The sequence below is a fragment of the Roseibium sp. MB-4 genome (genome assembly GCF_053005265.1).
Genome location: NZ_JBRKQB010000002.1, coordinates 109,206 through 1,023,284, shown reverse-complemented (window position 1 = coordinate 1,023,284; position 914,079 = coordinate 109,206). Strand labels below are relative to the sequence as shown.

854 protein-coding genes, 3 tRNA genes, 2 other RNA genes, 1 pseudogene and 2 riboswitches (2 of these 862 running past the window's edge) are annotated in these 914,079 nt (G+C 56.2%); of the genes and pseudogenes, 481 read left to right on the top strand and 379 right to left on the bottom strand.

Annotated features, from left to right (window positions below; genetic code table 11):
• Positions 1–153, top strand: the end of a protein-coding gene (locus tag ACVDG4_RS15900) for an ArsR/SmtB family transcription factor (protein ID WP_447235916.1). The gene continues 207 nt to the left of window position 1, outside the view; only the last 153 of its 360 coding nucleotides appear in the window; its start codon lies beyond the left edge, outside the window; its stop codon occupies positions 151–153.
• A gap of 138 nt (positions 154–291) precedes the next feature.
• Positions 292–1,398: a YeeE/YedE family protein gene (locus ACVDG4_RS15895; protein ID WP_447235798.1), complete on the top strand. Its 1,107-nt coding sequence runs from the start codon at positions 292–294 to the stop codon at positions 1,396–1,398.
• A 91-nt stretch (positions 1,399–1,489) separates the two neighbouring features.
• Here the strand turns inward: ACVDG4_RS15895 and ACVDG4_RS15890 are convergent, their stop codons facing one another.
• Complete coding sequence (locus ACVDG4_RS15890) at positions 1,490–2,428, bottom strand: MBL fold metallo-hydrolase (protein ID WP_447235797.1); 939 nt, start codon at positions 2,426–2,428, stop codon at positions 1,490–1,492.
• A gap of 123 nt (positions 2,429–2,551) precedes the next feature.
• On the opposite strand from ACVDG4_RS15890, the gene ACVDG4_RS15885 reads away from it, so the two are divergent.
• On the top strand, positions 2,552–3,640 hold the full coding sequence (locus ACVDG4_RS15885; protein WP_447235796.1) for a YeeE/YedE family protein: 1,089 nt from the start codon (positions 2,552–2,554) through the stop codon (positions 3,638–3,640).
• Positions 3,641–3,646: 6 nt separating this feature from the next.
• On the opposite strand, the gene ACVDG4_RS15880 is transcribed toward ACVDG4_RS15885, so the two are convergent.
• Positions 3,647–4,522 carry a LysR substrate-binding domain-containing protein gene (locus ACVDG4_RS15880; RefSeq protein WP_447235795.1) on the bottom strand — a complete coding sequence of 292 codons (876 nt, stop codon included), beginning with the start codon at positions 4,520–4,522 and terminating at the stop codon, positions 3,647–3,649.
• Between the two features lie 118 nt (positions 4,523–4,640).
• On the opposite strand from ACVDG4_RS15880, the gene ACVDG4_RS15875 reads away from it, so the two are divergent.
• Together ACVDG4_RS15875 and ACVDG4_RS15870 are read left to right on the top strand one after the other, a co-directional pair.
• On the top strand, positions 4,641–5,615 hold the full coding sequence (locus ACVDG4_RS15875; RefSeq protein WP_447235794.1) for an NAD(P)-dependent oxidoreductase: 975 nt from the start codon (positions 4,641–4,643) through the stop codon (positions 5,613–5,615).
• Between the two features lie 21 nt (positions 5,616–5,636).
• Positions 5,637–7,061 (top strand): aldehyde dehydrogenase family protein, encoded by a 1,425-nt coding sequence (locus tag ACVDG4_RS15870; RefSeq protein WP_447235793.1) that lies wholly within the window; start codon positions 5,637–5,639, stop codon positions 7,059–7,061.
• 206 nt (positions 7,062–7,267) lie between these two features.
• On the opposite strand, the gene ACVDG4_RS15865 is transcribed toward ACVDG4_RS15870, so the two are convergent.
• From ACVDG4_RS15865 to ACVDG4_RS15820, 10 genes are all read right to left on the bottom strand, one after another.
• A complete protein-coding gene (locus tag ACVDG4_RS15865; RefSeq protein ID WP_447235792.1) occupies positions 7,268–7,453 on the bottom strand; it encodes a hypothetical protein in 186 nt (61 codons plus the stop codon).
• Between the two features lie 56 nt (positions 7,454–7,509).
• Entirely contained in the window at positions 7,510–8,085 is a 576-nt protein-coding gene (locus tag ACVDG4_RS15860) for an SRPBCC family protein (protein WP_447235791.1), read from the bottom strand.
• 23 nt (positions 8,086–8,108) lie between these two features.
• Positions 8,109–8,981 carry an XdhC family protein gene (locus ACVDG4_RS15855; RefSeq protein ID WP_447235790.1) on the bottom strand — a complete coding sequence of 291 codons (873 nt, stop codon included), beginning with the start codon at positions 8,979–8,981 and terminating at the stop codon, positions 8,109–8,111.
• Positions 8,982–9,000: 19 nt separating this feature from the next.
• Complete coding sequence (locus ACVDG4_RS15850) at positions 9,001–10,200, bottom strand: vWA domain-containing protein (RefSeq protein WP_447235789.1); 1,200 nt, start codon at positions 10,198–10,200, stop codon at positions 9,001–9,003.
• Positions 10,201–10,203: 3 nt separating this feature from the next.
• Positions 10,204–11,088, bottom strand: coding sequence for an AAA family ATPase (locus ACVDG4_RS15845; protein WP_447235788.1), 885 nt, complete (start codon positions 11,086–11,088; stop codon positions 10,204–10,206).
• 20 nt (positions 11,089–11,108) lie between these two features.
• Positions 11,109–11,261: a hypothetical protein gene (locus ACVDG4_RS15840; RefSeq protein WP_306147633.1), complete on the bottom strand. Its 153-nt coding sequence runs from the start codon at positions 11,259–11,261 to the stop codon at positions 11,109–11,111.
• A gap of 60 nt (positions 11,262–11,321) precedes the next feature.
• Positions 11,322–13,742 (bottom strand): aerobic carbon-monoxide dehydrogenase large subunit, encoded by a 2,421-nt coding sequence (locus ACVDG4_RS15835; protein WP_447235787.1) that lies wholly within the window; start codon positions 13,740–13,742, stop codon positions 11,322–11,324.
• Positions 13,739–14,248 (bottom strand): (2Fe-2S)-binding protein, encoded by a 510-nt coding sequence (locus ACVDG4_RS15830; RefSeq protein WP_133951768.1) that lies wholly within the window; start codon positions 14,246–14,248, stop codon positions 13,739–13,741. The genes ACVDG4_RS15835 and ACVDG4_RS15830 overlap by 4 nt, the downstream gene beginning before the upstream one ends.
• 23 nt (positions 14,249–14,271) lie before the next feature.
• On the bottom strand, positions 14,272–15,138 hold the full coding sequence (locus ACVDG4_RS15825; protein ID WP_447235786.1) for an FAD binding domain-containing protein: 867 nt from the start codon (positions 15,136–15,138) through the stop codon (positions 14,272–14,274).
• 422 nt (positions 15,139–15,560) lie between these two features.
• Positions 15,561–16,829: an MHYT domain-containing protein gene (locus tag ACVDG4_RS15820; protein ID WP_447235785.1), complete on the bottom strand. Its 1,269-nt coding sequence runs from the start codon at positions 16,827–16,829 to the stop codon at positions 15,561–15,563.
• Positions 16,830–17,058: 229 nt separating this feature from the next.
• Here ACVDG4_RS15820 and ACVDG4_RS15815 point away from each other — a divergent pair, with 229 nt between their 5' ends.
• From ACVDG4_RS15815 to ACVDG4_RS15800, 4 genes are all read left to right on the top strand, one after another.
• Positions 17,059–17,916, top strand: a complete 858-nt coding sequence (locus ACVDG4_RS15815) for a metal ABC transporter substrate-binding protein (RefSeq protein WP_447235915.1) — start codon at positions 17,059–17,061, stop codon at positions 17,914–17,916.
• 73 nt (positions 17,917–17,989) lie between these two features.
• Positions 17,990–18,889 (top strand): manganese/iron ABC transporter ATP-binding protein, encoded by a 900-nt coding sequence (locus ACVDG4_RS15810; RefSeq protein ID WP_447235784.1) that lies wholly within the window; start codon positions 17,990–17,992, stop codon positions 18,887–18,889.
• A complete protein-coding gene (locus tag ACVDG4_RS15805; RefSeq protein WP_447235783.1) occupies positions 18,886–19,788 on the top strand; it encodes a metal ABC transporter permease in 903 nt (300 codons plus the stop codon). The genes ACVDG4_RS15810 and ACVDG4_RS15805 overlap by 4 nt, the downstream gene beginning before the upstream one ends.
• A complete protein-coding gene (locus ACVDG4_RS15800; RefSeq protein ID WP_133951772.1) occupies positions 19,788–20,654 on the top strand; it encodes a metal ABC transporter permease in 867 nt (288 codons plus the stop codon). Before ACVDG4_RS15805 ends, ACVDG4_RS15800 begins: the two co-directional genes overlap by 1 nt.
• A gap of 103 nt (positions 20,655–20,757) precedes the next feature.
• Here the strand turns inward: ACVDG4_RS15800 and ACVDG4_RS15795 are convergent, their stop codons facing one another.
• Positions 20,758–21,816, bottom strand: a complete 1,059-nt coding sequence (locus tag ACVDG4_RS15795; protein WP_447235782.1) for an MBL fold metallo-hydrolase — start codon at positions 21,814–21,816, stop codon at positions 20,758–20,760.
• A gap of 101 nt (positions 21,817–21,917) precedes the next feature.
• Positions 21,918–22,304, bottom strand: a complete 387-nt coding sequence (locus ACVDG4_RS15790) for a YciI family protein (protein ID WP_447235781.1) — start codon at positions 22,302–22,304, stop codon at positions 21,918–21,920.
• 103 nt (positions 22,305–22,407) lie between these two features.
• Between ACVDG4_RS15790 and ACVDG4_RS15785 the strand changes: the two genes are divergently transcribed.
• The 7 genes from ACVDG4_RS15785 to ACVDG4_RS15755 are packed head-to-tail and all read left to right on the top strand — an operon-like array spanning position 22,408 to position 28,319.
• On the top strand, positions 22,408–23,289 hold the full coding sequence (locus ACVDG4_RS15785; RefSeq protein WP_447235780.1) for a fumarylacetoacetate hydrolase family protein: 882 nt from the start codon (positions 22,408–22,410) through the stop codon (positions 23,287–23,289).
• Positions 23,286–23,966, top strand: a complete 681-nt coding sequence (locus tag ACVDG4_RS15780; RefSeq protein ID WP_286190067.1) for a malonic semialdehyde reductase — start codon at positions 23,286–23,288, stop codon at positions 23,964–23,966. The genes ACVDG4_RS15785 and ACVDG4_RS15780 overlap by 4 nt, the downstream gene beginning before the upstream one ends.
• A 6-nt stretch (positions 23,967–23,972) precedes the next feature.
• A complete protein-coding gene (locus ACVDG4_RS15775) occupies positions 23,973–24,431 on the top strand; it encodes an OsmC family protein (protein WP_447235779.1) in 459 nt (152 codons plus the stop codon).
• Positions 24,432–24,459: 28 nt separating this feature from the next.
• Complete coding sequence (locus ACVDG4_RS15770) at positions 24,460–25,545, top strand: C4-dicarboxylate TRAP transporter substrate-binding protein (RefSeq protein WP_447235778.1); 1,086 nt, start codon at positions 24,460–24,462, stop codon at positions 25,543–25,545.
• A gap of 29 nt (positions 25,546–25,574) precedes the next feature.
• Complete coding sequence (locus tag ACVDG4_RS15765; protein ID WP_209174642.1) at positions 25,575–26,135, top strand: TRAP transporter small permease; 561 nt, start codon at positions 25,575–25,577, stop codon at positions 26,133–26,135.
• Entirely contained in the window at positions 26,132–27,439 is a 1,308-nt protein-coding gene (locus tag ACVDG4_RS15760) for a TRAP transporter large permease (protein ID WP_133951788.1), read from the top strand. The genes ACVDG4_RS15765 and ACVDG4_RS15760 overlap by 4 nt, the downstream gene beginning before the upstream one ends.
• Positions 27,440–27,449: 10 nt before the next feature.
• Positions 27,450–28,319 (top strand): dioxygenase family protein, encoded by an 870-nt coding sequence (locus ACVDG4_RS15755; RefSeq protein ID WP_447235777.1) that lies wholly within the window; start codon positions 27,450–27,452, stop codon positions 28,317–28,319.
• Between the two features lie 85 nt (positions 28,320–28,404).
• Here ACVDG4_RS15755 and ACVDG4_RS15750 read toward each other — a convergent pair whose 3' ends face one another.
• Positions 28,405–29,085 carry a GntR family transcriptional regulator gene (locus ACVDG4_RS15750; protein ID WP_306147620.1) on the bottom strand — a complete coding sequence of 227 codons (681 nt, stop codon included), beginning with the start codon at positions 29,083–29,085 and terminating at the stop codon, positions 28,405–28,407.
• A gap of 328 nt (positions 29,086–29,413) precedes the next feature.
• Between ACVDG4_RS15750 and pcaF the strand changes: the two genes are divergently transcribed.
• The 8 genes from pcaF to paaZ all read left to right on the top strand — a co-directional run bounded on the left by pcaF (position 29,414) and on the right by paaZ (position 37,354).
• Positions 29,414–30,619 (top strand): 3-oxoadipyl-CoA thiolase, encoded by a 1,206-nt coding sequence (gene pcaF / locus ACVDG4_RS15745; protein WP_447235776.1) that lies wholly within the window; start codon positions 29,414–29,416, stop codon positions 30,617–30,619.
• A 115-nt stretch (positions 30,620–30,734) separates the two neighbouring features.
• Positions 30,735–31,733 (top strand): 1,2-phenylacetyl-CoA epoxidase subunit PaaA, encoded by a 999-nt coding sequence (gene paaA / locus ACVDG4_RS15740; protein WP_447235775.1) that lies wholly within the window; start codon positions 30,735–30,737, stop codon positions 31,731–31,733.
• A 29-nt stretch (positions 31,734–31,762) separates the two neighbouring features.
• Positions 31,763–32,050: a 1,2-phenylacetyl-CoA epoxidase subunit PaaB gene (gene paaB / locus ACVDG4_RS15735; protein WP_040450973.1), complete on the top strand. Its 288-nt coding sequence runs from the start codon at positions 31,763–31,765 to the stop codon at positions 32,048–32,050.
• Entirely contained in the window at positions 32,050–32,868 is an 819-nt protein-coding gene (gene paaC, locus ACVDG4_RS15730; protein ID WP_447235774.1) for a 1,2-phenylacetyl-CoA epoxidase subunit PaaC, read from the top strand. Before paaB ends, paaC begins: the two co-directional genes overlap by 1 nt.
• 11 nt (positions 32,869–32,879) lie before the next feature.
• Complete coding sequence (gene paaD / locus ACVDG4_RS15725; RefSeq protein ID WP_447235773.1) at positions 32,880–33,401, top strand: 1,2-phenylacetyl-CoA epoxidase subunit PaaD; 522 nt, start codon at positions 32,880–32,882, stop codon at positions 33,399–33,401.
• A 23-nt stretch (positions 33,402–33,424) separates the two neighbouring features.
• Positions 33,425–34,501: a 1,2-phenylacetyl-CoA epoxidase subunit PaaE gene (gene paaE / locus ACVDG4_RS15720; protein WP_447235772.1), complete on the top strand. Its 1,077-nt coding sequence runs from the start codon at positions 33,425–33,427 to the stop codon at positions 34,499–34,501.
• Positions 34,491–35,270 carry a Phenylacetic acid catabolic protein gene (locus ACVDG4_RS15715; RefSeq protein WP_447235771.1) on the top strand — a complete coding sequence of 260 codons (780 nt, stop codon included), beginning with the start codon at positions 34,491–34,493 and terminating at the stop codon, positions 35,268–35,270. The genes paaE and ACVDG4_RS15715 overlap by 11 nt, the downstream gene beginning before the upstream one ends.
• 29 nt (positions 35,271–35,299) lie before the next feature.
• Positions 35,300–37,354, top strand: coding sequence for a phenylacetic acid degradation bifunctional protein PaaZ (gene paaZ / locus ACVDG4_RS15710; RefSeq protein WP_447235914.1), 2,055 nt, complete (start codon positions 35,300–35,302; stop codon positions 37,352–37,354).
• Between the two features lie 50 nt (positions 37,355–37,404).
• Here paaZ and ACVDG4_RS15705 read toward each other — a convergent pair whose 3' ends face one another.
• The 4 genes from ACVDG4_RS15705 to paaG form a co-directional block, all read right to left on the bottom strand.
• Entirely contained in the window at positions 37,405–38,004 is a 600-nt protein-coding gene (locus ACVDG4_RS15705; protein ID WP_133951805.1) for a TetR/AcrR family transcriptional regulator, read from the bottom strand.
• A gap of 131 nt (positions 38,005–38,135) precedes the next feature.
• Positions 38,136–39,446, bottom strand: coding sequence for a phenylacetate--CoA ligase PaaK (gene paaK / locus ACVDG4_RS15700; RefSeq protein WP_306147612.1), 1,311 nt, complete (start codon positions 39,444–39,446; stop codon positions 38,136–38,138).
• Positions 39,447–39,481: 35 nt separating this feature from the next.
• Positions 39,482–39,928 carry a hydroxyphenylacetyl-CoA thioesterase PaaI gene (gene paaI, locus ACVDG4_RS15695; protein ID WP_447235770.1) on the bottom strand — a complete coding sequence of 149 codons (447 nt, stop codon included), beginning with the start codon at positions 39,926–39,928 and terminating at the stop codon, positions 39,482–39,484.
• A gap of 1 nt (position 39,929) precedes the next feature.
• Positions 39,930–40,724, bottom strand: a complete 795-nt coding sequence (gene paaG / locus ACVDG4_RS15690) for a 2-(1,2-epoxy-1,2-dihydrophenyl)acetyl-CoA isomerase PaaG (protein WP_447235769.1) — start codon at positions 40,722–40,724, stop codon at positions 39,930–39,932.
• Positions 40,725–41,154: 430 nt separating this feature from the next.
• On the opposite strand from paaG, the gene ACVDG4_RS15685 reads away from it, so the two are divergent.
• The 5 genes from ACVDG4_RS15685 (at position 41,155) to ACVDG4_RS15665 (ending at position 45,669) form a co-directional block, all read left to right on the top strand.
• Positions 41,155–42,294, top strand: coding sequence for an ABC transporter substrate-binding protein (locus ACVDG4_RS15685; protein ID WP_447235768.1), 1,140 nt, complete (start codon positions 41,155–41,157; stop codon positions 42,292–42,294).
• A gap of 72 nt (positions 42,295–42,366) precedes the next feature.
• On the top strand, positions 42,367–43,239 hold the full coding sequence (locus tag ACVDG4_RS15680; protein WP_447235767.1) for a branched-chain amino acid ABC transporter permease: 873 nt from the start codon (positions 42,367–42,369) through the stop codon (positions 43,237–43,239).
• A 3-nt stretch (positions 43,240–43,242) separates the two neighbouring features.
• Positions 43,243–44,199: a branched-chain amino acid ABC transporter permease gene (locus ACVDG4_RS15675; RefSeq protein ID WP_447235766.1), complete on the top strand. Its 957-nt coding sequence runs from the start codon at positions 43,243–43,245 to the stop codon at positions 44,197–44,199.
• Entirely contained in the window at positions 44,199–44,981 is a 783-nt protein-coding gene (locus ACVDG4_RS15670; protein ID WP_447235765.1) for an ABC transporter ATP-binding protein, read from the top strand. The genes ACVDG4_RS15675 and ACVDG4_RS15670 overlap by 1 nt, the downstream gene beginning before the upstream one ends.
• Positions 44,968–45,669: an ABC transporter ATP-binding protein gene (locus ACVDG4_RS15665; protein ID WP_447235764.1), complete on the top strand. Its 702-nt coding sequence runs from the start codon at positions 44,968–44,970 to the stop codon at positions 45,667–45,669. The genes ACVDG4_RS15670 and ACVDG4_RS15665 overlap by 14 nt, the downstream gene beginning before the upstream one ends.
• 5 nt (positions 45,670–45,674) lie before the next feature.
• Here ACVDG4_RS15665 and ACVDG4_RS15660 read toward each other — a convergent pair whose 3' ends face one another.
• The 5 genes from ACVDG4_RS15660 to ACVDG4_RS15640 all read right to left on the bottom strand — a co-directional run bounded on the left by ACVDG4_RS15660 (position 45,675) and on the right by ACVDG4_RS15640 (position 51,327).
• The gene (locus ACVDG4_RS15660; RefSeq protein ID WP_447235763.1) at positions 45,675–46,664 is read right to left on the bottom strand and encodes a LacI family DNA-binding transcriptional regulator; all 990 of its coding nucleotides are present in this window, start codon (positions 46,662–46,664) and stop codon (positions 45,675–45,677) included.
• Between the two features lie 79 nt (positions 46,665–46,743).
• Positions 46,744–47,670: a ribokinase gene (rbsK, locus tag ACVDG4_RS15655; RefSeq protein ID WP_447235762.1), complete on the bottom strand. Its 927-nt coding sequence runs from the start codon at positions 47,668–47,670 to the stop codon at positions 46,744–46,746.
• 92 nt (positions 47,671–47,762) lie between these two features.
• The gene (locus ACVDG4_RS15650) at positions 47,763–48,761 is read right to left on the bottom strand and encodes an ABC transporter permease (RefSeq protein WP_447235761.1); all 999 of its coding nucleotides are present in this window, start codon (positions 48,759–48,761) and stop codon (positions 47,763–47,765) included.
• Positions 48,758–50,326, bottom strand: a complete 1,569-nt coding sequence (locus ACVDG4_RS15645; RefSeq protein ID WP_447235760.1) for a sugar ABC transporter ATP-binding protein — start codon at positions 50,324–50,326, stop codon at positions 48,758–48,760. Before ACVDG4_RS15645 ends, ACVDG4_RS15650 begins: the two co-directional genes overlap by 4 nt.
• An 80-nt stretch (positions 50,327–50,406) precedes the next feature.
• Positions 50,407–51,327: a sugar ABC transporter substrate-binding protein gene (locus ACVDG4_RS15640; protein ID WP_306147600.1), complete on the bottom strand. Its 921-nt coding sequence runs from the start codon at positions 51,325–51,327 to the stop codon at positions 50,407–50,409.
• Positions 51,328–51,764: 437 nt separating this feature from the next.
• Here ACVDG4_RS15640 and ACVDG4_RS15635 point away from each other — a divergent pair, with 437 nt between their 5' ends.
• The 7 genes from ACVDG4_RS15635 (at position 51,765) to ACVDG4_RS15605 (ending at position 59,606) form a co-directional block, all read left to right on the top strand.
• A complete protein-coding gene (locus ACVDG4_RS15635) occupies positions 51,765–52,772 on the top strand; it encodes a BMP family protein (protein ID WP_447235759.1) in 1,008 nt (335 codons plus the stop codon).
• Between the two features lie 112 nt (positions 52,773–52,884).
• Positions 52,885–54,432: an ABC transporter ATP-binding protein gene (locus ACVDG4_RS15630; RefSeq protein ID WP_447235758.1), complete on the top strand. Its 1,548-nt coding sequence runs from the start codon at positions 52,885–52,887 to the stop codon at positions 54,430–54,432.
• The gene (locus ACVDG4_RS15625; RefSeq protein ID WP_447235757.1) at positions 54,429–55,511 is read left to right on the top strand and encodes an ABC transporter permease; all 1,083 of its coding nucleotides are present in this window, start codon (positions 54,429–54,431) and stop codon (positions 55,509–55,511) included. The genes ACVDG4_RS15630 and ACVDG4_RS15625 overlap by 4 nt, the downstream gene beginning before the upstream one ends.
• Positions 55,508–56,452 (top strand): ABC transporter permease, encoded by a 945-nt coding sequence (locus ACVDG4_RS15620; protein ID WP_409693964.1) that lies wholly within the window; start codon positions 55,508–55,510, stop codon positions 56,450–56,452. Before ACVDG4_RS15625 ends, ACVDG4_RS15620 begins: the two co-directional genes overlap by 4 nt.
• Before the next feature lie 13 nt (positions 56,453–56,465).
• Positions 56,466–57,758, top strand: a complete 1,293-nt coding sequence (locus ACVDG4_RS15615; RefSeq protein WP_447235756.1) for an amidohydrolase family protein — start codon at positions 56,466–56,468, stop codon at positions 57,756–57,758.
• An 85-nt stretch (positions 57,759–57,843) separates the two neighbouring features.
• Positions 57,844–58,569, top strand: a complete 726-nt coding sequence (locus tag ACVDG4_RS15610) for a uridine monophosphate kinase (RefSeq protein ID WP_306147595.1) — start codon at positions 57,844–57,846, stop codon at positions 58,567–58,569.
• 134 nt (positions 58,570–58,703) lie between these two features.
• The gene (locus ACVDG4_RS15605) at positions 58,704–59,606 is read left to right on the top strand and encodes a heparin lyase I family protein (RefSeq protein WP_447235755.1); all 903 of its coding nucleotides are present in this window, start codon (positions 58,704–58,706) and stop codon (positions 59,604–59,606) included.
• Here ACVDG4_RS15605 and bhcR read toward each other — a convergent pair.
• Complete coding sequence (gene bhcR / locus ACVDG4_RS15600) at positions 59,584–60,438, bottom strand: HTH-type transcriptional regulator BhcR (RefSeq protein ID WP_420339914.1); 855 nt, start codon at positions 60,436–60,438, stop codon at positions 59,584–59,586. The genes ACVDG4_RS15605 and bhcR overlap by 23 nt on opposite strands.
• Before the next feature lie 170 nt (positions 60,439–60,608).
• Here bhcR and bhcA point away from each other — a divergent pair, with 170 nt between their 5' ends.
• The 9 genes from bhcA to ACVDG4_RS15555 all read left to right on the top strand — a co-directional run bounded on the left by bhcA (position 60,609) and on the right by ACVDG4_RS15555 (position 68,017).
• Entirely contained in the window at positions 60,609–61,799 is a 1,191-nt protein-coding gene (gene bhcA / locus ACVDG4_RS15595; RefSeq protein ID WP_447235754.1) for an L-aspartate--glyoxylate aminotransferase BhcA, read from the top strand.
• A complete protein-coding gene (bhcB, locus tag ACVDG4_RS15590; protein ID WP_447235753.1) occupies positions 61,796–62,767 on the top strand; it encodes a beta-hydroxyaspartate dehydratase BhcB in 972 nt (323 codons plus the stop codon). The genes bhcA and bhcB overlap by 4 nt, the downstream gene beginning before the upstream one ends.
• A gap of 22 nt (positions 62,768–62,789) precedes the next feature.
• Complete coding sequence (gene bhcC, locus ACVDG4_RS15585; RefSeq protein ID WP_447235752.1) at positions 62,790–63,953, top strand: 3-hydroxy-D-aspartate aldolase BhcC; 1,164 nt, start codon at positions 62,790–62,792, stop codon at positions 63,951–63,953.
• A 62-nt stretch (positions 63,954–64,015) separates the two neighbouring features.
• A complete protein-coding gene (gene bhcD, locus ACVDG4_RS15580) occupies positions 64,016–64,981 on the top strand; it encodes an iminosuccinate reductase BhcD (protein ID WP_447235751.1) in 966 nt (321 codons plus the stop codon).
• Between the two features lie 369 nt (positions 64,982–65,350).
• Entirely contained in the window at positions 65,351–66,310 is a 960-nt protein-coding gene (locus ACVDG4_RS15575; RefSeq protein ID WP_447235750.1) for an IS1595 family transposase, read from the top strand.
• A 54-nt stretch (positions 66,311–66,364) separates the two neighbouring features.
• A complete protein-coding gene (locus ACVDG4_RS15570; RefSeq protein ID WP_447235749.1) occupies positions 66,365–66,916 on the top strand; it encodes a Panacea domain-containing protein in 552 nt (183 codons plus the stop codon).
• Entirely contained in the window at positions 66,916–67,209 is a 294-nt protein-coding gene (locus tag ACVDG4_RS15565) for a hypothetical protein (protein ID WP_447235748.1), read from the top strand. The genes ACVDG4_RS15570 and ACVDG4_RS15565 overlap by 1 nt, the downstream gene beginning before the upstream one ends.
• Positions 67,206–67,355 carry a hypothetical protein gene (locus ACVDG4_RS15560; protein WP_447235747.1) on the top strand — a complete coding sequence of 50 codons (150 nt, stop codon included), beginning with the start codon at positions 67,206–67,208 and terminating at the stop codon, positions 67,353–67,355. The genes ACVDG4_RS15565 and ACVDG4_RS15560 overlap by 4 nt, the downstream gene beginning before the upstream one ends.
• Before the next feature lie 83 nt (positions 67,356–67,438).
• Positions 67,439–68,017, top strand: coding sequence for a sce7726 family protein (locus ACVDG4_RS15555; RefSeq protein ID WP_447235746.1), 579 nt, complete (start codon positions 67,439–67,441; stop codon positions 68,015–68,017).
• Here the strand turns inward: ACVDG4_RS15555 and ACVDG4_RS15550 are convergent.
• Both ACVDG4_RS15550 and ACVDG4_RS15545 read right to left on the bottom strand, forming a co-directional pair.
• Positions 67,994–69,001: a beta family protein gene (locus tag ACVDG4_RS15550; protein WP_447235745.1), complete on the bottom strand. Its 1,008-nt coding sequence runs from the start codon at positions 68,999–69,001 to the stop codon at positions 67,994–67,996. The genes ACVDG4_RS15555 and ACVDG4_RS15550 overlap by 24 nt on opposite strands.
• 215 nt (positions 69,002–69,216) lie before the next feature.
• Entirely contained in the window at positions 69,217–70,644 is a 1,428-nt protein-coding gene (locus tag ACVDG4_RS15545; protein WP_447235744.1) for a uracil-xanthine permease family protein, read from the bottom strand.
• Between ACVDG4_RS15545 and ACVDG4_RS15540 the strand changes: the two genes are divergently transcribed.
• Both ACVDG4_RS15540 and uraH read left to right on the top strand, forming a co-directional pair.
• Complete coding sequence (locus tag ACVDG4_RS15540) at positions 70,643–70,966, top strand: hypothetical protein (protein WP_306147587.1); 324 nt, start codon at positions 70,643–70,645, stop codon at positions 70,964–70,966. The two genes, ACVDG4_RS15545 and ACVDG4_RS15540, sit on opposite strands and share 2 nt — an antisense overlap.
• A gap of 179 nt (positions 70,967–71,145) precedes the next feature.
• On the top strand, positions 71,146–71,499 hold the full coding sequence (gene uraH, locus ACVDG4_RS15535; RefSeq protein ID WP_306147586.1) for a hydroxyisourate hydrolase: 354 nt from the start codon (positions 71,146–71,148) through the stop codon (positions 71,497–71,499).
• Between the two features lie 59 nt (positions 71,500–71,558).
• On the opposite strand, the gene ACVDG4_RS15530 is transcribed toward uraH, so the two are convergent.
• Positions 71,559–72,476 carry a LysR family transcriptional regulator gene (locus ACVDG4_RS15530; RefSeq protein ID WP_447235743.1) on the bottom strand — a complete coding sequence of 306 codons (918 nt, stop codon included), beginning with the start codon at positions 72,474–72,476 and terminating at the stop codon, positions 71,559–71,561.
• Between the two features lie 201 nt (positions 72,477–72,677).
• Between ACVDG4_RS15530 and xdhA the strand changes: the two genes are divergently transcribed.
• The 5 genes from xdhA to guaD all read left to right on the top strand — a co-directional run bounded on the left by xdhA (position 72,678) and on the right by guaD (position 80,423).
• The gene (gene xdhA / locus ACVDG4_RS15525; RefSeq protein WP_447235742.1) at positions 72,678–74,141 is read left to right on the top strand and encodes a xanthine dehydrogenase small subunit; all 1,464 of its coding nucleotides are present in this window, start codon (positions 72,678–72,680) and stop codon (positions 74,139–74,141) included.
• Positions 74,142–74,154: 13 nt separating this feature from the next.
• Positions 74,155–76,497: a xanthine dehydrogenase molybdopterin binding subunit gene (gene xdhB / locus ACVDG4_RS15520; RefSeq protein ID WP_447235741.1), complete on the top strand. Its 2,343-nt coding sequence runs from the start codon at positions 74,155–74,157 to the stop codon at positions 76,495–76,497.
• A 4-nt stretch (positions 76,498–76,501) separates the two neighbouring features.
• Positions 76,502–77,356: a xanthine dehydrogenase accessory protein XdhC gene (xdhC, locus tag ACVDG4_RS15515; RefSeq protein WP_447235740.1), complete on the top strand. Its 855-nt coding sequence runs from the start codon at positions 76,502–76,504 to the stop codon at positions 77,354–77,356.
• A gap of 65 nt (positions 77,357–77,421) precedes the next feature.
• Positions 77,422–79,005, top strand: a complete 1,584-nt coding sequence (locus ACVDG4_RS15510; RefSeq protein ID WP_447235739.1) for a permease family protein — start codon at positions 77,422–77,424, stop codon at positions 79,003–79,005.
• Positions 79,006–79,073: 68 nt separating this feature from the next.
• A complete protein-coding gene (gene guaD / locus ACVDG4_RS15505; RefSeq protein WP_447235738.1) occupies positions 79,074–80,423 on the top strand; it encodes a guanine deaminase in 1,350 nt (449 codons plus the stop codon).
• Between the two features lie 106 nt (positions 80,424–80,529).
• Here guaD and ACVDG4_RS15500 read toward each other — a convergent pair whose 3' ends face one another.
• From ACVDG4_RS15500 to ACVDG4_RS15455, 10 genes are all read right to left on the bottom strand, one after another.
• Positions 80,530–81,555 carry a trans-3-hydroxy-L-proline dehydratase gene (locus ACVDG4_RS15500; RefSeq protein WP_447235737.1) on the bottom strand — a complete coding sequence of 342 codons (1,026 nt, stop codon included), beginning with the start codon at positions 81,553–81,555 and terminating at the stop codon, positions 80,530–80,532.
• A 9-nt stretch (positions 81,556–81,564) separates the two neighbouring features.
• A complete protein-coding gene (locus ACVDG4_RS15495; protein ID WP_447235736.1) occupies positions 81,565–82,668 on the bottom strand; it encodes a cis-3-hydroxy-L-proline dehydratase in 1,104 nt (367 codons plus the stop codon).
• A 22-nt stretch (positions 82,669–82,690) separates the two neighbouring features.
• Positions 82,691–83,926 (bottom strand): NAD(P)/FAD-dependent oxidoreductase, encoded by a 1,236-nt coding sequence (locus tag ACVDG4_RS15490; RefSeq protein ID WP_447235735.1) that lies wholly within the window; start codon positions 83,924–83,926, stop codon positions 82,691–82,693.
• A gap of 66 nt (positions 83,927–83,992) precedes the next feature.
• Positions 83,993–85,423, bottom strand: a complete 1,431-nt coding sequence (locus ACVDG4_RS15485) for an aldehyde dehydrogenase family protein (RefSeq protein WP_447235734.1) — start codon at positions 85,421–85,423, stop codon at positions 83,993–83,995.
• A gap of 14 nt (positions 85,424–85,437) precedes the next feature.
• Positions 85,438–86,370, bottom strand: coding sequence for a 4-hydroxyproline epimerase (locus tag ACVDG4_RS15480; RefSeq protein WP_447235733.1), 933 nt, complete (start codon positions 86,368–86,370; stop codon positions 85,438–85,440).
• The gene (locus tag ACVDG4_RS15475; RefSeq protein WP_447235732.1) at positions 86,361–87,320 is read right to left on the bottom strand and encodes a dihydrodipicolinate synthase family protein; all 960 of its coding nucleotides are present in this window, start codon (positions 87,318–87,320) and stop codon (positions 86,361–86,363) included. Before ACVDG4_RS15475 ends, ACVDG4_RS15480 begins: the two co-directional genes overlap by 10 nt.
• 84 nt (positions 87,321–87,404) lie before the next feature.
• Positions 87,405–88,127, bottom strand: a complete 723-nt coding sequence (locus tag ACVDG4_RS15470; protein ID WP_447235731.1) for an amino acid ABC transporter ATP-binding protein — start codon at positions 88,125–88,127, stop codon at positions 87,405–87,407.
• Positions 88,124–88,786, bottom strand: coding sequence for an amino acid ABC transporter permease (locus ACVDG4_RS15465; RefSeq protein WP_447235730.1), 663 nt, complete (start codon positions 88,784–88,786; stop codon positions 88,124–88,126). Before ACVDG4_RS15465 ends, ACVDG4_RS15470 begins: the two co-directional genes overlap by 4 nt.
• A 10-nt stretch (positions 88,787–88,796) precedes the next feature.
• Positions 88,797–89,459 (bottom strand): amino acid ABC transporter permease, encoded by a 663-nt coding sequence (locus ACVDG4_RS15460; RefSeq protein ID WP_447235729.1) that lies wholly within the window; start codon positions 89,457–89,459, stop codon positions 88,797–88,799.
• A gap of 152 nt (positions 89,460–89,611) precedes the next feature.
• Positions 89,612–90,412 (bottom strand): transporter substrate-binding domain-containing protein, encoded by an 801-nt coding sequence (locus ACVDG4_RS15455; protein ID WP_209179635.1) that lies wholly within the window; start codon positions 90,410–90,412, stop codon positions 89,612–89,614.
• Between the two features lie 153 nt (positions 90,413–90,565).
• Here ACVDG4_RS15455 and ACVDG4_RS15450 point away from each other — a divergent pair, with 153 nt between their 5' ends.
• Both ACVDG4_RS15450 and ACVDG4_RS15445 read left to right on the top strand, forming a co-directional pair.
• Positions 90,566–91,225, top strand: coding sequence for a GntR family transcriptional regulator (locus tag ACVDG4_RS15450; protein WP_447235728.1), 660 nt, complete (start codon positions 90,566–90,568; stop codon positions 91,223–91,225).
• 115 nt (positions 91,226–91,340) lie between these two features.
• Positions 91,341–91,991, top strand: a complete 651-nt coding sequence (locus tag ACVDG4_RS15445; protein WP_008189344.1) for a peroxiredoxin — start codon at positions 91,341–91,343, stop codon at positions 91,989–91,991.
• 96 nt (positions 91,992–92,087) lie between these two features.
• Here the strand turns inward: ACVDG4_RS15445 and ACVDG4_RS15440 are convergent, their stop codons facing one another.
• Entirely contained in the window at positions 92,088–92,609 is a 522-nt protein-coding gene (locus tag ACVDG4_RS15440; protein ID WP_133951880.1) for a CBS domain-containing protein, read from the bottom strand.
• A gap of 84 nt (positions 92,610–92,693) precedes the next feature.
• Here ACVDG4_RS15440 and ACVDG4_RS15435 point away from each other — a divergent pair, with 84 nt between their 5' ends.
• On the top strand, positions 92,694–92,870 hold the full coding sequence (locus ACVDG4_RS15435; RefSeq protein WP_306147570.1) for a hypothetical protein: 177 nt from the start codon (positions 92,694–92,696) through the stop codon (positions 92,868–92,870).
• A 27-nt stretch (positions 92,871–92,897) separates the two neighbouring features.
• Here the strand turns inward: ACVDG4_RS15435 and nqrM are convergent, their stop codons facing one another.
• Positions 92,898–93,128, bottom strand: a complete 231-nt coding sequence (nqrM, locus tag ACVDG4_RS15430; protein ID WP_447235727.1) for a (Na+)-NQR maturation NqrM — start codon at positions 93,126–93,128, stop codon at positions 92,898–92,900.
• 24 nt (positions 93,129–93,152) lie between these two features.
• Positions 93,153–94,193, bottom strand: a complete 1,041-nt coding sequence (locus tag ACVDG4_RS15425) for an FAD:protein FMN transferase (RefSeq protein WP_447235913.1) — start codon at positions 94,191–94,193, stop codon at positions 93,153–93,155.
• A gap of 163 nt (positions 94,194–94,356) precedes the next feature.
• On the opposite strand from ACVDG4_RS15425, the gene ACVDG4_RS15420 reads away from it, so the two are divergent.
• The 12 genes from ACVDG4_RS15420 to ACVDG4_RS15365 all read left to right on the top strand — a co-directional run bounded on the left by ACVDG4_RS15420 (position 94,357) and on the right by ACVDG4_RS15365 (position 110,583).
• Entirely contained in the window at positions 94,357–95,700 is a 1,344-nt protein-coding gene (locus ACVDG4_RS15420; protein ID WP_447235726.1) for a Na(+)-translocating NADH-quinone reductase subunit A, read from the top strand.
• Positions 95,701–95,703: 3 nt separating this feature from the next.
• Positions 95,704–96,903 (top strand): NADH:ubiquinone reductase (Na(+)-transporting) subunit B, encoded by a 1,200-nt coding sequence (locus ACVDG4_RS15415; RefSeq protein WP_133951884.1) that lies wholly within the window; start codon positions 95,704–95,706, stop codon positions 96,901–96,903.
• Positions 96,896–97,702: a Na(+)-translocating NADH-quinone reductase subunit C gene (locus ACVDG4_RS15410; protein WP_447235725.1), complete on the top strand. Its 807-nt coding sequence runs from the start codon at positions 96,896–96,898 to the stop codon at positions 97,700–97,702. Before ACVDG4_RS15415 ends, ACVDG4_RS15410 begins: the two co-directional genes overlap by 8 nt.
• Positions 97,702–98,355: an NADH:ubiquinone reductase (Na(+)-transporting) subunit D gene (locus tag ACVDG4_RS15405; RefSeq protein ID WP_055670668.1), complete on the top strand. Its 654-nt coding sequence runs from the start codon at positions 97,702–97,704 to the stop codon at positions 98,353–98,355. The genes ACVDG4_RS15410 and ACVDG4_RS15405 overlap by 1 nt, the downstream gene beginning before the upstream one ends.
• Positions 98,355–98,963 (top strand): NADH:ubiquinone reductase (Na(+)-transporting) subunit E, encoded by a 609-nt coding sequence (nqrE, locus tag ACVDG4_RS15400; protein WP_008195880.1) that lies wholly within the window; start codon positions 98,355–98,357, stop codon positions 98,961–98,963. The genes ACVDG4_RS15405 and nqrE overlap by 1 nt, the downstream gene beginning before the upstream one ends.
• A gap of 12 nt (positions 98,964–98,975) precedes the next feature.
• Positions 98,976–100,196 carry an NADH:ubiquinone reductase (Na(+)-transporting) subunit F gene (gene nqrF, locus ACVDG4_RS15395; protein WP_133951888.1) on the top strand — a complete coding sequence of 407 codons (1,221 nt, stop codon included), beginning with the start codon at positions 98,976–98,978 and terminating at the stop codon, positions 100,194–100,196.
• A 162-nt stretch (positions 100,197–100,358) separates the two neighbouring features.
• On the top strand, positions 100,359–101,816 hold the full coding sequence (gene pdxR / locus ACVDG4_RS15390) for a MocR-like pyridoxine biosynthesis transcription factor PdxR (protein ID WP_447235724.1): 1,458 nt from the start codon (positions 100,359–100,361) through the stop codon (positions 101,814–101,816).
• Between the two features lie 138 nt (positions 101,817–101,954).
• Positions 101,955–103,724, top strand: coding sequence for a sulfoacetaldehyde acetyltransferase (xsc, locus tag ACVDG4_RS15385; protein WP_447235723.1), 1,770 nt, complete (start codon positions 101,955–101,957; stop codon positions 103,722–103,724).
• A gap of 23 nt (positions 103,725–103,747) precedes the next feature.
• Positions 103,748–104,896 (top strand): acetate/propionate family kinase, encoded by a 1,149-nt coding sequence (locus ACVDG4_RS15380; RefSeq protein WP_447235722.1) that lies wholly within the window; start codon positions 103,748–103,750, stop codon positions 104,894–104,896.
• Between the two features lie 126 nt (positions 104,897–105,022).
• A complete protein-coding gene (locus ACVDG4_RS15375; protein ID WP_447235721.1) occupies positions 105,023–105,571 on the top strand; it encodes a helix-turn-helix domain-containing protein in 549 nt (182 codons plus the stop codon).
• Positions 105,572–105,640: 69 nt separating this feature from the next.
• Positions 105,641–108,088 (top strand): GcvT family protein, encoded by a 2,448-nt coding sequence (locus ACVDG4_RS15370; RefSeq protein ID WP_447235720.1) that lies wholly within the window; start codon positions 105,641–105,643, stop codon positions 108,086–108,088.
• A gap of 53 nt (positions 108,089–108,141) precedes the next feature.
• Positions 108,142–110,583 carry a GcvT family protein gene (locus ACVDG4_RS15365; protein ID WP_447235719.1) on the top strand — a complete coding sequence of 814 codons (2,442 nt, stop codon included), beginning with the start codon at positions 108,142–108,144 and terminating at the stop codon, positions 110,581–110,583.
• A gap of 101 nt (positions 110,584–110,684) precedes the next feature.
• Here ACVDG4_RS15365 and ACVDG4_RS15360 read toward each other — a convergent pair whose 3' ends face one another.
• The gene (locus ACVDG4_RS15360) at positions 110,685–112,067 is read right to left on the bottom strand and encodes an aminotransferase family protein (protein WP_447235718.1); all 1,383 of its coding nucleotides are present in this window, start codon (positions 112,065–112,067) and stop codon (positions 110,685–110,687) included.
• Positions 112,068–112,417: 350 nt separating this feature from the next.
• On the opposite strand from ACVDG4_RS15360, the gene ACVDG4_RS15355 reads away from it, so the two are divergent.
• From ACVDG4_RS15355 to ACVDG4_RS15345, 3 genes are all read left to right on the top strand, one after another.
• A complete protein-coding gene (locus ACVDG4_RS15355; protein WP_447235717.1) occupies positions 112,418–113,416 on the top strand; it encodes a taurine ABC transporter substrate-binding protein in 999 nt (332 codons plus the stop codon).
• A gap of 102 nt (positions 113,417–113,518) precedes the next feature.
• Positions 113,519–114,295: an ATP-binding cassette domain-containing protein gene (locus ACVDG4_RS15350; protein ID WP_209174917.1), complete on the top strand. Its 777-nt coding sequence runs from the start codon at positions 113,519–113,521 to the stop codon at positions 114,293–114,295.
• On the top strand, positions 114,292–115,557 hold the full coding sequence (locus ACVDG4_RS15345) for an ABC transporter permease (RefSeq protein WP_209174581.1): 1,266 nt from the start codon (positions 114,292–114,294) through the stop codon (positions 115,555–115,557). The genes ACVDG4_RS15350 and ACVDG4_RS15345 overlap by 4 nt, the downstream gene beginning before the upstream one ends.
• Before the next feature lie 21 nt (positions 115,558–115,578).
• On the opposite strand, the gene ACVDG4_RS15340 is transcribed toward ACVDG4_RS15345, so the two are convergent.
• The 4 genes from ACVDG4_RS15340 to ACVDG4_RS15325 all read right to left on the bottom strand — a co-directional run bounded on the left by ACVDG4_RS15340 (position 115,579) and on the right by ACVDG4_RS15325 (position 120,971).
• Entirely contained in the window at positions 115,579–116,694 is a 1,116-nt protein-coding gene (locus ACVDG4_RS15340; protein WP_447235716.1) for a GNAT family N-acetyltransferase, read from the bottom strand.
• A gap of 11 nt (positions 116,695–116,705) precedes the next feature.
• Positions 116,706–117,839 carry a glycoside hydrolase family 5 protein gene (locus ACVDG4_RS15335; RefSeq protein ID WP_447235715.1) on the bottom strand — a complete coding sequence of 378 codons (1,134 nt, stop codon included), beginning with the start codon at positions 117,837–117,839 and terminating at the stop codon, positions 116,706–116,708.
• A gap of 52 nt (positions 117,840–117,891) precedes the next feature.
• The gene (locus ACVDG4_RS15330; protein WP_306147557.1) at positions 117,892–118,728 is read right to left on the bottom strand and encodes a WecB/TagA/CpsF family glycosyltransferase; all 837 of its coding nucleotides are present in this window, start codon (positions 118,726–118,728) and stop codon (positions 117,892–117,894) included.
• 95 nt (positions 118,729–118,823) lie between these two features.
• Positions 118,824–120,971 (bottom strand): GumC family protein, encoded by a 2,148-nt coding sequence (locus tag ACVDG4_RS15325; RefSeq protein ID WP_447235714.1) that lies wholly within the window; start codon positions 120,969–120,971, stop codon positions 118,824–118,826.
• Between the two features lie 183 nt (positions 120,972–121,154).
• On the opposite strand from ACVDG4_RS15325, the gene ACVDG4_RS15320 reads away from it, so the two are divergent.
• The 9 genes from ACVDG4_RS15320 to ACVDG4_RS15280 all read left to right on the top strand — a co-directional run bounded on the left by ACVDG4_RS15320 (position 121,155) and on the right by ACVDG4_RS15280 (position 135,457).
• Positions 121,155–122,669, top strand: a complete 1,515-nt coding sequence (locus tag ACVDG4_RS15320) for a hypothetical protein (RefSeq protein WP_447235713.1) — start codon at positions 121,155–121,157, stop codon at positions 122,667–122,669.
• A gap of 59 nt (positions 122,670–122,728) precedes the next feature.
• The gene (locus ACVDG4_RS15315; RefSeq protein ID WP_409693845.1) at positions 122,729–124,018 is read left to right on the top strand and encodes an oligosaccharide flippase family protein; all 1,290 of its coding nucleotides are present in this window, start codon (positions 122,729–122,731) and stop codon (positions 124,016–124,018) included.
• 2 nt (positions 124,019–124,020) lie between these two features.
• Complete coding sequence (locus tag ACVDG4_RS15310; RefSeq protein ID WP_447235712.1) at positions 124,021–125,157, top strand: glycosyltransferase family 4 protein; 1,137 nt, start codon at positions 124,021–124,023, stop codon at positions 125,155–125,157.
• Complete coding sequence (locus ACVDG4_RS15305; RefSeq protein ID WP_447235711.1) at positions 125,154–126,656, top strand: glucosamine inositolphosphorylceramide transferase family protein; 1,503 nt, start codon at positions 125,154–125,156, stop codon at positions 126,654–126,656. The genes ACVDG4_RS15310 and ACVDG4_RS15305 overlap by 4 nt, the downstream gene beginning before the upstream one ends.
• A gap of 157 nt (positions 126,657–126,813) precedes the next feature.
• Positions 126,814–128,994, top strand: coding sequence for a caspase family protein (locus tag ACVDG4_RS15300; protein ID WP_447235710.1), 2,181 nt, complete (start codon positions 126,814–126,816; stop codon positions 128,992–128,994).
• A gap of 45 nt (positions 128,995–129,039) precedes the next feature.
• On the top strand, positions 129,040–130,992 hold the full coding sequence (locus ACVDG4_RS15295; RefSeq protein ID WP_447235709.1) for a CHASE2 domain-containing protein: 1,953 nt from the start codon (positions 129,040–129,042) through the stop codon (positions 130,990–130,992).
• Between the two features lie 27 nt (positions 130,993–131,019).
• On the top strand, positions 131,020–131,751 hold the full coding sequence (locus ACVDG4_RS15290; RefSeq protein WP_447235708.1) for a hypothetical protein: 732 nt from the start codon (positions 131,020–131,022) through the stop codon (positions 131,749–131,751).
• Between the two features lie 27 nt (positions 131,752–131,778).
• A complete protein-coding gene (locus ACVDG4_RS15285) occupies positions 131,779–134,253 on the top strand; it encodes a PAS-domain containing protein (protein WP_447235707.1) in 2,475 nt (824 codons plus the stop codon).
• A gap of 25 nt (positions 134,254–134,278) precedes the next feature.
• Positions 134,279–135,457 (top strand): EAL domain-containing response regulator, encoded by a 1,179-nt coding sequence (locus tag ACVDG4_RS15280; RefSeq protein ID WP_447235706.1) that lies wholly within the window; start codon positions 134,279–134,281, stop codon positions 135,455–135,457.
• Between the two features lie 15 nt (positions 135,458–135,472).
• On the opposite strand, the gene ACVDG4_RS15275 is transcribed toward ACVDG4_RS15280, so the two are convergent.
• The 6 genes from ACVDG4_RS15275 to ACVDG4_RS15250 all read right to left on the bottom strand — a co-directional run bounded on the left by ACVDG4_RS15275 (position 135,473) and on the right by ACVDG4_RS15250 (position 141,509).
• Entirely contained in the window at positions 135,473–136,468 is a 996-nt protein-coding gene (locus ACVDG4_RS15275) for an ABC transporter ATP-binding protein (protein ID WP_447235705.1), read from the bottom strand.
• A complete protein-coding gene (locus ACVDG4_RS15270; RefSeq protein WP_447235704.1) occupies positions 136,465–137,493 on the bottom strand; it encodes a Gfo/Idh/MocA family protein in 1,029 nt (342 codons plus the stop codon). Before ACVDG4_RS15270 ends, ACVDG4_RS15275 begins: the two co-directional genes overlap by 4 nt.
• On the bottom strand, positions 137,490–138,329 hold the full coding sequence (locus tag ACVDG4_RS15265) for a carbohydrate ABC transporter permease (protein ID WP_133951935.1): 840 nt from the start codon (positions 138,327–138,329) through the stop codon (positions 137,490–137,492). The genes ACVDG4_RS15270 and ACVDG4_RS15265 overlap by 4 nt, the downstream gene beginning before the upstream one ends.
• Positions 138,330–138,339: 10 nt before the next feature.
• Complete coding sequence (locus tag ACVDG4_RS15260) at positions 138,340–139,254, bottom strand: carbohydrate ABC transporter permease (protein WP_447235703.1); 915 nt, start codon at positions 139,252–139,254, stop codon at positions 138,340–138,342.
• 66 nt (positions 139,255–139,320) lie between these two features.
• The gene (locus tag ACVDG4_RS15255; RefSeq protein ID WP_447235702.1) at positions 139,321–140,574 is read right to left on the bottom strand and encodes an ABC transporter substrate-binding protein; all 1,254 of its coding nucleotides are present in this window, start codon (positions 140,572–140,574) and stop codon (positions 139,321–139,323) included.
• Positions 140,571–141,509 (bottom strand): N-acetylmuramic acid 6-phosphate etherase, encoded by a 939-nt coding sequence (locus tag ACVDG4_RS15250; RefSeq protein WP_447235701.1) that lies wholly within the window; start codon positions 141,507–141,509, stop codon positions 140,571–140,573. The genes ACVDG4_RS15255 and ACVDG4_RS15250 overlap by 4 nt, the downstream gene beginning before the upstream one ends.
• Before the next feature lie 156 nt (positions 141,510–141,665).
• On the opposite strand from ACVDG4_RS15250, the gene ACVDG4_RS15245 reads away from it, so the two are divergent.
• From ACVDG4_RS15245 to ACVDG4_RS15225, 5 genes are read left to right on the top strand one after another with little or no spacing between them, the layout of a single operon-like run.
• Positions 141,666–142,544 carry a glucosamine kinase nucleotide-binding domain-containing protein gene (locus ACVDG4_RS15245; protein WP_447235700.1) on the top strand — a complete coding sequence of 293 codons (879 nt, stop codon included), beginning with the start codon at positions 141,666–141,668 and terminating at the stop codon, positions 142,542–142,544.
• Positions 142,538–143,293 (top strand): GntR family transcriptional regulator, encoded by a 756-nt coding sequence (locus tag ACVDG4_RS15240; protein WP_447235699.1) that lies wholly within the window; start codon positions 142,538–142,540, stop codon positions 143,291–143,293. The genes ACVDG4_RS15245 and ACVDG4_RS15240 overlap by 7 nt, the downstream gene beginning before the upstream one ends.
• A gap of 31 nt (positions 143,294–143,324) precedes the next feature.
• The gene (locus ACVDG4_RS15235) at positions 143,325–144,332 is read left to right on the top strand and encodes an SIS domain-containing protein (protein ID WP_447235912.1); all 1,008 of its coding nucleotides are present in this window, start codon (positions 143,325–143,327) and stop codon (positions 144,330–144,332) included.
• Positions 144,329–145,468, top strand: coding sequence for an N-acetylglucosamine-6-phosphate deacetylase (nagA, locus tag ACVDG4_RS15230; RefSeq protein WP_447235698.1), 1,140 nt, complete (start codon positions 144,329–144,331; stop codon positions 145,466–145,468). Before ACVDG4_RS15235 ends, nagA begins: the two co-directional genes overlap by 4 nt.
• A 9-nt stretch (positions 145,469–145,477) precedes the next feature.
• The gene (locus ACVDG4_RS15225; RefSeq protein WP_447235697.1) at positions 145,478–146,194 is read left to right on the top strand and encodes a copper homeostasis protein CutC; all 717 of its coding nucleotides are present in this window, start codon (positions 145,478–145,480) and stop codon (positions 146,192–146,194) included.
• 17 nt (positions 146,195–146,211) lie between these two features.
• Here the strand turns inward: ACVDG4_RS15225 and ACVDG4_RS15220 are convergent, their stop codons facing one another.
• Positions 146,212–146,700: a MarR family winged helix-turn-helix transcriptional regulator gene (locus ACVDG4_RS15220; RefSeq protein ID WP_447235696.1), complete on the bottom strand. Its 489-nt coding sequence runs from the start codon at positions 146,698–146,700 to the stop codon at positions 146,212–146,214.
• A gap of 86 nt (positions 146,701–146,786) precedes the next feature.
• Between ACVDG4_RS15220 and ACVDG4_RS15215 the strand changes: the two genes are divergently transcribed.
• The 3 genes from ACVDG4_RS15215 to ACVDG4_RS15205 are packed head-to-tail and all read left to right on the top strand — an operon-like array spanning position 146,787 to position 151,507.
• Positions 146,787–148,562 carry an N-acetylglutaminylglutamine amidotransferase gene (locus ACVDG4_RS15215; RefSeq protein WP_447235695.1) on the top strand — a complete coding sequence of 592 codons (1,776 nt, stop codon included), beginning with the start codon at positions 146,787–146,789 and terminating at the stop codon, positions 148,560–148,562.
• A gap of 3 nt (positions 148,563–148,565) precedes the next feature.
• Positions 148,566–150,344: an N-acetylglutaminylglutamine synthetase gene (gene ngg / locus ACVDG4_RS15210; RefSeq protein ID WP_447235694.1), complete on the top strand. Its 1,779-nt coding sequence runs from the start codon at positions 148,566–148,568 to the stop codon at positions 150,342–150,344.
• A complete protein-coding gene (locus ACVDG4_RS15205; RefSeq protein ID WP_447235693.1) occupies positions 150,341–151,507 on the top strand; it encodes an osmoprotectant NAGGN system M42 family peptidase in 1,167 nt (388 codons plus the stop codon). Before ngg ends, ACVDG4_RS15205 begins: the two co-directional genes overlap by 4 nt.
• A 22-nt stretch (positions 151,508–151,529) precedes the next feature.
• Here ACVDG4_RS15205 and ACVDG4_RS15200 read toward each other — a convergent pair whose 3' ends face one another.
• The 4 genes from ACVDG4_RS15200 to ACVDG4_RS15185 are packed head-to-tail and all read right to left on the bottom strand — an operon-like array spanning position 151,530 to position 155,510.
• A complete protein-coding gene (locus ACVDG4_RS15200) occupies positions 151,530–152,366 on the bottom strand; it encodes a heme ABC transporter ATP-binding protein (RefSeq protein ID WP_447235692.1) in 837 nt (278 codons plus the stop codon).
• Entirely contained in the window at positions 152,363–153,496 is a 1,134-nt protein-coding gene (locus ACVDG4_RS15195; protein WP_447235691.1) for a FecCD family ABC transporter permease, read from the bottom strand. Before ACVDG4_RS15195 ends, ACVDG4_RS15200 begins: the two co-directional genes overlap by 4 nt.
• 5 nt (positions 153,497–153,501) lie before the next feature.
• Complete coding sequence (locus tag ACVDG4_RS15190; RefSeq protein WP_409693784.1) at positions 153,502–154,386, bottom strand: heme/hemin ABC transporter substrate-binding protein; 885 nt, start codon at positions 154,384–154,386, stop codon at positions 153,502–153,504.
• Positions 154,383–155,510 carry a hemin-degrading factor gene (locus ACVDG4_RS15185; protein WP_447235690.1) on the bottom strand — a complete coding sequence of 376 codons (1,128 nt, stop codon included), beginning with the start codon at positions 155,508–155,510 and terminating at the stop codon, positions 154,383–154,385. The genes ACVDG4_RS15190 and ACVDG4_RS15185 overlap by 4 nt, the downstream gene beginning before the upstream one ends.
• Positions 155,511–155,732: 222 nt before the next feature.
• Here ACVDG4_RS15185 and ACVDG4_RS15180 point away from each other — a divergent pair, with 222 nt between their 5' ends.
• From ACVDG4_RS15180 to ACVDG4_RS15160, 5 genes are all read left to right on the top strand, one after another.
• Complete coding sequence (locus tag ACVDG4_RS15180; protein WP_447235689.1) at positions 155,733–157,805, top strand: TonB-dependent receptor, heme/hemoglobin family; 2,073 nt, start codon at positions 155,733–155,735, stop codon at positions 157,803–157,805.
• Between the two features lie 302 nt (positions 157,806–158,107).
• Positions 158,108–158,581: a MotA/TolQ/ExbB proton channel family protein gene (locus ACVDG4_RS15175; protein WP_447235688.1), complete on the top strand. Its 474-nt coding sequence runs from the start codon at positions 158,108–158,110 to the stop codon at positions 158,579–158,581.
• Positions 158,571–158,957 carry an ExbD/TolR family protein gene (locus tag ACVDG4_RS15170; RefSeq protein ID WP_428523142.1) on the top strand — a complete coding sequence of 129 codons (387 nt, stop codon included), beginning with the start codon at positions 158,571–158,573 and terminating at the stop codon, positions 158,955–158,957. Before ACVDG4_RS15175 ends, ACVDG4_RS15170 begins: the two co-directional genes overlap by 11 nt.
• Positions 158,954–159,346 carry an ExbD/TolR family protein gene (locus ACVDG4_RS15165; protein WP_447235687.1) on the top strand — a complete coding sequence of 131 codons (393 nt, stop codon included), beginning with the start codon at positions 158,954–158,956 and terminating at the stop codon, positions 159,344–159,346. The genes ACVDG4_RS15170 and ACVDG4_RS15165 overlap by 4 nt, the downstream gene beginning before the upstream one ends.
• The gene (locus ACVDG4_RS15160; RefSeq protein WP_447235686.1) at positions 159,343–160,440 is read left to right on the top strand and encodes an energy transducer TonB; all 1,098 of its coding nucleotides are present in this window, start codon (positions 159,343–159,345) and stop codon (positions 160,438–160,440) included. The genes ACVDG4_RS15165 and ACVDG4_RS15160 overlap by 4 nt, the downstream gene beginning before the upstream one ends.
• A gap of 10 nt (positions 160,441–160,450) precedes the next feature.
• Here ACVDG4_RS15160 and ACVDG4_RS15155 read toward each other — a convergent pair whose 3' ends face one another.
• The 10 genes from ACVDG4_RS15155 to ACVDG4_RS15110 form a co-directional block, all read right to left on the bottom strand.
• Complete coding sequence (locus ACVDG4_RS15155; protein ID WP_447235685.1) at positions 160,451–161,356, bottom strand: crotonase/enoyl-CoA hydratase family protein; 906 nt, start codon at positions 161,354–161,356, stop codon at positions 160,451–160,453.
• A 98-nt stretch (positions 161,357–161,454) separates the two neighbouring features.
• The gene (locus ACVDG4_RS15150; protein WP_306147523.1) at positions 161,455–162,006 is read right to left on the bottom strand and encodes a TetR/AcrR family transcriptional regulator; all 552 of its coding nucleotides are present in this window, start codon (positions 162,004–162,006) and stop codon (positions 161,455–161,457) included.
• Between the two features lie 170 nt (positions 162,007–162,176).
• Positions 162,177–163,172, bottom strand: a complete 996-nt coding sequence (locus ACVDG4_RS15145; protein ID WP_209179589.1) for an ABC transporter ATP-binding protein — start codon at positions 163,170–163,172, stop codon at positions 162,177–162,179.
• Positions 163,169–164,179, bottom strand: a complete 1,011-nt coding sequence (locus ACVDG4_RS15140) for an ABC transporter ATP-binding protein (protein WP_209174547.1) — start codon at positions 164,177–164,179, stop codon at positions 163,169–163,171. The genes ACVDG4_RS15145 and ACVDG4_RS15140 overlap by 4 nt, the downstream gene beginning before the upstream one ends.
• A 4-nt stretch (positions 164,180–164,183) precedes the next feature.
• Positions 164,184–165,158 (bottom strand): ABC transporter permease, encoded by a 975-nt coding sequence (locus tag ACVDG4_RS15135; protein ID WP_133951980.1) that lies wholly within the window; start codon positions 165,156–165,158, stop codon positions 164,184–164,186.
• A gap of 14 nt (positions 165,159–165,172) precedes the next feature.
• Positions 165,173–166,144 (bottom strand): ABC transporter permease, encoded by a 972-nt coding sequence (locus ACVDG4_RS15130; protein WP_209174545.1) that lies wholly within the window; start codon positions 166,142–166,144, stop codon positions 165,173–165,175.
• A gap of 220 nt (positions 166,145–166,364) precedes the next feature.
• On the bottom strand, positions 166,365–167,948 hold the full coding sequence (locus tag ACVDG4_RS15125) for an ABC transporter substrate-binding protein (RefSeq protein ID WP_420339978.1): 1,584 nt from the start codon (positions 167,946–167,948) through the stop codon (positions 166,365–166,367).
• Positions 167,949–168,294: 346 nt separating this feature from the next.
• Complete coding sequence (locus ACVDG4_RS15120; protein WP_447235684.1) at positions 168,295–171,453, bottom strand: efflux RND transporter permease subunit; 3,159 nt, start codon at positions 171,451–171,453, stop codon at positions 168,295–168,297.
• Positions 171,450–172,583, bottom strand: coding sequence for an efflux RND transporter periplasmic adaptor subunit (locus ACVDG4_RS15115; protein WP_447235683.1), 1,134 nt, complete (start codon positions 172,581–172,583; stop codon positions 171,450–171,452). Before ACVDG4_RS15115 ends, ACVDG4_RS15120 begins: the two co-directional genes overlap by 4 nt.
• Before the next feature lie 117 nt (positions 172,584–172,700).
• A complete protein-coding gene (locus tag ACVDG4_RS15110) occupies positions 172,701–173,561 on the bottom strand; it encodes an ABC transporter six-transmembrane domain-containing protein (RefSeq protein ID WP_447235682.1) in 861 nt (286 codons plus the stop codon).
• A gap of 146 nt (positions 173,562–173,707) precedes the next feature.
• On the opposite strand from ACVDG4_RS15110, the gene ACVDG4_RS15105 reads away from it, so the two are divergent.
• Positions 173,708–174,307, top strand: a complete 600-nt coding sequence (locus ACVDG4_RS15105) for a TetR/AcrR family transcriptional regulator (RefSeq protein WP_447235681.1) — start codon at positions 173,708–173,710, stop codon at positions 174,305–174,307.
• Positions 174,308–174,325: 18 nt separating this feature from the next.
• Here the strand turns inward: ACVDG4_RS15105 and ACVDG4_RS15100 are convergent, their stop codons facing one another.
• Both ACVDG4_RS15100 and ACVDG4_RS15095 read right to left on the bottom strand, forming a co-directional pair.
• The gene (locus ACVDG4_RS15100) at positions 174,326–175,117 is read right to left on the bottom strand and encodes a creatininase family protein (RefSeq protein ID WP_447235680.1); all 792 of its coding nucleotides are present in this window, start codon (positions 175,115–175,117) and stop codon (positions 174,326–174,328) included.
• A 38-nt stretch (positions 175,118–175,155) separates the two neighbouring features.
• Complete coding sequence (locus ACVDG4_RS15095; protein ID WP_447235911.1) at positions 175,156–175,545, bottom strand: RidA family protein; 390 nt, start codon at positions 175,543–175,545, stop codon at positions 175,156–175,158.
• A 321-nt stretch (positions 175,546–175,866) separates the two neighbouring features.
• Here ACVDG4_RS15095 and ACVDG4_RS15090 point away from each other — a divergent pair, with 321 nt between their 5' ends.
• The 13 genes from ACVDG4_RS15090 to ACVDG4_RS15030 all read left to right on the top strand — a co-directional run bounded on the left by ACVDG4_RS15090 (position 175,867) and on the right by ACVDG4_RS15030 (position 192,145).
• Positions 175,867–176,877: an ABC transporter substrate-binding protein gene (locus ACVDG4_RS15090; RefSeq protein ID WP_209174537.1), complete on the top strand. Its 1,011-nt coding sequence runs from the start codon at positions 175,867–175,869 to the stop codon at positions 176,875–176,877.
• Between the two features lie 57 nt (positions 176,878–176,934).
• Positions 176,935–177,750, top strand: a complete 816-nt coding sequence (locus ACVDG4_RS15085; protein ID WP_447235679.1) for an ABC transporter ATP-binding protein — start codon at positions 176,935–176,937, stop codon at positions 177,748–177,750.
• 43 nt (positions 177,751–177,793) lie between these two features.
• On the top strand, positions 177,794–178,672 hold the full coding sequence (locus ACVDG4_RS15080) for an ABC transporter permease (RefSeq protein ID WP_447235678.1): 879 nt from the start codon (positions 177,794–177,796) through the stop codon (positions 178,670–178,672).
• Positions 178,673–179,992, top strand: a complete 1,320-nt coding sequence (locus tag ACVDG4_RS15075; RefSeq protein WP_447235677.1) for a cytosine deaminase — start codon at positions 178,673–178,675, stop codon at positions 179,990–179,992. It abuts the gene before it with no gap.
• A 2-nt stretch (positions 179,993–179,994) separates the two neighbouring features.
• A complete protein-coding gene (locus ACVDG4_RS15070; protein ID WP_447235676.1) occupies positions 179,995–181,401 on the top strand; it encodes an FAD-binding oxidoreductase in 1,407 nt (468 codons plus the stop codon).
• Positions 181,402–181,464: 63 nt separating this feature from the next.
• Complete coding sequence (locus tag ACVDG4_RS15065) at positions 181,465–182,058, top strand: NAD(P)H-dependent oxidoreductase (RefSeq protein ID WP_447235675.1); 594 nt, start codon at positions 181,465–181,467, stop codon at positions 182,056–182,058.
• 411 nt (positions 182,059–182,469) lie between these two features.
• Positions 182,470–183,528, top strand: coding sequence for a putative urea ABC transporter substrate-binding protein (locus ACVDG4_RS15060; RefSeq protein WP_409693744.1), 1,059 nt, complete (start codon positions 182,470–182,472; stop codon positions 183,526–183,528).
• Between the two features lie 72 nt (positions 183,529–183,600).
• Positions 183,601–184,422, top strand: a complete 822-nt coding sequence (locus ACVDG4_RS15055; RefSeq protein WP_447235674.1) for an ABC transporter permease — start codon at positions 183,601–183,603, stop codon at positions 184,420–184,422.
• Positions 184,419–185,240, top strand: coding sequence for an ABC transporter ATP-binding protein (locus ACVDG4_RS15050; protein WP_447235673.1), 822 nt, complete (start codon positions 184,419–184,421; stop codon positions 185,238–185,240). Before ACVDG4_RS15055 ends, ACVDG4_RS15050 begins: the two co-directional genes overlap by 4 nt.
• Positions 185,241–185,248: 8 nt before the next feature.
• Complete coding sequence (locus ACVDG4_RS15045; protein ID WP_447235672.1) at positions 185,249–186,487, top strand: agmatinase family protein; 1,239 nt, start codon at positions 185,249–185,251, stop codon at positions 186,485–186,487.
• 4 nt (positions 186,488–186,491) lie between these two features.
• Positions 186,492–186,962, top strand: coding sequence for a hypothetical protein (locus ACVDG4_RS15040; protein WP_447235671.1), 471 nt, complete (start codon positions 186,492–186,494; stop codon positions 186,960–186,962).
• A gap of 310 nt (positions 186,963–187,272) precedes the next feature.
• Positions 187,273–187,578 (top strand): (2Fe-2S)-binding protein, encoded by a 306-nt coding sequence (locus ACVDG4_RS15035; RefSeq protein ID WP_447235670.1) that lies wholly within the window; start codon positions 187,273–187,275, stop codon positions 187,576–187,578.
• Between the two features lie 445 nt (positions 187,579–188,023).
• Entirely contained in the window at positions 188,024–192,145 is a 4,122-nt protein-coding gene (locus tag ACVDG4_RS15030) for an autotransporter outer membrane beta-barrel domain-containing protein (RefSeq protein WP_447235669.1), read from the top strand.
• A gap of 147 nt (positions 192,146–192,292) precedes the next feature.
• On the opposite strand, the gene dld is transcribed toward ACVDG4_RS15030, so the two are convergent.
• The 3 genes from dld to ACVDG4_RS15015 all read right to left on the bottom strand — a co-directional run bounded on the left by dld (position 192,293) and on the right by ACVDG4_RS15015 (position 196,185).
• Positions 192,293–193,999: a D-lactate dehydrogenase gene (dld, locus tag ACVDG4_RS15025; protein WP_447235668.1), complete on the bottom strand. Its 1,707-nt coding sequence runs from the start codon at positions 193,997–193,999 to the stop codon at positions 192,293–192,295.
• Positions 194,000–194,041: 42 nt separating this feature from the next.
• Entirely contained in the window at positions 194,042–195,199 is a 1,158-nt protein-coding gene (locus ACVDG4_RS15020; RefSeq protein ID WP_447235667.1) for an alpha-hydroxy acid oxidase, read from the bottom strand.
• Positions 195,200–195,534: 335 nt separating this feature from the next.
• A complete protein-coding gene (locus tag ACVDG4_RS15015; protein WP_447235666.1) occupies positions 195,535–196,185 on the bottom strand; it encodes a lipoyl protein ligase domain-containing protein in 651 nt (216 codons plus the stop codon).
• Between the two features lie 292 nt (positions 196,186–196,477).
• Here ACVDG4_RS15015 and ACVDG4_RS15010 point away from each other — a divergent pair, with 292 nt between their 5' ends.
• Positions 196,478–197,899 (top strand): amidase family protein, encoded by a 1,422-nt coding sequence (locus ACVDG4_RS15010; protein ID WP_447235665.1) that lies wholly within the window; start codon positions 196,478–196,480, stop codon positions 197,897–197,899.
• Positions 197,900–197,988: 89 nt separating this feature from the next.
• Here the strand turns inward: ACVDG4_RS15010 and ACVDG4_RS15005 are convergent, their stop codons facing one another.
• Positions 197,989–200,508: a heavy metal translocating P-type ATPase gene (locus ACVDG4_RS15005; protein WP_447235664.1), complete on the bottom strand. Its 2,520-nt coding sequence runs from the start codon at positions 200,506–200,508 to the stop codon at positions 197,989–197,991.
• A 233-nt stretch (positions 200,509–200,741) separates the two neighbouring features.
• A complete protein-coding gene (gene hydA, locus ACVDG4_RS15000; protein WP_447235663.1) occupies positions 200,742–202,124 on the bottom strand; it encodes a dihydropyrimidinase in 1,383 nt (460 codons plus the stop codon).
• A 92-nt stretch (positions 202,125–202,216) separates the two neighbouring features.
• Here hydA and ACVDG4_RS14995 point away from each other — a divergent pair.
• From ACVDG4_RS14995 to ACVDG4_RS14975, 5 genes and pseudogenes are all read left to right on the top strand, one after another.
• Positions 202,217–202,408 (top strand): annotated as a pseudogene (locus ACVDG4_RS14995) (GntR family transcriptional regulator); the annotation flags it as partial.
• A gap of 39 nt (positions 202,409–202,447) precedes the next feature.
• Entirely contained in the window at positions 202,448–202,873 is a 426-nt protein-coding gene (locus tag ACVDG4_RS14990; protein WP_306147868.1) for a GntR family transcriptional regulator, read from the top strand.
• Between the two features lie 263 nt (positions 202,874–203,136).
• On the top strand, positions 203,137–203,796 hold the full coding sequence (locus ACVDG4_RS14985; protein ID WP_447235662.1) for an aspartate/glutamate racemase family protein: 660 nt from the start codon (positions 203,137–203,139) through the stop codon (positions 203,794–203,796).
• A 17-nt stretch (positions 203,797–203,813) separates the two neighbouring features.
• The gene (locus ACVDG4_RS14980) at positions 203,814–204,737 is read left to right on the top strand and encodes a dihydrodipicolinate synthase family protein (RefSeq protein ID WP_447235661.1); all 924 of its coding nucleotides are present in this window, start codon (positions 203,814–203,816) and stop codon (positions 204,735–204,737) included.
• Positions 204,737–205,510 (top strand): SDR family oxidoreductase, encoded by a 774-nt coding sequence (locus ACVDG4_RS14975; protein ID WP_447235660.1) that lies wholly within the window; start codon positions 204,737–204,739, stop codon positions 205,508–205,510. The genes ACVDG4_RS14980 and ACVDG4_RS14975 overlap by 1 nt, the downstream gene beginning before the upstream one ends.
• Before the next feature lie 162 nt (positions 205,511–205,672).
• Here ACVDG4_RS14975 and ACVDG4_RS14970 read toward each other — a convergent pair whose 3' ends face one another.
• Positions 205,673–206,635 (bottom strand): MurR/RpiR family transcriptional regulator, encoded by a 963-nt coding sequence (locus tag ACVDG4_RS14970; RefSeq protein ID WP_447235659.1) that lies wholly within the window; start codon positions 206,633–206,635, stop codon positions 205,673–205,675.
• A 158-nt stretch (positions 206,636–206,793) separates the two neighbouring features.
• Here ACVDG4_RS14970 and ACVDG4_RS14965 point away from each other — a divergent pair, with 158 nt between their 5' ends.
• The 7 genes from ACVDG4_RS14965 (at position 206,794) to ACVDG4_RS14935 (ending at position 213,604) form a co-directional block, all read left to right on the top strand.
• Positions 206,794–207,321 carry a TRAP transporter small permease gene (locus tag ACVDG4_RS14965; RefSeq protein ID WP_447235658.1) on the top strand — a complete coding sequence of 176 codons (528 nt, stop codon included), beginning with the start codon at positions 206,794–206,796 and terminating at the stop codon, positions 207,319–207,321.
• Positions 207,318–208,601, top strand: a complete 1,284-nt coding sequence (locus tag ACVDG4_RS14960; RefSeq protein WP_409693699.1) for a TRAP transporter large permease — start codon at positions 207,318–207,320, stop codon at positions 208,599–208,601. Before ACVDG4_RS14965 ends, ACVDG4_RS14960 begins: the two co-directional genes overlap by 4 nt.
• Before the next feature lie 29 nt (positions 208,602–208,630).
• Positions 208,631–209,671, top strand: coding sequence for a TRAP transporter substrate-binding protein (locus ACVDG4_RS14955; RefSeq protein WP_447235657.1), 1,041 nt, complete (start codon positions 208,631–208,633; stop codon positions 209,669–209,671).
• 90 nt (positions 209,672–209,761) lie between these two features.
• Positions 209,762–211,228 carry a M81 family metallopeptidase gene (locus tag ACVDG4_RS14950; RefSeq protein WP_447235656.1) on the top strand — a complete coding sequence of 489 codons (1,467 nt, stop codon included), beginning with the start codon at positions 209,762–209,764 and terminating at the stop codon, positions 211,226–211,228.
• Entirely contained in the window at positions 211,225–212,280 is a 1,056-nt protein-coding gene (locus ACVDG4_RS14945) for a D-TA family PLP-dependent enzyme (RefSeq protein ID WP_447235655.1), read from the top strand. The genes ACVDG4_RS14950 and ACVDG4_RS14945 overlap by 4 nt, the downstream gene beginning before the upstream one ends.
• A 3-nt stretch (positions 212,281–212,283) precedes the next feature.
• On the top strand, positions 212,284–213,174 hold the full coding sequence (locus ACVDG4_RS14940; RefSeq protein ID WP_447235654.1) for a sugar kinase: 891 nt from the start codon (positions 212,284–212,286) through the stop codon (positions 213,172–213,174).
• A 22-nt stretch (positions 213,175–213,196) separates the two neighbouring features.
• Positions 213,197–213,604, top strand: coding sequence for a RidA family protein (locus ACVDG4_RS14935; protein WP_409693685.1), 408 nt, complete (start codon positions 213,197–213,199; stop codon positions 213,602–213,604).
• 97 nt (positions 213,605–213,701) lie between these two features.
• On the opposite strand, the gene ACVDG4_RS14930 is transcribed toward ACVDG4_RS14935, so the two are convergent.
• From ACVDG4_RS14930 to ACVDG4_RS14905, 6 genes are read right to left on the bottom strand one after another with little or no spacing between them, the layout of a single operon-like run.
• Positions 213,702–214,079 (bottom strand): carboxymuconolactone decarboxylase family protein, encoded by a 378-nt coding sequence (locus ACVDG4_RS14930; protein WP_209174508.1) that lies wholly within the window; start codon positions 214,077–214,079, stop codon positions 213,702–213,704.
• Positions 214,079–215,530 (bottom strand): aldehyde dehydrogenase family protein, encoded by a 1,452-nt coding sequence (locus tag ACVDG4_RS14925; protein WP_447235653.1) that lies wholly within the window; start codon positions 215,528–215,530, stop codon positions 214,079–214,081. Before ACVDG4_RS14925 ends, ACVDG4_RS14930 begins: the two co-directional genes overlap by 1 nt.
• On the bottom strand, positions 215,527–216,270 hold the full coding sequence (locus tag ACVDG4_RS14920; RefSeq protein WP_447235652.1) for a sulfotransferase-like domain-containing protein: 744 nt from the start codon (positions 216,268–216,270) through the stop codon (positions 215,527–215,529). Before ACVDG4_RS14920 ends, ACVDG4_RS14925 begins: the two co-directional genes overlap by 4 nt.
• The gene (locus tag ACVDG4_RS14915; protein ID WP_447235651.1) at positions 216,263–217,117 is read right to left on the bottom strand and encodes a hypothetical protein; all 855 of its coding nucleotides are present in this window, start codon (positions 217,115–217,117) and stop codon (positions 216,263–216,265) included. Before ACVDG4_RS14915 ends, ACVDG4_RS14920 begins: the two co-directional genes overlap by 8 nt.
• Complete coding sequence (locus tag ACVDG4_RS14910; RefSeq protein WP_447235650.1) at positions 217,114–218,196, bottom strand: aromatic ring-hydroxylating oxygenase subunit alpha; 1,083 nt, start codon at positions 218,194–218,196, stop codon at positions 217,114–217,116. The genes ACVDG4_RS14915 and ACVDG4_RS14910 overlap by 4 nt, the downstream gene beginning before the upstream one ends.
• Positions 218,193–219,101: a MurR/RpiR family transcriptional regulator gene (locus ACVDG4_RS14905; protein ID WP_447235649.1), complete on the bottom strand. Its 909-nt coding sequence runs from the start codon at positions 219,099–219,101 to the stop codon at positions 218,193–218,195. Before ACVDG4_RS14905 ends, ACVDG4_RS14910 begins: the two co-directional genes overlap by 4 nt.
• 76 nt (positions 219,102–219,177) lie before the next feature.
• On the opposite strand from ACVDG4_RS14905, the gene ACVDG4_RS14900 reads away from it, so the two are divergent.
• Genes ACVDG4_RS14900 through ACVDG4_RS14875 form a run of 6 tightly spaced genes read left to right on the top strand, consistent with a single transcriptional unit; the run spans position 219,178 to position 227,382 of the window.
• The gene (locus ACVDG4_RS14900) at positions 219,178–221,655 is read left to right on the top strand and encodes an FAD-dependent oxidoreductase (RefSeq protein ID WP_447235648.1); all 2,478 of its coding nucleotides are present in this window, start codon (positions 219,178–219,180) and stop codon (positions 221,653–221,655) included.
• The gene (locus ACVDG4_RS14895; protein WP_447235647.1) at positions 221,652–222,746 is read left to right on the top strand and encodes an alcohol dehydrogenase family protein; all 1,095 of its coding nucleotides are present in this window, start codon (positions 221,652–221,654) and stop codon (positions 222,744–222,746) included. Before ACVDG4_RS14900 ends, ACVDG4_RS14895 begins: the two co-directional genes overlap by 4 nt.
• The gene (locus ACVDG4_RS14890) at positions 222,743–223,855 is read left to right on the top strand and encodes a mandelate racemase/muconate lactonizing enzyme family protein (protein WP_447235646.1); all 1,113 of its coding nucleotides are present in this window, start codon (positions 222,743–222,745) and stop codon (positions 223,853–223,855) included. The genes ACVDG4_RS14895 and ACVDG4_RS14890 overlap by 4 nt, the downstream gene beginning before the upstream one ends.
• Positions 223,852–224,967, top strand: coding sequence for a mandelate racemase/muconate lactonizing enzyme family protein (locus ACVDG4_RS14885; protein WP_447235645.1), 1,116 nt, complete (start codon positions 223,852–223,854; stop codon positions 224,965–224,967). Before ACVDG4_RS14890 ends, ACVDG4_RS14885 begins: the two co-directional genes overlap by 4 nt.
• Positions 224,964–226,088, top strand: coding sequence for a mandelate racemase/muconate lactonizing enzyme family protein (locus ACVDG4_RS14880; protein ID WP_447235644.1), 1,125 nt, complete (start codon positions 224,964–224,966; stop codon positions 226,086–226,088). The genes ACVDG4_RS14885 and ACVDG4_RS14880 overlap by 4 nt, the downstream gene beginning before the upstream one ends.
• 22 nt (positions 226,089–226,110) lie before the next feature.
• Complete coding sequence (locus tag ACVDG4_RS14875; protein ID WP_447235643.1) at positions 226,111–227,382, top strand: aspartate aminotransferase family protein; 1,272 nt, start codon at positions 226,111–226,113, stop codon at positions 227,380–227,382.
• 65 nt (positions 227,383–227,447) lie between these two features.
• Here the strand turns inward: ACVDG4_RS14875 and ACVDG4_RS14870 are convergent, their stop codons facing one another.
• From ACVDG4_RS14870 to ACVDG4_RS14845, 6 genes are all read right to left on the bottom strand, one after another.
• Positions 227,448–228,503, bottom strand: a complete 1,056-nt coding sequence (locus ACVDG4_RS14870; RefSeq protein WP_447235642.1) for a FecCD family ABC transporter permease — start codon at positions 228,501–228,503, stop codon at positions 227,448–227,450.
• A 4-nt stretch (positions 228,504–228,507) separates the two neighbouring features.
• On the bottom strand, positions 228,508–229,443 hold the full coding sequence (locus ACVDG4_RS14865; protein WP_447235641.1) for an ABC transporter substrate-binding protein: 936 nt from the start codon (positions 229,441–229,443) through the stop codon (positions 228,508–228,510).
• 3 nt (positions 229,444–229,446) lie between these two features.
• Entirely contained in the window at positions 229,447–230,241 is a 795-nt protein-coding gene (locus tag ACVDG4_RS14860) for an ABC transporter ATP-binding protein (protein WP_447235640.1), read from the bottom strand.
• On the bottom strand, positions 230,238–230,633 hold the full coding sequence (locus ACVDG4_RS14855) for a DUF1636 family protein (protein WP_447235639.1): 396 nt from the start codon (positions 230,631–230,633) through the stop codon (positions 230,238–230,240). Before ACVDG4_RS14855 ends, ACVDG4_RS14860 begins: the two co-directional genes overlap by 4 nt.
• A 122-nt stretch (positions 230,634–230,755) precedes the next feature.
• A riboswitch (cobalamin riboswitch) is annotated at positions 230,756–230,970 on the bottom strand.
• Positions 230,971–231,111: 141 nt separating this feature from the next.
• A complete protein-coding gene (locus ACVDG4_RS14850; RefSeq protein ID WP_447235638.1) occupies positions 231,112–232,173 on the bottom strand; it encodes an ABC transporter ATP-binding protein in 1,062 nt (353 codons plus the stop codon).
• A gap of 28 nt (positions 232,174–232,201) precedes the next feature.
• Positions 232,202–232,981, bottom strand: coding sequence for an IclR family transcriptional regulator (locus tag ACVDG4_RS14845; protein WP_447235637.1), 780 nt, complete (start codon positions 232,979–232,981; stop codon positions 232,202–232,204).
• A 120-nt stretch (positions 232,982–233,101) separates the two neighbouring features.
• Here ACVDG4_RS14845 and ACVDG4_RS14840 point away from each other — a divergent pair, with 120 nt between their 5' ends.
• The 9 genes from ACVDG4_RS14840 (at position 233,102) to ACVDG4_RS14800 (ending at position 243,403) form a co-directional block, all read left to right on the top strand.
• Complete coding sequence (locus ACVDG4_RS14840) at positions 233,102–234,364, top strand: ABC transporter substrate-binding protein (RefSeq protein WP_447235636.1); 1,263 nt, start codon at positions 233,102–233,104, stop codon at positions 234,362–234,364.
• Between the two features lie 102 nt (positions 234,365–234,466).
• A complete protein-coding gene (locus ACVDG4_RS14835; RefSeq protein ID WP_306147458.1) occupies positions 234,467–235,378 on the top strand; it encodes a carbohydrate ABC transporter permease in 912 nt (303 codons plus the stop codon).
• A gap of 1 nt (position 235,379) precedes the next feature.
• On the top strand, positions 235,380–236,228 hold the full coding sequence (locus tag ACVDG4_RS14830) for a carbohydrate ABC transporter permease (RefSeq protein WP_447235635.1): 849 nt from the start codon (positions 235,380–235,382) through the stop codon (positions 236,226–236,228).
• Positions 236,225–238,306: an alpha-galactosidase gene (locus ACVDG4_RS14825; protein ID WP_447235634.1), complete on the top strand. Its 2,082-nt coding sequence runs from the start codon at positions 236,225–236,227 to the stop codon at positions 238,304–238,306. The genes ACVDG4_RS14830 and ACVDG4_RS14825 overlap by 4 nt, the downstream gene beginning before the upstream one ends.
• 47 nt (positions 238,307–238,353) lie before the next feature.
• On the top strand, positions 238,354–239,118 hold the full coding sequence (locus tag ACVDG4_RS14820; protein WP_447235633.1) for an SDR family NAD(P)-dependent oxidoreductase: 765 nt from the start codon (positions 238,354–238,356) through the stop codon (positions 239,116–239,118).
• Positions 239,115–240,035 carry a 2-dehydro-3-deoxygalactonokinase gene (locus ACVDG4_RS14815; RefSeq protein WP_447235632.1) on the top strand — a complete coding sequence of 307 codons (921 nt, stop codon included), beginning with the start codon at positions 239,115–239,117 and terminating at the stop codon, positions 240,033–240,035. Before ACVDG4_RS14820 ends, ACVDG4_RS14815 begins: the two co-directional genes overlap by 4 nt.
• Complete coding sequence (locus tag ACVDG4_RS14810) at positions 240,032–240,646, top strand: 2-dehydro-3-deoxy-6-phosphogalactonate aldolase (RefSeq protein ID WP_447235631.1); 615 nt, start codon at positions 240,032–240,034, stop codon at positions 240,644–240,646. The genes ACVDG4_RS14815 and ACVDG4_RS14810 overlap by 4 nt, the downstream gene beginning before the upstream one ends.
• A gap of 4 nt (positions 240,647–240,650) precedes the next feature.
• The gene (locus ACVDG4_RS14805; RefSeq protein ID WP_447235630.1) at positions 240,651–241,493 is read left to right on the top strand and encodes an SMP-30/gluconolactonase/LRE family protein; all 843 of its coding nucleotides are present in this window, start codon (positions 240,651–240,653) and stop codon (positions 241,491–241,493) included.
• Positions 241,494–241,501: 8 nt separating this feature from the next.
• Positions 241,502–243,403, top strand: coding sequence for a beta-galactosidase (locus ACVDG4_RS14800; RefSeq protein ID WP_447235629.1), 1,902 nt, complete (start codon positions 241,502–241,504; stop codon positions 243,401–243,403).
• Positions 243,404–243,459: 56 nt separating this feature from the next.
• Here ACVDG4_RS14800 and phnF read toward each other — a convergent pair whose 3' ends face one another.
• A complete protein-coding gene (gene phnF / locus ACVDG4_RS14795) occupies positions 243,460–244,236 on the bottom strand; it encodes a phosphonate metabolism transcriptional regulator PhnF (protein WP_447235628.1) in 777 nt (258 codons plus the stop codon).
• 1 nt (position 244,237) lies between these two features.
• The gene (locus ACVDG4_RS14790) at positions 244,238–245,383 is read right to left on the bottom strand and encodes an alpha-D-ribose 1-methylphosphonate 5-triphosphate diphosphatase (protein ID WP_447235627.1); all 1,146 of its coding nucleotides are present in this window, start codon (positions 245,381–245,383) and stop codon (positions 244,238–244,240) included.
• A gap of 123 nt (positions 245,384–245,506) precedes the next feature.
• On the opposite strand from ACVDG4_RS14790, the gene ACVDG4_RS14785 reads away from it, so the two are divergent.
• The 3 genes from ACVDG4_RS14785 to phnE all read left to right on the top strand — a co-directional run bounded on the left by ACVDG4_RS14785 (position 245,507) and on the right by phnE (position 248,036).
• Entirely contained in the window at positions 245,507–246,358 is an 852-nt protein-coding gene (locus ACVDG4_RS14785) for a PhnD/SsuA/transferrin family substrate-binding protein (protein ID WP_447235626.1), read from the top strand.
• 104 nt (positions 246,359–246,462) lie between these two features.
• On the top strand, positions 246,463–247,239 hold the full coding sequence (locus tag ACVDG4_RS14780) for a phosphonate ABC transporter ATP-binding protein (RefSeq protein ID WP_409693603.1): 777 nt from the start codon (positions 246,463–246,465) through the stop codon (positions 247,237–247,239).
• A complete protein-coding gene (gene phnE / locus ACVDG4_RS14775; RefSeq protein ID WP_409693600.1) occupies positions 247,236–248,036 on the top strand; it encodes a phosphonate ABC transporter, permease protein PhnE in 801 nt (266 codons plus the stop codon). The genes ACVDG4_RS14780 and phnE overlap by 4 nt, the downstream gene beginning before the upstream one ends.
• A 197-nt stretch (positions 248,037–248,233) precedes the next feature.
• On the opposite strand, the gene ACVDG4_RS14770 is transcribed toward phnE, so the two are convergent.
• From ACVDG4_RS14770 to ACVDG4_RS14745, 6 genes are all read right to left on the bottom strand, one after another.
• Positions 248,234–249,658 carry a M20 family metallopeptidase gene (locus ACVDG4_RS14770; RefSeq protein WP_447235625.1) on the bottom strand — a complete coding sequence of 475 codons (1,425 nt, stop codon included), beginning with the start codon at positions 249,656–249,658 and terminating at the stop codon, positions 248,234–248,236.
• Between the two features lie 90 nt (positions 249,659–249,748).
• Positions 249,749–250,747: an ABC transporter ATP-binding protein gene (locus tag ACVDG4_RS14765; RefSeq protein WP_447235624.1), complete on the bottom strand. Its 999-nt coding sequence runs from the start codon at positions 250,745–250,747 to the stop codon at positions 249,749–249,751.
• Positions 250,744–251,718, bottom strand: a complete 975-nt coding sequence (locus tag ACVDG4_RS14760) for an ABC transporter ATP-binding protein (protein WP_428523306.1) — start codon at positions 251,716–251,718, stop codon at positions 250,744–250,746. The genes ACVDG4_RS14765 and ACVDG4_RS14760 overlap by 4 nt, the downstream gene beginning before the upstream one ends.
• Positions 251,715–252,632, bottom strand: coding sequence for an ABC transporter permease (locus ACVDG4_RS14755; RefSeq protein ID WP_447235623.1), 918 nt, complete (start codon positions 252,630–252,632; stop codon positions 251,715–251,717). Before ACVDG4_RS14755 ends, ACVDG4_RS14760 begins: the two co-directional genes overlap by 4 nt.
• Positions 252,629–253,606 carry an ABC transporter permease gene (locus tag ACVDG4_RS14750; protein WP_447235622.1) on the bottom strand — a complete coding sequence of 326 codons (978 nt, stop codon included), beginning with the start codon at positions 253,604–253,606 and terminating at the stop codon, positions 252,629–252,631. Before ACVDG4_RS14750 ends, ACVDG4_RS14755 begins: the two co-directional genes overlap by 4 nt.
• Positions 253,607–253,667: 61 nt before the next feature.
• On the bottom strand, positions 253,668–255,251 hold the full coding sequence (locus ACVDG4_RS14745) for an ABC transporter substrate-binding protein (protein ID WP_447235621.1): 1,584 nt from the start codon (positions 255,249–255,251) through the stop codon (positions 253,668–253,670).
• Between the two features lie 171 nt (positions 255,252–255,422).
• Between ACVDG4_RS14745 and ACVDG4_RS14740 the strand changes: the two genes are divergently transcribed.
• Entirely contained in the window at positions 255,423–256,334 is a 912-nt protein-coding gene (locus tag ACVDG4_RS14740) for a LysR family transcriptional regulator (protein WP_447235620.1), read from the top strand.
• A gap of 58 nt (positions 256,335–256,392) precedes the next feature.
• Entirely contained in the window at positions 256,393–257,790 is a 1,398-nt protein-coding gene (locus ACVDG4_RS14735; protein ID WP_447235619.1) for a M20 family metallopeptidase, read from the top strand.
• 10 nt (positions 257,791–257,800) lie between these two features.
• Here ACVDG4_RS14735 and ACVDG4_RS14730 read toward each other — a convergent pair whose 3' ends face one another.
• From ACVDG4_RS14730 to ACVDG4_RS14710, 5 genes are all read right to left on the bottom strand, one after another.
• On the bottom strand, positions 257,801–258,958 hold the full coding sequence (locus tag ACVDG4_RS14730) for a Gfo/Idh/MocA family protein (RefSeq protein WP_447235618.1): 1,158 nt from the start codon (positions 258,956–258,958) through the stop codon (positions 257,801–257,803).
• 9 nt (positions 258,959–258,967) lie between these two features.
• A complete protein-coding gene (locus tag ACVDG4_RS14725) occupies positions 258,968–260,023 on the bottom strand; it encodes a sugar phosphate isomerase/epimerase family protein (protein ID WP_133953195.1) in 1,056 nt (351 codons plus the stop codon).
• Between the two features lie 75 nt (positions 260,024–260,098).
• Positions 260,099–261,055 carry a substrate-binding domain-containing protein gene (locus ACVDG4_RS14720; RefSeq protein ID WP_133953197.1) on the bottom strand — a complete coding sequence of 319 codons (957 nt, stop codon included), beginning with the start codon at positions 261,053–261,055 and terminating at the stop codon, positions 260,099–260,101.
• Between the two features lie 104 nt (positions 261,056–261,159).
• Complete coding sequence (locus ACVDG4_RS14715; protein ID WP_447235617.1) at positions 261,160–262,176, bottom strand: ABC transporter permease; 1,017 nt, start codon at positions 262,174–262,176, stop codon at positions 261,160–261,162.
• A 2-nt stretch (positions 262,177–262,178) separates the two neighbouring features.
• Complete coding sequence (locus ACVDG4_RS14710) at positions 262,179–263,702, bottom strand: sugar ABC transporter ATP-binding protein (protein ID WP_447235616.1); 1,524 nt, start codon at positions 263,700–263,702, stop codon at positions 262,179–262,181.
• 203 nt (positions 263,703–263,905) lie between these two features.
• Between ACVDG4_RS14710 and ACVDG4_RS14705 the strand changes: the two genes are divergently transcribed.
• Complete coding sequence (locus ACVDG4_RS14705; RefSeq protein WP_447235615.1) at positions 263,906–264,937, top strand: LacI family DNA-binding transcriptional regulator; 1,032 nt, start codon at positions 263,906–263,908, stop codon at positions 264,935–264,937.
• Positions 264,938–265,019: 82 nt separating this feature from the next.
• Here ACVDG4_RS14705 and ACVDG4_RS14700 read toward each other — a convergent pair whose 3' ends face one another.
• From ACVDG4_RS14700 to ACVDG4_RS14665, 8 genes are all read right to left on the bottom strand, one after another.
• Entirely contained in the window at positions 265,020–266,537 is a 1,518-nt protein-coding gene (locus ACVDG4_RS14700; RefSeq protein WP_447235614.1) for a mannitol dehydrogenase family protein, read from the bottom strand.
• A complete protein-coding gene (locus ACVDG4_RS14695) occupies positions 266,525–267,298 on the bottom strand; it encodes an L-iditol 2-dehydrogenase (RefSeq protein WP_447235613.1) in 774 nt (257 codons plus the stop codon). The genes ACVDG4_RS14700 and ACVDG4_RS14695 overlap by 13 nt, the downstream gene beginning before the upstream one ends.
• Positions 267,295–268,299: an ABC transporter ATP-binding protein gene (locus ACVDG4_RS14690; protein ID WP_447235612.1), complete on the bottom strand. Its 1,005-nt coding sequence runs from the start codon at positions 268,297–268,299 to the stop codon at positions 267,295–267,297. Before ACVDG4_RS14690 ends, ACVDG4_RS14695 begins: the two co-directional genes overlap by 4 nt.
• Positions 268,300–268,310: 11 nt before the next feature.
• Complete coding sequence (locus ACVDG4_RS14685) at positions 268,311–269,141, bottom strand: carbohydrate ABC transporter permease (protein ID WP_306147431.1); 831 nt, start codon at positions 269,139–269,141, stop codon at positions 268,311–268,313.
• A gap of 11 nt (positions 269,142–269,152) precedes the next feature.
• A complete protein-coding gene (locus ACVDG4_RS14680) occupies positions 269,153–270,031 on the bottom strand; it encodes a carbohydrate ABC transporter permease (protein ID WP_447235611.1) in 879 nt (292 codons plus the stop codon).
• Between the two features lie 120 nt (positions 270,032–270,151).
• Entirely contained in the window at positions 270,152–271,456 is a 1,305-nt protein-coding gene (locus ACVDG4_RS14675) for an ABC transporter substrate-binding protein (RefSeq protein WP_133953215.1), read from the bottom strand.
• 90 nt (positions 271,457–271,546) lie between these two features.
• Positions 271,547–272,578: a LacI family DNA-binding transcriptional regulator gene (locus ACVDG4_RS14670; protein WP_209174464.1), complete on the bottom strand. Its 1,032-nt coding sequence runs from the start codon at positions 272,576–272,578 to the stop codon at positions 271,547–271,549.
• 298 nt (positions 272,579–272,876) lie between these two features.
• Positions 272,877–273,800: a LysR family transcriptional regulator gene (locus tag ACVDG4_RS14665; protein WP_447235610.1), complete on the bottom strand. Its 924-nt coding sequence runs from the start codon at positions 273,798–273,800 to the stop codon at positions 272,877–272,879.
• 79 nt (positions 273,801–273,879) lie between these two features.
• Here ACVDG4_RS14665 and tcuA point away from each other — a divergent pair, with 79 nt between their 5' ends.
• Positions 273,880–275,265, top strand: a complete 1,386-nt coding sequence (tcuA, locus tag ACVDG4_RS14660) for an FAD-dependent tricarballylate dehydrogenase TcuA (protein WP_447235609.1) — start codon at positions 273,880–273,882, stop codon at positions 275,263–275,265.
• Positions 275,255–276,325, top strand: coding sequence for a tricarballylate utilization 4Fe-4S protein TcuB (gene tcuB, locus ACVDG4_RS14655; RefSeq protein WP_447235608.1), 1,071 nt, complete (start codon positions 275,255–275,257; stop codon positions 276,323–276,325). Before tcuA ends, tcuB begins: the two co-directional genes overlap by 11 nt.
• Here tcuB and ACVDG4_RS14650 read toward each other — a convergent pair.
• Positions 276,288–277,718 (bottom strand): sensor histidine kinase, encoded by a 1,431-nt coding sequence (locus ACVDG4_RS14650; RefSeq protein ID WP_447235607.1) that lies wholly within the window; start codon positions 277,716–277,718, stop codon positions 276,288–276,290. The genes tcuB and ACVDG4_RS14650 overlap by 38 nt on opposite strands.
• On the bottom strand, positions 277,718–278,386 hold the full coding sequence (locus ACVDG4_RS14645) for a response regulator transcription factor (protein ID WP_447235606.1): 669 nt from the start codon (positions 278,384–278,386) through the stop codon (positions 277,718–277,720). The genes ACVDG4_RS14650 and ACVDG4_RS14645 overlap by 1 nt, the downstream gene beginning before the upstream one ends.
• 133 nt (positions 278,387–278,519) lie before the next feature.
• On the opposite strand from ACVDG4_RS14645, the gene ACVDG4_RS14640 reads away from it, so the two are divergent.
• From ACVDG4_RS14640 to ACVDG4_RS14625, 4 genes are all read left to right on the top strand, one after another.
• Positions 278,520–279,626: a tricarboxylate transporter gene (locus ACVDG4_RS14640; RefSeq protein ID WP_447235605.1), complete on the top strand. Its 1,107-nt coding sequence runs from the start codon at positions 278,520–278,522 to the stop codon at positions 279,624–279,626.
• A gap of 74 nt (positions 279,627–279,700) precedes the next feature.
• Positions 279,701–281,728 carry a tripartite tricarboxylate transporter permease gene (locus ACVDG4_RS14635; RefSeq protein WP_447235604.1) on the top strand — a complete coding sequence of 676 codons (2,028 nt, stop codon included), beginning with the start codon at positions 279,701–279,703 and terminating at the stop codon, positions 281,726–281,728.
• A 133-nt stretch (positions 281,729–281,861) separates the two neighbouring features.
• A complete protein-coding gene (locus ACVDG4_RS14630) occupies positions 281,862–282,953 on the top strand; it encodes a 4-oxalomesaconate tautomerase (protein ID WP_447235603.1) in 1,092 nt (363 codons plus the stop codon).
• 54 nt (positions 282,954–283,007) lie between these two features.
• The gene (locus tag ACVDG4_RS14625) at positions 283,008–283,976 is read left to right on the top strand and encodes a D-2-hydroxyacid dehydrogenase family protein (RefSeq protein ID WP_447235602.1); all 969 of its coding nucleotides are present in this window, start codon (positions 283,008–283,010) and stop codon (positions 283,974–283,976) included.
• A gap of 28 nt (positions 283,977–284,004) precedes the next feature.
• Here the strand turns inward: ACVDG4_RS14625 and ACVDG4_RS14620 are convergent, their stop codons facing one another.
• From ACVDG4_RS14620 to ACVDG4_RS14585, 8 genes are all read right to left on the bottom strand, one after another.
• The gene (locus ACVDG4_RS14620; protein ID WP_447235601.1) at positions 284,005–285,111 is read right to left on the bottom strand and encodes an isocitrate/isopropylmalate dehydrogenase family protein; all 1,107 of its coding nucleotides are present in this window, start codon (positions 285,109–285,111) and stop codon (positions 284,005–284,007) included.
• Between the two features lie 12 nt (positions 285,112–285,123).
• A complete protein-coding gene (otnC, locus tag ACVDG4_RS14615) occupies positions 285,124–285,771 on the bottom strand; it encodes a 3-oxo-tetronate 4-phosphate decarboxylase (protein ID WP_409693524.1) in 648 nt (215 codons plus the stop codon).
• Positions 285,768–287,012, bottom strand: a complete 1,245-nt coding sequence (otnK, locus tag ACVDG4_RS14610; RefSeq protein WP_447235600.1) for a 3-oxo-tetronate kinase — start codon at positions 287,010–287,012, stop codon at positions 285,768–285,770. Before otnK ends, otnC begins: the two co-directional genes overlap by 4 nt.
• Positions 287,009–287,806 carry an N-acyl homoserine lactonase family protein gene (locus tag ACVDG4_RS14605; RefSeq protein WP_409693519.1) on the bottom strand — a complete coding sequence of 266 codons (798 nt, stop codon included), beginning with the start codon at positions 287,804–287,806 and terminating at the stop codon, positions 287,009–287,011. The genes otnK and ACVDG4_RS14605 overlap by 4 nt, the downstream gene beginning before the upstream one ends.
• Positions 287,803–288,093: a putative quinol monooxygenase gene (locus tag ACVDG4_RS14600; protein ID WP_447235599.1), complete on the bottom strand. Its 291-nt coding sequence runs from the start codon at positions 288,091–288,093 to the stop codon at positions 287,803–287,805. The genes ACVDG4_RS14605 and ACVDG4_RS14600 overlap by 4 nt, the downstream gene beginning before the upstream one ends.
• A 16-nt stretch (positions 288,094–288,109) precedes the next feature.
• Complete coding sequence (locus tag ACVDG4_RS14595; RefSeq protein WP_133953245.1) at positions 288,110–289,393, bottom strand: TRAP transporter large permease; 1,284 nt, start codon at positions 289,391–289,393, stop codon at positions 288,110–288,112.
• A complete protein-coding gene (locus tag ACVDG4_RS14590) occupies positions 289,390–289,935 on the bottom strand; it encodes a TRAP transporter small permease (protein WP_428523557.1) in 546 nt (181 codons plus the stop codon). Before ACVDG4_RS14590 ends, ACVDG4_RS14595 begins: the two co-directional genes overlap by 4 nt.
• A 64-nt stretch (positions 289,936–289,999) precedes the next feature.
• Entirely contained in the window at positions 290,000–291,013 is a 1,014-nt protein-coding gene (locus tag ACVDG4_RS14585) for a TRAP transporter substrate-binding protein (protein WP_422021751.1), read from the bottom strand.
• A gap of 174 nt (positions 291,014–291,187) precedes the next feature.
• On the opposite strand from ACVDG4_RS14585, the gene ACVDG4_RS14580 reads away from it, so the two are divergent.
• Positions 291,188–292,234 carry a Gfo/Idh/MocA family protein gene (locus ACVDG4_RS14580; RefSeq protein ID WP_447235598.1) on the top strand — a complete coding sequence of 349 codons (1,047 nt, stop codon included), beginning with the start codon at positions 291,188–291,190 and terminating at the stop codon, positions 292,232–292,234.
• Entirely contained in the window at positions 292,227–292,901 is a 675-nt protein-coding gene (locus ACVDG4_RS14575) for a GntR family transcriptional regulator (protein ID WP_447235597.1), read from the top strand. Before ACVDG4_RS14580 ends, ACVDG4_RS14575 begins: the two co-directional genes overlap by 8 nt.
• Positions 292,902–292,994: 93 nt before the next feature.
• Here ACVDG4_RS14575 and ACVDG4_RS14570 read toward each other — a convergent pair whose 3' ends face one another.
• Positions 292,995–293,846 (bottom strand): LysR family transcriptional regulator, encoded by an 852-nt coding sequence (locus ACVDG4_RS14570; protein WP_447235596.1) that lies wholly within the window; start codon positions 293,844–293,846, stop codon positions 292,995–292,997.
• Between the two features lie 119 nt (positions 293,847–293,965).
• Between ACVDG4_RS14570 and ACVDG4_RS14565 the strand changes: the two genes are divergently transcribed.
• From ACVDG4_RS14565 to ACVDG4_RS14545, 5 genes are read left to right on the top strand one after another with little or no spacing between them, the layout of a single operon-like run.
• On the top strand, positions 293,966–294,565 hold the full coding sequence (locus ACVDG4_RS14565) for an amino acid synthesis family protein (RefSeq protein ID WP_447235595.1): 600 nt from the start codon (positions 293,966–293,968) through the stop codon (positions 294,563–294,565).
• Positions 294,537–295,316 (top strand): alpha/beta fold hydrolase, encoded by a 780-nt coding sequence (locus ACVDG4_RS14560; RefSeq protein WP_447235594.1) that lies wholly within the window; start codon positions 294,537–294,539, stop codon positions 295,314–295,316. Before ACVDG4_RS14565 ends, ACVDG4_RS14560 begins: the two co-directional genes overlap by 29 nt.
• Positions 295,313–296,236 carry a flavin reductase family protein gene (locus ACVDG4_RS14555; RefSeq protein WP_447235593.1) on the top strand — a complete coding sequence of 308 codons (924 nt, stop codon included), beginning with the start codon at positions 295,313–295,315 and terminating at the stop codon, positions 296,234–296,236. Before ACVDG4_RS14560 ends, ACVDG4_RS14555 begins: the two co-directional genes overlap by 4 nt.
• Before the next feature lie 2 nt (positions 296,237–296,238).
• Positions 296,239–297,273 (top strand): LLM class flavin-dependent oxidoreductase, encoded by a 1,035-nt coding sequence (locus ACVDG4_RS14550; protein ID WP_447235592.1) that lies wholly within the window; start codon positions 296,239–296,241, stop codon positions 297,271–297,273.
• Positions 297,274–297,281: 8 nt separating this feature from the next.
• On the top strand, positions 297,282–298,751 hold the full coding sequence (locus ACVDG4_RS14545; protein WP_447235591.1) for an aldehyde dehydrogenase: 1,470 nt from the start codon (positions 297,282–297,284) through the stop codon (positions 298,749–298,751).
• 55 nt (positions 298,752–298,806) lie between these two features.
• Here ACVDG4_RS14545 and iolG read toward each other — a convergent pair whose 3' ends face one another.
• The 5 genes from iolG to iolD all read right to left on the bottom strand — a co-directional run bounded on the left by iolG (position 298,807) and on the right by iolD (position 304,442).
• Positions 298,807–299,793 (bottom strand): inositol 2-dehydrogenase, encoded by a 987-nt coding sequence (iolG, locus tag ACVDG4_RS14540; RefSeq protein ID WP_447235590.1) that lies wholly within the window; start codon positions 299,791–299,793, stop codon positions 298,807–298,809.
• A 3-nt stretch (positions 299,794–299,796) separates the two neighbouring features.
• The gene (locus ACVDG4_RS14535) at positions 299,797–300,648 is read right to left on the bottom strand and encodes a class II fructose-bisphosphate aldolase (protein WP_447235589.1); all 852 of its coding nucleotides are present in this window, start codon (positions 300,646–300,648) and stop codon (positions 299,797–299,799) included.
• On the bottom strand, positions 300,645–301,487 hold the full coding sequence (locus ACVDG4_RS14530; protein ID WP_422021770.1) for a 5-deoxy-glucuronate isomerase: 843 nt from the start codon (positions 301,485–301,487) through the stop codon (positions 300,645–300,647). The genes ACVDG4_RS14535 and ACVDG4_RS14530 overlap by 4 nt, the downstream gene beginning before the upstream one ends.
• Before the next feature lie 103 nt (positions 301,488–301,590).
• The gene (gene iolC / locus ACVDG4_RS14525; RefSeq protein ID WP_447235588.1) at positions 301,591–302,580 is read right to left on the bottom strand and encodes a 5-dehydro-2-deoxygluconokinase; all 990 of its coding nucleotides are present in this window, start codon (positions 302,578–302,580) and stop codon (positions 301,591–301,593) included.
• A complete protein-coding gene (iolD, locus tag ACVDG4_RS14520) occupies positions 302,577–304,442 on the bottom strand; it encodes a 3D-(3,5/4)-trihydroxycyclohexane-1,2-dione acylhydrolase (decyclizing) (protein WP_447235587.1) in 1,866 nt (621 codons plus the stop codon). The genes iolC and iolD overlap by 4 nt, the downstream gene beginning before the upstream one ends.
• A gap of 143 nt (positions 304,443–304,585) precedes the next feature.
• Between iolD and ACVDG4_RS14515 the strand changes: the two genes are divergently transcribed.
• The 3 genes from ACVDG4_RS14515 to ACVDG4_RS14505 are packed head-to-tail and all read left to right on the top strand — an operon-like array spanning position 304,586 to position 307,777.
• On the top strand, positions 304,586–305,689 hold the full coding sequence (locus ACVDG4_RS14515; RefSeq protein WP_447235586.1) for a Gfo/Idh/MocA family protein: 1,104 nt from the start codon (positions 304,586–304,588) through the stop codon (positions 305,687–305,689).
• Positions 305,690–305,714: 25 nt separating this feature from the next.
• Positions 305,715–306,608 carry a TIM barrel protein gene (locus ACVDG4_RS14510; RefSeq protein WP_447235585.1) on the top strand — a complete coding sequence of 298 codons (894 nt, stop codon included), beginning with the start codon at positions 305,715–305,717 and terminating at the stop codon, positions 306,606–306,608.
• A gap of 11 nt (positions 306,609–306,619) precedes the next feature.
• Positions 306,620–307,777 (top strand): Gfo/Idh/MocA family protein, encoded by a 1,158-nt coding sequence (locus ACVDG4_RS14505; protein WP_447235584.1) that lies wholly within the window; start codon positions 306,620–306,622, stop codon positions 307,775–307,777.
• A gap of 40 nt (positions 307,778–307,817) precedes the next feature.
• On the opposite strand, the gene ACVDG4_RS14500 is transcribed toward ACVDG4_RS14505, so the two are convergent.
• On the bottom strand, positions 307,818–308,819 hold the full coding sequence (locus tag ACVDG4_RS14500) for a LacI family DNA-binding transcriptional regulator (protein ID WP_306147399.1): 1,002 nt from the start codon (positions 308,817–308,819) through the stop codon (positions 307,818–307,820).
• 184 nt (positions 308,820–309,003) lie between these two features.
• Here ACVDG4_RS14500 and ACVDG4_RS14495 point away from each other — a divergent pair, with 184 nt between their 5' ends.
• From ACVDG4_RS14495 to ACVDG4_RS14485, 3 genes are all read left to right on the top strand, one after another.
• Entirely contained in the window at positions 309,004–309,954 is a 951-nt protein-coding gene (locus tag ACVDG4_RS14495) for a sugar ABC transporter substrate-binding protein (protein ID WP_209174433.1), read from the top strand.
• A gap of 80 nt (positions 309,955–310,034) precedes the next feature.
• A complete protein-coding gene (locus ACVDG4_RS14490) occupies positions 310,035–311,156 on the top strand; it encodes an ABC transporter permease (RefSeq protein WP_447235583.1) in 1,122 nt (373 codons plus the stop codon).
• Between the two features lie 31 nt (positions 311,157–311,187).
• Positions 311,188–311,946 (top strand): ATP-binding cassette domain-containing protein, encoded by a 759-nt coding sequence (locus ACVDG4_RS14485; protein WP_371932249.1) that lies wholly within the window; start codon positions 311,188–311,190, stop codon positions 311,944–311,946.
• Positions 311,947–312,218: 272 nt separating this feature from the next.
• On the opposite strand, the gene ACVDG4_RS14480 is transcribed toward ACVDG4_RS14485, so the two are convergent.
• The 5 genes from ACVDG4_RS14480 to cuyA form a co-directional block, all read right to left on the bottom strand.
• A complete protein-coding gene (locus ACVDG4_RS14480; protein ID WP_447235582.1) occupies positions 312,219–312,953 on the bottom strand; it encodes an alpha/beta fold hydrolase in 735 nt (244 codons plus the stop codon).
• Positions 312,950–314,491 carry an ABC transporter permease subunit gene (locus ACVDG4_RS14475; protein WP_306147395.1) on the bottom strand — a complete coding sequence of 514 codons (1,542 nt, stop codon included), beginning with the start codon at positions 314,489–314,491 and terminating at the stop codon, positions 312,950–312,952. The genes ACVDG4_RS14480 and ACVDG4_RS14475 overlap by 4 nt, the downstream gene beginning before the upstream one ends.
• The gene (locus ACVDG4_RS14470; protein WP_447235581.1) at positions 314,488–315,543 is read right to left on the bottom strand and encodes a quaternary amine ABC transporter ATP-binding protein; all 1,056 of its coding nucleotides are present in this window, start codon (positions 315,541–315,543) and stop codon (positions 314,488–314,490) included. Before ACVDG4_RS14470 ends, ACVDG4_RS14475 begins: the two co-directional genes overlap by 4 nt.
• A 94-nt stretch (positions 315,544–315,637) precedes the next feature.
• Positions 315,638–316,603: an ABC transporter substrate-binding protein gene (locus tag ACVDG4_RS14465; protein ID WP_447235580.1), complete on the bottom strand. Its 966-nt coding sequence runs from the start codon at positions 316,601–316,603 to the stop codon at positions 315,638–315,640.
• A gap of 68 nt (positions 316,604–316,671) precedes the next feature.
• Positions 316,672–317,715, bottom strand: a complete 1,044-nt coding sequence (gene cuyA, locus ACVDG4_RS14460; protein ID WP_447235579.1) for a D-cysteate sulfo-lyase — start codon at positions 317,713–317,715, stop codon at positions 316,672–316,674.
• Between the two features lie 107 nt (positions 317,716–317,822).
• Between cuyA and ACVDG4_RS14455 the strand changes: the two genes are divergently transcribed.
• Positions 317,823–318,758: a LysR family transcriptional regulator gene (locus tag ACVDG4_RS14455; RefSeq protein WP_447235578.1), complete on the top strand. Its 936-nt coding sequence runs from the start codon at positions 317,823–317,825 to the stop codon at positions 318,756–318,758.
• A 142-nt stretch (positions 318,759–318,900) separates the two neighbouring features.
• Here ACVDG4_RS14455 and ACVDG4_RS14450 read toward each other — a convergent pair whose 3' ends face one another.
• On the bottom strand, positions 318,901–319,899 hold the full coding sequence (locus ACVDG4_RS14450; protein ID WP_447235577.1) for an aldo/keto reductase: 999 nt from the start codon (positions 319,897–319,899) through the stop codon (positions 318,901–318,903).
• 86 nt (positions 319,900–319,985) lie between these two features.
• Positions 319,986–321,149, bottom strand: a complete 1,164-nt coding sequence (locus ACVDG4_RS14445) for a mandelate racemase/muconate lactonizing enzyme family protein (RefSeq protein ID WP_447235576.1) — start codon at positions 321,147–321,149, stop codon at positions 319,986–319,988.
• A 148-nt stretch (positions 321,150–321,297) separates the two neighbouring features.
• On the opposite strand from ACVDG4_RS14445, the gene ACVDG4_RS14440 reads away from it, so the two are divergent.
• The 4 genes from ACVDG4_RS14440 to ACVDG4_RS14425 all read left to right on the top strand — a co-directional run bounded on the left by ACVDG4_RS14440 (position 321,298) and on the right by ACVDG4_RS14425 (position 326,978).
• On the top strand, positions 321,298–322,209 hold the full coding sequence (locus tag ACVDG4_RS14440; protein WP_447235910.1) for a hydroxyacid dehydrogenase: 912 nt from the start codon (positions 321,298–321,300) through the stop codon (positions 322,207–322,209).
• A gap of 107 nt (positions 322,210–322,316) precedes the next feature.
• Positions 322,317–323,267, top strand: coding sequence for a Bug family tripartite tricarboxylate transporter substrate binding protein (locus ACVDG4_RS14435; protein WP_409693439.1), 951 nt, complete (start codon positions 322,317–322,319; stop codon positions 323,265–323,267).
• Positions 323,268–323,342: 75 nt separating this feature from the next.
• Entirely contained in the window at positions 323,343–325,298 is a 1,956-nt protein-coding gene (locus ACVDG4_RS14430) for a tripartite tricarboxylate transporter permease (protein WP_447235575.1), read from the top strand.
• 483 nt (positions 325,299–325,781) lie between these two features.
• Positions 325,782–326,978, top strand: coding sequence for a hydantoinase/carbamoylase family amidase (locus tag ACVDG4_RS14425; RefSeq protein WP_447235574.1), 1,197 nt, complete (start codon positions 325,782–325,784; stop codon positions 326,976–326,978).
• Between the two features lie 333 nt (positions 326,979–327,311).
• Here the strand turns inward: ACVDG4_RS14425 and ACVDG4_RS14420 are convergent, their stop codons facing one another.
• Positions 327,312–328,049: a GntR family transcriptional regulator gene (locus ACVDG4_RS14420; RefSeq protein WP_447235573.1), complete on the bottom strand. Its 738-nt coding sequence runs from the start codon at positions 328,047–328,049 to the stop codon at positions 327,312–327,314.
• Positions 328,050–328,299: 250 nt separating this feature from the next.
• On the opposite strand from ACVDG4_RS14420, the gene ACVDG4_RS14415 reads away from it, so the two are divergent.
• The 5 genes from ACVDG4_RS14415 to ACVDG4_RS14395 all read left to right on the top strand — a co-directional run bounded on the left by ACVDG4_RS14415 (position 328,300) and on the right by ACVDG4_RS14395 (position 333,177).
• The gene (locus tag ACVDG4_RS14415; protein WP_447235572.1) at positions 328,300–329,292 is read left to right on the top strand and encodes an ABC transporter ATP-binding protein; all 993 of its coding nucleotides are present in this window, start codon (positions 328,300–328,302) and stop codon (positions 329,290–329,292) included.
• Between the two features lie 68 nt (positions 329,293–329,360).
• Positions 329,361–330,653, top strand: coding sequence for an ABC transporter substrate-binding protein (locus tag ACVDG4_RS14410; protein WP_008196699.1), 1,293 nt, complete (start codon positions 329,361–329,363; stop codon positions 330,651–330,653).
• 69 nt (positions 330,654–330,722) lie between these two features.
• Positions 330,723–331,658, top strand: coding sequence for an ABC transporter permease (locus tag ACVDG4_RS14405; protein ID WP_420338855.1), 936 nt, complete (start codon positions 330,723–330,725; stop codon positions 331,656–331,658).
• A gap of 3 nt (positions 331,659–331,661) precedes the next feature.
• On the top strand, positions 331,662–332,501 hold the full coding sequence (locus ACVDG4_RS14400; protein ID WP_447235571.1) for an ABC transporter permease: 840 nt from the start codon (positions 331,662–331,664) through the stop codon (positions 332,499–332,501).
• A gap of 13 nt (positions 332,502–332,514) precedes the next feature.
• Positions 332,515–333,177: an aspartate/glutamate racemase family protein gene (locus ACVDG4_RS14395; protein ID WP_447235570.1), complete on the top strand. Its 663-nt coding sequence runs from the start codon at positions 332,515–332,517 to the stop codon at positions 333,175–333,177.
• Positions 333,178–333,760: 583 nt separating this feature from the next.
• On the opposite strand, the gene ACVDG4_RS14390 is transcribed toward ACVDG4_RS14395, so the two are convergent.
• The 3 genes from ACVDG4_RS14390 to ACVDG4_RS14380 form a co-directional block, all read right to left on the bottom strand.
• The gene (locus ACVDG4_RS14390; protein ID WP_447235569.1) at positions 333,761–334,513 is read right to left on the bottom strand and encodes a hypothetical protein; all 753 of its coding nucleotides are present in this window, start codon (positions 334,511–334,513) and stop codon (positions 333,761–333,763) included.
• On the bottom strand, positions 334,510–335,613 hold the full coding sequence (locus tag ACVDG4_RS14385) for a hypothetical protein (RefSeq protein WP_447235568.1): 1,104 nt from the start codon (positions 335,611–335,613) through the stop codon (positions 334,510–334,512). The genes ACVDG4_RS14390 and ACVDG4_RS14385 overlap by 4 nt, the downstream gene beginning before the upstream one ends.
• A 376-nt stretch (positions 335,614–335,989) precedes the next feature.
• Positions 335,990–336,535: a helix-turn-helix domain-containing protein gene (locus tag ACVDG4_RS14380; protein WP_447235567.1), complete on the bottom strand. Its 546-nt coding sequence runs from the start codon at positions 336,533–336,535 to the stop codon at positions 335,990–335,992.
• A 138-nt stretch (positions 336,536–336,673) separates the two neighbouring features.
• On the opposite strand from ACVDG4_RS14380, the gene ACVDG4_RS14375 reads away from it, so the two are divergent.
• The 54 genes from ACVDG4_RS14375 to ACVDG4_RS14110 all read left to right on the top strand — a co-directional run bounded on the left by ACVDG4_RS14375 (position 336,674) and on the right by ACVDG4_RS14110 (position 375,711).
• Complete coding sequence (locus tag ACVDG4_RS14375) at positions 336,674–336,985, top strand: helix-turn-helix domain-containing protein (RefSeq protein ID WP_447235566.1); 312 nt, start codon at positions 336,674–336,676, stop codon at positions 336,983–336,985.
• Positions 336,986–337,324: a hypothetical protein gene (locus ACVDG4_RS14370; RefSeq protein WP_447235565.1), complete on the top strand. Its 339-nt coding sequence runs from the start codon at positions 336,986–336,988 to the stop codon at positions 337,322–337,324.
• Between the two features lie 132 nt (positions 337,325–337,456).
• Positions 337,457–338,296: a ParB/RepB/Spo0J family partition protein gene (locus ACVDG4_RS14365; protein ID WP_447235564.1), complete on the top strand. Its 840-nt coding sequence runs from the start codon at positions 337,457–337,459 to the stop codon at positions 338,294–338,296.
• Entirely contained in the window at positions 338,289–338,756 is a 468-nt protein-coding gene (locus tag ACVDG4_RS14360) for a hypothetical protein (protein ID WP_447235563.1), read from the top strand. Before ACVDG4_RS14365 ends, ACVDG4_RS14360 begins: the two co-directional genes overlap by 8 nt.
• On the top strand, positions 338,753–340,903 hold the full coding sequence (locus ACVDG4_RS14355; RefSeq protein WP_447235562.1) for a TnsB C-terminal domain-containing protein: 2,151 nt from the start codon (positions 338,753–338,755) through the stop codon (positions 340,901–340,903). The genes ACVDG4_RS14360 and ACVDG4_RS14355 overlap by 4 nt, the downstream gene beginning before the upstream one ends.
• Positions 340,904–340,996: 93 nt before the next feature.
• On the top strand, positions 340,997–341,749 hold the full coding sequence (locus ACVDG4_RS14350) for an AAA family ATPase (RefSeq protein WP_447235561.1): 753 nt from the start codon (positions 340,997–340,999) through the stop codon (positions 341,747–341,749).
• Positions 341,749–342,390: a hypothetical protein gene (locus tag ACVDG4_RS14345; protein WP_447235560.1), complete on the top strand. Its 642-nt coding sequence runs from the start codon at positions 341,749–341,751 to the stop codon at positions 342,388–342,390. Before ACVDG4_RS14350 ends, ACVDG4_RS14345 begins: the two co-directional genes overlap by 1 nt.
• Positions 342,387–342,776: a transcriptional regulator gene (locus tag ACVDG4_RS14340; protein ID WP_133953339.1), complete on the top strand. Its 390-nt coding sequence runs from the start codon at positions 342,387–342,389 to the stop codon at positions 342,774–342,776. The genes ACVDG4_RS14345 and ACVDG4_RS14340 overlap by 4 nt, the downstream gene beginning before the upstream one ends.
• The gene (locus ACVDG4_RS14335) at positions 342,769–343,035 is read left to right on the top strand and encodes a hypothetical protein (RefSeq protein WP_447235559.1); all 267 of its coding nucleotides are present in this window, start codon (positions 342,769–342,771) and stop codon (positions 343,033–343,035) included. The genes ACVDG4_RS14340 and ACVDG4_RS14335 overlap by 8 nt, the downstream gene beginning before the upstream one ends.
• Entirely contained in the window at positions 343,032–343,466 is a 435-nt protein-coding gene (locus ACVDG4_RS14330; protein WP_447235558.1) for a hypothetical protein, read from the top strand. The genes ACVDG4_RS14335 and ACVDG4_RS14330 overlap by 4 nt, the downstream gene beginning before the upstream one ends.
• A 3-nt stretch (positions 343,467–343,469) precedes the next feature.
• On the top strand, positions 343,470–344,003 hold the full coding sequence (locus ACVDG4_RS14325; RefSeq protein ID WP_447235557.1) for a host-nuclease inhibitor Gam family protein: 534 nt from the start codon (positions 343,470–343,472) through the stop codon (positions 344,001–344,003).
• Position 344,004: 1 nt separating this feature from the next.
• A complete protein-coding gene (locus ACVDG4_RS14320; protein ID WP_447235556.1) occupies positions 344,005–344,256 on the top strand; it encodes a hypothetical protein in 252 nt (83 codons plus the stop codon).
• Between the two features lies 1 nt (position 344,257).
• On the top strand, positions 344,258–344,509 hold the full coding sequence (locus ACVDG4_RS14315; protein WP_447235555.1) for a gas vesicle protein V: 252 nt from the start codon (positions 344,258–344,260) through the stop codon (positions 344,507–344,509).
• Positions 344,510–344,512: 3 nt separating this feature from the next.
• A complete protein-coding gene (locus tag ACVDG4_RS14310) occupies positions 344,513–345,139 on the top strand; it encodes a regulatory protein GemA (RefSeq protein WP_447235554.1) in 627 nt (208 codons plus the stop codon).
• A complete protein-coding gene (locus ACVDG4_RS14305) occupies positions 345,140–345,547 on the top strand; it encodes a hypothetical protein (RefSeq protein WP_447235553.1) in 408 nt (135 codons plus the stop codon).
• A gap of 75 nt (positions 345,548–345,622) precedes the next feature.
• Positions 345,623–346,315, top strand: coding sequence for a hypothetical protein (locus ACVDG4_RS14300; RefSeq protein WP_447235552.1), 693 nt, complete (start codon positions 345,623–345,625; stop codon positions 346,313–346,315).
• A 143-nt stretch (positions 346,316–346,458) separates the two neighbouring features.
• Positions 346,459–347,115, top strand: a complete 657-nt coding sequence (locus tag ACVDG4_RS14295; RefSeq protein WP_447235551.1) for a peptidoglycan-binding protein — start codon at positions 346,459–346,461, stop codon at positions 347,113–347,115.
• 40 nt (positions 347,116–347,155) lie between these two features.
• Positions 347,156–347,383, top strand: coding sequence for a hypothetical protein (locus tag ACVDG4_RS14290; RefSeq protein ID WP_447235550.1), 228 nt, complete (start codon positions 347,156–347,158; stop codon positions 347,381–347,383).
• Between the two features lie 6 nt (positions 347,384–347,389).
• Positions 347,390–347,620, top strand: coding sequence for a hypothetical protein (locus tag ACVDG4_RS14285; protein WP_447235549.1), 231 nt, complete (start codon positions 347,390–347,392; stop codon positions 347,618–347,620).
• On the top strand, positions 347,571–347,828 hold the full coding sequence (locus tag ACVDG4_RS14280) for a hypothetical protein (RefSeq protein WP_447235548.1): 258 nt from the start codon (positions 347,571–347,573) through the stop codon (positions 347,826–347,828). Before ACVDG4_RS14285 ends, ACVDG4_RS14280 begins: the two co-directional genes overlap by 50 nt.
• Complete coding sequence (locus tag ACVDG4_RS14275; RefSeq protein WP_447235547.1) at positions 347,828–348,163, top strand: DUF2730 family protein; 336 nt, start codon at positions 347,828–347,830, stop codon at positions 348,161–348,163. Before ACVDG4_RS14280 ends, ACVDG4_RS14275 begins: the two co-directional genes overlap by 1 nt.
• A complete protein-coding gene (locus tag ACVDG4_RS14270) occupies positions 348,163–348,459 on the top strand; it encodes a VpaChn25_0724 family phage protein (RefSeq protein ID WP_447235546.1) in 297 nt (98 codons plus the stop codon). Before ACVDG4_RS14275 ends, ACVDG4_RS14270 begins: the two co-directional genes overlap by 1 nt.
• Positions 348,460–348,461: 2 nt before the next feature.
• Entirely contained in the window at positions 348,462–349,055 is a 594-nt protein-coding gene (locus tag ACVDG4_RS14265) for a DUF3486 family protein (RefSeq protein ID WP_447235545.1), read from the top strand.
• On the top strand, positions 349,052–350,707 hold the full coding sequence (locus ACVDG4_RS14260; RefSeq protein ID WP_447235544.1) for a hypothetical protein: 1,656 nt from the start codon (positions 349,052–349,054) through the stop codon (positions 350,705–350,707). The genes ACVDG4_RS14265 and ACVDG4_RS14260 overlap by 4 nt, the downstream gene beginning before the upstream one ends.
• A complete protein-coding gene (locus tag ACVDG4_RS14255) occupies positions 350,701–352,338 on the top strand; it encodes a DUF935 domain-containing protein (protein WP_447235543.1) in 1,638 nt (545 codons plus the stop codon). The genes ACVDG4_RS14260 and ACVDG4_RS14255 overlap by 7 nt, the downstream gene beginning before the upstream one ends.
• Before the next feature lie 9 nt (positions 352,339–352,347).
• Complete coding sequence (locus ACVDG4_RS14250) at positions 352,348–353,562, top strand: phage head morphogenesis protein (protein ID WP_447235542.1); 1,215 nt, start codon at positions 352,348–352,350, stop codon at positions 353,560–353,562.
• The gene (locus tag ACVDG4_RS14245; protein ID WP_447235541.1) at positions 353,562–354,536 is read left to right on the top strand and encodes a hypothetical protein; all 975 of its coding nucleotides are present in this window, start codon (positions 353,562–353,564) and stop codon (positions 354,534–354,536) included. The genes ACVDG4_RS14250 and ACVDG4_RS14245 overlap by 1 nt, the downstream gene beginning before the upstream one ends.
• Before the next feature lie 168 nt (positions 354,537–354,704).
• Complete coding sequence (locus ACVDG4_RS14240) at positions 354,705–355,160, top strand: hypothetical protein (RefSeq protein WP_447235540.1); 456 nt, start codon at positions 354,705–354,707, stop codon at positions 355,158–355,160.
• Complete coding sequence (locus tag ACVDG4_RS14235; protein WP_447235539.1) at positions 355,153–356,667, top strand: AlbA family DNA-binding domain-containing protein; 1,515 nt, start codon at positions 355,153–355,155, stop codon at positions 356,665–356,667. The genes ACVDG4_RS14240 and ACVDG4_RS14235 overlap by 8 nt, the downstream gene beginning before the upstream one ends.
• Positions 356,668–356,901: 234 nt before the next feature.
• Entirely contained in the window at positions 356,902–357,888 is a 987-nt protein-coding gene (locus ACVDG4_RS14230; RefSeq protein ID WP_447235538.1) for a phage protease, read from the top strand.
• Positions 357,885–358,259, top strand: a complete 375-nt coding sequence (locus ACVDG4_RS14225; protein WP_447235537.1) for a hypothetical protein — start codon at positions 357,885–357,887, stop codon at positions 358,257–358,259. The genes ACVDG4_RS14230 and ACVDG4_RS14225 overlap by 4 nt, the downstream gene beginning before the upstream one ends.
• 55 nt (positions 358,260–358,314) lie before the next feature.
• Positions 358,315–359,280: a capsid protein gene (locus tag ACVDG4_RS14220; protein ID WP_447235536.1), complete on the top strand. Its 966-nt coding sequence runs from the start codon at positions 358,315–358,317 to the stop codon at positions 359,278–359,280.
• A 227-nt stretch (positions 359,281–359,507) separates the two neighbouring features.
• A complete protein-coding gene (locus tag ACVDG4_RS14215) occupies positions 359,508–359,909 on the top strand; it encodes a hypothetical protein (RefSeq protein ID WP_447235535.1) in 402 nt (133 codons plus the stop codon).
• Between the two features lie 21 nt (positions 359,910–359,930).
• Positions 359,931–360,395 (top strand): gp436 family protein, encoded by a 465-nt coding sequence (locus ACVDG4_RS14210; RefSeq protein WP_447235534.1) that lies wholly within the window; start codon positions 359,931–359,933, stop codon positions 360,393–360,395.
• Complete coding sequence (locus ACVDG4_RS14205) at positions 360,396–360,878, top strand: phage virion morphogenesis protein (RefSeq protein ID WP_447235533.1); 483 nt, start codon at positions 360,396–360,398, stop codon at positions 360,876–360,878.
• Positions 360,875–361,525, top strand: coding sequence for a hypothetical protein (locus ACVDG4_RS14200; RefSeq protein ID WP_447235532.1), 651 nt, complete (start codon positions 360,875–360,877; stop codon positions 361,523–361,525). The genes ACVDG4_RS14205 and ACVDG4_RS14200 overlap by 4 nt, the downstream gene beginning before the upstream one ends.
• Positions 361,522–362,091 carry a phage baseplate protein gene (locus ACVDG4_RS14195; RefSeq protein WP_447235531.1) on the top strand — a complete coding sequence of 190 codons (570 nt, stop codon included), beginning with the start codon at positions 361,522–361,524 and terminating at the stop codon, positions 362,089–362,091. Before ACVDG4_RS14200 ends, ACVDG4_RS14195 begins: the two co-directional genes overlap by 4 nt.
• Positions 362,088–362,495 (top strand): GPW/gp25 family protein, encoded by a 408-nt coding sequence (locus tag ACVDG4_RS14190; protein ID WP_447235530.1) that lies wholly within the window; start codon positions 362,088–362,090, stop codon positions 362,493–362,495. The genes ACVDG4_RS14195 and ACVDG4_RS14190 overlap by 4 nt, the downstream gene beginning before the upstream one ends.
• A complete protein-coding gene (locus tag ACVDG4_RS14185) occupies positions 362,492–363,454 on the top strand; it encodes a baseplate J/gp47 family protein (protein WP_447235529.1) in 963 nt (320 codons plus the stop codon). Before ACVDG4_RS14190 ends, ACVDG4_RS14185 begins: the two co-directional genes overlap by 4 nt.
• Positions 363,451–364,113 (top strand): phage tail protein, encoded by a 663-nt coding sequence (locus ACVDG4_RS14180; RefSeq protein ID WP_447235528.1) that lies wholly within the window; start codon positions 363,451–363,453, stop codon positions 364,111–364,113. Before ACVDG4_RS14185 ends, ACVDG4_RS14180 begins: the two co-directional genes overlap by 4 nt.
• A gap of 39 nt (positions 364,114–364,152) precedes the next feature.
• On the top strand, positions 364,153–364,356 hold the full coding sequence (locus ACVDG4_RS14175; protein ID WP_447235527.1) for a hypothetical protein: 204 nt from the start codon (positions 364,153–364,155) through the stop codon (positions 364,354–364,356).
• Entirely contained in the window at positions 364,275–366,473 is a 2,199-nt protein-coding gene (locus ACVDG4_RS14170; protein WP_447235526.1) for a hypothetical protein, read from the top strand. Before ACVDG4_RS14175 ends, ACVDG4_RS14170 begins: the two co-directional genes overlap by 82 nt.
• 8 nt (positions 366,474–366,481) lie before the next feature.
• The gene (locus tag ACVDG4_RS14165; RefSeq protein ID WP_447235525.1) at positions 366,482–366,658 is read left to right on the top strand and encodes a hypothetical protein; all 177 of its coding nucleotides are present in this window, start codon (positions 366,482–366,484) and stop codon (positions 366,656–366,658) included.
• Positions 366,639–367,151, top strand: a complete 513-nt coding sequence (locus ACVDG4_RS14160; protein ID WP_447235524.1) for a hypothetical protein — start codon at positions 366,639–366,641, stop codon at positions 367,149–367,151. The genes ACVDG4_RS14165 and ACVDG4_RS14160 overlap by 20 nt, the downstream gene beginning before the upstream one ends.
• A gap of 12 nt (positions 367,152–367,163) precedes the next feature.
• Positions 367,164–368,435, top strand: a complete 1,272-nt coding sequence (locus tag ACVDG4_RS14155) for a hypothetical protein (protein ID WP_447235523.1) — start codon at positions 367,164–367,166, stop codon at positions 368,433–368,435.
• Between the two features lie 9 nt (positions 368,436–368,444).
• Entirely contained in the window at positions 368,445–368,744 is a 300-nt protein-coding gene (locus ACVDG4_RS14150; protein ID WP_447235522.1) for a hypothetical protein, read from the top strand.
• Positions 368,737–369,207 carry a zinc-binding metallopeptidase family protein gene (locus tag ACVDG4_RS14145; RefSeq protein ID WP_447235521.1) on the top strand — a complete coding sequence of 157 codons (471 nt, stop codon included), beginning with the start codon at positions 368,737–368,739 and terminating at the stop codon, positions 369,205–369,207. Before ACVDG4_RS14150 ends, ACVDG4_RS14145 begins: the two co-directional genes overlap by 8 nt.
• A 176-nt stretch (positions 369,208–369,383) precedes the next feature.
• Positions 369,384–370,616 (top strand): phage tail sheath family protein, encoded by a 1,233-nt coding sequence (locus tag ACVDG4_RS14140; RefSeq protein ID WP_447235520.1) that lies wholly within the window; start codon positions 369,384–369,386, stop codon positions 370,614–370,616.
• Positions 370,617–370,632: 16 nt separating this feature from the next.
• Positions 370,633–371,139 carry a phage major tail tube protein gene (locus ACVDG4_RS14135; RefSeq protein WP_447235519.1) on the top strand — a complete coding sequence of 169 codons (507 nt, stop codon included), beginning with the start codon at positions 370,633–370,635 and terminating at the stop codon, positions 371,137–371,139.
• An 11-nt stretch (positions 371,140–371,150) separates the two neighbouring features.
• Positions 371,151–371,630 carry a hypothetical protein gene (locus ACVDG4_RS14130; RefSeq protein WP_447235518.1) on the top strand — a complete coding sequence of 160 codons (480 nt, stop codon included), beginning with the start codon at positions 371,151–371,153 and terminating at the stop codon, positions 371,628–371,630.
• A gap of 187 nt (positions 371,631–371,817) precedes the next feature.
• Entirely contained in the window at positions 371,818–374,058 is a 2,241-nt protein-coding gene (locus ACVDG4_RS14125) for a phage tail tape measure protein (protein ID WP_447235517.1), read from the top strand.
• A complete protein-coding gene (locus ACVDG4_RS14120; protein ID WP_447235516.1) occupies positions 374,055–374,456 on the top strand; it encodes a hypothetical protein in 402 nt (133 codons plus the stop codon). The genes ACVDG4_RS14125 and ACVDG4_RS14120 overlap by 4 nt, the downstream gene beginning before the upstream one ends.
• Positions 374,453–374,695 (top strand): tail protein X, encoded by a 243-nt coding sequence (locus ACVDG4_RS14115; RefSeq protein ID WP_447235515.1) that lies wholly within the window; start codon positions 374,453–374,455, stop codon positions 374,693–374,695. Before ACVDG4_RS14120 ends, ACVDG4_RS14115 begins: the two co-directional genes overlap by 4 nt.
• The gene (locus tag ACVDG4_RS14110; protein WP_447235514.1) at positions 374,692–375,711 is read left to right on the top strand and encodes a phage late control D family protein; all 1,020 of its coding nucleotides are present in this window, start codon (positions 374,692–374,694) and stop codon (positions 375,709–375,711) included. Before ACVDG4_RS14115 ends, ACVDG4_RS14110 begins: the two co-directional genes overlap by 4 nt.
• Before the next feature lie 14 nt (positions 375,712–375,725).
• On the opposite strand, the gene ACVDG4_RS14105 is transcribed toward ACVDG4_RS14110, so the two are convergent.
• Entirely contained in the window at positions 375,726–376,757 is a 1,032-nt protein-coding gene (locus tag ACVDG4_RS14105) for a hypothetical protein (protein ID WP_447235513.1), read from the bottom strand.
• A 170-nt stretch (positions 376,758–376,927) separates the two neighbouring features.
• Between ACVDG4_RS14105 and ACVDG4_RS14100 the strand changes: the two genes are divergently transcribed.
• From ACVDG4_RS14100 to ACVDG4_RS14080, 5 genes are all read left to right on the top strand, one after another.
• The gene (locus ACVDG4_RS14100; protein ID WP_447235512.1) at positions 376,928–377,122 is read left to right on the top strand and encodes a Com family DNA-binding transcriptional regulator; all 195 of its coding nucleotides are present in this window, start codon (positions 376,928–376,930) and stop codon (positions 377,120–377,122) included.
• A 16-nt stretch (positions 377,123–377,138) separates the two neighbouring features.
• Complete coding sequence (locus tag ACVDG4_RS14095; protein ID WP_447235511.1) at positions 377,139–378,056, top strand: DNA methyltransferase; 918 nt, start codon at positions 377,139–377,141, stop codon at positions 378,054–378,056.
• Positions 378,025–378,723, top strand: a complete 699-nt coding sequence (locus ACVDG4_RS14090) for a pyridoxal-phosphate dependent enzyme (protein ID WP_447235510.1) — start codon at positions 378,025–378,027, stop codon at positions 378,721–378,723. The genes ACVDG4_RS14095 and ACVDG4_RS14090 overlap by 32 nt, the downstream gene beginning before the upstream one ends.
• A gap of 70 nt (positions 378,724–378,793) precedes the next feature.
• A complete protein-coding gene (locus ACVDG4_RS14085; RefSeq protein ID WP_447235509.1) occupies positions 378,794–379,606 on the top strand; it encodes a hypothetical protein in 813 nt (270 codons plus the stop codon).
• Positions 379,596–379,862, top strand: a complete 267-nt coding sequence (locus ACVDG4_RS14080) for a hypothetical protein (protein ID WP_447235508.1) — start codon at positions 379,596–379,598, stop codon at positions 379,860–379,862. Before ACVDG4_RS14085 ends, ACVDG4_RS14080 begins: the two co-directional genes overlap by 11 nt.
• Before the next feature lie 231 nt (positions 379,863–380,093).
• Here ACVDG4_RS14080 and ACVDG4_RS14075 read toward each other — a convergent pair.
• Both ACVDG4_RS14075 and mnmA read right to left on the bottom strand, forming a co-directional pair.
• Positions 380,094–380,170, bottom strand: a tRNA-Met gene (locus tag ACVDG4_RS14075).
• Positions 380,171–380,285: 115 nt separating this feature from the next.
• Complete coding sequence (mnmA, locus tag ACVDG4_RS14070; RefSeq protein ID WP_447235909.1) at positions 380,286–381,464, bottom strand: tRNA 2-thiouridine(34) synthase MnmA; 1,179 nt, start codon at positions 381,462–381,464, stop codon at positions 380,286–380,288.
• Between the two features lie 370 nt (positions 381,465–381,834).
• On the opposite strand from mnmA, the gene ACVDG4_RS14065 reads away from it, so the two are divergent.
• From ACVDG4_RS14065 to flhA, 9 genes are all read left to right on the top strand, one after another.
• Complete coding sequence (locus tag ACVDG4_RS14065; RefSeq protein WP_447235507.1) at positions 381,835–383,976, top strand: flagellar hook-length control protein FliK; 2,142 nt, start codon at positions 381,835–381,837, stop codon at positions 383,974–383,976.
• Positions 383,977–384,006: 30 nt separating this feature from the next.
• Positions 384,007–384,693 (top strand): flagellar hook assembly protein FlgD, encoded by a 687-nt coding sequence (locus ACVDG4_RS14060; protein WP_447235506.1) that lies wholly within the window; start codon positions 384,007–384,009, stop codon positions 384,691–384,693.
• Between the two features lie 312 nt (positions 384,694–385,005).
• On the top strand, positions 385,006–385,281 hold the full coding sequence (sciP, locus tag ACVDG4_RS14055) for a CtrA inhibitor SciP (protein WP_008194991.1): 276 nt from the start codon (positions 385,006–385,008) through the stop codon (positions 385,279–385,281).
• A gap of 313 nt (positions 385,282–385,594) precedes the next feature.
• A complete protein-coding gene (gene fliF, locus ACVDG4_RS14050) occupies positions 385,595–387,211 on the top strand; it encodes a flagellar basal-body MS-ring/collar protein FliF (protein WP_209174423.1) in 1,617 nt (538 codons plus the stop codon).
• On the top strand, positions 387,211–388,260 hold the full coding sequence (gene fliG / locus ACVDG4_RS14045) for a flagellar motor switch protein FliG (protein ID WP_209174422.1): 1,050 nt from the start codon (positions 387,211–387,213) through the stop codon (positions 388,258–388,260). The genes fliF and fliG overlap by 1 nt, the downstream gene beginning before the upstream one ends.
• Positions 388,261–388,298: 38 nt before the next feature.
• Positions 388,299–388,991, top strand: coding sequence for a FliH/SctL family protein (locus tag ACVDG4_RS14040; protein ID WP_447235505.1), 693 nt, complete (start codon positions 388,299–388,301; stop codon positions 388,989–388,991).
• A complete protein-coding gene (fliN, locus tag ACVDG4_RS14035) occupies positions 388,988–389,323 on the top strand; it encodes a flagellar motor switch protein FliN (RefSeq protein WP_133945899.1) in 336 nt (111 codons plus the stop codon). Before ACVDG4_RS14040 ends, fliN begins: the two co-directional genes overlap by 4 nt.
• Before the next feature lie 12 nt (positions 389,324–389,335).
• The gene (gene flbD, locus ACVDG4_RS14030; protein WP_447235504.1) at positions 389,336–390,688 is read left to right on the top strand and encodes a sigma-54-dependent transcriptional regulator FlbD; all 1,353 of its coding nucleotides are present in this window, start codon (positions 389,336–389,338) and stop codon (positions 390,686–390,688) included.
• Positions 390,689–390,753: 65 nt separating this feature from the next.
• Positions 390,754–392,931 carry a flagellar biosynthesis protein FlhA gene (flhA, locus tag ACVDG4_RS14025; RefSeq protein WP_209180940.1) on the top strand — a complete coding sequence of 726 codons (2,178 nt, stop codon included), beginning with the start codon at positions 390,754–390,756 and terminating at the stop codon, positions 392,929–392,931.
• A gap of 5 nt (positions 392,932–392,936) precedes the next feature.
• Here the strand turns inward: flhA and ACVDG4_RS14020 are convergent, their stop codons facing one another.
• Both ACVDG4_RS14020 and ACVDG4_RS14015 read right to left on the bottom strand, forming a co-directional pair.
• Complete coding sequence (locus ACVDG4_RS14020) at positions 392,937–393,218, bottom strand: flagellar biosynthesis protein (protein WP_133945905.1); 282 nt, start codon at positions 393,216–393,218, stop codon at positions 392,937–392,939.
• Between the two features lie 121 nt (positions 393,219–393,339).
• Positions 393,340–393,621: a hypothetical protein gene (locus tag ACVDG4_RS14015; RefSeq protein WP_306148790.1), complete on the bottom strand. Its 282-nt coding sequence runs from the start codon at positions 393,619–393,621 to the stop codon at positions 393,340–393,342.
• Between the two features lie 157 nt (positions 393,622–393,778).
• Between ACVDG4_RS14015 and ACVDG4_RS14010 the strand changes: the two genes are divergently transcribed.
• Positions 393,779–394,399: a GNAT family N-acetyltransferase gene (locus ACVDG4_RS14010; RefSeq protein WP_447235503.1), complete on the top strand. Its 621-nt coding sequence runs from the start codon at positions 393,779–393,781 to the stop codon at positions 394,397–394,399.
• 15 nt (positions 394,400–394,414) lie between these two features.
• On the opposite strand, the gene mtnA is transcribed toward ACVDG4_RS14010, so the two are convergent.
• A complete protein-coding gene (gene mtnA / locus ACVDG4_RS14005; protein ID WP_447235502.1) occupies positions 394,415–395,521 on the bottom strand; it encodes an S-methyl-5-thioribose-1-phosphate isomerase in 1,107 nt (368 codons plus the stop codon).
• 227 nt (positions 395,522–395,748) lie between these two features.
• On the opposite strand from mtnA, the gene ACVDG4_RS14000 reads away from it, so the two are divergent.
• Complete coding sequence (locus tag ACVDG4_RS14000; protein ID WP_008192007.1) at positions 395,749–396,330, top strand: hypothetical protein; 582 nt, start codon at positions 395,749–395,751, stop codon at positions 396,328–396,330.
• 30 nt (positions 396,331–396,360) lie between these two features.
• On the opposite strand, the gene ACVDG4_RS13995 is transcribed toward ACVDG4_RS14000, so the two are convergent.
• Positions 396,361–397,281 carry a metallophosphoesterase family protein gene (locus tag ACVDG4_RS13995; RefSeq protein WP_447235501.1) on the bottom strand — a complete coding sequence of 307 codons (921 nt, stop codon included), beginning with the start codon at positions 397,279–397,281 and terminating at the stop codon, positions 396,361–396,363.
• Between the two features lie 591 nt (positions 397,282–397,872).
• Positions 397,873–398,847, bottom strand: a complete 975-nt coding sequence (locus ACVDG4_RS13990) for a glutathione S-transferase family protein (protein WP_447235500.1) — start codon at positions 398,845–398,847, stop codon at positions 397,873–397,875.
• A 378-nt stretch (positions 398,848–399,225) separates the two neighbouring features.
• Between ACVDG4_RS13990 and ACVDG4_RS13985 the strand changes: the two genes are divergently transcribed.
• Positions 399,226–399,723, top strand: a complete 498-nt coding sequence (locus tag ACVDG4_RS13985; protein ID WP_409693376.1) for a GNAT family N-acetyltransferase — start codon at positions 399,226–399,228, stop codon at positions 399,721–399,723.
• 99 nt (positions 399,724–399,822) lie between these two features.
• Here ACVDG4_RS13985 and ACVDG4_RS13980 read toward each other — a convergent pair whose 3' ends face one another.
• From ACVDG4_RS13980 to ACVDG4_RS13965, 4 genes are read right to left on the bottom strand one after another with little or no spacing between them, the layout of a single operon-like run.
• Positions 399,823–401,898 carry a hypothetical protein gene (locus tag ACVDG4_RS13980; RefSeq protein WP_447235499.1) on the bottom strand — a complete coding sequence of 692 codons (2,076 nt, stop codon included), beginning with the start codon at positions 401,896–401,898 and terminating at the stop codon, positions 399,823–399,825.
• An 8-nt stretch (positions 401,899–401,906) separates the two neighbouring features.
• Positions 401,907–404,726, bottom strand: a complete 2,820-nt coding sequence (locus ACVDG4_RS13975; RefSeq protein WP_447235498.1) for a DUF4159 domain-containing protein — start codon at positions 404,724–404,726, stop codon at positions 401,907–401,909.
• A gap of 3 nt (positions 404,727–404,729) precedes the next feature.
• Complete coding sequence (locus ACVDG4_RS13970; protein ID WP_209174409.1) at positions 404,730–405,653, bottom strand: DUF58 domain-containing protein; 924 nt, start codon at positions 405,651–405,653, stop codon at positions 404,730–404,732.
• Positions 405,654–405,688: 35 nt separating this feature from the next.
• On the bottom strand, positions 405,689–406,708 hold the full coding sequence (locus ACVDG4_RS13965) for an AAA family ATPase (protein WP_447235497.1): 1,020 nt from the start codon (positions 406,706–406,708) through the stop codon (positions 405,689–405,691).
• A 251-nt stretch (positions 406,709–406,959) separates the two neighbouring features.
• Here ACVDG4_RS13965 and ACVDG4_RS13960 point away from each other — a divergent pair, with 251 nt between their 5' ends.
• The 5 genes from ACVDG4_RS13960 (at position 406,960) to ACVDG4_RS13940 (ending at position 411,002) form a co-directional block, all read left to right on the top strand.
• Complete coding sequence (locus tag ACVDG4_RS13960; RefSeq protein ID WP_447235496.1) at positions 406,960–407,577, top strand: DUF1285 domain-containing protein; 618 nt, start codon at positions 406,960–406,962, stop codon at positions 407,575–407,577.
• Positions 407,578–407,630: 53 nt separating this feature from the next.
• Positions 407,631–408,281 carry a CoA pyrophosphatase gene (locus ACVDG4_RS13955; protein ID WP_409693367.1) on the top strand — a complete coding sequence of 217 codons (651 nt, stop codon included), beginning with the start codon at positions 407,631–407,633 and terminating at the stop codon, positions 408,279–408,281.
• Positions 408,281–408,541, top strand: coding sequence for a DUF6111 family protein (locus tag ACVDG4_RS13950; RefSeq protein ID WP_133945935.1), 261 nt, complete (start codon positions 408,281–408,283; stop codon positions 408,539–408,541). Before ACVDG4_RS13955 ends, ACVDG4_RS13950 begins: the two co-directional genes overlap by 1 nt.
• Before the next feature lie 4 nt (positions 408,542–408,545).
• A complete protein-coding gene (locus ACVDG4_RS13945; RefSeq protein ID WP_447235495.1) occupies positions 408,546–409,793 on the top strand; it encodes a CCA tRNA nucleotidyltransferase in 1,248 nt (415 codons plus the stop codon).
• Between the two features lie 87 nt (positions 409,794–409,880).
• Positions 409,881–411,002 carry an HD-GYP domain-containing protein gene (locus ACVDG4_RS13940; protein ID WP_447235494.1) on the top strand — a complete coding sequence of 374 codons (1,122 nt, stop codon included), beginning with the start codon at positions 409,881–409,883 and terminating at the stop codon, positions 411,000–411,002.
• A 35-nt stretch (positions 411,003–411,037) separates the two neighbouring features.
• On the opposite strand, the gene hemF is transcribed toward ACVDG4_RS13940, so the two are convergent.
• Complete coding sequence (hemF, locus tag ACVDG4_RS13935; protein ID WP_409693358.1) at positions 411,038–411,964, bottom strand: oxygen-dependent coproporphyrinogen oxidase; 927 nt, start codon at positions 411,962–411,964, stop codon at positions 411,038–411,040.
• A 51-nt stretch (positions 411,965–412,015) separates the two neighbouring features.
• Positions 412,016–412,486 carry a tRNA (cytidine(34)-2'-O)-methyltransferase gene (locus ACVDG4_RS13930; protein WP_209180926.1) on the bottom strand — a complete coding sequence of 157 codons (471 nt, stop codon included), beginning with the start codon at positions 412,484–412,486 and terminating at the stop codon, positions 412,016–412,018.
• Positions 412,487–412,618: 132 nt separating this feature from the next.
• Between ACVDG4_RS13930 and ACVDG4_RS13925 the strand changes: the two genes are divergently transcribed.
• The 12 genes from ACVDG4_RS13925 (at position 412,619) to ACVDG4_RS13870 (ending at position 425,125) form a co-directional block, all read left to right on the top strand.
• Entirely contained in the window at positions 412,619–414,496 is a 1,878-nt protein-coding gene (locus ACVDG4_RS13925) for an ABC transporter ATP-binding protein (protein ID WP_447235493.1), read from the top strand.
• Between the two features lie 51 nt (positions 414,497–414,547).
• Positions 414,548–414,952, top strand: coding sequence for a DUF2177 family protein (locus tag ACVDG4_RS13920; protein ID WP_306148807.1), 405 nt, complete (start codon positions 414,548–414,550; stop codon positions 414,950–414,952).
• A 180-nt stretch (positions 414,953–415,132) separates the two neighbouring features.
• Complete coding sequence (locus tag ACVDG4_RS13915) at positions 415,133–416,452, top strand: methyl-accepting chemotaxis protein (protein WP_447235492.1); 1,320 nt, start codon at positions 415,133–415,135, stop codon at positions 416,450–416,452.
• A gap of 453 nt (positions 416,453–416,905) precedes the next feature.
• Entirely contained in the window at positions 416,906–417,376 is a 471-nt protein-coding gene (locus ACVDG4_RS13910) for a hypothetical protein (RefSeq protein ID WP_306148809.1), read from the top strand.
• A complete protein-coding gene (locus ACVDG4_RS13905) occupies positions 417,369–419,207 on the top strand; it encodes an ABC transporter ATP-binding protein (protein ID WP_447235491.1) in 1,839 nt (612 codons plus the stop codon). Before ACVDG4_RS13910 ends, ACVDG4_RS13905 begins: the two co-directional genes overlap by 8 nt.
• A 305-nt stretch (positions 419,208–419,512) precedes the next feature.
• Positions 419,513–420,073: a ubiquinol-cytochrome c reductase iron-sulfur subunit gene (gene petA / locus ACVDG4_RS13900; RefSeq protein ID WP_133945955.1), complete on the top strand. Its 561-nt coding sequence runs from the start codon at positions 419,513–419,515 to the stop codon at positions 420,071–420,073.
• 26 nt (positions 420,074–420,099) lie between these two features.
• Positions 420,100–421,365, top strand: a complete 1,266-nt coding sequence (locus tag ACVDG4_RS13895) for a cytochrome b (RefSeq protein WP_133945957.1) — start codon at positions 420,100–420,102, stop codon at positions 421,363–421,365.
• 30 nt (positions 421,366–421,395) lie between these two features.
• Entirely contained in the window at positions 421,396–422,235 is an 840-nt protein-coding gene (locus ACVDG4_RS13890; protein ID WP_447235490.1) for a cytochrome c1, read from the top strand.
• 131 nt (positions 422,236–422,366) lie between these two features.
• Positions 422,367–423,245: an S-methyl-5'-thioadenosine phosphorylase gene (locus tag ACVDG4_RS13885; protein WP_420340148.1), complete on the top strand. Its 879-nt coding sequence runs from the start codon at positions 422,367–422,369 to the stop codon at positions 423,243–423,245.
• Between the two features lie 122 nt (positions 423,246–423,367).
• Positions 423,368–423,916 (top strand): adenine phosphoribosyltransferase, encoded by a 549-nt coding sequence (locus tag ACVDG4_RS13880; RefSeq protein WP_133945963.1) that lies wholly within the window; start codon positions 423,368–423,370, stop codon positions 423,914–423,916.
• A 6-nt stretch (positions 423,917–423,922) separates the two neighbouring features.
• Positions 423,923–424,585: a 5,6-dimethylbenzimidazole synthase gene (gene bluB / locus ACVDG4_RS13875; protein WP_447235489.1), complete on the top strand. Its 663-nt coding sequence runs from the start codon at positions 423,923–423,925 to the stop codon at positions 424,583–424,585.
• A 60-nt stretch (positions 424,586–424,645) separates the two neighbouring features.
• On the top strand, positions 424,646–425,125 hold the full coding sequence (locus ACVDG4_RS13870; protein WP_209174395.1) for a GNAT family N-acetyltransferase: 480 nt from the start codon (positions 424,646–424,648) through the stop codon (positions 425,123–425,125).
• Positions 425,126–425,159: 34 nt separating this feature from the next.
• On the opposite strand, the gene ACVDG4_RS13865 is transcribed toward ACVDG4_RS13870, so the two are convergent.
• The 3 genes from ACVDG4_RS13865 to ACVDG4_RS13855 all read right to left on the bottom strand — a co-directional run bounded on the left by ACVDG4_RS13865 (position 425,160) and on the right by ACVDG4_RS13855 (position 426,528).
• Positions 425,160–425,639, bottom strand: a complete 480-nt coding sequence (locus ACVDG4_RS13865; protein ID WP_447235488.1) for a MaoC family dehydratase — start codon at positions 425,637–425,639, stop codon at positions 425,160–425,162.
• Positions 425,636–426,094, bottom strand: a complete 459-nt coding sequence (locus ACVDG4_RS13860) for a MaoC family dehydratase (RefSeq protein WP_447235487.1) — start codon at positions 426,092–426,094, stop codon at positions 425,636–425,638. The genes ACVDG4_RS13865 and ACVDG4_RS13860 overlap by 4 nt, the downstream gene beginning before the upstream one ends.
• Before the next feature lie 71 nt (positions 426,095–426,165).
• Entirely contained in the window at positions 426,166–426,528 is a 363-nt protein-coding gene (locus ACVDG4_RS13855; RefSeq protein ID WP_447235486.1) for a hypothetical protein, read from the bottom strand.
• A gap of 304 nt (positions 426,529–426,832) precedes the next feature.
• Between ACVDG4_RS13855 and ACVDG4_RS13850 the strand changes: the two genes are divergently transcribed.
• Positions 426,833–428,116: an MFS transporter gene (locus ACVDG4_RS13850; protein ID WP_447235485.1), complete on the top strand. Its 1,284-nt coding sequence runs from the start codon at positions 426,833–426,835 to the stop codon at positions 428,114–428,116.
• Between the two features lie 12 nt (positions 428,117–428,128).
• Here the strand turns inward: ACVDG4_RS13850 and ACVDG4_RS13845 are convergent, their stop codons facing one another.
• Positions 428,129–429,901 carry an SLC13 family permease gene (locus ACVDG4_RS13845; RefSeq protein WP_447235484.1) on the bottom strand — a complete coding sequence of 591 codons (1,773 nt, stop codon included), beginning with the start codon at positions 429,899–429,901 and terminating at the stop codon, positions 428,129–428,131.
• Between the two features lie 226 nt (positions 429,902–430,127).
• Here ACVDG4_RS13845 and ACVDG4_RS13840 point away from each other — a divergent pair, with 226 nt between their 5' ends.
• Positions 430,128–430,289 (top strand): hypothetical protein, encoded by a 162-nt coding sequence (locus tag ACVDG4_RS13840; protein ID WP_166672590.1) that lies wholly within the window; start codon positions 430,128–430,130, stop codon positions 430,287–430,289.
• A gap of 67 nt (positions 430,290–430,356) precedes the next feature.
• Here ACVDG4_RS13840 and ACVDG4_RS13835 read toward each other — a convergent pair whose 3' ends face one another.
• The 5 genes from ACVDG4_RS13835 to ACVDG4_RS13815 form a co-directional block, all read right to left on the bottom strand.
• Positions 430,357–431,043, bottom strand: coding sequence for a fumarylacetoacetate hydrolase family protein (locus tag ACVDG4_RS13835; protein ID WP_447235483.1), 687 nt, complete (start codon positions 431,041–431,043; stop codon positions 430,357–430,359).
• A gap of 106 nt (positions 431,044–431,149) precedes the next feature.
• Entirely contained in the window at positions 431,150–432,250 is a 1,101-nt protein-coding gene (gene ychF, locus ACVDG4_RS13830) for a redox-regulated ATPase YchF (protein ID WP_209174387.1), read from the bottom strand.
• A gap of 198 nt (positions 432,251–432,448) precedes the next feature.
• Positions 432,449–433,465: a ribonuclease T2 family protein gene (locus tag ACVDG4_RS13825; protein WP_447235482.1), complete on the bottom strand. Its 1,017-nt coding sequence runs from the start codon at positions 433,463–433,465 to the stop codon at positions 432,449–432,451.
• Positions 433,466–433,559: 94 nt separating this feature from the next.
• Entirely contained in the window at positions 433,560–434,306 is a 747-nt protein-coding gene (pth, locus tag ACVDG4_RS13820) for an aminoacyl-tRNA hydrolase (RefSeq protein WP_447235481.1), read from the bottom strand.
• Between the two features lie 117 nt (positions 434,307–434,423).
• Positions 434,424–435,047: a 50S ribosomal protein L25/general stress protein Ctc gene (locus ACVDG4_RS13815; RefSeq protein ID WP_133945991.1), complete on the bottom strand. Its 624-nt coding sequence runs from the start codon at positions 435,045–435,047 to the stop codon at positions 434,424–434,426.
• Between the two features lie 365 nt (positions 435,048–435,412).
• Between ACVDG4_RS13815 and ACVDG4_RS13810 the strand changes: the two genes are divergently transcribed.
• A complete protein-coding gene (locus tag ACVDG4_RS13810) occupies positions 435,413–435,982 on the top strand; it encodes a PDC sensor domain-containing protein (RefSeq protein WP_306148822.1) in 570 nt (189 codons plus the stop codon).
• 54 nt (positions 435,983–436,036) lie between these two features.
• Entirely contained in the window at positions 436,037–438,163 is a 2,127-nt protein-coding gene (locus ACVDG4_RS13805) for a methyl-accepting chemotaxis protein (RefSeq protein WP_447235480.1), read from the top strand.
• Positions 438,164–438,184: 21 nt separating this feature from the next.
• On the opposite strand, the gene ACVDG4_RS13800 is transcribed toward ACVDG4_RS13805, so the two are convergent.
• Both ACVDG4_RS13800 and ACVDG4_RS13795 read right to left on the bottom strand, forming a co-directional pair.
• Positions 438,185–438,871 (bottom strand): MOSC domain-containing protein, encoded by a 687-nt coding sequence (locus tag ACVDG4_RS13800; protein WP_447235479.1) that lies wholly within the window; start codon positions 438,869–438,871, stop codon positions 438,185–438,187.
• A gap of 9 nt (positions 438,872–438,880) precedes the next feature.
• Positions 438,881–439,441, bottom strand: a complete 561-nt coding sequence (locus ACVDG4_RS13795) for a MarR family transcriptional regulator (RefSeq protein WP_447235478.1) — start codon at positions 439,439–439,441, stop codon at positions 438,881–438,883.
• A gap of 87 nt (positions 439,442–439,528) precedes the next feature.
• On the opposite strand from ACVDG4_RS13795, the gene ACVDG4_RS13790 reads away from it, so the two are divergent.
• Positions 439,529–440,287 carry a hypothetical protein gene (locus tag ACVDG4_RS13790; protein WP_447235477.1) on the top strand — a complete coding sequence of 253 codons (759 nt, stop codon included), beginning with the start codon at positions 439,529–439,531 and terminating at the stop codon, positions 440,285–440,287.
• Positions 440,288–440,358: 71 nt separating this feature from the next.
• Here ACVDG4_RS13790 and ACVDG4_RS13785 read toward each other — a convergent pair whose 3' ends face one another.
• The 5 genes from ACVDG4_RS13785 to lgt form a co-directional block, all read right to left on the bottom strand.
• On the bottom strand, positions 440,359–441,291 hold the full coding sequence (locus tag ACVDG4_RS13785) for a ribose-phosphate pyrophosphokinase (RefSeq protein WP_133946006.1): 933 nt from the start codon (positions 441,289–441,291) through the stop codon (positions 440,359–440,361).
• 243 nt (positions 441,292–441,534) lie between these two features.
• Positions 441,535–442,056, bottom strand: a complete 522-nt coding sequence (locus ACVDG4_RS13780) for a hypothetical protein (protein WP_447235476.1) — start codon at positions 442,054–442,056, stop codon at positions 441,535–441,537.
• A 227-nt stretch (positions 442,057–442,283) separates the two neighbouring features.
• Positions 442,284–443,051, bottom strand: a complete 768-nt coding sequence (gene pgeF, locus ACVDG4_RS13775) for a peptidoglycan editing factor PgeF (RefSeq protein ID WP_447235475.1) — start codon at positions 443,049–443,051, stop codon at positions 442,284–442,286.
• A gap of 42 nt (positions 443,052–443,093) precedes the next feature.
• Positions 443,094–444,182, bottom strand: a complete 1,089-nt coding sequence (locus ACVDG4_RS13770; protein WP_447235474.1) for a class I SAM-dependent methyltransferase — start codon at positions 444,180–444,182, stop codon at positions 443,094–443,096.
• Positions 444,179–445,072 carry a prolipoprotein diacylglyceryl transferase gene (gene lgt, locus ACVDG4_RS13765; RefSeq protein WP_447235473.1) on the bottom strand — a complete coding sequence of 298 codons (894 nt, stop codon included), beginning with the start codon at positions 445,070–445,072 and terminating at the stop codon, positions 444,179–444,181. Before lgt ends, ACVDG4_RS13770 begins: the two co-directional genes overlap by 4 nt.
• Before the next feature lie 149 nt (positions 445,073–445,221).
• Here lgt and ACVDG4_RS13760 point away from each other — a divergent pair, with 149 nt between their 5' ends.
• From ACVDG4_RS13760 to ACVDG4_RS13740, 5 genes are all read left to right on the top strand, one after another.
• On the top strand, positions 445,222–445,488 hold the full coding sequence (locus ACVDG4_RS13760) for an accessory factor UbiK family protein (protein WP_209180903.1): 267 nt from the start codon (positions 445,222–445,224) through the stop codon (positions 445,486–445,488).
• A 344-nt stretch (positions 445,489–445,832) separates the two neighbouring features.
• Complete coding sequence (locus ACVDG4_RS13755) at positions 445,833–446,333, top strand: type III secretion system chaperone family protein (protein WP_209174376.1); 501 nt, start codon at positions 445,833–445,835, stop codon at positions 446,331–446,333.
• A complete protein-coding gene (proC, locus tag ACVDG4_RS13750) occupies positions 446,330–447,148 on the top strand; it encodes a pyrroline-5-carboxylate reductase (protein ID WP_447235472.1) in 819 nt (272 codons plus the stop codon). The genes ACVDG4_RS13755 and proC overlap by 4 nt, the downstream gene beginning before the upstream one ends.
• An 83-nt stretch (positions 447,149–447,231) precedes the next feature.
• On the top strand, positions 447,232–447,921 hold the full coding sequence (locus ACVDG4_RS13745; protein WP_447235471.1) for a TetR/AcrR family transcriptional regulator: 690 nt from the start codon (positions 447,232–447,234) through the stop codon (positions 447,919–447,921).
• 74 nt (positions 447,922–447,995) lie between these two features.
• Positions 447,996–448,337, top strand: coding sequence for a tRNA-binding protein (locus ACVDG4_RS13740; RefSeq protein WP_447235470.1), 342 nt, complete (start codon positions 447,996–447,998; stop codon positions 448,335–448,337).
• Positions 448,338–448,367: 30 nt separating this feature from the next.
• Here the strand turns inward: ACVDG4_RS13740 and ACVDG4_RS13735 are convergent, their stop codons facing one another.
• Genes ACVDG4_RS13735 through ACVDG4_RS13725 form a run of 3 tightly spaced genes read right to left on the bottom strand, consistent with a single transcriptional unit; the run spans position 448,368 to position 451,074 of the window.
• Positions 448,368–449,762 carry an ATP-binding protein gene (locus ACVDG4_RS13735; protein ID WP_447235469.1) on the bottom strand — a complete coding sequence of 465 codons (1,395 nt, stop codon included), beginning with the start codon at positions 449,760–449,762 and terminating at the stop codon, positions 448,368–448,370.
• An 11-nt stretch (positions 449,763–449,773) separates the two neighbouring features.
• Positions 449,774–450,472, bottom strand: coding sequence for a response regulator (locus tag ACVDG4_RS13730; RefSeq protein WP_133946027.1), 699 nt, complete (start codon positions 450,470–450,472; stop codon positions 449,774–449,776).
• Between the two features lie 44 nt (positions 450,473–450,516).
• Complete coding sequence (locus ACVDG4_RS13725) at positions 450,517–451,074, bottom strand: MarR family winged helix-turn-helix transcriptional regulator (RefSeq protein WP_208326649.1); 558 nt, start codon at positions 451,072–451,074, stop codon at positions 450,517–450,519.
• A 248-nt stretch (positions 451,075–451,322) separates the two neighbouring features.
• Here ACVDG4_RS13725 and ACVDG4_RS13720 point away from each other — a divergent pair, with 248 nt between their 5' ends.
• A complete protein-coding gene (locus tag ACVDG4_RS13720) occupies positions 451,323–452,228 on the top strand; it encodes a branched-chain amino acid aminotransferase (protein ID WP_447235468.1) in 906 nt (301 codons plus the stop codon).
• Positions 452,229–452,337: 109 nt separating this feature from the next.
• Here the strand turns inward: ACVDG4_RS13720 and ACVDG4_RS13715 are convergent, their stop codons facing one another.
• Positions 452,338–453,003: an outer membrane protein gene (locus ACVDG4_RS13715; RefSeq protein WP_447235467.1), complete on the bottom strand. Its 666-nt coding sequence runs from the start codon at positions 453,001–453,003 to the stop codon at positions 452,338–452,340.
• A 323-nt stretch (positions 453,004–453,326) separates the two neighbouring features.
• Here ACVDG4_RS13715 and ACVDG4_RS13710 point away from each other — a divergent pair, with 323 nt between their 5' ends.
• From ACVDG4_RS13710 to ACVDG4_RS13670, 9 genes are all read left to right on the top strand, one after another.
• Positions 453,327–454,331, top strand: coding sequence for a calcium/sodium antiporter (locus ACVDG4_RS13710; protein WP_447235466.1), 1,005 nt, complete (start codon positions 453,327–453,329; stop codon positions 454,329–454,331).
• Between the two features lie 67 nt (positions 454,332–454,398).
• Complete coding sequence (gene uvrC, locus ACVDG4_RS13705; protein WP_447235465.1) at positions 454,399–456,369, top strand: excinuclease ABC subunit UvrC; 1,971 nt, start codon at positions 454,399–454,401, stop codon at positions 456,367–456,369.
• Between the two features lie 174 nt (positions 456,370–456,543).
• Entirely contained in the window at positions 456,544–457,641 is a 1,098-nt protein-coding gene (locus ACVDG4_RS13700; protein WP_447235464.1) for an endonuclease/exonuclease/phosphatase family protein, read from the top strand.
• A 114-nt stretch (positions 457,642–457,755) separates the two neighbouring features.
• Positions 457,756–458,343: a thymidine kinase gene (locus tag ACVDG4_RS13695; RefSeq protein ID WP_409693255.1), complete on the top strand. Its 588-nt coding sequence runs from the start codon at positions 457,756–457,758 to the stop codon at positions 458,341–458,343.
• 50 nt (positions 458,344–458,393) lie between these two features.
• On the top strand, positions 458,394–458,729 hold the full coding sequence (locus tag ACVDG4_RS13690) for an HlyU family transcriptional regulator (protein ID WP_008191612.1): 336 nt from the start codon (positions 458,394–458,396) through the stop codon (positions 458,727–458,729).
• Between the two features lie 137 nt (positions 458,730–458,866).
• Complete coding sequence (gene pgsA, locus ACVDG4_RS13685; protein ID WP_133946040.1) at positions 458,867–459,439, top strand: CDP-diacylglycerol--glycerol-3-phosphate 3-phosphatidyltransferase; 573 nt, start codon at positions 458,867–458,869, stop codon at positions 459,437–459,439.
• A gap of 31 nt (positions 459,440–459,470) precedes the next feature.
• Entirely contained in the window at positions 459,471–459,722 is a 252-nt protein-coding gene (gene moaD, locus ACVDG4_RS13680; RefSeq protein WP_133947544.1) for a molybdopterin converting factor subunit 1, read from the top strand.
• A 3-nt stretch (positions 459,723–459,725) separates the two neighbouring features.
• Positions 459,726–460,193, top strand: a complete 468-nt coding sequence (locus tag ACVDG4_RS13675) for a molybdenum cofactor biosynthesis protein MoaE (protein ID WP_447235463.1) — start codon at positions 459,726–459,728, stop codon at positions 460,191–460,193.
• 91 nt (positions 460,194–460,284) lie between these two features.
• Positions 460,285–461,586: a multidrug effflux MFS transporter gene (locus ACVDG4_RS13670; RefSeq protein WP_208326650.1), complete on the top strand. Its 1,302-nt coding sequence runs from the start codon at positions 460,285–460,287 to the stop codon at positions 461,584–461,586.
• A 43-nt stretch (positions 461,587–461,629) separates the two neighbouring features.
• Here ACVDG4_RS13670 and ACVDG4_RS13665 read toward each other — a convergent pair whose 3' ends face one another.
• From ACVDG4_RS13665 to ACVDG4_RS13635, 7 genes are all read right to left on the bottom strand, one after another.
• Positions 461,630–462,280: a glutathione S-transferase family protein gene (locus ACVDG4_RS13665; RefSeq protein WP_306148844.1), complete on the bottom strand. Its 651-nt coding sequence runs from the start codon at positions 462,278–462,280 to the stop codon at positions 461,630–461,632.
• A 37-nt stretch (positions 462,281–462,317) separates the two neighbouring features.
• Positions 462,318–462,977: a ribonuclease T2 family protein gene (locus tag ACVDG4_RS13660; protein ID WP_447235462.1), complete on the bottom strand. Its 660-nt coding sequence runs from the start codon at positions 462,975–462,977 to the stop codon at positions 462,318–462,320.
• Between the two features lie 23 nt (positions 462,978–463,000).
• Positions 463,001–463,444 (bottom strand): cytoplasmic protein, encoded by a 444-nt coding sequence (locus ACVDG4_RS13655; protein ID WP_306148846.1) that lies wholly within the window; start codon positions 463,442–463,444, stop codon positions 463,001–463,003.
• An 88-nt stretch (positions 463,445–463,532) separates the two neighbouring features.
• Complete coding sequence (locus tag ACVDG4_RS13650) at positions 463,533–464,381, bottom strand: 23S rRNA (adenine(2030)-N(6))-methyltransferase RlmJ (protein ID WP_447235461.1); 849 nt, start codon at positions 464,379–464,381, stop codon at positions 463,533–463,535.
• Positions 464,378–464,893, bottom strand: coding sequence for a GNAT family N-acetyltransferase (locus ACVDG4_RS13645; protein ID WP_447235460.1), 516 nt, complete (start codon positions 464,891–464,893; stop codon positions 464,378–464,380). Before ACVDG4_RS13645 ends, ACVDG4_RS13650 begins: the two co-directional genes overlap by 4 nt.
• 150 nt (positions 464,894–465,043) lie before the next feature.
• Entirely contained in the window at positions 465,044–465,904 is an 861-nt protein-coding gene (locus tag ACVDG4_RS13640; RefSeq protein WP_447235459.1) for a cold-shock protein, read from the bottom strand.
• 212 nt (positions 465,905–466,116) lie between these two features.
• Positions 466,117–467,214, bottom strand: coding sequence for a DUF1176 domain-containing protein (locus ACVDG4_RS13635; protein WP_447235458.1), 1,098 nt, complete (start codon positions 467,212–467,214; stop codon positions 466,117–466,119).
• A gap of 224 nt (positions 467,215–467,438) precedes the next feature.
• Between ACVDG4_RS13635 and ACVDG4_RS13630 the strand changes: the two genes are divergently transcribed.
• The gene (locus ACVDG4_RS13630) at positions 467,439–468,077 is read left to right on the top strand and encodes an MBL fold metallo-hydrolase (RefSeq protein WP_306149100.1); all 639 of its coding nucleotides are present in this window, start codon (positions 467,439–467,441) and stop codon (positions 468,075–468,077) included.
• Between the two features lie 17 nt (positions 468,078–468,094).
• On the opposite strand, the gene ACVDG4_RS13625 is transcribed toward ACVDG4_RS13630, so the two are convergent.
• The 4 genes from ACVDG4_RS13625 to ACVDG4_RS13610 all read right to left on the bottom strand — a co-directional run bounded on the left by ACVDG4_RS13625 (position 468,095) and on the right by ACVDG4_RS13610 (position 471,630).
• Positions 468,095–469,099: a DUF1402 family protein gene (locus ACVDG4_RS13625; RefSeq protein ID WP_447235457.1), complete on the bottom strand. Its 1,005-nt coding sequence runs from the start codon at positions 469,097–469,099 to the stop codon at positions 468,095–468,097.
• Between the two features lie 252 nt (positions 469,100–469,351).
• The gene (locus ACVDG4_RS13620) at positions 469,352–469,696 is read right to left on the bottom strand and encodes a DUF6665 family protein (protein WP_133946053.1); all 345 of its coding nucleotides are present in this window, start codon (positions 469,694–469,696) and stop codon (positions 469,352–469,354) included.
• Between the two features lie 33 nt (positions 469,697–469,729).
• Positions 469,730–471,031, bottom strand: a complete 1,302-nt coding sequence (locus ACVDG4_RS13615; protein ID WP_306148853.1) for an MFS transporter — start codon at positions 471,029–471,031, stop codon at positions 469,730–469,732.
• Between the two features lie 38 nt (positions 471,032–471,069).
• A complete protein-coding gene (locus tag ACVDG4_RS13610) occupies positions 471,070–471,630 on the bottom strand; it encodes a chalcone isomerase family protein (protein ID WP_306148854.1) in 561 nt (186 codons plus the stop codon).
• 284 nt (positions 471,631–471,914) lie between these two features.
• Between ACVDG4_RS13610 and ACVDG4_RS13605 the strand changes: the two genes are divergently transcribed.
• Both ACVDG4_RS13605 and clpS read left to right on the top strand, forming a co-directional pair.
• Positions 471,915–473,549: a methyl-accepting chemotaxis protein gene (locus tag ACVDG4_RS13605; RefSeq protein WP_133946058.1), complete on the top strand. Its 1,635-nt coding sequence runs from the start codon at positions 471,915–471,917 to the stop codon at positions 473,547–473,549.
• A gap of 289 nt (positions 473,550–473,838) precedes the next feature.
• Complete coding sequence (gene clpS / locus ACVDG4_RS13600) at positions 473,839–474,141, top strand: ATP-dependent Clp protease adapter ClpS (RefSeq protein WP_133947560.1); 303 nt, start codon at positions 473,839–473,841, stop codon at positions 474,139–474,141.
• An 87-nt stretch (positions 474,142–474,228) separates the two neighbouring features.
• Here clpS and ACVDG4_RS13595 read toward each other — a convergent pair whose 3' ends face one another.
• A complete protein-coding gene (locus tag ACVDG4_RS13595) occupies positions 474,229–475,701 on the bottom strand; it encodes a coiled-coil domain-containing protein (RefSeq protein ID WP_447235456.1) in 1,473 nt (490 codons plus the stop codon).
• Positions 475,702–475,977: 276 nt separating this feature from the next.
• Positions 475,978–477,129 (bottom strand): trypsin-like peptidase domain-containing protein, encoded by a 1,152-nt coding sequence (locus ACVDG4_RS13590; RefSeq protein WP_447235455.1) that lies wholly within the window; start codon positions 477,127–477,129, stop codon positions 475,978–475,980.
• A 490-nt stretch (positions 477,130–477,619) separates the two neighbouring features.
• On the opposite strand from ACVDG4_RS13590, the gene ACVDG4_RS13585 reads away from it, so the two are divergent.
• Together ACVDG4_RS13585 and ACVDG4_RS13580 are read left to right on the top strand one after the other, a co-directional pair.
• Complete coding sequence (locus ACVDG4_RS13585; protein WP_133946065.1) at positions 477,620–477,829, top strand: cold-shock protein; 210 nt, start codon at positions 477,620–477,622, stop codon at positions 477,827–477,829.
• 118 nt (positions 477,830–477,947) lie between these two features.
• Positions 477,948–478,187: a hypothetical protein gene (locus ACVDG4_RS13580; protein ID WP_447235454.1), complete on the top strand. Its 240-nt coding sequence runs from the start codon at positions 477,948–477,950 to the stop codon at positions 478,185–478,187.
• Between the two features lie 1,204 nt (positions 478,188–479,391).
• Here ACVDG4_RS13580 and ACVDG4_RS13575 read toward each other — a convergent pair.
• The 6 genes from ACVDG4_RS13575 to ACVDG4_RS13550 all read right to left on the bottom strand — a co-directional run bounded on the left by ACVDG4_RS13575 (position 479,392) and on the right by ACVDG4_RS13550 (position 489,391).
• Entirely contained in the window at positions 479,392–480,075 is a 684-nt protein-coding gene (locus ACVDG4_RS13575; RefSeq protein WP_447235453.1) for a hypothetical protein, read from the bottom strand.
• A 393-nt stretch (positions 480,076–480,468) separates the two neighbouring features.
• A complete protein-coding gene (gene uvrB, locus ACVDG4_RS13570; protein WP_447235908.1) occupies positions 480,469–483,519 on the bottom strand; it encodes an excinuclease ABC subunit UvrB in 3,051 nt (1,016 codons plus the stop codon).
• Between the two features lie 200 nt (positions 483,520–483,719).
• Positions 483,720–484,628 (bottom strand): HNH endonuclease, encoded by a 909-nt coding sequence (locus ACVDG4_RS13565; RefSeq protein ID WP_447235452.1) that lies wholly within the window; start codon positions 484,626–484,628, stop codon positions 483,720–483,722.
• Positions 484,629–484,706: 78 nt separating this feature from the next.
• A complete protein-coding gene (gene betC / locus ACVDG4_RS13560) occupies positions 484,707–486,224 on the bottom strand; it encodes a choline-sulfatase (protein ID WP_447235451.1) in 1,518 nt (505 codons plus the stop codon).
• Positions 486,225–486,491: 267 nt separating this feature from the next.
• Complete coding sequence (locus ACVDG4_RS13555; RefSeq protein WP_447235450.1) at positions 486,492–488,954, bottom strand: methyl-accepting chemotaxis protein; 2,463 nt, start codon at positions 488,952–488,954, stop codon at positions 486,492–486,494.
• Positions 488,955–489,091: 137 nt separating this feature from the next.
• Entirely contained in the window at positions 489,092–489,391 is a 300-nt protein-coding gene (locus tag ACVDG4_RS13550; protein WP_447235449.1) for an Rdx family protein, read from the bottom strand.
• A 141-nt stretch (positions 489,392–489,532) separates the two neighbouring features.
• On the opposite strand from ACVDG4_RS13550, the gene ACVDG4_RS13545 reads away from it, so the two are divergent.
• The gene (locus ACVDG4_RS13545; RefSeq protein ID WP_447235448.1) at positions 489,533–490,345 is read left to right on the top strand and encodes a phosphotransferase; all 813 of its coding nucleotides are present in this window, start codon (positions 489,533–489,535) and stop codon (positions 490,343–490,345) included.
• Between the two features lie 27 nt (positions 490,346–490,372).
• On the opposite strand, the gene ACVDG4_RS13540 is transcribed toward ACVDG4_RS13545, so the two are convergent.
• The 5 genes from ACVDG4_RS13540 to ACVDG4_RS13520 all read right to left on the bottom strand — a co-directional run bounded on the left by ACVDG4_RS13540 (position 490,373) and on the right by ACVDG4_RS13520 (position 492,911).
• On the bottom strand, positions 490,373–491,374 hold the full coding sequence (locus ACVDG4_RS13540) for a heparan-alpha-glucosaminide N-acetyltransferase (RefSeq protein ID WP_447235447.1): 1,002 nt from the start codon (positions 491,372–491,374) through the stop codon (positions 490,373–490,375).
• 83 nt (positions 491,375–491,457) lie between these two features.
• Entirely contained in the window at positions 491,458–491,583 is a 126-nt protein-coding gene (locus tag ACVDG4_RS13535; RefSeq protein ID WP_008188643.1) for a hypothetical protein, read from the bottom strand.
• 194 nt (positions 491,584–491,777) lie between these two features.
• A complete protein-coding gene (locus ACVDG4_RS13530; protein WP_447235446.1) occupies positions 491,778–492,248 on the bottom strand; it encodes a DUF3775 domain-containing protein in 471 nt (156 codons plus the stop codon).
• A 152-nt stretch (positions 492,249–492,400) separates the two neighbouring features.
• Positions 492,401–492,652: a hypothetical protein gene (locus tag ACVDG4_RS13525; protein ID WP_447235445.1), complete on the bottom strand. Its 252-nt coding sequence runs from the start codon at positions 492,650–492,652 to the stop codon at positions 492,401–492,403.
• Positions 492,653–492,701: 49 nt separating this feature from the next.
• Positions 492,702–492,911 carry a hypothetical protein gene (locus tag ACVDG4_RS13520; RefSeq protein WP_447235444.1) on the bottom strand — a complete coding sequence of 70 codons (210 nt, stop codon included), beginning with the start codon at positions 492,909–492,911 and terminating at the stop codon, positions 492,702–492,704.
• Between the two features lie 305 nt (positions 492,912–493,216).
• Here ACVDG4_RS13520 and ACVDG4_RS13515 point away from each other — a divergent pair, with 305 nt between their 5' ends.
• Positions 493,217–494,344, top strand: coding sequence for an RNA-binding protein (locus ACVDG4_RS13515; protein ID WP_447235443.1), 1,128 nt, complete (start codon positions 493,217–493,219; stop codon positions 494,342–494,344).
• Between the two features lie 150 nt (positions 494,345–494,494).
• Entirely contained in the window at positions 494,495–495,694 is a 1,200-nt protein-coding gene (locus ACVDG4_RS13510) for a pyridoxal phosphate-dependent aminotransferase (protein WP_306148867.1), read from the top strand.
• Positions 495,695–495,756: 62 nt separating this feature from the next.
• On the opposite strand, the gene ACVDG4_RS13505 is transcribed toward ACVDG4_RS13510, so the two are convergent.
• The 4 genes from ACVDG4_RS13505 to ACVDG4_RS13490 are packed head-to-tail and all read right to left on the bottom strand — an operon-like array spanning position 495,757 to position 499,940.
• A complete protein-coding gene (locus ACVDG4_RS13505; RefSeq protein ID WP_447235442.1) occupies positions 495,757–496,677 on the bottom strand; it encodes a hypothetical protein in 921 nt (306 codons plus the stop codon).
• Positions 496,674–497,429 (bottom strand): O-methyltransferase, encoded by a 756-nt coding sequence (locus ACVDG4_RS13500; protein WP_447235441.1) that lies wholly within the window; start codon positions 497,427–497,429, stop codon positions 496,674–496,676. Before ACVDG4_RS13500 ends, ACVDG4_RS13505 begins: the two co-directional genes overlap by 4 nt.
• Positions 497,426–498,952, bottom strand: a complete 1,527-nt coding sequence (locus ACVDG4_RS13495) for a hypothetical protein (protein ID WP_447235440.1) — start codon at positions 498,950–498,952, stop codon at positions 497,426–497,428. Before ACVDG4_RS13495 ends, ACVDG4_RS13500 begins: the two co-directional genes overlap by 4 nt.
• Positions 498,945–499,940 (bottom strand): glycosyltransferase family 2 protein, encoded by a 996-nt coding sequence (locus ACVDG4_RS13490; protein WP_447235439.1) that lies wholly within the window; start codon positions 499,938–499,940, stop codon positions 498,945–498,947. The genes ACVDG4_RS13495 and ACVDG4_RS13490 overlap by 8 nt, the downstream gene beginning before the upstream one ends.
• A 346-nt stretch (positions 499,941–500,286) precedes the next feature.
• On the opposite strand from ACVDG4_RS13490, the gene ACVDG4_RS13485 reads away from it, so the two are divergent.
• Both ACVDG4_RS13485 and ACVDG4_RS13480 read left to right on the top strand, forming a co-directional pair.
• Positions 500,287–500,481 carry a hypothetical protein gene (locus ACVDG4_RS13485; protein WP_209002094.1) on the top strand — a complete coding sequence of 65 codons (195 nt, stop codon included), beginning with the start codon at positions 500,287–500,289 and terminating at the stop codon, positions 500,479–500,481.
• Between the two features lie 120 nt (positions 500,482–500,601).
• Positions 500,602–501,204 carry a hypothetical protein gene (locus ACVDG4_RS13480; RefSeq protein WP_306148868.1) on the top strand — a complete coding sequence of 201 codons (603 nt, stop codon included), beginning with the start codon at positions 500,602–500,604 and terminating at the stop codon, positions 501,202–501,204.
• Positions 501,205–501,207: 3 nt separating this feature from the next.
• On the opposite strand, the gene ACVDG4_RS13475 is transcribed toward ACVDG4_RS13480, so the two are convergent.
• Positions 501,208–501,525: a hypothetical protein gene (locus ACVDG4_RS13475; protein ID WP_306148869.1), complete on the bottom strand. Its 318-nt coding sequence runs from the start codon at positions 501,523–501,525 to the stop codon at positions 501,208–501,210.
• A 364-nt stretch (positions 501,526–501,889) separates the two neighbouring features.
• Between ACVDG4_RS13475 and ACVDG4_RS13470 the strand changes: the two genes are divergently transcribed.
• The 5 genes from ACVDG4_RS13470 to ACVDG4_RS13450 all read left to right on the top strand — a co-directional run bounded on the left by ACVDG4_RS13470 (position 501,890) and on the right by ACVDG4_RS13450 (position 508,310).
• Positions 501,890–503,953: an elongation factor G gene (locus tag ACVDG4_RS13470; RefSeq protein ID WP_447235438.1), complete on the top strand. Its 2,064-nt coding sequence runs from the start codon at positions 501,890–501,892 to the stop codon at positions 503,951–503,953.
• A 99-nt stretch (positions 503,954–504,052) separates the two neighbouring features.
• Positions 504,053–504,229, top strand: coding sequence for a hypothetical protein (locus ACVDG4_RS13465; RefSeq protein WP_447235437.1), 177 nt, complete (start codon positions 504,053–504,055; stop codon positions 504,227–504,229).
• 15 nt (positions 504,230–504,244) lie between these two features.
• Positions 504,245–504,421, top strand: a complete 177-nt coding sequence (locus ACVDG4_RS13460; protein ID WP_447235436.1) for a SpoIIAA family protein — start codon at positions 504,245–504,247, stop codon at positions 504,419–504,421.
• A gap of 81 nt (positions 504,422–504,502) precedes the next feature.
• Positions 504,503–505,465, top strand: a complete 963-nt coding sequence (msrP, locus tag ACVDG4_RS13455; RefSeq protein ID WP_447235435.1) for a protein-methionine-sulfoxide reductase catalytic subunit MsrP — start codon at positions 504,503–504,505, stop codon at positions 505,463–505,465.
• Between the two features lie 157 nt (positions 505,466–505,622).
• Positions 505,623–508,310 (top strand): EAL domain-containing protein, encoded by a 2,688-nt coding sequence (locus ACVDG4_RS13450; protein ID WP_447235434.1) that lies wholly within the window; start codon positions 505,623–505,625, stop codon positions 508,308–508,310.
• A gap of 756 nt (positions 508,311–509,066) precedes the next feature.
• Here the strand turns inward: ACVDG4_RS13450 and ACVDG4_RS13445 are convergent.
• From ACVDG4_RS13445 to ACVDG4_RS13435, 3 genes are read right to left on the bottom strand one after another with little or no spacing between them, the layout of a single operon-like run.
• Positions 509,067–509,963 carry a LysR family transcriptional regulator gene (locus ACVDG4_RS13445; protein ID WP_133946114.1) on the bottom strand — a complete coding sequence of 299 codons (897 nt, stop codon included), beginning with the start codon at positions 509,961–509,963 and terminating at the stop codon, positions 509,067–509,069.
• A 34-nt stretch (positions 509,964–509,997) separates the two neighbouring features.
• Positions 509,998–510,966 carry a thioredoxin-disulfide reductase gene (gene trxB / locus ACVDG4_RS13440; RefSeq protein WP_447235433.1) on the bottom strand — a complete coding sequence of 323 codons (969 nt, stop codon included), beginning with the start codon at positions 510,964–510,966 and terminating at the stop codon, positions 509,998–510,000.
• A gap of 48 nt (positions 510,967–511,014) precedes the next feature.
• Positions 511,015–512,016, bottom strand: a complete 1,002-nt coding sequence (locus ACVDG4_RS13435; protein WP_447235432.1) for a mitochondrial fission ELM1 family protein — start codon at positions 512,014–512,016, stop codon at positions 511,015–511,017.
• 198 nt (positions 512,017–512,214) lie between these two features.
• Here ACVDG4_RS13435 and ACVDG4_RS13430 point away from each other — a divergent pair, with 198 nt between their 5' ends.
• Positions 512,215–512,685, top strand: a complete 471-nt coding sequence (locus ACVDG4_RS13430; RefSeq protein WP_008190144.1) for an Lrp/AsnC family transcriptional regulator — start codon at positions 512,215–512,217, stop codon at positions 512,683–512,685.
• Between the two features lie 73 nt (positions 512,686–512,758).
• Here ACVDG4_RS13430 and ACVDG4_RS13425 read toward each other — a convergent pair whose 3' ends face one another.
• The 4 genes from ACVDG4_RS13425 to ACVDG4_RS13410 form a co-directional block, all read right to left on the bottom strand.
• Positions 512,759–513,244, bottom strand: a complete 486-nt coding sequence (locus tag ACVDG4_RS13425) for a hypothetical protein (RefSeq protein WP_447235431.1) — start codon at positions 513,242–513,244, stop codon at positions 512,759–512,761.
• Between the two features lie 134 nt (positions 513,245–513,378).
• Positions 513,379–513,852 (bottom strand): transcription elongation factor GreA, encoded by a 474-nt coding sequence (gene greA, locus ACVDG4_RS13420; RefSeq protein WP_133946122.1) that lies wholly within the window; start codon positions 513,850–513,852, stop codon positions 513,379–513,381.
• Between the two features lie 110 nt (positions 513,853–513,962).
• A complete protein-coding gene (gene carB / locus ACVDG4_RS13415) occupies positions 513,963–517,325 on the bottom strand; it encodes a carbamoyl-phosphate synthase large subunit (protein ID WP_447235430.1) in 3,363 nt (1,120 codons plus the stop codon).
• A 169-nt stretch (positions 517,326–517,494) separates the two neighbouring features.
• Complete coding sequence (locus ACVDG4_RS13410) at positions 517,495–517,740, bottom strand: helix-turn-helix domain-containing protein (RefSeq protein ID WP_286190295.1); 246 nt, start codon at positions 517,738–517,740, stop codon at positions 517,495–517,497.
• 945 nt (positions 517,741–518,685) lie between these two features.
• On the opposite strand from ACVDG4_RS13410, the gene ACVDG4_RS13405 reads away from it, so the two are divergent.
• Positions 518,686–519,123, top strand: a complete 438-nt coding sequence (locus ACVDG4_RS13405; RefSeq protein ID WP_209181437.1) for a MerR family transcriptional regulator — start codon at positions 518,686–518,688, stop codon at positions 519,121–519,123.
• Positions 519,124–519,213: 90 nt separating this feature from the next.
• On the opposite strand, the gene carA is transcribed toward ACVDG4_RS13405, so the two are convergent.
• A complete protein-coding gene (gene carA / locus ACVDG4_RS13400) occupies positions 519,214–520,395 on the bottom strand; it encodes a glutamine-hydrolyzing carbamoyl-phosphate synthase small subunit (protein WP_306148877.1) in 1,182 nt (393 codons plus the stop codon).
• A gap of 245 nt (positions 520,396–520,640) precedes the next feature.
• On the opposite strand from carA, the gene ACVDG4_RS13395 reads away from it, so the two are divergent.
• From ACVDG4_RS13395 to ACVDG4_RS13380, 4 genes are all read left to right on the top strand, one after another.
• Positions 520,641–521,153 (top strand): GatB/YqeY domain-containing protein, encoded by a 513-nt coding sequence (locus ACVDG4_RS13395; RefSeq protein ID WP_209174903.1) that lies wholly within the window; start codon positions 520,641–520,643, stop codon positions 521,151–521,153.
• Between the two features lie 188 nt (positions 521,154–521,341).
• Positions 521,342–523,291, top strand: a complete 1,950-nt coding sequence (gene dnaG / locus ACVDG4_RS13390) for a DNA primase (protein ID WP_447235429.1) — start codon at positions 521,342–521,344, stop codon at positions 523,289–523,291.
• 450 nt (positions 523,292–523,741) lie between these two features.
• On the top strand, positions 523,742–525,745 hold the full coding sequence (rpoD, locus tag ACVDG4_RS13385) for an RNA polymerase sigma factor RpoD (protein ID WP_447235428.1): 2,004 nt from the start codon (positions 523,742–523,744) through the stop codon (positions 525,743–525,745).
• 109 nt (positions 525,746–525,854) lie between these two features.
• Positions 525,855–527,258 carry a DUF930 domain-containing protein gene (locus ACVDG4_RS13380; protein ID WP_447235427.1) on the top strand — a complete coding sequence of 468 codons (1,404 nt, stop codon included), beginning with the start codon at positions 525,855–525,857 and terminating at the stop codon, positions 527,256–527,258.
• Positions 527,259–527,284: 26 nt separating this feature from the next.
• Here ACVDG4_RS13380 and ACVDG4_RS13375 read toward each other — a convergent pair whose 3' ends face one another.
• Together ACVDG4_RS13375 and ACVDG4_RS13370 are read right to left on the bottom strand one after the other, a co-directional pair.
• Positions 527,285–528,019, bottom strand: coding sequence for a substrate-binding periplasmic protein (locus ACVDG4_RS13375; protein ID WP_447235426.1), 735 nt, complete (start codon positions 528,017–528,019; stop codon positions 527,285–527,287).
• A 177-nt stretch (positions 528,020–528,196) separates the two neighbouring features.
• A complete protein-coding gene (locus tag ACVDG4_RS13370) occupies positions 528,197–528,946 on the bottom strand; it encodes a substrate-binding periplasmic protein (protein WP_447235425.1) in 750 nt (249 codons plus the stop codon).
• A gap of 309 nt (positions 528,947–529,255) precedes the next feature.
• Here ACVDG4_RS13370 and ACVDG4_RS13365 point away from each other — a divergent pair, with 309 nt between their 5' ends.
• From ACVDG4_RS13365 to ACVDG4_RS13350, 4 genes are all read left to right on the top strand, one after another.
• Positions 529,256–529,684 (top strand): ketosteroid isomerase-related protein, encoded by a 429-nt coding sequence (locus ACVDG4_RS13365; RefSeq protein ID WP_133946143.1) that lies wholly within the window; start codon positions 529,256–529,258, stop codon positions 529,682–529,684.
• Between the two features lie 171 nt (positions 529,685–529,855).
• Positions 529,856–530,188 (top strand): ArsR/SmtB family transcription factor, encoded by a 333-nt coding sequence (locus ACVDG4_RS13360; protein ID WP_447235424.1) that lies wholly within the window; start codon positions 529,856–529,858, stop codon positions 530,186–530,188.
• The gene (locus tag ACVDG4_RS13355; RefSeq protein ID WP_447235423.1) at positions 530,181–531,278 is read left to right on the top strand and encodes a permease; all 1,098 of its coding nucleotides are present in this window, start codon (positions 530,181–530,183) and stop codon (positions 531,276–531,278) included. The genes ACVDG4_RS13360 and ACVDG4_RS13355 overlap by 8 nt, the downstream gene beginning before the upstream one ends.
• A 26-nt stretch (positions 531,279–531,304) precedes the next feature.
• Complete coding sequence (locus ACVDG4_RS13350) at positions 531,305–532,153, top strand: transglutaminase-like domain-containing protein (RefSeq protein ID WP_447235422.1); 849 nt, start codon at positions 531,305–531,307, stop codon at positions 532,151–532,153.
• 92 nt (positions 532,154–532,245) lie between these two features.
• On the opposite strand, the gene ACVDG4_RS13345 is transcribed toward ACVDG4_RS13350, so the two are convergent.
• Complete coding sequence (locus ACVDG4_RS13345; protein ID WP_447235421.1) at positions 532,246–532,935, bottom strand: dimethylsulfonioproprionate lyase family protein; 690 nt, start codon at positions 532,933–532,935, stop codon at positions 532,246–532,248.
• 179 nt (positions 532,936–533,114) lie between these two features.
• On the opposite strand from ACVDG4_RS13345, the gene ACVDG4_RS13340 reads away from it, so the two are divergent.
• Positions 533,115–534,212, top strand: coding sequence for an NAD(P)/FAD-dependent oxidoreductase (locus ACVDG4_RS13340; protein ID WP_447235420.1), 1,098 nt, complete (start codon positions 533,115–533,117; stop codon positions 534,210–534,212).
• An 80-nt stretch (positions 534,213–534,292) separates the two neighbouring features.
• Here ACVDG4_RS13340 and ACVDG4_RS13335 read toward each other — a convergent pair whose 3' ends face one another.
• The 3 genes from ACVDG4_RS13335 to speD all read right to left on the bottom strand — a co-directional run bounded on the left by ACVDG4_RS13335 (position 534,293) and on the right by speD (position 536,067).
• Positions 534,293–534,460 (bottom strand): hypothetical protein, encoded by a 168-nt coding sequence (locus ACVDG4_RS13335; RefSeq protein ID WP_447235419.1) that lies wholly within the window; start codon positions 534,458–534,460, stop codon positions 534,293–534,295.
• Between the two features lie 183 nt (positions 534,461–534,643).
• A complete protein-coding gene (speE, locus tag ACVDG4_RS13330; protein ID WP_447235418.1) occupies positions 534,644–535,516 on the bottom strand; it encodes a polyamine aminopropyltransferase in 873 nt (290 codons plus the stop codon).
• Complete coding sequence (speD, locus tag ACVDG4_RS13325) at positions 535,513–536,067, bottom strand: adenosylmethionine decarboxylase (RefSeq protein ID WP_050775990.1); 555 nt, start codon at positions 536,065–536,067, stop codon at positions 535,513–535,515. The genes speE and speD overlap by 4 nt, the downstream gene beginning before the upstream one ends.
• A gap of 200 nt (positions 536,068–536,267) precedes the next feature.
• Here speD and ACVDG4_RS13320 point away from each other — a divergent pair, with 200 nt between their 5' ends.
• The 4 genes from ACVDG4_RS13320 to ACVDG4_RS13305 all read left to right on the top strand — a co-directional run bounded on the left by ACVDG4_RS13320 (position 536,268) and on the right by ACVDG4_RS13305 (position 540,301).
• Complete coding sequence (locus ACVDG4_RS13320) at positions 536,268–536,855, top strand: GNAT family N-acetyltransferase (RefSeq protein WP_306148889.1); 588 nt, start codon at positions 536,268–536,270, stop codon at positions 536,853–536,855.
• A 129-nt stretch (positions 536,856–536,984) separates the two neighbouring features.
• On the top strand, positions 536,985–538,199 hold the full coding sequence (locus tag ACVDG4_RS13315) for an adenylate/guanylate cyclase domain-containing protein (protein WP_447235417.1): 1,215 nt from the start codon (positions 536,985–536,987) through the stop codon (positions 538,197–538,199).
• Between the two features lie 161 nt (positions 538,200–538,360).
• A complete protein-coding gene (locus tag ACVDG4_RS13310; protein WP_447235416.1) occupies positions 538,361–539,125 on the top strand; it encodes a substrate-binding periplasmic protein in 765 nt (254 codons plus the stop codon).
• A gap of 327 nt (positions 539,126–539,452) precedes the next feature.
• Positions 539,453–540,301: a substrate-binding periplasmic protein gene (locus tag ACVDG4_RS13305; protein WP_447235415.1), complete on the top strand. Its 849-nt coding sequence runs from the start codon at positions 539,453–539,455 to the stop codon at positions 540,299–540,301.
• A 68-nt stretch (positions 540,302–540,369) separates the two neighbouring features.
• On the opposite strand, the gene ACVDG4_RS13300 is transcribed toward ACVDG4_RS13305, so the two are convergent.
• On the bottom strand, positions 540,370–541,134 hold the full coding sequence (locus tag ACVDG4_RS13300) for an SIMPL domain-containing protein (protein WP_447235414.1): 765 nt from the start codon (positions 541,132–541,134) through the stop codon (positions 540,370–540,372).
• A gap of 120 nt (positions 541,135–541,254) precedes the next feature.
• Positions 541,255–542,322: an AI-2E family transporter gene (locus ACVDG4_RS13295; protein ID WP_428523880.1), complete on the bottom strand. Its 1,068-nt coding sequence runs from the start codon at positions 542,320–542,322 to the stop codon at positions 541,255–541,257.
• Between the two features lie 228 nt (positions 542,323–542,550).
• Between ACVDG4_RS13295 and ACVDG4_RS13290 the strand changes: the two genes are divergently transcribed.
• Together ACVDG4_RS13290 and ACVDG4_RS13285 are read left to right on the top strand one after the other, a co-directional pair.
• Positions 542,551–543,381, top strand: coding sequence for an aspartyl/asparaginyl beta-hydroxylase domain-containing protein (locus ACVDG4_RS13290; RefSeq protein WP_447235413.1), 831 nt, complete (start codon positions 542,551–542,553; stop codon positions 543,379–543,381).
• Positions 543,382–543,648: 267 nt separating this feature from the next.
• A tRNA-Ile gene (locus tag ACVDG4_RS13285) sits at positions 543,649–543,725 on the top strand.
• A 54-nt stretch (positions 543,726–543,779) separates the two neighbouring features.
• On the opposite strand, the gene ACVDG4_RS13280 is transcribed toward ACVDG4_RS13285, so the two are convergent.
• The gene (locus tag ACVDG4_RS13280) at positions 543,780–544,688 is read right to left on the bottom strand and encodes a LysR family transcriptional regulator (RefSeq protein WP_447235412.1); all 909 of its coding nucleotides are present in this window, start codon (positions 544,686–544,688) and stop codon (positions 543,780–543,782) included.
• Between the two features lie 122 nt (positions 544,689–544,810).
• On the opposite strand from ACVDG4_RS13280, the gene ACVDG4_RS13275 reads away from it, so the two are divergent.
• Positions 544,811–545,683, top strand: a complete 873-nt coding sequence (locus ACVDG4_RS13275; protein ID WP_447235411.1) for a DUF4437 domain-containing protein — start codon at positions 544,811–544,813, stop codon at positions 545,681–545,683.
• Positions 545,684–545,792: 109 nt separating this feature from the next.
• Positions 545,793–547,157, top strand: coding sequence for an adenylate/guanylate cyclase domain-containing protein (locus ACVDG4_RS13270; RefSeq protein WP_447235410.1), 1,365 nt, complete (start codon positions 545,793–545,795; stop codon positions 547,155–547,157).
• On the opposite strand, the gene ACVDG4_RS13265 is transcribed toward ACVDG4_RS13270, so the two are convergent.
• From ACVDG4_RS13265 to ACVDG4_RS13245, 5 genes are all read right to left on the bottom strand, one after another.
• A complete protein-coding gene (locus ACVDG4_RS13265; RefSeq protein WP_447235409.1) occupies positions 547,140–548,315 on the bottom strand; it encodes a M20 aminoacylase family protein in 1,176 nt (391 codons plus the stop codon). The genes ACVDG4_RS13270 and ACVDG4_RS13265 overlap by 18 nt on opposite strands.
• A 33-nt stretch (positions 548,316–548,348) precedes the next feature.
• Positions 548,349–549,164 carry an ABC transporter permease gene (locus ACVDG4_RS13260; RefSeq protein ID WP_209174299.1) on the bottom strand — a complete coding sequence of 272 codons (816 nt, stop codon included), beginning with the start codon at positions 549,162–549,164 and terminating at the stop codon, positions 548,349–548,351.
• Position 549,165: 1 nt separating this feature from the next.
• On the bottom strand, positions 549,166–549,894 hold the full coding sequence (locus tag ACVDG4_RS13255; RefSeq protein ID WP_209174298.1) for an ABC transporter permease: 729 nt from the start codon (positions 549,892–549,894) through the stop codon (positions 549,166–549,168).
• 77 nt (positions 549,895–549,971) lie between these two features.
• Positions 549,972–550,742: a transporter substrate-binding domain-containing protein gene (locus ACVDG4_RS13250; RefSeq protein WP_409694539.1), complete on the bottom strand. Its 771-nt coding sequence runs from the start codon at positions 550,740–550,742 to the stop codon at positions 549,972–549,974.
• A gap of 173 nt (positions 550,743–550,915) precedes the next feature.
• Complete coding sequence (locus ACVDG4_RS13245) at positions 550,916–551,689, bottom strand: ABC transporter ATP-binding protein (protein WP_447235408.1); 774 nt, start codon at positions 551,687–551,689, stop codon at positions 550,916–550,918.
• 340 nt (positions 551,690–552,029) lie between these two features.
• Between ACVDG4_RS13245 and ACVDG4_RS13240 the strand changes: the two genes are divergently transcribed.
• From ACVDG4_RS13240 to ACVDG4_RS13155, 18 genes are all read left to right on the top strand, one after another.
• On the top strand, positions 552,030–552,674 hold the full coding sequence (locus tag ACVDG4_RS13240) for a TetR family transcriptional regulator C-terminal domain-containing protein (RefSeq protein ID WP_447235407.1): 645 nt from the start codon (positions 552,030–552,032) through the stop codon (positions 552,672–552,674).
• Between the two features lie 10 nt (positions 552,675–552,684).
• The gene (locus tag ACVDG4_RS13235) at positions 552,685–553,881 is read left to right on the top strand and encodes a pyridoxal phosphate-dependent aminotransferase (protein ID WP_447235406.1); all 1,197 of its coding nucleotides are present in this window, start codon (positions 552,685–552,687) and stop codon (positions 553,879–553,881) included.
• Positions 553,872–555,485, top strand: coding sequence for a 5-guanidino-2-oxopentanoate decarboxylase (locus tag ACVDG4_RS13230; protein ID WP_447235405.1), 1,614 nt, complete (start codon positions 553,872–553,874; stop codon positions 555,483–555,485). The genes ACVDG4_RS13235 and ACVDG4_RS13230 overlap by 10 nt, the downstream gene beginning before the upstream one ends.
• 519 nt (positions 555,486–556,004) lie before the next feature.
• Complete coding sequence (locus ACVDG4_RS13225) at positions 556,005–556,265, top strand: DUF4212 domain-containing protein (RefSeq protein WP_040450876.1); 261 nt, start codon at positions 556,005–556,007, stop codon at positions 556,263–556,265.
• A 14-nt stretch (positions 556,266–556,279) separates the two neighbouring features.
• Positions 556,280–558,064 (top strand): sodium:solute symporter family protein, encoded by a 1,785-nt coding sequence (locus tag ACVDG4_RS13220; protein ID WP_133946189.1) that lies wholly within the window; start codon positions 556,280–556,282, stop codon positions 558,062–558,064.
• Between the two features lie 104 nt (positions 558,065–558,168).
• Complete coding sequence (locus tag ACVDG4_RS13215) at positions 558,169–559,998, top strand: DUF294 nucleotidyltransferase-like domain-containing protein (protein ID WP_447235404.1); 1,830 nt, start codon at positions 558,169–558,171, stop codon at positions 559,996–559,998.
• Between the two features lie 52 nt (positions 559,999–560,050).
• On the top strand, positions 560,051–560,572 hold the full coding sequence (locus tag ACVDG4_RS13210; protein ID WP_040450874.1) for a hypothetical protein: 522 nt from the start codon (positions 560,051–560,053) through the stop codon (positions 560,570–560,572).
• A gap of 38 nt (positions 560,573–560,610) precedes the next feature.
• The gene (locus ACVDG4_RS13205) at positions 560,611–561,984 is read left to right on the top strand and encodes a 3'-5' exonuclease (RefSeq protein WP_447235403.1); all 1,374 of its coding nucleotides are present in this window, start codon (positions 560,611–560,613) and stop codon (positions 561,982–561,984) included.
• Between the two features lie 391 nt (positions 561,985–562,375).
• Positions 562,376–564,112: an ABC transporter substrate-binding protein gene (locus ACVDG4_RS13200; RefSeq protein ID WP_306148960.1), complete on the top strand. Its 1,737-nt coding sequence runs from the start codon at positions 562,376–562,378 to the stop codon at positions 564,110–564,112.
• A gap of 126 nt (positions 564,113–564,238) precedes the next feature.
• A complete protein-coding gene (locus ACVDG4_RS13195; RefSeq protein WP_447235402.1) occupies positions 564,239–565,303 on the top strand; it encodes an ABC transporter ATP-binding protein in 1,065 nt (354 codons plus the stop codon).
• Positions 565,304–565,315: 12 nt separating this feature from the next.
• Entirely contained in the window at positions 565,316–566,404 is a 1,089-nt protein-coding gene (locus ACVDG4_RS13190) for an ABC transporter ATP-binding protein (RefSeq protein ID WP_133946200.1), read from the top strand.
• A complete protein-coding gene (locus ACVDG4_RS13185) occupies positions 566,401–567,270 on the top strand; it encodes a carbohydrate ABC transporter permease (protein WP_208981338.1) in 870 nt (289 codons plus the stop codon). The genes ACVDG4_RS13190 and ACVDG4_RS13185 overlap by 4 nt, the downstream gene beginning before the upstream one ends.
• 11 nt (positions 567,271–567,281) lie before the next feature.
• Positions 567,282–568,079 carry a carbohydrate ABC transporter permease gene (locus tag ACVDG4_RS13180; RefSeq protein WP_133946202.1) on the top strand — a complete coding sequence of 266 codons (798 nt, stop codon included), beginning with the start codon at positions 567,282–567,284 and terminating at the stop codon, positions 568,077–568,079.
• The gene (locus ACVDG4_RS13175; protein WP_133946204.1) at positions 568,079–568,357 is read left to right on the top strand and encodes a DUF2160 domain-containing protein; all 279 of its coding nucleotides are present in this window, start codon (positions 568,079–568,081) and stop codon (positions 568,355–568,357) included. Before ACVDG4_RS13180 ends, ACVDG4_RS13175 begins: the two co-directional genes overlap by 1 nt.
• A gap of 100 nt (positions 568,358–568,457) precedes the next feature.
• Entirely contained in the window at positions 568,458–568,853 is a 396-nt protein-coding gene (locus ACVDG4_RS13170) for a BlaI/MecI/CopY family transcriptional regulator (protein WP_133946206.1), read from the top strand.
• A complete protein-coding gene (locus ACVDG4_RS13165) occupies positions 568,840–569,994 on the top strand; it encodes a M56 family metallopeptidase (RefSeq protein ID WP_447235401.1) in 1,155 nt (384 codons plus the stop codon). Before ACVDG4_RS13170 ends, ACVDG4_RS13165 begins: the two co-directional genes overlap by 14 nt.
• A 202-nt stretch (positions 569,995–570,196) precedes the next feature.
• Entirely contained in the window at positions 570,197–570,796 is a 600-nt protein-coding gene (locus ACVDG4_RS13160; protein WP_040452379.1) for an FMN-dependent NADH-azoreductase, read from the top strand.
• A gap of 607 nt (positions 570,797–571,403) precedes the next feature.
• Positions 571,404–572,546 (top strand): DUF2336 domain-containing protein, encoded by a 1,143-nt coding sequence (locus ACVDG4_RS13155; RefSeq protein ID WP_447235400.1) that lies wholly within the window; start codon positions 571,404–571,406, stop codon positions 572,544–572,546.
• 86 nt (positions 572,547–572,632) lie between these two features.
• Here the strand turns inward: ACVDG4_RS13155 and ACVDG4_RS13150 are convergent, their stop codons facing one another.
• Positions 572,633–573,259 (bottom strand): LysE family translocator, encoded by a 627-nt coding sequence (locus ACVDG4_RS13150; RefSeq protein WP_447235399.1) that lies wholly within the window; start codon positions 573,257–573,259, stop codon positions 572,633–572,635.
• 68 nt (positions 573,260–573,327) lie between these two features.
• Between ACVDG4_RS13150 and ACVDG4_RS13145 the strand changes: the two genes are divergently transcribed.
• Positions 573,328–574,113 (top strand): extensin-like domain-containing protein, encoded by a 786-nt coding sequence (locus tag ACVDG4_RS13145; protein ID WP_447235398.1) that lies wholly within the window; start codon positions 573,328–573,330, stop codon positions 574,111–574,113.
• A 74-nt stretch (positions 574,114–574,187) separates the two neighbouring features.
• Entirely contained in the window at positions 574,188–575,408 is a 1,221-nt protein-coding gene (locus ACVDG4_RS13140; protein ID WP_447235397.1) for an alanine racemase, read from the top strand.
• 128 nt (positions 575,409–575,536) lie between these two features.
• Here the strand turns inward: ACVDG4_RS13140 and ACVDG4_RS13135 are convergent, their stop codons facing one another.
• The gene (locus ACVDG4_RS13135; protein ID WP_209174282.1) at positions 575,537–576,007 is read right to left on the bottom strand and encodes a BA14K family protein; all 471 of its coding nucleotides are present in this window, start codon (positions 576,005–576,007) and stop codon (positions 575,537–575,539) included.
• Positions 576,008–576,153: 146 nt separating this feature from the next.
• Between ACVDG4_RS13135 and ACVDG4_RS13130 the strand changes: the two genes are divergently transcribed.
• Positions 576,154–576,936, top strand: a complete 783-nt coding sequence (locus ACVDG4_RS13130; protein ID WP_447235396.1) for a HugZ family pyridoxamine 5'-phosphate oxidase — start codon at positions 576,154–576,156, stop codon at positions 576,934–576,936.
• A gap of 18 nt (positions 576,937–576,954) precedes the next feature.
• Here the strand turns inward: ACVDG4_RS13130 and ACVDG4_RS13125 are convergent, their stop codons facing one another.
• Positions 576,955–578,709 carry a methyl-accepting chemotaxis protein gene (locus ACVDG4_RS13125; protein ID WP_447235395.1) on the bottom strand — a complete coding sequence of 585 codons (1,755 nt, stop codon included), beginning with the start codon at positions 578,707–578,709 and terminating at the stop codon, positions 576,955–576,957.
• Positions 578,710–579,295: 586 nt separating this feature from the next.
• Here ACVDG4_RS13125 and ACVDG4_RS13120 point away from each other — a divergent pair.
• Positions 579,296–579,925: a DUF1062 domain-containing protein gene (locus ACVDG4_RS13120; RefSeq protein ID WP_447235394.1), complete on the top strand. Its 630-nt coding sequence runs from the start codon at positions 579,296–579,298 to the stop codon at positions 579,923–579,925.
• 156 nt (positions 579,926–580,081) lie between these two features.
• Here ACVDG4_RS13120 and ACVDG4_RS13115 read toward each other — a convergent pair whose 3' ends face one another.
• On the bottom strand, positions 580,082–581,074 hold the full coding sequence (locus ACVDG4_RS13115) for a Tim44 domain-containing protein (protein WP_447235393.1): 993 nt from the start codon (positions 581,072–581,074) through the stop codon (positions 580,082–580,084).
• Positions 581,075–581,292: 218 nt separating this feature from the next.
• Positions 581,293–584,877, bottom strand: a complete 3,585-nt coding sequence (locus ACVDG4_RS13110) for a hydantoinase B/oxoprolinase family protein (protein WP_447235907.1) — start codon at positions 584,875–584,877, stop codon at positions 581,293–581,295.
• Positions 584,878–585,071: 194 nt separating this feature from the next.
• Between ACVDG4_RS13110 and ACVDG4_RS13105 the strand changes: the two genes are divergently transcribed.
• The 8 genes from ACVDG4_RS13105 (at position 585,072) to arsH (ending at position 591,765) form a co-directional block, all read left to right on the top strand.
• Positions 585,072–586,313: a glycosyltransferase family 87 protein gene (locus ACVDG4_RS13105; protein WP_447235392.1), complete on the top strand. Its 1,242-nt coding sequence runs from the start codon at positions 585,072–585,074 to the stop codon at positions 586,311–586,313.
• Positions 586,314–586,747: 434 nt separating this feature from the next.
• A complete protein-coding gene (locus ACVDG4_RS13100; RefSeq protein ID WP_447235391.1) occupies positions 586,748–587,746 on the top strand; it encodes a TRAP transporter substrate-binding protein in 999 nt (332 codons plus the stop codon).
• 67 nt (positions 587,747–587,813) lie between these two features.
• The gene (locus ACVDG4_RS13095) at positions 587,814–588,371 is read left to right on the top strand and encodes a TRAP transporter small permease (protein WP_428523931.1); all 558 of its coding nucleotides are present in this window, start codon (positions 587,814–587,816) and stop codon (positions 588,369–588,371) included.
• Positions 588,371–589,675: a TRAP transporter large permease gene (locus ACVDG4_RS13090; protein ID WP_133947574.1), complete on the top strand. Its 1,305-nt coding sequence runs from the start codon at positions 588,371–588,373 to the stop codon at positions 589,673–589,675. Before ACVDG4_RS13095 ends, ACVDG4_RS13090 begins: the two co-directional genes overlap by 1 nt.
• Before the next feature lie 34 nt (positions 589,676–589,709).
• Positions 589,710–590,246, top strand: a complete 537-nt coding sequence (locus ACVDG4_RS13085; protein ID WP_133946237.1) for a winged helix DNA-binding protein — start codon at positions 589,710–589,712, stop codon at positions 590,244–590,246.
• Positions 590,247–590,314: 68 nt separating this feature from the next.
• The gene (locus tag ACVDG4_RS13080) at positions 590,315–590,650 is read left to right on the top strand and encodes an ArsR/SmtB family transcription factor (protein ID WP_447235390.1); all 336 of its coding nucleotides are present in this window, start codon (positions 590,315–590,317) and stop codon (positions 590,648–590,650) included.
• Between the two features lies 1 nt (position 590,651).
• Positions 590,652–591,065, top strand: coding sequence for an arsenate reductase (glutaredoxin) (gene arsC, locus ACVDG4_RS13075; RefSeq protein ID WP_447235389.1), 414 nt, complete (start codon positions 590,652–590,654; stop codon positions 591,063–591,065).
• Complete coding sequence (arsH, locus tag ACVDG4_RS13070; protein WP_447235388.1) at positions 591,058–591,765, top strand: arsenical resistance protein ArsH; 708 nt, start codon at positions 591,058–591,060, stop codon at positions 591,763–591,765. The genes arsC and arsH overlap by 8 nt, the downstream gene beginning before the upstream one ends.
• A gap of 10 nt (positions 591,766–591,775) precedes the next feature.
• Here the strand turns inward: arsH and ACVDG4_RS13065 are convergent, their stop codons facing one another.
• The gene (locus tag ACVDG4_RS13065; protein WP_447235387.1) at positions 591,776–593,920 is read right to left on the bottom strand and encodes a putative bifunctional diguanylate cyclase/phosphodiesterase; all 2,145 of its coding nucleotides are present in this window, start codon (positions 593,918–593,920) and stop codon (positions 591,776–591,778) included.
• A gap of 325 nt (positions 593,921–594,245) precedes the next feature.
• On the opposite strand from ACVDG4_RS13065, the gene ACVDG4_RS13060 reads away from it, so the two are divergent.
• From ACVDG4_RS13060 to ACVDG4_RS13050, 3 genes are all read left to right on the top strand, one after another.
• The gene (locus tag ACVDG4_RS13060; RefSeq protein WP_447235386.1) at positions 594,246–594,938 is read left to right on the top strand and encodes a TerB family tellurite resistance protein; all 693 of its coding nucleotides are present in this window, start codon (positions 594,246–594,248) and stop codon (positions 594,936–594,938) included.
• Positions 594,935–595,696: an N-acetylmuramoyl-L-alanine amidase gene (locus ACVDG4_RS13055; protein ID WP_447235385.1), complete on the top strand. Its 762-nt coding sequence runs from the start codon at positions 594,935–594,937 to the stop codon at positions 595,694–595,696. The genes ACVDG4_RS13060 and ACVDG4_RS13055 overlap by 4 nt, the downstream gene beginning before the upstream one ends.
• A gap of 344 nt (positions 595,697–596,040) precedes the next feature.
• A complete protein-coding gene (locus tag ACVDG4_RS13050) occupies positions 596,041–596,535 on the top strand; it encodes a lytic transglycosylase domain-containing protein (RefSeq protein WP_447235906.1) in 495 nt (164 codons plus the stop codon).
• Between the two features lie 80 nt (positions 596,536–596,615).
• On the opposite strand, the gene ACVDG4_RS13045 is transcribed toward ACVDG4_RS13050, so the two are convergent.
• Positions 596,616–597,278 (bottom strand): pyridoxamine 5'-phosphate oxidase family protein, encoded by a 663-nt coding sequence (locus tag ACVDG4_RS13045; protein ID WP_447235384.1) that lies wholly within the window; start codon positions 597,276–597,278, stop codon positions 596,616–596,618.
• A gap of 82 nt (positions 597,279–597,360) precedes the next feature.
• Here ACVDG4_RS13045 and pdxR (ACVDG4_RS13040) point away from each other — a divergent pair, with 82 nt between their 5' ends.
• Positions 597,361–598,830: a MocR-like pyridoxine biosynthesis transcription factor PdxR gene (gene pdxR, locus ACVDG4_RS13040; RefSeq protein WP_447235383.1), complete on the top strand. Its 1,470-nt coding sequence runs from the start codon at positions 597,361–597,363 to the stop codon at positions 598,828–598,830.
• Between the two features lie 19 nt (positions 598,831–598,849).
• Here pdxR (ACVDG4_RS13040) and ACVDG4_RS13035 read toward each other — a convergent pair whose 3' ends face one another.
• The 5 genes from ACVDG4_RS13035 to ACVDG4_RS13015 form a co-directional block, all read right to left on the bottom strand.
• Positions 598,850–600,448, bottom strand: coding sequence for a Na/Pi cotransporter family protein (locus ACVDG4_RS13035; RefSeq protein ID WP_447235382.1), 1,599 nt, complete (start codon positions 600,446–600,448; stop codon positions 598,850–598,852).
• Between the two features lie 132 nt (positions 600,449–600,580).
• A complete protein-coding gene (locus ACVDG4_RS13030) occupies positions 600,581–601,234 on the bottom strand; it encodes a 3-oxoacid CoA-transferase subunit B (protein WP_055672181.1) in 654 nt (217 codons plus the stop codon).
• Positions 601,234–601,887, bottom strand: a complete 654-nt coding sequence (locus ACVDG4_RS13025) for a CoA transferase subunit A (RefSeq protein ID WP_447235381.1) — start codon at positions 601,885–601,887, stop codon at positions 601,234–601,236. The genes ACVDG4_RS13030 and ACVDG4_RS13025 overlap by 1 nt, the downstream gene beginning before the upstream one ends.
• Positions 601,888–602,015: 128 nt before the next feature.
• Entirely contained in the window at positions 602,016–602,600 is a 585-nt protein-coding gene (locus tag ACVDG4_RS13020; protein ID WP_447235379.1) for a TetR/AcrR family transcriptional regulator, read from the bottom strand.
• A gap of 52 nt (positions 602,601–602,652) precedes the next feature.
• Positions 602,653–603,222, bottom strand: a complete 570-nt coding sequence (locus ACVDG4_RS13015) for a carboxymuconolactone decarboxylase family protein (RefSeq protein ID WP_447235378.1) — start codon at positions 603,220–603,222, stop codon at positions 602,653–602,655.
• Positions 603,223–603,493: 271 nt separating this feature from the next.
• Between ACVDG4_RS13015 and ACVDG4_RS13010 the strand changes: the two genes are divergently transcribed.
• The 3 genes from ACVDG4_RS13010 (at position 603,494) to rnpB (ending at position 605,374) form a co-directional block, all read left to right on the top strand.
• On the top strand, positions 603,494–604,093 hold the full coding sequence (locus ACVDG4_RS13010; protein ID WP_447235377.1) for a Crp/Fnr family transcriptional regulator: 600 nt from the start codon (positions 603,494–603,496) through the stop codon (positions 604,091–604,093).
• Between the two features lie 71 nt (positions 604,094–604,164).
• Positions 604,165–604,893, top strand: a complete 729-nt coding sequence (locus ACVDG4_RS13005; protein WP_447235376.1) for an SDR family NAD(P)-dependent oxidoreductase — start codon at positions 604,165–604,167, stop codon at positions 604,891–604,893.
• 67 nt (positions 604,894–604,960) lie between these two features.
• Positions 604,961–605,374, top strand: an RNA gene (gene rnpB / locus ACVDG4_RS13000) — RNase P RNA component class A.
• Between the two features lie 11 nt (positions 605,375–605,385).
• Here the strand turns inward: rnpB and ACVDG4_RS12995 are convergent.
• Positions 605,386–606,873, bottom strand: coding sequence for a flavin-containing monooxygenase (locus ACVDG4_RS12995; protein ID WP_447235375.1), 1,488 nt, complete (start codon positions 606,871–606,873; stop codon positions 605,386–605,388).
• Between the two features lie 26 nt (positions 606,874–606,899).
• Positions 606,900–607,346 carry a cupin domain-containing protein gene (locus ACVDG4_RS12990; protein ID WP_447235374.1) on the bottom strand — a complete coding sequence of 149 codons (447 nt, stop codon included), beginning with the start codon at positions 607,344–607,346 and terminating at the stop codon, positions 606,900–606,902.
• 158 nt (positions 607,347–607,504) lie between these two features.
• On the opposite strand from ACVDG4_RS12990, the gene ACVDG4_RS12985 reads away from it, so the two are divergent.
• The 21 genes from ACVDG4_RS12985 to recN all read left to right on the top strand — a co-directional run bounded on the left by ACVDG4_RS12985 (position 607,505) and on the right by recN (position 635,416).
• Positions 607,505–608,506 (top strand): AraC family transcriptional regulator, encoded by a 1,002-nt coding sequence (locus ACVDG4_RS12985; RefSeq protein ID WP_447235373.1) that lies wholly within the window; start codon positions 607,505–607,507, stop codon positions 608,504–608,506.
• Positions 608,507–608,720: 214 nt separating this feature from the next.
• Positions 608,721–611,789 carry a hypothetical protein gene (locus ACVDG4_RS12980; RefSeq protein ID WP_447235372.1) on the top strand — a complete coding sequence of 1,023 codons (3,069 nt, stop codon included), beginning with the start codon at positions 608,721–608,723 and terminating at the stop codon, positions 611,787–611,789.
• A gap of 472 nt (positions 611,790–612,261) precedes the next feature.
• Positions 612,262–612,729, top strand: a complete 468-nt coding sequence (locus ACVDG4_RS12975) for a division/cell wall cluster transcriptional repressor MraZ (RefSeq protein ID WP_447235371.1) — start codon at positions 612,262–612,264, stop codon at positions 612,727–612,729.
• Positions 612,726–613,766 (top strand): 16S rRNA (cytosine(1402)-N(4))-methyltransferase RsmH, encoded by a 1,041-nt coding sequence (gene rsmH / locus ACVDG4_RS12970; RefSeq protein ID WP_447235370.1) that lies wholly within the window; start codon positions 612,726–612,728, stop codon positions 613,764–613,766. The genes ACVDG4_RS12975 and rsmH overlap by 4 nt, the downstream gene beginning before the upstream one ends.
• A 1-nt stretch (position 613,767) precedes the next feature.
• The gene (ftsL, locus tag ACVDG4_RS12965) at positions 613,768–614,124 is read left to right on the top strand and encodes a cell division protein FtsL (protein ID WP_008191160.1); all 357 of its coding nucleotides are present in this window, start codon (positions 613,768–613,770) and stop codon (positions 614,122–614,124) included.
• 13 nt (positions 614,125–614,137) lie between these two features.
• Positions 614,138–615,850, top strand: coding sequence for a peptidoglycan D,D-transpeptidase FtsI family protein (locus ACVDG4_RS12960; RefSeq protein WP_040450860.1), 1,713 nt, complete (start codon positions 614,138–614,140; stop codon positions 615,848–615,850).
• Positions 615,851–615,955: 105 nt separating this feature from the next.
• Complete coding sequence (locus tag ACVDG4_RS12955; protein ID WP_447235369.1) at positions 615,956–617,425, top strand: UDP-N-acetylmuramoyl-L-alanyl-D-glutamate--2,6-diaminopimelate ligase; 1,470 nt, start codon at positions 615,956–615,958, stop codon at positions 617,423–617,425.
• On the top strand, positions 617,422–618,852 hold the full coding sequence (locus ACVDG4_RS12950; protein ID WP_447235368.1) for a UDP-N-acetylmuramoylalanyl-D-glutamyl-2,6-diaminopimelate--D-alanyl-D-alanine ligase: 1,431 nt from the start codon (positions 617,422–617,424) through the stop codon (positions 618,850–618,852). Before ACVDG4_RS12955 ends, ACVDG4_RS12950 begins: the two co-directional genes overlap by 4 nt.
• Before the next feature lie 10 nt (positions 618,853–618,862).
• Positions 618,863–619,945, top strand: a complete 1,083-nt coding sequence (gene mraY, locus ACVDG4_RS12945; RefSeq protein WP_447235367.1) for a phospho-N-acetylmuramoyl-pentapeptide-transferase — start codon at positions 618,863–618,865, stop codon at positions 619,943–619,945.
• 4 nt (positions 619,946–619,949) lie between these two features.
• Positions 619,950–621,350, top strand: coding sequence for a UDP-N-acetylmuramoyl-L-alanine--D-glutamate ligase (gene murD, locus ACVDG4_RS12940; RefSeq protein WP_447235366.1), 1,401 nt, complete (start codon positions 619,950–619,952; stop codon positions 621,348–621,350).
• Positions 621,351–622,508: an FtsW/RodA/SpoVE family cell cycle protein gene (locus ACVDG4_RS12935; RefSeq protein ID WP_133946290.1), complete on the top strand. Its 1,158-nt coding sequence runs from the start codon at positions 621,351–621,353 to the stop codon at positions 622,506–622,508.
• A 16-nt stretch (positions 622,509–622,524) separates the two neighbouring features.
• A complete protein-coding gene (gene murG, locus ACVDG4_RS12930) occupies positions 622,525–623,631 on the top strand; it encodes an undecaprenyldiphospho-muramoylpentapeptide beta-N-acetylglucosaminyltransferase (protein ID WP_447235365.1) in 1,107 nt (368 codons plus the stop codon).
• Positions 623,628–625,043, top strand: coding sequence for a UDP-N-acetylmuramate--L-alanine ligase (gene murC / locus ACVDG4_RS12925; RefSeq protein ID WP_447235364.1), 1,416 nt, complete (start codon positions 623,628–623,630; stop codon positions 625,041–625,043). Before murG ends, murC begins: the two co-directional genes overlap by 4 nt.
• The gene (gene murB, locus ACVDG4_RS12920; protein ID WP_447235363.1) at positions 625,040–625,999 is read left to right on the top strand and encodes a UDP-N-acetylmuramate dehydrogenase; all 960 of its coding nucleotides are present in this window, start codon (positions 625,040–625,042) and stop codon (positions 625,997–625,999) included. Before murC ends, murB begins: the two co-directional genes overlap by 4 nt.
• 105 nt (positions 626,000–626,104) lie before the next feature.
• The gene (locus tag ACVDG4_RS12915; protein ID WP_209174246.1) at positions 626,105–627,031 is read left to right on the top strand and encodes a D-alanine--D-alanine ligase; all 927 of its coding nucleotides are present in this window, start codon (positions 626,105–626,107) and stop codon (positions 627,029–627,031) included.
• Positions 627,019–627,933, top strand: a complete 915-nt coding sequence (locus ACVDG4_RS12910) for a cell division protein FtsQ/DivIB (RefSeq protein WP_447235362.1) — start codon at positions 627,019–627,021, stop codon at positions 627,931–627,933. Before ACVDG4_RS12915 ends, ACVDG4_RS12910 begins: the two co-directional genes overlap by 13 nt.
• Complete coding sequence (gene ftsA / locus ACVDG4_RS12905; protein ID WP_286189929.1) at positions 627,930–629,252, top strand: cell division protein FtsA; 1,323 nt, start codon at positions 627,930–627,932, stop codon at positions 629,250–629,252. Before ACVDG4_RS12910 ends, ftsA begins: the two co-directional genes overlap by 4 nt.
• 112 nt (positions 629,253–629,364) lie before the next feature.
• Complete coding sequence (gene ftsZ, locus ACVDG4_RS12900; RefSeq protein ID WP_447235361.1) at positions 629,365–631,110, top strand: cell division protein FtsZ; 1,746 nt, start codon at positions 629,365–629,367, stop codon at positions 631,108–631,110.
• A 258-nt stretch (positions 631,111–631,368) separates the two neighbouring features.
• Positions 631,369–632,313 carry a UDP-3-O-acyl-N-acetylglucosamine deacetylase gene (lpxC, locus tag ACVDG4_RS12895; protein ID WP_306149005.1) on the top strand — a complete coding sequence of 315 codons (945 nt, stop codon included), beginning with the start codon at positions 631,369–631,371 and terminating at the stop codon, positions 632,311–632,313.
• A gap of 287 nt (positions 632,314–632,600) precedes the next feature.
• On the top strand, positions 632,601–633,407 hold the full coding sequence (locus ACVDG4_RS12890; RefSeq protein WP_133947586.1) for an outer membrane protein assembly factor BamD: 807 nt from the start codon (positions 632,601–632,603) through the stop codon (positions 633,405–633,407).
• Between the two features lie 338 nt (positions 633,408–633,745).
• Positions 633,746–635,416, top strand: coding sequence for a DNA repair protein RecN (gene recN / locus ACVDG4_RS12885; RefSeq protein ID WP_447235360.1), 1,671 nt, complete (start codon positions 633,746–633,748; stop codon positions 635,414–635,416).
• Between the two features lie 71 nt (positions 635,417–635,487).
• Here recN and ACVDG4_RS12880 read toward each other — a convergent pair whose 3' ends face one another.
• Positions 635,488–635,670 (bottom strand): hypothetical protein, encoded by a 183-nt coding sequence (locus ACVDG4_RS12880; protein ID WP_447235359.1) that lies wholly within the window; start codon positions 635,668–635,670, stop codon positions 635,488–635,490.
• Between the two features lie 122 nt (positions 635,671–635,792).
• Between ACVDG4_RS12880 and ligA the strand changes: the two genes are divergently transcribed.
• A complete protein-coding gene (gene ligA, locus ACVDG4_RS12875; RefSeq protein ID WP_447235358.1) occupies positions 635,793–637,943 on the top strand; it encodes an NAD-dependent DNA ligase LigA in 2,151 nt (716 codons plus the stop codon).
• Between the two features lie 340 nt (positions 637,944–638,283).
• Entirely contained in the window at positions 638,284–640,344 is a 2,061-nt protein-coding gene (locus tag ACVDG4_RS12870; protein ID WP_447235357.1) for a methyl-accepting chemotaxis protein, read from the top strand.
• 81 nt (positions 640,345–640,425) lie between these two features.
• On the opposite strand, the gene ACVDG4_RS12865 is transcribed toward ACVDG4_RS12870, so the two are convergent.
• Positions 640,426–642,240, bottom strand: coding sequence for an aminopeptidase P family protein (locus ACVDG4_RS12865; RefSeq protein WP_447235356.1), 1,815 nt, complete (start codon positions 642,238–642,240; stop codon positions 640,426–640,428).
• A 251-nt stretch (positions 642,241–642,491) separates the two neighbouring features.
• On the opposite strand from ACVDG4_RS12865, the gene ACVDG4_RS12860 reads away from it, so the two are divergent.
• Positions 642,492–642,695 carry a hypothetical protein gene (locus tag ACVDG4_RS12860; RefSeq protein WP_040452352.1) on the top strand — a complete coding sequence of 68 codons (204 nt, stop codon included), beginning with the start codon at positions 642,492–642,494 and terminating at the stop codon, positions 642,693–642,695.
• 83 nt (positions 642,696–642,778) lie between these two features.
• Here ACVDG4_RS12860 and ACVDG4_RS12855 read toward each other — a convergent pair whose 3' ends face one another.
• Positions 642,779–643,669, bottom strand: a complete 891-nt coding sequence (locus ACVDG4_RS12855; RefSeq protein ID WP_447235355.1) for a 50S ribosomal protein L11 methyltransferase — start codon at positions 643,667–643,669, stop codon at positions 642,779–642,781.
• 184 nt (positions 643,670–643,853) lie between these two features.
• On the opposite strand from ACVDG4_RS12855, the gene ACVDG4_RS12850 reads away from it, so the two are divergent.
• Entirely contained in the window at positions 643,854–644,432 is a 579-nt protein-coding gene (locus ACVDG4_RS12850; RefSeq protein WP_447235354.1) for a tetratricopeptide repeat protein, read from the top strand.
• A gap of 51 nt (positions 644,433–644,483) precedes the next feature.
• Here the strand turns inward: ACVDG4_RS12850 and ACVDG4_RS12845 are convergent, their stop codons facing one another.
• The gene (locus ACVDG4_RS12845) at positions 644,484–646,274 is read right to left on the bottom strand and encodes an autotransporter outer membrane beta-barrel domain-containing protein (protein WP_447235353.1); all 1,791 of its coding nucleotides are present in this window, start codon (positions 646,272–646,274) and stop codon (positions 644,484–644,486) included.
• A gap of 936 nt (positions 646,275–647,210) precedes the next feature.
• Positions 647,211–649,664 (bottom strand): ATP-dependent helicase, encoded by a 2,454-nt coding sequence (locus tag ACVDG4_RS12840; RefSeq protein ID WP_447235352.1) that lies wholly within the window; start codon positions 649,662–649,664, stop codon positions 647,211–647,213.
• Between the two features lie 326 nt (positions 649,665–649,990).
• Here ACVDG4_RS12840 and ACVDG4_RS12835 point away from each other — a divergent pair, with 326 nt between their 5' ends.
• Both ACVDG4_RS12835 and ACVDG4_RS12830 read left to right on the top strand, forming a co-directional pair.
• Positions 649,991–650,833, top strand: a complete 843-nt coding sequence (locus tag ACVDG4_RS12835) for a hypothetical protein (RefSeq protein WP_447235351.1) — start codon at positions 649,991–649,993, stop codon at positions 650,831–650,833.
• Positions 650,834–650,941: 108 nt separating this feature from the next.
• Complete coding sequence (locus tag ACVDG4_RS12830) at positions 650,942–652,072, top strand: transporter substrate-binding domain-containing protein (RefSeq protein ID WP_447235350.1); 1,131 nt, start codon at positions 650,942–650,944, stop codon at positions 652,070–652,072.
• A 41-nt stretch (positions 652,073–652,113) separates the two neighbouring features.
• On the opposite strand, the gene ACVDG4_RS12825 is transcribed toward ACVDG4_RS12830, so the two are convergent.
• Both ACVDG4_RS12825 and ACVDG4_RS12820 read right to left on the bottom strand, forming a co-directional pair.
• Complete coding sequence (locus ACVDG4_RS12825; protein ID WP_420340284.1) at positions 652,114–652,485, bottom strand: hypothetical protein; 372 nt, start codon at positions 652,483–652,485, stop codon at positions 652,114–652,116.
• Between the two features lie 61 nt (positions 652,486–652,546).
• On the bottom strand, positions 652,547–653,344 hold the full coding sequence (locus tag ACVDG4_RS12820; RefSeq protein ID WP_447235349.1) for a siderophore-interacting protein: 798 nt from the start codon (positions 653,342–653,344) through the stop codon (positions 652,547–652,549).
• A gap of 297 nt (positions 653,345–653,641) precedes the next feature.
• On the opposite strand from ACVDG4_RS12820, the gene ACVDG4_RS12815 reads away from it, so the two are divergent.
• Positions 653,642–654,628 carry an SGNH/GDSL hydrolase family protein gene (locus ACVDG4_RS12815; RefSeq protein WP_447235348.1) on the top strand — a complete coding sequence of 329 codons (987 nt, stop codon included), beginning with the start codon at positions 653,642–653,644 and terminating at the stop codon, positions 654,626–654,628.
• 86 nt (positions 654,629–654,714) lie between these two features.
• On the opposite strand, the gene ACVDG4_RS12810 is transcribed toward ACVDG4_RS12815, so the two are convergent.
• Both ACVDG4_RS12810 and ACVDG4_RS12805 read right to left on the bottom strand, forming a co-directional pair.
• Positions 654,715–655,206, bottom strand: coding sequence for a YHS domain-containing (seleno)protein (locus ACVDG4_RS12810; protein ID WP_306149018.1), 492 nt, complete (start codon positions 655,204–655,206; stop codon positions 654,715–654,717).
• 152 nt (positions 655,207–655,358) lie between these two features.
• Positions 655,359–655,958: a TetR/AcrR family transcriptional regulator gene (locus ACVDG4_RS12805; protein WP_447235347.1), complete on the bottom strand. Its 600-nt coding sequence runs from the start codon at positions 655,956–655,958 to the stop codon at positions 655,359–655,361.
• Between the two features lie 126 nt (positions 655,959–656,084).
• On the opposite strand from ACVDG4_RS12805, the gene gatC reads away from it, so the two are divergent.
• The 4 genes from gatC (at position 656,085) to ACVDG4_RS12785 (ending at position 659,858) form a co-directional block, all read left to right on the top strand.
• Positions 656,085–656,372, top strand: a complete 288-nt coding sequence (gene gatC / locus ACVDG4_RS12800; RefSeq protein ID WP_133946343.1) for an Asp-tRNA(Asn)/Glu-tRNA(Gln) amidotransferase subunit GatC — start codon at positions 656,085–656,087, stop codon at positions 656,370–656,372.
• 15 nt (positions 656,373–656,387) lie between these two features.
• Complete coding sequence (locus ACVDG4_RS12795) at positions 656,388–656,864, top strand: GNAT family N-acetyltransferase (protein WP_409692895.1); 477 nt, start codon at positions 656,388–656,390, stop codon at positions 656,862–656,864.
• Between the two features lie 13 nt (positions 656,865–656,877).
• Positions 656,878–658,362, top strand: coding sequence for an Asp-tRNA(Asn)/Glu-tRNA(Gln) amidotransferase subunit GatA (gene gatA, locus ACVDG4_RS12790; protein WP_447235346.1), 1,485 nt, complete (start codon positions 656,878–656,880; stop codon positions 658,360–658,362).
• Positions 658,363–658,751: 389 nt separating this feature from the next.
• Positions 658,752–659,858 carry an NAD(P)/FAD-dependent oxidoreductase gene (locus ACVDG4_RS12785; protein WP_447235345.1) on the top strand — a complete coding sequence of 369 codons (1,107 nt, stop codon included), beginning with the start codon at positions 658,752–658,754 and terminating at the stop codon, positions 659,856–659,858.
• 16 nt (positions 659,859–659,874) lie between these two features.
• Here the strand turns inward: ACVDG4_RS12785 and ACVDG4_RS12780 are convergent, their stop codons facing one another.
• The 5 genes from ACVDG4_RS12780 to ACVDG4_RS12760 form a co-directional block, all read right to left on the bottom strand.
• Positions 659,875–660,234 carry a ribbon-helix-helix domain-containing protein gene (locus tag ACVDG4_RS12780; protein ID WP_409692884.1) on the bottom strand — a complete coding sequence of 120 codons (360 nt, stop codon included), beginning with the start codon at positions 660,232–660,234 and terminating at the stop codon, positions 659,875–659,877.
• A 376-nt stretch (positions 660,235–660,610) separates the two neighbouring features.
• Complete coding sequence (locus tag ACVDG4_RS12775; RefSeq protein WP_133946354.1) at positions 660,611–660,961, bottom strand: ribbon-helix-helix domain-containing protein; 351 nt, start codon at positions 660,959–660,961, stop codon at positions 660,611–660,613.
• A 136-nt stretch (positions 660,962–661,097) separates the two neighbouring features.
• Entirely contained in the window at positions 661,098–661,691 is a 594-nt protein-coding gene (locus tag ACVDG4_RS12770) for a DJ-1/PfpI family protein (RefSeq protein ID WP_447235344.1), read from the bottom strand.
• Between the two features lie 121 nt (positions 661,692–661,812).
• Positions 661,813–662,577: a class II aldolase/adducin family protein gene (locus ACVDG4_RS12765; RefSeq protein WP_447235343.1), complete on the bottom strand. Its 765-nt coding sequence runs from the start codon at positions 662,575–662,577 to the stop codon at positions 661,813–661,815.
• Positions 662,574–663,704 (bottom strand): TauD/TfdA family dioxygenase, encoded by a 1,131-nt coding sequence (locus ACVDG4_RS12760; protein ID WP_447235342.1) that lies wholly within the window; start codon positions 663,702–663,704, stop codon positions 662,574–662,576. The genes ACVDG4_RS12765 and ACVDG4_RS12760 overlap by 4 nt, the downstream gene beginning before the upstream one ends.
• A 167-nt stretch (positions 663,705–663,871) precedes the next feature.
• Between ACVDG4_RS12760 and ACVDG4_RS12755 the strand changes: the two genes are divergently transcribed.
• Positions 663,872–664,771 (top strand): LysR substrate-binding domain-containing protein, encoded by a 900-nt coding sequence (locus ACVDG4_RS12755; RefSeq protein ID WP_447235341.1) that lies wholly within the window; start codon positions 663,872–663,874, stop codon positions 664,769–664,771.
• A 59-nt stretch (positions 664,772–664,830) separates the two neighbouring features.
• On the opposite strand, the gene ACVDG4_RS12750 is transcribed toward ACVDG4_RS12755, so the two are convergent.
• From ACVDG4_RS12750 to ACVDG4_RS12740, 3 genes are read right to left on the bottom strand one after another with little or no spacing between them, the layout of a single operon-like run.
• The gene (locus tag ACVDG4_RS12750; protein ID WP_447235340.1) at positions 664,831–665,454 is read right to left on the bottom strand and encodes a LysE family translocator; all 624 of its coding nucleotides are present in this window, start codon (positions 665,452–665,454) and stop codon (positions 664,831–664,833) included.
• 47 nt (positions 665,455–665,501) lie between these two features.
• Entirely contained in the window at positions 665,502–666,089 is a 588-nt protein-coding gene (locus tag ACVDG4_RS12745) for an HD domain-containing protein (protein WP_447235339.1), read from the bottom strand.
• A complete protein-coding gene (locus tag ACVDG4_RS12740; RefSeq protein WP_447235338.1) occupies positions 666,089–666,838 on the bottom strand; it encodes a pyridoxine 5'-phosphate synthase in 750 nt (249 codons plus the stop codon). The genes ACVDG4_RS12745 and ACVDG4_RS12740 overlap by 1 nt, the downstream gene beginning before the upstream one ends.
• A gap of 237 nt (positions 666,839–667,075) precedes the next feature.
• Here ACVDG4_RS12740 and ACVDG4_RS12735 point away from each other — a divergent pair, with 237 nt between their 5' ends.
• Positions 667,076–667,972 (top strand): DMT family transporter, encoded by an 897-nt coding sequence (locus ACVDG4_RS12735; RefSeq protein ID WP_447235337.1) that lies wholly within the window; start codon positions 667,076–667,078, stop codon positions 667,970–667,972.
• Positions 667,973–667,994: 22 nt separating this feature from the next.
• Here ACVDG4_RS12735 and ACVDG4_RS12730 read toward each other — a convergent pair whose 3' ends face one another.
• Entirely contained in the window at positions 667,995–669,101 is a 1,107-nt protein-coding gene (locus ACVDG4_RS12730) for a hypothetical protein (RefSeq protein WP_447235336.1), read from the bottom strand.
• A 298-nt stretch (positions 669,102–669,399) separates the two neighbouring features.
• Here ACVDG4_RS12730 and ACVDG4_RS12725 point away from each other — a divergent pair, with 298 nt between their 5' ends.
• Positions 669,400–670,614, top strand: a complete 1,215-nt coding sequence (locus ACVDG4_RS12725) for a GTP-binding protein (RefSeq protein ID WP_447235335.1) — start codon at positions 669,400–669,402, stop codon at positions 670,612–670,614.
• Entirely contained in the window at positions 670,611–671,231 is a 621-nt protein-coding gene (locus ACVDG4_RS12720; protein ID WP_447235334.1) for a DUF1826 domain-containing protein, read from the top strand. The genes ACVDG4_RS12725 and ACVDG4_RS12720 overlap by 4 nt, the downstream gene beginning before the upstream one ends.
• Positions 671,232–671,288: 57 nt before the next feature.
• Here the strand turns inward: ACVDG4_RS12720 and serA are convergent, their stop codons facing one another.
• The gene (serA, locus tag ACVDG4_RS12715; protein WP_409692852.1) at positions 671,289–672,533 is read right to left on the bottom strand and encodes a phosphoglycerate dehydrogenase; all 1,245 of its coding nucleotides are present in this window, start codon (positions 672,531–672,533) and stop codon (positions 671,289–671,291) included.
• A gap of 372 nt (positions 672,534–672,905) precedes the next feature.
• On the opposite strand from serA, the gene ACVDG4_RS12710 reads away from it, so the two are divergent.
• The gene (locus ACVDG4_RS12710; protein ID WP_447235333.1) at positions 672,906–675,440 is read left to right on the top strand and encodes a sensor domain-containing protein; all 2,535 of its coding nucleotides are present in this window, start codon (positions 672,906–672,908) and stop codon (positions 675,438–675,440) included.
• Positions 675,441–675,554: 114 nt separating this feature from the next.
• Here ACVDG4_RS12710 and ilvN read toward each other — a convergent pair whose 3' ends face one another.
• Positions 675,555–676,127, bottom strand: coding sequence for an acetolactate synthase small subunit (ilvN, locus tag ACVDG4_RS12705; RefSeq protein WP_008189543.1), 573 nt, complete (start codon positions 676,125–676,127; stop codon positions 675,555–675,557).
• A 27-nt stretch (positions 676,128–676,154) separates the two neighbouring features.
• On the bottom strand, positions 676,155–677,930 hold the full coding sequence (locus ACVDG4_RS12700; RefSeq protein WP_209174177.1) for an acetolactate synthase 3 large subunit: 1,776 nt from the start codon (positions 677,928–677,930) through the stop codon (positions 676,155–676,157).
• 608 nt (positions 677,931–678,538) lie between these two features.
• Between ACVDG4_RS12700 and ACVDG4_RS12695 the strand changes: the two genes are divergently transcribed.
• Positions 678,539–678,614, top strand: a tRNA-Lys gene (locus ACVDG4_RS12695).
• Positions 678,615–678,667: 53 nt separating this feature from the next.
• Here ACVDG4_RS12695 and ACVDG4_RS12690 read toward each other — a convergent pair.
• Positions 678,668–679,192, bottom strand: a complete 525-nt coding sequence (locus ACVDG4_RS12690; RefSeq protein WP_209178667.1) for a flavodoxin domain-containing protein — start codon at positions 679,190–679,192, stop codon at positions 678,668–678,670.
• 246 nt (positions 679,193–679,438) lie between these two features.
• Between ACVDG4_RS12690 and ACVDG4_RS12685 the strand changes: the two genes are divergently transcribed.
• Positions 679,439–680,446: an LLM class flavin-dependent oxidoreductase gene (locus tag ACVDG4_RS12685; protein WP_447235332.1), complete on the top strand. Its 1,008-nt coding sequence runs from the start codon at positions 679,439–679,441 to the stop codon at positions 680,444–680,446.
• 43 nt (positions 680,447–680,489) lie between these two features.
• Here ACVDG4_RS12685 and ACVDG4_RS12680 read toward each other — a convergent pair whose 3' ends face one another.
• Positions 680,490–681,155, bottom strand: a complete 666-nt coding sequence (locus tag ACVDG4_RS12680; protein ID WP_447235331.1) for a hypothetical protein — start codon at positions 681,153–681,155, stop codon at positions 680,490–680,492.
• Between the two features lie 416 nt (positions 681,156–681,571).
• On the opposite strand from ACVDG4_RS12680, the gene ACVDG4_RS12675 reads away from it, so the two are divergent.
• From ACVDG4_RS12675 to ACVDG4_RS12630, 10 genes are all read left to right on the top strand, one after another.
• Positions 681,572–682,177: an RNA polymerase sigma factor gene (locus ACVDG4_RS12675; RefSeq protein WP_447235330.1), complete on the top strand. Its 606-nt coding sequence runs from the start codon at positions 681,572–681,574 to the stop codon at positions 682,175–682,177.
• 77 nt (positions 682,178–682,254) lie between these two features.
• Positions 682,255–682,485: a RebB family R body protein gene (locus ACVDG4_RS12670; RefSeq protein ID WP_133946388.1), complete on the top strand. Its 231-nt coding sequence runs from the start codon at positions 682,255–682,257 to the stop codon at positions 682,483–682,485.
• Positions 682,486–682,521: 36 nt separating this feature from the next.
• A complete protein-coding gene (locus ACVDG4_RS12665; RefSeq protein ID WP_447235329.1) occupies positions 682,522–683,154 on the top strand; it encodes a hypothetical protein in 633 nt (210 codons plus the stop codon).
• Between the two features lie 31 nt (positions 683,155–683,185).
• A complete protein-coding gene (locus ACVDG4_RS12660; RefSeq protein ID WP_447235328.1) occupies positions 683,186–683,476 on the top strand; it encodes a hypothetical protein in 291 nt (96 codons plus the stop codon).
• Positions 683,473–684,132, top strand: a complete 660-nt coding sequence (locus tag ACVDG4_RS12655) for a hypothetical protein (protein ID WP_447235327.1) — start codon at positions 683,473–683,475, stop codon at positions 684,130–684,132. Before ACVDG4_RS12660 ends, ACVDG4_RS12655 begins: the two co-directional genes overlap by 4 nt.
• Complete coding sequence (locus tag ACVDG4_RS12650; RefSeq protein WP_447235326.1) at positions 684,089–684,859, top strand: hypothetical protein; 771 nt, start codon at positions 684,089–684,091, stop codon at positions 684,857–684,859. Before ACVDG4_RS12655 ends, ACVDG4_RS12650 begins: the two co-directional genes overlap by 44 nt.
• A 204-nt stretch (positions 684,860–685,063) precedes the next feature.
• A complete protein-coding gene (locus ACVDG4_RS12645; RefSeq protein ID WP_133946398.1) occupies positions 685,064–685,393 on the top strand; it encodes a RebB family R body protein in 330 nt (109 codons plus the stop codon).
• 234 nt (positions 685,394–685,627) lie between these two features.
• Entirely contained in the window at positions 685,628–685,996 is a 369-nt protein-coding gene (locus tag ACVDG4_RS12640; RefSeq protein WP_447235325.1) for a RebB family R body protein, read from the top strand.
• 138 nt (positions 685,997–686,134) lie between these two features.
• Entirely contained in the window at positions 686,135–686,950 is an 816-nt protein-coding gene (gene trhO / locus ACVDG4_RS12635) for an oxygen-dependent tRNA uridine(34) hydroxylase TrhO (protein WP_209174160.1), read from the top strand.
• 99 nt (positions 686,951–687,049) lie between these two features.
• The gene (locus ACVDG4_RS12630; protein WP_447235324.1) at positions 687,050–687,634 is read left to right on the top strand and encodes a hypothetical protein; all 585 of its coding nucleotides are present in this window, start codon (positions 687,050–687,052) and stop codon (positions 687,632–687,634) included.
• 610 nt (positions 687,635–688,244) lie between these two features.
• Here ACVDG4_RS12630 and ACVDG4_RS12625 read toward each other — a convergent pair.
• Both ACVDG4_RS12625 and ACVDG4_RS12620 read right to left on the bottom strand, forming a co-directional pair.
• Entirely contained in the window at positions 688,245–689,132 is an 888-nt protein-coding gene (locus ACVDG4_RS12625; protein ID WP_447235323.1) for an SMP-30/gluconolactonase/LRE family protein, read from the bottom strand.
• Positions 689,133–689,217: 85 nt separating this feature from the next.
• Positions 689,218–689,703 carry an Lrp/AsnC family transcriptional regulator gene (locus tag ACVDG4_RS12620; RefSeq protein WP_040452332.1) on the bottom strand — a complete coding sequence of 162 codons (486 nt, stop codon included), beginning with the start codon at positions 689,701–689,703 and terminating at the stop codon, positions 689,218–689,220.
• Between the two features lie 180 nt (positions 689,704–689,883).
• On the opposite strand from ACVDG4_RS12620, the gene ald reads away from it, so the two are divergent.
• Positions 689,884–691,023 carry an alanine dehydrogenase gene (ald, locus tag ACVDG4_RS12615; protein ID WP_447235322.1) on the top strand — a complete coding sequence of 380 codons (1,140 nt, stop codon included), beginning with the start codon at positions 689,884–689,886 and terminating at the stop codon, positions 691,021–691,023.
• A gap of 76 nt (positions 691,024–691,099) precedes the next feature.
• Here ald and ACVDG4_RS12610 read toward each other — a convergent pair whose 3' ends face one another.
• The 5 genes from ACVDG4_RS12610 to ACVDG4_RS12590 all read right to left on the bottom strand — a co-directional run bounded on the left by ACVDG4_RS12610 (position 691,100) and on the right by ACVDG4_RS12590 (position 694,892).
• A complete protein-coding gene (locus ACVDG4_RS12610) occupies positions 691,100–691,372 on the bottom strand; it encodes a YMGG-like glycine zipper-containing protein (protein WP_447235321.1) in 273 nt (90 codons plus the stop codon).
• A 100-nt stretch (positions 691,373–691,472) separates the two neighbouring features.
• Positions 691,473–691,742, bottom strand: a complete 270-nt coding sequence (locus ACVDG4_RS12605) for a YMGG-like glycine zipper-containing protein (protein ID WP_133946415.1) — start codon at positions 691,740–691,742, stop codon at positions 691,473–691,475.
• A 57-nt stretch (positions 691,743–691,799) separates the two neighbouring features.
• Entirely contained in the window at positions 691,800–692,069 is a 270-nt protein-coding gene (locus ACVDG4_RS12600) for a YMGG-like glycine zipper-containing protein (RefSeq protein ID WP_428524091.1), read from the bottom strand.
• 255 nt (positions 692,070–692,324) lie between these two features.
• A complete protein-coding gene (gene pgi, locus ACVDG4_RS12595; RefSeq protein WP_447235320.1) occupies positions 692,325–693,962 on the bottom strand; it encodes a glucose-6-phosphate isomerase in 1,638 nt (545 codons plus the stop codon).
• 141 nt (positions 693,963–694,103) lie between these two features.
• A complete protein-coding gene (locus ACVDG4_RS12590; RefSeq protein WP_447235319.1) occupies positions 694,104–694,892 on the bottom strand; it encodes a delta-class carbonic anhydrase in 789 nt (262 codons plus the stop codon).
• 267 nt (positions 694,893–695,159) lie between these two features.
• Here ACVDG4_RS12590 and ACVDG4_RS12585 point away from each other — a divergent pair, with 267 nt between their 5' ends.
• A complete protein-coding gene (locus ACVDG4_RS12585; protein WP_447235318.1) occupies positions 695,160–695,726 on the top strand; it encodes a PilZ domain-containing protein in 567 nt (188 codons plus the stop codon).
• A gap of 39 nt (positions 695,727–695,765) precedes the next feature.
• Here the strand turns inward: ACVDG4_RS12585 and eda are convergent, their stop codons facing one another.
• The 8 genes from eda to ACVDG4_RS12545 all read right to left on the bottom strand — a co-directional run bounded on the left by eda (position 695,766) and on the right by ACVDG4_RS12545 (position 705,223).
• Positions 695,766–696,404 carry a bifunctional 4-hydroxy-2-oxoglutarate aldolase/2-dehydro-3-deoxy-phosphogluconate aldolase gene (gene eda / locus ACVDG4_RS12580; protein WP_447235317.1) on the bottom strand — a complete coding sequence of 213 codons (639 nt, stop codon included), beginning with the start codon at positions 696,402–696,404 and terminating at the stop codon, positions 695,766–695,768.
• A 9-nt stretch (positions 696,405–696,413) separates the two neighbouring features.
• The gene (gene edd / locus ACVDG4_RS12575; RefSeq protein ID WP_447235316.1) at positions 696,414–698,234 is read right to left on the bottom strand and encodes a phosphogluconate dehydratase; all 1,821 of its coding nucleotides are present in this window, start codon (positions 698,232–698,234) and stop codon (positions 696,414–696,416) included.
• Positions 698,235–698,373: 139 nt separating this feature from the next.
• Positions 698,374–699,849 (bottom strand): glucose-6-phosphate dehydrogenase, encoded by a 1,476-nt coding sequence (gene zwf, locus ACVDG4_RS12570; RefSeq protein ID WP_447235315.1) that lies wholly within the window; start codon positions 699,847–699,849, stop codon positions 698,374–698,376.
• 98 nt (positions 699,850–699,947) lie between these two features.
• Positions 699,948–700,895: a carbohydrate kinase family protein gene (locus ACVDG4_RS12565; protein WP_447235314.1), complete on the bottom strand. Its 948-nt coding sequence runs from the start codon at positions 700,893–700,895 to the stop codon at positions 699,948–699,950.
• A gap of 31 nt (positions 700,896–700,926) precedes the next feature.
• Positions 700,927–701,724, bottom strand: coding sequence for an ATP-binding cassette domain-containing protein (locus ACVDG4_RS12560; protein ID WP_209174135.1), 798 nt, complete (start codon positions 701,722–701,724; stop codon positions 700,927–700,929).
• The gene (locus ACVDG4_RS12555; protein ID WP_306149057.1) at positions 701,700–702,782 is read right to left on the bottom strand and encodes an ABC transporter permease; all 1,083 of its coding nucleotides are present in this window, start codon (positions 702,780–702,782) and stop codon (positions 701,700–701,702) included. Before ACVDG4_RS12555 ends, ACVDG4_RS12560 begins: the two co-directional genes overlap by 25 nt.
• 79 nt (positions 702,783–702,861) lie before the next feature.
• Entirely contained in the window at positions 702,862–703,878 is a 1,017-nt protein-coding gene (locus tag ACVDG4_RS12550; protein ID WP_133946435.1) for a sugar ABC transporter substrate-binding protein, read from the bottom strand.
• Between the two features lie 25 nt (positions 703,879–703,903).
• The gene (locus tag ACVDG4_RS12545; protein ID WP_447235313.1) at positions 703,904–705,223 is read right to left on the bottom strand and encodes an ROK family transcriptional regulator; all 1,320 of its coding nucleotides are present in this window, start codon (positions 705,221–705,223) and stop codon (positions 703,904–703,906) included.
• Between the two features lie 381 nt (positions 705,224–705,604).
• Between ACVDG4_RS12545 and ade the strand changes: the two genes are divergently transcribed.
• On the top strand, positions 705,605–707,326 hold the full coding sequence (gene ade / locus ACVDG4_RS12540) for an adenine deaminase (RefSeq protein WP_447235312.1): 1,722 nt from the start codon (positions 705,605–705,607) through the stop codon (positions 707,324–707,326).
• 12 nt (positions 707,327–707,338) lie between these two features.
• On the opposite strand, the gene ACVDG4_RS12535 is transcribed toward ade, so the two are convergent.
• Positions 707,339–707,884, bottom strand: coding sequence for a hypothetical protein (locus tag ACVDG4_RS12535; RefSeq protein ID WP_447235311.1), 546 nt, complete (start codon positions 707,882–707,884; stop codon positions 707,339–707,341).
• Between the two features lie 167 nt (positions 707,885–708,051).
• Here ACVDG4_RS12535 and ACVDG4_RS12530 point away from each other — a divergent pair, with 167 nt between their 5' ends.
• Both ACVDG4_RS12530 and ACVDG4_RS12525 read left to right on the top strand, forming a co-directional pair.
• The gene (locus ACVDG4_RS12530) at positions 708,052–709,209 is read left to right on the top strand and encodes an AAA family ATPase (RefSeq protein WP_447235310.1); all 1,158 of its coding nucleotides are present in this window, start codon (positions 708,052–708,054) and stop codon (positions 709,207–709,209) included.
• 285 nt (positions 709,210–709,494) lie between these two features.
• Positions 709,495–711,156 carry a long-chain-fatty-acid--CoA ligase gene (locus tag ACVDG4_RS12525; RefSeq protein WP_306149062.1) on the top strand — a complete coding sequence of 554 codons (1,662 nt, stop codon included), beginning with the start codon at positions 709,495–709,497 and terminating at the stop codon, positions 711,154–711,156.
• 53 nt (positions 711,157–711,209) lie between these two features.
• On the opposite strand, the gene ACVDG4_RS12520 is transcribed toward ACVDG4_RS12525, so the two are convergent.
• Positions 711,210–711,539 carry an EamA family transporter gene (locus ACVDG4_RS12520; protein WP_447235309.1) on the bottom strand — a complete coding sequence of 110 codons (330 nt, stop codon included), beginning with the start codon at positions 711,537–711,539 and terminating at the stop codon, positions 711,210–711,212.
• A gap of 21 nt (positions 711,540–711,560) precedes the next feature.
• Positions 711,561–712,205 (bottom strand): DMT family transporter, encoded by a 645-nt coding sequence (locus ACVDG4_RS12515; RefSeq protein ID WP_447235308.1) that lies wholly within the window; start codon positions 712,203–712,205, stop codon positions 711,561–711,563.
• 266 nt (positions 712,206–712,471) lie between these two features.
• Between ACVDG4_RS12515 and ACVDG4_RS12510 the strand changes: the two genes are divergently transcribed.
• Positions 712,472–714,769 carry a xanthine dehydrogenase family protein molybdopterin-binding subunit gene (locus ACVDG4_RS12510; RefSeq protein WP_447235307.1) on the top strand — a complete coding sequence of 766 codons (2,298 nt, stop codon included), beginning with the start codon at positions 712,472–712,474 and terminating at the stop codon, positions 714,767–714,769.
• Complete coding sequence (locus tag ACVDG4_RS12505) at positions 714,770–715,843, top strand: tartrate dehydrogenase (RefSeq protein WP_447235306.1); 1,074 nt, start codon at positions 714,770–714,772, stop codon at positions 715,841–715,843. It abuts the gene before it with no gap.
• Positions 715,844–715,895: 52 nt separating this feature from the next.
• Here ACVDG4_RS12505 and ACVDG4_RS12500 read toward each other — a convergent pair whose 3' ends face one another.
• Positions 715,896–716,909, bottom strand: a complete 1,014-nt coding sequence (locus ACVDG4_RS12500) for a putative transporter (protein WP_209174110.1) — start codon at positions 716,907–716,909, stop codon at positions 715,896–715,898.
• A gap of 357 nt (positions 716,910–717,266) precedes the next feature.
• Here ACVDG4_RS12500 and ACVDG4_RS12495 point away from each other — a divergent pair, with 357 nt between their 5' ends.
• Positions 717,267–718,268 (top strand): DMT family transporter, encoded by a 1,002-nt coding sequence (locus ACVDG4_RS12495; RefSeq protein WP_447235305.1) that lies wholly within the window; start codon positions 717,267–717,269, stop codon positions 718,266–718,268.
• 44 nt (positions 718,269–718,312) lie between these two features.
• Here ACVDG4_RS12495 and ACVDG4_RS12490 read toward each other — a convergent pair whose 3' ends face one another.
• A complete protein-coding gene (locus ACVDG4_RS12490) occupies positions 718,313–718,549 on the bottom strand; it encodes an Lrp/AsnC ligand binding domain-containing protein (RefSeq protein WP_040450828.1) in 237 nt (78 codons plus the stop codon).
• Between the two features lie 137 nt (positions 718,550–718,686).
• Positions 718,687–718,797: riboswitch (TPP riboswitch) on the top strand.
• A gap of 68 nt (positions 718,798–718,865) precedes the next feature.
• On the opposite strand from ACVDG4_RS12490, the gene ACVDG4_RS12485 reads away from it, so the two are divergent.
• The 4 genes from ACVDG4_RS12485 (at position 718,866) to ACVDG4_RS12470 (ending at position 723,507) form a co-directional block, all read left to right on the top strand.
• Positions 718,866–719,639, top strand: a complete 774-nt coding sequence (locus ACVDG4_RS12485) for a hydroxyethylthiazole kinase (protein ID WP_447235304.1) — start codon at positions 718,866–718,868, stop codon at positions 719,637–719,639.
• 33 nt (positions 719,640–719,672) lie between these two features.
• Positions 719,673–720,485, top strand: a complete 813-nt coding sequence (gene thiD, locus ACVDG4_RS12480) for a bifunctional hydroxymethylpyrimidine kinase/phosphomethylpyrimidine kinase (protein WP_447235303.1) — start codon at positions 719,673–719,675, stop codon at positions 720,483–720,485.
• Entirely contained in the window at positions 720,482–721,591 is a 1,110-nt protein-coding gene (locus ACVDG4_RS12475; RefSeq protein WP_447235302.1) for a TRAP transporter substrate-binding protein, read from the top strand. The genes thiD and ACVDG4_RS12475 overlap by 4 nt, the downstream gene beginning before the upstream one ends.
• Positions 721,592–722,193: 602 nt before the next feature.
• Positions 722,194–723,507, top strand: a complete 1,314-nt coding sequence (locus tag ACVDG4_RS12470; protein ID WP_306149074.1) for an OmpP1/FadL family transporter — start codon at positions 722,194–722,196, stop codon at positions 723,505–723,507.
• A 60-nt stretch (positions 723,508–723,567) separates the two neighbouring features.
• Here ACVDG4_RS12470 and ACVDG4_RS12465 read toward each other — a convergent pair whose 3' ends face one another.
• On the bottom strand, positions 723,568–724,347 hold the full coding sequence (locus tag ACVDG4_RS12465) for an SDR family oxidoreductase (RefSeq protein ID WP_447235301.1): 780 nt from the start codon (positions 724,345–724,347) through the stop codon (positions 723,568–723,570).
• 261 nt (positions 724,348–724,608) lie between these two features.
• Between ACVDG4_RS12465 and ACVDG4_RS12460 the strand changes: the two genes are divergently transcribed.
• From ACVDG4_RS12460 to ACVDG4_RS12445, 4 genes are all read left to right on the top strand, one after another.
• Positions 724,609–725,412 (top strand): UDP-2,3-diacylglucosamine diphosphatase, encoded by an 804-nt coding sequence (locus ACVDG4_RS12460; RefSeq protein ID WP_133946480.1) that lies wholly within the window; start codon positions 724,609–724,611, stop codon positions 725,410–725,412.
• Positions 725,409–726,446: a glycosyltransferase family 4 protein gene (locus ACVDG4_RS12455; RefSeq protein WP_447235300.1), complete on the top strand. Its 1,038-nt coding sequence runs from the start codon at positions 725,409–725,411 to the stop codon at positions 726,444–726,446. Before ACVDG4_RS12460 ends, ACVDG4_RS12455 begins: the two co-directional genes overlap by 4 nt.
• 128 nt (positions 726,447–726,574) lie before the next feature.
• Positions 726,575–727,585, top strand: a complete 1,011-nt coding sequence (locus tag ACVDG4_RS12450) for a threonine ammonia-lyase (protein WP_447235299.1) — start codon at positions 726,575–726,577, stop codon at positions 727,583–727,585.
• Between the two features lie 301 nt (positions 727,586–727,886).
• On the top strand, positions 727,887–729,218 hold the full coding sequence (locus ACVDG4_RS12445; protein ID WP_447235298.1) for a protoglobin domain-containing protein: 1,332 nt from the start codon (positions 727,887–727,889) through the stop codon (positions 729,216–729,218).
• Between the two features lie 173 nt (positions 729,219–729,391).
• Here ACVDG4_RS12445 and ACVDG4_RS12440 read toward each other — a convergent pair whose 3' ends face one another.
• Positions 729,392–730,564: a protein phosphatase CheZ gene (locus ACVDG4_RS12440; RefSeq protein WP_447235297.1), complete on the bottom strand. Its 1,173-nt coding sequence runs from the start codon at positions 730,562–730,564 to the stop codon at positions 729,392–729,394.
• Between the two features lie 119 nt (positions 730,565–730,683).
• On the opposite strand from ACVDG4_RS12440, the gene ACVDG4_RS12435 reads away from it, so the two are divergent.
• On the top strand, positions 730,684–731,859 hold the full coding sequence (locus tag ACVDG4_RS12435; protein ID WP_447235296.1) for an MFS transporter: 1,176 nt from the start codon (positions 730,684–730,686) through the stop codon (positions 731,857–731,859).
• Between the two features lie 10 nt (positions 731,860–731,869).
• On the opposite strand, the gene dgcA is transcribed toward ACVDG4_RS12435, so the two are convergent.
• Both dgcA and dgcN read right to left on the bottom strand, forming a co-directional pair.
• Positions 731,870–732,853, bottom strand: a complete 984-nt coding sequence (gene dgcA, locus ACVDG4_RS12430) for an N-acetyl-D-Glu racemase DgcA (protein WP_447235295.1) — start codon at positions 732,851–732,853, stop codon at positions 731,870–731,872.
• Positions 732,850–733,863: an N-acetyltransferase DgcN gene (gene dgcN, locus ACVDG4_RS12425; RefSeq protein WP_447235905.1), complete on the bottom strand. Its 1,014-nt coding sequence runs from the start codon at positions 733,861–733,863 to the stop codon at positions 732,850–732,852. Before dgcN ends, dgcA begins: the two co-directional genes overlap by 4 nt.
• Positions 733,864–733,954: 91 nt before the next feature.
• Between dgcN and ACVDG4_RS12420 the strand changes: the two genes are divergently transcribed.
• From ACVDG4_RS12420 to ACVDG4_RS12405, 4 genes are read left to right on the top strand one after another with little or no spacing between them, the layout of a single operon-like run.
• Positions 733,955–735,103, top strand: a complete 1,149-nt coding sequence (locus ACVDG4_RS12420) for an ABC transporter permease (RefSeq protein ID WP_447235904.1) — start codon at positions 733,955–733,957, stop codon at positions 735,101–735,103.
• Positions 735,104–735,110: 7 nt separating this feature from the next.
• Positions 735,111–735,920: an ABC transporter ATP-binding protein gene (locus ACVDG4_RS12415; protein ID WP_447235294.1), complete on the top strand. Its 810-nt coding sequence runs from the start codon at positions 735,111–735,113 to the stop codon at positions 735,918–735,920.
• Positions 735,921–735,931: 11 nt separating this feature from the next.
• Positions 735,932–737,935, top strand: coding sequence for an MlaD family protein (locus ACVDG4_RS12410; RefSeq protein ID WP_447235293.1), 2,004 nt, complete (start codon positions 735,932–735,934; stop codon positions 737,933–737,935).
• A 26-nt stretch (positions 737,936–737,961) separates the two neighbouring features.
• Positions 737,962–738,567, top strand: a complete 606-nt coding sequence (locus ACVDG4_RS12405; RefSeq protein ID WP_447235292.1) for an ABC-type transport auxiliary lipoprotein family protein — start codon at positions 737,962–737,964, stop codon at positions 738,565–738,567.
• A 26-nt stretch (positions 738,568–738,593) separates the two neighbouring features.
• Here ACVDG4_RS12405 and ACVDG4_RS12400 read toward each other — a convergent pair whose 3' ends face one another.
• From ACVDG4_RS12400 to ACVDG4_RS12390, 3 genes are read right to left on the bottom strand one after another with little or no spacing between them, the layout of a single operon-like run.
• Entirely contained in the window at positions 738,594–739,901 is a 1,308-nt protein-coding gene (locus tag ACVDG4_RS12400; RefSeq protein WP_306149084.1) for a TRAP transporter large permease, read from the bottom strand.
• Positions 739,902–739,904: 3 nt separating this feature from the next.
• On the bottom strand, positions 739,905–740,414 hold the full coding sequence (locus ACVDG4_RS12395) for a TRAP transporter small permease (protein ID WP_447235291.1): 510 nt from the start codon (positions 740,412–740,414) through the stop codon (positions 739,905–739,907).
• A 2-nt stretch (positions 740,415–740,416) separates the two neighbouring features.
• Positions 740,417–741,445 carry a TRAP transporter substrate-binding protein gene (locus ACVDG4_RS12390; RefSeq protein ID WP_447235290.1) on the bottom strand — a complete coding sequence of 343 codons (1,029 nt, stop codon included), beginning with the start codon at positions 741,443–741,445 and terminating at the stop codon, positions 740,417–740,419.
• Between the two features lie 169 nt (positions 741,446–741,614).
• On the opposite strand from ACVDG4_RS12390, the gene ACVDG4_RS12385 reads away from it, so the two are divergent.
• Positions 741,615–742,106, top strand: a complete 492-nt coding sequence (locus ACVDG4_RS12385) for a MarR family winged helix-turn-helix transcriptional regulator (protein WP_447235289.1) — start codon at positions 741,615–741,617, stop codon at positions 742,104–742,106.
• Positions 742,107–742,199: 93 nt separating this feature from the next.
• Here ACVDG4_RS12385 and ACVDG4_RS12380 read toward each other — a convergent pair whose 3' ends face one another.
• Entirely contained in the window at positions 742,200–747,899 is a 5,700-nt protein-coding gene (locus tag ACVDG4_RS12380; protein ID WP_447235288.1) for an apolipoprotein A-IV repeat region-like domain-containing protein, read from the bottom strand.
• A gap of 275 nt (positions 747,900–748,174) precedes the next feature.
• Between ACVDG4_RS12380 and ACVDG4_RS12375 the strand changes: the two genes are divergently transcribed.
• The 3 genes from ACVDG4_RS12375 (at position 748,175) to ACVDG4_RS12365 (ending at position 749,536) form a co-directional block, all read left to right on the top strand.
• Positions 748,175–748,489: a hypothetical protein gene (locus ACVDG4_RS12375; protein WP_447235287.1), complete on the top strand. Its 315-nt coding sequence runs from the start codon at positions 748,175–748,177 to the stop codon at positions 748,487–748,489.
• 250 nt (positions 748,490–748,739) lie between these two features.
• Positions 748,740–749,102, top strand: a complete 363-nt coding sequence (locus ACVDG4_RS12370) for an Hpt domain-containing protein (RefSeq protein WP_235812899.1) — start codon at positions 748,740–748,742, stop codon at positions 749,100–749,102.
• A 113-nt stretch (positions 749,103–749,215) separates the two neighbouring features.
• Positions 749,216–749,536 carry a 2Fe-2S iron-sulfur cluster-binding protein gene (locus ACVDG4_RS12365; protein ID WP_447235286.1) on the top strand — a complete coding sequence of 107 codons (321 nt, stop codon included), beginning with the start codon at positions 749,216–749,218 and terminating at the stop codon, positions 749,534–749,536.
• Positions 749,537–749,602: 66 nt separating this feature from the next.
• Here ACVDG4_RS12365 and ACVDG4_RS12360 read toward each other — a convergent pair whose 3' ends face one another.
• Complete coding sequence (locus tag ACVDG4_RS12360) at positions 749,603–750,979, bottom strand: MFS transporter (protein WP_447235285.1); 1,377 nt, start codon at positions 750,977–750,979, stop codon at positions 749,603–749,605.
• Here ACVDG4_RS12360 and ACVDG4_RS12355 point away from each other — a divergent pair.
• Positions 750,968–751,756, top strand: coding sequence for an AraC family transcriptional regulator (locus ACVDG4_RS12355; protein WP_447235284.1), 789 nt, complete (start codon positions 750,968–750,970; stop codon positions 751,754–751,756). The genes ACVDG4_RS12360 and ACVDG4_RS12355 overlap by 12 nt on opposite strands.
• A gap of 72 nt (positions 751,757–751,828) precedes the next feature.
• Positions 751,829–752,257 carry a universal stress protein gene (locus ACVDG4_RS12350; protein WP_447235283.1) on the top strand — a complete coding sequence of 143 codons (429 nt, stop codon included), beginning with the start codon at positions 751,829–751,831 and terminating at the stop codon, positions 752,255–752,257.
• 67 nt (positions 752,258–752,324) lie between these two features.
• On the opposite strand, the gene ACVDG4_RS12345 is transcribed toward ACVDG4_RS12350, so the two are convergent.
• From ACVDG4_RS12345 to ACVDG4_RS12310, 8 genes are all read right to left on the bottom strand, one after another.
• Positions 752,325–753,458, bottom strand: a complete 1,134-nt coding sequence (locus ACVDG4_RS12345; RefSeq protein ID WP_447235282.1) for a class I SAM-dependent methyltransferase — start codon at positions 753,456–753,458, stop codon at positions 752,325–752,327.
• A 22-nt stretch (positions 753,459–753,480) separates the two neighbouring features.
• On the bottom strand, positions 753,481–754,656 hold the full coding sequence (locus ACVDG4_RS12340; protein WP_447235281.1) for a vWA domain-containing protein: 1,176 nt from the start codon (positions 754,654–754,656) through the stop codon (positions 753,481–753,483).
• Between the two features lie 515 nt (positions 754,657–755,171).
• Positions 755,172–756,230 (bottom strand): polyphosphate kinase 2, encoded by a 1,059-nt coding sequence (gene ppk2 / locus ACVDG4_RS12335; protein ID WP_447235280.1) that lies wholly within the window; start codon positions 756,228–756,230, stop codon positions 755,172–755,174.
• 209 nt (positions 756,231–756,439) lie between these two features.
• Positions 756,440–757,498, bottom strand: a complete 1,059-nt coding sequence (locus ACVDG4_RS12330) for a YcjF family protein (RefSeq protein ID WP_447235279.1) — start codon at positions 757,496–757,498, stop codon at positions 756,440–756,442.
• Complete coding sequence (locus tag ACVDG4_RS12325; RefSeq protein ID WP_447235278.1) at positions 757,495–758,994, bottom strand: YcjX family GTP-binding protein; 1,500 nt, start codon at positions 758,992–758,994, stop codon at positions 757,495–757,497. The genes ACVDG4_RS12330 and ACVDG4_RS12325 overlap by 4 nt, the downstream gene beginning before the upstream one ends.
• A gap of 70 nt (positions 758,995–759,064) precedes the next feature.
• On the bottom strand, positions 759,065–759,592 hold the full coding sequence (locus ACVDG4_RS12320) for a SixA phosphatase family protein (protein ID WP_209174080.1): 528 nt from the start codon (positions 759,590–759,592) through the stop codon (positions 759,065–759,067).
• A 39-nt stretch (positions 759,593–759,631) separates the two neighbouring features.
• A complete protein-coding gene (locus ACVDG4_RS12315) occupies positions 759,632–760,171 on the bottom strand; it encodes a hypothetical protein (protein ID WP_306149095.1) in 540 nt (179 codons plus the stop codon).
• 23 nt (positions 760,172–760,194) lie between these two features.
• Complete coding sequence (locus ACVDG4_RS12310; RefSeq protein WP_040452303.1) at positions 760,195–761,040, bottom strand: AAA family ATPase; 846 nt, start codon at positions 761,038–761,040, stop codon at positions 760,195–760,197.
• A gap of 314 nt (positions 761,041–761,354) precedes the next feature.
• Between ACVDG4_RS12310 and ACVDG4_RS12305 the strand changes: the two genes are divergently transcribed.
• The 3 genes from ACVDG4_RS12305 (at position 761,355) to ACVDG4_RS12295 (ending at position 766,287) form a co-directional block, all read left to right on the top strand.
• Positions 761,355–762,791, top strand: a complete 1,437-nt coding sequence (locus tag ACVDG4_RS12305; RefSeq protein ID WP_133946533.1) for a flagellar hook protein FlgE — start codon at positions 761,355–761,357, stop codon at positions 762,789–762,791.
• Between the two features lie 67 nt (positions 762,792–762,858).
• Complete coding sequence (flgK, locus tag ACVDG4_RS12300; RefSeq protein WP_447235277.1) at positions 762,859–764,754, top strand: flagellar hook-associated protein FlgK; 1,896 nt, start codon at positions 762,859–762,861, stop codon at positions 764,752–764,754.
• A 3-nt stretch (positions 764,755–764,757) separates the two neighbouring features.
• Positions 764,758–766,287, top strand: coding sequence for a flagellin family protein (locus ACVDG4_RS12295; RefSeq protein WP_447235276.1), 1,530 nt, complete (start codon positions 764,758–764,760; stop codon positions 766,285–766,287).
• 77 nt (positions 766,288–766,364) lie between these two features.
• Here ACVDG4_RS12295 and ACVDG4_RS12290 read toward each other — a convergent pair whose 3' ends face one another.
• The 11 genes from ACVDG4_RS12290 to ACVDG4_RS12240 form a co-directional block, all read right to left on the bottom strand.
• Positions 766,365–766,676, bottom strand: a complete 312-nt coding sequence (locus ACVDG4_RS12290) for a flagellar biosynthesis regulator FlaF (RefSeq protein ID WP_228198267.1) — start codon at positions 766,674–766,676, stop codon at positions 766,365–766,367.
• A complete protein-coding gene (flbT, locus tag ACVDG4_RS12285; protein ID WP_286183269.1) occupies positions 766,621–767,118 on the bottom strand; it encodes a flagellar biosynthesis repressor FlbT in 498 nt (165 codons plus the stop codon). The genes ACVDG4_RS12290 and flbT overlap by 56 nt, the downstream gene beginning before the upstream one ends.
• Positions 767,119–767,208: 90 nt before the next feature.
• Positions 767,209–768,699, bottom strand: coding sequence for a flagellin N-terminal helical domain-containing protein (locus tag ACVDG4_RS12280; protein ID WP_306149098.1), 1,491 nt, complete (start codon positions 768,697–768,699; stop codon positions 767,209–767,211).
• A gap of 286 nt (positions 768,700–768,985) precedes the next feature.
• A complete protein-coding gene (locus tag ACVDG4_RS12275; protein WP_209174074.1) occupies positions 768,986–770,506 on the bottom strand; it encodes a flagellin N-terminal helical domain-containing protein in 1,521 nt (506 codons plus the stop codon).
• Between the two features lie 372 nt (positions 770,507–770,878).
• On the bottom strand, positions 770,879–772,417 hold the full coding sequence (locus tag ACVDG4_RS12270; protein ID WP_209174073.1) for a flagellin N-terminal helical domain-containing protein: 1,539 nt from the start codon (positions 772,415–772,417) through the stop codon (positions 770,879–770,881).
• A gap of 284 nt (positions 772,418–772,701) precedes the next feature.
• Entirely contained in the window at positions 772,702–774,216 is a 1,515-nt protein-coding gene (locus tag ACVDG4_RS12265; protein WP_306150145.1) for a flagellin N-terminal helical domain-containing protein, read from the bottom strand.
• Between the two features lie 241 nt (positions 774,217–774,457).
• Positions 774,458–775,585 (bottom strand): flagellin N-terminal helical domain-containing protein, encoded by a 1,128-nt coding sequence (locus tag ACVDG4_RS12260; protein ID WP_447235275.1) that lies wholly within the window; start codon positions 775,583–775,585, stop codon positions 774,458–774,460.
• A gap of 534 nt (positions 775,586–776,119) precedes the next feature.
• A complete protein-coding gene (locus ACVDG4_RS12255; protein WP_447235274.1) occupies positions 776,120–776,557 on the bottom strand; it encodes a flagellar protein FlaG in 438 nt (145 codons plus the stop codon).
• A gap of 211 nt (positions 776,558–776,768) precedes the next feature.
• The gene (locus ACVDG4_RS12250) at positions 776,769–777,263 is read right to left on the bottom strand and encodes a hypothetical protein (RefSeq protein WP_209002126.1); all 495 of its coding nucleotides are present in this window, start codon (positions 777,261–777,263) and stop codon (positions 776,769–776,771) included.
• Positions 777,260–777,571 (bottom strand): rod-binding protein, encoded by a 312-nt coding sequence (locus ACVDG4_RS12245; protein ID WP_209174069.1) that lies wholly within the window; start codon positions 777,569–777,571, stop codon positions 777,260–777,262. Before ACVDG4_RS12245 ends, ACVDG4_RS12250 begins: the two co-directional genes overlap by 4 nt.
• The gene (locus ACVDG4_RS12240; protein ID WP_447235273.1) at positions 777,571–778,716 is read right to left on the bottom strand and encodes a flagellar basal body P-ring protein FlgI; all 1,146 of its coding nucleotides are present in this window, start codon (positions 778,714–778,716) and stop codon (positions 777,571–777,573) included. The genes ACVDG4_RS12245 and ACVDG4_RS12240 overlap by 1 nt, the downstream gene beginning before the upstream one ends.
• Positions 778,717–779,029: 313 nt before the next feature.
• Between ACVDG4_RS12240 and ACVDG4_RS12235 the strand changes: the two genes are divergently transcribed.
• Together ACVDG4_RS12235 and dksA are read left to right on the top strand one after the other, a co-directional pair.
• Complete coding sequence (locus ACVDG4_RS12235) at positions 779,030–779,452, top strand: flagellar assembly protein FliX (protein ID WP_133946553.1); 423 nt, start codon at positions 779,030–779,032, stop codon at positions 779,450–779,452.
• 165 nt (positions 779,453–779,617) lie between these two features.
• Positions 779,618–780,034 carry an RNA polymerase-binding protein DksA gene (gene dksA / locus ACVDG4_RS12230; RefSeq protein ID WP_133946556.1) on the top strand — a complete coding sequence of 139 codons (417 nt, stop codon included), beginning with the start codon at positions 779,618–779,620 and terminating at the stop codon, positions 780,032–780,034.
• A gap of 230 nt (positions 780,035–780,264) precedes the next feature.
• On the opposite strand, the gene flgH is transcribed toward dksA, so the two are convergent.
• Genes flgH through flgF form a run of 4 tightly spaced genes read right to left on the bottom strand, consistent with a single transcriptional unit; the run spans position 780,265 to position 783,557 of the window.
• Entirely contained in the window at positions 780,265–781,014 is a 750-nt protein-coding gene (gene flgH / locus ACVDG4_RS12225; RefSeq protein ID WP_409692665.1) for a flagellar basal body L-ring protein FlgH, read from the bottom strand.
• The gene (gene flgA / locus ACVDG4_RS12220; RefSeq protein ID WP_409692661.1) at positions 781,014–781,982 is read right to left on the bottom strand and encodes a flagellar basal body P-ring formation chaperone FlgA; all 969 of its coding nucleotides are present in this window, start codon (positions 781,980–781,982) and stop codon (positions 781,014–781,016) included. Before flgA ends, flgH begins: the two co-directional genes overlap by 1 nt.
• A 30-nt stretch (positions 781,983–782,012) precedes the next feature.
• Positions 782,013–782,795, bottom strand: a complete 783-nt coding sequence (gene flgG / locus ACVDG4_RS12215; protein ID WP_409692658.1) for a flagellar basal-body rod protein FlgG — start codon at positions 782,793–782,795, stop codon at positions 782,013–782,015.
• 21 nt (positions 782,796–782,816) lie between these two features.
• Positions 782,817–783,557, bottom strand: coding sequence for a flagellar basal-body rod protein FlgF (gene flgF, locus ACVDG4_RS12210; protein ID WP_409692655.1), 741 nt, complete (start codon positions 783,555–783,557; stop codon positions 782,817–782,819).
• A gap of 282 nt (positions 783,558–783,839) precedes the next feature.
• Between flgF and ACVDG4_RS12205 the strand changes: the two genes are divergently transcribed.
• The 5 genes from ACVDG4_RS12205 (at position 783,840) to ACVDG4_RS12185 (ending at position 791,292) form a co-directional block, all read left to right on the top strand.
• On the top strand, positions 783,840–784,349 hold the full coding sequence (locus ACVDG4_RS12205; RefSeq protein ID WP_133946564.1) for a flagellar basal body-associated FliL family protein: 510 nt from the start codon (positions 783,840–783,842) through the stop codon (positions 784,347–784,349).
• 8 nt (positions 784,350–784,357) lie between these two features.
• Positions 784,358–785,596, top strand: coding sequence for a flagellar motor switch protein FliM (fliM, locus tag ACVDG4_RS12200; protein ID WP_133946566.1), 1,239 nt, complete (start codon positions 784,358–784,360; stop codon positions 785,594–785,596).
• Complete coding sequence (locus ACVDG4_RS12195; RefSeq protein WP_447235272.1) at positions 785,593–786,165, top strand: DUF6468 domain-containing protein; 573 nt, start codon at positions 785,593–785,595, stop codon at positions 786,163–786,165. Before fliM ends, ACVDG4_RS12195 begins: the two co-directional genes overlap by 4 nt.
• Positions 786,162–786,887: a MotE family protein gene (locus tag ACVDG4_RS12190; protein ID WP_447235271.1), complete on the top strand. Its 726-nt coding sequence runs from the start codon at positions 786,162–786,164 to the stop codon at positions 786,885–786,887. Before ACVDG4_RS12195 ends, ACVDG4_RS12190 begins: the two co-directional genes overlap by 4 nt.
• Positions 786,888–787,014: 127 nt before the next feature.
• Positions 787,015–791,292 carry a tetratricopeptide repeat protein gene (locus ACVDG4_RS12185; RefSeq protein ID WP_447235270.1) on the top strand — a complete coding sequence of 1,426 codons (4,278 nt, stop codon included), beginning with the start codon at positions 787,015–787,017 and terminating at the stop codon, positions 791,290–791,292.
• 101 nt (positions 791,293–791,393) lie between these two features.
• Here the strand turns inward: ACVDG4_RS12185 and ACVDG4_RS12180 are convergent, their stop codons facing one another.
• From ACVDG4_RS12180 to ACVDG4_RS12160, 5 genes are all read right to left on the bottom strand, one after another.
• Positions 791,394–791,804: an Imm26 family immunity protein gene (locus ACVDG4_RS12180; RefSeq protein ID WP_447235903.1), complete on the bottom strand. Its 411-nt coding sequence runs from the start codon at positions 791,802–791,804 to the stop codon at positions 791,394–791,396.
• 95 nt (positions 791,805–791,899) lie between these two features.
• Positions 791,900–792,373: a DUF2750 domain-containing protein gene (locus ACVDG4_RS12175; protein WP_447235269.1), complete on the bottom strand. Its 474-nt coding sequence runs from the start codon at positions 792,371–792,373 to the stop codon at positions 791,900–791,902.
• Between the two features lie 311 nt (positions 792,374–792,684).
• On the bottom strand, positions 792,685–793,782 hold the full coding sequence (locus tag ACVDG4_RS12170; RefSeq protein WP_447235268.1) for a DUF2336 domain-containing protein: 1,098 nt from the start codon (positions 793,780–793,782) through the stop codon (positions 792,685–792,687).
• A gap of 239 nt (positions 793,783–794,021) precedes the next feature.
• Entirely contained in the window at positions 794,022–794,789 is a 768-nt protein-coding gene (gene fliP, locus ACVDG4_RS12165) for a flagellar type III secretion system pore protein FliP (RefSeq protein ID WP_133946575.1), read from the bottom strand.
• Positions 794,786–796,360 carry a hypothetical protein gene (locus ACVDG4_RS12160; protein ID WP_447235267.1) on the bottom strand — a complete coding sequence of 525 codons (1,575 nt, stop codon included), beginning with the start codon at positions 796,358–796,360 and terminating at the stop codon, positions 794,786–794,788. Before ACVDG4_RS12160 ends, fliP begins: the two co-directional genes overlap by 4 nt.
• A 420-nt stretch (positions 796,361–796,780) precedes the next feature.
• On the opposite strand from ACVDG4_RS12160, the gene flgB reads away from it, so the two are divergent.
• From flgB to ACVDG4_RS12120, 8 genes are all read left to right on the top strand, one after another.
• Complete coding sequence (gene flgB / locus ACVDG4_RS12155) at positions 796,781–797,185, top strand: flagellar basal body rod protein FlgB (RefSeq protein WP_133946579.1); 405 nt, start codon at positions 796,781–796,783, stop codon at positions 797,183–797,185.
• A 32-nt stretch (positions 797,186–797,217) separates the two neighbouring features.
• Positions 797,218–797,628, top strand: a complete 411-nt coding sequence (flgC, locus tag ACVDG4_RS12150) for a flagellar basal body rod protein FlgC (RefSeq protein WP_008193086.1) — start codon at positions 797,218–797,220, stop codon at positions 797,626–797,628.
• Positions 797,629–797,675: 47 nt separating this feature from the next.
• The gene (gene fliE, locus ACVDG4_RS12145) at positions 797,676–797,990 is read left to right on the top strand and encodes a flagellar hook-basal body complex protein FliE (RefSeq protein WP_133946581.1); all 315 of its coding nucleotides are present in this window, start codon (positions 797,676–797,678) and stop codon (positions 797,988–797,990) included.
• Positions 797,991–798,037: 47 nt separating this feature from the next.
• Positions 798,038–798,310 (top strand): flagellar biosynthesis protein FliQ, encoded by a 273-nt coding sequence (gene fliQ, locus ACVDG4_RS12140; RefSeq protein ID WP_133946584.1) that lies wholly within the window; start codon positions 798,038–798,040, stop codon positions 798,308–798,310.
• Positions 798,311–798,320: 10 nt separating this feature from the next.
• Positions 798,321–799,094, top strand: coding sequence for a flagellar biosynthetic protein FliR (fliR, locus tag ACVDG4_RS12135; RefSeq protein WP_209178591.1), 774 nt, complete (start codon positions 798,321–798,323; stop codon positions 799,092–799,094).
• Between the two features lie 9 nt (positions 799,095–799,103).
• The gene (flhB, locus tag ACVDG4_RS12130) at positions 799,104–800,183 is read left to right on the top strand and encodes a flagellar biosynthesis protein FlhB (RefSeq protein WP_133946588.1); all 1,080 of its coding nucleotides are present in this window, start codon (positions 799,104–799,106) and stop codon (positions 800,181–800,183) included.
• 151 nt (positions 800,184–800,334) lie between these two features.
• The gene (gene cckA, locus ACVDG4_RS12125) at positions 800,335–802,884 is read left to right on the top strand and encodes a cell cycle histidine kinase CckA (RefSeq protein WP_447235266.1); all 2,550 of its coding nucleotides are present in this window, start codon (positions 800,335–800,337) and stop codon (positions 802,882–802,884) included.
• A 54-nt stretch (positions 802,885–802,938) separates the two neighbouring features.
• Positions 802,939–803,277, top strand: coding sequence for a cupin domain-containing protein (locus ACVDG4_RS12120; protein WP_447235265.1), 339 nt, complete (start codon positions 802,939–802,941; stop codon positions 803,275–803,277).
• A gap of 12 nt (positions 803,278–803,289) precedes the next feature.
• On the opposite strand, the gene ACVDG4_RS12115 is transcribed toward ACVDG4_RS12120, so the two are convergent.
• The 5 genes from ACVDG4_RS12115 to ACVDG4_RS12095 all read right to left on the bottom strand — a co-directional run bounded on the left by ACVDG4_RS12115 (position 803,290) and on the right by ACVDG4_RS12095 (position 807,035).
• Positions 803,290–803,919: a lysophospholipid acyltransferase family protein gene (locus tag ACVDG4_RS12115; RefSeq protein ID WP_447235264.1), complete on the bottom strand. Its 630-nt coding sequence runs from the start codon at positions 803,917–803,919 to the stop codon at positions 803,290–803,292.
• Positions 803,920–803,928: 9 nt separating this feature from the next.
• Positions 803,929–804,855: a phosphatidate cytidylyltransferase gene (locus tag ACVDG4_RS12110; RefSeq protein WP_447235263.1), complete on the bottom strand. Its 927-nt coding sequence runs from the start codon at positions 804,853–804,855 to the stop codon at positions 803,929–803,931.
• Positions 804,852–805,463, bottom strand: coding sequence for a CDP-alcohol phosphatidyltransferase family protein (locus ACVDG4_RS12105; RefSeq protein ID WP_447235262.1), 612 nt, complete (start codon positions 805,461–805,463; stop codon positions 804,852–804,854). Before ACVDG4_RS12105 ends, ACVDG4_RS12110 begins: the two co-directional genes overlap by 4 nt.
• Positions 805,464–805,547: 84 nt before the next feature.
• The gene (locus ACVDG4_RS12100; protein WP_447235261.1) at positions 805,548–806,333 is read right to left on the bottom strand and encodes a TSUP family transporter; all 786 of its coding nucleotides are present in this window, start codon (positions 806,331–806,333) and stop codon (positions 805,548–805,550) included.
• A 105-nt stretch (positions 806,334–806,438) separates the two neighbouring features.
• Positions 806,439–807,035 carry a TetR/AcrR family transcriptional regulator gene (locus tag ACVDG4_RS12095; protein ID WP_306150129.1) on the bottom strand — a complete coding sequence of 199 codons (597 nt, stop codon included), beginning with the start codon at positions 807,033–807,035 and terminating at the stop codon, positions 806,439–806,441.
• A 119-nt stretch (positions 807,036–807,154) separates the two neighbouring features.
• Here ACVDG4_RS12095 and ACVDG4_RS12090 point away from each other — a divergent pair, with 119 nt between their 5' ends.
• Positions 807,155–807,583, top strand: a complete 429-nt coding sequence (locus tag ACVDG4_RS12090; protein WP_447235260.1) for a VOC family protein — start codon at positions 807,155–807,157, stop codon at positions 807,581–807,583.
• A 47-nt stretch (positions 807,584–807,630) separates the two neighbouring features.
• Here the strand turns inward: ACVDG4_RS12090 and ACVDG4_RS12085 are convergent, their stop codons facing one another.
• The 6 genes from ACVDG4_RS12085 to ACVDG4_RS12060 all read right to left on the bottom strand — a co-directional run bounded on the left by ACVDG4_RS12085 (position 807,631) and on the right by ACVDG4_RS12060 (position 814,156).
• Positions 807,631–808,368, bottom strand: a complete 738-nt coding sequence (locus tag ACVDG4_RS12085) for an SDR family NAD(P)-dependent oxidoreductase (RefSeq protein ID WP_447235259.1) — start codon at positions 808,366–808,368, stop codon at positions 807,631–807,633.
• 144 nt (positions 808,369–808,512) lie between these two features.
• A complete protein-coding gene (locus ACVDG4_RS12080) occupies positions 808,513–809,007 on the bottom strand; it encodes a hypothetical protein (RefSeq protein WP_447235258.1) in 495 nt (164 codons plus the stop codon).
• A 121-nt stretch (positions 809,008–809,128) separates the two neighbouring features.
• Entirely contained in the window at positions 809,129–810,610 is a 1,482-nt protein-coding gene (locus ACVDG4_RS12075) for a coiled-coil domain-containing protein (protein WP_447235257.1), read from the bottom strand.
• 37 nt (positions 810,611–810,647) lie between these two features.
• On the bottom strand, positions 810,648–811,574 hold the full coding sequence (locus ACVDG4_RS12070; RefSeq protein ID WP_447235256.1) for a DUF6384 family protein: 927 nt from the start codon (positions 811,572–811,574) through the stop codon (positions 810,648–810,650).
• 66 nt (positions 811,575–811,640) lie between these two features.
• Positions 811,641–812,846, bottom strand: a complete 1,206-nt coding sequence (locus tag ACVDG4_RS12065) for an RLV_5639 family protein (RefSeq protein ID WP_447235255.1) — start codon at positions 812,844–812,846, stop codon at positions 811,641–811,643.
• A 212-nt stretch (positions 812,847–813,058) separates the two neighbouring features.
• The gene (locus ACVDG4_RS12060) at positions 813,059–814,156 is read right to left on the bottom strand and encodes a class I SAM-dependent methyltransferase (RefSeq protein ID WP_447235254.1); all 1,098 of its coding nucleotides are present in this window, start codon (positions 814,154–814,156) and stop codon (positions 813,059–813,061) included.
• Positions 814,157–814,351: 195 nt separating this feature from the next.
• Between ACVDG4_RS12060 and ACVDG4_RS12055 the strand changes: the two genes are divergently transcribed.
• Positions 814,352–816,784, top strand: coding sequence for a DUF3772 domain-containing protein (locus tag ACVDG4_RS12055; RefSeq protein ID WP_447235253.1), 2,433 nt, complete (start codon positions 814,352–814,354; stop codon positions 816,782–816,784).
• Between the two features lie 7 nt (positions 816,785–816,791).
• Here ACVDG4_RS12055 and ACVDG4_RS12050 read toward each other — a convergent pair whose 3' ends face one another.
• Positions 816,792–817,730 (bottom strand): pseudouridine-5'-phosphate glycosidase, encoded by a 939-nt coding sequence (locus ACVDG4_RS12050; protein WP_447235252.1) that lies wholly within the window; start codon positions 817,728–817,730, stop codon positions 816,792–816,794.
• 100 nt (positions 817,731–817,830) lie between these two features.
• Positions 817,831–818,769, bottom strand: coding sequence for a PfkB family carbohydrate kinase (locus ACVDG4_RS12045; protein ID WP_447235251.1), 939 nt, complete (start codon positions 818,767–818,769; stop codon positions 817,831–817,833).
• A 326-nt stretch (positions 818,770–819,095) separates the two neighbouring features.
• Here ACVDG4_RS12045 and recA point away from each other — a divergent pair, with 326 nt between their 5' ends.
• Together recA and alaS are read left to right on the top strand one after the other, a co-directional pair.
• Positions 819,096–820,163, top strand: a complete 1,068-nt coding sequence (recA, locus tag ACVDG4_RS12040; RefSeq protein WP_133946627.1) for a recombinase RecA — start codon at positions 819,096–819,098, stop codon at positions 820,161–820,163.
• A gap of 310 nt (positions 820,164–820,473) precedes the next feature.
• Positions 820,474–823,131 carry an alanine--tRNA ligase gene (alaS, locus tag ACVDG4_RS12035; protein WP_447235250.1) on the top strand — a complete coding sequence of 886 codons (2,658 nt, stop codon included), beginning with the start codon at positions 820,474–820,476 and terminating at the stop codon, positions 823,129–823,131.
• A 113-nt stretch (positions 823,132–823,244) separates the two neighbouring features.
• Here the strand turns inward: alaS and ACVDG4_RS12030 are convergent, their stop codons facing one another.
• Positions 823,245–824,015, bottom strand: a complete 771-nt coding sequence (locus tag ACVDG4_RS12030; protein WP_447235249.1) for a substrate-binding periplasmic protein — start codon at positions 824,013–824,015, stop codon at positions 823,245–823,247.
• 224 nt (positions 824,016–824,239) lie between these two features.
• On the opposite strand from ACVDG4_RS12030, the gene ACVDG4_RS12025 reads away from it, so the two are divergent.
• The gene (locus ACVDG4_RS12025) at positions 824,240–825,514 is read left to right on the top strand and encodes a cyclic nucleotide-gated ion channel (RefSeq protein ID WP_420340385.1); all 1,275 of its coding nucleotides are present in this window, start codon (positions 824,240–824,242) and stop codon (positions 825,512–825,514) included.
• Positions 825,515–825,562: 48 nt separating this feature from the next.
• On the opposite strand, the gene ACVDG4_RS12020 is transcribed toward ACVDG4_RS12025, so the two are convergent.
• A complete protein-coding gene (locus tag ACVDG4_RS12020; RefSeq protein ID WP_447235248.1) occupies positions 825,563–825,931 on the bottom strand; it encodes a hypothetical protein in 369 nt (122 codons plus the stop codon).
• Positions 825,932–826,091: 160 nt separating this feature from the next.
• Here ACVDG4_RS12020 and ACVDG4_RS12015 point away from each other — a divergent pair, with 160 nt between their 5' ends.
• A complete protein-coding gene (locus ACVDG4_RS12015; protein WP_447235247.1) occupies positions 826,092–826,784 on the top strand; it encodes an aspartate/glutamate racemase family protein in 693 nt (230 codons plus the stop codon).
• Between the two features lie 107 nt (positions 826,785–826,891).
• Entirely contained in the window at positions 826,892–827,665 is a 774-nt protein-coding gene (locus ACVDG4_RS12010) for an SDR family NAD(P)-dependent oxidoreductase (RefSeq protein ID WP_447235246.1), read from the top strand.
• A 72-nt stretch (positions 827,666–827,737) separates the two neighbouring features.
• On the opposite strand, the gene ACVDG4_RS12005 is transcribed toward ACVDG4_RS12010, so the two are convergent.
• The 3 genes from ACVDG4_RS12005 to ACVDG4_RS11995 form a co-directional block, all read right to left on the bottom strand.
• Positions 827,738–828,955 carry an NADP-dependent isocitrate dehydrogenase gene (locus tag ACVDG4_RS12005; RefSeq protein WP_447235245.1) on the bottom strand — a complete coding sequence of 406 codons (1,218 nt, stop codon included), beginning with the start codon at positions 828,953–828,955 and terminating at the stop codon, positions 827,738–827,740.
• A gap of 213 nt (positions 828,956–829,168) precedes the next feature.
• Positions 829,169–830,818, bottom strand: coding sequence for a chloride channel protein (locus ACVDG4_RS12000; RefSeq protein WP_447235244.1), 1,650 nt, complete (start codon positions 830,816–830,818; stop codon positions 829,169–829,171).
• A 132-nt stretch (positions 830,819–830,950) separates the two neighbouring features.
• The gene (locus tag ACVDG4_RS11995) at positions 830,951–831,445 is read right to left on the bottom strand and encodes a thioesterase family protein (protein ID WP_447235243.1); all 495 of its coding nucleotides are present in this window, start codon (positions 831,443–831,445) and stop codon (positions 830,951–830,953) included.
• 126 nt (positions 831,446–831,571) lie between these two features.
• Between ACVDG4_RS11995 and ACVDG4_RS11990 the strand changes: the two genes are divergently transcribed.
• Positions 831,572–832,996, top strand: coding sequence for an FAD-binding oxidoreductase (locus ACVDG4_RS11990; protein WP_306150153.1), 1,425 nt, complete (start codon positions 831,572–831,574; stop codon positions 832,994–832,996).
• Positions 832,997–833,247: 251 nt separating this feature from the next.
• The gene (locus ACVDG4_RS11985) at positions 833,248–837,111 is read left to right on the top strand and encodes an AsmA family protein (protein WP_447235902.1); all 3,864 of its coding nucleotides are present in this window, start codon (positions 833,248–833,250) and stop codon (positions 837,109–837,111) included.
• A gap of 21 nt (positions 837,112–837,132) precedes the next feature.
• Here ACVDG4_RS11985 and ACVDG4_RS11980 read toward each other — a convergent pair whose 3' ends face one another.
• The 4 genes from ACVDG4_RS11980 to ssrA form a co-directional block, all read right to left on the bottom strand.
• A complete protein-coding gene (locus ACVDG4_RS11980) occupies positions 837,133–837,360 on the bottom strand; it encodes a ribbon-helix-helix domain-containing protein (RefSeq protein ID WP_447235242.1) in 228 nt (75 codons plus the stop codon).
• A gap of 5 nt (positions 837,361–837,365) precedes the next feature.
• Positions 837,366–837,572, bottom strand: coding sequence for a DUF4169 family protein (locus ACVDG4_RS11975; RefSeq protein WP_447235241.1), 207 nt, complete (start codon positions 837,570–837,572; stop codon positions 837,366–837,368).
• 16 nt (positions 837,573–837,588) lie between these two features.
• Positions 837,589–838,164: an SspB family protein gene (locus ACVDG4_RS11970; protein WP_306150109.1), complete on the bottom strand. Its 576-nt coding sequence runs from the start codon at positions 838,162–838,164 to the stop codon at positions 837,589–837,591.
• A 154-nt stretch (positions 838,165–838,318) separates the two neighbouring features.
• Positions 838,319–838,689, bottom strand: a transfer-messenger RNA (tmRNA) gene (ssrA, locus tag ACVDG4_RS11965).
• 172 nt (positions 838,690–838,861) lie between these two features.
• On the opposite strand from ssrA, the gene ACVDG4_RS11960 reads away from it, so the two are divergent.
• Positions 838,862–839,656 carry a thymidylate synthase gene (locus tag ACVDG4_RS11960; protein WP_447235240.1) on the top strand — a complete coding sequence of 265 codons (795 nt, stop codon included), beginning with the start codon at positions 838,862–838,864 and terminating at the stop codon, positions 839,654–839,656.
• A gap of 149 nt (positions 839,657–839,805) precedes the next feature.
• Complete coding sequence (locus ACVDG4_RS11955) at positions 839,806–840,234, top strand: GFA family protein (RefSeq protein ID WP_447235239.1); 429 nt, start codon at positions 839,806–839,808, stop codon at positions 840,232–840,234.
• Between the two features lie 24 nt (positions 840,235–840,258).
• Here the strand turns inward: ACVDG4_RS11955 and ACVDG4_RS11950 are convergent, their stop codons facing one another.
• The 3 genes from ACVDG4_RS11950 to ACVDG4_RS11940 all read right to left on the bottom strand — a co-directional run bounded on the left by ACVDG4_RS11950 (position 840,259) and on the right by ACVDG4_RS11940 (position 844,539).
• On the bottom strand, positions 840,259–841,830 hold the full coding sequence (locus ACVDG4_RS11950) for a B12-binding domain-containing radical SAM protein (RefSeq protein WP_447235238.1): 1,572 nt from the start codon (positions 841,828–841,830) through the stop codon (positions 840,259–840,261).
• Between the two features lie 19 nt (positions 841,831–841,849).
• On the bottom strand, positions 841,850–842,944 hold the full coding sequence (locus ACVDG4_RS11945; RefSeq protein ID WP_447235237.1) for a CPBP family intramembrane glutamic endopeptidase: 1,095 nt from the start codon (positions 842,942–842,944) through the stop codon (positions 841,850–841,852).
• A gap of 209 nt (positions 842,945–843,153) precedes the next feature.
• Positions 843,154–844,539 carry a multicopper oxidase family protein gene (locus ACVDG4_RS11940; RefSeq protein ID WP_447235236.1) on the bottom strand — a complete coding sequence of 462 codons (1,386 nt, stop codon included), beginning with the start codon at positions 844,537–844,539 and terminating at the stop codon, positions 843,154–843,156.
• A gap of 292 nt (positions 844,540–844,831) precedes the next feature.
• Between ACVDG4_RS11940 and ACVDG4_RS11935 the strand changes: the two genes are divergently transcribed.
• The 6 genes from ACVDG4_RS11935 to ACVDG4_RS11910 all read left to right on the top strand — a co-directional run bounded on the left by ACVDG4_RS11935 (position 844,832) and on the right by ACVDG4_RS11910 (position 849,929).
• Positions 844,832–845,278, top strand: coding sequence for a dihydrofolate reductase (locus ACVDG4_RS11935; RefSeq protein WP_447235901.1), 447 nt, complete (start codon positions 844,832–844,834; stop codon positions 845,276–845,278).
• A 27-nt stretch (positions 845,279–845,305) separates the two neighbouring features.
• Entirely contained in the window at positions 845,306–845,761 is a 456-nt protein-coding gene (locus ACVDG4_RS11930) for a GNAT family N-acetyltransferase (protein ID WP_447235235.1), read from the top strand.
• A 229-nt stretch (positions 845,762–845,990) separates the two neighbouring features.
• On the top strand, positions 845,991–847,190 hold the full coding sequence (hflK, locus tag ACVDG4_RS11925) for an FtsH protease activity modulator HflK (protein WP_133946646.1): 1,200 nt from the start codon (positions 845,991–845,993) through the stop codon (positions 847,188–847,190).
• Positions 847,191–847,192: 2 nt separating this feature from the next.
• Positions 847,193–848,122 (top strand): protease modulator HflC, encoded by a 930-nt coding sequence (gene hflC, locus ACVDG4_RS11920; protein ID WP_447235234.1) that lies wholly within the window; start codon positions 847,193–847,195, stop codon positions 848,120–848,122.
• Positions 848,119–848,304: a DUF2065 domain-containing protein gene (locus tag ACVDG4_RS11915; RefSeq protein ID WP_008190419.1), complete on the top strand. Its 186-nt coding sequence runs from the start codon at positions 848,119–848,121 to the stop codon at positions 848,302–848,304. The genes hflC and ACVDG4_RS11915 overlap by 4 nt, the downstream gene beginning before the upstream one ends.
• Before the next feature lie 131 nt (positions 848,305–848,435).
• Complete coding sequence (locus ACVDG4_RS11910) at positions 848,436–849,929, top strand: Do family serine endopeptidase (protein ID WP_447235233.1); 1,494 nt, start codon at positions 848,436–848,438, stop codon at positions 849,927–849,929.
• A 66-nt stretch (positions 849,930–849,995) separates the two neighbouring features.
• On the opposite strand, the gene serB is transcribed toward ACVDG4_RS11910, so the two are convergent.
• Complete coding sequence (serB, locus tag ACVDG4_RS11905) at positions 849,996–850,886, bottom strand: phosphoserine phosphatase SerB (RefSeq protein WP_447235232.1); 891 nt, start codon at positions 850,884–850,886, stop codon at positions 849,996–849,998.
• Between serB and miaA the strand changes: the two genes are divergently transcribed.
• Positions 850,885–851,847 (top strand): tRNA (adenosine(37)-N6)-dimethylallyltransferase MiaA, encoded by a 963-nt coding sequence (gene miaA / locus ACVDG4_RS11900; RefSeq protein WP_447235231.1) that lies wholly within the window; start codon positions 850,885–850,887, stop codon positions 851,845–851,847. The genes serB and miaA overlap by 2 nt on opposite strands.
• A 198-nt stretch (positions 851,848–852,045) precedes the next feature.
• On the top strand, positions 852,046–852,582 hold the full coding sequence (locus tag ACVDG4_RS11895) for a GNAT family N-acetyltransferase (RefSeq protein WP_306150099.1): 537 nt from the start codon (positions 852,046–852,048) through the stop codon (positions 852,580–852,582).
• A 91-nt stretch (positions 852,583–852,673) separates the two neighbouring features.
• Here ACVDG4_RS11895 and ACVDG4_RS11890 read toward each other — a convergent pair whose 3' ends face one another.
• Entirely contained in the window at positions 852,674–854,230 is a 1,557-nt protein-coding gene (locus ACVDG4_RS11890) for a 2-isopropylmalate synthase (protein ID WP_008193919.1), read from the bottom strand.
• A 486-nt stretch (positions 854,231–854,716) separates the two neighbouring features.
• Between ACVDG4_RS11890 and ACVDG4_RS11885 the strand changes: the two genes are divergently transcribed.
• On the top strand, positions 854,717–855,733 hold the full coding sequence (locus ACVDG4_RS11885; protein WP_447235230.1) for a DUF3616 domain-containing protein: 1,017 nt from the start codon (positions 854,717–854,719) through the stop codon (positions 855,731–855,733).
• 110 nt (positions 855,734–855,843) lie between these two features.
• Here ACVDG4_RS11885 and ACVDG4_RS11880 read toward each other — a convergent pair whose 3' ends face one another.
• The 4 genes from ACVDG4_RS11880 to ACVDG4_RS11865 all read right to left on the bottom strand — a co-directional run bounded on the left by ACVDG4_RS11880 (position 855,844) and on the right by ACVDG4_RS11865 (position 860,136).
• Complete coding sequence (locus tag ACVDG4_RS11880; protein WP_447235229.1) at positions 855,844–856,755, bottom strand: PhzF family protein; 912 nt, start codon at positions 856,753–856,755, stop codon at positions 855,844–855,846.
• A 511-nt stretch (positions 856,756–857,266) separates the two neighbouring features.
• Positions 857,267–857,704, bottom strand: coding sequence for a hypothetical protein (locus tag ACVDG4_RS11875; RefSeq protein ID WP_133946656.1), 438 nt, complete (start codon positions 857,702–857,704; stop codon positions 857,267–857,269).
• A gap of 308 nt (positions 857,705–858,012) precedes the next feature.
• Positions 858,013–859,164, bottom strand: a complete 1,152-nt coding sequence (locus tag ACVDG4_RS11870; protein ID WP_447235228.1) for a GNAT family N-acetyltransferase — start codon at positions 859,162–859,164, stop codon at positions 858,013–858,015.
• Positions 859,165–859,233: 69 nt separating this feature from the next.
• Positions 859,234–860,136 (bottom strand): pirin family protein, encoded by a 903-nt coding sequence (locus ACVDG4_RS11865; RefSeq protein WP_133946658.1) that lies wholly within the window; start codon positions 860,134–860,136, stop codon positions 859,234–859,236.
• 245 nt (positions 860,137–860,381) lie between these two features.
• On the opposite strand from ACVDG4_RS11865, the gene ACVDG4_RS11860 reads away from it, so the two are divergent.
• From ACVDG4_RS11860 to ACVDG4_RS11850, 3 genes are read left to right on the top strand one after another with little or no spacing between them, the layout of a single operon-like run.
• The gene (locus tag ACVDG4_RS11860) at positions 860,382–861,308 is read left to right on the top strand and encodes an ABC transporter ATP-binding protein (protein WP_447235227.1); all 927 of its coding nucleotides are present in this window, start codon (positions 860,382–860,384) and stop codon (positions 861,306–861,308) included.
• Between the two features lie 46 nt (positions 861,309–861,354).
• Positions 861,355–862,116 (top strand): ABC transporter permease, encoded by a 762-nt coding sequence (locus ACVDG4_RS11855; protein ID WP_209178550.1) that lies wholly within the window; start codon positions 861,355–861,357, stop codon positions 862,114–862,116.
• A 29-nt stretch (positions 862,117–862,145) separates the two neighbouring features.
• Complete coding sequence (locus tag ACVDG4_RS11850) at positions 862,146–863,045, top strand: D-alanyl-D-alanine carboxypeptidase family protein (RefSeq protein ID WP_447235226.1); 900 nt, start codon at positions 862,146–862,148, stop codon at positions 863,043–863,045.
• Here the strand turns inward: ACVDG4_RS11850 and ACVDG4_RS11845 are convergent.
• The 3 genes from ACVDG4_RS11845 to ACVDG4_RS11835 form a co-directional block, all read right to left on the bottom strand.
• On the bottom strand, positions 863,008–864,234 hold the full coding sequence (locus tag ACVDG4_RS11845; RefSeq protein ID WP_447235225.1) for a GGDEF domain-containing protein: 1,227 nt from the start codon (positions 864,232–864,234) through the stop codon (positions 863,008–863,010). The genes ACVDG4_RS11850 and ACVDG4_RS11845 overlap by 38 nt on opposite strands.
• Positions 864,235–864,481: 247 nt before the next feature.
• Positions 864,482–865,501, bottom strand: a complete 1,020-nt coding sequence (gene ilvC / locus ACVDG4_RS11840; RefSeq protein ID WP_008194118.1) for a ketol-acid reductoisomerase — start codon at positions 865,499–865,501, stop codon at positions 864,482–864,484.
• Positions 865,502–865,586: 85 nt separating this feature from the next.
• Positions 865,587–866,237: a TetR/AcrR family transcriptional regulator gene (locus ACVDG4_RS11835; RefSeq protein ID WP_133946663.1), complete on the bottom strand. Its 651-nt coding sequence runs from the start codon at positions 866,235–866,237 to the stop codon at positions 865,587–865,589.
• A 468-nt stretch (positions 866,238–866,705) separates the two neighbouring features.
• Between ACVDG4_RS11835 and ACVDG4_RS11830 the strand changes: the two genes are divergently transcribed.
• Positions 866,706–868,805: a putative bifunctional diguanylate cyclase/phosphodiesterase gene (locus ACVDG4_RS11830; protein WP_447235224.1), complete on the top strand. Its 2,100-nt coding sequence runs from the start codon at positions 866,706–866,708 to the stop codon at positions 868,803–868,805.
• A 30-nt stretch (positions 868,806–868,835) separates the two neighbouring features.
• On the opposite strand, the gene ACVDG4_RS11825 is transcribed toward ACVDG4_RS11830, so the two are convergent.
• From ACVDG4_RS11825 to ACVDG4_RS11810, 4 genes are all read right to left on the bottom strand, one after another.
• Positions 868,836–869,546, bottom strand: a complete 711-nt coding sequence (locus tag ACVDG4_RS11825) for an HAD family hydrolase (RefSeq protein ID WP_447235223.1) — start codon at positions 869,544–869,546, stop codon at positions 868,836–868,838.
• A gap of 8 nt (positions 869,547–869,554) precedes the next feature.
• Positions 869,555–869,887 carry a PAS domain-containing protein gene (locus ACVDG4_RS11820; RefSeq protein WP_409692498.1) on the bottom strand — a complete coding sequence of 111 codons (333 nt, stop codon included), beginning with the start codon at positions 869,885–869,887 and terminating at the stop codon, positions 869,555–869,557.
• Positions 869,888–870,021: 134 nt separating this feature from the next.
• Positions 870,022–872,238, bottom strand: a complete 2,217-nt coding sequence (locus ACVDG4_RS11815) for an NADP-dependent isocitrate dehydrogenase (protein WP_447235222.1) — start codon at positions 872,236–872,238, stop codon at positions 870,022–870,024.
• 242 nt (positions 872,239–872,480) lie between these two features.
• Complete coding sequence (locus ACVDG4_RS11810) at positions 872,481–873,272, bottom strand: substrate-binding periplasmic protein (protein WP_447235221.1); 792 nt, start codon at positions 873,270–873,272, stop codon at positions 872,481–872,483.
• Positions 873,273–873,580: 308 nt separating this feature from the next.
• Here ACVDG4_RS11810 and ACVDG4_RS11805 point away from each other — a divergent pair, with 308 nt between their 5' ends.
• Together ACVDG4_RS11805 and murI are read left to right on the top strand one after the other, a co-directional pair.
• The gene (locus tag ACVDG4_RS11805; protein WP_409692489.1) at positions 873,581–874,393 is read left to right on the top strand and encodes an RNA methyltransferase; all 813 of its coding nucleotides are present in this window, start codon (positions 873,581–873,583) and stop codon (positions 874,391–874,393) included.
• A gap of 10 nt (positions 874,394–874,403) precedes the next feature.
• Entirely contained in the window at positions 874,404–875,204 is an 801-nt protein-coding gene (murI, locus tag ACVDG4_RS11800; RefSeq protein ID WP_447235220.1) for a glutamate racemase, read from the top strand.
• A gap of 43 nt (positions 875,205–875,247) precedes the next feature.
• On the opposite strand, the gene ACVDG4_RS11795 is transcribed toward murI, so the two are convergent.
• On the bottom strand, positions 875,248–877,044 hold the full coding sequence (locus ACVDG4_RS11795) for an EAL domain-containing protein (protein WP_447235219.1): 1,797 nt from the start codon (positions 877,042–877,044) through the stop codon (positions 875,248–875,250).
• 477 nt (positions 877,045–877,521) lie between these two features.
• Here ACVDG4_RS11795 and rpsD point away from each other — a divergent pair, with 477 nt between their 5' ends.
• Both rpsD and ACVDG4_RS11785 read left to right on the top strand, forming a co-directional pair.
• Complete coding sequence (gene rpsD, locus ACVDG4_RS11790) at positions 877,522–878,139, top strand: 30S ribosomal protein S4 (RefSeq protein ID WP_133946670.1); 618 nt, start codon at positions 877,522–877,524, stop codon at positions 878,137–878,139.
• A gap of 262 nt (positions 878,140–878,401) precedes the next feature.
• Positions 878,402–879,148, top strand: a complete 747-nt coding sequence (locus ACVDG4_RS11785) for a transporter substrate-binding domain-containing protein (protein WP_428524355.1) — start codon at positions 878,402–878,404, stop codon at positions 879,146–879,148.
• Positions 879,149–879,233: 85 nt separating this feature from the next.
• Here the strand turns inward: ACVDG4_RS11785 and ACVDG4_RS11780 are convergent, their stop codons facing one another.
• Complete coding sequence (locus ACVDG4_RS11780) at positions 879,234–879,923, bottom strand: ZinT family metal-binding protein (protein WP_447235218.1); 690 nt, start codon at positions 879,921–879,923, stop codon at positions 879,234–879,236.
• 210 nt (positions 879,924–880,133) lie between these two features.
• Here ACVDG4_RS11780 and ttcA point away from each other — a divergent pair, with 210 nt between their 5' ends.
• Together ttcA and ACVDG4_RS11770 are read left to right on the top strand one after the other, a co-directional pair.
• The gene (gene ttcA, locus ACVDG4_RS11775; RefSeq protein WP_447235217.1) at positions 880,134–881,075 is read left to right on the top strand and encodes a tRNA 2-thiocytidine(32) synthetase TtcA; all 942 of its coding nucleotides are present in this window, start codon (positions 880,134–880,136) and stop codon (positions 881,073–881,075) included.
• Between the two features lie 36 nt (positions 881,076–881,111).
• Positions 881,112–882,731: a DUF427 domain-containing protein gene (locus ACVDG4_RS11770; protein ID WP_447235216.1), complete on the top strand. Its 1,620-nt coding sequence runs from the start codon at positions 881,112–881,114 to the stop codon at positions 882,729–882,731.
• Here ACVDG4_RS11770 and ACVDG4_RS11765 read toward each other — a convergent pair.
• Positions 882,725–883,006 carry an antitermination protein gene (locus ACVDG4_RS11765; protein WP_428524361.1) on the bottom strand — a complete coding sequence of 94 codons (282 nt, stop codon included), beginning with the start codon at positions 883,004–883,006 and terminating at the stop codon, positions 882,725–882,727. The two genes, ACVDG4_RS11770 and ACVDG4_RS11765, sit on opposite strands and share 7 nt — an antisense overlap.
• Before the next feature lie 227 nt (positions 883,007–883,233).
• A complete protein-coding gene (locus ACVDG4_RS11760; protein WP_447235215.1) occupies positions 883,234–885,615 on the bottom strand; it encodes a thiamine pyrophosphate-binding protein in 2,382 nt (793 codons plus the stop codon).
• A 127-nt stretch (positions 885,616–885,742) separates the two neighbouring features.
• Between ACVDG4_RS11760 and ACVDG4_RS11755 the strand changes: the two genes are divergently transcribed.
• Positions 885,743–886,210 carry an Lrp/AsnC family transcriptional regulator gene (locus ACVDG4_RS11755; RefSeq protein WP_306150079.1) on the top strand — a complete coding sequence of 156 codons (468 nt, stop codon included), beginning with the start codon at positions 885,743–885,745 and terminating at the stop codon, positions 886,208–886,210.
• Between the two features lie 3 nt (positions 886,211–886,213).
• Here ACVDG4_RS11755 and ACVDG4_RS11750 read toward each other — a convergent pair whose 3' ends face one another.
• On the bottom strand, positions 886,214–887,419 hold the full coding sequence (locus ACVDG4_RS11750; RefSeq protein WP_447235214.1) for a methionine gamma-lyase: 1,206 nt from the start codon (positions 887,417–887,419) through the stop codon (positions 886,214–886,216).
• 113 nt (positions 887,420–887,532) lie between these two features.
• Here ACVDG4_RS11750 and ACVDG4_RS11745 point away from each other — a divergent pair, with 113 nt between their 5' ends.
• Positions 887,533–887,991: an Lrp/AsnC family transcriptional regulator gene (locus ACVDG4_RS11745; RefSeq protein WP_447235213.1), complete on the top strand. Its 459-nt coding sequence runs from the start codon at positions 887,533–887,535 to the stop codon at positions 887,989–887,991.
• Positions 887,992–888,121: 130 nt separating this feature from the next.
• On the opposite strand, the gene ACVDG4_RS11740 is transcribed toward ACVDG4_RS11745, so the two are convergent.
• From ACVDG4_RS11740 to ACVDG4_RS11705, 8 genes are all read right to left on the bottom strand, one after another.
• Complete coding sequence (locus ACVDG4_RS11740) at positions 888,122–889,342, bottom strand: 6-phosphofructokinase (RefSeq protein WP_040450794.1); 1,221 nt, start codon at positions 889,340–889,342, stop codon at positions 888,122–888,124.
• Positions 889,343–889,748: 406 nt separating this feature from the next.
• A complete protein-coding gene (locus ACVDG4_RS11735; protein ID WP_447235212.1) occupies positions 889,749–890,669 on the bottom strand; it encodes a retron St85 family RNA-directed DNA polymerase in 921 nt (306 codons plus the stop codon).
• Complete coding sequence (locus tag ACVDG4_RS11730) at positions 890,666–891,616, bottom strand: retron St85 family effector protein (RefSeq protein ID WP_447235211.1); 951 nt, start codon at positions 891,614–891,616, stop codon at positions 890,666–890,668. Before ACVDG4_RS11730 ends, ACVDG4_RS11735 begins: the two co-directional genes overlap by 4 nt.
• A gap of 1,001 nt (positions 891,617–892,617) precedes the next feature.
• Positions 892,618–894,051, bottom strand: coding sequence for a glyceraldehyde-3-phosphate dehydrogenase (locus ACVDG4_RS11725; protein WP_447235210.1), 1,434 nt, complete (start codon positions 894,049–894,051; stop codon positions 892,618–892,620).
• Positions 894,052–894,281: 230 nt separating this feature from the next.
• On the bottom strand, positions 894,282–894,614 hold the full coding sequence (gene grxD / locus ACVDG4_RS11720; RefSeq protein WP_133946684.1) for a Grx4 family monothiol glutaredoxin: 333 nt from the start codon (positions 894,612–894,614) through the stop codon (positions 894,282–894,284).
• A 111-nt stretch (positions 894,615–894,725) separates the two neighbouring features.
• Positions 894,726–894,959, bottom strand: a complete 234-nt coding sequence (locus ACVDG4_RS11715) for a BolA family protein (protein ID WP_133946685.1) — start codon at positions 894,957–894,959, stop codon at positions 894,726–894,728.
• 43 nt (positions 894,960–895,002) lie between these two features.
• Positions 895,003–897,201 (bottom strand): phosphoribosylformylglycinamidine synthase subunit PurL, encoded by a 2,199-nt coding sequence (gene purL / locus ACVDG4_RS11710; RefSeq protein ID WP_447235209.1) that lies wholly within the window; start codon positions 897,199–897,201, stop codon positions 895,003–895,005.
• A gap of 163 nt (positions 897,202–897,364) precedes the next feature.
• The gene (locus ACVDG4_RS11705) at positions 897,365–898,885 is read right to left on the bottom strand and encodes an aminotransferase-like domain-containing protein (RefSeq protein WP_447235208.1); all 1,521 of its coding nucleotides are present in this window, start codon (positions 898,883–898,885) and stop codon (positions 897,365–897,367) included.
• Between the two features lie 103 nt (positions 898,886–898,988).
• On the opposite strand from ACVDG4_RS11705, the gene ACVDG4_RS11700 reads away from it, so the two are divergent.
• Positions 898,989–899,216 carry a DUF1127 domain-containing protein gene (locus ACVDG4_RS11700; protein ID WP_447235207.1) on the top strand — a complete coding sequence of 76 codons (228 nt, stop codon included), beginning with the start codon at positions 898,989–898,991 and terminating at the stop codon, positions 899,214–899,216.
• Positions 899,217–899,387: 171 nt separating this feature from the next.
• Here the strand turns inward: ACVDG4_RS11700 and ACVDG4_RS11695 are convergent, their stop codons facing one another.
• Complete coding sequence (locus ACVDG4_RS11695; protein ID WP_447235206.1) at positions 899,388–899,924, bottom strand: peroxiredoxin-like family protein; 537 nt, start codon at positions 899,922–899,924, stop codon at positions 899,388–899,390.
• A gap of 97 nt (positions 899,925–900,021) precedes the next feature.
• Between ACVDG4_RS11695 and ACVDG4_RS11690 the strand changes: the two genes are divergently transcribed.
• Complete coding sequence (locus tag ACVDG4_RS11690; RefSeq protein WP_447235205.1) at positions 900,022–900,828, top strand: helix-turn-helix transcriptional regulator; 807 nt, start codon at positions 900,022–900,024, stop codon at positions 900,826–900,828.
• Between the two features lie 7 nt (positions 900,829–900,835).
• Here ACVDG4_RS11690 and ACVDG4_RS11685 read toward each other — a convergent pair whose 3' ends face one another.
• The 5 genes from ACVDG4_RS11685 to purC all read right to left on the bottom strand — a co-directional run bounded on the left by ACVDG4_RS11685 (position 900,836) and on the right by purC (position 903,079).
• Complete coding sequence (locus ACVDG4_RS11685) at positions 900,836–901,090, bottom strand: DUF2164 domain-containing protein (protein WP_447235204.1); 255 nt, start codon at positions 901,088–901,090, stop codon at positions 900,836–900,838.
• Between the two features lie 40 nt (positions 901,091–901,130).
• Positions 901,131–901,799, bottom strand: a complete 669-nt coding sequence (gene purQ / locus ACVDG4_RS11680) for a phosphoribosylformylglycinamidine synthase subunit PurQ (RefSeq protein WP_447235203.1) — start codon at positions 901,797–901,799, stop codon at positions 901,131–901,133.
• Between the two features lie 18 nt (positions 901,800–901,817).
• The gene (locus ACVDG4_RS11675; protein WP_306150065.1) at positions 901,818–901,925 is read right to left on the bottom strand and encodes a phosphoribosylformylglycinamidine synthase-associated small membrane protein; all 108 of its coding nucleotides are present in this window, start codon (positions 901,923–901,925) and stop codon (positions 901,818–901,820) included.
• A gap of 13 nt (positions 901,926–901,938) precedes the next feature.
• On the bottom strand, positions 901,939–902,181 hold the full coding sequence (gene purS, locus ACVDG4_RS11670; RefSeq protein ID WP_040452276.1) for a phosphoribosylformylglycinamidine synthase subunit PurS: 243 nt from the start codon (positions 902,179–902,181) through the stop codon (positions 901,939–901,941).
• A gap of 133 nt (positions 902,182–902,314) precedes the next feature.
• Positions 902,315–903,079 (bottom strand): phosphoribosylaminoimidazolesuccinocarboxamide synthase, encoded by a 765-nt coding sequence (purC, locus tag ACVDG4_RS11665; RefSeq protein ID WP_133946693.1) that lies wholly within the window; start codon positions 903,077–903,079, stop codon positions 902,315–902,317.
• A 308-nt stretch (positions 903,080–903,387) separates the two neighbouring features.
• Between purC and ACVDG4_RS11660 the strand changes: the two genes are divergently transcribed.
• Together ACVDG4_RS11660 and ACVDG4_RS11655 are read left to right on the top strand one after the other, a co-directional pair.
• Positions 903,388–903,711: a DUF1476 domain-containing protein gene (locus ACVDG4_RS11660; protein ID WP_133946694.1), complete on the top strand. Its 324-nt coding sequence runs from the start codon at positions 903,388–903,390 to the stop codon at positions 903,709–903,711.
• A gap of 157 nt (positions 903,712–903,868) precedes the next feature.
• A complete protein-coding gene (locus ACVDG4_RS11655; RefSeq protein WP_447235202.1) occupies positions 903,869–904,669 on the top strand; it encodes an HpcH/HpaI aldolase family protein in 801 nt (266 codons plus the stop codon).
• Positions 904,670–904,737: 68 nt separating this feature from the next.
• On the opposite strand, the gene ACVDG4_RS11650 is transcribed toward ACVDG4_RS11655, so the two are convergent.
• Complete coding sequence (locus ACVDG4_RS11650) at positions 904,738–905,292, bottom strand: RBBP9/YdeN family alpha/beta hydrolase (RefSeq protein WP_447235201.1); 555 nt, start codon at positions 905,290–905,292, stop codon at positions 904,738–904,740.
• Positions 905,293–905,559: 267 nt separating this feature from the next.
• Between ACVDG4_RS11650 and ACVDG4_RS11645 the strand changes: the two genes are divergently transcribed.
• The gene (locus tag ACVDG4_RS11645) at positions 905,560–906,534 is read left to right on the top strand and encodes an NAD-dependent epimerase/dehydratase family protein (RefSeq protein ID WP_447235200.1); all 975 of its coding nucleotides are present in this window, start codon (positions 905,560–905,562) and stop codon (positions 906,532–906,534) included.
• A 130-nt stretch (positions 906,535–906,664) separates the two neighbouring features.
• Here the strand turns inward: ACVDG4_RS11645 and ACVDG4_RS11640 are convergent, their stop codons facing one another.
• A complete protein-coding gene (locus ACVDG4_RS11640) occupies positions 906,665–907,366 on the bottom strand; it encodes a helix-turn-helix domain-containing protein (protein ID WP_133946698.1) in 702 nt (233 codons plus the stop codon).
• 537 nt (positions 907,367–907,903) lie between these two features.
• On the opposite strand from ACVDG4_RS11640, the gene ACVDG4_RS11635 reads away from it, so the two are divergent.
• Positions 907,904–909,739 carry a methylmalonyl-CoA mutase subunit beta gene (locus ACVDG4_RS11635; protein WP_447235199.1) on the top strand — a complete coding sequence of 612 codons (1,836 nt, stop codon included), beginning with the start codon at positions 907,904–907,906 and terminating at the stop codon, positions 909,737–909,739.
• Complete coding sequence (scpA, locus tag ACVDG4_RS11630) at positions 909,736–911,901, top strand: methylmalonyl-CoA mutase (RefSeq protein WP_447235198.1); 2,166 nt, start codon at positions 909,736–909,738, stop codon at positions 911,899–911,901. The genes ACVDG4_RS11635 and scpA overlap by 4 nt, the downstream gene beginning before the upstream one ends.
• A 48-nt stretch (positions 911,902–911,949) precedes the next feature.
• Here scpA and ACVDG4_RS11625 read toward each other — a convergent pair whose 3' ends face one another.
• The 5 genes from ACVDG4_RS11625 to ACVDG4_RS11605 form a co-directional block, all read right to left on the bottom strand.
• A complete protein-coding gene (locus ACVDG4_RS11625; RefSeq protein WP_133946701.1) occupies positions 911,950–912,270 on the bottom strand; it encodes a hypothetical protein in 321 nt (106 codons plus the stop codon).
• Positions 912,271–912,391: 121 nt separating this feature from the next.
• Positions 912,392–912,607 (bottom strand): helix-turn-helix domain-containing protein, encoded by a 216-nt coding sequence (locus ACVDG4_RS11620; RefSeq protein WP_008189941.1) that lies wholly within the window; start codon positions 912,605–912,607, stop codon positions 912,392–912,394.
• 24 nt (positions 912,608–912,631) lie between these two features.
• Complete coding sequence (locus tag ACVDG4_RS11615; RefSeq protein ID WP_447235197.1) at positions 912,632–913,255, bottom strand: DUF2975 domain-containing protein; 624 nt, start codon at positions 913,253–913,255, stop codon at positions 912,632–912,634.
• On the bottom strand, positions 913,233–913,814 hold the full coding sequence (locus ACVDG4_RS11610) for a DUF2975 domain-containing protein (protein ID WP_422022583.1): 582 nt from the start codon (positions 913,812–913,814) through the stop codon (positions 913,233–913,235). Before ACVDG4_RS11610 ends, ACVDG4_RS11615 begins: the two co-directional genes overlap by 23 nt.
• Positions 913,815–913,879: 65 nt before the next feature.
• Positions 913,880–914,079: the 3' portion of a hypothetical protein gene (locus ACVDG4_RS11605; RefSeq protein WP_447235196.1), read on the bottom strand. Its footprint extends 40 nt past the window's final position; 200 of the gene's 240 nt are visible here — the last part of the coding sequence; its start codon lies off the right edge, out of view — the gene reads right to left on this strand; its stop codon occupies positions 913,880–913,882.

Here is a 914,079-nt window from a genome sequence, read left to right as displayed (position 1 = left end):
GCTCGATTGCGGCTCGAAGGTCTTGTGCAGACGAGGCGTGAAGGGCGGATGATTTATTACAGACTGGTTGATGATGAGGTGAGCTCTATCATCTCCACCTTGTACGATCTTTTCTGCAAGGACGTGCGTCCACAGCCTAGCGATCATCAGTAAGCTTGGACTATGCCGCCGCGTGCATTGCAGCACGCTTGAGCGTTGAAGAGCCTTATCCCCCTTGTTACTCTCTAAAAAGAGCCACCGGAGAATGGCCTTTGGGGGGACGCGACGAGGGGCCGGTAACGGCAGCCAACAATGCCTGAATTAGACCTGACGCTAATATTGCCTGTATTCGGCGTTCTTGCCGGATGCGTTCTTGGATTTATTGGCCGCGCCACACATTTTTGCACTCTGTCCGCGCTGGAGCGCCACTGGTATGCCGGAGACAGTTCCGGGCTCAGAACCTGGGTGCTTGCAGCCGTGGTTGCGTTGATTGGAACGCAGGTGCTTGTCGCATTCGGTCTCGCCGACACTGGAGCGTCCTTTTATCTCGATCCGGGGTTTCCTTGGACCGGCGCGGTTCTCGGTGGGGCGATGTTTGGCCTCGGCATGGCCCTGGTTGGCACGTGCGGGTTTGGCGCCGTGCTGCGCCTTGGTGGCGGCAGTCTCAGAGCTCTGGTGGTTCTGACCGTCATCGGACTGGCCGCATTGGCCGCGCAGCGCGGGATCGTCGGCATCATTCGGGTGCCATTGGTTGATGATCAAATGATTACCTTCACCGCCGCTGGCAGTCAGTCCATGGGCGATATTGTCTCCAGTCTGGCTGGTTTCGATCTGCGGTGGCTGGTCGCGCTTCTCATGGTTGCGTTTGGATTGGGCTGGATATTCAAGGACAGTGCCTATCGCGGTGCCCGGGCAAAAATCGCCTCTGCTGTTGCGATCGGTCTGGTTATCCCGTTCGGCTGGTGGGCCACAACTTACGTAGCCGCAAATTCCTTTGACCCGGTGCAGATCGAGGCAGGATCCTTCGTTGTGCCGGTTGGAGACAGCATTCTACAGCTGATCACCTACACCGGTGTTTGGCCCGACTATGGTGTCGGACTTGTTGCGGGCACGCTGATTGGTGCGGTTCTTGCGGCTCTGTGGAAACGCGATATCCGCTGGGAAGCTTGTGATGATGCCCGGGAACTCGGGCGTCACATTCTTGGCGGTACACTTATGGGCATCGGCGGTGTTTTCGCAATGGGCTGCACCGTTGGGCAGGGCATTACGGGTTTTTCCACCATGGCGATCTCGGCACCGATCGTGATGCTGTCCATGGCATTCGGCGCCCGGGTAGGGCTTGCCTGGCTCGTCGAAGGCTCAGCCCTCGCGGCTTTCCGGCGAAGTGACGGCGCCGATCGTCGTCATCCAGCGGAATAGCGGCAGCAGAGTTCTACGGACAGTGCAGTCCCGGCCTTGAGCCGGGACCACTATTGAGGCCCCGGCTCAAGCCCGAGGTGGCTTCGCAGCTTTAACCCGCCACAAACTTGTAAGCCGAACCTGTGCGCTCGACCCGGCCGATGCCCATGTCCGGCAGATGAAAGCCGATCAATTGCGTTTGGTCCGTGGCCAGGCGATCCAGAAGAGCCTTTCGGGTTTGGATACCCTTTTGCGGGTCCTGATCCGATCCGGACACCCAGTCGGGCTTTTCGAAGGAAATCACTGAATTGGTGATTGCATCCCCCACGACCAGAACGGATTCGCCATCTCCATGGATCATATAGGACGTGTGACCCGGCGTATGACCAGAGGTGTCGACAGCTTCAACACCGGGTACGACTTCCATGCCGGGCGTGACCATCTGCACCTGGTCTTCGATGGCCTCAAAGCGTGCCTGAGCCCCGACGACGAAGCTTTTACGGGCTTCCGGTGTCTTCGCCAGCGTGTCATCGGCGCGCCAATAGTCCCATTCAGCTTGTGGCACCCAGAGTGTTGCTTCTGAATAAAGCACGTCATCAAAGTCATCGAGAATGCCCCAGAGATGATCCGGGTGCGCATGGGTGAAGATCACATCGGTCACGTCCGAAGGATCAATGCCGACCTCTTCGAGACCGGACAGCAGCTCGCCTGCGCTGGGCTGGAAGTTGGCCCCAGCGCCTGCATCGAACAGAACAAGCCGGTCGTCCTGGCGCAGGAGGGTGATGTTGCAGTCCGGCGATGCCGTATCGGTTGGTAAACCATGAGGTTTGAAAAGGGCCTCAATCTCCTCTGGGCTTTGGTCAGGCAGAAGGAAATTCATCGGCAGGCTCAAGTTGCCGTCAGAAAAGACGCTGACCTCATTGCCGCCGAGTTTTATGGGGTTCGAGGCTGCAAAGGAAGGGCGGAGGCCCGTGATCGCAGCTGCTCCTATGCCAAGTCCGGCCTTTAGCAAAAAGCGGCGCGAGGGGTGTTCTTTCAAGGCAACCGGCATGCGTAGTCCTCCACATATTCAAATTTATGAATTTATCTATGTTTCCTTGAGAAACGTCAATGCAGCTAGGGAAAGAGGCAGGCAAGTGTTGCAGATCCAACATCGGCTAATCGGTAGACAGCGATGGAATTGACCTACTTTCTGGATCGATTTTCAGAACCTGCGGTTTTAACCGCAGGCGGCTTTCTGGCCGGTGCATTGTTTGGCGGGTTCGCGCAGCAAAGCCGGTTCTGTCTGAGGGCAGCAGCTCTCGATTTTGCGCACGGTGTTTTTGGGGTTCGTTTATCAATCTGGCTGTTTGCGTTCTCCGCAGCACTTCTTGGAACGCAGCTGCTTGTTGGCTTCGGCGAAGTGCCATCGCAAGAAGCCCGTCAACTCGCCTCTCCGCAAAGTCTTTCAGGCGCAGCGTTGGGCGGCGTGATGTTTGGCATTGGAATGGTCTTGGCCAGAGGATGCGCCAGCCGGCTTCTCGTCCTCTCTGCGACCGGCAACTTGCGGGCGCTTCTGTCCGGACTGGTCTTTGCGGTGATTGCCCAAGCCAGCCTGAGGGGTATCTTGAAACCCGTGCGCGAATGGTTCGCCGGGCTCTGGACAACGGCGGACATCGGCGGGAATGATTTGATTGCACATTTAGGGCTGTCGCAGACAGTCGTACTTGGTTTTGCATTGCTTTGGTTGGGCGCCGGAATTGTGATTGCGATCAAGGCCAAAACACCCCTTTGGCAAGCAATTGCAGCGTGCGGAGCGGGGCTCGCCGTACCGCTCGCATGGTGGTTCACAGCTTCTGTTGCCAGTCAGGCGTTTGAGCCGGTGCAGATCGAAGGCATCACCTTTACAGGTCCCTCGGCTGACACGCTGATGCTGTTCTTGTCGCCAGCGCAGTCTGCGCTCGATTTTGGAATCGGACTTGTTCCCGGCGTTTTTGCCGGCTCGTTCCTCGCTGCACTTTTTTCCCGCGAATTGGAGCTTCAGGGTTTTGAAGGTGGCCGGTCTATGGCCCGCTATGGTACCGGAGCCGCGCTAATGGGCTTTGGCGGCATGCTGGCAGGCGGCTGTGCCGTTGGCGCGGGTATCACCGGGGCCTCTGTTTTCGCGGTGACTGCCTGGATGACGCTCTCGGCGATCTGGCTATCTGCGGGGTTGACCGACTTTGCATTGAATGGTCGTCCGGCGAAGACCGGATCAGCGCAGCCGGTCGTCGGAGCGTCCTGAGCAAGGCTATGTGAGGATCGATCTCAGCCAGTCTTTCACCGTCTCCACCTCGGGACGTGTTCTTGCTGAATGATCCCGTTCCACAAGGTAATGGTCTTGTCCGAGTGGAATACGAATGTCCAAGGGAATCTTGAGCCGCCCGGCCTCTTCCAGCCTGATCGCAGCCCGCTCCAGGATGAGAGCGACTCCAGCACCTGCTGCTGCCAGCTCAACAGCTGCAAGCGTGGTGTCGACAGTTACCCGCCGCTGCTCCTTTGGGCGTTCCAGGCCACATCTTTCAAAGTACCGGTCCCAGTGATCCTCAAAACCTAGAATGTGGATGAGCGGTGTCTCCAGAAGCGTATTGGGCGAGTCTATGGTTTCTGCAAGCGAGGGTGTACAGACAGGAATGATCGTATCTTTCGCCAGAAGGTCTGCGTGCCCGTCTGGCCATTTGCCGATGCCAAGCCGAATGTCGATATCGACCTCGGTCTCTAAAACCGTCTCTGCCCAGATTGCCGACAGAAGGCGAACCTTGATAGTCGGATGTTCTTCCAAAAATGCGGGCAGCTGTGGCGCGACCACCAGAACCGTTGTGGAGATTGGTGCCCGCAGGGTGACAGTCCCTGACTGGCGCGCCCCGAAAAGACCTGCCGTTGACAAGGATAGCTCGTCAATCGCCTTGCGTACGGAGGGCAAATAGGCCTTTCCGATTTCGGTCAGTGTGAGTTTGCGCGTTGAGCGGAGAAACAGGGCATGCCCAAGCTGGCTCTCCAGATTGCGGATATGTGTGCTGACGGCGGCTTGCGTGAGACCCAGGTCATCGGCGGCCGCTGTGAAACTGCCGAGTCGGGCGGCTGTTTCGAAGCTTCTGAGCCACATCAGATTTGGAAGACTGGACATCTTTTTATTGATAAAAAAATTATAGGAATGTCCATCTATTTATTCGTTTTTCTTTTGGTGCTGGGTCAGGAATCCTTTCCGCCATCTGAATTGGCCTTGTAACTTTGGAGAGGCGGACATGCATGTAGGGTTTATCGGTCTTGGCAATGTTGGCGGCAAATTGGCTGGCAGCATCTTGCGCAATGGTTTTGATCTCACGGTTCTCGATCTCGATGAAAACTTCATGGCGAAGTTTGCCGAGCTTGGTGCCAAAAAAGGGCGCAGTCCGAAACAGCTGGCTGAAGACTGCGATGTGGTGATTACCTGTCTGCCAAGTCCGGCCGCCTGTGCTGCAGTTGTCGAGGGGCCGGATGGTATTCTTGAAGGCATTGGTCCGGGCACCATTTGGGCGGAAATGTCGACAACGGACGCCAGCGAAGTCAAACGGCTTGCTGGACTGGTTGAAGAAAAGGGTGGTGAGGCGATTGAATGCCCGGTTTCAGGCGGATGCCACCGGGCGGCCACAGGTAATATTTCGATCTTCGCTGGGTGCAGCCGCGAGACCTTTGAAAAAGCCTTGCCTTTCCTGACTGTGCTGGGACGCCGAGTTCTGCACACGGGTGATATCGGGTCGGCTTCCGTGTTGAAAGTTGTCACAAATTATCTGGCGACCGCGAACCTTGTCTCCGTCTGTGAGGCCCTAACCACCTGCAAGGCGGCGGGTATGGATCTCAACACGGCCTATGAGGCGATTAAGATCTCATCCGGGACTTCCTTCGTGCATGAAACCGAAGGCCAGGTTATTCTCAACGGGTCCCGGGATATTTCCTTTACAATGGATCTGGTTGCCAAGGATATCGGATTGTTCCAGTCGATTGCCGACGAACACAGCGTTCCGCTCGAGCTGTCACCCCTGTTGAACCAGATCTTCGCCGATGGCATCTCCCGCTATGGTCCTCGCGAGCTGTCGCCGAACATCATCAAGCGGCTCGAGGATGCGACAGGACTCACGATCCTTGGAGATGGCTTTCCGGCCGAAATGGAAGATGACGAGCCGGAAGAACCGGGGTACGAAGTCAGACCAACAGCTGCGGTCGCCATCGCGGCGGAATGAGTCTGGAGTGATCTGACTGAGATGCTTGATAAATGCCAATTTTATATCGATGGGCAATGGGTTGCTCCAACTGAAGCCAATGACTTCGATGTCATCAATCCGGCAACGGAGCAGCCGGTTGCGGTCATCTCTTTGGGAGGTGAGGCAGACCTGAACAAGGCAGTGGATGCCGCAAAAGCAGCGTTTCAAACCTGGGGTGAGAGCTCGGTTGAAGAGCGTGTTGGCCTTTTTGAACGGATCATCGAAATCTACAATCGCCGGTCCGCTGACATGGATGAGGCGATCCGCCTTGAAATGGGAGCGCCAGCCAAGTTTGCCCGTGAACAGCAGACACCGTCAGGTTCCGGTCATTTTGAGGCAACGCTTGAAGCGCTCAAATCCCATCAATGGGAGCGGCCAAGCCCGCGCGGTGGCAGTACCTTGCGGGATGAGCCGATCGGTATTTGCGGTCTCATTACGCCTTGGAACTGGCCGATCAATCAGATAGCGGCAAAGGTCGCGCCAGCAATTGCCGCTGGATGCACTATGGTCCTGAAACCGAGCGAAATTGCGCCGCTCTCGGCGATGCTATTTGCCGAGATCCTGCACGAGGCCGGCTGCCCCAAAGGTGTCTTCAATCTGGTCAACGGGGACGGTCCCGGGATCGGAGTTCCAATGTCGTCACACCCCGACATCGACATGGTATCGTTTACCGGGTCGACCCGTGCCGGGACGTCCGTCTCCCAAAATGCAGCAGCAACGGTCAAACGGGTCGCTTTGGAACTCGGTGGCAAGTCGGCCAATATTCTTTTTGCCGATGCTGACCTAGAAACAGCCGTCCGGTTTTCGGTCGAAGGTTGTTTTGCCAACTCCGGCCAGTCTTGCGATGCTCCGACCCGGCTGCTGGTCGAGCGGTCTGTCTACGATGAAGTCCTCGCGTTGGCCGAACGATTTGCCGGCGAGACGGCTGTCGGCGATCCGGAGCAGGATGGAGATCACATTGGGCCGGTCGTGAGCCAGCTGCAATATGAGCGGATCCAGGGACATATCGAGGCGGGCATCAAGGAAGGCACCAAATTGCTTGCGGGCGGTGCGGGAAAGCCTGACGGGCTGGAAACCGGCTACTACGTCCGGCCAACCATTTTTGTGGACGTGTCCAATGACATGCATGTCGCGCGGGAAGAAATCTTTGGGCCGGTGCTTGCGGTCTTGCCGTTTGAGACGGAAGAAGACGCAATCCGCATTGCCAACGACACACCTTACGGTCTGGCAGCCTATATCCAGACCGGAGATCCGGAGCGGGCGGGCAGGGTCGCCCGAAAACTGCGCGCCGGAAACGTCTATATCAATGGCGCGGGCATTGACTACGACGTTCCTTTCGGTGGGTACAAGCAGTCCGGCAACGGCCGCGAATTCGGCCAGTTCGGTCTGGAAGATTTTCTGGAGCTCAAGGCGATCACGGCCTGATCGAACCATAAGAGCGGTTCCAGCGCGGGGATTGCTTGAGGTTGATGACAAACCCTAATCCTCTCAATAGTCATCCTCGGCCTTGTGCCGAGGATTCATATTTTTCAATAAGTTATGGATGTTCGGAACAAGTCCGAACATGACACCGGAGGGGGCTTGGACTGTGTCAGCAGTCTGGGGGGCTACGGGGACCGCTTATTACGTGTTCACCCCGCCGCAGAGCAGATCTGCAGAAGCGCGGCCATTGGCGGTGTTGCAAGGCCGAGGCAGCAGGCGTGAAGGGTTGCCAGAAACACGGTCAGCGTTGCGCCGGTACCAAGTGCCAGCATCAATGAAGGATCTTGCCGGACTTCCTCCACGGCGGCCTTCCAACTCAAGGTCTGTGCGGTCATCAGCTCACTCCTTTTCAGTTCCAGAGGTTCACATTGGGTGACATTTACCAAGCCGGTCACTCGGCTGCTTCCTGGGGTGTTTCTTCGGTTTTCTTTCCGCCAAACAGCCCGCCGAGCCAGCCTTTCTTTTCCTTTGAAGCGTCTGCGTCACCGGCAGCATCTACACTTTCTTCTGCCTCTTCGGGTGTGCTCGGGGCCACTTGTTCTGCAAATGCAGTGAAAAATTCACCAGCCAGGCGCTTGGCCGTGGAGTCGATCAGGCGAGCGCCGAGCTGCGCGAGCTTGCCGCCGACTTTGGCGTCGACCTCGTAGTGCAAAATGGTGGCGTCCGGCCCATCTGCTTCCAGTTGGACCTTCGCGCCGCCGCGTGCAAAGCCGGCCACACCGCCGGACCCTTCGCCCTCAATGCGATATCCGTTCGGCGGATCGAGATCGAGCAGTTCCACCTTGCCGCCGAACGTTGCCTTCACCGGGCCGACCTTCAGCTTCACTTTGGCTTCCAGCTCGGTGTCGGAGTGCTTGATCAACTCCTCGCAGCCGGGGATCGATGCCTTGAGAACTTCCGGGTCGTTCAGCGCCGCCCAAACCGTTTCGCGGGGCGCTTCGATCCGTTGGCTGTCGGTCATTTGCATGGAATTATACTCCGTCTGGTACTTCAAATGTGATGAACGTCGGTTCCACGTTGGCCCTTGCGGCGGACCATCAAGAGTTCGGCAAGGATCGAAAGGGCGATTTCTTCCGGCGTGATCGCACCAAGGTCGAGCCCGGCAGGACCGTCGATCCGATCAAGGCTCTCCTCGCGGATCCCCTTTTCGCGCAGCTTGGACTTCAGATGAGCGATTTTCCTGTGGCTACCGACAAAGGCGATGTGTTTCGAGTTCGCAGCAAGGGCGGACTCAAGCGCCGCCAAATCACCGCGCCCTTGGGTGGAGACTACAAGATAGCGCTCTGCGTTATTATTTTCTGGGACGTTAAAACCGTCTTTGATATCGCAAAACTCCGGGAATGCACTCAGGTCTTCGAGCGGGGCATGAGCAATACACTCAAAGCCGATGTTCGGCCCCTGCTGTGCTAGGGCGACGGCCACAGGGCTTGCTCCGAGGATAACAAGTTTCGGTCGTGGGAGAACCGGTTCGACGAAGATGTCCATCGTGCCCTGGCTTGGGCACATGTTCTTGGCAAACTGGACCCCTTGCCGGTTGTCTCCAGCTTCAACGCCAAGTTCCGCCAGCAGGTCTTCGGGCTGAATGGAAATCAGCTTTGTCTCGCCGTCCTCAATGGCAGCCTTCGCTGCCTTGATGACGGCGGACCGGGCACAGCCGCCACCAATCCACCCCCCTGCGATGCTGCCGTCTGCGGCAATAACGGCCTTTGCGCCGGCTTTCGCGGCAGTCACCGAAATGGTCCGGATGACTGTCGCCAGCGCATACGGTTCTGCATCTTTCCGCAGTTGCTCTGTCAAAGCGGAAACATCGGTTGCCGAGGCTTGTTGTGCAGCGCTCAGTGTTTCCGGAGCAGAGTGTTTCATTGGTGTCTCTCCCATCGCATCACAGGCGTTCAAGATAAGGTTCGAGGTCGGCCAGACTGTCGAGGTTATGCGCCGGCGCAAACAGATCGACATGGGGCAGGGCGGCCTGCATCCCGCCGGTTACCGGCTCGTAGCCATCCCACCCGATCATGGGGTTGAGCCAGACGATCCGCTTGCAGCGTTTGCGAAGCCGGGCCATCTCTTCGCCGAGCTGATCCGGTGTGCCCGTGTCATAGCCGTCGGAAAGGATCATCACACAGGTGCGGGAATGAATGACGCGGGCAGCGTGGGACCTGTTGAAATCCGCCAGCGCCTCACCGATCTTCGTCCCGCCGCCGATACCTTGGGCCATCAACCCCATCCGGTCGAGAGCGCGCGTTGCATCCCGTTCTGAAAGTGCGGATGAGACATGGACAAGCCGGGTGTGGAACAGGAAGGCCTCGGCTTCCCGGAAATTGTCGAGGAGCCCGTGCACGAACCGTGTGAAGACACCGGTGTAATTGCTCATCGACCCGGATGCATCGAGAAGGATCACCAGACGGAGCTGGCGCGCGCGCGGGCCCTTGCGGATCAACTCGATAGGCGTGCCGCCATGCGCTATTGAGTGACGGATCGTCTTGCGCAAGTCGAGCCGGGGACCCTTGCGCTTTTGCTTGTCCCGGCGGGTGAGGCGGATCCGCATTGCTTTGGCGAGGCTTTCCGCCAGTTCATGGGCTTTGGCCATTTGTTCCGGGTCATGGATGTTCCGGAAGTCGGTCTTGCCGAGGTGGTCCGCAATGCTGGCCCCCTCCCGGCGTCCTGACGGTGCCTCGTCGCCGGGCTCGTCCTCTTCGCCCGGAACCCGGTCAACATCACCTGCGATGGTGTCCTGACGCGGCCCTTGGGCATCAACCAACTCGCGGATGGTTTTCATGGTCTTCTTGGAAGTGCTGCCGGAGACCTTGATGCCGGATTTCACACCGCGCCCGAGCCAATAGGCATCGAACACGTCATCGAATTTGGTCCAGTCGGACAAGCGGCCGCAAAAAAGGGCCCGGAACGCTTCCTTCAGCCTCTGGGGACGTTTGATGATATCGGACTGAAGCAAGCGAGTTGCATCTTCCGTTTCGCCAACACCCACCTTGTACCCGCTGTCGCGTAAGGAACGCACGAACCCTGCGAGGCGTACCCGGACTGCGGCGCCAAGATCGTCATGGCAGTCAAGATGGACGGAGGCCATGGCTCAGGCCACCTTTCCAAGAAGCCGATCGGTGACTTCCGATGTAATGCGGGCCTGGTCTTCGCGTGTCTTCAGAACGCAGGCCAGCGTGTCGAAAACCATCCCACGCTGCTCATGCAGATTTTTTGTGCCGAGGCCGACAAGGGCAGCCGCCCAGTCGATGGTTTCTGCTACGCCCGGCACCTTTGTCAGGTCTTCCTTGCGCAACTTGCCCATCAGTTCGGCGATTTGCAGGGCAAGGGCTGTATCCAGTCCATCTACCCGGCTCAAAAGGATGCGCGCTTCGCGGCTACTGTCCGGGTAATCTACATAGTGATAAAGGCACCGGCGGCGCAATGCATCGGACAGCTCCCGTGTTCCGTTCGAAGTCAGGATGACCCTGGGAATGCTTTTGGCTTCGATGGTGCCGAGTTCGGGAATGGAGACCTGAAAGTCGGACAGGAGTTCCAATAGGAACGCCTCGAATTCTTCATCGGCCCTGTCAACTTCATCGATCAGAAGGACCGGTGCCTTGTCCTGGCGGATTGCAGCCAAAAGGGGACGTTCCAGAAGGTACTTCTCGGAAAACACCGCCTCTTCAACGGTGTCCGCATCGTCGCCGGTACCTTCCCGTGCCTTGATGGCGAGGAGCTGGCGCTGATAGTTCCACTCGTAAATGGCGTCGGAGCGGTCAAGACCCTCGTAGCATTGCAAACGGATCAGATCCGTGTTGTCCAGTTTTGCGAGCGCCTTGGCGACTTCCGTTTTACCGACCCCGGCTTCCCCTTCCAGAAGCAAAGGCCTGTTCAGCATCTCGGTGAGGAGAAGGGCCATGGCAAGGCCATCATCTGCAACGTATCCGGTGGCAGCGAGCGCTTCGGCCAGTGTGTCTTTTGTCTGGGTCGTCATGGTCTGTTCGGCCGGGCCAGTCAGCTGGACGCCAGCGCCTTTTCAGATTTTTCGTTGGCCGGTTTCGGCCAGACCACAAAACCATTCGCGACGGCGATTTCGAACACACGCCGGGACGGTGCATTGATTGGAAGAAGCAGATTATCGGCCTGCAGCGCATCAGTGAGTGTCATGAAATCGTCCTTGAATTGTCCCCCTCCCGGCCCCGGGAGGGAGATCCCATTCGATTGGGCTTAGCTGTGCGCGCCAAGATCCTTGGCCGCCTGCCAGACACGCCAGGCATCATGCGGCATCTGGATATGCGTTGAGCCGAGGAACTGAAACGCATCGTTGACCGCATTGGAAAAGGCAGGAACGCCGCCGACGTTCGGGCTTTCACCGACTCCCTTGGCGCCGATCGGGTGATGCGGGCTCGGGGTGACCGTGTGATCGGTTTCCCAATGCGGCGTTTCTACGGCGGTCGGCAGGAAGAAGTCCATGAACGAGGCGCCCATGACATTGCCTGTCTCGTCGTAGCGGATTTCCTGCCCCATCGCGATGGCGAAAGCCTCGGTCAAACCGCCATGCACCTGTCCTTCGATGATCATCGGGTTGATGCGGGTGCCACAATCGTCCAGCGCGTAGAACCGCCGTGTCTTGGCAACGCCCGTGTCGACATCGATGTCCATGACACAGAAGTACGCGCCGAACGGATAGGTCATGTTGGGTGGATCGTAGTAGCTGACCGCTTCCAGACCCGGCTCCATGTTCGGCGGTGGAGCGTTGTAGGCTGCCCAGGCTATTTCCTTCATCGACTTGCGGGCCTGCGGATTGCCTTTCACCTGGAACCCGTCGATGTCCCACTCCAGATCGTACTCGGAGACCTCCAACATGTGCGCCGCGATCATCTGCGCCTTGTTGCGAATTTTCCGCGCAGCAAGCGCGATAGCTGCACCGGCGACCGGTGTCGACCGGGAGCCATAGGTGCCAAGGCCATAAGGGGCCGTATCCGTATTACCTTCCTCGACCATGATGTCATCGGCCGGGATTCCAATCTCGGTTGCGATGATCTGGGCCCAGGTGGTCTCGTGGCCCTGGCCTTGGGACTTGGTGCCCATGCGCGAGATCACCGAGCCTGTCGGATGGACACGGATTTCCGCACTATCGAACATGGCAACACCGAGGATGTCACAGTTCTTCGACGGGCCGGCACCGACAATTTCAGTGAAGAACGAAATGCCGATGCCCATGATCTCGCGGGTTTCTCCGCGTTTGAAGGCGTCTTGTTTGGCTTTTTGTTCTTCGCGCAGCTGGCGGTAGCCGATGGTGTCCATCGCCTTTTGCATGGCCGTGTGATAGTCGCCGCTGTCATATTCCCAGCCGAGTGCCGACTGATATGGGAATTGTTCCTGCTTGACGAAGTTCTTCATGCGAAGATCGGCAGGGTCCATCTCCAGCTTCTGTGCCAGGATGTCCATGGCCCGTTCAATGCAGTAGGCTGCTTCCGTCACCCGGAAGGAACACCGGTAGGCAACCCCGCCTGGTGCCTTGTTGGTGTAGACCCCGTCGACCTCAAGATGGGCGGTCGGGAAATCATAGGAGCCGGTGACGATGTTGAAGAACCCGGCGGGCCATTTGGACGGGTCGGCGCAGGCATCAAAACCGCCGTGGTCGGCGAGCACGTGCACTTTCAGTCCGGTCACGGTGCCGTCTTTCTTCGCGGCGATTTCCGTGGTCATGTGATAGTCGCGGGCAAAGGATGTGGTGGAGAGGTTCTCCATCCGGTCCTCGACCCATTTCACCGGAACGCCGGTGACGATGGACGCAACAATCGAGCAGATGTAGCCTGGGTAAGCGCCCACCTTGTTGCCGAAGCCGCCGCCGATATCCGGCGCGATCACATGGATCTTGTGCTCCGGAATGGTTGACAGCAGCGAGGCAACCGTCCGGATAACATGCGGCGCCTGGAAGGTGCCCCAGACCGTCAGCTCTCCCTTCACCTTGTCCATGGACGCAACACACTGGCAGGTCTCCAGCGGTGACGGGTGTGTGCGGTGATAGGAGATCATCTCCTTGATGGTGACGTCGGCGTCGGAAAATGCTTTGGCGGTTTCGTCCTTGTCGCCCACTTGCCATTTGAAGATGTGGTTGTGGTGATCGCGCGGTCCGTGTGGGCCTTCTGTCTTGCCTTCAAGATCGGGCCGCAGGACGGGTGCGTCCGGGTCCATGGCCTTGAACGGATCAACCAGAACCGGCAGCTCTTCGTATTCGACTTCAACGAGCTGGATGGCATCATCCGCAATATAGCGGTTTTCCGCCACGACAAAGGCGACTTCCTGGTTCTGGTAGAGGACCTTGCCATCGGCCAGAACCATTTGGACGTCACCAGCTAGTGTCGGCATCCAGGCAAGGTTCACACCCTTCAGGTCTTCCGCCGTCAAAACGGCAATCACGCCTGGGATCTTGAGCGCTTCTGAAGCATCGATCTTGGTGATCTTTGCGTGCGGGTAGGGCGAGCGCACGAAATCACCGAACACCATGCCCGGCAGTTTGAGATCGTCCACATACTGGCCCTGGCCTTGCGTGAAGCGGATGTCTTCTACGCGCTTGCGCTTGCAGCCCATGCCTTCAAGGGCTGCTTCCCGCTGTTCCCGTGTCGGGGTCATGTCGTTCATTCTGCAGCCTCCTGGAAATCAGTGCCGTTGAGTTTGGCGGCGGCATACTGGATCGCCTTGACGATGTTCTGGTATCCGGTGCACCTGCACAGGTTGCCGGCGATCCCCATGCGGATTTCGTCTTCCGTTGGGTTCGGGTTTTCCTTCAAGAGAACATGCGCCCGCATAATCATGCCCGGTGTGCAGTAGCCACATTGGAGACCGTGCATCTGCCGGAAACCTTCCTGAAGGGCAGATAATGTGCCGTCCGGGTTGGCCATGCCTTCGACGGTTGTAAGATCTGCGCCGTTGGCCTGGGCTGCGAACATCGTGCAGGCCTTGACCGACATGCCGTTCATTTCGATGGTGCAGGCCCCACAGTGGGATGTTTCGCAACCAATATGCGGACCGGTGATGTCGAGATCTTCCCGCAGGAAGTGGATCAGAAGCGTGCGCGGCTCCACGAAGCGCTGCACTTTCTTTCCGTTGACGGTCATGGTGACCGGGATTTGTTCAATATCGCTCATTCTTGTCTCTCCCTCGTCCCCGGTCAGCTGCTTGCGCGCTCTGCTGCGCGGGCCAGTGCGCGTTCCAGCATCACGCCCGCCATTTTCGTGCGGTATTCGGCAGGACCACGTCCATCCGATGCCGGTTCGGTGATGGCCTTTGCGGCTGCGACAGCTCTCTTCACGGTCTCTGCGTCCATAGCGGACCCGGTCAGGATCTCGCCTGCCTTAGCGGCAAAAAGCGGAGTGTCGGCCACATTTGTGAGGGCTACGGAACAGGATGCGACGGTGCCGCCGTTCATTGTGAGGAGAACCGCTGCGGCGGCGGTGGCGTAGTCACCCACCTTGCGCTTCAGTTTTTCATAAGCATAACCATGGCCCGTCGCCGGTGTCGGGATCCGAACAGCGGTCAGAATTTCTTCCGGCGCCAGTGCCGTGAAATAGGCGGCCTCGTAAAACTCGCGCGCAGTGACTTCGCGGTCGCCGTCCGGGCCGGTCAGCACATAACTTGCGTTAAGGCATTGCATCAGGGCGGGCATGTCGTTGCCCGGATCGCCGTTAGCGACGTTGCCACCAAGTGTACCGAGATACCGGATTTGAGGATCGGCGATCAGCAGGGATGTTTCGCGAATGATCGGCAATTTTTCTGCAAGCAATTCCGAATGGATCATCTCGTGTTGGGTCGTCATCGCTCCGATGACGATTGTGCCGCCGTCCTCTGAAACACCCTTTAGGCCCTCGACACCGCCGAGGTCGATCAGATGCTCCGGTGCCGCCATTCGCAGCTTCATCATTGGGATCAGGCTGTGGCCTCCGGAAAGGGGCCGGGCTTCATCGCCGTGTTCGGCCAGGATCGCTACTGCTTCTTTGACAGTCGCTGGCCGGTGATATGTGAATTCACCAGGGATCACGTCTTTCTCCTCCCTCATTCAGCCAAATTGGCTGGGCCTGGTCCGGAACCCGGGCGAGGCCTTGCGTCAAAACGCGGCGCTCTCCTACACGCCGCATCATTGAGCAAGCGTCGCAGTTGCTGCAGCGCACTCTCAAGGAAACCTGCACAAATGACCTAGTAGTATGCACGGAATACGTTTATTCCCTCACGAATTACGTCATCATTACTGACGCTTTTTGTGAAAAAATCGATATTTTTGACTTTGGAGTGGAGATAAATTTGTTTGAAATGTCAGTAATTTAAGGAAATCATATTTCCAATAGACCTGTGGCTGTGCAGCGAAAGGCCAGAAAAGCGGTCTGGTTCACGAAATGCGGCCTTTGCACGCGTATGTTGCACTGCGTGCTGGGCGTTTTGCCGAAGGAAACCGATAGTACGATGCTAGTGAGCGGGAGCCGGGTCGGGTTCTGGAGCGTTGGTCGCCGACATTGTCGTGAGCTGGGATTTGACACGGCTCCAGCGAGAGCGGCTAACTGGTACAGACTGCCCTCCTTCACCCTGCAGGACCAGTAGGCCACCATCACCGGATCTCTTGAAGGAAGCGACACATGCAAGGTTCACGATGTGGCTCCGGTGCACCCGGTTGAAAGTTTTGCTGTCCAGCTGACGCTCGGCTTCGCTTATGGATAAGGGACAGAAATACTCCCGTGATCCGTCGAACAGTTTTGTGTAATGCGCATCTGCATGGATGGCCACGATCTCCGTTGTGGCGATCTGAGTTTTTTGACCGTCGTGTTCGATCGGCAGCATCCTTTTTGCCGTCAATTTCTGCGCTTGGATCGGAGTGGCGGCGGACTGTAAGCCATGGGCAGTGCGTTTGGAGGTCTGCTCCGGTTTGGCAGAAGACGAACCTCCGGAATTCGCTTCCGCAGCCGCAGGGCTCGCTGGTGTTGCCGCTTGCAAAGCAAGCTCATCATCGAAGTGGGGAGCCTCATCCCCTTCAAGAGGCTGTTCCGGGACAAGCTTGAGCAGAAAAAGACCGGAGACAAGAAAAGCCACACAGGACACCAAAATGGCGAGAGTTCCGGGGTCTAGGGCCGGAGCCAACGAGGGTGTTGGCGATACAAGCGGTTCAACGGTCAAGCCGGCCATCGCGATGTAATGCATTGCAGAGATCGCAAGCGCCATCACGACCGCGGAAAAAAACATTGGTGGCCGTCGTCCGGGGCCGAATAAGAGCCAGAGCGCAAGGCCTGAGGCGTTAAAGGCGATCAAGAAACTGGCAAATACATAGGCCGTGTCATGAGACAGACTTAACGACAGATGCAACGCGTACATGCCTAGATAGTGCATCGTGCATATCCCGGCCCCCATGACAAAGGCTGCGATCCCAAGGCGAACGGGCGTCAGTTGGCGATTGCTGGCCGCAAACACGCCGATACCGACGACGAGCACACAGACGAGAAAGGAAAGAAGGGTCGGCAATACAAGGAAGTTTGTCAGGACGGGCAGGCGGGCGGCGAGCATGCCGACAAAATGCATCGACCAAATCGCAAGTGCGAGTGTGAGCGCGGCTCCGGCCAACAGCAAGCGCCGACGGGGTTCAGTCGACGTACGGACTTGGACAGCCAAACCCAAACCAACAAAGCTGCCCTGAAACGCCATTATCAGGGAAAGCGCCACGAGCCAGGGCTCGTGCGTCACTGTCATTGTGAGCGTCCTCCCACTCAACACCATTCTTAGAACGAAGCAGTGTTCTGAGTACAGGATAAGTGAAGAAGTGGCTCAGGCCAAGTTTCCAGTTTTTAATGCAACTCATTCGCAATAAGCTTGACACTTGCGAATGAGTTGCAATATCACTTGCATCAGGGTCAAACACTTCTTGTGTGAGGTTTCAGTGAAAAAGACTGCTTTATTTGCTGCTGTGGCAGCGGTCGCGATGATGTCCGGGCAGAGCGCTTGGGCGGAAGATAAGATGAAGGTCGTTACGACCTTTACCGTCATTGCCGACATGGCCTCGAATGTTGCCGGTGATGCGGCTGAGGTGGTGTCCATCACCAAGCCAGGCGCTGAAATTCATGGGTATGAACCGACGCCGCAGGACATCGTACGGGCCTCCGATGCCGACCTAATTCTGTGGAACGGCATGAACCTGGAGCTTTGGTTTGAACAGTTCCTGTCAAACCTCGGCGACATTCCGTCGGCGACACTGACAAACGGCATTGATCCGATTTCCATCAGAAGCGGGTCCTACGAGGGCAAGCCCAACCCCCACGCTTGGATGGGCCTCAACAATGCGCAGGTCTACATCGACAACATTGCAGCTGCTTTTTCTGCTCAAGATCCGGCCAACGCGGACGTCTACAAACAGAATGCGGAAGCTTACAAAGAGCAGTTGCGTGGCGTAATCGAACCGCTTCGTGAGACAATCGCACAAGTTCCGGAAGACAAGCGTTGGCTTGTGACTTGTGAAGGTGCGTTTAGTTATTTTGTGCGCGATTTCGGCATGAAGGAACTGTACCTATGGCCGATGAATGCTGATCAGGTTGGGACACCGCAACAGGTCCGCTCGGTTATCGACGGCGTAAAAGAAAACAACATCCCGGTGGTCTTCTGTGAAAGCACGGTCAACACAGCGCCTGCTGAACAGGTCGCCCGGGAGACTGGCGCGAGTTATGGCGGGGTGCTTTATGTCGATTCACTCAGCGAAGCCGACGGGCAGGTCCCGACCTATCTCGACCTTCTGCGGGTGACCTCAACAACGGTCGCCAAAGGGCTCGAAAGCGCGACCAATTGATTTTTTCGCGGCGCCTTTCGGTGCCGCGGCTCTTCCCCGGCGGACCGGATTTTGTAATGATTGGATTTGTTGAATGTTGAAGGTCATCGAGGAGCCGGAGTTGGCATCGACAAACATGGTGTCAGATATCGGGATCTCCGCAGAGGACGTGACCGTAACCTACCGCAATGGCCATACCGCGCTTTGGAACGCCAGTTTTGAGATCCCGCGTGGCACAGTCACCGCACTCGTCGGCGTCAACGGGGCCGGTAAATCAACACTCTTCAAGGCTATCATGGGCTTTGTGCCAGCTGCGAAGGGAACCATTCAACTTCTGGGCATGAGCGTCAAAGAAGCGCTTCGCAAAAACCTCGTCGCCTACGTACCGCAGTCGGAAGAAGTAGACTGGTCTTTTCCGGTGCTGGTTGAAGACGTCGTCATGATGGGCCGGTATGGCCACATGGGGTTCTTACGCCGTCCCAAACAGTCCGATCACGATGCTGTTGCCGAAGCGCTCAGCCGGGTCAACATGCAGGATTACCGGAAGCGCCAGATCGGGGAACTGTCTGGTGGTCAGCGCAAACGTGTGTTCCTCGCGCGGGCACTGGCACAAGACGGCCAAGTCATTCTGCTCGATGAACCGTTCACGGGCGTCGACGTCAAAACCGAAGAGCAGATTATCGAACTCCTTGGAGAATTGCGGGCCGAAGGACGTGTGATGCTGGTCTCCACTCACAATCTCGGATCTGTACCGGAGTTCTGTGACCGCACTGTGCTGGTCAAGGGAACGGTGCTGGCCTTTGGCCCCACCGAAACGACGTTCACCCGTGAGAACCTGGAGCAGGCCTTTGGCGGCGTTCTCCGGCATTTCACGATCAGCGATCAGACGTTGCACACGGATGGGGATGACCGGAAGGTGACCATCCTGACCGATGATGAACGCCCATTTGTTCAATATGGAGATGAAACGCAAACGGCCGAGAAACGGCCATGATTGCCACTCTGCTTGAGCCTTTCAACTACGCCTATATGACCAACGCCATGTGGGTATCCGGGCTTGTCGGCGGCGTTTGTGCATTCCTTTCTGCCTATCTCATGCTCAAGGGCTGGTCTTTGATTGGTGACGCTCTTTCGCATTCTGTCGTACCGGGTGTCGCCGGCGCCTATATTCTCGGTTTGCCGTTTGCTCTCGGGGCTTTCATTGCCGGCGGGCTCGCTGCCGGAGCCATGTTGTTCCTGTCGGAACGGTCCGGATTGAAAGTCGATGTGATCATCGGATTGATCTTCACCTCATTCTTCGGACTGGGCCTCTTCATTGTGTCGGTCAATCCAATGTCGGTATCGATCCAGACCATCACCATGGGCAACATTCTGGCTATCACACCGGCAGACACGCTTCAGCTTGCTATTATCGGGTTTGTGTCGCTGGGCGTGCTGCTGCTCAAGTGGAAGGACCTGATGGTCACTTTCTTTGACGAGAACCACGCGCGCACCATTGGTCTGCGACCAGGACTCCTGAAGGCTGTTTTTTTCATACTTCTTTCTGCCTCCGTTGTGGCGGCCATGCAGACGGTCGGTGCCTTTCTGGTGATCGCTATGGTGGTCACGCCGGGTGCAACGGCATATCTTCTGTGTGACAGGTTCCCAAGACTGATCGCACTGTCTGTTGTGATTGGATCGGTCACCAGTTTTTCCGGTGCCTATATCAGCTATTTTCTGGATGGAGCGACCGGCGGGATCATCGTGGTGCTGCAGACCCTGATCTTTCTTGTTGCCTTTGTCTTTGCGCCAAAACACGGCCTTTTGGCCGCGCGCCGGAAAGCATCTGAAGCGCTTCGCAATGGGCCCTCTGATACCGTGTTGCCAGGACAGCCCGGCGGAGGGCCGCAGTGATGGATCTCGATTTTCTTCTTCTGCCGTTCAAATTCCCATTTATGCAGAACGCGTTCCTGATCTGCGTTCTGGTTTCGATTCCGACCGCGCTGTTATCCTGTTTTTTGGTCATGAAAGGATGGGCGCTGATGGGTGACGCTGTCAGTCATGCCGTTCTTCCCGGCATTGTGCTGGCCTACATCGTCGGTCTTCCCTTGATCCTGGGTGCCTTTGCCGCCGGCATGGTATGCGCTGTGGCAACTGGGTATCTCTCGACCAACAGCCGGGTAAAGCAGGATACCGTTATGGGTGTTGTTTTCTCCGGCATGTTCGGTCTTGGGATCGTGCTCTATGTGGCAGTCGAAACAAACGCTCACCTTGACCACATTCTGTTTGGAAACATGCTGGGTGTTGGCAATCAGGACCTCTGGACCGCCGGCATCATCTCACTTGTTGTTGCAGGTGGTCTGGTTTTGAAATGGAAGGATCTCGTCCTTCACAGCTTTGATGCCGCGCAGGCACAGGCCTCGGGGCTGCCGGTCAATTTGCTTCACTATGGCCTGCTTGCTGCACTCTCATTGACGATCGTTGCGACCCTTTCGGCGACCGGGCTGATCCTTGCCATTGGTTTGGTGATTGCACCGGGCGCGATCGCATTCTTGCTTGTGCGGAAATTCAGCACGATGCTCTGGGTGTCCGTGGTTGTCTGCATGCTCTCCATGCTTGCCGGTACGTATTTGAGCTTTTTCATCGACAGTGCGCCGGCACCGACCATTGTCTTGATCCTGACAGCAGCGTTCATTGCAGCCTTCATCCGCCGGCAAATTGTTACTCGGCAGATGTCTTTGCGCAGGGTTGAGGAGGACAGGACCCTCAAAGAGGTTTGAATTTTACAACGTTTGTTTCCTTTGAAATCGTTCAGGAACAGTGACGAAAAAAGCCGCCCCGAAGCGTTCGGGACGGCTTTTTCGTTTTGGACTTTTGACCGGGTCAGTTTTTGACCGGAAGTGTCAACGAGACAAGATCCTGGCCCACAATCGTGGTGCCGTCGAAACCGCTTTCGGCCACGGCTCCGGTATAGTCCTCGTTGGTTAGTGCGCCTTCAGGGAGTTTGTAGGGACCTTGGCGCGGGGCGCCGACCGGCGGGATCAGATGGGTAAGCATCAAGTGTTTTACCCCGGCCCTGCGGGCTAGATGCCCAAGGTCCGTGGCATTGCTTTGACGGAAATAAATCGGTGGTGGGAAGCCCGTGCCACCGTCTGGCCCCATGACCGGGTGGATCGTGGAATGCACGACAATGTCCGCACCTTGTGCCAGCTTTTCGACCTGGCCTGATGTAGATGTCTCTCGCGGCGGCTTGCGCACATCATTGCCTGCATCACCGCCGATCACCACGCTGCCGGCAGGGGTATCCACCCGATAGGAAGCATGTCCTGGGATGTGTGTTGACCGGATGGCGCTGACTGTTACGTCGCCTTTTGACCAGACTTCCTGGGCCTCATCTTGAGGTTTGAAGTCCTTGACATTGATCAGCTCGGCCGGGCCGCCGGGAAGGCGTTTTTTGTTTTCAGCAAGCCGTTGGGCGATTTCACCGGAGTTGATCAAGGCATCTCCGATATGTGTGGCAAAGCGCTCGCAGCTTAAGGAGAAGCCAAGCGGAGATTTGGTTTCCTCACTGCACACCAGATCAACCTTCGGCCCGCCAGAATTAAAGTGCCAGCGCAGCTGCATCATGTCTGCAAGGCCCTCGGTGTGATCGGAATGCAGATGGCTCAGGAAAATCGCATCGATTTTGCCGACCGGTACACCGGCCTGGGACAGGCGTTGTGTGGTTCCACGGCCGGTATCGAACTGCAAGCGCATGTCGTTGCATTTGTTTTCTTCCGAGCCGTACTGAACAAGAGTACCGGCACCCGCCTGTCCTTGAAAGACAGGTGGTCCGCCTTGGGTGCCGGTTAAGGTGACCTTGAGACAGTTTTCTGCCAGTGCGGGCGACGCCATCAAGGTGCCTGCGCTGAGCAGTAATCCAGAAATCAGTGTCCGAAACATCGCTTCCTCCCAATGGTTTCGTTTCTTCCTTCTTTGAGTCCCGTTTTTCTTGATCCTTTGGACGGCGCTGCGTGCTTTGCCCGGCGCCGGCCGATTTTTGCTTACGAGAAACTCGTTTTTTTCGCCGAAAGACCGACCGACAGCGTGAAACTGCCTTCATTGATCATCCAGCGTCGGAGTGTGTAGCTGCGAATCCCGCGCGCATGCATTGGGTCGCCATCAGCAAGCGCTCGAGCTTCTTCCAGAGACGTCGCTCGATAGATGATCATGCCTTCGCCCTGCATTTCTTCGCCGGTTTCATCGGAGACCGGACCAGCAAAGGCGAGACTGCCGGATGCTTCCAACTGCGCCTGGTATGCGAGGTGATCAGGGAGGGTCCCGGGAATGTCCGCGTCCGGTCCGACAGGTTTTGTGTTGACGACATAAAGCTCCAAAGCAAGCGCACCGCGCTCTTTGGCGATCTGCTTATATTCCTGCCATTTGGGCATTCTTATCCTCCAATTTCGAGGTAGTATAAAAAAATCGATATTATTTGACAAACTAAAAAAACGTCGTCAAAGTGAGGTGGTATTCGTTAACACCGAGGAAATCATGCGCTTCATTGTGGGAACCGGACCCGGAGGTCAGGGCGTTTATCTGGTCGAAGGTCAAAAGGCTTGGAATTTGACGGCACTGAACCGCAAAGTTGGCCACGATCTGATGGGTTTGATTTCCGGCGCAGCGGATATTTCGGAACTGGTGGCCAAAAAAGACGAAGTTGCCAGTTTTGATCTGTCCGCGATTGCGCCGGAATTGCCTGTGGCCGCACCCGGCAAGATTATTTGCCTTGGGTTGAATTACGTCGATCATATCAAGGAAGGCGGTTACGACGTGCCGACCTATCCGGCGCTCTTCATGCGGTCGATGACGTCAATGATCCCCGCCGGGGCGCCCATGGTGCGTCCTTCTTGTTCCGAGCAGCTCGATTATGAAGCCGAACTAATGGTGATCATCGGCAAAGGCGGCCGGCATATCAGTGAAGACAGCGCGTTGGATCACGTCTTCGGTTACACGCTTTTCAACGACGGTTCGGTTCGCGAATATCAGCGCAAAACCCATCAATGGACGCCTGGTAAGAACTTTGACGGAACTGGTCCCGTGGGTCCAGTTGTTGTGACGCCTGACGAGCTGCCAAAGGGCGCTGAAGGCTTGAAGATCGAAAGCCGGGTCGGCAGCGAAATTTTGCAAAGCGCGACCACGTCCGACATGCTGTGGAGCGTGGCCCGTACGATCTCTACCATCTCTGAATATACGACCCTGGAGCCGGGTGATTACCTTGCCATGGGGACACCCCCTGGCGTGGGGCACGCGAAGACGCCTCAGCGCTGGTTGCGGCCGGGCGAAGTGGTTGAAGTCGAAATCGAAGGCATAGGTGTTTGTGCAAATCCGATTGTCGCTGAAGAAGACATGCGCGCGACGGAGGCCGCCGAATGACTATGGCAGCGTCGCAAGCACCGGTTGGAGAAGCTCTGGCAACCTTGCGTGCTGAGGCCCAGGATGTGGTCCGGTCCCTGCGCGAAAGGGTTGCGAAACTTGATGATGACGGCATTGATCTGATCCTGCGCCAGGCGCGTTCGCATTATGCCTGGCAGGACAAGCCAGTGTCCCGTGACACGCTTGAATTGCTTTACGAGATCACCGCTGCAGGTCCAACGAGCATGAACACCTGTCCGGCGCGGTTTTTCTTCATCGAGAGCCAGGCTGCAAAGGAGCGGCTGGCCAAGTCGCTCAAGGACAAGAACATCGACAAGATGATGTCGGCACCGGTGGCTGTGATCATTGCCCATGATCTGGACTTCTGGAAAGAGCTGCCATTCCTGTTTCCGCACGAGGACCGGCGGCCGCATTTTGAAGGCAAGCCTGAACATTCCGAGACGACCGCATTCCGGAACGGGACGTTGCAGGGCGCCTATTTCATGATCGCTGCACGGGCACTTGGTCTTGATGTGGGAGCCATGTCCGGCTTTTCAAACAAGATAGTCGATGAGGAGTTTTTTGCTGGCACGACGTTGAAATCGAACTTCTTGTGTAATCTTGGATATGCGGATGAGAGTGCGTTGTTCCAAAAACTGCCGCGGTTGCCGTTTGAGACCGCCTGCAAGTTCTTGTGAGGCCGCATGCCGAGCTTGAGAGAAAAAACAGTCGTCAAGCTTCGTGCCAAAGGGCTAGGCATCAGCAATTCACGGACAGACGTTTCCGTACGCGACTTGACCTTTCAGATCGATGAACCGGAGGCGCGGGGTGGCACAAACTTGGGACCAGCGCCAACAGAAGCTGCATTGGCCGCTCTGGCGGGTTGTACAAATGTAATCGGGCACAAGTGTGCCAGCAAACTGGGGGCCGACATCGGTCACCTGACAATCGAAATTACCTGCGAATTCGATCGCCGGGGCGTCACTCTTGAGGAGGAGATCGACGTTCCCTTTGTCGCGTTGCGGCAGGTGGTGACCAGCGATGGTTCGGTCTCGCAAGAGGAGCTCGACCGCGTCGGATCTGAAGTCGCCAAGTACTGTCCCCTGTCCAAACTGTTTGAACAGTCGGGGACCTCAATGGAGACAACTTGGGCCAAAGCCTGAGGTCTCTGATGTTTTGGGAGGAAATGTGATGATCGGAAAACTGACCAGACGGAGCGTAATCGCTCTTGCCGCGTTGAGCGCAACTGCAATGCCGTCTTTTGCGACCGAAACCATCAAGGCGGTTGTGATTGATGGATATCCGGCCCGTGCGATGTGGGTCAAGGAGTTCACAAACTTCTTCATTCCTGAAGTCGACAAACGCCTAGCTGAAAAAGGCAATTACAAGATCGACTGGCAAGAGAGCTATGGTGGGTCAATCGTCAAACCGAAAGGCGTTCTTGAGGGCGTTAAGCTCGGCCTGGGCGACATCGGGATTGTCACCACGATCTTCCATTCATCCAAGTTGCCAAGCCAGGCTTTGTCCGCCGTGACACCGTTCATTGCGCCGGATGCCCGGGCTGTTGCCAAAGCGGTTGACGAGATCGCCAAGGAATACCCGACCATGCAGAAGGAGTTTGAGGCTCAAAACCAGGTCTATCTGGCAACGGGCGTGGTGCTCGACACTTACCAGGTGTTTTCCAAGGAGCCGATCGACTCGCTATCTGACTTAAGCGGATCCAAGGTTGCCGGTGCAGGCATGAACTTGCGGTACCTGGAAGGTCTCGACAATGCCGCTGGTGTGCGCGGTGGTCTGACGGACTTCTACAATATGCTGCAAACCGGACTGGTCGACAACGCGATGCTGTGGCCGGAAGCTGCCAAAACCTTCAAGATCGCTGAAGTGGCACCGTATATGCTCAAAGCGGATCTCGGCGCGGTGAATTCCAAAACAATCACCGTGAATAAGGACTACTGGGACAAACTCCCGGATGAAGTCAAAGAAGTGCTACAGGACGTGGCTGTTGCTTATCGCGATCACGTGGCCGGTGTAGCCATGGACCGCGCTGAAGCAAGCCGTGCCGCTTATGTGGAATCCGGTGGTACGATCGTCGAGATGGACCCGGCTGAACGTGCACAATGGGCCGCAAACATGCCGAATATCGCAGTCGAATGGGCTGCAGATCTCGACACAAAAGGCGAGCCAGGCAGTGACATGTTGAAGTCCTATACGGCCAAACTTAAGGAAGCTGGTCATACCCCGGTCCGGGACTGGTCCGCGGAACTGACGCAGTAAGCCGCAGGCTTGAGTACAGGATTAGCTCTATGCTGCGTCTTCTGGACACCGGCCTCAAGGCCTTGGCAACAGCAGCCAACTGGGTAGCGATCGGCGCTAACGCAGTTGGCACCCTGATCGTCCTCGGTCTGGTTCTGGTGGTTAATTACGATGTGGTGGCGCGTGGCTTCTTCAACGCGCCATTTCGGGGTGCCGTGGAAGTCGTTCAGTTCTCGATGGTTCTGATCGTCTTCCTGCAGTTGCCTGATGTTGTTCGGATGAGCCGGCTCACGCGTTCCGATGGATTTCTGACGATCTTGGGAACAACCCGGCCAAAACTGGCTGACACGATCCGCAGGGTTATCGACTTTGCATCGGCGGTGTTCATGGCTTTAGTTGCTTATGCGATTTGGCCTGAGTTCGTCGAAATGTACGAAACAAAAGACTTCTTCGGTGTCCCCGGTATCTTCACGGCCCCTTGGTGGCCGATCAAGCTGGCCATCTATCTTAGTGCGTTCCTCTGTGCCGTGCTGTTTGTTTTGAGGGTTCTCAAACGTGATCAGGGCTTTGGCCAGACACGTTTGCCGGACGAGGCAAAGGACAAGACGTGACCCCTTTTGAAATCGGTACCCTGTCCGTCGTCGCGATCGTCGTTCTCGTCTATCTCGGCGTCTATATCCCGATCGCGCTCGGTCTGGTGTCTTTTGTTTCCATCATCTTGATGCGGGACAACTTCGATCTCGCGATCAACCTTTTGAAAATTGCCATTGGCGACAGTGTGATGGAATACACTTTCGCCACCGTGCCACTCTTCACATTCATGGGTTTGATCGTCTCCAAGGCAGGGCTTGGGGCCGATATTTATCAGGTCATGAATTCCGGATTCCGGAGGGTCAAGGGCGGGATCGGCATGGCGACCGTCGGTGCCAATGCGGTCTTTGCTGCGGTGACTGGATCATCCATTGCCTCTGCTTCGGTCTTTTCCAAGGTCTCCGTGCCGCAAATGCTCGCCTTCAACTACAACCCGCGTTTCGCAGTAGGGGTGGTGGCAGGGTCGTCGGTCCTTGGGATGATCATTCCGCCATCGGCAATGTTGATCATCTATTCCTTCGTCGCGGAGCAAAGCGTCGGCGATATGTTCCTTGCCGGTGTTGTTCCGGGCTTAATGTTGGCAGCCGCTTACGTTGTTGCGATCTTCTTGATGGGACGTTTCACGCCAAAGTATGTCGGTGGTCGTACGTCGGATGAAACAGAGTGGATGAGCCCTCTGGAAATTGCGGACAAAACCATTCCAACGCTCTTGTTGATCGTTGCGGTTCTCGGCGGGATATACACTGGATGGCTAACTCCGGTTGAAGCAGGTGCGGCAGGATCTCTTCTTGGATTGCTGATCGCTGCGTTCCGTAAAAAGCTGACATTGCAGTCGCTGTGGCAAGCGCTTTTGGAAACCGGTCACATCACGGCGTCTATTCTGTTCTTGATCACTGCCGCATCGATCTACAGTCGGATGCTCGGTCTCGCAGGCTTGCCGAATGAGCTCGGAGATCTCCTTACGGAAACGCAAATGACCTTCTTCTGGGTCATGGTGATCTATGTGCTGATGATGATTTTCCTTGGCACCATTCTCGATACCGCATCGATCATTCTCATCGTGGTGCCCTTGTTCCTGCCGCTGGTCGAACCGATGGGTATGTCCCTTGTCTGGTTCGGCATTGTGACAGTGGTCGGCGCGGAAATCGGGCTTCTAACTCCGCCACTCGGAATTTCGTGTTTTGTGATCAAGGCAACGCTCAACGACCCTAGGATTTCTTTGAAGGATGTGTTCATCGGCGCGTTTCCCTTCGCGCTTGTGATGCTGATCGTTCTAATCGCTCTGATCCGCTGGCCGTCCTTGAGCCTGGCCATCTTAAACTAAGGGGAGCTCCATGCGCAGCGTCACCAAAGACAACATAACTGACGTCTTCATGAACTATTTCGGGCCGGATACGGATCCGCGCCTCAGAGAGATATTGCAGAGCCTTGTCACCCATCTGCATAACTTTGCCCGGGAGACGAACCTCACCCATGCCGAATGGCGCAAGGGCATCGAGTTCCTCGAGTGGGCCGGAGATATTTCAGACAAGGAACGGCACGAGTTTGTGCTTTTGTCCGATGTTCTTGGCCTCTCCTCGCTGGTTGACATGCTGCACTCTCATCCTGAGGGCACGTCTTCCAGCGTGCTTGGGCCGTTCCATATTACGGGGTCTCCACCGCTTCCGATTGGCGGGGATCTGCGTGGTGATTTCAAGGAACAAGTCCTGCTCGCCCAAGGCATCGTGCGGGACATGGACGGAAATCCCATTGAGGGTGCCGAACTTGATATCTGGCAGACGGCACCGAATGGTCTGTACTCCAGTCAGGACCCGGATCAGGACACTTACTCCTTCCACGGGATCCAAACCACGGGCGCAGATGGCCGTTATGCGTTCACGTCTGTGAAGCCGGTGAGTTACACGGTTCCGAGCGATGGCCCGGTTGGCGATATCCTTCGGGCCAGCGGACGCCATCCGTGGCGCCCTTCACACCTTCATTACATTGTTACGGCTCCGGGGTTCCGACCGCTCGTTACAGAGATTTTTCCAGATGATGATCCGTATCTGGACGAGGACACCGTGTTCGGCGTGCGTGAAGATCTTGTGATGACCTATGTCGAGAAGCCAGCAGGGAGCTTCCCGACAGACGGCTTTGAACTCTCCGGTGAGGTGGACGGGCCCTATCTTCTGGCGGACTTCGACCTGGTTCTGGTCCGGGAATAAGTTCTGCAGCCAGACAATACGAAGGCGGGTCGTTTGGCCCGCCTTTTTTACACCTGACCCTCTCTTTGAGAGCTGATTTTGCTCTCTACTCGGCGGCTTCGGAGGTGAAGAGTCTTTCCAAAAAAGCACCAGTGCGCTGGTAGTGATCCAGCAAGAGATGGCATGCGGTTTCTGTGTCGCGGTCGACAGCTGCATTCATAATCGCCGTGTGTTCACTACCGATATCGCGAGTTGAGTAGTCCAATGCCTTGCCGGCCAGATAGCGGTAGCGGATATTGAGATCATAGAGCTGATTGCAGAATTTCAGGAGAACCTTCGAGGTGCAGGCTGCGAGAAGGTTCATATGGAACGTCTTGTGCAGGTCTTCGAACCGCTCAACATTGTTGCGAGGTTCGCGCATCATCCGGTGGTGGCTGATGACCAGGTTGTCTTCCCAGGCCTGATCGGCATGGGCAATGCTTTCCCGCAGCGCCATCTCTTCCAGATGGCACCGGAGTTTCAGGATTTCGGCAAAGTTTTCCCGGCCAACCTCCGCACTCCGAAAGCCACGTTGATCCAGTCTTTCGACTAGAAGGTCCGATACAAGCAAGGTCAGAGCCTCGCGGATCGGTGAACCGCCCATATCCAGCTTCTTGCGCAGGTTTTCGATTTTCAGTTTTTCGCCGGGCGGGATTTCTCCGGTCAGAATCATCTGCCGTATCGCGAGATAGGCGCGCTGGGTGGCAGACGGCTCTTGAGCCGGGTCGATATGAGGCTGAATATTCATGAGTGTGATAATATCGATTTTTTTGCAAAAATGCCAGTTATTTCTTGCTTAAACCTACGTGCTTATACGTAAATCATCAGTCAAATTCCCGAGAGTTCTGCCGCATAACGTGGTTCGGTGCCACAGTCGTATCTGGACGCCCGTCCAAACCGTTCTGTGAGCCGTACCGAACAAATCGGTGTTTGATTTAAGTGGCTGAAAGACAGTTATAAAATTCAAAGTATCACATTTTTTTCAAAAAATAGTTCTAAGTGTGATGCTTTAATGGTATACAACGCTGACCGATCGGTCGGCGAATGCCTGATTGATCGCGAAATGGGAGAGACAAATGCCAAATGCCTTCATCTGCGACGCCGTGCGCACGCCTATCGGCCGGTATGGCGGAGCCCTGTCTCCAGTACGTGCAGATGATCTGGCAGCGATTCCTCTCCAGGCCCTGAAGGAGCGCAACCCTAATGTCGATTGGGAGGCTGTTGCTGATGTGATCCTCGGCTGTGCCAATCAGGCTGGCGAAGACAACCGCAATGTTGCCCGTATGGCTGTGCTTTTGTCCGGGTTGCCGGTCTCCGTTCCTGGCACAACAGTGAACCGGCTTTGTGGATCCGGGATGGATGCCATCGGCATGGCCGCCCGCGCGATCCGGGCAGGAGATGCTGAGTTGATGCTTGCGGGCGGTGTTGAAAGCATGAGCCGGGCACCGTTTGTTGTCGGCAAAGCAACGACCGCGTTTTCGCGCAATGCCGAGATGTATGACACCACTATTGGCTGGCGGTTCAAGAACAAGAAACTGGAAAAGGCTTTCGGCACGCATTCAATGCCGGAGACGGCGGACAATGTGGCGGAGGACTACAAGATCTCCCGCGAGGACCAGGACAAGTTTGCAGCGGAAAGCCAGCGCCGATGGGCCGCAGCGCAGGAAGCTGAGGTTTTTAAGGATGAAATCGTTCCGGTTTCGATCCCACAACGCAAAGGCGATCCGATTGTCGTTGTTACGGATGAACATCCGCGACCGGGCACAGGTGTCGAGGCCTTGGCAAAACTGCGTGGCGTAAACGCGCCTGATTTGACAGTGACGGCTGGAAATGCGTCCGGGGTCAACGATGGATCCGCTGCAGCGCTGATCGCTTCGGAAGAAGCCGCAAGAGCGAATGGGCTGACGCCCAATGCCCGCATTGTTGCAATGGCGGCAGCCGGCGTTCCGCCGCGAGTTATGGGCATTGGGCCAGTGCCGGCGACGCGAAAGGTTCTGAGCCTCGCTGGGCTGACGCTTGAACAGATGGATGTAATCGAACTCAATGAGGCCTTTGCATCCCAGTCGCTTGCAGTTTTGCGAGAGCTCGGTTTGCCCGATGATGCACCCCACGTGAATGCCAACGGCGGGGCTATTGCCATTGGCCATCCACTTGGCATGAGTGGATCGCGGCTGGTCCTGCACGCCGCCAACCAGCTGCAGCGGACCGGTGGGCAGTATGCGCTTTGCACCATGTGTGTCGGTGTTGGTCAAGGGATCGCGCTCGTTCTGGAGCGGGTGTAGATTGGATTTGAAGGGCTCGGGACGGCGTTGGCAGCTTCGAAGAAAGCCGGTCGCTTTGAGGAAAGCCTGAACGGAACGCGCTGGACGTAAGTCCGGCACAGTTGGAGGAAATGGCATGTACGCACAGCTTGTAAAGTCTGACGCACTGAAGTCCCGCGAGGAAATGTCGCCCGAAGAGCAGGCTTTCCAAAAGCGGATCGATAACGGTGAAAAGATAGAGCCGAAGGACTGGATGCCGGAAGGCTACCGCAAGACCTTGATCCGTCAGATTGGTCAGCATGCGCATTCCGAAATCGTTGGCCAGCTGCCGGAAGGCAACTGGATTACCCGTGCACCGACCCTTGAGCGCAAGGCTATTCTCCTTGCAAAGGTTCAGGACGAAGCCGGGCATGGGCTTTATCTCTATTCGGCGGCCGAGACACTGGGCGTTAGTCGGGACGAGCTGTTTGAGGCTCTACATTCCGGCAAGATGAAGTACTCGTCGATCTTCAACTACCCAACACTGAACTGGGCCGATATGGGCGCGGTCGGCTGGTTGGTCGATGGCGCGGCGATCATGAACCAGGTGCCGCTGCAGCGGACATCCTTCGGGCCCTATTCCCGGGCGATGGTCCGGATCTGCAAGGAGGAAAGTTTCCACCAGCGTCAGGGCTATTCCATAATGATGAAGATGGCCTTCGGCACGCCGGAGCAGAAGGAAATGGCACAGGATGCCCTGAACCGGTTTTGGTACCCGTCGCTGATGATGTTTGGTCCCTCCGACAAGGATTCCGTCCACTCCGCCCAATCGATGGCCTGGAAGATCAAGATCAACACCAACGATGAATTGCGCCAGAAGTTCGTTAACGAGACCGTGCCGCAGGCCGAGTATCTCGGGCTGACCGTTCCGGACGAAACACTCGCCTGGAACGAGGAGAAGCAGGGTTACGACTTCGCCGAGCCGGATTGGAACGAGTTCTTTGAAGTGATCAAGGGCAATGGTCCGTGCAACCGAGAACGGCTGGAAGCCCGGGTCAAGGCCTGGGATGAAGGCGAGTGGTTCCGCGATGGCTTGAACGCTTATGCCGACAAGGCGGCAGACCGCCGTCAGGCGGCCTCCGTGGCCGCAGAGTAACCGACAAGACGATTGAGGGAGAGACAGTCATGAGCAAGAAAGAGTGGCCGCTCTGGGAAGTGTTTATCCGCGGTCAACATGGCCTGAACCACCGTCATGTCGGTAGCCTGCATGCACCGGATGCGGAGATGGCGATCAACCACGCCCGGGATGTCTACACCCGCCGCAAGGAAGGTGTTTCCATCTGGGTGGTGCCGTCCAAGGAGATCACAGCGTCCAGCCCATCCGAAAAAGGCCCGCTTTTTGATCCGGCTGAAAGCAAGACATACCGCCATCCGACCTTCTTCGATATTCCGGAAGAAGTGGGGAAAATGTGATGAGCGATCAAACCATAGCTTCCGGTGCAGCTCACGATCCGTTCGTTTCAGATGCTGCGCTGAAACCGGCCTTCTTTGAATGGCTCTGCCGCATGGGAGACAACGCTCTGGTTCTTGGTCACCGGACGTCCGAATGGTGCGGTCATGGCCCGGTTCTGGAAGAAGACATCGCTCTCGCGAACACCGCGCTCGATCTGATCGGCCACACGCAGATGTGGCTTGGTCTTGCAGGCGAGGTTGAAGGTGAGGGGCGCGACGCGGACAAGCTCGCCTATCTGCGCGATGCCTTCAAGTTCCGCAATGTCTTGCTCGTTGAGCTTCCGAAGGGGGACATGGCCGTCACGGTGATGCGGGAGTTCCTGTTCGACGCCCATCATCATCTTTTACTCTCCTGGCTTGCAGAAAACTCCAAGAGCCCGCGCGTTGCCGAAATTGCCGCAAAAACTTTGAAAGAAGTGAGCTATCACCTGGAGCGGGCATCTGATCTTGTTGTGCGCCTGGGCGACGGGACGCCGGAAAGCCATCGCAAAATGCAGGACGCCCTGGACCTCTTGTGGCCTTACACGGGCGAGATGTTTGAAGGTGATGCACTGGATGCGGCTGTAGCTGAAGCCGGTATTGCGCCGAAACCAGAGGATCTGAAAGCGGACTGGGAAACTTCCGTGCGTGAGATCCTGGATGAGGCGACGCTGAAAGCGCCCGAGACAGCTGGTTTCGTTCATAAGGGCGGCAAGCAGGGCCGGCATACTGAGCATCTTGGGTACATCCTTGCGGAGATGCAGTTCCTGCAACGCGCCTACCCGGGCGCGAGCTGGTAGGAAAGTCCGCCATGCCCGCACCTCAAACCACCTCGGCTGAGCAAGTCTGGGACTGGCTTGCCGAAGTCCCGGATCCGGAGATCCCCGTTGTCTCGGTCACCGAGCTCGGTATTGTCCGCGATGTTCGTTATGACGGCGATACTCTCGTGGTGGCGGTCACCCCGACTTATTCGGGATGTCCTGCAACGGCTGTCATCGATCTGATGATCGAGGACAAGCTGCGCGAAAAGGGCATGGAGAATGTGCGTCTGGAACGCCGCCTCTCACCGCCCTGGACAACTGACTGGGTGACGCCTGAAGCGCGTGAGAAACTGAAACAGTTTGGCATTGCGCCGCCGATCGACGGAACCGCTGCCGATGGCATGGGCGCGAAGGCGGCCCGCTTGTCCGGCCAGACAAATCTCGTGGTTCCCTGCCCAAGATGCGGCTCAGCTCACACCGAGCGGGTCAGCCAGTTCGGGTCGACACCGTGCAAGGCCGCCTGGCGCTGCAAGGACTGTCTGGAACCGTTCGATTATTTCAAGTGCATTTGACACCCAGGAGGAGGGTTTCGCCTATGGCACGATTTCACCCGCTACAAGTTACCGATATCCGCCGCGATACCCGCGATGCCGTTGTGGTCACGCTGAAGCCCGACGCCGCAGATCAAGACGCTTTTGACTTCATTCAGGGGCAGTACCTGACGTTTCGCCGCGACTTCGACGGTGAGGAGTTGCGCCGATCCTATTCGATCTGCGCGGGCAAGGATGACGGATGCCTGAAGGTCGGGATCAAACGGGTTGAGGGCGGAGCGTTTTCGACCTGGGCCAATGAAGAGCTGAAAGTTGGCGACCGCCTTGATGTCATGCCCCCAATGGGCCGGTTCTTTACCGAACTGGAGCCGGAGAAAGCTAAAAGCTATCTCGGCTTTGCCGGTGGGTCAGGCATCACACCGGTCCTCTCGATCATCAAGACGGTTCTGGCGCGCGAGCCAAAGAGCACATTTACGCTGATTTACGCCAATCGTCAGACCAGCTCAATCATGTTCCGCGAGGAACTGGAAGATCTAAAGAACACCTATCTTGGCCGTTTCTCGGTGATCCATATTCTGGAAACGGAAACCCAGGACATCGATCTCTTCACCGGCCGGATCGACTCGGAAAAGATGGACCTTCTGTTCCGTCTGTGGGTCGACGCCGAGGAGGTCGATACGGCTTTTATCTGCGGCCCGGAGCCGATGATGCTGACCATTGCGGACAGCCTGCGCAAACACGGCCTTGCCGACGAACAGATACGGTTCGAACTGTTTGCCTCTTCCCAGCCCGGCCGGGCAAAAGCGCGCGCCCTGTCGCAAGCAGCTGCGGCAGGTGCCGGGACATGCGAGGTCTCGGTCACTCTCGATGGCAGCACGCGGAATTTCCAGATGGAGAAAAACGGCAACTCAGTGCTTGAGGCGGCCATCGCGAATTCAATGGACGCGCCCTATTCTTGCAAGGCCGGGGTGTGCTCCACCTGCCGGGCAAAGGTCATTGAAGGCGAGGTGGAGATGGAAGTGAACCATGCGCTGGAGGACTATGAAGTCCGCGCAGGTTACGTGCTCTCCTGCCAATGCATCCCGGTCTCGGACAAGGTGGTGATCAGCTATGACGAATGAAGCCGTTCTGGACGAAGACACCATGCCCTTGGCCGATTACCTAGCCCGGGGCGGCAAGTTGACGTCGCCAAACAACGTCCCGCCGCGCTACCGCGCCGAACTCCTGCGTCTGATGTCGTCCTTCGTCGACAGTGAACTTGCCGGGTCTGCTGGTTTCGCCGACGCCATCAATTTGGCGCCGGGCTTGAAAGAGCGGATTGCGGCAAGCCGGATCACGCTGGAAAAGGTCGACCACGCCGAACAGGTTCTGGACCTGATGAGCGACTTTGGGACCGACAAGGCGCTCTATAACAAGGCGCACTCGTGGTCCGCCCGTCAGCCGCGGGATGCACAGGTGGATGCAAAACGCCAGGGCGGAGATATGCGCCTGTCGGTGTTTCATTACCCGCTGCAAGGCTGGACAGACGCTGTTGTCATGAACTTCCTGATGGGGCTGGCGACCGTCCACCAGCTCAAGGACCTCAGCCAAACCTCTTACCAGCCACTTGGAGAAGTGTTCCGCAAGATCTTGCCGCGGGAACAGCGTCACATGGAACTCGGCCTGGAGGGGCTTCAGGTTCTGGCTGCCGACGAGGCAACGCGCGATGAAGCGCTGTCGTCTGTTGCCTATTGGTTGCCCAAGGTTTCTGAAACATTTGGTCCGGCCAAGTCGGAGCGGTTTGACCGGCTTAAGCAGATGGGGCTGCGCCAGACAGATAACGAGACGCTTCGAGCCGCATGGCAAGCTGACGCAAACCAGCGGCTTATCGAAATGAAGCTCACCAGATAAAAAAACATAAAGGGAAATCCAGAATGGCCATGGGGACGACGGCGCGCCGTTTGCAAAGCTATGTGGAAGGCGCCTGGCGCCGCGGAGACGGCGAAGGCCAACCTCTGTTGAATGCTGCCACCGGAAACGTTCACGCGCTGATCGGGACCGAGGGACTCGATTTTAAGGCAGCGCTTGCGTGGGGGCGGGCCAAAGGTGGACCTGCGCTAAGAGCCATGACGATCCACGAACGGGCTTTGATGCTGAAGGCCGTCGGTTTGAAGCTGATGGAACTCAAGGAAGAGTTCTATCTGGAAAACTTTGCGACCGGTGCAACGCGCCGGGACGGCTGGATCGACATTGAAGGAGGCATCGGCACGATGCTGACCTTCGCCTCCAAGGCCCGCCGCGAACTGCCGAACACCAGGGTTCTAACAGAAGGACCGGTGGAAGTCCTGTCCCGTGATGGATCCTTTGTCGCCCAGCACATTCTCTTGCCTTTCATCGGCGTTGCCGTGCACATCAATGCCTACAACTTCCCGGTCTGGGGAATGTTGGAAAAGATCGCACCGTCCCTGATCGCCGGCATGCCGTGCATCGTCAAACCGGCCTCGCAAACCGCCTATCTGACAGAATTGGTGGTTCGGCGGATGCTGGAAACCGGCGTCTTGCCAGAAGGCGCGCTGCAGATCGTGACCGGGTCAGCCGGTGATCTTCTGGATCATGTCAATGAACAGGATGTGGTCACCTTCACCGGCTCCGCATCCACCGGCCAAAAGCTGAAATCTAGTCCCGCGATCCTGAAGCATTCTGTTCGCTTTACAATGGAAGCCGACAGTCTGAACGCGTCCATTCTGGGTGCGGATGCTGGTCCCGGGACGGACGAGTTCGATCTTTTTGTTCGCGAAGTCGCAAACGAGATGACTGTGAAGGCGGGCCAGAAGTGTACGGCCATTCGCCGGATCATCGTGCCAAAGATGCACGAGCAGGCAGCCGTCGAAGCCATTTCTGCTCGGCTTTCCAAGACGAAAGTCGGTTTGCCGGATGATGAGGCCGTACGTATGGGTGCAATCGTCTCCCTGAAGGACCGCGATGGCGTCAAGGCAAAGGTCGCCGAACTGGCGACGGAAGCGGAGATTGTGTCCGGGTCGCTGGACACGGTTGATCTGATTTCCGGAGAAGCAGATCGCGGTGCCTTTATGGCGCCTGTACTCATGCACTGCGCCAAGCCGCTCGACGCTGAGATCGTCCACTCCGTTGAGGCCTTCGGACCGGTTGCGACCGTGATGTCCTACGAAGACAATCAGGAAGCCGTTGAGCTGGCCCGCAAAGGCCGGGGCTCGCTTGCATCATCATTGTTTTCCAATGATAGGGCGCTGGTTCATGACGTGGTCACTGGTCTTGCGCCTTTCCACGGTCGCGTGTTGATCGGCAATCGCGGATCCGCGAAATCCTCTACAGGACACGGCTCACCATTGGCACCGCTTGTTCACGGTGGCCCGGGCCGGGCAGGTGGCGGCGAAGAAATGGGCGGCATGCGCGGTGTGAAGCACTTCATGCAGCGCTCTGCTATTCAGGGCACACCGGAAATGTTGTCCGCGGTGACCGGGCAATGGGTCGATGGAGCATCTGTGCGCACCGACGTCCATCCGTTCCGCAAATCGCTTGCCGAGCTCAAGATTGGCGATCAGATTGCCACAAAGGCACGCGAAGTAACGCTGGAAGACGTTGAACATTTCGCAGAGTTTACCGGTGACACCTTTTACGCGCATATGGACAGCGAAGCGGCCAAGGCAAATCCGTTCTTTGAGGATCGGGTCGCCCATGGGTATCTGATCGCGTCCTTCGCTGCAGGTCTGTTTGTGGATCCGGAGCCGGGTCCGGTTCTCGCCAACTATGGCGTCGACAATCTCCGGTTCCTGACGCCGGTCTACTTCGGCGACAGCCTGAAAGTCCGGCTTACATGCAAGGAAATCAATCCGCGCGAGAACGCCGACCACGGCGAGGTGCGCTGGGATTGCCAGGTGACCAACCAGAAGGACGAAGTCGTCGCGCAATACGACGTACTGACCATGGTCGCCAAGACCTGGCCGCAGGCGGCATAAAAACCATGTGGTGTTGCCGGTCAGCTGGTGAAGCGTGACCGGCAAGCCATTCAGCGGACGGCCTTGACGCCTTCCAGGATCAAGGTGGTGGCTACCTTGGCGTAGTCTTCGCGCGAAATCGGCCCACCTTCTTTGAACCACATGTAGACCCAGTTCATCATGCCGAAGAGCGACATTGTCACTGGCATCAGGAGGGGCCGGTCCGGTGTGTCGAGGTGCGGATGGATGTCTTTCAAGGCATTTGAAAAGTGCCGGACAATGCGCCGCTCTATTGCGACGATTTCACTCTTTTGTTCGTCCGACAACGCTGGGCCGGCATTGAGCTGCACCTTATGCTGATCGTCTGCTCCCCGGTAGGAATCAAGGACGGTCATCACGAGAGTTTGCAGCCGGTCTTCCGGTGGTAGGGTCGGATCGTCAGCTTCCTCCAGTGCCTTGTCGAGGATTGCCAAGTGAGAATGGATGATCTCGAAAATCAGCGCGTCTTTCGACGGGTAGTAGTGATAGAGCAGGGATTTTGAAACGCCGGCTTCCTGAGCGATCTGCGCCATGGAGGCCTTCTCCATGCCTTGTGTTGCGAAGACATTGGCTGCCGTCAGCAGAAGGCCATGCTGTTTTTCCTCAAAATCATTGGCGCGGGTTCTCGCCATGTGTTTGGAGCTCCATTTCTTGACACGGTGCCGCCATAGCAACTCAATGCCTTTTTTAAGTCAATGTAGAGCGAAGCCGACCAATGCCTGGCCGGCTTCAACTCATTGGGGATAGAAAAGCGACGACTGATTCAGTCCTTGGGCCGGTTGTCGATAACCCGCTTGGCTTTGCCTTCTGAGCGCTGCAGTTTATCCGGTTCGTGGATCTCGATTTTTGAAGAAATCCCGATTGTTGATTTGATGTGGTGTGCCAGCTCTTTGGCCGACGCTTCCCTTGCCTCGCTGCTGCTGGCATCCGGCATCGCTTCTCCATGAACGATCATCGCATCCATGCGGCCAGAACGGACGAGCTCGATATGGAAATGCGCCGCAAGACCTTCACATTTCAGGATCTGCTCCTCGATCTGGGTCGGGAAAACATTGACGCCGCGCAGGATGATCATGTCGTCGCTGCGACCGGTGATTTTTTCAATTCTGCGCATGGAGCGGGCAGTTCCTGGCAGGATGCGGGTCAGGTCGCGGGTCCGGTAGCGGACCATCGGCAGGCCTTCCTTGGTCAGTGTCGTGAAGACCAATTCACCCATCTCACCGTCTGGCAGGACCTCTTCCGTCACCGGATCGATGATTTCCGGATAGAAATGGTCTTCCCAAACATGGAGGCCGTCCTTGGTCTCAACACACTCTTGGGCAACGCCAGGGCCCATGATTTCCGAGAGGCCATAAATGTCGACGGCATGCATGTCGAAGGCCTGTTCGATTTCCTGTCGCATGGCATTTGTCCACGGCTCTGCGCCGAAAATGCCAACCTTCAGCGAGCTTTGACGGGCGTCGAGGCCACGGCGCCGGTATTCGTCCAAAATGGACAGCATGTAGGACGGCGTCACCATGATGACGTCCGGCTTGAAGTCTTCGATCAGAGTGACCTGACGCTCTGTCATGCCACCGGAAATCGGGACGACCGTGCAGCCAAGTTTTTCCGCACCATAGTGGGCGCCAAGCCCGCCGGTGAAGAGGCCATAACCATAGGCATTGTGCAGGATGTTGCCTTTGCGCCCCCCGGCTGCGCGGATGGAGCGGGCAATCAGATCTGACCAGTTGGAAATGTCATTGGCGGTGTATCCGACCACCGTGGGTTTGCCTGTGGTGCCGGAGGAACCATGGATCCGGACGAGGTCTTCACGCGGTGTCGCGAACATGCCGAACGGATAGGTGTCGCGCAGATCCTGTTTCACGGTGAAGGGAAATTTCGCCATGTCTGCCAGAGTTTTGAAATCACCCGGATGCGCGCCGTGTTCATCAAAGCGCATCTTGAAGAACGAAGAGTTGTCGTAGGCGTGGGACAGCGTCCAGGCGAGGCGCTTTTCCTGAAGGGCTGCAATCTCGTCACGGCTTGCAATTTCGATGGGGTCCAGAGTGGCGCGATCCGGTGTGAGATCGATCATGTGTTTCCTCCACAAGGTGCTGGTCAGGCCGGCAGTTATTCTGTTGGCAAAAAGGTGCGGTTGATAGTGCGGGAGTGGCCGCGAAATTCGGCGATTACGGTTCCGTCGCCACGGGCTACGCTGATGTCGTAAATGCCGGAGCGTCCGGTACGGGAGACCTCACGTGCCGAGGCGGTCAAGAGATCGTTCAGACTGCCCGGTGCGATGTAGGTGACCGAACAGTGCTGGGCGACGGTGACTTGATTGTACGTGTTGCAGGCAAAGGCGAAGGCGCTGTCGGCCAGCGCAAAGATATAGCCGCCGTGACAGTTGCCATGGCCGTTGGTCATGTCCTTCGTCACGGTCATGGAGATATCTGCTTCGCCTGGCGCCACGTGAAGCAGTTTCATGCCGAGCTTCTGAGAGGCGTTGTCCTCCTCCCACATCAGCTTGGCACAGGTTTCTGCCAGCTGCTGCGGGCTGAGTTCAGATATGTGTTTCATGTCATTCACCGCGGAACCGTGCAGGGCGTTTTTCCAAAAACGCAATTACACCTTCAGCATAATCGTCGGTGAAGCCTGCTGTCTGCTGGCAATCCCGCTCCATGTCGAGATGCGTGTCGAGATCCTGGTCGGCGGCGGCCTGGATGAGACGTTTGGTGAGGCCCAGTCCGACGGTAGGGCCGGCAGCCAGCTTCTCAGCCAGTGCGGTCGCCTCTTCAAGCAGAGCAGCATCATCGACCGTTTTCCAGATCAGGCCCCAGCTTTCGGCCTGTTCGGCCAGTAGCGGTTCCCCAAGGAGGGCGAGCGCTTTAGCACGTGGTTCTCCTAGAATGCGGGGCAGAGACCAGCTGCCGCCGGCATCCGGGATCAGTCCTATCTTGGAAAAGGCCTGGATAAACTTTGCCGAGCGTGCCGCCAGAACGATGTCACAGGCAAGGGCGATGTTTGCGCCCGCACCGGCCGCCACGCCATTCACCGCGCAGATGATTGGTTTTTCCAAGCTGCGGATCAGACGCAGGGTCGGATTGTAAAAGGTCTCGATCGTATGTCCGAGATCGGAGCGCTCGCCGCCTTTTCTTGGGTCCCGATCGCCCAGATCCTGCCCGGCACAAAAGCCCCTCCCGGACCCTGTCAACAACACCGAGCGAACTGCTTTTTCAGAATGAGCACGCTCAATTTCTGCGCGAAATGACAGGTGCATTTCCTCGTTAAACGAGTTGAGTTTGTCCGGGCGATTGAGGGTTAGCTTCAAAACGCCGTTGTTTATTTCTGAAATAACAGTCTGATTTTTCGACATTTTTCTCTCCCTGACATCATTTTATTACGATGCCGACAAAACAAATCGTTGCATAAACCGTCCGGTCGGTCAATTATAAGAACTGAGGCGTAACGCTCGTTACGGACTTGGGAGGAGACATTATGCCAAAACTGCTTGGCCGGCATTACCGAATGTTGAGCGCTGCGTTCTCGGTGATCGGGGACCAGAGCGTTCGAATGTTGGTTTCAGTGTTTTCTAAACCGGCAAACCGACACAGCATTCCGCTGCCCCGCCCGGCAAAACCCAGGTCAACCGGCGTCTCCAATTCGATCCGCAATGATCAGCAAAGCGTGGCCGGCAGAGCATTTGCTCACCTCAGCCGCTTTCGTCGCATCACTGACCGGAGCTCTCACAGCAGCTGACCCCGGCTGCCCGTCACTTCGGAATTTTCACACTCTGGGAGGAAATCATGAAAGTTACCAATACAGCTCTCGCCACCTTGATGGTTCTGGGAACAGTCACAGGCGCCGCCGCCGACATCAAGTTGGGTGCCAGCCTGTCCGCGTCTGGGCCTGCTGCCTTCCTTGGCGACCCGGAAGCAAAGACCCTTTACATGCTTGTTGATGATCTCAACGCCAAGGGCGGGATCAACGGCGAGAAGATCGAGCTGGTGATTTACGATGATGGCGGGGATCCGAACAAGGCGCGCACCTTTGCAACGCGGCTGGTAGAAGATGATGAAGTTGTTGCCATCATCGGTGGGTCCACGACGGGTACGACCATGTCCATCCTGTCGGTTGCCGAAGATGAGGGCATTCCTTTCATCTCACTCGCTGGTGCAATCCAAATCATTGATCCGGTGCGCGAGTATGTCTTCAAGACACCGCATACCGACCGCATGGCCTGTGAGAAGATCTTCACGGATATGCAGAAGAACGGCATCACCAAGATCGGAATGATTTCCGGCACCGGCGGATTTGGCGCGTCGATGGAAGCCCAATGCGCTGACGTTTCTGGCAACTATGGTGTCGAGATCCTGGTGCAAGAGACCTACTCCCGTCAGGACGCTGACATGACCCCGCAGCTTACCAAGATCAAGTCTACCGATGGTGTTGAGGCCGTTCTGAATCCGGGCTTTGGTCAGGGGCCGGCCATCGTCACCCGGAACTTTGCCCAACTTGGGATTGATCTGCCGCTTTACCAAAGCCATGGAGTTGCCTCCGATGGTTTCATTGAGCTGGCCGGAAAGGAGGCTGCTGAAGGTGTGCGTCTTCCAGGCACCGCGCTTCTCATTGCAGACATCATGGAAGAGGGGGATCCGCAGAAGGAAGTGGTGATCGCTTACAAGACTGCGTACGAGGAAGAATACGGCGAAGCGGTTTCGACCTTTGGCGGCTATGCGCATGATGCCTTCCGGCTGATGACGGATGCAATGGCCCGTGCAGGCAGCTCGGATCCAAGTGCGATCCGTGATGCTCTTGAAGCAACCAGCGGCATGGTCGGCACGACCGGCACCTACACTTTCAGCCCGGATGATCACCTGGGGCTCGATCTTAGTGCGTTCCGCATGCTGGAAATTCGCGGCGGCAAGTGGACTTCGATCGACTGACGCCATTTTCGGAGGCCGGGCAACAAGTCCGGCTTCCAACCTTGCACCCAAAATCCCGCTTAGGAGACGTCGATGGACGCATTGATGCAGTTCGTCTTTTCCGGCTTGACCGTCGGCGCGGTCTACGCCCTTGTCGCGCTTGGCTTTACCATCATCTACAACGCCTCTGATGTGGTGAACTTCGCCCAGGGCGAATTCGTCATGCTCGGCGGCATGATTACGGTGTTCGCCTTCGATGCCGGGTTGCCGTTGCCCTTGGCGGCCTTGATTGCAATCGCGGCAACAGCAGCCATTGGTGTAGCGCTGAACAAGTTCGCGATCGAGCCTGCGCGGGGCGCGCCGGTTGTCTCCCTGATCATCATTACCATCGGGGCCTCGATCCTGATCCGCGGTGCGACACAGGTCCTGTTCGACAAGCAGTTGCATCGTCTGCCAGCGTTCTCCGGGGATGATCCGATCCATCTTCTCGGCGCAACTTTGCTGCCGCAGAGCCTTTGGGTGATTGGCGGAGCAATTGCGATTTTCATAGCGCTGTGGCTGTTTTTCACGCGTACGCTTTTGGGCAAAGCAGTTCTGGCAACCGCGAACAATCGGCTGGCCGCACAGCTCGTGGGCATCAACACCGGTTTTGTCATGACCTTGTCTTTTGCCTTGTCAGCGGCCATCGGCGCGCTTGCCGGTGTTCTGGTCACACCAATCACGCTGGTGAGCTATGACGTCGGTGTCGGCCTCGCCCTTAAAGGGTTTGCGGCTGCAATGCTCGGTGGCATGGGCAATCCAAAGGGAGCTTTGGTCGGCGGGTTGCTGCTCGGCCTGTTTGAAGCCCTGACGGCTGGATACATCTCCTCCCAGTACAAGGAAGCGGTCGCCTTTGTCGTGATCCTTGCTGTGCTTTTTGTCATGCCACAGGGCCTTTTCGGTCAAAAGACGACAGAAAGGGTCTAGGTGATGACACTCAAAAACAAATGGATTCAGCTCGCCATCCTGACCGCAATCATTGTCATCCTGCCGGCCTTTTTCCCGTCCGGATACTACTATCGTGTTGGCGCGCTTGTATTCGTGAATGCTCTATCCGTGGTCGGCTTGGTGATCCTGATCGGATACGCCGGACAGATCAGTTTGGGGCACGCGGGGTTCGCCGGGATTGGCGCATACGCCTGCGCCTTGGCACCGGTACATCTCGGCATCCCGCCGGTCCTGGCCATTCTGCTCGGCGCTGCGATTTCTGCCGTGCTCGCCCTTCTGATCGGCCGCCCAATTCTGCGCTTGAAGGGCTACTATCTCGGCGTTGCAACGCTTGGATTTGGCATTCTGGTCTCCATGGTGCTCTCCAATGAACGCGGATTGACCGGTGGCCCGGATGGAATGTCCGTTCCAAGTCTTGGTCTGCGTCCAATCCTCAGGGACATGGGGCTTCGTCTGTCCGGTGGCGAATTCTGGTACATCTTTAATGCGGCCGCGCTTTTGATCGGGATCTGGATTGCACTCAATCTCTACCAGAGCGCGACCGGGCGGGCGATGCGGGCCCTGCACGGGTCAGAGACTGCAGCACAAACCGTCGGCATTGATGTCGCGCGTTTCAAGCTGCAAGCGTTCATCATCTCAGCTGTCTACGCGTCGGTGGGCGGCTCGCTTCTGGCCTTGCAGAACGGTTTCATTACACCGGATGTCGCGGGTTTCATGCACTCGGTGGAAATGGTCACCATGGCTGTACTCGGTGGTGTCGGCTCGGTCCTCGGTGCAACATTCGGCGCGGCTGTTCTGACGCTCTTGCCGCAGATTCTGACCGTGTTCCACGACTATGAGCATCTGGTGCTCGGCCTCGTTATGATCCTGGTGATGATCTTCCTGCCGCTTGGCCTTTTGCCGTCTCTTGCAGCGCGTATCAGATGGAGGGGTGTCTGATGAGCATTCTCGAAATCAGCGGCCTTGGCATCAGTTTCGGCGGGCTCCGGGCGGTGAACGATGTCGGGTTTTCGGTCAAACCGGGTGAAATCGTATCGGTCATCGGACCAAACGGGGCTGGCAAAACAACCCTCTTCAACATGATCTCCGGTGTCTATTTGCCGGATGCGGGTCACGTGAAACTGAACGGGGCGGACGTGACCGCCAAGGCTCCGCACCTTCTCGCGGAAAAGGGGCTAACACGGACTTTTCAGAACCTGCAGATTTTTCAGGAAATGACGGTTCTGGAAAATGTGGTCGCCGGATTTCATCTGACGGAAAATCCGTCCGTTTGGGCTGATCTGTTGTCGCTCCCCTCTGCCCGGCGGCGGTCTGCGGAAGTGCGCGAACAGTCGCTGCTGCTTCTTGAAAAGGTGCATCTGTCAAAGGCTGCCGAGGAAGAGGCCGGGAACCTTTCTTATGGCGCGCTCAAGCGCCTTGAGATTGCGCGTGCCTTGGCTGTTGGTCCGCAGGTTCTTCTGCTGGATGAACCTGCAGCAGGCTGCAATGCGGTCGAGACAGACGAGATCGATGAGCTGATTGCGGAGCTCGCCAAATCCGGCATCGCGATCCTGCTCGTGGAGCACGATATGAAAATGGTGATGCGGATCTCCAATCACATCGTGGTGCTGGATCACGGCGAAAAGATCGCTGAAGGCACGCCGGAGGACGTCTCCAGGAACCCGGATGTGATTGCCGCCTATCTCGGTACGGAAGAGGAGCCCACCCATGTTGACGGTTGAGGGCCTGCGATCGGCCTATGGTCATATCGAGGTGCTGCACGGGATCGATCTGGAGGTAACATCTAGGGAGATCGTAACTGTGGTCGGCGCAAATGGAGCGGGCAAGACCACCTTGCTGAAATGCTTGTCCGGGACGCAAGCCGTCACCGGCGGTGACATCCGGTTTCGCGGCGATGTGCTGACAACCGTGCCAGCCTACAAGCGTTTGAAACGCGGATTGTCGCAATCGCCGGAGGGGCGCCAGATTTTCACGAACATCACGGTGGAAGAAAATCTGCGTCTCGGCGCGTTTCTTTTCACCGATGATCGGGTCGAAAAGGATATGGAGGACGCCTTCCAGATGTTCCCAATCCTGCGGGAAAAGCGGAACCTGGCAGCGGGTGGCCTTTCAGGTGGGCAACAACAGATGCTGGCGATTGCCCGTGCCTTGATGGGGCGGCCGCATTGTCTATTGCTGGATGAACCTTCGATGGGTCTAGCGCCTTTATTGGTCGCGCAAATCTTCGATGTGGTGAAGTCCTTGAGGGAAAAGGAAGTGACCGTTCTGCTGGTTGAACAGAACGCTTTTGGCGCTCTCAAGATCGCCGATCGAGGTTATGTCATGGAAACCGGCAGGATCACGCTTTCCGGTCCCTCCGATGAACTGATCGCCGATCCGCGCATCCGAGAAGCCTATCTTGGGATTTAAACTGATCAGTTAAGGGCTGCCGTCGATTCCCGGATGACAAGGTCGCCGGAGATTTCTTCGTCTCCGGTGGCGTCTGCGGGTTCGAAGATCCGATCAATCACGGTGCGTGCCAAGGCCGCGGTCGGCTGGCGGATGGTCGTCAGCCTGGGGACGACAAGAGCTGCCAGCGAGATGTCATCGAAACCTGTAACGGACAGGTCACCAGGGACGTCCAGTTTCAAGTCTCGAGCTGCGCGCAAGACGCCAATCGCTTGCTGGTCACTGGCCGCGGCAATTGCGGTCGGGCGATCACCGCTGTCCGCAGTTTCTGCAAGTATCTCCCGGCAAACCTCTTCGCCGGAATCATAATCGAACTGGCCTGCGTGGATTGTCAGTTCGATTGGATCATCAGCTGTTGAGAGCGTCTTTATCCGGGTCACAAACCCTTCGCGGCGGCGGCGGGCGACATCCATGGTGTCCGGTCCGGCGATATAGGCGATCCGCCGATGGCCAAGCTGATGGAGATGGTCGGCAATATTAGCTGATCCGTCGAAATGGTTTGTGCTGACCAGCGCATGATCGCCAAGACGGCGGTCAAGCGACACAATTGGCACATCTGCTTCGTAAGGATGGTTGCTGTCTGATGTTGCGACAACGATGACACCGCGCACGGAGCGGTCCAGCAAGGCTGCGATCTGGACCTTTTCGGTTTCCAGGTCGTCATCCGAATTCGCCAGCATGACCGAGTGGCTGCGGCTGGCGGCTTCCTTTTCGATATCCTTGGCAAGTTGGGCAAAGAACGGGTTGGTAATATCCGGCACCACCAGCCCTACGACATCGATGCTGTTTGTGCGCAGTGCCCGGGCTGCCAGGTTGGGCTTGTAGCCAAGTTCGTCCATGGCAGCCTGCACTCGCAGCTTGAGCGGCTGTTTGACCGTATCGTTTTTCGCGAGGACCCTTGAAACCGTCCCGACCGACACATCGGCTTTGCGCGCGACATCCTTTATCGTCGGCATAGACAGGCTTCTCCCTAAATACTGTAGTCGCAGCCGACTGCGGGCCGCTGTTCCTTTTACTGCCTCTTTTAGGCCAGCGCTATACCAGGTCGGGCGCGCAGAACCGGTCGACATCGATCCGTGCCGGCAGAGAAGCCGATGCACCCTTTCGGGTGGTTGCAAGGGCCGCAGCATGCATAGCAAATCGTATCGCGGACCGCATTGAGGCACCTTCTGAGAGCGCAGTTGCCAGCGCGCCGTTAAAGCAATCCCCGGCAGCCACCGTGTCAATTGCAGTCACACTCGGAGCAGGTTCCACGCCGTCCTCATCTCCAAAGGACCAGGCGACGCCTTTTTCTCCAAGGGTAATGACCGCACCACTCAGTCCGAAAGAGCGCAGATGCCGTGCGCCGTCGCCGGCTTCGTCCAGCGTTTCTGGTGTTTTTCCCAAGATGGCACCAGCCTCACTTGCGTTCGGAGTCAGCACATCAAAAGCGGCAATCACATCATTGGTCCAGGCCGGGTGAGGGGCTGGAGCTGGATCCATAATCACCAAAGCGCCACCAGCGCGTGCAAGTTCCGCGGCTTTCAATGACGTTTCCAGGCTGATTTCATTTTGCAGGAGGACGACACCGCTTTGGCTTAACTGGTTTGAATGCGGCGCAAGGTCTTCGGGCTGCAACTGACCATTGGCGCCACTTGCCAACCGGATGATGTTGTCGCCGTCTGGTCCAACATCGATGAATGCCATTCCTGTTCCGCAATCGCGTTTTTCGATCAGTTCCGCGGCGACGTTGAACGCTGCCAGCTGATCTGCGGCAACACGACCAAAACCGTCTTTACCAACCGCGCCGATCATCGTGGCATTGGCGCCGAGCTTGGTCGCTGCAACAGCCTGATTTGCGCCTTTGCCACCCAATGTATTGGCGGTTTCCCGGACCATCACGGTTTCACCGATTTTTGGCCAGCGATCGAGATAGCTGAAGAGGTCGATGTTTATGCTGCCAACGACAGTAACCGGCTTCAAAATTACGCTCCGCTCATGGGGTTCGGATTGTGTATACCGTATTATTTTGCCTCAGCGGAAGATGTGTCCGCTGAGGCTTTAAATATAGGCGATCAAGTCGCGGCGTATTTGGCGCGGTAATGATCAAGGACGACTGCAAAGATGATGACCACACCGGTAATCATCTGGCGCATGAAGTCGCTTAACCCGATCAGGATCAAGCCGTTTGCGAGCACACCAATGATGAAAGCGCCGAGCAGTGTCCCGATTACCGATCCCCGGCCGCCGCTCAAACTGGTGCCGCCGATGATCACAGCAGCGATCGCATTCAGTTCAAAGCCAATCCCGGCGATCGGGCTGGAGATGTTGAGGCGGGCCATATAGACAACGGCCGCGATGCCAGCTGTGAAGCCGCAGATGGTGAAGGCTGCAATCTTGTAACGACGCACCGAATGTCCAGCCAGGCGGACAGCTTCCTCATTGTTTCCAATGCCGTAAAGCAGACGCCCGAAGACCGTGAAGTTCAGGATGAACCAAGCCACGAACACCAGGACCAGCGCCACCAGGAATACGACAGGCACGCCATAGATCATTGCGGACCCGAATTCCTCAAAGGCATAGGGGAAGGAGTAGATTGTCTGCGCATCGGAGACCTGCAATGCCGCACCGCGGGCAATGTTCAGCATCCCTAGAGTAATGATGAACGACGGCAGCGCCCAATAAGCGCTGATGGCGCCGTTAATGAACCCGCACAGGACACCGGTCAGCGTTGCGGCAATAACTGCAAGCGCGATTGCTTCTGCCGGTCCAAATCCGGGAAGGGTGATGGCTTTGCCGGCCACGACCGCTGCAAACGCCATCACCGACCCCACCGACAGGTCAATGCCGCCGATCAGAATGACAAAGGTCATGCCGACAGCGAGGACCAGGTTGATGGTGATCTGGGTCAAGATGTTGGTGATGTTGTTCGGCGTCAGAAAGTGTTCGGTGAACACGGAAAAGAATATGATCAGAGCCAGCAAGGCGAGGCCGATGCCCGCGTTTTGCAAAACGGCCCGGACGGAAAATCTGGACGGAGCAGGTAGCGTATCGGTTGTTGTCTGGAGTGTCATTGGCTGTTTCCTCCGGCCAGTTCGGTTTGCCCGTAGGCCAGTTTCAGGATGTTTTCTTCAGAGAAATCGGCACGCTGAAGCGAGCCCTGGATCTGGTGTTCGGCGAGCACAAGAATGCGATCTGCCAGCGTCATGAGTTCCGGCATTTCGGACGAGACCACCAACAGGGCGACGCCATTGCGGGCCAGATCTTTCAAGATCGCGTAGATTTCAGCTTTCGCCCCGACATCGACGCCCCTTGTTGGCTCATCCAGCAACAGGACCTTTGGGTCCCGTGCGAGCCACTTGGCCAGCACCACTTTTTGCTGGTTTCCGCCGGACAGGCTTGAGGCAGGGTCGGCTGTCTTGCCGTATTTCAGTTTCAGTTTTTCGCCGGCCTCCATGGCCTGTCGCCGTTCAGCCGCGAATTTGAGCAGGCCGGATTGGGACACAGACTTCAGATTAGCCAGCGAGACGTTGGCCGAGATCGGCATATCCAGGATCAGGCCTTCGTCCTTTCGGTCCTCGGTTACGAAGCCGATCCCGGCAGCTATTGCGTCGCCTGGACCTGAAAAACGGGCGGTCTTGCCATCCCGTTGCACTTGTCCGGACCGTATCGGATCAATTCCGAAAATTCCGCGCAGAATTTCAGTGCGGCCCGCTCCGACCAGCCCGGCGATCCCGACGATTTCGCCATACCTCAAGTCAAAAGACACGCCGGAGTCGGAGGGATTGGCCTGGGTACAGACATTTTGGACACTCAGTGCGATGTCGCCGAAGGCTTTTTGTTCATCACCGGAAACCATCTCTCCGGCGAGCTGGCGGCCGACCATTCTTTGGACAATACCGTCCGGCGTGGTCTCGGCGATCAAATCAGTGGCGATTGTGCGGCCGTTTCGAAACACTGTGACCCGATCACAGATTTCAAAGACTTCGTCGAGGTGATGAGACACGAAAACGACTGTCACGCCGTCTTCCTTGATCCGCGAGACAAGTTCGAAGAGACGCTTGGTTTCCCGTTCCGTCAGCGTGGCGGTCGGTTCATCGAGGATCAGAATCTGGCTATCGGACTGCAGAGCCCTCGCGATTTCAACAAGCTGCCGGTGGGCGATGCCAAGGGTGCTCACAGGAGCTTTGACATCGATATCAGTCAGCCCGATGGCGTCCAGCGCCTTGCGGGCACGAGCGTTGAGTTCATGCCGGTCCAGGAGCCCAAACCGGTTGCGTGGCAACTTCTCGATCGAGATGTTTTCCGCAATTGACAAGTGCTCAAGGAGATTGAATTCCTGATGAACGACCTGGACACCGCGTTCCTTGGCCTCATGTGGCGACTGCGGGCGGTATGTCTGCCCGTCCAAGGAGATCGCACCGTGGTCGTGAGGGAAGACGCCAGACAGGATCTTGATCAAGGTGGACTTGCCAGCGCCATTTTCACCGACCAGCGCATGCACTTCTCCCTGTTCGAGGAAGAAGCTCACGCCGTCGAGTGCCTTCACGCCGCCGAAGTATTTCTTCAGTCCTTCAACCGAAAGAAACGGCGTGGAATGCGCAGGGGCCTGCGCCGCGGTTTGCGTCGCTGCTACCATGGTGCGTCCAGTCATATTGTATTGGAAGAGTTGGATTTGCCCCCGCTCAAGGCTGACCAAGCGGGGGCACATGGGGCCGATTATTGAGCGGCCACCAATTCGATCGGGGTTTTGACCCAACCTTTAAGTTCATCACCACCGCCGACGACCTCGAGCGCCAGATCAATCGCGTTTGCGGCCATGTCGGTGCCGAATTGGTCGACAGTTGCTAGCATTCGGCCGTCCTCGATCATCGGGCTTACTGCCGGAATGTTATCGAAACCGACAACCATAATGTCGGTGCGGCCAGCGCTTTCCAGCGCCTTCACCACGCCGATGGCCATGGAATCGTTGGCAGCCATCACGCCCTGGATGTCCGGGTGTGCCGTCAACATGTTGGAGAAGACGGTGTTGGCTTCTTCTGTTTCCCAATGCGCGGTGCGGCTGTCGAGAAGGTCGAGCTTGTATTCTGCGACCGAGTCTTCAAAGCCCATGCGGCGCTGGTTGGCATTGTCCGCGCCCGGGTTGCCCTCGATGATGACGACCTTGCCACCTTCGCCAAGTTTTTTGCCCAACGCATCACCGGCAAGTTTCGCACCACCGCGGTTGTCCGGGCCGACAAACGCCAGCTCGATGCCCTGCTGTTTCTTGGCATCTTCATCGAGCGCGACGTCGAAATTGACCACGACAATGCCCGCCTCCATCGCCTTCTTCAGCGGGCGCACCATGGCACGGCTGTCGGCAGGAGCCACCACAATTGCGTCCACGCCCTGCGTGATGAAGTTTTCGACGGCGTTGATCTGGCTCTCGAAGTCGGTTTCGTTCTGCATGCCGACGGCCAGAAGTTCATAGTCGCCACGCTTTTCCTGGTGGGCTTCGGCCCCTGCCATCATGTTTTGAAAGAACTCGTTTGCGAGCGATTTCATGATGAGACCGACTTTCGGCTTGTCGTCTGCCATGGCGGTGCCAGCAAGCAAAGCGAGACCGGTCGCTGCGGCGGCAGCGAGCTTGAATATCTTCATTATTTCCTCCCAAAGAAGACTGCCGTCCCTCTATCCAGACTGGCAGGTGAACAGGCTCCTAAGTGAAAGCATGACTCCAGAAACAGGTCAATATGAAACGTTTCATTTTTTTGAATGCATTCAAAAATTGACGCTATTTTTCATCTTTGAGGTATTCTCCAGGCGTGCGGAAGTGTCTGATAAAACGAACTTAAATGAGTTCTCCAAAAAGCTTAGGTGGTTGCTGGAAAATCATGACAACGAAAGATGTCGCGGCTAAAGATCCGGAAATTTCGCCTGTTGAGCCATGCGGCGTTTGCGAGAACCGCACAAAAAACGAGCGCCGTTTTTTGCCGTTTGTTCAAAAAAATTGCTCTAGCAGCCTCTGCTTAACTTGTGGGCACGCCAGATTTGTGATCATCTTTTAGAGTTAAAAAAAGCACTCCAGGGGTTTCCAAATGTTCACCGTTAAACCGTTTTCAAAGGTCCGCCGGGGCCTTTTGGCGGCTGCAATGACTGTAACAGCCGTTGCCGCCATGCCGATGTCAGCTGCACAAGCGGCGGATCCAATCAAAGTTGCTGCGATCTATACTGTGCCGGTCGAGCAGCAATGGGTGAGCCGTATTGATAAGGCGCTGAAAGCTGCCGAAGAGCGTGGCGATATCACTTACACCTTCTCTGAAAACGTCGCGAACACCGACTACGAGCGGGTGATGCGCGAGTATGCAGAGCAGGGCATGGATCTTGTCGTCGGGGAAGCATTCGCTGTGGAGCGGGCCGCACGGAAGGTTGCCGCAGAGTATCCGGACACAGCGTTCCTGATGGGGTCTTCTTTTGGCCCGGGAAAACCAAACTTTGCCGTTTTCGACAACTGGATCCATGAGCCAAGCTATCTGTCCGGCATGATCGCGGGCGCGACCACCGAATCCAACATCATCGGTATGGTCGGCGGGTATGCCATTCCGGAAGTGAACCGTCTGATGCACGCGTTCATGGATGGGGCAACATCCGTGAACCCGGACGTGAAGTTCCTCGTGACCTTCATCAACTCTTGGTACGATCCGCCCAAGGCCAAAGAAGCTGCATTTGCGATGATCGATAAGGGCGCTGACATCATGTACGCAGAGCGCTTTGGTGTTTCGGATGCAGCCAAGGAGAAGGGCCTTCTGGCCATCGGCAACGTCATCGACACATCAGCTGATTATCCGGGCACGATCCTTTCCTCGGCACTTTGGCATATGGAGCCGACAATTGACCGTGCACTTGAGCAGGTGAAGTCCGGCACTTTCGAACCGGCCGATTTTGGTCGTTTTAGCTTCATGAGCTACGGCGGTGGCAGCTTCATTGTCGATGAAAGCCTTGCTCCGGCCGATGCCGTTGCTGCGGCAAAAGAAAAAGAACAGGAAATTCTCGATGGCCTGTTCCGCGTCAATGTGAATGACAGCGAACCGAAATCCACGATGTAAGCAGCGCCTGCTGTTTTGTCTGGCGGTCATTGGGTTTGACACCTGTGACCGCCAGTAACCTGCCGATGTTCTCCCTTGTCGGCCAAGAATTCTAAAACCACCGGAGGTTGGCATGGCGCCGCCAGCAAATGATGCCCCCGTCCTGTTGCGGCTTGACGGCATCACCAAGCGCTTTGGCGCGTTGACAGCCAATGGCGATGTGTCGCTGGACCTGAGCCAAGGGGAAATCCTTGCACTTCTAGGAGAAAACGGCGCCGGCAAGACCACGCTGATGAACATCCTTTTCGGTCACTATGTGGCCGATGAAGGACAGGTGCTTGTGTTGGGGGCGCATGGTGCCCTGGAAGAGTTGGAGCCGGGCTCTCCGCATGCCGCACTGGATGCTGGTATCGGGATGGTGCACCAGCACTTTACGCTCGCAGAAAACCTGAGCGCCTTCGACAATATTCTTTTGGGCACAGAACCTCTATCCGCCATCAAGTCCGCCCGATTGCCGGCACGCAAAAAGCTGGACGAGCTGATGGAAAGATCCGGATTGGCGGTCAATCTAGACACGCGCATTTCCAATCTCTCCGTCGGGGAAAAACAGCGCGTTGAGATCCTGAAAGCGCTTTACCGGGATGCGAGGGTTCTCGTCCTTGATGAGCCGACCGCAGTTCTGACACCGCAAGAATCCGAGACGCTGTTTGCCACGTTGACGAAGCTTGCAGGCGATGGGCTCGGGATCATTTTCATTTCGCACAAGCTGGCAGAAGTGATGGCATCCTCCCACCGCGTAGCGGTCTTGCGCGGAGGCCGGAAAGTGGCGGACCTGCCGACTGAAGGCAGCTCGCAACGCCAATTGGCCGAGCTCATGGTCGGGCACGAGATTTCTGAAACCGTACGCGAGCCCGGCACTCCGGGTGCGCCGCTTTTTGTCCTGACCGGCGTTGCGGCGGGACACGGTCGCGACGCAATCTCCGATGTTTCGTTGGACTTAAGAGCCGGTGAAATCCTTGGCATAGCCGGGGTGTCTGGCAATGGCCAAACCACGCTGGCACGGGTTATTTCCGGTCTTGAGACGGTGTCGGCTGGCAGATTGATGCTGGAAGGCGATGAGCTCGGGCAAGTCTCTGCGCGTCAGATGATTGACATCGGTCTGGCGCGCATACCTGAAGATCGTCATCATGATGGCATTGTAGGTGCGATGACCGTGTCTGAAAACTTGGCAATTGAAGGGATCCGCAAACCAGAAAACCAGCGCTTCGGGATGCTCCGGTTTTCGGCGATGCGGGACCGGGCGAAGGATCTTATCGAGGCTTATGATATTCGCTGCCAAAGCGAGGCAAGTCCGGCCAGGTTGCTGTCTGGCGGTAATATCCAGAAGATTGTTTTGGCCAGAACGCTTGAAACGGAGCCGAAGGTCGTGCTCGCCGCCCAGCCCTCGCGCGGGCTAGATGTCGGTGCGACGTCCGACGTTCACAAACGTCTGCTTGCAGCACGCGCCCGCGGGGCAGGCGTCATTCTCATTTCTGAAGATCTGGACGAACTCATGCGTCTTTCCGACCGCATCGCCGTCATTCATCGCGGCCATCTCTCACAAGCAGAGCCAACAGAAACGCTCGACCGGGGCAAGCTTGGTCTGCGCATGGCTGGGCACGATGGGGAAGAAGCTGCATGATCCGTTTTGAACCCAGAGGTCCAGTTGCCGTTTCCAAAGTCATCAGCGTGACCGTGGCAGCCGCTGTTGCCGCCCTCGTTCTGGCAGCTGTCCCGATGCTGTTCGCAGGTCTGTCAGTTTTTGAAGCCTATGGCCTTATGATCAAGGGCGCATTTGGGTCAGCCTTTGCCTTCACCGAAATGCTGACCCGCGCAACGCCGTTGATCCTGACGGGACTTGCCGCTGCCGTTGCTTTCCGGGCAAAGCTTTGGAACATCGGTGCCGAAGGTCAGCTGTATGCCGGAGCGTTGGCTGCTGTTGCGGTCGGTACCGGGCTGATCTCCGGGCCTTCCTTCGTGCTTATCCCCGCCGTCATTCTTGCCGGGGCCCTGATGGGCGGGCTGGTCATGTTGGGACCGACCCTTTTGAAAACCCGCCTCGGCGTTGATGAAGTGGTGACGACGCTTCTCCTAAATTTCGTCATTCTCCTCTTCGTCCAGATGATGCTTGAAGGACCGATGCAGGACCCGATGGGGATGGGATGGCCGCAATCGGCACCTATTCTGGATGAAGCTGCGTTGCCGAAGCTGATGGACCGGATGCGCATCCATTGGGGCCTCATCATCGCGCTGATTTCCGCGCTTGGCGTTTATTTTCTTTTGAAACGCACGGTCTGGGGTTTTGAAATCCGGGCAGTCGGAGAAAACGCGTCCGCAGCCCGTCATGCTGGTATTCCTGTCACGGCAACCTTCATTCGGGTTGGATTGCTCTCCGGTGCGCTGGCGGGCCTTGCCGGTGTGGGTGAAGTTGCAGGGCTGAAAGGATATCTGACAGCAGACCTGTCACCGGGTTTCGGATACTCCGGTATCGTCGTTGCCATGCTGGCAGGGCTGTCGCCGATAGGCGTTGTCTTTGCTGCGCTTTTTATTGCAAGCATCTTTGTCGGGGCAGATTCCATGTCCCGCGCCACCGGTGTTTCAAATTATCTGGCTGATCTGATCGTTGCGATGGCGCTCCTTTGCGTTCTTGTCTCCGGCTTGTTTTTGAGGTTCAAGGTTCGCTTTGTCGGCGCGCCGCATGCCAAGGAGGCCTCGAAATGATTGAGATCTTCGATATTCTTTTGTCCGAAAACTTCTGGGCGGCCTCTTTACGCATCGCCACGCCGCTGATTTTTGGTGTCATCGGCGCGCTTATCTGCGAGCGGGCCGGGGTGCTCAATCTTGGGATCGAAGGCATCTTTACGGCGGGTGCCATGGCTGGCTGGATGGCAGTCTGGCTCGGAGCAGGGCTTTGGGGCGGTGTGCTAGTCGCTGCATTGGCCGGTGGGCTGTTCGGGTTGCTTCACGCCATTCTAACGGTGCCGCTCGGGTTGTCTCAGCATGTCTCGGGGATCGGCGTCACTCTGTTCGCGACATCGCTCAGTTACTTTATTTATCGGACCGCTCTGCCGGATGTGTCGTCGCCGCCGCGGATTGAAGCTTTTCAGCCGCTCGATATCCCGATCTTGTCTGATCTGCCGTTTATCGGGCCTGCCTTGTTCCAGCAAACCTCGCTGACGTTTCTTGCACTGATCCTGGTGCTTGCGACAGGCTATGTGCTTTATCGCACGCCGCTCGGTCTTGCGATCCAGGCTGTGGGCGACAATCCGTCGGCTGTCGAATCGCAAGGGCTCTCGGTCTACGGCCTGCGCATGGGCGCAGTCGTTGTCGGCTCGTCGATCATGGCGCTGGGCGGAGCGTTTTTGACCATGTCGGCCTTTGATGCGTTTTTCTTCGGTATGGTCAATGGCCGCGGTTGGATCTGTATTGCGTTGACCGTCTTCGCCTCCTGGCGGCCTGGAAAAGCGCTGATCGGTGCGCTGTTGTTCGGTGCGTTTGACGCGTTCCAGGTTCGACTTCAGACAGAAGTTGGCAGCTTCATCCCCGGACAGGTCTTCCTGATGATGCCGTATATCCTATCCATCATCGCGTTGATCGTGGTGGCCAGGAAAGCTGATTATCCGCGGGCGTTGCTTGTTCCATATTTCCGCGGCCAACGCTGACAGGTGTTCTTCGATGTCCTTTGATCTTCTCGTCAAAAACGCAAACTTGCCGGATGGCCAGGCCGGCATAGACATTGCCTGTAAGGATGGTCGGATTGCGGCCGTCGAGGTCGGTATAACTGCGGACGCGGGTCAGGTGATCGATGCCACTGGCAAGCTGGTGTCGCCGCCATTCGTTGACAGTCATTTTCATATGGATGCGACCTTGTCGCTTGGTCTGCCGCGCATGAACCAGAGCGGCACACTGTTGGAAGGCATTGCGCTTTGGGGTGAGCTGAAGCAGATCCTGACCGTCGATGCCGTAGTCGAGCGGGCGTTGAGATACTGCGATCTCGCTGTTTCGCAAGGACTGCTTGCCATCCGCACCCATGTCGATGTGTGTGATGACAAGCTCACCGGCGTTCAAGGCCTGTTGGAAGTGCGCGAAAAGGTCAAGGACTACATCGATCTTCAGCTGGTCGCCTTCCCGCAAGACGGCCTTTACCGCTCACCGAATGCTGAAATAAACCTTCTGAAAGCGCTCGACATGGGCGTTGATATCGTTGGTGGCATTCCGCATTTCGAGCGGACTATGGACGATGGGGCGAAGTCCGTTCGCCGTCTTTGCGAAATTGCGGCCGAACGGGGCCTGATGGTCGACATGCATTGCGATGAGACCGATGACCCGATGTCCCGGCATATCGAGACGCTCGCCTACGAGACGCAGAGGTTGGGTCTGCAAGGCAAGGTGGCTGGCTCGCACCTGACCTCGATGCACTCCATGGACAATTACTACGTCTCAAAACTCTTGCCGTTAATCGCCGAAGCTGAGGTGCATGCGATTGCGAACCCGCTGATCAACATCACGCTTCAGGGAAGGCATGACACCTATCCAAAACGGCGGGGCCAGACGCGCGTTCCGGAAATGCGCTCCTATGGCATCAACGTCGCCTTTGGGCATGACTGCGTGATGGACCCTTGGTACTCCATGGGTTCTGGAGACATGCTGGAAGTCGCGAGTATGGGCCTGCACGTTGCTCAAATGACCAGCCGTGAGGCGATCCGCTATTGTTATGACTGTGTGACCAGCCATCCGGCAAAAGCGATGGGGCTTGAAGGGTACGGCCTGGAGAAGGGTTGCAAGGCAGATTTTGTGCTTCTGCAAGCGCGCGATACCATTGAGGCAATCCGGCTCAAGGCCGCCCGGTTGGCTGTTGTCAAATCCGGCAAGGTGATCGCAACATCCAAACCCCGGCAGACACGTCTTGCGATTGATGGCCGCCCGGGGCTGGTCGATCCGGCAGATTTCGCTCCTAGGGAACATTAGGTCTGCCAAGTGTTCTGGCTGTGGTTGACACACGGCGCCACTTCCGGTGCCATCGTTCTGATCGGTTCAAGACAGGGGTGGCGCGATGAGACTGTTGGTCAAAGTAAGCGGTGAAGCTCTGGCCGAAGGATCCGCAGGTGTCTTTTCGGACGCTGCGATCTCTAGAGTGTGTTCTCACCTCGTTGCGCTCGCTGAAAACGGTCACGAAGTTGCGGTTGTCGTCGGTGGGGGAAACATATTCCGGGGCACCAGCTCCTCAGATTGGAACATTGAGCATGTCGAAGCGGACAATGTTGGCATGCTCGGAACCATCGCGAATGGCATTCTTCTTCGCGCTAAGGTGGAAGCAACATCGGACATTGAAGTCCGACTGATGTCGGCCGTTGATATTCCGGCAATTGGCGAGAAATACATCCGCCGGCGGGCTCTGCGGCATCTGGAAAAAGGCCGGCTCGTGATCCTGAGTGGTGGGATCGGACAGCCTTTCGTGACCACAGATTATCCGTCGGTCCAGCGTGCCGTGGAGCTGGAATGCGCCAGCGTTCTCTGTCTGAAAAACGGTATAGACGGGGTCTACGACAGCGATCCGAAGACCAACCCGGACGCAAAACGATATCGGACACTTTCAATCGAGACCGCGATCACCAACTCCTTAGGGTTCATGGATCGTTCAGCTTTGGTCTTGGCCAAACAGCACAATGTTCATGTTCATGTCATTGGTGTTGATACGGGCATAGATGTTGTCGACGCGGTTGCCAGCGATGCTGTTGGTACGCGTGTGTCCCGCGATGCTGAAAGCAAATTTTACTGAGTCCCAGTTTCGTGTGTTACTGGCAACCGGACAAGCGCCAAGTCATGGTTGCCGCTTGTGTGAACAACGGGATGTTCTTACCCTTGCCGGAAAGCGACGCCGGGTCGCAGGTGTATTTGATGGGTGGATTGCGAATGCCAAACACAGTTTTTCTGAGGTTTCAGCCGATTTGGGCCCGGCTTGCCGGTGTTTTTGTCTCTTTGTTTTGTGCAGCTGGTGGTGTGATGGCGGCTCAAGAAGAGGTCGTGATCGAGGGTGTTCCGGTCGTGGTCACCGAGGAATCCATCAAATGCGATATTGACCCGGCTGACGTTCCCAAGGACATCAGCGTCAAGCGGCTGGTGGACTGCAGTTCCGCAGAACTTGTCGAAATTGACCTGCCCGGAGAGAGCATCGCGGCCATCAAGTTTACGATATCTCCTGATGATAAAAAGATCTCTTCCGGTACCCGAGCCGAACTGCGCGACATGCACGTGGCCAAAAACGGGGATGAAACCTGGTACCGGTTTTCAACGCTTCTGCCCGGTGATTTTCCAATGGAGTCAAAGCACCGATTGGTGATGGCGCAATGGCACGAGCGGGTGAACGAAGGTCAGGAAAGCCTGCGGCCGCCCTTGTCGCATCGCCTTTGGGATGGCCGGTTTGTTGTCACTCTTTGGAACGGTGAGCGCATCAAGAAGCTTGGAACCAAGAAGGGCGATGGCGAGATCCTTCATTCGCAGCCGGAATTGCAGCGCGAGGTGTTTCACGAATACGCTTACAAAGTCGTCTGGTCGCCTGAAGATGATGGTGAAATTGTCGGTTGGCGGCGTCAATGCCAACCCATCGATTTGGCTTGCACAAATGGCGTCTGGGAAGAGTTCATTCGCTACAACGGACCGACCGGCTATACCGACAAAGAGGTCAACGGCTATTACTTCAAGATCGGGCTTTACACCGTTCGGGAATTTGATGTGCCCTTCACCGCTTACCACAATGGGTATGGCAGAGGTGCTTCTGCGGCCGACATCGGCCTCACCGACCCGATGTTTCAATAAGCGGTTCTCCACCGAGTGCTGATGTCAGCCGCCCTGCTGCACTCATGACGGCGGAGCCAAAGCTCTGAATTTTGTCCTCTGTTACCCGGCTTGTTGGTCCTGAGATCGACAAGCCGGCGGCGATCTCGCCATAGTGGTTGAAGACCGGCGCTGCGATGCAGCGCATGCCGAGGTTTTTTTCCTCCCCGTCAATCGAATAACCGCGTGTTTGCGCCTGGGCCAGATCGGCTTTCAGGAGCGCTGCATCGCATAATGTGTAACTGGTAAACCTCTCCCGCTTGGAGCTCTTCAGGATCTTCTCACACTGAGTGTCAGGCATAAAGGCGAGTAGGGCCTTGCCGATCCCGGACGCGTGCAGGGGAGACAAGGAGCCAGGCGGAAAGAAGGCCCGGATGCTGGCGTGCGTTTCCACCTGACTGACGAACAGCACCTGATCTCCTTTTTGTATGCCGAGATTGGCGGTTTCGCCTGTCTCTTCCATAAGCTCTCGTAAAATTGGCCGCGCCCGCTCAACAAGACTGGTGCGGCGTAGGAAGCGGGCCCCCACGATGAAGGCCGCGGGCCCGATGTGCCAGAGTTGCTGGGCTTGATCGAACTCGACCAACCCACGCGTTTCAAGCGTAAACAGGATCCGGTAGAGCGTCGCAGTGGATTCTCCGGTCTGGTCGGAGAGTGCCGACAAGGAGACACCGGACTGGGTGCTTAAGTGCTCGAAAACCGCCATTGCCCGATCGAGTGATTTGATGGTGTTCTGACCGCTCTTGTCGTCCCAGGCGCGCGGCCGCCCCCGTGCCTTTCTCCCGGTGATCAAGTCGTTTTCGCGTTCTGGCATGAGACTGTCTCAACATAATATTGAAAAACTAATTCATTATATGAAAAATATATCTACCTGACAATATTAATGTTTTGTTGGATTTTAATTTTTAAAAAAGTTTTTTAAAAAAATTGCGCGCTCCGGCTGCACTCCGGTACCGTTTCATGAAACCGTGAGAGGAAACGGCCATGAGCTTTCAAAATCCTGTTTTTATTCCAGGTCCCACAAACATGCCGGAGGCGCTTCGCAAGGCGTGCGATATGCCGACACTGGATCACCGATCACCGCTGTTTGGCGAAATACTCCAGCCGGCACTGTCGGGTGTAAAAAAGATACTCAAGAGCGAGCTTGCAGAGGTGTTCATTTTTCCGTCTACCGGCACCGGTGGATGGGAAACGGTGATCGCAAACACATTGAGCCCAGGCGACAAGATCCTGGCAGCCCGCAATGGCATGTTTTCGCACCGCTGGATCGACCTTTGTCAGCGTCATGGGCTGGATGTTGTGATTGTTGATGCGCCGTGGGGAACCGGTTTGCCAGCGGATCGCTATGAAGAAATTCTGGCCGCAGACACGCATCATGAAATCAAGGCAGTGCTTGCGACGCACAATGAGACGGCAACGGGCGTTAAATCGGACATCGCGGCGGTTCGACGCGCGCTCAATAATGCCAAGCATCCGGCGCTGCTTTATATCGACGGTGTCAGCTCTATCGCGTCCATGGACTTCCGCATGGATGAATGGGGCGTCGATGCCGCTGTCACGGGATCGCAGAAGGGTTTCATGCTGCCGGCAGGCCTGGCAATCGTCGGATTGTCACCCAAGGCGCAGGCGGCTGTCGACAAGGCAAAGCTGCCGCGAACCTTCTTCGATATTCGCGACATGCGGAAGTCCTATGCGGTCAATGCCTACCCCTATACACCTGCGGTTGGACTGCTCAATGGCCTGAAAACCAGCTGTGACATGCTGTTATCCGAAGGACTGGATAATGTGTTTGCCCGGCACCATCGCATCGCAGAAGGCGTGCGCGCTGCTGTCCATGCCTGGGGGCTTCAGCTTTGTGCCGGATCCCGCGATGTCTATTCCGACACGGTCAGCGCCATTCGAACCCCCGAGGGCTTCAACGCCACCGACATCGTCACCCATGCAGCTGGGAAATACGGTGTCGCGTTTGGCGTTGGCCTTGGGGAAGTGGCCGGCAAGGTCTTCCGGATCGGGCATCTCGGCAGCCTCACCGACGTCATGACTCTCTCTGGTTTGGCAACAGCGGAAATGGTCATGGCAGATTTGGGTCTTTCCATCAAACTGGGCTCAGGCGTTGCCGCGGCTCAAGACTATTACCGCACCGAAGAGGCCGTTTCCTCAAAGGAGGCCGCATGAAAACCGACGCTCTGAACTCCTACATTCCAACCCTGGAAGACATGCTGGTTGCGCATGAACGGATCAAGCCGCACGTGCATCGCACCCCGGTTCTGACGTCGTCGTTTTTGAACGATTTGACCGGCGCCGAGCTGTTTTTCAAGTGTGAAAATTTTCAAAAAGCCGGTGCCTTCAAGGTGCGCGGTGCGTCCAATGCGGTCTTCGGCCTCGATGAAGAAACCGCCAAAGCCGGAGTTGCCACCCACAGTTCAGGCAATCATGCCCTGAGCTTGTCCTATGCAGCGGGCCGGCGGGGCATTCCGTGTCACGTGGTCATGCCGCGCACAGCGCCGCAGGCCAAGAAGGATGCCGTTCGCGGCTATGGCGGCATCATCACCGAATGCGAACCGTCGACCTCCAGCCGGGAAGCCGTTTTCGCCGAAGTGGAGAAAAAGACCGGCGCTGAATTCGTGCATCCCTACAATGACCATCGTGTGATCGCGGGGCAGGGGACATGCTCCAAGGAACTGATGGAACAGACTGACGGTCTCGACATGGTGATCGCGCCGATTGGTGGCGGTGGCATGGTCTCGGGCACGTGTCTCACCTTGTCGAACCTGGCGCCGGAGGTAAAGATCTTCGCAGCTGAGCCGGAACAGGCGGACGATGCTGCGAGGAGCTTCCGCGCCGGGCACATCATCGCGGATGATGCTCCAAGCACGGTGGCAGACGGCCTGAAAGTACCGCTGAAAGATCTGACCTGGCACTTTGTCTCCAACTATGTGTCGGATGTCTTGACGGCTTCGGAGCAGGAGATTGTTGAGGCCATGCGGCTGACCTGGGCGCGCATGAAAATTGTCATGGAGCCGTCCTCCGCGGTGCCGCTCGCGACAATCTTGAAGAACAGGCACATCTTCGCTGGCAAGCGCGTGGGTGTCATCATCACCGGCGGCAACGTCGATCTGAACAAACTCCCTTGGACCCTTTGATGCCGTTTCGGAGATCAAACTGATGAACGCAATAACTGGATTTGAAAAACTTGAGGTTGGGTACGACGTTCCGGCTGTCCCGGGTATGGACGAAGCGGACATCCAAACGCCATGCTTGGTGCTCGATTTGGATGCACTGGAGCGCAACATCAAGAAGATGGGCGATTATGCCAAGGCCCATGGCATGCGCCATCGGGTGCACGGCAAGATGCACAAGTCCGTCGATGTTGCCAAACTGCAGGAGCGTCTGGGCGGGGCCGTCGGCGTTTGCTGCCAGAAAGTTAGTGAAGCCGAAGTCTTTGCCCGCGGTGGCATCAAGGATGTTCTCGTGTCCAACCAGGTGCGCGACCCTGCGAAGATCAAGCGTCTGGCCCATTTGCCGAAGCTCGGTGCCCGCACTTTGGTTTGTGTCGATGATATCGACAATGTTGTTGAACTCTCGGCAGCAGCAGTCGAGGCTGGGACGACGCTGGAAGTCTTCATTGAAATCGACTGCGGTGCCGGCCGTTGCGGCGTAACGACGACGGACGCAGTTATCGAAATCGCAAAGGCCGTTGATGCAGCGCCGGGGCTGAAGTTTACCGGTATCCAGGCTTATCAGGGAGCCATGCAGCATCTCGATACGTACGAGGCGCGCCAGGAGAAGCTCGACGTTGCCATTGCCATGGTCAAGGATGCAGTCGCAGGATTGAAAGCGGCCGGTCTGGAGCCGGAACTGGTCTCCGGTGGCGGCACAGGCTCCTACTATTTTGAATCCAATTCAGGTGTCTACAACGAGTTGCAGTGCGGGTCGTATGCTTTCATGGACGCGGACTATGGCCGGATCCTGGACAAGGACGGCAACCGCATTGACCAGGGCGAGTGGGAGAATGCGTTCTTCATTCTCACCCAGGTGATGAGCCACGCAAAGGCCGACAAGGCGATCTGCGATGCCGGTTTGAAAGCCCAGTCTGTCGACAGTGGTCTGCCCTTCATTTTCGGTAGATCTGATGTTGAATACGTCAAATGCTCGGACGAGCATGGGGTGATTGCCGATCCAGATGGTGTCTTGAAGGTTGGCGAGAAGCTGAAGCTTGTCCCGGGCCACTGTGACCCGACGGCCAATGTCCATGATTGGTACGTTGGGGTCCGCAATGGCAAGGTTGAGACGGTCTGGCCGGTGTCTGCCCGCGGCAAGGCTTACTGATCCATCACGTTGTTTGATATGGCTGAGCCCCGAGCGGGCTCGGCTTTTTTGTGGAGACACCTATGATCATTGTTCCTGAAAAGGAAATACCAGCCCTTCTGGGGCAGGCCGAAGCTTTTGAGGCAGTCGAAAGCGTATTCGCTGCCATGTCGAGCGGCGCTGCCTATAATTTTCCGGTCATTCGCGAAGCCATTGGCCATGCAGATGCACTATACGGCTTCAAGTCCGGCTTTGACCGGTCCTCGCTGGCATTGGGGCTGAAATCCGGTGGGTACTGGCCAGGCAATGCCGACAAGGGTCTGACCAACCACCAGTCGACGGTTTTCCTGTTTGATGCGGACACCGGCAAGGCCAGAGCTATCGTTGGCGGCAATCTGTTGACGGCGCTGCGCACCGCGGCCGCTTCTGCGGTCTCGATCAAACACCTGGCGCGCAAGGATGCCAAGGTTCTTGGTATGATCGGCGCAGGTCACCAATCCGCGTTTCAAATGCGGGCGGCTGCCGAACAGCGTACATTTGAAAAGGTGATCGGCTGGAACCTGCATCCTGAAATGCTGTCCCGGCTGGAAGAGACGGCGGCTGAACTTGATTTGCCATTCGAGGCCGTGGATCTCGATCGCCTTGGGGCAGAAGCTGATGTGATCATTTCCATAACATCCAGCTTCGACCCGATTCTCAAAGCAGCGCAGGTCACATCCGGAACGCACCTTGCTTGCATGGGGACAGACACCAAAGGCAAACAGGAAGTCGAAGCTGAACTGGTAACCACGGCTACCGTTTTCACAGATGAAGTTGCCCAGTCCTCGACCATCGGCGAGTGCCAGCATGCAGTTGCAAGCGGGCTGATATCGCTGAGTGACATCAACGAGATTGGCGCTGTCATCAACGGTAAACATCCGGGTCGGACGTCAGCGGATGAAATCACCCTGTTCGACGGTACCGGCGTTGGTCTTCAGGACTTGGCCGTTGCTTCAGCGGTTGTCGACCTTGCAGTTGAAAAAGGCGTCGCGATCAACGTTGATTTCTAACAGGGGTCGGCCAATCAATTTTCCAAGAACCTTGCCTGGGGCCAGCGGAGACGCTGGCCCTCTTTTTTGTTGGTGTGGATTTCATTTGTGATGCTTTTCAGTCTCGCGCCGTCCCGAACGCTGTTACGGGGCAATTGATGCATGTGCCGTAGATTGAGAGCAGGTCCCGGCTCGGAGGCCGGGACGGCGGTAAATAATTTCTCAGTAACAGTGCACACCTAATAACTGGCGTTAGTTCACTACACTTGTGCGCTGTTTTTAATGAACTGGCGTTCGACTCTAGCGCTGCGCCGCCCCGGACTTGATCGGCGTTATTATATTTGACAAACCCAAACTTGTTTCCTATATTGGAAACAAGGAGTTGGAATAATGTCCGTATTGTCTCGCCCGTACTTTCACTGTGAAGCCGCCGCTTTCGAGCATGTAGAAAGCGCTCTGTGGCCCAATGGTCCGCATTGCCCGCACTGTGGCAACGCAGGAAAGATCTACGAACTAAAGGGCGTCCGCTCCAAGCCGTCGAAAAAGAACCCGGAAGGCGTTGAGCGTCACGGCCTGAAAAAGTGTGGTGAGTGCCGGAAACAGTTTACGGTACGGATCGGCACCATCTTCGAAGAAAGCCATATTCCGCTGCACAAATGGCTTCAGGCAATCTACCTGATGTGCTCCAGCAAGAAGGGTATCAGCTCCAACCAGCTCGCCCGCGTTCTGGAAATCACGGTCAAGTCTGCTTGGTTCCTGTCTCACCGCATACGTGAGGCAATGCGCGCTGGCGATCTCCCGCCGATGGGTGGGGATGGCAAGACAGTGGAAGCCGATGAAACCTTTGTGGGTGGCAAGGAAAAGAACCGTCACAAAAGCAAGCGTTTCAAGACACATGCAGGCGGTACTTGGGGTAAGGAAATTGTTTTCTCTCTTGTCGAGCGTAAAGGACATGTCCGATCAGTTCATACCCCAAGCGTAACTGCTGCCACTTTACGCTCCATCCTTGTTGAGCAGCTTGAGGGCTCTACCAAACTGATGACGGATGACGCTGGTCAATATCGTCACATGCAAAAAGACTTTGACCACGAAGTGGTCAACCACCGCGCAAACGAATATGTTCGCGGGGAAGCCCACACCAATACGGTTGAGGGATACTTCTCGATCCTGAAGCGTGGAATTATTGGAACTTACCACCACGTGAGCCCGCAGCACCTGAAAAGGTATCTGGCGGAGTTCGATTTTCGGTACAACAACCGCATCAAACTTGGCGTGACGGATTTGCAACGTTCTGAAAACGCATTACGTGGTATTGTAGGAAAGCGCCTCTTCTACCGTGAACAGGTTTGATTGAGACGAAATAGCCCCAGCGCACAGTATTTAGTTCAGCGCAGGAGGTGGAGAATGAGAGAGAAATTCAACCACGATAAGTTCAAAGCGCTTGTCCACTACATCATCTGGAAAGCAGGCGCACATGATGGTTTTGGCGCTACAAAGCTCAACAAGGTTTTGTGGTTCGCTGACGCACGCGCTTTTTCGCTTAATGGCCACTCTCTAACCGGCGCTAAATATATTCGCCAAAAGTATGGCCCTGTACCTCACCAAATTATGCCAGTTCGACAAGAGTTGGTGAATGAAGGAGCTATGTCGCAATGGCAAGACAAGCCCTACGGCGAAAGCGGTTCAGTGGCTTGGCGGTTCAAGGCTATTTCGCCCCCAAACATTAACGTCTTCACATCGGATGAGGTGAAGCTGGTCGACTGGTGGATTGACTACATCGACGGAAAGACAGCTACAGAAATTAGTGACGAAAGCCATGATTATGGCTGGGAAATTGCGCGGATGGGAGAGGAACTTCCCTTCCATGCATTTTTGGCTTCGAGAATCCGCGAAGAACCAAGTTCCGAAGCCATGGAATGGGCGCGTAACAGAGCAAAGGAACTGGGGTTACTCTAGTGCTTGAAATTGTCGAGGACAGCGCCGCGCAAAGCGCCCTCGACGAGGCGCAAGAACTTTGGGGCGGTTGCGCCATCGCATGGGAGGCAGTTACTTGGGCGATTTCACGCGATCCCAAATGCGCAGGCGAGGCTTTGAATGAAGCTGGCACTTTATTCGCACTTGAATACCCTGGGGCAATGTCCAACAAGCAGCCGACGATTTACGTCCTTTATGAAGTCGAGCGGCACCGAGTAATCATTCGCGACGCGAAATTTTCGACACCAATGGCGACGTTTGCAGGCAGAGCATGATCAAAGAAAAGTCTCAAATCGACAAGTTCAAAGAAGCCGCCAAAGAACTTGAATGCGACGAGTCAGAGGAAGCCTTTGACGCGAAGTTAAAGAGTATCGCGAAAAGCCAGCCATCTAAAGGCGAGAAGAAAAAGGGTGGAATGTAGGTCAGTTATATTGACCTATCGAATATTCTTAATTTACAAATTACATTCAAGATTCAAATTACAAATATTTCAGGGAGGATGCTATGCGGGATCGCGATGTGCGTGACGTGGTCGTTCGTGACCTACATGCTGCGCATGAGCATGATCCCACAACGCGCATTGTACAAGAAATGGGGATTTGGTCCGGAACCGTTCGGATCGATATCGCCACAATAAATGGTGAACTATCAGGCTTTGAGCTGAAAAGTGACCGCGACACTTTAGATCGCTTGCCTACTCAAGCCAAGTATTATGGTCTAGTATTTGATAGAGTTACTCTAGTCTGCGGCAGCAAGCACGTCGAAAAAGCAAAAAAAATCATACCGGAATGGTGGGGGGTTGTTTCCGCGAGAGAGCAATGCGGACAAGTCATTCTTGAAGAGCTTCGTAAATCGAAACTGAACAAAGAAATAGACCCTGTCCTCGTGGCTCAGCTTTTGTGGAAAGACGAAGCCCTCGAAATTCTGGACCGTTATGATTTGGTCAAAGGGTTCCGGAGCAAAACGGCACGTGTAATTCACCAGCGCATGGCTCATGAATTGCCACTTGAAACGCTTACCTATGAGGTACGCGCTGCTTTGAAAGTCCGTGACGGTTGGTTAGGGCATTCTGTCAGCCACTAACGAAATATGTCTGTTCAGCAGTATTGCTGCCCATTGAGGCCTGCCACCTGAGCTTCCGCCCGCTGGTGCGGCCGCATACGCCCTAATTCGGTCATCTCCCCAACAGCCGTGAATTTGATCGAAGTCTTGATCAGCGACCAGTGTTTGCGCGTGCCCGCGATATTGAGTGCTCATATCAACGCCGTTCGGACCAGTGGTTGCAACACCTTTATGGATGATCCACGCATCGTCGATTGTATATCTGACGCTTACTGTCGCATTGGCCATTGCGTATCCGGGCACTTCTTCGAGTGAGGGGTGTACATGCCCGGAATCTGAAAAATCAAGATCGAATGGAACATTTGGGTAGACATGTTGCCACGTCAGCCAGTCCTTACGCTGGACGATGTTCCGGCCGTAGTTTAATGGACCGTGATCTCTTGGGGCGCTCCACAAATGTAGGGCAACGGATCGCCAAGGGTGGTTTGCCAAGTTTACCTGATTAATGGTGTGGGACACGTAGTCGGCGTATTGCGCTGGATTGTGCTCTCCAACGCCACCCACGTCTATAATGAGGTCGATTTCTCCTGGATTCCAGCCATGTGTCTGAGACGCCCAGCTTTGAATGCCGGGTAATTCGGCTAATGGGCAAATTAAAACCAAGCCGGGCGCATAAGAGCTTAACAGACCGGATGCGGCGGCAATGTATGCGGGATCGGCACCAAACGGGATTGTCGGGATGACAGGAACGCCTCCGTTCCCAAGGCCGTTAAAGAGCGCAACAAATGCGGTTACGCCGCCCGTAGTGTCAAAATTGTTGGTGCCGTCCAACGCGATTGGCATGTCGCCTACTTGCCTGAGCATTTTTGTTTGAAAAGTAGCGGGCACAGTATTTGTCATTCTAATGACAGGAAAAACACGCGCCTTGGCAGCAGGGCTTAGATTGCCCAACGCATCTGCTTCGCCAGCCTTGGTACGTACTATCGGAATATATCGAAAAGCCACAATCAAAACCTCCTGAGTCGTATCAGGAGATTACACACTCATGAGGCGTGGTGTGTCAAATATAATAACGCCGACTTGATCCGGGGCCAAAGTGAATGATCAAGACGAATAGGGCTGATCACAAGGGCAGCCGAATTTACTGAGATACTGAGTGCCAAAAAGAAAAGGGCCGCAGAAGCGGCCCAATCGATTTCGTAGGTTCTTACGCACTCGGATTACTCCGCCGGTAGAGAACCTTTGCCATGGCCGGCCATGCCGCCGGAGACTTCTTCGGTTGCTTCTTCGGACAGTTCATCTGGAAGGATCAGATTAAGAATAATGGCGATCGCTGCTGCGGGCAGAAGCCCCGTTGTCAGCAAGATCCGAGCTGTATCCGGCATATGCTGCAGCGCGCCCGGTTCCAGCTTAAGGCCCAGTCCGATGGTCAGGGCAATCGCGAAGATCACCATGTTGCGGCGGTTCCAGTTTACATCCGAGAGCATTGAGACACCCGCTGCGACAACCATTCCGAACATGACGATGACGCCGCCGCCAAGAACCTCAATCGGGACGGTGCGGATCAAACCGCCGACCTTTGGAACCAGCCCGCAGATGATCAGGAAAATGGCGCCGCATGTCACCACATGCCTGCTCATGACACCGGTCATGGCGATCAGGCCGACGTTCTGGCTGAAGGATGTGTTCGGAAACCCGCCGAACAAGCCGGCGACGGTGCTGCCCAGACCATCGGCGTAGGTCGCACCGGAAATTTCCTTGTCTGTTGCGTCACGGCCTGCACCACCTTTTGTAATCCCGGTGACGTCGCCCACGGTTTCGATTGCCGAAACAAAGCCCATGAGACAGAAGCCGATAACCGCAGCTGCGGAGATTTCAAACCCGTACTTGAAAGGTTGCGGCAGGGCGAATGCGCTGGCATTTGACCAGGAAGACGCAATGGTGTCGAAAGTCAGCATCCCGGTCATAAGCGCATAAATGTAACCTGCAATCAGGCCCAGCAGCACTGCAGAAACCGACAACATACCTCTGGCATAGAACTTGAGCCCAAGGGTGACGAAGATGACCACCAGCGCCGCAGACCAGTTGAGCAAAGACCCGTATTCCGGAGTGCCGATGGCCGGTACACCGCCGGCGGCGTATTGGATCCCGACCTTGACCAGTGACAGACCGATCATCGTAACGACCAATCCTGTGACAAGCGGCGGCAGGGCAAAGCGGATTTTCCCGATAAACAGACCCAGTACCGCATGGAACATGCCGCCGATGATGACCCCGCCAAAGACGGCGGCGAGCCCGTCAACGCCTTTGCCGGCGACAAGCGGAATCATGATCGGCAGGAAGGCAAAGGATGTACCTTGTACAATTGGCAGCCCCGCGCCGACCGGGCCGAGCGTGATGGTTTGAAGCAGTGTTGCCACACCGGCAAACAGCATCGACATCTGGATTAGGTAAAGAAGCTCGGGAAAATCAGGTGAATTCGAACCGAAGCCGAAACCGGCAGCTCCCGCCACGATGATCGCGGGGGTCACGTTTGAAACAAACATGGCCAGGACGTGCTGGATCCCGAGCGGGATTGCCTTTGCCAAAGGCGGGGTATAGTTGGGATCGCGCAGTTGCTCCGGCGATCCGATCGATGCGTTACTCATGGTTTCTCCTCTGAAGGTCGATCGGATGTCCCTGTCTCGTTTGATGGACCGGGATCATCCTTTTTGTGAATCTCAAACCAGTTCTGGCGTGATCCCCACGGATGTGACTGCCAGCCCTCCCGGCACGGCAGGTTTTGAAAAGGTGAGCAGCCTGTTTCGCGCGGAGCGTGAGAGAACCGTGCGCAGGTCTTTTCTGGTCGTTGTGGTGAAGGTCGATGGGGACAGCACACTGCAAGTCGTAGACATACTTGCGCCCGCAAGATCTGAGCCGGTTGCCGGATTATCGGCGACCGGTGCCTGTAGTTTCCGTCCGGAAGAATGATGCGGGGATCCAGGCATGTTCTCTGACCCGTCTAACAATTGCTGTCATTTTTCTTATAAAGCAAAATAATCTTCTGACTTTCTTGTAAAATCAGAAGGTGCTTTTGGATATCGGCTGGTGCAAAACAATGCCTGTGCTCAGCATGATTGGCGGCAACAATGATTATTCAGGAGAGCCTTATGGCCGGATATCTAACCACCCATGTTCTCGACACCGCCCAAGGCTGTCCCGGCAAGGGGATCAAGATCGACCTTTACCGGATCTCCGGTGACAGCCGTATTTTCGTTCGTAGCCTCGTGACGAATAGTGATGGCAGGACAGACAGCCACATACTTCCGGCCGATGAATTCGAAACCGGCACTTATGAACTCGAGTTTTATGTGGGCGCATATTTCGATGAAGCTGGAACATCCCTGCCGGACCCAAAGTTCTTGGACGTCGTCCCGTTGCGCTTCGGCCTGTCGGAGGAAGCGCATTATCACGTCCCGCTCCTCGTCTCGCCATTTAGCTATTCGACTTACCGCGGAAGCTGATTGACCGGATATTGTTTTCAGCTTTGAGGAAGCCAGGGGCAGAGGACCTGCCTCTGGTTTTACTCTGCTGCTGTGGCGCGATCGCTGAGATCGGCATGCTTGATGACAAAGTCGACAAAGTGCCGGATTTTGGGATCCTGCAAACGGCGGTGCGGATAAAGGCAGCCGAAAATTGTCGGCGGTGGTGGCGTGTCGGACAAGATCTCCACGAGATCTCCCTTCCGCAAGTGCTCGGCAACATCGAACCGGGGTTTGTTGACGATGCCGTATCCGCTGAGGGCCCAATCCGTCAGGACGTCGCTATGATCGGCGTCGAATTTCCCGGAGACTTGCAGTTTTCGTGGCCCTTCTTTGGTCTCCAGAACCCAAAAATATTCCGGAGAATGCGGATAGCGCAGCAAAAGGCAGTTGTGTTCGCCGGTCAAAAGATCATCCGGTGATTGCGGTATTCCATGCTTTTCAAGATATCCCGGCGCAGCACACAGAACGCGCGGACAGTCTGCTATCTTTCGCAGTTTCAAGTTGGAATCTTCCGGCGTGCCAATAAAGAAAGCAACGTCCAAACCGTCCGACATGATGTCGACTTTGCGGTCGGATAAACGCATGTGAACTTCTGTTGCGGGGAACTGTTCAACAAACTTAGGCACGAGCGGCGAGATGATCCGGCGTCCTGCACCGAGCGGCGCAGTGACCCGTAAAACACCCCGCGGCATATCGGAGAAACTTGCAACGGCCGCCTCCGCGTCATTGATGGATTCCAATGCTTTTACAGCATGTTCATAGAAAACCTTGCCGACTTCTGTCGGTGTCAGGGAGCGGGTCGTCCTGTTGAACAACCGGGCACCGAGATGCTTCTCCAACTCCTTGATCCGCTTGCTGGCAACAGCTGGTGTCATGCGCAAGTCCCGGCCGCCCGCTGTTATGCTGCCGAGCTCAACCACCCGCGTGAAGACCCGCAGGCTTTCCAGATAGGCCATCAGCAGTCCTCCCTCGTTCAGCTGTGCCCGGTCGCGATCGTTCTTCCGAGCCGTACCATTGATCCAATGGCGTGGTTCTAGCCCGATTATCGCACAGGCATTTTCAATGGATTGTTGAAAGAATTTCCGGTTTAGCCAGATTTTTTAGAGGCGAACGCGGCCGTACGGTCCATGGCGAGATGAGAGCTTGCCGAGGACGCAATGAACCACCGCACTGAAATCCGGTTTCTTCTGAACGGCCGTGACGTCGCAGTCAAAGATGTCGAAGCCGACGCGACCCTACTCGATTTTCTGCGCCTGGATCGCCGGCTGACGGGAACCAAGGAGGGTTGCGCGGAAGGCGATTGCGGCGCATGCACGGTTTTGGTCGGCAGGCTGCAAGACGGGCAGTTGATCTACGAGACCGTCAATGCCTGCATTCGCTTCATGGCGTCGCTTGACGGATGTCATGTGGTGACCATCGAACATCTGCGCGGCGGAAACGGGCATTTGCATCCGATCCAGCAGGCCATGGTCGACTATCACGGCAGCCAGTGCGGCTTCTGCACACCGGGCTTTGTGATGTCCCTTTATGCGCTGTGGATGGGAAATCCGGAGCCGACTGAAACGGAGGTTGAAACCGCGATCCAGGGGAACCTTTGCCGCTGTACCGGTTATCAGCCGATCATCGCCGCTGCCTTGGCCGCCAATCGGTTTGGCACACCGGCGAATGATTTTCTGATCAAAGAACGTGAGGCAGTTACGGACCGGCTCTTAGCCCTGCGGGATGGCCGCAGGGTGGTTTGCGGGCCGGAAGATAACCGTGCCGTTGTTCCTTCTAGCGTTGACGATCTCGCTGACGTCCTTGCTGAATATCCCCAGGCGACGATTGTAGCTGGTTCAACGGATGTCGGGCTGTGGGTCACCAAGTTCATGCGTCCGATTGGCCCCGCCGTTTTCATCGCACACCTTGAAGAGCTTAAATCCATTGCACTGACCAAGGATGCTCTGCAGATCGGGGCAGGTGTGACCTACACCGAAGCGCAGGAGAGCTTCTGCAAGGAATTCCCGCATCTTGAAGTCTACTGGGACCGGATTGCCGGTCAGCAGGTCCGCAATATGGGAACGATTGGCGGCAACATTGCCAATGGGTCACCGATCGGGGATACACCGCCAGTCCTGATTGCACTTGGGGCTGAGGTCACGCTGCGCAAAGGTAGCGTTACACGCTGGCTGCCGCTGGAAGACTTCTTCATCGAATACGGCAAGCAGGATCGCGCACCAGGTGAGTTTGTCGAAAGCATCTCGATCCCGCGTGCATCTGAACTTCAGCGTCACGGCGCCTACAAGATCTCCAAGCGACGCGACGAGGATATTTCCTCTGTCGCGGCCGGAATCAGTGTGACAGTGGAAAGCGGTGTGATTACCGAATGCCGGTTGGCGTTCGGCGGCATGGCCGGTACTCCGAAACGCGCAGCTGCGGCGGAAGCCGCGCTGACCGGTCAGCCCTGGGGACGAGCCGCTTTCACAGCCGCAGGCAAGGCGCTTGAGGCCGATTTCCAGCCGCTGTCCGATTGGCGGGCGTCCGCCGAGTACCGGATCACCGTCGCGCGCAACCTGCTGCAACGCTTTTTCCTCGCCCATGACGATCAGTCCGCAGAAGCGGCCGATCTTCTGTCCGCTTGATGATGAGAATCCCATGAAACACGATACAATCACCAAAGCGACCCAAACCGTCAGCGGCACTGTTCACACCAACCGGCACCATGAAAGCGCGGAAAAACATGTCACGGGCCGCGCGGAATACTGTGATGACATCGGCGAGCCGCAGGGCACATTACACGCCTATTTGGGTGTCTCTTCGGTTGCGCATGGCTTGCTCAAATCCATGGACCTTTCGGCTGTGTTGGCGGCTCCCGGCGTGGTCGGGGTACTGACGGCAGACGACATTCCGGGCGTGAACGACATCAGCCCGACGGGCCTAAAAGACGAGCCGGTTTTCCCGACGGAAAAAACCGAATTCCACGGCCAGCCGCTGTTTGCTGTGGTTGCCGAAAGCCGGAACGCAGCGCGCCGGGCAGCAGAGCTGGCCAAGATCGAATACGAAATCTTGCCGCATGCGCTTGATCCGTTGGAAGCGCAGGAAGCAGGACATCCGTTTGTAACAGCGCCGCTTAAATTGGTGCGCGGTGAAATCGAACAAGGTTTTTCTGACGCAGACCACCGGATCAAGGGTCAGATCAAGATCGGCGGCCAGGATCACATGTATCTGGAGGGGCAGATCGCCTTCGCCATTCCGGGAGAAGATGACGATGTAGTCGTGCATTGCTCGACCCAGCACCCGAGCGAGGCCCAGCACATGGTCGCGCATGTTCTTGGCGTGCCCTCCAATGCGGTAACAGTGAACGTCCGGCGTATGGGCGGCGGGTTCGGTGGCAAGGAAAGCCAGATGAACCTCTTTGCCGCTGTTGCCGCGATCGCGGCCAAGAAATGGAATTGCCCGGTCAAGATCCGGCCCGACCGGGATCAGGATATGACGGCGACCGGCAAGCGCCACGACTTCGTTGTCGATTACGATGTCGCGTTCGATGACAGCGGCCGCATCCAGGCCGTCGATGGTGTTTTCGCCGCACGCTGCGGCTACTCGGCGGACCTCTCAGGCCCGGTCACCGATCGCGCGCTGTTTCATGCTGATAACGCCTATTTTTATCCGAACGTCCGCTTGCGCAGCCGGCCGATGAAAACCAACACGGTTTCGAACACGGCGTTTCGCGGCTTTGGAGGGCCGCAAGGCGTTGTCGCAGCAGAACGGATGATTGAGGAAATCGCCTACGCGCTTGGCAAGGATCCTTTGGAAGTCCGCAAGGCCAACTTTTATGGAGAAGCAGGGGATGGGCGGACACTCACGCCGTATCATCAGGAGGTTGAAGACAACATTCTGCCGCGGCTGATTTCCGAGCTTGAGGAAACGGCCAATTATCAGGCGCGCCGAGATGCGATCCTTGCGTTCAACAAGGCGTCGAAAGTTATTAAGAAGGGAATAGCCCTCACACCGGTGAAGTTCGGCATTTCCTTCACCGCCACCTGGTACAATCAGGCCGGCGCACTGATCCACATCTACAATGACGGCTCCATCCACCTGAACCACGGTGGAACGGAAATGGGCCAGGGGCTCAACACCAAGGTCGCACAGGTCGTTGCCGATGCCCTGCAAGTCGATTTTGAGCGCATCAAGATCACAAAGACCACTACTGAAAAAGTTCCCAATACCTCTGCGACGGCTGCGTCCTCCGGGACTGATCTCAACGGAATGGCGGCCCTCGATGCGGCCGAGCAGCTCAAGGCGCGGTTGACCGACTTCGCCGCCGAACATTGGTCTGTCGAGCCAGAGGCGGTCATCTTCCGCAACAACATGGTGCAGGTCGGTCAGGACGTCGTATCCTTCAGCGACCTGGTGCGCAAAGCCTATATGGCCCGGGTGCATTTATCGGCTGCCGGGTTCTACAAGACACCGAAGATCCATTGGGACCGTGCGGCCGGCAAGGGACGCCCATTCTATTACTATGCCTATGGCGCCTCGTGCTCGGAAGTCTCCATCGATACGCTGACCGGGGAATACCGGGTGGAGCGGTCCGACATCCTGCATGATGTCGGCGGGTCTCTAAACCCTGTCCTCGACAAGGGGCAGGTAGAAGGAGCGTTCATTCAGGGAATGGGCTGGCTCACGACCGAGGAGCTGTGGTGGGACAAAGCCGGGCGCCTGCGCACCCATGCGCCGTCCACCTACAAGATCCCGCTGGCTTCCGACCGGCCACGTGTTTTCAACGTCAATCTGGCCGACTGGTCCGAGAACCGGGAACTGACTATCAAACGGTCCAAGGCTGTTGGCGAGCCGCCGTTCATGCTCGGCGTGTCCGTGTTTGAAGCTCTATCGATGGCCGTCGCCAGCGTTGCCGATTACCGGGAATGCCCGCGCATCGATGCGCCCGCGACACCTGAACGGGTGCTGCTTGCCGTCGAACGGCTGAAAGCAGGAGGTTAATGTCATGACCGCGCTTTCTGCCAATGCGGCCGCGTTTTTTGATGCAGAAAGCGCGATCATTCGCGTCGAGGTGACTGAAGTCCGTGGATCGTCTCCAAGGGAGGCGGGAACCGAGATGTTCGTCGGGGCAAAGTTGCTCCAGGGAACCATTGGCGGCGGGCGGCTAGAGCAGATTGCGATCGACCGTGGCAGAGAGATGTTGGAGACGCGGCAGCTCTGCGACATGTTGGATGTGCCACTTGGGCCGGAAATCGGCCAATGCTGCGGCGGGCATGTTCGCCTTCGCTTGAGCTGGATGAGCCGTGCGGATCGCAAGGAAGCGCTCTACCGGATCCGCCAGGAGAAGGCCGGGCAGCCGCACGTTTACATCATGGGGGCGGGGCATGTTGGACGCGCGATCGCTGATCTTCTTCAGCATACTCCGGTGACATGCGTTCTGGTCGACATGCGCCAGGAGGAGCTGCAGAAGTGTGAGGCCACGGTCGACAAACGGTTGCGTGCACTGCCTGAGGTGGATGTGTTCAACGCGCCGCCCAAAAGCGCCTTCATCGTGCTCACCCACGACCATGGCCTCGACTTTCTTTTGACATCGGCGGCGCTGGAATTGGGGCATGCCGCATATGTCGGAATGATCGGATCGGCCACCAAACGCGCGAAACTGCGCTCCTGGTGCCGGACTCATTGCGACGGCCTGACGATCGACCAGCTGACCTGCCCGATTGGGGCAACGGCCAGCCGGGACAAACGGCCGGAAATCATCGCTGCATTTGTAGCTGCCGAAGTGCTGACCGCTGTAACGACGGTTCAGCATGTCTCGGACAGCGGGGAGGAGGCTGCGCTGCTCGAAGCTGCGCAGTGAACCAATGGGCTTGCCGCGCCTGAGGAGAGGCGAGGTGTGCCTTTTTGACTGAAAGGAGACCCGGTATGCGGGTTGGGAGTTACGATTACAAACTGTTCTCAAGGGGCGATTTTAGCGCCTTTTGGGCACTGTTCACCGACAACCTTGTCAATCTGATGGTGCTTGCGGGCATCTGTCAGTTCGTCTTTCAAATGCCGGCGGAGATTGTCTATGGCCGGATCATTCCAGGCGCCGCTGTGGCAATTCTGGCCGGCGTGGCCGTCTATGTCTTGCTCGCAAGACGCGCGGCCGCACAACACGGTCGGGAAGTAACTGCACTTCCCTACGGCATCTCCACTCCGGTGATGTTCGTCTATCTCTTCGGGGTGATCGGGCCGATCTACTGGTCCACGAACGATCCGGTTCTGGCGTGGCAGGTCGGTATCGGCGCCGGCTTCCTTGGCGGCATCGTGGCAGCGCTGGGCGCCATCATCGGTCCGTGGCTTAAAAAGGTGACTCCGCGCGCAGGCATGCTCGGCACATTGTGCGGCATTGCGCTGGTGTTCATTGGTTCGGTCCCCCTTGCGACCATCTTTGAAAACCCGTTCATTGGCTTTGCGTCGATGATCATCATCCTCTGGGGACTGGTTGGCCGTTTCCGTTTGCCTTTCAACATCCCGGCAGGGTTGTTGGCTCTGATCATCGGAACGGTCGTTGCTCTCTTGATCGGTCAATCCTCGATCAGTTTTGAAGGTGTCGGCTTCTATCCGCCATTGCCGTACTTCGGGGATCTGATCGCTGGGATCCAGCACCTCTTCGCCAACCCAGAACTGTTTCTGGTTCTAGTGCCAGTCCAGATCTACAACTTCATCGAAACGATGAACAATGTGGAAAGCGCGGAAGCGGCTGGGGACCATTATCCGGTTGCAGCCTGTCAGATCACCGACGGCGCTGGCACCATTGTGGGTGCGCTGTTCGGTTCGCCGTTCCCGACCACCGCCTATATTGGACACCCGGCCTACAAGCGGATGGGGGCTCATTCCGGTTACATCATCGGTGTCGGCATTGTCATTCCGCTGGCGGCCATGTTCGGGTTCCTCGCCTTCTTGAGCAATCTGATCCCAGTTGCCGCAGCTGCGCCGGTTCTGGTGTTCGTTGCCCTCAGCCTCATCACCAACACCGCGCATGCCGTCAAGGTTGAGCATATGGCGGCCGTCACAATCGCGATGATGCCGCATGTCTCCGCGTTTCTGGTGGTGAAATGGGGTTCCTTGATGGGCGCGCTGAACGCAACTGGAGCTCAGGACGTTCTGCCGCTGGGCTCGCCGGAGCTGACGGCTGCACTGATGCAACAAGGCGCGCATTACGCTGGTCATTTGGCCCTGAGCCAGGGTGCGATCCTGACTGGACTGATCTGGGGCGCAATCGTTGCAAGTGTCATTGATGGCAAATTCCGGATCGCTGCTGGCTTTGCCTTTGCGGCCTTTGTGATGGCGTCGCTGGGTGTGATCCATTCGGCAACCTTGCACCTGCCCGAGTTTGGCGCCGTCAGCCTCGGTTATCTGATCGCCGCTGCCTTCCTTGTCATCTATCCGATCTTCCACAAGGAAGAAGCGATTGTGCCGGAAGCAGAAGGACTGCCCCGCCCGCAAGCCGCACCGGGCGAGTGATCCAAGCTGAAATAAACGCCGGGGCAGGCACTCTGCCCCGGCATCCAAACCTTCAGAAAGATGTGACCATGCAATCTGATCGCCTGATGCTCCGGGGACGCCTTTTGACGTTTAATGCGGAGCCTTTCGGAGCCGAAGACACGTCCGCCTACGATTACATCGAAGACGGCGCATTGCTGGTTGAAAACGGAATGATCCGTGCGAGAGGCGATTTCAGCGATCTGATCGGCGATGCCACTGGGGCGGAGATCGTCGACCATCGCCCGCATCTGCTGATGGCCGGGTTCATCGACACCCATATCCATTTCCCGCAGGTTCAGGTAATCGCATCTTGGGGCGCACAGCTGCTTGACTGGCTGAACACATATACATTTCCGGAAGAGACGCGATTTTCCGATGATGACCACGCAGCGGCCATGGCCTGCCGGTTTTTCGACCTGCTGACGAACCACGGAACGACCACTGCCGTTGCCTATTGCTCCGTTCACAAGGGCTCTGCGGAAGCCTATTTCGAAGAGGCCGAACAGCGCAATATGCGGGTGATCGGTGGCAAGGTACTGATGGACCGGAACGCACCTGACGGGCTGCGTGACACACCGAAAAGCGGCTATGATGACACCAAGGAACTGATCGCCAAATGGCATGGCAAAGGACGCGCCAGTTATGCCATCACACCCCGGTTTGCGATCACCTCAACGTCAAAACAAATGGACATGACGCGGGCCTTGGTGCATGAACATCCAGATTGTTTCGTGCAGACGCATCTGTCTGAGAGTAAAAACGAGATTGCCTACACACTGGAGCTTTATCCGGAGGCGCGGGACTATCTCGATGTCTATCAAAGATATGACCTGCTGAGCGACAAGATGTTGCTCGGTCACTCGATCCATCTGGAGCTGCGCGAGGTTGCCGTGATGGCGGAAACCGGATCGCGCCCGGTGTTCTGTCCGACCTCAAACCTCTTTCTGGGCAGCGGTCTGTTCAATGAAGAGAAGATGCGCCAGAAGGGGATTGTCAGTGCCATTGCAACGGATATCGGCGCCGGGACCAGCTATTCGATGCTGCAGACGCTGAACGAGGGTTACAAGATCCTGCAGCTGCAAGACCAGAAGCTTCATCCACTTCGTGCCTTCCATTGGATGACCCGTGGCAACGCTGTGGCGCTTGGCATGGAAGACAAGATCGGAACCCTGGATGCGGGTACGGAAGCCGATGTGGTCGTGCTGAATTCCAAAGCCACAGATGCGATGGCTCTGCGTATGGAACGTGCATCAAACCTCTCCGAAGAGCTGTTTATCCTGCAAATGCTTGGCGATGATCGTGCCGTTGAGGAGGTCTATGTTGCGGGCCAGCCTCAAAAATCCGGGCGCCGAGCAATGGCGATACCTGAGTTTGAACGTGTTCTGGAGCTTGCCTGATTGTTTAGGAGGAAAGCAGCTCCGGCGAACTCACTAGCGTTCGTCAGGGCTGTCTTGGTCACAACGTAATCTGATGACCGGTCTACCTGAATGGCCGTTGTGGCGCTTAAGCCCCCCAGGTGTCGCTGAGGCGATAACCGGTGGGCCAGGGATCATCCGGGTCCAGCATGTGCTGGTGGATCCCGGTGATCCATCCGCGGCCGCTGATCTCGGGGAGAATGGCAGGCTTTTCGCCAACCGACGTTTCTCCACCAATTTTGCCCGTGAATGTCGAGCCGATGATGGATGTCGCTTCCAAAGTTTGACCGGCTTTCATGTGACCGCGGGAATGGAGCAGGGCCATCCGCGCGGATACGGCTGTTCCGGTGGGTGAACGGTCGACTTTGCCCGGTTGAATGGCAACAGCGGACCGAGCCGAAAAGCCTGTTGGGGTTTCCGACAGGATTCCTGCAAACGCGCAAAAGGAAATGTGGGACCAGTCCGGCATCTTGGGATGCTTGAACCCCAGTTGTTCATTGGCGGCATTGGTGATGCGGACGCCGAGATGGGCGATGTCTTTCGCCTCGCTCTCTGTAATTTCAAATCCGAGTGACGCTGCATCGACAACCACGAAACTGTCGCCGCCAAAGGCCGTATCGACCATCAACGTGCCCAGTCCGTCGACCTCCAGTGGGACGGATAGCTTGTCGGCAAAGCTGGCAACGTTCCGGACATGGATACGCTCAGCCTTGCCATTTCGGCAGTCGGCCCGCACGCGCACCAGTCCGCCTGGCGCTTCGAGGGTTAGCTCGGTGACCGGCTCTTTCATTTCGATGATGCCGCTGTCCAAAAGGACCGTCGAGACGCAGATCGAATTGGAGCCGGACATGGGGGGCGTATCGTCCGGCTCCATGATGATGAAAGCTGCATCGGCATCCGGATGTTTCGGGTGCACCAGAAGATTGACATGCCGGAAGACACCGCCTCGCGGCTCGTTCAAGACGAAGTTTCGAAGGGTCTGATCCTGCGCGATGAAGCTGCGCTGATCCCAGAGGGTCTCTCCGGGCGGTGGCGCGACACCGCCAACAATCACATCTCCGACTTCACCCTCGGCATGGCAGGAAATCACGTGCACGGTTTTCAAGCTGCGCATATGGATACCTCACGAATAGGAGGCGACGGGATCGCCAAGCGCGTCGAAGATCGGTGTGATGCCGAGGCCTGGCCGGTTTGAAGCGGTCATTCGGCCGTTCTCGCGTTTTGGCGCACCTTCAGCGATATCGACTGTGCCATAGCTGTTGAAGTCTGTGGCGGAGAAGGTGAACTCGGACGGTGTCGACCGGGCCAGATGGGCAATCGTAGCTGTGGTGATGTCGCCGCCCCATGTGTCTTCGATGGTCATCGGGATGCCGTGCACAACACACAAATCTCGCATGAGTTTAGCCTTGGTTAAGCCGCCGACCTTGGAAATCTTCAGGTTGATGCAATCCATGGCATCTTCGGCGAGGCCGCGGACCAGCATGTTCGGCCCGTCGATGACTTCATCCAGAATGAACGGCAGGGCCGTGCGGCGCCTGATGGACACGCTCTCTTCGTATGTCAGGCAGGGTTGCTCGATATAGACATCCAGCGCAGAGACCGCGCCAACAACACGTGCCGCCTCATGCCGGGTCCAGCCTGTGTTGGCGTCGGCAACCAGAATGTCTGAGGGTTTCAAGACCGCTCGTGTAGCCCGGATGCGCTCGATATCGTCATTGGCGTCGCCGCCGACTTTCAGCTGAAACTTGGAGTAACCGTCTGCCGCATAGCCTTCGATTTTGGCGGCCATGGTTTCAGGTGCTTCCTGGCTGATCGCCCGGTAGAGCACAACATCGTCTTGCGCTGCGCCACCCAGCAGCGTATAGACCGGTTGGCCGGTTACCTTGCCCAGGAGATCCCAGCAGGCAATGTCGATTGGTGCTTTTGCGTAAGGATGACCGCGCAAGGCGGCGTCCATAACGCGGTTGACTTCGCCGATATTGAGTGGATCCAGGCCGATCAAATGCGGTGCCAGCTCCTGGATACCTGAGCGCACGCCAAGGGCATAACTTGGCAGATAGGCTGATCCGAGCGGGCAGCATTCTGCATAGCCTGTGAGGCCATCATCGGTCAAAAGTTCAACTACGGTGCTGTCGAAGACGTCGATGAAATTGCCATTCGACCAGCTGTACCGGCCCTCCTTTAGGGGAAGATCCACCTGGTAGACATTGATCGCGGTGATTTTCATGGTGTTCCTCCGATGAAGGGTTTTAGAAGCGGTTTGGCGAATACACCGCAGGGTCGATGGGGAACTCTGTGCCCGCGACGAATGCGCGGACCAATTCAGCAGTGCCAGCGGATTGGGTCAGTCCGAGGTGGCCGTGTCCAAAGGCGTAGATAACTCGTTTGTCTTTGGATGAGTGCCCGATCACCGGAAGGCTGTCCGGCAAAGAGGGGCGGAACCCCATCCATTGGTGTCCGGTTTTCTTATCTAGCCCAGGCAAAAAGGATCTGGCCTTTTCAAGAAGGATCTCGGCCCGCTTGTAGTTGGCGGGAAGCTTCAAACCGCCCAATTCAACTGCCCCGCCGACCCGGATGCCGTCGTTAATGCGGGTGACGACAAAGCCATGGTCCGGGAAGGTGAGGTGCGTCTTCAAATCGAAGTCAGTTGCCGGAAGTGTTGTGTTGTAACCGCGCTCGGTTTCCAGCGGGATCGTGTCGCCGAACGTCTTGGCCAATTGGTGCGACCAGGCACCGGCAGCAACAATCACCTGCGACGCGAAGTGGGTCCCATTTACTGATTGGATCTCAACCCGGTTGCCCGTTGACCGGAGCTGCGTTGCATTTGCTTCGATCACGTTTCCGCCGCGCGTGCGGAAGGCAGCCGTCAAATGGGAAAGCCAGGCCGCTGGATCACAGGTGTTGATCCAATCCGGCGTGAAGCCGGCGAAAGAAAAGCGACTATCGATGCCGGGCTGAATGTCCGCGATCTCTTCCGCGGACTTTAGAAGCGTGAAATTGACCCCATGTTTCCGGCGCAACTCCCAGCCGGAAAGGCTCGTCTGAAACTCACGCTCGCCCTCGTAAAGCTGCATCTGGCCGTCTCTGTGGATCAGATCGTCAGCTGAAGTGTCGCTGATCAGTCTTTCCAGCGCGCTCTGCGACAACGTCATCAAGCTGGCCTGTGCCGCGAGGCTTTTCCGGTATCTGTCGGGCAGGCTGGAACGCCAGAAGCGGACCAGCCAGGGAAGGATCTTGAACGCATAAGCAGGGGGAACGGACAAAGGTCCCAAGGGATCCAGTAGCCACTTGGGCGCCTTGCGCATGATGCCAGGCGCGGCAAGCGGCATGATGTCCGCAAAGGCAAAAGCACCGGCGTTCATGTCCGAGGCTCTTGGACTGCTGTCTTGCCGGTCGAGGACGGTCACCTTGCAGCCGTCCGCCTGAAGGGCGAGGGCTGCGGAGATGCCGATAACGCCGGCTCCGATGACAATCACGTCTTGCACGTTGGGATCCACTTGAAACTTGAGTGGCTGTCCCGCCGGGCGGTCATTGGCGGGACAGGAACAGGCTTATGGGAGGGTGTACGCAGTCTTAACCGTCGTATAGAATTCCGCGGCGTAGCGTCCCTGCTCGCGGGAGCCAATGCTGGAGCCTTTCGTTCCGCCAAACGGAACGTGGTAGTCGACGCCAGCGGTTGGAAGATTGACCATCACCATTCCGGCTTGGGCATTCCTTTTGAAATGTTGCGCGTGTTTCAGCGAGGTGGTGCAGATGCCTGCGCTGAGACCGAATTCCGTATCATTGGCGGTGGCAAGGGCTTCGTCATAGTCCTTGACCCTGATGACGGACGCGACCGGCCCAAACACTTCCTCACGGTTGATCCGCATGGCGTTGGTGGTTTCCGTGATCAAGGCCGGAGCCATAAAGAAACCACTTGTGGCGAGCTTCAGTTGTTGGCCGCCCAGAACCTTGCCACCTTCGTTGCCCGCGATGTCGACATAAGAAAGGTTCTGGTCGAGCTGACGGTGATCGACCACGGGGCCCATCTGTATGCCGGATTCTAAGGCATGACCAACCTTGAGCGCCATCATCCGATCGTAGAGCGTTGCCACAAACTGATCGTGGATTTTCTCTGTGACGATCAACCGGGAGCTAGCGGTGCAGCGCTGACCAGTGGAGAAGAAAGCACCATTCAAGCAGGCATCGACGGCAAGTTCCAAATCTGCGTCGTCTAGAACCACCATTGGGTTCTTGCCGCCCATTTCCAGCTGAACCTTTTTTAGGTTTGCTCCGCAGGCCGCAGCGATCTCGCGGCCCGTCGGCACCGAGCCGGTGAAGGAAATCGCGTTGACCTTGTCGCTGTCGATCATGCGCGGGCCGAGTTCCGAGCCCCGGCCCATGACCAAGTTTACGACACCAACTGGCAAGCCGGATCGGGAAATGATCTCGACCAGCGCATGGGCGCATCCAGGCACCAGTTCCGCCGGTTTCAATATGACGGTGTTGCCGTAGCAAAGCGCCGGTGCGAGCTTCCAGGCTGGAATGGCGATCGGAAAATTCCATGGTGTGATCAATCCGATGACGCCGACCGGTGCGCGGGTGATATCGATCTCCACGCCAGGCCGGACAGAATCGAGCCGGTCACCCGTTTGGCGAAGCGCTTCGCCGGCAAAGAACTTGAAGATCTGGCCCGCACGCGCGGCTTCACCAATCCCCTCTGGCAGTGTCTTGCCTTCCTCCCTGGAAAGCAACGTGCCGAGCTCTTCCTTGCGCGCCAGAATTTCCGTTCCGATGAAATCGAGTACGTCGAACCTTTGCTGTGGCGTGGAAGCTGCCCACTCTGGAGCCGCTGCATGCGCAGCGTCGATGGCCTTGTCGAGATCCGCCACAGTCCCCTTGGCTGCATGGCCAAGAATGTCGGTCGTGTCCGACGGGTTCACGTTGGGAGTACTCTCGGCTGTCGCAAGCCATGCTCCGCCGATGAAGTTCTTGTAATCCATGATGACGTCCAGTTTTAGGGCCGGATCCCCAATCGATAGGGGTCGGCGGGATTGAAAATGAGGTGTGCGTCCGAGGTGACAAAAGCCTGTCCGGTGATCGTTGGAATGACGCCTTTGCTGGTGCCCGGCTGGTAGCTGATCCGGTAAGTGCTGCCGATGACACTCTCCTGGATCCAGTCTTCTCCAGGCGCTAGCACACCATCTTCTGCAAGACAGGCTAGTTTGGCAGAACATCCCGTGCCACAAGGGGAGCGGTCATAAGCCCCGCCGGGGCACAGCACGAAATTTCTGCTCTGTGCGGTTGGACCTTTCGGTGGTCCGAAGAGTTCGATGTGATCGACCCATGCACCGCCCGTACCGGTTACGCCCGCATTTTCGAGCGCTTGCCGGATGCTCTTTGTGTAGGCCGTCAGGGCCGAAACGTTGTCCAGTGTGAGCTCAATCGGGCTGTCCTTGACGAGAAAGAACCAGTTCCCGCCCCAGGCAACATCTCCGGTAACTTTGCCCTGGCCCGGAACGTCAACCGAAATGCCCTTGTGAAGGCGATAGCTTTCAACGTTCACCACGGACACGGTGTTGGCGTCCTGGAGATCCACGTCCACGATGCCAACCGGTGTCTCAAACTTGTGCCGGCCGGGTGCAATCCGGCCCATGTGCGCCAGTGTTGCCGCAAGGCCAATGGTCGCGTGTCCGCACATGCCAAGGTTTTGCAGGTTGTTGAAATAGATCACGGCCGCGGTGCAATCCGGCTGGCTCGGCGGCAGTAGCAAGGCGCCAATGATCGCATCATGGCCGCGCGGCTCGAGCACGACGGAAGCGCAGAAATCCATATGCTCGGCTTCCAGCCGGGCAGCCTTTTCGGTCAGGGAACCGGACCCAAGATCCGGACCTCCATCCACCACCAGCCGGGTTGGTTCGCCTGCGGTATGGCTGTCGATTACGCGCATTCCGCTAGCACTCCGCCTTGTCCACACCAGTCGGCATACCAGGCTTTGAAAAGCTGATATTGTGCTTCGATGTAACCGCGTTGTGCATCCGTCAGAGCGTCGGTTTCATTGAAATGCAGCCGGTATTCGTCTTCGCCGTTCAGCACCATCAGGTGCTTGTAGTAGAGCACAAGATCCGGCCCTTCATCGAAGCTGGAAAGGACACCAAGCGCTTCTTCCAGTTCTTTCGCGCGGGTCCGCGCTTCGGCGTTTCCTTCCGCTGCTTTTTTGCAGAGAGCCACAAGATGCAGAACGGCATCCGGAAGGGCATTGCCAATGCCGGTGATGGCTCCGGTTGCACCGCAATTGACGAAGCCGTGGTAGACAGCTGTGTCGACCCCCACCATCAAAGTTACATCAGCGTCCTGGGACGTGATGTTTTCCGCCGCATAGCGCAGGTCATCGTGACCGCCGAATTCCTTGAAGCCGATCAGGCTCGGGAACTCCTTGCGCAAGTCAAAGAACAGATCGGCGCGGGTCGCAAAACCATAATAGGGACTGTTGTAAATGACGGCCGGAAGGTTTGGCGCCGCAGACAGAATTGCGCTGAAGTGATTGCGCTGGGCAATCGGAGAAATGCCGCGGGACAGGACCCGTGGGATAACCATCAAGCCATGGGCCCCGACCTTTGCCGCGTGGGCCGCATGGGCCACGGCTGACTTTGTGTTGACCGCGCCTGTGCCGACAATTGTCGGCACTCCGGCCTTGACGAGGCGCTCAACGCCTTCCATCCGTTCTTCATCAGTCAAAAGCGGCCAGTCGCCCATGGAGCCGCAGTAAACGACGGCGGACATGCCCTTTGAAATGAGTTCTTGGCCCTTCTTTACCAAGGCATCGAAGTCCGGTGTCCGGTCTGCGTTGCAAGGGGTCATCAGTGCGGGAATGGTGCCTGAAAAGATGTTTGAGGACATTGCCTTCTCCTTTGGAGTCGAGCCGGACGGCCGCCGGAAATTCTGAGCGTAAACCGTTGGGGCCGAATTTTGAAACAGTGCTGTTTAGCGGACGTTGGACAGGAACTTGCGCGTGTGCTCGGACTGCGGATCACCAAAGACCTGACCTGGAGGGCCAATCTCTTCCATGACGCCGTGATGAAAATAGGCGACCCGATCGGAGACATCACGCGCGAAGCCCATTTCGTGGGTCACGCAGATCATCGTCATGCCTTCTTCGGCGAGCAGGCGCATGGTATCGAGAACTTCGCCAACCAGTTCCGGATCGAGTGCCGATGTAGCCTCATCGAACAACATGTAGGTTGGTTCCATCGCAAGGGCGCGTGCGATGGCGAGCCGCTGCTGCTGCCCGCCCGATAATGCATTCGGATAGACATTGAGCTTGTCTGCCAATCCAACATGTTTGAGCTGCTGTTCGGCAATTTCTTGGGCATCCGACCGTGACTTGCCTTTTACAATCCGAGGCGACAGAGCGACGTTTTCCAACGCTGTTAGATGCGGGAAACTGTTCCATTGCTGAAACACCATGCCGAGTTTCTGGCGCAGTTTGTTGATGTCGGTCGCTTTGTCATGGACGTCGGTTCCGTCGACAGCAACAGATCCTTTTTGGATCGGTTCCAGGCCATTGATGCAGTAGAGCAGCGTCGATTTGCCGGAGCCTGATGCTCCAATGACAGACAGAACTTCGCCTTTTGCAACGTCAAGGTCGATGCCTTTGAGGACCTGAAGCGCGCCGAAGTATTTCTCAAGACCGCGAATCTCGATCATTGGGCCCACCTTTTTTCCAGTTGTGCGGCATAGCGCGAGATCGGATAGGACAGCGCGAAATAGAACGCGCCAGCGATAGCGAGGATCAGGAAGGGTTCCTGTGTCCTTGTGATGAGGATCTGGCTGGCTTTCAGGAGTTCGACATAGCCAAGGACAGAGACCAACGCGCTGTCCTTCATCACGCCGAGGGCAACACCAACCCACGAGGGGAAGACGGCACGGCCACCGATCGGGAGAACTACATGGCGCATGTCCTGCCAGTAGCTCATGCCGAGTGAACGGGCCGCCCGGCGCATCGGTTTTCCGACGGCCTCGATGCCGCCGCGGGCAACGTTCGCAACAAGCGACGCCGTGTAGATCGTCAACACGACAACGCCGGAGCCGAACGGACCAAAATCCAGTCCGATGATCGGAGCGAAATTGTAGAAGAGAACCAGCTGGATGATCAGTGGTACGGAGCGGAAGATATCCAGAACCGGGGCCAGGGTGACAGCGCCGAGGAAATTCGCCTCATAAAGGATCCAGCCGAAGAGAATTCCAAGAACCGTGCCGGCGGATATCGAGACTGCGGAAATCCAGAGGGTCCGGAGGGCTGCTTCGCCCAAGAACCACAGGTCGTTGATACCAAATCCGCTGAAGAAACTTATGGATTGTTGCATATCAGCCTCCTCAGTACCGGAACAAACGCCAGGCGAGCAGCCGGGATGCCCCGAGGATGACCTTGACGATCACGTAGTAGATGATCGCGGTCACGGCGAAATATTCGAAGATGCGGAAGGTCCGGCTGGCGAAGAATTGGGTTTCGCCGCTTAGCTCACGAAACCCGACAAGCATGCCGAGCGAAGACATCAAGACAGCCCAGACCAGCTGGTTGGTGAGCGGGTGGTACACGATGCGGAACACTTGCGGGATGATGATCCGGGTGTGGGCCTGCCAAGCGGACATGCCGAGACTGCGCGCCGCGCGCAGTTGCGTGTCTGGGACCGACTGAAACCCGCCTCGAAAATTCTCAGCAAGGTATCCGGCGCAATTGAAACTGAGACCGGCCAGAACGATGGTGAACGGCGACAGGTGCAAACCGAACGCGCCAAGCCCGAACCCGAAAAAGAACAGTTGGAACAGGGCAGGGGTGTTGCGGGCCAACTCGATCCACGCCGATGCGAGCCAATGCAGCGGTCCTCGCAAGTGCAGGCGAATGAGCGCCAAAGCGAGACCGATGATGATGCCGATGATCATCGAAAGCGTCGCGACTTGCAGCGTGAGCAGGCCCGCTTCCAGAAGATCGGGCAGGCTTTTCATCACCGGCCGCCAATGGAAATTGTAGTCAAACATTCTCAGGATGCTCCGGCAGATCCAGCACAATGCGGGTTGGATGGCTGCGGATTGAGGTTTTGCGAAGCCATCGGGTCAATGGCCGCGAATGTTTTCGGGAACAAGGTTGCAGGGCATGCCGCGGTGGGAGAGGCGGTATGCCCTGCAGGACGTCAGTACATGACGCCCGGGATGCGCAGTTCAGGCGCTTCACCACCGACATATTTGCCCCAGAGCTCCGCATAACGGCCGGAACGGACTTGGTGTGTGACGAAGAGGTTGAGGAAGTTCAGCCAGGTCACGTCTTCGCGCTTGCCGACAACCGATGTGTAGTCTGTGGTCCAGGGCATGCGCGGCCCCGCAAGAACGGTGTCATATTGTTCGGTGATTGGCTTTACGGCCGTATTTGTCGTGATGCCGATATCGGCCTTGCCCTGTGCGACGGCGAGAAAGACTTCGTTTTCGGACTGATAGCCTTGGTAGAGATGCTCTTCACCCCATTCCTCGGCGATTTTCAGCCACTCTTGTTCCGGGACAGTGCCAATCGCTCCCGCAACACGCTTGCCGCGGATGTCTTCAAAAGATTCGATACCGCTGTCAGCGTTGACAACACCTTGCGCGTAGTAGATCGCGTAAGGAATTGTGAAGCCGACGGTGCGTGCGCGCGCCAGACTGTCGGATGTTGCGCCAAAGACAACATCGGCCCTGCCCGTTACGATGACCGGCAGGCGCTCGGCCCAGGTGACCGGATAAATGGTTGCCTCGACCTCAAGCGCGGCAGCGAGGTCCTTGCAGTAGTCGACGTCAAAACCCGCCGGTTCGTTGTTGGCGTCCCGATATCCGATTGGCGGAAAGTCGAGCACAACGCCGCAGCGCAGCTCCCCGCGATCGACGACATCATCGAGCGTATCTGCCTGGGTTGGAAGCGCAGCTGCGAGTGAGAACAGCGCGGCGGCCGTGAAATTCCTGAACATGATTTTCCCCTCTTCTTTTCGAAGATTTTTGGTCAGCGCCAAATTGATAATCTAAATTGGATCCAATATTCAATATAAAATATTCAAAAAAGTTCCTGCTGTACCGGACCGGGGCGTTCGATTAAAAAAGACGGGGAATGGAGAGGCGTTGGTATGAAACTGAAATCAATGGATATTTCCGCCACAGCATCGGCCTCGTCGATTGTCTTTGATGCTTTGCGGAACGCCATTATCGAAGGGCAGCTGGAGGAGGGTGAACCCCTTCGTCAGGATGAAATAGCGCGCCTTTTCAACACGAGCCGGATTCCTGTTCGCGAAGCGATTTCACGGCTTGAGGAACAGGGCCTGGTGAAAACGCAGCGGTACAAAGGCGCGGTGGTCGCCGGTCTGTCGCCGGAGGAGGTTGAAGAAATCTTCAACCTTCGAGCACTTGTGGAACCTGAGATCATCAAGAACGCTGTGCCGAGGATGTCCAAAGAAGTGCTGGACCAAGCGCGCGCGAAGTGTTCCGCATTTTCAGAGTCCAAAGACCCGATGGAATGGGGCAACCTGAACAGAGATTTTCATGAGACGCTCTATAGCGCGAGCAATCTCAGTTACTTCCTGGAAATTGCCGGAAATGCGATCGATCGGGTTGAGCGGCAGATCCGGGCTCAACTTGTCATGAGCAATGGGATGGAGCGAGCCGGCCGGGAGCATTTCGCCATTCTTGATGCTTGTGAGAGCGGTGAGGCTGACACGGCGGCCGAGTTGACCAAGGCTCATATCGAGGGTGCGAAACAGTCGCTGCTTCAGTTTTTGCCGAAAGCTTGAAGCCATCTCATTGTTCTGTTTGTCTTCCCGCTTACATAGGCGTAACACAGAGCGGCCTCAGCCCCGTCTCGCTGATGGCTATGTTTTAGTTTTCTGCTGAAAGGACACCTTTGTCATGTCACTTCGTATCAATGATGTTGTTCCGAATTTCACCGCTGAAACGGATCAGGGGCAAATCACATTTCACGACTGGATTGGCGACAGCTGGGCGATCCTTTTCAGCCATCCGAAAGACTTCACACCGGTCTGCACCACGGAATTTGGCGCTGTAGCGCAGCTGGCGGCTGAGTGGGAAAAGCGCGGTACGAAGGTCATCGGCGTTTCTGTGGACAGCGCGGAAGATCATAAGAAATGGAAGACCGACATTGAGAAAGTGGGTGGCGCGGCAGCTGGTTTCCCAATCATCGCAGATGAAGGTTTGGCCGTTTCAAAGGCATTCGACATGCTGCCGGCTGAAGCTTATCTCCCGGATGGCCGGACACCGGCTGACAGCGCGACTGTACGCTCCGTGTTCATCATTGGTCCGGACAAGCAGTTGAAGCTATCAATGACGTACCCGATGACTGTTGGCCGGAACTTTGCCGAAGTTCTGCGCGCGCTCGACGCGCTGCAAACCTCTGCGAAAGGTGTCGCAACGCCCGCCAACTGGGAGGTTGGTCAGGATGTTATCATTCCGCCAAGCGTGAGTGATGAAGATGCGAAGGCAAAGTTCGGCACATTTGACGCGGTTCTGCCTTACCTGCGTAAAACCAAAATGCCGGCTTAAGACAATACGGCTTCTCTCTGGGATCTGAGAGCTTGGACATTTGGCAAGCAAGCCTCGCGGGACTTTCGGTCTCTGCGAGGCTTCTTCTGAAGAGCGTTAGCCGACGATCAGCTGTTTGAGCTGAAGCGATTCGTACTCGAGCTCCTGCAGCCGGTAATTGACGACATCGCCGATCGTCACGATCCCGACCACAATATCGCCGTTGACCACCGGCATGTGCCGGAATTTGCCTTTGGTCATGGTTTGAAGAACTGAAATCAATCGGTCTTCCGGGGAGCAGGTTTTTACGTCCCGGGTCATGATGTCTTCCACTTTCTGCGAAAGTGTTTGACCGGGTGTCTCTGCAAGACGCCGCACAATGTCTCGTTCAGACAAGATGCCTTGAAGCTTTCCGGCAGCATCTTTGACGATCAAGGCACCAATCCGCTTTTCTTTCAGCTGTACAACAGCTTCATGAAGCGTGTTTTGGGGCCTCAAGGAAAATACGTCCTTGCCCTTGGACTCCAAAATCTTGCCGACGGTCGCGGTTTCTGCCGACGCATTCGTTACAGGGGTCTGGCTGTGTGTCTTTTCTTGAATCTTGTCTTTTCGGCTTGGGGCCTGATAAGAGCTCGGCATGAATATCGCTCCCTGTTGCTATGTCCAAGTATGACATGGACGAACAGCTTACCCGAAACTCAGCGGTTTAAGGAACTCTAGAAATTGGCTGACTTCACGCTTACGCCGCTGGCCGCGACGATCATCTTCGTCATCGCGTGCTTTTCCGGGTACCAATATCGGCGGGTTTGGGTGAAGGAAGGACCGAGCTGGCAGTTGTGGGCCTATGGTCTTGCTGCCGGTGGATGTTTGGCGTTGGTCGCCTTTATTCCGGTACAATAGATCAAAGGCACCGGCCGAATCTGGGGGTTAGCCTTCCATTTCAGCAAGTTGCTTGCGTGCGCGTGGGCACTGCAGGCGGTCGCGGAGCGGGCTATCCGGGTCGATTTCCTTATTGCAAACCATGCAATGGTCTGCGCCGGAAATTGCGTTCAATCCACCGCAGCTTCCCTTGATTGTTCTGCCAGAAAAAATCACGCCGATCGCCATACCAAGGATGACGGTCAAGAGCAGCGCGAAAGCCAGAACAAACGTTTCCACGATGGATACCCTTTGATTCGGTTATCAGGCCTGAAGTTGCTTGAACTTGTCGCTGGCGACTGAAGCGAAGCCGTTTTCTGCATCGGTGCTGCGATCAATGAACAGAACAGCAATATCACGTTGATTCGCGATTTCCAAACCACGCTCGGTTCCGAGCACCAACATAGCGGTCGACCAGGCGTCCGCAAGCATGGTGTTTTCAGCAAGCACCGTTGCGGATGCCGTCTTGTGGGTGATCGGCGCTCCAGTGTGTGCATCGATGATGTGGGAGAACCGTTTGCCGTCGCGTTCAAAATAGTTTCTGTAGTCGCCGGATGTCGCCATGCCCATGTTGGTGACGCTGGCTACCTGGTATGCGGAACGAGTGTAAGCGGTCGGTGTCTCGATACCGATTTGCCAATCCATGCTGTCAGCGTTGCGCCCGGAAACATAGAGGTCGCCGCCGATCTCGACCATGAAATCGCTGATGCCAAAGGAGGCAACGACTTTGGCCATCTGGTCGACGCCATACCCCTTGCCGATGGATGGCAGGTAGAGTTCGGCTTCCGGATGGCTTTTGCTGATTTGCGTACCGTCGACTTTGAGGCCATCTGTTTGGCCGGAAACCTTGCGCGCGGCTGCCAAAGCGTTTGCTTCAGCTGTTGCCGGGCGGCCTCCGCCTTTGGAACCAAATCCCCAGGCTTCGATTACCGGGCCAAGTGTGATGTCGAACTGGCCGGCACTGGCAGTGTTGATCTCACGAGAAACGCGGACAACTTCCGCAAAACCTTCGGAGACCGTAACCGGCGCGGTGGAGCGCAGCGCATTGAAGCGCGAAACTTCCGAGGATGCGTCCCAGTTGGACATTTGAGCGTTGACCTGAGCCAAGCTTGACTCCAACGCTTTCTTAAGCGCTGCCTGGTCAACATTCCGATTATGATCAACCCCGGTTACTGTGTAGCTGGTTCCCATCGTAGAGCCGGAAAGCTCAACGATATCCGATCCACCTTTACAGGCCGCCAAGGTCAGCGACATCAGGATGAAGCTGCGCCGGGAAAATACGATATTGTTTGGCACGGTATGCATCTCCGATTGATCATGTGCGAAAAGTGTCGCGCGTTCTGCGGCGCTTTTCATTGGTTTTCAGGACCGATTCAACAAAAAAATGGACGACTAGGGCAAAAAAATGCTTTTTCAACTCGTGAAAACATAGCATATGGCGCCCTAACGAATTCTGGAGGCCGGATGCGTGCAAAGTTTTAAGCTGAAAAAAGGTCTTGATCTACCCATCACGGGAGCGCCGGTTCAAGAAATTGACGCAAAGGACAAGATCCAGAACGCTGCAGTCATTGCGGCAGACTATATCGGATTGAAGCCTCGTCTGCTCGTTCAAGAAGGTGACGCGGTCGGGGCGGGTGCGCCTGTTTTCTTCCACAAGGACACGCCTGACGTTATGGTCACGGCTCCGGTTTCTGGCCGGGTGAAGGCAGTTAACCGCGGTGCACGCCGTGTTCTCATCAGCGTCGAAATCGAAGTTGATGCGACAGCTGCTGATCCGGTTGCCTTCTCAGACATTGGTGATGCCGCAACGCCGGAAGGTCTGACAGAACGTCTGTGTGCATCCGGGCTTTGGACATCATTCCGCACGCGTCCCTATTCGAAAGTTCCTGACCCGGACTCGCGTCCTGCTGCCATTTTCGTGACAGCCATGGACACGGAGCCCTTGACCGCCGATCCGACGATCGTGATCGCGGACCAGGCTGAAGCGTTTGAAAAAGGCCTAGCCGCTGTTGCAACGTTAAGTTCGGGCAAGACCTATTTGTGCTGTGAAACCGGAGCCAATATTCCCGGCCTCACGATGCCTGGGATCGAAGTTGCAGGGTTTTCCGGCCCGCATCCGGCGGGACTTGCAGGAACGCATATTCACTTCTTGGACACGCCAAGCGCAGAAAAGACGGTCTGGACCATTGGATACCAGGACGTCATCGCGATCGGACGTCTTCTTGAAACCGGTAAGCTGGACTCCTCAAGAATCATTGCTCTGTCGGGACCGTTGTGCACCAAGCCGCGTTTGATCCGCACTATCTCCGGTGCTTCAATGATCGAATTGAGTAACGGTGAAATTTCAGGCGATGTTCCGGTTCGAATGATCTCCGGGTCAGTGTTGAGCGGCCGATTGGGAGAGGGCGTAAGCGCCTATCTTGGACGCTATGCACGGCAGATGACCTTGATCGAGGAAGATCACAAACAGATCCCGATGGGTTGGATCCGGCCAATGCCGTCCAAGTTTGCACTCCAACCTGTCTTGGGCTCGGCTTTCTCAAAGAAACTCTACGCGTTGACGTCCAATTTGAACGGTGGACGGCGCGCCATGGTGCCGATTGGCACCTTTGAGGAATTGATGCCGCAGGATTTTCTACCCACCCAGCTTTTGCGTTCCCTGCTGGTTATGGATACAGATCAGGCACAGGCCCTTGGGGCGCTGGAACTGGATGAAGAAGATTTGGGTCTGGTGGGCTTTGCTTGTCCAGCCAAGTATGAATATGGCATGGCGCTTCGCGATTGCCTCACCAAAATCGAAAAGGAGGGCTAGGCCTTGGGTCTGCGCAACTTCTTCGACCGCATCGAGCCAAATTTCGTGAAGGGCGGCAAATACGAGAAATTCTTCCCCATTTATGAAATGGTGGAGAGCTTTCTCTATACCCCAAAGACCGTAACGACAGCGGCGCCGCACGCGCGCTCTTATATCGATATGAAGCGGATCATGACCTACGTGGTCATCGCGACGATCCCTTGTATTCTCGTGGGTCTTTACAACGTCGGCTTCCAGGTCAATTCCGCAATTGCCACATATGGAGCATCCGGTTGGCGTGCATGGATCATTGAGGCGTTAGGGATCGGGTTCAACCCGGCCAACCCGCTTGCCAATATCCTGCACGGGGCACTCTATTTCCTGCCGATTTACATTACGACGCTGGTCGTCGGCGGCATCTGCGAAGTAATCTTTGCAACGGTGCGCGGTCACGAAGTGAACGAGGGGTTCCTCGTAACTTCCATGCTATATGCGCTGATCCTGCCGCCATCTGCACCGCTGTGGCAAGTGGCACTGGGCATCGCCTTTGGTGTTGTGATCGGCAAAGAGGTGTTCGGTGGAACCGGCAAGAACTTTCTGAACCCGGCGCTGACAGGCCGCGCGTTCCTGTACTTTGCATACCCGGCGCAAATGTCTGGCGACACCATCTGGACACCGGTTGATGGTTTCTCGGGCGCGACCGCATTGTCGGTTGGTGCATCGGACGGTTACCAGCAGTTGGCAGCTCACGGGGTGAGCTGGATGGATGCGTTTCTTGGTACGATACAGGGCAGCATCGGTGAGGTCTCGGCACTGGCGTGCTTCATCGGACTTGCCTTCCTTTTGATCACAAAGATCGCCAACTGGCGGTTGGTGGTCGGCTGCCTGGTTGGTATGATCGCATTCTCGACGCTGCTCAATCTGATTGGCTCCGACACCAACCCGATGTTTGCAATGCCTTGGTATTGGCATCTGGTGATTGGCGGCTACGCGTTTGGTTTGGCCTTTATGGTCACAGAGCCGGTTTCAGCGTCGCACACCAATCTTGGCCGTTACATCTATGGTGCCTTGATCGGTGTGATGGTTGTGATGATCCGCGTTATCAATCCAGCCTTCCCTGAAGGAATGATGCTGGCGATTTTGTTCGGTAACGTTTTTGCACCGCTGATCGATTATTTCGTAGTGCAGGCAAACATCAAGCGCAGGGCGAAGCGACATGCCTGAAGATAAAGAAAACAAAGGCTTCATCCGCCGGTTCCTTGATCTGCCGGTGGATTCTGTCCCGAAGACCATCTTCGTGGCCGTGTCGATCTGTCTGGTGGCGTCCATGGTGGTGTCTGCGGCGGCTGTCTCTCTGCGCCCTCTGCAGGAAGTCAATAAACTGAAGGATAAGCAGATCAACATCCTTCAGGTTGCCGGCCTTTACGAACCCGGCTCGAATGTCGCTGAGGCATTTGAGGTGTTTGAGCCGCAGGTTCTTGAGATTGCGACCGGTAAATTCACTGACAAGTTCGATCCGGCCACCTTCGATGATCGCGCTGCAGCAGATGATCCGGAAACGTCGATCGCTTTGTCAGACGACCCGGCTTCCATTGGACGGCAATCAAAATACGTCACTGTTTATCTGCTGCGGAATGACGATGGCAGTCTCGACAAGGTCATTCTGCCGATCCACGGCTACGGACTTTGGTCTACGCTGTATGGGTTCATTGCCCTGGAAGAAAACGGTAACGACATCTTTGGTCTTCAGTTCTACAGCCACGGCGAGACCCCGGGCCTCGGAGCCGAGGTTGATAACCCGCGCTGGAAATCACAGTGGAATGGCAAGAAACTTTCCGATGACAGTGGAGATCTGCTGATCACTGTCGCCAAGACCGTTCCGCCACAAGGCGAAGAGTATCATGTCGATGCGCTGGCAGGCGCAACTCTGACGACGGTTGGTGTCGACAACCTGGTACGGTTCTGGATGGGCGAGGCCGGATTTGCACCCTTCCTGGAAAATCTGAAAGCAGGAGAGATCTGATGGCGCAAACCAAGAGAAGCATGCTTATCGATCCGCTGGTCGATAACAACCCGATTACCCTTCAGGTTCTCGGGATCTGCTCAGCCCTTGCTGTGACATCTTCGTTGCAGGTGGCGTTTGTCATGTCACTTGCGGTGATATTCGTTACGGCATTCTCCTCAATGTTCATCTCGATGCTGCGCAATCACATTCCAGGAGCCATCCGGATCATTGTGCAGATGGTCATCATTGCATCTCTCGTGATTCTCGTTGATCAGGTGCTGAAGGCGTATCTCTACGAGATTTCGAAAACTCTCTCGGTCTTCGTGGGCCTGATCATCACCAACTGTATTGTGATGGGCCGTGCAGAGGCGTTTGCCATGAAGAACCCGCCAATTGCCTCCTTTATTGACGGTGCAGGCAATGGTCTCGGGTATGGCCTGATCCTTATGCTGGTTGGTGTTATTCGCGAATTGTTTGGTGCAGGCAGCCTGTTCGGCATCACGATCTTTGAGACTGTCAACAACGGTGGTTGGTATGTCCCGAACGGCATGCTGCTGCTGCCGCCATCCGCTTTCTTCATTATCGGCCTTATCATCTGGGCGTTCAGGTCCTGGAAGCCTGAGCAGGTTGAAGAGCGCGAGTACAAGATCCAAACGGTGGATGCGCACTGATGGAACATATGCTTTCACTCGCCGTAAAGGCCATCTTTGTTGAGAACCTGGCGCTGTCCTTCTTCCTGGGCATGTGCACCTTCATCGCTGTTTCGAAGAAGATCTCAACTGCGATTGGCCTTGGTATTTCGGTCATGATCGTTCAGGCGATCACCGTACCGGCAAACAACCTGATCCTAACCTATCTCCTGGCTCCAGGCGCCTTGGCTTGGGCCGGTTTCAGCAATGTAGATCTGACCTTCCTTGGGCTCATTTCGTACATCGGCGTGATTGCAGCTCTGGTTCAGATCCTGGAGATGGTGCTCGATAAGTACTTTCCGCCGCTCTACAACGCGCTTGGCGTCTTCCTGCCGTTGATCACGGTGAACTGTGCGATCCTAGGCGGATCCCTGTTCATGGTGGAGCGGGACTACAATTTCGGCGAATCCGTGACCTACGGTTTGTCTTCCGGCTTTGGCTGGGCTCTGGCGATTACGGCCATGGCTGGTGTGCGGGAGAAGCTGAAATACTCCGATATCCCGGACGGCCTGCAGGGCCTGGGCATCACATTTATCACCGCTGGCCTGATGGCGCTTGCCTTCATGTCCTTCAGCGGCGTCAAACTGTAACGGGAGCGCCCTGTGGCCACATTTGGACTAGGCATACTTCTCTTTACCCTGATCGTTCTGGCGCTGGTCACGATCATTCTCGCCGCCCGCTCAAGGCTGGTGTCGATGGGCAATGTCAACATTTCCATTAACGGCGAGAAGACTATTTCGGTGCCAGCTGGTGGCAAGTTGCTGCAAACACTTGCCGAACAAAAACTCTTTGTTCCGTCTGCGTGCGGCGGCGGTGGTACCTGTGCCCAGTGCCGGGTGAAGATCTTTTCCGGCGGCGGGTCAATCCTCCCAACGGAAGAAGGTCACATCACCAAGCGGGAAGCTGCTTGCGGTGACCGCCTGTCCTGTCAGGTTGCCGTCAAGCAGGACATGGAAATCGAGGTTCCTGAAGAGGTCTTCGGCGTCAAGAAATGGCGCTGCAAGGTGCGCTCGAACGACAACGTGGCGACCTTTATCAAGGAACTTGTCCTGGAACTGCCAGAAGGCGAGGACGTTAACTTCCGCGCCGGTGGTTATATCCAAATCGAATGCCCGCCTTATGAGCTTTCCTACAAGGAGTTCGATGTCGGCGAAGAGTACCATGAGGATTGGGACCGCTTCAAAATCTGGGACGTAAGCTCGAAAGTTGCCGAGCCGGTTGAGCGGGCCTACTCCATGGCCAACTATCCGGAAGAAAAGGGCATCGTGATGCTCAACGTCCGGATTGCATCGCCACCTCCCGGGTCCCAGGGAATTCCAGCCGGCAAGATGTCTTCGTACATCTTCAACTTGAAGCCGGGCGACGAAGTCACGATCTCAGGCCCGTTTGGTGAGTTCTTTGCGCGCGACACCAAGAAGGAAATGGTCTTCGTGGGCGGTGGTGCCGGCATGGCGCCGATGCGCTCGCATATTTTCGATCAGCTGCGCCGGATCAAAACTGATCGAAAGGTCACTTTCTGGTACGGCGCGCGCTCCAAGCGTGAAATGTTTTATGTCGAAGACTTCGACATGCTGGAGCGTGAGAACGAGAACTTTGAGTGGCATGTGGCACTGTCTGACGCGTTGCCGGAAGACGACTGGAAAGGCTACACTGGGTTCATTCACAATGTGCTCTACGATGAGTACCTGAAAGACCACCCGGCGCCTGAGGACTGTGAGTTCTACATGTGTGGTCCTCCCATCATGAACCAGTCCGTCATCAACATGCTGCTCGATCTTGGTGTTGATCGCGAAGACATCATGTTGGATGATTTCGGCGGTTAACCCGTCAGAAAACCAAGATTTACTTCGGGCCCTGTTTCGGTGTGCGGCATGGATCGCACTCACTGAAGCAGGGCCCGATGCTTTTTTGCTCAGAAGGTGTTGGATAATTGCCGCTTTGATGACAGTCTGTCGGTCCAGTTGATATCTACAATGGATCCAGACGTGGCGATCAAATCCGAACAGTTTCATTTGGACCCCAAGTTTGAAGGCACCCTCCAGCAACAGATCCAGCACCTAGTCAGCCAAGGCGTGTTGTCGGGCCGGTTCCTTCCCGGTGAACGTATGCCGTCCAGCCGGAAGCTGGCTGAGTGGCTCGGGGTCAGCCGAATTACGGTCACCCTGGCCTATGCAGAATTGGTAGCCAATGACTACCTGACATCGAGGGGGCGATCGGGTTACTTCGTTTCTGAAAACGCGCCACCACCACCGATGCTCAATCAGTCGGAGGGAGACCGGCAGGAAGCGGTGGCCTGGGACGAAATGGTCAGTTCCCGGTATTCCTACCGCTCCAGCCTGGTGCGTCCATCGGATTGGCGCGATTACCCGTACCCCTTCATTTATGGCCAGCCGGATGCGCGCCTGTTCGATCACGACAACTGGCGCCGGTGTGCATTGGAGGCGTTGGGCCGAAAGAACTTTGAGAGCATGACGGCCGATCCTTATGAACAGGACGACCCCAAACTGATCGAATACATCGTGAGAAACATTTTGCCGCGCCGCGGGATTTCCGCGCAGCAAGATGAGATCCTTGTGACGATGGGGGCGCAGAATGCGCTATGGCTTTGTGCTCAGGTCTTGTTGAACAAGGATCGCGTCGCGGCCATCGAAAACCCCTGTTATCCGGGACTGCGCGACATTCTCGATCAGACAGGTTGCCAGATTACGGAGGTGCGGGTCGATAATGATGGTCTCCCTCCGGATGATATTCCCGGCAACTGCCAAGTGGTCTTCACCACGGCCAGCCACCAATGCCCGACTAATACAACCATGCCGATTGACCGCCGCCGCGCCTTGCTGAACCGCTCCGTGGAAGAAGGGTTTGTGATCGTAGAGGATGACTACGAATTCGAAATGGCATTCCAAAAAGCGCCGACGCCTGCGCTCAAGTCCCTCGACCGGGCGGGGAGCGTTATCTACGTCGGCTCGTTTTCAAAGTCTTTGTTCCCGGGATTGCGCCTTGGATATATCGTCGCCGCCAAACCCTTGATCCAGGAAGCACGGTCGCTGCGGGCGTTGGTGCTCAGGCATCCACCCGGTCACATTCAGAGGACGACGGCCTACTTTCTGTCTCTTGGATATCATGATGCCATGGTGAACCGGATGGGGCAGGCTTACCGGCGCAGACGCTCCGTCATGGATAAAGCAATTCGGGACCACGGCCTGCAAATTGCCAGCGGTGGCAGTCATGGTGGATCAAGCTTCTGGATGCGCGCGCCTGAGGGCGTCAACACCAGCGAGTTGGCACTCAAACTTCGCAAGAGTGGGGTCGTGATCGATCAGGGTAGAGCGTTTTTCGGACGCGAAGACGACAATCATCAGTTTTATCGTCTTGCTTATTCATCCATTCCCTCCGCGCGCATTCCGGAGGGGATTCAACGGATCGCGGATGTAATCCGGTAGGGCGATGTCATCGCCTTAGTATCTGGATATACCGAGTGAATTAATCTGGCCCTAAGACCTCTCATCGCAGCGCGGCATGAAATCATTTCCAGTTAATCGTGTACCTGTATTGCGAGCGGGTGAGGGAGTGCGTTTCAAATGAAAATGACGACAGAGGAAGCCTTCGTAAAAGTCCTGCAACGGCATGGGATTGAGCATGCTTTCGGGATTATCGGCTCTGCTTTCATGCCAATCTCCGACCTGTTTCCAAAGGCGGGAGTTACGTTCTGGGATTGCGCGCACGAAGGCTCGGGTGGAATGATGGCCGATGGCTATACCCGGGCGACAGGCAAACTCAGCATGATGATTGCCCAGAACGGACCGGGTATCACAAACTTCGTCACCGCGGTGAAAACTGCCTACTGGAACCACACGCCCTTGCTTCTTGTTACGCCGCAGGCCGCCAATAAGACTTTGGGGCAGGGCGGTTTTCAGGAAGTTGAGCAGATGGCCCTGTTCAAGGACATGGTTGCCTATCAAGAAGAGGTCCGCGACGCATCCCGCGTTGCCGAAGTTCTGAACCGTGTCATCCTTCAGGCAAAACGTGCCAGCGCGCCGGCCCAGATCAACATGCCGCGCGATTTCTGGACGCAAGTGATCGATATTGACCTTCCGCCGATTGTGGATTTTGAGCGCCCATCCGGTGGTGATACAGCCATTCAGGAAGCCGCGGACCTGCTCAGCAGCGCCAAGCATCCGGTCATCCTCAACGGTGCCGGCGTTGTTCTGGCCGATGCAATCGACGACACGATCGCACTTGCGGAACGCCTGGATGCGCCTGTGTGTTGCGGCTATCAGCACAATGATGCGTTCCCCGGCTCGCACCGCCTGTTTGCCGGACCACTCGGGTACAACGGTTCAAAGGCCGGCATGGAACTGATCGCCAAGGCCGATGTCGTTCTAGCCCTTGGTACGCGCCTCAATCCGTTCTCGACCTTGCCGGGTTATGGCATCGACTACTGGCCGAAAAATGCCAAGATCATTCAGGTGGATATCAATCCCGATCGGATTGGTCTGACCAAGCCGGTGAGCGTTGGTATTGTCGGAGATGCAAAGAAAGTCTCCCAGTCCCTCCTTTCAAAGCTGGCTCCCAACGCAGGTGATGCCGGGCGGGAGGAGCGCAAGCACGAGATTGCGCAGACGAAATCCCGCTGGGCGCAGCAGCTGTCGTCCATGGACCATGAGGACGACGATCCGGGTACGAGCTGGAACGAGCGCGCTCGTGCCGCAAAGCCGGATTGGCTCAGCCCGCGTAAGGCGTGGCGGGCCATTCAGTCCGCTTTGCCGCGTGAAGCGATCATCAGCTCTGATATTGGCAATAACTGCGCCATCGGTAATGCGTACCCAAGTTTTGAAGAGGGCCGGAAATACCTTGCGCCCGGGCTGTTCGGTCCCTGCGGTTACGGCCTTCCGGCGATCGTTGGTGCAAAAATTGGCTGCCCGGATACCCCGGTGGTTGGGTTTGCGGGCGACGGAGCCTTTGGCATTGCTGTTACAGAGTTGACCGCCATTGGCCGCAGCGAATGGCCGGCAATCACCATGGTTGTCTTCCGCAACTACCAGTGGGGCGCGGAAAAGCGGAACTCCACGCTTTGGTACGACGACAATTTCGTCGGCACCGAACTCGACGACAATGTCAGCTATGCAGCCATTGCAAAGGCGTGTGGCCTTCAAGGTGAAGTTGCCCGCACGATGGACGAGCTGACCGAAAAGCTCGATGCGGCGGTCAAAGACCAGATGGAAAACGGCAAGACCACGCTGGTTGAAGTGCTGATCAATCAGGAACTCGGTGAGCCATTCCGGCGCGATGCCATGAAGAAACCGGTTGTTGTTGCCGGAATCGACCCGGCAGATATGCGGCCGCAGTAAAGTCCTGGAAAGGGAAGTGATTTATGGGCGGTATCCTTGTTCTGAACTCTGGATCTTCGTCCATCAAGTTCGCTCTCTTCGATGAAAGCCTGGATGAAACGCTGTCTGGAAGCGCCACTGAAATCGGTGGCGTTTCGCGTTTGAAAATCTCATCCAACACATTGAAATCTGGAGAGATAACGGCAGTCCTGCCGGATCACAATGCCGCGCTCAGCGCGATCTTGGATGTCATCCGGTCCGCTGGCATTGAGATTGCGGACCTGAATGGCGCTGGTCACCGTGTGGTCCATGGCGGTCCGGTTCTTCAGACGGCGATCCGTGTAAATGGGCAAGTCATTGCCGAGATCGAGCGTTGCAATGATTTAGCCCCCTTACATAATCCGCATAATCTGGCTGCCATCCTAGCACTCCGGGATTTGGCGCCGGACCTGATGCAAGTGGCCTGTTTCGATACGGCATTTCATGCGTCAAACCCGGATGTCGCCCGCCGATATGCCTTGCCCGACCGGCCGGAGCTGGAAATGTTGCGGCGGTATGGGTTTCACGGCATTTCCTATCAGGGGCTTGTCAGGACACTGGAGGAAGACGTGAAGGCCGATACGCCAGATCGCCTGCTGGCTCTTCACCTTGGCAACGGGGCAAGCCTGTGTGCGATCAAGTCCGGACAATCCGTGGCAACGACGATGGGATATTCGCCTCTGGAAGGTCTCACCATGGGCACCCGGACCGGGAGTATTGATGGCAATCTGGTCTTGCGGCTGGCCGAAGAAAACGGAATTAAAGACACTAAAGAGCTCTTGAACAAAAAGAGCGGTCTCTTGGGCCTTGGGGGATTGTCCGACATGCGCGCCCTGCATGCGGCAGAGACAGACGCGTCTCGTTTTGCTGTTGAGCATTTCTGCTATTGGGCTGTTCGCCATGCCGGATCGATGATTGCGGCAATGGGCGGATTGGATGGAATTGCGTTCACCGGTGGCATTGGTGAAAACGATGCTGTTGTGCGCCAGAAGATCATTTCTCGATTGGGATTTCTTGGTGCGACCTGCGATCCGCAGTCCAATCAGAGCAACAAGTCCCGCATTGATGTGTCTGGCTCAGCCGTTCCGATCTGGATCGTAAAGGCCGAAGAAGAGAAAACGATCGCAGCTGAGACGCAAAAACTCATCGCATAGCGAATGTTAATTCTCTCAAACTCATTGGCATGTCGCAATTCGACAACAGATGTCGTGAAAAAAACTTTCCTTTTTTCATTTTCTGTGTGAAATTTTCAGAAATAATTTCACGCTGGCGAGGCGATCATGGCCAATTTGGGTGCGGATTTACGCGCACTTCGCAAGACAAAAGGGTTGACGTTAGCAGAACTTGCCGAACGGCTCGGTAAGTCGGTCGGCTGGCTCAGTCAGATCGAGCGCGGCATTTCGAAACTGTCGAGCGAAGATATTGATCGCATGGCCGGTGTGTTTGACGTGCCGCCGTCGCTTTTGGGCGCAAGGCAGGGACCAAACCGCAAGGAAGATGGCAAAATCGTTCGCGCATCCGATCGCCGGATGATCGGTGAGCGGGTTCCCGGACTTGTTGAGCAATTGCTGTCCCCGGATCTGACCGACAGTTTTGAGGTCATCCATTCCACGTTTCTTCCAGGGTCTGAACGCAACGACGAAATCATGCGGCCAACTCAGGAACTCGCGTTTCTGGTGTCTGGCAAGCTGAAAATCTGGCTCGAGGGCGAACCGTTCCTCATTCGAAAGGGCGATTCCTTCCGCATTCGCGGCAACAAGTACCGCTGGGCAAACCCTTATTCTGAACCGGCGATCGCCGTCTGGATCATCTCACCGCCCGTTTATTGACCCTTGAATCTAACCCTTTGAAGCCAGGCCCTAATCGAGCCTCTACCCCTAATCAAACCGGAGCCAGCAATGTCGGACCTTCCCACTACAGCTCGTGTCGTGATCATCGGTGGAGGTGCGGTCGGCGCCTCGGTTCTCTATCATCTCGGGTTAGCCGGTTGGACCGATTGTGTCCTTCTGGAGAAGAACGAGCTCACCGCTGGCAGCACATGGCACGCTGCGGGGAACATCCCGACGTTTTCGTCCTCCTGGGCGGTCATGAACATGCAGCGCTATTCCACCGAGCTTTACCGGCGTCTGGGCGATGAGGTGGATTATCCGATCAATTATCACGTGACCGGATCTGTCCGGCTGGCGCATTCAAAAAACCGCATGATGGAGTTTGAGCGGGCGAACTCCATGGCCCGCCGGCAAGGCATCGAAACTAACATGATGTCGGTCGCGGATCTGAAGGACGCCTATCCCTTCATGGAGACGCACGATCTTGCGGGTGGCTTCTGGGACCCGACAGATGGCGACATGGATCCTGCACAGCTCACGCAGGCGTTTGCAAAGGGCGCGCGGGCCATGGGGCAGAAGGTGGTGCGTTTTACACCTGCGACCGGTGTCCGGCGTGAAAATGACGAGTGGATCGTCGAAACGGAAAAGGGTGAGATCCGTTGCGAATATGTTGTCAACGCAGCGGGGTACTATGCCCAGCGTGTTGGTGAGTGGTTCAAGCCCTATGGCGGGCGCACCGTGCCGATGATGGTGATGAGCCATCAGTATTTGTTGACCGAACAAATGGACGAACTTGCAACATGGACCAAGGAGCATGGCCGGAAACTGCCGCTGCTCCGGGATGTGGATTCGTCCTACTATCTGCGGCAGGAAAACACCGGACTGAACCTTGGTCCCTATGAACGAAACTGCAAAGCACACTGGGTCACGCCAGATGATCCTATGCCGGACGATTTCAGCTTCCAGCTTTATCCTGACGATCTTGACCGGCTGGAATGGTATATCGAAGACGCCATGGCCCGTGTGCCGCTGCTTGGCATGTCGGGAATCTCAAAGGTCATCAACGGCCCGATCCCTTATGCCCCTGATGGTATCCCGCTGATTGGCCCGATGCCGGGTGTGAAAAATGCCTTTGAAGCCTGTGTCTTCACGTTCGGAATTGCTCAAGCCGGCGGGGCTGGCAAGATCCTCACCGAATGGATTACCGAAGGCGAAACCGAGTGGGATTGCTGGGGTCTCGATCCGCGCCGTTTCACGGACTACACCGACCACGATTATTGCGTGGCCAAGGGCATGGAAGTCTACGGCCATGAATACGCAATGCATTACCCTCATTATGAGTGGCCGGAAGGGCGAGACAAGAAGCTGTCCCCGGTGCATGAAAAACTTAAAGCCTCCGGTGCCCAATTTGGTGTTTACAACGGTTGGGAACGTGCCAACTGGTTTGCAAAAGACGGCGACGACACATCAATTGAAGCGACAGAAAGCTGGATGCGCAAAGGCCCTTGGTTCGAGCGTGTACGTGAAGAAGCCTTGGCCGTTCGCGATGGTGTTGGCGTTTTGGACCTTCCGGGATTTTCGAGGTTCAAACTGTCAGGCGCGGGTGCTGCCGATTGGTTGCGTGGCCGTATCTCTGGCGGCCTGCCGAAAGTTGGAAGGATGACGCTTGCCTATTTTCCAACGTCCAAGGGCCGGGTACACACGGAGATGTCGATCATCCGGAAGGGCGAGGACGACTTTGTACTGATCGCCGCAGCATCCGCGCAATGGCACGATTTTGAAATTCTGGCTGCACATTTGCCAGATAGTCTTGAGCTGTCCGACATCACCTCGGAGCTTTCGACGCTAATCGTAACTGGGCCGAAATCCCGGGACCTTTTCGAGAAAATCGGAACGACTGCTGACCTGGACTTGCCATGGCTCAGCATTCAAACGGCTGAGGTGGCGGGGACACGCTGCGAGCTTTACCGGGTGAGTTTTGCAGGGGAGCTGGGCTGGGAAATGCATGCGCCAATGGCCAGTATTCCAACGCTTTACGATGCGGTTGTCGGCGCGGGTGCAAAGCCCTTTGGGATGTATGCCCTCAACAGCTTGCGGATTGAAAAAGGTTACCGAGCCTGGAAAGGCGATTTGAGCACGGATTATACCTTATTGGAATCTGGCCTCGATCGGTTCGTGAAGCTGGATAAGGCGGAAGACTTTCCGGGCAAAGTCGCGCTCTTGAATGAAAAACAGCAAGGTCCAAAACAGCGCTTTGTCACTTTCCTCGTCGACAGCGAGGAAATCGACCCGCCCTACATGTCGAACATCTGGATGAACGGCAGCATCGTCGGCGAAACCACGTCTTCGGCTTTCGGATTCCGTGTGGATGCCTGCGTGGCATTGGGCATGGTCCGGGCGGATCTGGCCGAAGCGGGCACGGATCTTGAAGTCGAAGTCTACGGACAAAGATTTCCCGTCACGGTGCAGCCGGATGGCCCACTCTGGGATCCGAAGAATCTCAGGCTAAAAGCGTGATTTTCACTCTTTCAAAGCGTCAGTTATTTCAATCCAGATCTGGACGATAAGTCATGGCCATTCCTTCAAAAGCCCGCGTTGTCATTATCGGTGGCGGGGTCATCGGGTGTTCAGTTGCCTACCACCTGGCCAAGCAAGGCTGGAGCGATATCCTGCTTCTGGAACGCAAGCAGCTCACCAGCGGAACGACCTGGCACGCAGCCGGCCTGATTGCGCAGCTTCGGGCAACCCAGAATATGACCCGTCTCGCCAAATACAGCCAGGAGCTCTACGGCTCTCTCGAAGACGAGACGGGTCTGTCGACCGGCTTCAAAAGGTGTGGATCGATTACCATGGCGCTGACCGCAGAACGCCGGGAGGAAATTCTGCGTCAAGCCTCCATGGCACGGGCGTTCGGGGTAGAGGTTGAAGAGATTTCACTAGGCGAAGTCCAGAACCGCTATCCGCACGTCAACACAAGTGGTGCGACCGCAGCTGTTTATCTGCCACTCGATGGTCAGGGCGACCCGGCAAACATCGCACTGGCTCTGGCAAAGGGCGCGCGTCAAAAAGGCGCAAAGATCCTGGAGCGGGTCAAAGTGACCGGGATAGAGGTCAAAGACAGGAGAGCCACCGGCGTCAGTTGGGAGCAAGACGGTGAAACCGGATTTGTCGAAGCCGAGATGGTGGTCAATTGCGGCGGCATGTGGGGGCATGAGGTTGGCCGGATGGCAGGGGTCAACGTTCCACTGCATGCTTGTGAGCACTTTTACATCGTGACCGAGCAGATCGACGGCCTGGGGCAACTGCCGGTTCTGCGTGTCCCGGACGAGTGTGCCTACTACAAGGAAGACGCCGGCAAGATGCTGCTTGGCGCGTTTGAGCCGAATGCCAAGCCCTGGGGTATGACGGGTATCCCGGATCAATTCGAATTCGATCAGCTGCCGGAAGACTTTGATCATTTCGAGCCGATCCTGGCTGCTGCGGTCGAACGCATGCCGATGCTGGCAGAGGCGGGGATTCATACCTTCTTCAATGGACCGGAAAGTTTCACACCTGACGACGCCTACCATCTGGGTCTTGCCCCGGAACTGGAGAATTTCTGGGTCGCGGCAGGCTTTAATTCCATCGGGATCCAGTCCGCAGGTGGCGCTGGTATGGCGTTGGCCGCCTGGATGGAAAGTGGGGAGAAGCCATTTGATCTCGGGGATGTCGACATCTCCCGGATGCAGCCGTTTCAGGGCAACAAGACCTATCTGTTTGAACGATCGAAGGAAACACTCGGGCTGTTGTACGCTGATCATTTCCCTTACCGGCAAAAAGCGACTGCGCGTGGGATCCGGCGCACGCCGCTCCATGGGCATCTGTTGGAGCAAGGTGCGGTGATGGGAGAACTGGCCGGATGGGAACGGGCGAATTGGTTCGCAGATCTAGGACAGGACCGCTCCTATCAGTATTCCTGGAAACGTCAGAACTGGTTTGAAAACAGCGCCCGCGAACACATGGCGATCCGGGAAAGCGCCGGACTATACGACATGAGTTCCTTCGGAAAGATCCGCATCGAGGGTCCGGATGCCGAGCGTTTCCTCAATCACGTTTGCGGTGCCGACATGAGCGTACCGGCTTGCCGAATCGTGTACACACAGATGCTCAATGCCGCTGGCGGTATCGAAGCCGATGTCACAGTAACGCGGTTGAGCGAAACCGCATATCTGATGGTCACGCCGGCTGCCACCCGATTGGCGGACCAGACGTGGCTCCGGCGTCATATGGGGGATCACCAGGTGGTGCTGACCGATGTGACATCCGGTGAAGCGGTTTTGGCTTTGATGGGACCGAAGTCACGGGAGCTGCTTGGCCGAATTTCTCCAAACGACTTTACCAATGAAACCAATCCGTTCGGGACAGCCCAAGACATTGAAATCGGTATGGCACTCGCCCGCGCCCACCGGGTGAGCTATGTGGGCGAACTTGGTTGGGAGATCTATGTGCCAACCGAGTTTGCTGCACATGTCTTCGAAACACTTTGGGAGGCGGGCCGGGATGAGGGGCTGAAACTGTGCGGTCTTCATGCCATGGACAGCTGCCGTATGGAGAAGGCCTTCCGGCACTTTGGCCATGACATCACCTGCGAAGACCATGTCATCGATGCCGGTCTCGGCTTTGCTGCCAAAACCTCCAAGCCTGGTTTCATTGGCCGGGACGCTGTTTTGGAGCGCAAGGAAACTGGTCCTAAAAGCCGATTGGTACAGTTCCAGCTACAGGATCCGGAGCCGATGCTTTACCACGCGGAACCGATCCTTCGTGAGGGCGAGGTCTGCGGGTACCTGTCATCCGGGGCCTATGGACACGCACTCGGCGCCGCGATTGGTCTTGGTTACGTGCCGTGCGAGGGGGAAAGCGCTGCTGATGTTCTAGGCTCGGCCTATGAAATCGAGATTGCGGGCACTCGCGTGCAGGCAACCGCGAGCCTCAAGCCGCTCTATGATCCGACGAGTAGCCGCATGAAGGTCTAAATGAAGATCCATTCACCCACGAAAAACCCCGGACAGAAGCCGGGGTTTTTGCCCTTTAACCAGCTGGGATAACCCGCGCTGGATTGGCCGGGTTCCGATCCTTAACTGAACACCGCTGTGAGTGCCTCATCAATCGAGTTTGTGAGGTGGTCGATGTCATCGGCAGTCGCGATTAATGCTGGTGCGAGACACAAGGTGTTGTTGAAGCCAGGAAGTGCACGATTGGTCATGCCGATGATGACGCCCTGGGCCATACAGTGCCCTGCGACCGCCTGAACCTTGGCTTCATTGGCCGGTTCCTTGGTCTCACGATCGGACACAAGTTCGACGCCTGCAAACAGTCCTCGGCCACGCACGTCGCCAACTACGGCGTGTTTTTCCTTCAGGCCTTCCAGGTTTTCCATCAGGCGTGCACCCATCGACAGCGTGTTTTCTAGAAGGCCTTCGTCTTCGATGATGCGCATGTTTTCAAGCGCTGCAGCGGGACCAGCAGCACAGCCAGCGTAAGTGGATATGTCCCGGAAATAACTCAGAGGATCGCCGGACGCATCCTTGAACATGTCAAAGACTTCTTCTGTGGTCACGGTGCAGGAGATTGCGGCATATCCGGAGGCCACGCCCTTTGCCATTGTAACGAAGTCAGGTTTGATGCCGAACTGTTGGTATCCGAACCAGGTTCCAAGGCGTCCGACGCCGCAGACGACTTCATCGAGATGGATTAGGATTTGGTGGCGTTTGCAGATCTCCTGAACACGCTCCCAATAACCCTCTGGCGGCACAATGACACCGCCACCCGCTGTCATGGTTTCAAGGCAGATCGCACCGATCGTATCCGGTCCTTCGCGGAGGATGACTTCCTCAATGGCGTCAGCTGCGCGCTCACCATAAGCTTCCGCGCTGTCATATTGGTTCCGGTATTCAAGGCAGTGTGGAACTGCGACAAATCCAGGCGTGAACGGCCCGTAGTGAGCCGAACGCTCGCCCTGACCACCAGCGGACAGGGCCGTAATTGTGGTGCCGTGGTAGTCGCGGTCACGATAGAGGATTTTCGATTTTTTGCCGCCATGGTGCTGCTGGGAAATCTGGCGGACCATCTTGAAGACTTTCTCGTTCGCCTCCGAGCCCGAGTTTGAATAAAACACCCGGCTCATGCCCGGCATCTTGGAGATTAGCCTTTCAGCAAAAAGGGCCCCTGGAACTGATCCAAGCGTATTTGCGAAGAAGTTCATCTTCACAAGCTGGTCGCGGACGGCGTCAGCAATCGTCTCCCGACCGTAACCGACGTTTACGGTCCAGACACCGCCGGAGACCCCGTCTAGGTGCTCTTTGCCAGCGGCATCCCAAACGCGCAGTCCTTTGCCTTCAACGATGATGCGCGGGTCTACGGTCTCGAACGTCTTGTGCTGAATGAGATGATGCCAAACGTGCGCCTTGTCGGCAGCAATGACGTCGGAATTGTCGTTTTTCGCAAGAACAGCATCCATGGCCACATCCCCAGAGTTGATTGGAAAACCTGCCGGTATCCGGCTGAAAACGTGCGCTTGTGGTTCGCCGCCAAAACAGTGAGGGCAACCCATCGCAATGCACAATCATGCGCCACTGTGCACAGCCACCAATCACGCAATAGGGCCAGTGATTTGCCAGCTATAGGTCCAGACGGATTCCGTTGCTTGTCAGCTGAAATCGCAGCTCATACGCTTTTTCCGGAAACAAAAGGCGGCGACAGAACTGCCTGAAACCCAGTGGAATGAGACGGTCACCAAATGCCAGCGCGCTTGTGAGCAATACCTGTTGTTAGCGCTTGGCAGACCCACAAACATAACGGAGTGGAACCATGGCGTTGAAATCGAAACTTGGTGGTGCAGTTGGGCTTCTGGCCCTGATGGGGGCGTTCCAGCCTGCAGCAGCAGAGGAATTGACAGTTGCTTATTTTCTAGAATGGCCGATGCCGTTCCAGTACGCCAAGGCAAAGGGGCTCTATGACGAAGCGCTGGGCATGAAGGTGAACTGGGTTTCCTTCGACACAGGCACCGCGATGTCGGCAGCGATGGCTTCCGGAGATGTTCAGATCGCAGTCAGCCAGGGTGTTCCACCTTTCGTCGTCGCGACATCCGCCGGTCAGGACCTGCAAATCGTCGATGTGGCTGTGAGCTATTCAGAGAACGACAACTGCGTCGTTGCTGAAAAGCTTGAAATCGATAAGGACAGCGCCAGCGAGCTCGCGGGCAAAAAGGTCGGTGTTCCGATCGGTACGGCAGCTCACTATGGCTTCTTGAAGCAGATGGAGCATTTCGGTGTCGATATCGGCACAATGGATGTTGTCGACATGGCACCGCCCGATGGCGCTGCGGCTTTTGCCCAAGGCAGCCTCGACATGGTCTGTGGATGGGGCGGTGCGCTCCGCCGCATGAAAGAGCATGGCAATGTCCTGCTTACAGGTGCGGAGAAGGAAGAGCTCGGCATTCTGGTCTTTGATGTGACATCTGCGCCTGCAGACTTTATCGCAGAGGAAAGCGACACCCTGGCCAAGTTCCTCAAAGTGACGGCCGATGCCAATGCAATGTGGAACTCCGGCGACAACACTGCTGAAATGCTTCCTGTGATCGCAAAAGACGCAGGTATGTCCGAAGATGACACCTCGAGCACCATGGCAACCTTTGTATTTCCGAGCGTTGAAGATCAGCTTAGCGCCAAGTGGCTCGGCGGCGGGTCGCAGGAATTCATGAAGGGCGTTGCGGAAGTGTTCGTGAATGCCGGCAGCATCCCGTCTGCACGGGATTCCTATGACGGCGCGGTCGACACGTCTGCGCTCGGTGCTGCCGCCAACATGTAAACTGCGGTTTCGCGAAAACGGTGCAGCGGGCGGGAAGCCCGCTGCCCATCCAGGCTGGGCAACCGGGAGAGTGAAGTGCCGCTTTTATTAGACAATATTTCCATGCGCTTTGACCTGCCAAATGGCAGTTCGATCCAGGCGCTTAAAGATGTTTCCCTCACTCTGAACGACGGTGAATTGCTCTCCGTTCTTGGTCCCTCCGGGTGCGGCAAGACAACGCTTTTGAATATCATCGCTGGTTTTCTGGCGCCAACTGACGGTCAGGTTGTTCTGAATGGCGAGACGGTAACAGGACCGGCGCCTGAACGGGGCATGGTCTTTCAAAAAGGCGCTTTGTTTGAATGGATGAACGTGCGCCATAATGTCGACTTCGGCCCCCGAATGAAGGGAATGGCGAAGAAAGAAAGAGATGAGATTACTGATCATCTCCTGGAAATCGTCGGTCTGCAGGATTTCAAGGAAAAAGCGGTTTATGAACTCTCTGGCGGGATGCAGCAGCGGGTTGCGCTCGCAAGGTGTCTGGCCAACGAACCCGATGTCATTTTGATGGATGAGCCACTCGGAGCGCTGGACGCGTTGACACGCGAGAAGATGCAAGGACTCGTTCTGAAGCTTTGGAAGGAGACCGGCAAAACCGTTATCCTGATCACCCACTCGGTTGAAGAAGCGCTTCTGCTCGGTGAACGCCTGCTGGTTATGGCGCCAAGGCCCGGGCGGATACACAAGGAGTATCAGCTTCCCTTCGCAGATAGTGCCGTGAATGCGGATCTTCGTGAGGTGAAGCGGGAAAAGGGCTTTTCTGAAACACGCGATGAAATCCTCAACATGATTTGGGAAATGGAAGAGGAAATCATGGGCCGCGCGGAGGCTGCCCAATGACCATTCTCATTGCCTATATCGCGATTTTTGCGGCCGCCTTTTTCATCGTTCATTTTTTCACGCTCAGGATTGTTCACCGGAACGACTTCACCAGCTTGAAGACCGTGACGTTTGGGGACGAGAGTGCCGTTAAGGCAAACCGGATCGCCTCCGTTATCTCAGTCCTTGCTGTCTTCTTTATCTGGGGTGCCTTCACAGGTTCCAAACTGACCCCAATCCATGTGCCCGGACCGTATATGGGCACCACCGAGTTTACCTACACCGCTGAAAATGCGGCCGGAGAGACCGACAGCGCGACTGTGACCGTCGTGGTGCACAAGCTCGGGGAAGATGTGGAGCTGCCTGAACCGGCCCCGAGTAGTGGGTTTGCGCAAAACGATGTCGATAGCGTTGCCGCGTGGCGGAGTGGTCTGATCAGGGTCAACCGTAACGATGAGGGCCGTGAGGACGAAGGCTTCAAGATCACCGCCATCGATGGTCAGCCAATTGCTGTTGGATCACCTGTATCTGTAGCAGATGGTTCGGTCGCGCTGACAGCAAAGGGGTCGCTGAACTTTACCCCGGACAAGGGCATGCAGATGGAGCCCATATGGCTTCCATCACCAGAGGCTGTCTGGCACCGGTATGTTGAGATCTTCGGGGATGGCTATCAGGGCATTACCTTGCTTGACCATCTGGGCTGGTCGCTGCTGCGAGTATGCGCTGGGTTCCTTCTTGGCAGCCTGATCGGCATCCCGCTTGGGTATGCTATGGGACTGTCCGGCTGGTTCCGGGGGTGGTTTGATCCGATCGTCGAGTTTATGCGGCCCGTGCCGCCCTTGGCCTTGATCCCGCTGGTGATCATCTGGTTCGGGATCGGCGAGTCCGGCAAGATTATCCTCCTGTTTCTTGCCGCTCTTTGGATCATGACGATTGCCGCGCGTGCTGGAGTCTCAGGCGTCAATATATCCAAGGTTCATGCCGCTTATTCCCTCGGAGCGTCCAAATCGCAGATCCTGTGGCACGTAATCGTGCCCAATTCATTGCCCGAGATTTTCACCGGTGCCCGGGTTGCGATGGGCGTTTGTTGGGGGACTGTGGTCGCTGCTGAACTGGTGGCTGCTGAAAAGGGCGCCGGCAAGATGATCGTCGCAGCCAGTAAGTTTCAGCTTACCGACATTGTGATCATGGGGATCATATTGATCGGTGTGATTGGGTTTGCCATTGATGTCTTGATGCGCCGCGCTGAAAACTGGCTCGTTCCGTGGAAAGGCCGCAGCTGATGCAGCGGTCAAACCAGGACATCAGCTGAATTTTGGAATCAGTTTCTTCAAAGTCCTGCGGAATGGTCCGCGGGACTGATAGGCGGTGAATGCTAATTGGCCAATCGGGCCTGCTGTGACAGTGACATTTGTGAGCGGGATTTGCTCTGCCCCAAAGGAGAGCTTGTAGGGCTCGTCACCGATTGTGAAATCGAAAATCGTGGTCCCCAAATCGGCTTCATGCCGGATCTTTTCATTAAGGCCGAGCAGTCCAAGCGAGTAACGCTTCATGTCCTCATCATCGACAAAAGCTGCCAGCAAAAACAGGAAACGGCCATTGTGACGGACGCCGAAATCGATCGACATGATCCGACTTTCGAGTTTGCCGACGAAGGTTGAAGTCATGCCGGTTTGAGCGCCCTTGACCGCAAGGTTCCGGTAGAATGCGAAATACTCCGGTCTTGAAAACAAATCTGTTTCGTAGCGGCCAGCGCGAAGATCCCGCATGATCTCGAACGCGTTCTCGATGTCAGCCTCATTGGAGAGTTCGCTGTATTCAAGCGGGCCATGATCTTTCTGGAACCCGCTCAGCTTTCGCCTCAATCCTTTGCGCATGTTTTTCGAGACATGCGTCTTCAGCCAATGATCGTGCGTCTGTTCGATTTCGACTTCATAGGAGCTGCTGATGTTCGGGGTTTTTCTTGCTTTGGAAAACAACTTCGACGCGTCAAAGGTGGACGGTGGTTGCTTGCGGAAGAGCAGAATATGATACGGCTTCATGGCCGTAAGGATTTTGCTCGCGAGCCCAGGAACAGCACAGACGTCTTCCAGGCTTTTTTGCGATCCGATTACCGCATTGTAATCGGCCACTCCAAGATCCGCCGGTTGAATGATCTGAATTCCAAAATACGTTTCTCGCACTAGCGGCAGAATTACCTCTGGTTGCTCCTGACCCTCGCGATAGATTTTCATGATTATCGGTTCTGCGCCGGAACCCGGGACAAGGGTTTTGTAGAATTCATGAAGCCAAAGCGGACTTTGAAAGGCCGTTGCCGCCGCGCTTTCGAAAAGAGCTGAATACTCATTGGATAAAAAATCGTATTCCTTACAGACTTCAATCCGGTAGCCGGAATGAACACTGATGTTCTGATGATCCATAACAGCGTTTCCTAGTCGGCTGTTCGAGAAGCCGGACGGTGGAGCAGGGCATTTATCGCGTCCTCGTCCAATGTTTGCGTACGCGGGTCGACAATGCCGAACCCATCCGAATAATCCCAGTGCGTCCAGCCGATACAACGGGCTTCGGCTTCCGTTGTAACCGCCTGCAGCCAATAGAGACGATCGTTTCGCGGGGCATCGTAAGAAAGTACGCCAAACTCATTTATGACAACAGGAAGCCCATACTTCTGCGACCAGTTATCAATTGTCGAAAAAGCGTTCTGGACGTCTTTTTTCGTCCATGGTTCTTCGAAAACCTGGCGAATTTCCTCAGCGGCTTGGTCATGCCCTTCCGCCTGGAGCCGGGAGACCAGCGATCTGATCCGGGCATCGTTTTCTTTCGTTGGAAAAGGGACGCCAATGGCAAGGCGTGCCGTATCGTCCGGCGGGTGCCATTCGGCACCCTGATGGGTAAAAATGAATGGATCGTAGAAATGAATTGCGTAAACGGTGTTACCATCTGTCAGAGGTGGAAAGTTCGCCAAACTTTCATGGCGCATGGGGCCATGTGGGCCAACGACGAACGTATGATTTGGAAGCCAGTCGCGTAGTTGTCTGGAGAGCCGTCGGGTGTGGTCCTCCCAGATTTCTGGCGACGTATCCGGTTCATTCAGAAACTCAACGGCGACCTTTGCTGGATTGGTGCCTTCCAGCACTGATGAAAGATAGCGCCAGCTGTCTTCGAGCCGTCGGTATCCTTCGTCCGGTGCCGTTCGATAGACGTGGTTGAACGTCCCGTCCGGGTGAAAATCGACCGTTACCGTAAACCCGATGGCGAGCAGGTTTTGCACCATAGCTTGGAGTTCGTCGGAGTACTTGGAAAGATCCTCGGATCCCCAGTCGCCCGTATTGAACGCGTTATGAAAAACGGGGAGGCGGATGTGCGTAAAGCCGTTTGTATAAAGCAGCCTGAGAGTGCTCAAATCAGGACGGTAAGCAATGTCATTAGCATCCCAGTTGGGTAGGTTCACACCGCGCGCCATCGTTTCGAGAAGCGCAGGATTTTCAAATGCCGGAAAGGTCTGAGCGGAAAAACAATGATCGGCATTTTGCGGACTGGCGTGTACACCTCCAAAGGCAGTCATTGGCAGGCATGCGGGCAGCACAAGCCTTGCCAGAGTACGCACCCACATACGGTCAGTCTCTCAGCATGATAAAAAATGCTTTGTGATTGGTTTGAAGATAACGCGGCCCGAGACGGCGTGGCTCCTGCATCGTCCTGTAGAGCCACTCCAGACCAAGATTTTGCATCCATTCCGGCGCGCGGGGATTCTTGAGTGACAGAAAATCAAAGAGCCCGCCTGAGGTCTTTATGACACCGACATTGGTCAGTTTCTTGAGGTTCCGAGATACGAACTGCTGCTCTCGGGGGACCCCCATGCCGATCCATAGAATATCGGGTGCGAGGTTGTTGATCTCCGAGACAATTGCATCTTCTTCGTTCGCGCCAAAATAGCCGTTTCTCCGGCCAACGACGTGAAGATCGGGATAGAATTTCTGGGTGTTGCTGACTGCCGCCGCGTTGGATTTTTCATCGGCGCCGAGCAAATAGAACGATGCGCCGACATCTTGAGCCACGAGCGCAACGTCGTGATAAAGGTCGGTCGTAGCGACACGTTCGATGTTCTGCAAACCATGTTTTATCCGCGCGATCCAAACCATCGGCATCCCATCGGCAAGGATCTGATCTGCTTGGAGGAATTCCTGGCGCACGGCATCGTCCTCGTCGCACATGACGATGACTTGTCCATTTGCAGACGTGGAATAATAGGGCTCTTCGGCTGAACCCCGCTTGGCGAGCGCTCGCGCAATCAGTGTCTCGGCCGCGGTCTTCCGATCTGTCCATGTGATTGGAAGCCCACCGAGAACCTCAACGACATGATAGGATTGGGCAAGCTGTGCGAGCTGCCGGGCGTCCCACTGACCATGTTTTTTTTGGTCTCTCTGAGTATGTCTTGGACGCTGCGGACTCATTATCTATTCGCCAGGCTCCGGAATTTTCGCAGTGTGCAAGATAACGTCAGGGAATTAACGTTCAGCAAACAGAAATGCTGGTTGGTAGAAATAGATTAGAGCGTTACCCAACGTAGCTTTTCTTCCACTTCTGACGATATTCCAGAGAGAGGGTCTTCGTTGATTGAGTGTGGTTCGAATTCTTCCTCTACAACGACGAACAGATCTGCAAACTCTGACAGGCGCTGGACTTGCCCGTGATTGCGCACCGGCGGAGCGTCAATGATCATGCAGGCATCACGAGCTGTGTTGCTGACTGAAAAGCCCTCAACGACCTCCAGGATAGAACGCCGGTTCCGGAAGTGGTTCGTTGCGATCTCCCCAGGATCAACAATTGAAAGTGCGCGAGCTGCAGGCAGGCCCAAGGAGCCGGGCGCTGTCCGGTGAGCGTCGATCAGGTTCTGGTTCTCAGTCAGCAGCAACACTGGAAGCCCGCGCTGTCCTGCAAGCGCTGCAATCCCAAGAACGACGTCACTCTGATCCAGCTTTGGCTCAAGCGAGCTTACAACCACGACTGCCCCTCTGCTTTGGAGGGTCTTCACGTCACGCCGAAGCGGACCGCGCTTCAGATACTGCGCAGTTTCCTTCGGATCGAACCTTTCATAGGTTTGGGTCTGGGCCCGGTGATGGTCGTGATCCTTCGCGCGGGCATGCCTTTGTGCGCGGATTGGGCGATCGGGAACCTCCTGAAAACCCATCTTCTGAATGGTCTCATTCAATCTGCCAACAGGCGCCGAAAAGCGCTTGCGGCCTTCTTTGAATTTGCGTCCGGTCTGTTTCCGTCTCCCAAAACCAAACAGCGATTGAGACATCGTCTTTGACGCGCGTTTTTTCTCTACAGGAGCACCTGTCATCTCACGTGCAAACGCATAAAGAACCGCGCAGCCCCCCGAAAAGACCAGAAAAACGAGCCCAGCAAGAACCCGACTTGGCCGGTTTGGTTTCAGCGGAGGCAAGGCCGGCGATGCGATCCGAGCCTGCCCGAGTTCCAGACCGCTCTGCTTTTCGGTTGCCTTGAACCGAGCCAGAAACTCTTCATACAGCTGTCGGTTTGCGGTTGCTTCACGCTCCAGGCTTGCAAGCTGAACCATGGCGCGTTCGGTTCGAAGGGCCGTTTGTTTCCTCTGATTGAGCTCGTTGGTCAAAGCTTGAAGAGTGGAATTTGCACTTTCAAGCCGCTCTTTTTGGATCGCAAGAAGTCTGCTTTGTTCCAGAGAGATTTGCCGTTCGATTCCAGCCAGCTTGCTGCGCTCTGAGGTCACGCGGGGATGACGGTCGCCGTAAACCCGGCTGAACTCGGAGAGGTTCTGGAGTATTTGGCCTCGTTCACGGCGCAGCTCTGCAAGCTGTGCTGCGTCCGATTGTTCGGTCGTGGACGGAAGACCCGCGCCTGTGCTGATCTTTTCAACCCTTGAACGGATGGCCTCTGTTTCAGCCTTCGCGGCAACAATCTGCTCGTTCAGTGTGATCAGTTCACGCTGTAACAATGTGCTGTCTTGAGTAACACCGATGATGCCATTCTCTGCCTTAAAGCTCGCAACGGCTTTTTCAGAAGTTTCAAGGTTTGACCTCAAGTCGTTCAGGCGTTCTTCCAGGGACGAAGCTGCAGTGGCGTTCGCGGTCACCAACGCATCGGTCTGGCTGTCTACGAAGGCTTGCGCGACTGCATTGGCGTAAAGAGCGGATTTATCTGGGTCGTTGGATGAGAACGATATTTCAACAATGAAGGTCGCGCCCACCCGATTGACTTGCAAACGCCGCTTGAAGGCCGCGAGCAATTCACGGTCGTCAGGACCTACAGAACGCGCAAAAACCGGATCGGTCTTGGCGTCCAGATCTTCCAGCACTGGGCGCAGAAACCCATCGGAATGAACGATTTGGACGATACTTTCCAAGAAAGCGGCATCTGATCCAATGCCCGGCAAAACGTTTTCGGTAAGTGTCACTCTGCGCTCGCGCGGGTCAACCAGAACAAGTGCAGTCGCTTTGTACGGGAACGGATAAAGCGAGAACAGGACAAGCGCGATCGCTGTCAAAACAGCCGTGATGATCGTGATGCGCAAAAGGTTCCGGCGGAAGAACCCGATGATTTGCGAGAATTCAATCAGACCCTGGTTGAATGCGCCGTATCGTTGTTTTCCGTCTTGTGAAAACGGACCTTCCGGAGTCTCTTGGTTCCAAGCTCCACCTGGAATGGCGGTCATGTCAAGGCGCTCCAGTCGTATCGAAAAGCACTCTAATCAAAACTAGGTTTGGCGCAGTGGTTCGTATGCGGGTTCGTCGGCTGGCAAAAACTTAGCAATCAATCAATAACTATCCGTTAAACATAACCGCCTTCGGTATGATGAAATGCATAGCACGACAGCCCCGGAGAGCTTGGTATTTGCGTGAGAACTGTCGATAAAAATCAATCCTATGGCCTGGTTTCTGAGGGGCCTGACTGGAGCCGGGAGCCGATGGGCTCGGTGGCTGCAGTGATAGGTGGTTTTGTGCTCATCGGACTGCCGGTTGCGGGGCATATTTTAAGCCCGCTGATCGCGGTTCCGATGGCTCTGGTCCTCAGTGTTCTCCTCGCGAACTACGCGCCGCGCACTGCATTGATCAGCGTCATCATTGCCCTGTTGTTTCAGAATTTCTTTGTTTCAATGGTTTCGTCTAACCTGAGCGGCCCGGATGAATTCAAAATCATTCGAGGATACAACTTTGTCATACTCGTATCGATTTGGTCCGCTTTCTTCGCCAGTTACTGGACCCGGTTTCGCGGACAAAACAGGTCCATCGATCTCATCATGAACCTGACCTTTGGCGCAGTTGGGCTCGTCTTTTTTTATTTTCTGATCGGTTTTGTTCAAAACCCGACTCCCGCTGTCATTTACCTCCGGAACATTCTGACGCCGATCCTCATCTTCCAAATTGCCTTGATCACCTTTTGGCGGTTTGAATTTGGCCTTACCGTACCGCTCTTCATCGTCGGTACGATCTTCCTTCTAATGGGATATATCGAACTTATTTTCCGGGAGGATTGGCTCTACTTCACCGGAGGTGAAAGCTACTGGGAGCTGGATATGCGATCGGCGCGTTTGTCACTTGAATGGGACCAGGAAGCGCGGGAAACCGGTTACGTCATGCTGGGCTTTCTCGATGCCTTTCGCGTCGATTTATTCAACACACCGCTGCTCTACGGATTGGACCTTCGAGTGACGCGTCTCATGGGGCCAAACATGCACGCGATCAGCTATTCCTATGCGGTGGCTTTTCTGCTTGTGTTCGCGCTGTTTCGTGGTTCGGTTATCATGGCGTTGTTGCTGTTCCCCTTGCTCGTCTTTGCCAATGCGAAAGGTGCCTTAATTCTGTTCATTTTGGTGATCGGAGCATGGTTCGCATTCAAGCTCTTTGGCGCGCGGATGAGCCTTTGGGTCACTGGGTTTGTATTAGCACTCTATGCCGTCGCTGGAATTTTGGTCGGGCTTCAGATCGGCGACTTTCACGTGCTTGGCTTCATGGGCGGGCTTTACAATTTTCTTGGTTTCCCCTTCGGACATGGCATCGGTGTGGGAGGCAACCTCGGTACCGACTTTTCTCAGCTGGACTGGCCTGCTTATCAGGCCGCTGGGCGCACGCCGGTCGCAATCGAGAGTGCGGTTGGAGTTTTGCTCTATCAAATGGGGCCAGCTGCGTTCTTTCTACTTGGAGTATACATCTGGCTCGGGTGGCAAACACTTAGGGTGGCTTCCTTTACAGGTGCATCTCTTCACATTGCCGCGAGTTTTGCTTTGTTAACCGTTCTTGTGAACGGAATTTTTCAGGAAGAGGCTTTATTCTCGCCACTCGCCCTCGGGCTATTGATTTCTCTAAATGGCATGGTTCTTGGCCAAGCCATCCGAAAGGGCTTTGTTCCATAGGCATGAAAAACCTGTTCGCCTCTCTGGCATCGTTCGCCCTTAGGTCGGAAACTCGAGGCGTGATCATCTCGATGATGGTCAAAGCTGCCTCTATCCTGTCGGCTTTCACCCTCTTCACCTTGAGCGCACGCGTGTTGGGTGAGGAGCAGTTCGGCCAGTTTGCGCTGTTTTTCAGTGCGGCTTCCATGGCAGCCGTTGCCGCAGCTTTCGGCCAGGAAATGCTGATCATCCGGATCTGGAACGAGAACGTTGCCGCCGGGCGAATTTCGGTTGCCAAAGGCGGGATCGTGTTTGGGTTGTTGATCTCGGCGCTGGGCGCAACTCTGGGCGCGATAGTGATGGCGGGGATTGTCTATTTCTACAGCAATTGGGCGGCAGCCTTGAGCGCTGGATTGTTTGTTGCTGCTGCTGTCTTCCTTCTGTTTTTCTCCAGTCTTGCCCGATCAATTGTCAGCATACTGGTCGGTGATGGGCAAAGAGAGTTGACCGCATTGCTGTTTGCAAACGTTGTGCTGATTTTCTGTCTCGTTTTTGACTGGAGCTCTTCCGTCACATCGGTTGTCAATTTGATTGTCCTCGGAAAAGTCGTGGCAATTGCCCTGCAGGTTTTTTTCCTAACCCGGGTGCTGCGCCGAATGTATCCGGAGATGTTTGCAGCCAAACCGGAGTTCGCCGTTGATCGCTGGCTGCCATCTTCCACGCGGCTCTGGTTCGCCAGTATTCTGGAATCCTCCAATCAGTATCTCGACGTCATTCTGGTCGGCTATCTGCTCGATCCGATTGCCGCAGGCGCCTATTTCGTTACGACGCGCCTTGCCAACGGATTTGCCTCCGTTGCGGACGCGTTCAACATGTTTGCCATGCGGCAATTTCCGGAGCTTTACTACAAAGCGGATGAGGGCGGTCTGCTGCGGTTGCTGCAGACCCTTGCCATCCTGACAGCGCTTGCGGTTGTCGGCGGTCTGTTTGTAGTTGGCGTTGCAGGTCACTGGTTGCTGATGATCTTTGGCTCAGAGTACATGGCTTATTACCATGTTCTGGTGATCCTTTGTCTCGGCAGCGCCGCAATGGCAGCAACAGGCCCGGCGGCGCCCGTTTTGATGTTGACCGGGCATGAGGGGGCTTATCTGCGGATCGTTGCGCTCAGCGTTTTCATTCGAGTGGCTGGCTTCTTTTTGATTGTTCCAATGTTTGGGATTGTTGGTGCAGCTATGACCACGACTGTTTCGCTTGTTGCAATGGCTGTTCTGGTTAGCGTCCGGTCTCGCACTGCGACTGGTTACAATGTCACGGCAACGCGTATAATGGGCGGATTGGCGCCGGATCGTATGAACGCGAAGGAATCGTGAGAATGAGTGGGCAGCGCATTCTCTTCATCCAGACGCAAGCGGAAAATGCCGGTGCTCAGGAAGTTTCCCGTCTGCTCGGGGAACACCTGACAAACCGTGGTCACACAGTCCAGCACCTTTTCTTCTACAAGAAGTCGGAAGATTTTTCGGCGCCACCGGACACTGTTATCGTACGCCAAACCCGGCCGTCCAAGTGGCGTTTCTTTTCTTTCTTGGGCGCGCTGTACAAGGCCATCCGGGACTTCAAACCAGACTGCGTCTTTTGCTTTCAACATTTTGGAAATGTGATCGGGGCACCGGTCGCCAGGCTTGCGGGCTGTCCGGTCATCGTTGCCAATCAGGTAACGGCACCCAGCTTGATCAATCCAGTGGTTGCCTTTCTCGACAAGGGTCTCGGGATTGTCGGGATTTATGATCGGGTCACCGTGAACTCCAACTTCCTGCTCGATACCTATGGCCGCTACCCAAACCGCTATGTGTCGCGATTGGATTTGATACCGCAGGGATTTGAAACCAAAGACTGGGCAATGGACAAAGCCTCGGCCCGTGAGGAACTTGGCTTGCCTAACGATGTGCCGCTTCTTGGTGTTTCCGCACGGCTCAACCCGGCCAAGCAAATCGACAAGGTTCTAGCCCTCCTCGCTAAGCGGCCGGAATGGCATTTCGCAATCGCAGGTCAGGGGCCGGATTTTGAGCGTTTGCAAAACGAAGCCATTAAACTCGGGATCACGAACCGTGTTCATTTCCTGGGCGAATTTGCCCCCAGCGAGATCGGCAAATTTCTCGTTTGTCTGGACGTATTCACATTCCCGTCTGCTGCGGAGAGTTTCGGGCTTGCAGCCATTGAAGCCGCACAGGCGGGCATTCCCGTTGTTGCCAACGATTTGCCGGTCTTGCGGGAAGTGCTTCAAGCCAATGGCAAACCATGTGCTCTGTTTGTTGACGTTATGGACGCGGAAGCATTTGCGAATGCCATCGCCACGATGCTGAATGATCCGAAAGTGGCGCAGACATTTCGAGATCGAAGCGGCGATTTGAAAGAGCGGTATTCGCTGAATGCTATGGTGGATGCCTACGAAACCCTTGCGACTGGCAAAGATCTAGCCGCTGACAAGCATCAGGTCATGGCGGTCTCATGAAGGTCGGGATCCTTGTTGAAAAGGACAGGTGCCGACGATGGCTGCTGCATCTCGCCGAGCTCTTGAAGACGTCTCAGTCAGAGGAAGTGGCGTATCATTTGATAAAGCCATCAGCGGCAGTATCCAGGGAACTGAAAACGGCCCTGCAGCTTGAGGAACGCGTTCTCGGCGCAGATCCGTTCTCCGGTATGAGCAAACTGGACCCTTCGGAGCTGCCTCACACCACCAGAAAAAATACTGATCTAGTTTTCGATCTCACTATGGGTGGGAGTGAGTACGGAAGCTCCAAGATTTTTGAGGTCCGATACAACGGAGCTTGCGGTGAGGAAGCCTTATTCTCTGCATTGATGAGCAAAGGGACACCACTCATAGAAGTTATCGATCGGCAAGCTGGCACCGTTGCGGCGTGCGGAACCGCCTCGCTCGAGGCCGCACGAGGACTTGGCGGTGCAATGGACGCCGTCTATTCGAGAGTGGCAGTTCTGATCAAGAAGGTCGTTGAAGGGTCTCATGCGCACGGCACACCAATGAAGGCAGAGGCACTTCAAGTGGTCACGCAGAAACAGGTCCTGATCCGGTTGTTGCGGGAAACGGCGGTCACGCTGGTCCGATCTGTCTACAGAGCGTTTTTCTACACGTCCCATTGGCGGGTGGGCTGGAGATTTGTTGACGGTGAAGGCGTTGCGGGCACCCGTGACCTGAGCGGAGAGCCTTGGCACGTTCTCAAAAGCCCGCATGACACGTTCTTCGCCGATCCTTTTCCAATCGAAACGGATGGCCGATATTATCTGTTTTTCGAAGCCCTACCGCACGACACCCAAAAGGGTGTCATCTCGATGGTGCAGATGACACAAGACGGTCCGGTCGGCGAAGCATCAACGGTTCTGGAAGAACCATGGCATCTTTCTTATCCCTTTGTTTTTGAACGGGATGGAGAATTTTGGATGATCCCGGAAAGTTCTACGAACAAAGAAGTCGTGCTTTACCGGGCAGCAAGATTTCCCGGCCAATGGGAGCGGCACACTGTGCTGTTAACTGGCGTAGAAGCGGCAGATGCAACCATCATTGAGTATGAGGGGCGGTTCTGGATGTTTGCCGTCACCCGAAACGGTGTCGGCGGGTATTCCGACTGTCTGAGCGTCTATTATGCAGATGATTTGTTGGGCCCTTGGCATGCCCACGGGCAAAATCCTGTCCTCGTTGATGACCGCGCTGCTCGGCCGGCAGGACGATTCTTTTTGCAGGGCGGAGATTTGTGGCGTCCGGTCCAGGATTGCCGAAACGGCTATGGAGCGGCACTCGCCTTTGCCCGCGTCGACGAATTAAGTCCGACAACGTTTCAGCAGTCGGTTCATGAAACGCTGACACCAGGACCGTTGTGGCCTGGACGCAAATTGCATACTCTGAACAAGGCTGGTGATCTGGAGGTTGTTGATGGGTGCACTTACCATCCAAAATCAGAACTCGCTGCGAAAATGAAAGCCTTTTTCAATAGATAGAGCCCTGAGATAAATGCTTGAGCTGTCGGCTCAACGCAGTTGACGGATCGGCTGTCGTCGAATTTTAAAAAGGTCGGGCACTGCAGGCGCCTACAATTGACGTTACGTTCTTTCTCATATCAAATTATCGGAACATATCCGTCAACGGAGGCGTGAGATGGCCCTGACATTGCCGGGAAGTCTTTTTAAAAACACCATGTTTCTGGCGTTTGTGCTTGTTCTGACCATATGCGGTTCTGCAGGTGCAAGTGAGCGGCACGCGTTAGTCATTGGTAATGCCGATTATGACAGTAAGACACTGACTGCGTTGAAAAACCCGGCAAACGATGCCGCGCTCGTTGCGGACAGTCTCAGATCCGCAGGCTTTACCGTCGAGCTGGTGTTGAATGCCAACTTGCGGACCATGAAACGCTCGGTCCGGGACTTTTCTGATAAACTGAAAGCAGCGCCGAAGGGCTCTTTGTCGGCGTTCTACTATTCGGGGCACGGATTTGAAGCAGGTGGAAAGAACTATCTAGCGCCGCTTGAAGCTGATTTGCGGGATGAAGTTGATGCCGAGTTCGAGGCTCTTTCGGTTGACTGGGTGCTCACCGCAGTTGAGAGCTCACATGAAGGCGCAAACATCGTCATTCTGGACGCGTGCCGTAACACAGCTCTGACACGCTCTGCGGGCGGGACCGCCGGTGGCTTCTCTCTTTTGACGAGTACACCGCGCGGAAGCTTCATTTCCTTTGCGACAGCCCCTGGCAGCACCGCGACAGACGGAGCTGGATTGAACAGCCCTTACACCGCTGCAATAGCCCGTGAAATGCTTGTTCCTGGCGCGTCGATTGAAACGGTCTTCAAGCGCGTTCGCCAGCAAGTGGTCGAAGCAACGGACGGTGAACAGGTGCCGTGGGATCACTCATCTTTGACGCAGGATATTGTGCTGCTGCCTGGCGGAACAACGCAGGACACCGGGGCACAATCGGCAGCGCCGCTCAGTGCTGATGCCATTCAGGTCGAACTGCAGTTCTGGAACGATGTGAAGGACTCTGATGACCGCCAGCAGATCCAGGCCTACCTTGACCGGTTTCCGCAAGGAGCGTTCTCTGAACTTGCCAAGGCAAGGCTTGCCCAAATCGGCTCAGGAGCGTCTGGAGACATCGAGCAGCTGTTTGCCAAGATCCAGAGCCGGTCGTTGCTGGTCGAAAATCCGCAGCGTCCGCATGAGTTTTACGCCAATGCACGCCTGCGGGAGATCAAAGGCGATTATCCCAAAGCACGTCAGGATTATCTGAAGTATTTTGCGTTCGGCGAACCGCAAGTCGATCCGCACGTCCGATTCCAGTCGGTGTTGAAAATCCAGGAGGGGCGGGCAGGCGCGCGCGAAGTCTATAATGCCTTTTCGCAAGGCCGGCGCGACCCGACAACACTCTTTGCCGAAATCTTGCTGGAAGAGCGTGAGGAACGCGTTCGTCGGCTCGCCACATTCATTGATGCATATCCGGATTTCACACCTGCCTACTACGCTCTGAGCCAGGATTTTTCTGCGGCGCGGGTTGGTCAGCAATCGCTCGCCGACAAGACGCAGGAACTGGAGCTGTTGCAGAAATTTCAGGAACGCGTCGATGAAGGACGGTTCCTGCGGTACTTCATCGACCAGCAGATGGCGGCCCAATGGCAGGAAGATGCCAAGACACGGTTGGCGGCCTTATCGGTCATGAACACCGCTGCCCTCAGCAATCCGGTTAAAATCAATGCTATGCGCAGCAATCAGGGATGGATGATCAATCTGGCGATCGCCGACCGCACGCAAGAGATCTTCGTCAAACTGCCGGATCAGGATTTCAAGTCGACCGGTTTCATGGCGAATTCCATGGATCCAACGACTGGCCGGCCGATCGCTTATCCAATGATCGAGCTGCCGGGCAATGCTGGCGAAATGGATATTGCGGTCAAATACACCGACATTCGCGGCGAAGAACAGGGACCGTTCCAGATCAAGTTCAGTCCGGGCCTGGCCCTCATCGCAGGGCAAAAAGATATCTTGGAAAGGATGCCGAATGGTTGGCTCAGCTACCGGGACTATGACGGCAAGCGGCTGGTCTATTTCACCCATTTGATCAGTTACCGGTGCGCCATTGATGAAGTGCGTTATGGATTGGATACGGATGCGCCGGATCAGACGTTTGAGATCGGTGCTTGCGATCCTGACAATCCGCATGCAATCCCTTCCAGCGGGCCTGGGTCGACCGTTCATGCGACCATTCCGAAGCCGACGCAGTTCATATCTGTGCAGTTGACTTATGCTGATGGCACGCAATCAGAAGTCCAACGATTTGATGCACCGAACTAAGGTGTTCTCAGCTGTCGACTGGCAAAACACATTTGGCGGCGCGCGATGACAACCTCGTCGCCACCCGGCAGACCTGAAACCAGTTTTCTGGGGCGATGGGGCAGTGCAGTTTGCGCAGCGCTGCTTGCAGTGCTGATTGCGATACCGGTTGCCAGCCGGCTAGACCCGATAGTTGGCGACCTTGCCGTCTTGGAGTTCATGCCCAGCGAGCAAGTCTCCGATACGGATATTGTGATTGTTACGATCACAGAAGATACGTTGGCCTCTTTCCCTTACCGCTCTCCAATAGACCGCAGGTTTCTGGCCGAATTGCTGGTCTCCCTCGATGCGGCCAGACCGGCAGGGATTGGCATCGACGTGCTGTTTGACAGCCCGAGCGAACCGGAAAAAGACGCCCGACTGTTTCGGATTCTCGATGACCTTAAGGCCCCTGTTGTGTTGGCGACCGTCCCCGCCAGTCTTCTGACAGAAAAACAAGCTGCTTATCTGGCGTCCGTAGTGGAACGCCGGCAACCGGGGTCTGTAATTTTGCAGAGAGACGATGCAGATGGCATTCTGCGGCATCTGCCGGTCAACGATGGTGAGACACCGCTATTCACCGAAGCGCTTGCAAATCAGCGTTTTGAAAAGACGCCTTTTGACAGCCGGATCTTTTATCCCGCGCTTTCGGCGGATGAGGCGGGGCGTTTCCCGCGCTACCCCGCCCATACCGTCGCCTTTCTTCCTCAAGACTGGTTTTCCGGCAAATATGTTTTGATCGGGACGGATCTTCCGGGCACGGACCGCCATGCGACGCCTTTAGCCTCACTTCAGGGTGTCCAGGCTGGGGACCTGCCAGGCATTGAGATCCATGCTCATGTGCTGGCGCAGTTGTTGTCCGGACGCGCGCTTGCCGTCCCGACCTTTGCCCAGTCAATTGGGTTGCTCGTCCTTTTTGCCGGCGTTTCGGCTTTTGTTTTTACAATCTTCCGGCAACCAAAAGTGTTCTTCACCGGATTTGCGATGTGCCTCGGCCTTTATGGGGTGGCGGCTTGGGGATTGATGCAGGCTGGTACCGCTTTGCTCCCGGTTCTCGGCCCTGTGACCGCAGCATCGGCAAGTGTTTTCCTGCTGGCTCTTGTGCGATGGCGGCAGGACCGGCTGGAGCGTGCGTTCGTGGTGTCGGCTTTTGAGAAATACGTCAGTCCTGAAGTGGTCAGACGTTTGGCAACCGGTGAAGTTGAACTTGCGCTGGGCGGTGAGAAGCGCTTGGTCACATACGTATTCACAGACCTGGCCGGGTTTACAACCCTATCAGAGGAGTTGCCGCCGGATCGCGTCGCAGAAATCCTGAATGGATATCTGGATGAAGTCTGTAACGTTGTCTTCCGTCATGGGGCAACGCTCGACAAGCTAATCGGCGACGCGGTGGTCTGTTTCCTGGGCGCACCCGAAGATGATCCTTCGCAAGCGAAAAACGCAGTTGCCCTTGCTGTCGAGCTGGATCAGACCTCGGAACGGTATCGGAAATCCTTGTTGGACCAGGGTGTGTCGCTGGGCGTGACCCGCATCGGGGCGCATTGCGGCGATGCGGTGATCGGGAATTTCGGTGGTCACCGTTTCTTCGATTACACCGGGATTGGAGATACGGTGAACACGGCGGCACGATTGGAAGGCGCCAATAAATATCTTGGCTCTCGCATCTGCGTTAGTCAGACTGTTCTGGACCGGCTTGAAGGGAGTACTGATTTTGTCTTCCGGCCCCTCGGCGAAGTTGTTCTGAAGGGGCGGCAGCAGACCCTTGGCTGTTTCGAACCAAGTCCCAAAAGCGTCTCCGAGGAAATCTGGTTCAAGGACTACATCGCTGCTTACGATCAGCTGAACGAAGATTCAGAGGTTGCAAAAACCCTTTTTGAACGGGTTTTGACTATCAAGTCAGATGACGGGCCGTCCCGGTTTCATTTGGCCCGGCTGGAAAAAGGGCTGTCTGGCACGAAAGTTGTCTTGTCGGAGAAGTGACGCTTCACCAGCGCCTGAGGAGTGAAGATGGCGAAAAGACTTTGGATTTGCCTGTCAGCATTGGCGATGATGTTGCTGCCAGCACATGCGGAAATCGTTGTTGTCGCGGTGAGCGGTACAGACGAAATCGCGCCGGGAACGAGATTGGTAACCGGGCAGGCAATCAACTTGCCGGAGGGCGCCAAACTCACTCTCCTATCCCAAAGCGGTGAAATGCAGGTCCTCGAGGGGCCGTACTCTGGTGAACCGGCGGCTAATAGTGAGGCCTCAATTCAAAAAAGTGACGCCGCGGGTTGGTCGGCGGTCCTTGCACTTGTCGGTGATCCGGACGCGCGATCCGATGTCATGGGCGCATCTAGGGTCACTGATGGTGCGTTCATGGTGCCGCCGAGCATCTGGCATGTCAGCGTCGACAGTTCAGGACCACGGTGCACCTTGCCGGATACTGTGACCTTGTGGCGCCGGGATGCCGGGCAGGGCACAGATATCTCTATTCGCAGCAGCGCAGGCCGTCTAACGGATGTCGCTTGGCCGGTGGACGAACACGTGATGGCGCTGCCGGACGAATTCGCGGCGGATGGAAGATTGATGGTTTCGATCGACGGTGAACTCCGGGACTTGGCTTTGATCGTTGCGCCGGACGACCTGTGGCAAGCCGGGCCTGGTGCCGTTTTCACGTGGCTGATGGAGCACAAATGCCAACGCCAGGCGCTGGCGTTGATCGAACGGATCCATGCTGGATTGAGCCTGACGGATTGATCGAATGGGGCATTAGGGAGCATGCGGATGAACAGGGACGGACTGCTCGAAAGCGTGCTTTCAAGCATGATCCAGGGCGTTGCTGTGTTCGGTGAGGACCTGAAGCTTCTCGCCTGGAACCAGAAGTTCCGCGACATGCGCCATTACCCTGACGAGCTGGTCTTCGAAGGCCAAAGCGTCGAAGCCCTCATTCGTTTTGACGCCGAGCACGGTGAGTTCGGGACTGGAGATGTGGACGAGATCGTCCAGGGCTTGATGCAGAAAGTTCGGTGTTTCGAAGAACACGCCTTTGAACGTGCCCGCCCGGATGGCACCTACATGGAGGTTAAAGGCGGGCCGTTGCCAGGGGGCGGGTTTGTCAGCACCTATTCCGACATCACCGAACGGGTTGCTGCGCGCCATCAGCTGCTTCGGCAAATGGAAGAGTTGAAAGAGGCGCGTCAGGCTACACTGGACATGATGGAAAAGGCCGAGGCGAACCGTAAGCGTGCCGAAGAGCTACGGGAAAAGGCCGAAAGTGCCACCAAGGCCAAGGACATGTTTCTGGCCGCCATGAGCCACGAAATCCGAACGCCCATGAATGGTGTTGTCGGCATGATTGATCTGTTGACGCATACCGATCTCGATGACGAACAGATGCAAATGGCCTCAACTGTCCGGGACTCTGCCTTTGCGCTTCTGACCATCATTAATGACATCCTTGATTTCTCCAAGATTGAAGCCGGCAAGATGGATCTGGAAATGATCCCCATGTCCATCCTTGATGTGGTAGAGGGCGTCGGTGAAACCATGGGGCCGAATGCCTGTGCAAAAGGGCTCGATTTCATCGCCTACTGCGATCCGAGGATCCCGGCTGAAGTTGCAGGAGATCAGGTCCGGCTGCGCCAGATCCTGTTTAACCTCCTCGGCAACGCGGTGAAGTTTACCGAAGCTGGCCAGGTCACGCTGCGGGTCGATCTGCTTGAAGTTTCCGAAGGCCAAGCTACCGTGCGGTATCAAGTGCAAGATCACGGGATCGGTATGACCCCGGAACAGACGGCAAACCTCTTCCAACCGTTTCAGCAGGCAGATGTGTCCACCACGCGCCGGTTTGGCGGCACCGGCCTTGGTCTGACAATAGTGCGGCGCTTGGTTGACATGATGGGGGGAACAATCGACGTGGAGAGTGTTCCAGGGGACGGCAGCACATTCACAGTCACGTTGACACACGAGATCGTTGAAGAGGCAGGTGTCGAAACCGGCCATGAGCTGGCGGGTGTGAAGGTTCTGGCACTTGTGCCCGATGACCCGACACGGAGGACTCTTGTTGAGACCTACCTTGGTTGCTCAGGCATTTCCGTTGACGTCGTGAGCGAGCCGGAACTTCTTTTTCAAAGCGCAATTGAGGCGCATGAAAAGTTGGCTCCATATGACACCGTCTTGTTAGGTCTCGGGTATGAGGAAACGGCAAGATCGGATCTACGGGAGCGTTTCCGCGCCGATGGGGATCTTCAGAAAACACGATTTGTCATCGAACGCCGGATGGCCGATCTTGGAACGCCTCTTGAGTTGCCGGATACGACAGTGGTGCCAGCCACACCGCTTACCCGCCGAAACTTGCTGAATAGTCTGTGTGTTGCGATGGGACGGGCGTCACCCAGCTCCATCAGACATGCTCCCTCTGTCGAGGCGGGCGGATGTGTCGCGCCAAGCGCAGACGAAGCTATGGCAAACGGTGAATTGGTTCTGGTGATTGAGGACAACAAGACAAACCAGGATGTCATCCAGCGGCAGTTGCGGCTTCTTGGCTACCAATGCGAGGTTGCGGAAGACGGTGATGCTGGGCTGGCAGCGATGCGATCCGGCCGTTTCGGCATTGTCTTGTCAGATGTGCACATGCCGAAGCTCGACGGATTGGAAATGACACGGCAATTCCGTGCGCACGAGACCAATGGATCGACACGGGTTCCGATCATTGCGATCACCGCAAATGCCCTTCAAGGAGAAGCCGACCGGTGCCTCGAAGCGGGGATGGATGATTTTCTGCCGAAACCGCTTGAGATGAAAAAACTCAAGGACATGCTGAAGCGCTGGCTGCCGCACGCAGCGGTCAATCGTGTTGATGTGGTTGCAGAAATTGGCTTCCAAGACGGTGGGGCTGCCGCCGTCGATTCACCAATAAACACCGCCGAACATGCGCCGATCGATCTGTCGCCGTTGGAAGAGATCTTTGGCGATGACCGCGAGACGATCCATGAGGTTCTGACTGATTTTGTTGATCCTGCCTGGCTTGTTGTTGGAGAAATTGCAGACGCCGTTGAAGCACAGGACGCGGCCGCAGTTGGTGCGGCCGGCCATAAACTCAAATCCTCGGCGCGGGCCGTCGGCGCCAATGAACTCGCTGATCTCAGTCTCAGCCTGGAGAAGGCTGGAAAATCCGACGATTGGGCCGCCATTAACGTGGAGTTTCCAAAGCTTCGGCCAATAATGCAGCAGATTGCGGCCCACATTGCCGACTTTTGACGAGAACTGGACCCCTGATATGGGCATGGCCAAGGTTTTGATCGTCGATGATGACCCGTTCATCACGACCTTAACGACCAAGATACTGACCAGAATTGGATATGACATGGTCCTGTCGGCGGAGGACGGTGCCAAGGGCCTGGACGCTGTGGAGGCCCATGCGCCCGATGTCATTCTCTGCGACCTAAACATGCCGGGCATGGACGGTCTAGAGTTTCTGCGCCACCTTGCCGAGCGGGATGCGCCCTGCGCGATTATCCTGGTGAGCGGCGAGGACAAGCGGATCCTGCAAACAGCAACGCAGCTTGCCGAGGCGCATCGGCTAAAAGTCCTTGGGGCCATTCAAAAGCCGATCAAACCCGATCCGCTTAAGGTCTTGCTCGACAAGCACGTTGCCCAACAATCCGCTGCGCGACGCGGACCGATTGAAAGTCTTCCGCTTGAGACAATCAAAGCTGGGTTGGAGAGCGGAGCGATAGATGTCTTTTTCCAGCCGAAGGTCGCAGTACCGGACCAGAAATTGATCGGGGTTGAAGCACTGGTCCGCTGGCGCAGTGAAGATGGCAAGTTGATCCCACCGATTGCGTTTGTTCCGGTCATTGAAGAAAATGGTCTGATCGACGAAATGACGCGTCAGGTGTTTGAGAAGTCGATGGTTACCTCAGCTACCTGGCAAAGAGAGGGGCTCGACATCAAAGTGGCGGTGAATTTCTCCGTCGATTCCTTAACGCGGTATGAGGTGTTCGATCTGGTTATTGCGGCGATCGCAAAGGAAGCCATCGATCCGCATTCCGTGATCATCGAGGTGACCGAAAGCCGGATCATGGAGGATGTCGCAGCGCCGCTCGAGATCCTTACGCGTTTGAGGATGAAGGGCGTTGGGCTTGCCATTGACGACTACGGCACCGGCGCTTCGTCGATGCAGCAGCTGAAACGCATCCCGTTCACAGAGTTGAAGATCGATCGGGCGTTCGTCGATGGCGCACCCCAAGACGATGAAGCCCGCGCAATGCTGGAGTCCAGCGTATCGTTGGCCAAAAAACTGGGCCTTTCCACAGTCGCTGAAGGTGTCGAAACACAGGCGGAATGGGATCTCATCGCCGAGTTGGGAGTTGATGTGGTGCAGGGCTATTTCATCGCCAAGCCAATGCCATCTGACGAGCTTTTGGTATGGGCACGCCAGAATGGCGATCTCGCCAGCTGATGAAATCCGCTCCGCTTAAGCTTGGCGCATACCGCTCGCATCAAAGTAGCGGGCCTTTTCTTGAGCAAACCCAAGTGCGACCTGCTGGCCTGCGGGTATGTCATGCTGTCCGAAAAACCGTGCGGTGATCTGTTTGTCTCCGGTCATCGCGATGATGTTGGTGTCCCCGCCCAGATGTTCAACGTGCTGAACAGTTGCCCTGATCGGGCCTTCAGCGGACAGAACCAGATCTTCCGGCCGTATCCCGAGCGTGCGGGTGTCGCCGGGCGTCACGGTTTCTGCCGGCAGGAAGTTCATTGACGGAGATCCAAGGAAACCGGCCACGAACTGGTTGACCGGATTGTTATAGAGCTCCATCGGGCTGCCGATCTGTTCCACGCGCCCGGCCCGGAGAACGACAATCTTGTCGGCCAGCGTCATTGCTTCGGTCTGGTCGTGCGTCACATAGACGATGGAGGTTCCGAGCTGTTGGTGCAGATTGGCAATCTCCAGCCTCGTGTTCATACGCAGTGCCGCATCAAGGTTCGAGAGTGGTTCATCAAACAGGAACAGTTTCGGCTGGCGGACAATCGCCCGGCCGATCGCCACCCGTTGACGCTGGCCGCCAGAAAGCTCCGACGGATACCGGTCGAGATAGTCTTCCAGATTGAGCATCCGGCTGGCTTCCGTAATGCGGTTGGCGATCTCCGCTTTACTGTGACCTTCCTGCTTCAAGGCAAGCGACATGTTCCCACGGACATTGAGGTGCGGATAAAGCGCATAACTCTGGAACACCATCGCGATGCCGCGCTTCGAGGGCGGGGTCGTGTTGACGACATTCCCGCCGATGTTCACCTCGCCTGAGGTGGCGTCTTCCAATCCGGCAATGATCCGCAGCAGTGTGGATTTGCCGCAGCCAGACGGGCCGACAAAAACCACAAATTCGCCTTCTTCAACCTCAATGTTGATGTCCTTGAGAACCTCAACAGCGCCAAAGGACTTGTAGACATTTTTGAGAGAAAGAGCGGTCATTGCGCTGTTCCTAACGTGATCGGTTGGCCCGTGCGGATGCTTTCGTCCGCCGCTAGGCAAATGGCGAGGGATTGAACAGCGTCCTGCATGTGACGTGTCAGGTCGATGTTTTCTGTAATGGCACGCACCATGTAGGCTTGCTCTGCATCGCAAAGCTCCTGGTGGCCGGGTTCATCAGGCATATCAATGGAGACATCCCCGTCTGGCCGGTGCACCAGAATGCTGCCGACCTTGGTATGGCCGTCGATATCTGCGGAAGCGCCCTTGTTGCCGTCGGTAATGGAGACCGAGCCGTTCGGTGAAACGATGTCTTTCACAAAGAAGGCGGTTTCGGACATCATCGGTCCCCAGCCAGCTTCATACCAGCCAACGGATCCGTCGTCGAAGACCACCTGAAACTGCCCGTAATTGTACATGTCTTCGGCGATTTCATTGGAGAGCCTTACGCCCATGCCATGGACCCGAAGCGGTTTGCCATCGGTGATCTGGCACATGACATCGACATAATGCACGCCGCAATCCACGATCGGACTTGTGGTCTGCATCAAGGCCTTGTGGGTTTCCCATTCCGCGCCGGAGGATTGCTGATTGAGATTGAGGCGGAAGACAAAGGGACCGCCGAGGCCGCGGGCTTCTTTGATCAGACGGATCCAGGACGGATGGTGACGCAGGATATAACCAACCACCAATTTGCGGCCTGTTTCTTTCGCCTTGGCAACAACACGCTCGGCATCGGAGACCGTCGTGGCCAACGGCTTTTCGACGAACACATGCGCCCCGGCTTCCATGGCCGCACAGGCATAGTCTGCGTGACTGTCGGAGTAGGTGGCGATCACGACGAGATCCGGTTTCAGTTCCAGACCTTCTGAGAAGCTTTTGAGGTGCGGGTAGGACTGCAGCTCCTCGGGAAGTTCGACCTTAGAGCGGTTGACGAGTCCAACGATTTCCACGTCGGGAAGACAGTGAAGAGCGAGAGCGTGGGACAAGCCCATGTTGCCGAGGCCCGCAATGACAGCACGGATCATTTAACTGCTCCAGATGTTAAGCCGCGGATCAACTGGCGAGAGAAGATCACATAGAGGATCAGTACCGGAAGGATTGCCATGGACAGGGCGGAGAGCACCGCGTTCCAGTCGGTCACGAACTGCCCGATAAACACCTGGCTGCCGAGTGTTAACGTCTTGGTCTCTTCCGCAGGTGCTAAGATCAATGGGAACCAGAGATCATTCCAGATCGGGATCATGTTGAAGACCGCGACGGTTGCCAAGGCCGGCCGGACCAGCGGCAGCACCAGCCGGAAGAAGATCGTGTATTCGCTGAGGCCGTCGACGCGAGCAGCGTTTTTCAGGTCGTCAGAGACCTGACGCATGAACTCTGTCAGGATGAAGACCGCGAGCGGGAGACCTTGGGCCGTGTAAACAAGGATCAGCGCCCAGAGCGTGTTGACCAGCCCGGTGGAGACCATCATCTCAAGGATTGCAACAGTCCCGATCCGGATTGGAACCATTATGCCGAGCGCCAGATAGAGGCCAAGGATCATGTTGCCGCGAAACCGATATTCGCTGAGGGCAAACGCGGCCATCGCACCGAAGAGCAGAATGAAGAACAACGATGCCACGGTGACGATCATCGAGTTTTGAAAGTAGAGAAAGAAGTCTCCCTGTTTCATGACCGTCTGATAGCCGATCATTGAAAAGCTCTCGGCGTTTGGCAGGGCCAGGGGCTCCCGGAAGATGAATTTCCGGCTTTTGAAGCTGTTGATCAGGATGATGAATACAGGGAAGAGCGCGATCAGCGTGTAGAGGATCAACGCGCCGTGCATGGCTGCAGAATTGAACGGATTTGTGCGGGCCTGGCTCATGGTCTTGACCTCACAACTGATACCGGCGGAGCCGGGTCTGAATGCCAAAGAGGTAGACACAGACTCCGACGAGAATGATGGCGAACATGGCACTCGCAACGGCTGCACCCATATGCGGATCACCGAGCTGAAGCTGGAAGCCGAAGAAAGTCCGGTAGAAGAAGGTGCCGAGGATATCGGTCGAGAAATCAGGGCCGGCGAGGGCACCTTGCGAGGCGTAGATCAAGTCAAAAGCGTTGAAATTGCCGACAAACGTGAGGATCGAGATGATCCCGATCGATGGCAGGATGAGCGGCAGCTTGATCTTCCAAAAAGCGGTCATGCCCGTGATGCCGTCAATCTCCCCAGCTTCCAGAATCTCCTCCGGGATGGTTAGAAGCGCTGCGTAGATCAGCATCATGGGGATGCCGACAAACTGCCAGACGGAGATCAGCGACAGGGTTGTCAGCGCATACTCTTCCTTGCCGAGCCAGGGCTGGTACAAGAAACCGAGGCCGACAGAACCCAGCATTGTCGGGGCGATGCCCCAGATTGGCGACAGGATGAGTTTCCACGCAAAGCCAACGATCACGAATGACAGGATGGTCGGGATAAAGATTGCGGAACGGTAGAGCGCTGCAAAGCGGAGTTTAGGATGAGACAACAATGCTGCAAGTGCAATCCCGATCGGGTTTTGCACCAGCATGTGGATCACGAAGAACCAGACATTGTTGCCGAGTGCATTCCAGAACTGGTCCGCCCAGACCGGATCGCCAAACAGCGTCATGAAGTTTTGCAGACCGACGAAAATCCGCTCCTGATCTATCCGGCTGTAGAGCGCCAGACGCAGGGTGTTGAACAGCGGCAAAATCATGATTGTCGTATAGACCAGCACGGCGGGTGCCAGGAAAACGGCAATATGCCAGCGTATGCGGGGGCGGTTCATGCGGCCTCCGGTTCCGATCCGGGTAGCGTGATGGCTACCCGGATTGTTTGTTTAGAAGGGACAGGCTTATTGGTGCGGTGCGTACCAGCTGGATAGGCCTTCCTGAAGCTTCGCTCCTAGCGCCTCAGGTGTCTCGGTCCCCTTGATAGCGGCCACGCTTGCGCCCCAGGTTTCGTTTTCCAGGTTTGGCGTCCCGCGCGACAGGATCTGGTAAGTCGACCGGATGGTGGACTCACACTCCCCGCGCCAGCTTGCAAACTCTTGCGCAAGCGGGTCTTCCAGTTCCACAGGTGTTTTCGATAAGGGGAAGAAACCCGGCAGAGCGTTGCCGAAGATCGATGCGAATTCGGGGCTGGCAACCCAAGCCAGGAACGTCTTTGCGGCATCGGCATTCGGACTTGCTGCATTGAGACCAATTCCGATGTCCGTGTGATCCGAGATGTAGCAGGTGTCGCCGTCAGCTTTCACAGGTGCCTTGAAGGCGCCCATTTCAAAATCGGCCTGTGTGTTGAAGCCTGCAATTTCCCAGCTTCCGGCAGGGTAAATCGCTGCGCGGCCAAGAGTGAACAGGTTTTGGCTGTCGGGGTAGGTTTGTGCCTCGTAGCCGAACCCAAGATAAGGTTGCCACTTTGCAAGCGTTGCGTAAGGGGCAACCCATTGTTCATCGGTCAGCTTTTGCTCGCCCTTGATCAGTGCGAGACGGCCTTCTTCGCCCTTCCAATAGTTCGGGCCAATGTTGTTGTAACCCATGGTGGCTGCTTCCCACTGGTCATTGGTGCCCATGGCCATCGGGATATAGCTGCCGTCGTCCTTGATCTTATCCAGAACCGCGAAAAACTCGGCTTCTGTAGTTGGAACCTCCAGGCCAAGTTCGTCAAAAGCGTCTTTGTTATAGATGAACCCGTGAATGACGGAGGCCATCGGAACGCAGAACGACGCCGAGGCGTCGTCGGTCTGCCAGGCGGACTTTGCAACATCGGAGAAGTTGGACATGGCCTCCATGTCATCAAGCGCAGAGAGGTGACCGGCTTCGTAGAGTGCGAGGGACGCATCAAACGGGCGGCAGGTGATCAGGTCGCCCGCGCTGCCAGCTTCGAGTTTTGAATTCAGCGCCGCATTGTATTCGGTCGGAGCTGTCGGCGAGAAGACGACCTTGATGCCAGGATTGTCCTTTTCGAAGGCAGGGATGATCTTGTCCTGCCAAAGTGTAAGATCATCTGTCCGCCAGCTTTCAATTGTCAGCGTGACATCTTCGGCCATCGCGGCAGTTGTCATCAGTGCGGTGCTTGCAAGTGCAATGCCCAGGGTTCTCAATTTCATGATGCTTTCCCCTCTGTTTGAAGAAATGGTTTGTTCTTCCGGGTCTCCGCCCGGATTTGTTCCAGCGCTGGGCGCAGATGCCCGCGAGTTTTTTCTAGAAGCTTGATTGCCTGCTCGATCGAACTCGCGCCAGCGGCCAAAAGGCAGGCTGTCTTGACATTTCCATCCGTTGACTTGAGTGCACCGGCGGCACCTTCATCAGAAGTTCCAGTGATCGTTGTCACCATTCGCACGGCACGATCCCGGAGTTTGATGTTGTCAGCGCGCAAGTTCACCATCATGCCGTCGTAGATGTGACCCAGGTTCAGGGCCATCAGTGTCGAAAGCGCATTCAAAGCGATCTTCTGGGCCGTTCCTGCTCCCATGCGGGTCGAACCGGAGACGACTTCGGGCGCGGTTGGCAGATAAATGGTGTGTTTGCTCAATGCAAAAAGCGGCGCGTTCGGGTTGTTTGCGATCGCAATGACCGTCGCGCCGGCTTCTTTTCCAAGACGTGCTGCCTCAAGGGTGTATGGCGTGGAGCCACTGGCTGAGACGACAATAATCGTGTCGTTTTTCGAAAGTTTTTCGAGATCTGTAGCCAAGCCGGTCGTCGCATCTTCCGTGTCGCCCGGCATATGCGCGGATGTGGGGATGCCGCCTGCCATAAGGATTTGGACCTGATGCTCCGGAATGCCGAACGTGCCGCCAAGTTCCATCGCGTCAGCCGCCGCCATCAAGCCTGACGAGCCTGCGGCGATATAGTAGAGGGCTCCGCCGGTGCTTATTGAAGTGGCCATGTCGTAAGCAGCTGCGGCGATGAGTTCCGTTGCTGCAGAGGTTGCCTGAGCGGCTGAGACCTGACCATCGATAAGGATCGCTGCAACGTCTTCTGAAGGACGTGAATCCAATCCTGAAGCAAGATTGTGCAGTTTTTCCGTGGCTGCCTCAGGCACGCGATCCTCCGTAAATTTTCGCTATAATACCTTTATAATACCATTTGTCCAGATGTTAATCGAAATTAGTGGGAAGGTAAACGAATCTATATCCAATTCGGAGTTTGGTATCTCTTTTTTTGTTGATTTTATCAAAAGGTATTATATAGGTATTATATGATTGATTTCGCGGATCAGTGGGTTTTGGCGGTTGATGGCGGCGGTACGCGCTGCCGTTTGGCGTTGAGTTCGCCAGCTGCGGATATCCGTGTCGAAGTCGGCTCTGCCAATGTGACAACGGACATTTATGCAGCTCTCTCGGAGATCAACGTTGGATTGAAGGCTCTCGCAGGCAAAGCAGATCTTGCTCCGGGCGAACTTGCCCGCGTTCCCGCCTATTTCGCTCTGGCTGGCTATCAGGCGAACCGAGACCGCGAGCGGTTGCTAGAGGGTGTTCCGCTAAGGCGCATAAAGGTTGAAGATGATCGTCCGGCAGCATTGCGGGGCGCGCTTGGGCTGCTGGATGGTGCCTTAATCCACAGTGGGACGGGCTCTTTTTTTGGTGCCCAGGTTGATGCAAAGAAGAGATTTTCCGGCGGTTGGGGGGCGGTCCTTGGCGACTTCGGATCGGCGGCATGGTTCGGTAAATCCGCATTAGCTCTCGTACTTGATGCTGAAGATGGCCTTATTGAGCAGACTGTCCTGACCAAGACGTTGAAGGATCGGTATGGGGGAGCCGCTGGAATACTGGCGTTTGCAAACAGAGCAAGGCCTGCTGATTTTGGCGCTCTGGCGCCAGAAGTTCTCTCGCAATCCGATGATCCAATATCTGAGCGCCTGATAGACCAGGCAGCGGTGCATTTTGAGGGAAATCTTCTGCATCTCGGATGGTCAGCGGGAATGCCTGTGTGTTTGACGGGTGGTCTTGCACCTCACCTGGCGCCGTTTCTCACCGGACCTGTTCGAAAGAATCTACGCTCAGCAGCCTGGTCGCCGATCGATGGTGCAATTGCCATCGCGCGGGAGTTTGCAAAAGAGGTGCAGGTCGCATGCTGAATGATTTCCTGATGCCTGATCAGTGGTTTTCTCAAAATGCCGGGCCGAGATACGTGCAGCTTCGGCATCGACTTAAAGAAGCTATCGAAACCGGGCTGCTACCGGCCAACAGTTCGTTGCCTCCAGAGCGGGAAATCGCAGAACTAACCGGTTTTTCACGGGTGACTGTGCGCAAGGCCATTCAGGAAATGGTCAAGGATGGGGCGATCGAGCAGCGCCAGGGCTCTGGCTCTTTTGTTCGGGAAGCAACGCAACGGGTGGAGCAGTCGCTGTCCCATCTAACCTCCTTCACTGAGGACATGGCCAACCGCGGCATGCAAACGACTTCCAGATGGCTGGAGCGCGGTGTTTTCATGCCGAATGCGGAAGAGATTGCGACTTTGTCCTTAACGCCGGACGATCAAGTGGCGCGCATCTACCGCCTTCGGGAGGCGGGTGGTCAGCCGATGGCCTTGGAACGCGCAGCCCTTCCTTTGGACATATTGCCCAATCCGCTCGAAGTGGTGACGTCGCTTTACGAAGTGCTTGCAAAACATGGCCATCGTCCTGTTCGGGCTGTCCAAAAAATCGCCGCCGTCAACCTTGAACCTGCCGACGCCCACCTCTTAAGTGTTCCCGAAGGCACTGCAGGTCTTCGGATCCAGCGCATTTCTTATCTGGAAAGCGGACGGGTCGCGGAATTTACACAATCCATCTATCGCGGAGACGCCTATGACTTTGTTGCAGAGCTCCGGCTGTCTGATCGATGAGGACCCGCCAGTGATATCTCTTCCTACAAAAATGAAACAGGAGATCGCGGAAATTCCCACCGCAGTCGATCGCCTGCTGACATCCGGGGATGCAGATATCAAGCGAATTTCTTCGAAGGTGCGAGACAGCGACCTGCGCTGCCTTCTGTCGGTTGCGCGGGGGTCTTCCGATCACGCTTGCACATATCTGAAATATGCTGCCGAGTTGCTTCTGGGTCTGCCAATGGCATCTGTCGGGCCATCACTTGCTTCTGTCTACGGATCCAGTCTCAAGGTAGACGGCATGCTGTGTTTTTCGGTGTCTCAGTCCGGCAAAAGCCCGGACATCATCCGAATGACCAGGTCCTTGACCAAGTCAGGCGCAACCACGCTGGCCATCACCAACCATCCGGGATCACCCTTGAGTGAAGCGGCAAGCGCGACTGTTCCGATCCACGCCGGGCCGGAACTGTCAGTCGCTGCGACCAAGACGTTTGTTACATCGTTGGTTGCCGGCCTGTGGTTGCTCGCTGAGCTGAAGGCGGACACGGGTCTCTTGGCTGCAATCCGGAACTTGCCAGCGCATTTGAAGGACGCTGTTGCTTGCGATTGGCGTGAAGCTGCACCGGAAAATGACATCGGATCGCTGTTCACATTGGGGCGCGGCCCCTCATGGGCTGTTTCCAATGAGGCGGCTCTGAAGTTCAAGGAAACTTGCCAGATCCATGCAGAGAGCTATTCCTCTGCAGAAGTCTTGCATGGCCCTGTTTCCATTGTATCCCAAGGTTTTCCAGTCATTGCTTTTGCGGCCGCCGATGCCGCCGAGCAAGCGGTTGTTGATGTTGCTGATCAACTGTCGCAAATGGGAGCGGCTGTCTTCGTTAACAGTGAAAAAGCGCAGCGAGCAAATATCTTGCCGATCGTCCGCACGGATCATTGGCTGACCGATCCGATTGCGTCGATTGTGTCATTCTACGGCTTGGTGGAGCATGTTGCGGGGCTCCAGGGGATCAACCCAGATGCCCCACGGCATTTGAACAAGGTCACGGAAACCGTATGACACAGGCCATCGTTTTCAAGGCGGCCGCGGTTTTTGATGGGGTCAAACTTCATGAGGGCGCTGCTGTCCGGTTTGGCCCGGACGGGGTTGAGTCAATTGGTGTTGGCGATGAGACGTTCGAGGGCGCTGAAGTCATTGATCTTGGCAGTGAGATTATCTCTCCGGGTTTCGTTGATCTTCAGGTGAATGGCGGCGGCGGTGTCATGCTCAACGATGATCCAAGTGTTGAGACCGTTCGCCGGATTGCCGAAGCGCATTGGTCATTGGGCACTCGGGCCTTTCTGCCGACTTTGATCACGGACACGCGTGAAAAAACCAAGGCGGCAATTGCAGCGGTAACTCAGGCTGTCGAGAAATGCGTTCCTGGGGTGGCTGGATTGCATTTGGAAGGGCCGCATTTGTCTGTTGCCCGAAAAGGGGCGCATGACGCCGCCTATATCCGGCCGATGGACGATGAGGACATTGACTTCCTCTTGGCGGCGGCCCGTTCGCTCCCGGCCCTGCTTTTGACCGTTGCACCGGAAAACACGACCATCCAGCAGGTTCGACAGCTGAGCCAGGCGGGTGCGCTCGTTTCAATTGGTCATTCGGATGCTGATTATGCAACTGTTCAAGCCTATGCCGCAGCTGGTGCCAAGTGCGTCACACATCTCTTCAATGCGATGAGCCAAATGGGCAACCGGGAGCCCGGTGTTGTAGGAGCCGGCCTCGGAACCGGGGCCTTGTCCGCCGGTCTTATTGCTGACGGGATCCATGTTCATCCGGAAATGATGCGGATTGCATTATCCGCAAAAAGCGGTCCTGGAGAGGTGTTTCTGGTCAGCGATGCCATGGCGGTTGCCGGAACATCTGAGACTTCGTTCGAGCTGGATGGACGAAAAATTCTCCGATCAGATGGGAGGCTGACCCTAGAGGATGGGACGTTGGCAGGTGCGGATCTGGACCTCTTGACCGCTGTCAGGGTTTTGGTTGACCGAGTTGACATTATGCTGGCCGACGCCCTGCGTGCCGCTACAAAAACCCCGGCGGAGCTGATTGATGGAAAGCCATTCAACCTTTTGGGCAGGTCTAAAAACAGCTTTATACGCATCTCCAAGGATCTTCACTCTCTCAGTCCATTGGCCGAAACCGGATAAGCAGATCGCATGTTGCTCGAAGTCTGTGTTGATACGATGGAAGGCGCCTGGGCTGCTGTTCGTGGTGGTGCCGGGCGTATCGAACTCTGCTCTGCTTTGTCTGAAGGCGGACTGACGCCGTCCGCAGGACTGATGCGAGCCGCCGCCCAATTACCTGTTCCGGTCTATGCCATGATCCGTCCGCGCGCCGGTCTCTTTCATTTTTCTGAAACGGAAAAAGAGATCATGGCAAGTGATATTGATCTGGCTAAAGACTTGGGACTTGCTGGTGTTGTCCTAGGTGCGCAGCGCGGAGATCGTACACTAGACCGGGAGCTGCTGGCCCGTTTGTCAGACCGGGCATCCGGCATGGGCCGGACGCTCCACCGTGTGATCGATGTTGTGCCGGACCCGTTTGCCGCGCTGGAAACGGCGATTGATCTCGGGTTCGAGCGTGTTCTCACATCGGGAGGTCAAGCCACGGCCAATGCAGGGCAAGCTGTTATCCGGGAAATGACCGCGACTGCCGGCGGCCGCATTAGCATCATGCCGGGCGCAGGCTTGCGGCCCGACTTGGTGGCCAGCATCATCCAGTCGACGGGTGTCACTGAAGTTCATGCATCGTGTTCGGTCATCGTGATAGATGAGGATGCCAGTGGGTTGTTTTGTCCTCCTGGCGGATGCAGGGAAACGTCAGAGGACCTCGTCAAGCAAATGGTCGCCGCCATGGGTAACTCAGGCTGCTAGAGAGCCTCTTTTCACTCTTAAGACGTGATTTCGTTCGTAACCTGGCCTGTGGTGAGAATTGGCGCGGCATCCAGTTTGTGGGCATTTAGCATTTCAGCAATTTCGGAAATGCTCTCCACCAGTCTGATCTTGTCTTTGTCAGTCAGTTTATCGAACTTTGCTTCGAATTCGTCATGAAGAAGCCCGGGCAGCGAGGCGACTGTTTCCTTTCCACGTTCCGTGAGCATGGTGTGAACGATGCGCCGGTCGGAGGGAGATCTGTAACGCTCGATCAGCTTCTTCTCGTCCAGCTTGTCCAGGATTGTCACAACCGTCGCAGAACTAAGATCTGCATGGTCTGAGAGAACCTTTGTGGTGACCTCTCCCAGATCATTGACGCCCTGGAGAACGACGATCTGCGGAATTGTCAGCCCGGACACCCTTGCGACTTCCCGGGATCGCAGGTCAATGGCCCTGACGATCCGCCGAATTGACTTGAAAATCTGAGCTGCTTCGCTGGCTTTCATAATTTTAGCTCTGATCATTTGAACTCTAATGATAAGAAGTCTATATACCTCCTACCAGCGAACTGGAAAGAGGAATTTTTAGATTTATGTGTGGCATTTGCGGTGAAGTTGTTTTCTCGTCAGGGCAAGCCGATACAAGCCGGGTCGACCGTATGGCGCAAGCAATGGCCGCTCGCGGTCCCGATGCGATGGGAGTTACTATGCGCGGCCGGGTCGCGTTCGGACACCGGCGTTTGAAAATCATTGATTTGAGTGACCAGGGCGCGCAACCGATGCAAGATCCGGAACTGGGCCTTTCGCTCGTCTTCAATGGTTGCATCTACAATTATCAAGAGCTGCGTGCGGAGCTCTCCGCAAAAGGCTACCGGTTTTTCTCTACCAGTGACACAGAGGTCATTCTGAAGTCATGGAAGGAGTGGGGCCCTGACTGTTTCACCAGATTCCACGGCATGTTTGCCGTTGCCATCCACGAACATGACAGCGGCCGCATCCACCTGGCTCGCGACCGTTTTGGCATCAAGCCCCTTTATCTCTCAGAGGCCGACGGCCGTTTGGCATTCGCCTCGTCGCTTCCGGCACTACTCAAGGGCGGAAACATCGATCGATCGATCGATAAGGTTGCGCTTCAGCATTACATGAGTTGGCACTCTGTTGTCCCGGCTCCGCGGACCATTCTGAATGGCGTGCGGAAGTTGGGCCCTGCGACCGTGCGGACATACGAGACAGACGGATCTTTTAAAGATGCAGTCTATTGGGAGCCGGATTTCCGCAAGTCAGAAGAAGATGTCAACCGGTCGGCAGACGACTGGCGCGACCTTGTACTTGAAGGTTTGCGCAAGGCCGTCCGCCGCCGAATGGTCGCGGACGTCCCGGTCGGCGTCTTGCTGTCAGGCGGGGTCGATTCCAGCTTGATTGTTGGTCTTCTGGCAGAGGAGGGCCAGAAGGATCTCGCGACGTTCTCGATCGGCTTCGAGGAAGCGAATGGAGAAAAGGGCGACGAATTTCAGTATTCGGACCTGATCGCCAATCACTACGGGACCAACCACAACAAGATCTTCATCCCGTCGTCTGAGCTTTTGGACAATCTGCCGGGCGCCATTGGAGCGATGTCAGAGCCGATGGTGTCATATGACAACATCGGGTTCTATTTGCTGTCTCGCGAAGTCTCCAAACACATCAAGGTTGTTCAATCTGGGCAGGGCGCGGACGAGGTGTTCGGCGGATATCACTGGTATCCGAAACTGACCGGTTCGAACCAGCCAGTCGCCGATTACGCCGACGCGTTTTTTGACCGGTCCGAAGAACAATTGAACGAAGCAATTTCGCCGGACTATCACTGTGACCGCAATGAGAGTATTGCGTTCGTTGAAAGCAATTTTGGCATGCCGGGTGCTGATGATCCGGTGGACAAGGCATTGCGCCTCGACACCAATGTCATGCTGGTCGATGATCCGGTGAAGCGCGTTGACAATCATTCCATGGCTTGGGGACTTGAGGCTCGCGTGCCGTTTCTCGACCATGAACTGGTTGAACTGGCAGGGCGCATTCCGTCAGAGCACAAGCTTGCCCAGGACGGCAAAGGCGTTCTGAAGGAAGCTGCGCGTCTTGTCGTACCATCTGAAGTTATCGACCGTCCGAAGGGGTACTTCCCTGTACCCGCGCTCAAATACATCCAGGGCCCTTACCTGGAAATGGTGCGTGAAACGCTGACGAACGGCAAAGCCAAAGGCCGAGGTTTGTTCAACCCGGCCTATCTGGACAAGCTGTTCGAGAACCCGACACATTACATCACTAAGCTGCGGGGCTCTGAGCTCTGGCAGGTTGCTCTGCTGGAAATGTGGCTGCAGGAGCAGGAGGCCTAACGCGTGTCAGAAAAAACACCGTCCCGGGTCAAGGGGGCACTGGAGCATCGTCTCAAGCGGATGCGGGATCACGGCATGAAACCGGAGTACCGCGCCGATGAGACGGATATGCCTGTCAACCAAACCATCAATTGCGGATGGGGACGTTTGTTGTTCGGAAATACTTTCGCTGAGCCGGAAGCGCTTGTGGAGGCGCTTCGCGATGAGCGCCCGGACAGGCGGGATATCGCGTTTTATGTGCGCGATCCGCATGTGGTGGTTGGGCTTGCGCCTCAGGAGCTGTTCCTCGATCCTTCACATACCTACCGGTTGAACTTATCTACCTACCGATCAGCAAAAGACACTCGGAGGGGCTTCACGGTTCGCCGGTTGTCCTCACGCAGTGACGCGGAGCAAATCAACGCGCTCTATGCGAGCCGGGGCATGGTGCCGGTTTCTGAAGACTTCTTTTGGTCACAGCTTGATCCACGGGAAATCACTGTACTCGTCGCGGAGGAAGATGAAACCGGCAACATCGTCGGGACGGCAATGGGCGTTGATCACCAACGCGCGACAAGTGGTGCGGAGCTCGGGTCATCACTTTGGTGCCTTGCGGTCTCTGCCCAGGCGCGCTTTCCCGGTATCGGAGAAGCGTTGGTCCGCAGGCTCGCCGAAGTGTTTCAGGCGCGGGGCAACCCGCACATGGATCTTTCGGTAATGCACGACAATGACATGGCTATTGCGCTTTACGAAAAGCTCGGCTTTGAACGGGTTCCGGTCTTTACCGTGAAGCTCAAGAACCCGATCAACGAAGCGCTTTACGCGGGGCCCGCGACGGAAGAAAAACTCAATCCTTATGCAACATTGATCGTCAATGAAGCACGCCGCCGTGGGATCAATGCCCAGATCATTGATGCAGAAGGCGGCTTCTTCCGGTTGTCTTACGGCGGCCGGTCAGTGCGCTGCCGGGAATCCTTGAGTGAATTTACCACCGCAGTTGCCATGTCGATCTGCGACGACAAGGCTTCTACACGGCGCATCGTGGAGGCCGCAGGTCTGTCCGTTCCGGATCAGATGACAGTGGGCGAGGGCGACTTGAAAGCGTTTTTGCAGCGGCATGGTTCTGTGGTTGTGAAGCCGACCCGTGGTGAGCAAGGCAAGGGCATCGCCATAGGTCTGGAAACGCTTGAAGATGTCGAAGCTGCGATCGATGTTGCCCGAACCTTTTCCAATGAGGTGCTGGTCGAAGAATGCGTTCAAGGATCTGATCTCAGGCTCGTGGTGATTGACTACAAGGTGGTGGCGGCGGCAATCCGCAAACCGGCTGAAATCATGGGCAACGGCAAAAGCACCGTGAGGGATCTCATTCATGCGCAATCCCGCCGCCGTGCGGCCGCAACAGGCGGGGAATCCCGCATCCTGATTGACGACGAAGCCGAGCGGTGTTTGGCATCGGCCGGCTTTACGTTGGAAGATGTCCTGCCCGACGGGCAGCGCTTGGCGGTCCGACGGACGGCCAATTTGCACACCGGCGGAACTATTCATGATGTTACCGGCGAAACGCACAGCACCTTGATTGAGGCGGCTGTGCGGGCGGCAAAGGCAATTCAGATCCCGGTGACGGGGATTGACCTCATGGTGAAAAGCCCACGGGAGCCAGAGTACAACTTCATTGAAGCCAATGAACGTCCGGGTCTGGCAAATCATGAACCGCAGCCAACGGCTGAACGCTTTGTCGATTTCCTGTTTCCGCTATCCATGCCAAAGCCGGCGCGGGACACCTTGCAACGTGAGTTTTCATGACATTGCTTACCATCGATATCGATTATCTGGCCAAGACGCTGAAAAGCCTTCTCGGGATTCCGAGCCCGACGGGCTACACAGACGAGTTGGCGCGGTTTGTTTCCAAAGAGCTTGAGCGTCTCGGGGTCTTTTATGAGGTGACGCGGCGCGGCGCCATCCGCGCACGTCTGGATGGTGCGAAATCCAAGCCCGCCCGGGCTTTCGTGGCACACTTGGACACCCTCGGCGCACAGGTCAAAACGCTGAAGGAAAACGGGCGGCTTGAGCTGGTGCCCATCGGTCACTGGTCTGCACGCTTTGCAGAAGGTGCCCGGACGACGATCTTCTCTGAAAGCGGCGCCTATACCGGAACGATCCTGCCATTAAAGGCTTCCGGCCATACGTTTAATGAAGGCATCGACAATCTTCCGGTCGGCTGGGATTACGTTGAGCTGAGAGTTGATGCCTATTCGAAATCAGCTGACGACCTGCACCGCCTTGGGATCGACATTGGTGATATCGTTGCCATCGATCCAGCCCCGGAGTTTCTCGAAAACGGCTTCATCGTCTCCCGGCACTTGGACAACAAAGCCGGGGTTGCAGTGATGCTGGCAGCACTCAAGGCCATGGTGGAATCCGAGACGAAGCCGACGGTCGATATTTTTTGGCTGTTCACAATCGCGGAAGAGACAGGGCACGGCGCGACTTCGATTTTGACGCCGGACATTGCATCCCTTGTAGCCATCGACAACGGAACATCCGCACCGGGGCAAAACTCCGATGAATTCGGCGTAACGATTGCGATGGCTGATCAAACCGGTCCGTTTGACTACCATCTGACCCGCAAAATGGCTCAGCTGTGCCGGGACAACGAGATAAAATTCCAAAAGGATGTCTTCCGGTACTATCGGTCAGATGCAGCTTCTGCGATTGAAGCTGGTGCAGATGTTCGCACGGCTCTGATTACCTTTGGCATCGATGCGAGCCACGGCTACGAGCGGATCCATATGCACGCGCTTCGCTCTCTCGCCGAACTATGTACCGGTTATGCGCTCAGTCCTGTTGAAATCGCACGGGATGCGCGGGAATTCGCGGGAATGAAAGGCTTCACGACACAGCCGACGGAAGATGCCGATCAGGACCTTAGCCCGGAAACGGAAGAGCCTGGCGCTGAGGCGTCATAGACTCTTCGCAGGCTTCCACATATCAAACGAGCCCGGCCAATTGAGGGGTCACTTGAAACGCTCCCTCCTTTGACCGGGTGATTGCCAGCGGCATTTCGAAGGTCGGGGTCAGTGTCTTTTCCGAAAAGACATTCTCAAGTGAACCGTGCTGCACCTTCGACCCATTCTTCATGACAAGGATCTTGTCGGCAAAAGCAGCTGTTAAGTTCAGATCATGCATCACCGCGATCACGCCGCCGCCGCGCCGGGAATAGTCTTTTGCAAGTTTCATGATCTGATACTGGTGCTTGATGTCGAGGCTCGACACCGGCTCATCCAGGAATAGCCAGCGCGGCGTTCCATCTTCCGCGACCGGATCCCAAACCTGGCAGAGTACACGGGCCAATTGCGCCCGTTGTTGTTCACCGCCGGACAAGTCTTGGTAGGTACGGGCCTCAAAACCCGGAAGACCAACAAGGGCCAAGGCTTCGGCAATACGGTGAGCCCGTGCAAGGCGGCCTTGCCTTCGGTCCAGAATGCCGAGGCCAATAACTTCCGAAACAGTGAGAGGAAACGACAAGTGGCTCGCTTGGGGCAAGACGCCCCGTGCCAACGCTTGAGTTTCCGGCGACAGGCTTGCAACTTCGTGTCCGCCCAACTGAATGCTGCCGGAGTAAGGCCGTTCTCCTGTGATGGCCTTTAACAGTGTGGTCTTGCCCGACCCGCTTGGTCCTATGATGGCCAACAGTTCTCCAGCGTGCGCACTGAAGGACATATCGTTTACAATGCAGCTGCTACCCAAGGTGATCTGCACGTCCCTGACGTCCAAGGCTTGGGCAGTGGTGAGTGGTTCTTCAGCGAGGATTGAAGTGTTGGTCATAAGCCCGTCAATCCTCTGTTCCGCAATAAAATCCATAGGAAGAATGGTGCGCCAACAAAGGCGGTGATGATGCCGATCGGCAGTTCTGCAGGGGCAACGATTGTCCGCGCCAGAGTGTCTGCGCCAATCAGCAGGATAGCTCCGAGCAGCGCGGCTGCGGGCAAGAGGTATTTGTGATCCGGACCAATCGATAGCCGCAACAGATGTGGCACGACGATCCCGACAAATCCGATCCCCCCGCTTACGGCGACCGATGCGCCGGTCGCCGCTGCGACCAGAAGAATGCTGATATTTTTAAGCCGCTGAACCCGGATGCCAATGTGAGCGGCCGCTGCTTCGCCCAGTGTCAGCGCATTGAGGCCTCTGGCAAGGAAGGGTGTCGCCAAGAGCATGGTCAGGATGATCGGCGCAGCTGATGCCACTTTTTCCCAGTTTGCTCCGGCAAGAGAACCAAGCCCCCAAAATTGCAAGTCGCGGAGTTGATTGTCGTCGGCCACATACACGAGGAGGCCGGTGATCGCGCCGGTCAATGCGCCAAGGGCGATCCCGGCGAGCAACAGTGTGGCAACAGATGTGAAGCCGCCCCTTGTGCCAATCCGGTAGAGCAGCAAAGTGTTGATCAGCCCGCCTGCAAACGCGGCAAACGGGATAGCATAGATGCCGAGGACCGCCATGGCTGGCGCCAGCGCGGCATTGCCCAAAACGATGAACAGAGCAGCCCCGAGACCAGCGCCTGCAGACACGCCGACAATTCCAGGGTCTGCCAAAGGGTTGCGAAACAATCCCTGCATCACCGCACCGGAGACCGCGAGCGCCGCACCGATCAGCGCCCCGAGAGTGATCCTTGGCAACCGGATGTCCATCACGACAATCCAATCCCGTGCGGAAACCGTCTCCGGCAGCGGCGCGGACGGATTCGCCAGATGGCTCGGGATATGAGGTAAAAGGTCGAATACCGGAACCAAGATGGGCCCTGTCGCCAAGCTGCCGATCATCGTCACAATCAAGAGCATGGCGAGTGCTGCGATTACCCAGCGGGCAATGCTTGCCCGATCTCCGTGTTTCAAGGCCGTGAGCCCAAAAATGGCGGCCAGTCCACCCTCTTGCCGCGGCAAAGACGCATCGGTCATCCCGCCTAACTCCGTATTTCAGAAAGGTTCTGAGCAAGATCCTGGATAGCGTCTGCGGTGCGTGGTCCGAAGCCAAGCAGGTAGTCTCCTGGCATCTTTAAGAGACGGTTGGCCTTGCCTGCAGGTGTTTGCGCAAGAGCTGGGTGAGAGAAGAGGTCATCTGCCGACGCGCTGTGATCTCCTTCCCGATCCATCATCAAGACGACGTCCGGCATCGCGCTCAGGATCGCCTCGTCGCTGAGCTGTTTGTAGCCCGAGAACTCGCTGACTGCGTTCTTTGCGCCTGCCAGGGTGATAATGCCGTTGGCCGCTGTATCGGCTCCGCCAGCCATAATCCGTCCACCGCGCGTGGACAGCACAAACAGGACGCGGACGTTATCGTTCCGGCCAGCGGCTTGTTCTTGCGCAGTTTTGAGGTCGGCTTCAATCTTCTGCGTAAGAGCGTTGGCTTTTTCCGGAACGCCAAGGGCTTCGCCAACAGTCCGGATCTTCGCAACAATACCTTCCGGGGTGAACTCGTTCGGGACGTTTGCAATAGCAATTCCTGATTTCTCCAAAACGTCGACCGCCTCCTGCGGGCCACTACCGTCCAGCATCAAAAGCAGATCGGGATCAACGGAGAGGACACCCTCCGGGGACAATGCGCGGATATAACCGATATCGGGCAAATCATGGGCCTCTTGCGGATGAACACTGGTTGAGTCTCTGGCAACAAGACGGTGCTCTTCTTCTAGCGCGAACACCACTTCGGTCACGGAACCTCCAACTGCAACCACCCGTTTTGAGGCCTCATCCGCTGAGAGTGGATGAAGCGTGAGGCCAAGTGCCGTTGCCGTCAGGAGTGCCGCAGCGACGCACTCAAGATAGAGTGAACGAAGTCTGGTGGTCATTCGGCGGCTCCTAACGTGATAGCGTGATCGAGTTTTGGGAGGTTTTCGGCAAGGCCGCGCCAGTCGGATCGTTCGGTATTTTCTTCGCCGCGCACTCCGAAGAACTGGATGATTTGTTGACCGTCGCTGTCATAAGCTTCAATTGAAGTTACATGCCCGATATCTGCGGGTTTTCGAACGGCCCAGACATCATGAATGTGATCGGTTCGAAGATGCAGATGGAACGTCGGGTCCATGATGTTGATCCATGGTCCCTTTTCCAGGACATTTGCGATTTGGCCCGAGTGGATCTGGATGCATCCGCGGTTGCCAACGAAGCACATGATCGGGATTTGCTCTGAGGCTGCCAGGCGCAGCAGAGCTGGAACTGAACCTTTATCGAGTGGCCATGCCCAGCTTTCACCGGCAAGTTCAAAGGCACTTAACCGGTCCAGTTCGAGGTCTTTCAAAATGCCATGGAACTGGTGGGGATCTGTCATGGATCGCCAGCGGTCGCGGAGATGCATCTCCGCGTGAACAGTCGGCAATTTTCGTGAAAAGACCGGAGCCGGCGTGATATCCGGCAAGATCTCTGGCTGTTGATCTGGAAGCGTTAGAAGTGCGACGAGCTGATCCCAAGCGTCTTTGTTTGTGTCTGGCCGAGCATGGATTTTTTGGACCGCATCGCCGTGGGCATCAAAGAATTGCAGGGAACGACGGACATCCTCGCCCTCTCTTTTCTCAACGGCAAATCCGTGGACCCAATTTGCAGGAAACATACGCGTGTCGATTTGCTCTCCCAGCATGAGTGCAGCGCGCTTCCCATTTATGAATTTTTCAAACTCGCCAATTTTCTCATGTACGGCGCTTTCGTTCCGCGTGAGAGCCATAACGGGCCCAACATTTTGAAGCCCGGCAAAAAGAGCGTCGAACCTCGGATCAATCCGACTGGTGCCATGACCAACGAAGCTCGCAACCAGTTCAGCTTCGGAAATGCCAAGTGTCCGAGCGAGATCCCTTTCCCGCATTTTGGGTGCGTGCGCACGGGCTTTTCTGATCTCGGCTGCAGTGGGTCGAGAGGCGCTTTCTAAGCCATCTGCCGTCATCTGAATTTCCTCTTCCTTTGCCATAGACGTTCGATCCATCGGGCCCGTCTTGATTGTGGTGGCGTCACTAAGTGTTTGTCTCTGTTTCAAAAATTAGAACCTTTCCAAAGAAGTTCTTTTTCGATTCAGGCTCAGACTGATACTTGACTCCACTACTCATGTTTTATAGTGAACGCAATACCTGAGTCACTGACTCAAGTTAAAAATGCTGTTTGGCAGACAGCATAAAGGACGCGAAAACGCGCACTCTTGGAGAAATTTATGGGGCTCAGAAATACCCTTCGCGCCGATCTATTGGGCGGTGTTGCACTGTGGATGTTTGCTTTTGGTGGGGCGGCGTTCGCACAAGATGAAGTGGCAACGCCACTCCAGCGTATCGTTCTTGGAACAGGTGTTGAGAAAGTTGCAATTGATACACCGCAAGCGGTGACGGTTCTGGATCAGGACGCGATTGACAACGAACAGGCAGCGACGATCGGCGAGTTGTTCCGGGACATTCCGGGCGTGACGGTCATCGGCAGTGATCGCATCGGCGGGCAGTCTTTCAACATTCGCGGGATCGGCGATCTCGCGTCGTCCGATGAGTCCAAAATCATTGTGACCGTGGATGGTGCGACCAAGTTTTACGAGCAATATCGGCTCGGGTCCTTCTTCTCCGACCCAGAGCTCTACAAGCAGGTTGAGGTGTTGCGAGGTCCTGCCTCATCTACGCTCTATGGCGCGGGCGCATTGGGTGGGGTGATCAACTTTACCACCAAGGATCCGAGCGACTTTTTGAAAGCAGAAGATACAGCTGTCTTGCGGCTGAAGGGCATGTACGACTCCAACAAGTGGGGCTTTATGACCTCGGCTGTTGGCGCGGTGCGCCTTTCAGAAAACACAGAATTTCTTGTGAATGGCCTCTTCCGGAAATCGAATGACATTGAGGATGGACACGGGATTGAAATCCCCGGATCTGCATTTTCTTCGTTCTCTGGTCTAGCCAAGGTTGTCCACCATTTCGGCGAGGATAAGGAACAGGCTGTCCGCTTGTCTTACCAACGCTGGCAAAGCGACGCCGACGATACCCAATACTCACAAACCAACACTGCCGGTTTCGGTACGATCGATCGGGATATCACGGACCAGACTGTTGTCCTGAATTATGAAAATCCGGCGAGCGACAATCCCTATCTCGATCTGGCTGTAAACCTGTCTTTTTCGGATACACAAGTTGAGCAGAAAAACTCGTCGCTCGGGGCTTTCTCACCATCTCAGCTCTTTGAAGACGGAAAGTACGGTTATCGTACCTGGCAGGGAAAGGTCGAGAACACATTCGAGCATTCCGGATCAGCTTTTGAAAACTTCCTGACTGTCGGGACCCAGCTCTCTTATCAAGAGCGCACTGCACAGACGAGAAGTGGTGCCATCGGATTTCATCCGGAAGGCACAGATACCAAGATTGGGGTTTACGTACAGGACGAATTCATTTGGCAGGATCGGCTGACCCTCATCCCTGGTGTCCGCGTGGATTCGATTAACCTGTCGCCAGACAGTATGATTGATGGCGCGTCGGATCAGTCCGAGGTTGCTTTCTCGCCAAAACTTGCTGCGCTTTACAAGTTCAACGACACGTTCTCAATTTTCGGATCAGTTGCTCATACTGAACGTGCTCCGACACTTGATGAAATGTTCTCCACGTCCGGGGCGACACGTTCTTATCCGGGCGGACGGTTTGCAAGTCTGAACCTGGATAAGGAACAGTCCAACGCCGTTGAGGCGGGCTTTTCCGTATCAGCCTTTGATCTTGTTCAGGATGGTGACGGCCTTCAGCTCAAAACCACTGCGTTTTACAACGATCTGAAAGACCTCATTTCAACCAACCCCAACCAGGGCCAGATCACGCCAGTCCGCTATTACGTCAATATCGATAAGGCGGAGATCTATGGTGTCGAGATGGAGGCGGCCTATAACTCCGAGTACGTTTACAGCACCGTCGCCTTCAGCATTGTCCGGGGTGAAGACAAGTCTACCGGCGAAACGCTGACGTCCATTCCGGCTGACACGCTTGCCGTGACGCTGGGCGGACGTGTGCCGCAGTATGATCTTGATTTTGGATGGCGCGGCCTCTTTGCCGCGAGCATCGACACAGGCGCGACCGCAGGGCCCTTTGCCGGCTATGCCGTTCACGATGTCTTCGCCAGCTGGAAGCCCCAGGAAGGTCACTTTGCCGGCATGGAGCTGCGGGCGGCGGTCGAGAACATCTTTGACAAGTCTTACCAAAACAATCTGGCCGGCGACAAAGGTCGCGGCCGGACCTTCAAACTCACCCTGAACAAGGAAATCAGCTGGTGAGGTAACTGTTGGCCAGCTCAGCATCTCCGGTCGACGAATTGTTGCTGAAGATGTTGAGCTGGTCTCACTCTAGAAAGGTTGAAGGCATGATCTCAGAGCTAACTCATCAAATCGCATCGTTTCTTCAGCTTGGCGGGCCCGTGGTTACCGTCATTGCTGGATTGTCAGTGATCGCTTTGGCTTTAATCCTGGTCAAAGCGTTTGAGTTTTTAGTTTTGGGTGTCGGGTCGAGCCGCCGTGCCAAGACAGGGGTAAAACTCTGGTTGTCTCATAGGCCAGGGGACGCACTCGCGGCGATAGGTATGCCGAAAAGTGCAGCTGACAAGGCTGTCCTGACTGCTTGCAAGCTCCTAGAAAGCCGGAACAGCAAATCGGAAATAGAGGAGCGGGTCGGGGTCCAGGCAGCCGGCGACTTGCACCACTTTGCAAAGGGTGTTCGTGCCCTTGAGGCCATTGCACAAGTCGCACCACTCATTGGTCTATTCGGGACGGTGCTTGGCATGATCGAGGCCTTTCAAGCATTGCAATCTGCGGGTAGCAACGTTGACCCATCCGCGCTTGCCGGTGGAATTTGGGTTGCCCTCATGACCACGGCAGCCGGGCTCGCCGTTGCAATGCCTGTGTCGTTGGTGGTGACCTGGCTGGAGGGGCGGCTTGAAGCAGAACGGGTCGCGATTGAGACACTGACATCCGCCTTGCTTCTGCCCTCCATAGATCGCGGTATTGAGCAATCGGAAGGTCTGCCGGCAGGAGCTGCGCTCTCCTATGCGCGTTGAACAACTTCCCAAAAAACATCGTGCAATCTCACTCACTCCCTTGGTGGACGTGATTTTCCTCTTGCTGTTGTTCTTCATGCTGTCATCGACGTTCACGCAGTTTGGGCAAGTGGAAGTTGGTGCGCCTGCAGCTGCAGGCGGATCGAAGGCCTTGCCAAAGGCGATTTTGATGGTCGAGCCAGATCGTTTGCGTCTCAATGGGACAATTGTCGCGCAAGACGACCTTGCAGCTGAAGTCTCTGCTCTCACTGAGACCGGTAACGACAGCCTTTTTGTTTACATTCAAGGATCGAGCAGTACGCAGCGGCTTGTGACAGTCATGTCGGATCTAAAATCTGTGTCCGGGCTGAACATCACTGTTGCAGGGCCCAAATGATCACTTTGCCCCGGAAATCCGAGAAGCGTCCGCTTGAGACCACGATCTCATTGATCAACATCGTGTTCTTGATGCTGATCTTCTTCCTGGTCGCCGGACAATTGGCTCCGCCTTTGGACGAACAGGTCGACCTGTCAAAGTCTGAGGAGGCACCGCCTTTGCCGCCGCCTGATGCGCTTTACGCTCGGGCCGATGGAACCCTGGTCTATCGAGACGACGAGATTGGTGCAGAAGCATTTCTGGAGCTCCAGGCCCCGACCAGAGATGGGATTGTACGTTTGGGCGCAGATGCGGCATTGCCAGCAGATATACTGCTAAGCCATGTCGCGGCACTCTATGCTGCCGGAGCGCGCAAGGTGCTGATTGTCACCCGCAAGGCAGATCCATGAGCTTATTCCGAAACGCACTCGGGCTAGCGATCTGTGTTTCACTTGCAGTTCATGTCGGTGCCGTCGCCCTGACGCTCAAGGCCAAACCTGAATTAGGGGTTGCCGGGGCAGGCGAGACGATCACGATCATGCTTGGGAGCGCTCCCTTTAGCACGATCTCAGCAGGTTCAACGCCGCAAGCAGAAGCCTCCCTGACGGTCGAGCAAACTGCCGAAAAGGCTGCTCCGGTTCGGCCTGTCCCCGTATCTGAGGTCGCACCACCGCCTGAACCTTTTTCCGCGACGACGGTGGTTTCAGCACCGCCGGCAGACAGTGTGCCGGCAGTAGAGGCCGTTCCGATCGCAGAGGTAAATGGCAACTTTCGAGCGGTGACAGAACAGAAACCAGTTGCTGAAATCACCGAGGAGCCTGCTCCCGAAAGGACCCGGGTCAAGGCTGTCGGCTTAGAAGCCGAACCGCCACAGAGCGACATTGCGGCGGTCCCAAAGGACCCTGTCAAAGCAGTCCCGGTAAACGGCACGCAGACCAAAAAGGAAGTTGATCCGGTACCCGATGTGGTAACCCCGGCAGAGCAGGCAAAGCCGGTCGAAGCGTCTGAAACCGCTGTTTCACCGCCACGGCGAAAACCGTCGCCGCCAAAGACGCAGGTTGCCAAGGTGCAAAAAAAACCTGCAAAGCAAGCAGCAAAAAAGCTTGCAAAAGTTAAGCAGGAAAAGGCGCAAACGGCACGCCGGGAAGGTGCGGGGGGGCAATCCAATCGAACGGCGCAAAAGGGTGGATCAGCGCGCAAAGGAAAAGCGAAGGCGGCCGGGAATTCAGAGGTCACCAACTATCCGGCCAAGGTCCATCGCAAGGTACTACGCTCCGTGCGCACACCGCGTAGCCTTGGACGGTTGGCGAAGGACGCTCAGGTCCGTTTCACGGTTAAAGCCAATGGCAGTGTTACTGGCGTGCGCCTTGTCAAATCTTCCGGAAACAAGGCATTCGACCAGGCAGCCCTCAAGTCCGTGCAACGTGCGGCGCCATACCCCGGGATCCCGGCGGCCGCCAAAAAAGCCTCTTGGACGTTCACCTTGCCAATTGGAGCACGTTGAACCAGGTCGGCTATCGGGCCTGCAGTTTTTCATCCATTTCACGGATGAGCGCTCGGGCTTCATCGCCCTCGGGGATTGGGCGGCCGCTGTCACGCCAATCGATTGCCGCCTTGAAACCTTCTGTTTGCGCGTAGCGCCGGAACCACAGGCCTTCCGGATTGTGCCGGGTGATGCCGTCAAAGATCGTTGCCGACATCTGAGCTTGTTCAAGTCCCATGGTCAGCATGATCTGATTGACGACCATCTTGTGCATGGCAAGGTGGCCGGATGGAATGCCTGCGATCCGCGCTGCAAGCGCGTTTGATTTTTTATCCAACTCACTTGCCGGACACGTAATGTTGGCCAGTCCCCATTCTGCAGCCGTCGTGCCTGTGATCAGGTCACCGGTGAACATCAGTTGCTTGGCTCGTGCGGGACCAAGGCGGTAAGTCCACATCGCGGTGGTTGGGCATCCCCAGACGCGGGTCGGCATATACCCGATGCGGGCGTCCTCTGCCATGACCAGAAGATCGCAGCAAAGTGCGATATCGCTCCCTCCGGCAACCGCGGCACCGTGGACCTTGGCAATCGTGGGTTTTCTGCAACGCCACAGTGACATGAAGTCTTCTGTGTTTCGCTTCATCACCGCATAATCGACCATTGGATCCCAGGGATCGCTCTCCTGCTGGCAGGGGTGGTCGACTTCATTTTCAGCATAATGTGTCAGATCGTAGCCACCGCAAAAGCCTTTGCCCGCGCCCTCAACAATAACGACATGGACGTCCCTGTTGCTCTCAGCCCACTCGACAGCAGCGCGGATTTCCCGGGGGGTGTCATCGTTGATTGCATTGAACCGCTCCGGCCGGTTCAACAGCAGCCTGGCAACACGTTCATTTGCCGGACACAGGTCAATACTCAGTGTCGAAAACGCGGGCATGTAATCCTCCTCCCAAGACCGTAGAGCAGGTTCCATATTTGCAACTGAGATAAAAGCAGTCAACGCTGACTGTTTATTTTGGTTTTGGGTCTAACCGGCTATGTGCGATCTGCAGCCAGCAGGTTTCTGAGGGTCTCGATCCAGTCTTCGATCAACTGATTGCGGAGGGTTTGGTCATTCCTAAGCAGGGAGGAAAGGGTGAGGCCCCGGATAAATTCGATCGTCAAACCGATTGCCTTCTCGGCTCCAGGCTGATCAAGCAGCCCCTCAAAAAGCTGTGTGAGGACGCGATCGCGGTCTGCGATGGCATCTTGTTCTGCAGATCTTAGAGCGGTGCGGAGCGCTGGGTCCGCGCGGGAGGCAATCCAGAGTTCCAGTTCTGCAAGAAAGGAAGGATGCGCGTAGGCGTTGGCCAGTGTGCGTACGGATCTTGTGAGTGGGTCGGCTACATCTTTGAGCTTTTCAGCTTCGCTCCAGACCGCGTTCTCATTGAGTTCAATCAACCGGCTGATCGTCATGGACAACAGATCGGCGTGTGTTGGGAAATGGTGCAGAAACGCGCCACGACTGACACCAGCGCGTTTTTGGACTTCCAAGGTTGTTGTTTTGGAAAGGCCGAGTTCGATGAGAACCTCGACAGCAGCGCACAATATTTTGGTGCGGGTTACCGCACTTCTTTTCTGCTGAAGCGGTTTCTTGGTAGCGGCTTGGTTGTGTGCGTCAGATTGAATGATCAGGCCTTCGTCATTCTGCTTGGAGGTTAGACTAGCTGAAAAACAGCTTAGCTCTCAAGAAAACGGAATGCGAAGGCCTGTGCAAGTTAAGCGGTGCAGAGGTGGCAAGCAACTTTGGCCTTGCCATTGTCGAACTCGCGCACGGCCGGACGTTCCTGACGGCAGCGGTCCTCGGTCAACGTGCACCGGGGATGGAAGCTGCACCCCGAAGGTTTGTTGATCGGATCCGGGATTTCTCCAGACACAATCTCCGCCGTTCGTCCGAACGCGTCGATATGCGGGGCGGCATCCATAAGCATGCGCGTGTAGGGATGACGCGGGTTTTCGAACAGCGAGTCACGGTCCGCAACTTCGACCAGTCGGCCGAGATACAAGACACCAATTTCATCGGCCATATAGCGGATCACGGAAAGATCGTGACTGATGAAGAGGTAAGTCAGGCCGAGTTCTCGCTGCAATGTCTTCATCAGGTTCAAGACCTGACTTTGCACGGATACATCAAGCGCGGAGGTCGGTTCGTCGCAGACGATGAATTCCGGATTGGATGCAAGCGCTCGGGCAATCGCGATCCGCTGCCGCTGGCCGCCGGAAAACTCGTGCGGGAACTTCTCGCCATCGGATTTCGCGAGACCCACCTGATCAAGCAACTCTGCGACCCGTTTGTCAACTTCGCTTGCTGGCATCAGCTCAAAGGCCCGGATCGGTTCACCGATGATATGACGGACACGCCAGCGCGGGTTGAGTGAGGCGTACGGGCTCTGGAAGATCATCTGGATGCGGCGGCGCATGGCCAGCTTGCGCTTTTGGTCCTTGATGGCGAAGAAATCTTCCCCGTCGATCAGGACCTGACCGCTGGTCGGCTTTTGAAGACCAACGATCATCCGGCCAATGGTTGATTTGCCCGATCCACTCTCACCCACCAGAGCAAACGTCTTGCCCTTCGGAATGTCGAAATCAACGGTGTCGACCGCTGTCAGAAATCGCTTGGATTCCATTGCCAGCATCCGGTTCAGCCATGGCTTGGACACGTCAAAAACTGCGCCCAGACTCCGCGCACTGATTAAAGGGGTGTCGCCGGTCATTCAGACGCTCCGGAGATTTCTTTTTCGATTTGTTTGTAGGCCGGGTCGTAGAGCCAGCAGGCGACTTCACTGCCATTCACGGGTTCGAGAACCGGAATGTCATTGAAACAGGCCGAAATGGCTTTGGTGCACCGCTGATTAAACGCGCAACCTTTCGGAATGGCCCGAAGGTTCGGCATGGAGCCGGGGATTTGGCTGAGCGTCTGTAACGATCCGGTTGTCGATGGTGTGGAGGCCATCAAGCCGACAGTGTAGGGGTGCGATGGCGCGCTCAATACGTTCCGGGTCGGCCCTATCTCCGCGATCCGGCCTGCATAAAGAACAGCAACGCGGTCTGTTGTTTCCGCGATCACGCCCATGTCGTGCGTGATCAGAATAACCGCAGTCCCACGTTCCCGGCAGAGGCGCTTGAGCAGCGCCATGATCTGCGCTTGAACGGATACATCAAGCGCTGTCGTTGGTTCGTCCGCAATGATGAGTTCCGGCTCTGCTGCCAGAGCGAGTGAAATCACCACACGCTGGCGCATACCACCAGAGAATTGGTGCGGGTATGCGTCAATCCGTGTCGCCGCGGCCGGAATGCCCACTTCTTCAAGCAGCGCAATGGCCTTCGCTCGAGCATCGTTTTGCGAAAGGGGCAGGTGGGTGCGGATAGTTTGGATCAGCTGCTGGCCGACCGTCATCAAGGGATTGAGGCTGGTCAGCGGGTCCTGGAAGACCATGGCGATCTTCTTGCCCCGGATGCGGCGCATGCGCTCTTCGGGAAGATTGTCGATGCGCTCACCATCAAGGTGAATTTCACCGCCGCTGATCCGGCCAGGACGATCGATCAGGCCGATGATCGCGGAACCGCACATGGATTTACCGGCGCCGCTCTCACCAACGAGACCAAGGATCTCGCCAGCGCGCACTTCGAACCCGACCCGGTCGACGGGACGCAACACGCCATTGCGGGTTGGAAACTCGACGATGAGGTCGGAGACTTTAAGGAGTGGAGTATCTGACACTGGATTATCGCAATTTCGGGTTCAACACATCGCGCAGCCAGTCGCCGAAAAGGTTCACGGAAAGCGCAAGGGCCAGAAGGGTGAGTGACGGGAACAGCAGGATCCACCATTCACCGGAGAGAATGTACTGCCGGCCGACATTGATCAGTGTGCCAAGAGATGGCTGTGTTTTCGGCGCACCCACTCCGAGGAAGCTCAGAGTTGCTTCTGCAATGATGGCCAGTGCCAGGCTGATCGTCGCGATCACGAGGATCGGTCCGGTGACATTCGGAAGAATGTGGCGGACCATGATGCTCCAGCGCTTGAGGCCAATCAGGTGACCCGCCTGAACATATTCCTTCTGCCGCTCCACCATGGTGGCACCGCGGACGGTCCGGGCAAACTGTACCCACTCAGATAGACCAATGGAGATGATCAAGACCCAGATGGCCATTTCATCCCGCAGATCCGGAGGGATCAGGCCCTTGCCGATCCCGTAAAGCAGCATGGCAACCATGATGGACGGGAAAGTCATCTGGATGTCGGCAACACGCATGATGATGCCGTCTACCCAACCGCCGACATATCCGGACAGAAGACCAAGGATCACTCCGAGGGTCATGGCAAACAGGACCGCGACCAAGCCTACAAACAGGGAAATACGCAATCCAAAGAGGATGGTTGAGAAAACGTCGCGACCCTGATCATCGGTACCAAGAAAGAAGTAGTCACCGGTGAAATCGTTCGCTGAGAAGGGCTTTGTAAAGCCATTCATCAGGTTGAGACTGGATGGGTCAAACGGTGTGTAGGGTGACAAAAACGGCGAAAAGATCGCTCCTAATACAAGCGTAACAAACACGAGTGACGAAACGACGATCACCGGTTTGGATTTGTAGGAATGCCAGATATCGGAGTCCATCCAACGTTGCCAGGTCGATGTGGCAACCGTTTCCTTAAACTCCGGGCGGGCGCTTGCGCCCTTGGGGGATTGGGTTTCCATGATGCCTCTTGTCCTCAGTTGCTGCCCACACTGAGACGCGGGTCGATGGTGAAATAGAGCAGATCGACGATCAGGTTGATGGTCACGAAAATGACGGCAACGAGCAGCAGATACGCTGACATGACCGGGATATCGACAAAGTTCACCGCATTGATGAAGAGAAGGCCAACACCTGGCCACTGGAACACGCTTTCCGTGATGATCGCAAAGGCGACAATCGAACCGAATTGAAGACCGGTCACGGTAATGACCGGAACCATGGTGTTCTTCATGGCATGACCAAAATTGACAGTCTTCTGGCTCAGTCCGCGGGCCCTTGCAAAGCGGATGTAGTCTGTTCTTAAGACCTCAAGCATTTCTGAGCGTACCAGACGCATGATCAAGGTCATCTGATAAAGACCAAGCGTGATCGCCGGCAGGATCATGGATTTCAGCCCGTCCACGGTCAGAATAGCGAGGTCGACCCCGAACAAGCTGCGGGTGTCGCCGCGCCCGAAGGAAGGCAACCAGCCAAGATTTACCGCGAACAGCCAGATCAGGAAAACGCCGATCAAGAAGGTTGGAAGCGAAACACCGATCAGCGAGGCGGTCATGATGAAGTTAGCCACATAGCCATCTCGTCGGATAGCTGTGTAGACCCCCAAAACGAAGCCGAGCGATATCGCAATGACGCCTGATAGGAAGGCCAATTCGAGCGTTGCGGGGAGGCGCTCCAGGATGACCTCTCCAACCGGCAGGCCTACGCGGTAGGAGACGCCGAAATCGCCGGACATGGCTCGTTGGAAGTAGCGGACATATTGAACGATGATCGGATCATTCAGTCCGAGCCGCTCCTCAAGTTCCGCGCGGTCGGCAGCTGTCGCTTCCTGACCGAGCATGTTCTCCACGGGGTCGCCCATGAATTTGAACATGGCAAATGAAACAAAACCGACGGCCATCAGGACTAGAAGTGCCTGGCCGAGGCGGCGAATGATGAATGCGAGCATTTTTCAAGCCAATCGAGAGACTGTGGCGTCCGCGACAGTCTGCTAAGTCTTCCGATAAGGACGTGCTTATACTTGCGCGATGCGCAGAGTCTACCGTTTTTCCACTGTTTCAACAGTGACGCTGGCGGGAAAAGCCGTAAAACTCATTTGGCTGACAAGCTAAAAACATCACCACCGTACCGGATGAACTTCAAACGGTACGGTGGTGAGAGCGCGAGACTTAGTTAAAAGTCAGGAACTTAAAGTGCGGCTGATCTTCCGGCTGTACTGCGAAGTTGATCTTGTCAGCCATGCCCCAGTTCAGGACCTGGTTGTGGATTGGCAGGTACAGGTTTTCAGACTTCACCGTATCCCAGATTTCAGCAATCGTGGCGTTACGGACTTCCTGATCTGTTTCAGATGCGAGGCTTTTGATTTTCGCATCGAGCTCCGGGTTGGAATAGCCGGTCGCATTCCAGGAACCGAGCTTGTCGGTTGAGGTGTGCGTCAGGAAGTTGAAGATGTACTCAGAGTCGAACGTCGGAACGCCCCAGCCGAGCATGTAGAAGTCTGTTTCCTTGTTCTGGATCAGCGGGAAGTGCTGTGCCTTCGGCTTTGCGTCCAGGTTAACCTTGACACCGATCTGGCCGAGCATGCCAACGGCAGCCTGACAGATGCCTTCGTCGTTGACATAGCGATCGTTCGGGCAGTTCAGCGTGATGCCGAAACCGTCGCCGTAGCCAGCTTCTTCCATCAATGCCTTTGCTTTCGCAACGTCATACTCAGGATATGCGTCCAGTGCTTCGGTCCAGCCGTTTACGAACGGAGGCATGATCACACCTGTCGGAGCAGACTGATCGCGCATAACGATCTTTTTGATCGCATCACGGTTGAGAGCGATGTTCATCGCTTCACGAACGCGGTTGTCGGCGAGCGGGTTTTTGCCGTCGACTGTGTCGCTTGTCAGGTCGTCAGCGCCCTGGTTCATACCGAAGAAGATTGTCCGGTTCTGAGCTGCAGTGTTGAGCTTCAAGCCGTCGGTCCGCTCAACGATCGGCAAATCCTGCACCGGAACGTCCTGAATCAGGTCAACTTCACCAGACAGAAGAGCGGAAACGCGGGTCGCGCCTTCCTGGATCGGTGTGTAGATGATTTCAGTAACTTCCAGCGGGAACTCGCCTTTGCCCCAATAGTTCGGGTTCTGCTTTAGGATTGTTTCGGAATCCTGCTTGCGGCTCTCCAGAACAAATGCGCCGGTTCCGTTGACTGCGCGCACACACGGGTTGTCGCCGCCATTCGCAATGTCTTGCGGTGCTTCACAGCCGTTGTCAGTTGCCCAGCCGGAATCCATGATGAACAGGTTCGTCATGTTGTTCGGCAGAAGCGGGTTCGGGCCATCTGTCTCGAAATGGACAGTGTAATCGTCGACCTTGCGCACGTCCTTGATGGAGTTCAGCAACTCTTTCATCGCGGATGTTGGCATCATGGCGCGCTTAAAGGAGAAGACAACGTCGTCAGCAGTGAAGTCTTCGCCGCCATGGAACTTCACACCTTCACGGAGCTTGAATTCCCAAACGGTCGGATCTTCGGTCGGCTCCCAGCTGGTTGCAAGTGCCGGAATGATCTGTGCTTCCATGTCGCGCTGCAGGAGCGGCTCATACATTTGGTGCGCAAGCGTGTGGGTCGGGCCCTCGTTCTGAGCATGCGGGTCCAGAGTGAGAGAGTCGCCAGCACGCGCCCAGCGAAGTGTTTCAGCGTTTACTGCGCTCAGTCCGGCACAAAGGGCCACACTTGCAGCAGTCAATTTCAGGAAAGTCTTCGTCATATTTTTCCCCTTCGGTTGTCACTGGGGCCGTTTCCCGGCGTGATCTTATGATGATCCCCAGTTTGCCTGTACGGACTTACTCGCAAGGTCATATGTCAGTTGGCATTAAGCGCCAGCCACCCTGCGGCATCCTGGCGGTAACAGACCCCTATGGCTGGTGGGAGTCAAGGGTTAAGTAGATCTACGAAGTGGTTCAAATTATGCATTTTCCGACATGACGCAGCGTCTTTCGTGTTTCCATTGCCGATGCGACCAAGAGTGCGTCAGAGCCACTTGCGCATCAGCCGTGAAATTGGCCGGGTGCGAACAACTTGAGACACACTCTTGGGTTACTTCTTGAGCTCCCTCAGTAATTTGTTGCCGTGATTGCTTTGCTTTTCGTGAGACTGCGTTTTCGTCTGAAGCCGTCGGCCGGACTCAATAGCTTGCGGATGTCATTGCCAATGGACAGCAAAACCGGGATGAGGATGAGGGTGATGAGTGTCGCGAAGACTTCTCCGTAAGCGAGGGAGACAGCAGCTGGGATCAAGTAGCGCGCCTGTTCGGACGTCTCGCTCATGAGGGGAACGAGGCCAACGACTGTGGTGGCTGTCGTCAGGAAGATGGCCTGAAAGCGGGCAACGCCGCAGTTAAAGACAGCATCTTCATGCTCGGTACCTTCCTCGCGAGCTTGCACGTAGTGCGTCATCATAACCAGGGAATCGTTGACCACGACCCCAATCAAGGCGAGCACGCCAAAAAACGACAGCAAAGAAAAGGGCAGATCCATCACTGCGTGCCCGAGTACTGCACCAACGAAACCAAAAGGAATCACGGACATGATGATGACCGGCTTCCAGTAGGATTTCAGCGGCACTGCCATCAAAATGTAAATTAGCAAACCGGCGATCAGAAAAGCGCGCAAAAGCCCGCCGCGCATTTCTCCGATTTCTTCCAATTCCCCTCCTGCATCGATCTTGAGGCCAGGGTATTTGGCTTCAAGATCTTGGGAGAACTCTCCAAAGATGGTTTCCGCGACCTCTTCAGGCGCCGCGATATTCCGGTTGATGTCCGCCATGACGGTCGCGATCAAGGAGCCGTTGCGCCTTAGGATTTGGTCCGGAACATAGCTGGGCGTGATCTCAGCGACAGTTGAGAGAGGGATCCACTGGCCCTTCGCGCTTTTGAGCTGCATCTCCATCAGGTCTTCAATGCGATCCCGCGCGGTCAATGCGTTGCGGACGACCACACGGACTTCGGCATCACCCCTTTGGATCCGTTGAGCTTCTCCGCCGCCGAAAGCATATCCGATCTGACGCGCGAGGCTCTCGGACGTAAAGCCCAGCGACTTTGCTTCTGGCCTGAGGTGTAACCGCAGCTCCGGCTGGCCGGTGAGCAGACTGTCCCGGGTGTTGGAAACTCCGCTAATACGGTCAAGCCGGTCACGGACCTCCAGACTTGCGGCCTCAAGCGCCTGTTGATCTTTTGCCATAAGGCGGATCTGGAAACCGCCACCAAAATCTTCAAATGCAGAAAAGGTGATTTCCGATACGCCTTCCAGAGGGGCAACACGCGACTTCCATGCTTCCAGGATGTCGCTGGTGCTCAGGTGAGGGCGGTCGGCAGACGGTATCACTTCCATATAGAGCTCAGCCGTTGTCGCGCCGGTGACAAACGCAAACACATGCGCAACGGCTCCACTGCCATTGGCCGTGATCAGCTCCGGATCCTGGTTGAGCGCCACGGCAGCTTCTTCAAGAAGCGCAACGTTTTTCCGGGTGAGTGCAGCCGTTGCTCTCTGATCCATTTGAAGGGACACCGAGATCACTTGGCCCGGCACGTTCGGGAAGAAAACAGACTTGATCTGACCTTTCGCCATGAGCCCAAAAACCAAGGCCGCCGCGGCAACAAATGTGATGAAAACAGCGTAACGATTTAGAAGTGCCCATTTCAGGATCGGGGTGTAGATACGATCACGGAAGCCCAGCAATCCGGACCTGGCACCTTTTTGAAGCCAGCCCCAACTGCGGGTCATCCTTCCGCTTCTATCATCGGGGATTGGATTTATGTGGGCCAGGTGCGCTGGCAGGATGAGCTTGCTTTCAACAAGGGAAAACAGCAGTGCCAGAATGACAACGCCTGCAAATCCTGAAAGAACCTTGCCCAAGGGGCTCGTGATAAGAAGGAGCGGAAAGAACGCGGCAACTGTGGTCAGCACACCGAAGACAGTTGCAACGGACACTTTTTCCACGCCGACTGCCGTGCCCTTGATCGGATCGGCGAATTTCTTCCGTTGCTCGTGCACACTTTCGCCAACAACCACAGCGTCGTCGACCAAGATACCGAGCACGATGATAAAGCCGAATGTCGTGATGTCATTGAGGGAATAGTCGACCCACCCGCTTGTAGAGACCGCAAAGGCACCAGCCAAAGAAATCGGAATGCCCATTGCGACCCAGAAGGCAAGCCGCACGTTCAGGAACAGCGCGAGCATCAACGCTACCAGGATCAATCCCTGGACAGCGCTGCTGGATAACAGTTGAAGTCGGTCAGATATGTAGTCGCGTGAGTTGCCCCAGATCGCAATCTGGACACTTTCTGGCAAGCTTTCCTGCGTTTTGGCGACAATGGCCTCTGCAGCATCCGAAACCAGCAAAAGATTGTCCTTGCGCCCAATCAGAACCTCCATCCCGACAGAGGGTCTCTGGTTGAAACGTGTCTCGATCGGAGTTTCGTCGAAACCGTCTGTAATTGTCGCGAGCTCACCGAGCGATGTGGTTGTTCCATCTGGCCATGTCGCAACGGGGATCTTTTCGAAGTCGCGAACAGAATAAGCCTGACTGTCTGCGCGCAGGGTGATGTCACCGCCCTCTGTTCTCAGCGTTCCGCCTTGGAAGAAAAGAGACGATTGTTGAATGCGTTCCATGACGTCTGAAATCGTCAAATCATGACGTTGCAGCGCGCCCGGCGTGAATTCGATCGAGATTTCCTGCGTCCGCAGCCCCCAATCATTGACCCTGGTTATTTCAGGGCTTGCCAAGAGATCGGCGCGTAGGTCGCGGGCAGTCTTTTGGAGGGATTTAAGGTCAATGTCTCCGTAGATCTGGATGTAGAGCGCGGGAAGGTCGAAGTCGTTCGTTTCGATCACGGGGCGCCGGGCATCCTTTGGCAAATCGTAGATGCCATCGACTTTCAACCGAACGTCGTCGAGAAGCTTGGTAAGCTTTGTGCCGTCGGTTTTCTGGATCGATATCACTGAGAGGCCCGGCTGAGATTGGGACCTGATCGATTTCACCCCCTCCAGACCCTCGACAGCTTTCTCAACCTTGCGCGTGATCTGCTCATCCACCTGGGCGGTGTGCGCATTTGGCAAGGATGTTGCCACTGTAACCGTGTCGGCCGGGATCTTAGGGAAGCCTTCAATCCGCACGGTGAAGACAGATGTGATGCCGGCGAAGAGGATGAACACCATCAAAAGATTGGCGGCGACAGGGTTACGAATGAACCAGTTTGTGAGCCAAGTCATTTGCCTTGCTCCAGATCCATCGGTGCAACCTTTCGTCCGGGCAAAAACGAGCTCATCGGAAACGCAACGATCCGGAGGCCGGTTTCTTGCGCGAGCTCTTCCGGAGCGGCGACCACAACGTCTCCTATGTCGCGGAAAAGAGGCTGTGCCGCGAAGCGTTGCAGCCGATTGCCGCGATCAACATGCCAAACGAAATCATTCTGGGTGAGAGCGCTTTCGGGAATCCGCAGAGTGTTTCCGATAGCGCGGACGGGCAGGCGCAGCTCCACAAAAGCTCCAGGTAGAATGCGCCCTTCTTCCAAAGGCTTTACCTCTAGAAAAAGCTGGTGTTTCCGCGATTGCGGATCCAGGAAGCCGCCGCTTTCTCGAACTCCTGCAGTGCCGATTTTTACGCCACGCTCATCAAAGACGCCCACGGACAGGTCAGACCAGTCCTTGGACAGCAGTGCCCACTCATTTGGGCCCACCGATGCTTGAGTATCCAGCAGGCTGTCGTCCAGGATCTGAAAGAGAACATCCCCTTCATGGACCGTTGCGCCGGGGCTGACGTTGCGCCGGGTCACGATGCCGTCAAAAGGGGCCCGCAGTGTGGTGGAGCGCAGGTCATATTCGGATGCCGCGACGCGCGCTTCTGTTGCTTTCAAGGCGCGATCGGCAACATGAACTTGCGGCAGGTGAACGGCCATTTCCGGGGGTGTTTCTCCGGGTTTGGCTGCCGTCCAGTCCTTCAAAGCGATGCGGTGCTTGTTTTGGGCCTTTCGAAGATCGAGTTTCGAGCTTTCGTAAGCCGATCGTGCATCCGCTACGTTGGCCACGTAAGGGGCATCTTCCAATTGCAGGAGGACGTCCCCCTTTGATACTCGGGATCCGGCGAGAGCGGGGGGCGTTTGATTGCTGACAACACCTGATATGCGGGATCGCAGATCGACTTGCCAACGCGGAGTAACCTCTGCGAACACCGTAACCGCCCCGGTATGAGTGCCAATTTCAGCATTCACTACCGTCACTGGAGGAAGTGGTTGCGGGACTGATGTCAATTTGACATCAGCTGTGTCTTCCAACTCGCTCAACGCCCCGGCCACGGCAAGCAGTGCCATGAAGGCGAGTGCAATCCAGATGCCTTTTCTCATGATTTGCTGGCCTTTTTTAACGCAATTTTCGCGACCGGCTGCGTTGGCATTTTGATAGCTTGGCAGCGCCCGGCCTCCTCGCAGGTGCCAATGCCTGGTGGGGATTGAAACGGGAACTCAGCCAAGGGAAAGGTCTCCGTTTGAGTTGATCCTGCGCGTGATTTCGCTCAATCGGGACCAGCTTTGCAGAGCGATTGGAAGGGTGAGGGCCGCTTCCACAAATTCCCAAGAGTAGCTTGCGATTGAAAAGATGCGTCCTGCGGTGATGCCGGCCAGCCCTGCTGCCTGGTAAAGATTGAAAACTATGAAACCGACCTGAAGCAGGAAAATGCCGCCATAAACAAATGCCTCGGTATCCGAAATTGCGACTTCATGCTGGCGCAGGGCGCGCAGGTGACGGAAGATGCCGAGCCGCTCGCCTCGTGTGAGGACATCCACTTGCTGTTCGCGCTGCTCGTTGAGTTTCCGGTTGACGTTGTAGAAGCGCTTGTGAAAGCAGGCGTAAACCAGAAGCATCCCGGCCAGCACCAACAGCGATGAGAGACCGAGCGACATATCGAAATAGGTCAGAATGGTCAGGCTCACGCTCAGTTGTATGAGCGCTGCGATCAGTTGTGGGGCTTCATGCTCCAAAAAGTCGACCAGTTCGCGGGACATGTCGATCCGGGCATTTCGTCTCGAAACATGCAGTGAGGAGCATCGCTGATGGAGTTCGTCTCCAAGATGCAGCCGTATTGTGCCGTAGGCACGGGTGTCGTAAATCCGGCGTCCGACAGCCAGGAAACAAAGGCCACACAATACGGCCATCATCCAGCCGAGTTCGGAAACCCGGCCTGCAAGCAAGCCGTCAATCGATAGACCGATCAACAACGGGATCAGGGCAATCAGGCAGTTTTCGGCAAATACAATTGTCCAAGTGATTGCGATTTTCGCCCTGAACATCTGGAAGATATAAGCTAGATCAATCGCCATCCGCATTTTACGGTCATTTCCCAAAAAGTGCTCGAATTCAGATTTGAGAGGTCGCTAACAAACAAATCTGCTTCGAATAAAAATCGAATGAACGTTCGTTCGTTGAATTACATAATCGGATTTTGAAGAAATGCAATGGAGCCCATACAGGAATGAGTGAAAAACCGACCCGGGAAGAGACGACAAATGCGCGGCGGAAACACATCGTGGAGGTCGCAGCTGCGTGTTTTATTGCGAAGGGGTTTCACCAAACCAGCATTCGGGACATCGCGCGCAGCGCGGGGGTGTCCTTAGGAAACATCTATAATCACTTCCCCGGAAAGACTGAGATCATTGCTGAAATTGCGAGCCTCGAAGCGGCGCAAATCGATGCCTTTGGATCGATGTTTGAGAAAAACGGCAACGACCCGCACAAGGCGCTTGATCAATTCTTGAAAGCATACTTGAAGACCTGCAGCGCCCCCAGCCATGCTGCGTTGACGCTTGAAATTCTAGCAGAAGCCATCCGGCAGCCGGAGATAACGGTCGGTTTCATGGAAAACCGTGTGAAGCTTCTGGCAGGTTTGGAGGGCCTGCTCGGCCAGCTGAGAAACAGCGAGAGTGCTGAGAGTAATCTTTCGGATCGCGACGCAGCTGAGTTTGTCTTGGATCTGATTGAAGGTGTTGGGATGCGGGTGTTCTTTGAAGAGCGGAAACCTGCAAAGCGGGATCACCAGAAGCTGCATCTGGCAATCAGCAAGCTGTGTAGCTGAGTTGTTGAAGGTCTAACCTTAATCAAAATGCGACAAGTCAAAGGCATGCACGTCTTGCAACAGTTCAACAAACCCTCTTGCAGCGTGATCCAGCGAGGCTTTGCCCTTTTCTGCGGTCGCGATTGAGGCGTCCCCCACCGTTCCAGCCGGATTGAGATCCTGAGCCTTCCAGCCAAAAGCATGAGGGCCGTGTGCTCGAAGGTGCTTGAACATGGAGGCAAAGTCCTCCTGTGCAGATCTAAAGTTCCGAGCCTTGTCCATGTTTACGAGGTCAGGCCGGAGGTGCAGCATGATCGAGGTCTCGACGTCTCCGCCATGGATGCCGAAGGTCAGTTCGTGATCTGAAAACACGCCTTCGGGTTGACCAAAAGCTGCCCAGGCTGTTCCGACGGCCAGCATATTGTGCCGGACACGCAATTCGCGCGTTAGAATGCCAATCAGGGGAACGTTGCCGCCGTGGGAGTTGACCACAACAACCTTGCGCACGCCAGCTCTGAGGATGCTGTCGCCGAGCTCAAGCCACGCCTGCAAGGCCGTTTCCCAGGTCATTGTCAGTGTGCCGGCGGACGAAATGTGTTCATTGGATTTGCCGACCGCCTGGACCGGCAAGAAGCTGGCCGGAATATCATTTGGAAGCAGTTCTATGACTCGGCTAATTTGCCCTTCCGCAATCGCGGTGTCGGTATAGACTGGGAGGTGAGGCCCATGCTGCTCGATTGCTGCAACTGGCAGAACGGTGATCCAATCTTTTACGTCAGGATGATCGAAATCCGTTGTTGTCATATCTTGCCAATAGGGTTTCGGCAGCATTATTCGTCTTCCTAATAACTTGTATTTGCAATCTATGCCTAGTCGGCAGCGGCAACGATTTCAATCTCAACCACGAACTCTTCGCGTGCAAATCCGGACACAATCATGAGCGTGGAAGCCGGTGGCGGGTCAGTGATGAATTGGTCTCTGGTTTTCATATAGCCCGGCAAATGTTCTCGGCCGGTTACATACGCGTTGATGCGCACAATATCCGCCAAAGTCATGCCCGCTGATGCCAGAATTGCCCGAATGTTTTCAAAACAGAGCGCTGTTTGGCCCTCAACGCTGGTCGGTATTTGATCCTCGGCATCAATGCCGAGTTGGCCAGAGGCAAATAGAAGGCGATGCCCAGGTGGAACTTCCACCGCATGGCTGTAGCGTGCAAACGGCGGCCGAATGTCCGGCGGTGTGTGGGTCTTTTTCAATATAATGCTCCGTGAAGAATTGCGCAGGAGCCTATCCCGCGGCCTAGGCAGACGCAATTTCCCGCTCTGCGTAATTTGCAAGCTTCTGCATAAATTGAAAGCATGTCTATTTTTTGAGCTGACAGGCTGTGGGATATATGCAAGTCTATTTTTGCTGCCGGGAGCAAACTTCCTGGTAGCAATTTAAGCGGGCCATGATCTTAATATAAAGGCTCACTTCTTGCCTGTTCCGCTCTCAGGGCTTTCGAGCACAGCGGCAGAGCATTCGGCCTGTGGTGGGCGGATTGACCTGCGTGGTGTGTGATGAAAACGGGGAACGCGGAAATGGATTTGTCTCGGAAAATTGGACTTGCAACGCTCGCTGTCATGGCGTCGACAAGTGCGCATGCGCTTGAGAAGGTGACATTCGGTACCAACTGGGTCGCTCAGGCCGAGCACGGCGGATATTATCAGGCTGTTGCCGACGGCACTTACGAAGCCTGCGGGATCGAAGTGGAAATCAAGCCCGGCGGACCTCAGGCGAACAATCGGATTTTGTTGCCTGTCGGCAAGATCGATTTCCTGATGGGCGGCAATATGCTGCAAGCGTTCTCAGCTGTTGAGCAGGGCATTCCGACGACTGTGGTGGCTGCGCACTTCCAAAAAGAGCCGCAAATTCTGATGACCCACCCGGATCAGGGCCTCGACACCTGGGAAAGCCTAAAAGATATCAATCTCCTCATCGGTAAGGGTGGCCTCAATTCCTATTTTCAATGGATGAAAGCTGAGTTCGGCTTCAAGGATGAGCAGGTTCGGCCGTACACCTATAACTCTGCGCCGTTCCTTGCAGACAAGAAGCTCGGCCAACAGGGCTACATCACCTCTGAACCCTATGCGATCGAGACCGAAGGCGGGTTTGAACCCAACATTTTCCTGATCGCGGACTATGGGTATGACACCTATTCCACCACCGTTGAGACCCGGCTCGACCTCATCGAGACCAAGCCAGAGGTTGTGAAGTGTTTCGTCGATGGGTCTGCCATCGGTTGGGTCAATTTCCTTTATGGAGATAACTCCAAAGCCTTGGAGCTGATCAAAAAAGACAATCCGGGTATGACCGACGGACAGCTGGCGTTCTCCATCGACAAGCTGAAGTCTTACGGCATCGTGGACAGCGGGGATGCGCTCACCATGGGGATTGGTGCGATGACCGACGAGCGCAACAAATCCTTCTTTGAGAAGATGGTCGCTGCCGGTGTGGTGAATGGAGATGTCGATTACACCAAGTCGTACACGCTTCAGTTCGTCAACCAAGGGGTCGGAGTGGACCTCAAGAAAGAACTTGCTGGAAACTGAGGCGGACCTGTTTCGTGTTTCATAGGAATGTTGCAACCATGGCCGGAGATTGATGCAATGACGGCCATGGTAAATACAAACATGCAATCAGATATCGTTTCGGGTTCGCCGATTGTTTCGTTGAAGGGTATTTCAAAAACCTTCTCCAACGGAACGGTCGCGCTCAACAACATGTCGCTCGACATACGACAAGGGGAATTCGTTTCGCTGCTCGGGCCCTCCGGATGCGGAAAGTCGACGGCCTTGCGGATCATCACCAGCTTGACCAGTCCAACTACGGGCCGGGTCGAATGGCCGCTCGAAGAAAGCAAGCAAAAGGAACATGAGCTAAGTTTCGTGTTCCAGGAACCGACGCTGATGCCGTGGGCAACGGTTTTCGGCAATGTCTGGCTGCCCCTCCGCTTGAAGGGTGTTTCCAGAAAAGCGGCGCATGACCGGGTTATGGAGGCTTTGCAGGGGGTCGGGTTGGAGCAATTCGCCGACAGCTACCCGCGCGAGCTGTCTGGCGGCATGAAAATGCGGGTCTCCATTGCCCGTGCGCTGGTCACGAAGCCCAAGTTGCTTTTGATGGATGAGCCCTTTGCTGCGCTCGACGAGATTACACGCTTCAAACTGAACAACGATCTTTTGCGTCTTTGGGAAACCTTTGGATGGACCGTCATCTTCGTTACGCACTCGGTATTTGAGTCTGTCTATCTGTCCAACCGGATCGTGGTGATGGCGGCGCGGCCCGGCCGTGTGGTCAACGACATGGCAATCGACGCGCCGTATCCGAGGGATGAAGCCTTCCGGACATCTCCCGTTTATGCAGGATTTTGCCGGGATGTTTCGGATGCGCTGCATAAGGCAATGATTGTGGGAGATCATCTTTGATGTGTCTGTCCCGATACATACTGAACAAAGGCGGTAGTAGATCATGACACTCGAGATCGCCGACAAGAACGCCATTGCACCTGCCCCGCAGTCTGTTCCACTCGATGCGGAGGAGCTCAAACGGGCGCGTGCGGCACGGCGGGAGGCTGTTGGCCGTTGGGTCCTGCCGATCGTTATCCTCGTTTTGTCGGTATATTTCTGGGACAGGCTGTGTGTCTGGAATGAGATACCCCACTATATCCTGCCGCGCCCGGGGCTTGTTTTTGAAACGCTTCTTGCTGATTGGGGCATCTTGAGCATTGCTTTGATCAACACGCTCAAGATCACGTTTGGTGCGCTTTTGATCGCCACGCTCGGTGGGCTTGGTTTGGCAGTCCTCTTCACTCAGTCCAAGTGGATTGAGATTTCGTTTTTTCCGTTCGCTGTCATCTTGCAAGTTACCCCGATCATCGCGATCGCGCCTTTAATCCTCATCTACGTGGATTCAATCACAGCCGGACTTCTGATTTGTGCGTGGATTGTTGCGTTTTTTCCGATCCTTTCCAACACGACTTTGGGCTTGAATTCAGCCGATCATAATCTTCAAAACCTGTTCCGCCTTTATGGCGCGAGCCGGTGGCAAACACTGCGTTTCTTGAGATTGCCTGCATCCATGCCGTACTTTTTGGGCGGTTTGAAAATTGCCGGTGGCTTGTCCTTGATCGGAGCCATTGTTGCCGAATTTGTCGCCGGGTCAGCGGGGTCAGGATCCGGTCTTGCCAACCAAATCCTTGAGGCGAGCTATCGTCTCAACATGCCGCGCATGTTTGCTGCGCTGATCCTGATTTCCGTGACCGGTATATTGATATTCCTTTCCATGAACCTTCTTTCGCATCTGCTTCTGCGCAAGTGGCACGAAAGCGCGTTGAAGCGGGAGATGTAGATGAAGCCGGGGTGGGGCGCCGGGTTCAAAGGGACCGGCATCATCAGAAATGCGACTGTGCCCGTATGTCTTCTGGAGGGTGTGCAGCAAGCCTCGGTCTCGGAGCTTACGGTTCGTGATATCGTGTTCAAGAATGGAAAGCTCACACAGATTGCTCCAGCTGGGACGCTGCCGGAAGGCGCGGGCGGCCTTGATCTCGATGGCGGGCTTATCCTGCCGACACTCGTGGATGTGCACACACATCTGGACAAGGGGCATATTTGGCCGCGCGAGCCCAATCCGGACGGGACCTTTCAAGGTGCACTTCAAGCGGTGGGAAGAGACCGGAGCGCTTACTGGTGTGCCGAGGATGTCAGGGCCCGGATGGATTTCTCACTAAAGTGTGCCTACGCCCATGGGACGGGTGCGATCCGCACCCACCTAGACAGTCTTCCCCCACAAGATGACATCACGTGGCCGATCTTTGCGGAAATACGCTCTGAGTGGGCCGGACGAATTGAGCTTCAAGGTGTGTGCCTGTTCGGCATTGACCGGCTGGCCGAAGACAATGGTTACCTTCACAGCATTGCCGATCGTGTTTCAGCTGCCGGCGGGGTCTTGGGGGCTGTTACATACATGGTGCCGGATGTGGATCAGCATCTGGAATCCGTTTTTAAAGCGGCAATGGATCGCGGCCTGGATCTTGATTTTCATGTCGATGAAACGCTTGATCCGGCGGCGGACACCTTACGCCGGATCGCAGAAGTCGCGCTGCGCTTGGGGTTTGATGGCAAGATCCTGTGCGGACACTGCTGCTCCTTGTCGGTGCATTGCGATGACGACATTTCCAGAACTCTGGACTTGGTCGCAGATGCTGGGATTTCTGTCGTTTCACTGCCGATGTGCAACATGTATTTGCAGGACCGCATGCAAGGACGGACACCACGCAAGCGCGGCGTGACACTTTTGCATGAAATGCGCGCGCGCGGCATTCAAGTGTGTGTCGCCTCGGATAACACCCGCGATCCCTTTTATGCCTATGGCGATATGGATCTTGTCGAGGTGTACACCCAGGCAACCCGGATCCTGCATCTTGATCATCCTGTCGGCGATTGGATCCGTGCGGTTACGGCAACGCCAGCGCATATCATGGGATTGCCCAAGGGCCAGATAGCGGTCGGCGGGGCCGCTGATCTTCTGCTTTTTAATGCGCGGAACTGGAATGAGCTTCTGTCCCGCCCAGCCGGCCCTCGCCGCGTGCTGAGAGCAGGGTGCAGCATTGATCAGACCTTGCCCGACTATCGTGAACTCGATCGACTTCTTCAGAAAGGGACCTCCTGACCATGAGCGCCATTGCCGCTTTGATAGCCGATCTCGATGGGATCAAGATCGAGGACAACCCGCAAATCGTAAAGCAAAAGAGCCGGGACTTTTTCTGGTATTCACCAGTGCTAAAGGCTCAACTTGAAAACGTCACCGGCGATCTGATTGTGACACCTAAGTCCGAGGACGAGGTCATCCGGATCCTCAAGGCGTGTTTTGCGGCTGATGTTCCTGTTACGACACGCGGTGCCGGGACTGGAAACTATGGCCAAGCCATGCCGTTGTCGGGTGGGGTCGTTCTCAACCTTGCGGAAATGACTGCGGTGAAGGAAGTGCGGACCGGATCTGTCGTTGCCGAGGCTGGTGCCATAATAGCGGATATTGATGCGATCACCCGAGCCCAGACCGGACAGGAATTGCGGATGCATCCATCAACTTACCGGACCGCGACGATCGGCGGGTTTATTGCGGGCGGGTCGGGCGGCGTTGGGTCGATCAACTGGGGTGGCTTGAGGGATCTCGGAAACGTCATTCGTTTGCGAGTTGTCACGATGGAGGCTGAGCCGCAGGTTCTTGAAATGACGGGCGATGAACTGCAGAAAGTGATGCACGCCTATGGCACGAACGGCATTATCACCGAAGTCGAGATGCCTTTGACCGCCAGTTACGACTGGGTGGATGTTTTGGTCGGGTTTGACGACTTTATGGATGCGGTGCGGTTTTCAGATGAACTGGCCAATCTGGATGGTCTGCTGACGAAGAACATAGCGCCGATCGCTGCGCCAGTTCCTCATGACTATTTCCTCCGGCACCAGAATTTCATCCGCAAGGACCAGTCCGTTGCTGTCTTGATGGTCGCCCCCTTCGCGATGGCTGCATTCGATGCGTTCATGGAGCGGCAGTCCAAGGGGGAGGTGCTCTATCGGTCGGACAAAGCGTCAGACGAAGATCTGAAACGCCTACCGCCTGCTTACGAGCTTTCGTGGAACCACACGACCTTGCGGGGGCTCAGGGTGGATCCCTCAATCACCTATCTCCAGGTTCTTTATCCATTTCCCAACCAGGTCGAGCTGGTTGGCAAGATGCATGAGATGTTTGGAGATGAGATTCCGGGCCATCTCGAATACGTGCGGTTTGATGGCAACGTCACATGCTTTGGCCTGCCGATTGTCCGCTATTCCAACGAGGCCCGGCTCGAAGAAATCATACGTCTTCACGAAGACAATGGTTGTCCGATCTTCAATCCACATCGGTACACGCTTGAGGAGGGTGGAATGAAGCAGACGGATGCAGTTCAGCTCGCTTTCAAAAAGCAGGCCGATCCGAAGGGGTTGCTCAACCCGGGCAAAATGATTGCCTGGGAAAATCCGGATTATGATTTCGAAAGCGGTCAGGTGTTCCTGTTTCCGGGTCTGCAACGGGCCTGATACCAAGTTTCAGTTCAAATGCCGGCCGTGCTCCGGCGAAAAGCGATGTAAAAGGCCAAACGCATGCGCGTTCTCGTGGTTTTCTGTCACCCTTGCGAAGAAAGTTTCAATGCGGCGCTGTGTACAGCTGTTGTCGAGACGCTCGAGGCGGGCGGTCATGACATTCGGTTGACGGATCTTTATTCCAAAGGCTTTGATCCTGTCATGAGCGCGCAGGAGCGGCGCGGCTATCATACGCCTCAGGCCAATACCATCCCCGTCGCCGATGATTTGGCAGACATCAAGTGGTGTGAAGCAATTGTTTTTGTCTATCCGACTTGGTGGTTCGGTTTGCCTGCCATGTTGAAAGGGTGGCTGGAGCGAGTCTGGGTGCCGCATGAAACCTTCATTATGCCAACGGACACGAAGGGCCTGCAGCCCAACATGCAGAACATCTCCCACATCGCGATCGTAACGACCTGCGGGGCCAGTTGGTGGGTGTCCAAGTTGGTGGGTGAGCCTGGGCGCAAGACGATCATGCGCGGCATCAAATTGCTTGCCAAACCGGGATGCAAAACCCGGTACTTGGCGCACTACAAGATGGACAGTTCAACACTGGAAAGCCGCAAGAATTATGTTGAGACGGTCAAAGAAAAGGTTGCCGCTTTTCTGAAATGAAGCGTTTGCGTCTCTTTCTCTTCTGCCTGTTTCTCGCTCATTGGTGCCTGATTTTTAACCGTGCATATGATTTTAGCATTTGGTCTATTGAGGCGGTGCGATCTGCAATTCGCCTAATGTGCTGTTTTTGTTTATATATTTTCAATTTTACCGTACTTGGCACCGCCCTTGCTTTGTTGTGAGTGTGCAGCGCGCCTAGGGATCCGGTCAGATGACGCAGGACCGAGAGGTGCAAGCCGGGCGGGCAGATCGTGAGGATCTCACATAGCTCGGTGACACGGCGGGACAAAAACCCGGGAGACAACTGCACGAGGTTTCGCGCGCGCGAACCTTCCTCCCGGACGTGCGCAAAAAGCCTCATGACGGAAGCCCTCGGGATCTCCAAGGGCCCAAGACAGGAGACGCGCACAGATGCTGAAATCAATCGCCAAGGCTTCCCTGCTCGCTGCAGCGCTTTCAATGCCCCTTTCATTTTCCGCGCAAGCGGAAGTCAAGACTGACTTCAAAGTCTGTTGGTCGATCTATGTTGGCTGGATGCCCTGGGGCTATCTGCAGGACAGCGGCATCATGAAGAAGTGGGCCGATAAATATGGAATTGATGTCGAGATCGTGCAGATCAACGACTATGTGGAATCCATCAACCAATATACGGCGGGTGAATATGATGGCTGCTCCATGACGAACATGGACGCGCTCTCTATCCCGGCAGGCGGTGGCGTTGACACAACGGCGCTGATTGTCGGTGACTACTCCAACGGCAATGATGGCATCATTCTGAAAGACAAGACTGAGCTTGCCGAGATCAAGGGGCAAACGGTCAACCTGGTCGAGCTTTCAGTTTCCCATTACCTGCTCGCGCGGGCTCTTGACACCGTGGGGCTAACCGAGCGGGATCTGACCGTCGTTAACACCTCCGACGCTGACATGATCGCAGCTTATGCAACGCCGGATGTGACGTCTGTTGTCACCTGGAACCCGCTTTTGTCTGAGATCGAAGCGCAGCCCAACGCAACCAAGGTGTTCGACAGTGCCGGGATCCCGGGCGAAATCATCGACATCATGATGGTCAACACGGAAACATTGGCCGACAATCCCGCCTTTGGCAAAGCACTCACCGGTGCCTGGTACGAAGTGATGGATCTCATGGCAGAGGGCGATGAAGCAGCCTTGACTGCGATGGCTGAAGCTTCCGGGACCGACCTTGCGGGCTACAAGGCGCAACTCGCCACAACGAAGATGTTCTACACGCCAGCCGAAGCTGTGGAGTTCTCGAAGTCAGCTGAGTTGCCAAAGACAATGAAATTCGTCGCCGAATTCCTGTTTGACAAGGGCATCCTTGGCGAGGGGGCTCCAAGCCCGGAGTTTGTCGGTGTCTCCTTTGCCGACGGTTCGGTTTATGGCGACAGCAACAACGTGAAACTCCGCTTCGATCCGAGCTTCATGGAAATGGCTGCAAGCGGCTCGCTCTAAGGCCGTCTAAACCTGTCCCGGTTTTTGCTGGGACAGGTTCTCAAATTCCTTCGTCCGGCTCCGAGACCCTTCATGCGCCTCATAAACCGAACTCCGTCGCGGTTTACCGCTGTTGCCTTGGGACTTCTTCCCTTTGTGGCAACGATTGTGACTTACGCGATTGCCAGTCACTACAGGCGGCTCGACAATCCAGCCGATAAGCTTTTGCCCTCTCTTGAAAGCATGGGGCAGGCGTTCTGGCGGATGGCTGCTGTTCCGGATCGGCGCTCCGGCGATCTGTTGTTGTGGATCGACACCTTCGACAGTCTGATGCGCCTTGGAACCGGAATGGCGGTCTCCACGCTAATGGCAATCCTCTTCGGGATAGGGATCGGATTCATTCCGCACATACGAAGTGCCCTTGCCCCTTACCTCGCAACGTTTTCACTCATTCCGCCGATTACGATACTGCCGATCCTTTTCATCACGTTTGGACTTGGAGAGGTGTCAAAGATTGCTCTGATCGTGATCGGGACTGCGCCGGTGATGATCCGTGCGACTGCGCAAGCTGTGCTGGATATCCCCCGCGAAATGATCATCAAGGCCGAAACCCTTGGCGCCTCCGTCTGGCAGATGATTACCCGGCTAGTGTTGCCGCAAGTTCTTCCAAAACTGATTACCGCCTTGCGCCTTGGGCTCGTGCCGGCCTGGATCTTCCTCATTTCTGCAGAGGCGATCGCGTCCACCACGGGCCTTGGCTACCGCATTTTCCTGGTCCGGCGCTATCTCGCGATGGACGTCATCCTTCCATATGTCGTCTGGATCACGCTGCTGGCATTCATACTGGACCGGCTGCTGCTCCTTCTGTCCAAGCGGGCCTTCCGCTGGAACCACATGGGAGGTGCCGCGCTATGACCGCCCCTGCAAAACTCTCCGTTCAAGGGTTGTCGAAATACTATGACGGAAACCCCGTCCTGGAGCGGATCGCGCTTGAGGTGGATGCCGGATCGTTTTGCACGATCGTGGGCGCGTCCGGTTGCGGCAAATCCACGTTCTTGAGAATGTTGCTTTCCCAGGAGCATCCGACCCATGGAGAAATCCTGCTTGACGGGACGCTGCTGCCCAAGGAGCCGACACCGGATCGCGGCATCGTTTTCCAAAAATACTCGGTCTTTACCCACCTGACCGTCGTTGAAAACCTGATCCTGGCCCAGGAGTTCGAACAAGCACCGCGCCTGGGCAAACTGTTTGGTGCGCGCCGGAAGGTTGCCATTGAGGAGATTGAAGATGTCCTTGAGCGGATCGGTCTGGCCGCAGCGAGAGATAAATACCCAGCGCAGCTGTCCGGGGGGATGCAGCAGCGCCTCGCCATTGCGCAGGCCTTGATCAAGAAGCCTTCGATTTTGCTGTTGGATGAGCCGTTCGGCGCGCTCGATCCCGGCATCCGCCTCGACATGCACGAACTTCTGATTGGTCTTTGGAAAGAGACAGGCATGACGATCTTCATGGTGACCCACGACATCCATGAAGCCTTTAAGCTCGGCACACGGCTGCTCGTTTTCGACAAAATCCGGCACGACCCGCAAGCGCCAGAGGCCTACGGGGCAACCATCACCTACGACCTTCCACTCTCCGACCAATCCGGCGGCGAGAAAAACGCACCGGCTGATATCGCGAGCACCATCCGATCGGCCCCGAAACCCGACATTCAGATTTCACAAAAGACGCATTGAGGAACGCCATGAGCATCTTTCGTCCAGACGGTCCGTCTACCCGGCAGCGCGCAGCCGGAGTATTGGAGCGCGCCAAGACCGTACGCCACCACCATCCTGATTTCGACAAGCTCCAGCTGCGCGGCTGGAAGGCGGCGGAAAAAGAGGGAATGCTACCCTCGGCTGCCTGGGAAAAGGAAAAAGCGTGGGCACTGCGCATGGGATTGACCGGCTCGGACAGCCTGACGGACAAGTCCATCCCGACGTTTGCGCGCGGCGAGTTGCCTCACTATGCAGGCATCAATACCTTTTTGAAGGCACCGTATATCGAAGACGTAACACAGGTTGGCGCATATGATGCCGCGGTCATCGGAATACCGTTTGATGGCGGGACCACCTACCGGCCGGGCACCCGTTTTGGCCCGCAAGGCGTCCGTAAAATCTCTGCGCTCTATACGCCTTACAACTACGAAATGGGCGTCGACCTCCGCGAGCAAATGACCCTGTGTGATGTCGGTGATATCTTCACGATCCCGGCCAACATCGAAAAGACCTTCGATCAGATCACGCGGGCCGTGTCGCATGTCGCCTCCTCCGGCGCCTTGCCGATCATGATCGGCGGAGACCATTCCATCGGGTTCCCGTGTGTCCGGGGCATTGCCCAATGCACCTCCAAGCGCATCGGCATTGTCCATTTCGACCGGCATATCGATATTCAGGAAAAGGATCTGGATGAGCGGATGCACACCACCCCCTGGTTCCATGCCACCGATCTCGTCAATGTTCCGGCGGTCAATCTGGTCCAGATCGGCATCGGCGGCTGGCAAGTCCCGCGCGAAGGTGTCGAAGTTGCCCGCGACCGCAACACCAACATCTTCACGATGCGCGATGTTGAGGAACTTGGTTTGGCGGAAACCGCAGCAAGGGCTTTGGAGCTCGCCTGGAAAGATGCGGACGCCGTCTACATTTCCTTTGATATCGACAGTGTCGACTGCGGATTTGTTCCCGGAACCGGCTGGCCGGAGCCGGGCGGTTTCCTGCCGCGGGAGGCACTGGAATTGGTTTCCCTCGTTGCCAAGGAAGGCATTTGCGGGCTTGAGGTCGTTGAGGTCTCGCCGCCTTACGATTGCTCCGACATCACAGCTCTTCTGGCAACGCGCGTGATCGTGGATGTGCTGGGCACACTCGTCTCTCACGGCAAGATGGGGTCGCACAAGTCCATTATCGACAAGCCGGTTTCGATCCCGGCCGGACCGGACGTGGAGTAACGACATGGGGCACAGCCATTCACACCACGGCCATCACCACCACCATGATCACGATCATACCCATCCGCACGATCATAATCATGGGGGCCCGGATCATCTGCACTCCCATGTCCACGGGACGTCTGCGTCTGAACGCGCTGAGGAATTGCAAACGCTGTCAGCGAGTTTCATCGACGGGTTCCGTCAAGCCGAGGACAAGACCAGTTATCTCAGGATTGCCGGTATCTCGTTTCAAAAGGAAGGTGCTGACGGCTTAGTACAGCATCTTGTCGATGCGCAGATCGTCAGCAATTGGCAGATCGGCACTGCCTCCCCTGCCTTCGCGTCGCGCGAACTGGTCTACATGCCGTTTCCCGGTGCCATGGTCGAGCAGCGTGAAACCATGACATTCACGTATGTCTCGCTGACCGAACGGGCGGACATCGATCTGCTAACGTTGTTGTCCCATCGTCTGGAAGCCGGAGCTGGCGAGTAGGCCTCGGTGCAAGATCTGAATTGAGGCCGGTCATGTGTTCTTCAGAACTCAGGTGATTGCATGATATTGAAAAGCAATTCTGCAATCACTTGGGTGAAGCCCGTTCTGGAGTGCTGGTCTTGTTTGCCCTCCAGTCAAATGACGCCAGCATCTGATGTCCAAGTAGTCTGCCAATCACTCTGAACCATTTGTTCCCCACTGTTAATGCCGGGCTTTCATCTTTGATTTCAGAAAACTTGACTCGCAGGCTCCGGATAATAATGTGGTCCTATAACCTGAAGGCAAAACTCAGATTATAGAGTCCTCAGACATGCTTGTTTGCAGTTGCAATGTTATCTCAAAGTCGGCCGTTGAAAGTGTCATCCAGAGCTTGCTTGATGAGGATCAGTGGCAGTTGATCACGCCGGGCCGGGTGTATCACGCCATGAAGAAGCGCGGCCAATGCTGCAGTTGTTTTCCAAACATCATAAATATTATTGTCGCCGAGACTGAAAAGTATCATCGTCAGGCCGAGACACCTGAAGCGGAAATTATCCCGTTTATTGCCAAGATCCGGTCTGAATACGATCGTACCCAAGCGGTTCGGAACCAACTCTCAGATGTGCGCAGCGCTTGATAATTCTTAACAGTTTCCGAGACCCATAAGGACGGTTGAGCTGCCCGTTCTAGGCGCCGCCAATCCTCGTCGTTCGGTTGCTTGACACAATGGCAGTGGCTTTGGGACCTCGTTTTTTCTAAATTCTTGCTGCCGCTGGATTGCAGACGATGATCGCCCGAGCCGAGTATGGGTTTCACGATAATATACGCAACTCGGTGTTTACCTTCCTGATACGTCGGTCCCCGATACTCCTTTACTAGCAAACAGTGATTTGGATGCGGATGGTACACTGTCGGCAAGTGATGTTCCGTGTGCAGTTCGAGCGCAAGGACGTCAGTTTCCGAAAAGGCACCTCAAGTAGGGAAGAGCATTGGATGACGCTTATGACTGAGCGCCAGATAGGGATTTAAAGCGATTTTTTAAAAACCTTAGATACCAACGCCGGGAAGAATTGGAGCTTATTATGACTGCCCTCAATATCAGTCTGACAGAGACACTTACAACCAAGCTCACCAATCCCGGCGCTTATGCGTATGCCGTTTACTTCGCACCAGGAACAGATGGGACAATCCAACCCTTCTGGACAACACTCATCAACAATGGGGTTGTCAATGGAGTGAGCTCTGTCGAAGGGCAGTCAGGATACTCTGCAACACTGGATCTTCCAGAGCCTTATAATGGGGGCAAAGTCTACGTTCTTGTTCAAAGCCAATCACCTACCGCAACGCAGACCGATCTCACAAATATCATCACCAAAGAAAGCGACATAAACTGGGAGAATGCGCAAACCAACCAGTACCGCGTCGACAGTTTTGAAGTGTCCCTGCTTAATCAGACAGGGGATGCTGGAAACCTCACCTCTGTGCAGGGCTTCGGGCTGCCGATGGAGCTCTACATCCCATATGGACAGGACAGTTCCGGGGCACTGATCACGCAGAGCAGAGGGTACGATGTAGACGGCGAGACGATGTTCACGTCAGTTTCGGATATCCACGCAAATGCTGTTGAAAAATTCACAACCGGGCCGCTGGCCGGGACCTATCGTGCCGCGATTTCCCCTGCCGAAGCGGTTGCTTTGGCCGAGCAAAACCAGATCCCGGATGTCTTTTCCCAATCCGACTGGACTGCTTATGTCGACAGCTTGAAAAAAGACACAGGCATTATGCTGTCGGGGTTTTTCAATGGAGCTGCCGATGCCAATGGGATTTATCACAATGGCGGCTTTTTCGGATACGAGCTGGAGTGGTCTGCAACAGATAACGCGTTCTGGCTCAATCCTGTCGCTGAAAGTCATATTAAGGGCTCAATAAAGATCACTGCTGAGCAACTTGCCAACAGCATCTATTCGACCCTCGGCGATGTGGAAATCTATTCGAACCGCGACGATGCAACGCCCTACACGATCCAAGGCGCCTCTAGCGCGGAGATGAACACCGGGGCCAACAATCAATGGGGTGAAGTTCTTACAGAGTTTCTGACGGGGTTTACCGCTGGCTACTACGGTACATCTGGCAAATCGCTCAATTCCAATGTCACCGACAGCATTGATCTGAACAAGAACTGGAACTGGGATCCGACGTACGCCTTCGGCAAAAACCTTTCCGGTGATGCTGCGGTCTTTCAGGATCCGTACGCAGAACTCTTTTTCTTCCAGTCGAATTCATACGGATCCGGTTACTCTGACAATCTGATGAGCGCCTATGCGGAAGGCGGGCCTCTCATTCCGGTGTATTTCGATGGCGCCAACGTCCAGACGATTGATCTGACCATTTACGATGATAGTGAGACGCCGTCCGGGTACACCCAGCCTGTTATCTACAATTACATCGCCCCGCCCGGACACAGCGATCTGTTTCGTGACCAGTTCGATGACACATCCTATTCGCCTGCTGATTTGAGCAACCTAAAAGGCGCAAACATAAGTCTTAATTTTTTCAATCAGAACATAATCTTGAAGGATGATACCCCTGTTGCCCTAAAAGTGTTTGTTGGCAATGAGGACGGTATTCCGACGTTCCGCACGATTGAGTTTCAACCAGGCGCCAACGAAACGCTCTGGCAGAATTGGACGATTACAGAAAACACCACAACGGGAGCATGGGAGGCTCAATCCGGTCCGGCACAGACTGATGGGGCCATGGTCATCTCCAACATGCCCATCGCTGAAAATGGGACGGTTTGGTATCAGATGGTTATCGGGTCGGGAGATACTGCAAAGACAGTCAATGTCTATGCAGAGACACAGGACAGCCTGTTTCTGAATCCTGCAGTCTCCGGACAAAGTGGCAGCGTCGCAGCTGATGGCCTGGTCATGGTTTCACCGGAAACGTCAACAGCGGACACGATCGTCAATTTTGCTTTGGACTTCCTTTATAGCGGCAGCACGACGTTGCACCCTTCCCTGTTTACCTGGAACTCTAATCAAACCCATCTTTCACAGCTGGCTGAGCCGACCGCGGTAGTTGCCGGTGTCTTGGGCGAAAGTGGTTTCGAGGCAATCGCTGGGCAAACCAGTGTCGATACGAATGCTGTGACAACCAACCAGGCAAGCTTGGTGTTTGGCTGGACCGGGGAGAACCCGAATGCCTCGTCTGGAACAAATGAGTGGTTGAAGAATTACACCAACAAGATCAGCGCGCAAAACCTGGCGCAAATCACCTTTAAGCAGACCGGCAGTCCAGACCTCGCACCGGTCCTCGCCACTGCAGATATCGACGGCCGTTGGAGCACAGATACTGGCAAGGCGCTCGGCAACGGCATCTACACGGTGCTGATGACCGAATACTTCAACACGGACAATCAAGTCGGCAGCCAGATTGGCCGGACGTCGAAGGAACTCACAGTCACGGTTGCTCTGGATGAGTTGTCTCTCGTGCAGTCATCGACCAATGCCGGCTTGACCTTTGAGACCGTGTCAAATCCTGACAGCCAATCCGCCGGCAATTGGGTTGAGTTTACCCTTGGAGCGCAAGGTCCAGCGTCCGGCTCGGCCGTTCTGCTATATGTGGTGGATGCATCTGGCAATTATGTCGGCCGTGATGGTTCAACAGGTGGAGATGTCACCCTAGCGGAGGCCATCCGGGGTGTTCTGGGTGCCGGGCAATCGGGAGCGGCTGCAGCCCAGCAATCTGTTTATCTGGAGATGGGGCAGGAGATCCGCTTCGCCCAACTGACCGGTCAAGACACGGTCGACACCACCGTGACAGCTGCGTTCCAGGCCGCCGGCGGTGGCGGATATGACATTACCTTCGGTGATGTCACGCTCAGTGCGACAGTCCAAAACACCCTAGATGAAGCAGCGATCCTCGCCGACGCTCAGCGGCAAACCGATATTCCGCTGGTATATCTGGAACAGGGCACACTCCATGATATCACCGCGTCGGGAACCAGCACTTCGCAACATAAGTTCGGTTTTGTACGCGTCGATGTTGGAACCGACGGCAGCTTGAAGATTGACGGAAAAACGCTGGCCGAAGTCCGGACATTGGGGGCCAAAGCCAAAGACCTTGTGGATGGCGGTTTTGAATATCTCTATTCAGGCTCGGCTGCGACGGCGGCCTGGACTGTATCGGGTGCAACAGGATTCTATGCGCCGATCTTCTTTGCCGGCGATGGGTCGCCGTATTTCATCGGTGAAAGCACCTTAGATGGTGCAGGTCAGATACGGATCTTGGGAGAGAACACGTTCGGTCTTGAAAACGGCTCTGGAACAGGCGGGGCTGACGCGGATTATGCAGATCTTGTCATCGCGTTTGACACAGGCCGGAGCGCGACTGGAAACGATTTGGTCGCCGGCAGCGGCAATGATGATGTGCTTCTTGGCAGCTCCGACAACTACGCGCTGAATGGCGGCAACAAATTAGACACGGTTGTCTATGACCGCACGAAGGATGACGTTGAACTGTCAGGCACCCGAAGCGGGGTCACTGTTACGGATGGGGATGGCACAGACACGCTGGTCGCGGTTGAATTGGTTGTATTCACCGGTGCTAACGGAACCGGTCAGGACCGGGTTCTGGTCATCAATCCTGACAGTTCAACGGTAACCGGAACCTACGGATTTAACGAGGCGGCTTACTTGAGCAGCCATGCGGATGTTGCAGCAGCTGTTGCAGCTGGCGCGTTCTCAAGTGGTGCGCAACACTATGCATTGCATGGCAATTCTGAGGCCCGTGCCGCGGACCTTCTGTTCGATGCTGAGTTTTATCTCGCGGACAATGCGGATGTCGCTGCCGCGGTCGCTGCCGGTATTTTTTCCTCGGCTTCAGAGCATTACGAGTTGTTCGGTTCTTCCGAGAACCGGTCCGTCAATCCGCTTTTTGATGCTGAGTATTATTTGGCGCAAAACACCGATGTTGCTCAAGCGATTGTCAACGGTGTGTTCGTCAGCGCTTATCAGCATTTCCTTAATCACGGCGATCAGGAAGGCAGAGCTGCGTCGATCCATTTTGACACTGCCGCGTACCGGACCGAGCAAGGGTTTGATAGCGGCACCAATGCGCTGGAGCATTTCCTGCTAATCGGCCTCCCACAAGGCATTACGGCTCCCACTGCAGCGGATTTCAGTGCTAGCGAGCTGGTTTGACTTATGGGCAACGGGTTCGCGGTTTATTGCCAATTTGCATAAGATACTGATGCTAATGCGCCGGTTTTAAATGATTGAAAAGCCAGTAACAGCTGCGCTTGTGCGGGCTGCGTCGGAGCACTGGAAAATTATCTAGCGTCCCAGTTTTTAGTGGTAGCACTTGCGCCGCGACATCTTTCCAATGCCCGGATTGAGCGTGTTCGTCGGATCGCAACGCATGTAGTGATCAGCCAAGTCCGGCTTGGCCTTGTAAAGATGCCCGACGTTGTGCTCTGCCGGATATTCTGCTCCGCGCTGATCGAGGATTTTCAGCATCTTTTCTTTCAGCGCTTTAGGGTCGTGGCCCTTCTTGACGATGTAATCCTGGTGGAGGACATGGCAGAAGAAATGGCCATAATAGAGTTTGTGTACCAGGCCGTCTTCGATGTCCTTGGGCAATTGTTCAAACCAGTCTCGATCATCGCGGCGTAAGGCGATATCGAGCGCTAGTATGTCCTCAACTTGGTTGGAGTGAACCGCCTGATAGCGAACGGCAGCGCCGGCTGCGGCAAACCTGTGCAAGCCGGCAATTTTGCCCTCTCGAGGGGTGCAGGAGAAGTAGCTGCCTTCTTCTTTCTGAAAGAAGTTTTCCAGAAACGCCTCTGCCTCTGCAACGCCACCATCTCGCATTTTTAGGATGAGATGGTGCTCGTAGTCGTTTCGAAATCTTTCCATGCGATCGGGTAGAACATTCGGCCAGAGTTTGGTCACGACCTGCATGAAGCGATCAGTCAAATTTGAGGGGAGCAGCGGGATTTTCGACAATCGTGCGTCAACCCAACCCTTCATGGCGAAAATGCCCGGCAAGCGGTCCGTGCCCAACTTGTCGATCAGGACCAGGGTATCTTTGCCGTAATTTTTGGAGATGTCGTAGATCTCCGAGTGCATGTACTCGCCTGACACGGGCAGATTTTCAAATTCCGCCAAGATATGTCGGCGCAGTCTAGTCAGAACCTGTGTGTCGTTGGTTCCGATATAGAAAACGGCTTCTGCGTTGGGCTTTGGATAGGTATCCAGCCGGGCTGCAAAAACTGCGAGCTTGCCTGCGCAACCTGATGCCTCGTGGAGCCGTCTTTTGTCTGCGTTGAATCGAGCCGGGCTTGGGCTATCGATTTCGCGAACCCGGCTGTGATATTCGGTATCCGATGCTTTGAGGTTTGTGTCCTCGATATCTTTATCCGAGTAGTCGCCGGCCTCGAGACGGCTGAGGATTGTTTCCGGATCGTCACCAAGTGAAATACCAAGGTGATTGACGAGTTCCAGAGTCCCGTCCTCACGGATTTGAGCAAACAGGGCCAATTCCGTATATGAAGGACCGCGTTCGACCAGAGATCCGCCCGAATTGTTGCACACACCGCCAATAATTGACGCCCCGATGCAGGACGAGCCGATGACCGAATGCGGTTCCCGGTCAAGGGGAGCCATCAGCTTTTCCAAGGAGAACAAAGTCGCGCCGGGGAAGCTAACGATCTGCTTACCCCCGTCGATAAGCTGTATCTTGTCCATGCGCTTGGTGCTCAGCACAACGGCTTCGCGGTCATATTCTCCCTTAGGGGTCGACCCCTCGGTCAATCCGGTATTGGCTGCTTGCATGATGACGATCTTGTCGGCTTCAACACAGGCCTTCAAAACATGCCACTGTTCGATGAGTGTGCCGGGCTGGACCACTGCAAGGGCGGTACCTTCGCCGGACCGGAAGCCTTTGCAGAAGCGCTCCATCGACCGCGGGTTTGTGATCACATGCCGGTTGCCGACAATAGCTTTAAGTTTGGCAACAAGCTGCTCGCTGTTTCCAGCAGTTTCACTCGCCTGCATTATCGTCTCCTGAATTCAGGTCCGGTCCGGGTAATCATCTTATCAAGCTGTTTCGCGAAACCGAAGGTTTTCCCGGCTCAGCTGGTCCAGGCTTGTGATACCCATGAGCTTCATGTCCCGTTCGATCTCAGTGCGCAGGTTTCCAAGTGCGCGTTCAACGCCTGGCTGCCCAGCTGCCGCGAGGGCGTAAAGATAGAGCCTTCCGCCAGAACAAGCCTTGGCACCAACCGAGAGGGCTTTGAGAACGTGTGTGCCCCGCTGAATGCCGCCTTCGCAAATCACATCGATCTTGTCGCCAACCGCATCAACGATCTCGGCCAATTGATCAAAGGGACTGCGGGAACCGTCCAGTTGCCGGCCGCCATGGTTGGAAACCATGATCCCTGTACAGCCAATATCAACGGCACGTTTGGCATCCTCAACGCTCATGATGCCTTTAAGGGCGAACTGCCCGTTCCACTTTGCACACAGCTCTTCCGCATCCTTCCAGTTCATCGACTGGTCCAGCATGGTCGAGAAGTAATTGCCGACCGAAACGGCAACGTTCGTTCCTTCGCTCACGTACCCAGACAAGTGAGGCATGTCGAACTTGGGCTTCGTGTAGAAGTTCCAGGCCCACATGGGATGCATGGCAAAGCTCATCAGCGAGCCGAGTGTGAGTTTTGGAGGTGAGGTGAAGCCGGTTCTGAGGTCGCGTTCGCGGTTGCCGCCGGTGATGGTATCGACCGTGAGGGCCATGACTTCGAAGTTTGCTTCGCGCGCTCTTTCCAAAAGCGCATCATTCAATCCGCGATCTTTATGGAAATAGAACTGGAACATCTTTGGTGTGTTGGCGATTTGGGCAATTTCCTCAACCGTCACGGTCGCCAGTGATGATACACCAAACATTGTGCCGTATTTTGTTGCTGCACGAGCAACGGCCCGCTCACCGTCGTGGTGGAACAACCGCTGCAGCGCCGTTGGCGCGCAGTAAATCGGCATATCGAGTTTTTGTCCCATAACCTCGACACTCATGTCGACATTCTCAACACCTGCGAGCACGTTCGGCACCAGATCACAGGATTCATAGGCCTCTGTGTTCCGCCGGTAGGTCACCTCATCGTCGGCAGCACCATCGATGTAGTTGAAAATCGGTCCGGGGAGGCGCTTCTTTGCGAGTTTCCGGAAGTCTTGAAAATTATGGCAATCATTCAGTCTCACACCGGAACTCCCTATGTCCGAAATCGGTAATTCATTATTGGTATAATTTTCTTACCAATTTGAATGCGTGCATTCAAGGCGACCTTTTACCTAGAAGTCGAGTTGTGGTGGTTATGGGGTTGTTCGTGATGATGGTTCTTTTGAAAAAGTATTTGAAATCAATATTTTGATTGAATTGGTTCTCAGGTTTCTGGCTATCTCAGCATTGAAAGTGCAAAACATCTTTTCCAAAAAAGACGGCTAAGTCGAGCCGTAATGCTCCTTTGAACTAACCGCGGCTGCGTCTGAACTGCTGAGGTAGAGCCAATGCTGGACGTGCTTCGGCATAAAAGACTCTATGTTTGCGCGTCGAAAGCATTTTTCAGTGCGCTTATGAAGTCAGACTTGCTGTAATGAGCAGGCAGACTTGCATGAGCGTCTGGATCGATCTGTCTGTTTTCTTCCAGTAATCGCAAAAACCGATTGATCGCGGCAATCGCATCAAGAGACACAGGTTCAATGAGCATAATTGCGTGAGCAAGGACTGCACTACGGGTTCTGTCCGCCTTTCCGCGGCGGATGCGCATGGCAGTACCAGCGAATTTCCGGCAGTTGAATTGGACGTTGAATTCCCCGTCGCAGAATGCACCCGGTTGCCATCCCCGGCTTGCCCCGTTGCCTAGCGCTTGTTCAATCGGAGAGCATAAGCGATCGTATTCTTTCTTTAGGTCAACTGCGTTTCCGGGCTGTGTCGCATAGACATGAGTCACATTTAGGATGCCCGCGCCCTGAGGTGTGACGTCACCGCCCGTGCTGCGCAAATTGATCGGCCAGCCTTCGTTTTCGAGCTGACGCGATGCTTCCTCGAAGTTTTTTTTGTTGCTGAGGCTTTTGGGGGAGACGAGACACTGCGGACTGTCCCAAAACCACAAATGCCGGCGATCCGGATTGCGGCTTACGTCATCCAGGAGCTCCATTTCGTGTGCCAAAGCGTCCGCTGCGTTCATGAAGTCGATCAAGTGTTACCCTTCGCTCATTCGGACATTCTGCCGACCAACTGGATCTAACGGAACGCTGATTGGAACACAACTCGAGCGCAATCAACCTGCTGGAAGTTGAATTCGCTAACGTAGGCTTTCAACATCTTCGAGCTATTTCGGCTGCTCACCCCAACAGCTTGGCCATTTGGAACCGTGCACCTACGGTGTTGTTTCAAACGGTTGGCTTCACTACCAATTGGCAAAAGCAGCTTTTCCAACGGATCGGTTGCAAATGTCCGTTGTGAGTGGGAGCCCAAGGATGGCGGAAAAACCAGTCTGGCAATTGAGCGCAAGCGAACTTGTCGCGGAAATCATCAATGGCCAAATCTCGGCTGAAGCGGCCACGGCGGCCACCATCGATCGCATGCGGACCGTGAACGGTCATCTCAATGCCGTCGTCGATGATATGGGCGATGCGGCACTTGAGCGTGCGCGCGCTCTTGATGCGCACATGGAAAGCTCCGGACCGGTCGGGCCGCTTCACGGCGTGCCGGTGACCATCAAGGTCAATGTCGACCAGAAGGACAAGGCAACCACGAATGGCGTGAAAGCATTCTCCGAGGTTATGGCGCCAGATGATGCGCCGTTCGTCAAAAACCTGACCAATGCTGGCGCAATCGTTATCGGCCGGACGAACACGCCGGAATTTTCGTTTAGGGCAACAACGACAAACGACCTGTATGGCCGCACGTTTAGCCCCTGGAACGACTGGGCTTCATCCGGCGGGTCATCCGGTGGCGCATCCACAGCTGTCATGAGCGGGATGGGCCCCATCGCCCACGGCAATGACATCGGCGGCTCTTTGAGGTTTCCCTCTGCAACCACGGGTGCGGTGACGGTCAAACCGGGGCTCGGCCGCACACCTGCCTGGAACCCCTCGCAAAGTGCCGAACGCGGTCTGCTTGCGCAACTGATGTCTGTCCAGGGTGTCATTTGCCGGGAGGTGCGGGACGTACGCCTCGCCATGAAGTCCGCCGTCGCATATGACCCGCATGATCCCTGGCAGGTCCCCGTACCATTTGAGGGACCCGCCCTGGACCAGCCAATTCGCGTCGGCTTTACGAAAAACACCTATCAGTTCGAGGCACATCCTGCAGTCACGACAGCCTTGGATGCGGCACGCGATTGTCTGGTTGATGCAGGTTATGACGTCGTTGAGATCGAAACGCCGGACATTGGAGAGATCGGCGAGACCGGATACCGCGCGCTGATGGGCGAGATCAATGTCCTGATGCTGAACGATATCCGGACCTACGGCAGCTCCGAAATCAATCGCATGTTCGACGAGTACTTCGAACTCTTTCCTCCGTTTGAGGGGGAGGAGCTGCTCCGCCAAATGGCGCGGCGCTCGCATTTCATCCGCCAGTGGAACCTCTTGCTTGAGGATTACCCGCTTGTGCTGACCCCATTCCTGCCCTCACCGACCTATGCCTGGAACCGGGATGCGGAGGGCAAGGATGGCATTATGGAAGTGCTCGGCTGCGGGATCTGGTCCTTTGCCATGAATTATATGGGCCTGCCGGCCGGCATCGTGTCGCCCAGCATGCATGACGGACTTCCGGTTGCCGTTCAGATGGTCGGCCGGCGCTTTCGCGAGGACATGATCCTTGACGCACTGGAAGCGATCGAAACGCGCACTGGCATCATGGCGCACAAGCTGTTTGACCGTGAGCGGGCTTAACCAGATCTCATCACATGAAACGCCGGTGAGGCTGGTTCTAATGCTTGACGGGGCACGACTTGGCGCTGCGCCCCGTCTCAATCATCGTTCTATTCCGCTGGCGCGACCTTCAGAGCTCCGGCATTTGCGCTGCTGCTGGAGGCAACCGGCATCTTCGGTGCCCAGGATCTGAGCCGCAAAGCATTGCCGAGGACAAAAACCGAGCTGAGCGCCATCGCGCCTGCTGCGAAAACTGGCGACATGAGAATGCCGAAGGCCGGATACAAAATCCCTGCCGCCACCGGGACCAAGGCCGTGTTGTAGGCAAAGGCCCAGAAGAGGTTCTGCTTGATGTTGCGGATTGTCGCCTTGGAAAGGGCGATCGCGTTCGACACACCGGCGAGCGAGCCGGACACCAAAATGACGTCCGCCGCCTCGATCGCCACATCCGTTCCGGTCCCGATCGCAAGGCCGACATCGGCCTCGGCCAAGGCCGGCGCGTCATTGATCCCGTCACCGACAAATGCAAGCTGGCCATGTGCGGCCTTCAGAGCTCTCACCGCTTCCAGCTTTCCCTCCGGCAGAACTTCTGCGATGACATCGTCAATGCCAAGCCGGTTTGCAATTGCCTGCGCCGTGCGGCTGTTGTCTCCGGTGATCATTGCAACCTTGAGACCAAGCGCATGCAGGGCGTTTATTGCGGCGGGGGTGGTCGTCTTGATCGGGTCGGACACGGCGATAATGGCGGCAAGTTGGCCGTCCAGCGCGGCATAAAGCGGGGATTTGCCCTCATGGCTAAGACGTTCGGCAATGTCATCAAAGACCGACACATCCTGTCCGAGCTGGGCCATGTACCTGTCCGCGCCGATTTGAACCATTTGCCCGCCTGCATTTGCAGCAACACCCATACCGGTCAAGCTTTCAAAATCACGCACAGACGGCAGCGCAAGACCTTGTGCCCCGGCGGTTTCCACAATCGCTTGTGCGATCGGGTGTTCCGACTTTGCCTCGACAGCTGCGATATGGGACAGCACCGTTTGGGCATCGAAGCCATTCGTGACCTCAAGGTCGGTCAGGCTCGGTGCCCCTTCGGTGAGTGTTCCTGTCTTGTCAAAGGCAACGACGCGCACTTCCTTCAAGACCTGCAGGGCTTCGCCCCGGCGGAACAAAACCCCCATTTCGGCGCCCCGTCCCGTCCCGACCATGATTGACGTTGGTGTCGCAAGGCCCATCGCACAGGGGCAAGCGATGATGAGGACGGCAACGGCGTTCACCAGACCAAACGTCAAAGCGGGATCCGGCCCGAACACAATCCAGACACCGAAGGTGAGAAGAGCCAGCGTGATGACTGCCGGTACGAAGTACATGGTGACCTTGTCCACCATCGCCTGGATTGGCAGCTTACCTCCCTGAGCCTCTTCTACCAGCCGGATAATTTGTGCAAGCATCGTGTCAGTGCCGACAGCAGTGGCACGAAACACAAGGCTTCCGGTCTGGTTGACCGTCCCGCCGATGACGGTTGCCCCAGGTTCTTTTGAAACCGGTACAGGTTCGCCCGTGATCATGCTCTCGTCGACAAACGTTGCCCCTTCGATCACTTCGCCATCCACCGGGAGCCTTTCGCCCGGACGCACTTCGATGATCTCACCGGCTGCAACGCTGGAGACCTCGACCTCAACAGTCTTGCCGTCCCGCCGGACGCGCGCCGTCTTTGGAGCAAGTTTCACCAGCCGTTGGATTGCTTCTGAGGTGCGTCCCTTGGCCCGCGCCTCCATCCACCGTCCGATCAAAATGAGCGTTACTATGACGGCAGCCGCCTCATAATAGACGTTGACCGTTCCAACGGGCAGAAGGGATGGTGCAAACGTCGCGACCACCGAAAAGAAATAGGCGGCGGCTGTCCCGACAGCCACGAGGCTGTTCATGTCGGGAGCGCCCTTCAAGAGGGCCGGTAGGCCTTGCCGGTAGAAGGACTGGCCCGGACCGAACAGTACCGCACTGGTGAGCGCAAACTGCAACAGCCAGCTGGCCTGAATGCCAATCGTCTGCGCGATCAGGTGATGCATGCCCGGGACAAGATGACTGCCCATTTCAAGGATAAACACCGGCAATGTCAGCAGCCCGGCGATTATCACGCGGTTCTTCAGGTGGCGTGTTTCGTCGTCCCGTTTCGATGCCGTATCTTGCGCGGGGTGGTCGTCTTGGCCGATCTGGCGTGCGGATTTGCCGGTCTCTGAGACCGCTGCAATGAGTGTTGCGATATCGGCGTTTCCGGTCACTGTTGCTCGTTCTGTGGCATGGTTCACGCTTGCCGCAGACACGCCCGGAACAGAAAGCAGCGCTTGTTCCACCCGCCGGACGCATCCGGCGCAGGTCATTCCATCAATCGCAAGATGGCTTGTTTGCCTCGGGACCTCGTACCCCAAGCCCTCGATCGTGGCGATCAGAGTTTGGGTTTCAACTGCGCCGTCAAAGCGAACCTGCGCGCGTTCGGTAGCAAGATTAACATTGGCATCCGCAACGCCAGGAACATTTTTCAAGACCTGCTCGACACGGCCAACGCAGGACGCGCAATGCATGCCTTCTATTGGTAGAGATATGGATTTTTGAAAACTGGAATCGGCCGCCATGACGCGCCATCCTTCATCTTTGAACTGGTTATTGAAAACAAGATGGAGCTTCTAGTCGCTGGAAGGTCAAGGTCCGGTTTTTTACATATCCGGCCAGTGGGAGAACATCACTCTGTCAGCGATTGGGGATGATGTTTTTTGTAGCATCGCGGCGTTAGAGGGCTATGCGTTCTGAAAGTTGTAACTGAAGCAAAGATGATCTTCTTCGGTAACTCTTCGAAAACCTCTACTGATCACCGCACGGCGGTCATGTTCAAATGCTGGCCGGTTCCGGGCCGTGTTAATAGCTCGCCGTTATCGACGACGATTTCGCCGCGTCTTAGGACTTTCTCCGGATATCCCTTGAGCGTTTCGCCGGCAAAAGGGTTATAGCCAACGTTGTCATGCAGCGCGTTGGGGAGTTTGTGTTTCCGTTCCGGATCCCAAATCACAAAGTCTGCGTCTTTGCCGATGCCCAGAGAGCCTTTTGTTTTGAGACCAAAAACCCTCGCGGGCGCTGCCGATGTGAGTTCGACAAACTTGTCCAAACCACCCCGGCCGTTCGACACTATCGCGTCGAACAAGAGAGGCAGGCGCAGCTCCAATCCTGGCTGACCGTTTGCGATTTTTGGGAAGGGGGCATCTGGCCCGTGCCGAAACTTGCCACTTTCATCCATTCGGTAAGGGGCGTGATCGGACGTTACGAGCTCGAGCTCTTGGCCGAGTGCGGCCCACAGGGCGTCCTGATCTTCTTTCTGTCTTTGCGGCGGGCTGCAGAGGAATTTTGCGCTGTCCGGCCGATCAAGAATCTCTTCAGTTTGAAAGAGGTAATGCGTGCAGGTTTCGGCGTGGATGTTGGCACCGCGTGCTTTTGCTTTGCGGACGATCTCGACACCTTCTTGTGTCGAGATGTGGAAAATCATCACCCGCGCACCGGTGAATTCCGAGAACCGGCACATGCGCTCGATTGCCTCGATTTCCGCAAGCCGCGGGTGAGACTGGGCATGGTACCGCGGCGCGGTTTTGCCCTCCGCTAGGAGGGTGGCTGTGGCATCGCGGATCATGGCGTCGTTTTCCGCATGCACACACACCAGCGCGCCCGCATCCCTTGCCGCGCGTAAAGTGGTGAGGATTTCGCTATCCTGAAGGCGGACCTTGTCATAGGTGGTGAAGATCTTGATAGATCGATGCCCGTTAGCGATGGCTGTCTTCAGATCGCTGACGTTCTCGCCCGACGTATCTGCAACAATCATGTGAAAGGCGTAATCCGTCATCGCCCCAGCAGCGGCAAGTTTGCTGTAGTCGGCCAGGACATCGCGAATGCGCATGCCCGGGTGCTGCGCGGCAAAGGACACTGTGGTTGTTGTGCCGCCATGGAGAGCCGACCGGGTTGCTGTTTCGAAGGTGTCGGCATTCATCACGCCGGCTCCGGACATCTGTTCGATGTGGCAGTGGGTATCCACGCCACCAGGCAAGACAATGCGCCCCCGGGCGTCGATTTCCGTGTTTCCTTTGGGTAAGTTGAGGCCGGTTGCTGCAATACGCCCATTCACAATGGCAATATCACCCTCGGCGTGCCCTAGTGAATCTCCAAGGATACCATTGCGGATCACTGTGTCGTAAACGGGTGGGGTCATGCATCGCTCCTCTTTGCAAAATTAGAATACGCTTGGTATACCAAGGATGCAAACACGACCTGTAAAAGGCGCTATTTAGGTGTAGGAAACTCATGCCGGTACAACAGGCAGCAGAGCCAAATTTAACAGAGCATACCTTGGAGCGGCTTCGCAAGATGATCCTTTGTGGTGATCTCGCGGCTGGTACGCCTTTGCAAGAGCGTGCCTTTGCGGAGCGTCTCGGTGTGTCGCGTACACCGCTCCGGGAAGCGATAACCCGCTTGATCACGGAAGGTCTTGTCACACGGAGCGCGCGGGGAACGCCGACTGTTTCCCGGATTTCGGTGTCCGAAATCGTTGAGATATTGCACGTGCGGCGTTTGTTGGAATGCGAGGCGGCGCGGCAGGCAGCCAGCGTCAACTCGGCCCCCGAGGATTGGTTGAACTTTAAGGCTGCGATCGAGAAATTCCTTGCAAATGATCGACCAGATGCCGTCACTCATGCCGATTTTGATTTTGATTTACACATGCATATTGCTAAAATCGCCGGATCCAAACTGCTGGCAGAGATGATCCAAGGCCTGAAACTTAAAACCCGTATTTTCGATCAGGGGGAGATCCCGTCGCGTTTTGAGCCTGGTGCCCGTGAGCACCTTGAAATTATAGACGCAATTCTTGCTCGCGACCCGGATGCAGCCGAAGCCGCCATGCGTCGGCATATCGAAAATGCCCGCGAAGCGATCCTGGCACACATTCATCGACTTTCCTGACTAAATATTAGTCAAACCCAATTTTTGACCCGCGCAAGTCTCTTGCGCGGGTCTTTGCTGCATTGACACCTGGAGTTCCGTTGGTATACCAAATAACGAATAAGGGCAGTGTTGTAGTAATTTCCCTTGATGAATCGGCGTCGCCGCAGCTTCGAATTGGGCTCTTTTGTAGCCGCGATGAGCCGCTTGTGTAGACGTTCCAGATGCGTGTTTTGGGGCCGCAAAAGTGATGCAATCGCGCCCCGGTGCCTGGAGATGCCCGCATGACCATCTATGTGATCAACCCCAACAGTTCAGAGCATGTCACCGACGGGATTGATGATGCCATTGCTCCAATGCGTCAGATATCACCGGTTCCGATTTCCTGCCTCACCCTTAAGGAGGGTCCTGCGGGGATTGAAACGCAGGCGCATGTCGATGGCGTTGTTGGTCCCCTGCTGAAGCTTGCCGGGGGCTTGCAAGAAGATGCCTCTGCTTTTGTGGTTGCTTGTTTCTCAGACCCCGGTCTGGCGGCGCTTCGGGAGGCGCAGACCATACCGGTTCTCGGCATTGCGGAAAGCGCCTACCTCCAGGCCATGATGCTGGGTCAACGTTTTGGAATCTTGTCTCTGGGCCGCGCTTCCATTCAGCGGCATATACGGTATCTCGGGGCTCTTGGCGTTCGGGACCGGCTGGCCGCAGATCTGCCGCTCGGGCTTGGTGTTCTGGATCTCGCGGATGCGGACAGAACTATCGCCCGATTGGCAGAGGTTGGCGGAACGCTGAGAGATCAATTTGGCGCCGATGTCCTCATCACGGGATGTGCGGGGATGGCGCAATATCGAACACTGCTTGAAGAAAAGACAGGTTTGCCGGTTGTCGATCCGTGCCAGGCAGCAACAGCTGCCGCGATCGGTCAACTGGCGCTGAGAACCTGCGCATAACAAAGGGAGAATCGGGCATGACCCGACTGACGGAAGAGGCGCAGGGCGTCTACGTGATCGCTGTGACGCCGTTCAACGACAATGGCGCTCTCGATATGGAGAGTGTTGACCGGATGGTGGATTTCTATCTGGAGGCCGGTGCGACCGGTTTGACGGCGCTGGGCATGATGGGAGAGGCACCCAAGCTGACAACAGCAGAGTCCCTTGAGGTTGTTGAAAGGATCCTTGGCCGTTTGAACGGGCGTATCCCTCTGGTCGTGGGCGTTTCAGCACCGGGGTTCGCTCAAATGGCGGAACTCAGCAAAGCGTCGATGGATGCTGGCGCAGGAGGTGTGATGATTGCACCGCCCGGGAACCTCAAGACCGATGCCCAGGTTGTGACCTATTACACTCAGGCAGCGGAATTCATTGGCGATGTGCCGTTTGTCTTGCAGGATTTCCCGTTGGCAACGGGGGTGCATATTCCGGTAAGCGCCATTGCCAGGATCGTTGAAGACATCCCGACCTGCGTGTGTCTCAAACATGAGGACTGGCCGGGCCTCGAAAAGATCTCTGCACTGCGGGCAGAGGGGGCGCTTGCCCGCCGGATCTCGATCCTGTGCGGTAATGGCGGTTTGTTCCTGCCGGAGGAAATGGATCGCGGCGCTGATGGGGCTATGACCGGCTTTTGTTATCCAGAAATGATGCGGGACGTTGTGCGCTATACGCACGCCGGAGACGCTGCGCGGGCGCGCGACCTTTTCAACGCTTACTTGCCGCTGGCCCGTTACGAGCAGCAGCCGGGTCTTGGCCTGGCCGTGCGGAAATACGTGCTTGCCAAGCGGGGTGTGATTGGCAGCGCTGCCTTGCGGCGGCCAGGTGCCGGGCTCACCAAAGCGGCGCAGGCCGAAGTCGATGCGCTCTTGGCGCGTCAAGAAGAAAGACTGAAGGAACTAAACTGATGGATCTTGGGATCAAAGGAAAACGGGCGCTTGTTCTTGGTGCTAGCCGTGGTTTGGGGGCCGCCATTGCGAAGAGCCTGGCGGCAGAAGGCGCCGATGTGATCGCCGCGGCCCGGAATGCGGATGCGATCACAGAGTGGGCAAAGACGACAGATGGCTCTGTCACGGCTCAAAAGCTGGACGTGGCGAATGCCGCTGAAGTCGATGCGGTACTGGACAGCCTGCTGGAAGCTGGAAACATAGATATTCTGGTGAATAACGCTGGTGGCCCACCTCCGGGACGCAGCACGGATCCGGCGCGTGCCGACTGGATGGCACATTTCGAGACCATGGTCGCCAACCTGATCCATATTGCCAACCGTTGTCTGCCGGGCATGGAAGACGCCGGCTGGGGCCGGATCGTGACAATCTCCTCGTCCGGTGTTGAGCAGCCGATCCCGAACCTGGCCCTGTCCAATGGCCTTCGGTCGGCGCTTGTCGGCTGGTCCAAGACACTGTCCACCGAAGTCGCGTCGAAAGGGATCACCGTCAATATCGCAATGCCCGGGCGCATTCATACGACCCGTGTCGATGAATTGGATGCAGCGGCGGCCAAACGCCTTGGCAAGAGCGTCGAGGACGTTGCAACACAGTCGGCAGCCGCCATACCGGCAGGGCGTTATGGCCGGCCAGATGAATTTGCGGATGTCGTCACCTTCCTCTGTTCCGAGCGTGCGTCCTATGTGACGGGCAGCAAGATCCGGATTGACGGCGGCAGCATTCGCGGGATTTAGAACGTTTGGTTATTGGTTGATATCTCAGTTGCCCGCGGCTGATTGGGAGCGCATTTAGGTACGCGTTCCCAATGTCAGCTGCGGGGAAGAAAGCTTCCGCTCCAGTTGCGGCTTGCTGAAGACACCTTGCAGATCTCCAGAAGCGAAACGCCAGACCGTGCCTTAGTCACCCAGTGGCTGTGGTCCGGTGCGGCCGTGATAGGCGGTGAGGGAGGCGCGGATGCGGCGGAGGTTTTCTTTCGTCGTGTCCGCAGATTCCTGCGCCACTGCGGTCGCCAATGCATCGATCACCACCAGATGTACATATCGTGAGGCTGTCGGTTTAAAGATCGCCCGGTCTTCGGGGACGTCGATCAGGACCGGAACTTTGGCTGCGGCTGCAAGCCTGGTTCCCGGTTTTGTGATGCAAATCGTGGTCGCGCCATAACCATTTGCAATTTCCGCAGCGCCTACGATTGCATCTGCTTCACCGCTGGCCGAGACCAGAAAGAGCGTATCTCCGGGCCCGAGCGTTGCGGCCCGCATCTGGAGCAGATAGCTGTCACTTACATGGAATGACGGTATACCAAGCCGGAAAAACCGGTTTGCCGCTTCTTGAGTGATCATGGACGAGCCGCCGCCGATGCCGGCAAAGAGGATTTGCCGTGTATTCAGGATAACGTCCCTGGCTGCATCCAGCATGTCCGTCTCGACTTGCTTTCGAAGAGTGTCGACCGAGGCATAAAGCGCGCCGATCACCTGGTCGATGGCCGTGTTGGTGTCTGGAACGTCGGGTATTGTGTTTGCGCCCATGTATTGCGCGCTCACAGCCAGGTTCTGCACCAGGCGCAGTTTGAAGTCCCGGAAACCTGAACATCCCAGACTGCGGCAGAACCGGATGACCGTCGGTTTGCTGACCTCACAGTGATCGGCCAAATCACCGATTGTCATGTTGCTGATCGCATCAAGATGGTTCTTGACGTAGGTCGCGACCCTTTGCTCCTGGGCAGCAAAGTTCCCATCCAGATTGTTCAGTGCGGACAGCACGTCAAAAACACCCGGTCCGCCTTTTTGAGGTGGTCGCATGGGGGTGCCGCCCGCATCAGGTGTTTCAGTTTCGAGTGTAACTTCAGGGTCATTTGTCATGAAACTAAGTTACATATCTCTGTCTAAACAATCAAGAAACTCCGTATAATCAAGCGAAACGAAACTAGAAATGTAACTAAATTTCATTTTTGCGTTGAACTTGAGGTCTTTCGATGTCATAAGCGTAACTGAGTTACAGGCCGCATTCTGGGAGGAAGATGTTGGTTCAGGATTGTGCAGCCATAACAAGCGAGCGGGTGAACAAGGTTGTTGAGTTTGTTGTTGCGGGTTTGATGCTCGCACTCGTGCTCGACGTCTGGCTCGGCGTCGTCGACCGCTACTACTTCCGTTGGCAGTTGCCCTGGCCGGAAACGCTGGCCCGCTATCTGATGATCTGGGCAGCGATGCTCGCTGTGTCCTCCGGTATCGCCCGGCGCGATCATATTGGGCTTACGGCCTTTGTCATGATCTTTCCGGTCTCCGTCAGGCGAATAGTGCTGATCGCGATGGATCTGCTGTCGCTGGCGCTCTTCCTTTATGTCGCCTGGTACGGAATTGCTTTTGCCCAAAGCGGTGCGCCCCGGCACGCCATGATCTTCGGCATGAGTCTGGCGCCCTTCTATGCGGCGATCCCCGTCTCCGCGGCATTGTGTTCGGTTCAGCTTGTTCTTGTCCTCTTGCGGGATCTCGGTGGTTACCTCGACAAACCCGTGTTTGCCGAACCTGTAATGGAGGACGGCCAATGATCGTCGCCATCTCATTTGTTGTCCTGATCCTTTTTGGCATGCCGATCGGATTTGCCATTGGTCTTGCCGGTGTCATCGGTCTGATCGATATGGGCGGCGGCTCGTTCCTTGCGATTGGGCCGAGCAAGATCTTCAACGGACTGAACATCTTTCCGTTCCTTGCCATGCCGTTTTTCATTCTGGCCGGTGAGATCATGAACGGGACGGGCATAACAACCCGTTTGGTGAAACTCGCTCAGGTCCTGGTTGGTCGCTTTCGCGGTGGTCTTGCACACACGAACATGCTGGCATCCGTCTTCTTTGCCGGTCTGACCGGATCTGCAACCGCTGATGCCGCAGCGTTCGGGCGGACACTCGTTCCGGCCATGGTCAAAGAAGGTTACAAGCGCGATTACGCCTGTGCTGTCACCGCAGCTGGTTCCATAATTGGGCCAACCATTCCGCCATCCGGTCTGATGGTGGTCTATGGTTCGCTTATGGGTGTTTCGATCGCAGGGTTGTTTGCGGCAGGCATCCTTCCGGGACTCGTGATATGCGCCGTATGCATGGGCGTCATCGTCGTTGGCGGCAAGCGGGAAAACCTGCCGCAAGCCTTGCGCGGGGCCAGCCTCAAGGAAGTCTGGCAGACATTCGTCTCCTCCCTGACGGCACTCGCCATGCCAGTTATCATCCTTGGCGGAATTCTTGGCGGTATCGTCACGCCGACAGAGGCAGCTTCCATTGCCGTTGCCTATGCGCTCTTCATTGGCGCCGTCGTTTACCGCACGCTGACTTTCAAGAACTTCTATTCCATGCTGGTTCGTACTGCACGGATCACCGGTGTCATCTTCGTCATTATCGCCTTTGCCAGCGTGCTCGGCTGGTGGATGAGCTTTGAACGTATTCCGCAGCTCATGGCGGAGACGGTCCTGAGCCTTTCAGACAACCGGTATGCCGTCATCGCCATCATCATCGGCATTTTGCTGGTTGTCGGCATGGTCATGGATATCACCGCAATCCTGATCATCCTAGCGCCAGTGCTTGTACCTTTGACCGAGCAGGTTGGTCTCGAGCCGATCCACGCCGGAATCATCTTCGTCCTTGCGCTGAACATTTCGCTGATGACGCCGCCCGTCGGCGCCTGTCTGTTTGTTCTTTCCTCCGTGACCGGAGAACGCCTGGAACGCATCTCGGTGAAGTTGATGCCGTTCCTGATCGCCGAGGTCGCCATTCTCTTCATCTTCGCTTTCTGGGAGGACGCCGCCCTGCTCCTGCCCAGACTCCTTGGCTTTGCCAACTAACCAAAACAAACACCAGAGAGGGTAATCACATGAAACGGACTGCATTATCTGCGGCGCTTGCCGCCACCTTGATCGCCAGCACCGCCTATGCGGACGGAGGCGTTATTCGCTTCGGTCACGATAACAAGACCGACCCGTTTGAAAATCCGGCCCATGCTTGCACCGCCGTCTTTGACAACCTAGTCACTTCCGGCACCAACGGCAGTGTTTCTGTCGAGGTTTTCGGCTCCAACCAGCTTGGTTCAGCGGCAGAACATGTTCAGCAGGTGCGTGATGGCCTGCTTCAGGCGACGCTGACCTCTACCGGAGCGCTTGCCAGCTATTATCCGCGCATTGATGTTCTGAACCTGCCGTTCGCCTTCAACGGAAATGCTGCGACCTATGAAGTCTTTGACGGAGATTTCGGTAAGGCTCTTGCCGCAGACATTGAGGCTGAAATTGGTGATGTTGTTGTGCTCGGGTTCCCGGACACGGGCGGGTTCTTTGCCGTCACGAACTCGCAGCGCGAGATTGCCAAATTGGCTGACTTTGACGGCATCCGTATTCGCACCATGACCTTGCCGTCGCACCAGACTATTGTGAAAGCTCTTGGCGCAGAAGCTTATCCGCTGTCCTGGGGCGAGGTCTATTCTGGCCTGCAAACCGGCGTGATTGATGGTCAGATGAACCCGGTCCCGATCATCTCCTTCGCGAACTTCGCAGAGGTTCAGGAATATCTGACGCTAACCAATCATCTGTTCTCGCCGTACACGTTCTTGATGAACCGTGCCTTCTACGAGGGCCTGTCCGACAGCGAAAAAGCCACCGTGCATACTGCCGCTGAGAACTGTGTTGCAGCCAGCCGGGGCCTTTCCCGCATCATTGAAGCTTCCGACCGCGGTCTTGCAGGGCTCGCCGATGACATCAAGGTCACCGCGCTCAGCGATGACCAGCGGGCGGAGATGGCAGCAGCTACACAGCCGGCATTCGAAACGCATGTCGCAGAGAACCTCGACCCGAAGGCCAATGAGCTGCTGGTGAAGTTCCGCGATGCAGTCAACAAGGCAAACGAAGCCTCCTATTTGAACTGATCGGCACGGCCGGATGGCCGTCTGAAGAACTTGCCGGAGGCCGCCAAATGGTCTCCGGCATATAATAATCACCCGGACAGGACCCAATCCATGCGGATCTTCTGTGCATCGCTCGCCACAGAGACAAATACGTTTTCGCCTCTGCGGACGGACTTTTCTGACTTCAAACAGAGTTTTTATGCAGCTCCCGGCGCTCATCCGGAAACGCCAACTCTGTGCAGCGGTGTTTTCCCAGCGCTTCGCCGGGCATCTCAGGACCTTGATTTCGACCTTATAGAGGGCACTGCCACCTGGGCCGAGCCTGGGGGGCTTTTGAACGCTGGGACCTGGGTCTATTTGCGGGACGAGATCCTGGAGCAGGTCCGTGAAGCCTTGCCGCTGGATGGCGTTGTTCTGGGCCTGCATGGCGCGATGATCGCAGATGGCTGCACCGATTGCGAAGGTGCTCTGCTGGAAGCCGTTCGGGGCATTGTCGGGCCAGAGACGATCATCGGTGTCACTTTTGATCCGCACAGTCACCTTAGTCAGAAGCGGGTCGACAATGCGGACATCATCACCGTGTTCAAGGAATTCCCGCATACGGATTTTGCCGAAACGGGCGAAGCCTGTGTCGCACTTGTTTTGCGAGCCTTGAGGGGCGAAATCAAACCGGTCGTATCCGCCTATGATGTGCGCATGATCGATATCCTGCCGACCAGTCAGGCTCCAATGCGCGGTTTTGTCGACCGCATGAAAGCGCTGGAAGAAGACGGAACCGTGCTTTCAGTCTCAGCCATTCATGGGTTCATGGCCGGGGATTCTCCGGACCTTGGTGCCAAGATCGTTGTTGTGACCGACAATGACCGGTCAAAGGGGACCGATATTGCGACGCGTCTGGGCAAGGAATTGTTTTCCTTCCGAGGGCAGACAAAGCCCCAGTTTTTGACCGCATCGGATGCCTTGGCCAAGGCAGCCAGAGCGGACAAAGGCCCGGTGGTCGTTGCGGATGTCTGGGATAATCCAGGTGGTGGCGTTGCCGGTGATTCTACTTTGATGTTGCGCGAAGCTATGGCCCAGGACCTCCAATCGGCGGCGTTTGGAACCATTTGGGACCCGATGGCCGTGCGGCTCTGTCATGCGGCCGGGGAGGGGGCACGTCTTAACTTGCGATTCGGCGGCAAGACGTCCTCGACCGCTGGCGATCCGGTCGACGCTACCGTGACCGTGCTCAAAAACCAGCGGGAGGCGGTACAAAGCTTCGGCACATCGATTGTTCCCCTGGGCGACTGTTCTGTCATCCGGCTTGGCGGCATCGATGTGGTGCTGAACTCTAATCGCAGTCAGGCATTTTCGCCGGACCTTTTCACCAATCTCGGCATCGACGTCACAGCCAAAAAAGTTCTGGTGGTGAAGTCGACCAACCACTTCTACGGTGCATTTTCAAAGATTGCGGCGGAGGTACTTTATGCCTCTGTTGACGGTCCTTACCCCAATGACCCGAAAACGACGCCCTATTCCCGTTTGACGCGCCCGCTGTGGCCGATCGTCTCCAACCCCTTCGAAATGGCCCTTGCATGAGTTTTGAAGACATCCAAACGCCGGCAGTACTCGTTGATCTCGACATCGCCGAGGCAAACATCGACGCTTATCAGGCCTATTGTATGAAACATGGTCTTGCCTTGCGCCCGCATATCAAGACCCACAAACTGCCGTTTCTGGCAAAGCGTCAGCTTGACGCCGGAGCAATTGGTATCACCTGCCAAAAGATCAGCGAAGCTGAAGCGATGATCACGGACGGTGGCATCGATGATGTCCTGATCACCTTCAATGTCCTTGGGGCGGAGAAGCTGGAACGGCTCAAGGCGCTGGCCGGGAAGGTCCGCTTGAGTGTCGTTGCGGATAACACCTCAACCGTGAAGGGTTTGTCGGACGCTTTTTCTGACACCGCCAGCCGACTCACCGTGCTGGTTGAATGCGACACCGGCGCGGAGCGGTGCGGCGTCACCAGTCCGGAAGCGGCGCGGGACCTGGCGCAAATCATAAACCAGAGCCCTGGCCTGACCTTCGGCGGGCTGATGACCTATCCGCCAGCCGGCAAGGAAGCAGCGGTTCAGGACTGGCTCACCAAAGCCCGGGACCTGATCGAGGCTGATGGTCTGAAGGTCGCCGTGATATCGAACGGTGGATCACCTGGAATGTGGCAGGCGGAAAACGTACCGGTTGCGACCGAATACCGGATCGGCACATACGTCTACAATGACCGATATTTAGTGAGCCGGGGAGTTTGTGACTGGGGCGACTGCGCTTTGACGGTACTTGCAACGATTGTCTCTGTGCCAGTTCCAGATCGGGCCGTCATTGATGCAGGTACCAAGGTCCTGACCTCCGATCTCCTCGGACTGAACGGCCATGGCCACGTTCTTGGCCGCCCGGACATAACCGTTGATGCCTTGTCGGAAGAGCACGGAGTGCTGCGCGCCGAAACCATTAGCCTTGAGGTGGGTGACCGGATCCGGATCGTGCCCAATCACGTCTGCGTGGTCAGCAATATGGTTGATGAGGTTCAGCTTGTCCGAGGTGAACAAGCGTTAGGGCCGTCGCCCGTATCTGCCCGTGGCAAGGTGGTCTGATCCATGGTCGACATACTGTGTATCGGGGAACCGCTCTATGAGCTCAACGAGCAGCCCGACGGCTCTTTCTTGCCCGGGTGCGGCGGCGATGTCTCCAATGTCTGTATCGCGGCTGCGCGCCAGCAAACCTATGTCGGATTGATCGCCAATATTGGAGCAGACACCTTTGGTGAAAAACTTCAGGAAACCTGGCGGCGCGAAGGTGTGTCCACGAAGTACGTTACGTCAAAGCCCGGCGAGGATACCGGGATCTATTTTGTCCAGCATGACGCGAACGGACACAAGTTCCTCTACCGGCGCAACGGGTCTGCTGCAACCCGTATGACTCGGGAAGACATTCCACAATCCGCCATCGCGGACGCTTCGCTGGTTTATGCCTCGGGCATCAGCCTTGCGGTATCGGATGATTTGCGGGACGCCACGCGCCACGCAATTGAAGTCGCTGTCGCAAACGGCCGGACAGTGGCCTTTGATCCGAACTTAAGGACCGCGCTCTGGTCGCTGGACGAAGCCCGCGCGGTGACGCATCAGGTCATGAAACACTGCGATATCGCCTTGCCGGGCCTTGAGGATGCCCGTGCGCTGACCGGGCACACAAGCCCGGAAGAGATCGTCCGGTTCTACCACACTCTTGGAGCGCGCGTTGTTGCCCTGACGCTCGGTGCCGATGGTGTTGCCGTCTCTTGCGGGGACGGAGTTAAGATAATCCCTGGTGAAGCCGTGGAGACGGTGGACGCGACCGGTGCCGGAGACTGTTTCAACGGTGTCTTCATGGCCGCGTGGCTGCGCTCTGGTAATGCAGTCGAAGCTGCAGGCATCGCTAATCGCGCCGCTGCGCACTCGACCACAGCCTATGGCGCGGTCACCGCACCGAACATGACCCTTTCCTATTAAAAACCAAAAAGGATGCTTGAACATGAGCCAAGCCACGATCGAACGATTCGGCGGCGGTAAAACCGGTGCCGGCGGACAACCTCTTCCCTTCGCAACAGCCGTACGCGCTGGGGACTTTGTCTTCATTTCCGGCCAGGTCGCCATGAAGGAAAATGGCGAGATCGAACCGGGCGGCGTGGAAAGCCAAACCAAACGCACCATGGAAAATGTCATCGCAGCGCTCGCCCTTGCGGACTGCACGCTCGATGATGTCGTGAAGGTTGGCGTCTGGCTGGACGACACACGGGACTTCTGGACCTTCAACAAGGTGTACGCCAGCTATTTCCCGAATGGTGGTCCGGCCCGCTCGACGGTTCGTTCCCAGCTGATGGTCGACGCAAAGGTCGAGATCGATGCGGTCGCGTACAAACCGCTCCCAAAAGCCGACTGATTTAGAGTGGAGACCGGGGCTATCGGCTCCCGGTCTCTCATAAGATTCAAAGATCGCGAGAAAAGCGCAGGTTTTCAAACGCGTTTATGCGGCGTTATCAGAGCTCCGCTTCCTCCAGAACCTTCTTGGCCACCCGGAAGCACTCCAGGGCCTGGGGGACGCCGCAATAGATGCCGATCACGTGGATGATGGCGCGAATCTCCTCCTTGGAAACGCCATTTGTAACGGCTCCGCGGCAATGGGTTTCCCATTCTGTCATCTTGCCGAGCGCCCCGATCATGGCGAGGTTCATCATGGAGCGGGTCTTGGCGTCGATGACATCATCGCCCCAGCCAAAGCCCCAGCACCAGGCGGTCATTGCTTCCTGAAAAGGGCGTGTGAAGTCATCAGCGGCCGCAAGGTTCTTCTCCACATACTCCGCGCCAAGGGTTGCCTTGCGTTGCGCAAGTCCTTTTTCAAATAGATCCTGATCCATCAGCCTATCCTGATTGCAATGTTTTTGGTTTGAACGTAGTTGAGCAGGGCCTCGCGGCCCTTTTCCCGGCCATAGCCGGATTTGCCAAAGCCGCCGAACGGCGTTTCGACCCCGCCAGCGTACCATTCATTGACGAACACCTGACCTGCCCGGAGCTGCCGGGAGGCCCGCATGGATCGGTCGACATTGGCGGTGAAGACCCCGGCCACCAGGCCGTAGGGCGTACCGTTGGCAATCTCGAGCGCTTCACGTTCGTCCCGTGCTTTCAGCACAGACAGCACCGGACCGAAAACTTCATCGCTTGCAATTCTCATGTCAGGTGAAACATCGGTCAGAACCGTCGGCTCGAGAAAATAACCGGGGCGGTTCATGCGCCGGCCACCGGTCGCAACCTGGGCTCCTTCGCGCTCCGCTTGAGAGACCATGCCAGCAGCGCGTTGACATTGGCCTTCAGAGATCATTGGTCCCATATTTGGGCCAAAGTCGGGAAACTCGAGACCCGGGCCGACCTTCAATTCTTCCGCCATGCCGACAATGCCGTCCACCAGCTTGTCATGGATGGCTTCATGGGCGATAACGCGGGACATGGCCGAACACACTTGGCCTGCGTTGAAGTAGATGCCCCAGCGGACATCCGAAAGGAATGCGTCGAGATCGGCGTCATCGTAGACGATTGCAGCCGATTTCCCTCCAAGTTCAAGTACACAGGGCACGACGTTCCGGGCCGCGGCCGTCGCAATGGCCGAGCCTGTAGCAACAGACCCGGTAAAGACGATCTGATTGACGTCGGGATGGGCGGACAAAGTCGCTCCTGCCTCCTTGCCAAGACCGCAGAGGATGTTCAAGACGCCTGCCGGCAGACCGCAGGCAAGGGCCGCATCTGCAAAATACCGGTTCGTGAGCGGATCGAGTTCCGGTGTCTTGACCACCACAGCAGATCCAACAGCGAGGGCCGCTGAAACAGACCGCGCCGTCATCTCCATCGGATAGTTCCACGGAATGATCTGGGCGGAAACGGCAAAAGGCTCGTGGACGGTAAAGTCGAAATACCCGCCGCCCAAAGGGATCGACCGGCCTTCCATGGTTTCGGCTTGGTTACCGTAGTATTCGAAATACCGGGCTGCGCCCTCGATTTCGAGCTTCGCTTCCCAGAGTGGCTTTCCTGCTTCCCGGGTCAGGATTGGGGCGATTTCATCGATGCGATCCATAAGGTAATCACCCATTTTGCGGACAATCCGTCCTCGCTCTACAGGGCGAAGATCCATCCACGTGCGGCTGTCGCTGACCCGTTTGGCCGCCCGAACCGCGCGATCGACGTCAGCGGCATCCGCCAGCGCCTGCTCGGCAAGTTTCTCTCCGGTGCCCGGATCGAGTACTTCGAGACGTCCGGCGCCACCGTCCACAAACGCGCCGTCGATGAAGTTTTGCCAGTAAGCTGGTACTTGGGTCACGAGGGTATAATCCTGTTGGCGTAGAGCCGGTCGTAATGCGGCTTCATGCGTTTGTGGACATGCTGGACCCTTGCTGGAGCCTCTGAAATGTCCACGTATTTCCTCTTTTGGGTTGTTAGGCCTGTGGACCGCTTCAGGTTCTCATGAAACGACCCGCCATCCCACCAGCTGTATTGTCCAGTGTCGGCACCCGGCTCCCAAGACAAGGCTTCCTTTATGAACGGAATGCCGACGGCTTCACAAAAGGCTTCGACCGTTTTCTCCGGCGTTTCAAGCAAGTCATTGCTGTCAATCACCGGCGGAGGTGTGCCGTTCAAGGCCGTGAGCAGATCGTAGAGGGCCCGTTGTTCTGGAAACCCGACTTCGGCGGCGTCGAAATCCGGCCACTTGTCATACATCGAAGTGATGGTGAGGGCTGGATCGCGGATCAGGAAGGCATGGGTGAAGTTGGAGAGAAACTCCGGGTCCCACATGTGGTTCACATAATGGGGGAAGTCCTTGATGAATACCGGGCCTTTTTCAGCGCGCTCTTGAATGTCCTGCCAAACGCTTTGCAGAGTAAGCCCCTGCGTGGTCTTGTCGCCAGGTCTCCATCTCGGCCAGAACGGGTCTTCTCCCTGATACCAGGCTTCGCCAAAGGGTTCGTGGAGACAATCCAGATCTCCCCTTTGGCGCATCATCCATTCAAAGGCTGTAGAGGTCGAGCGCGGCACGGCCCATAGAGCAATGATCTTATGCATTCAGAGACCTCAAGAGTTGCCCGTTTTCGCCAGCCGGAGCCAGCCCCAGCGATTTGAAAATCCGCCAGTAAAGTGCCGTGTCGTGCGCGATTACCGGTTTGCTAAGGCGGTCTTCAAGCATGCTTGTGAGGTGCAGCATCCGTTGCGGTTGCTGGTTGGGACCTGTGCGGAAATTGACCATTCCGTTGGCCAGGTAGGCATCTGCCTGCGGGGCCTTTTCGGCAACGTAATCGAAGCTTTTTGCTGCAAGATCAGCTTCAAAGATCCAGCGTTGTTTGTTGACGTCGTCCTGAGTGGAAAACCAGCCCTGGTCAACGAAATTGCCTGCCCAAAGCACATCGAACCCGGCTTCTTTCAAGAACCCAACTGTGCCCTGCCACCACTTTGGCCAGTGATAGACTGCGTTCAGGGCCACCTTTTCAACGTTCGTGGCACGCAAGGCTTCAACCATCGCATAGCCGGCCATGTGAAACGCGAGACCATGTTTATCACTCATCTTTTTGCAGAAGTCAGAGATACCCTCAACGCCCAGGCCAGAGGCGTGCACCCAGTTGGACCCCACCTGACCGCACACGTCCGCACCATTGTTTGCCATCAGCGCGGCAAATTCCTCCAGCATTGCAAAGTTTTGCTTCCGCTGGTCGAGTTGGTGACCGTAGTCCGGCGCATGGAGCATCCACCCGTGCACTCCAACTGAGGGGGGGGCGATGCGCAGAAAGTCTGATGGGGCAGCATCCCAGTCCCGGGGCGGACAGGTAAACCCGACCTGATGCGTAAACAGCTTCTGATCAGCCGTCCAGACGTCCGGCATGTGCCAGGCAGCCTTGGACGCTGTTTCGCTCGTCATGCTTCGCGCATCCAGCTTTGCAGTGCCTGTACAGAGTGTTCGGAATGCACACCGCAGGCTGGATCTAGCACCAGAGGTCCGGGTTTGTATCCGCGGCTCTTGAGACCGCGCTGTACCGATTCCACCAGGTAGATGTCTTCTTCGACCGTGGTCGAGCGGTCCTGCACTGCAAGACGGCGCACCACTTCACTGTCGACACCGTCAATGGTGTACCAACCGCGCCAGACAACGACGTGATCCACATCGACCGCGCGCCAGTGATAGGTGTTCAAGATGTTGCCCGGGTAGACCTGGAAGGAGAACAACGGCCACAAGAACCAGGAAGAATAGTCTCCCGCATGTTCGTTGGAATCGAGGTCGATCTCATAGGTCATGCGCTCCAGATTTTGACATTCTGTTGTGTGGCGCAGGCAATACCCTTGCGGCTGAATGTCATAGGTTTCGGGCTTGATGACACCGGTCGCGAAAGTCGGGTGGTTGATGGGGCAGTGATAGCACTCGGAATAGTTTTCGACCGAGACTTTCCAATTGCAGTTTTCTTCGATTTCCACCCACTCGAGCGGCTGTAGCCGATCGATATGCGGAACAAAGGATCTCAGCTCTTCCCGAACATTGGGAAACCATTCGTCCATAGGCTTGGCATTGGGATCTAGGTTTACAAACAGGAAGCCGCAGAAATTCTCAATCTGGACGGTGCTCAGGCAAATTTGGTTGCGGTCGAATCCTGGGACTGATTTGACATTGGGTCCGGACCGCAGACCTCCAGTGAGTTCATAAGTCCAGCTGTGATAAGGGCACACCAGCAGCTTGGTGTTGCCTTCGCCTTGAACCAGCTGATGGGCCCGGTGCTGACAAACGTTGAAATAGGCGCGCAGCACACCCTCGCGATCCTTCAGGCAGACAATACTTTCACCTGCGATGTCGATCGTGAAATAATCGCCTGGTTTTTGCAGCAAAGACGCATGTCCTGCAAATTGCCACGTTCGTGCCAGCAGGCCGTCCTTCTCCCGCTCAAAGTGAGCAGGATCGGTATAGTACCGCGCTTCGAGCGAATGGATCAGCTGGCTGTGAACGTTCATGAGCGGTCCTTCCATTCTTCCTGATAGAGCCCCATGGCATGGCGGCGGGTGTGGAACTTCTCAATGTTTGCAACGACATCGGGTGGTGCGTCGGCAATGACAAAGGCAAGCAGCGTTTCTAACAACGCGATCGTTGACACGGACGAGGGGAAAAACTGCGGAGTTTCGGCGTCGATGATGAAGGCGTGATCGCTGCCGACCACGATGGGGGAAGCCGGGCTGTCCGAGATTGCGACGATTGTCAGGCCCTGTTCGCGGGCAACCTCAACCGCTTCAATCACGTCGGTTCGATACGGTTTGCAGGTCATGGCGAGCAACACATCGCGTTTGTCTGCCCGGGCCAAGTCGTCTGTTGCGACAGACCCCATACGCGGGATCGTCCAAATCGTGTCAACGGCCATGTCTGCAAGGTAGGTAAAGTTGCGAGCGTTGGAGTTGTTGACGCCAACGCCGAGCACATAGGTGTGCCGCGCATTCACGATCGCATCGGCGGCCGCTTTCATGGCATTCGCATCGGTTGCCGCAAAAGTGTTCTCGATGTTCGAGATTGCGCAGGCCGCCATTTCGGCAAAGAGCTCACCCAATTTGCCACCTTTGGATAGGGACTGCAGCCAACGCGCCCTGTCCGGAAAATCTGTACCTCTGCTGCGGATCGCTTCGCGGAACGGCTGCCGGAAGTCCTCATAGCCTTCAAAACCCACAGACCGTGCCATGCGCACAAATGTGTTGGGTTTTACCCCGGCAGCATCTGCGATCTCGCGGATTGAGCTGACGCCGACATCATTCGGATTTTCAAGCACATAGCTTGCCGCCTTGCGCAGCTCTGGGGTCAACACCTCAAGCTCGGCAGCCAGGTCGTCGAGTACCGTCTGCGGTGCCTTCAAATCAGATTTTGGTACATTCATATCATTCATGATTGACGAGAGTACATTTGTACAATTACGCTGTCCATCGAAAAATCACGGTCCATGGAGATGCGACGTGTCAGAACTTGGAGCTACGAAACTGCCGTCTTCGGCACGTGTTGTCATTGTTGGCGGCGGCATTATGGGATGCGGCCTTGCCTACCATCTGGCGCATGAGGGCTGGTCCGATGTTGTGCTTTTGGAAAAGGCGGAGTTGACATCCGGTTCGACCTGGCACGCGGCAGGGCAGATCACGCATTCCACTTCCAGCTTCGGCCTTGGAAAATGTGTCGGATACAACATTGATCTCTATTCCGGTCTTCTGGAAGAAGAGACCGGCCAATCCGTGACATGGCATGGCTGCGGATCATTCCGGCTGGCCTATACCGAAGATGAAATGGACTGGCTGCGCCACACCATGAGTGTTGGCCGGGCCCTGCAGTTTCCGATGGAACTGGTCGGGCCGGAGCGGATCCGGGAGTTGCATCCCTTCTACAATCTCGACGGCGTTCTCGGCGCATTGCATACGCCGGATGATGGTCACGCTGACCCGTCCGGGGTTACCCAGGCGCTGGCGATTGGCGCCCGGAAGCTCGGCGTCAAGATCATCCGCCGCTGCCGCGCGAAGGACATCAAGCAACTTGAGACCGGCGAGTGGAAGGTGTTTACCGAGCTTGGCGACATCACTTGTGAACATGTGGTGAATGCTGGTGGCACCTATGCGCGCCAGATGGGTGAATGGAGTGACCTGCAACTGCCGATGACCTCCATGACCCACCACTACATCGTCACCGACACGGTTCCGGAGTTCCTGGAGTTAGATAAAGAACTCCCGGTCATACGCGACGACAAGCTGGTCTCCGGCTACATCCGCATGGAGCAGAAATCCGGCCTGATCGGAATTTACGAGAAGGAAAACCCGAACACGGTTTGGGAAGATCATTGCCCTTGGGAAGCGGAAAACGAGCTGTTTGACGCCGACTACGACCGGATCATGCCCTGGCTGGAAAACGCCATGGACCGGATGCCGATTTTTGCAGAGCTCGGCATCAAGCGGGAAGTTCACGGTGCGATTTCGCACCCGCCGGACGGAAATCCGCTGATTGGCCCTGCACCAGGTGTCAAGAATTACTGGTGCTGCTGCGGCACCCAGATCGGCATCGGTTGGGGCCCGGGTCTGACACGCGAACTGGCCAGATGGATGGTGCATGGCGCCGCCGACATTTCCATGCGCGAGTTTGATCCACGCCGGTTCGGCGACTATGCCGACAAGGACTGGCAGGTGATCAAGGCCAAGGAAGACTATTGCCTGCGCCACGAAATTCCGTTCCCGCACTTCAACCGCCTGGAAGGCCGGCCGATCAAACCCAGCCCGCTTTATGAGCGTTTGAAAGACAAGGGTGCGGTTTACGAAGAAGTCTATGGTCATGAACGGCCGCGCTGGTTCGCAAAGGACGGTCTGGAACAGCGCGATTATTATTCCTTCAACCGGACTGAGTTGCATGGCGTCGTGGCGAAGGAAATGAAGGCAGTGCGGGACGCTGCCGGCATCATGGATATCTCGGCTTTCACCAAAATCGAAGTGTCCGGTTCGGACGCAGAAGCCTATCTCGATCATCTCGTTGCCAACAAGCTTCCCAAAAAGGTTGGCGGCATCGCCTTGACCCATATGCTCAACCGGCGTGGCCGGATTGAGCTGGAGCTAACCGTAGTGCGGCTTAGCCCGGACCGGTTCTATCTTGTCTGTGCAGCGTTCTTCGAGCAGCGTCTGCTTGATCACTTGGCCCAACACCTTGACGGTGAAACTGTAATGGTCCGAAACCTCTCGACCGACTGGGGGGCGATGGCGCTGAACGGGCCGCGGGCCCGCGATATTCTGGCTCCCAATACCCCGGCCGCGCTGGACAATGCGTCTTTCCGGTGGTTGACGGCACAGGAAATCGAAGTGGCGGGCCGCAAACTGTGGGCCTTCCGCATGTCCTATGCAGGCGAGCTTGGTTGGGAATTCCACGTTCCCCGGGAAGACATGCTGGCGGTGTACGACGCACTTTGGGCGACCGGGGAAAGTCTGGGTCTCGTGGACTACGGGTCCTTTGCGATGAATGCTCTGCGGCTCGAAAAAGGCTTCAAAGGCGCTGGTGAACTGACAAACGAAGTCACTTTGCCGGAAGCGGATGTGATGCGCTTTGTCAAACTGGACAAGGGTGACTTCCTCGGTCGTGAAGAAACCGCAAAGAGCGCGGATAGCGCACTTCCCTGGGTCTGTGTTTATCTTGAAGTGGAGCCGGATGGCGTTGCTGATGGCCATGGCGGAGAAGCTGTACTAATGGACGGGAAGGTCGTCGGGGCAACAAGCTCGATTGCCTACGGTCATTCAGTCGGCAAGATCCTGGCTTTTGCCTACGTCAAACCGGAGGCTGCGAACGCGGGAACCGAGTTGGAAGTCGTTGTCATGAACGGGGCGAGGGCTGCAAGAGTTCTCGATGTCTCGGCGTACGATCCGGACAGCATTTTGCCGCGCACAGATGCACCGGTCGGGGTGGCCGCGGAATGAGCATTCCCGCCACGATGAAAGCGATGGTTCTTGAGGGACATGGTGGTCTGGACAAGATCGTCTGGCATGAAAACTGGCCGACACCCGAACCGGGAGCCGGGCAAGTCCTCATCAAAGTCGGAGCTTGCGGCCTCAACAACACCGACGTGAACACCCGCTCCGGCTGGTATTCAAAAACAGTCTCCGAGGCGACCACAGGCGGGGCCTATAAGGAAGTCGCAGAGGAAGACCCGACGTGGGGCGGGAGACCTATTACCTTCCCGAGGATTCAAGGCGCCGATACGGTTGGCATGATCGTCGCGTTGGGAGATGGAGTTTCTGAAGACCTCTTGAACAGGCGCGTTATGGTCGACTGCTGGCTACGCGACTGGTCCGATCCGGACAACTTGGACAAGACCGGCTATTTCGGCTCCGAGTGCAACGGTGGCTTTGCCGAATATACGGTTGTTGATGCCCGGAATGTCGGGCCCATCGTCAGCACACTATCTGATGCAGAACTGGCAACATTTTCCTGTTCCTACACAACCGCAGAAGGGATGCTCAGCCGCGCCAATGTCGGTGCAAAGGATACGGTTCTGGTGACTGGCGCCTCGGGCGGTGTCGGATCGGCCTTGGTCCAACTCGCCAAACGCCGGGGCGCGACTGTTATTGCTCTGGCGTCGCCCGCCAAACATGCAGACGTTAAGGCGCTCGGCGCGGATCACGTTCTTGAACGCGTACCGGCAGATCTCAAAGCCGCCTTGAAGTCAGCAACCGGCGCTGACACGGTTTCCGTTGTGGCTGATATTGTTGGCGGGCCCTATTGGGGTGCCTTGATTAATGTCTTGAAACGTGGCGGCCGGTACACGTGCTCCGGCGCAATCGCGGGCCCGATCGTGGAACTTGATCTGAGGACCTTCTACCTGCGCGACCTGACATTTACCGGCTCGACCGTTATTGCTCCGCATATTTTCTCAGATGTTGTCGAGTACATTGAACGCGATGAAATCAGGCCGGCTTTGGCCGCGACCTACCCACTCAAGGAGTTTCACGCGGCACAAACCGCTTTCATCGAGAAGAAGCACACGGGCAACATTGTGGTGACCCCATGAAGATCACCCGCATCCGTGTCTACAAGACAGATCTTCCCTATGTCGATGGCGCATACGGCTGGGGAGCGGGCAATGCCATTACAGTGGCAAAGGCCTCGGTTGTCGTGATTGACACGGATGCGGGTGTGCAAGGCTGCGGCGAGTTCACGCCTTGCGGCGAGAACTACATGGTTGCCCATTCTGAAGGGGTTGAAGCGCTCGCGAAGCTCGTCGCACCGGTTCTGATCGGAGAAGATCCGAGGCAGGTGGCCCGGATCGAGCAGATCCTCGATCACACCATTCAGGGCCACGGCTATGCCAAGGCCCCGTTCGACGCCGCGTGCTGGGATATTTTGGGAAAGTCGCTGGATACGCCGGTTTGGCTTCTTCTCGGCGGAAAACTAACGGACGGCGCGCCCATGTACCGTGTCGCGCCGCATAGAGGAACCGAAGAGACGATCGCCGAGCTGGACCGGCATCGGGCTGCAGGATACCGGCAATTCCAGATCAAGGTCGGTGCGGACTGGTCCAGCGACATAGACCGCATCCGCGCAATCGTTCCGCTTCTGAAACCCGGTGAAAAAGCAATGGCCGATGCCAATCAGGGCTGGCGCGTCGACAATGCGCTCCGGGTGGCCCGGGCAACACGGGATCTCGACTTCATCTTCGAACAACCCTGCCGGACTTATGAGGAGTGCCTTCAGGTGCGCCGGCGGATCGATCTGCCAATGAAGCTCGACGAATGCGTGACCGGCATGCGGGCCGCACAACAGATTGTTGCCGATCAGGGTGCGGATCTGGTGTGCCTGAAAATATCGAACCTTGGAGGCTTGTCGAAGGCTCGGCGGATTCGGGACTTTTTCCTCGACAACCGGATCCCGGTTGTTGCCGAAGATACATGGGGCGGCGAAATCGCAACCGCAACGCTCACCCATTTTGCAGCGTCCACTCCAGCGGATTACCTGCAAAACACAACAGACCTCTGCAACTACAACACCCGTTCGACAGGAACACCGGCCCCAAAGACGAAGGATGGAAAGCTCTTCGCCTCTGACATGCCGGGGCTTGGGGTCTCACCGGATTTTCCGGCCCTTGGAGATCCGGTCGCCACCTATGGAGAGGCCGCATGAAGATCACAAAGATCTCGGTCTGGCAGATCGATCTGCCGCTCTCCAAACCCTACTGGCTTTCCGGTGGGCGGCTGAAATTCGAGCGGCTCGACAGCACCTTCGTGCGCATTGAAACCGACGAAGGTTTCACCGGCTGGGGGGAAGGGTGCCCGTGGGGCCATACTTACTTGCCAGCCCATGGTTCGGGTTTGCGCGCGGCTCTGGAGCTCTTGGCACCTGCCTTGATCGGCAAGGACCCGCGGGCGGTGGAGACGGTCAATCGGGCGATGGATCTGCACTTGCCCGGTCATCCGTACGCAAAAGCACCTTTGGACATTGCCTGCTGGGACATCCTCGGTAAGTCAAGTAGCACCCCGCTTTGGCGGCTCTTTGGTGCAGAAAATCCAGCAGAGGTCGCGATCAATTCGTCAATTTCAACTGGTACGCCAGACGAAATGATCGCGGATATTCAAGCCGCCAGTGCCAAGGGCTACAAGACCCACTCAGCCAAGGTCGGTGGCAGCAATTTCAAGGCCGACATCGAACGCATTGAGGCAATCTCAGCAACCTTGGCGCCGGACGAACAGGTCACCTTCGATGTGAACCGGGCATGGACACCAGGTGTCGCTCTACAGGTGCTGAACTCGGTTGCCGCCCGCGACTGGATCGAGCAGCCGTGTGAAACGCTTGCGGAGTGTGCGCTTGTGGCCGCCAAAGTGCCTCAGCCGATCATGCTGGATGAATGTCTGCATTCTTTTGCAGATCATCTTGATGCTTGGAAGGCGGGCATCTGCCAGGGCGTCAAGGTCAAGCCGAACCGGGTCGGTGGACTGACCAAGGCGAAACAGATCCGGGATTTTGGCATCTCGGTCGGTTGGCAGATGCACATAGAAGACACGGGCGGAACCGCGTTCGCGGACACAGCCGCCTTACATCTGGCGGCCGCAACGCCGGAGGCCAACAGACTGGCAAGCTGGCTGTGCCACGCGCATCTTGCTGTTGATCCAGTTCCCGGCCAGGGCGCGCGCAATGTCGGAGGCTCGGTTCATTTCGACCAGAGCCCCGGCATCGGTGTCGAACCTGATCCTGAATTTCTTGGTGACCCAATCGCGGTATATGGAGACGCCGCATGAAAAACGTGCCCGATCTTGAAATCTCGGGTCTGTCCCTGTGGCGGGTTCCACTAACTAGCCACGAGACCTACTACATGGCATCCGGCAAGGCCTGTGCCACCGTGGACAGCATGGTTGTGCGCATCGAGACCAAACAAGGCGTCTACGGTTGGGGCGAAGTCTGCCCGATCCCTCATTATTTGCCCGCCTATGCCAACGGTGTTGCTCCGGCCCTTGAAGAACTCGCACCCGTTCTGATTGGGCGGAGCCCGATTGGCGCGGAGGCTGCGATGGCGGCCTGCAACAAGCACCTGATCGGTCATGTCTATGCAAAATCTGCCATCGACATCGCACTGTGGGATTTGACAGGGAAGGCCTGCGGGTTGCCGATCTACACCCTGCTCGGGGGACTGCAGACAGATCAACTCCCGCTCTATCACTCCATCACCTGCATTGCGCCGGATGACATGGTCCGGATCGCAAAAGACGCGATTGCAGCCGGCATGACCCAGATCCAGGTCAAACTTGGCGCGGACGATGATTGGCAAGCAGACGTTGCCCGCTTGCGGCTCGTTCGCGAAGCAGTTGGTCCTGGCCCGATCGTCTATGGCGACTGGAATTGCGGTGCGACCCGGATGGACGCAACCCGCGTCGGGCGTGCCGTTGCCAACCTCGACATCATGCTGGAACAACCGTGCCAAACGCTGGAAGAGTGCGCTGCAGTCAGGGCTGCCACCGGTTTGCCGATGAAGCTCGATGAAAACGCCCATGACACTACCAGCCTCTTGAAGGCCTATGAACTTGGCTGCATGGATGCGGTGGCTCTGAAACTGTCCAAATTCGGTGGCATTACCGAACTCCGGAAAGCCCGGGATCTGTGTCTTTATGCCGGCGCGCGCATGTGTGTTGAGGATACCTGGGGTTCGGACATCGCAACAGCTGCAGCGCTTCATGTCGCCGCCGCAACTCCCCGCCAGGGCATCATGAATGTTTGCGATTTGTCCGGCTATGTTGCACCCAGAATTGATCCTGCAGCGCCATCGCGGACCGGTGGTTTCATTTCTCCTCCAAGTGGTCCGGGATTGGGTGTATCGCCCGATCCGGATGTGCTCGGAGATCCCATTCTCGACCTAGTGGCATAAGGCCAGCCTGAGAGGCACGCCCATGAAAACAAATATCTCGCAATCCGATTGGAAAAACCGTGCAGCCGAAGTCCTGCCGGCGGCCGGGTTCGGAAATTTCGACCCCTCTTTAATCTTGCGCGAAGGCAAGGGCTCGCGAGTTTGGGACGAAGATGGCAAAGAGTACATCGACTATCTGATTGGGTCCGGACCAATGATCCTGGGCCATGGTCATCCTGAAGTTCTGGACGCGGTGCAAGAACAGCTTGGCAAGGGCATGACGTTCTTCACCAACAATGCAGCCGGCATTGAGCTTGCTGAAGTCTTGGTCGAGGCCATGGCCTGCGCCGAGCAGGTCCGGTACGTGTCGACGGGCGGAGAAGCGGACATGTACGCCATGCGGCTCGCCCGCGCCTTTACGGGGAAAGACAAAATCCTCAAATTCGAGGGTGGCTATCACGGCATGTCCGGCGAAGCCTTGATGAGCCTTTCGCCGAAGACGCTTATCAATTTCCCGCAAGCCGTTCCAGATTCCGCCGGAATCCCGGAAAGCGTGCGTGACAACATGCTGATTGCACCGTTCAACGACGCAGATTTCGTCACGTCTCTGGTTGAGGAATATGCCGGCGAAATCGCCTGTATCATTGTGGAGCCTTTGCAACGGTTGATCCCGCCTGCACCTGGGTTTCTGCAGACCTTGCGGGATCTGGCAACCAAGTATGAAACCGTTCTGATCTTTGATGAAGTGGTGACCGGCTTCCGGTGCGCTTATGGCGGTGCGCAGGAGTACTACGGCGTCGTGCCGGACCTGTGCACGCTCGGCAAAATCATTGGCGGCGGTTTTCCGCTCGCCGCGATTGCGGGCAGATCTGAGATTATGGCCCATTTCGACAAGGCCGTTGTCGGCGACAAGAGTTTTACGTTTCAGGTCGGAACACTAAGCGGCAACCCCGTTGCCAGTGTGGCGGGCTTGAAGACGCTGGAAGTCCTGCGCCGTCCGGGCGCCTACGAGGAGATTAAGAAAAACGGTGAGCGGTTGATGCAAAGTTACGCGACGCATCTTTCGACCGCAGGCGTTCCTCACCAGATCGTTGGCGAACCCATGTTGTTCGATGTCGTCTTTACCGAAGACCCGGTGCGCGACTACCGTGATACGCTGAAGAACAACGCGGCGCAGGCCAAGGCGTTCAACGCATCGCTGCGCCAAAGCGGGATCTTGAAACCCGACAGCAAGCTCTACGCACACCTGGCGCTTTCAGCTGAGGACTTACAGCAAACCGACGAAGCAATCGCCACCGCAGCAGGGCAACTGTAAATACCTGGGCACCGCATTCTGATGATTGCGCGGCCGAGATCGAATGTTAGAAAGAGCGGCGTTCCTTATGCCGCTCTTTTTCCCCGCAAGAGCCAAACAAAGAAGACGCCCCCGACCAGACCAGTGACAATACCGATGGGCATGTCTTCCGGTGCCATGACGGTCCTGGCTGCAATGTCGGCCCAAAGAAGAAAGACCGCGCCAATCAGCGCGGAGCCCGGCAAAACACGGCGATAGTCGCCACCAACAATCAGTCTGACAACATGCGGGACCATCAGGCCGACAAAGCCGATGATGCCGGAGAACGCGACCATCACGCCGGTAATCAAGGCCCCGACAACAAACACGATGAGACGGAAGCGGGCGACCGGAATGCCGAGGGTGGAGGCTGTTTCGTCGCCGACCGTCATGGCATTCAGAGCTGCCGCTTGCGACATCAACCAGGCGCCACATGCAAGCAGGATGATGAGCGGGTAGACAAGTTGGCTCCACTGGGCGAGGCCCAGACCTCCCAACATCCAGAAGACAACCGTGTGGGTTGCACGAGGATCGCCTAGGAAAATCAACCCGTTTGCCGCTGCCATGACAATGAAGGACACGGCCACACCTGCGAGCACCAAACGGTCCGCGCTTGTCGCATCGGCAAAACGCGAAACACCCAACACAATGGCGGTGGCTCCCAAAGCACCCAGAAATGCAAACAGCGGGACCGTCAATAAACCAATGAACAAACCGGTATGAAGCAGGGCCAGAATTGCGCCAAAAGCGCCACCAGAAGAAATCCCCAAGAGGTGAGGGTCCGCCAGCGGATTGCGGGTTACGGCCTGGAGACTTGCTCCGACGATGGCCAGCCCCGCGCCCACCATCATGGCAAGCAGGGCTCTTGGAAAACGGATTTCCCAGACAATCGCTTCACGGCCTTGCGACCAAGTCTGTTCAATCATTCCAGGAGACATTTTGTTGAGGAATACGCCCCAAACGGTTCCAAGGTCGATCTGAACAGCGCCCACCGAAACCGCGAAAGAGAGCGAGACAAGGAGCAGCGCAAGCCCGCCAAGACCGGCTATCAGCTTGTTTCCAGACAATAGCGATTTTGCTTGAACAGTCCTGGTCTCGCTCACGGGTTCACTCGCTCCAGAGGGCTTCGGCGAGTGTTTTGATCGCTCTGATGTTGCGCGGTCCTGGCGTTGCCTCGACATACTCCAGCGTGACAAAGCGGTCGTTCTTGACGGCATCGAGATCTGCAAAAGCTGGATTGGACATCATGAACGCACGTTTCTGGTCTGCAGTGACTTCGCCGTAGTTGACGATCACGACGACTTCCGGGTTGCGTTCAACCACTTCTTCCCATGTGACGGTGGCCCAGCTTTTCTCAAAATCATCCATGATGTTCTTGCCGCCGGCAGCTTCGATGAGTGCGGTCGGCATGGCATAGCGCCCGGCGGTAAACGGGGTGTCTTCGCCGCTATCATAAACAAACACGCGCAGTGGTTCGCCTGTTTTGAGGTCCTGCTTGAACGCGGCAAGATCCGAGCGGTATCCTGCCACGAGGGCTTCGGCACGCTCTTCAACGTCAAAGATACGCCCCAAATTCAACAGGTCAGCATACATGTCCTCGATGCTGGCTTTGTCCTTGTCCATGATGTGGGTGCAGGATTCGGTGAGCTCATAAACCTTCACGCCCAAAGGTTCGAGCGTTTCTGGCGTGACCTCACCACCGACTTTCATTCCGTAGTTCCAGCCGGCAAAGAAGAAGTCGGCATCCGCGCCGATAATCACTTCCTTGGACGGATATTTGGAAGACAGCTCCGGAAGTTCCTGGACACCTGCCCGCATTTCTTCATCAAGCGTTTTCCAGCCCGAGATCCCGGTATAGCCCACCATTCGGTCCTCAAGACCGAGGACCAGCATCATCTCTGTCAAATTGACGTCGTTGGATATGGCGCGTTGCGGTGGCGCATCGAAGGTCACCACACGGTCGCAGCTCTGGACACTGGTTTCCGCGGCCGCAATCCCAGCAGAAAGAGCAAGTGCCAGGCCGGTCAACAATGTTTTCTTCATGAGTTAAATTCCCTGTTTTTGAATATGAAAAGTCAGATGATCATTGTTGCTGGGGGTGAGGCGCTCGCGCCGGGCGTCAACCTGGAAAGCCTGGGAAACAGCCGTTTCCGTCAAAACATGCGCAGGGGATCCGAAGCCGAGTTGACGGCCCGATTGGAGAAGCACAACATCGTCGCATAACCCAGTAGCAAGGTTCAGATCGTGCAGCGAGGTGACAATCGTCAGGGGCAAACTGCGGATAAGGTCCAGAACTTCCAGCTGATGACGGATGTCGAGGTGGTTTGTTGGTTCATCCAGGATCAACAGCCGAGGTTGTTGCGCCAAGGCGCGGGCCACCATGACACGCTGACGCTCCCCGCCCGAGAGGGTTCCAAGCTGGCGGCCGGCCAGTCCGTGCAAGTCCAGCCGGTCCAAGGCGTTCTCGATGATGTCCCTATCATGGGAGCCTGTCGCCCCGGCAAACCCGCGCCGGTGGGGTGTCCGCCCAAGAGCCACGATCTCACTGACAGTGAGTACAAAGTCACTTGGTTGTTCCTGCAAGACGGCGGCTATCCGCTGTGCAGTCTCGCGGGCGGAAAGGCTCCAGATGTCCTTACCATCCACCAGAACCTGGCCTGTGACCGGTCGATAAAACCGGTAAAGTAGTCTGAGCAGGGTCGTTTTACCGGCACCGTTCGGCCCAACAATTCCAAGCACACGGCCCGCTTCAAGATGGAAGCTGGTCGATCGCAGCAGGATGTCACCATGATGCTTTGGCGACCAAGACAGGTCTTTGGCGGTGAGGTTTGCTGCGGTCACGAAGCGCGCGCTTTCTGCTCTTCGAGCGCTGAACCGGTGGCGGGTATCCGCGCTAGCGTAGACTTCCGCAACTTGCCTGGACGGTCGACAGACGAACACCATCCGTCGCCGAGATAGGCGTATTGTTTTGCAAACGCGACGAGATCGTCGACATCGGTCTCTGGATCAATGTCCCCGAAAAGATAGGAGGCTTTTCCTGTGCCGTGATAGGCGACCGTACACGGCCGATCGCACCCCGCCATACAGGCGACACCTGAAACGTCGAAGGTTTCGGGCATTGTGTCGTCAGCAGCAAGTAGGGCGTTTCGAAGCTGCTCAATCAGCTCAAAACCCGGACGTGTTTCCGTGCCCTTTCGCCGGCAGGATGTGCAAACAGTTATACGATGGTTCATTTGGCCCTCCGCCATGAAAAAGGGCGCGCCAAACAAAACGACGTGGTGGCGGTGGTGACCGCTTTGCCATCATATGCTCCGAGCCGGGCGCCCCGCCCGCATCAAGTTGAAGATCCGGCGCAGCATCTGCACCGGTGATGGCAGGTCTCCTGACTCGCGGGTCGTAACTCTCCCGAACCTTCCCGGACGATGTGTCCAGTGGTGTCTTTCGGGGTCGCTCACCGCTCACAGTTGCGGGGGCAGTCACGGATTTGGTGCCTACTGGCTACGCCGCACCGTGTTCCCTTTTCATCTCGTCGGCCTTGGGCGTCTGAGAACCATCATCGCTAAAAAAGCCGATGGCTGTCGGCCGGTCAACTTAAAAAGATTGACTTGAGGCTTGTGATCACAAGCAAATTTTCAGTTTGACGCCTCGGCGTTAAAGCCACTGACTATTGGCGTCTTCCATCAGAAAATTCGCAGAGCGCAAAACTTGCACTCAACGGAGCCGTTGTTCGGTGTTGGCATCGAAGAAAAAGGCGTTGGCTGGATCGAACGTGATTGCAACGGTGCTGTCCGGTCTCGGGACGTCTTCGCCCTTTGTTTCTATGATGACGCGTTCTCCCGTTTGGCAAACAAGATAGGAGTACGCGACACCGCCCAGTTGTTCGGAAAGATCTACCTTCGCGCCCTCGTCCGTCTCGCTGATCACCAGATGCTGCGGGCGGAGGCCGACCAGAACCTTTTCGCCATTTTTGGGAAGTGCAACGGATGGCTCGACCGTCAAACCACCAAATGCCGGAATCGCAACGCGGCCATCTTGCACGGTCCCCTCAATGAAATTCATAGACGGTGAACCGATGAAACCGGCGACGAACTTGTTGTCCGGATCGGAGTAGAGCGTCATTGGGGAGCCGACCTGCTCGATCCGCCCGGCGCGCAGAACCACGATCTTGTCGGCCAGGGTCATAGCCTCGACTTGATCGTGGGTCACATAGATCATGGTGGCGCCGATGTCCTTGTGCAGCCTGGCAATCTCGACCCGCATATCAACGCGCAGCTCCGCATCAAGGTTCGACAGCGGCTCATCGAACAGGAAGACTTCCGGTCCGCGAACAATGGCGCGTCCGATGGCAACACGCTGGCGTTGGCCGCCCGAAAGGGCTTTTGGTTTGCGCGCCAAATAAGGCTCGAGTTTCAAGATACGCGCTGCTTCGCCGACCTTCTCCTTGATCTCGGCTTTCGGGTGCCCGTTCATTTTGAGGCCGAAACCCATGTTTTCCTCGACCGTCATGTGGGGGTAAAGGGCATAGGTCTGGAACACCATCGCGACACCGCGTTCGGCCGGATCGGATTTGGTCACGTCCCTCTGGCCGATGGAGATTTTTCCGCCGGTGGTTTCCTCAAGGCCGGCAATCATGCGCAAGAGGGTGGATTTTCCGCAGCCGGACGGTCCGACAAATACACAGAACTCACCATGTTCAATCTGAAGATCGACACCGTGAATGACTTGAACCTCACCGTATTTTTTGACGGCTCCGTCTAAGGTGACACCAGACATGAAGTTCTTCTCCCCTCCCTGGGAACAATTATCCTGGAAACTGCCAGTCCGAGACAGCTGCGGCAATTTCGGATGCAGCCTTCAAGAGCGCAGGCTTTGCTGCGTTCAATTCATCAAGGCTTTTGCGCCGGGTTGATGTTGTCACTGAAAGCGCACCAATCGGACGGCCCTTTGGTGACAAGATCGGTGCTGCGATACAGATGATTTCCGGTTCATGCTCTTCCCGGTCGTAAGCAATTCCCTCTTGGCGGATAGTGTCCAAATCAGCGCGCAGAGAGGCTTCGTCGGCCAGCGTTGCCGGGGTGTAGCGATAGAAGGATTGTTTGGCGATCACCTGATCGAGGTCACCTGGCTCGAGAAACGCCATCAGGGCCTTGCCGACCCCCGTGCAGTATCCAGGGCCGACCTTTCCCGCCTGGGAATACATGTCGATCGGATCTTTTGCATTGCGTTTGTCGACATAAAGCACTTGCCCGTTGTCCAATTGCGCCAGGTGCACCGTTTCACCGACGGTCTCTGACAAAACGGAAACGATGGGCCGCGCAATTGGTGCAATGGAACTTTGGCGCCAGGCCTGATGAGCAAGCCGGACAAGGCGGATACCTAACGCATAGGTCTGCTGCTCATCGCCGTAGGAGAGCATGCCTTGGCTCACCAGGGTTTGCAGCAGCCGGTAGAGCGTTGCCTTGGGCAGGGGGCTTTCATTGAGCAATTCGGAGAAGCGGACCGGCCGGCCCTTGGCTGACACCATCTCCAGCACATCAAGTGCTTTGCCGACCGTCCCATCTCCGGTGGCGTGTTTGTTCATGTGAGCTCTCCTCCTGACCCGTTTCTTATCGCCGAGCCTGTTGACAACGTAACCGCTCACCCGCAAGGTATCAATATACAAAACTAAGTTTCAAATAATGGAACCTTAAGGGAGGAAACCATGCGTTCCATGTTGAAGACGTCCGCGGCGGCACTTGCATTTTTTGCAACGGCGACCGGCGGCGCATTTGCTGACGGCCTGACCGGTGATCTCAAAATCTTCTTGGATACGTCCAACCCGGCTCCTCGGGCGACAATGGAAAAGATGATTGCCGATTTCCAGGCAGAAAATCCGGATCTCAACATTGAGACCACAGTGATTGACCGGGAAGCTTACAAGACCCAGATCCGCAACTTTCTGACGGCGAACGCTCCGGATGTTGCGACCTGGTATGCGGCAAACCGGATGCGCCCCTATGTCGAAGCTGGGCTGTTTGAAGATGTGTCCGACCTTTGGGATGGCACCGAAATCGGTGAAAATCTTGCATCCACAAAAGGTGCGCTGACCATCGATGGCAAGCAATGGGGCGTGCCTTACACCTACTATCAATGGGGGGTTTACTACCGCAAAGACGTCTTCGACGAGCTGGGCCTTTCTGAGCCGACCACTTGGGAAGAGGAAAAAGCCAACTGCCAGAAAATCATTGATGCTGGCAAAAAGTGCTACACGATCGGCACCAAGTTCCTTTGGACGGCTGGTGGCTGGTTCGACTACCTGAACATGCGCACCAATGGCTTCGATTTTCACATGGACCTGCTGCAGGGCAAGGAAAAGTGGGATTCTGAAAAGGTTCGTGCGACATTCGCCAATTGGCGCGAGCTCATCGACATGGGCGCCTTCATCGACAATCACCAGACCTACAGCTGGCAGGAAGCTTTGCCGTTCATGGTTCAGGGCGATGCTGCTGCATACCTGATGGGCAACTTCGCCGTTGCACCGCTGCGCGATGCTGGCCTCACTGATGATCAGCTGGATTTCTACCAGTTTGTCGAAATCACGCCGGGTATTGAAAAGGCCGAAGACGCGCCAACCGATACCTTCCACATTCCGGCCAATGCGCAGAATAAAGAGAATGCCCGCGAGTTCCTGAAGTATGTGGTGTCTCCGGACGTCCAAACATGGATCAACGACGGTAAGAACCTTGGGCAGCTTCCGGTGAACGCCAAATCCTCCGTCGATCAGGACAAGTTCCTGGAGCAGGGATTTGAAATGCTGTCGACAAACTCGCCAGGCGGTGTCGCGCAGTTCTTCGATCGGGATGCTCCGGCTGAAATGGCAAAAGTTGCCATGGAAGGCATGCAGGAGTTCATGGTTAAGCCGGACAATCTGGACAAGATCCTCGCCCGTTTGGACCGGTCGGCCAAGCGCATCTACAAGGACTAACTCCGGTCTGATGAAACGGGCAGGGTGTTTCGGCACCCTGCCTTAACCTCCTGTTCTGCCCGCCGGCAGAGCCAGAGACGATCTCTTCCAACGAGTTTCCGAATGGCCTACACGACAGACGGCCACCAGACATCGTGGTGGCACAGGAACCAGCAACAGTTGACGCCTTGGCTCTTTCTGGCCCCGGGAATCCTGTTTTTCCTGTTTTACGTCATCTTTCCAATCTTCCAGTCGTTCAACTTGTCGCTTTACGAGTGGGATGGACTTGGAGAAGCGGAGTTTGTTGGTCTTTACAATTACGAAGAGCTCTACTGGGATGACGCGTTTTATACGTCCCTCAAGAACAACGTCATTTGGCTTGTTCTCTATCTGGCCGCGATCCCTGCCGGCCTTTTCATTGCGTTGTTTTTGAACCAGACAGTGACTGGTATCCGGCTTTACAAGTCGCTGTTTTTCTTTCCCTTCGTGATTTCTCAAGTGGTCGTCGGACTGGTCTTCACCTGGTTCTACGACCCAACCTTCGGCATCTTGAACGTTTTGCTCGGTTCCGTCGGTCTCCCGCCGATCAATGTTCTGGGGGATGAGAACTGGGTAACCATCGGGATCATTGTTGCCGGGCTCTGGCCGCAAACAGCGTATTGCATGATCCTGTATCTGACGGGCTTAAATGCCGTTGATCCGGAACAGATTGAGGCGGGGCGTCTCGATGGTGCTAAAGGCTGGCGTATGCTTTGGTACATCATCATTCCGCAGCTTCGTCCGGCAACCTTCATTGCCTTCGTCGTGACCATTATCGGCGCGCTCCGGTCCTTCGACCTCATTTCGATCATGACCAATGGCGGACCGTTTGGCGCAAGCCGCGTGCTTAGCTTCTACATGTTCGAGGTTGCCCTGTCAGAATACGGTTTCCGGATGGGATATGGCGCGGCAATTGCGGTTGTCCTTTTCCTGATCATGCTGATGTTCATCGCCTACTTCCTATGGTCGATGTACAAGGAAGAAAAGGCGCGCTGAGATGTTTCCGACACCCATCGAACGCACACCGCGCTCCTGGCAGATTGCCTATCAGACCTTGTTGCCGCTTGTGCTGATCCTCTGGCTGCTGCCCCTGATCGCCGTCGCCATTTTCTCGGTCAAACCTGACGCTGATTTTGCGAATGCCAACTATTGGGGCTGGCCGTCGTCTTTTGAGGGGTTCACCAATTACGGTCTGGTTTTCACCGGATCGGACATGCCGCAATATCTCCTGAACTCGTTCAAGATCACGATCCCGACCGTGATCGGTGCGGTCGCGCTCTCCTGCATGACCGGCTTCGCGCTCGGTATCTATAAGTTCAGAGCCAACATCTGGATCTTCTTCATGTTCGTGGCCGGCAATTTCGTGCCGTTCCAGATCTTGATGGTCCCGGTCCGGGATCTCACGTTGCAGTTGGGGCTCTACAACACGATCACCGGACTTGTGCTGTTTCACATTGCGTTCCAGACCGGGTTCTGTACGCTTTTCATGCGCAATTTCATCCGCGCCCTGCCGTTCGAGCTGATCGAAGCTGCAAGGGTGGAAGGCGTTGCAGAATGGCGGATCTTCTGGTTTGTCGTCCTGCCCCTGATGAAACCCGCTATCGCCGCGCTCTCAGTGCTGATCTTCACCTTCATTTGGAACGATTACTTCTGGGCGATTGTGCTGACCCAAGGCGTGGAAAGCCAGCCGGTCACCGCGGGGATCACCTCATTCAATGCCCAATACCGGGCCGCCTATCACCTGATGAGCGCGGGCTCCATCGTCGCAGCTCTCCCCCCCGTCGCCATGTTCTTCATGATGCAAAAGCATTTCATCGCCGGTTTGACGCTTGGGGCCGTGAAATGATCAAGACCTGGCATCTTGGCGACCAGCATCAGAGTCTGGTCCTGGCATGCCGCAATGCTGGTCTGCCGGAGGTTGTCTACTGGGGTCCGGCTTTGCCGGAAAGGGAGAATCTGCAGATTCTGGTGGAAGCCGCAGTCATGGATGTGACCGGAGGCATGGTGGATGAAAATGCGCCAATCAGTTTGAATCCGGAAGCTTCAAGAACCTTTCCCGGACAGACAGGGCTTGCGGCACGAGACGCTGCTGGGAAGGTATTGACCCCACGTTTCAGCTTTCAATCGGAAGAGCAGTCCGACAATGAGTTGTCACTGGTTTACTCTGATGAAGACTGCGGTCTGTTGCTGACATTTGGTCTCAGCCTGACGTCCGACACCTCACTCCTGAAACTGCAAACCTATCTTCGCAGCAATGACGACATTGTTGTCGACTGGCTGGCCGCGCCTGTCCTGCCGGTTCCGGCGTACACCGACGAGATGATTGAGTTCTCCGGGCGCTGGTGCTCCGAATTCCTGACCAACCGCCTTTCCTTTGCACCCGGCGCACGTGTCCGCGACAACCGGACAGGCCGCACAGATCATGCCCATTTCCCAGGATTGATCGTGTGTAATTCTGGAACCTCCAATACCACTGGTGACGCCTATGCTTTTCACTATGGCTGGTCCGGAGGCCATAAAATGGTCGCAGAGGAATTGGCGGATGGCAGGCGGCAGATCCAGTTCGGACACGCGTCGGCCAGCCTTCGCAAGGGCACTTCGTTTGAGACAGCGCCGCTTTATGCGACCTTCTCTGGTGATGGCCTCAACGGGGCCGCAGTCCGGTTTCAGCGGCATGTCCGCACGCAAGTCGTCAAGGATGCGCGGACGCCACGCCCGGTGCATTACAATTGTTGGGAAGCCGTCTATTTCGATCACAAACTTGATGAACTGAAAGCCATCGCCGACCGGGCCGCGGAGCTTGGTGCGGACCGTTTCGTTCTGGATGATGGCTGGTTCGGACACCGCGATGATGACACGTCATCGCTTGGGGACTGGACCATTGATCGGCGCAAATACCCGGATGGCCTCACGCCACTCATTGACCACATCACGTCTTTGGGCATGGAATTTGGCATCTGGTACGAGCCGGAAATGGTCAATGAGGACAGCGATCTCTACCGCGCCCATCCGGACTGGATCCTGGGACCTGAAGACCAGGCACGCGGCCGCCAGCAACTGGTGCTCGACATGGCCCGCGAGGACGTTCGTAGATATCTCTTTGACCAATTGTCGGCAGTTCTTGGCAGCCATGCCGTTGGTTATGTCAAATGGGATCACAACCGGGTTTTGCCCGTTGGCGATGCAGCGCAGACTGAAGGTGTCTATACCCTCATCGATCAGCTACGCAGAGCCTTCCCGCACGTTGAATTTGAGAGCTGCTCGTCCGGCGGAGGCCGGATCGATTTTGGCATTTTGGAACGCACACAGCGGGTCTGGCTATCCGACAGCAACGACGCGCTGGAGCGTCAACGCATTCAGCACGATGCAGCGCTTTTCCTGCCCGCGTCCGTGACCGGATCGCATGTCGGTCCACGTCATTGCCACACTTCAGGCCGGGTGATCGGCATGTCGATGCGCGCCTGGACCGCAGCCCAGCGGCACATGGGGTTTGAAATGGACCCGCGCGAGCTAACCGATGATGAAGCACGGACGCTGAAGGTCGTGACTGACTGGTGGAAGGCCAACCGGGACTGGTTGATGGAGGTGGACATCCTGCGTCTCGATACGACCGATCCGGCAATCATTGCGGAAATACAGGTGGCGGAAACCGGAGACCGGTTTGCAGCTTTCGCCGCCCTGACCCGGCCTTCCGACCAGATCCTGCCGCACCCGATCCGTTTGACGGGTCTGGACCCAGATGCTGTCTATAAGATCACGCTGAAGAACCGGGACGAGACGCCCGGCTTGTCCCGTGGCTCGCCGCTCTTGAAGCATCAAGATCTCACGGTCAGCGGTCGGTATTTGATGTCGCACGGCCTGACCCTGCCCTGGCGGTTCCCGGAGACAATCTGGGTTATCGAAGGCCAGCGTCTGCCAAATTGAGCAAATCTTTTCAGTTTTATTAAGCAGCAAACATAAGGGACCCACTGATGTACGCGAATTTTCCGGATCTCAAAAACAGCTCGGTTTTCATCACCGGCGGTGGGTCCGGCATCGGCGCCTCTCTGACGGATGGTTTCTTGGCGCAAGGGGCCAAAGTTGCCTTCGTTCAGCGGTCCGATGCGACTGCTTTTTGCGATGAAATGGAAGAAAAACATGGCAACCGGCCAGTGTTTTTGCCGTGCGATATCACCGATATGAGTGCGCTCAAGGCTGCGATTGATGAGGCCGTGAAGGCGAACGGGCCAATCACAGTCCTTGTCAACAACGCGGCCAATGACAAGCGCCACACCACGGAAGAAGTTGATGAGGGCTTTTGGGATTGGTCCCAGGCGATCAACCTGAAGGCCTATTTCTTTGCATGCCAGCATGTCGTCAACGGTATGCGGACAGCAGGCGGGGGATCGATCATCAATTTCACATCGATTTCCTACATGATGGGCAACGCAGGATACCCGGCCTACACTACGGCTAACTCCGGCATCAACGGATTAACCCGGAGCCTGGCGCGGGAGTTCGGCCCGGACCGCATTCGCGTCAATGCTGTAGCTCCCGGCTGGGTTCTCACCCAGAAGCAAAAGGACATGTGGGTCACTCCGGAAGGCCTTGCTGCACATATCGATCGCCAGTGTCTCAAGGAGGAGTTGGCGCCTGAAGACATGGTCGATCCTGTCCTGTTCCTTGCCTCAAAAGCCAGCAAGGCAATGACCGGTCAGTCTCTCGTAGTCGATGGCGGGGTTGTGGTGACCGGATGAGTGGAGAGGATGACATTGCCTGGATCGCCGCTGATTGGGGAACGACCAATCTGCGGATTTGGGCGCTCGACGCTGCAAACAATACGGTTTTGCACAAAGCGTCGGCCAGAGGAATGAGCACACTCGCACCGGAAGACTTTGAAGGCGCTCTTCTGGAGCTGGTCGACGCGTGCCTGCCCGAGAACCGAACAACTCCTGTTATCATTTGCGGTATGGCCGGGTCGCGGCAAGGATGGCGGGAGGCGCCTTATAGGGAGACACCTTGCGCGCCTCCCGGTGTCGGCAACGCGACAATCGTGGAGCCGGTCGATCCACGGATCTCGGTCCATATCCTTCCCGGTATCAAACAGATGGTACCACCAGATGTGATGCGCGGCGAAGAAACCCAGATTGCCGGTTTTCTGTCTGATCATCCCTCATATACCGGTCTGATCTGCCTGCCGGGGACCCATACCAAGTGGGTGGTATTGGACGAGGGGACCATCACCAGGTTTCGCACGTCAATGACGGGCGAAGTCTTTGCCCTTTTGAAAGACAAATCCGTCCTGCAGCATAGCCTGGCGCAAGAGGGGTTTTGTGACACAAGCTTTGAGGCAGCTGTCAAAGAGATCACCAAGTCGCCTGAGCGACTGACAGGCGAGCTTTTTGGAATTCGGGCCTCCAGTCTGATTGCCGGGCAAACTCCCGAAGCCGCGACTGGTCGCCTTTCAGGTCTGCTTATCGGAGCTGAACTTGCCGCAGTCGCATCAGAGTTTGATCTAAAGACAACAGCAATCTTGGGCAGGGATCAGCTCTCCCGAGTTTATGGAGCAGCGCTTGGTATCCTCGGGCACCAGAGCGCGTTGCTCGACGCTGAAAGTTATACGGTCAAGGGTCTAAGCTTGGCCTATGAAGCACACCTGAAAGAAACAAAATGAGCCGACACATCATCGCGATCCTGCGGGGACTAACGCCTTCTGAGGCCTTGCCAGTTACAGAGGTTTTGATAGAGGCCGGCATCACCAAGATCGAGGTTCCCCTCAATTCACCGGAGCCGCTCAAGAGTATTGAGGCCATGGCGCAAGCCTATTCCGAGCGAGCTGAAATCGGTGCTGGAACTGTTTTGGAGGCTGAACAGGTTCATCAGGTTAAAACCGCTGGTGGCACATTGATCGTCTCGCCCGATTGCAATCCGGACGTCATCCGCATCACAAAGGCGGAGGGCATGTCATCCTTTCCGGGTGTCATGACACCCACCGAATGTTTCAGCGCGCTCCGCAACGGAGCTGATGGTTTGAAGTTTTTCCCTGCCACGCTCATCGGTCCTGATGGGCTCAAGGCCATGCTTGCCGTCTTGCCGAAGGGAACGAAGACCTATGCGGTTGGTGGAGCCGGGCCGGACAATTTCGAACATTGGCTAAAAGCTGGCGCGACAGGCTTTGGCATAGGGACGGCCCTGTTCAAGCCGGGATATACGGTTGATGAGATCAAAGCCCGGGCTGAGGCCATCGTCACTGCCTATGATGCTGCGGTATCAGCAAATGGGTAAGATCATGACGTCGATCTACGATCATAGGCGATGCCTTTTGGGGGAAGGGCCGATCTGGCACCCTCAGCGCCAGCAGTTGTTTTGGTTCGACATTCTCAACAAAAGACTGCTGAGCCGGAGCGGCGATGAAGACCTCTCGTGGCAATTTCCGGAACATGTTTCTGCCGCAGGGTGGATCAGTGAACATGCCCTGGTGATCGCCAGTGAGAGCAAGCTCTTTTTGTTTGACCTGGAAACCGGGGCCGAGCAGATGTTGTGCCCGCTGGAGGTAGACAATCCGGTAACCCGGTCCAATGACGGCCGCGCAGACCCCTATGGCGGATTCTGGATTGGAACCATGGGAAAACGTGCCGAAGCGGGCGCTGGCAGTATCTACCGGTACTTTCGAGGAGAGTTGCGCCAGCTGTATTCCGGTTTGACGATTACCAATTCGATCTGCTTTTCCCCGGACGGCGAGACTGCCTATTTCACCGATACCGCAACGGGCATCATTCAGAAAACCGCGCTCGACCCCTATGGCTGGCCGGTGGGCGAGCCAACCGTCTTCGCCGATCTTAGAACCGAGGGACTGAACCCCGACGGTTCGGTCGTCGATGCGGACGGATACATCTGGAATGCCCAATGGGGTGCCCACCGGGTCGCCCGTTATACGCCGGACGGATCCTTTGTCGAGGCAATTGATTTTCCCGCTGAACAGATCTCCTGTCCGGCCTTCGGTGGTGACGATCTGAAAACTCTTTTCGTAACAACCGCGACCGAAGGCGGGCTGACTGGCGATAGCGACGGCAAGACCTTTGCCGCTGAGACATCGACCAGGGGTCAAGCGGAACACCGCGTCCGGCTTTAGAGAAAATCATGAAACGCACACTTGGCACTTGCTATTATCCGGAACACTGGCCGGAGGAAATCTGGGAGGCCGATGCCCGCCGGATGAAGGAGGCCGGCCTGACGTGGGTTCGCATCGGTGAATTCGCCTGGTCGCGGCTGGAACCCACACCGGGGGACCTTCAGTTCGACTGGCTGGACCGGGCCATCGACACACTCGGAACCGCCAGCCTGAAAGTTGTCCTGGGCACACCGACCGCAACACCGCCCCGCTGGGTTGTCGACAAGCATCCGGACATGATCGCCGTTGACGCAAGCGGCCAGCCGCGCAAGTTCGGTTCCCGGCGCCACTATTGCTTTTCCCATGAGGGCTTCCGGGCCGAAAGCGACCGCATCGTCAAACTGGTTGCCGAGCGCTATGGCCGGAACCCGCATGTCGCGGCCTGGCAGACCGACAATGAATACGGCTGCCACGACACGATCATTTCCTATTCCGATGCCGCCCGCAGTGCCTTCCAGGGCTGGCTGGAAAAACGGTACGGCACCATCGACGCGCTCAACCGCGCCTGGGGCAATGTGTTCTGGTCCATGGAGTACCGCACCTTTGCCGAAATCGATCTGCCGAACCTGACTGTCACCGAACCGAACCCGTCTCATACGCTTGCATTCCGGCGGTTTTCGTCGGACCAGGTGGTCAGTTTCAACAAGCGGCAGGTCGAAATCATCCGGGCAAATTCCGATGCTCCGATCAGCCACAACTACATGGGAAGGATCACGGATTTCGATCACTTCAAGGTGGGCGACGATCTGGAAATCGCCACCTGGGACAGTTACCCGCTCGGGTTCCTTGAGGACCGGGTCGGGGCATCGGCCGAGCATCAGCGCGCCTATGCCCGTCAGGGAGATCCCGACTTTCAGGCCTTTCATCACGACCTTTACCGCGCCGTCGGCAACGGCCGCTGGTGGGTCATGGAGCAGCAGCCGGGACCGGTCAACTGGGCGCCGTACAATCCGTCACCGCTGCCGGGCATGATGCGGCTTTGGGCCTGGGAGGCCTATGCCCATGGGGCGGAAGCGGTATGTTACTTCCGCTGGCGGCAGGCCCCGTTTGCCCAGGAGCAAATGCACGCAGGCATGTTGCGGCCGGACAATGCCGATGCCCCGGCCCTGATCGAGGCCCGGCAGGTCGCGGACGAATTGCGGGCCGCGCCGGATGTGTCTGTGCGCCAAGCACCGGTTGCCCTGATCTTCGACTATGATGCCGACTTTGCCTGGGCCACCCAGCCGCACGGTGCCGGGCTCAGCTACTTCCAGCTGGTGTTCGACGCCTACAAGGCACTGCGCAAGCTTGGGCTGTCCATAGATATTCTGCGTCCTGAGACCCGCGATTTCAGCTGCTACAAAATCGTCGCCGCACCCGGCATGATCACCATGCCGAACGATCTGAAGACCGCCCTTGCAGAGTGTGACGCGGAAGTGGTTCTCGGTCCCCGGACAGCCGCACGAGACGCGGATATGGTCATACCGGTCCCTCTGCCCCCGGACATGCCGGGACTGGATGTTACAGTTGCTCGGGTGGAAAGCCTGCGTCCGGACATGCCCATGCCCGTCAAGGGTGGCGGCGCCTTTGCCGGGTACCGCGAAGAACTGGAAAGTGCTGCCGAAGCGTTGTTCGAGCTGGAAACCGGGGAACCGGCTGCCGTCAGCACTGATCATCTGACATACGTTGGCGGATGGTGTGATGATGTGGCCTGGCACCGGCTTTTTGAGCACCTGTGCGCAAAGGCGGACATGCGAACCTTCGATTTGAAAGATGGTGTCCGGTGCCGCGACACCGAAGGCACGCGCATCTGGATCAACTATGGTTCAAAGGCTGCGGAAACGCCCGCGGGGCCAATCGCGGCGGCTGGGGTTCTGTTTGAAAAACTCTAGCAAACTACAGCTGGCAGTCGATCGCTAACCCGACCGTCGAGAGATTGCCACTACAATCAAGCCCTGGTGGGTGCCGCGCCTGGAAATACAATTTCGACACTAGAGAGTGGCCAGCAGCCAGCATTGTATTCGATTGGAGTGCCGGTTGGATCGCAATTGATCGCAACCACTTCCAGAATGGGTGTGCGCGGACTGAGGTTCAGCCCATCCGCTTGCCGCGCCGTTGCAAATCCGCCCGCGATTCTTGTTTCGGCGCGTTCGTAGCGCTCGACATCGTGCGCTTTGTAAACCTCTGTCACTGAGCCCGTTTTGTTGTAGACGGCTTCGAAGTCCGGAAACTTCGCTGCCGGGAACTCCTTGGCTGTCAGATAAATCGGCTCGCCATCGAGTATGCGGCGTCTGAGCAGTTTGATAACTTGGGTTCCGGTCGGAAGATCAAGGGCAACTCCGCCTTCAAACGAGACATCGCCGCGCGTGAGGTTCAATGTCTCGGTGGTCACCCGATCGCGGGCGACCTTGAAACCGTCGGCAAACCTCATGTTGCTTTCAACTTCATACCGTTCCGGTCTCTGACGGACAAAGACGCCAACACCTTTTCTGGCGTGAAGATGACCTTCCTGCTGCAATTTGGAAAGCGCCCGGCGGATGGTGATCCGGCTGACTTGAAAGACTTCGGCGAGATGAACTTCTCCGGGAAGCTTGATGCCAGGTGCCAGCTCGCCATTTTCATACGCGAACTGAAGACGGTCACATATCTGAAGCCAGATGGCTTTTTCGCCTTTGGCTTGATAGGGTTCGCGCGCGAGAGTTCGAAACAATTCCAGATCGGTCACATCACACCTGGTGGCTTTGATTTCCTGAATTGAAGGTATATTTCACCTGGCCGTTGGCAATCACCATCAGGATTCTGCGGGTCTTTTTGTCTACCAGAATGCAATCCGCCCGCATGCCTTCTGCTATCTCGCCGCGATCTGCCAGTTTTGCCGCCGCCGCTGCGTTTTTGGAGATGAGGTTCCATGCCTTCTCAAGCGGAAGAACACCGTCATCAACCAGTTTAAACGCAGCTGCCAATGGAGCTGGGTAATAGTAGTCCGATGCCAGAACGGTGCAGTGGCCGGACGCCACACTCTCCCTTGCGTCGATGGCGTTGTTCTGGGAGCCGCCGCGTACGATATTGGGAGCGCCCAAAACCACGTGTTCACCTTCTTCGGCCGCGCTTTTGGCGGTTGCAATGGTCATAGGGAACTCGGACACGGAGACGCCCAGACGGCGGTGTTCCGTGCGGGTTTCCGGGGTTAGCTCGTCATGTGCGAAAACGGAGCAGCCCGCATCCCGAGCTCCTGCGCAGATGGCTTCGATCGCAGCTGGGACCTCGTTTCGCCGTTCCCATACCTGGTTGATCAGGGTCTTGCACTGGTCTTCTGAAAGGCCGGATCTGCCGGCCATCCGGCTGATCTTCGATGAGGTTTTCGGCAGGTCGAGATAGGCGGTCGTGTGATCGTTGAGTGACAGAACGGACTTGGGGTCGTCCTGAACCCAGTCAATCATGTCCTGGACATGGTTCAGTGCAAAGGTTTCCCACCGGATGTTCAGATGCATGTCTGAGGCAAACGTCGCCCGCAGGGCTTTCAGATGCATTCGGAAATTGGCGGCAGCCTCATAGCTGCGCAAGCCCGGTTCCCAGGAAACAGTCAGCCCATGATAAGCGGTGGTAATGCCATTGGAGATCAATTGCCGGTCAACATCCGCCAGCGCAATTGGAAGCGGGAAGTCGACATTCGGCCGCGGTTGTATTGATCGCTCAAAAGCATCCCCGTGTACATCTATGATGCCCGGTACGATATAGCAGTCCGCTGCGTCAATTGTTTCGCTAAATCTCTTTGATGAATAAGCGAATATACCTGAGTGAATGTTAACCGGCTCACGAATGAATTCATCATTTTTCAGAACGTCGCCGCCAAGAATACTTATGGAAGTCAATTTCGAATCCTCGAATATTTTAAGAATGGTGCGGCTACGTCATGAAACCGTTATCGACGGAGATCTATAGGGAGGCTGTATGACACTCCTGTGTACACAGGAATAGCCATTGGAGAATTCAACATGCTTCGTTCTGCCATTGCTGCAGCTGCAATGATTTTCGCGCTCCCTGTTGCCGCTGAACCTGTTCGGTTTGCGGTCACCGACATCGAAGGCCTGGAAGCCCTGCAGCAGGAATTTTCTGCCTTTGAAAAGGCTCTGGAAGACACAACGGGTTTGGACATCGAACTGTTTCCGGTCAGCTCCCGCACGTCCGCTGTTGAGTCTATGAACCAGAATAAGGTCGATCTGGTTCTGACAGGCCCGGCTGAATATGTCGTGATGAAGGAACTGACCAACGCGGAAATCGTGGTTGCTTGGCAGCGCCCAAACTACTTCGCCCAGATCGTGGTGATGGCAGAAGGTGAGATTGACGGGCCACAGGACCTCAAGGGCAAGACCGTGACTTTCGGTAGTGTTGGCTCAACGTCTCAGCACCTCGGCCCGGCGCAGGTTCTCGCTGACTTCGGCCTTGCTTACGGCACTGATTACACGCCGCAGATTATTTCTCGCAACGTGGCCATTGAAGCTCTGATCCGCGGCGATGTGCAGGCTGTTGGTATGAACGACAGCCACTTGCGCCGCATTCGCGACGCGTTTCCTGGCGAAGCTTTCAAGGTCATTGCCCGGGGCCGTGATCTTCCGAACGACATCCTGGTCGCTCGTCCGGACATGGATCGTGACGCTTTGGGAAAAATCAAGACCGCGTTCCTGGAAAACAGCGGAGCGCTGATGGCTGCTGTTCTGAAGGGCGAAGATAACCAAAAATATGGTGGTGGCTTCTTCCTGACCGGCGTGAACGATGAGAACTACAACTACGTTCGCGACATGTACCAGACCATTGGTGTCGACACCTCTTCATTCGTTGGTGACTAACCTCCTCCTGAAGATGCCGGGAGCGCGGGTGATCGCGCTCCTTTCCGGTGCTGTCGCTGTGTCTTGCACCGGAAATTGACACCAAGAATCCCGAGGACCGCGCGGTGCTTCACACGCCTCTCGCTGATACCAAAGATGTTGCGATTGCAACGTCGGCACTTAAGAAACAGTACAAGAATGGCCAGTTTCCGGTCCTGAAGGGCGTCAACTTGACCATTCGCCACGGCGAGCGAGTCGCGTTGATCGGCTCCAATGGCAGCGGCAAATCGACTTTGTTGAAGTGCCTCATTGGGCTGCATGCTGTGAACGAGGGATCAGTCCAGACCCTTGGTGAAACCTTTGGCTCCATGCCGACCGCTGCGCAGCGCGCACAGTTGCGCAAGCAGACCGGTTTTGTCTTCCAAAAACACTGTCTGGTGAAACGGCACTCGGTTTTAAGCAATGTTGTCCACGGCATGCTGGGTTTGCCCGGCAGTTGGCGCGCCTTCACTCAGGCGACGGCGCCTTCTAGGTGGCGCGCGAAAGCCATGTCTGCCCTTGAGGATGTTAATTTGGCCGAGAGGGCGCGGAGCCGGGCCGACGCGTTGTCAGGAGGTCAGCAACAGCGCGTTGCAATTGCACGCGCAATCGTGCGTGGGCCACGGCTAATCATTGCCGATGAGCCGGCCGCCAGCCTTGATCCAGTATCTGGCGCCGAGGTCATGCGACTGTTTTCCGAACTTGCTCAAGCGCACGGGATTACCTTGCTCTTCACCAGCCATGACATGGACCACGCTGCGGCGTATTCCGATCGGATCGTGGCTCTGAAAAATGGGCAGATCTTGTTTGACAAGGCCTCGCGCGAAGTCTCTGACCAAGACCTTCGGGACACATTCCAATGAGTGGCGTGTCCCCGGACCTCCGGTCCCGTTTTTCGGGAATGTCATCGATCAATTTTGTACTAATCCTTGTTGTTGCCGCGATTGTTCTGAGTTCCATCAACTCTGTTGCGCCCTCCCTTGGCCAATTGGCGGACGGGTTGCCGAGTATGGTCAATCTGGTCGATCGCATGTGGCCGCCTAACACGGAAGCCAATTTCCTGACGCGGGTGGGAATGCGCCTCGTCGAGACATTTCAAATAGCCTTAGCGGGTGCCGCGATCGGGATCGCTCTCAGTCTTCCGATTGGGTGGCTGGCTGCGAAAAAAGTGTCTCCCATCGGTCCGGCGTCCTGGCTGGTGAAAGCTATCATTTCTCTACTTCGGACCATCCCCGATCTGGTTTGGGCGCTTTTGTTTGTGGTGACTGTCGGGCTTGGGGCCGTTGCAGGCACCATGACGATCGTTGTCGACACAATCGGGTTTTGCGGCCGGTTTTTCGCGGAAGCCATGGAAGACGCCGACAAGGAACCGCAGGAAGCGCTCGCAGCGATCGGTGCCAACAAGGTGTCTATCCTTATGGGTGGAATATTGCCGGATGCCGCACCATCAATGATCAACACAGCCCTGTTTGCGTTGGAAAAAGCTGTCCGGTCGTCCGTCGTTTTGGGTCTTGTCGGTGCTGGCGGGATCGGCCAGGAATTGAAGGCGGCCTTCGATCTCTTCCAGTACAAGAACGCGTCCGCGATTATCCTTGTGATCTTCGTGATCGTGCTCGTGATGGAGTTCATCACCGACTGGCTGCGCAGCAAATTGCAATAGATCCGCCGTTCTTCTGGTGCGTTCCAACACATAATGGATGCCAAGCGCAAACTGCTCGGAAGCATGAACCAGCTGTTAGAGACGCCATCTATTGAGATTGATCTGCCCCAGCGATTTTTTGATTGCGGCTGGCCGGATGTGTTTCGCATAGAACCACGACAATTACCGGCCAGCGCTCACAGAGTGTCTGTTTGTAACTACTGATTGCTCATGGCTTTCAGCGGAGGTCCAACCTCATCCGGGATTGGGCAGGCATAGGGGTCTTTGGCCAGCGTCGCCTTGTGTGCGTCAATGGCCTGGCTCAAAACGCCAGCGTCCTCAAAGAGATCGACGGCCGTGCCTGCCATGATCTTTGCAGCGTGGACCATGCCCTTGTGTGCAGCCGGTGCCTTTCCTTGTGCGGTCAGCTGCCATGTGTGGAACGGAGTGCCAACTGCACAGGTGGCAACGCGGGCTTGAACGGTCGGCACAGCCCAGCTGACATCGCCAACATCGGTAGAGCCTTCTCCACCTTCGCTTTGGCGATCCAGCGGGGCAACGAAATCACACAGCGCGAGATCTGGATCAACTTCTGCCCCAATGCGGCGGAACGAGACGTTGATATTGTCCTCACTTAGCGTCTCACGGATCTTGTTTGCAAAGATGCGGTCCGTTTCATCGAAATTAGGGGCGCCCAAGCGGTCCAGATTGCGCTGCATGGTTTCTTCCAAAGGGCGGTTGCCAAGCAGATTGGAGACACCGCTAACGACACTGCTCTCGACCGTTGTCTCGGTCATAAGCGCTGCACCTTCGGCAATTTTGCGCACCCGCCCGATCAGTTCGCGCAGTTCCTTAAGGTTCCGCGCCCGAACCAGCTGCCGCACGGTTGCCTTGGACTGGACGACATTGGGCGCAATCCCGCCGGCATCCAGATAGGCATAATGGACCCTGGCGTCGTCCGGCATGTGTTCGCGCATGTAATTCACGCCCACATTCATGAGTTCGATTGCATCGAGAGCGCTGCGGCCGAGTTCGGGAGCTCCGGCGGCATGAGCTGCGCGGCCATGGAAGGTGAAATCGATCCGCGTGTTTGCAAGGGACTTGGCCTCGTTGACCCCGGTGAAGGTTGCCGGATGCCAGGAGATTGCTGCATCGACGTCGTCGAACAGGCCTTCGCGAACCATGAAGGTCTTGGCCGCGCCGCCTTCTTCGGCGGGGCAGCCGTAATAGCGCACACGCCCTTTGAGCCCGCGTTCTGCCAGGTAATCTTTCACAGCGGATGCTGCCATCAAAGCTGCAGAGCCGAGAAGATTGTGCCCGCACCCATGCCCGGGACCGCCAGCCTCGACCGGCTGATGTTCGGCAACACCAGCAGCCTGACCAAGTTCTGGAAGGGCATCGAACTCGCCCAAAATAGCAATGACGGGACCTTCATCCCCGGCTTCGCCGACAATCGCGGTCGGTATACCCGCGACACCTTCGGTGATCTTGAACCCTTCCTGTTCCAGCATTTTCTTATGCTCAGCAACGGACTTGAATTCGGTATAGGCAATTTCCGGCAGGTCAAAGACACGGTCGGAAAGGCCGACGTAGTCCTCCCGGCGGCTGTCGACCAGATCCCACACGCGATCCGTATTTTTCATTGTGTCCTCCCAAATGGTCAGCAGAACCCCGTCGCGCCGCACATATGCGGCACGGGGCAGTTTTCGTATTGGCAATCCCGACTGCCGGGATCAGAGCGTCTTCCAGTAGTGGCAGGCGACCGAATGGCCGTCGCCGAAAGTCTCAAGGCCCGGCTGCTCCTGGCGGCAGAGGTCCTGTGCATGTGGACAGCGCGGATTGAAGAAACATCCTTTCGGCGGATCCAGAGGAGACGGGATTTCGCCCTCAATCGGCGCAAAGTCCCGCTTTCGTTGATCCAGCCGGGGTGCTTCTGCAAGCAGGGCTTTTGTGTAGGGGTGTTTAGGCGCGCTGAAGATCTCTTCGGTCGAGGCGCTTTCGACAATCCGTCCGAGATACATGATCGCGACCCGGTCCGCGATATGTTCAACAACGCTGAGATCGTGGCTAATGAAGAGATAGGTCAGGCCAAACTCTTCGCGCAGATCCATGAACAGATTGATAACCTGCGCCTGGATCGACACGTCAAGGGCCGCAATCGCCTCGTCGCAGACGAGGAATTTCGGTTTGACCGCAAGCGCCCGGGCAATGCCGATGCGCTGACGCTGGCCGCCAGAAAACTGATGCGCGTATCGCCGTTTCAAAGATGGATCCAGGCCGACCTTCTTCATGATGTCGTCGACGTAGTCAGAGGCTTCTGATCTTGAAACGACACCGTGGACTTGCGGCGCTTCGCCAATGATGTCTTCCACCCGCATGCGCGGATTGAGACTGGCGAAGGGATCCTGAAAAATCATCTGAATGGCGAGTGTTGCCGCTTTCTTTTCAGCGCGCGACATCGTGGCGACGTTCTTGCCTTGAAACAGCAGTTGCCCGGAGCTCGGTGCATGAATGCCTGCAACAACACGGCCAAGCGTGGATTTGCCACAGCCAGATTCGCCGACAAGACCCAGCACTTCACCTTCTTTGACGGTGAGGTTCACTTCATCGACGGCGTGGACGATTTCCTCCCGGATGCCAGCACCCAGTTTTTGCGCGACTTTTTCGGCAATATCGAGGCGTTTGGCAAAACGTTTCGAGATGTCTTTGATCTCAACAAGTGGCGCGTTCATTCGGCTGCAGCCTGTGCCTGAGGGTTAAAACAGCGGATATCCCGGTTCGCGACATGAGTGATCGGCGGCGGGGCTTTGCAGGCTGAACTTGCTGATCTGCACCGCGGCGCAAAGGCACAGCCTTCGGGGAGGGCCAGCATGTTTGGCGTCATACCCTCGATTTGGAACAATCGTTCGCCGCGCTTGTTTGCGGTTGGAACCGATCCGAGAAGCCCGACCGTGTAGGGATGCAGCGGGTGGTCGATGACATCGTCGGTCAGACCCTGCTCGACGATCCGGCCCGCGTACATCACAGAGATCCGGTCGGCGAGGCCTGCAACTACGGCGAGATCGTGGGTGATCCAGATCATCGCAGTGCCCGTCTGGCGCGTCAGCTTCTGCGCTTCGTGGATTATCTGTGCCTGGATTGTGACATCCAGTGCCGTCGTCGGTTCATCGGCGATGATCAGGTCCGGTTTGTTGAGGAATGCGATCGCGATCGATACCCGTTGGCGCATGCCGCCGGACAGCTGGTGCGGATAGGCTTTTAGCCGCTCTTCGGGGGAGGGGATGCCGACAAGGCCGAGTGCATCCCGCGACCGTTCCCAGGCTTCTTTCTTCGAGACTTTCTCGTGTGCAAAGATCGCTTCCATCATCTGGGAATCGATGCGCAGAACCGGGTTCAGCGTCATCATCGGGTCTTGAAAGATCATCGATATCCGATTGCCGCGGATGGATTTCAGCGTCTCCTCCGGTGCATTGGCAATCTCATCGCCATTGAAGCGGATCGAGCCTTCGACGATCCGCCCTGGTTGATCAATCAGGCCAAGGATGGAGAAGCCGGTGATGGACTTGCCAGACCCCGATTCCCCAACAAGACCCATGACCTCGCCCTTGTTGACGGTGAAATCAACGCCGTCGACGGCTTTGACGACACCTGCGTGGGTGAAGAAATGCGTCTTCAGCCCAGCAACTTCGAGAACCGCCGTCATTTCTTCATCCTCGGATTGAGAACGTCGCGCAGCTGATCGCCGACGAGATTGATCGAGGCAACGGTCAGGAGAAGCGCAATCCCGGGAAAGACAGAAATCCAGTACCGGCCGGACAGCATGTACTCAAAGCCATTGGCGATCAGAACGCCGAGAGACGGTTCCGTTTGCGGCAGCCCCACGCCAAGGAACGAGAGCGTTGCTTCCAGCGAAACCGCATGAGCTGTCTGCACGGTCCCAACCACGATCAGGGGGGCGAGGCAGTTCGGCAGGATGTGGCGGAAGACAACCCGTGTCTTGGAAAGCCCGAGACATTGGGCTGCTTCGACGTACTCCTTGCCGCGTTCAACAAGCGCGGTGGCCCGAACCGTCCGTGCATAATAGGCCCATTGGGCGACAACGAGCGCAAGAATGATCTTGTCGATGCCCTTGCCCAATGCGGCCACCAGCATCAGGGCCACCAAGGCTGCCGGGAACGACAATTGAAGGTCGACTACCCGCATGATGACGGCTTCTGTTCTGCCGCCGGCATAAGCGGCGATCAGGCCAACGACCATCCCGACAAACAATGCGATCACGCCGGATGCCAAGCCCACGGAAATGGAAATCCTGAGCCCATAAAGAATGGCAGAATAAAGATCCCGGCCAGCACCATCGGAGCCCAGCCACATGGTATATCCAGCGAATGCTTCCGATCCGGGCGGCAGCCGTCCGTCCAGAACATCGACCTGCGCCAGGTCATAGGGGTTTTGCGGGGTAATCCAGGGCGCAAGTATGGCCAGGGCCATGATGATCACGAGGACGAAGAACGCCGTTGCCGCAATTCGGCTTTCGAAAAACTCAGCCCTGAACCGTTGAAACGGTGTCTCAACCTTCACTTTGGCGGGCGCTGTAGATTGCAGTGTTGTATCGCTCATGCGCCCTGATCCTGCAAACGGACACGTGGGTCCAGAATTGAATAGATGATGTCAACGACCAGGTTGATGACCACGAAGAACAGCACCATGATCATCAGGTAGGCGACGACGACGGGCCGGTCGAGTTGAAGAATGGCATCGATCAGCAACTTGCCCATTCCTGGCCAGGCAAAGATCGTTTCTGTCACAACAGAGAATCCGATGAGGCTGCCGAATTCCAGGCCCATGACTGTCACGACCGGGATCATGATGTTCTTCATTACATGGACAAAGATGATCCGCCTGGTCGAAATGCCCTTGGCCCTTGCGTACTTCACATAGTCTTGGCTCATCGCTTCCCGCACGCCGGCCCGCGTCAAGCGGATGGCAAGCGAGATTTTCAGAAGTGCCAGGTTCAAGGCCGGCAAGAAAATGTGCCGTAGACCGTCCCAGGTCGCCAAACTGGTCTCAATCCCGAAAATCGTGGCCGTGTCGCCTCGCCCTGTTGAGGGCAGCCATCCGAGTTCAACGGCGAACAGCAATATGAGCATCAAGCCGACCCAGAATGTCGGCAGGGAAAACCCGAGAATGGATCCGGCCATGATGCCCTTGGAAATCGGGTTGTCCGGATAAAGCCCGGAAAACAGACCAAGCGGGATGCCAATGACAATGGCAAGCATCAACGCACTGAATGCAAGCTCCAGTGTGGCTGGCATGTGGTGCAGGATCAGCTTCAGGGCTGGTTCGCCGAAGATAAAGGAATCGCCCAGATTGCCTTGGGCTGCCCCTTTCAAGAACAGCAGATATTGATCCCAGATCGGACGGTCGAGACCAAGCCGGCGGATTGCGGCCTCGATGTCGGCCTGATCGGCATCAGGGCTGACCAGCATATAGACCGGGTCGCCAACAATGTTCACACCGAAGAAGACGATCACCGACATGAGAAACACGACGAGGAACGCCTGCATCAGCCGGCGGATGACAAAAACAGACATAAGGAGTTCCAGGTTCAGGGAAATTCCGGGCCGCTGAGACCAGCGGCCCGGAAATCGCTGGTTATTCCTTCACGACACCCATGGCGAGCGTGTACTCGTCGGTGCGGGGAATATACTTCAGGCCCTTCTTGGCCGCCCAGGTGTTGACCTGGAAGTGGGTCGGGATGATCGCGACATCATTGATGGCCATCTCGGTGGCTTCCGCGAGCAGGTCCTGACGCTTTTCATCATCAACGGTCCTCAATGCTTCTTCGATCTTCGCATCGATTTCCGCATTGGAGTGGCGCCCACGGTTTGATGACCCGAAGCCCTTGTCCTTGTCGTATGTGTGGATCAGGGACTTCAGCGGAGATGAAGCTTCGCCCGAACCGGCACCCCAGCCGACCAGGATGAAGCTGAACTCCGGTTGACCATCGGCACCGCCACGGGACGCGCGGCCGAAATAGACGGAACGCGGCATGGTTTCGACGGCCGTCTTGATGCCAACACGTGTCAGCATCTGACCAATCGCCTCGGCGATTTTCGCATCATTGATGTAGCGATCGTTCGGGCCGTGAATGGTCAATTGGAAGCCGTCCGGATACCCGGCTTCTGCCAATAGTTCCTTCGCACCATTCGGGTCGTAATCAATCGGCTGCAGGTTTTCCGAAACGCCAAAGAAACCCTCCGGCAACAGCTGACCGGCCGGCAGTGCCACGCCTTCCATCACCCGGTCGACGATCGCATTCCGGTTGATCGACTTGGAGATCGCCAGACGCACGCGCTGGTCAAGAAGCGGATTTTTGATGTCGCCGCCGTCAGCGCCCTTCACAAAGGGGGAGTTCTCGCGGAACTGGTCCAAATGGAGATAGATGACCCGGTTGGAAACACCCTGGCTGAGCTGGATCTCGTCCTTGCCTTCAAGCACGCCGATATCTGTCGTCGGAACGCTTGCAATCATATCGACATCACCAGCAAGCAGAGCGGCGACACGGCTCGGACCTGATTTGATCGGGCGGAAGTCGACTTCACTCCAGATCGGAGCGTCGCCCCAGTAGTCATCGTTGCGCACCATGGTGATGCTTTCACCCGGCTTGTAGCTTCCGAACTTGAACGGACCGGTGCCAATCGCAGCGGTCCCAGTGTTGAAGTCTTCTGTCGCCGCGCCACATCCCGCGCTGTCCGAGATCACCGGGATCGTCGAAATGTCGTTCGCCATCAGCGGATATGGCGTTTCGGTGGAGATGTGGACCGTGTAGTCGTCGATTTTCTTGAAGGTTTTGCCCTTCAAATAGGTGCCGAAGCCAGATGGGGAGTTCGGGACATCCGGAGCCCGCTCCATGGTGCAAATGACGTCATCGGCATTGAAGTCGCTGCCGTCATGGAATTTCACGCCTTCGCGAAGTTTGAACTCCCATGTCAGCTCGTCGATCGGTTGCCAAGATACGGCAAGGCCCGGCGACAAACGTTGCTTTTCGTCTTGTGCAATTAGGCGATCAAACAGGTGGTACGAGATTGCGTTGTTCGGACCCAGATTGTGGAAATGAGGATCCATCGCTGTTGGCTCGGAAGCCAACCCAATGGTCAGTTTTTCTGCGGATGCTGCCCCGGTCATCAAGGCAAACACGCTTACAGACACCGCGGCTGCGGCAGTAAGTTTTCTCATGACAATATAACTCCCTCGGAAGGCGCGGTGCCCTTTTGCCGGACCTTTTTGCCGCACGCTGGAAAGGATGGTAGCTTGCAGAAAATTCATTGCCAACAGAGAATTTAATCCATTTTTGCATAGCTTAATTCATCTTGTAGGCATGACCATTTATAAGGCAGATCTCAACCTATGGCAGAGCCACGGCACAGACTAAGGGAAATGGAAGCGCTCCGTGCGCTCGTGACCACCGGCACGACCATTGGCGCTGCGCGGCGGCTCGGTGTTTCGCAGTCCTCTGTCAGTCGCGCGTTGGGGCAATTGGAGCAGCGGGTTGGCCGGACTCTGTTTTTGCGGAGCGCCGGCAAAATCGAACCGACTGCCGCGGCGCTCAGGCTCAACGAGCAGCTTGATCCACTTTTTGAAACGCTAGCTCTGATTGAAGGCGCGGAATGGGCGGAGGCCGATGAAGAGCCCTTGCGCCTCATTGTTCCGCCCACACTTGCCCATAACTTCATCATTACAAGAGTGGCCGCGTTCTTGAAACAGAACCCGGGCAAGAACCTGCAGCTGGATATTCAGGCAACGGATGTGTTGGTCTCTGGTATCCTGGATCTGCGTTATGACTTGGGGCTGACCAGCGCGATGATTCAGCGCTCTGGTGTCACTCTCGTGCCGTGGCTCCGCTCCCATGTGGTTTGCGCAATGCCCAAAGGACATCCCCTCGAGGCAAAGCAGATTGTCACACCGGCCGATCTGGAAGGTGTGGAGTTGATCGAATTTCTAAGGCGGCTCGGCACCCGCGCGATCACAGAACAGTTGTTTGCCCGCTCTGGTGTCAAACCCCGGACGGTTGCGGAAACGGCGACGAACATGGCCGCTCTTGAACTGGTCCGCGAGGGGCTTGGCGTTACGGTGCTGAATCCCTTTCCCGTACTTTCCGTCGGCGTGCCGAACATCTCCGTTCGGCCATTCGATGCACCGATCACTTATGACACCAGCTTCGTGTTGCCCGCGGGGCGCCAACCGTCAGAGCTTGCCCAGCAGTTCATGGAGTACATCAAATCAACCACACCGGCCGATGACTACTCAGAGGCCGTTTGATCGGCGATCAGCCACGGCGAACAATTGCAAACAAAGAGATACAGACAAGGGATTAGGCATGACACAACGCAGTGCAGCGATTAGGGCGGCGGCGAAGAGTTTCGAAGATGGCAGTTTTCAAAAGGATCTAACTGCGCTGGTCGCAGTCCACACATCCAGCCGGGAGGAGGAGCACCGGCCCGACCTGATGCGCTATCTGGAGACAGAGATGCGCAAGCGGTTCGAAGCGATGGGATTTGCGGTCGACATCCACCCCAATGAAATGCTCGACCGGGCGCCCTTTCTCGTTGCCAAGCGGATCGAGGATCCAAGCCTGCCTACACTGTTTTGCTACGGACACGGGGACACGGTTCCTGGAGAAGAAGGCCGCTGGAGCGAGGACCGGAATCCCTGGACGCTGGATGTCGCGCAAACCCCGTCTGGTCCCCGCTGGTATGGCCGCGGCACTGCCGACAACAAGGCACAGCATGCCATCAATATGGAAGCCATGCGCCATGTGATCGATACGCGTGGCCGTCTTGGTTACAACGCCACATTCCTGATCGAGATGGCAGAAGAAATGGGCTCGCCTGGGCTCTATGAATTTTGCCGGGACAACCGGGACATGTTGGCGGCCGATCTGCTGATTGCATCGGATGGTCCGCGGTTTTCGACAGATGCGCCGGATATCAAGCTCGGTACTCGGGGCGGTCTGAACCTAAGGTTCCGTCTGGAATACCGGGACGGTGGTCACCATTCCGGCAACTGGGGCGGACTGCTGGCCAATCCCGCCATCGTGCTCATGCATGCGCTCACGACCCTGGTTAGCCGAACCGGCGAGATCCTTCATCCCGGCCTGAAGCCTGCCCATATTAAGAATTCTGTGCGCGACGCACTTGCCAAGGTGACAGTTACATCCGGACCGGATGATCCGGAGATTGATCCCTGGTGGGGAGAGCCGGGCTTGAGCGGCGCAGAGAAAGTCTTCGGCTGGAATACATTTGAAGTCCTCTCCTTCATTGCAGGGGATCCGGAGAAACCTCAAAATGCAGTTCCCCCTTTTGCCGAAGCGATCTGCCAGATCCGCTTTGTGGTGGATACGGACCCCGACACCTTCCTGCCCCTGATCCGCCAGCATCTGAAGGACCACGGGTTTGATGGCATCTCGGTTGAACCGGCCCGGATGTCGATGCTGCGCGCTTCACGGCTCGATCCGGAACATCCGGCCGTTGCCTGGGCTGTCACATCAATTGAAAAGACGACTGGAAAACCGGTGACTGTCATCCCCAATGCCGGAGGCTCTCTGCCAAACGACATCTTTCTCAACACCATTGGCATGCCAACGCTCTGGGTTCCGCACAGCTACACCGGTTGTTCCCAGCACGCCCCGAACGAACACGTCCTGCCGCATCTGATGAAAGAAGGACTGGAGATGATGACGGGCTTGTTCTGGGACCTGGGAGACGGTTTTCCCTAACGTTCAGACGTCATCCTAGCTTCACCCAAGCCGCATTTCTGGTTGATGATCTTACGCAGGCGTCGACAAATTCAACGCCTGCAAGGCCCTCTTGAATGCCGGGCAAAAGCGTTGTTTGTGTCTCGCCTTTCGCATGTGCCCGGATTGCATCGGCGGCTTCCCGGTAGAGGTTGGCGAAGCCTTCCAGGTAACCTTCCGGATGTCCGGGCGGGATTCGTGTGGTGGGAGCAATACTGTCCAGCATGCCGGAACCACCTCTTGTCAGGCGCTGGGCTGGTTCTCCGAACGGGGAATACTGCAGATAATTCGGGTTTTCCTGATGCCATTCAATGCCGGCCTTGTCGCCATAGACCCGGAGCTTGAGATTGTTCTCATTTCCCGGTGCGACCTGTGAACACCAGAGCATCCCGCGCGCTCCGCCGTCAAAGCGCAGCATGACGTGGCCGTTGTCATCAACCTGCCGGCCCGGAACAAAGGACTGCAAATCGGCGGCAAGGCTCTCGGCCCGTAGACCGCTCACAAAGCAGGCCAGATTGTAGGCATGCGTTCCAATGTCACCAGTTGCCCCCCCCGCACCGGACCGGGCAGGGTCGGTGCGCCAATCGGCTTGCTTGTTGTGCTGTTCGACCGTCAGCCAATCCTGCGGGTACTCGACCTGAATGACCCGGATTGTTCCAAGATCGCCGTTTTTAACCATCTCCCGCGCCTGGCGGATCATGGGATAGCCGGTGTAATTGTGCGTGAGAATAAATAGAGCCGGTGAGGCTGCGGCCGCTTTGGCCAGCTTTTTAGCGTCTGCCAGCGTCGAGGTCATCGGCTTGTCGCAGATCACGTGAATGCCGCGCTTCAAGAATGCCTTGGCAGCCGGATAGTGAACATGGTTCGGCGTGACGATGGCAACGGCCTCGATCCCGTTCTTCAGCCGGGCCTCCCGTTTGGCCATGTCTTCAAAGGAGCTATAGATCCGGTCCGCCTTGAGGCCGAGAGCCTGCCCGGACGCGATAGCCTTGTCTGGTGTTGAGGACAAGGTACCTGCGACCAGTTCAAAACTGTTGTCCAGCCGCGCTGCGATCCGGTGAACCGCGCCGATAAAGGCATCCTTGCCGCCGCCGACCATGCCGAGGCGGAACGGGCGTTGGAATGTGTTTTCCTTTCCTTCGATGGTCATGCCTTGCTCCTATCCAATGCCCAGCATCTTGCGGTTGGCCGCTTCGTCTGTCCCGCCGTCGGCAAAGTCATCAAAGGCTTTTTCAGTGACGCGGATGATATGGTCGGCAACAAATTGTGCCCCTTCCCGGGCACCGTCTTCCGGGTGCTTCAGGCAGCATTCCCATTCGACGACGGCCCAGCCGTCGAAGTCATTGGCTGCCATCTTGGAAAAGATGGCGCCGAAGTCGACCTGTCCGTCGCCCAAGGAGCGGAACCGCCCAGCCCGGTCAACCCAGGGCTGATAGCCGCTGTAAACGCCTTGGCGGCCGGTCGGATTGAACTCGGCGTCCTTGACGTGGAACATGCCGATCCGGTCCTTGTAGATGTCGATGTTGTCGAGATAGTCGAGACACTGAAGCACGTAGTGAGACGGATCGTAGAGCATCTTTGCACGGGCATGATTGTCAACGCGTTCCAGGAACATCTCGTACGTTGCACCATCATGAAGATCTTCGCCAGGATGAATCTCGTAGCAAACATCCACGCCCATATCGTCCGCATAATCCAGAATTGGACGCCAGCGTTTGGCAAGTTCGTCAAACGCGGTCTCAACAAGTCCAGCCGGTCGCTGCGGCCAGGGATAGATGTAAGGCCACGCCAGAGCGCCGGAAAACGTCGCATGAGCGGTGATGCCAAGGTTGCGGCTGGCCGTTAACGCCTGCTTGACCTGATCCACGGCCCAGGCCTGCCGCGCGGCCGGATTGCCGCGGACTTCCGGAGCTGCAAAGCCATCAAAGGCTGTGTCATAGGCAGGGTGGACGGCCACAAGCTGGCCTTGCAGATGCGTTGAAAGCTCGGTGACCTCAACTCCGTTCTCTCGGGCTTGTCCGGCAAAGTCGTCGCAGTATCCCTTCGAGCTGGCGGCTTTTTCCAGATCAATGAGCCGGCCATCCCAACTTGGAACCTGTACCCCTTTGTATCCGCAATCGGCGGCCCACTTCGTAATTGCGTCCCAGGAATTGAACGGCGCTTCATCTCCCGCAAACTGGGCAAGAAAAAGCGCAGGCCCCTTAATCGTTTTCATGACGACCTCTTGAATGAAATAGAGTTTTTGAGGGCCGGGATACGTGACTGAACCCGGCCCACACGAAGCGACGTCTTAGAAAGGCGACTCAGGGAAGTAGTAGCTTTCTGCGTTTTCACGGGTGATCAGTGTCGCCCCGAGAATGTACCTTCCGGCCACAGGGCCGTTCGATTTGAAGGCGTTGACTGTTGCATCCATCGCGGTTGCAATCATTGCCGGCGGGTAGAGGACGTTCACAGGGATCAGCTCATCGCCATCCATGATGCCTTTGATGATTTCCTTCATGCCAGCACCTCCGACAACGAACATGCCGTTGCCATCACGGCCGGCCTGTTTCAATGCAGCGACCACGCCGATCGCGATATCATCGTCTTGTGCCCACACCGCATCAATGTCTGGGAAGCGGGACAGGAAATCCTGCATGACTTCAAAACCGTCGTCACGGTTCCAGTTGGCATGCTTGTGATCCAGAACGTTGATACCCGAGCCCTCGATTTCCGCCATGAACGCATCAAAGCGTTCGTTGTCGATCACGGTTGGAATTCCGCGCAAGACAACGATGTTGTCGCCGTCCTTGAGGCGGCCCTTCATGTACTGGGCCGACACGCGGCCAAGCTCAGGGTTGTTGCCAGCAACATAGAGGTCTTCAATACCCGGTTGGCTGAGGCCACGATCGACAACAGTGATCCAGGCTCCGGATTTCTTGACGTTCAGGACCGGATCGGTGAGCGGTTCGGACTCAAACGGTAGAACGACGAGTGCATCGATCTGATGGACCGATACGAGATCTTCCAGCGCACTTGCCTGAGCGCCTGGATCCGGAGAGTTCACGAGGATCAGGTCCACGTCCGGATAAAGAGCCTCCAGACGTTTTTCGGCTTGCTCCGCGTGCCAGTTCATCCCTGCGGCCCAGGCGTGTGTCGGCGTTGGGTAGCTGACACCGATCTTGATCTTTTCTTCTGCGACTGCCGTTCCGCTGAGGGCGATCAGCCCCGTCAGTGCCATCGCACCCAGTGTTTTTCTTCCTAGCATTGTTTCCTCCTCCGATGCTTTCCTCAAGGCGCACCTCTCCCGTCCGGTGCGAGCCGGTTCAAATTGGGGACGGGTCCCTATTCCGTGGATCTAATGGGCCGTGCTCAGCCGTTCTTTTTGAGTTTCCAGTCGCTGCGCTGCAGCAGCACAGCAACGATGATGATCAACCCCTGCATGGTTCCATTCAGGTAGTTTGAGATCATGTCCGTGAAGTTCAAAATGTTGCCGATGGTGGTCAGAATTAGTGCGCCCAGGATCGTGCCGCCAATCCGCCCGTAGCCGCCCTTCAGGACCGTTCCGCCAATAATCACCGCCGCGATGGCTTCCAGCTCCCATAACACGCCTGTCGATGCTGAGGCAGAACCAAGGCGGGGGACATAAATGATGGTCGCAAAGGACACACACAGACCTTGGATGATATATGTCAGCGTTTTTACCCGATCGACATTGATTGCCGAGTACTTGGCGACGGCTTCATTTGATCCGATAGCCGTGCAGTAGCGTCCGAACGCTGTCCGGTTCAAGAGCAGCCAGCCACAGATTGCGACCGCAATGAAGACCCAGACCGGGATCGGCAGTCCCAGAAAACTGTCATAGTAGACCGGCCGGTATGTGCCCCGAATGTCGAAGTTGAGCGACAGGGTGCCGCCGTCCGCGAAATAGGTCACCAAAGACCGGTAGATCCCCATGGTGCCCAGCGTCACGATAAACGCCTCGATCTTCCCCTTGGTGGTCAGCGCACCGTTGATCCAGCCTGCGCCGATGCCGAGCAGGATCGCCAAGCCACACCCAAACAGGACGGTTGGCACACCGGTCCCGAGCGTTTCAACGGCATTGTTCATGACAATGATCATCACGCCGGAAATGGCCGCTGCCATTGAGCCCACTGACAAGTCGATCCCGCCAGCGGTGATGACGAAGGTCGCGCCCACGGCAATGATGCCGATAAATGCTGACCGCGTCAGCAAGTTGGTCAGGTTGCCTTCACTCACGAAGGCGGGGTTCAGAAGGAAGCCAATCACACACAGCAGGAGCAGAGCCAAAGCAGGTCCAAGCGTCTTGAAGTCAATCGCAATGCGCTTGGATGCCTTCTCCGCGTTGTTTTCCGATACGCTCGTCATGGTCAATGGAGTTCCTCCCGTTTCAGCCCGGCGGCATAGCGCATGATTTCGTTTTCGTTGATGTGATCTCCGGTCAGTACTCCGGTGATCTGGCCTTCCCGCATGACCACAACACGGTGGCAAATTCCGATGATCTCCGGCATCTCCGAGGAGATCACCACGACCGAAACGCCCTCGGCTGCCAGCGCAGCGATGAAATGATAAATCTGTTGTTTGGTGCCGACATCGATCCCGCGGGTGGGTTCATCTATGACAACAATCTTCGGATCGCATTCCATGATTTTCGCGAGTAGCAATTTCTGCTGATTGCCGCCGGAGAGCTTTCCGACAACGATGTCCTGATCCCGTGCCCGGACATCGAAGCGCCTGATAGCGCGCTCAAGCGCATTGGCTTCAGCGGTGCTGTCGAGCGTGAAGTTTTTGATGAATTTCGGCAAGGCAAACAGGGTCAGGTTGGGCTGCATCTGCTTGTCCAGAAGCAAGCCTTTCTCCTTCCGGTCCTTCGTCAGGTAGGCAAGCCCTGCGTCTCTTGCTGCGGCAACGGACAGGGCGCTTACTTCGGTTCCAAAGAGCCGGATCCGGCCGCCCTCGACAGGCGCCAATCCACAAATGGCCTCAAAGACCGCTGTTCGGCCTGACCCGATCAGTCCCGAAAACCCCAGGATTTCACCCTTGCGCAGGTTGAAGCTGACATTGTGTGCGCCGGGCGTTGAAAGGTTATGAACCTCCAGGACCAGGTCTGCGTCTACATCCGCTTCGTACATCGGCGGATAAAGGTCAGATAGTTCCCGGCCGACCATCATCTGCGCCATGGCATCTGGGGTTAGTTCGTTCGTCAGGCGCGTGTCGATCCATTGGCCATCGCGCAGGACGGTCACCCGGTCCGCAATCGCTTTTACTTCGTTCAGCTTGTGCGACACGAACACAATGCCTACGCCAGTTTGTTTCAACTTCTGAACTTGCCGGAAGAAGATTTCCGTTTCCTCTTCCGTCAGAACGGCTGTCGGCTCGTCCATAATGAGGATGCGTGCATTTCTGCTGACAGCTTTGACGATTTCAACCATTTGCTTTTGTGCAATTGTGAGATCTGAAATTCGGTCAGAAGGGGAGATGTCGAGACCGACATCATCCAGGTACTTTTGGACAAGAGATCTCATGCCCGCCCGGTCCAGAAATCCATTTGATTTCAATTCCCGACCGAGAAAGACGTTCTCTTCGACCGTCATCTGTTCTGCAAGATTGAGTTCCTGGTGGATCAGAACGATGCCAAGTTTTTCTGCAGCGCCATTGGGAGGGAGTTCGGTCGTCGTCCCGTCGAGCTTGATGTGACCGGTTGTCGGGTCGTGGAAGCCGGACAGGATCTTCATCAAGGTTGACTTGCCCGCGCCATTCTCGCCGATCAGCGCATGAACCTCGCCCGCCCGGATGTCCATGCTGACGCTGAACAACACTGGCACCGGCCCAAAGGATTTGCTGATGTTGACGGCCTCAATCACCGCCTCCATCGGGGGCGAATGGTGTTGCATCTCAGAGTTCCTCCCAGACAGCAGCGTTCTTTTTTGCCTCGCTGTCATGAGGTTATGTAAACGTTTTCAGTTGTGATGTAAACCTTTACATTGTGGATTGTAAACCTTTTCAAAGGGCATGGAAGAACCTATACAGCGTAGAGAGGTGTGGAATTTCATGAGGTTAATGAAGCGCCGCACCGCAACAAAACCGGGGTAAAATAATGGATGATCCGGGCAGCCGGCCGGCGACCATTGAAGACGTCGCAAAGCTTGCGGGCGTGTCTATCGCGACAGTCAGCCGCGCACTCCGGTCCCCGGAAAAGGTTGCCGAGAGTACCCGGAAAAAAGTAACGGCGGCCATTGCAAGAACCGGATACACCGCAAACGCGATGGCCCAGAACCTCCGGATGCAGCGCTCTCAGATGGTGTTGGTGCTGGCTTCTGCGATTGCCGATCCAAACTTCGCCGGCATTCTGACAGGCTTGGAAAAGGCAGCGAATGACAGGGGGTACGGAGTCCTGATCGGTAACACCGAAGGAACAACGGGTCTTGAGCAGAATTATCTGCGCTTCTTGTCAACAGGCATGGCGGACGGTCTCATTCTGTTGACGGGACACATTCCCGTTGCTGGTGAACCGCAAACACCTCTGACAGCTCTTCCGCCTATTGTCGCGACTGAACGGCCTGTTGACCGGGGCGATGTCAGTTATGTCGGTGTTGATGATGTCGCCAGTGCAAAGATGGCGACCGAATACCTGATTTCTCTTGGTCACCGGAGAATTGTTTTCATTTCCGGCGGTCCTGCCGATGTGCGCAGCGATCTCAGGCATTCCGGTTATCAGAAGGGCTTGAGGGAATCTGCTGTTTCTTTACGAGATTGGCGCCTGGAAGGGGACGGGTCAGCGGAAAGTGGCCGGGCAGCTGTCGAGCGCTTGTTCATCAAGGATGACCTTCCGACGGCGTTTTTCTGTTTCAACGACAACACGGCCATCGGTGTGATTTCAGCATTGCAGATGCGCGGATACCGCGTCCCGGAGGACTTTTCTGTTCTGGGGTTCGACGATATTCCTTTCGCCAACAACTTCACGCCGGGTCTCACGACCATACGCCAACCCCGCCAACACATTGGCGAGATGGCAATGTCCCTCTTGCTAGATCGATTGGCCAATCGCACCCTCTCAGTTCAGACACATCTCCTTCACGGCGATCTCATCGTTCGGGAAAGCTGCGCGGGCGTTCGAAAGGACCGTTGAATTTTTGTCGGGACAGAACCGGTTGCCCCTTCGAACCAAAGAGTCGTGCCTGATCTTAACCGTTTCAGATGGATGCCTGGATTTAGCCAGGGTTGCTAGCAGTCCTTGCGGTCGCGGCCTGGGATATTTGCAGATACTCCCGCAGTGCGGTCTCGCAACCGTCTGACCAAATGCGCCCAAGCCAGTGTTCGAATGCATCGGCAAACCGTTCGTTTGCGGCCATGTCGCCATAGACGTCGGACTGTTCCAGCCAGGCGAGCGATCTTAGGCGCGCGTTTTGCGCCGCGCCCGTCCGCTGTGACCAATAGGGGTCGTTGGGCTCTATCCGCGACCCATCTTCTCTCGATCCTTCGCACATTCTGGCCCAAAGGGCTTCCACGAGGGCCAATCCCTCGATTGGCGTGCCGTTCTCAAGACCATCTCGTATCGCCGGCAACACAAAGCCTGTGTGCCGGGAAGACCCGTCAAAGGCAACGCGCCGCGTGGTGTCCAAAACGGCCGGGTTTGAGAAACGGCTCCGAATAAGGTCGACATATTGGGCCGGTGTCGTGTTCGGAACCGCAGAAACATGCGGAACAATTTCGTTTTTCAGGACTTTTGAGAACAGTTCTGAAATCAGAGGATGCGCCATGCAGTCTGCTATGGTGCTCAGGGACAGGATCTCTCCGGCGTTTGCAATGACCTGATGCCCAGCATTCAGCAGCCGCAACTTCATCATCTCGTAACCGTGGACATTGTCGGTGAAGGTTGCCCCGACCTTCTCCCAATCGGGACGGTCCGCGCAAAACCTGTCTTCCAAAACCCACTGGCGGAAGGTTTCGTGAGAGACGGGTGCTTGGTCATCCAGGCCGAACTTGCGGGCAAGCGCGATTTCCCGCGGGCCGGTCGCTGGAACAATGCAATCGACCATGGAGTTTGGAAAGGTGCAGTTCCCATCAATCCAGTCCGCCAGATCCGGATCCGAAAGACGGGCGAGGCCGAGGACGGTCTGACGCAGGATCTGGCCATTGGCCAAGAGATTGTCGCAACTCAGTCCGGTAAAAGGGCCGTGTCCCTGATCGCGCCGGCGCTTTAAAGCTGCGACCAAAGCGCCAAATGCGGTTTTTGGCGTTTCCGGATGCTGCGCATCGTATTGGATGTCCGCGTGCCGGGCATCGAATTCCTTCGTGACCGGATCGGTGTAGTAACCGCCTTCGGTGACCGTTAAGGCAACGATGCGTATGGCAGGGTCAGCCATTTGCTGAATGAGGGGGGTGTTGTCTGCGGTAATTGGCAGGTAGTCGATCATGGATCCAACGATTTCTGCAGACGTTTTCGAAGGGTTCAGTTCAACCAGCGTCGTCAGGCAATCTTGGGCAATGAGCTTGTCCCGCATGGCCGCATCATACGGCCGAACGCCTGCACCGATGATTGCCCAGTCGTGGGCGTGCCCTTCCTGCATCAAGCGATGCAGATACCAAGCCTGGTGAGCCCGATGGAAATTGCCGACACCGATATGGACAATTCCGGGTCTTAGGGCAGAGCGATCATATCCTGGCTTGGTGACCCCGGACGAAATCGCGGTCAACGTCGCATCTGAAAGAGGGATCAGCTCATCCATTGCCCGCCATCCACATTGTAAGTCTGTGCAAGGATGTAATTGGCGTCTTCACTTGCGAGAAACACGGCCATGCCCGTGAGGTCTTCTGCCGTTCCCATCCGGCCAAAGGGGACAGCCTCGCCGACTTCCCTTTTCTTTTGACCGGGCGCCTTGTTTTCATATTTGGCAAAGAACGCATCGACGCCATCCCAGTGCTCGCCGTCGACAACACCCGGCGCGATCGCGTTCACATTGATGCCATGCTCGATCAGATTGAGGGCCGCGGATTGGGTTAGGCTGATGATGGCGGCTTTGCTCGCACAGTAAACTGCGACCAGCGGCTCGCCGCGGCGGCCTGCCTGGCTCGCCATATTGATGATCTTGCCACCGCCGCCGCGCTCAATCATATGCCTGGCCACCGCCTGTAGGGTGAACAGGGTTCCGGCGACATTGATGTCAAAAACCCTCGCGTAGTCAGCGCGATCAATCTCGACGACGGGCGCCGCTGAGAAAATCGCTGCGTTGTTGATCAGGATATCAATTTGGCCGAGTTGCGACACTGTCTCTCTGACGGCCGTAACGATGCTTTCCTGCCGGGTAACATCCATTTCTACGGCGATGGCTGCCGGTCCCAGGTCGGCTGCCGCCTGATGGGCTCGGGCGCTGTCAATGTCCGCAATGGCCACCTTCGCGCCTTCAGCAACGTAGGCCTTTGCAAAGGCGAGGCCGATTCCACGGGCTGCGCCCGTGATCAGAGCGGTTTTACCGTCCAGCCGTTTCATGAAAGCCTCAACCCGTTGGCATCGAACTTGTGGATGACATCGTCGCGTGGGGTCATATGGATCCGGTCTCCATGACGGAATCCGACTTCTCCATCGGCCCGCACCGTTATGCTGTCTGCCAGTCCGGTGTTGTGAACATGAAAGAAGGTATCGGAACCCAGGTGTTCGGAGACGCTCACAACGCCGGACCACAAGCCTTCAGTCTCGGAAACCGAAATATGTTCCGGCCGAATGCCAATGGTGTGGGCACCGTGCTTGGCGGCCTCTTCGCCTTCAATGAAGTTCATTTTTGGTGAGCCGATGAACCCGGCTACAAATTGGTTGCGCGGGTTTTTGTAAAGCTCAAGTGGAGACCCGACCTGTTCGATGTTCCCGGCGCGCAAAACAACGATTTTGTCCGCCATGGTCATGGCTTCCACCTGATCGTGAGTCACGTAAATCATCGTTGTCTTCAGACGTTCGTGCAGTTCAGATATTTCCAGCCGCATGCCAACCCGCAGAGCCGCATCAAGGTTCGACAAGGGTTCGTCAAAGAGGAAAGCGGATGGTTCGCGGACAATTGCCCGGCCGATTGCAACGCGCTGGCGCTGCCCGCCGGAGAGTTGGCCGGGGCGCCGGTCGAGATAATCGGTGAGGTTCAGGACAGCGGCGGCCTGTTCGACCCTGCGGTCTTGTTCGGCCTTGTCGAGCTTTGCCATGCGCAGGGGAAACGCAATGTTCTTGCGGACCGACATATGCGGATAAAGCGCATAGGATTGGAAGACCATCGCCAGACCCCGTTTGGCCGGTGGGACGCTGGTCGCGTCCTGCCCGTCGATCAGGATCTGTCCGGAGGTGATGTCTTCCAGACCGGCAATCAGCCGGAGCAATGTTGATTTGCCGCATCCGGATGGGCCGACAAAGACCGTGAATTCTCCGTCCCCGATTTCGAGATCGAGCGAGGGAATGACTTCGACGTTGCCGAACCTCTTGGTCACCTGCTTGAGTGTGATTTGTCCCATGACAGTGTTCCCTACTTAACCGCGCCGAATGTCAGGCCGCGAACGAGTTGTTTTTGACTGAACCAGCCAAGGATCAGGATGGGGGCAATCGCCATGGTCGAGGCCGCACTGAGTTTGGCGAAAAACAGACCCTCGGGGCTCGAATAGCTCGCGATAAACGCCGTCAACGGTGCCGCATTGACGGCCGTCAGGTTGAGCGTCCAGAAGGCTTCGTTCCAGGCCAGGATGAAGTTCAACAACATGGTCGACGCAATGCCCGGTATGGCCATGGGGGTGAGAATGTAAAGGAGTTCTTCCTTCAGGCCCGCGCCATCCATCCGGGCGGCTTCCAGGATCTCGCCAGGGATTTCCTTGAAGTACGTGTAGAGCATCCAGACTATGATCGGCAGGTTGATCAGCATCAGGACGATTGTCAGTCCGATGCGGCTGTCAAGAAGGCCCAACTGGATGAAGAGCAGGTAGATCGGGTAGAGCACGCCAACTGCCGGCAACATCTTGGTGGACAGCATCCACAGCAGGATGTCCTTTGTGCGTTTTGAAGGCACGAAGGCCATCGACCAAGCAGCCGGAACTGCAATGATAAGTCCCAAAATCGTGGAGCCGCCAGCCAGGAATATGGAGTTCCAAAGGAAACGCATGTAGTTCGAGCGCTCCTGTACCACCGAATAGTTCTCTAGGGTCCAATCAAAGAACAAAAATATCGGCGGATCGGCGATTGCTTGCGCTTCGGTTTTGAAGCTGGTGAGGATCGTCCAGAGGATCGGAAAGAAAATCAGCATACCTATCAACCAGGCGACGGCTGTGTTGATCATTTTCCGGTTTGTTGTAACTGCGCGGGCCATTTGATTACTCCTCACGCGTCAAGGTTTTTGCCGACGATGCGCATCAGGAAGATCGCAACGATATTGGCGAGGATAATGGCGTAGACACCACCTGCAGAGCCGAGACCTACGTTCTGGCTTTCCAGCACCCGCTGGAAGATCAGGTAAGACAATGTCTTGGTGCCAAAGGCACCGCCGGTGGTGACAAAGATTTCCGCGAAAATCGCCAGCAAAAAGATGGTCTGGATCAAGGTCACGATGGTGATCGCCCGCGCCAGATGCGGAAGAACGATGAAAAAGAAGCGTTTGTGGACTGGGGCGCCGTCCATTTCAGCGGCCTCTAGCTGCTCACTATCGAGAGACTGAATAGCAGTCAGCAAGATCAGCGTCGCGAATGGCAGCCACTGCCAGGAGACGATCATGATCAGCGATGGCAGGGACGCCTGGCTCAACCATTGTATCGGTTCGGCGCCAAAAAACTTCCAGAGATGTGCCAGGATGCCGTTGACCGGATCCATGAACATGTTTTTCCAGACCAGCGCGGATACGGTCGGCATCACAAAGAAGGGCGCAATAACCAGAATTCGGACAACGCCCTGACCCCACATTGGCTGATCGAGCAAGATCGCCAATGCAATTCCCAAGGCAATTGTGATGACCAGAACGCCTCCGACAATGATCAGCGTGGTCTGAATGCTGGGCCAAAACGAGCTTGAACTCACGAACCTGATATAGTTGGTAAATCCGACCCACTCCAACCCGTTGGCCATGGAGTCGCCGCGCAGCGGCAGGTATTTCTTGAAGGAAAAGAACAGCGTCATGCACAACGGGATCAGCATCCAGCCCAAGAGCAGAACGACTGCAGGTGCCATCATCATCCGGGCGGCAGAACGTGATTGCTGAGTGGCCATGACACATCTCCTCTGTTGACGGACGCTGGTCCGTCTCAAAATATATCTTTAAAATGAAATGGCAGAAGGAGGCCGAAGGACGGGCGAACCCGCCCTCCGGTACTGGAAGTTACCGCGAGCTTATCGGTAGCCGGCGGCTTCCATTGCATCGTTGGTCAGAGCTTGAGCTTTGGCCAATGCCTCTTCGACGGTCTGTTGACCTGCATAGGCAGCCGAGAACTCCTGGCTCACTTCAGTTGCGATACCGGCAAACTCCGGAATAGCAGCGAACTGGATGCCAACGTATGGGCTCGGTTCGACGGTCGAGTTGTTCGGATCAGCTGACAGGATTGAATCCAAGGTCATCTTGGCGAACGGTACGGCCTGATACTCTGGGGTCTCGTACAGAGACGTCCGTGCACCTGGAGGAACGTTGGCCCAACCTTCTTTGGCAGCTACGAGTTCGATGTAGGATTTGGACGTAGCCCATTCGATGAACTCTTTTGCAGCTGCTTCCTTTTGAGTCCCGGCAGGAATTGCCAGCGCCCAGGCCCACAGCCAGTTCGAACGTTTGCCAAGCCCTGTATCAGGGGCCAAAGCGAAGCCGACAGAGTCGGCCACGGTCGAGTCGTTTGGATTTGTTACAAAGGATGCTGCCACCGTGGCATCAATCCACATGCCGCATTTGCCCTGCTGGAAGAGCGACAGGTTTTCATTAAAGCCGTTGGTCGCATAGCCCGGAGGGCCGGAGGCATCCATCATGTCTTTGTAAAAGTTCAGCGTATTGGCCCATTGTTCGGTATCGAACTGAGCGTTCCAGTCCATGTCGAACCAACGTGCACCGAACGAGTTCGACATCGCTGTGATGAATGCGCCGCCTTCACCCCAACCAGCCTTGCCGCGAAGGCAGATGCCGTTGATTTCGTTGTCACGGTCAGTCATAGCCGCCGCTGCTTCTCTGACGAAATCCCAAGTCGGCGCGTCTGGCATTTCCAGACCGGCTTTTGCCATGAGGTCTGTACGGTACATAATCATGGAGCTTTCGCCATAAAACGGAGCGGCATAAAGCGTTCCGTCGTGGCTCAGACCACCAGCCATAGCGGGCAGGATGTCAGCGGCATCATATTCTTCGGAGAGATCGTCAAGTGGAACGAGCCAGCCGTTGGCACCCCAGATTGGCGTTTCGTACATGCCAATGGTCATGATGTCGAAAGCGCCGCCCTTCGTTGAAATGTCGGTGGTCACGCGCTGACGCAGTACGTTTTCCTCCAAAGTGACCCACTCGACGGTATGACCAGTCTTTGCAGTGAAATCGTCGGTGTAACCCTGCATGCGGATCATATCACCGTTGTTCACAGTAGCGATGGTGAGTGTTTCTGCTTGCGCTGCCGCTGCGGTCAACACGACAAGCGCAGTCGTCGCACAAAGTGCGTTCTTTATGTACATCCGATCTCCTCCCTTGGCTGGATGTTGGGCCAACCCTAAGCGCTACCGTAACGGCGAGTCAATAAAAAATTTACGCGCGTAAAATTTTTGCTACGCAGAACTGCGTAAGACCAGGCGCGCTGAGAAGACGGTTTCTTCACGGCGTGCAAATCGCCCGCCCGCTTCTATGAGATTGTTGAGGGTCTTAAAGGCGTGGTCCGAAACGCTGTCATAATCATGGGCAGCCGTTGTCAAAGACGGGCAGGTGAACTTTGAAAATGGGTGGTCGTCATGAGAGGCGACCCTTAAGGCGCAGCCAGCGCCGCGCCCGACCCGCAAGCCTTTCTCATAACAGGCGGATAGCAGGCCGATCGCCAGGCGATCGTTGCTGCACAATACGGTGTTGGTCGGAAACCCGCCGGTTTCCAAAATGCGAAGCGCACCGTCCCGCCCAATTTGTTCGAACGCCCAGCCCTCACCCTCGATCTTCAGAATGCGCGGTTCGAGATTGCGCTCGGCCATCAACTGCTCATATGCCGCCCGCCGTTTGTTGGCGTTCGGGTTGGCTGGTGTGCGCATTTCAAAGAAACTCGGTGGCTCACCCGTTCGGGTAAGATAGTCGACAGTCTGGGAGACAAAGCTGAAATTGTCAGATCCCACAAAGGCTTCTCCGATGCCTTCAATGTTGCTGTCAAACAGAACTGTCGGAACATCCTGGCAGAATTTTTCAACGGACAGTTTGTCTGACGCCCGGCCGAGCGGTGCGAGCAGGACCCCGGCCGGTTTCAAAGACCGAAGGCTATCAAGGATTTCATTCTCAAGCTGCTGTTGGCCGTGGGCACTATAAAGGGTTGGGTGAAACCCGGCCTCTAGACAGCGTTGCTCCAACTTCCTTGCTATTTCCGTGAAGAACGGGTCGGCAAGGAAAGGGACCACAATGCCGACATTCTTGGTCAGCTTGCGGTTCTGGTTCATCGCGAAAATGTTTGGCCTGAAATCGTATTTTTGCAGGGCGTCTTCGATGCGCAACCGTGTCGTTTGGCGGACGCTCTCGGGATTGTTGAAATACTTTGAGAGCGTTGGCCTGGAGATGCCGCTAACAGCTGCAAACTCCTCCATGTTCTTCAGCTTCCGCTCGACCACTTGTTCTGCCTTTCCAGTCCATCCACATTATGAGCCGCTGGTTTTCGGAAAAGGACATCTGCATTTGTTTCCGCGCGACAATTTTTGACATTACATTAGTTTGCGTAGCTGAAATTGGTCAAGCGAATGACAACAGTACGTCTGGAAATGAGTTCGCTGCCTTGATCAACGATGCAATCCCGGTTCTGAAAGCATCATTAAGTAAGAACTATTCAAGGGGGCAGGCTGGATGATTGTTCATGTTCGTTTGGAGGAACGCAGCTACGTTTGAATACCAGCGAATAGGTTTCTGGCCCGCCTAAGGTCGCCGTCTTAGATCAGCTGCACAGCTGTTTAGGGCTGTTTTCAGTTCAGCAACAGTTGGGCTGTCGGAGCCTGATAACCGTGACAATAGACCAACTGGGCGCTTAACGGTCGGGCTGCGAAGGTTTTTGAAATCAAGTTGTTTTCCTATTCCTGAATACATCCCGGTACGCGGCAACAGCGCCAATCCGAGACCCTCGCGTGCGAGCTCCATAGCAGTGGTTGTTCGGCCAACTTCATACGTCCAAGCGGCAGAAAACCTGTTTTCTGCCATTGCATCGTCGATCAAGAGTCGGTTGCCTGTTCCGCGGGCCGGTAGAATTAGCGGTTCACGATGCAGATCTGACCACAAGACATGCTCACGGGCTGCAAATCTGTGATCGGGAGGTATTGCAACGGCAATCTCGTCTTCGAAAAGGGGTTCAAAAAGCGTGTTGGGTTCTGCCACGCCCGCTGAACACACGCCAAATTCGGCGTCACCCTGCGCGACGGCTTCTGCAACTTGATTTGCGGCATAATCCAAAACCCGAACACGTGGATCGAGACCTTTTGCCTGAACCAGCCGCAGTGCAGGAAGAAGAAGGGGAACAATCAATGTCGGGATCATTGCCAGCGTTACCACAGCATTTCGTTGATGAGAGAAGGCGACACTCTCATCCCGCATTGCACGTGTTGCTTCCTCGGCACCATCCAATATCGCTTCGGCGCGTGGAAAAAGGCGTTTGGCCGCGAGAGTCGGTTTCACAAGCCGCGTGGTTCGCTCGAACAAGGGGGAGCCGAGAACCTCTTCCAGCTTTTGAATACGACGGGTGATCGCTGACTGCGACAGGTTCAAACGCTCAGCGGAATGATGAAAAGACGCGGTTTCCATCACTGCCAAAAAAGCTTCCAGATCAGTAAAATCGTAATTGATGCGCATTTCGCAATAATCATGAATCTATCATCATTAGTCAAATCAATGTCTGCTGTCCTACTCTAGTCGGGAAAGGGTATCTGACATGAAGCATGGCTATGATCTGGCTGTAATTGGCGGGGGGAACGCTGCTTTGTGCGCCGCAATCACAGCCGCTGAACTGGGCGAGCGCGTCGTCATATTCGAGACTGCGCCAAAGGCTTATCGAGGCGGCAATTCCCGGCACACGCGCAACTTCCGTTGCATGCATTCAGGCCCGCTTGGCCCGCTTGTCGAAGACTATTTGGAAGAAGAGTATTTTGAAGACCTTCTAAAGGTGACCGACGGAAAAACAGATGAGCATCTTGCTCGGCTAGCCATCCGAACTTCGGAAGAGTGCCTGCCTTGGATGGAAGAGCACGGCGTTCGGTTTCAGCCCTCTTTGTCAGGTACCTTGTCGCTTGCACGCACCAACGCGTTTTTTCTGGGGGGCGGCAAGTCACTGGTGAATGCCTACTACCGGACCGCCGAAAAACTCGGCGTTGAAGTTCTTTACGAGGCCAATGTCACGCATCTTGAATTGGACGGAAACCGGATTGCTCATCTGGACTATGAGCATGAGGGAGAGAGCAAGCGGATCGCCCCTAAGGCTATCGTTGTCGCATCTGGTGGATTCCAGGCAGACACGGATTGGCTCACGCGTGCTTGGGGGCCGCCTGCGAAGAATTTCCTGATCCGGGGCACGCCCTATAACCGGGGTGTCGTTCTTGCGGATTTGCTGGACCAGGGCGTTCAATCAGTTGGTGATCCGACCCAGTGTCATGCCGTGGCAATCGACGGGCGGGCGCCAAAATTTGACGGCGGTATCGTAACGCGTCTGGACTGTGTTCCGTTTTCCATCGTGGTCAACAAGAATGCTGAGCGGTTTTATGACGAGGGCGAAGATGTCTGGCCGAAACGTTATGCGATTTGGGGACGACTGGTCGCCAATCAGCCGGACCAGGTGGGCTATGTGATCATCGATTCCAAGTCTTTGGACTTGTTCATGCCGTCCGTCTTTCCGCCAATCAAGGCCGATACCCTTGAAGAGCTGGCCGAAAAGATGGGCCTGCCACCTGTGCAGCTGAAAGACACGGTTGAGACTTTCAATGCGGCATGCGGAGACACGTCGAAGTTTCATCCGACTGAATTGGACGGGGTAAAGACCACCGGCATCAACCTGCCGAAAACGAATTGGGCCCGGCCGATCGATGAGCCCCCTTATTATGGATACAGCCTCAAGACCGGTGTGACCTTCACCTATCTCGGCCTCAAGGTCGACGAGAACGCGCAATGCAGCACACAAGACGGCCCTATCGCAAATCTTTGGGCAGCCGGTGAAACCATGGCCGGCTCCATCCTGGGGCAGGGGTACCTCGCCGGTTTCGGCATGACCATTGGGACGGTCTTCGGACGCATTGCCGGAAGGGAGGCAGCAAACTATGCAAACTGATCTTCTCCAGGAAGCACGCCGCCAAGCGGAAATCTGCAATGCATGCCGATACTGCGAGGGGTATTGCTCCGTCTTTCCCGCGCTCCATCAAGAGCGGTTTTTTACCGACGGTAATCTCACGCAGCTTTCAAACCTCTGTCACAATTGCCGGGGCTGCTACTATGCCTGTCAGTACACTGCGCCGCACGAGTTCGATCTTAATCTTCCAAGGGCCTTGGCCGAAGTTCGTCAGGACAGTTGGGAGAGCTTTGCCTGGCCTGGTCCACTGGCGCAAATCTTTCAAAAAAACGGTGTGATGATCGCTGTCGCCACTGTTCTGGGATTTGCGGTTTTGTTTCTCGCGATGCGGACGCTTGGGTCTGCCGGCGGCGACGGGTTTTATGCAGTGCTTTCCCACAATGCGATGGTGGCGATCTTCTTGCCGGCATTTCTGTTTCCGCTTTTCAGCATTGCGATCGGTCTTCGGAGATATTGGCTAGGCACGGCCGGAAAACGTATCACGCTGGCTCACATCGTCGGTGCGTTTGGATCGGCAGCCAATATGAAAAACCTGGCTGGTGGACACGGTGATGGCTGCAATTTCGAGGACGAAGACAAGTTTTCCAACGCGCGGAGACTGGCGCATCAGGCGGTGATGTATGGCTTTCTTCTTTGCTTTGCAGCCACATCGGCCGGGACCATTCTTCACTATGTCTTTAATATGCCGGCACCTTACCCGCTCTGGTCGCTTCCCAAATTACTCGGTGTACCAGGTGGTATCTTGATGGTTCTCGGAACGGTGGAGCTTGCGCGACTTAAATTGAAGGCTGACAGGAACCTTGGAGCGTCGTCAGCCTGGGGCGGGGAAATGGGCTTCGTCCTTCTTCTTTTCCTGGTGGCTCTCAGTGGTCTGCTGCTGTACTGGCTTGGCGGAACGCAAATCATGCCGCTGATGCTTGCAATTCACCTCGGATCGGTGCTCAGCTTTTTCTTGCTGACGCCCTACACAAAAATGGCCCACGGGTTTTACCGGCTGGCTGCGCTCATTCGGGATGAGCAGCGGAAAGCTGCGTCGGAGTGAGGTTAGTGGGCTGACTGGAAGAGGCGCAAGTCCCGACAGAGATGGTCATACGCACCACAAGCCCCGGGTTTTGATCCTTAAGCTCCAACCGGCCACCGTGACGTTCAGCGACCCGTTCCACAATTGGAAGACCCAAGCCGCTCCCACCGCTGTTTTCGGAAACTTGCCCGAACCGCATGCGAGCGGTGCGGATCTGGTCAGGCGTTAGACCCACCCCGTTGTCAGCAATGGTAATCGAAAGGTCCGGGCCCAGTCGTTCAAAGCTGACAGTGATGGTGTCGAGCTTTGGTCTTCCATGCCGGAAGGCGTTGTCGATGAGATTAGACACAGCTTCACGGATCATTGTCCGGTCACCGGTAATGCGAACGTCTTCTTTAGCTGGTGTCCAGATGATCTCAACGTCCGGCGGGAAACGGTTCCGGTACTCAGACACCAGAGGGTCAAGCAACTTATTGACCGAGAAAGCTTCTTCCAGCGACGTTTGGTCAATGGCCTTTGCGCGTTCGTAAGTGAGCAGTTTTTGAGCGAGAAGACTTGTGTCTTTTACCGCGTTGACGAGGTCTTCCGCCCTTTCACGCATTGCGTTTTCCGATTTGGCGGATCTTACGGCTTCAGCAAGTGCCAACACGCCAGCGATGGGGTTGCGCAATTGATGTGCGGCATTCGAGATGAATTCGTTTTGCGTTGCCATCGCTTCCGAAACCTGCCCCAGCAGCCGGTTTAGCGTTTGCACGATGCCTTGCACTTCCACCGGTACCGGGCGCCGGATCGGTTTGAGATCTTCACCTGATCTCAAGTCGATGGCTTGCTGCAAATCACTGAGTGGCCACAAACCGATACGAATGCCAAACCAGACGATCAATGCGAGTGACAGGATAATTGATGAAATGACCGCGAGGGACCTCAAGGTCAGATCCCGGACGAATGCGGCGCGTATTGAGACATCCTGCCAAACCGTCGTCGTGAAAACTCCGCTGAAACCATCGACCTGCATTCGGGTCCGCATTCGGTACCCGCGCACTTCCCGGCCGAGATACTCACCGTTGAAGTAAACCGGGCTGAGGTCACCATCTGCACTGGTCGGGATGCCAACTGGAGGCGTCGCATAGCCTGCCACTATCACGCCATCTGGCGCGTAGACGTGATAGTAAACCCGCCCGCCGGATGTATCCGAAAGGATTTTTCGCGTGTTGGCAACCAAGGCATCACCGCCGGAAAGCGCGACGTCGTTGGTAACGGCAAGCGCAGCAGATTGCAGACTGCGGTCGAATACATCGCTCGCCGTTGAGCGCGCATTATTAAGCTGCCAGACGCCGGCGAGCCCCGCGACCAGCAAAAGAGGCAGGAGGATGATCAGGGTAAGTCGCAGGCGTAGGGAATAGGACCGTTTCATCAAGACGCTCTGTTCAACGAATATCCAATTCCGCGATGAACCTGGATGTTGATGTCGAACGGCGAAAGCCGTTTTCTCAGCCGCGAGACATAGACTTCGATCACTTTTTCATCGGTTTCGCTTCCGGCTCCGTAAAGCTGATCCAGCAGACTGGCTTTTGACAGGGTTCGTCCGTTTGCCTGGATCAAAGCGGAGAGCAAGGACAGTTCCCGTCTTGGAATCTCCAGTGCAACATCACCGTCAAACAACTGCATGCTGCCCGCGTCGAATTTCAGAGGTCCGAGGTTCACGAGTGACGGCGATACGGCCGTGTTTCTGCGCCCAAGTGCGCGGATCCGAGCGGCCAATTCTTCCATTTCGAAAGGTTTTACAAGGTAGTCGTCTGCGCCTGCATCCAAACCCTTCACCCGATCTTGCGTTTCAGAACGGGCAGTCAGCAAGATGACCGGCCGCGGGTCACTCCGTTCCCGGAGATCCGCAAGAAGATCCAAGCCGCTTTTGCCTGGTAAGTTGATATCCAAAATAACGAGATCGCCCGTTTCCTGCCTGAGGAAAGTATCGGCATCGTCGCCGTGGTAAAGCACATCAACAGAGTGCCCGGCGTCCCGGAGCTGATAGGCAATTCCCTTTGCAAGGCTGACATTGTCTTCGACGAGGGCAATCCGCATCACTTGTTTCTTTTTCTTTTCGATGAAAGCTTATTGCAAGCTTCGCAGGGAAATCTGAGGGCATCAAGCTGCTTTTGAGTGGCCTGAATGTGCGGCAGTCAAACCAAAACTGCTGCGCCATTGGGAGGAAATTATGGTTTTGAAGAAGCTTACACAGCGCCTTGCGCTGAGTGTGGCATTTGCTACCTGCGCCCTTGCCCCTTCTCAGGTGCTTGCGGAAGGTCTCGATCTCACCGGAAAAACCGTTGAGTGGGTTATCCCGTTTTCTGAAACGGGTGGGTCTGCAAAATGGGCAAACTTCTATGCACCGCTTTTGAGTGAAGCGCTGCCCGGACAGCCAACCGTGGTTGTCAAGTTCATGCCAGGTGCCGGATCCACAAAAGGTGCCAACTGGTTCCAGGGACAAGACTATTCCGACAGTGACGGAACGCTGATTTTCGGGTCTTCGGGCTCAACGCAGTTTCCATATCTGCTCGGTGATCCGCGTGTCCGGTACGAATACAAGGATTGGAACGTGGTTCTCGCATCAGGCACAGGTGGCGTCGCCTACCTGCCGCCGGATCTTTCAGAAAAGATGAACGGCAACGATGCGAGCGCGCTGCGCGAAACAGACTTCATCTATGGATCGCAGGGTGCTACCCGACTAGATCTCGTTCCGCTTCTTGCGTGGGAAATGCTTGGTCTGAATGTCGAGCCGGTTTTCGGTATCAAGGGCCGCGGTGATGGCCGTTTGATGTTTGAACGAGGTGAAGCCAACATCGACTACCAAACGTCTTCATCCTATCTGAAAGGCGTGACACCCCTCGTTGAGGCGGGCACCGCTGTTCCAATGATGAGTTGGGGCGCCTTGGATGATGAAGGCAATATCGTCCGCGATCCGACTTTCCCGGACATGCCGACTTTCAAGGAAGTTTGCGAGGCAACCGATGGATGTGAAACCAGTGGTGAAAAGTGGGATGCCTGGAAGGCGTTCTTCATCGCAGGATTTCCGGCACAGAAAATGGTGTTCTTGCCAAACGGAGCATCAGAGGACGCGATCAACACCTATGCCAAGGCGTTTGAAGCTGTCAAAGCGCGCGGTGATTTCGCCGAAATCTCCGCTGGGCGTCTCGGCAAGTATCCGCAGATGACAGGGGCCAAAGCGGATGCAGCTCTCAAAAGTGCAACTGAAGTGCCGACCAGCGCGAAAGAATTTGTCGTTGGATGGCTTCAGGATCGCTACGGCGTATCTTTGAAATAACGGCGCTTTTCCAAATGCCCGCCCGGTTGTGATCGGGCGGGCTCATTTCCCAAATTAAAATCAGAGACGATCCAGTGGACATTCTCGGTACCGCTATGCCTGCGCTCGCCCAGGCGTCTGCGATGATTTTCCAACCTGCGGTTCTCGGCTACCTGGTTCTCGGGGTGGTCATGGGCCTCTGTATTGGCGTTTTCCCGGGTCTTGGCGGTATTGCGGGCCTGTCGCTGCTGCTGCCCTTCATGTTCGGGATGGACCCGGTCTTGGGGCTTGCCCTCATGATCGGTATGGTCGCCGTGGTTCCCACGTCCGATACGTTCGCGTCAGTGTTGATGGGCATTCCTGGATCGTCCGCGTCGCAGGCAACTGTTCTCGACGGATTTCCGCTTGCAAAGAAAGGGGAGGCGGCGCGTGCCTTGTCCGCTGCCTTCGCCTCGTCGTTGTTCGGCGGATTGGTCGGGGCTGCGTTTCTGACTGTTTTCATCCTCGTTGCCCGACCCGTCGTTCTTGAATTCCGCACTCCTGAACTTCTGATGATCACTCTGTTCGGGCTGTCCATGGTCGGCATTCTGGCAGGGCAAGTTGCAATCAAAGGCATCGTTGCGGCAGGCCTCGGATTGATGGTTGGCACCATCGGCGAAGGCGACAGTGCCGGGGCATTACGGATGGCAACCTACGACATGCCGTATCTGACGGACGGGTTGAAGCTCGTCATTGTTGGCCTTGGCATCTTCGCGATACCCGAAATCGTCGCTTTGCTGCGCCAGGACCGGGCAATTTCTGAACGTTCCATGCTCGGTGGTGGCTGGCTCCATGGTGTGCGTGATTGGTTTTCAAACATCTGGCTCAGCATCAGGTGTTCGTTGATCGGTGTGACCGTCGGCGTCATTCCTGGTCTTGGCGGGTCTGTCGTGGATTGGATCGCCTACGGCCACACGGTGCAGACATCGAAGGACAAATCCAAGTTCGGCAAGGGTGACATCCGGGGCGTGATCGGTCCGGAAAGCTCCAACAATGCCAAAGAGGGCGGCGGCCTTGTGCCGACGCTCCTGTTTGGCATTCCGGGGTCTGGATCCATGGCCGTTTTTATTGGGGCCGTTGCTTTGCTCGGATCCGGACAGATTGAAGTCGGGCCGTCGATGCTCAAGAACAATCTTGATGTCACCTATGCGATCGTCTGGCTGCTCGCACTCGCCAACGTGGTTGGAACAATCATCTGCATTGGGGGATCCGGGGTGATTGCGCGCCTCACAACGATCCCGTTCGCATTGCTTGCGCCGTTCCTTTTCATGATCATCTCGTTTGCCGCGTTTCAATCCGGCCAGAACTTGATGGATCTCGTGGCGCTTTTTGCCATTGGCCTTCTCGGCATCTTGATGCGGCGGTTCGACTGGTCTCGCCCGGCGTTTCTGATCGGGTTTGTTCTGTCAAATCCGGCTGAAACCTACACGAACCAGGCTGTCCAGATCGCGGCCTCCCGGTTCCGGAAAGGGTTCTCGGAGGGGATCGACTACATCTTCTCGCCCATTGTGATCATTTTGATCATCATTACCGTCGTCTCTGTTGTCGTCGGTCTCAAGCAGTCAAAGAATATCCGCGCAGAGGGCGATATCCCGAACGGAACCAAGCGCGCACCGCTCATCTTCCTTTTGGCGGTCCTGGGTTACCTGGTCTTTGCTTTCACCAATGCCTCGCTCATACCGGACTATGCGTCCGCTGACCGGGTCTTCCCGCAGTTCGTCGGCCTCGTTTCCATTGTCGGCTGTGTGATCCTGCTTTTCCAGATGCGTTTCCGGCCGGAAACCGATCCTCTCTTTTGTGATGGCGAAGTAGGCAACGCAGATGGCAATCAGCGAGGTCTCTGGCAGACACTCGCCTGGTTTGCAGGGCTCTTGCTGCTTACGTCCCTGGTCGGTTTCATCCTTGCCCTCAGCGCGTTTCTTGTTGCGTTTATCCGCTTCCGAGCCGGCCGAAATTGGGTCTATGCGATTGGCTACGCCGCCTGCGGAATCGCGTTTATGTGCGGCATGGCCTGGCTGCTGAACCGGGACTTCCCGCCGGGACTGCTTCAGTCCGTGGTGAAGCTTCCGTGGCCGCTGACATGAGTTTCATCCACACCAAAGGCGTCCTTCGGAACAGGCCTTCATTGGCCAGATCCGCTGACGCTTATGGGCGCCAGCACGCCCGGGACATCCGCATTCAAAAGAACTTTCATCTATCTCATGAGGAGGTGAGGTCATGATACAAACTTCCACCCCGTTCATTTTCATGCGTGGAGGGTCTTCCCGCGGTCCTTACCTTAAGCGAAGCGATCTGCCGGAAAGTCTGGATGACCTTTCTAACGTTCTGACATCGATCGTTGGTGCTGGGCATCCGTTCAACATCGACGGCATCGGCGGCGGAACTGCCGTGACCACGAAAATCGCGATGTTGTCGAAATCGGACGACGATTGGGCCGACGTCGACTACTTTTTTGCTCAGGTCGGTGTTGAGGAAAAACTGGTCGACTACAAGCCGTCCTGCGGCAACATTCTGGTCGGTGTAGGACCTGCTGCCATTGAAATGGGTCTTGTGGAACCAGCCGGTGATGTCACCGAAGTGCGGATCCGTGCCGTCAATACGGGGACGCTGGTTTCCGAACTTGTGCAAACACCCGGCGGCGTTGTGCAGTATGATGGCAATGCCGCAATCGATGGTGTGCCCGGTACTGCGGCGCCAATCCAGTTGCGTTTCATGAAGGTCGAAGGCAGTCTGACTGGCTCTCTTTTTCCCACCGGCAGCAGGACGGAAGTCATCAATGGTGTGACCGTTTCGTGCATGGATGTCGCCATGCCGATGGTGATCGGCCTTGCGTCCGATTTCGGGATCACCGGATATGAAAGTGCCGCGGACCTTGATTTCAACACAGACCTTTTTGCCAAGATGGAGGCTATTCGCCTGATTGCGGGTGAGCGTATGGGCCTCGGGGATGTGACCAAATCAGTTACGCCGAAATTCGGCCTGCTTGCTCCGTCCAAGGGCGGTGGTTCGGCCTGTGTCCGGTATTTCATGCCTTGGAAATGTCATCCGACCCTGGCTGTCACCGGGTCGCAGTGTCTTGCTGCCTGTCTTTTGGCGCCTGGCACAGTGGCTGAAGGTTTGTTGGAACCGCGCCCAGGTGCACCAGCCGACCTCAAACTGGAGCACCCAATGGGTATGATGGAAGTCGTGATTGACTACAAAGATGAAAACGGTCGCTTTGAAGTCATCTCTGCTGGTCTTTTGCGCACCGCGCGCAAGCTTGCGACCGGCGAAGTCTTCATTCCCGGGTCTGTATGGCAGAGAAATTGATCAATTTGTTCCCGTAACAACAGAATTGAGCTTTTGGTTTGGAGCGTGACATCAATGAAAGTGCACATACTGGATGACTGGTTCGATACGCTGCGCGGTTTGCCTTGTTTTCAAAAATTGAAAGAACACGAGGTCACTGTCTGGACCGACCATGTCGAAGACGTTGGTGCGCTTTCCGAAAGGCTCCAGGAAGCTGATGCAGTCGTTCTGTTTCGCGAACGCACCAAAATAACTGCTGATTTGCTGGAGCGGTTGCCGAACCTGAAATTGATATCGCAGCGCAGTGTCTATCCGCACATCGATGTTGAGGCCTGCACTGCAAACGGCGTTCTCTTATGTTCCAACATGCATTCCGGAACACCGTCTTACGCTGCTGCAGAGATGACTTTGGCGTTGATTTTGGCAAGTTATCGCCAGATCCCACAGCAGGTGGCGTCGATCCGTGCCGGAGAATGGCAAATGGGTGTCGGACGAACTCTGCGGGGTAGAACGCTCGGGCTTTATGGCTATGGCCGGATTGCCAAAGCCGTTGCAGGCTATGCTGAAGCCATCGGAATGAACGTCCAATGGTGGGCATCTGATGCCGGCCGCGAGCGTGCGATCAAGGATGGTGCAAGGGTTGCCGAAAGCCGGGAGGTGTTTTTCAACTCATCAGATATTGTCAGCCTGCATGTTCGGTTGAAGCCAGAAACGCACGGCATCATTACGGAGGCCGACCTTGCGAACATGCAACCCCGCGCGCTCCTTGTGAATACCTCACGATCCGGCCTTATTGCCCCTGGGGTTCTTGAAGCAGAAGTCGCCCGTGGGCGGATTTTTGCATCCGTTGATGTCTTCGACCAGGAGCCGCTACGCGATCAAGATAACGTGCTTCTGGCCCATCCGAACGTGTTGCCGACACCGCATATCGGTTATGTCACCGAAGACGAGTTCGACTTGCAATTTTCGGATATTTTCGATCAGGTCAACGCCTACGCAGCTGGCACCCCTATTCATATGATAAACCCCGAAGCCCATTCGTAGTCAGCAAGCTTATGATCACCGCGGCTGATTATTGCGCGGCGATCTGACGGCTTTCGGACACGGTATCGGTAACAACCTGTGTGATCGCGCTGGTTCCCATGACGCCGCCGAACTCTATGGGCCGCAAACGGTTGTTGCGGAACCCATCGTCAACTGCGTGGTTTATGAGATCGGCTGCGTCTGAAAGGTGGGGATTGCCCAGTTTTTCGGCGAGGTAATCGAGCATCAGAGCACCGCTCAGGATTGCTGCGAGCGGATTGGCCTTGTCTTGTCCCATGATGTCCGGCGCGCTGCCATGGGCGGGCTGGAACAGTCCCGTGTGGTCGCCGATCTCCGCACAGGCGGCCATTCCCATTCCGCCAACAAGCCCGCCGGCGAGGTCGGAAAGAATGTCACCAAACATGTTTTCGGTCACCAGCACATCAAAGTCCCAGGGCTTGCGCACCAGATCCAAGGCCTGGGCGTCCACATAGTTGTAGCCGACCGGAACATCCGGATAGTCTGTTTTCACCTCATCGAAGATCTGGCGAAAAAAGGCGAGCGAGGTAAAAACATTCGCCTTGTCGACGCAAGTGAGGCGGCCTTGAAAGCCCTTCTTCTGGCGTTTGCGGGCAAGGTCAAAGGCAAACCGGTGCAGCTTCGTCGTGGTCTTTCGTGTTATCCGTAGAATGTCCTGAACTTCGTCATTGTTCACAACGAGCGAGCGTTTGTGTGCTGCCGCAGAATAAAACAGACCTTCGGTGGACTCGCGCAAGATGATGAGATCAATCTCAGCTGCTCGCGGATCAGCAAGCCGCTGCGGGGCATTGGGATAGGCTTTGACCGGGCGTACGCCAGCATAAAGACCAAAGCGATCGCGCAGCCTTAAATGCGGAGAGATTTCCGTTCCATCCGCGTGCCGGATGGATGGCAGTCCAATGGCACCCAGGAAGATGGCATCTGCAGCTTCAGCCCTGCCTTCTCCGTCTGCCTCTATGTCCTGGCCAGTTTCCTGGAAATACGCTGCGCCGGCTTGAATTTCGTCCAACTCAGGTTTCGGTTGTCCGGTTTTTTGAAGTGCAGCTTCGAGCACAGCCATCGCAGCGTCCGCGACGTCGATGCCGATCCCGTCCCCTTTGATAAGCGCAATTTTCATGAGTACGGTTCCTTACGTCCAATCAACATCAAAACGGGTGACGATTTGCGATATCTGTTCCGGGTCAAGAAGTGTGGGAGATGCCCCTCGCAGCAACAGAGCCAGCTTTGCTGTCGCTTCCAACTCTTCCATGGCGTAGACGGCAGCCTCAAGGTCTTTGGCCGCAACGCAAGGGCCATGATTGGCAAGAATAACGGCTGATCGTTTGCCAGCCAGCCCGCGAACGGCGTTGCCCATGGCTGGGTCGCCGGGGACAAAAAACGGCAACAGTTTCACTTTGCCGAGCAGCATGATCCCGTAGGCTGTGAGGGGAGGCAGGACATTATCCTGATCAATTTCCGGTAGCAAAGACAAGGCCACTGAATGGCACGAATGCAGATGCACAACGGCACCGGTCGCCCCTCGGGTTTCATAAAATGCCGTATGCAACGGCATTTCCTTCGTGGGCGCATCTCCGGACAGCAACGCCCAAGTCTCCGACAGATGGCTGATGCAGGCCGGATCAAGACAGCCCATGGATGAGCCTGTCGGCGTGACCAGATAAGTGCCGTCATCCAGACGCATGGAGATGTTGCCGGTCGATCCGTGGGTCAGGCCTCGGTCGTAAAGTGATTTGGCCATTACGGCGATCTGCTCACGGGCTTTGGAGAGCGCGCTCATGAGCCTGCACCCAGAATGTGGAGGGCGTCTTCGAAAAAGTCAGGTCCGCCAAAGTTGCCGGATTTGAGGGCGAGGGCCAGCGGCTGGCCCGCTACCCTCAAAGCCGGGACCCCAGGGGCGATCCGAGGGCCGATTTCAAGAGTGGATGCCTTGATCCCGGATACGACAGCGCCTGACGTTTCCCCACCTGCGACCACGATGCGTTCAACACCAGCGTCCACAAGAGCTGCAGCAAGACCGGAAAACAGGTTTTCTATGGCAGATGCACTTTTTTCGCGACCGAACCGCTGCTGGACCTGACTGACAGTTTCAGGGTCTGCCGAAGAATAAAGAAGTGGCGGCCCGTCTTGGCTGATGGTCCATTCAATCAACTCTTCCATCGATAACCAACCCCCGATCACATCCTCAACCATGATTTCACGGCTGGGGGCTTTTTGCTTGTAGTGTTTGACTTGGCCACGTGTTGCCGACGAACAGGATCCGGACAAAACCACCGCTTTACCGTTTGTTCCGGTCCATGCCTGATGATGTGGAGTGACGCCAAAATTCGCCGGCAGACCGATTGCGATCCCTGACCCTCCGGTAACAAGACGGCGGCCCGCTGCGGCTTTTCCGATCGCAATGAGATCCTCATCGGTGATTGCATCGACGATTGCCATCGAGCCCGTTTCGGTCTTGGCTGCGTCAAGAATAGATGCCGCTCCCAGCTGAACGGTCTTATGAGGAATATGCGAAACGGGCCAACTCGTTTGCCTGGAAAGAACCCGTCGGATGTCCGGATCACGCATGGGGGTAAGCGGGTGGTTTTGCATTCCGCTTTCACTCAGGAGCGTGTCTCCCACGAACAAATGCCCCTGATAGACCGTGCGTCCATTTTCTGGAAAAGCCGGGCATACAAGGACAGTTTGTTCTCCAAGGCGCTCGGCGAGAGCCTGGGTCACAGGGCCAATGTTGCCTTCATCCGTTGAGTCAAACGTTGAGCAAACCTTGAAAACGATTTGTTCGCATCCTTGCGAGATCAGCCAGTCCGATGCGGCCAGCGAGTGCCTGATTGCTTCTTCGGCGGGCTCCGTCCGTGATTTCAGGCTGATGACGCCAGCATCACAGTTGATGCCAGAGCCGAATAGACTGTTTGAAGCCGGTACACCGACAAATTGCACCGTTTGCATGCCTGCCTCAGACAGCATCAGTGCGATATCAGACGCCCCTGTGAAATCATCTGCGATGACGCCGAGTTTCATTTTCCGGCCTCCTCAGATGGTCCCTGGTCAAGGCGCAAGATGTGATCTGCGCCAAAAACGGGGAAGCGTTTGCGCACCAAAGGATCGTGGCCCGGGATAACCAGTTGGTCATTGCTCGCAAGCGTACGGATACGGCTGAAACCGTTGAGCATTTCCTGCAGGTCTACGACGATCGGAAATGGCTTTTCACTGAGAAAGTTTTCATAGTAATGCGCCGCGTCCGATGCCAGACACAGCCAACCGGCACTGGTTAGCACCCGGACCGCTTGTAAGCCTTTGCTGTGGCCGCCAATCCGGTGAACAGTTACCCCTTCAGCGACTTCACCATCGCCTTCGTAAAATGTCACCCGGCCTGAATAAAGTCTAAGGACAGCTTCACAGACGTGTTCGCCGGTGAAGGGGGCCTTCAAAACCGGATGACACATGCAGGGACCGGTTGCGTATGCCATTTCTGCCGCTTGCAGATGGATGGTCGCATTTGGAAAGTGTTTCAGGCCGCCAGCATGGTCATAGTGAAGGTGCGTTACGATGATGGTCGTGACTTTATCCGGTGAGATGCCGAGGGGTAGGAGGGCTTCCCGTGGATCTTTTTGAACAGGCCGCCCCCGCCGGTCGGCTTCTTCATGATCATATCCGGTATCAACCAGAATGAGCTCATCACCCCGGCGCAGAACCCAGACGAAATAGTCCATGTCATGCGGCTGGTTGTGATTGTCGTCAAACAGGAAACTGTCCCGGCGTGTCCTGGAGTTTCGCTCGGCATATTTGACGGCGTAGACTTCCCACGGGGTCATTGAGCGACCCCCTTGTAAGTCTTGACTGTCTTCTCCGAGATCATCTCTGCCACATCCGCGTCAAACTTCAGGAAGTGCGGCGTTTTTAGGTGTGTCTTGAATGCCGCTTCATCATCGTAGACCTCGTAAAGAAAAACCTCTTCGGGCCGGTTTTCATCGGTGCAGACATCAAACTGCCGGCATCCATCCTCTGTTGTGAGTGAGGCCTGAGCATTTTGGACCATCAACGGCAAGAACGCCTCGAACTGATCCGGTTTGATCTGAAATGTGACTGTCACAACAAACATCGATTGGTCCTTGCAATTACCTGAACAACCCAACCATACCCATAGTGAATATCGGGAAATAGGTGACGAGCAGAAGCGCAAAAATCGCTGCCAGGTAAAGGTGAAGCATGCGGCGCGCGATGGACAGGACCCCCACACCGGAGATGCGGGATGCGACATAGAGCGTTGCTCCGACCGGTGGTGTGAAAAGCCCGACTGCCACGTTACAGGTCATGATCACCCCAAGATGCACCGGATCAACCCCAAAGATTTTGGCGGTTGGCAGGAACAGAGGGGCGGTCAGCAAGATCGCCGGGACAGGATCGAGAACCAGTCCAAGGACAAGCAGAACGATGTTCACGAGAAGCAGGAACATCCATGGGCCGGTTGAAAACTCCTGCACGAAACCAACCAGGATCTGAGGCATCTGCTCCAAAGTAATCAGCCAGCCGAGTACTGTGGTGGCTCCGATAACAACCATGACCACAGAGCTGGTGACAAAGGAGTCGATCAGAAGGCGCGGCAGGTCCTTGATGTTGAAATCGCGATAGACGACTGTTGTCACCAAAAGCCCGTAGATCACGGCCAGCGCTGCAGACTCAGTCGGCGTAACCCAACCGGTGAAAATGCCCCCCAGGATCAACACGGGCATGAACAGGGCAGGGGCTGTCCCTATGAAGGAGGATGTTAGTTCCTTGAAGGTTGTTGTCCGGCCGCCGGGATCGCAATTGGTTGATTTTCCAACATAATAGCACACGCCCATAAAGAAGGCGCCGAACAGAATGCCAGGCACCATGCCCCCAATGAAAAGGTCGGCGACCGAGACATTTCCGACAAAGCCGTAAATGAGCATTGGGATTGATGGCGGAATGATGATCCCGATGGTTCCAGCCGCCGCGACGAGACCAGCAGCGAACGCTTTGTCGTAGCCCTCTCTGGACATGTTCTTGATCATTACCGAACCGATGGCGGCTGAATCTGCGATGGCAGAACCTGAAATGCCGCCAAAGATCATTGAAGCACCGACAACCACCATGCCGAGGCCACCCGCCATGAAGCCGAAGGCGGCTCTTGCAAATCCAATGATCCTGAGCCCGACACCGCCGCGGCTCATCATTTCGCCCGCAACAATGAAGAGAGGGATTGCCAGGAAATGGTTCGGTTCCACGCCGCCAATGAAGTTCAGGAACAGCGCCTGAAGCGGGTACCCGAGATCGAATACGATTATCGGCAGGACTGCCGTAATCAGGATGGCCCAGACAAGGGGAATTCCAAGAAACACGGTGCTCAGAAAAACCGCGACGACAAACAACAGGATCATAGCAAGGCCTCGCCGCCATCAGAATGGGTGGAGTGGGGCACGACCGGATTCCGGATGTCGAACACCATGTTGAAGAGGTGGAAGATCAACGTCAGCGCCATGCCGACCGGCATGGATGCGTAAAGCAGACCGACGGGCCAGTAGAGTACCGTGGTTTTTTGCGCCCAGGTATGGATGGAGATGTTGTAGCCGGTATAGATCAGGCTGATCAGGAGGCAGGTGATGATCACATCGATCCCGATCGACAAAACGCGTTGCAAATGCACAGGCAACAGGTTTTCAACGATCTCTGTAACGCGCATGTGCGCACCGCGCGCAATCGCCGCGGCGCATCCGATAAAGGTGCTCCAAAGCAGCAGAAAGCTTGTCACTTCCAACGACCAGGCAAGGTCGAAGCCTGCAAACCCGCGCAAAGAGGCGTTGCAAAAGACCAGGGTGACGATGGCAAAACCGGCAAGCGCCAGGCAAAAGTCCACCATATGGCTGAGCCAGCGCAGCACAGCCGGATAATGATCTCGGTAGTCCAAGGCAAAGTCTTTCAAGAGAGCGCCGGAACCGAAGCAACGTGTGCTTCAAGTTCCGGCCAGTTGACACCCAAAGGCTTGATCAGTTTTGGGCGGGAAGGGCTTCGCGGATGGCTGCTGCATCGCCAAGAATGTTATCAACGGCTTCTGCGCCGTAGACGTCCTTGGCCTTGGCATAAACCGATTGTACTGCCTCACGGAATGGGCCGATTTCCGGCACGCTCACGGTGGCACCTGCTTCCTGCATTTCCGTCAATTGGCTGTCGACCGAGCTTTGAACGAGTTGTCGGCTGAAAGCGGCAGATTCCGTGGCAGCTTTAAGGACCGCTGCCTGATCTTCTTCAGAGAAGGATTGCCAGGTCTTTTCGGCAACGGTCAGCGGAAGCGGGCTGTAAACATGACGGGTCAAGGTGATGTTTGGCGCCACTTCGTAGAACCGCAGCGATTTGATGGTGTCCACCGGGTTTTCCTGACCGTTCACAATGCCCTGCTGGATCGCGAGGTAAACATCGGTGATCGGCATCACGACGGTCTGGAAACCGATGGCTTCCATGGACCAGCGGATCATGTCGTTCGGAAAGACCCGCATTTTCATGGATTCGGCATCTTTCGGAGATGTCAGGGGTTCGTTTGTCGTGAAGCTGCGGAAGCCGGCTTCCCATGTCGACAAAACGCGGAAGCCCTTTTCCGGAAGTTTCTGGAACTCGCCTTGAAGCCACTCTGAGTTGTCATAGAGCTCCCAGCCTTGTTCGTACGTGTCGACAAGGAAAGGCATGGCCGTAAGGTTCAGGCTGGGCAGATGGGTTGCGTAACTGCCGGTCGCTGACACCGTAAAATCAATGCCGCCGAGCTGGAGGAGCTCGATTGCTTTCGGGTCGTTTGCGAGCTGCCCGGACGGGTAAATCTGAACTTCGTAACGGCCGTCGGTGTATTCCGCGACTTTCTCGGCAAACAGTTCTGCAGCGGCCTGACGAGATCCGCCAGGGTTGTCAGTGTGGCTGAAACGCAGCTTTTCCGCCGCATGTGCGCTGCTCAGTCCGATAGCCGCAACTGCAACGCCAGCCAGTAGCCGGCTCAAGAATTTCTTTTCCAACATTTCGGTCTCCTCCCGCGGCTCTCCTCAAGCCGTATTGGTTTGCACATTCATTTGCGTATACGCAATACAATCCCTTGTCAACTTCACTCGTGTCGACTATCAAAAATACGGTGTGGCGGAGGTGACGCATTCAGGTGTCAACGTTCCAGTCGCGCTGGGCGGAGTGGATTGACAATGAACCAGAAGAAAAAAGAGACGCGGGCCCTACGGGTCGCTTGCCTGGGCGCTGGGTACTTCGCGCAGTTCCACTATGATGCCTGGCGCCGCACAGGCCGCGTGGCTCTTGTCGGTGCGTGTGATCAGGACTTGGAGAAGGCCAAGGAAACGGGGCTTGCAGCGTTTAAGGATCTCGCTGTAATGCTGAAAATGACGAGCCCGGACCTTCTGGATATCATCACACCGCCTCCCACCCACATGGCAGCCATCAAGGCAGGAATTTCACAGGGCGTGCGTGCAATTATCTGCCAAAAACCGTTTTGCACGTCACTTAAAGAGGCTGAGGAGGCAACCCGGCTTGCAGAAAAGGCCGGGGTAACTCTCGTCATTCACGAGAATTTTCGGTTTCAGCCGTGGTACAGGACGTTCAAACACGCTTTGGAAAGCGGGGTGCTTGGAGACGTCTTGCAATTGACCTTCCGCCTTCGGACAGGAGATGGACAAGGCCCGCGCGCCTATCTGGACCGGCAGCCATATTTTCAGGACATGCCTCAGCTTTTGGTCCATGAGACCGGCGTCCACTGGGTCGACACTTTTCGGTATCTGCTTGGCGAACCGGAGGCGGTTTATGCGGACCTGCGGCGGCTCAATCCCGTCATCAAGGGAGAAGATGCCGGATTTTTTATATTCGACTATCCGGGCGGTGTGCGTTCATTGTTTGATGGCAACCGCTTGCTGGATCACGCGGCTGAAAACTGCCGGACAACGCTCGGCGAAGCCAGCCTTGAGGGCACGGCCGGAACACTGACCCTGTCAGGAGATGGCAGTGTGACACTCCGCCCGTTTGGCAATTTGAAGGAAACGGTTCTTCTTCAACCGCAGCCTTGGCAAGGATTTGGTGGGGATTGCGTCAAGAATCTGATCACCCATGTCGTTGACGGGGTGCTCGACGGAAAACCGCTTGAAAACGAGGCGAGAGACTACCTAAAGGTGATTGCGCTCGAAAAGATGATCTACGAGGCTGATCGCCAGGGCCGAAAAATCCGAGACGTTGCATATGCTTGACCCATCGAAACCGAAAACCATCACCACTCAGGCCATGGAGAAGATCCGTCAATTGATCTTCGACGGCGAGCTCGCTGCCGGATCCGATCACCTGGAAAGTGAATTGGCAGGCCGTTTGGGGATGTCACGGACGCCGGTTCGGGAAGCCACCTTGATGCTCGCGCAACAGGGACTGTTGGAGGTGCGCCCGAGAAAGGGCGTGCGGATTGCGACCTTGTCCCTGACAGATATGGAAGAGATCTATGCGGTTTTGACGGAACTGGAGAGCCTGGCGGCGGAAGAAGCTGCAAGGAAGCACTACTCCAAGGCGGATCTGGCTGACCTGAAAGCGTCGATTGAGGCGATGGACAAGGCTTTGAGCGATGAGGATCGTGATGCCTGGGCCGAAGCGGATGACGCTTTCCATACAGAACTGGTGCGTTTGGGAGGGAATTCACGCGTACAGAACATCGTTTCAATGATGGCGAACCAGGTGCGCCGGGCGCGGGCGATGACGCTCTACATCCGGCCACTCCCGATCAAATCCAACCAGGACCACAGGGCTGTCTATGATGCGATCCGGACGGGTGACGCTTCTAACGCCCGTGAACAGCACCGCCTCCACAGGCGCCACGCCCGTGAAGTCCTGATCGATCTCTTGAAAAAGCATCGTCTCTTCCAGCTTTGAACGTCAAGGCAAAGGCGTTGAATTTCTCTCAGCTCTTGTCTCGGACCAACCCCGGTTGGATTGCATGTTGGGTTTGCGTTTGAGCCACCAAGACTACTCGCCATCGCAGACGGTGCTTTCGAGCCATTTCCTGAATGTTTCTGCATCTTGTGATGCGGGGTTTGTTTCAACGAAATAGGCTTCGTTGGCCTCGATGGTGATTGGGCTGACTGGGACAACAGACCCGGATTGAACAGCGTGCCGGGCGAGGGTTTCGTTTACGAGGCATATGCCGTTTCCGTTGCTGGAAAGATCCAGAGCGGCGCCGTAGGAATCCACATAAATGGACGGGTCAGCACAGCTGAGGCCCGTTGCCGTCCTCCACTTGGACCAACCGTCCGAAATCCCGACTGCGTCGATGACCGGGCTCGTGTCCCATGGTGTGACCATCTGGCTGGGGGCGAGTGCAATCAGTTTGTCGCTGCCAAGCAGTGCGGCATTGGGTCCTGCCTGTTTTCGTGAGCCGAAACTGACGATGACATCCGCAAGCGATCGGCTGAATTCATCGGGCCAGATGGCCCCGATAAACCGCAGCGCGATTTCGGGATGTACTTCGCGAAAGGTTGGGAGCGTTGGGCCGATCACCCATTGAAGCACACTAACGGAAACGGATACTGTCAAAAGCTTCTTCGGTTGATCGGGTATGAAAGATCGCGTGGCGGCCGTTAGCGTGTCTAAAGCCGCATCGACTTGGGGAAGCAACCGCCGGCCATCATCCGTCAGTGCCAAACCCCTGGCTTTCCTCTCGAACAACGGCACACCCAACTTTGTTTCCAGCGCCTTGATCTGTTGACTGACAGCGGATTGGGTCATGCCGATTTCATCCGCCGCCGCCGTGAAGCTCAGGTGCCGGGCCGAAGCTTCAAACGCGCGAAACCAGTTCAGCGGAGGCAGTGCAGTGGCCATGTATAACATATCCATAAGTCAAGCTAATACCTAAGCCTCAAAATCATTCGTTTGTGCCGATTGTCAAGCATCAGGATACTTTCGGCTCACCACCGAGAGTGTGGACGGGAGGGCCTTGGATGCAGCCGGAAATCCGGAAAGTCGTTGCTTATGAAGAAGAGATCCTGATCGAGGGGTTCAGGGCAACTGAACGACCATGGCACGTGTTCGCGGCTGCCGCGGTGGTCAAGAACCCGTGGGCCGGCCGGTTTGTTGAGGATCTGAAACCGGAGATTTTGGCGTTTGGCCCTGTTCTCGGTGAATTGCTCACCGACCGGATCCTGAAGCTCGGCGGCAGCGGAGAAGCAATCGAAGCCTACGGAAAGGCGGCCGTTGTCGGCCTTGACGGTGAAATTGAACATGCGTCCGGGCTGATCCATACGCTGAGGTTCGGCAACTTTTATCGGGAAGCTGTCGGAGCCAAGTCCTATCTCGCCTTCAGCAACACCCGCGGACCGGCAAACGCTCCGATCATGATCCCTCTCATGGACAAGAACGATGCGGGCAGGCGGTCCCACTATCTGACAATCCAGTTTTCGATCCCCGACGCTCCGCGCGCTGATGAGATTGTGGTCGCGCTCGGTGGTGCAACATCGGGCCGTCCGTTCCACCGGATCGGTGACCGGTATCAGGATCTGAAGGAGATGGGCCGTGATCTGGACAACCCGGCGGCGGTCTGATCAGGGCGGACTGGCCTGCATCCAGGAAGGCGAGGGGCCTCGTGTCCTTCTTCTCCACGGTGTCGGTTTGCAGGCCGATGCCTGGGCGGCACAAGTGCCAGATTTGGCGTCCCATTTTCAGGTTATTGCGCCGGACATGCCGGGCCACGGCCATAGTGGCCGTTTGGTGGGGCGTGCCAGTTTGTCGGCCTATTCGGATACGGTTGCCCAATTGTTGGACGGGCCGACTGTGGTGGCAGGACATTCCATGGGGGCCATGATCGCTCTCGACATTGCTGCGCGTTATCCGGAGTTGGTCGCAGGTGTCGCCGCACTGAATTCCATCTACCGGCGCTCTGACGCGGCCAAACAGACAGTTCTGCATCGCGCGCAAAATTTGGGTTCTGAAACAGGTCCAAATCCGGAACCGACACTCGATCGCTGGTTTGGGACAGAGCCATCGGAGGCCCGCAGCGCTTGCGAGGCCTGGCTGAAAGGTGCCGATCTCTACGGTTACCGGACTGCATATGATGTGTTCGCGAGGGAAGATGGACCGTCTGATCAGGTACTCATGTCTCTCAAGTGTCCGGCATTTTTCATGACCGGCAGCCTTGAGCCAAATTCCACACCCGCGATGTCACAGGCCATGGCCGCCTTAACCCCCAATGGGCAGGTACACGTGATCGAAACCGCGGCCCACATGATGCCGATGACGCATCATGTGGAGGTGACCCGGGCTTTGTTGGCTTTTGCAATGGAGTGCCATTCATGAAACCGATTGACCCGAAAGAACTGCGCGGTGCCTTTGGCCGTTTCATGACCGGGGTCACGGTGGTGACTACCCGCAGGGCCGATGGAACGCCTGTCGGGTTCACCGCGAACTCCTTCACATCGGTGTCGCTGGACCCGCCATTGCTGCTTGTCTGCCCTGGCAAGTTCCTCTCAAGTTACGACGCATTTGCGGAGTGCGAGCAGTTTTGCGTCAGCATTCTTGAGGAAGGCCAGACGGACGTTGCAAACACCTTTGCCGGATTCAAGGGAGACCGTTTTGCCAAAACACCGCATGACTTTGATGCCGACGGCATACCCTGTCCGGTTGGCGCACTTGCGCGGTTTTCATGCAAGACCCACCAGAGGGTTCCTGCCGGAGATCATGTGATCCTGATAGGCGACGTCGTCGGTTTTGCGCAAAAGCCCGGTCAAGGGCTTGGATACGCCGACGGTCAGTTCTTCAGTCTTGCCCGGGAGCGCAGCGCGCGCGACCCGGCGGCGAAAGTGAATATTGCCGGGGCACTTGTCCGCCACGAGGGCCGGGTCTTGCTTGAAAAGACACCAGCCGGTTACCGGCTGCCGGAATGTTCCGTTCCGAACAAGTCCGGCCTTCGCAAAGCCATTCAGGCCGCACTTCAAGACAACGGCATTTCGGCAAGTCTTGGCGCTGTCTACTCTGTTTTTGATGATGCGAATGCATCGACGCACTTTGCTTATCTTCTGGCCCAGGCAACCCATGTCGCTCCAGACACGAAACTGATCGCAGTGCCTGCCAATGAATTGGCGACCCTGCCGTATGCCAGTCCGCCACTTGCCAGCATGATGATCCGCTACGCCCGCGAATGCGCAACAGGCAATCTCAATTGCTATCTGGGAGACGCGACTGCTGGAGAAATTCACACACTTTCGGAGGGAGTTTGAACATGGAGTTTTCCCTGTTTGCTCACATGGAGCGGCTCACGCCGCAACAGCCGCATGAGATTCTCTATGAGGAGTTTGTGTCCCTATGCAAACTGGCGGATGAGGGCGGTATGCGCGCGATCTGGACTGGTGAGCATCATGGGATGGAATTTACGATTGCGCCCAACCCGTTTTTGACACTCGTGGACCTGGCGCATCATACGAAGAATGCACGCCTTGGAACCGGAACCGTCATTGCGCCGTTCTGGCACCCAATCAAACTGGCTGGCGAGGCCGCGGCAGCCGACTTGATGACCGGTGGCCGGATCGAACTGGGGATTGCACGGGGCGCCTATTCTTATGAATATGAGCGCCTGATGCCGGGCCTCGATCCATGGGAAGCAGGTCAACGCATGCGGGAGACCGCGCCTCTGCTTCGTCCCCTATGGCAGGGCGATTGCGCGCATGACGGTGGCTACTATGCGTTCCCTCCAACCACGTCTGCGCCCAAGCCCCTGCAGAAAAACGGCCCGCCGATCTGGATTGCTGCGAGGGATCCGAACAGCCATGAGTTCGGTGTGCATCAAGGCTTCAATATTCAGGTGACCCCGCTTTGGCAGGGCATGGAAGAGATCGAAACCCTGATGGGCCGCTTCAATGACGCTTGCGCTGGGTATGACGGCCCGCGGCCCAAGATCATGTTGTTGCATCACAGTTATGTGGCGTCCGATTCTGATGATGCGGTTCTGGCAGCCAAGGAACTCTCGCGGTTCTATTGTTATTTCGGCGCCTGGTTTCAGAACAAGCGTGCCGTTTCCCAAGGATTGATTGAAAACCTTTCTGAAGATGAATTGGCGGCCAACAAGATGATGGCCCCGGAGAACATGGCCCGGGATTTGACAATCGGTACAGCGCAAGACGTCATCGACCGCATCAAACGCTATGAAGATCTGGGATATGATGAGTATTCGTTCTGGATCGACAGCGGCATGAGTTTTGAACGAAAGCAAGCCTCGCTGCGCCGGTTCATTGACGACGTCATGCCAGCGTTCGGTTAGGAGACAAGATGCAGCACTATCAGCTTTTTATCGATGGCCAGCGCTGTGAGGGCTCCAACGGTCAAATCCTGCATACTGAAAATCCGGCGACGGGTGAGCCATGGGCATCGTGCGCCTGCGCGGACTCAAGTGATGTGAACCGGGCTGTTGCGGCTGCCCGGAGAGCTTTGGAGGACCCTGCGTGGCGTGACCTCACCCAAACACAGCGCGGCAAGTTGCTGTTCAGACTGGCGGAACTGGTTGAAGCGCACGCAGAAGTTCTCGGGCGGTTGGAAACGACAGACAGCGGAAAACTGCTCGCTGAAACTCTCACGCAGACAAAATATGTCGGTGACTATTACCGATACTATGCCGGGCTCGCGGACAAAATCGAAGGATCTGTGCTTCCTATCGACAAACCGGACATGCACGTATTCACCAAAAGAGAGCCGGTTGGGGTCGTCGCTGCTGTCGTCCCTTGGAACGCACAGATGTTCCTGACGGCAACCAAGCTCGGGCCGGCACTTGCAGCGGGCTGCACCGTGGTTTTGAAGGCTTCGGAAATCGCGCCCATACCCATGCTGGAATTTGCTTCACTGATCGATCAGGCGGGATTTCCGCCGGGGGTCGTCTCCGTCATTACGGGAGATGCTGAAAACTGTGCCATTCCGTTGACTCGGCACTCGGATGTCGACCGGATTGCCTTTACCGGCGGACCGGAAACAGCCCGGCATGTGGTGCGCAACTCAGCTGAGAATTTTGCGGTCACCAGTCTGGAGCTCGGCGGAAAGTCTCCGGTTCTGGTGTTTGACGATGCGGATCTTGATGGCGCTGCAAACGGTTTGATTGCAGGTAATTTCGGCGCATCGGGTCAAAGCTGTGTGGCCGGATCCCGTGCGCTGGTGCAACGGACGGTGTTTGAAGCACTGATCGACAAGATCACGGAAAAGGCAGCTCACATCTCGGTTGGTGATCCTCTCGAGGCCGCAACACATGTCGGCCCGCTTTGCACAAATGCGCAGATTGAAAAGATCAAGGTCACGCTGGACAAGGCGATAGAACAAGGTGCCGAAATCCGCCTTGGCGGTGCGCCGCTTGAGCGCTCGGGCAATTACATGGCACCGACGCTGGTGGCCTGCCCGAACCCGGACATCGAAACACTGAAGGTGGAGATGTTCGGGCCGGTCATGTCGCTCTTGCCGTTTGACACGGAAGACGAGGCTATCGCGCTGGCAAATGACACGCCGTATGGCCTTGCCTCTGGCGTCTTCACGCGGGACGTTGCCCGCGCGCACCGCGTGTCATCCAGACTGCGGGCAGGGATCTGCTGGATCAACACCTATAGAGCGATTTCGCCAATCGCCCCGTTCGGTGGGTTCAATCAATCCGGATACGGACGCGAAGCGGGCATTGAGGCCGTCCTGGACTACACCCGTACAAAGACTGTCTGGATCAACACGTCCGGCGAACCAATGGCCAATCCGTTTGTCATGAGATGATGGTAGAAACTGACCATTTACCTGTGTGATGAGAGACCCGGCGGGCAAACGATCGTCAAACTGACACCGGTCTACCGGTTTCGAGTGACTTGGCCGCCGCATCTGCCAGGATCTGCGCGCGCAGACCGTCCTCAATGCTGGGTGATGGCTTTCTTCCGTTGTTCAGACAGTTAATGAAGTGGGTGACTTCCGCCAGATAAGCCGCTTCATAGCGCTCCAGAAAGAAATGCTGGGCAGGAGCTCTTGCAAAGCCAGTTTGGGTGGCCATCTCGACCGTGTTTTCCAGGATGTTTTCTGCCCTCAGCATGCCTTTTGAACCGTGCACTTCTAGCCGCTGATCATAGCCGTATGCCGCCCGCCGCGAGTTTGAAATCTGGCAGATCTTTCCGCTTTCCGTGGTCAGCGTGACTGCCGCGGTGTCCACATCACCCGCCTTGCCAATTTCCGGATCGACCAGGGAGGAGCCAACCGCGAAGACCGTGACGGGCTCTTCGCCAAGGATAAACCGGGCCATGTCGAGGTCATGGATCATCATGTCCCGGAACAGGCCGCCAGATGTTCTGATGTAGTCGATCGGCGGCGGGGAGGGATCGCGGGACAAAATGGTGACCAGCTCGACATCCCCAATGTCACCACCGGCAATCCGGCTTTGCAAGTTTGCAAAGCTGGGGTCGAACCGGCGATTGAAGGCTGTCAGGAACATGACGCCGTTTTCGTTGACCACCTTAACGCAGTCCCGCACCCGATCAGAGGAAAGGTCGATCGGCTTTTCGCAGAAGATCGCTTTCTTCGCTCGTGCCGCCTGATGGATCAGGTCGTAGTGGGTCGTCGTTGGCGTGCCGATGATCACCGCGTCGATGTCATCGCTTTCGATGATGGCCGCGGCCTCCCGCACCTCTGCGCCGGTTGTTGCCGCAAGCGCCTGAGCGGGCGCGTCTAACGCATCTGCCACCGCAACCAGCTCAGCATCCGGGGAGGCCTGAATGGCACGGGCGTGCACCTGACCGATGCGCCCGCATCCGAGCAGTCCAAATCTCACCATTTCCTATTCCTCGGGCTTGTTTCTGGTTGGGCCACCGAAGGCCTTAAGAACATTGCGGGTTGCTGTGACCATCGGATCATGTGTCTCTGATAAGATCGTCACCCGGTCAAACCGATCCGGATCGCGATTGACTGCGTCCCGCATCGCAGTTCCGAAGGCCTTGCGCAGCTCGGTTCCGATGTTGAATTTGCAGATGTTTGTATTTCTGGCGAGCTTTTGCCGCTGATCGACAGGGACACCGGAGCCCCCATGGATGACCAGCGGGACTGTGGTTCGCGCCTGGATCGCGCTGATGCGGGCCTCGTCCAGTCCGCCTTCCTTGTTTTCCTGAAGGTGAACATTGCCGACCGAGATCGCCATGGCATCCACGCCGCTGTCTGCCGCGAATTTTTCGGCATCCACGGGGTCCGTGCCTTTAGAGGCATCCCCTTGCGCATATCCGACAAAGCCGATTTCCCCCTCGCACGATATCCCGGCGGAGTGCGCAAGTTCCGCAATCCGCGCGGTTTCGTCGATGTTCTGGGAAAGCGGCTTGCGCGAGCCATCATACATCAGTGAAGTGAAGCCACTGTCGAGCGCTTGCTGACATTCCTCGAATGTATAACCGTGATCAAGATGCGCCACCACGGGAACGGTTGCGCCTTCAGCGAGGTGCCGGAACATCGCCCCCAAAACGGGAAGAGGTGTGTGCTTGCGGCAGGAGGGGCCTGCCTGCAAGATCACCGGAACACCTTCTTCTTCGGCGGCGGCCACATAGGCGCGCATATCTTCCCAGCCGAGCGTCACCAGACCGGCAACGGCATAACCGTCTTTTAAGGCCGGTTGAAGAACTTGGCTCAGTGTTGCCAGTGTCATTTGAACTTGGCCACCATGTCCTTGATCCCGGGGATCGTCTCGACCTGATAGGCATGGGTCGGCTGGAAATACTGCACCAGTGAACGCTGGCTGAGACCTCCCAGAATTGTGAAATAGTACATCTCGTACCCGGGCATGACGGCGCAGGGGTGGTAACCCTTGTCGATCATGAAGGTCGAGCCGTCCATCAGCTGATAGGCTTCTCCGGGAACACCCTCTTCGCGCTGAAGGATCTGAACACCTGAGCCGTGTTTTGGCCGGAAGCGGAAGTTGTAGGTCTCGTCGTGCCGTGTTTCATGCGGCAGACGGTCGGTATCGTGCTTGTGGGCTGGAAAGCCGGACCAGCCGCCCTGGCCAACGGTGAACAGTTCGCTGACCAGCAAACGGCCCACCTTGCCGTGCTGCTTTTGACCGAGAATATGCTTGATCTTGCGGTGCGTCTTGGTGTCGTCCGAGCCGTACTGGACAAGGTCGATGCCATCGACGCGCACATCGAACGGCTCCAGCACTTCATCATACCTTGCGCCCGCGATGAACGTCTCCGTTTCATCGGAGGTGCAGATGATCGTCACCTTGGCCCCAACGGGAATGTAGACGCCTTCAGGTTCCCCGTCCCAGACATCTTCGCCGCGGTTGCCGAGCTTGTCGAATGTGAGGCCCTCAACCTCAACGGTTACCGTGCCGGTGGCAGGTACGATGCAGGTTTCATAGCCAGGCACCTGATAGTGGAACGCCTCGCCCTTCTTGAGCTTGACGATGTTGAAATAGTTCAGCGGAACGGTCGGATTGTCGATGTCCACGATCGGCTTGTTCTGGTTGTCATGCGGCGCGATATGCATGGAATGGTCCTTTCAGACTGGATCAGTGGGCGAGAAATCGGGATCGAATTCACGCCTGAACCTGATCGCACTTAAAGTGGTCGAGCATCTTTGAGCGTTTTCATTAAAACACCCGACGCTCTTGTGTCGGGCCGGGATGCGAGGCCAAGAAGGCCTCCAGTTCGGCTTTGTCTGGCATTGCGGGAGCGCAACCGGGTTTGGCAACAACAATGGATGCACAGGCGGACCCGCGGAGAATTGCTTCCTTGAGCTCAAAACCATCTGCGATGGACGTCATGAGGCCGCTCATGAAACTGTCGCCCGCGCCATTGGGTTTGAGAGCTTCAACGGGGTAGATGCCGGTTCTGAACTCGCCATCGCGGGTGATGGTGATCGCTCCAGCTTCACCCATCTTGTAGATCACCAGCTCGGCTGTTGTGCGCACGAGTTCCCGGGCTTTCTCCAGTCCCTTGTCATAGTCTCCGGCCATGAAGCCGAATTCCTCGTCATTGCCGACAATCATGTCGCACTGTGCGGCAGCGCGGGACAGGACATCGGCGGCGACGTCCGCCGACGGCCAGGAGTAGGGCCGGTAATCGACATCGAAGATCAGCGGCAGGTTTGCTGCCTTGGCAAGGTCAAAGGCCATGAAGGTCGCGCTTCGCGAAGGCTCGGCCGCAAAGACAGTGCCGGCGGTGATCAGCGCGCCATATTTTCCGTAATCAACGCGGCTAACATCGTGCTCATCCATCTGAAAGTCGGCTGCGCCATTGCGGTAGATGACATTGCGGTGCCCCTCGACCACAGACTCGTAGAAAGCAAGCGAGTTGCGGTATTCACCGCCAACAGGCGTGACATGTTCCGTATCGACGCCGTAGTGCTTCAGCTGGCCAATGCAGTAGCTGCCAACGCTGTCGTCCGAGACCCGGGTCACCAGTGCAGCCTTACCGCCAAGCTTGCAGATGCCAGCGCCTATATTGGCGGCAGATCCGCCGAGACCGACGCCGAGCCGCTCTGCATCTTCGGCCCGCACCCCGGCATCGGTGAAAAAGTCGATCCCGGCGCGTCCCACCACAACGAAATTGTTCCGGGCAATTGCTTCAAGAAGCATCATACCCCCCGGCGCTGTTTCGGACGCGTGGACTCCCAGTCCTCGTGCGCAGCCCGGACCTTGTCGCTCGATGTCACATGCGGGGTTCCAACCTCCCACCAAGTATGTCCTTCGGCTGTCCAACCTTCATAGGCATCAACCTTCATGCAAATGACGTAGGTCTTGTCGGCCGCCTTGGCCCGCTTGAAGGCCTCCCCAAGTTCAGCCGGATTGGACACCGTTTCCGCGTGCGCGCCCATCGACGCGGCATGGGCCTCAAAATCGACAGCAAACGGTTCTGAAACGGTTGGACAATCCGCGATGAGATTGTTGAAACTTTCGTTGCCTGTGTTGTTTTGCAGTTTGTTGATTACCGCAAACCCGCCATTGTCGAGCACCAGAACAATCAATTTTTTGCCGGTCAAAACAGATGAGTAGATATCCGAGTTCATCAGCAGATAAGAGCCGTCGCCGGTGAAGACGATCGTGTCCTTGTCCGGTTCGCGCTCAGACTGGGCAATGCGTGCGCCCCAGCCACCGGCAATCTCGTATCCCATGCAGGAATAGCCAAATTCGACATCAACCGTGCCGATGTCGAGGGTTCTCCAATTGGCCGTCACTTCTGCTGGCAGGCCGCCGGCCGCAGCAACAACGCGATCCCGGGGATCGCAGAGTTCGTTGACCACACCAATTGCCTGGGCATAGGAGTTTGGACGATTGCCATAAGACACGTTGTCAGCAACGTATGCGTCCCAGGCTTTCCGTTCTTCACCCGCAGTCCCGGTCCAGTCCGAAGGTGTCTTGTAGTCCGCACAAGCCTCACCCAAGGCCAAAAGTCCGAGTTTTGCGTCGCCGACAACAGGGATCGACATGTGTTTGCCAGCGTCATAGCGGGCTGCGTTGATCGAAATGAAACGGGCCTCGTGGGCAAAAGCGGTCCAGGATCCTGTGGTGAAATCCTGAAGGCGGGTGCCAATCGCAAGAATGACATCTGCCTGTTCCGCCAGATTGTTGGCGCTGTTCGATCCTGTCACGCCAATCGGGCCGACGTTCAAGGGATGCGTTGCCAGGAGATTGGCGCGGCCTGCAATGGTTTCGACCACCGGAATCTGATGCTTTTCCGCAAACGCCGTGAGTTCTTTGACCGCGCCACTGTATTGGACGCCGCCACCGGCAATGATCAGCGGGCGCTTGGCCGTTTTCAGCAGTGCCGCCGCATCGGCAATTTCCCGCTCGTCGGGGGAACTCCGGCGGATGCGATGTACCCGCCGTTCAAAGAAGCTTTCCGGATAGTCATAGGTCCAGCCTTGCACATCCTGGGGAAGGCCGAGAAACGCGGGGCCGCAGTCTCCTGGGTCCAGCATCGTCGCAAGGGCGGCGGGGAGCGACTGAATGACCTGTGCCGGATGCGTGATCCGGTCCCAATAGCGGGTCACCGCCTTAAACGCATCATTGACGCCAAGTGTCGGGTTGTTGAAGTGCTCTAGCTGCTGCAGCACCGGGTCGGGCAGGCGGGTGAGAAAGGCATCACCGCACAACATCAGCATGGGCAAGCGGTTTGCATGGGCCAGCGCGGCAGAACTGAGAAGGTTCGACGTGCCGGGGCCAGCACTGGCCGTGCAGAACATGAACCGCTGCCGCAGCCACTGTTTGGCATAAGCAGCTGCTGCAAACCCCATGCTCTGCTCGTTTTGTCCACGATAAAGGGGTAGCTCTTCCTGATGATAGTAAAGGGCCTCACCAAGGCAGGTCACGTTACCATGGCCGAAAATGCCAAAGCCGCCGCCGCAAATTCGTATTTCCTTGCCGTCGACTTCGATAAACTGATTTGCCAGGTAGCGGACAATGGCCTGTGCAGTTGTGAGCTGAACCGTCTTGGAGCTCATCCAGGTCTCCCCCTGTAACTTGTTTTCTTGCAAGGCATACGATTGGTGCTTGCGCGTTGTTGGTTCTCAAGATACAAATTTTGCAACCGGTTGCAAATCTTTTTCGAAAGAGGCAAAGCGAAAACCGGAAACGGGAGTGAGGCATGGCGGAAATCGGGATCGGTATCCTCGGCGGAGGCTACATGGGCAAGGCGCATGCCGTTGCCATGTCTGCCGTCGGTGCTGTTTTCAACACCGCGTTGCGGCCGCGGCTTGAAATGGTGGGTGCAAGTTCACTCGCGTCTGCTGAAAAGTATCGTGATGCCTTCGGCTTCAACCGCGCTGCGGCCGATTGGCAAGAGCTCGTCGAAAATCCAAGGGTCGAGGCGATCGTTATCGCGTCCCCACAAGCTACCCACCGGGACATTGCCGAGGCTGCATTTGCCTTGAACAAGCCGGTCCTGTGCGAAAAGCCAATGGGCGCAAGCCTGGAAGACTCGGAGGCCATGGTCGCAGCTGCGGAGGAAAGCGGCTGCGTGAATATGGTCGCCTACAACTATATCCGCACGCCAGCGAGCCAATACGCCCGCAAGCTTATCGCAGATGGTGTCATTGGCGACATCACATGGTTTCGCGGTGAGCATACAGAGGATTTTTATGCTGACCCGAAAGCTCCGGCGTCCTGGCGCACAGAGGGTGATGCGAACGGCACCATGGGCGATCTCGCACCCCACATGATCAACGCTGCGCTTGCGCTGGTTGGTCCGGTGCGCAGTGTCATGGCGGAAATCGAACGGGTTCATGAAAATCGTCCCGGCGGCAAGGTAACGAATGACGACCATGGTCAGATGATGACGCGCTTCGAAAACGGAGCGATGGGACACATGTACTTCAGCCGGATCGCGACTGGCCGGAAGATGGGATACGCCTACGAAATCACAGGAACAAAAGGCGCTATCCGTTTTGATCAGGAAGACCAGAATGCTCTCTGGCTGTATCTCATGGATGAAAATGAAGCGGACCGCGGATTCCGCAAGATCCTAACGGGCCCTGCGCATCCTGATTACGAACCCTTTTGCCAAGGTCCTGGGCACGGCACGGGCTATCAAGACCAGATCATTATTGAAGCCAAGGATTTTCTGGAGGCGATCCACTCGGGCGCATCGGTATGGCCTACCTTCCGGGATGGTCTGGCCGTTAAACACATTGTGGAAGCGGCCATGGAATCCTCGCGGACCAAAAGCTGGCAACCCTTGAAAGCAACTTAAGATCACTGTTTGAAAGGCTCGCAAGATGAGCATTAGAATTGGCAATGCGCCGTGTTCATGGGGCGTTGAGTTTCCTGACGATCCACGCAATCCGGCCTGGAAGGCAGTGCTGGAGGAGTGCTCGGTAGCGGGATACAAGGGCATTGAACTTGGACCGGTCGGGTTTATGCCTGAAGACCCTGCAGTCCTTTCGGAAGCCCTTGCGCAGTACGACCTGGAGCTGATTGGCGGCGTCGTGTTCCGGCCGTTTCATGATCCGGATGCCTGGGAGAACGTTCTGGATGGAACGCACCGGACGGCCAAGGCTTTGGTGGCACATGGCGCTCAGCACATGGTGCTGATCGACTCCATTTCCCCGCGTCGCGCCCCGACGGCTGGACGACCTGACGAAGCTGAACAGATGGATGCCTCCGAATGGGTCGCTTATCGGGACCGTATTGCAGAGGCGGCCAAAATAGGCACCGAAGACTATGGCCTGACCGTCGGGATTCATGCGCACGCGGCTGGTTTCATGGACTTCGAGCCGGAACTTGAACGGCTGTTGGGCGAGGTCGATGAGAAGTATCTGAAGATTTGTTTTGACACCGGCCACCATTCTTATGCCGGGTTTGACCCTGTCGCGTTCATGGAACGCAACATCGGGCGGATCTCCTACATGCACTTCAAGGACATCGACCCGAAAGTTAAGGCCGATGTGGTCGCCAAACGGACAGGCTTCTACGATGCCTGCGGACAAGGCATCTTCTGCAATCTCGGCGACGGAGATGTCGACTTTCCAAAGGTGCGGCAGATCCTTCTCGATAACGGGTTCCAGGGATGGTGCACGGTAGAACAGGACTGTGACCCGACGCTCGATGTGTCGCCGATCGACGATGCACGGGCTAACCGGGAATATCTGGAATCCATCGGTTTCAAATAAAGGCAGGACCAATGGCACGATTGAATTGGGGCATGATTGGCGGCGGCGAAGGCAGCCAGATCGGGCCGGCGCATCGGCTTGGGGCCGGGCTTGATGGCGCGTTTTCCTTTGTTGCAGGTGCGCTGGATCACCGGCCTGAAGCGGGCCGCGAATATGGCCAACGGTTGGGTTTGGCGGCTGATCGTGCCTATGGTGACTGGCGGGAAATGCTGGACGGCGAAATGGGGCGAGAGGATCGGGTCGATCTGGTCACAGTGGCTACACCGAACGCAACCCATTTCGAAATCACCAAGGCTTTCCTTGAAAATGGGTTTCATGTCCTTTGCGAAAAGCCGATGACCATGACGGTCGAGGAGGGCGAAGAAATCGTCCGGATTTCTAGGGAAGCCGGGAACATCTGTGCGGTCAACTACGGCTATACCGGCTATTCACTGGTCCGGCACATGAAGGCGATGGTTGCGCGCGGCGATCTTGGAAAAATCCGTCTGGTCAAGGCGGAATTTGCACACGGGCACCACGCTGACGCGGCCGATGCTGACAACCCGCGCGTCCGGTGGCGGTATGACCCGGCCCAGGCCGGGGTTTCGGCGCAATTCGCCGATTGCGGCATTCATGCGCTTCACATGGCGTCGTTTGTGACGGGGCAGGAAGTCGAGCGCTTGTCCGCGGACACTGTGTCCTGCATTTCTAGCCGTGAGCTTGAAGATGATGCCATGGTGAACTTCCGAATGGACGGCGGAGCGGTTGGCCGGCTCTGGACGTCCTCTGTCGCGATTGGCCGGCAACACGGACTGGCCCTTCAGATCTTTGGCGAAACGGGTGGGTTGCGGTGGTCCCAGGAGCAGCCTAACCAGCTCTACTGGATGCCGCTCAACGGTCGTTTAGAGATCATTGAGCGGGGAGAAGGGGGATTGTCACCCGAGGCCGACCGGACATCGCGGGTCACGATCGGGCATGCGGAAGGCATGCCGCTGGCATTCGCCAACATTTACACGGATCTCGCCGAAGCCATTCAGTCGCGTAAGGATGGCAGGCCGATGGATCCGGCAGCAGATCTGTACCCGCGGGCCGAAGATGGTCTGCGTTCAATGGCTGCGGTTTTTGCGGTCGCGGACAGCGGAAAACGGGAGGGCGTTTGGGTGGACGCGCGCCCGCCCATGTTCAGGTAAGCCTGCGATGCCTGCGTTTCTTGCGTCCGGTTTTATACAGTTAGGACACCGGGCGCAGTGTGCCGCGTTCGATCACTTCGCAAGGGAACAGCCGGGCTTCCGGATACCTGGCCGGGTCTTCAAGCATTGAGACAATCAGTTCCACAGAGGAATTGATGATTTGTTGAACCGGTTGGCGGATCGTCGTCAGATTGATGTTCTGCCAACCTGCCATTTCCATGTCGTTCAGGCCAATGATGCCGATATCGCCGGGAACATTCAGGCCAGCATCCTCAATTGCGCTCAAGACCCCAATCGACAGAACATCATCGCCGCAAAAATAGGCTTCGGCGAGTGGACGGATATCAAGAAGGCGCTGCATTTCCTCCCGGCCTGCCTCAAAGGAATAGGCCTTCGCGTAGCTCACCGTCATTTCCATGTCTGGATGCCGGGAAATCTCTTCGGAGAAACCTTTGAATCTGTCCTGCGTAGATGTTGCCGTGTCTGGACCGCCGAGAAACGCGACATGCTTGTAGCCACGTTTGGCGAGTTCCAGCGCCGCCATCCGGCCGCATTCCACGTTGTCGATGCCGACCACGTGGAATTCAGGCGCGGTCGAATATCGTCCGAAGCTGTTCACCACAGGCACTCCGGCATCCTTGAAAGCTTTAGAAAACCCTGGCGGCAGGGTGGACGAGGCAACAACCACGCCGTCGACGGAGTATTGCCGGAGCATGCGCACGGATGCTTCCGGGTCGGTCTCATCGGACAGATTTACCAGAAGCGGCCGCAACCCCACGCCCTGAAGCTTGCGCGTAAACTGGTCGAAGACTTCCAGAAAGATCGGATTGTGAAAGTTGTTGGAAACCAGGCCGATTAGTTTTGTGCGTCTGGTGGTCAGTCCACGGGCCAGAATGTTCGGCGTATAGCCAAGCTTTGTGGCCGCTTTCTCAACTTTGCGACGGGTCTTGTCTGAAACGGATGCGCCGTCAGTGAAGGTGCGCGATACCGCAGAGCGTGACACGCCTGCAAGTTCGGCAACTTCTTTCAAGGTAACGGTCATCGGTCCATCAATCCAAACAGTTAGATTAGGTGTCTTACCTCAACAGGCCTCAGCGATCAGTATGAATTTTCGATTTCCATTTTGCAACCGGTTGCAAAATGGGTCGGATCATGTTTTTCTGATAATGAGAGAGGGCTTCAAGCCGCTCTTTGACCATGAAAATGGCAATCCTTGGGAGGAAGGAATGAAATCTACCCTTAAGTCGCTGCTGCTTGCCGCAGCGGTCATTGCTGCTCCGCTTGCCGGGGCTCAAGTCGCATCAGCCGAAGGTGAGAAATATATTCTCGTAAGCCACGCGCCGGACAGCGATAGCTGGTGGAACACCATCAAGAACGGTATCGCCCTTGCCGGTGACCAGATGGGTGTTGACGTCGAGTACCGTAATCCACCGACCGGTGACCTTGCGGACATGGCACGCATTATCGAGCAAGCCGCGGCTTCAGGGCCGAATGGTATCATCACGACATTGTCCGATCCGGACGTTTTGTCCGGGCCAATCAAGGATGCTGTGGCATCCGGCATTGATGTCATCATCATGAATTCCGGTACACCGGACCAGGCCCGCGAAGTCGGAGCCTTGATGTATGTCGGTCAACCGGAATATGACGCCGGCCATGCAGCGGGCCTGCGCGCCAAGGGAGATGGCGTTACAAGCTTCCTGTGTGTGAACCACTACATCAGCTCGCCGTCTTCGACAGAGCGCTGCCAGGGTTTTGCGGACGGACTTGGTGTGGAGCTGGGTGATCAAATGATCGACAGCGGCCAGGATCCGGCTGAAATCAAGAACCGTGTTCTCGCTTACCTCAATGCTAACCCGGATACCGATGCCGTTTTGACGCTTGGTCCGACCAGTGCAGATCCGACCTTGCTGGCGCTGGATGAGAACGGCATGGCCGGCGACATCTACTTCGGTACGTTTGACCTTGGTGAGAACATTGTTGAGGGCATCAAAAGTGGTGTCATCAACTGGGGGATCGATCAGCAACCTTTCCTGCAGGCTTACCTGCCGGTCGTGGTCCTGACCAATTACCATCGCTATGGCGTTCTGCCGGGCAACAACATCAACTCCGGCCCTGGTTTCGTGACCAAGGACGGGCTGACCCTCGTTGAGAAATTTGCGGGCGAATACCGCTGATTTCCGTAGGTATAGGGTGGCGCATTGCGCCGCCCTTTTTCACGAATAACAAATCAAAAAATTGAGCCGGGGAGGGCCACATGACCGAGGCCAACGTGGCAGCGACTGCTGATGAGCGGGTAAAGCAGCAATCCAGCTTGCAAAAAGCCCTTATCCGCCCGGAACTCGGCGGGATTTGCGGCACGATAATCGTATTTGCCTTGTTTCTTATTTTCGCCGGCGACAGCGGCATGTTCAGCGCTCAAGGGGTGATGAACTGGTCAACCGTTTCCGCGCAATTCATGATCATTGCCGTTGGCGCCTGTCTTTTGATGATTGCAGGCGAGTTTGATCTGTCGGTCGGATCTATGATCGGCTTTTCCGGCATGATGATCGCCATCTTTACAGTGACGCTCGAGTGGCCTGTTTGGCAGGCGATCCTTGCCACCTTTGTCATGGCGCTCGCGATCGGAGCGTTGAACGGTTACATCGTGGTACGCACCGGACTGCCGAGCTTTATCGTAACACTTGCATTCCTGTTTATCCTACGCGGCTTCACCATCTATCTGCCGCAAATCATCGAGCGCAAAACCATCATCGGCGGGGTCGACCGTGCGGCCGAGGGCGACTGGTTCGCAGCCTTGTTCGGCGGCAAGATCTTGACTGGTTTATTCGCTTGGATGGGCGACGCTGGCATCATCGATGTGTTTGAGCGCGGCTCGCGCGCTGGGCAGCCGGTGGTCGAAGGCATCCCAATGCTGATCGTCTGGGCGATCGCATTGGTCATCGTTGGCCACATTATTTTGACCCGCACCCAATTTGGAAACTGGATCTTTGCAGCGGGCGGCGATGCGCAAGCAGCGCGCTATGTGGGCGTTCCGGTCAACCGCGTCAAAATCCTGATGTTTATGTTCACGGCATTTTGCGCCACTGTCTTTGCAACGTGCCAGGTTATGGAATTCGGGTCGGCCGGGGCTGACCGCGGCCTACTAAAGGAATTTGAGGCCATCATTGCAGTCGTGATTGGTGGCGCACTCCTCACCGGTGGGTACGGGTCGGTGATCGGTGCAGCGTTGGGCGCCTTGATTTTCGGCGTGGTCCAGCAAGGGCTCTTCTTTGCAGGCGTAGAAAGTTCGCTTTTCAGGGTGTTTCTTGGTGTGATTCTGCTCTTTGCCGTGATCTTGAACACCTACATCCGCCGCATCATCACAGGGGAGAGGTAAGATGACGTCCACGCACGCTCCCATTATTCAAATGCAGGGAATCGAGAAGCATTTCGGTTCGGTGATCGCGTTGGCTGGCGTTTCGGTCGACATTTATCCGGGCGAGTGCCATTGCCTACTCGGCGACAACGGTGCTGGCAAGTCGACCTTCATCAAGACCATGTCCGGTGTTCACAAGCCGACAAAAGGGGAAATCCTCTTTGAGGGACGGCCGATGCATTTTGCCGATCCTAGAGATGCAATCTCGGCCGGTATTGCGACCGTGTATCAGGATCTCGCGATGATCCCGCTGATGTCTGTCAGCCGGAATTTCTTTATGGGCAATGAGCCGATCCGCCGCCTCGGTCCGCTGAAGCTTTTCGATCACGACTACGCGAACCGGGTGACGATGGAGGAGATGCGCAAGATGGGCATCAATCTGCGCGGTCCGGATCAGGCAGTTGGAACCTTGTCCGGAGGTGAACGCCAGACCGTTGCCATCGCGCGCGCAGTTCATTTCGGAGCCAAGGTCCTGATCCTTGATGAGCCAACGTCAGCGCTGGGTGTCCGTCAGACGGCAAATGTCCTTGCGACCATCGACAAGGTGCGTAAACAGGACATCGCGGTTGTTTTCATCACCCACAACGTCCGCCATGCGCTTGCCGTTGGAGACCGGTTCACGGTGCTGAACCGCGGTCAAACGCTGGGAACGGCACAACGCGGCCAGATCACCCCGGATGAACTCCAGGACATGATGGCTGGCGGGCAAGAACTGGTTGCTTTGGAGGATTCTTTAGGGGGAACAGTGTAGTAGAGGCAGTCCCGGTGACCGACCGGGGCGATCTTTCTAGGAGTCACTACTGTCCCTGTAGATATGAGTGAAAGGCAACTGGCACAAGCTCGTCGTGTTTTCAGTATCTTGTCCAGGCTCCGCATGTGCCGTTGATCGTAATCTTCGAGTTCATTCTGATCATTCTGTTCATTCAAGTTCATGATAAGAAGAGGTATCGGACGGGCTGCGAACGGCGGCGGGCGCTTTTTTACGGGGCAGTGGAGAATTCAGGCTCAAAACCAATCGATGTTTCAATCAATTTGGTCGTCCTCATAAATGAACCGCTCCAGGAGGTGATTAAAAATTTGGGGTTCCTCAAGATGAACAGCGTGAGCGCAGCCGGGAATGACAGCCAGACTGCTTTCGGGGACTGATTGCCAAAGGGTCTGTATTTGCGGCCAGGGATAGGTATGGTCCTGATCACCCCAGATGATCAATGTCGGGGCTCTTATGAAGCTTAGAAAATCAACTCCTGACCAGTCCCGCATGGCTTCAAGGCCTGCCTGGATTGCGTCAGGGCTGCTGCATTCGGCGATTGCTGCGCACGCGGGATAGGCTTTGGCATTTTCGCGGTGCAGGAACCAGGTCGCAGCAATTCGGCGCGCCGTTGCTTTGGCGCCGTCGACTTTCGCCCGTTGCATGGACGTTTCGATCGGCTCAAACCGGCCCGGCAATAGACCAAGGGCGCCGGTGCTGTAAAGCACCAACCGCGCCACGCGATCTGGCGCCTGCCGGATCATATCCTGAACCACCATGCCTCCCATGGAATGCCCAAGAAGTAGAAAGCGCTCGACGCCCTGGTCCGTCAGCTCGTTCAGAACCCAGCGCGCCAATGTCTCAATGGAGTTTATTGGGGCCAGGTGCGCGTTTTTACCGAAACCGGGAAGATCGACTGTGATCAACGGAACCGTGTTCTTCAAAGGGGACTGCGGTTTCCATTGATCACTCCCGCCCATGAAGCCATGGACCAGAACCAACGGGATCACTTGCGGGCCCCTTGTACAATGCGGTCCAGGATCATGGCGCAAAACAGGATGGAGAAACCGGCCAAAATACCTTGCCCGACGTTTGCGTATTGCAACGCTTCCAGAACGTCTTCACCAAGACCCTTGGCGCCGATTAGAGACGCAACCACCACCATGGCCAAGGACAGCATGATCGTCTGGTTGATGCCGGCCCGGATCGAGGGGCTTGCCAAGGGAAGGTCCACTTTCGTCAGCAAGTACCACTTGTTAGCACCAAAGGCTATCGCCGCCTCTCGCACACTCTCCGGAACGCCGCGCAGACCCAGTACGGTCAAACGCACAACTGGCGTGCCGCCGAAGATCATGGTGGTGACGACGGCCGCCGGTTTGCCTGTTCCAAAGAAAGCGATTACCGGGATCATGAAAACAAAGGCTGGCATCGTCTGCATGAAATCCATGATCGGCTGGATCACGGCATAAAACCGTGGTCGGCGCGCTGCGAACATCCCGAGCGGGATCCCGATCGCAATCGACAGGCAGGCCGCAGTGCCGAGCAAGGCCAGTGTGGTCATCGCCTTGTCCCAAAATCCGAGGAGGCCCATGTAGGCGAGGAACGCGCCGGACCAGATGGCGGTGCGGACGCCCGCTGTGAGCCATGTCAATAGAATGATCAGGCTTGCGACTACAATCCAGGGCGTGCTGACAAAGACAAGCTCGAGAGTGTCAAGCAAAAGCCGAATTCCATAGGTGATGGCGTCAAAGAGGGCCTCCCCGTTAGCAACACAAAAGGCAAAGAACCTTTCCACGGCATCAATGCTGACAAGACGAATATCCGGGTCGGTCGGGAAGGCGGACAAAAGTGAAAAGCGATCCGGAAAACTGTAGTGCAGGACAGACGCCAGCACGATGACAAACATAAAGACAGCGCTGAACGCGATCTGCGAGCCGGGCATCCCGGACCGGATCGTACTGTCAGACAACCATTCGGAAAACCTGGACTCTAAAGCCGAGTTCGCGACCACGGCTTCGACGGCCTTCACCAGAATGAGAAGTACCACGCCTGCAAGGGCGATCCAGATCCCCTGGTCGGCGAGTGCTTGGGCTTCTGCCCGAATGCCGCCGATGTTGGCTTCCAGAGACGCGACAGTGCGCTGATAGACCTCCACCTTGTCAGATCCGCTTTCAATCGCTGCGGCAAGCTGTTTGCGGCGCAGTTCCAGCGTGCCCTCGATAGACGCGATCCGTGCCATCGCTTCGGCGGCAAGGTCTCCGAAGAGTCCCCGCGCGATTTGAACGATCGCAACCGTTTCAAGGATCAGAAAGGGCAGCGCCCAGGACCACAGCCCGCGAGCGCCAAACCAGACCGGGCCAAACAGCCCCGCCATGAGGTTCAGGGTCGGAGTGAAGCGGGATCGGGCGCCGATCCGGTTGAAATTCTCTATGTAGTAGTCAGGGTTGGTGCGGACGAACTTGGCAATGTTCTGTCGCCGTTCTTCATCGTAGATCCGGGCCGCTTCGGCTTCGGCATCTTCTATCGAGGTGTTGAGCTGATCCATCATGATACCTCCGTCCCCTCGATCACCGTCCTCAAAATGTCGGCTCGTGTGATTACCCCAACAAGTGTGCCTTGGTCCTCAACCAGAATGGCATCGCCCGTATCGATAGCCATGTTGATCAGCGTACTGAGAGTTTCTCCCTCATCAACGCGCGGCGCGCCTTCCGGTACCGACCCATGGTCGGTTTCGTATTCAGAGATTGGCCGCATTACAGCGTGCGCACGGACCACCTTGAGCCTTGAAATGCCGGCGACAAAGTCGGCCACATAATCATCGGCCGGATGCATCACAATGTCCTCGGCTGTGCCCATTTGCACGACGCGGCCGTCCCGCATGATCGCAATTCGGTCCCCGATGCGCACGGCTTCATCCAAGTCATGGGTGATGAACACCGTCGTTTTCTTCAAGATCTTGCTCAGCCGGATGAATTCGTCTTGCAGTTGCCGCCGGATAAGTGGATCCAGGGCACTGAACGGCTCATCCATCAGAAGCACATCCGGATTTGCTGCCAGGGCCCGCGCCAGTCCTACCCGCTGTTGCATTCCTCCTGAGAGCTCATGGGCATATTTTGCGCCCCAGGCGCCGAGCTCGACGATATCAAGAAAGGAAGCTGCTTGGCGCATCCGCTCGTTCTTGGGAACACCGCGGATTTCAAGCGGCATGGCAACATTATCGAGTACTGAGCGGTGCGGCATCAGGGCAAAGTTTTGAAAAACCATGCCGATCTTCCGGTTACGGAACGACTGCAGGTCTGTCGGTCCAAGCCCGACGACATCTGTTCCCTCGATCAGTATTTTCCCATCGGTCGGTTCCAGAAGGCGATTGAAGTGCCGAACCAAGGTTGACTTGCCGCTGCCTGACAAACCCATGATGCAGAAAATCTCACCCCGATTGACCGACAGGCTGACATCCGCGACACCCACAACCGCGTTCCACCGATCCAAAACCTCGGCTTTGGACAATCCGTCATCGCGAACCGCGGACAAGGCAGCGTCCGAGTTCGCGCCGAAGATTTTCCAGACATTGGAGATTTCAATGACGGTGTCGCCGTTCATATCTTGTCAGGTCCTGAATTGTTGACGCCAATTGCGATGCTAGAAAGCTGATGGTGCCGGCTGAGCCGGCACCATGAATATCAAGCTTGGCGGTTCAAAGACCCAGCCATTCATCAACCCGGTCCGGGTTTGCCTCGACCCACTCCTTAGCAACTTCTGCTGGCTCCCGGCCCTTGCCGCTGATCTCGTATGCGAAATTGCTGACATCGTCGGCATTCAACGAAAAATTCGCAAAAAACTCGGCTATCGCCGGGGATCTGTCCGCTAGGGAGTTCGACCAGGCAATTTGGACCTTCTTCAAGGCATCTTTGGTGGCCACATTCGACTTGCTGAACCAGTCCGCATCATCGGAGGGTTGAACCATGACATATTTCGCCGGGTCGTAAGCCGGCTCTGTCAGCATCTTGACGTCAAACATGTACCAGATGGCGTGTGGCTTATAGCAATAGAAAGCATAGCCTTCGCCCTTTGCAATGGAGTCCTTGACCCGTGCAGTCTTGACGCTCTCTTCTGCTCGGATCGGCTCGATGAAATCCATCAGGCCATAGTCGCGCACCTTGACTTCATTCACATTCGCAGAAGCCCAGCCGGGCGCGCCGATCCACATTTCTCCCTTGCCGTTGCCATCACTGTCCATCATTACTGCAACGTCTGGGCGGCCAAGGTCGGCAATATCCGTGATGTTGTTGGCCTCACCAAAATCCTTGGAAACGCAGAAGCCCTGATTGCCTTCGTAAGGGTTTGAAGAAAGGGTCACCGTTCCCGCTTCATCGACATATTTCTTGGTAAAGCTCTCCTGATTTGGCAGCCAGACATCCGGGTGAACGTCAATGTCTCCTTTGCCCTGGTCCATAGCCTGGAAAATGGTCGCATTGTTGCCTGGGACCATTTCAGCCTTACCGCCAATCCGCATCTCCACCACAGCGCCCAAAAGGTGCGCTATCGCTTGAGCACCGGTCCAGCTCGGGACACCAATCTTTACTTCCTCGGCTGCAAATGCGGGCAGCGTCATGACGCTGATTGCCGTGGCCAACGTGATGCTTTTCAAACTCGTGTTCATGTTCAACTCCTCTGGTGAAAGGTGCCGGTACTTTGCGGCTTTTTGTTCATCGGGCTCCGGTTTCCCGGTTATCCCATACTCCCAAGTATCTGATCTTCATAGGCAAACAGGGATGTTGATCCTCCCGTATGCAAAAAAAGGACGTTGTCATCAGGCGAAAAGAAGCCCTGCCTGATGAGACCGATCAGGCCGGCCATGCCCTTGGCCGAATAGACCGGGTCCAGAAGGATCCCTTCCTGCCGCGCGGTCAGGTGAATGGCTTCAAGGGTGGTTTCTGCTGGCAGGCCGTAGCCTTCTCCGACGTACCCATCATCGACGAGGATTTTCTCTTTTTCGATGGAGGTGCCGCCCAGTTTTTCGAGTGTTTTTTCCGTTGTGGCATGCACGGCAGTGACTTGCCGCTCGTGTGGCTGGCGAACACTGATACCCATAACGGGGAGGTCGTATCCCAGAATGTGAAATCCTGCGACCAGGCCGGCTTGTGTGCCTGAGCTTCCCGTGCCCATGACCAGCCATTGAAAGGCTTGGCCCGTTTCTGCGCACTGGTCCGCGATTTCCTGGGCGCAGCTGGCATAACCCAGAGCGCCGATTGCATTCGATCCTCCACCGGGGATGAAGTAAGGTCGCCGACCTTTCGCACGCAGACGCTCCGTGACAGCCTCCGCTTCCGCGTTCATGTCAAGGCCATCAGGGCGAAACTCGTAGGTGACGCCAAACAGCTTGTCGAGAAAGACATTCCCTGTCTCCTCGTAGGCGGGATCCCGGTCTGGGACACGGCGCTCCAAAAGAACGTGGCAATCCAGGCCCAATCGGCACGCGGCGGCAGCGGTTTGGCGGACATGATTGGATTGGACGGCACCTTGAGTAACGACCATATCGGCGTCTACACGGAGAGCATCTCCCATCAAGAACTCGAGCTTGCGGGTTTTGTTGCCCCCTGTTGCAAGTCCGGTGCAATCATCTCGTTTGATGAACAGTTTGGGACCATTCAGATGAGCCGTTAGGCGTGGCATCTCCTCAATCGGCGTTGGTTGGTGGCATAGGCTAATGCGTGGAAACGGCTCAAAATCAATACGTGGCTTGGTCTTGAAATCTATTGTTGCAACGGACATTGGCTCGACCTGCTTAGTTTTTCCTCACGACCAAGAATGAGGCAATAAAAAGTGGTCGTCCAATTTTATGGTTGCATTACATTATGCAATTTTTGCATGGTCCCGGTATGGATCTCTATCTTTTCCGGGACCTTCTTCGCCTGAGCCAGACCGGTAACTTCTCCCAGGCCGCACAACTGTGCAATCTGAGTCAGTCAGCATTCAGCCGACGCATTCGTTCGCTTGAAGCCTGGGTCGGCGTGACATTGGTCGATAGATCCCGTCAGCCTGTACGCCTAACACCGGCTGGCTTGCAAATGCTGGAAGCGGGCACACAGGCGCTGGACCGGGTCGAGCACGAACGGAGCCAGTTGCTTGAGGCCCAGTCCTTGCCTGACAAGTATGTCGTGACTTTCGGCGCCCAGCATTCTATCGGATGGAGGTTTTATCCTACTTGGCTGCAGAGTTTTGAGGAAACCTATGGTCCTATCATGTCACGCCTTCGGGCGGACGATTTGCCAAACTGCCTGCGGGATCTGCAAAATGGCGATGTCGATTTTGTAATCGCTTATGAGAGTGCGCACGTCCGCTATTGTTACACTGGCCGCCGAATGGCACGCAGCAACGCACTGCCGCTTGAGACTCTGAAAATCGGTCAGGACACGTTGATCCCAGTGTCGAAACCGACGCCTGACGGTGCCCCGCTCTTCGATCTGAATTCAGGCCTTTTAGAATTGCCGTTTCTACGCTTTGGTGACGAGGCGCCAATCGGCCAGCATCTTGGGTCTCTGTTCCAGCAAGAAAAAATCCAGGACCGGTTGCGGGTCGTTTATGAAAACGCCATGGCGGGCGCCTTAAGGATCCGCGCGCGCGACGGGATGGGTGTCGCCTGGTTGCCTGAAACCCTTGTCGCGCAGGATATCCGGTCCGGAGCACTGGTGCAGACTGGGCGGCCTGAATGGTCTGTTCCATTGGACATCACGTTGTTCCGGAATGACAAGCACACCAATCGACTGACCCGCTCAATATGGTCTTTTTTGGAGACGCGACATCCGATTATGTAGTGGCCTCTTGCAGCCACTTCTTATGTCTACAGAACAGCACTCTCAGCTTATTGTTTTGCCGACAGCGGCAAGCTCCGACTGCCATGCCTATGTAACTCTGATCTCCATCAGATCCTCAGGCATTTGCCGAAACCGTTCTTCTTCAACAATATCGTTCTGGCCCGATCCATTGGGCATCTGAATAGCGATCGCCGTGGGCCCATCCAACTGGGAGAACGGTTTCGATACGGTCCAGATCAGCTGCGGACAGGACGAGGGATGCCCCGGATATGCATTCCTTCAAGTGATCTACTGATCGTGTGCCCGGGATCGGGATCACATGCGCTCCGCGTGTCAAAAGCCAAGCATTGGCTAGACCCGCCGCTGTTGTGCCCATCTCAGCTGCGAGGTTCTGAAAACCCTCCAAGATCCTGAGATTTTCTGAAAGGTTCGGCTCCATGAAACGCGGGTTTCCGGCGAGAAAAGGCAGATCTGGAATGCGGTCGCTTGGGATCGGGTTATCCGTCAACAGCGAGCGGCCAACCGGAGAAAACGCAACCATGCCCACCCCGAGTTCAGCGCAGGTTTGAACCAGTCCAAGGTCTGGAAACCGGGTCGAAAGGGAGTACTCCGACTGAACGGCGGCAATTGGAAAGGCTTTCATGGCGCGCCGAAGGGTCGAAGGAGCCACTTCCGACAAGCCGATTGCGCGGGCTTTGCCCTTTTCTACCAACCGGCCAAGATTGGCGGCCGTTTCTTCCGGGCTGAAACGCGGATCCCTGCGATGGGCGTAGAACAGGTCCACATATTCCAGACCGAGCCGCTTTAGAGACTTGTCCAGCTCACTTTCCAGGTGCTCTGCCGAATTGTCGAAACTCCGGTTCCCATCTGGATCGCGGGTGATGCTGGCTTTTGTTGCGATAACAAATTCGTCCCGCGTGCCGGGATTGGCTTTCAGATAAGTGCCAATCGCCGTTTCCGATTTCCCCATGCCGTAGACATTTGCGGTGTCCAGGTGAGTTACACCAAGGTCACGGCAGGCGTCGAGAATGGCATGGCTTTCTCTTTCATTCGTTGGTCCGTACATGTCGGAGAACGACATGGCTCCAAAACCGATTGCGCCTATTTCCGGCCCATTGGCCCCCAGTTTCCGTTTTTCCACTTTGCCCTATCCCCACTCGAAACCCCGACTTGGCCTTTTTAAGCGCTTGTCTTGAAAGATCAAAGATCTGGATCTTGGTAATGGGCTCATTCAGCGAGATCCCGCATAACCGTAATCAGATCTGACTTGCCCTCAAATCCGATGCCGGGCAGTTCAGGCATGATGATATGTCCATCAATCACATCAACTCCGTCTGGAAATCCGCCGTAGGGTTGAAAGAGATCCGGGTAACTTTCGTTGCCGCCAAGACCCAGCCCTGCCGCGATGTTCAGCGACATCTGATGTCCGCCATGGGGGATGCATCGCGCTGGTGACCAGCCGTGCTCCCGCAATACGTCGAGCGTGCGGAGATACTCCACGAGGCCATAGGACAATGCGCAATCGAATTGCAGCCAGTCACGGTCGGGGCGCATGCCGCCATACCGCAACAAGTTGCGAGCATCCTGGTGGGAGAACAGGTTCTCTCCGGTTGCCATCGGTGCCGGGTAAAACTCGGTCATTGCCGCCTGAAGCTGGTAGTCCAGTGGATCACCGATCTCCTCATACCAAAACAACGGATAGCGCCGCAGCATCTTGGCGTAGGCAATCGCCGTTTCCAGATCGAACCGGCCATTCGCGTCAACGGCGAGTTGGGCATCGCCTTCAATCTCATTGAGTACGGATTCGATCCGGCGTTGGTCTTCTTCAATCGATGCACCGCCGATCTTCATTTTTACGACGGTGTAACCCCGATCAACGTAGCTGCGCATTTCCGCCCGCAACGCAGCATCATCCTTTCCGGGGTAGTAGTATCCACCCGCTGCATAAACGAAGACCTTTGGATCGGCTTGACGCCCTTTTTGGTTTGCAAGCAAGCGGAAAAGCGGCTTTTCCTCGATCTTCGCAACCGCGTCCCAAACCGCCATGTCGATCGTGCCGACAGCAACAGATCGTTCTCCATGGCCTCCAGGCTTTTCATTTTGCATCATCGTTCGCCAGATGGCGTGAGGATCGAAGTTGGTGCCAGTTTGGTTGAGCAGTTGTTTTGGCTCAGCCTCAAGAATGCGGTTGCGGAAACGCTCGCGGATAAGCCCGCCCTGTCCATAGCGGCCATTTGAATTGAAACCGTATCCGACGACGCGCCTGCCATTCCGTTCGACATCTGTGATGACGGCTACAAGGCTCGCGGTCATTTTGCTGAAATCAATGTAAGCATTTCTGATCGGCGAAGAGATTGGCTTGGTCACTTCCCGGATATCGACGATGCGCAATTGAGATCTCCCTGTCCTTGAATACGCGGATGGCCTGGCCGGTCTGGCCTTGGTTGCCTCGGATGTATCGGCTTATATGGGTCGGTCGCCAACGCGGGGGATGAGGAGGGAAGCGCAATTGGAAAAAAAAGTTGTTGTTTCAGAGTTCATGGATGAAGCCGCCCTTCAGAAATTTGGGCCTGCATTCCAAGTGTTCTATGATCCGTCGTTGGTTGATGTTGAAGAAAGGCTGTTTCAGAAACTTGCTGATGCCGACGCCTTGATCGTGCGGAACCGGACGCAGGTCAGCGCTCGCCTCCTGGATGCCGCGCCAAAATTGCGTGTGATTGGTCGGCTCGGCGTGGGGCTGGAGAACATCGACCTTGAGGAGTGCACCAAAAGAGGTGTCAGTGTCCGACCCGCGACCGGTGCCAACACGCAATCAGTCGTGGAGTATGTTTTTGGGGCTATGCTGTTTTTGCGGCGCGGCGCCTACACCTCAAATCAGCAAATGCTGGATGGGAATTGGCCTCGCACTGCACTTGGTGCGGGCGGCGAAGTCCAGGGGTTGACGCTCGGCCTCGTTGGGTTTGGTGAAATTGCTCAGGCAGTGGCTCAGGTTGGGCGTGCATTCGGCATGAACATCATCGCCTTCGATCCTTACCTGGCCGATACGGACCCTGTGTGGACCAGCGTCCAATCCTGCGATCTTGAGAACCTTCTCGCAAGAGCAGACGTCGTGTCGTTGCACGTTCCGTTGACCCCTGCCACGGCTGGGCTGATTGGTGCGAGTGAGCTCTCAAAGATGAAGTCCAGTGCGTTGTTCATCAACACGGCGCGAGGTGAAATTGTAGACGAACACGCGCTTGCCACCGCACTAATGGCGGGGCGGTTGGCTGGGGCCGCAATAGATGTATTTGCACAAGAGCCCCTCGACGGTGCCGCAGCCGACGTCTTCAAGGACTGTCCAAATCTCATTCTGACACCGCATATTGCCGGTGTTACGAGGCAGGCGAATGTGCGTGTCAGCCAGGTGACTGTAGAAAATGTATTGAAAGCCTTAACCGAAGAAGGCGCATGATTTTTTCCGGCTCCCTTACGTAAAAACACGTGACGGGAGCGATGTTGAATGCCTAAAATCAAAAAAAAGATCAAAAATACATGCATTTCAACAGGGAGGAAATAAGCATGAAACTTAAGTCTGCCTTATTGGCGGCGACACTGGCGGTGTTCGCCGGCGCTGCATCTGCGGAAGAATTTCCAAGCGGAAGTGTTGATTACATCATTCCGTTTGGCCCGGGTGGAGAATCCGACATAACCGCGCGTTTCCAGCAGCCCTTCTTTGAGAAGCTCTACGGCGAACAAATGGTTGTCAATTACCAGCCAGGTGGGGGTGGCGCCGTTGGCTGGTCGCAACTGAACAACATGGCGGGCGACGGATCCGTCATTATGGGGATCAACCTTCCTCATATCATTATCAAGCCAAAACAAGGTGACGTCGGGTTTCAAACAGAGGACCTGGCTGCAGTTTACATGTTCCACTACACGCCGGATGCCATCGTGGTTACGGCGGACAGCCCGTACATGACGCTTCAGGACCTCATCGATGATGCAAAGGCCAACCCGAAGCAGGTCATTTTTTCCGGCTCAGGCAAAGGGACTGCCAACCATCTGGCGCAAGTCCAGTTTGATGAGATGGCCGGCATTGAGAGCACATATGTCTCGTTTAAAGGAACGGGCGCGTCTGTAACGGCACTTCTTGGCAAGCAGGTGAAGGCGGCTTGGGGGTACACCACCGTTGGTGCTGCGCAGGGGGACAAGGTCCGCTTGCTGGCTGTTGCGATGGAAGACCGCCACCCGGCGTTCCCTGATGTCCCGACCTTTCGAGAACTGGGCTATGACATGGTGTCCGGTGCCTATCGCGGTATCGCCGTGCCGAACTCTGCTTCTGAAGAGGTCCGGACACAGGTGTCTGACGCAATCAAGGCCATCAACGCAGATCCGGACTTCCAAAAACAGATGCTCGATGGCGGCTTTGCGCTCGTGGACGTTGGCTACGGGGCTGATATGGACGCCTTCATCTCCGATAAAGCCGAAGGGTATCTGAACGCCGCGCGTTCGGCTGGCATAATCGAATGATAATATCGATGGAGGCGCTGTTTGCGCCTTCATCCTCACACCTGTGACGTTCCGCGTCTCTCCCGGGAGGAATCCATGCTCGAGTTTATCATCGGTGCTTTGTCACCGCTGAACCTGCTGCTTGCCCTGTTGGGTGTCGCAGCGGGAACGATCATTGGTTCCATTCCAGGATTGACTGCAACCATGGCAGTCGCCGTGCTTGTGCCGCTGACATTCACGATGTCGGCCGACAGCGCTCTCATTCTTATGGGAGCGATTTATACCGGGGCGATCTATGGCGGCGCTTATGCCGCCATCTTGTTGAACACGCCCGGAACACCGTCGGCAATTGCGACCACCTTCGACGGCTATCCAATGGCCAAACGGGGCGATGGCGATCTCGCCGTGTCAGTCGCATGTATCTCGTCGGTGATCGGCGGGCTCGTCGGCGCTTTGGCGCTCTTGTTTCTGGCGCCGCCGTTGGCCGAAGCCGCCTTGGCATTCGGCCCCGTGGAGTATTTCTGGCTGGCGGTTTTTGGACTTTCGCTGATTGCAGCGCTGTCGACAGGGGATTTTTTGAAAGGCGTGATCGGAGCCTGCTTCGGGCTGTTGCTCGCCATGATCGGGATTTCTGAAACGAGTGCAGAGGTTCGTTTCACATTTGGGTCAAATGTGCTTCTGGGCGGAGTTGAGACAGTATCGGCCTTGATTGGTCTATACTGCATACCAGTGCTCATCGATTTGGTTGCGACGCCAGACCGGCACCTCAAGGCGCCGGAGCAAACACGTGGCTTCCGTTTGCCAGAAGCATTCGGCCTCCTTTTGAAGAACAAAATCAATGTGATGCGCAGCTCCGTCATTGGCACGATGGTTGGAGCGCTTCCAGGGGCAGGTGGCTCGATCGCGGGCCTGGTTGCGTATTCAGAGGCACGGCGCACCAACAAGGGTAAACCGCCCTATGGCGAGGGCAACCCGGGCGGGATCGTTGCGACGGAATCGGCCAACAATGCCACGGTTGGCGGTGGCTTCATTCCGACCTTGGTCCTGGGCATCCCGGGAACCCCACCGGATGCGGTTATCTTGGGGGCTCTGCTGGTTCAAGGTGTGCGGACGGGGCCAAGCCTTTTCGCTGACGGTGCCAATATCGTTTACACCTTCATCTTCGGCCTTTTGCTTGCCACTGTCTTGATGTTGCCCGTCGGACTGATGATCGGCCGTTTCGCTTACGGTGCCATCGTGCGTGCGCCGAAAGCCGCACTCGTTCCAATCGTCGCCTTCATGACGGTGATTGGCACGTTCGCGATCCGCAACAGCTTGTCCGATATCGCGATCATGATTGTGCTTGGCATTGTCGGCTGGGTTGCCGGCAAGCGTGGGTTTTCCGTCTCACCTATCGTTCTTGGATTGATCCTTGGCCGGATTGCTGAGCAGGGGTTTGTCCAAAGCTGGACGATTGGCGATGCAATCGGAAATCTTTGGGGGCAATTCTTTGGGCGGCCGTTATCAATGGCCATCATTGCGCTGACACTTCTGACCTTTTTCTATCCGTTCCTGCCGCGTTTGAAACAGCTCGTTTCCAAGAGTACAGTGACGCCCACAGATGAACGCGAACGCGCGCCAAAACCCGCTATCCTCAGAGATTTGCTTGGGCTGCTGATTGCCGGTGGTATTGCGCTGCTGGCTCTGCAGCAATCGGCCGGTCTGAACCCTGAAGCTGCCGTCTTTCCCAGGACGATTGCCATGGCAATGGCTGTCATTGTCGGCCTGGCCCTTTTGAGGTTGGTCGTGACCAGGCATGTGACGGAGTTTGCGGTGGAAGGATCATGGGTCCGCATGACAGCGCTGCCTTTGGTGATGCTGGGCGCTGTCTTCTTGTTTCCGCTTCTCGGGTTTGGCGCAACAGCAGTTCTCCTCGGTCTCGTTTTGACCGTTGTTGCACAGCATGACCGGTTTTCAGCGAAGAACTGGGCAATCCTGCTCCTGAGCGTGACAGGAGTAATTGTCGCCTGCACACTGCTTTTCAGCGAAGTTCTGTCCGTACCTTTGCCATAGGTCCTGCATTCGAGCAGGGTGTAAGGACAAAAACGGCTGAGATGCTCGTCGATCTCTAGTCCGCCGTGTTCACGTTCGACGTGGTCAATGAATTCGAGTGCGTTATGGCTGGAATAAACCTGCGGCTCCGTCAATGCGAAGAACCGGTTTGGAGCGCACACCGGACAGCGGTTCTTTTATGCAGGTTAGGTCAAGACTGGAGGGAAGTATCTGGTAATCGCCCCTACACCGATCGCAATGCGTTTCGACCCTGCTATGGCGAACGGTAGCTTTTGTTTGTAGCCTTTAGGGGAGCACCAGCCGGCGCAGGTGAATGGACCAGTTGGGAAATAGAAGCCAGGATGCGTTTGACGGTATGGCCTTACGGCAAACTCATAAATGAAATCCCTTGAACGACGCGCAATTGGGTTGCAGCATCGACAAAGACTGTTGAAATGCGGAAAGTCTTAGGCTTTCGTTTTTTATGAGTTTGGAAAGGTCAGCATGCAGGTTCAGCCAGATAGGTTTTTGCAAGATCTTCACACCCTACGATCCTTCGGCGCGAGTGGTGTGGGCAAGGGCGTGGTGCGCCCGGCTTTTTCGGATCCAGATGTTTCGGCCCGGACGTGGCTGTTCGACCAGTTGGCGGCGGCCGGTCTTGCACCGCATGTGGACCCGGCGGGCAACGTTTTTGGTCTGGCTGAAGAACCATCCATTCTTCTGGGGTCTCACAGCGATACCCAACCTGAAGGCGGTTGGCTGGATGGGGCCTTGGGAGTCATTGCCGCTTTGGAGGTCGCGCGGGCTGCAAAAGAAGCAGGCGGTCCTTCCGTTTCTGTCGTGAGTTTTCAGGACGAGGAAGGGCGCTTCGGGGCTCTGACAGGATCCAGCATTTATTCAGGTAAGACACCGCTGGCCGAAGCTGACACCTTCACGGACGTGAACGGGGTTTCCTTCCGCGAGGCACGGTCTGCGATGGCGGGTCTTAGCGGCGGAGACGTGCCGTACACGCAATTCACTGGGTTCATCGAATTGCATATCGAACAGGGCAGTACGCTGGACGAGGCAGGGGAGGCGATTGGTGTTGTCACGGACATCGTCGGGTCCCGGCAGCTGCAAGTGACCCTGATCGGTCAGCAAAACCATGCCGGAACAACACTCATGCACCAGCGAAAGGATGCTTTCCAAGCACTGTCGGCGTTCAACACCGCGCTCAACGACCGTCTTCGAAACATTGTAACGCCTCGCACAGTCTGGACGATTGGACGGGTACACTTGCGGCCCAACGCGCCCTCCATCGTGCCAGGCGAAGTGATGTTCGACGTGCAATGGCGCGATGTTGATGACGATCGGCTTGCCCGGATGGAAGCCCTCATTCGGGATCTTGTATCTGCGGTCGCTGAAGAATATGGGGTGGCGGCGGATGTCGTGCCCATCAAGGCACTGCAGCCGGTACCTATGGATCCGACCTTACGTGCGGCGCTTTGTGCCGGAGCTGAGGCGCAGGCCTCTGGCAAATGGCGCGAGATGCCGTCCGGCGCCTTACACGATGCCTCGAACATGGCCAGCTTGATGCCGGCGGCCATGTTGTTTGTCCCGTCGATAGGAGGGATCAGCCACGATTTTGCCGAAGACACCAATGAGGAAGACCTGATCATCGGCCTTCGCGTTCTGGCGGATGCCGTCAGCCGACTAAGCTGAAACAGTCATCAAATAACCGAATTTAGTCCACGGATATCGTCTTCAGTCGATCTAATCACCTATGTCACGGACCATAGTAATCGGTGTCTTGAGCGTTCGAAAATTTTGCCCGTTGTCTGTCGACTGCTCAAGCCAGAGATAGGGGTGTCCTCATAACACGCTCCCGATCTTTTACGCTCAAACATAACGTTAAGTTATGTTTGCCGGGTTGGAACTCTCAGAAACGGGAGGGTGCGATGTGCTTCGCGTGTTTCCTTCGACTGCTCACCTCGCTCTGCCAGTACTCTGGAGTTCATATACGTTCCAAATACGAACCGGTCCTCCAGCATCTCCCTAACTGCGCAGCACGAGTGCATCGCGCAAGGATCGGTTCAAGACCTGTTCTCCGCGCAGGTCTAAACCAGAGTGCAAATCGATGATGTGGCTCTTCTGGACCTGTTCGGCCTCGGCCCCGTCCCGTTTTTCAAATGCGTCCAAGAGGGCATGATGTGAATGGCTTTCACAGGCGGTGTCTGACCTCTTCCAATAAAGCGCAATGATAAGTGACGATCGGGAAATCAATGACCGAACCATGCCAGTGAATATCCGATGATCGGCGATTTCTGCGATTGCCGTATGAAACGAACCCGACAGCATCAGCGCACGACCCATATCTGCGGCGTGGATGGCTGCGTGTTCCGCGTCCAGATGTGCTTTCAGATCTGCCAGCTGTGTTTCCGTAATTGCATCGGCGGCAAGGCGCGCAACTGCAGGCTCGATCAGGGCCCTGGCCTGAAACACTTCGTGGGCTTCCCGTATGGTCGGTTTAGCAACGTAAGCGCCTCGGTTCTTGATCATGCTGATCAGACCGGAATGCGCCAGGGCTTGCAGGGCCGCCCTGACGACAGTGCGGCTTGCCCCGTAGATTTCGCCGACCTCATCTTCAGATAGTTTTACGCCAGGAGCCAGCTTGTGCTCCAAAATCGCAGCCTGAATGTTGAGGCAAATTTCCAGTGTCCGCCCCGGGGGCAGCGCAAATACCTCATGCAAGGTCGTTTGGGATGTATCGGAAGCGGTCACAGAAATCGTCATGTTTGTGTTGCCCGGTGCGGCATTTGGTTGACCTTACCTGTTCAGGTCGGACACAGCAATCGCAGACTGTATACAATATTTAATCATAACGTATTTTATTTGACTGATAATTGTGCACATTTTTGATGCCGTTTTATCCCCTCGCGGTCAAAGTATGACAGAAACCGCAGAAATCCGCTGATATCCATCCTTGGCACGCCGTTTGCGTGGACAGGTCTCCAATCGCAATGTGTGAAGGAGATCCTCGCAAATGGCACAATCCCTGGAGCTGGAACTGGCCGCTGTCACCAAGGCCTATGGTGCCACGATTGCGGTTGATGCCATCGATCACAAGTTTTCCGCGGGGTCCTACTCGTGCCTGCTTGGCCCCTCTGGATGCGGAAAGTCGTCAACGTTGCGCATGATCGCCGGCCATGAAGGGGTCTCAGCCGGCGATATCATCTTTGGTGGTACGAATGTCACCGACCTGCCTCCGGCAAAACGGGGCACGGCTATGATGTTTCAGAACTATGCGCTTTTCCCGCATTTGTCGGTCCTCGACAATGTCGGTTTTTCCCAAAAGATGCGCGGCGTAGGTCTGGCAGAGCGTAACAAGAAGGCCCTCCAGTTGCTGGAACTGGTCGATATGGCTGATTATGCAGCGCGACTGCCGGCTCAGTTATCCGGCGGTCAGCAGCAGCGGGTTGCCCTTGCACGGGCCCTCATCACCGAACCCTCGGTTCTTCTGCTCGATGAGCCATTGTCAGCGCTTGATCCATTTTTGAGGATCAAGATGCGGCTTGAGCTGAAACGGCTGCAGCGTGAGCTCGGAATTTCCTTCATTCATGTTACTCACAGTCAGGACGAGGCCCTTGCGCTTGCCGATGACATTATCGTCATGAACAACGGCAGGATCGAACAGGCAGGCAGTCCACGAGCCGTCTTCAATACGCCGACCACTGAATTTGTCGCCAGGTTTATCGGTGGCCACAACGTGCTTCGGCACCTGAATGCACGCGTCGCCTTGAGGGTGGACAGATTACAGGTCCTCAAATCGGCCCCGCAGGAAGCTGATCACCTTACAGCCAGCGTGGTGGATGTCGAGTATCTCGGATCAACCGTCAATTTGGCGCTCGACGCAGGCGGCGCCGGAGATCTGACGGCCGCTCTCAGCGAAGAAACGTTCTTTCAAGACCCTATCGAAATCGGGACAACCGTCTTCCTCAAATGGAAGCCGGAAGATGTTCACCAATTGGCCGCCTGACGGTTGCCGATCACGCCCTTCTTGCAAAGGGCCAACACGACTCCAAGAGGGGTAACAGGAGTAGGACCATGACAGACAGACTGGACAAAAAAGGTATCAGCCGGCGGAGCATTCTCAAAGGGGGCGCAGCTGCAACAGGCGCGGCGCTTGGCTCTGGAGCGATCACCGGGTTCCCAACCATTTGGGCGCAGAACATCAAGGACGTCACGCTCCGCCAGTTCGGAACCGGCGTTTCCAACCTGAACGAGGTTGCTGCAAAAGTTAAGGAAGACCTCGGTTTTACTTTGGAAATGACGGCGCTGGACAGTGATGCCGTCACCCAGCGCGCAGCCACACAGCCGGACAGCTTCGACATCGCCGACATTGAATACTGGATCTGCAAAAAGGTCTGGCCGACCGGCAACCTCCAGGCGATGGATACGTCGAAAATCAAAAACTATGACAAGATTGTCGGAATTTTCCGAAACGGGAAACTGACACCGGAAAGCACGATCGCGCAAGGCACAGCGCCGCATACGGTCGGTTTTGTGGAAGGTGTTGACGGCAAAACGTTCGTCGACAACGAAAGCGGCTGGATGACGCTGATCCCGACCATCTACAACGCCGATACCCTGGGCATTCGCCCTGATCTGATCGGCCGGCCGATCTCAAACTGGTCTGAGCTGCTCAATCCGGAATTCAAAGGCAAGGCTTCGATCCTCGATATCTCGTCGATCGGCATCATGGACATGGCAATGGTTGTGGAATCCATGGGGGAATACAAATACCCGGACAAGGGCAACATGACCAAGGAAGAGATCGATCTGACCCTTGGTATCTTCACCGAAGCCAAGAAAAATGGTCAGTTCCGGGCCTTCTGGAAGACATTCGACGAAAGCGTCAACCTTATGGCGTCGGGCGAAGTCGTCATCCAGTCCATGTGGTCTCCGGCCATCACCGCTGTTCGCTCACAGGGTATTCCCTGTGTCTACCAGCCGCTTGAAGAAGGCTACCGAAGCTGGGGCGGCGGCATCGGTCTGTCCAAGAGCCTCAGCGGTCTCGAGCTCGATGCAGCCTACGAATACATCAACTGGTATCTCGATGGCTGGGTCGGCGGCTTTCTCATGCGCCAAGGCTATTACTCTGCAGTTCCGGAAACGTCGAAGAACTTCATGTCCGAAGACGAGTGGGGCTTCTGGTTTGAAGGTAAGGCTGCCGAAGGCGACATCACCAACCCGTTTGGAACAGTCATGGAAAAGGCCGGCGCAGTTCGCGATGGAGGGTCGTTCTACGACCGCATGGGGGCTGTCGCCTGCTGGAACGCGGTCATGGACGAGAACCAGTACATGGTCCGCAAGTGGAACGAGTTCATCGCGTCCTAAGCCTGTTTCCAAAATCGGTGCCCGGGGTTCCCCGGGCCCTTCCTGTGATGTTTAACGGACAAAGGCTCCATGACGGACCAAAGCCATCTATTTCTTCATTCCCAAACAGCGGCGGCCGCTGGCAAACAGGCGAGGTCGGCCTTTCAGTGGAGCCGTTTGCCGAACAATCTGACTGGCTGGCTGCTGTCTCTGCCGCTCACAGTCGTTCTGTTTTTTTTCCTGGTGTTTCCGATTTGCATGATTGTTGTCGTCAGCTTTTGGGGGGCGACCGAGTTTTCGATCTATCCAGCGTTCCAATTTGACAATTACGAATTCCTGCTGACATCGCCGGTCACCTATCAAGTGTTCTGGAACACCCTCAAATATGCCTTGATTACCTGGTTTTTTACATTGGTAATCGGCTTCACCGTTGCCTATTTCCTGGCATTTCATGTGCGTTCACTAACGTGGCAAATCGTGCTGTTTCTGCTGTGCACGATCCCGTTTTGGACGTCCAACATCATCCGAATGATTTCCTGGATCCCCTTTCTGGGGCGGAACGGGATTGCCAACTCCACCTTGATGTCCATGGGTGTCATCGATGAGCCATTGGAATGGCTGCTTTTCTCAGATTTCTCAGTGATCCTGGCCTTCGTTCACCTGTACACGCTGTTCATGGTTGTGCCGATCTTCAACACCATGATGCGGATCGACACATCCCTGATCGAAGCGGCGCGGGACGCCGGGGCGTCGGGTTATCAGACCCTTACGAACGTCATTATTCCGCTCACCAAACCCGGCATCATGATCGGGTCCATTTTCGTGATCACGCTTGTGATGGGAGACTTCATCACAGTGCGGTTCATGTCCGGCAGCCAGAAGGCCAATGTCGGCCGTCTGATTTCCAATGACATCGCGCTTTTGCAGTATCCGTCAGCCGCTGCAACCGCGGTGATCCTTCTGATCACGGTGCTTTTTGTGATCTCCATCCTGCTGCGCTTTGTCGATATTCGAAAGGAGCTGTGATCCATGGAAAAACGCAGCCGATCCTTTTATGTACTCGCCACGTTCTTTGCGCTGTTCTTAGTGTTTCTCTATGGTCCAACACTCACCATCGGCATTCTGAGTTTTCAAGGTCCTGGCGGTGGACTGACATTTCCGATGCGCGGCGTGTCGATCCATTGGTTCCGCGATCTGTTTGAACAGCAGGCTGTTGGAGACATCTGGGGCAGCTTCTTCCGGTCCATCACGCTTGGGCTGATGGTGATGGTGACGACGGTGATTGTCTCGGTGATGGGAGGATTGGCATTCCGTAAACGCTTTACCGGATCAGGCGTTCTCTTTTATCTGATCATCACCTCCCTGGTGATCCCATCCATTCTGATCTCTCTTGGCGTTGGTCTGATTTTCTCCCAAGCCGGGTTGGCTGTGCATTGGTCGACCTCCGGATATGGATCTCAACTCACTTGGACCCTGCCGTTCGGGCTGCTTATCATGTTCGCGGTCTTCAATCGCTTCGACAAATCGTATGAGGAAGCTGCGCGGGATCTAGGTGCGTCTGCCTGGCAGACCATCCGCTACGTGGTGTTGCCGATCATCGTCCCGATGCTCATTGGCGTGGCGCTTTTCGGTTTTACCCTGTCCTATGACGAATTTGCCCGCACGCTACTCACCGCAGGCAGCTACAACACGCTGCCCCTTGAAATCTACGGCATGACGACGAACGTCACGACGCCGGTCATCTTCGCGCTGGGAACGCTGACAACGCTGTTCTCCTTCGGAATCATCGGGATCTTTTTGACAGTCGTGTTGCTGATCAACCGGCGGCGATCCAGGCACGGATCGGATGCCGGTAAAGGCATGGTCTAGTGGCAGTGATCCGATGACACATCACCACATACTCGTCATCAATCCGAACACGACGGTTTCGATGACGGAAAAGATTGCCGTGGCCGCCCGTCAGGCCGCTTCCCCGGCAACCAGAATTACGGCAGTCAACCCTGCGGAAGGCCCAAAGGTCATCCAGGGGCCAGATGATGGCGCCGCTGCACTGCCAGGACTGTTTGATCTCTTTGACCGGACACTGCAAGCCAATCCGAAGATTACCGCCGTTGTGATCGCCTGTTTTGACGACACCGGTTTGTTTGAGTTGAAAAAACGATCACCGGTACCGGTGATTGGGATCGGTGAGGCTGCCTATCACCTGGCCTCCATCGCCGCGCTGAAATTCTCCGTTGTGACAACTCTCTCCGTTTCTGTTCCCGTTCTGGAGGATAACCTCCGCCGCCTTGGCCTTGCCAATCGGTGTACAAAGGTCCGGGCTTCCGAGGTGCCTGTTCTGGCACTGGAAGACCCGGCTAGCGATGCCCGTCATCGGATAGAACGCGAGATGGAGACCGCACTTGAAGAGGATGATATCGGCGCTATCGCACTGGGGTGCGCCGGAATGGCTGACCTCGCCAAAAATCTGACGGAGCGCTTTAGCGTTCCGGTCATCGACGGCGTGGCCTCTGCGGTGAAGCTGTCGGAGATTATCGTTCGGTAGGTTTTCGGCGCCGATATGAGTATCTGAAACAGGTCATCACTCGAACCGGCCTCGACCTTCTCCCGTCCCAAAGCACCGCTATCATCTTTGCACTGTGGCCTGTCTGGCTTCGATCTGGGCGAGGTTGGTTTTCAGATGCATGATAATGGTCGGGTAGTCATCGCCGAGTTGTTACGCGCAAGAACACTTGGCACTAAAGCAATATCCGGGATTAAGTGGGAATATCTGGTAATTGGGGGAATTGAGCCATTTTGGCAGAACAATCATGAATACGGCCGCGCAACTTCATTTGGCACAAAACGGCAGGAGGTCGGAGGTCCAATCCGCGCCACATAAAATTAGCTAATGAAAACAGCGACCGCGCAAATTCAAGACGGGAACAAATGCACAGTCTCTGATATGAGTTCGCACCACAGCGTCATCAGCGGATTTCTGGTGGTTTCGCTGTTGGAGCTCCCACACCCATCGGCAGAGGTGGGAAATCATGGAACGAAACATTCCATACAACGCATCATCAAAATTGGGACCTAAATCGGCATCCATTCACCGCGGAACCTAAGCATTGGTTCGACTGGATTTACCGCTATGCTTTTGAATTGAGCACATTAAGAAATTCTTTTAGGTCATTCTGAAGTCGCAATTGATCTTTATTTATTTCCACCTGATTTTCCTTCAGACTGGCAAGTTTTTTTAGGGTCTCTTTCCCCTCGGCTATCGTAGCTTGAACGCTCTCAAGCTGCTCAATACTGCAAGCTTTCCGACCATCTGGAGTATGGAAAAACGCCATTTCACCGGCTATTGAACCATCGCTTCGCGCCAGCATTGCGCCAATCTGGTTTACGTTGGCAAATTCCTGAGCGAGCGACTGTAGGTCTTTGTACACCATATCTGCCGTTTGCTTGAAGCCACGAAGTTTAGTCTCAATAGCCTCTCCATTCACCTGAAGGTGGCTAAGTTGCAGCTCGATTTGCTGAATTCCATTCTGCAGATATAGTGATCTCTGGTTAATCTCGTAGCTGGGTGGAAACTGTGCGAGTTGGTTCAGCTCATTTATTATCGCGCCTCTTTGAGCCTGCAGATTCTGAAAGTTGAATCGAATATGGTTCAGACGCGCGAGCTCCGTATTGAAACCGGCTTGAGCCTGTTGCAGAAATCCATTCATACCGGCCATCTTGCTCTGAAGAGCAAAAAGTTTCTGAGAATTTAGCTCCCACTTACTACGAACATCGGCGAGATTAGTAGACAGGGCATTGATTTTGTCTTGGCAGTCGGCGTAAGCGATAGAGGGCCACAACAAAATAGAAACGACAATCATTGTTTTGAAACGAGCCATCATGAGTCCTCCTGAAATTGGGAGAGTTCTTCCGCAAGTTTCGGGTCGATTTCCGCAACAAATTCCGCAAATTTTTTCGTATTCTGCTCCATTTTATCTTTTAATTCTTCATTCGACTCTTTAAATTGATTCAGTATTTCGAGGTAACCTAAATTTTCTTCATAATTTTTTTGTAAAGACGCTAAATATTCTTCAGACTTCTCACGCTCCTCTTCACTCGCCTTGAACTCTTCCATCTTTCGATTTCTTTCCGCAATAGCTTTGTCTTTTCGCTCTTGCGCATCCGCGGTTATTTTGTCGGCATCAAATTCATTCTGTTCTTCCTCACTTTTAAGAAGGTTTTTCTTGATACAACCGGCTGTTATCTGCACTGCAGCCTGTTCGAGCGAGGCGGCAAATTCCTCTTCTGATGCTGCACCCAATTCGGGTGCCCCCTGTAGGAAATAGTTGCCATCTATTATCCTGGTTGTTGAATCCTGCCGAAGGCATTTACTCACACCTGTAGGATCAAACTGCTCACGCACCGCCTGCACAGGCATCAAGACGTGGATGATCCTAAGGTCGCCAGCTATTTCTGTTTGAAGAAACTCCTCAACTTTATCTGAAGAAATTTTTTGAGCGAGTTTTCCTCCTAATACTTGGCTGTAACTTGTAACAGAGATGTTTACTTCGTCTAAATTTCCAGAAATTATATCATCAGCCTGCTCTATTATTTTTAAATTATTTGATATTTGTTTAGCACTAGATTCTGCTAGTTCCTCAACTTCATCCATTACCTCAACAACCTGCTTGCCAAGAACCGGAAGCTCAGCAACGGCCTTTTTTACATCGTCGCGAATTCTTCTGATTTCGCGCTCAACCTTCTTCATGCGTTCTTCGAAACGCCGACCTTCTTCTCGAACGTCATCAATAAAGCGGTCCGCTTCACGCTTGACGCGTTCCTGAAACCGATCCAACTCCTTGACTGTCTTCTTCGGAAGCTTGCCGACCTTTTCTACACCCTTTTCGATTTCATCAAATATGCCTGCATGTGCATTGCTAGTTATTGACGCCGCACCTAAGAAAACGAGGCACAACATCGCGGCTTTAATAAATTTTTTCATCAATCGCCCCCACGATCACATCAATTATAGATAGAATATTTTATCCACATCGCGGTATAAATTCAACCTTAAGGCTGCCGTCAGGCAAGATCACACCTTTATGCAAGGCGCATTTCAGGTGCCAATTCTGATTTTGATCGATTTTTTACTTTATTGAAAAAGTAAAAACATAGATGTCAAAAATATTGCGAACTTTTTTTCAAGAATGATATTATAATAAGATAAAAAATTCCCTCTGTGGGACAATCTTATTTGTCATGAATCGCCATTAAACTATTTTTACACAAAATTAAATTGTATGAAAAAAATACATCTCCATAGGTTGCTATTGACTGCTTTTGCGTCTCATATATTGCACTCGAAAATTGTATCAGAATTAAGCCTCGCGTTTTTCGGTTCCAGGCGAGGATTTGGCTGTAGCAATTTGGCGTTTCAGTCGCGTCTCAAGCCAAGGCAGCAGGCTCGTGAGTTCGTCCGCATCTGACGGATCCTCAGCCCTCTCAATCAATGCATTGTAAGCACTGGATTGCTCGTCGAAGAGTGCATCTGGCGGGAGAGTTATGCCTTCAGCTTTGTGGAGGCTCGTGACCAAGCGTCCGACCGCGCGAAACACGTCTGGCCTAATCGTATGAAACCTCGGCCCCGACGGAATAGCCGAAGCATCCGCGAACATCTCTCCAGCCCCGGTTAGAAGCCAATTGAGGTTTACCCCAAGCTTCTTATTGAAAGCTTCAAACACCGAGAACGTTGGCTCCCGCTCGCCCCGTTCATAACGGGACATACTGTTAGGGCTTATCTCAAGCTTTGAAGCAAGTACGTCCCGATCAGGATCGCCAATAGCACGACGCACAGCGCGAAGACGCTCTGCCAATGGCGTTTCAGGCCGTTTCTCAGGTCTCGCCAATATGAATACCAATAACACCCGAATGGGAGTTTACAAAAAACCCAATCGGGTATATACCCTCTCTTATCGGCCCGACTGATCGGCCCGATTGGTTACACACAAAATCCAAAGAAAACGGCTTGCTGCAACAAACCGTTTTCACGAAAGGCACCCGCTATGGCCAAGCCTAAACAGGTTCCCAAAGGTGGCTGGGATCCGTTCTCCATAAAAGCCGAGTTGCATCGTCAGCACATGACGATGGCCAAGCTCGCCGAGGCGAACGGAAAGGATCCCAAGTCCATGTCCCACGTCTGGAAACGTCCACTTTCTTGGGCTGAGGAAGCCATCGCGGACTTTCTCGAAACCCCCAAAGAGAAACTGTTCCCAGGCCGCTATCCAAAGACGACCGCCCGAATCCTTGATAGCAAATATGCAACTTATGCCGCTAGGCCAAAACGGTCGGCGTCCGTGGACAGGGAGGCTGCATAAATGGCCAGTTCCTGTCACCAAAGCTCGCCTGTCCAGACACTGGCTTTTGGCTATATTCTCGCCAAGACTGCCAAATCCGGCATTTTCTATTTCTTCACGGGCGTGTTCACCACCGTCAACATCGAGACCGGGGATCTCCTCGTAGGAGAAACCGGCCTCTTTCCCGGAGACGCCTTCTTGTACGAAAGTCGACTGACTGCGCAGCGGATTGCCAATCAGCTCAATCGCGCTGGCATCGGCTCACATTGGCACGCAGTTCCAGCTTCCACTCCATTTGAAATTCCCTTTGCGCCCATCGCACATCCGGGCGTCAGGGAAACCGCGCCACCTGCGGCTTAGTGGTGGGATGCGGCGCTGCCGCTTTGCGCGGTGTCTAACCAGGATGCTGCGTTCCTCCCCAACTTACCGGGCGGACCACCAGGTCGCTCCTGCCGCCCGGTCTTTTTGAACGGCTTTCAAGGGGTATGTTCGATGGCCGACACAACAATCAAAATCTCACTTATTGATGTTCCCGAAACACGGCTTCGCCAGGTGGATCCGGATTGGGCAGCAACGCTCGCCGACATGATCCAGGAGGCCGGTCATAAGACACCTATCGAAGTTGTCGAAGAAGGCGAGCGCTTTCGGTTGGTCGCTGGTGCACACCGCCTGGAAGCGTTCAAGCTTTTGAAGCGCAAAGAGATCACTTGCCGTGTTCTCACCCCAGCTACCGATCAGCCCGCCGACGAAATTCGGTTGCACGAGATCTTGGAAAACCTCGGCCGCAAGGATTTCAACGCCCTGGAGCGCTGTGAAGCGTTGTTTGAGCTGAAGCGCATTTATGAGGCGATGCACCCGCAAACCAAGCACGGTGGAAATCGCAAGGGCCAAGCCTTTAAAAACAAACAGCAAAATCAAGTGGCAATTTTTGCCTTTTGCCACAACGCGGCGGAAAAGACCGGTCTCTCCGACCGTTCAGTGAGAATGGCCGTACAAATCTTTGAGGGCCTTTCCGCAACTTCTCGCGAACGGCTCAAAGGCACCGCCTTTGCCGAAAAACAATCTGATCTCAAAGCGCTGGCGGAACTAAACCACGACGCCCAGGCAAAGGTCCTGGATCTTGTCCTGGGTGAGCTTCCAAAAGCGGCTTCGATTGCCGACGCAAAACTGCTTTTGTCCGGAAGACCGCCAGAAAAGGACACGGAAAAACTCCTGAAGCGGGTTGGCGACATCCTGCCGAGTTTGCCTCGCGCCGCGCGGTTCGCCGTCTTCCGCAACCATAAGAAAGACATCATTGCTCTTGTGAAAAAAGAGGGCTGGCTCGATGTCTAGAGGCCGCCCCCCCAAAGATACGCTCACCCCGGACATGTTCCTCGACTGGATACCACCCAAGGTGGCCGTTGGGTTTGAGCCGAACGCTATTCAAGGTGACCGTCTTGCCTCGCGGATAAGCCGCGCGGTCGCAAAGGCTCTCAAGGAGTGCGACAGGACCCGTGAGGAAATCGCCAACACTATGAGCGACCGCCTTGGCCATAAGGTCAGCGTAACAACGCTGGATGCCTATGCGAGCGAAGCCAAACTCGACAACAACATCACGGTGGAGCGGTTCATCGCCCTAGTAGGTGCAACTGGCAAGACCGAGCTCCTCGGGTTTCTCGCCGATGACTTCGATCTGAAGGTCGTTCCGGCAAAATATGAAAACGTCATCACCCTTGCACTCATAGAAGATCACGAAAAACAGGTCTCCAACTTTAAGAAGTCCCTCCAGGCAAAAGCATGGAGGTCCCGATGAAACTCTGGCTGACAGCGCAGGAGATTGCCGACCTCAAGTTGGAGCTCTTTCCAGCAACGAAACGCGGTATTCAAAAACTTGCTGACCGCGAAGATTGGGCCTCCAGTTGCCTGGCGCGCAAGCGAGAGGGCCGTGAGGGCGGGGGAGGTATGGAATACCATATCGACCTCCTGCCGCTTGCTCAGCGCCTCGAATATGCCGGGACTTTCGTTCGGGTTGAGCGCGAAGACTACGAGACTGAAACCACCAACGAATTGAACCGCCGCGAACTCAGCACGCGGGATGCACGTTTGATCTTGCTTAAGGTCGCGGACCGTTTCCGCAAGACCAGCGGTCTCGGCGCGTCGGGGTCTGATCATCTCTTCTGCCAGCTGTTTGAAGACGGCAAGGTACCGCTCCCCGAGTGGGTTCTTGAGCACGTGAAGAAGATCTCCACCCGCACTATGCACCGGTGGCGCAGTGATGCCCGCACAGATCAAAACCGTCTGGCATATGATCCTGCCAATGCCCGCAAAGGGACCGGTGTTCTGGATCGGGCGGAAGGCGGAGCGGTGCGTACCTACTGCCTCGCACTCTACGCTGAGAACCAGTTTCTGAGCGCCGAGCATATCCGCAATGCGGCGATCGCCAAGTATGGACCGTCTGTCCTAGTCGCAACGGCCAAAGGGCAAACCCGGAAAGCCATGCCCCCTTTAAGGACGTTTCAAAACGCTCTTAAAGGCTGGAAACATGAGCACCGCAACGAGCTGTTGCGGATGACCAATCCGGACAAATACAAGTCTACCGTCCGCATGGTGGCGACAGGCGGACAGCGTGTCGATCGACTGAACGAAGTTTGGGAAATCGACGCCTCGCCATCCGACGTTATGACCAAAGATGGTCGCCGCAACCTTTACCTATGTATTGACCTTTATTCGCGGCGCGTGAAGATCCTTGTCAGCGAAACACCGCGCGCCGCAGCTGTTGGCTTGATGATCCGCAAGAGCCTTTTGGCTTGGGGTGTTCCGGAGATCCTAAAGACCGATAACGGGTCCGACTTCAAGGCGCGGGCCACCACGCGATTGTTGGACAACCTCGGCATTGAGGTTGATGTTTCTGCCGCCTACAGCCCCGAGCAAAAAGGGACCGTAGAACGTGTCATTGGTACGTTTCAACGGGACTGTTCAGCCACGCTTCCAGGCTTCATCGGCCATAGTGTTTCAGATCGGAAGGTGATTGAGAGCCGCAAGGCATTCCATGCCCGTCTTGGCCTTCAAGAAGACGTCCTGTTCAGTGTCGATCTAACCGCTGCCGAGCTTCAAGAGCACGCAGATTGGTGGACAGATCAGAAGTATGCGTTCCGCGCCCATTCCGGCCTTAAGGGCAAGTCCCCGATGCAGGTGGCCGCAGCTTGGACAGATCCAGTCCGCGCGGCACCGACAGAAGAAACCCTTCGCGTGCTGTTGGCTCCAGCCATCGGCAAGGACGGGATTCGGACCGTCACCAAGAACGGTGTCCGGATCAAAGGCGAGTTCTACTTGTCCTTTGATGTCATGCCGGACACGCAGGTGTTTTGCCGACAGAACCCTGATGATCTCGGGCGGATCTGGCTCTTTGAGCCGGACGGTGAAACCTACCTGGGTGAAGCGGTTTGCCCGGATCTTGCCGGTCTTGATCCGGTCGAAACCATCGCAAAGGTCCGCGCCCGGCAGAACGCAATCTATCGAGAGTTTGCAAAGCCGATCCAACAGGCCCGCCGCGAAGTCACCCCGCGCACCATCATGGAAGCGGAAAAACGAGCCACCCAGCACAACGCCGATATCGTTTCGTTCCCCGGCCGTCAGGAGGGGCACACCACGCCCGCCATCGAAGCGGCCAAGACCGTTAGCCGGAAACCATCACCCCGCCCGTTGAGCACGGCTGAAGAGACAGTCAAGGCGAAGTTCAGCAATCCAATGGCGGACCGCACGGCGGCACCGGAACCCCTCAACACTCTCGACACACCGGAGCGCCGTTGGCTGCGTGCCTGCCAGCTAGAGGACCGGATCAAAGACGGTCAGCAGCTCTCAGAAAAGGACGCCCATTGGCTGACTGGATACCAGTCCGGCGGCGAATATCGCGCCCGGAAATTGATGGAGGAACACAGCAACCAAGCAAACCAGTTGTAACGCCCGCGTACCCACCGGATGGGCAAAGAAAATGGCCCTGAGAGCTGCAACTCTCAGAGCCGAAAATCAAGATCAGACAGGATTAGAATGATCATGAACTCTCAAAATGTCAATGGCGGCGGTCTCGCCAAGCTTCAGAACGTCTGGCGCTTCATGACGTTGGTGGAAGAGCTGCGCGGGCGCGCTCCCCATCTCCCAGGCATCGGCGTATTTCACGGCTACAGCGGCTACGGCAAGACCTTTGCCGCCATCTTCGCACAGAACATGACCAATGCGGCTGTGATTGAAGTCGGTGACAGCTGGACCCGAAAGACCCTTCTGCAGAACCTCCTCAGTGAATTAGGGGTGGACCTACCAAAAAGCACAGTCATTCCGGAACTTGCCAAGCAAGCCATCATGGCCCTCGGCGATGATATCGGCCGTCCTCTCATTATCGACGAGGCCGACAAGCTCGCCGACAAAGGCATGCTGGAATTGATCCGGGAGCTGCAGGAACACAGTCAGGTTCCTTTGCTCTTGATCGGCGAAGAACAGCTCCCGGCCAAACTGCAGAAAGTGGAGCGGGTTCACAACCGGGTTTTGCAATGGGTTCCGGCCGAGCCTTGCGACCTCTCCGATGCCCACGCCCTTGCTGAAATCTACTGTCCTGGCGTGAGCCTTTCAGAAGGCTTGATCCAATCCACCTTGCAAAAGAGTGAAGGCCGTGCACGCCGTCTAGCGGTGAACTTCAACACCATGAAGATCAAGGCCAAGAACCTTGGTTGCGATGAACTGACGGAAGAACAGTTCCACGCTTCTGAGTTCTATACAGGCGAGCCGCCCCGCCGCATTCGGAGGGCCGCGTAATGTCCATTCAACTTGAACTCACAGTCACGGCTGGCAAACCGATTTACCGGGGACACGATCACTATTGGAGCGTGATCCGGGACCTTGGCAAGAACGACAGTCATTTCACGGTCCGGGAAGTTGCCCTTCGAAGCAATGACCGGGACGACTATTCAATCTCGGACTTTGTTAAACGGCTTGCAAAAGCTGATTACATTGAAGTGGTCGACACTGAGAAAGTGCCGATCGACCGGGGAGGGTACTGCACCCAATATGTCTATCGTCTCCTGAAGCGCCCGTCTGCGACCCCGATCATAAACCGGGACGGGTCCCACGGCACCCAAGGCCTTCGCAACCAGCAAATGTGGAATGCCATGCGTTTGCTTCCGCAGTTCGACAAGCACGAACTTGGCGTCGCAGCGACCATCCCCGAAACTGAAGTGTCGTCGGTGACAGCCGGATCTTATGCGAAGCGTCTGGCGGCAGCTGGTTATCTTCAAATCCTTCGCCCAGGCGGTGCCAACCTGACCCGGATCTGGCGTTTAAAGCCATCCATGAATACCGGACCAAGAGCGCCAAAGATCCTCGCGACCAAGGTTGTTTGGGATCAAAACCGGTCGGAAATCATCGGCGGGGCTGTCGCCGAGGAGTGCGCGGCATGACCCAAACACTCACAATGATTGAAAAGGCGGAGTTGGCTTGGGGAGCCGGGTTGCCGGATTGGGTCCGGGAGCTCGCAGCTCTCGCCGATCGGGATGGCCTGCGTGGATGCGAAAAGCGCATCGGTTATTCAACAGCCGCAATCAGCCAAGCCATTGGCAACAAGTACCGGGGCGACATCGACAAGGTCGCCGACAAGGTTCGTGGAGCCCTTATGGGCGAGACTGTGACGTGCCCGGTGCAAGGAAAGATCGCCCGCAACGTTTGCCTGGACTGGCAAGGCAAACCGCGCGCTGTGACCAATCCGTTTCGCACGAAGGTGTATCGGGCTTGCCGAAACGGTTGCCCACATTCCCGCCTGAAAAACACGGGGGGCAACGATGCTTAGCACCGACCTCATCCACTACGGCTACATGTGCTTCACGGCAGCACAAACCCAAGAACACGATCGGCTGCAGGAGTTCACCAAGCGCCTTGGTGAAAGGCTTCTGGAAGCCGCCGAACGAGCCGAAGGCATGGAAGCAAAACCCGCTATCATTCCTTTCCCGACCGATCACATGGCTGTGGACTTAAGCGCCGAAAACGTCATCCCGTTTCCCAAGGTCAGACTTCGTCCAGTTCCCTCCAGCGACGGGGGAGCGGCATGAGCAAGGGATTTGCACCGCTCTCCTACCGGCAGCAAGCGCTGCTGATTGGATACGTATTTCTGGGTGAAGAGAGCGCATTCATAGGGCAGGAACTCGGCCTGACAGCGCAGCGTGTTGATCTCGAATACAAAGAGATCCTTGCAACGTTTGGGGTCTCAGTCACTAAGCCTGAACCCCAACCGGTCGCCGTCGCGTCTCCGGTTGCTGCACGCTCAAAGTCAAAGCCTGTAGAGATCCCGAAGCCTGTGTCACCGACCAAATGGCAACCTCGCCGGTTTCGCACTATTGCAGCCAAAAGCAGGCAGGTACCCGATCACCCCTGTGATCTGACAGCGCGGTTGATGGGGGATCCGTCAGCAGCTGCATATGAGCGCTCGCTAGCTCAACCAGCCCCATTCCGTCCCGAACCAAGTTTCACAAAGAGGGTCTAAATCATGCCGAAAACCACTCGCTCGAAACGTCTCGCTGCAGACTATCCGGTTCCGCAATCCAAAGAGGATTGCGATGAAATGGTACGTACCCTTGGTGACATCCGCCGCGACCTAGCCCGCCTCGAAGCAGACATGAACGACAAGCTGGCGGAAACCAAGGACCGCTTTGAAACGAAGGCCGAGCCGCTGCGCGATAAGGCGCAGGAACTACTGGACGGTATTGAAACTTGGTGCGCGGCCAATCGGGACAACCTTACCAACAACGGCAAAGTGAAATTCGCCAAGCTCAAGAATGGCGAGATCCGTTGGCGGGTAAGACCACCGAAGGTCACAGTCCGGGCAAAAGACGCGGTTCTGGATGCCCTGAAAGAACTCGGCCTGCACCGGTTTGTCCGGACTAAGGAAGAGATCGACAAGGATGCCATCCTGGAAGAGCCGGAAGCCGTCAAATCAGTGAAGGGCATCTCGATCGGCAGTCAGGGTGAAGACTTCATTGTTGAACCCTTTGAAGCCGAGTTGAACGAGAAGGCGGCTTGAGATGGCGATTACCCAACAGACGATTTCTCAGGTCATCGGCTACGAGACGGGTCGCCGAGCCGATTTCCCAAGTCTCTCATTGGTATCGAATTGCGGTGAAATCGAAGTCGATGGAACACCCATCAAGGTCATGATGTCGGCACCGGGCAAATACGAGTTGTGGCATCCGTCCGGCCTGCAGATGCAGATCAGTTTCAAGCCGGTTTTGTCCGCTCTTGCTGATCTCTTGAACCAGCAGGCAAAGGCGACCTGACATGGCCCGCCTCACAAAACCGTCCGAGTACGAGTTGAGTGAGACGCAAACCCTGCGCGACCGGCGGACCAGATTGTCGCGCAGGGTCCAGCTTCGGCCCGGATTGATGGCCGAACAGGCCGAGTTAAAGGCCGTGACAAACGAACTTTTAAAGCGTGAATTATCCGCTTCCCAAAAGCCACAACACCAACCGCTCGGCGATGCCGGTGCCGTTGGTGGGCAGATGCAAGGCAGGCTTCCTTACAAGGATTGAAGCATGACAGCGATCGCGAAAATCCATATCCTGAAAAGCCAAGCCGGTTTGGACGATGACACCTACCGGGCTTTTCTGGAAAAGCACACGGGAAGCCGGTCTTCCAAGGACATGACCGCTGGTCAACGCCTGACGGTCATTTCAGAGCTTCAGAAGCTCTTGCCCGCAGAGCACCGCCTGATGGCGACCGGCAAGTTTGGCAAGAAGCTGCAGGCTCTTTGGATCGCCGGCTACAACCTTGGCGTAGTCACCAACAAATCCGACAAGGCCATGATTGCTTGGTTGAAGCGCCAAACTGGCCTGGATCATCATCGGTTTCTGTCCAAAGACGAAGACGCGGCCAAGGCGATTGACGCCCTGAAAATCTGGTTCCGGCGTGAGACCGGGAACCCGGATCTGTTTACACAAGATAAGCTTCTCCCCCGCCTCTTGAACGATCACCGGTTTCAAATCTGCCTGCACATCTGGACTGAGCTTGTGAAACAGGATCGCCACCCATCCGGATCCCTTGAGCAGTTGCTGCGCTGTGTCAGTGGAAAAGAGCGACCGGAGATGCTCAGCGACGGCGACTGGATCAAGGCGATGAACAAGCTCGGCGAAAACTACCGGCGCATGAGGAAGGCCGCTTGAATGAGTGACCAGCTGCCCGGCCTGCTCGGCGAGATCGCCGACATCACCGATATCGGGGTCGCCATGGCGATCGCCGAGCGGGTCGGCGGCACGCGCGTATCAATCCCGGCCCGTGCTCCGGACGGTCATTGGCTGGTTGAGCTGGTTGGCAGGAATGCCGCCGACAAGATCTGTGATCATTTCCGGATCCTGTCACCCGATGGCCGGGAAGCCGGTGCCCGGCATGTGATCATTCCACGCGGCCCGGCCGGGTGTCTCGCCAAGGCCCACAAGCGCCTTGCGATGGAACTTGAAGCAGGCACCAGTGCCCGCGAAGCTGCCCGCCGTGCGGGTCTTTCTGAACGTGCTGCATTCCGCATGCGCGCACGGTTGCGGGAAGAGGATGACAGTCAGGGTAAGTTGTTATAATTTCAAACTCGAAACTGCATTTTGGGTCTGCGGCGCGACTGCCGGTCGATTTTGGCGGATCTTTGGTTTTAGGTATTGAACGGTGAAAATGTGAGTGGGGATCAGAATAAAAAACGAGTTCTGAGAGAGCTTTTAGACACCGCTGGAGCTAATTCAGAATGGTACCTTCAGACACTCAAACCTGCCCGAGAAAAGTTCGAAGAACTTGCCAATAAACCGCACGATGATTTGGGCTTAGTGTTGAAGTGTCACCTCATAGTTGAACAGGGTCTCAGGGAGTATCTTCGAGAGGTGAAAGGTCTCAAAAATCTGGATGAAGCACGTTTGTCTTTCAACCAATGCCTGTCACTGATCGACAACCAAGATGGGTACATTTTTGTCCAAAAAAAAATGATCAAGAGCCTTAACGTGATCAGGAATAAATTTGGCCACGACATCGACACAGTACTTGAAACTCAGAATTTTGGTGCATTTGAGAAGCATATTGAACATGCGTTAAAATCAGCGGATGTTGCAAAAACGAGCCTACTGGGCTTCATTGAAGGATTGGATATCGACGATGAAGATCTAAAAGGTGAATTGCGCAATCTGATAAACGAAAAGACCGAAAATCGAGACAAAAAGGCTGACGGCGATATAAGTATTGCTCGGCTGAAAGAACGAGATCCCAAGGAAATATTGCTTTGGTTTTCAGATCTATTTCTGCAGTCCGTAGCGTTTATGAAGTTGGCAAAGAAGCGAGAAGCCGAACTGGAAAACAGGGCTTAAATCCCCATTTGACAAGCCGTTAAACGCGCTTCAATCTACGTTCAAATTCCCCCCACGCCTTGCGGGCTGACACCTGTCAGCCCCATTTGTTTTTCCCAAAACCGCGATCTTTAGGGCCGTTCCCATTTTGAGGATATGGCCCCATGAAACTCACCAAGACGAGCCTTAACCGACTTAAGGGCGTGCACCCGGATCTTGTTCGGGTTGTCTTGCGCGCGGCCGAGATCACGGGCCAGCCGTTTCAAATCACCGAAGGTATGCGGACCCTTTCCCGGCAGCGGGAGCTTGTCCGGCGCGGTGCGTCCAAAACCATGAACTCCCGGCATTTGTCCGGCCATGCCGTTGATGTGGTTGCAATGGTCGGAAACCGCGTGTCTTGGGAAGTGCCGCTCTACTACCGGATTGCCGACGCCATGAAAGAGGCGGCCGAAGAACTCGGCATTCGAATAGAATGGGGTGGCGATTGGCGCAGTTTCTTCGACGGTCCGCACTTCCAATTGCCGTGGAAGCTCTACCGGAAAGACGACAATCCGGCGTCCTTCACATCCGTACCTTTTGTCTCCGATCAGGCGGAAGCCCTGACCCAGCGAATGCTGCGGATCGGAGATAAAGGGCCTGCCGTTGAACATCTTCAAAAACAGCTTTTCAAGCTCGGCCATGGTCTTGCGATCGACGGCGACTTTGGCCCGCGAACCCGCAGTGCGGTGCAAGGTTTCCAGCGCGGTCAGGGCCTCGTTGCTGACGGGATTGTCGGACCCAAAACCCGCAAGGCGCTGAAGGCATCGGCCTCCAAACGGTAAGCGCCACCAGCTCCAGCCAACCAACTTCAGGACCTCGAAAATGAACAGCACGAAATCTCTCTTCAAGTCCAAAACCTTTTGGGGCGCGGTGATCGCGATCGTCGCCAGCCTTGCCGGTCTGTTCGGCTTTGAAATCACCGCAACAGACCAACAAGACCTCATCGGGCTGTACGACCAGGCTCTTGCCGCCTGGGACAGCATTGCCGTTGTGGCTGGCGGGCTTCTGGCCATCTACGGCCGGGTCACCGCAACCAGCCGAATAGGCTGAATTGCCATGAACTGGATTTCCGCTCTTGGTGCTTTGCTTGGGTTCCTTCGGGAAGTCTCTGCGGGCATGCGGGAGCGGCAGATCCGTAATGGTGGCCGCGCTGAGGCGGTCGCTGCGTTTTTCACGGAGGCCACCAATGCCCTTCAGAAAGCCCGCACTGCTGAGCTTGGTATGGAGCATGAGCTTAATGCTCATCCTGACCGGCTGCATGATGACGACGGGTTCCGGAGAAACTGACGGGCCGGTCCCGGATGTCGTGACCGTTTCCGCGAAAGACAAAAAACAGGACCGCCTTCCGCTGGTTTATTGCGGGGCGAGCAAACCGTTTTACTGGTCGGCGGATGACACTCCAGAAAGCATCCGGCAGGCCAAAATTCATAATGCCAAATGGCGCGCGCTCTGCGGACCGCAGATTGCGATCGAAGCGCAAAGAGCGGGGGCGTAATGCTCGACTACATCAAGGCCCTCGACGGGGTGCTGGGTATCATTGCTGTCGTAATGGCATCCGCTGCCACATTGCACACGTGGTTGACCCGGCCGTCCAAGGCAAACGCCGACAAGATCGCCGAGCTTCAGGCGGTCAATGCGGAGTTACACGGTCGGATCTCGGATCTTGAAACGGTGATGAAAAACCAGCCGACCCGCGAAGACTTCCACGCGTTGAACCTCCAGCTCACCCAAGTCAGCGGCGACATTGCAACTCTGTCGGCCAATCTGACAGCGGTGGAGCGGATTGCGACCCGGATTGACGACTTTCTTCTCAACAATGGGGGCAAGTGATGGATTTCGCCGAACACTCCGCACAGGACGTCCGCCTGATCATTCTCAAGGGTTTGGCGGATGAAAATGACCACCGCCTGAATGAAACGCTGGTTGCGCATCTCCTGCAGGCCTTTGGTCATACCAAGAGCCGGGACTACATCCGGACCCAATTGCGCAAGCTGAATGAGCTGGGCGCGATCAGCCTTTTTGAGGTCGGGTCAGTTCTCGTTGCTCAGCTGAAACAGCCGGGCCTTGATCATGTTGAACGCCGGGCGTTTTTGGACGGTGTTTTGAAGCCGTCGATCGGTGGCTGACCATGGCTTCGCGTCGCGGCCGGGGCCGCTTGTCCTCGATCGAGAAACTCCCGCCCGAGTGCGATCACATCATTGCAGATGCGGCGCGGGATCTGCGCGGACGGGACAAGACCCAAACGGAAATCTATGAGGATTTCTACCGCGAACTTGAAAGCCTGCAAAAGGAGTATCGCGGCGAGCTTGAATTCACGATCCCGTCGTTTTCCGCGTTCAACCGATATGCGATCAAACAGGCGCACCTGACACGCCGCTTGGAAGATACGCGCGCCATTGCCGCCAGCATCGCCGAGAGCTTTGATGCTGAAGCATCAGACGATCTCACCCTGATCGCCTCTGAAGCCATCAAGACACTCGTATTTGAGCTTTTGACCGATGCGGGCGAAAGCGGCCTTGATCCGAAATCCGCCATGAACCTTGCAAACGCGCTGAAGTCCGCCGCTGCCGCACAAGGGATCTCGACCAAGCGCCGCGCGCAGGTTGAAAAAGACTACGCCAAGGCGGCGGAAGCTGCGGTCGATAAAGTCGCCAAAGCAGAAGGGTTCTCCGCAGATACGGTCCGCTCGATCAAGGCCGACATCTTGGGACTTGAGGAATGAGCATCGAGCCGCAGGAAAGCGAGTTCAGAACCGGCCGGGCCATCACCCAGGAGGAATGGGCCGAGCTTCGCTCTGCGTCCCTTTACGGTCTGCCGGACGGGCTTCAGGAGCTTGCCGATGTTGATCATGTGGAAGTCCTGCTCGGCTATCAAAAGCAGCTGTTAAGATCCACTGCGGCACATTCTGTCACCGTCGTTGAAAAGAGCCGGCGCACCGGGGCCACCTGGGCGCTCGGGGCGCAAGCGGTTCTGACTGCTGGGTCCAAACGGTCCGCGGGCGGCATGGACACCATGTACATCGGCTATAACCTCGATATGGCCCGCGAGTTTATCGACGTGTGCGGCATGTGGGCCAAGGCCTTTAACAAGATCGCCTTTGCCGCCGAGGAGTTTCTGTTTCCTGATGGCACCGGCAGCGATGGTGCCGATCGGCACATTCAGGCGTTCCGGATCCGGTTTGCCAGCGGTTTTGAAATCGTTGCCCTGACATCCAAGCCCCGGTCCTTGCGTGGCCGTCAGGGCTTCGTCATTGTCGATGAAGCGGCATTTCATGACGACTTGAAAGAGCTTTTAAAGGCCGCGCTCGCCTTCCTGATTTGGGGCGGTAAGGTTTGCATTATCTCCACTCATGACGGGGAAGACAACGCCTTCAATGAACTCATTCAGGACATCCGGACGGGCAAGAAAAACTATTCGCTCATCCGGTTTGATTTTGATGATGCCCTTGAAGACGGCCTTTACCAGCGGGTGTGTCTGAGGACCGGTCAAACATGGACCCCGGAGCTGGAAGCTGAATGGCGGGCGAGCATCCTGGCCGACTATGGCGATGCAGCTGACGAAGAGCTGTTCTGCATTCCGTCCAAGGGCTCCGGCACGTTCTTACCTTCATCGTTGATCCGCTCTCGCATGGCGGATGGCGTTCCGGTTCTGCGTCTGGAATGTCCGGATGATTTTGTGTTCCGTCCTGAAGCCGATCGGATTTCCTTTATCGACGACTGGCTGGAAGATCACGTCGCGCCGCTCCTGAAGGATCTCGACAAGCGCCAGCGTCATGTGTTCGGTCAGGACTTTGCGCGCGTTGCCGATCTCAGTGTCATTTGGCCGTTTGCAATCGCGCGAGACTTGCGCCTGGACACGCCCTTTACGATCGAGCTTCGTAACGTTCCTTATGAACAGCAAAAGCAGATCCTGTTTCATGTGATTAAAGGCCTGCCGCGCTTTTCCGGTGGCGCGATGGATGCCACCGGCAACGGGGCCTATCTCGCCGAGGTCACGCAACAGGAATTCGGCGAACACATGATCGAGCCGGTTCACTTCTCCCAAGGCTGGTACCGGGACAACACGCCGAAGTTCAAAGCCGCCTTTGAGGACGGCGATATCCGCACCATTCCGCGCGACGACGACACGCTGAACGATCTGCGCGCCTTCAAACAGATCAAGGGTGTTGCTCAGATCCCGAGCGATCAACGCACCCTGGACAAGGCCAAGGCCGGGCGCAAGCGCCATGGTGATGCGGGCATTGCGTGTTTGCTCGGCCACTTTGCCAGCGAACGGGACGTGCCGGAATACGACTACATGGCCGAGGAAGACGCGCTTGAGCATAGCCCGCTTGCCGACAGTGCCTTTCAGACCTCAGGGAGGGCCTTATGGTGAAAAGTCTCGTTGATCAGTATGGCCGCCCGATCGAAAAGACCGTGCTTGCCCAGGAGGTCGCTACTCCGGAAATCATGGGTGTACGCCGAACAGCCGAGGACCGTGAGGCATCCGGCCTGACACCCGAGCGCCTGGCGCAAATCCTCATTCAGGCGCAGAACGGTCACGCACGGTCTTACCTGACCCTCGCAGAGGAAATGGAAGAGCGGTACCTGCACTATGGGTCCCAGCTACAGACGCGGCGCTTGGCCGTTGAAGGCCTGACACCGGTTGTTGAAGCATCGGACGAAGTTCCGAAAAACATCACGGATGCCGTGATGGAGTTGATGGAAGGGGCGGACATCAACGAGACCACGGGCGAACTGACGGACGGGATCGGCAAGGGCTATTCGGTCTGCGAGATCATGTGGGAGTATGAACGGCGCGCGCTCCGGCCGGTTGAGTTCAAGTGGCGGGATCCGCGCTATTTCCAGTTTGACCGCAAATCTCTCACAGAACTGCGCTTGGGCGTTGATACCAATCTGGACGGTGAAGACCTGCCAGCGGCAAAATTCCTCATTCACAAGCCGCGCACCAAGGCGGGGATCCCGCTGCGCCGGGGTCTTGCCCGTCCGGCCGCCTGGGCGTTTCTGATCCAGTCTTTCGGCCTGAAGGATTGGGCTGCGTTTTCCGAGATCTACGGTGTTCCGCTCCGGGTTGGCCGGTACCATTCCAGCGCCAGCGCCCAGGACAAGCGGACGCTCCTGCGCGCGGTCAAGGCAATCGCCAATGACGCCGCTGCGATCATCCCGCAGGGCATGGATATCGAGTTCCATAAGGTTGAAGGTTCCCACGGCTCCGCTGTCTTCGGCGAGCTTCTGGATTACGTCGATCGGCAGGTGTCCAAGATGGTCGTCGGTCAGACCATGACGGCCGACGATGGATCGTCAATGGCGCAGGCGCAGATCCACAACGAGGTGCGCCTTGATATCCTGAAGGCAGACGGCAAACAGTTGGCGGCGACCTACAACCGCGATCTGATCATCCCGTTCGTAAACGTCAACTTCGGCCCGCAAGAGGTCTATCCGCAAGTTTCCTTCCCGGTTGCCGAACCGGAAGACATCAACGCATTGTCAACCGCGCTGGGCACTCTGGTACCGCTTGGGCTGAAAGTCGCCCAGCGGGAAATCCGCGAGAAGCTCGCCTTGAGCGAACCGGCACAAGAGGACGAGATCCTGCAGCCCGCCGCAAAGAGCACACAGAACGATGAAACGGCCGAGGACAAGAAACCGGCTCCAAAGCGCAAGATCAAGGACGACAAGGACGCGGAAGACCAGGAGACGGAAGAGGACGCGCAGTTATCCGCTCATGGGTCGGGCTGCGCGTGTTCCAATTGCGCCAGCCTTTCCGCCGATGCCAAAACACAGCAGTCTTTGGACGCGTTTGACCGGCTGTTCGGGCAAGTGGATTGGGAAGCCGTCACGGACCCGCTTCTTGCGCCGCTGCGCAGTGTCATCCTTGACGCGACAGACTTTGAAGACGTGCGCAAACGGCTGGAGGCGGCCGGGCCGGACAGCGAGCCATTGCGCAAGGCATTGTCGCAGCTGACGGCTATCGCTCGCGGGCTTGGTGATGTAAGCGACGAGGATTGACGTGCCAAAATGACCGAAACCACGGTTCGCAAAGGGTTTCAGACACCGCGCGAGGTCACGGACTATTTCCGGCAAAAGCGTTTGCGGCCCGCCTTCTCTTGGGGCGACGTCTGGGCGGAGGAACACAGCTACGCATTCACGGTGGCCAAGGCGGTCGACACCGAACTTCTGGGAGCCTTTCGGGCCACACTGGATGAGGCGATCGCAAACGGTGAAACGTTTGAGAACTGGAAAGCCAAGATTGCCGAGCGCCTCAAGGCACAAGGTTGGTGGGGGCCAAGGGCCGTTGCCGATCCGACCGGGCAGGATCCAGACCGGCAGGTGGACTTTTCCCGCTCCCGCCGTTTGAAGACGATCTTCTGGTCAAACATGCGCGCGGCTCGTGCGGCCGGACAGTGGGATCGGATCCAGCGGACCAAGTTGGCGCTTCCCTATCTGCTTTACGTCCGCACATCCGCAGCTGATCCACGGCAAGAGCATCTGGCCTGGGCAGGGATTGTTCTTCCCGTAGACGATCCATTTTGGTCAACGCACTTTCCGCCCAATGGCTGGGGCTGCAAATGCTCGGTCCGCCAAATCACACGCCGCGAAGCGGACCGGCTTACCAATGCCGGTGAAATGTCGATCGACGGAGAGACCATCCCGATTGTCTCCGAAGCCCCGGAGATCCGGACGCAGCCGTTCCGGAACCGGCGCAGCGGTGTGATTAGTCAGATCCCGGATGGCATTGATCCCGGATGGCATACCAATCCGGGTCTCTCCCGTGCCCGCACACTATCAACCCGGTTGATTGAAGAGCTGGAATACGCCGGGCCGGACATTGCCCGCCAGAAGATTGCCGAGCTGTTCGACGGATCCGCACCGCGTGTGTTGGCTGGATTGAAAGAACGGGTGCAATTGCCGGTCGCCGTCTCCAGTCCTCTGCAGAAGACGCTCGACGCACGTTCACCTTTGATCGTGGTTTCATCGGAGACCATGACTGTGAAGACCGGCAAACATGCGCCGGTCTCGATCGACACCTTTTCCCTGGTCGACCATATGCTGGAGACCGGCCGGGTCGTTGATGAAGGCCGGGACGGGTTGCAGCGGGCCGTCTATGTCCAGCTTGGCGGGGCATGGTGGAAGCTGGTCATCAAGAAATCAGCGGCCGGATATCTGAGGTTGCACACCCTCTACCGGGTAAACCCAAAACGTGCTTTAAAGTGGATTGGGAAGTCCCAGTAATGGCCCGTACTTCTCAAACGTCACAATTGTTTAGAGCGTTTTCAATGAAACCAGATCCCGGTTGGTTAAAGCTGTTTGCACTCGAATGGCATCAGGCGCTTTCTGGATTAATCGTATTTGGCGGTCTCACCGTTTTCGTTTCCGGAAATACGTTTTTATTGGATGGAATGCCAGACTGGGTGGGCTTCGCAATTGCACTAATGACAGCTCTGTTTTTAGTGCTGGTGCTTGCTCTGGTTCTACGAGCCTGTGCGAAATGGATGTTTAGGTTTTGGGCTCGGCCAGCCGTCCTAAGGAACGCCCGCAAGGAGCTTCCTCATCTTTCCTATGAGGAAACCATCCTAATCGGATCAATTATGCGGACTGGACGACCCGACTTTGTTGCGCACGGGAAGTTGCCTGACATTGTTGAAAGTACACTGCGTGTGCTCGAGGAAAGGAAGTTGCTATCGTCTGCTATCAAGGACGAAAAAACGCAGATGTACCGAGTCCACCCAATTGTTTGGAACGAGCTACTCGCAAATCATCATCATTTTGCTGACTATGCCAAAGAGCGTATACAACCCAACGACAAAGTCAGATACTCAATTTTGAGCAGGAACAAATCCAGTGTTTCGACGCCTGGGCAATTGATGTATCGCTGGGTGCCAACAGGTGCTTTGTTCTTTGGTTTGTTTTTATTGTTCCGTTATGAAAGTAAGCGCGGGTTGTATCCGAAGACGGCAGGAAAAGTGCCAGAGGGTATTTTTGAAAGACTGTTTGAACCAAAAAGCAGTTCCCGGTCTCCAGATGCCGATGTCTGGACAAGATTTGCCGATAGTACTTTTGGCAATCTACTAATCATTGTTGCTGTTGCGGGTTTACTTTTATTGACGCTTCAAGCCGTGAAGGATTGGAGGACTAAAGGCCGTTCACCGGCGATCGCACTAAATCCTGAAAGTGCGGTTGTTGAACACATTATCGGAAGAAAGTGACGGGAGGACGTGACCCCTCGCGGTCGCACTTGACCGGCACCACCGATTTTGCGCCGTCACCTTTCCAATATGCGACTTTGCGGACTGATTTGCAAATGCGTCGCGCGAGATTGACGCAGGAGTCTCGCGCTGATTGTATGTATGGATGTCCCGAAGCGGAGCCAATCGATGAAAACCTTGTTGTCTCTGGTAGTGTTCTTCGCTGTGTCGTTTCCTGCGTTTGCAGAACAGCCTCTAAGCGCGTCGGCCGCTCGGAAAATGGCGCATGACTTGGACAAACGCATTTCCATGACTGGCAATTACGGTTTGAAATGGGAAAACGGTGGGCCACAGCAAACTGATCGTGTGGCGTTAGTACGCGCAAGTAGCTCTATGATTTTTGCTACTCACGAGTTCTTGGAGGCTTGGGCACTAGACCGATTGGCAAACAGAGATAGCCCGGCTTCAGATGAGAGCGAATTGGACAAGTACTCCACCTGCGCATTCGCAAGCATGGAACTATCTAAATACGTTCTTGCGTTTGTCGGAGATCCATCATTTGCAGCGTTTGAAGATGAGAGTTACAGCAAGTTCGTTACCTACATTCAGTATTGCCGGGCGGCACTAGACGAGCCGATTGAATGAACACTTCCCTGTCACTGAAATAGGCACTCCAGAAAAACGCCTGTTGAGCGCACTGGATCGGGTATGGCTCGGAGCATATTGCCTTTTATCAGCATTAGGAGCGAACATGTTTAAGCGTCCACTTCAGGACATCACCAAGGATGACATTGTAAGATTAATTGGTCGATACGAAGACGAGCGTTTCGAAGCAAAAGAGATTTTGACTGGAGACGAACGGATAGATACTGGGGAGGCGCCGAAATTCGCGTCTCGTATCTACAATGGGGGTGCGTTGGAAGAGAAATCCCGCGACGCCATTGCCAAGGAGATCTGCGCCTTCGCAAACCGCGACGGTGGAACATTGGTGATCGGCTTGGAAGAAGCGGACGGCAACTGCATAAAAGGCTTGGCGGATCTACTGGTGCCCAACCCGGACACTGTTGCTGACAATCTGTCCCGGGCTGTTCAGGCTGTGATTGAGCCCCCACTTTCAGGTTTGCGCATACGAGGATTGGCTGATCCAGACCGATCAGACGGGCACGGCTATCTTGTCTTGCAAGTCGAACCGTCCGGTCTGGCTCCGCACCGGTTGAAGTCGAAAAAAGAAAAGGACGCCTATATCCGCCGGGGGGAAGAGAGTGTTTCCATGAGCATGCGCGAAATACAAGACCTGACATTGCTTGTCGAAAGACGGCGTGCGGGACGGGATGAAATCTTCGAAGCGCGCCGGTCAGCGTTTTTACGTCAGCAGGTAAGTACCAGTGAAGCCGCAACCGCCAAACCAGGTTATGTGGCCGGGAGGACTCTGCAGAGCGATCCCCGCCCGTCAATAACCGGCGTTCGTGACCTATTGATTTCGGCGAAAGAGCCGCGAGTTGTTGTGCGGGCGACTGTTGTGGCTTTGCAACCAATGTCCCGCAGATTTGCACTGCAGTCTGTTCAACAGCATTTTCTCTACCGGAGTGGCACCACTGGTAAACACTACGGTCGCGACGTTCGGAAAATTCATCAAGGCGCAATGAATTGGCGAGGGACATCGAACGGCTTTTACTCACGCTATTCAACGGACAGTGCGGACTGTTGGGACATTGTCTCGTGGGACGGCTTTGCGGATTGTTGGTTCTTTTTGCAGTGTAATACGGAAACCAATCCAACAGTTCTTCCACTCGGGTGGGCGCGGGAAGTTGTTGTTAGGGCATTATACCATGCTACTTTTCTGCGATTTGTGTCAGGTTCTTTCGATGCGCCCTTCGAACTGGAGGTTGAACTCCATAGACCCGAAGGTGCGATTATGGCCGACACCTACGGATCTTTTATCGAGTTGTTCGACCACAGTCTGGATCGCTCCTGTGTCCTTGGGCGCTACACAGTCGGCCCTTCTGATGCGCCGAATGATCTGGTCACACTCATAGCAAAAGAAATTGTGCAGTCGCAGGGTCTCGATAGCCGTACCGAACACATTGAATATCTACTCGCTGAGTATCAGACTGAACTTGCTACACGGCTGCCGCATCAAAACGCCCAGTGAGCGCGCTGGAGGGCTTTTGACGTGTCCATACCCGCGAATTTGCCCCAAAGGGCCTCCAGCCTGTTAAATCCCCGTTTAAAAACGATCCTGTCTTAGCGAGCGCGATGCAATTTGCGGGTGGCGTATCAAAACCCGGTCTGTTAGCCTCTGAGCACCTCCCCCAACCGATCCTGATTGCCACGGCTGACAGCTGTCAGCCCCGCAAGGCGTGTGCCGTCCCCGTAGCTTGGCGGCATGACCCAAAAGACCACCGCACACTCCGATATCGCCCAGGGCGACGTGGTGACAGAGATCGCCACGGCCAATGCCGAAACGGGAGCCTTTGAAGCCCCGGAATGGATCAAGATCCTTCCGGCTGGCAAAACGGTCACCCGCGATGGCCGGTCCTTCACTTTTGATCCTGTAAAGCTCGCCGCCCGCTTTCAAAAAGACGGCATCGACATTCCGATCGATCTGGATCACGGCATCACCAAAGGCGGCAAGCCGGAAGCGGTTGGCTGGATCAAGGAACTGGATGCCCGCGCCGATGGTCTTTATGGCCGGGTTGATTGGCTGCAATCCGGCCGGGACGTGCTGGAAGCCAAGACCCGCCGTTTCATCTCGCCAACCTTTACCCATACCAAGCAAGGATCTGCGACGTGGTTGCATTCCGTTGCCCTGGTATCTGCACCGGCGCTGTCCATGCCTGCGCTTGCGTCTGCATCCCCTGACGAACTGAAGGAAGCACCCATGAATGCGATTGCCGAGGCTCTTGGCCTCACGGCGGACGCAGATGAGGCCGCGTGCCTCACTGCCATTTCCGCCCTTTCCAAGGGCAAGGTCGACAAGGCCGTCCATGACGAAACCCTTGCCAAGCTGGAAGCCGCGACCGGCGAACTGGCGGCGCTGAAGGCCGACACCCGCAAAAAAGAAGTCGATGAACTTCTGGAAGGTGCGCTCAAGGACAAGAAGATCCTACCTGCGCAGCGGGATCACTACGCCACCTTGTGTGCAACCGATGAGGGCCTGACGCAGGTCAAGGCGTTGCTGGATGCCACCGCCAAGGGGCTCGGAGCATCCGGGCTCGACGATAAGGACGCCGGTTCTGCCGATGGCGACGATGAGCTGAACCCGGCTCAGCTGGCGGCAAAGGCCAGCGCCTACAGGGCAGAACAAGCCGCCAAGGGGATCACCGTCGACATTGTTGACGCTGTCAATCATGTGAAAGGAGATGGCAAATGATGCCGCTCATCAAATCCTACCGGGCACATGCCCTGGTCAGCGGAATGCGTCTGGTCGCAGCGTCTGCAACTGACCGCGAAGTGATGACCGCGACCGATCCCACAGACCCGATCCTCGGGGTTGCCGATACCTTCGATATCGAAACCGGCGAGATGGTTGATGTCATCCTGTCCGGCCCGGCTCCGGTTGTCTCCGGTGGCGACATTGATTTCGGGGATCCGATCACGGCCGGTCCCGATGGCCGCGCGGTCAAAGCCGTCCCGGTGGCCGGGTCGATCGTTCGCTTCGCAGGGTTCGCACTGTCGGACGCTGCAGAAAACGACCAGTTCGACATGGTTGTCGCTCCCGGCATTCTCAACACCCCGGCTTAAAGCACCCGGACTTCAAACCCTCAGGCTTTAAACGCCCGTTAAAAGGTTCTTTCACATGGCTCCTCCACGTCCCTTTGTTGTCGATCCGGTGCTGACAGCTATCGCGATCGGCTATTCCAACCCGGCTCAAGTGCTGATTGCCGACATGATCTTGCCGCGCCAATCCGTTGGTCAGGAAGTCTTCAAGTGGACCGAATACCCGATTGCGGAAGCCTTTACGGTTCCGGATACAGAAGTCGGCCGCCGTGGTCAGGTCAATCAGGTGACGTTCACAGGTGAAGAGCGCGAAAGCTCTACCCGCGACTACGGCCTCGACAACCCGATCCCGAATACCGACATCAAGGCGGCAGCAGCTGCACGCGCCGCTAACCGATCGAACTACGATCCGGAACAGCACAGCGTGGCCATGTTGACCAAGCTGGTTGAGTTGGATCGTGAGGTGCGGGTTGCGAAGACAGTGCAAGACCCTGCCAACTACAAGGCCGACAACCGTATGGTTCTGGCGGGCGGCGATCAACTGTCTGACTATGTGAATTCAGATCCTCTTGGGGTGCTGGACGCCGCGATCGAAGGCACTTTCATTTATCGCGCCAACACTATGACCATGGGCAATGTGGTTTGGGGCTTTTTGAAGCGGCACCCAAAACTGGTCAACGCCGTCAAGGGCAACCTGACCAGTGAGGGCTTCATCACCAAAGAGCAGTTGGCGGATCTCTTGGAAATCAAGAAAGTTCTTGTCGGCGATGCCCATGTCAACACGGCGCGTCCTGGCCAAAATGTCCAGATGACGCGCGCTTGGGGCAACTTCATTGGCGCGCATTACATCGATGAAAGCGCACGGCCTGAAGGCGAAGTTACGTGGGGCTTTACGGCTCAGTTTGGCAACAAGGTCGCTGGCCGCATTGAGGACCCGGATATTGGCCTTGAAGGCGGTTTCCGGATCCGGTCTGGCGAGCGGATCAAGGAAGAGATCGTCGCCAAGGATGTTGGGTATCTGATCCAAAACCCGGTCGCCGCCTAATCCACGTTTCGGGAGTGCCGCGAGCTGGATCTGTTTTGTGACGAGGCAGATCCGGCGAAGCCCCGCACCGGACGGTGGGCCCCAATTTGGGAAGCCGGTGCAAACAGTGGCGACGACATACCAGGGGAAAGATGCCCGACCCCCGCACCAAAGATTGAAGCCTTCGACGGCTTCCGAGCATCCGGGAGGGTGGAAGGCCCTCACTCCCTTCAATCCGGAGACATGAGATGGCACCGCGCAAGACATCCCCCAAAACTGCGAAGCCGGACGGTGATGAAACCGACAAGGCTGATGAGACCAAGACTTCAAAACCGGCAGACGCGGAAGCGGCAAAGGCCGCTGAAGAAGCCGCTGCCACGAAAGAAGCTGAAGCCGCCGCAGCCAAGAAAAAGGCCGAGGAAGAAGCTGCCCAAAAGAAGGCCGAAGAAGACGCTGCAGCCAAGCGCAAGGCCGAAGAAGAGGCCGCCAAGACAAAGGCTGCAGAACCGGAAACCCGGCCGCACGTGCTCCTGTGTCATGTCCGCATGAACGGCGAAATGCTGAAACCCGGCGATGAGGTGACCATGACCCTTGCCGAGTTCAATCACCTCAAACGCAATCTCGCCGTTGAAGGCGAATTCGAAGACTAACTGACACGTCAGGGACCCACCATGACCGTCTATGCCACGCTGGCCGACATCGACAACCGTTATCCGAACGAGCTGGTCATTCTGGCTGCGGACGAGGAGACCGGCCTTGTGGATGCGGACCGCGTGGCAGCTAGTTTATCTGACGCCAGTCTGGAAGTGCGCGCGATCTTGAGAGCCCGTTATGGTTCGGATGAACTGGCGCACCTGGACGCAGACAGCCTCGGCGTCCTGCAGGTCTACACGATCGACATCGCCCTTTACCGGGTTGCCCTCTCGTTCTCCCGATCCAATGAGCGGATCAAGGAACGCTATGAGAGCGCCATCAAACGGCTTGAGGCAATCGCCAACGGCAAAGGCGGTTTGTCCTTCTTGTCCGATGGCAGCGGCTCACAAGGCGCTGACGATCCGGCTGTCACCTCTCCGAATGAGGTGCTGTTTGATACCCCCGGCCGGGTGTTCACCCGCGATCGTTTAAGGGGTGTTTAAATGAGCTTTTCCCTGCGCATGGAAACATTCGATTTGGACGAGGCCCTTGTCCGTCTTCGGCCGATCTTTGATTTCGACACGGCGGAAGTCACCCCGGCGATCGCTGCGCTCGGCGAAAGCCAGACGCGCCGGCGGATTGCGGAGGAAAAGACTTCTCCAGATGGCGAGGCCTGGGCGGAGAACCTTGAAGGCACGTCCATTCTGCGCAAGACCGGCCGGAACCTTCTCGACAGCATTGCGAGCACCTACGAGGCCGATGCGGCCGAGTGGGGCGCGACTTGGGAATATGCCCATGTCCATCAGTTCGGCATGGAGATCGAGGCAAAGGATGCGGAACGTCTCGCGTTCACTGTCGGCGGAATGTTCGTCCGACCCCAAAAGGTCACCATTCCGGCCCGGCCATTCGTTGGCCTGTCTGACGACAACCGTCAGGAGATGATTGATCTCGTCACGGACTTTCTCGGGCTTGGAGGTCTCCAGTGATTGAACCGGCCACCTTGCCCGAACTCCTTGCAAACGATCCTGTGACACCCTTGCGGGATGCGGTGACCGCGCGCCTTAAAACCCTTTTTAAAGGCGTTACCGTCAAGTCCCACATCGGGAAGCTCGACATCTACGACGTTGTGAAACGCGAGCTTGTCAGTGCACCCGGGATTGCGATCGGCTGGACAGCTGTCAAAAGCCCGCGCGATGTCAGCGGCACATACTGCATGCCCGTTGATCTTGCCGCCTACATCGTGACCGAACACATGTCGATCGGGCGGCAACGTGTCGATCGGGCCGAGCTTGCGCACGCGATCGGAACCCGCCTTTTGAAGATCCTGCACAATGCGGACATCGCCTCATGGGGTCTTGAAGGGATCACACCCCCGGACGGCGATCCCGGTCCGATGTTCAAACCGATCTTCACGGCGACCGCTTACGAGAAAGGCACCGCTTATTACGCGGTGACCTGGACGCAGATGCTGATCGACCTCGGGGAAGACTTCCTTGGTGGACCAACACCGCACTTTGTTGCCCATGACGAAGAGCGCGGCCCCGGCTTGAAGTTCCTGGACGAAACCAACATCCCGCCTGAAATCGCTGCGATGATCCAAGAGGATGCAGAAAATGATGGGGGGCAAACGTGATCGATCTTGCCGCCCGTGAGCTGCGCACCCTGCGCCGTCAGCTGATCCAGACCAACGGCCGACTTGCGCGCATGGTGCTGCCCGGCAAGGTTAAGCCGGGATCCCAGGACATGGAAAACCGGACCGTCCGCTTGATCCTTGCGACTGGCGAAGACGGATCGGAAATCCTGTCACCGCCTGTGCGCTGGCCCGAGCCCGGCGCTGGCCGTCTACAGGTTCATTCAGCCCCGGCCGACAACGAACAGATGGACCTTCACAGCCCGTCCGGAACGATCGGCACGACCAGCAAGGCGATCTGGTCAACCTACGACGAAGACAACCCGCCGCCGTCTCAGGAGATAGACGAAGCTGTGGTCCTCTTTGGCAACAGCATGGTTCGCCTCAAAGAAGAGGAAGCGCGTGTCAAAAGCCCGAAAGTGGTCGTTGAAAGCGGCGATGTGCATCTGTCGGGCGAAGGCGGTAAGAAAGTCGCGCGGGTGGGTGACAAGGTAGAGGTTGGGACCGGATCTTCTGCGGGCCTTTGGCCGATCGTGGAAGGCTCCAGCACCGTGAGGGCCACCGGATGAGAGCTGTTCGCTATCGCACCGGCACCTGCGCCCGCACGGGGTTGTTCCTGCGTGGCTGGCCGCATTGCGCGCAAAGCCTTGGAAAGATCTGGCAGACCCGGATTGGAACCCGGTCCATGCGCTTGGCGTTCGGGGCTGAACTGCGCTCGCACTTGGGCGAGGATATCACCCCGGAACTTGCGCTCGACATCTACACCGATCTGACAGTTGCTGCGCACACTTACGAGGATGAATACCGGGTTCAGCAAATGCAGCTGGTTGCCCTGACCCGTCAGGGTGTTCTTGGCCTGTCGCATTCCGGGACCTATTACCCCGAAGGAAGGTTCGGGAATTATGACGTTGCTGAGCCGGTGACGGCCAAGGTCGCGCTCCGCGCCTTGCGGCGGTCCGAGGTGCCAGCATGAAGCTTTACGCACCCGCCGCTCCGGATCTGTCCCGCTTGCCGTTTCCAGATGCTTTGGAAGCGATCGAATATGAGGCGCTGGTCCAAGAGCTGATCGCAGACTATCAGACGAAGATGGCGGCGGCCCGGCTGGCTAATCCGGACTGGCCGGTATGGGACGTTGGCAACAAGCTGACCGACCCGGCCGTGATCCAGATGGAGGCGGTCGCAACGGTTCGGCTTCTGGACCGGATCCGCGTCAATGATGGCATCAAGGCGTTTCTTGCACCCTTTGCCAAGGGCACCAATCTGGACAACTTGGTTCTGGGGCAAGGGGTCACCCGCAAGATCCTGAAGGAAGAAACAGCAACCGAACCAGCGGTCATGCAGACAGACGAAAGCCTGTTGCTGCAGTATCTCTTTTCCTTCCAGTTGCCCGCCGTCGGATCAACGGGCGGGATCCTCTATGATGCCTGGGATGTCTGGCCAGCGCTGACCGATGGCACCGGCATGCTGGATGCCCGCGTGAATGGCTGGAAGGTCCATAAGCAGCTCGGCAATCTCAACCGGCGCGGGGATCAGGATCTGGTTCTTGCAGGGCCAAATGGCGAGGCACCACCGGCTGAAATCCTTTCTCAGATCCGCGCCCGCGTCTTGAGCGAAAAGCGGATGTTGGACGGGATGGGCCTTCAGGTCATGGCCGCCAAGCGTCACGTTTACAACGTGCACCAAACCGTCACGGTCCTCGGCAACGGTCCGGCGCTGGATCTTGTTCTCGCCGAGGTCGAAGCTGCGATCCGAGCAGCTGCGGCCCGGCGCATGCTGATCGGTGCGCAAATCCAGCCCGAATACCTTACCGGCCCGTCCTTTGTGGAAGGTGTGTGGGCAATTGAAGACCATGCGCCCGTGTCTGTTGAAGCGGAGCCGTACACGATCCCGGTTTTGGGTGATGTCACCTTGATCCCTGAGGTGCTGCCATGACCGATTTCAGCACCCTTCAGCCGGACAGTGCGGACGTTCAAGAACGGATCATGTCAAAGGTTCTGTCCTACGATCTGGACGTTCCTTATCAGATCCTCATGGATCCGTACCGGACACCGGCACGGTTCCTGCCGTTCCTCGCCTTCCACTATGGCGCAGACCTCTGGATCCCGAGTTGGACAGAGGCTGAACAGCGGGAGGCCGTTGCGCAGTTTGCGGGTCGGTCCACGACCTATCCGGGCGAGAAGCTGGCAGGCCTTAAAACCACCCGTGAAGGCGTGCGGCGCTACCTTGCCCTGGTCGGTGCTGAGTTGATCGACACGATGTCCTATCCGCAACGGGTGGTGGTTGGCCGCACCGTGAAGCGCCGCATGCCGATAGGGCACCCGCCGTTCCTCAACCGGCATCTGGTTCGGATTCGGATCAAGAAGCCGAAAAACGCCTTTGTGCTGGGCCGGAGTTTCCTCGGTCGCTCACCCCTCAAGACGGCCTCCCGCGAGCCGATCAAAAACTGTTTGAAGGCGCTTCGAGCTGCCAAGAACGGTGCCACCCAAGGCCGCGTGGACTTCGGGCACCAACGCATCATCACCATTGACGACAACATCGACATCGATGACGGGATCCGGCTCGGTCAGTTTGTCGATCGAAAGAGGCTGTAACCATGTCCAAGAGACTTCTCCACGGCGAAGCTGAACTCCTTGAGCCGAAAGACCTCGAAAAGGCATCAGAAGCGTCTTACGAGCACGCTGAGAACATTGCAGGTGGTGCGATCGGATATCCGAACCATTGGGCGCGTTTTACGATCGAGACACCCTCAGCCTTGGTCATCCGGGTCAAGCAAGGTCAGCTCTTCAAAGGCGGCACGATCTATGATCTGGATGAACCACACGACGAAGGCCTGACCGGGCATCTGCCAACCGTCGCGGGCGACATGAAATACGTTGCCCTTCTGGTACGTGGCAAAACCGAGACCATCGAAGAACACCGCTATGTAGAGATTGATGAGGATACGGAAGAGGTCGAATACATTCCGGTCCCCAAATACCTTGCCAACATCTGCAGCTTCGTCATCCAGGCCGGTGTTGCCTCGCCGACGCCAGTCAAACCGAGCGTGGATGATAGCGAAGTCTGCATTGCCTATGTCCTCCTAAGCGTGTCCGGTGTTGAAGCCCTCGAATACTCCCATGATGACCGGGTGAAAACACTCTATGAGGTTGAAGGCCGTGTCCGGGTTCTCGAAGCCCAAATGGCCGCGATCTATGCACGGACGCTGACACTGGAAACGGATCTGGCCAACGTTCAGGCGGATCTCAAAAACTACGCCTCCCGCAACGCGGTCCGTCAGCTGCAGGAAGATATGGCCCAGGCGCGCAAGATCATTGATCTGCCCGATGCCGCCCGCGCTTACTTTTACGATCCCGCCTTGGTCGGCTGGGCCTGGTCGAAAACACACGTCTCGTGGAATGCCCGCGTTGATGAGGGGATCCGCTTTCCCTTTGATGCCCTTCAGGACAATCAGCTGACCGTTCAAAACCCGGAACAGAGTGACATCAAGATCGTCAACAACGTGATGATGTTGAACTGGGTTGAAACCACAATCATCGAAGTTGATGGCCCCGGATCCACGCGCGACATTTCCAACATCGTCCATGAAGAAACCACGCTCGTGGCCCGGCATGTGGCGCGCTCCAGTGTGAGTTACGGTCCGACGGTCGCCTTTTGTGGCAATACGCAGGAACTGTCAGGCTATGAAGGCTCCGTTGCCGGTCAAACCTTCCAGGCCAATGGCGAGACGCTCCAGAACATGGGGCCGATCAATGCGCAGTTCTCAGGGGACAGCGTTGATCTCAGCGACTTCAACGCCACGCATGGCGGCGGATATGACCTTGATATGGTCGTGCTTCACAACAGCCAGATCGGGCAATCCGGTAACCGCGTGATCAATGCGGCCCGGACGGTTCAGGTGAACTCCTGGACAGAAACCCACTGGGACGAAGTCACCACGACTTACAGCGTCAACGGCTCCATCTACTCGCAGACCTTCCCGATCAGTCAGGCGATGATCCTGACATCGATCGACCTGAAGTTCTCCCGGGTCGGTGGCAGCGGCGATGTCACCTTGTTTTTCTGTGAAGCTGATGTCTCTGGCGATCCGCTGTTGACCAAGGTGATTGCCCAATCGACCGTCTTTCATGCGGATCTTGCCGAGGGTTGGGTGAACTTCCCGTTTGAACCTCGCTACTTGCCGCCCGGCAAGCGCTATTCCTGGGCAACCTCTACCGCTGGCAACCATGCTTTGCACACCGCCACGGGCAACATCTTCACGGGCGGTACCTTGGGATGGAGTACGGATGGTGTTTGGTCTCAGGGCTCGCCGGAAGAGGATTTCTGCTTCCGGCTCAACGGAACGCTGCACACGCACACGCAAGCGCGCGTCTTGTTCAATCCGTTGAACCTTCCCGGTGGCATGACGCAGATCAAGCTGCTCTACGAGGCGTTCACGCCGGATGGCACGTCCATGATCTGGCGCGTTCGAACCTCTCCCGACCATCCGTGGCAGGCCATCCAGGCGGAGACTGCCGCTCGGCCAAACCCGCTCCGCGGCCTGCCGGAAACCTGTCAGTTGGAGCTGACCATGATCGGTCTTGGCGGTCTCTCTCCGGCACTGCTTTTGAATGAGTATGCGCGCGGTGAAGCGCACCGGCACAAGTTCAACGGCCGGGGCATCACCAAGGAACTGGAATTCGGGCTGAACACCACAACGCTCGATGTCAAATGGGTGCTGGATCAGTTTGATCCGGCGCTGCACACCGCAACACCGAAGGTGATGGTCGCCGGGGTCGAATATGAGGCGGATGCGGACTCCTTGGTTCGCGATGTCCAAAGGCCGGAACGCTTCATCTTGCGGGCTGAATTCACCGTGCCGGAAACCGACCGGGCGCGCAGCATTCTCGATATGACAACCACCGATATTGAAGCTGTGTATTTCGTAGAAAACACCGCTCTTTACGCAACTTGAGGTGAGAGATGACGCCGGAAGACATTCAAGACGGTGTGACCTATCAGGTAACGCTTTTAAAGCCTGTTGAACGCGGTCACCGCAAGTATCTGCCACGGGCGCAAAACCGCTTCAAAGGCCGGGTGCTGAAGGAGATCGCCGCGAACTACGGCTGGGAGGTGTTCGGTGACATCCAACCTGCCTGAAGAGCAGCATGATTTTGTTGCTCCGCTGAAGTTCGTGCTAACGCGTGCCGCTTGGGACGCGGTCATTCCTGTCATCATGGGCCGTATTAGGGTGCTGGAAGGCACGGTTGCCGATTACCACGCTGTGATCGCCCTGTTGGAAACGCAAGCGCTCACCGTGATCTCTGACACCATTACGGCGGAGATCAATATCCGCCGTGCCGAGCTGGACGCAATCACGGCGGATGCGGCCGCGCTCGCAGACGAGATCGCCTTTCTGCGCGCCGGCGGGATTGATGCCTCCATGGTCAATCTGCAGGCCATTACGGATCTCGCTGCGAACAACGCCCAGGATGCGATCGCCGAGTTGGTTCAAAAGATCGAGGCATTTCCGGAACAGGCCAGTGCCGCCGACATCGCAGCAGGCACAGACACCGAAAAATATGTCACCCCGGCCGCGCTTGCTGAAGCCGGTACCGGTGGCGGTATTGCCACACACCTCAAGTACTCCTGAAGGACGCCGACCATGGCCGATGAACTCGTTGAAATCTATAGGGGCGTGCACACGCTGTCAGAACTGACTGCTGGCGGGATCAATATCATCTCGGGAAACTCGACCGACTCCTATGTTATCAAGGATCTTCAGCTGAATTTCCTTCAATCTGATCAGTTCCCGTTGGCGGTTTCCGTTGACGGGTTCCGGGTTGGGGCTTTCACACGCTCGGCAGAGGGCAGTGAGATTATCCAGGCAAATGCCGATGTCACGCTGTCCCTGTCGGAGGGAAAATACGTTGATCGCGTGTTTCACGGTATAACATCAACTGGATCGCATATCGCCGAAATCCGCTTGGCTTATATTGAGGGGTTTGGATACCTCTCTGACCCGGTTGTCGAACGCCAAGATATTCCTTTCGGTCACAGCCCCGGCAGCTCTAAGCGCTATGCGGTGATGAGCGAGGACGAGCAGTATGTGACTGTTGGTTCGTGGGATGGCAACAGCGCTAGCCACATTGAAAAGGTGAGGGTGTCGGACGGCCAAACGGTCGTCAGCAATCCTATGACCAGCTATGATGCTTGTCCCCAATACGGTGGTGACGGTTACTTCTATTTCACCCGCAACAACAATTCGATTTGGCGGTTGCCGGTGGATGGGGCTGCCGGCCCTACACAGTTCGTGTCTGGAACGGCCAACGGCTCTCCGGGTACAACCTACCCGGTTTTCGGAACGAACAATGTCCCAGCTCCGAATGGAGAGCGGTGTTTTGTCCAGGCTCATGGAAACACCAGTACCGTCTATGCCTATTTTGTTAACGCTGAAACAGGTGAAATCCTTCGGTCATACTCTGTTGGAAGCGGTAACAACCAGCCTTTTGATAGTATTGCCACGGGTTGGAAGCTGGCCCCCTTCTTCGATCTCAATACCGGGGCATGGAAGCTGGCACATCAACGTCAAGACGTACACACGCAGATGCGGGTTCTTGACATGCCAGAATCGTCTGGAAACTCCTCGATAGAGTATTCCGGGGGACTGGCGCAGGGTGGGTCGAGCCCGCGCTTCGTAGCGCTCAATGACAGCATTGTGGCTTTCAGTAGCAGCACACCGAACACGTTGTTCATGTACGACACAGGCATGGATGATGAGACCGTTCTTAATCTCAGCGGTGTTGTCGCAAGTATTGACGCCAACGAGCAGCTTTCCTTTGTGCGGGAACTCACCCCAACTCAGGCTGTGATCGATGGCCGGACCTATGCCAACCCGTCTGTTGCCGTTCGCGTGACCGGCGTGAAATCGAACTAGGAGACGGTCATGCTCAAACAGGTAGAAAACGGGGCAATACAGGGCGGGACTTCGACTGAGCGCGTCATAGCGCTTAGCGGCTCTAGTAACAACATCATGTATACGGTTCCTGGCGGAAAGCGCTTTGAGGGATATTTCTCTGGGTCCAGCGGCAACTCTGCGCTCATCGTCAATGGCGGCTACCTCTATTGCCCTGTGAACTCCACGGGTTCGGCCGCACCAGCCCTGCCAATCACGCTGCTGGCAGGGTCGGTTGTGGCTGCGTCGAGCGGGTCTACAAGTTTGTGGGGGATTGAAAGAGATGTCTGAAGAACCATCGGTCATGACGACCACCATTCACGCTGATCTTTCCTCCTGCACGATCTCCGCTGACGGAACCTGCGAACTCAAGCTGCCGAACTATCACACCTCCACGCTGGAGCCGTTCACTTCCGAAGACCAGGTTCACGCCCATGTCGAGGAAATGGCGGCCAAAGTTGCGGTCTGGCAGCCGATCACCGAGGCTGCCCCAACTTACAGGGGCCTGACTTATGTCGAGTACATCAGTCACGTCCAGATCCACGGTCCGATCACGGACGAGCAGGCGGTGGAGATCCTGTCCACCTCGGTTGACCCGTCGATTGTCCTGATCCGGCTCAAACTGGAGAAAGCCGGATCGGCTATCTACCCAGATAACCCGATTGTTCTTGGCGGTCTCGATACGTTGGTCGCCAAAGACTTTATTGATGCAGCAGGCAAGACGGCCATTCTGGGTAATTGGCCGACCGTTTAGACCGGTCGACTTCAGCGGCGAATACGGGTAGTGTTTTCGCCACCTAACCAGTGACTTTTCCTGCGGGCTGACATCTGTCAGCCCCTTTTTTTGTTCGCACCCAGCCATCTTGTCTCCAGCCTTTAAAGAAGGATTGAACCGGCCTTCAAACGGTCTTTAACGGAGACAAAGATGCTATGAGCGCTGTTGTGCCAAATGTCGGGACACGGGTCTTTTCCAACCTGTCTCCGACCGTCGTTTCCATCAATGCACGCCAGACCTTTGCAGCGCTGCCCTTGCCCGCACCGAACGCGGACAATTCCATTGAGAAACACCGCCCTTATGCGATCTCGACTGAAGACAGCGAGATGATTGCAAAGCTTGGTGAAGGTGTTGCCAAGGACACCATCACGCAGATCGCGTCCACCGGCATTTCCACTGACATCATCTTCGTGCGCTGTGACGATGATCCGGACGAAGACACCCAGCTTGGCCACATTGTGGGCGATGCAGCCCAAAAGACCGGCTCCTGGGCGGTTCTGGATGCCAAGGGCGAAATCGGCCTGGAAGCCGGATTGATCCTCTCCCCGGAATATTCCCACCAGCGGCCCGGCGATGCGGCCAATCCTGTTTTGACGACGCATGAAGCGATCTGCGGCAAGCTGATCGACTGTTTTGCGATCGGTGATGCAAACGGCACTGAACGCGAGCACGCGGCCCTTGCAGCTGCTGACTTCGCGACCGCGCGCAATATCCTCATGGGCTGGCCGCGCGTCAAAGTCTGGAAGAACGGCGCAGATGCGACCGCACCCATGTCCACCTTTTGGGCGGCTCAGATCCTGAAACGCGATGCAGAAGTGGGCAACCGCTACAAGGCGGCCTGGAACAAGCCGCTGGTTGGGATCCGGGGCACCGAACACAGGGTCAGCCACCGAGACGGCGATCCGACATCTGACAGCAATTATCTCTGTCAGGCGGGTATCGGCACTGTCATTGAAAACAAGCTGCTTTGGGCTCCGTTCACAACGGCCACTGACCCGACCACCCGTGATTACCGCTCCATCAAGCGGATCCGCACACGCCGGTCGATCGAGAAATCCTTCCTGCGAGCCATGCGCAAATACAACGCCGATGATCTCGGCGCGCATCTGGCAACGCTGGTCTATCAGACCATGTCGGAGGCATGCTCCAGCCGTCAGGCGATCAACGCCATCATCGACTATGAGCTGGTCTGGCAACGGTCCTTGAACCCGAACACGGCGCTACGTGATGGCAGCTTGATGACCAAGTTGCGTTTTGAAGAAACGCCGGAGCTGGTCGATCTCGGCATCCACACCGAACCGCAGCCGGAAGCCTATGACCTCCTGGCCGACAATATTGCCGCCGCGCTGGAAGCTCTGGGCGACCAGAACATCCGCGTAGAGGCCTAACGCACGGAGCCACCTTATGGACAGCCTGATTTACGGCGCAAACTGGTACGTTGACACGCTCAATCAGCGTTTGCGCCTCTCCAGCGTTCAGTTGCCGAACCTCTCCCGTGTTCAAGACACCATTTCAACGGGCGGCGGCTGGATGAACTTTGACCTTCCTGGCGAGATCGAGCCGCTGCGTGCGCCTTTTTCTCTGCACGGTGCACACGAAGACGTGCGTGGCCTGTTCGGAGCTGAGGCCGGGGATTGGACAACGTTCTATTACTATGAACGCCTTCGTGACATCCGGCAGGGCATCAACAAGGGCCGGATCGTCATCCTCAAAGGCCTTGTGTCCGAAGTCTCTCCACCCCGTGTCTCTGGCAAGCGTGGAGGGGAAACCGGCTATCAGGTCGGTTCGATCGTCACATACGAGGACATCATGGACGGCAAGCGGATCCACATGTTCGATTTTTTCGCCAACAAGATTGTCCGTAATGGCGTTGATTACTCCGCCGAACACAACCGACTGACTGCCGCTTAAACGAGGATCTCATGACCAACCCCACCAAGGTCAACAAGACAGACAAAACCGAAGATCAATCCGGCATCGACGTTGATCTGGCAGATATCCCGTTGCCACCGCCCGAGTTGGATGATGACCTGGACAATTCGGTTTTGCAAACAGGATCTGCGGAAGCATCTGCCGCCTCGAAAGCTGAACCCAAGCCGGTTGAGAAACTGGAATTCTTGTCCGACCTTTCCACCCGTGAGGATGTTCACATCTTGAAACACCCTTTCCGTTGGAACGGCGAACCGGTGACAGAGATCCCTGTCCGGCGCTTGACCGTGGCCGAGGTCGGCAGGGCACTCGATGCGTCTGACGGACCGGCAGACTTTTATGATGTCTATGCGGCAATGACGGGCTATCCGGCTGCTGTTCTGCGCGGGCTGATGGACGAGGACGGTGATGTTGTAGTCGGGAAATGCCGGGATTTTTTTCCACAAATGCTGCAAGCGGCGAAAGGCTCGTAGCGCGCCCGCAAGACTGGCGAGCGCTTGCCGCGAGGGTGGCGAATACCCTGCACACGCCCTTGCCACAAGTCCTTGCCATGGAATGGTGCGATTGCCTGTTGTGGTGGCATGAAGCCGATCGGGTCCACGGTGAAACCTTTGGTCTGCTGGCGAGAGCCGTGCCATCTGAATAGCAGGAGACCCCGCCTTGTCCTTTGACGTTTCCATGCGGTTGCGCCTTGACTACAAGGACCGTGACGCCCGCCGCGCCGAGAAAGACCTAAAGGACATCCAAGCCGCCGCCAAACGGCTGAACGGCACCGGCACGGGCAAACTTGAAAAGGATCTTGAAGATGTCTCGCGCAACGCGCGGGCAGCGGCAACAGCTCTGGACCTTCCAGCCGAGAAGGTCACCCGCCTAAACGGTCTGAAAACCGACCGCGTTGAAGCCGAACTCAATACCTTGAAAGCTGCAGCCGGGCACCTGTCCGGCAAGCTTGACTTGCCAGCCCAAAAGATCCGGAAGCTGAACCAGCTGAAGACGGATAAGGCGGAACGAGAGCTAAAGGATCTCGGCCGTGCCGCCAATGGTGCAGCCGGTAGTCTTGAGAAAGTGGACAAGACAAAGTTCAACCGGCTGAACGGAGAGATTGACCGGACGCGGACCAAGCTTGGCACTCTGGACGACAGGCTTAACGCACACACGGCTATCAATGGTCCGGCTGGACGTTTGACAGGTGTTATGGGCGGCCTGGGCACGGCTGCCGGCAATGCCTTTGCCGGTCTCCTGGCCTTTGCGTCCGTCGATAACATCCTGCGGGGTTTAACGCAGCTGGAAGATGGTTTTAACCGCCTTGATGACGCCGCTGCTAGGGTCGCCGTAACAGCAGAGGTCTTGGCTCCGGAAGCCGTGGACACCATCCGCGAAAGCAATGATACGTTGGCCCTGAAATACGGACGCCCTACCGCCGACGTCAATGCCGCTCGTGATGTCTTTGCCGCAGCCAATTTTCCGATAGACCAACAAAACAGATTGCTGGATCCGACCACCAAGGCAGCGAACGCCTCGGGCGCAGATCCGTCAATTATGGCCAACGCTGTGCTCTCGGGAATGAACAGTTTGGGAATAACCGATCGCGATGTTCCTGCATTCCTTGATCAGATCGTCAAAGGTGGCAAGGAAGGTGAATTCGAGATCGAGGCCATGGCCAAGTACTTTCCGGAGCTGGGGGCACTTTATGCTGCCAGCGGTCGCACCGGTCTTGATGCCTCTGCCGAGCTGATTGCACTGGCTCAGATCACCCGGAAGGGGGCCGGGATGGAAAGCGGCGCGGCAACAAACCTGCAAAACTTCCTCAGCAAAATGTCCGGTCCGGACACGGTGAAAAACTTCAAGGAAAAAGGTGTTGACCTTCCCAAACTCGCTGAGAATGCGCAGGCGAGCGGAACACCTTATGTGCTTGCCCTTTTGGACGAAGTGGAACGTTTGACTGGCGGCGATGAATTTAAGATTGGCGAACTCTTCGGCGATATGCAGGCCAAGGCGGCATTAAGGCCACTTCTCACCAAACGTGATCTGTACTCCGAAATTTATGATGCCGTTCGCAACCAGTCTGGGGGCGGTGTCGACAAAGACTATGATTTTCTGGCCGATCGCCCAAAGGGCAAGAAAGATCGCCGGGACGCGGCATGGGCACAGATCGGGGCAAGCCTTGGCGAGACTTGGGGAAGCACGATCGGGCCGATCCGCGACGAATTCCTTGGCTGGTTGCATCCCGAATGGCGGCGCATGGAGGAAGGCCGCGCCGATCGGAAGCGCCTCAAGAGCGTTGAGGTAGAAGGTCTGGAAGCCGACATTGCAGACATGCGGGCGCGTCTCGATGACATGGGCGCACCAACCAATGGCATGCCAGACATTCATGCGTCGGGCCGTACTAACCTGCAGCTCCGGCTCCGGGAAATGGAAGCCGAGTTGCAGCGTGCTCGTGAGGTCCAAGGCGCGGCAACCGAAACGCCGGTACCGGAACGGCCTTCTAACGTCCCGCGCGCAAAACCGGGCAGGCTTCCGGGCAAACAATCCAGTCTGATCCCGGACATCGGCGATACGGCCGGACATCTTCAGTCGGCCGGGAGTGAAGCCGGGGCAAAGTTCGCCGCAGCCTTGGAAGCGGAGACCAAGCGATTGGGCTCGGTTGCCGACAATCTGGAAAGCCGGTTTTCCTTCACCGCGACGCCGACCATCTCGCCGCAATTCTCGGCCGGGTCCGGATCGGCGAGCCCGGCCGCCGCGACCCGATCGAGCGCAGGCGGTGCCGGTCCGGTTGTCCATCAGACGTTCAACGGCACATCGGATCCGCAACGCACGGCGCGCTATGCCACCCGCGAACAGAACCGCGCCATTCGTCGGTCTCGGAACCGGGCGCTTCATGATCTTGGATCCTTCGCATGAGCACTTTGATCTCCATCGGCAACGCCCGTTTAAAAGTGATCGGCCTTAATCCGCAGCGGTTGACCGATCAGGGGGAAGCCCGGTTTCCGGGACACCCGACGTTCAAGGGCATGCACTACCAGAAAACGGGCCTGGGCGAACAAACCCGTCGTCTGGAAATCATGACCGTTCCGCACATCCTGGGCGGCCTCGACGCGCTTGGCTGGTTGCTCCAGCACTTCAAAAATCAGGACGAGGTGACCTATTTCCGGCTGGCCGCAAACCTTGCCGGTCACTTGGAAGGGTCTGTCGTTATCCGGGACCATTCGATCGATGAAGACCGCATTCATCCGTGGTCCGGACGTGGGCGGATCCTGACTGCTGAAATCGGGCTTTTGTTCGTGGGGACAACGCCGTGACAGACACACTGGAAATCATCGGAAAGGTGGTCATCACCGAAGACGAAGAGCGGCAGGACCGCGTTGCCCGCCGCCTCTATGGCGAGGAAAGCGGCAATCTGGAACGCCTTCTGGAAGCCAATCAAGGTCTTGCGGAAAAGATCCGGCCGAGCGTTGGCATGATGACCTTTGGAACCGTGCTGGCGCTACCCGAAGCCAAGGAACCGGCTGAGGAAGAAATGACGAGGCCTTGGGAATGAGTTTGAGCCGTCCCTATGTGGAAGTCATTGGCCCGACACAGCGCAATCTGGTTCCGTTTTGGGGGTCTGACCTGATCGGCGTCAGGGTCACCGACCACGCGGGTTATGAGAGCGATGAAGCGGTGTTGCGGTTTTCCGATCGCAGTAAGGACGTGCCGCCCAAGGGAACGCTCTACACGATCGCGGCTGCATACGATCGGACCCGCCCGCCCATGCTCGGGGCCTACAGCTTCAGCCATGTTCGCTTCACCGGGGATCCCGAAAACGGCCACGTCAAAGAGATCGTCTGCCGGGCGGCTGATTTCATCGAGAAGATGAAGGAAGCCAGTTCCAAGCACTATGACACAGAAAACGGGTTCGGCACGGCGGGCAAGATCTTCCGCGACCTTGCAAAGAACGCTGGCGTCCCGGCAGTGGTTGCGCCCGCGCTTGAGAACATCGAGATCCCGTACCGGCTGCGCTGGCGTCAAAGCCCGCTGGATTTTGCAACGGATCTCGCCGATGAGATCGGCGGGATCCTGAAGCCCCAGGCGGGGAAGCTGGTTGTCATGGAACGGGGTGCAGGCCAGTCAGCCAGTGGCCGCACCTTGCCGCCGATCCTGATGCGGCACGATCCGAGTTTTGAGTATGAAGTGGAGATCGAGGAGCGCCCGGCACACAGCGCGATCGAGGGCGGCTGGTTCGATCCGAAGACAGGTCGATCGAAGGCCGAGCGCTCAAGCGCTGGGAACCGGCAGGGCGGCCTTGCTGCCGTGCTTCATCCGTTCGCCAGTGAGGTTGAAGCCCGGCGCGGATCCTCAGCCTTTGCACAGCAGCTCGCCCGCTACACCGGGACCGGCTCGTTTACCGGTCCTGGACAGCCGCAGGCGCTCGCAGGTGCGCCCTTCATCCCGTCCGGCTACGGCAGTGCGATCGACAGCATCCCGTGGGAGGCGGAAACCGTCATCCATGACATTGTGCCGGATGACGGCTGGGTCATGACGGTGGACGTGGAGACACAGGAGAAAGCGGCGTGAGGGGGGTATTCGTCTTAGGCTTTAGAGCGCAGTCTTTTTCGTTCTTGCAGTCCTCTCAAAAATCTTCTGAATTCAACTTCCTCCTCATCAACTGGATCATCCTGCAGTTTTGGCTGGTGTCCCTCCCGATAGAAACACTTGGAAAACTTGTTTCTTTGAATATCGGAAAGCTCTCCAAAAACGGCATTCGACAGGTCGCACTGTGTGAACACATTCTCGCTATAGATCCCATAAAAATCTTCAATCCGACCGATCGGAATTTGTCTGAATGTGCACTGGTGAAAGTGGTCCGAAACGGTGAGCGGTTTGACGCGACTGTTCAACAAGTAGGCGCGCGGAGCGAATTTACATCGTTCAAAGCTCCAGTGTTTGGCCTTTTCGGAATTCAAACATTCAATTTCTGCAGCACCAAGGTGAAAAAAAGCTCCGACAAATTTGGAAACTGGGGTCCAGTTAGTCAGCTGCAGCATTGGATTTCTGAATTTAGTGTTTTCCTTAAACTCGAAGATGCGCCTGTATTTCGGCCAAATTTCGCGCTCATGTCCGGCTTGAAGAACAGCGTATATCCTCTCAATGACGGCGGATTTTCCATCGCCATCGTTTTCGAAGCAAGGCACCAGCTGATCGGTCGCGAGTTCGAGCGCATATTGAGAGTAAAGACCATCAGGAGCTCTAACGATTGTTTCGAGCATCGCCAACCCGGTTCCCCTGGTAGCAAGATCATTCGCGGACAAGAAACCGGCAGCTTTCTCCAACAAAATTGCCTGATCGGCTTTGTCTCGACTGTCGTTTTGACGCTTATCTTCATGTGCCTGACGCGTGTTAATCATTCCGCGCCACATAACTGTCAAGAACGTAAGGGCAGCCAGAAAGAAACCGAGGACCGGTGTGAACGCTCTTGCACGTTGCTCTGGTCCTCCCATGTAGTCCGCAGTGAAAAGGATCACGACTACAACGATCAACCCTGCAACAAAGCTGATGACCGCCCAAATTGCAGTTGCCCAAAAGAGGCAGTTTTCCATCCATTCGGGATGAGGCTTTTTCATCGCTTATCCATGATCTCTATTCCGCCTTGACGGGTGGTCCGGACCGAAATCCGGACGGCGGGCCTCAATCGCCAAACCAAGAACCCGCCCAGCAGTCACACAAGATAACCGCCGCACCCGCTTTGCTCGCGCGAGCCGGGTCAGTGTGGCTGAGTCGCCATAAGGTTGTCATGGAAGAAATACGATGCGGGAGTTGCCGTCGTCTCTTGATGAAGTCGGCAAAAAACGCGATAATCGGCCCTGTTGAAATCAAGTGCCCGCGATGCGGAACACTCACCAGTTTGAGGCCCCTGGTCCCCGATCAGAAAGAGCCCGTCCCCAAAGAGCCATCCGAGCCTTACTCCAAACGCCACAAGAGCGCCTGATCATATGGAGAAGCCCATGGGCAAAGGTGCGCTCTACGACAGCTTTATCTATCCGCCGTTTTCCGTTTTGGATGCCCGCGCAAAATGGTGGCAATACCGAAAGCGGCGCTGGCTAGATTTGGGCATCGACAGCGGCAAGGGCCGCAAGGATGAATTGCTGAGCGGCTATGCCGACGCCATGACAAAATGGGCAACTGTGCAGGGCCATGCCCAAGAGCCCGCTGACTGGATGTCCAAGAGTATTTTTGACCCGGTTCTGGCCGAATTGTTGATTGCCTGGTTTTCGCCCCCGAACGGCCGAGTTTTGGACCCGTTCGCAGGCGGATCAGTGCGCGGGGTCGTCTCCGCCCTTATGGGGCGGTCCTATCTTGGCGTCGATATATCTGAGGATCAAATCACCGAGAACCGGGAACAGGCCAAGCGGCTCAACGTTGCCAACCGAGCCCGCTGGAAAGTCGGGGATGCTGTGCGTCTCTATCAATCTGGGGTGCGTGGCCTTCATGACATGATTATGACCTGCCCGCCTTATGGTGATTTGGAACGCTATTCCGACGACCCGCAAGACCTGTCCAACATGCCCTATGACCTGTTTTTGGGCGGTTTCCGGCAAGCGGTCAAGAACGCAGCTGCCCGGCTGGCTGAGGACCGCTTTGCGGTCTTTGTGGTTGGCGATTTTCGTGACAAGGAGGGGATAAACCGGGGGTTCGTAGCCGACACAATTGCGGCATGTAGAGATGCGCAGTTGCACTTCTATAACGACGGGGTTTTGGTGACCCAGATCGCCTCGCTTCCCTTGCGGGTTCGAGGCCAGTTCGAAGGGTCCCGCAAGCTCGGCAAGACACATCAAAACGTGCTTGTTTTTGTGAAAGGCGACCCGAAACGCGCAACGGAGCATATCGGCCATGTCACGCCCTTTACCTTCCCCGATCCTTGAAACTCATGATGGCATAAAGGTGGTCCGTGATGACCTGTTGCTGGGCGGGACAAAGGCACGGATTTTCCGCGACCTGATGAGCCGGTCAAAGGCCGATGAATTCGTTTATGCCGGGCCGGGGTTTGGCGCTGCTCAGATCGCGCTTGCAGCCGTTGCTTATCAGCTTTGCCGACAGGCCACGTTGTTTGTTCCCTGGCGCGCGGAGCGGACCCGCTACACGGCCGAGGCGGCGCGGTATGGCGCCAGAATAATCGAAGTCCGGCCGGGCTATCTCTCCGTGCTTCAAAGCCGCGCCAAAGCCTACGCGATTGAACGAGGGGCGAAACTTGTTCCGTTCGGCGGCGGCGGTCAAAGCAGCGCGGTCACCAGCGCGGCCGAAACGCTAAAGATCGCACCCAAAGCCGTCTGGTGTGCAGGCGGCAGCGGCACCCTTGCCAAGTCCCTGAGAGCGGCATGGCCCGGCGCTGAATTGCACATTGTGAAGGTCGGCCGGGACCTGCCGCAGATCAGCGGCGCAACGGTCTATGGGGCCGGAGTTCCTTTCAGCAAGGAAGAGCGCCTGGCCGCACCTTTTCCGCTGCACCCGAACTATGAAGCCAAGGCGTGGCGCTTGCTGCAAACCAGCCGCCCGGCCGGAGATGTGCTATTTTGGAATGTGCACGGCTAGTTGAATCGCTTACCCTACCAGACAACGGATATTAACGGCCTTCGGGCCGTTTTGTATTGGGGGTAGTTCGTTGAGCAAAGAGCAAGAAATGAATGCTGACAGGGAATGGCACCCTGGTTGGTTTTGGGGGGGCATTATTGCCGCAGCCATGGTCCTGTTTGGGTGGTTCGTATACGCCGGTTATCTCGCTTGGCCGCATGTAGCACAGTGTACCGGGCTATGGCGTGCTCAGGCTGAAGTCGGGCCGTTTTTGCAAGCGATGCCAGCACAATACAATCCATGTCTCACACTGAATGAGTTCGGTGATTTTCTTGCTGGTACATTCGCGCCCTTGGCCTTCTTCGGGCTGATTATCACCGTAATAATCCAGTCCCGAGAACTGAGAGAACAGCGCAAGGAGCTTTCGCATTCAATCGAAGTGGCGAAGGCCCAAAAAGAAGAGATGGCAGAACAGGCAGACTTTCTCGGTAAACAAGCGCAACTGATGGCCGACACTGCGAAAATGAACTCTGAGCAACAAGCCCGCCGAGACCTCGACACGCTTGTTGATATATCTCGTCCTTACATCGAGATTTTCATGAAAGACAATGGTCCAGACACGAAACTACCTAGTCCTGAATATGTCCGTAGGAAGGGCTTGGATACAGCGGATGCAATCAAAACGATAAGGGAGCGACTGGAAAAGAGTGTTCGAGATCAGCGGGATCGGTACATGGCATACCTGAGAGGGGCTCACGCCCTTGACTTAGGTTTTGGAGCCCACCTCGTTTCTCTAAAAGATAGGTTGGGAGACTATGACAAAACCCTTTATGTAGAGTACGGGTTTGAGGCCATTAAGCGAGAGCTCGATCTTTTGTTGGAGGCCTATCCGCGTGAAGACTAAAACCGAGCCAGTTACCCTTTCGACCTTGGGCGAACTGAAGGCGGCCGGATACCGTATGGTTGGCCATTGCAAGCATCCTTATTGCGGGGTCGGCCGGACATTGAAGCTGGATGAATTGATCGATCGGCTAGGGCCTGACTACGTCGTCTTCAACGAAACTCGGATCGTCCGGAACTTCCTCTGCCAAAGTCCGCAGTGCGAGCACGCCCAGCGTGGCCAGCGTGGCGGCTCAATCACCTTGCACCCGCCGACATGAAGCTGCATGGCAACCGTTGCCGCTTGCCTCAACAGGCCTTCAAACAGGTTTTAAACTGGGTGCCAAATGAAGTTGCGCGATTTGCCAAACGAAATTGCGCGCTACACGAGTTTCTGGACGGGGTGAGGTGACCATCAGCGCAATTTTTATCCGACGCAATACAGATGGATACCACGTGATTGCGAAACCTCAGCGGGCTGACGTGGGTAAGAATTTATAGGCTTGGAAAAGTGGTAGCGGGAGAGGGACTCGAACCCCCGACACGCGGATTATGATTCCGCTGCTCTAACCACCTGAGCTACCCCGCCATCCGATCAGCGGCTTCTTGTTCAAAGCGCTGCGATGTGGGGGAGCTTATAGTTAGGCTGCGCGCAGGCGTCAAGCGTTGAATGCTTGCCTGCGCGCATTCTTTCTAAACGTCGATCAGGCGGCAGAAACCGGGGCTTGCGCTTGTGGAAAATCCACCGCCCAAGTGCCGGTGCGCTCGGTCTTGTGGATCCAGCCGCCCCCAAGGACGCGGGCCGTTTCGTCATCGCTGTCGAAGAAAACGCACGCCTGACCGGGTGCGACACCCGTTTCGCCGTTGGCAAGATCAACAAAGGCCTTGCCGTTCAATATCCGTAAGGTCGCCGGGGCCGGCGGGCGGGTGGAGCGGACCTTGGCAAAGACCTCGATCTCGTCGCCTTCATCGAGCGGCTGATCACCAATCCAGTTCATCTCGCGCAGCAGGATCGTGTGTGTTGCCAAAGCCTCACGCGGGCCCACGATCACGCGGCGTTCGTCCGCATCAAGGCGCACCACATAAAGCGGCTCGCCCGTGGCCACACCAATGCCTCGGCGCTGGCCGATTGTGAAGTGGATGATGCCGTTGTGTTCACCCAGGACCCGGCCGTCCATATGGACGATCTCGCCAGGTTCGGCAGCGTTTGGCCGCAGCTTTCGGATCACCGCGGCATAGTCACCATTCGGCACGAAGCAGATGTCCTGGCTGTCAGGCTTGTTGGCAACCGACAACCCGAACTCTTCGGCAAGGGCACGGACTTGAGACTTCGGCATGCCACCGAGCGGAAAGCGGACGAAATCCAGCTGTTCCTGCGTTGTGGCGAAGAGGAAGTAGCTCTGATCCCGGTCAAGGTCTGTCGGGCGGAAGAGCGCACGCTTATTGCCCTGGGTTGCCGAGCGAACGTAGTGGCCGGTTGCCAAGGCATCCGCACCAAGATCCTTTGCCGTTTTCAAAAGGTCGGTGAACTTGACGGTCTGGTTGCAGGAGACGCAGGGAATGGGCGTTTCGCCAGCGATATAACTGTCGGCAAACCGGTCCATGACCTGTTCCTTGAAACGGCTTTCATAGTCGAGCACGTAGTGCGGGATGCCGATCTTTTCGGCGGCCCGGCGTGCGTCATGGATGTCGACGCCCGCACAGCATGATTTTGCCTTGGCGACGGCGGTGCCATGGTCATAAAGCTGCAAGGTCACACCAATAACATCATAACCTTCGGCGTGCATCAGCGCGGCAACGACGGAACTGTCCACGCCGCCGGACATGGCAACGACCACGCGCGTGTCTTCGGGGCGGCCGGGAAGATCCAGACTGTTCAACATGTTCAAAGGCACTTTCAGAAAGTTCGGGCCCTGCCGGTCACAGGCGTTCAGTAAGCGCCGTGTCCGGTCAGCCGGGAAACGCTTGTTTCCTCGGGCCATTTCCAATTGGGGCGCACTATACAGATAAGGATGCTGCTTGCCAATTGCGAGCCGTGCGCACCCGGCATGCATTGCCGGAGCGGCAAAGCTTGCCGCGTTATGGCTGGTTGGTGTCAGGTTGGCAGGGTTCAAATGTTTTGAGTTTCAATGCCTTGACTGGATTTTTGAAACTGGCCCGCGGTTTGCTTTCTCATTTTGTGACGCTGTCTGCCCAATTGCGGGCAAATTATATTGAGGTGCTCTTGTGCTGCCTTTTGGATTGATGACCGATATGACTGCCGCTTCTTCGCCTGCCAATCGTGGCAGCGCGAGTGTTGCCGGGCCCATGGGGAAAGCCGAGAACGGGTTTCGGCAGTTTTCGGATGATCTTCAGGAGACCCTGCAGGCATTGGCGCCTGACAGTGTTGCGCAAGAGGGCGGCGCTGTCTCTGGCAATCAGTCAGCACCGAACCTGGATGCGCTGAAGGCCGATGCGGCAGAGCTTGCTGACGACGCCGTTGTGAGTTCTGAAGCTGCAGCGGGTGACGAGACGCTGGAGGCCGGTGCTGTCCTGGCCGATGACCCCGGTGCTGCCGTTCCTGGAAGTTTGGGGGAGATTTGGCAGGCTGCTGCTGGTGAAGCCCCAGTCGTTAATGCTGCTGAACCTGTTCCTGCTGCTGAAGATGGCGGATTGGTGGAAGAGGCGGGCCTTCCGCTTGTTCGTCCCGCCGCTGACGGCGATGCAACTGCTGCTGGAAACAATGGTGGTGATGTTCAGGGCGAGGCAGTTGCTGCGAAGGCAGGTGCTGCCGGCAAGCCGGAATTTGCGTCTGCATTAGGTTCGAATGGAATGGGCGCCACTGGTTCGCCATCTTCAGGCGTGGTGTCCGAGGCAGCCTCTGCCAGCTCTTCACAGGATGTCTCTGATCTCCCGCCTCCGGTAAATCGTCAGCCGATCATCGCTCAGCAGATTGAAACTGCTGCCGGTGATGTGGCTGGGCAGGAGGGAAAAGCGGCAGCAACGGTGGTTAAGGCTGCCGATCCGGCAAAGCCGCTATCACCATCATCTGCCGCTGAGGACGGTCTCAGCCGGACAAGTGATGCGCCGATCATTGAGCCAAAGCAGCGGCAATGGCAGGTAAGTTTGCCGCCGGAGTTGCGCTCGCAGTCCGCCATGGTTCAAGCGGCATCGCAAAACTTACCGGTTGCTCAGGCTGATGCTTCCGGCGAAGTTCTCGATCCGCTTCAACAAGCGGCGAGGGCTCAAGCCGCAGCGCAGGCCGCCGGGTCCAAAGAGCCTGTTGCAAAGCCTCTGAACACGTCTGCGCAGGGCGGCGCACAACTCAACGCACAGCAAGGTATTTCTTCTGCGGTCAATAATCAGCCTGTCGCGGCTCCGCAGACCGCAGAGGTGTCTGCGACGCAGGATGAGGCAAGTGTTCGTCAACCAGCTGCGCCTGAGGCTGCAAGACCTGCGCCGGTGATCCCGTCGATGCCTCAAGCGCAACCGGCTCCGGCAGCAAGCGCACAGCCTCCTGTGACGCCGGTTGCCGTTTTAAACAGGCCGACGAATTCCACCATCCCGCAGCCAGCAATAGCAGAGCAGGGTGGTGCGGATTTGGGTGTTGATGACCTTGCTGTCGATGCGGACGCTGAACCTGTGCGTTTGGAGCGCAGACCTGCTGGAGAGGTGTTGTTCGCAGGGGCGAAGGCGCCTTCGGTGAATTCCGCGACACCGCAGATGCCGGGACCGAGCAACAGCCAACCGCAGATGGTGGCCATGCAGAGTAGCGGCGGAGCTGGTCAGCAGAGTGCTATCCCTGCAGCTGCTCTCTCAAATGAAATCATCGCGGATGAAATTCTCCCCGCATCGGCTTTTGAAACAGATCTGGGTGCGGACCTTGATTTCACCGCGACCGTGCGCGGTGGTGAGATGCAAGGAGCTGCCCGAACCGAAGCCTTGCAGACGCCAAATCAGGCACAAAGCTCTCAATTGGCCTCTCAGGTCGCAGTTGAGATGGCACGCAACCTGAAAAACGCGCAGACCCGGTTTCAGATGCGGTTTGATCCTCCCGAGCTCGGAAGAGTTGATGTCAACATGAAGGTTGCAGCGGATGGCAGCGTTCAGGCGCATCTGATTGTTGAGCGTCCCGAAACGCTCGACATGTTCCTGCGGGATCAGCGCGGTTTGGAGCGCGCGCTCGAGGCGGCAGGGTTGAACGCCAATTCAAATGATCTGCAGTTTTCGCTGAAACAAGGGCCCGGACAACAGTTTGCATCCCAGGATGAACAGGGACAGCAAAACGGGCAATCTCGCACAGCCAATGCCGAAGCGGATGGCAGCGGGGATGCCTCAGCGGATGAGACCATGGACGGGCAACTTCTCAGGATGACGCTGGCAGAGCAGCGCGGCGGCCTGGATTTAAGGATTTAATGGGCGCCTAGAGCGCCTGAGGAGAGTGTGATGACCTTTTTTTCACCGAGTACAAGCACCACCAACAGCACAAGTGGCACGACACAATCGTCGAGCCAATCCAGTACGCAGGCCAGTGAAGCGGGCTTGTCGGCGAACTATGAATTGTTTCTCAGCATGCTGACCACACAAATCCAGAATCAGGATCCGTTGGATCCGCTCGATTCTGCTGAATACACCAACCAGCTGGTTCAGTATTCGAATGTCGAGCAGTCTATTCAAACGAACAAGAACCTCGAAGAGATGATCAGTTTGCTTTCCAGCAATCAGTCATCTGCCTACGTGAATTACATAGGCACCGAAGTGACGGCCGCTGGCGGGACGGCAATGTTCGATAACGGTCAGGCGAACTGGAAATACGATGTCCTGGAGGATGCGACCGGGACCGTCGAGATCCTGAATGATGCAGGGCAGACGGTCTATTCCGGGGAAATCGAGCTCAAGGCGGGCGGTGGCACTTACACATGGGATGGGACCACTGACTTGGGAGGCACGGCATCCAAGGGCGCCTACACGATCCAGCTGGATGTAAGTGACAGTGCCGGGAATGCCGAGCCCGCATCCATCGAGGTCTCGGGTGTCGTTGATGAAGTGGATTTTAGCGGAGCCGTTCCGTTCCTAAGGATTGGGGAGCTCTCAGTTCCGGTGAGCGCGGTAAAGTCCGTAAGGTCTATCTAAATCTCGTTGGCTAAGTAATTTGCTTGAAATTAGTGGTTTTGCAGGGTGCCAGTACAAGCTGACGCCCTGCATTTTTGCATCTTGAGGGGGTTTCAGCGCATTGCATTGCAAATTGCATGGCGGCAGGCTTATGGTTAACAAAACCTAATAAGTTTCACTTGTTTTTGAAGTAATGAATTCATCAATCCCTAAATATCATTCACAGATTCCAGATATTATAGTTAATAAAAGTCAAATATTGCTTTAGTCGTTTGTTAAGCGTCATTGTGTAGTCTCTAGTTCAACCTTGGTCATGGTTAGTGTGAGAGTACAATGACCGAACAAATTCGTTCGCGTGTAAAATATGTCATCGGCCCGGATGGGAGCCCGCTCACGATTGCGGATCTTCCACCTACCTCTACCAAGCGCTGGGTTATCCGGCGGAAGGCGGAAGTGGTAGCAGCAGTGCGGGGCGGCCTATTATCCCTCGAGGAAGCCTGTCAGAGGTATACCCTGACAGTCGAAGAGTTCCTGTCTTGGCAGAGCTCGATCGAAAAACATGGATTGGCAGGGCTTCGCGCAACGCGGATCCAGCAATACCGGAATTGATGGCCTGACAGCCAAAGATATTAACGACCGCGTGGGGGCGGTGCGACGAGGTCGGCTTAGCCGGCCTTTTTTGTTGCGCGCTTTTTCGGTAAACTTATCCAAAGGTTAATGAGGTGGGCAGTTTTTCCCCACTTCAGTTGCAAAATGCCTTAGCGAATTTCGCAGAAATCAGCCAACTCACCCGCATTGATAATGTTTTGTTAACTTCTTGTTAACCTTCCGGGCGGCAAATTTTGCCCATCAGAGGCATGGCGTGATTTGCCGACTCTGCCGATAAGGGCAAGTGGCAGGCGAAAGATGCGGGCGGGCATTCGTGAACGGACTTATTGAATTCATAAAAACACTGGGACCAGCGCGGATCGCGGCGATGGGGGCCGTTGCAGCGATCCTGGTCGGTGTCTTTGCGTTTATCATCTTCCGGGTGACTGCGCCGCAGATGACGACGCTCTACAACGAGCTGACCCTTGAAGACTCCGCAGCGATCGTCTCCCAGCTTGAAAGTCAGGGGGTGCAGTTCAAGTTGGCCCGCGAAGGCGCGTCCATCATGGTGCCGCAGGAGCAAGTCGCGCGTTTGCGGATGCAACTCGCCGCTGAAGGCCTCCCGACAGGCGGTTCCATCGGGTACGAGATTTTCGACCGCTCCGACACGCTCGGCGCGACCAGCTTCGTTCAGAACATCAATCACCTCCGTGCAATGGAAGGCGAGCTGTCGCGCACGATCAGCTCCCTCGACCGGATCCGCTCCGCGCGTGTTCATCTCGTGATCCCTGAGCGCCAGCTGTTCCAGCGAGACCGGCGCCCGCCGTCTGCTTCAATCGTTTTGAACGTGCGTGGGGGGCTGGGGCCCGGCGAAATCCGAGCGGTTCAGCATCTCGTGGCGACGGCCGTTGACGGGCTGGACCCGGATAAAGTGTCAATTGTCGATGAATCCGGCCGCTTGTTGGCGTCGGGCGCAAGCAGCGATGACGAGGGTATGGTATCTGCCCGGCTGCAGGAGCGTTCAACTGCCATCGAAAGCCGCCTGCGCAATCAGGTCGAGGAAATCCTGAATTCCGTTGTCGGGCCAGGCCGCGCCCGGGTGCGCGTCAACGCTGATATCGATTTTAATCGTTTGACAGAGACGACAGAGACCTTTGATCCGGAAGGGCAGGTCGTCCGCTCGACCCAGACGAAGGAAGAAGCGACGTCCAGCACGCGTCAAGACGGGCAGGTCACGGTTGGAAACGAGCTTCCAAATGCCGACGCAAATCAGAACAACGACGCTGAAGAGCAAGATACGTCTTCGCTGACCGAGGAGATTGTCAATTACGAGATCTCCAGATCCACACGCACGGAAGTCGTTGAAGCTGGCCGTATCACACGTCTTTCGGTCGCAGTGCTTGTGGACGGCACCTACGAGACTGATGGAGATGGCAATTCCGTCTACACACCGCGCTCGCAGGAAGCTCTCGACCGGATTGCTGTGCTTGTGCGTTCAGCTGTGGGGTTCGATGAAGCGCGCGGCGATGTTGTTGAAGTGATCAATCTTCAATTCGCCCTGCCGCCGGAACTCGACATTGCTGAAGCAGATGGTCTTTTTGAATTTACGCGCTCTGATATTATGCGGTTTGCAGAGCTTGGGGTCCTGTTCCTGATCGCAATTCTGCTCCTCCTCTTCGTTGTCCGCCCGCTTCTGCGCCGTATCGTGACACCGGAAGAGCGGCAGCCGCAGGAGTTGGTGATCGGCCCAGATGGTACGTTGGTCGCTGACAGCGAAGTGCCGAAGGAAGAAGAGGAAGAAGATGAATTCGTGATCGAATGGTTGGAGCAGGCAAAACAAGAAGGTGCACTGCAGGCCAGTTCGATCGCGAAGGTTGGCGAAATGATCTCTGATCATCCAACCGAGGCCGTGAACATTGTCCGTGGTTGGCTAGATGAGCAGGCGGCGTAATGGCAAGCGATCAGCTACAACAACACCTCACAGTCAGCGTTGATGAGGAAGAGCGCGAGCTAAAGGGCGCAGAGCGGGCAGCGGTTTTGCTGCTTGCTCTCGGTGAATCTCACGGTGCGCCCATCTGGGATAAACTGGACGAGATCGAGGTCCGGCAAGTGTCCGCTGCCATGGCGAACCTCGGACCTGTCACTCCGAACATGCTTGAGGATCTCTTCAAGGATTTCGTGCGCCGCATCAGCTCGAAAGGCGCGTTGACCGGAAACGTGGATGCCACAGAGCGGCTGCTAGCGACCTTTCTGCCAGGCGACAAAGTCTCTGTCATCATGGAGGAGATCCGTGGTCCTGCAGGCCGGAATATGTGGGAGAAGCTCTCCAACGTTCAGGAAAACGTTCTGGCGAACTACCTGAAGAACGAGTACCCGCAGACCGTTGCGGTGGTCCTGTCGAAAATCAATTCCGATCACGCGGCGCGCGTCCTAGGCATCCTGCCTGAGGAGTTGGCGCTCGAAGTTGTCAGCCGGATGCTGCGCATGGACGCGGTTCAGAAGGAAGTTCTGGAGAAGGTCGAGCAAACGTTGCGGGTGGAATTCATGTCCAACCTGACCAACACCTCACGCCGGGACAGCCATGAAATGATGGCTGACATCTTCAACAACTTCGACCGTCAAACCGAAGCCCGTTTCCTGGCAGCTTTGGAAGAGGACAACCGTGAAGCGGCAGATCGCATCAAGACCTTGATGTTCACCTTCGATGATCTGCTGAAGCTGGACGCGGCAAGTGCTCAGACCTTGTTGCGGCATGTAGAGAAAGATCAGCTTGCGATCGCCCTGAAGGGCTCTACGGACGCAGCACGCGAATTCTTCTTTGGCAATATGTCTTCGCGTGCCGCGAAGCTGTTGCAGGACGATATGGAGGCCTTGGGACCGGTCCGCTTGCGCGATGTAGACGATGCGCAAACTGGAATGGTCAATCAAGCCAAGGATTTGGCTGCCAAGGGTGAGATTATGATCTCGAAATCCAAGGGCGATGAAGAGATCATCTACTAATGCGGCACGAGGCTGGGACATATACGAGATTGGGCACGATGACGAACCCGTCTAAATTTTTGTTCAACACTGACTTCGCGGAGCCCGAAGAGCCCGAAGTTGTTGAGCCGCCGAAACCGGAAATTCCGATGATGCCGGTCGCCGACCACCAGGCCCAGCTTAAAAAAGCCAAGGCGCAGGCATTTGAAGAAGGCCGGGTTCAGGCGCTCAAGGACTTGCAGACCAAACAAGAGACCTTGTTGACGGAAGAGGTTGGGCATCTGGTGGCCGCCGTGGGCCGGGTACTGGAAACCATCGACGAATCCGTTGCCAATCAGGAGAAGGATGCTGTCGGCCTTGCATTTCTTGTGGCTAGACGCCTCTGCGCACATCTGATTGCCCGGCAGCCACTGGCAGAAACCGTTGCTTTGGTGTCAGAGTGTTTGGGCCCTTTGCGGCGGGCACCCCATCTCGTCATTCGTGTGGCTGAGCGGGACGTGGAAGCGCTTAAGGCCAAGGTCGACCCCATTATTCATGAAAAGGGTTTCGAGGGGCGCTTGGTCATTCTTGGCGAGCCGGAGATTGCCAGAGGCGATTGCCACATCGAGTGGGCGGATGGCGGAATTCGGCGGGACCGCAAAGCTCTTGAAGCTGAAATTGATGGCAGCATCCGCGCGTATTTGAAAACAGGGCGCGCTCCGAAACCGGCTCCGAAGGCCGATGGAGCATCTGAGAAAGACACTGAGGCATGAGTGACGAACAAGACACAAACATCCCTCTGGATGAATTGGAAGCGCCGGACCGGGTTGGAGAGGCTGAGGAGATCCATAATCCTCAGTCGGCGGCCGATCTTGAAGCGGTATTCGACGTTCCGGTTAGGATCTCGGCGGTCCTGGGGCACTCGAAAATGCATGTGTCGGACCTGCTGAAACTCGCGTCAGGTACGGTGTTGGAACTCGACCGCAAAGTCGGGGAAGCCATTGATATTTATGTAAATGATCGCCTAGTGGCACGTGGAGAGGTTGTTCTCGTTGAGGACAAACTCGGTGTGACCATGACGGAAATCATCAAGACCGATCGATAGAAGAGGGATCGTATGCGTCTGCTGATTGTCGGAACTCTGGGCGGCCAGCTCACTGCAGCGTCGAAGATCGCCATGCAGCGTGGAGCTCAGGTCACGCACGCCGATGACGTCGAAGGAGCACTGAAAGTCCTGCGGTCCGGCCGTGGCGCCGATCTTTTGATGGTTGAAGTTCACCTCGATATCGAAGGTCTGATCGCCAAGCTGCAGACGGAACGGGTTCATGTGCCTGTGGTCGCTTGCGGTGTCGAAACAGATGCGCAAGCCGCCGTCTCTGCAATTCGTGCCGGAGCGAAGGAATACATCCCGCTGCCTCCGGACCCGGAGTTGATCGCAGCCGTTCTTGCTGCCGTTGCCCAGGATCGCGGCGATCTGATTTACCGCGACGACGCTATGGCATCCGTTGTGAAACTTGCAGAACAGGTAGCACCGTCCGAGGCGTCCGTCCTGATCACGGGGGAATCGGGGACCGGTAAAGAAGTGATTGCCCGTCACGTGCACAAATGTTCGAATCGCGCGTCAAAGCCATTCATCTCGATCAATTGCGCAGCCATTCCAGAACATCTTCTTGAATCCGAATTGTTCGGACACGAGAAGGGGGCTTTCACAGGCGCAGTTGCCCGCCGGATCGGCAAGTTCGAGGAAGCCGATGGTGGCACGCTGCTTCTGGACGAAATCTCGGAAATGGATGTCCGGCTGCAGGCAAAACTGCTGCGGGCGATCCAGGAACGTGTCATTGACCGGGTTGGTGGCACACGGCCTGTACCCGTGAACATTCGCATTCTGGCGACATCGAACCGCGATCTTGCGGAGAGTGTGCGGTCTGGAAGCTTCCGGGAAGATCTGCTCTTCCGCCTGAATGTCGTCAATCTGAAACTGCCGCCCTTGCGCGAACGCCCAGCTGATATCATGGAGCTGGCGCAGTTCTTCATTGCCCACTATTCGGAAGCCAATGGCGTGCCGATCCGCCAGCTTTCTCTGGAAGCGCGGCAGGCCCTGATGTCCAATCAATGGCAGGGCAATGTTCGTGAGTTGGAAAACACCATGCACCGCGCCATTCTTCTGGCAAGTGGGGCTGAGATCGGTGTCGATGCCATTCGCATGCCAGACGGTACGCCGTTGAGCGCTGCGCGGGGACCTGCAGAACGGGCGGCGCAAACTGCTGAGGCTGTTACCCGGAATTTCGTTGGCCGGACAGTTGCCGACGTGGAGCGGGATCTGATCCTGGACACGCTCGACCACTGTCTCGGGAACCGGACGCACGCGGCAAAAATCCTCGGGATCTCCATCCGGACACTTCGCAACAAGCTGAATCAGTACACGGATGAGGGCGTTCAAGTGCCGAGCCCGGGCGAGGCACGGGGCTAATCAAGTAGCAGGTTGACATACAGCAGCTGAATTCGCGTCAGTTTGGAATGGGATCTACATCGTAAATGTCAGACACAGCAGCAGGTGGTGGCGGTCCAACCGGACCAAATACCGGGCAGGAGGGCGCTTCCGGAGCGCCATCCGGCGCTGCCGTTTCGGGTTTTCCGAGCGTTCATGAAATCATTGATACGCTGCGCAAGGGCGATGTCGGCCTTGCGACCGGTATTTTGGTGATCCTGACGCTGCTGATCCTGCCGATGCCACCGGTCATGCTGGACATGTTCCTGGCGGTGTCGATCATTTTCTCCGTCCTCGTCTTGATGACAGGACTCTTCATTCAAAAACCGCTTGAGTTTTCATCCTTCCCAACGGTTCTTCTGATCGCGACAATGTTGAGGCTCGGCCTGAACATAGCCTCGACCCGGCTGATCCTTGCAAACGGCCATGAAGGCACGGCTGCTGCGGGAAATGTCATCCAGTCGTTCGGCAATCTGGTGATGGGCGGCAATTTCGTCATCGGGATTATCGTTTTCGCGATCCTGGTGATCGTGAACTTCGTCGTCATCACCAAGGGTTCGGGCCGTATCGCGGAAGTCGCGGCCCGTTTCACATTGGACGCGATGCCGGGTAAGCAGATGGCGATCGACGCTGATCTGTCTGCCGGGCTTATTGATGAATCGGAGGCCAAAGCTCGCCGTAAGGCTCTGGAAGATGAAAGTTCGTTCTTCGGGGCGATGGACGGTGCTTCGAAGTTCGTCCGCGGAGACGCAATTGCGGGCCTTCTGATCACATTTATTAACATTCTGGGCGGCATTTTCATCGGTGTCGCGCAGATGGAGCTGACCTTCTCGGAAGCTGCCAACAACTACACGCTTCTGACCATTGGTGATGGTCTCGTTTCCCAAATTCCGGCATTGATCGTGTCCACTGCTGCCGGCCTGCTTGTTTCCAAAGCAGGGGTTCATGGAGCCGCCGACAAGGCGCTCACAAGCCAGTTTACAGGCTACCCCAAGGCGCTGGGCATGTCGGCTGCCGTTATGGTGGTGCTTGCCCTGTTGCCTGGCATGCCGATGATCCCATTCCTGGGCCTTGCTGCGGGAGCCGCATATCTCGCTTATCAGGTCGGGGCGAACAAGAAGAAGGAAGCGGCCAAGGCCGCCGTGGTCAAGGCTATCGAAGAAGCGCCGCAGCCGCCGCCGGAGCCGCCAATCACAGATGCGCTTAAGATGGATGAACTGCGGATCGAGCTTGGCTATGCACTGCTGCCGCTGATCAATGGCAAGGCCAACGGCGATTCTGATGTCCTGACCGAGCAAATCAAGGCCTTGCGGCGCCAGATTGCGGGCGACATGGGCGTGATCATGCCGCCGGTCCGCATCCTCGACAATATTCAGCTTGGAGCAAATGACTATGTGATCAAGGTGAAAGAAGTCGAGGCCGGGCGCGGCATTCTCTATCCAAACCACTTCATGGTTATGGACCCGGCTGGCGGGCAGGTCAAACTGCCGGGCACGCACACCACAGAACCGACCTTTGGACTGCCTGCGACCTGGGTCGAGGCGCAATACCGCGAAGATGCTTCTTTGCGCGGTTACACCGTTGTGGACCCGGCGACCGTCTTGTCGACCCATCTGACGGAGACCATCAAGAACAACATCAGCGAATTGCTGACCTATGGGGATGTTCAGAAACTCCTGAAAGAACTCAAGGGCGAGCAGGCCAAGCTGGTCGAAGACTTGATCCCGTCCCAAATCACCGTGTCCGGCGTTCAGCGCGTGTTGCAGGCCCTGCTAAACGAGCGGATATCCGTGCGCGATCTCGGCACGATCCTGGAAGGCGTTTCGGAAGCAACCGGCATGACACGCAATACGGATACGATTGCAGAACATGTCCGCACGCGGCTCGGCCGGCAGATTTGTGCAGCCAATCTTGCAGCCGGTGGGTACCTTCCGCTCATTGCCATGTCGCCACAATGGGAACAGGCGTTCCTGGAGGCCATCATTGGTGAGGGGGATGACCGTCAGCTGGCGATGCAGCCGAGCAAGCTTCAAGAATTTGTTGGGGTTGTACGCGACGCCTTTGAAGAAGCGGCCCAGCAAGGAGAGGTTCCTGTTCTGTTGACCTCGCCGCAAACCCGGCCATTCGTTCGCTCCATTGTGGAACGCTTCCGTGCGCATACAACGGTCATGAGCCAGGGTGAAGTCCATCCCCGCATCAAACTGAAGACGATAGGTTCAATCTGAAACCATCAAATGAGAACATTGACCCGTGCGGCCACGGCAGTCGGGCTGGCATAGGTTGATTGTGGTGCAGAGGCGTTTTGGAGGAAAAACCGGGCCTGCTGCGTTCCCGAGGCGATTGTGATGTTCGTAATAGAAGTTGTGAGCTGCGTTCTCAATGCCTGCGATTTCTGGAGGGAATTTGAGCGCTTTTGTGACCAACCCTCGTTGTAGCTTTTCCAGCGAGCCGTACGCTTGGAGCTGAAACGTTTATGATAGTCACGCTGGATGTAATTTCCGACCTTGGGCATTGCGCATCTCTCCTGGATACGCATCGACCTTCACAAAACATGGTTAACAGCGTGTTAATCAACATGCGTATTGCACACAAAGTCTCTGAGACTGAATTCGTTCTTGTCGTATCAGCGGTCGTCAAACCTGCATGTTGATGCGGGTTGCGATGGCGGACGGAGTGTTGTAGCCGCCATCGGGATTATAAAGACGGACTTTCATCAAGTGGAGCGCTTGCAGTTCGTTCGATGCCTGATTGATCCGCAACACCGAGTTCACCAGTTGGGTGCCGATGTGTTGGCTTTTTTGAATAGCTCTTGACCGCCGCAGATTCCAGATTTGGTCGTTCCTCGCCCAGGCTTTTTTGCGGGAATCTCGTGTGCGGAAGAAGTTGTTTTTAAACTTTGATCCAGTGACCGGCATTGCGGCCTCCAATGTTTCGTCAAAGGTGCAATGCGCTCAGAACAGTTAACGGATTGCGCTTGTGTATGATGCAAAACCGGAGGTATCGAGCGATTCTTGGCTTACGGTTAATCAGCTGATACATGCACTTTGAAAAGTGTTGCTCATTGGAGTTTTTATGCCAAATCCGATTTTGAACCTCGACGGTTATACGGAAGTGCCGGACACAAAAATTGCCGTTGTTGTCACCTATTTGGAAATGACCGAAAGGCCCTCAGAAGCGCTTGCTCCGCAGCGCTCTGATATTGCCTTGGAGGCTTGGTCGTCTCCATCGGCTTCCGAGTACAAGGCGTTGTTTCGGGAAGTCGGAGAGGAATGGATCTGGTTTGGACGATTGATTAAGCCGGACGCCGAATTGGAGGCCCTTTTGTCGGAACCCGCTCGCGAAAACTTCCTTCCGCTGCGCGCCGGTAATGCGGTTGGCACATTGGAGCTGAATTACGCCGACCCGGAGAATGTCGAGCTCGCCTACTTTGGCTTGGTGCCAAGCGCCATTGGTGGAGGTGTTGGCCGGTGGCTGATGGCGCAAGCGGTAGAGATGGCTTGGTCGCGGCCTGAAACAAAACGTTTGTGGTTGCACACTTGTACGGCGGACAGTCCCCAAGCGCTGAAGTTTTATCAGTCCTGTGGTTTTAAGCCCTACAAACGGGCCATCGAAGTGGCGGATGATCCGCGTGGACTTGGATTGTATGCCAGTAAAACCGCGCCGCATGTTCCTTGCCTGATGGGCCAGAACTGATCGCTGCATCTTCGATCAAGCACTCTTTTTGACCCGCTCCGGAAACGCATGGGCGATCGCCTGTCGGTTTGCGTCCAGAACACCGCGTTCGGTGATCAGGCCGGTCACGAGATGGGCGGGGGTTACGTCGAAGGCCGGATTGCCCACTTCGGAGCCCTCCGCAACTATTTGGACGGTCTCCAGCGCGCCGGTGGTCGTGCGGCCCGTAATCCAGCTGACTTCATCCCCATTACGTTCCTCAATCGGAATATCGCGCACGCCATCGGATAGGGAAAAGTCGATGGTGGGCGAGGGGAGCGCAACGTAAAACGGCACATTGTTGTCCTTGGCTGCCAGCGCCTTCAAGTATGTGCCGATCTTGTTGCAGACATCCCCGGTGGCTGTAGTCCGGTCTGTACCGGTGATGACAATATCGACCTCTCCATGTTGCATCAGATGGCCTCCGGCATTGTCCGCAATGACCGTGTGAGGCACCCCGTGGTGTCCGAGTTCCCAGGCCGTCAAGAAGGCCCCCTGGTTCCTCGGCCGGGTTTCATCCACCCAGACATGAACCGGAATACCGCCGTCATGGGCCATGTAGATGGGTGCTGTTGCGGTCCCCCAATCGACCGTCGCAAGCCATCCGGCATTGCAGTGCGTTAAAATGTTGATCGGCTCACCAGGCCGTTTGGTTTTGGCGAGAGCCGCGATCAACTCCATGCCGTGCATACCGATTGAGAGATTAATCGCGATATCCTCATCGCAAATCTCATTTGCCAGAGCGTAGGCGGCTTCTGCCCTGTTTTCAGGAGGAACCTTGATTAGGGATCTGCGGCACCGTTCGAGTGCCCAGTTCAGATTGATTGCAGTTGGGCGTGTTTCCAGAAGTACGGTACAAGCCGCCAGCAGGGACACGTCGGACGGGTCCTCGTGCATGGCGAGTGCCACGCCATATGCAGCTGTTGCGCCAATGAGAGGCGCACCGCGCACCTGCATGACGCGAATCGCATGTGCCGCTTGGGCCATCGTACGCAGTTGAACGGTCTCAAAGGTAAATGGAAACTTGGTTTGGTCGATAATCTCGACCATGACACCGTCATCTGCGAGCCAGATTGTCCGGTACTTCTCTCCGTCGACATTCATGGCGGCGCCTCCCAAAAACCTGGATTTCTCTTTGAATAACGCAACATGATGGCGCAAACCAGCCAGCCATCGCTGGTCTCAGGGTTAAAAATCGCTTAATCTTTGTTAACCATCTTTGCGCGATTGGCAGTGGATACCCGGCAAAGAGGAATGGCGTCGCGGGCACACCCGGTTAAGACTCAATTAAGACTTGGTGGAACTGACGAGAAAACTGGAGCTGGTACTCAATGGCTGAAATGCAGGACAATGTGGTTCCGCACACGCGCATGCGATCATTGCGCGATGCCATCCGCAAGGTGCAGCTGGGCGAAGTGGAACGCTCCGATGTGGTTGTTGAGCTGCAAGATACTGAACGTGCCCGGCTCGACATGCTTGCGGACGAGTTGAAGGACGTTTTCCGGGAAATCCCGGAAGATGACGATCAGTTTTCCTTGCAGATCATCTCCGGCTCGACACCGCGTCTATGGATTGATGCGACCAGCCATGTGGCTGTTGCCGGGGACCGCCGCACTTACCGTTTCCTGAAAGATACGCGCCTTGGACGGGTCGTTATTCTGGAGACGGCCAATATCGACGACATGGCTGATTGCCTGACTGAGTATATCGCGGAACGCGTTCTTGAGCGCGAGAAGGCGTTAGAAGGCGACTGGCTGAACAACCGTTTGCGTCAGGTTGCGATGGAATCCAAAGTGGTGCGTGTGAAAGAGAGCCATACACCTTGGCTGCCGGTCGCCGGCGCTTTTGGGATCGGTCTTGCGCTTGGCATTGTCGGTCTGATTGGCTTTGCTTGGTTTGCCAATCCTCTTTGAAATTCGCTATTCAGGATGGGGTTTACAGCCTTACGAAATCTCGACGGTTCTTCGTGATATCAGTTTTACAGGTCCGCCGGTTTCTTCAAATCCATGCTCTTCCATCTGGCATTCCCAGCCGTCAGTCTGACTGGCAATAGAGAATAAATTGTAGCGGGCAGCCGGTTTGTGACCGCCCGGGGCGCTGGTTGCTGACGGCACGCCAATGACCGGCACGGGGCCGTCCGGCCCCTCGATACTTTCGAAACTGTCGATATGCGTATGGCCGTGCAGAATCAGTTCGGCCCCGGCACGCTTGACGACGGTGCGCAGCCGGGAAGCATCGGAGAGGCGTTTGTGCCATTTCGTTGCGTTCTTAAATGGCGGGTGGTGAATGAGAACGACACGAAACAGCTTTTCTTCCGCAAGTTCCTCCAAAATCGCCCGCAAGCGGCGGCTTTGTTTTGTTCCAACGCGGCCGGAGGCAAACCAAGGCGCCGTTGCCCGGCCAGTGGTGACGCCAATGATCGCGATATCGCCGCGCTTGCGCACATAAGGAAACGTTGCTTCTGAGCCGACTTTTTCTGACGGAACATCATCGTCGCCATCACCGCGCATAAAGGGCCACCATGCGGTTCGGGCTTTTTTGACAGCACCGCGGACATAGGCATCGTGATTGCCCGGAACCACGGAGACCTGATCGGGCGGACCCAATTCGTCCAGCCATGCTCGGGCACCGCTAATTTCAAGGGGGAGCGCGATGTTGACGAGGTCACCGGTCACCGCGATGTGGTCCGGCGCTTGCGCCTTCATGTCCTCGACTAATTGTTCCAGGTGGTTGCCGCCCATGATTTTGGAACGGTTGCGCTGCCAGTTCAGATAACCGAGCAAACGCTTTGAAAACAATTGAAGGAGCTTGGGGTCCGGAAGGGGACCCAAATGGGGATCGGAGAGATGCGCAAGCCTGAACATGGAGGCGCATCATCAAAGCAAAAAGCGCCGCGTCAAGAAAAAATGAGCGGCGCCAAGCGGATAGTCTGCGAAATGTCGTTGGGAGGAGTTTACTTCGCAGATTTTGTTTGTGTTTTTGTCTGCCGAGGGGCTGAGCCCTGGGTCTGACCGGTCCGGGTACCTTCGCGGAGGCTGGCTCCGACTACATGCACAAATCCAAACATGGCACAGAATCCAACTTGGCCGACAACTGCTTGATCAGTTGGTCGGGAACGTGGTCAGAGATGCAGCGATCCGCGGATTGCTGGTGTCGATAGCCGGTTTCCACTGGTAGTTCCGGCGACGCTTCTGAAAAAGTGTCTTGAACATAACGCTGTCCTTTGAGTTGTCGGGGGTGGGCAATCGGCTGCCCTAATCGTCATCAGTCTGCCTCCTATATAGGCGTGCGGTGCACAAAGGAGGAGCGTTATTCCTTCGGGGCTGCCCTGCAAGGATTGCATGGGTTAATGAAGCGTTCCCAAAGGCTTGCAAAATGCAGACAGAGGCAGGACGACGGTTGTTGCGCGTCGTCCTGCCAATTTTTCAGTAAATGTTCGTTGAGCTGATCTTCAGTTAAGCTGCCGCCTTGAACCGGTCCCTGTCATGCGGTGCCAGGAAATTGAGATCCGGCCCAACCGGTACAATCCGGTGCGGGTTGATCGTTTCGTGCGAGCCGAAATAGTGCTGTTTGATGGTCGCCATATCGACCGTCTCGGCAACGCCTGGATGCTGATAGAGTTCTCGCAAGTAATTGAAGAGGTTGGGGTAATCGGCAATCCGGCGGATGTTGCACTTGAAATGCGTCACGTAAACCGGGTCAAAGCGCACAAGCGTTGTAAACAGGCGCCAATCGGCTTCAGTCAAGACCTCACCTGCAAGATAGCGTTGCTTTGAGAGGCGGGCCTCGAGATCGTCCAGCGTTTCGAAAAGCGCTGTAACTGCTTCCTCGTATGCCTCTTGTGTAGTGGCAAAGCCGGACTTGTAAACGCCGTTGTTCACGGTGTGATAGATGCGCTCATTGACCGCGTCGACCTCAGCGCGCAGGGTTTGCGGATAATAGTCGATCGTTGAACCGGTCAGGTGATCGAATTCGGTGTTGAACATCCGAATGATTTCCGCCGACTCGTTGCTGACAATTGTCTTTTGCTGCTTGTCCCAAAGGATCGGCACTGTGGCCCGGCCTGAATAGGTCGGATCTGCCTTGACGTAGACCTGCCACGCGTAGTTCGCGCCAGTGAGCGGCTCTGCTTCCCCAAACTCCCAACCGTTTTCCAGCATGAGCGGCTGGACGGCGGAAACGGAAATGTAGTCGTTCAGGCCTTTCAGGGTCCGGAAGATCAAGGTCCGGTGCGCCCATGGGCAGGCATAGGAGACAAACAGATGATACCGTCCAGCGTCGGCTTTGAAACCGCCGTCGCCCGTTGGGCCGGGGCTCCCGTCTTTCGTGATGAAATTCCGGAATGCGGCGTCCTTGCGCACGAACCGCCCGCCTGTTGATTTGGTGTCATACCACTGATCGTGCCACACGCCGTCGACGAGCGTTCCCATACCGGTCTCCTTGGAGTTTGTTCTGCGATATAGGTTGTGCCGTGATGGCAAATTTCAATCAACTGAATGGACTGTCCCTGTCTGGTGAACAATTGGATCCTCGCAAAAACGTGGTCTTTCCCGTCAAAAAGTTCTGGACCGGCAGGAGCCATGCGTGGTACGCGCTAGCCTCTGTTTGACATCGCACGCAGATTCCACCTGCGCAGCGCGTAAGGAACTTCGGGATTGATGAGCTCAGGTCACATGCTCCGACGACGAACCAGCCGACGAGGAAACTCTCGTCTGCACCGTCGCGGCTGACCTATTCCCGATAACTCCGACAAAAAGGGATACCGGCAGGCGCGCAATCGCCACATTTTGCCAGCTGGAACCAATCCCATGAAACAGACCTCTTGGGTCATTCGTCTCGAAGACGCCACCGACGACACCGCAATTGAAGACCTGCAAGCAGAAGCTTTCGGGCCTGGCCGGTTTGCACGGACCGCTTTCAGGATCCGTGAGAACGTCCCCCACAGGCAAGATCTTGCCTTTGTCGGCCTGTCCGGATCCAGGATTGCAGGGTCTGTCCGTTTGAGCCCCATCACGATCGGTGAGACCGACGCGTTGTTGTTAGGGCCATTGACGGTCTCTCCGGATTTCAAGAACCGCGGTTTAGGCAAGGCGCTGATGTGGACAGCTCTTGAGGCTGCAAAGGCGGCCGGAGACGAATACGTGTTGCTGGTTGGGGATGCGCCTTATTACAGCCCGTTTGGCTTTGAACAGGTGCCTTTCGGCAGCATTACCTTACCTGGCCCGGTCGACCCGCAAAGGCTCTTGATTGCACGCCTGCAGGATGGGGCACTGCCGACCGGCGCAGTTCAGGGCAAAGCTGCATAGAGCACGTCGCGAATAAGAATCATCGCTCAACGTACTCAAAGCAGTCGTTTTTGCCGCATTTCCGGCCGGGAAATCGGTGTGGACTTGCCCAGAAACGCTCTAACGGCCTTCCCGGTACCAAGTTGCTGAGACGGCGCCCAGAAGGATGGCAAGACCAAGCAGTCCGATGAGCAGTGGAAACCGGTCGACACCATTCAACAGGCTGGCTTCTGTTTGTTTGAGGCCGATCCAGCCGTTGCCTTCGTAACTTGCCGACTGGCGCATGGAGATGACGCGCGGGAGATCTATATCACCGCCGACATCCCTTAGCCGTTGAACCGCTCCGCCTGTCGCATCGGTCACGGGTGACAGCACCTCGGTGTCAGATAGAACGTTGGTGTACTCCCTCGGGTTTTGCGGGCCAACGTGAATAAGGGCATTCATCTCACCATCTGTGACGGAGAAGAGGCCAGTTTCCGTCACGGGGGAAGAGCCGCGCCACAGGCCAGGCTCTTGTTCTGTCATGGTGAGGTCAACGCTGTCGCCTGTGGGCGAAACGACGGTCACCTCATTGACCGTTTCCCCGAGTGTTTGCCGTTCGACAATCAGTTCAGGGCCGCGCAACGATACATTGAGTGCTTCTTCTTCGAGATCCGGTTCCTGCATCAGCCAATGGGCAAGGCGCCTCAGCAATGGGACATGCGGGCCGCCGCCCTCAAAACCGCGCGCCCACAGCCAAACATGATCTGAGAGCAACATGGCAACGCGGCCTTCACCTTCGCGGTTCAGGACCAGAAGCGGCGTTTCGCTTGGACCGGACATCAATGTCTGGCCGCCGTCCAACTCGGTATCAACCACGCGGAACCAGCGGCTCCACCCCGGAGGATCTTGTTCGGCGCCCGGCAAGCCCCGGGTCACAGGATGCCGCTCGCCGAGGTTGGCAAGGGTTGCGTAAAAGGGCTCTTCCAAAATGGCTCCGGTTGGACGCGCAGGAAGGATGGGGGCAAGCGGCGTTCTATAAAGACTGCCGCCTTCTGCGTAATCAGGTCCGCCGGCCAACAAAACGGCGCCGCCGTCGCGCACGTACCGCGTGATGTTGTCAAAATAGAGCATCGGCAACACACCGCGCCGGACATAGCGGTCGAAGATGATCAGATCGAACTCATCGATCTTGACCGAAAACAGCTCCCGGGTCGGAAAAGCGATCAGAGACAGCTGGTTGATCGGTGTGCCGTCCTGCTTTTCAGGCGGGCGCAAAATGGTGAAATGCACGAGATCAACGGATGCATCGGATTTCAGAAGGTTCCGCCAGGTGCGTTCTCCGGCATGCGGAGAACCGGACACCAGCAGCACCCTTAGGTTCTCGCGGATGCCGTCCACGGTGACGACAGCCCGATTGTTCAGCGTCGTCAGTTCGCCGGGCAGGGCTTCGGCCTCGATTTCGAAGATATTGTCGCCGCCATGGGCGATCTCTACCGGGATGTCGATCTTCTCCCCTGTCCGCGCGGTGCGCAGGGTGACGACATCACCGTCCCGTTTTATTGTCAGGTTCACCTGATCTCCGGGGCCGGTTCCCAAACCTTGATCGACAACCGTGAGGCTGATGGTCTGTTCAGAACCGACCAGGCCGAAGCGCGGAGCCGTATCCAGTACGATCCGGCGGTCGCGTTCATCCGCAGTCCCGGTGATGAGGCCGTGAACAGGGGCATCGAAGCCGAGTGCTTCTGCGTTTTCCGGGATATCGTGAATCTGTCCGTCGGTGATGATGATTGCACCGCCAACCCTTTCAGGCGGAACATCTGCAAGCCCGTTTGCAAGGGTCTGGAAGACTTCCGTCCCGTCCCCTGAGCCTGAGTTTCGGGCTTCGAGCAGCCGGAGGTCAAACCCCTCCAGTTCCGCGATGCGTGACTGAATTTCCTCAGCTGCTGCGGTGGTCGTTTCTTCTCGGTCAGCAAGCCGTTGGCTTTGGCTCTTGTCGACCACAAGCGCCACGACACTGGACAAGGGTTCTCTGTCTTCGCGTTCTACGGCAGGGTTGGCGAGCGCAAGCACGAGCAACGCCATCGCCAGGGCCCGCAGCACCCAACCACGCAAGTTGATGATGCCGAGAAGGACGGCAACCACAACGGCAATCGCGCCGGCGGATATCAGCACCCATTGCGGAACGAGCGGGTCGAATGAAATAGACCAGTCCATCAAACCTCCTATTGCCCGAGCCGTTCCAGCAGAGCCGGAATATGGACCTGGTCAGCCTTGTAGTTTCCGGTGAGGCTGTACATCACGATGTTAACGCCCGAACGGAAGGCATAGTCGCGCTGGATCGGGTTGTTTGGCACTGTCGGGAACATGAACTCGCCCGTTGGCGTGATCGCCCAAGCCGATGCGAAATCATTCCCTGTAATCATCAGCGGGGAAACGCCATCTCCCGCCCGAACCGGCCGATCACCGCGGGCAGTCGCTTCATCAAGACTTTCCACCCACAACGGGCTGGTGGAATACCGGCCCGGGAATGTGTCGAGCAGATAGAACGCTTTCGTGAGCACGTGATCCGGCGGGACAGGTTCCAATGGAGGAACGTCGAGATCCTCAAGGATCTCACGCAGTTTCAGAGTTGCTGGTGTCGATCCGAAACCGGTTGTCGACGCGTTGATATGATCCCGTGTGTCGAACAGGATCGTGCCGCCGTTGCGCATGAACGTGTCGATCCGGGCGATCGTCTGGTCACTCGGTTTGTCAGCTGAGGGATCTATCGGCCAGTAAAGCAGCGAGTAGAAGGCCAGCTCGTCACGCGCAATGTCGATAGCGACTGGCGCACCTGGTTCCAGCGCGGTGCGTTCTGACAAAAACTGCGTCAGGCCGGCAAGACCGGCGGCACTTGCATCATCAACCTCTGGGACACCTGTCAGAACATAGGCCAAACGGGTTTCGAGGGTGGATTCCAATGCTCTCAAGTCATCAGACGAAGATTGCGCATATGCGTCTGGAACACCGGCCGTGCTGAGGAGCGCTGTTGCCAACGCTGCCGCACCGATGGCACTTGCCATCCGGGTTTTTAGCCGCAGACGGTTCAGACCGCCCGCAAGCACAAACACGGCAATGGCGTCCGCAATGATCAGCAAAAAGGCCAAAGTGAAGAAGATTGCTCTCAAGTCCAGTGGGTCCGTCGCGGGATAAGGCGCTGTTTCTGCGTCTGGTCCCAGCGCCTCGATGTTGAGGGGTTGCAGCGTATTCTCAGCGCGCATCAGATTGAGGGCCCGGAAGCCATCTTCGCTGCCATAAAGACCCGGCGGGGTGCGGCGGCTGGCAGAGGCTTCCCGGAAATTCGCTGCGCTCACCGGTGTCACATCGACAGGGGGCGCGCCGAAGCGGCCATAGCCGTCGAGTAGGCGCAGAGGCGGCAGAACGCTGCGGGCCGGTTGCCCAACCTCGGCTGTTTCTGATGCTTGAGCTACATTGGAAACTGACAATATGCGCCGCAACATGTTCAGGAAAACGCCGGAGAGTGGCAGGTTGGACCAGGCGGAATCTGCAGTTACATGGAACAAAACAATGCTTCCGTCACCCGATTGTGCCGCGGTGACCAACGGCGTACCGTCTTCCAGCATTGCCCAGGTGCGTTTCGGCAGGTCCGATGTCGGTTCTGCGAGAACCTGTCGGTTCACCGTCACCTCAGCAGGGATCTTCAATCCAGAAAACGGAGAGGCATCCGGAAAGGGCGCCAAATGCTGAGGTTGCTTCCAGGAGAGTGATCCGCCGAGTGACCGGTCACCAGATCTCAGGCGAACAGGGATCAGCTCGTCCGTGCCGCCTGCCGTTCTGGGGCCTGCGAAGCGGACAAGAGTGCCGCCGCTTTGGACCCACTCGCCAAGTTCGATCGCCGTGGTGTCTGGCAGCCTCCCAACATCCGCAAGGATCAGCACAGAAATTCCCTGGTCGATCAGTGATGGCACTGCGGCTGCAATATCGCTGTCTCGCGGCCGGCGGATGTCGGAAAACGGAGCGAGCGCCCGCTCGAGATAATAAAGAGGTGAGAGAAGCGGTTGATCAAGGTCGCCTGATTGTCCAGAGATCAGACCGACGGTTCGGCGGCGCCAGCTGTCGTCAACAAGTTGCACGGCTCCGGCTGCCTGTTCCCCTGCAATTTCAACGCGGGCGATGTCGTTTCTGAGTTCGCTTGGGAGTTCGAACCGGGCTTCGGTCTCAACATCCCCGCTGGCAAACGTCGCAGTCGATTCCGCAAGCACCAGGCCTTTCAGATCGAGAGCCCGCACGTTGACCACAGATGTCGTGTTCTCGGGGTGACGGACCACATCGACGCTCAGCGCTTCAGTATCATTGGCCAGCCCCTTAAGTCCAAGCGGTGTTTGAAGGCCGGTCAACACGGTCACCGGGACGCCTTCAGTCAGGGACGCAAGAGTTTCCAGAAACGCATCATTGGTGGCCGTACCATCTGAAAGCCAGACGACCGCACCCGGAGGTGTATCCTGTGCCGCCTTTCTGAGGCCGATGCCAAGTTCACTGCGCAGAGGCGGGTAGGGGCGGGGTTCGAGCGCACGCAGAGTTTCAAGTGCTGCCGCCGGGCTTTCGGGAACAAAGCTTTGGTTTGGACCTTCCGCGGTGGCGGCAAACATCACCGGCTGTCCGTTTTGCTCTGCCTCGGTAAGAATGTTTTCAGCGGTTCGAACCTGATCCTCCCAAGAGGTCGCTGAGGTCCAGCCGTTGTCGATCAGGAGCCACATAACGCCGTCCCGGCTCGCAACTGGTTCCTGCGCGCGCCAGACTGGCCCGGCAAGCGCAAAAATCAGGATTGCCGCCAAGAGCAAGCGCAGCAGGGTCAGCCACCATGGGCTGCGCTGCGGCGTTTCGTCGTGCTCATCAATGTCCAGCAAAAGCCGGGTGGGCGGAAACGCGATCTGTTGCGGCCGCGGGGGTGTCAAGCGCAACAACCACCAAATCACGGGCAGCAGAGCCAGTGCAGTCAAAACCCACGGCGCGGTAAAGGTCAGTGGTAAGCTGGCAAACACGGATCAGGCGCCCCCCCGCGGCATTGTATCGAGGTTGCCAGAAAGCGCGCTATGAAGGACCAGCAATGGCTCAGCGGCTGAATGGTCTGTGTGATGCAGCACGTATGTCCACCCGGCACGGCGTGCCATGTCGCGGATTTCAGCGCGATGTGCTTCAAGCCGTTTGTGGTATTCCTCCCGCCATGTTTCGGCGCGGCCTGCAGTTAATCGGATGCCGGCTTCCGGGTCGTTGAATTCAACACGGCCGTCGAACGGAAAGGTTTCTTCTATCGGGTCCAGAACCTGAACGATGTGCCCACGCGCACCAGTTCCGGCGACTTGGGCGATCCAGGCAGCAATATCTTGAAGCGGATCCAGGAAATCGGAGACCAGAACAACATCGGCAAAGCGTTTGACGCCAGTCGGGTCGGGCAAGGCAACCGGCTTAGACAAGTGCGTTAGGGCGTCCGCAAGCCGTTCCGCGGCTCTGCGATCTGAAAATGGACGTGTCACACCGGTCAAACCAATGCGCTCACCAGTTTCTGCGAGCATATCCGCCAATGCCAGCATCAGGACCAGAGAGCGGTCCCGCTTGGTCACCTGAGACAGCCGAGATTGAAACTCCATGGACGAGGAGAGATCGGCCCAAAGCCAGACGGTATGGGCTGCCTCCCACTCCCGTTCACGGACATAAAGATGGTCGTCCCGGGCAGACCGGCGCCAGTCAATGCGTTTGGCCGGCTCTCCCATATTGAAGGGACGGAATTGCCAGAAGCTTTCGCCGGGTCCGGCTCTCCGCCGGCCATGCCATCCTGCAATGATGGAACTTGCAACATGGCTTGCCTCAACAAGAAGGTCAGGGAGCGCGTCGGCGACAGATCGGGCGTCGCCGATGATGTTCGGCCAGTTTTCCTGGTCCAGTTTCACACTCTCCGTTGATGATGCCATGATCTCGGGCGGCTCCCTCGCGTTCGAAATTTGCGTTATGCGATTGTTTCTTTCACCCGCTGGATCACGTCCCTCACGGTATGCCCGTCGGCACGGGCAGCAAAGGTGAGGGCCATCCGATGCTGCAGGATTGGTTCTGCCAGAGCCAGAACATCGTCAACTGAAGGTGCCAGCCGGCCATCAACGAGCGCGCGGGCCCGGACGGTCAACATCAGGGCCTGGCTAGCGCGGGGGCCCGGTCCCCAAGCAATCAGCTTTGTGAGATCGGAATTTTCGTCCGAGCCGCCCGGTCGGGCCGAGCGGACAAGCTTCAAGATGCTTTCAACTACTGATTCACCCACCGGCATGCGGCGGACGAGTTGCTGGAATTCCATGAGTTCCGGAGCAGTGATCGCGCTATGTGCCGTGGTCTGCTCTGCTCCGGTTGTTTCAAGGAGAATGCGGCGCTCGGCTTCCAGATCCGGGTAATGCACATCAATCTGCATCAAGAACCGGTCGAGCTGGGCCTCCGGCAAAGGATATGTGCCTTCTTGTTCCAAGGGGTTTTGGGTCGCAAGAACATGAAACGGGCGCGGGAGATCATGCGGATGACCCGCAACCGTGACGTGATACTCCTGCATCGCCTGAAGGAGGGCAGATTGGGTTCGCGGGCTGGCGCGGTTGATTTCGTCGGCCATCAGCAACTGTGAGAAGACCGGGCCAGGAATAAATCTGAAAGATCGTCCGCCGCTGGTATCTTGTTCCATGACTTCTGCGCCAAGGATATCTGAAGGCATCAGGTCTGGCGTGAATTGGATCCGCCGTGCATCCAGTCCCAGAACTGTTCCGAGCGTTTCGACCAGTTTGGTTTTCGCAAGACCCGGCACACCGACAAGCAGCCCATGTCCGCCGGCGAGGATCGTCACAAGTGTTTGTTCAACAACGTTCTCCTGGCCGAAGATTATCTTTGCGATATCGGCCTTGACTTCTGAAATGCGTTCAACGGCCCGTTCGGCGCTTTCAGCAACAGCAGCGAGATCTTCTTCAGAAGGATTTGCGGGAGAAACGACGCTCATTGATCACCTGTCCTGTTGCTTATCTTGCTGATGCCTGCCGGGTAGCTCGGTGGGCGGCCAAATTTTTTCCGTTAACCCAGTCTGACACCATATAATTCAGTAGATAAGGCACAATTGTGCGCCATACAGTGGATAGGTCCAAGATTCTTTTCTTCCCTGCGGCATAAACGCAAAAATTGCGATTGTTGTTCCAGTGGGGATTGGCGTTGGATTAGACGCGGACTAGGTAGGATTCCGGATCATAGATTCGGATGTCTGATGGGACGGGGAGTGAAATGACATCGCAAGCCAAACCAGAGGCTGCTTTACCGGATGGCCTCAAAGCCCTGATGAGCCGAGCTGGTTCGAAAGACAAGGCGCCGCCGCCGGTGGACAAGTGGAACCCGCCTTTTTGCGGCGATTTGGATATCCGGATTGCACGTGACGGAACCTGGTTCTATCTCGGCTCGCCAATTGGCCGGAAGCCATTGGTCGAGCTGTTTGCGTCTGTCCTGCGCAAGGATGAAGATGGCAAGCACTACCTTGTAACCCCGGTCGAAAAAATCGGTATCACGGTCGACGATGCTCCGCTGCTGGCTGTGGAAATGGTTGTGGAAAATGAAGGCATGGACCAGCAACTCACCGTGCGCACAAATCTCGGTGATCTGGTCCGCATAGGACCGGATCGGCCACTGCGTTTTGAGAAGGAGACGGACAGCGGCGGAATAAAGCCCTATGTTGTTGTCCGCGGACGCATTGAAGCGCTGTTTACCCGCGCACTTATGTATCAGCTGGTTGACCACATGGTCGAACGTCAACGAGAGGCCGGTTTGGAAACAGGAATTTGGAGCGGTGGTCAGTTTTTTGCCGTTGACCCTGAGCTTCTGTAATCGCCCTTTTTATCCAATTGCCGATTTGACGAAAGCACCCCATATCAAGCGCAATGACCGCTTCAACTGATACATCCGCAACCATATTGGCCGATTGGTCCCAGCATCTGGAAGAACGGCTTGCATTGGCAGCGAGCGTGTCCACAGAACGGGAAACAGGCGACCACATATTGAACCCGGATGTCGGGCCTTACGCCTTTTGGAAGGGACCACCGAGGGACGCTGCCGTCTTGATCGGTATCCGCAACACGGCAGCCGGCCCGAGCGTTGTTTTGACCCAGCGCACACCGCATCTCAAATCCCATGCTGGGCAGGTGGCGTTTCCAGGTGGCAAAATTGATCCGGACGACGACGGACCGGTCGAGGCAGCTTTGAGAGAAGCGCAGGAAGAGATCGGTCTGGATCCCGCCCAGGCACAGCCACTTGGACATTTGGCGCCTTATCTAACCGGGTCGGGATATCGGGTCACACCAATCGTTGCAGAGGTGAGGGATCCCGTTCAGTTCATTCCGAACCCGGACGAAGTTGAAGATGTTTTCGAAGTTCCCTTCGAGTTTCTTATGAACCCTGCCAACCATCAAAAGCTGAGCCGCGAGTGGCAGGGGAAACGACGCTACTTCTATGCAATGCCTTTTGCCGGACGTCACATCTGGGGCGTTACAGCAGGCATTATCCGCTCATTATATGACACGGTGTACCGCTGATGCTTCGCATTATCCTGACACAACTCTTCCTGTTTTTGCTGCCGTTTGCTTGTTATGCGTGCTATCTCTGGCTGTCTAAAAAGGGCGATAATCCAGAGAGCTGGTCACGCGGGCCGGTCGCCTGGTTGACAGTCGCAGGCCTCTTTTTGACGATCTCCGGATTTGTTGCCGTAGCGCAATTCAACAGGGCTCCAGAAGGCACGCAGTACAGGCCGGCAGAATTCCGCGACGGCGTACTCATTCCCGGGCGGTTCGAATAAGTTCATGAAAGATAGAGCTGAAGACATTCTCGCTGCGGCCAATTGGCTGCGGTCGCCAGGCATTCAGGCTGTGTTTTCGGCTCTCAATCGCGACAATGACAGCGCGCGTGTGGTAGGCGGCGCCATACGCAACACGTTGTTGGGACATCCAGTTCCCGATATCGACATCGCGACTACCGCGACACCGCAGGACGTTATGCAGCGGGCCGCCGATGCAGGATTAAAACCCATCGGCACGGGGATTGATCACGGCACCATAACCGTGATCAGCGACGGATTTCCTTACGAAGTCACCACGCTGCGCGAAGATGTCGAAACCTATGGCCGCCAGGCGAAAGTGGTGTTTGGGCGTGATTGGAAAAAGGATGCCCTGCGGCGCGACTTCACAATGAACGCGCTTTATGTGGACAGCCTCGGGAAGTTGCACGACCCACTGGGTGGTCTGGAGGATTGCCTTGCCAGGTGTGTCAGGTTCATCGGTGATCCTGATATGCGGCTGCGCGAGGACTATCTTCGCATTCTCCGCTTCTTCAGGATCTACGCGGCCTATGGCGATGGGGATATGGATGCCGAAGGCCTCGGTGCCTGCCTGCGCCAGCGCGACGGTTTGCGCCACCTTTCCGCTGAACGCATTGGCCACGAAATGCGCCGTCTCGTCTCTGCTCCGAAGGCGGCGATTGCGGTGCGGATGATGAATGATTGCGGCCTTTGGGAAATCGCAACGGGCGGCCTTGCAAAGATCGAGGATTTTGAAGCGCTTCGCCAACTGGATGCGCTCGCGCCTGAAACACAGGACCCGGAGGTTGGCCTGACCGTGCTGTCAGGTTTTGTCCGCGAAGATGTCGATCGCGTTGCTGATCGGCTGCGGCTGTCCAATTCAGAGCGTAAAAGAATGCAAATCTGTTGGGAGGCTTACAAAACGTTCCGGCAGTCGGACCAGATGCCGGATCTCAGAACGTTGCTCTACACCCATGGCCGCCAAGGAGCTATAGATGGGCTGCTGGCTTACTGGGCAGCTTATGATGCGCAAAAACGGTCGGGAGATCGGCCAGCTTTTGAAGACGCGCTTTTAGAACTGAAATCCCTCGAGGTGCCGGTTTTTCCTTTGAAAGGCGCGGACATGATCGCGCTCGGACATCGTCCGGGGCCGCAAGTTGGCAAGGTTCTCAAAACTCTGGAGAAGATCTGGTGCGAAAACGGTTTCGCCCTAAGCAAACAGGATCTTCTTGCGCGTTTGGAGAACCGCGCTTAGCGAATTGATAAGAGTCCTTGGATACCCTTTCCCGATGAGTTCCTTGGGGTTATCACCCCTGCCGTGGGTTCTGTTGGGAAAGTAGAAATGCCGCATAGCGAAGTCATCTTGATCTCTGATGGGCCGCTGCCTCTGGGTTCTCCGGTTCGGAAAATTCCGTTCTTCTTCCGGGCGCGCCTGATCGATATGGCAAAAGTCTCTCCCAAGACTGCGGGTGAAGCCTCTGTTGCGATTATCGAACTTCTCGGTTCCAGCAAGCCGGGCATGTCGGCTCTGAAGTCATCCTGGGGCAGCATTGCGGAGATTCCGGTAATTGGCATCATCGACAAGTCTGATCGGCGGGAGGTAACCCAAGCGGCCGCGCTTGGTGAAATGGACCTTATAGATCGAGAGGCACCGCTGGCGTTGCTCCTTCATCAGGTTAAAAAATATCTGAAAACCGATATTTTACAGGACTTGCCAAAGGACACTCCAGAACGGACTGCAGAAGCTTTCTCCAAAGCGAACGCGTTTCTGGAAACGCTTTGCATGTCTGCAGTCAGTGATGCGTCGATACAAATCCGGGCGATGGAAGACAGCGCCAAGGATGCGCTTTCGGCGATTGACCTTGAAGGCTTACTAGCGTGGATGCAGGCGGTCGAAAGCCATCATAGCCCGACGTACAGCCATTCTTTGAAAGTTGCGGGTTTGGCGGGCGCATTCGCGCGGTGCCTGAAATGGTCAGAAGCTGATTGCCGGGAGATGGTCGCGGGCGGGCTGGTTCATGACATCGGCAAGATGCGCATCCCCTTGACCATTCTGGACAAGCCTGGACGCCTGACCGATGAGGAGCGCTCTCTGATCGCCAAGCATCCGGTGTTTGGCCAGGAAATACTGAAGCCGCGTCTTGAGGTGCCTTACGAAATCAAGCGCATGGCTATCCAGCATCATGAGTACTTGGACGGGAGCGGGTATCCCAATCACCTCAAAGCGGACCGCTTGTCTCAAAAAGTCCGCGTCATGACGATTTGTGACATCTTCACCGCCCTGACAGAAGAGCGCGCCTATAAGGAACCAATCCCTCCACGGCAGGCAATCGCCATGATGAAAAACATGGGGCCGAAGCTCGATCAGGACCTGCTGCGTCAGTTTTCAGACATGATCCTGGATCGCGTTTTTGCAGAACTGTCGAAACCCGTCTCTGCCGCAGGTGGAGACGCTGCTGCTTAAGCAGCGCAAGCACCATTTTCTCGAACTAGCTTTGCTTAGGGCCATTTCACAACTGGTGGCATGGAAGACAGGATTGAGGCGACATTGCCACCGGTCTTCAAGCCGAAGATTGTGCCGCGGTCATAGAGAAGATTGTACTCTACATATCGGCCCCTGCGGATCAGCTGCTCTTCGCGCTGGGCATCTGTCCAGGAGTTTTCATAGTTTTTGCGAACGAGCTCAGGGTAGACCTTCAAAAAAGACCGGCCGACATCCTTGGTGAACGCGAGATCCGCGTTCCAATCGCCACTGTGCAGATAGTCGTAGAAAATTCCGCCAATGCCTCGGGGTTCGTTCCGGTGTTTCAGGAAGAAATACTCATCACACCACTCTTTGTAAGCCGGGTAATCGGCAACGGCATGGGGCTCGCATGCTGCTTTCATGGCCTCATGAAAGGCAACCGTGTCAGGATCGTCCTGTGTCCGCCGGTCGTCCAAAACGGGTGTCAGATCCGCGCCGCCCCCGAACCACTGGCGGGTTGTAACCACCATCCGCGTGTTCATGTGAACTGCCGGAACGTTTGGGTTCTGAGGGTGCGCAATCAGGCTGATGCCGGAAGCCCAGAACCTGGGATCTTCGCTGGCACCTGGAATTTGACCGCGGAACTCTGGAGAAAACTCGCCGTGGACGGTGGAAATATGGACGCCGACTTTTTCAAAGACACGGCCATGCATCATCGACATGACGCCGCCGCCGCCCTTTGCGCCTGAACTGTCGGTCCGTTCCCAAGGGGTGCGCTCGAACCGGCCCGCAGGCAAGTCACTCAGCGGTCCATTGAGTTCGCCAATGTCGTCTTCCAGTTTTTCAAACGCTGCACAAATCTGATCCCTGAGATCCTTGAACCACGCGGACGCTGTCAGCTTCTTGTCTTCAATTCCCTCAGGAATCGGACCGCCGCGTGATTCTGGAGAGGGTGCTGTCATCTGATTTGCCTCGACATGAAGAGCCCGCGCGGGAAATGCACAAGCGTTGGATTAGCTTGATGTTTTAGGAAATGCCCGGGTTTGCCGCAAGGCCTCTCCCAAAACCATGCCGCAGGACACAGCTACGTTAAGGGATCGCATGCCCTCGGCCATCGGGATGGTCAGCCGTGCATCTGCCAGCTGATGGATTGCATCCGGTGCACCGGTGCTTTCGCGGCCCAGAAGCAGGATATCATCTGCTTCAAATTCGAAATCCGTGTAAGCGAGGTCTGTTTTGGTCGTCAGCAGCACGAGGCGCCGTTTATGTGTTTGGCGCCAGTCGTCGAACGCCTCGAAATTGAGATGGCGCTTCAGGGCAGCCCGTTCCAGATAGTCCATCCCAGCGCGTTTCAAAGCGCTGTCGGACAGCGGAAATCCCGCAGGTTCGATCAAATGCACCGTCACACTCATGCAGGCGGCTAGCCTTAGCATGGTTCCGGTGTTCTGCGGTATGTCTGGCTGGTAAAGGGCGATGTCGGGCATGTCTGCTTCTTGTCTTGACGGTTCATTGCCTCCTAACAGGAGAAGGCCGTCCTGTCATGGGCCGTGGCCCATTGAGCAGTTCCAAGCGTAGTATGAACGCAAGAATCGCCCGCCACCCATTTGGACATTTCAATGATTGCTTTGTTTCGGCTTTTTGAATCCTGGATTGATCCGTTCCGGCCATTGCCGTCTGAAGCCATGCCCAAAGGCGGTGTTGCGTTTCTTCTGTTCTTTCTGAAGCAGGCGCGCTGGCCATTCTTCCTGATGCTGATTGTCGGCAGCCTGACAGCCTTTGTCGAAGTCACGCTGTTCAATTTCCTGGGCCATATTGTTGATTTGCTCGACAGCAGCGACCGGGAAACGTTTTTTGCCGAACACGGCTGGACCCTGTTCGGCATGGCGTTCTTTATTTTGGTGGTGCGGGCCGCCGCCAATACGCTCATGGCGCTTCTGGAAGAGCAGACCATTGTTCCGGGGTTTTTCAATCTGGTCCGTTGGCAGGCGCACCAGCAGGTGATGCGCCAAAGCATTGCGTTCTTTCAAGATGATCTTGCAGGCCGATTGTCACAGAAGGTGCTCCAATCCGGTATGTCCGCCGGGGACTTCATGGTGAACCTCCTTCAAGTCGCCTGGTTTATCGTGGTCTACGCCCTGACAACATTGGTGCTTGTCGCAGATCTTGACTGGCGGCTTGGGGCGATTGTCGCTGTCTGGCTTGTCTTGTTTGCCATCACTGCACGGGTTTTCGTTCCGCGCGTGCGAAAGGCGGCAAAGGATACAGCCAATGCTTATTCCGGCGTCTCCGGTCGCCTGGTCGACACCTACAGCAACATTCAGTCCGTCAAATTGTTCGGTTCTCTGAAAGAAGAAAACCGGGGCTCCAGATCCGCCTTCATCCGATTTATCGGTCAGCTCAAGACCTTCACCCGCCTGCTCACCTCAATCCGCGTCGTGATGAGCCTTGTGAATGGGGCGATGATCGTCGCAATTGCCGGGATGGCGCTTGTGATCTGGCGCGATGGCGGCATCAGCACGGGGCATGTGGCTTTTACGCTCAGCCTGATCCTGCGCCTGAATATTTTGCTGAACCGGTTGTTCAATCAGCTGAATGGTCTGTTCCGGAATTTCGGAACCGTCCAGGACAGTATGGAGGCCATCGTCAAACCCGTGGCCGTTCAGGATGAGGACAATGCGCCAGCGCTGACTGTGGATAAGGGCGCGGTCGAATTCAAAAACATCACATTCCATTACGGCAAAGCAGGCGGTGTCATCGAGGATCTAAGCCTAAAGATCGCGCCTGGAGAGCGTGTCGGTGTGGTCGGACCATCGGGTGCGGGAAAGACAACGCTGACCAGTTTGCTTCTGCGTTTCTATGATGTGGAGGCAGGCCAGATCCTGATTGATGGTCAGAATATCCGCTCAGTGAAACAGGAGACGCTCCGTCGGGCAATCGGGATGGTGACACAGGATCCGTCCCTCCTACACCGGTCTATCCGGGAGAACATTCTTTATGGGCGGCCTGAGGCGAGTGAAGACGAGCTGCGCGATGCAGCGGAGCGCGCGCACGCACTTGAGTTCATTGAAAACCTCGAAGACAAATCCGGACGAAAAGGTTTTGACGCTTACGCTGGAGAGCGCGGCGTCAAACTGTCGGGTGGTCAACGTCAAAGAATTGCGATCGCCCGGGTTCTTTTAAAAAATGCCCCAATTCTTGTGCTGGATGAAGCTACATCTGCACTCGACTCTGAGGTGGAGGCTGCGATCCAGGAAAATCTGCAGCAATTGATGGCAGGAAAGACCGTGATTGCAATTGCGCACCGGCTTTCAACAATCGCTGCGCTGGACCGTCTGATCGTGATGGACGGCGGACAGATTGTCCAAGAGGGGACCCATGACAGTCTGTTGAAGAACGAAGATGGATTGTATGCGCAGCTCTGGCGCCGGCAATCAGGCGGCTTCCTTCAGGCAGGATTGTTGGCCGATGAGCAGGTTAATTCGGGCGCGTCTTGATCTGTATGAAAGCGGGTGGCGTAGAAAGCTCGCCAACCGCCTGAGGATCTTATGGTTCATTTCATCACAGCGTATATCACCACCGCGATTGTGTTTCTCGCAATTGACTATGTTTGGCTGACCCAAGTCGCCACGCGCTTCTATTTTGATCGCATTGGTCATCTGTTGATGGAACGCCCAAATATGGGCGCTGCGGCAGCCTTTTATCTGATCTACGTTGTCGGCATCGTTCTCTTCGCCGTTGGTCCGGCGCTTAAAAATGAAAGCTTTGCCTACGCCGTGATGTACGGCGCCATGTTCGGCTTCTTCACCTACGCGACCTACGACGTCACCAACTATGCAACCTTGAAGGACTGGCCGGTTATCGTTGCCGTCGTGGATATCGCCTGGGGCACGGTGCTTGGTGCGGTTTCCGCTGGCGCGGGCTATCTGATTAGCCGTCAGATCCTCGGCTGACAACTCGGCAAGTCTGCGAAAAACCTGAACTCCGTGAACGTGACGCAGGTTAGTGTAAGCCTACTCTTAATTATTGTAGTTACTGATTTTTTACAGCCTTGAGATATCAAGGGCCAACACAGATTACTGCGCGGGCTTCCAGAGTGTACCCGCAGGATTGGGGTTGGAGCCCGGGTTTTCGTGACGCTTTCGATAAACGGCCGATTTATTTCAATGGTGGTCACCGCCGCCGTCATCATGATGGGTGGAACAGCGTTCGCGTTCTACACGTTCCGCCAAGCAATGATTGCTCAGTTGGGAACAGCAGACAGTGCTCAGCAGTTCCTCCTGGGCAATGTGGCGGAGAAACTCGATGGTCTGATTTTGGATCAGATGATCACCATTGGCCTGGTCGTGTCGCCGGTTGGCATCGCGTTTCTTGGTCTGGCAGTTGTTTTGGCATTGGGCATTGCCCGTCCGCTCGCCCGCTTGCAGGGTGCTCTTGGCAAATTGTCTGATGGTGATCTTGAGGTCGAAATCGACGGAGTCGAGCGATCCGATGAAATCGGCGCCATAGCGCGGTCTGTGACAGACTTTCGCGTGAACCTTGCCGAAAAGGCTGCCGAGCAGGCGCGGCAAGAACAAGCCCACCAGGATGCGTTGAACGCAGAACGCGTCGCGCTGATGCAGGATGTTGCAGACGATTTTGAGAAATCCGTGCTCGGCGTTGTTTCTTCATTGCTTGAAAAGTCTGACAGCGTAGAGAGCAACTCCAATGATTTGACGCGTGCTGTGGAATCCTCGCTCCACGCCGTGTCTGAAGTCAGCACTGCGTCTGCGGATGCCAATCAGTCTGTTGAGACGGTGACCGGGGCCTCCCACCGCTTGTCAGAATCTCTGTCCCGTGTCCGTGAGGATGTGGATCAGGCAACTGACATTGCGGATGCTGCGGTCACTGAAGCGCGCAAAACCGATGAAATCGTCGGGCGGCTTTCTGAGACAGGCCGCGCAATCGGCGAAATTGTTGAGCTGATCAGTCAGATTGCCAGCCAGACCAATCTCCTTGCCTTGAACGCAACGATCGAGGCAGCAAGGGCTGGAGAAGCCGGACGCGGGTTTGCCGTTGTTGCAAGCGAGGTAAAGGCGCTGGCCGAGCAGACCACCAAGGCAACTGAGGATATTTCTGCGCAGGTTTCGGCCGTGCAGGACGTCGCGCAGCAATCCGGTGTCGCCATCGCTTCGATTGCCGATACGATTGAACGCGTGAGTGCGATTTCAGCCAAGATCCGGGATGCTGTGGAAGACCAGACTTCTGCAACTGGCGAGATCAACGGCAGTGCACAGACCGCGCTGCAAAGCTCTGAGCGGGTAACCGGCAACGTCGGGACTTTGAACGATGCGATGGAAGCCAGCCGGACCGCGACAGATGGCATGCATCAAGCCTCTGCAGAACTTGGAACGTTGTCAAACACACTTCAGGCGCAGGTTTCGCAGTTCCTGCAAAGCGTCCGCGCTGCTTAAGTCTTTGATCCTGCTCTGTGGTGGCTAAGCTCCACTGCCTTACTGGTCCCGGGCTGAGTGAATCATTGCGACCGCTCACTCACATGTCACACATGTGGCTGATTTGTCACAGCTCTGGGTTTAGGCTGCTTTAGGCCGAAATCGGACTTCCCTTATCCGCGATTCCAGAGTACCAAAAGGTCCTCAACTTTGACGGGTTGAAGTTTCCATCCCTTTGGCCGCCCGGCCAAGCAACCAGGAGGGCTTACATGCTAAATTGTTCGACGCATCCAGCGACAGCCGTCCATTTGGTTCGCACGGGATCATCTGCACGTTTCGGATAAAGAAACGCGCCTGAGTTCCTAACACTTTTCCGACGTCCGGCATAAGCCGTCCATCAGTTTTGGCTGCATGTGCGTCCTTGCGCATGTCTGCGGGCGTTACTCTCAATTTCTTTCGTTTCGGAGACACATCATGTCTTTCGGTGATCCCTTTGGGCCATTCCGACCCGGCATAGGTCCAGATATCGTCCAGGAGCCGCCTGTCCGGCGGCCGGACGTTTTCATTGACCCGCACTTGCGTCCGCGTCCGCCAGTTTTATTGCGTCTGCGCAACTTGTTGAAAATTCTCGGTGTATTCGGTGGGGCGACTGGCGTTCTGACAGTGCTGTTCGCGGTGCCGGTCTTCATTTCCGAATTTACAGCGATCGAAACTGTTGGCGTCCATGGAAAGATCCTGACCGCGCCGCAATTCGCTGACCGGCTTGAAAATCTTCTAATTGGTTCCTTTATCGTAGCTCTATCGCTGGTAAGTTTCTTTGCTTCGGCCGCGATTGCGTCTCCGCGCCTCGGCGTGCGTGATCATGAAAGGGAACCCTACAAATTCGAGTGCGGGGATGGTCATACGTCTGTCCAGCCCACTCATGCAAAGGTTCGTCATGTTTAAGTGGTTTGAAAACCTGATTGATCCGTTCGAGAACACGGATCTCGATGTCCCGCCGAAAGGCTTCTGGGCGTTCTGTTGGTACTACACGAAACCGGTGTGGCCGATCCTAGCGGTCGCATCGGTCCTGGGTGCCGCCATCGCCATTCTTGAAGTGTTCATCTTTACCTTTCTGGGTGATTTGGTGAATTGGCTCGGAACAGAGAACGCGCAGACATTTTTCACAGACAACTGGCCGCAACTTCTGTGGATGGGTTTTGTCATCCTGATCCTCTTGCCACTGGTCGCTGGTATCTGGGAGATGGTGTTCCATCAGGGTTTGATGGGCACCTACCCGATGTCTGTGCGGTGGCGGGTTCACCGGTATCTTCTCCGGCAGAGCGTGGCATTTTATCAAAACGACTTCGCCGGGCGGATTGCGAACAAGCTGATGCAAACGGCGCTTGCGGTTCGGGAGGTTGTGACCCGGATCGCGGACATTCTGGTCTATGTGATCGTCTATTTTGTCGCCGCACTGTTCATCGTTGCGGAGGCAAGCATCTATTTCGCCATTCCGTTCCTGGCTTGGCTTGGCGGGTATCTGTTGACGATGCGCGTCTTCATCCCGCGTTTGAAGAATGTGTCCCGGGATCAAGCCGATGCGCGATCCGTGATGACGGGACACGTCGTCGATGCGTACACCAATATCTCGACGGTGAAACTCTTCTCCCACGCGGCGCGCGAAGAAGACTATGCAAAAAGGTCGATGCTTGACTTCCTGAAGACGGTCTTTCTTCAGATGCGGCTCGTCACGGGTATGAACATCACCCTGACAACGCTGAACATGGCGTTGCTCTTTGCGGTCTCGGCGATGTCCATCATGCTTTGGCAGCAAGGGTTGGTGAGCACTGGCGAGATTGCCGTCGCGGTGGCCCTTGTTCTGCGGTTTCAAGGCATGTCGCAGTGGATCCTTTGGGAAGTGTCCGGCCTGTTTGAAAACATCGGCACGGTCCAAGACGGCATCAACACGATTTCCCGGGAACGGGATGTGGTGGATGTTCCAAACGCCAAGCAGCTGATCGTCGACAAAGGCGAAATCGAGTTCGAGCGGATCCGATTCCACTATGGCAAGGAAACCGGCGTCATCGAGGATCTGTCCTTGAAGATCAAGGCTGGCGAAAAAATTGGGCTGATCGGCAGGTCCGGGGCAGGCAAGTCCACCTTGGTCAACCTGCTTCTGCGCTTCTATGATTTGGAAGGCGGCAGGGTGCTGATCGATGGTCAGGACGTTGCCAAGGTCCTGCAGGACGACATCCGGGCCAACGTGGGTGTTGTTACGCAGGATACGTCCTTGTTGCACCGGTCGATCTTCGAGAACGTTGCTTATGGCAAGCCGGACGTCAGCCGCGAGGAAGTCGAGGCGGCTCTGGAAAAGGCGCATGCAATCGAGTTCGTCCGCAGTCTCGAAGATCAAAACGGGCGTGTCGGCCTAGATGCGCATGTCGGCGAGCGCGGTGTGAAACTCTCCGGTGGTCAGCGTCAGAGGATCGCGATTGCGCGGGTGCTTCTGAAAGATGCCCCGATCCTGGCTCTGGATGAGGCGACATCGGCGCTGGATTCAGAAGTCGAGATCGCCATCCAGGAAAGCCTGTTCGATCTGATGGAAGGCAAAACCGTTATCGCGATTGCTCACAGGCTGTCCACGATTGCGGCGATGGACCGGCTCATTGTCATGGATCATGGTCGAATCATCGAAGAAGGAACGCATCAGGAGTTGTTGGACCTGAACGGTCTTTACGCTCAGCTCTGGCAGCACCAGTCTGGCGGGTTCCTGGCGCCGGTTCAGGCGGCTTGATTCCAGCCACATCGTCAAGCAAGGCCGGGGAAATGCATTTTCCGGTCTTGCGATTTTCCGAAAAACGGCAGAAAAACGGCGCGAGCGCAGTTTCGGCTGCGACATATGCGTTCTAAGGCGTTTGTTGAACTGGACAAGCGCTTTGAACGGTGCAAAAAGACACACGCCTTGCCCGGTGCGGAAATCTGCCGCACCCGGCAACCGTTGAGCCCGGCACGAGTCCGCCTATCCTTGCTCTCAGGGACGGGCCCGGACGTGCGACGGGCTTTCGGTACAGAATAAACTGGTTTCGAGAGGACGCGACCTTGGCAAATACGGATCAGGCGGAACCGACCCGCCGAGATTTCCTCTACATTGCGACCGGCGCCATGGGTGTCGTCGGCGCTGGCGCGCTGGCATGGCCATTCATCGATCAGATGAACCCGGATGCCTCCGCTTTGGCTCTGGCTTCTATTGAAGTCGACGTCTCTGCCGTGGAAGAGGGGCAGTCTATCAGCGTGAAATGGCGTGGTAAGCCGGTCTTCATCCGCAACCGTACGGATGCGGAAGTGGAAGAGGCGAACGCTGTTGCAGTATCTGATCTGCCGGACCCGCTTGCACGCAACGCCAACCTGCCTGCCGACGCCGAAGCGACGGATGTGAACCGCGGCATCGAAGGCAATGAGAAGCTGCTGGTCCAGGTTGGTATCTGCACACACCTTGGCTGCGTCCCTGTGGGTGATGCCGGTGAGTACGGCGGCTGGTTCTGCCCGTGCCACGGCTCGCACTACGACACCGCCGGCCGGATCCGCAAGGGCCCGGCGCCTGAGAACCTGCTCATTCCGCCGCTTGAGATGGTCAGCGAGACCACCATCAAGATCGGCTAACGGCACGAGTTAATCTGGAGGCAGCCATGGCTGGACATTCTGAATATGTACCGCAGAGCGCTGCGGCAAAGTGGCTTGAGAGCCGTTTGCCGGTCATTTCGCTCGTACGCGGATCTTTCGTCGACTTTCCGACACCGAAGAACCTGAACTATTTCTGGACCTTCGGCGGGATCCTTTTCTTCGTGCTCATCGCGCAGATCCTGACAGGGATCGTGCTCGTTATGCACTACACGGCAAGCACGACTGCTGCATTCGACAGCGTTGAGCACATCATGCGCGATGTGAACTTCGGCTGGATGCTGCGTTACCTGCACGCCAATGGCGCGTCGATGTTCTTCATCGCCGTCTACATCCACATTTTCCGTGGTCTCTACTACGGGTCATACAAGGCTCCCCGCGAGATCTCCTGGATCCTGGGTGTGATCATCTTCCTTCTGATGATGGCAACAGCGTTCATGGGTTATGTTCTACCATGGGGTCAGATGTCCTTCTGGGGCGCGACGGTTATCACCAACCTGTTCTCGGCAATTCCGGTTGTCGGTGAGAGTGTTGTGATCTGGCTGTGGGGCGGCTTTGCGGTCGATAACCCGACACTGACACGCTTCTTCTCGCTGCACTACCTGCTGCCGTTCATGATTTTCGGTGTTGTTCTGCTGCACGTGTGGGCATTCCACACCACCGGCAACAACAACCCAACAGGCGTCCAGCCGAAGACCAAACAGGACACGATCCCGTTCCACCCGTACTACACGATCAAGGACCTGTTCGCGATTGTCGTGTTCATGATCTTCTTCGCGTACTTCGTCTTCTATCTGCCGAATTACCTGGGTCACGCCGACAACTACATCGAAGCGAACCCGCTCGTCACGCCGGCGCACATCGTTCCTGAATGGTACTTCCTGCCGTTCTACGCGATCCTGCGAGCTGTTCCGGACAAGCTCGGCGGTGTTGTGCTGATGTTTGGTGCGATTGCGGTGTTGTTCATCCTGCCTTGGCTGGACACTTCCAAGGTCCGCTCCGGTGCTTACCGTCCGCTGTTCAAGCAGTTCTTCTGGATCTTCGCAGCGAACGCAGTGGTTCTGGGCTACCTCGGCGCCATGCCGGCGGAAGGGATCTACGTGATCATGTCCCAGATCTGCACCACCATCTACTTTGCCTACTTCCTTATCGCCCTGCCGCTGTTGGGCTTCCTGGAGAAACCGAAGCCACTTCCGGCATCAATCTCCGAGTCGGTGCTCAAGGGCGGATCCGGCACACCGGTCGGCGCAGCAGCCGCACCGGAAACGAAATAACGCGAACCGGATCGGGAGTTATTTGAGACAATGAAAACCATGATCACAATGGTTCGTTCCCTCGCAGCGGTGGCGGCTCTCGCCATCGCATCCCCGGCTTTTGCGGCCGGAGCGAAGGTTGAAATCGATTATCAGGATTGGTCCTTTGCCGGACCGTTCGGCTACTACGACCGTGCGCAGTTGCAACGTGGCTTCAAGGTCTACGTTGAAAACTGTGCAGCCTGTCACGCTTTGAGCCGCGTTGCATTCCGCAACCTGGCTGAGGATGGTGGTCCGAGCTTCACCGAAGACCAGGCCAAAGCAATTGCTGCCGACTACACTGTTGTAGACGGCCCGGATGATTTCGGCGACATGTACGACCGTCCGGCAATCCTAGCTGACCGCTTCCCGTCGCCGTTCCCGAACGAGAATGCGGCACGTGCAGCCAATAACGGTGCGTATCCGCCGGACTTTTCGCTTCTCGCGAAAGCCCGTGCGCCGCAGCGTGGTTTCCCTGGGTTCGTTTTCGACATCTTCACCCAGTACCAGGAAAACGGCCCTGACTACATCTACTCGCTGCTGACCGGTTACGTAGATCCGCCAGAGGGTGTGGAAGTGCCGGTTGGTCAATACTACAACCACTCCTTCATGGCTGGTGAGTTCATCTCGATGGCGCCGCCTCTTTTCGAGGAAGCGGTCGAGTACACCGACGGCACACCGATGACGGTTGAGAATTACGCACGCGATGTCGCAGCGTTCATGATGTGGGCCGCCGAGCCTCACCTGGAAGAGCGCAAGAAGATCGGTTTCCGTGTGATGATCTTCCTCATCGTCTTCGCTGGCATGCTCTACTTCACCAAGAAGAAAATCTGGCGCGATGTCGAGCACTAAGCTCTAAGCGCAAAGAAGCACTCGGAAAAAGGCGGGCATCGAGCCCGCCTTTTTTCATTTGCCCGCTGTTCATTGCTGGCTTGGCTTGTTAAGCAAACCGGTAATTCAGGAACTCATCCAACGAGGGCAAAATGAGCGACGCAGTTCTGGGGATCATTGGCGGATCCGGAATCTATGACCTTCCTGGTCTTGAGGATGCGCAATGGATCAGCGTCGAAAGCCCATGGGGCACGCCGTCGGATCAGGTGCGGATCGGCACTATTGATGGGCTCAAGATCGTCTTCCTGCCGCGCCATGGCCGCGGGCATGTTTATTCGCCGACGACGATCAACTATCGCGCCAATATCGACGTCATGAAGCGGTGCGGTGTCACTGACCTCTTGTCCGTTTCTGCGTGCGGCTCATTGAAGGAAGAACATGAGCCAGGGATGTTTGTGCTCGTGGATCAGTTCATTGATCGTACGATTGCACGGGAAAAGAGTTTCTTTGGGACCGGCTGTGTTGCCCATGTCTCCATGGCAACCCCAGTCAGCCCGAAACTGGTCGACGCCGTTGCAGCGGCCGCGGACGCGGAAGGCCTGAAGTACAGCAAGGGCGGAACGTACCTCGCCATGGAAGGACCGCAGTTCTCGTCGCTTGCGGAAAGTGAACTTTACCGGACCTGGAATTGCGATGTTATCGGCATGACGAACATGCCGGAGGCCAAGCTCGCGCGGGAAGCTGAAATCTCCTATGCGACGGTTGCGATGGTGACCGACTATGACAGCTGGCATCCGGACCATGGTGAAGTGGACATTCAAGCGATATTGAAGGTCCTGCATGACAATGCGGAAAATGCTCAAAGACTTGTCGCGCGTGTCGCGAAAGACCTTCCCAGGGAGCATCAATCCTGTCCGGCCGGGTCAGACACTGCTCTGGAATTTGCTCTGATGACAGCGCCGGAGAAACGCGATCCGGAACTGGTTGCCAAACTTGATGCGGTTGCAGGGCGTGTCTTGAACCGCAGCTGATACCAACACCTTCATAACCATCAAAAGACTTCGATCGCCGCGGTAATCTTGATATAAGCGTCGGTCGGGGCTGTGCAGCGGATTGTGTTGCGCGATATTGTTTTTGCAGGAAAGAGAGCAAAATGACCGATCAGACAATTCGTGATGAACTGATCAGTGCCATTAGAACAATCAAGGATTACCCGAAAGAGGGCATCCTGTTTCGCGACATAACCACTTTGCTTGGCAACGCCCGGGCATTCCGGCGTGCGGTCGATGCGCTGGTCCAGCCTTGGGCCGGGTCCAAAGTCGATCAGATTGCCGGAATAGAAGCGCGGGGGTTCATCCTGGGTGGGGCGGTTGCCCACCAGCTGTCCGCAGGCTTTGTTCCGATCCGCAAGAAAGGAAAGCTGCCGCACGAAACCGTGCGCATTGCCTATTCCCTGGAATATGGCCTGGACGAAATGGAAATGCACAAGGATGCGATCCAGCCAGGCGACCGGGTGATCCTGGTCGACGATCTGATTGCGACCGGTGGCACAGCGGAAGCTGCCTGCAAACTCTTGAGATCCATGGGGGCGAACATTGAAGCTGCGTGTTTCATTGTTGACCTTCCCGATCTTGGTGGCCGGAAAAAGCTGGAAGATTTGAGTGTTCCCGTCCGGACACTGGTTGAGTTCCCAGGGCACTGATCGCGAATGGCGGCGCGCGGATCTGGAGAGACAGAAAAACCGGCATTTTCCGACGAGTTTCGAACGGAGTTCGAGAGCCTGCTCAGATGGCGGAGAGATGTGCGTCGTTTCCGGACGGATCCAGTCAATCCGAAAACGCTGGAACATCTTCTTGAGCTGGCAGATCTGGCACCCTCAGTTGGGAACAGCCAACCTTGGCGTATCGTGACTGTGGAGAGTGCGGCGAAACGGGCGAGTGTCGTTTCGAGTTTCGAGGCGGAAAATGCTGTAGCCGCCGAGGCCTATCAGGATGAGAAGGCTGCTCTTTACCGCCAGCTTAAATTGGCTGGATTGAAAGAAGCGCCGGTCCATCTGGCGGTTTTCAGCGCGCCCAATCCGGATCAGGGGCACGGGCTTGGGCGGGCGACGATGCCCGAAACACTAGCCTATTCCACCGTCAGCATGATCCATACCTTTTGGCTTGCAGCTCGTACCGAGGGTATCGGAGTTGGTTGGGTGTCAATTCTGGATCCGATGAAGATCGGCGAAATCCTCGACGTTGACCCGAGTTGGCAGTTTGTTGCGTATCTTTGTGTCGGATACCCGGAAGAAGAACATATCGACCCAGAACTTGAGCGGGCCCGTTGGCAATCGCGAAGCCCATTGGACGAGCGCTTGTTTCGCCGGTAGCATATCTGCCGCTTTGAGGGACTGCCGCTGAACGCGTGTTGTTTGTAGTTAGGAACCATCATGTCTGTGACCATTCATGCAACGACAGCCGAAGATCATGCAGATGTCCTGCAGCTGTTGAACGACCGTTGGACATCGCCGGATATGATCATCGAAAATGAAACCATCGATGCGTCACGGCTGCCCGGTTACACAGCCCGCGCTGACGGCGAGCTTGTCGGCCTGGTGACCTTGATCAAGCGGCCGGAGGAGTGGGAAATTCTGACTCTCGACTCCTTAAACCGCTGGGACGGTGTTGGCAGCCGTTTGCTTCAGGCCGTGGTGGAAGAGGCGAAAGCCAGCCACATCCACCGTTTGACGGTTCGGACCTCCAACGACAATCTGGATGCGTTTCGGTTCTACCAGCGGCGCGGATTTCGTTTGGAGCGCATCGGGTTCGGTGTGATCGATGCCGAGCGTGAAAAGAATCCCGGTATTCCACTCACGGGGGATTATGGCATCGAAATCCACGATGAAGTGTTTTTCGCCCGAAGCCTATGAGATACAGACTTAGGCAACTGGTGGCGTTGCCGGATCAGTCCTTGCGCCGCTCCACGAAGACGTTTGCTTTGAAAGAGAATACCGGTTCGCCATTCTGATTGCGTGCGATCATGTTGGAATGGACAATGCCCCACTCCGGCCGGCTGCGGCTTTCAGTCTTGCCCGTGACGACGCGTTGATAGGTCAGTGTATCACCGGCAAATACCGGTTTGAGCCACTTCAGTTTTTCAAAACCCGGAGACGGACCCACACGGGCAGACACACGCCCTTCACTTTGAGCCGCTTCGATCAATCGTTTGTTGGTTGCCACCAGCAGCTTCATGAAGACGGACGCCGTATGCCAGCCGGAGGCGCACAATCGGCCGAAATGCGTTTTGGCCGCCCCTTCTTCGCTGAGGTGAAAGGGTTGAGGGTCATATTTTTCAGCGAAGCGGATGATGTCTTCGGCTTCAAAGGTGTGCGTGCCCAATTCGATCGTTTCGCCGACTTCAATCTCCTCGAAATATTTCGTCATGGGGCGGCCTCCCGCTTCAGGAACAGAATGGGATTTTCCCAAAACATCACCTGCTTCTGATCTTGATTGGTCGCCGTGATGCGAAATGTCACGATCCCCAAGTCGGGCTTGGATCGTAGTTCCTTGCTCGCCAGAACCTCAGCTTTTGCCGTGAGTGTGTCTCCTGGATAGACCGGGCTTTGCCACTTCAGTTCATCTATACCGGGCGAGCCTTGCCCGGTGGAGTTGTTTAAGAGGTTGGTGGCGAGCAAACGCATCACCATGGAACCGGTGTGCCAGCCGGAAGCTGCCAGCCCGCCAAGCATGGAGGCTTTCCCGGCCTCTTCATCGAGATGAAACGGTTGCGGGTCGAACTCTTCGGCGAACTCGATAATCTCGTCTTTGCTTGCGGTCACGCTGCCCAGTTCAAAAACCTGTCCGGGCTCGAAGTCTTCAAAATGATATATGTCTGGCATCAATAGCTGTTTGATTAGAGAGGCATAGCGCGGCAGGCCGCGCTATGTGGATGCGCAATCTTACCGATTGTTCAGTCGTAGTAAATCTCATTGTCGTCGAGATAGACATTGCTGGCTGCACAAATGTCGATGGCGATCGGCTCGTCGAGCACTTCGCTGTCGTCAGCGCCGAGCCATCCGATTTGGAAAACCTGGTCGCAATTGCCGGTGTCAGCATTGAATGCTGCTTGGGCGTTTTGACCGGGCATCAAGGCGTCGCCCAACCAGTTGTCACTCCAGCCATCACCCCCGTTGGTGTAGAAACCGATGGCGATGTTGCCCTCAGTGTTGTTGTAAACTTGGAAATAGCCTTCCGAGCCCGTTCCTTGCGCAAAGGCAAAACTCGCGGCCAATGAAAAGCCCATCCCTGCCGCTGCAGATAACAAATACTTCATGGTGTCCCCCTGATATGCCTGACTTTTTTAGCCTGACGCATGCATAACACGTTACTTTCGGCCGGGGCTCAAGAGAAAATGGGATTTTTGCTGAGAGACAGGACACCCCTCCCGAGCCGTCCATGATCAGGCTGTTGCTACCTTGCAGTCATCAGCTTGACGAAAGGAAACTCCCAGCACACTCTGGGACATAACCGGGCTTCGATTTTTGAGAACAGCCGGGTTGGTATCATATGAAGTAATTAGACTCCCCATTCTGATTACAGTCCTATGTACACCTGCCATGAGGTTTACTCAGACCGATATGACCACACAGAAAAAGCAAAGTCGCAGCCGGTCCATATTGGCCGCGGCCAGCGGAAATGTTCTGGAGTGGTACGACTTCACGGTTTACGGCTTCATGGCCTCCACAATCGCTGTTCTGTTCTTTCCTTCCGAGGATAAAGTCGCTTCGCTCTTGTCAGCATTTGCGGTGTTGGCAGTCGGATATGCAGCGAGGCCGGTAGGCAGTCTGCTGTTTGGGCATATTGGTGACCGCTTCGGCCGTAAACCAGTGCTGATTGCCTCGGTGATGACGATGGGTTTGGGATCAGTCGCCATTGCGGCCCTGCCGACTTATGACCAGATAGGCATTACAGCTGCTGTTCTCCTCGTCCTGATACGGATCGCCCAGGGAATATCAGTTGCGGGTGAATACACGACATCTGGAGTGCTCATCGTTGAACAAGCTCCTGCAAATAAACGGGCTTTGACCGGTTCCTGGATTGCGTTTGCGATGATGTGGGGCTGTGTTCTGGGGTCTGCAGTGCCAACGCTGATTAGCAACCTATTGACCGATGAACAGATGCACAGCTGGGGCTGGCGGATCCCGTTCGTCATTGGTGGGTTGATTGCTTTCTTAAGTACCGTCCTCCGGCGGCATCTGACCGAAGCTGCTCCCAAAGTCCAAGAGTGGGAATTGGGCTCACCGGTTCTGCACATCTTGAAGCGGTTTCCTGGTCTCATTTTCGAGATGATGGTGCTCGTGATCCCGGTGTCCGTGATCTATTTTGTGATCTTCGTCTATGCTGTGACCTACATCGGCAATGAACCCGGCTTCACAGCCGCCGAAGCGCTGGACATCACCACCGCAAATCTCGTCATCATGGCCTTGTTTGTGCCGGTCTGCGGGTACATCGCTGACAAAGTTGGCCTGAGAGCCGCTTTGATGGGCGCAGCTATCAGCGCGATCGTGCTGGCGCTGCCCTGCTGGTGGCTGATGCTGTCAACCAAGCTGGAACTGGTCTTTGTCGGTCAGCTGGGATTGACGCTCGCCAGCACCGCTGGGTGGGCCCTGTCGATTACCGCTCTGACGCAAATGGCACCGCAGCACCTGCGATGCAGTACTGTCGCTATCGGCTACAACATCTGCCTGGCGGTTTTCGGGGGCACAACGCCTTTTGTGGCAACCTACCTTGTGCAGGAAACCGGTGACACGTTCGCACCAGCCTTTTACATCGTGCTCGTTTCGATCCTGTCTGCAATCGTGATCTGGCGGATCCCGAAACATATTGCGCGGGCAGGGCCCATGTCTGTTGAGCCCGATTAAGGGCTGCATGCTCTAGAGCGGCCAGAACACCAGGATCGCCGGAATGCCGACAGCCAAAACCAGCACTTCTAGTGGAAGACCTATGCGCCAGTAATCGCCGAAGCGGTATCCGCCGGGGCCCATGATGATCGTGTTGTTCTTGTGCCCGATTGGGGTCAGAAAGGCACAGGAACCGGCGACGGCAACCGCCATCAGGAACGGGTCGGGATTAACACCGAGACTGTTTGCAATCTGAACCGAGATAGGGGCTGCGATCAGACACGTCGCGACATTGTTCAGGAAATCAGATAAGGTCATGGTGACGGCCATCAAAACTGCCAAGGTGACCCAGGCCGGCGCCCCGGCTGTCAGAGCCAGAATGCCATCGGCAATGATCTGGGCATTCCCCGCCGCTTCAAAGGCTTGTCCGAGAGGGATCAGCGAGCCGAGTAGCACGATCACTTTCCATTCCACGGCTGTGTAGACATCAGATCCGCTGACGAGGCCGGTCGCCGCATAAAGGACGACGCAGGCAGCAAGAGCGACCGGAAGGTATGCGAACCCTGCGACAGCTGCTGCGATGGCAAGAACAAAGCCCAAAATAGCCAGCCGTGCCTTGTTGCGCTGGATCATCCCCGTGGTTCTGCCTTCCAGCGGAAACACGCCAAGCCATTGAACTGCCATCTCCAATCGGTCGGATGAACCAAGCAGCAGGAGGACATCACCCGGGCGGATGGTTTCATGCCGGACACGGTTCTGGATCCTACGCCCGGCACGGGAAATGCCCAGCAGCGTCACGCCGTGACCGTAAAGAAGCCTGAGCTGAAAGGCGGACGTGCCATTGATGCGCGCCGTGTCTGGAACAATAGCCTCGGTGAGGCTCAAGGCCCCGCCCGTCAACCCGCCTTTGTGGCGTTCGGAGCCGGCGAACTCCAGTTTTGCCGCTCCCATGAAGGCTTCGATAGCCTTCGGATCGCCTTCCACCAGAATGAAGTCGTTCTCCTTGATCAATTCCCGGCGGGCAAACCCTCTAATACGGCTGCCATGGCGCACCAGTCCGATGATCGCGACATCTTTTTCGTCCGCGACGGGATAAAGATCGCCAAGCGTGAGGTCTTTGTCTTCGGGAAGTTTGCCGACTTTCAATTCCGCGCTGTAGAGCCCCTCGGCCATGCTGTCGGTTTCGGGCGCCTGCCGGAACCGTGCCGGCAACAGCCGCCAGCCGATCAATGTCACAAAGGCAATGCCGCTGATCGCGACAACAAGGCCGACCGGGGCGAAATCGAACATGGAAAATGGCGAGCCGAGCGCGTCTGACCGGTACTCGGCAATCACGATGTTGGGCGGAGTTCCGATCAATGTGATCATGCCGCCGAGGATCGTTGCGAAGGAAAGCGGCATCAACGACAGACCGGGAGACCGGGCTGCCTTCTTGGCGGCTTCCAGATCCAGCGGCATCAGAAGCGCGAGAGCTGCCACGTTGTTGATGATGCCGGACAGTCCGGCGCCGACGATTGCCATGATACCGATATGACCAGATAAGCTGCGGGATGCTGAGAACAGGTACTTGGCAACCAGTTCGACGGCCCCGGAATTCATCAGTCCGCGTGACACGATCAGCACAAGCGCGATGATGATGACCGCCGGGTGGCCGAAGCCGGAAAAGATCTGATCCGAGGGGACAAGGTCCAGGGAGGCGGCAAGGATCAAAGCGGCAAAAGCGACCAGGTCGAAGCGGATTTTGCCCCAGATCAGCAGGGCGAAGACGACTGCGAAGAGTGAAAACAGCAGTATCTGATCGAGCATCACCTTGGAATTCTCCGATCCGTTCGCATCGCCTGGAAGATGCTGGAACTTAGGCCGGATTGGCGTTCAGCGTCGAGCGATTTCTCCGAAAGCTCCGTGTGGTACGCAAAGCCATATGCTGGGTGCGGAATTTAGGAACCTGTAATGTTCTGAACATCCACCGGACACATTCAAACACCACATGCTTTTCCAGACAGGAACAGACCAACTGGAAAGGAAAACAGAAATGAGCAAAGTGTCAAAAACAACCATCCGCTGCGAAGCCAACGACCACTACGACCGCGTTGAATATTACGCAAAGTCCCGGCACTATCGCTTGGTGCCCCGGAAGTGGCGCGATGAAGCCGGTCCGAACCCCTTGGTAATGCAGGGCTTGAATGTAAGTTGAGAGATCCCCCGGGCTCAGGATGTTCCGGGGGATCTTTTTGTCGGGACTGAAGCAGGCGCTATCTGCTTTAAATCACAGTGACTTCCAGGGGAGGCAATCCCTTCACTGAACCAACCAGCTTGTCGCCGCGCACAACAGGCCCAACGCCTGCAGGCGTGCCGGTTTGGATGACATCTCCTGGCGCCAGTTCAAAATACTCAGAAAGATAGGAAATCATTTCCGGCACCTTCCAGATCATTTGATTGAGGTCGCCCTCTTGGCGCAGATCACCGTTTACCGTGAGCTGGATCCTGCCTTCGGAGAGATCGCCGCAGTCGGCCGCCGGGACAATGGGCGTGATGGGGGCGGACTGCTCAAACGCCTTTCCGATCTCCCAGGGACGGCCCATCTTCTTTGCGTTTCCTTGAAGATCGCGCCGTGTCATGTCGAGCGAAACGGCATACCCGAACACATGATCCAGGGCTTCGCCCACCGGAATGTTGCGCCCGCCTGATTTCAGTGCGACGGCCAGTTCTATCTCATGATGTACGTCGTCGGACTTCGGCGGGTAAGGAAACGAACCGGAAGTGTTGAGATTGTCCGGGTTCTTCTGAAAAAAGAAGGGCGGCTCCTTGTCCGGGTCGTGGCCCATCTCCACGGCGTGGGCGGCGTAGTTCCGGCCTATGCAATAGACACGGCGGACCGGGAACAGGTCTCCGATGCCGTCAACGGGCACTGCGGTCACGGCAGGAGGAGCAAAAACAAAAGTCGGCATGGTGAAAAGCTCTGCCTAGAGTGTCGAGTTCGGAGAATTGCGCAAAGGACAGTATCCCTTGCGCCCAGAAAAAAGCCCGGGCAGGGACCCGGGCTCTGATTTCATATCAAGTGTTAAACTTGAAGAGCAGAACGTCCCCGTCCTTGACGATGTACTCCTTGCCTTCATCGCGGGCCTTGCCGGCTTCCTTGGCTGCGCTCTCGCCGCCGAGCGATGTGTAATCGTCGTAGGCAATGGTCTGTGCGCGAATGAAACCCCGTTCAAAGTCCGTGTGAATGACGCCGGCAGCACCTGGTGCCTTGGTGCCGTTTGTGATGGTCCAGGCGCGGGTTTCTTTTGGTCCAGCGGTGAAATACGTGATCAGGCCGAGGAGTTCGTATCCGGCCCGGATCATCCGGTCGAGACCTGGTTCTTCCAGTCCGATGGTCTCCAGGAATTCTTCCTGTTCTTCCTTGTCGAGCTGAGAAATCTCAGCTTCGATCGCAGCGGAAATCACAACGGCAACGGCGCCTTCCGCAGCCGCCTTCTCTGCGACTTTCCGGGACAGCTCGTTGCCTTCTCCTGCGGACGCCTCATCAACGTTGCAGACATAAAGAACAGGTTTGGATGTCAGAAGGTTGAGGCCCTTAAGGATCTTGGCTTCTTCCGCGTCCGCTGTTTCCAGCATACGGGCAGGTTTACCGTCCTGAAGGAGTGCCAGTGCGCCTTCCATGATCGGAAGAACTGCCTTGGCTTCCTTGTCGCCACCGGTCGCTTTTTTCTTCAGCGGCGCGATGCGTTTCTCCAGGCTTTCCATGTCGGAGACCATGAGCTCGGTCTCCACTGTATCGGCATCGGCGATCGGATCGATGGCACCATCTACGTGGGTGATGTCATCGTCTTCAAAACACCGCAAAACGTGCGCGATGGCATCGACTTCGCGGATGTTCGCAAGGAACTGGTTGCCGAGACCCTCACCTTTGGAGGCACCACGCACAAGGCCTGCAATGTCCACGAAGGTGATCCGCGTCGGGATCACTTCCTTCGATTGCGCAATATCACGAATTGCATAAAGGCGCGGATCCGGCACCGCAACTTCGCCGGTGTTCGGCTCGATGGTGCAGAACGGATAGTTTGCGGCCTGGGCCGCAGCTGTCTTGGTCAGCGCATTAAAAAGCGTGGACTTGCCGACATTCGGCAGTCCGACAATGCCGCACTGGAAACCCATAGGAGTTCGCTTTCGGTTTGTGTCTGAAACTGTTGCCGCGCTTCATGCCCGAGGGGACCGGCAAGGTCAAGGGTTTGGCGGTTCCAAGCTGGTTACGAACATCGTGGAAGTGCTGAAGTAGGGACCAGCTTGGAGTGCGTATTGTGGGTTTGTTCTCTCAGGTCCGCTTTTAACCCGCCGGATTGAAGCCTTGTTCGTTTATTGCAGACCGGTTGGATCGATCAGTCCGCCAGTGCAGCCCATCCCGATCTCATTTGCGGCGAGCATAAGTTCGCCCAGATCCGAAGTTGGGGTGATCTGGCCTTTCAGGCTAAGCCAAATCTCGTTGATCAAAGTTCGGCCGCCATCGTTGGTACACTTGATCAGGACCCGTGCGCCTGTGCCAACGCCGAAGGCATCATCAAAGGCGGCCCGAATTTGAGCGCCGGAAACCTCGCGGCCGACATTGTTGAAGAACACGTCGCCGACGGCTGAATCGTTTACAAGCCCTGTCAGATAGAGGGTGTCGTCGTAATACTCGTCCGCGCCGCCGTCACCGAAGTAGCAGGTGCCGTGTTTGATCCACTCATGATAATGCAGGAAGCTCGCAAAACCGGGCATGGCCGCGGCGAGTGCGTCGGCCGTTTCGGTGTCAATCTCAGGGGCGGGGAGGAGGTGCCAGTTGCCCGGTTTGTCAAGGTTTCGAACAGAGGCCGACACACCGCAATAGTCATTGCCCTTTGGTTGCGGCCAGAGCCCGTGAATAGACAGTTGACGGGTTGTGTGCGGCAGATTTCCGGAATTCAGATCCTGGCACTCCTGTTTGCCGGGGCGGATCTCACAAAAAGCAGGCTGCCAGCTGAGCGTCAGCAGATTGTCTGTGGATTCCTGTCCGCTTGTAACAGGCGTGAGGCCAGGGTCGACGACTGGATCGACAGTTACCGTGCCAGCGTCCACCACATGCACACCGCAAGATGTGCTGACCCAACGGAGCTGCGTCACCGGAGCATCATCAACCAGGATCTGGAAAAAATCGCCGCCTTGTTTGTTGATGCCCTTGATGTCGTAGGCAATCCGCGGAGACGTCAAGACGTTGCCGGGATTGGTCTGCCTGTTCTTGCTTTGGTACGCTTCGCAGGTTTGTTCGGCGATGAAATAGCCTTCAAGTTTTTTGAAGGCAGCAGCAGGCGTGAGTGTGAGCCCCAGAACAACGCTTGCAAGAACAACCTGGCGCATGATTTCCCCTTTTATCGAGCTTGGGGCCATTATCTTGATGCAGGTTACCACAATATGACGTGCAGTTCCGTGATCTAAAATTTCTAATTGTGTTTTATGTTTTGTCGCCACCGCCCAGAAGCTTTTTCAGCATGTCCGCCATCGGGCCTGACTTGGGCAAGTTCGCGGCGGGTTTATTCTGCCGGGCCTGGCGAATATGGCTCTGCTGTTTTGGCTTGGAGGGCTTGTCCGGCTTCTGGGAGGCCGTCTTGTTGCCGCGCTGAGCTTTTTCCGGTTCGAGCGCCAGAGTCATCTTGTTGGCAAACTGGCTGTCTTTTGCTTCTGCCAAAAGGCCAGCCTGATCAGCAATTTCTGCAAGCAGCGGGTCCAGCCAGTCTTGGTCCGCCTTGGAGAAGTCGCCCAGGACATAGTTGGAGACGAGTTTTTTGTCGCCCGGATGACCGATTCCAAGCCGCAAACGCCGGTACTCCTGACCAATATGCGCCGATATTGATCGCAGACCGTTGTGACCGCCATGACCACCGCCCTTCTTCATCCGGAATTTGGCAGGCGGGAGATCCAGTTCATCATAGATGACGACTATGTCTTCCGGCTCGATCTTGAAAAAGCGCATGGCTTCGCCGACAGCGCGGCCGGATTCGTTCATGTAGGTGGAGGGCTTGAGCAACAGCACCTTTTCGCTGCGCAGACGCCCCTCGGAGGCCTGACCCTGAAAACGGGCGCGCCAGGGTTGGAAACCGGAATTGCGGCGGTGGATCTCATCAAGCGCCATGAAACCAATGTTGTGGCGGTTATGGGCGTATTTTCCGCCGGGATTTCCAAGGCCGACAATCAGTTTCATGATCTGTCTCTGCGCGTTCTTTGAAATCAGGGTGCTGAAACGAAAAGGCAGCCGAAATCGGCTGCCCAAAGTGCAGAAGACGATGCCGTCTTCTGCAAATCTATCGAAGGGTCAAGCTTATTCGCTTGTCTCTTCTTCACCACCTTCGGCTTCTTCTTCGTCGTCCTGTACACCGCCGCCAGGAGCAGCAAGTGTTGCGACGGTGAAGTCACGGTCGGTAATGGTCGGCTGTGCGCCTTCCGGCAGGGTGGTTGCCGAGATGTGCAGCGTGTCGCCGATTTCGACTTTCGCAAGGTCGAAGACCAAGGTTTCCGGGATGGCATTTGCCGGAACGATCAGCTCGACAGTGTGACGAACCACGTTCAGCATGCCGCCTTTTTTCAAGCCCGGGCAGGTCTCTTCGTTGATGAAGGTCACCGGAATATCGACCGTCAGGGTCGTGTTGCCGGATACGCGCAGGAAATCAACGTGAAGAACATCGTCGCGCACTGGGTGCAGCTGGAAGTCCTTGGCGATGACCTGGTGCTTTTCACCGTCGATGTCGATGGTTCCGATGTTGATCAGGAAACCGCCCTTGTGCAGGGTGAGGGTGGTTTCTTTCACCGGAATGGTGATCGGCAGAGCCGGTTTCTTGTCGCCGTAGATCACGGCAGGTAGAAGGCCTTCGCGACGCAGTGCTCGTGCGGCCCCCTTGCCCACACGGTCCCGTGCCGACGCCTTCAGCTCATAGCTGGAAGCCATGGCAAACTCCTATAGGTATATGTAACGGACCGGCGAACAGGGTCACCGAGTGTTCGATCAGTTGTCCGGGATCGGTCCTACGAGCGCCTCCTCCAGGGGTGCAGACGCGAGCGCGGTATAGCTGAAACCCTTTGGAAAAGCAAGCGGCCCCGATAGGTGCGCAATTATCGTCAAATCTGCTAGTTCTCAAAAGTAAAAATTATCAACCATCGAGTGTTATTTGAGTTATATAGATTTTTGGTTTTGTAATGCAGCTCATTGGTTGAATTTATTAGTAATTCAATCAGTAAATATAAGCGACTATACATATGTGATTAAGGTCTGCCGCGTTGAATGTCGTTACGGAACTCAACGGAGAGCGATCCATGAAAACGTTTTTGAAGTCCGCGGTATTTGTACTCCTTGCAACCGGTGCCGCTAACGCGAATGAGTTTAGGGCTGAGCTGGAAGAGCTGGCGAACGGCCAAATTGCCGAAATCGCGTCCTCTTCCGAAGTGATTGCGGCCGTCAAGGCACAGAACACGCAAACTGCCGGTCATGATCAGGCCAAGATCGATGAGCTCGACAAAACCTGGCGCGCTGAAGCAGAAGCAGTTGATCAGCCGATGATCGATGCCGTGCTTGAAAACGATCTGTCCGGATATTTGGCCGATCTGCAAGATGGCAGCGATGGTCTCTTTACCGAAATCTTTGTGATGGATGCCAAAGGTCTCAACGTTGGTCAGAGCGATGTGACCTCTGACTATTGGCAAGGCGATGAAGCCAAATGGCAGGAGACCTACGGCGCGGGTTCGGGCTCTGTGCACATCAGTGATCTTGAAGAAGATGAGAGCACTCAGCTTCTGCAGAGCCAGGTCAGTGTACCGGTTGTTGATCCGGATAGTGGTGAGCCAATCGGTGCCGTCACGTTCGGCGTGAACGTCGAAAATCTTTAATGTTTCAACGGGCAAGGCGGGAGCCTTGCCCACGTTCTTTGCGGAGCAAAGCCTTTGAAAGTCTCTCAGAAACTTCCCGCCATCATGGTCGGGATTGCATTGTTCTGTTCAGCTGGTGTCGGTATTGCGAGCTACATGTCCGGAGCACAGTCTGTCCGGGACCTGGCTAAAGAAAAGCTCATGGGCCTCGCTGAAAGCCGCAAGGACGCCCTGACAGATTATCTGTCCTCTAAACAGGCTCTTGTGACAGATCACGCATCCGGTAAAGGCTTGCGGGCTGCCTATTCCGACTTTGATAAAAACTGGGCAAAGTACGGCGACAAGGCGCAGGCAACCCTTACCAAGGTGTATGTCACGGACAATCCGCATCCTGCGGATCAACGTGCAGATCTTGTGAAGGCTGGGCGCAAGCCCTACGACCGGGCGCATACCAAGCATCATCCTGCAATGCGGGCGTTCGCCGAATCCAACAGCTTCGACGAGATCCTATTGATCAATTTGGACGGCGATGTTGTCTACAGCGTTCAGAAAAAGGCTGATTTTGCTCAAAATCTGAAGTCAGCCGAATGGACCGGTACAGCGGCAGCCAAGGCTTATGAGGCGGCCTTGGCAGGTGCTCCGGACCAGGCGCATGTTTTCGATGTAGAGCATTATCCCGGACCCACAGACAAGCCTGTTGGTTTCTTGTCAGTACCGATTTCGGTCGGGTCAAAGGTCATCGGTGTCGCCATTTATGAGACCGCTGTCTCCCGCGTGAGCAACATGCTTGGCAAGTATGCAGGCCTTGGTGAGACAGGGAATGTGTTTTTGGTCAACGCTGACGGGATCATTCAAAACGACAGTGTTCGGACCCCCGATGTCGATGAAGTGACGAGCGATCTGCTTCAGGGCAGTCCTATTCTCAATGCACTGGGCGGCGCGCCGGAGTTCCAGGTTTTGGACGATCTGCAGGGACAGGAATCATTCGCGGCAGCCGTGCCGTTTGAATATCTCGGCAAAAACTATGCGCTTGTTGTCGTTCAGAGCGCGGCTGAAGTCCTCGCCCCGTTGGCGAAGCTGCGGAACTGGACGGTGGTCATCGCTGTGGTTTGCGCACTTGGTGCCGGGCTGCTCGGCCTTTGGGTGTCTGTTCAGTTGTCCCGCCGGATCAATGGGTTGGCGGGGGTCATGGGCGCTCTCGCCAAAGGCGATACAGCGGTCAATGTCCCCAAGCAGACCTCCGACGATGAGATCAAGGAAATTGCCGACACAGTCGCCGTTTTCCGGGAGAATGCGTTGGAGCGTGAACGGTTGGAGGCAGAGCAAAATGCCAACCAGCAAGCGCAACAAGAACAAGCTCATCGGGTCAGTTCCTTGATTGAAACTTTCCGCGATGAAGTCGAGCAAATGCTGGATACGGTCGTTCACAATAACAATCAGATGCAGGCGGCCGCCGAGGGCCTCAACGGCATAGCCGATGAAACATCCGGCGAGGCGACGAACGCGTCAGCGGCCTCTGAGCAGGCGTCTGCAAATGTCCAGACCGTGGCGTCCGCCTCTGAAGAGCTGTCCGCGTCCATTCAGGAGATTGGCCGGCAAGTTGACAGCACCACGGAGATTATCCGGGCTGCACTCGGATCTGCTCAGGAAACAAACGAGCGGATTGGCGGTCTGGCGCAGCTTGCCCAGAACATCGGCGATGTTGTGAACCTGATCTCTGATATTGCCGAGCAGACCAACTTGCTTGCTCTCAATGCAACGATTGAGGCTGCCCGTGCCGGAGAGGCGGGCCGCGGCTTCGCGGTTGTTGCGTCCGAAGTCAAGGAATTGGCGACACAGACGGCCAAGGCGACCGAGCAGATTGAGGCGCAGGTGTCTGAAGTCCAGGCGGCAACGAAGGAAGCCGTTTCGGCGATCGGAACGATCGCGGAAACCATGGCAACCGTCGACAATTACACCGGAAACATTGCTTCAGCAGTTCAGGAGCAGGGGCAGGCGACAACAGAGATTTCTGCGAATGTGCAGGAAGCTGCTCAAGGAACGCGGTCAGTCGCGGGATCGATGGTGGCAATCAGCGAAAAGTCGCAGATGACCAGCTCCTCCGCTGGCGATGTCTTGCGGGCGTCCAATGACGTGGCCGATAAAACCGAAGACCTTCGCGGGACGGTGGACCGGTTCCTCAAAGCCGTTGAAGCTGCTTAAGGGTTGCCGGAGCGATCCCGCCTAGCTTCCAGGAAGTCGGCGTGACGTATCTTCTACAAAATCAGGGTCGACCTTTTTTGCGAAGGCGGACCGCCATGGTTCGGCAAGTACGGCCAGGTTGGCAAGTGCGGACGCCGTGCTGCTTTCCAGTTTCGGGTTGAACCGGGCAAAGATCACGTCTTTCAGGTTCCAATCCGGACAGGGCCGGTCGATCAAGGTCAGACTGTCGCCTGCTTCTAAAATGCCGGTTTCCAGAACCCGGTAGTACCAGCCCGTTTTGCCAGTTTTCTGAAAATGCGCCGCAAGGGCAGGGTTCTGGGTGTGCATGTTAAGCTTCCAGCACGGCTGGCGGCCCTGGCAGATTTGGAGACGGGCTGAGCCGACGGCAAAAACATCGCCAATACAAAGGTCTGCTTCGGTGAAGCCGGACGATGATATGTTTTCCCCAAATGTCCCGGGTTCGTATGCGAACGGTGAAGTGCCAAAACGCTCCGCCCAATCGGCGTAGTGTTCTGAAGGATAGTGGTGCAGCGCTTTCTCAGGACCGCCATGGACCGCAAGATCCGCCTGCTGGTCTTCCACAATCCCGGTTTCTGTAAGCTGAACAGCTCCCTGAATCAGAGACTTACGGATTGCAGAGGGTGCTTTCCCGTCCCATCTGTCCTCAGGTTTTCCGGCATATACACCCAAGATCTGTGCGGTTGTCATCTTTAAGAGTCATCCTATGGTAGAGGTGTGCTCATGGCAAATCTGTTCAGCTTCCTGCTGCTTCAACGGAACGTCCAGAAGGTTGCAGTACCCGCCAGCATCCGTTGATTGATGGTGGCTACACTCTTTGCAAAGACCGAAGGATTTCGCACCGCGCTGTTCCAGAAGCTTCATAACCAACGCTGTCAGCCCGTCCTTTAGCGCTTCAGCGTTCGTAGCTTCAAGAGCCGAAATCGCGGCTGACATTGCAGATTGCGCGGCTAGCAACGCGTGCCCGTCATCTGTCACGTCATAACGAATGCTGCGCTTGTCTTCTTCAAGTTGCGACTCGGCAATCAGCTCCTTCCGGGCCAGCGCTTTCAAGGTTTGAGACGCTGTGCCTCTGGTGGTTGCCAGGTAGTCGGCTACGTGAGACGGCGCCCGCGAAAACCTGTTCGCCCGGGCGAGATAGGACAGTGCAGCGAATTGTGACGGGTTGAGCGGTCCATTCCATTCTTCGGCCGCGTTCAGCCTGCCGAGGCGGTCAATCAGATCAGAGATGGAACGGGTGTGTTCGCGATCGTTGTTCATATCTTTTTATAGCGAGTCGAAATTAAACTTGCAATAGTATCGACTCGCTATTATTGAAGGAGCATCTTTTTGTAAAGGAGAACACCCATGTTGAAGACACTAGCTGGAAGTCTTGTCCTTGCTGCCCTGCCGATTACCGCTCTGGCAGGCGGGTCACACAGCGATCATGCAATTCACCAAAAGGGCGCAGTGCTGTCGCCGGAAAACACCGAAATAGACCAGAACTACGATATTCTGGCAGCACACGTGCATCGGTCCGGACGCATTGTAACCTTCCACATGACGCTTATGGGAACCGCTGGTGCCACGACGCCTGAACCGGCCGGCCAACTCGCTGGCGCTCCGGTTGAAGCCTATGTTTGGCCGACCTCATTGAAGCCGGACGTTGTCGGCTTTGAAAGCGAAGATGGGATCCTGGCACTTGTTGCAACGTCTCACCCGGATTTTGATGACACGCCGCTCTTTGATGAAGATGGGGACGGGGATCTGACAAATGACGGCGCCAAATGGCACTCGCACTGGGTTGTTTTAACGCCCAACGAAGCCTGTGGGACAGGAGCTTTGTCAGTGAAGGATATCCCGAATGGGGCCTCGCCCAAAATGCCGGCGACCTGGCCGGGATTGCCGATTTACATCGACAGCCCGGGTTTCTCTCCGGTGCTCAAAAGTGAAGAGATCACCATCAATGTCAGTTTTGATGATCCGTCAGTGGCTGATGGGATGTCTTACGACGGGGTGACGTCGGCTCTGCGTGTCAATCAGAACATCCACGCTCCGCTGCTGTGCGTCGTCGACGTATTCGATGTGGCTTCTGGAGACCTCAGTCTGCCGGGCAAGCTCAACTGATCGGAGATGGTTTCACTCAAACAAAAAAAGCGCCGGCAAAACCGGCGCTTTCAAAAAGTCTATCAGACCAATCAGTTGAACAGACTGGAAACCGATTTTTCCAAGGCTGTCCGGTTGATTGCTTCGCCCATCAGGGGAGCAATCGAGATCGCGCGAATGTTCGGCGCAGCAGTGATGGCAGCCGTCGGCTCGATGGAGTTGGTGATCACCAGTTCCTTCAGCTTGGAGGAGGTTACGCGTGCAACAGCACCGCCGGACAAAACGCCGTGGGTGATATAGGCAGTAACTGACTTGGCGCCCTTGGCAAGCAGTGCATCCGCTGCATTGCAGAGTGTGCCGCCACTGTCGACGATGTCATCCACCAGAATGCAATCGTAGCCATTCACATCACCAATGATGTTCATGACTTCCGATTCTCCAGGCTTGTCGCGGCGTTTGTCGACGATGGACAGCGGAGCCTCAATGCGCTTTGCAAGCGCGCGGGCACGAACCACGCCACCGACATCCGGCGAGACGACCATGACATTGTCGGTCGCATAGCGCTCCTTGATGTCGCGGGTCATGACCGGTGCGGCGAACAGGTTGTCCGTCGGAATATCGAAGAAACCCTGGATTTGGCCGGCGTGCAGATCCAGCGTCAGCACGCGGTCAGCACCGGCTTCCGTAATCAAATTGGCAACAAGCTTGGCCGAGACAGGTGTCCGGCCAGAGGCGCGGCGGTCCTGGCGGGCATATCCGAAGTAAGGAATAACGGCTGTGATTCTGCGGGCAGATGACCGGCGCAGCGCATCGATAATGATGAGCAGTTCCATAAGGTGGTCATTGGCCGGGTAGCTGGTCGGCTGGACGACAAAGACGTCCTCACCGCGCACATTTTCCTGGATTTCGACGAAGATTTCCTGGTCGGCGAAGCGCCGGACCTGACATTTGGCCAATGGAACATCCAAGTATTGGGAGATTTCCTCGGCCAGGGCTCGGTTGGAATTGCCCGCGACGATCTTCATAAGCCGCAAGTCCTTCTGGTGCGGAGCCGGGTTTGTAGGGCCAAGAGGGGCCAAGCAAACACGCGGTTGGGGCGTTAGGTCGTTCAAGGTGCCGATTGCCCAAAGCCTTCTTGGGGGAAAACCTTCGGCAGGCGGCGGCGTTGTAACAACCAACCGGACAGACGACAACCGCGCTGAGGGTGTCAGATGCGGTTTTTTTAGTTTTTATGATGCTGGTTTTGATTTATCCGGTTAAAGTTGACCTTATCGGTTGAGCCAGGCGGAAATTTCAACCACAGAACGTTCTGCGATGCGGGTCAGAACCGTGGACGTTGCCCCAGTCCATGGATCGCCGGTAGAGCCTCCGGTTTCCTCAGCGCCCGAAATCCGTTTCAAGCGGCGCCCTGATCGGTCAACGATGTCGAAAACGTAAAATACCGTACCTTTGCCAGGTTGGCCCGTCGCTGCGAGATATCCGTTCACCCGGTAGGTCGCGTCAGCACCGACTCGCCGCACAAGCTTAAGGCCGCGCAGGGCAGACTGTTGACCAATTTCATTGGAAAGCTCATCGGCAATGTTGCCTGGGGCGCCGGTAAACGGCTCGAAGGCAAACGTCGTGCCCTGTTGTTCATCAATGGGTTGGATGAAGCTCGGCGCGACCGGCGTCGTGTTGATCGCAGCTGGCGGAGGATTTGCGCCCTGACAGGCAGCAAGGCCACCTACCAGAAGCAGCCCTCCGATAACTTTGAGGATCCGGAGAATCGGGAATTCGGTTCTATGGGGCATTTAGATGGCTAGCCTGAATTCTCTCACATGGCGTTTGGGCCAGATTCCGGCACTTGCCGAACCCCACCCCGATTTGGTTTCTGGTTTAGCCCGACTTGTCCGGTAGGTCGAGAGGCTTGGTGCAGAACAGGTGCAGCTAACCGCCAATCCGGCCTTATACGCGGCGAATTGCGAAGCAGGCCAACAATTCTGGTGCAAAAGCGGCCCGATGCTAACCTCATTTTTCGTTAAGCACGGATCATAATGGCACTGATTTGGCGCCCGTAGTCCGGTTCCTTGCGATGCGTTGTTCGTCGATAAGAAAAAAAGCGGTCCTCGTCCACATAGGTACAGACATCGATTGAAGTGACCTTTGCAAGGCCGAGGTTCTTTAGACTATCTGTAATGAACGCAGGTAGATCGAACATGTGATGTTCCGCGCGCGATGACGGTTTGAAATATGTCTCATTCGCTTGCGACGTATCTGCAAACCGTTCGAAGAACTCCTGTCCAACCTCATAGGAATTCTGTGAAATCGTCGGTCCGAGTACAGCGCGGATGTTGTGTTTGTTCGCGCCGAGCTTTTCCATGGCCTCAAGGGTGTTTTCCATGACGCCTGAGATCGCCCCCTTCCAGCCGGAATGGGCTGCACCAATAACTTTGGCCTCCGGATCGGCAAAGAGAATCGGTCCGCAGTCCGCGGTCGCTACCCCGAGAGCCACGTTCGGGGTTCTTGTTACCAGCGCATCAGCTTTGCGATCTGCGCCTTCTGCCCAAGGACCTTCGACCGTGATCACATCTGGAGAATGGATCTGGTAAGGCGAGACGAGGTACTCCGGCGCGATGCCGAATGTCTCGGCAACACGCTTCCGGTTTTCAAGAACCAGAGGCCGTTTGTCATCAGAGCCGAGACCAATGTTCAAGCTCTCGTAAAGACCATCGGATACACCCCCGTTGCGCGTGAAGAAGCCGTGCGTGATCCCACCGCAATTGAGCTCGTTCGCCTCGATTTTCATTCGGTCTCCATCGTGTGTCACCGCAAGGTCTGGTTGGCGCTTCTAACTCGCCGGCTCGAATGGGGCAAAGACTTGTCCCTCAGGTGCAATCGCGAGAACTTTAAAAAGGTCGCCCATCTGGTCTGGAGCGGCAAGCCGTTCGACTGCGTCCCGGATCGCATCCTGATCTGTTGGTGTTTTTCCGGCACCAAGGGCTCCAGCGCGTTCCAAAAGCCCTGACTGGAGCAAAAATGTGCCTTGAGTGAGGAGGGGGAGCGGTACCGCACCCGCTCTCCTTGCCGCAGTTGCAAGTGCCTCGAAGTTTACATGTGCGGTGATATCTGCCTCGCCAGGGTGGGCCAGAACATCATCATAAGCATGCCGGTAAAGGGCTTGCAGCGTATCGGCTGGTGCCGTTTGGGCGTAACCGTAGTCAATGAACAGCGCAAAGCCGCCATGTTCCGCAATACGCGTCGCAATTTCCTCGGCGACTGCATTGGCCGCAGGCTGCGTCTCCAAAATGCTCCCCTCCAGAGCTTTCATTGCCGCAGGGGGAATCGCGTCAGCTGGCAGCTGTGCAGGGCCCACGCCAAACTCCAGTTTCCCAGACGTCTCAAGTCCGACCATGCGTTCGTTCCAACCATTCGGTGTTTTGACGAACTGGTGGATCGGGAGCGCATCAAAAAACTCGTTTGCAATCACGATTACGGGGCCGTCCGGTACATCCTGAAACGTGTTTCGGAAATTGGGCTGAAGCTGTGTGTTCCGAAGTGTCTGCAATTGAACCTGCCGCAACCTCGGACTCATCTCAACGAGATTGAGTGTGGCTGTCTCCAGGAACTCTGGCCGATGAGATGCCACACGGAGAAAGTCGGCCATGAGCGTGCCGCGGCCCGGGCCAAGCTCCACCAGCTGGAAGTCGCTCGGAGCGCCCAGCGTTTCATAAGCTTTCAGGCAGACTGCACCGATGAGTTCGCCAAACATCTGGCTAACTTCCGGAGCCGTTACGAAGTCGCCTGTTCGTCCAAACGGCTCCTGGGTGGTATAATACCCATGCTCCGGATCACCGAGGCAGCGCGCCATGTAGGTGGCAACAGAAATAGCACCTTCGGTAGCGATCTGGCGGCGCAGCTTCTCTTTGAGTGCGGTCACTGATCAGCTGCCTGTGGAGTTCGTTTGGCGGACCAGACCATCAACGCGATCCCACCAAGGATCATCGGGAGTGACAAGAGCATTCCCATCGTCAGGAACCCGCTCAAATATCCGATGTGGGCATCGGGGACCCGATAGAGCTCGACGATGGATCGTCCCACGCCGTAGCCACAGGCGAAAGCGCCGGCTAGGAAGCCTGGCCGCTGCAGCAATTTGAAGCGATGGCTCAAAAGGCGGAGCACCAGGAACAGGATCAAGCCTTCCAGGGCGGCTTCGTAAAGCTGGCTCGGGTGGCGCGGTTCAGGTCCGGCGTTTGGAAAGACAACAGCCCATGGGACATCTGTCGGCCGTCCCCAAAGCTCACTGTTGATGAAATTCGCCATCCGGCCGAAGAATATGCCGATGGGCGCCGCGCAGCCGGCAAGATCGAACAGGGTCCACAATGAGAGCCCGCGTTTCCAGGCAAACAGCATCATGGCAATAACCGTTCCGGCAAAGCCGCCATGAAACGACATGCCACCTGACCAGATCGCCAGAACTTCCCCCGGGTTTGCGAGGTAATAAGCGGGATTGTAGAACAGGACATATCCAAGACGTCCGCCCAGGATAATGCCCAGTGTCCCCCAGAGCACAAAGTCATCCAGATCGACCGGGGTTGGACGGTTCCTTGGTCCCCAGAGAGTATCGTTGAGCGCAAGGGCTCTCATGTACCGCCATGCCAAAACAATGCCGACGATGTAGGCCAACGCATACCAGCGCAGGGCAAACGGACCTATTTCGACGATAACGGGATCAATCGCTGGAAACGGAATGGCGAGAAGCGGTGGCAAGCTGGGACCCTCGGTTTGGGAGTAAATGCCGATGTGGGCAACGCATGCGCGATCTCGCATCAGGCGTCAAGCCACCGCGCATCACGTCTTCGGGGTGCGAACTGATATATCGTTCGTATTGGCAGATGTTCACTGATCTAAGCGCTTGAAGTTCACCTTAAACCCTCATACCTGTCGGGTAGACATTTAATGCTTGAAAGGAGCAGGGCATGACCCAAGGCCCAAATCGCCTGCTGGATGATTTCGCAAAGCTGATGACCGATGCTGCCGGTGTTGCCCAAGGCGCGCGCCGCGAGGTCGAGACTGCATTTCGCGCCCAGGCGGAACGCTTTTTGTCCGACATGGATCTGGTGTCGCGTGAAGAGCATGAAGCTGTGAAAGAGATGGCCGTCCGCGCTCTTGATCGTCTTGATGAACTGGAAGAAAGACTCGCTGCACTCGAAGGAGCCGGTGAAAAGGCCTCCGGCAAGAGCTAAGCGTTCGCTTTATCAGCGTTCTCGGCCGATTTCTGTTAATCAATGATGTCAGTGATGTAACAGTCAAACTCGGCGGAATTGCAGTGTTTTTGGGCAGGGAGGCTAAACTTTCTGCTCACTCGTCCACAAGTTTCGGCTTTCTGCTCGAAATTGGTAGGTAGGCCTCAAGTCCTTCCTGCACCTATACTCAAAGATAACAGGGATTCGTCGGAGCAAGGCGGAACCGGTCTAACGATTGGGCCAGACAAGGACGCGCCATTGCTCCTCGGCTTGGGACTTACCCCGGCGGCCCACCCGGTTATCCTGATCGGGTATTCGGCCCCGGCTGGAAGGGGAGAAGGCATATGAGCCTCATCGAGATCGACTTCGAGCGACCTGAGAATCCCGTGGATACCATCGAAACTGTTGCGGCCTTGAACGACTGGACGTTCGAGCGCTCAGATGACGATGAGATCACGATTTCCATTGCCGGAAATTGGTGTGATTACCACGTCTCCTTTTCCTGGATGGAAGATGTTGAGGCGCTTCACCTGGCGTGTGCCTTCGACTTGAAGGTGACGGAGATCAGAAAGACCGAGGTTGTCCGGCTCTTGGCACTGGTCAATGAACAGCTGTGGGCTGGCCACTTCGATCTCTGGAGCAAGGAAGGTGTGGTCATGTTCCGCCAATCCCTGCTGCTCGCAGGCGGCGCGGAGCCGACTTCGGCACAAATCGAGGCCATGCTGGCCAATGCGCTTGATAACTGCGAGCGGTTCTATCAAGCCTTCCAGTTTGTGGTCTGGGCTGGCCACTCCGCGTCGGAGGCCCTCAGTACAGCCCTTTTTGAAACTGCAGGAGAAGCATGACGTTTTCCAAGGAGCGCCCCTTTGTTCTTGTCGGCGCTGGCAAGATGGGTGGGGCGATGTTGTCTGGATGGATGGCGGAGGGAATTGATCCGGCATCCATTCTTGTTGTTGATCCCTTTTTATCGCCGGAAATCGGTGCGCTTTTGAAAAAACATGGCATTGGTCATGCTGCGCAGATGCCGGATAATGTGACTGCGGGTATCATACTCGTGGCCGTTAAGCCGCAGATGATGGATGATGTGCTGCCTGGTTTGGTGCCCGCCAGCGACGACAGCACACTGGTCCTATCGGTTGCCGCCGGAACGCCGGTACGCAAGTTTCAGGAGTTTTTCGGAGACATCCCGACAGCACGGTGCATGCCGAACACGCCGGCCATGGTGAAACGCGGCATTACCGCAGTTTACCCAACCGAAAAGGTTACGGACGCGCAAAAGAACACGATCTCCCAGCTGCTTTCCGCCGTCGGCAAGGTCGTTTGGCTGGACAGCGAAGACCAGATTGACCTCGTAACCGGCGTTAGTGGTTCGGGTCCCGCCTATGTTTTCTACATGACCGAAACGCTGAAAGAAGCCGGCAAAGCTGCGGGCTTGCCGGAAGATCTTGCGGAGCAATTGGCCATAGCCACAGTTTGCGGAGCTGGTGAATTGATGCACCAGTCCGGAGAGGACCCGGCTATTTTACGTCAGAACGTCACCAGCCCGAACGGGACGACCGCGGCCGCTTTGGATGTTCTGATGTCTGAAAGTGGAATCCAGCCCATCATGACCGAGGCGGTTGCTGCGGCTGTAAAACGGGCAAAGGAACTGGCGGGCTAAAACCGCAACGGGTGCGGCGAGATACCCCTTTTCGCCGCATCGCTGGTCTCCTATCTTCCGATTAGGAAATAGGAGACCAGAGCATGGCAACCGCCAAGACGAAGCAAAAGATCCTCACCGTTTTTTTGGAGTTGCTTGAAAAGCATCCCTACGAGGATGTCTCGCTTCAGCTGATTGCCGAGACCGCTAAAGTCAAATTGTCGGACCTGCGGCGCGCGTACCCGTCCAAACTTACTCTGGTCGAAGCATTTGCGGAGAACATTGACGCTGCGGTTTTAGATGAGCGCGACGAGGGTATGGATAATCAGCCGGCACGTGACCGTCTGTTCGATATCCTGATGACACGCATAGATGCTCTGGCGGAGCATAAGGAGGCCGTCCGGGCCCTCAAAACCGCAGCCGATGAAGACCCGGGCCTGGCACTTGAATTCAATCGCATCGCCATACGCTCGCAGAAATGGATGCTTGTCGCCGCGGGAATCGATCTGGCTGGAGCAAAGGGCACAGTGGTTGCCCAAGGGCTCGTAATGGCGTTTGCAAAGGTCGTCGATACCTGGTTGGACGAACCGGATGAAGGCATGCCGCGCACCATGGCGCGCCTCGACAAGGAACTCGACAATGGCGTGTCTTTCATGAAGCGCCTAAACCGATTGGAAGGAATGGCAAAGGGTTTGCGCAAATTTATCAAATCTGCGTCCAGGCGCGGCCGGAGCCGCAGCAGATCTCGAGAAGATGATGATTTTGCGGCCGACGCTGAAATGCCGATGCCGTAAGAACAGGGCGCGTAATTTCCAGGGTTTACTCCTGCTGGTTTAGCGATCATGGTCGCTCAAAAATGGAGTGAACCGTGAGTGACCAAATAAGTTTTGACGATTTTTTGAAAGTTGACGTACGTGTGGGCCGCGTTGTTGAGGCTGAGGAGTTTCCCGAAGCGCGGAAACCTGCCTACAAACTCCGGATCGATTTCGGACCAGAGATCGGAACCAAGAAAACCTCTGCCCAGATCACGAAACACTGCACGCCCGAGACGCTTGTTGGCCGCTTGGTCATGGCGGTGGTCAACTTCCCACCGCGCCAAATTGGACCTGTCAGGTCTGAGGTCCTCACACTTGGTGTTCCAGACGCCGATGGGGAGGTCGTCCTGATGACCCCCGACAAGGACGTGCCAATCGGCGGGCGGCTCTATTAAGTCTTCTGGTTCTAACTATCTCATTGTCACTTAAGCCGGGATCCTGAGGCGGGCGCGCAACCCGCCAAGCGGGCTGTCTTCGAGGTAGAGATCGCCGCCGTGTGACCGCGTGATATCGCGGGCAATTGCAAGGCCGAGGCCACTCCCGGTCTTGTCCTGGTTGCGTGCCAGATCCAGCCGGTGGAATGCCCGGAACGCCAGATCCCGTTGATCTTCGGGAATACCCGGGCCGTCATCATCGACGGTGATGATCAACCAGTCATTCTCAATCGTTCCATTGAGCTCGACTCGCTGCCCGTACTTGCAGCCGTTGGTCACCAGGTTTGAGAGGCACCGTTTCATCGAGTTCCGGCGAAGCAGAACTTCCGAGGGGCCGTCGAAACTGGCTGTGACGTTGTTACCGGAAATCTCGCTCTCTTCCTCAAGCTCTTCGAACAGAAGGGCCACATCGGTCTCTTGTGGTTCCTCGTCACCATCGCCTTTGGCAAACGCCAGATAATCCTCCAGCATGTTGCTCATTTCATCGACGTCTTTGCGCATGGCCTCGCTTTCCGGAGTGTCACCGAGAAATGCAAGCTGCAACCGCATACGTGTGAGGATAGTACGCAGGTCATGGCTGACACCGGCCAGCATTGTGGTTCGCTGGTCGATCTGCCGCTCGATCCGCCGGCGCATGTCCGCAAAGGCGACGCCGGCGCGCCGGACTTCCAGTGCTCCGCTCGCCTTGTAATCGCCGACCGGCCGGCCCTTGCCGAAGGCCTCAGCCGCATTTGCAAGGCGAATGATCGGGCGCATCTGATTGCGCAAAAACAAGAGCGCAATGACGATCAGGACGAGGGCCGTCGAAAACATCCAGACAAGGAAAATATGCGAGTTTGAGGCAAAGGTCTGGCTCCGGCGTGTAAAGACACGCAGAACCTCGTTTTGCAGCTGAATCCGGATTTCCACAAAACGGGACCGGCCGACGGTATCGATCCAGAATGGCCGCCCGATCCTCTGGCTGATCGCCTTGCTCAGCTCCTGATCAATGACATCAAAAAACGGTTTCGGTGTGGGAGGGGGCAGCGGCTCCAGCGGCAGGATCGACATGGACATGCCGAGCGCGCGTGCCCCCAGTTCCTCGATCTTTGTATGCTCAGGATCTTGCGGATAGTTCTCCAAAACATAGACAACGGCCGCGATCTCACGAACAACGGCTTCGGACATGCGCCGTGAAACGAGCTGATAGTGCCGCTCCATGAAGACGAAGGCGATCACCGATTGCAGAATGACGACAGGGATCACGATGATCAGAAAGGTTCGGGTGTATAGGCCTTTCGGCATGACCCGGTAAAGAAACCGGGAAACGCGACGGTAGCCGCGATGGACAGCGTTGACGGGCAGAAAAGCTGCATAGCGCTGAAGGAAGCTTTCGATACTCGCCATTCAAAAAGGCCCTAGTCACACGCAAGCCGGTAGCCGATGCCCCGAACGGTTTGCAGGTAGACCGGGTTGCCCGGATCGTCTTCGATTTTCCGGCGTAACCGGTTGATCTGGACATCGACCGTTCGTTCACCGAGGCCACTGTCATCGCCAACAATCTTGTGCCGGGGAACGGTGGCGCCGGGTTGTTCTGCAAAAATCGACAGGATCTGTTTCTCGCGGTCGGTGAGGCGGATCGAGCTGTCGCCGTTTTTGAGTTCACCCCGCGATGTGTTGTAGCAAAACGGTCCGAACCGGATTTCCGTCACCGTCGTTGGCGGTTGGTATTGGCCTCGGCGAAGAATGGCACCAATGCGCAGCAACAGTTCTTTCGGTTCAAACGGCTTGCCGAGGTAATCGTCGACGCCGGCCTCCAGGCCGGCGATCCTGTCGGGGGCATCAGTCCGTGCTGTCAGCATCAGGATTGGAACCTGTGACGTTTCCCGGAGTGACGTTGCCAGTTCCGTTCCGGTTTCACCCGGCATCATGACGTCGAGAATGATCAGATCAAACTCCAACCCGGACAGGCAAACTCGTGCTTCGGCCGCATTGGCCGCGGCAGACACGCGATATCCGTTGTCTTTCAACAGCCGCCCAAGCAGGTCCCGGATCCGGCTGTCGTCATCGACCAGTAGCAGATGAGGCGCGTTGTCATCAGGAGCCGTCACAGTCATCGGCGCTTTTGTCCTTCCCAACGATGAACCCGGCGGACGCCAGATCAGTCTTTCAATTCGTATGAACTGCGGATCAGCCCGACAATGTCGTTCCTGGCTTCAGGATCAATAACTTGCAACAAGAATTGCCGGACAATCACGTCGGCGCCATCTGGCAGTCCAATTAGGGCGCGTTCAAGGCGCTTTTGCTGCAGGCGGGCAAGATCATCCGCAAGCACCTGTCCACGTTCTGTTGTATACAAGAGGCGCTGGCGGCGATCATGCGGGCCTTCACGCTGCTCGATGATATCCGCGTCGACCAGCTGTTTCAGCACCCGCCCGAGGCTTTGTTTGGTGATCCTCAAGATGCCAAGCAGGTCGGTCACCATAATCCCGGGATTGCGTTCCACGAAATGGAGCACCCGGTGATGGGCGCGGCCGAAATCATATTCCGCCAGAACATCGTCGGGATCGCCGGTAAAATCGCGATAGGCAAAAAACAAAAGTTCTATCAGATCGTAGGGAACTGCGTTTGCGGCTCCGTCATTGTCTCCTGCCGGTTCGGACTGGCTCACAGGCTTGGATTCGGCGGGCAGGGACGCTTTGAAATTTATGTCAGTCATATTGACTTATTTAGGACCGATTGTTACTTGTTGACCACGGTGTGCGAAATGATTGGTCGTTTTGTTGCTTTTTTCAGCATTTAACGACAAACGAATCCAATCAGGAACGGCGCGCTTCTCAAGATACCGATAGTTGGCGTGCTGTGCAAAAGATACAGCCATTCAATGGGCCGTTGTACGCCTGAGCCGATTGAAAACGCGACTGAAAAATGAAAACACGCTCAGGAGAGCGGGCGGGAGTTTAAGACATGGCTGCACAGCCCTTTGATCAGCTGACGGGTGATATCTGGTATGACGGCACGTTTGTGCCCTGGTCCGATGCCAAGCTGCATGTGTTGAGCCACGGGTTGCATTACGGAAGCAGCGTGTTTGAAGGTGAACGCGCCTATGGCGGACGTATCTTCAAATCCGAAGAGCATACCGAGCGTCTGCTGGCATCTGCTCGCGAGCTCGGGTTTGAAATTCCCTGGACGGCGGAGCAGATCAATGCTGCCAAGGAAGAAACCCTTGCGCGCATGAACTTGACGGACGCCTATATTCGCCCGGTCGCTTGGCGCGGCAGTGAGATGATGGGCATTTCCGCCCAGAAGAACACCATTCACCTTGCGATCGCTGCTTGGGAATGGCCGAGCTACTTTGCGCCGGAAGAGCGTTTGAAGGGTATTCGGCTTGATATGGCGGACTATCGCCGTCCGGATCCGAGAACGGCTCCGTTCAAGGCCAAGGCTGCCGGTCTGTACATGATCTGCACGATTTCCAAACATGCCGCCGAAGCGAAGGGCTATACAGATGCTCTCATGCTCGACTGGCGCGGTCAGGTTGCCGAGGCGACTGGTGCGAACGTGTTTTTCGTAAAAGACGGCAAGATCCACACGCCGACGCCAGACTGCTTCCTGAACGGGATTACCCGGCAGACTGTGATCGGTCTTGCCAAGGACCGTGGCATTGAGGTTATTGAACGGGTCATCATGCCGGAAGAGCTCTCAAGCTTTGAGCAGTGTTTCGTTACCGGGACAGCTGCCGAAGTGACGCCGGTGTCTGAAATCGCCGGAAAAAGCTATGTCGTTGGTGACATCATCAAGACGTTGATGGAAGATTATGACGGGGCCGTCCGCCCGCAAGTTGGCGAGATGAAAACTGCAGCGACCGGCTGATCGCTCACGAGGAGACAAGGTTCGGCAGGTTCGATCGCTGAACCTACAACAAAGAAAACCCGGCGCGCCTGCGCCGGGTTTTCTTTTTAAGTCTGCCTGAATTCCAGGTTTAGAACTTGTAGGCAATACCGGCCCGAACCTGGTGGTCATTGAACTCGGTGCTGACACCGGTTCCACCGAGGTTAAAGTCCTGATCGCCGAAATCCTGGTAGCTGTAGTCGAAGCGGGCGACAACATTGGACGTAATCGCGGCTTCAGCACCAGCGCCCAATGTCCAGCCGAGAGCGGTTTTGCTGTCGGAGACACCATTGGCGGTGGCTTCCAGATCGGCGATTGCCAAACCGCCCGCACCATAGATCAGGTAGCGATCAAACGCATAGCCGAGACGGCCGCGGAAATTCGCGTTCCAGTCAGAGCTGGATTTCAGCGACAGGCCATTTACGGTTCCGCTCTTTTCCAGATCGGTCAGGCTGAAATCGGATTCCAGACCAACGACAACATTCGGGGTGACCTGAAAATTGTATCCGGCATAAGCTCCGCCAGCGACACCGTTGTCGTTGAAGCCACGGCTTGCGCCGCCGGTGCTGTTGTCGAAGTTGCCAAAGGCCCAGCCAAGCTGCGTCCCAATGTAAAAGCCGGTCCAGTCGATGCTTTGCTGACCTGCGGGAACAGCATCATATGCTGGTGCCGGTGCAGGTGACTGCGGCAGGTCGGCAGCGAGCGCTCCTGCAGCGCTGGCGGTGAGGGCAAAACCTGCAAGTGCAAGACGGTTCATTGAAAATACTCCAGATCCACACTAACTCATTCAATTCAAGACGCGCTCGAAGTCGCGTCCACACCTTCCCCCGGATTGAAGATATGGAGATCGTTTGTGGCGGATCGGGTCAGAGATTATGGAGTTTTGATGACTAATGGCGGCAAATTTCTGTCAGTGTGAACCAGAGATTAAGACCGTTGCGATTTGCAGTGACTGGACAAGAAAGATCCTTGTTCCCCGCTTTCCCCGCACCAATCTATTGCGTATAACGCGCCCAGTCGAAAGAACGGCGATCCCAAAGCTGCCGTATTTCAACCCTCAGACCCGAACCGGAACTCAGAATGCTGTTTGACTATTTAAGCCTGGCAGGTGGATTGGTTGCACTCATCATTGCCGGCGATGTCTTGGTCAGAGGCTCTGTCGGGGTCGCTCAGAGGCTTGGTATTCCCAATCTTGTCATCGGTTTGACAATCGTTGCTTTTGGCACGTCAGCGCCAGAACTTGTTATCTCCCTCAAGGCAGCGCTGGATAATGCCAGCGGGATTGCAATCGGCAATGTGGTCGGATCCAACATTGCGAATGTGTTGCTGGTGCTCGGTATGCCCGCGTTGATCGCTGCGACACCTTGCGGCGAACAGGGCGCCACCCGGACCGCGCTCTTCATGGTTGGCGTCACTCTTGTTTTCATTGCGCTTTGTTTCTTCTCGCCGATCGGTCTGTGGTCGGGCATTCTTCTTTTGGCGTTGCTGGCCGTGTTTCTTGGTGGTTCTACAATTGCCGCGCGGCGCCATCGGAAAGATCTAAAAGCCGCTGCAGCTGGTGCGGATGTGGCCACAGAGGTCATGGATAACGATGATGAACTGGACGACGTGGATGACGTTCCCGATTCCATTTGGGTCGCGCTCATCTACATCGGCCTGGGTCTCGTCGGTCTTCCGCTTGGTGCGCATTTCACCATCAGTGGTGCAACGACCATCGCAACGGCCTGGGGTGTGAGCGATGCAGTGATTGGTTTGACGGTGATCGCGCTTGGAACCTCCCTTCCGGAACTTGCAACTACTGTTATGGCCGCAATCCGGCAGCATGGCGCCGTAGCGATCGGCAACGTCATCGGATCGAATATCTTCAACCTTCTTGCAATAATCGGCATCACGGCCGTCGTTGTTCCAATCGATGTGCCGCAGGAGGTTCTGAAGCTCGACATCTGGGTGATGCTCGCCTGTGCGGTGTTGTTGACCGCGCTCGCCGGGTTCAAGGTCTGTCTTGGCCGGATTTCAGGGTTTGTCATGACAGCGGCCTATGGCCTTTACATCGCCAGCGTTTACATGCTGGGCTATGCCGGCTGAGTGAGGCGAACCACGCCTTTCAGACGACTTCAGACCAATACTCTCCGATCCTCAAAAAAGGACCAGCATGGGCGACGTGTCCGAAACCGATACTTCAACAAAAAACTCGAAAGGCGCTGAGGATGCGCCGGTTCTGAAGGGGGTTGAAGTTATCGCCCGCGAGGTCAAGCGTCTGCCCAACGGGCCTGGTGTTTACCGCATGCTCGATGAAAACGGAGAGGTTCTCTACGTCGGCAAGGCGCGAAGCCTGAAGAAACGGGTGACCAGCTACACCCGCCTGCAGGGGCAATCGAACCGGATCATGCGCATGATCCTTGCGACGGCCGCGATGGAATTTGTCGTCACCAACACCGAACCGGAAGCCCTGCTGCTTGAAGCCAACCTGATCAAACGGTTCAGGCCGCGCTTCAACGTGCTTTTGCGGGATGATAAGTCATTTCCCTATATTCTGGTCACTGGTGATCATGAATCTGCAGCCATCGTCAAACACAGGGGGGCTCGCAAGCGCAAGGGCGACTATTTCGGCCCATTCGCGTCTGCCGGGGCCGTCGACCGGACGATCAATGCCCTGCAAAAGGCTTTTTTGATCCGGACCTGTTCGGACAGCTATTACGAAAACCGAACACGGCCCTGTCTTCAATATCAGATAAAGCGGTGCGCCGGACCGTGTACCGGGGAAATCGCGCCGGAGGACTATGCGGGCCTCGTCTCAGAAGCGAAGGCGTTTTTGTCCGGACGCAGCCAACTGATCAAAGAACAGTTGGCTGCCCAGATGGAAACCGCTTCCGCGGACATGGAATTCGAGCGGGCGGCGATCTATCGGGACCGTTTGGCAGCGCTGTCTCACGTTCAGGCGCATCAGGGCATCAACCCCCAAACGGTGGATGAAGCAGACGTCTTCGCCATTCACCAGGAGGGCGGGCAATCCTGTGTCCAGGTATTCTTTTTCCGAACGGGACAAAACTGGGGCAACCGCGCCTACTTCCCAAAGGCTGACAAGTCTTGGGACGAGGCTGACATTCTGGAAAGCTTCCTGGCCCAGTTTTACGACGACAAGCCAGCGCCCAAACAGATCCTGTTGTCTCATCCGCTCGGTGAGCAAGAGCTCTTAGGAGAAGCCTTGAGCGAACGGATGAGCCGCAAGGTTGAGGTGACGGTTCCCAAGCGCGGCGAGAAAAAAGAACTTGTCCTGCACGCCATGACAAACGCGCGCGAAGCATTGGGGCGGCGTCTTGCCGAAACCTCAAGTCAGGCAAGGTTGCTCAAAGGCGTGGCGGAAGCTTTCGACCTGGCGACCCCTCCGCGCCGTATTGAGGTTTATGATAACTCTCACATCATGGGCACCAATGCTGTCGGCGGCATGATCGTTGCGGGCCCAGAAGGATTTGCAAAGGCGCACTACCGGAAGTTCAACATCAAGTCAGAAGATCTGGTTCCTGGCGATGACTACGGCATGATGCGGGAAGTCCTGACGCGCCGTTTCTCACGTCTCATGAAAGAGCATGCCCGGCCGGAGGGCGGTGAAACGTCCAATCCTAAAGTTACGCCGGAAGCGGAAGAGGCCGATGCCCCGGTCGATACGGATATTCCAGCATGGCCGGATCTGGTTTTGATCGATGGCGGGCAGGGTCAGCTTACGGCTGCGCGGGAGACACTGGAAGAGCTTGGCCTGACCGATGTGCCGCTGGTCGGTATCGCAAAGGGGCCGGACCGGGACGCAGGCCGGGAGAAATTTTTCATCACTGACAAACCCTCATTCATGCTGCCAGAGCGGGATCCGGTCCTTTATTTCGTTCAGCGCCTGCGGGATGAAGCGCATCGGTTTGCAATTGGTTCCCACAGGGCGCGCCGTAAAAAGGATATCGCCAAGAACCCGTTGGACGAAATTGCGGGTATTGGCCCCACTCGAAAGAAGGCGTTGCTCTCTCATTTCGGGACCGCGAAAGCGGTCTCCAAAGCCGGGGTCGATGATCTTGCTGCTGTACCAGGGATCTCCGAAGCCATCGCCCGTCTGGTCTACGACCACTTTCATGAGTAATTTATCCGCCAAATGGCATATAAGTCCCGGTGCAGTGGTTCGGCAAAACCGTTGAACCAGCTGGTGCTTTGAAGGTGAAGTCTGTAAATGGCAAAGGCACGCTTCGTTCTTAAGAAGGCATAACCGTATTGCGCGTCCAGCAGAACCAACACAGCTCAAAGAGCCGGATCACTGATGTTTGAGAGGGTGGTGAAAATCGGCCGCCCGCTCCTCGTTCTGGCGGCTTGGTGCTGCGGTCTGGGTGCGGTGTTCGCCGCGTCTCTTGGTCTTTCGTCATTTATTGCACCGGACTACTGGTTGTCCGACAACATGAGCTTTTTCCTCTGGCAGTTTCTGTATGGAGGGATTGGCGGTACGCTCTGTGCGGTTGCTGGCTTTTGGTTTGTCCGGAGTTGGCGCGGGGCCTTTCGGTTGCTGATCGTGATCGCGGCCGTAGCCACGATCGCGCTGGCTGTCCTGACAGGTCTTCGGACCATAGAGAACACGGTGCCGCCGGTCGCTTTTTCCACAGATGCTAGGGAAATCAAGATTGTCTCCATCAACCTGGAGGCCTTGTTTCTCGGAGACCCGGTGCTCACCAGTTATCTGAAGGAAGTCGACCCCGACATCATCGTGTTTCAGGAAACACTCTGGAATCTGCAAAAGTGGCGGTGGCATCAGCGTGGTTTGCCGATCGGCGGACCGGATACAAGTGTCTATCCGGAGCATCTGCTGGTTGGAGACCTTGGCGAACTGGTGATCTTTTCCCGCTTTCCAATTGAAGAGACCTCTTCGCTGGTTATCCCGGGTGTGACGCCACCAGGCGCAAGCGTCCATTACAACGCCGATCGCGAAATTCTGTCATTCTCGATAAACGTTGAAGGCCAGACCGTGGACCTGGTTTCTGTTCACTCGGACAGTCCCCGCACAGCCCGGCGCTGGCACAACAAGCGCGCTTATTTTGATAAGATGGACGCGGTGATTGCCGAACGGCTTGAAAGTGGTGGCACACCGCTGATCGCCATCGGTGATTGGAACAGTGCTCCGTGGTCGGCGAGGTTCCAAAGGTCACTGGTAGCCAATGACCTTGTCACGGCCTATCCAGACCGTATCCCGCAGGTGACGCGGTACTTCTTTGACTATCGCCTGCGCTGGGTCCTGGGCTCCCCGGTCGATCAGGTGGCTGTCTCAAAAGACATCGGCATCGTTGATGTGTCTCTAGGTCCGCACATCGGGTCGGATCACCGGCCGCTTCTGGTGACTCTTCAACTCCCTGAGCAGGCTAAAAACTAATCTACGCACAACAGGGCGGGGATAGTCTGCGCGGCGAGCCAGAAAACAATTGAGCTCAGGCATCGGATTGGAAAGACTGCGGCAACCTTTCGACCGATTCCTGAAGAAAGCCCGATGGCCAAACTCTATTTCAACTACTCGTCCATGAACGCGGGCAAATCTACGTCCTTGCTGCAAGCTGCTTACAACTATGAAGAACGCGGCATGAACACGTTGTTGCTGATCGCGGCTTTGGATGACAGGGCAGGCAAGGGGCGGATTGCATCCAGAATCGGGCTGGCCGCCGACGCGGACATTTTTTCGTCTGCCGATGACGTTTACGCGCATGTGGATGCTGTTCGAAAAGAGCGCGAGATCCACGCGGTATTGGTCGATGAAGCCCAGTTCCTGACCGAGGAGCAGGTCTGGCAACTGGCACGCGTTGCAGATGGCCTGCGCATACCGGTGATGTGTTTCGGCTTGCGAACTGATTTTCAGGGCAAACTGTTTCCGGGAAGTGCTGCTTTGCTGGCTATCTCCGACAATCTCAAGGAGATCAAAACGATCTGCTGGTGTGGCCGCAAGGCGACAATGGTTGCCCGGCTGGACGGGGATGGCAAAATCGTTGAAGAAGGAGATCAGGTCGTCATTGGCGGAAATGATAAATACATCTCCCTTTGCCGCCGTCACTGGTCGGGCCGCGATCTTGGAAACAATCAATAGGTTTCATGCTCCTGAGCGGACTCTACCGATCCACACCTTGAAGGTCCCGCGTGACCGGCCTAAAAGAACGGCATCTACTTCTTGAGAAGGATGGCCAGATGTTTGGCAAGGTGTTGAAGTCATTGTTTGGCGGGTCAGATGCTCCGCAAAAGCCCGGCAACAGCGTGTCGGTCGAGTATGACAGCTACACAATCATCGCTGAGCCTCAGCAAAATGGGGGCCAGTGGCAGGTCCGCGGACGGATCGAAAAACAGGACGGTGAAGAGCTGAAAAGCCATGTGTTCATCCGGGCGGACACCTTGCCGGGAGAAACAGAAGCCGCGAATGAAATGATCCGGAAAGCCAAGATGATGATCGACCAGCAGGGCGACAGCATTTTCAGCTGATCCTTCCATTTGACCGCTTGACGAGATATGGCCTTGTAGACCAGCGTTGGGCCAACGTCCTCGTGGGCTTAAGGTGTTCAGAGGTCTGGGCCATCCGCCGCATCTGCCGAATACAGACGGTGCTTTAGAAAGCCAATATGAAAAACAACGTTGCCTTCAGTCTGCCGAATATCTTGACCTACGGCCGGATCCTGGCCGTACCGGCTGTTGCGTTTTGTTTTTATTTCGAGGGAACGACGCCGCGCTGGATTGCGGTTGGACTGTTTGTTCTCGCAGCGATCACCGATTTCTTTGATGGCTATCTGGCGCGTGCTTGGCAGCAGCAGTCTGCTCTTGGCCGGATGCTTGACCCGATTGCCGATAAGTTGCTGGTTTCTGTATGTCTTTTGATGCTTGCTGCGGATGGGACAATCGGCGGCTGGTCTATCATTGCGGCGCTCATCATCTTGTGCCGCGAAATCCTGGTGTCCGGTTTGCGCGAGTTTCTTGCAGAGCTGCAGGTCAGTGTGCCGGTGACCCAACTGGCGAAATGGAAAACCACGGTCCAGATGGTTGCAATTGGCCTTCTTCTCGCGGGGCCGGCAGGTGACCTGATCTTCCCGTACACGTCCTTGCTTGGTTTGACTGCGCTTTGGGTGGCGGCCACTTTGACCCTATATACGGGGTACGATTACTTCCGTGCAGGGATCGGGCATCTCATCACGGAATAATGGGATGAACCGGTTAACGGTCGAGGGAACAATGAACATTCGTTATTTTGCTTGGGTGCGCGAGCGTGTCGGGGTTGAAGAAGAGGCGATTGAATTGCCGTCAACTGTTGTGACCGTGGCGGACTTGATCGGTCATCTCAAGACCATTGATGACAATCACGCTTTTGCATTTGAAGACGAGGAAGCCATCCGCGTCGCCCTGGATCAGATGCATGTGGAAGTTGATGCGGAGCTCGGTGATGCCAAGGAAGCGGCATTTTTTCCGCCGATGACGGGGGGCTAAGCCGTGGTGGTGGAGGCAGCGGTCCGGGTTCAGGCCGAGGATTTCAGCGCGCAGGCCGAAATGGATGCCCTCACGGCTGGGCGCAGGGATGTTGGCGCTCTCGTCTCCTTCACCGGGTTGTGCCGTGATGAGGCTGGAACCCTTGCGGCGCTGGAGCTCGAACACTATCCTGGAATGGCCGAAGCCGAATTGGAACGGATTGCCAGCGACGCCCTGAAACGGTGGCCGCTGACGGGCCTGACAGTCGTGCATCGGTATGGGAAGATACGACCGGGGGAACAGATTGTACTGGTTGTCGTCGCGTCTGCCCACCGCCGTGCCGCCTTTGAGGCGGCTGACTTTTTGATGGATTTTCTAAAGACCCGCGCACCGTTCTGGAAAAAAGAACACTTCGTGTCCGGGAAAGCTGAAACTTGGGTGGCGGCCAAAGCCGATGACGATGCGGATGCCGAGAGGTGGATCGCATCCTAACGGTTCGCTACCTCTGAGGTGGCCCGCCAAATTTTTGTGCTCTGCCGATCAATGGATCGGGAGAGCCCTTTCTGTTTGATCGGAATACCTTGTGAAAGAAAACGACACGTCTGCTGACTACGGCTCTCCGGCTGGCAGAGCGCAACCCTCAGCCCGAGCTGCAAAACCCGAGATCCTTCGGGACCCGGGCATTCCCTTTGCCGAGTTTGTAACAATCATCGCTCTGCTTATGGCGCTGAATGCGCTTGCAATTGACGTCATGCTGCCTGCTCTCCCGGCAATTGGCGAGGCGCTCAATATTCAGGAGGAAAACAACCGGCAGACCGTCTTGCTGCTCTACCTGGTTGGGTTCGGTGGAGGTCAGTTGTTCTTTGGCCCGATCGCCGATTCCCTCGGCCGACGGAAGGTTCTGATCGGCGGCTTGGTGCTTTACAGCCTTGCCAGCATTGCGGCGATTATCACGAATGACCTCACGCAGTTTCTGGCGGCCCGTGTGCTGCAGGGGATTGGCTGCGCTGCGGCGCGGGTCACGGCCCTTTCAATCGTGCGGGATTGCTACACCGGACGGCGCATGGCGAAGGTTATGTCTCTTGTCATGATGGTGTTCATGGCGGTGCCAATCATCGCGCCGTCGGTCGGGCAGGCGATCCTGTTCGTTGCCGGCTGGCACTGGATCTTCACCATGTTGTTGGCAGCGGGTGTCGGGATGCTGGTCTGGACCTGGATGCGCTTGCCTGAAACCCTGGCTCCGGAACACCGCCGGCCAATGGTCATGTCGAACATCGCAGGGGCCTACTGGAAGGCGCTCACGACCCGTGTGACGCTCGGCTACACAATCGGTCTGTCGTTCATTTTCGGCGGCCTGTTCGCGTTCCTCGCCATGTCGCAGCAGATTTTTGTCGATGTCTTTGGGCTGGGTGCTTACTTCCCTGTTGTTTTTGCCGGGATTGCCATAGCAATGGCCATCTCATCCTTCATGAACTCGCGTCTGGTGGAAGCCATCGGTATGCGGCGCCTGTCTCATACCGCTGCACTGATCTTCACAGGGCTGGGGGCACTTCTGGCGGCCGTCGCTGCGTTGGGATTTGAAAGCCTGTGGCTCTTCCTCATCCTGACAACCCTCATCATGACGACGTTTGGGTTTTTGGGTGCAAACTTCAACACTATGGCGATGGAACCGCTCGGCGATATCGCGGGCACCGCATCGTCAGTGATCGGTTTTGTGAGCACCCTGGGCGGCGCCATTTTAGGTTATGTGATGGGCCAGCTTTTTGACGGGTCGACAATGCCGCTGGGGCTTGCATTTGCCTGTTATGGCTTAAGCGCAATTGCCTGCATCTTGTTTGCTGAAGGCGGCCGTATGTTCCACGCATTGGAGCGCGGCGACCAATAATTGACCGATAGAAAAAAGCCGGGCGGGTGCCCGGCTTCTTGCATCAGCGTAAGGGCGCCGGATCGTTGTCCGGTACCGGAGCTGCTGGCATTTTGGTGTCCGCAAAGGCAGGGACTGCTGTCTCAAAAGCGTCCAGCCAGGCCACCAGTTTTGGATGATCAGATCGCCAGTCGCCGTTGTAGCGAATGTCCAGATATCCGAGAGCGCACGCCAGTGTCAGCGTACCCGCATCAATATCGTCAGCCGATTTTGGAGCAGCTGGAGCATTGGCTTCGAAATGTGCCAGGGCGCGGTCCATCTTCGCAGCCTGATAGGTGTCCCAGTCCGGGTCGCGGAACTTGGGCTCCTTGAAACGCTTCTCATAGACCCTCAGGATCGCCGCATCCATCATTCCGTTGGCGAGGGCTTGATCCCGAAGGACCGGAAATCGTGCTTCGCCTTGTGGAAACAGCTTGCCGCCGCCCGCCAGAAAATCGAGATACTCCAGGATAACCGAACTGTCGTAGATGACGTCGCCGTTTTCCAATACGAGCGCCGGGATCTTTCCGAGCGGATTTTGGCTGCGCAGATCATCCGAGGGATCTGCTGTGTTGGCTTCGACAATCTCGATCCGGTCCTTGAGACCCAGGATTGCCATAGCCAGTTTGACTTTGCGTCCAAACGGTGACGGCGGGGACGAGCGCAATTTCATCATGGTGAAACTCCTTACATGAAGACGAAAATGTCTGATGCTATCGGGCAAGCGGCGGCACGACGGTGAGCGAACCGGAGCGGCAGCCGTTTCGATCGACAGAAGGACAGGAGCGGAAATCCAGATCCTTCGACATGCAGATTCGGACTTCTTGAAGTTCGCCGCGTTCGCAAACAATCGCGATGCCGTCCTTGGAAAGTCCCGGATTGACGCTTGAGAATGCCGCTTCGATCTTGGATGGCGCGGCCTGTCCGCGTTTGTTGATCGTCCGGAAAGCTTTGGGAATCTTGACCTTCTCGAACGCGTCCCGGGTCAGATCAAAATAATCCTCAGGCGTCAGGCCAGAGCAAGTACCGTGTTTGCGCCATTGATGAAATATCAGGCCGTGGCTCGGCATGATGTCGTCCATATCAAAGGCAATCTGCCGATCAATCCGGCGTTGGCTTGTATCGCAGCTTTCCGGATAGCCGCGGTCGTATTGCGGCCAGAGACCATGAACAACAAAGCGGAACGGTGTCCGCACATCACACTGGCGGGGACTGGCATCCGGTCCAACTTCCCGGCAGTAGGCCGGGGACCAGGAGAGCGCCAGGACATAAAAGTCGAAGTCACCGGGTGTGTCGGCTTTGGCAGTTGGCGAAAATCCGAAGGCAACGGTAGCCGCCACAGCAAGGTGCTGCAGAAATTTCGCCAATCTCATGATGTGATGCGTCCAAGTGTTGGTTATTGCGCAGTCAGCGTACGGCATGAGCCGCCATAAACATACCACTTATCGCGCTGGTTCAGACAGGTTTCGACATTCCAGCTGATCCCGAACACGCCCGCATGAGCTTCCAGCAGATATTTGACCGACACCCTGCTGCCGTCCGACAGGCTCGCAGTTCCACTGCAATAGCGGCGGGTCACAGCGCTGGATATGTTGGCACGGAAGGTGGTGTCGCGGATTTTATCAAGCTGGACGATGCGGACCCCATTGAAGTAGCTGGGAGCGCGCCTCACAGTGTTCTGCACAGCGCGTTGAACGGAAGTGGCGTCACAGCCAGGCAACTGATTTGATCGCTCACTGGAGAAATAGAGCCGGTGATCGTCTGCTGCCGCGGTGGCTGTCATAATCCCCGAGAGGGCCAGCACAGGAAGGGCAAAGCGGGCAACACGAAACAAACTCATAGCCGAACCTCCGAAAAATGCTTGGCTCTGACGATGGGCGACACCCGGGAGCAGGTCAAGCAGGGATCGTTAAAATCGGCTCATGAAGTCATTCGCCGACAATTTGATGAACATTCCAATCGGCTCCCGGCCCTTGCCGAACTGTTTCACAAAGCCACGGAAGCACTACATTCATTTCGCCTGAAAGGGTAAAGGGCGGGTTAACCATAGTCATGCCCGAGCCCAACATCCTCGTGTCCGGGCCGCTTTTGCCCGCATTTAGTTCCAGAGCCAGGATATCGCGCAGCCCAGCCTCCTCAAGGTCCTTATGCATTCGCGAAATGGCCCGTACATCTTTCATCGGATACCAAAGAGCAAAGGTGCCTGTCTGCCACTTTCGCCAGCTTTTTATGACCGCTGTGGTCATATCGCTGAATTCGCTTGTTTTTTCAAATGCCGGGTCAATCAGCACAAGTCCGCGCTTTTCCTTGGGTGGCAGAAAACTGCCAAGCGCCAGCCAGCCGTCCAGGTGGATCGTTTTCACCTGATGGTCGCCTGCGAACAGGTTTGAAAGGGTTTCAAAATCCGCCGGATGAAGCTCTGTGAGGGTCAACCTGTCCTGTTTTCGCAGCATGCGCCGGGCAAGCAGGGGAGAACCGGGGTATGTTTTCAGGATGCCATCGCCATTTTCGCCGCGCACAACATTAAGCCAGGGAGCCAGAAGCTCCGAAACACGCTCCGGCATATCACTAGCGAGCACCTTACCGATGCCCTGTTGCCACTCTCCCGTCTTTTGGGTTTCTTCCGACAACAGATCATAGCGCCCGATGCCCGCATGGGTATCGACGATCCGGAAACCCTTTTCCTTGCGCTGGAAATACGTGATCAGACGCGCCAAAACGGCATGCTTCAGAATGTCACCGATGTTGCCGGCGTGGTAGGCGTGGCGATAGTTCATTCCGCAGCGCCCAGTGGGTCTTTACGTAAGAAAACAACGGCTTTTTCGCCATGGTCTGCCGTGCCGATTTCTTCAAAGCCGAGCCGCTGATGAAACCGTAAAGAGCCTGGATTTGGTGGCCTTGAGTTCACCTCGCAGACGAAGCTGCGGCCAGTGTCTTTCAGCTGATCGAACAGGGCGTTGTAGAGTTTCTCGCCAATCTTCAAACCGCGCCGAGTTTCATCGACACAAATTCGATCCGTATAGGAGAAGTTGGAGACGTTTTCGCTTAGCCAGCGGTAATTCGCGCTGCCATAATCCGCGCCGTCGCTGATCGACAATAGAAAACCCACGGGCTCCTCGTCGACCTCCGCCACCAGGCAAACAAGCGATTGGCCGATCAGATCCAGAAGTTCTTCTGCAGACAACTCGTTCACAGCCGGCACGGCAGCGTTGTTCAGGGGCAGCAAGTGGCTTAAATCCCCTGGGCGGAACGGCCGGATAGTTGTGGTCGGATTTGAAGTTGTCGTCATCTGCTGCCTTTCTCATGCGCATTCTGGCAGCCTTATAGTGCTTGGCGTGCGGCAATAAAAGCAGGCAGTTTGCCTAAAACAACGGGCGCACCAGTGGTGCGCCCGGAATTTCTTATTGCAGGGCTTTCGGCAGTGCCGGAAGAGTGCAGCTTATTCGTAATCCGGCTGCTCGCCTGTGCCGTCGTTGACCGGCTGGTCGTCAGAGCCGGCATTCGAACCGTCTTCCTCGAGCATTTGCAGGTTCACCGCTTTTGGGCCCTTGCCCCGGCGATCCGGTTCAGTCTCGAAAGAAATGCGTTGCCCGCTGTCCAGGGAAGCAAGTCCGGACCGCTCAACCGCCGAAATATGGACGAAAACATCGGTCTCGCCATCGTCAGGGGTAATAAATCCGAAGCCTTTGTCAGACTTGAAGAATTTCACAACGCCGGATTGGCGTGGCCCACGTTCGACCGGCGGATAATCCCGCCGTGGAGGACGATCTCCCCCTTCGCGGTTTCCGCCGCCGTATCCGCCACGGCCGCCACCGCCGCCGTAACCACCGCGGTCTCCGCCGCCATAGCCACCGTCACGACCACCGCCGCCGCCATAGCCACCACGGCCACCACCGCCGTATCCGCCGCCATCACGGCCGCCACCGCCGCCGCCGTAACCGCCGCGGTCTCCGCCGCCATAGCCACCATCGCGGCCACCGCCGCCATAGCCACCGTCACGACCGCCGCCGTATCCGCCCCGGCCGCCGCCATCACGGCCACCGCCGCCGCCGCCGTAACCACCGCGGTCTCCGCCACCGTAGCCACCGTCACGGCCACCGCCGCCACCATAACCACCACGGCCACCACCGCCGCCAAAGTCATTATCGCGCCCACCCCGGTGACCGCCATCACGGCCACCGCCATAATCACCACCGAAGTCGCTTCCGCCAAAGTCACTGCCGAAGTCTTGCGGACCGCCAAACTCGCGCTTGCCGCCGCGCCGACCACGCGACCGCCGGTCCGAATCCCCATCGTGCATTACGTAATCACCTTAATTTCCGTGCCATTCCGACACTAACGCCAATTCTCACCCGCCTTTTCGGCCGAGCCTAAATCGGAGAGCACATCAAGATGCGCTCACCAAACTCAAGGATCGGGGTGAAGTAGAGCTGCCGCACCCCATTCCATCCGCCGCGGAAACATCATAAGGGCGCGATTGTGAAAATCGCAAGAAAATCCTTAGGGGAAAGGTTATTTAGACGCGTTTTTTAGAGGCCAAGTGTTTGACCAATTGGACAAGTCCGGCTCCGTGTTGTCACACGTTTTGCGCGAAGCTTCTTCAAGCAACACCAATCCAGTGCCGTTCCAGACCCATCTGTTCCACAGTCCGCACTCGCCAACGCCGGACCCCTTAAAGTAGCTGATCAACTGACGATCGGCTGGCACCCAACGGGCATTGTAAATCAAATCGGTGGCAATTGGACCGCTTTCAGACATTCTGGCGACATGCACCTGACGTGCAGCCCCATCCTTGCCAGCATAAATCGCGACATAAGGGCTGTTATAGGCCGTTGGAGCACCGCACGGCACGATATAAAGTGATGCGCCGTCCTCCAGCGGAACACGGACTGCATTCAGGCTGGCAAAAATGGTCGGGTCGATGGAAGAACAGAGGCGGTTGGCGTGCCAAATTGCGGAAACTTCGGCTGGGAGCTCCTCCGGAGCCAAAATTGGAAGCGCATGCGGTGCGTTGACCGGAGGCTCAGCTCCGGGTGAGACAATTGCTGACGCCGTTCCTGTCCGGTTTTGCCGGTTGTCCAGCCAGAGAAGGCCCGATTTTAGTCCTTGCAGAGGAACGGAAACGGATACTGTCTCCGCGCTGCCTTCTCTGGGCATGTGTACGGTCAGTTCTTGCCCTGTTTGCAGAGCCGTAAGCAGTGTGGATGTGACTGCACCCGTCGGGTACCAGAAACCTTCCCCGCCCAGCGGCCGAAACCCGGCTGGGGATGTTACTCCCGCCTGGATTTCCCTGAGTTGTTCAATCGGCAGAGATTCTATCGTTGCCCCGTCGACATCGAAGCGCAGTGTACCGGTCTGGGGGAGGACAGTGTTTGTGGTCAGCCGCAGCAGCGGTTGGGCATCCGCGCGCCAATCCCGGACAATCCGCAAATCAACCCAGACGGACTGGTTCCGGGTGAACGATGAGGAGAAGCACACTCCCGTGCTTGCGCAATCGACAAGCCAAGTATCGAACACCGGCGCTGTGCGGCCTGGCTGAGCTTGGGCGCTTCCGGCAATTCCTAAGGCCAGAAGAGTTGCCGTGACAGCGCTGAACAGTCGTAACGTCATTCGGTGCCGAACCTGATTTCTTTAGCTCTTCCAACAAGAGCCTCTCACCTTTTACGAAATCAACGCCGCAAGGTGAACCCATGGACCATTACAAACATGCGGCTCTGGCGATTTGTCCCGTATTTGTTACAAGGGGCAGGATAACATTCATCCAGGAGATAACAGTGGCGCAAGACATGTCGAATTCGGATGCCGGGGCAGCAGAGACTGGCCAGGGTGAGGAGATGCCGCCGATCCAGATCATGATTGTGCCTGTCACGGGGTTCCAGCAGAACTGCTCTGTGATCTGGAACCCGGCGACCATGGTGGGCGCTGTCGTTGATCCGGGCGGCGATGTCGACACAATCATGTCCGCAGTCAAAGAAAAAGGCGTGAAAGTCGAGAAGATTGTCCTGACCCACGGCCACATTGATCACATCGGCGGCGCTGCTGATCTTGCCGAACGCCTTTCAGTTCCTGTCGAGGGACCGCATGAGGCCGATCAGCCCTTGATCGACCGGGTTGCCGATCAGGCGGCTCAGTTCGGAATGGGGGAAGCCAAACCCGTATCGCCTGATAAGTGGATGCAGGAGGGGGACGTTCTGGCAATGGCGGGACGTGAATTTGACGTCTTGCATTGCCCGGGCCATTCACCTGGCCATCTGGTTTTCATTGACAAGGAGTTGCGGCTGGCGATCTCAGGCGATGTGCTCTTTGCCGGGTCGATCGGGCGGACCGATCTGCCGGGAGGAAGCCACGAGACGCTGATCAAGTCGATCACTGAAAAGCTTCTTCCGCTTGGAGACGACATCTCGTTCTTGCCCGGGCATGGGCCGGCATCGACATTCGGCCACGAACGCCAAACCAATCCATTCTTGACCTGAGCATCCGGCCGGATCGATCAGAGCAATGATTCCAGCTCTTCGATCCGGTCATTCACCAGCCAGCCGTAGTAGTTTTCGCGCGGCCAGGAGTTGCCGCTGCGGCGGAATTTGGCCGCGCGGCTCCAGGGATCCCCGAGATTATAGAGCGTTGCTGTCAATCCGGGGTTTTTTGAAATATCCACTTTGCCGACAGACTTGTAGGCGTCGATCGCGTCCCGGATGATCGCGGCCATGTAGTGCAATGACTGGTTTGGATCCATGGTCGCTTTGTAGACGGCTTCCGGATTTGTGGACTTCAACTTGCGGAAATTGCTCGTGCGTGCCACCCGATCGGTCATCTTCAGAACCGTCAGCGGGCTCAGCTGTCCAAGACCGAAGCTTTGACCCGCATAGAGCGGTTGAAAGAACGCTTCGTTGAAGTTTTTCCGTGGATAGCGGACGCCATCGACGCTTTTGCCGCGAAAGCGGCTGTTCCAGACCTGTTCGTAACAGGACCAGCGGCGGTCGCTCGCCTTTTGCACGTGCTCCTTTCGGCACCGGTCAAATTGCGGGCGCTCCACAAAGGTTTCGACTTGCTCGCCATTGAGCTCAAAATCAAACCTGATGCCGGCGTAAGCGAGGGCCTTTACGTAATAGGACTGCGCGCTGTCGAGAGTGTCATAGTTGTAGGTATGTTCGCCGACGATCGCCCCGACAATATGGATCGGATCAATACCGTACCGGCTCGCGACGCGCTTGATGGATGACATCAGACGCCGGTCACGCCGCAAAACGCTCAGCACCTTCTCGAATTTGGCATCGTATGATGAATTGGAGGCGGACGTCCTGCGGGATGAGGCGAAGGGGATTTTCGGTTGAGAGCGGTATCTGTTGCCTTCCGGGACAACTCGCACCGATTGGGCATATGCGGCACTTGTAAAACCGTCGCCGCTACCGATCGGTAGCAAATTCCCGAGGCAGAAAAACACTGCGAACATGGCAATGGGAGCGGTGACCCTATGGACGACAGTGATGCGTTTCATGTTTTTGCTCGGGGCCAACGCTCTTAATGTATCGCACTCCCAAATTGGGGGTGGCGGATTTCAATGGTCCGTAACCGTGTATATTACGCAACGTTACAAAGCGGCATATTATTTTGTTTTATGGCTGCGAAAAAAACACTCTTACCGGTGTGATGCAACTCTGCGAACCTCATACATCCAAGCCATCAACAAGGAAGTGATACAAATCACAAAGGCTTGTCCGGCCGCGTACGCAATGCATGCGCTGCCTTCTCAAGACCCTTTGCGAATGTTCGGTCCCATGTGTAGCCGGACATCATGCGGAACACGCAGCTCGTCATAATAGGCCCTGCTGTTCCTCAATCCACACATCTCCCGTTGTATCGAAACATACCAGAGCGCTTCGCAGGCTTCGGCAAGGTGGGGAGAGATTGTTTCCTCTGTGGCTTCTGCGTTCGCCCTTGCCGCTTCGAGTTTTCTTAAAGCGGTTTCGAGCCGCTTCTGCAGTCGGAACAGCGTTGCCGCTTTCTCGTTAAAGATCTCATTCTGTAGGGCCTGCGACAGCGGATCTTCATCTTGTTTCGGTTTGTGAAGGATCTGCGGTGGCCGTACGGACATGTTTCAATCCTGAGAGCAAGTGCAAGGAACGGTTCAGGACAAAGTGGACTTGTCTTTTGTCAGGATGTCCTGTGCCCAAATTAAACTCCCGAGGGCTGCCAGTTTCAAGGCACAGGGGAGGGCTGCATATGTGAGGCTTAGGACCCAATCCAGTCTCGGCGTCATGTCTCCCCCCGGTACATAGCCCAAAACGCCGAGGATCGGCAGGGCCAATCCGGTCGCAGCCGCAAGGGACGTCTTGGAAAGCAGCGCCATCAGTGAAAAAAGGCGCGATGCATCAGTCTGGCGGTCGTCAGCGTCGATATGGTCTGCAAGAATGGCAGGCGGCAAGGCCAGGTCAGCCCCGAGAGCCAGGCCCGACAGCGTGCACACAACCGCATAGGCGGCAATATCTCCGCGGCCGAGAAATACGGCCCAAATGAACGTAACGATCGCGAGCCCGAGTGAGAGCTGCCAAGCCCGGATTTTCCCAAACTTCGAAGCCAGTTTGATCCAAAGCGGCATGGATGCAGTGCCGGCTAGGAAATAGATCAGCAAAAACAGTCCTGTATATGGCTCAGCGCCGAGCCGGTCCCGCACATAAAAGAGAACAAGAACCGCGGGAATAGCACTGGCGAATGTATTCAGAAGAACGAGGGAAAAGAATACTGACCGCCAGCGGTCCTTGAGCAGGCTCAGCCAGTTTTGCCGGTGATGCGCTTGTTTGGGGGCGGAGAGCTCGGCCGTCTTCATCCATGAAAGTAGAAGCACCAAGCCGACAACAAGCAGCGGGAGGTAAGCCACCGTCAAATAGTGAAACGCCTGTTCCTGACCGGCCCATTGGGTCAGCAGGGTTGGTGTGATGGCGGCTGCAAGCAATCCGAGAAGACCAAGGGCCTCACGCCCGCCGGTGATCCGGGTACGGTCTTGGGGCCGCGACTTCCATAAGCCGCCCAGGGTTTGAAGGTTGATCGTGACGATCGAAAAGCCGGTGGTACAGATGAGAATCGATAGCGCAAACCATGCGAGAGGTGCTGAGGCCAGCGGATGAAACAGCATCCAAAAGCCTGCGCCCAGCATCAAGGTCCCCACGGCCAGGATTTTTGGCCGGTGCGAGTGAAGCCGGTCGCTGATGCTACCGATGAAAGGATCTTGAAACGCGTCAATCAGCCGTAGGGCCAGGAGGACGACACCAAGGCTTGCAAGGGACTGACCTAATGTGACGGCATAGAAGTCAGGCGCATGCAGATAGATCGGCAAGCCGGCGAAAGACAGAGGGAATGCCAATGCGCCATAGACCAGGATGGACCGTTTCGTAATCCGGCCGGAGGACTGCCTGCTAGTCGCCAAGTTCACAGTTTGGGCGGGGTCGCCTGCTGTCTGCTCGGAGATCGTCAAGAGCCGGCGCCGACCAGTTTCGCGCGCAAACGCGGGTTTTGAGTGTTGCTGCCAAGCCAGATGTCAAAGAAATGTTTTGTGAAAGCTGGGTCCATGATTGTGCCGATCTCTTTGTTGCCGAGATAAAAAACACTGCTACCAGACGCGGTGCGGACCCCAGTTATGGACTGACCGGAAGACACATTCGGAAAAATCGCTGCCATTTGCTTGGTCCAGCCGTCCAATTGAGCTTTGGAAACGCCCTGTTTGGCCATTTCTTCTGCGGACTTTTCGGCAATTGCCTTGCCTTTGAAATTGCGCAGATAGGTGAGCCGCAGAGCGAACGGATTGGACGAAGAATACACCCCATTCGGAGCGTAGAGCTGTGCGTCGAAGACGTTGAAACCAAGGAACTTCATGCGTCCTTCCCCAACAAGGCTCGCCGAAGGGACAGACTTTACTGCAGCGCCTAAATCTGCCTGAGCTGCGGTCGTGCCGAATGAGAAGATGATCGCGGTACACAACGCCACCGCAATAACGATACGTTTGGTCCAGGGATGTCTTTTCTGAATTTGCACACCGGCCTCCTAGTTGGATCCACTGGTGTACGAAGTATGCGGGATTATGGATTGCCGTCTGCTGCTGGCTTTTCGCAGAAATCGGCTGGTAGATTGCTAAAGTGTCCGGACTTCTGAGCCGTTAGTTTTTTCTTTAGAACAATACAAGGTCCACTATCACCCTTGCATATATTCCCAATATTCGTGGGAGTTTTGTCTTGTTGAAAGAGGGTTTGCCTGCGTTCGATTAAGAGAAAATTTGCAGTCTATCGTTATACCTTTTCTGAACCTTATGGGGGAAGATTATGAAGTTCTGGCAATCTGTGAAATTCACCACGACGGTGCCAATCGTGGCCGTGGTAGCGGTGGCGTTTATCGCCTTCGCCTATATCACATCCTCTCAACGTGTAGCCGCTGTGCAGCAAGCGTTTGAGCAGCAAATAAGCATGAGTGCCAACCTAACGAACCAGGCTCTGGGAAATGCTATTTGGGATTTTGATCAGGACCTTGCAAACACACTGCTTTCGCCTTTCCTCGATAATCCGAATTTTTCCTGGGCCATTGTGCAGGAAAAGAATGGCGACGTTTTTGCCTCACTGATCCGGGATGAAGAGGCAGCCAACGAAGAACTCATTGGTCTCATCCCTGAAGAACTGCGTGGTGAAGACGCGGCAGCAACGACGACCTTCTTCTCCGACTACAACTATGAAATAGGTATCAAGCCGATTACGCGCGGAGAAGGTGATTCCGCCGAAAAGCTCGGCATGATGTACGTCGCGTTCGACATCTCTGCGATCAATACGGCGCGCAGTGAAGCGTTGATGACGGCGCTGGTCATTACAGTGATCGCGATCCTTGCTGTGTCCTTGGTACTGGTTGCATTGATCCGCCGGATTACTGGTCAGATCGGTACTTTGTCCGACACTATGGGAACTCTGTCGAACGGCAACTACGATATTGCCATCCCGTATGTCGAGCGTGTCGATGAAATGGGCCAGATGGCCCGTACGGTCGAGATTTTCCGGGACAACGGCCTTCGCCAACGCGAGCTGGAACAAGAGCAGCAGCTGAACATCGAGAACGAGCGCCGCCGCCAGACCGCGCTCGAAGAGATGATTTCTAGCTTCCGTGACGACAGTCAGCGCCTGTTGGAGCCCGTCTCGCATTCTACTGATAGCATGGCCAATATCTCCGGGATATTGATGGACCTTTCGACCACCAATACCGAACGGACAGCTTCTGTGGCTGCGGCAACCGAACAGGCTTACGCAAGTGTACAAACGGTCGCCTCGGCTTCCGAAGAACTGTCGGCGTCTATCAGTGAAATCTCCCGCCAGATCGGCGAGACGAGCGAAGTTGTCTCGACGGCCAATGACAAAGCGACCTCCGCCAATGAGCAGGTTGCAAGCCTTGCGGCATCGGCGCAGAAAATTGGCGCGGTTTTGCAGCTCATCCAGGAAATTGCGGAGCAAACCAACCTTCTTGCATTGAATGCGACTATTGAGGCAGCACGTGCCGGTGAAGCCGGCAAGGGCTTCGCGGTCGTGGCGGCTGAAGTAAAGGAGCTGGCAACCCAGACCTCGAAAGCAACGGAAGAAATCTCCGCTCAGATCAACGCTATCCAGGGCGCCTCGGCAGACTCGGTGGCAGCAATTGAGGAGATTGCCACTATCATGGAGCGTGTGAACGAGTTCACAAATTCCATCACTGAGGCGCTGGAGCAGCAAGGAGCTGCGACTGAGGAAATCAGCAGCTCGATCCAGGAAGTTGCGTCCGGCACCCGGGAAATAAGTGAAAACATGACCGGCGTGAAAGCCGCTGTTGACGACACAAGCGCGTCGGCGTCTGAAGTGTCTGTTACATCTTCGGAAGTTGCTGACAACACGCGTCAGTTGGCGACGCGGATCGACGATTTCCTGAAAACAGTGGCAGCTGCCTAAAGGCGATCACCCAGAACAGAGACAAGGGTCCCACGTGGTTCGCGTGGGGCCCTTTTCTTTGGGCGCCGGATTGTTGGTTTGGCTTCACAATTGTTTTTTGCAAGTACTGTTCTATAGTGATGAGACAGCAAAAATCGTGACGGTTGACAATTTGTGAGATGCGGTGTGTCTGGCACGCAGCATTTCCAGTTTTCGGTTCTCCGTGCATATGGCCGAGATCATGCCCTCTGCCAAGACTGCTCTAAAGGTCAGAAGATGTGGCGGCGGACACTATCCAAAAGGTAATTTCATGAGTGACTCTGATGTGAAATTACGCCTTAGCAAGCGAACCAAAACAGAGAAACCGAAGCTTTATAAAGTGGTGTTGCTGAATGACGACTACACTCCCCGGGAGTTTGTCGTGCTCATCTTGAAAGGTGAATTCCGTCTGGATAGCGCCCAGGCGGAAGTAGTCATGCTGACTGCGCATCAAAAAGGTGCGTGTGTCGTATCAGTTTATCCAAAAGACGTGGCCGAAACAAAAGCTACTCGTGCGATCGACGCTGCTGGGCGTCTTGGATATCCGCTACAGTTCAATGTTGAACCCGAATAAGGTGCTTGGGCGCGATCGCTCGGTTGCTTCGAATAAAACAACAAAAAACCCGGCTTAATGCCGGGTTTTTCGATAGTAGTCTTTTTATCAGTCCCGCAGCTTAACGACCTTATCGCTGCCCCCGCTCGGGCCGTCGTCATCTGGATTGCCGTCGTCCGGTTCTGCAGCACTTTCAAGAAGGTCATCGTCGTCATCCGCGACGGGAAGCGGATCGGTGATGCCAAGTTCCGCTGCTGGGTCAAAACTCTCGGTCAAGCCAAGCTCTTCAGCCGGCCCGCGGCCCTCCATCGCCATCTGGTAGTTGGCGATGACGGTTTTCAACTGCGCGATCTGTTCATTGGCCGTGTCGACCTGGATCTTGTACCGCTGCAGGCGTTTGTTTTCATCGACCAGATCTTCAAGATTGTCGGCGAATTTCTGGTTCTGGTTCCGCTGGTGGTTCAAATCGGTCAGCGCGGAGTTGTAACGCAGGTTGACCTCACGCAGCTTTGCTGTTGTTGCCATCAGCTCGTTGCGGTCTTTCTCGTGGTTCTTCTGAGCACTGTCGAGAAGGTGCTCGATCTCCTGCATCCGCTTGACGAGTTCGCGGTTCCGCTCCTTGATCGTCGAATTCTCGCGGGCCATTTCCTGCAAGGATTGGGCGCCAATCCGGCGCTGTGAGGAGAGGTTCTCGATCTCAGCGTTCAGTGCGTAAACTTCGTTGTCGTGTTTGCGCTGTTCTTCTTCCAAACGGGACTTGGCGTAGACAAGCTCCTGATTGGCGACATCAAGGTGCGACTTCAGATCGATGTTGTCGTTTCGGAAATCGATCAGCTCACGCTTGGCAGCTTCAAGTTCGCTGGATGCCTGATTGTTCTTGCGGACTTCCTCTTCCAAAAGCTGCGCGCTCTCGGAGAGGTTCTGCTGAAGTTCCTTCTCGCGGTGTTTGACAGCCTCAAGATCCGAACTCAGGCTTTCGGCATGCTTCTCCAGGGTTTCAAATTTGGCTTTGAGATCGTTCAGCCTGCCGGTCAGATCCGCAATTTGCGCATTGGCATCCACCAGCTTTGCGCTCTGATGACGGTACTCGTCATTGATCTTCTTGTTGTTGTCCCGGATCGTGACAATGTCGTTGCGAGCCGTTTCCAGCGCCGTGCGTGTTTCTGTTGAGCGCTTGCGCAGCGAATGAACTTCAGCCTGTGCGTCCTCCAGCTGGGTTGTGAGCGTTTTCACCTTGTGCTCAGCGTCCAGCAGGTCGGTCGAGATTTTGGCGTTTTCGGATTTCAGCCGGACCTCGGTCTCAACGCTGGCGCGTGAGCTCTCGATGTATTCAGCCATCATGCGGATGCTGGTCTGGCTTTCGGCAGCAAACGCGGCCATCTGGTCAAAGGTCTGGGTGAGCCCGCCGACACGGCCTTTCAGGCCATCCAGCTGGTTCATCTTTTCCTGCATTCTCAAGGCGAACGGTGACAGCTGTTCCACGTTGGAAGACGTGTCCTGCTCCGGTGTCTGTTCCGTTACGGTCTCGATCTTCTGGTCCAGGCCTTCGCCGGGGCGCGAGGATTTCGAGAAAATGCCCATTCCGTGCTCCTGAAGTGCCGCGAACGTCATCGGTTTCGCGGGATACGCAATACATTAAGCCTTTTTTAACCCAATTGAAGGGGCCGTACAACGACTCAGACAGTGCTGCCCACATTACACCGGTCAGTGTTAGCGTAAAAAGAAGGATATCCCCGGCATTTTAGCCAAAGTGCGCGAATGGTTAACGCATGAATTCAGGAACGAGGGGCTGCCTTTCTGGGAGCGAAACCGCAAATACACGGCCCAGAAAACCGTAGTCACTTGGAAGGCCGGGCGTCAGGCAATGTCGACGTAATAGGCGATGCCTTCGTAACTGAACTGACCCATCGTCTGGACGCTGTCTCTTTCTGCATCTACCGCAGTGTAGAAATGGTTGCCGGTCTCAGTGTTGAAGAACCGGTACAGCGCGGTGTTGCTGGCTGTGTCGCCCTCATAGGCCTGGTACGCAACTCCCTCGTAAATGAAAGCTGCATTGTTGTTGGTGACGTCTTCGCGCTCGGCTTCGCTTGCGGTGTAAAAATGCGTTCCGGTCTGGGTGTTGTAAAAACGATAGACGTTCACAAGGCTGGACAAGTCCGTGCTGGAGTTTGCGGACAGAAAGGCGACCCCTTCGTAAGAGAAGGAGGACGCATTCGCGATGACAGAATCCCGTTCTGCTGAGCTGGCAGTGTAGAAATGCGTTCCGGTATCTGTGTTGTAAAACCTGTAAATCGCGTTCTCGACTGTGGTCACGACCGGCGTCGTTGTCGTCGTGGTGTCCATGTAAACGTCGTTGCTGGCGATGTTGGATGTCAACCACGATTCGTGTCCGGCGACAGACGCCGCGGCCGCGCTGGTCGAAACAATGCCGACAACACTGACGTCGTTGACGCTGCCAGTGAAGATCGGGCCGCCACTGTTACCTGAATTGATTTCCAGGAAACTGGTGTCGACATAATTGTCGACGACATCCTTGTAGGCATAGCCGCTGTCGAAGGTCAGATTGTTGCCGTAGCGCCCCGGAAATCCGAGCACGCTGACATTTCCGCCCGTGTAGCTGTAGTTGATCCCGAACCAGCCATAGATATCACCAGCTGCCTCGCTGAGAGAGAGGAGGGCGATATCTTTCTCCGCGCCGCCGAGGGTGAAGGCGCGGTTGTCGCCGCTGTAGATCAGCCCGTCATTGTCGGGGTCAAAATCAGTGTAATAGTTGTAATAGGCAGGCGTGTAGAACGTTGGGTTGGAATCGTCCGGGTCATAAGAAAAATAGACCTTTACCTCATCGGCCAAGCCGCCCAACGTCGCGTCGTAAATGGAGTGGCTGGCGGTGAGAACGTCATTGCGGCCGACCAAAACGCCGGAGCTGACGAAAGACTGGCTGCCCCAGGTCGCGACAATATAGGCAACGGCCTGTCCAGGATAACTGTCGTCGTTCGCTTCAAATGACATGTCTTGGTCCGGTTAGGTCTTCTGATCTGTCGGGTTGCATCGTAGTACCAACCCGGCAGCGCGTCTTTTCTTCCCCGTGAGGTCGATGTGCCCGCGCTAGTGCGTCTTTTGTACTGATAATAGCGCGGATGTTAACAATCGCTGTAACCTGAAACACAGTTTTTACCTTGCGGGATCTATCCAGGGACGTTTTTGGGCCGTTTGTTTGATCCCACCCTATAATTGAAATGGATTTGCGCCAGACCATGTGCCCTGGGCAAGTTTCCCCGGACTGTCCGGCCTATTGCAAATAATTGAATTGCACTTGGCTTTTTGCCTTTATTAAACCTCAATTCTCCGCTAATGAATTGCGCATCGATATTGCTGACGAACTTTGTATCTGCGCAGGCGACTGCGAACTGAACGATCTTCCCTCTCAACGTCGACTTCACGCACGGACCGCGCAATGCGGGTCGGGCACTCTTCTATGACCGATTGAAAGGACATCGTTATGACCATCGGTACCGTTAAATTCTTCAACTCCACCAAAGGCTACGGCTTCATTCAGCCGGAAGACGGCAGCAACGACGTGTTCGTCCACATCTCCGCTGTTGAGCGCGCTGGCATGGCAACTTTGAACGAAGGTGACAAGGTCAGCTTCGAAGTTGTTCAGGACCGCCGTTCCGGCAAGTCCGCAGCCGACAACCTGTCCGCTGCCTGATTTGGTAACAATGTCCGCTCTACCGGATCACCGAGAGCGGCATTTTACATGAGTTTCAAAAGCCGGGGCATGTGCTCCGGCTTTTTTGTTTCCAGCAGACGGAAGGTTGCTTGCTCCCATGACGAAGCCCCTGACACGCGACACGCTGTTCAAACCGCAGAGGCCGACTGCGGCGACCAAAGCGGAAATCACGAAACAGGTCTCGATGGACCTTACCCAAGTCGAAACTGATTTGCGCAATGCCAAAACCGCGAAGCTGAAGCAGGCTCGCCTTGAACGGGACGCTCGGCTAGCGGAAGATGCCAAGGCGGCGGTTGCCTCAAAACCTGGTAAAGCTGCGAAAGCTCGCAAGCTCTGAAGCCAACTGAACTCGCTCCCCAGTGTTATTTGCCTTAAAGAGTTGAGTTGAAAAGACGCTCTTCTCCATCACCTTGGTCCAGGCACGGGCCGGGACGCCACACATCAGAAAACGCCAGCACAAAAGCCGCCGCGAGGATTTCCTCCGGCGTTTGGCTCAAGATACCTCCCGTTGGTCACAGGAGTGGCGGGGCGCGTCAGGCCTTGCCTGCGCAGCAGATGTAAAAATACGTTTCTTCGGCAAAGGCTGATCCGCCCCGCCCGGGCCTTCAAGAGGATCCGGCTTGCTCTTCAACGGACCAGCGGGAGATTTGTCTCGTGTTCCCGTGTCAGGAAAACACCCGCCCTCCACAGTCGCTGGCGTTTTTGAGGCGCGGCGGCAACTGCCTGCCGCCGTCTCGCGCGGATCCTTGTCCGGTGCGCGGATCGTTACCCCGCCGCCCCAGACCAGCCCGGCCTGCTCCCTTCCAAGGGACGGTCCCCCGGAAAGCCTAAGTGAACAGGCACGCGAGAAGTATATTGGCAGGGTGAGGGAGCGTGGATAAGATTTCTGTGTGTCAGGAGGCAGCTTCTCCGTCTCCGCCGTTCCGGACTTGATCCGGGACCTGTTTCTCTAGTGTTGGTCTCTGACTGGGCTTGCTTGTCCGCGATCCGATCTGGAGGGGTCTTCCCCTTGGTCCCGGCTCGGAGGCCGGGACGGCGCAGAGGGCACATCCTAACCACATCCTCCCACGTCATCCCCGGCTTGAAGAGCCTGTCCCCGACTTGATCGGGGAGGTAATCCATGCCGTGAGGTGCCCATCCGATCAGCATTGCTTGTGGCGAGGAAACGGTGTGGATCCTCGGGTCACGCCCGAGGATGACGGAGTGGGCGAGGGCATGTCCACAGTGTCAGGCCGTCACCCCGGACCTGATCCGGGGTCTACTCGTTTCCAGAGCAGCAAAGATCGTTTGCAGCTAAAACCACGCCTGTCAGCGTCATTTTCGCTTCGAGCAGAGATCTATGCCGTGAGGTGCCTACCCGATTAGCCGTGTTTGTGGCGGTGGAGCGGAGTGTATCCCATGGCTAGGCCACGGGATACAAGTGTCAGCGCGTTTTGGCACATGCAGCTGATTTTTCGCACGACCGCGCCGGATCAGATTTACTGCTGAGTAAGTAGAGCGGGAGTCTTCGGACCTTCAACTCCCTTGCTGGATTGGATCGCTTACTTGTAAAGCCTACCCGCAACTGCAAATATTTTGTTTTGCACTCTTCGAGACGGTTCATCTTCAATTTCAAACTCGAAATCAGTTGGTCCAAAAGCAAAACTGGCTTTCCCGAAACCTCCGCCTGAGACAGTCTCTACATTGTACGCGGTGGCGACCGCTGTAGCTACGAAGTATGGTTTGTTTTTTGGGAGCACTTTGCCTGAGCAGCCGGATGCGACGTTATTAATAATCCACTCTGCAGATCTTGATGAGTCCCCAGATAGAACACGTTTCACTTTGTACCCAGACACCTTTATTTTTCTATAGGGTCTCTCGATAGCCGATCCAAGTATATTAACTCTGACATTTATTCTTTCGATTGAATCTTCTATTATTTCTGTTTTTTCGTCAATAACCTCGGTCCTCATATTACTTATTGCGATTTGTTGGGAGGTATCAAACTCGCATATCTGGAACATCTTTCCGTCCGGCTTTACATTGTATATGCCTGGTGTTTTTATAAATGAAAGCTTAAAAGGGTCTACTGAATACACTTGTTCATCGGCATTTTGTAGTATTTTTTCTGCTACAGTTTCAGTAACTTGACGGCTAATTCTTGAAGTGTTTTCTCCAAGGTTCCGCATAAACTCGCAACCTGATACAGTTAATGAGATCAGGATAACTAATACTATTGGTTTCATTGAACCCCCCGCTCTAAGTTAGAGTATGTCGCCTAAATTTAGGAGAATTAACTAACCCTAGGAGTTCTGTGAATGTCAATAAAAGGTTGTTAACCTAATAAATACAACCCATATTTCTACTTTGGGTTGTTACTTCTCCGAGTAATTCGCCTTCCGTCGATCTAACAGTAACAATCTGAATCACATTCATCTTCAAATGTTAGAGGGCGCATTATTGCCCGTTTTGTCGAGATAATCCTGACGATCGTTAGTTTCTTCAAAATTTCCATACTTTCCAGGAATTGGAGGGAGCGCACGACGGATGCCGCATAGAACTGGTTCTTTATCGCAATCAGTCAAAGCAGATGGGAAAATCGCATCGATCAGATAGTCGGGAAGACTTTTGTATCGGCTCTACCGCCCCGGCCGGCCGCTCTTCTTCGGCCGGCCGCGGCGTTTTTTCTCGTCCACCGGATCCTCATAGGACCCCACGCCGATCTTGCCGCGCGGGGTGTGATGCGGGGCGTCTTCGGCCTGGACGATTGGGGCAGGCTTCTGCGGCAGCGGGCCCTTGGGCATCGGAACTTCGGTCCGCGCGTTGGTCATCTCGTCCAGGGTTGGCTTGCGGGCTTTTGATCTTGCGGCCCGGTCCTTCGCCGTTTCCTTCTTCTTGCCGCTGGCGCCTTCCTTGGTGCCGCCAGCGCCGAATTTCTTGTCGCCCTTGTAGCCGCCGGTGGCCCCAGAAACATCCGATTGCCGGGCCATGGCGTCGTCGGCGACGGCCAGTTCGGTTTCCTGCAGGCGCTTGATTTCGTCGCGCAGGCGGGCCGCGGTCTCGAAGTCGAGATCGGCGGCGGCATCGCGCATCTGTTTTTCCAGATCGGAGATGTGGGCCGCCAGGTTGTGGCCGACCAGCGAGCCTTCCTCGGCGAACCCGGCATCGACAGTGACGTGGTCCTGCTCGTAGACGCTTTCCAGAATGTCGCCGATGGAACGCTTGACGCTCTCCGGCGTGATGCCGTGCTCGGCATTGTAGGCGAGCTGCTTGTCGCGGCGGCGGTTGGTTTCCGCAATCGCCCGCTCCATGGAGCCGGTCATCTGGTCGGCGTAAAGGATCACCTTGCCGTCCACATTCCGCGCCGCGCGGCCGATGGTCTGGATCAGCGAGGTTTCGGAGCGCAGGAAACCTTCCTTGTCCGCATCGAGGATCGCGACCAGCGCACATTCGGGAATGTCGAGGCCCTCGCGCAACAGGTTGATGCCCACGAGCACGTCGAAGGCGCCGAGGCGCAGATCCCGGATAATCTCGATCCGCTCCAGCGTGTCGATGTCGGAGTGCATGTAGCGCACACGCACGCCGTTTTCATGCAGGTATTCGGTGAGATCCTCGGCCATGCGCTTGGTCAAGGTGGTGACCAGCGTGCGGTAGCCTTTTTGGGCAACCTCGCGCACTTCGCCCAGCAAATCATCGACCTGGGAGGAGGCGGGGCGGATGTCGATCACCGGATCGACGAGACCGGTCGGGCGGATGACCTGTTCGGCAAAGACGCCGCCCGCCTCTTCCATTTCCCACGAACCCGGGGTGGCCGAGACCGCGACGGATTGCGGCCGCATGGCGTTCCATTCCTCAAAGCGCAGCGGACGGTTGTCCATGCAGGACGGCAGACGGAAGCCGTATTCGGCGAGCGTCGCTTTCCGGCGGAAGTCGCCCCGGTACATGGCGCCGATCTGCGGAATGGTCACATGGCTCTCGTCGGCGAAGACGAGGGCGTTGTCGGGCAGATATTCAAACAGGGTGGGCGGCGGCTCGCCCGGCTTGCGGCCGGTGAGGTAGCGCGAATAGTTCTCGATCCCGGCGCAGGAGCCGGTCGCCTCCAACATTTCCAGATCGAACATGGTGCGCTGTTCCAGCCGCTGGGCTTCCAAGAGGCGGCCATGGGCGTTCAGCTCTTCCAGACGGCCTTTTAGCTCGGTCTTGATCGACTTGATGGCCTGCTGCAGCGTGGGTTTCGGCGTCACATAGTGCGAGTTGGCGTAGATCTTCACCGACTTCATGTCGCCGGACTTCTTGCCGGTCAGCGGGTCGAACTCGGTGATCTGCTCGATCTCGTCGCCGAACAGGGAAATCCGCCAGGCCCGGTCCTCATAGTGCGCCGGGAACAGCTCGATGGTGTCGCCGCGCACCCGGAACGTGCCGCGCTGGAAGGCGGCGTCGTTGCGCTTGTATTGCAGGGCCACCAGATCGGCGATCAGCTGGCGCTGGTCGATGCGCTCGCCGACCTCGATGGCGAAGGTCATCGCCGTATAGGTCTCGACCGAGCCGATCCCGTAGATGCACGACACGGAGGCGACGATGATAACGTCGTCGCGCTCCAGCAGCGCGCGGGTTGCCGAGTGGCGCATCCGGTCGATCTGCTCGTTGATCGAGCTTTCCTTCTCGATATAGGTGTCCGTGCGCGGGACGTAGGCCTCCGGCTGGTAATAGTCGTAGTAGGAGACGAAATACTCGACCGCGTTGTCCGGGAAGAAGCTCTTGAACTCGCCGTAGAGCTGGGCCGCCAGCGTCTTGTTGGGAGCCAGGATCAGCGCCGGGCGCTGTGTGCGCTGGATGACCTGCGCCATGGTGTAGGTCTTGCCGGAGCCGGTGACGCCGAGCAACACCTGGGTCTGCTCGCCGCCATCAACACCCTCCACCAGTTCGGCAATGGCGGTTGGCTGGTCGCCCTTCGGTTCATACTCGGAGGCCAGATTGATCGGCACGCCGCCTTCGGATTTTGCCGGACGCTCCGGACGGTGCGGCACCCACAGTTCGCCGTTCTTGTGCAGCGGGTTGCCGCTTTCGATCAGCGCAGACAGGGCCTCCACGGTCGCGGTCGCGCCCTGATTGCCGCCGAGCTCGCCATAGCGGCCATCGGCAGCGGATTTCTTTTTGTTGTCTTTCTTGTGCTGCTTGAGCTTGGCTTCGAGTTCCTCGGCCTCCTCCAGCGACATGTCCATGCCGGCCACCGGATTGAGACCTCCGGCGGCGCGTTCGCGCGCCGTGTCCGCCTTGCCCATACTGGTGCCACGGGCGGATTTTGTGGGTTTCTCCTTTTTTGCGCTCGCGGCCCGACGCGCTTTAGCGCTGGCCTGCGCGGGCGCGTCCTGACCGGACGACGGCCCGTCGGCCTTGCCTTCGCTTGGCTCAGGATATGTCCCACGTGCTTTCGCGCCCTTGGGCGACAGCTTGGCCTTGCGGCCTTCCTCAACATTGGCGGCAACAGACCCGTCCCCTCCGGCCCGCTCGCGCTCCTTCGAGGAAGTCCGGGCCGTGCGTTTGGACGATCCGGGCGCGCCCGGTGCCAGCTCTGCGAGCTTCGACGGATCCTTGATCTTGGATTTGGAGGGGGGCGTCGGCTTTTCCGCTTCCTCTGCAATCTCAGCTGCCCAATCGGATATCGAGCCGGAAAGGGGCGCGCCAGACAGAGGTTTTTGGGGCGCTTCGCCGAAACCGTCCGGTGTTTGCGGGGCAGGCGTTTTTGGATCGTCAGCGGAGGATTTCGGGGGGCGTTTGCTCATGGGCTGCAATATGGTCCGACTCCTCGCCCGAGAAAACCCCTGCGTTGCGGCTTTGTTCCAGTTTCTCAGACTTCTTGCCAGTCTCCTGACAGGAGGGTGTCAGGAGGTTATGCTTTGAATTTGTTGTTGCGGTGCCAATCCAAATAATGAGGGTGCGGTCGATACACCGGATTCTCTGGAATCCGCGCTTTCATGTCTGGGTGCAGCAAATGTGAAACATCATAATTCAGCTGGCGAGATGCCAAAATCTCGTAGTCGTCAGATAATGAGAGCAATCCGCGATCGAACATCCAATGAACTGTGCCGGATAATGCAATCCCATTCTGAACGGAGTCATTCCCACCGTCTTCGACTGGGATAATGTGGCACGCTTCGACTTCCGGGCGGCCTCCACCATTGATCAGGCGGAGCCCGGTAAACGCACATGTCCGATCATAAAGCTCTCGGATGTGTTTTCTGAACTTAGCGTCTCGGAAAGGTCGATTTATTAATTGACTAACGATATCTCGCCCGGATTCCGGCCAAATAAATGGAGATTGATTTTCTTCTGAAAACCCAACATCTGGTGCTTGGTCCAACGTTGCGTCCTTTCTTGGAGGCCACTCCTCGGGTGCCGAGAGGCCGGCGTTAATCAGTGAAACAAACTCATGTTTTTCCAGAATTCGAACAGCTTGTACCGTATATCCGCCATTCGGTTTCCCATCCGGTTTCAAAAGCTTTTTCTCGTATCCGCCATCTTCTGAGTACTCTAGAGGGCGATCAAAGTCCAAGTATGTACATGCTTGCATGTTCGCGTAGTAGTGATTATCTTTTTCGTTGTCTTTTGAAATACTTTCAGTAAGTGCGATCGCCGAGTAATACCTGCTTGGCATACCTTTCACTGGCCCGTAGTATACGATCCAGTCGCCAACTGTTTGTTGGACCCGCGATAGATACTGCTTAGGAAAGTGATATTTTGTGGCTGGATCGTCGTCGTAAATGCTGTTGTGTTTATGATAGAATACTGCGTTGACCATTGTTCGATATATCTTTGAATTATCTGCATATTCAAACTATACAATCCTGGGTATATATCAATCTGAAAGTGCACCACCTCACTCGCCCCTTGGATAGCGCTGGCCTTCCTCGACTTCGTTGAGGTCCATGTGGTTGCGCATGTAGCGTTCGGAGGCTTTTTGCAGGGGCTGGTAGTCCCAGGGGAAATAGGCGCCATTGCGCAGGGCTTCATAGACGATCCAGCGGCGGGCCTGCGATTGGCGGACCTCAGCGTCAAAGGCGGACATGTCCCATGTTTCCGAGACATGTTTGGCAAAAGCCGTGGCCGTTTCGGAATGTGCGGGATCGTTTGCTAGATTGGTCAGTTCGTTCGGATCGTCCGCAAGGTTGAACAGTTGGGGCGGGTCGAGTTCGCAATGGATGTATTTCCAATCCCCGTCCCGGATGCCGACCAAAGGCGCGTAAGAGGCTTCAGCGGCATATTCCATGAGAACCGGTTCGGCCCGAGCCGCGCCCTTGGCAAGCGGGACGAGGCTGGTGCCGTCCGTCCAGGGCATGATCTCGCTCATATCGATGCCGGCAAGATCGCAGACCGTCGGCAGGACATCGAGGGTGCTGACCGGTGCGGTTTCCAGATGCGGGGACAGGTCCTTGTCGCAGATCATCAAGGGCACGCGGGAAGACCCTTCGAAGAAGGTCATCTTGAACCACAAGCCGCGTTCGCCGAGCATATCGCCGTGATCGGAAACGAAAAGGATCGTGGTGTCGTCCGCCAGATCCATGGCGTCGAGGGCTGCCAGGATTTCGCCGATCTTGTCATCCAGATAAGAGATGTTGGCGAAATAGGCCCGGCGCGAGCGGCGGATATCGTCTTCGGTGATGTCAAAGCTGCGCCAGTCATTGGCATCGAAGATCCGTTTGGAATGGGGATCGTGATCCTCATAAGCCTTGGCTGGAACCTCCGGCAGCAGATGCTCACATTCCTCGTAAAGGTCCCAGTATTTCTTGCGGGCGACATAAGGGTCATGCGGATGGGTGAAACTGACCGTCAGGCAGAACGGGCGGTCGTATTTACCCCGCCCGTAGTCATAGATCTTTCGGACCGCCTGGAAGGCAACGTCGTCGTCATACTCCATCTGGTTGGAGATTTCCGCAACGCCGGCCCCGGTGACGGAGCCCATGTTGTGATACCACCAATCGATCCGCTCTCCCGGCTTGCGGTAGTCCGGTGTCCAGCCGAAATCGGCCGGGTAGATGTCCGTGGTCAGGCGCTCCTCGAAGCCGTGCATCTGATCCGGGCCGACGAAGTGCATCTTGCCCGACAGGCATGTCGTGTAGCCCGCCCGCCGCAGATGATGCGCATAGGTCGGAATGTCGGATGCAAACTCCGCAGCATTGTCATAAACGCCCGTGCGGCGCGGCAGCTGACCAGACATGAAACTGGCCCGCCCCGGGGCGCACAGCGGAGAGGCCGTGTAGCTGTTTTGAAACCGGACAGAGCGCCCGGCGAGTGCCTTCAGATTTGGGGCGTGCAGGAAATCCGCCGGGCCGTCGGGAAACAAGGTGCCGTTCAGCTGATCGACCATCAATATCAGGATGTTTTTCTGTCCGGCCATTTTGTTTCTCCGAGCTTACGAAAGGTCATGGAAGAAACTTGTCCGTTATTTTGATTGAGTGATCAATCAAATCCGACCGGTGTTTGTGTCATTTGGACTCGGCGCAGCGAGATCCAGCATCTGGGGCGAGAGCGGTGACCGCTCAGAAATGATAGAATTTCGTGCCGGAAAGGCGGATGTTTTTGCCACCTCTCCTAATGCTTGCCCGATTTGCGGAACGTTGCGCTTCTGGTGATGCGGGCATTGCAGTTGTTTTAGCGCAGGCTATCAAGCCGCGGCGACGTCTTTCAGGAACCTGTCGATCCGTTGGGTGACACCATCCAGTTCCCGCGTGGCCTCATCCGCGATGGATTCAACCTGTGCGGCGGACTGGCTGGTTTCACCGGAGCCGCGGGAGAGATCTCCGATTGTTTCGGAAACGCTGGCCGTTTGACCGGCTGCCTGTGTCACACCGGAAGAGATCTCGGAGGTGGCGCCAGCCTGCTGCTCGACGGATGCCGCCATGGCAGCTGCGGTTTCGTTGACCTCGTCCATCATGGTCATGATTTCCGTAATCGCTGCCACGACAGCTTCAGTGGATCCTTGGATTTCCGAGACCTGACCGGAAATCTCATCGGTTGCCTTCGACGTCTGCGTCGCCAGTTCCTTGACTTCCGCTGCGACCACGGCAAAGCCTTTGCCGGCATCGCCGGCACGTGCGGCTTCAATTGTCGCGTTGAGAGCCAGAAGGTTGGTTTGTTCCGCAATGTCCTGAATGAGCTGGATCACGGCACCGATCCGTTCGGCTGCGGCCGACAATCCCTTGATCTGATCATTGGACGTCCGGGTCGCTTGGGTGACGTCTTCAACGCGGCCGAGGGTGGCGTTGACTTGCCGCCCGGCTTCCTGGACGGAGGCTGAAAGTTCCTCCGTTGCAGCCGCAATCGTCTGGACGTTGTCGCTTGCCTGGCTTGAGGCATGGCTGACGTTTTCGCTTTTGTCCGTTGTTGAACGGGCAATTTCAGTTAGATGTTCGGCGGTGTCTTCAAGCTGTCGCATGTTGCCATTGACGGAGGTCAGGGCGGCTTCAATATCAGCTCTGAACTCGGTAACCAGTGCATCGACAGCCTGCTGGCGTTTGAGCGCGGTTTCCGCATCGCGTTGGGTCTGTTGCTCCAGTTCGACACGCTCCACTTCGCGATCCCGGAAGGTGCCGACCGCGCGGGCCATGTCTCCGATTTCATCCTTACGGCTATCGGCGGTCAAGTCGAGGTCGGTTTGACCCTCTCGCAGTTGCCGCATGGCGTTGGTGAGGGATCGGAGCGGACGAATGATCGCGCCTGACAAGAGAACGACAAAACCAACACCAATGACCAATGCGACCAGCAGGGCGATAGAAATCTGCGTTCGGGCAGTGGCTGCTGAGGAGACGGCCGTCAGACCCGCGGCCCGGCTGATGGTGCTTGCCTGTTCGCTCAATGCCGAAGCTGCGGTTGCAAATTGGGCTTGCCCGGTCTTCTGTGCATCGCTGTTCGTAACGACATCAGCAAAGGTTGCGCGCAGCACCGGCAAAGCTTCGCCGCCGGCGGTCACAAGTGTGTTCAACGGGCCGTTGAGGAGATCCAGAAAGGCCGTGTCAGACGTGGATTGCAGGGACGACTGCCGGATGCCCTCCAGGGCGTCCAGCTGGGTTTCGGTTTCGCCGAGGTAAGTCTGAAAGGCGGCACTCGAAGCTTCTGAGGACGTGGTCAGGTACTCTGCATAGGCGCTGCGCACGCCAAGGACATTGCGGGCCACGCCTTGCGTAAAGTTGGACAGGAGCGCGATGTCTGCGGTCGCTTTGTCGAACCCGCGCAATTCCGCCGTCAGCTCCTCAATTGGCGCTTCGGCTTCTGCGATGATCGTTGTCGTGAGGCCGACGAGTTGTTCTACAGCCGGTTGGAAGGTTTCGGACCAAACCGCAGCGGTCCCGCCGCTGGCACCGGCCTTCAGGTGCGCTTTGATTTGTTTTTCAAACGCTTTACCCGCCTTAGTGAGATCCTTGACGGAGGCTCTGAGCGTTTTTGTCTTCACGGTACGCCGGACAGCCTTGGCGTCCTTGTCCAGCGCCTTGACACGCTCAGAAAGCGCTTTGGCGTTTGCCTTGTCCGGTGCGTTGACAAAGGCTTTGGTTTCCTGCTCCAGAACGATCGCGGCGATCCGCATGTTTGCAAGACGCGGGGCGACCTTGGAAAGGTTGTTCATCTTGCCTTCGTTGTTGAGAGCAAGACCAAGACGGTAAGCTTCCAAGGCCTTGTACTGTTCAAACACCTGGTTGGTCGTTTCAACCAGGCCAGACGTCAAACCATCAAGATTTGAAATCGCTTCATCACGCGCACTTCTGGTATTTTTCAGATTGCGGAAGCTTTCTTCCAGCTCGCTAACAGCCAAGGTCAGCTGCTGCGCGGCCTCTGGTTTGTTCCGGGCCAGTTCATCGCTGCTTGCAGATAATGTGTTGATGCTCGTTTCAACCACACTGGCGGTCTGCTCAGTGCCGTCGCGCCCGAACGCTTCGGCACCTGCAAGCAGTGGCGGGATATCTCCCAGAAGATCACTTGCCGCCTTTGAGGTTGTGACGGACTCTTGAACCTGGCTCGCGGCGAGGTATCCGCCGGCACCGACCCCGACGGAGCACAAGAGCATTGCGCCAAAGCCGATCTGAAGTTGTGTTTTGATCGGCCAGTTCAAGAACGACATATTTGGCAAGCGCATTGGGCGGGCCCCAGTCCAGTCTGAAAACGCCTGCAAGTGTGCCGGAATGGATTTAACAAGATCCGAATTTTAGGCAATTTTGCCGAATATTTTGCGATTTCTGCTTGTCTACGGGTTTCTACCCAGGCGGGAATATCCTACGCGCGACTGCCGGGTGTGTCTGAATGCCCCAGATCCTTGTCCGGCCACAGCAAATCGCGAAGCCGTTGTTTCAGGATTTTGGCCTCCGGAAAGCCGCCGTCGGTTTTTCTGTCCCAAACCGGCGTGCCGTCACATGTGATGGTGAATATCCCGCCTGTGCCGGGAACAAGTGTGACGGCGCCTGCCTCTTCAGAAAAGGTCGACAGGATTTCCTGCGCCATCCACGCCGAGCGGAGCAGCCAATTGCATTGGCGGCAATAGGTGATGATGATATGGGGCGCGGGGATATCCTGCATGGGACCTCGTTCAATTCTTCGGTCAGACGTCAAAGGCTCTTCTTGCCACATTCCTCCACAATGACACCAGCCGGCCCATCAGCGGTTTTGGAGAAAGTTCTGCAAGACAATTCAGATCTCCAGGCTGTTCTCGGAGAGGTTTTGTCTGCAGAGCGGAAGGATGGTCTTAGCAATCAGGTTTTGCGGATCTCGGCTCAGGAGGGCGTGTTCTTTTTGCGTATCGGTCAGGCCGGATCCGAAGCATTGGTGGACCGGTTTGCAGAGGCCCACAATTTGCAATTGGCCGCCGATCTGGGCGTTGCCGTTTCGCCCGTGTACATGGATCCAGACGGCGGGCTATTGCTTACGCGGGCTCTTGAAACCCGCCAATCAGAGAAAAAAGACCTCCCGGACATGCTGGGACAAGAGCTCGCCCGGCTCCATAATTCAAAGCTGAAGTTTGAGGGGGAGATCAATCCGCATACGACCTACGCGGCGCTTCGGAGGCGGATTTCTGAGACGCTTGATGGCAATCCAGACTTGTCGCTGTCGAAGGAAGTTTTGGCCGTCCTCCCTGACCTCGATCGGCTGATGGCAGATGTGGGTTTGCAAAGCCAATTGGTGCTGGTGCCGAGCCATGGAGACTTATCTGAAGGCAACTGCCTACTGGCTGACAACCGTCTCTGGCTGATCGATTGGGAGTTTTCCGGTATGGCGGACCCTTGCTGGGATCTTGCTTACGCCATTCAGGAAATCGGATTTGACGCGGAAGCTGAGCGGCGGTTTGTGACTTCCTACGAATCCGGGCAACACCGACCCATTGACCGGGCCGCTTTGGAGGTCATGAAAGCGCGGTGCGATGCCATTTCAGCTCTATGGGCAGTTGTTCAGCTTCTGGACAGGCGCGACCCGGCAACATTTGCACCTTTTGCGCTGGAACGCGCGGCCCGTGCCCTGAAACAGAAACCGGTATAGCAGACGTATGAAACGCCACAGTACCGTCTAATCGATCGTATCGGTTCCAGGGGCTGCGAGGCAGGCGCTGTAGAGCTGGTTCATGCGTGTTTGCAAATCCGGGTCCTGTGGCGTGTTGAGCAGCGGTTCCCAGATGTTTTCCGACTTCAAACCATCAAGCGTGCAGCGGCATGCGGCAATACAGAGTGCTTCGTTCTCGATGCTTGTCGTGCAGCTTTGCGCGCAATTGGTCTGAAAGCTGCGGCTGGTCCGGTCCATGTTTGGTCCCAGCAACGTCACACTCCAAACCAGACCATAAAGAAGCGGTTGATGCAGAAGGTAGATCGGCAGGGAATGGCGACCCATCCATCTAAGCGCCCGGCCTGCTAGACCGCCGAATTCCATCTGCTTGAGGGGTTTCATGAGGGCGGATTGGCGAATGGCCTTTGACAGCGCCACACCTAAAAGAGTTGCCCCGGTCCACGGCGCGAGCGGGACATAATCGACGCTGGGCACAGTTGGAGTGCCAAGGCCGGTCCAGAGCCAAATCTCACCATCAAACACACTCGAGGATGCCCAGTGCGGCAGGGTGAGGATGATCGCGCTGGCAACCAGGGCGTAGAGCAGCGGGAAACGCGTGAAGGGCAGAGCGATCAGACTGGAAACAGCGATGCAATGCAGAATGCCGAAACGGACAAAGCTGTCTCCAAAGGCAAAATAGGTGCCGATCGACACACAGGCTGCGGAAACAGTGATAAGCGCAAAGCGTTTCCAGAAGGAGCGCCAGCGGATCTCTTTGTGATGCGCGAGATCCAGGCTGACCCCGACCAGGATCAGGAAGCTGGCAGCGATCGAGACGGCAAACGCGCGCCAACCAGGAGCCCCTCCGACATCCCAGTCAACAAAGGCAAACCACGAGAGATCCCACGAAAAATGGTAGATCGCCATGGCAACAATTGCCACGCCGCGGGCCAAATCAAGAACGGCAAGGCGGCCTTCGTGCGTCGATGGCACACCGCTGGATGGATTGTTTATAGAGGGTTGTGTCATGGCTTCCGATCAACGTTCGCCCATGACCAATAAGCTGAAAGGCTGGAGATGCAAGCCGGTCGGTGTGTTCGACCAGGACAGCCCTAGCTGTTGAATGCCATGATCAATGTCGTGACCAGTGCGGCCGCCCCGAATATTGCCCCAACAAACGGCCAGGGTGACGGTCTTTGTGTCGCAAAGATTTCCTGATTGACCGGATCACGCAGCATTCACACCACCCCTTCGATCACCACAACTGCGCCCGAGGTTGCTGCATAAATTCCGCGGCGAAAAGATGGTAAACGAGATCTAAAGATGTTTTCCCAAGGAAAACGTCAAGCTGTGGACTGCGCGAAAACGATCCGGAAAACGGATTGACTCAAGCCAAGTTGCTGGCCCGCTAAAAGCTTTTCTGGGGGAGCGCTTAAAGAGAGAGAGAATCCAGACCGGCTTCTAGGTGATCAGCGAGCAACGGCATGCCGAGGAGATAAGAAGCGGTTGAGCCGACCGCCCGATCCTTGGCTTCTTGAACAGCTTGCGAGAAGTCTTCTGCCTCGAAATCCCCCCGGCCGATCCAGGTGATGGCGACAAGCTCCGCAGCTTCGTCGACGTTCAGGTCTTCCAAGAGTTCGCGCAATTCCTCATCAGAGAGATTGTCGCTTTCTTCTTCCGCCAGACCGTCGTGGCCGTGAGCTTCTTCCAGGGTGTCGGCGTCAAACTCGACGTCCCCCTCATGACCATCTTCAAACGTATCGGCAGTGGTTTCTGCAACCGCGCGGGCCTTTTGCGCCAGCATCCGTACAGTGTCAGCCGAGAGAGAAAGATCGATGTCCATGGCAGCCTCCGAAGAACTGACTTCTTTATCGATCCACTTTTGTCCGTTGGCAATGGCCATGGCCTAATTTCCTGTTTCTCAAGTATTCCAACAGGAGGTCCTTGTGGCATTGCGCTTGGAACCTCCATACCAGATGACTGTATCTGGAGGTCCTGTTCATGGCCTTGATCGGTATCAACGCATTGTGGTGTGTCCACCTGAACCCAAAGATCTTATTTGCTCACTTCGGAGGGCAGCGGCTGTGTCAGGGCAGGGATGGTGGTGCCCGGTGTTGTCGTGTCTTTTGCCTCAGATCCCGCAATAGCGGCGGCTGCGGTCAGGATTGCCGCCAAAAATATGCCGAGGCAAATAGCCTGCAACAGGGGGCGGGCGTCCTGCAGGTCTCTGGACCTTTTCCGGGTTACTTTCTGAGGTTCGTGATTTTGGGTTTGAAAATCAGCTGATTTTGCGTGTGTGTCTGTCATGACAGCCTGTCTTTTTCTTTGGAATTGGGGCTGCAAATCGTGAGGGCGGTTAGTCTGTAAAATCGCGGAACAGGCGGGTGCCGAGCATCCGGGTCAGTTGCGCCATTAGGATCAGCGCCAAAAACGGCAAGGCGGCGGCTGGTTCCGGAACAATGGCCAGCAACGTCAAAAGCACTGCTGCCGATCCGAACAATATCGCCAGTACGGCGACATGGCGGTCTTCGTTATGGCGTTCAGATTTCTGGGTGCGTTCCAACATTCTGGCCTCCGCAGTTTCAACGGATGCACATTCCAATCAAATTGCGCCGGGAGACCGTCTGCTCTTGGGCTTTGCTGGTGCCATTTCGTGACATTTGTGGGGCGCTGCAAAACACCGGTTTCTTGCAGTTGGATACCTCCAAAATAAATCAGCAATAAAAGCGCTGTTCTTTCGAAGCAATTGCTGCATAAATTACTGAGGTATTTAAATAATGTTAGACTTTATGCGTTCCATTTTATGGTTTGTTTGCACTTTTTTTCGATACTGCGGACAGGGTAGGCAATCGGTAGAGAGTGCAGACGGCTATGGTGGTCAAAGCAGCGCAGAACGCGTTGGTACAAAGCAAGGATGACAAGCCAGCAGAACAAGAGCCTGAAACGAAAGTTTCAGAGGACACACCTGCGCTAGCCTTGGCGGGGCTCCAGTTTTTCGTTGCTGATATTTCTCAGAAAACAATCCTTTGGCATGAGATCGGTAGTCAGAGCTTCCATAGTGAGGTCAAGGACCTGCAGGAAGCTCCGTCGAACCTCGCCTTGCGCAACCTGTCACCGGAAGACAGGAAAACGATCTTGCGCCTGATACAGGGCGCCATCCGCGATGGGGTTGCCGGGCCGTTTGATGTTGGCGGTGGACCCGATCACCGGATCCCGGGTATCCCGATCGTTGCACACCGCTATGAGCTGGTTGACGGACGGATCGTTGTCATCTGTTTCCCATCGATTGGAGAGGACGAAAACCCGGGCCGCATCGTTCTCGGGCTTGCGCCGATCCTGCAACACTTTGTTGCCTCGTCAAACCGGGTGGTGTTGCTGGTCGACAACTTCGGCTATGTGCGCTTTGCAAGCGACGGCTTTGTCAAAACCTTTCAGATCGAAGACGCCCGGCTGATCATCGGCCGCAACATCGCGCATATTCAAAAACGCGTCGGCCGGACCATCGTTTCCCTGACGCTGGGCGCATTGACACGCAGGGCGAGTGCGTCCGGCCGCGGTAAGTTCCTGCTGGCCTCCAACGATGCCATTGAGCTGACCTATGAAGCCATGCACTTCCGGATCGGGGGAACGGTTGGAGGGGTTCTGTTTTCCGCAGGCCGGATCGGCGGTGATGTCGATTTTCTCAAAGTCTTTGAAATCTGCAGCGCGCCAATGCTGGTGATCAACACGAAGTCGAAGATGATCATTGCTGCCAACAAGGCGGCGATGAAGACCTATCATCTGACCAACGAAATCATGGACAGCAAGCCGGTCACGGACATTCTGTTACATCCGAATAACTACTCTTCCTTGCTTGGTGCTGCACAGTCGGAGACCGAGGTCCCGATGTCGATCCCGGTCAATATCCTGAACGGCCAGACCAAGAAGAAACGCTTCCGCGCAATGCTCATTGACAAGGACAGCAAGGAACCGAAGCTCGTTTTGGAAACCCGCAGCTGATCCGTCTGATGCACCATCAGGACCCCAATCCGGCCAATCGCAACAGATCGCCTTTATTTTTGCCATTCCGAGCCTTCATGCTCTTGTCATGATGGCCCAGCGGATCTAGGGTCCGCGCGCTAACTTTCCCGTTTCCCCCTGGAGGACATTATGGGCTTTCTTGCTGACGCATTGGCGCGAGTTCAACCATCTGCGACCATCGCCGTCACCAACAAGGCACGCGAGCTGAAAGCCGCAGGCCGCGATGTGATCGGTCTCGGAGCTGGCGAGCCGGATTTCGACACCCCGGAAAACATCAAGGCGGCTGCCATCAAGGCCATTAACGACGGCAAGACCAAGTACACGGCTGTCGATGGTATTCCGGAGCTGAAGGCTGCCATCGCCGAGAAGTTCAAGCGGGAAAACGGGCTTACTTACGAGACCAACCAGATCACCGTCGGTACCGGCGGCAAGCAAGTGCTCTACAATGCATTGGTTGCCACCATCAATCCCGGCGATGAGGTCATCATCCCGACACCGTATTGGGTGAGCTATCCGGATATGGTCCTGCTGGCTGGCGGCGAACCGGTCATCGTTGAAGCCGACAAGTCCACCTTCAAGATCACACCGGAAGCGCTCGATGCTGCCATCACATCGCGCACCAAGTGGCTGATCTTCAACTCGCCGTCCAACCCGTCCGGGGCTGCTTACACGGAAGCTGAACTGAAGGCGCTGTGCAACGTTCTGGTCAAACACCCGCATGTCTGGATCATGACCGACGACATGTATGAGCACCTGGTCTATGACGATTTTGAATTCACGACACCGGCCCAGGTTGAGCCAACGCTTTATGAGCGCACGCTGACGGTCAACGGTGTGTCGAAGGCCTATTCCATGACCGGCTGGCGGATCGGCTATGCCGGTGGCCCGGTTGACCTGATCAAGGCCATGGCGAAGGTTCAGTCTCAATCGACCTCCAACCCGAACTCGATTGCGCAGTGGGCCGCGGTTGAAGCGATTTCCGGCACGCAGGATTTCATTCCGAAGAACAATGAAATCTTCAAAGCGCGCCGCGATCTCGTTGTTTCCATGCTGAACCAGGCAAAAGGCATCACCTGTCCGGTTCCGGAAGGCGCGTTCTATGTCTTCCCGTCTTGCGCTGGAACAATCGGCAAGACCGCTCCGTCCGGCAAGGTCATCGAGAACGACGAAGACTTCGTGACCGAACTCCTGGAAACAGAAGGTGTCGCGGTTGTCCACGGGTCGGCCTTTGGCCTCGGTCCAAACTTCCGGATTTCCTATGCAACCTCGACGGAAGCCCTGGAAGAAGCCTGCACCCGCATTCAGCGTTTCTGCGGCAATCTGAAATAAGTTCAGTTTTTTTCGGCATCTAAGGGCGGCTCCGGCCGCCCTTTTTGTTCGTCTTTCCAATGTTAAAATCGGGATCTCTGTTTTCGATAGGCAATCCAGCTAGCGGCGAAAAGCAGGAAATCTCCGGAGATTGTTACGATCCGAAAAAGGGCAGCTGACAGAAGAGCAGAACTGTCCAAATCTAAGTGGCCGAGCAGCACCAATAAGGTCGCTTCTCGAATCCCAATACCACCGGGGGCACCAGGTGTCAGAAACCCGGCAAGCCATGCGGCAATGGCAACAACCACCAGATCTGAGGTTGGTCCTACCCCAACCAGACCAAAGGTTGCAGCGTAAATCAGACCCAGTGCCAGCATGAACAGGGCTGACAGCAGGGCGGCTAAGATCAGACAGCGGAGTTGTTGTCCATTTAGTGCATGGTTTCGGGTGAAATACAGCGCAAAGGCGGCCAACGCCGTTGCAAGCATGACTGCCATGATCTGCCACGCAAAGTCCGGGAGATTAAAAGTTTCTAACGCCTGAGTTCCGGCTGACCCCGACAGTAAAATCCAAACCAGTGCACCCAACGGAATAATTGCCATCTCCGCAATCGTCGCTTTGACGATTTGAGAAGCGCTAATCTTGCCCCCTTTCAGATACAGACCGCGGCCGATAAGATGGGCAATGTTGCCTGGGAGATATTTTGCGATCTGTGTAATCGCGAACGAAGGATAGGTCCGGATGCGTTCTTCCGGCGCGAACACGGTTATGATCTGGTGCCAACCTTCGACTAGGAGCCAAAGGCTTACTGCGTATGCAACAGCCAGCGCCGTTAGCCAGAGGAGCGTGCTCGAAGTGGGTTGCCAGAGCAATATCGCTGTCCAGTGATGGCTCAGTTCCCATGCGACAAATGCAAGTGACACAACGAGTAAGATGCGACCCGCCCAAAGCCCAGCGGTTTTCAGACGGCGGTTTGTCCGAAGATTGTCGTCGACCAAACTCACGGGCTGCTCGCCCACAACAAGGTAGTTTCGTCAGGGTATGGGAGGCTTGGAACGCGACCTTTGAGCCGCTCAGTTATGAGCCCGGAAATCTTGATCGCGTGTTGGTAACGTTTTCGGCTTGAGTTGTCGAAAACGATAAGCCCGTCTGGTTTTATTTTTTTTACTGCGTGGTTCAAGCAGGCATCACGAGCACGGCCATCAATCACGATAAGGTCAAACAACCCTTCCTCGTTCAATATTGAGGTCGCATAGGTCTTGAAGTCATGACGCTCGTGTCCGGCTTTAGACGATCCGTAACCACTATCACTGGTTTCGGTTTTGGGAGACGGAGTGACCAGATGATAATCAACTGTCGAGCGGTTGGGAATTGTTGCGAGTTTGCCTTTGACGACCGAGAACCAATTGCTATCGTGTTCTATGCTTACGACCCGGTCGGCTCGGTGTGCCAGCCAAATCGTGCTGGCACCTGAACCGAATTCAAAAACTCTTGTATCGGATCTTGAACTTAGGAAATCCTCTGTTTTCCTGATGGCATCGTAGGTCCACCATGGGACTTCTAACGCGAGTAACCCATCAATGTCGTGAATATAGAACAGGCTCAGTAGCCAATGTGCATTCCGGTTTTTAGTGCTTTTTTCTTGCAGCCAACGAAGCAGCCCGGACTTTATCGCCACACCACGGAGTTTCCCAGCACCGTAAACGTAGATCTTTTTGCTCGCCAGTTCTGCAGCGTTCAGAATGCGTGATGTCACAAAACGCCCCTCGGTTCTCGGCAAATCCTCACGATGTCTGCATCTGTAAATTCCCTCGTCTGTGCAAACGTTTTACAGACCTCAAAAGTCCATAGGCTACCAAAGCCTGAATTCGCATGGAGTTTGAGCAGCCCCATGCTGATGTAAGTTGTTGTAATTGCTCCAAGCAAAAAGAGTGCAGCCAGTCCATGCTGCAGGCCTTTTCCGAGATTGCCGGCTGCCAGCTTGGGCATGATCGCAGACATTCCAATGAGTGCCAGAACAGCGATCGCGGGCCATAGATCTACACGATAACGGAGCGTAATTGTCGCATAAGTCAGGGTTAGTCCTGCGGCTATCAGCGTGGCAGCAAGAGCTGGTCCAAACTGTTTCCATACAGAAGCCTGAGCCCAAAAAGACGAAACAGCTAATGCAAGCCAGAACGGCAATAGATATATCAGTCCGGCATGAGGGTGTTCGACCCTGATATGTCCAACATCCGCGGCTAGGGTATTGACCGCCCAAGAGCGAAAGTGCTCGCCCAACGATGACAGCGCTGGCCCGATATCTGGAAGGTCCAGCGTGTAAATCACTATGTTATGCGGCAAGCGGCCGATATTAAAGCGCCCGTATTTTTCGAAAGCTTCGGCGCGCTCGCCGTCAGCCCTTTCCATGCCCCAATAAGCAAATCCGTATTGGACCGAGCCTGATTGAAAACTGCTGTGGGACTGAGTCGCTTCACCGAATTTGAGAGCATTCAAACCGAGGTACGCAGTCCCGCCAAAGCCGAGGATACTCAGTGCTGCGACAATGGTGGCAGCGTTGCGGCGTATTTTTGCCGTGGCAAGAAGTGTAACTGCAAACATGGCGCCCGCGTACAATCCAATGGCAATGTTGGGGCGTGCATGTAGCGAAATGGCTGCACAAGTTGCGAGGATAAGAACAGCTTTCGAAAGGTTAAGCTTTCTTTGAATAACCAAGACGCAGCAGAGAACAAAAACACCTGTCGCCGCATAACCGACAGAGATTGGTTCGTGGTAAAATGTTCCGTTGGCGACAACAATCATTCCAGGGCTTGCAAACCAGACTGCAAACCCAAGAAGCCTTGCCAGCATCGGACCCGTTTCTCCCATTCGTCCGAGATGCTGCTCAGCTATTTTGAAGAAAGCCATTTGGTAGGTGAAGGTCCCTATCACGGCCCACAGCCAGATTGAAAAACCAGTCATTGGAAACACGGCAAAAGGCCAAATCCAGCCAAATGCATACCGCGTCAGTAATGGGGCAATCCCGTGATACAGATAGGCCGTACCATCCGCTGTATAGTGGCCTTCAAATTGAACAACGCGGGGCGGCAGGTCGAAATGTCCGTCAAGGAGCGCGAAGTAGTACTCATCGTAGATATTGGGATTGTCGGGAGCGCTGTCGCCTGTCAGGAAAAAACCTGATGCCATTACAGCATAAACAAGCGCCCCGAAAAGAGCGACATAAACGCTCTGACGCATAAGATTTGCAGTGTTATCAGAACGCCCCGCGAGGTCAGTCATCTCCGGCAAACTCCGCAGGTGACCTAGCCGTCGGGTTTGTTCCTTCAAGGTGGTGCTGTTCTATCCGGCGAACACGTTGCAAAACGGATTCTGTGAGGCGTCTGTTGGTGGCCAGCCCGTCGCTTAAAAAGGCGATTATGATTGTGATGTACCCTGCCAGCAGAAACATGCTGCCTAGGATCAAGGATTGAACTTTTCCTTCGCCTTCGCCGATCGCATAAAAGAAAAGGAACCTTAAAATAGGTACTGAGCCGATGGTACACATGATCAAGCCAGCGCCGAGAAATGCCGCCAGTGGCCGGTACATAAAATAGCTGCGCAGGATTGTAATGACCTGTTTGCGCAGAAAGCTAAACATAGAGCCAGCCAGTCGGGATGGACGGGTGCTGGGGTTCGTTTTCACAGGTACCGAAATCACGACCAACCCATGCTGTCCGGCATGGATCAGTGTTTCTGTCGTGTAACTGAATTTGGTCATTACATTAATAGAGAGTGCAGCTTCCCGGGAGTAGGCGCGAAAACCTGACACGGCATCGCTAACGTCGAGCTTAGCCAGATTGCGGACCACTGCGGTTCCAAACTTCTGCAAAAACCTCTTGAGCCCAGTGAATTCCGGGTTGGCTCCCGGGTTTCTGTCGCCAATTGTAATGTCAGCGCGCTTCTCTAAGATTGGCTTTACAAGGTCTTGTATCGAAGTGCCGCGATATTGGTTGTCTCCATCGGTATTCACCACAATATCTGCGCCCAATCTCAGGGCTTCTTCCATACCGGCTTGAAAGCTACGGGCAAGTCCAAGGTTCTTTTTGTTTTTCAGGACGTGGTCAACGCCGCAAGTTTTTGCTACCGCCACGGTACCATCGGTCGATCCGTCGTCGACGACCAGGATCTCGACACATTCGACGCCCGGGATTTGCCTGGGAATATCTGCGACGACATCAGCAAGAGTATCCTCTTCATTGAAACAAGGTATTTGAACAATAAGTTTCATGGGCGGTTTGATACCGGTAAATTGACTATGGTTCTGGTCGGATAGAACCTTAAAAACCTTCTTATTGTTTTAAGGGTCCATAAATAGTTTTTCTGCCAATGGGATTTGCCGAAGACTGTCGTGTGTTGAATGTTTTTCCCGTTTCGGGAGCTTTTTTGGCTATGCAAGAATTCTTATTCAGCGCTTCTGTGGCAATCTGAAATAAGTTCAGCTGACAATCAGTATCTAAGGGCGGCTCCGGCCGCCCTTTTTGTTGGGCTCACTCTGACTTCGGCCGATCAGGCTTTTCTTTCTCGAAGGGCGCGCATAGGGTGAGGTCGATTTACATTTTGTTTTGGAGGCTGGCGTGGCTGTTCTTCTTCCGCTTTGGCAACGATTGCTGATCACTGTGGCTGCCATGCTCGCGGTGAGTTTTGTTGTCAGCCTGCTCTGGTCGTCTTTGCTTGGTTGGGCCATACCCGGCTATGTATCCGGCGTGGTTGGAGGTGTGACGGCTCTACCGGTCTGGGAATTCTTGAAGCGGATCCGCCCGGGCCACTAACCGGCCCATTCAGCATAGCGTTTGCGGGAAGTCTTCGCAGATGACCTTGATTGTAGTCCTGCGTATTTACGATCAAAACTTGCATCGGTAAGCTGTCGACCTCACGAGCGAGGCACACGCATGCAAACCCAACAAAAACGATGGCTGACCGACCTCATGGAAGGGGTGCCGTCAATCGTATTCATTCTTTTGTGGCGCCAATCGGGGGATCTGGAGTTCGCCGGCTGGGTAGGCTCTGGGCTGTGCCTCGTTGTTTTAAGTGCCCTGATCGGAATGAGGGTCCGGATGCATCCGATCCTGATGGGCGTCAACATTCATATTTTATTGGCAACGCCGCTGATTGTTTGTGTGTTTCGCCTCGGGTTTGACGGTCTGGGAGACGTCCTTGCCGAATATGCCTATGGGGGCGTTCTGGTAACCGTTTTTGCTGTCGGCCTTGCCCAGATGCTGTTTTCGCGATCGCGGTTCTCCGCGTTGGAGAATGTCACAGATTGTGCGCAACTGATTTATTCTGCTGTTTTGCTTGCGATCTGCGCTAGCGGTGCTGTTTGGGCACTGCTTACCCCAGACAGCCGTTTTGTGCCGGTGGTGGTGACAATCGCAGCTTTGATAATCGGCCGGAATTTCCTGCAGGCGCGCTTGTCGGACAAAAGTGCGGGCGCGGGAATTCTGGGTACAGGTTCTGCGGCAGCGCCGGGCACATCCCAAGATTTTCAGGTCTGAACCCTAGTTCTGACAGGCCGAATTTGCGCCAGGACAAGACGAGAGTGTGTTTGTCCGGGTGTTGTTGCGGTTGATCTGCTGTGTCCGGTTCAGCCGATTGTTGCTGTCGATCCGTTGCTGGGTTGAGAAATTGTTCTGCTGACGATTGAGGTTCTGATTGAGCTGTTGTTGCGCGGACGGCCCGAGCGTCGTGCCGGGTTGGATAACGCCGCGCGGCTGGACTGATTGCGCCTGCGCGAGACTGCCGCCAGAAAACACCAGGCCCGCTGAAACAATGGCGACACCAAACGCCGATAAGACAGTTCTAGTCATCAGCAACATGTTTATACCTCTCATTCCACCTCGTGCCTGCGGACCAGTATGAGTCGAGCCGCGCGCAACACCAAATTAATTCCCGAATTGAAGCATTTCGGTGACCGGACGAGCAAAAGGTGCCGGTTGGTAGCGCCGAATGCGCCGCCTGTTTGCTGCGGTGCAGGGTAAGATTTCCTTGCGTTTACCCCGTTTCGGGCGCGACGATAGCGTCCCGCCCTTGATTGAAGGGCCATGACGAATATCACGCCCGGCGCTTTCCGGGGTGTTGGCCTTCGATCCCATCCGGGCGAGACGCGGCGGGCCCGCGTCCTGAACCGTCGGCCGTGCCGCGTTGTAACGAGGATACCCTCGGGCAAACGGGAGGCTCAGTATGGCAAACACCAACAATGGACAGGCAAACTCCAGCGGCAGGGAACCGCGCTGCGTGGCTTTGGTCGGACCCTTTGGCAGCGGTAAAACCAGCTTGCTGGAGGCGATCCTGGCGCGCACGAACAAGGTGGACCGGCAGGGCAAGGTTTCAGACGGCAACACCATTGGCGATGGTTCGGCAGAAGCCAGGGCTCATGGGATGAGCGTGGAGCTCAATTTTGCGGATGTGGAATACCTCGGCGACCGGTTCAATTTCATCGATTGCCCGGGATCGGTCGAGTTTTTGGGGGAAATGGACAGCGCCTTGTCCGGTGCGGATCTGGCTGTGGTTGTCGCTGAAGACGATGAGCGCAAGGTTCCAGCCTTGCAGCTTATTCTGAAAGCCCTTGAAGCCCGCGCCATCCCGCGGGTTTTGTTTTTGAACAAGATCGACAAGAGCACTCGGCGGGTCCGCGATGTCTTGAACCTGCTGCAACCGGCGTCAAGCGTCCCACTTGTTTTACGTCAGATACCGATCTGGGAGGACGGTCAGGCCACCGGCTTCATCGATCTCGCCCTGGAACGGGCGCATGTTTATCACGAAAAGGAGCCGAGCACCGAGATTGACATGTCGGATGAGGACCGGGCGCGCGAACATGAAGCCCGGTTTACGATGCTGGAGCATCTTGCCGATCACGATGATGACCTGATGGAAGCGCTGCTTGAGGACATTGCGCCGGACCGGGAGACGGTGTTCGCTGATCTCGTTGCGGAAATGCAGGACGGCCTGATTTGTCCGGTCTTCTTCGGCTCTGGCGAACATGGCAACGGCGTTACCCGCCTCTTGAAAGCCCTTCGCCACGAAGTGCCCTCGGTTGACCGCCTCAAGGCGCGCCTTCTTGACGCCGCGCCCGAAAGTGCGATCCAGGTGATCAAGACGCTTCACACACAACATGGCGGTAAAGTCTCCGTGGCGCGCGTGTTGAGTGGCGCTCTGGCGGACAATGACAGTCTCTATGTGAATGGAACCACGGAAGCGAAGGTCTCGGGACTGTTCTCCCTGTTTGGACAGCAATTGAACAAGATCTCAAGGGCGTCTGAGGGCGACCTCGTCGGCCTGGGGCGTTTGGATGATGTTCAAACCGGTGATGTTCTGAGCCTTCAGGGCAGCAAACTCCCAGCTCTGGACAGCGCGGATATCCGGCGGCCGGTCTTGGCGACAGCGATTGAAGCCGGGCAGCGCAAGGATGAGGTTCGCTTGTCAGCTGCCCTTTCCAAGCTTTCCGAAGAAGACGGCTCCCTGACAATCGCACAAAACCAGATAACGGCTGAAACCTTGTTATGCGGGCAGGGAGAGATGCACTTGCGCGTCGCTCAGGAGCGTTTGTCTGGAAAATACGGGCTGGATGTCGCCGTGCATGCGCCGCATGTGCCTTATTCCGAAACGATCCGTGGCAGCACAACAGCGCGCGGACGTCACAAGAAGCAGTCCGGTGGTCACGGGCAGTTTGGTGACGTGGTTCTTGAGATTTCGCCACTGCCGAGAGGAGAAGGCATCCAGTTCACCGATCGTATCACCGGGGGTGTGGTGCCCAAGCAATACATCGCGTCGGTGAAGGAAGGTGTTCTGGAAGCACTGGGCCAGGGGCCGCTCGGGTTTCCTGTTGTCGACCTGTCAGTTTGTCTTGTCGACGGCTCGTATCACTCGGTCGACAGTTCCGATCAGGCGTTCAAGATGGCAGGTATCCTGGCGATCCGGGAAGGCCTGTCCGACTGCAAGCCCGTTCTGCTGGAGCCTATCCACAAGGTGGTCGTTGCGTGTCCAAGTGATGCGACCGCTAGGATCAATGCCATTGTTTCCGCCCGGCGCGGGCAGCTGCTTGGATTTGACGCCCGTCCCGGCTGGAGCGGTTGGGACGAGGTTCAGGCGTTGATGCCAGAAGCTGAAATCGGGGATCTGATTGTTGAACTCCGGTCCGCGACGGCGGGAGTTGCCAGTTATACGGCAGAGTTCGATCATATGGCGGAGCTGTCGGGCAAAGCAGCGGACCAGGCTCTCCAGCGTTCGGGAAAACAAGCGGCGTAGTGAGCCGCGCGAGCGCAAAGTGTTGATCTGTCTCATTTGATTGTATGTCCATTCCCCTACGCCTTTAACGGGATGGTGGACGCAGAAAGGAGATTGTCGATGCTTGCGATTGAAAAACAGGAAGGGGACCGCGTCTTTGTTCATCTGCGCGGTCCTCTCAATGCTGACTTGATGCAGGCCGGGTTGGAGGATCTCATTGAAGCCGCAGAGGATCTGACCAACGGTACGATGCTCTATGTCATTGATGATTTCGAATGGCCAACCGCAGGCGCGTAGGCTGTCGAATTCAAGATGATGCCAGACCTTCTGAAGCTTCTGGGGAAATTCCGAAAGTGCGCGGTCTTGTGCGATGCAGGCTGGATTCGCAAGGTTGCTGAGATCGAAGGGATGCTGATCCCGGGGCTTGAGATCAAAAGCTTTGTTTCAAAAGACCGGGAAGCCGCTGAAAATTGGCTGGAACAAGCCTGACACTTGGCATCGGTCACTCGGGCGTTATTTGCGTTTGAACACACAATCCGGTCTTTCTACGTCCAGATTGGGAGTTTGACGATGAATATCTTGACCAAACGCAGCTGGGAATTGCCCGAGCGCGAAGCGACCCCAGAGCATGTCTTCTTGAACAGACGCCAGATACTTGCGGGGCTCGCAGGGGGAGGTGCATTGCTCGGAAGCGGACTTGGGATGAGGCCGGCCTTTGCCGAGGCAGACCCGAGCGCGGGGCTTTATCCTGTTCCACGCAATTCTGCATTTACCTTGGACCGGCCACTGACTGACGAAGACGTGGCGTCGAAGTACAACAATTTCTATGAGTTTGGCTCTCACAAGCAGATTTGGCCGGCGGCTCAGAACCTTGAGATCCGTCCATGGACTGTGATGCTGGACGGCCTCATCGACAATCCGCAGACGATTGATATCGATGCACTTCTTGCCAAGATGCCTTTGGAGGAGCGCCTTTATCGCCATCGGTGTGTTGAGGCTTGGTCCATGGCGGTGCCGTGGTCGGGCTTCCCGCTTGCCGAACTCGTCAAACTGGCGGGGCCGCAAACCGGCGCCAAATATCTTCGGTTTGAAACATTCCTCAATCCGGAAGTTGCCAGCGGTCAGAAACAATCCTGGTACCCGTGGCCTTATGTTGAAGGCTTGACCCTTGCAGAGGCGACCAATGAACTGGCGTTCATGGCGACCGGGATCTACGGAAAACCGCTTGCCAAGCAGTTTGGTGCCCCGATCCGGTTGGTAACGCCTTGGAAATACGGATTTAAATGCATCAAGTCCGTGGTGCGGATCTCGTTCACTGACAAGCGCCCAGTGAGCTTCTGGGAAGAAATCCAGCCGAAGGAATACGGGTTTTGGGCGAATGTGAACCCGTCGGTCCCACATCGGCGCTGGCCCCAGGCAACCGAGAAACTGTTGGGAACCGATCAACGCCGTAACACACTGCTCTACAATGGATACGAGGAGCAAGTCGCGGGTCTTTATAAAGACATGACCGGCGAGCTTTTATTTATGTAAAATGGCGTTCCATCTGTTGTTTTTGCATCGAGACTATTAACAATAGTCTCGATGCGAGTATGTATTACTGTATATTGAAGTTGTTAGCATTTTTGAAATAGGCTGAGCATCGTTGCTTTTTCTCTAAGTGTGCTTTTGTGCACTCAGAAAGGCTTAGATGGTCGTCGATTGGATCGCAAATATTGGCGCTCTTTCGTTGGGCGCATTGGCGTTCTACTTCTTTGCGCGCCGGGATACCTTGCACGCGCGCCGGTCGGTAAGCGCGGCATTCCTTGGCGCGTTGTTTGGCCTCCTGTCCGCTCTGGTCGTGATGATGCCCGTCCATTTTGGCGATGGTGCCACGTTCGACACGCGGGCTGCTCCGGCGATCCTTAGCGGATATTTTCTTGGGCCTTTGGGGGGGATCATCACGGCAAGCATTGCAGGGGCTGCGCGTTTTTGGGTCGGTGGCCCATTTGTGATTGGCGGAAGCCTCAGCCCGTTTTTTTACGCGGCTTTCGGTGCGATTGTCGGGGCTTGTTGCCGTCATCGTGATCTCGGCCCGGGGCCCTTGCGGCTTTTGTCCATTGCGGTTGTCGGTACGCTTTTCGTCCTTCCGTGTTTCTTCATTGATAAAGGCGTTGAGGCGGGGCTCCAGATCCTCGAAAACGCTTGGTACTTGCTGCTAGTTGGAAACGTGGTCGGTGTGGTCATTCTTGGCCTGATGATCAGCGAGGCCAAGAAATTCTCCGTTGAGCACAAGGCGCTCAAATCCACGCTTTTTCTGACTGACCTCGCCCGGTCATCTGCTGGAATTGCTGTGTGGCGTTTCGATATGGCTGCCAATCGTCTCACCTGGGACGATGCAATGTTTCGGTTGTTTGATGTCGATTCCGGGTCTTTCAAAGGCGAGTTTAATGATTGGGAGCGGACCGTTCACCCCGATGACATCGATGCAGCCCGCCGGCAATTCCTGGAGGCGTATGAGAAGAAATCCGGGTTTGCCACCGATTTTCGGATCGTGCGCCGGGATGGCAGCATCCGCTGGTTGGCCGCCCATTGCAATTTTCTTGAAGACGATGCCGGCAACGTTACTGAAGCCGTCGGGGTGAATTGGGACATCACCGACCGCAAGGAAATGGCGGACAGCCTCTTTGAGAGAGAAAAGGAAGCCCGTCTCCGTTCAGAAGAGCTGGAGGTCACCTTGGCATCGGTCGTACAGGGCGTCAGTGCGTTTGATAAGGATGGTAGACTGCGTTTTTGCAATGACCGTGCCGGGGATTTTACGGGGCTTCCGCCGGAAATGCTTGTGCCTGGAACGTCCTACCACGCCTACAACCAGTATCGGCTAGGCGCTTTCGTGACCGGGTTTCCAGGAGAGACCACAAAAGCTGTTCCTGAGAGTGCCCAGCCTACCTCACACATACGCTCGTTAATCCACCTGTCCAACGGCCGGATTCTGTCTTTTTCCGCAGCTCCAATGCCGGACGGCGGATGGGTAGAGACCTATGAAGATGTCACCGAGAAAGTCGTTGCGGATGAGCGCGTCAAAAAGGCAGCTGAAACGGATAACCTGACCGAACTGGCCAATCGATTGTCCTTCAGGGAGACTTTGGATCACGTCGTAGAAAACGCCGGGAATGCCGATGAGGTGTCGCCATCGCTACTGCTCATTGACCTAAACGACTTCAAGGCAGTGAACGACAGTCATGGCCATGTCGTCGGCGATCGTTTGCTGCAGCACGTTGCCAACACCCTGAAAGCTGTCATCGAAGGTGGTGATCTTGCGGCCCGTTTGGGCGGCGATGAGTTTGCGCTTGTGCTCAAGCCGCGCACGGAGGAAGACATCAGCGAGATTGCTTCCGGTTTGTGCGCCGCTTTCGACATGCCCGTTAATCTCGACGGGCTCATGGTTCAGAGTGGACTGAGCGTTGGTGTGGCGATCATCACTGCGGATGGTGCCGGTTCTGAAGAGACGCTCTCACGTGCTGATCTGGCGCTCTATAAGGCCAAGCAGGAGAAAAGATCCGCATACCGGGTCTTTGACGCCGATATTGCGCAGGAAGATGCAGAGCGGAAGCGCACGAAGAACGCTCTGATCCGCGTGGTGGAAAATCAGGGGCTTGATGTTTTTTGCCAGCCGATCCTGAACCTGGAAACACATCGGGTTGATCACTTCGAGGCTCTGGTTCGTTGGCATCAGGGCGAGGCAATTTATGTCCCCCCTTCAAATTTCATCCCGCTGGCCGAAGAGATTGGCCTGATCGCGAAGGTTGGCGATTTTGTTCTGTCTGAAGTGTTGCGCTCCCTGGCAACCTGGCCGGACGATTACCGCGCCTGTGTGAATGTCTCGGTTTTGCAGCTTGGCGATGGACGATTTGTCGAACGAGTTCTTGGCGGTCTAAAAGCAGCTGGAATTTCGCCGCATCGCCTGGAACTGGAGTTGACCGAAAGTGTCTTGATGTCCGCAGGCTCAGCCGCTCATGAGGATCTCAGAAAATTGCGAGATGCTGGTCTGAACCTGGCCTTGGACGATTTCGGCATCGGCTTCTCGTCATTTGGCTATCTGCAGGAATTGCCATTCAACAAGCTCAAGATTGACCGCAGGTTTGTTTCGGAAGTTGAAAAAGACGAGGGCAGTGCAGCGATCTTGAGAACGATCGCGGCGCTTGCTGACAATCTGGATATGAAGTCGACGGCCGAAGGCGTCGAAACGGCTCAGCAGTTGGGCGTGGTGAGAGCTTGCGGATGCCACTACGGTCAAGGCTATTTTATTGGTCAGCCAATCCCGCTTGAGGATGTGCAACAAGCGTATTTTGAAATTCCCAAAGTTGCCAAGGCTGCGCTTAGAGCGGGTCGCATTTAATCGGTTTCATTTGACCGAGACGATTTTTGTTTCTGGCGAGGCGAGGTCCGCGCGGTGGTGCGGGGTACCATAAGCGGACCACAACAAAGCCAGAGGCAAAAATTGTCCGGCCCGAAGGGTGAGCTTACTGAGCCCATCGGCCGCGTTGCGACGTTTGCCCGGCCAACCAGGCCGCGCTTCACGACGCGCCTTGCCGAATGAACTCAGTAAGCTCATCAAATGAACCCGATTAAATGCGACCCGCTCTAACGCTTGAGAGTACGTTCATGTAGGCAAAAAAAAGCCGGGTCTTAAAAGACCCGGCAGTTTGAATTGATTCACTGTAACCAGTGGAATCACCTTCCAGAGGGGAACAGCTGGTCGAGGCATCACTGGGAGGAGGACGTGATGCCTGTGTGACCAACAGTGCTGCTTATATGCAGTGCACAAGCTGCTTAAACAAGAGGCAGTGACGCAGATCTGCTATGCAAATCGCGCAGGGCTTTGACCGTCCCTAGATTTGTTAGTTTTCTGAGTGAGTTACAGGCTGAGGATCACACCAGACACCCGCGCACGAGCGTCTGTAGGGTGGATGTCTTGTTACGAATTCAGACCCGGCTGCTCTCAACAAAACTTGGTTCGTAGCCACAATGCTCATCACAACAGCACGGTGCCGAGAGTTACCCGAACAAACCATACTTACCGAAAGACAGATGCAGGGCCGCCGTTCCGTCTGGTTGCGAGTGTGACCGATGCTGGTCGCTCGAGGGCTTTCTTTTAGTACACCCAGTTTTGGGCGTTCTTTAAAAGGAACTCCCGGAAAGCCGTGACCCGTGCGGTGTTCTTGAGCTCCGAGGGATAGACGAAGTAGGTATCGAAGGACGGCACCTTGTCTTCCTGATCTTCAAGCACGGGAACCAAGTTTCGGCCATTGTCGATGATGTAGTCTGGCAACATCGCAATACCAGCGCCTGTCTGAACAGCGCGCTTGATCGCTATGATGTTGTTGACCTGTAGCACTGACTGCCGCGGTTTGCCATCCACGCGGCCGGCCGTCACAAGCCAGTTCATCGAGCGCAGATAGGCAGGAGCCTGCTCGCCAAAAGTGATGATGCGATGATCATCGATGTCTTCGATCGAAGAAGGCGCGCCAAAGCGCTGAATATATTCAGGTGACGCAAACACGTGAAAGTGCACGGTGAAGAGTTTGCGTTGAATGAGATCCGGCTGTGTCGGTTGGCGCAACCGGATCGCCACATCGGCTTCGCGCATGCTGAGATCGAGCTCGTCGTCGTCGAAAATCAGCTGCAATTCGACATCCGGATAAAGATCCGTGAAGCTTCGGATCCTTGATGCCAGCCAGGTTGACCCCAAGCCAACCGTGGTCGTGACTTTCAAAACGCCAGACGGCTTGTCCTTGCTGTCCTTGAGCCTGGATTGCACGGCCTCCAGCTTCATCAGGACATCACCGGCAGTGCGATAGAGAAGTTCGCCTTGTTCCGTCAGCAGCAGGCCGCGGGCATGCCGGTGGAACAGGGGAACCCCCAGATCATGCTCAAGCGCACTGACCTGACGGCTCACCGCGGATTGGCTCATATGAAGCGTATCGCCCGCATGGGTGAAGCTGCCGGCTTGCGCGGCAGCATGGAAGATACGCAATTTGTCCCAATCCATGGCATTCCCCAATCCGTCCAGCCGGGAAACTGCGTTACTCAGCAGCCTGTTGTGAACCGACAGCATCCTGTTCGGCGAGATACTTTTCCGCTTCAAGGGCAGCCATACAGCCCATTCCGGCTGCGGTGACCGCCTGGCGGTAAATATCGTCGGTAACGTCACCGGCTGCGAAAACGCCGGGGATCGAAGTCTTGGTGGAATCCGGTGCGGTCTCCAGATAGCCGTTCGATTTCAACGTCAATTGATCCTTGAACAGTTCAACGGATGGCGCGTGGCCGATCGCAATGAACACACCATCGGTGGAGATTTCCTGAAGCTCGCCAGTCTTGGTGCTTTTCAGGCGCACACCCGTGACCGCTTTTGGCTGGCCGCCCCCGAGGATCTCGTCAACCTGATGGTCCCAGATCACCTCGATTTTCTCGTGTGAGAACAGCCGGTCCTGGAGGATCTTTTCTGCGCGCAGACTGTCGCGGCGGTGAACCAGCGTCACCTTGGAGGCAAGGTTCGCTAGGTAGAGCGCTTCTTCGACTGCCGTGTTGCCGCCGCCGACCACGACGACTTCGCGGTTCCGATAGAAGAAGCCGTCACATGTCGCACAGGCCGAAACACCGGCACCCATGTAATCCTGTTCAGAGGAGAGGCCCAGCCAGCGGGCTTGCGCGCCGGTCGCGATCACCAAAGTGTCTGCCGTGAACACGGTGCCGCTATCTGCTTCCAGGCGGAACGGGCGCACCGACAAGTCTGCCTTGATGATCGTGTCGTAGATGATCTCCGTGCCGACATTTTCAGCCTGCTTTTGCATTTGCTCCATAAGCCATGGGCCCATGACCGGGTCTGCAAAGCCGGGATAGTTCTCGACATCGGTGGTGATGGTCAGCTGACCGCCCGGCTGAATTCCGGCAACCAAGGTCGGTTGGATCATGGCGCGGGCCGCATAGATGGCGGCGGTATAACCGGCCGGGCCGGAGCCGACGATCAACAGCTTGCTGTGCTTAGTACTCATGGGCGTAGTATAATCCGTGTTTCTTGTCTCAACCGTGACTGCCAGATGTCAGTCACCTTGCGATATTTGACCGGTTTGGTGAAGCGCCTTGTAGTCTGCCAGAATACGTTCTGCGATCACAGGTGTTGCGTCAATCGGGTCGTAGGTAGTGGTTTTAAGTGGCCCTGGGAAGGGGTGAACACATCCCATACCTTCTAAAGTCCCCAAAAACCGGGTGATCTTTGCGTGACCACCGCTTGGATGAAAGACGTGGACCGGTTTGCCCGTGGCCGTGGCCTCGCCAATCATGTTGGTCGAATCTGCGGTTGCAATGATGGCGTCGGACTTTGACAGGAAATGACCGTACGGATTGTTGCCGGTTCCGTCCCAGAAGAAATGATCGCCATCTTGGGCAAGGGTCTTGATCCCGTTGACCAGCAACTCGGGGGTCCGCCGCGAAGCTGTGATCAGAAAATGCGCCCTGTTCTGTGCCGCTGTCTCACGCAGTCCGTCCAGAAATCGGGTTTGATCATTGTCTGTGAAGGTGTGGTGGCGGCTGTTGCCGCCCACAAGTACTGCCACTCTCGGCTGAGGGAGATTGTCGATCTGCGGCACCGGTTCTCCCTTCAGTTCAGCAAGACGCGCTGCCGAAAACTTGTGGGGAGAGGTCGGTGTGACCAGGACATTGTCGCCGCGGAGTGGATCGTGCTCGGGAACCCATATGAGATCAGCAGTCTTTGCACCGGACCTTGGGTCTTTCAGGAACACCGTGAAGGTTTTGCCGTTAGACGCTTTCTTAAGGCGGCGCAGGTAAGCCGCAGCCCGGCGGCCGGAGGCCACTGCAATATCAGGGAACGGTGGCGCGAGCGGGCTCCCCGGCCGGTCCTCCCGCTCAGCGGGCGGAAACGGGCCGAACGGCATCCACCAGGAATAGGGTGGTTTGGGAGAAACGGTCCGCATTTCGTAGGGAAGTTTGAGGGTATCTGCGACGCCGACGCATTGCGCGACGTCGCCCGCTTTACCATCCGTCAAAATCCAAAGGGAACGGGGCGATGCCGTTGCATTCAACATAAACTGCGGGATTTCCCTGTCGGAATCTTTCAAGATTGTGCGCAAATTTGTTATAGTCTTGCACAAACGCGCAAAAAGTCATAACTCGGCACCGTAGAAACACGTTTGTGCATGAAACTCAAGTTTTTGCGGAACCTCACGTCAGCCCCAGTTTCGGGCCGTGTGACGGCACCGTCCCAGAATTCATAGGAGAGCGGTGTGAAAGCGCGCCTTGATGCCATTGACTGGCAAATCCTGAAGGAATTGCAAGATGATGGCCGGATGACCAATGTTGAGTTGGCTCGCCGGGTCGGAATTTCCGCGCCGCCATGTTTGAGACGTGTGCGTGCGCTTGAGGAAGCTGGCCTGATACAAGGCTACCGGACGCTCCTGGATGAAAAGCAGCTCGGGTACGATGTCACCGCTTTTGCCATGGTAGGCCTTCATAGCCAAACCGAAGCAGACCTGATTGCCTTTGAGCAGACAGTGGAAAAATGGCCGCTGGTTCGCGAGAGCTATATGCTTTCAGGGGAGGTGGATTTCCTTCTGAAATGCGTCTCGCCGGATTTGCAGACATTCCAGAATTTCGTGATCCGTGAACTCACGGCTGCGCCAAACGTGGACAGTGTCCGCACAGCACTCACCATCCGCCGGACCAAGGATGAGCCGGTCGTGCCGATCGACGGCTGACCTTAATTCCTCAAGTTATTTCAAATGTGTGATGGGCTGCCTGATTAAAACAGGTAGCTTTGACCTTCGCGTTTCAGGCTTTTGGTGCCGTTCTCAGAGCCTGAGGGACTTTCTTTAGGCGTTTGCGCAGCCGATTGAGGAGCGAGATGTCGCGGAGCGCCGTTGCTACGAGCGTGAAGCTGATGCTGAGCAATGCACAGGTCGTCAGGATCGCGATTGGCAGCCACTGATCATAGTGGAAGGTGTCGAGCGCCTGGTCCACAGGGTCAACGCCTGAATAGATACGGCTGCGAATGACTTCGCGGTAACTGCCGATTTGTGTGGAGCCATGCTTGATGTAGCCGAGACCGGCAACCATCGCCAAAACAGCTGCGCTCAAGGCTACCAAAAAACCGAATAGCTTCAACGCGAAAAAGTAAGCCCGCTCGTCAGCGTGATCCAGCAGCCGTCGGAAGATTTTCTTCTCCCGGTAGGCAAGCTTGGATGTCAGAAAGAAACGATATCCCCACAAGGGGATGGAAAGCATCAGCAGCCAGAAACCAATTACGTGAAAAACCATTTTGGATCTCCGAATCCCACCGCCTTAGACCTTAAATCCTTTCACGATCAGAATAAAAGGTGCTCGGCGGTGAAAATCGAAAACTTGGCAAAATTCTGTATTGGGCTTCTATCGGATTGGACAGGCTGGCAGCGTCAGATGAACTGCACTTCCACGATCTCGTAGGAGCGGGCACCGCCTGGCGCGGCGACCTCCACGCTGTCGCCTACCGACTTTCCGATGAGCGCACGAGCGATCGGAGAAGAAATAGAAACCTTGCTTTGTTTCACATCGGACTCAACGTCGCCGACGATCATGTATTTCTTTTCTTCTTCCGTGTCTTCGTCAACCAAGCTCACGGTCGCGCCGAACTTGACAACATCGCCAGACAGCTTGCTCACGTCGATGATTTCGGCGCGGGACAGTTTGTCTTCCAATTCTGCGATCCGGCCCTCGTTCAGGCTCTGAGCTTCCTTGGCCGCGTGGTATTCAGCGTTTTCCGACAGGTCGCCATGCGCGCGGGCCTCTGAAATGGCATCAACAATGCGCGGGCGCTCGACACCGGTCCGTTCCTTCAGCTCGTTTTGGAGCATGGTGTAACCGGCGGAGGTCATCGGAACTTTTTCCATGGGTCTAAGACCTTCAGCTTATTGGGTCCTCTCGAAGAAGACCACGCTTCACAAAAACAAACCCAGCCGGGAAAGGGCACTTTCCCGGCCGGTTTCAACTCATATTAGCCTTAGGCGAAGTAGGATTGCAAAGGCCTAACTTCAAGACTCCCCGCTTTATGCGCGCAAATGCCCTTTGCAGCAGCAATCGACCCTGCAAGCGTGGTGTAGTAGGGCACCTTATTCAAAAGGGCCGCGCGGCGCATGGATCGGCTGTCGGCAATTGCCTGAACACCTTCGGTCGTGTTGAAGACAAGCTGCACTTCGCCATTCTTGACCGCATCGACAATATGCGGACGGCCTTCCATGACCTTGTTGATCTTCTCCGCCTTGATGCCTTGCTCTTTCAGGAACGTCTGGGTCCCCGCTGTCGCGATAATTTTGAACCCGGCATCTTCCAGGCTGCGGACGGCGTCAACGACGGACGCCTTGTCCTGATCCCGCATGGAGACAAACACTGTGCCTTCCGACGGAACGCCCGTACCAGCCCCGATCTGGGACTTTGCGAAGGCAGTTCCAAAGTGGTTGTCGAGGCCCATGACCTCACCGGTGGAGCGCATCTCCGGCCCAAGAATTGTGTCGACGCCCGGGAACCTTGCAAATGGGAATACGGCTTCCTTGACGGCGATGTGGTCGAATTTCTTCTCTGCAAGGCCGAAGGACGCCAGGCTTTCCCCGGCCATGACACGGCTGGCGATCTTTGCAATCGGCTCGCCGACGGTTTTGGCAACAAACGGCACAGTCCGCGATGCCCGCGGGTTCACTTCAAGAACATAGATTTCACCTTCCTTGATTGCGTATTGCACGTTCATCAGGCCGCCAACTTCGAGGGCGAGTGCCATTTCTGTTGTCTGGCGCTTCAGTTCCTCAATCAGGTCGTCAGACAGAGAGAACGGTGGCAGGGAACAGGCACTGTCACCGGAGTGAATGCCAGCTTCTTCGATGTGTTCCATGATACCGCAGACGAAGACGTCCTTGCCATCGCACAGGGCGTCGACATCAACCTCAATAGCGCCTTCCAGATACCGGTCGAACAGGAGCGGGTTCGTGCCCAAAACCGTGTTGATCTGACCGGTCTTGTCGTTCGGGTATTTCGCCCGCACCTCGGCAGGAACCAGTTCCGGCAGAGTGCCAAGCAGATAGGAGTTGAGGCTTTCCTCATCCCGAATGATCTGCATTGCGCGGCCGCCCAGAACATAAGACGGGCGGACCACCAGCGGCAGACCGAGCTGGCTGGCAATCAAGCGGCCCTGCTCAACGGAATAGGCGATGCCGTTTTCCGGCTGCTTCAGGCCAAGCTTGATCAGCAGTTTTTGGAACCGGTCACGATCTTCCGCCAAATCGATCATGTCAGGCGACGTGCCAAGGATCGGCACGTTGGCCTTGACCAGCGACTGGGCCAGTTTCAAAGGCGTCTGGCCGCCGAACTGAACGATAACCCCATGAAGCGTACCGTTTTCCTGTTCCTTGCGGATGATTTCCAGAACGTCTTCCGGTGTCAGCGGTTCGAAGTAGAGACGGTCTGACGTATCGTAGTCCGTGGAAACAGTCTCCGGGTTGCAGTTGACCATGATGGTCTCATAGCCGGCATCTTCCAGAGCGAAGGCGGCGTGACAGCAGCAATAATCAAACTCGATGCCCTGGCCGATCCGGTTCGGACCGCCGCCGAGAATGACAACTTTCTTGGCGTCGGACGGATTGGCTTCACAGGCCGGAGCGCCCATGAAGGGAGCTTCGTAGGTGGAGTACATGTATGCGGTCGGCGACGCGAATTCGGCCGCGCAGGTGTCGATGCGCTTGAAAACAGGGTGGACGTTCAGCTCATTCCGCAGCTTGACAATATCGTCCGTGTCCACGCCGGCAAGGCTTGCAAGCCGTGCATCGGAGAAGCCCATGCCTTTGAGTTTGCGCAAATTGGCAGCATCCTTGGGCAGGCCGATATTCCGGATCTTGGCTTCCATGGCCAGAATGTCGGCCATCTGTTCCAGGAACCAGGTGTTGATGCCACTGGCCTGATTGACTTCTTCCACCGTCATGCCGAGGCGCATGGCCTGAGCAACCGACAGCAAACGGGTTGGAGTTGCTGTTGAAACGGCAGCCCGCAACGCGTTTTTGTCGTCGCCCTGGTCAAGGCCCGGAATGTCGATCTCATCCAGACCGTTCAAGCCGGTTTCCAGACCGCGCAACGCCTTTTGAAGGCTCTCGTTGAAGGTCCGGCCAATGGCCATGACTTCGCCAACCGATTTCATCGCCGTTGTCAGATAAGGCTCGGAGCCCGGGAATTTTTCGAAGGCAAAGCGTGGGATCTTGGTGACCACATAGTCGATGCTCGGCTCGAAAGAGGCTGGTGTTGCACCGCCCGTGATATCGTTTTCCAACTCGTCCAGTGTGTAGCCAACCGCAAGTTTCGCGGCGATCTTCGCGATCGGAAAGCCGGTTGCCTTGGAGGCGAGGGCGGATGAGCGGGAAACGCGCGGGTTCATCTCAATGACCACAAGGCGTCCATTCTCCGGATTGACGGCGAACTGGACGTTCGAGCCGCCGGTTTCGACGCCGATTTCGCGCAGGACCGCGATCGAAGCGTCCCGCATGATTTGATATTCTTTGTCGGTCAGCGTGAGGGCTGGTGCGACGGTGATGGAGTCGCCGGTGTGGACGCCCATCGGGTCAACGTTTTCGATGGAACAGATGATGATGCAGTTGTCCGCTTTGTCGCGGACGACCTCCATTTCATACTCTTTCCAGCCGAGCAGGCTCTCATCGATCAGGACCTGGCCAACCGGAGATGCGTCGATGCCCGAGCGCACGATCGTCTCATATTCTTCCCGGTTATAGGCAACACCGCCGCCTGTGCCGCCGAGCGTGAAAGCGGGGCGAATAATGGCTGGCAGGCCAATTTCATCCAGAGCGCGCATGGCCTCCAAATAACCGGTGTTCCGGTCGTAGCCGGTGATCTTACCATCTTCACCGCGAATGGCCGGGGAGGAGGCAATGGCCGCCCGGGGATTCTCAAGACCGATCACGTCCATGGCCGCGCGGAACTTTTCGCGGTCTTCCGCCTTGTCAATGACGTCGGCACGCGCGCCGATCATCTCAACGCCGTATTTTTCCAGAACGCCCATCTGTTCCAGGTCCAGCGCACAGTTCAGCGCGGTTTGCCCACCCATCGTCGGCAAAAGCGCGTCCGGGCGTTCCTTTTCAATGATCTTGGCGACCAGCTCTGGCGTGATTGGTTCTATGTATGTCGCATCGGCCAGGTCCGGATCCGTCATGATCGTCGCTGGGTTCGAGTTGACCAGGATAATTCGATAGCCTTCTTCGCGCAGGGCCTTGCACGCCTGTGTTCCCGAGTAGTCAAACTCGCACGCCTGGCCGATAACAATCGGGCCGGCACCAATGATCAGGATGGAGGAAATATCTGTGCGTTTAGGCATCTCGGCTCGCAGCTCGAAGCGAGCGGTCCGGGAAAGCGCGTGTTTGCTTCCAGTCTGCTCGGTCGTTAAGTGAATGACGATGTTGGCTGAGCGCGTCTTATAGGGAAAACCGTGCCGCGTGGGAACCCCGGATCGCGCTAAACATGATGTTTATATCAAGGAAAATCGATCAGGCGTCGGGTTTGTCCTTGGGGGGCGGTGCATCTGTCGTTGTTACACCGTCAAAGTCAGCGATCCCTTGCGATAGGGCGTAACAGGCCAATCGGATTGATTTCGGGATTTCAACCGGCCGCCCGTCCCGATTTCCCTTCTCGTAGTATTGGATCATCCGCTTTTTCAGCCCGAGCTGCTCGGCAGCGTCTTTTTGCTTCAATCCGAGTGTTCGTCGCCAGCTCCGAAATTGTTCCGGTGTCATGATGGGGGTCGGGTTCTTTGATTTTGAGTCTGGCATCTTCAAATAAAGCGTGTGTTGAAACCAACGCCTTGATCGGCAGTCAGTAATTGTTTCCTGACACAAATATCTTGCGACCGAAAATGTCAATCCGGAAGTGCACATAGTGCGACTGTGGTCGGAATAAATGTGTCTGCTTTTAGTACCAGATACCTAAGGCTATGAGGCCATTCGTAAGACCTTGGAGTGACTTCCCTTTAGTACGAATCGTGGAATTCACGGATTGATCTGCGCTGTTGATCCTTTTGAACGCTCTTTTCCTCGGAAATTTTTCGTCCTTAGTGCCGTTGCGGAATAAAGTTAATTCTGCTCCGGAGCTTGGGGTAAGGACCGTTCCGCGAACTTCTGATTTCCTGAATAAAATCCCCAGCTTTTGAGCATAATGAGCTGAAGTTGCGTTTTAACAGCGCCAATTATCGATAATATCAGTGCGTAGTGTAATATTTATCATGTCGATTAGGAAGTTTACCTTATTATTAGACTTGCGAACTTGTCGTCGCGTGAGTGTATAATTTTCAACGTTCTTTGTAATGTTTCTGATATATTAGATTATCGATAATTCATATTTCTTGAGATTATAAAATCGGCGAGAAAATTTTATCTAAAAAATACATGTATACATCGGAAAACGCCGTATGTTTACGGTAATTATATGACACGTACTCTGCGAAAAAATGCGTGTTTCCGTGATTTAGTCTAGATTTTTTCTATGGAATAGGTGTAAGGCTTGGCGTGCTTAATCTCGGACGTCCGCAGGTAAGCTTTCGTTGTTCAACACACTGGGTTGTGCATTGGAGCTCGTCTGAAACGCGTTTTTAGCCAGCGCCCGGTTGGTGGGATCCGGTGCTACTGGTGCGATTCAGAGCCTGTTATGCGACTGAGAAAAATAAAAAGATCGGGCAAGAGACTATGAATAAGATAGCTACGAATATGGTGGTTGTTCCGGATATTGCGGGTCCGGATACTGAAATTCCGCAAGACGACCGTCCGCTGGCCATTTCCGAAATGTCGGAAAAGTTTGGCGTCACGCTCCGCACACTCCGCTTTTACGAAGAAAAAGGGTTGTTGCATCCGGTTCGCAAGGGTGCGCGCCGGTTCTATGGGGCGCGTGATGTTTCCCGCATGCGTGTTATCCTGCAAGCCAAGAAAATTGGCCTTACCCTTGTTGAAATTCGCCGCGTGATTGCTCTGGTTGAAGGCGGCACGCCGCGTCAAGAGCAATTTGCCGAGCTTCAAAGCATTTGCCTTTCCCAACAAGAGATTCTGCTGGAACAGAAGCAGATGCTGGACGAGCAGATCGCAGAAGTCGACCAGATCTTGGGAGCGTTTGCTCAGTTGCGTGGCTAAACGCAAATCAGATGCATCTCTGACGAAAAACGGCAGCCATTTCGGCTGCCGTTTTGTTTTTTCGAGACACTATGTTTACGCCGATCAGGCTTAAGCGGCCTTGGCGGTTTCCATAAGGTCGGTAAAGCGCTTGAAGAGGTAGCGGCTGTCCCGCGGGCCGGGAGAGGCTTCCGGGTGGTACTGAACAGAAAAGACCGGCTTGTCTTTCATCGCCAAACCGCAGTTGGAGCCGTCGAACAGCGACACATGGGTCTGCTGCACGTTGTCCGGCAGGCTTTCTGCATCAACCGCAAAGCCATGGTTCATGGACGTGATTTCCACTTTACCGGATGTTTGATCCAGTACCGGATGGTTCGCGCCATGGTGACCCTGGTGCATCTTGATGGTCTTGCCGCCAAGTGCTAGTGCGAGCATCTGATGGCCGAGGCAAATCCCGAACACCGGCAGCCCGGCATCGATCACGGATTTGATCGTACCTACGGCATACTCACCTGTTGCAGCTGGATCGCCAGGGCCGTTGGAAAGGAAGACACCGTCAGGCTTGTGAGCCAGGATATCTTCTGAGGTCGCGTTGGCCGGCAGAACAGTCACGTCACATCCAGCGTCAGTCAGGAGACGGAGAATGTTGCGCTTGATGCCGAAATCGAGAGCAACCACCTTGAACTTGCCGCCGTCCGCATTCAGATACCCTTCGTCCCAAGCCCATGTCTTTTGTGACCATTGGTGTGTTTGGGTGGTGGATACGTCTTTGGCGAGGTCCATGCCTACAAGGCCGGGCCAGTTGGCGGCAGCCAATTTCAAGTTATCCAGATCAAAGTTGCCGTCCGGATCATGGGCAATGACGCCGTTCGGGACGCCTTTTTCGCGGATCAACGCTGTGAGCGCGCGGGTGTCGACACCGCTGATGCCGATGATGTTGCGGCTTTTAAGCCAGGCATCGAGATGCTGCGCAGCGCGGTAATTGGCTGGATCTGTGATCGAGGCGGCAAGGACAGTGCCGCGGATGCCGCTGTCTGCGGCCATATTGACGGTTTCAATGTCTTCACCATTGGTGCCGACATTGCCGATGTGAGGAAACGTGAACGTGATGATCTGGCCGGAATAGGACGGGTCCGTTAGGATCTCCTGATAACCGGTCATCGCGGTGTTAAAGCAAATTTCTCCAACCGCTTGGCCGGTTGCGCCGAGGCCGTATCCTTCGATCACGCTGCCGTCGGAGAGCACAAGCAGGGCGGTCGCCGGGGTGTCAGACCATGCGTCTGCAGTCGTCATGTCTTGTATCCAGAGTTTGATGGTGACATCATGCACTGCAGGAAAGGCGATCGGAGCGAAGGAATTCCTTGCATCTGGCCGTCTGCATTAAGCGCGGGACTCTATGGGAAGCGGGCAGGATCGTCAACATTGATCCTATGAAAAAAGATCTTTGAAATTCAATTGCTTGGCTTAAATGAACTGGTGGGTGTAAAGCACACTGACCCGTTTATACGGCAGGGGTGGGGCAAACCATGCGCGATGTGATGCGAGACAGAATCAACTCGGCCTTAAGGGCTGCACAAGATGCCGGTGACAAACGACGCTGCGCCACGCTTCGGCTCGTTCAGACCGCTGTCAAAGACCGGGAAAGTGCTGCCCGGGAAAACGGCAAAGACGGGATCAACGAGGATGAAGTGATTGACATCCTTCAGAAAATGGTCCGGCAGCGTGATGAATCTGCCGCCGATTTCGAAAACAGCGGCAAGCTGGACCTTGCGGAGCAAGAGCGCACCGAGCAGGCCATCATTCGTGAATTCTTGCCGGAGCAGTTAAGCGAAGATGAAGTGCGCTCGGCTTGCGAAGAAACCGTGCGGGAAATTGAAGCCCATGGGTTGCGGGACATCGGCAGATGCATGAGCGAGCTTAAATCCCGCTATCCCGGCCAGATGGACTTCGTGCAGGCCTCTTGTGTCATGCGGGACATGCTGCGCAACGGCAACAATGATAACGCTGGCAGTGAACCAGCAGGCGAAGTAGACGGCAAAAGCGCAAACTGAGCGGGAGGCTCTCCGCCAGACCTTGCTGAGACATCTGGCGTAGTTTCGCACAAGTCATCCCCAGATCGCTTTGGCCTTTTCAATCCGGTAGCGAAGCCGGCCAATAAGCCCTATTTTGAGTTAGGCAGCCAGGTGGTTTGACATCTCCTTGCTTGCTGCAATTTATTCACACGGATACCGTTCTTTTCATGCGATTTGAGCCGCGCCTTCTTGATGAAATTAGAGCCCGATTGCCGCTTTCGGAAATCGTGGCGCGGCGGGTGACGTGGGATCGCCGGAAGACCCAACCGGGTAAGGGCGACTATTGGGCATGCTGTCCGTTTCACCAGGAAAAGAGCCCGAGTTTTCACGTTGATGACCGCCGTAACCGTTACAAGTGCTTTGGGTGCGGGGCTTCTGGGGATCATTTCAAGTTTATCACCGAAACTGAGGGGCTGAGTTTTCCGGAAGCTGTTGAGCGTTTGGCCGATCAGGCGGGCGTTGCCTTGCCTGCCCCTGATCCGCAAGCTGCCCGCCGTGAACAGAAGCGGGCAAGTCTTGCTGATATCTGTGAAATGGCCGCTCAGTTTTTTGAGGCTCAGTTCAAGGGACCGCGCGGCGAGGGCGCGAGGGCCTATGTGCAAAAACGAGGGCTAACGCCGGAAATCTTGCGCGAGTTCCGCTTCGGCTTTGCACCCGACAGCCGGGACGCTTTGAAGTCGCACCTGAAGGGCCGCGGTGTTGAAGAGCCAGCGATGATCGAGGCGGGTTTGTTGATCAAGCCCGATGATGCGCGCCCATCCTATGACCGGTTTCGCGGCCGGCTTATGATCCCGATCCAGGATGATCGTGGCCGGGTGGTTGCGTTTGGCGGCAGAACCATGTTGCCGGATGGGCAACCCAAATACCTCAATTCGCCGGAAACGCCGCTTTTTCATAAAGGGACAATGCTGTTCAACGCCCACAGGGCACGGGAACCTGCGTTCAAATCCGGCCAAGCGCTTGTTGTTGAGGGCTACATGGATGCGATTGCCCTTTATCAAGCAGGCATTCGTCATGTTGTTGCCTCGCTCGGAACCGCTTTTACAGAAGATCAGATCCTGCGTCTGTGGCGTTTTGCGCCCGAACCCATGGTCTGTTTTGACGGGGATGCCGCCGGGATATCAGCAGCGCACCGCGCGATTGATCGGATCTTTCCGGTGCTTAAAAGCGGTTACTCGTTCCAGTTCAACTTCCTGCCGGACGGTATGGACCCGGATGACTTGGTCAAACAGCGCGGAGTTGAGGGCTTTTGGGCCGAGGCTGAAAAGTCCCGAAACCTGTTTGATGTTGTTTGGGATCGGGAGATTTCCGTTGCACGGTTGGATACGCCGGAGCGCAAGGCGGCTTTGGAAAAACGGTTTGATGACCTGATTGGCACCATCCGGGACGACCGGGTCAAACGGCGATACCAGCTCGATCTGAAGTTCAAGCTCTCTAATCTCTTTTTCGAGCTTTCCCGCAAGGACCGGAAGGGCGGAAAGAAGCCGGGCGCAGACCCGTCCGCCAACGTTATCGGTCTTGCTCGCGAGCGGGTTGCCGTCAGTGATGACTTTGGAACCGAGCGGCTTGTTTTGGGCCTTTGTATGCGGTTCCCGGATTTGCTTGATCGCAACTTCGAGCGTGTCTCTGGCCTGCCTCTGGTCAATGAACTGCACATTGGTGTCCGCGATGCCCTTTGCCGTATCGTAGATGATCTAGAAACCGCAGCCATTTCCGATTTGATCGCGTCGTTTGATGATCCGTTGCGCGATGTGATGCATGAGATGGTGCTTGAGACCATTGGCCTTCAAGAACAAAAACAAGCCGAGTTTTATGCACTCAATCACCGTTTCCCGTTGCTAAAAGCCAACCCGCCCGAAGACTTTGTCGAGGCGGCGTTCTTGCACTTCCTTGACGTCTTGGAATTGAACGCACTGGAAGAAGAGTTGCAGTCTGAGCTCAATGCTGCGGATGATCAGATCGACGAGCTTGCGTGGCAGCGGATACAGGCTTTGACGCAGGACCTCACCCGACGCCGGGAAGAGTGCGCTCGTGAGGAAGGGGAGCTGGCCGAAAGAGCCAAGAAAATCCGGTCTAACGGAGATGCTGGGGGCGCAAGCCAAGTCGCGGCGGGATAACGTTTTTTCTGACGTTTGCCATCGGCTCCGGGTTTTGGTCCGGAAAAGCACACAAAATAGAGCGGAAAATACCGAAAACTTATTGACCACTGCCGAATCACACTTGCGAATCGTGCGCGTCGAGCTAAATAGAGGTTTTGCAGCCTTCGCGAGCCTCAGCCTTCAAGCTGCTGACGGCCAATAGTCAGAACAAAGCTGCAAGCCGCTGAAACAGAAAAACGCGAACGCACGTGCGGTCGCGAAACCGGGTACTGCGTGCATTGTCGATGCAATTAATGACATTGTCGATAAGTGAGCAGTTAATTGGGACTTAAGGGACACGGCTTACAACCTGCAGAACAAGTTGATTCGTCTGGCAGCCGCCGCAGCAGTGCTGGCGCGCCGGGAATGCGGGTTTGAGCCAAACAGGGCGCGGCGCGGCCGATCCAAGGCCGTGAATTGGAGCACGATATGGTAGCCAAAGCGACACAAGCTGACGACAATCAAGAACAGGGCGCGGACAATGCCGATGGCCCGTTGCTGGATTTGTCGGATGCTGCTGTCAAAAAGATGATCAAGGCCGCGAAAAAACGCGGCTATGTGACATACGATGAACTCAACGAAGTTCTTCCGTCCGATCAAAACTCTTCGGAAAAGATCGAAGACATTATGTCGATGTTCTCGGACATGGGCATCAATGTGATCGAGGCCGAAGAAGCGGAAGACGGACCAGAAGAGGTTGACGGCGGCGAGCTGGTTGCAGCCAAAACCTCCGCAGTTGCCAAAACAACGACAGGCAAGGAACCTGCAGACCGGACAGATGACCCGGTTCGCATGTACCTGCGCGAAATGGGCTCCGTTGAGCTTTTGTCACGCGAAGGCGAGATCGCGATTGCCAAGCGGATCGAAGCTGGCCGTGAGGCGATGATCGCTGGCCTCTGCGAGAGCCCGCTCACCTTCCAGGCAATCATCATCTGGCGTGACGAACTCAATGAAGCGCAGGTTCTCCTGCGTGACATCATCGATCTGGAAGCCACATACGCTGGCCCGGATGCCAAAGCCGGGCCGACTGGCGACAATGATGATGATCCGGATGCGGAAGACAGCGAGGGTGGTTCTGAGAACCAGGCTGGCGGCCCGTCCGAAAACACAGAAAACGAAGATGGCGAAGGCGACGGTGAGGACGACGACGACGAGTTCGAGTCCAACGTTTCGCTTTCTGCGATGGAAGCTGAGCTGAAGCCGCAAGTTCTCGAAACCTTCGACCGCATCGCGGATGACTACAAAAAGCTGCGCCGTCTGCAGGACCAACTTGTCGAGAACAAGCTGGCCAACAAGACCCTGTCTCCGAGCCAGGAGCGCCGCTACAAGAAGCTGAAAGAAGACATCGTCGTCGACGTGAAGAGCCTGTCGCTCAACCAGAACCGTATCGATGCTCTGGTCGCTCAACTCTACGATATCAACAAGCGCTTGATGGGCTATGAAGGCCGTCTTCTGCGTCTGGCGGACAGCTACAATGTCGACCGTCAGGATTTCCTGAAGCAATACCAGGGCGCGGAGCTTGATCCGAACTGGCTGCGCAAGGTTGCGAACTTGTCGACCCGCGGCTGGAAGAACTTCATCGCCAAGGAGAAGGAAAACGTCCGCGAGCTGCGTCACGAAATCCAGACGCTGGCAACCGAGACGGGCCTTGAGATCACCGAATTCCGCCGCATTGTTGCGATGGTGCAAAAGGGTGAGCGCGAAGCACGGATCGCAAAAAAGGAAATGGTAGAGGCGAACCTGCGCCTCGTGATTTCCATTGCGAAGAAATACACAAACCGCGGTCTGCAGTTCCTGGATCTCATCCAGGAAGGCAACATTGGCCTGATGAACGCGGTTGACAAGTTCGAATACCGCCGCGGCTACAAGTTCTCGACCTATGCGACCTGGTGGATCCGGCAGGCAATCACGCGTTCGATTGCCGACCAAGCCCGGACGATCCGTATTCCGGTGCACATGATCGAGACGATCAACAAGATCGTTCGGACATCGCGCCAGATGCTCCACGAGATCGGCCGTGAGCCGACCCCGGAGGAGCTGGCGGAAAAGCTTCAGATGCCGTTGGAAAAAGTCCGGAAGGTTCTGAAAATTGCCAAGGAGCCGATCTCGCTCGAAACACCGATTGGTGACGAGGAAGATTCGCATCTCGGCGACTTTATCGAGGACAAGAACGCTGTTCTACCAATTGATGCAGCGATCCAGTCGAACCTGCGTGAAACCACGACCCGCGTTCTGGCGTCGCTCACGCCGCGTGAAGAACGCGTCCTTCGGATGCGGTTTGGCATCGGCATGAACACCGACCACACACTAGAAGAGGTTGGGCAGCAGTTCTCGGTGACCCGTGAACGTATCCGTCAGATCGAGGCTAAGGCGCTCCGGAAGCTGAAGCACCCGAGCCGGTCTCGGAAGCTGCGGTCATTCCTCGACAGCTGATCGGCCTTCGCGATAACTTGATGAAAACCCGGCACATTTCTGCCGGGTTTTTTGATAAGAAGCGAAAGATTGAGCGCGCCCGTTTGCCGGGCAGGGCAAGGCGAACCGTTTGACCAGTCTCGAAATTCCGGAAAAGCGTCCCGAAACGCCCGAAGTTGCCCCCCGCATCGGGTTTGCAACCGGGGTCGTCGTGTCCCTGGTCTTTCACGGTCTGGCGGCGCTGCTTCTGGTTGGCGGATTTCAAGGACACCGGCCACCTGAGGGAGTGGAGTCGGTTGAGGTGGAGCTGGTGACACTTCCAGAGCCGGTTTCGCCGGAGCCCGTACCCTTGGAGGAAGAGGAGGCGCCACAAGAAGAAGCTGCCGAGGAAGAGCCTCCGGTCGAGGAAGAAGAGCCGGCACCTGAAGAGCCTCAAGAAGAAGAGGCCGAGCAGGAGCCAGAAGAAGACGTGCAGCCTGAGGGACCTGAGGAAAACCCGGAACTCCCGGAGATCCCTGTTTTACAGCCCGTCATTGAATTTGGCGATGAAGATACAGCGCCCGAAGGCAGCGAGTTGGGAGAGCCGCAACAGGCAGAAACCAACCTGGAAGAGCCGAATTTAGAAGACACGCCGATTGAAACGGCAGATGCTTCAGAGCCAGAGCCAGAGCCAGAGCCAGAGCCAGAGCCAGAGCCAGAGCCAGAGCCAGAGCCAGAGCCAGAGCCAGAGCCAGAGCCAGAGCCAGAGCCAGAGCCAGAGCCAGAGCCAGAGCCAGAAACGCCAGTTGAAGATGCGGAAGTCGACGAGGCTGCGCTCGACGAGCGGGAGTTGGACGCGCCCGAGATCGAAACGCCTCTGCCTGTCGAGGCCGGGGAGACTGCTGAACCTGTTGGGGAACCGGAAGACGCTGCCTCCGAGCCGGCCGACCCTGGCCCTGAGCAACCTGAAGCCTTGGACGAAGACGAGACTGCTGAGCCCGTAGAGGCCGGTGCAACTGAAGAGCCGGAGGAGCTGCCAACGCCTCCTGAGGCAGCACCTGAGACGACACTGGACGAACCGGTTGAAGGTGAGCCGGAGGGTGCGGAAGCACAAACGGTTGTTGCCGCGATCCCGCGGACGAAACCGCCTGTGCCAGCGGGGGTGACATCTTCTGCCCCGCGTGGTGAAGCGTTGCGACCAGCCCGCAGGCTGTTGTCAGGCGACCTGCTCGCAGATGGGCGTGTGCGGACTGCCATGCGCGGCATGTCGGACAGTGAGCGGTTGAACCTTTTGTGCGCAACGGAGCTGCGAGCGCAACTACAGGCACAAAATCCGCCAATCCTGCCAGATCTCCTACCGACGTTTCAAACGCCTCCGGGTCTAACGGTGTTGAGGCCAAGCGGTGCGGCGTTCCGAACGTTCGGCACGTGGCACAATGTCGATTTCCGCTGCCAGGTGGATCGCGCGATTACGCGTGTTGAAAGCTTCAGCCTGCGGGTCGGGTCACCCGTGCCGCGATCACAATGGCGCAGCCGCGGATTTCCGATCTTCTGATTATCGGACGAAACGAGTATAAGGTGTCAGTTGATTAGATAGTATTCTTCAAGGATGGCATCAAAAACGCCGGTCTCTTTGACTTTTGCCAGCCCGCGCTGAAATTCTTCGACAAGCTTTGGATCTGTGTCTTTCTGAAAAGCCATATAGGCGTAACCGCTCAGCTCTTGAATTGGCAGCGCACGGCGGATTTTTCTTGGATCTACATTCTCAAGTTCGATGAGTTCCTTGATGACAGCGTCATCAATGATCATCAGGTCTATGCGTTTTAGCATCAATTTGCGGAGGTTCAGCCTGTCGTTTTCAACAGAAGACAGATTGGTAAAACCGTTGGCTTGAAGAAACTCGCCTTTCGCGTCGCCAAAATAGACACCGATCCTCAGAGGCCGTGCATCTTCCAGGGATGTAAGCTCTGGGGCGTTGTCATGGGCCAGTTGATAGAGCGACACTCCATAAGGTGCGATCTGGCCAACCCAGGCAAATTTGTCCTCACGATCCGGAGTTCTGAGGATCGAGTAGATCAGAGTGCCAGGCGTCTGCAATGCCATCTGATAACTGCGCGCCCAAGGCAAGAACTGGATCGGAGCCGCGCGGCCTGTTTCTTTCAAGACAGCCTCGACCACTTCTGTCCCAATGCCCTTCGGAACGCCATCATCCAGATAGTTGAACGGCGGCAGATGCTCTGTGACGATTTCCAGCGTTTCCGCTTTGGCGGTAAACGCGAATGAGATGTACAGCGCAGCTAGGAATGCCAGTTTCAAGATACGCTCCGAGTGGTTTTACAGCTTTGAAGAATACACGAGGAAATCCAACACGCCACAATAAGTGCAGGCAAGAGAGATTGCACAGCCGGTTGAAAGTGACAAAGGCAATGCCGCCAGCATGGTGGACGAACCGAGTATTGCCGGTCGCCAGAGTTTTGGTCGAATCGAGCCAGCTCAATTGATCAGAAGGTATTGGTTCAGGATCTGTTCGTACTGTCCGTTTTCCTTGATGAGTTGAAGGCCGCGCTGCACAGACATCACAAGATCAGGATCCGTTTCCTTGTGAAAGGCCATATAGAGGTGCCCGCTGACTTCGTCGATTCCCAGCGTCCTGCGGACTTTGTTTGAGGCAATGCCTTCTTCCGCGAGGAGGGGGCCAATCACACTGTCATCGATCGCAATAAGATCGATGCGCCCCAGCATCAGCTTGCGCAGGTTTAGATGATCATCTTCGGTTGTTTGCAGATTTTGAAACCCGTTTTTTCGCAAAACGGCCTCCTTGGCATCGCCCCGGTAGACACCAACCTGTAATAACCTGGCATCACTTAGCTGGGTTAATGTGATCACTGGTTGGTCCGCGCGTTGATACAAAGACGCACCGAACGGCGCGATTTCTCCGACCCAGGCAAACAACGCCTCGCGTTCCGCCGTTCTTGCGATGGAATAGACCAGTGTGTTGGGTTTTGTTAAAGCGATCTGGTAGGCCCGGGCCCAAGGCATGAATCTGATTTCGGACGTATGTCCGGCAGCATCCAAGGCAGCTTGTACGACCTCTGTCGACATGCCGCGCGCTTCGCCATCTTCCAAATAGTTATACGGGGGCAGGTGTTCGGTGACGATCGTGATGTGCTCTGCCTTTGCCGGCAGTGCGATTAACGCCAACAGGATCAATAAAGAAAAAACTCTCAACGCTTTAATTGTCATGGTGTTTATCTTTTTATCTCACCTCTTCTTTCCTAGGGTAAATTGGATTTGTAATCAAATGCTAAAAAGTAATTCAAAATATATTGCTTGTATTTTGTTTGTGCGCAACTTTTGAATTGTAGAGTATTGTACGGTAGGCTGGCCCCTCTGATCCGCGGGCTCTCGCTTTGAAATATCGATCGCAGCTTTAAACTGATTGTCTTGATTTTGGTGAGGTTCCGTACACCAGGGGCGCGATGCGGTCTTGTCCCCGGGATCGTTGGACGGCACACTCCTTTCAACCAAACATCATCAACCTGTTGAGTTCCAATGCCAAACAAGCAATCGCGTTTTCTGATCGACACGTATTTCGCTGCATTCAATGCCGGTGACACCAAGAAAATGGAAAGCTTGGTCGCCGAGGATCTGATCCATGATGTCAATCAGGGTGAGCGCCGGCTGGGCAAGGACGCTTTCTGGTCGTTCAACGTTCACATGACCCGCTGCTACAAAGAGCGCCTAACGGATATCGTTCTGTTTGTGAACGAGGAGGGCACGCGAGCGGCTGCCGAATTCATCGTTCACGGCACGTATATTGCGACCGATGAAGGGCTGCCGGAGGCCGACGGTCAGACCTATGCGCTTCCTGCCGGAAGTTTTTTTGAAATTCGCGACGGCCAGATCGCTCGCATTACCACCTACTACAATCTCCAGGATTGGATTGCCCAAGTGGGGGGTGAGGCTAAGGAAGCCTCGTAAAATCAATCGCCGATGTCTTTCACGTCTCTGGGTGTTTGCTGAATAGCAACCCATAGGCTCGTGAGATCGAGCTGTGTGCCGTTTGCCTCAGGACACCCTTGACGTGCTTCAAAAAACTATATAACTAGAATTATAGTTATATTGATTGCGCTGACAGGGACGAGGTGTGTCATGGTTCTGGAAGAAGCCGCGCAAGGCTTTGCGGCGCTGGGCTCTGAAGCCCGGCTGCAAGTGTTGTTGACCTTGGTCCGTGCGGGCCGTGACGGGTTGAGTGTCGGTGACATTCAAAGCCGCACCCGCATGGCCGCGTCCACGCTGGCGCATCATCTCAAGTTTCTCGCATCTGCAGACCTGGTGGTTCAGGAGAAAGACGGCCGGTCGGTGATCAACCGTGCCGCTTTCGAGCGGCTGGAACTGCTGGCTGGGTACATCTTGAAGGAATGCTGCGCGGAAGAGGGCAAGTCCTTCGTTCTTGGCGTTGAAAGGAAAGCGGCAAATGACTGAGACCGTAGACGTGGCGCAAAACACGAGCTGCTGCGCATCCGGCACTGATGGCCAAGGCGCGGCAAAACAAACGTGGTCCATTAAGCGGTTTCCAGGACGGGACTATATCCTGTCGCCCTGGGCAATTGTTGTGACCGTTCCAGTTCTGGTCTTGGTCCTCGACCAAGTTCAATTCGTGCCGTTCGTGAGCTTTGCCATTCAGGCGTTCCTCGGCACCTTGCCCTACATCGCGTTCGCGGTCCTGTTGATTGCGTGGCTGAAAGCGGCCGGAGCAGAATCCTATGTGGGCAAAGCCTTTGAAGGGCGTGAAACTCAGGCCATCGTTCTGGCGGCTTTGTTTGGCGGGCTGGCTCCCTTCTGTTCCTGTGAAGTGATCCCGTTCATTGCCGGTCTGCTGGCGGTTGGTGCTCCGCTGTCTGCAATCATGGCATTCTGGCTGTCGTCGCCGCTGATTGATCCGCCAACGCTGTTGATTACAGCGGGTGCACTTGGCTGGGAGTTTGCCATTGGCAAGGCGGTCTTCGCGGTGGCCCTTGGTTTATTTGGCGGCGCGTTGGTGGCATTTGCCATCCGCTCAGGCCTGTTTTCAGATCCGGTGCGTGTCGGATCGTCCGTCTCTGGCTGTGGCTGTGGCACATCGCCAAAGACAGGCCGGCCAGTCTGGCAATTCTGGAAAGAGAGTGAGCGCACAAGTACGTTCGGAACCGAGCTCAAGGCAAATGCTTTGTTCCTCGTGAAGTGGCTGGCCCTGGCTTATGTGCTTGAGGCATTGCTGGTCACCTATGTGCCAGCGGACATGATTGCGCGTGTTGTTGGCGGTGAAGGTGTTGGCACCATTGTCATTTCCGCTTTGGTCGGTATGCCGGCCTACCTCAACAGCTATGTGGCTCCGCCGCTGCTTGCAGGTCTGATGGACCAGGGCATGGGCGCAGGCGCTGCGATGGCCTTCATGATCGCAGGTGCTGTCAGCTCCATTCCGGCAATGGCTGCGGTGTGGTCGCTGGTCAAGCCGCCAGTGTTCGCAACCTACCTTGGACTTGGTTTCACCGGTGCGGTTCTGTCGGGGCTTTTGTTCCAGATGATCGTCTAATCAAATTTCGGACTTGAGGGGGCACCATGTCCATCTTCGTGAATGTAACTATTCAACCTGACCAGGAACACGGCCGGAAACTGTTGGTTCCGACCGGAATTCCAACCCCGCACCAGACACCCGTTTCTTTCAAGGTGGAAGGTGGCACTGTTGAACTGAGCGGAGAAGTCTCAACCGGGCAGATGGCGGCTCTGATTTCACCGGAAGAGGGAAAGCCGGTAACCGTCTCTTATGCCTACGCAGATGGCGGCTCGGGTTATCCGGAGCCGATGTTTCAGCCCCGGTTGAACCGGTTCACGCGCGCGGCAAACGAGCTTGTTGACGATGTGCGCGGGCTCGTTGACAGCTCAAAAGACGGTCACGCGGCCATTGAGGCGATCGTCAATGCGGTTGCAGAGAAGTTTCACTACGGACATCCGGAGGTGCGCTTCAATGATGGCCTCGATGAAGTGCCGTATATCTCCTGCGGTCTGACGGAAGGGTCTTGTGTTGACATCAACACGTACCTGATTGCATGCCTCCGGGCCGCAGGGCTCGAGGCCGGATATGTCTACGGCTACTTCTTTCCGGAAGAAAAGAACGGAACCTGCGTTGATGGTCACTGCTGGGTGGTGACACGGCACGAGGGCGTGGTTCTGGAGTGGGACATTGCACACCATTTGAAACTTGGGACACGGGAAATCTGCTGCTGTCTCAATCCCAAGCCGGGTCACCGGGTGGCGACCGCGCATTCTATGGGTCTAAGTTTCCCAACGCTCGGCATCCATGAGACCAAGCTTCTCGGCGAACCAGCCTGGATTTCCTCAGACGGCAAGCTGGCAAGCGCAGATCTCGACATTCGATGTTCAATTGCCGATGAAGCTGTTGCGGCTTAACCGGTAAACCCGGCCAAAGTCCCGGATCAAGTCCGGAACGATAAAGTGGGCGGCGTTGCGCTATTATTGAGGGGCAACGCCGATCTTGCTTCTTAACTGCGTTTCCGGCTGAAAACCATCTTCTGACCTGCCAGCTTGTCCTGCGGGCCGGTCCATGCGTAGGCTAATAGAGCGGGTTCTGTTTTGGACACTGTTATGCGGTGGGCGTGTTCCGGCGGGTTGAAGATCATGGATCCAGGCGCATAAACGCCCTGATGGTTTTCAGAAACGGCGCCTGAAAGGCAAATATAACTTTCCGAAATCCCGTCATGTGAATGCGCCGGATAGGTGCAATTCGGGGCAAAGAGAACCAACCCCAGGATCACCTCAGTCGTCAGGATTGGGCCGTTGGGGCCACAAAGTTCGGCATAAGCGTATTTCTTGTCGAGCCCGCGCGGAACTTTCTCATAGCCATATTGCCACGTCAGCTGGTCCTGCACGGATTCAATGGAGCGGATCAAAGTGGCTGTGCGTTCAAGGCGTCCTTCATCCAGCGCCCGCTTCAGATGGGCTGTCACCGGTTTGTGGGCCGGGGCATCGAAACGAAGTTCGGCATTTGATTTTATGACGCGGGAAATCGACTCGCGGACAGCACGTTGGTGAGCCCTGATGCGGTCACTGCCGCCGGAGGACAAAAAGCGATAGACCTCATAATATTCCCGGAGGAGGTAGCCCCAGTCGGGATAATCCGACAGCCGCCGGTGTGCCAAGGTCTCCGGTTCGCTCTTTTCAATTTCCAGCAAGGTGCGATCTCCTCTCGCCAAAATGGAGGCGCTGCAGTGTGTCCGCGTGGCAAAGTAGAGGCTTTTGTCACGGCGGCAATCACAAACACATATGCGGCATGCACGAATTCCGGAAAATCACATATTGCGCTTGGCGTATGGCCAGCTAACCTGCGCGCCGCATATCTTGGGAAGTCTTCATGTCTGTCATTATTGTCGGGGCCGGAATATCCGGTCTGTCTACCGCCTGGGCCCTCACCAAACGCGGCGTGTCCGTCACGCTGGTTGAACAGGGCCCAATCCCCAATCCCTTGTCGGCTTCCGGCGATCAGCACAGGATCATCCGCCGGGCCTATGGTGGGCATGGCGGGTATCAGCGCCGGATCGGTCACGCTTACGCAGCCTGGGACGAAATGTGGGCGGACATTGGCCAAAAGCACTTGGTAGAGACCGGCTTTCTGCTGCTTTCTCAGATCGAAGGGGACGGCGGCGATGAATACCGCACCGGTCTGATCGACGGTGGTTACCCGTTTGATGACATGTGTGCCTCGGAGACTGCCGCGCGCTTTCCGTTCATTGATGCAGATACGATCCGCTGGGGCGCTTACAGCGACGAGGGCGGTGTTCTGCTGTGCCAGAAAATTGCCAGTGATCTGCGAGATTGGCTCCAGGAAAAAGGAGCTGACATCCGCGAGAACACGCGGGTTATATCGGTCGATCCAGACGCTGGATCCGTGACGGTCGCCGATGGATCTGTCCTTCTTGCAGATCATGTGATTGTCACGGCCGGAGCCTGGACGCTCGGCCTGTTTCCAAAGTTCAAAACAAGCCTCACCACCTACAGGACGGCAGTTGTGTATCTCACGCCGCCAGAAGACTTAAAGGCGGCGTGGGTTGCCGGTCCCGCGATCCTCGATCCCGGTGGAACCATCGACGGCTATGTTCTCCCGCCAGTCCCGGGAACGGGCCTCAAATTCGGAGCAGGTATTCACAAATACACCGCAGAACCCGATCAGGACCGGGTTGCCAAGGCCGACGAAGGCGAAACGTTGCGAGACTACTTCTCGCCGCCGTTCGGCCGGATCAAGGAATACAAGGTCGATGATGTTGTGACCTGCGCTTACACCTTCACATCAGACGAGCATTTCTTCTGCACGACAGAGGGCAAGGCGACGGTCGTCTCCGCATGCTCCGGGCACGGCTACAAGTTCGGGGCCGTTGTCGGGCAAAAACTTGCAGATGGGTTTCAAACAAGAGACATGGACACGGCCCGTATCTGGCTGGAAGCCAGGGATTGACCGTCTGCGTGAAGGCGTGAGCACACAATGAAACAAACCGGGAGGGCATCAAGTGCTCTGCCCGGTATGTGTTTCAGCCCTTAAAGCAGATGTCCGGAGTGCAGCAGATAGCGTTCTGCAGTTGCCTTTTCTGGCCGGATTCTGTCCTTTTGAGGGTCTGAAAACAGCGACTTGAACCAAGTCTTCTGGTTGTTCATTGCCTGGATCATCAGATCCTGGGCGTTGGGTTGGATGTGTTTCTTGCTCATCTCTATCACTCCCTTTCAAGGACACGGCGAAGGTGCCGTTTCTTGTTAGGTGTTGAGCAAAGATGAGAAGCGCATGTCCAATCCGTGAACGTCTTGTTATGTAGAGAGATTTCCGGCTGCAAAGCAAAAAAAGCGGGCTTGAAGCCCGCTTTTTTGTGGATCTGCGCAACACATAGGGGCGACTTAAGCTTTTGCCCGGCCTTCTTCGACTGCGTCGAGGATGAACTTCGGAAGTGCGAAAGAAGCGGCATGGACATCGGGCGTATAATACCGGGTGTCGAAACCCGCAGCCTTGAAACGCTCCTCAAGGATCGAAGCTGCTTGTTTGCGTAGGTCCACGTTGTCGCTTGCCCATCCAAGGGTCATGTGACCGCCGAAATAGGTCGGAATGGCCGCAATGTAGGCTGCGGCATCCGTGAAAATGCGGGAGAACCGCTCCACACTGGTGACAAGTTCGTCTCGTTGTAAAAACGGTACGCCGTTTTGAGTCACCAGGACCCCACCCGGGGTCAGGATACGGTGAATGTCGCGGTAAAACTCTTCTGAAAAGAGGACTGCGCCCGGGCCGTGTGGGTCGGTGCTGTCGACGATCACGACATCAAAACGCCGGTCTGTTTCAGCGGCAAATTTCAGGCCGTCTTCAATCACCAGCTCAAACCGCGGATTTTCCAGAACACCCGTGTTGAAGTCGGCAAAATGCTCTTCGGAGAAGTCAACGACCGACTTGTCGATCTCGACCTGAACGAGGCTTTCCACGCTTGCGTGCTTCAGAACTTCTTCGGCCAAGCCGCAATCACCGCCGCCAACGATCAGAACAGACTTTGCCGCGCCGTGTGCGATGATCGGCACATGGGACATCATCTCATGGTAGATGAATTCGTCCCGCGTGGTGACCTGCGTCACCCCGTCGAGCATCAAGATCTTTCCAAACACAGGATTGGAAAAGAGCACCAGATCCTGGTGCTCTGTCTTTTCCTGATAGAGGATCTCGTCGCAGGTGTAGCTGACCTGAACGCCCGGATGGAGCGTTTCGTTGAAGACCAGACCGTTGCTCATTCTGCCGCATCCAGAGCATGCGGTTTTGACAGCTGGTTCGCCACCTCACGCCCGCGCAGCAGCTCGGAAACAGCAGTCTTGCCCGGCTTGAAAGCCTTGCGCAGCACTTCAACGCACTTCTCGGGCTGTGCATCTCCGCACATGAAGACGTCAAAGGCGGCATAGCCAGCTTCCGGCCATGTGTGAACGGAGATATGGCTTTCCGCTAGCACCGCAACGCCTGACACACCGGTTGGCTCGAAGGGGTGCAGGTGAATGTGCAACAAGGTTGCTCCGGCCTCTTCGACACACGCGCGCATGGTCTCTTCCATATAGGCGAGATCATCAATGCGTTCAGCATCGTAGAGGTCAATAATCAAATGCGCACCAGCGCAGTGGACCCCTTCTTTTTCAATGAAGTGATCCAGGCGGTCGTCTGAATACACAGAGGCCGCGGTCGAAACGTTTTCTTCCTTCTGGGTGGTGCTTCTTGGCTCGGCAACGCTGATGGCGTCTTCTGCTACGCGAGCCTCCAAGTCCATCCCCAGTTCGAAGAGGGCGTTGCTTTTCATGATCGCTCTCCCAAACCAGCAGATGTCCCCGGTGGAGGGCCTTGGCCCCTATTTCCGGAGCGCCCTCCTTACAGATATTGTCTTTGAATCTCAATGGGGTGATCGCAAAAAATTGCTGCGGATTGTGCAGCTCTGCTATGTGATGCACTACGATAGAACGGATCGGTGAAAAAACATTCCGCGATTTGAGGGCGTTAGCAATGGCAATTGAGATCCGGCGATTAACTGGCGAAGAACTGAAAAAAACTTTGGGTGCGTTGGCTCAGCTGCGCATATCGGTTTTTCGGGCCTGGCCGTATCTTTATGAGGGCTCGCTGGACTACGAAGAAAAGTATTTGGGTCGGTATGCGGAGACGGAAGACGCAGTGATTGTTGGCGCCTATGTTGGCGACCGCTTGGTCGGGGCGGCGACAGGAGAGCCGCTTGGCGGAGAATACGAGGCTTTCCAGGCCCCGCTGCGCGCAAAGGGCTTCGATCCGGACAAGTTGTTTTACATGGCTGAATCGGTCCTGGACCCAACGTATCGCGGGCGAGGAATTGGTCATCTCTTCTTTGACGAACGAGAAGCCCATGCAAAGGAGTTGGGTTTTGATGAGGCTGTCTTTTGTGCAGTCGTGCGCCCGGATGATCATCCGATGAAACCGGCGGACTACCGGCCGCTGGATTCGTTCTGGACAAAGCGCGGTTATGCAAAGCTGGAGGGCGTGATGGTAGCCTTCCCATGGCAAGACGTCGGTGAAAGTGAAGAAACCGACAAACCCATGCAGGTTTGGCATCGGCGGTTCTGACGTTTGGCCGATCCAGCAACTGCCAAGAGCAACCATCGACATATGTCAGTGATTGACCGCGGGAGATCCTGGCTATGATGCAGTCTTACTTGTAAGCCGAGAAGGCTCAAAGATTGGGGAGGTCCTTTTGTGGGCGATACGGCGGACGAAGCTGGTAATTTGACATGGGACCCGCGCGAGATCCGGGACTGGCTGCTGGAGCAGGGGCGTTTTGAAAAGGACCTGCACAGCTTGCTTCAAAGTTTGGGTGGCCAACTCCTGGAAGCGGGAGCGCCGGTCTGGCGGTTGCGGCTGGTGATGCGCACCCTGCATCCACTCACAACCGCTGTCGGTTCGGCTTGGGAACGTGAACCCGGCGGATCACGGCGGGTCGAGTCCGCCCACGGCCTTGAGCAACGACCCGCCTACATCGGCAGTCCCATGCAAATAGTTTCACAGACACGAACACCTTACCGGCGGCGTTTGAGCAATGAACTCGAAGATCAGGACCATAAAGTCTTGCATGAACTGAAAGCCCGCGGCGCGACGGATTACCTTGCACTGCCGCTGCGCTTTTCTGACGATAGGGGCGCGATTTTTGTCGTGACCACCGATTGCAGCGGCGGTCTGTCGGACGCCGATGTTGAGGCCTTTACTAGAATTGGAGCGGCTTTGGCCCCGATTGTCGAGGTCTATCGGTTCCGCGATACTTCGGCAGCCATCGCGGAAGCGTATCTCGGGCGGCGGACCGGTCAAATGGTGCTCGATGGCCGGATAAGGCGGGGCGATATCGAGCGCATTCATGCCGCCATTATGGTCAGCGACATCCGAGATTGGACCGGTTTGAACATGCGTCTGTCCGCGGAAGAGGCGTTGGGCCGCGCCAACCGGTACTTTGAAATCATTGCCGAGGCAGTGGAAGGCAAGGGCGGTGAAATCCTGAAGTTCATCGGAGACGGTGTGCTTGCGATCTTTCCGACTGAGGATGGTCAAGCCGACGATCGCGCCGTATGCGCGAACGCTCTGGAAGCAGCTCAAACCGCGCTGCAGTGCGCCCAGGAGGCAGAGCCGCCACTTGATCTCACTTTCGGCATCGGTCTGCATTTTGGGGAAGTTCTTTACGGCAATATCGGATCATCACGCCGAATAGACTTTACGGTACTCGGTTCCGCCGTAAATCTGGCATCTCGTCTGGAAGGATTGTGCCGGCAATGGGATCGGCAGGTTTTATTTTCGGAAGATGTGGCAGGCCGGCTCAGTGTGGAGATGGAAAAATTGGGTTCCGCAGAATTGAAAGGAGTGAACGAGAAAGTTGGTGTTTTTGGTAGTTTGAATACGTGTAATAATTCAAATTTCAAATACTAACGATAATTCGATTGTAATATATTCTAATGTAATAATTACATTTCTTGTATTTATCCTATTTAATACTGTGATCATTGTTTGCCTTTATCGTTTTCCAATCCATGCTGAGGCAGTTCCAATGCGGAAATTCCGCCTCCATGAAGTGTTGGAGGACTATGAAGATGATCAATTGGAAAATGGTTGCCGGGGCCGGTGTCGCCGTTTGTATGCTGGCAGGGCAGGCGTCCGCGACAGAATGCCCCCGTGGCGGGACTTTGATCGCAGGCGCCAGTGATTACCGGCCGTATCAGAAGGTCGAGGGCAACGAAGTCAGCGGAATGGACTTTGAAGTCATCGCTGTTGTGCTCGACAAGCTCGGATGCGGATTGGAAACCCAGGCGCTCCCTTGGGCCCGCCATCTGAAAGGGTTGGAAGACGGCAATGTCGATATTGCCTCCCCGGTTTCCAAGACGGAAGAGCGCGAGGCCTTCGCGCATTTCAGCAGTCCCTATGTTGATGCACAGGAAGTCCTGTTCGTGCCGGCCGGCAAAGAAGGGGCGTACAACTCTCTGGCTGATTTCTTCGAAAAGGGCGGCAAGCTCGGGACTATCCGAGAATATGCATATGGCGGTGACTTCAATGGCCTGAAGGACAAATATGCCAGTCAGATCGATGACACCGACAGCCAGGAATCCAACCTGAAGAAACTTGCCGCTGGACGTATCGATGCGACATTGGGTGAAGTGTTCGTGGTGTCGGAGGATATCAAGCGGTTGGGGTTTGGTGACAAAGTCGTGGCGTCAAATGTCATCATCTCTTCCGATGCATCCTACATCATGTTCAGCAAGAAGAGCGTGCCGGAAGAGTTCGTAACGGCTTTCAGCGAGCAAATGCAGGCGATGAAAGACTCCGGCGAATTCGACACCATCACGGCGAAGTACAAGTAAGCCCGAATGGGCTACGATTAAACGCGTCCCAATGCGAACAGCATTGGGACGCGTTGTTCTTCTGGCCCAAATTCAAAAACTAGCAGAGCATATCGTTAAAAAAGATAATGTTTTTCGCCTGGTGTTTGTCTGATGGCAGAGGCGGCTTCGGTATGTGCAGCGGAACAAAGCCCATCAACGGATCTGGACGTTCATCCAGCCGCCATTGATCACCAACACGTGTGCCGGATTTAAACCCTTTATTGAGCGAATGGCCCGACACTTGTCGGAAAGTTGAGCCGTGTTTGTTGCGGTGAACGGCTGAGTGCGGGCAAAACGAGAAAAAGAATGGCGAGAGTTGCCAAGAAATCTTTGAGTGCCAATACATTAATCCTCGCGCTGCTTGGCCTGTGGATCGGCGTTATATTATTGGGGTCACCAGCAATCTCTCAGGAACTGAGGCTTGTGACGTCGCCGTGGCCGCCATCCAACTACTTGGATGAGGAAGGACAGCCAACCGGTCTTACCGTCGCAATCATCGAAGCCATAAAAGCGAAACTCGGTTTGTCGACGCCGATCGAAGTGATCCCTTGGGCTCGGGGTTACAAAACCGCGCAGTCAGAGCCGAACATCCTGTTGTTCACCGCAGCCAAGACCCCGGAACGGGAAGAGATGGGCTTTACGTTCATCGCGCCGGCCGTGATGTGGACACATGGGCTGCTTGCCAAGAATGATTCCGGAATCGAGATCGAGAGTCTTGAGGACGCCCGTTCGCAAGGTTTGACCGCAGTTGGGGTTCGAGGATCCTGGCAGGTCAAATTGCTTCAGGAAGCAGGCATTGACACAGTCGAAGCGGATGATCAGGAAACATGTGCCCGGATGCTTCTGGCTGGCAGGGTTGATGTGTGGATCACATCACAGTTGCAGGCGTCGGTGGTTCTTGAAAACATCGATGCGGAGCAATCCTCCGTGGAACCTGTTTTCATCCATAGACGTTCACCGTCTTATCTCATGGTGTCGAACGGCACTGACCCGCAACTTCTGCAAAAGTGGGAAAACGCTTTTGATGAGCTGAAGAACAGCGGCGAACTTCACAAGGTGGCAGAAGAGTGGAGTCAAAAGCTGGGCATTCCGCTCATATACGATCCGGAAGAAGGCTTTTCCGCCAAAAACGATGCTCTCGATACCACTGGCTGAACCTCAGTGACACCAACGCCATAAAATGGCGCAAGGGCAATGAATGCCCCTGCGATTGATGGTGTTGATTAGTTCGCGATCTGCCATTGAATGGTGACCGAGGCAGAAATGGTTTCTTCCCCTGCCTCGATCGGAACAGCATCGGCCTTGGCCATCATCATGCCTTCTGCGCGCATCATGACCGGCCGGGGCATCTGAATGCCGGTTTCTGAAATCGAGACAATGCCGCCGAGTTCAACACCGGCCGCTTCTGCAAAAATGCCAGCTTTGTGTTTTGCTTCCTGCACTGCGCGCTTGCGAGCCTCGTCGAGTTTCTCGTCCGGGTCGCTCACCTGAAAGCGGATGCCGTCGACCGAGTTCGCGCCGCTGTCGACGACACCTGTCAGGAGGTCGCCAAGTTTGGTCAGGTCGCGGACATTGATTTCCACCCCGTTGCGCACTTCATAACCGGTGATGTCTGGCTGGCGGTTCGAGTTGTCCGTGATGCGCTCATATCGCGGATAGATCGCAAAGCCGCTTGTCTGAATGTCCTTGGCCTCAATTCCGGCAGCTTTGATCTTCTCGATCACCTTGGCGAGATCGGCAGTGTTTCCGGACAGAGCATCAGCTGCCGTCTTTGAGATCGTGACCACCCGTGCGGTGATCACCGCCATGTCGGGGGCGACAGAGACTGTTCCGCGGCCGTCCATTGTGATTGTCCCGGTGAGGGCAGCGGTCTCATCGGCATAGCCAGGAGCGGCGGCGAATGATGCCACCGTGAATGCGGCGGCGATGAAGGCATTTCTTGAAACTTTTGGCAGCTTGCCAATGCTCGACTGAATGAACTGCTGCATGGGTCTTATTCCTTTGAACGATATTTAAAAACTGTTGCAGAGGTGAACCGCCAATAGGGCAGGGGTAAGGCCACGTGGTTCAGCTGGCATTCATCTAGTCCGTGCCCTCCGAATAAGGGATCAGCTCCCCGGCTGAGTGGCGGCGGGCAGATCGCCGATCTCGCCGTTTTCGGAAAGCAGCACCGCAACAGGCCTTGCTGCCTCGATTTTGGAACACACGATCACGATCATCACCGTCAGCGGCACACACAGCACCATCCCGACCACACCCCAGATCGCGCCCCAAAGCGCCAACGATAACATGATCACCAGGCCGGAGAGGTTCAGGTTTGCCCCCATTAGCCGGGGTTCGATCAGATTCCCAATGGAAAACTGGATAAGTCCAAGGCCCGTCGCGATAATCAAAAAGGGACCAAGGGTGTCGTAATAAACGATCGCCAGAAGGCTCGGGAAAATCACGCCGATCAAAGACCCGATCGTCGGGATGTAGTTCAGGACAAAGGCGATGAACCCGAAGAGGGCCGCGTAGGGCAGGCCAATTGCAATGAGAACCAGGCTTGTGAGGACGCCGGTTGCCACAGACACCGCGGTCTTGATTGTGAAGTAATGCATCAGGGAGGAATTGATTTCCGCGCGGATCGCAAAAGCGGCTTTCGCCCGCTCCGGTGTCGCGAACAGCTTCTCGAACTTCCGGTCGAAGGTGGACTGCTCGAGCAGCAGGAACAGCACATAGATGAAGACAAGGCTCGCAGACCCCGCAATTGCGGTCACCACACTTGCTCCCGCAGTCACCATCCTTGGCACCACGGAGTCCGGGAAAAGGTCCCGCAGTTCCACCGGGTCGTTGAGATGGAACAGATCCGCTGCCTGCATGAACAGCTCTTCCAGCCGCCGTTGATAGGTCGGCGCATCCTGGGCGAGCTGGGTAAGGTTGACGGCGACAATGTCCAGAACAAATGTGCTGACGCTGAAGATTGTCAGAAGGGCGAGGGGAAACGCCACAAGCCCGGGCAGATGAAAATTCCCGTAGCCGATCCGCCGGTATACGTTCGACAGCGCGTTGATCATGTACCAGACGATGATTGCGATGATGAACGGCAGAAGCAGGGACCGCCCGACCACCAAAAGCCAGCCAACCATGGAAATCAGGAAGACGGTAAGGGTCAGGGTTAACAGGGGTGAGCGCATGCGAAGGTCCCGCCAAACTGATTGGCATTGCAGATTCTTTCGCCCGACCGTACCCCGCTCCGAGGGCCATTGAAAGTCCGGTTCGTATCGGGGAATATGGACCTCTTCGGGAGAGGACCAAACCGCGGGAATGAGCAGTTTCCCGTTCTTGCGTGCACAGTCAGGACGTGACATTGTGCGGCGCTTTTTGCTTCCCGCTTCCGGAGGCGCAATAACAAGAGGTCGTCGATGAATTCCAAAGCTGTTCGCCGCTTGCTGCGCGTGATCATTCCACTGGCCATTTTGTTTTGGCTCGTGCCGTGGATTGCGGGCATCTTCATTGTGTGCGGCTTGATCGACTTTGCCCGCCACAAGCGGTTCGACAGTGCGCTGATCGCCAAGTACTTCTCCGGCAACGGCCTTCTGACGTGGGTGCTGTCACCGGTGAACCTGCTCTTTGATTTGATCTCCAAGCGTCATCATTACCGCATGCAGCTGAGCGAGTTTCCTGATGAGGAGCGCGCTGAAATCGAAGAGATGCTTCAGGTCTTCAAGGATCGCCAGGATGAAATCCTCACCGACTTGAAGGCCCGCATGGGCGACAAGCGCCGCGGCATGGTTTTTTATCGCTGGTATGACGAACAGGGCGATCAGTCGATCCCTGAGTTCAATCGCGACTTCAAATACATCAAGACGATCGGCGTGTCCCTGTTCAATGGTCAGGAGAAGACGTCTCTCCATTTCGGCCCGCTCCGCCTCACCATCCGTCTCCTCTACAACATGACCACCCGCCAGAGCGATGAGGTGTTCATCGAGGTGAACGGTGAGAAGCATTTCTGGCACGACGATCCGCTGTTCATCTTCGACGACACGATCCAGCACCGCTCGGTCAATGGCGAAGACGGCCTGCGCGCCTGCGTGTTCGTCGATGTTCTGCGCCCAAGCGCGTTCACCGGTCTTCAAAATATCTGCGTGAAGATCTTCAACGTGCTTCTTTCGGGCATCAATCGGGTCTTCTACAAGAACTGGGACATGCTGAACAAGAAACAGGACGGCGCCGCACCCGCTGCTGGCGAGTAACTTCCTGAGGTCAAATTCGTAAGGGCCGCGCCGGTTTTCTGCCGGTGCGGCCTTTCCTGTTTGAAGAGCGGCCGTTGAACCGCCGTGCTGCGCTTTCAGAATGAAGTTTTTGCCTGATGAGTGTGCGGGTACAGGTGCAAAGAAGCTGCGCTTTGGGTCACGCAAACACTGCGTTGTTGAGGAGGCTGGAAACCGCTTGAGAGGCCGGGGCCTTTCGTGTAGTTAGCAAATCAGGGCGTGTGCCAAATCACGTTTGGCCGCCCTCGTGGGCCTGTAGCTCAACTGGTTAGAGCCGTCCGCTCATAACGGATTGGTTGGGGGTTCGAGTCCCTCCGGGCCCACCACTTTTCTCCAGCATATCTCTCTCGGTGAGCCCTTCGGGAAAGGCAATCAGACTGTCAGGCCTGATCGCAAAGCGCTGGAACCGTCTTGAATTTCGCTTCCAAGAAATCGGTAAATGCCCGAACCCGCGCAGAGGGCAGGCGGGAAGGTGGGCGCACGGCAAACACTTTCCAGTACGGAGAGACAGTGTGCTGTTCCAAAACCGGTATCAATGACCCGTCGGTGAGTTGGCCGGCGATTTCCCAAGCGCATTTTCTAGCTACTCCGAGACCTGAACAGGCGGCCTCGGTGATGGCTTCGGCGCTGGTACTCGAGAAGTTGCCGTTGATCTTCACATCATGGAGCGCGCCGTCGGTGCTCGCGAGCGACCAAGTTCTCATGTCTTCCCGCGCCAGGCAGTTGTGGTGCTTCAGATCTGCAAGGGTCGTCGGAACACCGTGACGTTGAAGATACTTTGGCGAAGCAACAAGGAGCCTGGGGCTCTCGGCCAACTTGCGTGCCTTCAGTGTTGATGGAGCCAGTTCGCCGATACGTATTGCCATATCGAACCCTTGTTCGACGATATCTATCACCGAGTCACTCATCGCAAGTTGGAGAGTAACGCCGGGATGGTGTTCAAGAAATTCTGTTACGTGAGGCGCTATGTGCAAGCGGCCGAAAGATGCAGAACACGCAACTCGAAGGTCTCCCTTGATGTCCTGCGCATCCGGCTGGATATCGGCGAGGGCTTCCTCAACGTTGCCGAGAATACGCTTTGCGTGTGCGAGAAATATCTCACCGTCCGTAGAAAGAGAAACCGCGCGGGTGGTTCGGTGAAGAAGCTGCGTTCCAACTGTTGTCTCAAGAGCCTGCAAACGCTGCGTAGCAGCCGTCGCTGACAGACCGAATTCTGCACCCGCCTTCCCGATTGCACCCAACGCGGCGACCCGCACGAACAATTCGAGCGACTTGAGGTCGATGGACATTATTCTTTTTATCCAAATAGTAATTTTGATTTCCAGCCGATTATTAATTGAAAGTGGAGCTTAACTAAAGGGGCAGACGAAGAAATGCGGCCGACGCCGCTTCAAATCTCAGGGTTCAAAAGATGCGTTACTCCTCCCAGGCAATCGCCACTGTCTTCGCTGCTGCACTTACCGCCACTTCAGTTTCTGCTCAGGATCAGACGTCTGCTGAAGGGGTGCAGGTTGTTCCAAGTTCGGCCGTTGAGTTCCAGCCCCTCAACCCGGCGCGTGGAGACGCCAGTCCGCAAGCAGGTGTCTTGTGGGGTGACATTCGCGAAGACGCGCCGACCGGCACCATCATCCGGTTCAAACCGGGCTTCAGTTCGCCGCCGCACATCCACAACATCACGTACCGGGCTGTTGTGATCAGCGGAGCAGTACACAATGACGATCCGTCCGCAGAACTCATGTGGATGGGGCGGGGCTCGTTCTGGACGCAACCCGCTGGCGCGTCTCATATCACGGCAGCGCGCGAGGATGCGGGGCTGTCCAGCGCTTTTCTGGAAATCCAGGAAGGTCCGTATCTGGTTCAACCCAAGGACAGAGCTTTTGCCAATGGAGAGTTCCCGGTGAACGTGGAGGCCGACAATATCGTTTGGATCGATGCCGGGGACGTGTCGTGGGTCGATGCGCCTGGGGCGTCGGCAGGTGAAAACGGACCACAAATGGCCTTTCTCTGGGGGAACCCAAGTGAGGGTGAGAAAAATGGGACTTTTCTCAGATTGCCATCAGGTTTCAAGGGAGCGATTGCCGGCGGAGACAGCTGGTTGAGGGCTGTTGTCATACAGGGCGCTGTTACCCATCAAACAACTGCGGCAGAAGATGCCACGCCGCTCGATCCAGGGAGCTATTTCGGTTCGCAGTCTGCGACCGCGCATATGGTGACATGTGCTGGATCGGAAGCGTGCATTTTTTACATGAGCGTTGATGGCAAGTATGAGGTCTCCAGCTCTTGATCTGAAGAGCCGTTCCAATATCCAAACCATGTAAGACACAGCAGCAAACGGCTGTGTCTTGCCCACTTTCCTTTACTAGAGCAGCGGGGGCGGCCGAGGGGATGGATTGATGCGTTTTTTCCAACCGGCTGCCAAGCCGCAGGTTTCGAAATCCGTTGCTGACGCCATCGCACGGGAAGAGGCGTCCGGCCTGTCTTATGTCTTCTGGGGACGGAACCTGGTTCTGGTTCTTTTGGCCATTTGGGTGTCGCTCACGCTCCCTTTCGAGCGATCATCACTATACCTTAGCGCTATCCTTGCCTTCACCGCCCTGGGGATCGTTCCATACGCCCTGCGGCATCGCACCGGTGCCAATACCGGACCCGTTTTGGCTTTCATTGTTCTTGATGCGGCAGCACTGAGTTTTGTTCTGATTGTGCCAACGCCTTTCGATTTTGAAGGCTGGACGCAGCAAATGAACTTGAGAACACCTGCCTTTCTCTATCTTGGCGTGTTCGTTGTCAGCATGGCTTTGAGCTACAAGCCAACGCTCGTCATTTGGACAGGACTCGCTGCTGCCGCGTTTTGGTCTCTCGGATATCTGTGGGTCGCAACACAGCCAAACGCCATACCGTTTACATCCGGTGATGTTCTTGACGAAGGTATAGGACCTGAGATTGCGCTGGCCAAGATCCTTGATCCCAATGCGGTTGGCCTTGCGCGCTTATCCAATCAGGTTGTGTTTCTTGTGCTGATTTCCGTGATTCTGACGATCGTGGTGGTCCGCTCGCGTGCCCTCGTTCGTCGGCAGGTCGCCGCAGAAGCTCAGCGTGCGATGTTGTCACGCTACTTTTCTCCGAACATCGTTCGTGAATTCTCCGAGGGCCGCTGGGAACCGGACGAGCCGGGCAACCGACCGGTTGCCGTGCTCTTTGCGGATATGGTCGACTTTACGTCGATCTCAGAAAAGCTGCCGCCACAAGAATTGATCGCTTTGTTGCGCGCCTTTCATGGGCGTCTGGCGAAGGTTGCCTTCGAACAAGACGGAACAATAGACAAGTTCATCGGCGATGCGGTGATGGTTCACTTTGGAACTCCACGTACCCGCCCGAACGATGCTGAAAGGGCGCTCAGATGTGCTGCGCGAATGGCTGAAGTGATCGGCGAATGGAACGCTGAAAGGGAACGAGAGGGCGCGCCACCAATAGGTGTTGGGATTGGTGTCCACTACGGCAAAGCAGTTGTCGGCAACATTGGCGATGAACACAAGCTGGAGTACACGGTTCTCGGCGACACGGTGAATGTCGCCAGCCGCTTGGAAAAGCTGACCCGGGACATCGGAGCCCAGGTTGCCGTCAGCAACGAGTTGATAGAAGCGGTGAAGCGAGGAGGTGCCGACCCCAGTGTTGTTGCGCCTGACCTTTTGCAAGCCGGAGTGCATGACGTTCGGGGTCGTCGTGAGCCAATTGAAATCTGGTCACTCAGCTGTGTCTAGGCCCGAAAGAAAATCCTCTGCCAGGTCAACCCAGAACGCTGCGCCGAGGGGGAGGGCGTCGTCGTTGAAGTCGTACTTCGGATGATGGAGCGGCGGGTCGTTATCTGTTTTGGCCGTCCCAAGCAGAAAGAAACATCCGGGTTTCTCTTCAAGAAAATAGGCGAAATCCTCGCTGCCCATGATGGGGTCCGGCATGGTTTTCACCTTGTCGCTGCCGGCAAAGCGCCGGGCAATCGACCGCACATAGTCGGTCTCTTTCCTCGGGTTCACCATAGGCGGATAACCGCGCTCATAGTCAACGGCCACTTTGAGGCCGTAGCTTGCCGCCTGGCCTTCCGCGACTTGTCTTATGCGGGTCTCCAGGTCATCCCGGACATCCGGATCAAAAGCGCGGACGGTCAGGCTCATCTCGGCGCGCTCTGGGATCACGTTGCTGGCAATGCCGCTGTTGAAGGCTCCAACCGTGATCACGGCCTGCCGCATGGGATGGATGTTGCGCGCCACAATGCTTTGCAGGGCCATGATGATCGACGCGCCGCAGACAATCGGATCCGGGGTTGATTGCGGTTCCGCGCCATGGCCGCCTTTGCCGATCACCGTGATCTTGCATTCATCGGCTGCCGCCATCATTGGGCCGTCGATGAAATGGAACTCCCCAAAGGGCAAATCGGGATCATTGTGGAGGCCAAACACGGCGTCGCAGGGAAACCGCTCAAACAGGCCATCCTCGATCATCAGTTTTGCGCCGCCAAAATTCTCCTCGGCTGGCTGGAAAATGAGATGCACCGTGCCGTCGAACTGTTTGCGCTCTGCCAGCCGTTTGGCCGCGCCCAGCAGCATCGCCGTGTGACCGTCATGGCCGCAAGCGTGCATCACACCCGAGTGGGTGCTGGCATAGTCTGCGCCGGTCTCTTCCTTGATCGGCAGGGCGTCAAAGTCGGCCCGGATGCCGATGCTGCGGCTGGAGGTGCCATTTCGAAGGGTTGCGACGACACCGGTTTTGCCCAGACCCCGTGTCACCTCATAGCCCATCGCGGTGAGTTCGCCGGCGACGTAGTCCGAGGTCTTGAATTCCGACAGACCAATTTCCGGGATGGAATGCAGATGACGCCGTGTTGCGACCAGGTCCGCATCGAAATTGGTGGTCTGTTTGGTCATTTTCAAAAGTGCTTTCAAAAATTGGCCAGATGCTTAGGCGCCCCGGCTTGGAATGCGGCTTTCAAGATAGCGGAACAGCAATACCAGAATTCCGGTCAGGCACATATAGATGAGGGCCAGCAGCAGCAAAGGCTCGTAGACCAGGAATGTGTCCTGGCGCACCCGTGTGATCACCGCATAGGCGTCAACGACGGTGATCGTTGCGACCAGTGGCGTTGATTTCAGCTGCAGCACGGTTTCGCCGCTCAAGGTCGGCAAGGCCCGATAGAAGGCACGCGGTAGCCAGATCCGGCGGAACATCGTAAAGCGGCTCATGCCGAAGGCGCGGGCGGCTTCCAGCTCGCCGCGCGGCACACCGGCAAAGGCGCCCCGCATGACTTCGCCTTCATAGGCCGCAAAGGACAGCATCAAGGCCGTGAAGCCATAGGGCCAGGCGTCGCGTAAATACGGCCAGAACATGGATTGGCGGATTTCCGGGTATTGGGCAAAAACGGATCCAAGGCCGTAGTAGAGCAACCAGAGTTGCAGGAGCAACGGCGTGCCGCGGATCAGTGTGCAGAACCCGCGGGCAAGCGCTGCAAGCGGCCAGGGGCCCGTAACCTGAACAAGACCGATTGGAAGAGCTAGCAGAAACCCGACGGCAGCGGTTGAGAACAAGAGGAACAGCGTCTCGCCAATGCCGTAGAGCAGCCGTGTCTGATATTTTGGCAGCCAGTCCCAGCGCATGAAGTAAATGGCGCAAAAGACGATCACTCCAAAGACGGCGATCAGGAAAATCCGGTGCGGTTCCAACAAACGGCGTGGGGGCGGCGGCACATAAGCGGGCATGGTGACTTTGGTATCGCTCATCTCACACCGGCCCCGCTATGCCGCGGCGGGCGCGTTTTTCGATGATGGCGATGACGCGGTTCGAAACCAGCGTCAGTGTCAGGTACATGAGACCGGCTGCGCAGAAAAACAGCATATAGGCCTTGGTGCTGCCCGCAGCCTGGCGGGTGACCAGCGTCAGTTCGCTGAAGCCGACGACGGCCAGCAAGGCGGTGTCCTTGGTGGCGATCAGCCAGAGGTTGGAAAGGCCCGGAATGGCATAGGGCAGCATTGCGGGGAGGGTGATGCGCCGCAACGTTTTCAACGGTGACATGCCATAGGCGCGCGCGGCTTCGATTTGCCCCGGCGGCACAGCCTTGATGGCACCCCGCAAGACTTCCGTCTGGTAGGCGCCTTGAACAACACCGATCACGAAAATCCCGGCGGCGAGACCGCTGATGTCGACACGTGGCAGGCCGACAAGGCCCAGCAATGCGTTCACCGCATCTGTACCGGCGTAGTAGAGGAGCAGGATGAGAACCAGTTCCGGCACCGCCCGGATCACTGTGGTGTAGACTTCGAGAAGATCCCGGAGGATCGGGCCGCCATAGAGTTTGCCAAAGGCGCCTGCAATCCCGATCATGAGACCGAGCGTGAACCCGCCGACGGCGAGTTGCAAAGACGCGGCAAAGCCTTCCAGAAGCACACCGCCCCAGCCGGGCGGAGAGAGGGCAAGAAGGTTCAGATTGAGAAATCCGGCATCAACGGCCATTGGCGGCAGGCAACCTTTTCAAAAGGAGAGGGTCGCCGGCGCAAGTGTGCGCCGGCGGAAGAGCGGAAGGCTGGCCGTTAACCGCCGTAGATGTCGAAGTCGAAGTACTCCTTGGAGAACTCTTCGTATGTGCCGTTGGCGCGGATCGCGGCAATTGCTGCGTTGATCTTTTCTTTCAGCTCATCTTCGCCCTTGCGCAGGCCAACGCCCACACCGGCACCGAGAATGGCCGGATCATCAGCCACATTGCCCTTGTATTCGCAGCATGCGCCTGCGTCAGACTTCAAGAATGCGTCAAGAGCGATGGCGTCTGCCTGAACCGCATCGACCCGGCCGGCTGCCAGATCCTGATTGGCTTCGTCCTGTGTCTGGTACTGCTTGATGTCGTCAGCGGTCGGAGCGAAATACTTGTCCGCGTAGGCCGCATGGATTGTGGAGACCTGAACGCCGAGGATCTTCCCGGACAGACCTTCCGGTGTTGCTTCGAAGTCGTCACCCTTGGCGCCGATGATGCTGGTCGGCGTGTTGTAATATTTGTCGGAGAAGTCGATGGTTTTCAGACGTTCTTCGGTGATCGACATGGAGCCGACGATCATGTCGATCTTGCCGGAGGTGAGCGCCGGGATGATGCCGTCCCAGGCAACCGGGGTGATGACACAATTGAGCTTTGCTTCCGCGCAGATCGCTTCCATGAATTCGACTTCCCAACCGACCCAATTGCCGCTAGCATCCGGTGAGGTGAACGGCGGGTATGGCTCGGCAGCAACGCCGACTTTAACGTCTTGCGCCTGGGCGCCGGAGATTGCTGCAACGCTCACTGCGGTTGCCACAAAAGCTGCTTTGATCATGTGTTTCATGCTGTTCCCCTGTTTTCACTATGTTTGCCCGATTGGTCGGGATGGCCAGCCCGCGACGAGGTGCGGGACGACCGGTCTTTGAACTTGCCGAAGACTGCCTTTTCCTCCCGGCAGGGCTTCGACACTCTGGTTGCCGGCTCACGGTGTGGCCGTGAGTATCCGGCCTAGTGGACCGAACTGATGAACTGTTTCAGTCTCTCCGATTTCGGGTTGCCGAAGACCTGGTCCGGCGGTCCCTGTTCCTCGATGATGCCGTTGTGCAAAAAGATCACGTGGCTTGCGACGTCGCGCGCGAACTTCATCTCGTGTGTCACGAGGACCATGGTTCTATTTTCTTTCGCCAGGTCTCCGATAACACTGAGCACTTCCCCAACCAGTTCCGGATCGAGCGCTGACGTGGGTTCGTCAAAGAGAAGCGCCAGCGGCTGGACAGCCAGGGCGCGGGCAATGGCTGCGCGTTGCTGCTGGCCGCCGGACAAGAAGGCCGGATAGACGTCCTGCTTCTCGTGCAACCCGACCCGGCGCAGCAACGTTTCGGCGATGTCGATCGCCTCATCCCGTTTCATTCCGAGCACGCGGACAGGCACTTCAATGACGTTTTGCAGCACCGTCATGTGTTGCCACAGATTGAAGCTTTGAAAGACCATGGCCAGCTGGCTGCGGATGCGCTCGATTTGTTTCCGGTCCGCCGGGCGCAAGCCATGATGACCGTCGTCTTTCAGCGCAATGGCTTCGCCATGTATTGTGACGGATCCGGCACTTGGAAGTTCAAGCATGTTGATGCATCGAAGGAAGGTGGATTTGCCGGAGCCTGACCCGCCGATGATGGCGATGACGTCTCCTTTGTTGGCCGTCATCGAAACCCCCTTCAGCACCTCGAGAGGTCCAAAACGCTTAAAGAGGTCTCGCACCTCTATGGCTGGCGCCACATCTTCCATTCTTCCGCCATTGCCCAGCTAAACTGCCAGAGCTGTTGGTGTTTTTGTCCCCGCTGGCTTGTCGTTGTTTCCGGGAGAGCGCCAGCTGACTGCCCGGTCATTCCAAGAAGCTTTGCATCGGCTCAGAAATTATTCAAGTGTATAATTTGGGCTTGTGTGCTTATTATTCAGTCGTATAGTAAGCCGGAATCTGAGCGCAATAATGATGCGCTTGCGCTCCCAATATTGGGCGGCGGCACAAGAAACGGGAGGCGTGAGATGCAATGAGTGCGACGTTTACAGCCGCTTGTCTCCTGCAGGATGAAGTCCCGGTTTTGACCATTATCGAATGGGTGGTGAGATGACCCGTCGGTCGTTTCATAGGGCCCCTGAAGCCGAGCGCCGCCAAGATCTGATCACTGCCACACTGGACTGTATTTCCGAGCTCGGATTGCAAGGCGCCACCGTGCGCGAAGTGGCAACGCGGGCTGGCGTGACGCCTGGTCTCATCCGCCACTATTTCTCCAGCAAAGATCAGATGTTGCAGGCCGCCTATCGCGAAGTCATGACCGGCATGACGTCAAAGGTCGCCGACGCTGCCGACAAGGGGCAATCGAGCGCCCGTGCCCGGTTGCACGACTTCATCGTTGCGAACCTGACGCCGCCGGTCGCCGACGGCCGTGCTCTGTCACTCTGGGCGGCCTTCATCAGTCATGTCCGTGTCGACCCGGACTTTGCCGAGATCCACCGGGAGAGCTATCTGGCGTTCCGGTCTGTGCTTGAAGCGCTTGTCGCCGATGTTCTCACGGAATCCGGGCAAGCGGCGGACACCAAGCGATGTCAAGAGCTTGCCATCGCGATCAACGGCGTGATCGACGGCTTGTGGCTGGAAGGCACGCTGGTGGGCGATCTTTTCTCCGAAACACCTTTGCCGGGCATTGCGGTCCGGTCTGTGGAAGTCCTTTTGGGCGGCATTTCTCTTGCTGCTGACACTCAACAAACCTGAGAGACCGACTATGCGTTATGCGTCGATCACCGACCGGTTGACCCATTTGGGATCCGGGAAATGGACAGTTCATCTGAAGGCCCGCGAGATGATGGATGCGGGTACACCGGTGATCGAGCTGACGATTGGCGAGCCGGACATCATGCCGGACAAAGCGCTCCTGGATGAAGCTGAACGGTCGATGCGGGCTGGCCGGATCCGGTATTCAAACGGGCGCGGTGAGCCGAAGATCGTGGCCGCTTTGACAGAAAAATACCGGCAGCGCCGGCCAAGTGTTACGGAGCGCAACATTCTTTGCTTTCCAGGAACGCAGACAGCGCTTTTTGCGGTGATGCTCGGTCTTGTTGAGGGCGGGGATGCGGTGCTCGTGCCGGATCCCTACTACGCGACTTATGAAGGCGTCATTGCTGCGACCGGCGCGGCTATGGTGCCGGTCCCCTTGCGTCCGGAAAACGGGTTTCACCTCAAGCCGGAAGACCTTGAAGCGGCCGTAACACCCAATGCCCGAGTGCTGCTTCTCAATACGCCCCACAATCCGACCGGTGCGGCACTGACTGCAGATGAAATTGCTACAATTGGCGAGGTTTGCCAGCGTCATGATCTCTGGATTGTCTGTGATGAGGTCTATGAAAAGCTGATCTTTGAGCGCACCTTTGCTTCACCCTTCGACATGGAGGCTTTGCAAGAGCGGACAATCGCCGTCTCGTCGATTTCCAAGTCCCACGCAGCGCCCGGTTTCCGGTCTGGATGGGCAGTTGGCCCGGAAGAATTCTGCGACCGGTTGCTTGCAGTCTCGGAAACCATGCTCTTTGGCGGGCAACCGTTCATTGCGGATATGACGGCGATGGCCGTTTCTGGAGAGTTTGATACCGCTGAACGCATGCGGGAGAGCTACAAGCGGCGTGCCAAAATCCTTATGGAACATCTTGGCGGTCATGGTGCCTTGCGGCCCATGATGCCGGAAGCGGGCATGTTTCTGCTGGTTGATGTCAGTGGCACCGGGCTGGATGGCGAAACGTTTGCAACGCGCCTTCTGGAAGAAAAACACGTTGCCGTCATGCCAGGCGCCTCGTTTGGCGAACAGGCGGCAGGGTTCATTCGCCTTTCATTGACTGTCGCAGATGACACCTTGCGGGAAGCGGCCACGAAGATTGCGGCGTTCGCAGACGAGCTGGCGGCGAATACGGGATCGAAGAAATGGGCGTAGTTGAGAAAACTGTTGGCGAAGCCCTGATTGACCTTCTCGAGATCAACGGCGTTGACACTGTCTTTGGCATTCCAGGCGTTCATACAGTTGAGCTCTATCGCGGATTGGCCTCGTCTCCCATCCGCCACATCACCCCTCGGCATGAGCAAGGGGCTGGCTTTATGGCAGATGGATATGCGCGTGTGACCGGCAAGCCCGGCGTTGCCTTGGTGATCACCGGGCCGGGGCTGACCAACACCATCACCGCGATGGCGCAGGCCTACCAGGATTCGATCCCCATGCTGGTGATCTCCGGTGTGAACGCGCGGGACAGTCTCGGTCATGGCCGCGGTATGTTGCATGAATTGCCCGATCAGCGGGCCATGATGGCAACACTGGCCGTCATGTCGCATACGCTGCTTGACCCAAACGATCTTCCAGCCGTGATGGAACGGGCCTTCTCTGTTCTGAAATCCCGCCGGCCAGGTCCGGTTCACATCGAGATACCGACCGATGTGATGCCGCAAAAGATTGCAATGGATACCTGGAAGCCAGTCATAGCCAGCTGCCCACGAGGAGCTGCAACAGAAGTCACTGACCTCGCGGCCAAGTGCCGGGCGGCGAAGCAACCCGTGATCCTGTGTGGTGGTGGATCGATCTCGGCAGTTCAAGAGATTCAACAACTTGCCGAGACTTTGGATGCGCCATTGGTTACGACGGTGAACGCAAGAGGCATGTTTGCGGGCCATCCGCTGTCGGTTCCGGCAAGCCCGAGCTTGAAGGCCGTCCGCGCGCTTGTGTCGGACGCCGATCTGGTTATCGCGCTTGGCACGCAGATGGCTCAGACCGATTACGACATGTATGCCGATAACGGCTTCCCGGAACTTGAAAACCTTGTACGGGTCGACATCGATCCCGATCAGCTGGCCCGAGGACCATCAGCTGCGCTTTCGATCCTTTCCGCAGTTGATCAGTTGGTGGCCGATTTGCTGGCCGCTCTTCACGATCACACCGGACGTAGTGATGGCGCGGCTCGGGCAAAATCCTGCCGTGAAGCGGCGCTTGCTGCACTCACTCCAAAGATGAAGGCAGAGATCGCGGTTCTTGAGACCATTCGCGATACGCTCCCGGGCTGCATCATCGTCGGTGATTCCACACAGGCCATCTATTCCGGCAATCTCTATTTTGAAGCTGGACAGCCGAAGGGCTGGTTCAATGCCGCAACCGGCTTTGGAGCCCTTGGCTATGGTCCGCCTGCCGCTGTGGGAGCGAGCCTCGGCGCACCGGGTGTGCCGGTGGTTTGCATTGTTGGCGACGGTGGATTTCAATTTTCGCTGGCCGAGATCGGATCGGCAAAAGACTGCGAGGCAAATGTCATCTTCCTTGTCTGGAACAATGACGGATACGGTGAGATCCGCACCTTCATGGAGGACAGCGGGATTGAACCAGAGGGCGTGACGCCATCCGCCCCGGATTTTCTGAAAATCGCGGAAGGTTATGGCTTGCCGTCAATCCGATTGACAAATGTTTCGCAGCTCAATGACGCGCTGATCGATATGGCCAAGATATCCGGTCCGGCATTGATTGAAATCCATGAAATTGAGACCCGGGGCGCCACTGCATAAGTGCCCCATTTGCTCAACTGAGGCAGGTCATGTTTTACCTGCTCAAAACTGTTCTTCGGATGTGTTCCGCACGCGTCAAGTTCTTATTTCTAAAGTTTAATTCGTTAGTCTAATAGACTTACGAAGCCCCTACTGAAGTATGGGGCTACGTAAGTAGTCTTGAGTATATTTTGCGCATCGATAGAAAACTAAACTCGCATTCCAGTGAAGTTCGGTGACGATCGTCACGATAGGTCAACAAGCAGTATGAACCCCGTTTTGAACGGGGTCACAGATTGAGGTCTAGGGAAGGGGGTTCCTCGGCCAAGTGCTGAGTGCGTGCCAAATGGAGAAAATTGGTTGTAAATAGTCATGGCGCAGCTTTTTCGGGCATCTTCGGAAATTCCTGTGTTCAAGGCCCAGCCACTCCACCGCGAGCATCCAGCATCCAGGCTCAGGGTTCCAATTCAAAACACGCGATTGAGGCGCCGCGTTCGCCGGGGCGTTTGAACCTTAACAGGATCAAGTGGAGGAGACTGTATGTCCGAAAACTCATCCAACAACGAATATTGGTCCGCCAATATGCGCATCATCAAGATCAGCCTCGTCATCTGGGCGCTGGTCTCTTTCGGGTTTGGCATTTTGCTGCGCCCGCTGCTGAGCGGCATTCCCGTCGGCGGCACCGATCTGGGCTTCTGGTTTGCCCAGCAGGGTTCCATCCTCGTGTTCCTCGGGCTGATCTTCTTTTACGCCTGGCGCATGAACCAGCTCGATCGCGAGCATGGTGTGGACGAAGAATAAGGGCGGCCTGAGATATGGATCAGTTTACGATAAATCTGCTGTTTGTGGGTGGCTCTTTCGCCCTCTACATCGGCATCGCGATCTGGGCCCGCGCAGGGTCTACATCTGAATTTTACGCCGCTGGCCGCGGTGTTCACCCGGTCACCAACGGAATGGCGACCGCAGCGGACTGGATGTCAGCTGCCTCGTTCATTTCCATGGCAGGCCTCATCGCCTTTACCGGCTACGACAACTCTTCGTTCCTGATGGGCTGGACCGGCGGCTACGTGCTGTTGGCGTTGCTGCTTGCGCCTTACCTTCGTAAGTTCGGCAAGTTCACGGTGTCCGAATTCATCGGGGACCGGTTCTACAGCCAGACGGCCCGTATCGTTGCCGTTGTCTGCCTGATCGTTGCCTCGACAACCTACGTTATCGGTCAGATGACCGGTGTTGGGGTTGCCTTTGGCCGCTTCCTGGAAGTTGACAACACAACCGGTCTTCTGATCGGCGCGTGTGTGGTTTTCGCTTACGCGGTTTTCGGAGGCATGAAGGGCGTGACCTACACGCAGGTGGCTCAGTACTGCGTTTTGATCACGGCTTACACCATCCCGGCGATCTTCATTTCGCTGCAGCTGACCGGCAACCCGATCCCGGGTCTGGGTCTTTTCGGCAATGATGTTGCCAGCGGTGTGCCGCTGCTTGCCAAACTGGACCAGGTGGTTACGGAACTCGGTTTTGCGTCCTACACGGCTCACCATGCCAACACGCTGAACATGGTTCTCTTCACCCTGTCCCTGATGATCGGTACTGCGGGCCTGCCGCACGTGATCATGCGCTTCTTTACGGTTCCGAAGGTTTCCGATGCGCGCTGGTCTGCCGGTTGGACGCTCGTCTTCATTGCGCTTCTTTATCTGACAGCTCCGGCTGTGGGCGCAATGGCGCGTCTCAACATCACTGAAATGATGTGGCCTAATGGCGGTATCAACGGTGGCGCTGTTGCTGTGGAGCAGATCGAAAACGACTCGAAGTACGACTGGATGTCGACGTGGCAGAAAACCGGTCTTCTGGACTGGGAAGACAAGAACGGCGATGGCAAGATCCAGTACTACAACGACAAGAATGCTGATCTGCAAGCAGTTGCTGCGGAAAAGGGCTGGGAAGGCAACGAGCTGACCAAGTTCAACCGCGACATCCTTGTTCTGGCAAACCCGGAGATCGCCAACCTTCCGAGTTGGGTGATTGGTCTGGTGGCCGCGGGTGGTCTGGCAGCAGCGCTGTCGACGGCGGCCGGATTGTTGCTCGCGATCTCGTCAGCGGTGTCGCATGACTTGATCAAGGGGGCCTACAATCCAAACATCTCGGAGAAGGGCGAACTGTTATCGGCACGAATAGCCATGGCGGTCGCGATTGTTGTGGCAACCTATTTGGGCTTGAATCCACCCGGATTCGCGGCGCAGACGGTGGCCCTGGCCTTCGGACTTGCGGCGGCCTCGATCTTCCCCGCCCTGATGATGGGCATCTTCACCAAGGTGAACAGCCGCGGTGCGGTTGCCGGGATGATCGCAGGTATCTCCGTCACGCTGATCTACATCTTCCTGCACAAGGGCTGGCTGTTCATTCCGGGCACCAACTCCTTCACAGATGCTGATCCGCTGCTCGGTCCGATCAAGTCCACGTCTTTCGGTGCAATTGGTGCCATGGTGAACTTCACCGTCGCCTACTTTGTCTCCAAGGCCTCGGACCCGATCCCGACGGAAATCGAAGAGCTCGTTCAGAGCGTTCGGATCCCGCGCGGAGCCGCTGCAGCTCAGGATCACTAAAACCTGTCCGGGCCGCTGCTTGCGGCGGCCCGTTCAGTTCCGATCTTGTCCTGCCCGGTTCTTACTGGGCAGGACTTTTTGTTACCGGTTCAAAAGGCTGTGCCATGTCGCTGACATCCGATCAGATCCTGCAGTTCCTAAGATCGGTGCATCCTTATGATGCCCTGCCTGCCGAGGTGCAAAGTGCCATCATAGGGCAAATCGAAGTCCGAGATCTGGAGCCGGGCACTTCGGTCTACGAATTCGGCAGCAGCATTCCGGGCCTTTTTATAATCTACGATGGCGCGATCGAGGTACGGGACGAGCAGGGCGCTGTTCTCAGTTACCTTGGATCGAGAAACTCTTTCGGTGAGCGCGGGCTGTTGAAAAACGGACTTGCGGTGACAACCGCGACCGCAGACACCGCCGCGACCTTGTTGGTCGTTCCTTCTGGACTGTTCAAAGATCTCATTAAGGATCACCAACCTTTCGCCCGCTTTTTCGACCGGAGCCGGAAACCGCAAGCGCGGGAAAGAGACCTGGCAACCACGCAGGTTTCGACCTTTATGGCGGGCAAGCCAATCACATGCGCGGCGGATGACACCGTTCAATTGGCCGCAAAAAGAATGCGGGAGAACCATGTCTCCTCGCTTTGTGTGGTCAATTCCGGTAACGCCTTGATCGGGATCGTCACCATTCGGGACCTCTCCGGAAAGATACTGGCAGAGGGTCGGCCAATTGAAACACCCGTGGACGCGGTGATGACCGCGAACCCGGTGACGCTCGCTCCGTCGTCAATTGGTTCCGATGTCTTGCACCTGATGATGGAACGCCGGATCGGCCATGTTCCGATTGTTGAGGGTGGAAAGCTGGCCGGTATCGTAACGCAAACGGACCTGACCCGGTTTCAAGCTGTCAGTTCGGCCGAATTGGTCGGCGAAATCACCAATGCGGCGACGGCCGAAGAGATTGCAAAGGTGACGGCCCGTATTCCCAACCTACTGGTTCAGTTGGTCGGCAGCGGCAACCGCCATGAAGTGGTGACCCGTTTGATCACCGACATTGCTGACACAACAACCCGGCGCCTGCTCGCACTTGCCGAGGAGAAACTTGGTCCGGCTCCGGTTCCCTATCTGTGGCTCGCGTGCGGATCACAGGGGCGGCAGGAGCAGACAGGCGTAAGCGATCAGGACAATTGCCTGTTCCTGGATGACAGCGTTACGGAAGCGGATCAGACCGGGTATTTTGCGGAACTTGCGAAGTTCGTCTGCGATGGTCTCAACACCTGCGGCTATGTCTATTGTCCGGGTGACATGATGGCGACCAATCCGCGCTGGTGTCAGCCGGTCAAGGTCTGGAAAAGCTACTTTGAAGGCTGGATAGACAAGCCGGATCCGATGGCGCAAATGCTGAGTTCGGTGATGTTCGACCTGCGGCCGATCGGTGGGCACGTGCCTCTGTTCGCAAACCTCCAGGAGGAAACCCTGGAAGTGGCAGCCCGCAATTCGATTTTCGTGGCGCATATGATCAGCAATTCGCTAAAGCATACGCCGCCCCTCAATCTCCTGCGCGGCCTTGCAACAATCCGGTCCGGCGAAAACAAGAACACCCTGGATATGAAGCACAATGGCGTTGTGCCTGTGGTGGATCTCGGGCGGATCTATGCATTGCGCGGTGAGATCAAGGCCGTCAACACACGAGCCCGGCTCGTCGAGGCCAAGGAGAAGGGGCAGTTGAGCCAATCCGGCGGCGGTGATCTGATCGACGCTTATGACCTGATCGCTGAAACGCGGCTCTTGCACCAGGTGGATTTGATCAAGCAGGGCTTGCCGCCGAACAACTACATGCAACCCTCGATCTTGTCAGACTTTGAGCGCAGCCATTTGCGTGATGCCTTTGTTGTGGTCAAAACTATGCAATCGTCGGCGGGGCAGGGCCGTGGCATGCTGAATTAAAAATACCGGACGAGGGGCTTAGCGTCTCATCGGTATCCGGATGGGGGAGTGAATGTTTGTTGAACTGATTGCAACGATTGTTGCCGGTATTGCTGCCGCAGGGCTTGTGATGCTGATCAACCGGGCGCTGGGCGGGCGGATGCCGAAGTGGCTTGCCCCCGTCATGGCGGGTGTTGCGATGCTCGCGACCACCATCTCAAGTGAATACGGCTGGTACGAACGAACCCGGGAGACGCTGCCAGAGGGTCTCGTCGTTGCGCAGACCGTTGAAAACCGGTCCTTCTACCGGCCCTGGACTTTCGCCCTGCCTTATGTCGAGCGGTTTGTCGCGATCGACACCTTGTCGATCAAAACCCATGACGCTCAGCCGGGGATGAAACTCGCCGACGCTTACTACTTCGGCCGCTGGTCGACGGTGAACAAGTTGCCGGTGCTGACCGATTGTACCGAAACGCGCCGGGCCGCCCTCATTGACGCCGTAACCTTTGAAGACAGTGGTACAATCGACGGCATCCAGTGGGTTCAGGTGCCGGAGAGCGATCCAATGGTGTCAACGATCTGCGGAGTGGGATGATGCTGACGTCACTCAGTTTGCGATTGCGGGTATTTCTTATGTTCCTGGGAATGACTGCGGCTGTCTGGGTGGCAATTGGTCTTGCTCTTTACATGGGATTGGCGCGCGCTGCAGAGACTGGTGTGGCCGGTGCTTTCACCTTCTCCGGAATCCTTCTGTTCTTTCTCTCACTGGCGATCTTCACCGGATGCTGGTTTTTGTTCGACACCAATGTCGCCAAGCCGGTCGAACGCATTGCCGCGGCCATGCGCACAAGGGCGCATGCTGGTGTAGAGGTCTCTGTCGATCAAAATGAAGCACGCTATCTCGGGGATCTGGGGCCGGCCGTTGCAGCTGTAACCGGCGAATTGTTGAAAGCCTCGGAGGATGCTGAGGGGATTGTCGCCGAAGAAACCGCGCGGCTCGCAGCGGAGCGGGCACATCTTGCTTTGCTGCTGACGGAAATCCCGGTTGCAATTGTTTTGGTCAGTCCGACCCATCAGATCATGCTCTATGACGGACAGGCTGCTGATGTTTTGAAACAGGTGCATGTTCCGCGCCTCAGCTCGTCCATCTACGACTATTTCACCGAAAGCGAACTGCGGCCGGGGTTTGAACAACTGACCGAGACCCGGCGGGAAGTGGATGTTGAGGTGCATGGAACCAAAGGCAATCTCTTGTTTCAGCTGCGCTTGAAGAAGCTGAGCGAAGCCTCCGGGTTCATGATCTTGATCGACAGCACGAATGCGCGCATAGCGCCTGAAGCTGCGCGCCCGTTGATCTATGATTTTGATCTGACCGAGCGCGATACTGAAAAGGCCATTGAAAACTGTTCCCTCAGCGAGCTTTCCTTCACGGTCTTCGATACCGAGACAACCGGTTTGATGCCGAACAAGGACGACATTGTGCAGATCGGAGCCGTTCGGGTCGTCAATGGACGCATGGTTCCCGGCGAACGAATTGATCAATTGGTCAATCCCGGCCGGCCTATTCCTCCTGCTTCCAGCAAGGTTCACGGGATCTCGGACACCATGGTCGCCGATGCGCCCAAACCTCTGGAGGCGGTGGCGGACTTCCATGAATTCGCGCGCGAGTCGGTCATCGTTGCCCATAATGCGCCGTTTGATCTGGCGTTCTTGCACAAATACGGAAAAGTTGCCGGTTTGGAGTGGCCCCATCCGATTCTGGACACGGTGCTTTTGTCAGCGGTGGTGTTCGGCTCGAACGAGGTGCACACGCTCGATGCATTGTGTGACAGGCTTTGCATAGAAATCCGGCCTGAAGTCCGCCACACCGCGCTTGGCGATGCGGAAGCCACCGCTGAGGCTCTCTGCAAATTGCTGCCCATCCTCACGTCGAAGGGTTTTGAGACCTTCGGCGATGTCATCCAGGAAACCCGGAAGCACGGGCGCCTCCTGAAGGACATGAACTGATCCAAAAAATGCGCTGAAGAGGCTAACAAAGATCTGCCGGATGACTGTCAGATTATGCTGCGCCGCGTCATTTTAGTTTCGTTTGCAGTGCGAATGGCGTCGATTAAATTTCAAATCTGTTTTCAACTTGGGCAATTCGAAAGCAAATTTCGCTGGTTTTTTGTCAGATATGTGTCACAATTGCGCTGTTTCGGGTTTCGTTTCGTCTGAAAAGCCAGAATTATCAAACGAGCCTGTTTTGAGAATATTTATATTTTTCAACATCTTATGTCTCAATAAACCCACTCAAACTATCTACTAAATTTTTAGTTTGACAATGCGGCTTCCGTGAGTCCAATTTATTACAGCCGGATAAATGTCGGCATAGATACTCTCATGGGAGGAAATAAAGATGCGCAAGTATCTTCTCTGCGCAGTTGCGGCCAGCGCCGTGATTGCAGGAGCAGGGTCTGCTTTTGCCGATGAGGCGGCAGCACAAAAGTGGATCGACCAGGAATTCCAGCCATCCGTTCTGACCAAGGATGAGCAGCTTGCAGAAATGCAGTGGTTCATTCAGGCCGCAGAACCGTTCAACGGCATGGAAATCAACGTTCTGTCCGAAGGCATTCCGACTCACTCTTACGAGTCCGAAGTTCTGACCAAAGCCTTTGAGGAAATCACCGGTATCAAGGTGAACCACCAGATCCTCGGCGAAGGTGAAGTGGTCCAGGCTGTTCAGACACAGATGCAGACCGGCCGGAACCTCTATGACGCTTATGTCAACGACTCCGACCTGATCGGCACGCACTCCCGTCTGCAGCTCGCTTACAACCTGACCGACTGGATGGCAGGCGACGCAAAAGACGTGACCAACCCGGGTCTCGATCTCGACGACTTCATGGGTATCCAGTTCACCACCGGTCCGGATGGCGATCTGTACCAGCTTCCCGACCAGCAGTTCGCGAACCTCTACTGGTTCCGTAAAGACTGGTTTGACCGTGAAGACCTGAAAAAGGCCTTCAAGGACAAGTACGGCTACGATCTCGGCGTTCCGGTCAACTGGTCCGCATACGAGGACATCGCTGAGTTCTTCTCTAATGATGTCAAAGAAATCGACGGCGTCGCGATCTACGGTCACATGGACTATGGTAAGCGCGCTCCCGATCTCGGCTGGCGCATGACCGATGCATGGCTCTCCATGGCTGGTGCAGGCGACAAGGGCGAGCCGAACGGCGTTCCGGTTGACGAGTGGGGCATCCGCATGGAAGCCGGCACATGTAACCCGGTTGGTGCATCCGTGTCCCGCGGTGGTGCTGCAAACGGCCCGGCGGCTGTTTACGCGATCCGCAAGTGGGATGAGTGGCTGCGCAACTATGCGCCTCCAGGCGCTGCAAGCTTCGACTTCTACCAGTCTCTGCCGGCTCTGAGCCAGGGCAACGTTGCTCAGCAGATCTTCTGGTACACCGCATTTACTGCGGACATGGTGAAGCCGAAGTCTGAAGGCAACAACACTGTGGACGACGAGGGTACCCCGCTGTGGCGTATGGCTCCGAGCCCGCATGGTCCTTACTGGGAAAAAGGCCAGAAGGTCGGTTACCAGGACGTGGGTTCCTGGACGATCCTGAAGTCCACTCCGGTTGACCGCGCAAAAGCTGCATGGCTCTACGCTCAGTTCGTTGTTTCCAAAACAGTCGACACCAAGAAGAGCCACGTGGGTCTGACGTTCATCCGCGACAGCACCGTCAACCACGAGTCCTTCACCGAGCGTGCGCCGAAACTCGGCGGCTTGGTTGAGTTCTACCGCTCTCCGGATCGTGTTGCCTGGTCCCCGACCGGTGTCAACGTTCCGGATTATCCGAAGCTGGCCCAGATCTGGTGGCAGCAGATCGGTGACGTGAACTCCGGTGCATTCACCCCGCAAGAGGCTATGGACCGCCTCGCGCAGGAAATGGACATCGTCATGTCCCGTATGCAGCAGGCTGATGAGCGTGCCAACGTCTACGGTGGTTGCGGACCGCGTCTGAATGAAGAGCGTGACGCAGAATACTGGCTGTCTCAGCCGGGTGCTCCGAAGGCCAAGCTCGCAAACGAGAAGCCGCAGGGCGAAACCGTCAACTACGACGAACTGGTTGCTCGCTGGCAGCAGTGATCACCTGATCTGACTTGACCAAAACATCGGACCGGGGCGTGTCCCCGGTCCTTCACCGATCCGAATGTGACAGGCGGCTGCGACACTGAATTCGCGCTTGGGCCTGGACGGACGCGGGCAGCAAAAATGTCTTTACAACTTAAAAACGTCAGTAAGCGCGTGGGCTCCATCACCCATGTGAAGGAAACCACCTTGTCTCTCGAACCAGGGCATTTCAATGTTCTGCTCGGAGAAACCGGATCCGGCAAGACCTCGCTCATCAAGCTGATGGCGGGCCTCGACAGCCTCGCGACCGGTGAAATCATTATCAATGGCAAGGACGTGTCCGGCCTGAGCGCGCAAAAGCGCAATATCAGCCTGGTTCACCAATTCTTCGTCAACTACCCGCACATGACGGTGTTCGACAACATCGCCTCACCGCTCAAGATCGCGGGTGTCGCCAAGTCGGAGATCGCGGATCGCGTTGCAGAAGCTGCAAAGTTGATGAAGCTGGATCCTTACCTGCACCGCAATCCGCATGAGTTGTCCGGTGGGCAGCAACAGCGGTGTGCTCTTGCACGTGCGATCGTCAAGGAAAGCGACGCGGTGTTCCTCGATGAACCGCTTGCCAACCTCGATTACAAACTTCGCGAAGAATTGCGCGATCAGCTTCCCGAGCTGTTTGCCGGACGCGGTGCCGTCGTTGTCTACGCGACGTCAGAACCTGAAGAGGCACTTCTTCTGGGCGGGCGCACGGCGCTGATGACCGATGGCAATGTCGTTCAGTTCGGCCCAACGGCGGAAATCTACCGGCAGCCAAAAGATCTGGATGCCGCCAAGGTGTTCTCCAACCCGCCGATCAACACGGCCGAGGTCTCCAAGCAGGGGAACGAGGTCATCCTGAACGACCAGACCCGCTGGACACTCTCCGGTGCTGCTGCCGGTATTTCCGACGGCATTTACACGCTGGCCATCCGGCCGCACCACGTCATGCCGGTCGAGACCGAACACAACACGGTGCGCCTTGAGGGCCATGTGCAGGTTACCGAGCTCAGTGGTTCTGAAAGCAGCGCGCACTTCGATATGGACGGTCAGTCCTGGGTGTCTTTGTCTCCAGGCGTGCATCCATACTTCGTTGGTGAGGTCCACACGTTCTATCTGGATCCGAACCACTGTTTCTTCTTTGCCCCGAGTGGCGAGCTGGTGGCGTAAGGAGAGGACTTAATGGCACAAATCACGCTTTCAAATCTGCGTCACAGCTATCACCCCAATCCAAAGAGTGATGCTGACTATGCGCTGAAGAAGATCGACCTGACGTGGGAAGACGGTGGAGCGTATGCGCTTCTTGGGCCGTCCGGCTGCGGCAAGTCCACGCTTCTCAACATCATCTCCGGCCTGCTCGTTCCCTCGGAAGGTAAGATCCTTTTCGGCGATCAGGACGTGACATCTCTGCCGCCGGCAAAACGCAACATCGCTCAGGTGTTCCAGTTCCCGGTCATCTACGACACGATGACTGTTTACGACAATCTGGCGTTCCCGCTGCGCAACCGGGGCCGTGACGAGGACATCGTCAAGCAGCGGGTCACCGCGATTGCCGAGATGCTTGAAGTCACGGACATGCTGAACACCCGTGCGGCGAACCTGTCACCGGACAACAAACAGAAAATCTCGATGGGCCGCGGTCTCGTTCGCCAGGACGTCAACGTCGTGATGTTCGATGAGCCGCTGACCGTGATCGATCCGCACCTGAAGTGGAAGCTCCGTTCCAAGCTGAAGGAACTCCACCAGAGGGTGAAGGCGACCATGATCTACGTGACGCACGATCAGACCGAAGCTCTGACGTTCGCGGACAAGGTCGTCGTGATGCAGGACGGTGAAATCGTTCAGATGGGCACCCCGGTCGAGTTGTTCGAGCGGCCTGCGCACACCTTCGTTGGACACTTCATCGGTTCTCCAGGCATGAACGTCCTGCCGTGTGATGTGAAAGGCGGCGCTGCCTTCTTCGGCGGTGAACAAGTGAGCCTTGAGGGTCCGGCCAAGGACGTTGCAGATGGCGGCGCTGAAGTCGGCATTCGTCCGGAATTTGTCTCCATTGCTTCCAATGGGCAGGGCGTTGAAGCCGTTGTCCGCAAGGTTGCCGACGTTGGCCGTCACAAGGTGGTGGAAGCCATCGCTCATGACAGCCGCATTCACGCAATCCTGGAAGGGGAGGCGCCAAGCGCCGGTGAGGCCGTGAAGCTTCAGTTCAAACAATCCCAGACCCGTCTTTACAAGGACGGCTGGTTGGCCAGTTCCCCAGAGGAGGCTGCCTGATGAAAACGCAAAATCAACGCGCTTGGTTCTTTGTTCTTCCGGTTCTCCTTCTGGTGGCGTTCAATGCGCTCATCCCGATGATGACCGTGGTGAACTACTCCGTTCAGGAGACCTTTGGCGACAACCTGTTCTTCTGGGAAGGCCTTCGCTGGTTCCAGGAAGTTCTGCAGTCCGAACGCTTTCATAATGCGCTTGGCCGCCAGTTTTTCTTCACCTTCATGATCCTGATCATCGAGATCCCTCTTGGCATTGCGATCGCGCTTTCCATGCCGAAGAAGGGGCCTTGGGTTCCGGTCTGCCTGGTTCTGATGGCTCTGCCGATGCTGATCCCGTGGAACGTGGTCGGTGCGATGTGGAACATCTTCACCCTGCCGGATATCGGCCTTCTCGGGTACTTCCTGAACCACACTCTGGGTATTTCCTACGACATGACCCAGGATCCGGTTGCTGCATGGGTAACGATCATCGTTATGGATGTCTGGCACTGGACGTCTTTGGTCGTGCTCCTGAGCTATGCCGGTTTGGTGTCCATTCCGAACGCCTACTATCAGGCTGCTGAGATCGATGGTGCGTCCAACTGGGCCGTGTTCCGCTTCATTCAGTTGCCGAAGATGAAAACGGTTCTGACGATCGCGATCCTGCTCCGCTTCATGGACAGCTTCAACATCTACACGGAACCGTTCGTCTTGACCGGTGGTGGTCCTGGCAACTCGACCACGCTTTTGTCCATCGATCTGGTGAAAATCGCCCTTGGTCAGTTCGACCTTGGTCCGGCTGCCGCCATGTCCCTCATCTATTTCGCCATCACGCTGCTGACCTCCTGGTTGTTCTACACGCTGATGACGAAAGACGACAACAAAGCTTGAGGAGAACCATCATGAGAATGAGAAATCTGGTTCCCATCCTGTACATCCTCTTCTTGATGTTGCCGATTTATTGGCTCGTCGCGATGAGTTTCAAAACCACCAACGAGATCCTTTCCGGGTTCTCCTTGTTCCCGCAGACTTGGACGTTCGAAAACTACATCGCGATCTTCACCGATCCGACATGGTACTGGGGCTACATCAACTCGATCATCTACGTGACACTCAACACGGTGATCTCGGTGTCTGTGGCTCTGCCGGCAGCGTATGCCTTCTCCCGCTACTCTTTCGTGGGCGACAAGCATCTGTTCTTCTGGTTGCTCACCAACCGGATGGCGCCGGCCGCCGTCTTCGCACTGCCGTTCTTCCAGCTCTATTCCGCCGTTGGCTTGTTCGACACGCACTTGGCTGTTGCACTTGCGCACTGCCTGTTCAATGTGCCGCTGGCGGTCTGGATCCTGGAAGGGTTCATGAGCGGTGTGCCGAAGGAACTGGACGAGACCGCTTACGTCGACGGATACTCCTTCCCGCGGTTCTTCATGACGATCTTCCTGCCGGCCATCAAATCCGGTGTGGGTGTCGCAGCTTTCTTCTGCTTCATGTTCTCCTGGGTGGAAATGCTTCTGTCCAAGACACTGACAGCGGTTGAGGCAAAGCCGATTGCCGCCGTCATGACACGGACGGCGTCGTCAGCCGGATATGAACTTGGGCTTTTGGCGGCCGCCGGGACGCTGACAATCATCCCGGGCGCGATCGTGATCTACTTTGTCCGTAACTACATTGCCAAGGGCTTTGCCCTGGGGAGGGTGTAATGCTGGGATGGATGGCCTGGACCTGGCCGACGGCCCTGTTGTTTGTCGGCATCTTCAGCGCAATCGGGTTCCTGACGGTGCTCGAGCTGAAATTCCCTGGCGGAGCAGAACGCGTCGGCATTCTGCGTCTGACCACGACCCGTGGTGATCGCCTCTTCATCACGTTGCTCGGAACGGCCTATATCTTCCTGGCCTGGCTGGGTCTGGTCGGCATGCCGCTGTGGTGGCCGTTGGCAATCAGTATTGGCTGGGGTGTCTTCTGCTTCTGGAAGGTTTAGTGCCGGCTGGACGCAAAGATTAGACGTAGAAGTTTCACAAGAGATGGTGCAAAAATAGGGATGTTAAGTTCCATCCGAACCGCATGATTGCAGGACGAGAATGAGAAAGCGTAAAAGCAACGAGTTGCTCACCGAAGTCGAACTGGAGTTCATGACTGAACTTTGGAAAATCGGCGAAGGGTCCGTGCGGGATATCCTCGCATGTTTGCCGCCGGAGAGAAAACTTGCCTATACGTCCTGTGCAACGATCATGCGGATTCTGGATGAAAAGGGCTTCGTGGACAGCCGAAAAGATGGGAAGACACTGATCTATTCCCCGCGGCTCTCCAAAGATTCCTACCAGTCCCGTTCCTTGCGAAACTTGTCAGACAAGTTGTTCGACGGGACGCCCGCCTCATTGGTGGCGCGTCTCGTCGACGACTACGATCTTTCGGAGAACGATCTGGAGGAAATAAGAGCGTTACTGGACAGGAGGAGGACAGATGACGCTACCTAACCAGATTTTCGATATCTACATCGACCTCAACATAACCTTCGCCATCACGGCGGTGGTTTGGCTGGTCGCGAAATTGGTCCTGGAGCGATTGGGCATCAAACTGGCCTATTCCGTTCAGCTCGGTCTGTTGAATGGCTTGTTTGTCATCACCGCGCTCTCTCCGGGTGTCGTTGCCCTTTACCGTCATCTTCTGGATGCTGGTGTTGTTCCGGGAGCCATGTCCGTGAACCTGTCCGATATGGTCGTCTCGCAGTATTTGCGGGGCGGTATTGCCATTCCGGCGCAGGATTTCCAGTCTCTTTTGGGCCTGCGAGCACAGCTTTCTTCGGAAATCTTGTCCCTGACCTCTGTGCTTGGCGCAGGGATCGTGGCGGTGTTCCTTGCAGGCGTCACGTTTTTCGGGCTGAAACTCGCCAAAGGCTTCATTCAGCTGAACCGAGCTTTGGCCTCTTGTCATGTCTGGCGGGACCACGGCAGGCTCCGGCTTTTGCTCTCTGATACAGCCGTTGTTCCGTATTCGGCTCGCGGTTTGACCCGGAATTACGTGGTATTGCCAAGCGAGCTTTTGACCCAGAGCGAAGATCTCAAGCTCGTTTTGAAACATGAGTTTGAGCATCTACGGCAAGGGGATGTGACGTGGGAGATCGGTCTGGAACTCCTGCGCCCGTTGTTTTTCTGGAACCCGTTCTTCTACATCTGGAAGTCCGAGGTCGAGCGCCTGCGTGAACTGGCTTGCGATCAAAAGGTCGCGGAGAACGCGCAAGTGGATCTGAAGTCTTATTGCATGTGCCTGTTGCGCGCCGCGAAAGCCGGGATCCAAAAGCGCGAAGCCTTTTTAAACCAAAACCGATCCAGCGTTGCAGCCGTCGCGCTGATCGAGGTGCAGGACCGCTTGCTTCGGCGCTCGCCATCCCAAAAGCTCCGCAGCCGTGTCGAAGCGTTGATGGAACAAGACCGGGCCAAACCGCATACCGGGCTGGTGGCCTTGGTGATTGTTCCAATGGCAGCGGTGGTGTTCCTTACCGGGCTTGCTATTCAAAAGCCTGCGGACTGGAGCCAGGATCGCTTGATGTTGTCAGCGATCATCAATCTGGAGCGCCTCGAGACGATCAATGCATTCGGCAAGGCGCCGTACCGATAAGCTGCGTTTTGTCTTGGCCAACGATCAGGATCCCCGGCTGAACGCCGGGGATTTTTCGTGTCGGCCCGATCAGATCGATTGTTACGCGTCCTCGAATATATCGTTCACAATTTCATATATAGTCGATCAAGGTTGAGTTTATTACCTCTTATTCATGAACAAACCGGCGATGTCCGCTGGCGACATGACTCTGGAGAGACCGATGAGCTCTGATGTTAAGACGATCCTGCATATTGACGCATCCGCGCGCAAAACCGGCTCCGTAACGCGAGAGCTGACTGAGACGCTGGTCAAGTCGCTTGCGACGGCGAACCGGGATGCGAAGATCCTGACCCGCGACGTGTCTCAAGGTCTGCCATTTATTGATGAGACCTGGGTCGGAGCGACTTTCACAGATCCGGCTGAGCGCACGCCTGAGCAGCGCTTGAAACTCGCCGTGTCCGACACGCTTGTTTCAGAGCTGAAGGCGGCGGACGTGGTTGTCATTGGTACACCGATTTACAATTTTTCGGTGCCTGCAGCTTTGAAAGCTTGGATCGACCAGGTCGCGCGCGCTCGGGAGACGTTCCAGTACACCGAGAACGGTCCTGTTGGTCTTTTGAAAGACAAAAAAGCGATCATAGCAGTGGCGTCCGGTGGTACACAGGCCGGGTCTGAGATCGACTTCGCGACGACCTACCTAAAGCATTTCCTTGGTTTCCTGGGTATCACTGATGTGACCGTGATCGCAGCGGATCAGTTGATGGTCAACCCGGACAAGCGCGCGGATGCGATTTCGCTTGCAGAGCAACTGGCAGCCTAAGACGCGCAGCGTCCCGCTCCCAAAACCGAGAGAGAATGAAAAAACCGGCGCGGCTTCTTAAGCCCACGCCGGTTTTCCATGTTGTACGCCCCCGTGAATCTCTTTTCACGTTGTCTGCAACGCAGTCACGCACTCCACTGCACTTTACATTTCGTGTTGCTCTTATGTGCAGCCGCTTGGTGTTGCTTTGGTTGTTTTTTCTTTCCTCGTTGCAGATAAAAAATCCGGTCCAGCCCATCTTTGAAGAGCCTTAGCAGGCGCCACAATTCTATTTCCCTGCCGGACCAACCTCGAGATTTCAGATCAGTCCCAGAACAATTGCAGCCAAAAACGCAAAGGCTGCAAAGAATGCGATCATGTTCAGGTTACGTACAAGAGTCATCTGTATTCCTCCCGTCACATCGGTCACAGCCGCTGACATTAATGCAGTCTTAACGAGAAGCGAAGGAAAAAAGATGCTGCATCGCAGCGCTCTCAGGTCCTGCAGGTTGCAGGCGAAGCGATTTCGTGAATGAGGCACCTAAAAACTCGGTATCTGAAGTAGTGGTCTATTAAGCCGGTCGCGGTACTCTATACGGAACAACGCGTAGCGCGCTGCGGAGAGAGAATGACCGAATTGGCAAAGCTTGCTGATCTTGCAAAGGACTCAAGCACAGCAGGCCGCAAAAGCCTTATTGCAACGCTGACCGAAATGTTTCTGGCTGCTGGTGATGCCCGCGGCGAGAACACGGCTTTTTTGTTCGGGGATATCGCTCTCAAATTGTTGGGCGATCTGGAGGAAGACACCCGGGCAGAGCTCGCAGCACGGGTCGCGAAAGACGATTTTGCACCGCATCAACTCATGCTCGAATTGGCGAAGGATACCCTTGCTGTCGCCGAACCCGTGCTTACGAACTCGCCTGTTTTGAAGTCTGAGGACTTGGTTGAGATCGCTTCCTCCGCGTCCATGGACCATCTTGAAGCGATCGCGGTCAGGGTTCCGATTGAAGAGGCTGTGACTTCTGTCCTTGTCGATCGGGGTGATCCGTCCGTTTTGTCGAAGGTCGCTGCCAATGAGGGCGCGGAAATCGCCGACAACTCTTTCATGACGATCGTCGACAAGGTTGGCCGGGATGAGGCGGTGCAAGCCGCATTGATCGGCCGCCCGGATCTGCCTCTTGAGGTCGGCCAGGTTCTTCTGCCGCTCTTGACCGAAGAGCTTCAAAAACAAGTGCTTGCTTTGGGCAAGGACAATTATCTGGCACAAATGCTGGCGCGGGCCTCCAAGGAAAAGAAGAAAAACCAGCTGGAAACGATTGAGCGGGCAAAGCTCCAGGTGAATGCGCTGGTCAAGGACATCAAAAGTGGCCGCCAAATGGTCGATGAGGCTGTCCGGAAGTTTGCAAAGGCAGGGCAGGCGACGGAGCTTGCCCTACTGCTGGCTGGGTTAAGTGATCTGCCACCCGCAGCTGTGTCCCAATTGCTGTTCAGCCCGAACGACAAACCGCTTATCATCCTTTGCAAGGCCAATAATGTCAGGGCCGAGGCCTATAAGGACATCCTGATGATGCGGGCGCAGCGGCTGAATATTGGCGGAATGGAGCTGAACGAAGCGATCCAGCGCTTTGGACTCATGAGCGTTGAAGGCGCCAAGAGATCGCTGGAAGTCCTGCGGCAAACATCTCAGGCCGCGGCGGCCAAGCCGACAGGGACGGCAGGCGAGCCATCGTCACCGCCGCCAAAGAAAGTGCCTTTTGCCGCCCACCGATGAGACGTGATCACGGGCTATGCCGCGACGCTTTACAGAGCTTTGATATGTCGATCAAGAGCCTCTAAGGCCTGAGTGTTGCTGTGAGCTCAGCTGCTTGATCTTTGCAAGGTGGCTGTCATCGCGGCCGCGGAGATCAGAAATCCGCCGCCGACACGGTTGATCAGCTTGAGCAAGGACGGGCTGCGAAGCTTCTGGCCGACGGCTGCTGCCGCAAAGGCATACACCGCGGCATTCACGATCCCAAGCACAACGAAGGTGATGCCGAGCAGGAACAGCTGCGGGACGACGGGCGCCTGCGGTGCGATGAAATGCGGCAGAAAGGCCATGAAGAAGACAATTCCCTTCGGGTTCAACGCCGTCACCACGTAAGCGTGCCAGAAGATCTTGCCGGCCGGAATGTCGGCAACGGTATGGGGCCCGAGAGCCGACGGGCGGCTGCGCCACATCTTCAGACCCAGCCAGACAAGATAAGCGGCACCGACCCATTTGAGCACTGTGAACGCCGTCGCAGATGCGGCCAGCAACGCGCCCAGGCCCAGAAGTGAAGCCGCGGCAGCCGTGGCGTCTCCAAGGCCCACACCCATCACGCTAGCCGCCGCGGATTTCCGTCCTTGCGTCAATGCATAGCTGACGACGAGCATGATCGTTGGCCCGGGAATGGCCAAAACGATGAGGGTTGCAGCAACATAAGCGAGATAAAGTTCAAGGGTCATTCTGGTGCCGATCTTCTATCTGGTTCGCGACCATAGACCTCTGGAGCGAAATCGACAATGATATCGGTGTGATCGTCGCAGCCGGATCGGACGAAATGCAGGCTTTGGTTTTCTTGTTTTGTTTTTGCCTGCTTGCTGTCGGTGCACCAGCCTTTGGTCAGGAAACTTCTCCTCCAGCGCCATCTTCAAAGCCGCTCACGCCGGGCACTCAAGACCGGTTTGTTGAAGGTGTCGACCTGCCGAGGAAAAAGCCAGACGCCGAACCTGGTAAGCCTGAAGCCCCATCGGTCCAGCAGGTGACTGAGCAACTCTGCGAACTCCCAAGGGTAACATTTGTTCAACGCCCGGCGATCGAGACCGACAATGGTTGCGGATTTGAAAATGTTGTCGCCGTGACGAAAGTCGGTCTGAAAAGCGGAGATGAAATCTCCTTTCCAGGACCTGTCATGATCACATGCGAGTTTGCACAGGTGGTGGCGGATTGGATCCGGCAAGATGTTCTCCCGGCTGCCCGCAATGAGCTGGGCATGGACGTCACCGGGCTCCTGACAGGACCAGGATATCAGTGCCGGCGCCGCAACAATCTCCCGGATGGGAAGCTTTCCGAGCACGCACTTGGCAAGGCGGTCGACGTTTCCGGTTTCCGGTTGGCGAATGGGGATATCATTTCGGTCATGAAAGACTGGCCAGAACCGGAGACAGACCCGGGCAAGTTCTTAAGAGCGGTCCATGCGGCAGCTTGCAAGCGCTTTACAACTGTACTGGGTCCGGATGCCGATCCCAATCATGAGGCTCATTTTCATCTGGATACCGGCTGTCACGGCAAGGACTGTACGTACCTCATTTGCCAGTAAATTTCGGTCACAGCTTGCAATTTTTGCCATAGCTTGTTCCTCTCATGGTCATGACGAAACAATCGGAGACGCCTATGGAGCGTTACAAAACTGCTGCTGAAGTTGCCTTGGACTTGCGTCCGGATCACCCAATTTACTGTTTTCGGCCATCGGTGCTCCGCACGGATGCGCAGAACTTCAAAAAGCTGTTCCCCGGGAAAACGGCCTATGCCGTGAAGACCAATGGCGAACCCTTTGTCCTGAAGGAGTTGGCGGCGGCGGGGTATGATTGTTTTGATGTGGCGTCTCCAGCAGAGTTTGCCGCCGTGCGTGAAGCAGCGCCAAAGGCGGAAATGCTCTACATGCACCCGATCAAGGCGCAATCCGATATTCGTCTAGCGCTGGAGCAGTACGGCATCCGGGTGATGTCACTCGACCATGAAGACGAGGTGGCAAAGATCCTCCGGATTGTCCGGGCTCTGGACATTGATCCTGCGAAAATCACACTCTTTGTGCGGATCGCGACCAAGGGGCATGCAGCGTATGAGCTGTCGAAGAAATTTGGCGCTGCGCCGGGACATGCAGTTGAACTTTTGCAACGGATTCACAGGATTGGCTTCAAGTGCGGTCTCTGTTTCCACGTCGGCAGTCAGATTGAAGAGCCGGAAACCTATGAGCGGGCACTGGCCTCCGCCGATTGGATCCGCTCCCGCGCTGGCGTTCCGATTGTAGAGCTTGATGTCGGCGGCGGGTTCCCGGCCGTTTACGGCCATGATCCGAGACGCAAAGTACCTGATCTGCCGTCCCTGGAAGAGTTGATGGGACAAATCCGCTCAGACATTACCGAATGGGCGTTTGACGATATGCCGCTGGTGGCGGAACCGGGCCGGGTCGTTGTGGCAAGGTCCATATCGCTGATCGTCCGGGTGCTTTTGAAGAAAGGCCGCCGGCTCTACATCAATGATGGGATTTGGGCGTCTCTCTCGGACAGCTGGACCGGCAAAATCACCTTGCCGGCTCGCTTTATCCCGGACCCGGCGCGGCGCACACGCTCCGGCAAGGCCGACAACATCGTGCCGTTCAAGGTCTGCGGGGCAACCTGTGACAGCGTTGATATTCTCTCCCGGCCGTTCTGGCTTCCAGAGACGGTCGACACCGGAGATTGGATCGAAATCGGCCATATCGGCGCTTATAGCCTGTCTCTCAGGACCCGGTTTAACGGCTTCTACCCAGATACGGTGATCGAGGTGGATACTCCATTTGATGCAGGCGAAGAACCGGAAGGATTTGCCTCGATCGAGACCATGGCTGACTAGAGCACACGCAAATGGATCCAGACAAAAAGCGACGGCAGCGGGTGGCCAGTTCAGCTGGCCTGTCGCTGTCCGCCCCAGGTCGTTGAGGTCTCGAGGGATGGTATTTCCACCCTCCTAGTGTCTGCCATTTACTGGCAGAATTTCTGAACGCCGCTGTAGGTGGTGAACGTTCCGGTCGATGGATTGAAAGACCGGTATTTCGACGAACAATAGTCGTACCAAGCTGGGCTCCAGGGCTGAAATCCGACCGGCCCGCTGACGTGACCCGGATAAGGGGCACGCGGGTAGGGATATGCCGGGCCACGCGGCGGACCTGCATAGGACGGCTTGTTGGTTGCCCCCAAAATGATTGCACCGGCAGCAAGTCCAATGACACCGGCAGCGATGGCCGCGCCAACGTTATTGTTGTTCTTGTGCTTATGGATATGTTTGTGCTTGTGATAATGCCGATTGTGTCCGCGGTGCGGGCGGTGGCCCTCATGCCAGCCGCCACCGTGGCGCCAGCCATCGCGCGGACCTGCTTCTGCGGCAGATACCGCCGGCAACATTAGGGCGCCGGTGAGGGCAACGGCCAGGATGCGTTTAGCGAAGGTTTGCATCGATTTACTCTCCGTTTGGGGCGCGCCATTTGCGCTGCCGTGATCTGATGATGCAACATTGCCAAAAGCGCGCTGAACCGGTCCTGAGATAGCCGTTCATCTTGTGTTCAGATTTCTCAGGTTGTGTGTCCCAAGCAGGAGGCCACATGGCAGATAGTCAGGAAAATCGATCAAATAACGAAAAGTCGGTGATCCGGAATACGGATGACGAGGCCCGGAAACTGGCCAAAGATTTGATCCGGACGGCCCGCTTCGGCGCCTTAGCAGCCTTGGAACCTGAGACCGGATATCCCCTGGCGAGCCGGGTTGCCGTTGCGACGGATCTTGATGGAACGCCCGTGATCCTCACCAGCACCTTGTCCGGCCACACAAGTGCGGTCCTCGCCAACCCCGCCTGTTCCTTGCTGGTTGGTGAACCGGGCAAGGGCGACCCTCTGGCCCACCCGAGGATTTCGTTGTTCTGCAAAGCGCGCCGTGTAGAGCGGGAAACGGATGAGCATGCACGTTTGCGCCGGCGCTACCTCTCGCGTCACCCCAAGGCCGAGCTTTATGCCGATTTCGGAGATTTCTCGTTCTTTGCCCTGGATCTACAGCGGGCAAGCCTCAACGGTGGCTTCGGCAAGGCTTTTGAACTCGGCGAGGATGATCTTCTGACCGATGTTGCCGACGTGCAGGCCTGGTCGGCGATGGAAAGTGGCGCGGTTGATCACATGAACGAGGACCACCGCGACGCCATCAAACTTTATGCCGAAGTCCTCCTGAACGCTGAAGACGCCAACTGGCGGCTGGCATGCCTCGACCCCGAGGGGCTCGACCTTGTGGCGGGAGACCGTATTGTGCGTCTGTGGTTTCAGGAGCGGCTCGCAGATCCCGCACGGCTTCGGGAAGCCCTGGTTGCGCTGGCACTTCAGGCGCGAAATCAGGATTGAACAGGGAGCGGGGCGGTCTCAAGCCGCCCGGAGATGCCCAAGAAAATCCTCAAGGCTTGTTTGGACCGTGTTGATCTGGGTTGCGACGAGCTCAACACCGCCCACGACATCTTTCAGTTTTTCTCCGGAAGCCTCGGCCGAACGGTTCACCTGGGTAATGTTTTCCGAAATCTCCGTGCTGCCATGCGCCACTTCCGAGGCGTTCTTGGCAATCTCAGATGTCACCGCGTCCTGTTCTTCAATAGCTGAGGCAATGCCTGCAATCTTGTCGCGGACATCTGTCATGGACCGGACCACATCTTGGATGGAAACCGAGCAGGAGGCCGCTCCGGACTGGACACCGGTCAGCTGCGTGCCGATCTGTTCGGTCGCTTGGCCGGTTTGGGTGGCCAGGGCTTTGACTTCCGACGCAACGACTGCGAAACCTTTTCCGGCTTCTCCGGCCCGGGCTGCTTCGATCGTTGCATTCAAGGCCAGCAGGTTGGTTTGACCGGCAATGTCCGTGATGAGCTTAAGAACATCATTGATCTCGCTTGCTGCAGCCGACAGGGACGAGACGGTTTCTTCCGAGGTTTCAGCTTGTTTGGAGGTCTGGTCCGTTGACGTGTTCGCTAAGGTCACCTGCCGGGCAATCTCCTGGATTGAAGCGGCAAGTTCTTCGGCGGCTGATGCGACGGACTGGACGCTGGCCGTGGATTGTTCAGCGGCTGCGGCGACTGTATGCGAGCGATTGATCGTATCGGAACTCATTTGAGCAAGATCATCCGCGTGCACCGATAGTTTTTGTAAGGCCGATTGAACCTCCGAGCAGCTGGTCATCATTACCCGCTCCAGTTCGTCCGCCAAACGCAAGCGTGTTTCCCGCCGCTCCTCAACAGCGCGCTCTTCTTCTTCGCGTGCTTGAGCCTGTAGCCGTTGCATTTCAATGGTGTTTTGCCGGAAGACTTCAAAAGCCTCGGCAACCGCGCCAATCTCGTCGCGCGATCTGACTTTGACTGAAACGTCCGTGTCGCCGTTGGCCAGGCTTTTCAGGCCGTTAGAGACCTCCTTCAACGGCACAGCAATACCGAAACGCGCATAAAGGACCGAGCCGGTCACACAGAGACCAAGAGAGATGATGGCTGTCCAGATGATCTGCTGAAAGGCCTGTTTTTCATGGGTCTCTGCAGCCTGGGCCGCTGCCAGGGTAAATTGCTCGATTTCCTGAAGTAGGGCGATCAGCTCCCGGTCAAGACGTTCCTGTTCTTCCTCCAGGGTGAGGACGATCGCAGCTGCCGCGGCCAAGTCATCTGAATCTATGTAATGTAGGACTTCGTCAACGTGTGACTTATATTGGGCGTATTCGGCCTCGATCCGTTTGAGTTGATTGAGGGCACTTTCAAACTCTGTCCTTTCAATCTCCGAAGCGGCATTGTCCAGGGCATATTTAGCCAGATCCTCAGCCTTCAGGATTTCGTCAGCGACCTGGACCTCAAGTTTCAAGATTGCAGCTTTGACATCGCCAATTGCGTGTTTCTCTTCGCCAGCTTCCAGGCCGGAAAGCCGCATGAGACGTTCGACGAGGGCAGCTTGTTCCAGCTGATGGTTGGTGACGTGACTGATCGCTGTGGTCAGCGGAATGTCTTTTTCGGCAATATTTGTGAGTTCCTTGCCGATCATGGCCATTTGATAAACAGATACAGCTGCCACCACAACGAGCCCAAAACAAAGAAAGGCGACCAGTCCAAGTATTTTCGTTGCAACCGTTGCGGATACCTGACGTGAAAGTGCCATCGCAGAATCTCCTGCGCCAATTGAAAAGAAGTTCCTTAAAACGCTACGTAAGTTTCCTTAGATTGATGCTGATCAGTTGAAGAAAGGGTAAATTTTATCGTTCAAAGAAAAAGTTTTACAATTTATGATAGAATTCACGTTGACGAAACTACAAAAATTCAATCCTGTGAAAATAAGGTGAGCGAGTTGCTGGCGTTTGGGTTTCTATGAAAACACCTGCGCTTCCGGTGCCAGCGCCAAATCCAACGGTCCGCAATCGCGATCGAGTGCTGTGGTGAAGCGCAAGGCAACTCACGCTTGCGCGCCACGTTCTCATGACTTAGGACGTCTTCAACCTTCATCTTCGGGACGATTTGTTTTGCCAATACGTTAACCGGTCTTCGATCCTTTTGCCGTGTGCGTCCGCACACGATCGTTTTGACACGTTCGTCAAACTGGCGGATCGGGACCGGTGTGGCTTGGCCAAACCGTATCTGATGTTTCGATACGCCACCCTTCCAACTTTACCAGCCAAATGACCGGGCGCGGCTTGCCGCGCGATGCCTGACCCCCGTTTGCGAACTTCCGGAAGTGGAAGATCCCAAACATGTCGTCTCTTATCAGGGTTGAATGGACCCTTGTCTCTAAGGCGCGGTTGACCGTCGCACGTCCCTGTGGGCGGTGCGGTCAACTTCGTCCGTTTGCCTCGACAAATAAGTTCCGGCTCAATGCCAATGGAAGCCGTCTGGATGCCTGGCTTATTTATGCGTGCCAGTCCTGCGGCCATCGCTGGAACCGCGAGGTGATGAAACGGAAACCCGTCAGCGCCGTACCTTCGGACCTCTTGTCAGCATTGCAGGCAAACGACCAGATGCTGGCGGAGACATTGGCGGCCAACCTTGGAGGTCACCCAAGCGGCCCAAGCAAACCGTCTGACTTCGAGCTGCAGAGGCGGGTGGTTCCGAGCAAGGGAAAAGTCGCTGGGACACCAGCTGTTCTGTGCATTCGAAATCCGGGCAGGGTTCCGGTTCGTCTTGACCGGATCTTGTCTGCCGGGTTGAGCCTGCCGAGGCGCGATATCAAATGCCTTGTCAAAAGTGGTGACCTGACGGTTCCTGGAGGATCTCGGAACACGTTTCGCAAAGCCTTGCCGCCGTATCTGGAGTTAATGATCAACACCGAGGACCGTCCTTTGATTGATGCCTTGTTCGCAGGATGCAGCAAGGCATCAGGCTAAGTCTCGGGTTCTGACAGGTGTCTGCAGGGGTATATAAAAGAACAAGGCCGCCCGTGGGGGCGGCCTTCGACGCTTGCGGTTTACCCGCGCCATACGCCAACCGGGAAACGGCTGGCAGTGTCTTGCCTCTTAAACGGAGAGCTGGCTGTTTGTGCCTTAACCAGTTCCCTGGATGGCTGAAAGCAGCCATTCGCCGCCGGAGCTGCGAACAAAGGTCCACACTTCAGTGCTTTCGGAAGGCGCGTCAGGATCTCCGGAAATCACATCATCGCTATCCCGTTTGGCGATGTAATCGACTGCGCTGTAGCGCAAGGCGACTGTTACATAGTCCTTGCTATCTTCATGCCAGGCTTCGGCAACATCGCCCTGAAGCAGTTTGACATCCAAAACGACGTTCTTTTTGCCGGCCGAGGCAAGTTCACCCAGCTCTTCGGCCAGATAAGACATGGCTTCCGGGGTCGCCAGCTGTCGCAGCGCGGCGTAGTCTTCGCGGCTGTAGGCGGACTGAACTTCGCTGAGCATCTCCTCAAACCGGTCAAGGTCTGCTGCCGTTGCCTCGTAAGGCTGCGTTACCGGGTGGGCAAAAGCCTGTGAGGCTGAGCCACTGGCCCCACCGCCGCCGAAGCTGAACGGAGCAGCTTTTGGTGCGTTCTGGTCCGGCGCCCTTTCAAACGGGTTTGGTCCAGCAGTCGCCGGTTGTTGCCGTGAACGGAAGAAGCGCATGGCGAGGCTGATCAGCAACACGATAAGGCCGACCTGAAGGATCAAGCCGAGAAACCCGGCGAAGCCGCCGAGGCCACCGCCAAACAGCATTCCGACGAGGCCGCCAAGCATCAAGCCGCCGAGAAGCGCGCCGCCGAAGCCGCCAAAGTGGCCAGGGCGTTGCGCATTTGCAGCTTGTCCGCCAGCGCCAGGAGTGGTCCGCTGGGTCTGTGCAGGCTGGGGTGTCATGGAACGCTGAACGGGAGCGGCCGTATCCGGTGCGGTTTTGGTCGTGGGGGGCGCGGAATAAGTTTTGCTGCCTCTGCTGCCAAAGCCGCCAAACCCGCCCTTTCGGGCCTCGGCATAGTCAGTGGCGGCAAACATCGTGGCGATCGCAACGATCATGAAGGCTGTCGTCTTGCGCAGACGGCGGGCGGCAGCAGGCATTTTTGTCTCCTCTTGAGGGCCACTTTGGCCATGTGCTGCAGATGTAGGAAATCGGTGACTAATTGCCAGCGCCGATGGCGGAACTTTTGTGGGTTAGACAGAGAAAACTTATGTGCAGGCAAGTTTGTAAGTTTCAGCTGGCAGAACCGGCATCAAAGCTCAGAAAAGGAAAAGGGCGGGAATGCTCCCGCCCTCGAATGCGTAGCAATGGCAGACTGTTATGCTTTGCCCCAGCCGCCGGCTGTTGGGGTGATGACCGTCACGGCTTCACCCGGTTCCAGAATGGTCTGATCGCAGCCTTTGAGCTGTTGCACGGTGCCGTCGAGACGGCGGACTTCGGTGCGGCCGAGTTCCCCGTTCTCACCGCCTTCCATGCCTTTTGGCTCAATGTTGCGGTGGGATCCGAGGATCGCGCAGTCCATCTTCTCCAGGAAGCGCAGGGTGCGCTTGGTGCCGTCACCCGCCGACCATTTACCCTTGCCGCCGGAGCCTTTGCGGATATGGAAATCCTCCAGAAGGACGGGGAAGCGGAACTCCAGGACTTCCGGATCGGTGAGGCGCGAGTTGGTCATGTGCACATGAACACCGTCCGTGCCCTTGAAGCCGGGGCCTGCCGGAGAGCCGGAGCAGATGGTCTCATAGTACTGGTAGGTGTCGTTGCCGAAGGTCAGATTGTTCATCGAGCCTTGGCTGTTTGCCATCGCGCCAAGCGCTGCAAAGACTGCGTTGGTGACGTGCTGGGACGTCTCCACATTGCCCGCAACAACGGCCGCCGGATAAGACGGGCGCAACATGCAGTCATCCGGGATAATGATTTTGATCGGCTTCAGGCAGCCGGCATTCATTGGGATGTCACCGTCGACCATCACGCGGAAGCAATAGAGGATCGCGGCCCGGGTGACCGGTTCCGGCGCGTTGAAGTTGTTCGGTTTCACGGCGGATGTGCCGGTGAAATCGACCGTTGCCTCGCGCTTGTCCTTGTCGACCGTGATCTTGACCTTGATGGTCGAGCCCTGGTCGGTCGGGTACTCGTATTCGGAGTCCTTCAGCGCTTCGATGACCCGCCGGACGCTTTCCTCGGCGTTGTCCTGAACGTGGCCCATATAGGCCTGAACGACGTCCAGACCGAAGTGGGACACCATCTTGCGCAGTTCCTGAATGCCCTTTTCATTCGCTGCGACCTGTGCGGAGAGGTCGGCAACGTTCTGATGCGGGTTTCTGGCCGGATAGGCATGATCCGTCAGGAGGTTGACGAGTTCGGCCTCGCAGAAGCGGCCCTGATCGACGAGCTTGAAGTTGTCGAACAGCACGCCTTCTTCGTCCACCTTGGTTGCGAGCGGGGTCATGGAGCCCGGTGCGGAGCCGCCGACATCGGCGTGGTGGCCACGAGAGGCGGCCCAGAACAGGATCTCCTTGCCCGCATTGTCGAAGACGGGCGAGACGACGGTGATGTCCGGCAGGTGCGTGCCGCCATTATAGGGTGCGTTCAAGGCAAAGACGTCGCCCGGCTTGATCTTGCCCTTGTTCAGCTTGATCACCGTTTCCACAGAGCGGTCCATGGAGCCAAGGTGCACCGGCATGTGCGGGGCGTTGGCAACCAAGGCGCCGCTGGCATCAAAGACGGCACAGGAGAAGTCCAGGCGTTCCTTGATGTTCACCGAGTAGGCGGTGTTCTGCAGCGTTACGCCCATCTGTTCGGCGATGGACATGAAGAGGTTGTTGAACACCTCCAGCATGACCGGGTCGGCGTGGGTGCCGATGGCGTCCGCCCGTTTCAGCGGGACGACCCGGTGCAGGATGACGTGATCCTTGGCGTTGATCTCCGCCTGCCAGCCGTCTTCAACGGCAATGGTCGCATGCGGCTCGATGATCACCGCCGGGCCCATCACCTTCATGCCGGGCTTCAGGTTCTCGCGTTTGAAGATGCCGGCATCATGCCACTGGCCTTCGCAGTAGATCCGTGTGCCTTTGGCAGCGGCTGGGACATCGGACGCCAGAGTGAGATCCGGCTCGACCAGGCCAGCGCCGCCGCCAGCGGTTTCCACCTCAAGCGCTTCGACCACGACCGGCTTGTTGTCATAGGCAAAGCCGAATTGCTTCTTGTGAGCCTCTTCGAAGGCCGCGCGCATTTCTTCGACCGTGCCGAGAAGGACGGGCATGGGAGTGTCGGTGCCGTCATAGCGTAAATGTGCGGTCGCAACGGTTCGCCGAGCGTCCTCAGTTACGCCCTGTTTGTCGAGCTCAGCTTCTGTCTGGGCGCTTAGCTCCTTGCGCAGCGCGTCCAGCTCAGGAAGCAGCTCTTCCGTCATTGTTTTCACAACAGCCTTTTGGCGGTCTGCGCGAATGTCGGCGAGGCCCATGCCGTAGGCCGAGAGGATGCCGGAGAATGGGTGCAGAATGACCGTTTTCATTCCGAGGCTGTCGGCCACCTTGCAGCCGGTCTGGCCGCCCGCGCCGCCGAAGCACGTCAGGGCATATTCGGTGACATCATAGCCGCGCTGTACGGAAATTTTCTTGATGGCATTCGCCATGTTTTCGACAGCGATCTTCAGGAAACCGTCCGCAACCTCTTCCGGTGTGCGGCCATCGCCGATCTGGCTTGCCAGTGCGGCAAACTTCTCGCGCACCACGTCGCCATCCAGCGGCTGGTCCTGGTTCGGGCCGAAGATCTTCGGGAAGAATTCCGGCGCCAGTTTGCCGGTCATCAAGTTGGCATCGGTCACGGTCAGCGGACCGCCGCGGCGGTAACAAGCCGGGCCCGGATTGGCACCTGCGCTGTCCGGACCGACCTGAAAGCGGCCGTCCGCATAGTGGAGGATCGAGCCACCGCCAGCTGCGACCGTGTGGATCATCATCATCGGCGCGCGCATGCGCACACCGGCAACTTCGGTTTCAAAGGCGCGCTCATAATCGCCGTCATAGTGACACACGTCTGTAGAGGTGCCGCCCATGTCGAAGCCGATGATCTTGTCGTATCCGGCCATTGCCGAGGTTTCGACAGCGCCGACAACACCGCCTGCCGGGCCCGACAAGATGGCGTCCTTGCCCTGGAACAGATCTGCGGCTGTCAGCCCGCCGGAGGACTGCATGAACATCAGCCGCGGGCCTTCACCCAGCTCTTCCTGAACCTGGTTCACATAGCGGCGCAGGATCGGCGACAGGTAGGCATCCACGATGGTGGTGTCGCCGCGGCCGACCAGTTTCATCAGCGGTGAGACTTCATGAGAGACTGAAATCTGCGGGAAACCGATCTCCTCCGCGATTTTCTTCAATGCCTGCTCGTGGGCCGGATAGGCGTAAGCATGCATCAGGACGATTGCGATGGAACGGATCCCGGCGTCCCAAGCGGCCTGCATTTCGGTGCGGGCCTGTTCTTCGTCAAGAGCCTGTTCGAGAGTGCCGTCAGCTTGAACGCGTTCAGAGATCTCGTAAACGCGCTCATAAAGCAGTTCAGGCTTGATGATCTCCTTGGCGAAGATGTGCGGACGGGCCTGATAGCCGATTTCCAGCGCATCCCTGAAGCCGCGTGTGATGAAGAGGGCCGTGCGCTCGCCCTTGCGCTCCAGCAGCGCATTGGTGGCAACGGTGGTGCCCATTTTCACGGTCGAAACCTTGTCGGACGGGATCGGTTGACCCTTTTCAACGCCGAGAAGTTCACGAATGCCTTGAATGGCGGCGTCACGATACGCTTCCGGGTTTTCTGACAGCACCTTGTGTGGATGAAGGGTTCCGTCCGGCGCGCGGCCAACGATGTCGGTGAATGTGCCGCCGCGATCGATCCAAAAATCCCATTTGGCTGTCATTTTGTCCCTCATCTTTATGTTTTCCTGCCGGCGATAGAGCTGCCGGGCAGACGCGTTATCCGCGATCAATGGATTTATGCTGACATTTTATCGATAAAATGTCGATGAAAAAATCTAATTTTCTTTTACCCGGAGTTTAAAGCTTGTTTTGTATGCGTCTTTTTGAGGGTGCCAAAGCGTGGGATGATGTGCACATGAAGAGTACGGGTGGTTCAAACCCGCACACTGAGTCGGGAACGTTCCGCTATGGATTGCGTATGAGCGATCCGGTGGCGGACAGTGTCCTGATGTTTGTCCTGGCGATCGTCGGTGCACTGATGATTTTCAGGTTGGGATTTGAATTTTCAAAGGTGGTTTTTCCGGAATACCGTCCGATGTTCGGGGACTTCATCAGTTTTTGGACGGCAAGTTTTTTTGTTTTGGAAGGGGCTGCTGCAGAGGCCTACGATTTTTCTCTCGTAAACGAGTTTCAACTTGAAATATTCGATCAAGGAGAATTGCCGTTTCTTTATCCGCCGACATGGTTGATGGTGGTCTCGCCATTTTCCATGTTGCCCTATCGGCCTTCGGCGCTTCTGTTTGAGGCACTTCAAGTCGTCGCGTTGGTGGTGGCTTGCAGGTATTTGCTGCGTGATCGGTCAATCCTTTGGATCCTGATTGTCTTTCCAGCGGTTATCTCCGGGATCATTCACGGGCAAAACGCTGTGCTCAATACCGCGCTTTTAGCCGGTGCACTCGGCGCGCTGGATCGTGATCGGCCGGTTCTTGCCGGTATCCTGATTGGATTGCTGAGCTATAAGCCGCAATTGGGGATCTTGATTCCGTTTGCACTTTTGGCCGGTCGTGAATATCGCGCATTCGCATCAGCCGCCGTAACGACCTTGCTATTTGCCGCCACTAGCTGGGTTGTCTTTGGGACAGAGGTCTGGCGCGCGTTTATTGAGACCATTGCGTTTGCCCGTGACTGGTTGGAAAGTGGCCACACGCCGGCGAATAAATACGCTTCAATTCTCGGTTGGTTACGCCAGTTCGGGGTCGGAAACACGGCTGGCATGATTGTGCAGGTTGGCTTTGCTTTGGCATCTTTCGGAGCCGTTATCTGGTCATGGCGTCAGGACCTGCCGATGACCATCAAGGGCAGTTTGTTGGTTATCGGGGCATGCCTCTCAACTCCTTATTTGCTGGACTATGATCTGGCTCTTCTGGTTATTCCTGTGTTGCTGCTTATTCAGCAGGGCAATGAGACCGGATATCTGAGTTTTGAGAAATTCAGCATTGCGCTCGCCGTGTTTAGCTTCCTTTTTACAAGCCTTTGGGGTGTCCAAATGCCTGTTACTGCGATCGGGGTGCCATCGATTGTTTTGTTTGCTCTGGTTCTGTGTCGCGCCGTTGTGGGGCAGCGGGCAGGTTTTGGCCGAACCAGCTGTCCTACATGAGTCAAAATCGTCTGCCGAGTTTGACCACCATTGTATAGCCGATCTTCAGGTCTACGACCGATCTACCGGGCTGGATAATCATAGCACCACCCCTTACCAATCCCACGACGGTTATTCGCGAAGCCTCGGATGCCATTGCAGAGGTGAAAAGAAGAAATACGAATGCGCGCTTTAGTAGAGTATCTTTGTTTTATCTTTCATTGATTGTATTAATGCGCCTGATTGTATCTCTTAGAAATTGAGTTGTTCCCCGGAAACCATCGTTTTTCAGTGCCTAGGAGATTTTTAGAAAGAATTTATCGATAAAATGTTGATGTTTTCTCTTTCCCGGATTAGCGTTTAGGTGGGAGCAATGGATGGGCGTTCGCAGAAAGCGCCGTCATGCTGCCGTGCTCAGGTTCAAGAAACCCCTTTGCTTCTAAGAGGAGAACATCATGTTGAAGTCACGATCCCTGGCAAAGGCCGGGATGACGTTTGCCGCTGCCGCCGCCTTTGGTGTTGCTGGTCTCACCGCCGCTGTTGCTGAAACCAAATGGGACATGCCGACCCCTTATGGCGATGGTAATTTCCACACTCAGAACATCGCTGCATTTGCCGATGAAGTTGCCGACAAGACCGGTGGCTCGCTGACAATCCAGCTCCATTCAGCAGGATCGCTTTTCAAGCATCCGGAAATCAAAAATGCCGTCCGCAAAGGCCTGGCTCCGATCGGTGAGGTTCTCGTTTCCCGCCTTGCCAATGAAGATGCGGTTTTTGGTGTGGACTCTGTACCGTTCCTGGCCCCGTCCTACGACCAAGCTTGGAAACTCTATCAGGCGTCCAAACCGGCGCTTGAAGAAAAGCTTGCCGAGCAAGGCTTGCAGCTCCTTTACACAGTGCCGTGGCCTCCGCAGGGCGTTTACGCAAAAAAGGAAGTGACAAAGGGCTCCGATCTGTCCGGCCTGAAATTCCGTGCCTACAACGCCGCAACCGAGCGTCTTGCACTTTTGGCTGATGCCGTTCCGACCCAGGTTGAAGTGCCGGACATTCCGACTGCCTTTTCGACCGGTCGTGTTGAAGCCATGATCACATCCCCGTCCACCGGTGCCAACTCCAAGGCCTGGGACTTCCTGACCCATTATCATGACACACAGGCCTGGCTGCCGAAGAACATGGTGATTGTCAACAAGTCTGCGTTCGACGCCTTGAGCGACGCCGAAAAGACCGCGGTTCTGGAAGCTGCCGCGACAGCTGAAACCCGCGGTTGGGAATCCTCCAAGGTTGAAACCAAGACCAAAACGGCAGTTCTTCAGGAAAACGGCATCACTGTCGTTCAGCCGAGCAGCGAGCTGATCGCCGATCTGGCCGCAATCGGTGAAACGATGGCCGCAGAGTGGCAAGAGCAGGCCGGTGAAGATGGCGCTGCCATCCTGGAAGCCTACAAGGCCAACTAAGACAGAGAAGCGCCGGGCCAAAATTGTCCGGCGTTTTTTCTTGCTGCAAAAATCTGGGGGAGAGCGGATGCGAAATGCGCTCAATGGATTGTACAAGACGGCAACTGTGTTGGCTGCCTGCTGCCTTGTGACAATCGCTCTACTTGTAACTCTTCAGGTCATGGGGCGGTTGCTGGACGGCGCGCGTGGCCTGGTCGGAATGGAGCCGTTGGGACTTTTGGTTCCGTCGCTCGCTGAAATCGCAGGCTTCTTTCTTGTCGGAGCATCCTTCTTGGCGCTGGCCGGAACACTGCGCAATGGTGACCACATTCGTGTGTCCATTCTTTTGCAGGGTGTTGGCCCTACCGTTGCCCGTCTCCTGAATATCTGGGCCTTGGCTGTTGCGTTCGCTCTCGCCGCGTTTTTTTCTTGGCACGCTTTGGCTCTGGTGCTGGACAGCTACCGCTACAACGAAGTGTCTTTCGGTATCATTCCGATCCCGCTCATGTACCCGCAGGCCGTCATGACACTTGGGCTCTTTGTCCTTGCGATTGCGCTGCTGGATGATCTTGTCACGTCCTTGCGCGGACAAGCGCCAAGTTTTGAAACCGTCGTTCGCGACGACCCGATTGAAGGGAGCGAATGATGGATCTCTCTTTGCTTTCCTTCCTTCTTGGATTGGGCATGTTGGCGGCCTTGGCGACGGGCATTTGGGTGGCCGTTGCGTTGTTTGCCGTCGCACTTGCAACAATGATGGCGCTGGTGTCCGTACCCGCAGGACCGGTCATGGCGACAACCGTCTGGGGTGCCTCTCACCATTGGGATCTCACCGCCTTGCCGATGTTTATCTGGATGGGTGAAATTCTGTTCAGGTCGCGTTTGTCGGAGGACATGTTTGCCGGGCTGTCTCCCTGGATGCGGAACCTGCCCGGCCGGCTTCTGCATGTGAACATCCTGGGCTGCGGGATCTTCGCGGCAGTCTCCGGATCTTCGGCCGCCACCACGGCCACAGTGGGACGTATGTCACTGCCGGAGTTGAAAGCACGCGGCTATGACGAGCGTATCGCGATTGGTACCCTTGCAGGCTCTGGGACGCTTGGATTGCTCATCCCGCCATCGATTATTCTGATCGTTTATGGTGCGGCCACTGAGCAGTCGATCGCTCGCCTTTTCATGGCGGGCGTGCTGCCAGGCGCCATGTTGTGCTTATTGTTTATGGGGTATGTCGCACTTTGGGCGCTGCTGAACCGTGACAAGATGCCGGCCAAGGAGGAAAAACTCCCGCTTTGGACGCAAATCAAGGCAACGCGCCGTCTCTTCCCGGTCGTTGGCCTGATCGTTGGTGTGATCGGTTCGATTTATGCGGGTCTTGCCTCTCCGACGGAAGCCGCGGCAATTGGCGTTGTGCTGGCACTTTTGTTGTCCTGGGTGTCCGGGACTTTGAGTCGAAAGAGCTTTGCCGATGGTTTGTTGGGCGCAACACGCACATCTTGCATGATCGCTTTCATCCTGGCAGGGGCCGCGTTTTTGACCGTTGCGATGGGGTATACAGGCATCCCGCGTGAGCTGGCCTCCTGGATCGGTGGAATGGACATGTCGCCTTACGTACTTTTGATCGCGTTGACCCTCTTCTTCGTGGTTCTTGGCTGCTTCCTGGACGGGATTTCCGTTGTTGTTCTGACAACATCCGTAATCCTGCCCATGGTGGAGCAGGCAGGCCTAGATCTGATCTGGTTCGGGATCTATCTGGTTCTCGTCGTCGAGATGAGCCAGATCACGCCACCGGTCGGCTTCAACCTGTTCGTTCTTCAAGGCATGACGGGTCGGAATATCTTCTCCGTTGCGCGTATGGCCTTGCCGTTCTTCTTGTTGATGATTTTGGCCCTGGTTCTGATTGTCGCATTCCCGGGATTGGCCCTGTGGTTGCCTCAGACGATGTTGAGCAATTAAAAGGGCATTTCAGAACAACTTGAGAGAACGATAAATGACTGAGCGGCCGAAACCCAACACCGATGCCCAAATTGGTCCAGTGGTTTCGGCCGCTCATCTTGCATCCGGGGCCATGCCGGCCCTGTCGGAAATCGAGTTTGCCGTGACCATGATGGTCAACGCCTATCATCGCTGGATGGTCCGGTGCATGGCTGCCAGTGGCTCAGAGGGCCTAGGTCCGCTTGATGTCCTTGTTCTTCACTCGGTCAATCACCGTGGGCGGGCCAAGACACTGTCCGATATCTGCTTGGTCCTGAATATCGAAGACACGCATACGGTGACCTACGCGCTCAAAAAACTTGAGAAAGCCGGACTGATTACCTCGGGTCGGCGCGGCAAGGAAAAAACCGCTGAGATCACGCCTGAAGGCGAGACTGCCTGTATGGAGTACAGACGGCTGCGGGAAGCGCTTCTGGTCGAGCCCATGAAAGCGCTTGGGTTGGATGAGAGTGAACTCTCCCGGCTTGCCGCAACCCTCCGCCTCGTTTCCGGAAACTACGACCAAGCCGCCCGCGCCGCAGCTGCCATGTAAAAAAGGTTCTGCGGGCAGGACGCAAAATTTCTGTTTTCATACTACAATAATTCTTGTAGTATCGAATTATGAAATCAGATGACGCAATCATGGCGCTTGGGGCTCTCGCCCAGGAAGACCGGCTGGCGGCTTTCAGGCTGTTGATGATGGAGGGAGACCAAGGTCTTCCGTCCGGCGTAATCGCAGATCGCCTCGACGTTGCGCCCACCAGGATGTCCTTCCATCTGGCAACTTTGGAAAAAGCCGGGCTTTTGAATACGCGCCGGGAAGGGCGGCACATCCATTACTCCGTCGACTATCTGAGGATGCGATCCTTGCTTGGATTTCTCATCGAAGACTGTTGCGGCAACAATCCCGATATCTGCTGCTTTCCCATCAGCGCCCCCAATCAGGAAACACACTAATATGACCATCACCATTTACCACAATCCTAAATGTGGGACGTCCCGGAACACGCTGGAGATGATCCGCAAGGCTGGCGTTGACCCGGTCGTGATCGAGTATTTGAAAACGCCGCCATCCCGCAACGAGCTGGTGAATTTGATCGCAAGAATGGAGATTTCAGTCCGCGATTTGCTCCGCCAGAAGGGGACACCTTTTGATGAACTGGGGCTTGGCGATGACAAATGGACTGATGACCAATTAATCGACTTCATGATGGAGCACCCGATCCTGATCAATCGCCCGATCGTCGTGAGCGACAAGGGTGTCCGGCTTTGCAGGCCCTCTGAAAGGGTCGTTGATTTGCTTCCGGTCGATATCGGCGCATTCACAAAGGAAGATGGGGAAGTGGTCAACGCCGGGAGCTCAAATGTTTGACGGTAAACCTGAGGACCTCCCGAATGTGAGCTTTGCGGACATCAAGCCCGTAACCGCTGGAGAGGTGGATCAGGCGGTAGCATTCGATCATCCGCCGCGCATACTGCTTCTCTATGGATCTCTGCGAGAGCGGTCCTACAGCCGATTGCTGGTTGAAGAAGCTGCCCGCCTGTTGACGGCTTTCGGGGCGGAAACCCGGATCTTCGCCCCTTCAGGATTGCCGTTGCCAGATGATGCCGATGCAAGCCATCCAAAAGTGGCTGAACTGCGGGATCTGAGCATTTGGTCGGAGGCTCAGGTGTGGTGTTCACCCGAACGCCACGGCGCGATGACAGGCATCTTGAAAACTCAAATCGACTGGATCCCGTTGAGCACCGGGGCCGTCCGTCCAACACAAGGCAAAACACTAGCTTTGATGCAAGTCTCGGGTGGGTCCCAGTCTTTCAATGCTGTTAACCAGATGCGGATCCTTGGCCGCTGGATGCGCATGGTCACGATACCGAACCAATCCTCGGTTCCGAAGGCGTATACCCAGTTTGATGATGACGGACGCATGCTGCCATCACCACTCTACGACCGTGTTGTGGACGTCATGGAAGAGCTGATGAAGTTCACACTATTGGTGCGCGGGCGGTCTGACTATTTGGTGGATCGATATTCTGAACGTAAGTCTGATCGGCAGAAACAGGGTGCAGCCTAACCAAACTGTATCAGGAACCTTGAACAGCGACCGGTGCTCCAAAGGAAGCGTCGGTCGGTAAACTGTTACTGCTTTCCACGTCAGATTTCTCAGGTTTTACGACGGCTTTCCGCGGTCCGCTAGAAATTGTGGGAGGGACTGAATCCGGTTTAGCAGATTGCCTTGCCCATGTCTTTTTCACTGAGCGAATCTTAGCTGTCATATCGGCTTGAACGGTTTCATGAACCTTTACGTCATCAGGTTTGCCGTAAAGATACCCTTGGATAAGATCGCAGCCGGCGGCGCGAAGCAATATGGCTTGCTCTTCGGTTTCAACACCTTCTGCGGTGATGGTGACATTCAAAGATCTGCCAAGGCCGACGATTGACGTAACAATTGCATCCGTGCTCGCGTCCTTGCCAAGATCTTGGATGAAGGCCTTGTCGATCTTGATCTTGTCGAACGGGAACAGGCTGAGATAGCTGAGCGATGAGTAACCGGTCCCGAAGTCGTCCATTGCGATTGAGACGCCCATATCCCGGATTTGCCGAAGCGTGTGGACGACGGAATCAGTATTGGAAATGAGCAAACTCTCAGTAATTTCAATTTCAAGACGTTTCGGGTCCAGGCCTGAGCTCTGAAGGGCGCGCGCCACGCGCTTTTGTATGTCACCGGCTGCGAACTGGGCAGGTGACATGTTGATTGCTACCCGCCGATTGGAGTTGGGCCACAGCGCAGCTTCCCTGCAAGCTTGCTCCAAGACCCAATTGCCAATGTCTTCGATTAGGCCTGTGTCTTCTGCAATTGGAATGAAGGAATCCGGGCGCATCATGCCCTTGGTGGGATGCTCCCAGCGGATCAGTGCTTCATATCCTTTCAATGAGCCATCACTGAGCGCGTATTGAGGCTGATACTTGAGTTTCAACTGATCGAACTTGAGAGCTTTGACCAAACCCTGTTCGATCTCTTTTCGTTTCTGAGCTTCCGCATCCAGGTCCTGAGTGTACCAGCAGAACGTGGATCGACCTTCATGTTTCGCGCGGTAAAGAGCGAGGTCTGCACAGTGAAGCAAACGTGAGGAGCGCCAAGATCCATCGGTGGCCCGCGCCAGTCCGATGGACAAGGATATTTTGATTTCCCGGCCGTCGATATTGCAGGGCGGATCCGTCGCACTGATCATGTCAGCTGCCAAACGTGTCATGCGGCCAGTATCCGAGACCGAGGTCAGCATGACGGCAAACTCGTCTCCTGACAGACGCGCAACCAGATGCCCACTGAAGACCGATTTCAACCGGTCTGCAATGATCTGCAGAAATACATCCCCAATCCCGTGGCCATGGGTGTCATTGATTTCCTTGAACTTGTCCACGTCGATGATCATGACGCCGATGTTCGATGCCTTCGCCTGGGCAAAACGGAGTGCTTCACTCAAACGTGCATTGAACACGGCGCGGTTTGGCAGCCCGGTTAACGTGTCATGATGCGCCAGGTACTGAATGTTTTTGCTGGTCTGCAATTGTTCGCGAAAGCGCATCCAGAGCAGAATGCCGGCGAACAAAAAGGATATGAGACACAAGCCCCCGATCGCCGCACTCACTGAAAAGAGCAAGGGGGCAAGGCTTTTCATGATGGTCGCTGTGCTGACCAGGGCAATCAGACTGCGCGAATTCGCATCCTTGGCCGGATACACGATGACCGCTTTGTTCCCGAATTGCCCGACTGTATTCATGTCGGGAATAGCCAGAATTCGAGGTGAACTCAAAGCCGCGACCTTTGCATCCGTCAGTGTCTGCGGCGCCAGGAAGAGGTTTTTCTCTTCCCACTCGGGTGATGCCCAGGCAGCAGACCGCGGCCCTTCGCGGGTTTCCATGGCGGATGGCAAGATGGAAAAGTGAAGGACTCCGGCGGGCGCATGACCGGATTTCAACGAATTCTGTAACGTATCGACTTGTTCGTGATACGCGTTTGATCGCCCATCACTTGTCAACGTCATACGCAGGCCATCGAGGGTTTGCGGCAGGACTGCTGTGTCCCGGACTTCACGCGGTTGTAACGTGTCGTAGACCGTATCTGCCCACGCAGCATAGGTCTGTTCCAGGCCCTTAACCAGGAGCCAATGGGTCAATAGCCGATTGCTCGCGTAGACGCCTGCAGCCAGAAGCATTACCAGCGACATGGATATCAAAAATATAACAATGTTACTTCTGACAAATGACGTGGCCATCCAGCTCGGCACCATTTCGGATAAACGGTTGCACCAAAGTAGGGCAAAAGTCTTTAACCATCATGAATCAGTGTTGTTTTTCAATCGTTCCAAAGGCCGCGCCAAACAAAGCAGGAATCGATGAGACTGGAGTCCGCAGAATGGATAGGCTTCTGGGCCCAGCTAGCCAAAACCATCATGTGCAGTTAGAAGACTTTTTGTACCCGACCCCGGCGATTCCTGCTGCTCCGGGTTGGAGCTGAATGATCGGCAATCGAACCCTCAAGGGAGTTTACGTGTGAGCGTCTGGAGCAGCATCGGGAGCATTGTCGGTGCAATTGGATCTGGCGGTGCGCAGATTGTCGACAGGCTTGTGCAGCTCGTTTTGGCACGGCCAGAGGGAGCAAATACAGTCGGTTTTACAGTCGCGATGATCGCGCTTTCGGCAAAGATGGCCAAGGCTGACGGTGTTGTAACGGCCGATGAAGTTATTGCTTTTCGAGAACTCTTCGATGTTCCGTCGAACGAGGAAAAAAATGTCGCACGGCTGTTCAATCTTGCCCAGGAAGATGTTGCCGGTTTCGATGTTTACGCAAAGAAGCTCGCCGACCTTTTTCCCTATGATCGCAAAACCCTGCTCGATATTCTGGATGGCCTTTTTCACATTGCCAAAGCTGACGGCGTCGTGCACCAGAGCGAAATAAGCTACCTTTCGGAAGTGGCTAAGGTTTTTGGGCTGGATGAGCGAGAGTTTTCCAAAGTTCTTGCCCGCCATGTCCGTAAAGACGGTGATCCGTATGAAGTGTTGGGGATAGGTGCGCAGGCCAGTGCTGCTGAATTGAAAGCTCACTACCGGCGGGAAGTTCAAGAAACCCATCCTGACCGGCTTATCGCCCGTGGAGTCCCAGAAGAATTTGTCCGGATCGCCAATGACCGCCTGGCCGCATTGAATGAGGCATGGGCGCAGATTTGCGCGGAAAGGGGCATATGAGCGTTGCGACTGATACCGGCGTCAAGGCACGTGTTCATCCTTCTCCGAACCATGGAGACCGTGCGGCGGATGCGCCGATTGATATGCTGATCCTGCACTACACTGGGATGCAGACCGGGGAAGAGGCTCTACAAAGACTGTGTGATCCGCGTTCTGAGGTTTCCGCACATTATGTCGTGCAGGAAGATGGCTCCATTTTGCAATGCGTCCCGGAAGCCCGGCGTGCCTGGCATGCCGGGAAGAGTTTTTGGAAGGGCGAGCGGGACATCAATTCAAGGTCGATCGGCATTGAAATGGTCAATCCTGGACATGAATTCGGTTATCGGTCCTTCGCCGAGCCTCAAATAGAGGCGGTCATTGCGCTTTGCGCTGATGTGTGTTCGCGGCATCAAATCCATCCGTGGATGGTTCTGGCGCATTCCGACATCGCTCCAAGCCGCAAAGAAGATCCAGGTGAATTGTTCCCTTGGGACAAGCTGGCTGCTGCCGGCGTTGGTCATTACGTGGAGCCAGAACCTATTGGTTCCGGGCTCTTCATGCAGGAGGGTGAAGAAGGCCAGCCCGTAGAAGCGTTGCAGTCCATGCTGGCGCTTTATGGATACGAAGTCGACATCAATGGCCGCTTTGATCGCCGTACGCGTAAGGTGGTGACGGCCTTTCAGCGCCACTTCCGCCCCGAGAAAGTTGACGGCGTAGTGGACGCTTCAACCATCGAAACGCTTCACAACCTTCTATCCAAGCTGCCATCTTTGAAATAGGTCTGGCTAAACCAAGTTTTGTGTAGTTCAGATGAGGCCCATTTCCGTCCGTTAATCCTTGATGAAAGTGCCGGGCACAATTTGCACAACTGTGCCCCGGTTTGGTCTGCTATGTGTCACAGCTCTGACACAAATTGCAGACTCTCCTGATGTTGAGATGCAAATATTAGTAAAATTTTGAAATATATTGTAATAATTCGTGATTTTGCAGTGCAAAATTTCGTCCCATAGCTCGGTCATTCCTCCGCTCCGAAAATCCTACATCAAAAACCAAACGGGCTGGACGAATGTTACGGTCGATTAAAATAGCTACTGGGGCGCTGTGTGTTTTCGCCCAAACTCTCATGATCCCGGCGCAAGCCATCGCTGCTGATCCGCGGACTGTGCTCAATGAATACGGCGGCAACCGAAGTGTTGCATCGCTTTCCTCAAGCGCCAAAGCCACTAAGACGGGAAATCCCCGCAAAGACAAATATGCGTCTCTCATCCGCAAGGCTGCCAAAAAGCACGGCGTGCCGATCAAGATCGCAAAGGCGGTTGTCGAGGTCGAGAGCAACTTCAATTCACGGGCCCGCGGGGCTGCTGGCGAGGTCGGCCTGATGCAGATCAAGCCGGCGACAGCGCGCGGTATGGGGTATCGCGGATCCACTAAAGCGCTTTACCACCCGGAGACCAATCTCGAGTGGGGGATGAAGTACCTCGCAGGCGCACACGAACGGGCCAATGGCGATTTGTGCGGAACCATTCTGCGTTACAACGCTGGTCACTATGCCAAGCGCATGAACCCGATCAGCCGCCGCTATTGCAAAAAAGTACAGCGGATCCTGGCGTCCAGCTAACTAGTGACAGGGCGGTCACTCGTGGGCATTGAAAACCCCGTTGCCGGCGCAGCGGGGTTTTTCTTTTTTCAGCTTCTTGGTCAGGCAAATTTCTGCCGTGCTGCCAGAATGGAAGCCGGTGGCTCAATCCCGTCCGGTACATCCGTTGCTGCATAGGGTTGGCCGAAACCGGTGGCGACCGGGACTATTCCGGCCCAAATGTCCGTGCCGATATCAATCGGATCGTCGACCGGAGGGCCTGTGCGTACCTTGGTACTCATGTGCTCCACATCGAGAACCAACACGCCGGTGGCTTTAAGTTCCTTCGGCAACATCTCGCGGCATTCCGCCCACCGGCCCGGGGCCATGTGATCGGTAATCGCCGCAAGGGCGATATTCTTTTCTTCGAGATCTTCTACAAGACGCGCGGTCCCATGAACGATCACACACCGAAAGTTCATGGAGTGATGGAAAGCGGACCGGCCAAACACCAGGCCGTCCAACAGGGTTACCTCGAGGCTTGCAGGGACACCGGCCTTGTTGTCCTTGATAATCCGGGTGGTGCTGGCCCCATGAATGTAGAGCTTGTCGCCGATGCGTGCGTAGACCATCGGGATAACCATCGGGCGGCCTTCATGGATGAAGCCGCAATGCGCGACCAGACCGGCATCCAGAATTTCGTTTGCCAGTTCCTTGTCATACCCGCCGCGATTCATTTGCCGGATTTTGGCGTAGGGGGGCAGGTCGGGTTTTTCGTGTTTCATCGTGTTCTTCTCGGATCGGGTTCTTGTGTAAGCCGGTTATGATCGATAATCTGGCTCCATAGAAAGGTCCGGTTTTGAAAAAATGAAAGTACCAGAGCTGCTCGAAGGTGTCTGTGATCTGGACCGGTCATCGTCTGTTCCACTGAGCCAGCAAATTTACAGAGCGTTACGCGAGGCGGTCGGGCAGGGGCGCTTGAAAGTGGGCATGCGTTTACCATCGTCGCGCAGTTTTGCGCAGCAACAACGGATTTCGCGCAATACGGTCAACACGGCTTATGAGCTTTTAAAGGCCGAGGGGATCGTGGAGGTGAGTGCAGGCGTTGCGCCAGTTATTGTTGGCGGCATCGCACCTGAAGGCGCCAAAATACATAGCGTCAATACTGTGCCTCCGCGCGGGCTTTCCAAACGGGGGAACCAGCTCGCGAAGAACCTGCGTGGCGACAGCTGGGGTCAGCGCCATGAAGCGCTTCAGCCGGGTGCGCCTGCATTGGATATCTTTCCCTATGAAAACTGGGCACGCTGTCTGCGCAGAGCTGTGCGAACGGTTCGGACGCCCGATCTGCTCTATCAGCATCCATCGGGTTATCCGGCTTTGAAAGCGATCCTTGCGGATTATCTTGCAAGTGAGCGCGGCGTCCGTGCCACAGCGGACCAGATCCTGATCGTTCCCTCAATGCAGGCGGCGCTTGCGGGCATTTCCCAGGCTCTCTCAGATCCTGGCGATACGGCCTGGATTGAGGATCCGGGCTATATTGGCGCGCGAACGGCCTTTCATGGCGCTGGATTGAACATCCGGGGTTTGCCGGTGGATGAGTATGGGGTTCTGCCGGATGGCCTCGAGAATGAAAGCCCGCACCCACGTCTGATCTATGTCACCCCCTCTCATCAGTATCCGTTCGGAGCCCGGTTGCCGCTCGCCCGGCGGCTCGCCTTGATCGAGAATGCGTCCCGAATAGGCGCGACAATTCTGGAAGACGATTACGACAGCGAGTTTCTTTTTGAAGGCCGCCCGGTGGCTGCGCTTCAAGGGCTCGCAGGGGGTGGGGAGGTGATCTATCTCGGCACCTTCTCAAAGAGCCTGCTGCCGGGCCTTCGGGTGTCTTATGCCGTTGCGCCGAAATACCTGAGTGGTCCTTTGGCGGGAGTTTTCCGGAACATGGGGCAGCTGGCCAATGTGCATGCCCAGATCGCGCTCGCCGACTTCATCGACAGCGGGCATTACCGGGCGCACCTGAAACGTATCCGGTCTGTCTACCAGCAACGGGGCAACGACCTCGTCACGGCGCTCAAAGAAGAACTGGGCAATGCCGTGTCGGTCGAGCCGCCGCTCGGCAACGTGCAGGTGACTGTCCGCTTTAACGAAGACTTGGATGATCGGAAGGTTGCGCGCGCCATGCAAGCCCGCGGTTTTTCTGTCTCACCGTTGTCCGTCTGTTATCTGGATGCAGCACCTGAGCCTGGATTGATTATCGGATTTGCCGGGGCAACGGAGGATCAAATTCGTGGCGGCGTTCGGGCGTTGTCCGATCAATTGAGCGCGCGCCGAGGCTGAAGCCGGATCGAATATGTGGTCAGGTTTTATCCAACTCCATCTCAAGACGCGCGTCGGTCTTGGGAGCCTCGCCGTTTCTTCCGTCCACGAGATGCACCGAGATCCGCCATAAATGATAGGTGGAACGATGTAGCCAGCGGATACTGTCGACACGGGCGATGGCTTCTTCCAACCCAACCTGATCGTTGGCGGCCTGGTTCAAGGTGTTTTCCCGGGTGAGCCGGCGTTCTTCTCGAAATGCCTGCCGAAGCGCATCAAATTCGGCGGAAACGGCAGGGTCCCCCTTAGCGTCATTGAAACGTCCCGCGAGGCCGGAAAGCTGGTGTCCGAAACGGGAGAGGTGCTCTGTTGTTCGGATCGTCTCGATCCGGTCGCTCTGGCGGAGCCGGTCGGTCAGCCGGTCCATATGGTCGAGTGCATGCAAAAGGTGAATGTGGTCTGCATTGGCAGCAGGAACTTCCGGCCCGGTCTTGATGCGATCCAAATAGGACCGGAGGGATGTGTTCGTCTGTTCAAATGCATCAATAGAAACCGGCCGGATTTCCCTTGGCTCCGCCCCAAGCGCATCCGAGACTGCTCCGAAAAGCAGTTTTGCCTGATCTTGCACAGCTGCGCGCGCTGCATCCAAAGCGGCTTCCGGATCTTTTAGGAGGTGATCGTCCAACCGCTCGGCCGGGTCTTCTCCCTTGGACGGCATCAGCCAGATGATCAACCGCGCGAAGTGCTTTGTCACGCCAACGACGGCCAAGACACCGATGAGATTAAACACTGTATGGAAACCGACCAGCGCAATCTGGGGGTCTATGTGCGGCCCGGCGGCCGCGTACAGCCAGCCAAGCGGAACTAGGAGGCCAAACGCGATCAAACCGGTCATCAGATTGTAAACGACATGCGCAAATCCTGTTCGGCGGGATGCGACCGATCCGCCGACGGTTGCGAGCGCTGCGGTCGCTGTAGTTCCAACGTCCATCCCAATGACAAGGGCGGCAGCCTGAGGGAAGGAGATTGCTCCAACCGTCAGGGCTGCCAGTGCTGTTGCAACACCTGCGCTTGAGGATTGGGTGATGAGCGTAATCACCACTCCGATCAGGACCAGTTGAACGCGTCCAAGAAAGGTGTCGCCGGGAAAATCATCCGGAGTGATCCGGCCTTCCAGAATGGAAAAGCCCTGGGTCAATGTATCGATGCCGACGAACAGAAGGCCAAACCCGGCAATGGCCAACCCGAAGGGTTGCCAGCGGCCACGGCCAAAAAGCTGCAAAAGAACACCGAAAAAGATCAAAGGCTGCGCGAGCAGGCCGATCTTGAGCTTGAAGCCGAGGAGGGCGACCATCCAGCCCGTAATCGTGGTGCCGATGTTTGCCCCGAAGATGACGCCAAGGGCCTGCGGAAACGTCATCAGCCCTGCACTGACGAAACCAACGGTCGCGACAGTGGTCGCACTTGAAGACTGCAACAAGGCTGTTGCCAGTGCGCCGGAGAGGGCGCCGGTTGCGGGCGTGCTGGTTGAGTTTTGAATGTACTGGCGGAGCCGGTTTCCCGCGAGCTGCCGCAATCCCCGGGTCATTAGGTGCATGCCCAGAAGAAACAGGCCGAGCCCGCCAAGGACGGTTATCACGGATTGGATCATGCCCCGAATTTAGGGGTGTTCCGAGCCGCCTCGCATCTGAAGATATACCTATAACCCTGACCTGGACGGCAACGCCGCTGATGTCTACTCATGTTGCCGTCTTGGGCGGCTGTTGGTTGTTCAGGCGAGCTTCATTTGCGGCACGTCGCCCCGAATGATCAGGCTGGCTTCTGTTGCCGAAATAACATCATCGACGCTGGCACCTGGCCCGACTTCTTTCAGGAGAAGTCCCTCTTCTGTTGGTTCAATCACAGCCATTTCCGTGACGATCAGGCTGACCCGGCGCTGGGCTGTCAGCGGTAACTGGCATTCGTGAAGGATCTTCGGTTTGCCCTTCGCGGTATGAACCATGGCAACGATCACGTTCTTTGCACCGGCGACCAGGTCCATCGCGCCGCCCATGCCCGGCACCATCTTTCCCGGGATCATCCAGTTTGCCAGAAAACCCCGTTCATCGACCTGAAGACCGCCGAGTACAGTCGTGTCGAGATGGCCTCCGCGGATCAGGCCGAAACTCATGGCGCTGTCGATCGACGCCGCGCCCGGAACCGCAGTGACGAACCCACCACCCGCATCTGTGAGGTCGGGGTCCTCCATGCCTTCTGGCGGCCGTGCTCCTAGCCCGATCACGCCATTCTCGGCCTGGAAAAAGACGTGCACTTCTTTCGGCAGATAGTTGGCGACCATTGAGGGCAGGCCGATCCCGAGATTGACCAGCGTGTCCGGCTGGATTTCCTGGGCAACCCGGCGGGCGATGATTTCCTTGGCATCCATCAGTGAGCCCTCTCCAACAGGTGATCCACCAGAATTCCCGGGGTCTTGACGGAATCCGGCGAGATGACGCCGACCGGGACGATCGTTTGGGGTTCGGCAATCACGGTCGCACCGGCCATGGCCATGATCGGGTTGAAGTTATGCGCGGTCAGCGAATACTCGAGGTTGCCGACATAATCGGCCTGATGCGCGGCAATCAGCGCAAAGTCCCCGCCAAGCGGTTCTTCCAGGAGAAAGTCCTTGCCGTTGACCGTAACGGTTTGCTTGCCGTTTTCGACAAGCGTTCCGATGCCGGTGGGGGTCAGAATGCCGCCAAGTCCAACACCGGCCGCACGAATCCGTTCCACCAGCGTGCCCTGAGGGACGAGATCCACCTCGATCTCACCGGAAATCATCTTCTGCTGTGTTTCAGGATTGAGGCCGATATGCGAAGCTATTACCTTGGACACACAGCCGGAGGTGACCAGCTTGCCGATTCCTTTGCCCGGCATGGCCGTGTCGTTGGCGATCACAATCATGTCTTTTGCACCGCGTGCGACCAGTGCATCTATCAGCCGATGCGGCGTTCCGACACCCATAAAGCCGCCGATCAGCAAAGAAGAGCCGTCCGGTATCATTTCGGCAGCTTCCGCCGCCTTGACCGCATGTTTCATAAATGCGTCCCCGCGAGCTTGTTTGGTTGCTCGAAGGTTACCGGTTTCGTCCGGCCTTGCAAATGAAGATTGTGCGACGCACCAGCGCTACTGGCCTGAATGATATGACAAGTCTGGGCTTGGAGTGGTCAAGGCTTCTGGGACAAAGCATGCAGAGACTGGGCGGCACACTCGGCCGCAGACTGGATCGAATTGCCATCGTGTCCCGTACGCGCCATGGCATTGAGGCCAAGCAGTATGGTCAGGACATAAGCCGCCAACTCGCGTGCACGGTCCAAAGAGAGGTCTGGATCGACATGCAGACGTTCTGTGAGCCGGGCTTCCAGCTGTGCCATCCGCTCCGAAACGGCCTCAGAGGCTTCAACTTTGGACGTGCTTGTGCCTGCGGATGACAGCAGTAAACACCCGCGGAACGGGTTTTCCGACATAAAACGGCCGACGTGCCGCAAAAAACTTGCAACGCCATCAAGCGCTGTTGCCGCTGGTTCCAGATTGGACAGGCCCGGTTCTGTGACGCTCTTCCAGTATCGGTCCATCACGGTTTGGAAGACGTCGTCCTTGCTGCCGAAGGACGCATAGAAACTGCCGCGCTTGATGCCGGCAGCCGACTGAAGGTCGTCTACAGATGTTCCGCCATAGCCCTTTGTCCAGAACACGTCGACAAACGCGTCCATCGCGGCATCTTCATCAAAACTCTTCGGTCTTCCTGCCATACCCAATCATCAGGTTGCGGCCCGGCCGACAAAATGCCGGCCGGGGACGGGGTTATTCTGCAGCTTCGCGAGCCGGCGGTGTCCATGCAAATTTTTCGAACACCGTGTCGACCGGCGTTTCTGCCAAGTGATTGACATAGTTCGACATGACCTTCTGGGCCAGCCCAAGAATGATGTCGAGCACATTGCGTTTGGTAAAGCCGGCATCAAGGAAGGTTTGAACATCGGCATCACTGACATGCCCGCGTTGACGCACAACCTTCAGCGTAAAGTCGCGAAGAGCTTCCAGATGCGGATCCGCCAGCGGTGTGTTGTCGCGCAGCGCATCAATCACGTCCTGCGGCACCTTTTGCATGTGTGCAATTCCAGTGTGAGCCGGAACACAGTAGTGGCACTCGTGCTCGACGTTGATGGTCAACCAGACGACGTTTTGTTCGACCGTTGAGAGGCTGGTCTGCTGGAACAGCTCATGAAGCTTTTGATAGGCCTCAAGGTGTTGCGGCGATTCAGACATCACTGCGTGCAGGCCCGGGATCCGGCCAAATGCCTTTTCAGATCTTTCCAGAAGTTCAGCGCCGCCTTCCGGGGCTGTTTCCTTGGTGTGCAATTGAAAGTCAGTCATTGAATTCTCCATCGAGTGGCGCGATTGCCAGACCACAGATAGGTATTCTGTACTCAGTAGTCAAAAATAAAATTTCTGTCAGAAATGGCTGTATTCAGCCGATTGCTGAGGAGGTCAAGAAAACGTGTTGGCGAGGTGAGAGGGTGTGATGGGCAATGCGCGACTAGACATGCAGCCAAATCGCGGCGCATAAATCCGTCCTGTCTGGTGTTTGATCAATTCCTTCGAAGCACCATCTGGTTGGCGCGTGATGGGAGAAAACAGGATAGACATGACCCAGTCGCCACTGACCATGTTCAATGTGTGGCTCCGCAAAAGCGGTGGTCTTCCGGCGGAAAGTGCCGAGGCAGCTTCGGATGCTTCGGTGGTCCGGCGTTTTGAGGCTGAAGATCTTCTGTTTTCTGCCGGCGACCGGCCCGATGATCTTTATTTCATCCAGTCGGGCTTGGTACGTTTTTTCTACCTCACGGATGACGGCAAGGAGTTCAACAAGAACTTCGTCGCTGCGGGCAGCGTGGTAACCAGCCTGTCGACATTCCTTTCCGGTGTGCCGAGCCCGTTTTTCACACAGGCGTTGGAAGAGACGGTCACAATTGCCTTGCCGATGGAGTTTGTGCGCCAGCAGTTGGAAAACGACATCTACTGGGAACGGTTATTGAGCCGGTCCGTTGCCATGCTCGCGCTCAAGAAGGAACAGCGGGAAGCGTCTTTTCTTCTTCAGGATGCGGGTGCGCGATATGAGGCATTTCTGGACGACTTTTCAGATCTTGCTCCCAGATTGCCGCAATATCATATCGCCTCCTATCTCGGGATTACGCCGGTCGCGCTTTCGCGCATCCGGGCCCGCCGCGGCAAGCAGCGCGCTTCTTAACCCGGGTTAATGCAGTGCCCCGCTCAAAATCGGTATCGCTCCTGTCAAAGGTTGATCAGGAGACAAAAGACATGAGTACTGAAAAGACAATCGTGATTACCGGCGGCGGCATTGGTCTTGGGGCGCAGTTGACCCGTCTTTATGGGCATGCCGGATATCGCGTGATCATTTGCGGGCGGACAGAAAGTGCACTTCGGGCCGCCGAAGACTATGGCAAAGTGCACTCCTTTTGCCTTGATCTGACAGATCCAGGCGATCGGCGCCGGTTTGTCGAAGGAATTTATGACCTCGATCGGCCGATCGAACTTCTGATCAACAATGCCGGCATCCAGCAGGCCGTTGATTTTTCCATCGGCGGCGGATCGCCGGAGCTCATCGAGGCGGAAATGGCGATCAACTTGCAAGCGCCAATCGAATTGACGTCGGATCTTTTGCCTCTTTTGAAACAAGCCTCGTCGGCGCGCATCGCTTTCGTCACGTCTGCGCTGGGCCGGGTGCCGAAGCAATCAACACCGGTCTATTGCGCTACAAAAGCCGGGCTGTCAGCGTTTGCCCGCAGCTTGCGGTACCAACTCGAAAAGACCGGCATCGGCGTTACCGACATCGTGCCAGATCTCCTGAGAACGCGCATGGCTGCCGGACGGGAACAGTCCGCGTTGTCGGCTCTCGATGCTGCCCAAACCATCGTCCGAGGGCTGTCGGCTGGACAGGATGAAATCCGGCTGGGCCGCGTTCCGGTCCTTTACACCTTGCACCGCTTCTTGCCGTCCGTTGCCTACAAGATGCTGAAAGCAGCTTGATGGAGAAGCGGGGATTGCATGGCGGCTCGCTTGACCTTGTTTTAAAAGCAACTTAAGTCCCGGAGCGCCAGTCGGCCGGACAGCCGCTGCCGCAAGTGCCGAAAGGCCGCGGGGGAGGAAAGTCCGGGCTCCATGGAGACACGGTGCCGGGTAACGCCCGGCGAGGGCGACCTTAGGGAAAGTGCCACAGAAAGCAAACCGCTCCGGCTTTGCCGGGGTAAGGGTGAAAGGGTGGGGTAAGAGCCCACCGCGCCTCTGGTAACAGCGGCGGCACGGTAAACCCCACCGGGAGCAAGACCGAATAGGGACAACGCGGACCCTGGAGCAATCCAGGGCCCAGGCCGGTTTCCAGGCCAGTTGTCCGGGTTGGTTGCGTGAGGCGTCTGGCAACAGGCGTCCCAGATGAATGGCTGTCACGTCCGCGCACATCTTCGGATTGGCGTGGGCCATACAGAACCCGGCTTATAGGCCGACTGGCATTATTCCTTTACCCTATCCAGCAATGTATTGCGGCGTGCTGGCGAGATACCCGCCATAAGCATCCGCATTCGGATAGGAGAACTGTTCGGCAAGCGGATTGGATCGTTTGGTCTTTGTGGCGCCCATATCTGCCAGCAGCTCATCGAAGTGCCGGAAGTGGAACGGGGCCGAACACAGGCCTCCATAGACCTGTGCGGCGGGCCGCTCCTTGCGCCGCCAGTCGAGCATCATGTTGATGTTTTGCCGCATCTCCTGATCAGTTGGTTGATTTGCGAGCTGACCGTCTGCGAAGCGCACCAGCCAGTTTGCAATCATTTCCGCCGACAGGATTGTGCAGAAACTGGAGTTGAAACCGACAAAGCCCATGTCGGGCAGATCCGGGTTCACCGACAGGCGATAGACCCGGTATTGCCCATCCGGCTCGATCAGCTTGTCCTGATACTCTTTGGCGAGATAAGGCACGCCCAGTTTCCAGCCAACAGCAAGAACCGAAACATCACAGGGCACCAGGTCACCGGTGGTCAACACCGCATGGCCATTTTCGTAGTGGTCGATGGTTGCCCGGACCGGCTTGATGGCCCCACTTTCAAAGCCCTCGAACAGACCGGGCGTTACGATGGGTAGGGAACATGAGGCGTCCCTCTCGATCGGCACGTCTGGCACCATGTCCCACTTCTTCAGCTTCAGCTGCGTTTTGAGCATCATTTCCAAGCCGCGGAAGTTGGCCCAAATGAGCGGCTTGAACAAAGCCGACAAGATCTTGCCGGTGATCGACGGATTCCAGCCGTTGAACTGCAGCTCCTGCGCCCGCATGTACAACAGCCGCTTGAAGTTGATGCCGCCGATGAAATACGGCACGCGCCATACCGGTTCGCGGTAAACAAGTGTGACGGACTTTGCGCCATTCTTGGCCGCATTGACCGCAATGTCCGTGGCGGATTTTGAACCGCCCAGCACGACCACGTTTTTGCCGGCCGCCAAGCTGCTGTCGGTGTAGTCAGAGCTGTGCATGACCTGTCCGCCAGTCTGGACAAACACATCCTGTCCCGGATGGGAGATGATGTTTTTGTCTGAGAACTGCCCCGTGCACACAGCGACAAAGTCGAAATCCTGGGTCCAGGTCTTGTCCGCCGCCGCCAGGGTCAGCGTCCAGCCGGGCTGCCCGTCTGTGCGCCGGTCCATCGACAGAACTGTCGTGTTCAGCCGGAACAAACGCGCCAGATTGTGCTTCTTCGCATAGGCGTGGACATAGGCATGAACCTGAGGACCTTTCGGCCATTCCGGATAGTCGTCCGGCATGGGCAAATCGGTGAACCGGTAAAGATCCTTAGGCGACTGGGTCTGCACATCCGGATAGGACCTGGACAGTTCCCAGACGCCGCCGAAATCGTGGCTCCGCTCGAATCCGAGAACACGATGACCGCGTTCATCGAAGGCTTTTGCAGCCGCAAGGCCGCTCACGCCGCCACCAATGACGGCGACTGTTTTCCGTCTTGTCATGTCTTTCCCTCCAGAATGCGCGACGATCAGGCCTGATCGGGCGGAGGCAGGAAATCGACTTCGTGCAGGGCAGACAGGCGCACGAGTTCTTCCGGATCCGTGACACCGTTCAAGGCACCAAACAAATCGAAGAGCTTTCGCGCTGGCGCGACGCCGAAGACGCAGGTCGCGGTCTGGCCGGACCGATTGAAGATACCGTGGGCTTCGCCCATGGGCATGCGCACCGTGTCGCCTGGACCTGCCTTATGGACGTTGCCCCCCATTTCGACCTCCAGTTCCCCCTCCAGCATGACGAGCCATTCGTCTTGGGTCGGGTGGATGTGCGGCGGTACGAACGTGTCCGCCGGCACCACGGCATGCCAGATGAAGGCGTTGGTGCTATGGACCTTGGGTGTGTAAGTGTGGCCAACGACATTCCAGCTGACGCCGTCGAGCCCGTCTTTGGATGCGGTGATCCCGGCTCCGTTTTGCATTTTGTATCCCCTCTCTTTCAAGACAGGATCAGGCTAACGCTGAAAGTCCCGGACATTTTATCCAGATTGCGAAATTAGTTTGATGAGAGCTGCAAAATGCCGCATTGCAGCAGCGAGAACGCTTGATCCTGCGGTAAAGCCGAAGGCATCATTCGGATATGATGGCTCAACCGCAAAGGCCCCCACCGCTGAGTGACTTCCGCCGCTTTCAGACCTTCGATGTTGATGCGGCCCGGGACATCGTTGCGCGTCATTTCTGCAGTCACAAGCTGGCGCGGCAATCCTCCGATGACAGGTTCGACGCCTGCCAGCACCGGGTTTCCGGAGAGCATGTCTCGCTCAATTACCTTCGCTATGGTGGTGACGTGACGATTGAGCCCGGCGAGCTGACCCGCTTTTTTCTGATCCAGATCCCGCTTAGCGGTGCTGCTGAAATCACCAATGGTTGTCAGGCTGTGGTGTCTAACACGCAGACAGCCTCCATCCTAAATCCTGACCGCCATACGGTGATGCGCTGGCATTCGGGCTGCGAGCAGTTGCTGGTTCAGATTGATCGGCAGTTTGTGGACGACGTTGCCTCGAGAATCACGGGTTTGGACCTGGGCGCCCAATTGCGGTTTGCGCCGGAATTTCGTCTGAGACGACCGGAAGCACACCAATGGATGCGCAAACTTTGGGGTCTGGTTCATGCTGCGGAAAATGGAGAGCTGTTTGGATCAGAACACCGCACGTCCCAACTGTATTTCGAAGAAGAACTGATCGTTTCTCTGCTTGAGGTGCAAGAGAACACGGCTTCCGTCTTGCTCTCCCATGAAACGCAAAAGTCCGGACCTGCCATCCTGAAGCGGGCCGTTGATATGATCCATAACCGGCTGCGGGAAGATATCAGTCTGATAGAGCTTAGCAATCATGCCGGAACCACTCCGCGCAACTTGCAGCTTATCTTCAAACGCGAGTTGGGCCTGACACCTGTTCAATATTTGCAGAAGTGCCGGCTGAACCTGGCCCGTCATTTGTTGCTTGCCCGAAATGGCGACCTCTCTGTCAGTGACGTCGCCGAGTTATCAGGGCACCGTCATCTTGGGCGGTTTTCTGTTGCCTATAAGAAGCGCTTCGGAGAGTCCCCAAAGGCAACCGCTCGCAGCCGTGTGTTCTGCTGATGCAGCCGATAGCCAAATAAATTTCGAACTTCTCGGGAATGAAATCTGTTCTCAAGTGTTATGATCAGTTTTACCAAGTAATCATTGCCCCAAAATTGCCAAATAATGAAATATTCGCCACAATAATACCTCTACTATTTAATTTTGCGCCCATGATTCATGCCAATTCGCTGCCTAGTTTGAGATCGTTATGTACTCACAAGGCAGGGAACAAATGGCCGGAACATATCAAGACTTCTTGTCCGCATTGCTGGCATTTGAATCGGGATGGGACCGAGAGCGTTACGACTCTGGTGTCATTCAGGATTGGCAGCTTGATCAATGGGCTGGCGGCCCGGTGCAAGACCGGTTTCCGCAGTATTCGAGCTGGTCTCAGCTGACAGATGCCGAATGGGAGGCGATGGCCTACCAGTCTCAAAACTCGCTTGGGTTTGTTGGCTTCCAGTTCGGTGAAGCGCTGCTCATCGATCTCGGCTACTACGACGACACGGTGTTTTATGGGAACGGTGCGGCCACCAACACCTGGGATGGGACCTGGACCGGCAAGAACGGTGTGAACTCCTTTGCGGACTTCACAACCAAGGCCGCCCAGGATGTCGCGATCCAGGAAGCCTTTGGCTACAATCTACAGGTTATCGAAAACCAGCTCGCAAACAGCGGTCAATCGCTGAGCGATTATATCGGCCAGACCGCGACATACACGCAGAACGGCCAGACTGTAACGGTTGAGCTGACATTGACTGGGATCATGGCTGCAGCACACTTGCGCGGTGCCTGGGGGACAGCGTCCCTTCTGCAAAGCGGGGCAGTCAGTACCGATGAATACGGTACGTCCATCCTGCAATATATGGAGCAGTTCGGTGGCTTCGATGCTCCGACCGTTGCCGAGGCAATCGCTTTCTATGAGAGCCGCCTAACCGGGGACGAAGGACTTGGAACGCCAGACGGTGGCACGCCTGGAACACCCGGCACCCCGGGGACGCCTGGAAACGGAGACAACGGTTCGGCTGACGTTGACGGGGGCTCGGCTGATGTCGTGATCACATGGTCTTGGGGACAAGATGCGGTTGTGTCGAACTTCGACCCGGCAACTGGCACCATCTTCGTTGATTGGATTGGAGCGGCCGATCTCACAATTACCCAAACAGCAAATGGTGCTATGTTTGCTGTCCCGTCAAACAATCAGACCACAACCCTTCAAGGGGTGCAGTTGTCTGATCTCAGCCCGTCCAATTTTACTGTTCTGGACTCAGGGACAGCCAGCAAGATTTTCGGTTTGATCGGTCAGGATAGCGAAGCGCCCGATCCCGAAGTGCCGGTGGATCCAGATCCTGTTGATCCGGATCCCGAGGTCCCGGTCGACCCTGATCCGGTCGATCCAGATCCTGTTGACCCGGACCCGGTTGATCCCACACCGGCCCCGCCCATCGAGCCGGGCAGCTGGAACGGAACCGCGGGGGTCACTGCGGCCAATGCTTCGGTTGTGATCACCTGGGCGTGGGGCACGGATCGTGTCGTGTCCAATTTCAACCCACAAAGTGACACCATTTTCATCGACTGGTTTGGGCCGGAAGCGATCGATGTCACGGAAGTCAATGGCAACGTGATTTTCACGATGGCATCGAACAATCAGACCGTGACACTCCAAGGCGTAACCTTGAGCGATCTGTCAGCGTCGAACTTCACAATTCAAAGCACGGAAACCGGTGAGGAAATCCTGTCGCAAGTTGGAACGGTTTCCGGACCAGGTACACCGGATACGCCGGACAACCCTGATATGCCTGACATGCCGGATATGCCTGACATGCCGGACGGGGCACAGATGATCATGATCATGCCGAACAGCCCATCCCGTGTGATCCCGGATTTTGATCCGGCGGGTGGGGACATGCTTCATCTTGAAGCCGGTGTCATCGCGGAACGGCTTGAGATTCAGGATACGGCAAACGGTCTAACGGTCACCGTCTACACGGCTACCGGCGAGGCCGCCAACACAACGGTGCTGACGGGCGTGTCTCTATCTGAGATGACGATGAACAATTTCATGGTTGCCGAAGAATCTGCGCTCAATGAGGTTGCAAGCCTTTTAGGCCAAACCATCGAAACGCCGGACACCGGCGGGTTCGATGTGATCTACGATGCTGACGGGTCCAACACACCAGTTCCGACCGGAGCGAGTGATCTCGGCGGCGTCAAATGGGCCGCGGAGTTTGGCAAGGATGATATCGTCGGCTTTAACCCGGCCGCGGATCAGCTCGACTTCGGCAATGCTTCGGTTCATGGCCTGATCTTGAACATGACCCCGAACGGTGAGCCGATCGTCGACAATCCGTGGGGACCGGACATGCAGATCCTGCAAGGGGTGCAACTCGCGGATCTCACCATTGAGAACTTTGGCGTGGTCGGCAACGAGCACCTGCGTCAGGACCTCGGCGGCGTTCTTTCCTGGGAAAAGGGCATCGGCCCGCGGGATGGCGACACGGTCTACATACGCTCTCATGAATATGGGCAGGCCGAAGTGATCAACGGATTTGATCCGGCAACACAGAAGATCAGTTTCCTCTACTTCGGCACGCGTGAACGCTTGAGCGTTGAGGACACGCCGAATGGAATGGTCATCAGTGTTCTGCCGAGTGGTCAAAGCTTCACCTTCACTGGCATTCAAAAAGCCGACCTCATTCCAGGCAATCTGGAGTTCCATTTCGATCAGGTGATGGAAGACAATCTGGAAGCCCCTTTCGGGATCGATCAGAACGATGTGTCGTTGGTGTCGCGGGAAGCGTTGCTGACGCCGGAAGCGCCGGCCGGCCAAGGGACTGACGGGTTCCAGGTCCGTGAAGGTGTAGGTGCCGTATCAGGAACCGAAACCCCGGATACACCGGACGCGCCCGATACATCAGACACTTCGGAGGTTCCAACACCGCCCGCCACAACGCTTACTCCGTCCACTTCGGATACGATCAACCTTGGGTTTGGTGCCGATACGGTGGCGATCACGTGGGATTGGGGACGGGAAGTCTCGGTGCTCAATTTTGACGCCTCTGAAGATCTCTTGGATTTCAGCAGTTTGTCAGCCAATGACATCTCGCTCCAGGAAGTTGGAACCGATCTGACGATCACCGTTCAGAACAATGGTGGGCACACCTATGTGCTGGAAGATATCCAGGCTGAAGATCTGTCTCTCGCCAACCTGACCGCAGCAGACTGGAACACGGTCGTCACTGATGCGGGCGGCGTGGCCGATCAGCTGCGGGCCCTTGGCAACACAGACTTTCTGCTGTGACATAGCTGGGTCCTGACCCTCAGCGCTTTGACCGCCGCAAAGAGCGCATGCTCAGACTTACGCCGCGGATTTTCCGCGGCGTTTTTTGTATCCACAAGTCTTTGAAAACTGGGGATGGCGGCATCACGCACCGACGGCTGGAGCGCGGACCCTCCGTATTTCTGCGACTCCGATTCTACTATTCTGTCAAGGCTTCATTAAGCATGTTGGCGTTACCTTCGCTCGACGGGGTCGTGTGCGATCAAATCCTGCAGGAATCCATGAGATTCCATTGACCGCCCATGATTTCCCATGGTATCCCATATTTACCCAGAATGGGGAGCGCGGGCCCATGTTCGACGGGCTCAGGACATGACTTAACGAGCTGGCGAGAGCTGCTGTTGCAATTTGCATGTTCTGACAGGTAGGGCCGTTTCCTTCTTTTTTGGGGTGTTTCGGGGATTGCGCGGACGGGGGTCCGTAGCGGGGATGTATGGCCGGCTTTGTTTCGCATTTTACCAACCGGCTGGATGCTAAGGGTCGCGTGTCGATCCCGGCACCCTTCCGCGCGGTATTGGCGAGAGATGGGTTTGAAGGGCTTTACTGTATTTCATCTGCGCATTGCGCGGCGGTCGACGCCGGAGGCAATCAGCTCGTGGCTGAAATTCAGAACCGCGCCCAGCAGTTCGCCAAGCTCACACCCGATCATGACATGCTCGCAGCAGCGCTGTTCGGTGCCAGCGAAATCATCAAGATCGATGGAGATGGCCGTATGACCCTCTCCGACATGATCCGCGACCATGCTGGCCTCTCCGACACCGTCACGTTTGTCGGTATGGATTACAAGTTTCAGATCTGGGAACCAGAGCAGTTCCGCGAGTATCGCGCAGAGGCCCAAAAGCGCGCACTCGCAATGCTGTCGGGGCAACTCTCGGCACCCTCGCAAGGAGAGCCGGTATGATGGCGCTCGGCGACAAGACAGATGATCTTGCTGCTGGCGGACCAGAGCGTCATGTGCCGGTTCTTCTTAACGAGGTTCTGGAATGGCTCGACCCTCAGCCGGGCGAGGTTATGGTTGACGGCACGTTTGGTGCTGGTGGTTACTCGCGTAAGCTTTTGGAGCGCGGCGCAACGGTGGTCGGGATCGACCGTGATCCCGATGCAATTGCCGGTGGTCAGGAACTCGTCGCCCAGTCCGATGGCCGGCTGATCCTGGTGCCGGGTCAGTTCGCGGATCTGGAAATTCATGCGCGCGCGAGCGGGTTTGACGGCGTTGATGGTGTCGTCCTAGATCTTGGTGTTTCCTCCATGCAGCTGGATCAGGCCGAACGCGGGTTTTCGTTCCTGCGTGACGGTCCTTTGGATATGCGCATGGAGCAAGCCGGGCCGTCTGCTGCTGACGTGGTCAACGAGTTGCCGGTCCGGGACCTGATCCGCATCATCGGGCTTTTGGGCGAAGAAAAGCGGGCGCCATCCGTCGCGCATGCGATCGACAATGCGCGCAAGGAAAAGCCGTTCAGCCGCACACTTGAGCTTGCAAATCTGATCGAGAAAGTCCTCGGGCGCTCTCCAAAAAAAGCGCAGATCCATCCGGCGACACGGACATTTCAGGCGCTGCGGATCTATGTGAACGGCGAATTGCATCAGGCTGCTCAGGCGCTGGGCGCTGCTGAACGAATCTTAAAGCCGGGTGGCCGCCTGGTTTTGGTGAGTTTTCACTCGCTTGAGGACCGCATCGTCAAACGTTTCTTCCAGGACCGGACAAAAACACGGGGTGGCGGGTCACGTCATATGCCGGAGGAAGAGGTTCCGCCGGCAACTTTTGAAAATCTTACGCGCAAGGCGGTCGAGGCGCGCGACATGGAAACGGATGCAAACCCGCGGGCGCGCTCTGCGAAGCTGAGGGCGGGGCGGCGGACAGAAGCTCCGGCGCGCGAGCTCGACATTCATGTCGCCGGTGTGCCGCGCCTTGCTGCGTTTCATGGACTAGGGGGCTGACATGGTTCGGGTGCTCAACATCCTTTTCATCGTGGCCGTCGTGATCGGCGCGGCAACCGTCTACGACCTGAAGATGGCGGCAACGAAGTCCGCTGCGAAGGTTGCGGAGCTGCAGCGGCAAATCGACGAAGAGCGGAATGCAATCCGCCACTTGCGCGCCGAATGGAGTGTTCTGAACAAGCCGGAACGGCTGCAGAACCTTGTCGAGCGCTACAACGAGTATCTTCAACTCGAAGCGTTGGAAGTCCGGCAGATCGTCATGCCGGATGAACTTCCAGCACGGCCGGTGACTCTGGAGCCGATTGGCGGGGCTGACCAGATGGGCGGATATGCCGGTTCTTCGGCGATGATCAGGTAGGGGCTTAGGGGCAATGACATTGGCAACAGAACCAGCGAGCTTTCTCCAGGTTCGGCGAACCCAGCCGAGGGCGGCGCGTAGCTCGGTTTCGTCGAGTGCGGTCAAATCGCGCGTTTATCTCGCCATGCTCGCTTTTGCCTGTGTTTACGCGGCCATCGGTGGCCGGTTGATCTATCTTGCCCAGATGGATGAGGCGCCGTCCCGGGCCTGGATTTCCGCCCAGGATTCTGTGGCCGCCTCCCGTCCAGATCTCATCGACCGAAATGGTGAGATCCTTGCCACCGACATCAAGACCGCGTCCCTTTATGCCGAGCCACGCCGTATTCTCGACGTTGATGAAGCAGTCGAAGGGCTCACCCGTATCTTGCCCGATCTGGATGAGGCGCTTGTCCGCCGCCGTCTTGAGAGCGGCGCCGGATTTGTCTGGTTGAAGCGTGAAATGACACCGGATAAAGCAGAGCAGGTGCATGACCTTGGTTTGCCCGGTATCGGTTTCCTGTCTGAAAACCAGCGCTTTTACCCAGGCGGCCCGACCGCGGGCCACATCGTCGGCGCAGTGAATGTCGACAATCAGGGTCTCAGCGGGATTGAGAAATACGTCGACGATCAATGGTTGCGCGATCTTCAGTCGATCGGGTTTGCCTCTGGCCGCACCATGGAGCCGGTGCGCCTTTCCGTAGATCTCAGGGTCCAGCACGTCGTACGCGATGAATTGGTCAAGGCAATGGAGCGCTATCGGGCCATCGCGGCCGCCGGGATCGTGCTGGATGCAAAGACTGGCGAAGTTGTCGCAATGTCGTCCCTGCCGGACTACGATCCGAACGACAGATCCGAAGCTTTGGAAAAGGATCGGTTGAACCGGGCGACCGGCGGTGTCTTTGAAATGGGCTCCGTATTCAAGGCGTTCACGACCGCCATGGCATTGGATTCGGGGGCTGTTACGATCAATGACAGCTTCGATGCGACCCGTCCTCTGCGCGCAGCGGGCCGGACGATCACCGATTTCCACGGGAAAAACCGCATCCTGTCCGTGCCGGAAATATTCATTTATTCATCCAACATCGGCACTGCAAAAATGATGCTGGCGACCGGGGTCGCGCGCCAGAAGGAATTCATGGAGCGGTTGCATCTAACGAAGCGATTGCAGACGGAATTGCCTGAAAACGCAGCTCCCTTGTTGCCGCCGAAATGGAACGAATTGGCCGCGATGACCATCTCCTTCGGTCACGGCTTGTCGGTGACGCCGATGCAAACAGCGGTGGCTGCCGCGGCTATGGTCAACGGTGGCTCCTTGTTGCCACCGACCTTTGTGCCTCGGACACAGGAAGAAGTTAAGACGCTGAAGAAGCAAGTGATTTCACCTGAAGTCAGCCGCATGATGCGGTATCTCTTCCGCCTCAATGTTCTCTCCGGATCCGGGCGCCGAGCTGATGTTCCAGGCTATACCGTCGGCGGCAAGACCGGGACGGCGGAGAAGATTGAAAACGGTGTCTATGTGTCGAATAAGCGGCGCAACTCCTTCCTTTCAGCCTTTCCGATGGACGACCCGAGATACGTGGTTTTGGTTGTTCTTGATGAGCCGAAATCGGAGCGGGAAGGTATTGGTGCAACAGCTGGATTGAACACAGCTCCTACGACCGGGGCGATCATTCGCCGCGCAGCACCGATGCTCGGTGTGATGCCGCGCTTTGGCAAAGGGGATGAACCGATCGAGATTTCCTATTAAGGAGACTTAAAAGAAGTAAACTGGTCCGGCGGGGTCGCAGCCGAAATCCGGTCCGGTTTTAAGCTTCACGAGAATGACGATGCACGAACCGGATGATCGGATGTTATGCACCTTGAGCATTTAGCCGACGGCATGGATTTGCCGGACACGGCAAATGGCCTTTCCATTGAAGGACTGACGGCGGACAGCCGTATGGTCCAGCCAGGTTATCTCTTTGCCGCCTTCAAGGGCTCCACGGTTGATGGCGTTCAGTTCGTTCCCAAAGCGGTTGAAGCTGGCGCAGTGGCTGTCCTGTGCGCTACCGATGCAGCGGAGGCTGTTCGTGCGCTCGTTCCGCCAACCGTCGAGGTTCTCAGTGCAGACGAACCGCGTCTGACATTTGCAAAAATGGCTGCGCGTTTCTATGGCCGTCAGCCGGATACGATTGTTGCCGTGACGGGTACCGCGGGAAAGACATCGGTCGCCCATTTTGTGCGTCAGATCTTTCAAGCTGCAGGCCATCCGGCGGCCAGTCTTGGTACCTTGGGCATCATCAAGCCGGATGGCGAAAGTTACGGTGGGTTGACAACGCCGGATCCGGTGCAGCTTCAAAAGGATCTGGCAGACCTTGCGAATGAAGGCATTCGCTATGCCGCCTTGGAGGCCTCGTCCCACGGCCTTGATCAGTATCGCCTTGATGGTGTCCGGCTAACAGCAGCAGCCTTCACCAACCTTGGCCGGGATCACATGGATTACCACCCGACCATCGAGGATTACCTGCAAGCCAAGCTGCGTCTCTTCAGTGAGCTGCTCCCGGCCGGCGGTCATGTAGTTGTAGATCCGGGTGAAAAGTACACAGATCGTGTGTTGGCCATTGCCGAAGAGCGTGGATTGCCGGTTTTCACGGTTGGCGAGACGGGCAAGGATCTCAAGCTGACCGGCTTGAGGCCGAGCGGTGCCGGGCAGCTTTTGACCGTCGAGACCTCGCGCGGCGAGTACAAGGTGACCCTTCCACTCATTGGCCGGTTTCAGGTTTCGAACGCTTTGATTGCTGCAGGTCTTGCGATCACTGCCGGAATAGATACCGGCGCTGCACTTCGTGCTCTTGAGAACCTGAAAGGTGCTCCAGGCCGCTTGGAGCTCGCCGGGACAACTCCGGCTGGCGGTATGGTTTTCGTTGATTACGCGCACAAACCGGATGCTCTCGACAAAGCGTTGGCGGCACTCAAGCCGTTTGCTGAAGGGAACCTCTCTGTTGTGGTGGGCGCCGGTGGTGACCGGGATCCCGGCAAGCGTCCCCTGATGGGCGAAGCGGCAGCGCGGCACGCGGATTTGGTCATAGTGACCGATGACAACCCGAGATCGGAAGACCCGGCGACCATTCGCAAGGCCGTTCTTGTAGGTGCGCCGGGTGGTCTAGAGATTGGCGATCGCGCCGAAGCAATTGCCGAAGGCATCCGGCGCCTGAAATCAGGCGATATCCTGTGCGTTGCCGGAAAAGGTCACGAAACCGGCCAGATTGTTGGCGACACAGTGATTCCTTTCTCTGATCACGACTCTGTGCGCCACGCTATAAATCAACTGGGAGTAAAATGAGCGACCCGCTTTGGACATCTGAGGCCTTTATCGATGCCTGTGGCGGAACCGCCAAAGGGGACGTGGGCGCGCACATAACCGGTATTTCCATCGACAGCCGAACTCTGGAGCCGGGTGATGCCTTCATCGCCATCAAAGGTGATCGGCTCGATGGCCATGATTATGTTGCGGCCGCGCTTGAAGCAGGAGCTTCGCTGGCGCTTGTTGCCGAAGATCGCCTCGGTGATTTGCCTGATGACGGGCGTTATGTCGTTGTTGATGATCCGCTCGAAGCCATGCGCGCACTTGGTGTTGCCGCGCGTGCCCGCACCAATGCCCGCATTGTCGCGGTTACCGGATCGGTTGGCAAAACAGGGACGAAGGAAGCCCTTCGCCTGGCGCTTGCGCCCTCCGGCAAGGTTCATGCATCGGTTGCCTCGTTCAACAATCACTGGGGCGTTCCGCTGACGCTGGCGCGCATGCCTACCGATACCGATTTTGGCGTCTTTGAAATCGGCATGAACCACGCGGGCGAAATCACGCCGCTGGTACAGATGGTTCGGCCTCATGTCGCGATCATCACCACCGTCGAAGCGGTTCATATCGAGTTCTTCGAGTCTGTTGAGAAGATTGCCCAGGCGAAGGCGGAAATCTTCAATGGTCTGGAGCCGGATGGCGTTGCGATCCTCAATCGGGACAACAAGCAATATGATCTGCTCCGGTTTTTGGCGGCAACCGCTGCCGTGCGCAACGTTCAGACATTTGGACAAAGCGGTTCAGAAGACAGTCACCTGAAAATGGCTGTGGCAACGGACGACGGCACGAGTGTGGAAGCCTCAATCCTCGGGCAGGACGTGTCATACGGAATTGGTGCTCCGGGTGCGCACCATGTGCAGAACAGCCTGGCGGTTTTGACTGCGGTGGCTGATCTGGGCGCGGATCTACAGGAAGGCGCTGCCGCGCTCGGCGGTATGACTGCACCCAAAGGCCGCGGCGAGCAATGCCGTTTGTCCTTAGGCGGCGGCGAAGTGCAGCTGATTGACGAGAGCTACAACGCCAACCCGGCGTCGATGCGCGCGGCATTTTCGGTTTTGGCGCAAGCCGCACCTGGCGGCTCCGGGCGGCGGATTGCGGTTATTGGCGATATGCGCGAACTCGGTTCAGATGCCGACCAGCTTCATGCAGAACTGGAAGGTCCGATCCGCGAAGCTGCGATTGACAGGGTCTTCTGCGCCGGCCCGCACATGGCTGCACTCTGGGATAAATTGCCGGACGAACTAAAGGCCCATCACCGCGAAGAGGCCAAAGACCTGATCGAGCTGTTGCTTAAAGACGTGCAGCCCGGTGATGTCGTGATGATCAAAGGTTCTTTGGGAACCCGCATGGGCCCGCTTGTCGAAGCCTTGAAAAAAGAATATCCGCCTGCAGACGACATCGAAGCGGCGTGAAGGATAGCTGATGTTTTATTTTCTCGGCCAGTTCGCCGACCAAATCTCTGCTCTGAACGTTTTCCGGTACATCACGTTCCGGACAGGCGGGGCGATTATGACAGCCCTGTTCTTTGTCTTTCTGTTTGGGCCAAAGATTATCGCGAGCCTTCGGATCCGGCAGGGACATGGTCAGCCGATCCGCGCCGATGGCCCGGAAAGCCACCTGTCCAAAAAAGGAACGCCCACAATGGGCGGACTGATGATCTTGTCCGGTGCTTTGGTGGCTGCGCTCCTATGGGCCGACTTGAGCAATCCTTATGTCTGGGTCGTGATTGGCGTGACCGTCGGCTTTGGGATGATCGGATTTTATGACGACTACCTGAAAGTCACGAAATCCTCGCACAAGGGGTTCGGTGGCAAGGCACGCTTGGGTCTTGAGTTCCTGATTGCCGCAATCGCGGCCTTTACCGTGACAGTGCTCGATACGACGGCGTTTTCCGGAGCGCTGACGTTCCCGTTCTTCAAAGATTTCACGCTCAATCTCGGCCTTATCTTCATTCCGTTCGCGGCCTTCGTCATGGTGGGCGCTGGGAATGCCGTGAACCTCACCGATGGCCTCGATGGTTTGGCCATCGTGCCAGTCATGATCGCCTGCGCCTCTTTTGGGTTGATTGCCTACCTCTCGGGCAACGCGGTGTTCGCAAATTATCTGCAGATCCACCATGTGGCCGGTACCGGTGAACTCGCGGTCATCTGCGGTGCGGTGATCGGCGCTGGTCTTGGCTTCCTGTGGTTCAACGCGCCGCCCGCGGCCATCTTCATGGGTGACACCGGATCTCTGGCACTCGGCGGAATGATCGGCGCGATTGCGGTTGCGACCAAGCACGAGATTGTTCTGGCAATCATCGGTGGTCTGTTCGTTCTGGAGGCGGTCTCGGTGATCGTTCAGGTGATGTCCTTCAAACTCACCGGGAAACGGGTTTTCCGCATGGCACCGATCCACCACCACTTCGAGATTCAGGGATGGACAGAAAGCCAGGTGGTCATCCGGTTCTGGATCATATCGGTCGTCCTGGCCCTGATCGGCCTTGCCACACTGAAGCTGAGGTAAGGCGATGATCGAAGTCACCACATTTGAAGGACAAACCGTTGCGCTTTTCGGGCTCGGCGGTTCCGGACTTGCCACTGCCAAGGCGTTGCAGGCGGGCGGGGCCAATGTGGTGTGCTTTGACGACAATGAAACCCGAGTTGCCGAAGCCGCGGCTGCTGGCCTGAAAACTAAAGACTTGAAGACCCTCGACTGGTCGGGCGTATCCGCCCTTGTGCTGGCGCCGGGGGTTCCGCTGACGCACCCGGTTCCTCATTGGTCGGTCGATCTGGCACGCACTGCCGGGGTTGAGGTGATCGGTGATGTCGAACTTTTCTGCCGTGAGCATCGTAAACTCTGTCCTGAAGCTCCGTTCATTGCGATCACCGGAACCAACGGCAAATCGACCACGACTGCCCTGATCGCGCATCTGCTGCGCGAACTGGGGTTGGATGTGCAGATGGGCGGGAACATAGGGACACCGGTACTGGAATTGGAACCGCCGCGCCCCGGCCGCCACTATGTCGTTGAATGTTCGTCCTACCAGATCGATCTTGCCCCGACGCTGGATCCGACGGTCGGACTTCACATGAACCTGTCACCGGATCATCTGGACCGGCACGGCACGCTGGAAAACTATGCCGCAATCAAGGAGCGGCTGGTGGCTGGTGCGAAGGTCGCGATTGTTGGTGTCGATGATCGCCTGTCTTCCATGATCGCCGACCGGTTGGAGCTGGCCCGCAAACCGGTCTGCCGGATCGCAGGAGAACGCGAGCTGACGGACGGTATCTACGCACACCATGGCCGCCTGATTGAGGCTCATGACGGAGCGCAGACCGAAGTCGCCTTGCTCGCGGGGATCGACAGCTTGCGCGGCGACCATAATGGTCAGAACGCCGCCGCTGCCTTTGCGTGCCTGCGGGCGCTGGAAATACCGGCCGATAAGATCGCAGCCGCAATGAAAAGCTTTCCTGGCCTCCATCATCGCATGGAGATCGTTGCCCGGACTGGCCGGACGCTCTTCATCAATGACAGCAAGGCGACCAACGCAGATGCTGCGGCCCGGGCGCTGGCGAGTTTCGACCGGATCTATTGGATCGCCGGCGGGCGTGCCAAGGCCGGTGGGATCTCTTCCCTGGACGAGTACTTTCCGAATATCGCGAAGGCTTTTTTGATCGGTGAGGCCGCGGAGGAGTTTGCTAAAACGCTGGATGGACATGTTCCGTACGCAGTGAGTGGTACACTCACGCAGGCCGTCCAGGATGCGGCGGCCGAGGCTGCGGAAGATGGTGCGGAAGAAATTGCAATTCTTCTGTCTCCTGCCTGTGCATCTTTCGATCAATATGCCAATTTCGAACTGCGGGGCGCTGCTTTTGTAGATGCGGTGCGTGCCTTGCCTGGTGGTGGAAACACTCAGGAGGTCGCATAAATGGTCTCACGCGCCGATCGCAGCCGTTTTGCCGAATGGTTTTGGACAGTGGATCACTATCTGCTGGCGGCCTTCAGTATTCTGCTCGTTTCCGGCGTGGTGTTTGCCTTTGCCGCGAGCCCGCCGGTCGCCGAGCGCATTGGCGTTGATACCTTCTATTTCGTGAAACGGCAGGCCATGTTCACGATCCCGGCGCTCGGGATCATGCTGGCGGCATCGCTCATGACGCCGCGAATGGTTCGCAGAGCTGCTCTCGTGTTGTTCACGATCTCCGTGGTCTTGCTAATTGCGACCCTGTTCATGGGGTTTGAAACAAAGGGTGCCCGCCGCTGGATCTATATTGCCGGTGTGTCCGTTCAGGCGTCGGAATATCTCAAACCGGCCTTTGTTGTGCTGATCGCGTTTTTGTTGTCTGAAAGCGGCCGCCGCCGGGAAGTGCCGGGCGTTCTATTCGCCTTTATTCTATTTGCTGTATGCGCGACCCTACTTGTGGCCCAGCCGGACTTTGGGCAGACCATGCTGATCGGCATGGTCTGGGCGGCATTGTTCTTCTTGAACGGGATCTCCTGGGTGATTATCGTTGCACTCGGGATCATCGGGATTGCCGGTCTGTTTGCCGCTTATGCTTTCCTTCCGCACGTGACCAGCCGGGTCGACCGGTTCCTCGATCCAAGTACGGGCGATACCTTCCAGGTTGATACCGCGCTCGAGGCTTTCATGTCGGGTGGATGGTTCGGCCGAGGGCCGGGCGAGGGAACTGTGAAACGGATACTGCCGGACAGCCATGCTGACTTTATCTTCGCTGTGGTGGGCGAGGAGTTTGGGGTGATCGCTTGCCTCCTGCTGGTGATTGTTTTTGCCTTCATCGTGATCCGCGGATTGCAGCACGCGAGCCGGGACCAGGATGCCTTTGGCCGGTTGGCGACCGCCGGTCTTGTTGTCCTGTTTGGGCTTCAGGCAACCATCAATCTATCGGTGAACCTGCACCTGGTTCCGTCGAAGGGCATGACGCTGCCGTTCATTTCCTATGGGGGGTCCTCTCTTCTGGCGTCCGCCATGTCCGCCGGGGCCATTCTCGCGCTAACCCGCAAGCGGCCGCGGCCCATGTCGAATGACACGGTCACGGTCAGCCGGCTGTCTCCGTCTTCCTTGATGTAATTGTTGGCCCGGATTTATGAGCAAAACCGTTTTACTCACAGCCGGCGGAACCGGCGGTCACCTGTTTCCAGCACAAGCACTTGGAAGTGAGCTGAGCCGCCGCGGCTGGACCGTCGAGCTGGCAACGGATGAGCGGGCCGACAAATACGGCACAGAGTTTCCAGCCCGTAAGGTTCACATCATTGCCTCCGCCACTATCCGCGGCCGCAATCCGATTGCTCTGGCGAAAACCGCATTTCAGCTGCTGTTCGGAACGCTCCAAGCACGCAAGGTCATCAAGACCTTGAAGCCGGATGTCGTCGCCGGTTTCGGCGGGTATCCAACCTTTCCGCCCATGTACGCGGCACGTCTCACAAACACGCCGTCGATCCTGCATGAAGCGAATGCCGTGATGGGGCGGGCAAACAAACTCTTGGCCAAAGGGGTGTCGGCGATCGCCACCAGCGTGCCGATCGAAGACCTTCCATCCGATTTGTCGAGCAAACTGGTCGAGACGGGCAATCCGGTCCGCGATGCTGTTTTGGATGCAGCCGAACTGAATTTCACCCCGCCGGGCTCTGGTGGCCCTTTGAAGCTGTTGGTTTTTGGCGGCTCTCAGGGCGCGCGGTTCTTTTCAGATCTCGTTCCTCCTGCCGTTGCGGAGCTGTCCTATGAACAGCGAAAACGGATTCAGATCGTTCAGCAATGCCGCCCGGAAGATATGGAGCGGGTCCAGAAAGCCTATCAGGATCTTGGGGTTGAGGCGGAGTGTGCGCCGTTCTTTACAGACCTTCCTCAGCGGATCGCGCAGGCGCATTTGGTGGTTTGCCGTTCCGGTGCAAGCTCTGTTTCGGAGCTGAGCGTGCTCGGCCGGCCGTCCATCCTGGTGCCGTTGCCGGGGGCGATTGACCAGGACCAGGCTGCCAACGCAAAAGTTCTTGAGAAAGTCGGCGGCGCATGGCCGATCCGGCAGGTGGATCTGCACCCATCACGCCTTGCCAAGGAATTGATCCGTTTCATGGATGCGCCGGAGATGCTGGAGGCAGCCGCGAAGGCCGCCAAGACAGTTGCAAAACCAGATGCCGTCAAACGGCTCGCCGACCTTGTTGAAAGCGTCGCGCAAAACAAGGGAGTACGGCCATGAAGATGCCGCAGGATATTGGGCCGGTTCACTTCGTTGGGATCGGCGGCATCGGCATGAGCGGCATCGCGGAAGTGCTGAAAACACTTGGATATCAGGTTCAAGGATCTGACATGGCTGAAAACGCCAATGTTCAGCGTCTTCGTGCGAACGGCATTCCGGTCACAGTTGGCCATGCCGCCGAAAACCTCGGCCAGGCGGAAGTCCTTGTCGTCTCCTCTGCCATCAAGAAAGACAACCCAGAACTGGTAGCAGCCCGCGAAAAGCTGATCCCGGTCGTGCGCCGCGCGGAGATGCTTGCCGAGCTGATGCGGTTCAAACAGGCGATCGCAGTCGGTGGAACGCATGGCAAAACCACTACGACATCCATGGTTGCTGCGCTCCTTGATGCCGGGCATCTCGATCCGACCGTGATCAACGGCGGCATCATCAATGCCTATGGAACCAACGCCCGGATGGGTGAGGGGGACTGGATGGTGGTGGAAGCAGACGAGAGTGATGGGACATTCGTCAAGCTCCCGGCCGACGTGGCCATTGTGACGAACATCGACCCTGAGCACCTCGATCACTACGGAGATTTTTCGGGCGTTCAAAAGGCTTTCCGCCAGTTCATCGACAACGTGCCGTTTTATGGTTTTGCCGTCATGTGCCTCGACCACCCTGAGGTCCAGACCATGATCGGCAACATTGAGGATCGCCGGATTGTGACTTACGGCACCAATCCGCAGGCCGATGTGCGCTTCACAGATGTTTCGATGGATGGTGGAAAATCGACGTTCTCGGTGACCATCCGGGATCGCCGCAGCGGGGAAGAGACCGAACTTAGCAATTTAGTCCTGCCCATGCCGGGTCTGCACAATGTTTCCAATGCCACCGCTGCGATTGCTGTTGCCTCCCAGCTTGGTGTGTCGCCGCAAGACATTGAAAAGGGCATTTCGTCCTTCGGCGGCGTGAAGCGGCGCTTTACGTTTACCGGCGAAGCCAGCGGTGTCCAGGTTTTCGACGATTACGGCCACCACCCGGTCGAGATCAAGGCGGTGCTGCATGCAGCCCGGGAATCCACCGATGGCAAGGTGATCGCGGTTATGCAACCGCACAGATACACCCGCCTGCACAGTTTGTTCGATGATTTCTCAAACTGCTTCAACGATGCAGACGCGGTCGTCATCACGCCGGTTTACGAGGCAGGAGAACAGCCGATCGAGGGCGCGCGCCACACGGATCTGGTTTCCGGCTTGAAAACACGTGGTCATCGGCAGGTCCAGGCCATTAACGGCCCAGAAGAGTTGGCCTCAGTTGTCAAGGAATTGGCGGAACCTGGAGACTTCGTCATCTGTCTCGGTGCGGGCAACATCACCCAGTGGGCCTACGCGCTGCCGGATCAGCTGAACGCTCTGCAGAAGGAGGGGGCATGAGCTTTCCCAACCTTCTGGAAGAAATTCCAGATCTTGCTGAAGGTATCCGCGGAAAACTGACGCCAAATCAGCCGCTTTCTGCCGTGACCTGGTTCCGCACGGGGGGACCGGCACAATTGATGTTTCAGCCTACGGATGAAGACGATCTCGCGGCATTTCTCAAGAAACTTCCCAAAGATATTCCCGTCCTGCCGGTGGGTCTCGGTTCCAATCTCCTGATCCGCGATGGCGGGTTGAAAGGGGTTGTTGTCCGCCTCAGCGCAAAGGGATTTGGCCAGATCGAGGAGCTTGGCAACAATCGTCTCCGCGCTGGTGCCGCCGTTCCGGACAAGCGGCTTGCGGAAGCTGCGGCCAAGGCGGGTCTCGGAGGTTTTGCGTTTTACACCGGTATTCCAGGCGGGCTCGGTGGGGCGCTCCGGATGAATGCCGGTGCCCATGGCACGGAAACACGGGACCGGATGGTTGAACTCACGGCGATCGACCGGGATGGTAACAGGCATGTTCTGAGCAATTCCGAAATGGGATACAGCTACCGGCATTCCGGCGCCAGTTCGGATCTGATTTTTACATCGGCCGTGTTTGAAGGCGTCCCCCAGGATGAGGCGGCGATCCGCGAGGAAATGGCCGCGGTTGTCGAGCACCGGGAAAACGCCCAGCCGATCCGTGAAAAGACGGGCGGGTCAACCTTCAAGAACCCGGACGGCAATTCGGCTTGGAAAGTGTTAGATGCTGCTGGGTGCCGCGGATTGATGGTCGGCGGTGCGCAAATGTCCGAGATGCACTGCAATTTCATGATCAACACTGGTGATGCGACCGGCCACGATTTGGAGTTGCTCGGTGAAACCGTCCGAGCAAAGGCGCTTGAGGCCAGTGGTATACGGCTTGAGTGGGAAATCAAGCGTCTTGGAGAATTCGGGCCGAAAGGCGCGATTGAGCCATTCTTGGGGCAGGCGTGATCGGGCCACCGGTCTCTGTCCACAGTTTCCATTAGTTGCGTTTTATTTGTGCCGCTTTCCCGGATTCAAGTCCGGGAAACGGTCTTATCAAGGGAGAACCCATCCATGACCAAGAAACATGTTGCTGTCCTGATGGGTGGTTGGGTCAATGAAAGGCCAGTCAGCCTTTCAAGTGGCAAGGAATGCGCACTCGCACTGGAAGAAGCCGGATATCGTGTTTCACGGGTGGATGTGGACCGGAACGTGTCGGCCGTTTTGGCTGAGTTGAAGCCGGATGTGGCCTTTAACGCCTTGCACGGACCCTTCGGTGAGGATGGCTGCGTTCAGGGAATATTAGAGTTTCTTAACATTCCCTATACGCACTCTGGAGTGATGGCTTCGAGCCTTGCAATGAACAAAGTGAAGGCAAAAGCGGTTATGGCGGCGGCCGGAATTCCGGTCACGGAGCACAAGGTTGTGAACCGTCATGAGATCGGCCGGGATCATCCGATGGATCCGCCCTATGTGCTCAAACCGATCAACGAAGGTTCCAGCTTCGGTGTCCTGATTGTCAAGGAAGATCAAGAGTTTCCGCCCCAGGAGCTGCACCGGGAAGACTGGCCTTATCCGGATGTTTTGATGTGCGAGAAGTTCATCCGAGGCCGCGAACTGACCTGCGCAGTCAAGGACGATCAGGCACTTGGCGTGATCGACATCGTGACCCAGGGGCAGGAGTTCTACGATTTCGATGCAAAATATGCAGAAGGCGGTTCAAAACACATTCTTCCTGCAAAAATTTCACCACTTGTTTACCAAACAGCGGAGACACTAGCGGTTAAGGCGCATCAGGCCTTGGGGTGCCGTGGGGTATCCCGGGCCGATTTCCGATTCGACGAGCGCGAAGATGGAAGCGGGGACCTGATCTGCCTTGAAGTGAACACGCAACCAGGCATGACGCCGACCTCTTTGGTGCCCGAAATGGCCGCCTACAAGGGAATGAGCTTCAAAGACCTGGTGAGTTGGATGGTTGAGGACGCGAGTTGCTGTCGTTAGGTCGCAAACATAAACGGGACGCATATGCGCCGCTGGAAGCCGAGCTGGCTCCGCGCGGCCGCGGCGTTGCGCGTTTGCACCGGCAGCCTGTTTGGCGCGCGGCGGGCCGATTGGCGGACTTGCCACGCTGGACGGGTTCTGCAGCTGCCATCGGTTTCTTAACCTTAACGATTTCCTACGCAATAGTCATAGGCGGACACGGGCGTGTCGTGAGCGATGCGCTGCTTTCGGCGGTCGGTTTCGGGATTGAGGCCGTCAAGCTGTCCGGACAACGGGAAATCAACGAATTCCAGATCCTCGAAGCGCTCGAAATTCACGACGGCTCGTCCCTGATCCTGTTCGATGCCGATGGCGCCCGTGAACGGCTGAACGACATGGCTTGGGTCAAGAATGCTTCGGTGATGAAGTTCTACCCGAGCACATTGCAGATCCGGATCGAGGAGAAGGTGCCTTACGCGCTTTGGCAGCGGGGTGATCTGGTCTCGATCGTGAATGAGGCCGGCGAGGTTATCACCGATGACGTGGATGGCCGGTACGCAAATCTGCTGTTGGTCGTCAATCATGGCGCACAGCGCCGGGCCGGTGAGATCAGTGCAGCGCTTGCGACAGTGCCGGATCTTCGCCCGCGGGTGCGTGCGGCGTTCCTGATCAGTGACCGCCGTTGGGACTTGAAGTTGGAAAATGGGATTTTTGTCCGCTTGCCGGAAGAGAATATGGAAGCCGCTTTGGCTGAATTGGTGAGAATGGACAAGGAAGACGGGCTGCTTGCCCGCGATATTATGGCCATCGACATGCGCCTGGGGGACCGGATCACGGTTCGCTTGAGCGAAGAGGCTGCGGAACAGCGCAAGATCATGACCGGTGGTCGTGGACGCTCGGGCAATGGAGGACGGGACACATGAGCCGGTCTGATCAGCCTTTGTATTTGCCAAAGATGCGCCCGCTGCCGAGCCGCCGTTCGGTCGTTATGTCGGTCCTCGATGTCGGATCAACAAAGATCTGCTGCCTGATTGCCAAACTCATCCCTCAGGACGACAACGCGATCCTGTCCAGCCGGTCGCACAAGGTCGAGGTTCTCGGCTACGGTTATCAGCGGTCCCGGGGCATCAAGTCCGGTGTCGTCGTTGACATGGATGCGGCCGAACATGCCATTCGCCTTGCTGTCGACAGTGCGGAGCGTATGGCTGGGGTGACCGTTGAATCGTTGATCACAAATATCAGCTGCGGCCGCTTGCAGAGCGAAATCTACAGCGCCAGTGTGCCGCTGTCCGGCGAAAGCGTCTGCGAAGCGGATATTCAGCGCGTTCTGTCTGCCGGTTCCAGTCACTCGGTGACCGATGGCCGGGCAGTAACGCACGCTCTGCCGATTTCCTACACACTGGATGGCAGCCGGGGCATCCGGGATCCGCGTGGCATGATGGGCCACAAGCTCGGCGTCGATATGCAGGTTGTTACGGCAGAAGTGCCGCCGGTCCGGAACCTGGAACTCTGCATCAACCGCGGTCATCTGCACGTCGAGACCATGGTGGCAACCCCGTTTGCCAGCGGCCTGTCGACAATCGTGGATGACGAAGCTGAACTCGGCGTTGCCTGCATTGACATGGGCGGTGGCACCACAACGCTGTCCGTCTTCGTGGACGGTCATATGGTCCACCTCGATGCGATCGCTGTTGGTGGTAACCACGTCACCATGGATATCGCTCGGGCCTTTGCGACGCGTCTGCAGGACGCTGAACGGCTGAAAACACTTTATGGCTCACCGCTGGCTTCCAGCTCGGACGAACGGGATATGCTGACCGTTCCGCCGCTGGAGAGCGACAGCGATTTGCCAAACCAGATCCCACGCTCGGCGTTGACCCGTGTCATCCGCCCGCGCGTCGAAGAAATCCTTGAACTTGTGAGAGATCGTCTGACGGCGTCCGGCTTTGCCGGGCGGGTCGGCAAGCAGATCGTTTTGACGGGGGGTGCCAGTCAGCTCACAGGTCTTGGTGAGGTTGCGCGTCATATCCTTGGCCGCAACGTCCGTCTTGGCCGGCCTCTAGGCGTCGCCGGTCTTCCCGAGGCAGCAAAAGGTCCGGCATTCGCCGCGGCCGTTGGCCTCCTGATTTATCCGCAAGTCGCGCAGATCGAGCAGTTCGAACACAAGAACCGCAGATCCGGGTGGGGCGGGCAATCTGGCTATTTGGCTCGTGTGGGCCAATGGATCAGGGAAAGCTTTTGAGCAAATGACAGACGACAAGAGCCTAGAGTTGGAGCTGCCAGGAGTGGCAGAGGAAATTAGGGAAGAAGAGGGTTCTCCCGTATCGGGGGCGCCAGCGGGTCGCGAGGATAACATGACCATAAACCTGAAGATGCCCGACATTCAGGAACTGAAGCCGCGTATCACGGTCTTCGGTGTCGGCGGCGCGGGCGGAAACGCCGTCAATAACATGATCACAGCAGGCCTCCAGGGGTGCGACTTTGTCGTGGCCAACACGGATGCCCAGGCACTGGCAATGAACCAGTCCGATCGTCTCGTCCAGATGGGCGTGGCCGTTACGGAAGGTCTCGGAGCCGGTTCCCAGCCAGAAGTTGGCGGGGCCGCGGCCGAAGAAGTGATCGATGAGATCAACGATCATCTGTCTGGATCGCACATGGTGTTCATCACGGCCGGTATGGGCGGTGGTACCGGCACCGGTGCAGCTCCTGTGATTGCCCGTGCAGCGCGCGAGCAGGGCATCCTAACCGTTGGTGTTGTTACCAAGCCGTTCCAGTTCGAAGGTGCGCGCCGGATGCGCATTGCCGATAGCGGCATCGAAGAGCTTCAGCGCAACGTTGACACTCTGATTGTCATTCCGAACCAGAACCTTTTCCGGATTGCCAACGCACAGACGACGTTCGCTGATGCGTTTGCCATGGCCGACCAGGTTCTATATTCCGGTGTTGCCTGCATCACCGACCTGATGGTCAAGGAAGGTCTTATCAATCTCGACTTTGCCGACGTCCGCTCTGTCATGCGCGGCATGGGCAAAGCGATGATGGGCACCGGCGAAGCCTCTGGCGAAAAGCGCGCTCAGCAAGCTGCTGAAGCCGCTATTGCCAATCCGTTGCTCGACGAATCCTCCATGAAGGGTGCAAAAGGTCTGCTCATTTCCATCACTGGCGGCAATGATTTGACGCTCTTTGAAGTGGATGAAGCAGCAACCCGAATCCGGGAAGAAGTCGACGCGGATGCAAACATCATTCTCGGGGCGACCTTTGACGAGACGCTGGATGGCATCATCCGCGTGTCGGTTGTCGCAACTGGAATTGACCGGGAGGAGGGCCAAATGGCTGGCACGTTTCCCGGAATCACAGCTCCAGCTCTGAAATCCGAGACCATCGCGCCGCGTACTCCGGAAATCCAGACAAAGCCTTCACCGGCTGCAGAAATGCCGAAGGTACAGGACGCTGCAGCAAAGGCGATGGCCAGCCTGGAAAAAGAACTGGCGATCCCGGAACCTGCCGCGGTTTCTGTTGCGAGCGACCCGGATGTTGAAATCAAGAGGGTGCAGCCTTCGCGGGCCCCGGTCGCAGAAACATCTTCGATGATGGATCTGGAAAACGACACGCCGGCACCGGTTGCCGATGTAGCGCCGATGGCGCAGCCATACATCCCGCCGGCAGCTGAAGAGCATGCCACGGCCCCGCGGATGCCACGCGTTGAAGATTTCCCGCCGATTGCTCAGCGTGAAATTCTCGCCAGCTCTGCCCCGGCCAGCGCTCCGACAGCGCCAGAGGCGCAAGCTCCGGCCGATCCGGCTGCGGATCTGGAGCATGATGTTGAAGACGAACGGCGCCCAATGGGTCTTCTGCGGCGTCTTGCCAGCGGTCTCGGCCGCAAGGAAGACGAAGAAGAGCACCACGAAGAGACTCCCGTTGAGACTGTCCGTCCGGCAGCGCAACTTCGTCCGGCACCGCGTGCACCGCAGCCGCGGTCTCACAGCGAAGGGGCAACCGGACAACTTGATAGCACTGGCCGTTCGGCCCCTACGCCGATGAGCCAGTCAGAAGACGATCAGTTGGAGATCCCGGCGTTCCTGCGCCGGCAGGCCAACTGATTCGACCCGCGATCTTCTTCCCTGATCGCAACGGCCCGAAGTCACGACTTCGGGCCGCTTTTGTTACACTGAGTCAAATGACGTGATAATTCAATGGTTTGCGAACCTGTGAATCGTTACAAACCGTAATAAAGCTTTATTTCGCCCTACCTTAATTACCGACTATGTTGCCTGCAGCTGGCGATCGTTAAAAGTCCGTAACTTTGCACGTGCAAATGACTGACCATTACCGGCGCCAAACCGGAAGGGTAGGGGAATATGACCGCATATGTAGACCGACAGACAACGCTCGCCGATCAGGTGACGCTGACAGGTATCGGTGTTCATTCGGGTAAACCTGCGTCAATCACATTGGTGCCTGCTGAAGCTTGTGTGGGGGTTGTGTTCTCACGTACTGACAGCGACTCTTCCAAGGAAATTCCGGCGCTCTGGGACAAAGTGTCCGCAACCGCGTTGTGCACCGTTCTCGATGATCCGTCCAAGGATGGCATCTCGACCGTTGAACACCTGATGGCTGCGCTGTTTGGAATGGGCATCGACAACGTCATCGTTGAAATCGACGGCCCTGAAATGCCGATCATGGATGGTTCCAGCCACGCGTTTGTCGAGGCGATCGAGCAGGTTGGCATCAAGAAGTTGGACCGGGGCCGCCGGTATCTGAAAGTCAAGAAAACCGTTCGTGTCGACAACGGAAGCGCCTGGTGTGAGCTGCATCCCTATGACGGCACGAAGTTTGACATCACGATTGACTTTGATACGCCTGCGATCGGCAACCAGAAATTCGTGTCCGACATGACACCGGACGTGTTCCGCAACGAACTCTGCCGTGCACGGACCTTCGGTTACGTGAAGGACGTTGAGCAGCTCTGGAAGATGGGCTTCGCGCTCGGCTCTTCGCTGGAAAACTCCGTCGCCATCTCCGACGACAAGGTTCTGAACCCGGAAGGCACGCGCTGGCCGGATGAGTTCGCCCGCCACAAGGCACTTGACGCGGTTGGTGATCTGGCGCTTGCCGGTCTGCCGATCCTGGGGCTTTACCGCTCCTTCAAGGGTGGTCACAAGATGAACCACTCCATTCTGGTCAAGCTGTTCGAAGATCCGTCTGCATTCGAGATCGTCGAATCTCCGGCCTTCCGCCAGGTTGGCCAGGTCGACAAAGGCGGTTTGGCTGCTGCAGCAGCTTTTGGTCCGGACGTTTCCTGATACTTTTCTTTCAAGGGAGGCCCGAACGCCTCCCATTTTTATTTCAGGCGAAGCTGCCGTTTGTGGCGGGTTGCCACAAAAAAGCTTAAAAAATCCGGCAGATCCCGTTTGAAAGCGTGACGGGGGCGGTTCGTTTCCGCTAAACACTCGTGTTATTGAAATCGGGAATTTCTGCGCCGCTCGGTGCAGGGCTGTGTTTGGGCTGATATGTGCAGCTCGGGAGATAGGGTGTGAACGGAAGACAACTCGGCTTTTCGGCGTGGACGGCTCCACATCTCAAGCGTTTTTTGGCTCTCGCGGTTTTGGCTGCGCCCTTGGCATTGTCAGCGTGCAGCAGCAAGGACGAGTTCGATGAGCTGGCGCTGAACGACACCCCTGCGGAAGTTCTGTTCAACGAAGGGCTTGCACTGCGGGCACAGGGTAAACTGAGAGATTCGACTGCCAAATTCGAGGAACTCGACAAGCTTTACCCGTACTCGGAATACTCCAAGAAGTCCTTGGTGAACCTCGCCTATCTTAACTACACGCGGGGTAAGTACACGGAGACCGTGACATCCGCCAATCGGTTTGTAACGCTTTATCCGGGCGATCCGGATTCCGCCTACATGCTCTACCTCGTTGGCCAGAGCTACTATCGCCAGATGCCGGACATCACACGGGATCAGGCCACGACCGAGCGCGCAGCTTCCGCGTATGGCGAGCTGATCCAGCGTTTTCCTGAATCGGAATATGTACCGGATGCCCAACGCAAGCTTCTGATCGTTCAGGACCAACTTGGCGGTAAGGAAATGCAGGTGGGCCGGTACTATCTGGAACGCCGGAATTACGTTGCAGCCGTGAACCGCTTCAAGACCGTTGTGAACAACTATCAGACCACCCGTCACGTGGAAGAAGCGCTCTTTCGTTTGACCGAAGCCTACTATGCGCTTGGGGTGATCAGCGAAGCCCAGACCGCTGCTGCGGTTCTGGGGCACAACTTCCCGGACACGCAGTGGTACAAAGACGCTTACACTCTCTTGAACAGCGGCGGATATGAGCCTTCTGAAGACAGTGGCAGCTGGATTAGCCGCGCATTCAAGAGTATCAAGCTCTAGGGTCAGGACCCATTAAATTTGACGAACTGGCGCAAGAAACGGCAATGAGCTGCAAGGAAAAGCGCGTAAAGCGGGCTGGGTGCCCGGTTGAGCGGTTTGACGAAGCAGATCGACGCCGTTTTTGCGTGCCTTCGGGATAGGATGCATTTGCCCGGCAACATCTTTGCAAACCTTTGGAAACCGGACGGTTTCCTGCAGCTTTGCGCCTTGTATCCGAACAAATTCATTCCTACCATTTCGTCCAATTTAATAGGGCCTGACCCTAAGCTAGACCGACTCGAAAAGGCACCTATGTTTTAGGTGCCTGCCCGAGCCGATTTCTAAGGAGCGCTCTGTTCATGCTGGTCACGTTGTCTATCCGTGACATTGTTCTGATCGACCGTCTGGATCTTGATTTCGCCGCCGGAATGTCTGTGCTGACAGGCGAGACCGGCGCCGGAAAATCCATTTTGCTGGATTCCCTGTCTCTGGCGCTTGGCGCAAGGGGCGATGCTGATCTTGTCCGTCACGGAGAGGGGCAAGGACAAGTGACCGCCGTTTTCGATGTCGAGATGGCGCATCCGGTTCGCGCTTTCCTGAAAGACAACAGCATCGACGATGACGGGGACGTCATTTTGCGCCGGGTTCAGGCCGCAGACGGGCGCACGCGCGCTTTCATCAATGATCAGCCGGTCAGTGCAGGACTTTTGCGGCAGGCTGGTGCTCTGCTGGTGGAAATCCACGGTCAGCATGATGATCGGGCCTTGGTTGATCCGGAGAGCCACCGGGCTTTGATCGACGTGTTTGGCGGATTGACCACCGATGCGGACGCCGTGGCAAAAGCCTACCAGGGCTATCGGTCAGCCGAAAAGGCTGTGTCAGATCATGAAGCCCGCATTGAAGCGGCCCGCAACGAAGCGGATTATTTGAGATCCTCTGTCGAGGAACTCAGCCAATTGAAGCCGGAATCCGGTGAAGAAGATCAGTTGGCGGCCCGGCGCACGGACATGATGGCGGTCGAGAAGATTGCTGGGGATCTGAGCGAGGCCTACGAAACCCTGAACGGATCCGCATCCCCGATCCCTGAGCTCGCCAGTCTTTTGCGGAGGTTGGAGCGGAAGGCCGATCAGGTTCCGAACCTGCTCGGGCAACCGGTCCAGCATCTGGCAGGCGCCCTGGATCTCCTGGAAGAGTGCCGCTCCGGGTTGGAGGCGGCCCTTCGGGAGACCGAGTACGATCCCCGCGAGCTTGAGGTTGTAGAGGAGCGGTTGTTTGCGCTCCGTGCTGCGTCGCGGAAGTATTCCTTGCCTGTTGACGAGCTGAGTGCTCTTGCCGAGCGCATGGCCGCTGATCTTTCCGATCTGGACGCCGGTGAGGACAAACTGGCCGCTTTGGCCGATGCGGCTCAAAAGGCCCGTGCCGACTATGACCGGAAGGCCGCAAACCTCTCAGAGAAACGGCGCAAAGCCGCTGCGCGCCTTGAAAAGGCTGTTGAGACGGAATTGCCGGATCTGAAGTTGGAACGTGCGAAATTCATCGTTGAGACCGCGAGCGATCCGGAGCAGCGGGGGCGGTACGGCATCGATCAGCTGGAGTTCCACGTTCAGACCAACCCTGGCACCAAGCCGGGCCCGATGATGAAAGTGGCCTCCGGCGGCGAACTTTCGCGGTTTCTGCTGGCTCTGAAAGTGTGTCTCGCCGACAAAGGATCGGCGCCGACGCTGGTTTTTGATGAGATCGACACCGGCGTTGGCGGTGCCGTGGCCGAAGCGATCGGTCTGCGGTTGGCCCGGCTTGCAAGCAACGTGCAGGTTCTCACCGTGACCCATGCACCTCAGGTCGCCGCAAGGGCTGAGGGGCATTTCCTGATTGCCAAGGAGGCAACAGACGCAGACCGGGTGGCAACGCGCGTTAAGCAGATCGATGAGGACCATCGCCGGGAGGAAGTGGCCCGGATGCTGGCGGGCAGCGTCATTACGGACGAGGCGCGGGCGGCAGCGTCCCGGCTTTTATTACAGAGGGCAGGATAAAAAGAAGGCCCGCTGGAGAGGCGGGCCTTTGCGCAGTTGGCGGGGGAGGAAACGGCAATTTTTGCAGGTTTTTATTCGACAGAAATGCTCGGGACAGTGAGCTCGATACTTACCTCATCGTCCTGCGCATACCACTGCGTGTAAAAGAAAATACCGGCTGCGATTGCAGTGACCAAAGCTCCTGCGATGAACCAAACCGGGCCGGACCCTTTGCCGGACTGTGAAAGGTCGTAGTTGGCTTTGGTGTTTGGCATCTTGCTCTCCTTTGCATTGAAAAACGCCGGACTTATAAGTTTAAAACGCTGGTCTTTGGGAATGGTTCCCGGACAACGCAAGACAGGCGGCAAATTGGAAACTCCCGGGGCTGGTAGCGCGCATGACCGATAACTCTTTGATTGAAATCGAGCAGTTGAGCCCGGAAGCTGCCAAGGCGGAACTCGAGCGGTTGGCGTCGGAGATCGCTGAACATGACCGACGGTATCACCAGGAAGATGCGCCGACGATATCGGATGCGGACTATGACGCGCTGCGCCGCCGGAATTCAGCGATTGAGGCCCGTTTCCCGGAGTTGATGCTGGCCGACGGCCCGTCTGCGCAGGTCGGCGCGGCGCCGGCCTCCGGGTTCGGAAAGATCACGCACCGGGTGCCAATGCTGTCTCTGGACAATGCATTCAGCGATGACGATGTCCGTGATTTTGTTGGCCGGGTGCGCCGGTTCCTGAAGTTTGATCCGTTGATGGGAGCGTTGGCTGTCACTGCCGAGCCGAAGATTGACGGCCTGTCCCTGTCCTTGCGCTATGAGAACGGCACGCTTGTCTATGCCGCAACGCGGGGCGACGGCACGACGGGCGAGAACGTCACCGCCAATGCCAAGACCATCAAGGATATCCCGCAGACGCTCGTCGGCACCGTGCCGGACGTGGTGGAGATCCGCGGCGAGGTCTACATGGCCCACAAGGACTTTGAGGCCCTGAATGCGCGCATGGCGGCCAATGGCGGGAAGGTGTTTGCCAATCCCAGGAATGCGGCGGCTGGATCCTTGCGCCAGCTGAAGTCTGAAATCACCGCGTCCCGGCCGCTTCGGTTCTTTGCCTATGCCTGGGGAGAGATGAGTGCGCTGCCAAAGGACACGCAAGACGGCATGGTTGCGCAGTTAGCGGAGTGGGGATTCCAGATCAACCCGCTGATGAAACGCTGTGAGACGGTGGAAGAGCTGCTGGGCGTTTATCATGGCATTGAGGAAAACCGGGCGCAGCTCGACTATGACATTGACGGTGTTGTCTACAAGGTCGACCGGCTGGATCTGCAGGAACGGCTTGGTTTTGTCTCCCGGTCTCCGCGTTGGGCGATTGCGCACAAGTTTCCGGCCGAGCAGGCCTGGACCGTGCTCAATGACATTGAGATTCAGGTTGGCCGTACAGGCGCGCTGACGCCGGTTGCCAAGCTGGAGCCGATCACGGTTGGCGGTGTAGTCGTTTCCAATGCGACCCTGCACAATGAAGACTACATCAAGGGTATTGGCCAGGATGGAGAGCCGATCCGTGGCGGCAAGGACCTGCGCAAGGGCGATACGGTCAAGATCCAGCGGGCCGGCGACGTTATTCCCCAGATCGTCGATGTGGACCTCGACAAGCGTCCAGACGATGCGGAGCCTTATGAATTCCCGACCCGCTGCCCGCGCTGCAACAGCCACGCAGTGCGCGAAGAGAACGAAAAGACCGGCCGCAAGGACGCGGTGCGCCGGTGCACGGGCGGTTTGATTTGTCCGGCGCAGGCGACGGAAAAGCTCAAGCACTTTGTCTCCCGCAACGCCTTCGACATTGAAGGGTTCGGGGACAAGCAGGTGGACGCGTTCTATCAGGATGACCTGGTGAAGACCGCGGCTGACATCTTCACACTTGCTGAACGCGACAAACAATCCCTGACCAAGCTGCGCAACCGTGAAGGCTGGGGCGCCGTTTCCGCGAAGAACCTGTTTGAGGCGATCGACGCACGTCGGGAAATTGATCTGCACCGGTTCATTTTCGCGCTCGGCATCCGGCATGTCGGCGAGGGCAATGCGAAACTGTTGGCACGGGCCTACGGGTCCTGGGCAGCCTTCTACAAAGCGATGACGGAGGCCAGCGATCATGGAAGTGAGGCTTGGGTCGAGCTCAACGACATCGATGGCATCGGTCATATCGTTGCCGATGCGTTGGCGGAATTCTTTGCTGAAAGCCACAATCGCGAGCAATTGGATGCGCTGCTGCAAGAGGTGACGCCGAAGGATGCGGAGAAGATCGATGCCTCCGGCTCGCCGGTTGCCGGAAAGACGGTGGTCTTTACCGGCTCCCTTGAGCGCATGACCCGTGACGAGGCCAAGGCCATGGCCGAGCGGTTCGGGGCGAAGGTGTCTGGATCAGTGTCCAAGAAGACCGATTTGGTCGTTGCCGGTCCGGGGGCTGGATCCAAGCTGAAGAAGGCATCAGAGCTTGAGATCGAGGTCATTTCCGAGGACGATTGGTTCGAGTTGGTTGACGTTACGTAATTTGCATCTGGCGACACTTCTGATCTTTAGGGTGACGCTAGAAGTTGTTCAGGTTGTGAAAAATCGGATTTTCGCCTTATGGTTTCTGTCTTCTCGAATCAAATGAACAGCATTTTCTGTAGTTCTAAATATCTGAAAATATTATCGAAAATAAATATAGGTGATCGATATCCGTATAATTATCAATAGCGAAATTCTTAATTGCACCACCTTAAATTGTTTCTATTGATTTATTGTTTTTTCGCTGTCGTAAAATGCCAATTTTCTGCCTTACGTTAAGGTATGAGTAAGCTGAAAAACCCACTCTTCCGGTCAAGAGCGCCTTGGAGGGGTAGGCTTAATGAAACGGATTAAAGTACAGATTCTGGTATTGGCGTTTGTGCCAATGCTCGCGGTGGTCGGTTTTGCAGGCTTCACAGTCTATGAAACCAAAGTCTTACTGTCGCATCACGAACATATGCGGCCTTTGACACGGATCGCCGAAGACGCCGGCAATGTAATTCACGAATTGCAAAAAGAACGGGGCATGACTGTTGGCATGATCCGTTCCGATTATGCTGCTGAAAACCTGTCTAAGTTACAAAAACAGCGCCCTCTGACGGACGCGGCGATCAAGATCTTTGACGATCATCTTGCCGCCATTGATCTCAACGATGCCTATACGCTCGAAGAATTGCGCAAGGTCGGTAAAGCGGTGCATGAGGTCGACGGCTTCAGGATAAAGGTTGATAACCGTTCCAAGTCAGCGCCCGAAGTGGTCGCCTCATATACCAAAGAGATCCATGCGCTTGTTCATTTGATTGGCCTTGCCATCGAAGCAAGCCCGTCACCTGAAATCACGGCAGAGCTGTTCCCCTTCATTGCTCTTGTTGAAGCAAAGGAAGCAGGTGGGCTTGAACGCGCCTTGGGCGCAGGCATGTTGAATGAGTTCGCGCTAACAGGTGAAGTAAACTTCGATGTCTACAAAAGGTTCATGGCAAAGTATGGCGCTGAACAAGCCTTCCTGTCGGAGTTTAAAGCGATCGCGCTGCCAGATCAAAAGGAACTATTTGCCGCGACCGTAAAAGGGCCCGCAATAGACACGGTCGAAAAGTGGCGGCCTATTCTTCAAGGACTTCCTCAGAGCGGAGACGCAAAGGGTGTTTCGGGCAGCGATTGGTTTGCAACGGCCACTCAGCGTTTGAATTTGATCAAGTCAGTCTCCGATGAGTTGATACACCGGGCAGAAGCTGCTGCTGATGCAGACACTGCAGCGCTTGCTTCCCAGCTAATCTATGTGTCTCTGCTGGCCGTGATTGTCGTGCTGGGAAGCGGAGGCCTTGCAGCTTTCGAAGTGTTGTCAATCTCAAAGCTGCTGCAGCGCCAGCGCGATACCATCGCCAGCCTTGCAGAAGGCGATATCGACATAAAAGTGCCCTATACGGACCGTCCGGATGAGATCGGCGACATTGCCCGATCTGCAGAAGTCTTCCGGGACAATCTGATAAAACAACGCACGCTTGAAGAAGAAGCGGAAAAGGGCCGTATTCAGCGGCGCAAACGGAACGCCCATCTGGAAGCTGCCATCAAACAGTTTGAAGATGAGGTCTCCGCGGTTCAGCAGCAACTGAAGAACGAAACGCACGAAGTCAGTCAATCTGCCGGCCAAATGGTTCAGATTGCAGGTCATGCTTCAGAAAGCGCGAGTGCTGCCAATGCAGCGACCGAAGAAGCGACGACCAACGTCCAGACTGTAGCGTCCGCTGCTGCCGAACTGTCCGCCTCCATCAGTGAGATTTCCCGCCAGGCCAATACGGCCATGGAAATCTCTGAAACGGCATCATCGACTGCGGTTTCGGCTGACAAAGATGTTTCCATTCTGGCGGAAACTGCTGACAAAATAGGTGAGGTTGTCGAGATCATCCGAGCCATCGCAGAACAGACCAATCTTTTGGCTTTGAACGCCACAATTGAGGCTGCGCGGGCAGGGGAGGCTGGCAAAGGCTTCGCCGTGGTTGCTGCAGAAGTGAAAGAACTGTCCACGCAGACGGCAAAGGCGACGGACGAGATTGCCAGCCAAATCACCGGCATTCAGGGCTCGACCCAAAAATCTGTTGCCGCCATCCGGTCCATTGTCGAGCAAATTGAGCAAGTGCAGTCGGTGACCAGCACCATTGCGGCATCCGTGGAAGAACAGAACATTGCGACAAGCGAGATCACGCAGAGCATTACACTGGCTTCAGATGGCGCATCGGCTGCAGCGTCCAACGTTGCCGGTGTGTCCGGCTCGATCGATCAGACCCGCGAGCAATCCCAGACGATGAGTCAATCTGCCGATCAACTCGGCAAGGTTGCCAACAGTCTTTCGGGGGCGGTCAGCCACTTCCTGGAGCAGGTGCGCAAAGAAGACGAGGCCGCATAACCCGTTCGCCTTTTTGGAGTTTAAGGAAAAACCGCCCGGACTGTGTCCGGGCGGTTTTTGTTTGTGATGGAAGGCTTTTGCTCAGAGCTCTTCGGTCGCCTGTTCCAGCCAGATCCTGTCTTTGGCGGCCAGCAATGGCCCGATTTCGGAGCGGACCCGCTGATGGTACCGGTTGAGCCAGGAGCGCTCGTCGCTCGTCAGCATTCCGGGAACGATCAACCGCCGGTCAAACGGGACAAGCGTGATCGTCTCAAACCCGAGCATTGGTCGCTCGCCGCCTGGAATGTCCCTCGGCGCGGTGACGATTTCGAGGTTCTCCAGACGAATGCCATATTCGCCCGCAGGATAGTAACCCGGTTCGTTGGACAGGATCATGCCCGGCTTCAGCGGCACATGGCCGGTCTTGGCGATGCGCTGCGGACCTTCGTGAACACCGAGGTACGTGCCGACGCCATGGCCGGTGCCGTGATCGAAATCGAGGCCGGCTTTCCAAAGATCAATGCGCGCAAGGGTATCCAGCTGGGCACCGGTCGTGCCTTCCGGAAACTTCGCGGTCGAGATGGCGATATGGCCCTTCAGCACGAGCGTGTAGTGCTTCTTCATCTCTTCGCTCACAGTGCCAACGGCGAGCGTCCGGGTGATGTCGGTGGTGCCGTCAATATATTGAGCACCGGAATCAATCAGGAAGGGCTTGTCTTGCGGGATCTTCAGATTGCTGGTGCGGCTGACCCGGTAGTGGCAGATCGCCCCGTTCGGTCCGGCCCCGGAAATCGTATCGAAGGAGATGTCCTTTAGCTCTCCCGTTGCCGCGCGGAACTCTTCCAGTTTTTCGGCGGCCCCTATCTCGTCCAGCTCGCCTTTAGCGACTTCTTCATCGAACCAGCAGAGGAAGGAGATGTAGGCCGCCGCATCGCGGACATGTGCTTTCCGGGCGCCGTTCAGCTCGACCTCGTTCTTGACAGCCTTTGGCAGGAGAACGGGATCAGAAGCCTCAACGAGCGTGCCACCGGCATCTGTGATGGCTTCGGCAATGCCGATCCCAGCAAGAGACGGATCGATGATGACCTTCTTCCCTTCCGTGCCGAGTGTTTTCAGCCCGCCTTGAAAATCGGCCGGCTCTGAAATCTCTGTCAGATCGGCGAGGGCATCGCGCACGGAGTTAGAGAGCTTTCGGCCATCGATATAAAGCGAGGGTTTGCCCTCTGCCGGAACGGTTGCAAATGACAGGGGCAGCGGTGTGTGCGTGACATCCGAGCCACGGATGTTGAACAGCCAGGCAATGGAATCCGGCTGAGTCAGGACACAGGCATCGGCTTTCTTGTCCTGAATGGCTTTCTGGATCTCAGCGATCTTGTCTTCCGACCCACGGCCTGCAAGTTCTGTCGGATAAAGCATGACCTGACCGACCGGCGGCTCTGGGCGATCCGCCCAAACCGCATCAACCGGATTGTCTTGCAAGGTGACCAGTTCAGCCCCGGCCTCTTTACAGATCTCCCGCAACCGCCGGACTTCCCGCACGGTGTGCAGCATGGCGTCGATACCGAGTTTTTGGCCCGGCTTGAGGCGTGCGGCGAGCCACTCCGTCACCGGTTCGGTGATCAGATGCTGGGCCGGAAACACGTCCATGTCGACCTGTTCGCGCACCTGGATGGTGTAGCGGCCATCGACGAAAACGGCAGCATCTTCGCCCAGAACCGCGGCCATACCGGCGGATCCGGTAAAGCCCGTCAACCACTGCAAACGGCAGTCATGCGGCGGGACATATTCCCCCTGGTGCGCATCGGCACGGGGAATCAAGAAACCATCAAGGCCCAGACGCTTGAGTTCGGCTCTGAGAAGCGCTGCATGCGGCGCCCCGCAGGAAGGATCACTGAGATCGTCAAAATTCTGAAACATGGCGGCAAAACTAAAAGGGGTCCATGACGCAATCAAGTCGGATAATTATTTCTTGAAAAGATTGGATATGGGAATTTTCGTTTCGAAAATGTGCAATGCACAAATCATTTCGCATATGCGAAATGCGCAGGGCTGGCATGCAGATCGCCCCCTACCTAAACCGCGCATCCACAATCATATTAACTGCCAACAAGCTAATAAAGACGTTTCTCCCTAGGGAAGCTCTTCAACTTCGAACGGGATTAAAGACAATGACCATCGCAACGACTACATCCACACGCGCTTCTGGCGGCTTCATGCGCCGCGCTTTCGACCGGATGATCGAAGCCCGCTCCGTACAGGCCCGCCGTTATGTCAACGGCTACCTCCTGTCACTGGACGACGCGACCCTTTCTGCCCACGGTTACGATCGTGAGCAGCTGGAACGCGAAGGCTCTGCGACCAGCGCGTTCTAGGCCGCTGAAAGAACAACTGTGCACGATAAAAGACCCCGCTGGAACAACCGGCGGGGTCTTTTCGTTTCCCCTAGGAAATAGCCTTACGCGTGTTTGCGGCCGCGGACCAGCGTGAGCGTGAGCCAGCCGTCCTTTTCCCGGCGGCGGTCCAGGACAAATCCCTGGCATCCATAGGCAAACAGGATCCGCGGTCCATCCTCGATCCGCAGACCGGACAGGACCAGCGTGGACGTTGGTGTCATCCGCGCGCAGATGGACTTCGACATCTTCATCAAGGGCCGGGCCAGAATATTGGCAATGACCAGATCGAACGGGCCATAGAGGTTGAAGCGCCGGTCTTCCACGCCATTGGCGGTGAAACCGGTCACAAGATGACGGGCACCGTTCAGCCGCGCGTTTTCCAAGGCAGTCTGCGTTGCAATCGGATCAATATCGGTTGCCAACACCTGCTGGCGGGCTTTCAAGGCTGCGGCAATTGCCAAAACACCTGTTCCCGTTCCAAGATCCAGAATGCTGTCATACTCGCGCATGGACAACAGCCGGTCGATCTCTTCCAGGCATCCGGCAGTTGTTCCGTGGTGGCCGGTTCCAAAGGCGAGAGCTGCCTCGATTTCAAGGCCAATCGCGCCGCCCGGCACCTTGTCGCGGTCGTGACTGCCGTGGACGAGAAAGCGCCCGGCGCGAACCGGTTTCAAACCTTCCAGGCTTTTTTCCACCCAGTTGATATCCGGCAGTTCTTCGGCTTCCAGCGGTGCGGCGAATGCATCGGCGCCGACCCGGTCGCGCACCAGTGCGGCTGCGTCTTCCGGCTCCATGCCGAAGAGCAGAATTTCGGCCGACCAGACTTTCCCGTCTTTTGAGTCTTCGTAGATCGTGACTGGATTGCCCTCGTCTTCAAAGGCCCGTTCCAGGATTTCGGAGATCCGTTTGGCTTCGAGTTCTTCCGCCGTGATCTTGACCCGGATGGTTTTCATGAAAGGCACGCCTTCGGTTGAGGTGTCGGTTGGCTTGGTGGCTTGGCTCAGCGGTATAGCCGGAGCGAAAAACCCCTGCCAGTCTCTTTTTTGTTTTCACGATAAAACCCGCTGGATCTGGCGAAACAGTCCGTCTGCCATAGGTTTTTACTAAAGTGCCCGACGGTACCAAGGGAGATCCACCATGCAGGCAAGCGCAATCCTTCAGTCCCGCCGTATCTTGCCGACAGCCGCATTGCTGCTTTGTCTTGTCTTTTTTGGCATAGCGAGGCCGGTACAGGCGGGTAATCTCCCGGATCAACGGCTGTTCGATGCATTGCTTTCCTCGAATAGCGAAATGGAGGCCCGAATAGTGGAAGCGGAAATCTGGGAGAGCTGGATTGCGGCCGCCCCATCCGCAGATCTGGAGGCAAAGGTGCGCTCGGCAATGAGCAAACGGCGCGTTGCCGACTATGAAGGGGCACTTATGGAGTTGAACAGTGCCTTGGAGACGGCGCCCGATTATGCCGAGGCGTGGAACCAGCGGGCATTCATCCATTACCTCCAGGGCAAACCCGACCGCTCACTGGAAGATATCGAACGGGTGCTCGCACTCGAGCCCCGGCATTTCGGGGCGCTTTCCGGCAAGGGCCGGATCCTGATGGAGCAGGGCAGGGTCCGGCTCGGCCAGCAGGCCTTGCGGGAAGCGGTTGCCCTCCATCCCTTCATACCCGAACGCTTCCTGCTGATCAGGGAGCAAGAGGAAAAAGGAATTGATCTCTAAAGGTGAGCGCCGGAACCCGGTTGCGGCCAGAGGCCCGCAAAGTGCCTTCTTCTAAAACCGCCAGGAAAAGTGTGCGCCCGCGCCGATTTCTTCACCGTGTTCGTTGAGTGCGCCTGCAACACCCAATCGCCATGCACCCGCGCTGCCGACGGAGCCGACAAAGCCCAATCCGGCTGTTACGGAATGGGCGCCGCGGTTTTGGCCTGTTTGATTGAAAGTCCCGAACAAGTCGGACGTTACGGTGATATCGTGTGCTGAATCTGCTGACGCGCTCCAGTCATGATCATAGCGGGCAAATCCGACCAGCTTTGCGGTCCCGGTGTCCGTTTTCCAAACGTCTGCAGCCCAGTCGAACCCGAGACCGGTCAAAACGGCGTCCGCAGTCGCTGCATGGACGGTGTAGTTGAAGTCACCGCCTCCGGTTTCCCGAGCTTCGCCTTGCCAAATGTGCGCGTAGGAAGCTGCAGCAAACGGTGTCAATTTGAACTGGGGCGTTAGCGGCAGTTCATAGCCAGCCTTGGCGGCGACAAAGGCGGCATGGGAATCAAAATCGGATTCCGCGCGCCCACCGGTGAACAAGCCGACATTCGGGTTGTTCCGCTCGCCTTTGTTGGCGCTGTAAGAGTAACCACCGGAGGCCGCCAGCCGCCAGCTGTCGCGGTAGAGTGTTCCGTACAATCCGGCAAAGCCCGACTGGGCTGAGAACGATTGATCGACGGTGTCATGCTCGTCCATTTGTTGATAGCCGTAGCCTGCAAACGCCCCAACGCTTCCCTGATCACTTGCGAGCAGATCAGCACCGCCAATCACGCTTGCAATTGAATAATTGAAACTTCCAAGACCGTCTTTACCGTCCACGTTTCCTTTCAGCCCGGACGCATCCAGCCAGATGGCCCGTCCTTGAGCATCGCGAACCTGATTGGCCTTGTCGAGGACATCGTGGCTGCCGGAAATCCGGTTCATCACCGAAGTGGCAATGTGATCGAGATGTTCCAGGCCGACGGTCAGGTTGGAGGAATAGGGCTCAGCGTGAACCTCGTTGAAGGTGATCAGGTCGCCATTGGTCAGAGACAAATAGCCGTCACTCACCGTGTTGCCGCCAGCGAGGATTTGGTTTCCGCCACCGCTTCCGCCTGACACGCCATCGATGGGTGTTTCATTGTGCGTTGCTGATACGGCCGTCACCAAGGCAACCCATGGTGTCGTAACGGGCGGTGTGGTGGTTTGCGTCGGGACTGTTGATGTGGTCGTCGTCGTTGTGGGCGTGGTCGTGTTGGTCGTCGTGGTGGTTGTCGTCGTTGTTGTGACCGTTGGTGTCGTCGTGGTGGTGGTCGTAACTGTCGCCGTTGGTGTTGTCGTGGTCGTTGTCACCGGCGGGGGGATCACTTGCTTGCCACCGCCGGTCGACTGGATGGTCTTCACCTTGGTTGGCAAGAAAGTGGGTGTCGCCGAGTTGTCAGAAAACTTGACCTCAATCTGTGAGGTTTGTGTCGGCGGTCCCGCGAGGCTTGCACTCAGGTGTGCATTCAACGAATTGCCTTCGACCAGGGTAACACTGTCACTGTCAATCGATCCGGCGCGCGCGATGACAAAGGTGGAGTTGATGAAATCACTGATTTCGGTGGCGCCCGATCCTGAATATCCGCTGTCCTTTTCCAGTGTCGCGGTCAGGTTGTCCGCACCGGTCATATCGCCGGAAACGTCCAAAAGGTCCGCGTTTTGACTGGCTGTCGGGTCCAGTTCGGAGACAAGACTTGTCGCGCCCTGTAAAGACAGATTGCCATTGATAGAAAGCGTCCCGATGGAGTTGCCGGGGCTGAATTCTGAACCCCCAGCAGTCAAAAAAACCGTGTCACTCGCACCGGATTTGCCATTGATTGTTGCGTTGCCAGATAGAATACCATCGAGGCGGAATATGCGAGTATCTATCGTGGTGTTTTCCAGCTTTAGTTCTGATCCTGTCCCAACGGAGGTGAGCCCGGCATTCAATATCGCGCTGTTTTTGAGTGTTAATTTTGTCGGGGAGGCCAGCACTTGACTGTTAATGTTGAAGGTTCCGACCGCGAATAGGGATGGGTTGTTGATCGTGAATGAGTTGTAGGTGATTGGGGTTGAAGACGCGCTTGAAACATAAACTTCTTGGAACTGCGTATCACCATTTTCCTCAGTCAACGTTATGGCACGATTTTCTCCGATGGTTACGTCTATGAGATTAATCCGGGTCGCGCCGAGATCGTCGGTCGCGGGCGTTTGCAAAAGGCGTAAAAAGTTTGTTCCATTCGATGTCGCTGCCTCAATAGAGTTATCAGCGAATATAATAGCGTTAACTTTTGTGATCTGTTTCAGATCAAATATCTGGGGAGAATAGAAATTGTAAGAACCATCGGCGGGAACAGTGCCCGGTGTAACATATATTTCTGTACGTTTTTCAGTACAAACATTGCTTGTTGGTGAAAAACTGCTTGGATCTAGAGTGGCGTTTCCAGAAACTCGAACTGTTGCTGTGCCGAATACATCACAGTTGGCATGAGACTGTTCAGATGATGCGATGAATGCTGTGGTATGAACGACAACTGCAAGGACGGTGGTCCCTGAAAAACGGCGTAATAGGGCTGTCGTGTTGGAAAGGTGCATCATTTGTCTCCTGCCGTATCCGCGACGCAGAAACAAATTGCGGATCAGTCTAACTGTCCGGTCACACTAGCGGTTTTATGCTTAACCTAAGGTAAATTTCGTTGTCCTTAGTCTGATATTGATATAAATATCAATATCTTAAAATCAGTGCCGCTCGACGAAGCTGTCGATGACTTTTTTCTGACCGGCCTTTTCAAAATCGATGGTCAGCTTGTTGCCTTCGATCGACTTGATCGCACCATAGCCGAACTTGATGTGGAACACCCGTTCGCCGACGGAATATTCCGAGGGGGTATCGCTGACGGACTTGGCAACCAGTTCCCCTTCAATGGTGAGCGGACCCTGGCGTTTTTGCCGGGCAGATTGGTAGCCACGTCCGCCGCCGTCTGAAAACCCGTTCGAGGATTGGCGCGCGCGTTGAGCGCGTTGCCAGCCGGGCGTCGAATAGCTGCCGGTTTCAAAGGCATCCTGACGGTCGAAGCGCGACGGACCATAGCCGCCACCGCCATACCCGCCGTAGTTGGACGAGGCTTCCGCGATTTCAACGTGTTCAGTCGGCAGTTCATCAAGGAACCTTGATGGAATGCTCGATTGCCATTGGCCGTGAATGCGCCGGTTGGAGGCAAAGTAGAGCTTCGCCCGTTTCTTGGCTCGGGTGATGCCGACATAGGCGAGGCGGCGTTCCTCTTCCAGGCCTGCGCGGCCGCTTTCATCCAGCGCCCGCTGGTGCGGAAACAGCCCTTCTTCCCAGCCGGGCAGGAAGACCGTGTCGAACTCCAAGCCCTTTGCGGAGTGCAGCGTCATGATCGAGACGGCGTCCTGTGCATCTGCGCTGTCGCGGTCCATGACGAGGGAGATGTGTTCCAGGAACCCGGCCATGGATTCAAACTCTTCCATGGAGCGGATGAGTTCTTTCAGGTTGTCCAGACGGCCCGGGGCCTCGGCCGAGCGGTCCTGCCGCCACATTTCCGTGTAGCCACTTTCATCCAGAATGATCTCGGCGAGATCCGTGTGCTTCATGCTGTCGAGCTGGCGCCGCCAGCGTTCGAAATTGTCGAGCACGGTTTTCAGTGAATTGCGCGGCTTGGGTTTCAGCTCTTCGGAATCGATCAGCTGGCTGGCGGCCTGCATCAAGGGGATGCGCTCGGCCCGTGCCAGTTCATGCACAAGTTTAAGCGTGGCATCCCCAAGGCCGCGTTTCGGCGTGTTGACGATCCGCTCGAACGCCAGATCGTCCGCCGGCTGCATGACACAGCGGAAATACGCCATGGCATCGCGGATTTCCATGCGCTCATAAAAGCGCGGACCGCCAATGACACGGTAATTGAGGCCGAGCGTGACAAATCGATCCTCGAACTCGCGCATCTGGAAGGAGGCGCGGACCAGAACGGCCATCTCGTTGAGCGCGTGACCTTTGGTCTGCAGCGCCTCGATTTCATCACCAATCGTCCTGGCTTCTTCTTCTGAATCCCAGACGGAGGCAACGGACACGAGGTCATGATCCGGTTCGTGAAAGTCAGTGAAAAGCGTCTTGCCGAGCCGGCCTTCGTTGAAAGAGATGAGATGAGAGGCAGCGGCGAGAATGTGACTGGTGGAGCGGTAATTGCGCTCCAGCCGGATCACCTCCGCGCCCTTGAAATCGTGTTCAAAGCGCAGGATGTTGTCGACCTCCGCCCCGCGCCAGCCATAGATTGACTGATCGTCATCACCGACACAGCAGACATTCGGATTGCCCTGGGCCAGCAGACGCAGCCACAGATATTGGGCAATGTTGGTGTCCTGATACTCGTCCACCAGCATGTAGCGGAAGCGGCGCTGATAATCGGCAAGCACATCCGGGCGGGTCTTGAACAGCGTGATGACGTGGAGCAGGAGATCGCCAAAATCGGCGGCGTTCAGGATTGACAGGCGCTCTTGATACTCCTGATAGAGCTTGCGGCCCTTGCCGTTCGCGAAGGCGCGCGCTTCGCCTTCTGGCACCTGATCCGGTGTCAGGGCCCGGTTCTTCCAGCCGTCGAGCATGTTGGCAAAGGCGCGGGCGGTCCAGCGCTTGTCGTCGAGCCCTTCAGCCTGAATGATCTGCTTGATCAGGCGGATCTGATCGTCTGTGTCGAGAATCGAAAAGCCGGATTTCAAGCCCACCAGTTCGGCATGTTTTCGAAGGATTTTGACGCAGATGGAGTGGAATGTGCCGAGCCAGGCCATGCCCTCCACATTGCCACCGACAAACCCCGCAATGCGCTCCTTCATTTCGCGGGCGGCCTTGTTGGTGAAGGTCACGGCCAGAATTTCATGTGGACGTGCCAGGCCGGACGCCAGAATATGCGCGATCCGGGTGGTCAAAACCCGGGTCTTGCCGGTGCCGGCACCCGCGAGCACCAGGACAGGCCCCTCGGTCGTTTCCACGGCAAGGCGCTGTTCGGGATTGAGACCGGTCAGATAGTCGGGTGCCCGGCGGGCCGCCATGGCGCGTGCAGCAATGCCGCCACCAGAAGGCGGTGCAACAGATTGTGGTGCAACAGGGGGAGCTTCCGCTCGCGTCCCGATGGGTTGAAAAGGATCGTCAAAGGGATCGTCATACCCGTCCGGGTCGGTCATGGTTTATCGGTCCGGTTAAAAGCGCTTTGGAGAACAATATAGCAACAAATGCGGCGCTGGCGAGACGCGATAGGCGGATTTGGTGGGGATAGTTCTCGTGAACCCCGACAGTTTTCAGCCGTCCCGGCGCAGGCCGGGATGCAGTTGCCACAGATGCTGTTAATTGGGCAAGTGCAGAACTCAAATCTTGAGGTCAGGGATTTACTGGGCCCCAGCCTACGCTGGGGCGGCCACCAGACTTCAATGGATACTGCGCCACCATCGAGAGGAGTTTCATGGGTCTTTAACTCAAGGGTCGTCATAGTGGTCGGAATTGCAACTTATAAATGAATTTCCCGCAGCAAGACGGAATTTCAAAACTTGGGTGCCTTGGGGCGAAAATGCTCTCCACTTTCATGAAACACCTGGCGGTCTTTCTTATTTTTTGCGCGGCGGTCGTTGGCTATTTCTGGCTGAAGATTTCCGATCACTCGCCGCTCAACAGCTGCGAGCCAACGGATGTTGTTCGGATAAAATTGGATGGGCGCGAGTATCACATTCCGGTGGAGTGGCAGCCATCGATTTCCCAGCGGTTGAGCGACGGCGCTGATTTTCCGACCCGTTTTAGTTATCAGGATTTGCAAGGCAATAATACTGGGCAGGGCTGGTGGTTGTACTGCCAGGATTTTGCGAATGCAGTCGACGAATATCGGAATGTGAATTTTAAACCGGCTGACATAGAGAGAATAACGCCTCAGTTCTGGTCCAAACATCCAGAATACAAGTATTTGCAGGGGCTCACCTACATTGGCATTTTTGCAAGCCCGCAAGATCCGCTCACGGTATCGAAGCCAAATCTGACAAAAACCGGAACAGCGTTTGATAGCATGTACTGGCGATATAAGGCGCCTAATGGTCTCTCCTATTTCTTTTCTAGGAATTGGAGACATGAAGGCGCGGAGGTGATAGCGCGGGAACAAGTGTCAAGCGGGTATTCTGTTACAGCGGATGTTTCTACCGGCACAGAACTTCGAACAACTGTCTTAGTTCCTACTCAATCGAGCGCTCGCCACAATCGTTCTATCCCCCCACAAGACTGGCCAGCCATGCTGGCGGAAGTGACAGCTTTGATGCGGTCGTTTGAAGTAATCCCTAGCCCGGCGGTCCCGGCGCAGGCCGAGACCCAGTAGCCAAACTACTCGATTGCAAAGGCATCACACAGGCGTTTGCGACTGTTTTACCCTTTAGGTTGTAACGTCTGAACGCATTCGTTTTTGCGTCCTTGCCTTGGGGGAGCCATGCTGCTGAATTATCGTGTCTTTTTGCGTTCCGTGTTCCCGATCATAGCGCTGATCAGTGCAATGATACTGGTTGTATCGCCCGGTGCCGCGCAGGAGGCGGGGCAAGCACCGGAAGCGGCAAGCGGCGAAGCGCCGCTGAAGGTTGGCGTTCGGGTGAGCCCGCCTTTCGTGATGCAAACGGCTGATGGATATTCCGGCATGGCGATCGAGCTTTGGGAAGAGCTCGCAGCTGCTGCCGGCCTCGAGTATCAGTACGAGCCGTACCCCAATGTGCGGGCCTTGATCGACGCGACTGCGGAGGGGCAAAAAGATGCTGCGATCTCGAACCTGACCATCACAAAGGCGCGTTTGGAGAAAATGGATTTCACCCAGCCCTGGTTCGATTCAGGTCTGCGCATCATGGTCGGCTCTACCGGATCAACCAGCTTCTGGGAAGTGGTCAACGGGCTTCAGGAGGCGGGTTTCCTGAAGGCCTACGGCTGGCTCGCGTTTGTCATTGTGGTGGCTACGCTTCTCATGACCCTTTTTGACCGCCGGTTCGACAAGTCCTTCTCGCAGAAGTGGCCCGATGGTCTGGCGGACAGTTTTTATTCGGTAATGTCTGTCGTGACCTCCGGCAAGGCGCCATCGCGCAAGAACCTGTTTGGTTGGATCGGGCGTGTGTGGCAAGCGATCTGGCTGGTGTGCGGATTGGCGGTGATGGCGTTCATTACGTCTTCCGTTACAAGCGTCATGACCACCTTGTCTCTCAACAATCAGATCCAGAGTGTTGCCGACTTGCCGGGTAAGGTCGTCGGTGTGTTCGACGGCAGTGTAGGGGAAGACTATTCACGCGAGCAGGGATGGTCGGTGATTGCGTTTGATGGCCTCGATGAGGCTGTCGAAGCATTAAGCGACGGCGAAATTGACGCGTTTGTCGGCGATGCGCCGACATTGGAATACTACGATCACACCAATCCCAACGCGGATGTGGAGGTGGTTGGGCCGCTCTTTGATCCGAACAAATACGGGTTTGCCCTGTCGCTGCGCAGCCCTTACACCCGCACGATCAACATTGAGCTGCTCGCGGCCAAGGAAGCCGGAAAAGTGGAAGACCTGCGTGTGGAATATCTTGGGCCGCGGGAATAGCTGGTGCCGGATTCCAGCTTGGCTAAAGCAATGAGGTTGGACTAGGGGCTACGCGAGCTGCCCATTGTCGGCGTCTCGTAGTCCCGTCCATGGCGCTCCCAGTATTCAAGAGCGACCTCCCAGGATGGAATGTCGTCAGTGTGGAAGCCGCATGTCGTTCCAGTTGCGATTGATGGAAACGCCTTGATCGCCTTGCGGTGCGCTCCGCGATAAAGATAGCGTTTCATCGCCGTTTCACTCGTCCAGACGGTCAAGGTGTGGTGGACGCCGTGCACGGTCCGTGTGTCAGTCAAAACGTTGCCGTCCGCTGCTTTTGCCTGATTGAAGCTGGGGATCGCGTGCCGCCAGAAGCGCAGGGCATGAAACCAGGTCTTCAACCGCAAACCGGTCACTGACACGTAATAGCGGGCCATCGCAGCTCTCCGTCACCTGAAGAGACTACGCGCACGGCTTCCTGCCAGATCGAAAGGGGTGTCAGGCGGCTTCCGCCCGTTTCATTTTCTGATGCTCGTCTTCAACGAGGCCGATTTTCCAATAGCCGGAGATGTAGGTGTCTTTGCGCGGCACCTGCCGGGTGTTGTGCAGATAGTCCCGGATCGACCGGATGACCGAACTTTCTCCGGCAATGCAGGTTTGAAGAAGACCGTCCGGCCATGTCATCGACCTTATGAAGTCGAGCTGTGCGTTGGATGCCACATGCGGATCCTCATGGATCAACCAATGGATTTCGATGTTGCTTGGGACCACAATCTCCCGGATATCGTCTTTGGACGGCACTTCAAAAAGGGCAACGCCTTTCGCGTCCTGCGGCATCTGCTCCAGAACGGCTTCGGCAACCGGCATGGCGGAGAGGTCCGCTGCCACCAGATACCAATCAGCGTAGAATTCCTTGATCTTCTTCTGACTTGGCCCGAAGAAGCCGAGGAATGATCCGGGTTTGGCGGATTGGGCCCAGCGGGTTGCCGGTCCGTTGTCGCCATGGGCGACAAAATCGATGTCGAGTTCCAGACGGTCCGGCCGATAGGCCCGCACGGTATAGGTCCTGACCGGGTGGACCTTCTCATCTGGTGCGCCGGCGCCAAAATATGCTTCGAAGTCGTCCCGGCTTTCACCGTCACGCGGCAGCACCAGCTTGCAATTCGCCCCTTCTTGCCCCATTGGAAATCCTTCCAGTTCGGGTCCCGAAAAGGTCACACGGATCATGTGCGGGCTTAAGTACACGGCAGACTTGACGGTCAAAAAGCGGGGTTTGCGTTTCGGCAGGGCGGCCATGGGGAACCTTTAAATGCTGACTTCAATACTCAGCATTTAACATTGCCTGACCGGTTTTGAAAGGCGTCATTGTTTCGTGACAGGAAACAGCGTGTCAGACGGCATATGAAAAAGCCCGCCGAATTGGCGGGCTCAATAGTTTTCCTCAATAGCCAGGAATTACCGGATGAACGGTTCTTTCAAGTCTTCCGGCTTGGTGTCCTTCACAATATCCCAGTTGAGACTAGGCTATTTGACTAAGCGTAAGATGATTGCTACCACTAGTATATTATGCAAGTTTTTCTATGTGAGGTTGCTATGAATAATGATACTGAAATGGATCGTTTGCTCGAGAAGATTGACCACTACAAATTGGTAACTGTTCTTGAGGACAAGGATCACGATAACGGCGAAGAATTTACTTTAGAAGGAACGCGCTTTGCACGCGATGGTGCTGGCGGTTTCCAGATTGAGTCTGATTTCTACGCAGGCTCTAAAGACTCAGATGATAAGCTATTGAAACTGCAATCAGTTTTAGATTTTTACCGCAGAGCGAAGCAGCGGCGCTATCGTAGTCACATCCGGAATGGGTATTCTGGTTTGAAGTGCGTCGCTGAAGGCGACTCATGGTGCGAGTTGCCGCCACTTGGATATGCGTCTGACATAGTGCTGGAATTGTGGAAAGAATATGCCGTTCTTTCGCTTGCCAAGGCTGGTGATGCATGGTCGAACTTACTCCGGCAAGATGAATTGTTCTCAACAATTTCAGCTGAAAAATCTGACGTGGTGCTATTAAGCGTAGGTGGCAATAATGTCCTTGGTTCCATTGAGAAATATGTTCACCAATGGTCCCCCAATAGACCTGTTGATGATTATGTAAATGATGACTTCGAATACTTGCTAAATTTAGTTTACTACTACACGGACTTATGGGCATCAAAAATAGTTGGGATGGACTGTGAGATCATTATGCACGGCTATGGATACTGCGATCCGAGACCTGCGGGAAAAGGGGGATGGATAATCGGCGGTCCTCTCAGTCAAAAGCGGAACATAAACGATCAAACAATCTGGCGCGCCGTCGTTAAAGAGATGGTGGACCGGTTCAACAACCGCATCTTGAATTTAGCTGCGCAACCAAAGTTTAACGGCAAATTTCGGTTCATTGATCTTCGCAAGGTAATTGGAACTGGGAGTGACTGGTGGCAGGATGAAATTCACCCGACAAAGAAAGGTTTCGAACACATAGCAGTCAAATTTCGCCAAGAACTAAAGGAAATCGAAGCGTCTCGATTCGCAGCATAGCGCACCAGTGTGAGCCAAGCAGCGTAAATCGCCACGTAAATCTGGTGCAATCTAAGTTGTTGCACCAGAATTACCAAGGCGCACCCTTACCGGATGATCGGTTCTTTCAGGTCTTCCGGCTTCGTGTCTTTCACGATGTCCCAGTTCAGGTCAGCGTGATTGATGTATTCTGCGGTGTTGCCTTCAAAACGCTCTTGCACGGCGATGCTGTTGTTGAGGTAGAGCTTGCCATCGACGATTTTCCAGGCCTCCGGGATGACCGGAACCTTGAAGCCCTTGCTCAGACCGAAGGCGCAGAAACCGCCGTATTGCGGCGCGTATTTCACCGGATCGGCGGCGAACTTGTCCCGGTTTTCAGCAGACGAAAACTTCCAGGTCACGTCGTCATATTGGAACGTGTACTCATCAGAACCGGCGACCGGCTTGCCTTGGGTGAAGTAGGCAACCGGATCGGTGCCGCCGATAGCGGCGCCGTTCTTGGTAAAGGTGGTGATTTCGTCAGCCGACACGGCAAAGCCGGTGACGGAAAAAAGAGCTGTGAGGCCAAGAAGCACGGATTTCGAGGTGTAGAGCGGCATCGAGAACTCCGGAAGGTTTTTGAGTTGAGGCACATGTTCGCGCCCGGTGTCTGGAGAATGGCCATGACCGCTGCCAAACACCAATCACCCTTGTTCACAGAGATGAAAGCACACCGCCAGATATCGTGAACGCCTTGGTACTCAGACGTGGCTCACAATCCGGGGAGCGGCGACTGTTCCACAGAGGATCGGGGGGCAGTCAGCCCCAAAAGCAAATAGATCGCGCTTTCCAATCCAGTGTCATCCAGCCCGCTGCGCCCGAAATGCAGATCAAACAGGTCTTGCCAAATGAGTCCCAGGATTAGCGTGGTTTTCGCCTGAAGGTCCTGCTCAAACGGTGTCGCGATCAAGCACTGGCGGATGTGAAACCGGATTTCGTCTTCAAAGTCTGTAAGTAGCGATCCGAAAGCTGGGACTGTCCGCACGTGTAGTAGGGCCTTGCCAAGGTGACTGTTCAAGGCTCTCCGGTAGCCGTCGATCAGGCGGTAGAGGTCTCGCGCAGTATTTGTGCGCTCGGGTCTGGGTGCGGGGATCTGAAACAGAGCAGTTTGAAGCGCGGCAAGTGCAAAGTCCTGTTTGTCGGACCAGCGGCGATAGATTGCCTGTTTGCTGGTGCCCGCGGCGTTCGCAAGATCGTCTAAACGAACAGGCTCGTACCCATGGTGGGCCAGAGCCCTTACCATCGCGGATTGCAGCCGGCCGGTCAGGCTGGGGTCGTCTTTCCGCCCCCGGCGTGTTGAACCATCACTCATAATTCGGTCCCCATCAGGACCGTATTTCATGTCTTGATGCGTTCAGCAAGGACATTCATTGGAAAATGAGCGCTTGGGGCGGTAATCAAATTCCAAACCAGATTTCCAACGGTCAAAGGAAAAAACATGTCCGTAGATACTGCAACGGTAAAGCGCGTTGCGCGTCTTGCCCGCATCAAGGTGAGCGAAGACGAAGCCACCCGCATGACCGGCGAACTGAATGCCATCCTCGGTTTTGTCGAACAGCTCGACGAAGTGAACATTGACGGCGTTGAGCCGATGACCTCCGTGGTCGAAACAACCATGAAAAAGCGCGCAGACGGTGTAACCGACGGCAACAAGGCCGCCGACATCACCAAGAACGCGCCGGCCTCTGAAGACAACTTCTTCATGGTGCCGAAAGTCGTCGAATAAGCAGGAGCAACCGGGATGTCGTCCGCGCCAGCCATTTCAATCGCCGTTGAAACGCCGCTCAGCGATGAGATGCGTGCGATGGTCTGTGAATTGAATGCGTTGTTGTTGAGCCTGACATCGGAAGACGCCTGCCACCATCTGACCGTCGAACAGATGGCCGATGCGCGGACCACCGTCTTTGTCGCCCGCGTTGATGGCAAGGTGGCGGCCTGTGGATCGCTCTACCGCCACGATGGCGGCATTGCCGAAGTCAAGCGCATGTACACCCGTCCCGCTTTTCAGGGCCTCGGCCTTGGACGTCAATTGCTGGACCGGATCCTGGCGCTCGCCATCGAGGAAGGCTTCTCCGAGGCTGTTTTGGAAACCGGTGTCAATTATTTTGCGGCCAAGCGCCTCTACGAGACCAGCGGCTTCAAAGTGTGCGGCCCGATCCTGGACTATCCCGAACATCCTGAATCCCTTTTCTATTCCCGGCGCCTGACGGCAGCCTGAAAGACCTGGACCCATGACAGACCTTACAAAACTGACCATTGCCGAAGCCCGCGAAGGCTTGAAGAACAAGGACTACACGTCCACCGAACTCACCGAGGCGTTTCTCGGCAACATCGAACAGGCCAACGGCGCGCTAAACGCCTATGTTGCTGTTACCGCAGACAAAGCCCGCGCGATGGCCAAAACCTCTGACGACAAGCTCGCCAAGGGCGAGGGCGGTGCGCTGGAAGGTATTCCGCTCGGTATCAAGGACCTATTCGGCACCGAAGGCGTTCACACGCAGGCGTGTTCCCACATTCTGGACGGCTTCAAGCCAGCCTATGAGTCCACTGTGACGGCCAATCTGTGGGCTGATGGCGCGGTCATGCTCGGCAAGCTTAACATGGACGAATTCGCCATGGGCTCGTCGAACGAGACCTCCTACTACGGCGACGTCATCAACCCGTGGCGGAAGAAGGGTTCCAACCAGGATCTCGTTCCGGGCGGCTCGTCCGGCGGGTCGGCAGCCGCCGTTGCTGCGCGCATGTGCATGGGCGCGACGGCTACGGACACCGGTGGTTCCATCCGTCAGCCGGCTGCCTTCACCGGTACGGTTGGCATTAAACCGACTTACGGCCGCTGCTCGCGCTGGGGCGTTGTGGCCTTTGCCTCCTCGCTCGACCAGGCTGGCCCGATCGCCCACACGGTGCGCGACAGTGCGATCCTTCTGAAGTCCATGGCTTCCGTCGACCCAAAAGACACCACGTCCGTCGACATCGAGGTCCCGGATTATGAAGCGGCCATCGGCAAGTCCGTTAAGGGTCTGAAAATCGGCATTCCGGCCGAGTACCGGCTGGACGGCATGCCGGGCGAAATCGATGAGCTGTGGCAACAGGGCATTGCGTGGCTGAAGGATGCGGGCGCGGAAATCGTCGACATTGCCATGCCGCACACAAAATACGCGCTCCCGGCCTATTACATCGTTGCGCCTGCGGAAGCCTCTTCGAACCTCGCCCGTTATGACGGCGTTCGCTACGGTCTGCGTGTTCCGGGCAAGGACATCGTAGAGATGTATGAAAACACCCGCGCAGAAGGCTTTGGTGATGAAGTCAAACGCCGGATCCTGATTGGCACTTATGTGCTGTCCGCCGGTTACTACGATGCCTATTACCTGAAAGCCCAGAAGGTCCGCACGCTGATCAAGCGCGACTTTGATCTGGCTTGGGCCAACGGCGTTGATGCCATCCTGACCCCGGCAACGCCTTCTGCAGCCTTTGGTGTGGCGGATCAGGACCTTCACTCCGACCCGGTGAAAATGTACCTCAACGACATCTTCACCGTGACCGTGAATATGGCCGGTCTTCCGGGCATCTCCGTACCTGCTGGTCTCTCGTCTGAAGGCCTGCCGCTTGGCCTGCAGCTGATCGGCAAACCGTTCGATGAGTCGACACTCTTCCAGGTCGGTCAGGTCATCGAAGACGCTGCTGGCTCTTTCGAGCCGGAGAAGTGGTGGGGGTAACACCCGCCGCCTGTTAAGGCCGCCCCGGACCTGATCCGGGGCCATGTCGGAAAGAAGCTCAGGTCCCGGGTCGAGCCCGGGACGGCAGCTGAACGGATACTGTGTCATCCCGGGCGAACGGAAGCGATCCCGGATAAAGTCTGTGGACTTTTCCGGGAAGTCAGTCTGTTAAGGTTTGGCACGGCTTCTCCCTTCTCTCCGTCATCCTCGGACTTGATCCGAGGATCCATCCCGTTTGCTCGCCCCACGCGGGGCTGATCGAATGGAACGCTCACGGAGTGGATCCCGCATCAAGTGCGGGATGACTGCGGAGGGGGGCTCTCACCTTTCGCGGTCAGCTCTCGTCGAAGAAATGAGTTGATGCCGGTCGATTAGGAATGAAACAAGCCATGCATGACATCGAAACCATCGTGATTGGTGCCGGGGCCGTGGGGCTTGCCTGCGCGCGCGCCTTGGCCCTGTCCGGGCGCGAAGTGATGGTTTTGGAGCAGCATGATCTGATTGGCTCGGAAACAAGTGCCCGCAATTCGGAGGTCATTCATGCCGGGATCTACTATCCGCAAGGCAGTCTGAAGGCGCGGCTCTGCGTCCAGGGCAAGAAGCAGCTTTACGCGTTTTGCCGGGAAAACGGGGTTGGACACGAGCAGATCGGCAAGCTGATCGTCGCCACCAATGACCCGCAGCTTCAGGAACTGGACACCATCAAGGCCAAGGCTGCCGCAAATGGTGTGACCGATCTCGAGTTCGTGTCCCAAGATGAGCTCCGCCGAAAAGAACCGGCTCTGAATGCCGCGGGCGCGCTGTGGTCGCCCTCCACTGGGATACTTGATAGTCACGGTTTCATGCTGGCGCTGCAGGGCGGTTTGGAAGCCCATGGCGGCCAAGTGGTTCTGAACACCAAGGTGGACCGCTTAGAGCCGTTGCTTGTAGGCGGCTTTGGAGTGCTCGTGTCGACCGAAGACGGCGAAGCCTATACGATCACTTGCAAGGAGCTGATCCTGTCCGCCGGTCATATGGCCCCGGCGCTGGCTGCCGGGTTAGAGGGTACGAAACCGCCCAAAGCCTATCTCGCCAAGGGCAGTTATTTCAAACTGCAGGGCAGGGCGCCGTTTTCGAAGCTGATTTATCCGGTGCCGGAACCCGGCGGCCTAGGCGTGCATCTGACACTGGATCTTCAGCACCAGGCGCGCTTCGGCCCGGATGTGGAGTGGGTTGACGACTTCCACTACCCGGTTGACCCGGCCCGCGGGGATAAATTCTTTGCCGCAATCCGAAGTTACTGGCCGGATCTTGCCGACGGCGCACTCGTCCCGGACTATTCCGGCATCCGCCCCAAAATCGTAGGGCCGGGTGTGCCTGCTGCGGATTTCAGGATTGATGGACCTGCGGCGCACGGCCAAGCCGGTCTTGTGGCGCTCTACGGGATTGAATCGCCGGGCCTCACGTCCGCACTCGCGATTGCTGATCACGTGGCAGGTCTTGTCGGGGCTGATTAGGCGGATAGTAAATCTGTCAATTCCAATCCGGTATCTGACGGGCCTCGGATTTCAGGATTTCGTCCACGTTGAGACCGCTGATTGGCTGAGACTTGTCGGTCGGGACATCGCCGGAGAGCTGCAAGGCGAGATACCGGCCGCAGCAGACCCTCAGGAAAGAAGTGAAATTGCCGAGATCGTGGCCCGCCGCAATGCTTTCGTTGTGCAGCCGGGTGATCAGTTGCACAACGTTCATGCCATCGCGCTCGGCCAGCTCCTCCAGAACTTTCCAAAAGAAGTTTTCAAGGCGAACGGATGTCACCATTCCGTCGATACGGAGCGACCGGGCACGGCATTGCCAAAGCTCAGTTGCCGCCTCGACAAACAACTTGCACATGTGTCCCCCCAGACAACTGCAGACCAAGAAAACCCTGCCCGGGTTCGAAATAATTGCCCCGGGCAGGGAACCGGAAACCTGCCAACTTCTTGTTTGGTGGGTAAAGAAAGGAAGACAGGATCGGCAAGGTTCTTGAATTGCCGCCAGGCGTCATCACCGGCAAGAATCGGTGGGAGACCTAACGTCAACAATGAATGCATTGTCCTATCAGGGGATTAGGGGCTGCGGGTAGTAACAGAATACTACACACGTAAGTGGCTCGATATGCTGGAGTTGGGTCTTGGGAACCATGGAAGCAGACCTAAGGTCCTGTGGTCCAAGCCTTCAAGCGGTCACGCATTACGACAAGTGCGGGAATGACAGCTGCGCTTGGACCTTAATGAACCCGGCGTTCCTCTGCCTCCAGAATGCCATCGGCGTCAAGGCCTGCAATCGGAACGCGTGTGTCTGTGGGTACGTCTCCGGCGAGCTGCAGCGCCAGGTAACGGCCACAGCAAACCCTGAGGAAAGAGGTGAAATTGCCAAGGTCGTGACCGGCATCAATGCTTTCGTGATGCAACTTGGTGATCAACTGCACAACATTCATACCGTCGCGCGCTGCGATTTCATCAAGAACGTTCCAGAAGAAGGTCTCCAACCGCACGGATGTGACCATGCCGTCGATGCGCAGGGATTTTGTCGTGCTCTGCCAGAGATTTACATCGGCATCGATAAACAGTTTGCACATCTCGGTGTTTCCTCCATCCCGCCAAATTACCCGCTCAGAAGGTCAATTCAAGGGCTCTTCGCCACTGTTTGGTCTGCTCGGCCATGATGCCGGCCCGGGCGGTGCGCGTTGGTGCCCGGACCGGTTGTTTACATCATCAGGCTGCGAGTGAGCCTTGCTGAGTGGTGCTCAACACCTTGTGGAACTGGGCAAGCCACGCCGGATGTGCGGGCCAGGCGGGCGCGGTGATGAGATTGCCGTCGGTGACCGCCGCATCAACAGCAATGTCCGCATAAGTCGCGCCCGCAAGTTCGACTTCCGGACGGCAGGCCGGGTAGGCCGACACTGTCCGGCCCTCGATGACCTTCGCCGCTGTAAGGATCTGGGCGCCATGACAAATCGCGGCGACCGGCTTGGCTTCGCTCATGAAATAAGACACAGCCTCAAGGACCGCACCGTCCAGCCGCAGATATTCTGGTGCCCGGCCGCCCGGGATCACAAGAGCGTCGTAGTCGGCCGGATTGATATCGGCGAAGGTGGCGTTCAGCGTGAAATTGTGGCCGCGTTTTTCCGTGTAGGTTTGGTCGCCCTCAAAATCATGGATGCAGGTGGCAACGCTCTCACCAGCTTTTTTGCCCGGACAAACGGCGTCCACTTCATAGCCCATCGCCAAGAGCGCCTGGAACGGCACCATGGTTTCATAGTCTTCGGTGAAATCACCTGTGATCATCAGGATTTTCTGTGCGCTCATGCTTCGTCCTCCCGTTGAAGAATTGCGGATGGACAAAGGCTAGCCTGCAAAGCGATGGAGCGGGTACTAGGCGACTACTACAGGCCGGATTTCACAGATCCGGCCTGTTAAGGAGTTGATTTTAATCGCGATAGTCCGGCTGATTTTTATCGAGCTGGCGCTTTAAATAGTCAAAATGGGCGTGTCCCATGCCCTTGTAGGGCTCCCACTCTGCTGCCGTCTTGGCGGCCAGATTGTCCGACATGACCGCGAGCGGCTGGCCGGTGGCATAGGCTGTCAGCAAGGTTCCGGCTGCCCGTTCGAAGTAGTAGAGATGATCAAAAGCTTCCGCGACTGTTTCAGCGGCGACCGAAACACCGTGATTTCCCATAATGAGGATCGGTTTGGTGCCGAGCGTCTCGGCAATCCGCCGTCCTTCTTCAGCCTCATCCGCCATGCCGCCAAAACCGAGATCGACAGCAACCTTGCCGAAAAAGCGGGCCGTGTTGAGATCGATCGGCTTCAAAGTCGGATCTTGAAGCGTTGCCAGAGCTGTCGCGTTTGGTGGATGGACATGAAACAGCACCTTCACCGCCGGGTTGAGCCGGTGCACCGTCCCGTGAATGCACCAGGCACTCGGGTCCGGAGCATCCGGCGTGTCCATGATGCTGTCGTCATTGGCATCCAGAAGCTGGAGATTGCCGGCTGTCACTTCGGAAAAGTGCCGCCATTTGCGGTTCATGAGGAACTTCATCCCGTCTTCGGAGACTGCGGCGCTGAAGTGGTTGCCGACGCCTTCGTGCCAGCCGAATTGAACCGCCAGCCGGAAGGCCGCCGCCAGGTCTTCCCGCAGTCTTTGTTCCGATTGTTGATCGGCGCTTGGGGTCAGCGGTGTCACGACGCTCATTTGAACCGTCCTTCTCCGGATAGGATCCTGTAGGTAGACCGCAGCTCTCCCCGGTCGGTGTAGCACCCCTGCAAATGACGCTCACCGCTGGTCGCCGAGTAAGCTACACGCCCGTGAACGATCCGGTGATTGTCAAAGACGATACATTCACCAGCATTCAAACGGAACCGCATCACGTATTTCTCGTCGCGCATCATCTTCCCAAACCGGCAAAAGGCCGGATAGTAGGCGTCCAACGCCTCTTGCGGCAGATCGAATATGTCCTCGTGGTGCTGGCTGATCGTGACGCCTGAGATGTTTCCGTAGTCGTCGAGCTCAATCACATGCTGGCGCGCGCGCATGTCGAACGTGTCGTGCTCGCAGTAATAGGGAATATCGGTTTCCACCAGCAGCTTGAAATCTTCCGGACAGGCGGTCCGGAAATCCTCGGCAACCGCCAGACCGTCGACAAAAATGCTGTCACCCCCCTCAACCGAATTCGCCCGGCAGTGCAGATACTGGATGCCTGGTGCGAATTCTTCGGACGGCAGATCCGTGTGCAGCGGCAGGGCCTTGGATGTGAAGGCAAGATTTGTCGGTTTGATGTGGGTTTTCACCTCGAACGTATGGCCGAAATAGCTGGGCCGCACATATCCGAGCAGGCCGGCGAGATCAGTCAGCCCCTCATCCGTATTCGGCATGCCGGTGATTAACGAAACGCCATCGGTCAGCATCGCTCCGGCCCAGGTCTTGCGTGCATCAGTGTCTGATGCGACTGAGCCGTAATCGAACCGCGCCATGTTTGCATAGTGATCGGCAAACCAGGATTTTCTCGCCAGATTGGCTGGATCCGGGCGCTGACGGGCTTGGGCATATTGCACCAGCTGCGCCATCGGGATCGCCGAGCGGTGCTCTGTGTCCTGCCACTGGATCTCAAGGTGATCACCGGCAATGGCAGCAGATTGTGCTTTCGGCTCTTCGGCAAGCGCGAAGATATCGTTGACCCGTTCCCTTGTTTCGGGATCGAAGGACGCCGGCTCATTGTCCTTCAGCCAATAGTAGTTGAAATAAGCGAGGCGTCCGTCCGGCAACGGTACATCCAGCCCCTTTTCGCGCAAGAGCACGCCTTCTTCACCGGTCCCGAGCATGTGATTGTCCTGTAACTTAATTGCGCGTTGTGTTAGAGTTTTCGTGTCGCGGGGTCAAAACTTCCGTTTCAATCCAGCTTCTTGGATTGAAATTGCGCTTGCGGAACTGATTTGAAAAGATCATAAAAAACGAACTTTAGTTAACTGTTGGATTAACTTGAAGCCGAATGGATCGATTGCCGCCACCTCGTCTGCTGCGTGTGTTTGAAACCGTTGATCGAATGGGCGGTGTCAAACATGCTGCGCAGGAGCTGAATGTCTCGCTGCCCGCTGTCAGTCAGGCGCTGCGTCATCTTGAGCATCACATTGGTACGTCATTGTTTGACCGCAGTACCCGCCCGGCCAGGTTGACGGCAGCTGGCGAGATCCTTCTCAAGGCCGTTACGGATAACCGGGAACGGTTGATGGAAGCGCTGAGCGACATTGACGCTCTCGAAACTGCAGCCAACACGGTCACGATTGCCTGCACCATGGGGTTTGCCACCTATTGGCTGATGCCCAGGCTGGAAGCTTTTTACCTCGACCATTCGGACATTGTCGTGAACGTTCAGACGATCGCGCATGAAGTGCCGTCTCTCGGCGCCGGCACGGACATTGCCATGCGTTATGGTGATGGCAATTGGCGTGACGGAGCCGTGCATCTCCTTTTTGAAGAGCACGTGGAACCCGTCTGCGCGCCGGGACTTGCAGCACGGATCAGCGAAGAGGCAGGCAGCCTGGCGTCCGCCTTTCTGATCCATGTCGAGGTGGCCGACAAACGATGGATTTCCTGGCCGCAATATTTCTCGCGTACAGGTCAGAAGGCCAATGGGTCTGCCAAAGGATTGAGGTTTTCAAACTATGTCCAGGCGACACAGGCCGCGCTCTCCGGTCACGGTATCATGCTCGGCTGGCGGTCGATCACCGGGGATCAGGTGGCCAAGGGCCTGTTGGTGCCGGCAAGCCTTCCAGCCTACCGGCCGCCGGACGCCTATCACGCCGTTCTTTCCAGTAGATCCAAGAATGCAGAAACGGCGGGCGTGGTGGTCGATTGGCTGAAACAGACCGCACACACAGAAACGCCTTGAAGCCAGCGCAGTGCCTCTATGCAGTTGACGACAGGTGAGGGATGCCGCTCCCAACGGCCCTATCTGCTGGCCGTTGCGAGCGCTGCTCCGAACCCAACAAACAAGCCGCCGGTGATCCGGCGGACCCAACGCACCCGCCTGGCAGAAGTCAGGAACTGGCGCATATGACTTCCAGCGAAGGCAATGGCTGCGTGATTGGCAAAACACAGAGCCGCATAGGTGACCGACAAAATGGTGATCTCGGCGAGATTGATGCCGCCCTTGGACATAAATTGAGGGAACAACGCGGTGATTACCAAAATTGCCTTGGGGTTGGTGACGGAGACAAAAAACGCCTCGAGAAAGAGCTTCATCGGGCTTTTACGTGGCGTGAGAGCGCCGTCCTGAACCTGAAAGCTGGACCCGTCTCGCAGGATCTTGATGCCGATGTAAACCAGATAGACCGCGCCAATGATTTTCAAAACTGTGAAGGCAAGGGCAGAGGCCGCCATCAGCGCACCAAAACCAAAGGCAACCGCGTAGCCGATTACGATCAGCCCCATCATGTTACCGGTCGCCGATGCGAGCGTGGCGTTGCGGCCAAAGCGCAGGGTGTTGGAAATCGCCAGCATAACGGCCGGGCCGGGGCTGATTGCCGGCAAAAGAGAAACGGCAACGAACATAAGCCACAGTTCAAATGGCATCTGAAATCTCTTTCTTTAATCGGGACAGGGCCCAAACGCGAACGGGTTCAGGGTGTCAGGTGACCTGCCTGAACGGCGCGGTCGAGGAGGGACTGGGCATAAGCCCAAAGGGTAGGAAAGGGAGCGAGTTTTGCTTCCTTTTTCTTCCGGATGTCGTCAACGGACATGGGCTCATGAACCGGCGTGTCCTGCTCTGATGCGAAGACAAGCAGCATCGGATGCAGCACATCCATCGCATTGGCAAAACGAGCTTCTTTGGTCTCGCCTGCTTCAAACTCGTGCCACAGCGCCTTGAAATCATGCGACTGTTGGCTCGGCAGCAAGGCGAAGATCTTTTCCGCGGCAGCTTGTTCCTTGATGAAGATGGCCTGGTGATTGTCTTCCGTGACCCAGTGATCGCCAGCGTCAATCTCAACCAGATCATGGACCGCCAAAAGCTTCAGGACATGATGAATGTCGGTCCCGGGTTCTGCGTGTTCTGCAAGGGTCAATGTTTGCAGGATGACGTGCCAACAATGCTCGGCGGTCGTCTCGCGCCGGCTGCCATCTGAAACCAGATTGAGCCGGATGACATCTTTCAGCTTGTCGGTTTCCAGCAGGAACGCAACTTGCCGCCCCAGATCATCCGAAGACATCAAAGCTCGCCCATGGCCGTGCGGAATCGTCTGACGCTCTCCGCAAAGCCGTAGACGAGGGCGTCTGCGGTAAACCCGTGACCGATCGACATCTCGCGGATGAACGGTGCCCGCTGCAACAGAGCCGGAATGTTCTCGACTGTCAGGTCGTGTCCCGCGTTGACACCAAGACCGGCAGCCCGGGCTGCTTCGGCGGTTGCAGCAATCTTGTCCAGTTCCTTGGCGGCGAGGTCTGGTGTGTCATAGCAGGCGCCATAAGGACCGGTATAAATCTCGATCCGTTCTGCGCCGATGCGGGCGGCATGATCCGGATCTGCCGGGTCTGGATTGCAGAAGAGGGAAACGGTCACTGCCCATTCTTTTGCGGCGGCAATAGCGGTTTCCAGGAGACCGATGTCCTTGGAAAAATCCCAACCATGGTCCGAGGTGGTCTGGTCTGGGTCGTCCGGCACGAACAGAACTTGTTCCGGCCGGGCTTCCTCCACAAGCTTCATGAAATCAGGTGATGGATACCCTTCCAGGCACAACTCCTTGTTTGGGAAGCGCTCTTCGATCAGTTCGGCGAGATCGAAGACATCGGTCTTGCGGATATGGCGCTCGTCCGGGCGCGGGTGCACGGTGATGCCCTTTGCGCCAGCCTCCATCGCAATAGCCGCCAGACCGGCAACACTGGGCCAAGGCAGATCACGGCGGTTGCGCAGCATGGCAACAGCGTTGACATTGACGGACAGGCGCGAGACGGAACTCATGAGACGATAATCCGGTTGAGGTAGTTGGCAGATTGAGTCAATTCGTTATGACTTTTGCGAAAGATTGTTCCAAAAGTCATTGAAGTCAAACAAGATATTGTCACTAGGGACAATGTTTGAGCTGGAAATTATGCCGCAAGATCGCGGATCAGCAAGTCTGGATTGTCCTTGAAAAAGCCGATAGAACGAAAGGCCTTACCAATATTTTTTGCTTCATAGATTCAAAGGTTTCAGATCGTGTCGGCAAACAGTCTTTCCGCACCCATGTCGGCCAACTTGCGCGGCAGTCTGTTCATGATCCTGGCAATGGCATTGTTTGCCATTGAGGACATGTTCCTGAAAGCCGCATCGGTGGTTCTGCCGGTTGGTGAAATTCTGATACTGTTTGGATTCGGCGGTGCTGTTGTTTTTGGCGGTTTGGCCCTGAAACGCGGTGAGGCATTGGTCCCGCGTGATGTCTTCACACTGGTCATGGGGGTGCGCTTCGTTTTTGAGCTGACCGGGCGCTTGTTTTACGTCCTGGCGCTGGCCCTGACTCCCCTGTCGTCCACGACGGTGATCCTGCAGGCCACACCGATCTTTGTCGTACTTGGGGCCATGATCTTCTTTGGCGAGCGGGTTGGCTGGCGCCGCTGGGCCGCGATCATCATCGGTCTGATTGGTGTCCTGATCGTGTTACGGCCGGGCGCTGACAGTTTCACGCCGCTGTCGATGCTGGCGTTTATTGGCATGCTGGGGTTTGCAGGCCGGGATCTCGCAAGCCGGGCAGCGCCGAAGTCGCTGAGTACGGCACTTCTCGGCTTTTATGGTTTCATCACGCTGATCATTGCCGGTGTGTGCTATTCAATCTGGGCTGGCGAGGGTCTTGTTTGGCCGGATATGTCCAGCGGTACCTATGTGGCTCTTGCGGTTTTCTCAGGTGTCTTTGCCTACAGCAGTTTGATGCTGGCCATGCGCACGGGAGACGTTTCGATCGTCACGCCGTTCCGCTATTCCCGCCTCTTGTTCGGCGTCGGCCTCGGCGTGGTCTTTTTCGGCGAGCATTTGGATGCTCAGACCCTGGTTGGCTGTGCGGTGATCGTCTTTTCTGGGCTGTTCATTCTGTCACGGGGCAGATCGGCACTTGCCGGCTGAGCTCTGCACCGAAGCTTCGCTGTCAAAGCTGAACGTGGGTAGATATAGAAGTTTTTAGATTGGCCAACTCGGTCTCGATTTTTTTTGCTTTGACGCTGAGGTCATCAGTATCAAGCCTCAGTTCGTTGCTTTCTACAGAAAGGCGTTGTCTTTCCAGCATCAAATAGGCCAAGTGCGTTTTGATCGAAGCGGTCTTGAAAACCACCTCCTTCATATCGATGTGCCATTTCACCATTTCGAATTTACCTAAGGTGAATTTGATATCCGTCATCAGAAAGTTCAGATCGATCGATGTCGAAATATTGAGGGAGGCGCTCGCGCGGTAGCTGAGCCCCCCGGCGAAATAAAGGGACATGTTGCTCCCGCGAAAGATCGTTCTGGCGTTGCCCCACGTGTCGTTCAAAGTGTCAGACCGGACGACATTGGTTTGCGTTCCATCGACATGGGTTGTTTTGGCTCCATGCGCGTGTGTGACAATGTCTTTGGCTTCGAGGAAGGCGTTTGAGTTGCCCTCGTTCGCTATGATTTCGACGCCTTTTTCGCCCGAGGTGTTTTTGTCGGACGGGACATAGTTGTCACTGGTAGCAGCGCCTGAGTGAAGGCTCACCTTCTTGTTTGCAGCGACGGAAAATTGATCGCCGGTTTCCGCGGTGATCGGGCCTGTATCTGCGGTGATGACAATCTCTTTCCCGCAATGGATGTCCACCAGATCGGTTGTTTCGACAAAAAACTTCTCTTCGGATTTGATCAAAACCCGGCCATCGCAGGCCATCGTGATGCCGCAGCTTTGTGCGGCCCTCGGACCAGCTGCATTTTTATAGACGCGATCGCCGGTTTCGTTGGCAATGTGACGGGATGGGTAATACGCCGCCACTCCGTTATCCGACTGTGCGCTTTCTTCCTCGATGTCCGAATAGGATCCGAGCCGTAGAAATGCTCCTGGCTTGGTCACGCATTCCGTATCATCTTCTTCCTTCTGGTGCGAAGGAACAAAGAAGTACTGATATCGCGTGAGAGACTGTGTGGGGTTTTGCGGGGAGAGCTCGTCCGTCTCAAAAGGCAGAATGGTTGCAGAGTTGGCAGAACCTTCGTGCACTTCTGTCTGCGGCCAATCCATTGCTAGGGCCATAACGCTCTCCCGTTTCCTGTTTAACGGATCTATCTCCGTCTGACTGGAAAGGTGTGCATTGGCGCGACCATCTACAAATTAAACATAGTTTAGAAAATCCGCTCAGGGACCGGCTGAATCTGTTGGCTCAGCAGTTTTCTGGATTGCGGGGAAAGAGCAACGTCAACCCAGATGGTTTTCAGTTGCGTTCGATATCCAACCTGAAATGCAAGCCTGAGGTTGCCAACCCCAACATCGGGCGTGTATGTCATCTGTTACGTAATAACATTACATAATCACCGTATATAATGGAGAGCCCATGTCTGCCATCCGTTTGCCAGTAACGATCCTGTCCGGCTTTCTGGGCGCCGGCAAAACCACGTTGCTGAACCGCGTTCTCAACAACCGCGACGGTCTGAAGGTCGCCGTCATCGTGAACGACATGTCCGAAGTGAACATTGACGCGGATTTGGTGCGGTCCGGCGGTGCGGCGCTCAGCCATACCGATGAGACACTGGTCGAAATGTCGAACGGCTGCATCTGTTGCACCCTTCGTGACGACCTCTTGAAGGAGGTGCGCCGGATCGCTGAAGAGCGCCGGTTCGATTATCTGCTGATTGAATCGACCGGCATTTCGGAGCCGTTGCCAGTGGCGGCAACTTTTGATTTCCGGGATGAGGAGGGGGAGAGCCTCTCCGACGTTGCGCGGATCGACACGATGGTCACTGTTGTCGATGCGGTGAACCTTCTGAAGGACTTCTCCAGCCATGATTTCCTGAGTGACCGGGGCGAGACGCTCGGCGAAGAGGACGAGCGGACCCTCGTGCATCTCCTCACCGATCAGATCGAGTTTGCCGATGTCGTGGTGCTCAACAAGGTGAGCGCAGCAAATGCGGGCCAAGTGGACGCCGCCCGCAAGATCATTCGCAGCCTCAATGCGGACGCCCGCATCATTGAGACCGACTTTTCCGTTGTGGAGCCTTCCGAAATCCTGAACACGGGGCTTTTCGACTTCGAAAAGGCCCATGAGCACCCGATGTGGGCCAAAGAGCTTTATGGTTTTGCCGACCATGTCCCGGAAACGGAGGAATATGGCGTTGCCTCCTATGTCTACCGCGCCCGGCGGCCTTTTGATCCTGCCAAAATCCACGCGCTTTTGAACGGATCGTTGCCGGGTGTTATCCGCGCCAAAGGACACTTCTGGATCGCAAGCCGCCCGGATTATGTGCTGGAGTTTTCGCTCGCTGGCGCGCTGTCCAGCATCAGCCCGCTTGGAACCTGGTGGGCCTCTGTTCCGCCGTCGCAATGGCCGCAGGACGAGCGTGTTCAGGCCTATGCCCGGTCCCACTGGTCTGAGCCATTCGGTGATCGCCGCCAGGAAATCGTCATTATAGGCGCAGGCATTGACTGGCCCGAGCTGCGGGAGCGGATGGATGCGTGTCTGATCCCGCCGGAGGCCGGGGACGACTTGTCGGCTTTTGCATCCCTTGCCGACCCATTCCCGCCCTTTCAACGCCGGGAGGCTGCCGAATGAGCCTTGCACTTGAACCTTCAGACGGTCCAGTTGCAGCCGACGTCTTCATGGGGCGGGATGCGGACATCCTGACCGAAATTGCTTCGCCGGGTGTTGCAGCTGCGATCTGGCAGCGCACACCGGAGCCGGGTTTCCAGTCGTGGATGAATGGTCTTGATATGGACCGGTTGCCTGACCTTCGAACCGTTGTTCCGGTTCATCTGGCCGAAGCCGCCGTGATCACCGCGTGTGAAACATCAGGTCTCGGCGCATGTCCAAACCGGGATGTTCTGGCGAGCGATATTGGCGCCCTTGCGGTCATGATGGCCAAGATCCTTGACGTTGATCACGTCCGGGTGCGGTTGGATGTGGCCGATGAGGTGATGTGTCCGAAGTTTCACATTGACCGGGTGCCGGCGCGTTTGCTGTGCACCTATCGCGGAGCGGGGACCGAATATGTTCCCTTGGGCTCTGAAGCGGACCCTAAGCGCATCCGGCGGGTGAAACGCGGCGCTGTGGCTCTCTTTCGCGGCGCGCTCTGGGACACGGACGAGACCACCGGCATCCTGCACCGCTCGCCGGAGGTTACACCGGAAGACGGTCCGAGATTGTTGCTGGTCATCGATCCTGTTGCTTGAATGCAAAGCCCCGCAAGTTGCGGGGCTTCTAATGTCTGCGTGAGATGCTCTTTCGGCTCAAACCCGGTTGAGCAGGCGGGCGCGGATTGTGTTTGGCAAGGCCCGGATTTCTTCCAAGATCTTGACCGGATCCTGAACCGGGCTGTCGACATCAAGAACCACATAACCAATGTCCAGATGCGACTGCATGTACTGGGCATGGATGTTGAGGTCGTGCCGGGTGAAGAGATCGTTCAATGTGCGCATCGCGCCAGGTGCATTGTGGTGCACCTGAATGAAGCGGGTCGCATCCGTGCCCTTTGGCAGCTGAACCTGGGGAAAGGACACTGCGCCGATCGTAGAGCCAACGTCTGAGTATTCCACCAGACGCTTGGAGACTTCCTCACCAATGCGAGCCTGAGCCTCTTCGGTAGAGCCGCCGACATGCGGGGTCAAGATCACGTTGTCGAGACCGCGCAGCGGCGAGATGAACTCGTCCTTGTTGGACTTCGGCTCAACCGGGAAGACATCCACCGCAGCACCGGCCAGATGTCCGGATTTCAGGGCTGCTGCGAGCGCGTCAATGTCAACGACCTTGCCGCGGGCATTGTTGATCAGGAACGCGCCTTTTTTCATCTTGGCGATCTGATCTGCGCCGAACATGTCCCGGGTGCCCGGCGTGTCGGGCACGTGCAGGGAGACGACGTCGGATTCTGCAAGGAGTGCATCCATGCTCTCGGCTGGCATGACGTTGCCGTGCTGCAGCTTGTCGATGGTATCGTAATAGATCACCCGCAGGCCCATGGCTTCTGCGAGATTGGACAGCTGCGTGCCGATGTTGCCGTAGCCGATGATGCCGAGCGTCTTGCCGCGTACTTCGTGAGAACCGGCAGCCGTCTTCATCCAGCGGCCTTCGTGAGCGCCGCTCGATTTGGGAAAGACGCCGCGCATCAACATGACGATTTCGGCAATGGTCAGTTCAGCAACGGACCGCGTGTTGGAAAACGGTGCGTTGAAGACGGGAATGCCGCGGGTCAGGGTGCCGCCGAGGTCGACCTGGTTGGTGCCGACAGAAAAACAGCCGACGGCGACCAGCGACTTTGCCGCTTCCAGAACCTCTTCCGTTACTTGTGTCCGGGAGCGGATGCCGAGCATCTGCACGTCCTGCATTTTTTCGATCAGGGCGTCCTTTTCCAGCGCGCCGGACAGGACTTCCACATTCGTGTAACCGTTTTTCTCCAGAATCGCGTGCGCGGTCGGCGAAATACCTTCCAGCAGCAGCCAGCGGATCTGGTTCTTCGGCCGGGACAGACCGTGGATCATGGGCCTAGAGCCTCTATTCTTGACAGGTGTATCAGCTGCGGCAGGTGCGCCGCAAAAACGCCGGTGTCGTATACGCGCAGATCCGTGTCGCGTCTAGGTCGCGATGGCACAAATGGGTCCTTAAGCGCTCTTCGAGCTGTGCGCTTTGAAGATGAATCAGTCTCTCACTTTTATCGGCACCTTCCGTAGAAGAGGCCTTTGCCATTGCCGTTCGTTTGGATGTTATTATTTTTTGCACCTGCGGCATGGTTATATTTTACAATAGTAAGTATATTCTTCTGGAAAGAACTGGATTTTTGTTTACTTCCATTCATTCTTGACTAACGGGTGTTTCATAATACAAAAGAGATGCTTCCGAAGGCGAGTGCTGGATTGGAATTACTCAAAAAATCGTTTCTTGATCTGACAGCCGATGCTGTTGCTGTCTGCCAATCAGGGCCGGACGGCAAGGTCTTGCAAGTCGCCTACACCAATCATGCATTTGATGTGTTGTTCGGAGGCCAGAGAGATCGGACTTTCGAGAATACATTTCCGTTTGCAGGCGTTCATAGGCAGCTTCTCCAGTGCCCATCCGGAAGAATCCGCGAAACTGCAGAGCTGTCCAAGGAGGACGGCTCGACGTTTTTTGTGAGCGCGTCTGGTTTTACGTATCAAGATGAAGCCACAGGCGAGCTTTACAGCTGTGTGACTTACATAGACATCTCTGGCGCATTGGTTGCGGCCAAAGCGACGGAGCGCAGCCCGGAGATTGATAGTGCGGATGAAGATCTGGCGGCGCTTAAAGATGCACATCAGCGGATCTTGAGCGCGCTCAATGCTTATCCGGATCCGATCGTTATCTACGATTCTGATTTGAAGCTTGTCTACCGCAACAACGGCTATGCAGCCTCCGTAACCGATGCACCGGACGAGCTGATTGAGGGAATGCATCTCAAAGAGGTGCTGCGCCTTGCAATCCAGCATGGACGATATCCCGTTGCAGTTGGCCGGGAAGACGAATGGATCAATGAAATCCTGTCTCCAGATACGCTGGAGATGCCGGCGCAGGACGTGGAGCTGGACGGGGATGTTCATCATCGCCTTTTGCGATCACGCGCGCCCAATGGCGACTACGTCGTTATCCGATTGAACTCGACAGAACTTGTTCGTGAAAAAAGGGCTGCCGAAGAGGCGCAAGCCCGGTTGATTGCCGCATTGAATGCTTATCCGGCACCGTTTGTTATCTACGATGCGGATGATTGCCTTGTGGTTTGCAACGATGCGTATCGGGCGTCGATGTCGAATGACCCTGAGGATCTGAAAGCCGGAATGCATCGCACCGAAGTTGCCCGGGTCGCCGTTAGAGCAGGGAAAATTGCCAACGCAATTGGCAGAGAAAAGGAATGGATGTCTGATGCGCATCAGACTCAGGACGTAAACAAACCGGTTCAGGACTTGGAGTTGCCGGGTGATGTGCATCATCGCTTGTTGCGGTCACGGGTTGAAAACGGCGATTTGGTCATCTTGCGGATCGATACGACCGAGCTGGTCCGTCAGCGCCGGGCGCTCGAGAGGAATTCTGAAGAACTGAAGAAGGCCAATGCCGAAATTACCCACATGGCGCTTCACGATGATCTGACCGGTCTGGGCAATCGCAGATACCTGGCGAAAAAGCTGGAGGAATTCATAGAGCGGCGTCAGGTTGTTGGCGGAGAAATCGCGGCGCTTCATATCGATCTGGACCGGTTCAAACAGATCAACGATACGATGGGCCATCGGGCTGGTGACGATGTGCTGGTCGAGGCGGCGAACCGTATCCGGCTTGTTTTGGAACCCGGCGAGGCTGTTGCCCGGATCGGCGGAGACGAGTTTGTCGTTTTGGCTCCATTGTCAAATAACTTGGACCGGCCGGGCGATCTCGCCAAAACGCTTTTGAAGGATTTGTCGCGACCCGTACGCACCCATGACAAGGAGTGCCGCGTGGGCGCCTCGATAGGGATCGCCGAGACACCGCTTTCTGAAGTTGAAAATCTCCTCACCAACTCTGATGTGGCGCTTTACAAGGCGAAACATCGTGGCCGTGGGCGTATTGAGATTTATGACCGTTCGGATCTGGAAGACGTCCGCCAGGCGAAAGCGCTTGCGGATGATATTCTGCGTGCGATCGAGGAGAAGGAGTTCGAGCCTTACTACCAGCCGCAAGTGGAAGCAAAATCCGGCCGGATCGTCGGAATTGAAGTTCTGGCCCGGTGGCGTCACCCTGAGAAGGGAATTCTTGCGCCGGGTGATTTCCTGCCCATTGCCACAGACCTCAGTGTTGCAGGTGAAATCGATCAGCAGATGTTTGAAAAGGCGATTGATCAATGCCGCAATTTGCCCGCCGCCGCATCAGGCTCCATCGGGTTGTCGTTTAATGTCAGTGAAGACAGGGTCAATCTGACTGATCTTGAGGATCTTCAACGACAAATTCAGGCCTATCCAGGGCAGATAAGTTTTGAGCTGCTTGAGACGATCTTTTTAGAAGAACAGGATGATACGTTCTTGCAGCGGCTGGATGAGCTTCGCGGCATGGGGATTTCCATAGAAGTCGATGATTTTGGCAGTGGCCGGGCATCGGTGGTCGCACTGCAGCGGATCAACCCGGACCGGCTCAAGATTGATCGCCGTTTGGCGCCCCTGGTGACAGCCGGCAGTGGTGGATTGCGTTTGCTACGCTCGATCATCGAGATTGCGCAGGCACTGGAACTTGGCGTCACAGCGGAAGGGGTCGAGACCAAGGAAGAGGCAGACCTTCTTTCCAAGCTCGGCTGCGATCGTCTTCAGGGTTACTATTTTGCCAAACCAATGCCGTTTTCCGACTTGGTCGCTCTCCTTGAGACGCAGCAAGACGATTCGGATGTCGTGACAGGTCTTCCGGTCGCGAGATAGTTTCTGAGAAACTTGGCGTTTTGAACCAGCCGGACTGACTTGGATCAGACGCAGCCAAATAAAAAAAGCCCCGGTTCAGTCACCGGGGCCAATATTTTTTCCGAAGAACTTCTTTTAGAGGCCCTCTGATCCCCGCTGAACCGCAGCGACACCGGTGCGGGAGACCTCGACCAGTCCGAGCGGTTTCATGATGGAGATGAACTGCTCGATCTTGGATGTCCGGCCGGTAATTTCAAAGACGAAATGCTCGGTCGTTGCATCGATGACGGTTGCCTTGAATGCATCTGCCAAACGCAGAGCTTCCAAGCGCTTGTCGCCGTCGCCGACAACCTTGATCAATGCCAGTTCGCGCTCCAGCGGTTTGTCCTGGTTGAGCCGGCGGGCTCGTACCGTCAGGTCGGTGACACGGTGCACAGGCACAAGGCGGTCAAGCTGATGGCGGATCTGCTCGATGATCATCGGTGTACCGGTCGTCACGATCGTGATCCGGGACAAATGCTTTTCGTGCTCTGTTTCCGACACGGTCAGGCTGTCGATGTTGTAACCGCGCCCGGAAAACAGGCCAATCACCCGGGCAAGCACGCCCGGCTCATTGTCAACGATCAGCGATAGGGTATGGGTTTCGATTTCATTGCTGACTTCGGCCAGGAAATAGGCGGAAGGTGCATTGACGTTTTGTGCGTTCATCTTCTCAAAAATCCTTGTGACCTGGCCTTAAACGAGGGATTTGCCTTCAGCGGAAATCGCGTTGGCAACGGCCTCGTCATTGGCCTCGTCCGGAAGCAGCATTTCGTTGTGAGCCTTGCCCGACGGGATCATCGGGAAGCAGTTGGCGAGTGCCGCAACCCGGCAGTCAAACAGGACCGGTCTGTCGACTGCGATCATCTCCTCGATGGCACCGTCCAGATCACCCGGTTTTTCCACCCGGAAACCAACCCCGCCATAGGCCTCGGCCAGCTTGACGAAATCCGGCAGGCTTTCCGTATAAGAATGAGACAGGCGATTGCCGTGCAGGAGCTGCTGCCACTGGCGGACCATGCCCATGTACTGGTTGTTCAAAATGAACACCTTAACCGGCAACCGGTATTGTACGGCCGTCGACATTTCCTGGATATTCATCAGGATCGATGCATCGCCTGCGATATCGACACACAAGGCGTCGCGGTGTGCGACTTGCGCGCCGATCGCAGCTGGCAAGCCATAGCCCATAGTTCCGAGGCCGCCCGACGTCAGCCAGCGGTTCGGCTCTTCAAAGCCATAGAACTGCGCCGCCCACATCTGGTGCTGACCGACTTCCGTTGAGACGAAGGTCTTACGGTGCTTGGTCAGCTCATACAGCCGCTGAATGGCGTATTGCGGCATGATGACATCGCTGTTTGGCTTGTAGGCAAGAGAATTGCGTGCACGCCAGGTATCGATCTGCGACCACCAGTCTTTCATCGCTGCCGCATCTGCCTTCATGGATGAAGACCGCCATATCCGGACCAGATCCTCCAGAACATGGCCGACGTCGCCAATGATCGGCAGGTCGACATTGATCGTCTTGTTGATGGAGGATGGATCGATGTCGATATGGATTTTCTTGGAGCCCGGCGAGAACGCGTCGGTCCGACCAGTGATCCGGTCGTCAAAGCGCGCACCGATGTTGATCATCAGATCGCAATCATGCATCGCCATGTTGGCTTCGTAGGTTCCATGCATGCCGAGCATGCCCAGCCAGTTGTCACCGGAAGCCGGATAGGCGCCGAGACCCATCAGGGTTGAGGTGATCGGGAAGCCGGTCAGGGACACAAGCTCGCGCAAAAGCTGTGTGGCTTGCGGGCCGGAGTTGATGACACCGCCGCCCGTGTAAAGGATTGGCCGCTTGGCCGCTGCCATCATTTCGGCTGCCATCCGGATCGACGCTGCGTCGCCCTTGACCTGCGGCCGGTAACTCTTGTGGGCTGCAGCCGGGTTCGGGGTCGGCCCCTGATAGGTGCCGGTTGCGAACTGGACGTCCTTCGGAATGTCGACAACAACCGGGCCCGGACGACCGGAGGTCGCGACATAAAAGGCCTCATGCAGGATGCGTGGCAGGTCGTCGACATTGCGGACCAGCCAGTTGTGCTTGGTGCAGGGGCGGGTGATGCCGACCGTATCGCATTCCTGGAAAGCGTCGTTGCCGATCAAGTGGGTCGGAACCTGGCCGGAGATGCAGACCAGCGGAATGCTGTCCAGCATGGCGTCCGTAAGGGCGGTGACCATGTTGGTTGCGCCGGGCCCGGATGTGACCAGGGCAACGCCGGGTTTGCCGGTAGAGCGCGCATAACCTTCCGCAGCATGGCCAGCCCCTTGTTCATGGCGCACCAGAATGTGCTCAAGGCCGTCCTGCTGAATGATCTCGTCATAGATGGGAAGCACAGCACCACCCGGGTAGCCGAAGATTGTGTCAACTCCCTGGTCCTTCAGCGCCTGGATAACCATTTCAGCGCCGGTCATTTCCCGTGTCATTCGTCTCACGTCCTTGCATGTTCGCCTGATGGGTCAGGCTATTGGCTCTCAAGTTTGGTTTTGGCCCTGTTGCTGCGGCATCAAAGTCCGGAAGAAGAAGCGTTTCAGGCGGCGGATACAAAAAAAGGCCCCTGAGGGAGCCTTGGTCGCGCGCCAATATGCCGGTCGGGGTTATCCCGCCAGGGCGCGCTTTTCCACCACTACTAGAATGAGCGACATCATCATGTCGTTCCGGTCCTTTGATGCTGCAGGTCTTTGATAACAAGACCGTTTGGAAGAAAGTGCGGCGTTCCCACGCGTTGAACCGCATTCAGCCAACGCACAAACCGGCTCTTCCGGCCCGATTTGATGCGCCGCACCCTAGTGAGACCGGGGGGAGGGGTCAAGCCAAAAATTCATTTGTTGCGCATAAGATCGGCAATGTTTTTGAAAATTTCCAACATCCAGTGGTCAGGCCAGCGCGCAGTTGGGGTATCGCGTGGCTGAACCGAAGCTGTGGAAACGGCTGAGCGGCGTGACAAAAAAGTATCACAGAGCCATTGCAGCCGGATGGTGGCGACTATATATCCCCGCAATCGGCGAAGGCCCTTGGGCATCGCCACAGCGTTGGGTGTGTAGCTCAGTTGGTAGAGCAGCTGACTCTTAATCAGCGGGTCTGGGGTTCGAGCCCCCACTCACCCACCAATTTTCTTCTATAATGGCTGAAACAGATTGCGCTGGTTCAACCTGTTGTCGCGTCAAGTGGCGGTGAGTTCAGCTGTTTTTTGCTTCAACGCATCCCAGTCTGTGAATTCGCGCGTGTCTTGAAGATCTTCATCAACATGAGCCGCCAGATCCCCTTCCAGCAAGGCCGATTTTTGAAACCAGTCGTAAATCCCTGGTTTGATCGCGCCGGCGGTCAGGAGCGTATGCGTCGGCTGCCATTCTGTAGCCTCCAGGAAGGCGTCGACATATCCTTGGGCTTCGCTCTGGGTGTCTGGAAATGCTGCCGCAAGGCTCACGGACACAAGTAGACTTGGCAGTTTGTTTAACCGTTCCCGGTTTGCGTAAACGAAGAGCTGAAGATCTGGTTGGTGCTTTCCAGAGTGTACAGACCCTGCAACGATAACGTGATCATAGTCTGTGATTGCGAGCCCGTCAGAAACATCGCTGACATTGTGAAACCGAACCTGGTGACCGGCATTGGTCAGTAATCCGGCCATGAATTTGGCGATTTTGTTTGTTTGCCCCTCGGTGCTTGCATAGACAATCAGAAAGTTCATAGTTGCCCCCATCGCTTTCACTCGATGATGTGACGCTAGCACAGCGGGGTTCTGCCGTTCGTCCGCATTTTCACGTGCTTTTTTGATGTCCGGTTGCGGCAAATCGCCTTACTTAAATGCGACAGCTCTTGCCTGCTGGATCAGGATTGTTGCGGTGGCAGAAATCAGCCGGTGTTAGCTAAAAATGCGGGTTGAGGCTTGTATGGGTGTGTTTGAGTGAATAGCTGCCAGACAAAGGAGCCACTCATGCATAAGTTTTCCCTGCTCGATCTGTCGCCCATCCCGGAGGGTAAAACGGCAGCTGATGCGCTCCGCAATTCGGTTGAGCTCGCCCAGATGGCGGAGGCCAACGGGTATCACAGGTTCTGGCTGGCCGAGCACCACAACATGCCTGGGATCGCCAGTGCGGCGACCGCTGTTGTGATTGGGCATGTGGCGGGGGCGACCAGCACCATCCGGGTTGGTGTCGGTGGGATTATGCTGCCCAATCATGCGCCGCTGGTCGTTGCAGAACAGTTCGGCACGCTGGCAAGCCTTTATCCGGGCCGGATAGATCTGGGCTTGGGAAGGGCGCCTGGAACCGATATGGCAACGGCGCGCGCTTTGCGGCGGCATATGGCGCTGGACGACACCTTTCCCCAAGACGTTCAGGAGCTGATGGCCTATTTCGCAGATGAGGCTGAAAGTGGACGTGTCCGAGCCATTCCAGGCGCGGGCACACATGTTCCGGTCTGGATCCTCGGCTCTAGCCTTTATGGGGCTCAGCTGGCAGCGCACTATGGTTTGCCTTATGCGTTCGCCTCACACTTCGCGCCAGACATGCTCGAAGACGCGCTTTCGATCTACCGGGCCCAGTTCCAGCCGTCGCGATATCTGGATCAGCCTTATACGGTGATGGCTGCTGGTGTGTGTGCGGCGGCAAGTGATGAAGAGGCGCAGTATCTGCGGTCCTCGCAATATCTTGCATTTGCGCGCCTAAGGACCGGGCGGCCAGGCAAACTCCCGTATCCGGTCGAGGATTTGTCTTCAGAAATTCCGGCGCCGGTTCTTGCGCAGGTGAAACATGCGCTGTCTTGTTCTGCCACGGGGTCACCGGAGATGGTCCATGTTCAGATTCAGCAGCTGTTGGATCGCTACAAGCCAGATGAGTTGATGGTCACCGGCATGCTCCATGATCACAAGGCGCGTCTCCGGTCCTTTGAAATTGCGGGCGCCGTCTTGCGGGATTTACAGGTGAAACCGCAGGCCGCTTAAGGAGAAGGTTCTAAAGGGCGGACGGTTTTGCGCCCCGCAGTAGCTAGTTTCCTAGCTTCGGAGCTGAACTTTTCACGCGGTCTGAAGTTTCATGAATCTGAAGGACCCGGATCAGGCTGAAAACCCTTTCAAATCCGGATGAGGACTTGAATTTCAGCACAAGGCGCTGCTGGGTGATGTTCGGGACCTTAGGTCCGAGGAGCGGTCCTGTTCTTTGAATGTCAAAGGACGGCTCTCCCGCAATTGCCATATGATAGGCATCCGTTGCAGCCGCCACGTATTTTTCCGGCAATACATCCACCACCGGACGGTTGTTTGCGATCGCGGTTGGAAACATTCTGCGGAACGTGCTGTCGCGCCCGGCAAAGGTCAATTCAGGGACTTTGCCTGCATCAGCTTCGGGCAAGGTGAGAATAAACTTTGAGGAAAGTTTCGTCAGGCGGTCATCGTTTTGAATGACGCCTTTGTTCTCGTGCCAGAGATTGAAAAGAAATTTTTCCTCATCGCCGGCCAGACCACTTTCGACGGCTTCGATTGGCATTGGCTTGATGAAATAAGGTTCATTGCCACACAACAGCAATTGATCTCTTGGAGGCAAAAGCCTGTTTTGCTCAGCCGCTACGGCAATAATATCATCATGGGCTGCTTTTGCCAGAAAGGCCTGTTGTTCTTCCGACAGGTGGCTTGTTCGGTTGTGTGAGAAAAGCAACTGGCAATAAAAGTCCAAAAGATAAAGGCAATCACATTTGGCCGCGATGTGGAACAATTGCAAAAACGAAGGTTTATTCGGGGGTGGCCGGTCTGGATACATTGCCTGTGTCTCTCATTCGTAATCCGCGTTTCTGCTGATTACGCTGCTGTCCCTACAATGTCCTGCTTCATCGCCTCAATCGCCGATATCTATTTAAGGTTGTGTATTTGGTTGTGCTGCGGTGTTCGTATGTTAAACTGCATAATGAAACGCACATAGCTTAATACAATAAAAACATGGTGTTGGTGGCGATATTATGTTTTGAAGCAAGCCTTTTCCGAAAAAATCTCAAAAAACAGATCACAAGAAAAAATTCCTAGCGTCCTTGGGTTGTGTGAACAAAACGGGTTCAAAGTGCGAAACGGAGACGCCGTATGACAGGCCAGAACGCACAGGTGCTGAGGTGGAATGGTCCAGCGCAAAGCCTTTGGATGAGCTGGATAGACGATGGGCAGGTGCTGCGCCGCAGAGCTCTTCGCCTGACCCACGGAGATCGGGAGGCGGCTGAGGATTTGTTGTCGGCAACTTTGATTAAGGCGGTCAGCCACGTTGAGCGGCACCATACGGCTATTCGTGAACCGCGGGCTTTCCTGCTGTTCGCCATGAAGAACGAATATATCAGCCGCTTGCGTAAAGAGACGTCCGAACGCCAGGTTCGTGACTTCGGCGCTGACATCTATCAGGATCACAAAGCTGACCTTGCAGACAGGCAGCCGGACCAAGAGAACACTTTGCGGCATCAGGATGCTTTGCGGACGGTTTTGACGGCAGTCGATGCACTGACACCGGAGTTCAAGCGCATATTTCGCCTGAGGTTTTGCGAAGAGTGTACCTACAAGGAGATTGCCGTGACCATGGCCATTTCGGAACCGCTTGCCCGTAAGCGTGTCCAGCATCTGCGTCAGCATTTGCGCGAGGCCGTCGGAGAAGACACTGCGCCCGGCAAACAAACCCGCCCGGTGTCACAGGCGGTGCAATGAAGCGTCCACTCTCCTGACGGCTCGTACCGGATACACAGGCCGATTGGATCGCGATCAACACGGAACTGGATGAAGAGATGGCTGACATTGTCAATGCACAAATCACGGATGCGGTGACACAAACCAACGTCAAAGTTGTCGCCGAGGCCCCGGCCCAGGCGATCGCCAGCCTTTATCAGGTGGCAAGCCACGCTTCCGGTTTGTCTATCCAGAATGCGGTCCACAGTCAGCAGGCGATGAACCAGATCACCACCGCGGTGGTTTCCAAGGCGTGCCAGCTGATCATGGATATCGGCGAATCCGGCTAACGGGCGTAAGGGGCGTCAATCAGGGAGTAATCAGTGATGTTTGGCGCGCTCAAGTCTTTGATGGGCAAAGGCAAGCCGGCTTCGAAACCGGCAAATCCGGCAACAGAGGCCAATGCCGCCGTTCCGGGATTATCACGCGATGCGAACGGTCACCTGAAACCTGCGGCGCAGAAGGACACAAAGGCCATGACAGCTTCTAAGAATGGCAACGGCGATAAGCCTGATAACGGCGCGCCAAGCGGAGCCGGTCTCGGAAAAGGCGGTGACACAGGGGGGCATAACACTCCGCAACCTGCTCAAACTGCGCCCACCACCACTGCGCTCAATCAGCAAGCCGTTCAAGCTGCCGAGTTTTCCAACTATGAAAACGCCGAGTATGCACCGACCATGGTGTCGACACCGCCGGAGTTGATGGTTGGCCAGACAACCGGCCTCGCGGTTCAAGATGCTGCAAACTACATGAATGCGATCATGCAGATTGCGGTGGCGGCACAGGCGGTTGCGATCAAGAAAGCTGCTGAGAATCCGCCGCTTGCCGGCGAGGAAATCCCGCTTTTGACCGACATCCAGCAAATGGTGACGCAGGCAGTGGGTGTTTATGGAAGCGTAAGCACGACAGCAGGAACCTCGGCCAAAACGGTGATCTCTGATTTCAAAACGGGGTCATAATATTGCGGGCTGAACCAACAGGAGGCAGCCAATGTTTGCATATCATCAAGTGCGCCCGGGGGCGTCAATTTTGGCCGTCCCGAAGGAAACTACTCTCTGGCCTTTGACCCAGCCCCGATCCCTTGCGGGTGACAACGACGAAAACCGCGGCCGGGATGAAACAGGTCGCGACAAAAGCGTTCCGGGAGACGATAGCCAGCGAGGGAAGCTTCCAAAGGTTCAGAAGGAAAAAACGATTTCAGAAGCGTTTGAAGACCTGAGCGCGGAAGAAAAGGAGACGGTCAACCGCCTGTTGGACCGCATGACCGGGAGAAAGAAATGACCGCACATCTCATAACCGCTTATCACGAGATTGATGACCTTCTTCTCGAGTGCCTTGTGAACTGGGCCGAAGTTGCCGAACAGGTTCGCGGCAGCTTTACGGAACCGGAAGTCCATATCGAGTTTGCACAACGGTCCACCTACTTGGTTGAGGCCCGCGCATCCGTAGAAGCAGCTCTGCGGGCCCTGGAAGGTATCAACGATCCGATTGCATCTGAGGCAGTTGCCAGCATTCATGCAAGCGAGACGGCAAATGGAAGATCGCAGAATCATGGCCTGTGCGGCTGTGTAGATCCAGGGTTCCCGGGCGACGCCGATCACCGTCTTACAGCGGATGTGTCTAGTTCGCGGCCGGACCGTCCGCAGCGCCCTCAAGAGCATTGCCGAGGTCAAATCCGTGACTGGAACCGGGATATCCTTGCATGCAGGTACGTGAGGAAGGCGGAAGCCGATAGCGCCGATTGGACGGAACCAAAGTTGGGACCATTGAGGGCACGGCGGATTGCGTCCATCCGCGAGCAGATGGTTTCCAGATTGCAGGACCGTGAGCCCCCACTACCCGAATGGGAACAACAAACGTCAGAGCCGAGCGATGAGATAAAGGAGCCGGAAAATGGTCCGCAAACCAAGTCCAGCCGCCCCCGCAGGCGCGGGTGATCCAAAGGCCTCCACCCAAGGCGCAAAAGGCGCGCCGGCGACTGCGGCAGCCGATACACTAACGCAAGAAACAGCGCCTTCCAGCGGAGCTGACGGACAAGATAGCAGCTCCCAACATGCGCCATTAAAGGCACCTTCCGGTGAGCCTGGTAGCGCCCGTCAACAAAACGACGCTCCCGGATCAGCTACAGGCACTGGCACTGGCTCTGGCCGAAGAAGCAGCGGAGGCTCAGACCTCCTCAAGGAAATTCTTGAGAGTTTCCTGAAGACCTCGACTTTGCAGTCCGACTACCAATCCCTCTACAGGTCATTGCCGACAGTTGTCGGGATCGCAGCCGAAATTTTAAAGAAAAAGGAAGCCGGGGATGCTGCGCTGGATGAAGGGATGCAAGCGGTAGAACGCGTCCTGACCGATGCGCGGGACAAGGCAGAGCAACTTTCCAAAACCATGTCCGCACAACAGGCTGCCCTTGAAAAACTTCTCAATGACAAGGCCTCCCTCACTGAGCTTTTGAAAGCCAGTCAGCAAAAAAAGGGGGAGGCGTTCCAGGGAGTGCCGCACTTCGGGCCAGGCGCTGCAGCACTGGCTGATCCAAAGGTTGCTTATCAGCTCAACACATTGATGGGGAATATCAACTCAATGGTAGCCAGAGAGGTTGAGCGCCAAATCGCGGGGCTCCGGTCTCAAGCGAATGCGGGCCAGCAACAAAACAGACCAAAATCATAATCTGGATTGCCTGAGGATTGTATGAGCCCGCCCGCCATCGTCGGCGGGCTTTTCGTTGAGCGGGATTTTTTTGGGTCCGAATTGCTGTTTTTCTATTTTTATCAATCAGATAAGTCAGGTTTGCTTTCACACACAAGATTTGCGGGCGTCTAACCAAGTGCCGATAGCCGAACGTGAACCGGCTCAGCTCAAGGAGTAGCAAATATGGCAGATCCCGTAACAGTGAACCCGATGGTCACGGATGCCGTGACCCAATCCAACGTCAAGGTGGTTGGTGAATCCCCAGCCATGGCCATCAGCACTTTGTACCAGTCAATGGCACACTCAACCGGCATTTTGTTCGAAAATGCGGTGGCCGCACAACAGCAGCAAAACATTTTGGCGCAAGCTGCAGTGAACCAAGGCGTCATGCAGATCTACAGCATGGATACCATGGCTGGTGCAGGTGCAACCGAGAAGGTTGGCCAGACCGGAGTTGCCGACAACCTCACCGGTCTCATGACGGTCCTTCAGGCGTTCAGCGGCGGCCGGTAAGCCAAAATCCGCTTTATAAGCCATTGGCTCTGTTCCAGTTTCTGGAACGGAGCCATTACGCATGCGTGGAGCAATAAAGAATTAACAACTATAGGTTGATACTTCCTGCGACCTCATCCCGGTAACCCTGATGAATATTGGGCGCATCCAAAAGAGTGAATCCATCGGGATAAGGCGTTGAGGGCAGGTGAAGCCCCTCCAGACCGGATGATCCGGCTAGTGAAGGAAGATATCATGCCAAGCAAATCTCAAGCGCAGCCGGAGCAATCGGCTGATGTGCCTTTAAATACCCTTGAAGCTGACATGGAGACCCTGGCCAAGATCGGCGAGGCGGCAAGTCTCAATGATCTCGTTCTTGGACTGTCTCCCGCTGTTGCAGTGGCCAGTCTATATGTTTCCAACGCAAACTCGCTTAGCATCTTGTATGAAAATGCGGTGGCGACGCAGCAACAGCAGACCCAACTGGCCCAAAGCGCATTGAAAGCCGGCATCGCGCAGCTGCACAAGGTCACCGAAAGCAGCAGCGCTGCTGCCGCGGTAGCCGAAAACCCGGATCAAGATCTCCTAGACCTTTTGAAGGCCCTAAAAACCGCGGTTCAATAACCGCCAGCGGTCGCCTTGACGGTTGTTTCTGAGGGGTCCGAGAAACTGCGGACTTTTCAGGCAGGGGGCTGTCGCTGTATAGAGGGCGCCAAACGGGCCTGGCCCGATGGCGCCTTTCAAACAAAAAGACAAAGCCCCATGAACGACTTTCTTGTCGCAGCCCTCTATTATTTTACGCCGCTCGATGATTTCGAGGAGATGCGGGATCCGCTCAAAACGTTCTGCGTCTCTCAAGATGTGCGCGGCAGCATTCTACTCGCGTCCGAAGGCATCAACGGCACCATTTGCGGTCCTGAAGCGGGTGTACGTGCTGTCCTTGAATACTTGCGGTCCGATCCGCGTCTCGCAGAGCTCACGCACAAAGAGTCCTGGACACACCGCCATGTTTTCAAACGTATGAAAGTGCGTTTGAAGCAGGAAATCGTCCGGCTTGCGGTCGACAACATAGATCCGAACGAAGTCGTGGGCGAGTACGTCAAACCTGAAGACTGGAATGCGCTGATTTCAGAGCCGGGTGTGGTCGTTATCGATACGCGGAACGATTACGAGTATGCATTCGGAACGTTCGAAGGTGCGGTCAATCCGGAAACTCAGTCTTTCCGCGAATTTCCGGAGTGGGTGCACGATCAGGAAAACCTGAAAACCAAGCCAAAGGTTGCCATGTTCTGCACCGGTGGGATCCGCTGCGAGAAAGCAACGGCTTGGATGCTCAAGAACGGTTTTGAGGACGTCTACCACCTGGAAGGTGGCATTTTGAACTATCTGGAGAAAGTGCCGGAAGACAAAAGTCTTTGGAAGGGCGAGTGCTTCGTGTTCGATGACCGTGTTTCGGTCGATCATAAACTGGAGCCACGGTGGGGTGAATGGGTGCCGGAAGAAGCACGGCATATCATCAATGAAGACACCGATTATGAGAAAGGGCCGGCGCAACAGGACCTTTCAAAGACAGGCTGAAGAAAAGTTAACAGCTGTTAACTTTTTGCTTTTCCCCCAAGTGAAGCTTCCCTACTGTCACAGGGCAGGCGCCAACTTGCGCCAGACTGGGGGAATGTTATGCGTCGCACCTTCTGGAGCGCGGTTACCGCGCTCGTGTTTTGCCCACTCGCGCTAAATGCCGCAATAGCGGGCGGGTATGCATCGTCTTGCTATGAACAGGCCGTGGTGCCCGCCGTGTACAAGACGGTCAATGAGCATGTTCTGGTTCAAGCCGCCAGCAGTTATGTGGTTCAGCAACCTGCAAAGTATGCGTATCAAACCCGCCGTGTGCTTGTTCAGCCGGAGCGCGTCACGTATCGCACCAGTCCTGCCGTCTACCAGACACAGCATCACAAGGTGCAAGTGAAGCCGGCGTCTAGTGGCTGGGAGTACCGGACGATCAAAGGTCGCCGGATCTTGTGCAAGGTGCACTATCCAGCTGTGTATCAGACGGCATCGCAGCGCGTACTGGTGAAGCCGGCTTCAAAAGTCGCGGTACGACATCCTGCCGTTTACAGCCACGTGAAGGAAAAGGTGCTGATACAACCGGCAACCTCACACCGTGTACAAAAGCCAGCCGTCTATCGGACGGTGAGCCGGAATGTGTTGGTACAACCGGCTCGCACGGTATGGCAACCGATCAGGGCAAAAGGCTGCCGCTAGGCTACATAGGACTAAGTCGGCGGCCGGCGGCAGAAGTCAGTATCTCCAAGACGCTTTAACTCTTTCTCCGCCAATTTGGAAAGAGCGAGTTAAGCATGGATCATTGCAATTTGCCATGCATTGGAGGCGTCGCAGGAAAGCCTTAAGTAGAATTCGGAGAATTGCTTTCTCTCAAACAAGATTTTTCCTAGGGTGAAGCGGTCTTTTCAGTCACTTCAAGACAGGGAAACAGTATGCGGTATCCAAACAGCGTCAAAGTGATAGTCTTGGCAGCGGCCGTTCTGGGGGCGGGGCCAGCATTTGGCAGCAGCACGACAAAGGCCTGCTACGAAAAAGTTCACCAGCCTGCGGTCTATAAAAACATCAAACGGACAATCATGACCCATCGGGCCCACACACGTTGGGAATACCAAACCATCAACGGACGGCAGGTCCTTTGCAAGGTGCACAGGCCAGCAGTCTATCAGACCGTTGTCCAGAACACGCTAATACAGCCGGCACGGACGGTATTGAAACGCGTGAGCGCTCGCGACTGCACTCGAAACGCCCGGATCTACAGCAACTTCTGATGCTGCCTCAGGGGCCCAAGCTCGGGTCTTGAATTCCGGTTCTATTGAGTGGTTTTGAAGCGATAGGTCTTCAAGCCAGTCTGACCGTGGCCTTCGATCAGGAACAATCCACCGGACAATGTATCCGGTTCGACGGAGGTCGGATCGGACGGCTGCTTGATGCTGGTAACGATCAAATGATCAAGGTCTGGCCCGCAAAAGCAGGGCATGGTCGGCCGTTGCACGGGCATCTTGATCGCCTCCAGCAATTCGCCGTTCGGCGCAAAACAATTGACCACGCCGGACGAAACCCCGCCACTCCAGTAATTGCCGTTGGCATCGACCGTTGCGCCATCCGGCCGACCTGTGGCGTTGGTTTGCTGCGCGAACAACATTTTCGCGCCCAAAGAGCCGGTCGCCGCATCAAAGGCGTAACACTCGATCCATCCCGGTGACGTGTCGGAGTGGTACATGTAGTCGCCGTCCGGCGTCCAGGCGAGGCCGTTCGAGCACTGCAGTTCGTCCCGGATTTCTGCGACCTCACCACTGCTGTCGACTCGGTAAAGACCGGCGATCGGTTCCCGCGGGGAGCTTGTGTCCATTGTGCCTACCCAGAAAGCACCGTCCGGTCCAACCTTCCCGTCGTTCAACCGCGTTTGAGGTTTGTCGGATTCGATCTCGGCCAAAACCTCTTGAGTGCCGGTTTGAGGATCGAACAGAACCACTTTGTCCCAGACACTAACAATCAGCCGACCATCATCGCACAGGCCGAAGGACCCGACTTCGTTGTCGAATTGCCATGTGGTGATGGCGCGTGTGTCCCAATCCATCGATTGAATGCTGCGCCCTTGGATATCGGCCCAAAGCAGCCTGTTGGTGCGCTCGTCCCAGGTTGGACATTCAGCAAGTTGGTAAGTCGTATCAAGAAAACGGGTAATCGTGTGGGACACCAGACGGGGTTCCTGTAAAGCCTCTAAGAAGGGTCGCGACTATAGCGGGCAAGAACCGGAACGTCGATAGCCTCACATACACAGCCTACCGGTCTGCTGCGTCCGCTGTTTCGGATAAGGGGAGGGCGGTGCGTTTGACGATCGGGCGGATGGCAAAGGACGATTTCATCCGCAACACGCCCGGGAGCTGCGATAGGTGATCCCTGTGAATGCGCTCAAAATCAATCGGGTCCGCTGCAGTCAGGCGCAGGATGTAATCAGCATCGCCCGCCATCAGGAAACACTCCATGATCTCTTCAGAGCGGGCAACGGCCCGTTCAAAACTCTCCAGTGTTTCCTTGGATTGGCCGGTCAGTGAGATTTCAACGAACACGTCCATCCGCCGGCCGAGTTTTCGCTGGTCGAGCAGAGCTACGTAACTGTCGATGACACCGGCTTCTTCCAGCGCCCGCATGCGACGCAGGCAGGCAGAGGGCGACAGGCCGATCTTCTCGGCAAGGTCTGCATTGGCGATCCGCCCATCACGCTGCAGAACGTTGAGTATCTTTCGGTCAAGTCTGTCGAGGATCATGTTGCGCCGCACATAATTCGATTGGTTCTTTCGTTGGTACCACATAATTTGATCAACGGGAAATATCACGCAATAAAATTGCATAAATCGCTCTTCGGGAGGCCTTGAACGCAAGCACCTGCGTCTTTCTCAGTGGTATTATCAAAAACAATAAACAAGCCGCACCAGAGGAGACGGATCATGCGGATTGGCGTGCCAAAGGAAATCAAAAACAACGAATTCCGGGTCGGTTTGACGCCGGACAGCGTTCACGAGATGACAGCTCATGGCCATGAGGTGTTTGTTGAAAAGAATGCTGGAGCCGGGATCGGTGCCAGCGATGCCGACTACGAAGCCAGCGGTGCCAAAATCCTCGCAACCGCTCAGGAAATCTTCGACGCTGCCGAAATGATCATCAAGGTGAAGGAGCCGCAGGCTGTTGAGCGCGCCATGCTGCGCCCGCACCATATCCTGTTCACCTATCTGCATCTCGCGCCCGATGCGGCTCAGACGGCTGATCTGGTGAAGTCCGGGGCGACCTGTATTGCCTACGAAACTGTTGTGGATTCCAAAGGCGGCCTGCCGCTTCTGGTTCCGATGTCTCAAGTTGCCGGCCGTTTGTCTGTCACAGCTGGTGCGAAATGCCTTGAGAAGATTAACGGCGGCTCCGGTGTCCTCGTTGGTGGTGTTCCGGGTGTTGAGCCTGCCAAGGTCGTTGTAATTGGCGGCGGCGTTGTGGGTTCGCATGCCATCACCATGGCGTTGGGCCTCGGTGCGGATGTAACTGTTCTGGACCGGAATACGCAGGTTCTGTCCAACCTGTCGCAGACCTTCGGTTCCGCGCTCAAAACCGTCTACTCAACCAAAGCAGCCCTCGAGAAGCAGGTTCTTGCCGCTGATATCGTCGTTGGCGCCGTTCTGGTTGCAGGTGCGGCAGCGCCGAAGCTGGTAACTGCCGACATGATCAGCAAGATGAAGCCAGGCTCTGTCGTTGTCGATGTTGCGATCGACCAGGGTGGCTGCTTTGAAACATCCAAGGCGACCACGCATTCAGAGCCGACCTACATCGTTGATGAGGTTGTGCACTACTGCGTTGCCAACATGCCAGGCGCAGTCCCACGGACTTCGACCTATGCGCTGAACAATGCCACGCTGCCGTTCGCTCTGGCGCTCGCCGACAAGGGTGCGAAGAAAGCGTTGCTGGATGATGCAAACTTCCTTCCGGGTTTGAACGTTCACCAGGGCAAAGTCACCTGCGAAGCTGTGGCGAACGCACTGGGATATGACTATGTCGACCCGGAAAGCGCTCTGAATTCGGTGGCTACAAGCCAAGCGGCTTAAGCTGGTTCGAAGCAATAAAGCAGAAAAGGCCAGCCCAATTGGGCTGGCCTTTATGTGTTCATCAGTAGTGCCGTATTCAGGGGCAGGGGATGGTGTAGGGCGTGCCTTCCGGGTCGCGCGCCACGCAGTTGCGTGGAGACGTCACCACGCCGATCAAACCGCCGCCAATTGCACCCAAGGCTGCTCCAGCAAATGCTGCGCCGCTGGTTGACCCCGCAGCAGCACCAATTGTCGCCCCTGTTGCCGCTCCGAGACCTGCGCCGATCAGCATCCTGTCCCGCTGGCTTTCCGTGTTGGCGCATCCAGCAAGCAAAAGGGTCAGCGATAACAGGGCAATGGCGGGCTTCATCCCGGGCGCTCCTTAAAATAAACAGGTTCGCCTAGGGTGAAAGGGCGATGGTTAACCAACTCTTAACGAGGTCGGTTATCCAACGCCCAGTGCAGCCGTCTTAAGGGCAAACGACCCGGTATGGGTTGCCGTACTGGTCGTAGGCAACGCAGTTTTTCGGAGCTGTCGCCGCACCGACAACGGCACCGCCGGCGCCACCAATCGCAGCACCTGCGAGCGCTGCACCCGCGCCGCCGCCTGTCGCCGCGCCGATCACAGCGCCGGTCGCTGCACCCAAACCGCCGCCGACGAGGGCACGATCTGTCTGGCTGCTGGACTGGCAACCGGCAAGAAGGGCAGCGGTTGCTGCGACCAAGAAGAGTTTTTTCATCGTCTATTTCTCATTTTTTCAGTGCACTGCATGTTCGTGGCCGGACATGTTCAAAGGTTACGGGCAGGCTACCCGGTATGGATTGCCGTAGCGGTCATACGCTACGCAATTTTTCGGTGTTGTTGCGCTGCCAACAATCGCGCCGCCGGCGCCGCCGATCGCCGCACCAACAAGTGCGCCGCCGACATCGCCCGTGGCTGCTGCGCCAATTGCAGCGCCGGTTGCCGCGCCAAGACCGCCGCCGACAAGTGCGCGATCGCGCGAACTGTCAGATTGGCACCCGGCCAAGGCAAGGGCGATGCCTGCGAGCAAAACAAGCTTTTTCATAACTGAGATCTCCTCATTATAAGGACGCCTGCCGGCACCTCTCTTTTCGCTCCACAATGGCGAATCACGGAGCGTAAATCAATGAACATAGCGTAAGTTGGTTTTGCCAAACCGGCAATCGCCACATAAGTCGTGGTTGTTGTCATGCCCTATGGAATTCGCAAAGCACGCAGGCCTCTATTGATGCACAAAGACCTGTGCGGTGAGGCGAAAGTATGGCCTTGTGGTCCTGCCTGCGCCCAATTCACCAATTCGTCAGGCGTTTGCGCTTGCTGATTGCAGTGCGGCAAGCAATCCTTTTGTCGAGGAGTCTTTTGTCACAGGTTCAGCTTCGCCTTTGACCATTGGCAACAGAGCCGTTGCCAACTCCTTGCCCAGTTCCACACCCCATTGGTCGAAGGAGTTGATGCCCCAGATCACGCCTTCAACAAAGACACGGTGCTCGTAAAGGGCAATCAATCGGCCGAGTGCGAAAGGCGTCAGTTCGTTATAGACGAGCGTCAGTGACGGCCGGTCGCCCGGAAAAACCTTATGTGGCGCCAGGCGTGCGACTTCATCGTCATCGAGGCCTGCCGATGAGAGTTGCGCTGCGGCCTCTTCAAGTGTTCGGCCAAGCATCAACGCTTCCGATTGTGCCAAACAATTGGAGATCAAGAGCTCGTGCTGATGCGTCAGGTCGTCTTCATGACCTCGAGCCGCGATCAGGAACTCGCATGGGATTACGGTCGTGCCCTGATGAAGCAGCTGATAAAATGCGTGCTGACCGTTGGTGCCGGGTTCTCCCCAAACGAGCGGGCCGGTGTCAGTGTCGACCAATGTGCCGTCCAATTTGACCCGCTTGCCGTTGGATTCCATGTCAAGTTGCTGCAAGTAAGCAGGAAGCCGGGCAAGACGCTGATCGTATGGGAGAACGGCACGTGCGCCATAGCCCAAAACGTTGCGGTGCCAAATCCCGATCAGGGCCATCAAAATGGGAAGGTTCTCTTCCATCGGTGCATCCTGGAAATGCAGATCCATCGCATATGCGCCTTCCAGAAACTCGTTGAAGGCGTCCGGCCCGATTGCGATCATCAACGGCAGACCAATGGCCGACCAGATCGAATATCGGCCGCCGACCCAGTCCCAGAAACCGAAAACGCGTGTTTCGTCGATCCCGAAGGCTTCGACCTTGTCGAGGGCTGTTGAGACGGCAGCGAAATGCGCACCAACAGCTTCTTCACCCAGAGCATCTGCGATCCATTTGCGCGCCGTCTGCGCGTTGGTCATCGTTTCAACCGTGGTGAATGTCTTGGACGCCACGATGATCAGGGTTGAAGCTGGATCCAGCTTCTCCAGCGTGTCGGCAATGTGCGCACCGTCGACATTGGAAACGTAATGGAGCTCCGGCCCATCATGATAGGGGGCGAGCGCCAAAGTGGTCATTGCGGGACCAAGATCCGACCCGCCAATGCCGATGTTGACGACATCGGTGAAAGCGGTTCCGGCTGAAGATGTCAGGTCCCCGGATCTTACAGCCTCCGAGAAATCGGCCATCGCATCAAGGACCGCGCGAATGTCTGGCATCACATCTGCGCCGTCGACCAGAACCGGATCGGTGGACTGGTTGCGCAGGGCCGTGTGCAGGACGGCGCGGTGTTCGGTGGCGTTGATCTTTTCACCCGAAAACATTGCAGTCCGTTTTACGTCGACTTGCGCCCCGCGCGCGGCTTGCAGCAACAGCTCCAGGGTCTTGGCATCCAGTTTGATTTTTGAATAATCGAGCAGAAGATCGTCACAGCGTGCGGAAAACTTCGCAAACCGGTCTGGGTCTTGTTGAAACATGTTTCGAAGAGAGGTCGCGGACAGGGTCTCGGCTTGCTGAGCGAGCATGGTGAAGGTCGTTTCGAGCGTCACACGGCTCTCCTTAAATCGATTTAGGCCCCGTATTTCTGGGCAATTTGAATGTCGCTGCTTCAGATAGCACAGCTGCCTTGATCCTGAAAGATACGATTGCCGGAAGTGGGTGCCGGCCAGCAGCTGGCCGGCGAGCAAAGGTCAGTTGATCGGCGCAAGCAGTTCTTCGGCGGTCACCAATTGGCGGACACCATGAGAATGATCTTCCTGAAAAATGTTTCCCGCTTCTGCCCAGGCGTTCAGGGAATTGATGTCGACCTTGGCGCATTGTGGGCGGACGCTCCAAGTTACCTGGAACGGCGAGCATTTTGCCTGAGTGTAGCTGGGGCCCGTCGTTGAGCCAATAAAGGTGACAGGAGACCCTGTGCCTGTGGGCAGCGCTTTTGGCTGATGGAGGCCGTTGACGATGTTGTCCTGGTAAGCGAAGTCCATGAAATTCAGGGCGTTTGAATCATTGACGACTAGGAATGTTTGGGCTTCGACACGCAGTTGCGGATTTACGCAGGAGTCGCTTAGACAGGAGCCGAGACCTTTTCCCGGTGATACGTCGCAAGAGGAAAAGACCCAGTGAACTTCAATTGTGTCGCCTGGTTTAACGCCATGAAAGGCTTCGGACTCTGGTGCCGCAAGCTCGGCTTCGGTCAACGTGTCAGTTTCGTTGCAGCGATATCCCCCATGGTCGCTGTCGTCGACAAAAACTGAGAAACCCGGTCCCTTGTGTTCAGCATTCGTATGGGTATGCAAATTACACAGGTTGAGTGTTGCTGCTTCCGGCGCAAAAGCGACCGTGGCGGTATTTGTGCCGGCCGTGTTTGAGATATCGCGCGGCGTTTGCGGGCCATATCCCTGACAAAGGTTCTCTGCATTCGCCGCGACGGGAACCGTAAGAAGAGCCAAGGCTGCAATCGGAGCCATAAAATACGCTGTCATATTCGTCTCCATCTGTATTGGATGAAAATACGCCAGTTCATTGGACGGAGTGAGGTCTTCGGCAACCTGAATTCCTAGAAGATGGGATGTACTTTCATTCCGGGCCGAACTCTGGTGTGGGGGAGTTTCTGCAAGTCCAAAAGGGTCGGCGGCCACGAACCTCAGGGTAAGTGCCAATTGCCTTTGAGATCAAGCACCTAAAATTGAAGATGTTAAGCGATTTGAAATGATAATAACCTTAAGTAAAAAGGGTTGTTGGAGGCGGTAATGAATGCACTTGCGCACTTGCAGGATAAACCCGAGGCCGAAGAAGAGGTTCTCGTTGTAGATTTTGACAATCTGTCAGTGATCAGTGGTGTTGTTTCTAATGTCGGGGAATGGGGATGCCGCCTGACTTCTCCCGACATTCAGGAGCTGAGCAAGAATATCGGTATTCGTCCGAAAGATTCCGACAAGCTCGTCAAATGTCAGATTACGTCCCGCAAGGACTCTGATGCGGCCGTCCTGTTTGTGAAATCGACTGAAAGTTTCTCCGATAAACGCCGGGAGAAACGGAACAACGTCAGCATTCCGGTAAAGATTTCCGACTTTGAGGGGATCACCGAGATTTCTGGCACGATCGTGGACGCGGGTAACAACGGTTGCCGCGTTATGGCGAAAAGCCTGCCGGCTTTGCCGGAAGAGGTGCTGTTGACCATGAAAAAATTCGGCAAGCCTGTCGTTGCCGAATTTGCCTGGCGGAATGACACATCCGGTGGGCTGCGCCTTCTTTGGGACCGTAAGGTCGATGGCGATGAGGACGAGGCGCCGGAATCAGAGGCAGTCTCGGCCTAAAAAACATCTGCCGAGCAGCGGGGTTCACCGGTCGATCTGCTATTTGCCGAGTTGGGATGCCGCCCGCGCCCGTTCCTCAATCCCACCCCAGTCTTCTGAAGCGATTGCCTTTGCATCCGCAATCCACGAACCACCCACGCACAAGACGTTTGGTAGTTTCAAGTAGTCGGATGCTTTTTCGAGGCTGACGCCGCCAGTGGGGCAGAATTTGGCGGCAGCCAAGGGTGATGACAGAGACTTCAGGTACGGCGCCCCACCTGCTTGTTCCGCCGGAAAGAATTTCAGCCGTTCGTAACCGCGTTCCAGAAGCTTCATGACTTCCGAGGCTGTGGCTGCGCCCGGCAACAGCGGCACACTGTGTTCATGAGCGGCGTCCAAAAGCGTGTCCGTCGCTCCGGGTGAAACAACAAACCGCGCGCCAGTAGAAACAACGGCGTCATACTGCTGAGGCGTCAGGACGGTTCCAGCCCCAACGATCGCGCCTTCCACGTTTTCATTGACCGCAGCAATTGCTTCCAGGGCATGCGGAGTGCGGAGTGTGATTTCGATGGCCGGCAATCCGCCGCGAACCAGAGCCTCTGCCATCGGGACAGCTTTTTTCGGGTCTTCGACCACCAGAACCGGGATCACCGGTGCCGCTGTCATGACCGCTTCGATTTTTGAAATATCTTGTCCCATTATCTTTCCTTAAACATCAAAAACATGCGCGCCGGCATCAGCGGTGCCGACATTGGCCCTGAAGGCGGCAAACAAGTCGCGGCCAACACCGAATTGATGATGGCTTAGGTCCTCTTGTGCAACCGGTCGTGCATCGAACTCGGCCTCATCAACGAGAACGGTCAGTTCACCGGTAACCGCATTGATGCGGATGAGGTCACCGTCCTGGATCTTTGCGATTGGGCCACCATTGGCAGCTTCCGGTGTCACGTGAATAGCCGCTGGAACCTTGCCCGATGCGCCGGACATGCGGCCATCCGTAATGAGCGCAACTTTATGACCACGGTCCTGAAGGATGCCAAGGGATGGGGTCAGCTTGTGAAGCTCCGGCATGCCGCAGGCTTTTGGGCCCTGGAACCGGACAACAGCTGCAACGTCTCCATTGAGTTCCTTGTTGGAAAATGCTGTCAGGAAGTCTTCCTGCGAGTGAAAGACGCGAGCCGGGGCCTCAATGATATGGCGCTCTTTGGCAACTGCAGAGATTTTGATCACCGCTTTGCCGATGTTTCCGGTCAGCATTTTGAGACCACCCGTCGGCTGGAATGCTTTGTCGGCCGGTGCCAGAACCGTCTCATCGCCGGAGATTTGCGGGGCGGGGTCCCGGATGACATTGCCGTCCGCGTCGAGTTTGGCTTCGACCGTGTAGCCGGAGAGATCACTGCCGTAGACTGTTTTCACATCCTGATGGAGGTATCCGTCGCCCAAGAGTTCGCGGATCAGGAATGCAAGACCGCCGGCTGCCTGGAAGTGGTTCACGTCGGCTTTTCCGTTCGGATACACGCGCGCAAGCAGCGGAACCACATCCGAAAGATCCGAGATATCGTCCCAGGTCAGCTGGATCCCGGCCGCTGCGGCCATCGCCACCAAGTGCATTGTGTGGTTCGTTGAGCCGCCGGTGGCGTGGAGGCCGACAACCCCGTTGACGATGGCTTTTTCGTTGATGATTTCACCGGCAGGGGTGAACTCATTGCCAAGGGCCGAGATGGCTAGTGCGCGTTTGGCTGCTTCCTTGGTCAAAGCTTCGCGGAGTGGCGTGCCCGGATTGACGAAAGATGCCCCCGGCATGTGCAGGCCCATGATTTCCATCAGCATCTGGTTGGAATTTGCTGTGCCGTAAAACGTACAGGTGCCGGGAGAGTGGTAGGCCTTTGACTCAGATTCCAAAAGCGCGTCACGGCCAACCTTGCCTTCCGCATAGAGCTGGCGGACCTTCGCTTTCTCGTCGTTCGAGATCCCTGTGGTCATTGGGCCTGCCGGAATGAAGACAGCCGGCAGATGGCCGAAAGACAGAGCTGCTATCGTGAGGCCAGGCACGATCTTGTCGCAGATGCCGAGAAACACGGCCGCATCAAACATCTGGTGCGACAGGCCGACAGCTGCCGCCATAGCAATCACATCGCGCGAGAACAGGGACAACTCCATGCCGTCCTGGCCTTGGGTGACCCCATCGCACATGGCCGGTACGCCGCCTGCGACCTGCGCCACCGCTCCGACCTCCCGCGCTGCCTGCCGGATCAGGTCGGGATAGGTCTCATAAGGCTGATGGGCGGACAACATGTCGTTGTATGCGGTGATTATGCCGAGGTTCGGTACCAAATCACCGGACAAGGCAGCTTTATCGGACAGGCCGCACGCGGCAAATCCGTGGGCAAGGTTGCCGCAGGACAATCTCGAACGCTGCGGGCCTTGGTCTGCAGCCTTGCCGATGCGTTCGAGATAGGCACTTCGACTGTCGTGGCTGCGTTTGACGATCCGTTCGGTGACCTCGCCGACACGATCCGTGATGGCCATGGCTTGTCTCCCTCATCCTCCGGCAGTGTTGAAGCCGGTCTCTCTCTCAACTCTCTAGATAGAGCGTAATGACTGTTTGTGTCATTTAATCGATTTAAATTCCAGAAAAGAGCGCTGTTAAGGCGCAGTGTTCTTTCGCTTAAACCAGTTCGTCTTCCGCCCAGGTACGGCCGTCGCGTTCAACCAGGGCAATGGAAGCCGATGGGCCCCATGTTCCGGCCGTGTACCCCTTTGGCGTTTCCTTGGAAGCTGCCCAGGCTGCCTGAATTGGATCAATCCAAGCCCAGGCTGCATCGACTTCGTCGCGGCGCATGAAAAGGGTCTGGTTGCCGCGGATCACATCCATAATTAGCCGTTCATAGGCATCCGGGTTCCGGACCTTGAAGGCTTCGGCGAAGCTCATGTCCAGTGGCACCTGGCGCAGGCGCATGCCGCCTGGGCCCGGGTCCTTAATCATCACCTTCATCTGTACGCCTTCGTCTGGCTGAAGGCGTATGATGAGGCGGTTTGCAGTGATCGCACCGGCTTCCTCGTCGAAGATCGAGTGTGGAATGGGGCGGAACTGAACGACGATCTCGGAAACCCGTTGGGCGAGGCGTTTGCCAGTGCGCAAGTAGAACGGCACACCGGCCCAACGCCAGTTGGCAATGTCCGCTTTCAGGGCCACGAAGGTTTCCGTCCCGCTTTGATCATTGCCAAGCTCTTCCAGATAACCTGGAACTGCGCCACCGGCTGATGCTCCGGCGCGGTATTGGCCGCGGACAGTCAGTTTGTCGGCATTGTGCTCGCCAATCGGGGCGAGGGCTTTCAGAACCTTCAGTTTTTCATCGCGCACACTGTCGGCATTCATGGACTCTGGCGGTTCCATGGCCACCAGGCACAAAAGCTGGAGAATGTGGTTCTGGACCATGTCCCGAAGTGCGCCAGCTGTATCATAATAACCAGCCCGGCCTCCGGTCCCCAGCGACTCGGCGACTGTAATTTGAACGTGGTCAATGTGAGCCGCATTCCAAAGGGGCTCGAACAGGGCGTTGGCGAACCGCAGAGCCATAAGGTTCTGCACGGTTTCCTTGCCAAGATAGTGGTCGATCCGGAAGATCTGGTCTTCGTTGAACACTGCGCCGACGGTTGCGTTCAATGCCTTGGCCGATGCGCCGTCTTTGCCGATCGGCTTTTCCATAACCACGCGGGAATGGGTGTTCACAACGCCGATCTTGCCGAGATTTTCGCATATGGTGCCAAAGAGGTCCGGGCCGACAGCAAGGTAGAACGCACGGATGACACCCTCACGTTCTTCCAGAACGGTCTTGAGATCTTCGAAGCCTTCACCGGTCCCGATGTCGATTTTCACGTACCGGATGCGTTTCAGGAATTTTTCCAGATGCGCGTCGTCGAGGTCGGACACATGCTCCTTCAAGGCCTTTCGAGCGTAGTCGCGATAGTCATCGTCCGAATAGTCACGGCGCGCGCTGGCAATGATCCGCGCGTTATCGGGCATTTGTCCGTCCGCATCCCGGTGGTAAAGGGCCGGCAACAGCTTGCGATGTGCAAGGTCTCCGGAGGCACCGAACACAACCAGATCGAATTCGGCTACTTCAATGACGCGGACCGCCATGTTCCTATCCCTTCCAAGCCGGCGAATTTCGCCGTTCTAGTCTAAGCATCGTGACATTCGGATGTCTTTTAAATCGATTTAATTCTCTTGTCAGCCCCTCAAACCAAAGAGCAGCCCTCTTTTTCAAGATCAGCCTTGGTTGGGAGATCGGCCCCGCGCCGCGAACAGGTGATTGCTGCGGCTTGAGTGCAAAATGTGAGCAACCGTGTGAGTTGCGCAGGGTCGAGCGCCGTGAGGCCCTCGCGGTTGTTTGCACCCAGTATTTTCAGTCCAGACAATAGAGCTGCCTGAAAGGTGTCCCCGGCGCCGACAGTGTCAACCACGTCGACTGCAACGCCGGGCACACTTGCTTCGGATTGATCTGTGTAGGCGGAGGCCCCGTCTTTCCCGCGCGTGACAATCACCAGCTTGGCGCCTTCTGCAAGCCAATCACGAGCAATCGCCTCGACAGGTTCTCCCGGGGCGATCAAAGCGAGGTCTTCATCGCTGACTTTGATGACGTCAGTGTAAGGAACAATCGCGGTTGTGTTGGTCCGCCACTTTTCCATATCGGCGACCACAGTGGGCCGGATATTGGGGTCAAAGGAGATGAGGCACCGTGCATGCTCCCTGGCGATCAGGCTTTTCAGCGCCGAGGCTACAGGCTCTGTAAGCGCGGTATAAGACCCGATGTGAATGAACGACGGCGGAACCTCGAAAACCGGGAGATCCGCTTCGGTTATCATCCTGTCAGCCGCATTGGCGCCATAGAATGTATAGGCGGGTTGCCCGTCAGGATCCTGTTGAACCAGGCTCAGGGTCGTCAGATTGTCGCTGCGCACAACAAAGCGGTCGGAAACCCCTTCGACTCTCAGTTTCCCGACCAGCTTCTCGCCAAGGACGTCGTTCGATATGCAGCCGAAAAACGCGGCGTCGTCGCCGAGACGGGCAAGCCCCATGGCGACGTTGAAGGGCGATCCGCCGATCCGGCCGTCAAAGCCGACGCTAGTTCCCGAGGTGTCCGCCCCAAAGAGATCAAACAAGGCTTCACCGCAAATCAAATACATTGTTGGTCCTATTCTTTTCGTCGCCGGATGCTCACGCCGCCATGTCTTCCGGCGGATCCATGGCACCGGTCATGATCGCGACGGCGTCCGACATGGAAAAGTCGTCCGGCTTGATCACGCAGGCGCGCCGGCCAAGCCGGTGGATGTGAATACGGTCTGCGACTTCGAAAACGTGCGGCATGTTGTGGCTGATCAGAACAATCGGCAGACCGCGCGCTTTCACGTCCTTGATCAACTCCAGAACCCGCCGGCTTTCCTTCACACCAAGGGCCGCGGTGGGTTCGTCCATGATGACAACTTTCGAGCCGAACGCTGCCGCACGGGCTACCGCCACCCCTTGGCGCTGGCCGCCGGAGAGGGTCTCGACGGCCTGGTTGATGTTTTGAATGGTCAAAAGGCCGAGCTCGTTCAATTTGTCCCGGGCAATCTGTTCCATTTTTTTATGATCGAGTTGGCGGAGCCATTTGCCGCGGAAGCCTGGTTTGCGCAGCTCGCGGCCCATGAACATGTTGTCGGTGATTGACAAGGCCGGAGACATAGCGAGCGTCTGGTAGACGGTTTCGATCCCGGCAGATCGCGCATCGATAGGCGAATGGAAATGCACCTGTTTGCCGTCGAGCCGGATTTCTCCTTCATCCGGCAAAACTGCGCCACTGAGCGCCTTGATCAAGGTCGATTTGCCGGCACCGTTGTCGCCAATCACGGCCAGGATTTCACCCGGATAGAGTTCGAAGTCGGCATGGTCCATGGCAACGACACGGCCGTAGCGTTTGACCAGATTGCTTGCTTGAAGAACAGGTTCCATCAGACAGATACCTTTCTGATCCATTGGTCCACGGCAACCGCAGCGATGATGAGAAGGCCGATCAGGAGATAGGTCCATTGGGCATCTGCCCCGAGCAGACGCAGCCCAAGCGTGAAGACGCCAACAATCAAGGCCCCGAACAGGGTTCCAAGGATCGACCCGCGTCCACCGAACAGCGAGATCCCGCCAATCACCACAGCCGTGATGGATTCGATATTGGCCAGCTGACCGGTTGTCGGTGAGACGGAGCCGATCCGCCCGATCATTGCCCAGCCGGCAAAGGCACAGATCAGTCCTGAGAGCATGTAGACGGAAATCTGCACGCGTTTGACCTGAACCCCGGACAATTGCGCGGCCTCAGGATCATCACCGATGGCATATACGTGCCGGCCCCAGGCGGTTTGGCGCAATACGTAAGCCAGCACCAGCACCAGAAGCACCATGAAGATCACGCCGTAGGTGAATATCGCTCCACCAACGGTAACCTTATTGCCAAAGAACTGAAGGAGGGGCGCCTGTTCGGCGATTTCCTGTGAGCGAATGGTCTCATTTGCCGAATAGAGAAAGTTGGTCGCAAGAACGATCTGCCACATACCAAGCGTCACGATGAACGGCGGCAGTTTGACGACAGCCACGAGGAAGCCGTTGATGTAGCCGCAGATCGTTCCGCAAATGAGTCCAGCTGCAATGGCGACTTCAACGGGAAGTCCGTAGCGGAATGTGAATTGCCCCATGACCACAGACGACAGAACCATGATCGCGCCAACCGACAGGTCAATGCCCGCTGTTAGGATCACGATGCTTTGGGCTGCGGCCACAATACCGACGATCTGAACTTGTTGGAGGATCAGCGTCATGGCGAAGGGAGAGAAGAACTTCGAACCCAGCAACAGTCCAAAAATCAATATGGACAACAGCAGCACGATCAGGGGCACCAAGGACGGCGTCTGATGCAGAGTATGCTGGATCTTCTGGCCGATGGTCTGGTGGTGATCGTCGAATTCGGCAACGGATTGCGGGCCTTTTGATGCTGCAGATTCAAACTCTGCAGGGCCGCGATCCGTCTTCGTTTCTGAGGTCATGCCCGTTTCCCTCTATGCGCCTGTTGTAAAAGGGGCAAGGCGGCCTTGCCCCTTTCGCTTCGCTTGCATCTTTACCGGTTTAGCCCCAGCAAAGATTTGTGCCTTCGGTGGTGTCGATGGATTCAACGCCGTCCACCGGCTTGTCGGTGACAAGTGCAACACCGGTGTCAAAGAAGTCCTTGCCCGGTGTCGGTTCCGGCTTGTTGCCGTTGTCCGCCCACTCCTTGATGGCTTCGATGCCGAGTGAGGCCATCAACAGCGGATATTGCTGCGAGGTTGCGCCAATGACGCCATCCTTGACGTTTTGAACACCTGGGCAGCCACCGTCGACGGAGACGATCAGAACATCGTTTTCTCGGCCAATTGACTTGAGAGCTTCATAGGCGCCGGCTGCAGCCGGTTCATTGATCGTGTAGACGACGTTGATCATCGGATCTTTGGCGAGCAGGTTTTCCATTGCCCGGCGGCCGCCTTCTTCGTTGCCCTGCGTGACATCGTTGCCGACGATCCGCGGATCGGTCTCATCGCCCCACTTGTTCGGATCGCCAAGATCGATGCCGAAGCCCTGAAGGAAGCCTTGGTCGCGCAACACGCCGACAGTTGGTTGGCTGATGGCAAGATCAAGCATTGCGATCTTGGCATTTGCCGCCTCATCGCCAAGCGAACCGGCCGCCCATTTGCCGATCAGTTCACCGGCCAGGAAATTGTCGGTTGCAAACGTGGCATCGGCTGCGTCGATCGGGTTCAGCGGTGTGTCGAGTGCAATGACCAGAAGTCCATTGTCGCGCGCTTGCTGGACAGCAGGTACGATGGAAGAGGTGTCGGATGCCGTCAGCAGAATACCTTTGGCGCCATCTGCGATGCAGGTTTCAATCGCTGCAACCTGGGTCTCGTGGTCGCCATCGACCTTGCCAGCGAAAGACTTCAGTTCAATGCCGAGTTCTTCGGCTTTTGCCGTCGCGCCTTCTTTCATCTTCACGAAAAACGGGTTGGTGTCCGTTTTGGTGATCAGGCAGGCGGACAGGTCAGCCGCCATGGCCGGTGTCGCTGCCATTGCGGCAAGAACGGAACCGGTCGCGAGTAGTTTGCGGATCATTGTATGTTTCCTCCCTGGCCTGTTTCTAAACACGGTTGGGTGTGGCCAGATGTGACCCCAACCGTGCTGCTCGCGCCGGAAAACCGGCACGGTCTTCGCTCCGGCCAGATCCGGCAGGTCCAAGTGACCTGCCTCCAGTAAGGATCGCTGTCCGGGGCGAGAAGTTGAAAAACTGTGGCAGGCTGGCCGCGCCGACGGCACCGGCATCCTGTCCGAAGCTGCCGGTTGCCATCTGCGGCGAGGTCCGGCTCTCCGGCGCTGCATCTGCAACAGCTGACGCCATCGCTTCTGCAAAGCTTGTGTTGAAATCATTCCCGAGGTCACTGTCCAAAACGACCAGAGGCATGTCTAGGATCGCAAAGGCTGAGCGGAGCGCAACGGCGAGTGCGCTGACACAGTCTTCTGTCCATTCGCGTGCCTTGTCGTCTGCTGCCTCTATGGCCTGGCGCAAATCAGTGCGGCTCAAATTGGAAAAGTTTTCCGGTGACATATGCCGGGCGAGAGCAACCAGGCTGGCCCTTGCCAGGAGCAAGTCCCATTCCTGACGCGGAGCGTTGGCGGTCGGCAATTTGCTCGGCGGAACCGGGATCATCGCAACGTCACCAGCATTGCCGGAAACGCCGCGAACGACATCACCGTTCATCACCAAGCCGCCGCCAATTGCGGGTCCCAGGAACAGGTAGAGAAAGTTGTCGTTCTGACGCCCAACACCATAAAAAAGCTCTGCAACAGCGGCTGCCGTGCCGTCGTTTTCGCTGAAGACCGGAAGACCGGTTTCCTCTTCAAGGGCGCTCGCAAGATCGTAGTCTTCCCAGTCCTTGAAATGCGCCTCAGGCAAGCCGAGTTCATGGAGCCATGCGCCAAGATTAAAGGGCTGAGCAAGCCCGATGCCAGTTATGCGATCCTGTTCTCCCTCGCTTAGGTCTTCCCGCAACTGTTCCAGGTCATCAGTCAGGATCGTAAGGGCTATTGCGGGCTCCGGCAGGATCATCTCATGCGTTCGGCGATTGATGATCTGACCGGAAAAATCCATCAGCACTGTTTCCAGGCTCGTCCGGTCCAGACGAACGCCAAAGGAAAATGCGCCCCGCGGCGCGAGTTTCAGAATTGTCGCGGGCTGACCTCGGCTGCCATCATGGCGTTTGCCAGCTTCCACGATGAGGCCCTCTTCGATGAGGGTCTGAATGATCGCGCCAATAGCCGCATTCGTCAGTTGCACAGCCCGGGCGAGTTCGGCCTTCGACGCTTCTCCCGCGCGCCGCAATATCTGTAAGACGATCCGCTCGTTATAGCGTCTCAGCTGGACAGAATTCGAACCGCGGCCGCTTTTCCGGATTTCATCCATTGGCCTCCTCCCTCTGTCATTCCGGGTCCGCTTTCACTGCAAGACCATAATTATTTATTTTGGAAAAATTATTCTCGCCATTCGGGAAACTGTCAATTCGATTTCCGTGCTGCGCCGCAGCGTTTCGTTGCTGTCCTGCGGTAGGTGATTGAGTTTTCGATTATTATTAAATGTGATTTAATTAATTGAAAGTGACGTTGAAGATCAAATTCGAAATAATGCGCTCGATTTGGACAGAGGTTGGAGCTCGATTGCCCTTTGACAGGGGGTGATGAAGTGCACGCAGAAATCTGCCACGTGGAAAATGCCGCTTGGGGCTTTCTGATCCGGGCTGCTGAACGCTAAGGTCCGCTTCTAGAAAAAGAACAGGAGATCCGAACCATGTCGCACCGCCACGATGAGAGCTTTTTGAACAAGGCTATAGCCGCGGGTGCGGGGGAGGTTGCGGCGGATCTGGTCATCAAGAACGTGCAGATGTTCAGCGTCGTCGACGGGTCGACTGTGACGACGGATATTGCCATCGTCGGCGACCGAATTGTTGGAACGCATGACACCTATGAGGCGGAAAACACCATTGATGGAACGGGTCTTACAGCGGCGCCCGGGTTCATCGACACGCATCTTCATGTCGAATCTTCATTGGTAACGCCTTTTGAATTCGATCGCTGTGTCCTGCCGCATGGGGTTACGACTGCGATTTGTGACCCGCATGAGATTGCCAACGTTCTGGGCGCACAGGGTATTCGCTACTTTTTGGACAGTTCATTGCAAACCATCATGGATTTGAAAGTGAATCTGTCATCCTGTGTTCCGGCAACTGCGTTCGAGACAGCTGGCGCTTGCCTGGAAATAGAAGATCTTCTGCCGTTCAAAGATCATCCAAGCGTTATTGGTCTTGCGGAATTCATGAATTTTCCGGGTGTTCTGGCGCGCGATCCGAAGGTGCTTGCCAAGCTTGCAGCTTTCCAGAACGGACATATCGATGGCCATGCGCCTTTGCTCGGCGGCAAACCGCTTAATGGCTATCTGGCGGCCGGGATCCGAACCGATCACGAGGCAACGTCAGCTGAAGAAGCGCAGGAAAAGCTCTCCAAGGGCATGGCAGTGCTGATGCGGGAGGGGTCGGTCTGCAAGGACCTGGATGCGTTGGCTTCGGTCTTGACGTCCGATACCTCGGCTTTCGTTGCGCTTTGCACCGATGATCGTAATCCGCTGGATATTGCGGAGGAGGGGCATCTCGACAGCATGATCCGGCGGTTGATTGCCAAGGGGATCCGCCCGCTTGACGTCTATCGCGCTGCAAGCTGGTCAGCGGCGAATGCCTTTGGCCTGAAAGACAGAGGCGTGTTGGCTCCCGGAAAACGCGCCGACATTGCCTTGTTGAGCGATTTCGAAGACTGCCGTGTTGAAACCGCGATCTGTGGCGGTGTTGTCGCCGATGATACCGCCTTTGCGACCCGTAGCGTTGTCGCGCCTGTCGGGCTTGATAGCGTCAAGGCCAATGAGGTCAGTGCGGCATCGTTTAACATTCCGGCCCGCAACAGCGAAGCCGATGTGATTGGTGTCATCCCTGGCAAGATCATCACGGAACACCTGAAACGCACGTTGCCGGTAAATGGCGGCAAGACCCTGGTGGATTTTGATCAGGACGTTCTGAAGGTCGCAGTCGTTGAACGGCACAAGGGCACCGGCAACATCGGCCTCGGGTTCGTCCACGGGTTCGGCATGAAACAAGGAGCCATCGCGTCTTCGGTTGGCCATGACAGTCACAATATCTGTGTTGTTGGCGCTGACGAAGCGGCGATGGCTCATGCGGTCAACCGGGTCATTGCGATGAAGGGCGGGTTTGCGGTCGCCGGCCAGGACGGCGTGAAGGCTGAGCTGGCGCTGCCACTTGCAGGGCTCATGAGCCTGGAGCCGTTCGAGACGGTGCGTCATGAGCTGGAAGACCTTCGACATGCCGCGAAGGCGCTTGGCTGCACACTGGCGGAACCGTTCCTTCAAGTGGCGTTTTTGCCGTTGCCGGTTATTCCGCATCTCAAAATCACAGATTTCGGTGTGTTTGATGTCAACAAGTTCGAGCTGGTTGATCAGGGGTCATAGCGCTTCTGGCCGTCAGTAATGGCGCATGGTTTTCCGGAACCTGATCCAAGAAACAAATGCTTCAACCAGCAGCCAAAAGGTGATCATCGCAGCGATCAGCGAGCCCATCATGATCTTGGCGTCAAAAGCAAAGTCGGCAAGATGGGCGTGCGGGTGCGCGATCCGCGGATTGAGCGGCAAATAGATGATGTCGATTGCTTTGCCTGCCTGGCCGACAGTGCTCCCGGGCGGCCGCTTGAAAGAGACATATTCAAGCGTTCCGCTTTCCGGTTGAAACTCAATCAGCAGGCTGTCACCGGTCACCCAAGTCTGGCGGTTTTTCAAATAGTTGCGCGGGCTTTGCCGGGCGAGGTCACGCATCTCATTCGGATCGGTCGAGGGCTTGGTGATCTGCACAACGGTCCCGGTCGCAGTTTCACCGAATTTGCTGAGTAGCCAGTATTTGAGACCGCTGTCGAAGTGGAGACCGATCGAGAAGATCACCGCAACGGCAACGAAAAATAATATGACAATGTTCAAAGCGCGGCTATCGTCCGCCGCCTCTTTGGGATTAAACATGGCCTTTCAATTTCTGCATAGAGGCAACAGGCTGCCTCGGTGCTCCTTTAAGAGCGATCAGCGTTCGGCGTGAAATCGATCCCGATTTAACGCCCGCTGATCTTCCAGCTTAGTTCGGGTTTCTGCAAAGTCCAAAACGAATTCTGGCCAGTTTCTAGGATCCAGGCATGCTTCTTACTTTTGCCGTCTCCGGTTATCGCTCCTTGCGTGACCTCATATTGCCGCTCGACCGGATCACCTTGATTACCGGTGCCAACGGCAGCGGCAAATCCAGCCTATACCGCTCGATCCGGCTTCTGGCCGAAGTCGCACAGGGTCGGGCGATCGCAACGCTCGCCTCCGAAGGTGGTTTAAATTCAACGCTTTGGGCTGGCCCGGAAACCGTGTCACGCGCCATGAAGCGGGGAGAAGTGCCGATGCAAGGCACGGTTCGAAAGGGAACTGTTGCCCTGAAACTGGGATTTTCGGACGAAGATTACGGCTACGCGATCGACCTTGGACTGCCCGCTGATGCCGGCCGTTCCTATTTCTCAATGGACCCTGAAATCAAGTGCGAAGCCCTTTGGGCGGGAGAGGCGCTGTCACGGTCTAACGAGATTGCCGGGCGCAACGGGCCGTCGGTTCGGGTCTTGAACCAACAAGGGCAACGTCTGCCGGTGGTCCAAAATCTGGCGCGGTTTGACAGCATGATGACCCATGCCGCCGACCCGAAAGACGGTCTAGAGCTCCTGGTGCTACGGGAACGGATGCGTGCGTGGCGGTTCTATGACCATCTGCGCACCGACAGGGAGGCACCGGCCAGGTTTCCGAAGATCGGAACCCGCACGCCAGCGCTTTCCGCTGACGGAGCAGACCTGGCGGCCGCCCTTCAGACCATTCTGGAGATAGGTGATGAAGTCGCTTTGGTTGAAGCAATTGACGATGCCTTTCCTGGAGCCGAGATCGAGATCACCGTCAACGAGGGTTATTTTGAGTTACTCATGCGGCAAAAAGGGCTGTTGAGGCCTCTACGGGCCGCTGAGCTTTCTGACGGCACATTGCGGTATCTGCTTTTGACGGCTGCGCTCTTGTCTCCGCGCCCGGCGCCATTGATTGTTTTGAACGAGCCGGAAACCAGCCTGCATCCCTCGCTCCTGGAACCTTTGGCGCGCTTGATTTCGAAAGCTGCCGAAAAGACCCAGGTGCTGGTTGTCTCGCATGCGGAACCTTTGGTGAATGCTCTTGCCGGAGAGCGAGGGTGCCTTCATCATCATCTCCACAAGGAACTCGGAGAGACGCAAGTCGCCGATGCGGAACCGCCCCGCTGGCGCTGGCCAAGCCGCTAGAGTGCGTCCTTGTTCGGAGCCGACATGACCCATGAAAGCAACTATTGAGTGCAGGTGTGGCCAATTATTGGGTAATTTGTACCTAGAAGTGCAAAAAAGTTGCGGGGGTGTCGTTACGTCGCTGGTTGACGTGAACGGAAGCTTGGGTCATGTCAGTAGGGAACACCGGCGTCGGCATCGCGATATGCATTGCCGATCAGGGAGGAGGATTCAGCTGTAGGGGGGCTGAATCGGTCAACCGGCTCGCATGTAAAAGGAGTCGGAGAAAACGCGTTGGAGAACGTCATGACGAGTGCGGAGGAGTGGAACGCGGCATTTAAGGTCCGTCCAATTCACGAATACCTCGACAATTCAGCGGAACGCTTTGGAGACCGGCCGGCGGCCGACTTCATGGGCAAGGTCTGGTCCTATCGTGAGATGGGCGACCTGGTCGACCGTACCGCGGCCGGATTGCAAGCCATGGGCGTAGGGCCCGGCGTGCATGTCGGGTTGTGCCTGCCCAATACCCCTTTTTATACGATCTTCTACTTCGCGATCCTGAAGATCGGCGGCACAGTCGCCAACTTCAATCCACTTTATGTTGAGCGCGAAATCGCTTTCCAGGCCCGCGATGCCGATGTGCGCATCATGGTCACCATGGATCTGAAAGTGATCTACGACAAAGTCGAGAACGTCCGGAAAGAACGTGTTCTGGACAAGATCATCGTCTGTCCGATGACGTTCTGTCTGCCGACTATCAAAAAGACACTCTTCAGCTTGTTCAAGCGTAAGGAACTTGCCGCGATCCCGCAGGACGAGGCGCATGTCCGTTTTGAAGATCTGCAGACCAAGGGCAGCAAGCCGAAGCCGGTTGAGATCGATCCGGAAGAAACAATCGCTGTTCTGCAATACACCGGTGGGACAACAGGTGTGCCGAAAGGGGCAATGCTGACGCACAAGAACCTCTGCGCCAATATCGAACAGATGCGCGACATCTTCGAGAAAGCCCAGCCGGGCGAGGAAAAGATGCTCTGTGTGCTGCCGTTCTTTCATGTGTTCGCGATGACGGTGGGGCAGAATCTCTCCGTCATTCTCGGGGCGGAGATGGTGCTGCAGCCGCGGTTTGAGCTGAAGATGCTCTTGGAGTCGATCGTTCGGAAGAAAGTCACCCTTTTCCCGGGGGTGCCAACCATCTACACGGCGATCAACAACTCGCACGAGACCAAGAAATACGATCTTTCCAGCATCAACTTGTGCATCTCCGGCGGTGCGCCGCTGCCTGTTGAAGTGAAGGAAAACTTCGAAAAACTGACTGGCTGTATTCTGGTCGAAGGCTATGGCCTCACCGAGTCGTCTCCGGTTGCCGCGGTCAATCCGCTGGACGAGAACCGCCGCGCAGGATCGATCGGACGTCCGGTCCCTGGCACCAAGGTGCGGTTTGTCGACATTGAGGACCGAAAGACCGAAGTTGCTCAAGGCGAGAAGGGCGAACTCCTGATCCACGGCCAGCAGGTGATGAAGGGGTACTGGAAGCGCGACGACGCTACGGCAGAAACCATTACAGAAGATGGGTACCTGCACACCGGGGACGTTGGCTACCAGGATGAAGACGGCTTCATTTATTTGGTCGACCGGATCAAGGACCTGATCCTGTGTTCCGGCTACAATGTTTATCCGCGTGTCATTGAGGAAGCGATTTATCAAAACGAGGCTGTCGACGAGACCATCGTGATCGCGATCCCCGACGAATACCGTGGCCAGTCGCCGAAAGCGTTCGTCAAGCTCAAGGATGGTCATTCCCTGACCGCCGGTGACCTGAAGGCCTTCCTGAAGGATCACCTGTCGGCCATTGAATTGCCGCGGGAAATCGAGTTCCGCGACGAGTTGCCAAAAACAATGGTTGGCAAACTGTCGAAGAAGGAACTCGTGGAAGAAGAGGCTGCCAAGCGCGCCGCTGCCGCCGCTTAAATTCTTCGGCTCTTGGAAGTCAGACCTTTAACGCGCCCAATTCGGGCGCGTTTTTAGTTGGAATACCCGCGGCCGTCCGAAGCGCGGGCCAGCTGGCGGCCCCGGATGGCTTCGCGGCGGACAGTGTAGATCGAGGCCGCGATGACCACGCTGGCACCGATCAGTGTTTCAACCCCGGGCCACTGACTGAAGATCAAGGCCCCGAACAAGGTGGCATAGAGCAGGCGGGTGTAGTCGAGCGACGCGATGGCTGTGGCTTCGCCGGCTTGGAACGCCTTGATGTTCGCCATTTGCCCGGCCCAGGAAAAGAACCCAACTGCCGCCAGCAACGCCCATTGTTCCAGTGTCGGCGCTTGCCAGGTCATCCATGCAGGTATGATCATGATGAGGCCAACGCCCATCGCCTAATAGGTGAGGATCGTATTGGGCGGGTCGGTCCGGGTCAGGATGCGGATGACGATCATCACCATCCCGGCGCAAGCCGCACTGCCAAGCGCCATCAGGGCAAAGGGATCCACAAGACCTTCGCCACTTGGCCGGAGCATCAAAAGCACTCCCAAAAAGCCAACGATGGTCGCTCCCCAGCGATGTTTGCCGACTTGCTCACCCAGGAACCAGATGGCGAAGATGGTGATGAAAAACGTCTTTGAAAAGCTGATCGCCGTCGCATCTGCTAGCGGCATCTCAATGATCGCGGTGAAACCAAGCAGCATTGCGGAGGTCGCAAAGACGATACGGGTCAGCTGGAGCCCCGGGCGTTTTGTGGCAAGCGAGCCGGGCAGTCCCGGCAGGATCTTGGGCGCCACGATTAGCAGCATCAGCACCTGACGGACTACGAGGATCTGAAACACGGAGAGATCCTGACCGAGAAACTTGATCAGTGTCACCATGATGGAAAACAGGAAGGCGGCGAGCAGAATCCACAGCGCACCGATCGTGTTTGGCGGCAGTTGACCGATGCGCTCCGCCAACCGCCCGATGAAATGGTTCGGTGATGACGGTTTAGGTTCCGCCGGGTCTGCCGTCGTTTTGTCGGGTGTGGAATCCATTTAGGGCGTGTCGCGTTTTATCAGATGCATTTGACCGAGAAGAGTTTGGGGTCCGGCTAGGCGGGCAGAGCGACGGTCAAAAAGAGAGTGTGCGAACAAACCTACTGGAATTCGGTAAGAAGGGAAGGGCTTTGCTGCCGGGACTTGCAAAAAAGTGCACTGGCCAGTTTAATTGCGCCGGACTATATTGTGGTCAACCCGCCGCTGGCGCATCCCAGGCGCTGCAGACAACCGGCAAAGACTTAAGTCAACTGAAGGCCTCTTCCATGAACCAAATGGCTACTCCGAAATTCGGTGTTGGCGCACCGTTGCGCCGCAAAGAAGATCTGCCGCTCATTACGGGAGAGGGGATATATACCGGCGATTACCAGCCGGAAGGGTGCCTCCATTCATTTGTGCTCCGCTCGGCGATGGCTCATGCAAAAATCTCCATCGCAAATGCAGATGAAGTGCGGACGATGGATGGCGTCCGTATGGTGCTGACCGGTGCGGATGTCGCCGGAAAGTCCATGCCGACACGGGCTATCTTGAAGCAGATCGACGGCAGTAACTTCAATCTGCCGACGCAGCCGCTGCTGTGTTCCGACACGGTTCGTTATGTCGGCGATGCAATTGCCTTTGTGGTAGCGGATACATTGCAAGGCGCACGTGATGCCGCCGAGATGCTGGAGGTCGACTACGATCCGCTGGATGTCGTGGTTGAAATGGAAGACGCGCTTGCGCCCGATGCGGTAAAGGTCTGGCCGGAGTTCGGTACAAACGTTGCCTTTACCTTCGGGCACGGCGATGCAGAGAAAACCGATGCGGCTTTTGCCAACGCGTCGAAAACGGTTTCAATCGATCTCGTCAACAACCGGATTGTTGCCAATTACATGGAACTGCGCGGCTGTGTGGCCGAGTTCGACAGTGCCAGCGACCGTTTCAAACTGACCCTTGGAACTCAGGGCGGGCACGGGATGCGGGATGTCCTTTGCCAGATCCTTGGCCTTGAGGCGGAAAAGGTTCAGGTTGTAACGCCGGAAGTTGGCGGTGGTTTTGGCACCAAAATCTTCTGTTACCGAGAATATCCGCTGTCGATGCTGGCGGCGCAGGCGCTGGGTGTGCCGGTGCGCTGGGCCGGTGAGCGAATGGATCATTTTGTCACCGATGCTCATGGCCGGGACAATCTCTCCCATGCCGAGCTGGCTCTGGATCCAGACAACAAGATTTTGGGTATGAAGGTGCATGTGAAGGCGGCAATGGGCGCCTATCTGCACCAGTTCGGCCCGTTTATTCCCTGGGTCGGCACCACCATGACATCCGGCCTTTATGACATTCCGGCCGTGTTTGCGAAGGTGGAAGGCGTCTACAGTCACACGGTTCCGACCGACGCGTTCCGCGGCGCTGGGCGTCCGGAAGCGGCCTACTTGATTGAACGGCTGATCGACAAGGCGGCTGAGGAAACCGGGCTTGGTCCGGTTGAGTTCCGAAATCTCAACTTCATCAAGAAGGAACAGCTTCCTTACACCACTCAGACCGGCCGGATGTATGACACCGGAGATTATCAGGGCCATCTGGAAAAGGCCTTGGAGACCGCTGATTGGCCAGGTTTCAAGGCGCGCCAGGAGGCAAGCCAAGCTGCCGGCAAGTATCGTGGCTTCGGCATTTGTTCTTACATTGAGGCCTGTGCTTTCCCGGGCGGGGAAGAGGCGACCGTCGAGATCGGTGCGAACGGCAACCTGACGCTTCTGATCGGTACCCAGACCAACGGACAGGGCCATGCGACGGCCTACAGCCAAGTCGTTGCGGAACAGTTCGGTGTCAACATCGAGGATGTCGAGGTCATTCAGGGCGACACCGACCGGGTTCGCAAAGGCGGCGGCACCGGTGGGTCGCGTTCTATTCCGCTCGGGCTGCCATCCGTCAAGGAAGCCAGCGTTGCCTTGGTCAAGAAGGTCAAGGAACTCGCTGCCGACAAGCTCGAAGCGGGCGTTGACGATCTTGAACTCGACAGCGGCTTGGTCCGCGTTGTCGGTACTGACCAGCAGGTGACCCTTGCCGAAATCGCTGCCGGGTCCGGTGAGCCCCTGCAAGCACGTGAAGAAGTCAAGCAAACCGAGGCGACTTATCCAAACGGCACCCACATTTGCGAGCTGGAAGTTGATCCGGACACCGGCGATGTCGATATCCAGAACTACGTCATCGTCGATGATTTCGGCGTCACCGTGAACCCGCTGCTGTTGGCTGGTCAGGTTCATGGCGGGGCGGCGTCTGCCATCAGTCAGGCCTTGTGCGAGCACACGGTGTTTGACGAAGATGGTCAGCTTCTGACGGCCTCACTGCTCGACTACAGGCTTCTACGGGCGGCGGATGTCCCGAATTTCGACTTCCAGACCCGCAATGTGCCGTCGACCACCAATGCGATGGGGATCAAGGGGGCTGGCGAAGCGGGTACGATCGGCGGCTGCGCGGCTGTCATGAACGCGATCCAGAATGCTCTGAAAGACGGCGCGGGTGTCACCGAACTCCTTGATATGCCCGCAACCCCGCACCGGGTCTGGGATGCAATCCAAACGGCGAAATAAATGCGCACTTACCAGATTGCAGCCATCCCGGCAGACGGCATCGGGCCTGAAGTGATCGAAGCGGGTGCTGAAGTGTTGGCCGCGCTTGGTCAACGGGCCGGTGACGTAGATTTCAAACTGACCTTCTTCGACTGGGGATCAGAGCGGTACAAGAAGCACGGCGAGATGATGCCATCTGATGGCCTCGAGCAGCTTAAACCTTTCGACGCGATCTATTTCGGGGCTGTCGGCGCACCGGATGTGCCGGACCATATTACCCTTTGGGGGCTCCGCTTGCCGATCTGTCAGGGGTTCGACCAATACGCCAATGTCCGACCGACGAAGATTATACCGGGCGTAACGTCGCCACTGCGCGACGTGGGTGTTGGAGATCTGGACTGGGTGATCGTGCGCGAGAATTCAGAGGGCGAGTATTCCGGAAATGGCGGGCGGGCGCATCGCGGGCTACCGGAAGAGGTGGGCACAGAAGTCGCCATCTTCACCCGCGTTGGTGTCACGCGGATCATGCGTTATGCTTTTCGGCTTGCGCAGTCCCGTCCGCGTAAACTGCTGACAGTGGTGACCAAATCCAACGCGCAACGGCACGGCATGGTCATGTGGGATGAGATCGCCGCGGAGGTCTCGAAGGAGTTTCCGGATGTGACGTGGGACAAGATGCTGGTGGATGCGATGGCCGTGCGCATGGTCAAGAACCCGAAAAGCCTCGACACCATCGTTGCAACCAATCTCCACGCGGACATTTTATCCGACCTGGCAGGCGCCTTGGCTGGAAGCCTGGGCGTTGCCCCCACAGCAAACATTGATCCTGAGCGCCGCTTCCCGTCGATGTTCGAACCCATTCATGGATCGGCCTTCGATATCACGGGCAAGGGCATTGCAAACCCGGTCGCAACTTTCTGGACAGCATCGCAGATGCTGGATCATCTGGGTGAGGCGGCATCCAGCCAGCGTCTGATGACAGCGGTTGAGCGCGTCTGCGACGCAGGTATCGTGACGCCCGATGTGGGGGGCAAAGCCACCACCCGTGAAGTCACCGATGCTGTTATTCGATCGATCCACGGATCAAACGAGTAGTCAGGCAGACAAGTCCTAAGACTCCCATCTGCCGGTTGCCCTACGACCTCTGTTACTCCGCTGGCATTTCCTGTGGAACGCCGCCGTTGCGCTCGTATTCCCAAATGTGGCTTTCAAAAGCTCTGAGGCGTTTGTAGACGGAGATCAGCTCGACAATCGTGGTCCAGGCATTGACCAGATACTGGAACGAGTTTTCGACCTGTGAGAACGCGCGCACGATCTGTTGCATCACGCCCAAGGTGATGGCGCCGGTCACGATTGTCGGTCCGAGCGCAATGTAGGGCACAAGGACAGTAGCCTGCAGGTACGACCATTTGGCGATGTCGAAATAAAGGTAGTGGAAGAAGAGCCGGAAATAGTTCTTGCGGACATGACCGAAGAGCTCATCGACCGAGGGCGGATCTGCGCGCTCCTCATTGTCCTCGCCGTAGACAAGTTCTTTCCGGTAGGCCGCTTCTACCTTCTGATTGTTGAATTCCAGACCCGGCAATTTCAGGCCGACCACGGCCAGTAACACCGTGCCGGATGCTGCCGAAATGATCGCGACATAGACCAGGGAATGAGCCACGGGACCGATCCAGGGCAGCTCGGTGACGTTGGCTGACAGCTCCCAGAGGATCGGCAAGAAGGCGATCAACGTCATGACGGACCGCAGGAAAGAGACGCCAAGGCTCTCCATGATCCGCGCAAAGCGCATGGTGTCTTCCTGTACGCGCTGGGAGGCCCCTTCGATATGACGCACCACATGCCAATGGGCCATGTAATAGTCGTTCATGGCTGTGCGCCAACGGAACACGAAGTGCTTGGTGATGAAGTCCAGGATCACCGCAACAATCACGAAAATCGCGGCAATGTACAAAAACGTCATCAGTTCGCGCATGTATTCGCCGAACGTGACGGAGCCCGGCTCACTCAAGGCGCGCTGAATGAGATCGTAAAAGCTACCGAACCATTCGTTGATCTCGACGTTCAGGTTCACCTGGTACTGGGTGGCGCCGAGGATGACCACCGAGATGATCCAGGCCCAGAAGAACCATTTACGGTTCAAGAAAAACGATCGGAACATGGGGCGGCGCCTTTCGAATCGGGGATTTTTTATAAGTATAGGAGCCCGTAACGGCAGGAGCAGGTATGTGCCGGGTTTTCAGTTGCTTTTGAAGAGGAAACGTTGGTCATACACGCCGATTTTATCGGCAGACCCTGTTTAATCTGCCAAGGCTACGCGCGAGATTGCAAAAATTGAGGCCGGGGTAGATACTAGTGTCTCACTTCTGAAGCGATTTGCGCAAATCTTACCCTGAGTGCTCGGCAGACCGATTGGAACCTGTTTGCGGCGCTTTTGTCGTCGCTGTTCTATTATTCTTTCAAAACTGGTGCGTGGCGCGGAAAGCGCCGGATGTAAGCCAGTATCCGGATCTGATTTATGGCGTCAAAAAACACTGCAACCCAACAGTCCCGCGCGCCAACGCCAACGGGCATGACACGTCAGGCTCCTCTGATCGGCATCGGGCTCAAACTGGCCTCAACGATCGTGTTCTTTGCAATGGTGACGGTGCTCAAGATCGCCGCCGAACGTGTGCCGATCGGGGAACTCGTGTTTGCGCGGAATTTCTTCGGCGTCTTTCCGGTTCTGATGATGGTCGGGGTGCGCGGGGAGCTTGGCCTTGCATTCCAGACGCAGAAGCCCAAAGGACATCTTGTGCGCGCCTGCATCGGTTTGACTGCCATGGTGTGCATGTTCACCGCTTATGACCTGCTGCCGCTGCCTGATGCCACGGCCATCAACTTTGCAACACCGCTAATCGTTGTTGTTTTGGCCTTCTTCATGCTGGGCGAAACTGTCCGGATCTATCGGTGGAGCGCGGTCGCAGTTGGTTTTGTCGGCATCCTCGTCGTTTTGTCACCGCACCTGGGAGAAGGGGATTTCGACAACTCCGCCACCTTTGGGGCCATCGCTGGATTTATGGGCGCTGCCTTTGCGGCCCTTGCCATGATCACGGTCCGGAAGCTGTGTGTGACCGAGCGTACCTCGACCATTGTCACCTGGTTTTCCTTGTCGGCGACCGTGATCTCGCTTCTGACCATTCCAGCCGGCTGGATCTGGCCGGACCAAGCCTGGCTCATCCCGGATCTGGAAACAGCGGGTCTACTTGTGATGATTGGCCTGTTCGGCGGTGTGGGGCAGATCCTTTTGACCCAAAGCTACCGGTATGCGGATGCGTCGACCATCGCGCCGTTTGATTATGTAAACATGCTCTGGGCGATCCTGGTGGGCTGGGTCGTCTTTTCCGAGGTGCCGGTTCTTGAGGTGATTGTGGGTGCGGTGATCGTTATGGCCGCCGGGATCTTCGTGATTTACCGGGAGCACCGGCTTGGCCTCGATCGGACCAAGGACCGCCGGGCATCGACACCGTCCAAGTCTTGAAGAAATGCCGCGCGGACAATTTCGCGCGGCTTCATGCCGGATGGTCAGAACGCCTTGAACGTTATGATCGACTTGGTGTCCTGGATGCCGTCGATCGGGTGCACCTTCTCATTGACGAAGTGTCCAATGTCAGTGCCGTCTTCGATATAGAACTTCACGAGAAGATCATAATCGCCGCTGGTGGAGTAGACCTCCGAAGCGATCTCGGCATCCGCGATTGCATTGGCGACCTGATAGGTCTTGCCGAGCTGACATTTGATCATCACGAAAAACGGGGTCATGGGGGCTCCTGCGGGCAAAAACGAACTGTGCCCCGACATCGCCTATCTATTGCAAACAGTCAATCGGCTGTTGGTCCTTGGATCACCGCGATCGCTAAGTGGGACTTGAAAACCCGCGCCTGGCTTAGTAGACAGATTTTGTCTCATGGGGGTGCCCGGCAATTGTGGATCGGGCTGAGAGGCGAATGGCCAACTCCTAGAACCTGATCCGGCTTGTACCGGCGGAGGGATTTGAGATCATGACTGATCTTTTACGTATTATCCGAAAAATGATGGCGCGGAACGCCGGCTCTTTGAACTTGAAAAGGGGCCAGGCATGAGTTTGTCGATTGCCGCGAGCACGCAGGCGCTGTCGGCGGATGCGGTCTTTTCCTTGCTGGAGCGGGTGCGGGCAAAAAGACCCCGTGTTCATGCCATCACCAATTCCGTCGCGCAGGGCTTTACGGCCAATGTGCTGTTGGCGCTCGGCGCTGTGCCATCCATGACGATCGCACCGGAGGAAGTTCAGAGCTTTGCAGCATCTGCCGATGCTCTTCTGATAAACCTCGGAACACTGGACAACAGCCGCCGTTTGGCGATCCCGGTTGCGATTGATGCGGCCACGGAAGCCGGGCGGCCAATCACCATTGATCCGGTGTTCGCGGATCGGTCACCGCAGCGCTGTGCCTATGCCAAAGAGCTTTTGCAAACGCTGCCGTCTCTTGTCCGGGCGAATGAAGCCGAGATGACCGCTCTCTTTGATGCGCGGGCCGACGTTGACGCCTTGATTTCGGAGGGAACGGTCTTTGCCGTGACCGGAGAAGAGGATCAGATCGAGAGCCGGGGCGAAGACTACCGGCTGCGCAATGGTCATCCTCTTTTGGCCAGAGTGACGGCCACCGGCTGTGCGGGGGGCGCGGTCCTCGCAGCGTTTGCGAGCGTTGAGCCAGATACAGCGCTTGCTGCGGCATCTGGCCTTTCCGTCTTCAACATTGCGGGCGAAATCGCCGCTTCCCGGAGCGGGGGACCTGGCAGTCTGGTTCCAGAGCTTCTCGATACGCTCTACAGCCTAACCGCCCGCGATATCGAAAGCCGTCTTCAAACCGGCTGACATCCATTCCAATAGTATTGTGCGGAGGGCACCATGACCGCAATCGCGGTAACAATAGCAGGCTCGGATTCCGGCGGTGGGGCTGGCATTCAGGCGGACTTGAAATCCTTTACGGCAAATGGCGTCTACGGGGCGAGCGTCTTGACGGCGCTCACGGCACAAAACACCCTTGGTGTTACGGCGATCCATGATGTGCCGGTCGAGTTCGTGCGCGCGCAGATCGATGCCGTCTATTCGGACCTCGCAGTGACTGCCACCAAGATTGGCATGCTCTCGCAGGTGCCGATTATTGAGGAAGTCGCAGACGGTTTGAAACGCCACCAGACCGGACCAGTCGTTCTGGATCCCGTGATGGTGGCCGCATCCGGAGATCCGCTTTTGGCGGAAAGTGCGGTCGCAACCCTGATTTCCAAGTTGGTGCCCTTGGCCGACATCATCACGCCGAACCTTCATGAAGCAGCCCGCATGCTGGAGTGCGATGTTGCCCATAGCGAAATCGATATGCAGCGCCAGGCCAAACAGCTGATCGACGTCGGGGCCAAGGCTGTTTTGTTGAAGGGCGGACACGGCGACAGTGCGGAAAGCGCCGACCTTTTGATAACTGAAGACGGTGAAAGCCTCTGGCTGCGCGAGGACCGCATCGCGACAGATAACACCCACGGCACCGGTTGCACTTTGTCTTCTGCAATTGCTGCCGGACTGGCCAAGGGCAACGCGCTGGGCGACGCTGTGTCCAGTGCAAAAGCCTATATCCAAGAAGCGATCCGCCATGCGGACGAACTCAAGATTGGACAAGGTCACGGACCGGTCCATCACTTCCACGCTTTTTGGGAGGGCGCACAATGAGTGATGCATTGAAAAACAGAAAAAACCTCAGCCGCCGGGACATGCTTGTGGGCAGTGCCGTTGGAAGCGCATCGATTCTCTCAGCGCCAGCGGTGATGGCACAAGGTGCGGTCACCGAATGGAAGCTGGTGACATCCTGGCCGAAAAACCTGCCAGGTCCGGGTGTCACGGCTCAGCGGATCGCCGATCAGGTTGCGTTGCTCTCAGGTGGTGCATTCAAGATCCGTTTGTTTGCGGCCGGCGAACTGGTGCCGGCGCTCGGTGTGTTTGATGCCGTCTTAAACGGCACTGCGGACATGGCGCATACAGCCTCGTTCTTCTGGCAAGGCAAGATCCCGGCCTCCGTCTATTTCACCGCGGTCCCCTTCGGTCTGCTACCGCATGAACATATCAGCTGGATCGAGCAAGGCGGCGGGCAGGCGCTTTGGGATGAGCTATACGCGCCCTTCGGCATCAAACCGGTGATGGCGGGTAACACCGGTGTTCAGATGGGCGGCTGGTACAAGAAACCGCTCCAAAGCCTTGATGATCTGCGAGGCCTGAAGATCCGGATGCCAGGGCTGGGTGGAGAAGTGATGCGCAGGCTTGGGGCCGCTCCGGTTGGTTTGCCACCGGGTGAGTTGTTTCAAGCACTACAAACCGGTGTTCTGGATGCGACTGAATTTCTCGGTCCCTGGTCGGATCGGGCCATGGGCTTTCAGAAGGCCGCGAAATATTATTATTCACCTGGTTTCCACGAACCGAACGGGACGGGCGAGGCGCTGTTCAATCAGGCAGCTTTTGATGCTTTGCCCACGGAATTCCAGGCAATTCTATTGGAGGCGTGCCGCGCTGAGAATGGACGTGCGCTTGCCGAGAGCGATTGGGAAAATGCCGGAAGCCTGCAGTTGCTCCAGCAAGAAGATGGCGTTGAGGTCCTTTCCTATCCGGAGGACATTCTTGACGCCTTGCGCGTAACGACTGGAGAAGTGCTGCTGGACACGTCCCGTCAGGATCCGATGAGTAACCGCATTTATCAAAGCCACCAGACCGCTTTGAAGCGTCTTTCGCCTTGGAGCGATGTTGCCATGCGGCGGTTTCTGAGCGCGCGTGATGGACTTGTCTGATTTGCAACTATAGCGAGTGAAGGCGTAGGTGCAGCTCGACCTGTTTGGTTAGCAGTTTCGGCTCGTTAAGTTCGAGACTCCATATGTATTGTGTCTGAAATGCGGGTATTTGATCATAAATACATCCGCATTTCTGACATTGGAATGACTTTTTTATCTCACTCGATTGGCCATATCGTGGGCGGTGTATAATGCTGATTTGGGGTTTTTTGGTTTGCCAATGAAGCGATTCAGTCACCAAAAAACATTCCAGGCTCGCGCAAAACGCCGGTATTCCCTAGGGTTATGTGTGACAAGAAAGCAACGCGCAGCAAAGAAAGAAAGTGAAGTATGACGCTTTGGTAATGTGCCTAAAAAATGTGCATTTGTATGGTTGGTCGCGGTCATCCTCCAAAAGCAGTGTCTGATGATATGTTTATCCGGCTATGAGCACTTGGTGCGTGCGCCGGGCGTTCGTGAAAACCCGTATTTTGCAACGCAGCAACCGTGTGCGCTGCAATTAGAGATCGCATTTCGTGGTTGAAAGGCGACCGTTTCTTTTAGACCCTGCAGTCAGTGTCAAATTCCTCCCGGGGGGGAGGAGGATTGGGAGAAACGTAAAAATGCGGGCAACCAAGAAAATCGTACTTATGACGTCGACAGCCATTGCTGCCTCGATCGTCGCAAGTGCAGCCTCTGCGGGCGGTTTCGCCCTGCGCGAGCAGAGCGCATACTACCAAGGGACTTCCTTCGCCGGTAACGGTACCTCCAGTTCGTCGATTTCGTCCATGTTCTGGAACCCGGCAACCATCACGTCGATGGACGGTAAGATCGTATTTGAGGCTCACAACGCCTTCATCATTCCAAAGTCCGACATTACCGGTTCGAACACCGTTCCAAATTCACTGACCACGCCGACCGGTCTGATCACGACGTCTTTTGACACCGGTGATATCGGCCACGATGCTTGGATCCCGGCGTCCTACACGTCTTACAACTTCAACGACAAAATCTACCTTGGCGTTGGGATTAATGGTCCGTTCGGTCTTTCCACAAAGCCGGACGACAGCAACTGGACCGGTGCAGGCTACAACCGGTCTTCCAAGATCTTCTCAATCAACCTGAACCCGGTCGTTGGCTACAAGATCAACGAGATGTTCTCTGTCGCGATCGGTCCGCAGATCCAATATGCGGATGTTCGCCTGACGAATGCCTCAGCGTCTCCGACTATTCCAGGCGCTACCCTGTTTCCGGGTCAGCAGCTTGATGGTGACGGTGTCGGCGTTGGTATGACGGCCGGCGTCACGATCAAACCAACCGCGACCACGGAAATCGGCATCGGTTACCGCTCTGCGATCTTTACCGACATTGATGGGACGATCGCTGCTCCAAACCCGGCGAACCCGTTCACGACGGCCGTCACGAACGTGAAAACCGTGCTTGCAACGCCGGACATGGTCACTCTTTCGGCAAAGCAGAGCATCACAGACGACATTCGTGTCCTCGGTACTTTCGAGTGGACAAACTGGAGCCGCTTGAAAGAGCCGCAGATCACGGCTGATGCGACCGGCGCCACCGTGACCACGCTGCCGTTCAACTACAATGACGGCTACTTCGTCGCGCTCGGTGGTGAGTACGACTTCAATGACAAGCTGACCTTCCGCGCCGGTGCAGCGTATGAGTGGTCACCGATCGATGATCAAATCCGGTCTGCGCGCCTTCCGGACAACGATCGTATCTGGGTAAGCGCCGGTGCGTCCTACGTCTTCAACGAGCACTTCTCGTTTGATCTTGGCTACACGCATATCTTTGGTACAGACACCGATCTGAACCTTGTCCCGGGTCACCAGGACTACAGCGCTTCGAAGGGATCGCTGACCGGTTCCGTCGACTCTTCAGTCGACATCCTGACAGCGTCAGTTCGCATCAAGTTCTGATCAGCTGCCAGACTGGTTTTGAAAATTCTGCCGGCCCGCGATCGCGGGCCGGCTTTTTTGTCAGAATGCTGCCGGGTAAAGGCCGCCGTCCATGAGAATGTTCTGCCCGGTGATGTAGCCGGCGTGTGCGGAGCACAAAAAGGCACAGGTCTGGCCGAACTCCTCGGCTGTTCCAAAACGGCGTGCGGGTATTTCCGCAGCCTGGCTTGCGCGAATGGCTTCCACTGTCTGACCGGACTGTTGTGCGGAGCGTTCAAACCCACCCCTCAGCCGGTCCGTATCCATTTTGCCTGGCAGCAGATTGTTGACCGTGACACCATGCGGAGCCAGCTGGCGGCAAACACCTGCCAGGAATGCTGTCAGACCGGCGCGGGCGCCGCTGGAAAGGTCCAGGCCTTCAATCGGCATCTTCACGGACAAGGACGTGATGTTGACGATCCTGCCAAAGCCACGGGCCTTCATTCCGGGGGTGACCGCCTGGATCAATTCGATCGGTGTCACGAAGTTCTGGATGGCACCTTCCAGCAAGGCAGCGCGATTGAGTTCTGTATAGTCCTTGCGAGGCGGGCCGCCATTGTTGTTGACCAGTATGTCGGGCTCCGGGCAGGCCGTCAGGAGAGCGGTTTGTCCTTCCGGTGTTGAAACGTCGGCAGCGATGACACTGACCTTGACCTGAAAGGTGTCCGTCAGATGCGCGCGGGTTGCTTCCAGGGCATCTTTATCGCGCCCGTTAATCACCAGGTCACATCCGGCCTCTGCGAGCGCTTCTGCGCAACCTCTGCCAAGCCCGCGGCTTGATGCGCACACGATTGCCGACTTGCCGCGCAATCCCAAATCCATGATCGATCTCCCAAATTTCGAAGGTGAGGTTTGCGAGACCATATGAAAGGAAACCCGCTGCGGCTATCCCTTAAGCGATGGACCTGCATGATTGTGAGTCCCTGAGTGAGCGCGCTGAAACGCATATGTTGGCGCGGCTAAGGGAAAGACCCTCCAATGACTTTAGGAAAACGCAACGTCAGGCCGCCTCAAACCCCGTCTGTCATAATAGTGAAACTTGAATCGCGTCTATAGCGGTCCAATGGATCTAGGAGACGTGCAATGTCCACTTCGGAGACATCGCGGCATTACAGGGCCTTGTTTATTTCAGACGTACATCTGGGCACTCGCGGGTGCCAGGCAGAGCTTCTGCTTGACTTCCTGAAGGACAATGACGCCGAGACAATTTATCTCGTCGGCGACATTGCAGATGGCTGGCGGTTGAAGCGGTCCTGGTATTGGCCGCAGCTCCACAACGATGTGGTTCAGAAGATCCTGCGCAAAGGCCGCAAGGGCTCTCGAGTTGTCTATATTCCTGGAAATCACGATGAGTTTCTTCGCAGCTTCCTAGGTACGCACTTCGGCGGTGTGGAAGTCACCGACAGCATCATCCATGAAACCGCAGACAATCGGCGGTATCTGGTGATCCATGGGGATCAGTTCGATGTGGTGATCCGCCATGCCAAGTGGCTCGCGTTCTTTGGGGACAAAGCTTACGTCACAGCGCTTGGTGTCAACACGGTGCTGAACGCCGTGCGCCGCCGGCTTGGCCTGACCTACTGGTCTTTGTCAGCTTGGGCGAAGCTGAAAGTCAAAAATGCAGTCAGTTTCATCGGGCGCTTCGAGGAGGCTCTTTCCGACGAAGCGCGTCGTCAGGGCGTCGACGGTGTCATCTGCGGTCACATCCACCATGCAGCAAGCCGTGACGTCAACGGCATTCACTACATCAACACTGGCGATTGGGTTGAAAGCTGCACAGCGGTTGCCGAACATCATGATGGAACCTTTGAGGTGATCAGATGGGTAGAACAAGCCCAAACCGGAGCCCAAACGGCGAAGCCACAGGAAGCTCCGGTCGCCGCATGAGTTCCATTCTTGTTGTCACGGATGCCTGGCATCCGCAGATCAATGGCGTCGTGCGCTCGCTTGAACGCACAGCTGACGAACTCCGCGCCATGGGCGTTCGCATGGAGTTTTTGACCCCGCAGGCATTCAAAACACTTCCGTGCCCGACATATCCAGAAATCCGTCTGTCTTTGACGCACAAGGGCACCGTGCGGCGGATGATGGATGAATTCGACTGTGAACATCTGCACATAGCGACCGAAGGTCCGCTTGGCCTGCTTGCAGCTGCGATCGCCAAAAAGCGCGGACAGCCGTTCACCACCAGTTATCACACACGGTTTCCAGAGTATGTTTCTGCCCGGATGCCGGTGCCGTTGTCCTGGTCTTATGCCTGGATGCGTCGCTTCCACAACGCCGGCAACGGCTGCATGGTGGCAACGACTTCGCTGGAGAACGACCTGAGAGACCGCGGCTTCCGGAACTTGATGCGCTGGTCGCGCGGGGTCGACGAAAATCTCTTCAAACCCTACGAGGGCTCTGTCCTGCCGCAGGATTTGCCTGGGCCGGTCTTCATGTATGTTGGCCGCGTTGCGATTGAGAAGAACATCAAGGCGTTTTTGGACCTGAAACTGTCCGGCTCTAAGGTCGTTGTTGGCGATGGACCTCAGCTGGATACGCTGCAGAGAGAATACACCGACACGCTCTTCACGGGAGCGAAAACCGGTGAAGACCTGGCGCGTCATTACGTCAGCGCTGATGTTTTCGTCTTCCCGTCTCTCACCGACACGTTCGGCAATGTCATGCTGGAAGCGCTGGCGTGCGGGGTGCCAGTTGCTGCCTATCCGGTCATGGGGCCGCTGGACGTGATCGGCGATACCGGCGCCGGTGTTTTGTCCGAAAACCTTGCGGAGGCATGCGAGGCCGCTCTCGATATTCCGCGCGACCACTGCCGGAACATTGCACTCAATTACACTTGGGCAGCCAGCAGCCGGCAGTTCCTGGACAATTGTATCGCCGCTGCTGGCGGCGTGGCACAGGCCAACGCGGCAGAGTGATCTGAAAGTCTCAGAAGCTTTAAAATATTGGTGCTGCGGGATTTTGTAACCCTCACAATGTTGCCGTTGTCAGGCCATGGGGTAGCCGGTACTCCTGTCCACATCAGATCCTGAATGAGGTGGCCACCATGACCGGCGCGACAGCAGAACGACCTTCCTCCAGCAGCGTAGCCGTCACTTTCGACGATGTATTGGAGGCAGCTGATGCCCTGGAGGGCGTTGCTGTCAAAACCCCGCTCTTGACCAATCCCGCTCTGGACGAGCGTGTCGGCGGGCGTGTGTTGATCAAGCCGGAATGCCTGCAACGCAGCGGCTCTTTCAAGTTTCGTGGCGCTTACAATTGCTTGCGGCAATTGGACCCGGATGTCCGGGCCAAGGGTGTCGTCGCTTGTTCGTCGGGGAACCACGCGCAAGGTATCGCATCCAGTGCCAAGATCTTTGGCATGCCGGCGACGATCGTCATGCCTGCCGATGCACCTCAGGTGAAGCTGGAACGCACTCGCGGATACGGTGCGACGGTCATTACTTACGATCGGGCCACCCAAGACCGCGATAAGATCGCTGCCGAGATCTGCGCCGAAACCGGCGCGACGTTCGTGCACCCTTACAATGATCCTGCCGTCATTGCCGGGCAGGGGACGGTTGGCCTGGAAATGGCAGCGCAAGCAAAAGACCTTGGTGTGCGGTTGGATGATGTCCTGGCTTGCACAGGTGGTGGAGGCCTTTCCAGCGGGATTGCGCTTGCGCTTGCAAACACTTCCGCGGAAACGGTGTTCCATACAGTCGAACCGCAATTCTTCGATGATTACAAACGGTCTTTGGAGGCAGGGGGATTGCTGTCCAATCCCGCCAAATCCGGCTCGATCTGTGATGCGCTTCTTTCTGAAAGTCCCGGAGAGATCGGATTTTCGATCCTGCGTCAATTTTCTGGGGAAGGATATACGGTCACGGACGAGCAGGTTCTGGACGCTGTGGCGTTTGCGTTTTCCGAGCTCAAGCTGGTTGTCGAACCCGGCGGCGCCGCTGCGTTGGCCGCACTGCTGTCCGGGAAACTTGACCTAAGGGAGCGGACCGTCGGTGTCGTACTGACGGGCGGAAATATCGACCCTAAGATGTTGTTTAAGGCTGTTTCGCGTTAACGCGCTGTTAGTGGCTGACCCATTAGGCGGATAATATCAGTCCTGTTCTTTCTCGGAGGATTCGCGAAAGAAAGGATGGTGCGGAAACAACCGTGGTGTCTGCTGAATTGCGAAGCAAAACCAGGAGGTTACGTTACGTAGGGGTATGCTCTCTGCTGATGCTGCCGTCCTGTCTTCCTTGGCATTGAATACCTGGTGTTCCGTCGAAACCCGCCTCACGAAGGGGCGTGTTACGTTGATTGGCGGGACAGCGTTGGCCTGAGGGGGACCAGCACTGGCTTGCAGGGTTTATGGAGCCAATATGCAGAACCAAACGCTAAAGGGCAGGCTGGCGTTTTTCCGTTTCACCGAAGAAGATCGCACACTTGCGCGATCGATCTGGCCGACACTTTCCTCTCATTTGCCGAGGATCATGGACGGATTTTACGACCATGTAAAAACAGTCCCGCATCTGTCGACAATGATCGGAGACCAGGAAGCCCGCCTGATCTCGGCGCAGCTCTCTCATTGGGAGCGCATGTTCAATGAAGGACCGACCGAGGCGTACCTTGAGCGCTCCATCCGGATCGGATTGGCACATGTGCGCATCGGTCTTGATCCGAGCTGGTACATCGGCGGGTATTCCTTTGCCTTAACCCAGATCTCCGACGTGCTGCTGACCAAGCGGATGATGACCACTGCCAAGCGCTCTAAGGTCATGGCTGTGATCACCAAACTGGTGATGCTGGACATGGACATCGCAATTTCGACCTACCACGAAAAAATGGTGGCGGACGCTGTTGCCCGGGAAGACGGGCTGAAGTCCGCGATTGCCACGTTCGAGACTTCACTCAGCGGTGTGGTCGGCGAGTTGAGCTCTACGTCTGACGAGTTAGAGAATTCCTCTCGAGATCTCAGCCGGGAGACCGGCTCGATCGCAACCCGCATGCAGACCATGGACACTTCCTCCGCGGAGACCGCGAGCGGTGTGCAGTCCAGCGCGACGGCAACAGAGGAAATGAGCGCCTCGATTGTTGAAATCGGGCGTCAGGCCGGGCATTCACGTGAAAAGGCTCAGCAAGCAGTTCAAGGCGCCCAGAACACCAATGAATCGGTCACCAAGCTGGCCGGTTTTGCGGATCAGGTGGGGTCTGTCATCGGCTTGATTTCTGACATTGCTGAACAGACCAACCTCCTTGCACTGAACGCAACCATTGAAGCGGCTCGTGCCGGTGAAATGGGTAAGGGCTTTGCCGTCGTTGCGGCCGAGGTCAAGGAGCTGGCAAGTCAGACGACGAAGGCGACTGAAGAGATCACCGAACAGATTGCTGCGATCCAGCAGGCAACCCGGCAGTCTGTCCAGGATATTGATGGAATCACCACGATCATCAGCGAATTGTCAGAGATCGCCAACAGCATTGCGGCGGCCGTGGAGCAGCAATCTTCTGCAACGGCGGAGATTTCGTCTGCGGTTCAGATCGCGGCGGTCGGCACACAGAGCTTTACAGATGAGATCGCCGCTGTGCGCGGGTCGATCGATTCAGTCGATGGCACGGTTGAGACGATCCATGAAACGTCATTGACCTTGAAGAACAGGGCTGCGCGTCTGAGCGAAGAAGCGAACCAGTTCTTTGACAAGATCAAAGCCGCATAACTTTGAACAAAGAGGGGAGGCATCGTTGGCTGATCTTCGGGTCTGCCGACGATGCCTTTAAAACTCTCCGACAAATGCCGCGCAAGGAAATGAGCGCGGCATTTGCTTTGGTGCGACAAAGAAAAAGGGCGCCTGGAATGGGCGCCCTTGTCTCTTGACAGTGTGAAGATCGATCAGTTGAACAGAGCCTGTCGTTCGGCCTCGGTCAGCTCCGTCAGCGGGTCAGCGCCGTCGTCGGCATCTGCTTCCTGCTCGACCAAAGCCCAGTCGGCATCAGCTTCTGCCTCTGCTGTTTCCGCTGCCGGTTCGCTGTCGTTGGCAGCTTCCGGCTCGCTGACTTCCGCATCGAACAGTTTGTCGATCGCGGCTTCGTCCAGGACTTCATCGGCGTGGGCAGCCGCAAACTCATCGGCGACCGGATCGGCTACTTCAGCTATATCTGCTGCTTCCGTTTCCTCGGCCGCAGGCGCGGATGCAAACATGTCATCAATCGCGGCCGCATCCATCGGTTCGCTATCGCCCGCCATCAGGGCATCGATGTCCGCTTCACCCATTGGTGCTGAAGCTTCGCTCGCAGATGTGTTGCCGGGCGCTGCGACTTCGTCCAAAGCGGCCTCAAACACGTCGCCGCTGACAGACATCAGCTCATCGACGCTGTTTTGAGAGACGCCCGCGCCATCACGCTGCGGGCCGTTCAGCAGGTGAGCATCCGGGCGGCTGTCGACAGGACCAGCGGTGTCATCTGCTTCGAGATCTTCAATGCCCCAGATGTTTATCATCAGGTTGATCCGGCTTTCGAGATATCGCAGCACCTGGACCACCTTGTTGGTGCGCTGGCCGGTCAGATCCTGGAAGGAACAGGCCATGAAGATTTCTGTGGCCTTCGCATCAATATCGTCGCAAGTCGCATTGTCTGCGCCGTTTTCGCGAAGAACCCAGGCTTTTTCCTGGATCTGCTCGGCAGCTTCCAGAATCGACTGGGTTGCGCCTTCGGTCTGCGTCACGATCGCATCAAGCTCATGAGAGGCGTCGACAAAGCGATTGCTTTCGTCGCCGTCGTCCTTGATGTTGGCGATCTCCGCCTTGGTGCGCTCAATTGCCTCGTGCATGTCGGCAATATCCAGGCGGATCTTGTCGAGATCCGGAACTTTGCGCTGGCGGGTGACGACTTTCTCAAGACGTTGGATCGCGCCGAGGATCTCGGTCGTTTCCGGGGTCTTGTTCCGGTTCAAAAACTCTTTTAGAAACCGACGTCCCCGATCGGATTCCATCAAGGTCTGTTCAAGCGTCTGATATTCGGCTTCGCCTATCAGCTCCGGTTCTACCTGTTGTGTTTCCGCTTTCATAAGGGCGCGATTCTCAACTCTGCAAGGGCCGTTTGGTATCCAATCCGGACAATTCCAAAATCAGGGTAAACTGAAAATCGTTAATATTCTTTTGGGCCTCAAAATCCGGTTCGGTTTGCATGTTGAATTTGACGTCGGCCCTCAGCGCGCGTGTCTCCGCCTTGTTCGGGGTTCATTTTTTCGGCTATGGGCTATTTCTCCCTTTCTTTCCGGTCATTTTGGAGTTCGAGGGGTTTTCCGCGGCCGAGATTGGATTTGTGCTGGGGGCCGGGACGGTTGCCCGGATTGCCGCAAGTCCGCTTTTGACAAACCTGGCGGACCGTACCGGTCAGCGCCGGTGGTCCATCTTTGTTTATTCTCTCCTTGGAACCGTCTTCATCGCGCTTTTCGCCCTTGGAAATGGTCTTTACGTTCTGGGCGCCGGGGTGATCGGCTACATGGTCTTCAAGGCGCCGGTGCTTCCGCTCAGTGATGCCTATGCCTTGGATGCTGCGCGCAACACGGGCGCGGACTATGCACGGATGCGCCTTTGGGGATCTGCTGGGTTTGTTGCTGCCAATCTTGCTGGCGGATTCCTGGCGACCGGAGATACCGTTTGGGTGATGCTGTTTCTGATTGGCTTGGCGTCGCTTCTGACAGGCGGCGTTGTTCTGTCACTTCCGCGCCAAAGCGGAGCCGGGGCAAGCGAAGGTTTGGACGAAGAGGCCGGAGAAGCGCCCTTCAAAACGGTTTGGTTTTGTCCGGTGCTCATCCTGCTTGGCTTGTTCCAGGCAACCCATGCGGCATTTTATGGGTTTGGGACGCTCTACTGGCAAGCCGCCGGGATAGCAGACGAAACAATCGGCATCTTGTGGGCTGTCGGCGTGATCGCTGAGATTGCGCTTTTCACAGTTGCCGGAAAGATCGCGCTTCGTTTCGACCCACCGGTTTTCCTGATCGTTGCCGGGATTGCCGCGGTCGCCCGCTGGGGCCTGTTCCCGTTCGCGGATACGCTGGTGTCGATGGTCGCGATCCAGCTTCTGCACGCGCTCACCTTCGGCGCTGCACATCTGGGCGCCATTGCAATTCTGGCGAAAGTCGTTCCAAGCAAATGGGCCGGGACCGGCCAGGGTCTGCTTGCCACATCAATCGGCCTGCAGATGGCCATTGGTTTGAGTGTCTGCGGTGCGTTGTACGAGGTGGACCCGGATCTGCCGTTTTATCTGATGGCAGCAATCTCGGCAGCCGGAACGCTTGTAATGCTGACGCTGACGCCGATGGTGCGTCAGCGCATGGCTTCAAGCTTGGTGCGTTAAAACTTAAGCGTTAGCCCCACAATTCCGGCCTTGGCGGGAACAGCGTGCTGCCTTCGAAGATCAGTCCCGGTGCGCGGTCCTGCGTCAAAAGAAGAGGCCCGTCGAGATCCACATAGTCTGCCCGCTGCGCCAATAGGACCGCGGGGGCCATGGCCAAAGACGTGCCGAGCATACAACCGACCATGATCTCAAATTCAAGCGCTTTGGCCTGATCCAGAAGCGCCAGGGCCTCCGTCAAACCCCCGGCTTTGTCGAGCTTGATGTTGATGGCATCATATCGGCTGCGCAGATCTTCAAGCCCATCCCGTGTGTGCAGACTTTCATCCGCACAGATCGTGATCTTGGAGCTGAAATCCTTGAGATGGCTGTCATCCTTGGAGGGCAAAGGCTGTTCAATCAAAGCAACGCCGGCGGCTTCACACGCTGCCATGTTCGTCGCGAAACAGCTGGCGTCCCAGGCTTCATTTGCATCAACGATCAAGGTGCTGTCCGGTGCGGCCTTGCGAACAGCTTCTATGCGCTCATCGTCGCCAACCCCGCCAAGTTTTACCTTGAGCAAGGGGCGATGTGCGGCCTTTGCTGTCTTTACCGCCATAATTTCCGGTGTGCCGACACTGATCGTGTAAGCGGTCGTGACCGGTGAAAGCGGCGGGATCCCGGCAATCTCTGCCGCCGGCTTTCCGGACTGCTTGGCTTCAAGGTCCCAAAGGGCGCAATCTACGGCGTTGCGTGCAGCACCGGCCGGCATTGCCTCTTGCAGCGCATGGCGGCTCAAACCGTCTTTCAACAGCGGTGAGATCTCCTGGATCTGCTCCTGAACGCTTTCCATGGTTTCGCCATAACGCGCATAGGGCACACATTCGCCGCGGCCGATGTGATCGCCGTCCTTCAAAGTGGTGACGAGCACATTGGCATGGGTGCGGCTGCCGCGGGAGATTGTAAAACCGCCCGCGATCTCAAAGCTTTCAAGGTCAATGCTGACGCTGCGGCTCATGGGGTGCCGAACTCCGCGGAGACCTTGTCGACCACGGCTTCCATGCCATAGCGGATCGGATCGGTTGCCGGAAGGCCATGGCGCTCGCCCAATTTTGCCAGAAGCGCAAGCGCCTCATCGTCATCCAGAGCCTGGGTGTTGACTGCAATGCCGACACATCGAATGCCGGGATTGGTGAGCTTGCCGCACTGAATGGTCATATCGATGACCTGATCGACGGTTGGAAGCGGTGTTTCAACACCGCGCATTTTGGTTCGCGTGGGTTCATGACACACAATAAAACCGTCGGGTTGCGAGCCATGAAGAAGGCCGAGTGTCACGCCGGCAAATGACGGGTGGAACAAGGAGCCTTGGCCTTCCACCACCTGCCAGTGATCTTCCTCTGTCGCTGGGGAAAGCCACTCGGCAGCGCCGGCGATGAAATCAGCCACAACGGCATCGAGAGACAGACCCCGGCCTGAAATGAAGACACCTGTCTGCCCGGTTGCGCAGAACGAACTGGTGTAGCCGCGTTCATTCATCGCCTTGTCCATCGCAAGGGCAGTGTATTTTTTGCCGACAGAGCAGTCTGTTCCGACGGTCAAAATTCGTTTGCCCGGGCGTTTGATGCCCTTTCCGGTGGCGAAAGTCATGGAGTTGTGGCGCACATCGTGGAGTTGGCGGCCGTTTTGGGCGGCTGCTTCCTGGATTGCCGGAATGTCGCCGAGTTTGACATGGAGCCCAGAGGCAACATCAAGGCCTGCGTTCAGCGCTTCAACCACCGAATCAACCCAATGATCCGGCAAACGTCCACCGGCATTGACTGCGCCGATGACCATCGTCTTGGCACCTGCAGCAGTTCCCTCGGCGATCGACATGTCCGTCAGACCGGTATCTGCGGCACAGCCATCGAGCCGGACCTGTCCGACACACCAGTCTTTCCGCCAATCAACGATGCCTGTTGCGGTCTTGGCTGCCAGGGCATCGGGGACGTCACCGAGAAACAAAAGGTAAGGGCGGGCAATTTCCATGGGCAATGCTTTCATCTGACTGCTGGACGTTAATCTTTACAATCAGGTATACGGGGGGAAGTTGACGAGCGGCAAGGGGCAACTCTCCGGAATGGCATTCCTGGAAAAAAACAAAGCGCCGGAATTGCACCTGGACACCGATTCCGAGGGACATCAGTCCCTTATTCTATCCGGAGACTGGACTGTCAGCACTCTTGCGGATGCTGACCAGCAAATCTCCAAGCTGAATGTCGCCAAGGACAAACTGACGTGTATCGATGTTTCAGGAGTTGATCATCTGGACACAAGTGGTGCCTGGTTGATCCACCGCACCCGTGGGCAGCTGGAATTCAGCGGCCGGAAAGTGCAGTTGACCGGGGTGACGCCCATCCGCGAAAGCCTGTTTCACGAGATCGAGAAGCATCACCCGCCGCGCTGGCAACCAGACCGGTCCGGTTTCACGATTGTCGGTTTTCTTGAAGCGACCGGGCGGCAGATGGTTGAGGTGTATAAAGACACCCTCGCGATGCTGCATATCCTTGGATCGCTCGGCATCGTCCTGTCGACCGTTCTTTTACAGCCCAAACGCCTTCGCAGCATCGCAATCGCCGTGCAGTTCGACCGCAGCTGCATCGGCGCTGTCCCGATCGTGGCGCTGATGAGCTTTTTGATCGGCGCGATCATTTCTCAACAGGGCGGATTTTACCTGAGGCAGTTTGGCGCCGACATTTTCGTCGTCGATCTGGCAGGCATCCTGGTGCTTCGGGAGATCGGCGTCATCCTGACGGCTATTATGGTGGCCGGACGGTCCGGGTCGGCGTTTACCGCCGAGCTGGGCGCCATGCGCATGCAAGAGGAGGTCGATGCATTGCACGTCATCGGCTTGAGCGTGACAGAAGTTCTGGTGCTGCCGCGCATTCTGGCATTGATGATTGCCTTGCCGATTTTGACCTTCGTGGCAGATATCTCGGCGCTTTTTGGTGCCGGTCTGATTACCTGGGCGTACCTCGATATTCCACCTGCAGCGTTTCTGACGCAGCTTCAGTCGGCCATCACTGTGAACACCTTCGTCGTTGGTATCATCAAGGCACCATTCATGGCTTTGATTGTTGGCCTGATTGCCTGCGTTGAGGGCCTCAAGGTGGAAGGGTCGTCTGAGTCGCTCGGCCGGCACACCACCATGTCTGTTGTCAAAGCGATCTTCCTTGTGATCGTCGTCGATGGATTGTTCGCAATGTTCTTCGCGGCCATTGGGGTATAACGACGAGATGGCAGTGTCAGACATCGAACAAACCGAGCATGCTGCGGACCAGCAGGAGGACCGTCCGGAAAACATTCTGTCGGTTCGCGATATCACCGTCGGTTTCGGCTCCAAAATCATCCTGCAGGATCTGGATCTCGATGTGCACCGTGGGGAAGTGCTTGGCTTTGTTGGTGGGTCTGGCACCGGTAAGTCGGTGTTGATGCGCACAATTTTAGGGCTGACAACGAGGCGGGCCGGACAGATTTCGGTATTCGGTCACGATCTTTCCAGTGCGTCGGGCAAGACCCGCAAAATGATCGAACGGCGATGGGGCGTGCTCTTTCAACAAGGTGCGTTGTTTTCGTCGCTCACCGTGAAGCAGAACATTCAGGTGCCGATGCGCGAGCATCTGAAATTGTCGCAGCGCCTGATGGACGAACTGGCCACCTTGAAGCTGGAATTGGTTGGGTTGCCGCAGGATGCCGCAGACAAGCTGCCTTCAGAGCTTTCCGGCGGCATGGTGAAACGGGCAAGCCTTGCCCGCGCCCTTGCACTCGACCCGGATTTGGTGTTTCTGGATGAACCAACGTCCGGCCTGGATCCTATTGGAGCTGCCGCGTTCGATTCGTTGATTGGCAATTTGAGTTCCACGCTGGATCTGACCGTTTATATGGTTACTCACGACCTCGACAGTTTGCATTCCATCTGTGATCGCATCGCAGTTCTTGGGCAAAAGCGTGTTCTTGCGATCGGGCCAATGGAAGACATGATGAAAAATGACGACCCTTGGATTAAGTCTTACTTCCGAGGGGAGCGGGCTCTGCGCCGCACATGAGGTTTGAGTGAATGGAAACCCGCGCGAATTACATATTGATCGGCGCATTTATGATCGCGATCCTGATCAGCGCGTTCGGGTTCATCTATTGGCTCGCTGTGACAGCTGAGTCGCGTCAGAATGTCGAAGTCAAAATCCTGTTTCCCGGTGCGGTCACCGGTTTGCCCGTGGGGGGACAGGTTTTGTTCAACGGCATCAAGGTCGGTGACGTGGCCTCGCTGGATTTTGCGCCGGGTGACCCAACCAAGGTTTTGGCAACGGTCCGGATCCGGCCATCCACGCCGCTCCGCGAAGATACCAAGGCAACATTGAATTTCACCGGCTTGACCGGTGTTGCCTATGTGGATCTGATCGGCGGAACAAGTTCCTCTCCGCTACTGTTGAATCCGGATGGCAGCCAGAACCCGAATAACATCCCACTCATCAATGCCGAGCGATCGTTTTTTGACGATATCGTGGATGGCGCGCGGGACGTTCTGAAACGCGCGGATTCGACCATGAAAACCGTCGATCAGCTGCTTCAGGACAATGGTCCGGCGATTTCCAAAACGATCCAGAACGTTGAGACGTTCTCAGATGCTCTTGCTGCGAACTCTGATGGCGTCAAAGACTTCATGGCAAGCATCGGAAAGGCTTCGGATGCGTTTTCAAGCCTGTCTGCGCGGCTTGAGGGCCTGGTGGACGAAGGCGAACGGCTTCTGGCAGCGGTGCCGTCCGATAAAGTCACGGCCATCGTGGACGACCTGCAGACCTTCTCGGGAAGCCTTGGCAAGGCGAGCGCAGATATCGATACCCTGATGGCTGATGCTCAAAATGCGGCCAAGGAACTGACCGAGTTCACAGAACGCCTCAATGATGGGCTCGGCAACGTTCAAAGCATTGTTCAGGCGGTGAAGCCGGAAGACATCGAAAAGGTCATGAAGGGCGCGGCAGCGCTCGGCGAAGTGCTGGAAAAGCGCTCGGGTGACATTGATGAACTGGTCGTGGCCACGTCCAGCACGATGCAGGGCGTGAACAACATTGTAGAGATGCTGCGCGCACGCGAAGGCACCATCAATGACGTGATCACTGGAACGCGCGATATCGTTGGCAAAGTGGATGCGATCGTCACCCGTGGCGTTGAGATTGCCGCGGTAATTGATCCGCTGCGCGTCGACGAGATTGTTGCATCCGTAGCCACACTCACTGAAGGACTGAACATCTCTCTCGTTCGCGTCGATGAGATCATTGCAAGCGTTGATCCGGCCACCATTGGCGAGACCGTCGACAGTGTTGCGAGCATCGTCGACAACTTCAACAATCAGCAAAGCCAGATCAACGAAATCATCGCTTCGACAAAGTCCACGATTCAGAATTTCGAGGCGGTTTCAGCAACAGTTCGTGGCCAGGATGACCGGATTGCAGCGCTCGTCGAAGATGTACAGGTCGCGGCAGAACGGTTCGCATCCACGCTCCAGTCTGCCGATGAACTGCTGCGTGCTGTTGATCCGGAAAAGATCGCCAATATTGTCGGCTCGGTCGAAACTGCGGCCAGTGGCCTTGCTGGAGAAGATGGCATCCCCGCAATCCTGCAAAGCGCGCGTCAGGCCGCGGACAACGTTCAGCAAATGACGGCGGACTTGAGCAAACGCACACCGGATGTCGATCAGATCATTACCGATGCGCAGCAGATGACCGCGACCCTCAACTCAACATCGGTCCGGGTTGAGAGCCTTGTCGAGAAGGTCTCCGAAATGGTTGACGGTGACGGTGAGGGCTTGATCAAGGAAGCAACGCTTGCAGCGCAAGCGATCCGGAAGGTCGCGGTTGCGTTTGAGAGCCGTGCCGATGCCATTGCAGGTGGTTTGTCGAAATTTGCCACCCAAGGGTCGGCGGATCTGACATCCGCATTGGCGCAATTCAACCGTACGCTGGTCTCGATCCAGCGGGCTGCGCAGAGCTTTGAACAACGGCCGAACCGCGTAATCTTCGGTGGTGAAGAAGTGCCGACCTATCAAGGCGGGCGCCGCCGGTGAGTACAGGGAATAGGGGACTGACGGGGATGACACAGGCAAACAGCCGACTGAGCCGGCGGGCGTTTATCAGCGCGCTTGGCGCTGGCGCCGTGGTGTCCGGTTGCGCCAGTTCCGGTCCCGACGCCTTTTATAGCTTGCAGGCTGCCGATGTCGGCGGCTTGGCGGGACGATCCAGCCGTGTTCAGGTGCTTGTAGCACCGCCTCGCGCGCTTAAGGCACTCGATACGACCTACATCGCGGTAGTCGACAGCGGTCCGGTCTATTCATATTTCCCAAATGTTGCCTGGGCCGACACGCTCCCAAATGTGGTGCAGAACAAGTTGCTGCAAACCCTCCAAAACACGGGACGGCTGCGCGGCGTCGGACTGCCGGGTGATGGCCTGCTGATCGACTATCAGCTTCAGACGGATATCCGGGCGTTTGAATTGAATATTGAAGGCGCCAACCGCGGTGTGGTTGAGATTGCAGCGCGGGTGGTCAATGACCGCAATGGCCGGACAGTTGCCAACAATGTGTTCCGGCGGGAAACCCCGTCCGGCAGCTCCGGTGTTGAACAGGCGGTTGAAGCCATGAACCAATCGGCAGAACAGGTGTTCGCTGATATTGCTGCCTGGACGCTCAGAAACGTCTGAGCGCCCGAGAGCCCAAGGGCGTTTTCCTAGATCAGTGCCAACGAGAGTGCCGGGACGGCTATAAGCAGGCCCAAGCGGAGGATGTCGGCTGCCCAGAAGGGCAGGATGCCGGCGAACATCGTGCGCAGCGGCACATCGGTCAGAACCGAGCGCAGCACAAACACATTGAGGCCGATGGGCGGTGAAATCAGGCTGATTTCAGTTACGACCACGACGATGATGCCGAACCAGATGAGCACCATTTCCGGATCGCTCAACGCGCCAGTGCCGAAGTCCAGAGACGTAACGAGCGGGAAGAACACCGGCACGGTCAACAGGATCATCGACAAGCTTTCCAGAACCGCGCCAAGGATCACGTAGATCAACACCAGAACGAGAATGACCACATAGGCATTCACATCGAGCGATTGGACGAATTCCAGAAGGGCGTCGGGAACCCCGGCATAGCTGATGAAGTTGGAGAAGACTTCCGCGCCGATGATGATCGCAAAAATCATTGCGGTGGTCCGCGCGCAATTCAGTCCCGCTTGGAACAGCTTTTCGAACGTTAAGCCGCCCGAGAACAGTGCTATCAAAAACGCTGTTGCAGCGCCGATCCCCGCGGCCTCGGTCGGCGTGAAGAACCCGCCATAGATCCCGATCATGATGATCGCAAACAGGCCAAGGACGGCGAGAACCCCCCAAACATCCTTGCGTTCAACAGGGATGTCATCGTGACTGGACGGGGCGAGATTAGGCTTCAAAAGCACCGTTACATAAACCGCCGCCATGTAGAACACGACCCCCAAAAGTCCTGGAATGATTCCGGCAACAAAGAGCTTGCCGATATCGGCTTCCGTCAAAAGGCCGTAGATGATCAGAATAACACTGGGTGGGATCAGGATGCCTAGGGTGCCGCCGGCGGCGATGGAGCCCGTTGCCAGGCTGTCGGCGTATCCGGCCTTGCGCATTGATGGCATGGCCACTTTCGACATGGTGGCCGCTGTTGCAAGCGAGGACCCGCAAACGGCTGAAAACCCGCCGCAGGCCACGATTGTTGCCATTGCCAGGCCGCCACGCATCTTGTGAAGTGCCCGGTGCGCCGTCGTGAACAGGGACTGGCTGACACCTGAAATGGTGAGCAGATTGCCCATCAAGATGAACAGCGGGATGACCGACAATGTGAAAGACAGGCCGGTGTCGAAGGCGGCATTGCCGAGAAGGTTGAAGGCTGCGTTCCAATTGCGCAGCATTGCGAAGCCGGCCGTGCCGACGATAATCATGGCAACGGCGATCGGCACACGCAGCAAGACAAGGCCGAACAGGGCACCAAAACCAATCAGAGCCTCAAGCACGTTTTAGGCCTCTTTGCGAAAACGGGAGTAGAAGAAGACAGCGGCGGCGATGGCCGAAACGCTGAAGGAGGCAGCTCCGAGCCAGCCGATGAGATAAAGCGGGATTTCAAGGGAATCCGTTACCTGTTCGCGGCGCTGCAGCTTTTCAGCGTGCTCGGTCAGCTCAAGCGCAATCAGTATGAAGATACCGATCGTGCAAATTCCGGCGATCAGCGTTCCAAAGCGCTTCAAAAACCGGCTTTTGACGCCGTCCAGAAGCTCAACTTCGATATGTTCGCCGGCAAGTGTCGTCAATGGCAGAGCTAGAAAGATGAGTGTGGCCAGCAGCAGCTCGGTCAATTCATAAGCGCCAGTGACCGGGCTGTTGAAGAGATACCGGGCAACCACGTCAACACATGTCAGGCCAATCAAAGCGAACAGCACCACAAGGCATGCCCCGCCAAGGACCGCATTGATAACAGGCCGGACCTTTGAGGTCCGGCCTGTCGTCGATTTATGAGAGCCGTCAGTCACGATCAGTTGCTGACGTTGGTTTGGGCGCGGAACTCGCTGAGCGCCGCTGCGCCGTCAAAACCAGTGCCGGAGACGGCCTCAACCCACGCACTTTCGTGTTTGTCGGCCAGTTCCTTGATCTTGGCGAGAACCGGGGCAGGGGCATCATAAACTTCGATGTCTTTGTCCGCGATATAAGCTGCGCCGCGGGTATCTGCGCCGTCCCAGACACCACCTGCAAGTTCTGCGAGTGCTTCCCCTGAGACTTTTTCAATTGCCGCCTGATCTTCAGCAGAGATACCGTCCCAGACGTCTTCGTTCATGACCAGGAACCAGGACGTGTTGTAGATGCCGCCCGGGATCTTCATGGAATACTTGATGTGGTCGGTTAGGTTGAACGCCTGAAGGGCTTCCATCGGGAAGGTAACACCGTCGATCACGCCGCGGGAGAGCTTTTCATAGACTTCGCCTGGTCCCATGAACTGCGTGGTGATGCCAAGGTCCTGCGACAAGCCAGCGATATAGCCGCCCGGTGTCCGGACTTTCAGACCGGAGAAGTCGTCGGCGGATTCGATCTTGCGCTGATTGTTGTGGAACATGCCCGGGCCATGAACCCAAAGGCCAAGCAGCTTGGTGCCTTCATGTTCTGCCTGGGCGTCCAAAGTACCGCCATACACATTCCAGTAGGCTTTGGAGCCGTCTGTGGCCGTGTCGGCAATGAAGGAGAACTGGCCGATGCGGGAGCGCAGGAAACGGTCGTCCTTGGTGAACGAGTGCAGGCCATAGGTGATATCAGCAACCCCGTCAGCGGCGAGGTCGTAGTGAGCCGGTGGCGGGCCGAGCGGCTTTGGCAGAACACGGACCGTCACACGGCCTTCTGTCGCGTCGGCGACCTGCTGAGCCCACGGCTCGATAACGCCTGTCACGACCGGGTGTTTCGGCGGCAGCCAGGACGACAGGACAAGTTCATCCGCGGACGCTGTGGCGGTGAAGCCGGTCAGTGTTCCGGCGGTCAGGCCGGCCAGGATCGAAAGATGCTTCAAGTGTTTCACGGCGGTTCCTCCCATACGGTCTTTGCCGATCAAAATGCTTTGCCGCTGTAACAACGGGTTCGTCGAAATTAGTTGCAATTGAAACTAAGTCAATCGTAAAATCTTGTAAATCGGTACGCCTCAGCAGAGCAAACCGGTTACAATCGAGCCAAATCGGGCAAGGAACAGCATGACTGAACACGGAAACGAGACGGATTTCACACCGAGCGGCTTCCAGCTGGAAACATTTTTCCCGTATTTGGTCAGGGTGTTTTATTCCGATGTCACCCGGGCGCTGTCTGACGTCTACCAGCGCGACTACGGCATGGCGCCGGCCGAATGGCGGGTTATGGCCATTCTCGGTTCCAGTGCCGAGGGGCTGCAGGCGAGTGGGATTGTCCATCGGTCGAGTATGGACAAGGTCGTGGTCAGCCGGGCCGTCAAGCGCATGGAAGACCGCGGTTTCCTGACCCGTCAATCGAACGAGGCCGATGGCCGGAGTTATCTCCTGTCTCTATCGGAGAGTGGGCGATCCGCCTTCGAAGATCTGGCGCCAAAGCTGTTGGCGGTCGAGCAGAAGATGCTTGGCGGATTGGCGCCGCAGGAGATCGAGGCGATGCTGGATATCATGACCAGGATCCGGGCAAATCTCGACGTTGAAGCCGGGGAGACGGGCGCATAATTGCACAATGAACTGACGCCGAAATTTTGTCTTCAATAAAGAAAAGAGGCGGCCCGAGAGCCGCCTTTTTGTGTTTCAAACAGAAGCTGTCTCTTAATCGAGCCGGCCGCTGGCATGCGCGAGCATGGTGTAGACCTTGCCCGTGTCTGAGGTCAGGTAGGTCTGACCGAGCATGTTGTCTCGGTCATTGCGGGAGACCTGAGACAGGAGCTGCTCGAAATCGGACACGTACCGTTCGACAGCGGTCCGGAACTCCGGATCACGCGCATATTTCTGACGGATCTCATCAAAGGTTTGCTGGCCCTGCAGTGTGTAGAGCCGGCGCGTGAAGACATGCCGTTCACCGCTGCGGTAGCGTTCCCAGAGGTCGATGAAGGTCTCGTGGTCGATCGCACGGGCGATGTCAACAGACAGTGAGTTCAGGCTCTCCACCGTTTGCAGCGGCGAACGGCCCTGCTCGGTATCGGACGACGCATCGTCATCTCGCGAGGCCCGGCGCAGCAGATCGGAAACCCAGCCTTTCCCGGTCGAACCAGACGTGTCCGGCTGTGCAGGCTGTTGGCGGCGGGTGTTGACCGGACCGCGGGCTTCTGGCTGTTGCGGAGCCGCTGAGCGCGGCTGAGCAGGCTGCTGTGCAAAGACCGGAGCTTGCGGGAGCTGCGGAGCAGGGGCGGGCGCTGGGGCCGGCGCAGGAGCTGCCGACGCTGTTGCTACCTGAGCCTGAGGCTTGGAGATGTCGAGCGCGTTCGATTGTTTTGCAACAATGTCCGACAGCTCGGTCAGGGCGCGGATTTGCTCGTTGACCACCTTACGGAGCGCTGCAGAAGACTCTTCTGCTTCGTCCGGCAGGTTGAGCACGCCTTGCTTCAGCTCGTTGCGGGTCGCCTCCAGTTCGCGGTGGACGTCGCGGGCCACATCGCGCATCCGCGTTGCCGCGTCGTTGAACCGGTCTGATGCATCGCTGACCGTTCTGCTCATTTCCGCGATGATGTCGTCCTGAGCGGCACGGATGGCATCGCGGGCCTTCTGGCCTTCCATTCCAGCTGTCAGGCGCATGCTTTCGAACTGCTCGGAGACTTTCTTGGAAGCAGCTTCTGCGGCCGCTGAGAGCATGCCGGCGGCATCGCGCGCCTTGTCGTCTGCGGTTTCCAGCGTTTCCGACAGGGTCTGGGTGAACGAGCGCATGAGCGTGTCGACAGCTTCTGTCTTCGCCAGAAGTGTATCGGCGACCTCTTCGATCGCACTCTTGCGGTCTGTGACACGGGATTCCACGGAGCGGTTTGTGTCTTCCAGATACCGAGCCGCTTTTGTGAGCTCTTCTGATTGGTCACCAAAGCGGTTGGTCAGGTTCTGGATATCCGCAAGTGTGGTTGCCGTTACATCGCGCAGATTGCTGACCTGTTCGTCGATCAGGCTTGTTGTCGAGTTGGTCTCGGACACAGCCCGGTCGACAGCTGAGCGGAATTCGCCAGCACGGCGTGCCAGGTTGCCTTCCACTTCAGAGAGGTTCTCTCCGGCAGTAGACACGATCGCCTGCAGGTTCGCGTTGGACGTCTCAATCTTGTTGAGGATGTCAGTGACGTCGTTCTCGAGCCGATGTTTGGTATCGGTGAGGAGGCGAGTTGCCTGATCACTGCGCTCATTGATGGAAGCAACAATCCGGTCGCCGGCTTCAACCAGAGACCTAGTTGCGTCCAGCCCGGTATGCGCAAAGGTGTCGGTGACATCCTTGCCCTTGACCGTGATGGCTTCAAGAATGGCTCCGTGAACTTCCGACAGGCGGCCGGTGAGGTCATTGGCGCGCATTTCAATCGCGGAAATGAGTTCGTTGCCATCCGTGCCGACGATTTTGGCCAGTTCACCTGAGCGCGCACCGAAGGCTTCGTTGAGCGCGGAGGCTTTGTCGAGCATTTCGGTGGCGACTTCGTTGCCGCGATTGACCAACAGGTCGGCGGCTTCGGAAACCGCGCTGTTGACCCGGGTACGGATCATATTGGCTTCGCCAGACATTTGACCGCGGATCTCTTCAAGCGTGCGCGCAAGTGTCATGCGTGCCTGTTCGCTTTCGGCGGACAGGTTGCCGGAGATTTCCGCAATCAAGCCCGACAGCTCGCTGCGGACCTTGTCGCTTTCGCCGGTGAGGGAACCGGTGAATTCGGCCAGTGTGCCAGCGTAAAGCGTACGGGCTTTTTCGCTCTCTGCGGCCATGGCGCGGGCAGCGTCGCCGACTGCTACCAGAACCAGTTCGCGGATCTTGGCGCTTTCGCCGGACATGGCTCCAGTTGCCTGTTCCATGGTCTGGCTGATCTGGACGGCTGCACGCTGGCTTTCGCTGGTCAACGAGCCGCTCGCCTGTGCAACGGTCTGGGTGATCTGCTCGGCAGCTTTCTGGCTCTCGCCAACCAGGATGCCGCGGGCTTCGCCAACGGATCCAAGAACGATCTGGCGCATCCGGTCGCCTTCGCCGGAGAGCTTCGCGGTCGCATCGTTCAGGGCACCGTCCACGATCTCAACCGTGCGGGTGCGCTCATCGGCAAGCGATTGAACCGCGCTGGCAACGGCTTCCTGAACCATATCGCGGAGGCGCGTGCTTTCTGTCGACAGGGTCGCACCGGCCTCGGAAATGACAGCGGTCAGGATATCGCGAGCGCGCTCGCTTTCGCCCGTCAGTGTGCCGGAAATGCTTTCCAGGCGCTCATTCAGAACAGTTTCCAGCTGGCTGGCGCGCGTGTCGAGCGTTTCTGCGACTTCGAACACTTTGGCACCGAGGGAAACATTGATTTCAGCAATGCGCTCAGACAGGGATTCCGTGAGTTGCTCGCTCTGTTTGCCTAGGACCGAACCGGCTTCTGCCAGGCGGTTGTCGAGGGCAGAGGTCATTTCGTCCTGACCTTCAACGAAGGCCTGAGCGATCTCCTTAGTACGCGAAATCAGGGTATCGGAAATCTGACGTGCACGGGCATCGAGGGTCTCGTCGATCCTGTCGGTGCCGCTGGTCATGGTTGCAGTCAGGAGCTCTGCCTTCTCGGCCATGGCGCCTGCAGCTGTATCTACATGTGACGTCAGTTTGGTGCCGATCTCATCGACACGGTTTGCAAGTGTGTTGCCCGCAGCTTCAACACGCTGGCCAAGTTGCAACGTGATTGCATCGGAACGGTCCGCAAGGACATCCGTGATGTTGCGGGTCTTGTCCTCCAACGTGTCGCTGATGACGGTGGTACGTTGTTCGATGGCATCGCCAAGGATCTGAGTCCGGGATTCCAGCGCAGCTTCAAACGCAGCCGTGCGTTGGTCCAGGGTCAGATCCAGCGTGTTTATGTGGCTGCCAAGCGAGGAGTCCATCGTGGAAATCCGCTCGCCGAGCGTGGTGTCCATGGTGGTCACACGCTGCTCGAGAGACGCATCCATGGTCGAGATGCGATCGCCGAGCGTTGCATCCATGGTCGTGAAGCGATGCTCAAGGGACGTGTCCATGGCCGCGATGCGGTCCCCAAGGGACGCGTCCATCGTGCTGATGCGCTCGGTGAGCGTGGAATCGATAGCCGAGAACCGCTGATCCAGGGACGCATCCATGGTCTCGATCCGCTCGCCCAGCTTGCTGTCCATCGTTTCGATGCGATTGCCGAATGTAACGTCCAAGGTCGACAGACGGCTGTCGAGAGCTTCCGACAACAACAGAGTTTTGGTGTCGAACGCATCGATCAACTGACCGCCGCGATCGGTAACGATGGTTTCCAGCTCACCCAAACGGTTGGCAAGGCCATCGTTGAGGGCCTGGCCGCGGACTTCGATGGTCTCCGCGATCTTGCCGCTAATCTCATTGATGTCGCCAGCAACGCGGTCCCCGCGGCTGCCGATGAGCTCGGCGAGCTGAGTGCCGGTTTCGGCGAGTTTCTGAGTAAGAGAGCCGGTTTGTTCGCCAAGACCTGCAGCGAACTGGCCGGATACGCTTTCCAGGGTCTCGCGGAAGCCGATGGTCTGTTGTTCAAGGATGCTGGCCATTTCGTTGCTGCGGGCAGCAAGACGCTCGTCCAGCTCGGTGCCGTTGATCGAAATGGCCGTGTAGATCCGCTCGGAGATATTGTCGAGCTTGTCGGCCAATTCGCCGCCGCGGACCGAAATGGTCTGTGTGAGAGAACCAGCTGTTTCGTCCAGTTTGGCTGCGATTTCGCCGCCGCGCAGGGACAGGTCGACAACGATGCTTTCGCCAGTGCCGCGCAGGATTTCTGCAACCTCGGTGGAGCGGCTGGAGAGGGTCTCGACGATCTCCGCACCCCGGATGGAAATGGTGTCGGTGACGGTCTGGCCTTTTTCGGAAATGCTCTCGACAACCCTGTTGCCGGTTTCCGCAAGCGCCTCATCCAGATGAGTTACGCGGGTGTCGACCGTTGTCACCAGCTCTTCGGTCCGTGCCGTGATGGTGTCGATCAGGCGGCCGGATGTCAAAGACAGGTTCGCGTTGATCTCTTCGCCACGCGCCGTGATGGTATCGCCGACCTGAGTCCCTGTGGTTTCAAGCGCAGTGCGGAATTCATCCGCCTTGCTGCTCAGCGTATCGACCACTGTGGTGCTCGACGTGGTCAGCGTTTCGTTGATCTCCAGGCCGCGCTTGGTCAGGGTTTCGACGAAGGTGTTGGCGGTCTCGGCGAAGCGTTCGTTCACCTCATTGCCACGGTAGGAGAGGGTCTCGTACATCGTGGTGCCGGTTTGCGAGAGGTTCTCGACGAGCTCGGTGCCGGTGGTGGACAGGCGGGCCACATAATCTTCCGCGCGAACGGTGAGGGATTCAACCATCTCGTTGCCGGAGGCGTTGAGCGTTGCGCCAAGGGACTCGATCCGCGAATCTACGGTGCTGGTGAGTTCTTCAACCCGGGCATTCACCGCGTCGATCATCCGCTGGGTCGCTTGGTCGACATTCGACCCGAGCTCACCAGATGTGTCAGAGAGCTGAGAGGCAAAATTCTCGTGCGCGCCGGCGATCGTCTCGCGAACCCGCTCGGCGTTCATGACAATCGCTTCGCGCTGTGTGACCAGCTCCTCGATCAAAGACCGTATTTTCAGCTCATTGTCGTTGTAGGAGCGTTCCAGCGAAGACACTTCGTTGTGAACCAGAACCTCCAGTTCACTGGCCCTGGCGATGGCGCGTTCAATGCCGTCGCCCATAGCGGCGACTTCGCGGCGAATGGCCTGACCAACGCTCAAGATGGATTCCTTGGCCATGTCTTCCGGTTCGGCGAGGCGAAGTGCAACTTCGGTCATGCCGCGGGCAACGATGCGCATTTCCTGCGCGCGCCAGATCATCATGGCCATGACAAAGAAGAAGATGATCGGGACCACAATCCCGATGGCGGCCAGGATCATGTCCGGAGACTGCATCAGCGTTTCAGCATCCGTGACGCCAGCAACCCGGTCGGCGAACGAAGACATGAAGAGGCTGGTGCCGAGCGCGGCCCAAACGGCGCTCAAGGCAAATGCACCCCAGAAAGGCGCTGTCGATGGCCGGCGTTGCAGTGCGTAAATTAGATTGCCGATGTTCCGGCGGTCGTCATTGGCAGCAGGCGGTCGACCACCGCGGCCACGGCGACGGGCCGGGCGCTGGTTGTCTTTGTCCGCTTCGCTGTTGTCCGCAGTCTTGGCCGCGCGCCGTGACGGGCGCTCATCGCTCGGCGTTTCCTGTTCCGCCGGTTGATCTGCCGCTGAAGCTTCAGGGCCGCCGAAATCAAGCTTGAGCGCTTCTTCAACCGCAGACAGAGCTGCTTCCGCCGGATCTTTCGCCTTCGTCGGATTTGCCATTTTTGGGTCGCCTCACATCCGTACTCTTTACACACCGGTGATCTCAGGCAGCTTTTCGCTGTCATGAGGGTCAACCGGATGCGCCGATCTTGAACCGAGACTAACACTGTTTCCGGTTCGGATCATAAACTCTGGGAAGGGCCGCCGCTGACCCGCTGCAACCATGAAGGTTGACAGCATTCTCCCCATCTTGCCGCATCAGTTACTGTAATGGCACAATCTCTCCTAACGAACAAGAAACAGCAATCGCCTGAATCACTTAGGAGGGGGATCTCATGCCTCAAACGAAGCAAAAGCACGTAACGGAAAGCGATGCTGGGCCGGGAAAAAAATCTGCACTTAATGCAGGCAGTTTGTCGCCTGCACAAAAGCGCTGGTTGAAATCAGGACTCGCCCAGCCGGGAGGAAAGTTGCCTCTCTTTGATCATCAAGGCCGCCAGGTTCCCGCCCGCACGATCCGTTCCTGCATCGATGCGGGTTGGGCAGAGCCTTGGTTTTCCAACCCAATCAAGCCTGACTGGCTGGTTTGCAAGCTCACTGCAGACGCGTTCGAATTATTGACCGCAAGTCAAAAAAACGAAAAAAGTTAATGCGAATCATTTTATTAAAATTTTAGCGATTCAGGAAACCTGCGAAAAAGCAAGGGGTTTTTCCTCTGGTTCGGCGCAGGCCCTTAATGCTCGTTAACCAAGAAATCAATTTTTTGGGGACATGCCCGAATTTGCAATCGTGAAACGCCTGATTTAACCGGGCGTTTGGGTCTTCGCTGCACACTCATACCCCTGTAGAGCTTGCGGCAGGGTGCCGCCAGGCATGTGTTGAGTATTTCGGAGCACCCTTATGGCCCCTTCATCGATGGCACGCGTGTCAGGACGCGCCAGTCCCGAAGCACCAATTGACCTGGTGCAGCTGGCGACAAACACACTGGGCAACCGTGATCTCGAGGTTCAAGTTCTTCACTTGTTCAAGTCGCAATCCCGAATGACGCTGGAGCGCTTGGAAAACGAGACGGATCCTTCTGTTCGCGCCGATCTCGTTCACACGCTCAAGGGCTCAGCGCGGGCGATTGGTGCTGCGCGGGTCGCTACGGCTTGTGAGTGTCTGGAAGGGGACTTGAAAGCTGCACCCAATGCACCGACGACAGGTCTCGTTGCGGCGGTCACGGAAGCCAACGGGTATATCTGCGATCTGCTGGAAGGCTGATTTCTCTCAACGCCAGACTCTGTATTCCATCCATAAATGGCATGGTCCTTGACCTTTTGTCCGGAACCTTTATGTCGGGTCATCGAGAGACACTTTTATCCTTGGACGCGAATATGCCAAAAATCACCTTTGTAACTGCCGATGGAGCCCGGACGGAAGTTGATGCCGCCGAAGGGTCCACGGTTATGGAAAACGCCATCAAGAACATGGTTCAGGGCATTGAAGCGGAGTGCGGCGGCGCCTGCGCGTGTGCGACCTGCCATGTTTATGTCGATGATGCATGGTCGGGTAAAACCGGTTCGCCGGAACCGATGGAAGAGGACATGCTTGACTTTGCCTATGACGTGAAGCCGATGTCGCGTCTGTCTTGCCAGATCAAGGTGACGGGCGACATGGACGGACTGGTCGTCCACGTCCCGGAACGTCAAGCGTAAGACGCTTCGCAGTTCCAATTGAAAACCCCGCTGGAGCGCTCCGGCGGGGTTTTTTGTGTCCAGTTATTATTCTGCCGGTTGGGCAGCTGGTTTGCGGAACCACCAATCAACCTCGTTCCCGTCATCCGGGTTGGACGGGATCATGGTCGAGAGGAACAAGCTGACGGCGGCCATTCCGGCGCCTGCCAGGAAGACGGCTGCCGGGGACACCAGCCAGACCAACCCGAAAACTACAGGGATGAAGACTGCAGCGATGTGGTTGATTGTAAAGGCAACACCTGCTGTCGGTGCGATGTCAGCCGGATCGGCGATCTTCTGGAAGTAGGTCTTGATAGCAATCGCGATTGCAAAGAAAGCGTGGTCGATCACGTAGAGTGCGGCTGCAACAGTCGCATTGGTGACGAAAGCATAGGTCACGAAGACCCCAATCAAACCGACATACTCCAGGATCAAGGCTTTGCGTTCACCGAAGCGGACGATCAGTTTGCCGATCTTTGGCGCAAGCAGCATGTTGAAGACGCCGTTGATCAAGAAAAGCCCGGCAACCTCATGAACATCGTAGCCAAAGCGTTCGACCATCAGGAAGCCGGCAAAGACTGTGAAGATCTGCCGGCGGGCACCGGCCATGAACGTCAACGCGTAATAGAGCCAATAGCGCTTCTTCAGGATCAGTTTCTTGTGCTGCGGAACACCTTCCTTGAAATGCGGATAGGCCATAATGAGGAATGCCAGCACGACAATGGTCAGACCACCAGCGATGGCAAAAACCACCGTGAACGACAGGTTGAACGTCTTCCAGGCAATGAAAATAAGGCCGTAAGCAATCAGCTGGGCGAATGAGCCCACAGCCAGGATCTTGCCCATACTGGCAGCCGCTGTTGCCTTGGGCAGCCATTGTAAGGACAGCGATTGCGCCATGGTTTCGTAATAATGGAAGCCGATCGACATGATCAGGGTCGTTATGTAGAAGCCAAGCGCGGTGGGGAAGTACCCGGTAATTGCAACACCGACGCCGAGGAGCAAAAGCGAGAGGTAAGCGAGCGTCTGTTCGCGCATCACAAGCAGCAGGTAAACGGCTAGGAAGCTCAGGAAGCCGGGAATCTCGCGGATGGACTGCTGGATGCCAATTTCCCGGCCTGTGAAGTCCAGCTCCTGAACAGCGAAATTGTTCATCAGGTTCCACCAGGCAGCAAAGGACAGCTGCATGGCTCCGGCCATGATCATCAAGAGGACGGCGGGCGAGCGCCACCCGGTCAATTCATTTGGGTTTGTGCTTTGTGTGAAGTACGTCATTTGTTTCTTGCCAAAAAAGTGGGTGCTGGCAGCGCTGCGGTTCGCTTGTACTTCGATTGCGCTCTTGCGTGTTAGCGCTGTTTTGTCATGATATGTTTCTGTTTCGCCAATCCCGTCGAACATCAAAAGGGGCAGGCCATGCCGATCCATCCGGAGCTATCCGCGTTTCCCGATCACGAGGTGAAGGCGAAGATTATCGGATATGCCAACAGCCAGAGAGCCGGACCCGGACATAACGGATGGCACTCTCACGACTCAGCCCAACTCTTTCACGTCATCAAAGGCTCAATTGCGATCGATACTGAAGTCGGGACCTTTTTCGCCCCGCCGGAGCGGGCAGTCTGGCTGCCGCCAAGGATTGCGCACGAAACCCGTTATCTGACCGATACTGAAATCCGGTTCGTCTATGTGAGTTATGACTACGCCCAGGATTTGCCGAAGACGGCGCAGGTCATCCAGGTGACAACCTTATTGCGGGCCTTGATCCTGGAGTTCATGTCCTACCCGCGCGCGGAAACCATTGATGGACCGGCAGGCCGGATCGCTGATGTCATTCTTGATCAGTTGAAAATGCTGCCGGCAGCGCCGCTTCAGCTTCCGATGCCGCAAGACCCGAGATTGAGAGACTTGTGCGATGGCTTGGTGCGCTGTCCCGCGCACGTTCCGGCGCTCGCCGAGGCCGCGGCACAAAGCGCCATGTCTGTCCGGTCCTTTGAGCGCCGGATCAAAGCGGAAACCGGGATGAACTACCGGACGTGGTGCCGGCAGGTGAAGCTGTTTCGCGCGCTGGAACTTTTGGCCGCTGGCCGCAGTGTGTCTGATGTCTCACACAAACTCGGCTACGAAGGGCCAAGCGCGTTTGTCGCGACCTTTCGGAAGGCATTCGGAGTAACACCCGGGCGGTATTTCGGTAGTCCGGACGGCTGATTGATCTGCCTCATGGCGAAGGGCCTCGGCGAAGGCCTAGTTTCCTCTCAAGAAATTTAAGGGAGTAACGCCATGTTCAAGAAAATCCTTGTTCCCATCGATCCGGCTGAACCGAAGTTTGCCGATGAGGCTCTGGCGAAAGCATCTCAGATGGCCCGCGACTACGGTGCCAAGATCCATCTGCTCGGAGTTTGTCTGGAAGTGCAGAGCTTCGTCGCAAGCCAATTGCCGGAAGGTTTTCAGGAAAACGAACTGAGGGAAACCGCTGGCATTTTGCAGAAGATCGGTGATGCGTTGGACGTGCCGGAAGGGGCGGTCGATGTCATGGTCCGGGTTGGATCGGTCTACCATGAAGTGATCGAGGAAGCCGAAAAGGCAGAGTGTGACCTTGTGTTGATGACATCCCACAAACCGGGGCTCTCCACCTATTTTATCGGCTCAAATGCCGCCCATATCGTCCGTCATGCACCGTGCTCGGTAATGGTGCTACGCGACAGCTGAGGACTTTGCCTGCTTCTCTGGAGGAGGAAGACGGTGGTGGGCGAAAGCCTGCCGCCGTTTTTTTGTTTCAGATTACCTGATTACCCGTCCGTGTCATGAGTGCTGCGACGGCGATATAGCGGAACGGATAGAGGTCCGGTGCGGCTTTCAGCAACTGAATGGCTTTTTCGTAGATCTGCTCAACAAGGGTGTTCCGCTGATCGTTTGCCGGGAGTGCATTTCTGAGAACCGCTTCAGTAAAGGCGCGGAAGAAATTGACGTAATCGCGCGCGTAAGCTTCCAGATCTCCGTCCGCGGAAAAGCGCTCATTGAAGGAAACCGGGATCTCGTAGGATGTTGCGTGGTTAAGCTCGAAAAGCCCGGCGGCGCCTAGGGCCGGATCGCTGACAGGACCCGTTAACTCCTCCAGTGTCCGCATATAGACCGGCTGATAGTAGGCCGCATAAACATCCTGCGATATCGAGCCGTTTTTGACGAAACAAAGAACCGCATCGTTTAGAAGATCATAGATCCCGTCGCAGGTGCTGGCGGTCTCATTTGCGCCGAACACCTGCAGCAGCAGCTTGCCGCCTGGCACCAGCTCCTTGGCTCGGGCTTTCAGAAAGGTCGCAATGTCTTGCCGCGCGAGCTCTGAAAAAGCCGCCTGATCTTCTTCGGAAACGAAGCCGTTGTTGCGGATAGCGCTTGGACCATTTGGAAAAATGTAGCCGGGCAGTGTTGCGATGGGCTTTCTGGAGAGGAAGCCGATCGCGTTGAACGTCGTCGCCATATGTAGGCTTCTATCCGGCAGCAGCTGGTCATACATGGAGCCACCAACAACGGACGAATAGACATTCGGCTGTCCAAAAACGGAGTGTCCCTCCGGCCGTAGAGAGCGCAGAAGGCTTGAGAAGTCATTGGTCGGGAGGTCGGAATGGATCGTCTGGATCGGCCGGTTTGTCCGCTGCAACAGGCGGGAGACGGGCCTGCTCAGCGCTGCGATTGAGTTTCGGCCTTCCGAACAGCCAAAATCGGCCAGACAGATTGGCCCGCCACCCTGGAGCGGCAGCGCATCGGCGGCGGCTTCCAGATGGTCAAGGACAGCAGCTGTTGCGTCCCACTGTGGTGTGGAGTTCTGATTGTAAAATCCGCCACCGGTCATGCCGGTCGTTGTCGCATGGGCGACAGGCGAGGCAGAGGCGGGCGTTTGTTGTCCGGACATGCTTTGTGCCCCTGTCGGCCGGTTAGCGGGCCAGTTCCTTCATGGCGTCCGTCAGTCCCTCCACAGTCATCGGGAACATGCGGTTTTCCATCAATTCCTGCATCATCTGGATTGAGGGTGTGTAACGCCAGTGTTCCTGGCGGACAGGATTGAGCCAGATGGCGCTGCTGTAGAGCCCGGTGACGCGCTGCATCCAGGCGGACCCTGCTTCCTCGTTCCAGTGCTCCACCGATCCACCCGGATAGGCGATCTCATAGGGGCTCATGGAAGCATCGCCTACAAAGATGATCTTGTAGTCGGACGGGTACTTGTGCAGCACGTCCATCGTTGGCAGCCGCTCGGTGTGGCGCCGCCTGTTTTCCTTCCAGACCGTCTCATAAAGACAGTTGTGGAAGTAAAAATGCTCCATCACCTTGAATTCGGACCTAGCGGCCGAAAAGAGTTCTTCGCAGACCCGGATGTGATCGTCCATCGATCCACCAATGTCGAAGAACAGAAGCACCTTGACGGCGTTGTGCCGTTCGGGTCGCATCTTGATGTCGAGAAGACCCTTGTGCGCGGTCGCCTTGATCGTGTGATCGAGATCCAGTTCCTCTGCAGCCCCCGTGCGGGCGAAATTACGCAGCCGTTTCAAGGCAACCTGGATGTTCCGCGTGCCAAGAAGCTGGGTGTCATCGAGATCCTTGAATTCGCGTTTGTCCCAAACCTTCACGGCACGCCGGTGCCGGCTTTCTTTCTGCCCAATCCGGACGCCTTCGGGATTGTAGCCGTAGGCGCCAAATGGAGAAGTGCCGGCCGTGCCGATCCACTTGTTGCCGCCCTGGTGGCGTTTTTCCTGTTCCTTGAGGCGCTCAGCCAAGGTCTCCATGAGCTTCTCAAATCCGCCCATGGCCTCGATCTGCGCCTTTTCCTCTTCGCTCAAGTGTTTTTCGGCGAGCTTGCGAAGCCAGTCCTCAGGGATCTCGGTGACGGGCACGTCGCTCATGAGCTCAAGGCCCTTGAACACGGTCCCAAACACCCGGTCAAACTTGTCGAGATTGCTTTCGTCCTTCACCAGCGACAGGCGCGCCAGATAATAAAAATCCTCAACGCTGCGCTCGGCCAGATCCTTATCCAGAGCCTCCATAAGCGTCAGATACTCACGTAAGGAGACCGGGATTCCGGCAGATTTCAGTTCGGTGAAAAAGGTTATGAACATGCGGCGAGATTAACGGTGGCAGCGGTGGGTGTCGAGCCGTTCTCATCGTTCAATGAGAATGCATGTGAGTTAGCAAAGAAATTAATAGACGATTTGCGTTTTTCTTCAAACTTACGTCTCACTTTTTCCGCTCCCAAGCATGCCGAATACTGCGCCAACCCCAGTCGAAAATAGATAAGTCAGCGTATTAAACATAGGCTCAAGAAATGGAGTGTCCTCGGCGCTTGGAAGAAAAACAGGCACAAGCGAGAACAAACAAGCAATCACTCCACACGCTGCTGTCAACGTAAGGACTGCTCTGAATACTGACAAAGAAGAGTGACTTTCCATCACTTCCTCCTCATTTATGGAGGAAGTGCGCTGAACGCACTTAACCCCCTAGGGTTAAACAAGCGTTCAGCATCAAGGATCAAAATTCGGAACACGAAGGTCGTGTTCTTTCCAGAATCACCTATTCGGTAACTTTACTATTAGTCCTGTTGCTTTGTCAAATAGACACATGCGTTGCCGAGAATTCAGCTGCCGTTTGTAGACCGGCCACCCTTGATGTCCGGATGGAGCGTCTTGCCAAGGATGTGGTGATCCCGGCCGATGACGTGATGGCCGGTGCCGACAATCAGCGGATCTGGCTGGCCGACCACGCGGGTGTTTTTGCCCGGATAGGGCAGGGAGGACAGGAAATGCTCCATGCAGTTGAGGCGAGCGCGTTTCTTGTCGTCCGACTTGACGATGGTCCAGGGCGCATCGGCGGTGTCGGTGTAGAAGAACATGGCTTCCTTCGCCTCGGTATAGTCGTCCCATTTGTCGAGAGACGCCTTGTCGATCGGGGAGAGCTTCCACTGTTTCAGCGGATCGACTTCCCGCTGTTTGAATCGGCGGCGCTGCTCGTCGGATGTCACCGAGAACCAGTATTTGAACATCAGAACTCCATCGCGAACCAGCATCCGTTCAACTTCAGGGCACTGACGCATGAATTCCAGGTACTGGTTGGGGGAGCAGAAGCCCATGACCCGTTCGACACCGGCGCGGTTGTACCAGGACCGGTCGAAGAACACCATTTCCCCGCCTGAGGGCAGGTTCTCAATGTAGCGCTGGAAATACCATTGTTTGCTTTCGCGCTCTGTCGGCTTTTGAAGCGCAACCACGCGGGCCGCCCGCGGGTTCAGGTGTTCGTTGAACCGCTTGATCGTACCGCCCTTGCCAGCCGCATCCCGGCCTTCGAAAATGAGAACAATGCGCTGATCGGTGTCCTGGACCCATTGTTGTGCTTTCAACAGCTCTGCCTGAAGGGCCGCTTTCCGTTTTTCATAGGGCGCCCGCTTCATCTTGTTGGCGTAAGGGTATTCGCCGGTTTCGAAAACATGATTGATCGCTGCCGGATCGCGCCGCATTTGGGCGAGCTGATGCAAGCGCTCGTTAGCTTCTTTTTGTTCAGCTGTTTCGGGAGCAGGGGCCGCCTGCGCCGGAGTTTTCCGGGTGCGTTTCGGAGCTGGCTTTTTGGCCGGTTCGGTCAAGGTCCCGTTGTTGGCGGGTGCTTGGGTTTTGCTTTCGGTTGTAAGTGTCTCTGCGGCCATTTTGCGTCCTCTCTTCGGGTCGCAAAATGGCTACGCCAGCAAAGTAATTTTTGCATTGATAAGGGTCAATTCCGTAGCGGTATTCCATTCAAGATACTTATGTTTGGTTAAATTGGTCTTGCAGATTTCGACTAGAGGTTGCTGGCGTGTTGGTGCCTACTTTCCGTGTTTGACCTTCAAGTACTTCAAAAGAGGATTTGCTGGTCAGATTAGCTTGTTATTTTGCTGTTCTTGGAGGCGGTCTCAGCTTCAGCGGAGGATAAAAGTTCGCCCATGAAGTCGGACACGCTGGGCCCCTTAGTTGCAATGAACGGCGCCGGCCGGCACACGGCAATCGCGGCAATGCCAATCCTTGCGGTCAAAATACCGTTGATGACACCCTCGCCAAGCCGCGCCGACAGACGTGCTGCCACACCGTGACCAAGCACTTGTGAGGCAAGGCTATCACCTGCGGCCATGCCGCCGGTAACTGCAAGATGGGCCAAGACGTGCTTGGCCAGCCGGATAAAGCCAAGCGTGCCCGGACGCCCGCCGTAAAGGGTCGACAGTCGGCGGATGATGCGGACGTTTTCAAACAACACCATCATAAGGTCGACCAACGCCCGGGGGCTGACAGCCGTAACGATTGAGACCCGCTTGGCACTGTTCATGACGATCTTGCGGGCTTCCTGGTCCAGAGCCTGCAAAAGATCGCGCTCAGCCAGCATCACCAGATCCTTGCCGTCGATGATCTCGCGCATATGGCCACTCAACGTCTTGCGTCCAAGCGCGGTCTCCGGCCGGTCCTGGTAAATGGCGAGGAGGTCTTTCAGGCTCTCTTGCGCCTTTTGCGCATCATCGGTGTCAGCGGCGGTTTGTAATCGCTCCCGGAGATCGTCGATGCGCTTGAGACGGAGAACACCGGCAAGTTCGCGTGCAGTCAGGCCAATCAGTCCGGCAACGGCGATGGCGGCAAGGGCGACGCCAAGCCATCCGAGCCAGTCGGTTCTGGAAAAGAGATCCCGGATCAGGCTGTCTATGGCCAGGCCGATGCTGAGGGAAACAAGACCACCGAGACCAACCAGAAGCCATTTGCCGAAGCTGGAGCCGGACTTGGGTGTGCTGGCCGAGGGGGGGAGGCGCGGGGCTTCCTCGTCAAGCACCTCTTCGGTGATCAATGCGTGGTCGGCAGATGGGTTTTCAGCATGGTCATCGGAGAGCTGAACCTTGCTGTCATCGAGACGGAAGGCGGCCGGTTTGCGGGGCGGGCGGTTGTTCGTATCGGTCATGCCAGACGGTCTCCGAGAAGGAATTCCAAGGCCCGGTCGAGGCGGATATGGGGTAGGGACAGTGTCAGGCCTTCTGCGGTCGTGTCCAGCTTCGGCGGCCGGAACCGCATAAACTGCAGTGAAGGATCAGTCTGACGTGGAGTTTGGCCGGTGACTTGAGAAAGTGATTCAATATCCTCAAAGAGCATGTTCGGGTTTTCCGGTAAGTCTCCGGGAAACATCGCGATTTCGGTATTGCCGTCGTAGGTTTCACCGTCGATCTTCTCGCCTGGCAGGGGGGTGCCGAGGATCGCCGGCAGCTTCTGGCCCTTGTGGCGGACACTGGCTTCCCGGGTCGCGCGCACGGCTGCGAGCGCAAGGACATTAACTTCAGCGCCCTTAAACCGCGCACGATCAGCGGCTCTGCCCACCAGGCGGTGGGTGATTGCTTCCAAACGGTCGTGATCGGTGCGGTGAACATGGTCGGCCTTGGTGGCAGCAAAGAGGATCCGGTCAATCCTACGGCTGAGAATGGACGACAGCCAGCTCCGGCGGCCCGGCCGGAATGCCGACAGCACTTCGCTGAGAGCAATTTCCAGATCCAGCATTGCATGTGGGCCCGCGTTTAGAGCCTGCAGGACATCAACGAGGACGATCTGCCGGTCAAGCCGTGCAAAATGGTTGCGGAAGAACGGGCGGATCACATGGGTCTTGTAGGCCTCGTAACGCCGCTCCATCATCGCGCGCATCGTGCCCGTCCGCGCCGGGGGCGCATCCGGGGCAATGTCGAGTGGGGCGAAGGTGAGCGCTGGAGACCCGTCAAGGTCGCCGGGCATCAGAAACCGACCGGGTGGCAGCATCGACAAGGCATGTGCATCCGCGCGGCATGCGCTCAAGTAGCTTTTAAAAGCCGCTGAGAGAATCTGCGCAGTTTGTTCATCTTCCGGCGCATCCGCTTTTGCAGCGGCTTCATTCAATGCCTCAAGGTAGGGTCCGGCAATCGATGATCGGTGCTCTTTCCGTGCCCGTGCAACAGCCTCGGCTGAAAACGTTGCATAGTCCTTGTCGAGCAAGGGCAAATCCAACAGCCATTCGCCGGGATAGTCGATGAGGTCCAGATGCAAGCGCCCTGGCCCAAGTTTCCGGTAAACGTAGGAGGCACTCTCATAGTCGATGGTCAGTCTGAGCTCCGACACTTGCCGCGTTGACTGCGGCCAGATCCGGTCTTTGACCAGGGCCTGAACATGGCTCTCGTAGTCGAACCTTGGAACCGCATCGTCGGGCTGGGGCTGAAGGCGTGCACCGGTCATCCTCTGACCCGCTGCGGCGCTGAAGACAGGCAGGCGGCCGCCATGCACCAGATTGTGCACGAGTGATGTCAGGAACACGGTCTTGCCCGCGCGGGCAAGGCCGGTGACGCCAAGACGCAGGCTCGGCACAGCGAAGTCCGTGGCGGCATCTGTCAGATTGGCAAGGGTCAGCCGGGCTTCTTCGGCGAGATTTGTTAGGGATGTCAAGCAATGGCCTCCATTGCCGTCATGTAGGCGTCAGTCCATGGACTTGCAAATGCCAGGGGCGCTCCGGTGATTAGTCGTCCAATTTTGCGGCGAGATCCCGGGGCTTGACGAACCGCTCCAGGTGGCCGGTTCCGATCTGCACTTCATCCCAGCTGGCAATGTCGAAGTCGATGACTGCGAGCGCGCCAGTAGGGAACTTGATCCGCAGATCTGCCATGGCATCTGCATCACCGGTTCCGGCGAGTTCGATTGCGGTCTGCTCGGTGGCCGGGTTGTGCCCAATCACCATGAGCTGTTGGGCCCGTCCGCCATGGCGCCGGATCACGTTGGTGTAGCTGAGATCGCTTTCGTCGTAGATATCGGACAACAGATGGATCTGCGCTTCCTGGGGTTGAAAGGGCAGGGTGCGAGAGAGCGTCTCGCGGGTTCGCAGAGAGGTCGAGCACAGGATGCGGTTTGGAAGGAGGTTTTGTTCGCGCAGATACCGCCCCATCACGCGGGCAGCGGATTTCCCGCGTCCGTTCAATGGACGGTCAAAATCTGCAAGATCGGCGTCTCCCCAGTCGGATTTTGCGTGCCTAAATAGGTAGAGACGCATGCAGATGCCCTCGCTTTTGTCCTTTGGAGCCGAACCGGGTCAATTCTGGCGGGCCAATGCTTCTGTGAAAGACGCGATTGCCGGACCAATGTCAATTTCCTGGGTTGGTAGAGTGTAGGCCATCCAAAGGGTGAAGTCGGCTTTCGCACCGGCAAAATGCCAGAAGGTTTCGCATTGGGTCGCGTTATCCCGCGTACCGGTCTTGAAGGAAATGCCTGTCTCGGCGGGGCCGCTTAACAAGATGGATTCAAACCCGGCTGCTTTATAGCTGCGTGAAAAACTGACTGCTTCGCGGCGTCCTGAGCCTTGCAAGTGCATCCGCAATACCGCGGTAATGCCGTCGCGGCCGGTATAGATGCAGCCAGCCAGGCTGGAGCCATCACCTTCCATCACCTTGATACGGTAAAAAGCTCCAATAACATCCGGGCAGCGCAGGCCGGTGAAATGCCGCAGGCCCTCTACATCGCTCTGCCAGCCAGCCTCAGCTTCCGGGCTCACCTGGGCCTCGGCGGCATCAATGCCGGAGAGTGTCCAAGCGCCGATCAAGCAGAGGAGGGCAAGTTTCGTCAGATGGAGCATGTCAGATGCGTCCCGTGATCGGATTATCCCCGTTCCCGGCGTGCCATGAATGCCAGACGTTCAAAAAGATGGACATCCTGTTCATTCTTCAGCAAAGCACCGTGCAGAGGCGGAATCAATTTCCCACTATCCTGTTGGCGCAAGGTCTCAGGGTCAATGTCTTCATTTAGAAGCAGCTTGATCCAATCGATAAGCTCCGAGGTTGACGGCTTCTTCTTCAGGCCCGGAACATCCCGGACTTCAAAGAACATGCGCAGTGCTTCGTTGAGCAAGCGCTGCTTGATGCCCGGAAAATGAACTTCGACGATTTCTGTCATCGTCTCAGCATCCGGGAATTTGATGAAGTGGAAGAAACAGCGGCGCAAGAACGCGTCCGGCAGGTCTTTTTCGTTGTTCGACGTAATGATCACGACGGGGCGCTGCTTGGCGCGAACCGTTTCACCTGTCTCGTAAACGTGGAACTCCATGCGATCGAGTTCGAGCAGAAGGTCGTTCGGAAACTCGATATCCGCCTTGTCGATTTCATCGATCAGCAGTACCGGTTTTTCCGGTGCCACGAACGCATCCCAGAGTTTGCCTTTGCGGATGTAGTTGTTGATGTCCTTAACCCGTTCGTCGCCGAGCTGGCTGTCGCGAAGACGTGATACGGCATCGTACTCATAAAGGCCTTGCTGCGCTTTGGTTGTCGATTTCACATGCCACTCGATCAATGGGGCGTTGAGGGCTTGGGCGACCTGTTCCGCAAGGACAGTCTTTCCTGTTCCCGGTTCGCCCTTGACCAGTAGGGGCCGCTCGAGTGCGACTGCGGCATTGACCGCAACTCTCAAATCCTCAGTGGCGATGTAACTATCGGTGCCTTCAAAGCGCATGTGGGTGTCCCTGTCATTCATGTTGCCGAAAGGTGGCAGGCAGGAGCATGGGATGCAAGTCAGCTTTTTGCCGAGTGTGCCGGTTGAACACCGGTAAGTGGAGACTCTTGCCTGTCCGCCGGGAAGTTTTTGCCGCTCTGAACACGGTGTGCCGCTGTCACTCGCCGATAATTAATCCAGAAAATAACTCTATCTAACTGAAATTATTTGTTGAATTTGACTCATGTGCCGTTTGGCACATTGCTTGCTCATCCTCTTCGAAACCGGGCTGTCCTTGTTCAGGAGCATGCCCACAGTGACCAAGAGGACGAAACATGGGTATTTACGGGGCGATCAACTCCGCCGTTTCTGGTTTGTCAGCGCAGGCGACCGCGCTTGAAAATATCTCGGGCAACGTTGCGAACTCACAGACGGTTGGGTTCAAGCGTCTCGATACAACCTTCTCCGATCTGGTGTCCGGTGGCGGTTCCACGCAGGCCGACCAGGTCTCTGGAACAACCTATGCCACGTCGCGTGCAACCAACACGATCGGCGGCGACATCTCATCCAATGACGTTGATACCTATATGGCCATCAACGGCGAAGGTTACTTCGTCGTGACACAGGCAGCCGATTTTGTTGACGGTTCGACAACCTTTGCGGATGACACGTTCTACACACGGGCTGGCGACTTTGAAGTCAACAAGGAAGGCTACTTCGTCAACCAGTCGGGTTACTATCTGAAGGGTTTTCCTCTTGATCCGACGACCGGCAACCCGGTCGGTGACAATCCATCGGTTATTCAGATCAACAGTCAGCCGCTGGCCGCGAATTCAACAACAACTGTGAATTACCAAGCGAGCTTGCCGACTGTTCCAGATACCACGAACTACGATGGTTCCGATGCCGCAACGGCCCTGCTGAATACAGGTGCGAACTCTCCGCCTGCGACTGGTGCAAACCTTGGAGCCAGCGACATCGCGGTTGGCGGCACCAATGAAACGGACTTCCTGGCCACTTCAATTACAGGCGGTTCTGTCACAACCTACAATTCGAACGGCTCGGAAGTTCCATTGAATATCCGCTGGGCAAAGATCGACAACACTGCAGGCGCTGAAGTCTGGAGCATGTACATTGATACCGGCGGCGATGCGACGAACGAGTACTACAAGATCGGTGATGTTACGTTTGACGGTAACGGCGACATCAGCACGCTTACCCCGAACGGGGCCGGCGCTGTAACGGTCACCAACACTGGTACGGAAAGCTTCACGCTTGATGAAATCACAGTAGGCGGTGTCACAGCTGGTACTGCTGGTAACGCAGCCGACAGCATCACCATCTCTTTTGCAAATGGTTCTTTGACGCAATTTGCAGATCCGGATGGGATCGCGACATCCGTCAACCTGAGCCAAAACGGTTATGCAGCCGGTGAACTCACAAACATCGCCATCGATGAATCTGGCCGCGTGATTGCGAGCTATTCCAACAACCAGACACGTGCGCTGTATGAGATTCCACTGGCAACTTTCCAGGCCGAGCAGAACCTGCGCCGGGTGGATGGAGCGGCCTTTGCTGCTACCTCCGACTCCGGTGATGCCGACCTGTCCGGCGGCGGTGCCGTGATCTCCAACGCTCTTGAGCTCTCCAACGCAGATATTGCGGACGAGTTTTCCAAGCTGATCATTACGCAGCAAGCCTATTCGGCAAACTCCAGGATTGTCACCTCTGCGGACGAAATGCTGGACAGCGCCCTGAACATGGTCCGCTAACGCTCATCCGCTGGCGGCTTTGGCCGCCAGCGATCCCTTTTCTGAGTAATTCTGAGGAGTAGCCGCCATGGGACTGACAAGTGCCCTGAACACAGCGGTTTTCGGCATATCGTTCAATCAGCGTCAGATCGATGTCACTGCGTCGAATATCGCGAACGCTGATACGGCCGGCTATTCCAAGAAAACAGTCTCTGCAAATGCTTACTTCGACGGCGAAGGCAATGTCGCCGGGATCGTCACGAACGAGATCAGCCGCATCATCAATGAAGAAATCCAATCGGATTACTTCAATTCCTTGGCCGACACGAACTACGGCAAACAGATTGCTGCTTTCACAGATCGTCTCGACGACATTTTTGGCACCATTGGTGATCAGACCGGCCTATCAGCCCTGGCAGGGGAGTTGACTGCGGCACTGTCGTCGCTGGTCAACCAACCAGGCAACTACGCCGCACAGCAGGAAGTGGTAGCTGCTGCTGACGCAATGGCGCGGGAATTGAATTCCTCCTACCAGCAGATTGCCGATTTGCGCCAGGAGGCGGACGAGGCGCTTGCTCGCCAGACGGAGACCGTAAACAGCCTTCTATCCAGCATTGAATCAATCGATGCGGCCATCCGTGATGCCACACAGGCTGGCGTTTCCAGCTCGGAAATGGAAGACGAGCGCGACCGCCTCGTTGAACAGCTTTCCGGCTATCTGGATCTCAATGTCAGCAAAACGACCACGAATACGCTGTTTATTCAGACCAAAAACGGTCAGCCATTGTTCTCTGATGGTGAGGCAGCAACGCTAGCCTTTCAGCCGACAAACAGGCTGGGAGCAGATCAGCAGGGTAACGCCATAGTCGCAACGACGGCCGGTGGTGCCCAGTTTGATATCGTACCTGCAGGGGCCTCAGGGCGTGACCGCACGACTGGCACGGGCCTCATGGTCGCAACCATGGAGTTGCGGGACGACGTCCTGATCGAGGCGCAAAAACAGCTGGACACCATCGCAGCTGAACTTTCTCTGGCGTTTTCCAATGTGACGCAAGCCAGCACAGCGGCAACCGTCGGTCCGGATTCGGGCTTCGATCTGCCTGTGTCCGGTCTTCAATCCGGCAATACAATCAATCTGGAGTACACCGACTCGGCTGGTCAGTCGCAGACGATCACGCTGATGGCGGTCAGCGATCCAACGCTGTTGCCGCTTGCAAATACAGCAACAACCAATCCAAGTGACACGGTTGTCGGCATTGACATCTCCAGCGGTACTCCTGCGACCTACATCACGAATATTATCGCAGCCTTGGGAACCGCAGCGCCGGATTTGCAGGTCTCCAACGACGGCAGTGACAACCTGCGCATTCTCGGCGACAGTACCACCGTACCCAATGCGACAACGGTTGAGAGTTTGTCGGCGAATATTACGCCTTCAGCGACCACCGATCAGGGCTTGGGCCTGTCGATCTTTGTTGACCAGCGTAACGGCACTGAAGTGTTTACCGATGCTCCTGAGAACGGCGGACAGCGCGTCGGGTTTGCGAATGGAATAAGCGTCAATCCCGCTCTGCTGGCAGACAGTTCTTTGCTTGTCGATTACCAGACAACCCCAGCTGCAAACTCTGAGAACGACCCTGCACGGGCGCAGTATCTTTTAAATGCATTGACCAACGAAACTGCCTATTTCGATCCTGAGGCCGGTATGGGCAGCAGCTCGAGCCCGTTCCAAGGAACTGTTCTGGACTACATCAACCAGACGGTGGCCTATCAGGGCAACCAGGCAGCTGATGCAAAGACGTATTCGGATTCCAAAGAAGCTCTGACGCTCAATCTCGCGGTCCGATACGAGGAAAGCTACTCGGTCAATCTCGATGCTGAAATGGCGTTTCTGGTTCAGCTGGAAAACGCCTATGCGGCGAATGCCCGTGTCATGCAGACGATCAATGATCTGATGCAAGAACTTCTGAACGTGGTGAGGTAGCGTATGCCAGTATCATCCATCTCAACGTCGCGGAGTTACCTGACCAGCCAGCTGTTGAACCTCAATGACAAGCTCACTGAGAAGACAACACAGCTGGCGAGCGGCAAGGTTGGCAGCACCTATGGCGACATTGGCGATCGCCGGCTGCTGGATATTCAGCTGACGCAAAAAGTCAGCCTGATCGAATCCTATCAAGAGACAATCACGATCTCCAACTTGCATCTAGAGGCGATGACCGTGTCGTTGGATCGTTTGGAAGATATCCGGCGGGACGCCAAGTCCGCCATGGATACAAATGACTTTGTGATCCAGAGCGATGGTCAGACCCAGACCCAGTCAAGAGCAGAGCTCTTGTTGAACGAAGCTCTTAATATCTTGAACACTGAAGTCGCCGGTTACTACCCGTTCGGCGGAACGGATGCGATCTCCGATCCGGTCCAGGCCATTGATACCATTATGAACGGGGCCAACGGCCTTTCAGGCCTGAAGGACTATATGAGCGAGTTCTCCCAAGCGAACTTGGGTGCCTTAAATAATGGCCGGATGACCGTGTCTGCCCTAACGACAACACCCGGGCCAGTGGATTCCACGTTTACAATTGCGGAAGACGGGGCACACGATTTCGGCTTCGATATTTCGGCCGTGACATCAACGCTGACCAACGTGACACTCACAGGTCCAGGGGGAGGGGATCCAGATACCTTCGATGTTCAATTCACGGGACAACCGACGCTTGGCGAGCAGATTGAAATTACAATAACGCTCCCGCCTGACCATACCAATACAACGACAATCACGCTGACGGCCGCCGCCTCCAATGAAGCTGAGGGGACATTTGCGATTGGCGCGGATTTGGAAGAGACGGCACAAAACCTCCGCGACGCTATTGCTCAGGAGTTGGAAGATGCCGCACAAACAACCCTGAAGGCTGCATCAGATATTTGGGCTTCGGACGAGTTCTTCAGCACTTACAACGGTGAAGTCCCGCAGAGAGTTGACGGTCCTCCTTACACCACTGCGACTGCGCTGACGTCCGGCGCAACGGATACAGTCTCTTGGTACACAGGACGCAACACGACGACCACGGATCCGCGCACCGACAAGAACGCGATCATTGATACAAATCTGACGGTAGAATATGGCGTCAGGGCCAACGAGGAGCCACTTCAAGAGCTCGTGCAAACACTTGCAACATTTGCTGCGGCTGATTTCTCCGGTGGCGCCCAGCTTGATGAAGAGTACTACAACGCGCTCTCGACAGATTTACGGGCCATATTGCAGCCTCCTGGCATCGATCAGTCTGGCATCGTGGACATCTCGACAGACATTGCAATCGCGCATCGAACCGCAAGTTTGACGGATCAACGTCACGTCCAGGTCGTTAACACCTACGAGGCGACCATCGGAGAGATCGAAGGCATTGATCAGGACCGACTTGCCGCAGAAATCCTGCAACTCAGGACGAACATCGAAGTCTCCTACAATGCCTCTTCGATCGTCTTCAACCTGAGCCTTGCCGACTATCTGAGGTAAGGCCTTCACTCGACCAGAATGCAAAAAAAGCCGGTGTCAATTCACCGGCTTTTTTGTCGTCTATATGGGGAGCTGGCTTATTCAGGCTTTGCCCGCAAGCCTTCCGCGATCGTGCGGTTGATGCTGATAAGTGCTCCAAGCTTCTCCGGATCTTGCGTCGTGATGACGGTCATCGTCTGTTTGAAGACAAAAACCCCCAGAGATCCGATGTTGTTCTTGATTTCCAGTGGCAGAGAACTCTCTTCGCTGGTCGCAGAAGTGACGAGAACCGTCCAGAGTTTACGGTTGTAAATCAGGGCGTCATCGACCTCTGCAAGGGAGAGGTCATCCCATTCATCCTTGATCAGCTGGAGCCGGGCTGCGGCTTTCATCAGCAGAGTCGCTTCCAGCTCCCGCGGCGATACCGGTGCTGCCTGGCTGGTTTTCTGATAGGCCTGCGCTGCCTGTTTGTACATGACTGATCAGCGTCCCTTCATACTCAATGAGCTTACGAGCTTCTTTCAGTGCCTTGTAGAAGGATCCGGATATGATCGAGTTACTAATCCGCGTGACATAAGGGATTGTACTCGGTGCGGCCTTCACGATGTCATTGACCAGGGTGAAGTAACTTTCCTTAACTCGCTCCAGGTCGGTGGATAAATACATCAACTGAACTGCAAGATAGACACGTTTTGCTGGTGTATCTGCGGTGTCAGGTGTGAGAATGTCCTTTTCTCTAAGGATCGGCGCGTCGCCCTCGATGAACAGGCGGGTTCTCTGGTTGTCATTGGTAATTACGCTTTCACCAATGATGATCCTTTCTCCCGGCTTTAACTCGACCTTGAGCGCCATTCCTTGACCTCCACGTTTGAGTATCGGAGCGAAACGTTAACAAATAGGTTAACACTTTCACCCGATACCTGCCGAATCCGGCTTTTCCGGTTAGCCGAACAGGCTGAGTACACTTTGTTCCGCCTGGTTGGCCAGGGACAGGGCCGTTGATGACAGCTGTTGCCGTGTTTGAAGGGCCAGCATGTTTGCGCCTTCTTCATTCATGTCGGCAATTGTCAGGTCGCCAGCACCCACTTCAAGTGTATTGATGATGTTCTGGGTAAAGTCAGTTCGGATCTCGACTGTGGACAGCGCTGTGCCCAGACTGCGGGCGGAGTTACGAAGCTCGTCCAACGAAGCGTTAATCGCCTGCAGGACCCGTTCTATGTCCGTGTCGGTCTTGAATTCCGAGGCTGTTGCACTCAACGCCACCGTTCCGGATGTCGACGCCAGACGCATCCTGTTGAAGTCGTTGTTATCGCTGGTGATATTAAACGACACTTCACCGATCAGACTGATGCTTCCTCCAGAGAAAGTGGCATCAAGTCCTTTCACGTTGTTGATCAACTTGACAAGATCGTCGACGGTCGTTTCTTCGTCAATCTCAAGAGATGCTGGTTCGAAGCTGTTTCCGTCGGTGATGGTGATTGTATCACCAGCCTTAAATCCGCCTGAGGTAATTAGTGTCGCAGTCGAAGAAAGGGCTGTTGCAGTCAGTGTCGTCGCACCAGCGGTGATACCACCATCGGAAGTGCTGCCGCCGCCGTTTGCGTCTTTGGTAATCGTGACGTTGCTGTTCAGACCTGTCACGAGAGTGATTGAGTCCGTCGTTTCGTCAAAGGATGCGTGGACGCCTGAAAGGTTATCGAGCGCGTCAACGTAGTCCTGAACAGTAACGATATCGACCCCGACTGTAAGGGTTGTCGTCGTTGACCCATCTGTGACCATCACATGGTTGTTGTCCGCAAATGCGGCCAGATCCGTGAGGTTGGATGAGGCCTGCAAACCGGTCAGGGTCAATTGGGCGCTGCCGCCGTACATATTAAACGAGGAAGTGCCGCTTGCGCCTGTCGCAAGGTCGTCAAGGTTAAGGCCTGTATCCAGCGTGGTGTCGGTGAAATCGACCGGATTCACGGTCAGGTTTGATGTGCTGTCTTCGTTAAAGATGACTTCAAGCTCATTGCCAGCACCTGCAAGCAGGTTCTTGCCCTTGTAGCCCGAATCCTTAGCCATATCCTCGATTTGCTCAAGAATGGCATTGTACTGGATGGCAAATTGGCGCCGTTCGTACTCACTGGATGTCTGGAGAGCCTGGTTCGCGATGGCCTTGGCGGATTCAACGAGTTTGGTGATCGATGTAATGCCATCATCGGCTGCGCGAAGCGTTTGAACGGCTTGACCCATATTGTCCAACAGATTGGACAGGTCATTTGCCCGGTCATTCAGGGATTGCGCGGTAAAGTATGAATTCGGATTGTCGAGGGCCGAATTTACCTTCAAGCCGGTCGCAAGGCGGTTCTGAGTTGTTTCCTGAAAAGCCGCAGTCTTTTTCAAAGACAACAGATTGTCGCGAACCGCGCTGGAAAGAACAATATCAGGCATCTGGCTTCACCGCATTTCCTGTTCAGTACTCGTACAGGCCGCTGCTGGATACTTGTTCACAGATCAGGGCCACGTGCGTAAATCTAAACGGAAAGTTAATCGGTGATGCACGAATTAACGTTATTTAAATAAAAGTTACCAAAAACTTTCTTTTAACTAATTGAATTTACGAGAGAAAATTTTTGACTTCTGCCAAGTAATTGCAGTCAGGCAACAAAAACGGCGGGTGGTGAACCCGCCGTTTGTGCTCCTGTTCGCGTTTTTTGCTGCGAAACTGATTCTGCTTTTAGAACAAGGACAGTACGGTCTGATCTGCCTGAGAAGCGAAGGACAAGGAGGTTGATGCCAACTGCTGCCGTGTCTGCAGGGCCAGCAAGTTTGCACCCTCTTCGTTTGTATCTGCCAAGGTGAGTTTGCCAGCACCTTCTTGCAACGTATTGACGATAGCCCGGGTAAAGTCCTGCCGGTTTTCAACAATCGAAAGGTTGGTACCGAATTCGGATGCTTGGGTTCTAAGGTTTCCAAGTGAGTTGTTCAGCCGCGTGATGACCCGGTTGATTTCAGTGTCAGTCGCAAACCCGGAGTCTGTCAGAGCAGACAAGGACTGCGCACCATTTGCGGTGGCAGCAAAGTTTGTGGAGGCAAAATCTGTATTTGCGGAACCACTTCGCTCACTTGATACCGTCAAGTCCGTTTCCGACGTGATGCTCAGACGACCAGTTGTGTTGTTGTACTGCGCGTCAACGCCGTTGAAGTCATTGATGAAATTGACCAAGTCGGAGACTGTCGTGCTCGCTTCGATTTCAAGCGAACCGAGCTCGTAGTTGTTACCGTCGGTCAATGCAATCGTGTCACCGACCGCGAATGAACCACTGTTTGTCAAAAGCGAACCGGTCGTCAATGCCGAGGCATTTACTGAAGCCGCAGAACCGATCGTCAGAGCGGTTGTCGCTGTTGTGTCTGTGTCGGAGATCAGGAAGTCCTGGTTGCTGTAGATGGTCAGCTCACCGTTGCTTTCGTCAAACTCGGCACGAACACCTTCCGTGTTGTTAATAGCGTCCACAAGATCTTGAACTGATGCGCCGCTGCTGACGTTGGTACCTATAAGTGTTGGCGTGCTGGACTGGACGTTCGTGAATTCCAGGGTCGTCGTTGTCGAAATAGCCGTCGACTCGCTCAGTATTGAGCTTGAGTTCAACGCACCATCGGCACCGGTGAGGGTGATGGTTGTAGCGCCGCCAAGCAGATTGAACGCAGTAGCGCCGCCCTGTCCTTCCACCAGATCCGATAGATTGAGACCAGTAGAGAGAGTAGTGTCAGTGTAATCAACTGCGGAGATATCAAGACGAGAAGTTGAATCTTCGTTGAAAAGTGTCCGCAGATCATTGCCTGCGCCAGCAAGCAAGTTTTTGCCTTTGTAGCTTGAGTCCCGAGCAGTATCTTCAATTTGCTCGAGCAGTTCATTGTACTGCGCGGCGAATTGTTTCCGCTCGTACTGACTCTGTGTCTGCAGGGCCTGATTTGCTTTTGCTTTAGCGGACTCAACCAGCTTTGTGATGGCTGTAATACCGTCATCGGCAGCTTTAATTGTGTTCACTGATTGGCCCATATCGTCGAGCAGGCTGCTCAAGTCGCTTGCACGGGCGTTCAATGCAGAAGCGGTGAAGAAGTTGCCCGGGTTGTCGAGCGCAGAGTTTACCTTCAGACCGGTCGCCAGTTTGTTCTGGACGTCCGCTGTCAAAAAGGATGTGTTTTGGAGGGTAAGCAGGTTCTGCCGAACGGCAGCCGAAAGCGTAATGCCTGACATCAATAATCCCTTTCCTGGGTCATATGTTCAGCTGCTCTTCCTGAGCAGGTTGGCACAAGAATTCCCTGTTAACCTTAATCAATAGTAAAAGGGGTTGCGGATTGCTGGATTAGTACAGAAGAGCTATCATGAATACTGTAAAAAATAGCAATTATGAGACAAAATTTCAGTAAATTATATTGTAAAAAATAACAATGTTAATAAAGTGAATGGCACCTTGGTTAACGCGAGGAATGGCGGAAATGCTTGCATTCCGCATTGCGTTTGCCATCGGTATTATGAAAATTGAAATTGGCAAAAAAAAACGGGCCGCGAGGCCCGTTTTGCAAATAGCTTTGAAGTTAATAGGCGATGTTGACCAATCAACGATTCCTAAAACAGCGACAAAACCGTCTGATCTGCCTGTGATGCGAAGGAGAGGGAGGTTGATGCCAACTGCTGACGAGTTTGCAAAGCCAGAAGGTTTGCGCCTTCCATATTTGTATCTGCAAGTGTCAGTTCGCCAGCCCCTTCCTGCAGCGTATTGATCATAGCGGTGGTGTAATCCTGTCGATGCTGAATCGTTGACAGGTTGGTGCCGAACTCAGAGGCTTGAAAACGCAGGGTGGAAAGTGCGTTGTTCAAACGATCCACCACTCTGTTGATGTCACCGTCTGTTGCAAAACTAGAGTCTTCCAAAGCGGACAAAACAACACCATCACTATTTGCGCCAAAATCTACAGCATTGAAATCAGAGTTGGTGCCGCCGCCGCGATTGCTGCCAAGTGTCAGGTCGGTTTCCGACAGGATACTCAACCGACCGGTTCCTTTGTTGAAGGATGCATCAACGCCCTGGAAATCGTTGACGAAATTAACAAGGTCATCGACCGTTGTGTCTTCATCAATCTCGAGCGAGCCAAGTTCATAATTGTTACCATCGGTCAGGCTAAGGGTATCGCCGACTGCAAATGATGCACTATCAACCAGTTTTGCGCTGGTGGTGTTAAAATGAGAAGCATCGACTGCCGCTGCGGTGCCGATCGTAATTGGGGTTGACAGGCCGCCCACGCCAACCTCGCTTATCAGCATATCTTCATTGCTATAAATCGTCAGCGCTCCCGTCTTGTCGTCGAATTCTGCACGTACGCCGTTTAGATCGTTCAGAGTATTCACAAGCTCTTGTACGGTCTGGCCACCGTTCACAGTTGATGAGCCACTGATAAGTTGAGCAGATGGGGTCGTTTCACTCCTATCGACAAACTCAAGCGACGTTGTCAGGCTGGCGATGGCAGATGCTTCGGCAAGTTTAGAACTTGAGTTCAGAGCACCATCTGCGCCTGTAAGAGTGATTGTCGTTTTGCCACCCGTCAGATTAAATGCGGTGGCCCCTCCTTGACCTTCAATCAAATCTGAAAGGTTTAGGCCGTTGGAAAGCGATGTTTCAGTGAAGTCTACCGCCTCCATAGTCAGCTTTGACGTCGCGTCTTCATTAAAAATTGTTGTCAGGTCGTTGCCAGCCCCAGCAAGGAGGTTCTTGCCCTTGTAGGAGCTGTCTTTTGCGACGGCTTCGATTTGGGACAACAGGTCATTGTACTGTGCGGCGAACTGTTTGCGCTCATATTGACTTTGCGTTTGCAGTGCCTGATTGGCTTTTGCCTTCGCTGATTTCACCAATTCGGTGATGGTTGTGATCCCCTTGTCCGCAGCTTTGATGGTCTGGACGGATTGGCCCATATCATCAAGCAACGTGCCGAGATCACTTGCCCGGGCATTGAGACCCGACGCCGTAAAGAAGGAATTCGGATTGTCGAGGGCCGAGTTCACCTTCTTTCCGGTCGCCAGTTTGTTCTGGACACCGGACATGAAATCAGCAGTGGACTGGAGGGTAAGCAGATTCTGCCTTACGGCAGCCGACAGAGTGATGTCAGACATTCAGGATCCCTTTCCTGGGGTCATGACGCCTCTTCCTGAAGCGTCAAAAATTACATTGTTAAAAATAACAATAAAAACTGTGTCGCACTTTTATGGTTAATAAGGGTTTAACGACGTGTGGGAAGGGAATTTCTTTGTTTTGAAACAAGCCGAAAGGGGAGGCATGCGCAGTTGCCGTAAAAGCGACGGATCGTCGGCCTGGCGGTTCGCGGCCGATCAGTGGAGACAAAAGAAAAAGGCGGGCCAAAGCCCGCCTTCTCTGATTGTGTTTAAGACTTTCTGTCTTAGAAGAGACGCAGAACGTTCTGGTCTGCCTGAGATGCGAAGGACAACGAAGTCGAAGCCAGCTGCTGACGGGTCTGCAGGGCCAAGAGGTTTGCACCTTCCTCGTTGGTGTCGGCAAGTGTCAGCTTACCAGCACCTTCTTCCAGCGTGTTTATCAGGCTTCGTGTGAAGTCCTGACGGTTTTCAACGATGGAAAGGTTGGTACCGAATTCAGAAGCTTGGGAACGCAGGTTGGACAATGCGTTGTTCAGCTTGCTGATCGTCCGGTTGATGTCGTTGTCGGTTGCGAAACCAGAGTCGGACAGTGCAGAGATGCTGAAAGAACCGTTGGTCGTTGCAGCAAAGTTCTCACTACCGAAGTCGGTGTTGTTTGAACCATCACGGCTACTGTTGATGGTCAAATCTGTCTCTGAGGTAACGCTGATCCGTCCACCAGCGAAAGTTGAACTTACGCCGTTGAAGTCGTTGATAAACGTGTTCAGATCATCAACGGTTGAGGAACTCTCGACTTCGAAAGATCCAAGCTCATAGCCGTTGCCGTCGGTCAATGTAATGACATCACCAAGTGCGAACGAACCACTGTCCGTAAGGGACGAACCAGACGTGAGCGCAGATGCATTTACCGAGGCCGCAGAACCAATCGTCAGAGCGGTTGTAGCGGTGGTATCAGTATCAGAGATCAAGAAGTCTTGGTTGCTGTAGATCGTCAGCTCGCCGTTGGTTTCGTCAAATTCTGCACGAACACCTTCAGTTGCGTTGAGAGAGTTGACCAGATCCTGAACGGTTGCGCCGTTGCTCACGGTCGTACCGATCAAAGTTGGCGTCGAGGACTCAACGTTCGTGAATTCCAGAGTTGTTGTTGTTGAAATCGCAGTGGATTCGTTCAACGTGGAGCTGGAGTTCAGGGATCCATCAGCACCTGTCAGGGTGATGGTGGTCTTGCCGCCGGACAGGTTGAACGCAGTTGCGCCACCTTGACCTTCAGTCAGATCGGACAGGTTCAGACCAGTCGACAACGTGGTGTCGGTGTAATCAACAGCGGAAACATCCAGTTTGGACGTGGAGTCTTCGTTGAAGATGGTCCGAAGGTCATTGCCGGAACCCGCGAGCAGGTTCTTGCCCTTATAGCCGGCGTCTTTTGCAACATCTTCGATCTGTGTGAGCAGTTCATTGTACTGCGCAGCAAACTGTTTCCGCTCATACTGGCTACCGGTTTGCAGGGCCTGGTTAGCTTTAGCTTTTGCGGACTCAACAAGCTTCGTGATGGCGGTGATACCGTCGTCGGCTGCTTTAATGGTCTGAACCGATTGGCCCATGTCATCGAGCAGGGTGCCCAGATCGTTTGCACGGGACTGAAGACCGGAAGCGGTGAAGAAGTTGCTCGGATTGTCCAGAGCCGAGTTCACTTTTTTACCGGTGGCCAGTTTGTTCTGGACATCGGACATGAACGATGCGGTCTGCTGGAGGGTGTTAAGGTTCGCACGAACCGCGCTGGACAGAGTAATGTCAGCCATTTTGTTTCCTTTCTAGGAACACGAGATACACAGCCCCTTCCTGGGACTGGCACGCATGAAACGGCTGAAACTGAAAACGGAATCTAAATAAACATGGTTAACAAGCGTTATGGATAACGTAAAGTAAACACGTGTAGGCGGCGGGGTTACACCCCGTCGCCTGAAATAGTCGTCATTTCAATGCTCTACTGTTGTTCTTGGCTTTTTGATGAAAGCGCCAGGAACTTGAGAGCAGTCTGCCTTAGAACAACCGCAGCACGTTCTGTGATGCTTGGGACGCCATCGACAGGGAAGTGGACGCCAGCTGCTGCTGTGTTTGCAGAGCCAGAAGGTTCGCGCCTTCAACGTTGGTATCAGCCAGTGTCAATGCGCCCGCACCTTCCTGCAGTGTGTTAATCAGGTCGGTCGTAAAATCTTGCCTGTTTTCTACGATGGAAAGATTTGTACCAAATGTGGACGCTTGAGCACGCAGTGTGTCCTGAGCAGATTTCAATGCAGAAAGGGCTGTCTCGATTTTTGCATCCGTGTCGAAGTCACTGATTGTTCCACCAGTCCCGATTTCTTCGGATCCGTTTTTCAGCTGAATGCCTTCACCGGCAAACGTGATGTTTCCGGTCGTGTTGTCATAAGTTGACGTAACGCCGGTTAAGCCGTTGAGTGCTGTTGCTAGATCGGCCATTGACATGGTGTCAGTTATTGAAACTGTTCCAACAGAGTCGCCTTTACTGTCCGTAACGGTGAGGGTGTCGCCAGCTTTATATGTACCCTGATCTACGATGTGAGCTGTTGTTGACGTTCCGTCGGCGGCAAACTCAAGTTGAGCTGTTGCAGAAGTGGCCGTGCGGTCGATATCGCTCAGACCAAGGCCAGCAGATGAGTTGGTGTAATCAACTGCTGAAATTGACAGGGATGACGAGCCGTCTTCGTTGAAGGTCAGGGAAAGGTCATTGCCAGTTCCGGACAAAAGGTTTTTACCCTTATAGCCCGAGTCTTTGGCCAAATCTTCCATCTGGCTCAGCAGGTCATTGTATTCCTGAGCGTATTTGGAACGCTGTACTTTATCTGACGTCTGCAGCGCCTGGTTGGCTTTTGCCTTGGCGGCATCGACCAGGTCGGAAATCGCCGAAATCCCTTTGTCTGCTGCCTTTAGTGTCTGAACGCCTTGGCCCATGTCATCGAGCAGGGTGCTGAGATCGCTTGCGCGGTTCTCCAAGCCCTTTGCCGTGAAGAATGAATTCGGGTTGTCGAGCGCGGAGTTCACCTTCTTGCCGGTCGCCAGCTTGTTCTGAACATCCGACATCATTTTCGCGGTCGAAGTCAGAGTGTTGAGGTTGGCCCGTACGGCGTTGGTGAGGGTGATGTCGGACATTTCTTTTCCTTCCTTGGAAAAACGCAAAACAAGATTCCCGTCCTGGGGATCACCGACCAAGAAAGACTATAGGTATTAATGACAATGTAAAAAATACGGTTAGCAGAAATTAAGGTTAACAAAGTCCTACAGTCACAATTTGGCTGAAACGAGCCGTTCCAGCAAGGAAGACTGCTGTGTTTCTGGGAATGAGTGCTTTAACCGAGCCGCCTAACGGTCTCTTTCGAACGATTTTCTTGGACTGTTCCCGCCCGTGGCTGACCGATGTTGGTTTTGATTTTGGCGACGGCTGATTGGGGGAGGCCTGGGGAGTGATCGATCACGTTCGGATGGATACTTGCAAAGCCGGTTGGACTGGCAGCAGCGGGAACTGCGGTCTCAGTGGGAATGACGAGCTTCTACCCGGGCGATAGGCTCGACACGATGCGGGGGCATCAGGTGACAAAGCAGTTCAGATTGTGATGTTTTGGAAACTGGAAATAGATATGCGTGCCACAAGAAGCATGGCTCAGGAACGAGCCGTTCAACCGTGATTTACACTGTGCGTTGAACGGCTTCGTCTTCAGAGCTTGAGCGCTGCTGTTCTTCGACCTGGGTCCGGTAAGCGGCAACCGTTTCGCTGTAGGCACGCAGTCTCAGCAAGGTTTCGCTTGGAATCTGGCGAATAACATCGCCGGTTTCCGTGTTGGTTGCAACGTAGATGAGGCTTTCGCTGTCTTCGTCGAACACGTTTTGGCGTGTCACGGGTGGCGTGTAACGCTCCAGTGCAGACTGATCAGCGCGGCCCTCACTGGCCCTGTTCTGTTCGTTTGTCGCAGCCCGTTGAGATCCAGATGAATCTGCAGAAGGACGGACAGTGTCCTCCGCTGGCAAATCCGTAGAACTTGCCGGTTGATCTTTTTCCGGGGCGCGTGTCACCGGCGTGATCGCCGTATATGTCGGCGATGGAGGCCGGACTAATGCGGTATCCATTTTGCCCTCCGGGTAACGTCATACTATGGCCCGATAGTGACAAAAATAACGTAAGGGAATGAATCTTCTGTTAACGGAATAGTTAGAATTTTAAGGAGTTGGATTTATCTTCTTGTGACCATTTTTGATTCGTTTTCAAGCCCGCGTCTCTCAGTTCGTTTTGATAGCTAAAACTGGATACTGAGGAAACTATCAAGGCTCGGCTGGTGTTTCAAAGAGATTGGTTCACAGCAATGCCTTGAGCTGATTGCGGGCCATTGGGAGAGGCGCCCGTCCGGCCGTAAGTGGTCGGCGCTGTTGCGTTTTTGGCCCCAACAGCCTTTGCGACCGACGTCACAATGTTATTCGTCACTTCGCGGGCCGTTGCAAGAACCGCCAGATTGATGCGCAGCACGGGTTGGAATTCGCCATGCTGTCGGCGCAGCGACTGTGTTGCGGCGGGCGCAAGGTTGCCAAGCGCAACAGCATGGTCTTTTGCGGACATCATGCCGCGCGTATATTCATGAATGAGGCGCGCCTTGTCGGCTTGCAACTCACCGGCTTCCTTAAGTTTTCCAGCCCGGACAAGATCTGTCTCCATTTCGATCACGGACAGGAGCGCTTCCATGGTCCCGGATAATGCGGAGCAGAAGTTTTCAGCCTCCTGCTTGCTGGCCGGACGGTCGAGAGAAAAGGGAAGGGTGCTGGTATCTGGTTGTGCGGTCATCGGGCGCCTTCCTGCAAAGCAAGCAGTTCACGTTCAACACTATCTGCGATTCCAACGCCGCCGGCAGCAGAAATCGTACGGGCATATTCATCGACAAGCATGCCTTGCCAGGCATCAGACCCCGTTCCGCCACCCCAGGCGCCGCCATTTTCAAGGCCGGAAAACATGCTTTGCAGCATATTGTTCAAGAACACGGCTTCGAATTCTTCTGCAGCGGCCCGCGCGGCGGTCTTGTCACCCGGGTTCACACCCTGGAGGACATCAAGCGGGTTGGAGCGCGGCATGGAAGGGGCAAGTGGCAAATCCATCAGAGCACCTCGATTTCGGCTTGGAGAGCACCGGCAGCTTTGATTGCCTGGAGGATGGAGATCATGTCACGCGGACCAATTCCGAGCGCATTCAGTCCATCAACGAGTTGTTTCAAAGTCACTGTATTTGGAACGATCGCCAATTTCGCGTCTGGATCGGTGTTCACATTAAGATCCGTGCGTGGTGCGATCGCTGTCTGACCGTTTGCGAAGGGCAGCGGCTGAACGACTTCCGGTGTTTCTGCAATCGTCACGGTCAGGTTGCCTTGAGCAACAGCCACCATCGAAACCTTGACGTCCTGGCCCATGACGATGATGCCGGAGTTTTCATCGATGATGACCCGTGCGGCAAGGTCCGGTTCAACAATCAACTGTTCAATATCGGTCAACAGATCAACGATGTTGCCATCGTATTGGCGCGGCAGGTCAAGCTGGACTGTTGCCGGGTCGACAGGCTCTGCAGTTGGCATGCCGATCAATTCGTTGATGGACAGCGCCACGCGCCGTGCTGTGGTGAGATCCGGGTTGCGCAAGGCAAGGCGAACTTTTGTCAGCGATGCCAGTTTGAAATCCAGTTCGCGCTCGACAAGGCCGCCATTTGCGATCCGGCCAGCTGTCGGGACGCCGCGGACAATGGACGCAGCGTCGCCTTGTGCCGAAAAGCCGCCAATCGCGACTGAGCCCTGCGCGATTGCATATACTTCGCCATCTGCACCAACCAAGGGCGTCACAAGCAGCGTGCCGCCCTGAAGAGAAGAGGCGTCGCCCAAAGCGCTAACGCTCACGTCTATCCGCGTCCCTTGAGTGGAGAACGGCGGTAGGTTTGCCGTCACCATGACAGCTGCAACCGTGTTGGTGTTGAGCGGAATGTTCCGTGTGTTCACACCGAGCCGTTCCAGCATGGCCTGCAAGCTCTGCTGCGTAAACGGTGTGTTGTTGAGGCTGTCGCCAGTGCCGTTCAAGCCGACAACCAGGCCGTACCCGATTAGTTGGTTCTCACGAATGCCTTCAAAATCCGCGATGTCCTTGATCCTTGAGGAAGCGACAGCTTGAACAGCGATCGCAAGCTGTAAGCAGACAAGGGCAGCCGCAATGAGTGTGACGCGGGCCGCGCGGTTTTCGAAATATGTGATCAGACGACGCATTCTTCACGCAGATCCATCTAAGAGGCCGTTTTATCAGCCAAGGGTCACTATGGTTCGAGATGCATTATGCGAGAGCCGTGCCAAGTTTCAGGCCTGGTTGGGTTGAGACGCTAAAGTGGCTGGATTCTGCGCCGTTTGCCGAAGAATGGCGAGTATATCCACGCAAATGTGGCGAATAGAGTTAATGATTAACAATAGATGCCCGGCAAATATTGCCTTGCTTGCCCGGACTCATTTACCCTTCAAGGCAGATTCTGTCAGGCCATGGAGCAACTTGGTGTTGACCAGCCGTTCAGAACATTAGGAAAGAGCAATGCGTATAACCGGGAGCAAACCGTTAACCGGAGTTCAGGGGCGCGGCGCAAAGAAGAGCAGCAGTTCAGGCAGCGATTTTGCGCCGGACCTTGGTGGAGCCGCTGAGCAACCGGCAACGCAGGCCACAGCCGGTGGAGCTGGCATTCAGGGCATCGACGCGCTTCTGGCTCTGCAGGAAGTGGATGAACGGACCGAGCGGCGCAAGAAAGCAGCGCGGCACGGGCATACACTGTTGGACAGCCTGGAAATGATCCGGGCGGATCTTTTGGCAGGCCATGTTTCCGAAGATCGTTTGGAGCAGCTTTCGCTGACAGTTTCAAAGCGCCAATCCAGCGGCGACCAGGAGGTCGACAGGGTGCTGGAAGAGATCGAACTAAGGGTCAAAGTAGAGCTCGCAAAGCTCGGCCGATTCCCTGATTGAGCGTGCCCAAGGGCGTTGAAACTGAGCCGGGATATTGGCTAAAATTTACGCAACAAATTGAATTAATTGCAGAATTTATGACGCTAATTTTACCAAATGAACCGTTGTCCCCGGGACGAACCGCCTATATATTGCGCCCGTCATAACGGTAAACCGGAGTTGTAGATGACGGTTGATATTGAGTCTGAATACCGACCCTCGGAAGACGAGCCGTTCATGAATGATAGGCAGCGGGAATACTTCAAAAACAAGCTGCTTGCCTGGAAAGATGAGATCCTGAAAGAAAGCGCTGAAACACTCGCGACCCTTCAGGAGGAAAGCCAGAACCACCCTGACTTGGCAGACCGCGCATCTTCGGAGACGGATCGTTCTATCGAGCTGCGCGCACGTGATCGCCAACGCAAGTTGATTTCAAAAATCGATGCCGCCCTGGAGCGGATTGCGGATGGCAGTTACGGATACTGTGAAGAGACGGGAGAGCCGATTGCTCTGCGCAGGCTCGAGGCGCGGCCAATAGCGACGTTGTCGATTGAGGCTCAGGAAGCGCACGAACGCCGTGAAAAGGTGTATCGCGACGACTGATTTCCAGTAACGGCCGGTTTGCTGAATTCGCAAGCCAATTTGACTTGAAGACCTTCCCGGAGACGGGGAGGTTTTTTTATGTCTGATTGAATGTCGGTGATCGCTGGGATCAAAAGAAATCGGGCACGGCACTCGGGGAGCGAGATGCCGTGCCCGGTTCAGCTGCAGTGGGCCTTTCACGTCTGACTTGCCTGCCGCAGCCGGGGGAGCTGGTGTGTGATTTTGCCGGTTTAAAACGGCAGGAGGATATCCAGAACCTGATTGCCGTAGCGCGGCTGCTGAACATCGGTGATCTGGCCACGTCCGCCGTAACCGATGCGAGCTTCCGCAATCTGCTGGCTGGCAATCGTGTTGTTGGAGGTGATGTCTTCCGGACGGACAATACCGGCTACAATCAACTCTCTGACTTCGAAGTTCACCCGGATTTCCTGACGCCCCTCAATGACGAGATTGCCGTTCGGCAGAACCTGGGTCACGACAGCAGCAACAGTTGTGCGCAGTTCTTCTTCACGGTCCACTTCGCCGGCTCCGGCGAAAGTCGAACTGCTGTTAACGTTTCCAAGGTCACTGGCGGAACTTCCAGCCGGCAGGAATATGGTGTCGATGGCATTTCCAAGCGCACCGCCAACGCCCGCGCCGTTGGTTTCGGTGCGGCTTCTGGCTGTATCGTTTTCGATCTCCGCTTTTTCATCGATGGAGACCACGACGGTCAAGATGTCACCGACTTGGCTTGCGCGCTGATCCTTGAAGAAGGCTCGGCTGCCTGATTGCCAAAGGGAGTTCGGATTGTAGTGCGCCTGAACCGGGTCCGGCATCGGCATTTGAACCGGTCTGTATCCGGGAGTTGTTGTCGGGTCCTGAATGGCGTTCAGGGCGGGCTGCTGGCCGACATTCGCCAGCCGGTCTGCGGAGCCGCATCCTGCAGCAAGTGCTGCGAGGGCGATGCTGCCCAACAGGGATATGTTGCGAGAGATAGACATTAATTGGCCTCGTGGTTCAGGCTTGCAACAACTGCATGAGCGGCATGAACAACTACTTGGCCGCGGGAAGTCACGGTCGCAGGTACGACACGCCGGGACTGGAGATTCATGACATCAATTACGTCGCCTTTGGCGCCGTTGGTCAGGGCTTTCGCCCGGGAGGTGAGGTTCATAGCGCCGAGATTGTATGTGACTGTGACCTTGTCGCCGCGTTCGACCAGAACCGGATATTCAAAATCCTTCTGCGACAAGGGTTGGCTCGGGCGCAGGTTCACTCGAGCCGCCTTGCCGACAATGTTCGCGCCGTCCTGGAGCGCTGCGGTGTTCACTTTCAAACGCGGCAGGCGGATCGTTGTGAAGTCTCCCTCCTGAACGATGTCGCCGCGCTTCAACGGCTGGCCGAGCACAAGAACGTCAATCATCTCAACCGCAGTGCCAGTCACGGTCAAAGGGCGTGTACCGTGTTCGACTGCAATGGTTGCGAACACTGTGAAATGTCCGTTGTTGCGGCTCCAGTTGATCCTGTCGATGCGGACCGGATCCACAGCCTTTGGGTCTGCCAGGATCTGGTCAGGGGCCTGCAGAAGAGTGATTTCGAGCCCTTCAGGATCAATGCCTGCTTCAAGCTTTGCGAGATCGTTGCGAATAAGGTTTTCCAGCTGATGGCGGTTGAGCCGTGTCGCGCCGCGGTGAACGACGACTGTGCGCAGGCCGTCCGTACCGGCTGTAACCAGGCCGGCATCCCGGGCGCGTTGTGCAACCGTGGTTGCCGGGACATTGCCGGAGGTTCCCATGTCAGGGGACCGGAACAGCGGCACTTGTGCCACATCTCCGGCGTTAGAGTAGAAGTCCCCGACTGTCACAATGTCCGACAAGGTCATGACCTGGGACCGTAGAACCGGGCGCTCATTGGCTGCTGCACCAAAGCTGGCCAGTGCTGCCATTGCCAGGCTAAGAGCGGCTATCATTAAGGTCTTCATCGACTTAAGCCTTTCTCGTTAGCGGATCTGAGTGGTGGTCGAGTACATCTGGTCGGCCGCCTGGATGACTTTCGAATTCATCTCATAGGCGCGCTGGGCCGAGATCAGATCGGCGATTTCGGTCACCGCATCCACATTGGCCATTTCCAGGAAGTACTGCTGTGTGCTGCCGAAGCCGTCATCGTTCGGATCACCGGTTTGCGGCGCGCCACTCGCATCTGTTTCAAGGAACAGATTGTCACCGATCGCTTCAAGACCGGCTTTGTTGACGAACCGGGCCAGCTGGATCTGTCCGAGTTCCACCGTTGCGCCACCGGCGTCGATGCCCTGCACACGGCCATCAGCTGCAATCGTCAGATCGCGGGTGTTCTCCGGTATGGTGATATTCGGATCCAGCGGATAGCCGTCAATGGTCACCAGCTGTCCATTTTGATCCCGCTCGAATGAACCGTCGCGTGAATAGCCGGTGGTGCCGCCCGGCAGCTGGATCTGAAAGAAGCCTTCCCCCCGGATTGCAATGTCCAGTTCCTTGCCGGTGTTTTCCAGTGAGCCCTGGGACATCACTCGGCCCGTTGCGGCAAGCTTCACGCCGGTGCCGATCTGGATGCCGGTCGGGACGATCGTGCCGTCGCCTGATGTTTCGGTGCCCATGCGGCGCAAGTTTTGGTACAGAAGGTCCTGAAAATCGGCCCGCTGTTTCTTGTAGCCGGTCGTCCGCATGTTGGCGACGTTGTTCGAAATGACTTCGACGTTGTATTCCTGCGCCTTCATACCGGTCGCGGCGGTGTAGAGAGCTCTCATGTTGCGTTCTCCTTAAGGCGCTTAGGCTTCAAGTTTTCCAAGGACCTGGATCGCCTGTTGGCGAAGATCATTCACGTCCTTGAGCATCTTGGTGATAGATTCGTAGGCCCGGGTGACTTCGATCATCTGGGTTACCTGGTAAACACCTTCGACATTGGAGCGTTCGAGGGCGCCCTGAACGACATTGAACCGCTGCGGGATGCCCGGGTTTTCGCCCCGGTACAGGTTGTCACCCTGTTTCTCGAGTTCCTGCGGATCCTCAAAAGACGCCACACGGATGACGCCGCGAATTCCAAGTTCCGTTGAAATCGTGCCGTCTTTAGCGATCTCAACAGATCCATCTTCGGCCGAGAAAGTGATCGGGCCGCCTGTGGTCAAGACCGGGCGTCCATCGGATGTGACGAGTTGACCGTTCTGATCGATCACAAACGCACCGTCGCGTGTGTAGGCTTCGGTACCGTCACCCATCTGGACGACGAAAAAGCCTTCGCCTTCGATCGCCAGGTCCAGATCGTTCCCGGTCATCTTGAATGCGCCGGTGTCAAAGTCCGTAATAGACTGATAGTCCAAAACATAGGACAGCGTTTCGTCCGGTGTTTGGAATTCCGTCGCTTCGGCAACCGGCATCAAGTACTCTTCAAAGAGCAGCCGCTGCGACTTAAAACCTGTCGTGTTGATGTTCGCCATGTTGTTGGCGACCACATCAAGCTGATTCCGCAAAGCGGACTGCCGGGACAGGCCTATGAGATGTACGTTCTCCATAATGAACGGTTCCTTTGCTCCCCGATGAGCGCTTCAGCCTCCCCAGACGTCGGCGCCCGTTAAGGTTAATGCAGGAGCCGTGCCAGTTTTTAAATCCTTGGGAAAACTGGGCAAAACCCGTGAGTGGGTGGTGCGTCCGGCAAGAGATTCCGGCAGAAGTTAACCACTTGGCAATTTTTGCCCGGTGACTCGCTGAAGTGGATTGGTAACCATTCGTTAACCTTTAACACTTTAGTAATTTTTAGAGCGCGCGCGAGCGCTCGCGCATGTGCGGAGGGCAGCATGACCGACGAGAATGCCGCAGCCGAAGAAGATGGTGAGGAAGATGCCGCCGGTGGTGGCGGTAAAAAGAAACTCATTCTCTTTGGGGCAATTGGGCTTGTGGTCCTGCTCGCCGTTGGAGGCGGGGCTTACTACTTCTTGTTCATGGGCGACAGCATGCCGGCGCCTGCGCCAGGTGAAGATGCGGCGCCGCAGGAAGTGCAAAGACCGGTGGTCTTTTATGACCTTCCGGAAATGACTGTGAATTTGGCGACCGAGGGCCGCACGACCTACCTGAAGGTCCGCATCGCTCTGGAGGTCGAAAACCGCGCAATGATCGATCAGATCCAACCGTATCTGCCGCGCATCCTCGATGCGTTTCAGATCTACTTGCGCGAGCTTCGTCCCGCAGACCTGGAAGGGTCTGCCGGCCTGTTCCGCTTGAAGGAAGAATTGCTCAGGCGGATCAACTTGTCGGTCTATCCGGCAAAAGTGGAAGGGGTGCTGTTCAAGGAAATCCTTGTTCAGTGATGGTGTGAATGGCAAACGCCGACGACGATGATGATCTGTCCGAAGAGGACATGGCTGATGCGTGGGGTGCTGCTCTGGCGGAGCAGGGCGCAGGTGGCGATGACGATGAAGATCTGGCCGCGGCCTGGGGCGCTGCTCTAGAAGAGCAGGGCGCTGGCAGCTCGGACGACATGGCTGCGCAATGGGCGGCCATGATCGATGACAGCGAGCCGGATCTGGAAAACGCCACCCGCGGCGCCGACCGCGTTCTCAACCAGGAAGAGATCGACAACCTCCTCGGGTTCAACATCGAGGACACGATTGCTGGTGATCAGAGCGGGATTCGCGCGCTGATCAACTCGGCAATGGTGTCCTACGAGCGTTTGCCGATGCTCGAAATCGTGTTCGACCGTCTCGTGCGGTTGACCACAACATCCTTGCGCAACTTCACCTCCGATAACGTTGAAGTGTCGCTGGACTCCATCAGCTCCGTGCGTTTTGGCGACTATCTGAATTCCATCCCGCTGCCGGCGATTCTCGGCGTCTTCAAGGCGGAGGAGTGGGACGGATTTGGCCTGATCACCGTTGAATCAAGCCTCATTTATTCGATCATTGACGTCTTGCTCGGCGGCGGCCGGGGCACCACGGCGGCCCGCGTGGAGGGGCGTCCTTATACAACCATCGAAACGAACCTCGTTCAGCAGATGGTATCGCTGATCCTTCAGGATGCAGAACAGGCCTTCGCGCCGCTGTCGCCGGTCCATTTCAATCTGGAGCGTCTGGAAACCAACCCACGCTTTGCTGCGATCTCCCGGCCGGCGAACGCGGCGATCCTCGTCGAATTGCGTATCGACATGGAGGATCGCGGCGGGACCGTTGAAATCATGATGCCCTACGCAACTCTGGAGCCGATCCGTGATCTGCTGCTCCAGATGTTCATGGGTGAAAAATTCGGCCGTGATCCGATCTGGGAAGGCCACTTGGCGACAGAAATCCATGCGGCGGAGATTGAAGTCGATGCGGTTCTTTACGAGACCTATCTGCCGCTCGGACGGGTACTCAGTCTGGATGTAGGGCAGACCTTGGTCTTCGACGTTTCGCCGACGGATCCAGTGCTGGTCAAATGCGGAAATATTCCGCTGACTGAAGGGACGCTTGGCAAAACGGAAGACTCTATTGCCATCCGTATCGCGCGGAACCTGCGCAAACCGAAAATGACATTGGCGGCGTTCGAGCGGGCCATGCAGAGTGAAATGGAGCAACCATGACATCCTTGCCAATCGGATTGATTATTGAGGCTCTTGTTGCCGTTCTGCTGGTCATTACGATCGCTTACTGCTGGATCCTGAACCGCCGTTTGCAGCGCTTGAGAGCCGATGAGCAGACCCTGCGTGCAACCATTTCCGAGTTGATGACGGCCACGGAAATTGCCGAGCGCGCAATCCTTGGTTTGAAGACGACCGCAGCCGAGGCAGACAAGTCGCTTGGCAAGCGTCTTAAGGAATCAGAAACCATGTCGAACGCCTTGGCTGACCAGATCCGCGAAGGTGATAAAGTGTTTACGCGGATATCTCAGATTGCAGGGGCCACGAAGTCGTCGGCTCCGCAACGAGAACCTGTTCCGGCAGCGGACCCGTACCCGGTGCAGCCGCAAAATGCTCCGGTGCCGCAACCTGCGGGGTATGGAGCTGTTGAACCAGTGGTTCCGCAAAGTGCGCCGGCTGTCGAGCCGGAGCGCAGACGCGCAAGCAGGGCCTCGGATATCCGCAGTGCGGCTGAGGAAGCCACGGCGCGGTTGGAGCAGTTTCGAAACAAGCGTAAGGGCGCTGCTGCATGAACTTGAGATTGTTGCCATTGTTGGGTGTCGCTGCGAGCGCGCTGTTCGGGTTGAAGCTTTTGGGACTTGCTGTGGGTCCTGAAACCGGCAGCCTGCCAATCAATGGTGCGATTGCACAAGAAACGACTGAACCCGCGGCGGATGGCGGTGAAGCGCCACCAGCTCCGGCTGATCCGGCGGCGCAACCTCCCGGGGCCGTTCCTCCGCCTGCCCAGCCGGTGCTTCCGGATAGCTTGGAAATCGGCGGTTCTGCGGCTGAGCGCGCTGTTTTGGAAAGCCTCGGGAAACGACGGGAAAACCTGCAGAAGCAGGAAGGTCAGTTGGATCTGCGGGAACGCCTACTTCAGGCGACCGAAGAGCGGATCGAGCAGCGGGTGGAAGAACTCAAACAACTCGAGGCCCGCATCGGTGCCGCCGTGGAGGAAAAAAAGCAGCAGGAAGAGAACGAAATCGCTGGTCTTGTGACCATGTACGAAAACATGAAGCCGAAAGACGCAGCTCGTATTTTCAACCGTCTTAGCCTGCCGATCCTTTTGAAGGTCGTACGGCAAATGAAACCGCGGAAAATGGCGGATATTTTGGCGCGCATGTCTCCTGATGCCGCGGAACGTTTGACGGTGGCGATTGCCAGCCAATCTTCGACGCCGCCAGAGCCGGAAGCGCAACCTGTTCAGGCCCAGGCGCCCACCGGTGGAATCCTACCCAAGATTCCGTCGAATTGAGCAAAAAATAGCCTGATCTCTGCAAGCGACGTAAGGGCGCGTTAACAAGACATAACTAAACTACAGTGTTGGCGGCAAACGAGGTCAAAACAACTTGCCAAGGCGAACTCAGACATCGCTGGCTTTTATGAATTTCGCAGATTTCTGCGAACGGAGAGCCTTTGCGTGCCTGCAGGTTGCCGTCTTGCTCGTTGCGGCCTTGGTTTCGCTAACTGTTCCTGCGTCCATATCTCTTGCAGACACACTGGAACCGGTTGAACTGGAAGTTTCTCAGGAGCAAGGCTTTGGCCGTATTGTTCTGACATTCAAGGACCGGACCCTCCTGCCGACGTATGACGCGGTAATAACGGGCGGTGTGCTCAGGATCTCATTTCAGGATCCGATCGACGTCAATGTCGATGATGTTCCTTTGGACCTTAGCGACTACGTCACCATCGCCCGGCGCGATCCGGATGGAGCCGCGATCCGCTTTGCTCTGAAAACCCAATACCAGATCAATACGCTTGAGGCCGGCGAAAAGCTCTTCATTGATATCCTGCCGATGACCTGGAGCGGTCTGCCGCCAGGACTGCCAGACGATGTTGTCCGGGAATTGGCGAAACGCGCCGAAGAAGCGATGCGCAAAGTGCGCGCTTTGGAGCAGGCGCGCTTGAAGGCGCAAGAAGGACCGCAAGTCACATTGCATGTCGGAGAGCATCCAACGTTCACACGGTTGGTGTTCGACTGGTCCATCAAGTTCGATACCGCGTTTGTTCGTGAAAACGATATTATCAAACTGACATTCAATCATCCGGCCCAGTTGGATATCTCGCATCTGCGCACACACCTGCCACCTGGTGTGATCGACGCGACGTCTTTTCTGGACAAAGGCAAGCTGAAGTTTTTGATGCGCGTTGAACCGTCTGTCGATATCCGAGCGTTCCGCGAAGAGCAGACCTATGTGATCGATGTTACGCCGGAGAACATGGAGCCGAATGATCCGGCGAATGCTCTTATAAATCAGGAACTGTCCGTTGCTGACAACGAAAACCGCTCGCAAATGATAACGGCTCCGGGGCTGCGGGACACGCGGGAGGTCCGAAACCCTCGTGGCTTACCGCCGGCAGCCGTGTCTTCTTCCGGTGGTGGGCGGCTTAAAGAATCCCGTGCGGATGAATCTCCAGGTTTTACAGCAGTTCCACTTGGAGGGGTTGGGGCGGGCTCCTCGGACAATGGCAGCCAGGCGGCGCCAACCGATGATTCAGCTCAGGCACCACCGATAGAAGAAATTACCATCGCTCAGGCGCCTCCGCCGGCTGGCGTTGCAGGCGATGGGCCCCGGCAGAAACCCCCTGGAACTTCCGGAGTTCCCAACGCAGAAAACAGAGCCAACAACAGGACCGGGCAAGGCCCGGTTCAAGTCGTTTCTGAAGACGAAGCTCCTGGCGAAACCAATTTGCCGCTTGAGAGCGTGTCCGCAGATCCAGTGGTTCTGGCAGATGCTGATGGGAACGAGGCGTCTGCGGAAGCAGATGGCAGTGAAATCACCGCTTCGATTGGGCCCCAAGACGGCGAGTTCGGCGAATCATACGCGACCGGGACGTCTGATGTGAACGTACCGCGACCAATCCAATTGGCTCAGGCAAGCCAACGCGCCATGCCGCTCGGCGACGTTCCGCCTCTGGAAGAACAAATTTCGCGACCAGCCCCTATGCTGGATTTGTCCACGCAGCAACCTGGTGATCCAATACCAGAGGCGCCGCAGCCTGGAAACGCCATTCCGACCTTGCAGCCGGCAGAGGCACTCGACGAAAACAATCGTCCTGCCGTGCCAAACAGTTCGGTTCAAATCCGGCAGAATAATACCCTTGGCGGCAGTGACATTCCGGCCGGGATACAGCTGCCGCAAACCGAGGTTCAGGCGCCTGAGACTTGGCGCGCCACTGGTGGCCGTGATGTCGGGGCTCCGCGTGTGTCGCCCGAGCGCCCGCCCGAAAACTTTGGCGCGGAAGCCAGGAACTTTGTGTCTGCAGAAGCCCGCCGGATCGGCAACACCGTCCGGGTCGTGTTCCCGTTCTCAGAACCGGTGTCGAGCGCAGTCTTCCGTCGGAATGATAGCATCTGGCTCGTGTTTGATACGGACGCAACGATCGATACGCGCGGCATGGTCTCCGCCCTTGCCGAAACCGCTGAAACGATCGATGTCGAGCAACACGGGGACTATCAGATCCTCCGCTTGGACATGAATGATCCGGTTCTCGCGACCGTTGGCGCTGATGGCAATGCCTGGTCCCTTGTCATTGGGGACTTGATTTTGGAACCGTCCATTCCGTTGAAGATGGAACGGACGGTTCGCGGTGATGGCGGCTCCATTCTGCGGGTTCTGTATCAGGATCCGCAACATATTCGCAGTATCACGGATCCGTTTGTCGGTGACACGATTTCTCTTGTGACCGGGTTCGGGCCGCCGCGAGGATTGTTGAAGCCGCAAAACTTCGTCGATCTGGAAGCCTTAAGTTCGGCTCAGGGCATTGCGTTGGCGACTCGCTCCGATGGTGTGAAGATCAAGATTCTCGGTGATGATGTCATCATCGAGAAAGACGGTGGCCTTGCTCTGTCCAATCGCCATTTGCGCGGCGGCACGGGAACGCTCAGCCGGATTATCGAGCCGGACGACGATGGAACTGTCGAGTTTGTATCTTTGAGTACAACAGGGCCGGGCGCATTCCGGTCCCGCTTGAACGAACTGCAATCAGATCTTGCGCAAACACCTGAAGGCAAACGCGCCAAGCCCCTGATGGCTCTGGCTCGGTTCTACCTGGCACATCAGTTTCCGCAGGAAGCGATGGGCTGGTTAAACCTCGCATTGGAAGAAAATCTTGCCCTTGCCGAGGATAGTTCGTTCAACCTGGTCAAGGGTGCGGCGCTTGCAATGGCGGATCGGCCAGAGGAAGCGTATGAGCATCTACATCGACCGGACCTGAAGAACAGCCCTGATGCGGCAGTCTGGCAGACAATCGTCGATGTAAAGCTTGGCAATTGGACACAGGCCCGGATTGCCATGCCGCGAGGCCGGGCCGTGGTCGGTAACTATCCGACCTCGATCCAGACCGAATTCAAGTTGGCCGCCGCTCAGGCAATGGTGGAAGCCAATGATTTCGGGATCGCCAACGGCATTCTGGCCGAAATCGAACCTGCGGAAGTCACGCGGGCCCAAGCGGCGCGCTATGACATCTTGCGTGGCCGTGTTGCCGATGCATCCGGCCGCTCCCAGGAAGCCTTGACCGTGTTTGATCTGGTCGCCCGGTCCGATGACCGGCCGCGGGCAGCGGAAGCCGAATACCGTGCGCTGCGCATCCGCTACCGCGATGGCGAGATGACCATTGATGAAGCGATCGATCAGCTTGCTGCCCTTTCTACCTCCTGGCGCGGAGACGAAATCGAACTCAGAACGCTTCGGTTCCTGGCCCAGCTTTATGCGGAGCAAGGCCAGTACCGGGAAGCTTTTGAGGCGATGAAATCTGCCGTGCAGGCCGAACCGGACGCGGACACCACGCGGCTGCTTCAGGAAGAAATGAACGCGTTGTTCAATTCGCTTTTCCTCGACGGCAAAGCGGATGAGATGCCTCCGATCAAGGCTTTGGCGCTGTATTACGATTTTAGAGAATTGACGCCGATCGGCCGCCAGGGCGATGAAATGGTCCGTCTTCTCGCCAAGCGCCTTGTCGAAGTCGATCTTCTCGATCAAGCAACCGAATTGCTGCGCCATCAGGTCGACAACCGGTTGAAGGGAGCTGCTAGGGCCCAGATCGCCGCCGATCTTGGGGCGATCTATCTAATGGACCGGAAGCCTGAAGAAGCGCTTCGTGTCTTGAACCGGACCCGCCAGGCCAGCCTTCCGTCGACGCTGACACGTCAGCGTAACATCGTCGAAGCGCGGGCGCTCACTGAAAGCGGCCGTCCAGATCTGGCGCTGGAGCTTGTTCGGAACATGCGCGGAACTGATGTGGATCGGCTCCGGGCCGATACGTTCTGGGCCGCAGAAAGCTGGCGCGATGCCGGTGATCAACTTGAAGCCATGCACGGCTCCCGCTGGTCGGACCAGATCCCCCTGGATGAACTTGAGCGCCGGGACATTCTGCGCGCCGGGATTGCCTATTCTCTTGCCGGTGATCAGTTGAGCCTGGAGCGTCTGCAGAACAAGTATATGGCCAAGATGGCCGACAGTCCGGAAGCTTTGGCATTTGAAGTGGTCACCCGGCCGATCCAGGCGCAGGGCGTCGAGTTCCTTGAAGTTGCCAGCCAATTGGCGGACGTCGACTCGTTGGAAACATTCCTGGAAGAGTACCGGCGTCAGTACATGTCCCCGGACCGCAGTTCCAACCGTGCGGAAGGCCCACCGGTTGAAGCTGAACCGGCCGGTTAAGGCCGAGTTTATTGATTGCACTAGATGTAGCAAGGCCAAATTTGGCGCTATGATTGTTCGGCGATGTAGCGCCGCAATCGTCTTGAGCTTTTGGGTTTAGCTCAATTGAGCTTCAGCTTGAGGGACTCGACCCATTTGTTTGGCCGGCCATTGATTTCATCCAAAATTCGGTCTTCGATATGTTCAGCGTCCCAGACGGCCATTCTTTCCAAGCCAATGCATTGTTCTAAGTCTGCTGGCTGCTCTTTACCTTCGACATACAAAGAAGTCTTGCCCGAGAACGGATCCTGCTTGAAAAAACGCACCGGCTTTTGCAAATCCGCGTCCAAGTCGGCCTGGCCGATCACACGCCAGCGTCCCGAGGTAACTGCATTGTTCATGACTAGTAGGGTGTATTTCACAGGTTGAGACAAGACTGTTTCGGCATCTGCTTCAGATTCAGAAACAAAATCATAAAACGCGATCAATGGTTCGGCTAATACACGGCCATAGGAAAACTGGCCATCGCTCAGCTAAATTGAGACTATAACGCCTATTTTGCGTTTTACCCTTTTAGCCATTTTCTGCTGCTCCTATAGGCGGTCTTCCAAAGGCTGCACTCATCGAACTACAAGTAGTTTTCAAGTTCAGGCTCTATGTCAGAAATCAAACCTTCGATGGTGGGAGTAATTCCTTGATTTGATGGTGTGTAGAACACTCCAGGAAGGACATCGTCAGCCTGGAGGTTGGGCAATAGTTGTTCCACGAAGTCCTGAAGCGGGATAACTTCCGGTTCGTACCCTTCCCAATCACCGATCGCACAAAGTGCGGCAAATTCATTCTCTGGCCAAAACGGGAAAACGGATTTCCCATCGTCATCTCGAGCTAATGCCCATCCATCACTGAAGAGAGCCCATACTTCTTCGCGGTCAACAATTGCCTTGATAAAGTGTCGGTAGCGTTCTGGCCCTGAGAGCGTCAAAAGCGCTTTTGTTTTTTGAGATAACGTCATTGGGCCTGATGTGGGAAGTTTGTGATTAGTCTGATTGCCGTAAACTTGTGTGGATCCATTCGGAATTGGAAGCAGTTCGTTCTGCTTCATGATTGTTTTCTAGATCCAACACTTCTGACAAAGATGGGTCCCAATCAAGGAGATGACCAACCCCGACAGCCTTATAGTTTTCTGGACTGTCATCATGAAGTTCGCAACATAGAAACATCAAATCCCCATCCTCATGAACGACTAAGTTTACAGGGCGTGTATGTGCAAAAACATGAATGCATACGTATATTTTTTTGCGTCGGTCGCATTAACACATAGAGCTAATTTTCGCCAAGTGATGTTCCAAATATAGACGCATTGAGCTGCGACGACAAAGTCTAAACGTTTTCCGCGAAAGGTAATGTTGGGAACTAATGCGCCGTGACGGTCGCGCCCAGGGTCGACGCTGCTGCAGCCGCTGCTGCCGCGGCAGCATTCCGAGGCTTCTTGAGTTCTTTCTTGTACCGCATGACCAGTTCCGGAATGCTCCGGGTGCTTCGGTCCAGCCACTCGCAGCGCGCTTTCAGGAAATCACGATAAGTTTTCTCGTGAATGCCTGTCTGCAGCATCAAACGCATGATTGCGCCGTCCGCATCTGACTTCAGCGTGTCTGACACCACATCGTCGGCGAGATTGATCTTGCGGCTGATCAACCAGATCGCTGCATCCAGCCTTTGTTCCTCGAACAGGGTCCTTAGGATTGCATCAAAAGACAGCTCACCATTGGCGATCTGTACGCTTGCTTCATGCCGGGAGTAAATGACCCCATCGATCTCGATGTCGCCTTCGCCGCGTTTGATGTTGTTGATCTGCGCGGCCAGCTTTTCCAGGGTGTCTTCCTCAATGGCGCGCTTTAGAGGCGCCGGAAAGATCGGACAGTTGGTCTCCAGGATTTGCATCTGGGTTTCCAGAAACTCGCTATCGCGCAGGGCGCGCCTTGCAAGTCCACCAAGCACTTCAACTTCCGTGTTTGCAAAGATCAAAAGCGCCAACACGCCACGGACGGAGAAGGGGGCGTCGAGATTCTCCAGGAGCGCATGCACCACTGGCCGGGCACTTCTGGCAATCAGCTTGTCTGTGACCTCTTCGCTAAGATCGTCCCGGTGCGCCATAACCGCCCGCTTGTCGTTTCCGCCGTCGACGGCGATTGCCATTAGGGCGTCCTGGCTGATCACTGGGGAGCATTCGATGACAGGTTCGGACAGGGCAAAATCTTCTTGGGCAAGACGGTCGGCAAGGTCCGGAATGATCCGGTTGGTTTTGGCGAGACGGACAACCAGTTCATAGCGCGCGCTGCGGTCCAGCTGATCGAAGACGGATAGCACAATCCTGGAAAAGAGTTCCCGCTCATTTTCCGTAGGGTCGTGGTCTTCCGAACGCGCATATTCACCCACAAGGGTCCGGATCAATTTTGAGCGTGCTTCAGGTTCTTTGATGCGCGCGAGTTGTTCAAGTTGTTCTATGAGCACCTAAAAACCAAACTTCTTTTGGAGTGGCGTTCTGCAATGATCGGTATTATTTCAAATACTGTGTTAATTTTTCTCTACTTGTCAGCATGAGAAAAGTGCAGGGGCTCATCCACGATTTGGCATTTTGCGCCAATGGTTGGTGACCATCAGCGCGCGCCAATATTTCCGGTGAAACAAGATCGCTCAGAATTGGAGCGTATGCCCGAATCTGGAGGTTGGGCATTGCACAGCAATACCCGCTATCCGCCCCCGAAACTCTTGACCAGGGATCCTGCCACAAGGTTCCAGCCATCTACCAGAACAAAGAAAATCAGCTTGAAGGGCAGAGAGATCACCACAGGCGGCAACATCATCATACCCATCGACATGAGGACGGAGGCAATCACAAGGTCAATGATCAGGAATGGCAGATAAAGCAGGAAACCGATCTCGAACGCCCGCCTGAGTTCGGAAATCATGAAGGCTGGAATGAGGACGGCCATCTCGAGATCTTCCGGTGTTTCAGGAGCGTCCCGGCCGGACAGTTCCTGAAAGAGCATCAGATCTTTTTCCCGCACCTGTGACAACATAAAGTCCCGGAACGGTTCCGATGCCCGTTCATAGGCCTGATCGATTTCGATATCGCCATCGATCAGGGGTTGGATACCTGCGTCATAGGCCGCTTGAAGCGTCGGCATCATGATAAAGGCAGACAGGAACAGGGCGAGGCTCACCATCACCATGTTGGGCGGTGCGGTCTGCAGGCCGATCGCCGACCGCAAGAGCGACAGAACCACCACGATCCGGGTAAAGCTCGTGACCATCACAAGGATGGACGGCGCCAATGACAGCACCGTCAAAAGGATCACGAGTTGAACCGCACGCTCAGTCAGGTTCGCGTCATCCCCGAACCCAACGGAGATTTCCTGCGCCTGCGTCGGCAAGGTGAGTGCAATGGCACCCAGTGCAAACACCAGGCTTGCTGTCAGATATTTAAGCCAGTGGATGCGGCTAATGCGGCCCGTCATTGTTTCGGCTGTCCACCCAATTCATCCAGAATTTTCGCCATCTCTGCTTCGATCGGATTGCGGTCTCCAATGCCTTGGTCTTGCGGGGTCTGGGCCTGCTTGCCTGTACCGATCTCTTTTTTCTCCTCGCCGGAGTTTTCGGCCGTTTCGGCCGCCTTGACCGGCTCGCTCACGTCGTGTGCGTCTTTTTTCTCGTCTGTTTCTTTGGTCTCGACAACGATGCCGGCTGGCTTTTCCTCAGTTGGCTCTGATGCCGATGCCTCAACCTTTTGTGGTTCTGTGCCGGTTGTGGTCGTGGCGGGCTCGTCGAACAATTCCTTTTCAATGCTCTCGGCCATGACATTTGTTAGATCCGCCTTTTCTGCCGAAGAGGAGTTGTCTTTCGGCTTTTCCGGATCTGACGCATTTTCAACTGCAGGTACTGCTTCCGCACCGAGTTTCGGTTTTTCTGCCTGTTGGTTTGAGCCTTGAAGAGTTTCTTGAGATTGGGGTGTGGTGTTGGTGTTGGGGGTCAGGACAGGCTCAACCCGTTTTTGTGAGCTGTCCGTTTCGACCGGTGTAACCAACGCCGTTTTTGCCCGGGCTGCTGGACCAGAAGCTGGCGGCGATATTTTTGCAGACCCATAGGACGGCCGGTCCTTTGGAGAGAACGGCCGCGCCAATGAACTTAAAGAGTTGCTGAGCCGGGAAGCCGGTTTTGGGGCTTCATCCTTGGTTGCAGACAAAACAGGCGCAGAACTGTCCGATTCTGGTTTGGCCGCGTTGACCGTTGAAGCGGAGAGGGGCGGTGCCTTGTCATTCGAAACCGGGCTTGCAGGTGCAACGGTGACCGGCGGCGTCTGCGCATTTGCCGAACTCGGTGCTGTTGTTTGTTCAGCGGGGCGAGGACTTGCCGGCTGAGCGCTTTTGTTTTGGCTGATTGAGCCCATGGAGGGTCGAGGGCTGCCGGCCAGGGTCTGTGGCTTCGCGGGTGCCGCGGGCGAGGAGGGCTGCGGTACTTGGCGCGGAGGAAGAGCAGAGGTAGCCGGCGCTTTGGGCGCGCTCTCTACCGGTGTGGCCGGTGCCGGTACAGGTGCCGTGGCCATTGCCGTTGATGGTGCCGGTTGCGCCGGTGCTTTCAGATCTGGCGCCTGATGAGGTTGCTTTGCAGCCGCGCTGTCTTCCGGTGTCAGAGGAATATCCGGACCAGGAGCAAGAGGTGCCTTGATGCCCCCTGCCTGCGCTGCGGCCTGATGGGTGCCGGTTCTGGTTTGCCCGGTAGCGAGCGGCGTGTTGCGGATGATGTTTTGCTCAACCACGACATCTGTCGGACCGCCGACAAGGATCAGATGCTCGATATTGTCCCGGCGCACCAGCAAAAGCCGGCGGCGATTGTCGATCGCGGCACTGTCCATAAGTCCGATGCGCGGCTGGCGCCCGCGCGACTGTGTGATCCGGCCGCCCATCAGCCGTTTGATGATGAATATGAACAATCCAAACAGGGCCAGAACAACCGCCAGAGAAATGATCAGCGCCAGTCCCTGCGCCACGCTTTCTCCGACCTGAAATGTGTTTTGAATCCAGTTGTACATCTTTACCTCGTGCCGTCCCTTGGCGCCCAAACCGGGAGACAGCGTTTACTGTTGAATGTGTTCCTGATGACGGCTTGTGGCGTTTATCCCCAGTAATTCCGAACATCACCGCGTTGGGGAGTGCTCATTCAAATCGGCTGTAATTGCCTGCCGTTTTCGATCAGTGCCGCACCTGTTCTGGCTGCTCTTGGCAATTTCTGCCGCTTGATGCCCCGTCTCGAATCTCTCTTAGTCTCAAAGTTAACAGAGCTAGGCAGAATTTGCCTGTGGTCGGGACGCGGTAATTCGCGAAATGCACGGAAAACATGCGGGGCTTTGGTGAAAAATTAACGCCGGACCTGTCTACGTTAAGAATAGTTAACCACTCGTTAACCATTTCATCGGCAATGTTTGCCTGTTGGTTAACAGAAAGTGAATCGGATGGCTTTTACGGACTTGCCTCTGTTCCAGGCGCTGAAATCCAAGATGCAATGGCACCAAACGCGCCAGGGGGTCTTGGCTGAGAACATTGCGAACTCGGATACGCCTGAATTCGAAGCGCGCGATGTCAAAGCTTACTCGTTTGATGATCACATAGGGCGTGAGGCTTTCGGCCTGACAACGGAACGCACCTCCGTTGCCCACATATCCGGAATGATCGGATCGGGTATCGGTGGCAAGGCCGAGCGCCGCGACAGTTTTGAGATCACACCCAGCGGCAATGCGGTCAACCTGGAAGAGCAGATGATGAAAATCACGCAGAACCAGATGGACTTTCAGGCAGCAACGACCCTTTACACAAAAGGGCTTGGGTTGATCCGCACTGCACTTTCGAAGACCGCGTAACAGAACGGCAATGCAATGAGGAGTGACATCCTATGGATCTGATGAAGTCCCTGTTCATCTCCGCTTCCGGCCTGAAAGCGCAGAACGGACGGATGCGGGTGATTGCGGAAAACATCGCCAACGCAAATTCGACCGCCCGGACCCCGGACGAAGAGCCGTACCGGCGGAAAATTCCGACCTTTCAGTCCGAATTCGACAAGCAACTTGGCGCTGACAAGGTGGAGCTCGGACGGATTGTTGAAGACAAGTCCGCTTTCAAGTCGACCCATATGCCCGGGCATCCGGCGGCGGATGAAAACGGCTATGTGCTGCAGCCGAATGTCAGCACACTGGTTGAATCGGCCGACATGCGGGAAGCTCAACGCTCCTATGAAGCCAACCTCAACGTCATCGAAACCACGCGCAAAATGCTGCAGCGGACGATCGATATCCTGCGGGCCTGAGGGCACTTGCGCCATCGCCTGAAGCAACCGGATTAAGGAAGTAACCCATGTCGACAATGTCCATTGCAAACAATGCCTACCAGATGGCGGCCCAGCTTCAGCAGCAGGCAAAAGCGATTGAAGATCCGACACCTGTTCGTGAGCAGGTTGACTTTGGGCAAATGGTGCAGAGCGCGGTCGAAAATGTCGTTGACCAGGGCCGGGTGGCGGATGCCAAGGCCGTCGGCTTGATTGAAGGCAAGGCCGATGTTGTAGATGTAGTGACCGCCGTTGCCGAAGCTGAGGTCACACTGGAAACTATGGTTGCGGTCCGCGACCGTGTGATTTCGGCCTATGAAGAAATCATGCGGATGCCGATCTGATCTGGTCTTGGTTTTGTTTGAAGGCGCTGTAGCGCGGAGGTGGTGTGATGACCGGTCCTGAAGTGCTTGATCTGGCCCGGTCTGCTGTGTGGGCGATGATCCTGATTGCCGGGCCGACCATGGTGATCGGTCTGCTCGTCGGTGTGATCATCGCGCTGTTTCAAGCCTTGACCCAAATCCAGGAAATGACACTTGTCTTCGTGCCAAAGATCCTCGCGATCTTTGTGACGCTTTTGCTTTCCCTTCCGTTCATGAGCCAGGTTCTGGAAGGCTTTATGGGTGAAATCGCCGAGATGATCCTCGCCACTGGTCCGGTTTGAGGCCTGAGGGATGACGATCGAGCTTGATTTCCTGCCAGACGTTGCGGCCGCGTTCATGCTAATGTTTGCGCGTCTTGGCACGATGATCATGCTGCTTCCAGCTCTTGGAGAAAGCTCGATCCCAACCAGGTTTCGCCTAACCATCGCTTTGGCACTGACCTTGGTGCTCTACCCGGTCGGCTCCCAGCTCTACCCAGCGGATCTGGTATCGAACCCGGCACAGCTCGGTGTCCTCTTGATCAGCGAAATCATCATCGGGGTTGCCATCGGGCTTTGCGCAAAATTGGTGACGTCTGCCGTGCAGATTGCCGGCGTGATCATGGCAAACCAATCCGGTCTTGCCTTCGCGCTTGGCACTGACATCTCCAATGAAGGACAGCAAGGCGCGCTTTTTGGAAACTTTCTTGCCCTAGTCGGCATAACGCTGATCTTCACCACAGACACGCATTATCTGGTGATCGCTGCCCTTCACGACAGTTTTACGTTATTCCCACCTGGCAGCATGCCACCGGTTGGAGATTTTTCCGAGAATTTCGCCGAGACAGTGGCGATGGTGTTCTCGATCGCGGTGCGGATGAGCGCACCGTTTCTTGTCGTTGGTCTGGTCTTTTATTTCGGCCTTGGTTTGTTAAACAAGCTGATGCCGCAGATGCAGATCTTCTTCATCGCCATGCCTGTGAACATTGCGATCGGGTTCTTCCTTCTCATGGTGCTCATAAGCACGCTGATGATGTTCTATCTTGAACACGTCCAGCAGGCTCTGGGCAAGTTTATAGCGGGGTAGCGGTGCGTTATGGCTGACGAAACCGACGACTCAGAAAAGACTGAGGACCCCACGCAGAAACGTCTCAAAGACGCGCATGACAAAGGGGATGTTCCGAAATCTCAGGAAGTCAGCACCTGGTTCACGCTTGCTGGCGCGACCCTGATGATTGCCATCATGGCGCCGGGGGCGGCTGCGTCGCTTGGAAACTTGCTAAAGGGCTACATAGAGCACGCTCACCAGATCCCGGTTGATGGCTATGCGCTCAAAGCCCTTTGGCGGGACACCGGACAATCCGTAGCGCTGATCGTGGGTTTGCCTTTGCTAGCCCTGGTGATCATGGCGGTGTTCGGCAATTTGATCCAGCATCAGCCATTGCTGACTGCTGAGACCATCAAGCCCAAACTCTCCAAGGTCTCTCCGCTTTCTGGCTTCAAGCGACTGTTTTCCTCCGAAAGCCTGGTCAATTTCGCCAAGGGGATGGTGAAGATCCTGGTCGTTGGCGCGGTCATGGTGGCCGTGTTGTGGCCGCACCGGGACGAAGCTGAAATCATGATCTTCGCGGATGAGATGATCATCCTTGAAGAAGCCCGCATTTTGATCCTTCAGGTTCTGGCCGCAATCCTTGCCGTGATGACAGTCGTTGCCGCTGCGGATTTCGTCTACCAAAAGAACAAGTGGTTCAACAAACAGAAGATGAGCCTCAAAGAGGTCAAGGAAGAATTCAAGCAGACAGAAGGTGACCCCCACGTCAAAGGCAAGATCCGGCAATTGCGCATGGAGCGCTCCCGCAAACGCATGATGTCTGCGGTGCCGGCAGCAACGGTCGTTGTCACCAACCCGACGCACTATGCCGTCGCCCTTCAGTATGAAGAGGGGATGGGCGCGCCGCTCTGTGTAGCCAAGGGAACGGATGCACTGGCCTTGCGGATCCGGGACGTGGCCAAGGAACACGAGGTCCCTGTCATCGAGAATCCACCGCTCGCCCGCGCGCTTTATGCCAGCGTTGAGATCGAACAGGAAGTGCCGGAAGAACACTTCAAAGCCGTTGCAGAGGTCATCGGATTCGTCTTCAGAATGCGCAAACGGGCCGCCTGGCGGGCCAATTGATTACGGTAAAAAGTAACGATATCGCAGGGAATGCGGATTAACGGGTGAATTTCAACAGGACTGAGCGCTTGCTCTGTTGAAATTACCGGCCAACAACAGAATGCTGAAATTCGGCCTAAACTAAGCGAATCGGGCCGAGGAGACGGATTGTATGAGTGACCTTGACGGAGCGCCAGGCGGGCCGATGATCAATCGGCCGGAGCGATCCGGAAACATAGGGTTGTTGATCGGGCTTGCGCTTGTGCTTGCCGGGGCCGCGGCTGCCTTTGCGGTCATGGACCGGGCCGTTGCACAGCCGTTCATTCTCGCTTTGCTCGGAATACTCGCTGTTGTCGGCGTTTTCTGCCTTTTTGCCGGTGCTATTGGGTTTCTGCGCCTTTCCGCAAGGCCTGGTGAAGCCAATCCGCTGGCCTCTGCATTTGTCGATACGCTTGAAGACGGTGCGCTCATAACCGACATCGATGGACGTCTGGTCTACGCCAACAAAGCTTACGCTGAGCTAACTGGCGCGGAAACGGCTGCCGACATCCGCGTTGTTGAACGCGTGTTTTCCTCCGATCCAGACGCGACCGACGCCATCTTCCGTTTGTCTCAGGCGATGCGCGATGGCCGCAAAGCGCAGGAAGAAATCCGTATGCCGTTCCCGCTTGGCCGGGCGGAAGGAAAAGCGCGCTGGTATCGCGTCTCTGTGCGGCCGCTCCAAGTGTCTGGCAACGCGTCCGGCAAGGTCATGGCGGTCTGGCAGTTGTCCGACATCACCCGGGATCGCGCTGAGCAGGAGAATTCCTTCCAGGAACTTCAGCGCGTCATCAATTTCCTTGATCATGCCCCGGCAGGGTTCCTGTCGTCAGACGCTCAGGGACGGATCGTATACCTCAACGCGACCCTCGCCGATTGGCTCGGCTATGACCTGGCGCAGTTTGACGCTGGGGATCTCGGGCTCTCCGATATTGTGCGAGGTGATGGCACTGAGCTGATCCGCTCAGTCAAGGGGCAGGCCGGTGAGGTCAAGAGCGAGACCTTCGATCTGGATTTTGTCACCCGCAACGGCCTCGGGCTTCCTGTTCGCTTGTTGCATAGGGTTCCATTCGGCGAAAATGGCACCCAAGGCGACAGCCGGACGCTAGTTTTGAACCGGTCACGGGGTGAAGAAGCCTCAGAAGCGCTGCGCGCGGCGGAAGTACGTTTCGCCCGCTTCTTCAACAATACGCCGATTGCCATCGCCTCCCTCGACAAGGAAGGCCGCGTGCTGCGCACAAACGCGCCGTTCCTCAAGTTGTTTGGTGCTGTTGACACCGATGATCAGGCGCCGAAACTTGAAGCTTATGTCGCCGATAACGGTCAGGAAGACCTCCGCAAGGCTTTGAGCGCGGCGGCGAACGGGATCAGCGAAATCGCGCCGATCGATATTCCGCTTGTCGAAGGCAATGACCCGCGTTCTGCAACTTTTTACGTCTCCGCGGTTCAGGAAGGCGAGGGCGATGGCGAGGCCGCCATTGTCTATGCGCTGGAAACGACCCAGCAACGTGCCCTTGAGGCTCAGTTTGCTCAAAGCCAAAAGATGCAGGCCATCGGCCAGCTGGCCGGCGGTGTTGCGCACGACTTCAACAACGTTCTGACCGCGATCATCGGTTTTTCCGACCTACTTTTGGCAAGCCACCGTCCAACCGATCCGTCCTTCCAGGACATCATGAACATCAAGCAGAACGCCAATCGTGCCGCCGGACTTGTGCGGCAGCTGCTGGCATTCTCGCGCCGCCAGACCTTGCGTCCGCAGCAGCTTGAACTGAATGACGTTTTGGCTGATCTGTCGATCCTGCTGGACAGGTTGCTTGGCGAGAAGGTCGACCTGAAGGTTATTCATGGGCGGGATCTGTGGCCGGTCATGGCCGACCTCAACCAGCTGGAGCAGGTGATCGTCAACCTGGCCGTAAATGCCGGGGACGCGATGCCGGACGGCGGTCGCCTGACGATTTCCACGCGCAATGTCTCTGAATCTGAATCGACCCATTTTGAAAACACCCGCGGCATGCCGCCGGGTGAATACATGCTGGTCGAGGTGGAAGACACAGGCCACGGCATTCCGCCCGATGTAATGGAGAAGATCTTCGATCCGTTCTTTTCCACCAAAGAAGTCGGCAAAGGCACGGGGCTCGGGCTCTCGACCGTCTACGGGATCGTCAAACAGACCGGCGGCTTCATCTTCTGCACCTCGGAAATTGATGAAGGCACAACCTTCCGCCTGTTCTTGCCGCGCTACATCCCGGCCGTTGTCGATGAGCCGAAGCAAGAAGCGAAGGAGCCTGAGAAGGAAAAGGTTGCGGATCTGACCGGGTCTGCTTCGATCCTTCTCGTAGAGGACGAAGAGGCGGTAAGGGCCTTTGCTGCGCGCGCGCTTGCCTCCCGTGGCTACACGGTCCACGAGGCCGGCACGGGCATGGAAGCGCTCGAGGTCATGGAAGAAACGGGCGGCGATGTCGATCTCGTGGTGTCCGACGTGGTCATGCCGGAAATGGACGGCCCGTCACTGCTGGTCGAGTTGCGCAAGACCCGTCCGGATCTGAAGATCATCTTCGTGTCCGGTTATGCGGAAGATGCGTTTGAGGAAAACCTGCCGGCCAACGAGAAGTTCTTTTTCTTGCCCAAGCCGTTTACCCTCAAACAGCTCGCAACAACCGTGAAGGATGTGCTGGACGGCTAGTCATGGCCGAGGGATCTACGCTAGGTATGCCCTGTGCAGATAAAGGAGTAGCCCGTGGAACTGCCTGATTTCATCAAGTCTTTCCCCGCTTTGGATGTGCCGTTTCCTGAGGACGTTGTCTCTTCTTACGCAGTCCAGTCGGACCGGGGATTGGTTGTTTTCTTTGATTTCAAGAAGGACATGGTCCTGCCGCCGCATTCTCATCTGGCGCAGTGGGGGACTGTGCTGTCCGGCGAGATCGAGTTCACCATCGGCGGGGAGACCCGGACCATAGGGCCCGGCGCGATTTATGATATTCCGGTAAATGTCGAGCATGGCGCTGTTATCAAGGCCGGAACCAAGGTGATTGATGTCTTTGAAGAGCCCTACCGGTATCCCTTGCGGGGGGAGTGAACCGCAGCACTTCTACTCCCAAGGCGCAAAGGTTTTTTCCGACGAGAGGTCGTTAAACCGGTCTTGCAGGGTGTTCATGAACTGAGTCCGGTCACCCGCCCAAGTGATTGGTTTACCGACAAAAATATCGCAGAAAAACGGTACCAGGAGGAACGAACCCTTTGGCAGCGCTTTGCCGAGGCCGTGGGTGAACACTGGAACGACAGGGGCGCTGGGCGCGCGTTCGGCGAGATAGGAAATGCCCTTTTTCAGGCCGGTCATTTCTTCCGGTTCGCCTCGGGAGCCCTCCGGAAACAGGATCAACACCTGGCCTTTGTCCAACGCCTGGTAACAGCCTTCCAACGGATCAGAGGTCCGGTTCGCGCCTTTGCGTTCGACCGGGATGATGCCGAGTACGTGTTCGGAAACCCAAGCCTTCCAGGGCGAGGAAAAGAAATAGTCGGCGGCGGCAACCGGTTTGATGTTCTTCAGCTTTGACAGCGGCATCAAGGCCATCAGCACCATCGTGTCGAGATGGCTGTTGTGGTTGGCAACGATGATTGCCGGCCCTTCAGAGGGCAGCAGGTCTTTTCGCCTGACATTCAGCCCGAGCAGAAACAGCACCGCGATCTTGACGAAGATATAAAAGACCTTCTGCAGCATTACCCCGGCCTAATAATAAAAATAGCGGGTGAAGTGGAAAAACAGCGGGGCGGTGAAGGTCAGGCTGTCGATCCTGTCGAGAATGCCGCCATGGCCGGGAATGAGGCTTCCGGTATCTTTCACGCCGAGATCGCGCTTGAGCGCGGAGACGGTGACATCGCCGATAAATCCGGCCACGGGGATCAAGAGCCCGGCGGCTGCTGCATGTGCAAGGCTGAAGGGCGTCACCAAAGGCGCGGTTACAATGGCGAGCACAAAGGTCGTGCCGACGCCGCCCAGGAACCCTTCCCAGGTTTTGTTCGGGCTGACGCCCGGTATGATTTTCTTTCGTCCGAACATTTTGCCCCAGGTGTACTGGGCAACGTCATTGAACTGGGTCAGGAACACCAGGAACAAAAGCAAGCCTGCACCGCCCGCCGAGCTGCCGTCGGTCGGCGGCAGGATCAAAAGGAAGGCCGCGTGGGAGATTGAAAACACGCAGAGCATCAGGCCCCAGTTGAGCGTGCCCACGGACTTCAGAAACCCTTCGGTCTGCTGGGAGAGCAAGCTGGCAAAGGGCAAAAACAGGAACATGTAGACCGGGATGAACACGGCAAACATCCCGTAGTAACTGTCATAGACCCAGAAATACTGAACCGGGATCGACAGATACGCCCAGAACAGCACGCGCCGGTCTGCGCGCCGGGTTGGGATCATCGAGAAATACTCTTTCAGCGCTAGAAAACTTATAAGGGCGAAAACGATGATCGAAATCGTGTTGGAGACGAGAAAGGCGACGGTGAAGATCGCTACCATCACCCACCAGCTTTGGGTGCGCTGAACGAGTTCTGAAAGATTTTTCTCCGAGCGTTTGGAGAGGATGTAAACGATGAGGCTAGCTGCGATCAGCAGCCCCCAGATGCCGATTAGGGCCCAGTGGATGGCGTGCAGGGTCATTGTGTCTCCAGTTCGACCAGGGCGTTCTTGGCGCGGTTCCAAATGGTGACGGCGGATAGAACAACGCCGAGACCCATCAGGATCGCAAAAAAGAGTTCCGCGGTCAGCCCAAAGGCCACCAGAACACCGCACAGGCCGAAGAGGGCGGCCCGGTCGCTTTTGCCGAACGGTCCGTCGTACCGCCGGCTTGCCCCGATCTGGACGGCGATGACACCGGTCATCTCGCCGATGATCGCTAGGACCACCAATCCGACAACCAGTTCGCCCGGAAAAAACGGCAGTGCGGCGAAGGGCAGGTAAAGAGCCGCATCGGACAGCACATCGCCGAGTTCATTCAGGATCGCGCCGAGATCCGATTTCTGGTCGTGTTCGCGGGCGAGCATGCCGTCAATAGCGTTTAGGCCCATCCGGACGAACAGGATTACGGGCAACAGAATGAGCGGCCAAAAGGCGCCGGGAAACGCCCAGAGCGCCAAACCCTCTGCGACCGACAGCGCGAGGGCCAACAGTGTCACCTGGTTCGCCGTCACACCAGCAGAGGCAAGCCTTTTACAGAGTGGACGGAGGAGATCCTGAAAGCGGGATTTGAGCTGATAAATGGTGGGCATGAGAACCAGCGCTTCGGAAAAGGATGGAGACACTATAACGGTAGTTGGGCGCGCGGTAACCTGTTCAGATCATTGAGTGCCAACTCACAACGCCAGCATGATGCGGACCGGATTTGCCGGATCAAGAAGCAGTTTGACGGCCATGGCGATGCACGAGCACACCAGGAGCGGGCGGATGATCTTCGAGCCGTTCTTCATGGCGAGTTTGGACCCGGCTTGTGCTCCGAGAAACTGACCCACTCCCATCAGCAGACCGATCTTCCAGAACACGGCTCCGCTCACCATGAACACGAGAAATCCGGCAAGGTTCGACGCAAAGTTCAGCACCTTCGTATGGGCCGTGGCTTTCAAGAGACCTGCGCCCATCAGGGCGACAAAGGCGAGCATGAAAAAGGATCCAGTGCCCGGGCCGAAGATGCCGTCGTAAAAACCGATTGCCGGGACAAGGGTCGCGCCGAAGGCAAAACTGGTCATCCGCGGCACCTGTTCGACCGCGCCGACATTGGGTTTCAGCGCGAAATAGACAGCAATCAGTATCAAAACGACGGGCAGGGCCGTCTGGAGCACATCTGTCGGCAGGATCGTGGCGACCAGTGCTCCACAGACCGCGCCAGCCGCTGAAAGTCCAGCCATCGGCAGGATGACTTTGTAATCAACAAGCCCTCGGCGGGAGTAGGCAAGGGTGGCGGACCCGGAGCCAAACAGCGCTTGCAGTTTGGCTGTTCCGAGTGTTTCCAGCGGGGGGAGCCCAGCCATGAGGAGGGCAGGGATGGCGATCAATCCGCCACCGCCTGCAATGGAATCAATAAACCCGGCAATGAAAGCGGCCACGAACAATAGCAGCAGAATATCAAACGCAACTTCGGCCAAATTGGACCCGATCTTTGGAAACTGGCGCGGACGGACAGAATCTGGCTGGTCGGACGCGATGGGAAGGTGGGGTCCTCTTAGTCCCGTTTTGTTATGATTACCAGCTCACTTGGCTGCCAAGACACCGGCGAGCAGGGTCTTTGTTGCTGTTTCGTAAGCTGAACGGTCTGCGCCATTCGCAATTTCCAGCGCGGCTCGGTCAAAAGAAGCGGACAACAATTCTGCGAGCGGCTCCAGGGGAACGTTCTTCAAATACCCATGCGCCGCACTGTGCTGCAATCCTTCAAGCAGGGTTGCCCCACCGGTTGTCCGGTCGATCTCGGCCATTTCTTCCAGGCCGAGCACCGTTGGGCCTTCAAGCAGCAGGATCTTTGCCCGTCCAGGCACTGACAGCGCGGAAAAGTAGGCATTGGCTCCCGCCATGAAGGCATCGAGTGGAGACTGGCTTGTGTTGGTGTCAGAAGCAATCTCGGCTGCGACTGCCTCGGCTTCCTGCTGCACCAGGGCGCGCATCAGGTCCGGTTTGTCCTCAAAATGATGATAGAGCGCGCCGCGCGTCACGTTGGCGCGTTTGACGATCTCCGGTGTCCCGGTTTCCGCATACCCCTTTTCAACAATGAGTGCGCGGGCAGCGTCCAGAAGTGCTTTCCGGGTTTCAGCACGGCGCTCGGCCTGGGATCGGCGCGGTTTTTCATCTTGCATACATGCAGCCTGTATGTTAATTGAAATTCACATACATACTGTATGTTTATTTGTTGTGGCTGAAAAGCCCCATCAGCTCAGTTGGGTTGATGACCGTTTTTGATTGCAGGAGACACGTGATGAAATGCACCCAGTATTACCCTGTCCTTATGACCAAGGATGTGACCAAGACTGCCCGGTTTTATCAAGATCACTTCCGGTTCAAGGCTGTGTTCGAGGCGGACTGGTATGTGCATCTGCAGTCGGTAGAGGATGAAGCCGTAAACCTCGCCATTCTCGATCAGGACCATGAAACCATCCCGGAAATTCGCCGGGGGCAGGGCACGGGGGCGATGCTGTTGAACTTCGAGGTGGAGGATGTCGATCAGATCTATGAAGGCGCCAAGGACGCCGGATTGCCCATCCTGCAGGCGCTGAAGGACGAACCCTTCGGTCAGCGGCATTTCATCACCGAAGACCCGAACGGCGTCATGATCGATGTGATCAAGCCAATCCCTCCGAGCCCGGAGTTCCTGAAACAATTCGCGCCAGAGGCCGTGCCTGCCTGAACCCTAAGTTTGGTAGCCCGCCCGAACGGCATCCCATAAGGGTTGGTTCAACCTGAGGCGGAATTGCCGAGGACGAGCGATTCCACCGAACAGATGCGGTCTTGTTCCAGTGCGAACAGGATCGCTTCTACGACATGCCGGGCGGTCATTGTTTTGCCTGTGCCTGGGGAGGGCCGTTCGAACCAGGCTGGGCTCTTATATTCCAGATCGCTTTTAAAATCGGGCGGAAAGACGGACATCACCCGAATATGGGGATGTGTTTGGCGCAGCCGATTCATGAAGGCGGTCTGGGCGCTCTTGGTGGCATGGTAGGCAGCATTGGGTTCCGATTGGCCATCCAATGCCAAACCCGACTTTGAAACAATGGTCAGGATGTCAGGCTCTTCTGACATTTCCAACAGCGCAAGGCAGTGTTTGGTCAGGAGGATTGTTCCGGTCACCGTAGAATTTACGGCGGCGATCAAATGATCGTCGTCTGTCGCTTCAAAAGATCCGGACAGCCACATGGCCGCACTGTTGATCAGGATGTCTATCTTGGGCCTCGCTGTCTTCAGAGCCAAGACAAACTGACAGATGCTGTCCGGATCGGCGATGTCGCAGCTGTAGGCAGCGGCAGATGAGCCGGTGACATCTTTGATAAAGCGGCACGTTTCTTCGGCCTGTGACTTGTCCCGTGCGGACAGATGAACATCTGCGCCACGGTCCGCCAAGGCTGCAGCGAGTGCCCGGCCGGTTGATCGGCCCGCACCGGTGATAACCACTGTCTTGCCATCTAGCGTGCCCATGTTTCTTCTGCTCCTTCGCCTGTCACTGCAACCATCAATTCCAGGCGACAGGTAGGTATGCAGCAGCATTAAACAAGAAAATACTTTTTATATTTTGAAGGTGCGCGAATAGGCGTGGGAAAACACGGCGTCAAATTGATGTGGTTAAGACGCGACCGGCGGGCAGGAACTGCTCTGTTCGGCACGGCTCTTCAGGCCTTGCAGGCTTTGCATGGTGTTCGGATTGCCCGGCAGAACGAAGCTCTGTTCCAGCGCCGTGCGGACGTTGTTGATCACGGCAAGATCCTGAACAACGAGCGTCTCACACGGGGTGCCTGTGAAGCGAAGCCGGATGCGGATAACCCGGTTTCCGTTGTCTGAGGGTCCAAACTGGCTGTCCAGTGCCGGGTTCTCGCCGGTGAGCTGGCGCTCCATGACGACCATATTCGGCTCGTCCTGGATCACAATGGTGCCGCGTTCCTGGGCGCTGGAAACCAGCGCTGAGCGAACGGTCATCGGGTCGGCGGCGACTTTAACGCTTTGCGCGCCCTGCGGCACGGTCAGCTGCGGCTGGTTTCCAAGGGACGCTTGTTCGGTGTTGCTGGACTGGCACGCTGCAAGTGTGAGTGCACAAAGGCCTGCAAGAATGAGATGCCGCATGAGATCGCCTGAGCTTGTATGAATGTCTCGATCGGTTCGGTCTAAAACAGGTTTTTCGCCAGTGCAAGGAAGCTGCCGTATCGTAAGGGCCGGTTTCTGCACCAGTGTCACAAATATGACCCTAGAACGTATCTCCGGTCTTGAAGCCACCGCCGCCGAATCCGCCGCCGGTCTTCAAGCCGCCGCCACCAAACCCGTCATTGCCGCCCGGCATACCGGCTCCCGGCCCGCCGAACCCGCCGGGACCTGGAATGCCGCCGAAGCCGCCCATGGAGCGGGGAAGGCCTTTGCCTTTTGGAAATGCCACCCGGCGGCCTTTGGGACGGCGGCGCTTGTGGGACCGTTGTGCCCTATCCCAATACTCAGCGCCGGAAATCGCGCCCTTTACGAGTTCGCCCAAGAGGACAGTTGTCAGCCGATCATCTGAAAACGTTGTTTCCCAGCTGCCATACCCGTTGGAGCGGAACCGTTTGACGACATCTGCGAGCTCGGCCCGGCGGCGGCCGATATCGCGCTGCAGTTCCCGGTCCTGACGGACCTCCCGGGCGACCTGCTCAATGCGGTCCTTGAAGTCTTCAATGCGTTGGACAATTTTTTCGTCTTCCGGAGACGGCGTTTCGATGGCCGCCCGCCACAGATCATTGAGGGCATCCATCTGCAGCGAAGACGCGAGGTGTTCTTCCGCCTTCTGGAAATCGTTGTCTTCACCGCTGGCGAACTCTGCCAGGGCGCTGGCGAGGGTCTCGATCCGCCGGTCCAGTTGATCCAGCTCGCCATCGATGCCGTCAATCTCGCCGCTCAGCGTTTCAATGCTTCCGACAAGATCCGTGCCTGCGGCATCAGTCATGGCGTTGCGGCTGAGCTCTGCCAGTTTCGCCTGTTCCTGGTCTGCGATCTCGGCGCAGCGTGCGGCATGTTTTGCCATGCGCTCGGGGATCCCGGTAAGCATCGCGTAGTTGGCTCTGGCGTCATTATACCCGATCAACCCGGCAACCCAACGGTCCATAGATCGGGTCAAACCGCGTTTGTCATAAGAGGGTGTCGCAAAGCCCCGGTCCCAGAGGTAGAGAAACAGCGGATCAGCCTCGTAGGCTTTCCCTTTTTCGAGCCGGTCAGCCTCAGACGTTTCCGCCTTTGCGGCTGCCGCAGCTGCCGTCTCCTCAGCGCGCTCGACGGCAGACTTCTGGCGTTGAAATGCGTCATCGCCCTCCAGACGCGTGTCGACCGCCTCCAGAAGGTCGTCCATTTGGTTTTCAGCGGTATCCCGATCCGCATCCAGCTGCTGGCGGCGGGCATGAAGCGTGCTGCGTTCGCTCTCGCACTGCCGCAGTTGGTCGCTCAGGACCTTGTAGTCTGCCGTGCGTTTTTCCAAAAGCCGCCGGGCTTCCCGCGCGGCGCTGTCCAGGCGGGTGTTGAGAGCGCCGGCCGCATCATTGTCCAGATGAAAGCGGGCAAGGTCCCTATAGGCTTCGGTCTGCCGCTCCTGCAGGTCGGTCAGCCCGCGGGTCGCGCGTTCGATCCGTTGGCTGAGCTCTGCCTCTTCGCGGCGGAGATCGCTGAGCGCCTGTTCAATGGTTCCAAGGGTCTGCCGGCCTGTCAGCATTGTCTGTTCCGCATGTCAGGAAATTGGCAAAGCAGTCTTACCATTCGGTGATCGCTCCGTTTTGGACGCCGCTGCGCCAGGTGATGTCCAGCTCACCGCGCTGCTTTTGGCCCAAGGTTCCTTTTTGGACGATGCCGTCATCGACCTTGTCGCGCCGGACTGCAGTGTAGATGGTATCCGATACCCGCTGTGCCCACTTGTTGACCCGAACCGTCTGGCCGTTTTCTTCCGAGACGATGTCGCGCTCCAAGATGTTGCCGTCCGGATCGACCGCTTCAACCACGATATAGTGATTTTCCGCATCCTGATTGGCGTCAGGGATCCGGGTAATGCCGGTTGGTACGCCTTCCCTTGAAATGATCTGAACGTCAAAGACTTCGGCAAGGCGGCTGGCCAAATTCCTGAGGTCAGCCTCCGCCTTGAAGGCCGCATCGGTCTTGCCGTCTGCAAGCGCGATGGTTCCATCGTCCACAAGGCGCTGGGCATCGGCCTCGATATCGGTGTTTCCGGTCAGGTCATCGATGCGTTGAAACAGTTCGGAATAGGTTTGCGGCATGTTTTCAAGCCGCTCAGCAAGGGCAGCTTCGGACCGCTGTGCCGGCAGCGTCACCAGCATGTACCATGCCGTCGTCGCGACAATCAGGACAACGGCCAGTCCGGCAAGCCACTTGGACCAGATCGAGCGGGTGATGTAGACCATGGCCAGCGTGCGCTGAAAGCCAGCGGCCGGCGGACTGTAGACGAACCGGTCCCGCTTGAGGTCTTCAACACCGGCTTTCAGAATATGGTCGGGGACATCGATACCTTGCGCGGCATAGACCTTGCGCAGCCGCTCCACCATGGCGGCATCGCGTTCGTCGGCTTTCAGTTCGCGCGCGACCTGGCCTTCTTCGTGGCGGAGCGTGTCCACCACGTCCATCGCCATCATCAGATCATCGAGCGGCGTGTCGGGCTGTGCAGCCATGGACTTGGGTCTTCCCAAATTGCCGGAGCCGGGCATACCCGGCTCCCAGTAGATCTTAGTCCGAAGTTAGAGCCCTTGGCCTTCGGCCGTCAACTTGGCAAGGCGGCGCTTGCCGTCCTCAACTGCGTTGCGGATCTCTTCGGAGTTCTTGGTCGACATATCCCGCATTTCTGAAATGATTTCACGGGACTGGACCTGAAAGTTCACAACAGAATCAACGAGTTTCTTGACTGAGGCCGCCGCAACAGTTGGACCATAACCGGCTTTGAGTGCCTCTTTTTGGACCGCATCACCAATTTCCGCCAGCGTCTCCAGGCTCTTGTTGATGCCGTCCTTCATGGCGTTGAGCGTTTCGGTGGACTCATGTAGGCCTTGCAGTCCGGTGAAGGAAGCGTTGAGTGCAGTCAGAACAGATTCATTGGTTGAGAAGAAGCTGACCGACTGGGCGTACACCCGCTCCTTGGCGTTGGTGGTCTGGACGAGCCGCGCCATGATCACTTCGGACGTATTGTAGCCGACGGTCAGGTTGTCTGAGAGATCCTTGGCGATCTGGTACCGCTTTTCCTCGTCCTGCATCTCGCGCAGACGTTCGTCGCGGGCAAGCTCAAGACGGGCCTTTTGGGCCGCATCATCGCCAGTATAAGCCTCAACTTCTGCCGAGGCTCCTTCAAGTGCTGACTTTGCTGCATCAAGTTTGGCGGTGGCCATGTTCAGCAGCTCGAGCGCCGTGACTTCAGCTTGTTTCAGGGCGCCCCGGAAATCCCGGTAGGCCTCCAGGATTGTCTGTTCCCGTTCAATCTGGTCCTTCGTCGCCTTGGCAACATCCTTGTACGTGGTGCGGATGTCGGTGAAGCGGTCGGAAATAGTGCCGCGGCGCATATCCCGCCACTTGTTTGAGAGATTCTCGGTGAAGGAGATCTTGCCGTCTGCGAGCTGGTCGACCAAAGTTTTGGCGTCGTCCCGGATCGAATTGAACGCGTCGGTGATTTCTTCATACCGCTCACCAATGTCCATCTGCTGGACCTGATTGCGGACCACTTCATTGAAGTTCGAAGCCTGGCCCAGCGTGCGGGAAATGATCAGCACCTTGTCCGGAGACAGATCCGAAATCTGTTCCAAAAGGGCGTTGATCGGCGCGTCCGCTTCTGTTTCCGGCGTGATGCCGATGTCGCGCAGCGTTGTCAAAGCGCGGTCGAGGTATTGAAGGGGCGAAAATCCACCGGCCGGAGCTGGGGTTTGAACAGCTGTTCCTTGGGAGTTTTCTTCAACCATTTAAAACACCTCGATACCTGTTTGCTTATGTTTAGCCGCACCAGTTTTGCGCGGTCTGAATGACTACAGCGCTTCACATAGGACTGCCAACGGGCATGTTGTCAATGAAAACCCATCCCGTTAGGTCACTTAGCCTTACAGCCATGAGATGACAGTCTTTTTGCATTACGGGTCAGCCCTGCTTGGCTTTTGAGCGGACCTTGGACATAAGATCATCGGCGCCGCAATACGAGGGTCATCGTGAGTGTTTCGGATGCATACCGGCCGGGCTCGGCTCGGTAAAGTTCTTCGAAGCGCTTGAAAAACGTTGCAGTCAAGGCATCCGCCTCATCAACGGTTTTGGCCGATTTTTCAAACAGGTGCAGGCGGAGGGAGGATTCTCCAAAGCCTCTGACATACCCGGTGTAGAGCTCAGCGTATTTTTCAGGGTCCGCCAGCCAGTCTTGATAAGCGTCCTGCGGGTTGGTTGCAGCGTCGGTGACGGAGGCCTCAATCACTTCGAACGCAGCTTCCAGATCCTCGTTTTGAATGAGCGGACCAACTGCGTCGCTGACAGAGGGAAACCAGAGCGGAAATATGAACCGGTCAAGAGCCTCTTCGGATAATAGCCCATCGGTGACCATCGTCGCGGCGACCTTGTGAATGGCCCGGTAAAGGTGGCGGGCTGATCCGCGGATGCCATTGATCTCTTCAAGGTCCGGAGTACTTCCAAGGGTTGAGACAATCAGATAGCCGCCGGGTGCAAGTTCGATTGCTCGGCTTCTCAAGAATGTGGTCCAGTCGGATCTTGCGAGATCTTCGTAGGCGGCCCGGGCCTCGCCCTCAAGGTCGGCATACCAGACCGTGCCGGGCGAAGAGATCAGCAGGGGGCGCGACAGCCAATGGCTGGCCACAAAACAGGTCGCCAACGAGACCGAATCCGGGGCTGCCATGACGTCATAAAAGGACCCGATCGAGGCCTCTGTCCGGATATTTTTGTCTTGTAGATATCCGGCCTCTGAGAATACGAGACCAAACAAGCCGTTCCAGTCATTGTGTGGTTGATCGCCGTGGCAGATGGCGATGCGGCCGTTTGGAGAAAGGGGACGGTAGGCCGCGATAGAAGGTTTGACTGCCTCTATTGCCGTATGACCCGGGCCGCAGCCGAGATCGAGATGCCGGAACTCCGTTTTCTGCGGACCGATGTCCCGAACAGCTCTTTCTATCCAGTCTGCTCTACTTTTGACCAGATTGCTCTGCATGTAGGAGTTCCGGTCATAATCTACCATATGCTCGGTCGCGGTGTCTGGGCCGGTCTTCTCATCTGTCATGCCATTGCCTTTCGTGAAAAATGGCAGATGAAACTAGGAAAGACCGATCCCTACCGTCTCCGCAAGGGGCAACAACGAACCAGATTGAAAGCAACAGTGGGCGATAGCCGGTTACGTGCGGCTTTCTATTGACTGGTCACCAAAGGCGGTCAGTGTGAAAACGATGCAAAGCAGTTTGTCAGGCGGCAGTCATTGATGCGTTTTATCCAGCTTCTGGGCACACTTTTGATCTTTTGGGCAGCGGCTGCGCTGCCCATTGCACCCGCTTCAGCGCAAAATGGTGATGCCGAACAAACCGATGCATTGGGGTTGCCGTCTTCGGCGGAAGAGCTTTTTGCCCGGGCAACTCATGCGCTTGAGCAAGGGACGGTCTCAATCCGGACGTTGGAGTTGTTGCGCAGCCAGTTGGTCTCGGTTCGGGACCGCAATGCTGCCATCGTCAATCTCGGAAGCATTGAGGCGGATGCCTTGCAGGCCCAGCTTGATGCTCTCGGGCCCGTTCCCCCGAGCGGCCAAAAGGAAGCCGATGATATTGCGGCGCGCCGCGCCGAGCTGACTAATGCTGTCGCAGATGCCAACGCGCCGGTCATTCAGGCAAAAGAAATTCAATTCCGGGCCGCTGCTCTGATCCACGCCATTGATCGCCATATACGCTCCAAAACCCTCGACCAGCTTACCCAGCGGTTTCCATCTCCCGTCTTTCCTTCGACTTGGAGTTCGGCGGCTGCCGAAATTCAGCAGTACCAGCAACGCCTTGAGCGGGACATTCAGAACCAGCTGGCTCGGCCGAGTGTTTCCAAATCTCTCGAACAGACGGTCCCGATTTCAATCGCACTTGTGGTGTTTGGCCTGCTCTTCTTGTTCTGGCTCCGGTTTCCGATCCATCGCTTTCTTCTGAGATTTAGCTTGCAGCAGGAAGGGGGCTTTCGGGTCATCCTGGCGGCGGTATTCTACAATCTGAGTTATCTCATTTTGCCCGCAATCGGCCTGATCTCCTTCCTGGCCGTCATCCGGATCCTTGATATTCAACCCAATGCGGCCCGAACTGCACTGATCGCAGCGCCTGCATCTGCATTGGCGGTTGTGCTCGCCATGTGGCTCGGACACACACTGTTCGCGCCGGAGCAAACCCGATGGCGTCTTTTGGATCTTGAAGAGCGAAGCGCGAAACGCGGGCTGTGGTTCTGCTTGGGCCTCGGTATTTTCCTGATGCTGGAAATCACTCTGGAAGCGCTGCAGAGGGACAATGCGTTTGGCGAAGCTGCGCTGTCGGTAATCTCGTTGCCCCTGATCGCAGCGGCCTCCATTTTTCTTTGGTCACTCGCTGGGGTTTTGAGACCGAACACGCCCGCCGCGGATGCTGGTCAGCCTGAAGCAGAAGACCCGGATGAGGAGGATGAAGCCGGGGTGGAAGAAGCCTCAGTCAATCCGCGGGACTCCGGTTTTCTGTTTTCAATGTCCGTGCTGATGAAGGCATCCGCTGTGATTGCCTTCATTTTGACCCTGGCCGGATATGTCTTGATGGCCCGGGCGGCAATTATCCCGATGATCGTGACACTCGCTCAACTCGGGCTTGGGTTCATGTTCTATCACCTCGCGCTTGCCTTGGTGCGGACGGCGACAAAAAGGGATGCAACGGAGCCGGTTCCCATCCTCATTTCGCTCGGCTTGATTATCGCTCTGGTCATTGTGTTTGCTCCGCTGATCGCCATGACTTGGGGCGCGCGGCCAACCGATATTGCAGATGCCTGGCGGTTGTTTATGGGGGGCGTCCAGCTGGGTGACATCCGGCTGTCGCTCGACACGCTGCTGATCTTGATCGTGGTCTTCGGCGCTGGGGTTTTGGTCACGCGCTGGCTGAAACGACTATTGCGGACGTCGGTTCTTCCGCAAACGCGTATGGATATCGGTGCGCAGACAGCCATCGTCACTGGAACCGGGTATGTCGGCTTGACGCTGGCGGCGTTGATTGCGGTCTCCACAGCTGGTCTCAATCTCTCCAGCCTCGCAGTGGTCGCTGGTGCGCTATCCGTCGGTATCGGTTTTGGCCTCCAGACAATCGTTTCCAACTTTGTCTCCGGCATCATTTTGCTGGTCGAACGCCCGATCAAGGAAGGTGATTGGATCGAAGTCTCGGGACAGTCGGGTTACGTTAGGAAAATCTCGGTGCGGTCGACGCGGATCGAAACGTTTGATCGTCATGATGTCATAATTCCGAACTCGGATCTGATTGCCGGCACGGTGCGCAACATGACGCTGAGCAACAAGACTGGCCGTCTGATCTTGCCGATCAGGGTCGCTTACGGGAGCGATCTGGAGAAAGTGAAGGAAATCCTGATTAATGCTGCGCGGGCGCATTACACGATTGCGCGCTATCCGTATCCGTTCGTCCTGTTCATCGGGATGGGAGATAGTGCGCTCAATCTGGAATTGCGCTGTTACTTGAAGGATGTAAACAACATCCTGACCACCCAGTCGTACCTTTACTTCACGATCTACAACGAGCTTGGAAAAGCGGGCATCGAAATCCCGTTCCCGCAACAGGATATTCATTTCAAGGATATGGAAAAGCTGATTTCAGCCTTGGAAAAACGGGAAGAGGCCAATGAAGCACCGGCCTCTTCGTAAAGCCTGATCAGACCATTCCGGCGGCAATTCTTGCAGCGAGACGCGCATTGTTGCGCACCAACGCGATGTTGGTGTCGAGGCTGCGGCCATCGGTGAGTTCAAGGATGTTGCCGAGGACGAACGGTGTGACGTCCTTGCCGGTCACATTCTGCTCAGCTGCTGTCTTGATGGCCGCGTCGATGAAACCTGACATTTCATCGCGGGGAATTTCATCTGTCTCCGGAACCGGGTTGGTGATCAGAACACCGCCATGATCTGCAAAGTTTTCCCGCACTTTCAAAAGCGCACCGATCTCGTTTGGCGTATCAAGACGGTAGGGAGCGTTGAGGCCGCTTTCGCGGGACCAGAAGGCCGGCAATTCGTCAGTCCCGTAGGCAACGACCGGAACGCCTTTTGTTTCCAGAACCTCAAGGGTTTTCGGAATGTCCAAAAGCGCTTTGGCGCCAGCACATACGACACAGACTGGCGTGCGTGCGAGTTCATCGAGGTCCGCCGAGATATCGAAGCTTTGCTCTGCGCCTTTGTGCACACCGCCGATCCCACCGGTTGCGAAGACTTTGATGCCAGCTGCGTGCGCCGCCATCATCGTCGCGGCCACCGTTGTTGCGCCGTAGCGTCCAGTGGCAAGTGCAAAAGTGAGATCCGCCCGTGAGCACTTCATGACATCTTCGGCCTGGGCAAGCCGGTAGAGATCCGCATCGGACAGGCCCACATGGATCTTTCCGTCCATGATGGCAATCGTTGCCGGAACAGCACCGTTTTCCCGAATATCAGCTTCGACCTGCCGGGCTGTTTCCACGTTCCGCGGAAACGGCATGCCGTGAGTGATGATGGTCGATTCCAGCGCAACGAGCGGCTTGTTGGCGGCGAGCGCATCACGGACTTCGTCGCTGTAGACGATCAGGCTTTTCAAAGCGGCGGGTTGGGCGGTTTGTGTCACAAGCAAAAGCCTTTTAAATGTGTGGCAAGTCGGCCGGAGCCGTGAGAATTTTGCGCCTTATAGACATTGGAATCGAAGCCGCCAAGTGTGGCATTTGTCCATCTGGTCAAATTTCATGCGAGGTTGCCAAGGCGTCCCACGATAATCCCTCTGCCAGGGCTCCGGTGCTTTTCAGCGTGATGGCGGCGGCCCGAAGTCCGAACGGCACGGCATCGCTCAAAGGATACCCCCGGCTGAGGCCGGCAATCGTGCCAGCGGTCAAAGCATCTCCGGCACCGGTTACGTCAACGATTTGAGTTGCAAGCGTCTCATGAGCGGTGATTGCCTCTTCGTTGAGGACAAGCACATCGGATTTACCATTGGTCAGGACCACGCGCTTAGCGCCGAGGCGTTGAAGGTTGCGGAGCAAGTTTTCGCTCGATGTCTCTGGGGTTTTGCCGGTCATGGCGAGCGCTTCGCCGCGATTGAGCATCAGGCAATGGAGTTTCGAAAGAAACGGCAGCAGCCGGGAGGCTTTGGCATTGGAAACGGCGTTTGCGATCAACCTGCCTTCAGGTGCTTGATCGGCAACACCCTTCAGAAGCTCATCCGGCAGGTTTGCGTCGATGAACCACAGCCCGGTTATCAATGGTCCTGAAAGTGCCTCGAAGATCGGGTCAAAGGCATCGGCAGGTGCATCACTTAACACCCGGTCATCCACGCTTGCAGCAGCGAGCGACCCGTCCGGATTGTGAAAGGCAATGTATTGACCCGTCGAAAATCCGCCACGTTCCAAAGTGTAAAGCTCGATCCCATCGGCGGTTAGTTGTTCCGAAAGGCTCGCCCCCGCGCCATCGGTTCCGATTGCCCCGGCGAGCCCGGTTGGAATGTCCAGCCGAACAAGTGTCCGTGCAATGTTGGTGGCAACTCCGCCGGGCTTTGCTGTCAGCTTCGCCGGTGTTGACGTTTCCGGGCAATAAACCTCGCTGCCATGGGCAAGCGTATCATAGTGGATCGCGCCGACACACAAGACCGGTAGGGGAGAGGAAGGGGACACGTTTGTCATCTTTACATCGATAGAGGAGTGGGAGTGCCATTTCAGCTTGGACGTCCCTGCAGAAAATTTGAAGACCGGCGGGCTAGCAGATCGCGTCTTTGTTCGCAACCAGCCGGCCGCTCCGTGATTCTCTCAAGATGCCCGGTCTCCGAATGTTCCAAATTTAACTTACCTTGCGTTATTCTTTAAGTGTCGATGTGAGAACATATTGGAAACAAACGGCAAAATCCAATTATATACCAATCAGTTTTGGTGTCTTGAAAAATGAGAACAAAATAGGTACAAAGGGGCGGATTGAAACAGCGCGTCCATCATGGAATAAGGAGCGTTCAGCCATGTCGCAAAGTACACTTCGTCTCGTAGAAAGCAGCCAGATGGACAAGACAAAAGCGCTCGATGCAGCGCTCAGCCAGATCGAACGGGCCTTTGGCAAAGGCTCCATCATGCGAATGGGCCAGGGGCAGGCCGTGGAGGTACAATCCGTCTCCACAGGCTCGCTTGGTCTGGACATCGCCCTTGGAATTGGCGGTCTGCCGAAAGGCCGGATTGTCGAGATCTACGGACCGGAATCCTCTGGTAAGACAACACTGGCTCTGCATACGGTGGCCGAGGCACAGAAGACCGGCGGCATTTGTGCGTTCGTTGATGCCGAGCATGCGCTTGACCCGATTTATGCCCGCAAGCTGGGTGTTGATATCGACAACCTGCTCATTTCCCAGCCGGATGCCGGGGAACAGGCTTTGGAAATTGCCGATACGCTTGTCCGGTCTGGTGCGATTGATGTGCTTGTTATCGATTCGGTCGCTGCGCTGACACCGAAAGCCGAGCTGGAAGGTGAGATGGGGGACAGCCTGCCGGGGATGCAGGCGCGTCTCATGAGCCAGGCCTTGCGGAAACTGACAGCGTCGATCTCCAAGTCGAACTGCATGGTGATCTTCATCAACCAGATCCGCATGAAGATCGGCGTCATGTTCGGTTCTCCGGAAACCACCACGGGCGGCAACGCCTTGAAGTTCTACGCATCCGTCCGTCTTGACATTCGCCGCATCGGCGCGATCAAGGACCGGGACGAAGTTGTCGGCAACCAGACCCGCGTTAAAGTGGTCAAAAACAAGCTTGCCCCGCCATTCCGTCAGGTCGAGTTTGACATCATCTATGGCGAAGGCGTTTCCAAGATGGGCGAGTTGATCGACCTTGGCGTCAAGGGCGGCATTGTCGAAAAGTCCGGTGCCTGGTTCTCCTACAACAGCCAACGGCTCGGTCAGGGTCGGGAAAACTCGAAGCAGTTCTTGCGCGACAACAAAGAGATCGCTGACGAGATCGAATTGGCCATCCGCCAGAACGCTGGTCTCATTGCCGAGGCCATCATCGATCCGGCAGGCGGTGAAGAAGACGACGATTAAGTTCGTGCCATGCTGATACCGGAACCCTTCGCTTGTTGAAGCGATAGCCCGGTGTTCTAAGAAGATAGAAAGCCCTCCCTGAGTTAATCAGGGAGGGCTTTTTGTCGAGCAGGCGTACCTGCGTGATTGCGTCTTCAGACTACACTCAAAAGTTCGATCCGGACCGCAGAAACTCAGGCTGAGACCGCTGGACACACCGTGTGCCGAAAGTTAAAAGGCTGTTCCGGTGCGCTGGGAGTTTCTCTGCAACGCACCTTTGTCGATGTTTCTTTAGGACCCGGACGCGGGTCCGGATCTAAGCGAGACGTGAATGACCGGCGTAAACGAAATCCGCTCCGCCTTTCTGGATTACTTCAAGGCCAACGACCACGAGGTGGTCGACTCCGGCCCGCTGGTTCCCCGCAATGATCCGACGCTGATGTTCGCAAATGCGGGCATGAACCAGTTCAAGAACGTCTTTACCGGTCTGGAGACGCGGGATTACAGCCGGGCCGTTACTGCCCAGAAGGTCGTGCGTGCAGGCGGCAAGCACAACGATCTCGACAATGTCGGTTATACGGCGCGCCATCACACATTCTTCGAAATGCTCGGCAACTTTTCCTTCGGTGACTATTTCAAGGAACGTGCGATTGAGCTTGCCTGGAACCTGATCACCAAGGAATACGGTCTTGCGAAGGACCGCCTTCTGGTGACCGTTTACGCAGAAGACGATGATGCGGCCGTGTTCTGGAAAAAGATCGCTGGTCTGTCCGATGATAAGATCATCCGCATCCCGACCTCCGACAATTTCTGGACCATGGGGGACACCGGTCCATGCGGCCCGTGTTCGGAAATCTTCTACGATCACGGCGACCACATCTGGGGCGGCCCTCCAGGAACGCCGGAAGAAGATGGGGACCGGTTCGTCGAGATCTGGAACCTCGTCTTCATGCAGTACGAGCAGACACCGGATGAGCGCCTCGATTTGCCGCGCCCGTCCATCGATACGGGCATGGGCATTGAGCGTCTTGCGACCGTTCTGCAGGGCGTCCACAACAACTATGACATCGACCTGTTCCGCGCGTTGATCTCCGCCTCGGAGCACGAAACAGGTGTTGAGGCGTCCGGTGATGCACTTTCGAGCCACCGGGTGATCTCGGATCACCTGCGCTCCACCAGCTTTTTGATCGCCGACGGCGTGCTGCCGTCGAACGAAGGCCGCGGCTATGTTCTGCGCCGGATCATGCGCCGTGGCATGCGCCACGCGCATCTGTTGGGCGCGCGCGAGCCGCTGATGCACAAGCTGGTTCCGTCGCTGATCCGTGAAATGGGCAGGGCCTATCCGGAGCTGACGCGGGCCGAAGCGTTGATTACCGAAACGCTGAAGCTGGAAGAAACCCGGTTCCGCAAAACGCTGGAGCGGGGCCTTGGATTGCTGGACACAGCAACCGAAGATCTGACCGCTGGTGGTCAGCTCGACGGCGAAACGGCCTTCAAGCTCTATGACACCTACGGTTTCCCACTTGATCTGACGCAGGACGCGTTGCGGGTCCGGGACATCACCGTCGATACGGACGGTTTTGATGCAGCCATGGAGCGCCAGAAAGCGGAAGCGCGTGCGGCCTGGTCCGGATCCGGCGGTGCGGCAACCGAAGCCGTTTGGTTTGCCATGAAAGAAAAGTATGGGGCCACCGACTTCCTCGGCTATGAGACAGAAGTTGCGGAAGGTGTCATTGCGGGCTTGGCGGCAGATGACGCGGAGACCAACGAATTGAAAGCTGGTGAGAGCGGTTTCGTTGTTCTCAACCAGACACCGTTCTACGGTGAAAGCGGTGGTCAGGTCGGGGATACGGGTGTGATGACCGCGCCCGGTGTCAAAATCATCGTCACTGATACGCAAAAGAAAGCGGACGGCCTCTTTGTGCATGTGGTGACGGTTAAAGAAGGCACCGCAACACCGGGCCTTGCCCTCGAACTCAAAGTCGATCACGACCGCCGGTCGTCTGTCCGCTCCAACCACACGGCAACCCACCTGGTGCATGAAGCCTTGCGGGAAGTGCTTGGAACGCACGTAGCGCAGAAAGGGTCTTTGGTAACACCAGACCGGCTACGCTTCGACTTCTCGCATCCGAAACCGATGAGTGATGACGAACTGGCGACGGTCGAGACTTTCGCCAATGAGATCGTTCTTCAAAATGCTGCCGTTGAGACCCGTTTGATGGCGGTCGATGACGCCATCGAGGCCGGTGCCATGGCGCTCTTCGGTGAGAAATATGGCGACGAAGTTCGTGTTGTCTCCATGGGCACCGCGCTTCATGGGGATAAGAAGGGCAAACCGTATTCACTGGAGCTTTGCGGCGGAACGCACGTCAAGCGGACCGGTGATATCGGCCTCGTGACGTTGGTGTCAGAAGGCGCTGTTGCTGCCGGGGTGCGCCGGATTGAGGCTTTGACCGGGGTTGAAGCGCGGGCTTATCTCGATACACAGGACAAGCGCTTGCGCGAAGTTGCCGGGATCCTGAAGGTCGGCGCCGGTGATGTGCCCTCCCGTGTTGCTCAGCTTGTCGAGGAACGGCGCAAGCTGGAGAAAGAACTGGCGGATGCACGCAAAAAGCTGGCAATGGGCGGCGGCGCGGACGGCGGAACGCCGGTCAAGGATGCCGGAAGTTTCAAACTGATGACGCGCACCGTCGACGGCATCAACCCGAAGGACCTGAAAGGCATGGCCGACGACGCCAAGGCCCAGCTCGGGTCCGGAGTGGTTGTGCTGATCAACGTTGCAGACGATGGGAAAGCGGCCATCGTTACTGCGGTCACGAAGGATTTGACCGAAAAGGTGAGTGCTGTGGATCTGGTTCGGATCGGGTCCGAAGCACTTGGTGGCCGCGGCGGCGGTGGCCGTCCGGACATGGCGCAGGCCGGTGGCCCGGATGGATCAAAGGCCGACAGCGCCGTTTCTGCAATTGAGGCGCATTTGGCTGGGCTCTAATTGGCGCTGTCTGAATGGCGAAAGTATCGGGCGAGAGGAGACGCCTCTCGCCTTTGTCTTTTTGCGCAGTTTCGGGAGTGCCGCAGAAGAACCAACTTGATCACTTGGATTGGCTAGTTGGAAAAGATCTCGGAGTAGCGTTCCGTCTTCAGTCTTTGACCGTGCTCGGAGATTTTGGCGTTCAGGTTGTCCAGGATCGTGAGGCAAGGCGATTTCTTCGATATGGCCATATAAATCGGTATACGGACGATCGAAGGCTCCAGGACGGTAAAGTCGCTCCAGACATACCCGTCCGGCATGAGCCGTTTGAACGTCAATGGTGACGTCAGGATGTAGTCGGCGCGACCAAGCCGAAGCATTTTGTATAGAGACGGTATTTCCGGGATTTCGATGAGATCATAGGCTTCTGACTGAGCCTGGTTCAGCGGTGGAGGCAGATTGATCCCGTGATAAACCACACCACGCCGGCTTTTCAGGTCTTCCATGCCTTCAAAAGGGAACTCACGGCCCCGATACGTCACAACGGCATAGTAGTCGTCCAGCCAAGACTCGGTGAAAACATAGTTTTCACGGCGTTGCGGGGAACTCAGCAAGGCAAACACGATGTCGATTTTACCCTGTTCGAGTTCAGAAGTGACGCGCGCCCATGGTTTGGCGTCGTCAATCTGGTGAGTCACACCCAGTTCGCTGAAAATGTCATTTACCAGATCAATTGCCAGGCCGGTTCTTTCGGTTCCCTTTTCCTCGCCATTGACATATGGGGGCCACACTGGCGGTCCGGAAAGCCTCACATCTGAGCACTCGCCAGCGAGACTGTGCTTTGACAAGAACGCCGACAGGCAGATGAGCAGTGTGCAACAGATATGGATATTTTTGGCGAGCATGTTTCCACATGTCCTGAAAATGAGCTGATTGAGATACATGTTTGATTGGTGACACTAAGTCCAACATTATGAGCATCCCGTGCCCATTCGAAAATAGTCTATTTTTCCGATGCTTCCTTCGATTCGACTGAACTGTCCTCAGATGCGTGGCAGATGAATTTTGTGCAATTCGAAACTTCGGCTATGTCTTTTGAAAGTTCAGTCCACTGCAAGCAGGACAGCCTGTGCCCGGCCATGATTTTAAACGCGCACTCTACGAAGTGCTTGAAGATACCGGTAAACGCCGTCTTGCCGCGCAAAGCCTGCGCAATTTTCTGATCTTCCTGATTGTGGCAAATGTCGTGTTTGCCGTCTTGGAGACCGTGCCGGAAATCCGGGACACGTTCGGCCCGCATCTAAGGTTTTTGCAGCTCGGCTCCGGCGTCATTTTTCTGGTCGAATACATCCTGAGACTCTATGTGGCGGATCTTCACCCACCGATGCGCCGCTACGGTCCTGTCGGAGCCCGGTTGCGCTATGCGCTTCATCCGGATGCGATTGTCGACCTGATAGGTGCTCTGCCACTGGTTCTTGTTCTGGTTTTGCCAAACCAGGCCGTAACGATGGTTGTCATCCTCCGTTTGTTGCGGTTCTTGAAGCTCGCTCGCTATTCCCCGGCGCTCCGCTCCCTCATTTCCGCTGTCGCGGCAGAGCGCAAGGCACTCATTGGGTCCAGCATGATCATCTTCGGGGTGATCCTGATGGCTGCCACGCTGATGTATCTGATTGAACACAATCATCAGCCGGAGAAATTCCGCAGCATCCTGCATGGTATTTACTGGGCCATCACCACGGTGACCACGGTTGGGTATGGCGATGTTGTGCCGATCAGCAACCTCGGCAAGATGGTCGGGGCAGTCGTGATGCTCATGGGGTATGGATTGATCGCGTTGCCGGTCGGTATCATTGCCTCCGCTTTCGCGCGCGAGATCCACAGCCGGGATTTCGTGGTTACCTGGTCCATGGTTGCCCGCGTGCCGCTGTTTGAGGACCTGAGCGCGACGGAAGTGGCGTCGGTTTCAAAACTTCTTCAAGCCTTCAACGTGCGCAAAGGGGCCACCATTGCCGAAGCGGGGGACATTGCTGACCGGATGTTTTTCATCACGAGCGGTGAAGTAGAAATCCGCATGGAACACGGGACGGTGTTCTTAGGGGAGGGCAATTTTTTTGGCGAGCTGGCACTCCTCAATCAGGCAATTCGCAGCACGACTGTCGTTGCTTACCGGGATTGCCAATTGCTTGTACTGGAGGCCGGCGCCTTGCAGCAGCTGATGGATCAGGATGCCGCTCTTGCGAAGAAAATCATGGACGAAGCCCGGGAGCGGGTCGAGGCCGGCAAGAAGGTTCTTGGCGAAATCGCTGAAGAAGAACTGGAGCAAGCGGGCATCGTGCCTTCCGATGAAGATAATAATCTGCAGCCGGAGTTGTTCGAAGATGGCCGGCCCGTGAAGGCTGACTAAGACATGTTTTTCGCTGAACAGCTGCCTAAAGTCCGCGGCAAATGACAATCAGGGCGTCAAGCCGGGTGGGACCTGCCGGTAGAGCGGATGGCCGTGCCAGAAGACATCCGTCGGGCCGACGGCAAAATCAATTACATTCCAGCGGTCATATTGATAGCGAAGCAGAACGTAGGTTTGCAGACCGTCCATATAGTCTGCCTCGCTGGCGTAAACGGTCGTGCGCAGGTCGATCGGCGCACCTCCGGGCCGTTGTGGCGCAACGCCTGCAAAGGCCCAACCGCCGCCAGCCCGAAGCCAGCTCACCACAAATTCTACCGGTGCACCGAAATGAGCTTCTGCGAGCGGGCGGATCGCGTTGAGGATGGCCGAACGTTCCGCAGTGCCCCGTGCCGGTTCCTGGACCGGTTGTGCGTGCACGGCCGTGCTCAAGATCAAGAGGAAAGCGGCGCATAAGAGTGCGCTGACAAGCCTCTGGAATGCATATAAAAACCGGTCTTGTTCAGAAAATGATTCAACCAGCTTCCGTTCGGGAAGGAACTGTCTGCCTGGCGCGGACGTTTGAAGATGAAAGTCAGTCATGAAAACCATTGGTCTGCTCGGCGGTATGAGCTGGGAAAGTACAGTCACTTATTACCAGCTTTTGAACCGGCTGACACGGGACCGGCTGGGCGGCCTGCATTCTGCGAAGTGCCTGCTTTGGTCTTTCGATTTTGCCGATGTTGCCAAGGCGCAATCCGATGGGGACTGGGCACGGGCAACGCGGCTCATGATCGACGCAGCGCAAAACCTGGACCGGGGCGGTGCGGAGTGTTTGGTGATCTGTACCAACACCATGCACAAAATGGCCGAAGAGGTGCAGGCCGCGGTCGACCTTCCGCTCATTCACATTGCCGATGCGACGGCGCCGGCGATCAAGTCAGCAGGCAGCACGGCGCCCCTGCTGCTTGCAACCGCCTATACGATGGAGCAGGACTTCTACAAAGGCCATCTGCGTGATCAGCACGGGATTGAGGTGCGGATACCGGAGGCGGATGACCGGGCGGAGGTGCACCGGATTATCTACGAAGAACTTTGTCAGGGCGACGTTTTTGAAACTTCCAAGGCGCGCTATCTCGACGTGGTTGAGCGCGCCGTCGCCGCTGGTGCCGATGGCGTTATTTTCGGCTGTACGGAAATCGGAATGCTGGTTTCAGAAGCGGACTTTTCAGTTCCGGCCTTCAACACAACAGCGCTGCATGCAAAGGCTGCACTGGACTATGCGCTGGGCTGAAGAAGAAAATCTGATCAGAGACACTTGAAACTGCGGCCGGCAATGGGCATTTGCGCAAAAGTAAACTCATCAGTATACTTTTATCGCAAAGCTTGAAAGGAAAGACCATGACCGCCACCGCTCTGATCACCGGAGCCTCTTCAGGTATCGGTGCCGCATTCGCCCGCTACCATGCCGCCAAGGGCGGAGACCTGGTTCTCGTTGCCCGGCGTGAAGACGCGCTCGAACAGTTGAAAACAGAGCTGGAGGCAAAGCACGGCATCAAGGTGCATGTCTTTGCGCGGGATGTGGGGTCTGGCGAAGCCGCTCAAGCGCTGTACGATGAGATCACCAAGGCAGGGATTGAGGTTGGCATTTTGATCAACAACGCCGGATTTGGCGGCCGGGGCAATCACATCGAGCGGGATCTTGCCAGCGAGCAGGCGATGGTCAACCTGAATGTCATGTCCTTGATGACGCTGACCCGGTTGTTCGGACACGACATGGCCCAGCGCGGGAAGGGCTATGTTCTGAATGTCGGATCCACGGCCGGTTTCATGCCTGGGCCATCGCAGGCCGTCTATTTCGCCACCAAGGCCTTCGTGAATTCCTATTCGCAGGCGCTCAATGAAGAGTTGAAGCCGAAGGGCGTAAAAGTGACGGTCCTGGCACCCGGATACGTCGAGACCGAGTTTGCCAAGGTTGCGGATCTTGAAGGCACGCAATTGACGCGCTCGGGCGCCACACCGGAAAGCGTTGCGAAGATCGGTTATGACGCCATGATGGCCGGCAAGCTTGTTGCCATCAACGAGAAGGCGCTCGACTTCTCGCTGAATTGGGTGGTCCCGCTGCTGCCGCGACGGGCCGTCTTGAAGATGGTCTCAAAAATGCAGGCGAAATAGACGAAGCAGGCGTTTCACTGTGAAAGCAAGGAAGCCCCGGCTTCGGGTGTGTCCCGCCGCCGGAGTCGGCCTTTAAAGATCTGCCATCGCCTTTTGCAGATTTTCGTCGATCTTGTCGAGGAAGCCGGTGGTTGTCAGCCAGCCCTGGTCCGGGCCGACCAGCAACGCCAAGTCCTTGGTCATGTAGCCGCTTTCAACGGTCTTGATGCAGACGGTCTCCAGAGTCTTGGCAAAGCGGGCCAGCTTGTCATTGCCGTCCAGCTTTGCCCTGTGCGCAAGCCCTCTGGTCCACGCAAAGATCGAGGCAATCGAGTTGGTCGATGTGCTCTCGCCCTTTTCGTGCTGACGGTAATGACGTGTGACCGTGCCGTGGGCCGCCTCTGCTTCCACAGTCTTGCCGTCCGGGGTCATCAGAACCGACGTCATTAGACCGAGCGAGCCGAACCCCTGGGCCACTGTGTCGGACTGAACATCCCCGTCATAGTTCTTGCAGGCCCAGACATAACCGCCGGACCATTTCAAGGCGCTTGCAACCATGTCGTCGATCAGGCGATGCTCATACCAGATCTCGGCCTCGGCGAACTTGTCCTTGAACTCAGCCTTGTAGATTTCCTGGAACAGATCCTTGAAGCGGCCGTCATAGGCTTTCAGGATGGTGTTTTTGGTGGAGAGGTAACACGGCACCTTCCGGCCCAGCGCATAATTCAGAGAAGCGCGGGCGAAGTCGCGGATGGAGTCATCGAGATTGTACATGGCCATCGCGACACCGGAGGATGGCGCGTCGAAGACTTCCCGTTCGATCTCGGTGCCGTCGTCGCCAACAAACTTGAGGGTCAGCTTGCCCTTGCCGGGGAAGGTGAAATCCGTGGCGCGGTACTGATCACCAAACGCGTGGCGTCCGACGATGATCGGCTGGGTCCAGCCCGGCACGAGGCGGGGCACGTTCTGCATGATGATCGGCTCGCGGAAGATCACGCCGCCCAGAATATTCCGGATCGTGCCGTTCGGCGACCGGTACATGCGCTTCAGGCCGAATTCCTCAACGCGGGCTTCATCCGGGGTGATGGTGGCGCATTTGATGCCGACCCCGTGTTCCTTGATGGCGTTGGCCGCATCGACGGTGATCTGGTCGTCGGTCTCGTCGCGCTTTTGAATCGACAGATCATAGTAGTGCAGATCAATATCCAGATAGGGGTGGATCAGCTTGTCCTTGATGAATGCCCAGATGATCCGGGTCATCTCATCGCCATCGAGCTCAACAACCGGATTGTCTACCTTGATCTTGGTCATGGAATGTCGGCCTCTTGTCAGGTCAGGAAGGGGACGGTCCGAAACAGCCTGTTCGCGGCTCTTTCACACGCAGTAAATATTGTGTGCGTATGTATACAATGCGGTACGATCTCGCAAGTTTTGTCTGATTATCAGTTTCGCTAGGAAACGTAGCGGTTGATTGTATACCGGCAGTGACGCACAAGTCCGTTTGTTTCGGATGCTGATCTCCGATCAAACATGTTCTTCCTTCGTCGCCTTGATCAAGGCGGCGTTGAAGTAGCGCAGACCCCGGACGTGCCGGGCCGTGCCGATGATCCGCGTGGCACTGCCCTTGCGCACCACGGGCAGCGATGACTTTCCGCATGCATCAAAACTCTTCAGTGCGCTTTCAAGACTGTCCGTGTCATGCAAATAAGGGCCGTCGGAGCCGGGATCGAATTTGAGGGCGTCCGGGTCTTCGTTTTCCGGAGGCGGATCCATGAAGTCGCGCACCTTCACAGTCTCGCTGAGAAGCCGGTGCGCCCCCTCATTGACGAAACACCCGCGCATGCCGAGCTGCCAATGGAAATAGGACTTGCCATGCACGGCCTGTGTTAGTCCTGTTGCGATGGAAACAGACAGAAGCAGCGCGATCGAAAGGGCATAGCCGCCGGTCAGCTCAAAGACGATCATCGTCGTGGAGACGGGAGCGCCGAGAACCGCCGCTGCCACTGCGCCCATGCCAAGGATCGCATAAAGCCCGTGACTGGACGCCATTTCCGGGAACACGGATGCCGCAATCAAGCCGAAGGCCCCGCCGGTCATGGCGCCGAGATAAAGCGCCGGCGAGAATATCCCGCCGCCAAACCGCGAGGCGAGGGTGATGGCCGTTGCCGCGGTTTTGGCCACCAGCAGGATCAGCATGGTCTGAAGCGGCAATTCGTGCTTCAGCGCAAGGTCGGTGGCTTCATATCCGACGCCCAAGATGCCGGGAACAAAGATCCCCATCGTGCCGACGGCAAGTCCGCCCAGAACCGGGCGAAGCCAGAGCGGCATGGTGATGTTGCGGGCAGTCCAGTCCGTCCCGATCAGCGCGAACTGGAAAATGATTGCCACAGCCGCACATGTGAGCCCCAAAAGCGCAAAGGCCGGGATCTCAAGATAAGACGTGATCTCATACTGGGGGATCACGAAGGCTGCGACATCGCCAAACCACCAGCGGACGATCAATGTGCCCATGACCGATGCCAGAACAATTGGCACGAACGCGGAAACGGCGTAGTGGCCGAGGATCACTTCATGGGCAAAGAGGACGCCTGCGATCGGCGCGTTGAACGAGGCTGAGACCGCACTGGCAACAGCGCAACCCAGAAGGACCCGGCGCGCTGAATCGGGCAGCGAGAACTTCGAACATATGGCAGCGCCAATCGTGGCGCCGAGGTGGACAACGGGTCCTTCACGTCCGGCACTCGCGCCGGCGCCGAGCGAGATCGCAGTTACCAGACCGGACCAGAGCCCGGCTTTCAACGGCAAGCCCCGGCCGCCATAGGCGCGTGCTTCAATGACGTCGGCTACGCCTCCGGCCCGCTGATAGGGGTGATATTTCTGCAGGATCCAACCGACGATGAGACCGCCAATTGTCGGGGCCGCCAAGATCACCCACCAGGGCTGAGCCGCCGCGGCTTCCATTGTGAGTTCGGTGGCCGTTCCCAGCCAGGGCAATTGGATCAGCCCGATCAGGGTCCGAAAGATGATGGCGGCAATCGCAACGAGAACGCCGACGATAAGTGCAAGCAACCAGACGATATGCAGACGGCTGGATCGGTACTGGCGCACGTTGGGCGTGATCCAGCTGATCAGGATGTCGGGCAGGTGGCTCGCGGCGTCTAGTATCTTGCGCATTCTGTCGGTCCGCTGGCGAAACGGCACATTACTCTTTACGTTTGTCAGTGTCGCTCGAGTCGTGCGCAAAATACAGGTCAAGTTGACCGATAAACGACCTAAATCACTGCAATTTGTGCTGAAATTTACGTTCTAGTTCTTCTTTTTGATCTCGATATGCCGTCCGACCCGCTCCGGACGGGGCAACGAGCTGTGCGCGTCTGCAAGCGCTTGCAGGTTTTCCGTGATGTCTTCCGGCCATGGCGCGACCTTCCGGGCCCCCATGTCCACATGCAGACAGAGCTGTTCGGATGTCGCGGAGAGCCAGCCTTCTTCAGCGTGATGCATTTCCTCGTAAAAATGAGCCCGTTTTTCATCGAAATCGATCAGCTGCAGAGAGACGATCACGGGCATTCCGGCACTGAGTTCCCGGACGTAGCAAACATGGGCCTCTGCGGTGAAGAACGAGGCATTGCGCTCCTTCACATACTCCGGGCCAAGGCCAAGCTGTTCGAACACCTGATCGCAGGCCTTATCCAGGAGGACGTTGTAGTAGGCCATGTTCAAATGACCGTTATAGTCGATCCATTCGTCCTTAACGGTCATGATATCGCACCGCACCGGCTCCGGCTTCCAGGCAATCGGCATGAAAAACTCCTCCAAATATGATCGGCCTGCGGCATTTTCAGACCGTTGACCAGTGGTTTTTTGCTGTAAGGTGCAGCTAACATAGGCGATGAAAAAGCACGAACAAAAGACATGTCCACGGAGAAAATGACAATGCCGGAATTGGCGGGAGCGGCCCAAACACTTGAAAGTTCAACCGAGAGTGCCGGGGTCGAGGGACTCGTCTCGGCACTGAAGGACCGCTTTGGCGAACGGTGTGCAACCTCCGCAGCGCTTCGCGAGCAACATGGGCACACCACTACCTGGATCGAGACTCAGCCGCCGGATGCCGTTGTGTTTGCGCAGACAACAGAAGAAGTCTCCGACATCGTCAAACTTTGCGCGGCAGCCAAGGTGCCGGTCATTCCCTTTGGGACTGGGACCTCGCTGGAGGGACACGTGAATGCCCCATATGGGGGGATCTCCATCGATGTCAGCCAAATGAACCGTATTCTGGACGTACATCCGGAAGATCTGGATTGCGTCGTTGAAGCTGGTGTGACCCGAAAGCAGCTGAACAGCTACCTTCGGGACACAGGTCTGTTTTTCCCGATTGATCCGGGCGCGGACGCCAGCATTGGCGGCATGGTGGCGACCCGGGCGTCCGGTACCAACGCCGTGCGCTACGGCACGATGAAGGATGCCGTGGTTGCGCTGACCGTTGTGATGCCGGATGGGTCGATCGTCCATACGGGCGGCCGGGCGAAAAAGTCCTCGGCGGGATACGACCTGACCCGGTTGATGGTCGGATCGGAAGGCACGCTCGGCATCATCACGGAAATCACCTTGCGCCTTCACGGTCAGCCGGAAGCGATTTCTGGCGGCGTTTGCCCGTTCCCGGATGTGCAGGCGGCGTGTAACGCTGTCATCAGCACGATCCAGATGGGTTTGCCGGTTGCCCGGATCGAGCTGCTGGACAGTTTGCAGGTGCGGGCCTGCAACAATTATTCAAAGCTGGATCTGGCCGAAACGCCAACGCTTTTCCTGGAGTTTCACGGCTCCGAAGCGGGCGTGAATGAACAGTCGGAAATGTTCTCCGCCATTGCAGAAGAGCTCGGCGGCGGGCCGTTTAAATGGGCAACGGCGGCCGAAGAACGCACCCGCCTTTGGACGGCACGGCACGATGCCTATTGGGCTGGTAAATCGCTCAAGCCGGATGCAGATATCATGGTCACGGATGTCTGTGTCCCGATTTCCCGGCTGGCGGACTGCGTTCAGGCAACTGCGGACGACATTCAGGCGGAAGGCTTGCTCGCCCCGATCGTCGGTCATGTCGGGGACGGCAATTTCCACGTTCAAGTTCTCGTTGATATGGAGGATGCAGAGGCAGTGCGTGGTGCGAAGGCGTTCGTTGAACGGCTGTCCTTGCGGGCTATTGACATGGGCGGTACCTGCACCGGCGAACACGGGGTCGGTCAGGGCAAGCGCAAATACATGGAGCGCGAACATGGCAACGGGCTGGGCCTCATGAAGGCGATCAAACAGGCTCTTGATCCGGACAACATCATGAACCCGGGCAAGATCTTGCCATAAAGCTCTGGTGCATAATTGCAGAGGCTCCGAAACTGCTTCAAAAATGGCTGCCTGCGGCTTGCCGGACAAAGGTAATTCTCGAATTTACGCGATTCTGGCAGATCACGTTGTGCGGCAGTCATGATAGTGTAGGGAATCGGATAAATAACAGGGGAAGAGGCTGGCTGTTTTCAAATCCGGATTGGCCTTACAAACAGGCACAAAACCGGACATCAGTTGGCGCGATTGGCTGAACCTTAAGGAGATACAGCCTGAACTCGGTTTACATTACTTTCGGGATTGCAGTGGTCCTGGTGCTGATTACAGCACTGGTGGGGCCGTTTTTCATTGATTGGACCATCTACCGGTCGACCTTTGAAACCTACGCAAGCCGGGTGCTTGGGCACCGCGTGACCGTTCTCGGGGAGGCGGATCTCCGCCTGTTGCCTGCGCCCTATATTCGATTCTCCGATGTCCGTGTCGGTGAAGCGGAAGACCCGCTGCTGGTCGTCTCCCGGTTCGACATGCGTGTTGAGTTGCCGCCGCTTCTGAAAGGCGAGTTCCGGGTTGTCGACATGGCCCTGGAACGGCCGCACCTGACCTTATCCCTGGATGAAGCGGGCCGGCTGGATTGGCTGACCGCGGTGACGGCGGACGGCGCCCTTGCAGACCTGCCTCCCGAAGACGTGGCCCTTGAGAAAGTAACGATCCGCGACGGGGCGATCTCAGTAATCGACGCCCGCACGGGCGAGACGCACAGTCTTGATAATGGAAATCTGTCTGTCAGCGCGCGCACATTGGCCGGCCCCTTCCGCGCCGATGGAAGTCTGACGTTGAACGGGAGCGCCTATACGGTCAGCCTTGCTTCAGGCCGCATCCGCGACAATGAAAGCCTGCGCCTCAAAGGAGATGTGACACCCACGGATCGACCGGTTACGTTCAGTTTTGATGGCGCCTTGAGCGAGACGGATGCCGCTCCCCGATTTGACGGAGCGTTCGACATAACCTCCGTGGCGCTGGACGAAGGCGATACGAACACTTGGTCGGTTGATGGCCAGTTCTCTGCTGATATTGCGGAAGTGGCTGTGCCCGAATTCGAATTCAGGTTCGGACCGGAAGACAAACGGCTCAGCATGACGGGCGAGGCGGATCTGGTTTATTCTGGTGACCGGCGTTTTGAAGTTCGTGCCCAGTCGAAACAGGTCGATCTGGATCGCCTCTTGGGTGGCGGTCCACAAGCACCAGTCGACATCAATGCTGCCGGGCAGCAGCTCGTCAGTGCTTTAAGGGCCTTGCCACTGCCGACAATAGACGGTGCCTTGTCGATGGATGTCCCGGCTGTTGTTGCCGGGGGCGGCATCATTCAAAATGTGCGTCTTGATCTTGAAACGATGCTGGGAGGCTGGCGGATTGCCCGGCTTGCTGGCCGTTTGCCAGGCCGCACCATGGTTGCAACACAAGGGGACCTCGGCCTTGAACCGGCGTTGACCTACCGGGGGGCCGTGTCGGTCCGTTCCGATCAGCCTGCGACTTTTTTCAGCTGGTGGCAGAGCCAGGAAAGTGGCGCTGCGGTTCTGGAGCCTGTTGCGGTTGAAGGACGTTTGAACCTTATGCCGGCAGGTGCTGCACTTGATAACTTGCGTCTCACAGTTGCCGGCTCGGAAGCGCGCGGCGGGCTTGCGTACCGAGAACCGCGGGGCGGTGGCAATGCCGAGTTTTCCCTGTCTCTTGATGCAGATACATTGGATCTCGATCAGATGGAGACTTTGACGGCCCTGATGCGGCCGTTCCGCGGGGCGACGGCGCAAGCATCATCTGATGAGAGCCGATCTACCAATGTGTCGTTGCGCTTGCAGGCGCGTGAGGTGCGGGGCCGAGGCGTTGCCGGGGAAGGGCTGGCGTTTGAGGCCGAGTATGCGGATGGCAACATGCGTATCGATCGTTTGTTCGCTGCAGATCTTGCCGGTGCCCGGATTGATGTAACAGGCGATGTCCGCAATCTTCTGACAGCTCCGAGCGGAGCCGTTTCCGGGACGCTTGATGCCAGGGATCTGTCTGGCCTGATGGCTCTGGTCAAGGGAGTGATTCCAGACTCGGCGCTCATTGAGCGGCTGGAGAAAGCCGCTGATAGCCTTGTGCCTGCCCAGTTCGATGCGTCCCTGCAAGCTGCGGAACGCGCTAACGGCACTGATCTTTCCGTTGAATTAACTGGCACCGCCGGAGGGACGGAAGTTGCGGTCCGGTCCAATCTAGAGGGTCGGATTGATGCTTGGCACGACGCCGAAGTGGGCGTCTCGCTGTCCATGACCGGGGCGGATGGAAGCGCGGTTTTGCAGCAACTCGGCCTTGATGTTCTCCCGGTTGAGGCGATCGGCGAAGCGCGCATATTGGCGGAAGTCTCGGGCGTGCCCGCCAACGGTCTTGACGTCCGCAGCACTGTTGGGCTCGGCGACACCAAGATAGAGACCAACGGAACGCTGACCCTCAAGGCAGACGAGGAAGCCGCGTACGCCTTGATCGGGACGCTGGAAACGCCTGACCTGACACCTCTCGCGTTGCTTTCCGGCCGTATCCTGCCAGTCATGGCTGGTGACTTGCCTGCGACTATAACGGCGACCGTTGAAGGGGTTGGCACCAGTCTGGCAGTGCCGTCGTTCAGTGGCACCTTCCAGGACACCCGGTTCGATGGCAGGCTGGAAGGCGATCTAACACCGGTTCCAGGCGAGCGGAACCGCCGTTTCAATGGAGAGCTCAACGTCAGCCAGATGGATTTGCGCGCCTTGAGCGAATTGGTGCTGGGTCCGGACCAGTGGTACGCGCTCGGTGATGGATCAAGCGTTTGGCCAACGGCCTTCTTTGGTGCGCCGCTTCTGGATGATCTGGATGTAACGCTGGATCTTCGGGCTGACGATCTTTTTCTCGACGAAGACACGGCCCTTCAGTCGGCACGGGCCGAATTCCGATTAACGCCGCTGCTTCTGCGTCTTGATGGTCTGAATGGCACCTATGCAGGCGGCAAGTTTGACGGCAATCTGTCGCTCCGCCGCTCGGAGGCAGAAGGGGCCGCATCTGGCCGGGTGAAGCTGACCGGCGCGGATCTTCGCCAGCTGTCATGGCGCCCGGATGGACGGGCGGTTGTCTCCGGGACCGGCGACCTTTACCTCGAATTTGAGGGCATTGGCCGTTCGATCGCGGCAATCGTTGCAGGGTTGAATGGTGGGGGATCCTTTACGCTTCAAGACGGTACGGTTCAGCGGTTGAACCCGCAGGCCTTTCTTCAGGTAACTCGAGCGGTCGATGCCGGTCTCGACTTGCAGGACGACAAGATCGAAGAGGTTTTCCTCAGCCATATGTCTGCCGGAAGCTTGCCCTTTGAAAAGGTGGAAGGAACATTGACGCTGGTCGGCGGTCGGCTTTCCGCCCGCAACGTTGTGGTTGATGCCGAAAAGGCCGAAGTCTTCGGATCGGCACAGCTGGATCTCAACACCTATGACCTCGATGCGGATTTTTCACTTAAGGTCGATCCGGGCGAGAATGCCGTCACCGGCGCCGAGCCACAGATCGGGTTGTTGTTCGAAGGGCCGGTCGAGGCACCTGCGCGCAGTGTCGACATCACGCCCTTCACCGCATATCTGACGCTGCGCGCGTTTGAACAGGAAGTGGAGCGGGTGGAACGCCTCCAGGCAGAAATCTTGGAGCGTGACCGGCTGACACGCGAACTCAAGCGCCAGTCTGAAGCAAAAGTCCGGCGCGAGCGCGAAGCGATTGAGGCCGCCGCTGCCGCAGAAGCAGCCGCACAGGCGGCAGAAGAAGAACGTCTTCGTTTGGAACAAGAACGGCTTGAGCAGGAGAGTCAGGAGCAGGAGCAAACGCGGAACAGCGAGCAGACCCCGGTTGTGCCTGACACGCAACCCGTTGAAACTGCCGCCAGCCCTGCCAATGCTCCAGCGGAGGACCCCATCCCGCTGACCGACCGGATCCGGGCCGTGCTTGATGCGTCGAACGACAATCTGGACCTTGCCGGCGCATCCGCCGCACCTGAAACCAAACCCGCCTCGGACCTCCCGCCACTTGATGGTCCGATCACCATCGAAGACCTTTTAAGCGGACAGTTCGGTATCCCGGCTGGTCAGTGACCCCGATTTTGCTGTGTTGATTTAAGCTTGTCGATCGGCGCGCGTTTGCGCCCGTTTGAGCACCCAAACGCGGATTGCAGAAGACAGCGGATCGTCCGGATCCCGCGTGTCGTCTATTTCTGCGATCAAGCTGGCAAGGGAGCGATGTTCGGCTCTTACAGCTGCGTCGATGACCGCCCAGAACTCCGCTTCCAGAGCCACGCTGGTGCGGTGGCCGTGCAGGGAAACGGATCTTTTTCGGAGGGCCATAAGGTTTAGTCGTCGCCGGGCGGCGTTGGGGCCGGACCGTCAAGCTTATGGCCATCGACCTGCTTTTCAAGCATGTCGCGGCGCCGGCGGTCCGCATCGCGTTCGGCTTTGGTCCGGCCAAACTTCTGGCGGTTGCTTTCGGCGGTTTTTTCCTTGGTTTGCCGCTGCTTCTGCTTGCGCGCCTGGCGCAGATTGACAATCTCGGCGCTCATGGCCTTTTCCTGAAGGTCAGGTTTTTTTCCGGAATGCATCCAGCGAGACAACCTCACCGCCGCCGTCACTGTCTTCCGTGTCTTGATCCGGTTTTTTGGCTTTTTTCTCAGCCTCTACCGCAGGAACATCATCCTGCTTGTTGTCCGCTGTGATCAGCTTTTCGGTGGTTTCCTGTTCCGCCTTCGCAAGCTCTTCGACCGCTTCCAGCAAGTCTTCCGGGAGCTCCTCGGCTGTCTTGCCAGGATCGAATTCTAGCGCGAATTGAACCGAAGGATCAAAAAAGCCCTTGATTGCTGAGAAAGGCACCAGCAGCTTTTCCGGGACGCCGCCAAAGGACAGACCAACCTCGAAGGCATGCTCGCCGATCGCCAGATCCCAAAACTGGTGCTGCAGGACGATGGTCATTTCCTGCGGGTAGCGCTCTTTCAAACGCTGGGAGATCTTCACACCCGGTGCGGTCGTTTCAAACGCGATGTAGAAGTGGTGGTCACCGGGCAGACCGGTGCGTCCAACCTCCGCAAGGATTTTCTTCACAGCACCACGCAGGGCATCCTGGATCAGGATATCGTATCGCAACAGGTCTTCAGACATCGTGTTCAGTCGAATCTCGCTTTGAATTTCATCTCAGAAAAGCACATTGACGGGCAAGGTTCAAAAAGGAAAGGCCCTTTTCCAAGGATAGCGCTTTATGGAGCAGGCGGCGATAGGCAGTGCCAATGTTTCGCTTTGCCGGGGGGGAGTGTGAAGTGAAGGCTTCTGTTGCCAGGTGCCTTCGAACCCCGCCTGAAGGGGCTAACCAACAGGACTTAGTGGACTACCGGAACCGCATTACGCAGCTACAGCTTTGTCCATAGCAGTGTTGTCATTTGCAACTACTGAGATAGCCCGATAACGGTGGTACAATGCCGAGCAAAAGCACAGTCTTTACGCCCTCGTCGATCCTGTTTCGCCCCCGCCGAAACCCATATGGGTTCAAAGGTTTAAGCCTTATGGGCTTGGGTGGAGGCGCCGGGTACCGCCCCCGGGTCCGATAGGTTTATTACACTGACCATTTATTGCCATAGCTGGCGAACCAGCACCCTTGATATAGGCACTTTCGGTTTGAATTGAAAGGGCTTTGCCAAAGGGCCGGTGCTTGGTTGGTTTAGGTCATCCACAGATTGGCTCGGGTCCTGAGCTGGATTCCTTGTGGCCGGAGCTGGGGAAAGTCCGGGGCAGGGGGTGCGTTTTTGTCAGAATCTGCGAAGTTAGCGATACGTTTCCGGCAGTATGACGAAGGGCGCCCGCCGTGCAGCAATATCACGATCTCCTTTCTAAGATCCTTGAAGACGGCATCGACCGAGGCGACAGGACGGGAACCGGAACACGCTCGATCTTTGGTCATCAGATGCGGTTTGACTTGTCCGAAGGCTTTCCGCTGGTTACGACGAAGAACTTGCATTTGCGCTCGATCATTCACGAGCTGCTTTGGTTCGTCGCGGGTGATACGAACATTGCTTACTTGAAGGAAAACGGCGTCAAGATCTGGGATGACTGGGCCGATGAAAACGGCGATCTGGGCCCGGTCTATGGCTATCAATGGCGCTCCTGGCCGGCTCCCGACGGTCAGTCGATTGATCAGATCTCGAACGTTCTGGAGATGATCCGCAAAAGCCCGGAAAGCCGCCGCCTGATTGTCTCTGCCTGGAACCCGGCCTTGGTGGACGAAATGGCGCTTCCACCGTGTCACGCGCTTTTCCAGTTCTATGTCGCCGATGGCAAGCTCTCCTGCCAGTTGTACCAGCGTTCAGCCGATGTGTTTCTTGGGGTACCGTTCAACATCGCATCCTATGCCCTGCTGACGATGATGATTGCACAGGTTACGGGGCTCAAGCCTGGTGACTTTGTGCACACACTTGGTGATGCGCACCTTTATTCCAACCATTTCGATCAGGCGCGCAAACAGCTCACGAGAACGCCGCGCGCACTGCCGGAAATGAAAATCAATCCTGCCGTGACAGATCTCTTTGCGTTCAAATATGAAGATTTTGAGCTGACCGGTTACGACCCGCATCCGCACATCGCCGCGCCGATTGCCGTCTGAGACCGACCGCCAGATTCTGATCCGGATGCTCCAGATGCCGGATTGGCGAAAGCGCCTGTCTTTTCGTGGGCGCTAATTGCCTTCCGTTCTGCGATAGACTTCATGAGCCTTGGCAGACCGAGCCAAGTTCTGAGAATGCAGGAGGGGACATGACAACGCGGGGTCACTGCTTTTGCAAGAAGACCAGTTGGGAATTCACCGGCGAAGTTACCTGGAGCTGCTATTGCCACTGTGATGATTGCCGCCGCAATTGCGCAGCGCCGGTGGTTGCCTGGCTCGGCGTGCCATCAAAGAATTTCAGGTGGACCGGCGCGACACCAAGAACCTTGGAAAGTTCAAAAGGCGTCTACAGACACTTTTGCGATACGTGCGGCACGCCCATGGCCTTCGAGGCCGAACACTACAAAGGGGGCATGCATCTCTATGCAGCAACGCTCGAGCACCCTGAAAACTTCAAACCTGAATTTCATGTGAACTACAAAAGCAAGCTGCCGTGGCTCCAGATGACGGACGATCTGCCGAAATACGACACCACACTGCTGCATGCGCCTCAGGATTTGACCGAGTACGACACCTGACGTTTGCGTCTGCCTATTTGCACTTTAAGCCACATCGCTTTTCAGCAGTTCATGAGCTGTCGGTGGCAGCGGCGGGCGGGTCGCGTCAGCAATTGGCTGGGTGAGCTGCCCGTTCGCATCGGTCAGGAATAGCGGCTCGAAATCCTTAGCGAATTTTGCGTCCAATCGGTGCAATGGCTGGTAAGCGACACTCAGCGGATCGGTCATTGCATTGAAGGTGCGTTTGGGTTCGCGCCATGTCTGGCGCATTTGGCGGTGATCTCCAATGCGGACACCGCCCGCATATCGGACGATCGGGCCGAGCATGCTGATCAAGGTTTGCAGCGTGTCGAACGACTGCCGCCGGGACCAGGCATGGCGCACTGCATGGCGGGAAAACGCGAGCTTCCGGCCTTTGAACTGCAGAAGATTTGCAAGATACGGAACAACATCATCGAGCGTTTCCTTCGGCCACTCCACCAGTTTTTGACCATCCATATCGGCCAAACGCACATTCGGCATCAAACGCCCTTCAGTGGCGGCGGCATTAAAATGCGGCGTGCCGAGGATCGGAATGGTCAAGGACATCAGCGCCGGCAGCGGTGTTTCCGGACTGGCCAGCAATCCGTCGATCTGTCCATCGATTTCTGCAATCGTCTGATGGGAAAAATCCAGCATCATGCCGTAGTCGAAGAGGATCCCGTACTCGGCGCAGAGCCGCGCGAGCGATCTCGGGTCGGACGAGAGGCTGTGCTTTTTGTTGTAGGCTTTCAAGACCGTAGGATCGAGCGATTCAACACCTGAGAACAAAGCCTTGCAGCCATTTGCGGCGATGATGGCCAGGTTTTCAGGATTTTTGAAAAAATCACCGGTGACCAATGCACCCCATCCGCGGTATCTGCCACGCCGCCAGTGGTCGCCGAGGAGCTCCGTCCGGCGCACGAAATCCGCGCGGTTGTTGCCGTAAAAATTGTTGTCCAGCACCATCAGCATGGAAGTTTCGCCGCCAGCCTCGAGCTGGCTGCTGATCTCATCAGATGAGTAGGACTGATAGGCCCGCCCTTCGCCCGTCAGGGAGCAAAAGGCGCACTTGAAATTGCAGTTCTTCGTCGTCTCGACAAATCCAAGGCCATATGACCAGCCCGCAAGATCAAAGCGGGGGGCTGGGTTGTCTGCCCGGCAATCCGCCCCGAGTGTCTCGCAAATTAGATCATCGAAGGTCTCGACATCGCCCTGACAGACATAGTCAAAGACGTCGGCACACAAGGCGGGCAGTGCGCGGGCAATCGGTCCGCCAATTGCGACCGTGACATCCGACCGGGCATTCCTGAAATAGGCAGACAATTGCCGGGCCCGGTCGAAGGCAGCCGTCAACCCGGTCAAAATGACCATATCCGGCCAGTCAAACAAACGGGGATTGAGCAGCGCCCCGTGATAGACCTCGTCATAGACGCGTACGTTCGCGCGGGTTTGATCCAGCCTTCCAGCAAGGTAATAGGGTGCCATCGCGCGCGGAATGAACAGACGCATCGGGGCCGCAGACCGCCACGGATCGACATAGGCGTTCACGATCAAAACCTTTGGCCGTTTTCCGGCCCTTACTGCGTTCTTGATCATGAAAAATTCCGATTGCGGCTTATACCTGGTCCAGACCAGCGAATATCCCCAAGATGAAGATCGCGTAAACACCGATCATGGCGTGGGAGATGATTGAAGGGACGACACTGCCGGAGCGCATGAACAACCAGCCCCACAGAAGCGACGGGGCTATCACAGCGAGCGACACGAGCGGGTTTAGGTGGGCATGAAGAACCGCGAACAGAAGTGTCGATACCAGATTGGCCACCCAGCCCGCCGGGCCGATCACGCCGGTAAGAAAACTCTGGAGCGGTGCCTGGATGGCGCAGCGGATCGCAAATTGCTGAAACAGCACCGAAACCAGGTAAATTGCCAGAGCGATGAGAAACAATCCGGGCTCCCGGACCCGGGTTCCGTCGTCCAGAACCAGGAAACTGAAGAGCTCAGGTGGCGTGGCACCATCCTCGCGAGCGGGTGAAATGAAGATCAGTTTGCCGAGCGTCATCAGGACACAGAAACCCAGCGACCAGACGATACTCTCAACCACGTAGCGCCGTTCCGGGCGCAGATTGAGTTTCAGGGTCCGGCTTTCCGGAGAGGACCAGCGGTCAAGGAAAAATGCGATGATGACAAGTGTCAGGAGTGCGATCACTGGACCAAGATCGTAAAAATGGGCTCGTGCGAGTTTCTGGATCGGCTCCAGGAGGAGGGTGAACACGCTGAAAATCGTCAGGATGGCAACAATAAAACGGCCCGTTGATGCGCGCTCGCGCTCGCGGTCAGCCGTTCGGGTCAAAAGCTCCACCCGCTCACTTTCATCGGCGAGCATGACCAGAACCCCAATGCGTTCATCGGAGCCTTTCCGGTGAAGCAAAACCGTCCGGACACTGAGGTGGAGCACACCCTCCGGCCGTTCCAGGCTGATCGTTGCTACGTGTTCCTTGTCCGGCTGCCGGACAGCCTCAAGCACACAGTCTGTGAAAGCGTCGAGATCTTCGAGCGGCAGGAAGACCTCAGCAACCGTTAGTCCAACCACGTCGTTTGCCGTGAGCCCAAAGATTGCTTCAGCACCGGGATTGAACGACGTCAGCACCCCATGGGGATCAATGGTGATGATACCGTCGCGAGACGACGCGACAATATCGTCTGTCATCGCCGCCGGAAAAATCTGCGTTTGACCCGGGTCAGTCAAAAGAGCACCGGGCTAGAGCTGAACCGCTGCGGGCTGCCGGGAAAACTGAAATTGATGTGGTCACAGAAGCAGTCAATCTGGATGTGCAAGTATCGATATGCGGCCAACATAGCCGCATTTAGCCCACTCGCGCCACCCGTCTCGCACCGTGGTCCACTGCAGAGGCGGACTTACGCAACCTCGAACCAGTCCATCATGCCGGAGGCCGCATGGCCAAGCATGTGGCAGTGAACCAGCCATCTGCCGGGATTGTCGGCGACCAACGCAATCTTCACGGTTTCGCCGCGCTGGGTCGTAAACGTGTCGCGCCAGTCTGGGTGAGCCAGCTTCTCGCCGTTGCGCTCCAGAACCCGGAAATGATGGCCGTGCAGATGGATCGCGTGGGGAAAGGCGGTGTTGTTGGTGCTTTCCAAAACGATTGTCTCACCGCGTTTTGCTGAGAAAAGCGGTTTGTCGCCCATGCCCGCCTGGCCATTAAACGCCCAGAAGTTTCCAGCCTGTACCAACTCCCGCATGGACATTTTCTGACCGTTCATTGTGGCCGATTGCATCCGGCCCATGGCCCCACCCGCCATATCGAGCGGGAAAGACCGGGCGTTTGCAAGATCGGGTTCTGGAAGAGAGTTGGGCGCTGGAACTCTGAGTTCCTCCGGCTCTGCTTTCTCACCGGACACAACGAAATTGGCAAAGGTGAAAGGCTGGCCTGTCATCATTTCAAACGGGATCGGGCCGGCGCTTGCTGGCTTCATCACAAGATCCATGCGCTGGGCGGGTGCGAGCTGTATGACGCCGTCAATGTCTCTGGCTGTGTCGAAGCCTTGACCGTCCAGTGCGATGACCTTGGCGCCAAAACGGGACGGGGCCAGGTCAAGCACACGAGAGGCTGAGGTGTTGATCAGGCGGATACGATGCCAGCGGCCTTTCGTGACCGGAATATTGGGCAGCGATGTGCCGTTGATGGTCAACCAGTTGCCAAGCCGTCCAGCATGAGAGAAATCATGCCGGGCACCGAAGCTCGCCGTATCAAGCAGGCCATTGTCGTCCAATCGCCAATCGGACAGCGACAGGATGATGTCGGCATCCGGCGCGAAGGGATTGTCGTCCTCTTCGATAATGAGAGGACCGGCCAATCCGCGCGGCACCTGGTTCCAACTCATGTGATGGGCGTGATACCAGTATGTTCCGGCATCGGGGGCGACAAAATCGTAGTCAAAGGTCTCACCAGGCTGCACCGCTGGCTGAGTGAGCCCGGAAACGCCATCCATGGCATTGTCGATCCGGATACCATGCCAGTGGACTGAGGTCGGTTCGTCAAGGCTGTTCTTAAAGCGAACCTTGACCCGCTCCCCGCGCTTAATCCGGATTTCCGGTCCGGGGAGTTTCCCGTTGTAGAGCCAGAGATCAGACATGCCGCCATCTTCGCCGTAAAGCCGGCCTTGCCCTTTGACTGCTTCCAGCTGAATGAAGCCATCATCAGTCGCCGCCATCGCTAAACGCGGCATGCTCAACAGCGCTGCGGCGGAAAATGCTGATTGTAGGAACTGTCTTCTGTTCATGCTTTTGTCACGGTCATAAAGGTTTGGTCGAGCATAGGAGCCGGCATGATCCGGCTTCAGAAGCCAAACCGGTCGTCCCAAGAACTATAGGAGGATAGGGTGGGGCTTCCAGTTGCAGGAAGGTCAAGCCCGTGCCCTGCAGAAGCGCTGCTGATGAGAAAGCACTCGTTTTTCGGCCAGGACCCGTGTTACGAGCCGATTGACAAAAAGAATCGAGTGGGAGCGCGTTTTGCCTGAAATTGTCATAATTGCAGCTGTGGCGAAAAACGGGATCATTGGCGCCGACAATGATATGCCCTGGCGGTTGTCATCCGATCTCAAGCGCTTCAAAGCCATGACCTTGGGCAAACCGGTGATCATGGGCCGGAAGACATATTTGTCTTTTGGCGGAAAACCTTTGCCCGGCCGTCCGCACATCGTGATATCGCGGGATCCTGACTATAAGCCCGGCGGCACCGAAGCGGCAACCTCTCTACAGAGTGCGATAAACCGCGCGCGTGAAATTGCCGCAGACACGTCTGTAGATGAGATTGCAATCATCGGCGGTGGTCAGATTTATGCGCAAGCGATGGACCTCGCTGATCGTTTGGAAATCACAGAAGTCGCTGCCGAACCCATCGGAGATACGCGGTTCCCTGAGATTGATACAGCTATCTGGTCGGAAACTGCCCGGATATCCGGAGAGCAAACGGAAAAAGACAGTGCACCGTTCACCTATGTGACCTATCGGCGCAAATGAGCACTCACGGCACCTTTGGAGACAATTTTGAAGAACAAGCTTAACGGGGCCTGGAATGCATTTGACGCTTTAAGTCCGCGAGACGTGCATGACCTTTTGAAGCTCCGGCAGGATGTGTTCATGCTGGAACAGAACTGCCTTTTCCCGGAAATTGACGGCAAAGACCCGGACACAGAGCATTATTTCCTGCGGGATGAGGAAACCGGTGCTCTCGCGGGCGCAATCCGATTGTCATCGAGCCGCGATGGTGCAATCCGGATTGGCCGTGTCGTAGTGGCGCAGTCCCATCGCGGCATTGGTCTTGGCCGCGACTTGATGCTGGCTGGCATGGAAAAGGCGCGGCAAATTGCGCCAACTGGGGAAGTGCACCTTTCCGCGCAGGCTCACCTTGAAAAATTCTATGCATCCCTTGGGTTTCGGACGGTTTCCGAAGTCTATATGGAAGACGATATTCCCCACATCGACATGATCGCGGCGCTTTAGAATCGCCTGATGTCCTTTCAAGTCCGGTTCAATACCTAATGGGGCTTGAAAATCGACGGCAAATAGCCCACCTGCGGTCCGGGAAGATCACGTTGTTCATATGTTGGGAAGCCGGGTGCTGCGTTGAAAGCACAAGGTAACCTCCCTATAACCTACGTTGAGTCAGAACGGGCGAAGGCCCAAATCCAGCCGCGGGTATCGTGGCTGGAGTTCACAGAAGGAAGTCTTGATGCCTTGGAGCAATCAGTCAGGTGGCGGTGGTGGCCCCTGGGGTGGTGGAAACAACGGCGGCCCATGGGGCGGCGGTGGAGGAAACAACAACGGTCCGTGGGGCGGTGGTCCCAATCGGGGCGGTGGCGGCGGCGGTGGCAATCCGCCTGACCTTGAAGAACTCCTGAAACGCACCCAGGACCGCATGAAAAACGTCTTGCCAGGTGGCGGCGGTGGTCTTGGCATCCTGGGCATTCTGATTGTTATTGGCCTTGGTGTCCTTGGTTGGCTCGCAACCGGTGTCTACATCGTTGACGAAGGTCGCGGTGAGGTCGGTGTTGAGCTTGTGCTTGGTAAGGTCACAGACCAGACAGGCACCGGGTTCCACTACAATTGGCCATATCCGATCGGTGAGGTTTACAAGCCGCAGGTCGAGCAGCAGCGCGAAACCACCGTTGGTGTTGAAGAGCTCTTCACGAACACTGGCGCAGTCCGCTCCCGGGATGTTCCAGAAGAAAGCTTGATGCTGACCGGTGACGAAAACATCGTCGACGTTGGCTTCAAGGTGCAGTGGCGTATTAAAAACACCCGTGATGGCATCACAAACTTCCTGTTCAACATTCAGAACCCGGAAGGCACTGTTAAGGCAGTTGCGGAAAGCGCGATGCGTGAAGTCGTTGGCGAATCCAACATTGACGCGATCCTGACGCAGAACCGTGTGACCATTCAGAATGATGTTTCCACCTTGATGCAAAGCACTCTGGACTCCTATCAGGCTGGTATCGAGATCACCGAAGTGCAAATGCAGAAGGTTGACCCGCCTCAGCAGGTTATCGACTCATTCCGTGACGTTCAGGCAGCACGTGCTGACCAGGAGCGGATCCAGAACGAAGCGCAAGCCTACGCCAACCGGATGGTTCCGGAAGCGCGCGGTGAAGCGGCCCGTATTCTGGAACGTGCGAATGCCTACAAAGAGCAGGCAATTGCCGAAGCGACCGGTCAATCACAGCGTTTCACTAAAATCTATGAAGAGTACAGAAATGCGCCTGATGTGACGCGCGAACGTCTGTACCTGGAAACCCTGGAGAGAGTCTTGGGTGATAACAACAAGATCATCATCGACAGCAACTCTGCTGGATCTGGCGTCCTGCCGTTCCTGCCATTGAACGACCTCAACGGTCGTGGCGCCGGCCAGTCCACCCGTACGGGAGGGAACTGATCATGCGTAGCGGTATTCTTGGTATTGTTGTCGTTGTTATCGGCTTCCTGCTGTACACCTCAATCTTCATTGTCAATCCGACGCAACAGGCACTGGTCCTGCAGCTCGGACGTGTCGACCGTGTGATCCAGGAGCCGGGTCCGCAGTTGAAATACCCGTTCGTGCAGAACGTGGTTTATCTCGACAAGCGGATCCTTGATCTGAACATGAGCCCGCAGGAAGTGATTGCAGCTGACCTGAAGCGTCTCGTCGTGGATGCGTTCGCACGCTACCGGATTTCAAACCCGGTCCTGTTCTATCAGCGCGTGAACAACATCACGACTGCTAACCAGCGTTTGTCGACCTTCCTTCAGTCCTCACTCCGTTCCGAGTTGGGTAAGGCATCCTTCGAAGCCATCGTCCGGGATGACCGGTCTGGCCTTATGGAACAGATCCGTCAGGAAGTCTCCCAGGCGGCGTCTGAGCTTGGCATTGAAGTTGTCGACGTGAAGATCCGCCGTGCGGACCTGCCGGATGCGAACTCGCAGGCGATTTTCGCCCGGATGCAGACCGAGCGTCAGCGGGAAGCAACAGAGATCCGTGCGCAGGGTGAAGAGCAATCCCGTCGCATTCGGTCTCGTGCCGACCGTGACGCAACCGTTCTCGTTGCAGAAGCCAACCGTGATTCAGAAATCATTCGCGGTGATGGCGATGCGGAGCGGAACCGGATCTTTGCTGAAGCCTTCGGTGCAGATCCTGAGTTCTTCGCGTTTTACCGGTCCATGCAGGCTTATGAAGCCGGGTTGCAGTCGGGCGATACAAGCCTGGTGCTGTCTCCGGATTCCAGCTTCTTCCGGTTCTTCAAGGATCCGACCGGTGTGAATGCCCCGGCCGGCGGTGGTGGATCTGACGATGTGGAAGATATCCGGTCACCCTCGCTCGCCGCGCAATGAATGAGCTTTTAACGGCGATCGGTTTGGTCCTGGTGTTGGAAGGAGTTCTGTACGCAATTGCGCCAGGTGGCATGAAAAATGTCATGCGCAGTGCTCTGGAAACACCGGACCAAACGCTTCGCGCCGCGGGACTAGGCGCGGCCGTTATTGGCGTATTTCTTGTGTGGATCATCCGCGGATAGCGAAAAGTTTAAGGGCGGGAGGGGCCAAAACCTCCCGCCCGTTCTATATTGTCTGCTAAGTCCTGGGCATCGCCCAGTCCCGTTCGCACTCTCACGACAGTCACGATGGCTGGTATGGAGGATAAAGCCCTATGGCTCTGAAACTATTACGCCAAGGCATGCCGCGCGTTGTCTGTGCAACGGCGGGCATTATGCTCGGCGGTTTGATTGCGGTAACCCCCTTGCAAGGCTCTCATGCGCATGACGGCCATGGACCTGAAAGTGTCGCAGACCTTGCCGAGAACCTGGCAGATGCCGTGGTGAATATTTCTACGGCTCAAACAGTCCAGGGACAGCGGTCTGTTCCGATGCCGCAGGTTCCCGAGGGCTCTCCTTTCCAGGAGTTTTTTGAAGAATTCTTCAACCGCCAGAACCGCGACGATGACCAGCCACGCCGTGTCCAGTCCCTCGGCTCTGGTTTTGTTCTGGACGGTGAAGCCGGGATCATCATCACAAACAACCACGTGATCGAAGGGGCCGACGAAGTCACGGCAAACTTCAACGATGGCACCAAGCTGCGTGCCGAAGTGATTGGAACGGATGAGAAAACGGATATCGCCGTTCTCAAAGTGGAGCCGGAAACCCCGCTGAAAGAGGTCGGTTTCGGCGACTCTGACGGTATCCGTGTCGGCGACTGGGTAATGGCGATCGGCAACCCGTTCGGCCTTGGTGGTACGGTCACCGTTGGTATCGTGTCTGCCCGGAACCGCGACATCAATGCAGGCCCTTACGACAACTTCATTCAGACGGACGCCTCCATCAACCGCGGCAACTCCGGTGGTCCGCTGTTTGATATGGACGGCAATGTGATCGGCATCAACACGGCCATTATCTCGCCGTCCGGCGGATCCATTGGCATTGGCTTTGCGATTCCGGCGAAGACTGCCATCCGCGTTATCGATCAGCTGCGCGAGTTTGGAGAAACCCGGCGTGGCTGGCTTGGTGTCCGTATCCAGGAAGTGACGGACGAAATCGCCGAGAGCCTTGGCATGGACGATGCGATTGGGGCGCTTGTTGCCGGCGTGACCGATGATGGTCCGGCTGCCAAGGGCGACATCGAGGCGGGAGACGTCATCATCAAGTTTGACGGTAAGACCGTTGAATCCATGCGGGAACTGCCGCGGATGGTTGCCGAAACGGCGATTGGCAAGGAAGTCGATGTCGTTGTGCTTCGGAAAGGCGAGGAAGTCACGATCCGCGTGACCTTGGAGCGTCTTGAAGAAAACCAGGTCACCGAGGCGAGCGCGCCTGCAGAGCAGGAGCCGGATCAGCCGGCTGAAACCAGCAAGGTGCTTGGCATGACCTTGGCAGAGCTTGATGACGCATTGCGCCAGCAGTTTTCCATTGAAGAAGACGTGACAGGGGTCGTTGTGACCGAAGTCGAGGCCGGGTCTTCTGCAGAAGAAAAGCGGGTGATGGCAGGCGATGTCATCAAGGAGGTCGCCCAGGAGGCTGTGTCGACACCGGCAGAGGTTGAAGCGGAAATCCAAAAGCTCAAGGATGACGGCCGCCGGTCAGCGCTTCTGCTTCTGTCCAACCCGACCGGCGATGTTCGTTTCGTTCCGGTTCGGATCGAGGACAATTAGGTTTTTTGACTCTGACGTAAAATCGAAAGGGCGCCGTTGGGCGCCCTTTTTCTTTTGTGAAAGCTATTAGCTCAGCACAAAGTCCTGATCCGCATATCCCTGGAAATAGAGGAGGGCGGTGAGGTCGCCGTGGTCGATGCGGAAGTCTGCAGCAGCAGCGACAGCCGGTTTTGCCCGATAGGCGACACCAGCGCCTGCGCGCTCAATCATCGCCAGATCATTTGCACCGTCCCCGACCGCAATCGTGTCATCGAACGACAGTCCCTTGTCTGCGACCAGCGCTTCTAGGCGCTCGCGCTTGGCATCGCGTCCAAGAATTGGCTCTGCGACAAGGCCGGATAGCTTTCTGTCATCCTCCAGAAGGATGTTGGCCTGGTTTTCATCAAAGCCGATCATGGCGGCGATCGTGCCTGTGAAGTGGGTAAAGCCCCCTGACACCAAGGCACAATAGGCCCCATTGGCTTTCATGGTTTGCACAAGCGTTCGGCCACCGGGCATAAGCGTGATGCGATTGCTCAGAACGCTATCGATGGCAGAAAGCGGCAAGCCCTTGAGGAGGGACACCCGTTCACGAAGGGCCGGTTCGAAATCGATCTCACCGCGCATGGCCCGCTCGGTGATCTCGGATATTTTCTCTTTCAGGCCGAGCTCGGCTGCCAGTTCATCGATGCATTCCTGGCGGATCATCGTGGAGTCCATATCCGCAATCAGCAGCTTCTTTGTGCGGCCTTCCACTGGCTGAACGAACACATCAACCGGAGCGGCTGCTATGATTTCCCGTAGCTTTGTGTCGGCAGCCCTTGCGTCGACCCCATCAAAGAAGATATCCGCAGCTACACCGGGATTAAGTGTGGTTGGCGGCGTGTCAGATTTTAGCGCCTCCGCCGCCCTTTGAGCCAAATCTACGCCTACGGCAGGGGCAGTCGGCTTTGACACCAGGGTAGCGACGAGGGACATGGACAAATCCTTTGAAACAGAGCCGGGCAGTGCGCACAAGCGGCGCGCCATTCTGATAGCGGGCCCAACGGCCAGCGGCAAGTCAGCCTTGGCGATTGAATTGGCAAAACGGGTCAATGGGGTCGTTGTGAATGCCGATTCCATGCAGCTATACGAGGATCTGCGCCTTGTCAGTGCGCGCCCATCTGAAGACGAGGAGGCAGAGGTCCCGCATCGCCTCTATGGCGTCCTGCCATCGTCGGAAGCTTTTTCGACAGGCGCGTGGTTGCGCCGGATGTCAGACGAACTGGAGCTGATCTGGTCTGCCGGGCAGATCCCGGTCCTTGTTGGCGGAACGGGGCTGTACTTCAAGGCATTAACCGAGGGCTTTGCCGAGGTCCCCGAAATTCCGGAAGACGTGCGCATAAAAGCGCGGTCTCTGGCGGATGACGCTGGCGTTCCAGCGCTTAAGGCAGCATTGGCCGAGGCGGGCGACAGGGACGGTGCTGAAGGGCTCAATGATCCGCAGCGCTTGGCGCGGGCGCTCGAAGTGCTTTTGACCACCGGCCGGCCGCTTGCGGAGCTCCAGACCGAACAGCAGTCACCACCGCTTTTGGACATCAAACACTGCCTGCGCCTTGTACTTGCGCCGCCGCGTCCATGGCTTCACGACAGGATTGAAAAACGGGCCGGCCTCATGCTGACCCCGGAGGGAATCAAAGAAGTCAAAACCCTGCTCGCGCGGGAGTTGTCATATAAATTGCCGGCCATGCGGGCCATTGGCGTAAAGGAAATCGCGGGGTTATTAACAGGCAGCCGCGATATTGGGGAAACAGAGTACCGGCTTGTTGTTGCAACGCGTCAGTACGCAAAACGTCAGGAAACCTGGTTTCGCAATCAGATGGCAGACTGGCAACGGCTTGACCCGTCAAAAGAAATTGACACTGCCCGAATTGCCGATGAATTTCTGCGCGCTGAGTGAAACCAGAAGTTTGTGCAGTGCACTGTGAGTTTCACATTAACTTGTTGTAAATACGAATATTTTCATCGATAATTACGCATTATACTTTGGTCTGTCATGCGAAAGGCACAATTCAGGGTTACATGAGCCCTGTAAAAAGGAACGAGGCCGCGAACCCTCGTCATGGATAACTCCAAAGCCGGTATCCGGGAGGATGATATGCAGACGATAATTCTCGAATGCGACACCATTCGCCTTGTTCCGCTGTCCCTGTCGGACACCGACCTGATCAAATCACTTCAGGTGAATTGCGGCGGTAACGGATGTCTGGAAGGCAGTGATGCCTGTAAAGCCATGGCTGCCGAAAAATTTGTTCAATCCGCGCTCCAGTCACAAGATGACTTTGGTGTCTCCCGTTGGAAGGTTGAGGCACAAGATGGGGAATTTCTGGGCTGGGCAGGGTTCACGCCCTTGTCGGAGACGTCTGAAATCAGTCTTGGTTATTGCCTGCCGTCCACGCACGGAAAGATATCGAATGTGCCCCGACGTTTGTGCAAAGCGCTGACGGACTGGTTCTTCCGAGAAACTTATTTCTCCCATCTTGTATCCGTCGTACGGGTTGATAACAGGGCCATGCGGCAGGTTATCCTGGACGCCGGTTTCACGCATCGTGAGAGCAAGGCCATTGGCGGCATGCAGGCCGATCTTTTTCAAATGCTCAGCCCGTCGATGCAGACCTACCTCATGAGCGCTTGAGGTCCACACAATCCAGTGCGTCACGAAAAAAGCGGCACCTTCCGGCGCCGCTTTTTTGGTTTCAGGGATATGACCCTGCTGTTCCTTCGGATCAGACGGCCTGCAGAGCGCCTGGATTGCTCGCCTGCCGACGCTGCGCCAACTTGTTCATGGCAGAGACATACGCCCTTGCAGACGCGACGAGCGTGTCTGTATCCGCGCCCTTACCCGTCGCGATCCGGCCATCTGCCTCCAGACGGACAGAGACTTCAGCCTGCGCATCCGTGCCCTCGGTCACCGCGTGCACCTGGTAGAGCGACAAGGTTGCCTCGTGCGGCGAGATCGCCTTGATCGCGTTGAACGTTGCATCGACCGGGCCGTCACCGGTCGCTTCTTTGGTGACATGCTGACCGTCGACATCCATGGTCAGAATCGCCTTCTGAGGTCCGCCCGTTCCGGCGATAACCGTTAAGGCGATAACCTTGGTGCTTTCGCCCAGGATGTTGATTTCGTCCTCGACCAGCGCCTCGATGTCTTCGTCGTAGACGTGCTTCTTGCGGTCGGCCAGATCCTTGAATCGGCGGAAGGCGTCCTGCAGGGCATTGTCACCCAGCTCGAAGCCCAATTCACGCAGCTTGTCGCGGAACGCATGACGGCCGGAGTGCTTGCCCATGACCAAGGACGTGGCTTTGACGCCGACATCTTCCGGACGCATGATTTCGTAGGTTTCTGCGTTTTTCAGCATGCCGTCCTGGTGAATGCCGCTCTCATGAGCAAACGCGTTCTTGCCAACGATGGCCTTGTTGTACTGAACGGCAAAGCCGGATGCGCCAGCCACCATTTTGGATGCGCGGACCAGGAATTGCGGATCGATTTGAGTCTCATAAGGCAGGATGTCGCCGCGGGTGCGGATCGCCATGACAATTTCTTCCAGGGACGCGTTGCCCGCACGTTCGCCCAAGCCGTTGATCGTGCACTCGATCTGCCGTGCGCCGCCGGCAACCCCAGCCAGGGAGTTGGCAACCGCCAGGCCCAGATCGTCGTGACAGTGTACGGAGAAGATGGCCTGATCGGAGTTCGGGACGCGCTCGATGATCTGCTCGAACATCGCCTTGTATTCATCCGGCGTCGCATAACCGACGGTATCCGGCAGATTGATCGTGGTCGCGCCGCATTTGATCGCGGCTTCCACACAACGGCACAGATAGTCGATCGGTGTGCGAGTCGCATCCATGGCCGACCATTCGACATCGTCGATCAGATTGCGTGAGCGGGTAACGGTGTCGGTGATGATTTCCAGAACCTCTTCTTGGTTCTTGTTCATCTGGAACTGCAAATGGATCGGGGAGGTGGAAACGAATGTATGGATTCGGCCCTTTCCCGCGTATTTGACAGCTTCGCCACACCGGTCGATGTCGGCGTGAATAGCGCGGGCCAGACCGGCGATGGTTGAGTTCTGGGACCGTTTGGCGATTTCTCGTACCGCTTCAAAGTCACCGTTGGAGGCGATCGGGAAACCGGCTTCGATAATGTCGACACCCATTTCATCGAGAATTTCTGCAATTTGCAGCTTTTCTTCCAATGTCATGGACGCACCAGGCGATTGTTCTCCATCGCGCAAGGTGGTGTCGAAGATGCGGATCTGATCCTTCTCGGAGGTGGCAGTCATGATGTTTCGTCCCTTAGCTGGATCGGGCCGTTTTGAGCTATCGGGTGGGGCGCGCGATCCGGATTTTCTGATGCGGTTCTAAGACTTCTCCCCTAAGTGCCCGTTCGCTTCAAAACATGCGAACAGCCGACGCTCAGGGGCATCTAAGAAGGAGGAGATCGCCAAGTAGGAGAAGGCCGCCGCGCTGCTGGATCTGCGCGTCGATAGAAGATGCTGCAATGTCGCGATGCGCGATCATGGGTCTTCTTTTGGCCTTTGGTCGTTCCAAAATACGACACCAAGTGTGCTCTCAAAGAGTGACTGGTGCGTTAATGTCCGTAGTTCTTAGGGCAGGATTGTTTTTGATGCAACCAGCTTTTGCGGAGCTTACTCTGTTTGATCAAGATAGAAAGAATTCTGGATTTCATATTTTGGTCGTTGGAGCGGGCTGGCTTTGGCGGATGTTTTGTTAAAACGGATGTCCGAAACATTTTTGGGAGCAGAGCGTTGATCCGGAAGACAGCAACATTGATGTGTGCCTTGGCCGGAGCGGTGGCCTTGCTCTGTGTGCCTCACGGTCTTGCGAGTGCAGATGAGGTAGGCTTTGTCGCGAAGTGGTCGGTTAAGCCCGAGTTCGATGGCAAAAAGAAGCTGCGGAAGAGCATCAGCGGTGCCGCCTGCGCCCCAGTCGCTCCGCCAGTATGTGTCGTCGCTCTGGATGAAAAGCAGCGAACGCAGTTTTTCACGATAGACGGTAACCGGATCATACCGGGTAAATCCATGCGTTTGTTGCCGAAGGAGCTGAACGGCGCAAAAACCGGCGAGATCGATGCAGAAGGCGCCGCTTACGGTGACGGGTATTTCTATATCGTTGGATCGCATGGGCTGAGCCGCAAGAAAGCAGAGTTCAATCCCTCCTCTTTCTTTCTATTCCGGTTTCCGGTTGATGAAGAGACCGGGTTTCCAGAGTTCGAGTTTTCCAAGAAGAAGGTTGCTCCGGACATCGAGCGGACCGATGCGCTCAGAGCGATCTTGAAAGGCGCGCCGGATCCTATTGGCCAATATGCCGAAAAGCCGCTCGGTGAGGGCGGCGGCGGCGTGAACATCGAAGGCCTCGCATACCATGATGGCAGGCTTTACATTGGTCTGCGCGGCCCTTCCGTCGATGGCCGTGCATTTCTGCGCAGTGTGAATATCGATGCGCTGTTTTCCAACTCAAAACCGGATTTGGACGTGATTGAACTGGCCCTCGGAAGTGGAACCGGGGTCCGGGATCTCGCAGCTGTTTCTGATGGCCTTATCGTGTTGTCCGGTCCGGTCCACTCGAAGGGGGACTATGCGCTTCACCATCTCCGGTTCCCAAGCCTCACCCTCTCGAAACTGGCAGATCTAAAGATGCCAGATAAGGACCACAAAGCAGAGACCGTCCTTGTTTTGGCGGAAAACGCTGCCTCGTTTGACCTGCTTGTCATGTACGACGGCGCGACGGATGGTGGGCCACGCGAATACAGGTTCGCCAGATAGGGCCGCATGTGGTGCTTAGGGTCGACAACGAAAAGCCCCGGACAGCGCCGGGGCTTTATTTGATTTATTAGATGAGAGCTATGGCCGGGCGGGTGGCCTTTGGCAACGGCCTAAAGAAACAGTTCGCCCCGGGCGACCAGCGTTGCTTGTCCGCCAACCCGGATGGCATGCATGTCGCCGTTTTCAATATCGATTTCCAGGTCGATCAGCGACGGGCGGCCCATCTCAAAGCCCTGTTCGATCCGGATGTGATGGGTTCCAGCTGTCAGTCCATCATAATGCCGGATCACGCCCGCAAAAGCGGCTGCGGCAGATCCGGTCGCCGGGTCTTCCATGATGCCCATGTCAGGTGCAAACAAGCGGGCGTGAAACGCACTGTCATGAGACCGGGTTTCCCGGCAATAGACATAGGCATCGTTATGCTCGTCATTGCCAAAGCCCTTCTTCCACATTGCAGGGACCGGCTTTGCCTGCGCCAGGGCATTCAAATCCCGGACCGGGATGAAATTGAAGGCTGGACCGACCTTGAATCGGGAAGGAGCATGATTTTCAAAGCCGATGTCTGACGGCTCCAGATTGAGCGCGGCCGCGATGAGTTCAATATTCTGCGTCGGACCTGCCGGTTCCGGCAGCGCTGGCACGTCGAACTCGGCGAACGCTGTGGCGTTTTCCCGCAAGATCACGGCACAGCGGACTGTACCGATCTTTTGCTTCAGAACGACCACTGCGTCCTGCTCTCCGGAGACGTCGCCAAAGCGCTCAACGGCCATCAAAATCGCCGTGCCGACAGTTGGGTGGCCTGCGAAGGGTAACTCGCATTTTGGTGTGAAAATCCGCATCGAAGCGGAGTGCCCCAGATTCTCGGGAGGGAAGACAAACACGGTTTCGGACAAGTTGAACTCGCCGGCAATCTTTTGCATTTGCTCATCGCTTAGGTCCTCACTGTCCAGCACCACGGCCAGCGGATTTCCAGCCAATGCCTTGTTTGTAAAGACGTCCAAGATCGCGTAGCGGCGGCTCATGCAGTGTTCTCCCTGGAGATCGAACGCGTTTCTAGTTCGAAGGTGAGCGGACTTTTACATTTCTTCGCAAGTCCCGCCAGACCTTTGCCGCGATTGTTGGTGAACAAACTCTTGCGTGGCCGGGTGCTGATGGCTGGGATTGGCGGATAGCTGCGCTAATTGCGGAATAAGCGCTTTGCGGAGATCAGAGCTCTCCAAGGACGTAAGACAGCTGGTCTGCAATGACATCTTCAGAAGGATCGATTTTGGTGGGGCGGTACGTGTGGCAGAGCCGTTCAAGCAAAAAAAAGGACTGCTCTTGGAGAAGCAGTCCTTCGAAAGGTTTCTTTGCCAGTCTGCCAATAAGCGGTAGAAATCAACCCGCCCATCTTCATACTGATTTAAAAAGTCTCAAAGTGGCCCAAGCAGAAGATAGTATGCCCGAAACAAAAAATTTCTCCCCATCTCTGCTCTACTGAAATATCATCAGCAATATATCCATGGTACTGAGCGGCTGTTCGGTCTTCAAGCCTTATTCGTCTTCGTTCTCAAATTGATAACGTTCAAATGACCAGAAGACCGCGAGGAGCGCTGCCACACACCGATCTATTACAGAACGCTGAAAGTTTAACTTCGCGCGCTTTGAATCGGACTTTGATTGGGCTGGTTCATAGTCAAAATTGAAGACGTATTTCTTCGGTGAAGTGTCTGAAATTGCAAGGATGTGCTGGGTATCAAGCAACCTGCGGATGATCCGGTTCATGGTCGGCCGGGTAATGTTTAATTGCTGTGCCAACTTGGCCTCAGAGACACCACCTTCGCCATCAGACGCAGCGGTTATTCGCATGACAACTGCGGTAGTATCATAACTGTCCAGATTAAGATGGGTCTTTACAGAATCTATATTGTCGAAAATGAGATCAGCGATCTCAACCGCTATAGTATTGTCGTTGTTTTTACCATTTTTCATTGTTGGCGTCGCTTCTTCACAGATTGGCTGGATCTTCTCAATTTGAGAACCAATGAACAGCCATTTGAACCAAGTGTGTCGGGGTCTATCTCAATTTGACCAACTGCGGCATTGATATAACCGGCATAGATGACTGGTAGGGGGCTGGCGATCATCTTTCACGGGCGTGGCAGCGATTTATTCAATTGCGCTCTTGCGTTGGTGTTAGCAAAGGGTAGGCCACTTCAGTTGCTGAATGCTGAAAGTTATTCAATTGATACACTCGGATAAGCCCTTTTCGGGATCTCTCATGGCTCCAGCGTTTGTATCTAGCGCAAGATGTGGTTTCCAAGCGCCCTCGCATAGGAGGCGACCTTAGGATCGGTAAGGTCTTGTCCCGATCGGATGATGCGGATGTCAGCAAGCTCCTTTTCCTCTGAGGCCATCGAATGTGCGATGATGTCATGACGGAGCCCTTCGGCTGACCGGTCGCTGTCGAACACTTGCGCAACGCTGATACGAGCACCGTCGAAAACGATCAGCAAGTCGTCTGGCACAAGATCATTCAAGCGAAGCCCAGTCTCTTCCTCCAGTTCCCGCGCGATCGCCCCCCGGATGTCGATCAGCCCTGTCGGACCGACGTCAGACGGATCAAGATTGCCACCAGGTGGGTATATCTGACCGGCGGTTGCTGTATGGGCGGACATGACACCGTAGAGGAGTGCGCCGTCCGATGAGCGTATGACTGCCGAGCCGAAGAGGTTGAATGTTGTCAGATCCGGAGCGCCCCAGTCCCGCCAAGTCAGGAACGCGGCATAAGAGCATTCCGTGCACACACCGGTGAGGGCTCCATTGTCAAATGAATGACTGGTAAGCTTGAGCGTTCTGCCGTTCCACAACTCCGGGATCCGCCTTTGTTGCTCCGCAAAGTGTGCGGATATTTCAGTGGCATTTCCCGTTTCAAAAGCCCAGGGTTTTGATGAGACCGAGAGCGTGATTTCTGAAATCGGCACTACATTGCCTGCAAGTGTCTTTTCCATCAGCGGCATGAACCGGCCAGGTGCCATCTTGCTGGGTTCCTGGCCGACAGTCTTGTACTGTCTCCGCTCATAAAAACCGCCTGCATTCACCTCACTGCGCAGAGTGACCTTGTCACAACCAATTTGACGGGCACGATCTTCGCTGCGCTGGAGAAGCAGGGTGCCTATGCCTTTCTTTTGAGCGCCTGGCGAAACATAGAGATACTCGAGCGTGACGGATTGAGGCGTGTTTTGCTTTAGTCTGGAAAAAGCGATCGCATGACCGGCGTCTTCGGCAACAATCATCTCCTGCTCGGTGGTCATATCCGATGTGATTTGCCACTGCTCACGCCACTGGCACATCAGGTCTTCGGGATACCCCCAAGAGGCCTTGGCATCGTGCATGATCTGAGTGAGAGCCGGCGCATCGTCTGCATGCGCGGCACGGAGTTTCAAAGGCATAGCTGTCCAATCAGTTATGATCAAACAGCCGTAGTGATTGAATGTGAAAGTTGCAAGGCGGTTGATGGCCTACCTGATGAACGTCCCGTTCTGGAGTTCCGTGATCGCCTGCATCAGTTCTTCACGGGTATTCATGACGATCGGACCGTGCCACGCTACAGGTTCCTTGATGGGGGCGCCCGAGACCAGCAGAAAACGGATCCCGTTCTCACCGGCATGAACCACGATCTCGTCGCCCGTACCGAATATGACCAGTGTGCGGTCTCCGGTCTGGTCGCGGATCTTGAGCTCTTCGCCCCCGAACTCCTTTTCGGTCAGCACGCCAAATGGATCCGAAGCACCTTCAAACTTTCCTGAACCTTCGAAGATGTATGCGAAGGTCTGTTTGTAAGTATCGACCTTGAAACGCTTTTTGCGTCCCGCAGGAACATGAATGTCCAGATACTGCGGGTCGGCTGCAATCCCGTCGACAGGACCCTTCTTGCCCCAAAACTCGCCAATGATCACACGTGCGGATGTGCCATCATCATCCACGACGACGGGGACGTCCTTGCCTTCGATATCCTGGTAGCGCGGTTCCGTCATTTTCAGGGATGAGGGCAGGTTGGCCCAGAGTTGAAATCCGTGCATCTTGCCGGTCTCATCCCCCTTGGGCATCTCCTGGTGCATGATCCCGCGGCCCGCTGTCATCCATTGCACAGAGCCTGCACCAAGTGTGCCTGTGTTTCCCAGACTGTCGCCATGCTCCACGGTGCCCTTCAGCACATAAGTGATCGTTTCAATGCCCCGATGCGGGTGCCAGGGAAATCCGGCGAGATAGTCTTCAGGGCGGTTGTTGCGGAAATCGTCCATCATCAGAAACGGATCCAACATCTCCGGATCTTGAAAACCGAACACCCGTTCCAGCTTGACGCCAGCACCTTCAAGTGTGGACTGGGTTGAACCAATATGGGTGACGGGGCGAACGGACATGGCGTGTTCCAGACGTTATTGGATGTTGTTCTGGAAGATAGAGGATTTGCCTTGAAAACCCATAGGGCAGGGACTGGACGCAGCGTTTCGCCATTTGAAACAATCATCGGTCCTCTGCTGACAAGGGCTGTCAGGATGCAGCCAGCCTTGTATCTTGCAGTTGATTGGACCACATGCGAGTGTGCCCGCCCAAATGACCCGCAGTCTGCCGGTCTGATACACTTCAAAAAACTGGTTAGATTTTCATGGCGCCGATCCTTTCCGTCCACGATCTGGAAAAAACCTATGATGGCGGGTTTCAGGCGCTGAAATCGGTGTCACTTGAGATTGAGAAAGGTGAGGTTTTCGCGCTTCTCGGTCCCAACGGTGCCGGCAAGACGACCTTGATTAGCACAATCTGCGGTCTCGTCCGCCCGACATCTGGAAGTATCATCGTTGGCGGGCACGATGCACTGAAAGACTACCGCGCGGCGCGGCGGATGATTGGTCTGGTGCCCCAAGAAATGCCGACAGCCCCCTTCGAAATGGTTGGTGACACGGTGGCCTTGAGCCGGGGTCTGTTTGGTTTGAAGCCAAACCCGGACCTGGTTGAGAAAATACTCAAGGACCTGACGCTTTGGGATAAGCGCAAAAACCCGATCATGGCTCTTTCCGGCGGCATGAAACGCAGGCTTTTGGTGGCCAAGGCTTTGGCTCATGAGCCGGAGATCCTGTTCTTGGATGAGCCGACAGCAGGGGTGGATGTGGAACTGCGTCACGACATGTGGCGCATCGTTGGCGAGCTGAAGGACAAGGGGGTCACCATCATCCTGACAACGCATTATATTGAAGAAGCGGAAGAGATGGCCGACCGGGTCGGGGTCATCAACAAGGGGGAGATCATCCTTGTTGAGGACAAGAACCGTCTTATGCAAAAGCTCGGCCGTAAGGAGTTGACGCTGTCTCTCAGTTGCGCGGTAACAAACCTTCCCCCTGAGCTACAGAAATACGATCTCAAGCTGTCCGAAGACGGCAGCAGTTTGACCTATACCTACGACACGCAAGGTGAGCGGACGGGCATCACCGCCTTACTGACGGATCTTTCAAAAGCCGGTGTTCATTTCCATGATCTCCAGACCGATCAGTCCTCGCTGGAGGATATTTTCGTCGATCTTTTGAGAAAGGGAGACTGAGCCCTATGGCATCTGACTTTTCTGCCGCTGAGCAAGGACAAAACGAATGAATTTTGAAGCGGTCAAAGCGATTTATCTTGCCGAAATGGCGCGCACCAAACGCACGATCATGCAGTCGATCATCTCACCGGTGATCTCCACGGTTCTCTATTTTGTTGTCTTTGGTGCAGCAATCGGGTCCCGGATCAGCGAGGTGGATGGTGTCTCGTATGGCGCGTTTATCGTACCGGGCCTGATCATGCTGTCTTTGATGACGCAGAGCCTGTCGAACGCCTCCTTCGGCATTTATTTCCCGCAGTTTACAGGCACAATCTTCGAGGTGTTGTCGGCACCAATCTCATTTTTGGAAATAACGATCGCCTATGTCGGAGCCGCTGCAACAAAATCGATTGTTGTTGGTTTGATCATTCTGATCACGGCCAACTTTTTCGTCGACATTGAAATCCAGCATCCGTTCTGGATGGCGGCCTTCTTTTTATTGACGGCCATCACGTTTGCGCTGCTCGGTTTCATCATCGGCATTTGGGCCGACAATTTTGAGAAGCTGCAATTCGTCCCGCTTTTGATCGTGACGCCGCTCGCCTTTCTGGGGGGGAGCTTTTACTCGATCTCGATGCTGCCTGAGGTCTGGCAGAAGGTGACGTTGATCAACCCGGTCGTCTATTTGATTTCAGGATTCCGGTGGAGTTTTTACGGTCAGGCCGACGTCTCTCTTTGGCTCTCGCTTTTCATGACGCTTCTGTTTTTGGGCGTCTCCCTTGCGATTGTTCATTGGATCTTTAAAACGGGTTACAAGCTGAAACCCTAGGGGTCACCGAGTTGAGTTTGAGGGGCATTATGAGTTCTTCGCGCTTCTGGCGCAGTCTTCCGGCGGTGGTGCTGGCGGCGTCTTTGGCCGCCTGTCAAACTGCGGGCGGGCCGTCTCAGTCTGGCGCACCTTCCGGTCAGTCTGCAGCGGTACAAACTGCGTCTTTGCCTGTTGTCAGTTATGCCCCTGCAACCGCGCAGGAGAGGGGCTTTTCGGCCCTTGTGCTGAATGCCGCAACGGGCCAGGAACTCTATGCCGTTAACGCCGATGCTCCGCGTTTTCCAGCCTCGCTCACAAAAATGATGACGCTTTACATGCTGTTTGAGAGCGTCGGTTCCGGGGAAAACCGGTTGTCGAGCCGATTGAATGTGTCTGCAAACGCGGCGTCCCAGCCACCGGCCAAGATCGGCCTGAAGGCCGGCAGCACGATTACGGTCGAGCAGGCGGCCCGCGCCCTGGCTGTAAAGTCGGCCAATGATGTCGGCGTGGCGGTTGCTGAAAACCTTGCCGGCAGTGAGTCTGCATTTGCGCGTGAGATGACCCAAAAGGCCCGTGCGCTGGGCCTGTCGCGCACCCGGTTTGTCAATGCCACCGGCCTTCCTGATCCGGCCCAGGTGACCACAGCGCGGGACATGGCCAAGTTGGGCCTCGCACTGAAGCGCCGGTTTCCCCAATATGCCAGTTATTACCGGGCTCAGTCTTTTACCTACAATGGGCGGTCATTCCGGGCGACCAACAATCTCCTCGGCAAGGTCCAAGGCGTCGATGGTTTGAAAACCGGTTATATTCGCATGTCCGGCTACAATCTCGTCGCAACGGCGCGCCGCGGCGGCAAGCAACTGATTGTTGTGGTCATGGGTGGTCAAAGCGAGGCTGCGCGCGATGCCGAGGTCACACGGCTGATCGAAGCTCATTTTCCGGCGGGCTGAGACCGTCAAGTTGCGCCAATTCCTCAGAGAATTTCGGCGTTTCTGTCTCTTGAACGGCCATGGTGATTCGATTGCGGCCTGCATTCTTTGATGTGTACAAGCCGGTGTCGACAATTTTGAACAAATCTGTCGGTGTCAGGCCTTCGCCGGTCCCATGATACATGCCGCCCGAGATGGTGATTTGAAATCCATCCGGGGCAAACTCGTAGGACTGGGTCTCGACCAGTTTGCGGATCCGCTCTGCGATCATAACCGCGTCTTCCTGGCCAACATTGGGAAGAAGGAGTCCAAACTCCTCTCCCCCAAGGCGCGCGAAACAATCGCTGCGGCGCAAATGATGCCGTATCGCCTGGCAGACTTTTACCAACGCTTCGTCGCCGGCCACATGGCCAAACCGGTCGTTGACCTGTTTGAAATGGTCCAAATCAAACTGTATCAGACCAAAATGTGTTCCGGTTGCAGGCTGGAGTTGGGCCTCCAGGCGCCGCAGGAACTCCCGGCGGTTAAAGGTCCCGGTCAATGGGTCCCGCCGGGCGTCTTCATGATTGTTGCGCGCCAGCTGCTCAAATGAAATCGCCATAGAAAACGCACCGGAAATGGCGATAAAAATCAGCGAAATCATCAAATGAATATTGACTGTCCCGTCTTCAATCATGCCGGGCCCGAATGGGCCATCAGCCAGGACACCATGCAGAATTCGCAGAGCTGCCTCAAGAGCCAGCAACCCGAAGGCGATGATCAGTGCAAGGCTAGATACGAGCCCGCGGAACGCTGCTGAGCCATAGGTTGCCGCAACGCTGATACAGAGCGCTGCAAAAAGCAGGTTGGAAGCGATATAGGCGAGGGCATACACCTCAAATACGTATGCGAAGGCGGCTATAATCACGTAGATGCCTACAGGCGCGATCAAGAGACTGAACGGGGTGGCCGCTTGTTTGAGACTGCGCGCAGCGTGCAGGTGAAATCCAAATCCGGTGAGCAGGAGAACATTGGGCAGCAAGTAAGTCGCAATCACCGGCAGGATTGGAAGGCTTGCAAATGCTGCGAGGGCGCCGACCGACAATGCGTTGGCAGCCGCCCAGCTTCGCCAATGCGTGTTTGGTCGCGCACTGAAGGAAATGGCCAAAAAGGAAATGGCGAAGACCGACAACAGGAGCATGTTTGCCGAAAACAGTGGCAATGGCGTCATAAAAAATCGGTCTCCGGGATTTTTATCCGAGGCGCTTGTTCTTACTCTAGGGCAGAGCGGGTTTCCGGCCAATTATCTCTGCCAGCCAAAATTTCATCAAAGTGTAATCGGTGAAAGCGTTTTCTTTCGCCAACTGCTTAAAAACACGTCGGCAGCGCAGACCTCCGAAGTGTGCGTGTCTCCCGGGCACTTAATGAAAAACCCCGCCGTTTCCAGCGGGGCTTTTGAATTCTCAGTCACGTAGACCTTAGTTTTTGGTCTTGTCGACGAGCGCGTTGGACTTGATCCAGGGCATCATGCCGCGAAGTTTTTCGCCAACTTCCTCGATCTGGTGTGCGTCGTTCAAACGGCGGGTTGCCTTGAACTTCGCAGCGCCAGCGCGGTACTCCTGCATCCAATCGGAGGTGAACTTGCCGTTTTGGATGTCTTCCAGAACGCGCTTCATCTCCGCCTTGGTTTCCGGCGTTACAATGCGCGGACCGGTGACATATTCGCCCCACTCAGCGGTGTTGGAGATGGAGTAGTTCATGTTTGCGATGCCGCCTTCGTAGATCAGATCGACGATCAGCTTCACTTCGTGCAAGCACTCGAAGTAAGCCATTTCCGGTGCGTAACCAGCTTCAACCAGAGTTTCGAAACCAGCGCGGATCAGTTCAACCAGACCACCACAGAGAACGGCCTGTTCGCCGAAGAGGTCGGTTTCACACTCTTCCTTAAAGGTTGTTTCGATGATACCGGAGCGGCCGCCGCCAACGCCACAGGCGTAGGACAGGCCAAGGTCATGCGCGTTGCCGGATGCATCCTGGTGAACGGCGATAAGGCACGGGACACCGCCGCCTTTCTGGTATTCGCCGCGTACTGTGTGGCCTGGGCCCTTCGGCGCAACCATCAGGACATCGACCGTGGACTTCGGCTCAATCAGGCCGAAATGAACATTAAGGCCGTGGGCGAAAGCGATCGCAGCACCGTCGCGGATGTTGTCGGCGATGTGGTCCTTGTAGATGTCGGCCTGCAGTTCGTCCGGGGTCGCCATCATCATCAAGTCGGCCCATGCGGCAGCTTCTGCAACCGTCATGACCTTGAAGCCATCGGCTTCTGCTTTCAAAGCTGTTGTCGAACCGGCGCGCAGGGCAACAACGATTTCCTTCTGGCCGCTGTCTTTCAGGTTCATGGCATGGGCCCGGCCTTGAGAGCCATAGCCGATGACGGCAACCTTCTTGGACTTGATGAGGTTTAGATCAGCATCACGATCGTAATAGACACGCATGGGAATTCCCTTTCCTTGAGATGTTGATCAAGACCGGGTCTTATCTGATCCGGGCCTGATGTTTTTTGTTTCCTCCGTCCGGGGGTCAGGCCCCGAACAGTTGATAAAATCGTGCCACGGCTGTTTTTGCCTGGCTTTTCAGATCCTTCTCGGCTGCACTTGCGGTCTCGCCGAGAAGAAGACGGATATGGACATCGCGGATCGCCAGTCCGTAGAGCACCTGGTAGGCGTCCTCCGCATCGTCGAATTTCAAGAGCCCGTGGCGCCGGCCGGTCTCAAGCATGTTGCGCGCGCGGGCTGAAATCATGTGTTTGCCGCGGACAAGCAAAAGTTGGCCGAGACGGTTGGAATTGGTGTTCGACTGCCCGATCGAGAGCCGGTTCAGGGCCAATGAGCTTTCCGAAAACAGGACGGCGAGCAAGGCCTCGACAAAAGCTGTGACGTGTGCGCGGAACGTGTCCGGATCAGCTGTGGCACCGCTTTCCGAAGGAAACTGCACCTGGCTCGCCTGATAGGCGACGACGGCTGCGAGCAAGCCATCCCGGTCGCCGAACCATTTGTAGAGGCTTTCTTTAGAGCAGCTTGCCGTGCGCGCAAGGCCGGCAGTTGTCAGGGCTTTTTCGCCGCCCTCAACCAAAAGCGTCAGCGCATGTTGCAAGACCACTTGCTGGCGCGGCGAGAACTCTGGTGCAGCGTCCGGGCGGGAAGTGGCGATGTCAAAACTGGCGGCAGGCATTTGGCTTCAGTCAACTGTTGGGTACGGGCGGGGCTCAGTGTTCATTGTGAGAACCGTACGGTACGGTTCGGATGGTGGTTATGGCAAAGGGATCAGGCAGGGTCAAGGAGAATCTTCGATCACATTCTTCTGAAAATTTCTCGGAGTTTGTGCTTTTTCGAAGCGTAAAAGCGTATGGGCGCAAGTGCAGTAGTTTTAAGGCATCAAGTGCGGGTGTCAGAGCGTGCGCGCGCCATTTACTCGTCCTAAAAAGAGATCTGAAGATTCTTCCGTAGCGTTGACATTGGCGAAACAACTAGTGTTGGCGGTGTGTTCAACTTTTTCCAACCAGTGACATCGGCATACTTCATGACAAAGCGCAAAAGCGTGCATTCTGCTGCCGATATTCATTATTTGTTGAATTAATCCCGATGAGATCATCCAAGAACGCGTAGATGCCAGAACGGCTGAGTTTTGTTGGGGGTCCGGATGCCGGCGAGTTTCATAGCGGCAGGCCAAAATGTCCTGAGGCGGGTGTTTGTCAGGTCAACACTGTATGCAGTGTGCGGAATCCTCGGATTTTCCTTCTTTTTCATAGGCATCAGCTATTACTCCCAAGTGTCGGGCATAACAGAGCGACTTGAGCGAGACGCACGGCAAAAAGCGGAATTCGTTGCAAATATTTCCGCTCGTGAAATCGAAAACAAAAACTACGGTGAAATGGAGCGGCTGCTGAATGCAGTTGCCAAAGACGATCACGTGACCGCAGCAAAGGCCTACAGCCGGTTTGGGCAGGAATTCGCCAGCGATTTCATGTCGGCCGCGCCGACAAGCGAAGTGCAGTTCAACGAATTCGCGTTAAACGCGGCGCTGACAGGTGAGGCCAAACTGCAAGAAACAGCTCGTTCGATCGAATACGTTCTTCCTGTTTTTCGGAATGGAACGGCCGTTGGCAGTGTGCTTGTTCGCGTGTCCAAGGCTGAGATTGCTGGCATCTTCTACAACACGCTGTGGCAGGTGGTCGCTCTGTTGGGCGTTGTTGCATTTGCGTTTATTCCGGCTCTTGGCTGGCTGATGTACAAGGCCACCGCCGGGATCAGCGAGGTTACCCAGGCTGCGAAAGAGGCGACTGAAGGCTATCTTGACTGCGACCTTGTAACTGATGCGCCGGGGGAAGTTGGAGATTTGCAAGCTGCATTTCGCCATATGCTGCAGACCCAGCGATCCAACATCGTAGAGATCGAACGGCTTGCTTATACCGACATGATCACGGGACTGGCCAATCGCGCCAAGTTGGACAAGCTAGCCGCGACGATGATCGACCAAAAACCGTGTGCGGAAGGCGCGGTTCTTTATGTTGGTTTTGATCGGTTCAAGCTTATCAACGATATGCATGGCCACCGTGTTGGTGATGAGGTCATGCGGCAGCTTGCGGCACGCCTGGGCAGGTTGCTCGACAAGGTCGCCCATCCGCACACCAAGAATGCACCTGCGTTGGCCCGTTTCTCCGGAGACGAGTTTGTCGCGATCCTTCCCGGTCTTACAGATCCGGAGCAATTGACCGAGGTGTCAGAAACCGTGCTCCGGCTTCTTAGCAGGCCGGTCCAGATTGGGAGCATGTCTCTTTCAGTGAGTGCAAGTGCCGGTTTTGTGACGTACCCGGAGCAAGGCGATACTGCTGAAGAGGTAATGAAGAACGCCAATCTCGCGATGTATCAGGCAAAGTCAGCCAGCCGGGGCAGGGCGGTTTCCTACAGTGAAGCGCTCAGAACACAGGCCAATGAGCGCGAACTGATTGCCGATCGTCTGCGGCATGCGGTTGATACGGGTGGCCTTGACGTCTTTTACCAGCCAAAGGTCATCCCGGAAAATGGCAAGATCATGGGATCAGAAGCCTTGCTCCGGTGGAATGATGAAGTCCTCGGTCATGTCTCACCGGCCAAGTTCATTCCGATCGCTGAAGAACGAGGGTTGATTGCACCCATAGGCCGGTTCGTCTTGCAAAGAGCGCTTAAAGATACCAAGCACCTCCATAGTGAAGGGCTTGAGACCTCGGTGGCTGTGAACGTGTCCCCGGCGCAATTTCAGGAAGAAACCTTTATTGAAGAGACAATTGGAACCGTCAGCGAAAGTGGCGTCTCGACGGAAAAGGTCGAGTTGGAAATCACCGAGTCCAGCCTCATGGATTACTCAGACACTGTACTGGATCGCATTCGCCCCATCCGGGAACAAGGTGTCAAATTCGCAATTGATGATTTCGGGACGGGATATTCCTGCCTCAGCAGTCTGGCAAACATGCCTTTCGACACTTTGAAGATCGACCGCTCCTTCATCATGGATATTGCGACATGTGCGGATCGCCGGACCATTGTGGAACTGATTTTCCTGATGGCCCATCAGCTTAATCTTGACACAGTGACGGAAGGCATCGAGACGCCGCTTCAAAAGGACTACCTGAAGGCTTGGGGCGGCACTTTGGGACAAGGGTATCTTTGGAGCCCGGCGGTCGCCTTTCCGGAATATCGCGCCATGATCCTGGCACAGTCCGTCGGTGCCGTCAGAACAGAAGTTGCGTCCGTGCTGCACTAGGTGACGAGCTCACCACCAACTCGTGTGAGATCACGGGCGGACAAGCACCTGCTCGGAGAGGTCCGCACAGCTTTCGAGGATGAGATCGGCGAGAGGGCTGAGGTCGGCTGCGGTTCCCGTGCCGGATAGGACACCGATCTTCAGGCCAGCCACAGCATTTTTCGCCATTTCCAGATCGTGCGTGTTGTCGCCAGCGACCGCGATCTGGCTGACTGGGATGCCGGTTGTTCCGGAAAACGCTTTGACCATGCCGGGGCCGGGCTTGTGCCCATGACCGCTGTCATAACCGGCGATGAATGAAAACAGGTCCACAACACCGGTGGCGCGCAGAAAGGTGGCGATAGACGCCTCACTGTCGCTGCTTGCAACCCCCAGGATATATCCAGCGTTGTGCAGTTTGCGGAGCGATGTTTCGAGCTCCGGCAGCAGTTTGGCCTTTTGCATCCCTTCCAGAAATATCCGGTCCAACACCGATGCCAGATGCTCAAGGGTGTGCGGGGCGCCTTCGTTTATGAAAGCTTCTGCAATCTCCAGAGCGTTGCCGGCAGCAAACAGGCTGCCAGCCGCAGTTTTCCGTGTCCCCGGATCCATCCCACCGGCAACCAGCAAACGCTTCGACAAGAGCTCGTCGCCGTTCACCGCGAATGAAGCTGCCTGTTCTTGTGGCGTTGCCCAAGTCGCATCAAAGTCCAGCAACGTGCCGTCCTTATCAAAGAGGATCGCCTTGATTGTACTGGCCATGAAGCTGGCTAGTCCTCGATGATGAAGGAAATGCCGAAGGTGCAGCGAACGCCGTCAAGTTCACCCGGCCATTTGCATACGTTGAGGGTCGCTTCACCCTTGGAGGACTTATGAACGAATTCATGCATATAGCCAGGTTTTCCCGCTGCAAGAACCTTTTTGTCATGGGCTACGAGCTCATCCGCGGTGTCTGCCCACGGGAGTTCATGATCGGTCTTGCCAACAACGCCGCCGCCGAATTCGTTGATGGTGTCGTTGCCGAAAATGTAGACCCCATCTTCGTTTTTTGCCCAAAAGATCACTGGCATCGAGTTCATGATCTTCAGATCTGTAGCATTCATTTTATCCTCCCTGCGGTTTTCTTTCGGCGCTATGGGAAAGGCGCTGTCAGAAGGTGACACGGGATCCTTTGAACGCAAAGAAAAAGGCAGCCACTTGGACCGCCTTTGGTATCTTTTAATTTGGCTTATCCGCCTCAGCCGATGATGCCGTTCAGCGTCGCGCTTGGGCGCATCACTGCGTCGACTTTCGCCTGCGGGGCATGGTAGTAGCCGCCGGTGTCGGCAGGAGAGCCCTGGACGCCGTTGAGTTCCCCTACGATCTTGTCTTCGTTCGAGGACAAGGCTTCGGCGATCGGAGCGAACTGGGCCTTCAGGTCCGCATCCTGATCCTGAGCGGCCAGAGCCTGTGCCCAATAAAGCGCGATGTAGAAGTGGCTGCCGCGGTTGTCGAGGCCGCCGACCTTCCGGGCCGGTGACTTGTCGTTGTCGAGCAGGCCTTCAATTGCCTTGTCGAGCGCATCAGCCAGAACCTGGGCCTTGGCGTTGCCCTTGACGTTTGCAAGGTGCTCCAGAGAGGCGCCAAGCGCACAAAACTCACCCAGAGAATCCCAGCGCAGGTAGTTTTCTTCCTGCAGCTGCTGAACGTGTTTCGGCGCAGAACCACCAGCACCTGTCTCAAACAGGCCGCCGCCGTTCATGAGCGGAACGATGGAGAGCATCTTTGCAGACGTGCCGACTTCCAGGATCGGGTAAAGATCGGTTAGGTAGTCCCGCAGTACGTTGCCGGTGATGGAGATCGTGTCTTCACCGCGGGCAATACGTTCAGTGGAGTATTTCGCGGCCTCGGTCGGGGCCAGGATGCGGTAGTCGAGACCGGACGTGTCGTGATCCGGCAGATAAGCTTCGACCTTCTTGATCAGCTCGGCATCGTGTGCGCGTTCTGAGTTCAGCCAAAAGACGCCCGGCATACCGGACAGGCGCATGCGGTTGACGCCGAGCTTGACCCAGTCGCGGATTGGCGCGTCTTTGGTCCGGCATGCGCGCCAGATGTCACCGCCTTCAACACCATGCTCAATCAGGGTTTCGCCAGATGCACTGACCACCTTGATGGTACCGTCGCTTGGTGCCTTGAAGGTCTGCGGGTGCGAGCCGTATTCCTCGGCCTTTTGGGCCATCAGGCCGACATTCGGCACTGTGCCCATTTTTGCCGGGTCGAGGGCACCGTTTTCCTTACAGAAGTCGATGACGGCAGAATAAACGCCAGCGTAGGAGCTGTCCGGGATCACACACTTGGCGTCACCCTCGTTGCCGTCCGGGCCCCAGCCCTTGCCGCCTGCGCGGATCAGAGCCGGCATGGAGGCGTCGATGATGACGTCCGAAGAAACGTGCAAGTTGGTGATGCCCTTGTCGGAGTTCACCATGTACATCGCCGGGCCGTTGTCGAGCGCAGCCTTGATATCGGCCTGGATTTCAGCGGCCTTGTCAGCTGGAAGCGTGGCAACCTTGGCTTCCAGGTCGCCGATGCCGAGATCCGGGTTGACGCCGAGTTCAGTGAATGTTGCCGCGTGCTTTTCGAAAACGTCTTTCAGGAATGCCTTCACGCAGACACCGAAGATGATCGGGTCGGAGACCTTCATCATGGTCGCCTTCATGTGCAGCGAAAACAGGATGCCCTGATCCTTGGCGTCCTGGATTTCCTTTTCCAGAAATGCGCTGAGCGCCTTGACGCTCATGTAGGTGCTGTCGATGACATCGCCATCTTCCAGCGGCCAGTCGCCTTTCAGAACGGTCTCAGCGCCGTCTTTTCCGGCAAAAACGATCTTGGCGGTGCCGGCTTGAGCTGCGGAAACAGTGATGGACTTCTCGTTGGAGCGGAAGTCGTTCTCGCCCATTGTCGCAACATGTGTCTTGGAAGAAGACGCCCAGGCGCCCATGCGGTGTGGGTTCTTCTTGGCGTATTCCTTGACCGCTTTCGGTGCGCGGCGGTCTGAATTGCCCTCGCGCAGCACCGGGTTCACGGCAGAGCCCTTGATGCCGTCGTATCGGGCCTTGATGTCTTTTTCCGCATCATTCGCCGGATCAGATGGGTAATCCGGAAGCTTGTAGCCCTGGTCTTGCAGTTCCTTGATAGCTGCATTCAGCTGTGGCTGCGAGGCGGAGATGTTCGGCAGCTTGATGACGTTAGCGTCCGGCTGCTTCACCATATCGCCAAGGAGCGCGAGATCATCCGACTGCTTCTGTTCATCGGTCAGAAAATCCGGAAACGTTGCCAGGATCCGGCCGGCAAGGGAGATGTCCTTGGTGCCGATGGTCAGGCCGGCAGCCTTGGTGAAGGAGCGGATGATCGGAAGGAAGGAAGCTGATGCCAGTTCCGGCGCTTCATCAACCTTGGTGTAGATAATATCGGCCATGTTGCTCACGTTTCCTGATGGTCCAACGGGATCTGCCGGGGCAGGGAGGCGCCTCCGGGCGGAGTTCGAAGAGCGTATACAATTGTACGCAATCAATTGCCAGCCCTCATAAAGGCGAAGGCCGCAAAAGCCGTGGGTGTTCTAGCAAACAGGACGAAAAACGCAATTCAGGTGGTTTACGGAAAGAGATGTAAAACCTGCCGCCGACGCAGGTGGTCAGTTCGGCTCCACACCCGATCTGATCAGTTTATTGCGCCGTTACCGTCCTTGTAGCGGGCAGTGATACGATCGAACTCGCCGCTCTCCTGCATGGTTTGCAGTTCTTTGGAAAACGCAGCGACGAAGTCCGTTGATACGCTTTTCTTGCTGAACATGATGTAATTCGGCTCTGAAGCGACAATAGCGTTCGTCGCTTTAATCACCTCTGAAAGACCGAGCGACTGGATCTCCGAGGTTACGACATAGGTTTCCCCCAAAATCGCATCGACCCGGCCGAGCTCAAGCTGTTTGAGGTTCAGTTCCAGGCTGTCCGTCATCTCAATCAGATGCGGATAGGCTTCCGACAGTGCTGGGAACGAACCGCCATAAGCATAGTCCCTAACCACACCCAACCGTTTATCGTTTTGGAAGAAGTCGCCGAGGCTTTCATAGGTATCGACGTTTTCTGCCCGCACGAACAGCACTTCGTCGGCTTGAATATAGGGCGCTGAGAAATGTGCATACGCCTCACGTTCCGGTGTCTTTGTAACGGGTGTGGCAATGTCGACCGTGCCGTTCCGCAAGGCATTGAGGTGTCGTGTCCAGGGCAAGGGTACTTTCATAAGATCACAGCCGAGCTTGCCGAGGATTGTCTCAATGACCTCGAAGTCCATGCCCCGGACTTCTCCATCTTCGACAATGTTGTAGGGCCGGTAATCACCTGCGCCAGCGATCAGTGTTCCGCCCCGGGGGCACTCTTCAGAAGCTGCCGGTATTGGCACAAGTCCAATCGCAAACCCCATTACTATAGCTGGAATGATTGCCGCACGGTGCATGGCATCCTTCTTTGATGGCTAATAGAACCAGATCGTACTCTCTCAGAGGAAGAATAAGAGAGTGTTGAGCTAAAGCAAAAAACACGAGGTTTTGTTTTATTGCCTGTTTGTTTGTTTCCGCTTTTGGTTGGAAGGTTTGCCAAGGCTCCCGTATCAGGTGTCTTGATTTGGGTGTGTCGGCGTTGATTGTTTGGAGTTTGTTTTCCAGAGATCTCAAGACATCGTTCGATGCGGCTCCGATTGACTCCGGTGCGGGTTGGGAATGCAGGGGCTTTAAAAGTTTCCGCCGTTCGGCTAAATCCCGCTTCATGAGCAAAAACGCAAAAATCAGAGATGAAGCGCGGGCAATTACTGCGCGGCCGCCTGCTGTGATCCTATGTGAGCCACAGCTGGGCGAAAACATCGGAACAGCCGCCCGGGCGATGGCCAATTTCGGCCTGGTTGACCTTCGTATCGTCAATCCGCGCGATGGCTGGCCAAGTGAAAAAGCGCGCGCTGCAGCCAGCCGGGCAGACCATGTGATCGACAAGGTTCAGGTCTTCGAAACCACGGAAGCTGCGATTGCCGATCTGAATTTCGTTTATGCAACAACAGCCCGATCGCGCGAGGTGCCAAAACCTGTCCGCGGCCCGGATGAAGCAGCAGTCAAGGCCGTGGATCTTGGTGAGCGCCAGCATGGTGTCGGCTACTTGTTCGGCCGTGAACGCTGGGGGCTGAACAACGAGGAAGTCGCGCTTGCCGACGAAATCGTCACCTTGCCAGTCGACCCGGATTTTGCATCGTTGAACATTGCTCAGGCTGTTCTCGTCTGCGCCTACGAGTGGCGGAAAACAGCGAGCAAAGGTGAATTGCCATTCTTGTTGTCAGAGGAAGAGCATCCGCCGGCGTCCAAGGACGACATTTTGCGGATGTTCGAACACCTAGAAAGCTCTCTTGACGAAGTGAGTTTCTTCCGTCCGCCGGAGCGCCGCCCACATATGGTGCGGAACTTGCGCAACATCTTCCAAAAGGCAGAACTCAGCCAACAGGAAGTCCGCACCTTGCGGGGCGTGATAGCTGCGCTGGAGCGTCGGGAAACACGTCCGCGCAAGACCCGTGACGTCGACGAGACAGAAGCCTGAGGAAGTGCCCGTGGGTGATGTCCGGCCAGTGCTCTTTTATGATTCAGGGTTAGGCGGGCTCACGGTTCTTCGTGAGGCACGTTACCTGCTTCCCTATGAGCGCCTTCTTTATGTGGCGGACGATGCGGCTTTTCCAATTGGTCGCTGGCCGGAAGCAGAACTTCTTGTCAGATTACAGGACCAATTTGCCAGGCTGATCGAGGAATATGATCCAAAGGCGGTCGTGATCGCGTGCAACACCGCCTTCACGCTTGGTGGAGAGGCATTGCGTATAGCTTTTCCAAATGTGCCGTTTATCGGAACGGTCCCGGCGATCAAACCGGCAGCAGAGCGGACGGCCTCGGGTCTGATTTCGGTGCTGGCGACACCTGGCACGGTTCGGCGGGCTTATACCCGCTCGTTGATTGAGAGTTTTGCCGCGCAGTGCCATGTCAGGCTCGTGGGCTCTGATAATCTGGCAGAACTCGCCGAACAGCATCTGCGCGGTGAACCGGTGTCTGACGAGGCACTGCGACAGGAGATTTCGAACTGTTTTCTGGAGCAAAATGGCCAGCGGACAGATATCATTGTTCTGGCCTGTACCCATTATCCGTTTTTGGCGAACCGGTTCCGGAAAATCGCACCCTGGCCCGTCGATTGGCTGGACCCGGCCGAGGCGATCGCGCGCCAGTTGGTACGCGTTCTGGGATCGGATCTGGCATCAGCCCCATCTGAAACCGCCGACCTTGCCATTTTGACTTCAGGGACCCGGAAACCTGCAATCGAGCGGCTTCTCGCCGGTTTTGGTCTGGCGCTTATGCCGGACGTATGATCAGTTGTAAAACCGAACTTAATCAGGTGCCGCGGTTGCGGTTTCAGGCTGCCAGGGTCTTGAGTGCGATGCCATCATCCGTAGATTTGGCTGCGCCCTTCAGCTGACCGATTTCCTCTGTAATCAATCCGGTGCTTGCCGGGACTCCCTTTGGCAGGGTGAGGATCGAGATCGAGCATTGCAGAAGCGGGAAGTCCCGCATCGTCCCATAGCGGTCCTGCGCGCGCATGAAGCCCTGTTCGCGGTGTTCCGGCTGATAGAAGCTTTCAACATCGGTCCGGAACGCGCGTCGCAGAGCCCGCATTCTCGTTGCGATTTCCATCTGATCGCCGGTCAGGAACCCTGCCATGAAATCGTCGCCGCCGATATGCCCATGGAACGAATTGTTGCCGGTTACATGTTTTTGCAGAAGTTCACTGAAGAGAATGATTGCGCGGTCGCCCTGACGGTATCCGTACGTATCGTTGAACGGCTTGAAGTTGTCGAAATCGATGTAACAAATGTGCCGGTCCGATGCCGTCGTGCAGGCAGATTTCGATATGAACCGGCTCACCGCGCCATTTCCGGGAAGGCCAGTAAGAGGATTTTGATCTTGCGCCTCCTGCAGACGCTTCTCGTGAATGATCTTTAAAAGGGAGGTTGCCGAGAGGAACCCGGTGTAACGGAAATTCTGCGTGATGATGATGCCATCGGAGTTGATCGAGGAGGCAAACGTCACCAGCAGCATGTCCGCATTGGAATCGATATCCGCGATCGGGCAGGCCCGCACGAATGACCGCAATGGAAAGTCGAGCGCCGCCTTGGCGTCTTCGTCATCCGGCCCTCCGGCGTAAAGATAAGCTTTCAAATCGCGTTCATGGATAATGCCGCGCGGTTCCTGGTTGGCATCCAGAACAGGAATGATGCTGGCATCCTGATTGTGAACAAAAAGATCCAGAAGATCGTTCATGGACGAATCGAATTGAACGGTTGGCAACTCCAACAGCTCATTGCGTATCCGGCATTGCTCTTCCTTGCGTTTTCCATTCGGCGTGTCGGCGCGGATGTGGTCGTAGAAAAGCTTTGCTGATCCGGGGGCGGCCGAGGGCTTTGCAATAAAATACCCCTGAACCAGGTCACAACCGGCATCCCGGCAGGCGCGGAATTCGCGTTCCGTTTCAATGCATTCTGCGATGACTCGGGCGCCTAAAACGTGGGCAAGATTTGCGACCGTCGTGACGAAGAGCTTCTTGCGTGGATCGCTGTCGATACCGCTCAGGAAAAACCGGTCGATCCGGACATATTCCGGAGACATATCGTGAAGAAGACGCAGTTCTGATGACCCGCGGCCAAAATCATCCAGGGCAATCATGAAGCCTGATTGGCGCAGGTCGCTCAGCGCATGGTGGGAGACATCACTCAGGGTTTCTTGATGGCGGCCGGAAAACTCAAGGCATATCTGGCTTTTCTGCAATCCGTATTCGACCAGGATTGCGTCCATGTTCATGCGCGGGTCTTCGTTTTCACCGAGACCGCGGCCGTCCAGTTTAAAAAAGAGTTTGGTGCCCTTGGCGGTCCGTAGCGCCATGAATTTGGTCGCGGCTTTGCGCAAGAGGGCGGTTTCCAGGTGCGGTAGAAACCCCTGTGCGTTGGCCTGATTGAGAAGATCATCTGGAGAACTGGCGCCAGCCCGGCTGCAATTGCGGATCTGCGCCTCGTAGCCGTAAACAACACCGGTACCGACATCAACAATCGGCTGAAGGGCATAATCCAGGCTGTCTAATATGTGCTTGATGGGCGGCTGGCCGGGAACCGGCTCGGGGCCATCATCCTCTGGTTCGGAATGTGAGGGCGAGAACATGTCTACCTACTAATGTCTTCACAATACGAAAAATCGATGAGGCCCTGAAAGGGGCCGAGTTGCAGATTTCACTGGCAATTATTCTTATGGTTGTGATTGGCGGGCATAGTGAAAAACTGCAATTAAAATTTTCTAAATGTATTCATTAATTTTGACATGAAAATTACGTATGGGCATCACTGATCGGTGAGGATGTCGATTGCAGCCCGTTCTTACCGGTCGTGTCCGGCGGTAAATCCTAGAAACTGAAAGAAATCCGCCGCGAACAGGCAGGTGGCATTGACTTTTGATAGCCGAACCGGTAATTCCGCGCGATCTGGCTGGATCTGATCTGGCCGGTTTACGCACCCGTGGGTTTTCAGCCGGCGCCGTCTGTTGAAACCCTGTCGATCTGATCGCTCGCTGCTGCGGATGATCAGAAGAAGGAGGGCGCGTTTCCTTGTTAGAAAAACAACGCGAAGTTTAAAGGAAACCGCGATGTCAAAGCGCCATAGCGTTAAATACAAAATCGACCGCCGGATGGGCGAGAACATCTGGGGCCGTCCGAAGAGCCCGGTCAACCGTCGTGAGTACGGCCCAGGCCAGCACGGTCAGCGCCGTAAAGGCAAACTGTCCGACTTCGGTGTTCAGCTGCGCGCAAAGCAGAAGCTGAAAGGCTACTACGGCAACATCTCCGAGAAACAGTTCCGCAAGGTCTATGCAGAAGCGTCCCGTCTGAAAGGCGATACCTCTGAGAACCTGATCGGTCTGCTGGAGCGCCGTCTCGACGCAGTCGTTTACCGTGCGAAGTTCGTACCGACCGTTTTCGCTGCCCGTCAGTTCATCAACCACGGTCACGTGAAGGTCAACGGCAAGCGCGTCAACATCCCGAGCTACCAGCTGCGTCCGGGTGACGTGATTGAAGTTCGTGAACGGTCCAAGCAACTCGCTATCGTTCTGGAAGCTGTCCAGTCCGCTGAGCGTGACGTGCCGGACTATGTCGATGCAGACCATGCAAAAATGACTGCAACTTACTCCCGCGTTCCGGCTTTCTCAGATGTGCCGTACCCGGTGCAGATGGAACCGAACCTGGTGGTCGAGTTCTATTCGCGCTAAACCTAGCGCCGAATACAAAACACCTAAGGGCTGCTTTCGGGCAGCCCTTTTTCTTTGTGGCGGAAAATTGTTTTCCAAAGCATGGCGGCTCGATAGATTTGTACCGATCGGTAGGGCCGTGTTTTGCGTAAACGTATTCGTTCGATTACGGACCTTGACGGCTCTCCTTGAAAAAGAAAATCTGATGCCCGAATTGAGCGGCCTAATCCCCAATGGCAGCAGGCCGCGAATTTTCATTCGGTTTCACCGGACGAGGCATTGAATGGTATTTCGCTTCTTTCTTTTCATCGCAATTGTCTTGTGGTCAGGGCAATTGTCAGCGCGAACCATTGTCAACGTTGGTTTGACATCGATTCAACCCCCACTGGTCTTCAGCGGGAGCGAAGAACGCGGTCTGATCTACGATGTTTTGGCCGCCCTTAACGATCATCAGGACGACTTCACTTTCACGCCGAGTCTCGTTCCAGCCAAGCGATTGCTTGCCAATCATCAGACAGATGATTTTCATCTTATCGCCTACAATGACGTCCTTTGGGGATGGGCGCAGCGTGGTGGCAAGCCAAGTGTCAATCTCACCAATGGCAAGGATCTGTTTTTTCAGCTGAAAGGCATGACCCAAACGACGGAAGCCACCGCTCAGATCGGTGCCGTGATGGGGTTTCACTATGCATTTTCAGACTTTGATGCTGAAAAACTCGGATCGATGCCGAATGTAAGCCTTGTCAGTAATGAAAGTGGTGTGCTCAAGCTCGTCGAATATGGCCGCGTTGACAAAGGCATTGCGAGCGAAACGTTTCTCAATTGGGTTTCGGTATCCGAGCCAGAAGTCTACGCCAAACTGCAGATATTCGCTGACCAGCCGGACCACACCTACAATCGGCAATTCGTCGTTTTTCCCTACGCTCCGATCACCGTTGAGCAACTGAATATCTATTTGCGTGGGTTGAAAGCTTCCGGTGTTCTCGGCGAAATTTATGCCAAATACGGAATTGAGATTCCGGACTTTTGACCTTCTTTTGGCGCTGGGTCTTATGCAGTTACGTCCCCGCCACGGTGGCGGGGATGTATTTTCAAGGGCGCCGTGGAGAGACGGTTTAGTGGGCCACCATTTCTTCCACAATCTGCTGACCGGTCAGCTCAGCTGGGTAGTAGGTTGGCCAGTTGGTCACTTCTTTCAAAAGGGCTGCCCGATCGTCTCCCCAGTAAAGGTGGTAGTGATCTGCTGCTGCCGGTGAAATTTTGTGGTCGCTGAACTGGATGTATTCCGGCGCACTTTCATCGCCTGACACTTTTTGGAAGATGTAGCGAACACCACGATTGCCCTTTTTGTAGGTCAGGATTTCGTAGCCGTCATAGGTATAGGCGCCGCTAGCGGTTCCGCTGTCTTTGACAAAGCGGACGATATCTCCATCAATTTCGATGGAATCGACGTCGGTTTTGTAGCCGATCAGGTAATAGTCCTTGTACTCACCGGCAGTTTTTGTGCCGTGTTCGGCCTTGTGGTCCATGACCGGGTCCAGTGTCCCTTCAGTCAGATACGGATAGACCGATTGCCAATTTCCCGCCCAATCGGAGAGGGACCGGTTCTCAATCTGATCATCCTCAAAGTAGCCTTTGTAGATTTCTGACTTCTTGGAATGGGACCCGTGAGAGTGACTGTGAGTGTGGTCTTTTGATTGCGCCTTTTCGCTAGCTGCGACAGGCGCAGCAGCGAAAAGAGTCAGAGCCAAACCCAACTTGAGAGCAGTTGCTTGGAGAAGACCTGCAGACGAATGAAACTTCACGATAAACCTCTTTTTACAAGATATGTAATGTTATTACATAACATATAAACCACTAGTCATTTATGACAGCTCTGGCAACCGGGAAATTGCTTCAGGACTGGGTGGTCGATGATGGAGGGGAATAATCCGCCCAGAGTTCTTGGCCTTGAGACCGCAATCCGGTATGTCAGCCGTCAATTGTTTCAGGACAGGGTCCCAGGGCATCAGATCATGAACGACATTGCCGACAGCACGAACATCGACGTTCCAGCGCTTTTGCGCAAAGCGCCGTCGAGCGTTGAGTTCAAGAAACTGCGCAAGCGGCTTCTGCGTCAGGCCCGCGAAGCCATCAGCGATTTCGGGATGGTGCCGGAGGGGGCATCGGAGACCAGCCGGCCAAAGTGGCTGGTCTGTCTGTCCGGTGGCAAGGACAGCTACACGCTCCTGGCGGTTTTGATCGAGCTGAAGTGGCGCGGGCTGCTGCCGGTAGATCTGGTCGCCTGCAATCTCGACCAGGCCCAGCCGGGTTTTCCGCCGGAGATCCTGCCGAAGTTCTTTGAAGACAACGGCATCGACCACATCATCGTGCGCGAGGACACCTATTCTATTGTCACCGACAAGATCCCGGAGCATCGAACCTATTGTTCGCTGTGCTCGCGTTTGCGCCGGGGCATTCTCTACCGCGTGGCACGGGAGCAGGGCTGTGAGGCCATCGTCCTCGGTCACCACCGCGACGATATTCTTGAAACGTTTTTCATGAACCTGTTTCATGGCGGGCGACTCGCGTCGATGCCGCCCAAGCTGATCAACGATGAAGGCGATCTTCTGGTTTTGCGCCCGCTTGCCTATGCGGCGGAGCGCGACATCCAGAAGTTTTCCGACGGCATGGAATTCCCGATCATCCCATGCAACTTATGTGGCTCCCAAGACGGTCTGCAGCGTGAGGAAGTGAAACGCATGCTCCAAGCCTGGGAAAGAGAAACTCCGGGCCGTCTGGGTGTTATGGCCCGCGCGCTCGGCCACACCCGGCCATCGCATCTGCTTGATCGTAAGCTCTATGACTTTGTGAATTTGCGCCCACAGGAAGGCGCCGGGGAAGAGAGCAGCGGTGAAGCGGAAGAGCCGTGCGGGGCGAGTCTTGCCATGACCGCCAAGCTCTTTGCAGCTGAGTAACCGAAACAAACCTGCCTGCGGACCCGCATCGCTGGATTGCTGGACATTGCTCTGGCGCGTTTCTATCTTTCCGGCATGACAGCGCGCCCTCAATTGACGTCGAACGACTACACCATCGTGGTGGAGCCACTTGCTGGGGAAACCGTCGCCTCGCTTGGCGGTGAGATCCTCGCGCGCTCCAATCGCGCCCGGGTGATGTATGAAACGCGGCTGCCGCCGGTGGTCTATTTTCCAGAAGAAGACATTGCCGCGGAACTGGAACCGGCCTTCGAACACAGGACGTTCTGCCCGTTCAAGGGAACGGCTTCTTACAGTCATGTCCATGTTGGCGATCGCGTTCTGGAAAACGGGGCCTGGCGCTATCCCAATGCCCTGCCGGAAGGACAGGCCGTGGACGGATGCCTTGCTTTCATGCCGGCAGACGGGTTGCAGGTGACCCGGAACGGATCGGCGATCGACACGATCCTTGGCGGCAATATCTCCGGCCCGACCGTAGACTGGCTTTTGCGCGAGGCCTGGACGGCCAAGTCTCCTGAAGAATTGTTGGCTGCGCTGGGCAAGCGGTTGGTCGCTGATGGCGTTGCAGTCTGGCGAATGAGTGTTCTCGTCTGGTCGCTTCATCCCATGATTGCCGGCCGGCACATCATCTGGAACCGGGAAGGGGACACCATTGAAAGCCGGCAGCCTTCCTATGAGCTCATGGAAAGCCCGATTTTTCAGGAAAGCCCGCTCCGGCATGTAGCTGATGGGCTGGGCGGGATCCGGCAAAAACTCGACACCAACCCCGATGAGTTCAGTTTCCCTGTTATGGAGGATTTCCGCAAACAAGGCGTGACGGATTATGTCGCCATGCCGTTGCCGTTTTCGGACGGCCGCGTCAATGTTTTGACCCTTGCCAGCGATCATCCGAACGGCTTTACGACCGCCAATCTCGGACTGGTTTTTGAATGCTCGGCCCTGATCAGCCGCCTGTTCGAGGTGTTCGCGCTCACATCCAATGCGACCTCCCTGCTCGAGACGTATCTGGGCAAAAGGACCGGAGCCCGCGTTCTTGGCGGGGAGATTCGGCGCGGAGATGGCGATGTCATTGACGCAGCGATCCTGTTTTGCGACCTGCGGCACTCCACCCGGCTTGAAACAGAGCTTGGCCGGGAAGCTTATGTGCGGGAGCTCAACCGGTTTTTTGAAGTCGCCACCGACATTGTGAATGCTCATGAGGGCGAGGTCCTGAAATTTATCGGGGATGCGGTGCTGGCGATCTTTCCGGCCAGTCAGGGCAATCAAAGGGCCTGTGCTCAAGCGGTTGAAAGCGCGGAACAGATTGTCGAGAAACTGGCCGATGTCGCGGGGACCGACCATCATCCGCTCACCTCTGCGATCGGCATCGCGTATGGTGAGGTCACTTACGGCAATGTCGGGTCGCGGGAGCGGCTCGATTTCACGGTCATCGGAAGCGCTGCCAACATCGCCGCGAGGCTTGGGGAGTATGGCAAGATCGGCGGCCATGCCGTTGTAATGTCTCGGGAAGTTGCCGATGCGACTGCTAAGCCGATGGACCGGCTGGGCGCGCTTGACCTTCATAATGTCCAGGAAGATGTCGAAGCGTTTGCGCATACCGTCTCGGGAGCGCAGTCCACGTCTGAAAGCGGTTATTGAACCTTCGGGTTGCCTGCGAAACCGCCAACTGGCTGGTTGCGCACCAGGATCACCAGCCCTTCTTTGCTCGGCTCAGCATCCTTCAAGGCAACGCCGCCGTAGTTTTCGCAAAGTTCATCGGCGCTCTTGGTGCGGGAAGGGGTGAACATGGTGAGGGCCTGGCATTCGACCCGGCGCAATTCACTGTCTTGCGGAGTGGGCATCACCAACTCGAAAGTCAATCCTGCGCCGATCACTGCGGCCACTGCGACGGTTGCGTAAGCAAACTTGTTCATAGTCCCCGTTCCCATGTCCTGGCCCCGGATCACGTGGGGCGCTGAGGTATGGACGGAGAATGGCGGAACGCACCTTTACTCACCCTGAATCCGGCATTCACCTTGCGTTCATATTAGGCGATTCGGCAATTTTTGCCGAATAACGCCGGCGTTTCAGGGGATATCTGAAACGCTAAACGTGGGATAAACGGAAATTAAGAGCGTTTGTGGTGGCCGAAAGCAAGCAGCTATTCGGCAGCCAATCCGTAATTGGGTGCCGGTCTTCCTTCTGTCAGGCCTTGCACTTTTTCGACAATGGCTGCCGCGTCCAGACCGTGGTGCCGGTAGAGATCGCCGATGGTGCCGGTCTGGCCGAAGTGCTCCACGCCCAGCGGGATCGTCTGGTGGCCGCCCACCGCCCCAATCCAGGACAGCGTTGCCGGATGCCCGTCGATTACCGTGATGACCTTGCAGTGCCGGGGCAGGCCGGACATCAGGGTTTCGATGTGCGATGTGGCCGCTTTGCTGCCGCGGGAGCGGGCGCGCTGGGCTGCAGTCCAACCGGCATTCAGCCTGTCGGCTGATGTGATTGCGAGAACGCCGACGTCCCGGCGCGCTTCACCGATCATTCCGGCTGCACGGATCGCTTCGGGCGCCACAGCACCCTGATAGGCAATGACTACATCGCAGTTCGGACCGGGTTTGCGCAGCCAGTAGGCCCCATCAATGGCTCCTTGCCGGAAGTCTTCATCGACCCGCTTGCCCGGTTGCTCGATCGGGTTGGTGGTCAAACGCAGATAGACAGATCCTCCGGTCTCATCGCGCAGCCATGTGCGCTCGTCCGGTTGGCCATCGCCATCGCGCTGAACGTATTCGAAGGCCCATTGCATGATAACGGCGAGCTCATCGGCAAAGGCCGGTTCAAAGGCCGCCAGACCATCCTGGCTCATGCCGATGAGGGGCGTGCCGACCGACTGGTGCGCGCCGCCTTCCGGTGCCAGGGTAACGCCGGAGGGGGTGCCAACCAGAATGAAGCGGGCGTCCTGATAGCAGGCGTAGTTCAAGGCATCGAGACCGCGGCAGACGAAGGGGTCGTATACAGTCCCAATCGGAATGAGACGTTTGCCGAACAGGGAATGGGATAGACCTGCTGCGCCCAGGAGCAGCATCAGGTTCATCTCGGCAATGCCAAGCTCAATGTGCTGGCCGTCCGGCGTAAATTCCCATTTGGCCGTTGACGGGATCCGGTGCTCAATGAACGCATCAGCCTGCGCGGCGCGTGCAAAGAGCTTGCGCCGGTTGACCCAGGCGCCGAGGCTTGTGGTCCCGGTGACATCCGGCGATGTGGTCACGATCCGCTCTGCCAGCGCGCTGTCACCTTTGGAAAGATCATCGAGGATCTTGCCGAACGCTGCCTGCGTTGATGTCGACTTCGCCGTGTCGAGGGAGATGTCCGGCACATTCAGCTTGGCGTCTGAAAACCGGCGCGTGCCGCGGGCAAAGAACGGCACGTCTTGCAGAAAAGCCTGCAGATCTTCTGGATGATCAACGGCTGCGAAGGGCTCCCACTCAGCGCCTGTCGGAACGCCCATATGAGCCTGCCAATCGGCGAATTGGGCCTTGTTCATCAGGCCGCCATGATTGTCCTTGTGCCCGGCAATCGGGGTGCCCCACCCCTTGATCGTGTAGGCGAGGAAGCAGGTCGGACGGTCGTGGGTGATCGACGCGAAGGTTTCAGCCATCGTCTCTACGCAATTGCCGCCGAGGTTTTCCATCAACGCTGCCAGTTCGGCATCGCTGCGGCGGTCGATCAAGGCACTGACATCGCCTTGGTCGCCGAGGTCGTCCATCAGTCGTTTGCGCCAAACCGCGCCGCCCATGAAGGTGAGGGCGGCATACTCCTGGTTCGGGCAGGCATCGATCCAGCTTCTGAGCTTGTCGCCGCCCGGTTCCTCAAACGCCGCACGCTGCAAAGCTCCGTATTTGACCCGCACGACGTCCCAGCCGAAGGCATCAAAGATCTTTTCAACGCGCTCGAACAGGCCTTCGCGGACGATGCCATCGAGTGATTGCCGGTTGTAGTCGATCACCCACCAGGTGTTGCGCAGATCGTTCTTCCAGCCTTCCTGAAGCGCTTCGTAGACATTGCCCTCGTCGAGTTCGGCATCCCCCACGAGCGCCACCATGCGGCCGAGTGGCTGGTCGCCCGCCCAATCTTTGGCGGCGATATAATCCTGAACCAGGGAGGCAAAGGAGGTAATGGCAACGCCAAGGCCGACGGAGCCGGTTGAGAAGTCGACATCGTCGACATCCTTGGTGCGGGATGGGTAACTCTGCACGCCGCCGTAGCCCCGGAAATTCTCCATATTCTCGCGGGTCTGATTGCCCATCAGATACTGGATCGCATGGAACACGGGCGAGGCATGCGGTTTGACCGCGACCCGGTCTTCCGGGCGGAGCGCGGAGAAGTAGAGGGCCGTCATGATCGAGACCATCGACGCTGATGAGGCCTGGTGTCCGCCGATCTTGATGCCATCGACCTTTGGTCGGATGTGGTTTGCGTGATGGATCATCCAGTGCGACAACCACAAAAGGCGTTGTTCAATGGTCTTCAGATGGGTGGTTTTCATTCTGCCAAACTCCCGCAAAGGCATGCCGTAGCGCAAATATAGCGCGATACCTCAGTTGGTTTCTTGCGATCTCTCGCCACATCAGGCTATTTGTTGCCGGTTATCACTATGAATTGGGGTGAAATTGGTGACTTCCGGCGCACTTGATGCATTTGATATTCAGATCCTGCGCGAATTGCGCAGGGATGGCCGTATTTCGATACAGGACCTTTCAGAGCGGATCGGGCTGAGTGCAACACCCGTTGCCCGCCGGCTGCGACAGCTCGAAGATCAGGGCATCATCACCGGATATTGCGCGCTGATCGACGAGATGAAACTCGGCTACGAAGTGTCTGTCTTCGTCTCCGTGCAGCTGGACAAGCAGGTCGATGCGGCGCTTGACCAGTTCGAAGCCGCCATTCAGGCTTTCCCGGAGGTGGTCGATTGCTGGCTGATGACTGGCAACCGGGACTACCTCCTGCGGGTGGCGACCACTGGACTGGCCGCCTTTGAAGCGTTTTTGACCGGCAAGCTCACGAAGGTGCCCGGCGTTGCCAATATCGAAAGCTCCATCCCGCTCAGAAGGGTCAAATCCGGCGTCGCCCGAACACCCTAAGCCTTAAGCGGCCATCGATGCAGGGACACCTGACAGCGCCTGGTCAAGATCCGCCAGGATGTCCTCAATGTCCTCCAGGCCAACGGACAAACGAATAAGACCATCTGTAATGCCATGTTCGGCCCGTTCTTCAGGCGTATAGGTCGAGTGCGTCATGGTCGCCGGGTGCTGGATCAGGGTTTCCGCATCGCCCAGGGACACGGCGCGTCCGATCATCTGCAAGCGGTTCATCATGGACCGGCCGGCTTCCAGCCCGCCTTTCAGCTCAAACGCGATCATGGCGCCCGGTTTGACCATCTGCTGCTTGGCAAGATCATGCTGTGCAAAGCTTGTCAGGCCCGGGAAGTAGACCTCGCCAACGGACGGATGGGCTTCCAGCCACTCGGCGACCGGCTGGGCGGAGGCGCAGTGGCGGTCCATGCGCAGGGCGAGTGTTTTCAGGCCGCGCAGGATCAGCATGGCATTGAACGGTGCCATGACGGCGCCGGTCATGTCTTTCATGCCGACGAGGCGGATTTCCTGAACCTGTTCGGCCCGGCCAGCGATCAGGCCGGCGACGACATCGCCGTGCCCGCCGAGATATTTGGTGGCTGAATGCAGCACAAGATCCGCGCCGAGTTCGATCGGGCGGGTGAGGTAGGGGGTCGCATAGGTGTTGTCGACAACCACGGTGGCGCCCGCCTCATGGGCGATCTTGGAGACAGCCGCAATATCCACGAGCCGCATGTTCGGATTGGCCGGGGTTTCGAAATAGACGACCCGCGTCTTACCGCTGATCGCCGGGACCAGGTTTTCCGGCTCGGTCAGGTCCACATGGGTGACCGTGATGCCGAATTTCGACAGGCCATGATGCATGTAGGCGAAGGTGCAGCCGTAGAGCGTCTTGTCGACGATGATTTCATCGCCCGGTGACAGCAGCGTCCAGAGGGTCGCGGTGATTGCGCCCATGCCCGACGACAGCGCCAGCCCGGCTTCCGCGCCTTCCAGCAGTGCAATCCGGCGTTCCAGAAGGTCCAGCGTCGGGTTGGAAATGCGCGAATAGATATGACCGGCGCGCTCGCCTGCAAACATTTCATCGCCCGCTTCCGCGCTCTCGAAGGCAAAGGTCGAGGTCAGGTGTAGCGGCGGGGTTAGGGCACCCTCGTTTTGCAGCGGATCATAGGCGTGGTGAATGGCGCGGGTGGCAAAGCCCTTGAGATGATCGGTCATGAAAGTCCCCTCGTTGAATTGAAGACATGATGGGCCGAGGGCGATGGCAATTGATTTCAAATTATGCCATCAGAAGATTAGTTATTGGCATAATCTGCTAACAGGGCTTCGAAATGGACGCGAAAGACCGTCAAATCATCCGTGCACTGCAACAAAATGGCCGCATGACCAACCAGGAACTCGCCGCCAAGGTGAACCTGTCGCCGTCGCCGTGTTTGCGCCGGGTGAAGATCCTGGAGGCGAGCGGGGCGATCAAGGGCTATACGGCCGAGGTTGACCCGAAGGCCTACGGCCTGCCGGTCACCGTCTTCGTGCGCATCCGGCTTGAGCGGCACAACGCCGAAGACGTCCAGCATTTCGAAAGCCGGGTCATGGCGATGGACGAGGTTCTGGAATGTGTCGTGATGACAGGGGTCACCGACTACCAGCTGCGGGTCGTCGTCTCCGGGCTTGATGCCTACGAGGATTTCATCCGCCACCGCATCCACCCTATCGGCTGCATCGCCTCGATCGATTCCAGCTTCGTCTATGGCTTTGTGAAGAAAACGGGCGTCTTTCCGCGGGTGGATTGATTCCAAGGGCTTTGGCCGAGGGAGAAATCCCGAACACTGCGGACTCCGGAGATAATCCAAGGCCGCCGCTTGTTCCCGTCTCGCCCTCAAGGGGGAGACGGGGTGCAACGGTTCGCTGCTTTGCTGTCCCTTAAGACCCTGCGGCCAGGATCTTCGGCACCTTGTTGGGGCGGAGGCGATGGGCGTCTGGCATGCCGGAGCCGAGAAGCGGGCGCAGGTACATGCGGAATTCATCGGTGACATCATTGCCGGCGGCGGAGATGAACGCATCGGGCATCGTGCGGGTTTTCCCGGCCACGGCTTCCAGCGGTACCAGCTCATAGTCGACCGAGTAATGCCCGGTGCGCTTGATGGTCACCGAGCCATCGCGGTCGCCGAACATGCCGTATTGAACCGCCTTTTCGCCGACTTCGCGGGCTTCATGTTGGTCGACATCGGAGACACAGCCGACAAAACTGCGCTGGATGTAGCCGAGCGTGTCGCCCCGGACCCGCGTCACGTTCAGCGCATCCTTGACCTTCTGCGTCAAAAGATCGGCGAGTGCGCCGCTTCCCGACAGCTGCACATTGCCGTGCGCATCGCGTTCGATCTCCTGGCTCAGTTTGGAGATGATCGGCTCGCCGGACGCATCATGAATGCCCTCGCTGACCGCAACGACACAGCGGCCAAGCCGGTTGTAGACCTCGCGGACGTCCTGAATGAACTGATCGATGTCGAAGGTGCGCTCGGGCATATAGATGAGATGCGGCCCGTCATCCGAGAATTTCTTGCCCAAAGCCGAGGCGGCGGTCAAAAAGCCGGCATGGCGGCCCATGACCACCCCGATATAGATGCCGGGAAGGGCGGCGTTGTCGAGATTGATGCCCATGAACGCCTGGGAGACATAGCGCGCGGCGGACGGAAAGCCCGGCGTGTGGTCGTTCTCGACCAGATCGTTGTCGATGGTTTTCGGAATATGGATGCAGCGCAGATCGTAGCCGGCCTTGCGGGCTTCATCGTTGACGATGCGCACGGTGTCAGAGGAATCGTTGCCGCCGGTATAAAAGAAATAGCCGATCTCGTGGGCGCGCAGGACCTTGAAAATCTCCTGGCAGTACTTCAGGTCCGGCTTGTCGCGCGTCGAGCCGAGCGCGGAGGACGGGGTGTTGGCGACCATTTCCAGATTGTGGGTGGTTTCCTGGGTCAGATCATAAAAATCCTCGTCCAGAATACCGCGCACGCCGTGAACCGCGCCATAGATCAGCTCCACGCTGCGGAACTTGCGGCTTTCCAGCACCGCCCCGACCATGGATTGATTGATAACCGCGGTCGGCCCGCCCCCTTGCGCAACCAGCACCTTGCCGTGAAACATCGAGATGTCCTTTTTCTTCTTTTCAGGGCCCTAATTGGCATTTTTGGTGGGGAGCGGACAAGGGATTTGTTGGGGTGGGGAGGGGAAGGATGTTTGTCGATTGTCGGGAAATTATGAACAACCGGGTGAGGGCATGGCACCGGGGAGACGACTTCGAAGGACCGCTTTGTGCCTTCTATTCAGTCGTTGTCCGCGGTAGAGCCGGTGCCGGAATGCAGATATTTTTTGATGCGCAGCAAATTCGCAGGAGGAGCGGTAGGCGAATGTTCGTTGTTCGCTCTCGGGGCTAGTTGGAGGCGCGAAAACGCAGCCATAGACCGCCTTCGATGAGCAGATAGGCAAAAATCAAGTAAGAAAAGCTTAGCTTGGAAAGCTCTTTAACATGATCGAATGCGTCAAAACACAATCACTTTTGCCTGAATATAAGCCCCATTTGATCCGGATACTTCTTCCAAAGTTTTGAAACGATGTCGCTTTCAACTTGATTTACAAACGAAATGTAACCCCTCAAGCGTGCAAGCCCATCCTCATCGAGGGTCGACGCGTTGTATATTCGCGATCTAAGTGCCCTTTTGTTGTCACGCCCGACTGAAGCTTTTCCATCGTTAGTGATCGTGATGCCAGTAACATGCCTGTTGAATTTTTTTGACGAAAAGACGGTTTTTTCAGAATTTATCTCCAAATTTGGTGAATCAAGGGCAGTCAATTCTTCCTTGATTAATGTCGGCCAAGAAAACAATAGGTTTTTCTTGTTTGTGGAAAAAGTCAGGTCGTCAGAATAACGAGTGTAATCGATCCCACTTCTTCGACTTTTGTCAGATATATTATCATCAAAGGAGAAGAGCAATGCATTCGAAATCATTGGGGAACCCGGAGAGCCGATACTCAGACATAGATCACCATCATGATGTTTGAAAAAAATCCGGGCGAGCAGGTTGGCTTCAGTTTCTTCATGCACAATCTCGTTCTTAAGAAGGTGATGAATAAAATCTAAAGCGCGGATGGATGGAAAAAAGTCCCGGAAATCCATTTTTAGGAGATACCGGTTTTTCAAATGCGGACCGGCATTGTCCATAATATTCGTGTCGGCTTTGTAGGCCTTTGCCGAAGCGTGAACAGTTAGTTTTGGGCCTAAGAACTCTGACAGCACCAGCCTTTGCACAGCCTTCAAGTCCTTTGAGGGCTGCGAAATCCATCGTTTTTGCTCGCTGTTACGCTTATCAATTGGGTAAGTCTTGTATCGATAAGGGCATGTTTGAGCGTATGCCTGCAACTCAGCTGGAGAGAATGAAAATCGTCTGCAAATAAGGTCAGCAACAGTCATCATGAACCACCATTCGTGGCTGTCTGTATGACCTTCATTCGCCGTTTGTGTCCCGGCTCAGTCTTTGCTGCAATTCGATAGTATTCCGCCACCTCGATTTTCACTGTTGGGCTATCATAGCGTCGGTTTATATTGGAAAAGCTAAGATCTATCCGATCTGTCAATCCGGTAGGAACATAGTAGAAGTACTGCGATGACTTTTTTTCCATGCCGACGAGATTGAATTTACGAAGAATATAAAGCGCCGAATCCAGTTCGGATTTCGAGAGCGAAATACTAAGGTTGTTTAAGTGTGAGCTGATCTCAGACTTTGTTAAGGCAAGAAAAAGATCAATAATCTGAAAAATCAAAAATATCTGATGCCCCCTATCGGCACTATTGAATCTTTCGGTTTTATTCTTTTCGTCACAATGTTCCAAGACATCATCTAGTATGTCTTTAACTTCGTCCTTCTGAACATCATTTATTTTTCGATGGTCGATTTCATAGACTCGAACAGATTTTTGGTCATGGTGTTCCATGGGGTTCAGAAGACCAAACTTGATGAAAGACTCAGATTGGTGAAACTCGTTGTGAAGTACCACAACCAGTTTTTCCCTCAATCTTATGTTCGCAAAAAATAAGCCGAACTCGGTGAGAGCGCCTTCACTCTCAAGAATTACTACAACCAGAGAAGAGATGAATGCGATGTCGTTTTCGAATTCGGAGAGGCTTTTATAGCCACGTTCCCAGTCTTTAAAGTTTTCGGCAAGGACGAACCCATCTGCTCTACTCTCAAGACCACCGCTTAAATTCATGAACATGTTGCGGATGGAATGATTTTTAGTTTCTCTTGGATCTACGGGGCCGCCGCAAATAAATACTATTCGCGGCTCAAGCTGAACTTTTGAATTCTTCAAATCTACTAGCTTAATGAAATCGTCGCGCGGATCTGAAGCCGATATACTCATTTGGAGCGCTCAATACCTTTAAAGAAGCGATAAGAAGAACTCTCTCTTATCGAAGAAGCGCAGCGGACCCGATAAGAGAGAGTTCTTCTTATCGCGCCAAAATGCGATCAATAAAATTGGGTCTGGCTATACACCTGACCGTGCGACTTAGCACAACGCGTAAAGAGCATTGAAAGTTTATTGCCGACCAAGTTGGTTGTAAAGCCAAAACATAGCACCTTTCGTAGGGCGCCCCCATGGTTCAGCCGGAAACATGCAGCGCAAGGCACGAATGGCAGCACTGACCGGTTGCTTCGCAGATTAAGAGGTCGCCGATGAACGACAGGTCGAGGCCATCTCTGCAAACAAGGCTGATGAAAGTCAGCTAGTTCTAACAAAGGTGCAGAAAACAACTCTCCGACTGCCCACTACACCCTCCGCTGTCATCCCGCACTTGATGCGGGATCCATGCCGTGAGCGATCCATTCGATCAGCCTTGCGTGGGGCGAGGAAACGGAATGGATCCTCGGGTCAAGCCCGAGGATGACGGAGCGCGGGGAGAAGCGCGTTGCCGACTGTCCCGTCGGCGTCATCCCGGGCGAGCATTGCGAGACCCGGGACCCACTCGCGGGGCTGCTTGCTGAAACGGTTGGTTTTGATTGTTCTGGCGGCTGCGGTCTTCGGACAGCTGGCGCTCTGGGAACGAGTGGGTCCCGGCTCTGCGCTGCGCTTGGCCGGGATGACGTTGGGGACGTGAATGGGACTGTTGCAGGATCACGGGCCGAAAAACAAAAAAGAGGCGGAAAACCGCCTCTGAGCGTGATGACAAACCTCATACCTATCAATAGTCACCCTCGGCCTTGTGCCGAGGGTCCATATTATTCAATTTGTTATAGATGTTCGGAACAAGTCCGAACATGACGCCGAAGGAATTGACGGACTTTGTCAGCAGTCTGAGGGGCTGAAAACGGCCCCTTTTACGCTCATCTCAAATAGCACTCAGCCCCTAAGCCTCAGAAAACTCACGCCGGGACGGAGGGGTATTTCATGCCGGCGACTTCCTGCATCAGGCGGATGACCTGGGTGCTGTAGCCCGCTTCGTTGTCGTACCAGACATAAAGTACCAGACGGTCGCCATCGACGATGGTGGCCTGGCTGTCGACGACACCGGCGTGGATGGAGCCGACGAGGTCGGAGGAGACCAGCTCGGTGGAGGCCGTGTAGTCGATCTGGTCCTGCAACGGCGACTGGATCGACACCTGCCGCAGGTAGTCGTTCATTTCCTCAGCTGTCGTTGCGCGCTTGAGATTGAGGTTGAGGATCGCCATAGAGACGTTCGGGATCGGTACCCGGACGGCGTTGCCGGTCAGTTTGCCCTTCATTTCCGGCAGACACTTGGCCACCGCGCTGGCAGCGCCTGTGCTGGTCAGAACCATGTTGAGCGGGGCGGCGCGGCCGCGGCGGTCGCCCTTGTGGTAGTTGTCGATCAGGTTCTGATCGTTGGTGAAGGCGTGGATGGTTTCCACGTGGCCGTTTTCGATGCCGAACTCGTCGTTGATCACTTTCAGGACCGGCGTGATCGCGTTGGTGGTGCAGGACGCGGCGCTCAGGATGTCGTCGTCCGGGGTGATGTCGCCCTGGTTGACGCCGTAAACGACGTTCTTGATGTTGCCCTTGCCCGGTGCGGTCAGGATGACCTTGGCTGCGCCCGGGCACTTCAGGTGCTGGCCGAGGCCTTCCTCGTCGCGCCACATGCCGGTGTTGTCGACGACCAGCGCATTCTTGATGCCGTATTTGGTGTAGTCGACCTCGGCCGGAGAATTGGCGTAGATCACCTGGATGTAGTTGCCGTTGGCGATGATGGCGTTCTTGTCTTCATCGACGGTGATCGAGCCGCTGAAGGCGCCATGGACAGAGTCGCGGCGCAGCAGGCTGGAGCGTTTCTTGAGATCGCCTTCCTTGCCGCCGCGCACGACAATGGCGCGCAGGCGCATCTTGTTGCCGGCCCCAACGCGTTCGATCATCATGCGGGCGAGCAGGCGTCCAATGCGGCCGAAACCGTAAAGCACAACGTCCTGCGGCTCCTGCAGGATGGAGGTCTTGCCGGTGTTGATGCTGGCGAGCTGCTCTTCAACCAGGGTCTTGGCATCGCCGCCTTCCGTCATGTAGCGGTGGCACAGCTTGCCGAGGTCGACGCGGGAGGCGGCAAGATCCATCTCCAGCATCGCCTTGACGATCTCAAGGCTCTTGGCAACGTCCAGCTCCTGGCCGGTGATCTGCAGGGCGTAGCGGTGGGCCTTGATGATCTCGATTGCGGAGTTGTTGAGCAGCCGGCGGCCGAAAATCCGGATGTTGATGCCGTAGTCGCGGTAAAGGTGGCCAACCAGCGGGATCATCTGCTCAGCGGCGGATTGTTGTTCCTTCCAGTTATCGAAGTGATTATCCATAGCCGCCATGCCGACCAACTCCCTTTGGGTGATTAACGCACAATGATTGGCGGGTTTTCCCGCCTGCGCGTGCGGTTTATCGCTAGACCAAACGCAATGTCCAGACCCACTTTTTGTTTAATCGATTAGATGTATAGGTGCCGATGCTGCCTGGGTGCCGGCGTTCGGAAAAAGGCAGATCACAAAGAAAAAGGGGCGGAAAACCGCCCCTTTGAAACCCGTCTGATTAAAGCTGCCGATCAGGCGCTTTGGGCTGTCTGGATGCCCTTGTCGCTCATCAGGCCCTGAAGTTCCTGGTTCTGGAACATCTCGCGGATGATGTCGCAGCCGCCGACGAACTCACCCTTGACGTAAAGCTGCGGGATGGTCGGCCAGTTGGTGAATTCCTTGATGCCGTTGCGCAGTTCATCGTCTTCCAGAACGTTGATGCCTTTGTACGGCGCGCCGACATAGTCGAGGATCTGAACGACCTGACCGGAGAACCCGCACTGCGGGAAGTTCGGTGTGCCCTTCATGAACAGCACAACGTCGTTGGTGTCGACTTCGTTCTTGATCCACTCTTGGATGCTCATTTCACTTGTCCTTGTCTGTCTGCAGCGGGCGGCTAGCCTTATGATGCCTGATAATGCGTGATAATACGTATATGGGCAATCTACGGGTCAAATGCACGGGGCAAATTCGGTTTAATCAGGTGCTTTGGTTTGCAATGCGAGGGCATGCAGGGCGCCGCCCATGTTGCCCTTCAGCGCCTCATAGACCATCTGGTGCTGCTGGACGCGGCTCTTGCCCCGGAATGCTTCGGAGACAACATTCGCCGCGTAATGGTCGCCATCGCCAGCCAAATCCCGGATCTCCACCTGAGCGTCGGGCAATGCCTCCTTGATCAGGGTTTCAATCTCATTTGCGTTCATTGGCATGTTAAGCGCGCCCCTTCATTGCCTGTTTCCCCTCATGGCCGACTCACACGGCTGTCATGTAATCAGGGAACCAATTTTCGTGTGCTTTTTTCAGCTTTGCAACGGATATGGTGAGAACACCTTGAACTGTCAAATCCGTTCCGCCGGTTGTTCCGATCCGCTCGACTTCAATGCCGGCGTCGACAATGTCTTCCAGAACCGCATCAAGCCGGTCCGGGCTGACAGTGACGACATAGCGGCCCTGGTCTTCGCCAAAGAGCGCTGCGTGGGCCGGTCCGTCGATCTCGACGCTTGCACCCATTCCGCTGGCCATGGCCATTTCGGCAAGAGCAACACCGAGGCCGCCGGAGGAAATGTCGTGGACACCGGTGAGGCGTGCCGCGCCGATCAGCTGGCGGACAAGCGTCCCGCGCCGCTTTTCAGCCGCGAGATCGACCGGCGGCGGTGCGCCTTCTTCACGGCCGAGGATGTCGCTGAGATACTGCGAGGCGCCAAGATGTGTGCCGCGGCCGCCGATGACGAGGATAACGTCGCTTTCGTTCGCAAACGCCGCACCCGCGCGCACGGTCACATCCGGCAACAGGCCAACACCGCCAATCGCCGGGGTCGGCAGGATCGCTTCGCCGTGGGTCTCGTTGTAGAGCGAGACGTTGCCCGAGACGATCGGGAAGTCGAGTTCCCGGCAGGCTTCGCCGATGCCTTTGATACAGCCAACGAATTGCCCCATGATTTCCGGGCGCTCCGGGTTGCCGAAGTTGAGGTTGTCGGTCGCCGCGAGCGGCTCTGAACCGACCGCCGTCAGGTTGCGCCAGACTTCGGCCACCGCCTGTTTGCCGCCTTCAAAGGCGTCCGCCTCGCAGTAGCGCGGGGTGACATCGACGGAGAAGGCGAGACCCTTGCGAGTGCCGTCCACGCGGATGACACCGGCATCACCGCCGGGCGTTGCCGCGGTGTTGCCCTGGATCAGCGTGTCATACTGCTCATAGACCCAGCGGCGCGACGAGCCGTTGGCATTGCCGACCAGTGTGGTGAGCGTTTCGGCATAGTCGTCCGGTTCGGCAATGTCGCTGGCTGCCAGAACGGTACGCTTTTGAGGTTCGATCCACGGACGGTCGTATTCCGGGGCTTCGTCGCCGAGTTCCTTGATCGGCAGATCCGCGACGGTCTCGCCCTGGTGCTTGACCACAAAGCGCAGCGTATCGGTCGTGACGCCAACGATGGCGAAGTCGAGGCCCCATTTCTTGAAGATGGCTTCTGCTTCAGCTTCCTTTTCCGGGCTGAGAACCATGAGCATACGCTCCTGGCTTTCCGACAGCATCATCTCGTAGGCGCTCATGCGCTCTTCGCGCACCGGCACCTGGTCGAGGTTCAGTTCGATGCCGAGGTCGCCCTTGGCGCCCATTTCAACGGCGGAACAGGTGAGGCCGGCCGCGCCCATGTCTTGGATCGCGATGACCGCGCCGGTCTCCATCAGCTCAAGGCAGGCTTCCAGCAGGCATTTTTCCGTAAACGGATCACCCACCTGAACGGTCGGACGCTTTTCCTCGATCGTGTCGTCAAACTCAGCCGAGGCCATGGTTGCCCCGCCAACACCATCCCGGCCAGTTTTGGCGCCGAGATAGACAACCGGCAGGCCGACGCCCTTGGCTTCGGACAGGAAGATCTTGTCGCTGTCGGCAAGGCCTGCGGCAAAGGCATTCACCAGGCAGTTGCCGTTGTAGCGGGCGTGGAACTCGACTTCACCGCCGACGGTTGGAACGCCGAAGGAGTTGCCATAACCGCCCACACCGGAGACCACACCGGAGACGAGGTGGCGGGTGCGCGGATGATCCGGCTCACCGAATCGCAGGGCATTCATGGCTGCGACCGGGCGGGCTCCCATTGTGAAGACATCGCGCAGAATGCCGCCAACACCGGTCGCCGCACCCTGGTAGGGCTCGATGTAGGACGGGTGGTTGTGGCTTTCCATTTTGAAGACAACGGCCTGACCGTCGCCGATATCGACAACCCCGGCGTTTTCACCTGGACCCTGAAGCACGCGCGGGCCTTCCGTAGGCAAGGTTTTCAGCCATTTTTTGGAAGACTTGTAGGAGCAATGCTCGTTCCACATCGCCGAGAAGATGCCAAGTTCCGTGAACGACGGCTCGCGGCCGATCAGTTCCAGGATGCGGTCATATTCGTCAGGTTTGAGGCCGTGGGAAGCGATGAGCTCGGGCGTGATCTTGATGTCGTTCGGGATCATGTCGGTCCGGAAATCTGCGGCGTTTAGAGCGTTTTACAAAATGCCTTTGTGCGCCTGGGCCAGTTTCGCGCCGGTTTAGCAGACAAAACCTCAAAATGGGAGAGGCCTCAGTCGATTCATTTGCATGTCGTGCGGAAGGGTTCCGGCCGCGCGCTTTGCAACGTCATTCGAAGCTGTCGTAGCAGGCGCAGTTGTCGTTCAAAAGGTCGCGCACAGCCAGAAGGCCCTCAACGGTCTGATCCCGGGTCAGCGGATTGCTGAAGCCAATGCGGATGCAGTGATAGACCTTGCCGGTGCGACCTGGTTTGAACTCGTCTTCATCATCCACCAGAACATTTTCCGCAGCCGCTGCTGCTTTGAAAGTTCCGGGGTTCCAGGGTTCGGGCACCTTTAGCCACAGGAAGGGACAGTCGGCGGCGGAGCGATATTCGAACGGGCTGAGATGTTGCCGCACAAGCGCGTGGCGGGCCGCGATCTCTTCACCGACTTTCTCGCGAAAGTTAGATGCTGCACCAGACAAGATCAGCCTGGAGGACAGCTCTGAGAGAAGAAAGGAAATGCCGCCTGTCAGCATCTTGTGGGCGGTGTAAATGCGCTGGGCGTAGGACTGCGGGCTGGAGAGCCAGCCGCCGCGCACGCCAGCCGTTACGGATTTTGAAAGGGATCCAACGTGAAAGGTCCGCTCCGGAGCCAACGAGACAATCGGCGGAACCGATGTGTCCCGCAGCGAGCCGTAGACCTCGTCCTCGATGATCCAGAGATTGTGCTGCCGGGCAACCTCGATAAGCTCGTGCCGGCGCGTTTCGCTCATGAACCCCGTTGTCGGATTGTGCATGGTCGGCATCAAAAACAGGATGCGTGGGTGTGTTTGGGCACAGACGCGAGCCAGATCCTCTGGCAAGGGCCCTTCTTCATCCCGCTCGACCAACACCGGCCGTCGACCAGACAGGGCCGCCCCCCGCGCGATAGAGCTGTAGGTCAGATCTTCAAAGGCAATTCTGTCTCCAGGAGCTGTGGTCGCTGCAATGATCGACATGATTGCCGCTTGAGCACCGGTAGTCGGAACAATGCTGCCTTCATCAGGTTCCCAGCCGCCGCGTGACAACCAGATCTTACCGGCGGCGCGCCAGTCCGGCGGGACAGCGCGGGTGTAACTGGCGATCTCGTGCGGATGGTCGCGTGTGATGTCCAAGGTGATTTGCGCGATCAGCTTTGCCTGTCCGATTTCCGGTGCTGATGTGCTGTCGAACCGGATGGAAGATTCGTGCGGAACCGCGATGCGTGTGCCAGCGAACGCTCGGTCTTTTGGCGGTTGCATCGCGCCTTGAACCCATGAAGTCCCCTCGGTGCGTTGTCTGAGGGTTGGGGCGGACGGTGCAGGATTGCCTGCGGGGGCGTCAAGGTTCGGTTTTGTAGATTCTTGAAGCTGGATCGGCTCTGCACTGCCAAGAACGTATGTTCCACGCCCCACTTCGCCATTCACCAGACCACGTTGACGGATAGTGGCATAGGCCCGGCCGATGGTGCCGACCGTTACGCCAAGATCATAGGCGAGATCACGCTGTGGCGGCAGTTTGGTTCCGGCTGCGAGTGCGCCGGAGGCGATGTCTGCGGAAATCTGATCTGCGAGCCGCAGATAGATCGGGCCTTGCCCGTCCGGGATCTGAGGAAGCCAATTTGTCATGGTGACAATTTAGTATATTGCCACCGTCAAGGAGTCAATTCATAAGATTGTCACCGTAAAGGACACAGTTATTGTGTCGATTGTATCTCTTGGAGTATCTAAAATGAGTGCATTGGAATCAATCTTCGCACCCAGCTGCACAGACCAGCCAAGAGTCTCGTTCCCGCGCTGGAACCTGGTGCGGTTGGTTTTGCAATGGATGGCCGTCGCCAGAAGCCGGCGCGAATTGGCCAGCCTGACGGATGATCAATTGAAGGATATCGGTTTGAAGAGATCCGATGTGCTGGTTGAGACTGAAAAGCCGTTTTGGCAGGGCCCGGACTTCCGGTGACCTGTTAATGCGCCTTGCGCATCTTTTGAAACACCGTGCTTGGTCATCAAATGTCCGGGGCCCGATGTCCGGCCTTCTTAAGCAGCAGCCTTCAGCTTCTGAAGCGATAGGCCCCGGATTTCGCAGGCGCCCGACCTCCGCGGGCGCCTGCAATTCATATGGTGTCCTGGGTTAGACTTCGCCGGTGTATTCGCCACGTGCCGGGTAGTCGTTTTTCTTGACGAAATCCAGCGCGCCGAGCATCTCCTGAAAATGCGGCCGGACAAACGGCATGGTTTGAACGGATGCAAAGTAGAGTGTGCCGTCGGGCTTGACCAAGAAGACACCTGGCTCTGAGAACAAGTTCGGCTCTACAATTCCGATAGACGTCTTGCCGCGGCCCGTGGAGATGTAGAGCCCCCAATCCTTTGCCATTGTGAGCGGCAATCCGTAACCGAACGTGAGGTCATCGAATCCGACCTTGTCAGCCATTTGCTGTGTCCGCTCTTGATCATCGGATGACAGGGCAATGACCTCAACGCCGCGTTCCTTCAGATCGGGCAGAAGACGGCCAAGTTCCTTCAGATAGGTGGCGCAAATCGGACAATGCAGCCCGCGGTAAAAGACGACCAGTGTTGCAAAGTCAGCGGATACCGCTGAAAGATCAAACGACCCGCCGCCGAGAGTCTCAACGGTCAGTGCTGGAACGGTCTGTCTGGGGATGAGCATGATGCTTCCTTTGTCTTGGATAAATCGGATCGACTTGGGCTAGAATATCGAACGATCTCGATATAAAAGTACAAATAAAGAAGCCGAGAGTACGGATATGCAGACGCCTTATCGCACAAACTTCAATGGCCGGCTGGACCGGTTGTCGTCTCTGATCGACAGGTTGCGGGTTCATGTGAGCGACGGCGGAGTGGGCGGCCCTGATGTACAGCACGCCATGCTGATGATCTGCAAAGATCCGCGCCAGGACCTTCGTCTTGTGTTGCGCCCGCCGGAAGACAGTGCTTCAGGTGCTCTTGATCTCGTTCTCCCGAGGGCTGATGAAAGCATCATCGTGTCGACAAACATCGAGATTTCCGGAGTTGGCAAACGGCTCTTTGCCGCGCTTCCCATTTGTTTGTCCGTCGACCTTTCAGACGATCCAAGCTTGTCGTCAGTGGTGATGCCGCTGGTGGAAGAGGTGATGCGGCCCCGCTGTGGCGGCCAGGCTGTCTTTCAGCGCTTGTGCGAGGTGGTGGTGATTCGGTTGCTGCGCCATGCCATGGAAGGCAATGAGATCGATTCAGGGCTTTTGAACGGGCTTTCTGATCCGAGGATCGCGCAGGCGCTTGTCGCCATTCACGAGGCACCGGGCGAAAACTGGACATTGGAACGGCTCGCAGAAATCGCCGGCATGTCGCGGACCCAATTTGCGGTGACCTTCAAGAGCCTGATCGGGATTACGCCGATGACGTATTTGTCGAATTGGCGACTCGACATTGCACGGGATGAGCTCGCCGCTGGGCGTCAGGTCAAGGCTGTCGCCAATATGTGCGGCTTTTCCAGCCCGGCATCCTTTTCCCGGGCTTTCGCCAAACGCTATGGCGCTCCGCCACGCCGCGCGCGGCAACTGGAGCACAACTGAACGCAGGTCAGCGAACAGGATCGTCCGGTTGCTCCATGCCGTAAAGCTCGTCGTTGATGTCGTCCATCTTCCGGGCGAGGAGCGCCTGAGCATCCTTCAGACCGAGATTGTAGAAGCTCGCGCCAAGTGATTTGGTCAGGAAGTCGATCAGGAAATCGGCTTCCATGTTGCCGATATCGGTATCCAGTTCGTCGCTCAGATACTGCCGGATCTGCTGGTTGAGGCGGGCGCGAGTATCCTTGTCCAGTTTCAGGTCCGGCATGTCTGGTTGCCCCCAGCAATCAGGTGAAGAGATTGGCCGGTCAGGCAGCCTGCTCCAAAAGGCTTTCGAACAGCCGGCGGCCATCGAGGCCGCCGTGAAGCGGCTCAACCAGGTTTTCCGGGTGGGGCATCATGCCGAGCACGTTGCCTTTCGCGTTTGTGACGCCGGCAATGTCGTTGATCGAGCCGTTCGGATTTGTGCCGTTGGCATAGCGGAACACCACTTGCCCGTTGTCTTCGACGGATTTGAGGGTTTCAGCGTCGGCGAAGTAATTACCGTCGTGATGGGCAACCGGGCACCGCCACACCTGGCCTTTTTCGAACTTGGAAGAAAACTGTGTTACGCTGTTCACCGTTTCCAGCATCACTTCTTTGCAGACAAAAGTCAGTCCGGCATTGCGCATGAGGGCACCCGGCAGCAGGCCCGCTTCTGTCAGGATCTGAAAGCCGTTGCACACACCAAGAACTGAAACGCCGCTCTCGGCCTTGGCGACCAGATCCTTCAGGATCGGGGACCGCGCTGCAATCGCGCCGGAGCGCAAGTAATCGCCGTAGGAGAAACCGCCCGGGACGATGACCAAATCGGCGTCGGGTAGGGAGCTTTCTGTATGCCAGACGCCGACAGGGCGCGTGCCGGTGATCAGTTCCAGCGCATGAAACATGTCACGATCGCGGTTGGAGCCTGGGAAAACGATGACGGCGGTTTTCATGGAGCAAGTTCCGGAAGTTCAGAGCAGGTAAAACACAGCAACGAGGGCAACAAATGCGGGCAGCAGGATGAAGATTGCAGCTTTTATGGCCAGAAAGAGAACAGCTCTCTTTGCATCCTTATCCATTTCGCTCCCCTGCTTATGCGATCTCGATCGCGTAGTTTTCAATCACGGTGTTGGCGAGCAGCTTTTCGCACATCTGCTCCAGTTCGGCCTTGGCGGCATCTTTGTCGGAGCCGGTCAGTTCCACGTCGAACACCTTGCCCTGGCGGACAGAGCCGACATCGCCGAAGCCAAGACCGCCGAGCGCGCCTTCAATGGCTTTTCCCTGAGGATCGAGAACACCGTTTTTCAAGGTGACGATCACGCGAGCTTTCATGATTGTTGTCTCCATCAGCATCTGGTGGGCGTGTTGCGCGCTCCATACACCAGCTGAACCGCTTCGCAAAGGCAAAGACGGCGATTCAAAAGAAAAACCCCTGCCAAGTGAGATCAGGGCAGGGGTCTTTGAAGATTTATTGGACCAGCGTTGGGCCTGATCCGACCGGGCGCTCGTTCTGTGTCACGAGACCCAGACGTTTGGCGACTTCCTGGTAGGCTTCCAGCATGCCGCCCATTTCGCGGCGGAAGCGGTCCTTGTCCATCTTTTCGTTGGTCTCAATGTCCCATAGACGGCAGCTGTCCGGCGAAATCTCGTCCGCGACCACGATGCGCATCAGATCGCCCTCAAACAGGCGGCCACACTCGATCTTGAAATCAACGAGGCGGATTCCGACACCCAGGAACAGACCGGACAGGAAGTCGTTGACCCGGATGGCCAGGGCCATCATGTCGTCGAGTTCCTGCGGTGTTGCCCAGCCAAAGGCCGTGATGTGTTCTTCAGAGACCATCGGATCATCGAGTTCATCGTTCTTGTAGTAGAACTCGATGATGGAGCGCGGCAGCTGTGTTCCTTCTTCAAGACCCAGGCGCTTTGCGATTGATCCGGCAGCAACATTGCGCACAACCACTTCCAGCGGGATGATCTCGACTTCGCGGATCAGCTGCTCGCGCATGTTCATGCGGCGGATGAAGTGCGTCGGAATGCCGATGGCATTCAGGTTGTTGAAGATGTACTCGGAGATGCGGTTGTTGAGCACGCCCTTGCCGTCAACGATCTCGTGTTTCTTGTTGTTGAAAGCAGTCGCGTCATCCTTGAAGTGCTGAACCAGGGTTCCTGGCTCCGGACCTTCATAGAGAATCTTCGCTTTACCTTCATAAATGCGCCGGCGGCGGTTCATGGGCTTATCCGTCTCGTTATTGAGAGAAACCTTGCGAGGGATATCTGCGCCTATACGTCTCGTTCACTGGGAATTTGGCTTCGACCAGGTGGGGAACGTATGGCCGCAAATCCTCGATTGCGGCGCGGAACTTACCCGAAGCGAGGCGAAAGCACAATCTTATGTTTTGTGCGAATTTCCGGGGAATGTCATGCTTTTGGCCAATCCGTGTCGCTACTACGTTGATTTGCGAAGCGGTGGGGGATATTGAAAGAGCCAAATGATCCCCATATTGGGGATGTGCACCGCAGTTCAGGAGACGTAGAAGCATGAGCACATTCGACAAGCGCGAGCAGGGATTTGAAAACAAATTCGCGCATGACGAGGAGCTGCGGTTCAAGGCAACCGCCCGCCGCAACAAGCTGCTGGGCCTCTGGGCTGCAGGGCTTCTCGGATACGAAGGCGAGAAGGTCGAAGAATATGCCAAGGAAGTTGTCCGGGCTGACTTCGAAGAGCCGGGTGACGAAGACGTTTTCCGCAAAATCCGCGCAGACTTTGATGCCAACAATGTCGATCAGTCGGATCACCAGATTCGCCGCACCATGGACGAATTGATGGCAACCGCCGTGGATCAGCTGCAAAACGAAGGCTGATCAGCCGATCGAACTGGTCTCTATCGAATTTGAAATGCCCGCCGAAACCGGCGGGCATTTTTGTTTGTTGGCTGGACCCGTACGGATGAGGCACATATCCGGCTTGCGGACGGCTCGAGATCCTTGTCTGATGGTGGCCAATCAGGAGGAGACGACCGTGACCGAGCCGAAGACCCTTGCCGACAAACTGCGCTCCGGACAGCCGGTGATTACAGGCTGGTCCATGTTGGCGGCTCCGATTGTAGCGGAGCTTTTTGCAAGAAGTGGCTATGAGGCGGTCACACTGGACCTTCAGCACGGAATGCATGACTTCAAGTCTGCCAGTGATGGCTTTGCGGCTTTGGCGCTTGGCGGGGCTCACCGGATTGCGCGAATCCCCGTGGACGACAATGCAACTGCCAGCCGATTGGTGGACATGGGCGCAGAATGCCTCATTGCTCCAATGATCAATTCCCGCGCAGATGCCGAAACCTTTGTGAAGGCCGTCAAGTACCCGCCTGTTGGAGAACGCAGCTGGGCACCGTTCCGAGTGGTTATGCTCAACCAGCAGACGCCGGATGCCTACTTGGAAACTGCGAACGAACAAACGCTGGCACTTGCGATGGTGGAAACGCGCACATCGGTTGATGCTCTGGATGACATCTTGGCGGTGCCGGGTCTGGACGGAGTATTTGTTGGACCAAGCGATCTGTCGCTGGCTCTGTCAAATGGCGAAAAACTGGATCCGAACGGCGAGGAGACGGCCCGGGTTTGCGGCGAAATCGCAGCCCGAGCGAAAGCGGCGGGGAAGATCGCCGGTATCTTTTGCATTGGTGCGGCAAAAGTTGAGGAGGCCATCGCCCAAGGATTCAGGCTTATGGCCCACGGCACAGACATGATGATGTTCGATGAGGCGGCGCGCGCCCACCTTCAAGAGGTCGATGCGGCAACCGGATCAGGGCCCGCAGCCAGCTATTGAGGTATACTGATGGCGAGGCAGTGAATACAGGCTTGAGGGCGAAGCGAACTTAAGAGAATTTCGCCGATTTAGCCGAGTTTCTTCATAAAGTGGGCAAAGGACATCATGCCTTCCGGCCATGGGCCGTGCCCGCTTTCCAGATTGATATGGCCCGCTTCGCCGGCATCCTGGAACGTTGTGCCCCAGGCGTTCGCAAAATCCTGGGCCCGCTCATAATCGCAGAAAGGATCGTTCTGGCTCGCGACAAGATGGCCCGGGAAGGTGAGGGGATGAGTTGGCACCGGTTTGAAGTCACCGCCGTCAAACTCCGGAACGAGGCGGTCGCGATCCCAATCGGAGGGTGCAACAAGATAGGCACCGCGGACCTTTTCGCTTAAAGCATGCACAGCGTGCGCAACAAGAATACAGCCCAGCGAATGGGCAACAAGGACAACCGGTCGTTGACAGGCCTCGACTTCTTTGACCAGCGTGTCCACCCAGTCTTTTTTGTTTGGCCGATGCAGTTCTCTTTGAGCCACAACGCGCGCGGTTGGCATCTTGTCCTGCCAGCGCAACAACCAATGGCCCGGCAGGGTTTTGCCGTAGCCGGGAATGAGCAGGATGTCGGTTTCGGAAATCTTCAAGACAAGGCACCTTTGGGGTTGGGCAAAGCTCTAGGCGCTGCGTGAAACCATATTTTGTTCCTGAGGTCCAGCCAAAAGCCAGCAGGTTTAGGAGCGGTCTGGTGGTGCATTTCGACTTCATCTGAACTCTTGCGTGTAAAACTCAAGAATGCCTCATGTAACAATTCTGTCAGGCGCAGTTTTGACGATAACGTTTCGTATTTGTCAGTAATTTATTCAGGTCTTTAGGGCTTTCTGACTAGGTCGAATTCAGGATGAGGGAAAAGCATGTCGCGGGCTGTAGTCTTTGGCGGCGCCGGATTTATCGGGTCCCACCTGCTTCTTTCCTTGAAAGAAAGCGGCAAGTTCAAGGAACTGGTGAGCGTTGATCTGGTCGCCCCGCGCGCATCGGTCGAGACAGTCGATTACAAAATCGCAGATATTCGCCGGCCGCTGCCCGTGGATCTGTGTCAGGCCCCTGATGTTATCTACAATCTTGCAGCTATCCACCGGACGCCTGGCCATGAAACGCATGAGTATTATGAAACGAATGTGGCCGGGGCGACGCATATCTGCGAGTTCGCACGGGCATTAGGTGTCAAAAAGATCGTCTTTACCAGCTCGATCGCAGTGTATGGCCCCGATGAGGCACCGAAAGAAGAAACCACTCCTACCGCGCCGCAATCCGCCTACGGATGGTCCAAGCTTTTAGCCGAGCAGATCCAGCAAAGTTGGCAGCAAGAAGCACCGGACCGTAAACTGGTGATTTCCAGGCCGGCAGTCGTCTTCGGTGCTGGAGAAAACGGCAACTTCACCCGGCTCGCTGGTGCCCTAAAAAAGGGGTTCTTCCTCTATCCAGGCCGCAAGGACACGATCAAAGCGTGTGGTTATGTTGATGAATTGATCCGGTCCTTCGATTTCATGCTGGGGCACGAGGAAGGGCAATCGCTCTATAACTTCTGCTATCCGCACCCGTACACAATTGAAGAAATCTGCCAGAGTTTTGAGCGAGCCGGTGGCTTGTCTCGGCCCCGGGGCGTTGTTCCCTTGCCTTTGATGAAGCTGGCGAGCCTGCCGTTTGAATTCCTGAATGCGTTTGGCATCAGGAACGGCATTAACCGGGCGCGTATTCAGAAGTTGGTCGTATCGACGAACATTGTTCCGTCGAAGCTCAACTCATCGGGGTACGTTTTCGAGACTGATCTTGACAGTGCCTTGAAAAACTGGCGTGCAACATCTCTGATTGAAGATGGTTTCGCATGACTTCGATCGATTTGTAGGTCTCGAACCGTCACATCTCTGCAATCGTATTAAAAAAAGCCCCGCGGTAACTCCACGGGGCATTTGTCAGCAGTCAGGTCTAGGTGCCAAGTCAGGCACCTTGGTAAGTTTGCTAGACGTTGATCTGTCCGTAACGCAGAGCCTCAACCACTGTGTGGGTCTTGTTGGATGCATTCAGCTTTACGCTGGCATTTTGCAAATGCGCATGGACTGTCCTCTGGGAGATATCCAGAACATCTGCGATCTCACCGGCGGTTTTGCCGTAGGCCGTCAGTTCGAGAACCTTGCGCTCGCGGGTCGACAGAGCGCCCGGGCGTTGGCCAGAGACCACACCGAGTTCACGCAGGCGCGAGAATGCTGCTGCCGACAGTGCCTCAAGATTGGAAAGATCATATTTGCTGACCTGCAGGGCCGGTCCACTGGCAAAAACAAATGCCTGGAACGGGTAAAGCTCGGTAACAGGCACGACGACAATCTGGCTTCCCTCTCCAGCGGAGGCCATGAGATCGGAATGCTCCATGTCACCGGCAGTGATCGTCCAGATGCGGGCCCGGTTTGAGCCCAGCCCGAGCATCAAGGCACTGTCATTTGCCGACAGAGACGTGCTCTCGATGCCATCATTGCGTTGATCCGGCCAGCGGAAGCGCTGCACTAGGTTGTCGATCGGACGGTTGGGCATCGGCAGACCGGTTATCAGGATATGGGTTGCCCCCATACGCCGAAGGTTCGATTCCAAAATGTCCAGAACATGATGGGCCGCGTTGGCCTCAGAGATCGCTCTCAGTTTATTTTTCAATTCGGTTTGATCAAGCATTGTGCACATCCTTTGCGGCTTGAAAGCCACTTTTTTGGACACGCCACAGACACGCTGTTGGCGATCCTGATGGGTTAATTCGCGCATGGCACAGGTGACCTGCCCCCAGCCAAACTCGAAGCGTCGCGCATTTATTTGGTGGGACATTTGTTGTTCTTCCGTGGATAGAACTTCCCATGCGTCAACAAACTCACGCTACAATACAATTGATGATCGTACCAATATGGAAAAACCTGCAAGTTGGCTTTATATGCCATTTTGTTTGCATTTCCCCAGCGGGAAGGGGTGTATAAATTACTGAATTGTTTATCAGGAGTTGTTTTTCATCTTCTTGTATATTGTAAAAAATATCAATATTAATTGTTTTTAACCCCTAATTAATTATGTCAAGGAATCAGCTCCAAATATGCTTCTGGAGGTTGGTGGGATCGCGGAGACTTGTGCTTTGCGGCTTTCTTCTGATTAGTCTTACCCTTTATGCTGAGTTGCTTAGGCTTAACCTGCAGACTAAAAACGCCGGCAAGGGAGACTGTATCCATGCCACTTAGTTTTTCTGGGCCAGATCATTTCTACACTGCCGATGAAGAGGCCTGGTGGTCTGCGGTCGACAAGGCTCTGAAAGGAGCTCCGAGGGATAGACTGACATCTCTCACCGATGACGGTCTGCCGGTCCAGCCGCTTTACGCCAACCGCACCGACCAGCCAGCCCGGGCTTTGCGAGCTAAGCCGGGTGCCTGGACCATATCACAGCGGATCGACCTTCCCGACGTTTCGGTTGCCAATGCGCAAATCCTGCAGGACTTGGAAGGTGGCGCTAGCGGTTTGGATCTTGTCTTGGATCCAATTGGATTGGGAACCGGTCGAGGTATCCAAATAAAAACCGCGCGTGACTTTGCCCGACTTTATGCTGGCGTGCTTCCAGACCTGATCGAAACCCGCATCGACGCAGGAAGCCAGACACTCGGGGTCATTAGCGAGTTCCTTAGCTATCTGACATCCGCCGGTATTGAGCCTGCGACCGTGCCTCTCACCGCCTCCTATGATCCGAATTCAGCTGCAGAGACTGATGGGGCTGACCTCTCAGCGCTGAAGGTTGTGGCAGAAGAAAGTGTAGCGTGTGGCAGTCCGCTGCGCCTGCTGACCGCGGACGGGCAAACCTGGCACAATGCAGGCGCGAGCGATGCGCAAGAGCTAGCGCTCGTGCTCTCCTCTGCTGTTGCGCACATACGCGCTCTGGAACATGTGGGGCTTGAGCCCGAAGAATGGGCGGCTCGGATTTCGATCACTCTGGTCGCAGATGCTGATCAGTTCGGCACAATCTCAAAGGCCCGGGCCATAAGGAAACTCTGGGCATCCGTTTTGGCAGGTGCCGGCGTGAAGCAAGATCCTGCCGATCTGCATATGGCCACCTCCCGGCGAATGCTGACCCAGCGCGACCCTTGGGTGAACCTCCTCCGCAACACGGTGGCGTCTTTTGCAGCCGGTGTCGGTGGAGCTGACAGTGTTTGTGTATTGCCGCACACAGAAGCAATCGGTTTGCCGGATGCGTTCGCCCGCCGGCTCGCGCGCAACACCCAGTCGATGCTTTTGGAAGAAAGCAGCCTGGCGAAGGTCATGGATCCGTCCGCGGGTTCTGGAGCGATTGAGGCGCGCACGGATCAACTCTGTGCAGCTGCATGGGCATTCTTCCAAGAAATCGAGGCAGCGGGTGGATTGCTTGCTGCGCGCAAAAGCGGATTGATAGACAAGTATATCGCCGAAACCAGAGCAAAAATCGAAAAGGATATCGCCCGGCGCAAACGCCCGATCACGGGCGTCAGTGAGTTCCCAAATCTTGGCGAGAAAACCGTGGAAGTGCTCGCTAAGGCAAACTCAGACGACGGGTGGCGCTATGCCGAACCTTTTGAGGCGCTCCGGGCTGCCGCGGACGTACACGAAAAGGCAACGGGACAGGCCCCAAGCATCTTCCTGGCGACCCTTGGCCCGCTCGCGCAGTTCACGGCTCGTGCCACGTGGCTGGCCAGCGCATTCGCAGCCGGCGGTTTGAAGGCAAGTGAAGCGGCTGTCTATGGATCTGTTGACGAAATGGCGGACGCTTTCAAGGAAAGTGGCGCAGCGCTGGTGTGCATCGTGTCGTCAGACGCTGTTTACGAAAATGAGGCCGAAGTTGCCGCGAAAGCCCTTTCCGATGGCGGGGCCAAACACATCTACCTTGCAGGAAAGCCGGGCGACAAGGAAGCCGCTTATCGTTCTGCCGGTGTCGGAACCTTCGTTTTTGCCGGTTGTGATATATTGGAACTGCTTCGTGACGCGCACAGCCTCTTGGGGCTCCCAAGCGCTTCAGCAGAACAAGAACTGGAGGGCCAAGCATGAGCCGGGTTCCGGATTATTCCAAGGTTCCGTTTCAGGACGCGCTTGGCGCGGCCAATGCCGGGGACGAGGCGGCCTGGACCACTCCTGAGGGCATCGATGTTGCTGCTGCATACAGTGCGGACGATATTGCCGATCTGAAACATATCGGCACCTGGCCGGGTCTTCGGCCGTTCATGCGGGGGCCGTATCCCACGATGTATGTCCAGCAGCCTTGGACTGTGCGCCAATATGCTGGGTTCTCGACGGCCGAAGATTCAAATGCGTTTTACCGGCGGAACCTTGCTGCTGGTCAGAAGGGTCTCTCGGTTGCTTTCGATCTTGCCACGCACCGGGGCTATGACAGCGATCATCCGCGTGTCTCGGGTGATGTTGGCATGGCCGGTGTTGCGATCGATTCGATCTATGACATGCGCACGCTCTTTTCCGGCATCCCGCTGGACAAGATGAGTGTGTCCATGACCATGAACGGCGCAGTGTTGCCGGTGCTGGCGCTTTACATCGTTGCAGCGGAAGAGCAGGGCGTTGATCAAAAGGATCTCTCGGGCACCATTCAGAACGACATTCTGAAGGAGTTCATGGTCCGCAATACCTACATTTATCCGCCGAAGTCGTCGATGAAGATCATCTCCGACATCTTCGCCTACACCTCACAGAACATGCCGCGGTTCAACTCGATTTCCATTTCCGGCTATCACATGCAGGAAGCGGGTGCGACGGCGGATCTGGAGCTCGCCTACACGATTGCGGACGGCATCGAATATGCCCGCGCCGGTGTCGCGGCTGGCATGGACATTGACCAGTTTGCGCCGCGTCTGTCGTTCTTCTGGGCGATTGGCATGAACTTCTTCATGGAAGTTGCAAAGCTGCGCGCTGCGCGCCTGATCTGGGCGACCTTGATGGAAGAAAACTTCCAGCCGAAGAACCCAAAATCCCTATCTCTGCGCACCCACTCTCAGACTTCCGGCTGGTCGCTCACGGCGCAGGATGTCTTCAATAACGTCATCCGTACGTGTGTGGAAGCAATGGCAGCGACACAGGGGCACACCCAGTCGCTGCACACCAATGCGCTGGACGAGGCGCTGGCGCTGCCGACAGACTTTTCTGCCCGGATTGCCCGGAACACACAGCTTTTCCTGCAGCAGGAGAGCGGCACCACCAAGGTTATCGACCCTTGGGGCGGATCATACTATGTGGAGAAACTGACCGCCGATTTGGCCGAGAAGGCTATGGCGCACATCCGCGAAGTCGAAGAGCTTGGCGGCATGGCAAAAGCCATTGAAAAGGGTATTCCCAAGCTTCGGATCGAAGAAGCGGCGGCCAAAACCCAGGCGCGGATCGACAGCGGTGCGCAAACGGTTGTCGGTGTCAACAAGTTCAAACCGGAGAGTGAACAGGCCATCGACGTTCTCAAAGTCGACAATGCGACTGTACGGGCGGCGCAAATCGACAAGCTGAAACGCCTGCGCGCAGAGCGCAACGAGGCGGAGACGCAAGCTGCGCTCGATGCCCTGACAGAATGTGCGAAAACCGGCGATGGCAATCTTCTGGATCTGTCCGTCAAGGCTGCGCGGGCGATGGCGACCGTCGGAGAAATCTCGTTCGCAATGGAGAAGGTCTTCGACCGGCATAAAGCGGAGATCAAATCGATCTCAGGAGTGTACAAGCGGGAGGCTGGCGCAATGTCCGGCACCATGGAAAAGGTACAAAGCCTCGTAGAAACGTTTGAGGACAACGATGGTCGGCGTCCGCGTATCCTCGTTGCCAAGATGGGGCAAGACGGTCACGACCGCGGCCAGAAGGTGATTGCCTCGGCCTTTGCCGATCTCGGTTTTGACGTCGATATCGGCCCGTTGTTCCAAACCCCGGAAGAGGCGGCCCGGCAGGCGGTTGAGAACGACGTCCATGTGGTTGGCGTGTCGTCCCTTGCCGCAGGTCATTTGACGCTGGTGCCAGCACTGAAAAAGGCGCTGGCCGATGAGGGCCGGGAGGACATCATGATCGTCGTGGGCGGTGTGGTTCCGCCGCAAGACTACGATGAGCTCTTTAAATCTGGAGCCGCAGCCATCTTTCCGCCGGGGACTGTCATTGCGGAAGCAGCTGTTGGGTTGATTGAAAAGCTGAATGTTCAGCTTGGTTACGCGCCGGCCCAGGCTGCCGAATAAACGTAATTGGCAATCAAATTTCGGACCGGCTGCGGGGAACGCAGCCGGTTATTTTGTTTTGGCTGACTGCTTCAGGCTGAGTTGAACGGGCTTTTCCAGATACAAAACCCCCAAGTTAGAACCCACACGCCAGCGCACCTTCGCCAAGTTCACGGTCGCAAGCTTGGTATCAGCGACATAAAGCGTGTCGGGTAGATCAGCTTCGGCGTCCGGGATGACGACACCCGTCCCGCCGTTCTGAAGGTCGTAAAGTGTGCAATCACAAATGTCGGTTTTGTCGACTGTGAGGAGTTTTCCGTGCCTCAACCGTGTTCGGGAGGCCGGTGCCAGCCGTATTCCAGTATTGTCTGTAACTGACGGTGCATACATAAGAAATGAGCTCCAAAGGATATGATGCGCAATAATCCCGGAGCGTTTTAATTGTCAAAATTTGCGATGAAATTACAGTAATCCGCGCAATTTCATATGTATTTGATGAAAGTTTGACGGGTTATGGATCTTCTGGCGCTTGGTAGATCAGAATGTCGCCCGGCTGACAGTCCAGAACTTCGCAGATCTTTTCCAAAGTTTCGAAGCGGACGCCCTTCACCTTTCCGGACTTGAGCAGGGACACATTCTGCTCGGTGATGCCGATCCGTTCGGCAAGCTCCTTCGACCGCATCTTTCGGCGGGCGAGCATCACATCCAGTTCGATAATGATCGGCATATTCGAGACCCTGATGCGTTGATGCTAGACGATTTGCCGGTTTTCTTCCGCAAGCAGGGCCGCCTCACGAAAGATCCATCCAAACAACAACATAAGCGCCCCAAGAATCATTGTGAAAATTTCGCCGCCATCGAGGGAAACGTCAATGACTCTCTCCACTTCCGGATAATCAAGTGTCGCGACCATGATCCCGACCGGATCACTGGCAATATCAAATACCGCAAATGAAATCATCCATGCGCCGAGCGAAAAGACATTTTCCAAAGCCTGCGGGGAAAAGTAGTCCCCAGTTTCAAAATGCCGGCATACCGATCGCAGCGCCCAAATGATTCCAAGAGCAAGCACAAAGTTGACCACCAGCAGCACTGCCAGGATAAACCGTTGTTCAATTGGGATGGCCGCAAGCGCTCTTTCACCTTCGCCAACCCAGATTGTTTCGTCGATGCTCCACGCTGGCCCTTGAGGAAAAAGGAACACAAAGGTCAGGCCGATCCCGACCGTCAAGGTGATTAATAGGGAGAGGGTTGCGATCCACTTGACCAGTCTTGCGACAATACGAATGCGCTTCAGGCGTTTGCTTTGTTCATTGATGGATGCGTCGACCATTTTTATCCCTCGGCCCAAATCAGATAAATTGGCGGTTTTCATCCGCGATGAGCGCTGCTTCCCGCAAGATCCAGCCAAAAAGCAGCATCAAGGCCCCAAGAACAAAGAAGAACAGTTCCCCTCCATCCAGGGTCACATCAATTGACCGTTCGCCGGGTGGAAAATCATACGTCAAAAGCACCGAGCCAACTGGATCGCTGATCAGGTCAAAAGTTGCAAAGGCAATGAGCCAGACCCCAAAGGAAATGACACTTGCGAGGGTTTGGGGAGAGAAAAACTCCATGCTTTGGAACCGCTTGAAAACCTGGCGAATGTTCCAGCCGGCCAGCATCAAAAGCACAAATGCGATGCCGGATACGATCGACAAGCCGAAGCGCTGGATTTGAGGAATCTCGCCCAGTGGACGTTCGATGTCGGCGAAATCGATGGTTTCGTCAGGTGCGATCATCAGCTCGTTCGGCAGAGAAATCCCAACAATCACAATAAGGCCGAAAATTAAGATCAGGAGCAGAATTCCGCTGACCATCCATTTCATGAACGCAGATACCCGCCTGATCCGTGTCAGTCGTTTCTCGCGTTCGGACCATTCCATCTCTGTCATGATTTCCTCCGGCCTTGATTGGGAAAAGGCCAATACACTTCGATAAATCAATTAGTTCTACGAACTCAGAGCCGTTGGGCCAGTGCATTCAGCGCGCGTTCATCCGCCAAGGAAGATGTTGGCACGCGGGTGAGTGCTGCCCTTTGACGAAAAGAGCCTCTAGCCCATTTTGAAAAAAAACGCAAACTCAAAACATTGCAGTTGACAAAATAATCATCGTTGTGATTTTTAAAATTATCGTTTCGCAATAATTTTTGATTGTTGT

Coding starts and splice junctions, on each gene's coding strand:
- ACVDG4_RS13270 (WP_447235410.1), top strand. CDS start 545,793: ATGCGTTTTTTCCAACCGGCTGCCAAGCCGCAGGTTTCGAAATCCGTT.
- ACVDG4_RS15785 (WP_447235780.1), top strand. CDS start 22,408: ATGCGCTTCATTGTGGGAACCGGACCCGGAGGTCAGGGCGTTTATCTG.
- ACVDG4_RS13995 (WP_447235501.1), bottom strand. CDS start 397,281: ATGTTCAGGCTTGCGCATCTCTCCGATCCCCATTTGGGTCCCCTTCCG.
- ACVDG4_RS14315 (WP_447235555.1), top strand. CDS start 344,258: ATGGCCCGCCTCACAAAACCGTCCGAGTACGAGTTGAGTGAGACGCAA.
- ACVDG4_RS13855 (WP_447235486.1), bottom strand. CDS start 426,528: ATGAAGTATTTGTTATCTGCAGCGGCAGGGATGGGCTTTTCATTGGCC.
- ACVDG4_RS14015 (WP_306148790.1), bottom strand. CDS start 393,621: ATGCCGGTCACTGGATCAAAGTTTAAAAACAACTTCTTCCGCACACGA.
- cckA (WP_447235266.1), top strand. CDS start 800,335: ATGAGTGACCTTGACGGAGCGCCAGGCGGGCCGATGATCAATCGGCCG.
- ACVDG4_RS15215 (WP_447235695.1), top strand. CDS start 146,787: ATGTGTGGCATTTGCGGTGAAGTTGTTTTCTCGTCAGGGCAAGCCGAT.
- ald (WP_447235322.1), top strand. CDS start 689,884: ATGCGGATTGGCGTGCCAAAGGAAATCAAAAACAACGAATTCCGGGTC.
- ACVDG4_RS13370 (WP_447235425.1), bottom strand. CDS start 528,946: ATGACAATTAAAGCGTTGAGAGTTTTTTCTTTATTGATCCTGTTGGCG.
- ACVDG4_RS12835 (WP_447235351.1), top strand. CDS start 649,991: ATGAATTTCCCGCAGCAAGACGGAATTTCAAAACTTGGGTGCCTTGGG.
- ACVDG4_RS14810 (WP_447235631.1), top strand. CDS start 240,032: ATGAGCCGACACATCATCGCGATCCTGCGGGGACTAACGCCTTCTGAG.
- ACVDG4_RS11695 (WP_447235206.1), bottom strand. CDS start 899,924: ATGCTCATCCCCAGACAGACCGTTCCAGCACTGACCGTTGAGACTCTC.
- ACVDG4_RS12535 (WP_447235311.1), bottom strand. CDS start 707,884: ATGTTTAATCCCAAAGAGGCGGCGGACGATAGCCGCGCTTTGAACATT.
- purL (WP_447235209.1), bottom strand. CDS start 897,201: ATGATCCCGAACGACATCAAGATCACGCCCGAGCTCATCGCTTCCCAC.
- ACVDG4_RS14935 (WP_409693685.1), top strand. CDS start 213,197: ATGAGCCAAGCCACGATCGAACGATTCGGCGGCGGTAAAACCGGTGCC.
- otnK (WP_447235600.1), bottom strand. CDS start 287,012: ATGAAACTCGGCGTCATCGCAGATGATTTCACAGGGGCGTCTGATATC.
- ACVDG4_RS11785 (WP_428524355.1), top strand. CDS start 878,402: ATGGTATTTCGCTTCTTTCTTTTCATCGCAATTGTCTTGTGGTCAGGG.
- ACVDG4_RS14705 (WP_447235615.1), top strand. CDS start 263,906: ATGGATGATCCGGGCAGCCGGCCGGCGACCATTGAAGACGTCGCAAAG.
- ACVDG4_RS12825 (WP_420340284.1), bottom strand. CDS start 652,485: ATGGCCCGCTATTACGTGTCAGTGACCGGTTTGCGGTTGAAGACCTGG.
- ACVDG4_RS14180 (WP_447235528.1), top strand. CDS start 363,451: ATGACCGATTTCAGCACCCTTCAGCCGGACAGTGCGGACGTTCAAGAA.
- ACVDG4_RS13735 (WP_447235469.1), bottom strand. CDS start 449,762: ATGGCGAGTATCGAAAGCTTCCTTCAGCGCTATGCAGCTTTTCTGCCC.
- ACVDG4_RS13755 (WP_209174376.1), top strand. CDS start 445,833: ATGAGCCTCATCGAGATCGACTTCGAGCGACCTGAGAATCCCGTGGAT.
- ACVDG4_RS14250 (WP_447235542.1), top strand. CDS start 352,348: ATGACCGAAACCACGGTTCGCAAAGGGTTTCAGACACCGCGCGAGGTC.
- ilvN (WP_008189543.1), bottom strand. CDS start 676,127: ATGAACGCACAAAACGTCAATGCACCTTCCGCCTATTTCCTGGCCGAA.
- ACVDG4_RS13950 (WP_133945935.1), top strand. CDS start 408,281: ATGCTTCGCATTATCCTGACACAACTCTTCCTGTTTTTGCTGCCGTTT.
- ACVDG4_RS14625 (WP_447235602.1), top strand. CDS start 283,008: ATGAAAGTGCACATACTGGATGACTGGTTCGATACGCTGCGCGGTTTG.
- ACVDG4_RS13780 (WP_447235476.1), bottom strand. CDS start 442,056: ATGCCCCATAGAACCGAATTCCCGATTCTCCGGATCCTCAAAGTTATC.
- ACVDG4_RS14745 (WP_447235621.1), bottom strand. CDS start 255,251: ATGAGAAAACTTACTGCCGCAGCCGCGGTGTCTGTAAGCGTGTTTGCC.
- ACVDG4_RS12880 (WP_447235359.1), bottom strand. CDS start 635,670: ATGCCAAACACCAAAGCCAACTACGACCTTTCACAGTCCGGCAAAGGG.
- ACVDG4_RS14770 (WP_447235625.1), bottom strand. CDS start 249,658: ATGAAAAATACGGATCGCGTGTGGGATCTGGTCGACAGCCGCCGGGAG.
- ACVDG4_RS14310 (WP_447235554.1), top strand. CDS start 344,513: ATGACAGCGATCGCGAAAATCCATATCCTGAAAAGCCAAGCCGGTTTG.
- ACVDG4_RS12460 (WP_133946480.1), top strand. CDS start 724,609: ATGTCCACTTCGGAGACATCGCGGCATTACAGGGCCTTGTTTATTTCA.
- ACVDG4_RS12515 (WP_447235308.1), bottom strand. CDS start 712,205: ATGGATTCCACACCCGACAAAACGACGGCAGACCCGGCGGAACCTAAA.
- ACVDG4_RS12010 (WP_447235246.1), top strand. CDS start 826,892: ATGACCGCCACCGCTCTGATCACCGGAGCCTCTTCAGGTATCGGTGCC.
- ACVDG4_RS15480 (WP_447235733.1), bottom strand. CDS start 86,370: ATGCGCGTAATCGACAGCCATACCGCAGGCGAACCAACCCGGCTGGTG.
- ACVDG4_RS12080 (WP_447235258.1), bottom strand. CDS start 809,007: ATGCGGCATCTCATTCTTGCAGGCCTTTGTGCACTCACACTTGCAGCG.
- ACVDG4_RS15445 (WP_008189344.1), top strand. CDS start 91,341: ATGTCACTTCGTATCAATGATGTTGTTCCGAATTTCACCGCTGAAACG.
- grxD (WP_133946684.1), bottom strand. CDS start 894,614: ATGAGCATCCAAGAGTGGATCAAGAACGAAGTCGACACCAACGACGTT.
- ACVDG4_RS14605 (WP_409693519.1), bottom strand. CDS start 287,806: ATGACCCCGTGGGAAGTCTACGCCGTCAAATATGCCGAGCGAAACTCC.
- ACVDG4_RS14950 (WP_447235656.1), top strand. CDS start 209,762: ATGCGGATCTTCTGTGCATCGCTCGCCACAGAGACAAATACGTTTTCG.
- ACVDG4_RS14295 (WP_447235551.1), top strand. CDS start 346,459: ATGAAACTCACCAAGACGAGCCTTAACCGACTTAAGGGCGTGCACCCG.
- ACVDG4_RS14620 (WP_447235601.1), bottom strand. CDS start 285,111: ATGAAAATTGCGCTTATCAAAGGGGACGGGATCGGCATCGACGTCGCG.
- ACVDG4_RS14550 (WP_447235592.1), top strand. CDS start 296,239: ATGGAGTTTTCCCTGTTTGCTCACATGGAGCGGCTCACGCCGCAACAG.
- ACVDG4_RS14910 (WP_447235650.1), bottom strand. CDS start 218,196: ATGAACGTTCACAGCCAGCTGATCCATTCGCTCGAAGCGCGGTACTAT.
- ACVDG4_RS13715 (WP_447235467.1), bottom strand. CDS start 453,003: ATGAACCGTCTTGCACTTGCAGGTTTTGCCCTCACCGCCAGCGCTGCA.
- ACVDG4_RS15870 (WP_447235793.1), top strand. CDS start 5,637: ATGCTTGATAAATGCCAATTTTATATCGATGGGCAATGGGTTGCTCCA.
- ACVDG4_RS15370 (WP_447235720.1), top strand. CDS start 105,641: ATGTCGGACCTTCCCACTACAGCTCGTGTCGTGATCATCGGTGGAGGT.
- ACVDG4_RS11845 (WP_447235225.1), bottom strand. CDS start 864,234: ATGACGCCATTGCCACTGTTTTCGGCAAACATGCTCCTGTTGTCGGTC.
- ACVDG4_RS15205 (WP_447235693.1), top strand. CDS start 150,341: ATGACATTGCTTACCATCGATATCGATTATCTGGCCAAGACGCTGAAA.
- ACVDG4_RS15475 (WP_447235732.1), bottom strand. CDS start 87,320: ATGTCCTCAAACATCTTTTCAGGCACCATTCCCGCACTGATGACCCCT.
- ACVDG4_RS12030 (WP_447235249.1), bottom strand. CDS start 824,015: ATGCTCGCCAAAAATATCCATATCTGTTGCACACTGCTCATCTGCCTG.
- ACVDG4_RS14600 (WP_447235599.1), bottom strand. CDS start 288,093: ATGTTTGTTGTGACAGTCACATTTCAGATCAAACCGGATCAGTTCGAG.
- ACVDG4_RS15840 (WP_306147633.1), bottom strand. CDS start 11,261: ATGACACTCACTGATGCGCTGCAGGCCGATAATCTGCTTCTTCCAATC.
- ACVDG4_RS14355 (WP_447235562.1), top strand. CDS start 338,753: ATGAAACTCTGGCTGACAGCGCAGGAGATTGCCGACCTCAAGTTGGAG.
- msrP (WP_447235435.1), top strand. CDS start 504,503: ATGAATATCTTGACCAAACGCAGCTGGGAATTGCCCGAGCGCGAAGCG.
- ACVDG4_RS15610 (WP_306147595.1), top strand. CDS start 57,844: ATGAGACTGTTGGTCAAAGTAAGCGGTGAAGCTCTGGCCGAAGGATCC.
- ACVDG4_RS13490 (WP_447235439.1), bottom strand. CDS start 499,940: ATGAAACTTATTGTTCAAATACCTTGTTTCAATGAAGAGGATACTCTT.
- ACVDG4_RS15645 (WP_447235760.1), bottom strand. CDS start 50,326: ATGGTAGCAGCGACGCAAACCGCGGCGCAGGCCCCTGCGCATTCCACG.
- ACVDG4_RS14060 (WP_447235506.1), top strand. CDS start 384,007: ATGACCTTTTTTTCACCGAGTACAAGCACCACCAACAGCACAAGTGGC.
- ACVDG4_RS13470 (WP_447235438.1), top strand. CDS start 501,890: ATGGCAAACACCAACAATGGACAGGCAAACTCCAGCGGCAGGGAACCG.
- ACVDG4_RS14805 (WP_447235630.1), top strand. CDS start 240,651: ATGACGTCGATCTACGATCATAGGCGATGCCTTTTGGGGGAAGGGCCG.
- ACVDG4_RS13695 (WP_409693255.1), top strand. CDS start 457,756: ATGGCCAAACTCTATTTCAACTACTCGTCCATGAACGCGGGCAAATCT.
- ACVDG4_RS13710 (WP_447235466.1), top strand. CDS start 453,327: ATGCTGTTTGACTATTTAAGCCTGGCAGGTGGATTGGTTGCACTCATC.
- fliR (WP_209178591.1), top strand. CDS start 798,321: ATGACGATCGAGCTTGATTTCCTGCCAGACGTTGCGGCCGCGTTCATG.
- ACVDG4_RS14280 (WP_447235548.1), top strand. CDS start 347,571: ATGCTCATCCTGACCGGCTGCATGATGACGACGGGTTCCGGAGAAACT.
- ACVDG4_RS14305 (WP_447235553.1), top strand. CDS start 345,140: ATGAGTGACCAGCTGCCCGGCCTGCTCGGCGAGATCGCCGACATCACC.
- ACVDG4_RS13585 (WP_133946065.1), top strand. CDS start 477,620: ATGACCATCGGTACCGTTAAATTCTTCAACTCCACCAAAGGCTACGGC.
- ACVDG4_RS15860 (WP_447235791.1), bottom strand. CDS start 8,085: ATGCAAATGACCGACAGCCAACGGATCGAAGCGCCCCGCGAAACGGTT.
- ACVDG4_RS12110 (WP_447235263.1), bottom strand. CDS start 804,855: ATGACCCTGCACGCCATCCACTGGGCCCTAATCGGCATCTGGGGGCTG.
- ACVDG4_RS14725 (WP_133953195.1), bottom strand. CDS start 260,023: ATGAAAACGATTAAGGGGCCTGCGCTTTTTCTTGCCCAGTTTGCGGGA.
- gatC (WP_133946343.1), top strand. CDS start 656,085: ATGTCCGTAGATACTGCAACGGTAAAGCGCGTTGCGCGTCTTGCCCGC.
- ACVDG4_RS12690 (WP_209178667.1), bottom strand. CDS start 679,192: ATGAACTTTCTGATTGTCTATGCAAGCACCGAGGGGCAAACAAACAAA.
- ACVDG4_RS14815 (WP_447235632.1), top strand. CDS start 239,115: ATGAGTGGAGAGGATGACATTGCCTGGATCGCCGCTGATTGGGGAACG.
- ACVDG4_RS15715 (WP_447235771.1), top strand. CDS start 34,491: ATGACGAATGAAGCCGTTCTGGACGAAGACACCATGCCCTTGGCCGAT.
- ACVDG4_RS15405 (WP_055670668.1), top strand. CDS start 97,702: ATGGCGCAAACCAAGAGAAGCATGCTTATCGATCCGCTGGTCGATAAC.
- ACVDG4_RS15500 (WP_447235737.1), bottom strand. CDS start 81,555: ATGCGCAGCTTGAAAACCGTGCACGTGATTTCCTGCCATGCCGAGGGT.
- ACVDG4_RS13620 (WP_133946053.1), bottom strand. CDS start 469,696: ATGTCCGTACGGCCACCGCAGATCCTTCACAAACCGAAACAAGATGAA.
- ACVDG4_RS12455 (WP_447235300.1), top strand. CDS start 725,409: ATGAGTTCCATTCTTGTTGTCACGGATGCCTGGCATCCGCAGATCAAT.
- ACVDG4_RS11620 (WP_008189941.1), bottom strand. CDS start 912,607: ATGCCGATCATTATCGAACTGGATGTGATGCTCGCCCGCCGAAAGATG.
- ACVDG4_RS14840 (WP_447235636.1), top strand. CDS start 233,102: ATGCGTTCCATGTTGAAGACGTCCGCGGCGGCACTTGCATTTTTTGCA.
- ACVDG4_RS14320 (WP_447235556.1), top strand. CDS start 344,005: ATGGCGATTACCCAACAGACGATTTCTCAGGTCATCGGCTACGAGACG.
- ACVDG4_RS15335 (WP_447235715.1), bottom strand. CDS start 117,839: ATGACTGCCTTTGGAGGTGTACACGCCAGTCCGCAAAATGCCGATCAT.
- ACVDG4_RS15180 (WP_447235689.1), top strand. CDS start 155,733: ATGGGGCTCAGAAATACCCTTCGCGCCGATCTATTGGGCGGTGTTGCA.
- ACVDG4_RS14400 (WP_447235571.1), top strand. CDS start 331,662: ATGGAAAAACGCAGCCGATCCTTTTATGTACTCGCCACGTTCTTTGCG.
- ACVDG4_RS13155 (WP_447235400.1), top strand. CDS start 571,404: ATGACCGAATTGGCAAAGCTTGCTGATCTTGCAAAGGACTCAAGCACA.
- ACVDG4_RS14240 (WP_447235540.1), top strand. CDS start 354,705: ATGAAAACCTTGTTGTCTCTGGTAGTGTTCTTCGCTGTGTCGTTTCCT.
- ACVDG4_RS12950 (WP_447235368.1), top strand. CDS start 617,422: ATGAGCGACCCGCTTTGGACATCTGAGGCCTTTATCGATGCCTGTGGC.
- ACVDG4_RS13205 (WP_447235403.1), top strand. CDS start 560,611: ATGTTCCTGGGAATGACTGCGGCTGTCTGGGTGGCAATTGGTCTTGCT.
- ACVDG4_RS12850 (WP_447235354.1), top strand. CDS start 643,854: ATGCAGGCAAGCGCAATCCTTCAGTCCCGCCGTATCTTGCCGACAGCC.
- ACVDG4_RS14630 (WP_447235603.1), top strand. CDS start 281,862: ATGATACAAACTTCCACCCCGTTCATTTTCATGCGTGGAGGGTCTTCC.
- ACVDG4_RS13635 (WP_447235458.1), bottom strand. CDS start 467,214: ATGACGTTACGACTGTTCAGCGCTGTCACGGCAACTCTTCTGGCCTTA.
- ACVDG4_RS11685 (WP_447235204.1), bottom strand. CDS start 901,090: ATGCCGGACCTGAAACTGGACAAGGATACTCGCGCCCGCCTCAACCAG.
- ACVDG4_RS13115 (WP_447235393.1), bottom strand. CDS start 581,074: ATGCCTGCTGCCGCCCGCCGTCTGCGCAAGACGACAGCCTTCATGATC.
- scpA (WP_447235198.1), top strand. CDS start 909,736: ATGAGCCGGGTTCCGGATTATTCCAAGGTTCCGTTTCAGGACGCGCTT.
- ACVDG4_RS12185 (WP_447235270.1), top strand. CDS start 787,015: ATGAATTTCGCAGATTTCTGCGAACGGAGAGCCTTTGCGTGCCTGCAG.
- ACVDG4_RS12490 (WP_040450828.1), bottom strand. CDS start 718,549: ATGACCCCGTTTTTCGTGATGATCAAATGTCAGCTCGGCAAGACCTAT.
- ACVDG4_RS11875 (WP_133946656.1), bottom strand. CDS start 857,704: ATGAAAAATGGTAAAAACAACGACAATACTATAGCGGTTGAGATCGCT.
- ACVDG4_RS15080 (WP_447235678.1), top strand. CDS start 177,794: ATGACACTCGAGATCGCCGACAAGAACGCCATTGCACCTGCCCCGCAG.
- ACVDG4_RS13870 (WP_209174395.1), top strand. CDS start 424,646: ATGTCTGTGACCATTCATGCAACGACAGCCGAAGATCATGCAGATGTC.
- ACVDG4_RS14505 (WP_447235584.1), top strand. CDS start 306,620: ATGGCACGATTGAATTGGGGCATGATTGGCGGCGGCGAAGGCAGCCAG.
- ACVDG4_RS14715 (WP_447235617.1), bottom strand. CDS start 262,176: ATGACGAGCGTATCGGAAAACAACGCGGAGAAGGCATCCAAGCGCATT.
- bhcA (WP_447235754.1), top strand. CDS start 60,609: ATGAGCTTTCAAAATCCTGTTTTTATTCCAGGTCCCACAAACATGCCG.
- ACVDG4_RS11635 (WP_447235199.1), top strand. CDS start 907,904: ATGCCACTTAGTTTTTCTGGGCCAGATCATTTCTACACTGCCGATGAA.
- ACVDG4_RS13170 (WP_133946206.1), top strand. CDS start 568,458: ATGAGAAAGCGTAAAAGCAACGAGTTGCTCACCGAAGTCGAACTGGAG.
- ACVDG4_RS12990 (WP_447235374.1), bottom strand. CDS start 607,346: ATGCAAAACGGAGCCGGGATCACCGCATCCAAAGACGGGCTCGACGGC.
- ACVDG4_RS15650 (WP_447235761.1), bottom strand. CDS start 48,761: ATGACACTCCAGACAACAACCGATACGCTACCTGCTCCGTCCAGATTT.
- ACVDG4_RS14975 (WP_447235660.1), top strand. CDS start 204,737: ATGGATCTTGGGATCAAAGGAAAACGGGCGCTTGTTCTTGGTGCTAGC.
- ACVDG4_RS15010 (WP_447235665.1), top strand. CDS start 196,478: ATGGCGGAAAAACCAGTCTGGCAATTGAGCGCAAGCGAACTTGTCGCG.
- fliP (WP_133946575.1), bottom strand. CDS start 794,789: ATGACGGGCCGCATTAGCCGCATCCACTGGCTTAAATATCTGACAGCA.
- ACVDG4_RS14415 (WP_447235572.1), top strand. CDS start 328,300: ATGGCACAATCCCTGGAGCTGGAACTGGCCGCTGTCACCAAGGCCTAT.
- ACVDG4_RS13295 (WP_428523880.1), bottom strand. CDS start 542,322: ATGCGCTCACCCCTGTTAACCCTGACCCTTACCGTCTTCCTGATTTCC.
- rsmH (WP_447235370.1), top strand. CDS start 612,726: ATGATGGCGCTCGGCGACAAGACAGATGATCTTGCTGCTGGCGGACCA.
- ACVDG4_RS13810 (WP_306148822.1), top strand. CDS start 435,413: ATGAAAACGTTTTTGAAGTCCGCGGTATTTGTACTCCTTGCAACCGGT.
- ACVDG4_RS11955 (WP_447235239.1), top strand. CDS start 839,806: ATGACAACGCGGGGTCACTGCTTTTGCAAGAAGACCAGTTGGGAATTC.
- ACVDG4_RS14340 (WP_133953339.1), top strand. CDS start 342,387: ATGACCCAAACACTCACAATGATTGAAAAGGCGGAGTTGGCTTGGGGA.
- ACVDG4_RS12075 (WP_447235257.1), bottom strand. CDS start 810,610: ATGCTGACAGGCCGGCAGACCCTTGGAACCATTGAACAGGCGCTCAGC.
- ACVDG4_RS15885 (WP_447235796.1), top strand. CDS start 2,552: ATGGAATTGACCTACTTTCTGGATCGATTTTCAGAACCTGCGGTTTTA.
- clpS (WP_133947560.1), top strand. CDS start 473,839: ATGAGTGACTCTGATGTGAAATTACGCCTTAGCAAGCGAACCAAAACA.
- ACVDG4_RS11820 (WP_409692498.1), bottom strand. CDS start 869,887: ATGAATGCTACAGATCTGAAGATCATGAACTCGATGCCAGTGATCTTT.
- ACVDG4_RS13450 (WP_447235434.1), top strand. CDS start 505,623: ATGGTCGTCGATTGGATCGCAAATATTGGCGCTCTTTCGTTGGGCGCA.
- ACVDG4_RS14825 (WP_447235634.1), top strand. CDS start 236,225: ATGATCAAGACCTGGCATCTTGGCGACCAGCATCAGAGTCTGGTCCTG.
- ACVDG4_RS13955 (WP_409693367.1), top strand. CDS start 407,631: ATGACCGCTTCAACTGATACATCCGCAACCATATTGGCCGATTGGTCC.
- ACVDG4_RS12720 (WP_447235334.1), top strand. CDS start 670,611: ATGAGCCTTGCACTTGAACCTTCAGACGGTCCAGTTGCAGCCGACGTC.
- ACVDG4_RS11980 (WP_447235242.1), bottom strand. CDS start 837,360: ATGGCCCTCCGAAAAAGATCCGTTTCCCTGCACGGCCACCGCACCAGC.
- ACVDG4_RS13960 (WP_447235496.1), top strand. CDS start 406,960: ATGTCTGATGGGACGGGGAGTGAAATGACATCGCAAGCCAAACCAGAG.
- ACVDG4_RS15145 (WP_209179589.1), bottom strand. CDS start 163,172: ATGACCGGCGACACCCCTTTAATCAGTGCGCGGAGTCTGGGCGCAGTT.
- ACVDG4_RS12815 (WP_447235348.1), top strand. CDS start 653,642: ATGAATAATGATACTGAAATGGATCGTTTGCTCGAGAAGATTGACCAC.
- ACVDG4_RS13405 (WP_209181437.1), top strand. CDS start 518,686: ATGAATAAGATAGCTACGAATATGGTGGTTGTTCCGGATATTGCGGGT.
- ACVDG4_RS15220 (WP_447235696.1), bottom strand. CDS start 146,700: ATGAAAGCCAGCGAAGCAGCTCAGATTTTCAAGTCAATTCGGCGGATC.
- ACVDG4_RS12975 (WP_447235371.1), top strand. CDS start 612,262: ATGGCCGGCTTTGTTTCGCATTTTACCAACCGGCTGGATGCTAAGGGT.
- ACVDG4_RS12870 (WP_447235357.1), top strand. CDS start 638,284: ATGAAACGGATTAAAGTACAGATTCTGGTATTGGCGTTTGTGCCAATG.
- ACVDG4_RS13150 (WP_447235399.1), bottom strand. CDS start 573,259: ATGACCCTTGAACTTTATCTCGCTTATGTTGCTGCAACCCTCATCGTT.
- ACVDG4_RS12805 (WP_447235347.1), bottom strand. CDS start 655,958: ATGAGTGATGGTTCAACACGCCGGGGGCGGAAAGACGACCCCAGCCTG.
- flgF (WP_409692655.1), bottom strand. CDS start 783,557: ATGGAGAACGTACATCTCATAGGCCTGTCCCGGCAGTCCGCTTTGCGG.
- ACVDG4_RS15850 (WP_447235789.1), bottom strand. CDS start 10,200: ATGGCCTCCGTCCATCTTGACTGCCATGACGATCTTGGCGCCGCAGTC.
- ACVDG4_RS12795 (WP_409692895.1), top strand. CDS start 656,388: ATGTCGTCCGCGCCAGCCATTTCAATCGCCGTTGAAACGCCGCTCAGC.
- ACVDG4_RS15605 (WP_447235755.1), top strand. CDS start 58,704: ATGCCAAACACAGTTTTTCTGAGGTTTCAGCCGATTTGGGCCCGGCTT.
- ACVDG4_RS12855 (WP_447235355.1), bottom strand. CDS start 643,669: ATGAAAACCATCCGGGTCAAGATCACGGCGGAAGAACTCGAAGCCAAA.
- ACVDG4_RS14040 (WP_447235505.1), top strand. CDS start 388,299: ATGACGAACCCGTCTAAATTTTTGTTCAACACTGACTTCGCGGAGCCC.
- ACVDG4_RS14120 (WP_447235516.1), top strand. CDS start 374,055: ATGAGCACTTTGATCTCCATCGGCAACGCCCGTTTAAAAGTGATCGGC.
- ACVDG4_RS14565 (WP_447235595.1), top strand. CDS start 293,966: ATGCAGCCGGAAATCCGGAAAGTCGTTGCTTATGAAGAAGAGATCCTG.
- ACVDG4_RS15305 (WP_447235711.1), top strand. CDS start 125,154: ATGAAGGTCGGGATCCTTGTTGAAAAGGACAGGTGCCGACGATGGCTG.
- guaD (WP_447235738.1), top strand. CDS start 79,074: ATGCAATCTGATCGCCTGATGCTCCGGGGACGCCTTTTGACGTTTAAT.
- ACVDG4_RS14370 (WP_447235565.1), top strand. CDS start 336,986: ATGGCCAGTTCCTGTCACCAAAGCTCGCCTGTCCAGACACTGGCTTTT.
- fliE (WP_133946581.1), top strand. CDS start 797,676: ATGTCGACAATGTCCATTGCAAACAATGCCTACCAGATGGCGGCCCAG.
- ACVDG4_RS12265 (WP_306150145.1), bottom strand. CDS start 774,216: ATGGCTGACATTACTCTGTCCAGCGCGGTTCGTGCGAACCTTAACACC.
- ACVDG4_RS13665 (WP_306148844.1), bottom strand. CDS start 462,280: ATGATGAAATTGCGCTCGTCCCCGCCGTCACCGTTTGGACGCAAAGTC.
- ACVDG4_RS15810 (WP_447235784.1), top strand. CDS start 17,990: ATGTTGAAGGTCATCGAGGAGCCGGAGTTGGCATCGACAAACATGGTG.
- murB (WP_447235363.1), top strand. CDS start 625,040: ATGAGCTTTCCCAACCTTCTGGAAGAAATTCCAGATCTTGCTGAAGGT.
- ACVDG4_RS12375 (WP_447235287.1), top strand. CDS start 748,175: ATGCCTCAAACGAAGCAAAAGCACGTAACGGAAAGCGATGCTGGGCCG.
- ACVDG4_RS14275 (WP_447235547.1), top strand. CDS start 347,828: ATGCTCGACTACATCAAGGCCCTCGACGGGGTGCTGGGTATCATTGCT.
- trhO (WP_209174160.1), top strand. CDS start 686,135: ATGAACGACTTTCTTGTCGCAGCCCTCTATTATTTTACGCCGCTCGAT.
- ACVDG4_RS15050 (WP_447235673.1), top strand. CDS start 184,419: ATGACCGCCCCTGCAAAACTCTCCGTTCAAGGGTTGTCGAAATACTAT.
- ACVDG4_RS13555 (WP_447235450.1), bottom strand. CDS start 488,954: ATGCGCTTGCCAAATATGTCGTTCTTGAACTGGCCGATCAAAACACAA.
- ACVDG4_RS13210 (WP_040450874.1), top strand. CDS start 560,051: ATGTTTGTTGAACTGATTGCAACGATTGTTGCCGGTATTGCTGCCGCA.
- ACVDG4_RS15270 (WP_447235704.1), bottom strand. CDS start 137,493: ATGATCCGTGCTGTCATTGCGGGCCTCGGCAACATGGGCTTGTCCCAC.
- ACVDG4_RS11870 (WP_447235228.1), bottom strand. CDS start 859,164: ATGCCTTTGAAACTCCGTGCCGCGCATGCAGACGATGCGCCGGCTCTC.
- ACVDG4_RS13785 (WP_133946006.1), bottom strand. CDS start 441,291: ATGAAGATCGTCGCGGGCAATTCCAACCGAGCCCTGGCCGAGGAAATC.
- ACVDG4_RS14260 (WP_447235544.1), top strand. CDS start 349,052: ATGAGCATCGAGCCGCAGGAAAGCGAGTTCAGAACCGGCCGGGCCATC.
- ACVDG4_RS15555 (WP_447235746.1), top strand. CDS start 67,439: ATGCGGGATCGCGATGTGCGTGACGTGGTCGTTCGTGACCTACATGCT.
- ACVDG4_RS13215 (WP_447235404.1), top strand. CDS start 558,169: ATGTCGCTGACATCCGATCAGATCCTGCAGTTCCTAAGATCGGTGCAT.
- ACVDG4_RS14720 (WP_133953197.1), bottom strand. CDS start 261,055: ATGCTAGGAAGAAAAACACTGGGTGCGATGGCACTGACGGGGCTGATC.
- ACVDG4_RS15570 (WP_447235749.1), top strand. CDS start 66,365: ATGAGAGAGAAATTCAACCACGATAAGTTCAAAGCGCTTGTCCACTAC.
- ACVDG4_RS11610 (WP_422022583.1), bottom strand. CDS start 913,814: ATGACAGAGATGGAATGGTCCGAACGCGAGAAACGACTGACACGGATC.
- ACVDG4_RS13045 (WP_447235384.1), bottom strand. CDS start 597,278: ATGAAACACGAAAAACCCGACCTGCCCCCCTACGCCAAAATCCGGCAA.
- ACVDG4_RS15815 (WP_447235915.1), top strand. CDS start 17,059: ATGATGTCCGGGCAGAGCGCTTGGGCGGAAGATAAGATGAAGGTCGTT.
- ACVDG4_RS14485 (WP_371932249.1), top strand. CDS start 311,188: ATGCAGGGAATCGAGAAGCATTTCGGTTCGGTGATCGCGTTGGCTGGC.
- ACVDG4_RS14220 (WP_447235536.1), top strand. CDS start 358,315: ATGGCTCCTCCACGTCCCTTTGTTGTCGATCCGGTGCTGACAGCTATC.
- ACVDG4_RS15100 (WP_447235680.1), bottom strand. CDS start 175,117: ATGCTGCCGAAACCCTATTGGCAAGATATGACAACAACGGATTTCGAT.
- ACVDG4_RS12655 (WP_447235327.1), top strand. CDS start 683,473: ATGACCGCACATCTCATAACCGCTTATCACGAGATTGATGACCTTCTT.
- ACVDG4_RS12505 (WP_447235306.1), top strand. CDS start 714,770: ATGCGCACTTACCAGATTGCAGCCATCCCGGCAGACGGCATCGGGCCT.
- ACVDG4_RS13095 (WP_428523931.1), top strand. CDS start 587,814: ATGCGAAATGCGCTCAATGGATTGTACAAGACGGCAACTGTGTTGGCT.
- ACVDG4_RS14290 (WP_447235550.1), top strand. CDS start 347,156: ATGAACAGCACGAAATCTCTCTTCAAGTCCAAAACCTTTTGGGGCGCG.
- ACVDG4_RS12775 (WP_133946354.1), bottom strand. CDS start 660,961: ATGTGCAAACTGTTTATCGATGCCGATGTAAATCTCTGGCAGAGCACG.
- ACVDG4_RS15495 (WP_447235736.1), bottom strand. CDS start 82,668: ATGAAAATCACCGCGATCAATGTCTACCAGGTGGATCTTCCCCTAAAG.
- ACVDG4_RS14855 (WP_447235639.1), bottom strand. CDS start 230,633: ATGAACCATCGTATAACTGTTTGCACATCCTGCCGGCGAAAGGGCACG.
- ACVDG4_RS13085 (WP_133946237.1), top strand. CDS start 589,710: ATGACTGAGCGGCCGAAACCCAACACCGATGCCCAAATTGGTCCAGTG.
- sciP (WP_008194991.1), top strand. CDS start 385,006: ATGACCGAACAAATTCGTTCGCGTGTAAAATATGTCATCGGCCCGGAT.
- ACVDG4_RS13445 (WP_133946114.1), bottom strand. CDS start 509,963: ATGGATTGGGACAAATTGCGTATCTTCCATGCTGCCGCGCAAGCCGGC.
- ACVDG4_RS14585 (WP_422021751.1), bottom strand. CDS start 291,013: ATGTTGGAAAAGAAATTCTTGAGCCGGCTACTGGCTGGCGTTGCAGTT.
- ACVDG4_RS12345 (WP_447235282.1), bottom strand. CDS start 753,458: ATGTCCGGACAACAAACGCCCGCCTCTGCCTCGCCTGTCGCCCATGCG.
- ACVDG4_RS14365 (WP_447235564.1), top strand. CDS start 337,457: ATGGCCGACACAACAATCAAAATCTCACTTATTGATGTTCCCGAAACA.
- ACVDG4_RS13250 (WP_409694539.1), bottom strand. CDS start 550,742: ATGATCAAAGCAGCTTTTGTGGCAACCGCAGTGAGCGTTGCAGCAATC.
- ACVDG4_RS15245 (WP_447235700.1), top strand. CDS start 141,666: ATGATTGATTTCGCGGATCAGTGGGTTTTGGCGGTTGATGGCGGCGGT.
- ACVDG4_RS11700 (WP_447235207.1), top strand. CDS start 898,989: ATGAGTGCATTGGAATCAATCTTCGCACCCAGCTGCACAGACCAGCCA.
- ACVDG4_RS12700 (WP_209174177.1), bottom strand. CDS start 677,930: ATGACACGGGAAATGACCGGCGCTGAAATGGTTATCCAGGCGCTGAAG.
- ACVDG4_RS13760 (WP_209180903.1), top strand. CDS start 445,222: ATGACCCAAGGCCCAAATCGCCTGCTGGATGATTTCGCAAAGCTGATG.
- ACVDG4_RS13590 (WP_447235455.1), bottom strand. CDS start 477,129: ATGTCATTTGAAGCGAACGACGACAGTTATCCTGGACAGGCCGTTGCC.
- ACVDG4_RS11725 (WP_447235210.1), bottom strand. CDS start 894,051: ATGGCGGCTATGGATAATCACTTCGATAACTGGAAGGAACAACAATCC.
- ACVDG4_RS14555 (WP_447235593.1), top strand. CDS start 295,313: ATGAAACCGATTGACCCGAAAGAACTGCGCGGTGCCTTTGGCCGTTTC.
- ACVDG4_RS12565 (WP_447235314.1), bottom strand. CDS start 700,895: ATGTATTTGATTTGCGGTGAAGCCTTGTTTGATCTCTTTGGGGCGGAC.
- ACVDG4_RS13860 (WP_447235487.1), bottom strand. CDS start 426,094: ATGCCAGACATATATCATTTTGAAGACTTCGAGCCCGGACAGGTTTTT.
- ACVDG4_RS13575 (WP_447235453.1), bottom strand. CDS start 480,075: ATGAAACCAATAGTATTAGTTATCCTGATCTCATTAACTGTATCAGGT.
- ACVDG4_RS12355 (WP_447235284.1), top strand. CDS start 750,968: ATGCCGATCCATCCGGAGCTATCCGCGTTTCCCGATCACGAGGTGAAG.
- ACVDG4_RS13655 (WP_306148846.1), bottom strand. CDS start 463,444: ATGAGTTTGTTTCGTGTTGCCCGCTTTGCCCTTCCTGTGCTGGCCCTC.
- ACVDG4_RS14265 (WP_447235545.1), top strand. CDS start 348,462: ATGGCTTCGCGTCGCGGCCGGGGCCGCTTGTCCTCGATCGAGAAACTC.
- ACVDG4_RS14135 (WP_447235519.1), top strand. CDS start 370,633: ATGGACAGCCTGATTTACGGCGCAAACTGGTACGTTGACACGCTCAAT.
- ACVDG4_RS12830 (WP_447235350.1), top strand. CDS start 650,942: ATGCTGCTGAATTATCGTGTCTTTTTGCGTTCCGTGTTCCCGATCATA.
- ACVDG4_RS12415 (WP_447235294.1), top strand. CDS start 735,111: ATGGCAGTGTCAGACATCGAACAAACCGAGCATGCTGCGGACCAGCAG.
- ACVDG4_RS13140 (WP_447235397.1), top strand. CDS start 574,188: ATGGAGCGTTACAAAACTGCTGCTGAAGTTGCCTTGGACTTGCGTCCG.
- ACVDG4_RS12645 (WP_133946398.1), top strand. CDS start 685,064: ATGGCAGATCCCGTAACAGTGAACCCGATGGTCACGGATGCCGTGACC.
- ACVDG4_RS12370 (WP_235812899.1), top strand. CDS start 748,740: ATGGCCCCTTCATCGATGGCACGCGTGTCAGGACGCGCCAGTCCCGAA.
- ACVDG4_RS14940 (WP_447235654.1), top strand. CDS start 212,284: ATGGTCGACATACTGTGTATCGGGGAACCGCTCTATGAGCTCAACGAG.
- ACVDG4_RS12410 (WP_447235293.1), top strand. CDS start 735,932: ATGGAAACCCGCGCGAATTACATATTGATCGGCGCATTTATGATCGCG.
- ACVDG4_RS12340 (WP_447235281.1), bottom strand. CDS start 754,656: ATGTTCATAACCTTTTTCACCGAACTGAAATCTGCCGGAATCCCGGTC.
- murC (WP_447235364.1), top strand. CDS start 623,628: ATGAAGATGCCGCAGGATATTGGGCCGGTTCACTTCGTTGGGATCGGC.
- bhcD (WP_447235751.1), top strand. CDS start 64,016: ATGATCATTGTTCCTGAAAAGGAAATACCAGCCCTTCTGGGGCAGGCC.
- ACVDG4_RS14730 (WP_447235618.1), bottom strand. CDS start 258,958: ATGACCATCGAAGGAAAGGAAAACACATTCCAACGCCCGTTCCGCCTC.
- ACVDG4_RS15200 (WP_447235692.1), bottom strand. CDS start 152,366: ATGACCAACACTTCAATCCTCGCTGAAGAACCACTCACCACTGCCCAA.
- flbD (WP_447235504.1), top strand. CDS start 389,336: ATGCGTCTGCTGATTGTCGGAACTCTGGGCGGCCAGCTCACTGCAGCG.
- ACVDG4_RS13200 (WP_306148960.1), top strand. CDS start 562,376: ATGCGCAAGTATCTTCTCTGCGCAGTTGCGGCCAGCGCCGTGATTGCA.
- serB (WP_447235232.1), bottom strand. CDS start 850,886: ATGTCCCTCGTCGCTACCCTGGTGTCAAAGCCGACTGCCCCTGCCGTA.
- nagA (WP_447235698.1), top strand. CDS start 144,329: ATGACACAGGCCATCGTTTTCAAGGCGGCCGCGGTTTTTGATGGGGTC.
- ACVDG4_RS14325 (WP_447235557.1), top strand. CDS start 343,470: ATGCCGAAAACCACTCGCTCGAAACGTCTCGCTGCAGACTATCCGGTT.
- ACVDG4_RS13660 (WP_447235462.1), bottom strand. CDS start 462,977: ATGAGATTGGCGAAATTTCTGCAGCACCTTGCTGTGGCGGCTACCGTT.
- ACVDG4_RS13190 (WP_133946200.1), top strand. CDS start 565,316: ATGGCACAAATCACGCTTTCAAATCTGCGTCACAGCTATCACCCCAAT.
- ACVDG4_RS14225 (WP_447235537.1), top strand. CDS start 357,885: ATGATGCCGCTCATCAAATCCTACCGGGCACATGCCCTGGTCAGCGGA.
- ACVDG4_RS11890 (WP_008193919.1), bottom strand. CDS start 854,230: ATGACTGCCACCTCCGAGAAGGATCAGATCCGCATCTTCGACACCACC.
- ACVDG4_RS15670 (WP_447235765.1), top strand. CDS start 44,199: ATGAGCATTCTCGAAATCAGCGGCCTTGGCATCAGTTTCGGCGGGCTC.
- ACVDG4_RS11915 (WP_008190419.1), top strand. CDS start 848,119: ATGAATGAGCTTTTAACGGCGATCGGTTTGGTCCTGGTGTTGGAAGGA.
- ACVDG4_RS14205 (WP_447235533.1), top strand. CDS start 360,396: ATGAGCTTTTCCCTGCGCATGGAAACATTCGATTTGGACGAGGCCCTT.
- ACVDG4_RS14765 (WP_447235624.1), bottom strand. CDS start 250,747: ATGAACGCGCCACTTGTTGAGATCAAAGACATCTCGAAACGTTTTGCC.
- ACVDG4_RS11715 (WP_133946685.1), bottom strand. CDS start 894,959: ATGCCAATGAACGCAAATGAGATTGAAACCCTGATCAAGGAGGCATTG.
- ACVDG4_RS13310 (WP_447235416.1), top strand. CDS start 538,361: ATGATCAATTGGAAAATGGTTGCCGGGGCCGGTGTCGCCGTTTGTATG.
- ACVDG4_RS14185 (WP_447235529.1), top strand. CDS start 362,492: ATGAAGCTTTACGCACCCGCCGCTCCGGATCTGTCCCGCTTGCCGTTT.
- ACVDG4_RS13160 (WP_040452379.1), top strand. CDS start 570,197: ATGAGCTCTGATGTTAAGACGATCCTGCATATTGACGCATCCGCGCGC.
- ACVDG4_RS15625 (WP_447235757.1), top strand. CDS start 54,429: ATGATCCGTTTTGAACCCAGAGGTCCAGTTGCCGTTTCCAAAGTCATC.
- dgcN (WP_447235905.1), bottom strand. CDS start 733,863: ATGGAAATTGCCCGCCCTTACCTTTTGTTTCTCGGTGACGTCCCCGAT.
- ACVDG4_RS14700 (WP_447235614.1), bottom strand. CDS start 266,537: ATGGATGAGCTGATCCCTCTTTCAGATGCGACGTTGACCGCGATTTCG.
- ACVDG4_RS12525 (WP_306149062.1), top strand. CDS start 709,495: ATGACGAGTGCGGAGGAGTGGAACGCGGCATTTAAGGTCCGTCCAATT.
- ACVDG4_RS14500 (WP_306147399.1), bottom strand. CDS start 308,819: ATGACCGTTACCTTGAAAGAAGTTGCCGAACTTGCAGGCGTGTCACGC.
- ACVDG4_RS14850 (WP_447235638.1), bottom strand. CDS start 232,173: ATGTCTGGTGTCACCTTAGACGGAGCCGTCAAAAAATACGGTGAGGTT.
- ACVDG4_RS14090 (WP_447235510.1), top strand. CDS start 378,025: ATGTCACGCCCTTTACCTTCCCCGATCCTTGAAACTCATGATGGCATA.
- otnC (WP_409693524.1), bottom strand. CDS start 285,771: ATGAGCGCGCTCTCCAAAGCCCGTGAGCAGATCGCCGTAATGGCCAAA.
- ACVDG4_RS12660 (WP_447235328.1), top strand. CDS start 683,186: ATGTTTGCATATCATCAAGTGCGCCCGGGGGCGTCAATTTTGGCCGTC.
- gatA (WP_447235346.1), top strand. CDS start 656,878: ATGACAGACCTTACAAAACTGACCATTGCCGAAGCCCGCGAAGGCTTG.
- ACVDG4_RS12980 (WP_447235372.1), top strand. CDS start 608,721: ATGGCCGGAACATATCAAGACTTCTTGTCCGCATTGCTGGCATTTGAA.
- ACVDG4_RS13745 (WP_447235471.1), top strand. CDS start 447,232: ATGGCAACCGCCAAGACGAAGCAAAAGATCCTCACCGTTTTTTTGGAG.
- ACVDG4_RS12725 (WP_447235335.1), top strand. CDS start 669,400: ATGTCTGCCATCCGTTTGCCAGTAACGATCCTGTCCGGCTTTCTGGGC.
- ACVDG4_RS14880 (WP_447235644.1), top strand. CDS start 224,964: ATGAAAAACGTGCCCGATCTTGAAATCTCGGGTCTGTCCCTGTGGCGG.
- purC (WP_133946693.1), bottom strand. CDS start 903,079: ATGAACCGCCGCCGGCGCATTTATGAAGGTAAAGCGAAGATTCTCTAT.
- lpxC (WP_306149005.1), top strand. CDS start 631,369: ATGACCGCATATGTAGACCGACAGACAACGCTCGCCGATCAGGTGACG.
- ACVDG4_RS15485 (WP_447235734.1), bottom strand. CDS start 85,423: ATGGATTACAAGAACTTCATCGGCGGAGCATGGCTTGCGACAGCCGAG.
- ACVDG4_RS14385 (WP_447235568.1), bottom strand. CDS start 335,613: ATGAAAAAATTTATTAAAGCCGCGATGTTGTGCCTCGTTTTCTTAGGT.
- ligA (WP_447235358.1), top strand. CDS start 635,793: ATGACCGATAACTCTTTGATTGAAATCGAGCAGTTGAGCCCGGAAGCT.
- ACVDG4_RS13535 (WP_008188643.1), bottom strand. CDS start 491,583: ATGCTGCGTGATCCGGTCAATCAGGAAATCTTTGCGACACAAAGACCG.
- ACVDG4_RS15110 (WP_447235682.1), bottom strand. CDS start 173,561: ATGCGGATGGCGATTGATCTAGCTTATATCTTCCAGATGTTCAGGGCG.
- ACVDG4_RS13090 (WP_133947574.1), top strand. CDS start 588,371: ATGGATCTCTCTTTGCTTTCCTTCCTTCTTGGATTGGGCATGTTGGCG.
- ACVDG4_RS12995 (WP_447235375.1), bottom strand. CDS start 606,873: ATGACAAGACGGAAAACAGTCGCCGTCATTGGTGGCGGCGTGAGCGGC.
- ACVDG4_RS12175 (WP_447235269.1), bottom strand. CDS start 792,373: ATGAAGCAGAACGAACTGCTTCCAATTCCGAATGGATCCACACAAGTT.
- ACVDG4_RS15345 (WP_209174581.1), top strand. CDS start 114,292: ATGACCATTCTCATTGCCTATATCGCGATTTTTGCGGCCGCCTTTTTC.
- ACVDG4_RS11850 (WP_447235226.1), top strand. CDS start 862,146: ATGAGTTCTTCGCGCTTCTGGCGCAGTCTTCCGGCGGTGGTGCTGGCG.
- ACVDG4_RS15765 (WP_209174642.1), top strand. CDS start 25,575: ATGCTGCGTCTTCTGGACACCGGCCTCAAGGCCTTGGCAACAGCAGCC.
- ACVDG4_RS15895 (WP_447235798.1), top strand. CDS start 292: ATGCCTGAATTAGACCTGACGCTAATATTGCCTGTATTCGGCGTTCTT.
- ACVDG4_RS14740 (WP_447235620.1), top strand. CDS start 255,423: ATGGCAGAGCCACGGCACAGACTAAGGGAAATGGAAGCGCTCCGTGCG.
- ACVDG4_RS13130 (WP_447235396.1), top strand. CDS start 576,154: ATGGCAGATAGTCAGGAAAATCGATCAAATAACGAAAAGTCGGTGATC.
- ACVDG4_RS15680 (WP_447235767.1), top strand. CDS start 42,367: ATGGACGCATTGATGCAGTTCGTCTTTTCCGGCTTGACCGTCGGCGCG.
- xdhB (WP_447235741.1), top strand. CDS start 74,155: ATGAAACACGATACAATCACCAAAGCGACCCAAACCGTCAGCGGCACT.
- ACVDG4_RS15875 (WP_447235794.1), top strand. CDS start 4,641: ATGCATGTAGGGTTTATCGGTCTTGGCAATGTTGGCGGCAAATTGGCT.
- ACVDG4_RS13480 (WP_306148868.1), top strand. CDS start 500,602: ATGCAAACCCAACAAAAACGATGGCTGACCGACCTCATGGAAGGGGTG.
- ACVDG4_RS15750 (WP_306147620.1), bottom strand. CDS start 29,085: ATGAATATTCAGCCTCATATCGACCCGGCTCAAGAGCCGTCTGCCACC.
- ACVDG4_RS15285 (WP_447235707.1), top strand. CDS start 131,779: ATGAACAGGGACGGACTGCTCGAAAGCGTGCTTTCAAGCATGATCCAG.
- ACVDG4_RS15630 (WP_447235758.1), top strand. CDS start 52,885: ATGGCGCCGCCAGCAAATGATGCCCCCGTCCTGTTGCGGCTTGACGGC.
- recN (WP_447235360.1), top strand. CDS start 633,746: ATGCTGGTCACGTTGTCTATCCGTGACATTGTTCTGATCGACCGTCTG.
- arsH (WP_447235388.1), top strand. CDS start 591,058: ATGTTTGACGGTAAACCTGAGGACCTCCCGAATGTGAGCTTTGCGGAC.
- ACVDG4_RS14095 (WP_447235511.1), top strand. CDS start 377,139: ATGGGCAAAGGTGCGCTCTACGACAGCTTTATCTATCCGCCGTTTTCC.
- ACVDG4_RS12435 (WP_447235296.1), top strand. CDS start 730,684: ATGTTGAATTTGACGTCGGCCCTCAGCGCGCGTGTCTCCGCCTTGTTC.
- ACVDG4_RS15800 (WP_133951772.1), top strand. CDS start 19,788: ATGGATCTCGATTTTCTTCTTCTGCCGTTCAAATTCCCATTTATGCAG.
- ACVDG4_RS11815 (WP_447235222.1), bottom strand. CDS start 872,238: ATGGCCGATATTATCTACACCAAGGTTGATGAAGCGCCGGAACTGGCA.
- ACVDG4_RS15260 (WP_447235703.1), bottom strand. CDS start 139,254: ATGAACCGCCCCCGCATACGCTGGCATATTGCCGTTTTCCTGGCACCC.
- ACVDG4_RS13510 (WP_306148867.1), top strand. CDS start 494,495: ATGGGCTTTCTTGCTGACGCATTGGCGCGAGTTCAACCATCTGCGACC.
- ACVDG4_RS15460 (WP_447235729.1), bottom strand. CDS start 89,459: ATGTTTGACTACAATTTCCATTGGCGGCCGGTGATGAAAAGCCTGCCC.
- hydA (WP_447235663.1), bottom strand. CDS start 202,124: ATGACCCCACCCGTTTACGACACAGTGATCCGCAATGGTATCCTTGGA.
- ACVDG4_RS13245 (WP_447235408.1), bottom strand. CDS start 551,689: ATGGAAGATGTGGCGCCAGCCATAGAGGTGCGAGACCTCTTTAAGCGT.
- ACVDG4_RS14980 (WP_447235661.1), top strand. CDS start 203,814: ATGACCCGACTGACGGAAGAGGCGCAGGGCGTCTACGTGATCGCTGTG.
- flgB (WP_133946579.1), top strand. CDS start 796,781: ATGGCTTTTACGGACTTGCCTCTGTTCCAGGCGCTGAAATCCAAGATG.
- paaZ (WP_447235914.1), top strand. CDS start 35,300: ATGGGGACGACGGCGCGCCGTTTGCAAAGCTATGTGGAAGGCGCCTGG.
- pcaF (WP_447235776.1), top strand. CDS start 29,414: ATGCCAAATGCCTTCATCTGCGACGCCGTGCGCACGCCTATCGGCCGG.
- bhcR (WP_420339914.1), bottom strand. CDS start 60,438: ATGCCAGAACGCGAAAACGACTTGATCACCGGGAGAAAGGCACGGGGG.
- ACVDG4_RS12115 (WP_447235264.1), bottom strand. CDS start 803,919: ATGCTGCAGAAGGTCTTTTATATCTTCGTCAAGATCGCGGTGCTGTTT.
- ACVDG4_RS15880 (WP_447235795.1), bottom strand. CDS start 4,522: ATGTCCAGTCTTCCAAATCTGATGTGGCTCAGAAGCTTCGAAACAGCC.
- ACVDG4_RS12665 (WP_447235329.1), top strand. CDS start 682,522: ATGTTTGGCGCGCTCAAGTCTTTGATGGGCAAAGGCAAGCCGGCTTCG.
- ACVDG4_RS14405 (WP_420338855.1), top strand. CDS start 330,723: ATGACGGACCAAAGCCATCTATTTCTTCATTCCCAAACAGCGGCGGCC.
- ACVDG4_RS15015 (WP_447235666.1), bottom strand. CDS start 196,185: ATGAACGCAGCGGACGCTTTGGCACACGAAATGGAGCTCCTGGATGAC.
- flbT (WP_286183269.1), bottom strand. CDS start 767,118: ATGGCGCTCAAGGTCGAGTTAAAGCCGGGAGAAAGGATCATCATTGGT.
- ACVDG4_RS14430 (WP_447235575.1), top strand. CDS start 323,343: ATGCTCGAGTTTATCATCGGTGCTTTGTCACCGCTGAACCTGCTGCTT.
- ACVDG4_RS14490 (WP_447235583.1), top strand. CDS start 310,035: ATGACCGAGGCCAACGTGGCAGCGACTGCTGATGAGCGGGTAAAGCAG.
- ACVDG4_RS13265 (WP_447235409.1), bottom strand. CDS start 548,315: ATGACCAAACAGACCACCAATTTCGATGCGGACCTGGTCGCAACACGG.
- ACVDG4_RS15235 (WP_447235912.1), top strand. CDS start 143,325: ATGAAACAGGAGATCGCGGAAATTCCCACCGCAGTCGATCGCCTGCTG.
- ACVDG4_RS12465 (WP_447235301.1), bottom strand. CDS start 724,347: ATGGATTTGGGATTGCGCGGCAAGTCGGCAATCGTGTGCGCATCAAGC.
- ACVDG4_RS12320 (WP_209174080.1), bottom strand. CDS start 759,592: ATGCGTCTCTACCTATTTAGGCACGCAAAATCCGACTGGGGAGACGCC.
- paaD (WP_447235773.1), top strand. CDS start 32,880: ATGCCCGCACCTCAAACCACCTCGGCTGAGCAAGTCTGGGACTGGCTT.
- ACVDG4_RS14395 (WP_447235570.1), top strand. CDS start 332,515: ATGACACATCACCACATACTCGTCATCAATCCGAACACGACGGTTTCG.
- ACVDG4_RS13290 (WP_447235413.1), top strand. CDS start 542,551: ATGAATTCCAAAGCTGTTCGCCGCTTGCTGCGCGTGATCATTCCACTG.
- ACVDG4_RS14785 (WP_447235626.1), top strand. CDS start 245,507: ATGCTTCGTTCTGCCATTGCTGCAGCTGCAATGATTTTCGCGCTCCCT.
- ACVDG4_RS11860 (WP_447235227.1), top strand. CDS start 860,382: ATGGCGCCGATCCTTTCCGTCCACGATCTGGAAAAAACCTATGATGGC.
- ACVDG4_RS13255 (WP_209174298.1), bottom strand. CDS start 549,894: ATGGCCGTTGATGCCGGATTTCTCAATCTGAACCTTCTTGCCCTCTCT.
- ACVDG4_RS15410 (WP_447235725.1), top strand. CDS start 96,896: ATGCCTGAAGATAAAGAAAACAAAGGCTTCATCCGCCGGTTCCTTGAT.
- ACVDG4_RS12670 (WP_133946388.1), top strand. CDS start 682,255: ATGGCTGACATTGTCAATGCACAAATCACGGATGCGGTGACACAAACC.
- ACVDG4_RS13355 (WP_447235423.1), top strand. CDS start 530,181: ATGACTGAGACCGTAGACGTGGCGCAAAACACGAGCTGCTGCGCATCC.
- ACVDG4_RS13540 (WP_447235447.1), bottom strand. CDS start 491,374: ATGACACAACCCTCTATAAACAATCCATCCAGCGGTGTGCCATCGACG.
- miaA (WP_447235231.1), top strand. CDS start 850,885: ATGGACAAATCCTTTGAAACAGAGCCGGGCAGTGCGCACAAGCGGCGC.
- paaA (WP_447235775.1), top strand. CDS start 30,735: ATGTACGCACAGCTTGTAAAGTCTGACGCACTGAAGTCCCGCGAGGAA.
- ACVDG4_RS11765 (WP_428524361.1), bottom strand. CDS start 883,006: ATGAACAAGTTTGCTTACGCAACCGTCGCAGTGGCCGCAGTGATCGGC.
- ACVDG4_RS13525 (WP_447235445.1), bottom strand. CDS start 492,652: ATGACAGACACACACGCAAAATCAGCTGATTTTCAAACCCAAAATCAC.
- ACVDG4_RS13055 (WP_447235385.1), top strand. CDS start 594,935: ATGAGCGTTGCGACTGATACCGGCGTCAAGGCACGTGTTCATCCTTCT.
- ACVDG4_RS13640 (WP_447235459.1), bottom strand. CDS start 465,904: ATGCACGATGGGGATTCGGACCGGCGGTCGCGTGGTCGGCGCGGCGGC.
- ACVDG4_RS14130 (WP_447235518.1), top strand. CDS start 371,151: ATGACCAACCCCACCAAGGTCAACAAGACAGACAAAACCGAAGATCAA.
- ACVDG4_RS15865 (WP_447235792.1), bottom strand. CDS start 7,453: ATGACCGCACAGACCTTGAGTTGGAAGGCCGCCGTGGAGGAAGTCCGG.
- ACVDG4_RS13240 (WP_447235407.1), top strand. CDS start 552,030: ATGACCCGTCGGTCGTTTCATAGGGCCCCTGAAGCCGAGCGCCGCCAA.
- ACVDG4_RS15640 (WP_306147600.1), bottom strand. CDS start 51,327: ATGAAGATATTCAAGCTCGCTGCCGCCGCAGCGACCGGTCTCGCTTTG.
- ACVDG4_RS12085 (WP_447235259.1), bottom strand. CDS start 808,368: ATGGGCACGCTAGATGGCAAGACAGTGGTTATCACCGGTGCGGGCCGA.
- paaB (WP_040450973.1), top strand. CDS start 31,763: ATGAGCAAGAAAGAGTGGCCGCTCTGGGAAGTGTTTATCCGCGGTCAA.
- ACVDG4_RS15360 (WP_447235718.1), bottom strand. CDS start 112,067: ATGGATGCTGTTCTTGCGAAAAACGACAATTCCGACGTCATTGCTGCC.
- ACVDG4_RS12530 (WP_447235310.1), top strand. CDS start 708,052: ATGCTTCTTACTTTTGCCGTCTCCGGTTATCGCTCCTTGCGTGACCTC.
- ACVDG4_RS13840 (WP_166672590.1), top strand. CDS start 430,128: ATGAGCAAAGTGTCAAAAACAACCATCCGCTGCGAAGCCAACGACCAC.
- ACVDG4_RS14165 (WP_447235525.1), top strand. CDS start 366,482: ATGACGCCGGAAGACATTCAAGACGGTGTGACCTATCAGGTAACGCTT.
- murG (WP_447235365.1), top strand. CDS start 622,525: ATGAGCAAAACCGTTTTACTCACAGCCGGCGGAACCGGCGGTCACCTG.
- ACVDG4_RS14575 (WP_447235597.1), top strand. CDS start 292,227: ATGCTTGACCCATCGAAACCGAAAACCATCACCACTCAGGCCATGGAG.
- ACVDG4_RS15005 (WP_447235664.1), bottom strand. CDS start 200,508: ATGGCGGCCGATTCCAGTTTTCAAAAATCCATATCTCTACCAATAGAA.
- ACVDG4_RS13320 (WP_306148889.1), top strand. CDS start 536,268: ATGGCAATTGAGATCCGGCGATTAACTGGCGAAGAACTGAAAAAAACT.
- ACVDG4_RS12405 (WP_447235292.1), top strand. CDS start 737,962: ATGACACAGGCAAACAGCCGACTGAGCCGGCGGGCGTTTATCAGCGCG.
- ACVDG4_RS15350 (WP_209174917.1), top strand. CDS start 113,519: ATGCGCTTTGACCTGCCAAATGGCAGTTCGATCCAGGCGCTTAAAGAT.
- ACVDG4_RS14285 (WP_447235549.1), top strand. CDS start 347,390: ATGAACTGGATTTCCGCTCTTGGTGCTTTGCTTGGGTTCCTTCGGGAA.
- ACVDG4_RS12270 (WP_209174073.1), bottom strand. CDS start 772,417: ATGTCTGACATCACTCTGTCGGCTGCCGTAAGGCAGAATCTGCTTACC.
- ACVDG4_RS12250 (WP_209002126.1), bottom strand. CDS start 777,263: ATGACCGCACAACCAGATACCAGCACCCTTCCCTTTTCTCTCGACCGT.
- ACVDG4_RS14665 (WP_447235610.1), bottom strand. CDS start 273,800: ATGCGCATCAATTACGATTTTACTGATCTGGAAGCTTTTTTGGCAGTG.
- ACVDG4_RS13815 (WP_133945991.1), bottom strand. CDS start 435,047: ATGGCTTCCAGCTATGAGCTGAAGGCGTCGGCACGGGACCGTGTGGGC.
- ACVDG4_RS13580 (WP_447235454.1), top strand. CDS start 477,948: ATGACGAAGCCCCTGACACGCGACACGCTGTTCAAACCGCAGAGGCCG.
- ACVDG4_RS14960 (WP_409693699.1), top strand. CDS start 207,318: ATGATCGTCGCCATCTCATTTGTTGTCCTGATCCTTTTTGGCATGCCG.
- uraH (WP_306147586.1), top strand. CDS start 71,146: ATGGCCGGATATCTAACCACCCATGTTCTCGACACCGCCCAAGGCTGT.
- ACVDG4_RS15820 (WP_447235785.1), bottom strand. CDS start 16,829: ATGACAGTGACGCACGAGCCCTGGCTCGTGGCGCTTTCCCTGATAATG.
- ACVDG4_RS14895 (WP_447235647.1), top strand. CDS start 221,652: ATGAGCATTCCCGCCACGATGAAAGCGATGGTTCTTGAGGGACATGGT.
- ACVDG4_RS11705 (WP_447235208.1), bottom strand. CDS start 898,885: ATGACAAATTGGCTTCCTCAGATCCCGGACGGGCAAGGCCCGATCTAT.
- ACVDG4_RS12770 (WP_447235344.1), bottom strand. CDS start 661,691: ATGAGCGCACAGAAAATCCTGATGATCACAGGTGATTTCACCGAAGAC.
- ACVDG4_RS13910 (WP_306148809.1), top strand. CDS start 416,906: ATGTCTTTCGGTGATCCCTTTGGGCCATTCCGACCCGGCATAGGTCCA.
- ACVDG4_RS15165 (WP_447235687.1), top strand. CDS start 158,954: ATGATCACTTTGCCCCGGAAATCCGAGAAGCGTCCGCTTGAGACCACG.
- ACVDG4_RS15310 (WP_447235712.1), top strand. CDS start 124,021: ATGAGTGGGCAGCGCATTCTCTTCATCCAGACGCAAGCGGAAAATGCC.
- ACVDG4_RS11895 (WP_306150099.1), top strand. CDS start 852,046: ATGCAGACGATAATTCTCGAATGCGACACCATTCGCCTTGTTCCGCTG.
- ACVDG4_RS15115 (WP_447235683.1), bottom strand. CDS start 172,583: ATGAGAAAAGGCATCTGGATTGCACTCGCCTTCATGGCACTGCTTGCC.
- ACVDG4_RS15575 (WP_447235750.1), top strand. CDS start 65,351: ATGTCCGTATTGTCTCGCCCGTACTTTCACTGTGAAGCCGCCGCTTTC.
- edd (WP_447235316.1), bottom strand. CDS start 698,234: ATGGCCATCACGGATCGTGTCGGCGAGGTCACCGAACGGATCGTCAAA.
- ACVDG4_RS14915 (WP_447235651.1), bottom strand. CDS start 217,117: ATGACGAGCGAAACAGCGTCCAAGGCTGCCTGGCACATGCCGGACGTC.
- ACVDG4_RS12310 (WP_040452303.1), bottom strand. CDS start 761,040: ATGCGCTTTGAAGGCACCGATAGTTACATCGCCACTGAGGATTTGAGA.
- ACVDG4_RS15425 (WP_447235913.1), bottom strand. CDS start 94,193: ATGCATACCGTGCCAAACAATATCGTATTTTCCCGGCGCAGCTTCATC.
- ACVDG4_RS11760 (WP_447235215.1), bottom strand. CDS start 885,615: ATGAAAACCACCCATCTGAAGACCATTGAACAACGCCTTTTGTGGTTG.
- ACVDG4_RS13625 (WP_447235457.1), bottom strand. CDS start 469,099: ATGAAACGCATCACTGTCGTCCATAGGGTCACCGCTCCCATTGCCATG.
- ACVDG4_RS15340 (WP_447235716.1), bottom strand. CDS start 116,694: ATGGATCATCAGAACATCAGTGTTCATTCCGGCTACCGGATTGAAGTC.
- ACVDG4_RS12545 (WP_447235313.1), bottom strand. CDS start 705,223: ATGGATGAAATCCGGAAAAGCGGCCGCGGTTCGAATTCTGTCCAGCTG.
- ade (WP_447235312.1), top strand. CDS start 705,605: ATGTCGCACCGCCACGATGAGAGCTTTTTGAACAAGGCTATAGCCGCG.
- ACVDG4_RS11940 (WP_447235236.1), bottom strand. CDS start 844,539: ATGAACAGAAGACAGTTCCTACAATCAGCATTTTCCGCCGCAGCGCTG.
- ACVDG4_RS11675 (WP_306150065.1), bottom strand. CDS start 901,925: ATGGATAAGGATGCAAAGAGAGCTGTTCTCTTTCTGGCCATAAAAGCT.
- ACVDG4_RS14645 (WP_447235606.1), bottom strand. CDS start 278,386: ATGCGGATTGCCCTCGTCGAAGACAATGTCAGCCTTGCAAAGGGAATT.
- ACVDG4_RS12495 (WP_447235305.1), top strand. CDS start 717,267: ATGGCGTCAAAAAACACTGCAACCCAACAGTCCCGCGCGCCAACGCCA.
- ACVDG4_RS13495 (WP_447235440.1), bottom strand. CDS start 498,952: ATGACTGACCTCGCGGGGCGTTCTGATAACACTGCAAATCTTATGCGT.
- xsc (WP_447235723.1), top strand. CDS start 101,955: ATGAAAATGACGACAGAGGAAGCCTTCGTAAAAGTCCTGCAACGGCAT.
- ACVDG4_RS13920 (WP_306148807.1), top strand. CDS start 414,548: ATGGTTCATTTCATCACAGCGTATATCACCACCGCGATTGTGTTTCTC.
- ACVDG4_RS12820 (WP_447235349.1), bottom strand. CDS start 653,344: ATGGCCGCCCTGCCGAAACGCAAACCCCGCTTTTTGACCGTCAAGTCT.
- ACVDG4_RS12240 (WP_447235273.1), bottom strand. CDS start 778,716: ATGCGTCGTCTGATCACATATTTCGAAAACCGCGCGGCCCGCGTCACA.
- ACVDG4_RS13135 (WP_209174282.1), bottom strand. CDS start 576,007: ATGCAAACCTTCGCTAAACGCATCCTGGCCGTTGCCCTCACCGGCGCC.
- cuyA (WP_447235579.1), bottom strand. CDS start 317,715: ATGTCCGTTGCAACAATAGATTTCAAGACCAAGCCACGTATTGATTTT.
- murD (WP_447235366.1), top strand. CDS start 619,950: ATGATCGAAGTCACCACATTTGAAGGACAAACCGTTGCGCTTTTCGGG.
- ACVDG4_RS12985 (WP_447235373.1), top strand. CDS start 607,505: ATGATGGCTCAACCGCAAAGGCCCCCACCGCTGAGTGACTTCCGCCGC.
- ACVDG4_RS13650 (WP_447235461.1), bottom strand. CDS start 464,381: ATGAACTATCGCCACGCCTACCACGCCGGCAACATCGGTGACATTCTG.
- ACVDG4_RS15855 (WP_447235790.1), bottom strand. CDS start 8,981: ATGAAACACTCTGCTCCGGAAACACTGAGCGCTGCACAACAAGCCTCG.
- ACVDG4_RS12045 (WP_447235251.1), bottom strand. CDS start 818,769: ATGACAAACGTGTCCCCTTCCTCTCCCCTACCGGTCTTGTGTGTCGGC.
- ACVDG4_RS12160 (WP_447235267.1), bottom strand. CDS start 796,360: ATGTACAACTGGATTCAAAACACATTTCAGGTCGGAGAAAGCGTGGCG.
- ACVDG4_RS15830 (WP_133951768.1), bottom strand. CDS start 14,248: ATGAGCGATATTGAACAAATCCCGGTCACCATGACCGTCAACGGAAAG.
- ACVDG4_RS14335 (WP_447235559.1), top strand. CDS start 342,769: ATGCTTAGCACCGACCTCATCCACTACGGCTACATGTGCTTCACGGCA.
- betC (WP_447235451.1), bottom strand. CDS start 486,224: ATGGCCGGACAGAAAAACATCCTGATATTGATGGTCGATCAGCTGAAC.
- ACVDG4_RS14410 (WP_008196699.1), top strand. CDS start 329,361: ATGACAGACAGACTGGACAAAAAAGGTATCAGCCGGCGGAGCATTCTC.
- ACVDG4_RS15290 (WP_447235708.1), top strand. CDS start 131,020: ATGGCGAAAAGACTTTGGATTTGCCTGTCAGCATTGGCGATGATGTTG.
- ACVDG4_RS12055 (WP_447235253.1), top strand. CDS start 814,352: ATGCGTTTTATCCAGCTTCTGGGCACACTTTTGATCTTTTGGGCAGCG.
- ftsL (WP_008191160.1), top strand. CDS start 613,768: ATGGTTCGGGTGCTCAACATCCTTTTCATCGTGGCCGTCGTGATCGGC.
- ACVDG4_RS12385 (WP_447235289.1), top strand. CDS start 741,615: ATGACTGAACACGGAAACGAGACGGATTTCACACCGAGCGGCTTCCAG.
- ACVDG4_RS11735 (WP_447235212.1), bottom strand. CDS start 890,669: ATGATGACTGTTGCTGACCTTATTTGCAGACGATTTTCATTCTCTCCA.
- ACVDG4_RS15325 (WP_447235714.1), bottom strand. CDS start 120,971: ATGACCGCCATTCCAGGTGGAGCTTGGAACCAAGAGACTCCGGAAGGT.
- ACVDG4_RS14930 (WP_209174508.1), bottom strand. CDS start 214,079: ATGGATCAGGATCTATTTGAAAAAGGACTTGCGCAACGCAAGGCAACC.
- flgG (WP_409692658.1), bottom strand. CDS start 782,795: ATGAGAGCTCTCTACACCGCCGCGACCGGTATGAAGGCGCAGGAATAC.
- purQ (WP_447235203.1), bottom strand. CDS start 901,799: ATGAAAACCGCCGTCATCGTTTTCCCAGGCTCCAACCGCGATCGTGAC.
- ACVDG4_RS13365 (WP_133946143.1), top strand. CDS start 529,256: ATGCCAAACAAGCAATCGCGTTTTCTGATCGACACGTATTTCGCTGCA.
- ACVDG4_RS13020 (WP_447235379.1), bottom strand. CDS start 602,600: ATGGCAGGAAGACCGAAGAGTTTTGATGAAGATGCCGCGATGGACGCG.
- ACVDG4_RS11730 (WP_447235211.1), bottom strand. CDS start 891,616: ATGAGTATATCGGCTTCAGATCCGCGCGACGATTTCATTAAGCTAGTA.
- flgA (WP_409692661.1), bottom strand. CDS start 781,982: ATGATAGCCGCTCTTAGCCTGGCAATGGCAGCACTGGCCAGCTTTGGT.
- ACVDG4_RS14270 (WP_447235546.1), top strand. CDS start 348,163: ATGGATTTCGCCGAACACTCCGCACAGGACGTCCGCCTGATCATTCTC.
- ACVDG4_RS15030 (WP_447235669.1), top strand. CDS start 188,024: ATGACTGCCCTCAATATCAGTCTGACAGAGACACTTACAACCAAGCTC.
- ACVDG4_RS12190 (WP_447235271.1), top strand. CDS start 786,162: ATGAACTTGAGATTGTTGCCATTGTTGGGTGTCGCTGCGAGCGCGCTG.
- ACVDG4_RS12195 (WP_447235272.1), top strand. CDS start 785,593: ATGACATCCTTGCCAATCGGATTGATTATTGAGGCTCTTGTTGCCGTT.
- ACVDG4_RS15380 (WP_447235722.1), top strand. CDS start 103,748: ATGGGCGGTATCCTTGTTCTGAACTCTGGATCTTCGTCCATCAAGTTC.
- ACVDG4_RS13260 (WP_209174299.1), bottom strand. CDS start 549,164: ATGAGCGATACCAAAGTCACCATGCCCGCTTATGTGCCGCCGCCCCCA.
- ACVDG4_RS12915 (WP_209174246.1), top strand. CDS start 626,105: ATGACCAAGAAACATGTTGCTGTCCTGATGGGTGGTTGGGTCAATGAA.
- ACVDG4_RS14965 (WP_447235658.1), top strand. CDS start 206,794: ATGTTGGTTCAGGATTGTGCAGCCATAACAAGCGAGCGGGTGAACAAG.
- ACVDG4_RS14440 (WP_447235910.1), top strand. CDS start 321,298: ATGGATGAAGCCGCCCTTCAGAAATTTGGGCCTGCATTCCAAGTGTTC.
- ACVDG4_RS12755 (WP_447235341.1), top strand. CDS start 663,872: ATGGATCGATTGCCGCCACCTCGTCTGCTGCGTGTGTTTGAAACCGTT.
- ACVDG4_RS13180 (WP_133946202.1), top strand. CDS start 567,282: ATGAGAATGAGAAATCTGGTTCCCATCCTGTACATCCTCTTCTTGATG.
- ACVDG4_RS12785 (WP_447235345.1), top strand. CDS start 658,752: ATGCATGACATCGAAACCATCGTGATTGGTGCCGGGGCCGTGGGGCTT.
- ACVDG4_RS13865 (WP_447235488.1), bottom strand. CDS start 425,639: ATGACGAAATATTTCGAGGAGATTGAAGTCGGCGAAACGATCGAATTG.
- flhB (WP_133946588.1), top strand. CDS start 799,104: ATGGCTGACGAAACCGACGACTCAGAAAAGACTGAGGACCCCACGCAG.
- ACVDG4_RS13825 (WP_447235482.1), bottom strand. CDS start 433,465: ATGCGCCAGGTTGTTCTTGCAAGCGTTGTTCTGGGGCTCACACTCACG.
- ACVDG4_RS15120 (WP_447235684.1), bottom strand. CDS start 171,453: ATGACTTGGCTCACAAACTGGTTCATTCGTAACCCTGTCGCCGCCAAT.
- bluB (WP_447235489.1), top strand. CDS start 423,923: ATGGCGGCGCGCGGATCTGGAGAGACAGAAAAACCGGCATTTTCCGAC.
- ACVDG4_RS12475 (WP_447235302.1), top strand. CDS start 720,482: ATGAGTGATGCATTGAAAAACAGAAAAAACCTCAGCCGCCGGGACATG.
- ACVDG4_RS15665 (WP_447235764.1), top strand. CDS start 44,968: ATGTTGACGGTTGAGGGCCTGCGATCGGCCTATGGTCATATCGAGGTG.
- eda (WP_447235317.1), bottom strand. CDS start 696,404: ATGGGACAAGATATTTCAAAAATCGAAGCGGTCATGACAGCGGCACCG.
- ACVDG4_RS13925 (WP_447235493.1), top strand. CDS start 412,619: ATGATTGCTTTGTTTCGGCTTTTTGAATCCTGGATTGATCCGTTCCGG.
- ACVDG4_RS14875 (WP_447235643.1), top strand. CDS start 226,111: ATGAAAACAAATATCTCGCAATCCGATTGGAAAAACCGTGCAGCCGAA.
- ACVDG4_RS14140 (WP_447235520.1), top strand. CDS start 369,384: ATGAGCGCTGTTGTGCCAAATGTCGGGACACGGGTCTTTTCCAACCTG.
- ACVDG4_RS12605 (WP_133946415.1), bottom strand. CDS start 691,742: ATGAAAAAACTCTTCTTGGTCGCAGCAACCGCTGCCCTTCTTGCCGGT.
- bhcB (WP_447235753.1), top strand. CDS start 61,796: ATGAAAACCGACGCTCTGAACTCCTACATTCCAACCCTGGAAGACATG.
- ACVDG4_RS13795 (WP_447235478.1), bottom strand. CDS start 439,441: ATGAACAACGATCGCGAACACACCCGTTCCATCTCTGATCTGATTGAC.
- ACVDG4_RS15845 (WP_447235788.1), bottom strand. CDS start 11,088: ATGACGACCCAGACAAAAGACACACTGGCCGAAGCGCTCGCTGCCACC.
- ACVDG4_RS11910 (WP_447235233.1), top strand. CDS start 848,436: ATGGCTCTGAAACTATTACGCCAAGGCATGCCGCGCGTTGTCTGTGCA.
- ACVDG4_RS15155 (WP_447235685.1), bottom strand. CDS start 161,356: ATGCCCGCGTTTTCGACACTGAGTATTGACCTGTGTCCGGCAAATGAA.
- ACVDG4_RS13230 (WP_447235405.1), top strand. CDS start 553,872: ATGGGCGTAGTTGAGAAAACTGTTGGCGAAGCCCTGATTGACCTTCTC.
- ACVDG4_RS12955 (WP_447235369.1), top strand. CDS start 615,956: ATGCACCTTGAGCATTTAGCCGACGGCATGGATTTGCCGGACACGGCA.
- ACVDG4_RS14690 (WP_447235612.1), bottom strand. CDS start 268,299: ATGGGACAAATCACACTCAAGCAGGTGACCAAGAGGTTCGGCAACGTC.
- ACVDG4_RS12005 (WP_447235245.1), bottom strand. CDS start 828,955: ATGACCAAGATCAAGGTAGACAATCCGGTTGTTGAGCTCGATGGCGAT.
- ACVDG4_RS14345 (WP_447235560.1), top strand. CDS start 341,749: ATGTCCATTCAACTTGAACTCACAGTCACGGCTGGCAAACCGATTTAC.
- ACVDG4_RS14390 (WP_447235569.1), bottom strand. CDS start 334,513: ATGATGGCTCGTTTCAAAACAATGATTGTCGTTTCTATTTTGTTGTGG.
- ACVDG4_RS13880 (WP_133945963.1), top strand. CDS start 423,368: ATGACCGATCAGACAATTCGTGATGAACTGATCAGTGCCATTAGAACA.
- ACVDG4_RS15060 (WP_409693744.1), top strand. CDS start 182,470: ATGCTGAAATCAATCGCCAAGGCTTCCCTGCTCGCTGCAGCGCTTTCA.
- ACVDG4_RS14755 (WP_447235623.1), bottom strand. CDS start 252,632: ATGAGCGATACAACACTGCAATCTACAGCGCCCGCCAAAGTGAAGGTT.
- ACVDG4_RS13550 (WP_447235449.1), bottom strand. CDS start 489,391: ATGCAGGATATCCCCGCGCCCCATATCATCATCACCTATTGCCGCCAA.
- ACVDG4_RS14820 (WP_447235633.1), top strand. CDS start 238,354: ATGTACGCGAATTTTCCGGATCTCAAAAACAGCTCGGTTTTCATCACC.
- ACVDG4_RS14970 (WP_447235659.1), bottom strand. CDS start 206,635: ATGACAAATGACCCTGAAGTTACACTCGAAACTGAAACACCTGATGCG.
- ACVDG4_RS14800 (WP_447235629.1), top strand. CDS start 241,502: ATGAAACGCACACTTGGCACTTGCTATTATCCGGAACACTGGCCGGAG.
- ACVDG4_RS12650 (WP_447235326.1), top strand. CDS start 684,089: ATGGTCCGCAAACCAAGTCCAGCCGCCCCCGCAGGCGCGGGTGATCCA.
- ACVDG4_RS13050 (WP_447235906.1), top strand. CDS start 596,041: ATGATCCCGGCGCAAGCCATCGCTGCTGATCCGCGGACTGTGCTCAAT.
- ACVDG4_RS12560 (WP_209174135.1), bottom strand. CDS start 701,724: ATGGATCAGAAAGGTATCTGTCTGATGGAACCTGTTCTTCAAGCAAGC.
- ACVDG4_RS15295 (WP_447235709.1), top strand. CDS start 129,040: ATGACAACCTCGTCGCCACCCGGCAGACCTGAAACCAGTTTTCTGGGG.
- tcuA (WP_447235609.1), top strand. CDS start 273,880: ATGAAGCATGGCTATGATCTGGCTGTAATTGGCGGGGGGAACGCTGCT.
- ACVDG4_RS15620 (WP_409693964.1), top strand. CDS start 55,508: ATGATTGAGATCTTCGATATTCTTTTGTCCGAAAACTTCTGGGCGGCC.
- ACVDG4_RS13125 (WP_447235395.1), bottom strand. CDS start 578,709: ATGGCACTTTCACGTCAGGTATCCGCAACGGTTGCAACGAAAATACTT.
- ACVDG4_RS12380 (WP_447235288.1), bottom strand. CDS start 747,899: ATGGCAAATCCGACGAAGGCGAAAGATCCGGCGGAAGCAGCTCTGTCT.
- ACVDG4_RS13700 (WP_447235464.1), top strand. CDS start 456,544: ATGTTTGAGAGGGTGGTGAAAATCGGCCGCCCGCTCCTCGTTCTGGCG.
- ACVDG4_RS13530 (WP_447235446.1), bottom strand. CDS start 492,248: ATGGCCATTGCCAACGGACAAAAGTGGATCGATAAAGAAGTCAGTTCT.
- ftsZ (WP_447235361.1), top strand. CDS start 629,365: ATGACCATAAACCTGAAGATGCCCGACATTCAGGAACTGAAGCCGCGT.
- ACVDG4_RS12765 (WP_447235343.1), bottom strand. CDS start 662,577: ATGAGCGTCGTGACACCGCTGACCCCAAGCGCCGATCAACAATCGGAA.
- ACVDG4_RS15790 (WP_447235781.1), bottom strand. CDS start 22,304: ATGCCCAAATGGCAGGAATATAAGCAGATCGCCAAAGAGCGCGGTGCG.
- ACVDG4_RS13175 (WP_133946204.1), top strand. CDS start 568,079: ATGCTGGGATGGATGGCCTGGACCTGGCCGACGGCCCTGTTGTTTGTC.
- ACVDG4_RS12685 (WP_447235332.1), top strand. CDS start 679,439: ATGCATAAGTTTTCCCTGCTCGATCTGTCGCCCATCCCGGAGGGTAAA.
- greA (WP_133946122.1), bottom strand. CDS start 513,852: ATGGAAAAAGTTCCGATGACCTCCGCCGGTTACACCATGCTCCAAAAC.
- lgt (WP_447235473.1), bottom strand. CDS start 445,072: ATGCGAGATCGCGCATGCGTTGCCCACATCGGCATTTACTCCCAAACC.
- ACVDG4_RS11990 (WP_306150153.1), top strand. CDS start 831,572: ATGACAATGCCGGAATTGGCGGGAGCGGCCCAAACACTTGAAAGTTCA.
- ACVDG4_RS13460 (WP_447235436.1), top strand. CDS start 504,245: ATGATGCCAGACCTTCTGAAGCTTCTGGGGAAATTCCGAAAGTGCGCG.
- ACVDG4_RS14865 (WP_447235641.1), bottom strand. CDS start 229,443: ATGAAGAAAACATTGTTGACCGGCCTGGCACTTGCTCTTTCTGCTGGG.
- ACVDG4_RS13895 (WP_133945957.1), top strand. CDS start 420,100: ATGGCTGGACATTCTGAATATGTACCGCAGAGCGCTGCGGCAAAGTGG.
- ACVDG4_RS14530 (WP_422021770.1), bottom strand. CDS start 301,487: ATGCATATCGCGCCGCATGACAACCAGAACAAGCCGATCGTGGACATC.
- ACVDG4_RS11625 (WP_133946701.1), bottom strand. CDS start 912,270: ATGTATGCACCGTCAGTTACAGACAATACTGGAATACGGCTGGCACCG.
- flgK (WP_447235277.1), top strand. CDS start 762,859: ATGGGACTGACAAGTGCCCTGAACACAGCGGTTTTCGGCATATCGTTC.
- dgcA (WP_447235295.1), bottom strand. CDS start 732,853: ATGAGCCGCAGCGTCAGCATTGACCTTGAAAGCTTTGAGATCGCGGGC.
- ACVDG4_RS12000 (WP_447235244.1), bottom strand. CDS start 830,818: ATGCGCAAGATACTAGACGCCGCGAGCCACCTGCCCGACATCCTGATC.
- ACVDG4_RS12745 (WP_447235339.1), bottom strand. CDS start 666,089: ATGTCTTCGGATGATCTGGGGCGGCAAGTTGCGTTCCTGCTGGAAACC.
- ttcA (WP_447235217.1), top strand. CDS start 880,134: ATGAACGACATTGCCGACAGCACGAACATCGACGTTCCAGCGCTTTTG.
- ACVDG4_RS13520 (WP_447235444.1), bottom strand. CDS start 492,911: ATGTTGGAACGCACCCAGAAATCTGAACGCCATAACGAAGACCGCCAT.
- ACVDG4_RS14215 (WP_447235535.1), top strand. CDS start 359,508: ATGGCACCGCGCAAGACATCCCCCAAAACTGCGAAGCCGGACGGTGAT.
- ACVDG4_RS13110 (WP_447235907.1), bottom strand. CDS start 584,877: ATGACAGCCAAATGGGATTTTTGGATCGATCGCGGCGGCACATTCACC.
- ACVDG4_RS13235 (WP_447235406.1), top strand. CDS start 552,685: ATGCGTTATGCGTCGATCACCGACCGGTTGACCCATTTGGGATCCGGG.
- pth (WP_447235481.1), bottom strand. CDS start 434,306: ATGAAACTGATTGTCGGCCTTGGAAATCCCGGCGGAAAATACGCCCAT.
- ACVDG4_RS12750 (WP_447235340.1), bottom strand. CDS start 665,454: ATGCCATTTGAACTGTGGCTTATGTTCGTTGCCGTTTCTCTTTTGCCG.
- ACVDG4_RS13435 (WP_447235432.1), bottom strand. CDS start 512,016: ATGTTGAATGCAACGGCATCGCCCCGTTCCCTTTGGATTTTGACGGAT.
- ACVDG4_RS14100 (WP_447235512.1), top strand. CDS start 376,928: ATGGAAGAAATACGATGCGGGAGTTGCCGTCGTCTCTTGATGAAGTCG.
- ACVDG4_RS15835 (WP_447235787.1), bottom strand. CDS start 13,742: ATGAACGACATGACCCCGACACGGGAACAGCGGGAAGCAGCCCTTGAA.
- ACVDG4_RS15635 (WP_447235759.1), top strand. CDS start 51,765: ATGTTCACCGTTAAACCGTTTTCAAAGGTCCGCCGGGGCCTTTTGGCG.
- ACVDG4_RS15160 (WP_447235686.1), top strand. CDS start 159,343: ATGAGCTTATTCCGAAACGCACTCGGGCTAGCGATCTGTGTTTCACTT.
- ACVDG4_RS14835 (WP_306147458.1), top strand. CDS start 234,467: ATGGCCTACACGACAGACGGCCACCAGACATCGTGGTGGCACAGGAAC.
- ACVDG4_RS12295 (WP_447235276.1), top strand. CDS start 764,758: ATGCCAGTATCATCCATCTCAACGTCGCGGAGTTACCTGACCAGCCAG.
- trxB (WP_447235433.1), bottom strand. CDS start 510,966: ATGAGTACTAAGCACAGCAAGCTGTTGATCGTCGGCTCCGGCCCGGCC.
- xdhC (WP_447235740.1), top strand. CDS start 76,502: ATGACCGCGCTTTCTGCCAATGCGGCCGCGTTTTTTGATGCAGAAAGC.
- iolG (WP_447235590.1), bottom strand. CDS start 299,793: ATGGTGAGATTTGGACTGCTCGGATGCGGGCGCATCGGTCAGGTGCAC.
- ACVDG4_RS14710 (WP_447235616.1), bottom strand. CDS start 263,702: ATGCAACACCATTCGCCCCCGATGGAGGCGGTGATTGAGGCCGTCAAC.
- ppk2 (WP_447235280.1), bottom strand. CDS start 756,230: ATGGCCGCAGAGACACTTACAACCGAAAGCAAAACCCAAGCACCCGCC.
- ACVDG4_RS14845 (WP_447235637.1), bottom strand. CDS start 232,981: ATGAACAAACACGCCACCGGAGATGGGACGGTCGGCAAAGCACTTGAT.
- ACVDG4_RS15190 (WP_409693784.1), bottom strand. CDS start 154,386: ATGACCACCAGACTTCGTTCACTCTATCTTGAGTGCGTCGCTGCGGCA.
- ACVDG4_RS15545 (WP_447235744.1), bottom strand. CDS start 70,644: ATGAGTAACGCATCGATCGGATCGCCGGAGCAACTGCGCGATCCCAAC.
- ACVDG4_RS15265 (WP_133951935.1), bottom strand. CDS start 138,329: ATGAGCCAGGCCCGCACAAATCCGTTCAATTCTGCAGCCATGCACGGC.
- ACVDG4_RS13335 (WP_447235419.1), bottom strand. CDS start 534,460: ATGAGCAAGAAACACATCCAACCCAACGCCCAGGATCTGATGATCCAG.
- ACVDG4_RS13080 (WP_447235390.1), top strand. CDS start 590,315: ATGAAATCAGATGACGCAATCATGGCGCTTGGGGCTCTCGCCCAGGAA.
- ACVDG4_RS15660 (WP_447235763.1), bottom strand. CDS start 46,664: ATGCCGACGATAAAGGATGTCGCGCGCAAAGCCGATGTGTCGGTCGGG.
- ACVDG4_RS15085 (WP_447235679.1), top strand. CDS start 176,935: ATGACGGCCATGGTAAATACAAACATGCAATCAGATATCGTTTCGGGT.
- arsC (WP_447235389.1), top strand. CDS start 590,652: ATGACCATCACCATTTACCACAATCCTAAATGTGGGACGTCCCGGAAC.
- pdxR (WP_447235383.1), top strand. CDS start 597,361: ATGAAAGTACCAGAGCTGCTCGAAGGTGTCTGTGATCTGGACCGGTCA.
- ACVDG4_RS15375 (WP_447235721.1), top strand. CDS start 105,023: ATGGCCAATTTGGGTGCGGATTTACGCGCACTTCGCAAGACAAAAGGG.
- ACVDG4_RS12105 (WP_447235262.1), bottom strand. CDS start 805,463: ATGCCCACCATTTATCAGCTCAAATCCCGCTTTCAGGATCTCCTCCGT.
- ACVDG4_RS13300 (WP_447235414.1), bottom strand. CDS start 541,134: ATGCAGCAGTTCATTCAGTCGAGCATTGGCAAGCTGCCAAAAGTTTCA.
- phnE (WP_409693600.1), top strand. CDS start 247,236: ATGAGTGGCGTGTCCCCGGACCTCCGGTCCCGTTTTTCGGGAATGTCA.
- ACVDG4_RS14155 (WP_447235523.1), top strand. CDS start 367,164: ATGGCCGATGAACTCGTTGAAATCTATAGGGGCGTGCACACGCTGTCA.
- ACVDG4_RS13305 (WP_447235415.1), top strand. CDS start 539,453: ATGGCGAGAGTTGCCAAGAAATCTTTGAGTGCCAATACATTAATCCTC.
- paaG (WP_447235769.1), bottom strand. CDS start 40,724: ATGTCGAAAAATCAGACTGTTATTTCAGAAATAAACAACGGCGTTTTG.
- ACVDG4_RS12555 (WP_306149057.1), bottom strand. CDS start 702,782: ATGACCTCAGAAACGAAGACGGATCGCGGCCCTGCAGAGTTTGAATCT.
- ACVDG4_RS11855 (WP_209178550.1), top strand. CDS start 861,355: ATGAATTTTGAAGCGGTCAAAGCGATTTATCTTGCCGAAATGGCGCGC.
- ACVDG4_RS14735 (WP_447235619.1), top strand. CDS start 256,393: ATGACACAACGCAGTGCAGCGATTAGGGCGGCGGCGAAGAGTTTCGAA.
- ACVDG4_RS13605 (WP_133946058.1), top strand. CDS start 471,915: ATGAAGTTCTGGCAATCTGTGAAATTCACCACGACGGTGCCAATCGTG.
- ACVDG4_RS15240 (WP_447235699.1), top strand. CDS start 142,538: ATGCTGAATGATTTCCTGATGCCTGATCAGTGGTTTTCTCAAAATGCC.
- ACVDG4_RS12090 (WP_447235260.1), top strand. CDS start 807,155: ATGAAATGCACCCAGTATTACCCTGTCCTTATGACCAAGGATGTGACC.
- ACVDG4_RS14955 (WP_447235657.1), top strand. CDS start 208,631: ATGAAACGGACTGCATTATCTGCGGCGCTTGCCGCCACCTTGATCGCC.
- ACVDG4_RS14000 (WP_008192007.1), top strand. CDS start 395,749: ATGGCTGAAATGCAGGACAATGTGGTTCCGCACACGCGCATGCGATCA.
- ACVDG4_RS14190 (WP_447235530.1), top strand. CDS start 362,088: ATGAGAGCTGTTCGCTATCGCACCGGCACCTGCGCCCGCACGGGGTTG.
- ACVDG4_RS12780 (WP_409692884.1), bottom strand. CDS start 660,234: ATGTGCAAGTTGTTTGTCGAGGCGGCAACTGAGCTTTGGCAATGCCGT.
- ACVDG4_RS14465 (WP_447235580.1), bottom strand. CDS start 316,603: ATGAACACGAGTTTGAAAAGCATCACGTTGGCCACGGCAATCAGCGTC.
- ACVDG4_RS13565 (WP_447235452.1), bottom strand. CDS start 484,628: ATGGTCAACGCAGTATTCTATCATAAACACAACAGCATTTACGACGAC.
- ACVDG4_RS15045 (WP_447235672.1), top strand. CDS start 185,249: ATGAGCATCTTTCGTCCAGACGGTCCGTCTACCCGGCAGCGCGCAGCC.
- ACVDG4_RS14110 (WP_447235514.1), top strand. CDS start 374,692: ATGAGTTTGAGCCGTCCCTATGTGGAAGTCATTGGCCCGACACAGCGC.
- flgC (WP_008193086.1), top strand. CDS start 797,218: ATGGATCTGATGAAGTCCCTGTTCATCTCCGCTTCCGGCCTGAAAGCG.
- ACVDG4_RS13985 (WP_409693376.1), top strand. CDS start 399,226: ATGAAACAGACCTCTTGGGTCATTCGTCTCGAAGACGCCACCGACGAC.
- hflC (WP_447235234.1), top strand. CDS start 847,193: ATGCGTAGCGGTATTCTTGGTATTGTTGTCGTTGTTATCGGCTTCCTG.
- recA (WP_133946627.1), top strand. CDS start 819,096: ATGTCGCAAAGTACACTTCGTCTCGTAGAAAGCAGCCAGATGGACAAG.
- dld (WP_447235668.1), bottom strand. CDS start 193,999: ATGCAGGCGAGTGAAACTGCTGGAAACAGCGAGCAGCTTGTTGCCAAA.
- tcuB (WP_447235608.1), top strand. CDS start 275,255: ATGCAAACTGATCTTCTCCAGGAAGCACGCCGCCAAGCGGAAATCTGC.
- ACVDG4_RS13885 (WP_420340148.1), top strand. CDS start 422,367: ATGAGCGACGCAGTTCTGGGGATCATTGGCGGATCCGGAATCTATGAC.
- ACVDG4_RS14105 (WP_447235513.1), bottom strand. CDS start 376,757: ATGAAAAAGCCTCATCCCGAATGGATGGAAAACTGCCTCTTTTGGGCA.
- ACVDG4_RS12255 (WP_447235274.1), bottom strand. CDS start 776,557: ATGGATACCGCATTAGTCCGGCCTCCATCGCCGACATATACGGCGATC.
- ACVDG4_RS14145 (WP_447235521.1), top strand. CDS start 368,737: ATGTCTGAAGAACCATCGGTCATGACGACCACCATTCACGCTGATCTT.
- ACVDG4_RS14420 (WP_447235573.1), bottom strand. CDS start 328,049: ATGACGATTTCTGTGACCGCTTCCGATACATCCCAAACGACCTTGCAT.
- ACVDG4_RS13360 (WP_447235424.1), top strand. CDS start 529,856: ATGGTTCTGGAAGAAGCCGCGCAAGGCTTTGCGGCGCTGGGCTCTGAA.
- ACVDG4_RS12630 (WP_447235324.1), top strand. CDS start 687,050: ATGCGTCGCACCTTCTGGAGCGCGGTTACCGCGCTCGTGTTTTGCCCA.
- ACVDG4_RS14675 (WP_133953215.1), bottom strand. CDS start 271,456: ATGTACATAAAGAACGCACTTTGTGCGACGACTGCGCTTGTCGTGTTG.
- ACVDG4_RS14475 (WP_306147395.1), bottom strand. CDS start 314,491: ATGATGGATCAGCTCAACACCTCGATAGAAGATGCCGAAGCCGAAGCG.
- rpsD (WP_133946670.1), top strand. CDS start 877,522: ATGTCAAAGCGCCATAGCGTTAAATACAAAATCGACCGCCGGATGGGC.
- ACVDG4_RS15075 (WP_447235677.1), top strand. CDS start 178,673: ATGAAGCCGGGGTGGGGCGCCGGGTTCAAAGGGACCGGCATCATCAGA.
- ACVDG4_RS15170 (WP_428523142.1), top strand. CDS start 158,571: ATGCGCGTTGAACAACTTCCCAAAAAACATCGTGCAATCTCACTCACT.
- mtnA (WP_447235502.1), bottom strand. CDS start 395,521: ATGAATGTCGACGGAGAGAAGTACCGGACAATCTGGCTCGCAGATGAC.
- ACVDG4_RS14985 (WP_447235662.1), top strand. CDS start 203,137: ATGACCATCTATGTGATCAACCCCAACAGTTCAGAGCATGTCACCGAC.
- ACVDG4_RS12550 (WP_133946435.1), bottom strand. CDS start 703,878: ATGATCCGCAAACTACTCGCGACCGGTTCCGTTCTTGCCGCAATGGCA.
- ACVDG4_RS14425 (WP_447235574.1), top strand. CDS start 325,782: ATGCAGGTTCAGCCAGATAGGTTTTTGCAAGATCTTCACACCCTACGA.
- ACVDG4_RS14065 (WP_447235507.1), top strand. CDS start 381,835: ATGACTGCCGCTTCTTCGCCTGCCAATCGTGGCAGCGCGAGTGTTGCC.
- ACVDG4_RS15135 (WP_133951980.1), bottom strand. CDS start 165,158: ATGGAAACCCAATCCCCCAAGGGCGCAAGCGCCCGCCCGGAGTTTAAG.
- flgH (WP_409692665.1), bottom strand. CDS start 781,014: ATGTCTATCTCTCGCAACATATCCCTGTTGGGCAGCATCGCCCTCGCA.
- hemF (WP_409693358.1), bottom strand. CDS start 411,964: ATGACAGCACCCTCTCCAGAATCACGCGGCGGTCCGATTCCTGAGGGA.
- ACVDG4_RS13905 (WP_447235491.1), top strand. CDS start 417,369: ATGTTTAAGTGGTTTGAAAACCTGATTGATCCGTTCGAGAACACGGAT.
- ACVDG4_RS15065 (WP_447235675.1), top strand. CDS start 181,465: ATGCGCGTTCTCGTGGTTTTCTGTCACCCTTGCGAAGAAAGTTTCAAT.
- ACVDG4_RS14905 (WP_447235649.1), bottom strand. CDS start 219,101: ATGAATGTACCAAAATCTGATTTGAAGGCACCGCAGACGGTACTCGAC.
- ACVDG4_RS14750 (WP_447235622.1), bottom strand. CDS start 253,606: ATGTCTGTTTTTGTCATCCGCCGGCTGATGCAGGCGTTCCTCGTCGTG.
- ACVDG4_RS11645 (WP_447235200.1), top strand. CDS start 905,560: ATGTCGCGGGCTGTAGTCTTTGGCGGCGCCGGATTTATCGGGTCCCAC.
- alaS (WP_447235250.1), top strand. CDS start 820,474: ATGACCGGCGTAAACGAAATCCGCTCCGCCTTTCTGGATTACTTCAAG.
- ACVDG4_RS13030 (WP_055672181.1), bottom strand. CDS start 601,234: ATGGATGCCAAGGAAATCATCGCCCGCCGGGTTGCCCAGGAAATCCAG.
- serA (WP_409692852.1), bottom strand. CDS start 672,533: ATGATCCACGGTCTGTCCCGGCCGAAGAACCAGATCCGCTGGCTGCTG.
- ACVDG4_RS13005 (WP_447235376.1), top strand. CDS start 604,165: ATGAGTACTGAAAAGACAATCGTGATTACCGGCGGCGGCATTGGTCTT.
- ACVDG4_RS12590 (WP_447235319.1), bottom strand. CDS start 694,892: ATGACAGCGTATTTTATGGCTCCGATTGCAGCCTTGGCTCTTCTTACG.
- ACVDG4_RS14640 (WP_447235605.1), top strand. CDS start 278,520: ATGGTTTTGAAGAAGCTTACACAGCGCCTTGCGCTGAGTGTGGCATTT.
- ACVDG4_RS14595 (WP_133953245.1), bottom strand. CDS start 289,393: ATGATCCTGTTGTTTGTCGTCGCGGTTTTTCTGAGCACCGTGTTTCTT.
- ACVDG4_RS14945 (WP_447235655.1), top strand. CDS start 211,225: ATGAGTTTTGAAGACATCCAAACGCCGGCAGTACTCGTTGATCTCGAC.
- ACVDG4_RS11835 (WP_133946663.1), bottom strand. CDS start 866,237: ATGCCTGCCGCCAGTTTTGACATCGCCACTTCCCGCCCGGACGCTGCA.
- ACVDG4_RS15035 (WP_447235670.1), top strand. CDS start 187,273: ATGCTTGTTTGCAGTTGCAATGTTATCTCAAAGTCGGCCGTTGAAAGT.
- ACVDG4_RS12245 (WP_209174069.1), bottom strand. CDS start 777,571: ATGGATTTGCCACTTGCCCCTTCCATGCCGCGCTCCAACCCGCTTGAT.
- ACVDG4_RS13940 (WP_447235494.1), top strand. CDS start 409,881: ATGCCGCATAGCGAAGTCATCTTGATCTCTGATGGGCCGCTGCCTCTG.
- ACVDG4_RS15465 (WP_447235730.1), bottom strand. CDS start 88,786: ATGCAACAATCCATAAGTTTCTTCAGCGGATTTGGTATCAACGACCTG.
- ACVDG4_RS11970 (WP_306150109.1), bottom strand. CDS start 838,164: ATGTCTGAAGACCTGTTGCGATACGATATCCTGATCCAGGATGCCCTG.
- proC (WP_447235472.1), top strand. CDS start 446,330: ATGACGTTTTCCAAGGAGCGCCCCTTTGTTCTTGTCGGCGCTGGCAAG.
- ACVDG4_RS15365 (WP_447235719.1), top strand. CDS start 108,142: ATGGCCATTCCTTCAAAAGCCCGCGTTGTCATTATCGGTGGCGGGGTC.
- ACVDG4_RS13595 (WP_447235456.1), bottom strand. CDS start 475,701: ATGGGCATTTTCTCGAAATCCTCGCGCCCCGGCGAAGGCCTGGACCAG.
- ACVDG4_RS14650 (WP_447235607.1), bottom strand. CDS start 277,718: ATGAAACGGTCCTATTCCCTACGCCTGCGACTTACCCTGATCATCCTC.
- ACVDG4_RS15040 (WP_447235671.1), top strand. CDS start 186,492: ATGGGGCACAGCCATTCACACCACGGCCATCACCACCACCATGATCAC.
- ACVDG4_RS12510 (WP_447235307.1), top strand. CDS start 712,472: ATGAACCAAATGGCTACTCCGAAATTCGGTGTTGGCGCACCGTTGCGC.
- nqrE (WP_008195880.1), top strand. CDS start 98,355: ATGGAACATATGCTTTCACTCGCCGTAAAGGCCATCTTTGTTGAGAAC.
- ACVDG4_RS14885 (WP_447235645.1), top strand. CDS start 223,852: ATGAAGATCACAAAGATCTCGGTCTGGCAGATCGATCTGCCGCTCTCC.
- ACVDG4_RS13165 (WP_447235401.1), top strand. CDS start 568,840: ATGACGCTACCTAACCAGATTTTCGATATCTACATCGACCTCAACATA.
- ACVDG4_RS15280 (WP_447235706.1), top strand. CDS start 134,279: ATGGCCAAGGTTTTGATCGTCGATGATGACCCGTTCATCACGACCTTA.
- fliM (WP_133946566.1), top strand. CDS start 784,358: ATGGCAAACGCCGACGACGATGATGATCTGTCCGAAGAGGACATGGCT.
- ACVDG4_RS13280 (WP_447235412.1), bottom strand. CDS start 544,688: ATGTCCATCGACCTCAAGTCGCTCGAATTGTTCGTGCGGGTCGCCGCG.
- pgsA (WP_133946040.1), top strand. CDS start 458,867: ATGAAAAACAACGTTGCCTTCAGTCTGCCGAATATCTTGACCTACGGC.
- ACVDG4_RS11825 (WP_447235223.1), bottom strand. CDS start 869,546: ATGGCCAGTACAATCAAGGCGATCCTCTTTGATAAGGACGGCACGTTG.
- ACVDG4_RS15130 (WP_209174545.1), bottom strand. CDS start 166,144: ATGCTCGCATTCATCATTCGCCGCCTCGGCCAGGCACTTCTAGTCCTG.
- ACVDG4_RS13800 (WP_447235479.1), bottom strand. CDS start 438,871: ATGACAACCGCACAGATCTTGGGTGTATATGCCGGAAAACCTGAGGAC.
- iolD (WP_447235587.1), bottom strand. CDS start 304,442: ATGAGCTCCAAGACGGTTCAGCTCACAACTGCACAGGCCATTGTCCGC.
- ACVDG4_RS15330 (WP_306147557.1), bottom strand. CDS start 118,728: ATGAGTCCGCAGCGTCCAAGACATACTCAGAGAGACCAAAAAAAACAT.
- ACVDG4_RS11640 (WP_133946698.1), bottom strand. CDS start 907,366: ATGCTTGATCAAACCGAATTGAAAAATAAACTGAGAGCGATCTCTGAG.
- ACVDG4_RS12840 (WP_447235352.1), bottom strand. CDS start 649,664: ATGACCGACCCGGACGGGTATGACGATCCCTTTGACGATCCTTTTCAA.
- ACVDG4_RS14535 (WP_447235589.1), bottom strand. CDS start 300,648: ATGACACTGGCAACACTGAGCCAAGTTCTTCAACCGGCCTTAAAAGAC.
- paaK (WP_306147612.1), bottom strand. CDS start 39,446: ATGATCGATCTCACACCGGATCGCGCCACTCTGGACCCCATCGAAATT.
- ACVDG4_RS15070 (WP_447235676.1), top strand. CDS start 179,995: ATGAGCGCCATTGCCGCTTTGATAGCCGATCTCGATGGGATCAAGATC.
- ACVDG4_RS15540 (WP_306147587.1), top strand. CDS start 70,643: ATGGTTTCTCCTCTGAAGGTCGATCGGATGTCCCTGTCTCGTTTGATG.
- ACVDG4_RS15685 (WP_447235768.1), top strand. CDS start 41,155: ATGAAAGTTACCAATACAGCTCTCGCCACCTTGATGGTTCTGGGAACA.
- ACVDG4_RS11880 (WP_447235229.1), bottom strand. CDS start 856,755: ATGAGCCGCCGCTACGCGATCTTGGACGTCTTTACAAACAAGGCATTG.
- ACVDG4_RS13395 (WP_209174903.1), top strand. CDS start 520,641: ATGCGAGACAGAATCAACTCGGCCTTAAGGGCTGCACAAGATGCCGGT.
- ACVDG4_RS12445 (WP_447235298.1), top strand. CDS start 727,887: ATGCAGAACCAAACGCTAAAGGGCAGGCTGGCGTTTTTCCGTTTCACC.
- ACVDG4_RS15675 (WP_447235766.1), top strand. CDS start 43,243: ATGACACTCAAAAACAAATGGATTCAGCTCGCCATCCTGACCGCAATC.
- ACVDG4_RS13645 (WP_447235460.1), bottom strand. CDS start 464,893: ATGACGACAACTTCAAATCCGACCACAACTATCCGGCCGTTCCGCCCA.
- ACVDG4_RS15185 (WP_447235690.1), bottom strand. CDS start 155,510: ATGGATCGAACGTCTATGGCAAAGGAAGAGGAAATTCAGATGACGGCA.
- ACVDG4_RS11805 (WP_409692489.1), top strand. CDS start 873,581: ATGAGCAAAAACGCAAAAATCAGAGATGAAGCGCGGGCAATTACTGCG.
- ACVDG4_RS15890 (WP_447235797.1), bottom strand. CDS start 2,428: ATGCCGGTTGCCTTGAAAGAACACCCCTCGCGCCGCTTTTTGCTAAAG.
- ACVDG4_RS14695 (WP_447235613.1), bottom strand. CDS start 267,298: ATGAAACGGCTGGACGGTAAAACCGCTCTGATCACGGGCGCAGCCCGT.
- ACVDG4_RS12960 (WP_040450860.1), top strand. CDS start 614,138: ATGACATTGGCAACAGAACCAGCGAGCTTTCTCCAGGTTCGGCGAACC.
- ACVDG4_RS15795 (WP_447235782.1), bottom strand. CDS start 21,816: ATGTTTCGGACACTGATTTCTGGATTACTGCTCAGCGCAGGCACCTTG.
- ACVDG4_RS14150 (WP_447235522.1), top strand. CDS start 368,445: ATGCTCAAACAGGTAGAAAACGGGGCAATACAGGGCGGGACTTCGACT.
- mnmA (WP_447235909.1), bottom strand. CDS start 381,464: ATGTTGAACAGTCTGGATCTTCCCGGCCGCCCCGAAGACACGCGCGTG.
- ACVDG4_RS14230 (WP_447235538.1), top strand. CDS start 356,902: ATGACCCAAAAGACCACCGCACACTCCGATATCGCCCAGGGCGACGTG.
- ACVDG4_RS12420 (WP_447235904.1), top strand. CDS start 733,955: ATGGCATTCCTGGAAAAAAACAAAGCGCCGGAATTGCACCTGGACACC.
- ACVDG4_RS13930 (WP_209180926.1), bottom strand. CDS start 412,486: ATGCCCGACATCGCCCTTTACCAGCCAGACATACCGCAGAACACCGGA.
- ACVDG4_RS14455 (WP_447235578.1), top strand. CDS start 317,823: ATGGATCTCTATCTTTTCCGGGACCTTCTTCGCCTGAGCCAGACCGGT.
- ACVDG4_RS12600 (WP_428524091.1), bottom strand. CDS start 692,069: ATGAAAAAGCTTGTTTTGCTCGCAGGCATCGCCCTTGCCTTGGCCGGG.
- ACVDG4_RS12280 (WP_306149098.1), bottom strand. CDS start 768,699: ATGCCTGATATTGTTCTTTCCAGCGCGGTTCGCGACAATCTGTTGTCT.
- ACVDG4_RS14830 (WP_447235635.1), top strand. CDS start 235,380: ATGTTTCCGACACCCATCGAACGCACACCGCGCTCCTGGCAGATTGCC.
- ACVDG4_RS15510 (WP_447235739.1), top strand. CDS start 77,422: ATGCGGGTTGGGAGTTACGATTACAAACTGTTCTCAAGGGGCGATTTT.
- ACVDG4_RS15105 (WP_447235681.1), top strand. CDS start 173,708: ATGAGTGAAAAACCGACCCGGGAAGAGACGACAAATGCGCGGCGGAAA.
- ACVDG4_RS12935 (WP_133946290.1), top strand. CDS start 621,351: ATGGTCTCACGCGCCGATCGCAGCCGTTTTGCCGAATGGTTTTGGACA.
- ACVDG4_RS13980 (WP_447235499.1), bottom strand. CDS start 401,898: ATGGACTGGTCTATTTCATTCGACCCGCTCGTTCCGCAATGGGTGCTG.
- ACVDG4_RS13835 (WP_447235483.1), bottom strand. CDS start 431,043: ATGCCGACTTTTGTTTTTGCTCCTCCTGCCGTGACCGCAGTGCCCGTT.
- speE (WP_447235418.1), bottom strand. CDS start 535,516: ATGAGCAACGGTCTGGTCTTCAACGAAACGCTCCATCCGGGCGTTCAG.
- ACVDG4_RS13965 (WP_447235497.1), bottom strand. CDS start 406,708: ATGAGCGTCGTTTCTCCCGCAAATCCTTCTGAAGAAGATCTCGCTGCT.
- ACVDG4_RS13515 (WP_447235443.1), top strand. CDS start 493,217: ATGGTGGTCAAAGCAGCGCAGAACGCGTTGGTACAAAGCAAGGATGAC.
- ACVDG4_RS15300 (WP_447235710.1), top strand. CDS start 126,814: ATGGCCCTGACATTGCCGGGAAGTCTTTTTAAAAACACCATGTTTCTG.
- ACVDG4_RS12205 (WP_133946564.1), top strand. CDS start 783,840: ATGACCGACGAGAATGCCGCAGCCGAAGAAGATGGTGAGGAAGATGCC.
- ACVDG4_RS11935 (WP_447235901.1), top strand. CDS start 844,832: ATGCCCTGGCGGTTGTCATCCGATCTCAAGCGCTTCAAAGCCATGACC.
- ACVDG4_RS11750 (WP_447235214.1), bottom strand. CDS start 887,419: ATGACCGATCATCTCAAGGGCTTTGCCACCCGCGCCATTCACCACGCC.
- speD (WP_050775990.1), bottom strand. CDS start 536,067: ATGAAAAGCAACGCCCTCTTCGAACTGGGGATGGACTTGGAGGCTCGC.
- ACVDG4_RS11690 (WP_447235205.1), top strand. CDS start 900,022: ATGCAGACGCCTTATCGCACAAACTTCAATGGCCGGCTGGACCGGTTG.
- ACVDG4_RS14545 (WP_447235591.1), top strand. CDS start 297,282: ATGCAGCACTATCAGCTTTTTATCGATGGCCAGCGCTGTGAGGGCTCC.
- ACVDG4_RS14510 (WP_447235585.1), top strand. CDS start 305,715: ATGAGCATTAGAATTGGCAATGCGCCGTGTTCATGGGGCGTTGAGTTT.
- ACVDG4_RS13890 (WP_447235490.1), top strand. CDS start 421,396: ATGAAAACCATGATCACAATGGTTCGTTCCCTCGCAGCGGTGGCGGCT.
- ACVDG4_RS11810 (WP_447235221.1), bottom strand. CDS start 873,272: ATGCACCGTGCGGCAATCATTCCAGCTATAGTAATGGGGTTTGCGATT.
- ACVDG4_RS12500 (WP_209174110.1), bottom strand. CDS start 716,909: ATGTTCCGATCGTTTTTCTTGAACCGTAAATGGTTCTTCTGGGCCTGG.
- hflK (WP_133946646.1), top strand. CDS start 845,991: ATGCCTTGGAGCAATCAGTCAGGTGGCGGTGGTGGCCCCTGGGGTGGT.
- moaD (WP_133947544.1), top strand. CDS start 459,471: ATGAACATTCGTTATTTTGCTTGGGTGCGCGAGCGTGTCGGGGTTGAA.
- ACVDG4_RS12065 (WP_447235255.1), bottom strand. CDS start 812,846: ATGGTTGAAGAAAACTCCCAAGGAACAGCTGTTCAAACCCCAGCTCCG.
- ACVDG4_RS14010 (WP_447235503.1), top strand. CDS start 393,779: ATGCCAAATCCGATTTTGAACCTCGACGGTTATACGGAAGTGCCGGAC.
- ACVDG4_RS11865 (WP_133946658.1), bottom strand. CDS start 860,136: ATGTCCGTTCGCCCCGTCACCCATATTGGTTCAACCCAGTCCACACTT.
- ACVDG4_RS13350 (WP_447235422.1), top strand. CDS start 531,305: ATGTCCATCTTCGTGAATGTAACTATTCAACCTGACCAGGAACACGGC.
- ACVDG4_RS12520 (WP_447235309.1), bottom strand. CDS start 711,539: ATGATCATACCTGCATGGATGACCTGGCAAGCGCCGACACTGGAACAA.
- pgeF (WP_447235475.1), bottom strand. CDS start 443,051: ATGAAAATCGAGGCGAACGAGCTCAATTGCGGTGGGATCACGCACGGC.
- ACVDG4_RS12260 (WP_447235275.1), bottom strand. CDS start 775,585: ATGTCCGACATCACCCTCACCAACGCCGTACGGGCCAACCTCAACACT.
- ACVDG4_RS14330 (WP_447235558.1), top strand. CDS start 343,032: ATGAGCAAGGGATTTGCACCGCTCTCCTACCGGCAGCAAGCGCTGCTG.
- ACVDG4_RS13970 (WP_209174409.1), bottom strand. CDS start 405,653: ATGGCATCATCAACGGAGAGTGTGAAACTGGACCAGGAAAACTGGCCG.
- ACVDG4_RS15440 (WP_133951880.1), bottom strand. CDS start 92,609: ATGCCGAGCTCTTATCAGGCCCCAAGCCGAAAAGACAAGATTCAAGAA.
- ACVDG4_RS13015 (WP_447235378.1), bottom strand. CDS start 603,222: ATGACTGACTTTCAATTGCACACCAAGGAAACAGCCCCGGAAGGCGGC.
- ACVDG4_RS12350 (WP_447235283.1), top strand. CDS start 751,829: ATGTTCAAGAAAATCCTTGTTCCCATCGATCCGGCTGAACCGAAGTTT.
- ACVDG4_RS14020 (WP_133945905.1), bottom strand. CDS start 393,218: ATGCCCAAGGTCGGAAATTACATCCAGCGTGACTATCATAAACGTTTC.
- ACVDG4_RS12760 (WP_447235342.1), bottom strand. CDS start 663,704: ATGCTCGGGACCGGTGAAGAAGGCGTGCTCTTGCGCGAAAAGGGGCTG.
- ACVDG4_RS13105 (WP_447235392.1), top strand. CDS start 585,072: ATGAAGAGTACGGGTGGTTCAAACCCGCACACTGAGTCGGGAACGTTC.
- ACVDG4_RS13465 (WP_447235437.1), top strand. CDS start 504,053: ATGCTTGCGATTGAAAAACAGGAAGGGGACCGCGTCTTTGTTCATCTG.
- ACVDG4_RS13225 (WP_040450876.1), top strand. CDS start 556,005: ATGTCCGAAAACTCATCCAACAACGAATATTGGTCCGCCAATATGCGC.
- ACVDG4_RS11660 (WP_133946694.1), top strand. CDS start 903,388: ATGAGCACATTCGACAAGCGCGAGCAGGGATTTGAAAACAAATTCGCG.
- ACVDG4_RS11740 (WP_040450794.1), bottom strand. CDS start 889,342: ATGTTTCACGGCAAGGTGCTGGTTGCGCAAGGGGGCGGGCCGACCGCG.
- ACVDG4_RS12610 (WP_447235321.1), bottom strand. CDS start 691,372: ATGAAGCCCGCCATTGCCCTGTTATCGCTGACCCTTTTGCTTGCTGGA.
- ACVDG4_RS11830 (WP_447235224.1), top strand. CDS start 866,706: ATGCCGGCGAGTTTCATAGCGGCAGGCCAAAATGTCCTGAGGCGGGTG.
- flhA (WP_209180940.1), top strand. CDS start 390,754: ATGTCAGACACAGCAGCAGGTGGTGGCGGTCCAACCGGACCAAATACC.
- ACVDG4_RS12235 (WP_133946553.1), top strand. CDS start 779,030: ATGCGTATAACCGGGAGCAAACCGTTAACCGGAGTTCAGGGGCGCGGC.
- ACVDG4_RS15775 (WP_447235779.1), top strand. CDS start 23,973: ATGCCGAGCTTGAGAGAAAAAACAGTCGTCAAGCTTCGTGCCAAAGGG.
- bhcC (WP_447235752.1), top strand. CDS start 62,790: ATGAACGCAATAACTGGATTTGAAAAACTTGAGGTTGGGTACGACGTT.
- ACVDG4_RS11975 (WP_447235241.1), bottom strand. CDS start 837,572: ATGAGCGCCGAGATTGTCAATCTGCGCCAGGCGCGCAAGCAGAAGCAG.
- fliQ (WP_133946584.1), top strand. CDS start 798,038: ATGACCGGTCCTGAAGTGCTTGATCTGGCCCGGTCTGCTGTGTGGGCG.
- ACVDG4_RS14495 (WP_209174433.1), top strand. CDS start 309,004: ATGAAATCTACCCTTAAGTCGCTGCTGCTTGCCGCAGCGGTCATTGCT.
- thiD (WP_447235303.1), top strand. CDS start 719,673: ATGACCGCAATCGCGGTAACAATAGCAGGCTCGGATTCCGGCGGTGGG.
- dnaG (WP_447235429.1), top strand. CDS start 521,342: ATGCGATTTGAGCCGCGCCTTCTTGATGAAATTAGAGCCCGATTGCCG.
- ACVDG4_RS15755 (WP_447235777.1), top strand. CDS start 27,450: ATGCGCAGCGTCACCAAAGACAACATAACTGACGTCTTCATGAACTAT.
- ACVDG4_RS13425 (WP_447235431.1), bottom strand. CDS start 513,244: ATGGTTTTTCACGTAATTGGTTTCTGGCTGCTGATGCTTTCCATCCCC.
- ACVDG4_RS15560 (WP_447235747.1), top strand. CDS start 67,206: ATGATCAAAGAAAAGTCTCAAATCGACAAGTTCAAAGAAGCCGCCAAA.
- ACVDG4_RS15615 (WP_447235756.1), top strand. CDS start 56,466: ATGTCCTTTGATCTTCTCGTCAAAAACGCAAACTTGCCGGATGGCCAG.
- rpoD (WP_447235428.1), top strand. CDS start 523,742: ATGGTAGCCAAAGCGACACAAGCTGACGACAATCAAGAACAGGGCGCG.
- ACVDG4_RS11995 (WP_447235243.1), bottom strand. CDS start 831,445: ATGCCGATTGCCTGGAAGCCGGAGCCGGTGCGGTGCGATATCATGACC.
- xdhA (WP_447235742.1), top strand. CDS start 72,678: ATGAACCACCGCACTGAAATCCGGTTTCTTCTGAACGGCCGTGACGTC.
- ACVDG4_RS13730 (WP_133946027.1), bottom strand. CDS start 450,472: ATGACTGTGACGGCTCCTGATGACAACGCGCCTCATCTGCTACTGGTC.
- ACVDG4_RS13790 (WP_447235477.1), top strand. CDS start 439,529: ATGTTGAAGACACTAGCTGGAAGTCTTGTCCTTGCTGCCCTGCCGATT.
- ACVDG4_RS12305 (WP_133946533.1), top strand. CDS start 761,355: ATGGGTATTTACGGGGCGATCAACTCCGCCGTTTCTGGTTTGTCAGCG.
- ACVDG4_RS13850 (WP_447235485.1), top strand. CDS start 426,833: ATGACCACACAGAAAAAGCAAAGTCGCAGCCGGTCCATATTGGCCGCG.
- ACVDG4_RS14890 (WP_447235646.1), top strand. CDS start 222,743: ATGAAGATCACCCGCATCCGTGTCTACAAGACAGATCTTCCCTATGTC.
- ACVDG4_RS12865 (WP_447235356.1), bottom strand. CDS start 642,240: ATGTTTCAGAATTTTGACGATCTCAGTGATCCTTCCTGCGGGGCGCCG.
- ACVDG4_RS15780 (WP_286190067.1), top strand. CDS start 23,286: ATGACTATGGCAGCGTCGCAAGCACCGGTTGGAGAAGCTCTGGCAACC.
- ACVDG4_RS13220 (WP_133946189.1), top strand. CDS start 556,280: ATGGATCAGTTTACGATAAATCTGCTGTTTGTGGGTGGCTCTTTCGCC.
- fliN (WP_133945899.1), top strand. CDS start 388,988: ATGAGTGACGAACAAGACACAAACATCCCTCTGGATGAATTGGAAGCG.
- ACVDG4_RS15195 (WP_447235691.1), bottom strand. CDS start 153,496: ATGACCGATGCGTCTTTGCCGCGGCAAGAGGGTGGACTGGCCGCCATT.
- ACVDG4_RS14255 (WP_447235543.1), top strand. CDS start 350,701: ATGGTGAAAAGTCTCGTTGATCAGTATGGCCGCCCGATCGAAAAGACC.
- ACVDG4_RS15255 (WP_447235702.1), bottom strand. CDS start 140,574: ATGAAATTGAGAACCCTGGGCATTGCACTTGCAAGCACCGCACTGATG.
- paaE (WP_447235772.1), top strand. CDS start 33,425: ATGGCACGATTTCACCCGCTACAAGTTACCGATATCCGCCGCGATACC.
- paaI (WP_447235770.1), bottom strand. CDS start 39,928: ATGAAACACATATCTGAACTCAGCCCGCAGCAGCTGGCAGAAACCTGT.
- ACVDG4_RS13475 (WP_306148869.1), bottom strand. CDS start 501,525: ATGTTGCTGATGACTAGAACTGTCTTATCGGCGTTTGGTGTCGCCATT.
- zwf (WP_447235315.1), bottom strand. CDS start 699,849: ATGGCGGTCCGCGTCATTGAAGTAGCCGAATTCGATCTGGTTGTGTTC.
- ACVDG4_RS12585 (WP_447235318.1), top strand. CDS start 695,160: ATGAATGCACTTGCGCACTTGCAGGATAAACCCGAGGCCGAAGAAGAG.
- carB (WP_447235430.1), bottom strand. CDS start 517,325: ATGCCTAAACGCACAGATATTTCCTCCATCCTGATCATTGGTGCCGGC.
- ACVDG4_RS15770 (WP_447235778.1), top strand. CDS start 24,460: ATGATCGGAAAACTGACCAGACGGAGCGTAATCGCTCTTGCCGCGTTG.
- ACVDG4_RS12095 (WP_306150129.1), bottom strand. CDS start 807,035: ATGCAAGATGAAAAACCGCGCCGATCCCAGGCCGAGCGCCGTGCTGAA.
- ACVDG4_RS14470 (WP_447235581.1), bottom strand. CDS start 315,543: ATGAACGGCGACACCGTCATTGAAATCTCCAATGTCTGGAAAATCTTC.
- ACVDG4_RS12640 (WP_447235325.1), top strand. CDS start 685,628: ATGCCAAGCAAATCTCAAGCGCAGCCGGAGCAATCGGCTGATGTGCCT.
- uvrC (WP_447235465.1), top strand. CDS start 454,399: ATGGGCGACGTGTCCGAAACCGATACTTCAACAAAAAACTCGAAAGGC.
- ACVDG4_RS15275 (WP_447235705.1), bottom strand. CDS start 136,468: ATGACCGCTCTTTCTCTCAAAAATGTCTACAAGTCCTTTGGCGCTGTT.
- ilvC (WP_008194118.1), bottom strand. CDS start 865,501: ATGCGTGTCTATTACGATCGTGATGCTGATCTAAACCTCATCAAGTCC.
- ACVDG4_RS14920 (WP_447235652.1), bottom strand. CDS start 216,270: ATGCATAAGATCATTGCTCTATGGGCCGTGCCGCGCTCGACCTCTACA.
- ACVDG4_RS14375 (WP_447235566.1), top strand. CDS start 336,674: ATGGCCAAGCCTAAACAGGTTCCCAAAGGTGGCTGGGATCCGTTCTCC.
- ACVDG4_RS11950 (WP_447235238.1), bottom strand. CDS start 841,830: ATGATCAAGAACGCAGTAAGGGCCGGAAAACGGCCAAAGGTTTTGATC.
- ACVDG4_RS13340 (WP_447235420.1), top strand. CDS start 533,115: ATGTCTGTCATTATTGTCGGGGCCGGAATATCCGGTCTGTCTACCGCC.
- paaC (WP_447235774.1), top strand. CDS start 32,050: ATGAGCGATCAAACCATAGCTTCCGGTGCAGCTCACGATCCGTTCGTT.
- ACVDG4_RS13120 (WP_447235394.1), top strand. CDS start 579,296: ATGTCGTCTCTTATCAGGGTTGAATGGACCCTTGTCTCTAAGGCGCGG.
- ACVDG4_RS13275 (WP_447235411.1), top strand. CDS start 544,811: ATGCGTTACTCCTCCCAGGCAATCGCCACTGTCTTCGCTGCTGCACTT.
- ACVDG4_RS14360 (WP_447235563.1), top strand. CDS start 338,289: ATGTCTAGAGGCCGCCCCCCCAAAGATACGCTCACCCCGGACATGTTC.
- ACVDG4_RS12450 (WP_447235299.1), top strand. CDS start 726,575: ATGACCGGCGCGACAGCAGAACGACCTTCCTCCAGCAGCGTAGCCGTC.
- ACVDG4_RS12315 (WP_306149095.1), bottom strand. CDS start 760,171: ATGCTCCATCTGACGAAACTTGCCCTCCTCTGCTTGATCGGCGCTTGG.
- ACVDG4_RS13065 (WP_447235387.1), bottom strand. CDS start 593,920: ATGTCGCTGGTAATGCTTCTGGCTGCAGGCGTCTACGCGAGCAATCGG.
- ACVDG4_RS12440 (WP_447235297.1), bottom strand. CDS start 730,564: ATGAAAGCGGAAACACAACAGGTAGAACCGGAGCTGATAGGCGAAGCC.
- iolC (WP_447235588.1), bottom strand. CDS start 302,580: ATGATGCTTCTTGAAGCAATTGCCCGGAACAATTTCGTTGTGGTGGGA.
- ACVDG4_RS13990 (WP_447235500.1), bottom strand. CDS start 398,847: ATGGGAACGCTCGTCGACGGCGTGTGGCACGATCAGTGGTATGACACC.
- ACVDG4_RS15090 (WP_209174537.1), top strand. CDS start 175,867: ATGGATTTGTCTCGGAAAATTGGACTTGCAACGCTCGCTGTCATGGCG.
- ACVDG4_RS15125 (WP_420339978.1), bottom strand. CDS start 167,948: ATGACGAAGACTTTCCTGAAATTGACTGCTGCAAGTGTGGCCCTTTGT.
- ACVDG4_RS14680 (WP_447235611.1), bottom strand. CDS start 270,031: ATGGCCACTCAGCAATCACGTTCTGCCGCCCGGATGATGATGGCACCT.
- ychF (WP_209174387.1), bottom strand. CDS start 432,250: ATGGGTTTCCAGTGCGGCATTGTCGGACTGCCGAATGTCGGCAAGTCC.
- ACVDG4_RS12485 (WP_447235304.1), top strand. CDS start 718,866: ATGAGTTTGTCGATTGCCGCGAGCACGCAGGCGCTGTCGGCGGATGCG.
- ACVDG4_RS13845 (WP_447235484.1), bottom strand. CDS start 429,901: ATGCTCGATCAGATACTGCTGTTTTCACTCTTCGCAGTCGTCTTCGCC.
- ACVDG4_RS13725 (WP_208326649.1), bottom strand. CDS start 451,074: ATGACTGACATAAATTTCAAAGCGTCCCTGCCCGCCGAATCCAAGCCT.
- ACVDG4_RS15455 (WP_209179635.1), bottom strand. CDS start 90,412: ATGTTCAGGAATTTCACGGCCGCCGCGCTGTTCTCACTCGCAGCTGCG.
- ACVDG4_RS15470 (WP_447235731.1), bottom strand. CDS start 88,127: ATGATCGAGATTCGCGGTCTTGAGAAATACTTCGGCGCGCTTCAGGTC.
- ACVDG4_RS11945 (WP_447235237.1), bottom strand. CDS start 842,944: ATGACAGACGATATTGTCGCGTCGTCTCGCGACGGTATCATCACCATT.
- ACVDG4_RS15530 (WP_447235743.1), bottom strand. CDS start 72,476: ATGGCCTATCTGGAAAGCCTGCGGGTCTTCACGCGGGTGGTTGAGCTC.
- ACVDG4_RS12070 (WP_447235256.1), bottom strand. CDS start 811,574: ATGGCTGCACAGCCCGACACGCCGCTCGATGATCTGATGATGGCGATG.
- ftsA (WP_286189929.1), top strand. CDS start 627,930: ATGAGCCGGTCTGATCAGCCTTTGTATTTGCCAAAGATGCGCCCGCTG.
- ACVDG4_RS12675 (WP_447235330.1), top strand. CDS start 681,572: ATGACAGGCCAGAACGCACAGGTGCTGAGGTGGAATGGTCCAGCGCAA.
- ACVDG4_RS15705 (WP_133951805.1), bottom strand. CDS start 38,004: ATGGCGAGAACCCGCGCCAATGATTTTGAGGAAAAACAGCATGGCCTT.
- ACVDG4_RS14570 (WP_447235596.1), bottom strand. CDS start 293,846: ATGGCCACTGCACTGCCTCCGCTGAACTGGTTTCGCGCGTTTGAAGCT.
- ACVDG4_RS12015 (WP_447235247.1), top strand. CDS start 826,092: ATGAAAACCATTGGTCTGCTCGGCGGTATGAGCTGGGAAAGTACAGTC.
- ACVDG4_RS12275 (WP_209174074.1), bottom strand. CDS start 770,506: ATGTCAGGCATTACGCTTTCGGCTGCCGTTCGGCAGAACCTGCTTACC.
- ACVDG4_RS15175 (WP_447235688.1), top strand. CDS start 158,108: ATGCCGAAAAGTGCAGCTGACAAGGCTGTCCTGACTGCTTGCAAGCTC.
- ACVDG4_RS12330 (WP_447235279.1), bottom strand. CDS start 757,498: ATGACCGATACGAACAACCGCCCGCCCCGCAAACCGGCCGCCTTCCGT.
- ACVDG4_RS13410 (WP_286190295.1), bottom strand. CDS start 517,740: ATGACACCGGAACAATTTCGGAGCTGGCGACGAACACTCGGATTGAAG.
- carA (WP_306148877.1), bottom strand. CDS start 520,395: ATGACGACTGCAGACGCATGGTCTGACACCCCGGCGACCGCCCTGCTT.
- fliG (WP_209174422.1), top strand. CDS start 387,211: ATGGCAAGCGATCAGCTACAACAACACCTCACAGTCAGCGTTGATGAG.
- dksA (WP_133946556.1), top strand. CDS start 779,618: ATGACGGTTGATATTGAGTCTGAATACCGACCCTCGGAAGACGAGCCG.
- ACVDG4_RS12620 (WP_040452332.1), bottom strand. CDS start 689,703: ATGATCCTCGACAGACTTGACCGAAAGATACTCAACGTTCTGCAGCGT.
- ACVDG4_RS12740 (WP_447235338.1), bottom strand. CDS start 666,838: ATGAGTTCCGTCTCGCGCCTGTCCGTCAATGTCAACGCTGTTGCCATG.
- ACVDG4_RS12860 (WP_040452352.1), top strand. CDS start 642,492: ATGACCATCGCAACGACTACATCCACACGCGCTTCTGGCGGCTTCATG.
- ACVDG4_RS12365 (WP_447235286.1), top strand. CDS start 749,216: ATGCCAAAAATCACCTTTGTAACTGCCGATGGAGCCCGGACGGAAGTT.
- ACVDG4_RS11795 (WP_447235219.1), bottom strand. CDS start 877,044: ATGTTCTCGCCCTCACATTCCGAACCAGAGGATGATGGCCCCGAGCCG.
- ACVDG4_RS12730 (WP_447235336.1), bottom strand. CDS start 669,101: ATGGCCCTAGCAATGGATTGGCCGCAGACAGAAGTGCACGAAGGTTCT.
- ACVDG4_RS14210 (WP_447235534.1), top strand. CDS start 359,931: ATGACCGTCTATGCCACGCTGGCCGACATCGACAACCGTTATCCGAAC.
- ACVDG4_RS11745 (WP_447235213.1), top strand. CDS start 887,533: ATGGACGCGAAAGACCGTCAAATCATCCGTGCACTGCAACAAAATGGC.
- ACVDG4_RS14685 (WP_306147431.1), bottom strand. CDS start 269,141: ATGGCCCGCGCAGTTACAACAAACCGGAAAATGATCAACACAGCCGTC.
- ACVDG4_RS12810 (WP_306149018.1), bottom strand. CDS start 655,206: ATGCCGCTCTACACCTCGAAATCCGTGCTTCTTGGCCTCACAGCTCTT.
- ACVDG4_RS15355 (WP_447235717.1), top strand. CDS start 112,418: ATGGCGTTGAAATCGAAACTTGGTGGTGCAGTTGGGCTTCTGGCCCTG.
- ACVDG4_RS13025 (WP_447235381.1), bottom strand. CDS start 601,887: ATGAAACATGCGGTCAAGGCGGCGGAAGCTGCCGAAATGATACCGGAC.
- ACVDG4_RS13010 (WP_447235377.1), top strand. CDS start 603,494: ATGACCCAGTCGCCACTGACCATGTTCAATGTGTGGCTCCGCAAAAGC.
- ACVDG4_RS13630 (WP_306149100.1), top strand. CDS start 467,439: ATGCCGCCGATCCAGATCATGATTGTGCCTGTCACGGGGTTCCAGCAG.
- ACVDG4_RS15225 (WP_447235697.1), top strand. CDS start 145,478: ATGTTGCTCGAAGTCTGTGTTGATACGATGGAAGGCGCCTGGGCTGCT.
- ACVDG4_RS12470 (WP_306149074.1), top strand. CDS start 722,194: ATGCGGGCAACCAAGAAAATCGTACTTATGACGTCGACAGCCATTGCT.
- ACVDG4_RS14245 (WP_447235541.1), top strand. CDS start 353,562: ATGGCCCGTACTTCTCAAACGTCACAATTGTTTAGAGCGTTTTCAATG.
- ACVDG4_RS13720 (WP_447235468.1), top strand. CDS start 451,323: ATGGCTGCACAGCCCTTTGATCAGCTGACGGGTGATATCTGGTATGAC.
- ACVDG4_RS11615 (WP_447235197.1), bottom strand. CDS start 913,255: ATGAAAACCGCCAATTTATCTGATTTGGGCCGAGGGATAAAAATGGTC.
- ACVDG4_RS15055 (WP_447235674.1), top strand. CDS start 183,601: ATGCGCCTCATAAACCGAACTCCGTCGCGGTTTACCGCTGTTGCCTTG.
- ACVDG4_RS13100 (WP_447235391.1), top strand. CDS start 586,748: ATGTTGAAGTCACGATCCCTGGCAAAGGCCGGGATGACGTTTGCCGCT.
- ACVDG4_RS12360 (WP_447235285.1), bottom strand. CDS start 750,979: ATGGATCGGCATGGCCTGCCCCTTTTGATGTTCGACGGGATTGGCGAA.
- ACVDG4_RS14435 (WP_409693439.1), top strand. CDS start 322,317: ATGAAACTTAAGTCTGCCTTATTGGCGGCGACACTGGCGGTGTTCGCC.
- ACVDG4_RS14515 (WP_447235586.1), top strand. CDS start 304,586: ATGGCGGAAATCGGGATCGGTATCCTCGGCGGAGGCTACATGGGCAAG.
- ACVDG4_RS12060 (WP_447235254.1), bottom strand. CDS start 814,156: ATGACAGATGAGAAGACCGGCCCAGACACCGCGACCGAGCATATGGTA.
- ACVDG4_RS15450 (WP_447235728.1), top strand. CDS start 90,566: ATGAAACTGAAATCAATGGATATTTCCGCCACAGCATCGGCCTCGTCG.
- ACVDG4_RS13945 (WP_447235495.1), top strand. CDS start 408,546: ATGAAAGATAGAGCTGAAGACATTCTCGCTGCGGCCAATTGGCTGCGG.
- ACVDG4_RS15805 (WP_447235783.1), top strand. CDS start 18,886: ATGATTGCCACTCTGCTTGAGCCTTTCAACTACGCCTATATGACCAAC.
- mraY (WP_447235367.1), top strand. CDS start 618,863: ATGTTTTATTTTCTCGGCCAGTTCGCCGACCAAATCTCTGCTCTGAAC.
- ACVDG4_RS14350 (WP_447235561.1), top strand. CDS start 340,997: ATGAACTCTCAAAATGTCAATGGCGGCGGTCTCGCCAAGCTTCAGAAC.
- ACVDG4_RS14760 (WP_428523306.1), bottom strand. CDS start 251,718: ATGACGGCGGTTCTCGAAGTTGCTGGGCTGAAGACGCATTTCTTCACC.
- ACVDG4_RS14580 (WP_447235598.1), top strand. CDS start 291,188: ATGAACCAGAAGAAAAAAGAGACGCGGGCCCTACGGGTCGCTTGCCTG.
- ACVDG4_RS13195 (WP_447235402.1), top strand. CDS start 564,239: ATGTCTTTACAACTTAAAAACGTCAGTAAGCGCGTGGGCTCCATCACC.